Genomic DNA, 922,746 nt, shown 5'->3' on the forward strand with positions numbered 1-922,746 from the left:
CACCGACGGGGCGTTGGTGAAAATCATGAACGAAACCCCCGATGGTGACTACCAGACCTACAAGGCCGAATCCGGCGGGTTCGTCAGGGACCACTTCTTCGGCAAGTCCCCGCAGACCAAGGACATGGTCGCGGACCTGACCGATGAGCAGATCTGGGGCCTCAAACGCGGCGGGCACGATTACCGCAAGGTCTACGCCGCGTACAAGGCAGCGGTGGAGTTCAAGGGCAAACCCACCGTGATCCTGGCCAAAACCGTCAAGGGCTACGGACTGGGCCCGCACTTCGAGGGCCGCAACGCCACCCACCAGATGAAAAAGCTGACCATGGAAGACCTCAAGGCCTTCCGTGACCACCTGCGCATCCCCATCAGCGATGACCAGCTCGACGCGGACCTCTACCGGCCCCCGTACTACCACCCCGGCATGGACGCCCCCGAAATCAAATACCTGATGGAACGCCGGGCCGAGCTCGGCGGGTTCGTGCCCGAACGCCGCCGCACCCACACCCCCGTGACCCTGCCCGAAGCCAAATCCTACGAGGTCGCCAAACGCGGCTCCGGCAAACAACAAGCCGCGACCACCATGGCCTTCGTCCGGTTGCTCAAAGACCTGATGCGGGATAAGAACTTCGGGGCCCGGTTCGTGCCCGTCGTCCCGGACGAATCCCGGACCTTCGGCATGGACGCGTTCTTCCCGACCGCGAAAATCTACAACCCCAAAGGCCAGAACTACCTCTCCGTGGACCGGGACCTCGTCCTGGCCTACAAGGAATCCCCCGCCGGGCAACTGATCCACCCCGGCATCAACGAAGCCGGCGCCGTCGCAGCGTTCACCGCCGCCGGAACCGCGTACGCCACCCACGGCCAACCCCTGGTCCCGATCTACGTGTTCTACTCCATGTTCGGCTTCCAACGCACCGGAGATTCCTTCTGGGCCGCAGCGGACCAAATGACCCGCGGCTTCATCATCGGCGCCACCGCAGGACGAACCACCCTCACCGGCGAAGGACTCCAACACGCCGACGGGCACTCCCCCATCCTGGCCTCCACCAACCCCGCCGTGAAAACCTACGACCCCGCCTACGGCTACGAAATCGGCCACATCATCCGCCACGGCCTCGAAGAAATGTACGGACCCGACACCGAGGCCACCGGCACCGGCACCGGTGAAGACCGTAACGTGATGTACTACCTCACCGTCTACAACGAACCCATCACCCAACCCGCCGAACCCGAGAACCTCGACGTCAACGGGCTCCTCAAAGGCATCTACCGCCTCGCGCCCGCCCCCGAAGGAGACGGGAACAGGCCCACCGCGAACATCCTCGCCTCCGGCGTGTCCGTGCCCTGGGCCCTGGACGCCGCCCGGATCCTCGCCGAGGACTGGGGAGTCGCCGCCGAAGTCTGGTCCGTGACGTCCTGGAACGAACTGCGACGCGACGGCCTCGCCGCCGAAGAACACGCCTTCCTCAACCCCGGCCAACCCGCCCGCACCCCGTTCATCACCGAACAACTCGCCGGCACCACCGGACCCGTCATCGCCGTGTCCGACTACATGAAAGCCGTCCCCGACCAAATCCGCCAATTCATCCCCAACGACTTCGCCTCCCTCGGAGCAGACGGCTTCGGCTTCTCCGACACCCGCCAAGCCGCCCGCCGCTACTTCAAAAACGACACCCACTCCATCGTCGCCAAAACCCTCCAACTCCTCGCCGCCAAGGGAGAAGTCGAAGAAGGTGCGCTGGAAAAGGCCATCGATAAGTACCGGCTACTGGATGTGAACGCGGGCACCACCGGCGGAGCAGGCGGCGACGCTTAGTAAACGAGCAGTTGGGCTGTAGCCCGGGACTGCACAAACTCAAGCAGTAACCGCGACGGCGGCTTCCATCGGAAGGTGGGGGCCGCCGTCGGGCGTTTAATCAAGCCTTTTCACCGCGCAACATGACGTGACCAGCGACAACATAAGTTGTAGCCTTCGCACAAATGGAGCTTGCCTGAGATGCACCGTATGCTCGTTCCATGGCAGAGCCCAGCAAAATCACTACAAAGCGCAAAGCAGCAACCCAGGCATTGTCGCCGGAAAAGGCGGAGACCCTGCGGCAGCTCCGTGCCAATGTGGGGCAATTGTCCACCAGCACCATGCGGCAGCTTGAGAAATCGCTGCCTTGGTACAGCCGGCTGAGCTCTGATGAACGCTCCGCTTTGGGGCTCGTGGCGCAAAATGGCATTGCCGCTTTTGTGACCTGGTATGAACGTCCCAGTTCGCCGTCGTGGATCCTGACCGACGTCTTTGGCAATGCACCCACTGAATTGACGCGCTCCATCAGCCTGCAGAAGGCCTTGCAGTTGATCAGGATTGTGGTGGAGGTCGTCGAAGACCAGGTTCCTGTGATCGCCCCTGAATCGGACCAGCCTTCGCTGCGCGAGGCGGTGCTTCGTTACTCCCGGGAAGTGGCTTTCGCGGCCGCGGATGTCTACGCACGCGCTGCGGAATCACGGGGATCTTGGGACACGCGGCTTGAGGCGTTGATCGTGGATGCAATCCTGCGGGGCGAAAACACGGACGCCCTTCGATCAAGAATCGCGGCCCTGGGTTGGAAAGCGCAGGAACGTTTCACCGTCATGGTGGGCAACTCGCCATCGGAGCCCAGCGCCAGTTACGTTAGCGATTTACGGCGGACTGCCGGCCGTTTCGCGGAAGACGCGCTTGTGGGAATCCAAGGTGACCGCCTCATTCTTATCCTCGGCGGCGTCCAGGACCGGGATACGGCGTACCTCAAGCTCAGTGAACTTTTCGCGCCGGGTGCCGTCGTCTATGGCCCGGAGGCCGGCTCGTTGCTGGAGGCCAGCACTTCGGCCCAGGCCGCCTTCGCTGGCCTTACCGCCGCCCGCGCCTGGCCCTCGGCGCCGCGGCCTGTTGCAGCGGACGATTTGCTCCCGGAACGCGTTGTTTCCGGGGATGATGCGGCCCGGCGGTCACTCATCAAGAATATTTACCGTCCGTTGCTGGCGGCCTCAAACGGCTTGGTGGAAACTTTGGGAACCTACCTTGAGTTGGGACATTCATTGGAGGCAACAGCGCGTGAATTGTTCGTCCATGCCAACACTGTGCGCTACCGTTTGAAGCGTGTCTGCGATGTGACAGGCTGGGATCCGCTCCTCCCAAGGGAAGCTTTCGTACTTCAAACTGCCCTGGTGGTGGGCCGGCTTTCGGCCCAGCCCAAAGCCGCCCCCGAGCGTCACGCATCGCGTTCACAGAACTGAACCGTTGTAGACTTCCTACAAACTGACCCAGTGAGCTTGGTGTACGAAAACACCAGTGGATCACGTGGCAATTTGGAAAGCTGGATACGTGCTTGCAATCGTCTGCCCTGGACAGGGCTCCCAGACCCCTGGATTTTTGGCCCCTTGGCTGGAACTCCCCTCCGTCGAAGGCCAATTGGCCACCCTGAGCGAGATCGCAGGCATCGACCTCAAGGCCCACGGAACCACCTCTGATGAAGAAACCATCAAAGACACCGCAGTGGCCCAACCGCTGATCGTGGCCGCGGGCCTGGTGGCAGCCAAGTCTCTGTTCGACGTCGAACTCAACACACTTCCGGTTGTCCTTGCAGGGCACTCCGTCGGTGAAATCACGGCTTCTGCCCTTGCCGGCGTCCTCACTGAGCAGGAAGCCATGACTTTCGTCCGCGAGCGGGCCAACAGTATGGCGGCCGCAGCGGCGGTAACCCCGACAGGCATGAGTGCAGTGGTCGGTGGGGACCCCGCTGAGGTCCTTGCCGCCATCGAGGCATCGGGCGCCACTCCCGCCAACGTGAACGGAGCCGGCCAGACTGTCGCCGCAGGAACGTTCGAGCAGCTCAAGGCCTTGGCGGACAACCCGCCGGCCAAGGCACGCGTCATCCCCCTGAAGGTTGCCGGCGCCTTCCACACCTCGCACATGGCTCCCGCCGTCAGCGCACTGGAAGCCCTGAAGCCCTCCTTGTCCCCGCAGGACCCGACTGTCCCCCTGCTGTCCAACTACGACGGCAAGGAAGTTACGGCAGGTTCTGCCGCCGTCGACAGCATGATTGCGCAGGTCTCCAGGCCCGTCCGGTGGGACCAGTGCATGGAGAATCTCTCGGCCCGCGGAGTAACCGGTGTGATCGAACTGGCTCCGGCCGGCACGCTTGCTGGTTTGGCAAAGCGTGGAATGCCAGGGGTCAAGACAGTTGCCGTCAAAACCCCGGATGATTTGTCCGCGGCCCTGGCACTTTTCGCTGAATTGGAGGGACAAGCGTGAGCACCCCCGTACTGAACAAAGCGACGGTGAACGAGAACGCCCGCATCCTGGGCATCGGCGCCTACCGTCCGGATGTCATCGTCACCAACGACGACGTCTGCCAGTGGATCGATTCCTCGGATGAATGGATCCGGCAGCGCACCGGCATCATCACCCGCCACCGGGCAGCCGCTGACGTCAGTGTCATCGACATGGCCGAAGGCGCCGCCCGCGAAGCCATCCAGCAGGCCGGGATCGAACCGTCCCAGCTGGGTGCAATCATCGTGTCCACCGTGACCCACCCCTACGCAACGCCCTCGGCAGCCGCTGCCCTTACGGAGCGATTGGGCGCGACGCCGGCACCCGCCTACGACATTTCCGCCGCCTGTGCGGGTTACTGCTACGGCGTGGCCCAGGCAGACGCGCTGGTGCGCTCCGGTTCTGCCGAATATGTCCTGGTGGTCGGCGCCGAGAAACTCTCTGACGTCATCGACAACCACGAACGCACCATCTCGTTCCTGCTCGGCGACGGCGCCGGCGCAGTAGTGGTTGGACCTTCCGACACCCCCGGCATCGGACCTTCAGTGTGGGGCTCGGACGGTAGCAAGTGGGATGCAATTGGAATGACCCACTCTTTGGAAGACGTCAAGAAGCTGGGCGAATCGGCTCGTCACTCCGACGAAACAGATGACCTCGCAATCATCTCTGCAACACAGGATGTCTGGCCTACGCTGCGCCAGGACGGCCAGACTGTTTTCCGTTGGGCCGTCTGGGAAATGGCAAAGGTAGCGCAGCAAGCTCTCGACGCCGCCGGCATAGAAGCCAGCGACCTCGCCGCTTTTGTTCCCCACCAGGCGAACATGCGCATCATCGATGAGATGGTTAAGAAGCTGAAGCTTCCCGAGACCGTCCTCATTGGCCGCGACATCGCCCAAGCCGGCAATACATCAGCTGCTTCCATCCCCCTGGCCACGCACCGCCTTCTTCAGGAGAACCCTGAACTGAGCGGTGGGCTGGCATTGCAGATCGGTTTCGGCGCCGGATTGGTCTTTGGCGCCCAGGTTGTCGTTCTGCCATAGACCTGGACTGGCCCTGTGGCCTCCAGCCAACTGAATATGACTTACAAACCCAAACCGTAACCGCGGTTTGCCCCCTTTCCGGCATAGCCGGCACAACAAGAAAAGGAGCCAACAATGGCTAGCAACGAAGAAATCCTGGCCGGCCTGGCTGAAATCGTCAACGAAGAAACGGGCCTGGCTACCGAAGCCGTCGAGCTGGACAAGTCCTTCACCGAGGACCTGGACATCGACTCCATCTCCATGATGACCATCGTCGTGAACGCCGAAGAGAAGTTCGGCGTACGTATCCCGGACGAAGAGGTCAAGAACCTTAAGACCGTCGGCGACGCCGTCAGCTTCATCGCAAACGCCCAGGCCTAAGCCTGGTACCAGCCGTGCCGGGCCAGGGTCTTTGATCCTGTGCCCGGCACAGCCGCAGTAACGCCCAAAGTTTTTCCTGCCGCCCCTGCAAAAACTGCAGATGGGACGGCTGATCCGACAGAGAGTGATCGCATGGCACGCAAAGTAGTCATAACCGGTCTGGGGGCCACCACTCCCATCGGCGGCGACGTCCCCACAATGTGGCAGAACGCGCTGAAAGGGGTCTCAGGTGCACGCACACTCGAAGACGAGTGGGTGGCCAAGTACGACCTCCCCGTCCACTTTGCTGCCCGGTGCTCGACGCCGGCCCTGGAAGTCCTGAGCCGGGTGGAAGCCAAGCGTATGGACCCGTCCACGCAGTTTGGTGTCATCGCTGCCCGTGAAGCATGGGCTGATTCAGGTATCCAGGACATCGACCACGACCGCCTGGCGGTGGCATTTGCCACGGGCATCGGCGGCGTATGGACGCTCCTTGATGCCTGGGACACGCTCAGGGACAAGGGTCCGCGCCGGGTCCTGCCCATGACCGTTCCCATGCTCATGCCCAACGGCGTAGCCGCTGCTGTCAGCCTTGACCTGGGCGCCCGAGCCGGAGCCCATACTCCAGTCTCCGCCTGCGCATCCGGTACTGAGGCCCTGCACCTTGGCTTGGACCTGATCCGTTCCGGCAAGGCCGACGTCGTCATGTGCGGTGGCGCCGAAGCCGCCATTCACCCGATGCCCTTGGCCGCCTTCTCGTCCATGCAGGCGCTCTCCCGCCGCAATGACGATCCTGAGCGCGCTTCCCGCCCGTATGACATCGATCGCGACGGCTTTGTCATGGGTGAGGGTGCCGGTGCGCTGGTACTCGAAGCAGAAGAGCACGCAATCGCCCGCGGTGCCCGCATCTACGCTGAGCTTGCCGGTACATCGGTAACGGCCGACGCCTACCACATCACAGCCCCCGATCCCGAAGGTCTCGGCGCCACCCGCGCGCTGAAGGCCGCGATGTTTGACGGCAGGATCCAAGCGGAGGACGTAGTCCACGTCAACGCCCACGCCACCTCCACTCCAGTAGGTGACAGGCCGGAGTACACGGCCCTCCGCGCCGCACTGGGGGCTCACGTCGACAACGTGGCGGTATCTGCCACCAAGTCCCAGATGGGCCATCTTCTGGGCGCCTCCGGGGCTGTAGAGGCGGTCCTCACTGTCCTGGCTGTCTATGAGCGCAAGGCACCTGTCACCATCAACCTCGAGAACCAGGATCCTGAGATCCCCCTCGACGTCGTGACGTCCGCGCGTGACCTGCCTGCGGGCGACATCGTGGCGCTGAGCAACTCTTTCGGCTTTGGCGGACACAATGCTGTCATCGCGGTCCGCAACGTCTAAGACCTGCGTTCGCCGAATGCGGTGAGGTGAACAGAAGAGAAGGGCCCACCATTCCTTTAGGTGGGCCCTTCTCTGTTGCTATGGGAATGTTTTGGCGGTCAGGAGTTGCTGCTACCCGACTTGGTGCAGCCACCGGACCGGAGCGCCCTCAGCAGCGTGGCGGAAGGGCTCCAGTTCCTCATCCCAGGCTTCGCCCAGGGCCAATGACAGCTCATGGTAAACGGCGGACGGGTCTCCGGCTCCTGACTCATAGGCATAGCGGATGCGGTCTTCACTGACCATGATGTTGCCGTGCACATCCGTGACAGCATGAAAGATTCCCAGTTCCGGGGTATGCGACCAGCGTGCGCCATCCACGCCTTGGCTCGGTTCTTCAGTAACCTCGTACCGCAGATGTGCCCAACCCCGAAGAGCAGACGCCAACTGGGCGCCAGTGCCTGGCGTACCTGTCCAGGACAGTTCGGCACGGAACATTCCGGGCGCGGCTGGCTGAGGGGTCCACTCAAGATCGGTCCGCTTGTCCACGACCGATCCGATGGCCCACTCAACGTGCGGGCACAATGCCGTAGGGGCCGAGTGCACGAAAAGGACACCGCGGGTTGTTGCAACAGACATTCCATCCTCCATAGCTGTAGGTACGTCTTCCCCAACGACCTCTGCGACGGATGTTTACTGTTGCTGCCCGGCCCTGTCATTCTTACGGACCCTGCAGGCTATTCAATTAGCTAAGACTCTTTGATTGTGACACGAAACGAACCCTCAACCCTAAATTGAAGGTTCGGCCGTGGTGCTTTCATTTTGCCGTACCCTTCCCGTTTCCGCCAGTGCAACTCTTTGGGCGTCATTTTCAGGCCCGGGGGTGGGCCTGCTGATAGCTCTTCCGAAGCCTGTCCACAGAAACGTGGGTGTAGATCTGGGTAGTGGCGAGGCTACTGTGCCCAAGAATTTCCTGCACTGCCCGAAGATCAGCCCCACCATCCAGCAAATGCGTTGCAGCGCTATGTCTCAAGGCGTGGGGCCCCGTTGCAGCGGTATCGCCAAGCGCCCCCAGGAGGGCGGCTACAACGGCACGGACCTGGCGTGGGTCAACGCGGTTTCCCCTTACGCCCAGGAACAGAGCCGGGCCGCTCGTGGCAGTTACCAGCGCCGGGCGTCCCCGGCGGAGCCAATCGTCGATTGCAAGGGCAGCTGGAACTCCGAAAGGAACGGTACGCTCCTTGTTTCCCTTGCCGATGACACGAAGGGTCCTTCTATCCGGATCCATATCATCGATGTCCAGCCCGGCAAGCTCCCCCACGCGCACACCGGTTGCGTACAGCAGCTCCACCATTGCACGATCCCGAAGGGCCAGGGGACCTCCGTCTGTCGCAGCAGCGTCAAGGCTATCCACGACCCTGAGAATTTGCTGCTGCTGGAGGACTCCAGGCAACGATTTCCCGCGTTTAGGAGCTTGCAAACGAAGGGCTGGATCCGTGGCGATGAGTTCCTCCCTCAGAGCCCACTTGGTAAACGACCTGGCCGTGGCGGCACGGCGGGCAAGAGTTGACCGGGCCATCCCGGCTTCACTTTGCGCACCCAGCCATCGGCGGAGCGAACCCAACTCCAATTGATCGAGATCGCGTATTCCCTCCTGGACCGCGAATCCGAGGAGGCTGTACACGTCCGCCAGATATGCGCGGACAGTATGTGCCGACCTCGCGCGTTCACCGTGGAGGTAGCGTTCGAAACCCTCCACTGCGCTCTTTAGCGATGCTGGCAATGATTCTGCGTCCACCCTTCCAACTTTGCCAGCAACATGGACCCTCGCTGCGTATCAACATGCTTCGCTGCTCGTCCGCCTAGGCATTCTTGGTGCGCTTCCAGGCCCCCCGTTCGGAGGATGCGAGACCCAGCAGTCCCAATCGACCCAAGCCCGCACGCACAGAGTCCGGGCTGAGGCCTGCAACCACCGTGAGTTTCTCCACGGAACTTGCCGATCGAAGCGGCAAGGCGTCCAGGAGAATCAGGTCTTCCAAGGACAAGCCATCATGCGGTGCGGCCGGCGAGTCCTTCTCCGAGACCATCACCTCGCCATTCCGGCCGGCCAGTTCAGCAATTTCTCCGACGTCCGTCACACAGATCGCCACGCCATCCCGGAGCAGCCTATGGCAACCTGCCGAGTTCGCGCTGTGAATGGATCCGGGGACAGCTGCCACTACCCGCCCTATGCTCTCAGCGTGGTGGGCTGTGTTCAATGCGCCTGACCGCCAACGTGCCTCCACGACCACCGTGACAGCCGCGAGCGCAGCAATGAGGCGGTTTCGCTGCAGGAATCGGTACCTTGTAGGGGCGGATCCGGGTGGAACCTCCGAAATCACGGCTCCTTGGTTGGCCACGGCACGAAGAAGATCCTCGTTCCCGGAGGGATAGAAGCGGTCCACTCCCCCAGCCATGATGGCAATGGTCGGTACGTTTGCCACCCCACCACGGAGGGCCCCACGGTGGGCGTGGGCGTCAATGCCGTAGGCTCCCCCGGAAACAACGCAGTATCCACGTTGGGCCAAGCCGTAGGCAAGATCCCCAGTCACGGACGCTCCATAGCTCGTGCTGTCCCTGGACCCCACCAACGCGATGGTCTGCCGCGTTGAGGGAAGGGGCTGCTCGTGTCCGCGCCACCACAGGCATAAAGGCTCCTGGAGGCCGAGGTCGGACAACTGCTCGGGCCAAAGCTCGTCGCCGGGAACAATCAGGCGGCCTCCGAGCCGCCTCATCGTCTCCAGGTCACGGTCCGGCGCGAGGTCCGGAACACGTGGAGCCCATCGTCGCTTGCTGGCCGTGAGCCCCGGCCAGGAAGCCGGGCCTCCGCTTTCGGTCAGTAAAGCGGAGATCTCTTGTTCAAGGCGCGGACCTGCAGCGAGTTCGCCTGTCACGATACCCAGCGCATCAACGGGTCCAACAGCATGAACCAAGGCGAGCCCCACGGAATCCTGTGGTTCCATCAGACGGGCCAATGCTGCCCGTGCAAGCCTTTCCTTTTCCAGCTTCCCCAACACGGTTCCCCTTGCGCCTTCGGTTGTCATTCCGTCCTTCGTCACGTTGTCCTTCATGCCATCGCCGTTGCTTGCCGGAGGCCGAGCGCTTGTCCGATGTGGTCTGCAGTAGGAGTCTTGCTATGGTCCAGGTCTGCCAGTGTCCACGCCAACCGAAGGACACGGTCATAGCCTCGGGCTGTGAGGATGCCCCGCTCCAGTGCCGTGTCCAGGATGCGGGTGGCGCCCGGTGGCAGCCTCAGTTCCCCGCGCAGGGTGCGTCCCGGCACTTGGGAATTGGTTTCAATGCCAAAAGCCCCCAAGCGATCGGCCTGTCTCTGCCTCGCAGCCAGTACCCGTCCCGCAACAGCTTCCGTTCCCTCTTCCGTGCCTGCCTGCCCAAAATCGGCGAGGGACACGCGTTCGACTTGGAGTTGTATGTCGACGCGATCCAGGAGGGGACCCGATATGCGGCCGAAGTACCGCCTGCGCATTATTGCAGTGCAGGTACAGTCCATCCCCTTGCCCGAGGCTTTGCCGCATGGGCAAGGATTGGCTGCCAGGACCAGTTGAAACCGCGCGGGGTACGCCGCTGTCCCTGCCGAGCGGTGAATCACCAGTTCGCCGCTCTCCAAGGGCTGCCGAAGGGCATCCAGGACGCGTCGTTCATACTCGGGAGCCTCATCAAGGAAGAGGACTCCGCGATGTGCCCGCGAGGCAGCTCCGGGGCGCGGAAGTCCAGAGCCTCCGCCGATGATCGCAGCTGCGGTGGCACTGTGGTGGGGATTCTCGAACGGCGGCCTCCGCAGCAACGTGCCGGTTGACGAGCGGACCGCTGCCAGGGAGTGAATGGCAGTAACCTCCATTGCTGCCTTGTCCGCAAGATCCGGCAAGAGTCCTGGCAAACGCTCCGCGAGCATCGTCTTACCGGCACCCGGTGGACCGGTCAGGAGCATATGGTGGCTGCCTGCAGCTGCGACTTCCAGCGCGCGCCGAGCCTCTGATTGCCCCGAAACGTCGGAAAGATAAGGCACGATGCCCACTGCGTCATCATTTTCATCTCCGGGATCACCCGCGGGCGGGTCGTAGTCCAGGGCGAGTTCTTTGGGGTCGGCACCGAAGTCGTAGGCAAGCCGGGCGAGAGTCCGGTATCCCCTGACATGAGCACCCGGTACCAACGTTGCCTCGGCGACGTTTGCCTCGGCGACGACGATCTCCGGGTACCCCGCCTGAACGGCAGCCATCACGGCTGGGAGGATGCCCCTCACCGGACGGAGCCGGCCGTCCAAACCCAGCTCAGCAATGAAGACTGTTCCATCGATCGAACGAATATCCTCCGCAGCACGGAGAACAGCCATGGTGATGGCAAGGTCAAAGCCCGAACCACGTTTGGGCAAGGATGCTGGAATGAGATTGGCTGTGATCTTCCTCCGGCTCAGAGGAATTCCCGAGTTTTGTGCGGCGGACCGAATTCGTTCTTTGGCTTCATTAAGGGCGGCATCGGGTAGCCCCAGAATCACGAATGCGGGGAGGGTTTGGCCGATATCGGCTTCTACCTCGACGATGTAGCCATTGAGTCCAACCAGGGCAATGCAGTAGCTGCGCCCAACCCCCATCAGCCAACACCCCTCAGGTGTTCCAGTTGGGGATCCCCAATGCCGTCGTGGATGACCGAGACCACATCAATGCGTCTTCGTGGAGCATTCACTTCATGTTCCCGGCACCACGATGAAGCGAGCCGATGCAGGCGTCCCAGCTTGGCCGGACCTACTGCCTCAAAGGGATGTCCATAGTCCAGGCTGCTGCGGGTCTTTACCTCCGCCACCACCAGGGTGTCACCCTCAAGTGCCACGATGTCGATTTCACCATCGGCGCACCGCCAATTGCGATCGACAATACGCATGCCCTGGTCTTCCAGGAATCCTGCCGCCAACGCCTCGCCGTTACGGCCAAGAATGTCTTTTGCTCTCATGAGCATCACCTCCGCTATCCAGCTTTGACGCTGGCAGCGGCTCGTGACAGACGGCCCTGATGCTATGTGGGTAAACCCGTTACATCAGCCTTGTGGAGGAAGAGTACCCGCGGCTGCAGGTGCTAGTTACCGAGGTCTCCCAGATCCCCGAGGCCACCATCTTTGGGCAACGCAAGATCTTCATTTCGTGGAAGTTCCTCGACGTTGACGTCCTTGAAGGTAATGACCCGGACATTTTTCACGAAGCGGGCTGAACGATAAACATCCCAAACCCAGGCATCCTGCAGGGTCAGATCAAAATAGACTTCGCCGTCTGCGCTGCGGGCTTGTAAATCAACATGGTTGGCCAGGTAGAAACGCCGCTCAGTTTCGACAACGTAGCTGAACAAACCGACAACGTCCCGGTATTCACGGTAGAGCTGAAGCTCCATGTCGGTTTCATAGTTCTCAAGGTCCTCGGCGCTCATAGTTCCATCTTGCACCATCTGCCGCGCACCGGACGCCATCCGCAGGACAGACGCTGCCAAGCAGGCTGTTAGACCACGTCCGGCCCAGTTAGGTTCCAGCTCGTCCGGTGATAGGCACTGGGTCCCTGCAGCCTGATCACGTCGCGATGCGCTGCTGTGGCGTAACCCTTGTTTTCGTTCCAGCCGTAGGCCGGTACTTCAGCGTGGAGATCAACCATGATTCGATCGCGGGCTACTTTTGCCAAAACACTGGCGGCGGCCACGCTGAGACAGCTCATATCCGCTTTTACCTTTGTGTGCACCGGCGCTTCACACCAGGGCCCCGTGTTCGCGGTATCGAACAACGAAGCTTGAACTTCCGGAGAAAGCCAGTTGTGGCTGCCGTCCAACAACACGACGTCAGGCGTGATGCCACCGGCCAGAATCTCAAACCAGGCCCGTGTTCCCGCCAGGCGCAGGGCGGCTATGATGCCGACGTCATCGATTTCCCGGGCGGAGGCATGTCCAACTGCGGATGCTACGGCCCAGTCACGGACCAAAGGCTCCAACCTGTCACGGTCCTCGGGCTTGAGCAACTTGCTGTCCCGCACATCCGCCAGCAGGGCATGATCCGCGAGGTTGACCACGGCGATTCCCACACTGACGGGGCCAGCCAGCGCGCCCCTGCCGACCTCGTCCACGCCGGCCAGCAAACGCACCCCGGAAGACAGGAAGGAACGCTCGACGTCCAGGGTCGGAACTTCGGTTGGTGTCTTGGTTTTCAGCCGGGTGCTTGCCATGGCCGTTACTTTCCTGACGTGCCCGCAGGAACGTTCTTGAAGACATCCGGGTAATTGTCCAGCACCGTCCACCGGTTGACGGGCCAGGCTATGACCGTGGCTTTGCCTTCAACGTCCTCGATATTAATGAAACCACCATTGACTTCCTGGTGCGCGCGGGAATCGGCCGAGTGATTGCGATTGTCTCCCATGACCCAGACCTTGCCCTCTGGAACGATGATGTCGAACGGGTTGGGCTGTGGCACTTCCGTGGGGTTGATGTACGTTTCGTCCACCGGGGTGCCATTGATGCTGACTCGACCCTGCGCGTCACAACAGGAAACGTGATCACCCGGAAGCCCAATCACGCGCTTGACCAGGTGCTGCTCGTTGTCGTCAGCGGCCAACCCAACGAATTCCAAAGTGTCGCCTACCCAATCAAGGGGGCCTGCCGGTTTTTTCAGAACCGCCGGAAGCCAACCTTGCGAATCCTTGAAGACCACTACGTCGCCCCGTTCCAAGGCGAAGGGCTCCGGCACCAGCAGATTGATGAAGATGCGGTCATTGACGTCCAAGGTGCTTTCCATGGATTCAGAAGGAATGTAGAACGCCCGGAAAAGGAACGTCTTGATAAGGAAGGAGAGCACTACGGCAATGGCCACGACTGTGACGATTTCCTTCAGCCATCCCAGGGCAGGGTTCCTGCGGGGCTTCTCGGCCTCGTCGGTTTTGTTGCCGGCATCGGCGGCAGCGTCGGCGACCGGGCTGGGCTCAGCCACTCCAGCGACGCCACCCGTTCCGTCCGAGAGCCGCGCGTCGTCGTCGTGTCGCTCGGGATTCTCGGGAACTTTGTCCGGCATTTATTGTCCGTTCTTCGATGGTTCGGCCTGCACGGAGCGAGGCACCTCTGCAAATCTATCAAGGGGCCAGATGATCTGGACTGGTCTGCCGATCACCCGGTCAAACGGGACCATTCCCCCGCCGGGTGCTCCCAGCAATCCGCGGGAATCAGCAGAGCGGGATCGGTGGTCGCCCATCAGCCAGAGCCGGTCCTCGGGGACCACGACGTCGAACTTCTGTTTGCTGGGTTCGTCCCCGGGGTACACATAGGGTTCCTCAAGTACCTGACCGTTCACTGTGAGGCGCCCCTCGGAGGAACAGCACTGAACGTGGTCACCCGGAACCCCAATGACACGCTTCACGTATGTTGTATCGCTCCCAGTGAGCCCGAACCATTGGCCCGCCGCTGCAATCGCGTCGACAAGAGGACCCTTACCGCTGCTGAGCGGGGCGAATGATCCACGCCCATCAAAGACAACCACGTCTCCACGCTGGATGGGCTCTGAGGTGAATGCCGTCCGCGAAACCAGGATCCTGTCCCCAGTGCCAAGCAACGGCTCCATGGACTCGGAGGGAATGTAGTAGACGTCGATCCACAAGGAGCGGACCAGGCCGCTGATGGCTACGGCAAGGACCAATGCCAGCAAAACAAAACGCCAGCCCTGTTTCCGGGGCTGGCGTTCTGATGTGTCCATGACTCGTATCCCTGTTGCGTTGCGGATTGCTCCGGAACGAACCGGGCACGAATCCTGGACCCGTTACGTAAGTCGCTGGACTTACTTGGCGAAGTCGCGCTTTTCCTTGATCTTCGCTGCCTTACCGCGCAGTGCGCGCATGTAGTAAAGCTTGGCGCGGCGGACGTCACCCTTGGTGACGACCTCGATCTTGTCGATGATCGGGGAGTGTACCGGGAAGGTACGCTCTACGCCGACACCGAAGGAAACCTTGCGTACGGTGAAGGTTTCGCGAACGCCGTCACCCTGGCGGCCCAGGACGAAGCCCTGGAATACCTGGACACGGGAGTTCTTGCCTTCGATGATGTTGACGTGAACCTTGAGGGTGTCACCCGCGCGGAACTCGGGAACATCGTTACGCAGCGAGGCTGCATCTACGCTATCGAGGATATGCATTAATCCACTCCTGGTGAACGCCACAGGTCATCCACTTTGGGTTACGGCAGACAAGCCCGCGGCACAAAGCCAACCGGAAATCTCCGCCGAAGTTTCTTGGTGTCCGGTTCCACCACTGATTGGCGGCACCGGGTTGTCCGGCTGTTGGCTTCGCTCCCCCTGTGGCAGGTGCTGGCCCAGCAGACACAAGGGTTAATTCTGCCACATGCCGCAGCATCCGACCAACTATGCGGACTCGCAACGCCCGACGGCGGCCAGCGGGGTACTACAGTCGCGTCGGTGACGTGTTGCTTTCCGTGCGGCGGCGCAGGCGACCATCCACGACGTCGTAACCCAGGTCCGCGAGTGCGTTGCGGTCCGCGCGACTCAACTGACCGGCGTCGAAGTGCTCAAGCAGATCCGGACGGCGTTCAGCAGTGCGGCGGAACTGTTCATGACGCCGCCACTGGGCAATCTTCCCGTGATTACCGCTAAGCAGGATAGGGGGCACCTCATGGTCCCGCCAGGAGGATGGCTTGGTATACACCGGATACTCCAGGAGGCCGTCCGAGTGTGACTCTTCAATGAGGGATTCCGGGTTGCCCACCACGCCTGGAAGCAAACGGCCGATTGCTTCAACCATGGCCAGGACAGCAACTTCGCCGCCATTGAGAACGTAGTCGCCAAGGCTTACAGGCCTCACTGTGAAGTGCTCTTGCGCCCAGTCGATGACGCGCTCATCGATTCCCTCGTACCGACCGCAGGCAAAGACCAGCTGTTCCTCTTCGGCGAGCTCGTAGGCAAGGGCCTGGGTAAACCTCTCCCCTGCCGGCGACGGCACTATCAGGACAGGTTTGGTGCCTTCACCAGGCCCGGAAACCGATTCGAGCGCCTGCGCCCACGGCTCTGGCTTCATGACCATGCCGGCACCGCCCCCATAAGGAGTGTCATCCACGGTCCGGTGCTTGTCAGTAGTGAACGTCCGGAGGTCGTGGACGTTAAGTTCCAGGAGCCCATCCTGGCGGGCCTTGCCTATCAGCGAAAGTTCAAGCGGGGCAAGGTACTCAGGGAAGATGCTGACGACATCGATCCTCATTCAGGCATCATCCCCGGCGCCGTCCTTGGACTCCCCTGCCGTGTCATCGTTGATTTCGAAGAGACCTGCAGGCGGAGTGATGAGAATGAACCCGTCCTCAATGTTGACCTCAGGCACGATTTCATCGACGAAAGGAACCAGAATTTCCTTCCCTTCATCCGTCTTGACCGTCAACAAGTCCTGAACCGGCAGTGTGGTCAGCGCGGCCACCTTGCCCACAATCTGTGAGCCAACCCGCGCCTCCAGCCCAACGAGTTCGTGCTCATACCAGCCCTCGTCGTCGTCTTCGTCATCGAGTTCTTCGGTTTCGATGAAAAGCTTCGCACCACGGATTGCCTCGGCGGCGTTGCGATCCGCAATCTCTTCAAAGCCCAGCAGCAGGATGTCTTTGTTCCATCTCGCGCTGCGGATAGTCAGCGGGCCAGCAGAGGCCGGCTCCACGACGAACTCGGTTCCGGCGACAAAGCGCTCGGAGGGGGCGTCGGTGAGCACTTGCACCGTCACCTCGCCGCGTATGCCATGGGGTTTGCCGATCCGGGCCACCTGGAGCTGCATGGGTTCCTCTGAATTCTCGTTGTGCCCGCGCTGCCAGGCAGCAACGGAAGTGAAATGATCGATAAAGCAATCCGGCCCCTCCACCATATTCGGTGAAGGGGCCGGATCTAAGACAAGTATTGCTGAGCGCGCTTACCGGCGACGATCGGTGTCGACGACGTCGACCCTGACCTGCTCGCCACCTGCCAAGGCTGCAACCACAGTGCGCAATGCACGTGCGGTGCGTCCCTGGCGGCCGATCACCCGTCCGAGGTCCTCCTGGTGAACACGCACCTCAAGGGATTCCCCGCGGCGGTTGTTCCTGGCACTGACCTTGACATCCTCAGGGCTGTCAACGATCCCACGGACCAAGTGCTCGAGCGCTTCTGCCAGCAATTTACTCAGCCTCGGTGGTCTCTGCTTCAGCCTCGGCCGGAGCTTCGGCTTCGTCCTTCTTGGCCTTCTTGGTGATGGCTTCCGGAATGATGACGGAACCCTTCTCCGGGGCTACGAAGGCTTCCTTCGGAGCTTTGGTCTTCAGGGTGCCTTCCTGGCCCGGCAGGCCCTTGAACTTCTGCCAGTCACCGGTGATCTTGAGGATCGCGGCAACCTGCTCGGTCGGCTGGGCGCCAACGGAAAGCCAGTACTGGGCGCGCTCGGAAGCGACCTCGATGTACGACGGCTCTTCGGTGGGGTGGTACTTGCCGATTTCTTCAATGGCACGGCCATCGCGCTTGGCGCGGGCATCCATGACGACAATGCGGTAGTACGGTGCGCGCATCTTACCGAAGCGCTTAAGGCGAATCTTTACGGCCACTTTTGTGGTCACTCCTGTTTCTGAAACGGGGTTGAACCCGACGTTCTGCACCCGTGGGGCGGGCCATACTAAGGGGTTCCAAAGGACAAGATTTGGGCACGGAGAGAGGGGCCGCGCCAATCAAGTACCTGACCATTGTGCCAGATGCCGGAAGTAATTACGACTTTCGCCACTCCCGGACCCAACGGTCAGACAGACCAGACGTAGAGCCCTGACCGCTCCGCCTGTTCCACGTCAGTGGCCAAGGAGGCCAACTGCTGCACGTACTGACGCGATTGGTCCGCACCAAAAGGCATCTCGTCCTGCTCAGCCCATGCCGCAGCGACGTCGTCAAGAACGTTCCCGTCGCCTTCGCTTTCATACGTCAGCAGCTCGGCAAGCGCCCTCACCATCGCTTCCGGAACGCCAAGGAGGGCGTCGCTGGTGACGTCCACCAGCGCCAGCTCGTAGTCTGCACCGGCAGCGTGGACGGCTTTGCCCGCAAGGTCCCCCAGTTGCTCGACCTCAAAGTCGGTGATGCCATCGATCCTGACGGCGGGTCCGGTGACGTCAGCGCCCCGATCCAAGGCAGCTGCCCTCTTGAGTGCTTCATCGTGGGTGGCTACAAAAATTTCGGCAAAGCCCATGGAGAGTGCTCTCATTCGTTCGTGCTGACGGGGCGGCGGCAACGGCCCAGGGGCGAATACCGTCAATGCCCAGCCTAGTGCAGTCCCGGCCCCTGCATTCGGAAGCCAGCGCGAGGGCGCTTCCCGCCAGGGTGCTTAGCGCACTGCCACGCGCAGCTTGTTGCGCCAAGGGTCTTCGAACTGCAGCTCCAGGCCCGTGTGGCGGTTCGCCACGGACGCAACTTTCAGCCGGTCAGCCAGTGCGGCGACGTCATCGGCAGTCGGAACTTCGATCAGGACCTCGCCCAGGCCCAGGGTATCCCTGCGGGGCCCGGCCCCGCGGCTGTTCCACACGTTCATCGCCATGTGGTGGTGGTAGCCGCCCGCAGAAACAAACAACGCCTGCCCGTGCCAGCCCGCCGTCCTCTCAAAACCCAGGGTGTCCACATAAAAATCCTGGGCAGTCTGCACGTCGCCTACCTGAAGGTGCACGTGCCCGACGCCGGCAGCGGCTTTCCGCTGGCCAGTCACGGCAGCCTCACTCAAGTGTTGCTGGAGGAAACGCTGGGGCGGCAAAGCAACATTGTCCATCACCACATTCTTGCCATCCCACTGCCAGACATCGCGCGGCTTGTCGTAATAGAGTTCAATGCCGTTGCCTTCCGGATCCGTGAAGTAGAACGCTTCGCTCACCAAATGGTCGGCACTGCCCACAAAAGCGCGCGGCTCATACTCTGCGGCCGTGGCAATGGTGGCCGCCAGGGAAGGCTGGTCCTGGAACAGGATGGCTGTATGGAAAAGCCCGGCTTCCCCACGGCCTGGAATCTGCAGGCCGGCTGCGGGAGCGAGATGGACTACTGGCTTGCCCACCCGCCCCAGGTACAGCCCGCCATCCTGCTCGGCCACGATCTCCAAACCCAGGGCACGCTGATAGTAGTCACTCATCACCCTCATATCGCCAACCTTGAGCATGACGGTGCCCATAGTGAGTTCGGCAGGAAGGAGGTCCTGATTGGATGTCGTGGTCATGTCAAGCTCCCGATTTAATAGATGGCCGCCCTTCGGCACGTTCTACTTATCTAAATTACTTGAAGCTTCAATTTATTCCCAGCGGACCACTTTGCCCCGCAGGACGACATGGTTCAGGCTCGCCACAGTTGCAAGGTTCTTCCTCGGGTCATCCCGGCAAAGCACGACGTCGGCACTTGCCCCTTCGCTGATGCCCTGGGCTCCCAGCCACTTCCGTGCGCCCCACGTGGCGGCGTCCAGGACGGCGGTGGGCGGCAGGCCGGCGTCGTAAAGTTCCTTCATTTCGTCAGCGATCCTGCCGTGCTTGATCACGCTCCCTGCATCCGTTCCCGCAAAGATGCCAACACCGGCTTCAAAGGCCTCCAGCACCCTTTCACGGCGTCGCTCCCAAAGACGGGTCATGTGCTCGGCATAGACCGGAAATTTAGGCGCGGCCTGGGCTGCGATATCCGGAAAAGTAGCGATGTTAATCAAGGTAGGAACGATCGGGACAGACTGCTCCACAAGACGGGGAATATGCCGGGGCAAGAGACCTGTGGCGTGTTCAATGCAGTCAATCCCTGCGTCGAGCATGTCATCAATAGTGTCTTCAGCGAAGCAGTGGGCCGTCACCCTGGCCCCTTCGTCATGTGCGGCCGCAATCGCATCCCGCACGACGTTCCGAGGGAAGGAAACCGAGAGGTCTTCCGTCCCGCGATCGATCCAATCGCCCACGAGTTTCACCCAACCGTCCCCGTCCCGGGCTTCCTTGCGGGCTGTCTCCACGAGTTCGTCCGGCTCCACTTCGTGGCCCAAACCACGCAGGTAACGCCGGCTCCGGGCGATGTGGCGTCCGGCGCGAAGAAGCCGTGGGAGATCCTCCCTGCGCTGAACCCAACGCGTATCGCTTGGCGAGCCGGCGTCACGGATCAACAACGTGCCGGCTTTCAGGTCGGCCTGCGCTTGGGCAAGAGTTGTCTGCTCATCAACCGCCCCGCCGACCCCAAGTCCAATGTGGCAATGGGCGTCCACAAAACCAGGAAGGACCCATCCATCCAGCACGGAATCCGGCGCAGCGACTGGACGTTCGAACGTGAGTTTGCCATCAACGGACCACAGCCCGTGCCGTTGATCGTCGCCTGCCACAAGCACTGGACCGGTGAATTCGATGATGTATGCCATGCCAAAAGACTAATCTGCCGACATGCCACAAACCTCCGGGATGGGTAAGCGCTACGACGATGACTGTGTCCCCGATGAGAGCTGTGGTAGCTTCGTCTACGACCACACGGGGGCCCCTGCAGGGGCTGAGATCGGACTGAAGCAGTCTGCGACCGTTGAACCTGTCCGGGTAATGCCGGCGAAGGAAGTGAGTAATCCTTTGAGCACCACCGAAACACAGCACAGCCGTGCCGAAAACCAGGCCAACATCAGCGAAAAGACGACGGAAACCGTCACACAGTCGCTGAAATCCCATTCGTTGGCTTGGCTGGAAGACCGCGCCCATGGCATCCGGGTCCCCGTCACGGAGATTGCCTTGGAGCCCTCCCCCAACGGTGAGGCCAATGAACCACTTCAGGTATACCGAACTGCCGGACCGGGCAGTGACCCCGTGGTGGGCCTTGAACCGTTCCGCACCGGATGGATCGAAGCCCGAGGAGATACCGAGGCATACTCCGGACGGGAGAGGAACTTGCTCGACGACGGCAAATCAGCCGTACGACGCGGCGCAGCATCCCAGGAATGGAAGGGGACGCAACCGGTGCCCCGCCGCGCCGTCGAAGGTAAGACCGTCACCCAGATGCACTATGCCAAGCAAGGCATCATCACGCCGGAAATGCAGTTTGTGGCGCTGCGGGAGAACTGCGACGTTGAGCTGGTCCGCAGCGAAGTGTCTGCCGGGCGCGCCATCATCCCCAACAACATCAACCACCCCGAGTCCGAGCCCATGATCATTGGCAAGGCGTTCCTGGTCAAAATCAATGCCAACATCGGAAACTCAGCGGTCACCAGTTCCATCGCCGAGGAAGTTGACAAGCTGCAATGGGCAACCCAGTGGGGTGCCGATACCGTCATGGACCTGTCCACGGGAGACGACATCCACACAACCAGGGAGTGGATCATCCGCAACTCCCCCGTTCCGATCGGCACTGTTCCCATTTACCAGGCACTGGAGAAGGTCAACGGCGAAGCCAACAAACTCACGTGGGAAATTTTCCGCGATACGGTCATCGAGCAATGCGAGCAGGGCGTTGACTACATGACAATCCACGCCGGAGTGCTCCTGCGGTACGTGCCCTTGACGGCAAACCGTGTGACAGGCATCGTCTCCCGTGGCGGCTCGATCATGGCTGGATGGTGCTTGGCGCACCACGAGGAGAACTTCCTCTACACGCATTTTGATGAGCTCTGTGAAATCTTCGCCAAGTACGACGTCGCATTCTCCCTGGGCGACGGATTGCGCCCAGGCGCAACAGCCGATGCCAACGACGCCGCGCAGTTCGCCGAGCTCGATACGCTTGCAGAGCTGACCCAGCGGGCTTGGGAATTTGATGTTCAGGTGATGGTTGAAGGACCGGGGCATATTCCCTTCCACCTGGTCCGCGAGAACGTGGAGCGCCAGCAGGAACTCTGTAAAGGCGCCCCGTTCTACACCTTGGGACCGCTGGTCACGGACGTTGCTCCTGGCTATGACCACATCACCTCGGCAATCGGCGCAACGGAAATTGCGCGCTATGGCACGGCCATGCTCTGCTATGTGACGCCCAAAGAACACCTGGGATTGCCAAACAAGGACGATGTGAAGACTGGTGTGATCACGTACAAGATCGCAGCACACGCGGCGGACCTCGCCAAGGGACATCCGGGCGCAAACGAACGCGACGACGCTTTGTCCAAGGCAAGGTTCGAGTTCCGTTGGCGGGACCAGTTCGCGTTGTCACTGGACCCTGTCACCGCCGAAGCCTTCCACGACGAAACACTTCCTGCCGAACCTGCCAAGACGGCGCACTTCTGCTCGATGTGCGGACCCAAATTCTGCTCGATGCGCATCAGCCAAGACATCAGGGACGAGTTCGGTTCCGCCGACGCGCAGGCCGCCATTGCAGGGATATACGACGGCATGCGGGAAAAGAGCGAAGAATTCCTGGCGTCGGGCGGCAAGGTGTACCTGCCGGAGCTGCAGCTTCCCACTACCCGGATGTCCTCCACCAAGAGGGCAGCGTCAGGAAACCTTAACTGACCTCGTCCGGACAATATCGGCTACAAAAGAGCGAATAATCCGGTCTCCATCTACCGAGTCCTGGGGCCGGTGCCCTCCCGCTGCTACGCGTCGGAGGGCACCGGTGTCCTCCAGGTACCCGGCGATTTCTTCGTACAGTGGCTCCCACCCGCCTGTCAGGACAAGGGTAGGAACGCCAGGAACAATGTGCAGGGGCGCCTCCCAAGGAGGCGCCTGAAGCCGGAGGCGACGTGCGGAACGGCGCGCTTCGAGTGTGTCCAGCCCGCTGGCTTCGGCCGAAAATGCACGCCTGAAGTATTCGCGTTCGTAGTCGGCGTCCTTAACCTTGCTCCGCACATCAAACAGCGGCTCCATGAGCGAACGATGGAATGTCGTGGCAGGCAGCTCGGCCGTCAAGGATAAACAAGCCGGTTCAACAAGTGTCAGCGAGTGCACCAGGTCCGGGCGTTCAACTGCTGCGAGCATGGCAGAAATTGCACCTTGCTCATGCGCCACCACATGGCCTCCACCAGAATCCACCAGCGAAGCCACTACGATGCCTACATCCGCAGCGACATCGGATTCCAACGGTTCAGCCACGGGATCAAAGCCGTGCCGGCGGAGGAAAAGTGCGTCATACGACAGGGCCATACCGTGCTGCTTGGGCCATGCCGAGGCGCCAAAGCTCCCCAGTCCGTGGACGAAGACTACGCGCTGCTTGTGCATGGATTCACCCTAGTCCAGAGCTCTGACATCCCAGCCAAAAAGCAGTTGGCGCCGTTATGGACATTCACAACGGCGCCAGCTGTCACAGTATTGATTCGGAGGTTCCGCTTACTTACCCAGGAACTTCTCGAAGCCCTTGGGGAGGTTCAGCGTGGACGGATCGAAGTCCGCAGCGCCCTGACCAAACGCCGCACCCGTCGGAGCTGCCGAGGCCGCGTTGGCACGCTTGGCCTCAGCCTCGCGGAGTTCCTGGGCTGCCTTTGCGGGGTTGCCGGAGCGCGCCTTCTTCTTGGGAGCGTTCTTGCCACCCTTGCGGCCGCCGCCTGGGCCGCCTATTCCAGGCATGCCCGGCATGCCGGGCATGCCTGGCATGCCGGGCATGCCGCCCTGGGCCATCTTTTTCATCATTTTCTGGGCTTGGGCGAAGCGCTCCAGGAGGCCGTTGACCTCCGAAACGTGCACACCTGAACCCTTTGCAATGCGGGCCCTGCGGGAGCCGTTGATGATTTTGGGAGCAACGCGTTCATGCGGAGTCATGGACCTGACGATCGCCTCAACGCGATCGATTTCACGTTCGTCGAAGTTCTCCAGCTGCTGGCGGATGTTTTGGGCACCCGGCATCATCATGAGCATCTTCTTCATGGAACCCATGTTGCGGATCTGCTGCATCTGGGCCAGGAAGTCGTCCAGGGTGAAGTCTTCCTGGTCGGCGAACTTCTTCGCCATCCGGGCAGCTTCGTCCTTGTCCCAGGCCTTCTCAGCCTGTTCGATCAAGGTCAGGACGTCACCCATGTCCAGGATGCGCGACGCCATACGGTCCGGGTGGAAGAGTTCGAAGTCGTCCAGGCCTTCACCAGTGGACGCGAACATGACTGGCTTACCCGTGACCGACGCAACCGAAAGTGCGGCGCCACCGCGGGCATCGCCGTCGAGCTTGGACAGCACAATGCCGGTGAAGTTAACGCCTTCATCAAAGGCCATGGCCGTGTTGACGGCGTCCTGGCCGATCATGGAGTCGATGACGAAGAGGACTTCGTTCGGGATGATCGCCTGACGGATCCGGCGTGCCTGATCCATCATCTCGGCATCCACGCCGAGGCGACCGGCGGTGTCAACGATCACGACGTCGTGAAGCTTCTGGCGCGCTTCTTCCACACCTGCGCTGGCGACCGCCACAGGGTCACCAGCAGGGTGATCCAGCTCCGAGGTTGCTCCCGGGTGCGGCGCGAAGACGGGAACGCCTGCGCGCTTGCCGACAACCTGAAGCTGCGTTACGGCGTTGGGCCGCTGGAGGTCGCAGGCAACCAGCATGGGGCTGTGGCCTTGCGCCTTCAGCCACTTTGACAGCTTGCCGGCGAGGGTGGTCTTGCCTGCACCCTGGAGGCCGGCCAGCATGATGATGGTGGGGCCGGTCTTGGCCAAGCGGATGCGCCGGGTTTCACCGCCGAGGATCTCCACGAGTTCCTCGTTGACGATCTTGACGATCTGCTGGCTCGGGTTCAACGCACCGGAAACCTCGGCACCAAGAGCCCGCTCACGGATGCGGGACGTGAATTCGCGGACCACCGAAACGGCAACGTCCGCGTCCAAGAGGGCACGACGGATCTCCCGGACGGTGGCATCGACATCAGCCTCGGAGAGGCGGCCCTTGCCACGGAGGTTCTTGAAGGTTGCTGTCAACCGGTCAGAGAGTGAATTGAACACGCGCCGTGCACTTCTTTCGATGGTCTGCGATTGGCGGCCAGTGCGGCACGCCAGAGTCTTGACTTGTTCTTGTCCCAACAAATTTGTCTCAACCCCAACAAATCTGCGTCAACCAAGGGACTCGACTATCTAGGGTACCAAGTCGCACCTGCAAGATGGCATGCTGGCACAATGACCAGCAAAACAACTGTAAAAACGTTGCTTATCCTTGGCGCCTCCGGTGACCTGACCGGCAGGCTGCTCCTCCCCGGACTGGCAGGGCTGCTCGCTACCGGTCGGGCACCCGGGTTGCGGCTGGTGGGAGCCGGGTCCGACCCCTGGACGCTGAAGCAATGGCAGGAACGGGTCGAGAGAGCATTTGCGGCCGCATCAGAGGCCGCCGATGCAAGCGGGCGCAACGCTTTGGCAGCTGTGGCCGGATCCACCGAGTACCACCAAGTGGACGTGACTGCCGATGGGCCCCTGGCGGACCTCCTGACACACTTGGAAGGGCCGATAGCTATCTATTTCGCCCTGCCGCCCCACATCAGCCAGAAAGCCTGTGAAGTCCTGCGCCGCGAGCAATTGCCCGCAGGTACTCGCCTGGTGATGGAAAAGCCCTTCGGTTCCGGAAGCGAATCTGCACGCGAACTCAACCACACCCTGGCCACGCTGGTGCCCGAGGACCACATCCACAGGGTGGACCACTTCCTGGGCAAGGCCACTGTCCTGAACATTCTTGGCTTGCGGTTCGCCAACCGGTTCCTTGAGCCTGTGTGGAACCGCGACCACATCGAAAAGGTGGAAATCGTCTTCGACGAGGACCTCGCGCTTGAAGGACGGGCACGCTACTACGACGGCGCCGGTGCGTTACGTGACATGATCCAAAGCCATTTGCTGCACATCATGGCCTTCATCGCTATCGATGCACCAGCCAGCATCCATGAACGTGACCTCCGTGACGCCGTGGCTACGGTCCTGAGGGCCAGCAGCATCAAGGCCCCTTACCACGATTCAACGCGCCGGGCCCGTTATACGGCAGGAACCCTCGGGGCACGGACGGTGCCCGATTACACCGCCGAGGAAGGCGTCGATCCTTCCCGCAATACTGAGACCCTGGCCGAAGTCCGCGTAGACATTGACAACTGGCGGTGGAAAGGCGTTCCCTTCCTCCTCCGCTCCGGTAAAGCGATAGGGAGCCGAAGGAAGGAAGCCGTGATCACCTTCCGCCCGGTACCGCACCTGCCCACCGGATTCTCCGGCGTGGACTCCCCCAATCAGCTGCGGATTGGATTCGGGCCGGACGTCCTCCAACTCGACGTCGATGTGAACGGTCCAGGGGACATCTTCACACTGGACCGGTCCAGCCTCGTCGCAGAGCTCAACGCGGCAGACATGCTTCCCTACGGTGAAGTACTTGAAGGCGTGCTCACGGGCGATCCCTTGCTCTCCGTCCGGGGTGACACAGCCGAGGATTGCTGGCGGATCGTTGAGCCCGTCCTCCGGGCCTGGGAACGGGATATGGCCCCCTTGGAGGAGTACGACGCCGGTAGCGCCGGGCCGGCGGACTGGCCCACCGCCGTCGAAAATTAAGACGGTCCGCGACGAAGCAGCAGCTACGCACAAAGCGGGCCGGGTACCTTGGCTGGTACCCGGCCCGCTTTCGCGTCAGGAGTGTGATGTCAGGATTGTGACCTCAGGACTTAGATGGCGGCAGAGCCGCGCTCCCCGGTCCTGACTCGAACTGCTTCGTAGACGTCCACGGTCCAGGCTTTGCCGTCTCCGGCCCGGCCGGTATTCGAGCTTGCGATCAGGACATCCAGGATGTCATCTGCTTGCTCGTCCGTGGCAAGAACCTCAATGCGAATCTTTGGCAGCAGGTCCACGTTGTATTCGGCCCCGCGGTACACCTCGGTGTAGCCGCGCTGCCGGCCATAGCCGCTTGCCGCGCTGACCGTCAAGCCCTGGACCCCGTACGCTTCCAGGCCTTCCCGGACTGCTTCAAGCTTTTCCGGACGGACAATCGCTGTGATGAGCTTCATGCCTGGACACTCTCCTTGCCTGATACTGCTGCTTCGGAATCGGCCGGTGCCTTGCCGGTGATGAGGTCATGAAGGGGCTGGAAGCTGCCGCCGTGTCCGCCGATGCCGAATTCGTAGGCCGTTTCAGCGTGGAGGCTGAGGTCCGCCCCGGCAATCTCCTGGCGTTCGCTGATACGGAAGCCCATGAGCTTGTGGATGGGGAAGGCGATGATGAACGTCATGACCCCGGTGAAGATGATCGAGCCAAGCGCCGCGAGGCACTGTGCAACCAGCTGGGTGGTTCCACCGCCGTAGAACAGACCGGCGGGGCCCTGGGTCGGGGTAGCGAGGAAACCGATGGCTACTGTGCCGATGACGCCGGACACCAAGTGCACGCCCACCACATCCAAGGAGTCGTCATATCCGAGCTTGAACTTCAACCCGACAGCGAGGGCAGAGGCGACGCCGGCTACGACGCCGAGGGCAATGGCGCCGAGCGGGGAAACGTTGGCGCAGGCAGGGGTGATGGCAACGAGTCCGGCAACGACACCCGAAGCTGCTCCGAGGGAGGTGGGGTGGCCGTCACGGATGCGCTCTACGATCAACCAGCCGAGCATGGCTGCTGCCGGTGCGGCGAGGGTGTTGATCCAGATGAGGCCAGCCTGCTCCACGGTAGCAGCTGCACCGGCATTGAAGCCGAACCAGCCGAACCAGAGGATTGCCGCACCGAGCATGACCAGGGGTACGTTGTGCGGACGGTGGTTGGGGTCCCTGCCGAAGCCCTTGCGGTTGCCGATGATCAGAACGAGGATCAGGCCCGCAACACCGGCGTTGATGTGCACTACCGTTCCACCGGCGAAGTCGATGACCGGTGCAAACGTCTGGCCGAACCAGCCGTCCTTGGAGAAGAGCCCGCCGCCCCACACCATGAAAGCCATGGGTGCGTATACCAGCGTGGCCCAGATCAAAGTGAAAAGGGTCCACGCCGAGAACTTTGCACGGTCCGCAATCGCGCCGGAGATCAAAGCCACGGTGATGATCGCGAAGGTTGCGGCGTAGCCAACGTGAAGGAGGTCCGCGGGATCCGTGAAGTTGTGCAGTCCGAAGTGGCTGAACGGGTTCGCGAAGATCTGGAAGAAATTGTCCGTGTTGCTGGTGGACATTGACGCGCCCCACAGCACCCAGACAATTGTCACCGTGCCGATGGCGATGAAGCTCATCATCATCATGTTCAAGGCGGCCTTGGCGCGGGTCATGCCACCATAAAAGAATGCCAGGCCCGGGGTCATGAACAGCACTAATGCTGAAGCGACCAGGAGCCAAACGAGACCGGCGGTGAAGTCCATGTCTGCGTCCTCTCTGCTTAAGATGCGGGCTAAGCCGCCTGTGCCAACGCATTTGCGTTCTACATAAGAGTTTTGCGGCGCAGTGTTTCGCCTGCGCAGGTTTTACATTGCAGGCTCGTTACAACAACCTCCCCAACGTAAATGGTGCATATCACCGTTGTTACGGATATGTTTCATGCGTCACACTTCACCGCAAATACACAGAATTGAAGGACCCGCACCACATGACTGAGTCGCCCAGATCCGTTGAAGATCCAAGGATCCGGCGGGAGAAGGAACCGCTGCCCCGCGACATCAAGGTGATGTTGGCTGCAGCGTTCTTAATTGCGCTGGGCTTCGGGCTGGTAGCACCGGTACTCCCTCAATTCGCCACCACCTTCGACGTCGGAGCCACCGCTGCCGCCGTCATTGTCAGCATTTTCGCTTTCATGCGGTTGGTTTTCGCCCCGGCAGGGGGCTCGCTCATCGGACGCTTCGGCGAACGGAACGTGTATGTGTCCGGCCTGCTGATCGTTGCCGCTTCCACTGCCGCCTGTGCTTTCGCCCAGAACTATTGGCAGCTGCTGATTTTCCGGGGGCTCGGCGGAGCGGGTTCCGTCATGTTTACAGTCGCCGCCATGGGGCTGCTCATCCGTTTGGCACCGCCGGAACGAAGGGGCCGTGTTTCGGGCGCATACGCGTCGGCCTTTCTGATTGGGAGTGTCCTGGGCCCGGTTGTTGGTGGCCTGCTGGCTGGCTTCGGCCTTCGGGTACCGTTCCTTGCCTACGCGGCGGCCTTGCTCGTTGCAGCACTGGTGGTCCGCACAATGCTCAGCGGCGAGGGTACGCCCGGCCAGGATGCCACCCACGCTCGGCCCATGACGTTAAAGGAGGCGCTGGCGGATTCAGCGTACCGGGCGGCTGTGTTTTCCAGTTTTGGTAATGGTTGGGTGACTTTTGGTGTGCGGATGGCCACGATTCCGCTCTTTGCCGTCGCGGCACTTCAGTCGCGACCGGAGACCGCGGCATGGGCTTTGGCCGTCTTTGCTGTAGGCAATGCCCTCGCTTTGACGTTCTCCGGGCGCCTCGCCGATGCCTGGGGAAGGAAGCCCCTGCTCATTCCCGGCCTTGTCATCACTGGCCTCGCCACTGGAATCATCGGTTTGACGACAGATCTTCCGGCATTCTTCGCTGCTTCCGCCGTGGCCGGCTTCGGTTCCGGCTTGCTGGGCCCGGCGCAGCAGGCTGCTGTCGCTGACGTCATTGGCCGGGGGCGCTCCGGTGGCAAGGTGCTGGCAGTCTTCCAGATGGCCGCAGATACCGGAGCCATCATCGGGCCCGTCGTGGCTGGAATCCTCGCCGATCGCTTCGGCTACGGACTTGCATTTGCTGTCACCGGCGGAGTGCTGCTGCTTACGGCCCTGGCATGGCTCCTTGCGCGCGAACCTCTTAAAAGCAAAAACTGACTGACAGTAGTGGTTGCTTTGATCACTCAAAACAACCACTACTGTCAGTCAGTTGGGCGCCGGCGCTAGTTAAGCAGGGCGTCCACAAAGCCCTCAGCATCGAACGGTGCGAGGTCGTCTGGACCTTCGCCGAGGCCGATGAGCTTGACGGGCACACCGAGGGACTTCTGGATAGCGACCACAATGCCGCCCTTGGCCGTGCCGTCCAATTTGGTCAGCACAATGCCTGTGATGTTGACCACTTCAGCAAAGACGCGTGCTTGGTTCAGACCGTTCTGACCCGTGGTGGCGTCCAGGACCAGCAGGACCTCGTCCACCTCGGCCAGTTTCTCGATGACTCGCTTGACCTTGCCGAGTTCGTCCATCAAGCCGGTCTTGTTCTGCAGGCGTCCGGCGGTATCCACCATGACGACGTCGACCTCCTGGTCGATGCCCGCTTTGACAGCTTCGTAGGCAACGGAGGCAGGATCGGCGCCATCGATGTCTGACTTAACGGTGGGTACGCCGACACGCTGGCCCCATGTGGCCAACTGCTCAGCAGCTGCGGCGCGGAAAGTGTCCGCAGCACCGAGCAGCACGTCCTTGTCCTCGGCCACCAGCACGCGCGCCAGCTTGCCAACCGTTGTGGTCTTGCCCACACCGTTGACACCAACAACAAGCACGACGGCGGGTCGGTCACCCTTGCGCTCGACGTTGAGGGAACGGTCCATGGTGGGATCCACGAGCTTGATGAGTTCTTCACGGAGCATGGCCTTGACATCCTCGGGACTGCGGGTGCCCAGCACCTTCACGCGTTCCCGGAGGGCATCAACCAACTGCATGGTGGGCTCGGTGCCGAGATCGGCAAGGAGCAGTGTCTCCTCAACCTCGTCCCACACGTTCTCATCAATTTTGTCCCCGGACAGCAGAGCCAGCAGACCCTTGCCCAGAATGTTGTTCGATTTCACCAAACGGGCGCGGAGGCGAGTGAGGCGGCCTTCCACAGGCGCCGGCGTCTCTACTGCGATGGTCTCCAAGCCGGCGGCGTCATCCGGAACATCGGCACCTTCGACTCGTCCGTCGAAGGTTGGGGCAGGAGGTGCTGTAACGGCGTCCGGCCGGTCCTCCACAAGGGTTCCGCTGCCTGCGGCCGATGACTGAACGGGGTCATTGGCGTCCCGCGTTCCAGGGTAGTTGGCGCCGGACTTCCGGGCCTTCATCAGTACCGGCACCAGCCCGCCGACCACGACGAGCGCAGCGAGAATGGACAGAATTATGGGTAGGAAATCGTTCACTCCCCTACCTTCTCATAAAGCTATGCCCCGGCACCGAGCCGTTGGCTGATGACGGTGGACACCCCGTCGCCACGCATCGTGACGCCGTAGAGGGCATCCGCGACTTCCATGGTGCGCTTCTGGTGCGTGATGACGATCAACTGACTGGACTCCCGAAGCTCTTCGAAAATCGTGATGAGCCGGCTCAAGTTGGTGTCGTCCAAGGCCGCTTCCACTTCGTCCATGACGTAAAAAGGCGACGGCCTGGCTTTGAAGATCGCCACCAGCAGTGCCACAGCTGTGAGTGACCGTTCGCCGCCGGAGAGCAAGGACAACCTCTTGATCTTCTTACCTGCCGGCCTGGCTTCCACCTCGATCCCAGTGGTCAGCATGTCGTCCGGATCCGTCAGGACCAGTCTGCCCTCGCCTCCGGGGAAGAGCCGTGCAAAGACGCGGTCAAACTGCGCTGAGGTATCGGCAAAGGCTTCGGTGAAGACCTGTTGGACGCGGTTATCGACTTCTTTGATGATGTCCAGCAAGTCCTTCCGGCTGGACTTGAGGTCCTCCAGTTGGGAACTGAGGAACTGGTGACGCTCCTCAAGGGCGGCAAACTCTTCCAGCGCCAGAGGGTTGACCTTGCCCAGTGCCGCCAATTCACGCTCGGCCTTTTTTAGTCTTTTCTCCTGCTCCGCCCGGTCGAAGGGAATTCCTTCCACGAGCGGTACACCCGCTTCGTCTACCGGTGCGCGGAGTTCCGCCCATTTGTCCGTGGTTGCGGCTGCCGGCTGTGGGACAGGTTGATCGGGGCCGTAATCTGCAATGAGCTGTTCGGCCGATAATCCGAGTTCCTCGATGGAGCGGGCCTCCAACGCTTCGATGCGAAGACGCTGTTGGGTCCTGGCCATCTCATCCTTGTGCACAGAGTCGGTAAGTTCGGCGAGTTCCTTTGCCAGCGACTCGTTGCCGGAGCGTACGCCGGACAGTTCCCTCTCCAGTTGCTCGCGTGCTTGCTCGGCAACGTCGCGTTCACGGGCCGCGAGATCCACTGATATATCGATGAAACGAAGCGCTTGCTCAACGGCCGACACCACTGCACCAGCACGTTGGGCTTGGGCGCGCCGCCTCTGCGCCCGGCGCGCGGCTTCTTCACGGGCCCGCCGCTCCGTAGCTGCTGCGCGTTCCAGGGAGGCCGCCCGGCCAGCGATGGCCCCCAATTGCTCTTCTGCAGTGCGCAGGGCAAGACGGGCTTCCATTTCGTTGGAACGGGCCAACCTCGCCTGCGCCGCGAGTTCATCCCGCTGGTCGGTGGAGGGTTCCTCGTCGGGAGCTTCCTGGGCGGCGGCGAGCCGCTCGGCCGCGACTTCAAGGTCCAACCTGGCTTCTGCAATGTTCGCTTCCGCGCGCGCCAGCGAAGACTCCAGGCGTTCGCTTTCACCCACTGCACTGCGAAGAAGTGAGTTCAAGTGCCCCAGGCGCTCTGCCACGGCGGCAAGGCGGGCATCGGATTCATGCAGCCTTTCCAAGGCAGCATCGGCCCGGTCTTGCGCCTCGGCCCGGCGGGCTTCAGCGCCAGCCAAGGCAAACCGTCCCCGTTCCAACCGGGCAGTTACCTCCTGGAGCCCGGCAACAGCCTCGTCCACTGCTGCCTGGATCTCCAGCAGGGAGGGCGCGGTGGCCGAACCGCCCTGGGCGGTCAGCGACGTGAAAACATCCCCTGCACGGGTGACCACCTTGAGTTCGGGGTGCCCACCAATCAAGGCTGCAGCACCTGCCGGATCATCGACGACGGCGATCCCGGCCAGCAGGGCCAAGGCACCTTGGGCAGCCGGTTCCGTGACCTTGAGGACGTCCACCGCCCATCTGCAGCCAGCCGGGAGCTGTAAGGAGGACGCTTCAGTAGCCCCAGGCCAAACGTCAGCCAACAGCAGCGCGGCCCTGCCGGCGTCGTCCGCTTTTAACAGTTGGATCGCGGCCACCGCGTCAGCGGAGTCCCCGACCACGAGCGCGTCCGAAGCAGAGCCCAACGCCGCTGCTATCGCGGCCTCATAACCTGGCTCAATGGCCAGCATCCCGGCAAGCGGCCCCAGGATCCCTTGGACATCTCCGGAGAGCAGGCGCTCCGAGCCGTCCTTGCGGTTGAGACCCAAAAGGAGAGCGTCCCGGCGGGCGGTCAGGGCATCCCGTTGGCGAAGTGCTTCCCGTTCTGCGGATTTCAGCTCTTCGATGTCCGCCAGCACGGCGTCCAGGGCCTCAGTGGCATTCTCGTACTCGGCGTCAAGGCTCTCTTCGCCGTCTTCAACCCCTGCAACCTGGGATTCGAGTGCTGCGAATTCGCTCTGGGCGTGCCGGCGTCGCTCGTTGCCCGCGGCCAATGATTCGCGGAGTCGGCCACGCTCCGCCTCCGCCGCTTCTGCCCTGGAGCGTGCGGCCGCGACCTGGCCCGCGAGCCTGGCGAGCCCTTCGCGGCGGTCAGCTGCTGCCCTTAACATGGCCGTCAGCCGTTTGTCCTCGGCGGCTGCGAGTGCCTCCGCAGAATCCTTCGCCACTGTTGCCTCCAGGAGGGCGGCCTGCTTGGCAAGGATGTCGTGTTCCAAGACGGCCTGTTCCCCGCGGACCTTCGCCGCCTGGCGCTCCAGCTGTTCGGGGTCCCGACCGGCGTCCGGCAAGGCTTCTGATGAGCCCAGCAGCCGACGACGCTCGGCTGCCAGGGAACCCAGCGAGCGGAGCCGCTCACGGCCTGCTGACAGCTGGTACCAGTTGTCCCTTGCTGCATTGAGCCGGGGGGTTGCTTCGGCTGCTTGCTGCTCCAATGCGGCCTGGCGTCGTCGGCCATGGCCCAGTTCTGCCTCGACCACCTGCCGGCGTTCCTTGAGGGCGGCTTCGTCTGCGACATCCTGTTCCAGGCTCGATGTCAGTGCAACGAGGTCGTCGGCGAGGAGCCGGGCGCGGGCATCCCTGACATCGAATTGGACTGTTTGTGCACGCCGGGCGATTTCTGCCTGCTTGCCCAAGGGCGTGAGTTGGCGGCGGATCTCTGCGGTGAGATCGCCAAGTCGGGCGAGGTTGGCCTGCATGGCTTCGAGCTTGCGGACGGTTTTTTCCTTGCGGCGCCGGTGCTTGAGGATACCTGCGGCTTCCTCAATGAAACCGCGACGGTCTTCAGGCGTCGCGTGCAGTACCCGGTCCAGCTGGCCTTGGCCCACTATCACGTGCATCTCGCGTCCCAGTCCGGAATCGGACAAAAGCTCCTGGATGTCCAGGAGCCGGCAAGGCGCACCGTTGATGGCGTATTCGGAGCCTCCCGTCCGGAACAGTGTCCGGGAAATCGTGACTTCGCTGTACTCAATGGGAAGCGCGTTGTCCGCGTTGTCGATGGTCAGGGAAACGTGGGCGCGTCCCAACGGAGGCCTGCCCGATGTGCCGGCAAAGATGACATCTTCCATTTTTCCACCGCGCAGCGTCTTGGCGCCTTGCTCCCCCATTACCCATGCCAAGGCATCCACGACGTTGGACTTGCCCGAGCCGTTCGGACCGACGACCGCGGTGACGCCGGGCTCGAAGTCGAACGTCGTGGCCGACGCAAACGACTTGAATCCGCGGACAGTCAGACTTTTCAAATGCAAGGTGGTTGGTTCTCCTGGATGGCCCGTTGTCAGCCCCTGCGGGCGGCTGTGTCTCCCTAAATCTACTGCCGTTTGGCCGAAATCCATGGATCTGTAACGGGAAAGCCTTGCGGCAGGGATGCTGCGCCCCTACACTCCTGCCAAGGGTTACTTGGCGGATTCGCTCCGGTGATCCGGCTTCTACCTGAAGGTCCCTCGGGTAAAGGCTGGATACGGTTCAGATATTCGGAAACGATCATCCAAGTGCAGAACCCATATTCCATAACTGAAGATCTTGGTTTGACCCTGGCTGGGGAGCGGCAAGCAGGGACCGTGCGCTAAACGCGGACCCATATTCGCAATTGGCGTACCACTCCAGGAGTTCTGATGACCGGTCCTTCAGCTACCCGACCACAGCAAGTCCTCAAAGGTTTTCTCTTGCCTTTGGTGATTGCCATGGTTGCAGCTTTGCTGCCTCTTACTGCCCCGGCGGCCGTCGCAGCGGGACCATGCGACCCCGGAATGAATCCTGTGGTGTGTGAAAATTCCAAACCCGGAAGTCCACCTTCAGAGTGGGACATTGTTGGCGCAGGTGACGACAGCATCCAAGGCTTCTCCACGGAAATCAGCGTCAATGCCGGGCAGCCCATTCGTTTCAAGATCGATACGGATGCGCCAAGCTACACAATCGCGATATATCGGACAGGGTGGTATGGGGGCGACGGGGCTCGCAAGATCGCTAACGTAACGCCGTCGGCTTTCCGGCAAAACCAGCCCCCGTGCATCAGCGATCTGACCACCGAATTGTACGATTGTGCAAATTGGGCTGTCTCGGCTACCTGGCAGGTGCCTCCAACGGCCGTTTCAGGGGTATACCTCGCTTTGCTGACCCGGGCCGACAATGGAGATCAGAGCCACATTACGTTTATAGTCCGCGCAGACGGGAGTCATTCAGATGTGGTGTTCCAAACTTCAGACTCGACATGGCAGGCATACAACACCTACGGCGGGTCGGATTTGTACCAAGGTGCAGCCCATGGCCGTTCGTACAAAGTCAGTTATAACCGTCCGGTAACAACCCGGGACGGGACCGGTGGACGCGACTTTTACTTCTCCAACGAATATCCCATGGTGCGGTTCCTAGAGCAGAACGGGTACGACGTTAGCTACATCAGCGGCCTCGACACCGACAGCCGGGGTTCCGAGCTGCTCAACCATAAGGTGTTTCTCTCAGTTGGCCACGATGAGTATTGGTCCGGCGCCCAGCGGACCAATGTCACTGCGGCGCGGGATGCTGGTGTTAATCTGCAGTTCCTTTCGGGCAACGAAATGTACTGGCGCACTCGCTATGAACCTTCCCCTGTTGATGGAACCGCTGGACGTACGCTGACGTGTTACAAGGAGACCTGGGCCAACAGCAAAATAGATCCCAGCACCGGCTGGACGGGCACTTGGCGTGATCCCCGCTTTGCCTCTCAAGCCAATGGAGGTGGTCTTCCGGAGAACGGACTCACTGGAACCGCCTACATGTCCAATTTCTCAGATCTTCCCGTCACAGTCAGTGCCGCGGAAGGCAAGGCCAGACTGTGGCGAAATACGTCTTTGGCTTCCTTACCGTCCGGGACGTCTGCGCAGCTTGCACAGAGCACCATCGGCTATGAGTCCGACGAAGACCTGGACAATGGCTTTCGTCCAGCTGGATTGATCCAGTTGTCGACTACCGTAGGAGACGTCCCCCAGTATCTTCAGGATTTCGGGAACACGGTTCAACCTGGACGCACCACGCACCACGTCACGCTCTACCGTGCGGCTAGTGGGGCGCTGGTCTTTTCGGCAGGCAGTGTCCAGTGGACCTGGGGCCTGGATCAAGTACATGACGGTGGCGGTCCAGCCGCGGATACAAGAATGCGCCAGGCGCAGGTCAACCTCTTGGCCGATATGGACGCGCAACCCTCCTCGCGGGCCGCCGGTCTGGTTGCCGCGGCCGCCAGCACAGACAAGAGTGGGCCCTCGGTCGTCATCAACGCACCAGTAAACGCTGCAACCGTCGCCCACGGCGTCAACGTGACGGTCACTGGAACGGCCTCCGATGTTGGCGGTGTAGTCGCTGGCGTAGAGGTTTCAACGGACGGCGGTGCCACATGGCACCCGGCCACGGGGAAGTCGACATGGACCTACACCTATATCCAAAAGGGCTTCGCGGCGGCGACCATCCAGGTTCGAGCCATGGACGACAGCGCCAACATTGGCACTGCTGCCGTACGCAACCTGACCGTGAGCGGACCCTATAGTGTTTTTGGCCAGACGGTTCCAGCCATCCAGGACTCCGGGGACGGTGGGGCCTATGAGATGGGGCTTCGTTTCAGTCCCTCGGTGGACGGCTTCATCACCGGTGTCCGTTTCTACAAGAGCGGCTCCAACACAGGGGTTCACACCGGCTCACTTTGGAGCTCCTCCGGCGAGCGCCTGGCCCAGGCCACCTTCACCAATGAAACGGAATCGGGTTGGCAGACTACCTTGTTCAGTCACCCAGTGGCCGTCGCTGCCGGGCAAAAGTACACGGTCTCCTACTGGGCACCTAACGGACACTATTCAACAAGGGACTTTCAGTGGGCGAGCGTCGGCTCGCCAGACGGACCCCTTACCGTCGCCGGCGGATTCGGCTCTGAACCCGCCGGAGTCTACAGCACTTCCCCAGGCTTTCCGACTGCGAGTTTCAACGGTGGGAACTACTTCGCGGACGCTGTATTCAGCACAGTTGACAACTCACCCATGACCGTATCCGGGCAAACGCCTTACCCATCGTCGTCGAGCGTTTCCGTAGCGACAAAGGTGACCGGCGTGTTCTCGAAACCTGTCACGTCCTCCAGCGTGCAACTGACACTGGAGTCTTCATCTGGGCAAATAGCTGGTACAACCACATACGACGCTACAACCCGACGGGCAACGTTTACGCCATCCACGGCCTTGGCATTCAGCACGCAGTTTACGGCAACTTTGTCGGGTACAGACTCGGCCGGCGGCCCCGTTACGGCCGGTGGCACGTGGGCCTTCACAACCGCAGCTACACTGCCCGTCCCAGGGGATTGCCCGTGTAGCCTCTTCAATGATTCGGTAACTCCGGGCATCGCCGAAGTGCGTGAGGGTGTGCCCTTGACACTGGGAGTCCGGTTCTCCAGCGTAGCTGCCGGACAAGTGCTGGGTATGCGTTTCTACAAGTCTTTGGGAAACACCGACACCCACTACGGTGCCCTATACACGGGTTCAGGGCAGCAGCTCGCTACTGTTGGGTTTGCGAATGAAAGTGCCTCTGGCTGGCAGACTGCAATATTCAGTCAGCCGATCCAGATGGCCGCGAACACTGACTATATAGTGTCCTACAAAACATCCTCGGGAATCTATTCGGTGACCCCAAATGGCTTCGGGCAAGGTATGAGCGTGGGTCCACTGCGGGCCGCCGGGGATGCGGGCGCGTACACATACAACGGTGATTTCGCCGGTGCCCGATCAACGTCGAGTTACTTGGTTGATGTGATCGTGGATGTGCCACCCCCAGCGTTCACACTCAGTGCCCAAGCGCCCCTCCCGGGATCTTCAAGTGTGCCTCTTGATGCAGTCGTCAGCGCTGTACTCTCAGAGCCAGTGGAGAGTTCGACTGTCGATCTTGTCGTTCGGGACTCCAGCGGCGCGTCGGTGAGTGGTTCAGTCACCTATGATGGTGCTACGCGCAAGGTGTCGTTCACTCCTGCAGCGCCACTCGCCGCCGGTGGGAGTTTCACAGCTCGCGTGACCGCTACCGCAGTGTCCGGGCGCGCCTTGACGGACTCCAGTTGGTCATTTAGTACTGTACCAGCGCAACGCATCCAAGGCGTTTGCCCGTGTACCCTCTATCAGGACACTGTAACGCCATCCGTTTTAGAAGCCAGTGACGGCGTGCCCCTGAGCCTTGGTGTCAAGTTCTCCAGCGACATAAATGGCGAGGTCACAGGAATCCGATTCTACAAGGCACCAGGTAACACGGGTATTCACACTGGCTTCCTTTACACAGCAACCGGACAGTTACTGGCCACGGCCACGTTCGCAAATGAGTCCTCCACAGGCTGGCAAACAGCAATGCTCAGCCAACCTGTCCAAATTAGCGCCGGAATAGACTACATCGTTGATTACAAATCCCCGAGCGGGATCTTTTCGTTTACTCCAGACGGGTTTGGAACGGGCTTTACGAGCGGTCCACTGAAGGTTTCGTCAAATTCGGGCACCTTCTCGTACAACAGCGACTTCGCCGGCTCACCTTCAACATACAGCTACTTGGTAGATCTGGTGTTCATGGCACCAGTACAGCCACTGACTGTTACTGCGCAGGTGCCGGCACCCGAAACATCTGACGTTTCCCGCGACGCCAAGCCATCGATTACTTTTTCGTCAGCCATCCGGTCAGGAGCCTCCCTCACCGTTACGGCGGATGGAGTATCCGTGCCGGGCTCCACCGCTCTTTCCGGGGACAGCAAGACCCTCACCTTCACTCCGTCGTCAACACTGCCCGACGGAGCGACTATGAGCGTCGCGGTTTCGGGCGTCACTTCCATTCAGGGCCAAGCTGCCGGGCCCATACAATGGGAATTCACGACGATGAATCCTGCTGCCCATATGTTTGGTGCTTTGGAGCCTCAAACGTCGTCTGTCGACGACTCCTCCTCTGTGGAACTCGGAACAGCATTCACCGTAGCTCAAGCCGGCAACATCACAGGGATTCGTTTCTACAAGGGAACAGGGAATACAGGAGTCCACGTTGGTACTTTGTGGGACAACACGGGCAACAGCTTGGCTCAAGTGACGTTCACAAACGAGACCCCGACAGGCTGGCAGACTGCCCTGTTGGCCAGCCCGATAAGTCTGGTCCCGGGCCAAACTTATGTCGTTTCTTACCTCGCACCTAACGGCCACTATTCCTACACTTCCGGTTTCTTCAACGCCACCTGGACCGCTGGTGTCTTTACTGCCTCGGGGCCTAATAACGGCCTTTACCGGTATGGCTCCGGAGGCGTCATGCCTGCAAACTCCTGGAACGCCACGAACTACTTTGTGGATGTTGTGTACTCCACCACTACCGCGACAGCGCAAACCCAGGCGAGCGCTACAGAAACGCCGACCCCGACAGCAACGGCCACTCCCACACCCACCGCGTCCCCAACCTCCACCCAGTGAGGCGCTTTGATATGCGGCCTTCTTCAAACCTGCTGACGCCCTGACGCCTCCGAACTGCTAACGTCCGGCCCCCTGAACTCCAGGGCCGGACGTTGGCATTTGAGGTCGGCACTTATGCTCGCAAACCCAGCACACGTAGCCCCGCAGCATCAAAATTCAGCGGATTACGCTGGGCGACCACGCGTGGGGGATAAACAGGCTTGGCTGTGACGCCGTATCCGTCGCCAGCTTCCAGATGTTGCTGTCCCCTGGAGTGTTTTCGTCGGCCAATCCGTAAAGCACGTTTTGGTTGTCCAACCATTCGACTTGGTCATCCACGCTTCGCTTCTCCGAAAGGACAGTTTCCTGTCCTGTAGCCAAGTCAAGCAGTGCTACCTTCCAGTGCGCAGTCAACGGCCCGGCGTCGTTCTTTTTATAGGCAATCCGCGTGCCATCCGGTGAGATGGACGGGCACTCAACGTTATCGTGGACCGCAGTCAGGGTCTTGGCCGACAAGCTGCCGCGAACAAGCCAGATACGCCCGGCGGACGCCGCAGTGGCGTAGAAAACATCACTTTGCCCGGGTACGAACGTGACCCCCCAGATGTTTCTGTCCGTGGCCTGCAAGCGCTCGCCGTTGACTATCAGGGAGAAATCCTCCAGATTCCCCGAACCACCTGAACCACTTGCAGTGAAGTTGATTTCAGTAGCGGTGGAGAACCCTGCAGTCGCATAGGAATGGCCTGCGACGAAGACAGTGGTGGCAATCATGGTCCCGTCAGCACTGATCCGCGTTCGGCTCGGTATTCCAGGAACGGGCCACGCCCGCTGCTGTTGCCAGTCGCGATCCAGGACAGCGGCTTCGAAGGCGGTCACGAGGCCGCGGTTCGTTTTGAGGCAAATTACCGTGGACGCGGTGCCGTAGACCCTGTCGCAGGCCTGCTCGCTCACTGCGCGTGTGCCGTCGGGAGAGGACAACGGTACGGTAGCGGCATTACCGTAGCCCTGTCCGCCTGCCGTGTTCCGAAAAAGGACGAACGGAACAGCCGGCAACGGCTGGCCGGCGCTGACCCCTACGGACGGGGCAGCAGTGCGGCTCTCCTCAAATCGCTGATAGGCGCCAACTGCATAAATACCCGCCGCAGCAAGCACAACTGCCGTTACCGCAAGGAGAATGCCCCACCGTAGCCTTCCGCCAATGAAGGTAGCGCTCATTCGTTGGCCAGCTTGGGTCTGGCTCCAGGCAGAATGAAGACGACTGCCACTACTGCACATGCCAACAACGCTCCGGCGGCAACCATGGCTGTGGAGGCACCTACTGCGTACCAGAGAACGCCAAAACCGGCCGAGGCCGCCATCCTGCTCAAAGCAACCACGGTCTGTGCGGAGGCGATGCCTGTCGCCAGCTTGCCTGGAGGGGTCAACTGGCTGGCCAAGGCCGCCAGCACTCCGTCAGTTGCTGCATAGAACCCGCCAAGAAGGATCAGGCAGCCCACAGTGCTCCATAGGCCACCGAAAGGTGCCGCCGCCAGAAAGTAGCAGGCAAGCAGGGCGATATGGCCGCCCACGAAGACCGGGACCCTGCCCACGCGGTCGGCCAGCCGCCCCAGTGGAATCGCAAACGCCAGGAACACAACGTTGGTTCCGACGAAAAGCAACGGAAACCACTGAACCGCAAAGGAATCCCGGTCCTGCAGTACCAGGTAGATGAAACCGTCACCAATGGTCAGCAAGCCAAGGAGACCCGCAGAGATCAATAACTTGCCCAGGCCCGGCTCCCGCAGGTGGCTCCACGAGAACGCGAAGAGCCGAGGCCGTTGCTTCCGGGAGACGGCTGCTGGTTCGGCGCCGCTGGTGGCTTTGATCCCTCTCAGCCCATCCGCCCGAAGGTCCGGCACCACCAGCCCCAGAACTGCAACGCCGATGATCGCAAAAGCCAGGGACACCACAAAAACGGTGCTGAAGCCATTGGGGATCATCAGCAGCACGAGGAAGGCAATCATTGGCCCTGCGGCGGCCCCGATGTTGTCCAACATTCTGTGGACGCCAAAGGAACGGGCCAGGTGTTCGGGTTGCGCTGAAACAGTGATGAGCGCATCACGTGGAGCCGTGCGAATGCCTTTGCCGATCCTGTCTCCGGTCACAATGGCCGCTACCGCCCAGAACCCTCCTGCGAACAGGAAACCTATCCTGGCGAGCATGGACAACCCGTAGCCGGCCAAGGCGATGCGTTTCGGATGTCCGCTGCGGTCCGCGGCCCAGCCCGCCGCGATCCTGACAATTGCACTTGCGCCTTGGTTAATGCCGTCGATGAATCCGAAGGCGATGGTTGAAAGGCCCAGGAAGCCTGTCACATACAGCGGGAGGATTGCCGTCACGGACTCCGATGACACATCCGTCACCATGCTGACCAGGCCGAGCCACAAGATGACCGGGGACAAACGAAACGGCACCTCGCTGGATAGTGCCGTCGTGGCTCCCCGGGGTTTTTCCCGTTTTCCACCGCTGCGATCCGAAAGTGAGATGTACATGTGGCCCCTAGTCCGCCGTCGTATGCAAGCTGCCCAAAAGCTGGAAGCGTGATACGCCGGTTCCGGTCACCGAAACTGACACCGTCACTGTGTCCGTGCCACGCACGAACCTCGCGGCTAGAGCTCCGTCCGGCGCGGGCGCATCCTCGGACCAAAAGCCTTGCCCGACCAACGACTGGCGGAAAGCGCCCAGAACGTCTTCCTGAGACGTGCCCACGATCCCGTCCGCCGTCAGCTGCAGGACGTTGCCTGAACTAGAGATGCTGGTGGAGCCCACCGTCGTCCCGGCTGGCAGGGTCACAACGCTGCTGGGCCAGCCCTCGACCACCGAGCCCTTCGCTGTGCCCGATTTCGGCAATGGACCAGTGATGAGTGGGGCCGGTGCAGACGGTACCGGGAGCCCGGTGGGTGTGGCTGTCACAGGAGGCAGGACCTCCAGCGGCTTGGCTGCTGTTCCGCCGTCGCCTGAACCGTTACCTGAACCGTCTGATGGGACGCTTGACGAACTGCCCGACGTCGGGCTGCCGGAGGGAGGCGCACTGGCGTTGCCGGAAGAGTTGCCGTTCGAGGGATCCCCGCCAGGACTCGGAGATGCCGAGCTCTGGGCAGTTGCCGGTCCGGGTTTGGAGGCCATCTGGTCCAGGACGAGAGCTACCGCGGCGATGAGGACGGCGAGGCAGATGCCCGCGATCACCAGGCGCCGCGCCATCATGGCTTGCCCGGACTTGCCGCGCCGCCGAGGAGCTCGTGGGCCTTCGCCTCAAGCCCGTCGTCGACGAAATCGTAAATGAACGATGCCAACCAGATCACCAAGGTAGCGCCGATCCAGCCGAAGATGCCGTTGATGGTGAAACCGTTGGAAAAGAGGCTTGTTACCAGAAGAATTGCCAGGGTGGCCAGGAGTCCCGCGGCCACCGTCAGGGCCTTGCTGAGGATCCACGTGCGCCTGTCCGCCCGCTGCGCGTGGCGACGGTGGAAAAGGGCCAGAATCAAGGGTTTGACCAAAAGAGTGGCCGCCGTGAACACCACGACGGCCCAAAGAAACCCGGCTCCCAAACGGACCCCGGGAAGAACTGACGCCACCCACAACGTGATGGCGTTGAAAACCAATGCGATGGCGATCCGAATCGCCAAGCTTTTCATGGGGACAGTCTCCCATTGAGATCCGGATTCCGGAACAGTTTTGGCCCTACCAACGCCCGTTTCGCGGCCGTGGCTGACAAACGGGACATGTGTAGGAAGACCGGTTCATGAATTGCTCACGTTTGATGATCGTGTGCAAGCCCGCTGCCTCGCAACGGCTGCACAGCTCACCTGCGCGTCCGTAGGCATTCAGCGAGCGGGCGAAGTATCCCGAATCACCGTTTACGTTGACATATAAGGAGTCAAAGCTCGTGCCTCCCGCAGCCAACGCCGCATCCATGACCGCTTGTGCGGCCTGCACAAGGCGGACAGCATCGCCGCGTCGCAACGTATCGGTTGGCCTGGCGTAATGCAGGCGGGCACGCCAGAGAGCCTCGTCCGCATAAATGTTGCCGATTCCGGAAATCACCGACTGGTCCAGCAGCGCCCGCTTCAGGCCAGTTTTTCGGCCCTTTACCTTGCGGTAGAAGGTGTCGAAGGAGAAGCAGGGGTCCAGCGGGTCCCTCGCAATGTGCGCGGCTTCCTCGGCGATCTCGGGCAGGGGCGTTTCCCCCAAGCCTCCAGGGCCGCCGTCGGGAGTTGGCACCAGGGACGTCACAAACAGGCCGCCGAAAATGCGCTGGTCCACAAATCGCAGTTGCTCCGGCATGCCGTCCACTGGGCTAAGGCAGATTCTGACTTTGAGATGCTTCTCGTCAGGGACATTGGGGTCTTGCATGAGCAGTTGTCCGCTCATGCCCAGATGAGCCATCAGCGCTACCTTGGGTAGGGTGCTGTCAACGGAATCCGAGCTGTCCATGGCCAACGGCATCCAGAGAAACTTGCCCCGGCGGACGACGTCCATCACCGTGGCGTGCTCAAGATTCCCAATGAAGTCCTCTGTGCCAAGGTCATGCCTGCGGATCGAGCGGGGGTCAAGGACGTCAACCCCAGTAATGGTGCGGCCACGGACCCAGCGGGCCAGGCCACGGCGAACGACTTCTACTTCGGGAAGTTCAGGCATGGGATTTGTGGACTCGGCTTCAGGCGGAAGCAGGTCCAGCAGGAGCTTGGTCCAGGGCCGTCAGGGCACGCCAGGCGTCGGCGGCAGCTTCCTGCTCCGCTTCCTTCTTCGAATGGCCAGCGCCGCGACCATAGGGAGTCCCGCCGATGTTCAGGACAGCTTCAAACGTACGCGCGTGGTCCGGGCCTGAGCCTTCCACGGCGTAGTGGATTGCCCCGAGTTGGCGGCTGGCGGTCAGTTCCTGGATGCTCGTCTTCCAATCGGTACCGGCTCCAAGGGCGCCGGCGTCCTTCAGGAGAGGGCCCACGAGGCGCATTACCAGCTGGCGTGCCGTCTCGATGTCGTTGGAGAGGTACGTGGCACCAATGAGCGCTTCCATGGTATCCGCGAGGATCGAGGCTTTGTTCTTCCCATCGGTGAGCTTCTCGCCCTGCCCCAGGTAGATGAACTCGCCCACGCCAAGCTCGCGGCCAATGCCAGCGAGGGCGCGAGTACTCACGACGGCGGATCGCCGCTTTGCGAGTTCACCTTCAGGCAGCGCGGGGTTCTCGCGGTAGAGCGAATCGGTCACAGAGAATCCCAGGATGGAGTCGCCGAGGAACTCAAGACGTTCATTGGTGGGAATCCCACCGTTCTCATATGCGTATGAGCGATGTGTCAGAGCAAGACGAAGCGTCTCGGTGTCAATGGAGACACCGAGACGCTTCAGAAGCTCTTCAGTTGAAGACATCCTTTGTCAGCCTATTGGGCAGATTAGGCGTCTGCTACCTTGCGGCCCTTGTATTCAAGGAACAGCGCGGTGCCGGCAGAGTCAGTGACGACCTTTGCCTGGTGCGGCAGGCTGTAAGTAACCTGACCGTTTTCGATGGTCTTGACCAAGTTGGGGGCAGTTGCCTTCCACTGGGCACGGCGGGCGCGTGTGTTTGCGCGAGACATTTTCCGCTTGGGAACAGCCACGGCTATCTCATTTCTCTCTTAGTCCAACACTTACTAATCAGTTTGCCGGTCAGTCTTAGCCAGATCAGCTAGGGCAGCCCAGCGAGGGTCAATGACCTCGTGGTGGTGCCCCGGCTCGTCTTCCAGGCGTGCTCCACATTCGGAACAAAGGCCCTGGCAGTCTTCCCGGCACACCGGCTGGAACGGCAGCATAGTGACAACTGCGTCCCGCAACACCGGCTCAAGATCGATTAGATCGTGCTCGACTCGACGTTGCTCTTCATCGTCTTCTTCGTCCGAAAGCTCAACGCCTTCATAGAAGAAAAGTTCTTGCACATTGACTTCAAGGTCATACGCAAGGGGATCCAGGCATCGACCGCATTCGCCGGTTACTTCGACGATTACGGATCCTGATACCAGAATTCCTTCGTGTACGGCCTCAAGGCGAAGATCCAGCTCGACATCCGAGCCTTCCTTCACGCCAATGAGCGCCACACCAAGGTCACTTGGCGCAGGTACATGTTCGTTGAGTGTCCGCATGGTCCCTGGACTGCGTCCAAGGTCCTTGACTACCAGCGCCAAGGGCGAACTTGCATCTCGCTTAATGAGAACTCCTGTAGAACATATGACCGACGTACCATCTTAGCCTGATCAAGCCTGAGGACTCAAACCGGCGCCGGGCGCGCGAAGAGCGCCATGGTTTCAGCTGGGATCCACCGCAAGAAGCTGCGAGGTACCTATCAAGACTACCCCCTTGCGGGAGGCTTACGTTCCAGACTCGCCAGCGAGGAGGCGCTTCAACACAGATTTCGGTACGAAATCAGAAATGTCGCCACCCAATACATTGACCTCCTTGATCAAGGTGGAGGAAAGGTGCACGTAGTGCGCTTCTGCCGGCAGGAAGACAGTTTCGACGCCGGTAAGCTGACGATTCATGGTGGCCATCGGCAATTCGTAATCAAAGTCCGAGGACGAGCGGAGGCCTTTGACAATTGCCGAAACGCCCCGATGCCGGCAGTACTCGGCCAACAGTCCCTCTCCCATGGGCTCAACGATGATGCCACGCAGGGACGCCAGCGTCTCGCGGGCCATCTCCATCCGGTCTTCGAGGCTGAAGCGGTACTTCTTGGCATAATTGGTGGACACGGCCACGATGACTTCGTCAAACAGGCCTGCCGCCCGCGCGATGACTTCGAGATGTCCGTTGTGGATAGGGTCAAAGGATCCAGGGCATACCGCACGTCTCATGACACGAACCTACCCCATAGCTTCACCGGGATACCATGGCTGACATGTCACCCGCAGGCAGCACTTTACCGCTCAACCCAACGGCTCATGCCTCCACGCCATGGCAGCGGGCTGCAACCGGCGCCAACCTGCTTTCGCCTGACGGAAACCTCGGAGTGACCATCTTCGAGGAGATGACCACCTTGGCCACCTCTTCCGGTGCCATCAACCTCGGACAGGGCTTCCCCGACGAGGACGGCCCCGCGGAGATCAAAGCCGCAGCCCAGGCAGCCATCGCCGCAGGAGCCAACCAATACGCACCCGGCAAGGGCATCACGGAACTACGGGAAGCCGTCGCGGAACACCAACGCCGGTTCTATGGGCTTACCCCTGACCCGCAGACGGAAGTCATCATCACGACTGGCGCCACGGAAGCCGTAGCGGCGTCGCTTCTGGCCTTCATCCAGCCCGGTGACGAGGTCCTGACCTTCGAACCGTTCTATGACTCCTACGGAGCCATCATCGGATTGGCAGGAGCAGAACATGTCACTGCTCCCCTGCTCGCTCCGGACTTCCTTCCGGACCTCTCCAGACTGGAAGAGGCCTTCAGCAGACGCACCAAGGTGGTGCTCCTGAATAACCCGCACAATCCCACCGGCGCCGTTTTCCCTCAAGAAGTTCTGGCAAAGGTGGTTGAACTGGCCACAAAGTACGACGCCATCATTGTCAGCGACGAAGTCTACGAGCATCTCACGTTCGGCGTCACCCATATTCCCGTCGCTTCCCTGCCGGGCGCTGCCGAACGGACCCTCACAATCTCTTCCGCGGGAAAGACGTTTTCCTTCACAGGGTGGAAGATCGGCTGGCTCAGCGGACCCGGGGAACTGGTTGCCGCTGTCCGCACGGTCAAGCAGTTCCTGACGTACAGCTCGGGAACACCGTTCCAGAGTGCCATCGCCGTGGGCCTTGCGCTTCCTGACACCTTTTACGCGGACATAGCTGAGACTCTGCAACGCAAGCGCGACATCCTTTCCGAGGGCCTTCGCGCTGCAGGATTCGACGTTTTCACACCCAGCGGTACGTACTTCATCAACGTCGACACAGAACCCCTGGGAATCAGGGACTCCGTGGACCTGGCCCGCCGGTTACCGGGCCTGGTAGGTGTGGCCGCGATCCCGGTCCCCGTCTTTTGCCACCCTGAAGGGGCAGAACGGACCCGCAGCCTGTTGCGTTTCGCGTTTTGCAAAAAAACCAGTGTCCTGGAAGAAGCAGCCGAACGACTGGCCGCGCTTAAGGACCTGCTCTGAACCGCAACGACGCCGGCCGCAAGGACTCCGGCAGCCATCACGCCACGCGTTTCCTGCGGACCACAGGGCAGCACGCAACTGTTGATGCCGATACGCTCATTGAAGGCAGCTATATCCTCAGCATCGGTGGCGCTGAACAATCCCATGTGAATCTGGCCAACCCCGGGGAGATCTTCTACGAATATCTTCGCAGGATCGGTCATGTGGTGGATCTGGCTGCAGTGCCGGGTGAGCCACTCTCCGCGCTCCATCTCGGGGCCGGCGCCCTGACATTGGCCCGTTACATCCAGGCCACGAGGCCAGGTTCGGACCAGTATGCCGTGGAACTCGAACGCGAACTGCTGGACTTCGTCCTGCAAAAGCTCCCCATGCCGGAGGGCACGCGGCTGCACACGCACATAGGCGACGCACGCGAGGCACTGGCCGAACTTCCCGCGAACCTGAGGTTCGACGTCGTCATCCTTGATATCTTCTCCGGGCCAGAAGCACCAGCCCACATCGCGTGCAGGGAGTTCTACGAAGAGGCCGCTGCCCGCTTGGGACCAAACGGCCTACTGATTGTGAACGTAGGCGATGAACCGGCGCTAACGCTGGTACGAAGCCAGGTAGCAGCCCTCCGGCAGGCAATGGCGGACGTTATCGCATTTGCCGAGACGGGAATGTTCGCCGGGCGCTACCCCGGCAACATCATCCTGGTGGGCGCCCGAACGCCATGGCCGGCAGCGTGGACCAGCGTATTACTCGCGCGAGGCCCGCACCCGGCAACAGTTCTCCACGGCGTGGACTTGGACAGAATTTCGGACTAGGACGGTTCAGCGAACCATAGCTTGGTCTCGCCGTACTTCTTGTCAGCGAAACATTCCAGCGCTTCAGGCCAGGCTGGTTCGGGACTCCTGGAGGACCTCTCCACCACCACAACCGCCCCTTCATCCAGATGGGGCGACAATTTGGCCAGCACGGCACTCAAAGCTGGTTCGTCCAGCGGATACGGCGGATCCAGGAACACCAGGTCCCACACATCGTGCCCTGTGGCGCGCTCCAGGAAAGACTCCACCTTGGATCGATGGACTGAGACTTTCTTGCCGCCCAGGATTTGGTTGACCAAGTCCGCGTTGCGCTGGCAAGAGTCGCTGGCCTTGGCATCGAATTCCACCAGATCCACGCTGCGGGCACCCCGGCTGGCGCTCTCCACACCCAGGGCTCCGGAGCCCGCATAGAGATCCAGCACCCGCGAATCGTCGATGACAGCCAAGGACTCCAGCCGGGAAAACAGTGCTTCCTTAACACGGTCCGTAGTGGGCCGCGTTGCGGTCCCGGGCACGCTCGTGAGCGGATTGCCGCCAGCAACCCCGGCGATAATCCGGCTCACAGCGCCTCTCCGCTGCCGACGCCTGACTGGTCGCCGATACCATCTGGGGATTCTCTAACCGCGTTCAAGGAACGCCTCCTTTTCAGGGTTCAAGTATTCTTCAATGGCCGCGGCCAGGACCGGTTGGTGTCCCAATGCCGGGTCCTGGGCCACCATGTCCTGTGCGTCTGCACGCGCACGGGCAATCAGATCTTCATGCTCCAGGACACGCAGCAGCTTAAGCGTGGACCGCCCACCTGATTGTGAGGCGCCGAGGATATCGCCTTCACGGCGGAGTTTCAGGTCTTCCTGGGAGAGCTCGAACCCGTCGGTGGTGGACGCAACAGCATCCAGTCTTCGACGGCTCGGGTGCCCTGGCTCCAAAGTAGTGACCAGCAGGCAAGTCCCTGGCAGACCGCCACGGCCAACCCGGCCGCGAAGCTGGTGGAGTTGGGAGATACCAAAACGATCGGCGTCCAGGATGACCATCAGGGTGGCATTATGAACATCGACACCCACCTCGATGACCGTGGTGGAGACCAGCACTTTGGTCTGGTTTGCCGCGAACGATGCCATGGTTTCGGTTTTGAGGATTGGGTCCTGACGGCCATGGAGGGGCGCCACGGGCACCCCGGCCAAGGAGGGCTCCTGCACCAGGCTTTCGACGACGGCTGTCACCGAGGCGAGCTCGCGGGCCGGACCTTCGTCCGAGAGTTCGGCGTCGCTTGGTTCCGCCTCTCCGGGGCTGAAGTCGCCGTCGTCGTCCGAACCGATTTTGGGACATACAACGTAAACCTGATGGCCGGCGTCGACTTCTTCCCGCGATCGTTTCCAGATTCGATCCGCCCAACCTGGGTTCTCGGCAAGCCCCACAACATGAGTGGAAATGGGTGCCCGCCCAGCAGGGAGCTCGTCGAGGATGGAGGTCTCAAGGTCGCCGAACACGGTCATCGCCACTGTGCGGGGAATCGGTGTGGCAGTCATCACCAGCAGATGCGGCGGACGTTGCGCTTTGGCACGCAGGGCGTCACGTTGTTCCACGCCGAAGCGGTGCTGCTCGTCGACCACGATCAAGCCCAGGTCCTGAAAGCTGGTTTTGTCGCTCAACAGAGCGTGGGTGCCGATCACGATGCCGGCGTTTCCTGAAGCGGCATCGAGCATGGCCTGCTTTCGCGCCGCCGTAGGCATAGACCCGGTCAGCAGGGTCACCTGGACACCAGCCTGTCCGGCTTCGGCCCCGAGCATCCCCAAGCCGCCGAACATATGATCGCGGGCCAATGGACCCAGGGTCCTGCGGATGGAGTCGAAATGCTGCGCAGCCAAAACCTCAGTGGGCGCCAGGAGTGCCGCCTGTCCCCCCGCATCAACCACCTGCAGCATCGCTCGCAGCGCGACAATAGTCTTTCCCGAGCCGACCTCACCCTGCAGGAGCCGATTCATGGGGGTGTCCTGGCCAAGTTCTTCGGAAAGCGTCTTTCCCACCGCTGTCTGGCCAGCAGTGAGCGTGAAGGGCAGGTTCCGGTCAAACTCTTCCAGCAGGCCGCCGCTGACCGGACGTCGGGCAGTGGCTTCCTCTGCAGCAAGCTGGGCACGGCGTCTCGCCAATGCCGCCTGCAGCACCAGCGCCTCCTGGTAGCGGAACCGTTCCTGCGCCCGCTGCCAGTCCTTGGCAGTCTCAGGCGAGTGGATCAGGCGATAAGCATCAGCCACGCTGAGCAGTCCGTCCCTGCTGACGATTGACTCCGGGAGCGGGTCCGCCAGGGCGTCGAGGTCCAGGGTTTGCAGCAACGCCGTAATCACTTTGTGGATGGACCAGCTTGTCAGCTTTGCCGTTGCGGGATAGACAGGGATAGGCATGGCTGCCAGCTTTTCCGGGTCCATGGAGCCGTCAGCATCCGGATCCTCATCCAGCAACAGGAAGTCCGGATTAGTCAGCCCCAAGGCGCCCCCGTATCGGGTCACCTTCCCGGAAAACATTGCACGGCGCCCCGGAAGGAGCTCCGCCTTGGCCCGGAATCCATTGAAGAAACTGACTTTCAAAGTGCCAGGAACGTGGCTTCCACCGGCTTCATCGGTCACCACGACGTCAGTGATGGAACCCCGCCGGGCACGCATTTGACGGGTGCTGTTGGACAGAACCCGCGCAATCAACGTGACTTCCTCGTCCAGGGGAAGGTTGCTGATGGGAGTAAGTTCGCCCCGGCTCAAATACCTGCGCGGAAAGTAGTTCAGAAGGGCGCCGGTTGTCTTGAGGCCAAGGTGCCTGTCAATGACGGATGCCGAACGCTTGCCGATCCTGCGTTCCAGAGGCAGTTCCAGCTCAGTATTCATGCCGTGACTGGCCCGGGATGCTGCTGGGTTCTGCAGTTTGTGTTGCTTCCTGGTCCCGCTGCCCGCCCTCAAAATCGCGGTGCCCGTCTTCAGAATCGCGGGACCCGTCTTCAGAGTCACGAGGCAGGGCAAGCTGACTGACGGCAATGTCCGTTGGCTCCCCCAGAGACCGGATGAGCGCCACTGCCGGCGCGGGATCAGGTACGTGGACATGAACCCGCCAACGATAACTGGCTTCAGCAGTGGATTCGTCGTCGTCGTCGGGATGGTGGCCTGTATTGCCAACCTGGCTCATGATGACGGAATCACCCATCTCGTCCAGGCGTTGGCGCAGCACGGCCGCGTCCAATGGCGAAAGGCTGATGGTACACATGACTTCCACGCCGTCGTCGGCCGGCATCTGCTGGTGGATGTGCGGATCCTGCAACTGGTAGCCGTGGAGGCCATCAAGGAGCTCATCCTGCAGTTCTTCGCCGAGCACTGCGGAACGGAGACAGTCCAGCACCAGCAACATACCTACACCGCCGGCGTCCACCACATGCGCCGCCTGCAGGGGTGCGAGTTCATCCTCTGTGCGTACGACGGCTTGAAAGGCAGCTTCCACCACAGCATCCAAGGCGAGGCCCAGTGCGTGGTTGCTGTCATCACCATTCTGGGAAGAATCCGCCGCTTGGGCTGCATGGGCTGCTGCTTCAAGGACGGACAGCATGGTTCCGGAGACCGGTTCGCTCAAGGCCGACCATGCCCGGATCTGGGCCCTATTAAGGGCCGTGGCCAGCAGCGGCGCGCTCAGGCGCGCTTTTCCGGCAAGCGGCTCCGCCGCAGCGCACAGGAAAACAGCAAAAAGGGTCCCGGAATTACCCCTTGCCTGTTCCATGGCGGCCTGACCAGCGCGTGACAGCACAGCACCGACGTCGTTACCGGTCTCGGAAGCGTCAGGAGCGGTGCCAGCCAACGCGGACACGGCCGCGCGCGCGGTGAGGTAAAGGTTGGTTCCGGTATCGCCGTCGGCGACGGGGAAGATGTTGATCGCGTTCAGGCGGTCGCTATGGTTGCCAAGGACCACCTCTGTCTTGCCGAGCCAACGTTTCATGGCGTGCGCATTCGCGGCGATCTTAGTCTGCAAAATGATCCCATCCCACGGTGTCAGCAGCTTGCCCGGCAATCCGGACGCCGCTGCCTTGAGACTGGACAGCGGCTTGAACTGAGCCTATCGCAATGAAGCCCTGCGGCAGCTGAATTCCCGCTGGGAACGTAGCAAGCAGCCCATGGTCTTCTCCCCCGCCCAGAACCCACGGCATGGAATCAACGCCCAGCAAGGCGGCAGCTGGTTCCAGCGGAAGTGCGTGCGTCTTCAAAGCAAGGACGTCAAAGTCCAGGATGACGTCGCTGGCAGCAGCGAGCCTTCCGCCGTCGCGCAGCAACCCATCCGAAATGTCCATCATTGCTGTAACGCCCGAACGTGCGGCAAGCGGCCCGGCAGCCAACGGCGGCAAGGGCCGGCATTGGCTATCCAACAGGGCACGCTGGTCAGCTGAGAGGTCGGTTAAGGTGACATCGCTTTCCAACAGCGCCAGACCGGCGGCAGCACGCCCGAGAGTGCCTGCCACTGCCACAACGTCTCCCGGTTTCGCCCCTGAACGCAATACGGGCGCCCGTCCAGCCAAAGTACCGACGACGGCGACAGTCACCCCGATCTCCCGGCCACGGCCCAGGTCTCCCCCGGCGACGGAGCAATCAGGAACCCCCAGCCCGATAATTCCAGCGGTGAGGCCATCCGCAAAGTCCTCAACCCACTCCACTGGTGTAGCGGGCGGCATGGTCAGGCTCACCACCAGCGAGGTTGCCGTTCCGCCCATGGCGTTGATATCGCTAAGGTTCTGCGCCGCAGACTTCCATCCGACGTCGTATCCTGTGGTTCGATACCCGTTGTTCCACTCCAGCCGGAAGTCCTGGTCCTGGGTCTGGGTATCGATCGAAATCAGTGTGCGGCCGTCCGGGGCGGCAACCAGGGCGGCGTCGTCGCCAGGACCCAGCAGGACGCTGGGGCTGCTGTTCAGGCGGGGGAAGATCCGGGCAAGGAGCTCGGACTCCGAGAGATCCGCGACTGTTGGACATTCTTCGGATGGATGTTTTACGTCGGATGGCTGTTTTGGGGGCACGGCTCTACGCTATCGCGGCACACCGACAAAACAGTGACGCAGCCTGTACAGCACAGACCACCGGCAATGTGACCCTCGCAACGGGTGCACCAACCGCACGTCAGGCGGCAGCGTGGGCGGGATAGGCTGGACTGATGCACCGAAAGACCCTTCCGCGGAAAGTCGTGGCCTTCAGCTTGGCCGCAGCGTCCGTCCTCGCAGTATCAGCCTGCGCCCCCATTGTGGACGTCACGCCGGCAACCGACGCCGCCAATCCGGCCTGCGCCCCCATGATGGTGGCGCTCCCGGACAAGATCGGGGATGCCGCGCTCCGCAAGACCAACAGCCAGGCCACTGCTGCGTGGGGCGATCCCTCCCAGATCATCCTGCGTTGCGGTGTCAACGTCCCGGGGCCAACCACTGACCGCTGCGTCAGCGTGAATGACATCGACTGGGTGATCAAAGAAGACGATGGCGTCTACACCCTGACTACTTTTGGACGCGAGCCGGCGACGGAAATCCTCGTGGATCCGGTCAAATTGGAAGCCGCCAACATCAGCTCCGCCACAGTCCTCACCGAACTTGCAGCCGCCGCTGGCAAGATCAAAGCCACGCGCCACTGCGTAGGCCAGGAAGACCTGCAGAACCTGCCGACCACCAAGTAGCGGGTGCTCTGCCGCTACTTGGTGGGGTTACCGCAGGCCCGTTTTGCGGGTCAGGGCCAAGTGAATGAGTTCGTCGATCAGCTCGGAATACGCCAAGCCGGAAGCCGCCCACATCTGCGGATACATGCTCTTGGGGGTGAAGCCTGGCATGGTGTTGATTTCGTTAATGATCAGCTCCTCCGCGGGCGTGTAGAAGAAGTCCACACGGCTCAGGCCCTCCGCGCCCACGGCGTCGAAGGCGGCAGCGGCCAATTCCCGGACGCGGGCAATGGCCTCATCCGGCATATCAGCCGGGCAAGTCAGCGCAGCAGCACCGTCGTCGACATATTTGGCAGCAAAGTCGTAGAACTGGTGTTCGCCGATAGCCACCGCGATTTCGCCGGGCATGGACGTACGGGGCGCGTCTGTGCCCCGGCCTTGCAGGACAGCGCACTCGATTTCGCGCCCGACTATGCCGGCTTCGATGACCAACTTCAAGTCGTGGCGGCGGGCTTCCTCGATGGCAGCGTCCAGTCCCTCCAAAGAATCCACCTTGGAAATGCCCATGGAGGAGCCTGCACGGGCAGGTTTGACGAAGACCGGGAAACCGAGCTTGTCCACGCGCTTGCGGACGGCCTCGGCGTCCGTGAGCCATTCGCGGTCCGTGACGGCGATATAAGGCCCCACCGTCAGTCCAGCGGCTTCAAAAACTACCTTCATGAAGTGCTTGTCCATGCCCACTGCCGAGGCGAGCACTCCGGCACCAACGTAGCGTGTGTCGGATAGCTCCAGGAGGCCCTGGACCGTTCCATCCTCGCCCCAAGGACCATGGAGCAAAGGAAAGACGACGTCCACAGAACCGAGTTCCTCGGGGATGGCATTCGGCGCGGTCACGATGAGCTGGTGCTCGCCGCCCACCTCTGCCAAGGTGACAGTCCGGTCCGACGGCGATACTTCAGGAAGTGCCGACGAGCTCAAGGACCACTGGCTGGTGTCCCCCGATGCAAGGACCCACTGTCCGGACTTGGCAATACCGATGGGCACGACGTCGTATTTGCTCTTATCAATGGCACCCATGACGCCTGCCGCCGTCACGCAACTAACAGCGTGCTCGCTGGAACGTCCGCCGAACAGGACCGCCACGCGGGGTCGACGGCCGGTTACGGGGGTGGATTCTTCAGTCACAATCAGTAGTCGCCTTCGGACTTCAGGGCCCGGGCCAGCAATCGCGGCCCCAGGTCATCAACGGACATTTTGCCTTCAAGCACCGCCACAACGGCGGCCGTAATGGGCATTTCGACGTTCAGTTTGCCCGCCAATTCATGCACGGCAGGGCCGGATTTAATGCCTTCTGCGGTTTGCGTCATCTGTTCGGCCACCTGCTCGAGGCTCAGCCCCTCGCCCAACAGCCTTCCAGCTGTGTGGTTTCGGGAGAGGGCAGAGGAGCATGTCGCAACGAGGTCGCCGAGCCCCGCCAGACCGGCCATGGTGTGAGCCTCGCCTCCCAGGGCAAGGGCAAGGCGGGAGGTCTCGGCGAGTCCCCGCGTGATGACTGACGCTTTGGTGTTGTCACCCATCTGGCGTCCCTCGCAAATACCCACAGCGAGGGCAATCACATTCTTGACGATTCCGCCGATCTCCACGCCCACAACATCGGTGCTGGTGTAAGGACGGAAGTACGGTGCGGTGCAGCAGAGTGCAATTGCGGCGGCGGTATCGGCGTCACTGCAAGCAACCACAGACGCAGTGGGTTGTTCCCTGGCAATCTCCATGGCGAGGTTGGGTCCGGAGACCACCACCACACGTGATTCCGGGATGCCAAGCTCCTGGGCGATCACCTCGCTCATGCGTGCGTCAGTCCCCAGTTCCAGGCCCTTCATCAGCGACACGACAATTGCGTCCGGTGCGAGCAGGCGCTTCCACTCTCCCAACTGGGGCCGCAGCGATTGGGCCGGCACGGCCAGAACCACGAGGCCGGCATCCTGCAGGACCTCAGCAACATCCGTCGAGGCGGTGACTGCGTGGGGAAGTTCGATGTCCTTCAAGTACTGCTCATTGCGGTGATCCGCGTTGATCTGATCCACGACTCCGGCGCGACGCCCCCAAATCCGAATCCTCCGCTCCACCCCGGCAGTGGCAGCGGCATCGGCGAGGATCTTGGCGAACGCAGTTCCCCAAGAACCTGCGCCAAGTACAGCTACGGTGTCCGGAGCGGAGAGAGGGCTTTCAATAACAGTCATTTGCCGCCCTCCTGTTCCGGGTCCTCAAGCGTGGCTTCTTTACCAGCGGGTTCTGTAGTCTTTTCAGGCACTGCGCCCCGTGCAGGCTTTGAACCCCGCTCGACAAATCGGCCATGTTTGGCCTGCTTGTGAACGGCCGGATCCCAGCGTTCAGCGGGCGGCTCCTCACCGCGTAGCGTTGCCAGCAGCGCGGTGACCGCCTCCATGATGACGTCTGTAGCTTCGGACAGCGTGGCCCGGTCCATGGGCCGGTCCGCGAAAGCGCTCAGATCCACGGGCTCACCTACCAGAACCCTGACGGTCTTTCGAGGAAAGACATGGAAACGCTTGGCGTACCTGGGAAAAACCTCATGGGCACCCCAGTGGGCCATCGGAACAACCGGTGCACCTGTCTGCAATGCCAAGCGGGCAGCGCCGGTGTGCCCCTTCATCGGCCACAGGTCCGGATCCCGGGTCAGGGTTCCCTCGGGGTAGATAATGATGGCGCCTCCGGCGTCCACCACCTCTTTGGCGATTTGCAGCGAGCGGTTCGCTCCCGCCGTCGAGCGTTCAACCGGAATCTGGTTCGTCGCCCGCAGCAAGGCTCCCAACACAGGTGCTTTGAAGAGTCCCGCCTTCGCGAGGAAGTGCGGAGGACGCTTCAGGTTGTAGAGCATGTGCCCAATCACGACGGGATCAATTTCAGTGCAGTGGTTCGGTGCTGCGATGAAGCCGCCCGCGGGCAGTTTCCCAGTGCCCTCCCACTTCTTGCCCATCAGGAGGTTCATCAACGGACGCGCCATGCCCGCCAGGAGCATGAACGTGGCCCGGCTCTTGGCCGATTCCTTCAAAGGGTCCCCCGCTACTTGGTGGTGATGATGTCGAAATCGGCGCCCAGGCCAGCGAGCTTCTCCGTAAAGCGCTCATATCCGCGGTTGATGATATCGATGCCAGTGACCCTGGAGGTGCCGGTGGCAGCCAAAGCTGCGATGAGGTGGCTGAAGCCACCACGAAGATCGGGGATGTCAATCTCGGTCCCCCGCAGCGGCGTGGGACCGGAGATCACGGCAGAATGCAGGAAGTTCCGCTGGCCGAAGCGGCAGGGGACGCTGCCAAGGCACTCACGGTGGACTTGGATGTTTGCACCCATCCGGGCCAGGGCATCGGTGAACCCGAAACGGTTCTCATAGACCGTCTCATGCACAATCGACACACCCTCCGCCTGGGTCAAAGCGACCACCAGGGGCTGCTGCCAGTCAGTCATGAAGCCGGGGTGAACATCCGTCTCCAGGACCAGCGGGGAAAGCTTGCCTCCGGGGTGGTAGAAACGGATGCCGTCGTCCCCAATGTCCATGCCGCCCCCCACCTTGCGGTAGGTGTTCAGGAAAGTCATCATGTCCCGCTGCGAAGCACCTTCAACAAAGATGTCGCCACGCGTGACCAACGCGGCCGAGGCCCAGGACGCCGTCTCGTTCCGGTCCGGAAGCGCCCGGTGGTTGTAGCCACCCAGGTCCTTGACACCCTCGATGCGGATGGTGCGGTCAGTCTGGACACTGATGATGGCGCCCATCTTCTGCAGCACGGCGATGAGGTCTATGATCTCCGGTTCCGTTGCAGCACCGCTGAGTTCCGTGATGCCTTCCGCGCGCGTGGCGCTCAGCAACACTTGCTCGGTCGCGCCGACGGACGGATAAGGAAGGGAGATTTTGGCGCCATGCAGGCCGTTGGGCGCGGAGATGTGGATGCCACCAGGTCGCTTTTCCACGACGGCGCCAAACTGGCGCAGGACGTTCAGGTGGTAGTCGATAGGTCGATCGCCAATTTTGCAGCCACCAAGGTCCGGAATGAAGGCCTCTCCGATCGCGTGGATCAGGGGGCCGCACAGCAGGATCGGAATGCGCGAATCCCCGGCATGCGCGTCAATGGCCGTACTGGATGCCGTTTTGGCGTCTTTGGGATTCAAGGTCAGATCGCCCGTGGCGGGGTCCTTGACCACCGTCACCCCGTGGAGCTTCAGCAGGCTGGTAACAACCTCCACGTCCTTGATTTCCGGCACGTTCCGAAGCACTGATGGTTCGCTGCCCAGCAACGCCGCCACCATGGCCTTGGGCACAAGGTTCTTGGCACCGCGAACGGTCACTCGCCCTGTCAACGGGACGCCACCGCGGATTGTCAGAACACTACTCATCTATACCGGTTTCCTCACGACTACTCGCCCCCCATACTTACAAAGGCTCCAGCTAAGCATAGAAGCTCGGGTTACCTAACCGAAATGGAGCCGCCCCGCGCCGGACAGATCCGGCGTCCATCAACCCCTCGAAAAAAGAACCGGCGAGCCCACCCTAAGGGGGCCCACCGGTCCTGGTTCCGCAGCCTTCCAGCCACCGACGAGTACGTCAGCTTTTCGCCGGAAGTGTCTTCGGTTTAAAGGAAGGCCGCGTGGCCTCATAGGCGGTGATGTCTTCCTCGTGCTGCAAGGTCAGCCCGATGTCATCCAGGCCTTCCAGGAGGCGCCAGCGGGTGTAGTCGTCGATCTCGAACGGAGCCACGACATTGCCGCATTCCACGGTCTTGGAGACCAGGTCCACCTTGACCTCAGCGCCAGGGCTGTTCTCCAGGACCTTCCAGATGAGCTCGATGTCATCCTGTCCCACCTGGGCTGCCAGCAGTCCCTGCTTACCTGAGTTACCGCGGAAAATATCGGCGAAACGCGAGGACAAGACAGCCTTGAAGCCGTAGTCCTTTAACGCCCAGACAGCGTGCTCACGGGAGGAACCCGTCCCAAAATCGGGGCCCGCCACCAGCACGGAGCCGGACGTGAACGGTGCCTGGTTGAGGATGAACGATTCGTCCTTGCGCCATGCCGCAAACAGGGCGTCTTCGAAGCCTGTGCGTGTGATGCGCTTGAGGTAGACCGCGGGGATGATCTGGTCGGTATCCACGTTGCTCTGGCGCAGGGGAACACCGATGCCGGTGTGGGTAGTGAATGCTTCCATGGGATCCTCCTAGACTGCGATTCCGGTCAGTGCGCCTGCCGAAGCCGGCTCAAGGTCCGAGGGCGAGCTCAACGTTCCGCGAACAGCTGTCGCGGCAGCCACCACGGGTGAGACAAGGTGCGTACGGCCACCCTTGCCTTGGCGGCCCTCAAAGTTGCGGTTGGACGTCGATGCGCAGCGCTCTCCCGGTTCCAGTTGGTCCGGGTTCATGCCCAGGCACATCGAGCAACCGGCGAAACGCCATTCGGCACCGAAATCCTTGAAGACTTTGTCCAGGCCCTCAGCTTCGGCTTCGAGGCGGACACGGGCGGAGCCCGGAACTACGAGCATGCGAATATCCGGGTCCTTCTCGCGGCCACGGATGATGTCAGCGGCAGCACGCAGGTCCTCAATACGGGAGTTGGTGCAGGAGCCCAGGAACACCGTATCCACGCGGATGTCTTTCATGGGGGTGCCGGCTTCCAAACCCATGTACTGGAGGGCGCGCTCGGCGGCAGCCTTGGCATTTTCGTCGCCAAAGTCCTCGGGGGACGGAACCTTGGCTGAGAGCGAAACGCCCTGGCCGGGGTTGGTGCCCCAGGTGACGAACGGCTCCAGGGTGTTGGCGTCGAGGTCCACTTCGACGTCGAACGTCGCGTCGGCGTCAGTGTGCAGCGTGTTCCAGTACTCGACGGCGGCGTCCCAGTCAACACCCTCGGGCGCATGCGGACGTCCCTGCATGTAGTCGTAGGTGATCTGGTCCGGAGCCACCATGCCTGCACGAGCGCCGGCTTCGATGGACATGTTGCAGATGGTCATGCGGGCATCCATCGACAGCGCCCGGATAGCGGATCCGCGGTATTCCAGGACGTACCCCTGTCCCCCACCGGTACCGATCTTGGCTATGACGGCCAGGATGATGTCCTTTGCGGTAACGCCAGGGCGCAGCGTCCCTTCAACGTTGATGGCCATCGTCTTGAAGGGCTTCAAAGACAGTGTCTGGGTTGCCATGACATGCTCGACTTCAGAGGTTCCGATGCCCATGGCCAGCGCACCGAAGGCGCCGTGAGTAGAGGTGTGCGAGTCGCCGCACACCACCGTCATGCCCGGCTGGGTGAGACCCAACTGCGGACCCACGACGTGCACGATGCCCTGCTCCTTGTCGCCGAGCGAGTGCAGGCGGACGCCGAATTCCTTGCAGTTGGCGCGCAGCGTTTCAATCTGCGTGCGGCTGGTGAGGTCCGCAATGGGCTTGTCGATGTCCAGCGTGGGAGTGTTGTGGTCCTCCGTGGCAATGGTGAGGTCGGCGCGGCGGAGCTTGCGGCCAGCCAGGCGGAGCCCCTCGAAAGCCTGCGGGGACGTCACTTCATGGACCAAGTGCAAGTCAATGAAAAGAAGGTCGGGCTGGGCATTGGCTCCTTCGCCTTCACCCTTGCGCACTACGTGCGCATCCCAGACTTTCTCGGCCAGTGTCTTTCCCACGGCCTTGCTCCCTTCACTGAAAGTTGGATGTTCATCCACTGAACTGTTCTTCTAACCACTGAACTCTTCTAACCCACTGAGCTCTTCTAACCACTGAAGCAGCAGGGCCACAAAATAAGCCAGTGAAACAACTTGCATCTCAGATATTGAGACGGCAATATCATTACATGGACAATTCTAGTGGAGTCGGGGTCATTGATAAAGCGGCCCAAGTACTCGATGCCCTCGAGGCCGGGCCAACGACACTCGCACAACTTGTAGCGGCCACGGGGCTCGCCCGGCCAACGGTTCACCGGCTCGCGCTGGCCCTGGTCCACCACCGCCTGGTCAGCCGCGACATCCAGGGACGGTTCGTCCTGGGCAGCCGCCTGGTGGAACTCGCATCCGCCGCTGGTGAAGACCGGCTCATCGCTTCCGCGGGGCCAGTGCTCATCCAACTGCGGGACGCTACCGGCGAGAGCGCCCAGATTTTCCGCAGGCAGGGCGATTGGCGCGTGTGCGTTGCCTCAGCGGAGCGGCCGATCGGCCTGCGCGACACCATTCCGGTGGGAACCCAATTGTCCATGAAAGCCGGCTCCGCAGCGCAGGTCCTCCTCGCTTGGGAAGACCACGACCGGCTGCTGGAAGGACTCCAGAACGCCCGCTTTACGCCCACCGTCCTGGCAGGAGTACGACGCCGGGGCTGGGGTCAGAGCTTGGGCGAACGCGAGCCTGGGGTCGCCTCGGTTTCCGCTCCGGTCCGTGGGCCATCCGGAAGGGTCATTGCGGCAGTTTCCATTTCAGGTCCGATTGAGCGTCTCACGCGCCAGCCGGGACGCCTGCATGCGGAGGTCGTCTGCAATGCCGCACGGGTACTGACCGAAGCCTTGCGCAAGAACAACGACTAGGGCTTCTGTCTTTGAAGGGGGACATTCATGAACACCTATGCCGTGTTCCTCAGGGGCATCAACGTCAGCGGGATCAACATCAAGATGGCGGACCTGAAGTCAGCTCTTAAGGCCTACCCATTCTCTGACGTCAAGACGCTTCTGGCGAGTGGAAACGTTGTCCTGAGGAGCGACTTGAGTATCAAGGATGTAAAGGGCCAATTCGAAAAGTGCCTTCGTGAATCCTTCGGCTACGACGCCTGGGTTGTTGTCCTCACTTCTTCACGGGTGGCCGAACTCGTGGATGCATGCCCGTACCCCGCCGATGACAAGGCCACGCACAGCTACATCACGCTCACCTCCGACGAAGCCATGCTGGACGAACTCTTTGAGTCCGGAGAGGCCCTTGGTGGCGTGGAACAGGTGCGGCTTGGGCCGGAAGCTTCGGCGTGGCTTGCACCCGCCGGAGGCACATTGGAAAGTCCTTTCAGCAAACTGTCCGCCAAACCGCGGTACAAGGCCAGCACCACTACGCGGAACCTTCGGACCCTTATCAAGGTCAGGGACGCTGCGGCCGATCTCTAGATGTATCTCTATCCTGCGCGCGCGGTTTTTAATGCCGCGTTGAATGCGGCCAAGCGCGCAATCTCCACCTCTACCGGTTCCACGATGCGCTGCTCAGCTACGCCTGCTATTGCTGCCTTCAGTCGTTTGGCCACGCCTTTGGCGCGCAGACGCGCGGCCCAGCCGCCGATGATTCTGCCCAAGACTGCCAGAACAATCCCCAGAACCACTCCGCAGGCCACCATCAACGTAGGCCAGGGCCACCCCTCGGTCCGGGGCACCTCCGGGACGGGCATTTGGAAATAGCCGAGCGCCGCCAAGACCCCAAGCCAGCCGAGGCCGCCGACTGCCAGGAGAAGTGCCAGCCATTGAAGTGTGTTGAACAACAGCCACCAGAACGGGCGCTGCGACGTTTTGAGATTCGTCCCGGCGATGGCTTGGTCCAGGGCATCCGGCAGGTGCTCGCGGCCTTCCCTCGCCACAGCACGGATGGACGCCCGCCACGGGCCAGGTGCGCCTTCGGAAGCCTCATCCACAAAATCACGCACGGCGGCATCTGTCCTCGCCCGTTCAGGTGCACCCGCTACCGGCAAGGAAGTCCGGTTGAGCTCGGGCTTGGCGTCCTGCCTGCCCAGGTTCAGCCTCCGCAGGGGATCAGGCCGGAAGCGCAGCAACCAGCGCGTCACGGGCCATCCAGTCCTGCGCGCCGATTCCCTCTTGAAGGATCGTGCTACCGCGTCAACCACCAGAGGTACGTTGGCCGCCGTCGACAATTCATTCGCGAGTTTGGCTTTGGTGTTTGCCTTGACGCCGCGGGCCTCGCCGTTGCCTGACACCTGGGACAGTTCGGCGACAGCCTTGGAGACATCGGCAGCCAAACGTTTCGTTGCAGCCTCTCGCTGGACCACGACGTCCTTGATAGCACCACGGACGGCGTCGACGCCGTCGCCAGTCAGGGCTGAGGCGCCCAGAACCCGAACATTATCCAGACCGTCGCGCTGCAGGATGCCTTTCAGGGAATGAAGCACATCAGCGGTGTCGGCGTGATTGAGCTTATCTATTTGGTTCAAGACAACAAGGGTGACTGCTCCATGGGTGGCCATCGGGCGCAGAAAGTCGTTGTGCACGGCGGCATCTGCATACTTCTGTGGGTCCAGCACCCAGACCAGGACGTCCACCATCCCGACCATTCGCTGGACTACCTCCCGGTTCTCCACTTTCGTTGAGTCAAAGTCGGGAAGGTCCAGCAGGATCAGGCCGCTCTCCGCAGTGGCCAGGCCGGGCATCCCAGGCAGGCTGTGCCGCTCCTGCACACCGAGCCAGTCCAGCAACGGCCCGCTGCCTTCCTCGCCCCAGATTCCTGCCAACGGCGCGGACGTCGTGGGCCGACGGGCTGCCGCGGTTGCGAGATTGCTGCTGGAAACGGCATTGAACAAGGATGACTTGCCACTTCCTGTGGCCCCGAAAAAGCCCACCACCGTGTGCCCTGCAGACAACGAGCGTCTGGACGTGGCCCGTTCAAGGACTTCATACACCGAATCCAGTTCCGGCTCGGGCAGCACCCCTTCGGCCAGTTCGCGTGCTGTATTCAGCGCTTCAAGGCGCCGCTGGAGTTGAGACGATTCCCGGATTTGGCTGTGCCGACTCATGCGGCCCCAGCCAAGCGGCGGAGGGACTTGGCGTGGCGGGCGAGGTCCATGCCGCTATGCACGGTGTCAGCGTCCAGACCAGTGGCCTCCAGCCGGCCAAGGAACCTGTCCCGCTCCTCGTCGAGAAGGCGCTGGCAGTACGTATGGAGATCGGCCCTGGCCTGCTGGGCCAGCCGACGCACGGCATCTTCACCGAAGACAGCTTCAAGCAGCTTCTGTCCAACAACGGCCGTTCCACCGGCAATGCCTAGCTCCAATCCGGTCAAACCGGCAGTCATGGAGAAAACCACCACCATCAGCGCTGCGCCGAGCCCGTTCACGCCGAAGGAGAGCCAACGGGCCTGGGTGCGTTTTTCCTGGCCCTGGGTCCGGATCAGTTCCATGAGCCCCTCCTGCCAGGAACGGATGGCGGCAGCGGCCTTCGCGTCAAAGCCAGGACTGGTGCCGGAAAGGTCTGCTACACCCAGGAGCTGGCGGCCTGCCGTATCCGAGCGCCAGCGCCGGTCCACGTTTTCTGCGGCATTGGCGGCCTCATCAAGAATCACGGCTTGCAAACCTGTTTCGATCGCGGTCTCGACTTTCACAGCCGGGGCTGGTTCACCTCTGAAGAATGCCCCCATCCGGTCCCGCATGCGCCCTATGTTTTGCTCCAGTGCACGGAAGAATTCACCCGTGCCCACAAAATCCTGCCATCGAGCGAGCACTTCCCCGCGGAGCAGCGCACCGTCCTTGGTTGCTTCCAGAATGCGGAGTAGGGCGTCGTCGTATTCGTGAACGCAGACGGAGCGCAGCTCGTGGGCCGCAGCATCCTGGGCCGCAGCCGCAACTGCAATACGTTCAAACCGGTTACTCACGGCGTTAACTGCACCATTGAGCGTGCGGCGCGCGACCTCCGCCCGCCCGGCGGCATCCGCCGCCAGGTTCGCAAGCCAAAGACGCAAGCCGCTGACAGCTTCGGCCGGCAGCATTCCCAAATCGTCCAAATCGCTTTCCTGCACCACGAAGAGTTCCGCACCAGCCAGTCCCTGGTGGTCCAACATTGCCTTAAGGTCCGTCGTGACTTCTTCCTCCGCTGCCGGTGGCACGCGGTCCAGCACCACGGCTACCGTGATGTCCCGCGACGCCGCATCCACGAGCAGGCGCCAAGGCACGGCGTCGGCGTATCTGTTGGCCGTGGTCACGAACACCCAAAGATCGGCCGCGGCCAGCAACTGGCCTGCGAGCCTTCGGTTGTCATCTGAAATCGAGTCGACGTCGGGCGCATCCAGAATCGCGATGCCCCGAGGTACCTGATCGTGTGCCAGGAGCACCAGCGAGGCAATCGACTGGGCATCCGGTGTGACACCGGCTTGACGTGCAGGCAGCGGATCCGCGGACACTCGGCCCCTGACGCGGTCCAGGTTGGGAAGTATGCGCTGGCCCTCAAACCACTCCGCGTCCTGCGGGTGGTGAAGGAGGATGGGCTGGCGCGTCGTGGGCCTGATGGCCCCGGCGCGTGTCACCGGGTAACCCACAAGGGCATTGACCAGCGTCGACTTACCGGCGCCAGTGGAACCGCCGACGACGGCCAACAGTGGAGCGTCCAGGCTGCGGTACCGGGGAATCACGTAGTCGTCGAGCTGTGCCAGGGTCTCCCGGATCCAGTGGCGCCCCTCTTCGGCGTCGGGCAGGGAGAGGGGCAACGCAACGCCGGCAAGTTCCTTCCGCGCAGCTTCAAGGGTGTTGACAGCATCAGCCTGGGCTTTACTGGTGACAGGACTGACCCCTGCTCTTGGCGGCTCTTCATGTGCGGTCACAGCATCATCATGCCAGCCCGCAGACTGTCAGCGGGTCAGCCGGGGCTCGACTTAATGTGAATGTCGGGTTATAGGACAAAATGCGCTTAAACCAAGAATTCCCCCGGAACCGAAGTTCCGGGGGAATTGTTTGTGACCCCAGCGGGATTCGAACCCGCGTTACCGCCGTGAGAGGGCGGCGTACTAGGCCGCTATACGATGGGGCCTTGCACTTTTTTGTCGCCGTTTCCGGCGACAAGCTGAATGAGTATTTCATACTTTCAGCTCTCTTCCAAATCGACTATGCGATGTGGAATTCCGATTTTCCGCTGCAATAACGCGGAATTTCAGAGCTGGGATACCAGGACTCGAACCTAGAATGACGGTACCAGAAACCGTAGTGTTGCCAATTACACCATATCCCAAAGTGACTTTCGGACCGGAGTTCGTTGCCGTGGTTTCCCTTGGCTTTTTCCTCCGTGCCCCTCAGCACGAGTAATGACTCTACCGGAGTCTTGTCACCCGCACAAATCGCGGGGCCGTTACCTGCATCACATGGATGTCAGGCTGCCGAGGGTGCCGAGGGTGCCGTAACGAGCAGTCTCGACAACGAATCCACCTGACGCCCATCGAACCCTTCGACCTCTTCGCCGGTCCTGTTCAGCCAGACGCCAATCAGGCCGGCCGCCGTCGCGCCATCGGCGTCAAGAAGCCGGTTGTCCCCGACATAGAGTGTTTCGCCGGGTTCTGTCGCCAGCAGCCGCACGCCCTCCAGGTAGATGGCAGGATCCGGCTTCGGCACGCCCACCGTATCCGTTCCTACCAGGATCTTGATCCTGGACAAGCCCGCCCCATCCAACTTTGCCCGCTGGTAGTCATGAACGTTATTGCTGACAGCGCCATACGGAATGTCCGCATCGTCAAGCGCATCGAGCACGCCAGCGACGTCGTCGAAAGCGCGCACATAGGCAGTTTGCCGCTGATGGTACTCAGCAACCCACGACTGCGATTCCTCACCGTCTCCGAGCTCCACGCCAAAGTGGCCCAAGGCTGCCCGGCCCCTCAAAAGGCGTTGCTCATTGAACGTCAATTCCCCAGCAAGGTAGCGGTCATAGAAATGCGTTGTTTCGTGGGTGAAGATACGGCCGAACTTCACCCACCCGGCCTGGTCAAGGCCGGGCAGGAGATGTTCGCTGACATCACGCAGAGCCGTTGTCATGGCGTACTCAAGGTCCACCAAGGTGTCGTCGATGTCGAACAGAACACCGCGGATAGTTCCGAAGGAGCTTGCAATAGCCATGACCTTTGCCGCCTAGCCCCGGAACGCGCGAACGCGGGCCAACGAGGAATCCTTACCCAGGATCACCATTGACTCGAACAGCGGCGGAGAAATGCGTCGGCCTGAAATAGCGGTACGCACCGGCCCAAAGGCAGCGCGGGGCTTAATGCCAAGGTCCTCGACCAAGGCCTGCTTGAGCGCCGTCTGAATGTTCTCAGCGGTCCAGTCCTCTATGGGCTCCAACGCAGCAAGTGCCGCGTCAAGCACTTCCTGCAGGTTCTCCGGGAGCCCCTTGTGGGCGTCGTCAGCAACATCGATCGCGTCGTCGGCCTTGAAAAGGAAGGCCAACATCTCAGGAGCTTCGCCCAACAGGGTAATACGCTCCTGAACCAGCGGAGCCGCCTCAGCGAGGATCTCCTCCTGACGAGTGGTGAGGATCTCCCCCACGAAACCTGCGGCACGGAGGTACGGGACCAGACGCTGCTTGAAATCCTCCGGCTCGAGCAGGCGCACATGGGTCCCGTTGATGGCCTCCGCCTTCTTGAGGTCGAAGCGCGCGGGGTTACCCAGGACATCGTGAATGTCGAAGTTAGCCACAAGCTGCTCAACGGAGAAGATATCCTCGTCCGCACTCAAGGACCAGCCCAGCAGGGAAAGGTAGTTGAGCAGGCCTTCAGGGATGAAGCCACGCTCGCGGTGCAGGAAGAGGCTGGATTCCGGATCCCGCTTGGAAAGCTTCTTGTTTCCCTGGCCCATGACGTAGGGCAGGTGACCGAACTCCGGCATGTACTCCGCCACTCCGATGGCATAGAGCGCCCGATACAGCGCGATCTGCCGGGGGGTGGAGCTCAGGAGGTCCTCCCCGCGAAGCACGTGCGTGATGCCCATGAGGGCATCGTCAACCGGGTTCACCAGCGTGTACAGCGGAGCACCATTGGCACGAACCACTGCAAAGTCGGGAACGGAGCCCGCCTTGAAAGTAATCTCGCCACGGACGAGGTCGTTGAAGGTCAGGTCCTCGTCCGGCATGCGAAGGCGCAGCACGGCTTCCCGGCCTTCGGCCTTGAACTGGGCAAGCTGTTCCTCGGTCAGGTGGCGGTCGAAGCCGTCATAGCCAAGTTTGGGGTCGCGGCCAGCTGCCCGGTGGCGGGCTTCGATCTCGTCCGGCGTGGAGTAGGACTCGTAGACGTGTCCCCCGGCCTTGAGCTTGGCGATGACGTCCTGGTAGATGTCTCCGCGCTGTGACTGGCGATACGGCTCGTGCGGCCCGCCTACCTCGACGCCCTCATCCCAGTCGATGCCGAGCCACTTGAGGGCATCCAGCAGCTGGTGGTAGCTCTCCTCGCTGTCGCGGGCAGAGTCGGTGTCCTCGATGCGGAAGATCAGCTTGCCACCGGTGTGGCGCGCATAGGCCCAGTTGAACAGAGCGGTGCGGATCAGGCCAACGTGCGGCGTTCCCGTAGGCGACGGGCAGAAACGGACGCGGACTGGAGTCTCGGCGTTGACGGCAGGGATGGCGCTCGAGGCAGCGCTGGACGCAGAAGCAGTAGTCATAGTGCTTCAACTTTACCGCTTGATATAGGCCCTGTTCCCCGCAGGAAGGGCCCGACGACGGCCCGCGCCTTCCGTGCGAAAGGCTCGTGCCGCCGTCGGGCTTATGCTCGGCTCCTGCCGCTAGCGGCGAACCACAGGGTTGGACAAACGCCCGATGCCTTCGATCTCCACTTCGAAGCGGTCGCCCTCGCTTACCAGGCCGACACCGGCCGGGGTTCCCGTCATGATGACGTCGCCCGGAAGCAGGGTGAACGCGTGCGAAACAATCGAGACGAGCTCGCGCACGCCCCGGATCATCTGGCTGGTGCTGCCGTCCTGTCGGAGTTCGCCGTTGAGCCGGCCCTTGATAGACAAGTCCTCGTGGTCGAGATCGGTTTCGATCCACGGGCCCAGCGGAGCGGAGGTGTCAAAGCCCTTGGCACGGGCCCACTGAAGATCCGTTTTCTGGACGTCCCGGGCAGTGAGGTCGTTTCCGCAGGTGTAACCAAAAATGACGTCGTCAGCACGTTCCTCAGGGACGTCCTTGCAGATACGCCCGATGATGACGCAAAGCTCCGCTTCGAAGGAGACTTCATCGGAGAACTCCGGGAGGACGATCGGATCGTTTGGCCCGATGACCGAGGTGTTCGGCTTGAGGAAGAGCAATGGATGCTGCGGAACCTCGTTGCCCAGCTCAGCAGCATGCTCGGCAAAGTTACGTCCAACGCCGATCACCTTGCTCCGCGGAATGATCGGCGCAAGGAGCCGCACATCCTCAAGCTTGTGCTTCGTGTGGGTACGTTCGACGCCATTGAAGAAGGGGTCGCCGTTGATGACAGTGATTTCCTCACTGCCGGGCTCGCCTTCAACAACGCCATAAAGGGGATCAGAATCAACTACAAACCGGGCGATACGCATGGGCTCAAGCCTACCGTCCAGCGCTTGGGCGTTTGCCCGCTAGCTTCGAAGGTAATCCAACTGCGCCGCAACCGAAGTCTCAGCCGCCCATCTGACGGAAGGGTCGACGTCGGGATACACCGCATCCGTGACTGCGGCAATCGGCGCGTCCTGGCCGAGCTGTGCAAGGGCAGCCCGGATCTGGTCGAGCCGCTGGTGGCGATGTTCGCGGTACTCGCGGCATTTCGCGTCCAAGGCAGCGAGCACCGGGCCATGGGCGGGAAGGAGCGTAGCCGGGCCCAGCGATTCGAGTCGGTCCAGACTGGCGAGGTAATCGCCCAAGCGGCCATCGGGGTAGTCCAGCACCGTGGTGCCGCGGCCCAGGATGGTGTCACCGGTGAGGACGGAGCCGGCGGGACCGTCTGCGGGGAGATGGAAGCAGAGGGAATCCGATGTGTGGCCAGGCGTTGCCAGGACACGGATCTCCACTCCGCCGGCGTGGAGGACTTCGCCGTCCACGAGGGGATCTCCGCCGTGGCAGTACTCCGCGGCAGCAGCCCTGACCGGAGCACCTGTCAGTTCATGGAACCTGGCTGACGCGGCTGTGTGGTCAGCGTGCCGGTGCGTAATAAGCACGACGTCCACCGCGCCTGACGCTGCCAGCTCGGCCAAGTGCCCTTCGTCTTCCGGGCCAGGATCCACCACCGCAACGTGGCCGGAATCGGCGGTGCCGATGACGTACGAGTTGGTGCCATCCAGGCTCATCGGGCCGGGATTTGGTGCCAGCCGGAAGCGGGTGAGGCCGCTGCTCCGTTGCAGCGCAGAGGTGCCGGCACGTGAAGAGGTGTAGTCGCCTGCAGGTGAGTCGTTGGAAGTCTCCATTGATTCTGAAGTCACCGTCCCATCTTGCACTACTTCCGATCCTCTCTCACATCCGTGGCCTTTTCCGGCGATGTTCTCTCACATCGGAACCGTTTTCCACCGATGCTCCGTCAGTTCGAATTCGACGGCGGCCTGCGCCTTTGATGTCCCCATATCAGGATGTGAGAGAAGATCCCGGTGGGACGGTCAGCATGTGAGAGAACATCCCGGTGGAACGGTCAGGATGTGAGAGAACATCGGGCTATGACGACGGCGGCCCTTCCGCTTGTCACCAAGCAGAAGGGCCGCCGTCGTTCGCTTAAGTTGCGTCCCGGACTAAACCAGGCGCGTCAGCCAGCCGTGGGTGTCCTCCACTGTGCCGGTCTGGATCCCCAGGAGTTGCTGGCGGATGGCCATAGTGGTTTCGCCAGCCTTTGCGTCCTCAGATCCGATGAATTCCGTGGCGTCCTTGAGGACACCGATCGGGGTGATCACTGCTGCCGTACCGCAAGCGAAGACTTCAACAATGTCGCCTGAAGCTACCCCATCGCGCCACTCATCGAGCGTGATCTTGCGCTCGGAAACCTCGCGGTCCATGTCCTTGGCAACCTGGATCACGGAAGAACGGGTCACACCTTCCAGGATGGTGCCGGTCAGTGCGGGAGTAACCAGCGAGCCGTCCTTCATGACGAAGAAGACGTTCATACCGCCGAGTTCTTCCACGGCGTCGTCGTTGAAGTGGTCCAGGAAAAGTACCTGCTTGCAGCCGTTGGCCTCAGCTTCCTGCTGGGCAATGAGCGAGGCGGCGTAGTTGCCACCGCACTTGGCTGCACCTGTTCCACCGCGGCCCGCGCGTGCATACTCACGGGAAATCCAGATGGAAACGGGCTTCAGTTCGCCACCGAAGTAGTTACCGGCGGGAGAGGCAATGACACGGAAGGATACTTCCCGGGCCGCCCGCACACCGAGGAAGGCCTCGGTGGCGATCATGAAGGGGCGCAGATACAGGGCTTCACCGTCGCCGGAAGGAACCCATTCCTTGTCAGCCTGCACGAGCTCGCGGATTGCACCCAGGAAGTATTCCTCGGGCAGTTCCGGGAGAGCCAGGCGGCGGGCCGATTTGTTCAGGCGTGTAGCGTTCGCTTCCGGCCGGAAGGTCCACACGGAACCGTCGGCGTGGCGGTATGCCTTAAGGCCCTCAAAGATCTCCTGGCCATAGTGCAGCACTGCAGCCGAGGGATCCAGGGAGATAGGTCCGTAGGGCTCGATCCGGGCGTTCTGCCAACCGCCATTGCCATCGGCGTCAACTTTGTAGTCGACGACGGCGGTGTGGTCGGTGAAGTAATCGCCAAAGCCCGGGTTCGCCAGGACGGCTGCACGCTCCTCAGCAGACTTCGGGGTTTCCGAAAGCTGCTGGCTGAATTCGACGCCGTGGGCAGTCTGAGTCATGTTTCCTCCACAGTCAGCTACCTGGTGGCGCGAAACGGGTCCCGGAGGAAGCGGTTCGGCGGTGGACCAGGGAAGCAGGTAAATAATTCAACACAAGCTTACGCCTGACAAATGGGCCTAAAGTGCGGCCGCAATGGCATCGCCGATCGCCGCAGTAGTGCGCGGCTCGCCGGTGCGGCTTTCGACGTCGGCGACGACTGCCGCCTCGATCTTACGGGCCGCCGTGGTGTAGCCAAGGTGGTCCAGGAGGAGCACTGCGGAGAGGATGGCCGCGGTGGGATCGGCTTTTTGCTGTCCGGCGATATCCGGTGCTGAGCCGTGAACGGGTTCGAACATGGACGGTGCTGTGCGGTCCATGTTGATGTTGCCCGATGCCGCCAAGCCGATGCCGCCCGTAACGGCAGCTGCGAGGTCGGTCAGGATGTCGCCGAAAAGGTTGTCGGTGACGATGACATCGAAGCGCGAGGGATCGGTAACCATGAAGATGGTTGCAGCATCGATGTGCAGGTAGTCGTGCGTGACCTCGGGGAATTCGCTGGCCACAGCTTCAACGGTGCGCTTCCACAAGTGTCCGGCGAAGACCAGGACGTTGTGCTTGTGGACAAGGGTGACGTGCTTGCGGGGACGTTCGCTGGCGCGGCGGAATGCATCCCGGACCACGCGCTCCACGCCGTGTGCAGTGTTAAGGGAGACTTCCGTGGCAACCTCATGCGGCGTGCCACCGCGCAGGGTGCCGCCGTTGCCGACGTAGGGACCTTCGGTGCCTTCGCGGACAACAATGAAATCGATGATGCCGGGGTTTGCCAGTGGGCTCCCGACGGTTCCGTACAAGCGTGACGGCCGCAGGTTCACGTAGTGGTCCAGGCTGAAGCGGAGCTTGAGCAGCATCTCGCGCTCGATGATGCCGGAGGGAATCCTGGTGTCACCCGGAGCGGCTCCCACTGCACCAAAGAGAATGGCATCACGCGTGCGGAGGTCTGCGAGGACCTCGTCCGGCAGGGTCTCGCCCGTCTCAAGCCAGTGCTGGGCACCGAGCTTGTAGTGGGTCTGCTCAAGGGCTACACCTTCTGCGGCGACAGCCTTTTCGAGGACCTTGACGGCTTCGGCGATGACCTCGGGGCCAATGCCGTCGCCGGGGATGACAGCGAGATTGATGGACGATGCACTCATAGGTCTATCTAGCCAAGCAATCCACATGCTGGTCAAAATCGTCTCACTCCTCGAACATTCTAGTGGAGCGAATCAGACCAGGGCATGACGCCCGGGCCCATAGCCAGCACATAGAGTCTTACCGTGGATAGAAGGCACGAGATATACGAATGGTTCCGGATCAACCGCTTCAAGGTAGACATGACGGCCATGTGCTTGCTGGTCCTCTTGTTCGGACCTGTCTATCTTGTGGCCGACCGCCCCTTGCTCTTTTTCATCTCCTGCGGCCTGCTGTTGCCCCTGGCGTGGCGACGCACGCGTCCCGTGGTCGCGGCCGCCGTCGTGGTTTTGGTGTGTCTGATCCAGTGGTCGGTTGGCGCGGAGCCCGTGGCCGGCCAGATCGCGGTTCCCCTGGTCATCTATGCCACCGCTGCCTATGGACCGGCATGGGCGAGCCGGACGGTCCTGCTGCTTGGTTTGCTGGGCGGCGTCATGCTCACCACGCGCGAATACTCGAGCCCCGCGGAGTCCGGCATCATGGGCCTAACGATCGGGGCCCTCTACACAGTCCTCATCTGGATGCTGGTGCTGGTCAGTTGGACGCTGGGCGACCTTACCCGAGTACGGCGGCTCCAGCTCCAGGCCCTTGAGGACCGAACCCGACGCCTTGAAATCGAGCAGCAACAAGAGCGCCAATTGGCCGCAGCTGATGAACGCTCCCATATTGCTCGGGAAATGCACGACATCGTGGCGCATTCCCTGTCCGTCATCATCACCCAGGCCGATGGTGCCCGGTACGCTGCCGCCGCAAAGCCGGAACTGGCCACCGAAGCGCTGGCCACGATCGCTGCGACGGGCCGGGATTCCCTCGGTGAGATGCGACGGCTGCTCGGCGTGCTGCGCTCGGACCAGGAGGCGCCGACAAGGCCCCAACCGAGGCTTTCCGATCTTGATGAACTCCTTCTGGGCTTCCGCGCTGCCCGGCTCAAAGTCTCCTTCGAACAACTCGGCACGCCTCGCCGGGCACTGCCGGCAGGTGCCGAACTCACGGCCTACCGGATCATTCAGGAAGCCCTCACCAATGTCGTGAAGCATGCCGGACCCCAAGCGGATGCGAGTGTGATTCTCACATGGCAGAGTCGCGGTTTAGAGCTGAACATCGCCGACGACGGTCGCGGCGCCGCCGCTGATCCGCCCACCTCGGGTGGGGGAAACGGCCTCCGGGGCATGGCCGAGCGCATCTCGCTCTACGATGGTTCCTTGACCGCAGGCCCTTTGCAGGGCGGCGGTTTCCGTGTGTCCGCTTTCATTCCCTATTCGGAGGCCTAAGCCATGCTTGAACACCCCGCACCCATCAGGGTGGTGCTCGTCGATGACCAGCACTTGGTCCGCTCGGGGTTCGGCATGCTGATCAATTCCCAACCCGATCTCCAGGTGGTGGCAGAGGCAGGCAACGGAATCGAGGCAGTCCAGGCCCTCAGTGCCACCACGGCGGATGTGGTCCTGATGGATGTGCGCATGCCGGGCATGGACGGCATTGAAGCCACGAGACGCATTTTGGAACAGGCAGCCGGCCAGCCGTCGGGCTCCCAGCGGGCGGAGGTCAAAATTGTGGTCCTCACCACCTTCGACCTTGACGAATATGCTTTGGCTGCGATCCAAGCAGGCGCCAGCGGGTTCCTGCTCAAAGACGCTCCGCCGGAGGAATTGCTGGAGGCCATCCGGACGGTCTACCGTGGCGACGCGGTGATCGCCCCATCCACCACGCGCAGGTTGTTGGACCATGTGGCTCCGCTGCTGAGAAAGCAAACGTCGGAACAAAGCGGGCACGCGGCCGCAGTGGAACGCCTCACCGCTCGTGAACGCGAGGTTTTCCAACTGATCGCCCAGGGCCAGTCCAATCCGGAAATAGCCGCAGGATTGTTTCTGTCAGAGGCGACGGTGAAGACCCACGTGGGCCACATTCTGGCCAAGCTTGGAGCCCGGGACCGCGTGCAGGTGGTGGTCATCGCCTATGAGACAGGCGTGGTCGCCCCCGGAAGCTAGCGCATCGCTTTAAGCCTCGGTCTCAAACCACAGTATGAGTTGACCGTGCCTGGAATGCGTCCCTGGCCCGATCCAGCAGCGCATCCCGGCACATAGCGTGAAAACATGACAACTTTCACGCCCCTCCCCCACAAAACAGGCAACGGCCGTCCCGCTGAATCCGATGCAGCCAGGCCACGCGCAGCAGTTGAGGCTTTCGCCCTGACAAAGAGCTACGGACGCGGCGATACAGGTGTCATGGCCCTGAACGAGGTATCGGTGGGCTTCGACGCCGGCAAGTTCACCGCAATCATGGGCCCTTCGGGGTCCGGCAAATCCACGCTCATGCATTGCCTCGCCGGCCTTGATACAGCGGACTCCGGACGGATCGTCCTGGGCGGCACAGAGCTCACCGGGCTCAACGACCGCCAGCTCACCGCGCTTCGACGCGAGCGCATTGGCTTCGTGTTCCAGGCCTTCAATCTGGTGCCCACCCTCACAGCGGAGCAGAACATCACGCTGCCGCTCGCTTTAGCGGGAACAACCGCCGACGCCGGGTGGCTGGATACCGTAGTCAGCACCCTCGGGTTGACGGACCGGTTGAAGCACCGACCACACGAGTTGTCCGGCGGACAACAGCAGCGCGTCGCCGTAGCCCGAGCGCTGCTGACGCGTCCCGACGTCGTGTTTGGCGACGAGCCGACCGGCAACCTGGACTCCAAAGCCGGCGGCGAAGTGCTTGCGCTCCTGCGTCGCAGCAGCCAGGAGATGGGCCAGACCATCATTATGGTCACCCATGATCCCGTCGCCGCAAGCTATGCAGACCGCGTGGTGCTGATGAGCGACGGCGGCTTGGTAGGCGAGATCCAGGAGCCGACAGCAGAATCAGTTTTGACGGCCCTCGGCAAGCTGGGGGCATAGGGCATGCTGCGCGTAGCTGTCTCCCAACTGACGACGCACTTCCGACGATTCGTCGCAATCGGGCTCGCTGTGATGCTGTCCGTTATGTTCCTCTCCGCCACTCTTATGGTGGGCGCGAGCACCAATGCTTCACTTGGCGCCAGCATCGGCGAGGCCTATCGTAACGCCGATCTTATTGCTACATCCAAGAACGGTGAGGCCTTCAGCCAGGCTGCGGTGGATGCCGCGACGTCTGCACCCGCAGTCAAGGACAACTACGCCGAACGCTCCACGTACGTGACGTTCGTCGCCGGCGGTGGTGAGCAGCAGGGCCGGCTGCGAAACACGGCACCGGCTTCCTTGGAGGGCGCCGTGTTGTCCTCAGGTTCCATGCCGTCGCAGGCCAACGAAGCCGTCATCGACGTCAAGACCGCAGAGCATCTCGGACTCACTGTTGGAAGTACGCTCGAGCTGCACGGTGCCGGACCCGTCAAGAACGCCAAGGTGAAAGTTATCGGCCTGATTCAGGCCACGAATGATCCCTTCTCGTCCTCGGCGGCCCAGCTTGTCGCTTCCGAGTCTGTCCTGAACGCTGTGCAGGATGCCGGAGCAGGCTATTCGGGACTGCAATTCATCCTCCAACCGGGCGAAGACGTCTCCGCAGCGAAGGAGTACATCGCGCACCGCATGGAAGCGGCAGGCGCCGATGCCCCCACCCTGGAAACCGCGCAGGAGAAGGTCACATCCACGGTCGCCATGCTGAGCGCCGGCCAGGATCAACTCACAGTGGTACTGCTCGCCTTTGCCGGCGTCGCTATCCTCGTCTCCACTCTGGTGGTGGCCAATACGTTCTCCGTGCTGGTAGCCCAGCGAACAAGGGAACTAGCGCTTCTTCGGTGTCTCGGCGCGGGCCGGTCCCAAATCCGCGGATCCGTCATGCTGGAGGCACTGGTGGTCGGATTCATTTCCTCCGTGCCGGGCGTGCTTGCCGCAACCGCCCTCATGTACGGGCTCATCGCTTGGGCGAAGACACAGCCTGAACAGGCTTTTGCCACCCTGGCTGTACCACCGTCGGCAATCATCGCGGGCCTTGTGGCCGGAACGCTGCTGACCGTCATCGCAGCCCTCGTCCCCGCCAAAGCCGCTACCGCCGTCGCTCCCCTCGCTGCCCTAAGGCCCGCCGACGACGCTGCTGTTGGCAACCGGCGCGGCAAGGTCCGCCTGATTCTGGGTCTGGTGGCTCTCCTCGGAGGCGCGTCACTGCTGATTTTCGGCAGCACCACAGTCTCACTGCTGATTGCCTTGTTCGGCGGAGCCCTCTCCTTTGTCGGGATCCTGCTGTGCTCAACCCTGTTCATCCCCACGGTGGTGGCCGTGGCAGGCCGCTTGGCCGCGCCTGTGGGTGTTCCCGGGAAGCTGGCTGCAGTCAACGCCACGCGCAACCCCGCCCGAACGTCGGCTACCGCCGCCGCACTGCTGATTGGCGTCACACTGGTGTCCCTGATGATGACCGGCGCCGCAACCTCACGGCAAGCTTTCGACGATACCCTCGCTGAAAATTATCCGGTGGACCTTGCAGCGATGACCGCGGCGGATGACATGGGCTCCGGCGATGCGGCCGTATCCCGCATCAAGGCAATCGACGGCGTCAATACGGCAGTCCTGCTCCCGGCAGTTGGGACTCTTGCGCAGGCCACCCCTGATGGCGGAAATACCATCTATGCAATCTCCGCGGCCGATGCCGCGTCCGTGCTGCGCGACGGCGCACTGCAGCCGGGACCCGGTACCGTCTTCCTGCCCGAGGACTCCGGAGGCGGACCCGCGAAGATCTCGACGGCGGCCGGTTCCGTATCGCTTGATGCCAAAGTCCTGCGGACGCGCCATATTCCGCCATTCGTTGAGAAGTCCAGTCTTGCTTCCACTCCCCTACCGGAAATGCCCGGCATGGTGTGGGTGAAACTGGACGACTCGGTATCGGCGGACCGTGTCCAGGCCATTCAAAAGGAAGTGGCCACAGCCTTGGGCGTGCAGGAACGCACTGTCAGTGGCGCTGCCATCGAGCGTGTGACTTTTAACAGCATCATCGATGTCCTGTTGCTGGTGGTCACAGGCTTGCTGGGCGTGGCCGTGGTGATTGCGCTGATCGGCGTGGCGAACACGTTGTCCCTCTCCGTCCTTGAACGAACGCGGGAGAACTCCTTGCTGAGGGCACTGGGCCTGACGACGGGCCAACTCCGGGGAATGCTCGCGATCGAGGCCGTGCTCGTAGCCGGTGTGGCCGCAGTCCTGGGTGCGGGCATCGGCGTCGTCTATGGTTGGCTGGGCGCCCAGGCCGCTCTTGGCGGTGTGGCTGATGTTGTGCCAGCAGTTCCGTGGCTGCAACTCGCAACGGTGTTCGGCGTAGCCGTAGTGGCGGGTTTGCTGGCCTCCGTGCTTCCTGCCCATCGTGCAGCGCGCCTGTCCCCAGTGGAGGGTTTGGCCACGGCCTAATCCCTCTCCCACATCAAACCTGCCAAATGAGAAATGCTCTCTCACTTCCTTTCCCTGAACAGGAGGAAGTGAGAGAGCATTTCTGATTAAGGGCTGCTATGTGAGAGAGCGAATGGTGCCTACGCTTCCGCTGGTTCCTCGTAGCGCGGGAAGATCGGCGTCGGAGCCGGAAGTTCAGTTCCCGGAACGATCGGCGTGGCGATGGCAGCAAATTGCCTGGCATCGCCTTCGGGCTGTCCGAGCACCTCAAGGAGCTTGGCGGACGAGGAAGGCATCACCGGCTGGGCAAGGATCGCCACGATGCGGACAACTTCCAGGGTGACGTACAGCACGGTATTCATGCGCTCGACGTCGGTCTTCCGCAGCACCCACGGGGCCTGATCGGCGAAGTAGGCATTGGTGTCGCCCAGCACTGTCCAGATAGCCTCAAGGGCGCGGCTGAACTCCTGCTTGTCAAAGGCGCCCCGGGCGGTAGCCAGCAATTCTCCGGCCTTGGCGAGCAGGGCGTTGTCCACGGCCGTGAACTCTCCGGGGACAGGAACCTTGCCTTCACAGTTCTTCGCGACCATGGACAATGAACGCTGGGCAAGATTACCGAAGTTGTTGGCCAGGTCCGAATTCATGCGGCCCACGATAGCCTCATGGTTGTAGCTGCCGTCGGCCCCAAAGGGGACCTCCCGGAGGAAGAAGAACCGGCACTGGTCCAGCCCGTACTGCGCCACGAAGTCCTGTGGGGCGACAACATTGCCCAGGGACTTGGACATCTTCACGCCGTTGTTGGTCAGGAAGCCGTGGATCATGACGCGCTTGGGCAATGCCAGGCCGGCGCTCATGAGGAAGGCAGGCCAGTAGATCGCGTGGAAGCGGGAGATGTCCTTGCCTATGACGTGGACATCGGCAGGCCAGAATTTCCTGAAGGACTCGGACTCCACGTCCGGGTATCCGGCACCGGTGAGGTAATTCGTCAAGGCATCCACCCAGACGTACATGACGTGCTTCTCGTCGCCGGGAACAGGAACACCCCAGTCGAAAGTGGTGCGGCTGATGGAGAGATCATCAAGTCCGCGCTTCACAAAGCTGATGACCTCGTTGAACCGGGACTGCGGCGCACCAAACTCAGGCTGGGCCTCATAGAGGGCCAGGAGTTTCTCCTGGTAAGCGGACAAGCGGAAGAAGTAGCTCTCCTCAGCAGTCCAGGTGACGAGGGTGTCCGTCTCTTTCGAGTAACGTAGGCCGTCTTCCTTGACGACAGTATCGTCCTCAACGTAATACGCTTCGTCGCGGACCGAGTACCAGCCCTCGTACTTGGACAAGTAGATGTCACCGTTCGCTTCCATCTTCTTCCAGATGGCTTGCGACGCCGTGTAGTGGTCCGGGTCCGTGGTGCGGATGAAACGGTCATGGGAGATTCCCAGGTCCTGGCTCATCTGCTTGAACGCCGCGGAGTTGCGGTCGGCGAGTTGCTTGGCGGTAATGCCTTCCTTCTCGGCCGACTGCTGCATCTTGAGCCCGTGCTCGTCCGTGCCGGTCATGAAGAACACCTCATGTCCGTCGAGGCGCTTGAAGCGCGCCATGGCATCAGTCGCGATGACCTCGTAGGCGTGTCCGATGTGGGGCACGCCATTGGGGTAGCTGATAGCGGTGGTGATGTAGAACGGGGATTTCTCTGCAGACGTCACTCTAAGAAGTTACCTTTTTTTCGGATGGAATGACTGGACCGGCCGCAAATGACGGCCGGTCCGGTCTGTGCCGGACATTCCGGCGAAGGAGCAGTCTTGCGGACTAGTTCAGTTCGGTCAGCGTATCGCTGAGCCGGACCAGTTCGTGGTCGTGTGAAGCCACGAGCACAGCGATGCCATCGTTCGTGGTGTCCTTCAGGATGCCGATGATGCGGTTGGCTGCAGCACGGTCCAGGCTGGCGGTGGGCTCATCCACCACCAGGACGCGGGTACCCAGGATCAGGGCCCTCGCGATTGCCACACGCTGACGCTCACCGCCGGAAAGCTGGGCGGGACGGTGCCGCATGCGGCGTCCGAGGCCCACCAGGTCCAGGAGGTCCTTGGCCATCTCCGTGCGCTGTTCTACTTCCCCATCCGGCACGGCGGGTAGCAGTACGTTCTCGAGGGCGCTCATGCCGTCGATCAAGGCACCGCCCTGATCGACGTAGCCGATCAAAGCACGACGCCGGTCAGCGATCTCGTCGTCGCCCATGGATGCCAGGGACTGGCCTTCCCAAAACACGGTGCCTGACGTCGGCAGGGTCAGCCCGGCGCTGACGGTCAGGATACTGGTCTTACCCGAGCCGCTTCGGCCGGCGATGCAGTGCATCTCGCCTGCGTGCAAGGTGAGGTTGAAGTCATCCACGACGTCGACTTCCTCGGCGCCGCCCTTGTCTCCGCCGTAGTGGATAGTGACGCGGCTGAGCTCCAAGGGAGTGGCGTGGTCGGATGCCCGGACGATGGTGTTGGCACGTGTCTGCAGCGACTCGTCCGTGGATTCCGGGGTCGCCGTCAGCTCGGGGTTGAGGTTGTCAGTCATTTGACTACTTTCGTTGCAATCGGAATCCAGCAAATTACGGCCAGCAGCCCGGCCAATCCGGCCCAGAGTGCTGCGTACGGAGCAAGGAGCAGCCCCAGTCCAAGGGCACCAAGGACGCCCAAGGGAAGCGCCACGGTGCCGACAAGTGCATTTTCAAAGAAGCGGACCTGGCCCAGCATGTCCGGGTTCCAGCCCATGGCACGCAAAGTGCCAAGATACTCGCGCTTGGCATGGAGCTCGAACCGCCCGGTCACGAGTGTGAGCAGCAGACCCACAACTACGCCGAACACAGCGAGGATCACGCTGGGCAAGGCGATGCTCGCGGCGGCCAGCCCACTCAAGGCACTGGCTCCTGCTGCCCGGGGGATGTCGATCAACAGTGCGATCAAGGCTCCGACTGCGGCACCAAAGACGCCTACGGCCACGGCCAACGAAACAGAGTTGAACCGGTTGGTAGTGAGCTGCCTGTTGGCGAACGTCAAGGGCGAATCAACAGTGACGAGGCGCTCATCATGCTGCGGTTCCTGGTCTACCTCCACGCGGTGACGCAGCTGCTGGGCAGCCAGCAACGCAGCGCCCACGTAGATGATGAGCATGGTCACTGAGACGATCACGGTGGCAAGGTTCCAACTGAGCAGGCTCAAGATGATCCCTGCCGCAGCCAGGGCAGCCGCGCCCACGGCGAACTCTTCGAGCACCCAGGACCTGACGCGCTTCTGCGTCCAGCCCATTGCCCTCAGGATGCCTGCTTCGCTCCGGCGCTGCCGAATGTAGCTGACGGTCGAGGCACCAGTCAGGAGCGTGGCGCCAAGAAGCGTCAAGAAGAGGAGGGTGATGTTGGTGCCTGTCAGCGAACCCGAAACGGCGTCAGCCGCGTCCTGCCGAACCCAGGACTGCTGGACTGTGCCCAGCGGAGATTCCTTGCCGGCGTCGTCCTTGCTGTACCCAGGGACGAAGATGTTGGCGTCTTCGCGGGCGGAACCCGCCACGACGGTCGCTTCAAGGCCCAGTTCACGGATCTGGGCGGCCAGCTTTTCAACGTCCGGCTGGGCCTGTTTCCACGTTCCGGTGGCATTGGCGCGGACACGAATGGCATCGATGACGTCGGCATTGGTGTCATAGCCACGGGCTGCGGCCAGGCCGTAGTAGTCAGTGATGGCGCCGGCGGACTGGCTGACCAGACCTGTGGCGCTCAGTGATGGCTTCAGGACAGTGCCATTGGCGTCCTTGCCCTCGGCGTCCTTGCTCAGTGTCAAGGGAGCTGGGTCATAGCCACCCAACGGGAGCTTGTTGACGTCACCCGCCGCGGCCTGAACGTCTGCCGGGTTAAACGTGCCGTACACCATCGGCATGGGAGTCGCGGGCTTTTTTCCGGTTTCCAGGTCTTCACGGTAGGAGCGCTCGTCCACAGGCTTGCGCTGGGTCTGGTCCACGGCTGCGCCGAAGGACGACTTTTCCGGAAGCCGGTTGACTGTCACCCAGTCCCCCGGCGTTGCCGTCTTGTCCGAAGCACCATTGGAGGCTTCGTCGCCCTCCTTGTACTTCGGGGCTGCAGCAAAAGCTGTACTCCAGGTCGCCGGATTGTAGAGCCCTTGGCTGAAGGAGGCAGTACTGCCCAGGAGTTGGCTGTGATCCGTGGAACCCGGCCATTCAAGGGCAAACGGGGCCTTGGAAACGAACGGCAGGTAGTCCTTGTCCAGGGACCGCGTTGCAGTACCGACATCCTTGACTACTTTGCCGTTGTTGTCGATTTCCTCGATCTTGACCGAGTACTTCAAATCCAGCGACGTTCCCGAGCGGACAATCAGCGGAATGGCCTGGGAGTCATCGGTCAGCAGTCCGTCACGCTTTGCCTGCTGGTACTGCGTCATCAAGGGAGCCCAGTACTTCAGCTTCACACCGAGGAAATCAGGTCCTTCTTCAAGCTGGTTCATGCTGAGGCCGCTGGTGAAGAGGCTTTCGAAATGCCGGCCAATAGCGCCTGCATTGCGGGCGTCCGCTGGCGGAGCCTTCTCCAAGGGTGCAAGGAAATCACCTGCGGAGCCCAAGAGCGCCCGCTCGGAGGCAGGATCGACGGCGACGACGGATTCCGTCACCTCCGGCGCCAGTGGAAGCGCCACCGAAAGATTGAAGAGGTTGTGCTCCGATCCGAGTGCTGGAGCCGGGAACTTTATCCCGGTCTCGCCGTCCGGACCTGCAATCCGGACGTTCGAACCACCAGCAGCTTGTTCCTGGATCAAACGGCCCTTGCCCAGGGTGCCTTCCGCGCTGGTCTTGAAAAGGGTCTGCTGGTTGACGCCATCTGAGCTTGTGGCGGAGGCCGTCAGCCGGTACTTCTTGGGCGTGTCGGACAAAACAGATTCAGCTGCGGGCCACTTGCTGGAGTCCATGGCCGAGGGGTCACCTGCAGTTATTCCACCGGCAAGGCCTGCGTTGTACCCAAGGTAGTCCATGGCATTGAGGCGCGGAGCCTCGAGGTTCTGAGAAACCCGCGAAACGAGGCTGATGGGGGCAGCGACAGCAGTCTGGCCCATGGTGCGGATTTTCTCCAGCTGCTCAAAGCTGATGCCGCCCTGCCCATTGGCAATTTCCGGCTGGATCAGCGCGCCGCCGTCCCCGTCCTGTGAGGGGTCCGGCTTCGCCTGGACCAGGATGTCGTAGAGTCCCCGCGAGTTCTCATCCACAGTCCTGTTCAGAGCGGCCTGTGACTGGCTCTGGACTAGCACGGACAAGCACATCGCGACGATCAAAATGGCCGCGGTCAGCAGCAGCACACGGCTTCTGATGAACCTTTGGACGGCGTTCATTGGGCTCCCTGAGACCTTGATTGCGGGCGCGCACACATGCTCCGTGAATCCTTGAAAAACACAAAGGAATCCCGGGCTCTATGTGCAAAAAGTAGTGGCCGGCCTGCTGCCGGGTCCGAATCCCGGACCAAGCCATTGTAAGCAGACCGGCCACCGTTGCGTGTCAGTGGTGTGTCCCCGGCACGCGAACTTGGCTGATGAGGAGCAGTCCTAGTCCTCCAGGTCCACCTCGCGGACCATGTCCGCGCCAATGCCCGCCTTGATGGCTTCCAATACCTGCTGCGGAACAGAACTGTCGATTGTCAGGAGCGCAAGCACCTGGCCCCCCTCGGTCTGGCGCGCAACCTGCATGCCGCCGATGTTGATGTTGTTCATGCCCAGGATGTGGCCGATGGTGCCAATGACACCGGGACGGTCCGCGTAGGCCACGACCACCAGGTGCTCACTGATGGGGATTTCCACGTCATAGCCGTTGACGCCGACGAGCTTCTCCACTTGCTTGGGTCCGGTCAGGGTACCGGCAACGGAGATCTGGGAACCGTCGCTGAGCGCACCACGGATGGTGAGGACGTTGCGGTAGTCCTCGGCGTCCGGGGTGGTGATCAGGCGGGTATTGATACCGCGCTGCTCTGCGATGACGGGGGCGTTGACGTAGGAGACCTGCTCCGTGACGACATCGGCGAAGACGCCCTTCAAGGCAGCGAGCTCAAGCACCTTGACGTCCAGCGCGGCAATCTCGCCGGCAACCTCGACGTCGATCTGGGTCAGCGACGCATGGGTCAGCGCCGTGAAGATCCGGCCGAGCTTTTCGATCAGCGGGATGCCCGGTCGGATGTCCGGGGCGATCACACCGCCTGCAACGTTCACAGCATCCGGCACGAGCTCGCCGGCAAGGGCAAGGCGTACGGACTTGGCCACGGAGACACCAGCCTTTTCCTGGGCCTCGTCCGTGGATGCGCCGAGGTGCGGGGTGACTACCACGTTGTCCAGTTCGAAGAAAGGCAGATCCGTGCTGGGTTCCTTGACGAAGACATCCACGCCGGCACCGGCAATCTGGCCTTCCTTCAGGGCGATGTAGAGGGCTTCCTCATCAACCAGGCCGCCACGGGCAACGTTGATGACGTAGGCCGTTTCCTTCATCTTGCGGAAGGCGTCGGCGCCAAGCATGCCCACAGTCTCGGGCGTCTTGGGCATGTGGATAGTGATGAAGTCGGAGTTTTCCAGGAGTTCATCCAAGGTGACCAGCTTGACCCCGAGCTGTGCGGCACGAGCGGCCGTGATGTAGGGGTCGTACGCCAGGATCTCGGTTTCGAACCCCTGCAGGCGGGCTGCCACGAGGGCGCCGATACGGCCCAGGCCGATGATGCCGATCTTCTTCTCGAAGAGTTCGATGCCGGTGTACTTGGAACGTTTCCACTCACCGTTCTTCAGCGCGGAGCTCGCCTGGGGAATGTGGCGGGCGAGGCTCAGGATGTGCCCTACCGTCAACTCGGCTGCTGAAACGATGTTGGACGTCGGTGCGTTGACCACCATGACACCGGCCTGCGTCGCGGACTTGATGTCCACGTTGTCCAGTCCCACCCCGGCACGGGCGATGACCTTAAGGTTCTTCGCAGCGGCAATGGCCTCGGCATCAACCTGGGTGGCCGAGCGAACCAGGATTGCGTCGACGTCGGCGATGGCGGACAGCAGCTGGGAACGGTCGGCGCCGTCGATTTGGCGGATTTCAAAGTCCGGGCCCAATGCCTCGACGGTGGCGGGTGAAAGTTCCTCAGCGAGGAGGACGACGGGTTTGGTGGCTGACACGGGGTGGCACCTTACTTTGGACAACTTTGGGACAGTACTGGACAAGGAGCGGATGCGGGGGCCGGACACGACGCCGGACCAGCCCAGAATATCGAACCTGGGCAAGGATTCCGGTGCCGGTGAACGATGTTACGGCCCCGTTGAGGTTGTTGTGAAGAAATTCACAGGACGCTGTGTTGGGAGGAGCGGCTGCGAAACAGCGACGCCCGCCCGGCTTTGTTTGCCGGACGGGCGTCGGTTCAGTGCCCAGGGCACTGGGCAAAAGGTCAGCGGGCTGCGGAGCCTTCGACGTAGTCCTGGTCCTGCTGCTGCCAGGAGAACAAGGAACGCAGTTCGCGTCCAACCTCTTCGATCGGGTGCTGCTCTGCCTTGGCACGCAGTTCCTTGAACTCGACGGCGCCGTTGTCCTGGTCCTCGATGAAGCGCTTGGCGAAGGCACCACTCTGGATGTCCGCGAGGACAGCCTTCATGTTTTCCTTCACCTCGGGAGTGATGACGCGGGGGCCGGAAACGTAGTCGCCGTACTCTGCGGTGTCGGAGACGCTCCAGCGCTGCTTGGCGATGCCACCTTCCCACATGAGGTCAACGATGAGCTTGAGCTCGTGAAGGACCTCGAAGTAGGCGATTTGCGGCTGGTAGCCGGCTTCGGTGAGGGTTTCGAAGCCGTACTGGACCAGCTGGGAAACGCCGCCACAAAGGACGGACTGCTCGCCGAAGAGGTCCGTTTCGGTCTCTTCGGTGAAGGTGGTCTTGATGACACCGGCGCGCGTGCCACCGATGGCCTTGGCGTAGGACTTGGCCAACTCCCAAGCGGAACCGGATGCGTCCTGCTCAACAGCGATGATGTCCGGGATGCCTCGGCCGGCTTCGAATTCGCGGCGCACGGTGTGGCCCGGAGCCTTCGGAGCGATCAGGATGACGTCGACGCCTGCGGGCGGCTCGATGTAGCCGAAGCGGATGTTGAAGCCGTGGGCGAAGGCGAGTGCCTTGCCTTCGGTCAGCTTGTCCTTGATGGAGTCGTTGTAGATCGCGCGCTGGTGCTGGTCCGGCGCAAGGATCATGATGACGTCGGCCCATTCAGCGGCGTCGGCAACGTTCTTGACCGTGAAGCCTGCGTCCTCTGCCTTGGCGGTCGACTTCGACCCTTCCTTCAGCGCGATAACAACCTCGACGCCGGAATCGCGCAGGTTCAGTGCGTGCGCGTGGCCCTGGGAACCGTAGCCGACGATGGCAACCTTGCGGCCCTGGATGATCGACAGGTCTGCGTCGTCGTCGTAGAACATTTCAGTCACTTGCGTAACTCCTCTTGAGTGGTTTCTGGATATTGATGTGGTGCTGCGGTACTGGACGCAACGCTCGGCATGGCCTGCTAACGCAGGCTCTGCCTGTTTCCTACGCGGAGCGGAGCGCCCTGTCACTCATGGAGCGGGATCCCCGTCCAACGGCCAGGGTGCCGGACTGCACGATTTCACGGATGCCGAATGGTTCGAGCACTGAGAGCAGTGCAGCGAGCTTCTCGGGGGTACCGGTTGCCTCGATCACCAACGAGTCTGTAGACACGTCGACGACGGCGGCACGGAACAGGTCTGCAGCTTGGGTTACCTGCAGGCGTGTCGCGGCATCCGCACGTACCTTGACCAGGATGTGGTCGCGTTGTACGGAAGATTCGGAAGTCAGTTCAACGATCTTGATCACGTTGATCAACTTGTTGAGCTGCTTGGTGACCTGCTCGATGAGGTCGCCGTCGGCATCGACGACGACCGTCATGCGGGACATGCCGGGAACTTCAGTGGGTCCCACAGCCAGTGAATTGATGTTGAACGCGCGCCGGGCGAAGAGGCTGGCTACGCGGGTCAGCACGCCGGGCTTGTCTTCGACCAGAACGGACAGTGTGTGGCGGCTCATGCCTAGTCCTCCTCTTCCCATTCCGGGGTCATATTGCGGGCAACCTGGATTTGGTCATTGCTGACACCTGCGGGGACCATCGGCCACACCATCGAGTTGGGGCTGACGACGAAGTCGATCACGACAGGACGGTCATTGATTTCCAGTGCCTTTTGGATGGTGGCATCGATGTCTTCGTCCCGCTCACAACGCAGTGCAGCACAACCATATGCATCTGCCAGCTTGACGAAGTCCGGAATGCGGACGGTGTCGTGGCCGGTGTTCAGATCGGTATTCGAGTAGCGGCCTTCGTAGAACAGTGTCTGCCATTGGCGGACCATGCCCAGCGAGGAATTGTTGATGATGGCGACCTTGATCGGGATGTTGTTGATGGCGCAGGTGGCCAGTTCCTGATTGGTCATCTGGAAGCAGCCGTCACCGTCAATGGCCCAGACCACGCGGTCCGGCTCACCAACCTTGGCACCCATTGCTGCCGGAACCGAGTATCCCATGGTTCCGGCTCCACCGGAGTTCAGCCAGGCGTGGGGACGCTCATACTTGATGAATTGCGCAGCCCACATCTGGTGCTGGCCAACGCCGGCCACATAGATACCTTCCGGACCCGTGAGCTCGCCAATGCGCTTGATCACGCGCTGCGGTGCCGTCAGTCCATCCTCGGGCTCAGTCCAACCCAAGGGGTAGGTGTCGCGCAGATTGCCCAGGAACGCCCACCAAGAGTCCAGATCCGGTGCGCCGCTGAGCTCGAACTGCGTCTTCACGGCCTCGGTCAGTTCCGGAATGATCTCTTTCACGGAACCGACAATAGGGACATCGGCCGTCCGGTTCTTGGAGATCTCCGCCGGATCGATGTCCGCGTGGATCACCTTGGCAAAAGGAGCGAAGGTCTTCAACACACCGGTGACGCGGTCATCGAACCTGGCGCCGAGGGTGATGAGGAGGTCTGCCTGCTGCAGGGCGGTAACCGCAGATACCGAACCGTGCATGCCCGGCATTCCAACGTGGAGGGGATGCGAGTCCGGGAACGCGCCGCGGGCCATCAGCGTAGTGACTACCGGCGCTCCGGTTGCCAGGGCCAATTCCATGAGTTCGGCAGAGGCATGTCCCTTGACCACACCGCCACCCACATAGAGAACGGGCTTGCGGGAGGCTGCGATCAGCTTGGCAGCTTCACGGACCTGCTTGCTGTGGCCGCGGACCACAGGACGGTAGCCCGGCAAGTCAACCTTCGGCGGCCACGAGAACGTCATCTGGCCTACCTGGGCATCCTTGGCAATATCTACCAGGACGGGTCCCGGGCGGCCGGTAGAAGCAAGGTGGAAGGCTTCGGCCATGACATGCGGGATGTCGTTGGGATCGGTTACCAGGAAGGAGTGCTTGGTGATGGGCATAGTGATGCCCACGATGTCCGCTTCCTGGAACGCGTCCGTACCAATGACGCCACTGGCGACCTGGCCGGTAATGGCTACCATCGGCACGGAGTCCATATGGGCGTCCATGATGGCGGTAACGAGGTTGGTGGCACCGGGTCCCGAGGTGGCGATGCACACGCCAACCCGTCCGGTAACCATGGCGTAGCCTTGCGCGGCGTGGCCGGCTCCCTGTTCGTGACGGACCAGGATGTGATTCATGCTGGAGGCCATCAAGGGGTCGTAGGTGGGCAGGATCGCGCCACCGGGCAAACCGAAAATATCGTCCACGCCGAGTTCTTCGAGCGAACGGACAATTGCTTGCGAGCCGGTCATCACCGTTGGGGGTACAACGTTGTTCGGCCCAAGTACAGGAGAGAGAGGTGCAGCAGTGTCGACGACGACGGCCTCAGCCGTTCGGTCGACCTTTTCCGGAGCCTTTGGGGCTCCAGCGGACTTTGCAGCCATCAGCGAGGGGCTGATCGGCGATCCTTTGCTCATCGGACTCTTCCTTAGTGGATCTTCAGTTGATGGGTCTTGCTTCGGGGAATAAAAAAACCCCTCAGCCTTGCGGCTTTTCGAGGGGTTGCGCGTGACAGTTCGTTACCAGTCGGGCTAAGCCACGCGCTTGGTAAGTACGACGACGCCGACGGTAACGAATGAGATCATGCGTTCAGTGTTCCCTCTAAGTGAGATACGTGTCAATTGACCACCATCGTATCTCACCATATGGACAGGGCTGTCCGCCTGCCGGACTCCCCTGCCAAGGCCGGGGAGTCCGGGGTCCGGCATCAGCCGCAGTAAGCGCCGGTCGAGGCGCTGTGGACCAGCTTTGCGTACTTGGCCAAAACACCCTTGGTGAACTTCGCTGGAAGGGGCTCCCAGCCAACCTTGCGGGCTTCAAGCTCAGCTTCGTCCACCAGGAGGTCGAATGAACGTGCCCCGATGTCCACACGGATGCGGTCACCGTCCTGGACGAAGGCGATGGGACCGCCGTCGACCGCTTCAGGCGCAACGTGGCCGATGCACAAACCGGTGGTCCCGCCGGAGAAGCGGCCATCGGTCAGCAGCAGCACATCCTTGCCCAGTCCAGCGCCCTTGATGGCACCGGTGATCGCAAGCATTTCGCGCATGCCCGGACCACCCTTGGGTCCTTCATAGCGGATGACGACGACGTCGCCCTTGTGGATCTCACCATTGTCCAGTGCGTTAAGGGCCCCTTGCTCGCGCTCGAAGACGCGGGCTGTGCCCTCAAAGACGTCGGCGTCGAAGCCGGCGCTCTTCACCACGGCCCCTTCCGGAGCCATGGTGCCGTGGAGGATGGTGATGCCACCGGTCTTGTGGATGGGGTTGTCCAGTGCCCGAAGGATCTTTCCGTCAAGGTCCGGCGGGTTGATCGAGGCGAGGTTCTCGGCGAGCGTCTTGCCTGTGACAGTAAGGCAGTCGCCGTGCAGCAGCCCGGCGTCGAGAAGCGCTTTCATGATGACCGGCACGCCGCCGATCTTGTCCACATCAGTCATGACGTAGCGACCGAAGGGCTTGAGGTCACCGAGGTGCGGGATTTTGTCGCCAATGCGGTTGAAGTCATCCAGGGTCAGTTCAACTTCGGCTTCGCGGGCAATGGCTAGCAAGTGCAGGACTGCGTTGGTGGATCCGCCGAACGCCATGGTGACGGCGATGGCATTTTCGAACGCCTTCTTGGTCATGATGTCGCGGGCGGTGATTCCGAGGCGAAGCAGGTTCACCACGGCTTCGCCGGACTTGCGTGCAAAGTCATCACGACGGCGGTCTGCCGAGGGCGGAGCCGCCGAACCCGGGAGGGACATTCCCAGCGCCTCACCGATGCATGCCATGGTGTTGGCCGTGTACATACCGCCACAGGCACCTTCGCCCGGGCAAATTGCCTTTTCGATACGGGTGAGGTCCTCCATGCTCATCTTGCCGGCGGCACAGGCGCCGACGGCCTCGAAGGCGTCAATCAGAGTGACTTCCTTCTCGGAGCCATCCTCGAGCTTGACCCAACCGGGCATGATGGAGCCCGCATAGAGGAATACGCTGGCCAGGTCCAGGCGGGCAGCAGCCATGAGCATGCCTGGAAGGGATTTGTCGCAGCCAGCCAGGAGAACCGAGCCGTCGATGCGCTCGGCCTGCATCACGGTTTCGACAGAGTCGGCGATGACTTCGCGGGAAACGAGCGAGAAGTGCATGCCCTCGTGGCCCATGGAAATACCATCCGAGACGGAGATGGTGCCGAACTGCATAGGGAATCCGCCACCGGCGTGGACGCCTTCCTTAGCGCCTTGCGCAAGTCGGTTGAGGGAAAGGTTGCAGGGCGTAATTTCATTCCACGAACTGGCGACGCCAATTTGCGGTTTGGCGAAGTCGTCATCCCCCATCCCCACCGCACGGAACATGCCACGCGCGGGCGCGGCGTGAATTCCGTCGGTTACGACCCTGCTGCGGGGCTTGATGTCCGGTTTGGTATCTGTCGCAATTTGGGTGGCGTCGCTCATGGTCCAAAGTCTATGTGTCCACGGCAGCGGCCCACGACGTAATCCTCCCGGGTTAAGCACGAAGGTAAGAATATTTCCTCGTCAGCGCGGAAAACTTGAGCCCCTTTTCTTGGGATCACCAACTCCATCACAACCCAGGTTGGACGGCCCCTAAACGCTGGACACCCCATTAGCAGCCACGTAACGTCGGAAATACCACTAACTGCACCCTGTGAGCAGAAGGGCCACACCATGGACTGGTTGATTTGGGTCATTGTTATTGTGCTGATCGTCGCGATTGTTTGGTGGCTCCTGAGCCGCAACAACGCCAGGAATTCGTCAACTGGACCATTGGGCACTGCCCCTGGCACCGGGACTCCCGGACGGACAGGCACTGCCGCACCAGCTGCCATGGAACCCAGCGACACGATGTCGATGCCCGATACAGCCGCGGCGGTGGCTGGCGTAGCGGGCCTGGCTGGGGTTACGAATATGGGGAAGGCAGCGGCTGAGGGCAGCGGGCCCGTCGAATCCAGCATGGAATCACGCGTCGAAACCGAAGCTCAGGCTGGACCGCCGGTGGACGAACCTGTGATTGAAACGCCGGAGGTCGACGAGCCAGTGGTCGATGAGCCAGTGGTGGACACGGATGCACAGGTCACTGCCGGTGATGTCGATGACTGGGAGGCTGCCGGAACGCCGGCATCTGAACCCCTGGCGGCCGAGCCTGCGATTTCTGAGCCAGCGGCTTCCGGATCCGGGGACGGAGTGACAGCGGATGACGTGACGCGCGCAGATGACACGCCAAAGGTGGAGGAGTCAGCGGACACCAACGCAGCAGACAAAGCTGAGTGGGAATCCTCGTGGACGGACGCAGGCGGCACTGCGATCCACCATCACGAATACACGGATGCACACTCAGCCACCCTCGCCGGCGCCGAGACCGCGGCTGCTGAAATGGACGACGAAGATTCAATGACACCAACGGGCCATCTCGCCGCTGAACATCCATATGGGGTTGGCTCAGCCAGCGCCGCAGCAGACGGCAGCGGCCCCGAGGGCTACCCGGTGAAGGCCGACGCTTCAACCATGACCTATCACGATGAAGATACCGCCGGCTATGACGAAGCCACCGCGGATGTGTGGTTTGAATCGGCCGCGCATGCGGAAGCGGCCGGGTTCCGCCCTCCCCCGAGGAACAGGCACTAAACGGAACACGCGATATGGGCAGATGTGCAGTAAGAGCTGACGGCCGACCCGCCACCGGTTCCTGCTGGTTGATGCCCGCCCGAACTGCGGCCAGGCTTCTGGCCGCTCTTTTACTGGCGGCCCTGTCAGCGGCTTGCACGGGGAGTCCGTCGTCGCCAGGTTCGGCCGCCACGCCTGAGGGCCCCATCAGTTCCAGTGTCCCCGTATCGCCAGGGTCGGGCACTGCATCCGAGTCAGCGCCGCCTGCTGTCCCACGAAAACTGGAGGTACAGCAAAAGCTCGACGCCGGCCTGCAGCTGCCTTGGTCCATCGTCTTCCTACCGGACGGCACAGCCATCGTGTCGGAACGCGATTCGGCCCAGGTCAAGAGCATCCGCGATGGCCGGACAACAACCATCGGCGAGGTTGCCGGCGTCGAACCTGGTGGTGAAGGTGGGCTTCTGGGCCTTGCCCTGTCTCCTGCCTTCGCCAGCAACCGCTGGCTTTACGCCTATTTCACGTCAGCCACCGACAACCGGATCGCCAGAATGCACTTGTCGGAAGAGCCGGGAGGCGCTTTGAGGCTTGGCGGCCCTGAGGTGGTCTTTTCCGGAATATCAAAGGCTTCTACCCATAACGGTGGCCGGATCCGTTTTGGCCCTGACGGATTCCTGTATGTGGGCACCGGCGATTCGCAGCGCCGGGAACAGCCACAGGATACACACGCCTTGGGTGGAAAGATCCTGCGGCTGACTCCCGAGGGACGCCCTGCTCCGGGCAACCCGTTCGGTGAAAACCCTGTCTATAGCTATGGACACCGGAATGTTCAGGGCTTGGCGTGGGACAACGAAGGAAGGTTGTGGGCCAGCGAGTTTGGTCCGGACGTGGACGACGAACTAAACCTCATTACCCCTGGCGGCAACTATGGTTGGCCCACAGTGACAGGAGCCCCCGGCCGCAGCGGGTTCATCGACGCCAAAGTTGTTTGGCCTTCAACCTCAGACGCATCGCCCAGCGGATTGGAAATTGCCGACGGCGTGGCTTACACCGGAGCCCTTCGCGGCCAACGGCTTTGGGCCATCCCGCTCAACGGCAACAAGGCGGGTTCACCTGTGGCTTACTTCACAGGCGAGTATGGTCGGCTGAGGGATGTTGCCAAGGCTCCCGACGGGACGTTGTGGGTCCTCAGCAACAACAGAAACCCTGATTTTGCGCTGATTTTGAGGCGCTCTTCGTGAACCCCGGACCCTTGGCGCCGCCGATTTCCCTCATCCGCCGAAGTCGTGTAGAGTTACATGTCGTTGCGGAGATCGCCGAGGGAACAAAAGCCCCCGGGTTTGGGTCGAAATCAACAGCTGCACCTCTAGCTCAACTGGCAGAGCAATTGACTCTTAATCAATGGGTTCCGGGTTCGAGTCCCGGGGGGTGCACCAACGAAAGGCCCTGGAGTGGTATTCACTCCAGGGCCTTTTTTCGTTGCCTTGTTCCGCTCGAACACTGGTCTTCGTGGAATGCATCACGCCGGGATAATTCTGGTTAGCCGCCGTCAAAAAGTGGTGTAGAGTTATCTGTCGTTGCGGACGTCAATGGAGAATATGACTCCTTCGTATTGACCGAAACAATAGCTGCACCTCTAGCTCAACTGGCAGAGCAATTGACTCTTAATCAATGGGTTCCGGGTTCGAGTCCCGGGGGGTGCACAGAATAGGAAAGGCTCCGGATCGTTGCTACGATCCGGAGCCTTTTCTTATTCAAGCCTGAGGGTTGGCGTCCCCCGCTGGGCGGTCGAGCGCAGGCATTCCGGCAAGTCCCCGGACCACGATCTTAAGTTCGTCGCGCAGCCGGGCGGTGTCGACCTGAACCAGGGCGAGCACGTCCTGCTCAAGCCGCACTGCCTCGGCCAAAGCTGCGGAGCCGGCGTCTGTGAGCGTCACAACGTGACTGCGACGATCCGAGTCGCTGCGCTGACGACTTACGTGCCCGTGCAGCTCAAGCCTTGCAAGAGTAGTGCCCATGGTCTGCGCCTTGACCCTGGCAACTTCAGCCAAAGCAGCCTGTGTAATGGGCCCTTTTGCAGCAAGGACTTCCATGGCGATCACGCCGGCATGCGTCAGTCCGATGTTCTTCAATTTTTCATTCCACGAGATTTCCACGAGTCGCGCAGCCGTTGAAAGCAATCGCGTCGTGGGCCATCTCTCCATATCTGGCATGCCGACAGTATATGCGCGTGGAGGCTGTTGCCGTTGCTTCTGGCCACTAAACTGGGGAGTCGCGAACGTTAGCAAGGAGCAAATTATGGCGGAACGTCTTATTCCCGGTGGCGTAGCCCCGGACTTCACACTTCAAGACCAAGATGGCAACGACGTCAGTCTTTCGGACTTCCGTGGACGTAAGACGATTGTCTATTTTTATCCGGCAGCATCGACGCCTGGCTGCACCAAAGAGGCGTGTGATTTCCGGGACAACCTCGCGTCCCTCCAGACTTCGGGTTTTGAAGTAGTGGGAATCTCTCCAGATTCTGTGAAGGCGCTGGCCAAGTTCGCAGGGGAAGAACAATTGACGTTCCGCATACTCTCGGACGCAGACCACGCGGTGGCCGAGGCCTATGGTGCCTGGGGCGAGAAAAAGAACTATGGCCGCACCTACATGGGCCTGATCCGTTCCACGATCGTGGTGGACCCGGACGGAAAGGTCCACCTTGCCCAGTACAACGTCAGAGCCACAGGGCACGTCGCCAAGCTTCGCCGCGACCTCAAACTCGACAAGTAGCGGGTACACTGGAGGCCGGAAGAAGGCTCCGGTCAGCCCATAGGGCAGTCCAGTGGCCAGCCAGCGCGAGTGGTGAAATTGGCAGACACGCAGGATTTAGGTTCCTGTGCCTTCGGGCGTGGGGGTTCAAGTCCCCCCTTGCGCACAGCAGTTGGAGCAACACGGCATCAACACAGTGGTGAAGAACCACGGATTCTTCAAACACCCCCGGTTCACTGAGCATTTCATTCGGACCGGGGGTGTTCTTTCCTCAAGCAGACGGGGACTATGCCCCGCAACGCGCCCGAACCGGCACCGGGGGCGTTCAACTAGACTGGAATGCGGTCTGGCCGAAGCCGGCCACAGCACTTCCGACCGGCTTGAGGGGACAAGAGTGGCAAGCAGCAAGATACGGCGGCTGGGAATACCGTTCACGGCAGTCCTGCTGATTTTGGGACTGGCATCATGTACCGGAACGCCGGGGCCCGCAGCGTCATCATCGGCAAGCAGCACAGCAGCTGCGGAGCCGACGGCTACCTTCAATTTCGGTACAGCATCCATGCCGCTGGGGCTCGACCCTGCGATGACAGCGGATTCGGAGTCATACCGTGTGACCCGCCAGGTCCTTGAGGGACTTGTAGGCGTGGACGGCACCACCGGGCAGACTACCCCGCTGCTCGCCACGGAATGGAAAGACAGCAACAACGGGCTGAGCTACGACTTCAAGCTCCGTGAAAAAGTGACTTTCCATGATGGAACTCCGTTCGATGCCGCCGCCGTTTGCGCCAACTTCAACCGCTGGTTTACGTTTCCCGCCGACCTGAGGAAACAAGCGCCCGGGATCTCTTTCCAAAACGTCTTCAAGGCCTATTCTGACGAGCCAGTGTTTTCGATCTTCAAGGACTGCAAGGTTGTTTCCGCCAGCAACGTCCAGATCAACCTCACCCGACCCTTCACTGGTTTCCTGCAGGCCCTGACGCTGCCCGCCTTTGCCATCTCCTCGCCCACCGCCCTTGAAGGGCAGAAGGCCAACGTCCTGGACAAGGTGCAAAATGGCCAGGCGGTGTCCGCCTACGCCAGCCATCCGGTGGGGACAGGTCCTTACGCATTCACGGCCTGGGACGAACACAAGATCACGTTGGCCAGCTACAAGGGCTACTGGGGCAACAGGGGCCAAATCGGCGTTATCAACTTCATTCCTTATGACCACGCAGAAACGCGCCAGCAAGCGCTCCTTGACGGCAAGATCGACGCCTACGATCTCGTGACGTCGGGAACCTTTGATCAACTTGTCAAAAAGGGTGTCCAGATCATCCAGCGTGACCCGTTCTCGGTGATGTACCTCGGCATGAACCAAGCGGTTGCGCCGTTGGACAAGCTGGAGGTCCGCCAGGCCATCGAGATGGCTATTGATAAGGAATCACTGATCCGCAGGTTCTTCATCGACAACACGGCGCAAGCTTCACAATTTGTTCCCCCGAAGCTCAGTGGTTTCAACAACAACGCCCCTTCTTTGGGATACAACCCTGAGAAGGCCAAGGAGCTTCTGGAGAAGGCCGGCTACAAGGGCGAGGAACTCAAGTTCTACTATCCGCTGAACGCCACTCGGGCTTATATGCCCACACCAGAGAAGATCTACGCCGAGATCAGCCGCCAACTGGTTGCCGTAGGAATCAACATCAAGCCGGTTCCCGTGGACTGGGAGGATGGCTATCTTCAAAAGGTGCAGTCCCCTGGCGACCACGCCCTGCACCTCCTGGGCTGGAATGGCTCCTATGCCGATGCTGACAACTTCCTGGGCCCGCTTTTCGGAGAGCCCAGGGGCGAGTTCGGATACACGGATTCGGAAGTCTTCCACAAGATCGAGCGAGCCCGCGCCCTGCCCAACGGCGATGACCGCAACACCCAGTACCAGTCCATCAATGCCGAGATAGCGGCGTCGGTGCCGGCCGTGCCCATAGCCTTCCCTATCTCTGCGCTGGCCCTGTCCGACAAGGTGGAAAGCTACCCCGCTTCACCTGTCCTCAACGAAGTTTTCACAAACGTCCGCTTAAAGCCTTGACGATTCCCTGCAATTTCAGTATTGCGTCTGCGCGGGGATATTCTGTGACAGCCAGTGCCGCCGCTAACGGAGATTGATCGTGACCTTCATTTCCAAGACTCAACATGCCGACGTCGTCCTTATTGGCGGCGGAATCATGAGTGCCACCCTTGGTGCGTTCATCAAGCAACTCGAACCCACCTGGACCATCTCCCTCTTTGAACGACTCGACGAAGCGGGACTCGAAAGCTCCGGACCATGGAACAACGCCGGCACCGGACATGCTGCGCTGTGTGAGCTTAACTACTCCCCCGCGGCCAAGGACGGCTCCGTGGATCCTTCCAAGGCCATCCACATCAATGAGCAGTTTCAGCTTTCGCGCCAGTTCTGGTCCCATCTGGTGGACAGCAATGTCATTGGCTCCCCCAAGGGCTTCATCAACACTGTTCCGCACATGAGCTTCGTCATCGGCGATGATCACGCGAACTTCCTGAAGACCCGGTACGAGGCCCTCAAGCCCAACACGCTGTTCCGCAGCATGGAATACACCGAGGACCAGGACAAGATCGCCAAGTGGGCGCCCCTCATCGTCAAGGGCCGGGACCGCAAGCAGCGCGTTGCCGCCACCCGCGCGGCGGAAGGCACCGACGTCGATTTCGGCGCACTGACCCGCGAACTGACCGGCTATCTGCGGAACACTGGCGCCGAGGTCAACTTTGGTCACGACGTCACCAACATCCATCGTGCATCAGGCGGCGGTTGGGATCTTTCCCTCAAACACCCCAAGTCGGGTGAGCACGGCCGCATCCACGCCAAGTTCGTCTTCGTAGGAGCCGGCGGTGGAGCACTCCACCTGCTTCAGGCCTCGGGCATTCCGGAAAGCAAGGGCTACGGCGGATTCCCCGTATCCGGCCAGTTCTTCCGCTGCACCGACGACTCCATCACCTCGCAGCACAGCGCCAAGGTCTATGGCCAGGCTTCCGTTGGCGCCCCACCCATGTCCGTCCCCCACTTGGACACCCGGTTTGTTGAAGGCAAGCGTTCCCTCCTCTTTGGCCCGTACGCTGGTTTCTCCACGAACTTCCTGAAGACCTCCAGCTACCTTGACCTCCCGCTGTCCATCCGCCCGGGAAACATTATTCCGATGCTTGCGGTGGCCAAGGACAACATGGACCTCACGGCGTACCTCATCAAGGAGGTGGCCAAGCGCCACGAGGCGAAGGTGGAGTCCTTGCGTGAGTACTATCCCGAGGCCGTTGGCAATGATTGGGAGCTGATCACTGCAGGCCAGCGTGTCCAGATCATCAAGAAGCACCCGCAAAAGGGCGGCATCCTGCAGTTCGGTACTGAGGTCATCGCGTCCCGCGACGGTTCCATCGGCGCCCTTCTGGGTGCGTCTCCGGGAGCTTCCACTGCTGTCCCGATCATGATTGAACTGCTGCAGAAGACGTTCCCCAAGAACTTCAAGGGTTGGCAGTCCAAGCTCAAGGACATGATGCCGGGCTATGGCGTGAAGCTTAACGAGAACCCTGAGCTTGCCGCCGAGCTTGAGGCAAGCACTGCACGGTCATTGCAACTGGAAGTGGCCAACGCCCTCCAGGGCTAGGCCGGCCGGGGCTGCGGCCGGGTTCCCGTCAGTCGAATTGTTCCGTAGATCTCAGGAGACTATGCAATGTTCCGCCTGGCCACTTTGTCCCTGGGAAACCGTGCCCTGATCGCGCTGATCACCGTCTTTGCGGCGGTGTTCGGCGTGATCACCATGGGCTCGCTCAAGCAGGAACTTATTCCCTCGATCGAGTTCCCGCAGATCACAGTCATCACGTCCATGCCCGGCGCTTCTCCCGAAGTAGTGGACAAGCAGCTGAGCAGGCCCCTTGAGACGGCCCTGAACAGCGTCGAGGGACTTGAGTCCACCACCTCCACATCCCGCAACGGTGTTTCGCAGATCACCATGGTGTTCACGTACGGCTCCAACCTTGACCGTGCACGGAACCAGATCGACCGCGCGATTTCCAACGCCAAACGCGTGCTTCCGGCCGACGTCGAGCCGCAATCCATTGCCGGCAACATCAGCGACTTTCCCATCGTGTTCCTGGCTGTCTCCTCTGACAAACCGCTCAGCGAACTCAATGCCGACCTCCAGCGCTTGAGCGTTCCCCGACTGCAAAAGATCGACGGCGTCCGCGGCGCCGATCTGACTGGCGGCTCCAAGCAGCACATCCTGATCCAGCCCCGTCCTGCCGATCTCGCGGCGAAGGGTGCGTCCATCCAGTCGATCAGCAGCGCACTGAAGAACAACGGCACGCTGGTTCCTGTGGGCACCATAGAGGACCAGGGCAAAACCCTGTCCCTGCAACTGGGCAGCCCGGTTGATTCCCTTGAAGTCATCAAGGGCTTGCCGATATCGGGCGCAAAGGATTCCGCCACCATCGGAACTGTTGCCGATGTCAGCATCGAAGACGACCCCGCCACATCCATCACGCGCACAAATGGCAAGCCAACACTTGCGCTGTCAGTCACCAAGAAGCCCGAAGGCGACACTGTGGCGATTTCGCACGCGGTGCGGGATGCGCTTGCGCCGATGGAGGCAGAGCTGGGGAACAACGCTGCGTTCACGCCCGTCTTCGACCAGGCTCCTTTTATAGAGAAGTCCATCAAGGACCTCACTACTGAAGGGCTCCTGGGCCTGGGATTTGCCGTCGCTGTCATCCTGGTCTTCCTGATGTCCATACGGTCCACGCTGGTTACGGCCGTGTCCATCCCCCTTTCCCTCCTGATCACGTTCATTGGCATTTCCGCCACGGGCTACTCGTTGAACATCCTCACTCTTGGTGCGCTCACCATCGCCATTGGCCGGGTCGTAGATGATTCGATCGTGGTGATTGAGAACATCAAGCGCCATTTGAGTTATGGCGAGCACAAGCTGGCCGCCATCTTGACGTCCATCCGGGAAGTTGCCGGCGCCATCACTGCGTCCACGTTGACCACTGTGGCCGTTTTCCTGCCCATAGCGTTCGTGGGCGATCTGGCAGGCGAGTTGTTCCGGCCCTTTGCCCTGACGGTAACCATCGCCCTGTTGTCATCCTTGCTGGTTTCCCTCACGATCGTTCCCGTCCTGGCTTACTGGTTCCTTCCTTCGCCTCGGCCAGATACCGAATCAGCAATGACGCGCAGGGAGGCTGCAGCGAAGGCCCGGGAGGCCGAACAGCGGAGCCGGCTCCAGCGAGGTTACTTACCTATCCTCGCGAAGACGCAGAAGCACCCTGTCCTCACCTTGTCTGCGGCGGCCTTGGTGCTGGTGGCAACGCTCGCGGTGTCGCCACTGCTTGCCACAGACCTGCTGGGGAGATCCGGCGAGAACAGCATGACAGTGCGTCAGGTCCTTCCGGCAGGAACGAGCTTGGAGGCCACCAGCGCTGAAGCCACCAAGGTGGAGGACATGCTCCGGGGCATGGAGGGCATCAAAGACGTCCAGGTGACCTCTGGTAACGCCCAGTCTGGCTTCGCCGCGCTAACGTCAACTGGCTCCTCCAACTCGACCTTCACGATCGTTACGGACGAGAAAGCGAACCAGAAGAAGCTTCAGGATGATGTCCGCTCCAAGCTCCAGGGTGCCGCAGGCAAGATCAGCGTGGGTTCGCAGCAGGGTGGATTTGGCACATCATCCACGGTGGACATCACCATCAAGGCCGCAAACTCGGCTGATCTTCAGTCTGCAAGTGACGCCATGGTAAAGGCGATGCAGGACGTTCCCGGAAGCACCGAGGTGTCCACCAACCTCGCCGCGAACCAGTCCGTAGTCCAGGTGCGCGTGGATCGGGCGAAGGCAGTGGCAGCCGGACTGACGGAGGAACAAGTGGGTGCCTTCCTGGCATCGACCGTCAGCCCGGTCCCCGCAGGGACAGTACGCATCGAGACCAACGACTACCCCGTCCAAATTGGAAAAGGGACACGCTTCACCAGCATCACCTCAGTCCGTGCACTGCCACTCCCGACGGCGCGTGGTCCCGTGACGCTGGAGAGTATCGCCACCGTCGAACAAGTCGATGCGCCTGTGTCCATCACGAGCAGCAACGGCCAGCGGACCGCGAAGGTAACCGTGACGCCGTCGGGTTCCAACCTGGGCAGCGTCAGCACCGAAGTGCAGAAGCGGTTGGCGTCCGTTGAGCTGCCTGCCGGCGTAACGGCCGCCATTGGTGGTGCTACGACGCAGCAAGCGGAGTCCTTCCGTCAGCTTGGCTTGGCTCTCCTGGCTGCGATCGCGATCGTCTACGTGATTATGGTGGCTGCCTTCAAATCGTTGGTGCAGCCGTTGATCCTCCTGGTTTCTGTTCCCTTCGCCGCGACAGGCGCTGTGGGCTTGCTATTGGCGACGGGCGTTCCCCTGGGGTTGCCATCGCTGATTGGCATGCTGATGCTGGTTGGCATCGTGGTCACCAACGCAATCGTGCTGATCGACCTCATCAACCAGTACCGCAAACCCCACAACGGCACACCGGGCATGAGCGTGGCCGATGCCATCACCCACGGCGCCCGCCAACGCCTGCGACCCATCCTGATGACGGCATTGGCCACAGTGTTCGCGCTGACCCCTATGGCCCTGGGCCTCACCGGTGGCGGAGGGTTCATTTCGCAGCCGCTGGCAATCGTCGTGATCGGTGGCCTGGTGTCTTCAACGGCGCTGACACTCATCCTGGTCCCCGTCCTTTACAAACTGGTGGAAGGACGCCGGGAGAAAAAACAACTCCTGAAGCAGCTGCAGCACCGCCCCGAAGTCATGCCGGATAAGGGAAATGGCGGGAACGGCCACGACGACTTCGTCGACTGGACCACCGGCATGGTGCCCCGGATTACGGGACGCCGGGCGGCGAACAACCCCGCGGAGTAGAGCCGCATCAGCAGCCAACAGGGCCGGGAACAATTCCCGGCCCTGCCCTGTTACAGGAACTGATACATGCAAATGCATCTAGTTTGAGATACACTGTTTACAGAGCCCGGGACCACGGGCAGGGAGAAAGGCACATCATGCAGATCGGCGTATTCAGCGTCAGTGACATCACCACTGACCCCACCACGGGCCGCACGCCCACGGAGAACGAACGCATCAAGGCCTCCGTTGCCATTGCCAAAAAGGTCGAAGAAATCGGCATGGATGTCTACGCCATTGGCGAGCACCACAACCGTCCCTTCTTCTCCTCCTCCCCAACGACCACCCTGGCTTACATCGCGGCCCAGACCGAGCGCATCACGTTGTCCACGGCCACAACCCTGATCACCACCAATGACCCGGTCAAGATCGCCGAGGACTTTGCGATGCTGCAGCATCTCTCCGATGGCAGGGTTGACTTGGTGCTTGGGCGCGGCAACACAGCACCTGTATACCCTTGGTTCGGAAAGAACATCCAGGACGGGATCGAGCTCGCGATCGAAAACTACAGCCTGCTCCGCAAGCTGTGGGATGAGGATACGGTCAATTGGTCGGGCAAGTTCCGCACCCCCCTGCAGAACTTCACCTCTACACCGCGCCCGCTCGATGGCGTTGCCCCCTTCGTCTGGCACGGCTCCATCCGCACGCCGCAGATCGCTGAAGTGGCTGCCTACTATGGCGACGGCTTCTTCGCGAACAACATCTTCTGGCCCAAGGAGCATTACCAGCAGTTGATCGGCCTTTACCGCGAGCGCTACGAGCACTATGGGCACGGCACGGCCGATCAGGCAATCGTGGGCTTGGGTGGTCAGTTCTTCATGAGGAAGAACTCCCAGGACGCGGTCAAGGAGTTCCGCCCATACTTCGACAACGCACCCGTGTACGGTCATGGTCCTTCCTTGGAGGACTTCACGTCACAGACACCCTTGACCGTGGGCAGTCCGCAGGAAGTCATCGAGAAGACGCTCACCTTCCGTGAATTCTTTGGCGACTACCAGCGGCAGTTGTTCCTGATCGATCACGCGGGTCTGCCCCTGAAGACCGTCCTGGAGCAGCTTGACCTCTTCGGCGAAGAAGTCCTTCCCGTGCTCCGCAAGGAATATGCTGCCCTGAAGCCGGCCAACGTGCCGGACGCGCCGACGCACGCTTCCCGCGTTGCTGCGGCCATGGAGGCCAGCGTCAACGAGTCCGCTCCAGCTGGAGCCCCGGGTCAGGAGGCCTGATGTCCAACCCTTCGGCGTCCTCCGCCGTTCGCCTCGCCGCCGAGACCTGGGAGTCGCTGTTCCGCTCCCAGGTGGCGGTGATGCGGAAACTTCAATCAGGTCCGGCGTTCAAGTCCCTGCCGGTCAAGGAGTATGACGTCCTGTTTACACTCTCGCGATGCCCTTCCGGTCAGCTGCGGTTGAACGAGATCAATGACAAAGTGCTGCTGAGCCAGTCCAGCCTGAGCCGTTTGGTGGACCGGCTGGAGAAGCGGGGTTTGGTGGAGCGGACAACAGCGCCCGACGACGGCCGTGGAGTGCTGCTGTCCCTGACAGAATCAGGCAGCGAGTTGCAGAAAACGATTGGTCGGGAACACGTGCGCGATATTGCCCAACTCGTTGGGCCGGCGCTTACAGTCGAGGAGCAGCGGGAACTGTTGCGGCTGACGGAGAAGCTACGGGCCTCAGTGGCAGGACACCAGGCAACGCACAGGTAGGGGTGCCGCTCCCCGTCGTCTCAGGGGCGGTCATCTCAGGGCAGGTCGTCTCAGTGCAGGCGGACGAGCTGCCGTGGATCCTCCACAGGGAGCTCGCCGTTGACTGATGCGCTGACCTTGAGGGTCTTCAGCGACAGGCTCCCACCCACCGTGGAAAGGAAGGCTGTATCTGAAGAATCCCGTCCTGCCGTGATGCGAAGCATGGACTCGCGCGGCGCCAGCCCAGTCGGATCAATGATGTGCCATCCATCATCTATGTAGGCCTCTGCCACAGCGTGGAAGTCCATGGGACTCAACCCGGGTGCGTACACAGCTGCGAGGCGGGCCGGCACATCCTTGGACCTCAACAGGGCAATGGCCAAGTGTGCGAAGTCACGGCAAACACCGCGCCGGTGGAGGAGCGTCTCCACCGCACCGTCGGTTCCTCGCGAGGATCCACTGACGTAGCGCAGCTCTCCATTGACCCAATCACGGACAGCGTGGAGCAGTTCGGCCCCGCTAAGGCTGCCGAACTCGGCATAAGAGGTGGGCAGCAACCGATCAGATTCGGCGTAGCGGCTCGGCCGGACGTACCGGATGAGTTCCATGGGAGAGGGTGTGTCGCGGTCTGCGAAGCCATGGACCGTGGCTTGGTAGTCAACCGTCACTTCGCTGGGCTCCGTGAATTCCATGTATTGGAAGCGGCCCCCGTGATGGTCGCTGAGTTCAGCAAAGGGAATCTCGTTCCCATCAAGAGTGATGGAGAGTGTTTCCGTTACTGACTCGTACCCCGGATTGTTGGCCACGGCGATGGCCATGGCCACTTTCGTGTTGGCTACAGTCTTGAAAACGAGCTTGGCAGCAACGTTGCGTTCCATTAATCTCCGGGGTGGGTTGCGGCGGGACAGCCCCCGATGCCGCCGTTATATGGATCAGCCAACCGCAGGACTACAGATTGACCTTCAGAGACAGTAGCATCCGTTGGACGTTGGCGAATTCAGAATCATGGGCGACGTACTTCGCGGCCAGGTCCAAGGTGTCAAAAGTCTTTGCCGGGGCTACTTTTTCATCGGCGGCGAAGGCATGGACCGCTGTAACATCCCCGAAAGAGTAGTCGCCCTTGCCGGAAGGTCCCTGAACGCGGTTCCTTAGTTCGCAAGCCTGGCCGTCGGCGCCAGCCACCATGTTGGTGATGCCGAAGGAACCGAAGAATTTGTAGCCTTGGATCACGCGGAAAACGACTCGGGGATCGATGGTGTCCGGACCATCGGAGTGCGGAACATCCAATGGCGCACTGCTGATAACTATGTACGGATGGCTTTGGCCAGCGGGGCAAGCGATGGGCCCTGCAGGAGGCAGTCCTGTCTGCAGGGTCGCGATGTATCGGCCCCCGCCATCTTTGACTTCGACCTTCAGGGCACCTGGCAGTGAACCAGCTTCAGCAGTGACAGACTGGGCAATCCAATTCTCCGGGAGTTCGAAGCTGACCTTTTTGGCGGGATCCGTGTAGGTCTTCCAGGTCAATGCCGTGGCTGCCGGGCTGGGGTCAGAGGTGGATGCAGCAGTTGAACCGGGTGTCGCGGACGGCGTGCTGGAGACGGCGCCTCCTGACGGCGTCGTACGTTCTGATCCGGAGCCCTGGGACGGGAGGCCTGATTCGGAACTGTTGGAATGGGAACCGGAGGTCTGGGAAACCTGTGGCCCCTTGTTTTCAGTGGAACAGGCCGCGGTGGCGGTGAGCAGGATGACACTCAGTGCCACTGTGCTGAGCCGAAGCGTCGTCGTACGGTTCGGATGGGTGGTGCCGTTCATGCGCACAGCTTATCGGCGGGTAAGGCCCGACACGGGATTTGACGTCGTACTAGGCTGAAGACATGGCTCCCGATCAGCACGACGCATTCGAGGACAACATGCCCAACATGTCCGCTGTTGATATTGCGGATTGGCGGTTGCGGACCTTCGCCCTATATGACCAAGTGCGGCAGCTCGCGGCTACAGATCCGTTCGATGCACACAACTATTGGCGCCAGGAGCGGGACCGGATGTTTGCCACCCATCCCGCGTCGGCGCTGACAGCAGAGATGAAAGCATCCTTCGCCGGGTTGCGCACGGCCGACTATGACCCCGCCTTCCGGATGTACGTTCCGCTGTCACCGGAGGGGACGGGACAGGAAATGAATGTTGAAACAGGGACCGACGGCGTAGTTCCGTTTGTGAGGATTGGAACCTTTGAGTTGCCTGGACTCGGATCCTTGGCCGTTTGGCGGCTGCGAAGCTACGGCGGCGGCATCTTCGTGCCTTTGCGCGACGCTACCGCCGGCAAAGCCGGTGGAAGCTACGGCGCCGGAAGATACCTTTTGGACACAGTGAAGGGCGCTTACCACGGTGTTCGGCGCATCGATGAACGGCAGGAGTTCATCGTGGACCTAAATTTCGCGTACAACCCGTCCTGCGCCTACAACGAAGCCTGGGCGTGCCCCTTAGCCGGACCGGCCAACCGTCTCGCAGCCGAGGTACCAGTGGGTGAGCTGTATTTAGGAGACGGCTAACGCCAATTGGGCGAGGGGCCCGGCGCAGCGTCACGGAACCGTAAGTTCTGGAGCGCCCTCGGACAGACCGTAAAAGCCTAGATGATTAAGTCCTATTGGATTTAGTGGTCGTAGGCGATGAGTGAGCGTTTGCGGGGCGCGTTGATGCGCCAGTTGTGCCAGATGCCTGCGGCAAGGGCGAGGAGTCTGGCAGCTACCCGGGCGTAGACGCCGGCCATGGTCCGTCCGCCGTGTTCTTCGAGGCCGAGTTGGCCCTTGAGGGTGTCGAAGACGGATTCAATCCATTGTCGGATGCCGCCGAGTTTGCCGAAGCGGGGTTTCTCGTCCTTGCGGTCCGGGCGGATCAGGTGCGCGCCGAGGTCCTCGGTGATGAACCGTTCGAAGTCGCGGCCGGCGAAGCCTTTGTCCCCGAGGATGACCTGCCCGGCCCGGATGAGGTGGTGGTCGTGTTCGAGTAGGGCCTGGGTGACCTCGCGTTCACCGATCTTCGGGTTCGCCAGGCCCCAGATCACGGGCATGCCTTCAGGGGTGCTGATCAGGTAGAGACGCAGGCCCCAGAAGAACCGGGAGTGGGAGGCACAGTAGCCGTAGCCGGCGTGCCCGGACAGGTCGGAGCGTTTGACGGTTTCCCGGGACATGCCGCACGGCACGGGGGTGGAATCGACCAGGCGCAGGACCTCGTGCCAGGACGGGGTGTCCCGTGCCAGCGCGGTGATGGCGGCCGCGATCACAGGGCCCGCGGCCCGGAGACGCTTGTTATAGCCGGATTGGTGCGGAATGCCCGGGAACATGCCGGACAGGTGGATCCGTGAATAACGGATCCACCTGGTCTCCGAGGAGAAGCCGAGCAGGTGCTGTGCCACGGCCAGGCAGAGCAGCTCAGCGTCGCTCAGCACCGGTTTCCGGCCCGGCCGGCGAGCCCTGGACACACCCAGGTCCGGCAGCACATGGTCATCCAAATAGACGTAAAGTGTGGTCAGGAGAGTGTTTAGTTGCGTGTTCACAAACTCGGCTTAACACTCTCCGCCTTACTTTAAAAGCTCCCGCGCCCGCCACGGCAATAGGACTTAGTCATCTAGCCTTGGAGCATGAACAGAATCGGGCGGATGATCCGTGCCCACAGGATCCTGGCCACCACCGCGGGCGTGTCGGTCTTGTTCCTGGTCATCGTTGCCGCCGCCCTGTTCCAGCCTTGGCGGCTGTTTACGAGCAGCAGCGTGAACGAGGCCCTGCCGCTGGCTCCTCCCGCATCAACGTCGGCGTCCCCTTCGACTGCACCGACTACCACCGATTCACGGGGCAACGGCTCGCCTTCCCCCAACACGTCAGCCTCAACGCCAACAGGCAACACCGATCCTGTGGTGCTGGGCCTCGGCAATTTCCAATCCCAGGAGCATCAGACTTCTGGTACTGCACAGCTCCTGGAACTGCCCGATGGCTCCCGTGTGCTGAGGTTGGAAAACCTGGCCAGCAGCGATGGTCCGGACGTCAAGGTCTGGCTCAGCAGCCTTGAGGCAGGAGGCGATTGGTACAAGTATCGCTCGGATCGGTATGTGGACCTCGGCCCCGTCAAAGCCACGCACGGCAACCAGAACTATGTCATCCCCGCCGCCGTGGACCTCTCCGGCCTGCAATCGGTAGTGCTCTGGTGTGACCGTTTCAGCGTAGCTTTTGGATCGGCGCAGCTTGCCTGACGGCAGGAGGACGTAGGATGTCATAATGACTTCCCGCCTCCCCCGTCGCATCGCCCGCGTCCGCCCCCTGGATTCACAGGACCTGAACGAACAATTCTTCGTTTCCAACGACGCCCGGGACTTCGAATCGGAGGCGGGGAAGCGCTGGATTGTCATCGATTCGCCCTTCGGGGCATCAAGGGCAAACGCGAGTAGCCCGTCGCGCCATGGTTGGGAATCAGGGATTGGAGTGACTGAGGATGCTTTCACTTTCCTCGCGCCTTCAGTGCCTGCCAACGTCTTTGGTATGGCCCACAACACAGGGCAAGCCGGCAGGGACCTTCAACCACAGGCATTTCACAAGGCCGCGTCCAGCGTGATTGGTCCGGGGGAGGCGATCGAGCTGAGTTCGAACGTCGGTCATGTGGACCCGGAAGCGGAACTGACGGTCGTCGTCGGACGTACAGCGCGAGGCCTGACGCTGGAAACGGCGGGGTCGGCAATCCTCGGCTACACCATCGGGAACGATGTCTCTGCACGCGACCTCCAAAAGACCGACGAACTCTGGATCAGCGCCAAGAGCCAAGACACCTTTACGCCTGCGGGTCCCTGGATCGTCACCGAACTGGACGCCACAGATCTTTCCATCGGGATCGTCCACAACGGCACCGCGCTCAAAACCGCCAGCTCCGCGGACCTCGGCTGGAAAGTGGACGAGATCTTGGTCTACCTGTCCTCGTTCATGACCCTGCACCCCGGCGACCTGATCCTGACTGGCTTCCCCGCCGAGTGCGCTCGCATTCAGCCAGGTGACATTGTGGTGTGCCGGGTGGAAGGAATTGGGGAGCTCTCCAACCCCGTCACGAAGGCTTCCTGGGAGGTCTTGCCCGCATAGTGTGTCAGGCTTAACCACATGGAGACAGCCGCAGACGCCGCCGAACTGCGGCCGCCTCCCTTACAAAAGCCTCCCAGGAAGAGGCATCGCGGCCTCCTCAAGTACCCCGTGGTCCGGCAACTGCTTCGCTTCACCGGCGTCGGAATTCTCTGCACGGCGAGTTCGCTTGCCCTCTACGCGCTGCTGCGTCCCTGGATCGACCCGCAGCTTGCCAACGCCGTGGCGTTGATCGTCACGTCGCTTATGAATACAGCACTGAACCGCAGGCTGACGTTCAAGATCAGCGGGAGCAGGAAACGCGGCCAGGACCACATGCATGGGTTGATTGTGATTGGCATTGCGCTGGTCATCACTGGTGGGAGTCTGGGCATCCTGCATCTCATCCACCCCGACGCTACGGTGAGTGAAGAACTCTGGGCCACGACGCTCTCGGGCTTCGTCGCCACAGGCGTCCGGTTCACCCTGTTGAGGCACTGGATTTTCCGCCGCGCCCGCCACGTCTGACTACGCGGCAACGTGTGACTAGTTGGGTTGGGGAGACGCCAGGTTCCGGACACGCCCGACGGCGCTTTCCACGGCTCCAGCAGCTTGCTCCAGTTCGGCTTCGGTGACAGTTGAGGCGAAGCTGAAGCGGACGGCCGTCTGGGCTATCTCCGGGGCAATGCCCAACGCCACCAGCACCGGTGACGGGGCATCAGATCCGGCAGCAGCACAGGCGGAGCCGCTGGAGCAGACCACGCCGAGGCGTTCCAGCTCAAGCAGGACTGATTCGCCGCTGGTTCCAGGGAAGCAGAACGATGCGATCGATGGCAGCCTCTGGTTTCGATGCCCTGTCAACAGGGCGCCTGGCACGGTTTGGAGGATGTGCGAGACGAACCGCTCCCGCAACTCAGAAACCCGCGAGGCCAGCTCCGGCTGCTCGCCAACGCTCAAAGTCAGGGCGGTGGACAACGCCACGGCCCCGGCTACATTCTCTGTTCCGGACCTCTTTCCCCGCTCCTGGCCTCCACCATGAACCAACGGCTCAACGCGCATCCGGCCCTTCGTGAACAGGACTCCGGATCCCTTGGGCGCGCCGAGCTTGTGCCCGGAAATGCTCAGCGCATCTACGCCCAGGGCCTTGACATCCAAGCTCAACCAGCCGGCGGCTTGGACAGCGTCAGTGTGGAAGGGGATGCCAAACCCATGTGCTACGGCAGCAAGGTCCGCGACGGGCTGGACAGTACCAATCTCATTGTTCGCATACATGATACTCACCATGGCTGTGTCCGGCCGAAGAACCGCTCGGAGCGCGTCCACTGTGACCACTCCGTCCCGGTCCACCGGCACCACGTCCACGCTGAAGCCATGCACGCGTTCCAGATAGCGGGCGGATTCTTCCACCGCCGGATGCTCGATGGCGCTTATCACTACCCGCTTCAGCGAGGGATCCGCTGCCTGCCGCGCGAGTGCGATTCCCTTGACGGCCAGGTTGTCCGCTTCCGTTCCGCCCGAGGTGAAGGTCACCTCGCCCGCGCGGCAGTTAAGCACCTTCGCGACGGCAGATCTCGCCCCTGCGAGCGCTGTGGCCGCCGCTTCACCCAGGCTGTGGTGGCTGGATGGGTTGCCAAACTCGCCGCTGAGGTACGGCCACATGGCTTCGAGTACCTCGCGCCGGACAGGCGTGGTGGCTGCAGCGTCCAGGAAGATCATGGAAGTCAGACTGCTTTCAGCGCTGCATCCATGCGCGGCTCTGCGTCGGTTCGCAGCTCAATATCCAGTCCGAGGTCCAGTGCCGAAACACTGTGCGTCAGTCCGCCGATGGAGATGACGTCCACGCCTGTTGCCGCGATCTCTGCAACTGTGTTGAGGTTGACGTTGCCGCTGGCTTCCACGTTGGCTCGTCCATCTACCTGCTTGACGCCTGCCCGCAGTTCATCGATGGAGAAGTTATCCAGCATGATGGTGTCCACCCCGGCGGCCAGCACGGGTTCGATCTGCTCTGCCCGGTCGACCTCGACTTCAAAGTGTGTGGTGTGTCCCAGCTGGGCCTTTGCGGCTACGAGCAGTTCGGTCAGTTTGGCTGAGTCTCCGCCGGTCATGACGGCCAGGTGGTTGTCTTTGGCCAGCACGGCATCCGAGAGGCTGTACCGGTGGTTCGCTCCCCCACCGCACCGGACGGCATAGCGTTCCAGCACCCGCAAGCCGGGCGTTGTTTTACGGGTGTCCGTGATTCGGGCGCGCGTTCCTTCAACGAGCCTGACGAACTCTGCAGTCTTCGTGGCAATGGCGCTCATCCGCTGCACCAGGTTGAGTCCGACCCGTTCTGCCAGCAACACCGAGCGTGCGCTGCCGGTGACGCGGGCGAGGTGGGTGCCGGCGTCGAACGCTTCACCATCGGCCAGCAACAGCTGCACTTCCGTGTCCGGGTCGACGAGCTTCATGGCGTCGCGAAACACGGTTCCACCGCTGAACACGCCCGGCACGCGGGCGTTAAGGACCGCTGTGGCACGCGCCCCGGCGGGGATCAGCAGTTGTGAGGTGATGTCGCCGCTGGGAGCGTCCTCAGCGAAGGCCCGTTCCAGGATGTCCCGCACAGGCGCTGTGGGAAGGGTCAGGTTGATCATGGAGGTCAGGTCAGTCATTGACGAGGCTCGCTTTCCGGATCATGGTGTAACGCTTGTCAAAATCGTCGACGGCGGCTGGTTCGCTCACGCCGTCACTGCGGTAGTGGGCCCCGAGCGATTCCCGCCGCTCCCGCGCCGCCCGGACCAACAGCTGCGCCGCAAGCAACAAATTGGAGTCCTCATGCACGCGAACATCTGCAGAATCAGGAACACTCAGAGGCAGATCATCGCCCTCCCCCGCCCAATTCCCAAGCACGGCCTCGGCTTCAGCCAACAGCACCCCGGTCCGCAGGACCCCGGCCTTAGCAGTCATCAACCGACGAAGTGCCTCCCGCGAAAACCCGCCTGGAAGTGCTGTCGCTGGGGCGGTTTCGTTGAAAAGGCCGCTGCGATCGTCGTCTGGCGGGGTCCCGGCAGCGTGCGTAAAAGCGAGGCCGCCCGCGGCCGAGTTAGCACGCAGAGGGACTCCGTTAGGCGACCCACCGTGTGCACCGCCAAGGAAGGCAGAAACAGCCCGCCGCCCGAACACGAGTCCTTCGAGCAAAGAGTTGCTCGCCAGCCGATTAGCCCCTTGAACCCCGGTACAAGCAACCTCGCCAGCAGCCAGCAGTCCAGGAACAGATGTCCGGCCGTAAAGGTCGGTCACCACCCCACCCATCCAGTAATGCGCCGCTGGAGCGACGGGCACAGGCTCACGGCTCCAGTCAAAGCCGGCTTGTCGGGTGCGTTCGCTGATAGTGGGGAAGCGCCTCTCGAGGAAGCCCTTTCCACGCTGTTCCTCGATCACGGTTGCATCGAGGAAGACGTAACCGTTGGGGTCACCGAGTGCTGCAAGGTGCAGGGCTATGCTCCGGGAGACGACGTCCCTGGGGGCGAGCTCGCCGTCCGGGTGGTAATCGGCCATGAACCGGCGTCCGGTGGCGTCCACGAGAATGGCGCCTTCGCCGCGGACTGCCTCGGAGATGAGCAGGGGGTCAGTGTTGCCTTCGGCTTCAAGGGCATCTCCTGTACGGACCATGCACGTGGGGTGGAACTGGAAAAATTCGAGGTCGGCCACTGCGGCGCCGGCCCGCCAGGCTAAGGCGAGCCCGTCTGCTGTGGCGACTGCCGGATTGGTCGTTTGTGCGAACAGTTGACCGGCCCCTCCTGTTGCGAGGAGCACGGCGTCGGCGTAGTAGCCAAGTTCCCTGCCGTCGTGGAGGAAGTTGACGCCCACCACGCGACCGTCGCTCCGGGACAGTGAGGTGACCTGCGCATGCCCGATCACTTGGATTTTTCCGGCCGCCTGGAAGTCCAGCACTGTCTTGATCAGGGCGGCTGCAACCCGTGCACCTGTTGCGTCTCCTCCGGCGTGGAGGATACGCGGGGCAGAGTGGGCGGCTTCGAGGCCCAAGGAGGGATCGCCGTCGTCGTCAAGGTCGAAACGGACGCCGAAGCGCTCAAGTCCGGCAATGTCCATCCGGGCCTCGGTGCACAGCACCCGCACGGCTTCCTCGTCGCAGTGGCCCGCGCCGGCATTGAGGGTATCGGCAATGTGGGCAGCAACGGTGTCCCGCGGAGCTGGCTCCTCCAGAACGGCCGAGATGCCGCCCTGGGCCAAGTATGTATTGCTGTCCGCGAGCGCGCCCTTGGTGAGCAGCACCACTTCGGCTCCGGCTTCGGCGGCCAGCAGGGCTGAGTACAGCCCCGCTATGCCACTTCCGACGACGATCAGCCGCTTTGGCTGGTGCCCTTCAGCGAGGCTTCCTGAGGTCATGTGAGGCTCGATTCGGATCGTCCGGAGGACCGGTGTGGGTAACGGTTAGGCAGGCTTTGCGGCCAGCATGCGCTCCAGCGCAATTTTGGCGTTGTCCTGTACGGCGTCATCCACAGTGATGCGGTTGACGATGCGTCCTTCGACGAGTTCCTCAAGCACCCAGGCGAGGTAACCGGGGTGGATGCGGTACATGGTGGAGCAGGGGCAGATCACCGGGTCCAGGCAGAAGATGGTGTGCTGTGGGTTTTCCGCGGCGAGCCGGTTCACCATGTTGATTTCGGTACCGATGGCGAAGGTGGTTGGTTCAGTGGCCGCAGCGATGGCCTTCTTGATGAAGTCGGTGGACCCTGCAGAATCGGCAGCGTCCACAACTTCCATGGGGCATTCAGGGTGCACGATCACGTTGACGCCGGGGAAGTCGAGCCGGGCTTTTTCGATCTGGCCCACGTTGAAGCGCTTGTGCACCGAGCAGAAGCCGTGCCAGAGGATCACGCGGGAGTCCAGCAGCGTCTGTTCGTCGTTGCCGCCCAGTTCCTTGCGCGGGTTCCACATGGGCATCTGTTCCAAGGGGACGCCCAAGGCTTTGGCGGTGTTGCGGCCCAGGTGCTGGTCGGGGAAGAACAAAACTCGCTGCCCCCGCTCGAAAGCCCATTCCAGGACCACTTTGGCGTTGGAGGAGGTGCAGACAATTCCGCCGTTGCGGCCGCAGAAGGCCTTCAGTGCCGCGGAGGAGTTCATGTAGGTGACGGGGATGACCGGAACGCGGCCCTGGGCGTCGGTGTCCGTGCCGAAGATTTCTTCGAGTTGTTCCCAGCATTCCTCTACGGAGTCCTCATCAGCCATGTCTGCCATGGAGCAGCCGGCTGCGAGGTTTGGCAGGATGACTGCTTGGTCCGGCGTGGAGAGGATGTCCGCAGTCTCTGCCATGAAGTGGACGCCACAGAAGATGATGGCTTCGGCCTCGGGCTTGGTCAGTGCAGCATTTGCGAGCTGGAAGGAGTCACCCACGAAATCTGCGTACTGGATGACTTCGTCACGCTGATAGAAGTGGCCCAGGATCACGGCGCGGTCCCCGAGCGTCTTTTTCGCAGCCAGGATACGGGCATCCAGTTCGGCATCCGTCGCCCGCTTGTACTCGTCCGGGAGCTGTCCCTGGCGTGGCGTCTCCTTGGGAGCGACGTCGCTGCTGGAGGCTCCAGGTCCGTAGGCGGGGGCGCCGGCAAGAGCCTCGGCAAGGTCATACTCCCAAGGCCCCTTGGCCAGGGCCGGGCTGCAGGTGGATCCCGCGCGGGAAAGGCCCTTCTCGGCTTCCTCACGTGTGATCAGCTGGACGGCAGTGTTGACGCTGCTCATGGTGTACTCCTGTTATCTGGCCCGAGTCCGGGCGTGCCGGTGAAGCGGTAGAGGCGTGGCGGACGGTGTTTTCCGCCCTGCAGGTATTCACCGGTCTCTTCAATGTCCGGTGTGGCTTTGATGTGGCGGCGGAAGTTTGCCGGATCCAACTGGCGGTCCAGCACGGCTTCATAGACTTCACGGACTTGCGCGAGAGTGAAGAATTCTCCCAGCAGGTGGTAGGCGATGGAACCGTAGGCCATCTTGTTGCGCAGGCGCCAGAGTGCGTAGTCCACAATCGCGTTGTGGTCGAAGGCGAGTTCACCGAGCCTGTCCGCCCGGAACCACCGGACATTTTCCGATTCGTCCGCGAGGGCGGCTTCGGTTGGCTGGACGAGTGCCCAGTAGACGATCGATACGACGCGCTGGCTGGGCGAACGATGCAGACCGCCGAAGGCGTAGAGCTGCTCCAGGTACTGCGGTGCCAGCCCCGTGGTTTCGCGGAGGTTGCGCGAGGCGGCGTCCTGGAGGGATTCATCGTGTGCCAAGGGCCCGCCGGGAAGGGCCCACAGGTCCTTGTAGGGCTCGCGGATCCTTCGCACAAGCGGCAGCCAGAGTGTAGGGCGGCCGGATGTTTCGCTGGGGCGGAGGGCGAAAATCACCGTTGAGATTGCCAACGACGGCGGCGCCAAGCGGCGTTCAGCAACGTTCGCTGAGATCGGGTTCACGGCGTTCACCTCGCTTCGTCGCCGCCTGGAGATCTTCCTCCACGCACTGGAATCTTAGTTAAAGTCATCTTGACTAGAACTAATGGTACGACTCCGCAGCCTCTTGGCAAAATGCCCTGCGTCACACTGACTTGGCGGCAGCTTCCATCAGTGGCAGGGTCCGGCCCTGGATGTGGCTGTTGAGCACAATGACGGACGAGCAACGCACCACGGATTTGGTGGCGATCATCGCGTCCAGGACCCGCTGCATGTCAGGATTTGAACGCGCTGCGATGCGAACCATCAGATCGGAATTTCCCGTCACGGTGTGCACTTCAATGATCTCCGGGATGGCGCTAAGGCTTTGGATAATGGCGTCGTGACCGATCTCCTGGGTAATGGTGACCGAACAGAACGCCACTACGGGGAACCCGAAGTTGGCCGGATCCGGTTGTGGGACCCAGGAGCCGATCACTCCGTTTTCGATCATTCGGTCAATCCGGGACTGCACCGTAGCCCTGGCAACCCTCAGCACGCGGGACGCCTCCAACACAGAGGACCTCGGCGAATCCGTGAAGAAACGTACAATTTTTGCATCAAGCGCATCGACCAGCATCAAAGTTCCTGTCCCCGGGGATTCTTACCCATCACATCGCCACAGCAAAAAGTGATGTATCTTACAAACTGCGAGAATTATTCCACGGCTCTTGCTGCGTCGTCGACGCCCAGCTTGCTCAGCCCAAGAGGCCAGCTCGCTAAACCGAGTATGAAATCCATAGAAGGTAGACACGTATGACAACGAAGTCCATCGCGGCTCCTGCCCCAACATCCGGACTTGGCCATTCACTCAAGCCACGCCAACTCACCATGATGGGGCTCGGAAGCGCCATCGGCGCAGGCCTCTTCCTCGGCTCCGGCGCAGGCATCCAGGCCGCCGGCCCGGCGGTCCTGATCTCCTACCTCGTGGCGGGAACCCTGATCATCCTGGTCATGTGGGCCCTGGGCGAGATGGCTGCCGCCAACCCCAACAGCGGAGCCTTCTCCGTCTACGCCGAAAAAGCCATGGGCAAGACCGCTGGCGGCACCATTGGCTGGCTCTGGTGGCTGCAGTTGGTGGTCGTCATCGCAGCGGAAGCACTTGGCGCGGCAGGCCTGCTCTTCACCGTGTGGCCTGTGATTCCGGTGTGGGTGCTCGCCCTGGTGTTCATGGTGGCATTCACCGGCATCAACCTCGTGGGCGTCCGCAACTTTGGCGAGTTCGAATTCTGGTTCGCGATTCTGAAAGTCGCGGCAATCGTCATCTTCCTCCTTATCGGCGCCGCCCTGCTGTTCGGCTGGCTGCCCAACGTTGCCTCGCCTGGCCTGTCGGCCTTCGGGGACTTCGCCCCCAACGGAATCGGCGGCATCGCCGCTGCTTTGTTCGTGGTGATCTTCGCGTTCGGCGGAACGGAAATCGTCAGTGTCGCTGCTGCTGAAACCGAGAACCCGGCGCACAGCGTCGGCAAGGCCATCCGGACTGTGGTTTGGCGCATCCTGGTCTTCTACATCGGCTCCGTTTTCGTCATCGCAGCAGCTCTTCCCGTTGGTTCAGAAGGACTGAAGTCCCCGTTCGCGGGCGTACTGGACCTTGCGGGTATCCCTGGTGCCGGCGCTGCCATCACACTGGTGGCCGTAGTTGCCCTGCTTTCCGCCCTGAACGCCAACTTGTACGGCGCTTCAAGGATGATCTTCTCCCTCTCAGAGCGCGGCGAGGCTCCGGGCTTCCTGTCCAAGCTGAGCGACTCCAAGGTGCCGGTGGCCGCCGTCGGGATTTCCGTTGCTTTCGGCTTCATCGCAACCGTCCTGGAACTGCTCTTCCCCGAGCACGTACTGCCGGCGCTCCTGAACCTCGTGGGCTCCACGTGCCTGGTGGTGTGGGGCACCGCATTGGTCTCCCAGTTCATCCTGCGCCGCAGGGCCGACCGCGAGGGAACCGAATTGCCGCTGCGCATGAAGGGCTTCCCGGTCCTCACGGTCGTTGGAATCGTCCTGCTGGGCATCATCCTCGTGGTGGGCTTTGCCAACCCTGAGAGCGCCGGCCAGCTGATCGGTACGTTCATCCTGATCCTGGTTATCGCCGCTGGATGCTTCCTCAACGCCAAGTCGAAGGCCGGTAAGCAGCCACTGCATACCAAGTAGCCGCCTGCTTATTGAAACCAAGAGGTCCTGCGCAGTTTGTTTTGCGCAGGACCTCTTTCCGTATCCAAATTGTACAAAGTGTTTCGTCGAAACTTAGCTGATTGCGCACGCCCCTCGCTGGTGACTAGGGTCACAGCCATGACTACCAAACCCGTGCTCGGCGCCGTCGATGAGGATGCGGCTCCGCTTACGCACGAACAACTGCGTGAGCTCTACTCCCTGATGGCCTCCGTCCGTCACCTGGACACCGCGGCCGTTGCCTGGCAGCGCCAAGGCATCATTCCCGGCTATGCGCCCCAGCTGGGCCAGGAAGCCGCGCAGGTAGGCAGCGGATATGCCGTTGACCGGACCCGCGACTTCGTGTTTCCCACATATCGCGAGATGGGTGTGGCCCGGGCCATGGGCTTGGACATGGTGGGCTACATGTCCACGCACAAAGCCACGTGGCATGGCGGAATGTACAACCCGCTGGAATCCCGCTTCGCCCCCATCCAGGCCGTTGTGGCCGGATCGGTATTGCATGCTGTTGGCTGGGCCCACGGCCAAACCCTCTCCGGAAAGCCCGACGGCGAACGCGGCGTTGCCATGACATACTTCGGCGACGGCGCATCCTCCCAGGGCGATGTCCACGAGGCGATGAACTTTGCTGCTGTGATGAAGGCGCCAGTGGTCTTCTTCATCCAGAACAACGGCTGGGCAATCTCCGTGCCCACAGAGCGCCAGGTTGCCGGCGGCTCAGTCGCTGCGCGCGCAGCCGGATACGGGATTCCTTCGCTGCAAGTGGACGGCAACGACGTCGTCGCAGTCTACGAGGCAACACGTTCGGCTTTTGCCCATTGCCGCGCCGGCAACGGTCCTGTCGTCATTGAAGCCATGACCTACCGCCGTGGGCCCCACTCCACGGCGGACGACCCCGGGCGTTACCGCACCCTGGAAGAGGAACGGCTCAGTGCGGGCGAGGATCCCCTTGAGCGCTTCAAGCAGCGCCTCCTCGACGACGGCATTGCCGATGACGCCTTCTTCGCCCTGGCACAGCAGCGGGCCCAGGAGGAAGAGGAAGCCATCCGCGGCGGCATCGAAGCCCTTGCGCCCCGTCCCGGTGCCGAGATGTTCAGCCTCGTCTTCCAGGAACCAACGCCCACCCTTCAATCCCAGGCCACTGCATGGCGCAAGGAGTCCGAACATGTCTGACACAGCCACGGCACTATCGTTCGCTCCCGGGTCCGCCACAATGGAGGCGGAACCCGTCCTGCAGCTGTCCATGCAGCAGGCGCTGAACCGCGCGCTTGACGAGATCCTGGCCGACAATCCCAAAACGGTCATCTTCGGCGAAGACTGCGGCCGTCTGGGCGGCGTTTTCCGGATTACCGACGGGCTGCAGGCCAAGCACGGCGAAGAACGGGTCTTCGACACCCCACTGGCCGAGTCCGCAATCCTGGGCATGTCAGTTGGACTGGCCATGGCAGGCTTCCACCCCATCCCTGAAGTACAGTTCGACGGCTTCGCCTACCCGGCCATCAACCAGATCGTGTGCCAAATCGCCCGGATGAACTACCGCAGCCGTGGCACACTCCCGATGCCAATCACGCTCAGGGTTCCCAGCTTCGGCGGAATCCGCGCTCCGGAACACCACGGCGAAAGCCTTGAAGCTCTGTTTGCACACGTCCCCGGCCTGAAAGTCGTTTCCCCCTCAAGCCCGCACGACGCGTATCACCTCCTCAAGTACGCAGCCACGCGGCCGGATCCTGTCATCTTCATGGAACCGAAATCCCGCTACTGGCAGAAGGGTCCGGTAGATGTCCGCACTGCGGCTCCCGGTCAGGCACTTCAGGATCAGGCATTGCCCGACGCCGGCATGGACGACGGCGGCCGCCTCACCGGCGCTCGGGTTGCCAGGGAAGGGCGCCACCTGACACTCGTCGCCTGGGGCGCCATGGTTGCACGGTGTCTTCAGGTTGCCGAGCTTGCATCGGAAGATGGCATCGACGTCGAAGTCCTGGACCTGCGTTGGCTGAAACCAATCGACGCCGAAGCTCTGGCGAAGTCCGTGGGAAAGACGCGGCGCGCCGTCGTCGTCCACGAAGCCCCCTTGACCTCAGGCCTTGGCGCCGAGGTCGCCCAACTGATCACGCAGCATTGCTTCCAAACGCTGAAGGCGCCCGTGGAGCGCGTGACCGGCTTCGACGTGCCCTATCCCTCCGGCGACCTGGAGGACGAATACATTCCCAACATCGACCGCATCCTCTTTGGGATCCAACGCGTACTGGAGTACCGCCGTGGCTGAACTTTCCTTCCCGCTCCCCGATCTGGGCGAAGGCCTCATCGACGCGACCGTCCTGGATTGGCTCGTATCACCGGGCCAGCAGGTGGAGCGCAACCAGCCCATCGTGGAGCTGGAAACCAGCAAGTCCGCCCTCGAATTGCCCAGCCCGCAGGCGGGTAAAGTGGTGCGTATTCACGGGGCGCCGGGCGACACCATCAACGTCGGCGAACCGCTGATCGTGTTCGAGGTACCGGATGACACCGCCGGGATCGTGGGCACGGTTCCGAAGGACGAAGCACCCAAGCGCCGGGTCCGCCTGAGCGCCGTACTCGATGAGGACTGACATGATGACCGGCAGGCACACCGTGGAACAGCACAGGCACACAGTGGAGGGCACAGACCCCGAATTGTTCGTGGAAGTCCATGAACCAGCCACCGACGCCGGCCTCCGCCCCATCCTGCTGATCCATGGCTTTTCGTCCTCGAGCAAACTGAACTGGGCCGACAGCGGCTGGATCACCACCCTCCAGGAGGCTGGCCGCCGGGTGATTACGGTGGACCTTCCCGGCCACGGTCAGAGCCACTCCCCCGAGGATCTGGACTCGTACACGCCCAGCCGGATCCGTGCGGACCTCCTCCAGATTGTCACGGACGCCGGGGCGCGTCCGTTGCGCGACGGCGATCCTTCCACGGGACTGGACATCGTGGGCTACTCCTTGGGATCCCGGTTGGCTTGGGAGTTCGCCGCAACCCAGCCGGACCTGGTTCACCGGATCGTCCTGGGCGGACCGAGTTCAGCAGATCCGTTGGCAGCCTTCGACCTCGTCGCAGCACAGCGGCACTTGGCCGATGGCACACCCATTGAGGACCAGTCCACCGCCGGCTTGCTGAAGATGGCACAGTTGCTGCCCAGCAATGACCTGTTTGCCATGCTGTCGCTCATCGAGGCCATCAAGGGTGAACCGTTCGATCCTGCCGAGGCTGCACCGCACGTACCTATCCTCTTGGTTGCCGGCGAAAAAGATGATCGTGCGGCCACCATGCCGGAACTTGCGCACCTCGCCGGCAAGCGGGGGGCGCTGGTAGAGACCCTCGTGGTCCCGGGACGCACCCACACGAACGTAATCACAAGCAGGGCTTTCAAGGACGCTGCCATCGAATTCCTTGGCGTGTAGCGATGTGCGCCAGCGGCGCTAACGGCTCAACCGCTCCGCGTTAAGGCTCATTCGCTCCAGGACGCTCAATGCCATGGCATATTCATCGATTCCTATGCCCATGGAAAGGTCCTGGCGGGCGGCTTCCACATAGCGGAGGGCCTCGTGGTATTTCTCCCGGCCGAGCTCGCTGAGCGCCAGGCGGTCATCAATCATGGTGATCATGCCCCTGCCCACCAACGAGGCAAGCTCACGCTCCCGCAGTCGTGTGTCATCGCCCCAGAACGGGCGCAGGATCTCATCCAGCTCATCAGGACGAACCGTTCCCTCGGCCAGAGTGCCCAGGGCCTGCCACTGCCGCCGGCTCAGCTTGACCCGGGCCAGCGTGGCATCGAGTTGGAGTTCCAGGGCGGCGTCGAGCCTCTTGATCCAATATCCAATGGGCTTGTTCACAAGCCCATGCTTCCAGCGGATGCCTTAACCGGCAAGCTTTGAACGGTAGGCTGGAAGCAGCCAAATTACGTGGAAGTGGGGCAAATGGGCATGCGTTTCAAGGACCGGGCGGAAGCCGGGCGGCGCCTGGCCGAAGGACTCCCCCAGTTCAGGGAACGGCCGGACACGATCGTCCTTGGCCTCGCCCGCGGAGGTGTCCCCCTGGCCGTGGCCGCCGCCTCGGCGTTGTATCTGCCCTTTGGTACCATCTTGGTCCGCAAACTGGGGATACCCGGGCGCGAGGAGACTGCCTATGGCGCATTGGCGTGGTGCCAGGGAGACGTCGTCCGCATCGTCAACAAGCCGCTCAAGGAACATGTCCTCGCCCAAGGCATCAGCCAAGCCGCGTTGGATGCAGTCGAAGCACATGAACGCGCCGAACTGCTTCGGCGCGCAAGGCAATACCCAGGAATCGAGAACGACCTTCGAGGTATGACTGTCATTCTGGTGGACGATGGCCTTGCCACCGGAGCCACCATGCGTGCTGCCGTGGAGGCCGTGCGGGCATCGGGTGCCCGAACAGTGGTCGCCGCCGTGCCCGTGGCTTCGCTGGAAGCCGCAACATCCTTGGCACGGGTCTGCGACTTCATGATGTCACTGCACACGCCGGGTAAATTCCATGCTGTTGGCTCGTTTTACGAGCGTTTTGAACAGTTGACGGACGCCGACGTCGTGGCGCAGCTCGACGGCGCTGAGGCTCCGAGGGCGAAATAGCGGTTATAATGCCCGAGGCGGGCCCGGTGTCACAACCGCGCCCGCCCGGCGAATCAATTTATTACGGATGGATCTGTCGCTGGCCTAGTGGTGAACGCTGAAGCCGAGGGGACGGCCCTTGGTTTCCTTGGCAAGAATCACGCCCACGGCTGAGATGATGCACAGGCCCATGATGTACAGGCCGACTGATCCGGACCACTTGGTGGCGTCCAACAAAGCCTGGGCAATCAACGGGGCGAAGGCACCTCCGAGAATGGCACCCAAGGCGTAGCCGATGGAGATTCCCGAGTAGCGGACGTTTGCGGGGAACATCTCGGCGTACATGGCTGACATGGGCCCATAGGACAAGCCAAGCCCAATGGTGAGGACGAACAAAGCTGTTCCGTAGAGCACGATGTCCCTGGAATCGATCAAAGCAAACATGGGGATCATCCACGCGAACACCAGGCCGTAACCGAGCAGGAAGGTCTTTACGCGGCCAATCTTGTCCGAAAGCCAGCCTCCCACCATAGTGAAGATGAGCCACCCGAAGGAAGCAACCGTGGTGGCGAGGAGGATCTGCGGCGCCGGCATCTTCAGCGACTTGGTGGCATAGGAGATAAAGAAGGCGATCAACAGGTAGCCTGCGGCGTTGTTGGCGATGAAGATAAGTGCCGCGAGGATTACCTCCTTCTTGTTGTTCCGGAACAGCTCACTCAGGGGCGCCTTGCTTTCCGCCTTGCGCTGCGCGATCTCCTTGAAGACCGGGCTTTCCCCGACTGCGCGGCGGATGAGGTAGCCCACCACGATCAGGACCACGGAGAGCAGGAACGGCACCCGCCAACCCCAGGCGGCAAAGTCTTCCTTCGACATGCCCGACTGCAGGAAGAACAGGAGACCGGTTGCCAGGATCATGCCGATGGGCACGCCGATCTGCGGGTATGCGCCGAAGAGTCCGCGCTTGGTGATCGGAGCGTGCTCCACAGCCATCAGAGCGGCACCACCCCACTCGCCACCGGCCGAGAAGCCCTGGACCACCCGCAGGGTGATCAGCAGAATGGGAGCCCAAAGCCCGATTGTCCCGTAGGTAGGCAGCACGCCGATCAGGGCGGTCGCCGCCCCCATCATGACAAGTGTCATGACCAGGACTGCCTTGCGTCCCAACCTGTCGCCGAGGTGGCCGGCAACAAAGGCCCCCAGTGGCCGGAAGAGAAAGCTGATGCCGATGGTGGCGAAGGACAGAATTTGCGCCACTCCTGGATTCGATTTTTCCAGCGGAGTCAGGAACAGCGGCGACAACAGCGTTGCCGTGAGCTGGGCAAAGATGAAGAAGTCGTACCACTCGATTGTGGTGCCAACCAGGGTTCCTGCCAGGACCCGGCGCTCTTCGCGCTTACTGCTTGGGCCCGACGCAGAGTCGACTGTGGAGGTTGCGGTCATTGGAACTCCAGGGGTGAGGGTGACTGGTCGGCGCGTGACGTGCATTAACCGACAGAACGGTCAGTTAGGAAATCGTACTACATGCAGTGACCCAGCACACAGCATTTGCATCGGCACAACGAGGAGTGTGAGGCATCGAGATCCACTCTGTTCCATAGTTGAATAGCCGATTCGTATATGGAACGATATCTTGGTGAGACGCGCAACACAAGAGTTGTCCGCCCCCGCGCCTTCAGGCGCCAACATAGGATGGTTCGCATGAGTCCCCGCAGCGACGTCAAAAGTCCGCAGGAAGCAGCAAGCCAGGCCCCGCCGTCGCAAACCCTTTCACGGGGAATCCGCGCACTTGAGATCCTGGCCGAAGCCGAACGCCCGCTCAGCATTGCCGAACTCGCCGAGGCACTGGGGGTGCACCGCTCCGTTGCCTACCGCATCCTCCGAACGCTGGAGGACCACTCGCTGCTGATCAGGGACGATTCAGGCCGCGTCCAGCCGGGCCCCGGACTGGCGGTGCTGGCACGTGGCGTCTCGCGCAACCTGCAAACAGCTGCTCTGCCCGAGCTCACCCAACTGGCGAACACCCTGCACATGACCGCATTCCTGGCTGTTTGGGACCATCAGGAATGCGTTACGTTGGTCACCGTGGAACCGCGCCACTCGGGCGCCGCACTCGCCCAACATCCGGGAAGCCGCCACCCCATCGGCATTGGCGCACCCGGTATCGCCATCCAATCGACCATGACCGAGGACCGCTGGCACCAAGTAGGAGCAGGAATCCCCTACCGCGCCGAAGCGCACGAAGCCCGGCGCGCCGGCTACGCCACCAGCCACGACGAAGTCATCGCTGGATTGTCATCGATCGCCGCTCCCATCCATGTCCCGGGCGGAAGGCCGGCCGCTATCGCCGTCGTCTATATCCGCCTCGACCAGGACGCTGACGCCGTAGGTAAGGAGTTGGCTGCGAGCGCTATGCGGATCGAGAGCCAGTTGGCCTGAATCGCGGGAACCCCATACTCAACACGAAGAAAGCCCCGGCACCCGCCGGGGCTTTCTTTCGTGCAGTGCTTCCGCGTTCGAGGCGGCTTCAGTCTTCCGAGCCGTGGCCGATCCGGGCATAGAGTCCGGGCTGCGAGCGCCGCAGGCGCAGCCCCCACGCGATTCCCATGAGCCCCGGCAGCAGTACCACGAGCGGCAGGACGAAAGTTGCCGCCGTCGATTCCGTCTGGCCGAGAAGGACGTTGAAGTTGGCGAGGATGAGCACAAACACTACCGCCAGGAGCACGAAGCCAAGGCCAGGCGCCACAACGCGTACCCACAGGCTGGCACCATGCCGCTTCCGGCGGAAGAAGCCAATCACGGCGACGGACACTACGGTCATGAGCAGGACCAGCCCCATGGCGCCGCTGTTGGTCAGCCAGGCAAACATGGTCAGCACGGGATACAGTTCACCAAGCTCAGAGCCCGATCCCGCGATGGCGAAGGCAACAGTCACGACGACGGCAATTACCGTTTGCGCCAGCGACCCCGCGAAGGGAGCTCCACTCCCTCTGCGGACAGCTGCGAAGAACGGCGGGATGACGCGCTCCCGGCCGAGCGAGAAGAAGTATCGCGCTACAGCGTTGTGGAAGCTGACCAAGGCAGCGAAAAGGCTGGTCACGAACAGGATCTGCGCTATATCGCTCAAGAGCATGCCTCCGTTGGTACCCAGGAAGGCGAAGATCATGTCCGGACCACTGTTGGTGGCTGTTTCGATGACTGCGGATGGGCCTGCGCCTACGGTCATCGCCCAGGCTGAGGCGGCATAGAAGAGGGCGATGATGGCAACCGCTGCGAACGTGGCGCGGGCAACAGTGCGCTTGGGATCTTTTGACTCTTCCCCATAGATGGCTGCGGATTCAAAGCCCATGAAAGCGGCGATTCCGAAGGAAAGGACTGCGCCGATTCCGGGGACGAACAGGCTTTCGGGGCTGAAGGAGGCTGCAGAGACTCCTTCGGGTGCCACGGCAAGGCTGATGAGGTCATAGGCGATGACCACCAGGAATTCCAGGGCCACCAGGACACCCAGCACCTTTGCCGAGAGATCCACCCGGTTAACGCCCAACCAGCCGACAATCGCGATGCAGACCAGCACTGGGATCCACCAGGGAACGCTCATGCCCAGCCTTGCCGAGAGCAGTGAGGAAACGGTAAAGCCGAAGAGCCCATAGATGCCTACCTGCATAAGGTTGTAGGCCATCAAGGCGACCAGCGAGGCCCCCACACCCGCCGGCCTGGATATGCCTTGGGCAATGTAGGCGTAGAAGGCACCGGCGTTGGTGACGTAACGGCTCATGGCCGCGTACCCGACCGCGAAGAGTGCCAGGATCCCGCCGAGAATCAAGAACGAAAGCGGGACACCTGTTACCCCTGTGACAGCGAAAGTGGTGGTCACCCCGCCCGCGAGGACGGTCAGCGGCGCGGAAGCCGCAATAATCATGAAGGTCACGGCCGGGACGCCCAGACGCCTCCTGGTGTCTGCGCCCCCAGCTATCTTGCCCTTGACGGGGTTATCCACGCTCATAGTGTGCTCCTGCCTCGGTGCCGGACGGAGATTGCGCGGCACGGTGTCGGTCATTCCGCAATCTTCCTCCGCCGGGGCACTGCGTGACTTGTCTCACACGGCAAGGTGTTTGTCGGTGCACGCAAGCACAGCCCGCGTAAAGTCCCCCGGTGTAGAATCGTGGGCAAGCTCACGTCCGCGCTGGTGGCATTCTGTACCGGCGCCATCAGGTACGGCGGGCATTGAAAGGGAATTTGATGACCGTCGCGGCTGATACCGGCCCCGCAACCGTGCACACCGTGGTGGCGGATTCGTTCCAGGAATGGAGCCGCGCCATCTCAGCATCCTTCGTGCCGTTACTGGCCAAAGCCCCTGAACACGCCAAAGACGCTCCCTTCCACGGGACCATGCGGGCCCGGGTCCTGGGTCAAATTTCGGTGGTCGAAATAACGGCTGGCCCCCATACGGTCCTGCGAACGCCTGAGCTGATCGCCAAGTCCATCGGACGCTTCTTCAAGCTCAGCATCCAGCTCTCCGGCTCTGGCCGCCTGGTTCAGGACGAACGCGAAGCGGTGCTCGGTCCCGGGGACCTCGCCATCTACGACACCTCCCGCCCTTACCAATTAACGTTCGACGACGACTTCCGCACTTTGGTGCTGATGTTCCCACACGTCCTCCTCGACTTACCGGCCGAAGCCATGGGCCACGTGACAGCCCTGCGGATTCCAGGCGACGAAGGTCTCGGCGAACTCATCAGCCCTTTCCTGGTAAGACTGGCCGATAACCTCGAAGCCCTTTCAGGGGCGAACGGCCTCCGCCTTGTCCATAACGCATTGGACCTGGTCACTACCCTGTTCAACGGGGAACTGGACCAGCTCATCGAGACAGGCCGCGATCCCCACCTCCTCCTGCTGGGTCGGATCCATGACTACATCGAGGCCAATCTGGGCGACCCCGAGCTTTCCCCTGGAACCATAGCCGCCGCCCACTACGTCTCCACACGGCACCTGCACGATCTTTTCCAGGAGATCGGCACCACCGTGGCAGCGTCCATCCGGCAGCGCAGGCTCGAACGCTGCAGGCGCGACCTCCTGGACCCCGTCCTGGCAGACCGGCCCGTCGCCGCCATTGCGGCGCGATGGGGATTCACTGACGCAGCCCACTTCAGCCGGATCTTCCGGGCTGCATTCGGCAACTCCCCCACCGGCTACCGCAACAGCCACTTGAGGGAACCTTCGCCGGGAACCAAAGGGCCGACGTCGGGCATTTGACTACGCCTGAGGTCGACGCTTCATGACCAGATAAGTCAGAACTCCCAGCACCAACAAGCCCGCTGCGGCAGCCATGGATACAACGAAGGCTGCACTGGGACCCTGGGTCTGCGCCAACTGCCCTGCAAGATAGGAACCGAGCGCCGTGCCTGCCACGATCCCACTGGCCAAGGCTGTCATCACCGTAGCCATGCGGCCAGCAGGGGCCACCACGCCACCGATGCTGAACACCGTGACCATGACCGGCCCCACCGGGATTCCCAGCAACAGCAGCACGAACACCATGGGCCAGATGCCAGCCGGAACCAACAGCAGCAAGGCGAACAATGACATCGCAAGGGCCGCAGCAACCCACCGGGCGGCAAGACTAAAGCGCTGCGACCAGAACGCAACGGATAGCGCCGCCACGGCTGAACTCAAACCCATCACGGAGTAGAGGAGGCCAGCAATTTCCGCTGTAGCGTACTGGGCAGAAAAGGCGCTCAGGGCATTCTGCGTAGCACCAAAAAAGGTGCCCATGCACACCATTGCCACAACCGGCACAGCCACGACCGCGCCCGCCCAGCGGCTCCCCCGCTTTGCTGCGGGTTCACTGAAACTACCCACGACGGCGGCAGCAGCCTTACGCGGTACCGGCACCACGGCCTGCTGGCTGGGGTGGACGGCGAAGGCGGGTACAAGCGTGATAGTCATGATCGCTGCCAAGGCGAGGGGCAGCCAAGGAGCAATGAGGCTGGCCAGGATTCCAACCAAGGCAGGTCCGAGCACGAAAGTAACCTCGTCAGCAGTGCCCTCGTAGGAAAGCGCTGTGTCCAGATCGGCACGGCTGGCCGCGACGCTCCGGCCTCCGCTCCTTGCCACTGATGATTCTGCTGCAGGAATCTCTTCCGTGGAAACAGCGGCCTTATGGACTGATGACAGATTCCGGGTGGTCAGCGCCATCCAGCGAACACGGGCCATGGGGCCGACCTGCGGGCAGCTCGCCCCGGCGAGGAAACCTGCGACGAGCACTCCCGTAGCGTCGAGCACGGAGACATAACTTGGGGTCACGTAGGCCGCGGCGAGAAGGCCGAGGACGGCCAGGGTGTTAACAACTGCCGCGACAAGCAAAACGATGCGTTGGCCGGCGCGATCGGCCAGCGAGCCGAGGACGGGAGCTCCGACGGCCGAACCGATACCCACTGCTCCGGAGGCCATCCCACCGATTGCGTAGGAATGACTCACAGCTGTGACCAGGGTCAGTGTACCCACGGTAAGCATTGCCAACGGGAGTCGTGCGAAGAGGCCGAGGGGCAGGAACCCCGGCCCGGCGAGCTCAGGCAGCCGCGCGAACCTCCCCGGCAGGCGGGATCGATGCGTGGACGAGGTGGTGGTCAATTGCGAAGGCAGTGGCTTGGAGGCCAAAGAAGATTTTTCCATTGTTCCGGGTTCGCTAAAGTCTGCGCATCGTCCCTCCTCCCGATGCGCGCGACCCGGTGTAACAGATCAAGTCTATCGGATGCGGTCTCAGGCAGGCATTGCTTCGGCAATAACCACCGTGGAACCATGGCGGCCTTTGACCACGTGCAACTGGCTGCTGATGCGCTGCTTCATTTCTGCCACGTGGCTGACCAGCCCGACAACCCTGCCGCCGTCGCGCAAACCCTCCAAGGCATCCATCACCTGTTCCAAGGCTTGCTCGTCCAGGCTTCCAAACCCTTCATCGACAAAGAGCGTTTCAATGTCCACTCCACCGGCCTCCTGCTGTACAACATCAGCCAGGCCAAGGGCCAATGACAAGGAGGCCATGAAGGACTCTCCGCCGGAGAGCGTGGACGTGTCACGGCGCTGGCCCGTCCATTCATCCACCACTTCCAGTCCGAGACCGGATTTCTGGTTGCGTGCAGCCCGGGCGTCAGTGTGTTGCAAGGTGTAGCGACCATCGCTCATGGCGACGAGCCTCTCCGAAGCTGCGATGGCCACTTGCTCCAGCCGAGCAGCCAGGACATAGCTGTTCAAGCTCATGCGGTAGTTGTTATCTCCTGCGCCACGAAGCGTGTCCGCCAGCCCACCCAACACGTTGGCATACTCGCGCGGTTCCCTTCCTGCCTCGGCAGTGTTTTGATACTCAGCGCGGATCTTCTGCAGAGACCGGACAGCTTTGCTCGCGAGCCCCGCGGAAAGCGCCAATGCCTTGGCTGCTTCCATGGCGTGGGCAGCCTCAGTCTTGGCGACCCTGATTTCGTCCTCCGGAAGGGGAAGTTCGCCGATGCTGACTTCCTTCGTTGCCATGACGAGTTCCTCGCCGGCAAACAGTTCATCCAGTCGGGCAGCTTCGGCCTCGAAATCCGCGAGGGCTTTCTCCAATGCCACAACATCCGCGGGTGACATGAGCTGGCGACGCACATCTTCGATTGATGAAAAACCGGACCCGGGCAGGGCCCTTTCCAGCGCAGCGAGCGCCTCCAGGCGCGCAGCCCCGGCACGTTCGAGTTCGTTCGCGGCATCCACAGCAGCCTGAAGCAGCACCCGCTGGGACGTGAGAGCTTCTGCCCGCTCACGAAGGCTGGCGAAGCCCTGCCTCAGGCCTGCTAGCTCCTCTTCAAGCGCAAGGTACTGCTCCTGGAGTAACTCGACAGCAGAGCTTGCTTGCAAAGCGGCATTCGTTGACCCGGTATGATCCTCCTGCAGGAGGGTAATGCGTTTGTTGAGATCCTCATGCCGTTTGCGGAGCTTATCCAACGCGCCTGAGGCCTTTCGGGCTTCGATCGCCGCAGCTTCGGATGCGAGCAAGCGGGCGGCGCATTCTTCTGGATCTGCGGAGCCACCCTGGGCAGCCAGGCCTGCCAGCAACTGTGCGGCTCTAGATACCTCTTCCGCGATGCGTCCCAGCGCCTTCTCGCTGGCCTCAAATAGTTTGCTGGCTTCTTCCTCTTCCTGGGCGATGGAAAGTGCCGAACGAGCTGCGGCGGCGGGATTTGGGTGCTCGTTGCTGCCACAAACGGCACAGGGCTGTCCAGGCACAAGGGCTGCCGCGAGCTCACCGGCCGCATTGGCCAAGCGTGCCTCCCTCACATCAAGCCACGCTTGCCTGAGGTCCTGCATTTTGTTGCGAGCACGGGCGTGGCGCTCAGTGAGATCCTTCGACTCGGCGGCGGCAGCTTCATGACGGGACACAACCGACACTAGTTCGGCCGCAGCGGCCGCCTCCCGTTCCATGTCATCGACGCGGGCAGCTGAGGGTTCCAGGTCTTCCATCCCGGCCTTCACCGCTGTTTCCTCGGCTCGAAGGCGTTGCAGGGATTCTGCTGCTGCTTCGGCGGCCGCCAGATGGCTGGAGTGCTCTTTTCGTTTGGCTGCGAGCCGGGTGGCCACGTCCTCCATGCGCCGCTCATCTGGAAGGCGGGCTTCCAGGACGGCAAGGGTGGTCTTTACTGTCTCCAGCGCAGCAACAGGATGTGCCGCGTCCAGGCCCTGGGATTCAAGCTGCTCCCGGGATCTGTCTCTATCCGCCAAGGCAGACCGGTACTTACGCTCCGTGGCGTCCAAGGCGTCCAGTTGTCCCCCAAGGACAGCCGCACGGCGATGTCCTCCGAGCTTTTCCTTGTTTTCCAGTGCCCGCGCAGCAGCTAGTTCATGCAGGACCCGCCGCTGCATCCCAGCAGCAAGCCTGGCATGCCGTTGGGCCTTCTCCTGGTCCTCCTGAAGTTGTTCCGCAAGCCGTATGGCTCGGGCATCAGCTGCGGTGGCCTCGTCTTTACGTCGCCCACCTTCTTCCAGCAACTCCATCTCCAAGGCCGCGAGCCATGCCTCAGGCGCCTCGACAGCTGTCTCTACATTTGCCAGCGCATCGGAAAGGCCAAGCTGCTCCCGTTCCGCGGCTGCCCTGCCAAGCAGCATCTTAAGTTCAGCAGCATTGTCCTGCACAGCGCGCGAAGCTTCGGCCGCCTGCCGCGCAATTTGCTTCTCCACGGACTCGAATCGCTGCGTCCCAAAGAGTTTTTGGAGGAGCTCGAGCCGATCATTGGCTTTGGAGCGCAGGAACGCGGCAAAGTCACCTTGGGGAAGCATCACAACGCGCGTGAACTGGTCCCGGTCCATACCCAAAAGCTCGGAAAGCTCGGCGCCTACTTCGTCATTACGCGAAGATTTTTCCTCCCAGACCCCCGAAACCCACTCGCGGAGCAGTGTCTTGGCTTGTTGGGTAGTGAAGCCGTTCCGACCGCGGGTGCTGGGGCGTTCCCATGCAGGGGAACGGCTGACTTCAAAGCGCCTGCCCCGGGCCGAAAATTCGCACACCACACGCGGTTCGGCACCTGGCGCCGCATGATCGCTGCGGAGGCGCTTACCTTCCTGGCGTGCACCCGGAACGGAGCCATAGAGGGCGAAACAGATGGCGTCGAGGATGCTGGTCTTGCCAGCCCCGGTGGCGCCGTTGAGCAGAAACAACCCCTGTGCACTGAGTTGATCAAAATCAATGTGCTGCGCAGTGGCAAAGGGCCCGAAAGCCTCAATTTCGAGTCGATGGATCCTCACAGTTCAGCCTCCTCCAGGCGCACGGCCTCGAGGGCGGCGCGCAGGGCAGCCTCTTCCGCAGCTCCGGGACTGCGCTCCCGAACGTGTTCCAGGAATCCGCAGCAGACCTCGAGGTCGTCCTGGGCGGCAGCGAGCCTGCTGCTGTAACTGACCTTGTCTTTGGTCCCAGCACCCTCGGGGTCGAAGGACAGAACCAAGGTGTCAGGAAAACGGGTTCGGAGCTGCTCCATAGCCTGGGCGGGCCGCTCGGCATCCGTGAGGGTGATTTGGCAATAGGCAGCTTCAGCCCAGGCGTGCTCGTCTGATTCAAGGAGATCGTTCAGCTTGCCTCTCAACACGCCCAGGCTCCTGGCAGCTTCCCAAAGAACTTCCTGGACACCGATGCTTCCATCGGCATCGATATCAACCAACCAACCGCCCTTGCAATGTTTTGCTTCGGAGAACGAATAAGCCAGTGGGGAGCCGGAGTAGCGGACATTCGGGGCAAGTTCCTGCCGGCCGTGCAAGTGACCAAGTGCGGTGTAGGCAAAATCCTCGAAGAGATCCAGGGGCACTGCGCCCAACCCTCCGATGCTCAAGTCCCGTTCACTGTCAGAAGTGATACCTCCACTGGCAAAAGTGTGTGCAAGGACCACCGGATGCACTGCGCCTGATGCACGGCGGTCCTGGAGGTCCCGCCGAATCCGATCGGTCGCTTCACGGGTGACCTCGTAATGACTCGCGGTCTCCACTTCCAGCCGCTCCGCGACAAGCCGCGGTTCCAAGTAGGGAATCCCATAGATCGCAAGTGTGGCGCTGCCCTCCCCATCTTTTCCGAAGGGAACGAGCACGGGAACGTCCAGGTCCTCCACCCTTGTCCTGAGGTGAACGCCGCCACGTTCGAGCAAGCGGGACGCGAATCCCAGCCGAATGGCGGAATCGTGGTTGCCGCTGGTGAGCACTACGGTGGCCCCGGCTTGGGTAATACGGACCAAGGCGTCGTCGAGAAGTTTGACGACATCGAGTCCAGGCAGGGCGCGATCATAGACGTCACCCGCGATGAGGACGACGTCTACAGACTTCGCTTCTACGAAGGACACGAGCTGGTCCACAAAACCGCGCTGGGCTTCAAGCATGCCAACGCCGTGGAATGACCGACCGAGATGCCAATCGGAGGTATGGAGTAACCGCATATTTTCAAGCTAACTGGGGGCACCGACAAAAAAGCGCAGACAGGCCGTCCGGCGTCGATCCTGTCCCGCTGCTAGCCCTTCTTTCCGTCAAAGAAGTCGCGTGCGTCATCTGCGGCAGCTTCTTTCCGAACGGTGCTGGTCTCCACTTCCTCTGCCTCTGCCCGGAAATCGTCTGTGTCATCCACATCCAGGTGCTCATCCTCGCTGGTTGGGACTGACGTCAACGGCACGTCATCTGCGACGTTGGAATCCGCGGAGGCGTAGCCAAAGCCACGGAAGGCCAGTCCGGCCAGTGCGGCCCCCATGAGTGGAGCAACCCAGAAGAGCCACAATCCACCCAAGGCCCAGGAAGGGCTGAAGAAAGCCAGCGCAGTTGCGCGTGCGGGATTAAACGGAAGGTTGCCAAGGACCTGGCCAAACTGCAGCAACACGGCGACGCAAAGGCCTACAGCAAAGGGAGCCACGGCAGGAAAGGCACGGCGTCCGGCAGTCGCTCCAAGGAATACCGCAACCAGCAAGGCGGAGCCAACAACCTCAACGATCAAGACCCCTGCCATCTGGGTTTGGGCAGCAGCATGCTCGCCATAACCCGCTGCCACAGAGCCGAAGGCCGCCCGCGCATCCGTCAAGACCGGAACCGTGAGAACCACTACGTAGGCCAGAGCTGCGCCGATCACGCTGCCGATGATTTGAGCCGCAAGGTAGGCAACAGCCGCCACCGCGCGGATACGGCCGGCAATCAGGTTGCCCAACGTGATTATTGGATTGAAGTGACCGCCGGAAACATGACCGAACGCAAGCATGGCAACTGTCACTGTCAGGCCGGTCGCAAGGGCTGCGGGTAGGGGCGCTGAGGAAGGGTTCGAGAAGATCGACACACCCACGGCCACGAGCACTACAAACATCGAACCGACGGCTTCAGCCGACAGCCGCGCGAACAGCCCCGGTTCGTGGTCGGTCGTGGTTTGCATAGGAGAGGTCATGTCGAATGGTTCCTTACGATTGGTTTAGGGACGGCCCTTGAGCATCCTGCCAGTTGAGTCTGAACAGTTGCTGAGTCCCTGCTGAGTCTCGATCCGAGCTTAGCCGCCCAAGGCGATGGCGGCGATCGCCGTTCCGCCCAGCCCTATCACGGCAAGGGTGCTGACAAAGATGAGTCGTGCCGAAGCTGCTTCGTTTCCAGCATGAAGCTGCCGTGAGCGGACCCACACGACACAAGCCAGGACAATGGTGGCGGCAGCAGCCATGAGGGCGCAGATACCTTGATAATCCAGCCCCGGAAGGCCCGCAATCACACGGCCGGTGGAGGGCTCGGAGGTAAGCCAACTGCGCCAGATGAACAGGTCCACCACCACGAGCGAAATGAGGGTGCGCCGCCAAGCCAATGTGGTCCGTTCAGGCTGAAGGCCAGGATCACGGACGTCCATGGTCAACTGGCCCGCCTGCTCATCGCGCAAGCCTGGTCATCGCGCCACCAAAATCAACACGGCGAAAGCGCATGCCGCCACGGCCACCACGATCGTCATGAGCAGCATGACCCAGGAGAACGGCAAGGCTTCGTCGTTGCGCATGGCAGCTTCCATCTGCCCCCACCTGCGGTAGGACAGCGCAGCCAGGCCTGCTCCGATAAGGGACAGGAGGACACAGAGGACGATCCTTACAGGCTGCGGGGCAATGTTCGGAGCCAACTGATCAATGGCAATAGACCCTGCCAGCAATGCCAAAGAAGTACGGATCCAGGCAAGGAAGGTGCGTTCGTTCGCCAAGGAGAACCTGTAGTCAGGTGTCTTGCCTGTTCGTCGCCAAGCCGGTTCACGCACGTCGTCTCTCCAAGTTTTCCTAGTGCTGGGCAGCCTCCCCACCATATCAGCGGCCGTTCACATCGGTTGCGTACCCATGTAGCAGGGCGCGGTAAGTTGATGGCATGAGTTTTGAAGCGCCCTCCCCCGCCGCCCCGTCGTTTGAATCCCGCGTCCACGGGACGCTGCTGGGAGGGGCGTTGGGTGACTCCCTTGGCTACGCAGTGGAGTTCGACCGGCTTGATGCAATTCGTGCCCGTTACGGTTCCGCCGGGCTCACGTCCTTTGACCAGCTCGACGCCGTCGGCCAGTTTTCGGACGACACGCAAATGACGCTGTACACAGTGGATGGGCTGGTGGACGCCCTCGAATGGGCCAATGACGGTGTCGCGGCCGACGAGATCGCCTGCCTTTGGCTGGCCTACCTTCGCTGGCTCGCAACCCAGGACGTCGCCGTTTCCCCTTCCGCTCCCGTTCCACAACCGCGGTGGATTGATGGCCAGGAAGTCCTGCGCCATCGTCGGGCCCCGGGAAACACGTGCCTCAGCGGATTGGCCTCAGGAGACATGGGCACAGTAGCCAGGCCAGTCAATCCCGATTCCAAGGGTTGCGGCACTGTCATGCGTTCAGCACCCTTTGGACTCGTGCCCCATATCTCCCGTGAAGCCGTCTACAAACTCAGTTCAGATGCTGCATCGTTGACGCATGGACACGCGTCAGCGCGGTTGAGCGCTGCTGCCTTCAGCTTGTTGATCCACAATATTGTGGCCGGCAACGGCATCCGTACGGCAGCTAGGGCCGCCCTGGACTACGTGAGCGGCGTGCCCACCAAAGCTCCCGAACTGTCTGAGCGTTTGGAAGCGGCATTGAGGTTGTCATTGGAGCCCACTCCCCTCAGTCCCGAAAAACTCGTAACCACGCTGGGTGAGGGCTGGGTGGCGGAGGAGGCACTCGCCGTCGGGCTTTATGCCGTCCTGTCCACGCAAGGGAGTGAGCCGACGGAACATTTCCGCAAGGCTGTCGCGGTGGCCATCAACCACAGTGGGGACAGCGATTCCACTGGTTCCATCGCGGGAAACATACTGGGCGCCTACTACGGCGAAGCGTGCCTTCCTGGCCAATGGCTCGGGGCGCTGGAAGGCACGGAGGTCATTCGCGGCATGGCGGATAGGCTGCTTGCTGTCACCACAGGCTGATCAGGCCAGCCAATGAAGTCAGGTACGACGCAGGGCGATATTTTCGCAGGCTTCGCAAACCTCCGCGGGAATCAGTCCGCGACGCTGGAGGATTCCAAAGATCGCGCAACCCAGGCAAAAGCCCACGAACGCCTCAAGCGACGCCGCCACGATCAACAGCGCGAGAAGGATCCAGGCAGCAGGCTGGAACCCTGTGAAATACAGTACGACGGCGGCACTGCTCAAAGCGGCTCCGATGCCTTGCGCGAAGCGCTTGGGAGGACCGGCCACCAGCTTGGCGTGTCCGATCCGCGGCGCAAGAACCTTGACGGAGAGCAAGGCGAGCGGCGAAATCCGAGGGCCGAAAAGGACGCGGAGCCAGAAGCCGATTGCCACAGCGAGCAGTCCCAGGGCCGAGCCTGTCAGCAAGGTTGCGACAGCCAGCAGCACAACCAGCCCGGCCGTGATCCGGGCCGCGTATTCATTGACCGGGTTGGGAAAGGCGAACACGACGCGCCAATCAACGCCGGCTTTCCCTGGGCCAACGGCTTGGCGTGCCGATGACTGGGACAGGTTGTCCTTGGTCATGCACCAAGGCTAGGAGCGCGGCTCCCCGGACTGGAAGCATTGTTTCGCACTATGACCCAGGCCGCCTGCCAGGTTGGAGCTAGTTCCCGCCCACCATTTGCAGGAATTCCCCTTCCGAGACAACTTCGATCTGCTGACCTTTCGCGTGAAGTTCCAAAACCCGCTTCGCCTTTCCTGTAAGCCGTCCAGCGCGCAGGTCTCCGGCCACGAACCCGTCGCCCACCACAAGGACAGTAGTGCGTGCGGTCACCCTGCTTTCAGGCCTTGCCCCCATCTCTGCAGCACGGGACTTTGCCTCCGGACGGGTCATGATGAGGTCGCCCGTGAAGACCACCGTTTGGCCGAACAGCGGATGCCCCGGTTCGGCTGTGGGATTCGGCAACGGATTGGGGCCTTCCTCGGGCCACGCCGAGAATGGACGACCCGAACCGTTCAGGGCGCCTTCCAGGTTTTGCTCCGCAGGGCTAGTTGCCTTTTTACCCGCGAGTCCCGTGCCTGCGAGAGCCTTGCCTGCGAGAGCAGCAAGGGTGGGCTTGGAGAGGCCACTCATGGGATCGAAGGCAGGTTGCCTGGGCAACGTGAGACCCAGCGAAAGATAGAGTTCGGCGATGCTGTTGGCGTTGTTCCGACGGGCGATGTCCACCAGGATTCCTGCACAGGCGCGTGCGTCCTCGGCGGCATCGTGGTGGTTGACCAGGGGTACTCCAGCTTCCTCCGCTGCATACGGCAGGGAGTTGGACACCAAGGAGTAGCAGCGGCGGGACAGCATCACGGTGCAGACGTATTCGTAAGCTGGGCCCGCAAGCCCGGAAACCTCCAAGCCGGATCGGATAACGCCGAGATCAAAGGCTGCGTTGTGTGCCGCTAGAACATCGTTGCCGATGAAGGCGCCAATTTCAGGGAAGAGGTCCCCGAACCTGGGACGGCCGGCAACATCTTCGGCACGGATGCCGTGGATGCGGGTGTTGTGAAACTCGAAGTGGTCATGGTTCTCCGGCGGCCGCATGAGCCAGGAGGCTTCTTCCACCACCACACCGCCACGGACTTTGCTGAGGCCAACCGAACACGGCGACCCCCTGAAGCCGTTGGCTGTTTCAAAGTCGATCGCCGTAAAGTCCAATGCCACTGGACAAGGTTACAGGCGGAAAAGGTGCCCTCCTGACGATTTCAGCGGCGGGGCGGCCTTTCCGGGCCGCTTTGTGGCGAGGGTTACCTCGAGATGTTTCGCACGCTCCCATCTGCTTGCGCCCGGGAATGCCGCTGGTAGCAGCGGACACAGGAGACTGCCCGACGACGGCCGTCCAGTAGGCTTGATAGGTGATCTTTACTGCGATGAGCGATTTAGCCGTATCCACTTTCGGAGGCGCAGGACCGGTGCGTCCACCCATGGCCTCGTTCCTGCCCGACTGGCTGAACCCAGACGTTTTCCTGCGCGACTCTCCGCTCGGTCCCTGGGTGATACTTCTGGTCTGCGCTATCGTCTTCGCTGAAACCGGGCTTCTGGTGGGATTCTTTCTTCCGGGCGACTCGATGCTTTTCACGGCCGGACTTCTGGTTTCGACAGGCGCCATTCACTTCAATTTGTGGGGAATGTGCGCATTCATCATCGTGGCAGCCATCCTCGGTAATCAGACGGGCTATCTCATCGGCTCAAAGGCCGGCCCTTCCATCTTCAACCGGCCGGACTCCAGGCTGTTCAAGAGAGAAAACGTTGAAAGCGCCCACGCCTTCTTTGAGAAGCACGGCGGAAAGGCGTTGGTCCTGGCCAGGTTCGTCCCCATCATCCGCACGTTCGTGCCTGTGATCGTCGGCGTCGCCCAGATGGACAAGCGCAAATTCTTCCTCTTCAACGTCATCGGCGCCGTTCTCTGGGGTGGCGGAGTCACCCTACTCGGTGCTTGGCTGGGACAGTTTGATCTGGTCGGAAAGAACATTGACATCATCTTCATCGTCATTGTCCTGATCTCGGTCATTCCCATCATCATCGAGGTAACCCGCGGCGTCGTGGCCAAGCGTAAGGCTGCCACGGAAGGCAGCAACCCCGTGGAGGAATTCATCGAGGAGCACGAAGGCGGAAAGCACCGCGAGAAGTAAGCCTCCCGCACTTGATGCCATACAGGAGAAGGCACCCCGCGCAAGGCGGGGTGCCTTTCTTCGTTGTACTTCTAACTGGAATGAACACCCGAGAGTGCAGCAACGATCGCGGGGAGCAAAGCCCGGAATGCCTGGCCTCGATGGCTGATGGCGTTCTTTTCCTCGGATGTCAGCTCGGCGCAGCTGCGGTCCATTCCCACCGGCTGGAGCACGGGGTCATACCCGAACCCACGCTCGCCCCGTGGCTCGCGCAACAGCGTACCTTCGAGCTGCCCGTACTCAACCGTTTCGTGGGTGATGCCATCTGCTCCGGGCACTGCCAAGGCGGCCGCGCAGACAAAAGCTGCCCCGCGGAAGGCGTCAGGCACATCGGAGAGCTGGGCGAGCAGCAATCGCAGGTTCGCTGCGTCGTCCCCGTGCTTTCCGGACCACCTGGCGGAGAAGATGCCGGGAGCACCGCCCAGGACATCAACGGCCAGGCCCGAGTCGTCGGCGATGGCCACCAAACCCGTTGCCTCAGCCACGGCACGCGCCTTCAGGAGTGAATTCTCAGCAAAAGTGACCCCGGTTTCGGCTACGTCCGGCGCACCAACCGCAGCTGCATCCACCACCTGGGTATCGACGTCGAGCCCTGGAACCTGACCGCGCAGCAGCTCGCGGAGTTCCTTCAGCTTTCCCTGGTTGTGGGTTGCGAGGACAAGCCGCGGAGCACTGGCTGAATCTGCGTTGGCTGGATCTGCGTTGGCTGGATCTGCACTGGGTGCACCGGCAACCGCGGCGCCGTCGCTGCTCACGGAGCTTCCGCCAGCGTCTCACGCTGGATAGCCGCCAGCTGGCCCGTGCCGATCAGGGCGAGGTCCAGCAAGGCGTTGAGTTCATCGCGGTCGAACGGGGCGCCCTCGGCAGTGCCCTGGACCTCCACAAACTTGCCGGATCCGGTGACCACCACGTTCATGTCGGTTTCAGCGCGTACGTCCTCGACGTACGGGAGGTCAAGCATGGGCACGCCATCGATGATGCCCACCGAAACGGCAGCAATCGTGTCCACCAGCGGCTGGGCATTACGGGCGATCAGCTTGTTTTCGCGGGCAAAGCGGATCGCCTCGGCAAGCGCCACATAGGCACCTGTGATGGCGGCGGTGCGGGTACCGCCGTCTGCCTGCAGGACATCGCAGTCCAGGACGATCGTGTTCTCGCCCAGCGCTTTGGTATCGATGATGGAGCGCAGCGAACGGCCAATGAGGCGGGAGATCTCATGCGTTCGTCCCCCGATCTTGCCCTTCACGGACTCACGATCGGATCGGGTGTTCGTAGCCCGGGGAAGCATCGCGTATTCGGCGGTAACCCAGCCACGGCCCTCGCCCTTGAGCCAGCGGGGAACGCCTTCGGTCAGGGAAGCCGTGCACAATACCCGGGTGTTGCCGAACTCGATGAGCGCCGAGCCCTCAGCCTGCTTGGACCAGCCGCGGGTGATGCTGATGGGACGCAGTTGATCGGGAGTCCGGCCGTCGGCACGGATAACGGGTGTGGCTGTAGCTTCAGAAGTCATGCTTCAAGCTTAGCGAGGATGGGACAACGCCCGACGCCGTACAGTGGGTCAGGCGAGCGCGTCACCATCTCAATGCCACCTAGATTGTGTAGTGGACCCCGGCAACTGCAACAGCAACGTCCCCGGAAAACACCGGTTTGGCCTCGGACATTACCTTGGTCTGCGAAGTCCACACCGGAATATGAGTCAGAAGCAGGCGCTTGGCTCCGGCGTTCATGGCGGCTTCCCCAGCGCGCTTGCCCGTCAGGTGCACGTCCTTGATGGCGTCGTCGCGGCCTTCCTCGAACGCGGCCTCGCACAGGAACAAGTCAGCGCCACTGGCTGCCTCCTCCAGCCCCTGGCACGAATCGGTGTCCCCCGAATATGTCAGTACCCGGGTTATGGGCGTTCCATCCTTGCCTGGTTCCGTTGCCGTGACTCGCAATGCGTAGGCTTCTTCCACGGGATGGTTGACGCCGTAGGGCGTCACCGTGAAGGGGCCAACGGTGACAGGCTTCTGTTCGGCCCAATGAGTAAAGTCGAACTCCTCATGCATGCCCGGATCCAGGTCCAGCCCATAGGCTGTTGCCATCCTGTCCGCGGTTGCTGCCGGCCCCCACACGGGAATCCGGTCCCGACCCCAACCGCCGGGCTTCCACCGGACTGCTACGTGGAGGCCACACAGGTCCATGCAATGGTCCGGGTGCAGGTGCGTGAGGAATATGGCGTCGATGTCCTCAAGATCCGTGTAACGCTGGATGGCACCCAACGCCCCGCTCCCGAGATCCATCACGATCTTCCATTCCCGTTCACCGTCGTGTGCAGTCACCAGATAGCACGACGCCGGCGAGCCGGGACCGGGAAAGGAACCAGTACAGCCCACGATGGTCAGTTTCACAGGCCACGTCCTTGGACAGCACTGGAAGCGGGGCTGGGTCCGTTGTCCGGTTGCACGAAGTAAGAGCGGCGCGAGAGTCCGGCCCCTCCCCGTGCTGCTTCCAGCATTTCCGGGGTGATGCGCGCCAGGCTGCCGGTGGGATATTGGGCAGCCACGTGGTCAACGTGTTTGACGGACAGGACCTCGGGGCCCAGGAAGCGGCGGGCGAGTGTTTCAAATTGGACAGCATCGCCCGTTGCGATGAACTCATGGCTGGGGGCACTTGTGTCGGTTCGCTGGATACCGTGAGTGGCCAAGGCACGGTAGACGTCCTTGGCAGTTTCCTCCGCGCTGGATACCAGGGTCACGTCCTCCCCCATGACGAACGAGATCACTCCGGTCAACAGAGGGTAGTGCGTGCACCCGAGCACCACGGTGTCCACACCAGCGTGTTTCAGTGGCTCCAGATACTCATTGGCGGCTGCCAGAAGGTCCGGGCCCGTGGTGATGCCGGCTTCAACGAAGTTCACGAAGGCGGGGCAAGCCACGGACGTGATGGCAAGATCCGGGGCTGCCGCGAACGTGTCCTCATAGGCGCGCGAACCTACTGTGGCTGATGTCCCGATAACGCCGATCCTGCCGGAACGGGTGGCCGCGACAGCCCTGCGCACAGCGGGTTGAATGACCTCAATAACAGGGATCCCGTAACGCGCCGTATAGCGTTCACGCGCATCCCGGAGAACTGCGGCCGAAGCAGAGTTACAGGCAATGGTCAGAAGCTTCACGCCGGAATCCACCAACTCGTCCATGACGCCCAGGGCGTTGGCCCGGACTTCGGCGATGGGCAGCGGGCCATAGGGTCCGTTGGCGGTATCCCCCACGTACAGGATCGATTCGTTGGGGAGCTGATCGATGATGGAGCGAGCTACCGTCAACCCACCAACGCCGGAATCAAAGACACCAATCGGGCGGGATCCCATGAGCTCATTGGAGACCCCCAAGTCACCGGGCGAGGCCACAACCGGGGCCCCTGTAGCGCTTGGTGATCCGGCGCCTGTTGAACTGTCGCCCTTTGAACTGCCGCCCGTTGAACTGCCAGATGCTGAAGTCATGATTATTCGAGAATAAGGCTTCCCCTGTGTTGCGGCCATTACCTGTGGCCTCCGCCTCGTGTCTGATGTGTCACACAGGTGGGCCCGGCGATGGCCTCCGCGATCAGGATTTTGCCTGCCTGGCCGCCATCATCGATTGCACCAGCGACTCCTGAAGCCAGGTGGTGAAGTTGTAGACCAATGCCAGGTAACTCTCCACATCCTCCGCCTGGCTCCAGTCCTGCATGCTGTGGATGTGCTCGGCGTCCGCCTCGTCACGGATGTCCAGGCGTTCAGCCAAAACCAGGCGAACATCATTCAGGGCCATGGACCAGCGCGTTGCGTCCTCCGGGGTCAGCACAAGATCGTCCTTGTCCAGGCCCATCGCCGTAGCCTTCAAGGCGCCAATCTTGTTTTCCCGCACCGAGCGTTCGGTCAATTGCCGGAACTCAAGCGAGCCGCCGTCGTCGTCCTTCATGACGTTTGGCAGAAGCCGCAGCAAGGCGCGATCGCTCGGTTGCTTCACGTCCATGTCCAGGCCGATCAAGGCGGCCAGCGGGTCCTCGTTCTCCCTGGCGTCGGACTCCAGCATCGAGATGACGTCGTCCAGCAGCCCCCGTAAAAGATCCCGTTCGGCAGGCTCCAGGTAGCCGGTGATTCCCTTGAGTCCGTATTTGAATGCCTTAGCCACGCTGGCGGCCGCCCTTCCCGGGTGCTTCGTTTCCGCTTGCGGCTTTCTCCACAGTGGCCCACAGGCCAAAGCCGTGCATGGCTACTGCGTGCTGCTCAACCTGTTCCTTGCTGCCGTGCGCCACGATGGATCGGCCCTTCTTGTGGACCTCCATCATGAGCTTGTGTGCCTTGGACTCGGAGTAGCCGAAGTAACTCTGGAACACATAGCTGACGTAACTCATGAGGTTGACGGGATCATTCCAGATCACCAAATTCCAGGGGATGTCCGGGGCAGTCAGGACATCGGTGGACGTCTGCTCTACAGCTTTCGTCCGCTCATCGATGTCCGTGCCAAATGCAACGCTAGGGGTCATCTGTCCATTCTATGGCGGCTCGCACTAGAGTGAATTCGTGAGTAGAGCCGCGTCCTGGGACCATCCCGCCACTTCCTTGTACACCGACCACTACGAGTTGACGATGCTCCAGGCCGCCCTGCACTCCGGGGCTGCGCATCGCCGCTCAGTGTTTGAAGCCTTCGCCCGGCGTCTGCCTGACGGCCGCCGGTATGGTGTGGTGGGCGGAACCGGACGCCTCCTGGAAGGAATCGCCGACTTCAGCTTCGGCGAAGCCGAGCTCGCGTTCCTTGAGCGGAACAAGGTGGTCAACCAGGAGACACTGGACTACCTGGCCAACTACAAATTCAATGGAGACATCTGGGGTTACGCGGAAGGCGACGCCTACTTCCCCAACTCCCCCATCCTTATCGTTGAGTCCACGTTTGCCGAAGCCTGCATTCTGGAGACCTACATCCTCTCCGTCCTGAACCACGACAGCGCCATCGCTTCTGCCGCGTCAAGGATGACGTCGGCGGCCGGTAACCGGCCATGCATCGAAATGGGTTCCCGCCGCACCCAGGAAGAATCCGCGACGGCGGCTGCCCGTGCCGCCGTAATCGCCGGCTTCGCCAGCACCTCCAACCTTGAGGCAGGGCGGCGCTACGGCATCAAGACCGTTGGTACTGCCGCGCACTCCTTCACCCTCCTGCATGACACCGAACGCGAGGCCTTCGAAGCCCAGATCGCCGCATTCGGCCCGGGAACCTCGCTGCTGGTGGACACGTACGACGTCGAAGCAGCGGTGCGCACCGCCGTCGAACTCGCAGGGGACAAACTTGGCGCCGTCCGCCTGGACTCGGGCGACCTGATTGCCCAGGCGCAATGGGTCCGCCAGCTGTTGGACGACCTTGGAAACGTGAACACCCGGATCGTGGTGACCTCCGACCTCGACGAATTCGCCATCGCCGCCCTCCAGTCCGCCCCAGTGGACTCCTACGGGGTTGGCACGTCCTTGGTGACGGGCTCCGGCGCTCCGACCGCCAGCATGGTGTACAAGCTGGTGAGCAGGACAAACGACGCCGGCGAGTTCATCTCCGTTGCTAAAGCGGCCAAGAACAAGGCCAGCGTCGGGGGACGCAAGTACGCCCTGCGCAAGCTCAACGAACATGGAAGGGCTACGCAGGAGATCGTTGGAATAGGTCGCCGGCCGGAGGACGACGGAAACGACCGTTCGTTGTTGCACCAATTCATCAAGAACGGTGAACTCCTGCCCGGCTGGACGGGCCCCGAAGGCGTGGTCCGCGCCAAAGAACGGCATGCCGCCACCATGGCCGAACTGCCTGCTGTAGTGAACCGCCTGCAGCGCGGCGAAGCCGCCATCCCCACCATCTACGAGGAGAACTGATGTCCAGGGCCCTGATCATCGTCGATGTCCAGAACGACTTCTGCGAAGGCGGCAGCCTCGCAGTCGAAGGAGGCGCTGCAGTTGCCGGCGCCATCACCGAGTACGTGGATGCAAACCAACAGCATTTCGACCACATCGTGGCCACCCAGGATTGGCACATCGAACCGGGAAGCCATTTCTCCGATGAGCCGGACATGGTGGATTCCTGGCCGCCGCATTGCCGGGCCCGGACCAAAGGAGCTGAACTCCACGAGGACCTGGACCCGGAATACATCCAGGCTTACTTCCGTAAAGGACAGTACACAGCGGCTTACTCCGGCTTTGAGGGCGTCCTTGCCCCGGAGGATGATGTTCCTTCCGGGGACCTCAAGGCCGGCACCGCCCAGGCCGAGGTCGTGGATGAAGATGCAATCGGGCTCGATGACTGGTTGCAAAGCCACGACGTCGAAGAGGTAGTGGTGGTAGGCATCGCGACGGACTACTGCGTCAAGGCAACGGCCCTGGATGCTGTCCAAGCCGGGTACACCACTACGGTCATCGCGGATCTCACAGCCGGAATCGCCGAGGACCTCACTGAAACCTTCGACGAAATGGAGGCCGCCGGCGTCGAGGTTGAACGCAGCTAAGCCCGGCTACTTTCGGCCGATGAACCAATCCTGCAACTTACGCAAGCGCGCCTGAAGTTGTTCCTCGTTCGCCTGGGCTACAGCAGGTCCACCGCACAGTTCGCGCAGCTTTGTGTGCACCACTCCATGCGGTGTGCCTGTCCGGGCGGACCAGGCTGCTACGTTCTTGGCCAGTTCGTTGCGTAAGTCCATGAGCATGCGGTGGTCGGGTATGGCCGGTGCAGCTGCGGCAGCCAAAGGCGACTGACGTTTTTTGCGCGATTGCTGTTCGTGCTGCCGCTGACGCAGCAACGTCCCTACTTGCTCGGCGTCGAGAAGCCCGGGAATGCCCAGGAAGTCCAACTCGTCATCAGAGCCGATGTCCGCTCCCGTACCGAATTCACCGCCGTCGAAAAGGACGCGGTCAAAGGAAGCCTGCGAGTCCAGAGCTTCGAACTTGCCCTTGGTCAGTTCGTCCGAAGCCTTGTCCTCGCGGTTGGCTTCGGCCATGAGGTTCTCTTCAGGGCTGAAGAGTCCGTCCTCATCCTTTTCCGGGCGGTCAAGGGCGTGGTCGCGCTCGGCCTCCATCGTGTTGGCCAGCACCATGAGGGGTGGTACTGACGGCAGGAAGACCGACGCCGTCTCGCCCCTTTTGCGGGCACGCACAAAGCGGCCTACGGCCTGGGCAAAAAACAGCGGCGTAGAGGTGGACGTGGCGTAGACGCCCACCGAGAGGCGAGGAACGTCCACACCTTCGGAGACCATGCGGACGGCGACCATCCACCGTTTGTCTCCCGCGGAGAAGTCCTCGATCTTGCTGGAAGCCTTCGAGTCGTCAGAAAGAATTACTGTGGGCGATTGTCCGGTGATCTTCTTAAGCTGCCCAGCGTAGGCACGGGCGTCCTCGTGGTCCGTGGCGATAACCAGCCCACCGGCATCCGGGACGGTCCGGCGGACCTCGCCAAGGCGTTTATCCGCAGCGGCAAGGACAGCCGGGATCCATTCTCCGGTTGGGTTCAACGCAGTACGCCACGCTTGGGAGGTGATGTCCTTGGTGACTGCGGCTTCACCAAGGGAGGCGGCCATTTCGTCACCTGCACTGGTCCTCCAGCGCATCTGGCCTGAGTAAGCCATGAAAAGCACGGGACGCACCACGTGGTCCCGGAGGGCATTGCCGTAGCCATACGTGTAATCGGCTTTGGAGCGTCGAATACCGTCGCGGTCCTCGGCGTATTCCACGAACGGGATGGGTGAGGTATCGGAACGGAACGGCGTACCGGTCAGGGAAAGGCGCCTTGCCGCTGGATCAAAGGCCTCGCGCAAGCCGTCACCCCAGGACAGGGCCTCTCCACCGTGGTGGATTTCGTCCAGGATGACCAGCGTCCGGGCGGCTTCTGTTTTGGCACGGTGCAGCATCGGCTTGCTCGCCACCTGGGCATATGTCACAGCGACACCAACGAACCCACGGCCATGCTGGCCGTCGGAATTCTTGAAGTTGGGGTCGATGGCAATGCCCACCCGGGCAGCAGCGTCAGCCCACTGCCGCTTCAGGTGATCCGTGGGCGCGACGATAGTGATCCTGTTAACAACGCCGCTATCCAGCAGCGTGGAGGCAATCCGCAAGGCAAAGGTCGTTTTACCAGCGCCAGGCGTAGCCACTGCAAGGAAATCCTTTGGATGCCTGGCCATGTAGAGGTCCAGGGCTTCCTGCTGCCAGGCACGCAGCTTGGGTGCTGTACCCCAGGCGGCGCGTTCCGGGTATGCCGGAGGCAGGGATGGACCACCAAATAATGTTTCTGTCATGCGGACTCCCCCGGCCTGATGGCAGCGAAAATTAGCCCCGGTTCTCCGGGCACGCGGCAGTGGACCGCATTGCGGTCACGATCGGAAGGGACCTGTGTTCTCTTCCCACCCACTACTTGGAATTGCCCGGGCCGCTGTCTCCACCGTCTTTACCTGGACGGAGACCCTCATAGATCTCCTTGCACTCCGGGCAGACCGGGAACTTCTGGGGATCGCGCCCCGGCGTCCAGACTTTGCCGCAAAGGGCAATGACGGGCTCGCCGGTCATGGCCGACTCCATGATCTTTTCCTTGCGAACATAGTGCGAGAACCGCTCGCGGTCGCCGGGCTCCACTTCCTGGCGCGTTTCCTCGCGCTCAATGGTGGATGTGGACGTTCCGGCTCCGGAAAGCTCGCGCATGGGGTCGTTTTCGAATGGATCCGGAGGAAGCGTAGTCATGACATCCATCTTACCGTCTACAGGCCCTGCCACTCCGGCTTGTTGTCGTAGGTGTGGCGGTAGTAATCGGCCAACTTCAGCGACGACGCCGCGGCCTCGTCCACCAAAATTGTGGCGTGAGGATGCATCTGCAGGATGGACGCAGCGCAAATGGCGGCTACCGGCCCTTCGACGAAGTCCCGCACTGCCTGGGCTTTTTGTGCACCTGTAGCCACCAGGATGACGTGCCGGGCATCCATGATGGTGCCCAAGCCCTGGGTGACTACATGGTGAGGGACGTCGTCGACGCTGTTGAAAAAGCGGGCGTTGTCCTTGCGGGTCTGCTCGATCAGGGTTTTGATCCGGGTGCGGGACGCCAGCGACGAACCGGGTTCATTGAATCCAATGTGGCCGTCCGTGCCCACGCCCAGGATCTGGAGGTCCACGCCGCCGGCGGCTTTAATTGCATCCTCATAGGCCTGGCAGGCTGCTTCGAGGTCCTCTGCAGCACCGTCCGGCCCATGCACATTCTCAGGTTTGATATTCACCCGGTTGGTAAATTCGCGCCGGATCACCTCGCGATAGGACTCCGGGTGACCGGCCTCAAGTCCGACGTACTCGTCCAGCGCAAAGCCGTGTGCCTCGCTGAAATCCACGCTCCCGGCTTCGTAACGCCGGGCCAATTCATCGTAGATCGGCAGCGGGGACGAACCCGTGGCCAAACCCAGAACGGCATTGGGCTTACGGCGCACAAGGGCTTCGATGGCATCTGCCGCCAAGGCGCCAATCTGCTTGGTGCCAGGGAGAATGACAACTTCCATCGTCACAGCCTTTCTAGGTAGGAATTGCGAGGTATTGAGAAAGAGGTTATCCCATGTCCCATGAGCTGGTCATGGTTGTTACGCGGTTTAGCGGTTCACACTGAGCTGGGCGAACATCTCCGGGCCCCGCGCATCCAGCCATTTACCGCCAAGGCGCACCCCGGCAACCAACAGAACCATTCCCACAAGTGGACCCACCACAAGGTTAATCCAGCCAGGGACGACGCTGCCGGTAAACAGTTGGGCTCCCATCAGCGCAAGCTGCGGGAGGAGCAAAAGAACCAGGACACCCATGCCTATCATCTGCACGGCCAGTGTCTGGGCAACGTTTCCGGGTGGCTTCTTGAACGGGCTGTCACCGGGCAAGGGCACGGCAATGTTGTATCGCGCGGAGATCACCGAGGACAACCCCAAACCAGTAAACAGAGTGCCCAGCGACAGGCCGATCAGGTTCGGAGCCCATGCCCAGGAACCAGTAAAGAAAAACGGACCTATGGAAAAAAGAAGCACAAGAGGCAGGGAAATGGTCAAGCACGCCATGGCACGGCCCAGGCGGTCATCCACACCCCTGACACCTGATGCCAGATGGAGGGCAAAAGCGGTGTTGTCATAGGAAACATCAGCGCAGATGGACCACGCCATGACAAACGCCGTCAGTGGCCCAAGAAGCATGAGCATGCCGTAATCGCCGCTTTGGCTCCCGCTGAAGAAGAAGATCACAGGAAACAGTGGAACCACCACCAGCGAGCCCGCATAACGGGGGTCTTTCATCCAATAAATCAAGGCGCGGGCAGCAACCGCGCCAGCCGGTGTACCTGGCAGGACATCGAACAAGCCACGCTTACCGCCCTTCTTGGCCGAACCTCCGGCGTACGGCGGCGTCACTAAAGCATGTTGAAGCAACGCGTGCCAGCACAGCAGCAATCCGGAAACTGTTGCCCCAGCAATGAGGAGTTTCAGTCCGGCGGAAACAACGTCTCCAGCCTCAAGGTCACCGCCCAGGGACCAGGCCGCGCCAAGAGGAGTCCAGGACACTGTACGGGCAAGCGCAGGGAGATAATCCGCCGTGCCACGAACTCCGTCGACGATACCCACGATGATGGGACCCATCAGCATGAGCGGGATGAAAAAGACGAGGCTGCTGACGTCCTTGAAGCGGCGGGACGACGCCAGTCCGGCAGTCGCCGTCGTCACTACTTTTGACAACACTATGCAGGTCAAGGCCCCCAAAAACGCGCCCAGCAACGCACCCGCCACCGCTGGAAAACTGCGCCACCACGTACCAACAGTGGCAAGCGCGGTAAGGGCTGTGGCGAGGCCCGGGATACCAATGAAACCTGCCAAGGCAAGGCCCGTGAGAAGCTGGCGGGGTGGGATCGCAGACGTGGTGAACCGGGCGGGATCCAGCGTCATGTCAGCTGCGGATGCAAGAAGGGGAACCACTGCCCAGCCAAGCAGCGCTGCAGCCCCGCCCAATACCACCACCGTGTGGGCGATTTCAGCGTCCGCCCAACGCAGGGCAATCAAGGCTCCAATCAAAAGGACCATGATTCCCAGCGCATACAACAGCCCGATGCCCATGCCAATGAGCTGCGCCGGGCTGCGCCTGAAGCCGTTCAGGAGCAACCGCCATTTAAGGCTTAGAAGGTGCGCAACCACTCCAGCCCCTCCGTCCGGTGCCCGCCGCCTACCAATTGCACGAACCGTTCCTCCAGCGTGGAACCGTTCCGTACTTCATCCACGGACCCCGCTGCGAGGACGCGTCCTGCTGCCACAACGGCCACATGGCTGCACATGCGCTGCACGAGGTCCATGACGTGGCTGGAGACGATGACCGTACCGCCGGAAGATACGTAGCTCTCAAGGATGCCCCTGATGTTGGCTGCCGATACCGGGTCCACCGATTCAAAGGGCTCGTCCAATACCAGCAGGCGGGGAGCATGGATCAAGGCCGAAGCCAACGCAATCTTCTTGGTCATACCGGCCGAATAGTCAACCACCAAGGATCCGGCATCGGCTTCAAGGTCCAAGGCAGCCAACAGTTCAGATACGCGCGGGCGAACCACGTCCCGGTCCATGCCGCGGAGCAGGCCCGCGTAGGTGACCAGCTGTTCCCCGGTCAGCCGGTCAAACAAACGGACGCCGTCCGGCAACACACCCATAAGCTTCTTGGCCTCCAGCGGCCGTGCCCAAACATCCACGCCGTGGACCAACGCCGTGCCAAAGTCCGGCCGCAGCAGCCCTGTGGCCATCGACAACGTGGTGGTTTTGCCGGCACCGTTCGGGCCAACCATTCCATAGAACGAACCAACAGGAACCTCAAGGCTGACGCCATCGACGGCGATCTTCCCACCGAACCGCTTGGCCAGACCACGGATGGACAGGGCCGATACTGGCAAGTCCGTGTGCGGGTCTGCTGACAGCCCGGGTTCAACGGCAGATTGCTGCGGTGCAGGCTGGCGAATGTGGGATGGCTCGGGGAGTGGCTCATGGCGCGGTTCCGTCATGAGACCAGCCTAGCCCCGGCTTCCAGTGGTGCCGGGAGGTGCTAGAAGCCGTGGCGGGGTATGGCCCTCTGGTACTGCGGAACCCAGGAAATATCGTGTCCGAGCTCGTACGCGGCCCTGAGCCACCAGTGCGGATCCCGCAGTGCAGCGCGGGCCATGAAGACCGCATCCGCACGTCCATTCGCCACGATATCCTCGGCCTGCGTGGCACTTGTGAGAAGGCCCACAGCACCAGTGAGTACACCGGCGTCGCGTTTTACTTGTTCAGCGAATCCAGCTTGGTATCCGGGAGCGGGCCTGATCTGCTGATGGGCGACGGCCCCGCCGCTGGAGACGTCCACGAGGTCGACACCGTGTTCGGACACCGCCTTCGCGAGGCGGATAGAGGCGTCAACACCCACTCCCCCTTCAGCCCAATCAGTTGCGGAGATCCGCAACAACAGTGGCATGGAGTCCGGAATGACCTCCCTCACGGCGTCCACCACCGCCAGCATCAACCGGTTCCGCCCGTCCTCCGTTCCGCCCCAACTGTCCGTTCGTGTGTTGATAAGGGGGCTTTGGAACTGGTGCAGAAGGTATCCATGGGCGCCGTGGATCTCCACGGTGTCGAAACCGACGGCCACAGCCCGCTCAGCTGCGGCAGCAAAGTCGGCAATGACTCCCTGGATGTCTTCTTCGCTCATGGCTTCGGGCGCTGCATAGCCGTCGTAGGGCTGCTGGGCAGGACCAAAAGTGACCCACCCGCCGTCGGATGCTGGAACGGAACCGGTCCGGTCCGAAAACGGCCAGTAAGTCGACGCCTTACGCCCGGCGTGTGCCAGCTGGGCGCCGATCTTGCAGTCGACAGCGCCGTGCCGGTGAACGAAATGCACAATCCGCTCCCAGCCAGCTGCCTGCTCATCGGAGTACATTCCAGCATCCCTGGGGCTGATACGGCCGGATGCATTCACCGCAGCAGCTTCACTCAGGATCAATGCCGCACCGCCGGCGGCAAAGGATCCGAGGTGCATGAAGTGCCAGTCGTTGGGTACGCCTTCCCCGGCTTCAGGGGTGCAACTGTACTGGCACATGGGTGACACCCACCCACGGTGCGCAATGCCCAGCGAACGGAGCTGCAGGGGTGTGAACAGCGCCGAGGACACTAGAACAGAACCCTCGCAAGTCCTTGACGGGCTTTGGCCACCCGCTCATCCGAGGTGCCCACTACCTCGAAAAGATCAAGCAGGCGTAGACGGGCGGTCTCGCGCTCGGGACCGAAATTCCGGCCGATGAATGCAATGATGCGGTTGAATCCATCCTCGATGTGCCCGCCGGAGACGTCGAGGTCGGCCACGCCCAACTGGGCCTGCACGTTATCGGGCTCCTGTGCGGCCAGTTCCCGCAGGTTTTCAGCTTCGGCAGCTGACATCTTCTCAAGCCGGGCCATCAGCTCCACCTGCGCCAGACCTGCTTTGGCATCGGCGTCTGCAGGCATTTCCAGCAGTGCCTGCTTATAGGCCGCGGCTGCCCCCGCGTAGTCTCCGGCCTCGATCGCGTCGATGGCTGCTTGGTGGAGGGGAGGCAGCGGCGCTGGTTCCCCTTCGCCCTCCGGCGCAGCATCGCCGATGCTCCCGGTGACGCCATTGGCGGCCGCAACCTTGAGCAGTTCATCAACGAGGCCACGGATCTGCTCGTCGTCGGCAGGACCCTGAAAGAGCGGCACGGGCTGGCCCTTGACCACGGCCACAGCCGTGGGAACGGCCTGGACCTGGAAGGCCTGTGCGAGTTGAGGGAACGCGTCCACGTCAGCGGCAGCAAGAATCAATCGACCGCTGTAGCTTTCGACGACGCGCTGGGCAGCGTCAAGGACGGCCGGAGATTCGGCGGCATAGCGTGACCAGAGAAGGAAGAGGACAGGTATCTGGGCGGACAACTGCACCAGATCCTGGAAATTGGTTTCGGTAGCGTCCACGCGAAGGGGTGCACGTCCCGATTCAGCTCCGCCTGATCCGCCGGATTCCGGCGTACCGGAATCGGCAGCCGCGCCTGCGGGCGGGGACTGGGGTGGGGCGGCGGGCCGGCGCAACGACGAGAGGTCGACGGCGCCGCGCAGGTTGAGCTGGCTGGCAGCGGCTGGAGTGGGTCGGTATCCGGGCGAACTCATACCGTCCACTCTAGCCGCTGCCCTGCCAAGGGTGTGCCCTACTTGAAGCTGGCTCCCACAAGTCCGCGGGTAGCCGCTACGAGCTTCATGGGATCAGCTGAACCTGCCGGCGGAATGTAAACCGCCACGGACTCGGCGAAGTTCAGGACCATGCCGGTGGTGGTTTCCTTGCCGCCGGCGAAGACAGCGGAGTCGTCCTCAAGAATGAGTTTGTCCCCTGCCGCTTTCGGCGTCCCTTCGAAGGCGAAGTCCAGGCGTCCCACAACCAGGGCGCCGCCGTCGGCTGTGCGAAGCACCACGGTCTGGTTGTTCACGGGGGTGTGGGAGAACTTGAAGTTGGCACTCGTCCCGTTCTTCACGGTGTCTGCCTGGTAGGCAAGGGCACCGGCGATGTACGGCGAGGACTGACCGTCAGCCAGCTTGCTCCTGTTCGGCGAGTCGGGAGTTGTCAGCATCTCACCGAGGATTCCCAAGGCTTCGTTGCCGCTGTAAGCCAAACCGGTCTTGTCATCGGCGGCCGCAGGAGCGGTTCCGTCACGGGGAACGGGGAACGAAGGGAAGTTGGTGCCCGGCTGCAACGGAGCGCTGCCCCAGAGCTTGTAGTTTTCCCGCGGTGAGAGTTGAACCAACGTCAGGACCTGGGGCACGACGTTGCCCTCGCCCTGGGTCAGGGCGAACACGGTACGGGGCCAGTCACGCTTGGTACTGATGACGCTGCTCTGGAGCTTGGTAGCACGAACCGGCATGCGGGGCTCGTAGGCAGACACCGTGGAGCGGATCTTGTAGTTCTGGGTGCGGACCTGAAGTTCCATCTTGTCCACCCGCGGCGCTAGCTTTGCAGCATCCTTGGCGGCATCCGCTGCATCCACAGTGCTGGCAACCTGCTCCAGGATGCGCTGCAGCTGCGATTCGAGCATCACAGGTGCTGCGTCCCCTTCCGTCTCGGCGGAAGAAGAGGAGCTGGAAGTGTTCGTGGGCTTAGGTGTGGACGTTGCCTGGGCAGCGATCGCAGTACCTCCCACGAGCGCGGTAGCAAGTGCCGCGGCAACGGCGGTAATGCGCAGGCTTGAGCCTTCTCCAGCGCCCCGGCCACCATCAGCCTTGCCGGGCGGTGCCTGGACGGGCAGGGAGGTGGTTTCCCCCCCGGCGTGCGGCCCACCGAAGTCATCACCCTTGCGGTGCTCATCGCCCTTGCGGCGGTTGCTGATGGCCTTTGTAATGAACGGGAGGGCTACGCCTGCAAGCATGATGATAATGCCAAGCACGATGAGCGGCACGGCCCATGGCGTGGTTGCGTTATTGGGGAAAGTCATCGAGATTGACGACGGCGCAGGCTTGGTTCCGTCGCTGGCTACCAGAAGGGACCACTCACCTCCGGCGGGCGGATTCCATGTGTAGTCCAGCTCTCCGCTGGCATCTTCTGTGTTAACCCACAGGTCCGAACCGACAGGAGAGGGAGCTGTTGCCTCGCCGTCGGTGGAGGCCACTTGAAGGGACTTCTGGTCCTGGGAGACACCAGTCAGGGTGTTGTGGGCCGTTTTGCCCACCCAGGCTTCGACGTCGTCCGGGCGGCCCGTAGCGACGATGAAGTTGCCTTCACCCTGGATCTTGATCTTCACCGGCCCGTTATGGAGGGCGATCAACTTTTGGTCGATCACGGTCAGCGGGGCAGCTTTTGTGTCACTGGGAACCGAGGCCGTCACGGTCTCGGCAGGGGCCCAGAAAGTCAGCTGGCCAATGCCGGCCAGCATCGTCAGCAGGCCCAGCAGCACCAGCAAGGCTGCAGTCTTCAAACGCACAGGATCACCTATCATCAGCGGTTGTTGAACTTCAAGGGTAACCGTTTTGTTATCAAAGAGTCAGATCGGCCCATCCCGGCGGAGACGCCCGCTTCCCTGCAATGGCGCCGCCAAGGCCGGATTCCGGGCTCCTGATAGTGTGGCGATGATCATGATAATCGGTAGAAAAGGCAGCAGAACCGCGTGAAAGACCACTTGGAGCCCCGTCCGATCGATGAGTCAGGCTCAACTGTGGTGGACGCCCCCGCGGATGGGACCTCTGCCACCGTTCCGGTCCGCACCGGACGCCTGGCCGCAATAGCCCGCAAGCTGCGGCAACCCATCCCGGGAGCCCGCACACGGGTCAGGTTCGAGATGCCTCCCGAGGACGAGGCCGTTGCCGTAGCAGAGGGTGTCAAAGCCGACGAGGACAACGATTTCGGCGCTCCAGGACCCCGTATGTCATCCCAGCACCCGCTGTATGTGGGCTTCATGGGCACCGCCGGGGTTGGCGTGGCCCTGCTGGTCTTTTACATCGCCAGCAATACCACCCAGCTGATCCTATGGATTGTTGCCGCGCTCTTCATCGCCCTCGGGCTGGATCCGGTAGTCCGATGGCTTGAGACCCGGAAGGTCCCGCGCCCTGGCGGCATCCTGATATCTGTCTCTGTCCTGGTCCTTGCGGTTGCCGGGTTCTTTGCAACGTTGATTCCCACCATCGTGGAACAGGTGTCCGAGATCGTCCGGCAGGCACCGGATTGGATACGGGGCTTCCTGGACTCGGACTTCTTCCGGACAGTGGACAGCCAGTTCGGCATTCGTGACCGCATCACTACCGAACTGGATAAGTTCGTCAAGGATCCCGAAGCCATGGGCGGCATCTTCGGCGGCGTTGTGGGCTTCGGTTCCACTGTGGCCAACGGATTGTTCGGCACGCTGATTGTCCTGGTGCTTAGCTTGTACTTCCTGGCTGCCCTGCCATCCATGAAGAAATGGGCCTACCGCCTGGCGCCGAGGTCACGCCGCCCCCGCGTCGAGGCACTTTCGGAAGCGATTACCGATTCAGTAGGCAACTACGTGATTGGCCAGGCCTGCGTCGCCCTGCTGAACGCATTCTTTGCCTTCATCGTCATGAGCATCCTCGGAATTCCCTTCAGCGTCCTGCTTGCCTTCGTGGTGGCGCTGTTGGCCTTCATCCCGCTGGTTGGCGGCATGATCGCCGCTGTCGTGGTTATCCTTGTGGCGCTCACAGCCGGCTGGCAAACGGCCGTGATCTATGCGATCGCCTACTTTGCCTACCTGCAGTTCGAGGCCTACTTCATCTCCCCGCGCATCATGCAGCGGGCAGTTGCCGTGCCGGGTGCAGTAGCCGTGATCTCAGTTATCGCGGGCGGAAGCCTGCTGGGTGTCCTGGGTGCGTTGATTGCCATTCCGACGGCGGCGGCCATCATGCTGCTGATCAAGGAAGTCTTCATCATGCGCCAAGACAGGCACTGACCCTCTCCGCTTAGCTATGCGCCGTTGGCGACCAGGCCCGCCCACTCACGTGGCAGGCCGTCCACACCGGCACCTGCCGCAGTGACGTCGTCGACGATTTCGTCCAGGACACGCGCCGCGTACTTCTCTCCTACCCACAGGTGCTTGGCGCCGTCGACGCCGACGAGCCGCGCTTGGGGCACCAGGCTGAAGCGCTGGGCTGCTTCTGCAGGGCGAAGATAATCGTCGTGTTCCGGAACCAGCACGGTAAGCGGCTTGCCCGAGGCTGCCCATTCTTTGAGGTGGACATCCGTTGCCCGGTGCAGCGGCGGAGACAACAGGACCGCGCCCTCGATCTGCGACGCCACGGGTTCAACTGCGCCGTACATCAGCGCAAGTTCAGTCCCGAACGACCAACCCACCAACCACCGATTCGGCAGGCCACGCTCAACAGCGAAACGGACAGCTGCTTCGACGTCGTAACGCTCGCCGATGCCCTCTTCAAACTTGCCCTGGCTGGTCCCTCGCGGCGAGTGTGTGCCACGGGTATTGAACCTCAGGACCGCTACGCCTGCCAAAGCCGGCAGCCTATACGAAGCCTTGCGGTAAACATGGGAGTCCATGAAGCCGCCATGGGTCGGCAGCGGATGAAGGGTGATCAACGTTGCAGTGATCTCCCCCGATTCCGGCACGGCGAGTTCCCCCAGCAGGAGTTTTCCGTCTTCCGTGGTGAATTCCACATTCTCCCGGCGCGCGGGAAGGACGGTGGAGGCCCGAATCGCCGACGGAGCATCCTGCGCAGTGAAAACGAACGAGGCGGGGTCAAAAGTCATGCCACCAAGCCTAAGGGAACCAACGGGACCTGGTCAGCGATACCGGTAGGTCCGTGACGTCCAGCAGTTGGTGTGCCAATGCCTGCGCTCGGCCAGCCCGGCCGCTTCGCCAAAAAGGTGGTTATCCGACCACACCACCAGATGTGCGATGCCCGGGAGGATGGCTGTCGAGCAGCCGGGGCAGATGTACTGCTTCTCCGCCTTCCTCGCCGTCATGGTACGGACCATCCAGTCACCATCCGGGGCGCTTTCCCTGCGCGCAATCCCCGCCCTTGCCCGTTCCAGATCCAGTTCCGGGGCCTCGTCTGCCCACTTGCCGGCAGGTTTGTTCGAACGTGTGCTGGCGGCGTTGCGACGAGGGCGGTTGGAGCGGGGCATGATTCCATTCTGCCCCAGCCACCGGCCGCCAACGGGTAAGGTAAGGCGGGTGCGACTCGTCATAGCCCGTTGTTCTGTTGATTATGTTGGCCGTCTCAAGGCCCACCTCCCCCTCGCCACCAGGCTCTTGCTGGTCAAGGCCGATGGCTCGGTACTGGTGCACTCCGACGGCGGTTCGTACAAGCCGTTGAACTGGATGAGCCCGCCGGCCACGCTGCGCGTTACGTCCCCTGAGGAAACCGAAGTGGAAGAGGGCGTGGTTGAGCAGTGGACCGTGCAGTCGGCCAAGACCGATGACCGGCTCATTATCAACATCTATGAACAACTGCATGACACCTCCCATGATCTGGGTGTTGATCCTGGGCTGATCAAGGACGGCGTGGAAGCTGACCTGCAACGCCTCCTGGCAGAACAGATCGAGACCCTCGGAACCGGATACTCACTCATCCGCCGGGAGTACTTCACCGCCATCGGACCCGTGGACATCCTTGCCCGCGACGCGAGCGGCGCCACGGTGGCGATTGAGCTGAAGCGGCGCGGCGACATCGACGGCGTCGAGCAGCTGACCCGGTATCTGGAGCTGCTGAACCGGGATCCACTACTGGCGCCGGTCCGGGGGATTTTTGCAGCCCAACAGATCAAGCCCCAAGCCAAAGTCCTCGCCAACGACCGCGGAATTGACTGCATAACACTGGACTATGACGCCATGCGCGGCGTGGATGACAGCGAATCCCGGCTCTTCTGATTCTTCCCTGTTCTCGCTCGGTTCTCCCTGGGTTCTCCTCGGGGTTTTCCCTGGGTTCTCCCTCTGGGGGGAACCTTAGGCCACTAGAATCAGAGTCATGACTGCCGCAGACCATTTTGCCCATTCTTCCGCGCCCAGCCAGCAGATCCTCACGGGAACACTTGTAAGTGACGGCGCGGTGGTGGAAGACGGCCTCCTGGCCATCGACGGCGACCGTATTGCTTATGCCGGGCCGGCGGACGGCTTTGACGCGGATGAGTTTGAAGGCTTCGGGCACGCCATACGCATCGGTGCGCCCAGCGGCCACTTCATCTTCCCTGGTTTGGTGGACGTCCACTGCCACGGCGGAAATGGTGGGGACTTTCCAGGCGGCGAGGAGGCCTCGGCCCGCAAAGCAGTTGAGTTCCTGCACCGCTCCGGCACCACAACTTTCCTCGCGAGCATGGTTACCGCGCCCCGGGAGGACCTCCTTCGCGGGATCGAACTGTATGTGAAGCTCGTCGACGAAGGCCTTGTGGCCGGCATCCACCTGGAGGGCCCTTTCCTCTCCCATGCACGATGCGGCGCCCAGAACCCGGACTACCTGCTGGAGCCGGACCTGGACCTCATGAACGAACTCGTGGGTGCTGCCGCCGGCAAACTTGCCACCATGACATATGCCCCGGAATTGCCGGGGGCCGCTGCCTTGGTAGATTTGATGACCTTCCACGGCGTGACGCCATCGTTGGGTCACACCGACTGCGACGACGCCACAGCCGCTGCGTCGTTGGCTGCGGCCCGTGAAGGACTGGAATCGGCAGGGTTCGACGGCGTCAGCTCGCTCCCGACCGTGACGCACCTTTTCAATGGGATGCCACCAATGCACCACCGCGCGCCAGGCCCCGTTGCTGCTTGCCTGCGGGCCGCCCAGTCGGGGAAAGCAGTGCTGGAACTCATCGCCGACGACACGCATCTGGACCCCAGCACTGTGGCTACCGTATTTCAGTTGGTGGGCGCCAGCAATATTCTCCTGGTCACGGATTCGATGGCCGCTGCCGGGCTCTCGGACGGAAACTACATGCTCGGGCCCTCGCCGGTGACCGTGAGCAATGGCGTGGCAACCCTGGATTCCACTGGTTCCATCGCAGGAGGCACAGCCACACTCCTGGAAGTGGTCCGCAAAACCGTGGCGGCGGGTGTCGCCCTTCCGGACGCCATCTGCTCGGCGACTGCAGTGCCTGCAGCCATTCTTGGACTCTCTGACGAGGTGGGTGGATTGCGGCGGGGCCTTCGCGCTGACGTTGTTACTACCGATCAGGAACTGGGCCTTACTGCGGTCATGCGTAACGGACAGTGGCTGGCTTAGGACAATCAGACGACGGTGAATTGCGGTTGTCAGCGTTACCTTCTTTTTACCGAAAATTTTCCCGAATTGCCTTAAAGACCGTTGACCTCCGGCACGGCACATGAAAGTGTTGTAGCAGTCTTTGTGTAGGTGGTTTTCATGCTCGCAAGACGAGTTGCGAGCGTGAAGCTCCTGCGAAACCATACAGGCCAAGCCTGGACGGAATCCGGATCTTCTCGCGGAGTAACAAGGGCCGGTACGAGGTGTATCGGACTGATGTTCCATAATGAGGAGAAATACATGGCACTGGGAACCGTCAAGTGGTTCAACGCTGAAAAGGGCTTCGGCTTCATCACCCCGGATGACTCGGATGGGGATGTTTTCGTTCACTACTCTGAGATCCAGACCGGTGGTTTCAAGACCCTCGATGAGAACCAGCGCGTTCAGTTCGAGATCGGTCAGGGCGCCAAGGGCCCCCAGGCAACCGGCGTTACGGTCGTCTAGTCTTACCTGTTGATTTTGTTTGTTGCAGTTTCAACTGACATGTTGGTCCCGGCTCTCGAGGCGGGACCAACATGTTTAATGGTCGGAATGTCTGATATTTCAACGACTCCTGTTACAAACCGTGAAGAAATGCGGGACGCCATCTTGGAATAGGCGTTGACAATTCAAGCAACGAGGGTTCGCAGTAATCTGGCGGATTGTCGAACAGACAATCCCGGAAGGTATGCGCGACTCAATGCCCTGCCTATTGCCGGGAGGTGCAACGGGTCTTGGTAATACATGTACAAAGTTCGGTAATCCGGTTGGAAACGTGATTTAAAAGAAGCCAACGATCGGAAACCATAAACAGGCTCCAGCGCCTGGCCAACCAGGTCCAGCATGCCGGCAAGTCCCTCGGCCCGCTGATCAATCTCACCCTTTTCCCGTGCCAGGGGCGAACCGGAAAGGGATATGACGTCCACGGACTCCCGGAGATGCAGGATGGCCGAGGCAATCAGGAATTCCATCACTCCGGGGAAGGCATCGCCACGGCGACGCATGAAGTCCAAGGTCCAGCTCACAACTTTGCCGTCCCGGTAGACCGGAAGCCAGCTGGTCACCCCGTAAACGAACCCCTTTGCGTCAGTTGCCACGCAGCACAACACATCAGGGTCCTCGAGCTCATCCAGGCCGCCCAACGTGAACCCCATCTCAGGTACGCGTTTTTGCGCAGCCCACTCTTCGGACACCTCGCCCACTTGCGCCCGCAGGGCATGCGGAAGCGCGGCATACCGACCCCATGTGGCGGTGATTCCCATCTTTGCTGCCCGGTTGAGTGATGTCCTGACGTTCTGCCACTCCTTGCCGCGGAACTCCAAGCCCCTGATCCTCAAGCGGGTTTCCTGGGCGACGGCAACCCTTCGAAAACCGCGGGCCTGAAGCATAGGCCATAATTCATCGGTGCAGGAGTAGAGGCAAGGTATCAAGGCATGCTGGGAGCAGTAGTCAAGGAATCCTCCAGCCGTCTCCGCATGGTGCTCCTTCGCACCTACGGGACCCGCCAAAGTCAGGGCGACATGGCCATGCTGCTGATAGGCCACTCCCCCGGTCCCCCGGGGATTGAACCAGTATTTGTTCGGCTCCCAGAGCGCCATCCAAGACAGCGAATCACCGCCGGTTTTCACCAATTCACGTGCGCGATCCCTTCCCTGATGGTCCAAACCTGCGGAATGGTGGCCTCGGATGAGGAGTACCCACGCTCCAATCAATGCCACTAGCCAGAAGACGGTGCCGGAGTAGGAAAACAGGAACACTTCAAGAGCGTCGCGCTCAGCAAACACTTTCCGGTACACGCTGGGCAACGGAACCGGCAGGTACTGTCTGGCGAGCTCGGCACCCAAACCCAAGAGGCCGCCGTCGCGCGTCATACCGCCTGAAGCCAACCACACGCCAGCGTACGCGAGCGCCAGTGTTCCGCCGGTGAGGCCAACGAGCCAGAAGACCCGCCGCCGCATCCGGGCAGAAGACTCAACGCGGAAATGTCCACGATAAGCGAACAAGAGGACCGCCAGGGTCAGCGGAACCAAGACCAAGGGAATGAGATGTACAACAGCCGGGTTCAGCGTCGGCACTCGACGCCCTTGAGGCAACGGGATGCTGGCGAAAAGCCCCAAATAAACTGTGGAAAGGGCCACGACCAACAGTTGGACACCGATGGCTATCCCAAGGGCCAGACGCCTGCCACGACGCATGCCCTCGGCGCAAATGAGCAACAACACCACGGGCACGACAGCCAGGGCCAGCCCGAAAGGGCCCGTGTAACCCTGGCGGCTTAACTCAAGGCAAGCAACGTCGATTGTCCCACCGCAAGTGCTTTCCAATTGGCTCAGTGTCGGGAGCGGGTTCAGGATGACATCCCGCAAAATTGCCAGAGGACCGGACGGGCTCTTGGCGGCAGCAGTCAGGATAGGGCCGGCAGCGAAAATGGCCATGGTAAGGGCCAGCAGGTTCCGGACTTCGCGGCCCGTGGAGCGGTGTAAATGAAGGTGACCCTGGCTGCTCTGCATCCACCAGGCAGCTCCAAGGCCGATCAACGCTCCCACAAGGCCCATCACTGTCTCGGCATGTCCGATGTACAGCACCAGCAGCAGGGACAAGGAGAGCACCACGGTCCTCAGGCGTCGTTGCCAGAGCGTCGGCAGCAACGCACTGGCTGCAAGTGCCGTAGCGATCAGGGCGCCATAGGGTCCGATCAGCGGGGTATCCACCATCCTGGAGATCCAACCGTCATCCATGTACAGCGCCACTTGGGTGACCAGGAGGAACGCCGCAATGCACGCAAACTGACTCCCCAGGAAGACACCGGCCGTCCGGAGGAAGCCGAAACGCCGCTCCGCCAGCCCCAACAGGAAGAGGATCATGAGGGCTGCCGTGACAAACGCCAGCAGGTTGGTGGTGAAGAACAGCGACGTCCAGATGGACCACCACTGCCCCGACCGCAGACCGGCCAGGGTCACTCCCGCCACAGGCAGCAAGGATTCTGCAGGTCCCGCAAGGATACTTCCGGACAGAAGGGACACCGCTACGAACAAGGCAAGGACGAACGTGGTGAACGGTGTGGCGCGGAGATGTTTGGCGGTCTGCCTCAAGGCCGGCTGCACGACGCCTTTCAGGGCAAGGCTCATTGGCTTAGTCCCCATCGGGAAGACAGGAACTCCAAGGCACCAGGCATACCCCTGACCACTGTGTCCCAAGAGTGGCCGGCGTGTTGAATGGAGTGCGCTTCCGTGGTGAAACCCGCTTCCTTCCCAGCATCCGCGAGAACGTGCATGTAGTCGGTAAACTCAGTGTCAGTGGCTCCTGCAGCCAAGTACAGACCGCTGCCTTCGTAATTCCGCTGCTGCATCAAAAACAATGGCGTTCTTGACTCGAAAGCGCCCACGTCGCCTTCGAACGAGTCTGCGATGGTCTTATTCCGGTCCTTCGCCAGGGAAGGCTCCCGTTCAGCGGAAAAACCCACTATCGAAGTGAACAGTTCGGGATGGTTTGTCCCCATCTGTACGGCGCACGTACCGCCGAACGAAAAACCACCAACAGCCCACAACCGATGATCTTTTGATACGTCCAAGGTGGAGCTGATCCAGATGGGCACATCCTGGGACAGGTAAGTGTCAGCCTGCGCGATGCGGCTGTCCATGCACAGCGTATTGGCGTTTCCCGAGCCATTTGGGTCCACCACGATCGCGACCGGTGCGATGCCGCCATGGGCTTCAGCAAACCTGTCCAGTTGTGCGCGGAGTTGGCCCCCGGTTAACCAGTCGGCCGGACCACCGGGCTGCCCTGAAAAGAGCACCAGCACCGGCAAACTTGGCCGTGCTGCAGTTTGATAGGCCGGTGGAAGGTAGATGTAGGCTTCGCGTGCTGTGAAGCCCGATGCGTTTCCCGGGATTTGAGCCTTCCGAAGGATGCCGCTCCGCGGCATTGACTCCGGAGCTTTCCAAACCGAGGGCGCAGGTCCCGGCTTGCTGTCCGGAGCGCGTTGAAGGCTTGACTCCAAAGGTTGAATCCGGGCGACGGCCGTGCCCAGAAGGTCAGCGACAGTGTTGTTGAGGCCAAAGTACGCATTGACCTGGACGAGGCTCACGAGGACTACGCCAAGCATGGCAGCAAGGCTTCGGACACGGCTCTTCCAGGTGGCGCGCGGAAAGCGGGCCCCAAACAGCAGGGCGGCCGCGACAGCCGGAACCGACCAGGCCACAGTCTCAAAGGGAAGATTTTCCGAGAAGATGGCCATCAGATCAACCAGGATCCAATGTGCCAGGACCACAAGGCCAACAGCACCCGCCAAGCAGGCTGCGACCGCCAGCGGCCAGGAAGATTGGCGCTTCCACAGCAGGTACACCGCCCCCGCCATGCCCGCAATGATGCTCAACCACAGGAATGGACCATCAACAAGGCTGATGTCCAGAAGAGAATCCATGGGGCCTAACGCCAGGTTCCGACGCCGATGACAGGCCCGGCTTCGAGCCAGGAGGAAAGACCGGCATAGGCATCGAAGTTCATGGCAAGCATGAACTTCTTACCTTCATATTGGAGTTCAACCACGACGACGCCAGGCTGCACCTTGACGAGCTCATCCTCAGTCGGTTGACGCCGGCCAAGAAGCTCCAAGGAACTGCGTTTGTATCTATGTTTTGGGATCACGCTCAGGGACATCAAGCGGAACCACTCAAGTTCATTGTCCTGATAACGACAAACCCCCATCTGCCAACTGTTTCCAGCCGTGCAAATGGAGGCGTCAACCGTGCCCAGGGCGCGCCGCAGGTTGAAGCGGCGCACCCCAAAAAGGCACAGTGAAAAAATCAGCAACGCAAACGCCGTTGCCAGGGCGATGAACGGAATAAGGGAATCGTCCATCAAGGTCGTGCTATCGGATCCCCGCTGTAGCCGCTTCGCCCATTTGGGCGTTGTCAGCAACAATGACCACACGATCGTTGTCCACGGAGAAGAATCCACCGTCAACAACTACCGCAATACGGTCACCGGAAACCGGCTGGATTGCCAGCTCACCCTCAGCCAGGATGGCCAGGAGGGGCGAGTGGCCCGGCAGGATTCCGATTTCACCATCGCTGGTGCGGGCCTTCACCATCTTGGCCGCGCCGGACCACACAAAGTGGTCCGCTGCGACAATCTCAACCTCGAGCTCAGCCATACTACTTGGTCTGTTCCTGGATCTTGGCCCATTGGCGCTCGACGTCATCCAGGCCGCCGACGTTGAAGAACGCCTGCTCTGCGATGTGGTCCAGCTCGCCGTCGCAGATAGCAGTGAAGCCTTCCACGGTGTCCTTGATGGACACGGTGGAGCCTTCGACGCCGGTGAACTGCTTGGCGGTGTAGGTGTTCTGGGACAGGAACTGCTGGATACGACGTGCACGGGACACGACGATCTTGTCTTCTTCAGACAGTTCGTCAACGCCGAGGATGGCGATGATGTCCTGGAGTTCCTTGTTCTTCTGCAGGATCTGCTTTACACGGACAGCCGTGTTGTAGTGGTCCTTGCCGATGTACTGGGGGTCCAGGATGCGGGAGGTCGACGTCAGCGGGTCAACGGCCGGGTACAGACCACGGGAGGCGATTTCACGGGAAAGTTCCGTGGTCGCGTCGAGGTGTGCGAAGGTCGTTGCCGGAGCCGGGTCGGTGTAGTCATCAGCAGGCACGTAAATAGCCTGCATCGAGGTGATGGAGTGACCCTTGGTGGAGGTGATGCGCTCCTGGAGGAGACCCATCTCGTCAGCGAGGTTCGGCTGGTAACCCACTGCGGACGGCATGCGGCCGAGCAGCGTGGAAACTTCCGAACCTGCCTGCGTGAAGCGGAAGATGTTGTCGATGAAGAGCAACACGTCCTGGTTCTGAACATCGCGGAAGTACTCCGCCATTGTCAGAGCCGACAGCGCAACACGCAGACGCGTTCCCGGCGGCTCATCCATCTGGCCGAAGACAAGGGCGGTGTCCTTGAGAACGCCGGCCTCTTCCATTTCAACCCAGAGGTCGTTACCTTCACGGGTACGCTCGCCAACACCGGCGAATACGGAGGTACCACCGAAGTTGCGTGCAACACGGGTGATCATTTCCTGGATCAGAACGGTCTTGCCAACACCAGCCCCGCCGAACAGGCCGATCTTTCCACCCTTGATGTACGGGGTGAGGAGGTCGATAACCTTGATGCCGGTCTCGAGCATCTCCGTGGAGCCCTCGAGGGAAGCGAAGGACGGAGCCTTGCGGTGGATCGGCCAGTAGGCGTCAGCCTTGATCTCGGACTCTTCAACATCCAGCGGCTTGCCGAGGACGTTGAAGATGTGGCCCTTGACGCCGTCGCCGACGGGCACAGAGATCGGAGCGCCGGAGTCCCGCACAGTGGTACCGCGGACGAGTCCGTCGGTAGCCTGCAGGGAGATGGCGCGAACGAGGTTGTCACCCAAGTGCTGGGAGGTCTCGAACGTGATGGTCTTGGTCTGGCCATTGAGAGTGATCTCAGTGGTCAGAGCGTTGTAAATCGAGGGGATTGCGTCAGCCGGGAATTCGACGTCGACAACCGGACCAATAACACGGGCAATGCGGCCGGTGGCACCGGCCGTTGCTACGTGTTCGGTAGCAGTGGCAGTCATCTCTCTCACTTCACTCAGTAGATGGCGTGGGGTTAAGTTTATCTGTTTGGTGCAGGTGCGGCTTCGAGCCGAATCCGTACCGGCTAGGACGCGAGGGCGTCGGCGCCAGCCACGATCTCGGAAAGCTCCTGCGTAATCTCGGCCTGACGGGCCGTGTTGCGAAGGCGCGTGTACTTCTTGATCAGGTCCGTAGCGTTGTCACCGGCCGACTTCATGGCGCGCTGGCGGGCTGCGAGCTCGGAAGCTGCCGCCTGCAGCATGGCTGCGAAGATGCGGGACTCGATGTAACGCGGAAGCAGGGCGTCAAGGACCTGCTCCGTTTCCGGTTCAAACTCGTACAACGGCAGCAGCTCTGACTCCGCGGCTGCTTCCTCTTCGACGACCTCCAAGGGAAGCAAACGGATAACCGTCGGCTCCTGGGTCACCATGGACTTGAAGCGGGTGTAGACGACGTGGATTTCGTCCACGCCACCCTCTTCGAAGTCAGTGGCGAAGTCTTCGAGAAGTGCAGCTCCGACTTCCTGTGCGGTTTCGAATTCCGGTGCGTCCGTGCCGCCAGTCCATACACGGGCGTAGTCACGGTTACGGAAATCGAAGTACGCTTGCGCCTTGCGGCCCACCAGGTACGCCTTGACTTCCTTGCCTTCTGCATGAAGAAGCTCGGTGAGACCTTCAGCCTGCTTGAGCACACTCGCAGAGTAGGATCCTGCAAGGCCACGGTCCGAGGTAATGATCAGGACTGCGGCACGGCGGATCTGCTCCGGCTCGGTGGTCAGCGGGTGGTCGATTTCGGTCTGGCTTGCGACAGCAGAAACGGCGCGGGTAATCGCGTTCGCGTAAGGCAGTGAAGCTGCTACGCGGGCGCGGGCCTTACCGATGCGCGAGGTAGCGATCAGTTCCATCGCCTTGAAGATCTTGCGCATCGACGTCGTCGAGCTGATCTTCTGACGGTAGACCCGAATCTGGGCTCCCATACTTATCCTTTCCTAAGTTCCCGACGTACTGCCCTGCCGGGGCCCTTGCGGACCCCGGCAGAACAGGTCATCGAAACTAGCGCTTCTGCTTGACGATCTTTTCCTGGTCGACGTCGCCACCGGAGATCGGTGCGTGCTCTTCGTGTCCGGCGCCAACCAGGTGGTTGTCGCCCTCGCCGAAGAAGCCCTTCTTGAAGGAGACGATGGCTTCCTTCAGTGCGGCAGCGGTGTCGTCATCCAGGACGTTGGTCTGAGCCAGCGTGGTCAGGATGGAGGACTTGTGCTTCAGGTGTTCCAGGAACTCGGACTCGAAGCGGCTGATGTCTTCAACCGGGACGTCGTCCAGGTAACCGTTGGTACCAGCCCAGATGGAGACAACCTGGTCCTCAACCGGGAACGGTGAGTACTGGCCCTGCTTGAGCAGTTCCATCAGACGTGCACCACGGGTCAGCTGCTGGCGGGAAGCCGCATCCAAGTCCGAAGCGAACATGGCGAATGCCTGCATGTCACGGTACTGCGCCAGGTCCAGCTTCAAGGTACCGGAGACCTTTTTCATGGACTTGACCTGGGCAGCGCCACCGACGCGGGAGACCGACACACCAACGTCAACAGCAGGACGCTGGTTGGCGTTGAAGAGGTCAGACTGAAGGAAGATCTGGCCATCAGTAATGGAGATCACGTTGGTGGGGATGTAGGCGGAAACGTCGTTGGCTTTGGTTTCGACGATCGGAAGACCGGTCATCGAGCCTGCGCCGAGCTCGTCAGAGAGCTTTGCACAACGCTCCAGCAGACGGGAGTGCAAGTAGAAGACGTCGCCCGGGTAGGCTTCGCGTCCCGGCGGACGACGCAGCAGCAGGGAAACCGCGCGGTAGGCTTCGGCCTGCTTGGAAAGGTCATCGAAGATCACCAGAACGTGCTTGCCACCGTACATCCAGTGCTGGCCGATGGCCGAGCCTGCATACGGTGCCAAGTACTTGAAGCCGGCGGGGTCCGAAGCCGGCGAGGCCACGATGGTGGTGTATTCCAGCGCGCCATGGTCCTCAAGGGTCTGGCGCACTGCGGCAATGGTGGAAGCCTTCTGGCCAACACCAACGTAAACGCAGCGGACCTGCTTGGTGACATCGCCCGAAGCCCAGTTGGCCTTCTGGTTGATGATGGTGTCCACGGCGATTGCGGTCTTGCCGGTCTGGCGGTCACCAATGATCAGCTGACGCTGGCCACGGCCGATCGGAATCATGGCGTCGATAGCCTTGAGGCCGGTCTGCATCGGTTCGTGAACCGACTTGCGCTCGGTGACGCCCGGAGCCTGGAGTTCCAGTGCACGGGTGGTCTCGGCCTTGATCTCGCCGAGGTCGTCGATCGGCTGGCCCAGCGGGTCGACAACGCGACCGAGGAAGGCATCGCCAACCGGAACGGACAGGATCTCACCAGTGCGGTGAACTTCCTGGCCCTCTTCGATGCCAGTGAAGTCACCGAGGATAATGACACCGATCTCGCGGACGTCAAGGTTCTGGGCGAGGCCCAGCGTGCCATCTTCGAAGCGAAGCAGCTCGTTCGCCATGACCGAGGGAAGACCCTCAACACGGGCGATGCCGTCACTTGCGGTGGTCACACGACCAACCTCTACGCGCTCTGCGTTTCCGGGTTCGTAGGACGCCGCGAACTCGTTCAACGCATTACGGACGTCGTCGGCGTTGATGGTCAATTCGGCCATCTGCAGTCCCTGCTCTCCTGTTTTCGTGATCATCGTTGCTCACGATGACCGGGTTTTATATCAGTTAAGTTGTGCTTTGTCTTCGCTAGCTAGCGAGCTGACGGCGGAGGTCGGTCAGGCGGCCGATAACAGAAGCGTCAAGCACTTCATCGCCCACCTGAACCCGGATTCCACCAATGAGGCGGGGGTCAACATTGAGGTTGACCTTCAGCTCGCGGCCGTACAGGGCGTTAAGCCCGGCCTGCAGACGGCTGGCCTGCGTTTCCGTCAACGGACGGGTAACGCTGACAGTAGCAATCCAGCGCTGCTGACGCTTGGCTGCAAGCTTGGCGAAGGACTCGACGAGCTTGCTCGGCTTGACACCGCGCGGCTGTGTTACGGCTTGGCTGATGAGAACCTTTGCTTCCTCGCTGGCGCCAGGAACAAGCTTCTCGGCAAGTGCCACCTTGGCCGCTGCGGATGCCTGCGGCTCAGACAGAGCACGTTGTACTTCGTGGCTGGAAGCGACGGCCTGGTTGAAAGCAAACAGATCGTTTTCCAGCTCTTCCAGCCCCGTAATACCAGAGGCAGAAACGGCCGACTTGTTTTCAGCTACGGCAATGACAACCGTGGCGGCAAGAGTCTCGAGTGCATCGCCGATATCGCGTGCAGATGCCCAGCGTAAGCCAGCCAGTCCGCCTGCGATTTCAGCAGCATCAGCGGAGACTTTTCCGCTAACCAGCTGCTTGACCAGCGCCGACTTCTCGTCTCCACTACGGGACGGGTCAGTCAAGGCGCGGCGCAAGCCAGCCGAGCTGTCCACCGTTCCCAGGATTCCGAAGAGGTCCTTTGCCAACTGCAGCGAGGCAAAAGGAAGCTTTGCTTCCAACTGCGCCAGCGCCGTGGTCAGCGATTCGCTCGATATACCTGCCATTACTTAGCTGCACCTGCGTTCTGGGTCTCCAGATCTGCCAGGAAGCGGTCCACAACGCGTGCGGCACGCTCATCGTCAGTGAGTGCTTCACCAACGATGCGGCCAGCCAACGTGGTAGCCAAAGTGCCAACCTCTGAGCGAAGCGAGACAACAGCTGCCTGGCGCTCGGACTCAATGGCGGCGTGTGCCTGCTCGGTGATGCGGGCAGACTCGGCAGCAGCCTTCGCCTTCAGGTCCGCGAGGATCTGGGCGCCTTCAGCGCGTGCTTCTTCGCGGATCCGGTTGGCTTCGGCGCGGGCATCGGTGAGCTGCTGCTTGTACTCTTCAAGAGCTGCAGAAGCTTCGGCCTGTGCCTTTTCTGCCTTTGCGATGCCACCTTCAATCGCTTCGGCGCGCTCTGCGAAGGTCTTCTCGAACATCGGGACAATGAACTTGACCACGATGTACAGGAGGACAGCAAAGCCGACGAGGACGACACCCATTTCCCAAACATTGGGAACGAGAGGGTTAGTGGCCTCTTCGCCTTCAGTGGCGGCTGAGATGATCAGCTGATTCATATTTCACCCGTCCTATCTACTCGTGTGTGGAATTCGCCTGGTTCTTCGGTTTACTTGAGAACGAAAGCGAAGACCAGGCCGAGGATGGCGAGGGCTTCGGTCAGAGCAAGACCAAGGAACGCGATCGGCTGCAGCACGCGCTGAGCTTCCGGCTGACGTGCAACACCGTTGATGTAGGCGGCGAACACGAGACCCACACCGATACCACCGCCGATGGCCGAGAGACCGTAGCCGATGAGGTTGAGGGAGCCGTTGATGGAGCCTTCCATTTTTTCTTCCTTTCAAGATGCCGCCCGTGCGGCAGGTTGTTTGGGTTGCTTCATCCCCGCGAGGGGAAGATTTGGGAGCCTAGTGGCTGTCGGCGTGCAGTGCGCCTTCGATGTAGATCGCGGTCAGCAGAGTAAACACGTATGCCTGCAGGGCCATGATCAGTGCTTCCAGCATGTACATTGCGATGGCGCCGGCCAGGACCAGGACCGAGGCTCCCTTGAGCAGGACGTTCTCCTGCATGACAAGGAACTCGATGCCGGATCCGGCGAGCATGACGATCAAGTGGCCGGCCAGCATGGTCGCGAACAGACGGAGGCTGTGCGTGACGGGGCGGACCATGAAGTTCGAGATGATTTCGATCGGGACCACGATCGGCAGGATGTACCACGGCACGCCCGAAGGAACCGTTGCCAGCTTGAAGTACTTCAGGCCGTTCTTCTTGATGCCGATTGCGATCCATGTGACGTATACAACTGCAGCGAGCACATAGGCGCCGCCAACGTGCGAGAAGCTCGGGAGCTGGATCACGGGGATAGCGCCGTAGATGTTGTTCACCAGAATGAAGAAGAACAAGCTGAACAACAGCGGGACGTACTTGATGAAGTCCTTGCCGCCGATGATGTCCTTGGCGATGCTGTTACGGACGAAGCCATAGGCCATTTCGCCTGCGAACTGCAGCTTGCCGGGAACCAGCTGCTGCTTACGTGCAGCGAGGATGAAGAATGTAGCGATAATGACGACCGAAAGGATCACCAGCAGCATCTGCTTGGAGAAGCCATCGTGCGCACCCCAAGGCAGGATTGCCGGCAGGTGCATTTCGTCGATTCCGGGTGGGGTGAATGACCCCGAATCCTGGGCGGGGAGCGCAAGCGCGATCAACGCGTTTCCTCTCTGCTGTGTCCATCATTGGGCATTGGTTGGAAGCCGGACGCGCTCGACGCATCCATATTCCGTGTGAAATTATTTGGCATTACTGTCCCCGTCCGTGGACGGACCGCTGTCTGCGTTGCTCTCGCCAGAAGAAGAGCTTTGCCTGGTGAGGCCGTGCATATGGGAAAGATAGAACCCTCCTGCGGCTCCCAGCAGAGCGCCAAGGAGCACAATCCAGCGGGTCCCCCACAGATTATCCAGACCCCAGCCTATCAAACTCCAGACAATGATCCCGCCAACGATGTAGCTGAAGACGGCGATGCCGGCGTTGTATCCACCATCGCTTCCGGCGTCGGCAGAATCGTCGGCCGCACTTTGCGATCGGGTGTGGCCGGTCAGCTGGGAGTTGCGCTTACGCAGAGACATCCGTGCCGCCCTTCTCATCCGCAGGATCGTTGTAGATCTGCAGGCGGGCTTTGCTGAAACCGTAGATCTCTGCAGCCTGCCAAAGGACGACGGCAACAACTGCGCCGATGATGAACCATCGGCCGTGCAACCAGGACGGAGTACCAATAACAAAGAGGACCACGGCGAATCCAACGACTTTTACGAAGTACGTCGCCACGAACAGGCCGACAGCGCCGGAAGGATTATTGCGGCCAACAAAATGACCGATCAGAAGGCTGATCGCAAAGAAGAGCATGACCAGCGCGGCCCCGAATGCTGCGGAAAGCGCGCCTTGGCCACCGTTAATGAACGCTGCGACGATACTCGTCACGACCAATCCGGCCAGAGCAGCAGCAGAGCTCAAGAGCAGCAGGCGGAGCCACAGATTGGACGTCTCCCCGGAAACTCCAACAACACGTTTACCGGACGGGCGTCCGGAATCGGCGTTGGATGTCATGGGGATACCAATCCTCGTGGCACGGGTGCCATATTCTCAAAGTGGGGTTACGGGCGAGTGACTGTCCGCAGAAAGAATTCTACATGAGATAGAACTGTGACCATAACCGGAAGTCATGCGCGCTCCCCTGGTCCTGCCGCATTCCGCGTGAAGTACGGCCATGCGGTAACAGCGGCCATGACAAGGGCAGCTACAACCACCACGATCAACACAATCTGCCAAGGGAACACTGCGAAAGCAACACCGCCGAACGCCAGGATGCAGGTCCAGACATAAAGCATGACGACGGCGGTGCGGTGCGAGTAGCCGAGGTCCACCAACTTGTGGTGGAGATGCCCACGGTCTGCAGACCACGGAGACTGTCCCCGGGCGGTCCTGCGAACCACAGCCATCCCGAAATCCAGCAGCGGAAGGGACAGGACGGCGAACGGCAGGAGGATCGGGATGACCGTGGGAATGCCGTTGGCGCGGTCGTAGAGCCCGGATCCGATTTGCCCCGTGGCCACTACGCCGGCTGAAGCCATGAGGAGACCGATGAGCATGGCACCGGAGTCCCCCATGAAGATCTTGGCTGGAAACCAGTTATGCGGCAGGAAGCCGATGCAGCCACCCACCAGGATCGCCATCAGGAGTGTCGCAAGGTCTGAATTGTCAGTGGATGGGTTGTTCCGGTGCACCCAGTACGCCGTGAGGAAGAAGGCACCGCCCCCTATGGTGGCCACACCTGCGGCCAGTCCATCCAGGCCATCAATGAAGTTGACGGCGTTCATGGTGGTAACAATCAGCCCGGCTGTCAGGACAATCTGGACGAGCTCGGATTGAATCAGGATCGGTTCAGGGATGAATGGAACCACAGACATCCGCACGCCCCAGATCGCGACGATGAAAGCCGCAGCTGCTTGCCCCAGGAGCTTGATCCACCAGCGGATGTCGAGGATATCGTCCGCGACCCCCACTGCGACGATCACTATGGCTCCGGCCAATATGCCCCACGGAGCATCGTTATGCCTGAAAATATCCTTGACGAAGAAGGAGTTGCTTGCCACCACGAGCGCAACAAGAAATCCTACAAAGATGCCAAGGCCGCCCAGTTTTGAGATGAGTGCGGAGTGCATGTCCCTGCTGCGGATGGGACGGTAAAGCCGTAATTTGTTCCCGAGTACGCGGGCTCCCCACGTTCCGGAGTAGGACACCACTGCAGCCGTGAGTGCCATCAGCAGGTACATGATCATGACGCGGCTCCGGAAAGCAGCCCAATGCAGAAATCAGGTACACGGACCAACGCATGCAGCCGGTGCTTCGCTGGAAAGCCGTGTATTTCTGGGCAGGTCAAGGTGTGGATTTCTGTCTGTCGATAAATGGAACTACTCCGTCGCCATGCCTGCACCGGCTGTGCCAAATGATGCTGGGATTTCTGTGGACTCTAGTCACGATACTAATGCCAACGGCGGTGACCACCGGCGTGACGCAGCCGCAAAGCCACAGCTGATGTGCAGTGGCCAAGCGGCAGGCTTCTACTTGGCGGGCTCCTGGACGTTGCGCAGGGCGTAGATCCCCTTGAGCACTTCGGCGTTGGAGCGGGGCGCCTTCAAACTGTGGCGCAGGCCCTTGAACAAGCCGTCAAGCAGTACTTTGCGGTTTGAGGACGCAGCAATGGTCTTTGCCCAATTGCGGAGCGAAGCCCCGGTGAAGAGGACCTTTTCCCAAGGGGCCAAGGCGTTGGATCTCGTGTAAACCCAGAGTTTGTTACGAACCTCGTAGTAGAAACGAGGGCCGGGGTCCGCCCCTGCATCTCCAAATACTTTCGTATGATGGTTGGCTACTGACGCACTGGTAGCCAAGGCAGTTCCCCGGCGCGAAACCCTTGCCGTGTATTCGAGGTCATCGTTCCAGATGAAGTAATCGGCAATGGGCAGTCCGTGACGCCGGATCTCGTCGGCGCGAATCAGGACAGAGACGAAGGATGCGCTGCGGATCTGAACGGCACCCAGTCGGGCAGCCATGCTGCGCGCCGCCTCACTGGCGCCGATGCGTGGGCGCATGCGGTTCATGGGGTGCTCGCGCCCATCCGTCCACACCACGCGGCTGGCGATGAATGCGGGAGCTTCCCCTGCTACCTGTTCGTAGGCCTCGGATACATCCAGTGCCTCGCGAAGCGCGCCGGGCTGCGGCTCGGTGTCGTCGTCCATGATCCAAACGTGGTCTGCACCGTGGTCCAGGACTGCACGTTCCATACCCACAACAAATCCCCCTGCACCGCCCATGTTGGCCTTGAGCGTTACGACGTCCGTGGGAACAGGGCCGCGGTAGGTCCTGAGGAATTCCGGCGTGTCGTCCGTGGAGGCGTTGTCCACAACGACGACAGCGTCCGGCACCTCCGTCCCGGCGGTGATTCCGGCCAAGGTGGTCTCAAGGAGTTCACGCCGGTTAAAGGTCACCACAACGGCGACCACAACAGGTTTGGACGTCATTTACTTGCCTTTGGTCTGGGATGGCTGGAAGTGCCGCCGAATCAGCAGGCCCGCCAACTTCCATGGTTCAACAAAAACTCTGTAGGCAACACGGCCCGGATGGAGAACCAGGCGCCACGCCCATTCGAGCCCAAGGCGCCCGAGCCAACGCGGCGCGAGCTTCTGGACGCCGGCCACCTGTTCAATGGCACCGCCAACGGCACAATACACGGCGGGCGGAAACTGAGTGAGTCGTCGCTGCAGGACCGTCTCCTGGAGCGGCATGCCAAGGCCCAGCAGCACCAGCTGAGGACGGAATCGATCCAACCACTCGACGACCGCCATTTCCAACTCGTCGTCCCATCCTTCGCCGGGCATGCCATCTACCGTTGCGTCCGGAATAATCGTGCGCAGCCTGGCCACAGCCTGCGTATTTGCAGCCCGTCCCGCGCCGATCACGGCCACCCTTTCCAAACCCTTTACTCCCCCGAGTGCCGGGATCCAGTCCATGGACCCGAGGCGATATGCCATGGGGCCCTGTCCCAACGGTTTTAGTTGCCGTTTGTGAGCCAATCCCCAAAGCATGGCTACCGGGGCACCGTCAAGAAGGATGACCGAGCTTTGATCGTAAAGTGAACGGAAATCTGCACAGGAATGAAACAGCGTAATGCTGTGAAGATTGTGGCCGAGCACAGTACGGGTGGTTCCGGTGGCGATGAGTCCGTGCAAGGCATCGATCAATTCGTTGACGCGCAGCGGAGTCGCGTCGACGTCAAGGACGGGGACGCGCTGGCGGTCCGGAATCATTCGGGTTTGGCTTCACGTGGAGCGTCGGGTGCCGATGCTGAAACAGCGGCTGCGGGATCCTCGACGGCGGGTGCTTCCGTTACTTCGATGGGTGCGTCGTGTGAGGTGGCCGCTTCGGAGACAGGTTCTTCCTGTTCTGCTGCTTCTGTTTCTGCTGCTGCCGGCGCAGCGGAAGGTGCAGGCTCGTCAACGCCGAGGACGGAAGGAACAACTTCACGCAATCGCTCCAGGGAGATAGCGCCTTCGCGTACCACCCTGAAGGGTTCTGAGGTTGCATCCACGATGGTGGAAGGCAGGGCAGCAGTACCTTTCACGGGCCGGAAGCCGCCTTCAAGGTAAACCTCCACGGAATCTGCCAGCTGGAGCCGGGCCTCTGAAGCGGTCTGCGCTGCTTCCTGCCCTGTCCGGTTGGCCGATGAAACAGCCAGCGGCCCAGTAAGGCCCAGGAGCTCCAGCGCGAGTTCGTCGTCAGGCATCCGCAGGGCAACAGTGCCCTTGGTATCACCCAGATCCCAATCCAAAGACGGCTGGGCGTGGAGGATGAGCGTCAGGCCACCAGGCCAGAATGCCTGTGCCAAGGCCCTGGCATTGGCGGATACATCGCTCGCGAGTCCGTCCAGGGCATTGATGCGGGGAATCAGCACCGGTGGGGGCATTTGCCGGCTACGGCCCTTGGAGGCCAACAACATTGTCACGGCCAAGGGGGAAAAGGCGTCAGCGGCAATGCCGTACACGGTGTCCGTCGGCAGCACGATGCACTTCTTTTCGCTGATGGCACGCTGCGCGTGTTGAAGTCCTTCAGCCCGCTGGTCATCGGAAGTGCAATTGTAGGTTGTGGTCACAGCGCTATTCTTTCACTCATCAGGAGCCTTGTTTGCCAGCACTGCGCTCGTGGCACGTTCCTTGCCGTTGAGGTCAAAGTGCGTGGTGATGTCCTGCCAACGTCCCGCTCGACGCAACATGCCGCTGATCCAATCGGCCTGGACTTCTGCGTGTTCCATCACGAAGTAGCCGCCAGGTTTCAGGAGGCGGCCTGCAGAGGCTGCTGCCGCCGTCGGGAGTTCCATGCCATCCGCTCCCCCACCGTACAGTGCTTCGGGCGGATCATGCAGGGCAACTTCGGGCTCGTTCGGGATGGCTTCGGCAGGGATGTACGGAGGATTGGACACCACAACGTCAAAGGAGCCGTTGTGTTCAGGCAAGGCATCCCTGAGATCGCCCTGGATCAGCGAGACACCCAGCGGTTCAAGGTTCCTGCTGGCCCAGGCATGGGCAAAAGTGCTGAACTCCACAGCATGGACTTCGGCACCTGGAACCTCCTGGGCGATTGAACCGGCAATGGCTCCGGAACCCGTCCCGAGGTCCACGATCTTAGGGTGGGACATGCCAGCCACGTGGTCGATGACAAGCTGGACAACGGATTCCGTTTCGGGCCGGGGAATGAACACACCCGGCCCCACCTGCAACTCAAGGTGGCGGAAATACGCGACGCCGGTGATGTGCTGAAGCGGTACGCGTCCGGCACGCTCGGCCACCAGTTCGGCGTAGCCTTCAGGGGCGGGGGAATCCCCCAGCAGCATTGCCCGCAACCGGCCCAGCCCCACTCCCAACAGGTGCTCCGCAAGAAGTTCGGCATCGACGCGCGGGGTGGGGACTCCGGCGTCGGACAAAACCGCAGTGGCCTCGCGAACAGCATCCGCGAGGCTCTGGCCGGGGAAAATCGTCATATCTATGCCCTGACAGCTGGAAATCGGGTGATAGCTGGAAATCGGCAGGTTTGTGGTGCTCTGCTACTCGCCCAGGGCGTCCAGTCGCGACTGCTCGTCCGCTTCAATTGCCGACTGGATAACGGGTTCCAGGTCACCATTCATCACGGCGTCGAGGTTGTATGCCTTATACCCAGTGCGGTGGTCCGCAATGCGGTTTTCCGGGAAGTTGTAGGTGCGGATGCGCTCTGAGCGGTCCATCGTACGGATCTGCGACTTGCGCTGTTCGGAGTTGGCGGCGTCGATCTGTTCCTGCTGGTGGGCCAGAAGACGCGCACGGAGAACGCGCATGCCGGCTTCGCGGTTCTGCAGCTGCGACTTTTCGTTCTGCATGGCCACCACGATGCCCGTAGGCAAGTGGGTGATTCGAACTGCGGAGTCAGTGGTGTTCACGGACTGGCCACCAGGACCGGAGGAACGGTAGACGTCGATCTTGAGGTCGTTCTGGTTGATTTCAAGTTCTTCGGGTTCATCCACTTCGGGAAGCACCAGGACACCTGCCGCGGATGTGTGGATACGGCCTTGGGACTCTGTCACCGGAACACGCTGCACCCGGTGCACGCCGCCTTCGAACTTCAGTCGCGCAAACACGCCCTCCGCGGGGTCGTTCGAGTTGCCCTTGATGGCCACGGCAACGTCCTTGTATCCACCAAGATCGGATTCGTTAGCGGAGATCATCTCAGTCTTCCAGCCCCGCGACTCGGCGTACCGCATGTACATACGGAGAAGGTCACCGGCGAACAACGCAGCTTCGTCGCCGCCTTCGCCACCCTTGACCTCAAGGATGACGTTGCGGGCATCGTCCGGATCACGAGGGATCAACAGACGGCGCAGCCGCTCCTGTGCCGCAGGAATCTGCTCCTCCAGCTGCACAACTTCTGCAGCGAATTCGGGATCCTCGTCTGCCATCTCTTTGGCAGCTTCCAAATCGTCATTGAGCCCGCGCCATTTGTTGTACGCCTCCACAATGCCCTGGAGCTGCGCAGAACGCCGCCCCAATTTCCGGGCAGCAGACTGATCGGCATAAACAGCAGGATCACTCAACTGCGCCTGGATAGCAGCATGCTCATCAAGCAATCCCTGTACGGACTCAAACATTTTCAAACCTCTTTCGACTTCAACAAGTCTAATAACTGCATCGTGGGGTCACGTACAGCCCATCTGGCGGGCGCACATGGGCCGATTTGACCTCGCGTGGTGTCGGGCCAAGGATTCGGTTTAGATCAAGGATTCCTTAAACAAAGACCGCTCAAAATATGCCGGCCAGGGAGTGGCTTCGGGCCTGCCGGAGCCGGGTAGCTTGCGATCGCAGATCGCAAGCTACCCGGCGTAGGGGCGGGGCCGGCATATTTTGAGCGGTTAGAGCACAGCTATTTGTCGTTGTCCGACTTCGCTCCGAGCGTCGTCTTCTGAACCTGCATGAGGAACTCGACGTTGCTCTGCGTCTCCCGGATCTTGTTGGTCAGCAGCTCAAGGCTCTGCTGCTGCTCAAGGCCTGAAAGGACGCGGCGCAGCTTCCACATGATCTTGACTTCTTCAGGCGAGAGCAGGTTCTCTTCGCGGCGCGTACCGGACGCGTTGACGTCCACGGCCGGGAAGATGCGCTTGTCTGCCAGCTGGCGGGACAGGCGGAGCTCCATGTTGCCGGTGCCCTTGAACTCCTCGAAGATGACTTCGTCCATCTTGGAGCCGGTCTCTACGAGCGCCGTTGCCAGGATGGTCAGTGAGCCACCGTTTTCGATGTTGCGGGCGGCGCCGAAGAAGCGCTTCGGCGGGTACAACGCTGCGGAGTCCACACCACCGGACAGGATGCGGCCGGAGGCCGGTGCTGCCAGGTTGTAGGCGCGGCCCAGGCGGGTCATGGAGTCCAGGAGGACCACAACGTCCATGCCCATTTCAACGAGGCGCTTGGCGCGCTCGATGGAGAGCTCGGCAACCGTGGTGTGGTCGTCTGCGGGACGGTCGAAGGTGGAGGCAATGACCTCACCCTTGACGGTGCGCTGCATGTCCGTGACTTCTTCGGGACGTTCGTCAACCAACACCATCATGAGGTGGACCTCAGGATTGTTGGTGGTGATCGCGTTCGCAATGGACTGCAGGATGAGCGTCTTTCCGGCCTTGGGCGGGGAGACGATCAGGCCACGCTGGCCCTTGCCGATCGGAGCCACGAGGTCGATGACACGCGGACCGATCTTCTTGGGGTCTGTTTCCAGGCGCAGGCGCTCGGACGGGTACAGCGGCACCAGTTTGGCGAACTCCACGCGGTCCTTGAGTTCTTCAGGAGTCTTGCCGTTGACCGAAGTCACACGAACAAGGGCGTTGAACTTCTGGCGCGAAGACTGCTGGTTGCGGTCTTCACCTTCGCGGGGTGCACGGATGGCGCCAACGACGGCGTCGCCCTTGCGGAGGTTGTACTTCTTGACCTGTGCCAGGGAAACGTAGACGTCGTTTGCACCGGGGAGGTAGCCGGAGGTACGGATGAATGCGTAGTTCTCCAGGACGTCCAGGATGCCTGCTACGGGGAGCAGAACATCGTCTTCGGTAACCTCGATGTCGTCAACATCCGGCCCCTGTGCACGGCCACGGCGGCGCTCGTTGCGGTCGCGGAAGCGGTCGCTGCGGGTGTTGCCGTCCCTGCTGTCCTGAGCGCCACGACGGTCGCTGCGTTCGTTCTGATCGTTGCGATCACGGCGGTTGCGGCGATTGCGGCGGTTGCCGCCGTCTTCGAGGTCGTTGGTGTCCTCGCGGCGGCCGCGGGAGTCACGACGTTCACGGGACTGATCGCCAGAGTCGGCCTGTTCGCGCTGTTCAGTGCGCTCGGCACGCTGTTCGCGCTGCTCGGTACGCTGTTCAGTGCGCTCGGCACGCTGTTCGCGCTGCTCGGTACGCTGTTCAGTGCGCTCGGCGCGCTGTTCGGTCCGTTCGCCGCGCTGTTCACGCTGTTCGGTCCGTTCGCCGCGCTGTTCACGCTGCTCAGTCCGCTCGGCGCGCTGTTCACGCTGTTCAGCGCGCTCGGGACGCTGCTCAGCAGCCGGGGCTTCTGCAGTTTCGTCGGGAGCTGCAGCAGCCTCGCTGCGGCGACGGTTACGGGTGCGGGGCTGGCGACGCTCGGTGCCGGCTTCGCTGACTTCCGGCGCTGCCTCGGGCTCTGCAACCGGCGCGGCCGGCGCTTCAGCGGATGCAGCGGCCTCTGTTGCGGACACAACACCATCGCTGGTGGCGCGGCGACTACGGCCACGTCCACGTCCACGAGGGGCTTCCTGGACCGGCGCCTCGGCGCTTGCGTCAGCAGCAGGCGCGCTCTTCTCCGCAACCTTGACGTCGGCGACCGGCGCTGCCTTGGGCGCGGTGGCTGCCTTCGTCGATGCCTTGGCCGGGGCCTTGGCGGTAGAAGTCCCGGCACGATGGGCGGAAATGGCTGTTACCAAGTCCCCCTTACGCATACGGGACCCACCGGAGATCCCCAGCTGGCTGGCAAGAGCCTGGAGCTGGGCGAGCTTAAGGCCGGCAAGGCCGCTGCTCTTGGTGGTTGCTGCTGTTGACGACTCGGCAGCAGAAGTTGTTGTGTCCACAGCTGAAGCCAGCTCAGTGGTTTCTGTCACGAAGGATCCTTCCCCCTCGACGGCGTCCAGAGCGAGAGCTGGACGCGATGATTTGTTCTGGGCTGCAGTTCAGATCTGCAGCCGGTGATTTCGGCCGTGCCTGATGGATTGTGGCCAACAGGGCCGGATACTGATCGTCTTCATTGAATCCAGTTGCCCGGACAGCCGACTGAATATTCAGGGAACAGAGAGAGTTCTGCGGCACCTGAGACAGGCCGGAAGGAGACGGCACCGCCAGACGTTGGCACAGTTGACGAAAGGAACAGCGAAACCGCCAAGATCCAAAATCAGGGAACTGCCCGCGGCTTTACCGCCGGTGCACTTCCACTCTAGCACCTTCAACGTCCACAGCCAGCGTCATCACGCGCCAACCGACGTTCGGTGTGTTGGCACCAGTAAATGCCTCGATGAATTCGGCAACGGTTGCCGCTTCGCCCGGCCCATTGGCCAGGACCATGACAGTAGGACCGGCACCGGAAACCACGGCAGCGTGACCGGCCGTCCGCAGCGCCGCAATAAGGTCCGCGCTGGGCCTCATGGCTTCGGCCCGGTAGCTCTGGTGAAGGTAGTCTTCGGTACCGGGCAGCAGGAATTCCGGCTGTGTTGTCAGCGCGTGGATAAGCAATGCTGCGCGTCCGGAGTTCATTGCAGCAGCATGGTGGCCCACAGACGCGGGCAAGAGTCCGCGGGCAGTTTCGGTGGAGAGTTCGTAATCCGGAACGGCCACCACGGGAACTACGGTCCGGGCTACTTCAGCACGAGTACTGCTGTACTGCTCGCTGTCCTGCCAAGAGAGCGCCAGTCCGCCGAAAATGGCGGGGGCGACGTTGTCCGGGTGGCCTTCCATTTCGCTGGTCAACTGCAGGATCCAGTCGAGATCCTGCTGCGCCTCTTGTGGAACCAAGGCATTGGCCGCCGTAACGGCTGCTACAACTGCGGACGCCGAGGAACCCAGCCCTCGTCCATGCGGATTAACGTTGTCGGCCGTGATCCTTAGACCGGAGTGGCGGAAACCCAAACGTTCCAAGGCGAGGTCGATCGCACGCACCACCAAGTGGCTGGAGTCGCGCGGAAGAGTATCGGCGCCCTCACCGGAGAGCTCGAATTCGAGCTCTCCGGTGGTGAGCGTTTCCACCGTCAAGGTGTCATAAATGGACAGGGCCAAGCCGAGGCTGTCGTAGCCGGGACCCAGGTTGGCGCTCGTACCGGGGACCTTGACGGTCAGCCGCTGGCCTGCCGCGACGAGTTGACGATCGGTCGCGGTGGGCTGCGTTTGTTCCACTCTTATTTTTCTTCCAGTCCCAGTTCCGCGGCAACGGTAACGACGTCATTGGAAACCTTGACCGGCTGGACATCGCTGCCGTCCTCCGTGCGGAGGGCCCACTGCGGGTCCTTCAGTCCGTGGCCGGTAACGGTGATGACGATAGTCTTGCCGGACGGAACCTCACCAGCAGCGTGCTTCTTGATCAGGCCTGCCACGCCGGCAGCAGAGCCGGGCTCGACAAAGACGCCTTCCTTGGAGGAGAGCCAACGGTGGGCGTCCAGGATTTCCTCATCCGTGACAGCTTCAATCAGGCCACCGGATTCGTCGCGGGCAGCGACGGCAGTGTCCCATGATGCCGGGTTGCCGATGCGGATGGCAGTGGCAATGGTGTCCGGCTCAGTGATCGGGTGCCCTGCAACGAACGGCGCTGCACCTGCAGCCTGGAATCCCCACATGATGGGTGTCTTGGTGGACACGGCCGGCAGTGTGCCGTTGGCGGTCTCGAAGGGGGCGGAGTACTCCTTGTATCCCTTCCAGTAGGCAGTGATGTTTCCGGCGTTGCCGACCGGCAGAACATGGATGTCCGGGGCATCGCCCAGGGAGTCCACAACTTCGAAGGCACCGGTCTTCTGGCCTTGGATACGGGCAGGGTTGACCGAGTTCACCAGGAAGACCGGGTAGGACTCGCCAAGCTTGCGGGCGATATCCAGACAGTTATCGAAGTTGCCGTCCACCTGCAGGAGGGTGGCGCCATGCGCGATCGCCTGGCTGAGCTTGCCCATGGAGATCTTGCCCTCGGGGACCAGCACGGCGCACTTGAGGCCGGCGGCTGTCGCGTAAGCGGCGGCCGAGGCGGAGGTGTTTCCGGTGGAAGCACATACAACGGCTTTGGCGCCGGCTTCGACTGCTGCCGTCATCGCCATGGTCATGCCGCGGTCCTTGAATGAACCCGTGGGGTTCATTCCCTCGACCTTCAGGTACACCTGGGAGCCGGTCAGCTCGGAAAGCTTCTGAGCGTGGACGAGCGGCGTGCCGCCCTCGCCGAGGGTGATGACCTTGGTGGCTTCCGTTACAGGCAAACGATCAGCGTATTCGCGGATTACTCCGCGCCATTGGTGAGCCACTTAGACCCCTTCTACCCGCAGTACGGATGTCACAGAATTGATGACGTCCAGGCCCTTGACGGCCTCGACGGTTGCTGCGAGTGCAGCTTCGGATGCACGGTGCGTCACGATTTTCAGCTCAGCCGACTCAACATTCGAGGCAGAGTCGCGGTGGATCGTTTGACGCATGATCTCGATGGATACGCCGTTCTCCGCAAAAATGTGGGCGATGCGAGCCAGCACACCTGCTTGGTCTGCTACATCCAGACCGATGTAATAGCTGGTGTTGGAGGCATCAATGGGCAGTGCCGGAACATGCCCGGTAGTTGTTTCCGTGCGGCCGGGACCGCCCAGCACCAGGCGTCGGGCAGCGGAGACGAGGTCACCCAACACAGCTGAGGCAGTTGGAGTCCCCCCTGCACCCTGGCCGTAGAACATCAGTTCACCGGCGTTTTCGGCTTCAATGAAGACGGCGTTGAACGCGCCACGGACAGCGGCAAGCGGATGTTCGCGTGGCAGGAGGGTGGGGTGCACGCGCACCGAGATTCCGCTGCCGTTCTCTGAAGCTTCGATCTTCTCGGCGATGGCGAGAAGCTTGATGACGAAGCCGGCTTCCTTGGCCGAAGCGATGTCCGCAGCACTGACCTTGGTGATCCCCTCGCAATAGACGTCGTCCAGGGAGAACCTTGTGTGGAAGGACAACGATGCCAGGATCGCAGCCTTGGCAGCCGCATCATGGCCCTCGATATCGGCGGTGGGGTCAGCTTCGGCGTATCCGAGGCGCTGCGCTTCGGCAAGGGCGTCCGCAAACTGTGCACCAGTAGTGTCCATCTGGTCAAGGATGAAGTTGGTGGTCCCGTTCACGATCCCGAGAACCCTCGTAATGCGATCGCCGGAGAGGCTGTCACGGATCGGCCGCAGGATGGGAATGGCACCGGCAACTGCGGCTTCGTAGGACAGTTGGACGCCGGCCTTGTCAGCCTCTTCGTAGAGAGTGGGGCCGTCCTGCGCGAGCAGCGCCTTGTTGCCGGTGACAACGCACGCGCCATTCTGGATGGCGGTGACGATGAGCGTACGTGCGGGTTCGATTCCGCCCATGAGCTCGATGACGAGGTCTGCGTCCTTGACGAGGGTCTCGGCGTCCGTGGTAAAGAGCTCACGAGGCAGTTCGACGTCGCGCGGCGAGTCGATGTTGCGCACGGCAATACCGGACAGCTCGAGGCGGGCACCACTTCGGGCGGCCAGTGCCTCGGCGTCGTCAATAAGAATGCGCGCGACCTGGGCCCCTACATTGCCACAGCCCAGCAGGGCCACCTTCAGGGTTCGCACTTCAGACATTCGCCACTCCCATGTCGCGGTTCAAGAGATCTTCTTCGGTTTCCCCGCGGACAATGAGCCTGGCGGCTCCGTCGCGCACAGCGACAACGCCAGGCCGGGCCAGGTAGTTGTAGTTGCTTGAGAGGGCCCAGCAATAGGCGCCGGTACCCGGTAATGCGAGCAAATCACCGGCTGCCACATCCGCGGGCAGATATACATCTCTAACAACTATGTCGCCGCTCTCGCAATGTTTGCCCACTACGCGGGACAGCTGCGGAGCTGCATCCGAGTCACGGGACGCCAAAATCGCCGAATAATCCGCGTCGTAAAGCACCGGACGGGCGTTGTCGCTCATTCCGCCATCCACCGACACATACCGGCGCGGATACGTAACGTTCTCTGGACCTGTTTCGGTGCCCGGAACGTCCACGCGGACAGTTTTAAGCGTGCCTACCTCATACAAAGTGAACGTAGTGCTCCCGACGATCGCGCGTCCGGGTTCGATGGAAACGCGGGGCGGTTCGATGCCGAGTTCTGCGCACTTTGAACGCACGACGGCGGCCATCGCCTGCGCAATTTCCGCCGGAGGGCGGGGGGTGTCCACTGGCGTATAGGCGATTCCATAGCCGCCCCCGAGGTCCAATTCCGGCAGGATGATGGAGTATTTGGCCTGCATCGCTGCCTGAAAACCGAGGAGCTTTTCCGCGGCCAGCGCGAATCCGTCGGCTTCGAAGATCTGGGAGCCGATGTGGCAGTGCAATCCCAAGAGCTCCACGCTCGGGTACGACGTCGCGGCTGCCACTGCCTCTTCAGCGGCGGACAGGCCAGCTTCCTCTGTGGAGTCCTCAGCCATGGACAGGCCAAATTTTTGGTCCTCGTGCGCTGTCGCGATGAATTCGTGGGTGTGGGCGTGCACTCCTGGTGTGAGGCGCAGCATGACCTTGGCGGTCTCGCCGCGGCTGGAGGCAATCTTGGCGACCCGTTCCAATTCATCGAGGCTGTCCACCACGATTCGGCCCACCCTCATATCCAGTGCCCGGTTGATCTCGGCGTCGGACTTGTTGTTACCGTGCAGCCCAAGGTTGGGCCCGGGGATTCCTGCGCGGGCGGCAACTGCCAGTTCACCTCCGGAACATGTGTCCAGGCGAAGGCCTTCCTCTGCCACCCACTGTGCCACCGACGTGCAGAGAAAAGACTTGCCTGCATAATAGACATCCACTCCCCCACAGATGTCCGCGAAAGCGTCGTCGAAGGCGTCTTTGAAAGCACGGGCACGCGCGCGGAAGTCAGATTCGCTCATCACAAAGAGAGGAGTGCCGAATTGCGCCTTGAGATCGCTGACTGAAATCCCGTCAATGGTTACCTCACCGGCTTCGTTCTTCTCCACACCGGCTGCCCACATCGGTGCTTGAAGGGCGTTAAGGTCTTCCGGGACGGCCAGCCATTCGGGAGCAAGCGGAGAGGCCTGGGGTGAATTTGGTGCGGCGTTTGTGGTCATGGCCTTACATCCGTTCCGGCGCGGAAACGCCCAGCAGTCCGAGTCCGTTGGCAAGCACCTGGCTCGTTGCGTCGTTAAGCCAGAGACGGGTCCGGTTCACGTCAAGCACTGGTTCCTCGCCCAGCGGGGAGACCCGGCAGGCGTCGTACCAGCGGTGGTAGGCACCGGCGATGACTTCAAGATGGCGGGCAACGCGGTGCGGTTCGCGGAGCTCGGCTGCTTTGGCCACGATGGAAGGGTAGCTGCCCAAATAGGACAGAAGCTCGTTCTCCGTGGCGTGATCCAGCAGCGATGCGTCGAACACAGATCGGTCGACCCCCGCCTCGGCGGCGTTGCGCGCCGTTCCCCTGGAGCGGGCATGGGCGTATTGCACGTAGAACACGGGGTTCTCGTTGCTGTTCTTCTTGAGCAGTTCCGGGTCCAGTGTCAGCGGCGAGTCGGCAGGGAACCGGGCAAGGGAGTAGCGCACTGCGTCCTTGCCCAACCAGGAAATGAGGTCCTTGAGTTCAATGATGTTGCCCGCACGCTTGGACAACTTGGCGCCGTTGACGGACACCAACTGTCCGATGAGAACCTCAATGTTTACCTCGGGATCGTCGCCCGCACACGCTGCAATAGCCTTGAGTCGATTGATGTAGCCGTGGTGGTCGGCGCCAAGAAGGTAAATCTTCTCCGTGAAACCGCGGTCCTTCTTGGAGAGGTAGTACGCGGCATCGGCGGCGAAATAAGTGGGTTCCCCGTTCGCGCGGATCATCACGCGGTCTTTGTCATCACCGAAGTCAGTGGTGCGCAGCCAAACGGCGCCGCCGTCGTCGAACACATGGCCCTGTTCGCGGAGGCGGGCAACGGCAGATTCGATGGCACCGGCGTCGTGCAGTTCTTTCTCCGAGAAGAAGACGTCGAACTCAACGCCGAAATCTGCCAGCGTTGCCTTGATATCCGCCATCTGTGCCTCGTAGGCAGCAGCACGAATGACCGGCAGGGCAGCCTCGTCAGTGAGTTCACGGATATCCGGGTGCGCCTTGAGTACTTCATCACCGAGTTCACGGATGTACTCGCCCGGGTAGCCGCCCTCGGGGACGCCACGGCCGTGGAGCCGGGAAAGGACTGAGTTGGCGAAGACGTTCATCTGCGAACCGGCGTCGTTGATGTAGTACTCGGCGGTGACGTCCGCGCCCGAAGCCCGCAGCACGCGGGCGATCGCGTCGCCCAGGGCGGCCCACCGGGTATGGCCGATGTGAAGAGGACCCGTGGGGTTGGCGGAAACGAATTCCATGTTCACAACATGTCCTGCGAGCGCCTGGTTGGTTCCGTAAGTGGAACCCGCCTCAACGATTGCCTTGGCAAGCGCGCCTGCCGTAGCAGCGTCAACGGTGATGTTCAGGAAGCCCGGACCTGCGATTTCCACTGCGGTCACGCCGGCGATTTCCTGTAGGCGGTGGCTGAGGATTCCCGCGAACTCGCGCGGATTCGTGCCGGCCTGCTTGGCCAATTGCAGGGCAATATTGGTGGCCCAGTCTCCGTGGTCCCTGTTCTTGGGGCGCTCCACCCGGACGTCGTCGGGGACAGCGGATTCCGCCAAGGCAATTTCGCCGGCAGAGACGGCATCCTTAAGGCAGGTGGATATGGCAGCAGAGAGTTCTTCGGGAGTCACCCATCCAGCCTACCGGGGGCCCGCGAACTCGAGGAATTAAGGCTCGTTTATGTGGATATCTTGGACACTGCGCCTATCCATGACTGGACACAGCACCTATACATAAACGGCGGGGGGCACTCACAGACTGAACCATTAGGCTGATTTCAACGTTGTGAAGACGTAAGAGGTGGCCCTAACGGTCGTCCAGAGACCGCAACCATCCGTTGACCACATGTTGATGATTACATCTTGTCCAGTTGAAACGAGCAGAACATGACTACGCCACTCCGCAAGAGCCTCTACGTCGGGTTCGCCAGCGTCTCCATTATCGGGACCGCAGCTGCCTGTGCCCCCACAACGGAAGCCCCGTCAACCCAGACACCCGCTACCCAGAATGGTGGCCAGGCTTCCACTGGCAGCCCTTCTTCCTCCTCTTCGGCTGGAAAGGGTGGTTCCACCTACAAGGACGGCACGTACAGCGCCGACGGAACATACACATCGCCGAACGGCCAGGAGACGGTTGGCGTTCAGCTCACGCTGGCCGCGGACAAGGTGGAGGCAGTGAATATCACCGTCCACCCCTCCAACCCCAATACCAAGAAGTTCCAAGGCGAGTTTGCCAGCGGTATCGCGGCGCAGATCGTTGGCAAAGACATCGACGAACTCAACGTTTCCAAGGTGGCCGGTTCCTCCTTGACCTCCGGCGGCTTCAACGAGGCCGTGGAGCAGATCAAGTCCCAGGCAAAGTAGCAGTCATGCCGCATCCGGGCTGGAGCCGCTTTAGCTTCGAAGGGATCGGTACGCACTGGGAGATCTCGACGTCGTCGACGCTTGCGCCGGATGTGCAGCGCCAACTGCTGGGAACGGTGGCGGATTACGACCACACGTATTCGCGGTTCAGGCCTGATTCCCTGGTGTCCGCTCTGCAGCGCGGCCCCGGCAGCATTTCCCTGCCCGGGCACTCTGTGGCCCTCCATGACGTCTACGAGGCCCTGTACCGGCTCAGTGGAGGCTCCATGACACCCCTGATCGGCAGCAGTTTGAACCGTCTTGGTTACGATGCCGGCTACTCCCTGGTTCCTTCAGGAGCCCCTGAGGGCGCAGCCAAGTGGGAAGACGACGTCCTTGAATGGTCGGGAACCACGGTGTCGGGCAAGGTCCCGCTCGTATTGGACATCGGCGCCGCAGGAAAAGGACAGCTCGTGGACCTGCTCGCTGAAGTCCTCCGCTCGACCGGCTATGTTGACTTCCTGGTGGATGGCAGCGGCGACATGCTGCATGCCGGCAGCATGCCCGTCACTGTGGCCTTGGAGCATCCTTATAACCCTAAGCAGGCAATCGGCACTGTGGAATTGGACAATTCCGCCCTCTGCGCTTCCGCCTCCAACCGGCGGGCCTGGGGCGACGGGCTGCACCATGTACTGGACGGAACCACGGGGCAACCAATCCAAACCACAGTGGCCACGTGGACCATGGCCGCGAGCGCGATGGTGGCAGATGCCTTGGCTACGGCACTCTTCATGGTGGAGCCGGCTGCCCTCGAGGCTGAGTTCGATTTTTCCTGGCTCCGGGTGTTTTCGAATGGGACTGCCACATTTTCGGCTGGCTTTGAGGGGAGACTGTTCACATGAATGCCATGAAGTCGCGATTGGACACCTGGTTGGGCCGCTTCACCATGTACCGCTTGATTTTGTGGGTTCTCGGGGTACTGGTGGCCTACAGCCTGCTTCTGAACGTCTTGGGGTGGCTGACGTTCGGCCTGCCACAGATGCTGGTTCACGTATGCCTGTGCCTGGGGCTTACCTATGGATCGAACCGCCTGCTGGCCTTGCTTTTCCGAACCACGCCACATTCGGAGTCTTCACTCATTACGGGCTTGCTCCTGTATTTCCTGTTCTGGCCCACATTCGTCCCCACTGACATGCTGGGTGTTGCTTTGGCTTGTGTCCTGGCCAGCGCGTCGAAGTATGCTTTGGCTTTCCGTGGGCGCCACATTTTCAACCCTGCGGCCGCAGGGGCTTTCATCACGGGCTTGACCGGACTGAACATAGCTACGTGGTGGGCTGCAACGCCTGCCATGTTGTGGCTCCTCGTTCCCGGCGTCCTGGCTGTCCTGTACCGCACACGCAAAATGCTGATGGCAACAGTTTTCCTGCTGGTGGCCACCAGCATCGTCTGTGTCGAATTGTTGGGCCGCGGCATGACCTTCGGGCAGGCCCTTTGGCAGCCGTTGGCTCAGCGCCCCCTGCTCTTCTTTGTCGGCTTCATGCTTACCGAGCCGCTCACGCTCCCCCCACGCCGTTGGCAGCAATTGGCGCTTGCCGGCGTCGTCGGTGTTGTCTTTGCGGTTCCGTACAACTTTGGCTTTGTGGCCAATTCCCCTGAGCTCGCGCTCCTGGTGGGGAACCTCATCGCTTTCTTCCTGGGCCAGCGGGGCCGCGTGGAACTGACGTTCAAGGGATCCAGGGCCCTAACGCCGGGGACCAGGGAGTTCCGCTTCGAGCCAAGGCGCCCAGTCCGCTACGCGGCGGGTCAATTCATGGAGCTGAACCTGCCGCATTCGGGGTCAGATGGCAAAGGCCGCCGCCGTGTCTTCAGCATCACCAGCGCCCCGGGTGCTCCAGAAGTAACTTTCGGCGTCGGAACTGCCGAGCCCTTGTCCACTGCCAAGAAGACGTTGTTGGCGCTAAAGCCTGGTGACATGCTCTCCGCCACAGCGGTTGGCGGAGACTTCGTGCTCCCGCGCGACGCCGCCAAGCCGGTCTTGCTGATTGCCGCAGGTATTGGCATCACTCCCTTTCTTTCCCACCTTGCGTCCGACGCCGCACCCCGCGACACCATGGTCCTGTACCTTGCCCAGGGGCGAGATGAACTAGCCGCGTGTGAGCAATTGGAGGCATCGGGGGCAAAAGTGATCGCCCGGCTTGCGGACGGCTCTACTCCCCCCGATTTCATGCACGACGCCGGTACTTCCCGGATCGATGCACAGCGCCTGAAGGAGCTGGTACCGGACATCGAGGCCCGCGAGGTTTACGTCTCCGGTTCCCCGGCGAGCGTGGATTCCCTGCGTGCCGCGGCGCGCGGTGCGGGTGCGCGACGGGTACATGTTGACTCGTTTGCGGGGTACTGAGCTGCAGGTACCGGTGGACCCTAAGGTGCAGGGCGCTAAAGATCATGGCCGGGTTTTCTTTTGGGGCGCGGTGACTGCTAAGCTCTAGGACGTCCCACCGGCAACGGAGGGAACCCCGGATGCCCTCGTAGCTCAGGGGATAGAGCGTCTGCCTCCGGAGCAGAAGGCCGTAGGTTCGAATCCTATCGAGGGCACACCCAATACCCCGCCAGTCCAACTGGCGGGGTATTTTTTGTGTTCCAACGCCCAATCCAGCCACCGCTACCCGGGTCGCCACTATCAATTCAGGGCTTGCCGGGCGAACACCCCAAAATTGTCATCCCCCACTCCTACGCTGATCACAGTTGCCAGTCGCCAAGAGCCAAAGGGGTTGCCGTGATTTGTTCAATCGTTCCGCCTTACATGCTTCGAAGGATTGCCGCCCAGAGTGAACCACGGCTTTGGGCTGTTGCCCGTGCCGCGAAGGAGTCACTCCTGCACATCAAGGATCTCCAGGCGGTTCGCGCGGCGCCGGCACCCTCCGTTCCCCCCAGTGCAGTGGCGGCAAAGCCCGGCCCGCCAAAGCGCACCATTTACGATGCCGACACCTCGGAAAACCTGCCCGGCCGCTTGGTCCGCAAGGAAGGAACTGCTCCTGTTGGGGACGCCGCTGCCGATGAGGCCTATGACGGCTTGGGGAGTACGCACCGACTGTATGCAGAGATCTTCGGCCGGGATTCCATCGACGGTGCCGGCCTGGCGCTGGACGCCACCGTTCATTACGGCAATCTGTACGACAATGCCTTTTGGGACGGAAAACAGATGGTCTTCGGGGACGGCGACGGGGAGATTTTCCAGCGCTTCACCAAGTCCGTCAGTGTCATTGGCCACGAACTCGCTCATGGGGTCACACAGTTCACGGCCGGGCTCAATTACCGCAACCAGGCAGGCGCCTTGAACGAGTCCTTGTCGGACGTCTTCGGTGTACTCGTGGAGCAATACTTCAAGAAGGAGACCACCGAGCAAGCAAGCTGGCTGATCGGGGAGGGCCTTTTTACCGACAAGGTCCAAGGTGCCGCCTTGCGCTCGATGAAGGCCCCGGGCACCGCTTATGACGACGACATCCTGGGTAAGGACCCGCAGCCGGACTCGATGGACACATACGTTCGGACCAGTGCCGACAACGGTGGCGTACACATCAATTCGGGCATCCCCAACAGGGCGTTCTACCTTGTTGCCGCGGAGTTGGGCGGCAATGCATGGGGTGTGCCAGGGCAGATCTGGTATGGCACACTCACCAGCGGGTCGCTGCCGCCAGCTTGTACCTTTGGCAAGTTCGCCAAGACCACTGCGGCTACCGCCGAAGAACTCTTTGGCGTTGGCTCAGTAGAGCATGACGCCGTCCTGAAGGCATGGGAGACTGTGAAGGTCAAGGTTTAGACCAGTCGGCGGGACCGTCCGGCCCCGGGCATTCCCGTCGTCGTTGGCTTGCCGCCAGTACGTCAAACGAGAAGTAGCCGGTCATGAAAATCACCGTCCAGCGCAGCGGGGGCGTAGCCGCGACGACACGCATCTGGAGCGTGGAGGCAGTCTCTGATGACGACAAAGAGCGCTGGATGCCTATCGTTGAGGCATGTCCCTGGGACGAAGCGAAGAGCCAGGCCAGAACTGTCAACGAACCGGATCGGTTCATGTACTCCATCAGGGCAGGTCAACGGCGGGCGACGCTACCCGAGCGCGCGGTCACGGGGCCTTGGCAGGAGCTGGTGGAGTGTGCCAAGGCTGAAGGTTCCGAGTCGCGTGGCCGCCTGGGGGCCCGCCGTTAGAAAGATTAGCTGCTAGATCGCCTCGGCCAGCTGCCCGCGGAAAGCCCGTCGGTAGCTCTGTGGGCTCGTGTCCAACACCTTCGTGAAATGGTGGCGCAGCAGGACAGAATGCCCGAATCCTGCTTCCCGCGCAATCTCATCGATATTCAACTCCGTGGACTCCAGGAGTTCCTGGGCCCGCAGGACCCTCTGGGAGTTCAACCAAGCCGCAGGCGTAGTCCCCGTTTCCGCCCTGAAGCGGCGGGCGAATGTCCTGGGTGACATATGCAGCCGAGCAGCCAACTCGTTCACACTGTGTTCTTCGTCGAGGTGTTCAACCATCCACCGCAGGAGTTCCTCCATGGGCGCTGAACCACATCGGGGCATCGGCCGGTCAATAAATTGGGCCTGGCCGCCGTCGCGATGAGGCGGGACTACCATGTCGCGCGCGATCGCCGCAGCTACGTTGGCTCCCAGCTCTACACGCACAAGATGGAGGCACGCATCGATTCCAGCGGCAGTTCCTGCGCTGGTAATGATGGTTCCGTCCTGCACATAGAGGACGTTCTCATCCACCACTGCTGCAGGGTAACGACTCGCCAGATCCTGGGAATAGTGCCAGTGGGTGGTGCACCGGCGCCCATCAAGCAGCCCGGCCCGCGCCAAGGCGTAAGCGCCGGAGCAAATGGACATCACCCAGGCGCCCCTGGCGTGAGCGGCCCGGAGTGCATCCAGGACAGGCTCGGGGATCTCCTGGTCCCTGCCGAAGGGCGCCATGATCACCAGGTCGGCATCGGCCGCGGCTTCCAGGCCGTGGTTGACATGCAGCGAGAGCCCGGACTTCATGCGGATGTCTCCTGGCTCCGGCGCGCAAACCCTGAAGTCGAAAGCGGGAACGCCTGCGCCGCGATCGGATCTGTCGATGCCGAAGACTTCAAAGGCAGTGCCGAACTCAAAGATGGAGAAGTCAGGGACAACAATGACGGCTACTGATTTCAACATATCTCCAGTGTGGCAGAAAATTGTCTAAATGGGGCATTTCTGCCACTGTTTCTTGGCTGCCGCCAGGAGAAGACTGAAGGCATGGAAATCTTCGGGATTATTTTATTCATCGTCCTTATCACCGCCGTCGCAGCCACCGTGACCGCCCTCCTGAAGGACGGACGGGGCCACAACCCACCCATCAACTCCAAGGAACCCTGGAGCGCCTTCGACGCTCCGAGCACTCCCTACTGGAACCCCCGCATCTACTAGCCGCCTGCCAGCCCACTGAAAGCACTCCGCCAAGGCTCTGTCCATCCGACGCCCGTCCTTCACGGAATCCACCAGGATTTCCTGAACGACGGGCGTCCCTGTGCCCGCGTCACTGTGCGCGCGGCTTGCAGTAGCTCGCTTGGCGGGCAGCCGCGGGCGGCGCCGGGCAGCGCCGGGCAGCGGTGAGGCTCCGGACATGCGACAGGGGACAGCGGACGTTGGCGGGAAGCCACAGTAGACTGGCAGCAGCCATGACACTTCATATTTCCTACCCCGCTGAGCTGCCGGTATCCGAGCGCCGCGAGGATCTGATGGCGGCGATCGCCGCAAACCAGGTGACCATCATTGCCGGCGAAACCGGCTCGGGCAAGACCACGCAGATCCCCAAGATGTGCTTGGAACTGGGCCTGGGCGACAAAGGCCTGATCGGCCACACGCAGCCGCGACGACTGGCGGCCAGGACTGTTGCGGAGCGCATCGCGTCCGAGTTGGACGTCGAGATCGGCCAGGAAGTTGGCTTCCAGGTCCGGTTCACCGGCGAGGTCAGCGCATCGACCAAGATCAAACTCATGACCGATGGCATCCTCCTGGCAGAGATCCAACGGGACAAACTCCTGCGCAAGTACAGCACCATCATCATTGACGAAGCCCACGAACGCAGCCTGAACATCGACTTCATCCTGGGCTACCTGAAACGGGTACTCCCCCAGCGGCCGGACCTGAAAATAATCATCACCTCGGCCACGATCGATCCTGAACGCTTCGCCAAGCACTTTGGCACCGAGGAGTCCCCAGCCCCCATCATCGAGGTTTCTGGCCGCACCTACCCGGTAGAGATCCGGTACCGGCCCTTGTCACAGCCTGCCGGATCCGACGAGGACGGTTCCGATGACGAACTGGAAGAGGACCGGGATCCGTTGGATGCGGTCTGTGACGCGGTTGATGAACTGGCCAAGGAAGCACCGGGCGATATTCTCGTGTTCTTCTCCGGTGAGCGGGAAATCCGCGACGCCGCCGAGGCCATCAATGGCCGCATCCAGACCAACCGGCGCCTGGCAGGTACCGAAGTCCTGCCCCTCTTTGCCAGGTTGAGCCTGCAGGAGCAGCACCGCGTGTTCAATCCGGGTGGAAAGCGTCGCATCATCCTCGCCACCAACGTGGCGGAAACTTCGCTGACGGTCCCCGGCATCAAATACGTGATCGACACCGGCACCGCCCGCATCTCGCGGTACTCACACCGGACCAAGGTCCAGCGCCTGCCGATCGAACGTGTATCCCAGGCGTCAGCCAACCAGCGTTCCGGGCGATGTGGCCGTGTTTCCGAGGGCATCGCCATCCGTCTCTACTCAGAAGAAGACTTTGAGTCCCGTCCACAGTTCACGGATCCGGAAATCCTGCGGACCAACCTGGCCGCGGTCATTCTGCAGATGACGGCCATGGGCGTTGCCCGCGGTCCCAAGGATGTTGAGAACTTCCCGTTCGTCGAACCGCCTGATTCACGCGCCATTAACGACGGCGTCACCCTCCTTCGCGAACTTGGCGCCCTCAGCCCGGCTACTTCGAGCACGCCTGCGTCCAAGGATCCCCGCGATAACCGCCGCAGCGGTGGTGGCCTCACCGCCGTCGGGGAGAAGCTGGCGCAGTTGCCCGTTGACCCAAGGCTGGGCCGGATGATTGTCGAAGCAGGCAAACGCGGTTGTGTCCGCGAAGTGATGATCCTGGCAGCAGCCCTTACCATCCAGGATCCACGCGAAAGGCCGACCGACAAGCAGCAACTCGCTTCTGAGAAGCATGCGCGGTTCCGCGACGAGAACTCGGACTTCACGGGCTTCCTCAACCTCTGGAACTACATCCAGGAAAAGCAACGCGAGCTGTCCTCAACGCAGTTCCGGCGGCTGTGCCGCAATGAGTTCATCAACTACCTGCGTGTCAGGGAGTGGCAGGACCTCTTCACCCAACTCCGCCAACTCGCCAAGCCCTTGGGTATCACGCTGGACAATAAGCGTGAAGCTGATCCCGTAGGCAACCACGAGGGAATCCACATCAGCCTGCTGTCAGGATTGCTGAGCCACGTCGGCCTTCTTGATGAGCGCAAGCGCGAATACGCCGGTGCACGCGGCAGCCGCTTCGCGATCTTCCCCGGCTCTGCCTTGTTCAAAAAATCGCCGGCATTCGTCATGGCCGCCGAGCTGGTGGAAACCAGCCGCTTGTGGGCACGGGTGGCGGCAAAGTTCGATCCCTTGTGGGTGGAGCAGGTAGCCCCGGACCTCGTGAAGCGCTCCTACAGCGAGCCCCATTGGTCCTCCCGTCAGGGCGCCGTCATGGCCCACGAGAAAGTCACGCTGTACGGCGTGCCTATCATCCCGAACCGGCGGGTCAACTACGGCCGCATCGATCCGGAGTTGTCCCGGGAACTGTTCATCCGCCATGCACTGGTGGAGGGCGAGTGGAAGACCCATCACAAATTCTTCCACCGCAACCGCGCGCTCCTGCAGGAGATCGAAGAGCTTGAGACCAGAATGCGCCGGCGGGACATCCTGGTGGACGATCAGACCCTCTTCGAGTTCTATGACGCCCGGGTGGGCACGGACGTCGTGTCCGAACGGCATTTCGATAAATGGTGGAAGGATGCCCGCCAAACCGATCCAACGCTGCTGGACTTTGATCAGTCGCTTTTGATGAGCGGGGACGCCGAGGCCCTTGATGATTCTGCCTACCCCAAGACGTGGCTGCACAAGGGCTTCGAACTTCCACTGAGCTACGAATTCCATCCTGTGGCTCCGGGGTCTGCTCCGAATCCTTCAGACGGTGTCACAGCTGAAGTTCCGGTGTTGTTCCTGAACCAACTGGACGACGCACCGTTCCGGTGGCAGATTCCGGGACAACGCGTAGACCTGGTCACAGCGCTTATCAAATCCCTGCCTAAGCAGGTTCGGAAGAACTTTGTGCCTGCCCCTGACGTCGCCCGTCAGGCTACGGAGGCCTTGGAAAGAGACTTCGATCCGGCCGTTGACGAACTCGAGTCCTCCTTGGAACTGGTTCTTCGCCGGCTCCGCGGACACGTCATCCCACCAGGATCATGGAACTGGGAGGCAGTGCCTCCCCACCTTCGCGTGAGCTTCAAGGTAGTGGACAGCAACGGCAAGGTCCTGGACGAAGGCAAGGACCTTGCCCAACTACAAGAAAAGCTGGCCCCTGCCACGCGACGGGCAATCGCCGAATCGCTCGGTGCAACACCCGCGACGACGGCCCCCGGCAAGAGCGGCACAAGAACCGGAGCCCCCGGGACCTCAAACGGCAAGACCGCAGGTTCCGCGGCAGGGAGCGTCAGCAGCCCTGACGTTCGCGCCAGTGCCGACCCAGCCCAAGGTGCCGTGGCCGAACGTACTGGTATCAACGAATGGGATTTCGGGACCGTGCAACGCCAAGTCACCCGAACGGTCAGGGGCCACGCAGTGACTGGCTACCCGGCGATTGTGGATGAGGGTACCTCTGTGGCCCTGCGCGTGTTCCAAAGCCAGCAGGAGCAGGAAGCGGCCATGCGTGGTGGCGTAATCCGACTCCTGGCACTTCGGATTCCCTCACCGGACCGGTACGTGCTGGAGCATCTCAGCAACACCGAAAAACTGACGTTCAGCCAAAACCCGCACGGCTCGGTCAGCGCCCTGATCGCAGACTGCGCCCTCGCCGCCATCGACAAACTGACCCCGGAGGCACTGCCTTGGGATAAGGAAGCCTTCGATGCGTTGCATGAAGTAGTCCGTGCTGAGCTGATCGATACCGTATTTACAGTGACGGCCGTCGTCGAACGCATCCTGGCGAGCACCCGCCGGATCCAGAAGCAGCTGAAGTCCAGTGCCAGCCTGCCACTCATCAGCGCCCTCAATGACATGAAAAGCCAACTGGAGCAGTTGGTCTTTCCGGGCTTTGTGGCACAGACGGGCTACGCGCAGCTGAGCCAGCTTCCACGGTACTTGCAGGCGATAGAGAAGCGGCTGGAGAAGCTTCCGGGCAACGTTCAGCGCGACGGATTGAATATGGCCATCGTTCAGGCGCTCGAGGATGACTACGATGACGCCGTGTCAGCCCTGCTCCCCGGACGCCGGGCAGGTGCGGAATTAACCCGGGTGCGCTGGATGATCGAGGAACTGCGTGTAAGCCTCTTCGCCGTCGAGTTGGGCACGGCCTACTCTGTTTCCGAGAAGCGCATCCGAACAGTGCTGAACCAGGCCCTGGCGCCGGCCTGACAGCTAGTCCTCAGGTACTAACTCTGCGTGACCGGCAGCCCGCAAGGCCGCGCGGAGCTTCACGGCCGTGGCATCCAAGATGGCAGGATCCGGGTTATGGTCCACGTTGTGCACTTCAAAATCCGCCATCGAATAGGCGGGCCAGATGTGCACGTGCAGGTGGTCCACCTCGAAGCCTTCCATCAGGACACCCACGCGCTTGGCGCTGAAAAGCTCTTCCTGGACCTTGCCGATGCTCTGGGCAACGTCCATGACCTTGGCCAAAAGCTCCGGGCTGGCGTGCGTCCAGGAATCCACTTCCTCACGGGGCACCACCAGTGTGTGGCCTGGCGTGATCGGAGCGATTGTCAGGAAGGCCACAACGTCCTCGTCCTTCCACACGAAACGGCCCGGGATTTCCCCGTTGATGATTTTGGTGAACAGCGTGCTCATGCATCTGCCCTTTCTGAGGGTTCCTGAAGTGTTGCGGTGTCCAGCACGAATCGGTACTTTACGTCCCCGGCCACCATACGGTCATAGGCTTCGTTGAGTTGTTCGGCCCCTACGATCTCAATGTCGCTGGCAACCCCATGCGCGGCGCAGAAATCAAGCATTTCCTGGGTTTCCTCGATCCCACCAATCAGCGAACCTGCATAGGCCAGGCGACGGCGTATGAGCAACCCCGGGCTGACAGGCGGCATGTCTTCGGCAGGGAGCCCAAGCTGGAAAAGGGCCCCATCAAGCCGCAGCGTGCGGAAGTAGGGGTTGAGGTCATGCGGGGCTGCAACGGTGTCAATGATGACATCGATACTGCGGTTCGCAGCCGCCATTGCCTCGGCGTCCCTGGACAGCACCACCTGGTCCGCCCCCAGTTCCCGTGCGGCGTCGAACTTCGCTTCAGAAGTGGTGAACACCGTGACCTCCGCGCCCATGGCTTTGGCGATCTTGACGGCCATGTGGCCTAACCCGCCCAGCCCCACTACTCCCACCGAATCTCCCTCTTCGACGTCGAAATACCTCAACGGCGAATACGTGGTGATCCCGGCGCATAACAGTGGGGCGGCTGCTGCGGCGTCCAGGGCTTCAGGGATACGCAGCACGAAGCGCCGGTCAACCACCACCGACGTCGAATATCCGCCCTGGGTTATTGCGTCGCCATTGCGCGGGTCCGCAACTCCGTACGTGCCAACGTTTCCCCGCTCGCAGTACTGCTCCAGTCCGTCCAGGCAGCTCCCGCATTCCCGGCAGGAATCCACCAGGCAGCCAACACCAACGCGGTCACCCGGAGCGAAATTCTGCACAGCAGCACCCACCCGCGTTACCCGGCCGACGATCTCATGGCCCGGAACCAGCGGATAGGGTGGCAAACGCCATTCGCCACGTGTCGCATGAACATCGGAGTGGCACAGACCGCAAAACTCGATCGCGATCTCTACATCGTCTTCCTTGGGCGCGCGGCGCGCCACAGTCAGCGGTACCAACCCGCTGTCCGGGGACGTGGCGCCAAACGCCGCCGCGAGTGTGGAACCTGCCGGTTCAGATGACTGCGCAGGAACAGGCTTCGCTGTGTCCATGGGGATTGGCTTCGCTGTGTCTTTGGGAATTGGCTTCGCTAGCGGCGGGGGCACGGGACGTCCAGGGGTCATGATCCGACGCTACTCCCGGCAGCGGTGCTCGTGCCAGTTGCCCCGTGGGCGCCAGGAGCATCCCCAACGTTCCCTACATGTTCGTCCTCGAATGGTTCACTCCCAACGGCCACGGGATTCGTGTCATTGTTTGACCATTGCGAGAATGACCCAGGGAAGAGTGCCGCGGTGTATCCGGCAATTTCCAGGGCAGCAACCTGGTGCGCAGCCGTGACGCCGGATCCGCAGTAGACGGCAACGTTGCCCGGGCCATCCGCTCCCAATCCAGCAAAGCGCCTGCGCAGTTCCTCCGCCGAAAGGAACCTGCCTTCCGCGGTGAGGTTTTCGGTGGTCGGTGCGCTGACAGCGCCCGGAATATGTCCGGCGCGGGGGTCAATCGGTTCGATTTCGCCCCTGTAACGTTCCCGGGCCCGCGCATCCAGCAGTACGCCCTGCTCATGCCACTGCGCAGCTTCCTCCTCATTGATCGTTGGCATTTTGCCGTCGGCCAAAGTGACATTCCCGACGGCGGGCGTCACCTCGCCTGCCTCCACAGGGTGACCTGCCGCACGCCAGGCGGCCAGTCCGCCGTCGAGCAGGTAGACGGTTTCCACGCCCGCATTCCTCAGCATCCACCAAGCGCGGGCCGCGGCCATACTGCCGCTGTTGTCATAAGCGACCACGGTGTCGCCGTCGTTGATCCCCCAGCGTCGCGCGGCAAGCTGGAAGCGTTCAACTGAGGGAAGGGGATGCCGGCCCAGGGCAGGCTGTGCGTGGTCCGCAAGTTCGCTGGGCAGGTCAACGAAAACCGCCCCTGGCAGGTGGCCTTCCATGTATTGGCTGTGCCCGTCCGTCCTGCCCAGGACCCAGCGCACGTCAAGGAGTACCGTGCGCTCCCCCACCGCGAGCCGCCGGTGTACTTCGGATGCGTCCATCAGAATGGTCATCTGCTCTCCTTCAGGTAAACCTGTGCGGGCGCTCTGCTACCCATGCCGGTCTTCCAGCCTAGTCTTGCGTTCCACACCCCGCCGGTAGGCTTGTCCGGTGAGCAATTCGTGCATTCAGGACAGGGTTTGGGCCAGCGAGGCCATCCGCAAGATCGAAGCTGAGAACAATCGTTCGGCAGATACGCACCTCTACGCCGTCCCCCTGCCCGAGCATTGGGGCGTCCAGCTCTATCTCAAGGATGAGTCGACGCACCGATCAGGCAGCCTCAAACATCGCCTGGCCCGTTCCCTGTTCCTGTACGGCCTGGTCAACGGCTGGATCACGGAGGGAACCACTATTGTCGAAGCCTCCAGTGGCAGCACCGCGGTCTCCGAAGCATACTTCGCCCGGCTCATTGGTTTGCCGTTCATCGCTGTCATGACCAAGACCACCAGCCCGGAAAAGATCGCCCTCATCGAGGAATTCGGGGGCGCCTGCCTTTTGGTGGACCACGCTTCAGAGGTATACGCCGTGGCGGAGGAGACAGCGAAAACCTCCGGGGGCCACTACATGGACCAGTTCACCTTCGCCGAGCGCGCCACGGATTGGAGGGGCAACAACAACATCGCTGAATCAATCTTCCAGCAACTCTCCCTGGAAGAGCATCCTGTTCCCGAGTGGATCGTTGTGGGCGCAGGAACCGGCGGCACGAGCGCGACCATAGGTCGCTACCTGCGATACAACAGGCACAGCACCGGCCTCGCAGTGGTGGATCCGGAGAACTCTGCGTTCTACCCGGCATGGCGGGATGGCAACGCTGCCGCCGCCACGGGTTTGCCGTCCCGTATCGAAGGCATCGGCCGTCCCCGTGCGGAGCCGAGCTTCGTCCCGGCTGTCATCGACCACATGATCCAAGTCCCGGACGCCGCCTCTGTGGCGGCCATGCGACACCTGCGTAAGCTCACGGGATTGCACGCGGGGCCCTCTACGGGCACCAACCTTTGGGGCGTCTGGCAACTCGTGGCCAAGATGGTCTCGGAAGGGCGAAAGGGAAGCGTCGTCTCCCTCATGTGCGACGGCGGCGACCGCTACGTCGGCAGCTATAACGACGCGGATTGGCTGGCCAGCAAAGGACTGGATCCCGCGCCGTACGAAGCGGTCCTGGACCGCTTCCACGAAACCGGTGCGTGGACCGCTTAAACCTCTACTGACTCACGGGGCGCGAGCCGCGTGTACGTAGTTCCGTATCGGGCACCGATGCGGGTGACGTGGCCTTCCACGATCCCCCGGCCCAACTCGTTAAGCAGGCCATCATGGACGGGGAACGCTTTGGGCGCGCGCACAGAGATGACAAAATCCACCACTTCCCCCACTTTGGACCATGGCGCATGGATGGGCACCAGCAGCGTCTGGACGTCGATACTGTCCGGAACCACGAATGAATCACCGGGGTGGAAGACGTTCCCATCCACAAGGTAGCCGATGTTGGACACCACAGGAATCTGGGCATGGATAATGGCATGCTGGCCGCCGAAGGTTCGCACCGGGAAACCCGCTGCCTCGAAATCGGACCCCGGTTCGACCGTATGGATGCGATTGGCCAACGTTTCGGATTCAGCTGCGTCCACTCCTGCTCCATCGATGAGGGACTTTGCAACACCTGATGGCGCATAGACCTCAAGCGAAGAGTTGCTGCGCAGGGCCGCCAGCACGGCCGGCCGATCAATATGGTCGTTGTGCTCATGGGTTACAAGGACAGCATGCGCACCTGCCAACGCTTCTTCGGCCTCAGAGAACGTGCCCGGATCGATGACCAGGACCCGCCCGTCTTTTTCCAGCCGGACACAGGCATGCGTGAACTTGGTGAGCTTCATGGTGACAGCCTAGGGGCGGCCACTGACAGTTTCCAAGCCTCCCCTGCTGGTAAAATTGGGGTTTGCCAGCGTTTCCAGGGAAGTGAGTCTTTCAATGCCACAAGGCACCAATTCCGCCACGACCGGCCCAGCCTCGCCGGCCGTGACAGGCATCAAGGAGCAGCGCGTCACCAAGCAACGCCTGGCCGTCAGCGCCGCGCTGGATGAATTGGACGACTTCGTCAGCACCCAGGAACTGTACCGCCTTCTGCAGAACAAGGGCATCTCCGTATCCCTTGCCACTGCCTACCGCATCCTGCAGTCACTTGCCGATGATGGACTCATTGATGTCCTCCGCAACGGGGAGGGCGAAGCCGTCTACCGACGCTGCACCGTCACCGGACACCACCACCATTTGCTTTGCCGGAACTGCGGCAAAGCTGTGGAAGTTGAAGCCCCGGCGGTTGAGACCTGGGCAGCCCGAACAGCCGCTGAGCATGGCTTCACCGAGGTGGCGCACACTGTGGAGATCTTTGGACTGTGTCCTGAATGCACAGCCAAAAAGGCCGCGGGAAAGCTCTAGAGAGCGCCGGCTGGCTGCTCCCGTGATACGCGGCCGTTGAGGCCACGGTTGGCCCGCACCCGCCCGATTACGCGGCACACTACGTAAATAAGGAATGACAACGTGGTGACATAGGGGCTGATGGGTATGCGGCTGCCAAGGGCAAGCAGAATTCCACCCACCGTGGCAGCGATCGCGAACACAACACTCAAAAGCACCACCAGGCGTGGTGAAGTGGTAACCCTGAGTGCGGCAGCGGCCGGCGTGATGAGCAGCGCCAAAACCAGCAGTGCGCCCACGATCTGGATGGACAAAGCCACACTGACCCCCAGCAGCACCATGAAGCCTATCGCCAAGCCGCGAACGGGAACACCACGCGCTTCAGCCATTTCAGGGTCCACGCTGGCAAAACTGAGCGGGCGCCAGATCGCCACGAGGGCAATCATCACCAGGATCGCCGTTCCCGCGAGTGCCTGAAGCTGGACAGTATCCACGGAAACGATCTGGCCGGTGAGCAGTCCGAATTTGTTGGCGGCACGGCCCTCATACAGGGCAAGGAACAAGATGCCCAGGCCAAGCCCGAACGGCATGATGACGCCAATGATCGAGTTCTTGTCCCGGGCCCTCACACCCATGAATCCCAGCAGCACTGCCGCAGCCACTGAACCGATCAGCGAGCCGAAAATGATATCGGCACCGATCAGCAGCGCAAAAGCCGCACCTGCAAAGGACAGCTCAGAGATGCCATGGACGGCGAACGCCAGGTCCCGCTTCATCACGAACGTGCCAACGAGTCCGCCAAGAAGTCCCAGGACAGCCCCGGCCCAAATGGAGTTTTGAACCAGCACCAGCAATTCGCCGTAGTTCTCAAAGTTGAAGATGGTCTGCAGGATTCCATTGAGGTCCATTTAGAACTCCTGCCCAGCTGCGGCGTGCGCGTCGTCATGGAAGTGCGTGGTCGCGTCCGGAAGCCCGACGACGACGATCCTTCCGTTGGTGTGGATGACCTCCACATGGCTGTTGTACAGCTCGGACAAAACTTCAGTAGTCATGACTTCCTGTGGCGTCCCCACACGGAAATGGCCGCCGGCCAGGTAGAGCACGCGATCAACGTAGTCGATCACGGGATTGATTTCGTGCGTTACGAAAACGACGGCACTGTTCCGGGCATGGCATTGTTCGTTGATGAGTGAACTGACGCCCTGCTGATGATGCAGGTCCAAGGACAGCAACGGTTCATCACAAAGGAATACCTGAGGTTCCGTGGCCAGTGCTTGGGCCACTCGAAGCCGTTGTTGCTCTCCACCAGACAACTGCCCCACAGGCACTTTCGCGTAGTCCGAGGCTCCCACCAGCTCCAGCAGTTCATCGATCCGCTGGTTTACCTTCCTTGAGGCCAGCCGCATACCCCACCGGTGGCCGTCAATGCCGAGCCCTACCAGGTCTCGTGCACGCAAAGGCGTATCCGGCGCGAAGGACTTTTGTTGGGGAATGTAACCGATCCGCTTGCTTCCCCGCTCCACCGGATGCCCACCCAAGGCAACCGTTCCTGACTTCAGTTCCTGAAGCCCCAGGAGGACTTTCAGGAAGCTGGTCTTGCCGCTGCCGTTGGGTCCGAGGACGGCAAAGAACTCCCCCGGATTTATGTCGAGATCAAGATCGCGCCAGAGTGTCCTCTTGCCGAACTGAAGGCTCGCTCCGCGGAGGCTCACTACGGGTGTCAAAAGTTGTCCTCGATTCATGCGTTGCCGGCGAACGCAACTAGTGGCGGCGCCTTACCTTTGGTGCCTGAGCTGGTACAGGAGTCCTTGCTGGTGCGGGATTCTGTGCTGGTGAGAGACAGAGGGCCCCGCAGCCATCCTGAATATCTTAGGACGCCGACAGGGCCCCCACCGCAAGGGGAGGTGAGGAAATCTACTTCTTGAGTGCTGCCGAGATAGATTCCACGTTGTCTGTCATCCACTGCACGTAGTCCTTGCCCTCCGGCAGGGTCTCAGTGAAGTTCACTACCGGCACGCCCGCAGTCCCGGCAGCCCGCTTTACGGACTCGGTCTGCGGCCCTTCCGTCTGTTCGTTGTACGCCAGCAGCCGGACACCTCCGGAGCCCACCAGGTCCGTCGTTTCCTTCAGGACCGACGCCGGCACATCGATTCCCTCTTCAATCGCTGCACTGTAGGCCTCCGGAGTCTTGTTCTCCAGTCCGGCCGCTGCCAGCAGGTACAAAGGAACGGGCTCGGTGATCGCCACGGGAGCGTGGTCGTTGGCTTCCTTGAGGGCAGCAAGCTTCCCGTTGAGCTCGGTCAGCTTCGCCTTGAAAGTGTTCGCGTTGGTTGTAAACGTCGATGCCGATGCCGGATCCAGGCTGCCGAGCTTGCTGGCGACCGCGTCGGCGAATTTGCCCATCGTGTCCAGGCTGTACCAGACGTGCTCGTTGAATTCGCCGTGGTCATGATTGTGGCCCTCTTCGGAGGACGCACCTTCGCTGTGGCTTTCCTCTTCGGGAGCCAACCCCGAGACCTCAACGGCGCTGATCATATTTTCGTGGCCAACGTTTGTCTCATCGGCAATTTTGTGGAGGAATTCGTCATAGCCTCCGCCGTTCTCCACCACGAGCTTGGCTTTGGAGATGACCAGTTTGTCTTGCGCGCTGGCTTCGTAGGAATGCGGGTCCTGGCTCGTCTTGGTGATGATCGCGTTCACGTTGACCTTGTCCCCGCCAATGGCCTTCACGACGTCCCCGTAAACATTCGTGGAGGTCACCACTTCAATGGCCCCTGTCGATGACGACGGGGTTCCTGCCCCGGCACTACCGGAACAGGATGAAAGCAACAGGGCGGCAAGGCCTGCAGAAGCGGCCAACGACATGCGGGCGACGGAACGACGCACGGAAACCTCGGATCTACTCAAATGAGAATCAAGAACATTTATTGGTTGGGTTTCAGCTTAGCCCTAAATGGGAATGATTCCTATTTAGCAAGGGCTTGCGCCGACCACCGAGGCCGGCGCAAGCTTCAATTTCCCGCTATTGCTGGGTCTGCGGACCGCCAAGGCGCCGTATCCCCGTGGCCTGCGTAGCATCCCGGATCTCGCCCACCAATTGCTCGATCACGTCCTCAAGGAACAAAACGCCCTGTGTCGCGCCGCCTGGTCCAACCACGCGGGCCAGGTGCGATCCGGTCCGCTGCATCACAGACATCGCCTGCTCAATCTCATCCTCCGGGGAGAGGTTCGCCAGGGAACGGATCCGCCCCTCGGCAATCGGATGGCGGCGACCCTCCTCAGGTATGGAGAGGATGTCCTTGACGTGCAGGTACCCGGCGAGTTCGCCGTCGTCGTCCACCATGGGGAAGCGAGAGAAGCCGGTACGGCTGACCGCCTTTTCCAACTCGACGGGAGTCGACGCTGTCCTCAGCACCACCAGCTTGTCCAACGGAACCATGATGTGCGACGCCGTATGTTCGGAGAACTCCAAGGCACCGCTGAGCAAACCAGCGTCATCGTCCACCAGGCCGTGCCGCGTGGATTCCTGCACAATCGACTGGACTTCCTCAAGGGTGAACGAAGATGACACTTCGTCCTTCGGCTCGATCCGCATCAATCGGAGGATGTGGTTCGCAAACCAGTTAAGGGTCCAGATCACTGGTTTGACCACGCGGCCAATAAACACCAGCGGCGGCGCCAACAGCAGGGCCGCCTTGTCCGCTACGGACACCGAGATGTTCTTGGGGACCATCTCTCCGAACGTCACATGCAGGAACGTGACAAAGAGGAGCGCAATCGCAAAGGCGATGACATCCGCCAACTCCATCGGAACGCCAACCATCTCAAGCGGCTCCGCCAACAAGTGATGGATCGCCGGCTCGGCAACCTGGAGAATCAAGAGCGAGCACACAGTGATGCCCAGCTGGGCGCAGGCCAGCATCAGGGACACACTTTCCATGGCCCGCAACGTAGTTTGCGCCCGCTTTGACCCAGCTTGCGCCAAAGGCTCAATCTGGCTGCGGCGTGCGGACATGATCGCAAATTCCGCACCCACGAAGAAAGCATTGCCGATCAAAAGAACCACGAGCCAGGCAATTCCTGCCCAGTCACTCATACGGCACCTGCTTCATGGCGATCATTCTGCGTGTCCTCAACGGCCGCTTCATCTTCCTCAATGTGGCGGAAGCAGATCCGGTCAATTCTCCGACCATCCATCCTGGTCACGGTCAGCGTGCCGCCCCCGGCCTCCACCACATCGCCCACCTTCGCGATACGACCAAGCTTGCTCATCACGTAGCCACCAACAGTTTCGTAAGCAGGCTCGTCGGGGACAGTCAGGTTGGGGATTTGCTCGGATACCTCATCCGGCCTCAGCAGTCCAGGGAAGTACCAGTCGCCGGATGCGCTCTGCAAGAGGCCCGGGCGGACCTTGTCGTGTTCGTCGGAGACCTCCCCAACGATCTCCTCAACCAGGTCTTCGAGGGTTGCGATCCCGGCAGTGCCACCATATTCATCCAGAACCACAGCCAGTTGCAGGTTTCCTTCGCGCAGTTCGGAGAGGAGGGCATCCAAATGGATGGTCTCGGGAACGCGAAGCACATCCGTCATGATTGCCCCGGCCTGAAGCTTCGCCCGGCGATCTGCGGGCACGGCAACTGCTTTCTTAATATGGACCACCCCACGGATATCGTCGGCCGAGTCACCGATCACCGGGAAACGGGAGTATCCAGTCCGCCGTGCGGCGTCGAGGATGTCGCTCACAGGTTGATCAGCGTCAATCGTTTCCATCCGGATGCGCGGCGTCATGACATCCGCTGCAGTGCGGCCAGAGAAATTCAGGGTTCGCGCCACAAAGTTTGCTGTGCCTGCATCCAGTGTGCCGAGCTCCGCGGAACGCCGGACAAGTGAAGCCAGCTCGGCAGGAGTCCGTGCCCCCGAGATTTCCTCTTTCGCTTCAAGCCCAAACAAGTTCAATACCTTGTTGGAGAAGCCGTTCAACACGACGATGGCGGGCTTGAAGATGGCCGTGAAAATCAGTTGCGGACGGGCGAGCTTCCTGCCCAGCGGAAAAGCAAGGGCGATCGCCATGTTCTTGGGCACCAGCTCGCCCAGGAGCATCGACAACAGAGTGGCGAAAGCCATTGCGAGAACAAGTGCTATGGAATGTGCGACTTCCGGGGTGAGGCCAAGGAGGCCCAGGGGCCCCACCAGGAGCTGTCCCACAGAGGGTTCCATCACGAAACCCGTCAGGAGCGTGGTCAGCGTAATGCCAAGTTGGCAGCTGGAAAGCTGCGTGGACAGGGACTTCAAGCATTTCAGCAGTGGAGCTGCGCCGTGATCGCCGTTGTCTACTGCGCGCTGAACGCTCGCCTGGTCCAGGGCAACGAGGGAAAACTCAACTGCTACAAAGAAGCCGGTGCCAAGAATCAGGGCAAAACCGGCAAGGAGGAGAAACCATTCCACTTAGCACTTCCCTCCAAGGGCAGGCGCTTGCGGTGCGGGACTTGCCCTCAAGGGAGAGATTCGCCCAGGCGGAGGCTGATCGGGTGCCGCAGACGCATGGTCCGTGGCGCCACCGGCTTGGAACGCCGGCGCGTGATGGGCATGTGAACGGGTATTGCCGGCTCGAGGGGTGCGCTGTGCGGAGTTGCCTGATCGGCTCCTCCGACAGCTCCCAGGCCGGCACCTAGATTTACTGTCCATAAGGGTTTCAGTCTACAGGGCAGGTTCCGCGGGCCCATGCAGCGGTCCCTCCCCCGGGAAATGGAGCGCCGGAGCATTACGTCGGCCTCAACATGATTTAGGTCACCACTATTGGCAGTTAACCAACGATCCTAACTAGACTGACAAAGGTCTGAGTTCGCGGGACCCGGACCCTGGTGCATTGTTGCGGAAAAGCAACCTTGACCAGCGGGAAATCAAAACTCATGGAAGAGGCGTATTTCAAGTGCCAGAGCAGCCCAGCCACCGTCTACCAGAGGAATTTGGCGGAAACGAGTGGCTCGTTGACGAACTGTACGAGCGGTACCAGCAGGACAAGAATTCGGTCGACGCCAAGTGGTGGCCGCTCTTCGAATCCTTCGACACCGGTGACGGCACTTCTTCCAACGGAACCTCCGCAGCCCCCACCGCTGCCAATCCCCCCACCCAAGTACTTCCCGTGGTAGCTCCGGCTGCAGCGGCACCGGCACCGGCGCCGGCCGCTCCTGAAGCTGCCCCTGCGACCACCCCTGCCGCTGCTGCTTCCGGTGAACCGGCAGTTGCGGCTCCGGCGAAGAAAGCCCCGGCCACGGTTGCCAAGGATGGAGCAAAGAAGCCCGTCGGCGGCAATGCTGCACAACCGATTCCTGCCCAGCTGCCCAAGAGCACCAAGGCGCCCACCGCTCCCGAGGAAGACGTCGTTTCCGTCCTTCGCGGACCGGCGAAGGCCATCGCTACCAACATGGTGACCAGCCTTGAAGTGCCTACTGCCACCAGCGTCCGGGCAGTTCCGGCCAAGCTGCTGATCGACAACCGCGTTGTCATCAACTCCAACCTTGCACGTGCCCGCGGCGGCAAGGTGTCCTTCACGCACCTCATCGGCTACGCGGTTGTCCGCGCCCTCTCCCAGTTCCCGTCGATGAACGTCTACTACGACGAAATTGATGGCAAGCCGAGCGCTGTCCAGCCTGCCCACGTCAACTTCGGCATCGCCATTGACATGCCCAAGCCCGATGGCACCCGCCTCCTGATGGTTCCCAACATCAAGAAGGCCGAGACCATGGACTTTGCCGAGTTCTGGCACACCTATGAGGACCTCATCAAGCGAGCCCGCAACGGCAAGCTCACGGCGGACGACCACGCCGGCACCACGGTCTCCCTGACCAACCCGGGCGGCATCGGCACCGTTCACTCTGTACCGCGTCTCTCCAAGGGACAGGCAGCCATCATCGGCGTCGGCGCCCTTGACTACCCGGCCGAGTTCCAGGGTGCCAGCGAGAAGATCATCGCCCAGAACGCCATCAGCAAGATCCTCACGCTGACCTCCACCTACGACCACCGGGTTATCCAAGGCGCAGGCAGCGGCGAGTTCCTCAAGCTGGTCCACCAGCTCCTCCTTGGTGCGCAGAACTTCTACGACGAAATCTTTGAAGCCCTCCGCATTCCGTACGAGCCCGTCCGTTGGAGCCCTGACCTCCAGGTTGACCCAGCAGATGAGATCAACAAGGTTGCGCGGATCCAGCAGCTCATCCACTCATACCGCGTGCGTGGCCACCTCATGGCCGACACGGACCCCCTGGAATACGTCCAGCGCAAGCACCCGGACCTGGACGTCCTGACTTACGGTCTCACGCTCTGGGACCTGGACCGCGAATGGCCTACCGGTGGCTTCGGTGGCAAGTCGCAGCTGAAGTTCCGCGACATCCTGGGCGTACTCCGGGATGCTTACTGCCGCACCACCGGCATCGAGTACATGCACATCCAGGAGCCGGCGGAGCGTAAGTGGTTCCAGGACCAGCTGGAGCACCCGTACTCCAAGCCGAGCCGCGAAGAGCAGCTGCGCATCGTTTCCAAGCTCAACGCAGCCGAGGCTTTCGAAACCTTCCTCCAGACCAAGTTCGTCGGGCAGAAGCGCTTCTCCCTCGAAGGCGGCGAGTCGCTTATTCCGCTCCTTGACGCCGTCATCTCGGACGCTGCCGACGACGGCCTGGACGAAGTCGCGATCGGCATGGCCCACCGTGGCCGCCTGAACGTGCTCACCAACATTGCAGGCAAGACCTACGCACAGGTGTTCCGTGAATTCGAAGGCACCCAGGACCCTCGCTCCGTCCAGGGGTCCGGCGATGTGAAGTACCACCTGGGTACTGAAGGCACCTTCACCTCGGACAACGGCAAGCAGACCAAGGTCTACCTCGCCGCCAACCCGTCCCACCTTGAAGCAGTCGACTCCGTGCTCGAGGGCATCGTCCGCGCCAAGCAGGACCGACTGGATCAAGGCGAGTCCTTCCCGGTCCTGCCCATCATGGTTCACGGTGACGCTGCGTTCGCAGGCCAGGGTGTTGTCGCCGAGACCCTCAACCTGTCCCAGCTGCGTGGTTACCGCACCGGTGGCACCATCCACGTGATCGTGAACAACCAGGTTGGCTTCACCACGGCGCCGTCCTCTTCGCGTTCATCGACGTACTCCACGGATGTTGCCAAGATGATCCAGGCTCCGGTGTTCCACGTGAATGGCGACGACCCCGAAGCCGTGGTGCGTGTTGCGCAGCTCGCCTACGAGTTCCGCCAGCGCTTCCACAAGGACGTCGTCATCGACATGGTGTGCTACCGCCGCCGTGGTCACAACGAGGGCGATGACCCCTCGATGACGCAGCCCCTGATGTACAACCTGATCGAGGCAAAGCGCTCAGTCCGCAAGTTGTACACGGAATCGCTGATCGGTCGTGGCGACATCACCGAGGAAGAAGCCGAGCAACTGCTCCGCGACTACCAGGAACGCCTTGAGCGGGTCTTTGCTGAGACTCATGCGGCGCAGACCTCCCCCATCCCGATCATCACTGCTGACTCTGCCGCTGTCTCGGACATCGAGCGCCCGATTGCCCAGCAGGCGGACTTCGGAACCAACTCACCGGCTTCCACCGCCATCTCCCCCGAGACCCTTGCCCGCATCGGCAAGGCCCACCTGGAGATCCCGGAGGGCTTCACGGTTCACTCCAAGCTCAAGCAGCTCCTGGAGAAGCGTGAGCAAATGTCCCGTGAAGGTGGCATTGACTGGGGCTTTGGCGAGATCGCGGCCTTCGGCTCGCTGATCATGGAGGGCGTTCCCGTCCGGCTGGCTGGCCAGGACTCGCGCCGCGGTACCTTCGTGCAGCGTCACGCAGTGTTCCACGACCGCGCCAATGGCAATGAGTGGCTGCCCCTGGGCAACCTCTCGGACGACCAGGCCAAGCTGTGGATCTATGACTCGCTGCTGTCCGAATATGCAGCCATGGGCTTTGAATACGGATACTCTGTTGAGCGTCCCGACGCCCTGGTGCTGTGGGAAGCCCAGTTCGGTGACTTCGTCAACGGCGCTCAGACCATCATCGATGAATTCATTTCCTCCGCTGAGCAAAAGTGGGGCCAGCGTTCCTCGCTCGTCCTGATGCTGCCGCACGGCTACGAAGGCCAGGGGCCTGACCACTCATCCGCACGCATCGAGCGGTTCCTGCAGCTCTGTGCCGAGGACAACATGATTGTGGCCAACCCCACCACGGCAGCCTCGCACTTCCACCTGCTGCGTCGCCAGGCCTACAGCCGTCCCCGCAAGCCGTTGATCATCTTCACGCCGAAGCAGCTGCTGCGTCTCAAGGGCGCCGCGTCCGCCGTCGAGGACTTCACCACGGGCGGCTTCAGGCCAGTCATCAGTGATCCCGAGGTAGAGGCTGCAAACGTGGACCGGGTCATTCTGGTCTCCGGCCGCCTGTACTACGACCTCCTGTCCAACCGACAGAAGTCCGGGGACACCTCGACTGCGATCATCCGCGTGGAGCAGCTGTATCCGCTGCCGAAGGCTGAAATTGATGCAGAGCTCGCCAAGTACCCGAACGCTGACATCGTCTGGGCCCAGGATGAGCCCGCCAACCAGGGTCCGTGGCCGTTCATGGGCCTGAACCTGGCACCGGTGCTGGATCGCAAGCTCCGCCTCGTGTCGCGTCCGGCGTCTGCGTCCACCGCCGCAGGCTCCATGAAGCGCCACGCTGCTGAGCAGGATGCCTTGATCAAGCAGGCGTTCGAACGCAAGTAGCCAAAAAACTGCCCGGCCGGAGGTGCTGTCAATGCACCTCCGGCCGGGCAGTTCTGTTTAATGGGACAGGTACCCGGTTCATCAAGCCGGCCGCAGATCCAAAAGCCGTGCAAGGACCGTAACGAGTGTGAAGAGGTAACCGTGGAAGACAGGAAGCTGCGCATTGCGGCTGTAGGAGATGAATTGCTCGCCGGTTTGGGTGACCCCCGCGCCTTGGGTTGGCTGGGAAGAGTGCTGGCCCGTACACCCCAGGACACCGTGGTGGTGGAAAGCTTCTCACTCCCCTGCCCCATGGAAGGCACTGAGGGATTGGCCTCACGCTGGCAGGACGAAGCCGGCCGCCGTTTCAGCGACTCGCACGAGAACCGGCTGGTCATAGGACTCTCCGGCCGTGACCTGGAGTTCGGGCTTTCCACGGCGCGAAGCCGTTTGAACCTTGCCAACATTCTTGATGGTGCCTCGCACAGTGGCGTTGAAGTGTTCGTCGTGGGCCCTCCACCCACTCTTGATCCGGCGCGCAACAAACGCCTGGCCGATCTGAACACAGCCTTTGCCGATGTCACCACCCGCCGCAACCACCACTACGTTGACACTTTCTCTCCATTGCTGAACCACGAGCAGTGGAGGACGGACCTCGCAGCCAATGGGGGGACACCAGGACAGGCCGGCTACGGATTGATCGCCTGGCTTGTGCTGCACCGCGGCTGGTTCCAGTGGCTTAACATCGCCCAGCCGGAGTAGCCCTCCCAGCAAACCATTGCGTTCCCGCCATTCGCGATATATCGTGTTTTCATCAACGCGATATATCGCAATTTGGAGGGATCATGTCTGACGAGCTTTGGACCGTGACGGGCCCACAAACAATTGATGTGGACGATGTCCACTCGCTCAAACTTGGAATAGTCAAGGGCCGGTTCGACGTCGTCACCCACGGCGAACCCGTCGTCCGGATCGAGGTCAGCGAAATCAGCGGTGACCCCCTGACCATCACGCTGGTGAATGGCCGCCTGGAGGTCCGCCACCAACTTCAAGGACCACAAGGTTGGTTCCGAAACCTGATGGGTACCGTCAACAACACCAGCGCCAACTCGGTGGTGGTCGGGATCGCGCTGCCGTCTGGAGTGGACGTCGAGGCGGGAACAGTAAACGGCGATGGCATGGTCTCCGGCGTCGATGGACGGATTCGCCTCAACACAGTCTCGGGCTCCGTCATGGCCGACGGCACCAGCGGTGAATTGCACGTCAACACCGTCAGCGGCGAAGTCATCGCCAGAAACCACGACGGCGTCCTGACCGCCAAGAGCCTTTCAGGTGAAGTCACCGCCTCGGGCAAGTTCAAGAACGTCAGGGCAAGCACAGTAAGCGGGGACCTCAGCTTCGACCTCCACGACTACACCAACGACCTCGGAGCCAATTCGGTGTCAGGGGATCTGACCATCCGGCTGCCGCACGATGTCGGCCTGGACATCGTTGCCAAGTCCGCCAGCGGCACCGTCATCATTGATGACCAGATGTATGCCCAGCCCGGAAGCAAGGTGCAGACCATCGTCGGTCCGGATGAGAGGCTCATGCTGGTGCGGACCAATACGGTCTCGGGCAAGACGTACATCATGCACGGCACAGCACCGGCCTCGGGAAATGACAGCCCGGTGCCTGGGGAGGCGGGTCTCTGATGCCTCCTGTTTTTGCGCACGGCGCCCTGCGCTTGTACCTTCTGGCACTGCTTGAGTCAGGACCCAAGCACGGATACGAGCTTATCAAGGCCCTGGGTGACCGGTTCGGCGGCACCTACTCCCCCAGCGCCGGGACGATTTATCCTCGTCTTGGGAAACTGGAAGAGGAAGGCCTTGTAGCTACCGAGACCGAGGGCCGCCGCACCAAGTACTTCATCACGGAAGCAGGGCTGGCGGAACTGAACCGCCGGCGGCAGGAGCTTGCCGACGTCGAGGATAATATCTCAGCCTCCGTGCGGCGACTGGCGGACAACCTGCGGGAAGACATCAGAACCAACATGCGTGGGCTGAAGGCAGATCTTGCGGCCACGGCTGAAGCCGCGCGCACCACTGCTACGGCCGCTACCTTCCAAAGCAGGACGGCGGGCTTTTCTCCTGAGGGCCACCGAATGCTCAAAGAGGCCGAGCTCCTGGTCCAATCATTCCGCGATGACATCCGCGTGGAGTTGCGTCAACACAGCGCCTCGCACCCGCTGAATCCCGTGACCCTCGAGACAGTGCGTGCAGTGTTGGACCAAGCCCGCATCTCCATCAGGAATTCCCTGCGGAGCTGACAATCGCCCACCCCGGTTCGCGAGCGAACGCCCGGATGTGCGAAACTGGAGGGCAGCTCTATTGAGTATCAATCATTGAAGGAGGCCAGCTATGAGCAAGCGTGCACGTAAGCGTCGTGACCGTAAGCGCGGCGGCGCGAACCACGGCAAGCGTCCCAACACCTAAGCCATCGGCTTAGCGTCAAGGCTTAACAGCGAGGGCCCCGGAAACCATACGGTTTCCGGGGCCCTCGGCGTTTGTGGGCCTTTTACCTGGCCCATTGCTGGCCCGTTGCTGACCCCATTGCTGGATCAGCGGCGTTGGATCAGGCTTCCACCGGCTTGATGGAGTGGATCCGGTCAAGTATTGAGTTCTTGAGGTTCTCCGGCGCGGACTCCGTGCATGAACGCTTGACCATGGTGCGGATAAGGCACTCAAGGTCGTACTGCTCAGCACATTCTTCGCAGGTGTCCAAGTGCTGCTTGATCTCTGTGAGGTCCTCGCGGGTCAATGCGCCGTCGAGGTACTCATAGATCCGCTGCATCCGTGTATCGTCGCAATCGCCCAATCCCTGGCAGTCGCTCATTGCTCTTTCTCCTGATTGTTGCTCCCGGCCGCAGCCTGGTCTTCGGTGTGGGCCTTGAAGCCCCGTTCTGCGGCGTAATCCGCCAGCATGTCCCGCAGCATCTTCCGGCCGCGGTGCAACCGCGACATGACTGTGCCGATCGGGGTGTTCATGATTTCGGAAATCTGCTTGTAGGCATATCCCTCGACGTCCGCGAAGTAGACAGCCAACCGGAATTCCTCCGGGATGGCCTGCAACGCGCTCTTGACATCGGAATCCGGCAGGTGGTCCAGTGCTTCAGCCTCGGCGGAGCGCAATCCGGAGGAGGTGTGCGACTCAGCCTTTGCCAACTGCCAATCCTCGATCGTGTCCGAGTTGGACTGCAGCGGTTCACGCTGCCGCTTCCGATAGAGGTTAATGTAGGTATTCGTCAGGATCCGGTATAGCCAGGCCTTGAGGTTGGTCCCCGGCTTGTACTGGTGAAAAGCCGAAAACGCCTTGGTGTAAGCCTCTTGGACGAGGTCCTCGGCATCTGAGGGATTGCGTGCCATCCTCATCGCGGCTGAGTACAGCTGGTCCACGTACTGCATGGCGTCGCGCTCAAAGCGCTCCCGCCGCTGGTCGGGAGTCTCCGTGGCGATGTCGACGTCGGCCGGTACCGATGCGTCTGCCGCGCCGTCCTCCGGGGACGAGTCGGCTGCTTCGTACATGGCCGCTGCGGCCGGTTCAATGGTGCTCATCGTTGCCAAGTCTACTGTCAGCTTCTGGGAATCCCGCTGCGCAGGATACCCAGCCTCCAGGAGACCCCCGCGGTCCTTAACCAAGGTCAAAAAACCAACTCCGTTCAGCGAAGCGGCAACACCATGCCGCGGCCCGGCCTTCACCGTGCTTGTTGTTCACAACGGCAGCCGCTGGGTAAATATTCCGCAAAGGTGCAAGACTAGAGCAGACTGCACCCCTTGAACACAGCATTTAGTGAATAACGTCATGAAATATCGTGGCAAGCCATCCAGGAGGCAAGACATGTCTGTTATCCGTTTTCTCGCGCGGCCGATGCTCGCGTCCAGCTTCGTCATCGCAGGTCTGGACAAGCTCAAGAACGCGGACGACACTGCCAGGCAATTGTCCCCGGTCCTTCGCCGCGCCTCGGAGTCACTGCCCTTTCCGACAGACGAGAAGGTCCTGGCCCGTGTAATCGGCGGCGCGCAACTGGGCGCCGGCGCATTGCTTGGCCTTGGCAAACTCTCCCGCTTCGCAGCAACGGTTCTGGCGCTGACGTCCGCACTGAACTCCTATGTGGAGTGGCGCTCAGCTGACATCAGCACGAAGGAAGGCCGGAACGCCCGCCGGGCCCAACTCCTGAAGAACATTTCCCTGACCGGCGGCGTTTTGCTGGCCTCTGTAGACACTGAAGGCCGCCCCAGCCTTGCATGGCGGGCTGAACACCTGGCAGCCGATGCCAAGAAGGCCACCGGCAAGCAGTTCAAGCGGGCAGACAAAGCAGTACGCAAGGCCGTAGACAACGCAGTTGGAGCATAAGGAAGCATGACAGGTACCACCGCAGCAAACACGGGTTCAACACACTCGGTCGACACCTTGCCCCTCTGGGCGGCTCCCTACGCCACCAAGCCAGTGGATGCCACAGTGACGGTGCCGGGCTCAAAATCGCTCACCAACCGTTTCCTGGTCCTTGCCGCATTGGCCGACGGCCCGTCCCGGCTGCGAGCACCACTTCACTCCCGCGATTCCGTCCTGATGATTCAGGCGCTCAGGCAGCTGGGTGCCACCGTTACCGAGGTACCCGGCGACGGTGATTATGGACCGGACCTTGAGATCACACCCATGGATCCTTCAGCTTCGGGGGCGGAGACCGCCATCGATTGTGGCCTTGCCGGGACAGTCATGCGCTTCGTTCCACCTTTAGCTGCGCTACGCAATGGTCCAACCACGTTCGACGGCGACCCCCACGCCCGTAAGCGGCCCATGGGGACCATCATCGAAGCACTGCTCGCTCTCGGAGTTCCTGTCGCCGCCGAAGGCGGCAGGACGCCGTCGGCCCTTCCCTTCTCGGTGGATGGCACCGGTGAGGTCCGGGGCGGCCATCTGGTGATTGATGCCAGCGCATCGTCCCAGTTCGTCTCCGCCTTGTTGCTGGTGGGCGCCCGTTTCACCGAGGGCCTTCATCTGGAACACGTCGGCAAGCCGGTCCCCAGCCTGGACCACATCAACATGACAGTTGCGGTCCTTCGTGGAGTGGGCGTCAAGGTGGACGATTCGGTGCCCAACCACTGGCGCGTCGCGCCGGGCCCCATTCACGCCTTCGACCAACGGATCGAACAAGACCTTTCCAACGCCGGCCCGTTCCTTGCCGCAGCCCTCGCGACCCATGGAACCATCCGGATCCCCAACTGGCCCACCCAAACCACCCAGGTGGGTGACCTGTGGCGTACCATCCTGGTTGAGATGGGTGCCACTGTGACGCTCGAAAACGGTACGCTCACGGTAATGGGCGGCCCGGAAATCAAAGGCGCCGACTTCGACGAAACCAGTGAGCTCGCGCCCACGGTCGCTGCGCTGTGCGCACTGGCTACAGGTCCTTCGCGGCTGACCGGGATCGCGCACCTTCGTGGCCATGAAACCGATCGGCTCGCCGCGCTGGCCGCCGAAATCAACCGGCTCGGTGGAGATGCAGAAGAAACAGCCGACGGCCTTATTATCCGCCCGGCCACTCTGCATGCAGGCGTCGTCCACAGCTATGCCGACCACCGCATGGCTACGGCCGGCGCTATTTTGGGGCTCGCCGTTGAGGGCGTGCAGGTGGAAGACATCGCCACAACGTCCAAGACCATGCCCGAATTTCCGCAGATGTGGGAGGCCATGCTGCAGCACGGCACAGGCGATGATATGACCGTCACCAGTGAGGCCAGCAACTGACCATGGGCCGCGACGCACGCTCCTGGGACGAATCCGACGTCCGGATCCGTCCCAACAAAAAGGGATCAAGGCCCCGGACCAAGGACCGCCCCAGTCATGATGACGCGGTCATCGGCCGAATTATTACGGTAGACCGCGGGCGCTACACAGCCATCGTTGGGGAAGACTCCGCGGACGAGCGCATCATTATCGCCGCACGCGCGCGTGAACTCCGACGAAACCCGGTTGTCCCCGGCGATTTCGTCGCCTTGGTGGGCGACGTATCGGGAGAGCCGGACACCCTTGCGCGGCTCGTCCGCATAGAGGAGCGCAAGACGCTCCTCCGGCGCAGCGCTGATGATACCGACCCCATCGAACGAGTGGTGGTGGCCAACGCAGACCAACTTGTGGTGGTGGTCGCCGCGGCCAACCCGGAGCCGCGAACCGGCTTTATCGACCGCGCCCTGGTTGCAGCCTACGACGCCGGAATCGAGCCACTTCTGCTCGTCACCAAAGCAGACGTCAAGGATCCTGCCGAACTGTTGTCGAACTATCTCAGCCTGGACTTTCCCATCATCATCAGCCGTACGGCCGACGATGAAGCTTCCGGTATCGACGCCCGCTCGGACGACGGACTGTCCGCACGGTTGGACAGCAGCGCCGTTGGCCAATTGCGGGCCCACCTTGATGGCAAAGTGACTGTCATGCTCGGGCACTCGGGCGTCGGCAAGTCCACCATGGTTAATGCCCTGACCGGCGCCGAACGCGCTACTGGTGGGGTCAACGCCGTCACGGGGCGCGGCCGGCACACGTCGTCGTCGGCGTTGGCCTTGAAACTGGCCGACGCACCGCCGGGTAGCTGGATCATCGATACCCCTGGTATCCGCTCCTTCGGACTGGCGCACGTGGATCCCGACCGCATCCTGCATTCCTTCCCAGATTTGGAACCGGGCACCGAAGCTTGCGACCGCGGTTGCAAGCACGATGCCAGCGCCATCAATTGCGGACTTGACGCGTGGGTGAACGAGGGACACGCCGGTCCTTCCGGAGTTGCCCGCTTGTCTTCGCTCCGGCGGCTGCTGGGCGCGGACCCGCGTTTGGAAGCGAAAGAGACCAAGGAACTGGGTACCGTCAACTAAGCATTGGTGCAAGGCGATCCCAACTGCGGGGAGCGTTTCACGATAGTTTGGTGGCATGACCCAACCCGTTTCCAGCTACAACGACGACCTGCGACTCGCCCATGTGCTGGCGGATTCCGTGGATGCCCAAACCATGGACCGCTTCAAGGCATTGGATCTGCAGATCGAGACCAAGCCTGACCTCACTCCCGTTACGGATGCCGACAAGGCTGCGGAAGAAGCAATCCGGGGCCAATTGTCACGCTCACGCCCCCGTGATGCCGTCCTCGGCGAGGAGTTCGGCAGCAGCGGCCACGGCTCGCGGCGTTGGATCATCGACCCCATCGACGGCACCAAGAACTTCGTTCGTGGCGTCCCGGTGTGGGCTACCCTGATCGCCCTCGTGGACGAGGGCGAGCCGGTGGTCGGAGTTGTCAGTGCTCCCGCGTTGGGCAAACGTTGGTGGGCAGCGAAGGACATGGGCGCCTATATGGGCCGCTCCCTCGCGTCAGCGACCCGGCTCAAAGTGTCAAACGTTTCGCGGTTGGCAGATGCTTCAATGTCATATTCCAGCCTTTCCGGTTGGAAGGAACGCGGAAATCTGGACGAGTTCCTGGGGTTGACGGAAGACATCTGGCGCACACGCGCCTACGGCGATTTCTGGTCCTATTGCCTGGTTGCCGAGGGAGCCGTGGATATCGCCTGCGAGCCAGAGTTGAACCTTTACGACATGGCGGCACTGGTTCCGATCGTGACGGAAGCCGGCGGCCGCTTCACGTCGTTGGAAGGCGAGGACGGCCCCTTTGGCGGTAACGCCCTGGCCACCAACTCCATCCTGCACTCAGAGGTCCTCAAGCGGCTAAACCCTGCTTTGGATGACCTCCTCTGACCCAGCGGCACCAACTAGCCAACCGGCTTTGCATAGAATTTTCGACGGCGGATGCCTCCTTTTCGGGGCGTCCGCCGTTTTTTCTTCGCCCAAAGCCTACTTTTCGGACCCTTCGTAACAATGTGCTTAACAAAGCGAGCGACTTTGGAGCAGGCCAGAGGCGTGCCCTAACCTCTTTACAGGTCACGAGTGCCAGCGCTAAACCCCGGTTTGCTGGCCGGCAACCCTCCATTCGCGGTGGGGTGCCCCGGGTGACGACCTGGCCGGTCCGGAACGGATACGGCAAGCGCGGATCCCCATAGGGGGTCCCTCTTGAGTGAGGTCCCATGAGCACTGCTACGTTCAACTCCACCGTTCTGCCGTCCCTTGCGGTCGAAGAAGCAGCGCACGAAGCCGCTGCAGGCAGGCCCCTGGCCGCCGTCACAGGCGCGGAGCTGCAAGCTCCACTGATCCAGGGTGGCCACGTCCGCTACGCCAACCTTGACTACGGAGCATCCGCTCCAGCGCTGACAATTGTTTCTGCGTATCTCAATGAGATCCTCCCCTACTACGCCAGTGTCCACCGCGGCGCGGGCTACGCTTCCCAGATCAGCACCTCGGTCTACGAGAACTCCCGCAACATCGTCCGTGAATTCGTCGGCGGCCGTCCCGACGATTCCGTCATCTTCACCCGGAACACCACGGACTCGCTGAACCTGTTGGCAGGCTGCCTCCCGCAACTGGACGGAAAGCCAACGGGCGAGGTCCTTTACCTGGACATCGAGCACCATGCCAATCTCCTCCCCTGGCAGGGCGTCCCTCACCGCAGTGTCGTAGCTGCTTCGACACTGACAGCTACCCTGGCCAAGCTCCGCGAGGAACTTGGCCAAGGCGGAGTCTCGTTGCTCGCAGTCACCGGGGCCTCGAATGTGACCGGTGAAATCCTACCGATCGCCGAACTCGCAGCACTTGCCCACGAATACGGTGCCCGGATTGTGGTGGACGCCGCCCAGCTTGCCCCCCACCGCCGCATCAACATCACCGAAGCAGACGTCGACTACATCGTGTTCTCCGGGCATAAGCTCTACGCTCCGTTCGGCGCCGGTGTTGTTGTGGGCCGTCCTGACTGGCTCGACGCCGGTACCCCCCACCTTGCCGGCGGTGGCGCTGTTCGTGAAGCCCGCCTGGACTCGGTCAGCTGGGCCTCAGGTCCCGCACGCCACGAGGGCGGCTCCCCCAACGTCCTCGGCGCGGCAACATTGGCCCGTGCGACACAGGTGCTTGCCGGCTTGGATCAGGATGCCTGGCATGCCCATGAAGCTGCCATCCGCTCCTACCTCGTACAGGGACTTGAAGCAATCGAAGGCGTGACCGTCCACCGGATCTTCAGCGACTCCGAAGACACTATCGGCGTGGTCAATTTCTCCGTGGAAGGTTTCGACGCCGGATTGGTCGCTGCCTACCTCGCTGCCGAACACGGTGTAGGACTTCGTGACGGCCGCTTCTGCGCCCATCCCCTGCTCAAGCGGCTCGGACTCCCTTCGGGCTCGCTCCGAGCCAGTTTCGGAGTGGGTTCCCGATTGGAGGATGCCACACGACTCCTGGCTGGTATCGAAGAACTCAAGCGCACCGGGCTCGGCTGGGACTATGTAGTGGACGAAGGCCGCTGGGTACCGGCCAACGACCACCGCATCTATCCGGAATGGGCACCAAACACCCCGGGCACCGCAGGGGCTGCGCCCTGCACGATTGACTAAAACGCACGTACTGTGCGGTAAATTCGTAGGGTAACTGGCCTTCGCGGTAAAGGAGTCTGTGCGTGGCCGTGCCTTCCCGTAGTGTTTCCGGCGGCGTTGTTTCCGGCGGCGTTGTTTCCGGCGGAAGTGTTTCCGGCCGCGTTGGCAGGCCAGGTGGTCCCAAGCTGCATGCCACCCGCCGCCACGAGCTGGGCCAGAGCTTCCAGGACGGCGGCGAACACTACGATCGCGTTCGGCCTGGCTATCCCACAGACTCAGTGGATTGGCTTCTTCCTGCCGGCACGAAGTCCGCCGCGGATATTGGTGCCGGCACAGGAAAATTCACAGCACTGCTCGTGGAACGTGGCCTGCAGGTGGCCGCCGTCGATCCTTCCATAGACATGCTGGAGCAACTTCGAAAGTCCTATCCCGGCGTTGAGGCGTTGGAGGGAACGGCCGAGGCAACAGGGCTGGCGGACTCAGCATTCGACGTCGTCAGCGTTGCCCAGGCATGGCATTGGTGTGACCCGATGAAAGCCAGCACGGAAATCGCCCGGATCCTCCGGCCCCGCGGAGTACTCGGCCTGATCTGGAATCAACTGGACACCTCCGTGCCCTGGGTTCACCGGTTGTCACGCATCATGCACGCCGGAGATGTGCACAAGCCCGGCTTCCAGCCAGTTATCGGACCGGAATTCATGGACTTGACGAGCCATCTCACCAGCTGGGAGGACGCCGTGTCACCGGAGGACATCATGGAACTCACAAAATCGCGCAGCTACTACCTCCGCGCAAATGAAGCCATCCGCTCAAAGGTCATGGGCAACCTGGAATGGTACCTCTACGATCATCTCGGCCATGCCCCCGGCCAACTCCTGGGATTGCCGTATCTAACGACTACCTGGCGGGCCACAAGATCCACGCCGCCCCGCCACGGTAGGCTTGGTGTGTGAAGACCAGTACGCCCTCCTCCTCGATCGAGGACTACGTCAAGGTCATCTACTCCTATACGGAGTGGCAGGACAAACCAATCACGTCCTCGCAGCTTGCCCTGCGGCTTGGCGTTGCCAATTCCTCGGTGTCTGAAATGGTCCGCAAACTCAAGGACCAAGGCTTGGTGGACCACCAACCCTACAGTGCCATCCGGCTGACTCCGGAGGGCATGCGCCTTGCATTGTCCATGGTCCGGCGGCACCGCCTCATTGAGACGTACCTCGTTGACGAACTCGGCTATAGCTGGGACGAAGTCCATGATGAAGCTGAGATGTTGGAACACGCGGTGTCCGATACCTTCATCGAGCGCATGGCCGCCAAGCTTGGCCATCCCCTCCGCGATCCGCACGGCGACCCAATTCCCTCGGCTGACGGATCGGTGGAACTCCCTCACGCCTACCGCATGATCGAGTTGGACGAAGGCCACTCAGGCCGCATCACCCGGATCAGCGACGAAAATCCTGATCTTCTTCGCTATCTCGCGTCCGAAGAGATCACCTTGGACGCTCCGGTGGAGGTGGTGGGGCGCAAACCATTCGGCGGAGCCCTGGTTGTTCGGATTGGCAGCGGACCCCAACGCCGCGAGTTCGATCTCGCCGATGAGGTTACAGCGGCACTTTGGGTCCAAAGCGCCGAAGTCCACGAAGGCTGCGTGCTTCCCGCGCGCTAACTGTGCACAGCGCATCGGTTAGCTGCGCTCGTCGGCCGACCCGCCGTCGTCGGACCCTGTATCCGGTTCGCTTTCAGGGGCATCTGCCGCCTCGGGAACGGGGTTTCGGATTCCGACGGCGGACGCCACCGCGCCGACGACGAAGAGTGCCGCCGTGACAACCAAGGCGTTGTACAAACCTTGCCGTGTGAACACTGGACCAACGATCAGGCCGGCAAAGGCAATGCAAATAAGGCCGGCAATACGGGCCACGGCGTTGTTGACGGCCGAACCAATGCCGGCCTCTTCCTGCGGTACCGCCCCTAGAATCGCTGCCGTAAGTGGCGCGACGAGGGTGGTGAGTCCCACGCCAAAGACGATCTGCCCAGGCAGCACCTGGGTCCAGTAGTTCAGGGGCTCCTGGATGGAGAGGGACATCAGAAAGCCCACGCCGCAGAGCAGAGGCCCCGCAGTCATGAACCATCGCAGACCATATTTTCCTGCCAGCCCTCCGAAGTAGGACGCAGTCAGCATCAGGATGACGGTCGCTGGAAGCAGGGCAATCCCCGCGACTGTAGCCCCCATACCTCCAACCTGCTGGAGATAGATGCCCAGGACGAAAAACCCGAGGGAAATCCCACCGTAAATCGCGAGCGTGGCAAGGTTGCCCCAGCCAAAGTTCCTTATGGCAAACAGCCTCAAGGGCAACATCGGCTCCCTGGTCTTTGCCTCGTGGACAAGGAACAACACCATCGCTACCACACCGGCGAGGAGCGGCAGCCACACCTGGACGCTCATCCAACCCACCCGGCCCTGTTCAATGAAGGCATAGACGGGACCACCCAGTCCGATCATCGCCAGAACGGCGCCGAGGTAGTCGATTCCCTTGCTCTTGTCCCTGGCCGCATCCGAGGCCCGAAGGCCCGCGAGCAGAGGCCAAATCGCGACGGCCGGAATAACGTTGATGAAGAAGATCACCCGCCACGACAGCATGTCCACGGAAACCCCGCCAATGAGTGGCCCTACGATGGCGGCGGCACTCGTCCAGCCGGACCACTGGCCGATCGCTTTGGACTGGGAAGGCCCGGAGAAGGAGGTAATGATCATAGCCAACGAACTGGGGACCAGGAGGGCGCCCGCAATGCCTTGAAGTGCACGGGACACCACCAGGACTTCCCCGTTCCAGGCCAGGCCGCACATCACCGACGTCAGGGCAAAGCCCGCCAGCCCCCATTCGAGGATCCGCGCCCGGCCAAAGTGGTCCGATAATGAACCGGCCACGAGGATGAGGGCCCCGAGGGTCAACAGATAGGCATCCACCACCCATTGCTGGATGACCAAGCCACCGCCAAGTTCGCGTCCAATGGCCGGGAGCGCAAGGTTCACCACGAAACCATCCAGGATGGCGATAAAAGAAGCCACAATTGCCACAACGAGCACCCGTTTTTGAAGCGGTGTTCTCGGCAGCAAAGCCACAGCATCCGTCATGTGCAAAGCCTACGCGGCATTCGTCCATGGCGAAGTCCCGTATCGTTAAACGGTGATTAGTAGACGTGACGCAGCATTGGCCCTTGATATCTCCATGGAAATGGCCCAGCGCCACGGCATCCCGTCACGGCTGTCAGAAGCGGAACTTCGCAGCCTCCAGGACGATCCTCCGGCCTGGCTGGTCCAGTCACGTGCCAACCGCACGGGCAAACGGCCCGTTTGGGTCCACCTGACCTGTGCAGTGTGCGGGTACTCAGAGGCAGTGCGGCCCAAAAAGTGGTGGCCCGACTTCTCGTTCGTCTTTTGTGGCCACCACAAGAACAGTGAGCTGCCGGAACTGTTCTTGGGTGACGTGCGCAGCGAATATGAAGGGGTCGGTAGCCGCTTTGTCGGCGTTGTCGACGTCCGCGAGGAACAAGCCTAGGCTCGCCTCATTGTTGCTGGGCCGTCATTGCTGGCTCATCTCCGACGGAACGGCTATCAGCTGTACCATCTTGCCGTCACGCAGCACGGTCAACGGGAATGGTTCGCCTATGGCCTCGGCAAACAGCAGTTTCTGCAAACTCTCTGCACTGGATACAGCCCTGCCCTGGGCCCGAAGCACCAGGTCCCCTGGCTGGAGCCCCGATAATTCCGCAGGTGAGCCGGCAATGACTTCCACCACGCGCAGCCCCTCTTTCTGGCCAGTCCGCACCACGGCACTGGCATCGAGCGGGATCGGCGTACTCACCAATCCCAAGTAGGCGCGGCGCACCCTCCCATCCTTGAGCAGGGAGGCGATAATCCGCTGGGTTGTCCTATTAATAGGTACGGCGAGTCCAAGGCCCAGTCCAGCAATGGCCGTGTTGATGCCTACGATGCGGCCGCGGGTGTCGGCCAGGGCGCCACCAGAGTTGCCCGGGTTAAGGGCCGCGTCAGTCTGGATGACATCCTCAATCACCCGCCTGTGCTCCCCTGCACGGACGGGGATGGATCGTCCCAGTCCGCTGACCACGCCGGCAGTCACGGATCCCGCAAGGCCCAGCGGATTGCCCACCGCAATCACCAGCTGGCCAACCCTTAGCGAGTCTGCGTTACCCAAGATGGCGGGTGGCGGGGTGGGTTTGAGACCACGGACGACGGCTAGATCAGACAACGGGTCCGCCCCCACGAGCTCCACGTCGGTCTGCTTGCCGTTCGCAAACACCGCTCTTCCGGATTGGATGCCTGCTACGACGTGGGCATTGGTAAGCATGTACCCGTCACCGGTGAAGACCACGGCCGATCCGCTGCCCACACGCAACTGCCCGTTCCGGCGCGCACTTGTCATTTCGATCGCGGCGACGTGCGGAGTGACAGACTCCGCAACCCGGATGACGATCTGTGAGTACGCGTCCAAGGCCGCGTCGCCATCCTGCTCTGTAGGCGGTTCTGAATCCCGGCCGTCATCCGGAATTTCAAACTCTGGCTCGGTGCTCATCACATGCCTCCTGCTACCGCGGTGCCGTGCACGTCCTGTCGGGTTCCAGTCCAGGTTCTCTGCCTGTCGAGTACAGTTCAGTGCCTACCGTGTACAACGGCCAGGACAGGGTGGCTAGTCCTCGTTCCCCTACGCCGTGGGTGAACGGCCTGCGGATCTTGTCCGGACAAAGAAAAAGCCCCCGGATCACTAGGATCCGAGGGCTTTCCTGTGGAGATGGGGGGAATTGAACCCCCGTCCGATGTCGTTTTGTCAGGGCTTCTCCGGGCGCAGTTTGCGTCGGATTTTCTCGGCCCCAGCCATCCTGCAAACAGGTGGCTGATCCGGGCCTAGTCATCTAAAAGTCCCGTTTACCTCAATGACGAAGGCAAACAGCAGTGGCTATCTAAATGACGCCAGGAACCGGGGCGATAGCAACCCCGGGCTGACGGACTGTCTTACTGCTTAGGCAGCGAGAGCGAAGTCAGTGCGCTTAGATTCGGCACTTATTGGTTTGCAGACAGCGTTTACGAGATAATTCTGCATCCTCGGCCCGCTTCACCTGTCGCGACTAACATCGTCGAAACCGATCATCCCCGTATTTTGTTACCAAACCGGCAAGGTATTCATCAAGTGATCAAATCCCTACCGGACTATCCATCATAACGCATGCGCCCGGAAGATCATTCCCGCGACACGAGCCCTGGGCGGGGGGGCACCCACCCGGATCTAGCGGCGGTTACGCTCCCGCAGCTCCCGCAACGATTCGCGCTTATCCTGCTGCTCACGCAGCGTTTGGCGCTTGTCGTAGTCCTTTTTACCTCGAGCTATGGCTATTTCAACCTTTGCCCGGCCGTCCAGGAAGTAAAGCTGCAACGGCACCACGGTGAAACCGGATTCGCGGATCTTTTGGGAGATCTTGTCCAGTTCGTCACGGTGAAGCAAAAGCTTACGACGGCGGCGTGCGGCGTGGTTGGTCCAGCTCCCCTGGTGATATTCAGGGATGTGGATGCCCTCCATCCACAGTTCGTCATTGTAGAAGGTGCAGAAGCCGTCCACCATGGAGGCGTGGCCTTCACGGAGCGATTTCACTTCCGTACCCATCAGCGCAATGCCAGCTTCATAGGTATCCAGGACATGGTAGTTATGCCGGGCCTTCCGATTGGTGGCCACTACCTTACGGCCACTTTCCTTGGGCACGGTAGAACTCCTTGTTAGATGCGGATTTCAACTAGTGTACGCCAGAGCCCGAACGCCTTGGTCGCTGACAAAGTGTCGGCCCACTAGAGGAGGGTCATCGGATCCACCGCGGCCCCGTTCAGCCAGGTTTCGAAGTGTGCGTGGCACCCCGTCGAGTTACCTGTGCTACCCGAGTACGCAATGAGTTGTCCCTGCGATACCTGCTGGCCGTTGGAAACCACGATGCTGCTGTTGTGGTAGTAAATGGTTGTCAGGGAGTTGCCCTGCACCACACCGTGGGACAGCTTCACGCGCCATCCACCGCCGTCGGCCGAGTTCCAGCCGGAGTTGAAGACGGTACCAGCCGCTGCGGCGTAAACAGGAGTACCGCAGGCTGCACCGAAGTCGATGCCGGTGTGCATGTAACCACCCGTGCCGTAGAAATCGATGGTTCCGGGCGGGGTTGCCCGCCAACCGAATCCTGACGTGATGGGTACGTAGCTGGCGAAGGGGTGTCGCAAACCAAACGCGGACGGCGAACCCACCGGCGGGACATACGGCTGCTCGGGCGGTGCCGGCTTTCCTTGCGCTGCTGCTGCGGCAGCCGCAGCAGCAGCGGCTTCCGCGGCAAGGCGACGCTGCTCGGCCTCCCACGCCTCCCGAAGCTTGCGGTCCCTCTCGACGATTTCGGCCGCAACGGAGTCCTGTTCGGCCTTCACACGGGCAAGATCGGCTTCAATGCCGGGCTTGGCCGCCTGTAGTTGTCCATTCAGGCGGGTGGTGTCCTCGATGAGCTTGTCGACCTCGGCTTTCTTGCTCGCAGCCTCGTCGCGCGCAGCCTTCTCCCGCTCCAGCGCGGCGTCGGCTTTGGCCTTCAGGTCCTGGATCTCAGCCTCGACGGCGGCCAGCCGGGCCTGCGAGTTTACGTTGGTGGCGTTCTGCTGGGTCAACTTGGTCATTGCAGCGTTCTGGCTTCGCATGGCCTGATCGGCGAGGTCCATGGATTCTGTCAGGCTGCCGGACTCGTTGGATCCGAAGAGCAGGGCGATGTTGGTGGGCACACCCCCGGATTTATAGGCCTGGGAGGCGATCTGGCCGATCAATTTCTTTGTATCGGTGATCTTCTGCTTGTCACTCTCAAGCTGCTCAGTAATTTTGGCTTTGTTCTGCTGGGCGAGCTCCACCCGGGCTGCCAACGCCTCGACCTCCTTGACAGCGCTGGCCACGCGGCCCTGCGCTTCGAGAAGTGCCTGCTGGGCGCCCGGGAGGCGTCCTTGGTAGATGACGAGGTCGCCGGCGGCCTTGGCGATCTTCGAGTCCACAAACTCCAAGGACGCCTGAACGCGCGCCGATTCGGCCTCGAGCGCAGCTTGTTGGTCGTCCAGGCTGTCCGCATGGGCCGTAGGTACAGCGGACAGGAGGCTGACGGCGAGGCCCAAGGCGAGCACGCCACCAAGAATCCTGGCTTGGCCGGACGCAAGCCGCCGACGCAGGGAGTTCTGGTCCAACGTGGTCATCATGAGTCCTTTACGCTTGTCAGCAGAGTCGTTCGCAGCCGCCCGTCATCCATCACTAAACCTTCAAGTAACGCCGGAGGGTCAACAAGGAGGATATCCCGGCCAAACCACCGCCGAGCGCAATCAGCACCGGTGCGATCACCAGGACCTGCGTCGATGAGATGAAGGGAGTGTTAAGGAATTGCCTGGACAGATCACCGTTGAGCCAAAAGTGTGCCATTAGCCACAGCGTCACGGAGGCCAACAACGCCCCGACAACAGCGGCGATCACGCCCTCCAAGATGAACGGCAACTGGATGACTGTCTTGGAGGCGCCCACCAAGCGCATGATCCCCGTTTCCCGACGCCGGCTGAACGCCGACAGCCGGATCGTGGTGGTTATCAGCAGCACCGCGCAGAAGATCATCACCGCGGCCACACCCATCGCGGCCACAGAAGCGCCGTTCATCCAGGAGAAGATCCGCTCCAATACCTGACGCTGGTCACTCACCGTCTCAACGCCCGGTTGCGAGGAAAATGTTTCGCTGATGATCTGGTACTTCTCGGGGTTCTTCATGTTGATACGGAACGACGCAGGCAACTGGTCCTCGGACACGGAATCAACAATCGGCGAATTCGAGAACTGCTCTTTGAAGTGCTTGTAGGCCTCGGCTTGGGATTCGAATTGGAAGTCGTTGATGTACTGCTTGACGGCAGGAGACTCCAACATTGCCTGCAGATTGGCCTGCTGTTCCTTGGTGGCCGGCCCCGAGGCGCACCCAACCGCCGTCGAGCCGTCGTTACAGAGGAAGACCGCAACCTGGACTTTGTCGTACCAGTAGCCCTTCATCTGGTTGATCTGCATCTGCAGCATTCCGGCTGCGCCAACGAACGTCAGGGATACAAACGTCACCAAGACGACCGAGATCACCATGGACAGGTTGCGGCGCAGGCCGCTGCCGATTTCCCCGAGGATGAAAAGGAGCCTCACAGCTGTGCCCCCTGCGCGCGGTTGAGTTCCTCGCCACTGGCGTCCTTCAGCCGCCGCGATTCACCCACAACCGGAATCATGGACGTGTACAGTGCCTTCGCTTCGTCACGGATGACCTTGCCATTCTTGAGCTCCACCACGCGGCGGCGCATTTCGTTAACGATGTCGTCGTCGTGGGTAGCCATGACCACAGTGGTGCCGTTCTGGTTAATCTTGTCCAAAACTCCCATGATTCCCATGGACGTAATGGGGTCAAGGTTCCCGGTGGGTTCGTCCGCAAGGAGAATGCCTGGGCGATTGACGACGGCGCGGGCAATCGCCACACGCTGCTGCTCGCCGCCTGAAAGTTCGTGAGGCATCCGCTTTTCTTTGCCCTCAAGGCCAACGGTCTTCAATACCTCAGGAACCGTCTCCCGGATGATGGAGCGGCTCTTGCCGATGACCTGCATGGCAAAGGCTACGTTCGCGAAGACGTTCTTCTGCGGGAGGAGACGGAAATCCTGGAAGACCACACCGATACCCCTGCGAAGCTTGGGCACTCGCCAGCTCGAGATGTTGGCCACGTTCTGGCCGGCAACGTAAACCGAACCTGAGGATGCTTTGTCTTCCTTCAGGATCAATCTCAGGAAGGTGGATTTTCCTGAGCCTGAGGCGCCCACCAGGAAGGTGAATTCACCGCGGTTGATCTCAAGGCTGACAGAATCGAGCGCCGGTCGGGCATTCTGCTCGTAGACCTTGGTGACATTCTCAAATCTGATCATGGCCCTTTAGAACCCCGCCGGACATGACGTACTCGCCCAGTCCAACAGCCGGAGCGCGGGCTTTCGATGGGGGAAGTGAGAGCACCGGCCACTCGACTATACGCACGCAGCAGCCGGGATTCCGGGGGTTTGGGGGGCGTGTCGTGGAATCGGACGCCTCCGGTACGCGGACTGAGACCCTAGTTGGCAGCGTTGCGGTTGCCGGTGCGCCAACGGATACCGGCGTCGATGAAGTCATCGATGTCGCCGTCCAGAACAGCCGAAGTGTTGCCTACTTCGTGTTCCGTGCGGAGGTCCTTGACCATCTGGTAAGGATTGAGCACATAGGAGCGCATCTGGTCACCCCAGGATGCCTTGACATCACCTGCCAAGGCCTTCTTTTCAGCGTCCTGCTGTTCCTTCTTAACAAGCAGCAACCGCGACTGGAGCACACGCAGGGCCGCTGCCCTGTTTTGAAGCTGCGACTTTTCGTTCTGCATTGAAACGACGATCCCCGTGGGAATGTGTGTCAAGCGCACGGCGGAGTCCGTGGTGTTGACGGACTGGCCACCTGGTCCAGAGGACCGGAAGACATCAACGCGGATTTCGTTGTCCGGAATCTCGATGGAGTCGGTCTGTTCAATCAGCGGGATGACCTCAACGGCGGCGAACGACGTCTGCCGTCGGCCCTGGTTGTCAAAAGGACTGATACGGACCAGGCGGTGTGTGCCCGCCTCGACACTCAGGGTGCCGAAAGCGTACGGCGCCTTGACCTCGAACGTGGCGGACTTCAGGCCTGCTTCTTCAGCATAGGACGTGTCCATGACGGTGGTGGGGTAACCATGACGCTCCGCCCACCGCAGGTACATACGCATCAGCATCTCGGCGAAGTCGGCAGCGTCAACACCACCTGCTCCTGCCCTGATGGTCACTACGGCTTCCCGTTCGTCGTACTCGCCGGACAACAGGGTGACGATTTCGAGCTCGGCGAGGGCTTTGCGAATAGAAGCAAGTTCTTTCGCGGCCTCGGCCATTGAGGCTTCGTCGCCCTCATCCTGGCCGAGCTCCACCAGTACTTCGAGGTCGTCTATCCGGGAGGCAAGCTTGGACAACCGCTCCACTTCAGCTTGCCGGTGGGACAAACGCGAAGTGACAACTTGCGCCGATGCGGGGTCATCCCAAAGGTCCGGCGCGCCAGCCTGCTCACTCAATTCGGCGATTTCTGCCTTCAAGGCATCAATATCGGTGACGTTCTCGATGGAACTGTAAGTGGCGCGAAGCGCGCGGATTTCTGCGGGAAAATCAATCTCAGCCATGGTCTTTCCAGCGTACGCTATCAGCCGGACTCCCCCGACTGGGCGCCGTCATTGCGTCCCTATCATTGCGTTATTACGTTGTGTCCCTATTGGGTGAGCCGAGACCTGGCAGTGGATCTTGCTTCAACGGCGATTCCTTCAGGCAGCAGGAAGGTGACCAAGGGCGGATGGGCGATGGCACTTAACACCACCACCGCTGTACCGCCGGGAGAACTACCCGTCCCGGAAGAAACTTCCAAGTGATCGTGCATGGAGAAGGCTCCGCTGTTTCCCAGATACAGATCAACCGCGCCCAGCACCCGCTCGTCCACCAGCGACGCCGAGGGCACACTGCTTCCCTCGATGTCACCCACCACATACGAATCTGCAGCGGCAAGTGCGGCGCCATCAGCCAAGGACAGAAGTTTCTTGTGTTCCAAGTAAATCGCGGATGTAGCCATTACCACCGCAGCCAACAGGAGTGCCAGAAGTACGAAGCCTACGATCAGCACGCTCATTTGTCCCTCTTCGGCTTTGCTCCCTATCCGTCCCATCGCCACTTTTGCGCCTCCTCCTCACGTTGACGATTCACTTAAAATGCCCCACGACTTGCGTGGCAGAGGCATTGAGCACAGCAGCATTCAAATGTAGCGAGTCGCCAAACGGAACCATCGGCAAAGGGACAGTCAATCGAACCCAAACTGTCACTGCTGCGCCTGCTGAAAGGCAGTCTGCCCGGTCGCACGTGATCTCCATCGTGGCTGCTTGCGCCGGGTAGCCGTAATCCCTCAGCGCCAAGAGGACGCTCTGTTCTGCGCTGGTCCTCGCGAGGACAGGTTCACTCTGGGAGACAAAGACCTTGGCCGCCTGATCCGCCGCACCCACCACCGCAAAGGATCCGCCTTGGATTTGGCCTACGGTTACCAGGAAATAGACCACAGGGACCATGAGCAACAATGCCAGGAACGTAAACTCCACGATGGCACTGCCGCGCTGCCTTTTGACGTCGGTACGCATACTGGATGTGTCTTGATATGGGCCGAACGCCAATTGCCAAGCCCTGTTCAGCCAATGCCCAAGGCGATTCATTATCGAACCTGGGCACGGCACCGGGGCCAGGACATTACTTTGGAAGGGCAGCATGTCCGGTAACCTCCATGAGTCCACCGGGGCCGATAAGCCCCACAACTGGCATAGGCGCCCTCACGGTCACTTCCAACGCCCGAATTCCATCCAGAGTCCTTTCAGCGGTGGTCACATCTGCCGCGAAATCTCCATTGAGCGCCGTTTCGATCAGCTCGGACGTCCTGGCCTCCGCATCCATAACCGTTCGATCGGCAAGGGTTCCATATCGCGCTCCGGACGCGGCGGCATCAACAAGTGTGTTTCGGACATGAAGGACAAGCGTGAGCTGGACGATTGACATGAACAGCAACGTCAGGAGGGCACCAATCATCACGAAATCGATAACCGCGGAACCTCGTTCCCCACTATTAACTGCACACGGATTTTTATCTGTGCAGCGAATTTTAAGTGCACTTGGACTTTCAAATCCACAGGGCAGGCAGAATGGGCGCTTTTGGCTGCGGGACCACACCTGCCCCATTTCCTAACTACCCACCTTGGCCATAGCCTGCGTGAAGAGGTCCGCCAGTGCTGGCGATGCAATCGCGAGGAGCCCTGCGACCAATATGGCGGACATTAGGGTGATCATCACCCATCCCGGGACGTCACCGCGCTCACGGTGTTCCAAGGGTGATGCCACATTTCGCGCGATCACAGCGAAGGCCCATGAGAAAAACGGCAAAGTCATTGTATTTGCAGAAAACGAGTGTCCATACTTCTTCTTCATTATTTTCCCCAATGTGTGTGTTTGTGCTGGTAATGTGCGACCGCCGGATAAAGGTAATTGGTCAAAGATCCCGGCTCGGTCCTGTCAAAGGCTCAACTGCAAAGCGGCGAGCGCCGGAAACGCTGCGAAAATGACCGTTAGCGGAAGGACGCCGAATACAAGGGGCACCATCATGCCGATTTCTTTTCGACCGGCTGATTCCATCAGTTCCCGCTTCGCAGCGTCGCGGACGTCGGCAGCTTGTGCGCGAAGTACATCGGCCAATGGAGTGCCCCGCTCCACAGCCACCACTAATCCGTCGACGAATCGGACCAGGGGCGGCAGTTGCGTTCGGGTAGAGAAAGCTTGGAGTGCCTGGATCAGCGACTTTCCTGATCTCGTGTCCGCCAGGACGGCGCTGAATTCCTTGGCGAGCTCGCCATTGGAGGTACGTGAGATTCGGTCCATCGCACCCACGGCGCTCTCTCCGGCGGCGACGGCAAGCGCCATAAGTTCGGCAAGGCTGGGAAACTCCGCAAGAATCACCGATTCCCGGCGCTTAGTCTTTTGGCCAAGCAGGAAATCGCGGAGCACGTAACCACAAAAGGCACCCCCGATGACCGCCACCAGTGATGGAAGCGGGCTGAATCGTCCGGAGGCGGCACCCAGCCCCACGCCGATCACAGCAAGCAGGAAGCCGCCTGCGGCCCACACGAGTTGCTCGGCGCGGAAATCCACCACGCTTTTCGCGGAGCCGGCTCGAGCGAGTCTCTTGCGCAAGGCTGGGCCGCCACTGTTAAAACGGGACAAGTAGAGAATTCCGTCCTGCATAACGGGGCGGAGAATGCGTTCCAGTGGTCCAAAGGGTGTGAGATTATGCGTAGGCGCCCGGAGGAGGCGCGACTCGAGATTCTGCGACTTAAGCTGTGGGTCAATCCGCTCCGCGAAGGTCCGGCCACGCATGAATGGAAGCCGCACCAGGATCAACCATGTCCCTCCGCCCAGGAATAAACCAAGGAGCGTGGCGGTCGCCGTCGAGGTGCTCATCGGAGGACCCGCTCATCCTCGGGTAATGCCCCAATCCGCAGCATGACTGCGTAACACAAAACGGAGACAACAAGTCCGCCGAGGAGCACCGCGGCACCAATTCCGGAGTTGTAGGCAAGCATGGCTTCAGGCCTACCGGCCATGACCACCAGGACTATCCAGGGTGCCGCGACAGCCAGCCGTGCACCGTTTACGGTCCAGGATTGCCTGGCCTCGAGTTCGCTGCGCGTCCGGGCGCTTTCCCGAAGAAACCCGGCCAACGTGCCCAACATGCGCCCGAGGTCGGAGCCACCCACTTCCCGGGTCATGCGGAGTGCCTCGATGATCCTGTCGGCCACGGGATCTGCCAAGCGGTCCTTCAGTTTGTTGACAGCCGCATCGAACTGACCGCCCGATCTGTAATCGGCACCAAAATCAAGGAAGAGGCTCCGCAGTTCGTCCGGCCCGTTATGCCCAAGTTGGATCAATGCCTCTGGCAAAGCCAGGCCGGCGCGAATGGCGGATCTCAGATGGTCAACAACATCCGGCCACAGTTGGCGCAGAGTGGCACGCCGTTTCCGCGCCCGCCGACGCACGAGGCCGAAAGGGATCCAAGCGCCGAAGACTCCGAAGCAAAGGCAGACGGGCAATGACGCGGTCACAACGAAGAACAGGAGCATCGCAACGACTCCACATCCAGCGCAACTGAGAAGGAGGCCCGCACTGGTGACCCTTTCTATGCCTGCCGTGAGCAAGAGAAGTTCCAGGGGCCGTGGCCGGGGTTCCCTGACCCGGAGGTCCGGTGGATGGTCCCAGGTGGACCACCAAACAAGTAATGCTCCACTGCCACAAAGGATCCCCAATAGCGGGGCCATCAGTTCAGCTCCAGCAGCGCGGCGACATCAAAACCAGCCACGGCAAACTTTTCGACCGCCGGTATGGAGTTGGCTTTGGGCTGCAACTGCCCCTCAAGCATGCGGAACACCACCGAGGATTCGATGACCCCGTTTTCCACGCGGCGTCCCAAGGACAGGATTTCGGTTACCAGCCTCCGCCCATTGGCCTGCCGGGCACAATGCACCACTAAGTCAATGCACGAGGCAACTGTGGGCAAGACGAATGCACTGGAAATATTCGCCCCCGCCAGCAAAGGCAGGGTGCAAATCTTGGTGACGGCGTCATGGGCCGAATTTGCATGGACCGTGCACATGCCAGGAAGCCCGGAATTCAACGCGATCAGCATGTCCAGGCTTTCGGCTTCGCGGACTTCGCCGACCACCAGGCGGTCAGGTCTCATGCGCAGGGCTTCCTTAACGAGCCTTCGCAACGGAATTTCTCCATGACCTTCCAGGTTCGGTTGCCTGCATTGGAGACCCACGACGTCACGCAGAGGGAGTTGCAATTCAAAGATCTCTTCAACGGTTATTACGCGCTCACGTGAGCCAATGCTTGCTGCAAGGCAGTTCAACATAGTGGTCTTCCCTGCCTGGGTGGCACCGGAAACGAGGATGTTGAGTCCGCTTGCAACGGCTGCACCAAGGAACCTGGCAGATTGGGGTGTGAGGCTTCCCAACTCCACGAGATGCTCAAGCCGGTTAGCCCTGGCGATGAACTTTCTGATGTTGACAGCCCAGTGCTTCCTGGTCACGTCTGGAATAGCAACGTGCAAGCGTGACCCGTCCGGAAGGGCCGCGTCCACGAACGGTGACGACAAGTCCAGCCGCCGCCCCGAGCTCTTGAGCATCCGCTCGACGAGGTCGCGGATTTGTTGCTCGCTCAGGGTAATTCCGGTTAGCTCGGACTCCCCATTACGCGCGACATAAATTTCGTGCGGCGCGTTGATCCAAATTTCCTCAATTCCAGGATCATCCAGGAATGGCTGCAGCGGCCCGAATCCCGCTACGGTGTCAAATACGTGGCGCCGGGCGGTTTCCAAATGTCCCAATGGCGGAAGGGGCCCAAGGAGAGCCCTTTCGTCATAGTCGTTGACCGCGTCCTCAATCAAGCGCCGGACTTCCGCGGTCTGTTCAAGAGGGTCCAAACCCCGGCGTCTGATAAGTTCGCGGACCTCACCCTCCACAATCCCAACGGCCTCCATATTTCCCCCCAAAAATGCTCTTTGTCCGTATCCGAGAGGCGTATCTCGAGTCACCTACGCTAGGGGAGCCGAAGTTTAGGGCCAAGTCCCGCATGAGGGATTGTGGATAACTATTGGAACAAGAGTCCCTTTGGCATCGTCTGTACCACTAGTCACTCCAGTTTCCGAATGTTAGGGTAAAGCCCGTTAGGAGCTGGCCTTTGGTCCCATGCGCAGGCGCCCGCCCCGGAGCTTGTCAGCAAGCCACACCATGCGCCGCTGAGCCGCGGCACAGGGCCGGAATTGGATATGACAAGAACCCCCGTAAAGACGGTCCGTCGCATGCCGCTTGCAAGGACTGGAATCGCCCTTTGTCTGGTCCTCCTTGCCGGGACTTTTCCCGGCATTCCTGCATGGGCGGAGGACTCCGGCCCTCGGCCAGCGCCAGCCCCGATCGCCGAACAGAAGTCGCCAGCGACGACTCCACTTCTGCCATCGACAGACTCCGGGGCCCTCCCCGCGGAAAGCGCACCGCCGGTGACGAACCAGCAGCAGGTGCCAACCGCCGTCGAGCCTTCACCTGCTGTTGCTCCGCAGCCGGCCAACGGCCCCTCTATGGACGATCCAGCTGGGCTGCCAACCGCCAAGGCAATGCCCGGCAATGCTCCGGACGCCGAGAGCATGAAGGCAGCAATGCGAGCCGCGATTCCAGCGGGCGGGGCAGAAATGGGTCAGCGCTCACCCAGGGTCACCGCGGCAAAGCAAGGCAACGGAAATTCAGGGCCTGCTGGCTCACGCACAGTGGGGCAGGTGGTGCCGATGGACGCTGACCCGGGTCACTGGAGGCCAACCATCGGTATCCATGGACAGGACGTCAGCGCGCACCAGGGCAACGTCGACTGGCAGGACCAATGGAACGAAGGATCCCGCTGGGCTTACGTCAAGGCCTCCGAGGGCAACTATTACCTGAACGAAAACTATGCACAGCAATATGACGGCTCGCGGAACGTCGGTATGGTTCGTGGCGCCTATCACTTCGCCATTCCAAACTGGTCTTCGGGTGCGGACCAGGCGAGATACTTCGTAGCGAACGGCGGCGGATGGACTGCAGACGGTTACACGCTTCCTCCTGTCCTGGACATCGAATACAACCCCTACGCTGGACGCACCATCAATGGCTTCTATTTCGGCAACACGTGCTACAACATGTCAAAGGCGCAACTTGGGCAGTGGGCTGCCGATTTCGGCAACACGGTCAAAGCCCTGACGGGGCGCTTTCCGGTCATTTACAGCACCACGGATTGGTGGAATACGTGCGTAGGCAACTCCACGTTCGGGAGCTACCCGCTGTGGATCGCGTCGTACTGGAACAACCCCACGAATTCTCCTGGATCTTTACCGGCCAGTTGGGGCGACTACACCATGTGGCAGTACAGCAGCACCGGGCCGTTTGAAGGTGATTCCAACATCTTCAACGGCAGCTACGATCAGCTGCGGACGTTCGCCCGTGGTGCCTCAGCCCCTTCCAACCCGTCCATCAAGTCCGGCGCCGACCTCCTGGCCACAAGCTCGACGGGCCGGCTCGATGCATTTCCAGCCGACGGCAGTGGCCGGATCACTGGTCCTGTGGCCATCGGTTCGGGGTGGACCGGTGCAAAATCGCTGTACGTCGTTGATTGGAACCAGGACGGCGTCCAGGACATTCTTTCGCAGTGGTCCGACGGGACACTGAGAGTCTTCCGCGGCGCTCCCGGCGGGGGCTTTTATGCTCCCCTCCAAGTCGGTTCCGGCTGGCAGGAAATGTCCCTGACGGTCGGGTGGTGGAACTCCAAAGACGGCTATCCGGGCGTAATAGGACAGGACTACCTGGGCAATTTGTACCGGTACCCGAACACGGGAGGTGGAACGCTGGGAAATGGGGTGCTGATCGGGACCGGCTTCAGCGGCCACCAGTTGAACCAGATCGACTTCGATGGCGACGGTAGCCAGGACATCCTCACGCGCACCTCCGATGGCACCCTTCGCCTTTATCGTTCGAACGGCTTGGGCAGCTTCCTCAACGAAGCCGCCCAAGTAATTGGTTCCGGATGGAATGGCATGACGTCGGTAAGTTCAGCGATCGGCTTCAGCGGGGCCGGGTCCCAGGGACTCCATGCCCGCACCGCCAACGGCGACCTCTACTATTACCCGGCGGTCTCGGGTGCGTGGGGCAACCGCAGCCTCATCGGACTTGGCTGGGATGACGCGATCCGGATCAGCGACGCTCCCCTGGATGTTGAGACAACACTCGGCATCGACCAGGAGGATGTGGTCGCGGTCCGTGCCGATGCCAACCTCTACCGCTATCCCGGTACGGGTACCACGGCGCTCCTGCCGGAGGATCTCATGGGAACAGGGTGGGCCGGCCTGAAGGCCGGGTTCGTCACGGATTGGAACGGGGACGGCGCCTTGGACATCGTGGCGCAATGGTCCGACGGCCGGCTAAACGTCTACCCGGGCAGGACTGGCAGCGGTTTTGGGACCCCCATCGCCCTCGGCAGCAATTGGAAGGACTGGACGCTAAGCGTTGGGACATGGAAAAAGGCCGATGCACACCCCGGTCTCGTAGGATACGACTCCACGGGTCGCCTGTACTACTTCAGCAACCCCACCGGGAAGACCGTGTCCACCGGTATCTCCATTGGAGTCGGTTGGAGCGGTTTGGACATAGCGCAAATGGACTTTGACAAAGACTCAAATGCCGATCTCCTGGCCAAAAACCCAGCTGGCGATCTGAAACTGTACCGTTCCAACGGCACCGGCAACTTCATGCAGGAACCTGCAGCGGTGGTCGGAACAGGGTGGAACGTCGTTACGAGTTTCGGTGCGGTCCGCGGATTTGCCGGAGCCGGCTCCAGCGGTGTCATCGCCCGGACCACCGCTGGCGAGCTGCGGTACTACCCTGTGGGTTCGAACAGGTCGTGGGGAACAACAACCCGCATCGGTACAGGCTGGAATTCCCTGACCATTCTGGCACCCGCGGCAAAATAGCACGCACGCAGTCCGGTTTCGAGGGCCCTTTCGTGGAAAACTTCCATGAAGGGGCCCTCGGTTCATTCCAGCTGACTGACACGCCCGTGCGGGCGATAAATATCGCCCAGGAGCGCCCTAAATTGCTGGATCACATGGTCTAATGAAGGTGGTCTCACGTATTGGCTGTTCAGCGCATTCGGGATACGGACTTTGTTTGGGGGCAAGCGAAGATCACCCATTGCGCACAATCAAGGAGTGATCTTATATGGCGTTTAGAGTTGGAACTGCAAGCGCTGACATTACGCCGTCGCTGAGCACCAATCCGTATATGGCCGGATATGGCACCACCGATGGCGGACGCGAGGCCACCAGCAGTTCGCCGTTCGAGCCCCTCTATGCTCGGGCAATCCTCATCTGGGAAGACGCACATCCCCACATCATCATCTCGCTGGACGTTCTGGCAGTGCCTCGGGCTATGCACCAACGGATCCGCGACAGGATCATTCAACTCGCGGATTGGTCCAGCAGCGACATCCTGATCCAGGCGACACATACGCACAACGGTCCAGCACTGATCGACACATTGCATCCCTACATGGCGTACGGACTGGCAGACCTCGGGTTGCTCCGCTCGTACAGTGACGACCTGGAAGACACAATCGTTGACCTTGCCCAGGAAGCCCTGGACGCGAACGAGGAGGCCGTGACTTTCGACTACAAAGTTTCAACACAGAACTTTTCCGCGAACAGGGTTGGCCTGCCGTACACAGAAACCGCCGTCCCCATACTCGTAGCCAGACGGGGCAACGGCACACCGGCAGCTGTGATCTTCAGCTACGGCTGCCACCCCATCAGCGCTGGTTTGCGCACGCTGTTTGACGGAGATTTCGCGGCAGGCGCCTGCAATTACATCGAGAACCGCAATCCGAATTGTTTCGCCATGTTTGTGCAGGGACCCGCCGGGGACCAGGACCCTGGAGGGGTCCGCAGCTGGGAACTCAGGGACCAGCATGGGGACGCCCTTGGGGCAACCGTCAATTCAAACATGCAGTCTGCCGGCAGGGCGCTCAGCGGCCCGATGGTGACGCGCTATCAGGAGGTCCAGCTTCCATTGGACATCACCCCTACCGCGGGTAATCTCGCCGCTGTACGTGCCGCGTATGTTGCCCGTTTGCCAAACCCCAACGGCCAGCCGCAGTGGTACCAGCGTCACGCCCAGGTCATGATCGGCCGTATTGACAGCAATAGCTACAAAACCGCGGTGCCGTCCCCCTTCCAAGTGTGGAAATTCAACGGAAGCCCCCAGCTTAAGATCGCCATGATCGGCGGCGAACTCGTCAGTGGATACGGGGCGTATTTCAGAAGTCGCAATGGCGGAACCAACGGCATAATCGTCGGCGGATACGCCAATGAGTCCTGCTGCTACATACCGAGCAATGAATTTTTTCCGCCGAACATGCCACTTGGCAGCTACGAGGGTGGTTGGGAGCCGGACTTCCCGGGAATTGCTGGTGGCTCAATGACCGTCTACGGACATCTGGCCCATTTCAAGGCGGGTACGAATGGCGTGGAAACAACACTCATCAATGCGATGAATTCATTGCTTGCCTGAACAGAAATGCCCACGTAAAGGCGCGGACCCAAAGTGGTCCGCGCCTTTCAATTTCTCCTTGATTGCGCGCTACACGCCGATGCAGCTATCCGGAAACTGCCGTCTTCAGCCACTTGGTGAGCACGGCCGCCTGCGGCGCGAGCGGGGCAAGTGTCAGGGCGCCCTTCACAACCGGAACCCCATAAGCGGCGAGCGAGGCTGCGAGCGTCCTTGGGTCCGTCCGGGTGCAGGCCTTAATGATGCGTAGGCACAGAGCGGAGGCGTCGCCGGGAGCGGCACCTGCCGCGAGGGCGGCATTCACGGCAGCCGTCTCCTCGGGAGTGAGCATGTGGGGTCCGCTTCCGACATACTGCACTTGGCAGTCCGTGACGTGCATGTAGCGCGTGGATGCCCAGACCTCTTCCAGGCTCGAGAACTTGCCTATCAGGCTGCCATCAGCACCTGTGCACGTGAATTGATACCGGATCAAAGGTTCCGGACGTTCCCGTGGGATTTTGTCATCGTTCGCGACCACAGGCGCCATATCAAGTGCGGCTGGTTGGGAAGTATCTACATTGGTTCCTGAACAACCGGCCAAGGCAAAAGCTGCCACACCGAGCTGAAGAACACTGCGCCTGCGCATGTCCACCGAGGGATCCCCACTTCATTCGGATGCTCCCCAGCTCCGCATGCATTGGTTATTCGCCCCAAGCCGTTTCCGGCTGCGTCTTAGTACATCTTCCCCCAAATTCCGCATTTGTCACTAGTAAAGTTTTGGCCGCCAGCAAGATCGACGCCTGCGCCGGCCTCCGGCAGTCCTCCCTCCGCGGTAATGGCACCCCCTGTGCCGGCTATGGTCCACCTGCAATCTGCCGCAGAAGCGCCTTGCTTGACCAGTTGGTATTTGCCGGGTTGCACCGCATCGCCCACCAGATGGCTGCCATCAGCCATCCTCGTGCCCTCGGCCCACGCTGCGATGATTTTGCCCTGTGGAGCATCCGGGCAAAGTGAGGCTGCAGCAAGCAACGGCCCGTGTCCGGCTTCCTCGAATCCGCCTGGTCCGCTTTCATCGCTTACCCGCGTGCAGAGACGGAGGACGTCCAACAACATTGCCAGGCCTCCATCATCGCTTGATCCTTGTGGTGCCGCCGTCGAGATTGCTTCTGCTTCCCGTGGTGTGGGCTCGAACGGTTGCGGTCCGGTGTAGGTAACTTCGCAGGAGTCCATCCGCGTGTAGTTGGTGGCGGCCCAGACCTCGGCAAGGCTCGACAACTGGACTTCCGGGGAGGCGTCAAGGCTTGTGCATCGATAGGCGTAGCGGCCAGGTTCGTCACCGTCGCCCAGTGGCTCCCCATCACCTGTGGTGCCATTACTCGGAACTGTCGACGGCGAGTGGCTGGGTTCCTCTGTGGCGCCGGTAGTCGCGGTGCTGGTTGGTGTCGACGCGGCTGTTGACGAGGTACTCAATCCCGGAGTCGGTTGGGGCGATGGAGTGCAGGCGGCCAGCAGCATAATCAGCGGCACCACCATCGGAAACAGTCTGCGCATTGTGACCTCCACCTCAATCGTGCGGGGCTGCGTTTGCCCGGTCAAGACGTCGGGAAGGGCGAAAGTGATGCAAGAAAATGTTCCGCAACGAAAATTACCTAGTGACAAAAGTGAAAATTGGGGGAAGATGTACGTAGACGCAGCCGGAGACGGCGTGGGGCGAATAACCAATGCATGCGGAGCTGGGGAGCATCCGAATGAAGTGGGGATCCCTCGGTGGACACGCGCAATCGCAGTGTTCTTCAGCTTGGTTTGGCGTGTCTTGCCTTCGCCGGTCGCTCAAGAACATCTCATGGAAACTCCCATCCCTCCGCCATCAGCGGGATGGTCCGAGGACCGCATCGCCATAAAATCACCGCACTGATCGCCTCGGCCAGCCTGGCAACAGCAGCGCTCACAGGTGTGTTCACAGCGGGGGCTGCCAACGCCGACCAGGCCCGCCAAACCGTCGCCGTGGGTCTCACGAAGGCCGCCGGTTCGGTGGTGGACCCAGCCGGAAGGATCTGGGTCTCGGACGCGCGTGCCGGATTCTGCCGAGTGACCGAAGCTGTGGGCGCCACGCCGGGCGGGCTCGAAACAGGCACCTGTCTTGGGGGCACCCTGGCTGGCCATAAAAAGGGCCCTGCGTTAGCGGGAACTCCTGCCATGATTGATCCGTCGCCTGCCAATCACGGCTCGGGCGACGAAATCGCGTTCATTCCGGATGCCGCCGTCGGAAGTTCCGAGGTAGTCCGTGCCATCTGGAAGCCCACCGCCGGAGTCTTCGACTACGACGGTCAGTTGACCATCTTCGACGGCGACCTTCGTCCGAACGCGGTCAGTGACGGCCCCGATGGCAATATCTATTTGTCGTTCGCAAATGCCCGCTCGATTGTGAAGATCGTAGATCCGACTGCCCTCTATCCGAGCATCGAATCAATCGCTTCGGTTAATTCAAGCTCCTTGAGCCTTGCTGCCACGCACCGCAACAGTGCCGGCAATGTAGTGGTCTATGTCGCGGAAACTTCGGGACTGACCGTGTTCACGGCACCAGAGGACGGAGTCTTGACCAATTTCGTCCCCTCGCCCCTCTATAACGTCGGCAAGCCGACGGCCATCTACTACGACTGGCAGTCGCCCTTGGTCCTGTACACAGGAACAGGTGGCGGAACAACTACTGCCGACGCCGGCAAGGACACCGTCTCGCGCATCGACTTGAGCACCGACACCGTAAACAACCAATGGGCGCTCGGTTTCAGCAAGATCGGTGGACTGAACATGCGCGATGGCAAGCTGATGGTCATGGAAGATCCAGGTCAGCTGGATCCCGCCAAACCGGCCCAGCAGGGCAGGCTGCTCACTTTGGGCGGCGTAGTACCTTCCATCGTCAGCGGTCCGACGGCGGCTAACGGAACCCAAGCGGCCAATCCGGCTTTCACCGACGATTCCACTCCCACTTTCACCGTAGCCTCAACGCCTCCCGGGGGCACTCTTGAATGCAGCCTCCAATTGAGCACCGCAACACCTGTATGGCAGGTATGCACGAGTGGCACGTATACACCGGCAACCGCCTTGACCAACGGCGCCTACACATTCTCTGTACGCGCGGCACCATCAGGGCTTCCTGTATCCAGGGCGTTCACCGTTGATCTGACGGCACCCACCGCTCCGGTGATAACCTCACCGGCCGCTGGAGCGACCGTCAACCGCTCGCCTGTCCTGGGCGTGACCTCGGAGGCGGACTCCGTCCTGTCCTGCTCGGTCGATTCCACCACAGTTTTCACTGCCTGCAGCAACGGCTATGTCTTCAACCTCGCTACCGCAGGACAGCACATCCTGGGGGTCCGGGCGACAGACATGGCGGGCAACGTCAGTACCCTTGCATCGGTGACTGTGACCGCGGACTTGACCGCACCTCAGGTGTCCATCAGTTCACCTGCAGAAGGCGCAACAGTCGGGATCTCGCCGTCGTTCGTCTTTGCCTCAACGTCCACGGACGTTGCCGGTTTCAGGTGCAAGCTGGGCACAAACGCCTTCACCGCATGTACGTCGCCAAAGTCGTACAGCAACGTACCCAATGGTCCTGTCGCCTTCACGGTGGAAGCCACGGACAACGCGGGGAACACCTCCACTGCAACCAGGAATGTCACTGTCTTCGCTGCCGACACCACGCCCCCTGTGGTCTCTGTCGATCCGGCTGGAGGAACGTACGGGGCAAACAAAACCATCAGCCTCACGGTGAATGAAGCAGCCACTATCTACGTGACCACCGATGGTTCCACGCCCACCACATCCAGTCCTGTCTACTCTGGACCGATAGCGCTGACGTCGTCGATGACATTGAAGTACTTTGCACGCGACACCGCGGGCAACTCTTCAACGGTAGCCACCCAGACGTACGTCCTTGACACCACTGCCCCGGTTCTGACCGTTGTACCCGCTGCCGGAGCCTATGCTTCAGGGCAACTTGTCACCATGACTTCCAGCGAACCTGGAAGCATCTTCTACACAACGGATGGCACCACGCCCGCTACTGCAGTCGCAGGAAGCACGAAAGCATACTCGAGCCCATTCGCGCTGACGGCAAACACCACCGTAATGGCTCTTGCTGTGGACGCATATGGAAATGCTTCCGCAGTCACTGCCCGTGCTTACACGGTCTTGGACACAACCCCACCAGTGGTTACCGTGACTCCACCTGCGGGAAGCTACCCTGTGAACCAGCAGATCACGCTCACGGTGAATGAAGCGGGATCGAGCATTTACTTCACCACCAACGGAACCACTCCGACTGCCACAGCCGCCAATAAGTACTCCACAGCAATCACGCTGACGGCCGCGATGACCTTGAAGTACTTCGCGGTGGATCCGTCCAACAACAGTTCGGCGATCATCAGCCAGGCCTACACTGTGACAGCGCCACCGGCCAATACGTGGAAGGACTACACCGGTGATGCAAAGAACGACGTCGTGGCACGCGACAATGGCGGCACGCTATGGCTCTATCCGGGCAACGGCACCGGCGGTTGGCTGACGCAACGTTCGTTGGGCACAGGTTGGAACTCGCTGAACGCCATCGTCCCCACCAAGGACTTCAATGGTGATGGACGAAGTGACGTCCTGGCGCGTGATACTAATGGTGTCCTCTGGCTCTATCCCGGGAATGGAGCCGGCGGGCTTCAGCCCCGGGTGCAGGCAGGCACAGCGTGGTCGGGCATGACGCTCATCCTCGCGCCAGGGGACTTCAGCGGCGATGGCAAGGCAGACGTGTTGGCCCGGGATTCGGCCGGTGTCCTGTGGCTCTATCGCGGAAACGGCACTGGCGGCTTTGTATCAAGCGCCCAGATTGGCACCGGGTGGAACTCCATGACGGCGATACTGAGTACCGGCGATTTCAATGGCGACAGCAAGACTGATGTCCTGGCCAGGGACACGTCGGGCATCCTGTGGCTATATCCAGGCAACGGGACCGGCGGTTGGCTGAGCAGGGTCCAAGTTGGAAGCGGCTGGAGCGGGATGACTGCAATCCTGGGCCCTGGCGACTTCAACGGAGACGGCAAGAACGATGTGCTTGCCCGCGACTCCGGTGGCAACCTCTTCCTGTACCCCGGCAACGGAACATCAGGATGGCTCTCCCGGAGCCAGGTCGGGTGGGGCTGGGGAGGGTTCACGTCGCTCCCCTAGCAGCAAAGACGTGACCCCGGCAGGAAAGAGAAGGGAGGGCCAGGACGCCAAGCGTCCTGACCCTCCCCTTCTTGTTCCAGGAATTCCCTACGTACGTTCCTTCATGGGATGCATCGTGGGCCTGTTTGGGCTTGCCTGTATGTCCAGTTGGAGGGATACCAACAGCATCTGAACTCCCAGCACAAAGGGCACAACAGCCAACATCACCGATCCCGCGGTAGGAGATCCCACGCTTGCGGCGAGAACCCAGATCCCAGCCACGAGACCCATGACAATAAGGGCGATCCCTGCGATCAACAGAAGAGCCACCGCTGAGAAGGACCACACCATGTACTTCCACCACACACGGCGCCAGAAGCCACCAAAGAGCATGGCCAGCAGCTCGGGGATCACCTTCCGGAGCTTGATGCTGGAAACCTCGTTGCCGTAAACAGCAGGAATGGGGACATCCACAATCGGTACATCGAGGATATTCAGGTGAATCAGGAGGTCGTTCTCAAAGCTGTAGCGCGCAGCCACCTTATTCATTGGCAGGCGGCGAAGAACTTCCGTCCGGATCGCCGTGTAGCCATTCTGGGGGTCGAAGATGTGCCAGTAACCCGACGCCAGCTTTGTCATGAACGACAGAACGATGTTTCCGAAGATACGGTATCCAGGCATGCCGGCAAAAGACTCACCTGAAAAGAAGCGGTTGGCCTTTGCAAAGCCGTAACCATCCACCACGGGGTCGAGCAGCTGGGGCAGGTACTCCGGATCCATCTGGGCGTCGCCGGCCATCACAACATTGATGTCGGAGCCCAACTCCATTGCTGCTTTATGTGCCGTCAGAACTGCGCCACCCACACCTTGATTGACCTCGTGCCGGATCAACGTGACCCTGCCGTCATCCGCCCGAAGGGCAGCCCCGGAGGTGTCGTCAGGGCTGCAGTCATCAACAATGACAATGTCATCGACGAAATCAGGCATCGTTTCGATCACCTGTGCGATGTGGTTCTCTTCTTTATAGGCCGGTACTACCGCGGCAATTCGAACGCCTCGATACATCGATTATCCTTCGCTGCTGTTAGGTGTGAATTTCTGTGCTGGCGCTTCAGTGCCCGAGGCGCCATCTGTCTGTCCGCTGGCGCTCTGCGGCTGCTTCTTTTGCGGGAAGATCCAGTGCTTGTAAATGAAGTAGTTCCAGCCCATGGTCACGATCGTCGCAACCACTTTACCGGCAACATATCCGGCCCCCAGGAACTGGAAAAGCTCGACGATTCCCATGACCGCCACGGTGTTGAAGGCCAGGAGTCCGGAGTACCGCAGCACTCCACCCAATGCCGTTCCGCCACCCCCGAAGGCAAAGTGGCGCTGCAGGAAATAGTTGAAGAAGAAACTTCCCCAGAATCCTGCGCCCGTGGCCAACCAAAGGGGCCAACCAAACACTTGGAAGCAGAGCGCCAGCAGACCGAGGTCCACAATGAAGCTCAGACCGCCCACCACGAGGAATCTGAACAAACTGGACGAGAGGAACTTTTTAATGAATGCCTTCATTGGTTAACAAATCCTTCCAAGCGGGGCGATGCCATCGGGGTTCCGGTTCTCGAGGATGCCCGGGACTCCGTCAAGCTGCACACGGTCCTTGGCAGCGGCGTCGAAGGCTTGCTTGCCACCTGGTAACTGAGACCAATCGATCCGGTAGAGGGCAGCGTTTCCGTCACGCACAACAAGCTTCAAGTAAGGGATGGAATCAGGATGGGTCAAGCCCGCCTTGGGCTCATCCCAGGCCCGGATCCGACCGTCGGCTATGTACACCCATTCGATACCAAGCTCCGAAGCGGCAGCCCGCGCGTCGGGATCCGTCGCCAACTCAGGGAGCTTTTGCAGGACAAGCAGCTGGCGGTTCGTAGGAAGTATTTCGAAGTGCCGAATCATCGGCATTCGGTTCCCGAGTGCATACATCCATACGGAACCATCGCAGGAATCATTCAGCACTGTGGCGTCCTGAGGGACGTACTGGTCGATTTTGCTCAGCAGATCCACTTCGGATGAGCTCAGGGTGAGGCCATCCACCTTCGTATTGATGTTGATGCGCTCGGCGTTTTGCTTGAAATACGGGATCGCCCCAACGCCACACACCAGCAAAACTGCGACAGCAGCCGCCGCTGTGATGACGTGGTTGGGCCTGCGTCCCTTTGTGCCTTGGGATTCATGGGATGCTGCCCGACGATTGCGGAGCCACCGGACGGCCCACTCGATTGCCTCGCCGGCCTGGGCAACACCCAAGCCGGCAAGCGGCACGAGAAGCATGACAAGGATGCCGAAAATACGCCATTGATCGTCGTAAAAGGGGGCTGTCAGGTTCAGGAAACGGGGGCTGTCGCTGCCCATGGTGTAAACCGAAAGAAACGCAAAAGCCAGGACCGGGCCGAAGTACCACCACATGCGGATCCTGAAGACAACAGCAAGGCAGCCAAGTGCGACAAGCGTTGTCAGGATCGGCATTGCCATGGAGCCATGGTTCAGGAAAACAATGTTCTGAATGGCACCGTTTCGATCAGTATCCGGAGCCCACATCATCTTGGAGACGCGCTCAGATTCCTTAAGCATCTGGGTAATGATCGGCAGGCCGATGATCGCCGCGAGAACCCCTGACACCGCCAGGTAAACGGTAATGCCCAGGATCCGGCCCTTGCGTCGTATCAATGCGGAGAGCAGCCAGAAGACGAGGACCGGCAGCACTACGAACGCCAGCGAGGGGTGGACGGCAATAAGGCCCACTGCGCCGAAGGCAATGCCCAGGACCCAGAACTTTTGCCGCTCCAAGGCACCTTTGACTGCCAGGAAGACGAATGGACCCACCAAGAGCATGCCAGCGAAAAACGGAATCAGCGGGCCACGCCACAGTAAATCGTAGGGGTAGACCGTGAACCATCCCGACACTGCAGCCGCGGCGGCCACGGCAACAGGGCGGCGCGTGAGGATCATGGTCAAGGCCATGGCGCTGAGGGGCAACTGAACGGCCATCATCACCAAGACGAAAACATTCAGGAAGACCGGGATGCTGACACCACTCATCGGCCAGAACAGCGAGAGCACTGCGTGGAACGCAATCGGGTAGCTCCTGATGGGAGCATCAGAAATTGTGGTGTCGTAGTAGGCGAAGTTGCCCGCAATGGCGGGATCCCATTCATGATTCACGGAGATAAGCCGGATCATGTTGGCGTGCCAAGGAATGTCCCAGTCCTGGTTTATGCCCAGGAGGCCCTCAGTGCCGACAAACCATGCCACGGCGGCGGCGGCTCCGCCCGCAACAAGGCCCACAAGCAGGATCCACCAGGAGCCCGCAAATCGGTGCTTACCGAAAATGCTTGGCTGTGTTCGCAGGGGTGTCTGGAACTTGTCGGGGAATCTGCGCCTCAACACGAGGCGCAGAGCCAACAGGACACCAGCCAACACCAGCAGAACGGCGGACACCGGAAGCAGCTGCCAGCTCAAGCCCAAGGAATTGCCCATCACACCGATGACCGTCAGGGCACCCATGCCCAACAATGGTGCCACGACGGGCAGGAGGGTTCGGCGCACTCCCAGCGCTTCTCCGAGAAGCCAGCCTGGACCCCACCACAACACAATGATCAGGAGTACACACAACAGCAGTGGGCCGATACCCATTCCTACGATCGCCTTTCCTAGATGCTTCCACTAGCCATCCCTTGACAGACGACTCTTGCTATTGGATGCCGGACTTAGTTGCGTTCCCGCAGCCAGGCGACAGCCTGATCAGCCGGACCTTCGAATTGGACAGTGCCGGAGGATAAGACGACTCCCCTGTCGCAGATCCGCGAAATCATGTCCAGGTCATGGCTGACAACCACGAGGGTCCTGCCTTCGTCGGACAGCTGCTTGATCTTTGCCAGGCACTTCCTCTGGAAAGGTTCATCTCCAACAGCCAGGATCTCGTCCACAAGGAAGATATCCGGCTGCGTATGAACTGCCACCGCAAAAGCAAGGCGCAGGAACATTCCGGAAGAATAGAACTTCACTTCCGTGTCGATAAACTGCTCGATTTCCGAGAAGGCGACGATCTCGTCGAATTTCTCGTTGATCTCCTGCTCTGACATTCCAAGGATCGCGGCGTTAAGGAAGACGTTCTCACGGCCGGACAAATCCGGGTGAAACCCGGCCCCAACCTCAATCAGGCCCGCGACCCTGCCTTTGGTCCGCACAGTGCCCTGATCGGGAAGGATGACACCGGAGATCAACTTGAGCAACGTGGATTTACCGGAGCCGTTGAAGCCCAGAAGGGCCACAGTCTCCCCATCCTGTATCTCGAAGCTGACGTCGTGCAGGGCATCAAATTTCTTGGTGAGATCACCCTTGCGTCCCTTGACGAGCCACACAAGCGTCTCTTTAAGGGAGTGCGAGTGACGCAGATTAAAGGTCTTTTTCAAGCCCTTGACTATGACGGCGGCGCCCACTCAGACCTCCTGCGCAAAATGGCCTTCGAGCCGGCGGAACACCAGCTGGCCGATGATAAGGAAAACTGCGGCCATCCCCAGTCCAGCCAACCCCGTCAACATCAGGTGAGGGGGCAGTTCGACCGGCTTAGTGACCGTGGGGTACCAGAACGCCCAGTGGAACAATTCCACAGCCACGGTCACGGGGTTGAGCTGGTAGATCGTCAAGACCCAGTCCGGTGCAAGACGACGGATCATGGTCCAGTCATAGAGGACGGGTGAAGTCCAGGTGACGATCATCATCAACATGTCAACGATGTTCTCTGCATCGCGGAAAAATACGTTGACGGCACCTGCCAGGAGGCCCAGGCCCGTGGCGGTTACAGCCACAATGACGAAGCCCAGCGCTGCACCAACCAGCTGCATTACATCAGGTCGCCACCCGTTGAAAAGGGCAGCAGCCAGCAAGACCACCAGTTGGGGAAGGAAATGCACGGCAGCGACCCAGACCGACGCCACGGGAAAAAGTTCCCGAGGCAGGTAGATCTTCTTCACCAGGGCCGCATTCCAGACTATGGAGCGCGTAGCGTTGGAAAACGCTTCAGTGAAGAAGTTGACGACGATGACGCCGGAGAACATGTACAGGGCGTAGTTGGGAATCTGATCCCCCACGCGAAGGACGATGCCCAGTGCAAAGAACAGAACCAAGTACTGGACCAAGGGCTTCACATATGACCAAGCCAGACCAAGCACAGAACCCCGGTAGCGGACCCTGAGTTCCTTGCGGACGATCAGCTTAAGGAGGTATCGGCGCCGGAAAACATCCAGCAGACCGGCACCTACCCCGGGAACAGCATAAATATCAGTGGAGTTGGCCATCGCTACTTTTTGGGCTCCGAAGCATCGAATGTCTCGCGCCAGGACTCCATCGACGTGATCTGCGGCAGTGCTGCACGGTACTGGGCCCGAAGCGTCTCCCAATTCGAGAAAAGCTGTGCGTGCAGCTGGGTCGTTTCAACCAAAAGCCGTCGTGCCAGCTTGGGATCGCGCTGGTACCACGAGGCACCTGTGCCGTCGGCATTGGAGACAACTGCACTGTCCAGATGCGCCAAGCTCCACCATTTGCCGTCCTGATGTGCAACATGGGCCTCAGGGTTGGTCTTGGCAGAATCGCGAACCGGAGCAAGGACCTGCTTGAGGACGGTCTTAACCGCCCAAGGCAGCAGGCCAAGGGCACCCGGCTGCTTGTAGGACTGCGGCTTCTTCGGCGGACGTTTGCGGAAGGACTCAGGGAAGGCACCGGGATCGGTCTTGACTTGTGAGTCGACAAATTCCTCGCGCATGGCGCGAAGTTTGGGCATTGTGGTGGGCAGCTGCTCATGGAGCTTGCCCGGGCCCTCCAAGACATCCCGAAGAGCCATGACGCGGGCTTGCTCCGGGTAATACTGCATCGACACCAAATGCTTGATGTCCGTGTTCAGGCTTTCGCGGAAAATGCGGCCACCCTTGGGGAACGGCGAATGCAGAAGGGTCGCGATGAGCCTGTTGCGTTCGTGGTAGTAGGCCTGCCAGTCCACTGAGTCATCTTTATCAGCCCAGGAGACGTGCCAAACCGCTGCACCCGGCAGCGTAACCGTCGGGAAGCCTGCGGCACGGGCGCGCAGGGAGTATTCCGCGTCATCCCACTTGATGAAAACGGGAAGGGAGAGTCCAATGTTTTCCACGACGGTCTTGGGGATGAGGCACATCCACCAACCGTTGTAGTCAGCATCCCAGCGGCGGTGCAGCAAAGGCGTTGAGCGAAGGCCCTCCGCGGAGAAGTCGTGATTTCCCAGGCCCTCGACGGGTCCCCAGAGGAAGCGGTAAAAATTCACCACTTCCGCGTAGGCGTGCAATACGGACTTGTTGTACATATCGAACATGTGTCCACCGACGATGGTGGGCTTACGGCAGAGGTCGGCAAATGCGACCGCCCTGAGTACACCTTCGGTTTCAAGTTCAATGTCGTCGTCGAGCAGCATGACGTAGTCGCTCTTGTCAGAGACGAGCATCTCGTACATGTTGCGGGCAAACCCACCCGAACCACCAAGGTTGCCCTGGTTGATAATGCGCAACTGCTCGCCCATGGATGAGGCGACGGCGTCGAACCCGTCTTCGTCGGCCACCTTCTTGTTGCCTTGGTCCACGATGATCAGTTCCGCAAGGATTTCACGGAGACCGGAGTCGGCATCGATTGACTTGATGGTTTCAAGGCAGTAGTCGGCACGGTTGAACGTTGTAACACCCAGCGTGACTTTCCCCTGGGGCCTGCCTTCATCAGGAACAGCCCAGTGGGCGCTCTTAAGCGTCATTCCATCGCCGCCGGCAATGAGGTCGAACCAGTACCAACCGCCATCGCCAAAGGGAGCGAGCGTAAGTTCGAAGTCGTTCGACGCAGTTCCCTCAACGAGGATCGAGTCGACCCGCTGCGACGCGCCGCGCGCATTCGACCGGTAAACGATGACCGTTCCTTCGCCCTCGGTCTCGATGTGGAGAACCGTCTTTGTGGCAATGGTCCATTTGCGCCAGTAACTGGCCGGGAAGGCATTGAAGTAGGACCCAAAGGAAAGACGCTCGCCGCGGCGCACCTGTACCGACCCACGGTCCAGGATGTCCTCCGGGTGGAGTTTGCGGGCCATGCCCACTGCCTGCACAATTGCTGAGCCGTTGTCATCCTGCTTGCGGACCTTGTTGGTGTCCGGATCGACATAGAGCGGCAGGGTATCGAGGTCGCGGTTGGCCGGGAAAACCACACGCTGGACTATTCGAAGGTTCTGCTGAGTCGAGGCCGGGCTGTCTGCGGCTGTTGTGGCCGTCATGGCAGTCTCCTGGCTTTCATTTGTCGTGGCGGTCATGCGTCCACTCCACCACTTTCCAGCTTGGCGCCGCCCGTAAAGTGCGGCTTGATCTTGTTGTCGAACATGGACAGGGCCGAGCCGATGGCCATGTGCATGTCCAAGTACTTGTACGTTCCAAGACGCCCGCCAAACAGTACAGACTTCTCGCCACGTGCAAGATCACGGTACGCGAGCAGTTTGCTGCGGTCTTCTGATGTGTTGACGGGGTAGTAAGGCTCGTCGCCCTTCTCCGCAAAACGCGAGAATTCGCGCATGATGACCGTCGCGTCCTTCGTGTAATCGCGCTCAGGGTGGAAGTGGCGGAACTCGTGGATGCGAGTGAAAGCAGTCTCCGGGTCCGGGTAGTTCATCACCGAGCACCCCTGGAAATCCTCAATCGGCAGCACTTCTTCTTCGAGGTCGATCGTGCGCCAGGAGAGATCACCCTCGGCGTAGTCGAAGTAGCGGTCAACCGGGCCTGTGTAGATGACTGGAACCTGCCCAAGAACGGATGAACGGCCGAATTCGCCATCGTCAAAGAAATCCGTGTTCAGGACAACTTCAATGTTGGGGTTGTCCGCCATGCGTTCGATCCAGGCCGTATAACCGTCAACCGGGAGGCCTTCATGTGCGTCATTGAAGTAACGGTTGTCATAGTTGTAGCGTACGGGGAGCCTGGAGATGATCTCCGCGGGAAGGTCCTTCGGATCCGTCTGCCACTGCTTGCCCGTGTAGTGCTTGATGAATGCCTCGTACAGGGGCCGTCCGATCAGCTGGATTCCCTTGTCATTCAGGTTCTGGGGATCAGTGCCGGCAAGCTCGCCCGCTTGCTCGGCAATCAGCTGACGAGCTTCGGTGGGGCTCATTGCTGCACGGAAGAACTGGTTGATGGTGCCGAGGTTGATCGGCATGGGGTACACCTCGCCCTTGTGGCTGGTGTAAACCTTGTGCTGGTAGCTCGTGAACTTGGTGAACCTGTTCACGTACTCCCAGACACGTTCATTCGAAGTATGGAAGAGATGCGCTCCGTAGCGGTGCACCTCGATGCCCGTCTTCTCTTCATTCTCGCTGTAGGCGTTTCCTCCAATATGGTGGCGGCGATCAAGAACCGCGACCTTTAGCCCCAACTCGGTAGCGGCGCGTTCTGCAATGGTCAGGCCAAAGAAACCCGAGCCGACGACGACGAGATCAGCGTTCACAAACTCTCCTGTGTATTGGCGTGCGGGCACAGAAGTGCCCACGTCTACTGGTCAAGGCTACCCGACATGGCGTGCGTTCCCCGTATCCGGGCCCTTGGCCAAGCAGGGGCGGCTGGGGTCCACAAACACCAGAGGGAGGCTGGCACGTGGCCAGCCTCCCCCAAAGGCGATGCTTGATTTGGCGTCTCAGAGGCTGATGACAGAGCCCGATTTGGCGGAGTCCAACACGGCCTCAGCAACCCGCAGGGTCTCAAGGCCTTCGGCCATCGTGACGATATTCATCGACTTTCCGAGGATTGCATCGCGGAACGCCTCGTGTTCCATCTTTAGCGGCTCCCGCTTGGCAAGGGCGAACCGGGTGGAGGATCCCTCCGATACTCCGCGGAAGGCTGCGACGGAATCCCAATCAGTCTGGAACGTTCCGTTCTCCACGAAGGTCAGGTCTGCAGAAATGGTGTCAGCGATGAACGCCCCCCGTTCGCCCAGAACGACCGTTGTACGTTCCTTCATGGGTGACAACCAATTCACGATGTGGTTGGTTACGACACCGCTCCTGAGGTGGCCAATGGCTGTAACCATGTCTTCATGTTCGCGGCCACTGCGGGAGGTCGTGTGCGCTACGACGTTCACGAAGTTGCTCTGCGCCAGCCATGCGGTGAGGTCGATATCGTGCGTCGCAAGATCCTTGACCACCCCGACGTCGGCGATGCGCGCCGGGAAGGGTCCCTGCCGTCTTGTGCTGATCTGGTAAACGTCACCAAGGTCACCATTCCCGAGCCGCTCGCGAAGGCTTTGCAGGGAAGGGTTAAAGCGCTCGATGTGACCGACCGCGCCGATGAGGCCATTGGCTTCGAAGGCCTTGGCAATGCGTCCGCCCGACTCGGAATCGTTCGCGATCGGCTTCTCGACGAGACAGTGGATACCGGCCTCAGCAAGCCGCAACGCCACTTCCTCGTGCAGGATGGTCGGCACGGCAGCCACTGCCATGTCGATTCCCTGCTCAATCAGTTCCTCGACTGTGTTGTAGACAGTCAGACCATCAGCAACATTGTGTGGATCGCCGAACGAATCCGCGACAGCAACCAGGTCAACGCCATCAAGCTCGCGGATTACGCGGGCGTGGTGGCGGCCCATCATACCCAGTCCGATGAGGCCTGCCCGGAGGTTTGCCACTAGCTTCCTGCCTTTGCGATGGCGTTGACGGCCGTCACGATGCGGTCCAGATCATCCTGGCTCAACGATGGGTGCACCGGGAGGGACAGCACGCTGGCTGCAGATTCCTCGGTTACAGGCAACTCATCGGATGTCTGGAAGGGTGCAAGGCGGTGGTTCGGGATGGGGTAGTACACGCCACAACCGACGTTGTATTCCTCACGCAATGCCTTGGCGAAACCATCACGGTCATCGGTAATGCGGATGGTGTACTGGTGGTAGACGTGCTCATAGCCCTCGGCTACCTTCGGGGTGATGACGCCTTCGATGTTTGCGTCAAAGAATGCTGCGTTTTCCTGCCGGGTCTTGGTCCAGCCTTCGACCTTTGTCAGTTGGACGCGCCCGATGGCTGCATGGATGTTGGTCATGCGGGCGTTAAAGCCAACCAACTCATTTTCGTACTGGCGCTCCATGCCCTGGTTACGCAAGAGGCGGAGGCGGCGTTCGACGTCGGCCAGGCCTGTGCTGACCATCCCACCTTCGCCGGAGGTCATGTTCTTCGTGGGGTAGAGGCTGAACATGGCGAAGTCGCCGAAGGTTCCGACCTTCCGGCCGTTGACAGCGGCACCATGAGCCTGGGCCGCATCCTCGAACACCTTAACGCCGTGCTTCGAAGCGAGCGCGCCGATGGCATCGACGTCGAAGGGGTGACCGTAGAGGTGTACCGGCATGATCGCAGCCGTGCGGTCGGTGATCTTCGACTCAACGGACGCAGGGTCCAGCGTGTAATAATCCGGGTCAACATCGGCAAAGACCGGCGTGGCTCCAGTCAGCGCCACCGAGTTGGCCGTGGCTGCGAAGGTGAAGGAAGGAACAATGACTTCGTCGCCGGCGCCAATGCCGGCGGCCAGAAGGCCAAGGTGCAGCCCTGAGGTGCCAGAGTTGACGGCGACAGCTGCGCGGCCGTCCAGAAGTACTTGGGAAAATTCCTGCTCGAAGGACGCAACCTCCGAGCCTTGGGCAAGCTGGCCGGAGGCCAGAACTGCCTCTACGGCCTTGCGCTCGTCGTCGCCAATGATGGGTTTGGCGGGGGGAATGAATTCGGGGCTCATGCCTCTACCTCTCGAAGTGTCTCGTTCTGTTCAACATATGTGGCGCCGGTTTCCGGGCATACCCAGTTCCCGCCAATGTTCTGCAGCGGGAAGCCCGCCTTACCGACCCAGCCCCGCCGCTTGGCCGGAACCCCGACCATCAGCGCGAAATCAGGGACATCTTTGGCAACAACTGCTCCGGCGGCTACGGTGGCCCAGCGTCCGATGGTCACGGGAGCGACGCACACGGCGCGGGCACCAATGGACGCTCCTTCACGAATAGTGACGCCCACAGGCTCCCAGTCGTGCGCACTCTTCAGACTTCCGTCCGGACCTACAGCACGGGGATAAGTATCATTCGTCAGCACTACTGCCGGACCGATAAACACGCCGGCCTCCAGTTCTGCGGGCTCGTAGACAAGTGCATAGTTCTGGACTTTGCAGTTGTCCCCCATCTTGACGCCAGTGCCTATGTAGGCGCCGCGTCCGACGATGCAATTGACACCCAATTCAGCTTTCTCGCGGACTTGGGCCAGATGCCAGATCTTGGATCCATCACCAATTACCGCCTCGTCTGAAACATCGGCGCTCTCTGCAACCACTATCACCGGTGAAGGTCCCTTCTCATTGAGCACACGCGACAACGAGTTTCATCTTAGCCGAGACGCCATGTCCTCGCGTCAAGTCGGCGCCTTCAGCCGGTATCGCCGAGAGTTGTCCACATAGCCCAGGAAAGGGGCAGCAGCCTGCCCGGGAATTCCATAGCCTCAGTTCTGGACGGCTACGGGAATTCAGGAAGGAGCGGGCAAATGATCTTTGAGTGCACGCTCGTTGGCGGCCCGAATGCCGCATCACCGGCGCCACCGGAAGAGTTGACGATCACTGTCTCCAGCGGAATGCCGGGCTCAGAACTTCAGCGGCAATTGCAGGAGGCCCGCGGGGTCGGTCCCCTGTCAGTTGCCGGGGAAGACCTATCCGCCCTGACCGTCGGACACCCCCCACTCGTAGCCGGGGCCGTTCTGGTGGACGGACATTGTCCTGCGGAAAAGTCGGACTCTCCGGCAACGCCGCTCCTGCTGCTGACACATACCGGGCCGGGGGCCGGCTCAGTCTTTGCACTCCAGCGGGGTTTCCACCGCATCGGCCGCGGCGCTGTCGATATTTGCATCCCTGATCCGGGGATGTCCCGTGAGCACGCCGTGTTGGAGGTGTCCGGCACCGCACTGAGCGTCACGGACAAAGGGAGCCGGAACTCGGTACTCGTTGACGGGGAGCGTGCCCGGGAAAGGACGGTGACATCGTCGTCGAGAATTCGCTGCGGAAACACTACCTTCACCATCGTTACGCCAAGCAGCTCCACCCCCGGGATTCATGCCGACGCCGGACGTTCTGTTGCCGAGCCCCTTGAAGTCCAGCGCCACACGGGCTCCTTGAACCGCTGGTCGGTTGCCGTTGCGGCGGGGCTCCCGCTCATAGCAGGCGTTGGCCTGGCACTCGCGACGGGGATGTGGATGTTTCTGGGGTTTACGGCCGTTTCCGCGGTGAGCCTCATTGTTCCAACGATCACAGGAAGGAAGGGACGCCAAGAGTTCAGGCGTGCCGTCGCAGAGGCGGTGCGGCAGGACTCCGAACGCCGCCGCCGATGTTCGCCGTCTGCGGCGGAAATCATTGTTGCCACCTTGGCCCCCGCGGCAGGCTTGATCCTGAAGCCTTCAGCACCTCTAACATTGCCTGGCTCTGGGGCAGGATCGCCCGATGCATCACGACAAGATCCGACCGCCGGGTCAGCAACATGGATCCGGCTGGGTACCTCGCCCAGTCTGGCCAATGTGCGGCTCGTCCCAGCAGATCCCCATTTCCGTCCGCCCGCAATCGGCCCCATGCCAGTGACGCTGGGCTCGCACCCTGCCATTGTTGCCTTGCATGGCCAGACCGAGCACATCGACGCCCTGATCCGTTTCATCGTCATGCAACTGGCAAGTTTCCCAAGCTCGTCATCCACACCGATCATTCTTCTCGGACCAATAGGGCGGCTACCTCTCAGCGCGCGGTTCCTGCCATACCTGACACTTGCCACGAATGAGGCGGCAGCGACAGCAGCTCTTCGAAGGTTGAAGGGAACCAACCAGGGCAGGCTCATAGTTCTCGGTGACTCGCCGGGCTCGGGTAACTGCTGTACCAAACTCCTGGATGCCGCCATCGAGGCTTCGTGGCAGGTGTTGCGGCATTCCGGCCCCCATGCCGGACCTACCGGTGTGGCCATTGAGATAGGACGCTCTGGTACATCCGCCGTTTTGCAGGTTCCCAGTGGACGCCAGGAGTTCATCCCGGACATGGTTCCGCTTAAGGCCTTCGAACAGTTTTGCCGCACAGTGGTGTCCAATCCACACCGCGAAGGTCCTGCCGGCGACGGCATACCGGGATCCTGCTCTCTGGATGACCTGCTTCCAGGTGGACCTCGAGGCATACTGCGGCGATGGACTGGCGAGAACGGGCAGCATGAACTGCAGGCGCTTCTGGGTCAGGGCCAGGACGGCCCCTTGACGTTTGACTTCCACGTCGACGGACCCCACCTCCTGGTAGCCGGGACCACCGGCGCCGGGAAGTCAGAACTCCTCCGCACAATCGTGGCATCCATGGCACTGAATCATTCGCCGGACCAGGTGACATTCCTCTTCGTCGATTTCAAGGGCGGCTCCGGACTAAGTCCTTTACTTGGGCTTCCGCACTGCGTCGGCCTTCTTACGGACCTTGGAAGTCATCATCTTGACCGCGTGCTCACTTCCCTTCGAGGCGAGATCCGCCGTCGCGAGGAGCTGTTCGCGGACGCGGGGACTTCAGACCTGTCTGCATATCAACGTTCACGTGCGGCTGTAGAGGTGGCGATCCCCCATCTGGTACTCGTTGTGGATGAGTTCCGAATGTTGGTCGACGAAGCCCCCGGAGCCCTTCGTGAGCTGATGCGTGTTGCCGCCATTGGGCGGTCCTTGGGCATTCATCTGGTTATGGCTACTCAAAGGCCGCAGGGTGCGTTGACCGCCGACATCCGCGCCAACGTCACTTCAAGCATCGCCCTGCGTGTTCAGTCCGATGCGGAGTCAATGGACATCATCAATTCCAAAGCTGCAGCATCCATCGGCGTTGATGTCCCGGGGCGGGCATATCTTGTGAGGGCCACGGGTTCCCCCGAAGAATTCCAGGGAGCGTCCCTTGCTGTGTCAGCCACGGTCAGCCGGAAGGCTCCGGGGGCAGCAATCGTTCAGTCGGCCATCGAGGCCTTGCACGCTCGTCAAAACAAACAGCCAATGGTCGGTAAGTCAGCGGCCCAGGCGGAGGCAAGGGCGGAGGCGGTGGTCTCGGCAACCCGAACAGTCTGGCGCTCCCTGGGGCGGGCCGATCCCCGGCAACCTGTAGCCCCACTCTTGCCGGCGTCCATTGGGTGGAATGAAGATCTGTCCGCTTTCGGCGTTGCGGGCAAGGACGTTCAAGACACACTGGACACGTCGATGGCCCCCGTAGGTCCATTGGGGATCGTGGACAGGCCGGAACAGCAGTCAGTTGAGGCCTTGGAATGGTCACCTCCTGACCATGGTCATTTCGCCATGATCGGCAGCAGTTCCAGTGGAATGCACGAATGTTTCAAGGCTGCTTCTGCGATGCTGGCAGCACATGGCACCCCACCACACCTGTACATCCTGGATTCGGCTGGAATGCTGGGAAAGCTCCGCCGGGGAGGCAGCTATGGCGCCACTTTGGGCCTGCATCAGCTGGCATTGGCCGTTCGGGTCCTTGAGCGGCTCACTGAAGAAATGGCACGTCGACGCGTGGCGGGCGAGGACGTCTCCGCAAGTCCCCGTATGGTCCTGATAGTTACTGGCTGGTGCTCATGGGCCGCAGCGCTCCGATCAGGGCGATTCGCGTGGGCAGAGGACCTTTTGAGGGACATCATCCGGGACGGGACCCCCCTTGGAGTCACAGTCCTGATATGCGGCGAACGCGAACTGGTAAGCTCACGCTTTTTTGCCGCCATCCCAAACCGGGTATTTTTTCCAACGGGAGCCACGGAAGAGTCACGATATCACTGGCCCCGCCTTCCGGAAGTCGAGCCTGTCCAGGGGCGTGCTGTTGCCATGGGTGCCTTTGTTCAGGGCGCAGCCAGGGCGGCTCATTTCCGCACTGCACCAAGCGGGACAGCCTGGCCGTTCATTGACCTTCAGCCTTCGTCAAAACCACCTTTCCGAGTGCGGCCGCTCCCCGAATCCCTCAGCAAGTCTGATTTCGATGTTGCGATGGCTGCGATCCCAAGACCTTCGCGGCCATCCTCGGGATCGGCGCAGTCCGCCAGCAACGAGATTGCGGCTGACGACCTGGACTTCGGGATGACGCCGGACTCCATCCCCTTGTGGATCGGCATCGGAAATGACGAATCAGTTCCCGTCTCATTTCCCCTTGGGCCGCGCGGTGTCAGCATCATCATTGGGAGTCACGGCTCCGGCAAGACTTCAGTGTTGGCATCCCTGAAGTCCCTTCATCCCCAGGTTCCGTGGGTCTTCCCGGGAGTCGGAAGTACGGCTGGTGCTTTCTGGGCAACTGTGGCCCGCTCAGCGACCACGGGATCGCTGGATCCTGCAAGCATCCTCATTGTCGATGACGCCGATGTCCTGGATCCGGAGGGGCGGGCAGCTCTCGCCGCACTGGCTGGCCGGACACGAGGAGTGATCTTGACTGCGACGTCGGGTCCCGCTTTGCTTCAGCGCCTGCCACTGGCCGCAGAGGTCCAAGCCAGTGGCATGGGCCTCATTCTGGCTCCGAGAACTCCCCTGGACGGAGACATCCTCGGCGTGAGGCTGGACATAGAAACCTCACCGCGTGCTGGTCGGGGTGTGATAGTCCGCGGAAACCGTGTGGTCCAGGTGCAGGTGGCTTTCACGTCCGACACCAGAAAGCACATCGGCACGATCGGAAGTCATGGCAGCATTCGCTAGAGGGCGCCCTGCGTTCCTCCCGCTCGTGACGCATATCCGATAACGCTCTTTTGGAACAAAAACACGATCGCCGCCAGTGCAGGCAAAATCATAGCCAACCCTGGCAGAACCAAGCCGCCGGTCATCGTTGGGAACCCAATGGTGAGGACGAACAACTGAGCAACCAGAGCGGCGGCGCGGGTCCATCTGTACCCGCGGAACAGGAAATGGCCCACTGCGAACAGCCAGGCCGAGAAGGCCAATAAGAGGCCCAGAGTAAAGACCGCTCCCCAAAATGTCAGGACAGGGGCTCCTGTCAATAGTTCGAAAGCGTACCAAGCCGCAGCACCAAGGAGGGCCAGCGCTTCCAGCACGACAACGATCGAGATAATCAGGATTCCAGGGGGCTTCTTGCCACCGGATTTCAGCCCCCCAGATATCGGGCCCTCAGGCAAAGGTCTGACTGGACCGTCGTTTCCATCTGATCCAGAGTTTGGTTGGGCCGGGTTAACAGGAGGTCTTGACACACTGGCACACTACCGGACATAGTCATCTAGCAGTGAGGGCACTGGCGGCTGATGTGATGCATCGCTCACGGATTCAGGGCATTTCAACGACTAATACCCCTTGTTTACAAGGCGTTAACATGAAACGCTTGACTCAGACGACCAAGGGGGCCCATGCGGGCCCCTTTCCTTTGGAGCCTCTCGTGAATGTTTTCACAAAAGGCTCAAACTAGTTCTCACGAATGGAGTGACTGATCAGCATGGATTGGCGTAATCGCGCAGCCTGCCTCGACAAGGACCCGGAGCTCTTTTTCCCAGTCGGCAACACGGGACCAGCACTTCTGCAGATTGAGGAAGCAAAGAGCGTTTGCCGCCGATGCCCCGTCGTGGACACTTGCCTTCAATGGGCTCTTGAGTCCGGCCAGGATGCAGGCGTCTGGGGCGGCATGAGCGAGGACGAACGCCGCGCACTCAAGCGTCGCGCAGCACGCGCCCGGCGCGCTTCGTAGCAGGCAGTACAAGCACCAAACGCAGAAGGCCGCGGACCACATGGTCCACGGCCTTCGGCGTTTAAGACAGTTGCCTGTTAAACCGGCCGACCTCCGGAACGCCCTATGCGCGAGCCAGGTTCAGGACAATTTCGACGGCGGTACCGCCACCCTCCCGCGGGCTCCATTGAATGGATCCCCCAAGCTCACTTGTGACGAGGGTACGCACGATCTGCAGGCCCAGGCCCTCCGTGTACTGCCCGTCCGGCAGCCCAACGCCGTCGTCGGCAATTGTCACTGTCAGGAATTCGTCATTTCCGTCTCCTGCTGCACGATCAGCCAGCAACCAAACGGTTCCCGTCCTCCCCTCCAACCCGTGCTCAACAGCGTTGGTGACCAGTTCGTTGATGACCAGTGCCAGGGGCGTGGCGAAATCGCTAGGGAGCTCGCCGAACATCCCGGACCTTTCGGTGCGTACTTGCTGGGAAGGCGAAGCGACTTCGGCAGAAAGCCTGAACTGGCGCCCGATGAGTTCATCGAAGTCGACGCTTTGGGTCAGACCTTGGGAAAGGGTCTCATGAACAAGCGCGATGGTAGCCACGCGGCGCATGGCCTGTTCCAGTCCCTGTTTTGCTTCGTCGCTGACCATACGTCGGGACTGCATACGCAGCAGGGCGGCAACGGTCTGGAGGTTGTTCTTTACTCTGTGGTGGATCTCGCGGATCGTCGCGTCCTTGGTGACCAACTCCATTTCACGGCGCCTCAACTCGGACACATCGCGGCACAAAACAAGGGCGCCAAAGCGATGTTGCTCGTCGCGCAAGGGAATGGCACGCAGGGAAAGGCTGACCCCCCTGGACTCAATCTCGCTGCGCCATGGCATTCGGCCGGTGACAACCAACGGCAGTGTTTCGTCCACCATGCGCCGATCCTTCAGCAATCCGGCCGTCACTTCAGCGAGGGAACGTCCTTCCAGGGACTCGACCTCCCCCAGCCGCCGGAAAGCAGATACGCCATTGGGACTTGCGTACTGCACGATGCCTTCAGCGTCGAGCCGGATGAGTCCGTCCCCCACACGGGGAGCACCTCTGCGGGATCCGGTGGGCGATGCGAAATCAGGCCACAACCCGAGAGTTCCCATGCGAAGGAGGTCGTAGGCGCATTGCCGATACGTGAGTTCCAGCCTGGATGGCATACGGGAACTGGACAGGTCCATATGGGACGTGACAACGGCCAGGGTCCTGCCGTTGCGCACCATCGGCACGGCTTCGACACGCAGCGCCATCTCGCTGCTCCAGCTTGTCTCACTGGAGCGCTCAATGGAGCGGCTGTTCCAGGCCTTTTCCACGAGTGGACGAAGATCCGAGCGGATGCCCTCACCCACGAAGTCCGCGTGAAACACCGTATGCGATGTTGACGGACGTACGTGGGCGAGGGCGATGTACCCAAACTCCGGATGCGGAAACCACAAGGCGAGGTCGGCAAACGCGAGGTCGGCGACCATTTGCCAATCGCCTACCAGGAGGTGCAGCCATTCAGCATCTCCAGGCCCGAAATCAGCGTGTTCCCTGATGGGGTCTGTAAAGATTGCCACTGCACCTCCATTTGCGACGCCGGGACCAGCCCCTAGCGTCGAACGATTGACCTCAAGAGCCTTAATGCTACCGATAGTGAAGCCATGTCATCGGCTTCGAGGGAATTGACCTCATCAAACATGGTTTTCGCCCGTCCGAGTTGTTCGGCATTCAGGCCTTCCCACGTCTTCAGTCGATCCTCGGCAGGGGTGCCCGGCGTGCTCGACTCAAGCACCGACGTCGTCATGTCCGCGACGGTTGAGTAAAGGTCGTCCCGGAGCGCCGCACGGGCAAGTGCCTGCCAGCGGTCGTCGCGTGGCAAGGCGCTGATCCGTTCCAGCAGCGAGTCAACGTGGAAGCGGTTGAAGACCGTGTAGTAGACATGTGCCACTTCCTCGACACTGTTGGTTCCGGTCTGGGCGATCTTTGCGATGTCCAGCAAAGCATAGCTCTCGAACAGCTCCGCCCACCTGTGGGCCAGGTGATCCGGCAGCTCCCAAGTGCGGGCTTTTTCCAGCCAGCCAGTGATGCGAACTTTGTCATCCCCACGCAGGTAATCCAACAATTTGGCCCGAAGCGGCACCATCATGGGCTTGAATGACTTCACGACGTCCGCGATCGGGCGGGATGCCATGCCCTGCCCGAGCACCCACCGGACCGCACGGTCAAGGAGCCGGCGGACATCGAGATGGACTTCGCTCCAGTGTTCGGTGGGGAACGATGCCGGAAGGGCATTCAATTCCTCAACCATCGGATCGAGATCGTAGATTTCACGCAGCGCCACGAATGCCTTGGCTACGGCTACCTCGTTGGCGGACGTTTCTTCGATCGCCCGGAAGGCGAAGGTGATCCCACCGAGGTTGATGATGTCGTTGGCCACGACCGTAGCGATGATTTCGCGCCGCAGCGGGTGGGTGTCCAGTTCGGCGTCGAACCTCTCCCGCAACTGCTTCGGGAAGTAGGCCCGGATCGTGTCCTTGAACCAGGGGTCGTCGGCCAGGTTGCTGTCCCGAAGTGCACCCGCCAACTCGATCTTCGCGTAGGCGGCCAGGACAGACAGCTCGGGAGACGTCAGTCCCTGTCCCTGTTCCAGGCGCTGCCGCAATGTCTCGGTAGTGGGCAGTGCCTCCAGGTCACGCTTGAGGTCGGCTGATTTTTCCAGCCAGTCCATCAGGCGCTCATAGCTGGGGCTCCAGTCCGCAACGCGGGTACGGTCGTTAAGGAGCAGGATGTTCTGGTCGATGTTGTCCTGCAGGACCAAGCGGCCGACTTCTTCGGTCATGTCAGCCAGGAATGCTGCCCGTTCTGCGGCCTCAAGCTTCCCGGCCGCCACCATACGATCAACGAAGATCTTGATATTGACCTCGTGGTCGGAGCAGTCAACGCCCGCTGAGTTATCAATCGCATCCGTATTAAGGATGACACCCTGCAACGCAGCCTCAATACGACCACGCTGGGTCAACCCCAGGTTGCCGCCTTCGCCGACCACCTTGACGCGGAGGTCCTTGCCGTCCACGCGGATGGCGTCGTTGGCCTTGTCCCCTACGGCAGCATGCGTCTCCGTGCTGGCCTTGACGTAAGTGCCGATGCCGCCGTTGTACAGAAGATCCGCCGGGGCAAGCAGGATTGCCCGAAGCAATTCGGGAGGGCTCAGCTGGGTGGTTCCGTCCGGCAACCCCAGGGCCTTTCGTACTTGGTCGGACACGGGGATCGTCTTGGCTTGGCGTGGGTAGACGCCACCCCCTTCGCTGATGAGGGCCCGATCATAGTCATCCCACGAAGACCGCGGAAGCTCAAAGAGCCTCTGCCTCTCTGCATACGAGGCGGCGGTGTCCGGGTTGGGGTCCAGGAAGATATGACGGTGGTCAAATGCGGCCACGAGCCGGATGTGCCGCGAAAGCAACATTCCGTTGCCGAAAACATCACCTGACATGTCGCCCACGCCGACAACGCTGAACTCTTCAGACTGGGTATCGAGGTCGAGTTCACTAAAGTGCCTCTTCACAGACTCCCAGGCGCCGCGGGCGGTGATACCCATGGCCTTGTGGTCATAGCCTACGGATCCACCCGACGCGAAAGCATCGCCAAGCCAGAACCCATATTCGGCCGCCAATCCGTTGGCTGTGTCTGAGAACGTCGCGGTTCCCTTATCGGCTGCCACCACCAGATAGGAATCATCGCCGTCATGGCGAACAACGTCCGACGGCGGCACAAGCCGTTCGCCCTCCGCTGTAGTAATGAGGTTGTCGGTGATGTCCAACAAGCCGCGAATGAAGGTCTTATAGCTTTCCACGCCCTCGGCCATCCAGGCCGCGCGGTCAACTGCGGGGTTGGGCAGCTTCTTCGCGAAGAAGCCACCCTTGGCACCGGTCGGTACGATGACCGCGTTCTTAACGGTCTGCGCCTTCACCAAGCCCAGGATTTCAGTACGGAAGTCCTCCCTGCGATCAGACCAGCGGAGACCACCACGAGCCACCTTGCCAAAGCGGAGGTGGACGCCTTCCACGCGCGGAGAGTAAACCCAGATTTCGAACATGGGTCGCGGGAACGGCAAACCATCGATGGTGGTGGGATCCAGCTTGAAGCTCAGGTAACCCTTGTTTTGGAAGAAGTTGGTGCGCAACGTCGACTCAATAAGGTTGACGAAGGTCCGAAGCACGCGGTCCGCGTCCAACGTAGCGACTTGGTCGATAGCTTCTGCGAGGGCTGCCCTTGCGGCACCTTGCTGGTGGGGACGCTCGCTTTCCTCGACGCTGGGATCGAAACGGGCAGCAAACAGGACGGTCAGACCCCGCGCAACATCCGGGTTGGCCAAGAGGGTATCGGCGATGAACCCAAAGGAGTTGGTATTGCCCATCTGGCGCATGTACTTGGCGTAGGCGCGGAGGACCACCACTTGGCGCCAGTGCATGCCCTCGCGGAGCACGAGGCGGTCAAAGTTGTCAGACTCGACGGCCCCGGTGACGGCAGCCCCAAATGAGTCAGCCAGGAGATCTCCGGTGGCGAGTGGGTCTATGCCAGCCGGGTACTTCAGCCCAAGGTCATACAGGAAAAAGTCGCGGTGATCCGCAGTTTCGATTTCGAAGGGCCGTTCGTCCAGGACTTCGAGGCCAAGGTTGTGGAAGTAAGGAAGGATCTGGCTCAGGCTCTTGGGCTCCATCAGGTAGAGCTTGACGCGCGCATCCTCCTCCAGTGCGTCACCGGCACCTTCGGGAAGGTACACGTGCACGCCGGGGCGGAGTTCCTTGCTCGCTTCCCCTGCCCGTTCGGCCTGGGCTCCATACTCTTCAAACCGTTCGATGTCCTCAAGCGCGTCTTCAACCTCGTAGTCAACGCGGTAGCCGGGAGGGAATGCCTCAGCCCACAGGGCGGACAGTACGTCGGCGCTCTCCGCGGGACGGTTCTCCCGAAGTACCTCGGCGATGCCTTCGCTCCAGGACCTGGAGGCACGCATCAGGCGGTGCTCGAGTTCTTCTACGTTGACTTCGGCAAGTTCCGCTGTGCGTGGCAGCCTGATCCTGAAGAAGACACGCGCAAGCGCGGACTCCGTGATTCTCGCTTCGTAGTCAATACTCTCGGCCTGGAAGGTCTCGCGCAGTTCCTGTTCAATACGGAGCCTGACGCTCGTGGTGTACCGATCGCGCGGCAGGTAGACGACGGCGGACATGAATCGTCCGTAAATGTCGGGGCGCAGGAAAAGCTTGGTCCGGCGCCGTTCCTGGAGTCGCTGGATCCCGGTGGCCGTAGCCGCAAGGTCCGGGATTTCGATCTGGAACAGTTCGTCGCGAGGGTATGTTTCCAGGATGCCCAGGAGGTCCTTGCCCGAGTGTGAATCCATCGGGAAGCCTGCGTTACGCAACACTGCATCCACTTTGTCGCGGACGATGGGTATGTTTCGAACCGATCCCGTGTAGGCACTTGTGGCGAAGAGCCCGATGAAGCGACGCTCGCCGTTGACGTTTCCGGCGGCGTCGAAGCTCTTGACTCCGATGTAGTCCAGGTATGCCGGACGGTGCACGGTTGAGCGGGAGTTCGCTTTTGTGATAACCAGGGCCCGCTTTTCACGGGCGCGCTTGCGGCCGGCGTCAGTGAGGTGCTGGATCTGCCGCGTGTTGTCGCCCTCGCGGAGCAAGCCAAGTCCGCTGTGCTCACGAAGTTCCAGGACGTCCTCGCCGTCTTCGTTCACGAGGTCGTATTCGCGGTACCCGAGGAAGGTGAAGTTGCCGTCATCCAGCCAGCGCAAAAGGTCCTGCGCCTGCCTGAGTTCGGCAATCTGTTCCGGGTGCGAGACCTTTCCAAGCGCTTCTGCCAGCTCCAGCGCCTTGCTGCGCATTTTCGGCCAGTCCTCCACTGCGGCACGGACATCGCCCAGGACGCGTTGTAAGCCGGCAATCAATTCTGCTCGGGCGTCCTCGCTGACGCGGTCAATTTCGACGGCGATCCAGGACTCCATGTGCGAGGCGTTATCGTTGTCGCCGAGCAGGTGGGCGACACTGGGCAGCGCGGCGGTGTCGCCGCTGGAAATGCCGATATTTGACGGAACCCTGGAAGCGCCGGTGAGCTCGCCGGAAACGCGGTCACGGGTAACCACGAAAAGCGGGTGCATCACCAGCCGGATCGCGCAGTTTTGGCGAACGAGTTCGGCGTTTACGGAGTCAACAAGGAACGGCATGTCATCAGTAACGATGTATACGACGTTTCGGTCGGCTTCGACGCCGATTTCCACAATGGCATTTCCAGGTCGCCGGGACTGGGCAACTTTCCTATGTGTGCTTGCCCGCGAAATCAGCAGCTCGGGCGCGTACACCCGGGAGTCCTCCTCTGCGAGATGCTCATAGTAGTCACCGAAAAACCCCTCACGGACAACTGCTGCATCGGACCGATCCTCCACGCTGGATCCTGACGACATCTACAAACGCCTCCATCACATGTTGATTGCTGCGACTCTGCAGCCCACATGGCGAGCCTAGCGCTTAAGCAGACCGAAGGCTCTGGTAGATCGGCCAAGGGATTTCCGATTTTGCTGGATAGGTGCACAGACTAACCCCGCGATGGCTTTTCGCAAGGGAGAGTCGGGCGATGATTCCAACAGGACAGATCCCGACAATAGTGCAGCATCGCACGCTTCCGCGTCTGCAGGTAAGTAGGCATCAACGCCATGGCCAGGGCCGAAGCGCTCCCAGGCCTCGGATAACTGCTGTCGGGGCGAACGGCCCACCGTGGCCCGCTTCACCTTATTGAGGAGCACCCGTGGCGTTGCCTGTGGAACCGCAGCTTCGAGCTCGGCAAGGCCACGGACCAATCGCGGGACGCCGATTGCATCCGCAGCCCCAACGGCAAAAACCTCGTCTGCCAGCTCCAAACTGCGCAGGGTAGCGCCATTGCGGCGTGGCGCCATAGTGTCAAAGCTCAGTTCCTCATCTGCTTCCAGGCAGAAGCCGGTGTCCACGACAACCACCTCGGCCACTTGCTTGGCCCTTTGGAGGACAAGCGAGAGTGCGGAGGCCCTCAGTTCAGTCCAGCGGTCCGCCCTTGTGGTTCCAGTCAGTACTCGAAATCCACCGGTCTTGATGAAGACAGGCGTAGCAGCCCTGTCCAGTGCATCCGCATCCAGCAATCCTTGGTCAGCGAGCCTGCACGCCTGGGCGAGGCCCGCGGACTCCTCCAGCAGCCCAAGCATGGCCGATACGCTCGCACCGTAACTGTCCGCATCCACAAGAATCACGGACTTGCCTTCGGCCGCCAACTCGGCAGCCATGTTTACCGCAACCAGAGTTCTTCCCGGAGCGCCCGTTGGTCCCCACACTGCTATCACCCTCCCCGCGCCGACCGCTTCTGGTTCTGGGGTTTCCGGCGCCAACTGGAATCCCGCAGATGAATCCGCGAATCCGGCGTCTGGAAACTTGCGGGCTCCAACGGGCCCACCGTGGCGGCCCACTGCATCGGAAATCCTCAGGGCAAGTGCGGCGGGCTCAATATCAGTGGACGCTGTTACTACACCAATAGCGGTGAGCCTGGAGACCTCCAGGGGGTCCACGGTCAGGGCGAGAATGGACACACCTACGGCGGCCAGCCGGTCCACCAATGTAGCGGTTAATTCTTCGGAGCCTTCGGCAACGACGGCGGCCAGGGCAAGCCCGCTTTGGCAGGCAGCCATCAACTCTGCAAGCTCTGAACATCGCCGGACCACAGTGACGGGGCCATGCAAGCGCTCCAGCCCGCCAACTACGGCTTCCTGTGCCTGGCCAACGGTGATGACCGGGATGCTCATTGGCTGATGCCCGCAGGGTTCCAAACAACAGACACCTTGGCGGCGTTGGCCTTGGCGCCCAGCAGCTTAGGCATCTGCTTGTCCGTGACCAGCACCAGCACGACCGTTGTCTTTGAGGCACCGAGAGCACTCGAACCCGCTGTTACTTCTGCGATTTCGGCGCCGGGCAGCAATAGCTGTGGTTCTTCAAAAGCGTTTTGGGAACCGGGCATAGCGACCCAGACGTCCACCTTCGCCCCGGGAACCGCCTGCGCTGGAAGTGACTCTTCCATCGATATGGCAACAGGCTTGCGGTTCAGGACGTCAGACTGTCCGAGGCTCTTCTGTGGAACGAGTTGGCCCTTCTCAATTCTCTGTAGAGCTACCTTGCCCTGGTCAATTCCGTCCTCCACGGTTACATAGCCGGGCTCGACGTCATCCAAGCGAACCTGGACGACGGTTAAATCCTCAGGACCCACGGTTTGGCCAACCGAAATACCCTCCCGTGCGGCATAAACCTGAGTGGTCCGATCAGCGGTACTGACAACTGAGATGACTCCGGCGACGGATACAAGCATGAGCAGCACTCCCACCAGTAGTCGTGGATCCCTCCAAGACGGCTTCTTCAACCTGTTGCCGGCGACGCCTGCACTCGGATCCATTTTCCTGCTCCCCCATTGAAGTTCTCATGGCATGGTTACCCGCGCCGCCTCTTCATTGTTGCCGTGACATGGCGTAAGCCAAAGTCAAAAACTCCAAATCATGGGAAATTGTGGATAACTGTGCCAAACGGGGCCAACAGGTGCCAAAATAGTCCCATGCCCCGATTCCTGACTCTGGCGGACGTCGCCGAACAACTGCAGATAAATTCGCCGCAGGCCTATGCCCTGGTGCGCAGCGGTGAGTTGAAAGCCATTCAGGTCGGAGGACGTGGTCAATGGCGCATCGAGGAAAAGATGCTGGAACAATACATCGAGGAGCGGTATGCCGAGGCCAGCCGAATGATCGAAGAGGCCAAGTCCAAGTCCGGATAGTTTTGGGGAGCCAAACGGGCCGATGAACGGCTAGAACCCCTGGCTGCCGCTCGAGCAGATCGCCTCAAGTGATGTAAATGGAATTGTCCTCACGGCGGCCACTGCACCGCCGCGCCGCACCTCGCCCCTCGTATCGGCAAAATCGAAATGGTCACGCCCAACCCTGTCGATGACGCCATGGAGCCTGTGGCCTCCCTCCGGGCCAGTAGCCAAGACGACCGTCACCTGGGCCCTGTCCCGCGAGAGTCCGCGGAGGGCGCTGGCAAGCCTTAGCGAACTTTGGATCTGGGAAACAGGTTTTCTAGCCAATCTTCCGAGTCCGTCGTAAAGACGTACCGATGCGCATGGAATGAGCCATTGCCGTCCGTTGTCGATCAACACAAACCAATCCCCACCGACGTGACCCAACGTCCCCTGGAGAGAAATACCGCCGCTCAGCACCAAAGCGATCTCAGCTCCGCCGACTCCCCGAAGCCTGTCCACAAGGTCAAGGCCGGCTAGCTCGACTCTCACGCGTTCGGATATTTCCGATTCACGGGCCAAGGCGCGCTCAGCAGAAAATTGCGCTTCCAGATCTTCAAAGAGAGAGTCCCATCTCATATGGTCACAATAGGACCCGTAGCGCGTGGCGCCAAGCGCAAGGGGATTTTCCCGTCATGATTGGACAAAGTCCTTCGACTATGCTGAGAATGGGCAAATAGCACTAAATGACATCAAACAGCATTAAGCAGCCGAAAGGGTAAGTATGAGCAGCGATCCGGCAAGGGTCCGCCACGATGCCACGTTGGCCGCCGTACTCCTCGCGTTGGGACTTTTGCTGCTAATCGTTGGGCAGAACCTCTTGGGGCAGTGGCAGGTGGATGCAGCCCACGGGCAGAGAAGTACGTTCGACCACCTCCTCGCCCTTGCGTCCAGCGCCTCGGGAATTGCCATCGTGTCTTGGTGGGTCCTCTCACTTGGCCTCGCAGCTTGGGCTGCGGTTCTGCAAAGTGCGGGGAGGAGCGGCAGCGCCAACGCCATCGCCAAGTTCAGTCCAGCTTTCATGCTGAGACTGGCGTTTGCCCTTCTAAGCCTGAATCTCCTCGGAATTCAGGCCGCTCAGGCTGCGGCAACGCCGGAACCTCAATGGCAGGCCACTTCCAGTGGCGCCACAGGCAGGGCAGCGTGGCATCCGTCCGCTGGCGTACAAGAACCCCTGCCCGCTGTGGTGATGGCCCCTGCGCGAACCACCGAAGAAAGCCACGAGGCAAATCGGTCAGGGCCTGCCTGGCAGCCACAGGCTCCCACAGTTGAACCCGGCCTCCTGTCGCGACAAGGCTCTCGCGAGAGGGCGTTTGAACATCGCGCTGAAGCCAGCGTTGTGGTCAAGCCGGGTGACACGCTGTGGTCCATTGCCGCAGACAACCTTGGACCCTTCGCAACCGACGTTGATATAGCACTCCATTGGCCGATGTGGTATTCAGCCAACCGAGGGATCATTGGCAACGATCCCGCGACGTTGCGCCCGGGACAAGTCCTGCAGCCCCCAACGCCCGGCTGAGGTCCTCGCCGCCCGTAAAGAATCCGAATGTATTGAACGGCACCCACTCAGGGGCACTCGTTCATGACCTAAGAGCAGTCCCATTGTCATCCCAGACGTAGCAACCTGAGCCAAGCGATGCCCGCGCAACGGCTCACAGAGTGAACTCATGAGGATTGACCATGACTGTTGTAACTGCACGCCGCCACGCAGACCGCCAAAGAACAAAACATCCTGCAACGAACGCCGGAGCCAACCCTTCTACCCTTGACGTAAGGCTGGTGGCACGAAGCATCGCTCAAGCTGCGGTTGAAGTCCTTGCCGGGACACGGTCCGTAGTCCAGCTGTCCAGATCCCTCGATGAGCAATGCTTTCTCTCGCTCCAGCATCGGGCCGCCCTTACACGCGAACACTCTGCACGCACCCGCGGCTCGCTACAGGTTCACAGAAGCCCGATGGTCCGTTCCGTCCGTGCTTGCGCCATTTCAGACTCCATCTACGAGGTCAGCATCGTTGTTTCTGAGGAGCAGCGCTCCCGCGCTATTGCCATGAGGTTGGAACACTCCGACGGGACGTGGCAGGTCACCGCCCTGGAGATTGGCTAGTCACCCAGATTGGCTAGGCACTGGAGATTGGCTAGTCACCCCAATTGGCTAGGCACCCGTGATTGACTAGCCACCCCTGAACCAGGCAGGTTGCCTCGACCGGGGAAGGCGGCTCTACGAAAAAAGACCCCGGACATGTGTCCGGGGTCCGTTTTCATAGGCACTAGATCAGCGTCGCTTCTTCTTGGCAGTTTTGCGCTGCTCCTGGGTGGCTGCCTTGGCAGGATTACCGGATCGGCCCGAGGAGCGGCCTTCGATGCGGGTCTGGCTCGCTCCGTCCTCGCCTGGGGCTGTGTACTGCAATTGGGCCGGCTTTTCGGGTGTCTCCAGACCGGCAGCCCGGATCTGGGGATCGTGGTGCTCGGTGTGTGCACCTGCCACAGTATCGTCGGCAACAACGACATCTTCGGCGGGGGTTACCTCAACTTCAAGGTTGTAGAGGAAGCCAATGCTTTCCTCGCGAATGGCTTCCATCATGCTTTGGAACATCACGAAGCCTTCGCGCTGGTACTCAACCAGCGGATCCCGTTGGGCCATGGCCCGCAGCCCGATGCCCTCTTTGAGGTAGTCCATCTCGTACAAGTGCTCTTGCCATTTACGCCCAAGCACCGAGAGAACCACCCTGCGCTCGAGCTCCCGCATACTTTCAGAGCCAATGGCTTCTTCACGGGCCTGGTACACCAGCCGCGCGTCAGAGAGGATCTCTTCCTTGAGGAATTCGGCAGTGACCCTGGACTTGCCGCCGGCCTCATCAATGATTTCCTGGGCAGTTACGGTGGCCGGGTAAAGCGTCTTCAGGTTGGACCAGAGCTGGTTGAAGTCCCAGTCATCGCCGTTGCCTTCTGCCGTAGCGGCGTCAATAAGGGCGTTGATGGTGTCTTCCAGGAAGAACTGGACCTTTTCGTGGAGGTCATCGCCTTCGAGGATCCGACGACGGTCCCCGTAGATCGCTTCACGCTGGCGGTTCAGGACGTCGTCGTACTTGAGGACGTTCTTACGCTGCTCCGCGTTGCGGGCTTCCACCTGACCTTGAGCCGAGGCAATGGCACGGGAGACAAGCTTTGATTCCAGCGCGACGTCGTCGGGCACGGAACTGTTCATGAGCCGCTCGGCAGCACCGGAATTGAACAGCCTCATGAGGTCATCGGTCAGTGAAAGGTAGAAACGGGATTCCCCGGGATCGCCCTGACGTCCGGAGCGGCCCCGCAACTGATTATCAATCCGGCGGGATTCGTGGCGCTCGGTGCCCAGCACGTAGAGGCCGCCAAGGTCCAGTACTTCCTCGTGCTCGTCCTTAACCGCCTGCTTGGCCGCAGCGAGTGCCTCCGGCCATGCTGCTTCATACTCTTCCGAGTTCTCCTCCGGATCCAGGCCCCTCTTGGCGAGATCTGCGATAGCGGTGAATTCGGCGTTGCCACCAAGCATGATGTCGGTACCGCGGCCTGCCATGTTGGTGGCTACCGTGACAGCACCCTTACGTCCGGCCTGAGCCACGATGGAGGCTTCCCGCGCGTGGTTCTTGGCGTTGAGAACCTCGTGGCGGATTCCTTCCTTCGCCAGCAGCTTGGACAGATACTCGCTCTTCTCAACGCTGGTGGTGCCAACCAGTACGGGCTGGCCCTTCTCGTGGCGTTCCGCGATGTCCTTGACGACGGCGTCAAACTTGACAATCTCGTTCTTGTAGACGAGGTCCGACTGGTCAATGCGCTGCATGTCCCGGTTTGTGGGGATCGGCACAACGCCGAGTTTGTACGTGCTCATGAACTCGGCTGCCTCGGTCTCGGCCGTACCCGTCATGCCGGACAGCTTGGAATACATGCGGAAGTAGTTCTGCAGCGTTACCGTTGCCAGAGTCTGGTTTTCGGCCTTGATCTCGACGTTTTCCTTGGCCTCAATGGCCTGGTGCATGCCTTCGTTGTATCGTCGCCCGGCGAGGATACGGCCTGTGTGCTCGTCAACAATCAGGACCTCGCCGTCGAGGATGACGTAATCCTTATCGCGCTTGAAGAGTTCCTTCGCCTTGATGGCGTTGTTCAGGAAACCAATGAGTGGGGTGTTGGCCGATTCGTACAGGTTCTGGATACCGAGGTAGTCCTCCACCTTTTCAATTCCGGCTTCCAAGACACCAACAGTCCGCTTCTTCTCGTCGACCTCGTAGTCAACCTCTGGTTGAAGTCGGAGTACGACCTTCGCGAATTCGCTGAACCAGCGGTTTGTGTCGCCTTGGGCCGGGCCGGAGATGATGAGGGGGGTTCGCGCTTCATCAATCAGAATCGAGTCAACTTCATCCACAATGGCGAAGTTGTGGCCGCGCTGGACCAGTTCACTGGCGTCCCAGGCCATGTTGTCGCGCAAATAGTCGAAGCCGAATTCGTTGTTTGTCCCGTAGGTGATGTCTGCCGCGTACTGCTGCCGACGCACGGACGGATCCTGGTTGGAGAGGATGCAGCCGCTTGTGAGGCCAAGGAAGCGGTAGACACGTCCCATAAGCTCGGACTGGTATTCGGCGAGGTAATCATTCACCGTGACCACGTGGACGCCCTTGCCCGTAAGGGCATTGAGGTATGCCGGTGCAGTTGCCACAAGGGTCTTGCCTTCACCGGTTTTCATTTCGGCGATGTTGCCCAGGTGGAGGGCGGCGCCACCCATGAGCTGCACGTCAAAGTGCCGCATGCCCAGCGTTCGGGATGAGGCCTCGCGGACTGCAGCGAATGCCTCCGGCAGGAGAGCGTCCAAGGTCTCGCCGTCCTGGTGCCGCGAGCGCAGACGGTCCGTTTCCTCCCGAAGTTCAGCGTCAGAGAACGTCTTGAAAGAGTCTTCCAGGGCATTGATGGAATCGGCATAGTTCCGCAGTTGCCTGAGTGTTTTTTTGTCACCCGTGCGGAGAAGTTTTTCGATTAGTGATGCCACGTGAAATTGCTCCCAGTCTCATGCTGCCGAATTCTGGCTGTTTCAGTCTACGGGAGAGAGTATCGCCACGTTATCCGGTTCCCCTGTGAGCGGACTGCTTTGCCCCCCTGGTTCACAGCGTCCGACAGTGCCCCGGCCCACTGCCTCGGCGAGCGGTACCGAGAGATCCCCCACGGGCCACACAACAACTTCCTGAAGGCCGAGCCATTGGGCCAGGAGCCACAATTCGGCGGAAAGCTCGACGACGGTATCCGGTGGCGCTCCTGGCTCACCAAACGCGGACCGAACCAGGAGTTGGCCTGCGGCCCTGTCAGCCTTCAAATCGACCCGAGCCACGATGCCTTCCCTGAGCAGGAAGGGCAAAACATAGTAGCCAAAACGGCGCTTGGCAGCGGGCGTGTAGATCTCAATCCGATAGTGGAATCCGAACAACTCTTCCAGGCGCCGCCGCTCGAAGACCAGCGAGTCAAAAGGGCTCAGCAGCGCCCGGCCTTCGGCCCTGCGTGGCAATCTGGCCTCGACGTGCCGGTAGGTTTCCCGGTCCCAACCGCGAACGGAAACGCGCTCCAACCGGCCTGCCTGGAGAAGGCGCTGCACCGACGCCTCCCCAGCCTTCAGCGGGGTCCGAAAATAGTCGGCAAAACAGCGGACCGTTCCGATGCCGTGTGCCATTGCGGCTGCATCCATGAGCCGGTCAAGGGCGGCATCTGCATCCATCCCGCCGTGCACCGAACCCGGCAGAACCCTGGAAGTAAGCGTGTAGAGGCGTTCGAATTGGGGTGTGCGCGAAGCTGCCGAAACGCGGCCTTCTTCAAACAGATGCTCCAGAACGCGCTTTACGGTGTTCCAGTTCCAGCCCCAATTTCCGCTTTCAGCATCCCCTGTGTGCCCAAGTTGTGCAGTCAAGGCAGACGCCGTCATCGGCGGTCCAGCCTCCAGGGCCGCGAGGATTCGTTCCTCCATGGCAATCCGCACGGTGGGCTCCAAGTGATGAGCACCCACCCACGCCCGCTTTTGCCAGAGAAGGAGATCCTGAAAATGCTCCGGTCGGATATAGCTGGCTTCGTGTGCCCAGTACTCCATCATTTTGCGAGGGTTTCTACCTGCCATGGAGTGAAGGATTGCCGGATCGTAGTTTCCCAAACGGGAAAAGAATGGCAGATAGTGGCTCCGGGCCAACACATTCACGGAGTCGATCTGGACAAGCTGGATCTGGGCAAAGGTCCGGCCCACCGCCCGTGAGGTCACGGGGCCGGCGGGCCGGACTTTCGCCAATCCTTGGGCTGCCAATGCGATCCGCCGTGCCTGTGAGAGGCTCAGCGAAGCGGTCATTGAAGTCCTTTCACGGCGATCAAGCCTTACTTGGCGGTGGCCGCCTGGTCATCTGAGCGGTACGCGTGGATCTTCTCCTCCACGGCTTCCTCGCCGGGCTCGCAGGTGGAGTCCAGGGTTATGACACCATAAGTCCAGCCATTGCGCCGGTACACAACCGAGGGCGCATTGGTTTCCTTATCCAGGAACAGGTAGAAGTTGTGTCCCACCAGTTCCATGTTGTCCACCGCATCATCGAGCGTGAGGGATGCTGCAGGGAAAACCTTCCGACGGATCAAAACGGGTGAATCTCCCGCTGGAATGTCGTTCTCGATCTCGTAGGGCGACCGCACATCGGCCTGCGGTGCAGGCTCCGGGTGGCTGTTGGCCTCTACGTAAATTGGCTCGCTGGCACTCGCGGGCTCAAGGGAGGCCGTTGCTTCCCGAACGGCCTTGGGCGTGTGTCGCCCATGGTGCACCTTCTTCCTGTCCTTTGCGCGACGCAACCGCTCAAGCAGCTTGTTGTACGCAAGATCGAAGGCAGCAAATTTGTCAGCGGCTGTGGCCTCGGCACGGATAACGGGGCCTCGGCCCAGAACTGTCACTTCAACGGTGAGCTGTCCCGGCGTTTGCCGGGGGTTGGTCTCCTTGGAAACCTTGGCGTCGACTCGCTGGACTTTGTCCCCCAACGATTCAATCTTTGAGATTTTCTCGCCGGCATATTCGCGAAAGCGGTCAGAAACTGTCAGATTTCGTCCGCTGATCATGAACTCCATGGTGCCCTCCAAATAACTCAGGTGACACGACAACGACGCTGTAGGGGGCTGGTCTGACGGACAGTCGAGCCCCTTTCCGAGCCGCTATCGACAGGTACATCTGTTCTTGGTACCCACAACCGACGTTAGTTCATCGGCACGAGTTATTCACCCTTTGGCCACTTATTTTTTGTTTGCGTCTTAACCCCACCACGGGGCTCGTCTCCGGCGGTGTGCGAGGCGTAGGCTGGTGGCCTCGTGGCCGCGAGAACAACGGCGCCGCAGACTATCCCTCCGGCCGCAGACACTGCCCGTGCAGCCTCCGCAAGCGTGGCTCCAGTGGTGAGAACATCGTCCACAATCAGGCACCTTTGCCCACGGATCTGTTCCCTGTAGCGGGGCCGAACCCTCATGGAACCCCGGACACGCCTGGCACGCTCACCCCTGCCGAGGCCTTTTTGGCCTGTGGAACCATCTCTCCCCTCCGCGCCAAGGATGGCCCTGACGCCATTTCCGATCAGGTCTTTGCACGTTGCGGCCAGCCCCCTGTTTTCCAGGAGACTCCCGGTCTTCTCAAGTGCATCAAAACCCGGGTACCGGGAAACATCCCTCGTCTCTTCATGCAGTGGAGCAGAACGTGTACGGGGCTGAAACCCCGGCTTCGGAAGGCCTTCGCACTGCTGGGAACAGGAACAACGCAAAAGCCTGGCTGGTTACCAGTGGCCAGCCGAACTGCGTTTCCGAGGCAGGGCGCCAACACCTCAGCCAGTCGCCTCTGGCCGAAGCTCTTGAAGGACAACAGGGACTGCGAAAGTTCATCCCTGTAGGGCCCCGCGGCCACCACGCCCAGCTTTACGGTGCCATCCACATCAACCAACGCAGGCGATTCCTGTTCGGCCCTGAAGGGCTTCCTGCAAAGCTGACGCACCCGCTTGGCACAATGCCTGCACAGGACGGTATCTTCCGCACCACAGCAGACGCATTCAACGGGAACCAGTAGTGCAAGCAACTCCATCAACGCCCCTTGCAGGTTGGCGATCAGGCGCCCAAGCAAGCGCCTGTCTTTTCCGCGTCGCCGGGGTCCTGAGGAGTCCGGGGCACCAACATCCGGGTCAAGCCGGCGTCGGATACGTTGAGCAGATCCAGGACAATTGACGGCAGATGGAAGGTTGTTCAAGGAAACGATCATGCTGGTAGCCTTGAGCACTTTTTGTTCCGGTGACAGCCCTGGAACCTGCTATGTGAACAACCACCGTCTTGTTGCGGCAGCGCCTCCAGGGCGCTCCGGCTCAGCCGGGGAAGGCCGGCTCCGTTGGGCCCTTGAGCTGAAGCTCCCAACCATTTCCGACACGTTGGAAAATTCCCGCTGCGGACTGGCCGTAGATCTGTTCTGACCCGTTCCCTGCGCTCAGGCTCATGAGGCCGTCCCAGGGTGCCAGTTGCTGCGGCTCTCCCGAGGTAAGGGAAAGCAACTCCGGAACCACTGTAGCCGTCGCCGAACTGGCCATGACGGCAACCGTGGATCCGTTGACCCACACTCCCTGGTCAGGCGAGGTGGAGGTGAAAAGAGTGACAGGAGCCGTAAGATCCTTCGGCGCGCCGTCTGCATTCCGGACGATGCCCGTCACCTGAACCACTGATTTACCGTTCGCCTCGGATATCACCAGGGCCCGGGTGCCTTCGCGCGAGATCCGAAAATCCTTGACGACCCGTCCGGACAGCCACGTGGGAGAGATGGTCGCCGTGGGTATGGCCATTCCGGGGGCAACGCCCGTGGGTTTGAAAGCCACAACCTCAGTATTCCCGCTGGCGCCTGGTCCCGCCGTCCAAACCCAATCATGAGGACTGAACGATGGCCCGGTCAACGTGCTTCGGGTGGTCAACTGGCGGGCCGGTTGACCCGGCTCGATGGAGTACAAGGTGGTTTTGTCGCCGTTGAGGAAGGCAACGGTTTGGGATACAGGCGATTCGGCGGGTGAATGGGGCCCAAGGCCTGCAACCGACTGGATGTCGGGCAATGGTGAAACACGATTGTTCTCGTAGCGGACCAAGTCGCCGTTATTGACCGCAATCTGGCGGGCAGGCACATTCTTGTCCACAACCGGCGGTAGAACTGTCCCGTTGTCCTCGACTCGGACCAGGTCCTGGTCGGCGCGAAGCTGGACATTAATGACGTCCGGTTGCCCCCTGAACGTTAGTGCCAGCTGGTTCTGCATGCGTTGGCGGTCTTCTGCCGATGCGTCGAACAGTTCCTTGGCTGACAAATCCACCTGGGCTGCTCCGGAAACTACCGGGACAGATTCCCGGGCCAACTTCATTCCAGAGGGAAAGGCGCTCACCACTGCCCCACGCAAGTAGGGCGCAGGCCCAGCAAGAAGGGCGCTGGTCATGGATTTAACAGTCTTCTTCTTGATGAACCATCGGTAGTCCGGCACCGCATACGTGAACGTCGGGTCATAGAAGTAGATGGGGAAGGCGCCGTAAATGACTTTGAACGTCTCTTCCGGAATCGCAGTACCATCCGGAACTTTGGAGATCCGCCACTCCCCTTCCACTTTCTCCAGCGAGACGGGGATGGTCTCCTTGGTCCCAGGTGGGAACTGCGTGGCTATTCCGTCCGCATCCACCGTGTAGGCAAGATCGACCTCGTAAAGGTATTCATTCTCCACGGCCGTCTTGACCACGTGCGCCCCGCGGAACACGACGGCCCGCTTATCCGGTTTCCACGTAACGGCCTGGGCCTGGGTCAGATATTGCCGTGCTACGGGATAGTCGTCCTCATAGCCGCTGCCGGCCATATAGAAATCCTCAATGACGGCTTCAGGTGTGGAGCCCGCGCGCGGTGCTGCGGGGAAGAATACAGGGGCGTTGGGGTTTCCTGCTCCCTCATCCTGGCTTTTTCCCACTGGGCCGGAGCGGGGAATCTGGGCGCATGAAGCCAGCAAAACCATGAGCGCCGCCAGCATGGCAACGACAGCCCGTCTGCGTGCGGTGCCAAGGACCCTCATGATGCATCGCCCTTTCCCTTGTCACCCAAAGGAGGCGTTCCGACGTCGGACTTGCCCTCTGTAGCGCCAAAACCCGTACCCAGGACAAGCATCTGGCGTTCGCTGCCGGCTCCGGGCAATTCGATGTCCGCAGGTTCCAGCTGAAGTGGCGACTTGAGGATGGTTCCGCCCTGCTTGAGCGGCAAGGTCAACCTGAAGTTTGAGCCCGCCCCTTTGCGGCCCCATGCCTGAAGCCAGCCGTTGTGCAGCTTGGTGTCCTCAGCGGCGATGGACAAGCCCAGTCCGCTGCCACCAGTGGTACGGGCGCGTGCCGGGTCAGCCCGCCAGAATCGGTCGAAAACCCTGGCAGCTTCCGCTTGGCTCATTCCAATACCGTGGTCACGCACGGCCACGGCCACGGCGTCATGGTTTGCTGCGACGGATATGTGGATCGGCTTTCCTTCGCCGTGCTCAAGGGCGTTGAGAAGCAGGTTCCTCAGGATCCGGTCAATCCTGCGCGAGTCCATTTCGACAATGATGCTCTTCTGACGGGCGTTCAGGCGGACTTCAGAGCCGTATTCGGCGGCTACGGGTGCTGCACCCTCCATGACGTGCGAAATCACCTGGAAGATGTCCTGGGGTTCGGCGTCCAAGACGGCGGCCCCCGCATCGAAGCGCGAAATCTCCAGCAAATCCGACAACAAGGACTGGAACCGCTCCACCTGGTGATAGAGGAGTTCGGCCGAGCGTTTGTTCATAGGATCAAAGTCTTCACGGGCGTCGTAAAGGACCTCGGCAGCCATGCGAACGGTGGTCAAGGGGGTGCGAAGTTCGTGGGAAACATCCGAGACGAATCTTTGCTGCATTTGGGACAACGTGGCCAACTGAGTGATCTGCTCCTGCAGGCTGGCGGCCATATGGTTGAACGACGCACCAAGCCTGGCTACCTCATCCTCGCCTTTAACCACCATGCGCTCTTGGAGTTGGCCTGCCGCAAGCTTTTCCGACACCACGGCAGCGTGGCTCACAGGGCTGACGACATTGCGGGTGACGTACCAGGCGATGGCACCGATCATGAGCACCAGCGCCGCACCACCTGCCCACAGCACGTTCTGGATTTCGTCCAGGGTCTTCTGGGCAGTGTTCAGGTCATAGATCAAATACAGCTCATAGGCAGTGCCGTTAAAGGTCACTTTGTTTCCTACAGCAATACCCGGGCGGTCCTCGTTTCCGACCGGGAACTGCATGGAGGCCCAGAATTGTTGCTTCCCGCCTTCCTGGACAGCCTTTCGCAATTCCGGCGGGATGACGCGGACAGTGAGCTGGTCCGAGGCGCGCGACTCAACCCAGCGGTTACGGGGTTTGGTCTGTTCCGGCACTGCTTCAAAGACGTAGCGCCGCTGGATCACAGAGCCCCGGCCCTCTACGGCGGTTAACGTGTCATAAACCAACGTGATGACGCTTGATTGATCAGTAACCTGTGCGCCGTCGAAGGTGTCCTGAACCTGTTTGACGTTGTAGCGGGATTCCGACTCCGCCTGGGCCAGCCTTTCCTGGAACAGGTTATTCGCGATCTGGTTGGAAAGGTAAGCTCCGACGATCGCAAAAGACGTCACGGCAAGCAGGAGAGTCGTCAGCACGGTCCTGAACTCCAAAGACCGGCGCCACCGCCTCAGCAAAGAACGCCAGAGGAAGCGAAGACCCGGCCGTATCTGCCGGACACCGATCGAGACGAGTCGGGAAACCCTCAGAACCAGAATCAGGCCACGTCGCGTCCATATCCTGGCGCGCCACATCAGCCAGGGAAGATTCCTTCTTACTGGATCGCTGGGAGCGGAGGGTGAATTCCCGGACGCCGAAGTCTCTGCGGTCTGCTCCTGGGCTGCGGTCTGCTCCTGGGCCCGCTGCTCCGGACTGCCGGCCCTCTGGTCCTTGTCCGTGGTGCCGGTCTTGCCGGTGGGAGACTCAGGAACCTGCTTTATACCCGACACCACGCACCGTCAATACAACTTCGGGCGCTTCCGGATCCCGTTCAATCTTGGAGCGCAAACGCTGAACGTGGACATTGACCAACCGGGTGTCCGCGGCATGGCGGTATCCCCATACCTGTTCAAGCAAAAGTTCGCGCGTGAAGACCTGCCACGGCTTGCGGGCCAGTGCTACCAGGAGGTCGAACTCCAACGGTGTAAGCGAGATTCGCTCTCCACCGCGGGTGACCAGGTGCCCGGCGACGTCGATGGTTACATCAGCAATCCGCAAGGTTTCAGGCGCCTTTTGTTCGCCCGGCCGAAGGCGTGCACGGACTCGCGCCACGAGTTCAGCGGGTTTAAAAGGCTTGGGCACGTAGTCGTCAGCACCGGATTCAAGCCCGCGGACAACATCCGAGGTGTCCGATTTTGCGGTGAGCATGACGATGGGAACGTCCGATTCTCCACGAATCTGCCGACAAACTTCGATGCCATCCGAACCCGGAAGCATGAGATCCAAGAGGACCAAATCGGGCTTGGACGAACGGAACACTTCAAGAGCCTGGCCGCCGTCTGCGCAGAATACCGGCTCGAAGCCATCATTGCGCAGGACAATACCAATCATCTCTGCGAGCGCTTCGTCGTCGTCAACTACCAGAATGCGTGCCTTCATAGTTATATATTCCCTTATCGCCCAGCCTTTGTCCTGTTGGGCGGCCGCACGGCATGGCGTCCCCCAAGGCACTTCCACCGTACTGCACGTCCGCGCTTGGCTCGACGTAGTTCCGCTGGCCAGGGCAGTGAGGGCTTCAAGCTATGAGGGAGGACACCGGGACTATAGGCTTGGGGCGAAGGTCCAATGTGGGGGACGTCGCATGTCGGCGGCCGGGTCTCTTGGGGAGGAAATCGTGTCACAGCCAGAGCACGGCCAGCAGCCATATCCGGGCGGTCAGCCTGCCTGGGGCAACCAGCCCCAGTGGGGTGGGCCACCCACATGGTCACACCCACAGGGTGGCGCCAACAATTGGCCGGGCTACCCTCCGCCCGGACCAGGACCAGGACCAGCGGGCGGATGGCCTGCGGCTGGGCCCGGCGGTCCATACTATGGAGCGCCCGGCGGTCCGCCCTATGGCCAACCAATATACGTTGCCCCACCCAAGCCAGGTGTCATTCCCTTGAGGCCCCTGCAATTCGGGGAGCTGCTTGATGGCTCCTTCCAGACCATACGCCGGAATGCCGCCTCCATGTTTGGTTCAGCCCTGATCGTCCAGGCCGTTGCCGCTGCCCTCCTGGGTGTTGTCACCGTCGCCATGTACGAGCTTATGGATTCGTTGGAAGCGACGGATTTCAGCGGGGACGCGGCTGGGTTCTTCGGCCCGTTCGTGGCCGTCATGGCGGGTTCGGTGGGAGTCTCCGTATTGATCGGCTTTCTCGGCGCCGTTCTTCAGGGCGTCATGGTCATTCCGGTTTCCCGTTCTGTCCTCAACCGGCGGACGGGCTTCGGTCAAATGTGGAAGCTTGCTGTCGGGCGGATCTTGCCTCTCCTGGGAGTAGCAGCCGTGCTCACTTTCGGTGGACTGCTGGCCGCAGCTGCCGTCGTCGGGATTGCCGTGCTGTTGTTCACGGCCTTGGGACCGGCTGCCTTGTTGATTGTCTTTCCTTTGGGCTTCGGGGCCGTCGTCGTCTTTGTCTGGATTGGACTGAAGCTCATGTTCGCCCCCGCCGCCATCGTCGTGGAGCGGATCGGCGTCTATGACGGACTCCTGCGATCCTGGCAGTTGACCAAGAGCAATTGGTGGCGCATCTTCGGCATAACGCTGCTGGTGAGCGTCATGGTGGGAATCATCGCCCAGATAGTGCAGATTCCAGCTTCTCTCGCTGCTACCGCGATAGGCTCCGTAGTCTCCCCCCACCCCGACGCCGGGACAGTGGCCTCCACCCTGGTCCTCACGACTGTGATCTCGATGGTCATTGGGGCTTTGGTAGGGTCTGTGACCTTCGCTTTCCAAACATCGGTGTCCGCGCTCATCTATATGGATCTTCGAATGCGTCGGGATGGGCTGGACGTGGAGTTGATGCGCCTGATGGAAAGTGGTGCAGATCCGGAGGGAATCCCCGGTGGTCCTGCCCCACAGTTCCAGGGCAGCACATGGCCCCCTGGCGGCGGACAATGGCCAGGCACTCCTCCCGGGCGCCGGCCGCAGGCATGAGTCAAGCCTTACTCCATGTCATTCCCGCTTTGGCCGGCACTGAGCCGCCGGTGAGTCCGGACCGGGACGAAGCACGTCGTTGGGCCGAGGAGGAACTATCCAAGGCGCAGTATGCCCAAGCCCGGCCCAGTTGGCTGGACCAGCTTTGGCGCGACTTCCTGGACTGGCTCAGCTCCCTGGACGGGGACGGAACTTCCCCGGCCGGCAACATCGCTGTTCCCCTCATCATTGCCTTGGCTGTGGTACTCATTGTGGTGGCTATCTTCGTAGTCCGTCCCAGGCTGAATGCAACGCGAAAAACCTCGGTTGCCGGCATTTACGGCAAGGACTCGGTTGTGGACGCTGCCACATATCGGAAGCTCGCTTTGGCCGCGGCCGACGACGGCGACTGGGCGTCCGCCGTCGTCGATCAGTTCCGGGCCTTGGTGCGCTCCGCGGAGGAGCGCGATGTTATTGAAGCGCGGGCTGGACGGACGGCCGATGAAGCCGCTAATCACTTGGGCCAGGCCTTCGCTCCCGCCCAGCTCCGGCTTGTTGATGCCGCCGGCCTGTTTGATGCGGTCCGCTACGGAGAACAGGCCGCGACACGCTCGGATTATGATGAGCTGCGCAAGCTGGATACAGACCTCCTGGCCCTGACACCTGACTTCAGCGGCCAGTACCAACAGGGATTCGCGGTGCCGCGATGACCCTCCAGGAACAGGTGCCTGAAGCTTTGCAGGAAGGAACTCCTCCTCCACGGCGGACCAGCGCCATGTGGAGTTGGTTCCGAAAGCACCTGGTTTGGATTGCGCTGGGCGTAGTGTTTGCCGCGTTCGTGACGTTCCTGGCAGTGGAGCGGTTCTCGGCGCCCAACGACTCCCGGGCCTTGTCTACCCGTAATCCCGCTCCCGACGGGGCCATGGCGTTGGCCGAAATACTGGGGCGCCACGGTGTTGTCATAACTCCCACCGATACCCTCGAAGACACCTTGACAGCCATTTCCGACGACACCCATACCACCGTGCTGCTCTATGACCCCCGCGGTTTCCTGGACAGGTCGCAGTTGGAAGATCTCAGGTCCGAGGCCGGCCGGTTAGTGGTGGTCGCACCACGACTACGCACGCTGAACGGCCTTGAGCCGGGCATCCGTCCCGGCGGAGTGGTTCCCGAAGCAACGAAAATCCTTGAACCTGGCTGCGGCCAGGAAGACGCAGAGCGGGCGGGAGCCGTTGCAGCACAAGGAGCCGTCTACCTGGGTCCCGTAATTTGCTACGCCACCCGCAGCGATGGACCTGGACTTTATGTGGCCTCGGCGGATGGGCGCGTGGTGGTGCTGGGGAGCACTGAGTTGCTGGAAAACCAACACCTCGCTGCCGAAGGCAACGCAGCATTGGCCATCCGGACCTTGGGAGGCGCGCCCGACTTGGTCTGGTACACACCAGGCCTCACGGATGTAGCGTCCGATAGATCCGCCCCGACGCTGAACGAACTTGCACCTGCATGGCTGGCGTTTGCGGGCCCATGGCTGGGTGTCGTAGCCATCCTTGCCATTCTCTGGCGCGGACGACGCTTGGGACCGTTGGTCTTTGAACCGCTTCCCGTGGTGGTAAAGGCAGCCGAAACGGCCGAAGGCCGTGCACGTCTCTATCAGGATTCACGTGCCGTTGAACCCGCGGCCGACAATTTGCGGGCAGGAACCCTCGCCCGGTTGGCCAAGCATTTCAATCTGGGGACCGACGCCACCGCGGAAGTCATCGTCGACGCCGTGGCCCGGCGCCTTGGACGGCAAGCACCGGCGATCCGGTGGTCGTTAATTGATTCCAAGCCGCAGACAGAAGGACAACTGGTGCAGTGGGCACAACAGATCGAACGAATCGAACAGGAGGCGACGGCCCGATGAGCAACCAGCCGAACAGCTATACGGACAGCAACTACCAATACTCCGGAGGGGCGGCCCATCAGGGGGTGGAGGATCCTGCCCGGCAGTCCCTGTTGAACGTCCGGACCGAGGTTGGGAAGGCCGTGGTGGGGCAGGATCCCACAGTGACCGGGATGCTCATCGCCCTTCTCTGCGACGGCCATGTCCTGCTGGAAGGCGTGCCCGGAGTCGCCAAGACCCTGTTGGTCCGGGCGTTGTCAACTGCCCTGAGCCTGGAAACCAAGCGCGTACAGTTCACCCCGGATCTCATGCCCGGAGACGTCACGGGTTCCTTGGTGTATGACTCGCATTCATCGGAATTCACTTTCCGGGAAGGGCCTGTATTCACGAACATCCTGCTGGCCGATGAAATAAACCGAACGCCACCCAAGACGCAGGCCTCGCTCCTGGAAGCAATGGAGGAACGCCAGGTTTCCGTAGACGGCGTGTCCAGGCCGCTGCCGGCACCCTTCATCGTGGCAGCCACCCAGAATCCCGTCGAATACGAAGGAACCTACCCCCTGCCCGAGGCCCAATTGGACAGATTCCTCCTCAAACTGACCATGCCTTTGCCGGGCAGGGCCGAGGAAATCGAAGTGATCCGCCGGCACGCGGGCGGCTTCGATCCCCGAAACCTCGCCGCAGCCGGCGTGCGGCCGGTGGCTGGCGCCGTCGAGCTTTCCAATGCCCGCGCGGCTGTGGCTCAAGTGGCCGTCGCCCCGGAAATCCTGGCCTACATTGTGGACGTAGTCCGGGCCACCAGATCAGCCCCTTCCTTCCAACTGGGCGTCTCCCCTCGAGGCGCTACTGCTCTTTTGAACACGTCAAAGGCATGGGCCTGGTTGTCCGGGCGGCCCTTCGTGACGCCGGACGACGTCAAAGCGTTATCGTTGCCTTGCCTCAGGCACCGGGTAGGCCTGCGTCCTGAGGCCCAGATGGATGGCATCCACGTTGACGACGTCCTGGGCAGCATCCTCGCGTCCGTTCCGGTGCCTCGTTGATTCTGCCGGTGATGCAAATGATGCAAATGACAGCAATGGCAAGGGTGCCCTGATGGCCATCACGGGTCGTTTTGTGTTGCTGGCAGTTGCCGGGCTGGTTCCGTTGCTGCTGTTTCCCGCGTGGAGCACGGTGCTGCTCGTCGCTATCGGACTGCTGCTGTTCCTGACCCTTGACCTTGTCCTGGCGGCTTCCCCAGCCAAACTGGGCTTGGTACGTCAGCAACCGGGCAACGTCACTTTGGAGAGTCACGTTGATTCCGTCCTCACGGTAACCAACCTGGGCCGCAGGAAGCTGCGGGCGATGGTCCGGGATGGTTGGCAACCTTCCGCTGGAGCCCTTAACCCAGCCCAGCCGCTGGACGTTCCACCTGGCGAACGTCGCCGCATGACGGTGTCCCTGGTGCCACGGCGCCGCGGGGATCTTGAGAGCCCACACGTCACGATCCGCTCCTATGGGCCCTTGCGGCTGGCTGCCCGGCAGCGAACAAGGGCACTTCCCGGGCGGCTTCGAGTGCTCCCGCCCTTCCATTCCAAGCGGCATCTGCCATCGAAACTACGCAAGCTGCGCGAACTTGATGGCAGGGCCGCTGTGCAGATCCGGGGCGCGGGAACGGAGTTCGATTCCCTGCGGGACTACGTTCGTGGCGATGACGTTCGTTCCATTGACTGGCGTGCAACCGCACGTCGCACATCTGTGGTGGTGCGTACCTGGCGTCCGGAACGGGACAGGCGGGTTGTGATCGTTCTGGACACATCGCGAACCGCAGCGGCCAGGATTGACGACGAGCCGAGGCTCGATACTTGGATTGAGGCTGCGCTGCTGCTCGCGGTTCTGGCGGAACGGGGCGGGGATCGGGTTGACTTCCTCGCCTACGACCGGATGCTCCGCGCGAGGGTCGAATCTGCTTCGAAAGGCAATCTCCTGGCCCAACTCGTTCAATCCATGGCGACGTTGGAGGCCGAGCTCATCGAACTGGACTGGCAGCAGATCCCAGGCCAGGTGCGGGCTGTCTCGGCACACCGCTCTCTTGTGGTGCTTTTGACAGCCCTCGACGGCGGCGCCCCCGAGGAAGGCCTTCTCCCCATGGTGGCCCAACTGGTCCGCCAGCACGTAGTGGTGGTCGCATCTGTCCGGGACCCCTTGCTGGCAGCCATGAAAGCCGGACGTTCCACCGCCAGCCAGGTTTTCCGTGCCGCCGCCGCGGAACGCGCACTCCTGGAACGCGCTGCCGTCACAGAACAACTGCGGCAACTCGGCGCTGAAGTGGTGGACGCCGAACCCTCTGAGGTCCCTCCCCTGCTGGCTGACACCTACATCCGGCTAAAAGCGGCCGGACGGCTCTAGGAAGGATTCCAATGAACGAACCTATCTACCGGTTGGCCCTGGGCAATGATTTCACCAAGCTGGCCCCCGAACTCCAGGAGTACTTCTCCCTCGCGGCAGGCTCCGGCTCATATGGAATCGGCGAAGGGGTCTTTGACGTCGTGGGCTGCCAGCAAAAATGGCTGCGTCCTTTGCTGGCCCTGACGGGGAGCGAAGAGGCCTTCTTCCCTGAATACGGCGAAGGCATCCCGTTCCGGATTGAGAACCATGCCCACGTGGATCCCTTTGGCCGGCAAGCCCTCACGGCACGGCGTGAAATCTACTTCCCATCCGGGACACGGTTGTTCCACGACACCACGAGCGCTATCACCACGCCGCAGGCCGGCTCCGCCACGCCCGCACCGATCCGGTTAGTGGACCATGTTGGCCGTTACCGCCGCCTCGTGACGGACCTTGACGTAAATGTCACGCCCAACGGCCGGCTGCGGGGCGTATCGAAAGCCAGCCGGCTCTTCCTGGGCCCACTGCGCATTCCATTGCCGGCGGCGCTGGATGCAAGGGCCTTCGCGGAGCAATGGTGGGACGAGAACGAGGGCAAGCACCGGATCCAGGTCAAGGTCATCCAACCCCAGATCGGCGTAGTGCTGGTCTATGCCGGCCGCTTCGATTACCGGTTGGCGCCCTACCTGCCCGGGGCCGCCCAAGGCACAGCGCTCCCCCGCTATGCAGAACCGGATCGCTGGGAAAAGAGGATCTAGCCCTTGCCGATCAGCCCTGTGACAGTTGGTCCAGGCCGTCGGCCACTTGGGTGAGTCGAGCGAGCACTTCCTTCGCTGTGGAGGGCTTCACGTGGGCGAGTCCCGTTGCCGGCGTCACCCGTAGTGCCGACAACGCCGACGCCGGGAGGCCCAGTTGGCTCCAAGGCCGCCAAATGCTTTCCACGACGTCCGCAGTCCGCGGGAGCATGGCATCAGCGCCCGTTGTGGGCATAGCACCGGCCCACACACGTTTGCCATCTTCCACTGCCCCTGCAAGGTGCTCCCATTGGCGGGTTGTCAACGCCTTCAGCGGCACGGCAACACCGTCGGCGCCCGCTTCGAGTATGCGATCGATCGGCGCCTCGATCTCCGCTACGGACACCACGATTTCGACGGCGCCCGCTGCCCTGAGCGCGTCGATCACCAACCGCCAGGCTCCCGCCACTTCCTCACCGGGGATGGAGCGCAGAGTGCGGTAACCACTCGCCGTCGGGATGGTTCCGCCCATAACTGCGGCAATGTCCGGCTCGTCCAACTGGACCACGACGCCCGCTCCGGGGACAGCTCCCGAGATCCGCTGAAGGTGTTCTGCGACTCCAGCTGCCAGTGACTCGGCAATGTCACGGCGCGCCCCAAAATCGAGAAGGGCTCTCTCGCCGTTGTGGAGGTACAAACCGGCTGCGAGGCTCATGGGACCCATCAGCTGGATCTTGATCCCGGTGGCTGAAACTTCCTCCGTTCCAGCGATGTCGGCCAGGATGTTGACGTCGGTGGCAAGCGCGGATCGTGCCCGCTGCGCGTCCTTTCCTGCCCGGTCCACCAATCTCCATCCGTGGGGTTGAACGTCCACGGCCAAGTCCACCAGCAGCGAAGCTGTCCGGCCAACGGCGTCGGATCCGACACCACGGTCCGGCAGTTCGGGCAGGAACGGAAGGTGGGGGTCGCCCAATTCGCCCCGAATGATTCGCATGGACTCGGCTGGGTCAATCCCGGGCCATGGGCCCAGCGCCGTAGCGCTGACCCGCTGCACTTCTCCTGACATACTTTCAGGCCTGCCGGCTGGAGATCTGGTGATCCTCTGCGATGGCCTCGTGATGGCGGATCACTTCACTGATGATGAAATTCAGGAACTTCTCGGCAAATGCGGGGTCAAGATGCGCGTCCTCGGCCAGGCGGCGAAGCCGGGCGATCTGGGCTGCTTCCCGTCCGGGGTCGCCCGCGGGAAGCTTGTGCGTGGCCTTCAGGATCCCTACTTTCTGGGTGGCCTTGAAGCGTTCCGCGAGCAGGAAAACGAGTGTGGCATCAATGTTGTCGATGCTGGACCGGATGGAGAGCAGCTCATCCATGACGCCGCGATCCACCTGGCCCGCGAGGGAACTCGCTGACGGGTTGAAGGAATCGTCGTCTTCGGGGAGGGCATTGTTCTGCTCGGTCATGATCCCCAGTCTATGGTGTGGGGCCGTAGCCTTGCGGGTGTTACCTGCCGGCGCCGGTAGAACCGTGTTCCCGTCGCGCGAATCGGTGCAGAATGGCAGCATCACTGCACGTCGACCAAGGGAGCTTCCATGAAAATCGCTGTTCTGGGAACAGGAATGGTGGGCCACGCCCTCGCTGGCAAGTTGGTGTTGCTGGGCCACGAGGTCATGATGGGTTCCCGTGAATCAGGCAATCCCAAGGGCGAGGAATGGGCGCAGCAGGCTGGTCCACGCGCCCATGCCGGCTCTTTCGCGGAAGCGTGCGCCCAGTCCGAGCTGATCATCAACGCCACACCCGGTACGGTCAGCCTGGCGGTCCTCGCTGAAGCCGGCGAGGCCAACATCAACGGCAAAATCCTGTTGGATGTGGCAAATGCCCTTGATGGATCCGCCGGCTTCCCGCCATCTCTCACCATCTGCAACACCGACAGCATCGCCGAGACCATTCAACGGACCTACCCCGAGGTACGGGTAGTGAAATCCCTTAACACAGTCAGCGCCCCCGTGATGGTGGATCCAGGGCGCCTTCCGGGCCCACATGACATGTTTATGGCCGGAAACGACGCGGATGCCAAAACCACAGTGTCAGGCCTGCTGCAGGAGTTTGGTTGGGCACCCGAGCACATCAGGGACCTTGGTGGACTCGAGGCTGCCCGCGGCATGGAAATGTGGCTGCCCTTGTGGCTAAGGATCTTCATGCAGCAGCCAAAGGGAAAGATGTTCAACATCGCCATCGTCTCGGAATAGGTCAGGAAGCGCCGTCCGCGATGGAGGCACCGAAGGTCCGCTCCCCAGCGTGGAGAACGGACCTTCGGTGCAACTTCACGGACTTCGCAGCCGCCGGGTTTCTGGGACCTAGCCGCCCAACAGCGCCCGGTGGGCCTCCCGGCGTCGTGCTTGTTCATCAGGGTCCGGAACCGGCAAGGAGGCGATCAGCCGTTTGGTGTAATCATGCTGGGGCGAGCCCATCACATGGTTCCCGATGCCCTGCTCCACCAACTGGCCCTTGTACAGCACGCCAACCCAGTGCGAGAGCATGTCCACCACTGCGAGGTCGTGGCTGATGAAGAGCGCCGCGAAGCCGAACTGCTCCTGGATGTCCTTGAACAAGTCCAGCACCTTGGCCTGCACTGAGACGTCCAGCGCAGAGGTTGGTTCGTCGGCAATCAGCAGACGCGGATTGAGCGCCAACGATCTCGCAAGCGAGGCCCGCTGCCGTTGTCCACCGGACAGCTCGTGCGGGTAGCGTTGCGCGTACGACGCCGGCAACTGGACTGACTCAAGCAGCTCGCCTACCTTTTTCCGCGCCTCAGCCGCGCTGGGCTTCGTGTGGATAATCAGCGGCTCGGCCACGCACTCGCCGATGGTGAGATGAGGGTTGAAGGAAGCGGCCGGGTCCTGGAAAACAAAGCCGATCTCCTTCCGCAGCGGACGGAAGGTGCGCTCCTTGAAGTCCAGCATCTCGTAGCCGAGGACTTTCAGGCTGCCGCCCGTTGTCCGGTTAAGGCCTGCGATTGCCCGGCCAATGGTGGACTTTCCGGAACCGGACTCGCCCACTAAGCCAAAAACCTCGTTCTCCGAGACCGTGAAGCTGACGTTGTCCACGGCTTTGAAGCCATGACGGCCAAACCGGCCGGGGTATTCAATGGTGAGGTTCTTCGCTTCGACGAGGATCTTGCCATCCTGATGCAACCGACCGCGGGCGCCTTCAGAGGCTGAATTCCGGCCCAGGTGCGGCACCGCGGCGAGGAGCTTTTTCGTGTAGTCCTGCTTCGGTTCCGCGAACAGCACCCTTGAGGACGCTTCTTCCACCACGTCGCCCTGGTACATGACCACCACGCGGTCTGCGAGGTCGGCCACGACGCCCATGTTGTGGGTGATCAACACGATGGATGTGCCGTAGTTGTCCCGCAAGTCCCGGAGTAGCTGCAGGATTTCCGCCTGCACTGTGACGTCCAGGGCTGTCGTTGGTTCGTCGGCCACAATCAGGCCAGGGTTCAATGCCAACGCGGCGGCAATCACCACGCGCTGCTTCTGCCCGCCGGAAAACTGGTGTGGGTAGTAGTTGACGCGGGTCTCGGGGTCCGGAATGCCCACCTTTCGCAGCGCTTCCGTGGCCCGTTCCTTGGCCTCCTTGGCAGAAACCCTATGGCCGTCCTTGGCGTGGGCACGGATCCCCTCGGCAATCTGCCAGCCAACGGTGAACACGGGATTCAAAGCAGTGGATGGCTCTTGGAAGACCATGGCTACGTCGCGGCCACGGATCTTTCGTAGTGCGGATTTGCTGACGCTGATCACGTTGTTGCCATTGATCACCACCGCGCCGGAGCTGATGGCAGTTTCCGGAAGCAGGCCAAGGATGGTCTTGGCCGTCACGGTCTTCCCGGAGCCGGACTCCCCCACGATCGCCACTACTTCCCCGGCTTTGACGTCCAGGCTGACATCCTTCACCGCATAGACATCCCCGCTGTCTGTGGCGAAGGTGACTTTGAGCCGGTCAATGGTGAGGACCGGTTCACCGGTGGCCCCGGCATCGGAAATGTTTCCGAGGTTGGTGGTCATGGCTTACCTGCCTCTGAAGATGTTGGAGTTGCCGGGGATTTCGTTGTCCCTGCGCGCTTGCGTCCACGGATCCGGGGATCGTTGAGGTCGTTGATGCTTTCGCCAACCAGGGTCAGGCCAAGGACCGTCAGCACGATTGCGATACCCGGGAAGACACCTGTCCACCAGATGCCGGAGGAGGTATCGGCCAGCGCCTTGTTCAGGTCAAAGCCCCATTCTGCAGCGGACGTTGGCTCGATGCCGAAACCCAGGAAGCCAAGGCCGGCAAGCGTCAGGATCGCCTCGGAGGCATTGAGGGTGAACATCAGGGGCAAGGTGCGCGTTGCGTTCTTGAAGATGTGCCGTCCGATGATACGGAGGCTGGACGCACCCAGGACCTTGGCCGACTCGACGAAAGGCTCTGCCTTGAGCCGAATGGTTTCAGCGCGGATGACCCGGAAATACTGAGGCACGAACACCACTGTGATGGAGAAGGCACAAGAGAAAATACCGCCCCAGAAACTGGACTGGCCACGGCTGATCACAATCGAGATGACGATTGCCAAAAGCAGGGTGGGGAACGCATAGATGGCGTCCGCCACTACTACAAGGATCCTGTCCAACCAGCCGCCGAAGTAGCCGCTGAGCAGGCCCAGTGCGACGCCGAGGAAAAGCGACATTGCCACGGACACGATGATGACGGTCACGGCCGTCTGGGATCCCCACAGGACACGGGACAGGACGTCATAACCGCCCACAGTGGTACCAAGCAGGTGCTTGCCACCCGGTGCCTGTTGGGTGGGGAAGGAACCGGACGCATCACTGAGTTGGGAGTAGCCGTAGGGGGCCAGAAGCGGGGCGAAAATGCTTGTCAGCAGGAACAATCCACTGAGGACAACGCCCACGACCAGCATGCCGCGTTGGAGGCCAACGCTTTTCCTGAGGTGGGACACCACCGGAAGCCGGGAGAAGAGGGGCTGCTTGGGAGCAGTCAGTGAAGGAGTGCTCATGGTCAGTACCTCACTCGGGGATCGATGAGCGCGGCAATGATGTCCACGATGAAGTTGGTCACGGCGACGATGATGGCCAGCAGCACGACAATGCCTTGGACAGCCACAAAGTCACGGGCATTGAGGTATTGCACCAGCTGGTACCCCAGCCCCTTCCACTCGAAGGTTGTCTCGGTCAGGATGGCGCCGCCGAGCATGAGCGCAATTTGCAGGCCCATGACAGTGATGATGGGGATCAGTGCCGGTTTGTAAGCGTGTTTGGTAACCAGCCGGAACTCACTGACGCCCCGGGACCGGCCAGCCTCAATGTAGTCCTTTCCCAGCGTGCCAATGACGTTGGTCCGTACCAGCCGCAGGAAAACCCCGGCGGTCAGCAAACCCAGGGCTACGGCTGGCAGGACAGCGTGGGACGCAACGTCTCCAAGAGCAGCAAAGTTGCCGCTGCGGAGCGCGTCCAACCAGTAGATGCCTGATGGAGCTCCCAGGCTGCTCATGCTCAATTCCGTGCGTGTGGAGGCGCGTCCTGCTACCGGGAACCATCCGAGCCACACTGAAAAGGTCAGCTTGAGAAGCAGGCCCGAGAAAAACACGGGTGTGGCATAGCAAAGAATCGCGAAGAACCTCAGCACGGCGTCGGAGCTCTTGTCGCGGTGTTGGGCTGCGATGAGTCCGAACGGGATGCCGACTGCGAGCGCCACGATCAGGGCGTTGATCGAAAGTTCGAGTGTTGCGGCCCCAAAGGTGGTGAGTACCTCCACGACGGGACGGCGGTCGGTGATCGTCGTGCCAAAGTTGCCTGTGATCAGTTGGCCAAGGTATTCGAAGTACTGGATCAGAACGGGACGGTCATAACCGGCATCGTGGATCCGCTGTGCCAGGACATCCGGTGGGAGGCGTCCGCCCTGGGCAGCAGTGATGGGGTCTCCAATGACCCTCATCAGGAAGAAGACCAACGTCACCAGAATGAAGACGGTGGGGATGATCAGGAAGAACCGGATCACGATGTACTTTCCAAGGCCTCCCCCGGCCTTGGACTTGCTCCTGGGAGCTACTATCCCGGGCTCCGCCTCGGGTACCTCTATAACTGTTGTCATTGTTACCTGTATTTCCTGCCCGTGGATTGCGCGGGATTGGCTCATGCATGCCGGCCACGAGGGTGGTCAGCAAAGGAGGCGGGACACCGGATCAGTGTCCCGCCCCTTTCCATCACAGTGGTGTGGTTACTTGGAAACTGTTCCGAGGCGGAACTTGAAGGATGCGTCCAGCGTCTTGTCGACGCCGTTCACGGTACTTCCGGCCACCGCGACTTGAGCGCCCTGCAGCAGGGGCAGGGTTGAGATGTCTTTGGCCAATGCGTTCTGGACATCCTTAATGTCTGCTTCCCGCTTGGTCTTGTCAGCCTCGGTCAGCTGCTTGGCGATCAAGTCGTTCACAGTGGGGTTGTTGTAGTGGTTCTTCAGGAAGCCGCCCTCCGGGAAGAACGGAGTGAGGTAGTTGTCGGCGTCGCTGAAGTCGGGGAACCATCCAAACTGGAAAACGGGATACTCGTCAGCACGGCTCGCCTTGCTGTAAGTAACCCATTCCGTAGACTGCAGATTGACCTTGAAGAGGCCGGACTTCTCCAGCTGCTCCTTGATCATGGCGTACTCGTCGCCTGAAGATCCGCCATAGTGGTCCGGGTTGTACTGCAGGTTCAAGGCAACGGGTTCGGTAATTCCGGCGTCCGCCAGGACCTTCTTTGCCTTGTCCAGGCTCGGCTTTCCGTTATCTCCATAGGCATCCTTGAACGATTCGTTGGCGCCGAGGAATCCGCTGGGCACGTTGGAGTACAGGGGCAGGTAGGTGCCCTTGTAGACCTGGTCGGCGATGGCTTGCCGGTCCACGAGGTTGGCTACGGCCTGCCGGACGGCGAGCGCCTTGGCGGTATCAGCGCCGGCTGCCTTGGTGCCGAACGGCATGGTGTCGAAGTTGAAGGTGATGTAGCGGATCTCGCCGCCCGGTCCCGTCAACACCTTGACCTTGGAGTCTTTCCGAAGGTCGTCAACGTCCGTGGCACTGAGGCTGCGGAAGGCGACGTCGATGTTGCCCTGCTGGATGTCCAGCTTGAGGTTGGTGGGGCTGGCATAGTACTTGATGGTCGCTTCGTCGTTGGCGGGCTTGCCAAGGACACCCTTGTAGTCACCGAAGGCCTTGAAGCTGACAAGTTCGTTCTTCTTGTAGCTATCGATCGTGTATTGGCCGTAGAAAGCCTTTGCCTTGATGATCTCGTCGTCCGGAAGGACCTTGTCCGCCGGGAAGACTTCGTCGTCAACAATGGGCGCGGCAGGACTGCTGAGGATCTGGCTGAAGGTCTGGTCATTTGCGTTCTTCAGCTTGAAGACCACCGTGGTGGCATCAGGAGTGCTGACACTCGCGATGTTGGTCAGCAGGGACGCCGGGCCGGCGGGGTCGTTGATCGCAACCTGTCGGTCGAACGAAAACTTGACGTCCTTGGAGTCCAGCGTGTGTCCATTGGCCCATTTCAGGCCCGACTTGAGTTTGACCGTGTATTCCGAAGGTGCCGTGAACGAGGACGACTCCGCAAGGTCCGGGACCGGTTCAGCACCCCCTGGCTTGGAGTTCAACAGGAACGAGTAGATCTGGTTCATCACCATGAACGAACCATTGTCATAGGATCCGGCCGGGTCCAATGACGTGACTTTGTCTGTGGTGCCGTAGGCGATCGGGCCGGCGGCAGCCGGGGCGGACGAGGAACCGCCGCCGGAGGGGCCCGTGCATGCAGTCAAAGCGAGGGCGGAAACGCCCGCCAGCGCGATAACGCCATGCAGGGCCTTCTTCTTCAGTGCCATCTGTGAACCTTCTGTTCGATGGATTAGGCGCACCGCCGTGGGATATTTGTGACGGGGCGCACTCTTGATTCCACGATTCAATCAGACTTCAGCGCCGCCGGGTCCTTGATTTTATGATTCGAGACACAATATTTACCTACGAGTAGGTTTTCCGGGGGACGCCAAAGGATTGCCACTGAAGGATCCCCGGAATATCTTTATTCCGAGTTGATAAGCGCTGATCACGGACAGACGGAATGCGGCCGTGGACAGCATCCAGGCGGCGGTTCAGGGGGCCGCCGCGGTAATGGGTGCAAGTACCAGTCCTAAGGACAGGAACATGAGCAAGGCAGCCCTCTGTGTGGGGATCAACAAGTTCAAGTATTTACCCGAATCGAGCTGGCTTCACGGTTGTGTTAATGACGCTGAAGACCTGGCCGCCCTCCTTGAGGCGCAGTATGGGTTCGCCTCCTCCAGCATCAAGGTCCTGAGAGATGCCAAGGCCAACAAAAAGTCCGTGATGGCTGAACTCAACAAGTTGGTCGATAGCGCGGTGGACGGAAAGTCCGACCACATCGTCTTCACCTTCTCCAGCCATGGCACGCAGATACCTGATACCAGCGGCGATGAGATGGATCGGCTGGACGAGGCCTTCGCCTGCTACGACATCAACAATGCCGGCGACTCATGGGACCCGGAGACGGTGATCAGTGACGACGAGTTGGCAACGCTCTTCGGGCGGCTGCCGGAGGCCGTCCTCATGGACGTCGTCCTGGACACTTGCCACAGTGGCACTGGACTGAAGTCCCTGGACCTCTTGCCGGGCCGACGCCCGCGTTTCCTGCCTGCCCCAACGCCCCGGGCTGTGGTCGCAAACGAGTCCAGTGACTCCCGCACCCTTCGCGACCTTGTGAAATCAGCAAAGTTATCCAAGCCCGTGCTGATGGCAGCCTGCCGATCGGATCAGACGGCTGCGGACGCCCTGATCGAGGGCCGCTACAACGGAGCCTTCACCTATCACTTTGTGAAGACCCTGCAGGGCAACGGCACAGCAGGACGGGCGGAAGTACTGAAGCTGGTGAGCAAAGGGCTCAAAGGCGGCGGTTTTGATCAAGTCGCCCAATTGGAAGGCACGACGGCGGCACGCAAGGCTGCGTGGGGCAGCTAACTTTCGCTCGTGTCACCTCAGGGGCACCAGCTGTTCCCGCGACCTTATTCCGCGCCCCTATTCCCCCGTGCCGTGGAACTTGTCCCTGACACCGGAAGACGCGGCTTCCTCGGCGTCGTGCTGTTGATCGGAACCAAACAGCATTCCTTGCCGCTCCCGGTCCATCACCGGTTTAAGGGCGGCATACACAAGCCGCCCACCGGCGTCGAATCTGAGGACTCCTCCTCCACGGACGTCCACGAATTCCCGCCGCGTCTTCAGGCCAAGGCGGACGTAGGCCTCCCTACGGCTCATCCGCACCGTTTGAATGAATGATGCCCCGATTTCGGAGATGATGAAGCCGTCCGGTGATACGCGTTCGGACGTACGCACCCTGGTGGAGCTCAGCGGAGTACGCCGCTCCAGCCGGGCGGCGTCCAGGAGCCTCGGGTTTTCCCACACGAAGCGTTGGACTTCCTGGGGATCGGACCCCAGTGCCGAAAGCCGGATCGGATAGCGAAGCCCTTGGTAGTTATCCACCCCGCTGATGTTGTTCAGCGACACCCGGCGGATCCCAATGGCCGAGAATTCCGTTTGGAGGGCATCCCGATACCCGTAGGTGTCTTCCGGGACCATGTCCAGATCCGCGGCAATGATGCCGCGCAAGAGGTCCCGCCAGGTTACGTCCACGGGTGGCATGTAGGAAAGGCCCCTGATCACCATGCGCAGGACCCTCGTGGCCACAATTGAACCGGATTCAGCTTTCTGCTGCAGGCTTTGGTTGTCCCCAAAACGGGCATTTCTTTCCGACCACAACCGCTGGACGGCCCGGAGTACTGCCCCAACCACCACAGCCCCGCGGGCGTGCGGGTCCAGCATGGTTTGCCAGCCCTCAGGAACGGAGCCAACAAATGGTTCCCTCAAGGGACCACGGGCGAAAAGGTCCCTCGCAAAGTCAAAGAGGGACCTTATCAGGATCGCGTCGTCCACGATCTGCCCTGCCTCAAAGCCTTCCCCTGCAGCTTCAAGTTCCCGGAAGACCACCTCACGGGAAGAAAACACCGACAGTATGGCCACCAGGTCTGCCAGTGCCTCGTGCATGGCAAGTTGCTCCATGGTGGCCAGCTGGTCTGCCCATGCTGGCCGGAAGCCGTCAAGGATCGCATGGGTGACTTCGTGGGCAACGATGTCCCTGTACAGCGCAGTGGGTACTTTGTAGCCCATGCGGTCCACTGAACCGAAGCGGATGGTGTTGGTACCGCGCTCATATCCGGTATCAATGGCTGTCACACGATCCCGTGCCTTCAGGACCACCCGCCCCTCCGGGTTCCAGGGCATCCGCCGGCCGAGCGTGGATTCGAAGATATCCAAGGTGCTCATGGCCACGCCGTAGACGTGCTGGGCAAGGAAGCGAGTATCGTCCAGGAGTTCGCGAAGGTCCGTGGGCGGAGGTTCTGAAACCAGTTGCCAGGGGTCGCCTTGGCGCGTCAGGGTAACTGGCGAGACATTGGTTCCACGCCACTTCCGGATGTGGATCGCGTAGCGGTGCCCAGTGGGACCACGCCGGAGCCGCTCTACGGGTATCCGCACTTGGGCTGTCAGCGGTGGCGCCCCGCCGCTGCCTATCGGCCCCTCTGCAAGCACTATCACGGAGACCATCTGCCCGGCTTTGATGTCTCCAGGGCTCTTCTTTGGAAATGCCACAGTCATCGCCATCCCGAGTGCGGACCCCAACATACCGCAGCGGTGCGCTGCTTAGGCCAGTATGGGGGCCCTCAAACCCGGAGGCAATAATGCGATAACGGCTAGAGAATTGCCCTCTGCAGGGAACGAGCGGCGTCGATGGTTGCCTGTCCCAGTACCCGGGTGCCCTGATACAGCACAACGGTCTGACCAGGTGCCACTCCACGCAGCGGTTCGGTCAGGGTGACCACCAGTTCGGCCCGCTCAACACCCTCGTCATCGGCAACCGGCTCAATGTGTGCACGGGCCGGCACAGGGTCACCATGGGCCCGCACCTGGGCGTGGCACTCGAATTCCGCACCGGTCCCAACCTCGGAGATGGGCAAACCAGCCCAGGACACCTTGATTCCACGGATTTCATCGATGGCAAGCAGCGCTTCCGGCCCCACAACAACCTTGTTTTCCTTAGGCCGGATTTCCAGGACGAACCGGGGCTTGCCATCGGAGGCCGGGGTGCCCAGCTTCAGTCCCCGGCGCTGGCCCACGGTGAAGGCGTTGGCACCCGGGTGCTCGCCTACCTTCGTGCCAGTTTCGTCCACGATGTCGCCAGTTGTCATTTCGATTTTCTCGGCCAGCCAGCCACGTGTATCTCCGTCGGAGATGAAGCAAATATCGTGGCTATCCGGCTTGTTGGCCACCGACAAACCACGCTTTTCGGCCTCGGCCCTTACTTCGGCCTTGGAGGGGGTGTCCGCCAGCGGGAACATGGAGTGCTTGAGCTGCTCATGCGTCAGGACGCCCAGGACATAGCTTTGGTCCTTGGCCCAGTCGGCCGCACGATGCAGTTCGCGGTTGCCGTCCGCATCTTCGATTACCTTGGCGTAGTGCCCGGTGCAGACAGCGTCAAAGCCCAGGGCAATGGCCTTTTCCAGCAAGGCAGCAAACTTAATGCGCTCATTGCAACGCATGCACGGGTTCGGCGTGCGCCCGGCAGCATATTCGTCAATGAAGTCCTGAACGACATCTTCCTTGAAGCGTTCGGAGAAGTCCCACACGTAGTAAGGAATCCCCAGGACGTCGCAGGCCCGCCACGCATCACGGGAGTCTTCAATGGTGCAGCAGCCCCGGCTTCCGGTGCGAAGGGTGCCAGGCATGCGCGACAACGCAAGGTGGACTCCGACGACGTCGTGTCCGGCCTCGACGGCGCGGGCGGCTGCCACGGCGGAGTCGACTCCGCCGCTCATTGCTGCAAGTACTCGCATGCTGGCTTTCTGTGTTTTAGGGAGTTTTGGATATTGATTCCGGCTGAGGCGAGCCGGCACACCCAACTATTCTAGCTCCCGCACCAATGCCCGCGCTAAATCCCTTGACTGGCCATAGGACCAAATCTAAAGTCAAAGTAAGTTGTTTTAGAATATGCCAACACAAAGGTGGGCTGAAATGACACACGAACGGATGGTCATCGCCGGCGGCGGGCTGGCCGGTGCAACCACAGCAAAAACCCTTCGCTCAGAAGGCTTTACTGGACCCATCACCCTCCTGGCATCCGAGGAACGGATCCCTTACCTTCGGCCACCTCTGTCCAAGGAGTTCCTTCTGGGCAAGGCCGACGAAGATAGCGTCCCGGTGATGCCGGCCGGCTGGTACGAAGAAAACGACGTCGAACTCCTGCTGGGCAACCCCGCAGTGGGCATCGATGCGCGAAACCGGACCGTAACCCTTCACGACGACCGAACCCTTGACTACGCCAAACTGCTGATAGCCACCGGAGCGCAACCGCGGCAGATTCCGCTGCCCGGCGCCGAGTTGGAGGGCGTGATGACTTTCAGGACCTTTGAGGACAGCCTGCGCCTGCAATCCCTGCTCAGGGACGGCGGCAAGCGTGTTGTCATGGTGGGTTCCGGATGGATCGGCATGGAGCTGGCCGCGGCTGCCCGCAGCTACGGCAATGATGTGGTCCTGCTCGGTTTGGAAGAAATCCCCCTCAGTGCCGCCATCGGCCCCGAACTGGGCAACTACTTCCGGGCACTCCACGAAGAGAACGGCGTGAGCTTCAGGCTGCCTGCGAGCGCTGCTGCCATAGAGGGGAAGGACGGCCAGGCCTCCGCGGTGCGAACCAACACGGGCGAAGTCCTGCCCGCAGATATCGTCATCATTGCGGTTGGGGTAGTGCCTGACACATCGTTGGCTGAGACAGCAGGGCTACGCCTGGACAACGGAGTCCTGGTGGATTCCGCACTTCGCTCAAGCGCCCCGGACATCCTTGCAGCAGGTGACGTTGCGAACGCCCTGCATCCCTTCACCGGAGAGCATCATCGCAGTGAGCACTGGGCAAACGCACTTAACGGCGGCAAAGTGGCCGCCAAGACGATGCTGGGCCAAAATGCCGCCCTGGATGTTGTCCCCTATTTCTATACGGACCAGTTCACGCTCAGCATGGAATACTCGGGTTTCACCACTCTGACCTCCGGCGTAGAGCCTGTAATTCGCGGCTCGCTCGATGACGGCAGTTTCATCGCGTTCTGGATGCGCGATGGCCAGAAGGAGCAGGGCGAAGTGGTGGCCGGCATGAGCGTGAACATGCGCCGCGTGCAGAAGCCGATCAAGTCGCTGATTTCTGGCCGGGTGCCCGTAGACGTAACCCGCCTGACAAATCCCGATGTTCCCCTTGAGGAGCTTTTGCCTGGCGACTGATTTCCTGGCTAAAACTCCGTGGTGCCCCGTCGCGCTACCGTTGCCGCTGTCTGGATGCTGGATTCATGACCGGCCATGCCTGCTTGGCGAGCCCGCGAACACGCCTCGGGAAGCGCCTTTAGCAGGGCATCGACGTCGGCATCTGTTGAGCTGTGCCCCAGGGTGAATCGTTGGGCACCACGGGCAGTATCTTCATCCAGCCCCATGGCCAGGAGGACGTGGGAGGGGCGGGGCACCCCTGCCGTACAGGCCGAACCCGTAGATGACTCAACACCTGCGAGGTCCAGAAGGAACAGCAGAGAATCTCCCTCGCAACCGGGAAAAGTAAAGTGGGCGTTGCCGGGCAGCCGACCGTCCCCGGGTGCCCCACGGAGCACCGCGTCCGGCACGGCCTCCCGAACCCCGGCAATGAGACGGTCCCGCAGCCTGCTGATTCGCTCGGCCTCCGTGGCCAGATTAGCCGTAGCGGCCTCCGCAGCCGCCGCGAAGGCGGCAATGGCCGGCGTATCCAATGTTCCCGAGCGCACATCGCGCTCCTGCCCGCCGCCGTGTTGAACCGGAGTCAACTTGATCGCTCGCCCAAGGAACAACGCGCCGACTCCGACGGGTCCGCCTAGTTTATGCCCTGACACTGACATCGCGGCGAGCCCGGACGAGCGGAAGTCGACCGGAACGGAACCGAATGCCTGGACAGCATCCGAGTGCACGGGAATGCCGTATCGGCTGGCCAGTTCCACGATCTTTGCAACGGGCTGGATGGTGCCCACTTCGTTGTTGGCCCACATCACCGTGACAAGCGCAACGGAGTCGGGGTCGCGCTCCAGTTCGCGCTGCACGGCATCGAGCTGCACCGCACCTTCTGCATCGACAGGCAGCCACACGGCTTCGGCCCCCTCATGACGCTCAAGCCACTCCACCGTGTCCATGACCGCATGATGTTCGACGGCGGAGCACAGGATTCGGGTCCGGCGTGGGTTTTCGTCATGGCGGGCCCAGAAAAGGCCCTTGACGGCCAGGTTGTCGGCCTCAGTCCCACCCGAGGTGAAAATTACCTCGGACGGGTGGGCGCCAGCGGCCGCCGCCAGCGTTTCGCGTGCATCTTCAACGGCGCGCCTTGCCCGACGCCCGGCTCCATGGAGGGAGGACGGGTTGCCGGTTCGCGCCAGCTCGCGCGTCATGACCGCAAGGGCTTGGGCCGACATGGGTGTGGTGGCGGCGTGATCGAGGTATACAGGCACGTTGTAATTCTACCGGCGGCGTAATTCCATCGACGGCGTCAGTGTCCAGTTTTGGGGTCAGGTCTAGCGACGCGGTTCCAGGCTGCTAATCCTGGCACAACAATGACCAGAACCAGGTTCCGGAAGGACGTTGTCAGCACTAAGACCGGATGCGGTGGCCGCACCCTTAAGGAATGCGCCATTCATGGCGCAGACCACCTCCTCATGATCCTGCGAAAGCCGATGGAAAGGGCAGTTAAGCAGGCGGTATCCTCCGGCGTCATCAGCGGTTGGCTCATAGCCAAGGTCCGCCAGGGCACCCAGGAAATCGCCGGGCCGGCCCGCTTCCTGGCCCTTGCGGTCGGCAACATCCATCAAAGCGTCCCGCACGGGCAGCTCGCCTTTGAGGGAACGCGTGATCGCTGTAGCCATCAGATCCCCAGCGAGATCGTACTGGCGCTCAGGGACTGAGGCCACAACCTCGTCCATGGCCGGGCGGTAGAGCTTGGCAGGCCGGCCGGAACCGGGCCCGGCTTTGTCGGAGGACTTTCTGAACTCCACTTGCAGGACGCCGTCCTTGACCAACCGATCCAAATGGAAGGAGGCCGTGCTTCGGGGAATACCGAGGGCACGGGCCGCTTCGTCCCGCCCTACGGCATCAGCAGAGCCGCGCACGTAGGCGAACAACACCCTCCGGTTGTCGTCGTCCAAAGAGGCGATCGCCGAAATCCTTTGGAGCCAAGAGTGGCGTGCAGTGGTCATACAGCCAGAATATCTCTAAAAACAAGATTCGTTGCTTAATCTCAGAAGGAGATCTAAAATCAAGATACCAATTTTTAGAAAGGAATGCGTCATGGAAGCCGCAACCACCCACATGAGCCCCAAGTCCAGCCGCAGCGACCTCCGGGACCCTTCCCGGCAGGCCTTTGTCCTCCTGAGGACGATCTTCACGATTGCCCCGATCATTTTCGGGCTCGACAAATTCACCAACCTCTTGGTGGACTGGACGGTCTACTTGGCGCCCGCAGCCACCGCCGTGGTACCTGTTTCAGCCCAGACCTTCATGTACGGCGTGGGGGTCATCGAAATTATCGCCGGCATCGTGGTCGCCCTGCGGCCGCGCTGGGGTTCCCTCGTTGTCGCTGCCTGGCTGCTCGGCATCATCGTCAACCTACTGGTGCTTGGCTCGTTCTTCGACGTCGCACTGAGGGACTTCGGCCTGCTGGTGGGAGCGCTCGCGTTGAACCGTCTTGCCACCGTGTTCAAGAAATAGCAAAGCGTCAAAGAAACAAACTCACCCTGGTGGGACCACGGCCAACCGGGACTGGACCTCAGCCCTGGCCTTGGCCAGGGTCCCACTATCCGGACATGCAACTGATACATACACAGAGGAAGCCGGGCTGCTGAAAAGTCTGGCGAGTACCAGGGCAGCGGTGCCGCCGGAAGCCGGAGCTGATTCCAAGGCCAACAATTCCACGTGGCGCTCCGGCTTGCCGGAATCCTGGCCCCAGCGCAATGAGGACGGCTTTAGCTTCTCCACAGCGATGCCCGGATCCAAGTAGCGGAACAGTTCCTTCGTGGACGCGGCGTCATCGCCCGGCACCACCAATGGCCTCTGATTAACGCTGACCCGGACAACCACCACGCACCCATCAGTCTTCGCGTACCGGGTTTCACCTTGCAAGCCGGAGTGCACAACGGACCATCCCTGCACCTCTTCAAGGCGGCTGGACACTAATACCGGATCTCCAGGCGCCAATGTTCCTCCCGCACTCAAAGGCAGGTCCTTCGCGGCGAGAGCCTCAGCATCATGTCCGGGCGTGATGGTTGGGGTGGACAGCGTCGACTCGGAAGGTGAAGGCTTCGGTGCTGCGGGATCAGGCACGTTCACACTACATCCGCCAAGCAGGGCACCCAAAACAGCCGGCACACCCAAAACAGCAATGGCAGCCCAACCAGGCCTGGCGCCCGCCATCGCGGGGGCCTGACTTCGCGCAACCCTCCGTACCATCGGCGATCCTCTCTTTTGGCGGCGAGTCTTTTTGCTGGGAACCATTTCTGCCGCCATCGAGTCTAACTGCCTGCAGCAGCGATTCAGCTAGGCAAGGACGCGGAGACCACGGGGTACAACCTCGACCACCACAGGCAAACTGCCCACGCGCTCGCCGTCGGCGTAGGCCACTACACCTTCTGCCTCCAGGCGCACTTTCCGTACCCGGCGGATCTCCACGGCCGGATGGCCAAGGTGTTTGCCCGTGAAGACCTTGGGAAACACTGCCAGGAAACGCAGCCGCGACAATGGCTTGACCACAAACAAATCCAGCCACCCGTCGTCGGGCAAAGCATCGGGCGTAATCCTCATCCCGCCTCCGATCGATTGGCCGTTCGCCGCAGAAATCAGCAACGCCGGTTGGCGCCACTGCTCGCCGTCGGCAGTCACCGTGTATTCGATACGCCGGAACGAACCGAGTTCACGGAGCATCGCCAGGTTGTAGCGGCTCTTTCCCCGGGGCCAACGCCACGAGTTCGCCCTTTCGTTGACAGCAGCATCAAATCCGGCCGACAGGACCCCCGCAAAATAGGTGCTTCGCCCGCTGGCGGTGACGCGTCCGGCGTCGATCTTCCGCCCGCCCGCAGCCATTGACTCCAGCAAGCGATTACAGGCGGCATTCGTGTCCGTGAGTGGCAGGCCCAGCAGCCTGGCAACATCGTTGCCAGTTCCAGCAGGAACAATTCCCAGCGGCACATCCAATCCGGCGAGCGCGTTGACGCCCAAATGGACCATGCCGTCCCCGCCCACCACAACCAGCGCACTGATGCCTGAAGTCAGGGCCTCATCAACCAGGGTCCGCAGGTCGTCATAGCTTCCCGCTTCCAGCACGACGACGTCACAACCCCGGGCGCGAAGGCAGGCCGCGGCTTCGTCCCCGGCAAGGCCGTGACGGCCGAACGATGCTGTTGGATTGATGGCAAGGGCGACCTTGGGCGCCGAATGCGTGGGATTCTTGGGCGCCGGAGGATTCACCTGCTGAATTATGCCAGCCGGGAACCACGGAGCCCGCTGCCGACGTTCTCATAGTGGCTGGATAAACTGGCCATACCGCCCCGCCCCTGGAGCGGACCACCATCCTAGAGAAGGGCCTGTGCTTGGCCGAGGGCAGTAGTTCCCACTATCAGGTTCTTCGCGTGTCCGTCACTGCGACGGACAAGGAGATCAAGGTGGCATATCGGAAGGCCGCCCGGAAGGCCCACCCCGATCACGGCGGCGAAGCCGAAATGTTCCGCCGTGTAACGCTCGCTTATGAGACCCTGATTGATCCGAAGCGTCGGGCCGAGTATGACCGGAGGTATGCCAGCGGCGCCTCCGTCCGCTCCCAACCACGTCCGGGCGACTACACAGGCGCGGCCGCGCCGGGTGCGGCGACCAGTACGGGGGTCAGACGTCCGCAGGCCCCGCGCAACACGGCTGGCGATCCGCCCGTTTACGTTCCGGCCTTTGATGACCCTCTTGAGGTTCCCCTCATTTCGATGGCAGAAGCTGCCCAGCAGGTCCATGGCTTGCCGCGAAAGCGCGGCATTTTTGGAGCCGAAGCCCGCATCCAGCGCGAGATGCGTACGGTTCAGCTCATCAGCAGGCAGGTCCTGCCTGCCATCCCCGCCGCAAGGCTCATCAACGGGCTCCGATCGCCCTCTGACAACAACCACATCGACCACGCAGTGCTTTCCGGCTACCGGCTGGCATTGGTTGGTTCCATGCTGTTGCCCAGGGGCGCCTACGCGTGGGACGGCAATTCGTTGCGCCACGGCGGCCGGTCCGTAGCCCCGCCGCAGCTCGCCCACATCGTCCGCCACATGCAGGACATCTTCCCCGAGTTGAACGTCACCGGCTGGGTGGTCCTGCACAGTCCTGACGGCAACCTGCACGAACCAGTCATTGATCACTACGGCAAAGGGCAGTCCAGCCATAACGCGGTTGAGGTGGTCAACGGCGCAGGATTGGTCCGCGGGTTGAAACAGTTCCTCGGTTCAGGACCAGCACCCAACACCGTGGTGGTTCCAGTTCTTGCCCGCTTGCTCCGCGGCATGCACTGAGATCGGCTTTCTCCGGGACTGGTTGAGGGCGATGGTTGATTCAGTATGAAGCCAGTGCGATGGGACTGGCTGGGACGGGACTGGCTAGGATGGGACGGTGTTCCGCATCCTCTTCCACACTCCAGAAATCCCGGGCAATACGGGCAACGCCATCCGTTTGGCCGCCATCACCGGCGCCGAACTCCATCTGGTGGAGCCTCTGGGCTTTGACTTTTCCGATGCCAAGCTGCGCCGGGCGGGCCTGGACTACCATGATCTCGCCGTCGTTACGGTACATAAGGACATCAACGCGGCTTGGGCTGCCCTGCAGCCTGAGCGAGTGTTTGCGTTTACGTCCGACGGCGAAACGTCCTACACGGATATCAACTACCGTGAGGGTGACGTCCTGATGTTCGGCCCTGAATCTGTGGGCCTCCCGGATTGGCTGAAGAAGGATTCGCACGTCACTGCCCGGGTGCGGCTCCCGATGCGACCTTCCCTGCGTTCACTGAACCTGGCAAACGCCGCGTCCATTGCGGTTTTCGAGGCGTGGCGCCAGAACGGATTTGCCGGCGCCAAGGTCTAGCCCATCCGCGGCGCCCGCGGCTGCGAATACCCTGTGCAGGATCAATTCCTGCCTTTGATATTCGATGAGGGAGCTGATGTGAGCGCACTGGAGGCCCTGGTGGTGGCGGCAACCCGCTGCGCCGCTGTGCGCACAACGCCGAGCCCTCGTGCTGCTGGTTTCAAACCGCACGACTTATGCTGGACAGTGATGGACATCCCCAACAGCCCCGGTCCCCCGGTCGTCGAGACTTCGGCCACGGCGACAGATCTGAACCAGCAGCTTACGGGCCTGCTTGAATTGATTGCTGCGGGCGATCAGGACGCTTTCGCTGAGTTTTATCGGCTAACCTCCAGACGAGTCTTTGGCATGGCCAGGCGCGTCCTGATTGACTCCGAGCTGAGCGAAGACGCCACCCAGGAAGTCTTCGTCCAGGTCTGGCAGGGCGCCGCCAGGTTCGATCGCGCATCCGGCAGCCCCATGGCCTGGCTGATGACCATCGCGCATCGCCGTGCCATTGACCGCGTTCGTGCCGTGCAGGCAGCCACAGACCGCGAAGCCCGATACGGCGCAGCGAGCCAGGACCTTGATCGCGACGTCGTATCCGAGGAAGCCGAGACGAACTTTGAGGCCGAGGCCGTCAGCCGGTGCCTTGGCACCTTGACGGACACACAGCGGGAATCGGTCCGCCTGGCCTATTACGGTGGGCTCACTTACAGGGAAGTTGCGGAGCATCTTGGTGCCGCGGTCCCTACCATCAAGTCCCGCATTCGCGATGGACTCCTGCGCTTGAAGACCTGCTTGGGGGTGGGCTGAAATGAGCGAAAACAACGGTGGAGGATTTGTCCGCAGAATGTTCGCGAATGACATCGCAACCGACTTGGCCGAGGGTCGGGTCCTCGAACTCGCGGAAATCTATGCCTTGGACGCGGTTACTGAATCCGAACGGGCCCTGATTGACGATTACGTCAAGGACGCCCCGGAAGGTCCAGCGTTCCAGGAGCGGGTCAGGCAGGCCCGCGAGACCCTGGTGGCAGGTTTCGCCCCTGAGGAAGAGCCGCCCCCTGCCGTCTTCGCCAAAATTATGGACCGGATCAACCGGGAATCCGCAGATTCCCCTGCAGGGTCGGGCAGTGATCCAAAGCCGGAGCCAGTCCTCGACGAACTGGCACTCGCCCGGACCAAGCGCGGAGAACGCCGCGGCCTCGGGCGCGGACGCGCCTGGCTGGTGGGCGCAGCGGCTGCTGCCGTCATCGCCGTCGGTGGCGTGGGTGTAGGCGCGTACATAGCCGGCCAAAACGATCCCGTGAACCAGGTCCTGCAGGCCCAGGACGTCCAGAAGAAGACGGCCCAGGTTCCCGGAGGCGGCACGGCTACCATTTCCGCTTCCTCCGCCAAGGACTCCTTCGTGGTGTTGATGGACGGCGTTGCCCCGGCACCCGACGGTAAGGTCTACCAGTTGTGGACGTTGCCGAAGGATGGATCTGCCCCTGTGCCGCAGGGCACTATGGACGCCGAGACGTTGTCCAAGCCGGCGGTGGTGAAGGGATTGTCCACAGCTTCCTCAGTAGCTATAACGGTGGAACCCACTGGCGGATCAAGCTCGCCCACGCAGCCGCCTGTGTTGGTGGTTCCGCTGAGCGCCTGACGTCGGCCAGACGGCGTCATCGCTTTAAGGCCCGACGGCGGCCGCGCACCTTCCGTGAGGTAGGTGGGGCGGCCGCCGTCGTTATTGCCTGCAGTTGACCGGCAGCTACAACACGAGCGACAACAGCATCACGAAGCCGAAGCCAACCAGGGAGATCAAGGTCTCCATCACGGACCAGGTCTTGAAGGTCTGACCGACTGTCAGGCCGAAGAGCTCCTTGACCAGCCAGAAACCAGCATCATTCACGTGCGAGAGGAACAGCGAGCCTGCACCGATTGCCAAGGCGAGCAGTGCCGCGTGGGTCGGGGTCAAACTGCTGGCCAGGGGCGCGACAATGCCCGCAGCAGTCACGGTAGCTACAGTGGCGGAGCCCGTGGCGAGGCGGAGTGCCACCGCCACAATAAAGCCGAGCACAAGGACGGACATGTTGGCACCTTCCGCCCACTTCTTGACGGCGTCGCCCACTCCAGCACCAATCAGTGTCTGCTTGAAACCACCGCCGGCTCCAACTATCAGAAGAATCGCTGCGATGGGGCCAAGGCTGTCGCCCAGCTTGGCAGTGATCTTGCTGCCAGTGAATCCCACTGCGTAGCCGAAGCTCACAGTGGCAGCAAGTACCGCCAAGGTCATGGCGACCAGGGGCTGGCCCACGAAATCGAAGAAGATCCTGATCATCGGAGCAGTGGCCGCGTCCGGCCAGATAATGTCTCCCAAAGCCTTTAGCAGCATGAGGACTACCGGGAAAATGATGGTCAGCAGCGTCACCAGGAACGAGGGCTGGCGCTTGACGTCGCTAAGATCGGCGCGGTGCTTGGTGTCGATGCCACCCGCCACGGCGGGAGCGTTTACCGGAACCCAACGTGCGGCCAGGCGGGAGAAAAGCGGTCCACAAATGATGACCGTGGGAATGGCCACGAGGATGCCCAGGCCCAGTGTTGTTCCCAATTCAGCCTTTACGGCGCTGATGGCAATCAGGGGTCCCGGGTGCGGGGGCACCAGGCCATGGAGCACTGAAAGGCCCGCCAAAGCCGGTATCGCGATGCGCATGAGCTTCATCCCGGATCTCTGCGTCACAAGGACAATCACGGGAAGCAGGAGCACAAGACCGATTTCGAAGAACATCGGCAGGCCAATGATCACTGCCACAAGCGTGATCATCCAGACGATCTTGTTGCCGGTGGCCTTGGCCAACAACGTATCCACTACCCGATTGGCTCCCCCGGAGTCCGCGAGCAACTTGCCAAGCATTGCGCCCAAGGCAATCAGGAGGCCAACTTCCTTGAGGACGCCGCCAACTCCGTCCTCGAAGTTGGTAATGACCTTGCCCAGTTCCACGCCTGAGGCGAGGCCGACAAACGCCGAGCCCAGCACCAGCGCCAGGAATGGGTGGAATTTCAGCTTGGCGATCAGGACCACAATCAGCGCAATACCCAACGCTGCCACCACAAGAAGCTGGGTGTCGTGCGCGGACCACTCCTGCACCTGTGTGGCCGTTTCCAGCGCGATCATGACGCTGCCGCTTCGGAACCGGCGCCCAGGGGACGCAAGCCGAGCCGTTCGATGATTTCGTCCGCCTCCTCAGCGGGCGAGGCGGAAACACACAGCGAGATGTAGCTCTCGTCTTCTGTGGGTTCCTCAAGTGCTTCGAACTGGGACTCCAGGAGCGACGGCGGCATGAAGTGGCCGTGCCTTGACGCCAGCCGGTCCGAGATCTTGTCTTTGCTCCCTTGCAGGAAAACGAAAACAACCCCTTCGCCCCTGAGTACGTCGCGGTACTTCTTCTTCAACGCCGAGCACGTGATGATGGCCGGCGTACCGGCATCTGTATGCTCACGGATCCACTGGGCAATGATGCCAAGCCAAGGCCATCGGTCCTCATCGCTGAGGGCCTGGCCCGCGTGCATCTTGGCCACATTGGCTTCCGGATGGAGATCGTCGCCTTCGGCGAGATCCCATCCAAGCTTTCCGGCGAGTACGCCGGCTACAGTCGACTTGCCCGAACCGGAGACTCCCATAATCACCAGTACGGGTTGCTGTGCAGTCTTCGCCATCAAAGTCTGCCTTCCTCGAATAAATATGATTTAACCGAGGTCCAGCATATGACACGGGTTACATATCGGCAATGTCAGAAGCCGGCGATAGTACTGGATCCGTTAACGGACACCACGTGGAAACTCTCAGCACTTGCGCCGGCAGGGAGCCCTGCTCGCGCACCGTTGGCCATCAACATGCCACGGACCACACGCTCCATCCCCTCGATGTCCGGGTGCTGGCTCGCGTGGATGCGGATCGCATCGAGCTTGGCATCAACATGCTTGGTGACGTCCACGAAATGGTTCTCACGGTCCTCTGGACTTGAGATAAACCATAGCCAAGGCAGCTTGTAGGCCGTCAGTCCGGCCTCAACCAATTCAGGATAGGCAAAGGGATTCTCCACGGCAGGATAAACCGCCCTGGTCACAGCTTCCCCTGCTGCGAGGTGGTCGGGGTGACTCTTCTGGAGGCGGTCCCAGTTCCGTTCCGGGTGCATGGTCAACACGATGTCCGGGCGGATTTCCCGGATCAGCTTCACAACCTGCTTGATGACGTTGTGTGTCGGCTCAAGGTAGCCATCGTGTTCGTGCAGGTAGCGGATGTCGTTGACTCCCACCAACTCTGCCGCGCGTTGCTGTTCTATGGCACGGAGTTCGATAATGCGTTCCCGGTCAACGGGATCAAACCCGCCGGCGTCGCCGTCAGTCATGATGCAGTAGGTGACCTGTACACCGGCAGCAGTCCAGGCAGCTATGGTTCCTGCAGCTCCGAAGTCGATGTCGTCAGGATGGGCAGTAAAACAAAGCACCCGCTCAACACGCTCCGTGGAGGCGTTGAACGGGCTCTTTGCTGACGAAACGCCAGAAGTCAAAGGGATCAGCCTTTCCGCTTTTTGATCTCAGCTGTTGCCTGCGGCACAACTTTGAACAGATCGCCGATAATGCCGAAGTCCGCGATCTCAAAGACAGGAGACTCTGCATCCTTGTTGATGGCCACAATGACCTTGGACGTCTGCATTCCTGCCTTTTGCTGGATTGCTCCTGAGATGCCTGCCGAAATGTACAGCTGCGGAGAGACAGTCACACCGGTTTGGCCCACTTGCGCGTCGTGGCCAATCCACCCTGCATCCGTTGCTGCCCGCGAAGCACCAACCGCAGCACCAAGGGCATCGGCGAGTTCTTCCAACGGGCCAAAGTCGCCATCGACGCCCCGCCCGCCGGCCACAACGATCCGGGCCTCGCTGAGGTCGGGCCGGCCACTGGCGGGCTTCTCAGTGCGGGAGGAGATCCGGGCCGCATTCGCTGCAGCATCTGCAGGAACCTCAACCTTGGCTGTCGCGGGAGCTGTCGCTGCGCCTGCCGGCTCTGGTTCCACGATGTTCGCTTTTACGGAAAAGACTGCCACCGGAGTGGTGGCCTTCGCCGTGGTGTTGTACGAACCCGCGAGGACCGACTTGTGGGCAGTGCCGTCCGCCTCCAGACCAACGACGTCCGTGATGACTCCGGCGTTGAGCTTAATGCCGAGTCGTCCCGCGATTTCTTTGCCCTCGGGCGAGTTTTCGATCAGGACAGCGGTGACGCCTGAAGCCACCACTGCAGCCGCGAGGTACGCGGCCTTCGGCGCAACCAGGTAGTCGTCCAGATCCGCCACAGATGGCTGGTAGATCGTCGCCACGCCATAAGCACCCAAGGTGGCCGCGACGTGCTCGGTCAATTCACCGTTGAACGCGACGGCGGTCTCCCCCAGCTTCCGCGCAAGGGTCAGGAGCTCCAAGCTGCTCTTCTTGAGCGCAGCTCCGGGGTTGTCAATGAAAACAAGTGCATTTGCCATGATTGGAGTCCTTTAGAGCAGCTTCTGTGCGGCCAGGAAGTCGACGAGCTTGATGCCGGCGTCGCCCTCGTCGGTGATGATCGTCCCTGCGGTTCTGGGCGGGCGGGCAGCTGCAGACTCCACAACCGTCCACGAGCCTGACTGGCCTACCTCGGAAGGATCGACGCCGATATCGGCAAGCGACAACGAGGCAATCTTCTTCTTCTTGGCTGCCAGGATTCCCTTGAAATTGGGGTACCTGGGTTCGTTGATCTGGTCTGTCACCGAGACGAGTGCAGGAAGCTGCGCTTCAACGGTCTCCGAGTGGGAGCCGGCATCCCGGCGTGCCACCACGGTGCCGCCGTTAACCTCGAGGGTGGAAGCAAACGTGAGCTGCGGGAGCGACAACCGCTCCGCGAGCTGAGCCGGGATGAGTGAGGTCTCGCCGTCCGTGGAAGCCATGCCGGTCAGGACCAGGTCCACCGGGCGTCGATCGGCGGAGAGATGGCGGATGGTGGCCGCAAGCGCCAATGATGTCGCAGCGGCGTCCGAACCGGCCAGCGCGTCATCGCTGAGGTGGACCCCGGAGTAGGCGCCAATCTGCAACGACTTCTTGACTGCGTTTACTGCACCGGAGGGCCCCATGCTGAGGGCAATGACCTCGTTGCCGGCTTTGGCCCCGCCACGCTCTTCGGCCAGCTGCAGTGCTGCCTCAAGCGCGTACTCGTCAAGTTCGGACAAGATGCTCTCATCGCGGTCAGTTGTGTTGCCGGGTCCGGTGATGTGCCGGTCGAACTGCGCGTCCGGGACGTGCTTGACCAGAACGACAATCTTCAATGTCTCTTCCACTGTCTTCGAAGCAGCCTTCCATGCTTGCGGACGGCCAACCGCAGGAGCGTGGCCGTGAATTGCCCAGCGTGTGGGCTTCCCCTAGCTAAGCATATTGCCCGCAGAAATCCACTGCGCGCGTTAACGCCTGTTTCATCAGCAACGGCCAAAGGGCCGTGGACACGCCGACGGCGGGCCACACCACTGAGGTGCCGCCCGCCGTCGTCCGCTGTGCCAGCAGGTTCCTGCTGTTGGGGTTTGTTAGTGCTCTTCGGGTTGTTATTGCTGTGCGGCGTCCAAAGTAACTTCTACTTCCTGCGACTGGCCGTTGCGCTGGATAGTTACCTTCACCTTCGCGCCGGCGGCCTGTTCGCGGACGGCCGCGGTCAACTGGTTGGGGTCAGTCACCTGGTAGTCGCCGAACTTGGTGACGACGTCGCCAACCTTGATGCCCGCCTTCGCCGCGGCGGAACCCGTGGTCACCGAAGCAACCTCTGCGCCAACGGAGAATCCGGAGTCGCTGCCCGTGGACGACTTCGATCGTACGGAGACACCAAACTGGCCATGGCTAGCCTTACCGGTATTGATGATTTCCTGTGCAACGCGCTTGGCATGGTTGATCGGGATGCTGAAGCCAACGCCGATGTTTCCAGTGGAGGAATCTGCTGTGCCGCTGCCCGCGGAAGCGATAGCAACGTTGACGCCGATGATCTCGCCCTTGCTGTTTACCAGCGCGCCACCGGAGTTGCCGGGGTTGATGGCAGCATCCGTCTGGATCACGTTGATCGAGATTGAGCCCTCATTCGCGCTCGGCTGGCTCTGGCCGCCACCTGGAGGGGCGAACTGGAAGCCCTGGTCACCGCCCTGTGAATTGTCAGTGCCTTCCTTCGGGGCAGCTGAGGAGGCAACGCTGATAGTGCGGTTGAGTGTGGAGACGATACCGTCCGTCACCGTGCCCGTCAGGCCAAGGGGCGAACCAATCGCGACGGCGGTGTCGCCCACGTTGATTTTCGAGGAATCCCCGAGCGTAGCCGGCACCAAACCGGAAGTATCGTCCACCTTGATAACTGCCAGGTCCGAGAGAGGATCAGTTCCAACAACCTTGGCCTTGAGAACCTTTCCGTCACTGGTACGGACCTCGATGGCGGCATTGGATGTTGCGCCATCCAGCGTGACGACGTGGGTGTTGGTCAGGATGTGGCCTTGGTCATCGATAATGATGCCGGAGCCCGTTCCGCCCTCGTTTCCACTCGTTGCCTTGATGGTGACCACGCTCGGAGACGCCTTCGCCGCTGCTGCCGTGATGACGTTGACGTCGTCCTTGTTATTCACAATTACCGTGCTCGACTGGCCACCACTTGATGCAGCCGGTGCCGGGTTGTCCAAAAGCGCGGTGCTGCCTGCCACCACACCGCCACCTACCAGGCCAGCGGCAAGAATGCTGGCAATGAGCGTTCCAATACCGAATGCCGGCTTGCGCTTGGTGCCGACGGAGGACTGCTGACCCGGAGCGCTGTGGAGGTTCGGGTTCCCAGGATTGGTGCTTCCGCCATAGAACGGCTGGTGCTGCGGGTAGTTGGGACGGTGCCCCGGGTCCTGGTGCTGCGGACCGCCGTAGTACTGCGGCTGGGTGTTGGCATGCGGGCCTTGGTTTACGTTGGCGTGAGGTGCCGATTGGGCAGGCGGCTGAAAGGCCGGCAGCGGAGTCGTTGCATGGGTACCGGTTCCCTGCCCGGAGTTCCAACCAGGCTGCTGTGCGTGCTGCTGTGTCGGCTGCTGGTGGGTGGCAGCGGAGTCAGGCCTCGCAGCGGGATCCCGCGGCTCGGACGGATCACGGTTCTCTGGTGCGTTGCCCTGCGCTGGGTTCTCCGTCATGGGTCTTCCTTTCATCCTTGTCTTCCATAACTATGGCCCTTTTTACTGGAACAAAATCGGACGTTCGCTGGGAGCTTCCTGAAAGCCAATCGCCATGCTGCAGCAGAGCCAGCGTGAAGGGCCAACACGGCAGACACACAGAGCCTCAACGCCCAGGCATGGCGCGTTTCTCCCGTGTTTCGCTGGTGGCATATTCAAGGCTGTGGACGGGGTATGGGGTGCACCATAGAATCAAGTGGAATTGCCACAGCGACCTGCGGCTTTACAAACCATGCGTGGGGGCGCTGAGCATTCTGTGACGATTGGTTCGCCTTGTTCCAGTCGCAGACGTGCTGAAGGGTTGCACATGCGGTCAATAGTGAAACGTGTACTCGCCGTGATTGGCGTGGCTGGAATGTTGGCCCTCCCGGCCGGCGCCGCCTGGGCTGCAGATCCGGTGACTATACCGTCCGGCCAAAACATCGTGGATGATGCCAATGTCCTGGGCAGCCGCAAGGGTGAAGTCCAGGAAGCCATCCAGAAGACGCTCAAGGACCACAAATACAACCTGTACGTGGTCACGGTGAACTCCTTCGAGAACCCTTCTTCGCCTGCGGAATGGGTCAAAGCTGTAGCCACCAAGAAGGGCATGGGCAAGGCCGACGCAATTCTGGCAATCTCCACCGCTGGTCAATACAACTTCGCCCTGAACTCCGGCAGTTCCATTTACTCCAAGCAGTCCACCATCGCTCAGAACGCCGTTGTAGCCAACCTGGCGGGCGGTAAGAAGGACTATGCCCAGGCAGCAATTGACACAGCCGCAGCTATTGGAGACGCGGCCGGCGGTGGAAGCGGTACCGTGCCAAGCGGCAACGGCGGTGTCGGGGTCCTCGTAGGGGTTGGCGTTGTTGCAGCAGGCGGTGCGGCCACCTATCTCTACCTGCGAAATCGCCGCAAGAAGGTGGGCCAGGCATCCAGTGCGAGCTATGGTCCCCAAGGAGAAGAGCTTGACCCATTGGCAGCCCTCAGCATTCCGGAGCTGCGTCAGAAGAGCGGCTCGTTGCTGATCGAAGCTGATGACGCCATCAAGTCCAGCGAACAGGAGCTTGGGTTCGCACAGGCCCAATACGGTGATTCGGCGATCGGCAACTTCACCAAAGCCCTGCAGGAAGCCAAAGCCCACATGACCGAATCGTTCAAGCTGCAACAGCAGCTGGACGACCATATCCCGGACACCGAGGAACAACAGCGGACATGGCTCGGAGAGATTATTCGCCGTTCAGAGGCAGCCCTCGCGTCACTGCGCGACCAGAAAGCGGACTTCGACTCCCTTCGTGAACTCGAGAAGAAGGCCCCGCAGGCTTTGGCCACTGTCACGGCAGGCGCCCGGGAGGCCGACTCCAGGATCGCCACCGCAGAGCAATCCCTTGAGGGCCTCCGCAGTAAGTACGCCGAATCTGCGTTGACGCAGGTCTCAGACAACATCCTGCAGGCCAAGGAACGCCTTGCGTTCGTACAGAATGCTGCCACCACCGCCCAGGAAAAACTGTCTGCCGGCGAAAACAGCCTGGCTGCCGTAGCGGTTCGCGCTGCCGAAGAAAGCCTGCATCAGACGAACGTCCTGATCGACGCTATTTCCAAGACGGCAGGCAGCCTTGACGAGGCACGCGCCTCCTTGGAAAGCGCCGTTGCGGAGACCAGTCAGGACCTCGCGCAGGCCAGGGCCATGATCCAGTCGGGTGAACATCCTGAACTCGCCGGCCCTGTGGCTGGTGTGGAAGCGGCCCTGGGCCAGGTCAAGGCTGAAATCCAGGGTGGCAAGATCGACCCCATTGCTACGTTGACCCGCGTAGAAACAGCGCACCAGGCGCTTGATCAGTCATTGTCCGGGATCCGGGACCAGCAGGAACAGGCCCGCCGTGCACAAGCATCCTTGCAGCAAACCATCATGGCGGCACAGGCCCAGATCAGTGCGACCTCGGATTACATCACGGCCCGTCGAGGCGGCGTTGGGACAGAGGCCCGCACCCGGCTCGCCGAGGCCCAGCGCAATCTCGACTACGCTTTGTCGATCTCGCGCAATGACCCGGTCACGGCTCTGACCTACGCCCAGCAGGCACACTCACTCGCTGCGCAGGCAGCGCAGCTGGCGCAGGCCGACGTCGACCACTTCGGCTATGCCGACCAAGGCTACGGCCGCGGGGGCATGTTCGGTGGTGGCGGCGGAGGCGGTGGTCTTGGAGGCGCAATCCTCGGCGGCATCCTCATCAACTCCATCTTCAACAGCGGTGGCGGCGGTTGGGGCGGCGGTAACAGCGACGGCGGTGGCGGCGGCGGATTCTTCGGCGGCGACTCCGGCGGCGGCGACTGGGGCGGCGGTGGAGGGGGAGACTTCGGCGGCGGCGACTCTGGAAGTTTTTAGCCCCACAGTTTAGATGGGGTCGATGCCCCGTCTAGGAGCGGTACAACAACTGATCACTGATTTCAGTGGCTTCCACTGAGCAGGACGAAAGGCAACACCATGGTTAAGCAGTCCATTTTCGGTCGGATCTCGCAGCTCGCCAAAGCAAACATCAACGCTTTGCTGGACCAGGCTGAGGACCCGCAGAAGATGCTGGACCAGATGGTCCGCGACTACACGAACAACATTGCTGAGGCCGAGTCCGCAGTGGCTCAGACCATCGGGAACCTGCGCATGCTCCAGGCCGACTACAACGAAGACGTCAAGAATGCCCAGGACTGGGGCAACAAAGCCCTGGCCGCGTCACGCAAGGCCGACGAATACCGTGCTGCCGGTGATACCGAGGATGCCACGAAATTCGACAACCTGGCCAAGGTTGCCATCCAGCGACAAATGACGGCAGAGTCCGAAGCACGGGCCGCCGAGCCCAGCATCGCGTCCCAGACCGAGGTTGTGGACAAGCTCAAGAGCGGGCTTGACCAAATGAAGAACAAGCTCAACCAACTCACGGCCAAGCGCAATGAACTGGTGGCCCGTTCCAAGACCGCTGCTGCGCAGTCGCAGGTGCACGATGCCCTGAAGAGCATCGACATCATGGACCCCACCAGTGAGGTTGGCCGCTTCGAAGAGAAAATTCGCCGCGAGGAGGCCAAGGTCCTGGGCCAGCAGGAGCTTGCTGCCTCCAGTTTGGACGCCCAGTTCAACCAGCTGGAAGACCTTGGGGAGCAGACCGAAATTGAGGCGCGTCTTGCGGCCCTCAAGTCCGGCGGCAGCAAGCCTGCCATCGGTGCCGGTGCCCCTGCGTCCAGCGGTGCAACCATCGACGAAACCGACTTCGACAAGCTCTGACAATGTGAGGGCTTGGCGGCCCTGTGATATTGCCTGAACCGATGTTGGCTGGACCGATGTTAGCTGGACCGATGTTAGCTGGACCATGAGGAATGGCCGGATCCCACTTGGGGATCCGGCCATTTCGTTCTCTGAGGGCAACCCCGCCTAGAGTGAGGAGGGCTCCAACGGATCCTGGCTGGGACTGACATCCGTGGCCACTTCAGCACGAATTTCGAAACCCTTTGGGTGGAAATAGGTCACGGTGCATTCAAGGACTTCACCGTGTGCTCCCAGTGTGGTCCTTTCCAAGCGCGGGACCATGGGAAATTCGCGGACATTCAGTGCATCGGCGAGGTGCTCCGGCGGGGCGTGCATCGTGACGGTGATTTCAGCACGCTGGAGGGGTTTGGACGTCCTGTCCTGGATGACTTGATAGATGGAATTGCGCTCAGCATCCGCGAGGCTGATGTGACGGCCAATGTGCGAAGGGATGAAGATTTCAGCAATGGCATAGGGCCAACCGCCGCTTGAATAGGAACGACGGATCACGAGGACAAGATTGTCATCGGACACCAGCTTGGCTGGCACGGACCTATCCTTCTCCATCCACTTGTATTCGATCAGGCCTTTTACAGTCTTCATTCCTGCTGCTGTGAACGTCTCCATGAAGGGCGCCAAGCGGTTCAGCATCCGTACCGGACGCTGGGCCATGACGAAAGTTCCCTTGCCCTGCCGGCGAACAAGCAGCCCCTTCACAACGAGGGTTTCTATCGCCTTGCGGACGGTAGTACGGCTGATCCCGTACTCGTCCATCAATGATTCTTCGGTCGGGATCCGTGCGCCCGGTTCCAACCGGCTGACTTGATCAGTCAATACGTCTGCAACCTGCTGGTACACCGCTACGGGGCTGTTCCTTTGCAGGGCCTGTCGATCCAGGCCCTGGTTGTAGTCTTCCTTGACCATCCGGCCTTCCCATCCATTCCCGGCATGCCGCCATTCCGGATTTGATGCTAGCACCGGGACTTCCAGGGGTCTGGTGCAGCACAAAACAAAAGGTCCGGATCAGTGAAAACTGATCCGGACCTTTTCTCCAGTTGCGGGGACAGGATTTGAACCTGTGACCTCTGGGTTATGAGCCCAGCGAGCTACCGAACTGCTCCACCCCGCGTCGCAAGAACAACTCTACCGCACCCGGAAGGGTGCTTATGACCATAGTGCGGGGAAGGTGCTGCAGATCACGGCCCTGAGTGCTAGCCGGCAAATCGTCACCAAGGTCTGCGGCTCAATCGACCTTCAGAGCCTCCCCTTGACCCCGATAACCGGGCACAGTCCGGAGCCGCAGGGGACACGCAGATTCCACGGCGCCGCGGCATGTGACTACCGCTGCCCGGATTTGAGACTCCCCACCCCGCCAGCCTGTCAGGGGCGCATATGCGTGGCGACTCTTGAGCTGCGGAGCAGCATCCTTGGGTCGAGTCCGCAAGATGTGCCGCCGCCCCAAACATCACGGGAAAACAAAAGACCCGGACCAGTGAATACTGATCCGGATCTTTTCTCCAGTTGCGGGGACAGGATTTGAACCTGTGACCTCTGGGTTATGAGCCCAGCGAGCTACCGAACTGCTCCACCCCGCGTCGCAAGAACAACATTACCGTCAGGTGAATGGCAGACCAAATCCTGACTACGTGATGTGCATCTCCCCCAACCAATATCGCTCAACGCGACTCCAGCAAGCCGCTGCCCAAGTGTTTCCTTTAAGCCGAAAGGGCCGTTGCCCCTCCAGGAGGAGAGGTCAACGGCCCTTCTTAATCAGGCTGTGTCAACTATTTACCGGGCATTAGCTGCTCGGCGAAGGCGACGGTGTGGCGCTTGGCGTAGCACTTGGCGTCGCTGTCGGTTCCGGCGTTATGCCGAGACGGGTTTCGGCGTCGATCGCCCTCTTGAGAGCCTCGGAGAGCCTGGTCTGCTGCTGGCCATAGGTGGCGAAGTCTCCCTTGGCCAGAGCTGCCTGGCCATCCACGATTGCCTTGTTGGCGTCGTCCAGAGCTGCCTTGAGATCAGCCTTGGCATCAGTCGGGCCGGCCGGGGGCGTTGTGGTCCCAGGCGGGGTCGCGGGCGTCTGGCCATTGTTCTGGAAGTCGCCTGCCTTGGCACCGGAGTTGCCACCGAACAACTGGTCCAGGGCCTCGTCCAGTGTCGCCGCAAAGCCGATCTTGTCGCCGAAGGCCACGAGCACCCGCTGCAAGGTGGGGTAAGAAGTCTCGCCTGTTGACTTCAGGTAGACGGGCTGAACATAAAGTAGTCCGCCACCCACGGGCAGGGTCAGCAGGTTGCCGTTCAAAACATCCGAAGCACCCTGACGCAGCAAGTTAAGCGCCTGGGAGACTGTGGGATCAGAGTTGAACTTGTTCTGCGCCTGGCCTGGGCCAGGGACCTGGGTGTCCGTTGGAAGTTGCAACAGCCTTAGCTTGCCGTAGCTGTCCGCTTTAACCCCCTTGACATTTCCGGCATCTGAATCCGCCGCCAGGAAGCCATAGAGGATATTCCTTGCGTTCCCGTTGACTGTTTGCGGAATGAAGGACGACGTCAGTTGGAACGCAGGCTTGTCCTGGTCAGGCATCTGCAGAGACATGTAGAACGGCGGCTGCTTGACGGCTTCCGAAACTGTGGGGTCGTTCGGAACACTCCAGGCATCGTTGTTCTGGTAGAAGTTGTCAGGGTTGGTGACGTGGTAGCGTCCGAGAAGTTCACGTTGGACCTTGAAAAGGTCCTCCGGGTAGCGGACGTGGCTCATGAGTTCGCCAGACATCTCCGTGTAGGGCTTGATAGTGGCAGGGAACACCTTCTGCCAAGCCTTCAGGAGAGGATCCTGGTCATCCCAGGCGTAGAGCGTGACCGAACCGTCATAAGCGTCAACAGTCGCCTTGACCGAGTTCCGGATGTAATTGACGGAGCTGTTAGGCAGCGTCACCGTCCGGCCTGCACTTGTCTGCGAATCAACGGTCGCATTCTGCAACTGCTGGGGTTGGGAGTACGGGAAGTACTGGCTGGTGGTGTAACCGTCAACGATCCACTTCACGCGACCATCGACGACGGCCGGATACGCGTTGCCATCCACGGTCAGGTACGGAGCGAGCTTCTCAACCCGTTCGCGGGGATTGCGGTCATAGAGAATCTGGGATTTCTCGTTCACGCCATCCGAAAGCAACAAGTCCGAGGACTGGAATTTGATGGAGTACAGAATCCGGTTGAGCCAGTTGCCCACAACGGGCCCGCCGTTGCCGGTGAAGGTGTATTGCGTCTCTCCCCCGCCTTCGCGTCCCGCTGGGCGGTCTTGTTCGCGATGCTGGGCACCTTCCGGAGCGCCAACGATCGAATATTCGGGAGAGTTCTCGCCGAAGTAGATGCGTGGTTCGTACGTTGTGTCATTGCCGAGAACGCCGTTGGACGGAATGCCCGATTGCAGGAATTCCGGCTTGCCATCAACCGTGAACTTATTGCCCTTCGCTGCGACCACACCGTAGCCGTGCGTGTACACGATGTGCCGGTTGACCCAGGTCTGCTGGTTTGCGCTCAGGCCATCCGGATTCAGCTCGCGAACAGCGATGACGGTGTCCTGTACTTTTCCGTCCACCGTGTAGCGGTCCACGTTCAGCGTCTGGGGGAATTGGTAGTACGGACGGTACTGCTCAAGCTGGGCGAACGCCGAGGAGATGAGGTTCGGGTCCAGCAGGCGGATGTTGGCAGCGGTCTGGGCGTCCTTTGCCAAAGCTCCGCTTGTAGCAGTTGTTGTGGCGTTATAGGCCGAGACATCAATCTTGTCCAGGCCGTAGGCTGCCCGGGTCATCTTAATGTTGCGGTCGATGTACTCCCTTTCCAGGGTGTTCTCCGAGGGACGCACCTGGAATTGCTGGATAACCCATGGGTACACGCCACCAGCCAGGATGGCGGTGATGATCAGCATCGCTGTACCGATTACTGGCAAGCGCCAGCGGCCGATGACCGCAGCGATGATAAAGAGGATCGCAACCAAGCCGGCGGCAACCGCCAGGATGGCCTTCGTGGGTACAACGGCATTGACGTCCGTATACAGTGCACCCGCCCACCGTCCGGATGAGCTTTGCACCGTGGAGTACCTGTCCAGCCAGAAATTCACGCCAAGCAGCAACAGGAAGAATGCACCCGTCACGGCAATGTGGATCTGCGCGGCACGGCTTGTGAAGACACCACGCTCCATGAGCCGGATGCTTCCGTACAGGTAATGAGTGAGGATGCCCGCAATGCCGGCCACTACGGCGATGCTGATGAGGAATCCGGTAACAAAGCCAAGGAACGGAAGCGACATCAGGTAGAAGCTGATGTCCAGATTGAACAACGGATCTGTTTGGCCAAAGGGTTCCTGGTTGAAGAAGAGGAGGACCTTCTGCCACTGGCTGGCGGCGGCGCTTCCGGCAAAGAGTCCGAACAGGATGGGCAGGCCGATCATGACGACCCTGCGGACAGGCTCAAGCTGGGCCTGGTAGCGGTTGAGGTTGTCACGTGACTCAGCATCCGGAGCGTAGACCGGCCGGGCGTGGTACGCGATCCTGATGGCGAAGTAAACGGCAGCGAACATCATGGCGAAACCGACCAGGAAGGTGACGATCCGGGCGAGGTTCTCGCGGACATAGACTTCGAAGAAGCCGAGCTGTTGGTACCAGAGGACGTCTGTCCACACATTGGCGAAGAAAATGAATCCAACGACGGCCACTGCAACGACGATGAGTGTCGGTGTCAGGGCACCTCGTCTCAGCGGCGATCTTCCGGGCGGGTTGGAGCTGGCGGGACGGGACAAACTCTGTACCTCATTGGTGGTCGTCAGTTAAAAGTCGGTGTGCGTGTGTTCGACGATCTCTGCCCCTGGGCGATGGCGGAGTCCGTCATATATGCCACGAGTGGCGGTGGAGCTAAGTTCCACCGCCAGTCTAGTTGTTGGCGCAGGTGGGAAGGCCCGCCGTGTCTTGTCCTGAACCGAGTCGTTCCACTGCCGCGGTGGCATCGGCCAGCGTTTCCACCTTCACTACCTGCAGGCCATCGGGAATATGCCCTACGACGTCGGCACAATTCGCCGCCGGAGCCAGGAACATGGTGGCCCCATGCTGACGCGCTCCGATCATCTTCTGTGCAATGCCGCCGATGGCTCCCACTGCCCCATCAGCCGTGATGGTTCCGGTCCCTGCCACGTGCTTTCCTCCTGTGAGGTCCCCCGGCGTGAGATTGTCCACGACGCCCAGGGCAAACATCATTCCGGCGCTCGGACCCCCCACATTGTCCAAGGAAATTTTCACGTCAAAGGGGAAGGTGAAGTCGCTGCCCAGGAGAATGCCCAGAACGTAGCGGCCAGCGGGATTCTTGGTGGGCGTTATCGTTTCCGTGACGGCAGAACCGTTCCTGTCCACGACGACGGCCACCGGGGCGCCGTTTCCGGCTGCCAGTTCAGCCTGGACCAGGCTGAGGTAGGAGATCGGTTTTCCGTTAATGGAGGTCAGCCGGTCTCCTTCCTGAAGTTTCCCTGCTGACGGAGACGGGTCCGACAGGCCGGCAACCTTAAGCCTCTGTTCAAAAGGGATGTCCAATTGCCGCAGTGCTGCGGCAACAGCGTTTTCCTGCGAAGTCTCCATGGCAATCTCGCCTTGCTGGACCGTCTCCTCCGCTGTGGTGCCTTTGGGATAGATCAATTCCTCGGGATAAACGGCTTTCGATTTGTCCAACCAGGCGCGAAAGACCTCGAAAATAGTTGCGGGAGTCTTCGGCCCGCCCGTCATCACCACCGTCGTCAGGTCCAGGTTCCCCTTGGCTGGGTAGGACTCATGTCCCGAAATGCTGATGACCGGTTTGTCGCCATCCTGCCCCAGCGTATTAAAGGTCGGTCCGGCAGACTCAACAACATAGGGAACCGGCAAAGCAGCCGCCCCGATCCCAAGTCCCAGGGCCAAGAGGCCCGAAACCACCATGATCATGTACCGGCCGCTGCCGGGAGGTTCCGGAGATTCGGGGGAGGAATCGGCGTCGTGCGTTTGACGCGGGTCGAGCGAGCCCTCCGGGCTGGGCGAAGTAAGCATTGAGGCCTCTCTTTACCGGCACTATGCGACCGGTATTTTGGCTCCTGCCGCTGGCCGCGGCGACGGGCACATACCAAACATCCACATTACGCGGTTGGACGTTGTGGGGATGCTTTGCCTACAGCGAACGACGCCGCGCACAGGCAGACAGCCTTCCCACCGCGCGGTACGGTGAAAGTGATCACCAGCCAGTTCGACGATCGGCGGCACCATGACTTCCAATCCCAACAACCCGTCAGATGACGATGAGACGCCCAAGGACCCGCTGGCGGAAATGCTGCAGAACCTGATGGGCGGCCAGGGCATGGGTAACATCGATCCCGCCGAACTCGCCAAGGCCGCAGGGCTGCCCAACGATCCCCAGCTCCTGCAACAAATGTTCGCGCAGGTCCAGGCCATGATGAGTTCAACGTCCGAGGGTCCTGTGAACTGGCAACTGGCCCACGAGAATGCCCGGCGCGTTGCGGCGGCCGGGAGCGATCCCTCGGTCAACGCCCAGCAGGCCCGGGACATCGATGAAGCGCTCCGGCTCGCGGAACTGTGGCTGGATCCGGTAACAGATCTTTCCGCTACTGGACTTATCGGCCGTGCATGGTCCCGCGCGGAATGGGTTGAAGCAACCCTTGGAACGTGGAAGCGGCTGACTGAGCCAGTTGCCAACAGCATCGCCAATGCCTTGTCCAACGCGCTGACCCAGCAGATGCCCGAGGAAATGAAGTCCATGATGGGTGGCGCCTCGTCCATGCTGCAGAATATGGGCGGCGCCATTTTTGGGATGCAACTGGGACAGGCGATTGGCGCACTCTCGGCCGAGGTAGTCAGCTCCACGGACATTGGTGTTCCCTTGGCTGACCTGGAGATGGCTCTGCTCCCGGCCAACGTCGCCAAGTTCGGCGAAGGACTCAGCCTCCCCGAAAATGATGTCCGGCTCTTCCTCGCCGTCCGCGAGGCAGCCCACGCCCGGTTGTTCGTGCAGGTGCCGTGGCTTCGCGGCCACTTGCTCGGCGCCATTGAAGCCTATGCGCGAGGCATCCACATTGACATGTCCCGAATCGAGGATCTCGCCCGGGATCTGGATCCCGGCAATCCTGAAGGAATCCAGGAGGCCTTGTCCCAGGGTGTCTTCACTCCGGAGCGGACGCCAGTGCAGACCGCCGCTCTTGAGAAGCTCGAAACGGCGCTTGCCCTGGTGGAGGGGTGGGTAGATGAACTCACTGCTGAAGCCACGGACAAGGTACTGCCCTCGGCTACCGCCCTGCGCGAAACTGTCCGTCGTCGCCGTGCCACCGGCGGTCCCGCTGAACATGCTTTCTCTTCGCTTGTGGGGCTGGAACTGCGCCCACGCAGGCTTCGCGAGGCCGCTACTCTGTGGGCGACCCTGAAAGAAGAACGCGGTATTGCTGGCAGGGATGCCATCTGGCACCACCCTGACCTGCTGCCCACCGGGGAAGACCTCGACGATCCGAAGGGCTTCTCCGAACGCCGCAGGCTCGCCGAGGCCAGCGACACCGAAGTTGACGATGCTCTGCAGAAGCTCTTGAGCGGTGGCTACGATGAGCCCGCTGAAGCCACATCGGAGGACGAAGACTCCCAGGATGAAGGCTCCCAGGACGACACCGGGCCTGACTCGGGCAGCGAAGACCCGAAGTCACCGTCCACTTAATACTCACCGTCCACCTAAAGTCAGCAATGGTCGCCATGGATTATGGCGACCATTGCCGTCTCTAGCCCGTCGCGTCCGGTTCCGTTCCGGCGGATTGGTTGGCGTCACCGCTCAACCCACGGGACGTCGCGAACGCGACCCCCTCCAAGAATGCTTTGGCGCGCTGTGTCTCCGGGTAGGCCTCAAGCAAGCGCCAAAACTGCGCGTTGTGTCCAGCTACCAGCAGATGCGCCAATTCGTGCAGGAGCACGTAGTCGATCACCCATTGGGGCATCGCCTGAAGCTTGTTGGAAAGCCGGATGGTTCCATCCGCTGGAGTAGCCGAACCCCACCGGGAGTTCTGGTTGGTCACCCAGCGGACCGACGTCGGAACCGCCCGTCCTCCGAGGTAGGTCCGCGAAAGGTGCGCTGCATGCTGGGCAAGTGCCTCGTCCGTAGCAGGCCTGCGCCGATCTGGTTTACCCGCCCGGCGCTCGCCTTGCCTCTGCAGCTTGGCAAGCATGCGCCGCACCCACTCGCGCTCCTGCGATTTAGTAAAGCTTGCCGGAATCGCGACAACGGCATTACCGTCTTCCCAAAACGCTGCTACCGTCCGCCGCCTCCGGGCTGAGCGCCTGACGACTACCGGAGCGCCGTCGTCGGTGAGCATCTGAACGTCGGGCTGACCGGCTGTTGAACGCGGCATCAGAGGTTGGTGCTTTCTGCGAGGACGGCGAGGACAGCTTCTCCGTAGCGCTCCAGTTTGGACGGCCCTACCCCCGCCAGTCCAGCCAATTCCTCCAGCGACGCCGGCCGGGCTTCGGCTATTGCCGTTAATGTGGCATCAGTGAAGACAACGTAGGCCGGAACGTCGGCAGATTGCGCTTCATCGCGCCGCCACTGCCTCAGGGCGTCGAAGGTCTGTTCCTCGTACGTGGGCGGGCATTGGTTGCAGCGACCCACCTTCCTCTCTGCCCCAGAGGCAAGCATGCTTCCACATACCCTGCACGACGCCGGTGCCGCAGCTTTGCGGCGCGTGGAACCTGCCCGGCTCCTGGCGTTCGCGGACGCCACCGAATCCGGCCGGAGTCCATCGAGGAAACGGGAGGGCTTGCGGTTGGCACGGCCACCGGGAGTACGCGCAGAGGACCACGACAGGTTCAGATGCTCACGCGCACGGGTGATCCCGACGTAGAGCAGCCGGCGTTCTTCGTCGACGTCCTCCGGAGTGTCCGCGAAGGAGATAGGCATGAGTCCTTCGCTGAGGCCCACCAGGAACACGGCGTCCCATTCAAGCCCCTTTGCCGAGTGAAGGGAGGCAAGGGTCACACCTTGAACCGTGGGAGCATGTTGGGCAACCGAACGTTCCTGGAGCTCGTTGACGAACTCAGCCAATGTGAAAGACTCTCCGCGCGTGACTGACAACTCATCAGCCAAGGCCACCAAGGCAGCCAGCGATTCCCAACGCTCGCGAAGGGCTCCCCCGCTGTGCGGCGCGGCTTCGCTGTAGCCAAGCGAAGCGACAATGTCACGGACAATCTGGCCCAAGGGCTCCGGAGCGCCTTCCGCCACGGCCCTGGTTGCAGCCCTCAACTGCAGGATCGCATCCCGGACCTCCTTGCGCGCGAAGAACCTCTCTCCGCCGCGAAGCTGGTAACCGATCCCAGCCGACGCCAACGCTTGCTCGTAAGCTTCGGATTGCCCGTTGGTGCGGAACAGTATGGCGATCTCGCTCGCCTTGACTCCCGTGTTGAGTAGCTCCTGGATTCTGCCGGCAACGACCGCCGCCTCCGCTTCGTCGTCCGGACATTCCATGAACCGAGGCTCCGGGCCGGCCGGCCTTTGGGCGACAAGCTTGAGCGGAGGCGCCCACGCCGCATCGGCAACCGGTCCGCCACTTCGCCGGGACCCGAGGAGATCATTGGCCAGCTTAACGACCTGTGGCGTGGACCTGTAGTCACTGATGAGCTTGACCACGGTGGCACCTGGATAGTGTGCCTTGAAATTCAAGAGATGCTTGGGCGAGGCCCCCGTAAAGGAGTAGATGGTCTGGCTGGCATCGCCCACCACGCACAATTCGTCACGGCCACCCAGCCAGAGATCCAGGAGCCGCTGCTGAAGCGGGGAGACGTCCTGGTACTCGTCGACGACGAAGTGGCGGTATTGCTCCCTGACCGTGGCTGCCACTTTGGGATCCTCCTGGAGGATCCCAACGGTAATTAACAGGACGTCTTCGAAGTCAATGACGTTGCGGTCAGTCTTAATATCCTCGTACGCCTGGAACACCCTGGACACAGCCGTGAGGTCGAAACCACCCGGAGTCCCGCGTCCTTGTGCATTCTCCAGGTAGTTGGCAGGTGTGAGCATAGATACTTTTGCCCACTCAATCTCTGCAGCCAAGTCCCTGATGGACGCGCGATCGGTGCTGAGGCGAAGCCTGCGTGAGGCCTCCGCGATCATGTTCGCCTTGTGGTCCAGCAGGCTGGGCAGGGTGCCGCCGACCGCCTGAGGCCAGAAGAACTGTAATTGCCTCAGGGCCGCGGCGTGGAAAGTCCGCGCCTGGACATTGGCCACGCCAAGATCCCGAAGCCTGCTGCGCATTTCGGCCGCCGCCCTGGCTGTAAAGGTCACGGCCAGCAGCCTCTGAGGCGAATACACTCCCGAGTGCACTCCATAGGCGATGCGATGCGTGATGGCGCGGGTCTTGCCTGTGCCCGCACCTGCAAGTACGCACAGAGGGCCTGTGAGAGTGCTGGCTACTTCACGTTGCTCATCATCCAAGCCGCTGAGGATTCGCTCCTCGAGTGAGCCACCGACGTCGAAAATTCCTCCTGTCACGGCTGGAGGTCTTCGATGACGCCGCCGTACCAATGCTCAATCAACGAGCGGGCGATCGACAAGCGCGTGGAGATGGTGATCTCGCCACTCAACACGGCCTCCTGCAACTCTTCCCGGCTGAACCACCGCGCTCGGGTGACCTCGACGCCGTCGGGGCGGGCAACGGCGTCGTTCGTTATTGCCGTAAAGCCCAACATGAGCGAGGCAGGGAAGGGCCACGACTGCGAACCGAGATACTGGCATGCAGTAACGCGGACACCTACTTCCTCGCCAATTTCGCGGACAACAGCCTGCTCAAGCGATTCCCCGGGTTCAACAAATCCAGCGAGGGTGGAGTAGTTCCTGGCGTCGGCAGGCCCGCCGCCACCCAGCAGAAGCCGGCCATCAGGGCCAACTACAGTAACAATGATCGCCGGGTCTGTGCGCGGATAGTGCTCAGAGTTGTCCTTGGGACACCGGCGCACCCAGCCCCCGGTTTCGATATCGGTCGGGGTACCGCACTGCGGGCAATGGGTATGTGTTGCGTGCCAGTTGGAGATGGCGCTGGCTTCGATGAACAGGGCGGTGTCAGTAGCATCGAGACGTCCGGCAACTTCCCGGAACCCTGCCCACTGCGCATCGGAAGGGATCAGGGCTGTCCCCGGAACGGGCGGTTCAGCAACTGTAAACAGCAAAACAGGAGTACCCTCGGCCACGGAAGAAGGCCGCAAGGTTGTACCCAAGTAGATAGCCGTCAGGGCGCCAGTTTTTGCCTCGCCGAGGGCCGCCCACAGCGGGCCAGCGTCCCCGAACCAGAGGCCGTCCGCGTTCACCAGCGCCTTGCGTTGGGAAATGACCATGGCCTTGGCCTTGCCAGAGACGATGAGGTCTTCAACCATGCCAGGCTTCATGCGCTCACTGGAGCCTCGGTCCACCAACGCCGGGCGCACTGGAAGAACAGTTTCCATCAAGTGGTTGGCCAGCGCCGGAGACTCCGCATAACTCATGTATCTACCGTACTGATTCGCACCGACAAAGAACATTTGGATCGGCCGCTTGTGCATATCCTGGCATTGCCGGCCGCTGAACTGAACCGATGATCCACTTCGGCCTTGTTTTCGTGCGGATCTGAAGACTCGCCGCACTGCATCATGGCCACAGGCGCCAGTCAATCTACCGTGGAAGACGTGAGAAGAACACCGCTCGAACTGGCCGCTGTAGCAACCGCGGCGGTGCCCGGACTGGCACCGACGGCTACAGCCTATTCCCCCGACGACGACGCCGACTTCGATTCGGCGTTGTTGCTCGACGCGGAAGGCAAGCGCTGGCGCGTCCGTTCGCCGCGCCATCCCGAGGCCAGTACCCGCCTCGAAACGGAATTCATGGTCCTGCGTGCCTTCGCGCCCGCCATCCGTGCCGAGCTTCCTTTCCATGTGCCAACCGTCGCCGGCACAGTCCGGCAGGGCGCTCTCACAACGTTCGTGTACGCCCATCTGCAAGGTTCCACGCTGTCCATTGACGAACTATCCGCTGGCAGCCCGGCTTTGGCCCGTGATATTGGCAACGCCCTTGCCGCCATCCACGACCTCCCCCTGGCACTGGTCAACAACGCTGATCTGCCCAGTTACTCGGCCAACGAGTTTCGGCAGCGCAAGCTCAACGAATTGGACCAGGCAGCCACCACTGGCAGGATTCCTGCCATATTGCTGCGTCGCTGGGAACATGCCCTTGAGGACGTCGCGCTCTGGCGATTCAACCCCTCGGTGGTTCATGGCGACCTCCATGAAGACAACCTGATGGTCCAGGACGATACCGTGACGGCCCTGACAGGATGGACCGATCTCCGCATCGGTGATCCCGCAGATGATTTCGCCTGGCTGGTGGCGTCCAACGAATCCTCGTTCGTTGAGGCCGTGCTAAGCCGGTATACCGAGGCGCGCCGGGACACGCCGGACGCCCATCTGCTTCGACGGGCCGCTTTGCTGGCTGAATTCGCGTTGGCCCAGTACCTGGTGAAGGCAATGGCCGTTGGGCACGAGGATATGACGTCGGAGGCAGTATCAATGCTGCAGTCCCTCGCAGACGACATCCAAGAGCAAGCCCGGCATGACCAGGCCGTACTTGCCGCAGAGCAGGCAGCAGCAGCTGAGGCGGAGGCCGAAAAGGCAGCACTACAGGATGCCTCGAATCACTCCATCCACACCCAGCAGCCTGCTGTTACAGTTGTGGCGATTCCCGACGCCGGCACCTCAGTTTCAGCGACGCCCCTAGCTCCCACGTCTTCCAAGGACGTCCCCCACGCCGGATTGCCTGACGCCCAAGCGCCTGGCAAGGACGCGCCTGACAAGGAAGCGCCTGGCAAGGAAGCAGCATCAGGCCCGGATGCCGAAACCAGGTCCGATAAGTTGGCGGAAGAACCCACCTCCCGGCCTCAGGATGACGCGTCGACTGCAGCTTTGAACGTTGTCAATGTGACACCACTGCATGCTGGCGAACGTTCATAGACCAGCGTTTCCACACCGGGGTTCCGGACCAGCTATCCAGCGCTCCTTCTACCTGGAGTCCCCACCCGATAACTCGTTCTTGAGGGCCTTGCCGATGATCTGCTCAAGTTCCCCGGCACTGCCCAAGTCATGCGGACGCACGACAGCATCCTCTGCAACGTAATAGAACGCCGCGCTGACTTCCTCCAGGGGAACGCCCTTCAACCTCGCCCATGCAAGTCGGTAGACAGCCAGTTGCACGGCTCTCGCTGCGAGCTGTTTGCCCGCCGGCCGGCGACCCGTCTTCCAGTCAATGAGTTGCCAGCGCCCGTCCGCGTCACGGAAGACGGCGTCGATACGTCCCCGGACCACCACCTCACCGATCCTCGTTTCCACAGGCACTTCCACAAAGGCTGGAGCCCGATGCGCCCACTCTGATTGCTTGAACGCTTCAACCATGTGATCCAAGCCGTACGCTTCGTCGATATGGGCATCCGAGCCAGGTGCTTCGTCGATGTCCAACATGCCGGTTGTTCCGAAGTACTCCTCCACCCAGGCGTGGAAGGCTGTGCCCTTTCGGGCCGAAATGCCTGGTTCGCGGGGCACGGGCCGACGGAGTTGGGCCAGCACAGCTGCAGGATCTGAGCCAAGGTCAACAAACAGGGACGCCGAGATATGGCTGGGCAAGTGCACGTCCTGATGAAGTTTTCCCTGGAGCCGGCGATCCAATAGCAGCTGGGCTTCGTGTGACCAGCGCCCCGGGTTGCCTGTCAACTCTTCCGGTGATGCTTCGGAAGCGGCTCCCTCCATGAATTCAAGTACCTGGGCTGCAGCCCGGTCCATGGCGGCCCGGCGGCCGGGAACGAGCCTGATACGGGCTCCGGTACGCGGATCGGACGGGCCTTCGAGTGGATCATAAGGAAATTGAGCCACTTCCAACGTTGCTGTGAGCGGACTGCTATCGGGCAGTGATTCTTCGGCTACTGATTCAGGGTGGACCACAACGCTCCGCCCGGCCACGACAGCGAGGGCATTCCCGGACGAGGAGGGCACTCCCGCGAGTGGCGCCAGCTCGGATAGGAACGACGACATCCCTGCCATACCGGACCTGGACCCATTCCACGCGGAGCTGGATACCATCAAAACGAACTTGGCCCGGGTGTAGGCGACGTATGCAAGCCTGCGTTCCTCGGCTTCGCCATGATGTTGAACTTCCGATTTGAAGTCCTTCTCTGCGTCCAGCCAACCCTTTTGGTCCTGCTGGTCAAGATCCCACTGCGGCAGATCGGCTCGGTCACCCCGCAACGGCCATGGCAAGGCAGCTGCACCGCTGCTCCACCTTGAGTCCCTGTTGCTGGGGAAGGAACCCGCGTTGAGCCCGGGGACAAAGACGACGTCCCATTCCAGCCCCTTGGAGGCATGGACGGTCAGGAGTTGGACTGCTTCCCGGTTGGTTTCAAGAGGGGCAATATCCAGGCCACCCTCTTCGGAGGCCGCAGCTTCCAGCCAGGAGAGGAACGCCAGGAGGTCGATCCGCTGCGACGTCTGCAGGAATCCAGCGGCTGCGTCCTGGAAGGCATCCAGGTTTCGCCGTGCTTGATGAATGCTCACTCCCGGCTTTGCCGCCACCTCGATATCCAGCAACATGGCACGCTCAACTTCGCCGAGCAGTGTAGTCAGGTCATCACCGATGTACGTTCGAAGGGAGCGCAATTCCTCAGACAACCTCGTCAATCGTTGCAGGGCTGAAGGGCTCAGTGTTCTCCCATGTCCGGATGTCCAGCCCGGCCGCGGCAGGAAGTCAAGGGCTTCCACCAGGCTTGCGGCGTCAGTGATGTCGCTTTCCATCACGACGGCAGCCGGGTCTTCGTCGGCGACCTCAAGGGTGTTGCCAGGTCCTGACCTCCGCTTGGCCAGGAAACGGGACCAATCGTTGAACGCCATGAGGTCCGCTGGTCCAATGCGCCAGCGGGCTCCCGCCAGAAGTCGCATCAAAGCATCGGAACGGCCAGGATCAGCCAGGACCCGCAGCGTTGCCACCAAGTCCACGATCTCAGGAGTGTCCAACAGACCGCCGAGGCCGACGATCTCATAGGGAATTCCTTGGAGTTCGAATTCCCTCCGAAGGCATTCCATCTGCGCACGTCGCCGGCACAGAACCGCCGTGGTTGGCTTGACCGGAGTACCGTCTTTCTCATCCTCGAAGACAGTCCTCTGGTAGCGCCGGATGTCGCGGGCAATAGCGCCAGCCTCGTCTTCGTCAGTGCCAAAGCGACCGATAACAACGCTGCCTTCGGCCGCGGCCGGACTCGGCACCAGGGGCGGAACAGCAACGCCACCTGCATTCCCTCTCTCCCCCGCCGGACCGTCGGTGGCCGCGGCTTTGTTCAACGGGGCCGCAATTGTGTTGGCCGCTTGGAGGATGTTCCGGCCGTTGCGCCAAGCCGTGGTCAGGTAAGACGTCGGGGCCACAGAATAGGCCTCGCCGCCTGACTCTTGGTCGTTGTGCCTCACAGGGAACTCCTGCACAAAGTGGAAGAGCTGCCCCGCCGAGGCACCGCGGAATCCGTAGATCGATTGGTTGGGGTCCCCTACCGCGGTGACGGCATGGCCGAGACCGAAGAGGCGCGAAAACAAGACAAGCTGGGCATGCGAAGTGTCCTGGAACTCGTCCAGCAGCACCACCTTGTAGCGTGCCCGCTCAGTGGCCGCAGCCAATGGTATTTCCCTCGAAATGCGGGCCGCGAGTGCCACGAGGTCCCCGAAATCCAGCACTCCCCTTTGCCGTTTTGCATCCTGGTACCGGAGAACCATGTCTGCGACGCTGGCCCGGGTCCGTAGCATGGCAGCGAGCTCGCCTGCCGCCTGCGTCGGGTTCTTCTTTGCACCGGCCACATAAGGGAGCTGTTCGAAGGACTGAACGCGCTCCAGCACCCAGTCCCGGACGGCGGCGGGGTCCTGGAGGTGTTCTGCGCACTCACCCGCGAGCTGGATGACGGCATTGACGAGCGTCGACTTTGCCGCGGTGAAGTGCTCATATTCGCCGTCGTAGGCCTCAACGACCTCGCTTGCCAACTGCCACGATTGCGCGGCACCCAGCAGGACGACGTCACGCTCGATGCCCAATCTCAATCCATAATCCGAAACAATTCCGCTCGCGTAGGAATGGTAAGTGGACACCTTGGGCTCAAGGTCATCGGCACCCAGAAGCCCCTCAGGGAAGCCGATGCTGCCATCGTCCTCGCCTGCTATTCGCTGGAGGGTGGCCAGTTTGGCCCGGATTCTGCTGGCCAGCTCGCCGGCAGCTTTACGGGTAAATGTCACACCGAGGACTTCCTCGGGCCGGACCCAACCATTGGCCACAAGCCACACAACGCGGTCTGCCATGGTGGCAGTCTTCCCCGAGCCCGCGCCAGCTATCACAAGGCGCGGAGTGAGCGAGGAAGAAATAATGCTGGCCTGCTCTGCAGTGGGATGGTTCTTTTCGCCAAGAATGTCTGCCAACTCGGACGGGGAGAACCTGGGAACAGGCAGCCCGGACTCCACATCCAGGATTTCGGCGTCCCTGGTTTCGGATCCTTCAAGAAGATCGGTAGTCATTCAGTGACCTGCTTTCCTCTGGCGCACAGTGGGCAAATATCGGGTAGACGGCAGCCATGTCCGCCGTGTCCCCCTTTGCTCGGATCGTGCCGGGCCTCGAACGTTGCGCCGGCCATGAGTTCAGCGGCCTCATTGACCAAAGCCTCTGCCCAGTTGTCGTCAGGCTCGAGTGGATCCTGTTGTTGAACCCCGGGGGTTTTGGTCTTGGTTCCCAGCTGTGCAAGGACGGCCCCACCGGGAACAGGTTTGCCGAACTCCCCAAACGTGCCCGCATCCTCAAATGCACCTTTGAGAACCGCTGCCTGGTACGCCCCCAGCTGAGGGTGCCGGGCCACTTCGGCCTTGCCCGGCTGGCGTTTTCCGGTCTTGAGATCGACGATCACCAAACGGCCTTCGGCGTCGATTTCCAAGCGGTCAACCTGTCCGCGAAGCACAGCGTGCCGGGTGCCTGTGGAATCATCCGCGCCTTCCTCCAGACATGCAGAAGGAAGGTGGACGTCAGGAAGTTGGACTTCGAAGTCGTGCTCCACCGCGAGCAGGCTCCGGCCTTCGCTGCGCATGATGAGCACGTACTGCGCTAACTTGCGAACCATCAGTTCCGCGCGCTGGTAATCGAGCTTGCCCTCCCAATTGTCCTTCATGCCAAGGGTGGGCCAGCGGCGAACGAGTTCGGCAACGTACTGCGCACCCGAAGCGTCCGGCAGCTCCTGTGCAATGGTGTGGACCAGTGTGCCAAGGCTCCGTGCGAAGTCGGTGGCAGCTTCTCCCCCGGCCGCTTGCACAAACCAGTCCAGTGGGGACTTGTGGACAGCCTCCACCTTGGATGGCGATACGGAAACAGTGCCTCCCGCCGGGACCACCGCTTCCTCGGAGCTCAAGGGAGCCAAACCCCACCATGTATCCGGATGGGCTCCCGCTACTGGTGGATCAACAGACGCGAGGCGAGCCAGCACCCGCGCTGCTTCGCGCGCGGTGGACGATTCGCCGTCGTCCTGATCCTCAGCCTGGGCGTGCTGTCTCAACTCAGCTACCAGCGCACGCAGGGTCATTGGACGATCCACCGGGGTGTAGTCACGCTTGTAATCGCCGGGAGCCAAGGGGGCTACATAATCCAGGAAGGCCGATGTTTGTTCGTCCTCGGAGGAGACTGCCGTGCAGATGAGGATCTCCTTGGCGCGCGAGACCGCTGTGGAGAAACTCCTGAGTTCGTCGTAGCGAATGTCCCTCAGCCTGCTGAGGGGCCCGCGGCCCAGCGCGTAGTCAACTCCATGCTCCACGGCGTCCGCAAACAGGGTACTGCCCAGGAGTTCGCCGCGTAGACGGGTGTTCGGCCAGACACCTTCCTGCAGGCCAGCCACGATCACGACAGGCCATTCGCGGCCTGCAGCACTGGCGGGAGTCATGATTTCCACGCATTCCTCAAGCTGGGCCCTCGCCGCAAGGGTGTCCATCGGAAGTTCCTGGTTCAACAAGTAATCGAGGAACTGTTCCGGGCCGGAGCCAGGCAGTTGATCCACAAACCGCTCAGCTGTGTGGAACAGCGCCATCATGGCGTCAAGGTCGCGGTCAGCGCGGGCCCCGGCACTCCCCCCTTCCAAGGCGGCGTCAGACCAGCGCGAAGCCAAGCCCGTGGCATGCCACAGCGCCCAGAGGACAGATTCCGCATTGGCCCCCGGCTCGGCCGCTGCGGCGGTGCCGGCAGCGATCATCCGTGCAAGCCGCCGGGCAGGGTTCCCTTCAATCCCCAACGAGGCGAGCGCTCCGGGTTCAAGCAGCGCTTCCACCAGCAAAGCGTCACTGGAACGTCCGCCGCCGCCAAGGAGCTCCTCGCGTCGGAGAGATTGCCGGAGGCGGCGCAGCTCAATGGCGGAGGCTCCACCAATACGCGAAGTCAGGAGGGAAACAGCGGTCTCAGGAGTGAGCTTGGCCGGGTCAAGGATGACAGCGAAGACCTCCAGGAGGGGCCGGACGGCCACCTCGTCCCGTACTGCGGAATCAGCCACCGGAACACGCACGGGGATTCCCTGTCCGTTGAGGTAACGCTGGACCTGCGAGATCAATCCACCATTGCGGACAATGACGGCGATGTCACCAAACTCCCGGCCCTCACGCAACTGGGCTTCCAGAATCCGCTGTGCAACATACCGGAGCTCATGGACGGGAGAAGGCAGCACATGCCCTTCCACCCGCCCCCCGTTGCTGTTTTCCTGAGCGCCTTCGATGGAGTCCGGCTGTTCGAGGCGCCTGGCCCGTTGGCCTCCGGATCGTTGGGAGATACGTGCGGCAACCCTTGTCCAGGCCTCCGCCACCTCGGGTCGGTGACGATGGGTGATCCACAGTGGCCGCTCAAGAACCTCGTGGCTTCCTTCGAGCAGCAAGGGCAGCTCGGCGACAAGGTCCGGCCGCGCTCCGCGAAAGCCTTGCACCACCGTGTCTGGCGAATATGTAACTACGGCGTCCTTGCCCTCGGCAATATCCGCGAGGAGTTCAAACACGGCAGGATTGGATTCCTGGGCGTCGTCCACGAGAATCAGCTGCAGGCGGTCGCGCTCAGCGGCCAGGAAAGCGGGCGAGTCCTGAAAAATCTGGCGCGCCGTGGTGATGATCCCCGCGGGATCGAAGGCCTCGGGCATTCGGAGGTCCAAAACATCCCTGTACTCACCGTAGAGCTCGGCAGCTGCCATCCAATCCGGACGCCCACATTCATAGGCGAGGCCCACCAGGTCCTCTGCAGTGCGGCCGGCCTCGATAATGCGATCAAATAATTGGCGGACCTCGTTGCGGAAACCACGGGTGGGCAGCGCTGCGGAGAGGTCCTCTGGCCAGGGCAACTGGTGCCCTGGGCGGGAATGGCCCTCCAGTAACTCCTTGATGATCAGATCCTGTTCCGGTCCGGACAGGAGCTTGGGCGGCCGGGGCAACGGCAGGACGCCTTCCGCTTTGGCGCGCCGGATGACGTCGAACGCGTACGACGCCCAGGTGCGTGCGGGCGTCGTACTGAGGCTCCTGTCCAGGCGACCGGTGAAGGTGTCCCGCAAGGCGGCCGCAGCGTGTCGGCCAGGGGCGAGAATAAGGATCCGTTCGGGATCTACGCCGTCTTCATTAACACGGCGGACCGCTGATTCGACCAGCACTGTGGACTTTCCGGTGCCCGGACCTCCAGGGACCAGGACAGGTCCGCCTCCTTGCCTGACTGACACCACCGCACGCTGGTCCGGAGACAGGTCAGGTGCCGCGTAGTGAATCTCGCGCGGCGGAAGCAGGCGGAGGGCTGCCGCGGCTTGGCGGGCTTTACTAGCTGTTGCGGTCACACAGTCATTTCATCATCGGGCACCGACAAAATATGGAGCTGACGCTCCAACTGGTCCGAGATCACATCAATAAGATCGAAATCAGGATCAGTTGGTGCCCATCGTGCAGTGCCGAGGTCCACACGCCAGCGGCCCTCACCTGTCCGCAGGAACTGCTCAAAGGCGCCGTGCAGCGGCGTGGATTCCTGAATGTAATGGCGCAGGGCCTCTGCCTCGTGGCCGGGCGGGGCATCACCGCTTGCCCGCAGGACGCGCCACCAAGCTGCGGAACTGCCGTAGTGGCTCATCACCGCGCCCACTTGCCTGGGTCCGCCGGCTCCAAGGAGTTCGGCGACGTCACCATATGACACGGCCGTGCCTGGCGGAACAAGGTCCACGACAGCCAGTACCGCCGTCACATACTCCATCCGCATGTGCTCCAGCGTAGCTGCAGGAGTGTCGTGCCCAGTACTGTCAGTGCCAGCCGGTAGCGTGAAAACATGAGCTCCTGGAATACCCTCCCCCGCGCTGCCTTCGACCTCGAAACCACAGGGAAGAATTCCCGTTCCGCCCGCATCGTCACGGCTTCAATCACTGTGGTGGACGCGCACGGACAGCTCATCAAAGAGCATGAGTGGCTGGCGGACCCCGGGGTGGAGATTCCTCTGGAGGCCAGCGAGGTCCACGGAGTGACGACAGAGAAAGCCCGCGCCGAAGGCCGCCCTGCGGCCGAAGTCACCCGCGAGGTGGCAGCAGTTCTTCAGGAATTGTTCGACGACGACACTCCCGTCATTGCTTTCAACGCCAGCTACGACTTCACGGTGCTCGCCGCCGAGTCAGCACGGCATGGTGTCCCGCAATTGACCCGTTTCCCGGTACTGGACCCATATGTGATGAACAAGCAGGTGGACCGGTACCGTAAGGGCAAGCGCACCTTGACAGCTTTATGCGAGGAATATGGTGTGAACCTGGACAACGCCCACACCTCCGCCGCGGACGCCTTGGCGACACTGCGCGTTTTGGATGCCATGGCTGGCAAATTCCCCAAGTTGCAAATGCCGGCCTCCAAGCTGCACCATTTGCAGGTGGACTGGGCCGCATCCCAAGCTGCTGACTTCCAGCAGTATCTGCGGCGAAGCAAGCCCACCGCTGTCATCGAAGGCGAGTGGCCGGTACTGCCACCCGAGGATGCCAGTCGAGGCGGCTTCTGAGGCAGGCTCAGGCAAGGGCGACCTGTATTGGGACGCAAGTCACAAGAATTCCGAAGCTCCTAAAGCACGTCCCCTGTGCGCAGGGATTCCATCAGTTTGCCTATTGCCGGAATAGTTCCGGGAGCAAAGGCTTCTGACCAGAAACTTTATTCGGGAAAAACGATCTAGAGCAATCACTTGTTCGATTCACAGCGCTTCTTTGGGCTGGTGACATAATTAAGTTTGGCGGGTTGAAGTCTGCTAGGGCAGCCATCCCCATACTTGCTGCCACGTTCCCCGCCCACCGCGAACGTCTCTGTGACCCGACGAAAGTGATTTCTTCATGAAATTCAAAGCCCTCAAGTGGCTGTCTGCTGCTCCCGTAGCGGCGGCCCTGGCGATCTCCTTGGCAGCATGCGGCGGAGGAACCTCCCAGCCCAGCGGCTCGCCCACCGATGCCCTCGCGGGCAGCGACCAGCAGACCCTGGACAAGTACACCACCCCGGACGTCACAGCGTTGGACAAGATCGACAAGTCCAAGCTGGGCCTCGTCACCGATGGCACCTTGCGTGTTGGCACCCTGTCCGATGCACCGCCGAACATCTTCATCGATCCTTCCGGCAAGTTCACCGGTTATGACAACGAGCTCCTGCGCGCCATCGGCGACAAGCTTGGCCTGAAGGTGGAGTTCGCATCGACTGACTTCTCCGCCCTGCTCTCGCAGGTAGCAAACAAGCAGTTCGACGTCGGATCCTCCTCGATCTCCACCACGGATGCCCGTCGCAAGACCGTCGGTTTCACCAACGGCTACGACTTTGGCTACATGGCCGTTGTGACCAAGAACGACGCCAAGGTCACCGGCTTCGCCGACCTCAAGGAAGGCGTCCGGATCGGCGTCGTCCAGGGCACCGTCCAGGATGACTATGTCACCAACACGCTCAAGCTCGAGCCCGTGCGTTTCCCTGACTACAACACCGTTTATGGCAACGTGAAGAACGGTCAGATCGACGCTTGGGTGGCTCCCTCCCAGCAGGCTTCCGGCCAGGTCAAGGAAGGCGACGGTACCAAGATCGCCGAAAAGGTTGTCAACACGCAGAACTTCACGGCTTACGCGGTGAACAAGGACAACCAGCCGCTGATTGATGCCCTGAACGCCGGGCTGGACGCCGTCATTGCTGACGGTACGTGGACCAAGCTGACCTCCGAGTGGTACAAGGATCGTCCCACCGCGGCCGAGCAGACTCCGCAGGGCTGGAAGCCGGGCAGCAAGGCCGTCCAGATCCCGGCCAAGTAACCCGGGCGTTCCATGGATATCCTCAAGCAACTGGCTGACACCTTCCTTGACTGGGAGGCGATGGGCGAAGTCATTCCCAAGATGTTTGCCGTCGGCCTGCCGAACACCCTGGTGCTCGCTGTCATTTCGGGCATCATCGGGACCCTGCTGGGCATGGCCCTGGCCCTGATGGGGATTTCCCGGAACGCCGCGGCCCGGTGGATTGCACGCATCTACACGGACGTCCTCCGCGGACTTCCGCCCGTGCTGACCATTCTGGTCATCGGATTCGGCTTTGGCCCCATCATCCGTGAACTGACCGGTTCCACGAGCCCCTACCCGATGGCCATCGCAGCATTGTCTTTGATGTCGGGGGCATACATCGGCGAGATCTTCCGCTCCGGTATCCAGAGCGTGGATAAGGGACAGCTCGAAGCGTCCCGTGCCTTGGGGTTCGGCTACGGCGCTTCCATGCGTTTGGTAGTGGTTCCCCAAGGCATCCGCCGAGTGCTTCCTGCCTTGGTCAATCAACTCATTGCCCTGATCAAGGAATCCTCCCTCGTCTTCCTGCTGGGCCTGCTGGCCACTGAGCGCGAGATCTTCCAGATCGGCAAGGACGCGGCTGCGACCAGCGGCAACCTCTCGCCTTATGTGGCTGCGGCCATCTTCTACCTGGTGCTCACTATTCCGCTCACGCACTTCGTGAACTGGATTGATGCCCGCTTCCGTTCAGGCAGGCCTGAAAAGAAAGAACCGGACGATGCCGCGGCGGTCGTCGGGAAGGGAGCCCACGCATGAGTGAATTTACATCCGGCACATTGACGGCACAGAACATACATTTGTCGTTCGGCACCAACCATGTCCTGCGGGGAATCGACCTGCACGTTGAGAAGGGCACCACGGCTTCGGTCATCGGCCCCTCGGGTTCCGGCAAGTCAACGCTGCTCCGCGTGATGAACCGACTCATCGAACCTGACCAGGGCGACATCCTGTTGGACGGCCGTTCCGTCCTCAAGGACAATCCCGACGAGCTCCGGCGTCGCATCGGCATGGTGTTCCAGCAATTCAACCTCTTCCCCCACAAGACGGTGGCCGAGAACATCTCTCTGGCGCTCCGTAAGATTCGTGGACTGTCAAAGGAACAAGCACGTGAGGAGGCTTTGGCCCAACTGGACCTGGTCGGCCTCAAGCACAGGGCCGATGCCCGCCCTGCCAACCTTTCGGGTGGCCAGCAACAGCGCGTAGCCATTGCCCGCGCGCTTGCCATGAAGCCCGAGGTTATGTTCTTCGATGAGGCCACTTCCGCGCTGGACCCGGAACTCGTCAAGGGCGTACTTGCCCTGATGACCGATCTCGCGCAGGGAGGCATGACCATGGTGGTGGTTACCCACGAGATGGGCTTCTCCCGCAACGTCTCAGACGTAGTGACGTTCATGGACGCCGGCGTAGTTGTGGAATCAGGTCCGCCGGAGCAGCTGTTCAACAGCCCCCGGACAGAGCGGCTCCAAGGATTCCTCTCGGACGTCCTCTAGATGATTAAGTCCTATTGGATTTAGTGGTCGTAGGCGATGAGTGAGCGTTTGCGGGGCGCGTTGATGCGCCAGTTGTGCCAGATGCCTGCGGCAAGGGCGAGGAGTCTGGCAGCTACCCGGGCGTAGACGCCGGCCATGGTCCGTCCGCCGTGTTCTTCGAGGCCGAGTTGGCCCTTGAGGGTGTCGAAGACGGATTCAATCCATTGTCGGATGCCGCCGAGTTTGCCGAAGCGGGGTTTCTCGTCCTTGCGGTCCGGGCGGATCAGGTGCGCGCCGAGGTCCTCGGTGATGAACCGTTCGAAGTCGCGGCCGGCGAAGCCTTTGTCCCCGAGGATGACCTGCCCGGCCCGGATGAGGTGGTGGTCGTGTTCGAGTAGGGCCTGGGTGACCTCGCGTTCACCGATCTTCGGGTTCGCCAGGCCCCAGATCACGGGCATGCCTTCAGGGGTGCTGATCAGGTAGAGACGCAGGCCCCAGAAGAACCGGGAGTGGGAGGCACAGTAGCCGTAGCCGGCGTGCCCGGACAGGTCGGAGCGTTTGACGGTTTCCCGGGACATGCCGCACGGCACGGGGGTGGAATCGACCAGGCGCAGGACCTCGTGCCAGGACGGGGTGTCCCGTGCCAGCGCGGTGATGGCGGCCGCGATCACAGGGCCCGCGGCCCGGAGACGCTTGTTATAGCCGGATTGGTGCGGAATGCCCGGGAACATGCCGGACAGGTGGATCCGTGAATAACGGATCCACCTGGTCTCCGAGGAGAAGCCGAGCAGGTGCTGTGCCACGGCCAGGCAGAGCAGCTCAGCGTCGCTCAGCACCGGTTTCCGGCCCGGCCGGCGAGCCCTGGACACACCCAGGTCCGGCAGCACATGGTCATCCAAATAGACGTAAAGTGTGGTCAGGAGAGTGTTTAGTTGCGTGTTCACAAACTCGGCTTAACACTCTCCGCCTTACTTTAAAAGCTCCCGCGCCCGCCACGGCAATAGGACTTAGTCATCTAGTCCCCGGAAGGCAGCCAAACAGCAGACCCCGCCTCCAGACGGTCGCCCCAGTGGTGAAAAGTCATGGAGGCGGGGTTTCCTGCATTAAGCGCAAAAAACGGTGGGGCACCAGCCACTCTCGGGGCCTGGGCTTGTTTCCCGGGATTACTTCCCGATCTTCACCGACAGCACCGTCAAGGCCGCAGCATCTACTTTGGTACGAAAATCCGGCTCGGACTGTGCTTTCTGGAGTACGGCGTCATACATGGCGGGGATGCTTCCCGGGTCCGCGCAAAGCAGCATCGTGCCGCCCGCTGCGAAGAAGTTGATGGCACGGTCCGCGGTGGTCCACGGCTTCAACTGTGCTGCACTACAGACGTCATCCGAGAGGATAATGCCCTTGAAGCCAGCGTCCCCGCGAAGCATCTGCCCCATGACCACCGGCGAGAACGGCGCAATGTTGGCGGGGTCGATTTGGTCGTAGTAGGCATTGGACACCATGACCCATTGCACGCCGTTCGTAATGGCTGTGCGAAATGGCTCCAAGGCGGGATCATTCCGCGTGGTTTCAGTGTCCCTGACGTTCTGGCTGACATCGGTGTTGGGAATTACCCTGCCGAGGCCTGGAAAGTGCTTCACGACCGGTGCCACGACCGCGTCCTTCATACCTTGGGCAAAAGCGTTTCCGAGGTTGGACACTTGCCCCGGCACATATCCGTACTCGCGTTGGAATTGTCCGATCGGTGCATTGGAGGGCGCGAATTCAGGGCTCGTCACAGTATCAACGACCGGAGCCAGATTGACGTTGACGCCAGCGCTAAGCAGTTCCTTTCCCCAAACCGTGGCGTCTGCCCGCAGCTTCGCGGGACCAGCTCCGGCTTGCACCAACGCGGCAGGGATGGTGGAGAAACCCGGACCAGCCAGGACCTGGACATATCCACCTTCCTGGTCTGTGGCCACGAAGAGAGGCAGCCCACCGGTAGTTTCGGCGGAAACGGTCCCGGTAAGGGAGGCCACGACGGCAGCTGTGGCAGCAGCCCCGGCCTTGCTGCGACCACTCAAGTAGACGTTGCCTGCGTGGTATTTGGTGAGTGCTTCCATGGTGCCTGGCTCAGCACCCGTCGCCTTCGCGGCAACCATGAAGAGCTGCCCCACGCGTTGTTCGAGACTTAACTTGGCAAGCTGTTGTTGCGCCGTGGACAGTGCTTCAGGGGTAGGTGCTGCCGAAGGTGGCCGGGAGACCGTGGGTTCGGTTGAAGCCCCGGAAGCGGACTTGGGCGGAACAGGGGTGCTCGTGGGCGAAGGGGTAGTTGCAGATGGTGAAACGGGCGAAGTCGTTGGGCTCGCGGTTTCATTTCCATTTGAGCAACCAGGCACCATCGTGACCAGGATTCCGGCCGCCGCGGCCCTCACTCCAAGGGATGCAATTGACTGGATCTTGCGCATGGTAAACCGTGAATTCGTTGGGGTTGGGTTTCCCTTACGAGCCTACCCCGGGAAGTGACAGTGCCCCAGCCTGCTTGGAACAGCCGGCCGGGGCACTGCAAGTTCTTGCCCTGGGCGATCGCGAACTTAGGCGACCGCGGACTTAGGCGATCGCGGCGGCTGCAGCCTTGGCAGCAGCCGGGAGTGCGTCAACGATCCTGTTCATGGCAGCGTCGTCATGCGCCGAGGACAGGAACCATGCTTCGAAGACCGATGGCGGCAGGTAGATGCCGGAGTCCAGCATTGAGTGGAAGAACGGTGCGTAGCGGTAGGCTTGCTGGCCCTGGGCGTCGTCGTAGTTGTGCACGCCGTGGGCCGAGGTACCGAACGCAACAGAGAACAGGTTCCCTGCACGCTGGATGGAGTGGTCCACGCCTTGGGCATCAAGCGCCGAGGACAGGGCAGCGGAGAGCTCCAGCGAACGGGCGTCGACATAAGCGTAAACGTCAGGCGTGGCATGGGTAAGCGTTGCGACACCGGCAGCCATAGCCACAGGGTTTCCTGACAGCGTGCCTGCCTGGTACACCGGACCCACGGGTGCGAGGTAATCCATGACGTCGGCACGTCCGCCGAGGGCCGCCGTCGGCATTCCGCCGCCAATGACCTTGCCGAAGGTCAGCAGGTCCGGCGCCCATCCTTCCTGGCGGCCCGTGAGTCCCCAGTAGCCGGCGTAACCGGTGCGGAAACCGGTGAGGACTTCGTCGAGGATGAGCAGCGCCCCGTGTTCCGTGGTGATGCGGGACAGCCCGGCGTTGAAGCCCTCGGCCGGGGTGACGACACCCATGTTTGCCGGGGCAGCTTCGGTGATCACGGCCGCGATGTTGTTGCCGTGCTTGACGAAGGCAGCTTCAACAGCTGCGAGGTCGTTGTAAGGCAAAACAAGTGTCTCAGCGGCGGTGGCTGCCGTGACGCCAGCCGAACCGGGGAGGGCCAACGTCGCGAGGCCGGAACCTGCTGCTGCCAGCAGGCCGTCCAGGTGGCCGTGGTAGCAGCCGGCAAACTTGATGATCAGGTTGCGGCCGGTAAAACCACGGGCGAGGCGAACCGCCGTCATCGTGGCCTCGGTGCCCGTGGACACCATGCGCAGGCGTTCGACGGCGGACACGCGCTCCTTCACGATCTCGGCGAGGTTGGCCTCATCCGGGGTGGACGCTCCGAAGGACAGGCCGCGGTCCACAGCAGCGTGCACGGCGTCGAGCACGGCGGGGTGGGCATGCCCGAGCAGGGCCGGGCCCCACGAGCAGACGAGATCCACGTATTCCTTGCCATCGGCGTCAGTGAGGTAGGCGCCCTTGGCCGAAACCATGAATTTCGGAGTGCCGCCAACGGACCCGAAGGCACGCACGGGCGAGTTCACTCCGCCGGGCATGAGGGACTGGGCTCGATCGAAAAGCTGGTCGGACACAGGGGTGTTTGAAGTCATGGTTCCTATTCTTTCAGTCATTCAGAAGCCTCTTTCGGTGATTCAGAAGCGCAGCTATGAATCGTTCGCCAGCAGCTCACCGACCCGTGGGGCCACTTCGGTGCCGTACAACTCAATGCAGCGCATCATGGATCCGTGCGGAAGCGTGCCGTTGCTGTATTTGAGGTCGAAGCGGTCCACGCCGAGGTTGCGTTTGAGCAGGACGATTTTTTGGGCCACAGTCTCGGGAGAACCCACATAAAGAGCGCCCTCCGGTCCGCACATTGCGTCGAATTCCCCCCGGTTTCCCGGACCCCAGCCGCGCTCGGCCCCGATTCTGTTGCGCTGCTCCAGCCAATGCGGAAAGAGTTCTTCCCGGGCATCCTGGTCAGTATCTGAGATGAAGCCGGGTGAGTGCGTCGCGATCTGTCGCATGGAGTGACCGTATTTGGCCATTGCGTCGCGATAAAGATTTACAAGGGGAGCGAAACGGCGGGGCTCTCCCCCGATGATCGCGAAGATAATCGGATAGCCATATTCCGCGCACCGCAACACGGATTCAGGTGTCCCGCCCACGCCTATCCATGCTGGCAGCAAATGGTGCTGCAAACGCGGGTAAACCTGGAGTCCGTTCACGTTGGGGCGGGTCCGCCCTTCCCAGTGGACCGGCTTCTGGGCCCGTACTTTGTCAAACAGCTCAAGCTTTTCTTCGAACAGGACGTCATAGTCCGCAAGGTCCAGTCCGAACAATGGGAAGGACTCAATAAACGATCCCCTGCCCAACATGACCTCGGCCCGGCCGTTGGAGATTGCGTCAACAGTGGCAAAGCGTTGGAAGACCCGGATCGGATCATCCGAACTGAGTACTGTCACAGCCGAGCCGAGCCGGATCCGTGAAGTCACTGCGGCAGCCGCCGCCAGGAAGACCTCGGGAGCAGACACTGCAAAATCACGGCGGTGATGCTCTCCCACGCCAAAAGCATGAATGCCCAGGGCGTCAGCCAGCTTTGCTTCCTCAAGCAACTCCCGCAGGACCTGGGCGTGCTCCTTGGGATTACCGTCGGCATCGAGGCCCGCGTCCCCGAAGGTGTTCAGGCCGAGCAGGATTTCGCTTGCACCTACGGGTGCGGTGGGGTCGGATTCAGCCCTGGATGCGGAGGCGGATGCGGACGCAGATGCGGACGGAAGTCCTGATTCGGAAGGCACGGCGGTCATCAGGACTCCTTCAGCCAGCCTGCCAGTTCGGAGGCCCAGTAGGTCAGGACGGTATCGGCTCCGGCCCTCTTGATGCCCAGCACCGACTCCGTGATGGCGCCCCGCCGATCGATCCAGCCGTTGGCGGCGGCCGCTTCGATCATGGCGTACTCCCCGGAGATTTGGTAGGCCGAGACCGGTACGGGGCTCATTGCCGCAATATCCGCGAGGATGTCGAGGTAACTCATGGCCGGCTTGACCATGACCATGTCGGCGCCTTCTTCAAGGTCCAGTTCCACTTCGAGAATGGCTTCGCGACGATTGGCTGCATCCATTTGGTACGTTCGGCGGTCACCCTTCAGTTGGGAGTCCACCGCTTCACGGAACGGACCGTAGAAAGCTGAGGCGTACTTGGCAGCATAGGCCAGGACAACGGTGTTCTTGTGGCCGGAATCCTCCAACGCCTGGCGGATGACGGCGATTTGTCCGTCCATCATGCCTGAAGGTCCAAGCACGTGGGCGCCCGCCTCAGCCTGGGCAACGGCCATCTGGCCATAGATCTCCAGGGTGGCGTCGTTGTCCACATATCCATCGGCATCCAGAACGCCGCAGTGTCCGTGGTCAGTGAATTCGTCCAGGCAGACATCGCCCATGATGACGAGGTCATCGCCCACTTCGGCCTTGACGTCGCGAATGGCCTTGTTCAGGACACCTTCCGGATCCAGGGATGCGGTGCCCCGCGCATCCCGAACCTCCGGCACGCCGAACAGCATGATGCCGCCCACGCCAAGTTCCACGGCTTCCGCGGCTGCGCGCTTGAGAGTGTCGGTGGTGTGCTGGACGACGCCGGGCATCGAGCTGATCGGGCTGGGCTCGCTGAGGCCCTCACGGATGAAGGCCGGAAGTATGAGGTCTGCGGGGGCCAGGCGTGTTTCTGCCGTGAGCCTGCGCATCGCCGGGGTTGTCCGCAAGCGGCGGGGACGGTGGTTCGGAAAGCTCATCTGGGGTTCCCTTCGTTGGCGAATACTGTTTCCAAGGCGGCCGCAATGCCGTCCGGGGTAGGTTCTTTGGCCGTGGCTGCCACGGTGATGCCGAGCTGGGTGGCCTCTGCCGCCGTCGGACGCCCAATGGCTATGAATCGGCAACTGCCCAACGGCAGGAGGGTCGCCGCAATCCGCCGGGCGGCACTCGGGGAAGCAGCCACGACGGCGTCCAGCATCCCGGCGTCGATGGCGGCGCGGGCCTCTGCGGGAGTCATTTCCTGCGGCTGTCCGGTACGGGAACCAGCACTGCCGGAGGCAGAGATGCCGGAAGCCACACTGTCGGAATTCACGACGGCGGCGGGCAGTTCGGCTTCGAGGCGATGTCCCGTCCGGGCCGGGTAGTCCACCGTGTGATAGGCGGTCACGGACGTTACGTCTGCACCCTTGGCGGCCAATCCGTCACGCAGCTCGGGGCCCGCAATATCGGCTTGCGGGAGAAGAACGCGTCCAGGAGCCTGCTCCCAGAGGGCGACGAGGCCTTCGGCAGATTGAAGGTCAGTGGGTGCCAGTGAGACGGTCAGGCCGATCGCTTCCAGGATCCGCTTTGACGATGGACCGATCGTGGCCACGCGCGTCCGTGTCGGCACGAGGTTTGCCGGAAGCGTGCCACGCTCGGCAGCTTTTTCGAGCAGGACACGCACGGTGGTGATGCTGCTGATGACCATCCAGTCAAAATATCCAGCGGAGAGCTGGTCCAGGGCGGCGTCGAGGGAAGCCTGGTTCTCCGCCCGCTCGAAATCGATGAGGGGAAGCACCAACGGCTCCGCTCCGAGCGTGTGCAGGAGCGAAGCAAGTGGCCGGGCGCGGTCGGCGCTCCTGGTAATCAGGACCCGCCGACCTGCCAAGGCCGATGCTTGAGTCACATCAGGACGCTGCAAGATCCGCGATCTCCGCGGCACCAGCAGCGAGCAGAAGCTCCGCAACTTCAATGCCAAGCAACGTTGCCCCCACTTCGGTCAGGCCATCCGTGGCCTTCTTCTCGCGCACAGTCTTGGTGCCGTCAACGGCGCAGACAACGGCTTCAAGGTGCAGCATGCTGCCCTTCCTGAAGGCGTAAGCACCCACCGGCGCGGCACAGCCCGCTTCAAGCCGGGCCAGGACGGCACGTTCAGCTGTCACGGCAAGCCGGGTGTCGTCGTCGTTCAGGGCAGCGAGAGCCTGGGCGAGAACACCGTTGGAACCTTCCACCTGCGGGGCGTCCGCCGTGCGGCATTCGATGGCCAGCGCGCCCTGGCCCGGGGCGGGCAGCATGACATCCGTCTCGAAGAACTCGCTGACGGTGTCCAGCCGGTCCATCCGTTCCAGCCCGGCCGCAGCGAGCACTACGGCGTCCAGGTCGCAGGACTTGCCGGGAACAACTTCGTCGGTGACGTTGCCGGGAAGCCCGGGGACGCGTCCCAGGCGCGTGTCCACGTTTCCACGGATATCCAGCACCTCGATGTCAGGCCGTGCCGCCCTTAGCTGCGCAGCACGTCGGGGTGAACCCGTACCTACCTTGGCGCCACCGGGCAATTCGGCAAGGGTAAGGCCATCCCGGGCACACAAGACATCCCTGACATCCACGCGCTTGGGGGTAGCGGCGATGCGTAGTCCAACTGCAGCCCCCGTAGGCAGGTCCTTCAAAGAATGAACAGCGACATCGCAGGTCTCAGCAAGCAAGGCATCGCGCAGGGCCGCCACGAAGACACCCGTGCCGCCCATCTGTGACAGGGAGCCGGTCCTGACATCGCCCTCGGTCTTGATATGCACCAGTTCCACCGGGAAGCCACCAACGGCTGCCAGCTGATCGGCGGTCTGTTGGGTCTGGGTCAGCGCGAGCTTGCTGGCCCGGGTGCCAATGCGGATGCTCACTTGCTGACCTCCGAGGAGGTGTAAGCCTCATGCCCGACGCCGATAGTGGAGCCGACCTCGGCAATAACCGGCTTTGCTCCCCGGAAATTTTCGCAACAATTGGGGCGGCAGACGTCGTACCAAGGACCAAGGTCCGTAACGTGGGGGCGATCGGCGATGTTGTTATCCACCGTGCGTTCACAGATCAGGTCAACCAGCCCTGACACAAAGGCAGCGTGCGTTCCCGGGGTGGGCACGCGCGTGGCTTCGATCTCCAGGTTCCTGCAGGTCTCCAGGGCTTCAGTGTCCAGGTCCCAGGCAACTTCCATATGGTCACTCACGAAACCGAGGGGAACGATCACGACGCCGCGTACGCCTTCGGGAGCGATTTCTTCGAGGTGATCGTTGATGTCCGGTTCCAGCCAAGGAATGTGCGGCGCGCCGGAGCGGGATTGGTAAACGAGGTCCCAAGCCACGTTCGGGGCAACGGCATCCATGATGGCCTGGGCGTTTGCCAGGTGCTGTGCCGCGTAGGCAGATCCTTCTGCGAACTCGCGCGGCTCGTCCTCAGACCTGCCGGCTGCTTCGGCATCACGCGTGGGGATGGAGTGGGTGGCAAACAGGACTCGGATTTTCGAATCGGGGTCGGATTCACCGGCAGCGATCAGCTTGCCGCGGACTTCTTCGAGGCCGGCGGCGGTACCTTCAAGGAAAGGCTGCACAACGCCCGGGTGGTCGAAGTACTGGCGGATCTTGTCCACCTCGAGCTTGCCGTCCAGCCCTGTTTCCGTCAGGGCGATGCCAATGTCTTCACGGTACTGGCGGCAGCTGGAGTAGCACGAGTAGATGCTCGTGGTGAGCATCAGGATGCGGCGGTGGCCGGCGTCGTAGGCGTCCTGCAGTACCGGAGCGATGTACGGATCCCAGTTACGGTTACCCCACAGGACCGGAAGCTCAATGCCGCGCTTGGCCAACTCGACCTCGATCGCGGCCTTCAGTTCACGGTTCTGCTGGTTGATGGGGCTGATGCCCCCAAACGCGCGGTAGTGGTGTGAGACCTCTTCAAGGCGTTCATCCGGGATGCCGCGGCCGCGGGTGACGTTGCGAAGGAAGGGAATGACATCTTCCTGGCCTTCAGGACCACCAAAGGATGCAAGGAGCACGGCGTCGTACTGCTTTGCTTCCTGGCGGCCACGCTCGGTGACCTCGTTGGGGGTGGTGGAGACGGCAAGGCCACTCATGCGAGGACCTCTGCAATCTCGGCAGCAGTCACCCGGCGGCCTGTGTAGAACGGGATTTCTTCGCGGACATGGTTACGGGCGTCGGTTGCACGCAGGTGGCGCATGAGGTCAACGAGGTCAACGAGTTCAGGTGCCTCCAGTCCAAGGATCCACTCCCAGTCACCCAGCGCGAACGAGGAAACGGTGTTCGAGATGACCTGCGGGAACTCCCGACCCAGCATTCCATGGTCACGCAGCATTTTTCCGCGCTCTTCCGCTGGGAGCAGGTACCACTCGTAGGAGCGGACGAACGGATAAACGCACAGCCAGGTGCTGGGCTCGACGCCCCGCGCGTAGGCCGGGACGTGGCTCTTGGCAAACTCGGCTTCCCGGTGCACGCCCATGGCGGACCAGACGATCTCTGTGCCGGCAAAGAGCTTGCTGCGGCGAATGGAACGGACGGCGGACTGAAGGTCTTCCGGCTTGGATCCGTGGAGCCACACCATGATGTCGGCGTCCGAGCGCATGGCGGAAACATCGTAACTGCCCCGCAGGGTCACGCCTTCTTCGGCGAGCTTCCCTTCAAGGGCTTCGAATTCCTGGGCAGCATCGCCGCTGCGCAGGACGTCGGCCGAGCGCTTGAAGACGGTCCAGAGCGTAAAGAACTGCTCTTCGGTTCCAGCAGTTTTAGTGACAGATTCGGCAGAAGTGTGGCTCATGGTTCAAGTTTGCCCCGTGCCAGCCACTAAGTCGAAACGGATCACTTCTACAAGGCGTAGAAGTGACACAAATCACGAAGTTGGGCGAATATCGCCGATGCCTTGGGCAAGCTGCGAGCGGGTATCCGACACTACTGCGGCAAGGCCATTACCTGCCAACCAGCCACCAACCACCGTCAGGCCATCGGCTGCGGCGCACACCTTCCGGACCTGCTCTACGCGCTGTTTATGACCGACGGCGGCAAACGGCAAGGCGCCTGCCCAGCGCACCACATCCCAATCCACAATGTCCGCGCGCGTAACGGGCACCGTCAACAATGCGGAAGCATCATCAAGCGCTGCGGACAGCAACTGTTCATCGTCCATGACAACATCCGGCGCTCCCCCATCGGCATCCTCACGGCGGCCGTAGGAAAGGCGCAGGACGTGCGTGCCCGGCCCGGCTTCTTCTGCCAGCCAGTCCCATTTGGCAGTGGCATGTGTCAGGGCCTTCGCCCGGATTCCCGGCGTCTGAGGGGCCACGAGGATCCCCGTCCCACGGGGCCGCCCGTCCAGCTCGGGGAGGTCAACAACCATCGTCACCAAGCTCACCAAGGGGCCCGGAGCAGGGCGTAGGCCGGACAGTTCCGGCATGGCCCCTTCCAGGAGCCCCACGGCAGCCGGACCATCCAGCGCTACTACCAGCCGGCCGGCGTCGTACGTGGTTTCACCGGCGGTGACCCGCCAACTATTGCCCGTTTTCGAAACGACATCAGCCCTCTTTCCACTCACCATGTCCACGCCCCGGCGACGCAGGTCATTAACCAGCGCGGTGACCAGTGTGTTCATGCCACCCTTCAAACCCGCGACGGCGGAACCTGCTTTCGCGGATCCGGAACCGGACCCGGGGGCTGCTTTCGCGGATCCGGAACCGGACCCGGGGGCTGCTTTGCGCTGGGCAGCGACAGCCGCAGCCAGGGACCCATGCTTCTTCAGGCCGACGCGGAGGCCCGGAGCCACCATATCGACGTCCAATAAGCCGGGATCGGCGGAGTGAACACCACCCACCACCGGAGCAACCAGCCGCTCCAGGACTCTCTTTCCCATACGGGCGCGCACCAGTGAGGACACGCTGGAGACCTCCGATGATGCGCCAAAAGATGTGGGCAGCCAGCGATCCAGGGATGCACGCAGGGCGCCGGCGAGGCCCAGGGAACGCCTGACCTCGGGGTCCCAAGGATTGGCGGGGATACCAAGAATTCCAGTCTTGGGCAGCTCTTGCGGTCCATCCGGCAGCTGCACCCAGGCGCCGCCCGGGTGCGGGGAAACGATCTTGCCCTCCAGTCCGAGCTCGCGCGCCAGATCGGCGACAGCTGAAGACCGCGTGGCAAAGGATTCGGCCCCGCTGTCCAATGACAGGCCGGCTACCACGTGACTTCCCACGCAACCACCCCAGGCTTCGCTCGCCTCAAGGATGGTCACCGAGGTTCCCGCCATGGCCAGTTCCCTCGCAGCAAGAAGGCCGGAAATGCCGCCACCGACCACTACAGCGGTAGGCGCAGGCATTGATGGTTTAGTGGCTGCTTCCTTCGCTTTGCCGTGGATGTGTTCCCCGCGCATGCGTCCTACTCTGCCGGGATCGAGTGGATGAGCTCCACAACCCGCGTCAGGACGGCCGGGTCCGTCTCCGGGGGCACGCCATGGCCCAGGTTCAGGACATGGCCTGGAGCCTGCGAGCCCGCCGCGATCACTTCGCGGACATGCGCCTCCAGGACCTCCCACGGGGCCGGGAGGAGGGCGGGGTCGATGTTGCCCTGGAGCGGAACCGTGCCACCCAGACGGCGGTTGGCCTCATCAAGTGACAGCCTGTAGTCCACCCCCACAACGTCCACACCCACGTCGCGCATAGCGACAAGGAGCTCGGACGTGCCGGTACCGAAGTGCACCAGCGGCGCACCCAGCCCGCGCACGTGATCCAGCGCCCGCGCTGACGCAGGAGCCACATGCTTGGCGTAATCTGCCAGGCCCAAGGACCCAGCCCAGGAGTCAAAGAGCTGCCCGGCTGACGCCCCGGCCTCAAGCTGTGCCTGAAGGAACATTCCGGAAGCATCCGCTGCCCAGTTGGCGAGGGCTGCCCAGGTTTCGGGGTCCGCGTGCATCATGGTCCGGGGGCCGAGGTGGTCCCGCGAAGGTTTCCCCTCCACCATGTAGGCGGCGAGCGTGAAGGGCGCGCCGGCGAACCCGATGAGGGGAGTCTTGCCCAATTCCGCCACCGTCAGGCGAACGGCTTCGCGGATGGGCTCAAGTGCCTCCCACGTCAGCCTGGGAAGGGCAGCCACATCGGCGGCCGTCCGTACTGGCTTGTCCAGGACCGGACCCACGCCGGGGACGATGTCCACGCCAACGCCTGCGAGCTTCAGCGGGATAACGATGTCGGAGAAGAAGATGGCGGCATCCACATCATGGCGGCGAACCGGCTGCAAAGTAATCTCCGCGGCCAGTTCGGGACGCAGGCAGGAGTCGAGCATGGCGACGCCCTCGCGGACCTTCAGGTATTCCGGCAGGGACCTGCCGGCCTGGCGCATGAACCATACCGGCCTGCGTGACGGCTTGCCGCCCCGGTAGGCGGTGATGAGCGGGGAGTCCGACGTACGGCCGTCCATCAACGGGTGATCCGCGCCAAGTTTGCCGGCAGGTTCGCCTGCAGGGGCGTTGGTGGCCGTACTATTGGATGCTGCCGCGCTAGAAGTCATGCCTTTGATTGTGCCGAAAATCCCGGCCAAAAGATAACGACAGGCTGTCACGTCCCACCCCTGGAACCGGTGGGGTGGCGGGGATCACGGAACCGCGTGTGAATTCCCACTGCGCCGCATTGTTCTACCGGCCTGCGAAAAAGCTATGATTGGGGTGCTGTGGTTCTTTTCTCATTGGTGGCTACACACGCCGACATCGACCTCGAAACCGTTGCTCAGCTGAGCAACGGTTCCTCTGAGCTTGCCTCCTCGGCCCTCTCCGGATCCCCGTTGGTCTCCGGCGCCGTGGTCCTGGCAACCTGCAATCGCTATGAGATCTACGGCGAAACAGCCAATGGAGCAGGCCTCGAAGCCGCCCGATCGGCCCTTGTCTCCCAGATCAGCGAATTGAGCGGCCTCAACGAACAACTCGTGTCCCGCTCCTTCAGCACACACACAGGGCCTGACGTCACCCGACACCTCTTCGCTGTAAGCGCCGGGTTGGACTCCGCAGTGGTGGGCGAACGCGAAATCGCTGGCCAGGTACGCCGTGCCCTGATCACGGCGCAGCAGGAAGGCACTGCGAGTTCCGGACTCGTCCGCCTCTTCCAGGCCGCATCCAAGACCGCAAAAGATGTTGGCGCCCAGACGGCCCTCGGCTCCCGCGGCCTTTCCATCGTCTCCGTAGCCTTGGATCTGGCAACCGACCTCTCTGACAGTGACGACTGGTCTGCCAAGAAGGTAGTCGTCTTCGGAACGGGCGCCTATGCCGGTGCCACCATGTCCCTGCTCCGCGAACGCGGATGCACCGATATTTCCGTCTACTCTGCCTCCGGCCGCGCCGAGGGTTTCGTCGCTACCCGCGGTGGCACAGCGCTCGACGCCGACAGCCTTCCGGCGGCGGTTGCCGGAGCCGACGTCATGATCGGATGCAGCGGTTCGGACACACGTGTTGAAGCTGAGGATCTGGCCCGCGTCAGGGCGAATTCCGGTAAACCACTCATCGCGATCGATCTCGCGCTCACCCATGACTTCGACCCCGCGGTTGGCGAGCTCGACGGCGTCGAACTCCTCACGCTTGAGTCCGTACGTCTCGCTGCACCCCAGGAACAGGCAGAATCGCTGTCCCACGCCAGCGAGATCGTCAATGGCGCGGCAACGGCGTTCGAAGCGGAACGCGAATCCCGCTCAGTCGACTCCGCGATCGTGGCCTTGCGCCGCCACACCATGAACGTACTGGACGCGGAAATGGAAAAGGTCCGCGCCCGCCACGGTTGCACCGCCGCTGCCGAAGAGGTGGAGTTTGCGCTCCGCCGGATGGTCAAGCAGCTCCTGCACATTCCGACCGTGCGCGCCCGCGAGCTGGCAGCCAACGGACAACAAGACGACTATGTAGCCGCGTTGGAAGCCCTGTACGGCATCCAAGTGGAGCAGCCCCAGGCTCCCGCTGCTGCAGAATGCCCCGTGGACCACGAGCAACTCCGCTCCGAAAGCGCCTGACGTCCCAGCCCCCAGCCCGAAGCGGCCGGGGACTCCAGCAATGTTTTCTTAGCGCATCCGGAAAACGAGATCCGGCTAACGAGATCCGATTAGCCGAACGCGTTGATCCCCGTCAGCTCTGCCGACAACGCCCACAGCTTCCTTGCGTCGGCCTTGTCCACCGCGTGGGCGTCGACTCCCTGGTAGCGCGCCAGCGGAGACGCCTTGTCGGTCGGATTGGCAATGTCACAGTCCTCGCAGTAGACACCGCCCATGCCGGCCAAAGCCGGGGACGTCGCCGCCCAAACTGACGTAGCTGCCCCTTGCTCCGGCGTCTTGAAACCTTCGCGCACCTTGCCCTCGGCGTCCATCCAGCCTGCGGCCACCATTTCCTCCTTGGGGAGGTGCCGCTGCAACTCGGTCATGATCCCGCCTGGATGGACGGCGAACGACCGTACACCGGATTCACGGCCCAGGCGGTCGAGTTCCACCGCAAAGAGGGCGTTGGCTGTCTTTGCCTGCCCGTAGGCCTGCCACTTGTCATAACCGGTGCTGAAATTGAAGTCCTCGAACCGGACCCGTGAGATCTTGTGCCCGGTCGATGACAATGAGACAACGCGCGCATTCCCTGATGCCTCCAACGCCGGCCACAAGGTGTTGACCAATGTGTAGTGCCCCAAATGGTTGGTGGCGAACTGGGCTTCCCAGCCTGGCCCGACACGTTGTTCAGGACTGGCCATGATGGCAGCGTTGTTGATCAGGACGTCCAGCTTTTCGTGGCCGGCCAGGTAGCGGGCGGCAAAATCCTTGACGCTGTCCTGATCGGCGAGGTCCATGTGCTCCACGTGGACGGCCGCGGAGAGGCCTGCGTCCGCGAGGACGGAGCGGGCGTGCTCAAGCCGCCTGGCAGGTACCGTTACGTCAGCCCCGGCCGAGACCAGGGCCCGCACGGTCTCCAATCCCAACCCGGAATAGCCTCCCGTTACGATTGCCGTCTTGCCCTGCAGGTTGATCCCGTCAATGACCTCCGTGGCAGTGGATCCGTGCCCAAATCCGGAGCCGATGGGATGCTGCTCTGTCTCTGTCCAATGTTCGCTCATTGCCTGAGCTTCCCAGAGAAGTCTGGGAACGGGCAACGACTAGTAGACGGGCTTTTCGGGCTCGACGTCGCGGACCCAGGCGAGGATGCCGCCGTCGAGATGGCTGACGCGGGTGTAGCCTGCCTTCTGCGCGGCCTCCAGGACCGCAGCAGAGCGCGTCCCTGCCTTGCAGTGGAACACGATGTCTCTGTCCTGCGGCAACTCGACCCAGGCCTCGCCTGAAAGAATCCTGCCCTGCGGGATGAGGACCGAGCCGTCGATGTTCACGATGCTGTGCTCGCCGGACTCGCGCACGTCCACCAATTCAAAGTCGCGTTCACCAGCTTCCCGCTCTGTCAACATCCGGGCAAGGTCCTTCGCGGTGACGGTGTGCTCCAGGTCAGTGGCAGCAGCCGGAGTCACCCCACAGAATGCTTCATAATCCATGAGTTCGGTGATGGGCTCCGCTTCAGGGTCCTTGGACACCTTGATTTCGCGCCAGCTGCCGCCAAGGGCATCGAACAGCGCCACACGGCCAAGCAAGGAACGCCCGACGCCGGTAATCAGCTTCACTGCCTCCGTCACCATGAGGGATCCAACGGCGGCACACAACATACCGAAGACTCCACCCTCACCGCATGAAGGCACTGAGCCAGCAGGCGGGGCTTCCGGGTAGAGATCCCGGTAGCTGGGGCCGTGCTCGGCCCAGAAGACGCTGACCTGGCCATCGAAGCGGAAGATGGAGCCCCAAACGTACGGCTTGCCCAAAATCGCGGCGGCGTCGTTTACCAGGTAACGGGTGGCAAAGTTGTCAGCGCCGTCCAGGATGAGATCGTAATCGGCGAACAGTTCCAAGGCGTTTGAGGAGTCAAGGCGGACGTTGTGCAGGACAACATCCACCAGAGGGTTAAGCTCCTCAATGGCCTTCCGCGCAGATTCGATTTTGGGGGTGCCCACGTCCTTGACCCCGTGGATGACCTGCCGCTGCAGGTTGCTGAGGTCTACGTCGTCGTCGTCAACTATTCCCAGGGTTCCTACACCCGCCGCGGCGAGATACAGCAACGCTGGAGATCCCAGCCCGCCGGCACCGATGACAAGAACTTTCGCATTCTTAAGCCTGCGTTGGCCCAGAGCGCCGATTTCCGGAATGATGAGATGCCGGGAGTACCGTTCCACCTCGGCCGGCGTTAGTGCGTCGGCCGGTTCAACGAGGGGCGGCAGGACAGCGGGCGCGGGGTGGGCAGCAAGAATTGAGGCCATACCCCAATGTATGCCTGCCGATGCCGCCCGGTCATATTACCCACCGGTACAGTGGTCATAACTGCAAAGGAAAGGCGGCAGACTGTGGCTGACGGCACACGGGCAAACGATGGAGCACCAGCAAAGCAAGAACGGACTGGTTCGACGCGTTCAGCAAGGTTGCCCCGGGACGAGCGCCGCGCACAGTTGCTTAACGCCGCCTTGGAAGTTTTCGTGTCCAACGGCTTCCATGGTGCCGCCATGGACGAAATCGCCGAGACAGCGCATGTGAGCAAGCCGGTCCTGTATCAACACTTCCCTTCCAAGCGCGAGCTGTACATGGCGCTGCTGGACAGCCACCTGGCTGCCCTTACCGATTTGATGCTCAATGCGCTGAACTCAACCACGGACAACAAAGAGCGTGTGAAGGCAGTCATGCGGGCCTACTACAGGTTCATTGCCGACGACGACCAAGCACACCGGCTGGTTTTCGAGTCTGACCTCATTAATGACCCCGATGTCAGCTCGCGCTTGGAGACCTTCAACAAAACGTTCGCGGACGCAGTGGCCCACGTCATCGCCGAGGACACCAAGTTGCCCCCTCTGGAGGCGCAGCTCCTGGGCCGGGGACTTGCAGGAATGGCGCAGGTCAGCGCCCGCTACTGGCTCGAAACCGATGGAAACCTCGACCTCGATGTAGCCAGCGATCTGATCTATCGTTTAGCTTGGCGCGGAATCAGTCGATTCCCCAAAGAGTCCTAGGCTACAAATAGAGGACTGACTTAAAACTTGATTGGCTTGGAGGCCTTGCTGTGGAAGTAAAGATCGGCATTCAGAATGTTGGCCGTGAAATCGTGCTCGAATCCGCACTCGATGCTGATGCTGTAGCCAAGATTGTCGGAGAGGCCATCTCCAAGGGTTCGGATCTGCGGCTCACGGATGAGAAAGGCCGCCAGATCATCGTTCCCGGCAGCGTGTTGGGATACGTTGAAATTGGTGCTGAGGAAGTCCGCCGCGTCGGTTTCGGCGCACTCTAGCGGTTCCCAGGTACAGCTGCCCCTAAGGAGTCTGCATGCTTTCACTCGTTGTGGTGGTTCTTGCCACCATCGCTACAGGGTTCATCGTGTGGGCAAATGACAAGCGACACGGCAAGTACGGTATTGCATTACCGGCGGGCGTTTCGGCAACCGTCGGCGTGTTGAGCTGGATAGCTTTCATCATGGCCGGCTTTGGTTACCAGCCCGGGCTGATCTGGATTCCCTGGATCCTTCCGATCGTGCTGGGGACGGCCATCTCGATTGCCGTTGTGGTCTTTCTGGGTCGCCAGCGCACCAAGCATGACACCGCTGCCCTGACCAAAGCTTTGAGGCTCTAGGCGTTGCACGCAGTTAAACGACGCTGGGCTTAAACGACGCTGGCCATCACCCGTGGGTGATGGCCACCGTCGCTTAACCTTCCAGCCCGCTCAAACTCCCGGGTAGCGATCCGGCTGCGCCAAGGCACCGGACGCGGCCGCGGCCTCGCTCACGGCAGCGGCTGCCGCGATGTCGCGTTGGGTCACCTGGCCGCCTGCGTCATGGGAAACGTAGCGCAAGAACACCCTGTTGTAACGCCAGTCAAGATCAGGGTGGTGGTTCTGTTCCTCGGCGATCCGGCCAATGGCGGCGATAAGCGCCAGGGCGTCGGCCGCCGTCGAGGTTTTGAATACCGTCACGAGGCCGTCCTGGAGCTTCCAGTCCGGAAGGTCCTTGAGGGCGGTCTCCACGGCGATCTGGGTCAATGGCTCTTTCCTGTCAGCCACCACTGCTCCTTCATTGAGAGGAACTCTGCATTTAGAGGAACTCTGCCCGGCCTTCCATGGCCGATGACGCGAGGGCGTGCTCCCTGCGCGGGATTCGGCCAGCCTGCTTTGCCAGCCTACCGGCGATCACCGCGTGTTTGAAGGCTTCACCCATCTGCACGGGGTTCTGTGCACGGGTCACGGCCGTTGCCAGCAGGACAGCATCGCATCCCAGTTCCATGGCAAGCGCGGCATCGGAGGCGGTTCCAATGCCGGCGTCGAGCACTACCGGGACGGACGCCCGGGACACTATCAGTTCGATGTTGTGCGGGTTCAGGATGCCCAGCCCTGTACCAATAGGCGAGCCGAGGGGCATGACTGCTGCGGCACCCAGGTTTTCCAGGCGCAGCGCCAGGACAGGGTCATCATTGGTGTACGCGAAGACCTTGAAGCCGCGGTTCACCAGCTGTTCGGTGGCCTCCACGAGTTCCACCGCATCCGGAAGAAGTGTGTGCTCATCGGCGATGACTTCCAGCTTCACCCAGTCCGTCTCCAGCGCCTCCCGGGCGAGCTCCGCGGTCATCACTGCGTCTTTGGCAGTAAAACAGCCAGCGGTGTTGGGCAGGACCCGAATGTTGTGATCCAGCAGGAGTTGAAACAGTGAGCCTGTCTCGGCCGGTGAGTACCTGCGCATTGCCACAGTGGTCAGTTCCGTTCCTGAAGCCAGAAGGGCTGCTCCCAACCCGTCCAGACTCGGTGCACCACCGGTACCCATGATCAGGCGGGAGCCGAATTCGACGCCGTCGATCACCAAAGCATCTGTGCGGATGTCAGATTTTGCTACTGTCATTTTTTCAGCCTCCCTGGACTGCGGTTACGAGTTCGAGTTCGTCTCCATCGGCGAGCGCAGTCGCGGCCCACTGGCTGCGCGGCACTACCTCGGAATTGCGCGCGACGGCGACACCCAGCTTGCCGCCGTCGGCCGCCTGTCCGCGGTGGTCCAGGATGCGGCCTGTGATGGCGCTGACGAGCGTGCTGACGGATGCGTCATCCGCCACGGCATGAACGGAGCCATTGAGTTTGATGTTCATGGTGTGTCCTTGGTTGCTGGTTGGAGGCGGTGATCCGGCGTTGCCGTAAATCGATCAGGGGTGAAGTTGGACCATCGGGGATCGACTGACCCGCTGATCAGCCCGCCGACGATTCTGGCGGCCACAGGCGTCAACAGGACGCCATGGCGGAAGAACCCGGTTGCGATTAGGAGACCGTCGATGGTGCCCGCGCGCCCGGTAACCCGTCCCAGTAATGGTGCGTTGTCCGGAGTGCCGGGCCGTGCGCGAGCTGTCGCTTCCAGGAGTTCCAGCTCCGCCACCGCAGGCACCAGGATTTGGGCGTCCCGCAGGAGTTGGTAGACGCCTCCGGCGGAGACTGCATTGGTGGACGCGGATAGTCCGTCCTCGCGCTGGGTGGCTCCAATCACCACGGTGCCATCGTCCCGGGGCACGATGTAAACGGGCACCCCGCGGACAATACCCCGGATGGTGGATGTGAGGAGGGGCTGGAGGTGGTGGGGGACGCGCAGCCTGAGGATGTCACCGTAAACGGGCCGCAGAGGAAGACTGAGACCTTCGGGGAGATTACCGATCCTTGCCGCGTCCAGCCCGCAGGCGATCACAGTTTCCGAGGCCGCGACTGCGCCAGAAGCCAGTTCAACCCCGGAGACGCGGTCCCCATCCCAGAGCAAACGGGATGCTTGGAACGGCAGGGCGAAACCGTCCTCCGCTCCGGAAACCCACGTTGCGTCACCTGGTCCGTGGGCTGCCAACCCTTCCATGAGGCATCGTGCAAGCCGCCGCGGGTCCACTTGGTGGTCGGCCGGTATGTCGAAGGCACAGGAAATCTGTGGACTCAGCAAAGGCTCACGTTGGCGCGCCTCCCGCAATGACAATGGCTCCACGTGCAGCCCCGCGGCCTGCTGGACTGTGCGGAGGTCTGCGAGGGCGCGGCGGTCGGCGGCATCGGCACCAACGGCGATTGTCGGCGTCGTACGGTATCCGGTGGCTGATTCGCCGCCATGGACGCCCCGGATGAAAGCAGGCCAAAGTTGGGAGGATTCCAGCATGAGTTCCAGGAGGTCTTCCTCCTGGTAGTGGAGTTCGCTGACCGGAGCCAGCATCCCGGCGGCAGCAAACGTCGCACCGGCCGCGGGGGTGGGATCAATGAGGACCACCGAGCGGCCCTGGCGGCGCGCTTCATGGGCGATGCCAAGGCCGATGATGCCGCCACCAACCACTGCAACGTCTGCCTGCAAGGGGGTTTGGCCGGATTCTGCCATGTGTTTCCTTCCCTACGCCGGTACTAGCCGGATCAGGTCAAGCGGTCGGCGCTGAAGCCCTCTCAGCCGGACGGTCATATGACGCTGTCACGGCTCCCGCAGTACGTGCCCAGTTTAGAGGAACTACTCTGGTTTCCATGACCCAGCATGATGTCCACACCACTGCCCGCCTTTACTTGTGCACTGATGCCCGCAAACGCCAAGGCGATTTCGAAGACTTCGTCGACGCCGCGTTTGAGGGCGGCGTTGACATCATCCAGCTTCGCGACAAGACGCTCGAGGCCGCTGAGGAGCTTGAGGTACTGGAGGTTCTGCACAACGTCGCCCAACGGCACGGACGGCTGTGGGCCGTCAATGACCGCGCCGATGTTGCCAGTATTTCCGGGGCTCCGGTGTTCCATATCGGGCAAAAGGACATCCCCCTGCCCGCCGCACGGCACCTCCTCCACGACCGCACCGTGATCGGCCTTTCCACCCATACGCCGGAACAGGTTGACGCCGCGATAGCTGCCTCCCCTGGCAGGAGCGGACTGGATTATTTCTGTGTTGGTCCGGTGTGGGCAACGCCCACAAAGCCCGGCCGTGAAGCAGTCGGGCTGGATCTGGTCACATATGCCGCAGAAGCCGTAAAGCGCGCGGATGCGGAGACCGTAGGTGGCGTCCTCCTCCCCTGGTTCGCGATTGGCGGCATCGACCTCACCAACATTGAACAGGTGGTGGCTGCGGGAGCGAGCCGGATCGTCGTGGTGCGGGCCATTACTGAGGCGGAGGATCCGACGGCGGCGGCAAAGACTCTGCTGGAAGCGCTCGACGCCGGATAATCACCGCCGGCGCCCTGGCGGCAGCCGAGGATATGCGAAGTCTCTTAAGCCGTGAGCCCGAGCCCGGACATCCGTCGACCATGCCGCTCGGCAAGTTCAGCGGTAAGGACCTTGACTGCAGTGCGGGCATCCCCGCCGCCCTTGAGCAGCGGTCCCAAGTGAGGATGTTCCATGCCCACGCGTTGGGCCTGGGTCAGCGCTTCACCGACGAGGCGGCGGCCCCACAAAGCCAGTCGCGATGCCAGGCGAGGATCATCAGCCAGGGCCCTGCGCACGAGGACGCGTAATACTTCCGTGGCTTGGTCGGCGGAGGCAACCTTCTGGACAAAGAGTTGCGTCCCGCCGTCAAGGTACGAAGCGACCAGGCGGTAAAAGTCCGATGACACGGTGTCGATCACATAGGCCTTCATGACTGATTCAAACCAGTCCGCCGGCTTTGTTCGCTCATGGAAGTGGTCAAACGAGCGCTGGAACGGAAGCATGGCCCCTTCGGCATCGAGTCCCATCTCCGAGAGCCGGCTGCTGATCAAGGCAAAGTTTCCGTAAGCCCCGACGGCGATCTTTGCCAACACTGCCCTGTCGTGCAGGGTGGGAGCGTACCGGGAGTCGAAAGACAGCCGGCCAAACGCCGAGAGCTCGCCGTACGCCATGGCTCCCAGCAGCTCCGAAGAGAGGCGCTGGACGCGAGCATTATCGTCCAAGGAAGTGCTCATGGTCCAAGACTATCCAGCGATTTCGGGCTAACCTGATTTTCGTGTCACATCATCGGATTTCGCCCAACGTCGACGACTCGTCGGACCAGCTCGCAGAGGCATTTGCAGCCCTTCGGACCGAACTGGAGCTCCCAGGCGAGTATCCGGCCGAAGCCGTGGCGGAAGCCAGGAAAGCAGTAGAAAAACACACACTGCCAGAGCGTGACCTCAGGGACATTCCGTTCGTGACCATCGATCCAGCCACGTCCACCGATCTGGACCAGGCCGTATTCATTGAACGGGCCGGCAACGGCTACAAAGTCCTCTACGCAATCGCCGACGTGCCATCCTTTGTTGCTCCCGGCGGGGCGCTCGATGCAGAGACGCGGCAACGGGGACAAACGTTCTACGCTCCTGACGGGAGGATCCCCCTGCACCCGGAAGTGATCAGCGAGAACGCCGGAAGCCTGTTGGCTGGTCAGGACTGCAGCGCCTTCGTGTGGGACTTCGAACTCGACCACAATGCGGAGGTGTCCGCTACGTCGGTGGCCCGTGGCACTGTCCGTAGCCGCGCCAAGCTCAGTTACAAGGGTGCCCAGGAACAGATCGATGCCGGCACAGCCCCAACGGTCCTGAAGCTCCTCAAGGAGGTTGGCCTGAAGCGGGTGGAACTGGAACGGCTGCGCGGTGGCGCCAACCTGAACATGCCCGAGCAGGAAATCGTCCAGGCGACCGGCGGCGGGGGCTACAGGATTGTGGCCGCGCCCTCCCTGCCGGTGGAGGACTGGAACGCGCAGATATCCCTCATGACCGGGATGGCAGCGGCCCAACTGATGCTCGACGGAAAAGTGGGCATCCTGCGCACCATGCCGGCGCCGGATGAACGGTCGCTGCTCCATTTCAAGCGCCAGACCAAGGCACTGGGGAAACCGTGGGACGGCGAGGTTACCTACGGTGAGTACCTTCGGACACTTGACGCTTCGGATCCCAAACAGCTTGCCATCCTGCACTCGGCAGGCACGCTGTTCCGCGGCGCAGGGTACACGCCTTTCGATGGTGAGCTTCCCCCAAACGTCATCCAGTCAGCCATCGGCGCACCCTATGCTCACACCACTGCCCCTTTGCGCCGACTCATCGACCGCTTTGTCCTGGTGATCTGCGAGGCCCTCAGCAACGGCCACCAGATCCCGGCGTGGGCGCGGGAAGCACTTCCATCCCTGCCCGAGATCATGGCGTCATCCGACCAACTGGCCGGGCGGCTTGAGCGTCTGGCCATGGACACCGTGGAAGCTGCACTCGTCGCGAACCACATCGGCGAGGAGTTCGATGCAGTGGTCATCTCCGGTTCCAAGCCGTCCAATGGGACCACCAATGGCAATGGAAGGGGAAACGGAAACGGCAATGGGCCCTTCGGCATCATCCAGATCGCTGAACCCGCCGTGACAGCCCGGTGCGACGGCGAACTGGAGTCAGGCACCAAGGTCCGGGTGCAACTCCTGAAGGCCGATATCGCCAGCCGCGAGATCCGTTTTACCCTGCTCCCCTGAAGCCCCGCAGCACGCGAACTACCGCCGATCCGGGCTTTAGGGCTCCCAGAGGATAGACTGACCCTGTAGTAATGGATGCCCGGTCGTTGATTCAGTTAATTTTTGAACTCAACAAGCCCGCCCCTACGCGATCTTGAGATGTGCCCGCTGGTCACCAGTGCCAGTACTTAGATAGCCCGCGATCGGCTTCCACTGGATTAGCTTGCGCGCCCGTTCGTGCTCCGGTACGGCTCCGCCACCCGTTGAGCATGCAGCGCCAATGCCCAAATGAATAAGGAAACTCCCTGTGAGTGAATTGCACACCCATGAAGTCCTGACGGACGCCACCGGCACCGAATCCATCGAGCCCGAGGAAACGATCATCTCTGATGAGACGCCCCACGAGATCGAAGAGAAATCGTTCGCTGACTACAACGTCCGCGCCGACATCGTCGAATCCCTCGCCGACGCCGGCATTACCCACCCCTTCCCCATTCAGGCCATGACGCTGCCCGTAGCCCTCAGCGGCCACGACATCATCGGCCAGGCCAAGACCGGTACAGGCAAGACCCTCGGTTTCGGCATTCCGGCATTGCAGCGCGTGGAAGGCCGGGATGACCCCGGCTACGCCAAGCTCGCCGTCCCCGGCGCACCGCAGGCCCTGGTCATCGTTCCTACACGTGAGCTTGCGGTACAGGTGGCTAATGATCTTCAGACGGCATCCCGTAAACGCAACGCCCGCATCGCCACGATCTATGGTGGCCGCGCTTACGAGCCACAGGTTGACGCCCTGCAGAAGGGTGTCGAGGTAGTTGTCGGCACGCCAGGCCGTTTGATTGACCTCTACAAGCAGAAGCACCTCAGCCTGAAAAACGTCAAAATGGTGATCCTGGACGAGGCCGACGAAATGCTGGACCTCGGCTTCCTGCCGGACGTGGAAACACTGATCGCAGGTACGCCGGCCGTGCGCCAGACCTTGCTCTTCTCTGCCACCATGCCTGGCCCGGTCATCGCGATGGCCCGCCGCTACATGACGCAGCCCACCCACATCCGCGCTGCCGATCCGAACGACGAAGGCCTCACCAAGCGCGACATCCGCCAGCTCATCTACCGTGCCCACAGCATGGACAAGACCGAGGTAGTGGCCCGCATCCTCCAGGCCCGCGGACGCGGCCGCACCATTATCTTCACCAAGACGAAACGCACAGCTGCCAAGGTCGCCGAGGAACTGGTCGACCGCGGATTTGCCGCTGCTGCGATCCATGGTGACCTTGGCCAAGGCGCCCGCGAGCAGGCTCTCCGTGCTTTCCGCAACAACAAGGTGGACGTCCTGGTTGCCACGGACGTTGCCGCCCGTGGCATCGACGTGGACGACGTTACGCACGTTATCAACTACCAGTGCGTGGAAGACGAAAAGATCTACCTGCACCGCGTGGGCCGTACCGGCCGAGCCGGCAACAAGGGAACCGCCGTCACCTTCGTCGACTGGGACGACATGCCCCGCTGGGGCCTGATCAACAAAGCACTGGGGCTCAGCGTTCCGGAGCCGGTTGAAACCTACTCCTCCTCCCCCCACCTCTACAGTGACCTCGACATTCCCGAGGGCACCAAGGGCCGCCTCCCGCGCAATAAGCGTACGCTTGCCGGTGTCGATGCCGAGGTCCTCGAGGACCTGGGCGAAACAGGCAAGAAGAACTCCCGTTCCGGCGGTTCATCCCGTGACGGTGGACGCGATGGCGGCCGTGGCAGGGACGGCGGCCGTGGCCGTGGAAACGCAGCCAAGTCCAGCGAAGCCAACTCAGAATCCAACGGTGAGGGCGGACGCAACCGTACACGCCGCCGTCGTACATCCGACGCCGATGCGGCCCCTGCTGCCGGTTCCTCCGAAACCCGCACCGCGACCGGCGAAAATGCCGAGAAGCCAGCCCGCACGCGCCGTACCCGCACGCGCCGTCGTAACGGCGAAGTGGTTTCCGGCGAGACCGCTGGCGCCCAGCCCGGCAACTCCGAGGCCTAAAGTCCTCAATGACTGATACTGTTTGGGCGCCGGACGGCGGCAATCTGGTGGTGCACGCGGACAACGCGGAATTCCTCCCGACGCTGCCGGACGGCGCCTTCACACTCATTTACGTGGACCCGCCCTTCAACACAGGCCGGGTCCAACGCCGCCAGGAAACACGCATGGTCCGCAACGCGGACGGCGACGGCGACCGCGTCGGGTTCAAAGGTCGCTCCTACGACACCATCAAGGGTGCCCTTCACAGCTACGATGACGCCTTCAGCGACTACTGGTCCTTCCTGGAACCCAAGCTCGTAGAGGCCTGGCGGCTCCTTGCCGACGACGGCACGCTGTACCTGCACCTGGACTACCGCGAGGTGCACTACGCCAAGGTGATGCTGGACGCCATCTTTGGCCGGGAGTGCTTCCTCAACGAGATCATCTGGGCCTACGACTACGGCGCCCGGGCCAAGAACCGCTGGCCCACCAAGCACGACAACATCCTGGTGTATGTAAAGAACCCTGCGAAGTATCACTTCGACAACGCTGAAGTGGACCGCGAACCCTACATGGCCCCCGGTCTGGTCACGCCTGCCAAACGCGAGCGGGGAAAACTTCCCACGGACGTCTGGTGGCACACCATCGTTTCGCCCACCGGCAGGGAAAAGACCGGCTACCCGACCCAGAAACCCGAAGGCCTGGTGCGCAGGATCGTCTCTGCCTCAAGCCGCGAGGGCGATTGGTGCCTGGACTTTTTTGCTGGATCAGGAACCCTCGGCGCTGTTGCCGCCAAGCTGGGCCGCAACTTCGTCTGCGTGGACCAGAACGAGCAAGCCATCGACGTCATGCGGAAACGCCTTGGCACCAAGGCCGTCTTCCACAGCAGGGGGCCTTTGCCGGAAGGCGCGGTGGACCAGCCGGAAGGCGCCCTGGATCAGGCAGTGCCCTTCACGAATGCCTGATTAGCCGCGGCGATCCTGACCAGCGGCACATCCATCAGCGAACAACCGTGCTGCCGGTTGCGAGTTCCTCGATCCTTGCCAGGACGTCGGGAGATGTCAGGTTCTCTCCCAGCCGATTCGGTTTGCCCGCTCCGTGATAGTCGGATGATCCCGTGATGAGCAGCCCATGCTCCGACGCCATGTTGCGAAGGAACCCGCGTCCTTCTTCCGGGTTGTCGCGGTGTTCAATTTCCAGGCCAAGCAGTCCGGCGTCGATCATCTCCCGGTACGTCCGCTCCCCCACAATTCGTCCCCTCGCCGAAGCCACCGGGTGCGCGAAGACCGGCACGCCTCCGGCGGCACGGACAAGCTCGACGGCGATAGCGGGATCGGGCGCGTAGTGCTGCACGAAGTATCGCGAATGCGATGTCAGGATCGATGTGAAGGCTTCCGAGCGGTCCGCGACCACACCGGCAGCAACCAAGGCATCCGCGATATGCGGGCGGCCCACTGTAGCGCCAGGAGCCACATGGTGAATGACGTCATCCCATGTCAAAGGGTAATCCTCGGACAACAGGGTGACCATGCGCTCAGCGCGCGTGAGCCGGGCGTCCTTTGACTTGGTGATCTCTTCAAGAAGCCCGGGGTGGGAGGGATCATGCAGGTAGCTCAACAGGTGGACGCTGATCCCCTGCTCCGTCCGGCACGAGATCTCCATGCCGGGAACGAAAGTGACTCCGTGCTCCTTGGCAGCGGCAGCAGCCAACTCCCACCCATCACTGGAGTCGTGGTCCGTCAACGCAATGACATCCAGGCCTGCAGCTGCGGCCGAAATGATCACCCCGGCGGGGGTCTCGGTTCCATCGGAAACATTCGAGTGCGTATGCAGGTCTATCCTCACTTTCCCAGCCTATGGGATGCGGACCGCCTTGGGGTGTTGCGCCGTTGGCCTCCTCACGAAACTGGTGGGACGATGTAACGGTGAATGATGCCGAAAACACCCCGTACGCGGAATCCACAGATTCCCAGCCCCTGCAAGAACGCGTCAACAACCGTTCCCAGCGGCCCACATCCGATGCCTTCAAGGCATTCATGGCCAGCAACTGGGCGCCCGCACCGCAGGTAACCCCCGCTCGTGACGCCGTCGCAGACCACGCTGCCCGCCGCCGTCGTGCAATTTCCGAACTGTTCAAGGGCGAACGGCTCGTTATCCCGGCCGGTCCGCTCAAGGTCCGCTCGAATGACTGCGACTACCGCTTCCGCCCGCACTCCGGATTCGCCCACCTCACCGGGTTGGGCCTGGACCACGAGCCGGATGCCGTTTTGATCCTGGAACCGGCAGGTGAAGGAAAGGGCGACGACGGCGGTCACCACACCGCGACGCTGTACTTCCGTCCCCTGGCTGGCCGCGACACAGAACAGTTCTACGCCGACTCCCGGGCCGGTGAATTCTGGATCGGCGCACGGCCCACACTGGCAGAATTCAAAGCCCGTCTGGGTCTGCCCACCGCGCACATTTCCGAACTTGAACTGGCCATCACCAAGAACGTGGGCGCCCCGGAAATCGGCGGCATTTCCATCCGCCTGGTCCGCAAGGTAGATGAGAACATCGATGCTTTGGTGGACACTGCCCGATACAACACGGCCAAGGATCCTGAGAACCTTGACCTGGGCGAGCTCGATGCTTTGGACGAAAAGCTTAGTGAAGCACTCTCCGAACTCCGCCTGATCAAGGACGAGTGGGAGATCGAGCAGATGAAGATCGCCGTTGCAGCCACGGTTGAAGGCTTCGCCGACGTCGTGCGGGCCCTCCCGCGTGCTTTGACGCACACGCGCGGCGAACGCGTGATTGAAGGCGCTTTCTTCGCCCGTGCTCGCGAGGAAGGCAACGAACTCGGCTACGACACCATCGCGGCCTCAGGCAACAACGCCACAGTGTTGCACTGGACCCGCAACTCGGGCGCCGTCAACGCTGGTGAACTCCTGCTGCTTGACGCAGGAGTGGAGGCCGATTCGCTGTACACAGCCGATGTCACGAGGACCCTGCCGGCAAACGGCACCTTCACCGAGGTGCAGCGCAAGGTCTACGAAGCTGTCCTGGATGCCGCTGATGCGGGATTCGCAGCCGCACGGCCGGGCGTAAAATTCCGGGACATCCACACGGCAGCCACCACGGTCCTCGCTGAGCGCCTCGCCGAATGGGGTCTCCTCCCTGTCTCTGTTGAGGAAGCCATCAGCCCCGAAGGCCAGCAGCACCGCCGCTGGATGCCACACGGCACCAGCCACCACCTCGGCCTGGACGTACACGACTGCGCCCAGGCCAAGCGCGAACTTTACCTTGATGGAATCCTCACGGAGGGCATGATCTTCACGATCGAGCCCGGCCTGTACTTCAAGAACGAAGACCTGGCCATTCCTGCCGAATACCGTGGCATCGGTGTCCGCATCGAGGACGACATCCTCATGACGGCAGATGGCCCCGTGAACCTGAGCGCGGCATTGCCACGCAAGGCCGACGACGTCGAGTCCTGGATGGCCGGCATCTATCAGGAAGCTGCGGGCTAGCCTCCTACAAAGGGAAGGCCACCGGATGGATATCCGGTGGCCTTCCCTTTGTGTTGCTTGTGAGAGTTATTGTTTGTGGGAGTCCTCGTTCCCCGGCTGCTGTTCCTCGTGCCGCGGGGCATTCTGGCCCTCCGTGACCCGGACGCCGTACTGGGGGCGGCCATCGGGCAGGTCCGGATAGCGCACCGGTGACGGCGTCGGGTTCTGTACAGGCTGCGCTGCCTGCGCAGCAGGAGCCTGCGCGCCGGAAGCATCGGATTCGGTGGCCTCCGGTCCGCGCTGGCCATAGGGATCGTTCCAAGTGGCAGGACGGTCAGGTGCCTGGCCGGGCTGCTGGAAGGGCGCGTTTGGCGGACTGTAATTTTGTGCTTGTCCGGTGGCAGCCTGGGCGGAATTCATGGGCAGTTGGTGGAGCAACCGACGGGCTTCGTGGGCTGCCTCGATGGCAACAATGACATCGTAGTTGGTGGCGACCACCTGGCTTGTGGACGTGAAGTCGCGCTTGCCGCGCTGAGTCGCGTAGGTGGCGATGCCGAACAGCATAAAGAAAGCTGCACCCATGAGCACGGAGGTGATGATGGAGAACGTGCCGCCACCGGGCGTGAAGAAGGAGAGCATGACGCCGACGAAGAGGCCGAACCACATGCCGCTCAAAGCACCGGACAGGGCAACGCGTGGGTAGCTCAGCCGACCGGTTACCCGCTCCACCATCTTGAGGTCGTTGCCCACGATCGACACCAATTGGACGGGGAACTGCTGGTCCGCGAGGTAGTCCACCGCCTTTTGGGCATCCAAATATGAGGTGTACGAGCCAACAGTGTCACCTTGAGGTACGCTGCGGGATTCCTCAACGGCTTTGGGAGCACCAAAAATGTTAGACATAGCCCCATTGTGTCGCATGTAGATGTGAAGCGGCTGGAATTCAGCTAAAAGAGAGCAGACTCGGTAGCCTGTAAACATGAGCACACATCCCTCACGCGTCTTTGTCGCGCGTCTGCTCGGCTTGGACGTTTTCGACCCCCTGGGCGATCGTTTAGGCCGGTTGCGCGACGTCGTCGTGCTCTCCCGGGGGACCCGCGGCGCCCCGCACGTTGTTGGCATCGTGGTGGAAGTGCCGGGCAAGAAGCGGGTCTTCGTACCGATGACCCGCATCACCTCCATCGACCAGACCCAGATCATCTGCACGGGCCTGGTGAACCTGCGTCGTTTCGAACAACGCGGCGCTGAAACACTCGTGGTAGCGGAAATGTTTGATCGCCGCGTCACCCTTGCCGATGGCAGCGATGCAACGATCGAGGACATCGCGATGGATCAGCATCGGTCCAAGGATTGGTTCGTCAGCAAGCTCTTCGTCCGTCGCGGGCATTCCTTGTCGCCCCTGAGCAGGCTCCGCCGCAACGAAACCCTGATCATTGACTGGGCGGACGCGCAGACAGGCGGGCATAACGAGCCTCAGGCGGCTACGCAGTTCGTTGCTACGCATGAGGACCTCAAACCCGCCGACTTCGCCGAAGCCCTGCAGGAGATGAGCGACAAGCGCCGTTTCGAAGTGGCAAGCGAACTTCAGGACGAGCGGTTGGCTGACGTCCTCCAGGAGCTTCCCGAGGATGACCAGGTGGAGATCCTGTCTGCGCTGGACGTCGAACGGGCTGCCGACGTCCTGGAGGAAATGGATCCCGACGACGCAGCCGACCTCCTCGCCGAACTCCCCTCCGCCCAAGCGGAAGAACTGCTTCAACTCATGGAGCCCCAGGAAGCCGAAGACGTCCGGCGTCTTTTGGAGTACGACGAAGACACCGCAGGTGGCCTCATGACACCCGTGCCCGTCATCCTGCCTCCTGAAGCCACGGTCGCCGAAGCGCTTGCGCACGTTCGCCGCGAGGAACTCTCCCCGGCCCTGGCGTCCTCCATCTTCATCACACGGCCTCCGCTGGAAACGCCCACCGGCCGGTTCCTGGGTGTTGTACACATACAACAACTCCTGCGCTTCCCTCCGCCTGAACCTCTGGGCAATCTGGTTGATAAGAACCTTGAGCCGTTGTCGGACCAGGCGCACATCAGCGAAGTAGCCCGGACCCTGGCCACGTACAACCTCAACTCGCTCCCCGTCGTCGACGACGACGGCCGCCTTGTGGGGGCGGTGACTGTTGATGACGTGTTGGATCACCTGTTGCCCGATGACTGGCGCGCTCACGAGGACGACGCCCCTATAAGGAAACTTGGAGGCCGCATTGGCTGATATCAACGTCACCCGATCCCCCAGGTCCACTGGACGCACAAACAATCCCGGCAGCCTTGACACGCCGCTAAGCGGGCGTCAGCGCATACTGCCCAAGTTCTCGCCCAACCCGGACGCATTCGGCAATGCCACCGAGGGTTTCGCCCGGTTCATGGGCACGCCGCAGTTCCTCGTCTACATGACGATCTTCTGTCTCTTCTGGCTGGCCTGGAATACGTTTGCGCCCACGGAGTGGCAGTTCGACCGCGTCGAGCTGGGCTTCACGCTCCTGACGCTCATGTTGTCGCTCCAGGCCTCATACGCCGCGCCGCTCCTGTTGTTGGCCCAAAACCGCCAGGACGACCGCGACCGCGTCTCGCTGCAGCAGGACCGCCAGCGCGCCGAGCGGAACCTCTCAGACACTGAATATCTGACCCGTGAATTGGCTTCCCTGCGAATCGCACTTCGCGAAGTAGCCACACGCGACTACGTCCGCGCCGAACTCCGCAGCCTGTTGGAGGACATCATCGATGCCCAGGAGGAACTGCGGGAGAACGAAGCCGCCGCAGAGGGCAGCGAGTCTCCGGCCGACAAGGTCAAGGAGAAGCTCAAGGAGAAACGGGACAAGTCGCGTGGACCCCGTACGCAGCAGATCCCCAAAGTACGCCCGCAGCGTCCGGGGCCCCAGCACTCCAGCGCGAAGCCGGCCCCTCCCGAAAATCCCGAAAGCCGAGCGTAACCCATGAGCACCCCATCCGCCGAGGCACTTAACGCTGCTCTGGCAACCGTCATTGACCCTGAGTTGCGGCGTCCAATCACCGAACTTGGCATGGTGGAGTCGGTGGCGGCCAACGACGACGGCACCGTCCACGTAGCAGTGCTGCTCACGATCGCCGGCTGCCCACTCCGCGACACCATTACGGCGGATGCCACCACTGCGTTATCAGGCATCGCAGGCGTCACCGGTGTTGACGTGGAGCTGAAGGTCATGACTCCCGCCCAGCGCGAGGCCCTGAAGGAACAACTGCGCGGTCCAGGTGGTCAGCGGGGCATCCCTTTCGCCAAGCCCGGGTCCTTGACGAAGGTATACGCGGTTGCGAGTGGAAAAGGCGGCGTGGGCAAGTCTTCGGTCACCGTCAACCTTGCCTGTGCCTTGGCCGCCCAGGGCCTGCGGGTGGGCATTGTGGACGCCGACGTACACGGCTTCTCCGTCCCGGGGCTCATGGGCATCACACAAAAACCGACGCAGGTGGACGACATGATCCTGCCTCCTGTGGCGTACGGGGTGAAGGTCATATCAATTGGGATGTTCGTTGACGGAAACCAGCCGGTGGCGTGGCGTGGTCCCATGCTGCACCGGGCCTTGGAGCAGTTCCTCACGGACGTCTACTTCGGTGACCTCGATGCCCTTTTCCTGGACCTGCCTCCCGGAACAGGGGACATCGCAATTTCCGTGGCCCAGCTCCTCCCGGACGCTGAAATCCTCGTGGTAACCACCCCGCAGGCTGCCGCTGCGGATGTCGCCGAACGCGCCGGAACCATCGCAACCCAAACAGGCCAAAAGGTTGCCGGCGTCATCGAGAACATGTCCTTCCTGGAAATGCCCGACGGCGGTCGCATGGAATTGTTTGGAAGTGGCGGCGGTGCCGTCCTGGCTGAGCGGTTGAGTGCTGCTGTGGGCAACGACGTACCTCTTCTCGGCCAGATTCCCTTGGATATCCGGTTGCGTGAGGGCGGAGATGCCGGAAAACCTGTAGTCCTTGCCGCGAGCGAGACTGCTGCTGCGAAAGCGTTGGCAGGCATTGCCGGGATGTTGGCCACTCGTCCACGGGGATTATCCGGGATGCCACTGGGAATCCAGCCGCGCTGACCGTCCTGGATTTCGGGAGAGCCTTCGAAAGGGCTTTGGCAGGCTAAGTAGCTTCGGTATCGAAAGGCGCAGCCTCGCCCTCGGCGAGCCGCTCAATAATGCGGGCCGGAGCCTTGGGCGTCGTATCCACCACTGCCGCCGCAGCTGTTGCAGCAGCCGGCGCGCCGGCGTTGACGGGCTTGGAATCATCGTCAAGCAACGCATCCTTGATGATGCGCCGCGGATCGTACTGGCGGGGATCGTACTTCTTCCAGTCGACCTCATCGATGTCGATGCCGACTTCTTCCTTGATCTGCTCACGCGCCCCCGAGGCCATCCGGCGGACTTCCTTCACCAGGTTGGCGAGCTTTTGAGTGTATTCGGGCAAACGGCTGGGACCGATGACGAGTACGCCGATAATCAGAAGGAGTATGAACTCCGGGCCGTTGATTCCAAACACGCTACGAAGATTACCTTGTCTGTGGTGCCGGTCATAAACCAGCGGGACGGAGCAGTGTCCGAAGGCCGCGGATCATCCGTTCGGACCACGTCTCGGAGGCTTGCGGAGCTTTCGTGCTGATCATGGAGTCCCCTGCACGAACCAACTCGGGAACGGCGTCGTCGGCTACATCTGCCGGCAAGTCCGATACATAGCTGAGGACGGCCGTCGAGGTCCTGTATACGGCCTCCCACGGGGTCCCCTGGGTGACAGAGAGCTGGGTCGATGGCGAGCGTCCAGTGAGGGCCATGTCTGAAGTCTGCAGGTGCTCTTCCACAACAGTGGCGTAATGGCCCTTGCTTTCCAGCCGCAGTTCTACTGCCGGGTGGCCGTTGTACATGGTGGCCTTGGCTGAGACCATGTGGAAGCCCAGACCACCAAGTTCAGGACACGCCCATCCCTGGTCCCGCAGGGCATCCAACTGCTCAGAGTTCAAGTTCACCGGTGTGCCGGCTCGGAAGTCCGGCGTTGCCACGAACTCCGGCCTCGTCATCAGTTCTGCCGGGCCGCCGGTGAGTGCACTGGAAAGGGACGAGGCATCGTTGCCTGCACGGATGCTTGCTTGTGGCGCGGTATCACCTGCCACCACATAAGCGGCAACCGCCAGTGCACCTGCACTTACCGTAAGAGTACCGGCGGCCAGGCCGGCAATCCGAAGGCCGCGCCACGCACCGCCCTCGGTAGCACCACTCCTGGTCCGGGAATTTGCGACCGGCGGGGCCTGCTCATTCGCGAGTCGTTGGGTGTGCTGGAGCAAACGCGTCGTAAGGTCCTGACTGGCTTCGGGCACCGCTGCTCCGCGAAGCCGTTCAAGATATTGCCGCTCCCGGTTCAGGGCAGCACGGCACTCGGGGCAATGCCGTAGGTGCTCAGGGTTCCGGGTGTGGCGAAGGGCAGCGAGTTTGTAACGTGCAGCCAGTTTGCGACGTGACAGGGCACCCGGACGAATGTGGCGTCGAGGCATCGACTACCTAAAGAATGCTGGCGATGCGAGGCATCTTCAGGCGCGGCTTGCGGGCGTCGGCCGGGCGTGGGTCACGGTGGGCGAGCTTCTCCCGCAGCATCGTGCGGCCGCGGTGGATACGGGACCTGACGGTGCCCAGCTTCACGCCCAGCGCCTCCGCCACTTCGTCGTAAGACAATCCTTCAAGATCGCACAGAACAACGGCAGCCCGGAAATCCGGTGGCAATTCTTCCAACGCACGCTGAACGTCAAGGTCCAGATTGTTGTGCTCGAAGCTCTGCTCAGGGCCTGGCTCACGGCCCGGCAGGCGTGACTCGGCGTCCTCGGCAAGGGCGTCAAAGCGGATTCTGCTCTTGCGACGCGCCTGGTCCAGGAAAAGGTTGGTGGTAATACGGTGCAGCCACCCATCCAGGGTTCCTGGCTTGAAGTTTTCCAGTGAACGGAAAACCCTGACGAAGACCTCTTGGGTGAGGTCCTCGGCGTCGAACTTGTTTCCGGTCAGGCGGTAGGCAAGGCGGTATACCTTGGCGGAGTGGTTGGCGACCACATCCTCCCAGCTGGGCATGACCCAGTCTGTAACGGCCTCAAGGCTCTCCGATGTCTGGACTGGCGCAGCATGCGATGCCGGCATCGTCCACTCCCCTCAAACTGTGGTTCACCGTACTTGTCCGGTGCCGCCCACCACGTGGATGACCGGATCAATATCATCCCAAGTTTTTCTGGGAATTTCCTGACTAAGGCACAATTTCCACGCAAGGCGAAATCCTGCTGCAGACACAATCCCGGGACGGCTGCGAACACGGGGTTTGCAGCACCGGACACAGTAGGCTGGTATAGACACCCCTACGCGCGGAAAGCGAACCCTTCATGAGTGCCGACAAGTCAACCAGCTGGTCCTATGCAGAAGATCTGCCTGCTGAGGATGACGTCTTGTTGCGCGCCCGGGAGAGGTCCTTCGAGTTGGGGGTTAAACCCATCAGCCCGGGCGTTGGCGCGGTGTTGACGGTCCTTGCCGCGGCTTCAAAGGCACAGACAGTAGTTGAGGTTGGTTCAGGCGCCGGAGTCTCAGGTGTTTGTCTTTTGCGTGGCCTGGGTCCACAAGCCGTCCTGACCACCATCGACGTCGACGTTGAACACCTCAAGGCCGCCCGCGAAGCCTTTCTGGAATCCGGCAGCCCCGCCAACCGGACCCGGACCATCTCCGGCAGGGCCGCCGACGTCCTCCCGCGCCTCACGGACTCCGCCTATGACCTTGTCTTCATCGACGCCGACAAGCCCAACTTCCCCCGCTACGTTGAACAAGCTGTCCGCTTGCTCAAGACGGGTGGCACCTTGGTGATCAACGACGCCCTGGATAAGGACCGCGTCTCAAATCCAGCAGCCCGCGACTCCACCACCGTGGTTCTTCGGCAAGTTGGCAAATCCATTCGCGACGACGACCGCTTGGCCTCTGCGATGCTTCCCACCGGCGATGGACTTCTGGTGGCTGTCAAAAAATAGGCAATTGCCATTTAGCGGACATTCTTAAAGAACAGCACCCAAGAAAGACGCTGCTGCTTAAACAAAAGCAGGGCTCCGGCTCTCGCCGGGCCCTGGTCTTTTGAATCCAGCCTGCCTATGAATCTATTCGGTAACGCCTACAAGGCATTCCTTGAGGTTCTCCGCCTCCGCGGCATTGAGCTCGACTACAAGCCGTCCTCCGCCTTCGAGCGGCACACGCATGATCAGGCTGCGTCCCTCTTTGGTTACTTCCATAGGGCCGTCGCCAGTACGTGGTTTCATAGCCGCCATTAGGAAAATCCCCTCCATTTGTCCCAAGTCACGCCCAACCCGGCCGGGCTGGATCCGCTTCGCAATTGCAGCCGGCGGCACCGCTTGGGAGGCCGCCTTGGCCGGGCACTTTTAGGTGCTTTTGTCCTTGCTCGTATTCCATTATCCCGTACTTACCCGTCCGTAGCGAATCAATGGACTAATTACCCCGACACGGAACAAAGACACTTCCCGACGGCGGGTGGTCCGGTTATGGCGGATAGTCTCCACCTCCCGGCAATGGCGCCCAGGCCCAAAGCCACACCACCCAGACGATCTGCAGGAGGACAAACATGACCACGACGGTTCCCCTGTATGCCTTGGACTTGGACAGCAGCGCTGCACCCAGGGCAAGCGGGAAAAGGGGAAGGAGCATCCGGAAAGTACTGGTCTGGGGATACAGGAACACCAGCAAATAGCCCATGTAGCAGGCGCACCAAAGCCGCATTTCCGTTCCCAGTGCCCGGACAGGCTTTGAAACCATCAGCAGCACGAACAAACCGACGAAGACGAAGGGCGCCAACACGCCAAGAGCCGGACCGAACAGCATCCTTCCGGTGTCGAACCACGGTTTGAAGGGCACCAGGTCATGACCGCGCCAGGCGGTTTCCGTACGCGTGTAGGCGCTTGGATCCCCCGTGACCGCCCAAGCTATAGCCGGCCAGGCCAGGGCTCCGAGTCCGGTTGCCAGCGCCAGGGTGCCCAGGGACAGGAGTTCTGGCGTGGACGAAGCCATTGCCCGGGGCTGGTCATCGACGTCGGATGGCCTGAAGCGCTGCCAGATCCGCCAAACCAGGAGGAGGCCCAGCATCGCGGCGAACGGGACTCCAGTGGGCCTGGACAAACACATCAACAGCACAACCGGTATGGCTGCCAAGTAGCGTCGCCGGACCACCAGGAGAAGCGAGCCGGACAGCAGCAGGAGGTTCAACGATTCTCCATAGGGCACCTGGAGAATTGGCGACACCGGGAAGGTGGACACGAAGATGACGCCCCACATTGCGGTACGCCGGCTGGCAGCTTCCCTGAACAGTTTGAAGATCACCAAGGCAGCACCGAGGCCTGCAATCATTGCTATGGCGGTGAGGGACTGCAGAGTCCCGAGGCCCGTGACGGCATTGAGTCCCCGCCCCAGGAACGGGAACAATGCGTAAAAGGCCCAGGCATTCTCCTTGACTACCCCGTTGGCATCCACCGGAAGCAGGGAAGGGTAGCCGTTGTCCGCAACCTGGGCATACCAGCGTCCATCCCAGATAGTGATGAAGTTCCAGTAGTCCGGCGCGGGCGGGAACCATGGATTCACTCCCTGATGAACGGCAGCCGCCATGAAGATACAGGCACTGACCACCCGGGCCACTACAAAAATCAAGGAAACCTGCAGCCACCAAGGCCAACGTGCCATCCGGGCTCCCGCGGCGGAGATACCCCGCGAAAGGCGCGCGGTGGGTCCCTCCCCGCCAAAACGGGTAGGTGCAGGGGTGCTCACAGTGTGGTCCGCTTGGCGTCGCCATCCTCAAGCTTTGATTGGACCAAGGCACTGAGTCTCTCGATCTCGCGGTCCTTGGCTACCAGTTGGTCGCGCAGCTCATCAAGGACCTGGTCCACCTGGTCCATGCGGTAACCGCGCAACCCCAGTGCAAAGCGCACGGCGTCGATGTCCGTGGCTGCAGCCTTCTCCGGGAGCAGCACCGGAGGCAAATTGGGCAGGGAGTCATCCAGCCCCGCTCCCACGGAGCCGCCACGGATGATGCCGGAACCAAAATACAATGCGGCACCAATGAGGACAATCGCGACAAACACCAGGAAAAAGCTCACAGCCACCATCGTGCCAGAAACAGCCGCCTACTCCGGGCGCTGGTTTCCATTGGTGGTGGCGGGAAGCGGAGCACCATGCAACACCCGGTGGACGGCATCGGCAGGGTCATCCACAAGTTGGATCAGGTCCAGGTCCTTTTCGGACACCATTCCTTCAGCAACCAAAGTGTCCCGGATCCACTCAATCATTGGACCCCAGAAGCGGACACCCAACAGCACGATCGGGAACGATGTCACTTTGCGTGTCTGCACCAGGACCATTGCCTCGAAGAGCTCATCCAGGGTTCCAAGTCCGCCGGGAAGGACGACGAATCCTTGGGCGTACTTCACGAACATCGTCTTGCGGGCAAAGAAGTACCGGAAGTTGATGCCCAGGTCCACCCATTGGTTCAGGCCCTGCTCGAACGGCAACTCAATGCCCAGCCCGACAGATACGCCGTTGCCTTCCACAGCACCCTTGTTGGCGGCTTCCATGGAGCCCGGGCCGCCACCGGTGATCACGGCGACTCCGGCTTCGGCGAGCTTGCGCCCCACATCCACTGCCATCTCGTAGTACTCGGTTCCCGGTTTGGTACGGGCTGAACCGAAAACACTGACTGCCGGACCAATATCGGCCAACGCCCCAAAGCCCTCAACGAATTCGCTCTGAATCCTCAGGACGCGCCAGGGATCGGTATGGATGAACTGCCCGGCACCGCTCGTGTCCAGCAAATGCTGATCGGACATTCCCTTGTCCGCCTGTTTGCGTCGCAGTTCCAAAGGGCCCTTGTGCTTGGCCGGTGCAATCTCCGAAGGCAGGGGCACGTGGACGCCCGCGACGTGGCCATTCGCGTCCGGGCTGGGAATCGGGTGCTGGCTAATGCTCATTGCCCAAGGCTAGCGCGGATGAATGCAAGCGAAGACGCTACGACGCGGTTCTTGCATTGCAGTCTGGTATATCGCTGGAGGGCAGGTTTCTGTTCAGTCACGATCTGGAGGAACTTGCCGTGACCGTGGTCATAATTGTGTCTTTGTTCGCTAGATTCGTCCTATGACTACTCAAGTGTCCGGCGATGCGCTCGTCTCCCTGAACAGCGTCAACAAACACTACGGTCAATTGCACGTCCTCAAAGACATCAACCTCCAGGTTCGGAAGGGTGAAGTCGTCGTGGTCATCGGGCCGTCCGGCTCCGGTAAGTCCACGTTGTGCCGTGCCATCAACCGTTTGGAAACGATCGACGACGGCGACATCGCGATCGACGGGAAGAAGCTCCCGGAAGAAGGCAAGGAACTCGCCCACCTGCGTGCCGACGTCGGAATGGTCTTCCAGTCCTTCAACCTGTTCGCCCACAAGACGATCCTTGAGAACGTCACGCTGGGACCGATCAAGGTGAAGGGCGTTGCCAAAGGCACGGCAGAAAGGGAGGCCATGGCCCTCCTGGAACGTGTCGGCGTGGGCCACCAGGCTCCCAAGCTCCCCGCGCAGCTCTCCGGTGGCCAGCAACAGCGTGTGGCCATTGCCCGCGCGCTTGCCATGAAGCCCAAGGTGATGCTGTTCGACGAGCCCACCTCGGCGCTGGACCCCGAAATGATCAACGAGGTCCTGGACGTCATGATCCAGCTGGCAAAGGAAGGCATGACCATGATCGTGGTCACCCACGAGATGGGCTTTGCCCGCAAGGCAGCCGACCGCGTCGTGTTCATGGCCGATGGCCAGATCGTGGAAGATTCAACACCCGAGGAATTCTTCACCAATCCGCAGAGCAACCGCGCCAAGGATTTCCTGTCCAAGCTTCTGACCCACTAGCTCCCTGCTGACCCGCATCCAGGCCCGCACGGACCGCATCCAGGCCGTACGCCGGCCAACCAATGAAAGGAATGTCATGAAGAAGGCTTTTATTACCCGGAGGAAATCTCTCCTGGTGGCCGCTTCGGCTGCACTGGCCCTCTCGCTGAGCGCCTGCGGTGGAGGCAGTGGCACCACCACTCCGCCTGTTGCCTCGGCGAGCTTCGAGGCAGGCACCACGATGGCGAAGTTGAACCAGGCCAAGAAGATCACCATTGGTACCAAGTTTGACCAGCCGCTGTTCGGCCAGAAGGGCCTGGACGGCAAGCCTGTCGGCTTCGACGTCGAAATCGGCAAGGCCATCGCTGCCAAGCTTGGAATTGAACCTGACAAGATCGAATGGGTGGAAACTGTTTCCGCCAACCGTGAACCGTTCATCGAGCAGGGCCGCGTTGACATCGTCATTGCCACCTACACGATCAACGATGCCCGCAAGCAGAAGGTCGCATTCGCGGGTCCGTACTACGAAGCCGGTCAGGCGCTGCTGGTGAACAAGGACGACAACTCCATCACCAAACCCGAGGACGTCAAGGGCAAGAAGGTTTGCTCTGTAACGGGTTCCACCCCGGCTAAGACCATCGTCGAAAAGTATGGTGCTGAACTGGTTCCGGCCGCAAACTACACTGCCTGCCTGGAGCCGTTGCGCAACAAGCAGGTTGTCGCCGTCACCACGGACAACGTGATCCTCGCAGGTTACGTTGACAAGGAACCGGACGCCTTCAAGCTGGCTTCGGACCAAACCTTCACGAAGGAGCCGTACGGCATCGGCCTGAAGAAGGATGACACGGTCTTCCGCAACTGGATCAATGACCAGTTGGAAGGATTCGCCAAGGACGGCACGTACAAGAAGGCTTGGGAAGCAACAGCAGGAAAGGTCATCAAGACCGCTCCTGAGCTGCCCAAGATCGACCGCTACTAGTCGGAAGCCGGTGGCTGCCGCCCTCCCCTTGGGGGAAGGGCGGCGGCCACCGACCTTGAGGACTCCCTACCTTTCCGCAGCAGCCGAAGGAAGCCAATGGACGCCATCTTCGAAAGCCTCCCCCAATATTGGGACGGATTTCTCCGAACCCTGTTTCTAGCCGTCATATCCGGCGTGATCGCACTGGCAGCGGGTACTCTCCTCGCCGCAATGCGTGTCTCGCCCGTGGCAGCCTTACGGGGCTTCAGCACGTTCTATGTTGAAGTCGCCAGAAACACCCCACTTACAATTATTTTCTTTTTCTCCGCAATCGTGCTTCCCCGGCTCGGCGTCAAGTTCGAACAGTTTGAAGTCGCCGCCATCATCGCATTGAGCAGCTACACGGCAGCATTTGTTGCCGAAGCCGTTCGATCCGGCGTCAACAGCGTCCCGGTGGGGCAAGCCGAGGCAGCCCGTAGCATCGGCATGACGTTCACGCAGGTTTTGGGCCTGGTGGTCCTGCCACAGGCCGTTCGGACCGTCATACCCCCATTGATCAACATCATGATTGCCTTGGTCAAGAACTCATCCGTCGCGGGTGCATTCTTTGTCCTGGAGCTCTTCGGCTATGGCCTGCAGCTGTCAAACAGCCATGGTGACGCGGTCATGTGGATCTTGATCGGTGTGGCATTCTTCTACCTGCTGATCACCGTGCCCCTGGGCTTGTTGGCCCACTTCGTCGAGAAAAAGGTGGCGATTGCCCGATGACTTCGGTTCTCTATGACGTACCGGGCCCCAAGGCCCGCCGCGTTTCCCTCATTGGTTCAGTTGTCGGGTCCATCATCATTGCCGGTGGCGTGGTGGGAGCCATTGTCATTCTGTCTTCGCAGGGCATATTCAACGCCTCCCGTTGGGAAGTCTTTGTTAATGAATCTGCCAAGGACGTTTGGACGCAGCTCGGCTATGGCGTCCTTGCCACCCTGCAGGCAGCCGGCGTTGCGGCCGTCATTGCCTTTCCCCTTGGAGTGGCGCTGTGCCTGCTCCGCATTTCCCTGATCTCCTGGATTCGGGTTCCCACACAGGTGGTGCTTGAGTTCCTCCGCGGCATGCCAGTGGTGCTCATGATCCTCTTCGTGCTCCTGGTGTTTGCTACGACCCCCTTCACTGCTGTCGTCAGTGGCCTGGTCCTCTACAACGCAGCGATCTTCGCCGAAATTCTGAGGGCGGGTATCCAGTCACTTCCCAAGGGACAACGCGAAGCCGGTTTGGCCATTGGCCTGCGCAGCTTCCAGTCCAGGATGAGCATCGAGTTTCCCCAGGCAATTCGCCGCATGCTCCCGTCACTCATTGCACAGTTGGTCGTCCTCCTGAAGGACACCTCGCTTGGCTACATCGTGGCCTACGAGGAACTGCTGCGTAAGGTGAAGCTGATCTCAGACCTGGAGCCCAGCCTGTTGTTCTCCGCGTTTTTCGTCGGAGCGGCAATCTATATCCTGATCAACTTGTCGGTTTCCCGGCTTGCGATCTGGATCGAACGGCGAGGCTCCAAGAAGGCCGCAGGCGGCATGGCTTCGGCCATCAAGACCGTCGACCTCGAGGTCAACGTTCCTGGACCTGAAACGAAGTAGTACCGGGAACATTCCTTTAGTCATGAAGAGAAGGTCCGCAGCCGTTCATTCGGCTGCGGACCTTCTCTTCATGTGCTTTTAGAGTGCTTTTAGACCTTAGCGACCAGCCACGTCCGCAGCGCACGAAGACACTCACGGACGGCATCGGCGTCGACGTGTTCATTGTCCTTGTGCGCCAGCAACGGATCGCCGGGCCCGAAGTTTACGGCCGGGATGCCCAACTCACTGAAACGTGCGACATCGGTCCAACCGTATTTGGGCTTTGGTTCCGCGCCGACTGCGGCCACGAAAGACGCAGCTGCCGGGTGGTTCAGTCCGGGCCGTGCGCCGGCAGCAGCGTCTGTGCGAACGACGTCGAATCCCTCCAGGAGCTCCCGCACGTGGGCCTCCGCCTGATCCGGCGTCTTGTCCGGAGCGAAGCGGTAGTTGATCTCCACCACGCAGCGGTCAGGGATGACGTTACCGGCCGTGCCGCCATTGATCTTCACCGCATTGAGGCTCTCCCGGTAATCGAGGCCGTCCACGTTGATCGTCCGGGGCTCGTAGGCCGCGAGGCGGGCGAGGATTGGTGCCGCCGCATGGATGGCGTTGCTGCCCATCCAAGCGCGGGCCGAGTGGGCCGCTTCACCGATAGTGGTCGCTTCGAACCGGCTGGTTCCATTGCAACCCCCTTCAACTGTGCCGTGTGTGGGCTCAAGAAGAATAGCGAAGTCCCCCAGGAGCAGGTCGCCATGGTTGCGGACCAGCCTGCCCAGGCCACTCTTGACGGCCTCCACTTCCTCGTGGTCATAGAAGACAAAGGTGACATCCTTGTCCGGCTCGCTGCCGTCGTCGAAGAGGGTCGCCGCGAGTGCGAGCTGCACGGCAACGCCGCCCTTCATGTCGGTGGTCCCCCGGCCATAGAGCACACCCTCCCCGGGGATGCCCGACTCCCACGTTGCCGGAACGGTGCCCAGTGAGCCTTCCACTGTGGGCAGCGGAACAGTGTCCAGGTGTCCGGCGAGGATGACGCGCTCTGCGCGGCCAAGTTCGGTGCGGGCAATGATGGCATCGCCGTCGCGCACAACGGTGTATTCGGGAATGGCGCGCAGGGCGGCCTCCACGAGATCGGCGAGCGGGGTCTCGTTGCCCGAGACGCTGTTAATATCGATGAGCGCGGCTGTCAGCAAGGCGACGTCCTGGCGCAGGTCCAGCAGGGCGGGGGCAGGGTTAAGGGTCACCACTCCACCTTAACTCCCCGGGCAGCTGTGTTTCGGGCAACAAATGCGACCTTTGCGGGTGAGACGGGTTTCAGCCGCGCCACGGGCGATCGATACACTGGGGCCATGACTGAAACTGCTTCCTCTGCTGTGCCCGCAAACCACCGATCAGCCTACGGATTCGGCCTCGCCACCATCGCCACCTCGCCTTCCGGGGAAGCAACCGTGCTGGATGTCTGGTACCCGGCACCGGCCCTGGGTGTAGCCGCTGAAACCCTTCGTGACGTTGAGAACGCCGATCCCGCACTCACTGCCCTGGCTGACGATGGCAAAGACGCCGATCGCGGCACGGAGCAGAAGGTGGTCTTCGCACAGATCGACCTCGACGCCGCCCCGGCAGATACAGCCGATGCTTACCTGCGTCTGCACCTCCTTTCGCACCGCCTGGTCAAGCCGAACAGCATCAACCTGGACGGCGTCTTCGGCAAGCTCCCCAACGTCGTCTGGACCAACTTCGGCCCAGCCGCCGTCGAAGGTTTTGAAATGACACGTGCTCGCCTGCGTAAGCGCGGCAATGTAGTGGTTTACGGCGTGGACAAGTTCCCGCGGATGGTCGATTACGTGGTTCCCACGGGTGTTCGGATCGCCGACGCCGACCGCGTCCGTCTGGGCGCGCACCTCGCCGAAGGCACCACGGTGATGCATGAAGGCTTCGTGAACTTCAACGCTGGAACCCTCGGGACGTCCATGGTGGAAGGCCGCATCTCCGCTGGAGTGGTGGCCGGTGACGGGACGGACGTCGGCGGCGGCGCCTCCATCATGGGTACGCTCTCCGGCGGCGGCAAGGAAAAGATCGCTTTGGGCGAGCGGGTACTGCTTGGCGCAAACTCCGGTGTCGGCATCAGCATCGGCGATGATTCCGTGGTGGAAGCCGGCCTGTACGTCACCGCAGGAACCCGCGTTCGGGTGCCCGGCCCCAAGGACGAAAACGGCGAAGACACCAGCAAGATCATCAAGGCCGTCGAGCTTTCCGGTGTTCCCAACCTGCTGTTCCGCCGCAACTCCACCACCGGTGGTGTGGAAGTCCTGCCCCGCAAGGGCCAGACCGTGGAGTTGAACGAGGCGCTGCACGCCAATTAGCAGGAGACAAGCAATGCGCCGGTTCCGCCGCGCCATCGTTGCGGTGCTGGCGCTGGCCCTGGTGGCCGGTGCTATCTACGCGATAGTTGCCATACTGCAGCGCTCCGAGACCCTGGTCTCGGAGCGCTGCCTCGCCGTCACGGGGTCCGAAAGCTACGAGTTGGCTACCGACCAAGCGGCCAACGCCTCGCTCATCACGGCCATCTCCGTTCAGCGCGGACTTCCACCAAGGGCTGCAAGCATCGCCCTCGCCACCGCGATGCAGGAATCCAAGCTACGGAACATCAATTACGGCGACGATGCAGGACCTGATTCGCGGGGTTTGTTCCAACAGAGGCCATCCCAAGGTTGGGGAACCGAGGCACAGGTCATGGACCCTGTCTATGCGACGAACGCCTTCTATAACGGCCTCATCAAAATTCCCGGTTACGAGACCATGGAAATTACACAGGCAGCCCAGCAGGTCCAGCGCTCCGCGTTCCCCCGGGCATACGCCCAGCACGAGAACATGGGGCGCGCCTTCGCTTCTGCCCTCACCGGGCACTCGGAATCCGCGCTGACCTGTGAACTCCGCATGCCCGAAGCGGCCGGCGACCCTGCCGCCGTCGTGGAGGAATTGACGACGGCGTTCGGCTCCCAGCCGGCCACAGTCCAGGGCCGCTCGGTGCAACTGGATATCACTGGTACGCAAGCCTGGGCAGTTGCCCATTGGGCGGTAGCCAACGCCAAGTCCCTCTCCATCACGCAAGTGGATGTTGGTGGTCAGACGTGGAATCGGGAAAAACGCGACGGGTGGATTGCATCGGCCGCACCGTCTGAGTCAGTGACCATCACCGTCTCGGCACCTACCACCTGACTCCTTAGGCGAGCATCTCCACCACGGGCTGGACATAGCTGCGGAAGACTTCAGGCTCGGACAGCAGCCTGTGGCTCATGATCATGGTGCTGGGCTCCAAGTACCAGGCCCGCGGCTCGTTGAGCGGCAACTCGATAATGGTGAGATCAAAGTCCCGCGAGCTCCGGCCAACTTCCAGGAGCCTATCCTCCACCATCTCGTTCAGGACTCCCGTAACCCCGTTGGCTTCGCGCTCTGCCTCGATCTTCGCGTATTCATCGATCCTGTCCGTTGCCCATCCCAAAGCCGAACCAAAGTGTGCCTGCAGGACACGCTGCAGGGCAGGAGAATTGCCGAAGGCCTTGAAACTGGGGGGCGCGAGCTCAAGTGCCGGGTTGGGATAGGTCTTCACGAGCTTCTCCCACCAGGCCTCCCACTCGGTTTTGAGGGCGTGGATCCCACCCACATCCGAGGTGAGGTGGCTATGATCGGCATGGCGGACCTTGGGAGCAGCGTGGGACAGTAACGGTTTTCCGGCACCGTCGAGTCCAGCTACGTCGCGCAAGTACAGGGCGATGAGCATCGGCCCGGACGTGTCCATGGTGATGCGCCATCCAGAGCCGCCTGACTCATGCATCCGAATTCCTCCCTTGGCAGGTTCCCGACATGTCCCAGTCTATTCCCGTTGGCTTGCTACGGTAACGGTGCGGGAGGCACTGCTTGCTGGCGGCACATCGTCGTCCTGTGGGGAGCCCGGGAGACAAGCTACGGCGTAGCCGGCACCGGAGCGAAAGCCGCCAGATGGGCCGTGAGGACGTCACTACACATCTCGGCCGTCATCCATTCGGGCTGGAGCAGCGCGTGCATGCACAGGCCGTCCATGGTGGCCAGGAGCCGTTCAGCCTCTGTGACAAGGCTTTGTGGGGCGGTGGCTTCGCCGGGGCTCAACAGGATGATGAGGCGTCCCACAATGGCAGCGACCACGCGGTGACTGCGTTCGGCTTCGGGAGCAAGGACCGGCTTTATCCGGGCAGCGTGGCGGAAGGCCATCCAAACGCAGGCGTCCACGGCGAGTTCTTCGTCCAAGGGAAGGAACTGGCCCAAGAGGTTCAACACCGCGGCGTGCTGCCCGGCGCTGCCCGGGGTTTCGCCTTCAACGGCAAGCAAAGCTGACTCCAGCCGACCGCTAAGACGGTCGATGACGGAGGCAAAGGAGAACACGAGAAGCTCGTCGCTGCTGGCAAAATAGTGCCGAACGGAGCCTACGGCCAGCCCGGCTTCATCAGCTACTTCACGAAGGGATGCCCGTTCCAAACCGTCGCTTGCGATGATCCTGAAGACAGCTTGGACAACTTCCTGGCGCCGGGCTTCGGCATCAACAATTTTGGGCACCAGTATTTTTTAGCACGAACGTGCTTCAACACCGCTCAACACTGAGCGGCGTGGCTCCGATTTCCGATAGCGTAGACATCATGAAAATTCTTGTCACGGGTGGCACCGGCTACATCGGTTCGCACACCGTTCTGTCCCTCCAGGAAGCCGGCCATGAGGTCGTCGTGCTCGATAACCTCGTGAACTCCAGCGAAGAGTCCCTGCGGAGGGTTTCCGAGCTCACTGGCAAGACTGCAGCCTTCCACAAGGTTGACCTGGTAGACGAGCCCGCCGTCGAGGCTGTATTCGACCAGCATCAGATCGACGCCGTGATCCACTTCGCAGGATTAAAGGCCGTGGGCGAATCCGTTCAGGAGCCATTGGCGTACTACTACAACAACATTGTGGGCACGCTGAACCTGCTCCGCGCCATGGACAAGCACGACGTCCGTTCCATTGTGTTCAGCTCTTCCGCGACCGTATATGGCGAGCACAATCCCATCCCGTACATCGAGAAGATGGAAATCGGTGCCAACAACCCGTACGGCCGCACCAAGGAACAGATCGAGGACATCCTCTCGGACCTGGGCAATGCGGACGACCGCTGGCACATTGCACTGCTGCGCTACTTCAACCCGGTTGGCGCCCACCCGTCCGGACGCATCGGCGAGGACCCTCAAGGCATTCCCAACAACCTTGTCCCATTCATCGCACAGGTTGCCGTGGGACGCCGCGAGAAGCTCATGGTTTTCGGTGGTGACTATGACACCCCTGATGGAACGGCCCAGCGCGACTACATCCACGTCGTGGATCTTGCTGAAGGTCACGTGGCGGCACTGAACTTCATTGCTGACCGCGCTGGCGTCCGTCGCTGGAACCTTGGTTCTGGCAAGGGATCGTCCGTGCTGGAGGTACTGCGGTCCTTCGAAAAGGCCGTCGGACACGAGCTGCCCTACGAAATCACGGGCCGCCGCGCTGGCGACCTTCCCGCTTTCTGGGCCGACGCCTCTTCCGCCCTCGCAGACCTCGGATGGTCCACCACGAAGACTGTGGACCAGATGTGCGAGGACCACTGGCGCTGGCAGAAGAACAACCCGTACGGGTACAACGCTTCCTAAAGCAACGCGGGGTCACTTCGGGCCCATGTCGGCCTGCTTTATGGGCCACAAGTGACCCCGCGTTGCTCTATTACCGACTGAATTAACGACGGCGGCCACCCACCTCGCGCGAGGTGGGCGGCCGCCGTCGTGATTGACGCTGTTGCCGTATCAGTTGGCCGGGTAGTTGCGCTCCGGCTCCCCTGTGTAGAGCTGCCGCGGGCGGCCGATCTTGGTCTGGGGATCGTTGATCATTTCGCGCCACTGGGCAATCCAGCCCGGGAGGCGGCCAATGGCGAAGAGGACGGTGAACATCTTCTCCGGGAAACCCATCGCCTTGTAGATCAGGCCGGTGTAGAAGTCCACGTTCGGGTACAGCTTGCGCTGGATGAAGTAGTCATCAGCCAGGGCCTTCTCTTCAAGGCGCATTGCGATGTCCAGCAGTTCGTCGTTGCCGCCGAGCTTGCCCAGGACCTCGTGGGCCGTTGCCTTGATGATCTTGGCACGGGGATCGTAGTTCTTGTAGACACGGTGCCCGAAGCCCATGAGGCGGACGCCGTCTTCCTTGTTCTTGACCTTCTCCATGTAGTCCTCGGGCTTGATGCCGTCCGCCTGGATCTGGCGCAGCATCTTCAGCACGGCCTCATTGGCGCCGCCGTGTGCGGGGCCAAAGAGGGCGTTGATGCCGGCAGAAACTGACGCGAAGAGGTTTGCATTGGAGGAACCCACCAAGCGGACAGTGGAGGTGGAACAGTTCTGCTCGTGGTCAGCGTGCAGGATGAGCAGCAGGTCCAGGGCCTTGACCACAATCGGATCCAGCTCGTACTGCTCGGCCGGGAGGCCAAAGCTCAACCGCAGGAAGTTTTCCACGAGGTTCATGGAGTTGTCCGGGTAGAGCATCGGCTGGCCGATGGACTTCTTGTGGGCGTAAGCGGCAATAACGGGCAGCTTGGCCATGAGGCGGATGGTGGAAACTTCCACGTGCTCCGCGTTGAAGGGATCCAGCGAGTCCTGATAGAACGTGGACAACGCCGAAACGGCCGAGGAAAGCACCGGCATGGGGTGGGCATCCCGCGGGAATCCGCCGAAGAAGCCCTTCAGTTCCTCGTGCAGGAGCGTGTGGTGGCGGATGCGCTGATCGAAAGCTTCCAGCTCAGTGGGGGTGGGAAGGTTGCCGTAGATCAGCAGGTAGGAAACTTCAAGGAAGCTCGAGTGCTGGGCGAGTTGCTCGATCGGGTACCCGCGGTACCGCAGGATGCCTGCGTCGCCGTCGATGTACGTGATAGCCGAGGTGGTGGCCGCTGTGTTCATGAAGCCGGGGTCATAGGCAACGGCGCCCGTCTGCTTCAGCAGCTTGGAAACGTCATAACCTTCGTTTCCTTCTACAACCTGGATGCGCGGCAGTTCAAGTTCGCCGCCGGCATGGCGCAGTGTCGCGCTGGTGGTCTCAGTCATGGAGTCCCCTTCATGAGGCCTCTGGGCCTCTATAGAACGCTTGTCCAACCAACTTCTGGTGACATCGTCTTCGGCCCCACTGTTGCAGGGCTCCAACGACCGCAGTGCTTTCTTATTGAAGGCCACCATTGATAGTCAGTTAAAAAGCTACCGCCAGTAACCCTCCGGAACTAATCCGTTCCGTCCGGTTACTGGCGGAATGACGCGACTTGTGGCACAAGTCACAGCATTGTTATGACCCTGAGCTTAACCTCTCCACGGCCGCGTCAATGCGTTCATCGCTGCCCGTCAGTGCCACCCGGATGAAGCCATTGCCGGCATCACCGTAGAAAACACCGGGTCCTACGACGATCCCCAGCTCAGCGAACCGGGCAACCGTGTCCCACGTAGCTTCACCGGCGGTAGACCATAGATAAAGGCCGGCGTTGGAGTCATGGATCTGCAATCCGAACTTCTCAAGTGCCGGGACGATTCTCTCGCGCCGCCCGCGGTAGAGGTCCTTTTGGGCAAGCACGTGGTTCGAATCGCCCAAAGCGACGCGCATCGCCTCTTGCACCGGGTAGGGCACGATCATTCCCGCGTGCTTTCGGCTGTTAACAAGGTTGGCCATAATCGCGGAATCGCCAGCTACGAAAGCAGCCCGATAGCCAGCGAGGTTGGACTGCTTGCTCAGGGAATAGACGCAAAGGAGGCCATCCGTGGAACCACCGGAAACCCGCGGGTCCAGGATGCTCGGGACAGATTCTCCCCCACGCTGGACATCCCACTCACCCCAGCCAAGCTCGGCGTAGCATTCGTCGGAGGCCACTACGGCGCCGATTTCGCGCGCCTGGTTGACGATCTGTTGTAGAGATTCCACGCTCCGGACACTGCCCGTGGGATTGCCCGGCGAGTTGATCCAGACCAAGCGAACCCTTGCACGAGTAGCGGCATCCAGTTGGTCCAGGCTATCCGCCGCTACGGCGGTAGCTCCCGCCAGCATCGCGCCGATGTCGTACGTGGGGTAGGCAACGGTAGGCCTGACTACGATGTCCCCGTTGCCAAGGCCCAGCAGGAAAGGCAACCAGGCGACGAGCTCCTTGGAGCCCACCGTGGGCATAACGTCCTTTGGATCCAGGTTGGGGACTCCGCGGCGGGTCGCAAACCAGTCCACGACGGCCTGCCTCAAGGCTTCGGTGCCATGCACAGTCGGGTAGCCGTGGGCGTCCGACGCCGCAGCCAATGCGTCGCGGATCAGCCCTGGAGTGGGGTCAACCGGGGTTCCGATCGAGAGGTTAACGGCACCCCCGGGATGCTTGGCGGCTGTGGCCACATACGGTGCCATGGCCTCCCACGGGTAGTCGGGCAGGTTAAGGCCAAAGGCCGGTGCCGCGGAAATCAAGGAAGCAACCGCCCTTAGTGGTCTTGGTTCTGCGGGGGCAGTGCGGCAATGAACGGGTGGTCCTTGCCGGTGTTGCCGATCTTCGCAGCGCCGCCCGGGGAACCAAGATCGTCAAAGAATTCGACGTTGGCCTTGTAGTAGTCAGCCCACTCTTCCGGAGTGTCATCCTCATAGTAGATGGCCTCAACAGGGCATACGGGTTCGCAAGCACCACAGTCAACGCATTCATCCGGGTGGATGTAGAGGGAACGCTCACCTTCGTAAATGCAGTCAACAGGGCATTCTTCGATACATGCCTTGTCCTTGACATCTACACACGGCTGCGCGATTACGTACGTCACGTCCCAGACCTCTCCACGGTTTGTCCCGGCCAATAGCCGGGGTAATACGGCCGGCAGCATGCCGGACACTCAACTTCTGACCCTATTATCCAACAGTGCTATGACGCCAACCTAGCCCGCGTCTTAGTATGAAACGGTGACTCCCCCGCATTTGCCACCTCGACAATTTCTGCTCAAAGCCCAGCCGGGCATTCGGGTCGTGGTCCGCTACAGGATCCAAGACGGCCTGACCGATGCGCTGGGGTATCTGGTGACCACCACAGAAAGCAGCTGCACCGTACGAACGCGAACGTCCGACGTCCAAATTCCACTTGCGCTGGTCATCGCAGCGAAAGAAGTTCCCCCACCACCGTCCCGGCGCCAGTAGCGCTGGCAGCTGTGTGCGGGACACTACCTACTGAACAGCTGTCCGCCATCGCTTCACCAGACGGCTGGCAACAACAAGCATGATCAACGTGACTGCAGCTATGCCATAAACCCAGATGTTGCCCGCGGCGTCACCTAGCAACAACTGTTTGTCGCGTCCCCCTGACGACAATGCACCGACGGTGGCATAAACCACCACGCCTGCTACCGCCGTCGGGATAACTGAACCCGACCAAGCTGCCAGCCACAACTGTACCGACGCAAGCAGCAGCAGCGCGGCGCAGACACCCCAGGCGACGTCGACGCCGGAGATCACCATGCTCTGCCGGTGGAGTGCCGTTCCTGCCGCAGCAACCAAAAGAGCCGCCAGCACGGCCGCGGCGATGCCACGGGCCATACTGGCGACTCCCTTGTTCATTCTGCTGTTCCAGCCGGATTCAACCGGGCCGGACTAGGCCTTTGCGCGGGCGCGGTTGGCCTTGGCACGCTCGTTGGAATCGAGGATGAGCTTGCGGATACGGATGTCTTCCGGCGTCACCTCAACGCACTCGTCTTCACGCGCGAATTCGAGGGACTCTTCGAGGGTCAGGTCGCGCGGCGGCGTCAGGTTCTCGAAGGTGTCCGAGGAAGCTGCACGCATGTTGGTGAGCTTCTTTTCCTTGGTGATGTTGACGTCCATGTCGTCGGCGCGTGAGTTCTCGCCCACGATCATGCCTTCGTAAACCTCGGAGGTGGGCTTCACGAAGAAGGAACCGCGCTCCTGCAGGTTGATCATGGCGAACGGGGTGACGACACCGGCACGGTCGGCAACCATCGAACCGTTGGTGCGGTATTCGATGGGACCGGCCCACGGCTCGTAGCCTTCGGAGATGGAAGCCGCGATACCGGCACCACGGGTGTCGGTGAGGAACTTGGTGCGGAAGCCGATGAGGCCACGGGCAGGAACGATGAATTCCATGCGGCACCAGCCGGTGCCGTGGTTGGCCATGTTGGTCATGCGGCCCTTGCGGGCGGCCATGAGCTGCGTTACGGCACCGAGGTACTCTTCGGGCACGTCGATGGTCATGTGTTCCATCGGCTCGTGGATCTTGCCGTCGATGGTCTTGGTGACTACCTGCGGCTTGCCAACGGTCAGCTCGAAGCCTTCGCGACGCATCTGCTCAACGAGGATTGCCAGGGCGAGCTCGCCACGGCCCTGTACTTCCCAAGCGTCCGGACGCTCGGTGGGCAGAACCTTGATGGAGACGTTACCGATCAGTTCCTTGTCCAGGCGGTCCTTCACCTGGCGGGCGGTGACCTTGGCTCCCTTGACCCTGCCGGCCAGCGGCGAGGTGTTGATACCGATGGTCATGGAGATCGCGGGGTCATCCACGGTGATCAACGGCAGCGGCTGTGGGTTCTCGGCGTCCGTAAGGGTTTCACCGATGGTGATTTCCTCGATACCTGCAACGGCAACGATTTCACCCGGCCCGGCCGACTCGGTAGGAACGCGGGTCAGTGCCTTGGTGGCCAGGAGTTCAGTGATCTTGACGTTCTTGAGTTCACCGTTGGCACGGGCCCAGGCAACCGTCTGGCCCTTGCGGAGTGTGCCGTTGTAGATGCGGAGCAGGGCGAGGCGGCCAAGGAACGGCGAAGCGTCCAGGTTGGTCACGTGCGCTTGAAGCACGCCATCCGGGTTGTAGGTGGGAGCGGGGATGTGCTCGATGATGGTCTTGAAAAGGGGCTCAAGGTCCTCGTTGTCCGGGGCGGAGCCGTTGTCCGGCTGGTCCAAGGAGGCGCGGCCAACCTTGGCAGCAGCGTAGACGACCGGAACTTCCAGGACCTTGTCCAGGTCCAGGTCCGGAACTTCGTCGGCAAGGTCCGAAGCCAGGCCCAGGAGCAGGTCCATGGACTCGTGGACAACTTCATCGATGCGGGCGTCGGGACGGTCCGTCTTGTTGACCAGGAGGATCACCGGGAGGTGCGCAGCAAGGGCCTTGCGGAGCACGAAGCGGGTCTGGGGCAGCGGGCCTTCAGAGGAGTCGACCAGCAGGACAACGCCGTCGACCATGGAAAGACCGCGCTCAACCTCGCCACCGAAGTCGGCGTGGCCGGGGGTGTCGATGACGTTGATGGTGATGGTTTCGCCGTTGGACGACGGGCCATTGTAGGCAACCGTGGTGTTCTTGGCGAGGATCGTGATGCCCTTTTCGCGCTCCAGGTCACCGGAGTCCATGACGCGGTCCTCAACCTCACCGTGGGAAGCGAAGGAGTTGGTCTGCTTGAGCATGGCGTCGACCAGGGTGGTCTTACCGTGGTCAACGTGTGCGACGATCGCGACGTTGCGCAGATCGCTCCGCGACGCAGTGTTGGTGATGGTTTCAGACATGCGTTTATGACTCGTTTCAGTGGTGAAGTCAGTTGTTTGTATCCGCGCGCATACCTGATCACGTGATCGGAACACACAACGAAAAAGACCCCGGGACACAGGGCACCTACAGCAAGTCTAAACGCAGTTGCATTTATCAGCCTAAAAAGCAAGCCATTTACTGCCCGATTGTGGCGCCCATCACAGCACATCACGCTTTAGTAACCGGCAGTCAAGATGCTGGATTTTCTGCTTCCAGTGCCCCATGATTGCTGCAGAACCAGTGCCACACGGAGACCAACGATGCGCAAAGCCTCGGCCGCGTTCCGCCTGCTCGCACCCTTGATCGCCGTTGGCGTTCTTGTGGTCGGCTGCGGACCAAACCAAGCAACCCCACAATCCACGCCCTCGCGCTCAGCCGCGCCAGTTCCCGCGGAGACTTCAGCGGCGGACAAACCCCTTAGGGTGGCGCCTGCTCCGAGCCCCCTTGACCTGCCAGTGGGCTCCCTCTACAGGAATCCGGCGAACAACCGCGACGAAGTGGTCCTCGCCGATGTGCGCCACACCGCGGTGTTGATTGGCGATTCCCAGGCCATGCCGAAGGACTCATGGCCGCAAAGGGGAATCTCGGCGCTTGGGTACAAATTGCACGTTGTGGGCATGGGTGGCACGGGATTCGTAGCTTCCAACGGCAAGACAGGCAATTACATCGACGCGCTCCAGCGTGGGGACTGGCTGCTGCCTTACGGAGATCCGCCACTGATCGTGGTCCAGGGTGGTGGCAATGACGCCTCCCAAAAGGCCACTGACGCCCAGATCACGAGTAACGCCGACCGGCTCCTCGGTGCGCTCAAGAAGCGCTATCCGGGTGCCCGACTGGCAATGATCGGGACGTTGGCACGCGGAGCCGACAACGGTGGCGGCCGCCGTTCCGAGGTGGACGCACTCCTTGGCCGGATCGCCGCCAAGCAAGCGATCCCGTTTGTCAGCGCGGGCGACTGGCTCACCCGCTACGATGCCGTTGCCGATCTCCAGGACGGCGTCCACCTCAAGCCATCCGGGCACGCGAAGTTGGGCAGCGTTCTGGCGCGCGAACTCACGGCACTTGGTCTGACGGCACGCCCCGACACCGACCCGTCCGTTTCACCCGAATAGATGCTGTTTCGGGGCTTGCTTTGCGCCTTTTGCGGGTGATTTGGGATGCAGAGCAGGCCTAACAACGAGTGATTTAACGGCAAGAGCCGGTGGTTCCCTCTCGTGGGAACCACCGGCTCTTGCTTTTGTCTCCTCGGCTGCTGTTGTCTCGTCAGCAGAGAGTACGACGTCGGTCAGGCCACCGCGGGCGGCAGCAGCAGCGAACCGCCAGGAATGGCATCCAACAGTGCCTGCGTGTAGGCCTCGCGCGGGTTGTCGAAGACGTCATCCGTGCTGCCCGTTTCTACAAGCTGGCCCTTTTCCATGACGCAGACGTGGTCTGCAATCTGGCGCACAACGGCGAGGTCGTGCGTGATGAACAAGTACGTCAGACCAAGATTGTCCTGAAGGTCTGCGAGAAGGTTCAGCACCTGCGCCTGGACGAGTACGTCCAAGGCGGAAACGGCCTCATCACAGATGATCACTTCAGGATCCAAGGCCAAGGCACGGGCAATCGCAATGCGTTGTCGCTGGCCACCTGAAAGCTCGTTCGGATACCTCTGCATCATGGACTGTGGCAAAGCCACCTGGTCCAACAGCTCGCATACCTTCTTTTCGCGGCTTGCCCCATTTCCGATCTTGTGCACGCGGAGAGGCTCTTCGATGGTCCGGAAGATGTTGTACATGGGATCCAGGGAGCCGTAAGGATCCTGGAAAATCGGCTGCACCCGCCGCCGGAACTTGAAGAGGTCCTTGCCTTTGAGTCCAGCAGTATCGACGCCGTCGAATACAATCTGGCCCTCGGTAGGCTTCTCAAGTTGGAGGACCATTTTGGCCACGGTGGATTTACCCGAACCCGACTCCCCCACAATCGCCGTAGTGGTTCCGCGCTTGACGTCGAAGCTGATGTCGTCCACTGCAGCGAAGTCTGAGGTCTGGCCCAGGCCCTGCCGGAGCTTGTAGATCTTGCGCAGGTTTCGGATCTGCAGGACCTCGTCGGTTGCGTGCTTCTTAATTGCCGTGACAGGCGCCAAGAGGTCGCTGGCTTCCACGCCCAGCTCCTTCGCCACCTGAATGCGGCGGGAGGCGAGCGAGGGCGCCGATTCCACGAGTCGCTTTGTGTAGGGGTGCTGCGGGTTCTGCAGCAGTTCCAGTGAAGGACCCGCCTCCACAACGTTGCCCTGGTACATAACGACTACCTTGTCCGCGCGCTCGGCAGCAAGGCCGAGGTCGTGGGTGATGAGCAGCACCGATGTACCGAGCTCCGTAGTCATTTTGTCCAAGTGATCCAGGATCTTGCGCTGGACGGTAACGTCCAATGCAGACGTAGGCTCATCCGCGATCAGGAGCTTGGGCTGGCAACTCAGACCGATAGCGATAAGAGCCCGCTGGCGCATACCGCCGGAGAACTCGTGCGGATACTGCTTGGCTCGCCGCGCAGCATCGGGAAGACCCGCCTCCGCCAAAACCCGGGCAACGTCTTCGGGCCCGTCCGGACGACCATTGGCCTTGAGGGTCTCGCGAACCTGGTAGCCGATCTTCCACACGGGATTGAGGTTGGACATCGGGTCCTGGGGAACCATACCGATGTGGCTGCCGCGGAGTTCAATCATGCGTCGTTCCGGCGCATGCGAGATGTCCTCGCCGTCCAGCAGAATCTGCCCCCCTGAGACGCGTCCATTGTTCGGCAACAAGCCAATGGCAGCCAGGGCCGTCGTCGACTTTCCTGAACCGGACTCCCCCACGATCGCGACGGTTTCGCCGGGCATGATGGTCAAGTGGGCGTTTTTGACGGCCTTCACTTCACCCGAGCCGGTCTTGAAGGTGATGGCCAGATCCTTGATTTCCAAGATTGGCCGTACCTGTGAGGTGACTTCGTTGATTCGTACGTTGGCAGAAGCCATGTTCGCCTCCTTAGCGCTGACGGCTCTTGGGATCAAGAGCATCGCGAACGGCGTCGCCAAGCATGATGAAGCTCAGGACGGTGATGGACAGGGCGGCTGCCGGATAGAGCAGGATTCCGGGGTTGGTTCGAATAGAGGCATTGGCCGCTGAAATATCGTTACCCCACGACATCACGCTGGTAGGCAGGCCCACGCCAAGGAAGGACAATGTCGCTTCCAGGACGATGAACACGCCAAGTTCCAGCGTGGCCAGAACAATTACCGGAGCCAGGGCATTTGGCAAGGCGTGCTTGACCAACGCCCCAAACTTGGAAACACCAAGAGACCGGGCCGCTGTAACGAAGTCCGCGTTGCGCACCTCAATCACTGCGCCTCTGGTAATACGGGCCATTTGCGGCCAGGCCAGCAAGGATATCGTCAGGACGACCGTCCAAACGCTCCTGTTCTCGCGGAACAGCGGCAACTGAGTGATGACCAGGGCACCGAGAATGATCGGCAAGGCAAAGAAAATGTCACCGAGTCGGGCCAGGACCGCATCCAACCAGCCACCGTAGTAGCCAGCCAGGGCGCCGAGAGTCACGCCGATGATGATCACTGCGAGGACGGACAGGATGCCGACAGACAACGAAGCTTGCGTGCCGTGGACAACCCGGGAATAGACGTCACAGCCTTGCAGCGTGAAACCTAGCGGGTGTCCTGAAGTTGGGCCCGCCTCAGAGTTGGCCAACTGGCAGTCGTTGTTGGGCGCCACGCTGGTAAACAGCCCCGGGAAGAGGGCAACCGTCAGCAACAACAGGATCAGCAGCGAGGAGACGATGAACATGGGACGGCGGCGCAGCTTTCGCCACGCATCGGCCCATAGGCTCAGGGGTGCCTGATCCGTCTTGACGGCGTCAGTGGCTAGCAGCGGGGTTTCATCGACAGGGGCAACGAAGTGTTCGGTATTACTGGTCATAGCGGATCCTCGGGTCAAGCCAGGCGTACAGGAGGTCAACCAGGAGGTTGGTCACGACGAAAACCAAGACCAGGACACTCACGATCGCAACAATGGTGGGACCCTCGCTGCGCTGAATGGCTTGGAAGAGTTTGTTCCCAACTCCGGGGACGTTGAAGATGCCTTCGGTGACGATGGCCCCTCCCATCAGGCCGCCCAGGTTTGCGCCCAGATAGGTCACAACAGGGATCAGCGAGTTCCTCAAGATATGGGCCATGACCACCCGGGGACGCGAGAGGCCCTTGGCCGTGGCAGTACGCACGTAGTCCGCGTTCATGTTCTCGCTGACAGACGCTCTGGTCAGCCGAAGGACATATGCGAAGGAGACCAGCCCCAAAACCACGGCCGGGAGTATGAGGTTTCCCCAGTCCGCATTGGCGCCAACTGTCGGCTTGGCCCAGCCGAGCTGGACGCCAAATACCAATTGGAAGACGAACCCGAGGACGAAGGTAGGTACGGCAATCACAACCAGCGACATAATGAGCACGGTGGAGTCGAAGAGCTTTCCCTTTCGAAGGCCGGCGAAGACGCCAAAAGCAATGCCAAAGACGGCCTGGATGATGAGCGCTTCAACGGCGAGCATCGCGGTAACGGGGAATGCCCGGGCCAGAGCAGCAGCGATGGGTTGCTGGGTGAAGTCGACTCCGAGGTTGAAAGTAAACAGGTTCTTCAGGAAGATCCCGTACTGCACCCAGAACGGTTGATCCAGATTGTATTGGGCCCGCAGGGCGTCAATGACACTCTGCGGAGGCTGGCGATCGCCGAAGAGGGCAGCGATCGGATCTCCGGGTAGTGCGAAGACCATGTAGTACACGAGGAGTGTGGTCCCGATGAAGACGGGAATCACTTGGAGGAGCCTACGCAAAATGTAGCGAACCACGATTCACCCCTCTCCATGGGTCGAGTGTTGGTGTGTCATGTTTGCCTTCCTGCCGAGGCAAGCATTAGGGGCCCGGCGCACTGGCCGGGCCCCCATGCCTTACGGCAAGTTCAGATCCTGAGGACTACTTGGCCGCGATATCGAAGTAGCGGATGCCGCCGTTCCAACCGGTTTCAGCTGAGACAACGTTGTTGCTCCACACGATCGGAGTTGCCCTGTACCAAAGGGGCAGGCCTGGGAGATCCTGGAACAGGATTTCCTGCGCCTTGTTGAACTTGGCGTTTGCGTCTTCAGGGGTCTTGGCAGCAAGGCCTTCCTTGAGGAGCTTGTCGAACTCAGGGTTCGAGTACTTCTCGTAGTTCGACGATGCGTTGGTGGCCCAAACCGGTCCGAGGAAGTTGTAGAGCGACGGGTAGTCGCCCTGCCAGCCAGCACGCGTCAGGCCCGGGAGGGACTGGGACTTGCGCAGGTCCAGTACTTCAGCGAACTTGGCGAACGGCTGGATTTCAGCGTTGATGCCGAGGTTGTTCTTGAAACCGTTTGCGACGGCGTCGATCCATTCCTTGTTGCCACCATCGGTGTTGGAAGCGATCTGCAGCGGCTTTGAACCGTCATACGGCTTGATCTTCTCAGCCTGCGCCCAAAGATCCTTGGCCTTCTGAACGTCGAACTTCAGGACGTCATTGCCCGGGATGTGGTCGTTGTAACCATCCAGAACGGGAGCCGTGAATTCGGTGGCCGGGGTACGCGTGCCGTTGTAGATGACCTTGGTGATTTCTTCACGGTTGATCGCGTGGGACAAGGCCTGGCGACGCAACTTACCGGCTTCACCCTGGAAGTTCGGGTTGTAGCCCGGGATGTTCAGGGTGGAGTTATTGGCGTTCGGCCGAGTTGAGTTCCGGTCCGGGAAGTCCGTCGTGTAGGTCTTCAGGGCATTCGACGGGACTACGTCCGTGACGTCGAGGTTGTCAGCCTGGAGATCCGTGTATGCGGGGCCCGGATCGGTGTAGAACTTGAAGGTTACGCCACCATTCTTGGCAGCACGCGGACCACTGTAATCAGGATTCTTGACGAGGGAGATCGACTGGTCATGTACCCAAGCGCCTTCCTTCGCGAACTTGTAGGGGCCGTTGCCGATCGGGTTTTCACCAAACTTCTTCGGGTCCTTCAGGGCCTCTGAAGGAAGCGGGTAGAAGGCGGAGTAGCCCAGGCGCAGCGACCAGTCAGCCTCAGGCTGGGCCAGCTTCACCGTGATGGTCTGATCGTCCTTGGCTGCCAGACCGGACATTGTCTGCGCGGTGGGGGCGGGAGTGGAGGTCTTCTTGCCATCAGCGCCCGTGGTTTGGTTGACGGCGCTGACATCGGCGTAACCCTCGATGGATTCGAAGAAGAAGCCGTTGTTCTGGAGGTTGGTGCTCAACGCCGCGAAGTTCCAGGAATCAACGAACGTCTTGGCTGTAATGGCCTCACCATTGGTGAACTTGGCACCCGACTTAACCTTGATGGTCCAGTTCTGCGAATCCGTGGTCTCGATCGACTCCGCCAGAGCGTTGACCGGCTTTCCGTTGGAGTCGTAGGCACGAAGGCCCTCGAAAAGGAGTTCGACGACGCGGCCACCGTACACCTCATTGGTGTTGGCGGGGAGCAGCGGGTTCTGTGGTTCGTTGCTGTATGCGGAAATGACCTTGTTGGGGTCGCTTGCGGCAGAGCTGTTCGTGTTGCTGCCGGAGCCGCCGCCGCAACCGGTCACTGCGAGGGCGATTATCGCCGCTACGCCTAGAGCTTTGGAAGTGCGCGAGAAACGCATTCCGCCTCCTATGAGTCGTGGAGTTGATCAGGGGAAATTTGTAATGACCCCCAGGCGCAGACACAGGATTCCTACTGTGACGTTGCCTACATGTGTGTGTAAGCCTACCCACATTGTGTCCAGATGTTGGGACTCGCTGGCCAAACTGTAACCGTTCCGCAACCTCCAGATGCCCAAACTGGCGGGAATTTCAAGTCAAAAGCTACTGGGTGGTAATATTCGCTGTCTGACAGCAGGACAAGCCTGTTTTTGGGCAAAAAAAGAACCCCGGTTGAGGCTGAAGGCTCAGCCGAACCGGGGTTCTTGGGCCAGTCGAGCGTCTGGCGCAAACCCGCCGACTGATCAGACTGCAGTACGCACGCCAGGCGTTGCGAACAAGGAGGAACTCCACGGGTCACCGCCTTTACGTTCCGGCCGGCTGCCCAGATCCATACACTTTCCGCAATCAGCGGTAGAGCCAGCATTGTTCCCTACCCGATCAGGTAGACCATGCCGCGGCCCGCGTCCGCGAGATTGGTGACGAAAACCCGCGCCCGTCGAAGATAGCCAACGGCATACTGGACGTCAGAGGCCCTATCGATGTGCGGCGAAACCGGCAGCCGCAGACTTAACTCAGCCTCAGAGATAATGTTCAAGTCCTGAGCAATAGCCACCACATCGGACGGAGTCAGTGCCTGCACCCACGGCTCCCAACCGTCGTCATGCATAGTCACACTTCCTTCAAACATACGAAACGCAGGTCTCGCCACCACTACAGACCCCAAAGGGGCAGTGAAGGCCTGCAGTTGCCGCCACGCCTTGTCCAGGTAGAGCATGTCGCGCTCAGGCACCGATTGCTCGAAGGTGGTACTACTGACCCCAGCCCCCGGTTCAAGACCCCAAGCATCAGCTAACGGATCCCCCGACACAACACTGTACGGGTCGGACAGCACCTGGTCAGTGATGGCGCCGTCGAAGGCATATGCGTAGTATCTGATTCCCATTCTCCAAGTATCGCCAGGGCGCCGCCTGCAGCGAGGAGGCCGTGACGTTATGTGGACAACTCATGAAATAGCCATGTTATCGGCGGGTTGAAGTGGATCGGGCACAATGGGTAGCCCGCTTGGCTGCCTACACCTAGACGTTGAAGCGGAACTCCACCACGTCGCCGTCGGCCATGACGTACTCTTTGCCTTCGATGCGGACCTTGCCGCGGGACTTTGCCTCAGCCATGGAACCGGCGTCGATGAGGTCCTCGAAGGAGACAACCTCAGCCTTGATGAAGCCGCGCTGGAAGTCGGAGTGGATCACGCCGGCGGCCTGGGGTGCGGTGTCGCCCTGGCGAATGGTCCAGGCCCGGGTTTCCTTGGGGCCAGCCGTGAGGTACGTCTGCAGGCCGAGGGTGTGGAAACCAACGCGTGCCAACTGGTCAAGGCCGGATTCGCTCTGGCCGTTCATTTCCAGCATTTCGCGGGCTTCTTCCTCGTCCAGTTCAACGAGGTCGGATTCGAGTTTGGCGTCGAGGAATACGGCATCTGCGGGAGCGACGAGGGCACGCAACTCGTCCTGCTTTTCCTGGTCACCGAGAATGCCTTCATCGGCGTTGAAGACGTAGATAAAGGGCTTTGCCGTGAGCAGTCCGAGCTCCTTGAGGTGCCCCATCTCCAACTTGTCGCTCTTGATCGAAGAGAAGATGGTGTCGCCGCGTTCCAGCACAGCCTGGGCAGCCTTAATGGCAGCGAGTTCCGCAGCATCGCGCTTCTTGATCTTGACTTCTTTTTCGATACGCGGGATCGCGTTTTCGATGGTCTGGAGGTCTGCCAGGATCAGCTCGGTGTTGATGGTCTCCATGTCGGAGCGCGGATCAACCTTGCCGTCGACGTGGATGACATCAGGATCGTCAAAGACCCGAACAACCTGAGCGATGGCCTCTGCCTCGCGGATGTTGGCCAGGAACTTGTTGCCCAGGCCTTCGCCCTCGGAGGCACCCTTGACGATGCCGGCGATGTCCACAAAGGACACAGGAGCGGGAAGCAACTTCTGGGAACCGAAGATCTCCGCCAGCTTGGCCAGACGGGGATCCGGCAGGTTAACGACACCGACGTTCGGTTCGATCGTTGCGAACGGATAGTTCGCAGCAAGCACCTGGTTGCGAGTCAGTGCGTTGAAAAGAGTTGATTTGCCGACGTTGGGCAGTCCGACGATGCCAATAGTAAGAGCCACGAGCATTTATTCTACCCGTTGCCGCGATGGCCCTGCTTGTTCGCTCCTGAAGCCAACGCCGGCGACTGCCCTGCGCTAAAACTGTCGGACCCCTGTGACAGGGTTGCCACATGGATGGATTTGGATTTGTTTTGGCATTGCTCATGCTGCTGATCGGAGCGGCGGTGGGACTCGGCAGTGCATATGTGGTCTTTCGACGCCGGACGGCCGGGTTGGAGGAGGACTTCGACGCCGTTTCGTCGCGCCTTTCGGAGGTAACTGCCCAGCTCGCAGCAGCCGACGCCGAACGCCGGCTTCTGTTCGTACAGAACCGGGAGCTGAGTGAATCAAGGACCTCAGACGGCAGCGTGCTGCGGGCCTTGGGACCCGTGGCCGAGAAGCTCACGGCGGTACAGCAGCAGGTCTCGCTCCTGGAACGCGACCGGGTGGAGCAATATGGTCAGCTGGCACAGCAACTTCAGGACGCCAGGCTCTCCGACGAACAGCTTCTGCGTTCCACACATGCCCTTGCTTCGGCACTACGTTCCAACAGCGCCCGTGGTCAATGGGGCGAAGTTCAGTTGCGCAGGGTTGTCGAGGCCTCCGGGATGCTCCGTCACGTGGACTTCCACGAGCAAGTGCACTCCGGCCGCAGCGAGAACACGCTGCGTCCGGACCTTGTGGTCCAATTGCCGGGCGGCAAGCAACTAGTTGTGGATGCCAAGGTCCCGTTGGCTTCCTATTTGGCGGCGCAGGAACAGGTGCACGGTGAAGGCTCGATGGGTGAATCTATCGCGCCGACGGCCAACCACGATTCCAAGACGCTCCTGGCACAGCACGCCAAGGCCCTCAAAGCCCACATCGATGCCCTCGCAGCCAAGAAATACTGGGACATTCCGGGCAACTCCCCGGAGCTCGTTATCTGCTTTCTCCCCGCGGAGTCAATTTTGGCTTCAGCCCTTGAAGCCGATACCGCTTTGTTGGAGTACGCCCTTTCCCGGAACGTCGTCCTGGCCTCTCCGGGAACACTGCTGGCGGTCCTCAAGTCCGTCGCCTTCACGTGGCGGCAGGATGTCCTGACGGACAGCGCCCACGAACTCTTCGAACTGGCCAAGCAGCTCTACGAACGGATGGGCACGCTCGGCGAGAACGTCGGGAAGCTCGGAAGTTCGCTGAAGACGTCCGTGGACCGCTATAACGCGATGGTCGGCACACTGGAAGCTCGTGTTCTCCCCACGGCGCGCAAACTCAACACCATGGACGACGCCGGACTCGCCACACCCATGTCCGTGGAAGCAGTCCCCCGGGCCTTGGCTGCCCCCGAGCTGCTCGCCCTGGACTCCCAGGATTCAGCAGCCCAAGAGGAGTCTGCGGCTTAAAAGGACAGGCCCGCTGTCACAGCTTCCCAAGGGGAGGCTGCTATAGCGGGCCTGCTAAATCCATCGAGGATAAATACGTCTAGGACGTGGGACGGTTCCCGCGGCCGCCAAGGGCCCGGCTCACGTCGCCAGCCTCCTTCAGGGTGGCCCGCAGCTCCTTCGGCAAAGAGAAGAGAAGGTCTTCCTCGGCCGTGACTACTTCCTGGACTTCGCCATAGCCGTAGTCCGCCAAAAGCCGGAGGACGTCCTGAACGAGCACTTCGGGGACGGAAGCTCCGGAGGTCACGCCCACCGTGGCGACGCCCTCGAACCAGCTTTCATCCACCTCGTTCGCGAAATCCACGCGGTATGAGGTCCGCGCCCCGTACTCAAGTGCCACTTCAACGAGGCGCACTGAATTGGACGAGTTCGCCGAACCCACCACAATGACCAGATCAGCCTGCGGAGCGATCTTCTTGATGGCCACTTGGCGGTTGGTTGTGGCATAGCAGATATCGTCGCTGGGCGGATCCTGCAACGTGGGGAACCGGTCCTTGAGCAGGCGGACGGTCTCCATGGTCTCGTCCACACTCAGGGTGGTCTGCGAGAGCCAGATGGTCTTCTCGGGATTCCGCACGGTGACTTTGTCTACCTCGTGCGGGCCGTTGATGATCTGGATGTGCTCAGGGGCCTCGCCGGCTGTTCCTTCGACTTCCTCGTGGCCCTCATGGCCGATGAGCAGGATGTCGTAGTCCTCCTTGGCGAAGCGCACAGCTTCACGGTGGACCTTGGTGACAAGGGGGCAGGTAGCGTCAATGGTGCGAAGACCGCGGTCTTCGGCGGACTGGACTACAGCAGGAGACACGCCATGTGCCGAGAAGATCACCAGGGCGCCTTCAGGGACCTCATCCGTTTCTTCGACGAAAATGGCGCCTTGCTCCTCGAGGGAGCTGACGACGTGCACGTTGTGGACGATCTGCTTGCGGACATAAACGGGAGGTCCGTAGTGTTCCAGGGCTTTCTCAACAGCAATGACAGCCCTGTCCACGCCGGCACAATAGCCCCGGGGAGCTGCCAGCAGAACCTTCTTGGGTCCAGTAACCGGCGCCGCCGCCTGAACCTCTTCCGGTGATCGCCGTCTGCGGGGCACCGTGGGCATCGGAATGGAAACTGCTGTGCTGGTCATCCCTCCATGCTACCGGCCCGGCCCCGGCCCGCTGGCAGAAGGTGACGGCCGTCTCGCGGACAGGATCCAGCCGATGACACCCAATGCCAAGACTGCACCGGACACCACAGCAGCGATGACGATCCACTCACCGAAGCCTGTCCGGACCGCCGAAAAGAACTCCTGCTTGAACAGTTCTGCAACACCGTTGCCACTGGAGAGGCTTCCCATGAGTCCGCCCGCCAGATCCACCATCGCGGACCACATCGCCACAAGCACCAAGCCGCCGAGTCCGAGGGCGACCATCACGATGGAGCGGCGACGCGCTGCAGCGAGGGCCAACAGGACCGACACGACGGCACCCAGCGCTGCGAGCCACCAGAGGGGTGCGAAGGCGGCCACGCGCTCAACGAGTTGCTTCTGCGATGGTTCGCCCATGGTCACCAAACTTTCCGCCGGGACCTCGATCCGTAGCCCGCTGGCGGAGGACAACCGGTCGCGGATAAGCCTGATGAGTGGGCCAATGTCCAGGAGCAGGGCTGTATGGGATACCGTCTCCTCCGCCTGCTTCCCGCCTTCGAAGTTCAACCGATGACTGTTCCTGGCCGTTTCTTCCCAAGCTTTGGGATATTCAGGCCATGACTGCATTCCGGAAGCAGCTTCCCTGAGGGCATCCGCGGCCACTGATTTGAGTGGTTCCGGAAGATTTACGGAGGACTCGAAGTTCCCCACTGCGGCTGTACCAAGTCGGCTCTGGAACTCGGGATCCTTGCCCAACGCGCCGGCCAGGTGGACGAAGCCGTCCTCCTTGACCACGTTGACGTCCGCCCAAGCGGCCGGAACTGCGACGGCCGTGAGCATCAAGGCGAGGACCACTGCCACCGCGGAAATGAAACTGCGCAAAAGTCATCCTCGGGGTAAGGGGCCAGTGCCACCATCCTAGGTCTGTCCACAGGATAGAAAAAATGTCGGGCTTCACTGCTAAAGCTACGGATAGAGTTGGAAGGCCGGCCCAGGGACCGATTGGCCACAACCACGGCCGCACAGCTAGCGAGGACACATACACATGCAGGTAAACGCACGGATAACCCATGGCAGCTGACGCGACCCCGGAATCGACGCTGCCAGGTACCGCTGCGGAGACCAGCCCGGATAACCCTTGGCCCCTGCAGTTGCTGTCCAGGAAGCTAAAGGCCCACATCGAGCGCGCTCCCGCGGCGTGGATCGAAGGTCAGGTCATCGAACTCAACCGCCGTGGCGGGAACGCCTTCCTGACACTCCGGGACGTCGATGCTGAGATTTCCCTGCCGGCATCCGTATGGTCCACGGTCCTCGATCGCCAGAAGATACCCCTGGAACGTGGTTCCCGGGTGGTCGCCCTGGTCAAGGCCGACTTCTGGGTCAAGACCGGACGCCTGAATATGTCCGTCAAAGACATCCGGCCCGTGGGCCTGGGTGATCTCCTGGCCAGGATCGAGCGGCTGCGTCAGGCTCTTGCCGCGGAAGGCCTGTTCGCCGACTCCCGCAAACGAAAGTTGCCCTTGCTCCCCCACCGGATTGGGCTCATCACAGGGCGGGATTCGGATGCCAAAAAGGACGTCCTCCGCAATGCGGCACTGCGCTGGCCAGCCGTTGAGTTCGACGTTCGCGAGGTAGCTGTCCAGGGCAATACGGCCGTTGCACAGATCATTGCCGCGCTCCGTTCATTGGATGCCGATCCACACGTGGACGTCATTGTCCTGGCCAGGGGTGGCGGCGCTTTGGAAGATCTTCTGCCCTTCAGCAATGAAGACTTGATCAGGGCTGTGGCCGCGGCAACAACGCCGGTGGTCAGCGCCATTGGCCACGAAGCTGACCGTCCCATCCTGGACGACGTAGCTGACCTGAGGGCTTCCACACCCACCGACGCCGCTAAACGCATCGTTCCTGATGTCACTGAGGAACTGGCCATGGTCCGCCAGGCCCGGGACCATCTTCGCCGGAGCATTGGCAGGATGGTGGACAGGGAGACGGACAGGCTCCACGCCTTAAGGTCGCGGCCGGTCCTGGCAACGCCGGACACTATCGTTGCAGTCCGCTCAGAGGACATCACCCGTCTTCAGCGAAGGTCGCATGCTGCCGTCAGCACAGCCGTGGTCCGCGCGCTTGACCAGGTCCATCACCTGCGTGCCCAGGTGCGCGCGTTGTCTCCACAAAAGACCTTGGACCGGGGCTACGCGGTCGTCCAGATCGTCGGTGAAGACCAAGCCGGACACACAGTGGTCAGTAGCCCGGCGCAAACTCCGGACGGCACGCCGCTGGCCATCCGTGTCGCCGAAGGCCGCTTCAGGGCTGTGTCCACCGGAAAAGCACAACTCGTCGAGCGCTGATTTCACGGCAGCTGCACGGCACAAACACTGCACGGCACAAACACTCACCATCGAACGCGAAGGACCACCATGACAGAGAACAATCCCGCAGCACCTTCACCGGAGTCCTTGGATTCCCTCAGTTACGAGGAAGCCCGAGAACAACTTGTTGCGGTGGTCAGCCGGTTGGAAGCAGGCGGAGCCAGCCTTGAGGAATCGCTGGCGCTGTGGGAGCGGGGCGAGGCGTTGGCAAAACGTTGCGAGGACTGGCTTGAGGGCGCCCGTAAACGGCTGGCAACAGCCAGGGACGCAACCAACGACGGCGGAGCTGCCGCCAGCACAGACTAGACGGCCCAGACTAGACGACACAGACAAGCCGGCTCTGGGATCAACCGGCTCCGGAGCTACCCGCCTCCGGGCAACCAGCTCACCCGACGAAAACGACAGCTCTGCCGTTCAGGATTCCTCCACAAGCGCACGTTCAGTAGCGACGTCGAAATCCGCCTTCGGCCACTCCAGGGACAAGCCCTCCAGGGCGTCCAAAAGCAGCTGCTGGACTGCGATCCGCGCGTACCACTTCTTGTTTGCCGGAATAACGTGCCAGGGGGCGATGTCCGTGGACGTCTTCTCAAAGGCCGTGTTGTAAGCATCCATGTAGTCATCCCAGAACGCCCGCTCCGCGAGATCACCCCGGTTGTACTTCCAGTGCTTGCTGGGATCATCAAGCCGCGCGAGAAGACGCTTCTTTTGCTCGTCCTGGCTGATGTTGAGCATGACCTTGACGATGGTGGTTCCCTGCTGGACCAGCCTGGATTCGAAATCATTGATAGCGGCATAGCGCCGTTCCAATTCCCTGGCGTCCGCCCATGCATGGACTCGGTGGATCAGGACGTCCTCGTAGTGGGAGCGGTCGAAGACTCCCACCATTCCAGCGGCTGGCGCCTCTTTCTCGATGCGCCATAGAAAGTCGTGCGACTTTTCCTCGTCAGTGGGTGCTTTGAATGCCGTCAACTGCACGCCCTGTGGATCCATGGCGCCCACGACGTGGCTGACGATCCCGCCCTTGCCGGCCGTGTCCATGGCCTGAAGAATCAGCAGCAGCCGCTTATTGCTGCCGAACTTACCCTCCGCGAAAAGCTTCTCCTGCAGTTCAGCGAGCCTGGCGTCCTGAGCAGCCAGCAAGGACTTGCCGTCGGCCTTTGCGCCGACAAAGCCCGGCGTGGCCTTGGGATCCACGCTGGCCAAGGAAAAACCGGGCCCAACCCTCAGTTCATCGGCTGGACTCTTGGCGAACTCAACTGCGACGGACATGGCTTGCCTTTCTGCCTGGACGCGACCTCATGACGCGGCCATGGACCTCAGGCTAGTTCCCCGGGTACCTCGACAGGAAGTCCGCCATGCGGCCAATTGCCTCTTCAATATCCTTGACGTTGGGCAGCGTCACCATCCGGAAGTGGTCCGGCCGCACCCAGTTGAAGGCACGCCCGTGGGAGACCAGGATCTTCTGTTCCTTCAGCAGGTCCAGGACGAATTTCTCATCATCCCGGATGTGGTAAACCTCTGGATCCAGTTTGGGGAAAAGGTAGAGGGCGCCCCTGGCTTGCTGCGTGCTGACACCGGGGATCGCGTTCAGGAGATCGTACGCTTTGTTGCGCTGCTCCAGGAGCCTGCCACCGGGCAGGATGAGATCGTTGATGCTCTGGTAGCCGCCAAGCGCTGTTTGTATGGCGTGCTGTGCCGGGACGTTGGCGCATAGGCGCATATTGGCCAGCAGGTTGATGCCTTCAAGGTAATCGGCAGCATCCTTCTTCGGACCGGAAATGGCCATCCAGCCAGCGCGGTAGCCGCAAACACGGTAGGCCTTGGACAGTCCACTGAACGTCAAGCACAGGACGTCGTCCCCAGTCAGTCCGGCAAGGTTTACGTGGACAGCGTCTTCGTAAAGGATTTTCTCGTAGATTTCATCGGCAAAGAGGACCAGGCCGTGCTTTTCGGCCAAAGCAACGATCTGTTTGAGCGTGTCCTCGGGGTAGACGGCGCCCGTGGGGTTGTTCGGATTGATGACCACGATGCCCTTGGTTCGGGGCGTGATCTTGGATTCGAGGTCCTCGAGATCAGGTTGCCACCCCGACTCCTCATCACAGAGGTAGTGCACGGGGCGACCCCCCGCCAAGGCAACGGAAGCCGTCCACAGGGGGTAGTCCGGGGTGGGAATCAGGACCTCGTCGCCATCTTCAAGGAGGGCCATGAGCGACATGGTGATGAGTTCGCTGACCCCGTTGCCGAGGTAGATGTCATCAACGTGGATGTTCTGGATTCCGCGGGTTTGGTAATACTGGGATACAGCGGTCCGGGCGGAGAAAATGCCGCGGGAATCGCTGTAGCCCTGGGCATTGGGCAGGTGGCGGATCATGTCCACCAAAATGGCGTCGGGCGCTTCAAAGCCAAAGGGAGCCGGGTTTCCGATGTTCAGTTTGAGGATCCGGTGACCCTCCGCCTCCATCTGCTGGGCGGCCTGAAGAATCGGTCCACGGATGTCGTAAAGGACATTATGAAGCTTGGTGGACTGCTTGAAATTCGCCATTCCTCAAATATGCCACACCGGGGATGGACTTCAGTTGAGACTTAACTCACAGATACGACGACGGCGGTGACAGCCCCGCACGGGTCCGTCACCGCCGTCGTACGCGGTTTGCGTCGATCGCTACTTAACGATGCCCTTGTCTTTCAGCCATGCGGCTGCGGCATCCTTGGGGCTCTGCTTTTGGTCGCCGCTGACTGCGCGGTTCAGGTCCACGAGATCATCGGTGGTCAGGATCTTGGACACGTTGTTGAGTGCGTCCTTGGCCTTGTCCGTCATTTTGGCCTTGTTGTAGAGCGGCAATACTTGCTGGGCCTTGAAGTTGTTTTTGGGATCTTCCAGGACCACGAGGTCGTTGTCGGCGATCGAGGGTGTGGTGGTGTAGATGTCAGCCACCTGGACCTTATCCTCCAGCAACGCCTGGAGCGTCAGGTTACCGCCGCCGTCGCTGAATGGCTGCAGGCCCTTGAGCTCGCAGTTGTAATTCTTCTTCAACCCCGGGAATCCGTACGAGCGGGTCTCGAACGTGGCCGGGGCAGCCATGGTCAAGTCCTTGCACACCTTGGCCAGGTCCTCGATGGACTTCAACTGATACTTCTCGGCTGTGGCCTTGGTTACCACCATGGCGTCCTTGTCCTCTGCCTTGGAAGCGTCCAGTACCGCCAAACCGTCCGGAAGCTTGCCAGGGAGCGCCTTGAAGACGTCCTCAGCCGAGACCTCCGTGGCCTCTGGATCAACGAAGGACAGCAGGTTGCCGGAGTAGTCCGGGACCAGGTCCACGGACCCATCCTGGACAGCCTTGAAGTAGATCTCGCGCGAGCCGATGTTCGGCTTGGTAGTGGCCGTAACGCCGGCCGCGTTCAACGCGCCCGCGTAGATCTCGCCAATCACCTGGCTCTCTGGAAAGTCGGCCGATCCAACAACAAGCGGACCGCTGGATCCGCTGGATCCGCCGGAAGCAGAAGTGGATGGAGTGGCCAAAGGGCTGCCGCCGCACGCGCTCAAGGCGAGGGCCATACCGACGCCAGCCGCGAGGCCGCCGAGTCCACGGCGCGTAAGGGTCATGGGAACGGGATTTTTCATGGTGTACCTCCTTGAACGGCAGCCGCGGCGGGAGCTGGGGCTGTGAGATCGTCGGCCGCCGTATGGCGTCCGCTTGAGTCGAGGGTGAGGCCGGGCGAGAGAACCAGCCTCTGTAAGGCGGCCAGAACGAGGTCCACCGCAATGGCAAGGGCAGCGATCAGGAGCGATCCACCAAGCATCCGCGGAAAGTCCTGCAGGACAAGCCCATCGAATAAATACCGTCCCAGGCCACCCAGCGGCAAGTAGGCGACTACCGAAACTGTGGCAATCACTTGCAGAACAGCCGTCCGAATGCCACCGAACATCACTTGGAGGCCGTTGGGCAGCTCAACGCGGAACAGGATCTGAAGCTCAGTCATGCCCATGGCCCGGGCGCCGTCCACCACTGCGGCATCCACGCTGGAGATACCCGCGTACGTCCCGGCAAGCAACGGTGGAACCGTGAGGATGACCAGCGCCCACACCGGCGGCATCAAACCGCTGCCCGCCAACAAGGCAAAGAGGACCAATAGACCCAGGGTAGGCAGGGCCCGCAGGGCACCGGCGAGGGCCACCGCAATCACCCTGCCTCGTCCTGTGTGGCCAATGTAGAGTCCCACAGGCACTGCAATAGCCGCAGCAATGAGGAGCACCAGCCCGCTGTACTGCAGGTGCTCTGCCAGCCGGGCGGGAATGCCGCCGCTCCCCGTCCAGTGAATGGGGTTCGTCAGCCAGCCGATGGTGTCCGTAAAAACGTTGCTCATGCCGATGCACCCGGGTCCGGCCGCACTGGGGCATGGGGCAAGGACGGTCCGGCCTTCGGCTCAGTGAGCAAAGCCGTGCCGTTCCTGCGGTCGGTCCTTCCGCCAGCTGCCGCACGTGTCCACGGAGTCAGGAGGCGCTCCAGCACCACCAGGACTGCATCCATGATCAAGGCAAGGACAAGTATGGCGATGATGCCAACCACAACTTCGGTAACGAAGGTCCTCTGCAAGCCATCGGTAAACAGGATTCCAAGATTGCCGACTCCCAGCAGGGCCGCAACGCTGACCAGCGAGATGTTACTGACCGAGACCACGCGGAGCCCGGCAAAAAGAACCGGCAGGGACAGCGGGAGGTCCACCTGGAAGAACCGGGCCGAGGGCTTGAATCCCATGGCTACGGCAGCATTTCGGAGATCGTCGTCAACCGAGTCAAACGCATCCATGGCAGCACGAACCAGCAAGGCCACCGCATAGATCGTCAATGCGACCACGACGTTGAGGGGATCGAGGATGCGTGTGCCCAGGATGGTGGGCAGGATGATGAAGAGCGCCAGGGACGGGATGGTGTACAGCAAGGACGTAGCCGTAGCCACTACAGACCTCGAGGTGCTGTTGCGCCGGGCAAGCTGCGCCAACGGAATTGAGATCAGCAGCCCAAGAAGCATCGGAACGAGTGCGAGCACAAGGTGCTGGCCGGACAAGCCGAACACCATGCCAATGTTCGCCAGGAACCACTCCATCAGGTGGCGTCCTCCCTGTGGCGGCGGACTTCCTCAATCAGGGCAAGGACTTCCGACGCCTTCAAGACACCGGCCACCCTGCCGTCGTCGTCCACTGCCACGCCCAGGCCCGACGGCGATGACAACGCTGCATCTAGGGCCCGGCGCAAGGTGTCTCCCTTGTGGAAGAGTGAACCACCGGGGATCAGGCCGGCACCGTCGCGCGGTGAGGACCATCCGAGGGGACGTGATTCGTCGTCCACCACCAGCGCCCACTCCCCCGTCCGGCGTCCGGCGTTTTGCCCCTCGGTTGGTCCCACCATGGTTACAGAGTGGAGCTTCACGGAGTCTGCGACGTCGAAGGCAAGGTGGCGGAAACCACGGTCCCTGCCCACGAAGGAGGCAACGAAATCGTTGGCCGGTGCCCGGAGGATCTCTTCCGGGGCGGCATATTGGGCAAGCTTGCCGCCAACAGCAAAAACCGCCACCTTGTCGCCCAGCACCGTGGCCTCGTCAATATCATGCGTGACAAACACGATGGTTTTAGCCAGCTCGCGCTGCAGGCGCAGGAGTTCCTGCTGGAGTTCATCGCGAACCACCGGGTCCACGGCGCTGAAGGGCTCGTCCATCAGAAGCACGGGTGGATCGGCTGCGAGCGCGCGTGCCACTCCTACGCGCTGCTGCTGACCGCCGGACAGTTGCGAGGGATACCGCTTGCCGAGCACCGAAGCCAGCCCAACGACGTCGAGGAGTTCTGCGGCACGTTTGCGCGCGTCCGCTTTGGAGACGCCGTTGAGCCGCGGAACCGTGGCGATGTTATCCAGAACGGACCGGTGCGGGAGCAGCCCGGAGGACTGCATGACATAGCCCATGGAGCGGCGAAGCTGCGCTGCCGGCACTGTGGAGACATCCTTGCCTGCCACCGTTATGGTGCCCGAACTCGGCTCCACCATGCGGTTGATCATGCGCAGGGAAGTCGTCTTGCCACAGCCCGAGGGACCGACGAGGACGGTGATGGCTCCCTTGTCGATGGACATGGTCAGGTTGTCGACGGCCGGCTGGCCGCCTTGGTATCGCTTGGTCACGCTCTGGAACTCAATCATGGCTTCAGCCATACCCGGGCCTATCTTCGGCGGACGATCTTCACCCAGCGTAGTCAGCACCACCGACGATGTCAGCGACGCCACGTATTCCGTAATGAATCGGCAATGTTCAGCGTTTGCGTCGTTTGCCGCCCTTTGCTGCGCGTTCCTCGGCCTGATCGTGCCGGTGTCGTTCCGCGGCGCGCTGTCCCCTGTCCGCGGACAGTACCTTTTGATGCCATTCGCGCTGATAGGCACGCCTGGCTGCGGCATCGTGTTTCCGGTTCAGGGCCGCCAGTTCGCGTTGGAGTTTGAGGTAGCTTCCCCAGCGGCGCGGGTCCAGGCTTCCATGGGCGAGCGCCTCCTGCACGGCACACCCCGGCTCGGCTTGGTGGGAGCAGTCGGCGAATCGGCATTGGGCGAACAACGCTTCAAGGTCGCCGAACATCTCTTCCATCCCCTCCTCAGCGTCGAACAGTCCAAACCCGCGAACACCCGGAGTGTCCATGAGCACGGCACCGCCTCCCAGCGGCACCAGTTCCCGGGAGGTGGTGGTGTGCCGCCCCTTACCGTCACCGGCACGCACCTCACCCGTTTCCTGGAGATCTCGTCCGGCGAGGGCATTGATGAGCGTTGATTTGCCGGCACCCGACGGGCCGAGCAGCACCAGCGTGGCCCCTTTCGGGATGTGCTGCCTGAGCTCCTCGAGGCCATCGCCCTGCTCGGCGGACGTGGTGACCACCTCTACTCCGGCAGCTTGAAGGATGACTTCGCCTACGACGTCGTCTGCCAGGTCAGCGAGGTCGGCTTTGGTAATGACGACCAGCGGGGTTGCCCCGGAATCCCAAGCGGCCACGAGCGTCCGCTCCAACCGGTTATGGGTAAGAGGACGGTCCACGGGCACTACTACCGCCACGATGTCGATGTTGCTGCCAAGGATTTGTTCCTCGGAGGATGCCTCGAAGGCGCGCTTGCGGCTCAATGCCGAATGCCGAGGAAGAACCTCGGCGACGGATGGCTCACCTGCGCCGTTGTGCCCCAGCCACACCCAGTCCCCGGTGGCGGGAACCAAGCCATGCCCTGGATAGGGCAGATGGAGCAGGCCGCTGTTGGACGCCACGAGCACCCGATTCCTATCGAGACGAACTACCCGTCCCGGAGTGTTGTCGCTTGTGTCGCCGCCCGTAGCCGGGTTGGTGCGGAAGAGTTCAGCGATGCTTTCGGTATAGCCGTAGTCTGTTGGGCCTTTCAGGTGGTTGCCGTCGCCGGCGCTGCTGAAACTGATTTTTGGGTCGCTTGAAGAAGCGTAAGTTTTCACGTTGGAACCTCTGCTGAGGCCCGGCCGCCTAGTTTTGGCAGGCTGATGCCGGGACAGGAATGGTGGTGTGATGATGGTGCGCCGCGCTTGAGTGCGGGGCGCGCAGGATTATGGCAATCATCATTTCCACCTCCTCGGCATCCAGACCGGCAGCTGGTGGGCCGGCAACGTTCTACAGCGTAGCCAAGCCAGTGGGCTTTGGCTAGGTCTTTGAAGTCGCGACTAGTTGAGCTTCCCGTCAGCAGGCCGCTCATTGTGCAGGCGCAGCGCCACGTCCACCAGGGACACCCGGCTGAGTTTGCCGATGTCCTCCAGGGGAATCCACGCCGCATGGGTGGTGCTGCCGTCCACCTCGTGCGTCAGCTCGCCACCGACGATCGTAGCTTCGTAGACCAACCGGAGTGCCTGGAAGTCCCGCAGCGTACCGTCCGCCAGGGCTTCGGCGGGCCAGTGTCCGACGTCGATGCCCAGCATGAAATCAATCCGGGCCTCGTAGCCGGTTTCCTCAAAGACCTCGCGGCGGCATCCGTCCACGGGATGCTCCGCAAGGTCCAGTCCCCCGCCCGGCAGCGTCCAGCCTTCCTTGCCGTCCTGCTTCCAGTAGGCCAGAAGAATCCGGTCCTCCTGAATGATGACGGCGTAGGCGGCAGGGCGGGTGTCGAACTCCAGGGTCATGGTGCCAGCTTAGTTGGCAGCTCAGTTGTCAGTCAGTCGGCAAAGGCGCTACGGCAATTCGGCCGCCGCTATCGGCCCCGCCTCTTCCGGGCCAAGGTCCGGCCCGTCGCGGAGCTCGACGACGGTCCCCGGCTTGGCGAGCTCCAGCACCTTGATGCTGTTCCGGCCAATCTTCACCAGAGGTGCCGGGGCGTACAGGGTGACCTGCGGCCCCTTGTCCCAGTACCGTCCCAACAGGAATCCATTGAGCCAGACGAAGCCCTTTCCAGAATCCGGGAGTGCAATATACGTATCCGCCGGTTCCGCAACCTCGAACTCGGCTCCCGCCAGTCCTTCAAGGTCTTCGGCCGCCCATTCAGCCAAAGCCACGGGCGTCTGTGTCCAATGGAAGGTGTAGCGCTGGTTGATCAGGACGCCTCCAAGGATGCCTTTGCCATGTCCGGTCAGGGGGCCATAGTTGATGCGGCCCAGGTTCTCCACCAGAATCTCCAGCTTGGCCGGGACGCCGGTTCCGGTGACAACCAACCCTTCGGCCGCGTTGATATCGTCAAGGACGCCGGCATACTGTCCGTCGACCCAGATGTAGGCGCGGTCTTTCAACCCCGTGATTTTGAGGCGGCTCTCGGCTGGAGCTCCGGGGAGTCCCGGGAGGGTGGCTTGGGCTGCGTAGAGGACCATGCCGGCGTCGAGCCCCAGCTGTTCAAAAGTGAGCGGTTTGACGCTGGTTACTGGCTTGCCCGAATCGCGGACGAGCTCCAACAGGTCCCGGCCTTCTGTCAGGGCCAGGGACTGCACTGGAAGGACAGGGGCGTCCGCGAGCAACTCGAGGGGTAGTTCAGGAAGGTCCTCGATGCCCTGGGCGCTGTAGAACTCCTTGCGGAAGGCATGGAATTTCGGCGTTAATGCTCCGTTCTCGGCAATGGGGGCATCGGAGTCGTAGCTGGTGACTGTTGGCTGGAGCATGGTGCCATCGTGGTTGCTGCCCGATCCCAGGCCGAAGTTCGTACCGCCATGTGCCATGTAGAGGCACACCGATCCACCAGCATCGAGCATCTTCCGTGCTTCTGCAGCGGCGTCACTGGCATCGCGGCGATGGTGGTGTTCGCCCCAGTGGTCAAACCAGCCACCCCAGAATTCGACGTTGAAGAAGGGCTCGTCGGGCCGTCGCCTCTTCCAGGTTTCAATTGCCTCATCGCCCCGGCTTCCCAATGTGGCTGTCGCCCACGTTCCATCCACGGAGCCGCCGTCGAGGAAGTAGTCGGTTCCGCCGTCGGCTGTGAAGAGCAGCTCAGTGATCCCTCGCTTCTCCAGGGCACGGCGATTCCAGCGGATGTAGTCGTGGTCGTCGCCGTAGCTGCCATATTCGTTCTCAATCTGAACGGCGACCATGGGACCACCCGCCGATGCCTGCCGGGATGCGATATGCGGGAGAAGGTGATCGAACCACTCCTCGATCGCGGCCGTAAACTGTGGATCCATGCAGCGCAGGCCAATGCCGGGGATTCCGGTGAGCCAGGCCGGGAAGCCGCCGTTGTCCCATTCCGCGCAAATGTAGGGGCCTGGCCGGACAATCACGTCCAAACCTTCCTCAGCGGCGAGGTCGATGAAACGGCCGATATCCCGCCAGCCTGTAAACTCCGGTGCCTCTTCGCGCTTAGGCTGGTGGAAGTTCCAGGCAACGTAGGTGTCCACAGTATTGGCGCCCATGGCCTTGAGTCGACGCAGCCGGTCCTGCCACAAATCAGGGTGAACGCGGAAGTAGTGGATGGCTCCGGCAAGGATGCGATACGGTTCACCCGAACGGTAGAGGACGGCGTCGTGGTAGCTCAAAACGGCGTTGTTCACACGGAACAGATTAGCTCAACTTCCAACATTTATGCACAGGTGATGAACACATGACCAATCTTGATACTTCCCCGGCGGAGCAAGTCTGCCCCGCTGCCCCTGAAGGACAAGGCCCGTGCGTGCAGTTATGGCCTGAGCGTGAAGTTCCCCTGGGCGGAGTCCGGGCCATGAACGTGTTCCGCACGTTGCCCCAGCGCGGCTTGCCCACCGTTGGCGCCTGGTGCTTCCTGGACAGTTTTGGTCCGGACCGTGTGGCAATGAGCGTTCTCCCCCACCCTCACTGCGGCCTCCAAACCGTGACATGGCCGCTGGAAGGGGCCGTGCGGCACCGCGACAGCGTGGGAAGCGATGTGGTGGTCAAACCGGGTGAACTGAACATCATGACCGCCGGCCATGGAATCTCCCATTCCGAATTCTCGGTCCTGCCTGCAGCTACGCTGGCCGGGGCTGATGACGAGATTCCCATGTCGCGGGGACTCCAGTTGTGGGTTGCACTCCCTGACGAACACCGGCACCGCGAACCCTCCTTCGAGCAACACACCGAGCTTCCAGTGGCTGTTGGCGAGGGCTACACAGCAACCGTGATGGTGGGCGAATTTGCCGGTCAACGCTCCCCGGCCACAATGTTCAGCCCCATCGTCGGCGCTGACATCACCGGCGCAGGTACACTCCAGCTTCCGCTGCTTCCGGAGTTCGAGCATGCCGTGTTGGTGCTGGACGGCCACTTGAACATCGACGGCGAAGACATCGAACCAGGCCCCCTGGCCTACCTCGGCGCCGGCAGGCAGAACCTGATCGTAGAGGCCCGACCGGATACCCGTTTCATGCTTTTGGGCGGCGAACCGTTCGGGGAAGACCTCTTGATGTGGTGGAACTTCGTGGGACGTACCCATGAGGAAGTGGAAAAAGCGCGTTTGGAATGGGAAGCCGAAGGCCTGCTCGACGACGACGCTGCCGCCACTTCACGCTTCGGGTTGGTCCAGGGCCACGGTCCAGACGCAGGGCCGGAAGCCGGACGAATCCCTGCGCCGCCGCTTCCGGGCGTTAAGCTGCGTCCCCGTACCCGAGGCTGAGGTCCTCGGGCCCGAGGCTGAAGTTCAAACCGCTATGCCCGCTGCTCGGCCACAAGCATAGGGACGCCGAACACTGGGTCCTGCTGGAGAATCCGGACATCGACGATGCCCTGCTCGGCCAGCCGCGCCTTGAATGATTCCTGCAGGCGGTGGACGTTCATGCCCAGTCCGCTGCCTAGGATTACGGGACCATCCAAGCCGAGTTGTCGAACGGCCTGTTCGGCCAAGTCAGCCAAGTCCCTGCCCGCTTGGTCCACCAGACGTGAACTGGTTTCATCACCGGCGTCCGCAGCTTCGACGACGAGCCGCGCTTTTTGTGCCCAATAACGGCGACCCGTTTCCGGGGAGTGGAACAAGGCGATCAGTTTGCCCGGCTCTTCCACTCCACAGGAGTCCAGCAAGGCACGGCTCAGGGTGTCCGGCTCAAGTCCCTGGTTCATCCGCCGCAAGCTATGGCGCACGGCTTCGCGGCCCAACCAGTAACCGCTTCCCTCGTCGCCCAGAAGATAACCCCAGCCTCCGGCTCTAGCTTCCTCACCGGCCGCGTTCCTACCCCACGCGGCAGAACCGGTTCCGGCAATCACGGCGACGCCCGTGCTCGCTCCCCCCGCGGCCAGGAGCAGCCGGGAGTCGTGAACCACAGTGATGCGTGCTCCGGGGACGTGTGGAGAGATGAGATCGGCGAGCGCTTGCGCGTCCTCATCGGTATCAATTCCTCCGGCGCCCGCGTAAACCTCGTCGATGTCACCGCCGCCGATCTTTGCGAAAAGTTCGGCGAGATTTGCCATGGCCTGCTCGCGGCTCACGTTCTGCACATTGGAGCTTCCGGCGCTTTCGTCCCGGACGGGAACGCCGTCTTCGAACCTCACACCCCGCGTTTTCGTGCCGCCGATATCCAGCCCGATCACGGTACCGGAGAGTGCCTCCGGGGACGCGTGGGAATGCATGGCAGAGTCAAGATTGTTCACCGTGAAAGACTAGCTTGGAGCGCCCCGAGGAGAAACCGCAATGTCGCATTCCCTGTTTGATACGCCTTTCATTGCAGCGCCCATGGCTGGTGGAACGTCCACTGCCGCCCTGGTGCAGGCAGTTCAAGTCGGCGGCGGTTTGGGTTTTCTCGCCGCCGGCTATAAAAGCCCCGAGGCCATGACGGCCGAGATCGCAACTGCGCGTGCAATGGGCATCCGGTTCGGAATGAACGTTTTTGTACCGGATATGGCGCAACTCTCCCCGTCCCCGGCTGTGCGCGCGAGGCTGGAGGCGTACCGGACGGAACTTGAAGCAGAGGCGGCCCGCTACGGCGTGGCAGTCCCGGCCCTCCGATTTGATGACGACGACGCCTGGCAGGACAAAATCGACGCGTTGATCGCGGGTCCTGTGGAGTTCGTCAGCTTCGCCTTTGGGCTGCCGGGACGCTCTGTGGTCAAGGCCCTGCAGAAGGCCGGAACTGCTGTCATCACCAGTGTGACGAGCATTGCCGAGGCCCTTGCCGCCGCGGAGGAAGGCCCGGATGCCCTTGCGGTGCAGCATAGTTCCGCAGGAGCACACACGGCGGCGTTCCTCGCCGGCCCAGGAGAAAGCACCACGACGGCGGGTCTCATCGCCCAGGTGCGTACCGCCGTCGACCTTCCGCTGATTGCAGCCGGCGCGATCAGCCACGGTTCAGCGCTTCGCGAAGTCCTCGCCGCTGGTGCGGCAGCCGCGCAAGTTGGTACGGCGCTGATACGCACGGAGGAAAGCGGAGCCCGGCAAGCGCATAAAGACGCCCTCGGCGATCCGCGCTATACCGAGACAGCCAGGACCCGGGCCTTTACCGGACGATTCGCCCGTTCGCTGGTCAACGAGTTCGTTCGAGATCACGCGGACGCGCCAGAGGGTTATCCGGCAATCCATCATCTGACAGCGCCGATCCGGGCAGCAGCATCGGCGGCCGGTGATCCTGAGCGCCTCAATCTCTGGGCGGGCACCGGTTGGCGATCAGCAAAGGAAGGATCTGCGGAGGATGTTGTCAGGGATTTCCTGAGCGTGCTCTGACAAGCTCGGCCAGCAACGCTTCGCCCTCCCTGACCACCAGCTCACGGAAAAGCCTGACGGCGTCGGGTTCGAAGGTGCGCTCCCGCCAAGCCATGCCGATCTGCCGGAAGGCAAGCTCGGATTCGATGGGAACTTCCACAAGTCCCAACTCGGCCCCCGGCAGGAATTGGCCAGTTCCGGAGCCCGGCCCGGCGGGAGGCAGGATGCTGAAGCCCAGTCCGGCCGCGACCAGCCCCCGGACAGTGTGGGATTCCTGGACTTCAAAAGCGGTCCGCGGACGGAAACCTGCTTCGCGCAACAACGCTTCACCCAGAGCCCGGAGGCCGACGCCGGCGGGCAGCGTCACATAGGGCTCGTGGCGCAGCTCGGAGAGGTGCACGCTTGAGCGGCTCGCGAGTGGGTGCCGATAATGCAGCACTACGCGCAGCGGCTCCCTGTAGAGAGGCAGGGAGTGGATGCCCCTGCCGTCCGGGGCGATCGGTGCAGTGAGCGCGAAATCTGTATCGCCCCTGGCCAGTTCGTCCAGGCAGTCGTCACGCGGACCCTGCCGGAGCTCGAAGACCGTATGCGGATGGCGGCCGCGGTACGCGCTGATGAGCAGGGGCAGCGTCGCTTCCCCAAACGTGTGCTGGAACGAGACCCCGATCCGTCCCCTGACCACGTCCGACTCGTGGCGAACCCTATCCAATCCGGCTTGGAAGTCTTCCAGCGCCGCTTCGATATAGGGCAGCAATGTTCTTGCCGCTGGAGTCAGGCGGATGCCACGCCCATCATGAACAAGAAGATCCATCCCCACAATCGCGCTTGCCCTGGCCACTGCACGGCTCACCGTGGACTGGGGAACGCCGAGGAGCTCAGCCGTTTCCGTCATATGCTCCGTCCGGCCCAATTCTGCCAGGACGGGTAGGAGCGGCAGGAGTTGCACAAGCTGTTGGTGATCCGGTTCCATGCGCCTGCCGTTCCGCTCCAGCATCAGTACGAAAGTCATGCATTCCTGCATGAATCATAAGCGAATCATGCATTGGAACGCACAGTCCAGGAAGCCTAGTCTGGGCCAGTGACTAAAACAGCTGTGAGCGCTACACCATGGGACGGGCATGCCAAGGGTTCCCGTGGCTACCGCCGCGTGCTTGCCGCATTGGCCTTGGCCGGCGTGGCTACGTTCGCCCAGCTGTACTCAACCCAGGCGGTCCTGCCACTCATGGCAGCCGACCTCCGCATCTCGGCAGCAGAAGCCGCGCTGAGCATCTCCCTGGCCACCGTGGGACTTGCCGTCAGCGTCCTGCCGTGGTCCTTTGTGGCAGACAGGATCGGCCGGGTTCGTGCAATGGCCATGGGCATCGGAGCAGCAACAGTGCTGGGGCTGGTTGTTCCGCTGGCACCGACCGTTCCACTGGTCCTCGGACTGCGCGCTCTTGAAGGCATGGCCCTGGGCGGAATCCCAGCCATAGCCATCGCGTACCTCAACGAAGAAGTCACCAAGATCCACACCGCACTGGCGGCCGGAAGCTACGTTGCTGGAACCACGCTCGGCGGACTTGCCGGACGCTTGGTCGCGGGTCCAGTGGGAGAACTGTGGGGGTGGCGGGCAGCTGCGCTGGCAGTGTCCCTGCTGGCCACCGTCTCCGCGGTCCTGTTCCTGGTGCTGGTACCCAAACAGCGACGCTTCATGCCCGTACCGCCGAAGGGATTCCGCGGAGCCTTGCGCACACTGCGAGGCCATTCCACGAATCCCAAGCTGTTCTCCCTTTACCTTCAGGCATTCCTGCTCATGGGCGGATTCGTCGCGGTCTACAACTACCTCGGATTCCGGCTCCACGGTGAACCATTCGGACTTCCCACCACTCTGGTGAGCCTCATTTTCCTGGCCTATCTGTCCGGAACCGTGAGCTCCCGGTGGGCGGCCGGACTCACCACGCGCTTTGGGCGGCGCACTGTCCTGCTCTTTGGGATTGCCATGATGATCGCGGGACTCGCCCTCACGTTGGCAGAGAACCTCGTGGCCACGTTGATCGGCCTCGTGGTATTTACTGGCGGCTTTTTCGCGGCCCACAGCGTGGGTTCCGGTTGGACCGGTGCCATCGCCACAACAGGCCGCGCCCAAGCGGCATCACTCTATAACCTCTCCTACTATCTGGGGTCCAGTGTCATCGGCTGGGCGGGAGGCCTGGCTTTCCAAGCGTTCGGGTGGCCGGCTTTGGCGTGGAGCGTCATGGGCCTTGCCATTACGACGGCGGTAGTCACCGCCGTCGTACATCGCTCACCGTCAGCGCAAAGCAAGCCGCTTTCGGCACCGGAACCCCTATAATCGTCAGGCATGACAGAGATCACAAGTTCCCGGGAGCTGTCCTCGCCGGAACGGCTGCAGGCGTTTACCGATGCCGTGGTAGCGATCGCTTTGACGCTGCTGATCCTCCCCCTCATGGAGAGCGTTGGTGAACTGGCTGATCATCACGGCACCACAGCCCAGTGGTTCGCCGAGGAGCGGTATCCCCTCCTGGGATTCGTCCTGAGCTTCGTCCTCATCTCTGTTTTCTGGGTTCACCATCACCGGCTCTTCCGCAACGTCCATCTTGTGGACTCAGTACTCTTGTGGCTGACTATTGCCTGGATGTTCACCATCGTGTGGATGCCGGTGGCAACTGCACTGTCAACGCAAATGCATGCAGATTGGGCGCAGCCGCTTGTCTACATAGGCACGCTTTTCGCTACGAGTTTCCTGCTGCTGCTGGCCCGCGTCTATCTTCGCTCGCACCCGCACTTGCATGACCTGGACGAGGCGGCCACGAGGTCCGGGATCCAGGCCGGGACCATCGTGGCGGCGCTCTTTCTCGCCGCGCTGATCCTGGCTCTCATAGTTCCAGACTTGGGAAACCTGCCATTGCTCCTCATGGTGCTCAGTGAGCCACTCCAACGGCTCGCCCGGCGTCGGAGCCTCAAGAACAGCGAGCGACAGCCCTTGGACCCAACCCCAAAATAATCCACGTAGTACCCGCGCCATCACGGACAAATATTCGGGAAGTACCATCTGGAACGAATGGTTAGCCAGGATTTCAGTGATTATGATGAATGAAAGGCAATTTCAGGAGGATCCGTGAGCAACCCCGCGAAGAATGTTCGGCCAACGTCAGGCAGCGCCGAGCCGCTGGACGCCATAGATGAACGGATCCTTGCCGCCCTGGTGGAGGACGCCCGCATCTCCAACAAACAGTTGGCAGAACTCGTGGGAATCGCTCCGTCCACTGCGCTGATGCGGACAAGGGCCCTGTCCGAACGCGGGATCATCGAAGGCTTTGAGGCGATCCTCAGCCTGCCGGCCATCGGCCGCTCGGTGCAGGCGCTCATTGCCGTCCGTCTCCGCGCCCACGATCGGGACCAGATCGACCGCTTCACCGCACGCGTCCCTAAGCTGCCCGCAGTGATCTCCACGTTCCACACCACCGGTTCCGTGGACTATCTTCTGCATATTGCAGTCGCCAACACCGACGACCTCCGCAACTGGCTGCTGGATAACCTCGCGACTGATCCGGTGGTTGGCCACACGGAGACCACCATGGTCTTCCAGCACATCCCCGGCAATCGCGGTCCGCTCCCCGAGTAGCGACTCTCAGGCGCGCCTGGCACCCCGGAGTGACGCCGCGGCAAGCGCCAGCGCTGCAACCCCGCACAGCACGGTAAAACCAACGACGGCGGTCTGCAAGCCAAGTGCCGAGACCGCCATTCCCAAGCCAATCACCGGAACTGCGCTCCCCAAATAGGTGATGACGTATACCGTGCTGATGACCTGCGCATGCCGGGCTGCCTCGACCTTCCCGGCAACGTCGTTGAACACCTGACGGAAGGCGATGCCCTGCCCTGCACCCGCAGTGACGCTGGCTGCAGCCAGCAACAACGGACTCGACCAAGCTGCGGCAGCTCCCACCAGAACTATCGAGATGCCCAACACCGCCAGGGCAACGGGGACCAGGTAGCGTCCGCGTACTCCTACCAGCTGGCTGAGCGCCGAAGCACCCAGGGTCACCCCAGCCAGCAGCCCGATAAGGGGTCTGGAATCAGCATGCACCACCGTTGCGAAATATCCGGGAGCCAGCGACAGGCAGAACCCAAAGACTGCGAAGCTCAGGAAGCCCACTGCCGATGCCATCCAAAAGGCACTGCGGGCGTGACTGGAAATGGCGGGTTTTCGTGGAGCGAGAACCTTGAACGCCGGCTTTCCTGCAGCGGGCGCAATCGCGGGCCTTGCCTTGAGTAGCCACAGCGGAATAAGCGTGGCAAGCAGCACCGCGGAGTGGATGTAATAGGGCGTTCGCGTAGGGTCCGGAAGCAGCGACAGGAGACCACCGATGGCGGGTCCGGCAGCCACGCCACCAGCCGAGGAGAGCAACGTGAAGCGCGAAGCCCAGTCAGGCCGCTGGGGCAACAGTTCACGCAGGGCTGCGGAACTGGCCCCAGTAGCCAGCCCTACTGCCACGCCTTGGAAGGCCCTGCCGAGGGACAACATGCCAAGACTGTCCGCATTCGCGAAGATGATGCCGCCCACCAAACCCATGACGACGGCAAGCACCAGTGCCGCCCGCCTCCCAATGTGATCGGACCAGTGCCCCGCCACGATGAGAGCCACAACAAGCGCCAGTACGTAGCTGGCAAAGGCCATCGTGACGTCCAAGGAGGACATACCCAGGCTGGCCTGCAGGAGAGGATAGAGAGGTGTGGCCAAGTTTGCGCCTACAAGCAGCGTGAACATCACTGTGCCGGCCAGGACCAGCCTTGCAGTGGTGGTGGCATCCCAACTCCAGACGCCGGCTTTGGCCGGACGCATGCGGAGTTCGCTCAAGACAGTCATTTCCGTGCCTTTGATTCGGGGCTGCGCGCGGGTTCCTTGTGGGATGGGCCGCGCAGCCAGGTTTCGATAGCAACAGATTGCCGTAGGACTGCGCTCAGCGAAGCAGGAACGTGGGAAAATTGAGCAAAATACTCAAAGTAGTCTCGTCAAAGTAAGCCGGAGTGACCATTTGAATACCTTGGACCCTATGGACTTGAAGATCCTGCTGGAACTCATCAAGGACCCCCGCATCCAGATCGCCGAGCTCAGCGATTCCCTCGGCATTGCCCGCAATACCGCGCAGAGCCGCCTTAAACGGCTGCTCCGGTCCGGGGTCCTCCAGGCAGCAGGCCGCGAAGTGGACCTCGAAAAGGTGGGGTACGACGTCGTCGCTTTCATCACCATTGAAGTAACGCACCGCGAACTCGACGGCGTCATCGGCGCCTTGCGGCTGATTCCACAGGTGCTGGAAGTCCACGAAATCTCAGGCCGCGGAGACCTGTGGTGCCGCGTGGTGGCAACGGACACGCACAACCTGCAATCTGCGCTGAGATCCGTCCTTCGTACCAAAGGCGTCATCCGAACGGAAACTGTCCTGGCCCTGCACACGCATATCCCCTACCGCACGGAGCCTTTGATGGAAAGGTTGGCCGGTTCCACCAACACGCGGTCAGCATGAGCGTTTGAACGCGGTTCCAGGCGTCTCACCCGATTAGGCTTTTGACCATGGATTGGCTCTCACACATATTGCAGATCAACTGGCTCGCTGTCCTCCTGGCTTTCATTTCAAGCATGGTGATCGGGTTCGTTTGGTACATGCCAGCCGTCCTGGGGCGCCGGTGGATGCAAGCGATCGGCAAAACCGAAGAGGACCTTAAGAACATCGATGGTGGCGCGGGCATCTGGATTCCCATGATGCTTGCCGCGGCGCTCACCAGCATTCTGCTGGCCATCCTGATCAGTGCCCTGGAGCTCAACACTTTCCTTGCCGGCGGCCTCTTCGCCCTGATCCTGGCTTTGGTGTTCCGTGCCGGAGGACATGTCATCCACAATGGTTTCGCGGGGCGTCCCTCTGAGGTGACCGTTATTGATGCGGGGCACGACATCCTCGCCATGACCATTGCCGGCGCCATCATCGGTGCCATGCAGTAGCGTTCACTCGTGACCATCATTGATAACGCCGTCTATGTAGAGGGCGTACGCACAGCCACCCCACGTAACCTTGAGCAGACATTCGAGACACTCTCGGAGCAAGGTGGTATGGCGTGGATCGGGCTATACAGGCCCACCCGGGACGAGATGGCCGCCGTCGCCCACGAATTCGGCCTTCACGAACTCGCTGTGGAGGACGCTGTTTCAGCGCACCAGCGGCCAAAGCTGGAGCGCTACGACAACAACCTCTTCACGGTCCTGCGGCCCGCCCGCTATCTGGATGCTTCCGAGACCGTGGAGTTTGGCGAGCTGCACATCTTCACTGGTCCCAATTTCGTGGTGACCATCCGCCATGCCGAGACCGGCGGAGTCGCTCGCGTCCGGCACCGTTTGGAGCAGCGCCCAGACCTTTTGCGGCATGGACCCGAAGCGGTGCTGTATGCCCTCCTGGACCAGGTGGTGGACGATTACGCGCCTGTGGTGGCCGGGCTTGAGAACGACATCGACGAAATTGAGGACCAGCTCTTCAGCGGCGACACCGCGGTTTCTCGACGGATCTATGAACTTGCCCGTGAAGTCATTCAATTCCAGCGGGCCATCCAGCCTCTTCCGGACATCATGGTCCTGCTGGAGAAGGGCTTCGAAAAGTACGGTGTGGACATCGAACTCCAGCGCTCCCTCCGCGACGTAGAGGACCACGTCCAGCGCGTCATCTCCAGGGTGAACTCCTTCAGGGATCTCCTCCAGAACGCACTGACCCTTGACGGCACCCTGACAGCCAACCGCCAGAACGAGGCGAGCGCTGCGCAGAACGAGCAGGTCAAGAAGATTTCCTCGTGGGCTGCCATTCTGTTCGCTCCCTCGTTCGTGGCGGGCGTTTATGGCATGAACTTTGACCACATGCCGGAGCTGCACTGGGACTTCGGCTATCCAATGGCCATCGGGCTCATGGTCGGAGCAGCACTGCTCATGTATCTCATTTTCAAGCGGAAAGGCTGGCTGTGACGCCGCTATTCCCGCAACCAGGAAACCGTACCCAACGAGGGCAAGGCAACGGGGAAACCGTCCTGGCGCTCTTGGAGGGCTTCTCGCACGACGCCGGACGGTCAGGTTTCCAGCTTGAGTCCAGCCAGCATGAAGCAGCGCAGCGGTTGGCAGCCTTCGGTGCAGCGGTAACGGGCCGTCGTCGTACGCTACAGCAGAGGGCGCCGCGAAGCATCTATCTTCACGGACCTGTGGGTCGCGGCAAAACGTGGCTCATGGACAGTTTCCATGACAGGCTCCGGGCCCGGAAACGTCGCGTCCACTTTCACGATTTCTTCCGCAAGCTCCACGGCGGAACGCACCGTCCCGTTTCCGCGGATGGAACAGCCATACAGCACTCAGTGGATGTGCTCCTGGCGGACATCGATGTCCTGTTCTTTGATGAATTCCATGTCCACGACGTCGGGGATGGGATGTTCATGGCGCGATTGCTGCGATCCGCGGCGCAGCGTCGGATTCCCTTGGTGGTGACGTCCAACTACGCCCCGGACGACTTGTTGCCCAATCCCTTGTGGCACGACCATTTTCTGCCCACCATCGAAGCCATCAAAGAGATGATGGAGATTGTGGAGATCAACGGCCCCGCCGATTTCCGGCGGTTTCCTGCAGCAGGTAGTGCTCCCGGCGACGCGCCCAAGGCCTTCAGCTCGGGCCGGATCATCACGCCGGGCACACCCAAGCAGCTGGGACGGTTGGGGCTCTTCCGGCCAACTGCATCCCAAAGCCGTGTGCTGACCCCAACAACGCAACCGATCCTGGTCAAGAACGCAGACCCGGACCTGCTCTGGGTGGGGTTTCCGGAATTGTGCGCAGGGCTGACCTCCACCGCGGACTTCCTGGCCTTGGCGCACAGTTTCAAGACCTGGGTCATCGACGACGTTCCCTCCGCTGCCGTGGGCGACCCTGCTTCCGCGCCCGCATGGCAGCGGTTCAGCAATGCCGTGGACGTGCTTCACGATCAGGACATCACCTTGTTCCTGATCGGCACGGGACCCCTGGACTGGGACGCGGAGCCCTCCGGGAGCGTCCTGCCCGTGGATCTGGCCCGCATTGCCAGCCGCCTGTCCCTGTTGGGCAGGTGCGATCACGACGATGCCCTAGCAATCGAAGAGGCCGCCGGAAGCTGAGTTTCGGGCGGCCTCGGGACCTGTTTTCGGCCTGGGAATTTCGACCTCGGGACGGTGTGGCCCTTTGGGTTTTTTGCCGCTAGATCACGCCACCGGCAGCAGACGGCGCACTTGAATCACGCCCAGCATCGCCAACGCTCTCACGGGCAACGTAATTCTCGATATCGAAGAGGTTTTCCGCCCGCTCTGTGATGTTTAGAAGCGTGGTCATGGAGGCAACTTCCTCAACCTGTTCCTTCAGGAACCACAGCATGAACTGTTCGCCCAGGGCGTCGCCCTCTGCGCGGGCGGCGCGGAACATCTCCTCAATGTTGCGCGTGACTTCCCTTTCCTGCTCAAGGGCCAAAGCGATGGGTTCCTTGGCGTTGGCGAAGTTGTTGCGAACCGGGGCGATGCCGGGAATCTCGACGGGTACGTTACGGTCCAGCATGTACTGGACCATCATCATGGCGTGGTTCCGCTCCTCGAGGGACTGGCGGTAAAAATGCCGGGCAAGTTGCGGCAAGTCCTGACCGTCAAAATACACGGCTACTGCAATGTATTGCTGGGAGGCCGCAAACTCATTGGCGACCTGAACGGACAACAGCTCATTGAATGTCTTGTTAGCCATGGCACCGATCCTACAGCCGGGCTAAGACAGCCAGGCAGCGACCTGTTAAGCCAGCAGCAGAGCGAACCAAACACCGGCAGCGGCAGCCCCGACGCTGACAGCCATGGAACCCAAGCCGTTGACAAGCGCCAGCCCCATCCGCCCGCTCTGCACCAGCCGGATGGTCTCCAGGCTTGCCGTGCTGAAGGTGGTGTAGCCACCCAGGAAACCAGTGCCGAGGATGAGTTGAAGGGATTCGGGGGCCTGCCCTTGCATCACCAGGCCAGCCAGGAACCCGAGGAGCAAGGAGCCGGAAACATTGATGAAGATGGTGGCCCATGGCAGGGCCGTACGAAGGCGTGCCCGGATGAGCCCGTCCAGAATGAATCTGGCAGCGGCGCCGAGTCCCCCCGCCAGGGCCAACAGGAGGACGGTCATTTCGCCCGCCGGTGGTGCCATGCAGCGAGCCAGATTCCGGTTGTGGTTGCCACCGCCCCACCCAGCAGGCTCACACCCAGATAACTTGTAGCACCAGTCGTGTCTCCTTCGGTAAACAGGTGAACCGCATCCAATGCGAGCGTGCTGTAGGTGGTGTAGGCACCCAGAAAGCCCGTACCCAAGGCGAGGCGCAGCATCCGGCGACGTCCGACGTCGGGCCCCCTCCTCGCCAGCCCCTCCAGCAAAGCGCCGAGCGCCAAGGCGCCGGAAAGGTTGATGAGGAGGGTGGGCAACGGCCAGGACCCTGGCGCGGGAATCAAGAGTCCGAGGCCGTAACGGGCGAGCGCCCCCAGGACGCCGCCTACGGCCACCATTCCAATGAACCCCCAGTGAAGATGGACCGGACGCCTGATCTCAGTCGTCATCATCCACCGGTACCCGTGGCTCAACGGGTACAACGAGCACAGGACGGTCTTGGCGGTGGAAGAGCTGCCGGGCAATGGAGCCGGCCGTCAGTTCTTTGATGGCTGAACCGAGCTTGCGGTCCCTGGAGCCCACCACAATCATGGACGCCCCGATATCTTCGGCCTCACGGGCCAACGCCCGTGCCGGCTCCCCTGCCAGGGAAACGATGGACCAGTTCAGATCAGCTTCGGCCAACTGGGTGGCAATTGCTGTCCGCACGGATTCCGGGGCGCTCTCGGCATCGTCATCCACGCCGTCGGGATCAATCGGGGCCGATGGACCGCCCGTGGTGCCGTCCACGGGATAGGCCGTCACGTCGACGAACGCGCACACCAGTGGGAGCCCGGCGCTCAGCGCCACCTCAGCGGCGCGCTCGACGACGACGGGCCGCTGCCCGGGCATGACACCTACCAGGATGGGGCCGGCGAGGCCTTTGGGTGCTGGGATCCCGGTCATGGTGAAGTCCTCCTGTCAGACTTTCTTTACGACGCTGGACTTGAGCTGCATGGGGCCGAATCCGTCCACTTTGCAGTCAATATCGTGATCCCCCACCCCGTCGACGAGGCGGATATTCCGCACTTTGGTGCCCACCTTGATGGCCGTGGCGCTGCCCTTGACTTTGAGGTCCTTGACCACCGTGACGGTGTCGCCGTCGCTCAGAATATTGCCCACCGCGTCTTTGATGACGTGCGCCTGCACATCACTCTCGGCGGTGGGTGACCATTCGTGGGCGCATTCAGGGCAAACGAGCAGCACGCCCACCTGGTAGGTGTATTCACTGGAGCATTCGGGGCACGGAGGCAGGGAGTCGTTCACAGGGTAATTCTAAGGCGCCATCCACTGCCGCCCGGCTCTTCAACCACAGCCCGATCGCGTGCCTCCGTCACAACCACATTACGAAGGCGCGCCGCCGAATCTGTTGCCCCATGTCGGATCGACACATAGGCTCAATAATGTGAGTGGCGGGGACGGTGATCCGACAAGCGGTACCGACCAGCGACCCGTGAAGGAAAAACAAGCATGGCTACAGGCACAGTAAAATGGTTCAACGCTGAAAAGGGCTTCGGATTTATTGCCCCGGACGACGGTGGCCCGGATGTATTCGCCCACTATTCCGCAATTACCTCCAGCGGATACCGTTCCTTGGACGAGAACCAGAAGGTCCAGTTCGACATCACCCAAGGCCCCAAGGGACCTCAGGCGGAGAACATCCAACCCCTCTAAACTCCCACAAGAAACCGGCCAGGCACGTTGTGCCTGGCCGGTTTTGTTGTCGGCGAAATCTGTGGAGCTAAGGAGATTCGAACTCCTGACCTCTTCGATGCGAACGAAGCGCTCTACCAACTGAGCTATAGCCCCTGGGCACGGCGTCTACGGCCAGGCCAGTGTCCCTAGGCTACAAAGTTTCCCGGCGCTTTTCCAACCACCGCGTTGACTCATTGAAAACCTCCGCGTAGCCGGATACGTTGCCTCATTTGAAAACCTCCGCGTAACGGCGTGGTTCGCAAGTGTGGCGGCGGTTCGGGGCTATGCCCGTTTTCATGGAGCTAACGATGGCCCAGCGGCAAGCTGTGACGAAGAAGAAAGCCCTCGCCTATAAGGGTGCTGATCGGTCAGGGAAGTCCCGGATCCTGAACGAACTGGTCGAGCTGACCGGTTGGCACCGCGACTACGCCCGGGCAGCGCTGCGGGAGGCTCTGGTCCTGAAAGTTGTCAGGCCCAGGCCGGGCAGGACCCCGGTCTACGGCCCCGATCTGGTGCCGCCGCTGATCAAATGCTGGGCGGTGCTGCGCGCCCCTGCCGGCAGGCTGTTGGCCCCGATGCTGCCTGTCTTGGTGCCGCTGCTGCGCCGGGACAAAGAGCTTGAGATCACCGACGGGCAGGCGGATTTGCTGATGCGAATGAGCGCGGCAACCATCGACCGCAAACTCGCCGGCGAACGGTCGAAGATGGTCCTGCGGGGCCGATCCCACACGAAGCCGGGCACTCTCCTGAAATCCCAGATCCCGATCCGTACGTGGGCCGAGTGGGACGACGCCGTCCCGGGATTTGTGGAGATCGATCTGGTCGGCCACGAGGGAGGCAACAGCTTCGGGGAGTTCTGCTGCACCCTGACGGTGACGGACATCGCCACGGGCTGGACCGTGAACCGGTCGGTGCGGAACAAGGCCGCCAAATGGGTCTTCGAGGCCCTTGAACACGTCACTGCGGTCTTTCCGTTCCCCATCATCGGCATCGATTCGGACAACGGTTCCGAGTTCATCAACGAGCATCTGCTGGCCTACTGCCACGCGCACCAAATCACGTTCACCAGATCCAGGCCAGGCAACAAGAACGACGGAGCCCACGTGGAGCAGAAGAACTGGGCCAGGGTCCGGGAACTGGTCGGCTACCTGCGCTACGACACCACCGCGGAGTTGGAGAAACTCAACGAGATCTGGGAGCTGGACCGTGTCTTCACCAACTACCTGCTGCCCCAGCAGAAGCTACTCTCCAAGCAGCGGCACGGCGCGAAAGTCACCAAGAAACACGACGCGCCAGCCACACCCCACCAACGCGCGATCCGGCATGAACGGATGCACAAACGCCCTGTCATCCAGATGAACGCCGCCTTCAAACGCATCAAGCCCGGAGCCCTCTCACGTCAGATTCTGGCGCTCACCGGACAGCTGGAAACACTGGCCCTGGTCAAGAAACCAGCACCCCTCAAACCCGTAAACCGAGCCTGGAACGGCTAGGCAATCCGGAGGTTCTTCAACGAGGCAACGAAGCCACTCATCCGGAGGTTTTCAAATGAGGCAACGTATTACTCTTCCCGGAGGTATTGCAATGAGGCAACAGGACCACGACACGAACGTTTCAGTGCCATACCTTTGCTCGGGCATGAGGTTGAGTCCTGCGCGCAGGTAGGCGCCCATGGCACCCGGCAGTGGGACTTCCAGAACCTTGCCTCGTGCGCCAGTAATGGCTTTCCACGACGCCGCCATGTCCTTCATGGCCAGGACCTCGGGGCCGCCAACGGTTCTGACCCGGTGCTGCTCGGGAGAAGGCGGTTCCAGCGCAGCTTCGAGCAATGCAGCTACGGCTTCCCTAGGTGAGATCGTCTGGAACCGCACTCCCTTGAACACCGGAATCAACCGTATCTTTGCACCTGCACTAAAGATCATTTCGACCAGGCTGTGGAATTGCGTGGCTCTGATAACCACCGTTTCCAGTTCGGCCCTCGCGTAGACCCGTTCCTTTGCCGCTTTGGAGACATAGTAGGAATGGGCGCTCTTGTCGCAGTTGATAATCGACAACGCCACAGCCCTGCGAACACCTGCCTGGTGAGCCACGCCAAGAAGACGCTTGCCGCCATCGGCAAATTCCTTTTGGGGTTTCCCGAACCGGCCCTCAAGGCAATCAATGACGACGTCGGCACCCGCCAGCGCAGCTGCCAGGCCATCGCCTGTGGTGACGTCGCCAGCAAAGTAGGTGACGCCGTCGTGATGCTTCTCCGAACCGCGAGGCGGCACACGGCGACTCAGGACGGATACTGTGTGCCCGGCGTCGAGCGCCTGGCGAACAACTTCACGGCCTGCCTGGCCGGTGCCACCCGCAACACAGAGCGTGGTCATGCCGGGCTAGGCGCGGCGACGCTGCAGGACATCGTCCAGGTTGCTCAAGGCACTCTGCCCCTTGGATGCAGTGCGCACCTGCGCAGCTGCTGCGGCCTCCGCCTGCTCAACACTTTGCTTCAGCACCGGCTTGCCCACAGGCTTGGGAGCGTCTGGAAGATCCAAAGGCTCCGGAGCGGGGCGCGGCGCCTTCGCGGCACCCACGTAGGTGGGCTTGGGCACCTCAACCGGTTCCCAGCTGGCATCCTCGGAACCAGCGGCCCCTTCGGCGGACCTATCACCAGCGGACTTGTCACCAGCAGACTTGTCTCCGGCCGCTAGGGCAACAGCCAAGGCAGCCTGGCGTAGTTCCACGGCCGAAAGGCGTGCGGCTTCCAGCTTTCCGGCCTCAGCATCGAAAACCGGGGTTTCCTTGGCTTCGACAGGCGCTTCCTTTGGCAAGTACCGTGCCGGGGTTTGGATGGGCACCACTGGTGCAGCCCGCCGCGCACGGCGTTCACGGAGATCCCGGAGGGCGAGTCGCCGCAAAGTCACCACGGCAAGTACCGAACCAACGAACGACACCAACGGCAGCCAGACAGTACCGGTGCCGAACAGCCGCAGCATGCCCGAAACAATGGCGGTCAGCAGCAAAGCGAGGCCGGACAACGCCAAGGTAAGCCGGGCATAACGAATCGTAAAGGGAGTTGCGGGCGGCTTTCTGGCAGACGACTCAGCCACGCTGGATTCCTGGGGCGACGCCGGTGCTTTGCTGTGCATGGTCTCCATCGGTTTCTCCTGCCGGGGTGCCAAAGTCAGTACCACCCCTGCCTGCGTTTCGTCTGGTTCGTCGTCAAATGCCTCTGCTGAAACAGTGGCCGCCTGGACCTGCTGCCGTCTGTTCCGAAGAACGTAAGGAGCGACCCATACCATCCAAAGCGCGACAGTGACCACAAGGATCACTGAGCTGCTGAGAGGGAAGTCCACATTCAAAACCGTAGAAGCAAATCATCAGGGGCGGCGGCATTGCGGTCGGTGTGTCGTCGGCGAGTCCACAAATGAATGGAGATACGGCTCAAAAGGGGCTATGACCTGCCTGTTCTTCCTCTGAGCCAGGCGTCAAGGAGTCCCTGCGGAACCTCCTCCGAGGTGAGCGCGAATGAGCGATGATCCGCCCACTCGCCATTGATGTGCAGGTATCTCAGCCGGTAGCCCTCGTCCCGGAATCCGAGCTTTTCCACCACACGGAGACTTGGCGCATTCTCTGGCCGGATATTGATTTCCATCCTGTGCAGGCCAAGGGTCCGGAAGCAGTGGTCCGTAGCCATCGCAACTGCAGTGGGAGCAATACCGTGTCCGGCGCGTTCCTTATCAACCCAGTAGCCAAGGGTAGCCATCATCGCCGAACCCCACACGATGGATGAGACCGTCAACTGGCCCACAATTTGCGGCTCACGGAAACCCTCGGTCCGCTCCGTGATGAGGAAGGGCAAAGCCGTGGACTGCCGGGCTTGCGCATTCAGGGATGCCACCATTTGACGGTAATTGGGCAGGCGACCACCCGGCGCAGGATTGGATGCCTCCCAAGGTGCAAGCCATTCACTGTTCCGCGAACGGACATCAGACCACTCCCGCTTGTCGCGGTAACGGATGGGCCGGAGCACCAAGGCTCCGCTTTCCAGCGTTACCGGCCAGATCGCAGAGCCGTACACCGGTGTTATTTGGGAAGGCCGGCAGTGAAGGTGGGCAGCCACTCGCGGAGCTCGGGTCCGAGGTCATCGCGTTCGCATGCCAACTCGATGCAGGCCTTCAAGTAGCTCAACTTGTCACCGGTGTCATAGCGGCGCCCACGGAAGACAACGCCATAAACGCCGTAGCCTTCACCTTCCCCGGCAGCCAGAACCTCAAGGGCATCCGTCAGCTGGATTTCTCCGCCGCGTCCGGGAGCAGTGTTCTCCAGGACGTCGAACACTGCCGGGTGCAGAACGTAGCGACCGATCACCGCGAGGTTGGATGGAGCTTCTTCGGGGGACGGCTTTTCCACCAGCTGCTTGATGCGGACGTAGCCGTCTTCACCGTTTTCCTCGACGTCGGCGCAACCGTAGGCGCTGATCTTCGAAGGCTCAACTTCGATGAGAGCGACAACGGAACCACCGGTTTTTTGCTGGACAGCGATCATTTCGCTGAGCAGGTCCTCGCGGGGATCGATCAGGTCATCGCCGAGCAAGACCGCGAACGGCTCGTACCCGACGTGCTGCTTTGCACGCAGGACCGCGTGGCCGAGGCCGTTGGGGTCGCCCTGGCGGACGTAGTGGATGTCGCCCAGATTGGTGGCGGACTGGATAGCCTCCAGCTTGGCAGTATCGCCCTTCGCTGCCAGCGTTGCTTCCAACGCCGGCACACGGTCAAAGTGATCTTCCAGGGCGCGCTTGCTGCGCCCGGTGATCATCAGGACGTCGTGCAGGCCAACCTTCACCGCTTCTTCGACGACGTACTGGATGGCTGGCTTGTCAACCACGGGCAGCATTTCCTTCGGCATCGCCTTTGTGGCGGGGAGGAACCTGGTACCAAGACCCGCTGCGGGGATGACGGCCTTACGGACAGCATTGTTATCGAGAGTCACCGGACTAATGTAACGGAAGGAATACATCAACGGGTAAACCCTCGCCGTGGCAAGACGCAGAAACAGCCCTTGAACTGGAGCGGATTTGCTGCTTTACGTAGACGACGGTAGCCCGCGCGAATCTCATGATCGGACCAAAATGGCATCGAAGGAAGACATCCGCAGCAGCCGACGCCTGTACAGGCGCGGCCTCAGCAAGGAGCAAGTAGCCGAAGCGGGCGAGGCGATTGCACGCCACGGCTTGGCGTGGGCCCGGAAGATTTCGGCCGGATCCCCCCGGACCTTCGCGATCTACGTCGGCGTCTCCCACGAACCCCCAACCATGCCCTTGATCGCAGGCCTCCACAGCGCGGGCCACCAGGTGCTGCTTCCCGTCTGCGAAGCCGGCCGCCAGTTGAGCTGGGTCTACTGGACGCCGGAGACAGCTTTCGTCCGGTCCGACTACGCACCCATCGACGAACCCGAAGGCGAGCGTTTGGACAGTGCTGTTGTGAGCGCTGTTGCGGGCATCTTCATGCCGGCCACCGCTGTGGACCGGGATGGCAACCGCATCGGACAGGGCGGCGGCTACTACGACCGCCTCCTCCAACGCCTGGACAGTTCCGGTGGGCGGCCACCCACCATTGCGGTGGTGTACGACGACGATGTGTTGCCTTCCGGAGCTATCCCCGCCGAGCCTTTTGACCGCCCGGTGCCGGATGCCTTGACACCCTCGGGAATCATCGCGCTTGGCGGCGGAGAGTGACCTGGTTGACGCTACGTGAAGCCGCCCACCTACGTGGAGTTGGCAGATAGCGGATGAACGGGATGCTGATGATAGAATTGGCACTCAGGCCCTGCGACTGCTAATGCGGAGATTCTCCGCCACGGCTCCACAGGACCTGAACCTTGTCCTGAAGGAGGAACTCAGTGCCCACATACGCATACGCCTGCAAAGACTGTGACCATGCCTTTGACATCGTCCAGTCCTTCTCAGACAGCTCCCTGACGGAGTGCCCTGAATGCCAGGGCGCGCTCCGCAAGAAGTTCAACAGCGTCGGCGTTGTCTTCAAGGGCTCGGGCTTCTACCGCACGGATTCGCGCGATGCCAAGGGCAGCACTGTCTCTGCTGCGCCCTCCTCCCCGGCGACTCCGACCCCGGCTGCCACGCCTGCACCAGCGGCTGCAGCCGCAGCAAGCTAGCAGCACTTTTCCACACCAGCACTTTTCCACATAGGGCACCCGGCCGCTGTTGGGCGGCCGAGCCCGGTGGCTAACGTGGCGTCATGCCACTAAAGTCCACCACTTCGCCACTCCCCCGCCGCGAACATTCAACTGCCCCTGCCCGGGGCCGTGGTCGCTCCCGAAACCCGCCAACCAGCACGGCTGGCTCTTTCCACCCACGGAAGCAGGGGCCACATCGCCAAGTGAGGCTGGGCCCCAGGCAGAGCCTGAACTTCTGGGTCTCCCGGAATCGTCGGCTGACAGTTGCACTGCTGCTCTGCCTGGCCACGGGCATTACAGTCCAACAGCTAACCCCTGCCTCTGAGCAGCGCGTCAGCATTCTCGTCGCTGCCCGTGATCTTGCCGCAGGCACCAGCCTCACAGTGGCCGACTTCACCACTGTTGATGTGCCGCCCGACCTCGCGATCTCCGGAGCCCTGGAGGATCACGTTTCACTGGTGGGCCGCCAGCTTGCCTCGCCCTTGACCAAAGGGCAGATTCCCACTGAATCCAATCTTCTGGGGCCGGGTCTTCTCACTGGTGCACCTGTAGGTTCAGCTGCGGTCCCTCTTCGCATGGCTGACCCTTCATCCATCCAGCTTCTGTCCCCGGGACAGCTGGTGAATGTAGTACTCACTGCTGCAGGATCATACGACGAGTCCCGGCAAACCGAAGTCCTGGCCACCTCCGTCCCTGTTCTTTGGACGTCTGCCCAAGGGGGCAAACCTGGCCAATGGCTTGGCACCAGCGACACCGACGGCTTGATGGTGGTAGCTGCAGATCCTCGGCAAGCAGAAAAGCTTGCCGGCGCATCCACGCAAGGCAAGCTTTTCTTCGTTTTGGTCAATCCCTAGGTTTTGGTCAATGCCCAGGTTTCGCCCATCCCTGATGCAGGGCTTGGATTCGGTGATCTCATCAGCCCCAATGCGGGGGCTTCTGCTCCTTCAACCACTGCTCATGGTCATAGTTGCCTTCGTCGCCCCAACGCCGGGGATCGTCTTCAGCGGCCTTGGTAGGCAAGATTCCACCGGAAGCCTGCTTCGTCGCTGGCTTCTTTGACTCTGCCTGCTCTTCAGCGTTTTCGGCGCCTACAGCTGCGGTCTGTTCGTCAGAGCCGCTTTCGTTGCCGGTTCCCTGTTCATTCACTGGTACTTCAGTCCCATCGTCTGGATCACTGGGGGTTGGATTGCTGGCTTCTGCGTTGCTTGGTTCGCCATCCGCCCCCCTGCGCCTGTTCACATCTGTCTGTCCGGGCTGCTGGGATTCCAGCGATGCCTGGGGACTTCCCGGGCTTTGCCGATGCGAAGCCCGGGTTGCGGAGGAACTGCTGTACGAGGAGCTGCTGTACGTGGAAATCCCATACGAGGAGCTGGAATACGAGGAACCTGCATACGAGGAGCCAGCATTATCCAGATTCAATTGTTCAACATCCATGTCCAGGAAGCCATGCTCCGCTGGCGGGGCGGCCTGGGGAACATGGTTCTCAAGTCCCAAATAGGACCCGATTCGATCTGCGCAGGACGAAGGATCCGTGAACACTTCGATGGTCCACAGGGACATGTAACGCCAGCCCATGCGTTCCAGCAGCTGGGGCCTCAGACGGCTGCGTTCACGGACACTCATGCGTCGGTAACGTTCCGTGCCATCGGACTCGATTGCCACTGGCGTGGGAATCTCGGCGCCTTCCCGTCCAATGGTGTGGACGGGATCGGCAGCGGCGGCAATGTCCAGTACACCGTCATACAGGTGCCACACGCGGGCACCCCTGGCCCGCAGCCTCTCGCCGAGATCGGCAACCAGGGGGTCCTCCCCCAAGGCCTGTTCACTGGCAACGGCACGCGAGGCGGGGGTTCCAAGGTTGCTGTTCCCGGACAGTTCCCGGTCGAGCAGTTCGTAAAAGTCCACAGCCCCGTGCGCCAAGCGGTCCAGATCCAGATCTTCCGGGCGGAAGCAGCTCAGGACGTGCATGGAACGGCGGGCACGGGTCATTGCCAAGGCAAAGCGGTTTCGTCCGCCCTCGGTGGACAGGGGTCCGAACGAGTGCAAGGCGCGGCCGTGGGGTGTCCGTCCATAGCCCAGGGAGAAAATGACATGGTCGCGCACCAGGCCTTGGGCGCGCTCGAGGTCCACGACGCGGAAAGACTCGGGGCCGGCGCCGAAGAAGGCGGACAACAAGGGGTGGTTGGGCAACTGAAGCCGGATGGCCTCGCCGATCCGCGCAGCGTGGCGCAGGCTGGCCGTGACCACCGCCAAGGACGTGCGGGGCCGGAGTCTGGCATACTCGAAGACAAGATCCACCACGCGGTTGACCTCCGCCGTAACGGACTCAACGCCCTCATGGTCCGCGCCGGGGAGGCCGGTTCCATCGGGGATGTACTCCACCAGGATCGAACGATCCAGGCCAGTTACCGAATTGCCATCAGGCAAACGCCGGAGGCCGCCATCGTAGTAGTTCTTGCTCAGCTGCAGGATCAGATCCTCATCGACCGCCCGGTAAACCCAGTTCAGCTGCCAGGTGGGCAGGACGCGTGCCAAGGCTTTGAACGCACTGTCCACGCTCTCGTGGCTGGCCACTCCCGCCACGGGGGGTTCGACGGCAACGCTGAAGGTGCGGGCGTTCGCGACCTTCGCATCCCCGAAGGCTATGACTTGCCGGGCCCGTGCAATCGCCGGGAGGACGGCCTGAAGTGAGGTCGATTCGGCGTCGATGATGATCACGGCGTCAAACTTCTGCTCCGCCGGAAGAACTCCCGTCAACAGGTACGGGCTCACCGACCACACCGGAACAAGCAGGGGCACGAGGTCAGGGGCCTGCGCACTCAAAGCAGGGAGCGTCACCCGACCATCCTTCAGCAGGGCACGCAGCAACTCGGCTTGCCGGGGGTGCTCCACTATCCCTTGGCCCCACTTCCGGGCCAACTGCCACCGCAAACGCGCAGCACCACTGGCAATGTGGGCTTGGTCCGCGAGGCGGTACTCAGCTTCAAGACGGCGGAGGGAGTCGCCGTCGGACATGGCGAGGTAATCATCACCACTGATCATTGCTTCCAAGGCAGACTGCCACCAGGCAAGGTCCAGCTCGGCTGCCACCGAAGCGGCCGGAACTTCACGGGCGGCAAGGTCAGCGAGCAGCTCGCCGAGTCCGTGCTCGCGCATCTCCTCAATCAGGAGTGTGCGCTCCGGAAGTGTTTCAAGCGTGGCTGTATCCGCTACCAGCCGTTCGAGCCGCTCCATCAGTTCCAGATAAGGAGTCTGGTGCAGCGAACCACCGGCCGAAGTGTGCTTGAGTGCCTCACCCAGACGGCGAAGCTCGCCATCGAGTTCGCGGTACAAGGACCCGAGGTCGGCGAGGCCCGACGGCACGGCCGGGTGACGTTGGGTGGTTGCATAGCCCGCCCACAGGGCACGCTGCTCCTGGACGAGGACCAGGGAGCTGTGCAGGTCCGCGATGTGAACGCCAGGCCGCACATACTCCTTCGCAACCCGCCGCAGCCTCGAACGCTGCATGGACGGCATCTCCAGGTTCCGCTCCCGCCTCCACGCCGAGCTTGCAGTTGCAGAGATGAGATCGTGCACCGGGCGATCAAAAATATCCGGAGTGAACTTGTCCAGGCTTTCGCGCACGGCAATCAGCAATTCAAGCTGTGCGCCCCACTCCGTGAAGGTGTCCGCCAAACGGATCTCGGCGTGATCCGAAACCTGCTTCATGCGCTCGCGCAGGACGGGAAGTTTCTCCTCGGCGATGCGGGCAAGCTGTTGGGCCTCTTCTGTCTCCTTGCGGGTTACGAGTCGGGCACCGTACCAGGGGCTGGAGGTGGAAGCCCGGCTGAAGCTGCCCAGCTCGGCAGCACGACGCAGGCGCCCAGCCAGTTCTTCACGGTCCTTGATGTTGTCCAGCACACTGCGCTTCAGGCGCACCGTGGTGGACGGCGCCGGGTGGATGGACGTCAGCTCGGCCAACGATTGCATAGCCTGGTACGGCGAGCATCCCCAACGTTCGCGGACATTGTGGAGCGAGGCAACATGGTCCCTCAGGGCATGCCGGTGTCCGATCAGCGTCTGATGGAGGTTCCCGAGTTGGGGTTCCAGCGCCTTTTCATTGCGCATGATGGCACGGACCAACTGGCCCTTTAGCTGCTGCGGTGTGGTGCCGTTGCCCGGACGGAACAACATCGAATCCAGGCCCAGCGATTCCAGGTGCGCAGAAAGTCCCGCCAGGCTGGACTGCCGGTCTCCCACCACAAGGACGGATTTGCCTTCGCTGACCAAGGCGCCAATCGCATTGATTGCCGTCTGGGTCTGGCCGCTGCCCGGTGGGGTGCTGACAACAAGCGAATCTCCCGCGCGAACAGCGTCCACAACATACTGCTGGTCCGTGTCAGCGTCGAGCAAGAGGAGTTCGTCTGCCGGGTCGCGTTCATCAAGGCTGGGGAACCGCCCTGCTTTGATGGGTTCGGGCTCAATCTCGCCACCATTGGCAGCAGTTCCCAGCGCAGCCACGGTGGGGTTGTTCATGTTGATCCACGGATCATCCAGGTTTCCCGAAAGATCAGCCAAAGTGGTCACGAGCAAGTTGAATTCAACCTCGGCGCCGTGAATGGGCTGAACCAGGGTAGCCAGGCGATCCAGGACCGGTTGGGGGTCAAGCCGGGCCGTGTTGTAGGCCATGCGGGCTACTGCATTGACGTCGAAGACGATGCCGTGGACGGTCTTCAGGTGACGTACCAAAGCCGGGTTCATGCGTGCTTGCTCGGTGAGCTGCAACTCGAAATCGTCCTCGCCCGGGCGAACGGTCAGGATAATGGAGGTCAGCATGACAGGGGCGGAAACCCGCTGGGGTTTGCCGCCTACGGCTGAAGTCCACACCACCGTGCCGGCGGAGAGGTACCCGGCCTCGATACCGCGATCATTGCTGAGCTCAAATATTTTGGAGCGAATGTTGCGTGCGGCCCGTGCCGCCACCAGATATTGCTGCCGGTCGCGGATAAGCGTGGACAACCTCGTTCTACGCCCAGCCAACAGCTGCGCGAGGCCCGACGGATGTGCGTTGCTGAGATCGATGGCGCCTTCGGGCGTCTTCACGAAACGCAGCATCGTGTCCGCCCCTGTAACGGGCTTAAGTCCGGACAGCCATTTGCGGAGCTCTTCGGAGCCCTCTTCCTGGCCTTGACCTAATGACACAACTGCTGCCTTCTTTTCTGTACTAGCTTTAGACGCCTTGGACCATACCGGCATACTTTCGAGGGTAGCGGGAATACTCCTTCAGCCCGCTCCGCAACACTGTGGCAATGCGAAATTCGCCGTCATTTCACAGCTGAAAGAACAGTGGCCGGCCTCCCAGAGGAGGCCGGCCACTCAAAATGCTATTCCCACTCGATGGTTCCCGGCGGCTTGCTGGTGACGTCCAGCACTACGCGGTTAACTCCATCCACTTCGTTGGTAATGCGGTTGGAGATGCGCGCCAGGAGGTCATACGGCAAACGCGACCAGTCGGCCGTCATTGCGTCCTCGGACGATACCGGGCGGAGAACGATCGGGTGGCCGTAGGTACGGCCATCGCCCTGGACGCCGACACTGCGCACATCAGCCAACAGAACCACGGGCATCTGCCATACATCGTTGTCCAAACCGGCAGCAGTCAGCTCGGCACGGGCAATGGCGTCAGCCTTACGGAGCAGGTCGAGACGCTCCTTGGTGACTTCACCGACGATCCGGATACCGAGGCCGGGGCCGGGGAACGGTTGGCGGCCGACGATTTCCTGAGGCAGGCCAAGCTGGGCACCGACCGCGCGGACTTCGTCCTTGAACAGGGCGCGCAGAGGCTCGACGAGCTCGAACTGCAGGTCCTCAGGAAGCCCACCCACGTTGTGGTGGCTCTTGATGTTCGCAGCGCCCTCGCCGCCGCCGGACTCGACGACGTCCGGGTACAGCGTGCCCTGGACCAGGAACTTGATCTTCTCACCCTCGGCAGCCGCCTGGGCGATGATGGCCCGCTCCGCTTCCTCGAAGGCGCGAATGAATTCACGGCCAATGATTTTGCGCTTGGTCTCGGGATCGCTGACTCCGGCCAACGCAGACTGGAAGCGCTCTTGCTCGTTGGCAACATACAGATTTACGCCTGTAGCTGCCACGAAGTCGCGTTCAACCTGTTCTGCTTCGCCTTCGCGAAGGAGTCCGTGATCCACGAAGACACAGGTCAACTGGTCTCCAACGGCCCTCTGGACCAGGGCTGCGGCAACGGCCGAATCCACACCGCCGGAAAGACCGCAGATGACCTTGGAGTCGCCGATCTGCTGGCGGATGCGGTCCACCTGCTCTTCGAGGATATTCCCCGTGGTCCAGTTAGGGCTCAGGCCAGCGCCCTTGAACAGGAAGTTCTCCAGGACGTGCTGGCCGTGCACGGAGTGCTTGACCTCCGGATGCCACTGCACACCGTAGAGGCGCTTTTCCTCGTTGGCGAAGGCGGCTACCGGTGCGCCGGCCGTGGTGGCCAGCACTTCGAAACCCTCGGGAGCTTCCTGGACGGAATCGCCGTGGCTCATCCAGGTGTTCTGTGAGGAGGGCACGCCATCAAGAATCGAGCGGGCATCGCCAACCACCAGTGCTTCGGTGGCGCCGTACTCCCGGAGGCCCGTCTCGGCCACCTTGCCGCCCAGTGCGTTGGCCATGGCCTGGAAGCCGTAGCAGATACCAAAAACGGGCACCCCGGCTTCAAAAAGGTCCGCTCCAACGCGCGGAGCACCTTCTGCGTAGACGCTGGAAGGTCCGCCGGAAAGGATGATGGCTGCCGGGTTTTTGGCCAGAAGCTGCTCGGTGGTGAAGGTATGCGGAACAATTTCCGAATACACATTCGCTTCGCGGACGCGGCGGGCAATCAGCTGCGCGTACTGGGCACCGTAGTCAACAACCAGCACCGGCTTCTGGGAAGTCTGGGGTGCGGTGGGAGTAGTCACCAACCAAGACTACTTTGCCGGGCCGCCCCGGTGCACGTTGGCAGCGGCCCGAAGAGGTCAATTACGGGCTGGTGGTTAGGTATCTCACACCCTAACGCCTCTTGGGCTGGCCCTGATGCCGCTAGTAGCGCTTTGAGGCCTGCGGGTTGGCTGCCAGTTCGGCCTCAACCTGAGCGTGGAACTTCTTCTCGACGATGAACGACATCAGGGGTACGACACCACCCAAGGCCAGCAAGACCAGCTTGGAGAAGGGCCAGCGCATGAGCGACCACAACCGGAAGTTGGACACCAGATACACCACGTACATCCAGCCATGGACGATCAATACAGTGGTGGAGATGTTGAAACCACCGATCACGCCCTTGGGCTCAGACTCAGCGAATCCGAAGCCAAACGGCTTACCGGTCACGGCGTCCGTGCCACCGGCAAAGAGCGATACGCCGAAGCCATAACGGGCAATCAGTTCCGCGCAGAGCAGCAGGAGCATGGCACCGGTCAGGTAGGCCATGACTTTGTAGAACTTCAGCGCCGAACGGATCTGGGCTTCCGTTCCACCAAACTTGCGCTTCTTCGGCTTGGGTCCGGACTGCTCGGGCTGGATGGCCGGCTTGGGCTCAATCATTACTGCACCTTTTGTTCTGGCCCAGGTTGCTGGGGTTCAGGGCTTGTTGGTTCGTTGGGGTGGTGATTATCTTCGTCGAACTCGTCGTCTTCGAGCTCGCGACGGTAGTCGTCAGCCACCATCCGCCACCAGATGTACAGGGCGAATCCTGCGAAGACCACCCACTCAACGGAATAGAAGAGGTTCAGCCAGTTGATCTGTTGTTCCGGCGGCTGCGCAGGGATGTTGAGGGGCTTTACCGCGTCATTGACGACGACGGGAACACCTCCGGCTAGTTCTGATGTTGCGGCAACGAAGCCTTGGTAGCTGGAGACGTCCCAGACGTTGATGAGTTCGGCAACGGCCACCGCAGACGCCCGGCCTGGACCGGCGTCGACGTTTGGCACCGGCGCTTCAGAGGGCAGCAGGCGGCCGGTCAGCGTGATAGTGCCCGACGGCGGCGGAACGGCTTGGGCGGCGTCGGCCACCCAGCCCCGGGCTACTGGAATCCAGGTCTTGGGCGAGGCCGCGACACCGCTCAGCTTCGGAGCATTGTCCACAGCGAACGCCGAGACAATCCAGAATCCCTTCTGGCCGTTGTACAGGCGGCCCTCCACGAGGACCTGCTTGGCGGGATCGTAGGAGCCGGTGGCCGTGACCATCTGGTCTGAGACAGAACCGGGGAAGAACTGCCCGGGCTGCAGGACGTCCACCAGCGGCTTGACCTCTTCAATGCCGGGCGATACGGGAGCTTCGTGCTGGGTGGACCGGCTGAGCTGCCACTGGCTGAGCAGCACAAAAACCGCGGACAAGAGAAGCGCAAAGACGAGTCCTGCGATCCAGCGGGGTTTCAGCGCGGTTTTCAACACCCCTTAACCGTACTTCGTCCGGCTGTAGAACAACGAAACGAACGGTAGAACGTTAGTCCTGGAACGGGTCCGTGGCGGCCATCTCAATAGTCGAATCTCAGTGGTCGAAGAACACCAGGCTGGAGTTGATGAGTTCGGAAATGACCTCGGTATCGTGGGCCCGCCGCAGGGACTCCCGGAATGATTCCTTGGAGAGCGAACGCGCCAAAGTAGCCAGGACTTCCAAATGGTCCGAGAAGGAGCTGGCAGGGGTGGCAATGAGCAGGATCAGCGTGGCTGGGCCATCAGTAGCACCAAAATCCAGGGCATGGCCGAACTTCGTGACGCCCACTGCAATGGAAATCCGGTCTACGAATTCACTGCGCGCATGCGGCAGTCCAATGCCACCGGGAAGTCCGGTAGCCAGCTGGTGTTCCCGGGAATGGACCTGCTCCAGGAAGCCCTGGAGGTTCGAGATCCGGCCAGCCGCGTGAAGCCGTTCCGCAAGTTGTGCCGCAGCGTCGATTTTGTCCTCGGCAACGAGCTCCAGGATGACGGTGTCTGGCGTCGTCAGTTCCGCGTCATACCGGTCAAGTGGTTCAGCCAAGTCGTGTTCCCTCCAATGTGGCCTTCCGGCCGCAGGTCCTGTGTTTGCTCAGCGAAGGGGAACGATGTCATCGACTCCCATGCGCGCGGCGTCAGCTGATTCGTCATCGGGTTGTTGCTGGCTAAGCCGCTCAGCTTCCACCCGGGCCAGATAGTGCTTTATTTCGCTTTCCCGCTGTGCTTCGCTCCAGCCAAGGATTTCTCCCATCAGCTTAGCCACTACTGGCACTGCTGACACACCCCGGTCCCAGGCTTCGATCGAGATTCGGGTGCGGCGCGTCAAAACGTCGTGAACATGACGGGCGCCCTCATGGGTGGTGGCGTAGACCACCTCTGCGGCAAGGTAATCGTCCGCACCGGGAAGCGGCTCCCCGAGTTCGGGTTGCGCAGCGATGAGATCCAGCACTTCCGAGGCCATGGACCCGTAGCGGTTGAGCAGGTGTTCCACGCGGGCAACATGGACGCCGGCTTCTTCCGCTGAGCGGCCGCGGCGGTTCCAGGCGGCCTTGAACCCCTCTGCACCGAGCAACGGGATCGTTTCGGTGCAGCTGGAGGGAACCCGTTCATCCATTGCCCGGGTGGCTTCATCCACCGCATCTTTGGCCATGACGCGGTAGGTAGTGAACTTCCCGCCAGCCACCACCACCAGCCCTGGCACTGGATGAGCCACCACGTGTTCGCGGGAGAGTTTGGCGGTGGAGTCGTTTTCCCCTGCAAGAAGGGGGCGGAGTCCTGCGTAGACGCCTTCTACATCCTCGCGGGTGAGGGGCCGCTTAAGGACCTTGTTGACGTGCTCCAAGACGTAGTCAATGTCCTTGCTGGACGCGGCGGGGTGCGCCTTGTCCAGCTTCCAGTCTGTGTCCGTTGTCCCGATGATCCAGTGTCGGCCCCAGGGGATCACGAAGAGCACTGACTTCTCCGTGCGCAGGATCAGCCCAACTGTGGATTGGAACCTGTCCCGCGGTACCACCAAGTGAATGCCCTTGGATGCCCTGACCTTGAGCTGGCCCCGATCCGTAACCATGGCCTGGGTTTCGTCAGTCCACACGCCCGTGGCATTGACTACCTGCTTGGCACGCACTTCGAAGACGCTGCCGTCTTCCTGGTTTTCCAGTTTGGCCCCCACCACGCGTTCGCCTTCCCGGAGGAAGTCCACCACCCGCACCCTGTTCACAGCATGGGCGCCATAGTGGGCTGCAGTGCGCACAAGGTTGACCACCAAACGGGCGTCGTCCACTTGGGCATCGTAGTAGCGGATCGAACCAACGAAGGCATCGTCCTTGAGGCTGGGAGCCGCCCTGAGGGTGCCGCGCCTGAAGAGGTGCTTGTGCATGGGAACACCGCGGCTGTGTCCGGAAGTGAGACCCAAGGTGTCGTAAAGCATGATGCCCGCGCCCACATAGGGGCGCTCCCAGAACCTGCGCGTCAGGGGGTAGAGGAAAGGCACAGGGCGGACCAGGTGGGGTGCGATCTGCTGGATCAGCAAACCACGTTCCTGCAGGGCCTCCTGGACCAGCCCGAAATCAAGCATTTCAAGGTAGCGGAGGCCACCATGGATGAGCTTGGATGATCGCGACGACGTCCCTGAAGCCCAGTCCCTTGCCTCAACTATGCCCACCGTGAGGCCGCGGGTCACGGCGTCGAGGGCTGCTCCAGCCCCCACCACTCCTCCGCCGACAATCAGGATGTCCAACTGCTTGCCGGGTTCGGCAGTGGCTTTCAGGACTTCGATCGACGCGGCACGGGATTCCGGGCTTAATGCTCCCGGAGAATTCACCTGCGGACCGCCTGCGACATTGCTCATCGGACCCCTCCTCAAACGCAACTGCTGGTAGTCCCCTACCCTACTTGTTGGCCGGTCCGATTGGCAGAAGTCCTAGTTGCCCGAGTATGGGGATACTACGACGTCCACGCGCTGGAATTCCTTGAGGTCGGAGTACCCTGTGGTCGCCATGGACCGACGCAGAGCGCCAATGAGGTTGGACGTACCATCGGTGTGGTGCCCGGGCCCGAAGAGGACTTCCTCCAGGGATCCGACCGTGCCAACATTGACGCGGTCGCCACGGGGTGATTCGAGATGATGCGCTTCCGGACCCCAGTGCCAGCCGCGGCCCGGAGCTTCTTCGGCGCGCGCGAGGGCGCTGCCCAGCATTACTGCGTCCGCTCCCATCGCGATGGCCTTGACGATGTCGCCCGAGCGGCCCATGCCGCCGTCGGCGATGACGTGGACATAGCGCCCACCGGACTCATCCATGTAGTCGCGACGGGCCGCAGTGACGTCCGAGATGGCCGACGCCATGGGCGAATGAATGCCCAGCGCACGGCGCGTGGTGGTTGTAGCACCTCCACCGAAGCCAACCAGGACGCCTGCGGCACCCGTCCGCATGAGGTGCAGGGCCGGTGTGTAACCAGCTGCTCCACCAACGATCACGGGGACATCGAGTTCGTAGATGAACTGCTTAAGGTTCAGTGGCTCATGGTTTTTGGAGACATGCTCAGCAGAGACCGTGGTGCCACGGATGACGAAAATATCGACGCCGGCAGCCACCACGGTCTTGTAGTGTTCCTGGGTGCGCTGTGGGGTCAGGGAGCCGGCCACGGTGACGCCGGCGGCGCGGATCTCGGCCAGGCGGGAGCTGATGAGCTCTGGCTGAATGGGTGCCTGGTAAAGATCCTGCATTCGGCGGGTGACGGCCGGGCTGCTGGTTTCGTTGGCCAGGCCTGCGATCTCGTCGAGCACCTTCTGTGGGTTTTCGTACCGGGTCCAGAGTCCTTCAAGGTCCAGGACGCCAAGACCACCCAAACGGCCCAAAGTGATGGCCGTGTCCGGGGACATCACAGAGTCCATGGGGGCGGCAATCACCGGCATGTCGAACTTATAGGCGTCGATCTGCCAGGAGACAGAGACGTCCTTCGGGTCACGCGTCCGACGATTCGGAACGATCGCGATGTCATCCAGGGAGTAGGCACGACGCCCACGCTTGCCACGGCCAATCTCAATCTCATAAGTCACTGCTCGAGTTTATCCCACCAAAACCAAGCCACCGTTTTGTTCCGAGCTGCTCTTAGGGGGTGTTCTGGCTGGTCTCTTCCACAGTGAGCTGGGATTCGAACATCCGGAAGTAGCGGCCCCTCAATGCCACCAGCTCCTTGTGCGTTCCTTGTTCGGCAATCCGGCCATCTTCGAGCATGTACACAACATCTGCCTTTTCGATGGTGGCCAGCCGGTGGCTGATGGCAATGATGGTGCTGTTCCGGTCCGCGAAAAGCCGGGTGAAGATCCGGTGCTCGGCCAAAGCATCGATGGCCGACGTCGGTTCGTCCATGACCATGAAGGAGGCATCCCGGTAGAAGTTCCGGGCCATGGCCAATCGCTGCCATTGCCCACCTGAGAGCCCACTCCCCTTGCGCCCGCGTGGATCCTCCATCCAATTGCTCACATGGTTTTCCAGGCCGTTGGGCAGCTTGTTGATGAACTCCATGGCCTCGGCGTCTGAGGCTGCCCTCCGGATGCGTTGCTCGTCCCGGGCTTGATCGACATCGCCCAAATAGATGTTCTCCGCGGCCGTAGCGAATTCATACTTCAGGAATTCCTGGCTCAGGACCGCAAGGTGCCGGTGCCAACTGGTCACGTCGATTCCGGTGAGGTCGACGCCGTCGAGCAATACTCGGCCCGAATCCGGCCGGTACAGTCCGGCCAGGATCCGGATTAGCGTGGACTTTCCTGCGCCATTCTCACCAACTATCGCAATGTGCTGGCCTGCCCTGATGGTCAGGGAAATGCCCTTGATAACTTCAACGTCACTCCCCGTATAGCTGAAGCGGATGTCCCGCATTTCCACAACGGACGGCGACTTCACCAAGGGAGGTTCGTGGCCGCTGGGCACCGGAAGCGCCATGAACAGCTCGTAGTCTTTGAGGTTGGCAAGGTCTTCGTCAATGGAACTCAGCGACGAGACCAGGTTGCTGGCGGTGGACAGGGCCCGGCTGACGATCTGTTGGATATAGAGGAACTGCCCTACCGCCTGTGCCCTGGCAATGATTTGTCCCACCACCCAGATCAACGACACAACCTCGGCCCCATACTGCAGGGCGTCCGCTGCGAGTTGCTTGGGGATGTAGCGCTTCTGGAAGTCCAGCCGCCGGCGCTCGTCAGCGTCCCGAAGCCGGGACCGCAGGTCCATCAAATAGCCCACGATTCCATAGAGCCGCATCTCGGCAATGTGCTGGGGCCTCAGGAGGTTGGTCTCGATCATTCGCCGTTGACGCCGGGAATCCACCTGGGTATTCCAATGCGCTATTTGCTCTCGTGAGAGTTTGAACTGCAAGTAGACGCTCGGGACGATCGCTATAAGGACAATGACAGCGATCCACCAACTGACCAACAACAGCGCACCGACTGCCAGGATGACCGAAACCAACTGCGTAAAGATGGCCGCGATCCGGTCCAGGACCCGCGCATAGGAATCAGAGAACCGCTTGGCGCGATCGTAGAGGTCCACCGTTTCTTTGTCGTCATATCGCCAGAACTCCAGCGCCAGGAAGCGCTCGTACATCATGTCGCCGACGATCGCGCCTACTTTGAAGCTCATCAACTGCTGGATGTATCGGTCGACGCTGCTGAAGGCGCCCCAAAACAGTCCCAGCGCGGCGGTAATGATGACGTACAGAATGGCCCGTGGACCGGCGTCGGGATCTCCCGCGTAACCGGCGGCCAACGCAGTGGTGGTCAACGCGGCGAAGTAGGTGGTTACCAGCGGCAGCGTGGCCGAAATCAGGGAGCCAGCCACTTTCATGATGACTGCAATCGGCGATGCCTTGAAACTCACCTTCAGGACCTGCCCGACGGCGCGTGCGTATGGCCGGAGGGCAAGCTTGCGGGGCGCTTTGCCGGGTTGGACTGAATTCAGCCGGACTGACTCCGGGTGCCGCGGTTGTGCGGGCTTTTCGGACATGTCCCCAGCCTATTCCTACCCACAGACATTTCCGTTGCGGCCCTTAAACAGCTGTTCCCCGTGGAGGCTTCCACGGGGAACAGCTTTTTAGAAACTGATGTCAGCGGGAACCGTAGTTCGGTGCCTCCACCGTCATCTGGATATCGTGCGGGTGCGATTCCTTCAGGCCGGCAGGAGTGATCCGGACGAACTTGCCGCGTGCCTTGAGTTCGGCAATCGTGGGGGCGCCGGTGTAGAACATGGTCTGGCGGAGGCCACCGACCAGCTGGTAGGCCACCGATGCCAGCGGACCACGGAACGCGACGCGGCCTTCGATGCCTTCCGGGATGAGCTTGTCATCACCGGACACGTCAGCCTGGAAATAGCGGTCCTTGGAGTAGGACGTGTTCTTTCCACGGGACTGCATGGCGCCAAGGGAGCCCATACCGCGGTAGCTCTTGAACTGCTTGCCGTTGACGAAGATGAGCTCGCCGGGAGACTCTTCACAACCAGCCAGCAGTGAGCCGAGCATCACGGTGTCCGCGCCGGCAACGAGCGCCTTGCCAATATCGCCCGAGTACTGGAGGCCGCCGTCGGCAATCAACGGCACGCCTGCCGGGATGGCAGCCTTCGCGGATTCGTAGATGGCCGTGATCTGTGGAACGCCGACACCGGCTACAACACGGGTGGTGCAGATGGAGCCTGGGCCAACACCGACCTTGATGCCATCGGCACCGGCGTCAATCAGGGCCTGGGCACCCTCACGGGTGGCTGCCTGGCCACCAATGATGTCTACGTGGGCAGCAATCGGATCCGACTTCAGGCGGCGGATCATGTCCAGCACGCCTTGGGAGTGGCCGTTGGCGGTATCCACGAAGAGTGCGTCCACCCCGGCGTCGATGAGCTTCATGGCGCGCTCCCAACCGTCACCGAAGAAGCCGATGGCAGCACCAACCCGCAGTCGGCCTTCGTCGTCCTTGGTGGCCAGCGGGTACTGCTCTGCCTTGGTGAAGTCCTTGGTGGTGATGAGGCCCTTGAGACGGCCTTGCTCGTCAACGAGCGGGAGCTTCTCAATCTTGTTGGTGGCCAGCTTGTGCGAGGCTTCCTCGCGGCTGATGCCCACATGGCCGGTGATGAGCGGCATCTTGGTCATGGCATCGCTGACGCTGCGCAGCGGGAATTCAGATTCCGGAATGAACCGGGTGTCGCGGTTGGTGACGATGCCCAGCAGGCGTCCGTCGGTGTCCACCACGGGAAGGCCGGAGACGCGATAACGGGAACACAGCTCGTCCAGTTCCTGCAACGTGGCCTGCGGGCCGATGGTCAGCGGGTTGGTGATCATGCCGGATTCGCTGCGCTTGACGCGGTCCACATGCTCAGCCTGGTCATCGATGGACAGGTTGCGGTGCACGACGCCCAGACCACCCTGGCGGGCCATGGCGATGGCCATGCGGGACTCAGTGACGGTGTCCATGGCAGCGGAAAGCAACGGCGTCTGCACCGTGATGCGCTTGGAAATCCGGGAGGACGTGTCCGCGTCAGAAGGGATGACATCGGTGTGTCCGGGGAGGAGCAGGACGTCGTCGTAGGTCAGGCCTACGAAGCCGAAGGGATCGTGTTCGGGCTGGGTCATGAGTGCGGCCTCTTACCTGGGTTCTGGGGGCTTTAACTGGTAGGGGTTGCAACTGATGACCAGCCCGTCATTACGGGACTGGCCTGTGCATAAATTGGCCTATGCATGAGGTACTGCAAGGCAAAGGTGCTTCGGGTATTGAATAAATAGTAGAACCTCGGCGGCCATCGCCATATTCCGCGGCGCCTGAGTGTGAGCAACAGCACTGGCGGAAGGTCGGCGTCGTGCGTTCCGTGCTCCCGCGGGGCGGCGAGGCTAGCGCCCGGACTGACCAGTCGAGTCGGACCAGCCCGTCGCGGCGAGGAGCCGCTCCTCGAACATCGGAATCATGCTCTGGACATAGGTCTTGGTGAGATGGTTGTCGTCCTTGTAGACGTACACATTCCCCACCACTGCCGGACACGTGCCCCGCTCGCAGATGAAGTCGCTCATGTCCACCAGGTACAACCGATCCACCTTGCCCGCGTAGTCGTCCAGAGGCGAGGACGCAGCCAGGGAATCTTCCAGCGGAGGGTTGCAGTCGGGCGAGTCAGGGCCCTTCTTCTGCACGCACTCGGGCATGTTGATGCTGAACCGCGGGTTGTCACGGATGCCCACGACGTCGATTCCGGCATCCGTGAAGGGCTTGATGCCGTCCAAATACCCGGGCACTTCGGTCTCGAAAGGGGCCGTCACATGAGTCAGAGACGCCACAGTGAACACAGCATCGGGTTTGTGTTCCATGACATAAGCGGCACTTGCCTTGTTGAAGTCGTTGCAATCACTGGTCCGCTCAGGCGAGTCGGCGCCGAACCGGCAGTTCCCCTTAAGCAGTGTGACCACTTCCCAACCGTGCTCCTTGGCGATGGGGCCCAGGGCCGCCATGTACTGCTGGGCGTGGGAATCGCCGAGGACCACAATCCTCTTGGTCACCACCTCGGGCTCGTCATTCTGGAGGCAACCCTGCAGCAACGGATCCGAGGGGACGTTGCCGCCAGTACAGAGGCCATCGATGTCCGCCCATTCATCCTTCATGGCGGCGGGTGCGGGAATGATCATCGCCTTGGGTGTCGGTTGGCCCGCAAACTCAGGCGAGAGCGCTGCAGCACCGGGCGTCAGTTCCTTGGGCTGATCCGCAATCGCCACGCCTTGGGCGGCGATAGCACCTTGCCAGGCGGTCATCGGCAGCGCGAGCAGCGCACCACAGGAAACAACGACGACGGCGGCCCGCCAGGACTGCGCGTCGGGCCACTGCCAGCGGCGCATGGGAACCTCGACAAACCGTGTGGTGGCAACGGCCAACGCCATCGATGCTGCCATGATGCCCAAGCCCTGCAGGAGGTTCGGGCTGGTGGTCTCCGTGACGAGCAGGAAGAACACCAGGACCGGCCAATGCCACAAGTACAAGGCGTAGGAATTGTTGCCCACCACGACCAAGGGCTTTGAGCTGAGCACACGGTCCGCACCAAATCGGCTGTTGCTCTGGCCCGCAACGATAACCGCCGCGGCTGCGAGGGTTGGCCAGAGAGCCACGAATCCCGGGAAGGAACGGTCCACCGTCAGGATCAGGCCGCACGAGAGCATGGCGAGCAGCCCCGCCCAACCCAGGAATACCCGAAGCCGCTGTCCTGGTTTGAGGTACGGGAGAGCCAGTGCCAGCAGGGAACCCAGCGCAAATTCCCACAGCCTTGTCCGGGTATCGAAATACGCATACGCCTGATTGTGGGCAGTCTGGTCGATGGAATAGACCAGCGAGGCCACAAAGACCAGGCCGAACGCCATGAACAGCAGCTGCCGGTGTTCTGTGGCCTTGCGGCCTGGGAACAGCTTTGCAAGTTGCGGCTGCAGCAGGGCCACCGCTGCGAAAATCAGTGGCCACAGGATAAAGACCTGGCCTTGCACGGACAGGGACCAAAAGTGCTGCAGGGGACTCGCTCCGGAATGGTCCTGCGCATAGTAATCAACGGCAGAATCCGCGAGCTGCCAGTTCTGCCGGTACAGCAGGGAGGCCCAAGCCTCGGCGAGCACATCCGGCCACCGGCTCTGCGGGATAAAGGCCCAGGTTCCGGCCAGGACTGCCAGCAGGACCACGACGACCGCGGGCAACAGCCGCTTGAACACATGGAGCCAGTGCTGCAGGAGCCTCAGGGGCTTACGGTTTTCGAGCTTCCGCGTAAAGGACAGGGTCATCAGGAAAGCCGAGATGAGTAAAAAGACGTCTACGCCGCCGGACACCCGGCCGAGCCAAATGTGGTAAGCCGCCACCATCAACACAGCCAAGGCACGCAGTCCCTGGACCTCCGGGCGGAAGGTTCGTTCCGCCGTCGTGGTCCTCGCTGAAGTGGGCTTCGCTGTTGTGGGCTTGCCACGCAAAGGTGCTGTTGCTTTCACCTGTCCGCTCATTGCGCCCACCCCGTCGCGGCAAACCACCTTTCGTCGAACATCTCGCCCATGCTGGTGACGTAGGTCTTGGACAGGTGGTTGTCATCCAGGTAGACGAACACATTTCCTATGACGCTGGGGCACTGGACGCCGTTGCAAAGGAGGTCCGTCATATCCAGGAATGCCGCATTTCCAAACTTTCCCTGTTCGGCCGCGAAGGGGCTCTCCGCAGCCAGGACGTCCTGCAGGTCAGACTTGCAGTCAGGGCTGTCCACGCCCTTGGACAGGGCACATTCTGTGACGTTGTGGTCGTAGCGTGGGTTGTCACGAATGGCCACCACCTGGATGCCGAGGTCGTTGAAGTTGGTGACCGACTGTTCAAAGCCGTACACCAACTCCTCATCCGGTGATGAGGGGGCCGCCTTGGTTCCCACCATGAACACGGAATCCGGGGTGTGGGCTGCCACGTATTTGAAAGCCGCCGAGTTGAAATCATTGCAGTGCTGGTCAGCGTCAGGGTTCTCCGGCATGAACGGACAACCGCCCAACAGGAGGGCCGTGACCTTCCAATGCTCAGCCTCAGCGAGAGGGCCGAGTGCGGCCAGCCACTGCTGGGCATGGGAGTCCCCCAGGACCACAATGCTCTTGGTGGCGTCATCGCCCACGCCGTTTTGCTGGCAGTTCTCCTGCAGAGTCTTGTCTTCCGGCTTGGAAACTCCCTCGCACGTCCCACCCAGGTGTGCCCAGTCTTCAGGCAACTGTTCTGCCGTGGGAAGTGTCTTGGCATCCTTGCCGACTTGGTTTACATAGCCTGGAAGGAGGGCATGGGCTCCAGGGTTGTCGTTGAATGCCTGCGTGTCAGCGGCCTTCTGGTCCAGATACTGCTTGTACTGGAAGCCGAGCAACGGCGCACACGCCACGGCCAGGCAGACGGCGATGGAGATGGCTGCGCGGCGACGTTTCACCTCCGGCCACTTCCACTCCCGGAATGGCTTCTCCACGTACTTCGTGGTCAGGAAGGCCAGGACCAATGCCAACGCCACAATCGCGGTGCCGGACAGCCACCCGGCGTGGTCCTTGCCGCTCCAAGCCAGGGCGATCACCAGGATAGGCCAGTGCCAGAGATACAGGGCATAGGAGTTATCGCCAAGACGTACCAGGAATTTGGAACTCAGGATCCGATCCACGCCGAAGCGGCTGCCGGTCTGTCCCGCTGCAATCACTGCAACGGCAGCCAGCGTGGGCCAGAGCGCAACAAAGCCGGGGAACGCAGTTTGGACCTGCAGCAGGATGCCGCAGGTAAGCATGGCGGCAACGCCGATCCACCCCATCGCCACGCGGACAGGTTTGGAAAAGTCCAGGGCAGGCAGGATCAAGGCAACAAGTGTTCCGAGGGCGAACTCCCAAAGCCGGGCGAAGGTGTCGAAGTACGCCACAGCCTGGTTGTTGGCCGTAAAAATGATTGAGTATGTCAGGGAAACGACGAAGATGAGCGCAAAAACGTACGCGAGCGAGGCCCGGTACCGGAGATCGAATTTGCGGCAGATGAACGCCATCACGGCGAAGATCAGCGGCCAGAGAATGAACACCTGGCCCTGGATGGAAAGTGACCAGAAGTGCTGCACAGGACTGGCGAGGCTGTGGTCCGTGGCGTAGTAATTCACCGCGAGAGTCTGCAGCAGCCAATTTTCGTAGTAGAACAGTGAGGCCCAAGCCTGATTGACCACTTCCACCCAGCGGGTGGGAGGCAGGAAAGCAAAAGTAGCAGCCAGTGTTCCAAAGAGGACAACCACCACTGCCGGGAGCAGGCGCCTGAACAAGTGCAGCCAGTGCCGCAGCAAGTCCATCGGGCGCCGCTGTTTGAAGCGGCTCGTGAACTGAAGGGTCATGAGGAAGGCCGAGATCAGCAGGAAGACATCAACCCCGCCTGACACCCGCCCAATCCAGATGTGGTAGCTCACAACCATGAGCACAGCGAGGGAGCGGAGGCCCTGGATTTCGGGTCGGAACGTGGACTTTACAACGGGACCGGTAGCCCGCCTGTTGGGACGGGCGGGCGGTCGGATCGTTGATGTAGTCACGTTAGGCAGTTCCTCAAGGCTATTGCACAAAGCATCCATCATACGCTGTTCCGGGCGCCGACCCCAGTTGGGCCGGCCTGCGGAACCGCCTTACGAGTGTCTATTAGTTCAGGTTGGACTATGCGTTTGCAAAGATGAAACTGTGCGTTCCCTGTGCTGCGGGCACTTCTTTTTGAAGGTCAGCCACTACGCCAAAGCCGGCCGACGCTCAGCTGTGAGCTGCCGGTCTGCTGTGATCTGTCGTGCCAGATAACGGGCGTCACGGCCAACTCCTGGAAGCGTTGCCGAAACTGCCGCGAACAGAAACTCCTGGCCAAGGAAGTAGAGACCGGGCACAGATTCCACCACTCCCCTCTTGTGGGTCGGAATCCCATCGCCGTTCTGGTATGGGAGCTTCAGCCACGAGTAATCCTCCCGGTATCCCGTACACCAAATGACGTTCGCCACATCCAAAGTCCGGCCCTCTTCCAGCACCGGTTTACCTTGCTTTACCCCGGCTATCCTCGGCAGCAGTTCCACCTTCGCGTCGCGCAGGTCCTTGGTGCGTGTCCGAATCAAAGGTGCCGCCATCATCTTGAATGCCGGCGCCACCTTCCGGCCAACCGGCGTGTTCAGCGTCAGGATGTGAAGGCCTGCGAACCGAATCACAGGCAGGACGAACCGGGCTGCAGCGCGTCCATGGCGAACTGGGATTTCACCACTGGCTTTGCCGGCCAGCAACGTGGTGTGCGTCCTGCTGGCTTCAACGGCAATCTCCGCGCCGGAATTGCCGAGCCCCACCACGAGGACGGGCCCGGGTTGGAGTTGCCCTGGGTTCTTGTATTCCTGCGAGTGAAGCTGCACGATGCCGGGATCCAGCTGATTGGCGAATGCCGGCCGCTTGGGCAGGCGATATCCACCTGTGGCAACCACCACGTTGTTGGCGATCCAGGACCGATCCCCGGAGCTCACAAGAAAGCAATCACCCTGTTGCGTCACCCCATCAACACGGACTCCGTGGATCACGGGCAGACTGAACCGCCGTGCATATTGTTCGAGGTAGTCCGCCAACTCATCCTTACTGGGAAACGCCAACGGGTCCCCTGGGAAAGGTGCGCCCGGCAATCCGTCGTATTTAGCCGGGGTGAAGAGACGAAGCGAATCCCAGCGTTGACGCCACGAATCCCCGGTCCTGGCGTTCTCATCAAGGATGACGAAGTTGTGGTGTCCTTTGGCCAGCCAATAGCCGAGCGCCAAGCCAGCCTGGCCACCTCCCACGATCACGGTATCGAACTGCGGGTCACTAACATTTTTCATGGCATTTCCTTTCTCGTTAGTCCAACGCGGGGTCACTTATGGCCCATGGCAGCGGCCGACATGGGCCTTAAGTGACCTCGCGTTGCTGGGGTTGCAGTTGCTGGGGTTGCAGTTGCTGGGGTTTCAGCCGGAGCCTTCCGGTACCGCAGGCACCACACCAACATCAAGACCGACGTCACCACGTAAAAGGAGTGCAACAGCCACACGGGTCCCGCCGGAAGGTCGAAGACGTAGAAGGAATGCACTGCGTTGGCGATGTTGGTCAAAGTGATGTTGCTCAAACTGTAGGAGGCCAGGTCCTTGGTGCGGACTGCCTTGACCAACATGGGCAGCATGCTGGATGCAAAGAGCACGGTGGATACGGTGCCGGCGAGCAGTGGAATGTTCATAAGCCCAAACTAGGAGTCCGGCGCCCTCTGCCGCGTCGGCCAAATGACGCATCCTGCTGGATGGGGCATGGGTATTTATGCGCATGTCGGGACGTGAGAGAAGATCGGGAGAAACCCCGCAGGATGTGAGAGAAGATCGGGAGAAAGGCTGTGGGATGTGAGAGAAGATCAGTTGGTCAAGTGGTGTTCGAAGGCGTACCTGGTCGCAGCAACCCTGGAGGGCAAGGAGAGTTTGCTGAGGATATTGCTGACGTGCCGGGCAACGGTTTTTTCGCTGAGATACAGCTCCCGGGCAATGGACTTGTTGGCTTTTCCGTCAGCTACAAGCCGCAGGACTTCCAGTTCACGGTTTGTAAGTTCATGGGCGGTGGGCGCAGAACCATTCCCACCACCATCCGCCCCGCCGGCTCCTGCACTGTCGCGTCCAGCGCTGAGGCCCAGCACCTCAGTCACGGCCGGCACTGCTTCGAGTTCGGCGAACTCGGCTGTGGCTGCTTCGAATTCCATGGCGGCAGAGTCGGGATCGCCCAGTTCCGAACAGGCGCGACCCGTCAACACCCTGCACGTGGCCGCGCCATAAGGTGCCTCAAGGCTGTACCAGAGCCGCCATGCCTTTCTTGAGGCCACCAGCGCGTCGCCCGCGTTGCCCTCTGCGAGCAGCACTTGGGCTTCCGCCTGCGCTGCAAGCGCCCGTTCCAGGGGCCTGCCCGTTTCAAGGACCGGAGCCGCCAACTCGTCAGCCGCGGCCCTTGCCGCTTTTAGGTCACCAGCGGCAAGCTCGACGTCGACGACGGCGGGAAGCAACCGCCGTCGGTTGGCGGGGTCCGAGCCTGCCATGGCCCGTCGCAACATGGCTTGGGCCTGAGACACTTTTTGCTGGCCTGCCAGCACCAGCGCGAGCCCGGGGAGAGCTTCGAAGCCGGTCTCTGCAGCCTTGGCATAAGCCGCGCTGGCTTCATCAAATTGGCCCTTCAAACGCAGAATCTCGCCCTGCAGATACCACGCACCCCAGGCCGCTTCTGGGTCGCCGCGGCGCGAGCGGTCCTGGGCAATGTGGACGGCTGCTATGGCGTCATCCCAGGCGCCATGGAGGATGAACAGTTCTGCCCTGTGGGACTGGCACTGCCCGCTGAACATCACCATGTCCGGCCGGTCCCCGCACCAGCGTTCCAACGCGGCGGTCCATTCATGGGCACGCTGGACGTCGAAGGCGAGGCGGCAGCTGCCGATGACGGAGCAGTAGATGATGCCTGAAGGGATGGGCGATACTTCCCCCGCCGTCACGGAAACCATGACTTCATCCAGGATCTCCAAGCCCTTGTCCGGGAATCCAAGGGTGATGCTGGCCGTGCCCAGGCCCAGCCGTCCAAGTGCCATCAGGTCCTTGTCGTGGAATCGCTGCCCCACTGCCAAGGCGCGCCCAAAGAGCTCATTGCTGGCTTCAGGATTTCCTCCGTACAAGGCTCCCAGCGCAGACGGTATCAGGAGATAACCTTCAGCTTCGGTTGGCTCGTCCAGTTCTTCCACCAAATGCTTCGCCCGGGACATCCAGCCCGAGCTGCGGGCCGGCTCCCCGATGTCCATGAGGAACAGCACCAGCCACGTTGCGCAACGGGCGGCGGCAGCCATGTCTCCTACCGTGACATATTCATCGTGCGCCCGCGTCAGGTAGGCGACGCCTTCGGAGTCCTTGCCCAACAGCATGGCCACCGAGGCGGCGACTTCAATGTCCTGGGGTGGAAGTCCGCCCTCCGTGTCCGCCCGGGCAAGGCAGTCCAGTGCATCGCTCCAGCGGTGCTCGGAGAACGCCGAGCGTCCCAGATCCAAGGCTGTAACCGGCATAGTCCACACTCATTCTGCGACCGCGAGCAACCCGGTTGGCGCACCCATTCGGCCGTATTAGCGTCAGGGTACCGCCGCCGTCGTAAGCCCACAATGGGTCCACGCATCCCCGGCGAGACGCGTGGGTCCCTGACCTTCTCTGGGCCCGAGATGCCACTTTGTCACCCTCTTTCGGTTGCATGGCGGGTGCCTGGGGGTTCAAAGAAGGTCAGGACACCACACGCCCACGCCACAAAGCCGATGCCACACAGCACACATCGGGAAGCGCAAGAGGGCAGAAAAAAGCCCTGGCCACGAGTGACCAGGGCTTTTCGAACAGGCTGTTAGTGCTTGTGGCCTGCGTGTGCGTCTTCTTCCTCGGCCGGCTTTTCAGCAACCAGGGTCTCGGTGGTGAGAACCAGGGCAGCGATGGAAGCGGCGTTGCGGAGTGCGGAACGCGTGACCTTGACGGGGTCGATCACGCCAGCGGCGATCAGGTCCTCGTACTCGCCGGACTTGGCGTTGAAGCCGTGGTTGGCTTCGAGTTCGGAGACCTTGGAAACGACGACGAAGCCGTCGAAGCCGGCATTCTGGGCGATCCAGCGCAGCGGCTGGACCAAGGCGCGACGGACGATGCCAACAGCTGCTGCTGCGTCACCTTCCAGTGCCTTGACGGCCGGGGACTCATCCAGCGCCTTGAGGGCGTGGATGAGGGCGGAACCGCCACCGGAAACGATGCCTTCTTCAAGGGCAGCACGCGTGGAGGAAACGGCGTCCTCGATGCGGTGCTTCTTTTCCTTCAGCTCAACCTCGGTGGCTGCGCCGACCTTGATAACGCCGATGCCGCCAGCCAGCTTGGCAAGACGTTCCTGCAGCTTCTCGCGGTCCCAGTCGGAGTCTGTGCGGGTGAGCTCGGCACGCAGCTGGGCCACGCGGTCGGCAACGTCCTGCTCGGTTCCGGCGCCATCAACGATGGTGGTGTTGTCCTTGGTGACCGTGATGCGGCGTGCCGTACCCAGTACCTCGAGGCCAACAGTGTCCAGCGACAGTCCAAGGTCCGGGGAAACAACCTGGGCGCCTGTGAGCGTCGCAATGTCCTGGAGCATGGCCTTGCGGCGGTCACCGAAGCCTGGAGCCTTGACGGCCACAACGTTCAGCGTGCCGCGGATGCGGTTGACGATCAGCGTGGACAGGGCTTCGCCTTCGATGTCTTCGGCGATGATGAACAGCGGCTTGGAGGCCTGCAGCGCCTTCTCCAGCAGCGGCAGGAAGTCCTGCAGCGAAGAGATCTTACCCTGGTTGATCAGGATCAAGGCGTCTTCGAGGACGGCTTCCTGGCGTTCCGCGTCAGTGACGAAGTACGGGGAAAGGTAGCCCTTGTCGAACTGCATGCCTTCGGTGAGGACGAGTTCCGTCTGGGTGGTGGAGGATTCTTCGATGGTGATGACGCCATCTTTGCCCACCTTGCCGAACGCCTCGGCCAATAGTTCGCCAATTTCGTCGCTCTGTGCGGAGATGGCGGCAACGTTGGCAACCTGGGTGCCTTGCACTTCGCTTGCGTTCTCCAGGAGGCGGGCTGCGATGGCTTCAATGGAAACCTCGATGCCGCGCTTGATCTCGCCAGGAGCGGCACCAGCAGCAACGTTGCGCAGGCCTTCCTTGACCAGTGCCTGCGCCAGCACCGTAGCGGTGGTGGTGCCGTCGCCAGCGACGTCGTTGGTCTTGGTGGCTACTTCCTTGGCCAGCTGTGCACCAAGGTTCTCGTAGGGGTCGTCAAGCTCAACTTCGCGGGCGATCGTCACGCCATCGTTGGTGATCGTGGGAGCGCCCCACTTCTTGTCCAGCACGACGTTGCGGCCGCGCGGGCCAAGCGTCACCTTGACAGTGTTGGCGAGCTTGTCGATACCGGCCTCAAGAGACCGGCGGGCAGCATCGTTAAAAGCAAGCTGCTTTGCCATGGTTGTGTCCTTTCAAGACAGAAAACCCGCACCGCAGAAGGTCGGAATGATTCCAACGCGGCTGCGGTGCGGGGCTCCAGGAAGTTACTTTACGACGATCGCAAGGACGTCGCGGGCGGACAGAACGAGGTACTCGTTGCCGCCGGTCTTGACTTCGGTTCCACCGTACTTGGAGTAGATGACGACGTCGCCAACAGTTACGTCAACCGGCACGCGGTTGCCGTTGTCATCGAAGCGGCCGGGGCCGATTGCAACAACTTCGCCTTCCTGCGGCTTCTCCTGCGCGGAGTCCGGAATTACCAGGCCGGAAGCCGTGGTCTGCTCTGCTTCGAGCGGGCGAACAACAATACGATCCTCAAGAGGCTTAATCGAGACCGACACTCGGACTCTCCTTTTCATGAGCTGATTCATGGACTAAGAACTAGGGTGCCGTGGCGTGCAACCGTCGTCGCGGTGCCGGTGACGCCTGGCGTGATTAGCACCCTCCGGGGGAGAGTGCTAACACGACTCTATGTAAGCGTTAGCACTCGGTCAAGGTGAGTGCCAGAATTTCGTCCTGAGTGAACTCCCGTTACCGACCGGTGAGGTCGTCCAAATCGTAGTCTTCGCCGTCGTCGTCCTCATCTGCAGGGGCGGATCCGCGGTTCAAATACAGCACGACGGCGGCCGCCAGGGCCACGACGCCGGAAATCACCAAGGCGATAATCCCGCCAATGCGGGCCCCACTGTAGAGCTCCCGGATGTCGCGGGCTTCATCAGTAGCGTCATTCACGCTCTTGCCCGTCACGGAGTACGCCGCAGCGTTGAATGAGTCCAACGCGAAGATGACGATCAGCAGGCCAATGCAGATTACAGCGATCACGGCCCCCGCGATCAAGGCAGGACGGGCAAAAGCCACGAGGGATCGACCGGAGGAATGCTCTGAAGCTCCCGGGGCAGTGGAGTGGTTCCCGCCCGGGTTGTTTGTGTCGGAGGGCTGCGGAGCTGCGTTGTCTTCCATGAAAACAACCCTATCGTCGCTGGTTCCCAACTCACGGCGTCATGGCGGGCGCCGTTAGGCTTGATCCCATGTCTCACGCACCGCAGGAACAGATCGCACCCTTGCTGACCACTGAAGGATGGGAACTCCTTGCCTCGCTGGGGCCGTACCGCGAGGCCGATGCATTCAGCGTGAACGCGGACCTCCGAAAAGCAGGCCACTCCCCTGAACTCGTGGCGGCGGTACTGACGCAGTCCAGGCTCCGGACGCGCGCCGAGGCCAAGTTCGGCGAGTTCGCCCGTCAGATGCTGTTCACCCAGGCTGGACTCGAGCAGGCAACCCGACTCAACGTGGCGGCCCGGCACGCCGAGCGTTTTGCCAAGGCCGGCATTTCCCACGTAGCCGACCTCGGCTGCGGCCTCGGAGCTGACTCCATGGCCTTGGCCTCGATGGACATTGCCGTGACCGCCGTGGAAATGGACGAAACCACTGCCGCCTGCGCCACGATCAACCTCATGCCCTTCCCGCACGCCACGGTGGTGCATTCGGATGCTACGTCGGTGGACCTGGACGGGATCGACGGCGTGTGGCTGGATCCCGCACGACGCACAACCTCCACGTCCGGGACCAAGAGGATCTGGGATCCGGAAGCCTTCTCTCCCCCGTTGTCGTTCGTTGAAGGCCTGGCCGCGGCCGGCCGTGCAGTGGGAGTCAAGATGGGTCCGGGGATGCCACACGATTCGGTTCCGGCGAACTGTGAAGCGCAGTGGGTCTCCGTAGGCGGCGACGTCACTGAGGTCACCCTGTGGTTCAACGCGGTGGCCCGTCCCGGGGTCCGTCGCGCGGCACTTGTCATCGGCTCGCAGGGCGCTGCCGAGCTCACCAGCGGCGAGGATTTCGACGGCGGCCCGGCAGCCGCCGTCGGGCCTGTTGAAGGGTTCCTCTACGAACCGGACGGTGCGGTCATCCGCGCAGGGCTGGTGGCCGACGTCGCAGAACGCCTTGGCGGGCACCTGGTGGACGAACATATCGCCTACATCTGCGCCCCGGAACTCCATGACTCGCCTTTTGCCCGCGCATACAAGGTGCTGGAAGTGATGCCTTACAACGTGAAGGCGCTCAAAGCCTGGGTCAAAGCGAATGGCGTCACGGTGCTGGACATCAAGAAGCGTGGCACGGCCGTCACTCCCGAAGAACTGCGGAAGCAACTGCTTCCCTCCAAGCGCGACACCAAGCCCGCAAAAACGGCCACCCTGGTCCTCACCAGGATTGGCGAGGAAAGAGTGGCCGTGGTGGTAGAGCCTGTGACCTTCTAGACCACGTCAGCGACGGGAGAACTCTGAGGCTTCGCGGACCTGGTCAGCACTCGGGCGGACACCCGTGTACAGGACGAACTGTTCCTCCGCCTGGATGGCGATAACTTCGGCTCCCGTGATCACCGGCTTGCCTGCTTGACGGGCCGCTGTGATGAGCGATGTCTCGGAGGGGAGGGCGACGACGTCGAACACTATCTTCGCAGCGGCAATGGTTGCGTCGTCAAAGGACTGTGCCCGTTCGTCCGCGCCCGCCATCCCCAACGGCGTGACATTGATGATGAGGTCCGCCGTTGATCCGTTGACGTCGTCCTGCCAGCCGAAACCATAAAGGTCCGCGAGCGCACGTCCGGTGGTTTCGTTGCGGGCCACGATTGTCACGGACGTAAAGCCTGCATCGCGGAGAGCTGCGGCCACCGCTTTTGCCATTCCTCCTGCTCCACGCAGCAGCACCGTGTGGCTGTTGGGTACTTTGTGGTCCTTCAGCAGGCGGGCAATGGCTATGTAGTCGGTGTTGTAGGCCGTGAGGACGCCGTCGTCATTGACAATCGTGTTGACCGAGTCGATGGCCCTTGCCGATGGATCCATTACATCAACCAGCGGGATGACAGCTTCCTTATAGGGCATGGACACCGCGGCTCCCCTGATGGGGAGGCCGCGGATGCCAGCCACTGCAAGAGTGATGTCCGCTGGGGCGAAAGCCTTATAGACAAAGTTCAGTCCGAGCAGATCGTACAAATAATTGTGGAACCGGGTCCCGATGTTGCTGGGCCGGGCCGCAAGCGAAATGCACAGGGACATGTCTTTGTTCAGGATTGGCATTCACCCATTAAACAACGGCCTCTTTACGCTGCCGTTCTCTTAGCCCTGGCGGGCCTTCATGCGCGGGTTGTTCTTGTTGATGACGAACGTGCGCCCACGCCGCCGGACGATCTGTGCACCCGCCAGCAATCACGCATGCTCCGGCTGCACTAGACTTGAGCCGACCGCTGACGGCCCCGCAGCGGGTTGCGTCCAGCTGAAACTCCAGCAGAAACAAGCAACGAGGGGACTACGTGCAGATTGAGTTTGCGCCATCCAGGCAATCGACACTGGGTGTGGAATGGGAGTTGGCGCTCGTCAATGCACGCACCGGGGAACTGGTCTCAGTCGCGAACGACGTCCTCAAGGGCGTGGCCGCGAACCACCCGGACCTCAACGAAGACGACGAACACCCCCATATCAAGCGCGAACTGCTCCTGAATACCGTGGAGCTCGTTACCGGAATCTGCGAAACGGTCAAGGAAGCCAAAGAGGACCTCAGCCGCTCTCTCGCCGCTGTCCGCGAAGTCACAGATCCCATGGGAGTCGAGGTGTTCTGCGCAGGCAGCCATCCCTTCAGCCCTCCCCTGCTCCAGCCGGTCACCGACAAGGAGCGCTACGCCAAGCTGATCGAGCGGACCCAATGGTGGGGACGCCAAATGGTCATCTACGGAGTCCACGTCCACGTGGGCATCGATCGCCGGGACAAAGTACTCCCCATCCTGGACGGCCTGGTCAACTACTTCCCGCACTTCCAGGCCCTTAGCGCTTCCAGCCCCTTCTGGGCCGGCGAAGAAACCGGCTACGCATCCCAGCGCGCCCTCATGTTCCAGCAGCTCCCCACCGCTGGCTTGCCGTTCCAGTTCGAAACCTGGGAAGCGTACGAGTCCTATGTCCAGGACATGTTCACCACAGGTGTCATCGATGCCACCTCTGAAATTCGTTGGGACATCCGACCCGTCTCCAACCTGGGCACTATCGAGATGCGCATTTGCGATGGCCTCGCCACACTAGAGGAAGTGGGCGCGATCGCAGCACTGACGCAGTGCCTCGTGGACGAGTTCTCCTCCATCCTCGACGCCGGCGGCAGCATCCCCACGATGCCGCCATGGCACGTCCAGGAAAACAAGTGGCGTGCCGCCCGCTATGGCATGGAAGCCATCATCATCCTCGATGCCAAGGGCAACGAGCAGTTGGTCACCGAGCACCTGGCAGAAACCGTCGCACGCTTGGAACCCGTGGCAGCCAAGCTCGGGTGCTCTGAGGAACTGGCCGACGTCCTGAAGATCATCGAACGCGGCGCCAGTTACCAGCGCCAGCGCCGCGTGGCCGCTGAACACAACGGGGACCTGCAGGCAGTGGTCATGGATCTCGTGCAGCAGATGCGCAAAGGCCCGGACGCTTAAGTCCAGGAAACTTACGCCGCCACCGACACCGTAGTAACGGGCATGGAGGAATCCGGCGCGAAGGCTATTCCGCTGGGCCCGATTCCGGCCATGATCAGTTGAGCACCAAGTGCTGCCACCATGGCACCGTTGTCCGTGCAGAGATCCAGCGGCGGCACGTGCAGCTTGATGCCCGCCGACACGCACCGTTGACCGGTTAATTCACGCAGCCTTGAGTTGGCGGCAACGCCACCACCGAGCAGCACGTCAGTGATGCCGTTCTCCTTGCAGGCCAGGACCGCCTTGGAACTAATGACGTCCACCACGGCTTCCTGGAATGCCGCTGCAATATCGGCTACAGGTACTTCCTCACCGCGGGCTTCGAATTGCTCCACGCATCTGGCCACCGCGGTTTTCAGGCCGCTGAAGGACCAGTCGTAGCGATGCGGTCCCTTTTCCTCCGCCGTGCCCATGTATTTGGGCTGGCTGAGGCCGCGCGGAAAGCGGATCGACTTGGGATTGCCCTGACGCGCCAGCTTATCGATCGCTGGACCACCGGGGTACCCAAGGCCCAGGATCCGGGCCACTTTGTCGTAGGCTTCGCCCGCGGCGTCATCGATGGTGGAACCCAGAAGTTCCACGTCGTCCGTGATGCTGCGGATGCGGAGGATCTCCGTGTGGCCACCCGAAACCAGAAGTGCACCGAGGTTCTGCGGCAACTGGCCGGCACCCAAGCCGGCGGCAGCACCGGCGTCGGGCCTTGCCTCCAGCAGCCCCACGCCAACGTGCGCTACAAGGTGGTTGATCGCGTAGAGCGGCTTGCCCGTGGCGACGGCCAAGGCCTTCGCGGCGCAGACACCCACCATGAGCGCGCCGGCCAGGCCGGGACCGGAGGTGACAGCAATGGCATCGATGTCCTCCAAGGTCACCCCGGCTTCGTGCAGCGCTTCCTGGAGGGTGGGGACAAAGGCGTCAAGGTGGGCGCGCGAAGCGATCTCCGGGATGACGCCACCAAAGCGCACGTGCTCATCCATGGACGAGGACACCGTGTTGGTCAGCAGCGTTGTACCGCGCACGATTCCGACGCCCGTTTCGTCGCAGGACGATTCGATGCCCAGCACCAACGGCTGCTTCGGCTGTTCCGGGTAAGCGCCGTTCACGCGTTGGCTCCTTCTGTGGAATGTGGCTCTTTGAGGGGCAGACGCATGATCAACGCGTCCGTACCGTCCCGGTAGTACCGGGGACGGACGTGGATCTGTTCGAATCCGAAGCGCAGATACAACTGCTGTGCGCGGGGGTTATCCGCACGCACTTCCAGCAGGACGTCCGCCGCACGACGCCGCCGCGACTCTTCAATCAGTTCGGTCAGAATGGCAGAACCGATGCCCTTGCCTTCGAATTCGGGAACGACGGCGATCGTCTGGACGTCCGCGATCGGCTCAATGCACATCAAGCCGGCGTACGCCACGATCTGGCCCGCAACCTCGGCCACGACATAACGGCGGGTCTCCGGCTGGGACAACTCGTCGAAGAACATTTGCAGCGGCCAGGCATCCACGGGGAACAATCGTCGTTCCAAGGCTTCCACGGCCGGGACGTCAGCCTCCGTCATGTCGCGCAGGGAAACTCCGGCGAGCTCCAGGTTGGGCGAAAGTTTCACAGTTCCCCTTTCATCACAGGGCACGCTTCCTGGGACCCGGCACTTGGGCGTCCGATTCGCGCAAGTACAAAGGCGTGGAGTCCAGGAGTTCCTGCCCTGCCGTTAACCGGGCCAGCGCGACCTGGCCAAGGGAGGCCGCGTCCGGCTGTGTGTCCGCAAAGTCTTCGTCCGCGCGGACAACGTCGGCATACAGGCCAGCGCCCGCACCAAACACGGGCAGGTCCGGTAATTCCGAGGCGAAACCAACATGCGGTCCGTCGATGAGCTGCGGTAGCTGGCCCTCTTCCAGGACGTAGCGTGCCCAGTAGACCTCTTTACGCCGGGCGTCAGTGGCCACCAGGAATTCGGGAACAGCGGCAGTGGACTCCGCTACTTCGAGGGCGATCGCATCAAGGCTCATCAGGCCATACAGCGGCTTGTTCCAGACGAAGGCCAGGGTGCGTGCGGTTGCAATACCCGAGCGCAACCCGGTAAACGGTCCGGGCCCCACCCCTGTGACGATCACGTCAATGTCCGCGCCGGTGACCCCTGCTCGGGCCAGGAGTTTCTCGATGCCGGGCGCAAGGACTTCGGCATGGCTTCGCGTGTCCTCAGTGGCGAAGGAATCCAGCACGCCTTCCATGGCAACGTCCGAAATCAGCGCAGCACTGGCCACTGCAGAGGTATCGATGGCCAGGATCAGCATCAGTGGCCTCCTTCAGAGATCGTGGTTTCAAGAAGCTTCGGAGCCTCGGCCCAGCGTGGGCCGAAACAGCGGAAAACGATGGTGCGCGGTTCGTCGTCGTCATCAGTGTCAAAGTCCAGGACCGTGCCGCTGTCCGCAACATTGGTGGCCGGCACAACGCCTGCGCCACCTACAGATCGGTGAAGATCAACTTCCAGGCGGCTGTCCGAGAGGTGCTCCACCCGGTCCCTCCCCCACTCCACCACCGTTACGGACGAGTCCATGGTGTTCTCGAGATCAATGTCATCGATCTCGGCGGCCGATTCCAGCCTGTAGGCATCGACGTGGACCAGGTCCGGGCCACCGGGGCGCGGGCCATCCGGAAGGTTGGGATGGATCCGAACCAGCACGAACGTAGGCGAGATGATCCCGGCACGCACGCCCAAGCCCTCTCCCAGCCCCTGGGTGAAGGTCGTCTTCCCCGCACCCAACTCTCCGGTCAGGACAAGGAGGTCCCCCGCCTGAAGCACCCCGCCCAGTGCTGCACCGAGCGCGTGGGTCTGCTCCGACGTCGTGACCTTCAGGCTGCGTTCCCACAGCGGTTCGCTTGGTTCGATCAGTGGTTCGTTCACAGCTTCGCCGATTCCGATGCTGTCTGGGTATCGCGTTGTACCTTCGGTTGTGCCTCCGGCCGCGCCGGAGCCTCGTTGACATAGGTGCGGGGCACGCGGGGGCTGATGCGCGTGACGATCTCGTAGTTGATGGTTCCCGCTGCGGCCGCCCAATCATCCGCGGTGGGGCCGCCATCGGCACCGTCGCCGAACATGACGGCTTCAGTGCCCTTGAGTCCGGCAGCTTCTTCAGGGGTGAGCGGTCCAAGATCAATCACCATCTGGTCCATCGCGATCTGGCCCACCACAGGGTAGTTGACGCCGTTGACGCGAACTGGTCCGCCCGTGGCGATACGCGGGACACCATCGGCATAGCCCAAGGGAATCAGGCCCAGCGTGCTCTCCTGGCTGGTGTGGTACTTCAGGCCATAGGAAACGCCTTGCCCTTTCGGCACCTTTTTGCAGTTGGAGAGGAGTGTGCGGACGCTCATGGCAGCGTGCAGGCCAAGTTCGGCGGAGGTAACCCCTTCGAAGGGCGACAACCCGTAGATGCCGAGCCCGACGCGGATGAGGTCAAAGTGCGAATCCGGCCGGGACAGGGCTGCGGGAGTGTTGGCGATATGCCTGACCTCAGTATCGACGCCGGCATCCTCAGCAATGGCGAGCGCGTCACGGAAAACCGCCAATTGCTGATCCGTTTCGGGCCGGTGAGGCTCGTCGGCCACGGCAAGGTGGGAGAAAATGCCAACGACGCGAAGCAGGCCCTCGTCCTGGTATTCCATGGCCTGGCCCACCAACTGGTCCCAGTCGCTGATGGGGCAGCCGTTGCGGCCCAGCCCTGTGTCCACCTTCAGATGGACCCGCGCGGGACGCTCCTGTTCGCGGGCGGCCGCCACGACGGCGTCGAGTTCCCAACCGGAAATCCCGACGTCGATGCCGGCGGCAACTGCGGCTTGGAAGTTGCTTTCACGGGTGTGCAGCCACGCCAACAGGGGTGCTTCAATGCCGGCGGCACGTAAGGCGAGCGCCTCGGAAATGTGGGCGACGCCGAGCCAGGCCGCTCCGGCGTCGAGGGCGGCACGTGCCACCTGCAAGACGCCATGGCCATAAGCGTCGGCCTTCACCACAGCCATGACGGAAGCCGGGGAGGCAATAGCAACAAACTGGCGAACGTTGTGCCGCACGGCCTCAAGATCGATCACGGCGGAACGCTCCAGCACCGCTGACTTGGCTATGGAGGCCTTGGACCCGATCCCGATATCTGCAGCTGCTTCGTAAGTCACCCTAGAGATTCTAGTGGTGTGGGTGAAGAGGGGTTAACTGCCGGCTCTGCTACTGGGCATCTGACAAGTGGGCGATCGTGGCGCGGGCTCGCCGTTGGGCTTCGGCGGGGATGTCCTTCACGATCGGCTCAAGGAAGGCGAAACGCCGCAGCCACTGGCTCGATTGGCGTTCCTTCCTCGCGTTGGCACGCTGCCACCAGTCCGCGATGTCGCCCCAGCCAGGTGCAGCGAGGGATCCGCCAACTTGTTGTACGGCCAGCGAGGCACAGAGGTTCGCGAACCGGAGGCGGTCCCCCAATCTCCACCCTGCCAGAGAGCCCACAATGAAGGCTGCCCCGAAACAATCACCGGCGCCGGTCGGATCGTACGCAGACACAGGCAACGACGGCACCCATTCCTCTTCGCCCGTCTCCGAGTCCACGGCCATGGCGCCCTGCGCACCTAATGTCACCACAGCCACTGGAACGCGATCGGCCAAGGAATACAGCGCAGCCCAGGGATCAGTCTTGCCAGTGAAGGCCATGGCCTCCGGCGCGTTGGGCAGGAAAGCGTAAAAGTGTTCCAGTTGGTCCAGCCTGCGCTGGGACCACTCTCCGCTCGGGTCCCAGCCCACCACGCCGAAAAGCTTGGTTCCCCCTGTCTTCGCCGCCAACATCCACGGTTCCAACTCCTCGTCCAGATCCGCGACGGCGGCGAGTGCCTTGGGCGGCTGTCCGATCAGCTCCGAGGCCTTGATCGGCGCCGGGTGCCCGTGGGTGACCATGGATCGATCCTGGTTCACGCACATGGACACCGTCACCGGCGAGTGCCAGCCCGGGACGCGGCGCGACAGGGACAAGTCCACGTGCTCCTGGCTTTCAAGGATCTGCCAGTTGTAATCCCCGTAACCGTCGTCGCCAAACGCTGCCGCCAGGTTGGTCCTCAGGCCAAGCCGGGCTGCTGCGATCGCTTGGTTGGCAACCCCGCCCGGGCAGCTGCCCATGCCTTCGCTCCACACTTCAGTGCCGGGCTCGGGAGAATGCGGGAGTCCCGTGAAAATGATGTCCTGGAAGACCGTTCCTGCCAGGAGAAGGTCGCATTGGCCATCGCTCTCCGTGCGCACGGCGGCAAGGGGATCAAAACGTCGCTGGGGCATAGCGTCCATGCACGGCACACTACGCTGCGCCTTCCGGGCTGCATAGACTCGGATCATGCGGCTCATGATCGCCGGTGGCGGCGGATTCCGGGTACCCCTTGTGTACCGTGCCTTATGTACGGGTCCGTTCGCAGGACTGGTGGACGAGGTGGTGCTCTACGACGTCGATCCCGCACGTCTCGCGGCCATCGAAGCTGTCCTCCGCGATATGCCCACCCCGGAAGGCTCCCGGCCCGCCGTCGTGATTTCCACGGACCTGTTGCAGGCACTCAAGGGCACCAATATGGTCTTTGCGGCGATCCGCCCTGGTGGAACGGAAGGCCGGATCGCGGACGAACGCGTGGCCTTGGACCTGGGTTTGCTGGGCCAGGAGACCACGGGCGCGGGCGGTATCTCTTACGCCCTCCGCACCATTCCGCACATGCTGGAGCTTGCCGAGGCCATGCTGCATCACTGCCCGGATGCGTGGCTCATCAACTTCACCAACCCCGCCGGGATGGTGACCGAGGCACTCGTGCCGGTGCTGGGACGAAAGGTCATTGGGATCTGTGATTCCGCCGGCGGCCTGGTCCAGCGCGCGGCACGGGCTGCCGGTTCGCCCCTTCAAGAAGGAACGCTCGACGGCGTGGGCTACTTCGGGTTGAACCACCTCGGCTGGCTATACCGGCTGGCACCCGGTGGCCGGGACCTCCTGCCTGGCCTGCTATCGGATCGTGGGGCGCTCGAAACAATCGAGGAAGGGCGTTTGTTCGGCCAGCACACCCTGGAGAAACTCGGTTGCCTGCCCAATGAATACCTTTACTACTACTACGAAACCGAGCAGGCGACGCAAGCCATCCTGAAGCAACGCGAAACACGCGGGGCGTCCATCCACCAGCAACAGAGCTCCCTCTACCCTTCCCTTGTGGAGTCCTCGAACGCCTACGCCATGTGGGATGCGGCCCGGCGCTCCCGCGAGGAAGGCTACCTGGCCGAGGCCCGCACACGCGGGGAGCACCGCGACGAGGAAGACCTCGCCGGGGGCGGCTATGAGCGTGTGGCGTTGTCCGTGATGCGGGCTCTATCCGGAGGTGGGACCGCCCAGTTGATCCTCAATGTCCCCAATTCACCCGTCTCCCCGTCCTCGGCTGGTGAGGCGGGAGTCGCCGTGCCCGGGCTGCCGGGGGACGCCGTCGTCGAAGTTCCCTGCGAGGTAACGCCCGACGGCGCCCTGCCGCTTGCGCAGGAACGGCCCGGAGGCCAGTTCCTCACCCTGATGCAACACGTCAAGGAAGTGGAGCGGCTGACGGTCCGGGCAGTGCGGGACGGTGACCGCGACGCTGCAGTGGAAGCCTTTGCCGCCCACCCGCTGGTAGGTTCGGCGTCGCTGGGCGCGCAACTCCTTGACGGCTATGAGGCAGCCTTCCCGGATCTGCGGGGACTCTGGAAATGATTTGTGTGGGCTCCTAGAGCTTCCGGTACATCACGTGCAGGCCGACGTAGCCGATTTCAGGGTGATCGAAGGCCTCAGGGACCGTGGCCAGGATGCGGAAACCCATCGATTGCCACAACCACACAGCCCGGACGTTACTCTCCACAACGGCATTGAATTGCATGGCGCGGAATCCTGCTGTTTTGGCTTCCTGCAATGAGTAGGCACACAGCGCCCGTGCAATTCCCTGGCCAGAATGTTTGGAGCTCACCATATACCCGGCGTTCGCCACATGGCTGCCGCCACCGGCCTGGTTCGCGTGGAACTCGCCGGTGCCCAGGACCTCGCCTCCGGGGTGCGGCCCATCCGCAGTACGCACCGCCACAAACGTTTGGCCGGGCGCTTCCTTCATCCACTTCAAACGGGCAGCTTCTTCAGTGGTGTCGCGGTCCCAGGTGAAGGTCTCCCCCTCACGGAGGATGGGCTCCATGACGGACCAGATACCGGGCCAATCTTCGGATGTGGCTGGGCGAATGTCGAAAAGGGTTTCTTGGCTCACAGCGCACACGCTAGCAGCCTTGTCCACTTAGCCGGGATTGCTTGTCCACATAGCCGGGATCGGCGCCATGTAGTGCTCGGCTTCAGGAGTAGTGTTTTCTGCAGGGCAAAAGTGGTTTGGCTTCAGAAGTTGGCTTCACGCGAAGGAGGAAAGTGTGCCGTTGATCCGGCGGGTGGCATTCCTATCACTGCACACCTCCCCCATGGAGCAGCCAGGGGCAGGTGACGCTGGGGGGATGAACGTCTATGTGCGGGCCCTGGCCCTCGCACTGGCGGAGTCCGGCGTAGAGGTAGAGATTTTTACCCGTTCCACCAAAGCCGGCCAGGCCGCCGTCGAACATCCCGGTCCAGGTGTATGCGTCCACAACGTCCTGGCCGGACCGCGGCGGAAAGTCCCGAAGGAAGAATTGCCTGCCCTGCTCCATCAGATGGTGGAGCAGATCGATCGAATCCGGCACGAGCAACCGAACGGCCGCTACGACGCCATCCATTCGCATTACTGGGTGTCCGGGGTTGCGGGTCTGGAACTGTCTGAGCTCTGGGGTGTTCCGCTGATCCACACCATGCACACCATGGCGAAGGTCAAGAACCTTGTTCTCGAGTCCGGTGAGCGCCCCGAGCCGCGGCGTCGGGAGGAGGGCGAGCAGAGGATCGTTGATGGAGCTAGCCGTCTCATCGCCAATACAGCTTCCGAGGCAGACGAGCTGGTCTCCCACTACGGTGCAGATATCGACAGGATCGACATCGCGCCTCCGGGGGTCGACCTCCAGATCTTCACGCCGTCATTCCGTCGTAAATCCCGAGCCCAGCGCGATGTCAGGCGGGACAGTTTCCATATTCTGTTCGCGGGCCGGATCCAACGGCTCAAGGGTCCCCAGGTCTTCGTCAAAGCAGCCGGCATCCTGCGAAAGCGCAGGCCAGACATCGATTTGGAAATGACCATTCTGGGCTCGCTCAGCGGCGCCAAGGACTTCAACCTGCAGCACATCATCGAGGAGGCCGGGCTGGCTGACATCGTCACGCATCGTCCGCCGGTTGTAGCGCCCGAGCTTGCCAGCTGGTTCCGCTCCGCCGACGTCGTAGTGATGCCCTCTTTCAGCGAATCCTTCGGACTTGTGGCCTTGGAAGCACAAGCGTGCGGGACCCCCGTGGTAGCCACCAACGTTGGTGGGCTCTCACGCGCCATCTCCGATGGCCGGACAGGCATCCTCGTGGATGGTCACGATCCTTCCGACTGGGCTGATGCCCTTGAGGATTTGTACGACGACGTCCAGACACGCGAGGACATGGGCCGTTTGGCCGCAACCCATGCCGAATCCTTCGGCTGGCAGCGCACTGCTGCGATCACTTTGGAAAGCTACCGCGAATCTGTCAGCGGCCTGCTGGTCCCCCGGCGGTGAACCTCACGCAGTTACTGGCTGTTGACTGATAGATTGTCGCGCACAGCGCAGGCGGGCGCGGAGCGTCTGCCCACACAGCGTAAGCACTAAGCCGAAGGACAACGATGTCTGAAAACAAGGGCCTGAGCGATCTTGAGATAGCCCATAGCGCCACCATCCTGCCCATCGAAGAGATTGCACGACGGGCGGGCATCAACGTGGACGCATTGGAACTGTATGGGCCTTACAAAGCCAAGATCAATCCGGCCAAGCTTGTGCTCCCTCAGGGCAAGGCGCCCGGCAAGGTAGTCCTCGTTTCAGCCATGTCCCCCACCCCTGCGGGCGAAGGCAAATCGACAACCACTGTAGGCCTCGCCGATTCCCTCGCACGCGCCGGCCACAAAGTGATGATCGCGCTCCGCGAACCGTCACTTGGGCCCATCCTCGGCATGAAGGGAGGAGCAACTGGAGGCGGCTACTCACAGGTACTGCCCATGGACGATATCAACCTTCACTTCACTGGCGACTTCCACGCCGTCACCTCGGCCAACAACGCCCTCATGGCACTCGTGGACAACCACATCTTCCAAGGCAACCACCTCGGAATCGACCCCCGCCGCATGACGTTCAAGCGGGTCATCGACATGAACGACCGCTCCCTACGGGAAATCATTATCGGGCTCGGCGGTCCCGCCCAGGGCGTACCCCGGCAAGATGGCTTTGACATCACAGTGGCCTCCGAAATCATGGCCGTTTTCTGCCTGGCCACGGACTTGGACGACCTCCGCACGCGCTTGGGCCGGATCACCTTCGGCTACACCTTCGACCGGCAACCGGTAACTGTTGCGGACCTTGGTGTGGAAGGTGCCCTGACATTGCTCTTGAAGGATGCCATCAAACCAAACCTTGTCCAGACCATCGCCGGGACGCCGGCGCTGGTCCACGGTGGCCCCTTCGCCAACATTGCCCACGGCTGTAACTCGCTCATCGCAACGCGGACTGCCCAGCAACTTGCCGACATCGTGGTCACCGAGGCCGGATTCGGCGCGGACCTGGGTGCCGAAAAGTACATGGACATCAAGTCGCGCATCGCTGACGTGGCGCCGTCCGCCGTCGTTCTTGTTGCCACGATCCGTGCGCTCAAGATGCAAGGCGGAGTTCCGAAGGACAAACTCAGCGAGCCCAACGTCGACGCCGTGGCCGCTGGGGTGGAAAACCTCAAACGCCATGTTGGGAATGTTGCCAAGTTCGGTATCTCGCCGGTCGTCGCCATCAACAAATTCGCCACCGACACCGACGAAGAACTTCAGTGGCTGCTGACGTGGTGCGCAGCGGAAGGCGTGGAAGCCGCCGTCGCCGATGTCTGGGGCCGTGGCGGCGGAGGCGACGGCGGGGACGAGCTCGCATCCAAGGTGGCGGCGGCAGTGCAAGGGCCATCAAATTTCCACCACTTGTATTCGCTGGAGCTTTCTGTGGAGGACAAGATCCGGACGATAGTGCAGGAGATCTACGGCGCCGACGGCGTTGAATTTTCCGTTCCGGCACAGAAGCGGCTTGTCGACATCCAAAAGAATGGGTGGGGTGGCCTGCCCGTCTGCATGGCCAAGACGCAATACTCATTCACCGATGATGCGTCAAAGCTCGGGGCGCCAAAGGGATTCCGGGTACACGTGCGCGAACTCATTCCAAAAACAGGCGCGGGCTTCATCGTCGCGCTGACCGGAGCCGTCATGACCATGCCCGGCCTGCCCAAAGAACCGGCCGCCATGCGCATGGACGTCGATGCCGACGGCAAACCAACGGGCCTCTTCTGACCTTCTCTCACATCGTGGCCGCTTTCCTCCGATCCTCTATCACCTCCAGGCCACTTTCCACCGATGCTCTATCACCTCCAGGCCACTTTCCACCGATGCTCTATCACCTCCACCCGGTCCCCAAAAGGTTGACGGTACGTGAGAGAGCAACCGTCCAAATCCGGTGGTAAGTGAGAGAGGGACCGGCGAAAAGCGTCAGGATGTGAGAGAGCATCGGAAGCACAAAAAACGCCCTCCCACGGGAGTGGGAAGGCGTCTTTTGTCAGCGCTCGGTCTTAAAGGGCGCGGGCTTTAGCGCTCGAGGGTTTAGCGCTCGATGTCGCCGCGGATGAAGGCTTCAACCTTGTCGCGGGCGATGTCGTCGTTGAACTGCTCCGGCGGGGACTTCATGAAGTAGCTGGACGCGGAGAGCAGCGGGCCGCCGATGCCGCGGTCCAGGCCAATCTTGGCGGCGCGGATGGCGTCGATGATCACACCAGCGGAGTTGGGGGAATCCCATACTTCGAGCTTGTATTCGAGGGAAACGGGAGCATCACCGAAGTTGCGGCCCTCGAGGCGGACGAAGGCCCACTTGCGGTCGTCAAGCCAGGCAACGTAATCAGACGGCCCGATGTGGACGTCGTCAGCGTGAAGCTCGGCCTCAACGTTGGAGGTGACGGCCTGAGTCTTGGAGATCTTCTTGGACTCGAGGCGATCGCGCTCAAGCATGTTCTTGAAGTCCATGTTGCCGCCAACGTTCAGCTGGTACGTGCGGTCCAAAGTGACGCCGCGGTCCTCGAACAGCTTGGCCATCACGCGGTGGGTGATGGTGGCGCCGATCTGGCTCTTGATGTCGTCGCCCACGATCGGAACACCGGCTGCAGTGAACTTGTCAGCCCACTCCTTGGTTCCGGCAATGAAGACGGGGAGAGCATTGACGAAAGCCACGCCAGCGTCGATGGCGCACTGGGCGTAGAACTTGGCAGCCTGCTCCGAACCAACGGGCAGGTAGCAAACCATGACGTCTACCTTGGCTTCGCGGAGGACAGCAACGATGTCGACGTCCTCCTCGGGAGCTTCGACGATGGTCTCGCGGTAGTACTTGCCCAAGCCGTCAAGGGTATGTCCACGCTGGACGGTCACCCCGGTGGCAGGGACGTCGGCGATCTTGATGGTGTTGTTTTCGCTGGCGCCGATGGCGTCGGCCAGGTCCAGTCCAACCTTCTTGCTATCAACATCGAAAGCAGCAACGAACTGAACATCGTTGACGTGGTACTGGCCGAACTCGACGTGCATCAGACCCGGAATCGTGGCCTTGGGGTCAGCGTCGCGATAGTACTGAACACCTTGGACCAGCGATGCGGCGCAGTTTCCTACGCCGACAATGGCAACACGAATCGGATGTGAAGACACGGAACTCCTTTTGAGAACTAAACCTCAGGTGCCAGGCGCAAACTCTGACTGAGCTCAGAGCACGACTGATTGGCACGGCGCCAGTTGGCGCACACTTGCATTGTAGCCAACAGAGGAGGGGCCGGCTTTGTTCCCGCCGGCCCCTCCTGTTTTATGTCTTTTCCCTCGGTTTACTTCTGCGCCCACAGATTGATGTCGGATTCGACCGCGAACTCATCGATCGCAGTCAGCTCATCTGTGGTGAACTTCAGGTTGTTGATGGCACTCAGCGTGTCTTCAAGCTGCGCAACGCTGGACGCTCCAACAAGCGCGGATGTTACGGGAGAGCCCTTCGGCTGGTCACGGAGAATCCATGCAATGGCCATCTGTGCGAGGGTCTGTCCACGGCCTTCGGCGATGGCGTTGAGCCCCCGAACGCGGTCCAGCTTGTCCTCCGTCAATGCGGATTCGGAGAGGAACCGTTCCTTTGCGGCCCGCGAGTCAGCCGGAACACCATTGAGGTATCGGTTGGTCAGCATCCCCTGGGCAAGAGGCGAGAAGGCGATGGAGCCGGCGCCCACTTGGTCCAGTGCCTCGTAGAGGTTCGGCGAACCATTCTCGGTCCATCGGTTCAGCATGGAGTAGCTGGGCTGGTGGATCAGCAGTGGCGTGCCGAGTTCCTTCAGGATCCGCGCCGCCTCGAGCGTTTGCTCGGGCGTGTAGGAAGAGATACCCGCGTACAAGGCTTTGCCGGACCGGACCGCGTAGTCCAGCGCCCCCATGGTTTCCTCCAACGGAGTTTCGGGGTCAGGACGGTGGCTGTAGAAGATGTCCACGTAATCCAGGCCCATGCGCTGCAGGGACTGGTCAAGGCTGGAGATCAGGTACTTGCGGGATCCCCATTCACCATAGGGACCCGGCCACATGTAGTAGCCGGCCTTCGTGGAGATGACCAGCTCATCACGGTACGGCTTGAAGTCGTCCTTCAGGTGACGTCCGAAGTTCGTTTCTGCCGATCCATCCGGCGGGCCATAGTTGTTGGCGAGGTCGAAGTGGTTGACGCCCAGATCGAATGCACGGCGCAGGATGGCGCGCTGTTCTTCGAACCGCTTGTCGTCGCCGAAGTTGTGCCAAAGGCCCAGCGAGATAGCGGGGAGCTTGAGACCACTGCGTCCGACGCGGCGGTAGGGCATGGTTTCGTAGCGGTTTTCCGCAGCCGAATAAGTCATACGTACCATCCTGCCACTGCACAGATCACCGTGTTCGGGCTGTCCGCAATGTGGGCGCCGTCACCGTCGTTACTGCTCGCCTTGCTGGACACGCACCACGGCGGCGCTCCCACCGGGCAGGGTCAGCGAACCGTCGTCGAGGACTACTTCCGTGTCGGTGGCCAGCAGCAGGGACCCGCTCATGGGCGAATCCAGCGGCTCGTCCCCAAAGTTGCACACTACGCGGATGGGGCCACGGGTCAACTCCAACCAATGCTCGTCGTCGTCGAACTCCACCGTGGTCTCGCCAAAACCTCCGTTCACCAGCTCCGGCGTGTTCCGGCGCAGCTGTGCTAAATCCCGATACAGCTGCAGCAGGCGGGCGTGGTCTCCGCTGGTGGGCTCGTTCCAGTCCAGCTTCGAGCGCTTGAAAGTTTCGGGGTCCTGGGGGTCCGGCACAACGGCAGGGTCCCAGCCCATCCGTTCAAATTCCTTGATCCGGCCCTTCGCTGTGGCCTCCCCTAATTCCGGCTCGGGGTGGGAGGTGAAGAACTGCCACGGCGTGGAAGCCCCAAATTCCTCGCCCATGAAAAGCATGGGTGTGAAGGGTGATGTCATGGTCAGCACTGCGCCGATCGCCAACCGACCATATGACAGTGATGCAGTAAGCCGGTCACCGGTGGCACGGTTGCCTATCTGATCGTGGTTTTGCAGGCAAACGACCAATGCGGAAGGATGTGCGAGCTCGTGCCGGATCGGCCGGCCGTGGTGGCGTCCCCGGAAACTTGAGTAGCTGCCATCGTGGAGGAAGCCGTGCTCAAGGACCTTGGCGAGGACAGCGAGGGACTCGAAGTCCGCGTAGTACCCGGTGGTTTCACCGCTGAGGTTTACGTGCAGCGCGTGGTGAAAGTCGTCGCTCCATTGGCCTTCCAGGCCATAACCGTTGTCCTTACGGGGATAGATGAGCCGCGGATTGTTCAGATCCGATTCTGCGATCAGGGTTTTTGTCACCCCGGTTTCCGCTTCGATCTGGTCTCCCAGCGCACCAAAGTCCTCAAGGATGTGCACGGCCCGTTCATCGCGCAGGGCGTGCACGGCGTCGAGCCTGAGCCCATCCACGTGATAGTCGCGGAGCCACATCGCCGCGTTCTCCAGGATGTAACGGCGTACCTCGTCGGAGCCCGGGCCATCGAGGTTTACCGAGTCGCCCCACGTGTTCCCCTCCCCGGATTTCAGGTAGGGGCCAAATTTGGGCAGGTAATTGCCGCTGGGGCCAAGATGGTTGTAGACCACATCCTGGATAACGCCCAAGCCCGCGGCGTGGGCGGCATCGACGAATCGCTGGTAGGCCTCCGGGCCACCGTAGGGCTCGTGGATGGCGTACCACAGCACGCCGTCGTAGCCCCAGTTGTGAACTCCGTTGAAAGCATTGACTGGCAGCAGTTCGATGAAGTCGACGCCCAGGTTAACCAAGTAGTCCAGTTTCCGGGCGGCAGCGTCAAGTGTGCCTTCGGGAGTGAACGTGCCCAGGTGGAGCTCATAAATGACGGATCCTTTGAGGCTGCGCCCCTTCCACTCACCATCCGCCCATTGGTAGGCGGCAGGATCGAAGGTCGCAGACAATCCATGCACTCCCTCAGGCTGCCGCCTCGAGCGTGGATCGGGAAACGGCCCTTCCCCGTCCACGACGTAACCGTAAGCAACCGCGTTGCCTTCCTGACCCGCGACGTCGGCGGACGCGCGCCACCAACCTGTCGCGCCGCCGTCGTGAATTTGCTCCATGACGTGCTCGCTGCCTCCCGCGAGCATCTTCACTGATCCTGCGTTGGGCGCCCAGACGTCGTAGCGGTTTTTTCCGGCAGCATGCTCCAGCATCGTTTCCCCTGTGATTGTTTTAGCTTTGCGTTGCAGTGGCGGTGTTGGTGGGTGTTCGTGTTCCAGCGGATCAGTCAGCGGGCACCAGCAGTGCCACCGGGTAGTGCTCCAGCAGCCTGGCGACCGCGACCGAACCGGCGTCGTAGGTGGTTCCGGTCAGTTCATCGTGGCAGTTCACCGGCAAGTCGATGGCCGTGTCCCGCCAACCGCCTTCCCGGGCCAGGCGCTTGGGCAGGCGCGTGCCAACGGTAACGGCACCGGGCGTGTCCGCACCACGGCTGAATGCAACCACATGCTCAGCTGCCGCGCCGTTCGCGCGCAAAGGCCCGTAGCCGCCGAACAGTTCCGGCCGGTCTCGACGCAACCTGAGCGCCCTGGACACCACCAACAGTTTGGCAGCTTCCTCCGTGAACTCAGGCCGCGCACCAGTATCGAGTTCCGTCAGCGCCGCGATCCGCGCTTGGAAGTCCACTGGCCGCCGATTGTCGGGGTCGGTCAATGAACCGTCCCGGAACTCGGTGCCCTGGTAGACATCCGGAACGCCAGGCATGGTCAATTGAATGAGCTTGGCTGAGAGCGAGTTCGAGGTTCCATAAGGTTCCAGTTCCTCGACGAAATTCTCCAGCGCGGCAGCAACCTCGGGGACGTCAAAAACGGCGTCGACGGCGGCAGCCAAGTGACGCTCGAAGTCCAGGTTGGGGTCGGTCCAGTTGGTCGAATTTCCGGCTTCGCGGGCGGCCTTGAGCGCATACGATTGGAGGCGCCCACGATCGGCGGGCCAAGCGCCTGCAATGGACTGCCAAACAAGGGCGGCCAGCGGACCGTCCGGGATGGGCGCCAGCTCCTGGACAGTGCCAAGGAAGAGTTCCCATTCGGGGACAGATTCGGAAATGACCGAAATCCTGGCCCGGGCGTCCTCGCTGCGCTTGGTGTCGTGGGTGCTCAGCGTGGTCATGGAGAGGGGGATCTCTGCCTGACGACGTGCCATGCGCTCGTGGAACTCATCAGAGGAAAGCGCAAACTCAGTGGGATCGGCGCCCACTTCGGTGAGCGTCCCCAACCGTGTGTAGCGGAAGAATGCGGTGTCCTCCACACCCTTGGCCATAACCATGCCGGAGGTCTGTTGGAAGCGGCGGGCGAGTTCCCCAGTGGTATCAGTCAGGAGTGGACTTAGCCCGTTCAGCACAGACCGGAGCTCCGGCCGATGTTGTCCTGCCCGTTCCATGGCTTCTTCCAGGATCTCCTGGCCGTGCGGAAGGTAGGTCCTGTAGACGGGGAAGCAGCAAATAATCTCGGCCAGGGCATCGGCTACCTCAGCGCGCGGCAATGCGGATGACTCGGGAACAAGCCGGGACAACCGCAGGATTTCAGACCTCAGGATGCCATCGGCGATGCGCCGTTTGGTCCCGTGGATCATGTCCGCATAGTCAGTTGGCTGGGCCGCATCCCGCAGACGGGCATCGAGGGAGTCCAGATATTCCTCGGCTGCGGGGTCGACGAACAGACGGTCAACGTCTGCCAGCGCGTCATACCCTGTGGTGCCTTCGCAATCAAAGGTTTCCGGCAGTTTCTCTCCGGGCTCAAGGATCTTCTCCACCAGGAGGTACGCCCCGCCAGTCTCCTTGCGAAGCCTTGCCAGGTACCCTTCAGGATCCGCCAGCCCATCGGGGTGATCGATCCTGAGACCATCCACCAGCTCTTCGCGGAACCATCGCACGATTTCCTCATGCGCCTCGTCAAAGACCCACGGAACCTCGACGCGGACGCCTGCCAGCGTGTTCACCGCGAAGAAGCGGCGATAGTTCAGTTCAGCGTCCGCCCGGCGCCAGCCCACCAGTTCATAGTGCTGTCGCGAATGAACCTCCTGCGGGCTGTCTCCAGCGCTGAAGCTGCCCTCGGCCAACGGGAAACGGTGATCGTAGTAGTGCAGTTCGCCGTCCACCACAGTGAGTTGCCCAAGGTCGTCATCGCTGCCGAGCACGGGGATACGGATCTTTCCGCCGCCGAAGTCCCAGTCGACGTCGAACGCTTCCGCGTACTTGGACGAGCGACCCTCCTTCAGGAGCTGCCACCACCAGGCATTCTGTCCTGGCGAGGCGACACCCATGTGGTTGGGAACGATGTCCGCCAGGATGCCAAGTCCTTTCGAGCGCGCGGCCTTGGACAACGCAGCCAGACCCTCGGCTCCGCCACGGGCAGGATCCACGGACGAAGGATCCGTGACGTCATAACCGTGGTCTGAGCCTTCTTCCGCGGTGAGGATCGGCGATACGTAGACCCAATCGACCCCAAGGTTGTGCAGGTACCCGGTGAGTTCCGCGGCGTCCTGAAGCGTAAAGCTTTGGCGGATTTGCAGCCTGTACGTTGACACTGGGGTCCTCATGAGTCCGCCTTCTTCGAAGTACGGCGCCTCCGTGCGGGTTTTGATTCCGCAACGGGTGGATCTCCCCCGTCGGAAGCGCTGACCGCCTCTGACCCATTCGTAGACCGAGCGTTCGTCGGCGAATCTGTCCGTTTCGAATCCACCGCAGGAGCCGTGAGCGACGCCGTTTCGGGCGTGCTCGTCTGACTTAGGGCGGCAAGGGAGGCGGCCACAGAGTGGTCCGGCTCAGACTCTGGTGTGCTGTGGGCACGAAGCACCACCAGTGACTTCGCAGCGATCATCAGGATCTGATCCGCCTTAACGACGTCGGAATCAGCCCCTTCGCCGCCGGTGTCGATCATGACGTCCCAGGCAGGAGCGTACTCATCGGATGGTACTCGGAACCCAACCTCGTCCTCGTCCGCATTGAAGTACAGCAGGAAATTGACGTCAGTGATCCGGCGGCCTTGAGTGTCACGCCCGTGGATACCGTCGCCGTTCAAGAACACTCCAACGGAACGGCCCAGCGCCGTGTCCCAGTCCGACGGCGTCATGGTGCTGGCGTCGGCATCCAGCCATACGATGTCCGGAAGCCGCTCCCCCTCGCCTCGCAGCACGGGCCGTCCGTCAAAGAATCTGCTTCGGCGGAGGCTGGGGTGCTTGGCCCGCAGGGCGCTAACAGCAGCCGTGAACTCCACCAAGGGCTGGTCAACGCTATCCCAATTGATCCAGGTGAGCTCGGAGTCCTGACAGTAACCGTTGTTATTGCCCTGCTGCGTCCTTCCAAGTTCATCGCCATGCAGGAGCATGGGAACGCCCTGCGACAGGAAGAGCGAGGCGATGAAGTTCCGCTGCTGGCGGGCCCTGAGGCCTAGAACCTTGGGGTCATCCGTGGGGCCTTCGACGCCACAGTTCCACGAGCGATTATGCGATTCGCCGTCGTTATTGCCCTCACCGTTGGCCTCGTTGTGTTTCTCGTTGTACGACACGAGGTCGGCCAATGTGAAGCCATCGTGGGCAGTGACGAAGTTGATGGATGCCACAGGCCGGCGCCCGGAGTGTTCGTAGAGGTCGGCAGAGCCTGTCAGACGCGAGGCAAATTCACCGAGCGTGGAGGGCTCTCCGCGCCAGAAGTCGCGGACAGTGTCCCGGTACTGGCCGTTCCATTCTGTCCATTGGGGCGGGAAGTTGCCCACCTGATACCCACCCGGACCCACATCCCACGGTTCGGCAATGAGCTTCACCTGAGACACGACGGGGTCCTGCTGGATGAGTTCGAAGAAGGTTGACAGCTTGTCCACGTCATAGAATTCGCGGGCCAGCGTGGACGCGAGGTCGAACCGGAACCCGTCCACATGCATCTCCGTCACCCAGTAGCGGAGCGAATCCATCAGCAGCTGGAGTGAATGCGGACTGCGGACATTCAATGAGTTGCCGGTGCCGGTGTAGTCCATGTAGTACTTTTGGTCGTTCTCCACCAGGCGGTAGTACGCGGAATTGTCGATGCCCTTAAAGGACAACGTGGGCCCCAGATGGTTGCCCTCAGCCGTGTGGTTGTAAACGACGTCCAGGATGACTTCGATCCCGGCGTTGTGCAGGGAACGCACCATGGCCTTGAAATCCTGGACCTGCTGGCCGGTATCACCCTTGGAGCTGTAACTGTTATGCGGGGCGAAGAAGCCGATGGTGTTGTAGCCCCAGTAGTTGTTCAGGCCCTTATCCTGCAGGATGCCGTCGTTGACGAACTGGTGCACCGGCATGAGTTCAATGGCAGTAATACCCAACTTTTGAAGGTGGGAGATGACTGCGGGGTGAGCCACGCCAGCGTACGTTCCGCGCTGTTCCTCGGGAACCTCTGGATGCAGCTGGGTAAGTCCCTTGACGTGTGCCTCGTAGATGACGGACTTGTGGTATGGAATCTTCAGTAGTTTGTCGCCGTCCCAGTCGAAGAACGGGTTAATGACGACGCCCAGCATCATGTGCGGTGCGGAGTCGGCGTCGTTCCGGGAGTCCGGGTCCCCCATGTTGTAGGAGAACAGTGCCGGGTCCCAGTCGATCTGCCGGTGGATGGCCTTGGCATATGGGTCGAGCAACAGCTTGTTGGGGTTGAACCGTTGGCCGGCATCGGGGTTGTAAGGTCCGTGCACCCGATAGCCATATTTCTGTCCCGGTTGGACTTGCGGCAGGTAGCAGTGCCACACGTAGCCGTCCACCTCGCTGACATCTACGCGGACTTCCCCGCCGTCGTCGTCGAAGAGGCACAGTTCCACTTTCTCGGCCTTCTCGCTGAACAGCGCGAAGTTGGTGCCGGTGCCGTCAAAGGTGGCTCCAAGCGGATAGGCCGATCCAGGCCAGACTTCCATGCGTTCTCCTCTGGTGATGCGGATAACTTGCTGCAAGCCTACTCATGACCCCTGACACGGACAGTAACCTTACGGTCTTGTGCGGTCGTATTCCGCAGTCAGCGAACCTATGACGCTCGGTACCGCTGCCAAGATCGCCGAGGCTGTAAGGGGGCCACCATCAAAATCTTTCGACGCGATCGCGCCTGCTCGGCCATGAACACTGGCGGCAACCGCGGCCACAGCAGCCCAGCGGTCGTCCAGTTTCAAACCCATGGCCGCGTACGCGCCGTCGTCGTCCTTGACCGAGTCCACAGATTGCGCCAGTAATGCACCCAGCAGGCCGGCCAGGACATCGCCGCTGCCTGCAGTCGCCATCCAGGCGGTGCCCTCGGACTGGCTGAAAACAACGCCCGACGGCGAGGCCACCAGTGTGGTGGCACCCTTCAGCAGGACGGTGGCGCCGGTTTGCTCGGCTGCTTGCCGTACGAAGTGCAGCGGCCGGGACTCGACATCCTCGCGGGACACGGCGACCTCACCCGTGGATGGAAGGGACGCCAGCAACGTGGCCAGCTCCCCAGCGTGAGGCGTGAGGATCCAATGCGCAGGACAACGCTCCGGCAGGATGCTCAGTGCTCCGGCATCGACGACGCATGGCAGCTCAGCGGCAATCGCTGACTCCGCGGCGTCCCCGGCACGTCCGAGTTGGTCCTCCCCGTCCACACCAGGACCAAGCAACCACGCTTGGACGCGGCCAGGCTCGTCCGTCTCCCACAGGGCCTCCGGCGTCCGCGTCAGAACTTGGCGTGCCGCAGATTCCGGCCCTACATAGCGGACCATCCCAGCGCCGGTCACTGCTGCCGCATGGACGCTCAGCACGGCCGCCCCGGCAAAACGAGACGAGCCGGCGACTACGCCCAGCACTCCACGGGAGTATTTATGGGAGCGGCGTCCGGGCTTGGGGAGCACGGATTGCATATCTGTGGCAGTAAGCCGGCGCAACTCAGGGGTAGCCAGGGAGTCTTCGATCCCAATCTGCACCAGAACCACGCGTCCCGCACAGCCTTCGCCGGGGTCTGTCATCAAACCGGCCTTGATGCCACCGAAAGTCACAGTGACGTCGGCGTCCAACACCGGCCAGTGGACTTCCCCTGTGGTCGCATCCAGTCCGCTGGGGAGATCGCACGCCACCACACAACGGGGCTTCAGCTCCTGAAGCGAAGCAACCAACTCCGCAGAAGCATCACGCAATCCGCCCCGCGCGCCGGTGCCCAGGAGGGCATCGATAATGACATCGTCACCAGCGCAGAGGACGGCAAGCTCCTCGGCATTGCCGGGATCCAGTCGCAGCACAAGGCCACCCGCCGCCAGAAAAGCCGCCAGCGCGTCAGGGTGGACCTCCGCTGAGGCGAGGACCGCCGTCGTCCGCATTCCGCGGCCGGCAAGCATGGAAGCCGCGAAGAGGCCGTCACCGCCGTTATTGCCTTTGCCTGCAAGAACTGTGACGCTGGCGCCGGTCAGCTTGCGCCGGGCCTTGACCACGCGAACCACTTCCTGCGCCAGGCCATAAGCGGCCCGTTGCATGAGTACAGCGCCCTCACCGGAGTCCAGGAGCGGTTGTTCCGCGTCCCTGATCTGTTGTCCGGTGAAGGCGCTGATCATCGTTATATGAAGGTCCGTTTAGCCCTCGGCGAGGACATACGCCGTAGCGATGCCGCCATCATGGCTCATGGACAGGTGCCAGCGCTTGACGCCCTTGGCATCAGACACGGCCAAGACCGTTCCCTTGACCTGGACGGTAGGACCGTTCTGGTCAAGACCGATCCAGCAGTCCTGCCAGTTCATGCCTGCGGGAGCACCCAGGACCTTGGCCACCGCTTCCTTGGCAGCGAAGCGGGCCGCGAGTGATCTGGTGTTGAGTTCGCGCTCCGCAGGAACGAACAGCCTGTCCCGAAGCCCGGGGGTCCGCTCGAGTTGCCGGGCGAACCGCTCGATGTCTACGACGTCTACGCCAATGCCAACAATCATGCGGTTATTCTACGGTCACGCTCTTGGCGAGGTTACGCGGCTGATCGACGTCGTAACCCTTCGCCCCGGCCAGTTCAGCAGCAAAGATCTGCAGTGGCACGGTGGTGAGCAGCGGCATGAGCAACGTGGGCGTCTCGGGGACGTAGAACACGTGCTCTGCGTAATCCTTGACAGACTCGTCGCCTTCTTCAGCAATGACCAGCGTACGGGCACCACGTGCGCGGACTTCCTGGATGTTGCTGACAACCTTGGAATGCAGGGAGTCACGACCACGAGGGGACGGCACAACCACGAAAACGGGCTGGCCGTCGTCGATCAAGGCGATCGGTCCGTGCTTGAGTTCACCGGCGGCGAAGCCCTCAGCGTGGATGTAGGCAATTTCCTTGAGTTTCAAGGCGCCTTCCAGGGCCACCGGGTAGCCAACGTGGCGGCCCAGGAACAAGACGGACTTTTCATCCTTCATGCTGCGAGCGAGTTCGCGCAAGGGACCTGCGTTGTCCAGGATCTTCTGAATCTTGGCCGGGATCTTGTTCAGGTCCGCGAGGACGTCCTTGATCTGGCCGGAGAAGATGTTGCCACGCAGCTGGGCCAGGTAAAGGCCAAGCAGGTAGGCGGCAGTGATCTGGGCGAGGAACGCCTTCGTGGAGGCAACCGCGATTTCCGGACCAGCGTGGGTGTAGAGCACGGCATCGGATTCACGCGGGATGGTGGAACCGTTGGTGTTGCAGATGGAGATCGTCTTGGCGCCCTGTTCGCGGGCGTAGCGGACGGCCATGAGCGTGTCCATGGTCTCGCCGGACTGGCTGATGGAAACCACCAGGGTGTTGGCGTCGACGATCGGATCGCGGTAACGGAACTCGTGCGCGAGCTCTACTTCCGTGGGGATACGGCACCAGTTTTCGATGGCGTACTTGGCAACCAGCCCAGCGTAGGCTGCGGTCCCGCATGCCAGAACGATGATCTTGTCAACCTGCTTGAGGAGCTCAGGATCGATGCGGACTTCGTCCAGCGTCAGCTTTCCGTTGAGGTCCGAACGGCCCAGGAGAGTCTGCGCTACGGCGTCGGGCTGGTCGTGGATTTCCTTCTCCATGAAGGAGCTGAAGCCACCCTTTTCGGCAGAAGCCGGGTCCCAGTCAACGTGGTATTCCTTGCCTTCAGCGGGAGCGCCGAAGAAGTCTGTGATCTCCACGGAGTCCGCGGTGATGGTGACGATCTGGTCCTGACCGAGTTCCACGGCACGGCGCGTGTAATCGATGAAGCCGGAAACGTCCGAGCCGAGGAAGTTCTCGCCGTCGCCAAGGCCAACCACGAGCGGGGAGTTGCGGCGGGCGGCCACGACGACGTCGGGCTGGTCCGCGTGGACGGCGAGGAGGGTGAATGCACCTTCGAGGCGCTGGCAGGCCAGTCGCATCGCGTGGGTGAGGTCGCCGCCGTTGCCGTTGAGTTCGTTGCGGAAGATGTCGCCAACCAGTGCGGCAGCAACTTCGGTGTCTGTCTCCGACTCGAAGGTGACGCCCTTACCCAGCAGTTCCTGCTTAAGCTCGGCGAAGTTTTCGATGATGCCGTTGTGAATCAACGCCAGACGCCCGCCGTCGGAAAGGTGGGGGTGTGCGTTACGGTCGGTGGGCCCACCATGCGTGGCCCAACGGGTGTGGCCAATGCCGGTCAGGGATTCGGGAACCGGGTTTGCTTCCAGTTCACTGATCAGGTTGCTCAACTTGCCGGACTTTTTACGGGACGAGATGGTTCCATCAGCCACCACTGCGACGCCAGCGGAGTCATAGCCGCGGTACTCAAGACGACGCAGCCCCTCCACGACGACGTCAAGGGCGCTGTGACCAGCTGCCTTACGAGACGAATTGCCAACATAGCCTACGATTCCACACATGGGTATAAGCCTAACGGCTAGCTCAAACAACTGATGTGGGACATCCCTTCTCCTCCTCTTGCCTGCGTGGCATTAATCACCCACAATTCACCTTCACGTCGTCGCGCATTTCCTGATCAGCCGGGCTAAGGGCAGAATCAGAACGTGACTTTGCAACGCACCGAAGCAAACGGCGACGGCGCTTCCCCCTTTGTTGAGCTGGACCGCCAAACCTGGTCCCGGCTTGCAGCACAGATGGAGCAGCCCCTCAACGAAGAGGATATCTTCCGCCTCCGAGGCCTCGGCGATCCCCTCGATATGAAGGAAGTGCGGGAGGTATACCTCCCCCTTTCGCGGCTTCTGCACCTCTACGTCCAGGCTTCCCATCAACTTCACGCGGCGACAACCACGTTCTTGGGTGAGCAAACGCAGCGCACCCCGTTCGTCATCGGTGTGGCCGGTTCAGTGGCTGTCGGTAAGTCCACCATCGCCCGCGTGCTCCGTGAAATGTTGCGGCGCTGGCCGGGAACACCCAACGTAGAACTCATCACCACAGACGGCTTCCTGTACCCGCTGGCCGAGCTGAAGCGCCGGCATCTGCTGGAGCGCAAAGGTTTTCCGGAGTCCTACGACCGCAGGGCGCTATTGCGTTTTGTGTCGGAAATCAAAGGCGGAGCCGAGGAAGTCCGGGCACCGTGGTACTCCCACGTCACCTACGACATCGTCCCGGGCAAGGAAGTTGTAGTGCGTCGCCCTGACGTACTGATCGTGGAAGGCCTCAACGTTCTGGCCCCTGCAAGACCCCGCATGGATGGCAAGCAAGGCCTCGCGCTGAGCGACTTCTTTGACTTCTCCATCTACGTTGACGCCAAGACCTCGTACATCGAGGAGTGGTACGTAGATCGGTTCCGAAAGCTCCGCACCACGGCCTTCGCTCAGCCTGAGTCCTACTTCCACCGCTACGCCACGCTCTCCGACGAAGATGCCGAATCAACAGCCCGCGGCATCTGGAAGCGCATCAACGAGCCGAACCTCGAAGAGAACGTGCTCCCCACCCGTGGCCGCGCCCAGCTGGTACTCACCAAGGATGCCGACCACTCCATACGCCGCATGCTTTTGCGGAAGGTCTAAGTGGACATCCAACCTCAGCCGATGCCCAGCCGCAGGGCATTCGCGGGTTTCCTCACAGCCGGGGCAGGCCTGGCCGCACTGGCTGCCTGCACTCCGGATGGATCCGCCGCCTCACCTGCTGGGGCTTCGGCGACACCGTCCGCAGCTGCCTCGGGCGCCACGCCAACCCAAGTCACTGCCGTTACGCCCGCTGCGGCTACCGAGCCTTCCAGCAGTCCTTCCAGCGCAGCGCCCTCACAAGCCGCAGCCAAGCAGTTCTCGCTGACCGATCCAGCCAGCCCATGGGTGGTGGTCAACAAACACCGGCCGTTGAACCCGCAGAACTACGTCCCGGCGGATTTGGTTCAGCCAAACATCCGGCTCGCCGTCAGCGGCGAAGCCACACAAATGAACAGCACGACGGCGACTGCCGCAGAAAAGATGTTCGCCGCAGCTGCGGCCGAAGGCGTCATCATGGCGTTGGCATCCGGATACCGTTCCTATTCCACCCAGGTGGTCACCTACAACGGCTACGTCGCAAGCAGCGGCCAGGTTGCAGCCGACCGGGCTTCGGCACGCCCCGGTCATTCCGAACACCAAACGGGCTGGTCCTTTGACATAGCCGACGGCGGGGGTGCGTGCAGTTTCCAACCCTGCTTCGCCGACCAGCCCGCGGCTATCTGGGCCAAAGCCAACGCGCACAAATTCGGTTTCATCGTCCGCTATCCGTGGATGTTCCATGAAACCACCGGATACTTCTACGAGTCCTGGCACCTGCGCTACATCGGCGTCGAAGCAGCGACAGAGATGAACACCCGAGGCATCGCAACGCTTGAGGAGTACTTCGGGTTGGAAGCAGCGCCGGACTACCTGTAGAGCCGGTTCTATTAAAGGCCGCTCCTTTTAAACCAGCTCGGCCCGCTCTCCTGGAAACCAGTAAACCGGTAATCAGGAAAGCGGGCTGAAATTGCTTGGGTACTTATACAGCCAGTTCGCTGGGAGCGCTAAGGCGTTCTTTGACTACAGCAGCCAGGCTGTTGCAAATTCGTTCAGCAGTCTCCATGTCCGCAGCTTCCACCATGACGCGGACCAGGGCCTCGGTGCCGGACGGCCGGAGCAGCACGCGCCCGGTTTCACCCAGTTCCAGTTCAGCAGCAGCTACCGCGGCGGCGACACCTTCGTCGGTGCCTGCACGGGCCTTGTCCACGCCCTTGACGTTGATCATAAGCTGCGGGAGCTTGGTCATCGCAGTAGCGAGTTCTTTCAAACTACGGCCAGTCAGGGCCACCTGCGCAGCAAGCTGCAGCCCGGTGAGCACTCCATCGCCGGTGGTTGCGTAATCGGAGAAGATCACGTGGCCGGACTGTTCGCCACCCAGGTTGTAGCCGCCGTCGCGCATTTCCTCCAGCACGTAGCGGTCGCCAACAGCGGTTTCGCGGATGGTGATGCCAGCATTGCGAAGGGCGATCTTGAGTCCGAGGTTGCTCATGACCGTGGCAACCAGGATGCTGTCCTTGAGTTTGCCCGCTTCATTGAGTGCCAGCGCCAGGATCGCCATGATCTGGTCGCCATCTACTTCGTTGCCTTCGTGGTCTACAGCGAGGCAGCGGTCGGCGTCGCCGTCGTGGGCAATGCCGAGGTTCGCACCGTGCTTGACCACCGCTTCCTTCAACGGACCCAGGTGGGTGGAGCCCACGCCGTCGTTGATGTTCAGTCCGTCCGGCTCGGCGCCGATGACGACCACGTCCGCCCCGGCGTCCTTGAACACCTGCGGTGAACAACCACTCGCCGCCCCGTGAGCGCAGTCCAGGACAACCTTCAGGCCCTCGAGGCGCTTGGGGAGGGTGCCGAGCAGGTGGACGATGTAGCGGTCCTCAGCGTCGGAGAAGCGCTGGATGCGTCCGACGTCGCCGCCCACGGGCCGCTGAGGCTCTTTGCCCAGCTGAGCTTCGATAGCGTCCTCGACGTGGTCGGGGAGCTTCTGGCCGCCGCGGGCGAAGAACTTGATCCCGTTGTCCGGGGCAGGGTTGTGGGAGGCCGAGAGCATAACGCCGAAATCGGCGTCGAGGTCTGCCACTAAGTAGGCCGCAGCCGGGGTGGGCAGAACACCAGCGTCATAGACATCGATGCCGGAGCTCGAGAGCCCCGCTTCGACGGCGGCGGCAAGGAACTCGCCACTCGCTCTGGGGTCCCGGGCGACGACGGCGCGTGGCCGCTTGCCATCGGTTGTACGGTCATGGCCGAGTACGACGGCGGCGGCCTGGGCGAGCTGCATAGCCAGCTCGGCGGTGAGCAATCCGTTCGCGAGACCGCGCACGCCATCTGTTCCAAATAATCTAGACATCGGCTCAAGTTTAGACGACGACGGGACAGCACCCGTCCAGCAGCGTGTCGGAACGTCATGTGTGCAGGTCAAATCCGGCTCAAAGCAAGCCTCTTCGAACTGCTTAAAGCGCAACTTCTTAAACGGCGAAAGCCCGCCCCGCCAAAACGGCGGAACGGGCTTTCGAGCAAGCGCAGATTAACGCTTGGAGTACTGCTGAGCCTTACGTGCCTTCTTGAGACCAGCCTTCTTACGCTCGATGACGCGGGCGTCACGGCGCAGGTAACCGGCCTTCTTGAGGGTGGCGCGGTTGTTGTCGACGTCGATCTCGTTCAGCGAGCGAGCAACACCGAGGCGCAGTGCACCGGCCTGGCCGGAGATGCCACCGCCGTGGATGCGGGCGATGACGTCGTAGGCGCCTTCAAGATCAAGGATCTTGAAGGGCTCGTTGACGTCCTGCTGGTGCAGCTTGTTCGGGAAGTAGTTCTCCAGCGTGCGGCCGTTGATGATCCACTTGCCGGAACCCGGGATGACGCGAACGCGTGCAACGGCTTCCTTGCGGCGGCCAACAGCTGCACCGGCAACGGTCAGTGCCGGGCGCTCCTTCTTGGGCGCATCTTCAACAGATGTGCTTTCAGAGGTGTAGCTGGTGAGGGTTTCCTCAGCCTCGACGGCTTCGGCGGTCAGTTCTTCGTTCTGAGCCACGGTTCTCCTTGTAATAAAAAGTTGTTTGGTGGCCAGGACTACTGGGCGACCTGGGTGATTTCGAAAGTCTTCGGCTGCTGTGCAGCGTGCGGGTGCTCGGGGCCTGCGTAGACCTTGAGCTTGCCCAGCTGCTGAGCGGCGAGGGAGTTCTTGGGGAGCATGCCCTTGATGGCCTTCTCAACAGCGCGAACCGGGTTGGATTCCAGCAGCTCGGCGTAGTTGACGGAGCTCAGGCCGCCCGGGTAACCGGAGTGGCGGTATGCGCGCTTCTGCTCCAGCTTGGCGCCGGTGAGGGCAACCTTTTCAGCGTTGATGATGATGACGAAGTCGCCCATGTCCATGTGGGACGCAAAGGTCGGCTTGTGCTTTCCGCGCAGCAGTGTTGCGGTCTGGCTGGCAAGACGACCAAGGACAACGTCGGTGGCGTCAATGACGTGCCACTGGCGGTTGATATCGCCGGGCTTCGGGGTGTACGTACGCACGGTTTTGCCTCGTTCTTGTTCTGGCGTTCATGTTTTAGGCGACACGCAGTGAGGCGTGTACCTACTATGTATGCGTTACCGGAGCAGAGGTGAGGGCTCTATAGACCAGTCATCCCAGAATCTCGATATGCCTCTTGAGTTAGCGACCCTGCAACTGGATCCCCGAGAAGGCATGTGTCATCGAGATAGGACACGCACAACGACTATAAACAATACCTTCAACGGGCCGTCCGGGTCAAAATGGGGTATCCGCCCCTCGGGGTCGCATGCGCTTTGAGGGAGAGTACATGACCAACGGTCCCGTTTTCCTGCTCCTGCTCGCCGTTGCCGGCTTGCTGTTGAGCCCGGCCGTCGAGTTCGTGATCGCCCGTACCCTTCCGCGACTCGGCGAGCCACCTTCCCTTAAGGTCCGGATCACGACGGCGGCAGTCACCGCGCTGCTGTTTGTCTTGCTGGGGTGGCGCTTTGGTTTTACCGCGGAATTGCCGGCGTTCCTTTTATTGGCACTTCTTGGGGTGCAGCTTTCTCGAATTGATTTCACCCTCCATTTGCTGCCAAACCCCCTCGTTTTGCTCCTGCTTGGGGGTGGTTTTGTCCTCCTTGCAGCTTCCGCTGCACTCGCTCCGGCCTGGCCCGAGCTGCTCCGAGCACTCGCCGGCGGCCTCATACTCTTCGTTGGCTACCTGATTATGGGACTTATTTCCCCGAGAAGCCTCGGAATGGGCGATGTGAAGCTGGCAGCACCCGTCGGACTGTACTTGGGGTACTTGGGTTGGAAGCAAGTACTCTACGGCGGACTACTGGGATTCGTGGTGGGTGGCGTGCTCACGGTGCTGCTGTGGCGGCTGAGTCGCAAGGAAAAGCCTGCAGAAACAGCCCACGGACCGGCCATGGTTGTTGCGGCTCTGGGTGTGGCTCTGCTACTTCAGTAGGCCTGCGCCCGTTGGCATTTCCGAGGCTCTTCATGGGCTCAAAAATCTAAGGCTGCTGTCTATTCCAAGTAGTCGCTTGCCCTTTTTGACTTCCAAACTGAGTACTCCCCTGCCCTTCTACGGGTGACAACTGGATTTGTGTTGCAGGAATTCGAGTACGACTACGCATTGTTCAGCGGTACGTCCAGGGTGAATTCTTATCTCATCGAATTCCGAACCGCTAAAGGCAACATGGGGGTAGTTCGGGAATCGAAGGCAAATTCCGATAATTTGCTGGACCTATATCCATTATTTACCAAACCCAAAATTCATCTGGGAAGGATTTTCCAATGTCTGCTCTTATGTTCACCATCACTTCATACATCGCCGGCGTCAAGGACCGTTTCACCTCCGAGGAGAAGGGCGCGACGATGGTTGAATACGGCCTCATGGTCGCCCTAATCGCTGTTGTGGTTGCTGTTGCGGTTGGTCCCTTGGGCACGGCCATCGCAGCCCTGTTCAGTGGCGTGACTGCCTCGCTCTGACACACATGTTGCAGTGGCCGGCGGCTTTGGCATAAACACAAGCCTCAGCCGCCGGCCACTCCTCTTAAGCGCTACTACCGCAAACCCCACTGGGGATCCGGGTCTGGGAGACAGTCGTGAAATCGAAGAAGAAAGAGCGTGGCGCAGTAGCCGTGGAAATGGCAATTCTGTTGCCACTGCTACTGCTGATCTTAATCGGGATTATGGAATTTGGGCGGGTGCTCAACGTCCAAGTGTCCCTCACAGAAGCAGCGCGGGAGGGCGCTCGTTATGCAGCCGTTCACTACAAGGATGGTGGTCTGAACGTATCTGGTAAAGCTCTGGCTGCAGCACCCTCCCTTAACGGCCTGGGAGTTTCAGTTAGCGATAATGCCTCAAGCTGTGCCCCCGGCTCCAACGTCACTGTGACAACCAGTGTCTCCTTGCCTTCCATGTCCGGCTTCCTTGATGCCGGATTCTTTGGCGGCCCGGGCATTTTCCCTCTGAACATGACTGGGGTAGGAGTGATGAGATGCGGTGGCTAAGGCATTTCCAAAGTCTTCGCCGGTTGCAGGGCGATGCCAGGGAGTCCGGGGAGCGCGGTGCTGCCACGATCATCGTCGCCGGGCTCATGGTGGCCCTCTTGGGCTTTGCCGCCTTGGCTGTTGATGTAGGGGCTCTGTATGCGGAGAAGGCGCAATTGCAAAATGGTGCCGATGCCGCCGCACTGGCGATTGCCACCGACTGCGCCGGGGGAAGCTGTGGCAACAGCACAACAACAGGAAATCAATTCGCCAATAGCAACGCGAATGACAACTCTAGCGGTGCCGTCGTCACATTCCCGGCAGCCACAACAGTTCGGGTAGTGACTAATGCCCGGGATGCAGGCTCCGGTGCAAACAGTTTCTCACTGTTCTTCGCGCAGGCCTTCGGGATTGAAACTGCCACTGTAAATGCAACAGCGGAAGCGTCCTGGGGTGCGCCGTCGGCTGCAACTACTCTCCCGTGGACCGTCAGTGAGTGTGTGTTCAAAAAATACCTCTCTCCAGCGCAACTTGCCTCCCTTAATTCCACCGGCAATTTCACGGGCGATCCAATACCCACGCACCTTCTGTTGCGTTACGACACCAATGCACCGACCGTTCCGGGCTGCGCCGCACAAAACGGCTATCAGCCGGGGGGCTTTGGTTGGCTCGTCACTAATTCTGGGTGCACCACAGATGTCTCAATCAGCGCAACGGTGAACGGCCAAACCGGGAATCATTTTCCCAACGCTGCAGCATGCAATACGGCGCTCGCCCACATCATGGACGAACCTGCCCTCATCCCTCTTTTCAAGACGGCCACAGGGAATGGTTCCAACGCGAAGTACACGTTAGTCGGTTTCGCGGCCTTCAAAGTGACGGGATACAAGTTCAGCGGCTCTGGAGGCGTAGTGGATCCCGCTGCCCCGAGTTGCACTGGCAACTGCCGCGGCTTGCAAGGCTACTTCGATCGGTTTGTATCGCTTGAGGACGGCATGACAAGCACCGGAGGTACCCCAAATTACGGAGCGTCTGTCGTGACGCTCACCAAGTAGCCGCTCCAGGAGCGACTGCCACCAACCTCAAAAAAGTTCGAAAGGAGTTACAAAGTGAAAACACGCCTACTGGGAGGCATTGCAGCACTGCTTCTGGCAGTCATTGGCACCGTCTTGCTGGTCACCTACGTTCAGGGGGCCGACAAGCGGGCGCAGCAAGGGCTTGATCCCGTAAACGTCCTTGTGGTTAAGGAACGTATTCCGGCCGGTACTAAGGCCGAGGAAATCGGTTCGAAGGTCAAAGTGGAAACTTTGCCACAATCCGCAGTTGCGCCCGGCACTATCAATGCCTTGACGGATCAAAAGGGCAAGGTCACTTCCGCTGAACTGCAGCCTGGCGAACAGTTGTTGGGAGTCAAGCTTGTTAATCCCAAGGATCTAGCTCCCGGAACGGTACCTGTGCCGGAAGGCCTGCAAGAATCTACCTTTGTTCTGGCACCCGAGCGCATACTGGGCGGTCGGATCGAGGCCGGCGACACAGTTACGGTGTTTGCCTCATTCAAGTTGGACGACGCCGTTCCTGCCGGTGCGAACCTGCCAGCCGGTCTGACGGGCTGGAAAAACTTCACTGAGCTGCTCTACCACGATGTTCTCGTCACCGCTGTCCAACAAGCGGCCCCTGACGCGGAAAAATCCGCCGGGGCTGACAAGGGTGTAGCACTCCCGAACGGTTCAGCCTACGTGACCGTCGCCCTGAGTGATGCCAACGCCGCCAAAATGGTTTTCGGTGCAGAGTTCGGGACGTTGTGGCTCTCCAAGCAGACGGACAAAACCGCAAAGAGTGATCCACCGACGACAACCTTCGGAGGGCTGGTCCAATGAGCCGCTTTGTAGCGATCACTGCAGTTCGTGATTTCGAAGGCCGTGTGCGTCAGGCCATCGCTGGGGCACTCCATGGGGACCTGCAAACGCTCTCCCCCGAAGTACTCCGAGGTGGGACGGATGATGTCTTCAAGGAACTCACTGGGGCGCCACCGGAGGTGATGATTCTGGGACCGGGCGTGAGTCCGGACGACGCTTTGAAGCTGGCCACGGTCTTCGACCTGCAATATCCGGAAATCAGCCTGCTGCTGGTGGCCGAACCCAGCCCGGAGATCGTCCTTCGTGCAATGCATTCGGGCATCCGGGACGTTGTGACACCCGAGATTGAGGTAAACGAGCTGCGTATACTCCTGGAACGCGCCTGCCTGGCCTCCGCCAGCCGGCGCCGTGGAATGCAGCCAGCCGCTGAATCCGGACAGGATAGAGGCCGCGTCATTGCCGTCATGTCCCCGAAGGGCGGAGTTGGCAAGACCACAGTTGCAACTAATTTGGCCGTCGGTCTTGGAGCCTTGGCGCCTATGAGCGTGGTCATTGTGGACCTTGACTTGCAATTCGGTGATGTTGCGTCGGGACTCCTATTGGAACCAGAACACTCGATTACCGAGGCCGTTCATGGAGCAGCGGCTCAGGACTCTATGGTGCTCAAGGCATTTCTCACCGTCCATCCCGCAGGAATCTATGCACTTTGTGCACCGCAGAAGCCCTCGGAGTCCGATTACATCACGGCTGACCACGTCACCCGGCTCCTCAACCAGCTGGCCACGGAATTCAAATACGTGGTGGTGGACACCGCGCCGGGCCTTGGCGAACACTGTCTGGCTACTCTAGAGCTTGCCACGGACGGGGTTTGGGTCTGCGGCATGGACGTCCCCAGCATCCGAGGCCTCCGAAAGTGCTTCAGCGTACTGAGGGAGCTACAGCTCTTGCCACAAGGTAGGCACACGGTGCTGAACTTCGCGGACCGCAAGAGCGGCATTTCAGTGCAGGATGTGGAAGCGACCATTGGTGTCCCCATAGACACTGTCATCCCCCGTTCCCGGAACCTCCCGTTCTCGACGAATCGGGGCGTCCCAGTACTCCAAGGCACCACGCGCGATTCAGCAACTAAGGGTCTGAAGAAGCTTGTTGAACGCTTCGATCCACGTCTGGAAACAGTTACCCCTAACAAGCTGCACCGGAGGGTGGTGGTGTCATGAAACTGTCAGAACGGCTCACGAAAAACAACCCGATGGCCGCCGTCGAAATCAAGGATTCGGAGCCAGGTGGACAGGGCACTATGGAAACTCCACCAGCGAATTCTCCGATGTTAGGCGGGGCTCCGTCTGCACCAGTAGTTGATGCCCTTTCAGGACTTAAACAAAGGGCCGCGTCTGCACTCTTTGAGCGAATGGGCTCAAGGCTTGGGGACGCGTCCTCCTCCGAGGAAGACCTTCGGTCCTTCGCGGTGGACGAACTCTCAGCTGTCATCGACGACGAGCAGGTGCCTCTTTCCCCCGAAGAACGCCGGCGACTGATCCGTGAGATCTCGGATGAAGTCATGGGCTATGGTCCTTTGCAGCGTTTGTTGGAGGATCCCTCTGTTACGGAAGTGATGGTCAATCGTTTTGATCAGATCTACGTTGAGCGCCACGGTCATTTGGCATTGACCGATTTGCAATTCAGCTCGGACGCGCACCTCAGGAAAGTCATCGAACGGATCGTGTCAAAGGTCGGACGACGGATAGACGAGTCTTCCCCGCTCGTGGATGCGCGCCTCGAGGACGGCTCCCGCGTCAATGCGATTATCCCGCCGCTTGCTGTCAATGGACCATCACTAACGATCAGGAAGTTCAGCCACGTTCCACTCACAGTCCGCAACCTGATCGAGTGGGAATCCATCAGCCACGAAATGGCAGAGCTGCTGAGCGCCTGTGTGGTTGCCCGTCTCAACGTCATCGTCTCTGGGGGCACAGGAACAGGGAAGACGACTCTCCTGAATGTATTGTCGTCCTTCATCCCGGAGTCCGACCGCATCGTCACCATTGAGGACGCAGTGGAGCTTCAATTGCAGCAGCGGCACGTGGTCAGATTGGAGAGCCGTCCACCCAACATCGAAGGCAAGGGCGCCATCACCATTCGGGATCTGGTCCGCAACTCGCTGCGTATGCGGCCCGATCGGATCATCGTAGGCGAGGTTCGTGGCGGAGAATCCCTGGACATGTTGCAGGCTATGAACACCGGCCACGATGGCTCATTGTCGACCGTCCATGCAAACTCGCCGCGGGATGCGATCGCCCGCCTTGAGACGCTCGTGTTGATGGCTGGCATGGACCTGCCGCTCAGGGCTATCCGGGAGCAGGTGTCCTCCGCCGTGGACCTGATCGTCCAAGTGACCCGATTCCGGGATGGCAGCCGCCGCGTCACGCACGTGACAGAAGTGCAGGGCATGGAGGGAGACGTCGTCACACTGCAGGACGCATTCCTCTTTGACTATTCTGCTGGCTTGGATGCCCAAGGGCGTTTCCTCGGCAGGGCACTGCCCACGGGTATCCGGCCAAGGTTCCTGGACCGTTTTGCCGAACTTGGTATCACGGTGTCGCCAGCCGTGTTTGGGGTCGCTCCCGTAACTATGGGGAGGCGATAGCCGTGGATACGCCGGCGCTCTTTTTTGCAGCCATCGGACTTTGCGTCGTGGCCCTCATGGTGCTTGTCATCGTCGTCCTGAAGCCCCGGAACGGAAGCATTCCCTTGGAACGCCGACGCCTGGGCACGGCGCCAGACGATTCCGCAGTGGGCCGCGTTTCGCAGTCTGCAGTCCAATTTATGGACACTGCACTCGGCCGCTCGGGTGGGCCCTTCAATCGCGAGGTTCTGTATAACGCCGGTGTCAAGCAAGCACCTGCCGACTTCACCGTGATGGTTGTCGTCGGCACAGTGGTCGTGGGTGTTATCGGTTCCTTCCTCATCAACGTCTTTATCGGCATTCTACTGGCACTCGCCGCACCATTCGTTGCGAAACTGCTGCTGGTGTTCAAGACCGAAAAACGCCGGGGAAAATTTGAGTCGCAGCTAACAGACACCATCCAGATGTTGATTGGTGGCCTCCGTGTCGGCCACAGCATCATGCGGTCATTCGAAGCAGCCGCGCAGGAAGCGCAAGCTCCCACGTCAGAAGATTTAGGCCGGATCGTCAATGAAGTGAGGATCGGCAAGGACGCCCGCCAAGCCATCGATGACTGCGCCGACCGCATGGACAGCGAGGACTTCCGCTGGATTGGCCAGGCCATACAAATCAATCGGGAAGTCGGCGGTGATTTGGCAGAGGTACTGGAGCAAGTCGCCGGCACAATTCGGGAGCGCAGCGAAGTCAAGGGACACGTTCGTTCCCTCAGTGCCGAAGGCAAGATGTCGGCAGTCATTCTCATGGCTCTCCCCGTGGCAGTCGGACTGTTTGTGACAGCCATCAACCCGGGCTACATGAAAGTCTTCGTCCAACATCCCATGGGAATTGCATTGATGGTTGTCAGTGCGATCCTATTCACCGTCGGTGGCTTCTGGATGAGCCGCACCGTAAAGATTAAGTTTTAGGAGGCTGTTCTCATGACTCCCCTGGCCTGGCTGATCATCGCGGTGATCGTCCTCCCCGTCGCCTATTTCGCGTGGTCGTTAGCCACCATCGACCGCAAGTCAGTGGTGGCCATTCAGACTAATCTTGGTTCCGGATTTGCCCAGGGCGTTGGCGTGAATATCCAACGCACCCCGCTTTTATTGGGGTTGGCCCGGAAACTCACACCTGGCAGTTATGAAGCCAAGCTTGATCAATGGCTGGCGGTTGCCGGACGCCCCAAGTCGATGCCCCTGACCAAACTCATCGCCGTCAAACCAGCTCTCGCCTTTGCGGGCGCTCTAGGCGGAGTCTTGCTGGTCACCAGCAACCCGAGCCCCACACTGATCGGCCTTGGGTTGTTCCTGACAATCCTTTTGTACTTCCTTCCGGATCTCCTGATCTATAACACCGGCATCAAGCGCCAAGAAGCCATACAGCTGGAGTTCCCCAACACGTTGGACCAAATGCTCATCTCCGTTGAGGCGGGACTTGGTTTCGAAGCGGCAATGGAACGAGCCTCCTCTTACGGCACGGGACCTTTGGCCATGGAATTGATGCGAACACTCCAAGACATCCAAGTGGGCCGTCCGCGGCAAGAAGCCTACGAGGCTATGGCCGAACGATCCACTGTCCACGACGTCCGTAGCTTCGTCCTTGCAGTGGTCCAGGCCGACAAATATGGCATCGGCATCGCCAACGTCCTCCGTGCACAAGCGAAGCAAGCCCGGGTCAAGCGTCGTCAGAAAGCAGAAGAGAAAGCGATGAAGTTACCCGTCAAGGTACTTTTTCCGTTGATGTTCTGTATCTTCCCGGTGTTGTTCATAGTCCTTCTGGGTCCTGCAGCCATCAAGATCATCCAGATGTTCTCCTGATCTTGACCTCGGGAAATAGACCGGCCGTTCGCGGATCCCAGACCGTGGACGGCCACAACGGCCCCCTTCCGGTACCCAGAGCCGGGAGGGGGTCCTCCAACGTCCGGACCTACTCGCGCCGGGCCCTGGTCAGCTCAGCCCGTGCCAGCAACTGGCTATCCGATGGGTACGCTACTTTTTCCAACACCAACGGGTGCGGTGCGGCCAACACGGACTTCGCATCACGCTTACGTTCCAGAAGCCGCTCATGCAGCCAGCCCGGCTGCTCCAGGCCTTCGCCCACACGCAGGGCCGAGCCCACCAAGGACCTGACCATGTTGTGGCAGAACGCATCCGCCTGAACAGTAGCGACAATGACCCCGTCGCTCTCCCGTTCGAACTCAAACTTCTGCAGTTCGCGGATGGTGGTGGCACCCTCGCGGGGCTTGCAGTAGGAACGGAAATCCTGCAGCCCCAGCAACTGGGAAGCACCTTCATTCATCAGCGCAGCGTTCAATGGCGCCTTGTGCCACAGCGTAATTCCTCGAAGCACCGGATCCCAACGCTCCGCGCCGTCGGCAATGCGGTAACTGTAACGACGCCACAAGGCAGAAAACCGGGCGTCGAATCCTTCAGGCGCCAGACCGGCGTCGTGCACTTCTATGGCACCGGTCAGGTCACCGAGAATGCGGCTGAGGGCTCCGCGAAGGCGACGCAAAAGCGCGACAGCGGGGTCCAGTTCGTGCCCGCGCGGAAGTCCAAGCCACTCGGCTTCCGTCAGATCCAGATGGACCACCTGGCCGCGGGCGTGGACGCCAGCGTCAGTGCGACCAGCAACCGTGACCCGGACCGGACGGCGCACGAGGAGGGCCAGCGCTTCCTCAAGTGCTCCCTGCACTGTGACCAAGCCGGGCTGGAGTGCCCAGCCGTTGAAGGGTCCTCCGTCATAGGAAAGATCCATGCGGACACGCAAAAACCCGCCGCCCCCCAAAGCGGGGGCAGCGGGTTTTCGTTCGTTCATAGACTTAAGTCTACTGTGAAGAATTCAGTGAATTACTTCTTGTCCTCAGCGGCCGGAGCCTCTTCGGTCTCCGCAACTTCAGCGTCAGCAGCCTCGGCCTCAGCGGCCGGAGCCTCTTCGGTCTCAGCAACTTCGGTTTCAGCAGCTTCGGTCTCTACAGCCTCGGTCTCAACAACCTCTTCGTCAGCAGCCGGGGCAGCCTTGGCAGCAGCAGCAGTTGCTTCAGCAACTACGGCCTGCTTTGGGGAAACCGGCTCGAGGACGAGCTCGATGACAGCCATGGGAGCGTTGTCGCCCTTACGGTTGCCGATCTTGGTGATACGGGTGTAGCCACCATCGCGGTTGGCAACGGCGCCGGCGATGTCGGTGAACAGCTCGTGGACGATGCCCTTGTCGCTGATCAGGCCGAGAACGCGGCGGCGGGAAGAGAGGTCGCCACGCTTGGCGAAGGTGACCAAACGCTCTGCGTACGGCTTCAGGCGCTTGGCCTTGGTAACCGTGGTGGTGATGCGCTTGTGCTCAAACAGAGCAGCTGCCAGGTTCGCGAGCATCAGGCGCTCGTGAGCCGGGCCGCCTCCGAGGCGCGGACCCTTAGTGGGGGTAGGCATAATAATTTCTCCTGTTGTGTAAGCCTGTCAGGTCCATTGCTGGACCTGACGGCCAAGATCTGCTTTTTAGAGCTCGTCGTCGCTGAACGCGGCGTCGTCCTCTTCGATGGCTGCGGCGCGGGCTGCGAGATCGAAACCGGGAGGGGAGTCCTTGAGGGACAGACCCAGTTCGACGAGCTTTGCCTTGACCTCGTCAATGGACTTCGCACCGAAGTTACGGATGTCCATCAGGTCAGCCTCGGAGCGGGCAACGAGTTCACCCACGGTGTGGATGCCCTCACGCTTGAGGCAGTTGTAGGAACGGACGGTAAGGTCCAGATCCTCGATCGGCAGAGCCATGTCCGCTGCCAGGGCAGCGTCCGTCGGCGACGGGCCAATCTCGATACCTTCAGCTGCGGTGTTCAGCTCACGAGCCAGACCGAACAGTTCCACCAGGGTGGTGCCTGCAGAAGCAACGGCATCGCGCGGAGCGATTGCCTGCTTGGTCTCGACGTCGACAATGAGCTTGTCGAAGTCGGTGCGCTGCTCAACACGGGTAGCTTCCACGCGGAAGGTTACCTTCATGACCGGCGAGTAGATCGAGTCAACCGGAATACGGCCGATCTCGGAGTCGCCGGACTTGTTCTGAGCTGCCGAAACGTAGCCACGGCCGCGCTCGATGGTCAGTTCGAGTTCGAACTTGCCCTTCGAGTTCAGAGTGGCAATGTGCAGATCCGGGTTGTGGAATTCGACGCCGGCCGGCGGAGCAATGTCCGCGGCGGTGACGACTCCGGGGCCCTGCTTGCGCAGGTAAGCAACAACCGGCTCGTCGTGCTCGGAGGAAACCGAAAGGTTCTTGATGTTCAGGATGATCTCGGTGACATCTTCCTTGACACCCGGAACCGTGGTGAACTCGTGCAGCACGCCATCGATCCGGATGCTGGTTACAGCGGCACCGGGGATGGAGGAGAGCAGGGTACGGCGGAGGGAGTTTCCGAGGGTGTAGCCGAAGCCCGGCTCCAGCGGTTCAATGATGAAACGGGAGCGGTTCTCGGATACAACTTCTTCAGACAGGGTGGGGCGCTGTGCAATGAGCACTTAGGTTTCCTTTCGGCGAGCATCCGCTATATGACGCAACACAGGTGGTGGAAATCGGCTTCGGTTTCCAGCCTGACCAGCCGGGCCATGCTTGTAGATGGTCTAAACCATGTACAGCAGGCCCGGCCGGTCAGACAGGGAATACCTAATTAGACGCGGCGGCGCTTGGGCGGGCGGCAACCGTTGTGGGCGCTGGGGGTGACGTCCTGGATGGAGCCAACCTCAAGGCCAGCAGCCTGAAGCGAACGGATTGCGGTTTCGCGTCCGGATCCCGGACCCTTGACGAATACGTCAACCTTGCGCAGACCGTGCTCCTGAGCGCGCTTTGCAGCAGCTTCAGCAGCCATCTGGGCAGCGAACGGGGTGGACTTACGGGAGCCCTTGAAGCCAACCTCACCGGCGGAAGCCCAGGAGATTACAGCACCGTTCGGGTCCGTGATGGACACGATGGTGTTGTTAAAGGTGCTCTTGATGTGCGCCTGGCCAAGCGCAATGTTCTTCTTATCCTTGCGACGCGGCTTACGAACCGCTCCACGAGTCTTCGGGGGCATTGTTTCTCCTACAGAAAGTTATCGGGGGAAAACCAGGTCAATCCCGAGGGATTAACGTCCGGCCTTCTTCTTGCCGGCGACGGTGCGCTTCGGGCCCTTACGGGTACGAGCGTTGGTCTTCGTACGCTGTCCGCGTACGGGCAGGCCCTTGCGGTGGCGCAGGCCTTCGTAGCTGCCGATCTCAACCTTGCGGCGGATGTCAGCGGCTACCTCGCGGCGAAGGTCACCCTCAACCTTGTAGTTGCCTTCAATGTAGTCACGCAGCTGGACCAGCTCGGCGTCAGTCAGGTCCTTGACGCGAACGTCAGCGCTGATGCCGGTGGCAGCCAGGGTTTCGTGTGCACGGGTCTTGCCCACGCCGTAGATGTAAGTAAGCGCAATTTCCAACCGCTTTTCGCGGGGAATGTCTACGCCAGCGAGACGAGCCATAGTGGCGGTACTCCTTGAATAAACCGGAGGTCGTAGGCAGTACACCCACACGATCCGTGTGGCCCCAGCCTCCGACCGGGGGTACGTTGACCAGGCTCTGTAATGCAGTCCTGGCACAACTTGTGCTGCCTTTATTTACTTGCGTGGGCTAGCAACCCAGGTTTGCCCTTGCGGGCGCTGATTCCCTGAAGGGGAATTAGCCCTGGCGCTGCTTGTGGCGCGGGTTCTCGCAGATCACCATGACCCGGCCGTTACGGCGGATCACTTTGCACTTGTCGCAGATCTGCTTGACGCTCGGCTTGACCTTCATGGCGTTCCTTTGCGTGTTTTGCAGTTGATCTGCTGGAGCGGCTTGGCACTATTGCCTTCGGCCGCCCAGCAATTTACTTGTAGCGGTAGACGATACGACCACGTGTGAGGTCGTATGGGCTTAGCTCCACCACTACGCGGTCCTCGGGGAGGATTCGAATGTAGTGCTGACGCATCTTCCCAGAGATGTGTGCGAGAACGACGTGCTTGTTGGTGAGCTCAACACGAAACATCGCGTTGGGCAGCGCCTCAGTCACAACGCCCTCGATCTCAATGACCCCGTCCTTCTTGGCCATATCCTCCGCTAACTGTTGTTTGCCGCTGTCCTCCGGTAGGCACCGAAAATCCAACGGACGTTTTTTGTTTGCTTGGCCCTCTTGGAACCACGACACTAAAAAGGGCGTGGCTGCACAGACAACCAACAAATAACTCTACGCCAATGGGGCCGGAAAGTTAAATCCGTCCATGGTAGCGCACGTACCGCCGCCCGTCACTCCCCTACGGTCCGGTAAGCAGGGAAGTCTCCCGCCGCCGTCGAGACACTTTCGGCCGACTCAACACCGTCCAGGATCGCCAACCGCACTGCTTCGGCTGCGGCACTTTGGAGCGTAATCAGCGATACTTGCCGTGCCTGCTCGGTACTGCGATCAAGCCCGACGGCGCCAGTCGCCAGGGCGAACACGGTGTCACCGTCCGCCAAAGTATGGGACGGATCCAAGGCCCGCGCCAGGCCGGCATGTCCAGAGCTGGCGGTCCGCTTGCACTCAGCAACATCCAGCGCAGCATTCGTAGCGATGACGACGAGCGTGGTGTTGAGCCCTTCCGTAGAAGCCACTGGGTCTGCGACCCTCTGCGCGCTCGGTCGTGCCTCCCTTAGACGCGCGCTGCCGGGCCCCAGCCCCACCGGCGTCCCGAGCGCGTTCACGACCGCGATCGCGCCAACGATCACCGGGCCGTCAGGAGAGATGCCGTCGAGCGTGATCGAGGATGTACCGACGCCGCCTTTGTACTGCCCGCGCGCAATCACTGCACCCGTGCCAGCACCAACGTTTCCGCGTTCGACGGCGGCATGGTCACCTGAGGCGAACGCTGCGGCGGCTGCCTGGTAGCCCATGTCGGCGTCGGGTCGCGCTTTCACGTCACCACCGCGTCCGAGGTCGAAGATGGCGGCCGCCGGAACAATCGGCACCACGGTCCCGGGAACGGCAAAGCCCCGGCCCTGCTCCTCACACCAGAGTTGGGCACCAGTAGCGGAGGCCAGCCCAAAAGCACTGCCACCCGTCAGCACGATGGCGTCGACCGTGGATACCAATGTTGTCGGATCAAGAGCGTCAGATTCGTGCGTACCAGGACCTCCCCCGCGCACATCCACCGATCCCACGGTTCCCACGGGCGGAAGGACGACGGTCACGCCACTGAGCCACCCGCCGTCGTTCTTCTGAACGTGGCCAATACGGATGCCTGGCACATCGGTGATAGCACTCATGGCACCATTGTCCACCTCGAGGCAACGCCCTGAGCCGGATGCCTGGGCAGGGAGCGTTCAGGTTACGGGATGGGGACAGGCACGACGCCGAGCGGCGCCAACTTCTCCGCGCCTCCGTCCGGGGCAGACAAGACCCAGATGCCCTTTTCGTGCACAGCCACGGAGTGCTCCCACTGGCAGGAGCGCTTGCCGTCGGTGGTGACAACGGTCCAGTCGTCGTCCAAGGTGGCAGTCTCGATGCCACCGCGCACCAACATGGGTTCGATCGCGAGGCACAGCCCCGGGCGGATCTTCGGGCCGCGGTGATTGGTGCGGTAATTCAGGACGTCCGGGGCCATGTGCATTTCCGAACCGATGCCGTGGCCCACGTAATCCTCCAGGATGCCCAGCGGCTTACCGGGGACGGAAGAAACGTAGTCATCAATGGCGTTGCCGATATCGCCCACGAACTTGCCCTTGGCCAGCGCAGCAATCCCTCGCCACATGGCGGCCTCGGTGACATCCGAGAGCCGCTGGTCCTCAGGGTCTGCCGTGCCAACGATGACAGTGCGGGCGGAGTCCGAGTGCCATCCGTCAACGATGCAGCCGCCGTCGATGGAAATAATGTCACCATCGTGGAGGACGCGCTTTCCGGGGATGCCGTGGACGACTTCCTCGTTGACGGACGTGCAGATGGTGGCGGGGAAGCCGTGGTAACCAAGGAAGTTGGACTTAGCGCCGGCGTCATTCAGGACGGCAGCAAATACCTCGTCGAGGTCCTTGGTGGTGACGCCTGCCTTGGCCGCCGCAACGGCAGCGTCAAGGGCACGGCTGAGGACCAAACCGGCCTCGTGCATCTTGCGCATTTGCTCGTTGGTTTTGTACTCGATGCGGGGCTGACCGAACGCCATGTTCTCCTCTGGATGTTTGCTGTAGGGGCCGATCAGGCCCCGTGCTCCAACCATTTTCCCGCATCGGAGAGCGTGGTCGAAATTGGTTCGATTCCCAGCTCGTCGCGGAGTCGGTCCAAACGGTAAGTTCTGTCCCGTCCGAGCTGGCTGACCGCATAGCGCGTGAGGCGTGGTGCCCGTCCGGAAACGAGGGCAGCGGCTTCGGAAATACCGGCAAGAACCATGGCAGCGGGCTCGGGGACGTACCTGATGCCGACTCCGGCATGGCCAGTGACAGCAAGCACCTGCCTGAGCACGGTCCCGAGCTCCACAGGCTCCGCGTCCGCCACGTTGATAGCCCCGCGGGCATCGGACTGGCAAGCTGCCAGCGCTGCCTTTGTCAGGTTGTCCACGTGCGTGAGTTGATGACGAATACCGGCATGGCCAACGGTGAGAAGCCGTCCGTGGCGGACATTGCTGATCAGGCGCGGCAGCAGCGTCCGGTCCCCCGGTCCGTAAACTCCGTGGGGCCGAAGAACCACGGCATTGCGATGCCGTCGGGTCTCCACGTCGGCGAGCGCTTTACTCCTTGCGTAGGCGTTGAGGTGGCGCACAGCCACGTCTTCTTCGCCGCGGTTGGTGCAGGGCTCCCACCACGGGTAGACGCTGGAACTGGAAATGTGCACCAGTCGTGTTGTTGCATAGGCCTCAGCGACGGCACGGGTTCCCAGCACATTCGTTCGGTGGAACGTCCGGGCGTCGCCCCAGTCCGCCACATGGGCGGCTGCGTGGATCACGGCGTCCACACCCGGTACACGGGCAGATGGTACGCCGGTCAGATCCCAATACGTCAGCCCGGGGCCTTGGCGCCGTGCGAAACGAACAACTTCCCAGCCTTGGGCCTCAGCGGCGGCGGCGACTGCTCCCCCAATGAAGCCTGTTGCCCCGGTAACCGCGATTTTCACCGTGCGCCGGCTTTGTCAGCGGACATGCGGGCAAATTCGCATCGAAGTGCTTCCCGATCCGGCTTTTTGTGGCGTCCGCTGTGGGGGATGGCATCCAGGATTTCGATGTGATTGGGGAGAGCGGATTCGTCAATCATCGCCGGGAGGACCTTGGTTAGCTTTGCTTTCAGCTGCCTCCCCAGTGTCTCTGACAGCCCCTGCGCAGGCACGACCGCCAGCCACACAGCTTCATCACCGATCCCGTCCGGAACCCCCACCATCACGGCCTGCTGAACTCCGGGCACAGAAGCGATCAGCGGCTCATACAGTGCAGGGTAGATGTTGGTCTTGCCCCGGATGATCATGTCCTTCTTACGCCCAATCATCACCAATCGTGCGGGACCCGTTCCGGGGCCTCCCGCGCCGTGGTCCAGCCGCACCAGGTCTCCGGTGGCGTGTTCAATCATGGCTTCCTCGCCCAGATATCCGTGGCACATGTTCGCTCCGCGGGCGTACAGTTCGTGGTCCTCCCCCACCCGGATCCCGACGGCGGGTAGCGGCTCTCCGAGGAAATCGCCTTCGCCGCTCCCATCCGGCGACGTGAATTCGGCTTCAGCGCCGGATGCAAAGGCCAGCTTCTCCCTACCATCAGCGACGGCGATTGGCAGCAACTCCGTCATACCGTAGATGAGTTTGAACTCGACGCCGGGAAGCAGCGCCGTTGCCCGTTTCAGGAACGGAGCCAGAACCGGCGCGGCTCCAAGCATCACGGTCCGCAGTGTTCCGGGGAGCCTGACGCTGCCGTCCTCGACCGCATCCAGGATGGGCGCCAACTGGGACGGCACGAGGAAAAGGTGCGTCGCGCCGTCGTACGAGTCTTCTTTGCCAGCCACCGGCCCAAGCTCGCGTGCCAAGCGAAGAGGATCAATGTGCGCGGAGAAGCCATAGCCGGGCATGGTCCAGTGCGCGCCGGCGATGAGTGCCGGCAAGCCCATCATCAGCTGCTCGGAGTGGATGCGATCGCCCTCGCCAAACGTACAGCGCTGGTTGAGCTGCTCGAATCCTGCCCCGAGCGAACCTCGTGTATGTACTACGCCCTTGGGCGCACCGGTGGTCCCGGACGTAAAAATAATCACGGCTTCCTGACTGGAGGAAGCCCCTGTAGAAGGCGCAACTCTATCTCTAAGAAGCGCCGTACTGGCCAGTCGCTTCACCGGCGTCGCGCCTCGAGGTACGCCGGGGAGCCACGGTCCGGAGTAGTAGTGCCGGACGTCCATGGCACCGTAATCCGGCAGCAGCAATCCCCTCCGCCGGGCCAGTGGCCGTAGCGGGCTCTTGGTACTCACCCCGTAGAGGAGAGACTCGGCGGCCGCCCACCGAGGGGCAGCCAGCCTGGCCCGGTCATGGAAAAGCGACGGTCCGATTCCTGGATCGATGAACACCACAGAACCACCGGCCCGGACGGCCCCCAGGGCCAGGATGAACGCTGCCGGGCTGGGGCGGACCGAGAACAGCATCCGTTCACCGGCACCGAAGCCATCATCCTGGAGATGCCGGGCAGTGGCATCTATACCTTTCACCAGTTCGCGGTATGTGATGGTCCGTCCTGGTCGCAGTCGGTCTGAACGTCGTAGTCGCCCTGGAGCATGGTTCCAGGGAGAAAATCTGCCGGGCGCCGTGATTGCCGGGCTCTCAGGCACGCGTTCCGCTGCCGCGTAGACCGCCTCGATGAGATCCGTGCCGGACACGGTATCTTCCAACAATGCGTCACCAAGCATTGACCAACTCCAACTTCCTGTACGCCGGAATGAGCACACCCTTGCTAACTCGACGTGACGAGATGACCCACGGATGGTGGGCGTACATGTCCAGAAGCAAAGACAGCGTGGCGTTGATCTCGGCCATGGCCAACGGCATGCCGATGCAAAAGTGCGGACCCGCGCCGAACCAAAGCTGACGCGCATGGGGCGGGGTGGGAATCCCAGGTTCGAATCCGCCCAGGCTTTTAGACGCGTGAACAGTCGACAGCAAAAGACGATCTCCGGCGCGGATAGCGACTCCGCCAAGGGTGCCAGGAGAAACAGCATCCCTCAGCATCATCGGGGACGGCACGGTGAACCGTAATGCCTCGTTCACGGCCGAGGCAACACCGGACCGATCCTCAACGAGGCCCGCAATGCGTCCGCTGTCAGCGAGCAGGGCAATCAGCCGTGGAACAAAGGACACCAACGTCTCTGTTCCCACCATCACGAACGCGCTGATGATGCCCATGGCTTCTTCCTCGGTCATGCCGAGTCCGCGCAGCCGCCCTGGAAACGTTTGGGGATCGCCCTTCCGGTACGCTTCCCTCGCCGGTCCAGCCAGGACCCCGACGGCGGATCTTCCCTTGGCGACCTGCCTCACCGTCAACGTGGGGCGCCCCAGGCGAACGAGCGAAGAGATGGAAGACCCCAGATTGAAGAGTTCCCTGTTGGGCAACCGGCCAGGTGCATCATCCGGCACGCCCAGCAGCTTGGAGATGACTCCCCCAGCAAGCTCCTTAACGCAGTCCACCAGGTCCACGTGGCCACCTGCGTCCAATCCGTGGTGTAGGCGATCATGAAGCGAAGCAGCGGCCGGCTCAACGATTGTCGCCACCGAGCCTGGAGTGAAGAGGTCCCCGAGCTTCCGCCGCAGCTCCCTGTGCTCGGTGCCGTCCATGTTCACCAACGCCTTTGGTCCCACTACGGGAGTCCAGAGCGCACCCGAACCGGACGGTCCGTTCTTGATGAATCGTTGGCTATCCATGAGAACGTCACGCACCAAGGCGGCTTCGCTGACGAGGATCCCCAGGCCGGGCAAACGCATCACCGGCCGCAGGCTCCCCAGCCCCCGGATCGCCGGGTACAGCAATGGATGCGCCCCCAGCTGAACGCGCTGTTCCCAGCGTTCGGCCTTGCTGATGACGCCGCCGGGCATCCTGCCGCTAGGCATCTTGCCGCTAGGCATGCTGCCGTTGGGCATCCCTCCGTTGGATATCAAAGCGTCACCGAATGTCCACGTGCTCTGGGCGGTACCGGTGGTCCGCATACCAAGCCAGGGTGTTCTTCAAGCCCCAGGCTTTGACCCGCCGTGAGGAGCCGTAAACCACAACATCCCGGCGCGACGCGTAATTGCGGGTCAGCTTTCGCACGCGGTTGGACAGTGCGCGGTCTTCGTGGAGGTCTTCGATGCTGGTCCGCGGGAATCCGCCGGAACGGTCATACATGTCTGCCGTGATCGCCATATTGCATCCCGGAAGCATCTGATAAGGGCCGAGGTACCCGTCACCCTTATTGCCGGGGCGGATCCGGCCGAAGAAAGATGCGATCTCGACGGCGAGCAACATCATCCTCCGCTCCCCAGTACTGATCCCTTCGTCCTCGCGGGGCACAAGCTGGCCGGCGATGAGTTCCAGACCGTCGTGGAATGCCTGAACAATTTTGGCGGTCCAATCCGGCGCAGCGAGACAATCGGCATCCGTCCGGGCGAGCCACGTTGCGCCGTGCTCCAAGCCGAAGCGCATGCCCGTGTCTGCGGCCACGCCCGTCCCCTTCTCGGCTTCATGCACAAGCCTGATATCCATGTGGGGATGAGCCGCGGCAAACTCTGCCACGATCGAACAGCTGGCGTCCGTCGATCCGTTATCGACCACCACCACCGTGAAGTCCTGATGTTCCTGGGCCGCAAGAGAGTCCAGCGTCTGCCGGACCAGCTTCTCTTCGTTCAGCATGGGCACAGCGATGGACAGCGGCCGGGTAGGGGGCGTGCTTCCCAGATGGCCTTCCAGCATCACAGCCGCACCACCGCCATGCCCAGGCTCACGCCGCCCGCGAGTCCCACCAAGGCCACAAGATCTCCCGGACCACAGCGGCCACTGTCCACGGCAAGTTTCAGTTGCAGGGGCAAGCTAACGGAGGCCAAGTTTCCGAAGTCCTCTACCGATGGAACCAGAAGCTCCCTCGGAACACCGGCCCGCTCCGCAAAGACTTCCCGGTACGGTGCACTCACCTGATGCACACAAACCACGGCAAAGTCCGTCCACTGCAATTCCAGCCGGTCCAATGTTTCGTCCAGGACGCCGCAGCCCAGATCCAGAAATGCGTCCTTGAGCTTCTCCCCGTCCATGGTGAAATAGGTCGCTTCCGGATCGCGCGGATACGCAGATCCACCTGCAGCCAAGGTGCCGACCGACCAGTGGCTGCTGCGGGCTGTGAAGCCCATGCCAAGAATGCCTCCCGGACCGACCTCCAGTCGGTTCGTCTCCATTGCCGCTGAATCCGCAGGTTCGAGCAACACCGCCGCGCCGCCGTCGCTCATGGTGTACCCGGGAAAGCTTGACGCGAAAGTGTCAAAGTCCGGAACTCTCCAGCGGATGGCCCGCGACGGCGACTCCCCTGTGACCACCAGGACCCTGACATACCGGCCCGTGGCAATCAGGGCATCGCCCACCTCCAAGCCGTTCAGGAAACTGTTGCACGCATTCTTCACGTCCATCACAGGGCAGGCGAGTCCGAGCTTGGCGGCCGCCATGTGGCCCGTGGCCGGTTCCACCATGTCCTGGCTGGCGGACGCGAAGATCAGGAGGTCTATATCCGAGGGCTGCAGTCCGCATTCAGCCAGCAGCTTTGCGGCTGCATGGGCCGCAAGGTCCGACGCCTGTTCCGAGTCCGCCATGACGCTCCGGGACCGGATACCGGTAACGCGGGAGATCAAGCCCTTCGGGACACGGAACCCCGGACTCGACTCACCAATACGGCGTTCGACGGCGGCAGTGTCCAGGCGCGCAGGCGGAAGGTAGACCTCCAAACCTGCAATCCTGCTGTGCCCGGAAAGAGCTGTTTGCATGCGGTTCCCCCAAAAACTGCCGCGAAACGAAAAGGGTGTGTCCCGCACCAATGGTACGGGACACACCCTTTTGCTCCAGCGCCGACGATCCGGCTATGTGGAAAAGCCTTGCTAGACGGCCTTGGCCGACTCGATGGCTGTGAGGACGCGGTCGGTGACTTCGTCGATGCCGCCGATGCCGTCAACCTGCGTCAGGATGCCACGCTCGGCATACTTGGCGACAACGGCCTCAGTCTGCTCGTGGTACAGGTCCAGCCGGTGACGGATGACGGCCTCATTGTCGTCAGAGCGTCCGGTTTCCTTCGCACGGCCCAGGAGGCGGGACACCAGTTCTTCGTCGTCGGCGGTCAGCTGGAGCACGACGTCGAGCTCCTGCTCGCCTTCAGCGAGGATCTGGTCGAGGTAGTCAACCTGCGCCGTGGTGCGCGGGTATCCATCCAGCAGGAAGCCATTCTCGACGTCGCTCTGGCTCAGACGGTCACGAACCATGTTGTTCGTGACGCTGTCCGGAACGAAGTCGCCTGCATCCATGTATTTCTTGGCTTCGATGCCCAAAGGGGTTTCGCCCTTTACGTTGGCACGGAAGATGTCGCCGGTGGAGATGGCGACTACGCCGAGGCGCTCGGAAATCCGCTCAGCCTGCGTACCCTTACCCGAACCGGGAGGTCCAATGATCAGCATTCTCGTCATCGCAAAAGCCCTTCGTAGTGACGTTGTTGTAGCTGCGCATCAATCTGCTTGACGGTTTCCAGACCGACACCCACCATGATCAGGATTGACGTGCCACCGAACGGGAAGTTCTGGTTGGCGTTGATCAGGACGAGTGCAACCAGCGGAATCAACGCCACGAAGCCCAAGTAGAAGGCTCCAGGCAAGGTGATCCTGGAAAGCACGTACTGCAGGTAGTCCGCGGTCGGTTTACCCGCCCGGATGCCCGGAATGAACCCGCCGTACTTCTTCATGTTGTCCGACACTTCTTCAGGGTTGAAGGTGATGGCCACGTAGAAGTAGGTGAAGAACACGATCATGGCGAAGTAGAGCGCCATGTAGATGGGGTGGTCGCCACGGGTGAGGTTGTTGTTGATCCACTCAACCCACGGCGCCAGCTGCTCCCCTGCCTTCGGCTGGTTGAACTGAGCAATCAGGCCCGGCAGGTACAGCATGGAGGAAGCGAAGATGACGGGCACGACGCCGGCCATGTTCACCTTGATGGGGATGTAGGTGCTCGTGCCACCCACGGTGCGGCGTCCGATCATGCGCTTGGCGTACTGGACGGGAACCCGCCGCTGGGACTGCTCCACGAAGACCACCAGGGCCACCGTGAGCAAGCCGATCGCCAGGACGATGAAGAACGTCCCCGGTCCCTTCGTCTCCCAGATGGAACCAAGTGAACGCGGGAAGCCTGCAGCAATGGAGGTGAAGATGAGCAGCGACATTCCGTTGCCCACACCCTTCTCCGTAACGAGCTCGCCCATCCACATGATGAGGCCCGTACCGGCCGTCAGCGTGATGATGATGAGCAGCGTGGTAATGATGCTGTCATCAGGAATGATCGGGAGGTTACAACCCGGAAGAAGCTGGCCGGAGCGCGCCAAGGACACCAGGGTGGTGGCGTTCAAGAGGCCGAGGGCGATGGTGAGGTACCGGGTGTACTGGGTCAACTTCGACTGGCCCGAGGAGCCCTCTTCGTAGAGCTGCTGGAACCGGGGAATGACCACCCGGAGCAGCTGAACGATGATGCTCGACGTGATGTAGGGCATGATGCCCAGTGCAAAGATCGAGACCTGCAGCAACGCGCCGCCGCTGAACAAGTTAACCAGCTGGTAAATGCCCTGCGAGGTGTCACCGTTGTTCAAGCATTGCTGGACATTCTGGTAGTTCACACCAGGCGAGGGGATGAAAGCTCCCAAGCGGAAGATTGTGATGATTCCCAGCGTGAACAACAACTTGCGTCGCAAATCAGGCGTCCGAAACGCCCGGCCGAATGCGCTTAGCAAGCGTCCTCCTGAGTAGAAAGTACAAGGATGTGGATGGGCTCAATGAAACCCAACAACCGAGTCTAGCTGCTTGTGACGCCGTCGTAATAATCGAGAGTTCACTTTCATGCAAAAAATCCCGGTATACGGGGCCGAAGCCCCGCATACCGGGATCTTTTTCACAACGGGGATCAGCCCCACTGGCTCTTAGAGAGCAGTGGTGCTTCCACCAGCTGCAGCAATCTTTTCAGCAGCGCTGGAAGAGAAAGCGTGAGCGGTGACGTCAACCTTGACGGTGATGTCGCCAGTGCCCAGGACCTTGACGGGCTGGTTCTTGCGAACAGCACCCTTCTCAACCAGGGACTCAACGGTGACAGCGCCACCTTCCGGGAACAGCTCGTTGAGCTTGTCCAGGTTCACAACCTGGAACTCAACCCGGAACGGGTTCTTGAAGCCGCGCAGCTTCGGCAGGCGCATGTGCAGCGGCAGCTGGCCGCCGGCAAAGCCAGCCTTTACCTGGTAGCGGGCCTTCGTACCCTTGGTACCGCGACCAGCGGTCTTACCCTTGGAGCCTTCACCACGACCAACACGGGTCTTGGTGGTCTTGGCACCCGGGGCGGGACGCAGGTGGTGGACCTTCAGAGCGTTCTGCTTCTCAGCAGCTTCTGCGGCGGTCTTGTTCTCTGCCATTACTTCGCCTCCTCTACATTCACGAGGTGCGGAACCGTGTTGAGCATTCCAACGGTCACGGCGTCGGCGTCACGGACAACGGTGTGTCCGATGCGCTTCAGGCCGAGGGACCGGAGGGTAGCCTTCTGGTTCTGCTTGGCGCCGATGACGCCCTTGATCTGGGTGATCTCCAACTTGGCGTCGGAGGGAGTCAGGTTCTTAGCCATGACTAAACACCTGCCTTCTGGTTCTGGAGCGCGCGCACCAGAGCAGCCGGAGCAACCTCGTCCAGCGGCAGGCCACGGCGGGCAGCCACGGAAGCGGGCTCTTCGAGCTGCTTCAGAGCGGCAACGGTCGCGTGAACGATGTTGATCGCGTTGGAGGAACCGAGCGACTTGGAGAGGATGTCGTGGATACCCACGCACTCCAGTACCGCGCGGACCGGACCACCGGCGATAACACCGGTACCGGCGGAAGCCGGACGCAGCAGGACAACGCCTGCAGCAGCCTCACCCTGCACACGGTGCGGGATGGTGTTGCCAACGCGCGGAACGCGGAAGAAGGACTTCTTGGCCTCTTCAACGCCCTTTGCGATAGCAGCGGGAACTTCCTTGGCCTTGCCGTAGCCAACGCCAACCATGCCGTTGCCGTCACCGACGACGACGAGTGCGGTGAAGCTGAAGCGACGACCACCCTTGACGACCTTGGCAACGCGGTTGATGGTTACAACGCGCTCTACGAACTGGCTCTTCTCGGCTTCGCGACCGCCGTCGCGGCCACCACGGCCACCACGGTCGCCGCGGCCCTGGCCACGCTCGCCGCGCTCGCCACGACGGCCGCCGCGGCGGTCATCGGCAGCGGGTGCGGTCTCAGTTGCTTCAGCAGCTACAGCTTCAGTCACCTGAATGTCCTTTTCGTTATTTTCAACGGTCACAGTGCCAGCCCACCTTCGCGAGCACCGTCAGCGACGGCGGCGATGCGGCCGTGGTACTTGTTACCGCCACGGTCGAAGACAACAGCTTCGACGCCTGCAGCCTTGGCACGCTCGGCAACGAGCTCGCCGACGCGCTTGGCCTTGGCAGTCTTGTCTCCGTCGAGAGCGCGAAGATCAGCTTCCAGGGTGGAAGCGTAAGCCACGGTTACACCCTTGCTGTCATCGACAACCTGGACGAAGATGTGGCGGGCCGAACGGTTGACGACCAGACGAGGACGTACAGCCGTACCGGTGATGCGCTTGCGGATACGAAGCTGGCGACGGCTGCGTGCAGCAGACTTGCTCTTGTTCGTACGCTTCTTGTTAATTGCGATGGCCATGGTTTACTTACCAGCCTTTCCGACCTTGCGGCGGATGACTTCGCCGGCGTAACGGACACCCTTGCCCTTGTAGGGGTCAGGCTTGCGCAGCTTGCGAATGTTGGCAGCAACCTCGCCGACCTGCTGCTTGTTGATACCCGCAACAGAGAGCTTGGTCGGACCCTCTACTACGAAGGTGATGCCTTCGGGTGCCGAGACGTTAACCGGGTGGCTGAAGCCAAGAGCGAACTCCAGGTCAGAACCCTTTGCCTGAACGCGGTAACCAGTACCAACGATTTCAAGCTTCTTCTCGTAGCCCTCGGTAACGCCCTGGATCATGTTGGCGATCAGGGTGCGGGTCAGGCCGTGCAGCGAACGCGAGTTGCGCTCGTCGTTCGGGCGGGTGACCGTGAGAGTGTTCTCTTCCTGGGTAACCTCGATCGGGCTGGCCACAGTGTGGCTCAGCTCGCCTTTGGCACCTTTGACGCTGATGACGGAGCCATCGAGCTTGACCTCAACTCCGGCAGGAACGGTGATGGGGAGACGTCCAATACGTGACATTATTCTCTTCCTTTCCCGTTACCAGACGTACGCGAGGACTTCGCCGCCCACGCCCTTCTTGCCGGCCTGCTTGTCAGTCAGGAGGCCGGAAGAGGTGGACAGGATAGCGATACCCAGGCCACCCAGCACGTGCGGCAGGTTGGTGGACTTCGCGTAAACGCGGAGGCCCGGCTTGGAGATGCGGCGGACGCCAGCGATGGAACGCTCGCGGTTCGGACCGAACTTCAGGTCGATGGTCAGCTTCTTGCCAACCTCGGCGTCTTCTTCCTTCCAGCCGGCAATGTAGCCTTCTGCCTTCAGGATGTCAGCAACGCGTGCCTTCAGCTTGCTGTACGGCATGGTCACGGTGTCGTGGTATGCCGAGTTTGCATTGCGCAGACGCGTGAGCATGTCTGCGACAGGATCTGTCATAGTCATTTGGGCTATAGCCCTTCCTCATAACGGTTTCCGCTGCGCCTGCTCTTGCGAGCCTGCGCTGCCGGACCTGTTACGTAGTTAGTTTTCGGTCTTGAACGGGAAACCAAGCGCCTTGAGCAGCGCGCGGCCTTCGTCGTCGGTCTTGGCGGTGGTGACGACCGTGATGTCCATACCGCGAACGCGGTCGATGGAGTCCTGGTCGATTTCGTGGAACATAACCTGCTCGGTCAGACCGAAGGTGTAGTTGCCGTTGCCATCGAACTGCTTGCCGTTGAGGCCGCGGAAGTCACGGATACGCGGCAGAGCCAGCGAAACCAGACGGTCCACGAATTCCCACATGCGGTCTCCACGCAGGGTTGCGTGTGCACCGATCGGCATGCCTTCGCGCAGCTTGAACTGTGCGATCGACTTACGGGCCTTGGTTACCTGCGGCTTCTGGCCGGTGATCAGGGTGAGGTCGCGGACAGCGCCATCGATCAGCTTGGAGTCCTTGGCGGCATCTCCAACACCCATGTTCACAACAACCTTCACCAGGCGGGGAACCTGGTTCACGTTCGCATAGCTGAACTCGTCCTGCAGGGACTTCTTGATGGTCTCTGCATACTTCGTCTTCAGACGCGGAACGATCTTGTTTGCGACGGTAGTCTCAGACAGTGTTTCACTCATCAGATGTCCTTCCCGGTGGCCTTGGACACGCGGATACGGACGGTCTTGGTAGCGCCATCCTTCTCAACGGTGTCGAGACGGAAACCAACACGGGTCGGCTTCTTGGTCGACGGGTCAACCAGAGCAACGTTGGAAACGTGGATCGGGGCCTCAATGACCTCGATGCCACCGGTCTTGGTGCCGCGCTGCGACTGACCGACCTTAGTGTGCTTGGTGACGCGGTTGATTCCCTCTACCAGCACGCGGTTGGTGTCCGGGAATACGCGCAGTACCTTGCCCTGCTTGCCGCGGTCGCCGCCACGTTCCTGCTTGGCGCCGGTGATGACCTGAACGAGGTCACCCTTTTTGATCTTAGCCATGGACTAAAGCACCTCCGGGGCCAGCGAAACGATCTTCATGAACTTCTTGTCGCGAAGTTCACGACCAACCGGGCCGAAGATACGGGTACCGCGGGGGTCACCGTCGTTCTTCAGGATCACAGCTGCGTTTTCGTCAAACTTGATGTAGGAACCATCCGCACGGCGGCGTTCCTTCTTGGTACGGACGATGACCGCCTTAACGACGTCGCCCTTCTTTACGTTTCCGCCGGGAATAGCGTCCTTGACGGTAGCGACGATGACGTCGCCAATGCCTGCGTAGCGACGACCGGATCCACCGAGAACGCGAATGGTAAGGATTTCCTTAGCACCCGTGTTGTCGGCGACCTTGAGTCGCGACTCCTGCTGAATCAATTTTTACTCCTTGCGTCGCGCCGGTTCTCAGACCGAAATCATGCATACGGAATGAGCCTTGCGGAACGGTTGATCGGGGTGTCTCTTGACCTGCCTGGATTTTGCCAGAACAGGCCTAAACGCCCGTGCCACGAGCATCAGCTTCCCTTGCAGAAAACTCTGCGCGGGGCAGTATGCAGCGGCACGATTGTTTACGAGGTAGTTGATGACGCACAATTGGCGCCATACAAACTCAATATCCTAGCATGTTTCGCTGGTCTTTCCGAAACGTGCCAGGAACGCGGAAGGGCCCGCGTTCCTGCAGAACGCGGACCCTTCCAATAAATCTCAACCGGGCAAGCCCAGCGTCGGATTTACTTGGCCTTCTCGAGGATCTCCACCAGGCGCCACCGCTTGGTAGCGGACAGCGGGCGGGTCTCAGAGATGAGAACGAGGTCGCCGATGCCGGCGGTGTTCTCTTCGTCGTGAGCCTTGACCTTCGAGGTGCGGCGAATAACCTTGCCGTACAGAGCGTGCTTCACGCGGTCTTCAACCTGAACAACGATGGTCTTTTCCATCTTGTCAGAGACAACGTAGCCGCGACGCGTCTTACGGTAACCGCGCTGTTCAGCGCTGGCTGCTGCTTCCGTCACAGTTTCCTTCTCGCTCACTTGGCGTCCTCTCCAGCTTCAGCTTCGGCAGTTTCAGCCTTGGCAGCCTTCTTGGACTTCTTTTCTTCCTTGGCTTCCACAACCGGTGCGGCAACCTCGGCACGAATGCCCAGCTCGCGCTCACGCAGAACGGTGTAGATGCGTGCGATGTCCTTCTTTACCGCACGCAGGCGACCGTGGTTCTCCAGCTGACCGGTGGCGGACTGGAAACGCAGGTTGAACAGCTCTTCCTTGGACTTGCGGAGTTCTTCAACGAGACGCTCGTTGTCGAAACCGTCCAGCTGTGCGGGTGCGAGATCCTTCGACCCTACTGCCATTTCTATTCACCACCTTCGCGACGCACAATGCGTGCCTTCAACGGGAGCTTGTGGATTGCCAGGCGCAGGGCCTCGCGAGCTACCTCTTCATTGACACCGGAGAGTTCGAAGAGAACCCGGCCCGGCTTGACGTTTGCGACCCACCATTCCGGAGAACCCTTACCGGAACCCATACGGGTTTCAGCAGGCTTCTTCGTCAGCGGACGGTCCGGGTAGATGTTGATCCAGACCTTACCGCCACGCTTGATGTGGCGGGTCATCGCGATACGGGCGGACTCGATCTGACGGTTCGTCACGTATGCCGGGCTCAGGGCCTGGATACCGTACTCACCGAAGCTGACCTTGGTGCCACCCGTTGCAGCGCCGGAACGACCCGGGTGGTGCTGCTTACGGTGCTTGACTCGACGTGGGATAAGCATTTAAGCCTCTCCTCCTTCTGCTGCCGGAGCAGCAGCTTCAGCGGCCGGAGCCTCTGCAGCAACCGGTGCTGCGTCAGCGGCCGGGCGGTCGTTACGACGACGGCGGTCGCCACCCGGGCGGCCCGGACGGTCTCCTGCGCGGCCACGGGACGGAGCAGCAGCTGCCTGCTGAGCCAGTTCCTTGGCGGTTACGTCACCCTTGTAGATCCAAACCTTCACGCCGATGCGGCCGAAGGTGGTCTTGGCTTCGTAGAAGCCGTAGTCGATGTTCGCGCGGAGGGTGTGCAGGGGCACACGGCCTTCGCGGTAGAACTCCGAGCGGGACATTTCTGCGCCACCCAGACGACCCGAGCAAGCAACACGGATACCCTTGGCACCCGCACGCTGTGCGGACTGCATGGCCTTCTTCATCGCACGGCGGAAAGCCACGCGGGAAGTCAGCTGCTCAGCTATGCCCTGGGCAACAAGCTGTGCTTCCATCTCGGGGTTCTTGACCTCGAGGATGTTCAGCTGAACCTGCTTGCCAGTGAGCTTTTCGAGCTCGCCGCGGATGCGGTCTGCTTCGGCGCCACGGCGACCGATAACGATACCCGGGCGTGCCGTGTGGATATCCACGCGGACACGGTCACGGGTGCGCTCGATCTCAACCTTGGCGATGCCGGCGCGCTCCATGCCAGTGGACATGAGCTGACGGATCTTGATGTCCTCGCGGACGAAGTCCTTGTAGCGCTGTCCGGCCTTGTTGCTGTCAGCAAACCAGTGCGAAACGTGGTCGGTGGTGATGCCGAGTCGGAACCCGTGCGGGTTTACTTTCTGTCCCACTTAGCGAGCCTCCTCTTTCTCCGGGGTTGCGACGACCACGGTGATGTGGCTGGTCCGCTTCCTAATGCGGTAGGCGCGGCCTTGGGCACGCGGCTGGAACCGCTTCATGGTCGGGCCTTCATCAACGAATGCTTCGCTGACGAACAGGTCGCTGTCGTCGAATGCAACGCCGTCACGGTCCGCGAGGACACGTGCGTTGGCCATTGCCGACTGAAGTACCTTGAATACCGGCTCCGAAGCTGCCTGGGGGGCAAACTTCAGAATTGCCAGAGCCTCATTCGCTTGCTTACCACGAACAAGGTTGACGACGCGCCGGGCCTTCATAGGCGTTACGCGGATGTGACGCGCAATAGCCTTGGCTTCCATTGCTTTCCTTCTCTCGTCTAAGACGTAAAGTCAGGCGCCTAGCGGCGCTTGCCCTTACGGTCGTCCTTAACATGGCCGCGGAATGTCCGCGTGGGAGCGAATTCGCCGAGCTTGTGCCCGACCATCGACTCAGTGACAAACACCGGAATGTGCTTGCGTCCGTCGTGTACGGCGATCGTGTGCCCGAGCATGTCGGGGATGATCATCGAACGGCGGGACCAGGTCTTGATGACGTTCTTGGTGCCCTTATCGTTTTCCCGTGCGACCTTCACAAAGAGGTGCTGGTCAACGAAAGGACCTTTTTTCAGGCTGCGTGGCATGTGTCCAGGCTCCTATCGCTTGTTCTTGCCAGTACGGCGGCGACGAACAATAAGCTTGTCGCTCTCTTTGTTCGGACGGCGGGTACGGCCCTCGGGCTTGCCGTTCGGGTTAACCGGGTGACGTCCACCGGAAGTCTTACCTTCACCACCACCGTGCGGGTGGTCAACCGGGTTCATGGCTACACCACGGACGGTCGGGCGAACGCCCTTCCAGCGCATACGGCCGGCCTTGCCCCAGTTGATGTTCGACTGCTCGGCGTTGCCGACCTCGCCGACGGTTGCGCGGCAGCGCACGTCAACGTTGCGGATTTCGCCGGAAGGCAGACGCAGCTGGGCGAAGCGGCCTTCCTTGGCAACGAGCTGTACCGAAGCACCTGCGGAACGTGCCATCTTGGCGCCGCCACCCGGACGCAGTTCAACTGCGTGGATAACGGTACCAACCGGGATGTTGCGCAGCGGCAGGTTGTTGCCCGGCTTGATGTCAGCGTCGGGACCAGCCTCGACGAAGTCACCCTGGGACAGCTTGTTAGGAGCGATGATGTAACGCTTGGTGCCATCAACGTAGTGCAGGAGTGCGATGCGAGCCGTGCGGTTCGGGTCGTACTCGATTTCGGCAACGCGGGCGTTGATGCCGTCCTTGTCGTGACGACGGAAGTCGATCAGACGGTACTGGCGCTTGTGCCCACCACCCTTGTGACGGGTGGTGATCTTACCGGAGTTGTTACGGCCGCCAGTCTTGTGCAGCGGACGCAGCAACGACTTTTCCGGAGTCGATCGCGTGATTTCAGCGAAGTCGGCTACGCTCGAGCCACGACGGCCCGGGGTAGTCGGCTTGTATTTACGGATTCCCATAATTTATTTCCTCGTTAAAGTGGTCTCCGCTACGCGAGCGGACCGCCGAAGATGTCGATTGTGCCTTCTTTGAGGGTGACAATTGCACGCTTGGTGCTCTTGCGCTGTCCCCAGCCGAATTTGGTGCGCTTGCGCTTACCGGCACGGTTGATGGTGTTGATCGAGTCAACTTTGACCGAGAAGATCTTCTCAACGGCCAATTTGATCTCGGTCTTGTTCGAGCGAGGGTCCACCAGGAAGGTGTACTTGCCTTCGTCGATCAGACCGTAGCTCTTTTCCGATACGACGGGTGCAAGCACGACGTCGCGCGGGTCCTTGATGGTGGTTACGCTCACTTGGAGGCCTCCTCGTTCTTAGCCTTGTCAGCGACGAACGCCTCGAAAGCAGCCTTGGTGAAGACCACGTCGTCGGAAACGAGAACGTCGTAGGTGTTCAGCTGGTCTGCGTACAGAACGTGAACATCTGCGAGGTTGCGCACGGAGAGTGCAGCGACGTCGTTGGCGCGCTCGATAACAACGAGCAGGTTCTTGCGCTCGGAGACTGCACGCAGCGAAGCCAGTGCTTCCTTGGCGGACGGCTTGGTGCCGGCTACCAGTTCAGCGATGACGTGGATGCGACCGTTGCGGGCGCGGTCAGACAGGGCGCCGCGGAGAGCAGCAGCCTTCATCTTCTTGGGGGTGCGCTGGCTGTAGTCACGAGGGGTCGGACCGTGGACAACGCCACCGCCGGTCATGTGAGGAGCACGGATGGAACCCTGACGGGCGCGGCCGGTGCCCTTCTGCTTGAACGGCTTGCGACCTGCACCGGAAACCTCGGCGCGGGTCTTCGTCTTGTGGGTACCCTGGCGGGCAGCAGCGAGCTGTGCGACGACGACCTGGTGCAGCAGCGGCACGTTGGTCTGGACGTCGAAGATCTCTGCAGGCAGGTCTACCTTGACAGTGCTAGTCATCTAACTAGGCTCCCTTCACGGCGGTGCGTACGAGTACGACCTGGCCGCGGGCACCGGGGACGGCACCCTTGATAAGGAGCAGCGACTTCTCAACGTCAACAGCGTGAACCGTGAGGTTCAGCGTCGTGTGACGCTCGGCGCCCATGCGGCCGGCCATTTTCAGGCCCTTGAAGACGCGGCTCGGGGTGGATGCGCCACCGATGGAGCCAGGCTTACGGTGGTTCTTGTGGGCACCGTGGGAAGCGCCAACGCCGTGGAAGCCGTGACGCTTCATAACACCGGCGAAGCCCTTGCCCTTGGAGGTGCCGACGACGTCGATCTTCTGGCCGGCTTCGAAGATCTCAACAGAGAGCTCCTGGCCCAGCTCGTAGGATGCGGCGTCTGCGGTACGCAGTTCGACAACGTGGCGGCGAGGAGTTACGCCTGCCTTTTCAAAGTGACCAGCCAGCGGCTTGGTGACCTTGCGGGGATCGATCTGGCCGTAGCCGATCTGGACGGCGACGTAGCCATCTACCTCTGCGTTACGCAGCTGGGTGATGACGTTGGAGTCAGCCTGGACGACGGTTACCGGGATGAGCTTGTTGTTCTCGTCCCAGACCTGGGTCATGCCGAGCTTCGTGCCCAGCAGGCCCTTTACGTTACGGGTTGCGGTCATAGTCTCTCAGCACCTCCCTAGAGCTTGATTTCGATGTTCACGTCTGCAGGCAGGTCGAGACGCATAAGCGAGTCAACAGCCTTCGGCGTGGGGTCGATGATGTCGATCAGACGCTTGTGAGTACGCATTTCGAAGTGCTCACGGCTGTCCTTGTACTTGTGTGGAGAGCGGATAACGCAGTACACGTTCTTCTCCGTCGGAAGCGGCACCGGGCCGACTACCGTTGCGCCTGCGCGCGTGACCGTCTCAACGATCTTCCGCGCTGAAACATCAATGACCTCGTGGTCATATGACTTCAGCCGGATGCGGATTTTTTGTCCCGCCATGTCGCCTGACTCTCTTTCAGCTAGTGCTGCTCTAGTTAGGGCTGCTCTGTTTACTTACCTGTTGGCGTGGCCGCCGAAGCGTTTGAGGTTGTACCACCACACGCCGCACAAGCTGAATCCGGATCATTCCGGGTTCCTCAACTTGCCGGCGCACCGACCCCCGCGGTCGGGCGTGTCGCGATTTTCACGCAAACTCGACCGCATTCCATGGGGTTCAGGGTTATGTTTGGGCTTCAGCCTGGACCCTGACACCCGGCATTATCCGGATCGGGACACGAAGAAGCGCTTGAACAACTCATCCAGTATGGCGGAAATAAAGGCCAAAGGCCAATCGGGGCCCAGGCGGGCATTGCCACAGCCGCCACGCGCTGTGGATGATAGTGGAATGACCGCCCAGGATACGGGTTCCGTGGAAGATCTGGCCGCGCGCCTACGTCCAGGGTTCACGCTGGGAGTGGCGGCCGCCGCCTTCCAAATTGAAGGTTCTGTAACCGCTGATGGGCGGGGACCCTCGGGCTGGGATGCATTCGCGCAGAAGCCGGGGGCAATCGTCGACGGCGACTCCCCCACCATAGCGTGCGATCACTACAACCGCGCTCACGAAGATATCACCCTGATGCAGGAACTGGGCATCGACTCGTACCGCTTCTCCTTGTCCTGGCCAAGGATACAGCCGGGCGGCAAAGGTGGAATCAACCAGCGCGGGCTGGACTTCTACGATCGCTTGATCGACAAACTCCTTGCTGCCGGTATCTCGCCCATGGCAACCCTGTTCCATTGGGATACTCCCCTGGAACTTGAACACGCCGGCGGCTGGATGAATCGGGATACAGCGGAACGCTTTGCCGTTTATTGCAGCGCTGCAGCGGAGCGCTTTGGGGACCGCGTGGAGCACTGGGTCACCATGAACGAACCAGTTTCCGTCACGCTCCAGGGCTATGCTTTGGGCGTCCACGCCCCCGGCCACCAGCTGTTGTTTGATGCACTTCCTGCCGCCCATCACCAATTGCTGGGCCATGGTATGGCAGTGCGGGCCCTGCGTGACGCCGGAGTGAAAGGGCAGATTGGCATCTCCAATATGCACTCCCCCGTCCGCCCAGCGAGCAACAGCCTCTCGGACCGTTTGATGGCCCAGTCCTTCGATCTGCTCCTCAACCGCATTTATGCTGACGCCGTCCTGCTGGGTCAGTACCCCAGGCCACCTTTGCCCATGAAACCCTGGTTCCGGTCATTGGGGACCATCCGGGATGGTGACCTTGAGCTGATCAGTCAGCCGCTGGACTTCTATGGACTCAATTACTACTACCCGATCAAGGTTGCCGCAGGGCGAGGACCGGCGGAGATCCCCACAGGCACGGCCGTCGAAATGACGAAAGTGCCGTTCCACCTTGCCGCCTACCAGGAGTATGAAACAACCGGATTCGGCTGGCCAGTGGCGCCGGAGCATTTGGCAGTACTGCTCCGCGAGATGAAGGACCGCTACGGCGAGGCCCTTCCGCCGGTTTATATCACCGAAGGCGGGGCCAGTTTTCCGGAGCCTTCGCACGTTGATGGGCCCATACAGGACCATAACCGGATCAGCTACCTTGCGGAGCATCTTGGCCACGCGCTGACTGCTACAGGGCCCGGCGGCATCGCCGAGGACGTCCAACTCCGCGGTTACTACGTGTGGACACTCCTGGACAACTTCGAGTGGGCGGCTGGGTACTCGCAACGCTTTGGCTTGGTGCATGTGGACTTCGACACCTTGGAGCGCACACCCAAGGACTCGTTTTACTGGTACCGGGCGCTGGGCCGGGCACGCCACCGGGAACCCTAGCCCAGGTGGGTTAACTCCGCATGCACCTACTTGTTCTTGTTGGCGCGGTTGATGCGCTTGGCGCGGTCAATTTCGTTCCGGAAGTACTTGCGACCCCACAGCACTCCGCCGCCGATCACCGCGATGATGGCAAGGAAAATCAGAAATTCCATGGTGCTCCTCTCATTGAGCTCAACGTTAGCGGATTCCATCCTGACTGGATGCTGCCGAGCGTTCCTCTGTCGGGTTGTTGCCGTCGATTGCCGGCGGTTTTCGGTTCAGCCGCCATATGGCCAGCACGATCAGGGCCGAGGCAACGATCGCCAGCATGGCGAACGCGTAACTGCGCAGCGCCCACATGACGCTGGCGGCCACACCAGCGGCCCCCCACCACACGAACATGCGCTCGGCCAGGAGAAGCCCGGCCACCAGGAGCACTGCATGGGCCACGAGGACGTATATCTGCTGGGATGAAGTGCCCATGAAACTTGTCCCCACGGCTGTCAAGGACAGCAGCCCTGCTGTGAAGGCAAGCCGCAATTGTCCCTCAGAACGTTGCCGGTCCAAGTAGCGCGCCCCTGCCATAACCGCCCCGGCGACGACGTACCATTGTGCCGCCCAAAACCAATCCGGCGAGCTGCCATCCACAAACAGAAGCGCTCGTTGGAACCCGGCGAGCGTAGCCACGGCAGTGATTTCTCCGGCCAGCCTCTTGCCGTCTGTGACCTCGATGACCACCAACACTCCGGAAACCAGGATAAGTGTGGCACCCACGAAAGAGGTCTGGTCCCGCCCCAGGCCGACGGCCGCAGCTACTCCAAGCCCCGCGATCGACGTTACCGCCAGGGCGTTCCGCCGCCAAGGTTGTGAGGCGATGAAGGGGCCGCCCAGCCTGCGGACCACATACATCGCTGCCCCGGTTCCCGCTGCGCCTATCAACCATGGCAGGAAGGAGTCCCAGGCAGTCAGCTCACGGCCATCCAGCAAACCGTCGACGGCGGCCACGGCACCAACCAGCGCGGCGGGCGCGGCAGCGGCATAGAGGGAGGGCATCCCCTCAAAGTGCGAGGCGGCGAAAAGCACGAACGCCAGGACCAGGACAGCAAGACCGCTAAGCGACTGTGACGTCGCCGCAGCGAACATGCCGCCAGTGGCAGTGAAGGTGAGGGCCGAAATCAACCACAGCCACCTTTCGGCCACGTCTGCGGCTGAACCCTTGCCGGCGGTGATGGACGCGGTCGGCAGCGGCGCTGCAGTCACGGGCTCTGCAGTCATGGGCGCTGGAGTCCCGGGCGGGAAAACTGCCCTGGCAACGACGGCAGCCACTGCCAGCGCCAGCAGCATCCAGGGCACTTGATTCTTGTCCAGTAACGGCTGGTGCAGCCACGTTTCTGATGGAAACGCCATTGACGGCCCGGCCACGATTACTCCTGCCGTGAGTGCCGCGATCCCGAAGAACTGCGCTCCCCTGGCACCAAAGGCTCGCCACGCGATCGCAGCCGCTACCGGAACGAATGCCAACTCGGCAAGGAGCACCCAACGGCCACCGCCGTCGTAATCTGCTGCGAGCAAGTAAGCCAGTGGGAGAAGAAGCTGTGCGCCTGGAATTGCCCAAACCATCGCCTTCTGGAAGGGGTCGTCGCTGTGTCGGCTCTGGAGGAAGGACTGCACAAAGAACTGCACTGGCAACTGCAGGATAAGGATCAGCGCGACAGCGACAGATGTAGCCGCAGCCGATTCCGTGAATTCGGCCACCAGCAACGTGACCAAGGCCCCGGAGAGAATGCGCACAGCCAACAGGTATCCACCGCGGGCCAGGCGCTGGCCGGTCACAGCAACCATGAAGCCGCTGTATGCCGTAAAGATGCCCAGCAGGAGTTCCAGATCCCTGACATTTCCAAGCCGGAGGGCGAACAGCAGAACCATTGCCGCAGGAGCGAACAACCATCCCAGTTTGTGGGCTCGAAGGGTCGTGCTGATGGCCACGGCCGCCAGAGCCGTAATTATGGCACCCGCACCTGGCTGCCAGCCCTCGAGAACCCCCGACGTCCCGCCCAGGGTGAGGAACATACTGCACAGGACCATCCCGGCAAGCACAACTCCAGCATCGATAATGGCAGGCCCCAGGGACTTCGCAAGATAACCCGCACGCAGCGGCAGGATCAGCTGCAGGGCAAGAACGACAATGACAATGAGGCCAACGGCAACCTCTTCATGGGCAATCTGGAATCCGGCGTCCTTCGTTGCGTCGTAGTAGGCCGAGGCAGCCAACACGGTTCCCGCGGCGCGCGCCAACCACCAGTAGCTTTGCCTATGGAGGGAAGCACCCAACCGGAGGGCGGTGGCGCAGAAGTAGATGACAGCGGCCAGGAGAACCACGTTGGCCAATGTCCGCGACACGGCAACCCCGGCCACGATGCCTGACACCGTAGCGGCGGCCGGAGCCAGGAACTCCCCTATTGTGGGACGCCACGTCAAGACGCCAGCGCCACCCGTGGGGCCGGTACTGCTACTGTCCCTGCCCTGCGGGAGCGCCAACCAGCCGGAGACCAAACCTGCGGCCACCACCACACCCACAGCAACTGCCACGGTGGGCCGCCCGGGTGCACCATCGAAAATGGGCAAAGCAAGGAGTCCTGCCATCGCCGCCCCGCCGAACCCCACTGTGGACGCCTGCCCTCCCACGGCGCGAACGCCGTTTGCCTCAAGCAAGGCACTCACCAGCTGCTGTACGGCACATGCCGCCACGAAAGCCAACAACGTGTAGGAAGACCTGTACGGATGATCGGCGAAAACGCCAGCAGCCAACGCCGTTACCGATAGCGTAAGAGCGACCCGCCCAGCCAGGACGTAGACATGTCGAAGTGGCCTCGACTTGATTGCTCCCAGAAGGAACCAATAGAGGGCCGCGACAACTAGCAGCCCGGTCACGGGCCACGCACCCAGCAGCCCAACGAACGGTGCTGCCACAACAAGTACGGCGGCGGGTGCGAACTCTGCCCCCTGGCCCAGCTTCCAACCCAGCACCATGGCGGTCGGCATCGCGATGAAGAGCGGCACAAACTCTGGAAGCTGGAAAGTTCCCACGCCAAGCATGACCGTGAGCACAACTGCCGCAACGGTTTGCAGCCCGAGGCACGAGACGGCGTCGTACCACCACGTTCGTGGAAGCAAGCGTTTTCCGCCGAAGGCGACTCCAACCGATTGGACCCCCATGCAGATGATTCCAGCCAGAACCACGTGGCTGGAATCCGAAGATACATCCCACACAAGACCCAACACTGCCAAGGTGAAGGCGACGCGGGCGCCATAGAAATTGAGCAATCGGTGCTGGCCTGACAGCGCTTGCTGGCCTGACTGCACAAGCACCATCACGGCAAAGTAGAGCCCGCACATCACCATGACCATGGGGTACTCCCCCTTGGCCAGGAAGTTGGGCGTCAGGCTCACCGCGAGCCCCACGAAAGGCACGACAAACGGATGCAGCACCACCAGAGGACGGAGATAGAGCGGAGGTAGCCACCGCGGGCGAACCAGCGCTCCGAGCGTGAAGAGAATGGCAACGCCAATCAGCGCCGTAAAATACCAGACCAAGGCCCCGCCAAGCACTGAGACTCCGGACCATGCCGTGGAGACCACGAAGGTGAGCGAGAGCAGCGCCAACACCTTGTTATCGAGGCGCAGCGCGGCGTAAACGTAGGCAGCAGTTCCCAGCAACGAAGTGACCAGCCATGCCGTGGGGCCGTGATGAAGGGCAAAGTTATACATGGCCAGGCCTGTAACCGGAATCAGGGCCAGCCCCGTTCCGGTAAAAGCTATGGCTGCCGGGCGAAGTCGCGGCACCCTTGGCTGGATGATCAGTCCTGAAGCATAGAACAAGATGGTGATGGCCCAGATGGCCACAAAACGAAGAACCTCAGGAAGGCTGGTTCCAACAAACAGTGAGCCTGCGGCGACAAGCAATAGACTCGCGACGTACAGGGTGATATTGATGTTTTGGCGGTCGCGCTTCTCCTTTCGAGCCGCCACCGCTTCCGGGCTCTCAGGCTGGAGAAGCGTCGGCTGGAATGGTTGCTGTTGTTGCGTAGGAGCCACATTTCGCTGTGTAGTAGGCACGCGACTGTTCGACGGCGGCGTTCCGGACGGCGCAGCGATCCTCACGGTCTGCTGAAAACCAGGAGGCATGATTGCCGGCTGGAACGGCATCGGCTGCTGGACCACAGGCAATTGCTGTACTGTCGGCAACTGCTGTGCTGTCGCCGCTACCTGTACTGCCAGCGGTTGCTGCACTGTCGGCGATTGCTGCCGCACCTTGGGCCCCTGGCTTTGCCCTTGCGCGTCCTCCCACCCAGCCAGATGGCCGGCGAGATATCCCGCACGATAAGTAGCGGTGTCGTCGATTCTGACAGTCGGCGCCGAGCGGGCCCCTTCCCGTCGGCCCCGCACTAAGCCCAGTGCGTGGCCAATGACACCAATAAGGACCAAAAGCAGCAGCACAAGGCCTGTTGTCAAGAATCCCAGCATGGAAGCTCCTACGGTGAAGCCGGGCGCAACACCTGCACGGCATTAATCCAATCGATAGATTAATAATAGCAAAGAAGAACCCCACCACATAAGCGATGGGGTTCTTCTTTAGCTTGCTACCGACAACGCCGGTAGTTTGCCGACCTACAAGTAGAAACTACTTGATGATCTTGGTAACACGTCCCGAACCAACGGTGCGGCCGCCTTCACGGATAGCGAAGCCGAGGCCCTCTTCCATAGCGATCGGCTGGATGAGCTCAACGGTCATCTCAGTGTTGTCGCCAGGCATAACCATTTCCGTGCCTTCCGGCAGGGTGATAACGCCGGTTACGTCCGTGGTACGGAAGTAGAACTGCGGGCGGTAGTTCGAGTAGAACGGGTTGTGACGTCCGCCTTCGTCCTTGGAAAGGATGTAGACGTTGGCCTCGAAGTCGGTGTGCGGGGTGATGGAACCCGGCTTGACGACAACCTGGCCACGCTCGACGTCGTCGCGCTTGAGACCGCGGAGCAGGAGGCCACAGTTCTCGCCGGCCCATGCTTCGTCGAGCTGCTTGTGGAACATCTCGATACCGGTAACCGTGGTCTTCTGGATCGGGCGGATGCCAACGATCTCGACCTCGGAGTTGATGGCGAGGGTTCCACGCTCGGCGCGGCCCGTAACAACGGTGCCACGGCCGGTGATGGTGAAGACGTCTTCGATCGGCATCAGGAACGGCTTGTCGCGGTCACGTACGGGGTCCGGAACGGACTCGTCGACAGCTGCCATCAGGTCCTGGACGGACTTGACCCAAACCGGGTCGCCTTCCAGAGCCTTCAGACCGGAAACGCGAACAACCGGAGCTTCATCGCCATCGAAGCCCTGCGAGCTCAGGAGCTCACGAACTTCCATTTCGACGAGGTCGAGGAGTTCTTCGTCATCAACCATGTCCGACTTGTTCAGTGCGACCAGCAGGTAGGGAACACCAACCTGGCGGGCGAGCAGAACGTGCTCACGAGTCTGGGCCATCGGACCATCGGTTGCGGCAACCACGAGGATTGCGCCGTCCATCTGGGCAGCACCGGTGATCATGTTCTTGATGTAGTCAGCGTGACCGGGGGCGTCAACGTGTGCGTAGTGACGCTTCTCGGTCTGGTACTCCACGTGGGAGATGTTGATGGTAATACCGCGCTGGCGCTCTTCCGGAGCAGAGTCGATGGACGCGAAGTCGCGCTGCTCGTTGATGTCCGGGTACTGGTCGTACAGCACCTTGGAAATGGCGGCAGTCAGCGTCGTCTTACCGTGGTCAACGTGACCAATGGTGCCGATGTTGACGTGCGGCTTAGTCCGCTCGAACTTTGCCTTTGCCACAGGTTCCTCCTAGAACGATTTCAAGTGAAGTGCTCCTCGGCCGCGCTTTTCGCGGCAGAAACTTTAGCAAGTCTACTTGGGGGCTTGGTTTTGGTGAAATTGCAGATTCAGGAACCAATACTAGTTCCTAGAGCCTGTTCGCGCAGGGGGCCGGGCCGCGACTTTCGCCGCAGCCCCGCCACTCACGCTGAGATGCCTTCCCGGAACCGGAATTGCATCCGTTACCGGGAGATTACTCGCCGCGGGTTTTCTGGATGATCTCGTCGGCTACAGCCTTCGGGACCTCCGCGTAGCTGTTGAACGTCATGGAGTACACGGCACGACCCTGCGTCTTGGAACGGAGGTCGCCAATGTAACCGAACATGCCGGACAGCGGAACGTGTGCACGGATAACCTTTACACCTGCTGCGTCCTCCATGGACTGCATCTGGCCACGGCGGGCGTTCAGGTCACCAATAACATCACCCATGTATTCCTCAGGTGTGCGGACCTCAACATCCATCAGCGGTTCGAGCAGAACAGGGTTCGCCTTGCGTGCAGCTTCCTTGAAAGCCATACGGCCGGCGATCTTGAACGCCATTTCCGAGGAGTCAACATCGTGGGACGCGCCATCGATCAGCGTGGCCTTGATGCCAACAACCGGGTAGCCGGCCAGGACGCCGTCGTTCAGTGCATCCTGGATACCAGCGTCAACGGACGGGATGTATTCGCGCGGAACGCGGCCACCGGTGACCTTGTTCTCGAACTCGTACAGCTCGCCGGAAGAGGTGTCCATCGGCTCGATCGCGATCTGGATCTTTGCGAACTGACCCGAACCACCGGTCTGCTTCTTGTGCGTGTAGTCGTGACGCTCTACAGCGCGCTTGATGGTTTCGCGGTAAGCAACCTGCGGCTTGCCAACGTTTGCCTCAACCTTGAATTCGCGGCGCATGCGGTCCACCAGGATGTCCAGGTGGAGCTCGCCCATGCCGGCGATGATGGTCTGGCCCGTGTCTTCGTTGAGGGAGACCTGGAAGGTCGGGTCCTCAGCGGAGAGCTTCTGGATGGCCGTGGAGAGCTTCTCCTGGTCACCCTTGGTGTTCGGCTCGATGGCAACCGAGATCACGGGCTCCGGGAAGCTCATGGACTCGAGGACGATCTGGTTGTTGGAATCACACAGGGTGTCACCCGTGGTGGTGTCCTTCAGACCGATGGCTGCGTAGATGTGGCCGGCAGTAGCGCCCTCAACGGGCATTTCCTTGTTGGCGTGCATCTGGAACAGCTTGCCGATACGTTCCTTCTTGCCCTTGGTGGAGTTGACCACCTGGGCGCCGGCCTCAACGTGACCGGAGTACACGCGGATGAAGGTCAGCTGACCGAAGAACGGGTGCGCCGCAATCTTGAAGGCGAGGGCCGAGAACGGCTCGTCAGCAGAGGGCTTGCGGGTGAGTTCCTTCTCTTCGTCGCGAGGATCGTGACCGATCATCGGCGGGACGTCGAGCGGGTTCGGCAGGAAGTCAACAACAGCGTCAAGCATCGGCTGTACGCCACGGTTCTTGAAGGCAGAGCCACAGAACACCGGGTAGAGCTCGGAGTTGATGGTCATCTTGCGGATGCCGGCCTTCAGTTCCTCAAGGGTGAGTTCTTCACCTTCGAGGTACTTCTCCATGAGCTCTTCGGAGGCTTCGGCCACAGTCTCTACGAGCTGTGCACGGTACTCTTCAGCCTTGGCCTGGAGGTCCACCGGAATTGCCTGCACTTCGTAGGAAGCGCCCATCGTGACGTCACCCTTTGCGTCGCCAGGCCAAACCAGGGCACGCATTTCGAGGAGGTCAACAACACCGATGAAGTCGTTCTCAGCGCCGATGGGCAGCTGCATGACCAGCGGCTTGGCACCGAGGCGGGAAATGATGGTGTCTACGGTGAAGTAGAAGTCAGCGCCCAGCTTGTCCATCTTGTTGACGAAGCAGATACGCGGAACGTTGTACTTGTCAGCCTGGCGCCAAACAGTCTCGGACTGCGGCTCCACGCCTTCCTTGCCGTCAAACACTGCGACAGCACCGTCGAGGACGCGCAGGGAGCGCTCAACCTCAACCGTGAAGTCAACGTGGCCCGGGGTGTCGATGATGTTGATCTGGTTCTTGTCCCAGAAGCAAGTCACGGCGGCAGACGTGATGGTGATGCCGCGTTCCTTTTCCTGTTCCATCCAGTCGGTCGTCGAGGCGCCGTCGTGCGTCTCGCCGATCTTGTGGTTCACACCCGTGTAGAACAGGATGCGCTCGGTAGTGGTGGTCTTGCCGGCATCGATGTGGGCCATGATGCCGATATTGCGGACCTTGTTAAGGTCGGTAAGCACGTCCTGTGCCACGGGGTCTCCCTTTCGGATGGACTACACGTTCGCCGCCGGCTCGGTTGAGCCGACGGCGCCCGGGAGGATTTACCAGCGGTAGTGTGCGAAGGCCTTGTTGGACTCGGCCATCTTGTGGGTGTCTTCGCGACGCTTGACAGCGGCACCGAGACCGTTCGAGGCATCCAGGATTTCGTTCTGGAGGCGCTCGGTCATGGTCTTCTCGCGGCGGGCCTTGGAGTAGCCCACGAGCCAACGCAGGGCGAGGGCGGTGGAGCGACCCGGCTTGACCTCAACCGGAACCTGGTAGGTGGCGCCACCAACACGGCGTGAACGCACCTCGAGGGAAGGCTTGACGTTGTCCATGGCCTTCTTGAGGGCAGCAACGGGGTCGCCGCCGGACTTGGCACGTGCACCTTCGAGGGCACCGTAAACGATGCGCTCTGCGGTGGACTTCTTGCCGTCAACCAGAACCTTGTTGATCAGCTGAGTGACCAACGGGGAGCCGTAAACGGGATCGGAAACTAGCGGCCGCTTCGGGGCCGGACCCTTGCGAGGCATATTACTTCTTCTCCATCTTTGCGCCGTAACGGCTGCGGGCCTGCTTGCGGTTCTTGACACCCTGGGTGTCGAGTGCGCCGCGGACGATCTTGTAGCGGACACCCGGAAGGTCCTTCACACGACCACCACGGACGAGCACGATGGAGTGCTCCTGGAGGTTGTGGCCAACGCCGGGGATGTAAGCGGTAACTTCAACGCCACCGTTGAGGCGCACACGTGCCACCTTACGAAGAGCCGAGTTCGGCTTCTTGGGGGTGGTGGTGTAAACGCGGGTGCAAACACCGCGGCGCATCGGGCTGCCCTTCAGCGCGGGAGCCTTGGTCTTGGAGACCTTAGGCGTGCGGCCCTTGCGGACCAGCTGGTTAATCGTAGGCACTTTCGTGTTCTCCGTTGTTTGATCTCTGCCCCCACACACAGGCGCCAGCCAGTGTAAACGTGGGAACTTTGGCGTTGCTCATGCGGCCGGCCGAAACATCCGGTAGGCGTGCAAAAGTGCGGCATTCGTTGCGCATGTTGCCCGCAACCCGGAAACAGGCTCCACCCAGCACCATGAGAACAAAACCAAAATGATGCTGCGGCGGCCTTCATCCACTGCCACACAGAACAATTACCAAAATTCTAGCACGGCTTGATCTGAGGCCTTAATCGGGTGTATGGCGTTCCGTTAACGGGACAGGCCCCGCACTCTTGAGTGCGGGGCCTGTCCTTCAGCCATTAACTACTGCTGGTTTCAGCGGAAGTCGTTGCCGAGATCGTAGTCATCCAGCGGGATGGCGTGGAACTCGGGAGCACCGTCGCCGCCCAGGGCGTCATACGAGAAATCGGTGAAAGCGCTGGGGCCCGTGAACAGGCTTGCCTTTGCTTCCTCGGTCGGCTCAACCGTGACCTCTGTGTAACGGGGCAGGCCCGTTCCGGCCGGGATGAGCTTACCGATGATGACGTTCTCCTTGAGGCCGAGCAGAGGATCGCTCTTGCCTTCCATGGCCGCCTGCGTCAGGACGCGGGTGGTCTCCTGGAAGGAAGCGGCCGACAGCCAGGACTCGGTTGCCAGGGACGCCTTGGTGATACCCATGAGTTCCGGACGACCTGAAGCCGGGGACTTGCCCTCGGACACGACGCGGCGGTTCTCGTCTTCGAAGCGGGAGCGCTCTGCAAGCTCACCAGGGAGCAGGTCGGAGTCGCCGGATTCGATGACGGTCACGCGGCGCAGCATCTGGCGGACGATAACCTCGACGTGCTTGTCGTGGATACCAATACCCTGGCTGCGGTAAACGCCCTGGACCTCGTCCACAAGGAACTTCTGTGCGGCACGGGGACCCATGATGCGCAGAACCTGCTTCGGGTCCACCGGACCGTTGATCAGCTTCTGGCCGACGCTGACGTGCTCGCCATCCTCGATGAGGAGACGGGAACGGCGCAGCACCGGGTAGGCAATCTCTTCGGAACCATCGTCCGGAGTGATGACCAGGCGCATCTGGCGCTCGGACTCTTCGATGGTGATGCGGCCGGCTGCTTCAGCAATCGGTGCGACACCCTTCGGAGTACGGGCTTCGAAGAGCTCCTGGATACGGGGCAGACCCTGGGTGATGTCGTCGCCACCACCAGCAGAAACAGCGCCACCGGTGTGGAACGTACGCATGGTCAGCTGGGTACCGGGCTCACCGATGGACTGTGCGGCGATGATGCCCACGGCCTCGCCGATGTCCACGGTCTTGCCCGTTGCCAGCGAACGGCCGTAGCAGAGTGCACAGGTGCCGACCTTGGACTCACAGGTGAGTACGGAGCGGACCTTGACTTCGGTGATACCTGCAGCCAGCAACTGGTCGATAACGACGTCGCCGCAGTCGGTTCCGCCGGCAGCCAGGACGTTGCCCTGGGCATCGACGACGTCGACAGCCAGCGTACGTGCGTAGGCGCTGTTCTCGACGTTCTCGTCCAGGACGAGCTCACCGTTGGAATCCGGCACGGCGATCGGCGTGAGCAGACCGCGCTCGGTACCGCAGTCCTCTTCGCGGACGATGACGTCCTGCGAAACGTCCACCAGACGACGGGTCAGGTAACCCGAGTTGGCGGTACGGAGAGCGGTATCGGCCAGACCCTTACGGGCACCGTGCGTGGCAATGAAGTATTCCAAGACCGACAGGCCCTCGCGGTAGGAGGACTTGATCGGGCGAGGGATGATCTCACCCTTCGGGTTGGCCACAAGACCACGGATACCCGCGATCTGGCGAACCTGCATCCAGTTACCACGTGCACCGGAGGACACCATGCGGTTGATGGTGTTCATCGGGGACAGGCTGTCACGCATCGCCTGGGCGATCTCGTTGGTGGCCTTGTTCCAGATCTCGATCAGTTCCTGGCGACGCTCGTCGTCGTCGATCAGGCCCTTGTCGTACTGACCCTGGATCTTGGCAGCCATGTTCTCGTAACCAGCCAGGATGGCGGGCTTGGAGGTAGGCACCTCGATGTCGGAGATAGCCACGGTGACGCCCGAGCGGGTTGCCCAGTAGAAACCGGCATCCTTCAGGTTGTCCAGCGTGGCAGCCGTGACAACCTTCGGGTAACGCTCGGCGAGGTCGTTGACGATCCGGGACAGTTCGCCCTTGTCGGCAACAGCCTCAACCCAGGGGTAATCCTCGGGCAGCGTCTGGTTGAAGATGACCTGGCCCAGGGAGGTCTGGACGAGGGCCGTCTGACCCGGCTCCCAACCTTCCGGAGCTTCCCAACCGGCATAAGGCACGAAGTTGTCCAGACGGATCTTGACCTGGGAGTTCAGGTGCAGATCGCGGGCGTCGTACGCCATGATGGCTTCCGAAACCGAGGAGAAGATGCGGCCTTCGCCGGCGGAGCCGACGCGCTTGGTGGTCAGGTGGTACAGGCCGATGATCATATCCTGCGAAGGCAGGGTAACCGGACGGCCATCGGACGGCTTCAGGATGTTGTTCGAGGACAGCATCAGGATGCGGGCTTCAGCCTGGGCTTCCGGGCTCAGCGGCAGGTGCACTGCCATCTGGTCGCCGTCGAAGTCAGCGTTGAAGGCGCCACAAACCAGCGGGTGAAGCTGGATTGCCTTGCCTTCCACAAGCTGCGGTTCGAAGGCCTGGATGCCGAGGCGGTGAAGGGTAGGTGCACGGTTGAGCAGCACCGGGTGTTCGGTGATGATCTCTTCCAGCACGTCCCAAACCTGCGGACGGTAACGCTCGACCATGCGCTTTGCCGACTTGATGTTCTGTGCGTGGTTGAGGTCAACCAGGCGCTTCATCACGAACGGCTTGAAGAGCTCCAAGGCCATCTGCTTGGGCAGACCACACTGGTGCAGCTTCAGCTGCGGGCCAACGACGATGACCGAACGGCCGGAGTAGTCAACGCGCTTGCCGAGGAGGTTCTGGCGGAAACGACCCTGCTTGCCCTTGAGCATGTCGCTCAGGGACTTCAGGGGACGGTTGCCCGGACCCGTAACGGGGCGGCCACGACGACCGTTGTCGAAGAGGCTGTCAACAGCTTCCTGAAGCATGCGCTTCTCGTTGTTGACGATGATCTCCGGAGCACCGAGGTCAAGCAGTCGCTTGAGTCGGTTGTTGCGGTTGATCACACGGCGGTAGAGGTCGTTGAGGTCAGAGGTCGCGAAGCGGCCACCGTCCAACTGAACCATCGGGCGCAGTTCCGGCGGGATCACCGGGACAGCGTCCAGAACCATGCCGAGCGGGCTGTTGTTGGTGGTCAGGAATGCGTTGACAACCTTCAGGCGCTTCAGGGCACGCGTCTTGCGCTGGCCCTTGCCGTTCTGGATGGTGTCGCGCAGGGACTCAGCCTCAGCCTGCATGTCAAAGGTCTCAAGACGCTTCTTGATCGCCTCGGCACCCATGGAGCCTTCGAAGTACATGCCGTAGCGGTCACGCAGTTCGCGGTACAGGCCCTCGTCGCCCTCAAGGTCAGCGACCTTGAGGTTCTTGAAGCGGTCCCAGACCTGCTCAAGGCGCTCGATATCGGCGTCGGCACGCTTGCGGACGTTCGCCATCTGGCGGTCTGCGGAGTCGCGGGCCTTCTTCTTGTCGGCAGCCTTGGCGCCTTCACCTTCAAGACGGGCAAGCTCGTCTTCAAGGTCGCGGGCGATCGTGGCGATGTCGCTGTCGCGGTTGTCCACCAGCTGCTTCTTCTCGAGGTCGTGCTCGACCTGGAGGTTGGGCAGTTCAGCGTGGCGGTTTTCCGTGTCAACGCTGGTGATCATGTAGGCAGCGAAGTAGATGACCTTCTCAAGGTCCTTCGGAGCCAGGTCCAAGAGGTAGCCCAAGCGCGAGGGAACGCCCTTGAAGTACCAGATGTGGGTTACAGGCGCAGCCAGTTCGATGTGGCCCATGCGCTCACGACGCACCTTGGCGCGGGTGACTTCAACGCCACAACGCTCACAGATGATGCCCTTGAAGCGGACGCGCTTGTACTTGCCGCAGTAGCATTCCCAGTCGCGGGAAGGACCGAAGATCTTCTCGCAGAAAAGACCGTCCTTCTCAGGCTTGAGGGTGCGGTAGTTGATGGTTTCCGGCTTCTTGACCTCACCGTAAGACCAGCCACGGATGTCTTCCGCGGTGGCGAGGCCGATCTGCATGAGGCCGAAGGAGGATTCGCTGGACATATGGTCCCTGTTCTCTCTTGTTCTCTAAATTCTGAAGTCTTGGTTACGGGAAGAGGGAGCTGTTCCGGTGGACAGTGACGTACTGCTGCCCACCGGAACGGCTGCTAAACCTCTTCTACGGAACTGGGCTCTGCACGAGACAGATCGATGCCCAGTTCTTCCGCAGCCGTGAAGACTGCGTCATCAGAGTCACGCATTTCGATCGTGGTTCCGTCGGTGGAAAGAACTTCCACGTTCAGGCACAACGACTGCATTTCCTTGATCAAGACCTTGAAGGACTCGGGAACGCCAGGCTCAGGGATGTTCTCGCCCTTGACGATGGCTTCGTAGACCTTCACACGACCGTGGATATCATCCGACTTGATCGTCAACAGTTCCTGAAGGGTGTAAGCGGCGCCATAAGCTTCGAGCGCCCACACTTCCATTTCACCGAAGCGCTGGCCACCGAACTGTGCCTTACCACCCAGCGGCTGCTGCGTGATCATGGAGTACGGGCCGGTGGAACGCGCGTGGATCTTGTCGTCCACCAGGTGGTGGAGCTTCAGGATGTACATGTAACCGACGGAGATCGGGTCCGGGAACGGCTCGCCGGAGCGGCCGTCGAACAGACGGGTCTTGCCGGAGGAATCGATCAGGCGGTCGCCGTCGCGAGTCACATTGGTGGAGTCAAGCAGGCCCGTGATTTCTTCTTCGCGGGCGCCATCGAACACCGGGGTGGCAACGGTGGTCTGGCCGGTTTCACGGGGCAGGTTGGGCAGGTTCTTGACCCACTCCGGCTCGCCTTCGATCTTCCAACCGGTCTTGGCAACCCAACCGAGGTGGGTTTCCAGGACCTGGCCAACGTTCATACGACCCGGAACACCAAGCGGGTTCAGGACGATGTCCACCGGGGTACCGTCTGCAAGGAAGGGCATGTCCTCGATCGGAAGGATCTTGGAGATAACACCCTTGTTGCCGTGACGGCCGGCGAGCTTGTCGCCGTCGGTGATCTTGCGCTTGGCTGCAACGTAGACGCGGACCAGCTGGTTCACGCCCGGGGGCAGTTCGTCGTCGTTGTCGCGGTCGAAGACGCGGACGCCGATGACCGTACCGGACTCGCCGTGGGGCACCTTCAGGGAGGTGTCGCGGACTTCGCGGGACTTCTCACCGAAGATAGCGCGGAGAAGACGCTCTTCCGGAGTCAGTTCGGTTTCACCCTTGGGGGTGACCTTTCCGACCAGGATGTCTCCGGCTTCAACCTCGGCGCCAATGTGGATGATGCCGCGCTCGTCCAGGCCTGCAAGGACTTCCTCGGACACGTTGGGGATGTCACGGGTGATTTCCTCGGCACCAAGCTTGGTGTCGCGGGCATCGATCTCGTGCTCCTCGATGTGGATGGAGGAAAGAACGTCCTCAGCAACAATGCGCTGGGACAGGATGATGGCGTCCTCGAAGTTGTGGCCTTCCCATGACATGAATGCCACGAGCAGGTTCTTACCGAGGGCGAGTTCACCCTGGTCCGTTGCAGGACCGTCGGCGATGATGCCACCGACTTCCAGGCGCTGGCCTTCGTTGACCAGGACGCGGTGGTTGTAGCAGTTGCCCTGGTTGGAACGGGCGAACTTGTTGATGCGGTAGTTGGTCTCCGTGCCGTCGTCGTTGATCATGACAACGAGCTCAGCGGAAACTTCGGTGACCACACCTGCCTTCTTCGCGATGACAACGTCACCGGCGTCGACGGCTGCTGCGCGCTCCATCCCGGTGCCCACGAAAGGAGCCTCGGAACGGACCAGCGGCACAGCCTGGCGCTGCATGTTGGCACCCATGAGTGCACGGTTGGCATCGTCATGCTCAAGGAACGGGATCAATGCGGTTGCCACGGACACCATCTGGCGCGGGGAAACGTCCATGAACTGGACTTCTCCGGCGGGAACCAGAACAGGCTCGCCTCCACCACCACGGGCACGGACAAGGACGGTCTCTTCCGAGAACTTCTTGTCAGCGTCCAGCGGAGCGTTGGCCTGTGCGATCAGGACCTCTGCTTCGTCGTCGGCCGTGAGGTACTGGACCTCGTCGGATACGACACCTTCGGAAACCAGGCGGTACGGCGTCTCGATGAAGCCGAACGGGTTGATGCGGCCGTACGAAGCCAGCGAACCAATCAGACCAATGTTCGGGCCTTCAGGGGTTTCGATGGGGCACATACGTCCGTAGTGGGACGGGTGAACGTCTCGAACTTCCATGCCTGCGCGGTCACGGGAAAGACCACCCGGACCAAGAGCCGACAGGCGGCGCTTGTGGGTCAGACCCGAAAGCGGGTTGTTCTGGTCCATGAACTGCGACAGCTGGGAAGTTCCGAAGAACTCCTTGATGGCAGCTACAACCGGGCGGATGTTGATAAGGGTCTGCGGCGTGATGGCCTCGACGTCCTGCGTGGTCATGCGTTCGCGAACAACACGCTCCATGCGGGAAAGGCCGGTGCGGACCTGGTTCTCGATCAGTTCGCCAACGGCGCGGATGCGACGGTTGCCGAAGTGGTCGATGTCATCGATTTCGACGCGGAGCTCGTGGTCTTCGCCATCGCGCTTGCCCATGAGGGTCTTCTCGCCGGCGTGCAGCGCAACGAGGAACTTGATCATGGCGACGATGTCTTCAACGTGCAGGACCGAAGCTTCCTTGTCACCAAGGGAGCGGTCGATGCCGAGCTTGCGGTTGATCTTGTAACGGCCAACCTTGGCAAGGTCATAACGCTTGGCGTTGAAGTACAGGTTGTCCAGCAGGGACTGGGCAGCCTCGACGGTGGGCGGCTCGCCCGGACGCAGCTTGCGGTAGATGTCCAGAAGCGCGTCTTCGCGGGTTTCGGTGGCGTCCTTCTCCAGCGTTGCACGCATGGAGTCGTACTGGCCGAACTCTTCCAGGATCTGGCCTTCGGTCCAGCCGAGGGCCTTTAGCAGAACGGTGACCGACTGCTTGCGCTTACGGTCGAGGCGGACGCCGACCTGGTCGCGCTTGTCGATTTCGAGTTCGAACCATGCACCGCGGGACGGGATGATCTTCGCAGTGAAGATGTCCTTGTCACTGGTCTTGTCCGCGGTGCGCTCGAAGTAGGCGCCCGGCGAACGGACCAGCTGGGAGACAACGACACGCTCGGTGCCGTTGACGACGAACGTTCCCTTTTCAGTCATGAGGGGGAAGTCGCCCATGAACACGGTCTGCTGCTTGATTTCGCCCGTGTTGTTGTTCATGAACTCGGCCTTGACATACAGCGGTGCCGAGTAAGTGGCGTCACGGTCTTTGCATTCGGCCATGGTGTACTTCGGATCAGCGAACTCCGGCTCGGAGAAGCTCAGGGACATAGTGCCCTGGAAGTCCTCGATGGGGGAGATCTCTTCGAAGATGTCGGCAAGTCCGGAGGTGGTGGCGACGCTGAGGTCGCCCTCCTCGACAGCCTTCGCTACCCGCGCCTGCCAGCGTTCGTTTCCGACGAGCCAGTCAAAGCTGTCGGTCTGCAGGGCGAGAAGATTCGGAACATCAAGGGGTTCATGAATCTTTGCGAATGAGAGGCGGCGAGTGGCACCATCGGTGCTTGCCGTGTTAGCGGTTTCGTTATTAGAGGTGCTCGAGGCGACCAAGAGGGATCCTTCCACAGACCTTCAGGCGTTTTCAGATCTCCCCCGTTTGCATGATGCAGAGTGCTCCGCAGCATACTTATTCCGGTTCCGCTATATGACCCGGACCCAGCTTGCGCATGCCAGTGCACGTTGTGAACGGCACGTCAATGTCGCAGCTGAGAGGTAAAGCCCACCGCTATATGAAGGCTGAAGGTTAACAGGGAAGACGCAAATATCTACGATACGGCAAAGTAGCCTTCCTGTCTACCCCAGATCGTCCGTGAATGCAAGCACTGTTGCTGCAGGCACCTATGCGGAGTCCACGGACGTTGTCCGGAGCATCTGCCGGACGGAGGCACCAAGCCCGTCGTGAAATCTACTGCCGTGGAAACTCCTGCTGTGGAATCTACCGACGGATACAAACGTTGGAAAGGATAGGCTGGCGCACGCCGCACGATAGCCTTGGCTACACCACCACGGATCGGAAGAGAGACCATGAACAACTCCGCTGACGACAATGACGTTGTCATCCTTGCTGCTTCCCGTACCCCACAGGGTCGGCTGAATGGGCAGCTTGCCGGATTCACCGCCGTCGACCTCGGCGCGCACGCCATCAGCGCTGCACTGGCGGCCAGCGGCGTGAAAGCCGAACAAGTGGACGCCGTCATCATGGGACAGGTCCTGCAGGCAGGCGCTGGCCAGAACCCTGCCCGGCAGAGCGCCATCGCGGCAGGCGTTGGCTGGAACATCCCTGCCGTCACCATCAACAAGGTTTGCCTCTCCGGCCTCACGGCTGTCATTGATGCCGCCCGGATGATCCGCAGCGGCGACGCCACAGTAGTTGTTGCCGGTGGCCAGGAATCCATGACCCGCGCCCCACACCTGCTCCCCGGCTCGCGGCAGGGATGGACCTACGGCGCAATCCAAGCGTTGGACGTTGCCGCACATGACGGACTCACCGATGCCTTCGATGGCCAATCAATGGGCTTGTCCACCGAGACCAAGAACGTGACGCTCGGCATTGACCGCCGTGCGCAGGACGAGGTTGCTGCTGCTTCCCACCAGCGCGCGGCTGCCGCGATCGCTGACGGAATTTTCGACGTCGAAATCGCTCCCGTGAGCGTGAAGCAGCGAAAGGGGGATCCGGTGGTCCTCACCTCGGACGAGGGCGTTCGTCCGAACACGACTTTGGAAAGCCTTGCCCCCTTGAAGGCCGCCTTCGCCACGGACGGCACCATTACCGCCGGCAACTCCTCTCCCCTGTCCGACGGCGCCTCCGCACTCGTGCTGACAAGTCGCCGCTTTGCCCAGGACAACGGGCTGGAATACCTTGCAGTCGTGGGCAAGCCCGGCCAGGTGGCCGGCCCGGACAACTCGCTGCACTCCCAGCCGTCAAACGCCATTTCGCAAGCATTGAAGCGGGCTGGATGGACTGCCGAGGACCTGGACTTCATAGAGATCAACGAGGCCTTTGGCTCAGTGGCCGTCCAATCACTGAAGGACCTGAGCTACCCGCTGGAGAAGTGCAACATCCATGGCGGCGCAATCGCCCTCGGCCACCCGATCGGTGCATCCGGCGCCCGGCTGGCCCTGCACGCGGCCCACGAACTCAAGCGAAGGGGAACCGGCAAAGCTGCCGTGTCCCTCTGTGGCGGCGGCGGCCAGGGCGAAGCTCTCCTGCTGTATCGCGACTAATGGCGCAGGACAACTGATGGCGCAGGACGTGGTGGAACCGCACATGAACGGGGCCGAACGGTTCTTGTCCGACGCCGCCGCGCGTGGACTGGACGTGGACGTCGTCGAGCGTCCTGCTGCCCGAAGCCTCGAGGAGGCGGCCGGCATCCTGGGGATCAGTCCCGGGGACATCGTGAAGTCCCTCGTGGTCAAGCATCGGGACGGTAGCTTCCTCTTCGCCCTGATCCCCGGCGACCGGCAGATCTCCTGGCCCAAGCTGCGGGCGTTGGTGGGCGTGAACAAGCTCTCACTGCCACACGCCGATGTTGCCCTTGCCGCAACCGGCTACGAGCGCGGGACCATCACGCCCTTGGGAAGCACCACGCCCTGGCCGGTATATGCGGATGCCACCATCACCGGACGCCGCATTTCCATGGGGGCCGGAGCCCATGGCAGGAGTGCATTCGTGGACGCCGATGAACTCACGGCTGCGCTCGGAGCAATCGTGGCCGATATCAGCGAACCCAACTAAGTAGCAGTAGAGCGCGTTTTGAGCCTGGCGGAATCATATGGTCAGTGCAACATTCCTGGTTTCGGTGGAGGTTGCGTTGGTTACAAGGTTTTCGTTTGGTCAGGTTGATCGTGATCGTTTCATAGCGTTGGTTTGCTCGGGCACTGCGTTGGCGGTTGCTGCCGGTGATGTGGGTGTGTCGAGGCGCGGTGGCACGAGGTGGTGGCATGAAGCTGGTGCCATGGAGCTGATAAAGGGAAAAGGCGGAGGCGGTATCGCGGGTCCGGGTCGGGCGGATAGCCCGTCCGGCCCGGGTCATCCGTTGAGCCTGGATGAACGGATAGAGATCCAGATCGGTCTGCGGGAACGTAAGAGCGTTGCCGGGATTGCCGCGACGCTGGGGCGTCACCGGAGTGTTGTTTGGCGGGAAATCCGCCGAAACAGCGGCCCGGACGGTCTCTACTATGCCGGGACTGCCAATGCCCGGGCCGCTGCCCGGGCATTGCGTCCCAAGCCGTTCAAGATCATCAGCTCCGGGTTGTCGACGTTCATCGCCGAGAACCTCGAAGAGGGGTGGAGTCCGAAGCTGATCTCCGATGTCCTGGCCAAGGAACACGGCCATGATGTATCCATGCAGATCAGCCACGAGACCATCTACAAGTGCCTTTACGTTCAGACCCGCGGCCAACTGCGCAAGGACCTCTCTCAGTACTTGAGCCTCAAACGCAAGGCCCGCGTGCCTCGTGAGAAGACCCAGGACGGCGAAACCCGGGGCCGGTTCAACGATGCTCTGAAGATCAGCGAACGACCGGCTGAAGTAGCCGACCGCGCCGTGCCAGGGCACTGGGAAGGTGATCTCATCATCGGAGCACGCGGCAAATCCGCCATTGGCACACTGGTCGAGCGCAGTACGCGGTTCACGATCCTCCTCCATTTACCCCTGGACCATGGCGCCGACGCCGTCACCGCGGCAATGATCGCCCAAATGAAGGACCTGCCCGAGCACCTGCGCCGGACCATCACCTGGGACCGCGGTTCGGAAATTGCCGGCTACGAACAAATCCGCATGGAACTGGACGCTCCGGTCTACCTCTGCGACCCCCACTCACCATGGCAGCGCGGAACCAACGAGAACACGAACCGCCTACTTCGCCACTGGTTCGAAAAAGGCACGGACCTGTCCGAATACACCGCCAAGGACCTCAAACGGATCCAGGACTCCTTGAACCGCAGACCACGGCCCACCCTGAACCTGGACACCCCGGCACAACGTCTCAACCAGCTACTCTTCGAACAGGCAGCCTAACCACGGCCGTGTTGCACGCACCCCTTGACATCGCCCCTTCTAAACGCGCTCAAGTGCGACCTACTTGGGTGCATTAAACGCAGGAAGCCCCGCCCGGGCGAACCGGGCGGGGCTTCCACAAGCAAGACGAGTTACTTGAGGGTAACCGTTGCGCCAGCTTCTTCGAGCTGAGCCTTTGCCTTCTCGGCGGCTTCCTTGGTGGCGCCTTCGAGAACAGCCTTCGGTGCGCTGTCAACCAGGTCCTTGGCTTCCTTGAGGCCGAGGGAGGTGATGGCGCGAACTTCCTTGATCACTGCGATCTTCTTGTCGCCAGCAGCTTCGAGGATGACGTCGAAGTCAGTCTTCTCTTCAACGGCTTCAGCAGCGCCGCCAGCAGCGGGGCCAGCAACTGCAACAGCAGCAGCCGTAACTTCGAAGGTCTCTTCGAAGAGCTTGACGAACTCGGAGAGCTCGATGATGGTCAGTTCCTTGAAAGCTTCAATGAGCTCTTCGTTGCTGAGCTTCGCCATGGTGGCGTCCTTCCATTAGTCGGTGCAGATCCGGACTATGCCGCTTCATGCACCTGAGTTTGATTGGGGGGAGAACTTAGTTCTCTTCGGTTGCAGCTTCAGCGGCTTCGGCCGGAGCCGCAACCTCTTCAGCAGCAGCCTCGGCGGCCGGAGCTTCGTCAGCGGCCGGTGCAGGTGCGCCGCCCTCTTCTTCAAGCTTGAGGCGCAGGGCATCAATGATGCGTGCGGCAGCGGATGCGGGGGCCTTGAGGACACCAGCAACACGTGCAAGCTGCAGCTCGCGGGACTCCAGGGCTGCCAGTGCGGCAACACCTTCTGCGTCCAATGCCTTGCCTTCGAAGTAACCGGTCTTGATAACCAGCTGCTTGTTGGTCTTGGCAAAGTCCGTCAGGCTCTTGGCAGCAGCAACAGCGTCGCCCTTGATGAAGGCGATTGCAGTGGGGCCGGCAAGCTGATCGCCGAACGCGTCGACACCAGCTTCCTTGGCTGCAATGGCGCTCAGGGTGTTCTTGACGACCGAGAACTTGGTGTCCTGGCCGAGCGCAACACGCAGTTCCTTGAGCTGTGCAACAGTGAGCCCGCGGTATTCGGTCAGGACAGCCGCGTTCGATTCCTTGAAATCGTTGGTGATCTCTGCAACAGCGGAGACCTTGCTAGGCGTTGTCATAACCCTCCTTCCGGGGAATAAAGCCGGTCTTCCGGGTCCCCGCTCACGAGAGCTAAAACTAAAAACGCCCCGCGCAGATGCACGGGGCTTGGCTCAACACAGTTTGCACTGCGGAGACTTGCTTCGTTCACCTGCGCTGGCCGCCCTATGTTCAGGGTCCTTCGTCAAGGAATGCACTTTGTTCTCAGGGGCGTAGCTGCAGAATTGAGCTGAGCTCGAAAGAGTGGATTCCCATCAACCGACGGTCTTTGGTACTTCAAGGTTACGGGAGACTGATCGGCAAACCAAATCGAGGCCGCTGCGCCGCGGTGGGATGCCTGGCTGGCTACTCCGACGACGTAACCTTCGGTCCCCGATCAGGAAGCTCCTTTTGCCAGAGTCCGGTGACTCCCGCCGTCGTAAATCCCAATTGCTTGTTCACGGTCAGAAGGTACCGGTTTTCCGGGGCGTTCCAGGTGTAAATGACGCGGGCATCCGGAAATTGCTCACTGAGCCTTTCCATGTTGGCCACTTTGATCAGCAGGCCCAGCTTGTTGCCGCGGTGTTCCTGCAGGACCAAGGTGTCGTCCTGGAAAACGACGTCCTGACGGTGCGCAAGGACGCTGATCGTGGTGAGGCCGGCCAGCCGCCCGCTCTCAATATGTTCGACGGCGGTGACCACCGTCCGCCTGCCCTGCGCCAAGGCGGCGTCTTCGGTTTCGCGCAAAACAGCGGCGTCGAAGACCATGCCGGAAACCTCGACGGCCGAGTCTTCTTCCTCGCCGTCCTCACCGTGGACAACCTCACCCGCAGCGTTTTCCAGCTCAGCCACGGCCTCCAACCAAGCCTCGGGGCAACGATCAGTCCAGTGGTGCAACCTGTACCGGCCAGCGTTCGCTTCCTCGGCCTCGGCTTGAAGATCCGCTACGAGTTTGGAGTCCAGAGGGAGCACGCAGGAACTGAATTGCTCGATGTGCTGGAGGGTATAACCGGCCCGCTGGGCAAAGTCCACTTCCCTGCTGCTGACAGGAACGAAGCCTGGGCCGCTGCCGGGAATCAATTGGTCTTCAGGTATCTCGGTGAGCGAGGTTGCCGGGTGGTTCGTGTCCACCAAAACCATGGTGCGGCCCTCTGAACGAGCCAACTGCTCTGCGGCCTCCAGGAGCTGACGTCCGACGCCCTGACTCTGATAATCCGGGAGAATATCCAGGGTGAACTCCGCCAGGTCCATGTTGTCCGCGAGCGGCAGCGCAATGTCCACTGTTCCGACGATGACCCCGTCAACCTTGGCTACAAGGATGATCTGGCGCTCATAGGGGTCGGAGAATTCAAGCAGCTTCTCCAAAGGCGTGTATGCCAGGTCATCGCTTCCCCAGGTCTGCATACGGACCCGTCGCGCCACTTCCACGGCGTCCAGGAAATCCCTTGCTTTGGGGCTGTCCAGATTGTCCGGCACCCATAGCTGCTCGACTACAACGGTCTTCGCCTCGTCTACAGTCATCCCAGCCGTTTCTGATATTCGCCTTCAAAACCGGAAGGCTTGAATCCAAGGGCGATATTTATGGCCAGCATATGCCGGTTTTCATTGGCGTTCCACGTCATAACGCTCGTGGCGTCAGGCCAGAGCGCTTCTGCACGACGAAGATTGGCGATTTTGACCAGCATGCCAAGGCCGCGTCCCCGGTGCGCGGGAGCCACCAGTGTGTCCTCCTGGCTGACAACAGCCGGCAGCGCCTGGCGGTGGGTCAAGACCGTATAGGCAGCCAACTCCCCGCTCTTGTGGTGCTGGGCGGCAGCCACAACAGAGTCCACGCCACTTGCGCGCCACGTCGATTCCTCACGGCGAACCCGCACGGCGTCCCATTCTTCGCCTTCCCATCCCAGACCGGCGATGGGTACCTCCGTGCTCATAAGGCTCTTGAGCCTGGCAAAATTGTCCACGAGTTCGTCCGGGCACTCGTTCATCCACCCAATGACCTTGTACTCCGTTGCCCGGCGCAACGCCTCGACTTCGAGTTCCATCAGGTGCGCCTCGTCAACCGGCAGGGTCAAAGTGCTGCTGGTTTCCACCTGTTCCAGGGAATAACCATGGTGCAAGGCAAAGCGGGTCGATGCCGCGTTCAGTGGTACGCCACCGGTGCCTGACTTTGCTTCCAGCAACGCCTCCCCGGCAAGTACGGGGGCGATCGGCTCCCCGCAGTACCCGTCAAGGGAAGTGCGGTTCCGCTCCACAGCCGCCTTCTCAAGGACTTCCAGGATCCTCGTCCCGATCCCACGCCGACGGAAAGCGGCGTCCACGAGGACGTCCACACCCGCCGTCGTCGTGTTCTCGCTCAACGGCAGCGTCCGTGAACCGCTGCCCACCATAACGCCGTCCAAGCGGGCCAGGTAGACCTGCCGCTCCTCGTATTCATTGCCTTGCCAGAACATGAACGACTCGGCCAGTGTGGCCGAATGGTCCAGGTTCCCCCACAAGGCAAGCTCATGGGCGATGCGTAACGCATGGAAGGCTTTGAAGTCCGCTGACGCAGTGGCCTCCGGACCTTGCGGAACGGGAAGCCTCTCTATGGTGAGCCCGCCGTTGGCGGAAAAGTTCGACGACGGTGCCACGCCCCACAGCCTACGGCCGCCTCTGGTGCCAAACAAGTGACCAACCGCCGATGCGAACCCATGAAAAGGGACCGCCCGGCAATGCCGGACGGTCCCTCTCAGAGTTAGTACTCGCGATGCTTATGCGTCGGTGAGAACCTTGGTGACGTTCGGGTCAACGGTGATGCCCGGACCGAACGTGGTGGCAACAGTAGCCTTCTGGATGTAGCGGCCCTTGGAAGCGGACGGCTTCAGACGAAGGACCTCTTCCAGTGCAGCTGCGTAGTTCTCAGCCAGCTTCTGGACGTCGAAAGACACCTTGCCGATGATGAAGTGCAGGTTCGAGTGCTTGTCGACGCGGAAGTCGATCTTGCCGCCCTTGATGTCGTTGACAGCCTTGGTGACATCCGGGGTAACCGTACCGGTCTTCGGGTTCGGCATGAGGTTACGCGGGCCGAGGACCTTACCGAGGCGGCCAACCTTACCCATGAGGTCAGGGGTTGCCACGGCGGCGTCGAAGTCGGTCCAGCCGGCTGCGATCTTTTCGATCAGGTCATCGGAACCAACGAAGTCGGCGCCGGCAGCGATTGCTGCCTCAGCCTTGTCGCCTGTTGCGAAAACGAGGACGCGGGCGGTCTTACCGGTGCCGTGCGGCAGGTTGACGGTGCCACGGACCATCTGGTCAGCCTTACGCGGGTCAACGCCCAAACGGAAAGCGACCTCAACGGTTGCGTCGAACTTGGAAGGGTTGGTGTCCTTCGCGAGGGTGATTGCCTCGAACGGGGCGTAGACCTTGTCTGCCTCGATCTTGGCTACGGCTGCCTCATATGCTTTGCTGCGCTTTGCCATGCTGCTTATTTCTCCTTGTGCAGTTGTGGTCTGCGGACCGCGCTGGGCCCTGCCACAAGCCGCGGATCCGGCAAGGATCCTGCGGCATTTCAATGTTTCAGATGCCGGTTGCCCGGCGGATGAAGGCTGTATTTAGCCCTCTACGGTGATACCCATGGAACGGGCGGTACCAGCGATGATCTTGGCAGCTGCCGCGATGTCGTTGGCGTTGAGGTCTTCCATCTTGGTGGAAGCAATCTCTTCGACCTGCGCCTGGGTCAGCTTGGCAACCTTGACGGTGTGCGGGGTAGCCGAACCCTTGGCAACGCCTGCAGCCTTCTTGATGAGCTCTGCAGCCGGCGGGGTCTTGGTGATGAAGGTGAAGGAACGGTCTTCGTAGACCGTGATTTCAACCGGGATAACGTTTCCGCGCTGGGATTCCGTTGCAGCGTTGTACGCCTTGCAGAATTCCATGATGTTGACACCGTGCTGGCCAAGCGCAGGACCGATCGGCGGAGCCGGGTTAGCGGCACCTGCCTGGATCTGCAGCTTGATGAGGCCGGTGACCTTCTTCTTGGGAGCCAATGTAGGGTCCTTCTCTCAATAGCTTCCTGGGACACAGGAGCGCGTCCCAGGTTGGTGGCCGCCATGGCAAGGCGGCCGGCCGCTTCCGAACCGCAAAGCAGGCGGAACGGGAGCGAAATCTTGGAATCAGCTAGATCTTGGTGACCTGGTTGAATGCGAGCGTAACCGGGGTTTCGCGCTCGAAGATCGAGACCAGGACCACGAGGGTCTGGGACTCGGGCTTGATCTCGGAGATCGTTGCCGGAAGCGTCTCGAACGGGCCTTCCTTGACGATGACGGACTCGCCGACCTCGAAATCGACGGCCACGGGAGCCTGGTTCTGCTTGTTGACCGGCTTGCCCTTCTCGGCCTGCTCTTCTTCGAAGACCGGGGCGAGCATGGAGAAGACCTCGTCAAGGCGCAGCGGGACCGGGTTGTGGGCGTTGCCCACGAAGCCAGTGACGCCGGGGGTGTGGCGGACGGCGCCCCAGGAAGCGTCGGTCAGGTCCATGCGGACCAGGACGTAACCGGGGATGCGGACGCGGTTGATCACCTTGCGCTGGGCGTTCTTGATCTCGACGAATTCTTCCATCGGGACCTGGATTTCGAAGATGTAATCTTCCATGTCCAGTGTCTGGATGCGGGTCTCAAGGTTGGCCTTCACGCGGTTTTCGTAACCGGCGTAGGAGTGGATGACGTACCAGTCACCCTCCTGGCGGCGCAGCTTGGCCTTGAATTCCTCGGCCGGATCGGCGGGGGCTGCAGCAGCGGCCGCCTCCAGCGAGACATCGGCAGCGTCCTCATCGGACTCAGCGTCTACTTCGTCGGCCTCGTCATCAGACTCAGCGTCTACGTCAGACTCGAAATCCTCTTCGGAATCATCGACGTCGGCAGATTCGGGCGCAGCAGAGTCAGCCTCCGACTCTTCCGCAGCCTCAGCCGCGGCGTCGTCCGTGCTTTCAGCGGGCCCATCCAGCTCAGCCTCGTTTACCTCAAGCTCCTGCTCAGACACTTGGTCTCCTGCTTCCTCATTGCCTAACATGCCTATTTAAATGGCTCAATTCCGCAAACCCCACAAAATTCCTGAATTACCAAGGAATTTCACGCAGTTTGCGGACAGATCCGCTTAGCGGTCCGTAGCGCCTGACCCACCGAAGACCCAACTCACTCCCGTGCCGAAGGCAAGGTCCAGCAGGGTGACGATGAGCATCATGATGGCTACGAACACCAGCACCACGAGCGTGTAATTGATCAGTTCCTTGCGGGTCGGGGCAACGACCTTCTTCAGTTCGCCGATAACCTGGCGCATGAAGAGTGCAATTCGGGCAAAGAAGCCGGCATCGGCTTTCTTGGCAGGACGGCCCTTTGAGCTGCTAGCAGCCGTTTCGGTCACCTGGTCCTCACTCACCTTGCAAAGTCGTTTGACCCGGCTCTGATCAGAGCCATGGTTGCTGCGCTTGCCCCGGCGTTTCCGCCGGAACAGCTTGCGCAGGGCAGACAGGACTCGAACCTGCAACCTGCGGTTTTGGAGACCGCTGCGCTACCAATTGCGCCACTACCCTATGGATCGAATCCATGTTTCAGGCCGCACTTCAGCCTGTGGTGCTTTTCAACACCGGTGAACCAGTCTACGCAAGAACTTCGCGATAGTCGAACCGGACTAATTCCGGGCCTTCCGGCCGCTTATGAATCAATGTGAGCAGCATTATCAGTCACATTGTCCAGCAGGCGCCCGGGAGCTCCGCAGAACAGCATAAGGTAGTTTACGTCGAATCCCATCATCCAGCCCACGAGCTGCCTGCGAAGAACGGTACATAGATGTCTGCCGGAACACCTGCCGCCCGCATTTCACAACGAATCTCCGCTATTGCCGAGTCCGCCACCCTTGCCGTTGACGCCAAGGCCAAGGCACTAAAGGCCGCGGGGCGCCCCGTGATCGGTTTCGGTGCCGGCGAACCCGATTTCCCCACCCCGGACTACATCGTCAAGGCAGCAATTGAGGCTGCTGCCCAGCCGAAGTACCACCGCTACTCCCCCGCTGCCGGGCTTCCTGAGTTGAAAAAGGCCATCGCCGATAAGACCCTCCGGGACTCCGGCTACAAAGTGGACCCATCGCAGGTCCTGGTGACCAATGGTGGCAAGCAGGCTGTCTACAACACCTTCGCTACCTTGGTTGACCCGGGCGACGAAGTCATCATCCCCACGCCCTTCTGGACCACTTATCCGGAAGCCATCCGTCTCGCAGGCGGCGTTCCGGTGGAGGTATTCGCCGGACCCGAGCAGGGCTACCTCGTCACCATCGAGCAGTTGGAAGCCGCGCTGACGGACAAGACCAAGATCCTGCTGTTCGTCTCCCCCTCCAACCCGACCGGCGCTGTATACAGCCCGGAGCAGGTTGCGGAGATCGGAAAGTGGGCTGCTTCCAAGGGCCTGTGGGTTGTCACGGATGAAATCTACGAGCACCTGACCTATGACGGCGTGGAGTTCACCTCAATCGCCACCGCGGCGCCGGAGCTTGGCGACAAAGTCGTCATCCTCAACGGCGTGGCCAAGACCTACGCCATGACCGGTTGGCGCGTGGGGTGGATGATCGGTCCGGCCGATGTCATCAAGGCCGCAACCAACCTCCAGTCGCACGCTACATCCAACGTCTCGAACATCATGCAGGTTGCCGCCGCCGCCGCCCTCACGGGTCCGCTGACCGCCGTCGACGAAATGAAGGTCGCCTTCGACCGCCGCCGCAAGGCAATCGTCGCCGGCCTGAACGCGATTGAGGGCGTGGAATGCCCGACGCCGACCGGCGCCTTCTACGTGTATGCCGACGTCCGCGGCCTGCTGGGTAAGGAATTCGAAACCTCCCACGGCCCGGTGCGTCCGAGCACGTCGGCAGAACTTGCCACGCTCATCCTGGACGAGGTTGAAGTTGCCATCGTTCCCGGTGAAGCATTCGGCCCCTCCGGATACGTCCGCCTGTCCTATGCTCTCGGAGACGACGACCTCGCCGAGGGTGTCCGCAGGATCCAGGAATTCCTGGGCCGGGCGAAATAGCTCCAACCCCAGTAGCTAATCCTGGTTGAATGCTCCCGCACCAATGTTTGGTGCGGGAGCATTTCCGGTTAAGCGGCGGGATGTGCGAGAGGAACCGGCAGAAGGCCGGCGGATGTGAGAGAGGATCCGTCAGAAGGCCGGCGGATGTGAGAGAAGGTCAGAGGAGGCGGCGCTCGGCGGCCCACTTGGTGAGTTCGTGTCGGCTGGAGAGCTGCAGTTTCCGGAGCACGGCGGACACATGCGTCTCCACGGTCTTGATGGAAATGAACAGCTCCTTGGCCACTTCCTTGTAGCTGTATCCGCGCGCGATGAGTCGCATCACTTCCAGCTCACGCGCCGAGAGGCGGTCCAATTCGTCGTCCGCGATGTCCGCCGGTGCTGTACCAAAGGCGTCCAGCACGAAACCAGCAAGCCGGGGTGAGAAGACGGCGTCGCCATCGGCCACGCGGATCACGGCATCGGAAATCCCGGCACCAGAGATCGTCTTGGTGACGTAGCCTCGGGCGCCAGCCCGGATCACTGCCACCACGTCCTCGGCTGCGTCTGAAACACTCAGTGCCAGAAAGCTGGTGGTGCCCAGGAGCGCAGCGGACCCCGCAATGACCTCGCGCCCTCCGCCGCCAAGGCCGCCAGGAAGGTGGACGTCCAGGAGGACAACCTCAGGCCGGGTTTCCGCAATGACAGCGATGGCCTCCTCGACTGTGCCCGCCTCGCCCACGACGTCCATGCGGTGATCGAGATCCGCCTTCAGCCCGGAACGGAAGATCGTGTGGTCATCAACGATCACCACACGCACACTGCGCGGCTCACCGCTTTGGGAAGTGTTGCTCATTGCCGTGGTTCTCCATTCCGTACTTCACGGTTCCGTATGTCAGTTCTGCGCACATCCCCAGTCCGCTCCCCGGTGCGCGTATCTCCAGTGCGCGTATCGCCGCCATCGGCGTTGAGCGAAGGGAGGGCCAGCCGCACTTCGGTTCCGTCCCTGCTGCTGTTGATGGTTGCCGTGCCTCCGTGACGCTTCATGCGGCCGATAATTGATTCCTTGACGCCCAGCCTGTCGTCGGGGACCGCTTCAAGGTCAAATCCCGGACCGCGGTCCTTGATGAAGACCTCGGTGCTGCCTGCCGTGCTCTCCATGTAGACGGATACTGTTCCGCCAGCGTGCCGGGCCGCATTGAGCATGGCTTCCCTGGCTGCCTGGACCAGTGCCTCGTGCCTGTCCGTCATGTCGGCGTCGCCCACGGTTACCACCTCCACGGCCTGGCCGTGGGCATCCTCGACTTCGGCGGCCACGGCTTTGATCCGCTCGGCCAGCAGCCCGGCATCCTTGGCGGCATCAGTGAAGAGCCAGGACCGAAGTTCACGTTCCTGCGCCCTCGCCAGCCGAACAACGTCTTGCTCTGAGCCTGCCCTACGCTGGATCAGCGCAAGGGTTTGCAACACTGAATCGTGCAGGTGGGCTGCGATCTCCGCGCGCTCGGTTTCCCGTACACGCCCCGCCCGTTCAGTCTCGAGGTCCTTCCAGAACTTCAGTCCCCACGGCAGCAGGACCAAGGCAACGCCGCCGAGGACAGCAACGGATGCCAGGAGCGCCAGCCAGGTCTGCTCCCAGGATCCCGATCCGGACACCATGACCAGGACCCCGGCCACCACCAGCGCAAGGCCAGCTGCCAGGCGGACCCAGCCACCAGCCTGGTCGGCCTTGGTCTTGTCCACCAAGCCGGCCCTGCGGGTCTCGTCGAGTTGCATCCATGCGATCGCCGCGCCGCCCAGGATCGCAGCTGCGGGAATCAGCGTTCCCAAGGGCACATCGACGCCGAACTGGCGTGCAATCAGGATCGCCGCCACGAGGAGCAGGCCGGCGCCGAGCAGGATCTCCTTGCCATACTGGATTCGCCGAAAGTTGAACCGGGAAACCGGTAACGCCCGGCCTCCGGATTGGGCCCAACCGCCGGACGGAGCTGCCGTGCTGCCAGTAGTTGTCGCATCGAACTGTGGGCGCCCAGGCAGTGCACCCACGCCTGTTGCAGTATCCCTTACCGGAAGGTTTCCACTCACCGTTGGAGTGCCGGCCACCGCTGGTGCGGGTCCGGCGTCGGGCGCTTTGGGCGCATGCTGCACCGCAGCGACGTCAGGCGGAAGGCTGACTGCAGGAGCAATAGGCGACGCCGGCCGGCGGGCATTGCGGCGCGCGCTCTCATCCGCGGTGGGAACCATGGTCCAGAGCCAGGCGTAGAAGGCCAGTCCCGCTCCACCGGCGAAGCAGGCAAGGACCATGCCCAGCCGAACGTACTTCACGGGCCAGCCCAAATGGTCGGCCAATCCGCTGCAGACGCCGGCGATCATGCGGTCGCTGCTGCGGACCAGCGGCGGGCGTTGTACAGCGGTTGTCATGTACCAATCCAAACACGGATCAGGGTTGCCCGGACCTGAATCCGGCGTTCTTCGGGGGTCCCTCAGGGATCATTCAGGGTATCCCCCAGTAGAGGGCAGGGTACCCGGGACGGCAGGATCGAAGTATGAACGCGAACAGCATGAACCCAGAGGGATCCGGAACGCCTGGCAATGCCGGCACACCCGATCCCGACGCCAACGCCGGCACTTCCGCCGGCGCATCGGCGGGTCCCTCCGCCGGCGCCCCCGGGGAACCGTCCACCCACTCCTATCCTTCATCCGGTACCGGTCCCGCTGCACCCCATACTGCACCACGGCAGAACTTCTTCGACTGGATCCGCAGCCAGGGTGTCCGCCGCGGGCCGGACCGCTGGATTGGTGGCGTCTCCAGCGGAGTTGCGCACCGCTTTGGCATCGACCCCCTGATTGTTCGGGGCATCTTCATCGTCCTGGCACTCTTCGCCGGCATTGGCGTCCTGCTTTACGGCCTGGCGTGGGCCTTGCTGCCCGAACCTGACGGCCGCATCCACGTTCAGGAAGCAGCCGCCGGGCGTTGGTCCGGCGGCATGACGGGTGCCTTGATCACCACGATCATCGGCCTGCCCGGCCTGGGCCGCGGATTCTGGGGCTGGGGCTGGAACGGCCTTCCGGGCGTGCTGTGGACGCTCTTCTGGGTGGGCGGCGTCATCTACCTCATCTACTACCTGGTACAACGCAACAAAGGATCGAAGGCAGCCCGGCCCATGAACCAGCAGAACTTCGCGGCCACGTCTTACGGAACGGGCACTTCCTACGCAACGGGCACCGCCTACGGAGCCCCCACGGCCTACGGAACCCCAACAGCCACCGGGACAAGCCCTGTTGCCGGGACCAGCACTCCTACCGGGACCAACAGCGGCGTGCCGGTGTACGGTCAAGGCCAGCCAGGCACAAAGCCGCAGGATCGTGCGGCTGGCCCCTACGAGCCATCAGGTCCGCGGCCTCCCTACGGCCCCACTCCTCCCTACGGACCCACTCCTCCGCAGGGCGGCCAGCCTTTTAGCGGCCAGCCCCACAACGGTGAACCCAAGCCGCCGCGCGCCAGGCGCAAGGGTCCCGGGGCAGCCATCGTAGCGGTTACTGCGGGTGTGGCACTGCTGGTTGGCGGCACCTTGAAAGCGCTGGACGCCGGCAACATCATCGAGCTCGGCAACGCAGCCAACGCCGTCGTGTGGGCAACGGGCGCAGCCGTACTGGGTTTGGGCATCCTCTTTGCAGGCTTGCGGGGACGGACCTCCGGTTTCCTCGGTTTCCTGGCAGTAGTGGCCCTGATCATCGGTGGAATCTTCAATGTTGTCCCACGGAATGGTGATCGCTTCACCTTCCATGACGTGGACTGGGCACCGCTAAGTATCGAGCAGGCCCGGCAGGGTGTCGACGTCACCGGCGGCAAAGGAACAGTGAACTTGGACGACCTGGACCTGACACCTCCGCTCACCACCGAAATCGTGGTCCCCGTGGACGCCACCTTCAGCAACGTCACCGTCATCATCCCGAAAGACGTACCCGTTGAGGTCAGGGCGGATATGACCTTCGGCAACCTGAACGAACACGGCTCGGACCGCGGCGGCCGCCTCCAGGACGAGCGAACGGTCTACAACGCCGAAAAGCCCGGGGCCAACCTTGTGGTGGAAATCGATGGCACATTCAGCAACGTGACCATCCAGGAAGGAAACTGACATGAGCACGAACGAGCCAAGCAAGGCACGCGAAGCAGGGGAAAACAGCAGTGATGCCAAGAACCCGGTGGACACCACTCCGCTCGCCAAGGAACAGGACAACAGTCCAACGGAACCCCTGACAAGGGAGCCGCTGACCAAGGAGCCGGCACCCGCACCGCAGCTCCAGCCAGTACCACGACTCCAGCCAATACCGCTCACGCCATCGCTTGAGCCCGCCTATCGGGTGGAACGGACCATCGACGACGACCAACCGCAGCAGGCGCGGATCGGCACCGTGGTGTGGGGGTTGATTGTGATTGCCCTGGCGGCTTTGTTGGTCATCTCCACCCTTGGTTGGGTGGTGCTGGATGGCACGTATGTGCTGATCGGCCTCATGATCGGTGCGGGCGCAGCCTTGGTCATCGGAGGACTCCTTGCCGCCCGCAGGAGTGCGGGTAAATCAAAGACCCCGGCCGAGTAGCTGCCTGTACCAATTACACCAACGAGGCAGGTACTTACGTGACAAAGCAACCACAACAAGGAAGTCTGTAGCCATGGACAAGTTCTTCAGCATCGTCAGGGGCTTCGGCCTGAAGCGTGGACCCCAGCGCTGGTTGGGTGGCGTCTGTGGTGGCATTGCCGCGAAGCTCAGGGTGGATGTGGCATATGTCCGGGTGGCTTTCCTGCTCTTCTGCCTCTTGCCAGGACCAGCGGCGGTGTTCTATATCCTCGCCTGGCTCATACTGCCGGACCAGAAGAACAGGATCGCGCTGGAGTCGTTCATCAGCCAGCGCTCCCGTTAGGCGCGCAACGATCGGCAACTTCGACGTCAGCGACACAAAGCGCCCCGCCGCAGCGGGGCGCTTTCGTTGTTTTCAGAGAGATTTCCAATACCGCACGGCCGGGGTCAAAAGTAACCATTTGTGTCCCACCCCACATCGACGTCTACAATCGTTGGGAGCTCAGCGTGGCGCTCCAGACGTATTCCTCCAAGCCATGAGTGAGCAAACATGAAAATTGGCATTCTTACCAGCGGTGGCGACTGCCCCGGACTCAACGCAGTAATCCGTGGAGCGGTCCTGAAGGGGATCGCAATCCACGGCCAGGAGTTCGTGGGTTTCAAGGACGGCTGGCGCGGCGTTGTGGAAGGTGATGTCATCGACATCCCCCGCACCTTGGTCCGCGGTATCGCCAAGCAGGGCGGCACCATCCTGGGCACCTCACGTACCAACCCGTTTGAAAATGGTGGTGGCCCGGACGTCATCAAGGCCCACATGGAACGCCTGGGCATTGACGCCATCATCGCAATTGGCGGCGAAGGTACTCTGGCGGCAGCAAAACGGCTCACCGATGCCGGACTGAAAATTGTTGGTGTTCCCAAGACCGTGGACAACGACCTCGACGCAACGGACTACACCTTCGGTTTCGATACAGCGGTTGAAATCGCCACCGAAGCAATCGACCGCCTCCGCACCACCGGCGAGTCCCACCACCGCTGCATGATCGCCGAGGTCATGGGCCGACACGTAGGCTGGATCGCCCTGCACGCCGGAATGGCAGCTGGTGCACACGCCATCCTTATCCCGGAACAGACGGTCAGCATCGAGCAGATCACCGAATGGGTCCAGGAAGCCCACGACCGTGGCCGCGCGCCGCTGGTGGTGGTAGCAGAGGGCTTCGTTCCGGACCACATGGAATCTCCCCACTCCGAACGCGGACTGGACACTTTTGGCCGTCCCCGCCTGGGTGGAATCGCCGACCAGCTCGCGCCGGAAATCGAAGCACGCACAGGCATAGAGACCCGCGCCACCATTCTTGGCCATATCCAGCGTGGCGGCGTACCAACTGCCTATGACCGCGTCCTTGCAACCCGCCTGGGCATGGCAGCCATCGATTCAGTGGTGGAGGGCCGTTGGGGCACCATGGTGGCCCTGAAGGGCACGGACATCTCCCACGTTGGTTTCGAAGAAGCACTGGGTAAGCTCAAGACTGTTCCCCAGCACCGCTACGACGAAGCGAGTGTGCTCTTCGGCTAGTCGGCTAGGCTGAATCCATGACTCTTGAGCCCACGTCCGCTGCCATTATCCAGCTGGCGTGGGCTCGCCATTTGGGGTTCGACGACGACGCTTTCGCCGCCGCTGCGGCCCGGGCCACCACTTCTGCGGTGGACCCGAGCGACCCCTCAAACCGCATCACCCGCCTCGATGAATCGGCGCGGGCGGTTGTTTTCCTGCGCCTTTTTGGTGCCTCGGCGTTGGTGGGACCACAATGGGTCCTCGACGCAGCCGCTGGAATTCCAGACACCGAACTTGCCCAGCATGTGACGCTGTTGACCCTCACGCGGTCGCACGGTGGACATGGCCTCGGGTCCTCAGCCTTGTTCTTTGCCGACGACCTCCCGCTCAATCAACCCTCCGAAGACCTCACGGTCTCGCGAGGCAATCCAGAAGCGGTAGCGCTGGAAGGTCTGTGCCCCCCGGATGACGTCAACGAAGTGGGCCTGCAAGCCCTGGAGCACCGCTTCACCATCATGCACCACGAAGAAGAGCAGCCCACTCCCGTGGCCTGTGGGGCCTACTCCGAGTGGGAGGGGATCCTGGCCAACATGGGCGTTCTGGTAGCACCGCCCTGGCGCCGGCGGGGCCTGGGAACGCTGGCTGCATCGATTGCTGCCCACGAGGCCCTGGCCGCGGGGCTGACGCTCCAGTGGAAGGCCGATGTCAGCAACAGCAGCGCGCTCGCGATGGCCCGTAGCTTGGGATTCGCCACTGGCGGACTCCATGCGAGCGTGCTGCTCGGCTAACAAGGAATCGAACGGGCCCAGCTTTGGTCTTGGCAAGCGCTGGTCCTGCCCCTGTCCGGGTCAGGACCAGCCCAAGAATGGGCTGGTCCCCGCCGTTTGCCGCGCTACTTCCGGACAGTTTCCTGCGGAGCCTCTTTTGCAGCAGCACCGCCCCATCCTTCAACGGACTTTGGCTTCGCGAAGAACATGGCCACCACTGCTCCGAGGAGAATCGCACAGGCGGGCAGCACGATCGACTGGCTCATCGCCGTCGAGAATCCTGCATGCAGCGCCTCTGGCAGGGCACCGTTCATGGAAGCTTCGTTGGCCGGGGCTCCTGCCGGCGCCGCGGGCAACTCGGCCGCAAGCCGGGCCTGGATCAGGGCGGCAATGGCCGCGGATCCAAGGACTGCCCCGATCTGTCGGGTGGTGTTGAACACGCCCGAACCGGCGCCGGCTTGGCGTGGCTCGAGGTTGCGCGTTGTCGCATTGGATACCGGCCCCCAAATGAAGCCATTGGCAACACCCTGGAGGGCACTGGGAAGCAGGAACATCCAAATGGGAGTATCCGGCCGCAGAAGTGAAGCTGTCCAGAAGAGCGCTCCTGCGAGGCAAACGAGGCCGAAGGATGCGAACCAGCGCGGGTTGGCTCGATCGATCAGCTTACCCACGACCGGCGCCAGGCCGCCGGAGATCACCGCCATGGGAATCATGAGCAACGCTGACTGGGTTGGGGTCAGGCCCCGCACAACCTGATAGTAGAAGATGGTGGGCAGCGGGAACGCCGTCACTGTGAAGCCGACAACCATGATGGTGGTGTTGCCCAGGGAGAAATTTCGGTCCTTGAACAAAGCCAAAGGCAGCAGTGGTTCCCCGCCTCGCCTGCCCAGTAGCCACTGCCAGAGGACAAAGAGCACCAGGACGACGAGCCCTGCGATGATCAAGCCCCAGACCGTGACGGCACCGGTGACCGTTCCCCACTTATAGGTTTGGCCTTCCTGGATGCCGAACACCAAAAGAAACATACCGACGGCGGAGAGCACCACGCCCGCGACGTCGAATGAATGGCTGTGCGTAGTCAGCTTCGGGACGAAACGCGTGACCATGACGAAAGCGACAATTCCTATAGGGACGTTGACGAAGAAGATCCACTCCCACCCCAGTCCGTCCACCAGGACACCGCCCAGAATAGGGCCTACGAGAACAGCCATGCCGGCTGTCGCTCCCCAGAGTCCCATGGCGGCGCCCCGACGGTCCGGAGGAAAAATACGTGTGATGACTGCCATGGTCTGGGGCGTCATCATGGCCGCGCCGAGTCCTTGGACTGCGCGAGCGGCGATCAGCATGGTGACGTCGCTGGAGAGGCCGCACCACAGCGAAGCCAAGGTGAAGACCACCAGGCCGATCAAGTACAGGTTCTTCGGCCCGAAACGGTCACCCAACCTGCCGGTGATGAGAAGGGGCACTGCATACGCCAGGAGGTACGCGCTGGTAACCCAGATGACGGCATTGATATCGGTGTTGAGGCCCTGCATGATCCGCGGATTCGCGACCGACACAATGGTGGTGTCGATAAGGATCATGAAGAAGCCTATGACGAGTGACCATAGCGCGGGCCACGGCTTAGCTACGTTTTCCAAGGGATTCCTTCGGCTGGTGTGAAAGTTCGGATGGAGTTGGCTCCGGTTCGTCCCAGGGCAGGATTCCGCTGCCCAACTCCTCGAGGAGGCCGCGGATCCACGCGATCTCCGTGCGACGTAATGCTTGTTGGTAGGTGATGTCGAGCCAGTACTTGCGGTCAAGGCCCTTCGCCCTGACCACTGTTTCCGCGCTGACGAGGAAGTCGAGGTCGGCGCCGAGTGCTCCGAGCCGCTGTTCAAGGAGGCCTGCCACCACCTCCTTGGGGAGGTGGTGCGCTTCAGCAATGGCGTGCGGAAACACCGGGTAGTCATTGACGGGCGTGGAGAGCATGGCTTTAACTCCCGCGTCCAAGGCATCATGACCGGCCAGGGTGATGCGGTAGGTGGTGCGTTCAGGACGGTTGCCTTCGCGCTCGGTTCCGGTAGCCTCAACCAGTCCGTTTTCCTCTAAACGGCCCACTGCGTGGTAGAGCGTGCCCGGCCGGACCTTGACGAGCCGATCCTCATGGCGGGCCATCAGTACTTGAAACATCTCGTAAGGATGCATGGGCTTTTCAGCCAGGAGCGCCAAGGATGCAACGCCAAGAGGCGTTAAGTCAGCAGCTTTCGGCACGGCAGGAACCTTTCTCACATATATTCCACTACAACTATTCCACGTGGAATATATAGACGCAAGAAAGCCCGGCTGCCGTAGCAACCGGGCTTCTCCGAACCATTCACGCCTTAGCCGAGAAGGGCCAATATTTCGGTCCGGGCAAACATACTGGCCGCTTCGCGCGCGGTGGGAGTTCCGGCGTCGGGGTCTGCTCCTGCGTCCAGCAGCGCCCGGGCGACGCCCGTGTATCCCTTGAATACCGCCCCTGCAAGCGGGGTCTGGCCACGGTCATTGGGGGTATTTACGTCAGCGCCGTGGTGCAGAATCAACTGCACGGTTTCCTCGTGCCCATGGTAGGCAGCAAGCATCAGCAGCGAATCTCCGGAAGCATTGGTGAGCGTGGCTGGGGCACCGGCGTTCAGGTAGCTCCGCAGCATCTCGGTGTTGCCTTCGCGGGCGGCATCGAAGAGCGTGTGGGCCAAGGCAACCGCTTCGTCGTCGGCGCCCGTGTCGGTGTCGGCGGAGTCGGGTCCGGTGCTGTGACTCGGTTGGCTCATCGGTGGGGTCCCTTCAGGAATCCGGTTTGGCGCCCAACGACCTGGCCGGCGTCGGGGGCGACGATCACTTCCTGGGCCGCGATATAAGGCTCCTCGCCGTCCATGACTGTCAAGGTTTCATCCGCCGGAACGGAGCGCTTGATGACTGCCAAAGCCACAGGGCCCATCTCGAAGTGCTGCGCCACAGATGTCAGAGTACCCACCTTGCGCTCCCCCGCAAATACAACACTGCCAACGGCGGGAAGCGTGTGCTGCGAGCCATCCAACTGCAGGAAGACGAGGCGCCGCGGCGGATGGCCGAGATTGTGAACACGTGCGATGGTCTCCTGGCCCTTGTAGCAGCCCTTGCTCAGGTGGACGGAAGTGCGAATAAGGTCCAGCTCATGGGGGATGGTCCTGTCGTCGGTCTCCGCACCGAGACGCGGCCGCCACGCGGCAATCCGCAGGGCGTCGGCCGCCATGGCACCAGCCAGGGGCAAGCCATCGACCACGGATTCCAAGTCTGCCGCCGGGACGAGATATTCGAACCATGGGCGTTCGAGCCCAGGGTGCGACTCCTCCGGGACAGTGCTGTAGGAATAGCCGCCAGGGCCTACATGCGGCCACGGATCTTCCCAAACCAAGTAACGGCCCAGCTTCTCCACGGGCTTCGTGGAAGCAAGGACAGCCCACTCCCCCGAGACATCCGTAATCTCCACGCGAAGCATGAACTTCATCTTGTTCAACCACTCGGACAACGGTTCGGCTTCTGCGGCCTCGACGATCAGCCAGGTGGTTTCACCGTCGTCAATAACCCGAGCATCGAACTCAATGCGACCCTGGACACTAAGCAGCAACAGTTCACTGCCAACCCGCGGCTGGAGATTGGTCACCTGCTGGGAGGAAAGCGTGTTGAGCCAGCTGAGGCGGTCCGGTCCGGATACCGTCACCACGCCGCGGTGCGAAAGATCCACGACGGCGGTACCGGTTGCCAGGGCGCGTTGCTCCCGCAGCGGCTCGCCGTAATGGGCCGCGACGCCGGCATCTAGGCCGGTGTCTTCGACAGCGCCAGGGCGCGACAACAGGGGGCTCTTGTAAGTCATATGTAGTAGAAGTCCTTGCGGCTCAGTGGTATTCCGGAACTTGGAGGTATTCCGGAATCAACGGTATTCCGGGTTCTCGAAATCGAATCGTGTGCCGGCTTTCCATTCCTGCGGAAGGTTGCCATAGGCAGGGATTCCGCCTGCATCCCTGAGGAGGCGGGCCATGTGCATCAGGTTCCAGGACATGAACGTGGTGTTCCTGTTAGTAAAATCACTCTCCGGACCACCAGACCCTTCGTCAAGGTAACTGGGCCCTGGGCCTACAGGGCCGATCCAGCCGGCGTCGGCCTGCGGCGGGATAGTGAAACCTACGTGTTGGAGGCTGTACAGCACGTTCATGGAACAGTGCTTGATGCCATCTTCATTGCCGGTGATGAGGCACCCACCCACTTTCGGGTAGAACGCCCACTGGCCCTTGTCAGTGAGTTCGCCCGAGTGTGCGTACAGACGCTCAATGAGCTTCTTGGTCTGGGAAGAGTTATCGCCCAGCCAGATGGGACCTGCCACCACCACGATGTCGGCCTCAGCGACCAACGGATAGATCTCAGGCCATTCATCGGTTTTCCAGCCGTGCTCCCGCATGTCCGGGTAGACGCCGGTGGCGATATCGTGGTCAACGGTACGGATGAGGCTGGTAGTGACGCCCTGCTTTTCCATGATGTCGCGGCTGATCCGAATCAAGCCATCGGTGTTGCTGGGCTGCGGCGAGGGTTTCAAGGTGCCGTTGAAGAACACGGCCTTGAGTCCCTCGTAGCCTCCCGGCTTGAGGTGGTTATTCACTATCTGCTCCTTTGCTCGTTGCGTGTGGAACGTTCAGTGACACCTCGTGCCGGGCGTCAGGAAACCCTGTGCAGGAATGCAGAAGCGTGTGCTTCCAGTGCCTTGCCGTTGGCGGCAACGTCCCAGCGCCACAGGAGATTGCCGTCCACCAGGCCAAAGATCCTTGTTGCGGCGGTGTACTCCTTGGAGTGGCTCCCGCGCATCACCATATCCGTGGTGAGCTGGATCTGCGGTCCCTTGATCTGGCCGTAGTAGAGCTCGGTGATTCCGCCGGGGTGGGCAATCGACACGGAGATATCGAAGCCGCCTTCTTTGTTCCGGCGTTCTTCGACCTCATCTGCGGTCTTGAGCACAGGCACAATATCCGCCGGGATAAGTCCGGGACCGCCGTCGCCTTCCTGGAGCTTGCGTTCCAAGGCCCAGAACCCGGTTTCAACGGTCAGCGGGCGCAGCTTTGTGCCGGCGTCGTCGCTGATCCAGGTCTCGGCCCTGTACTGCAGGTACGGCAAACCGTTATGGGTGAAGGAAACGTGCTGGACGAAATGTTCCGAATCCTCGTCACCACTGCCAAGCCGGCCCCGGCCTTCCCACTCACCAATGAGCCAGGAAAGCGGGACGAGTTCAGGCGTCAGGTCTGTTGGAATCTCAATAGGCACAACGACTACCTCTTTTGGACTGCAGGGTCAGAAGGCTTTACTTCTGGCCCTTGAAAAGGCGGTAAACAACGAAACCCGCAAACCATGCCATGGCAACGCTCGCCAGGCCAAGGAGAACGAGGAAGAAGATTTCAAATGCGAGTACAGACATGATGCAATCCTAACCGTTAGTAGATGAGTAGTTTGTCTATGAAGTAAGCCAAGGCGCCAACAGCCCACACCGGCGCGACACCCATTCCCACTGCCGCGGGAATATTGAGCCGCCCGCGCCTGAGAGTGGTCATACGCCGGAAGCACACAAGGACTGAGCCGACCACGATGCCCACCAGGGCAGCAGGCAGGACGGCGATATCGGAAAAAACAAGTCCGGCCAAAGGGCCCATAAGACCGGCCATGACGATGCCAAGAGGAGCCACGATCCGGTCCGGCCATCGAATGACACCTACCAGGAGTGCCACCGCCGCACTCAGCCCGGCAACGAGGACCATTTCCTTGACGCCGTTGAACCGGGCGCCCGCAATCCATCCTGCACCGAGGCAATTCAGCAGGACGCCGACACAACAGCCGAGCGTGGATTCCAGGCGCTGTGCCTGTCCCGTTCCCCGCACGAGCTGGATGATGAACACGGCCATGACCCCCAAGGCAATGAACGCGGGGGTACCATCCAGGAATCCGGGAGCGGGCATGTAAGCTGCCGTCACTGCGGACCCGGCACCGGCCAAGGCAATGACGGAGGCCAGGGTTTTCTTGGCGGGGACTGCAAGGAAATGCGGCCAACCAAGCCCCACAGCCGCGGACGCCACAATGCCAACGCCCACCATGGCTTCCCGGGAAACGAAGGTGCTGGCCACGATGGCTGCGAGCGCCACGAGTCCGAATACCCCGATGCTCCAAGACTTCACTGTGTGCCCGACCTCAATTCGATGCGCCTTACGACCTCCCGACAATCCTGCCTTATGGCGGGCGAATATGTCGTAATTCCGGTGGCAGCCCGTCACGAATCCCTGACTGGCGGGGCTCGGGTGGGTATACTCGGACTTCAACGGCGCACACTGTTTGCCTTCATCCCGTTACAACGGGCAAAGGTTTGCCAGCTGCCGTGACCGGCCGGTGAAACTCCGGTTTCGACGCCCGATGATGCGCGTACAGCCCATTGGAGGAACTATGTCGCACATCCTGCTCCTGACGAACAGCACCGGCTCTTCGGTGGACATTCTGCCTGCCCTTGAGCTGCTCAACCACCGCGTTCACATTCTCCCGGCAGAACCGACCGCGCTGCTCGAAACCGATCCCACGGACATCGTGTTCCTGGATGCCCGCAAGGACTTGGTGGGGGCACGCTCCCTGACGCAACTGCTGAAGGCCACTGGACTCAGTGCCCCGCTCATGCTGATTCTTACCGAGGGCGGCATGGCTGCCGTTTCCTCTGCATGGTCAGTGGATGACATCGTGCTGGACTCTGCAGGCCCTGCTGAGGTCGAGGCCAGAATCCGTCTGGCCATGGCCCGGGCTGTGCCAGGCGAAGAGGAAACCCAGACGGAGATCCGCGCTGCCGGCGTCGTTATTGACGAAGCGAGCTATACCGCCCGGGTCAGCGGCCAGCCCCTGAACCTGACGTTCAAGGAATTCGAGCTCCTCAAGTACCTCGCCCAGCACCCGGGACGCGTGTTTACCCGCCAGCAGCTGCTGACCGAAGTCTGGGGCTATGACTACTACGGTGGCACCCGAACTGTAGACGTGCACATCCGGCGTCTTCGCGCCAAGCTTGGTGTTGACCACGAGAATCTCATCAGCACGGTCCGCAACGTCGGTTACCGCCTGACGTTGGTCAGGCTCCCGGATGACGAACTCTCGGAAGCTTAAGCTCGCAGTCCACGGCAGAGGCGAGTCCACTGCAGAGACGAAAAAGAAGAGGCCAGGATTCACATGAATCCTGGCCTCTTCCAATTTCCGTGGAGGACATACGGGTCGAACGTATCGAGGCCACCCCACTGGTGGATCCCCCCTGTGTTGACTACGCGGATAAACCGCAAAGCCGAACGAGATAACGAGACTACAGGCGTTTCAGGGGGACTTCAAATTACAGGGCTTGCCCCGGACGTATAGCCTTGCATCATGAGTCACGCGCACCCCGAGAACTGGCCAGTACTGCTCGTCACCGGCGCCCTCGATCCCGAACTCCTGAAGGACTTCAGGACCCTCGCGGCGGCCGCCGAGGAATCGGACGGCAACCCTCCCCTGTCCGAACAGACACTGGTGATGCTGCGTGGCGCCGATGCCGGGGATCACTCTGTCTTGTCGCTTGCCCTTTACGCCCCGGATGAGGATTCAGATCCGGCCACTGGAGAAGATCTGGCGGGAATCGCCGTCGTCGTTGAAGCGCCCGGCCCGTCAGGAACAACGGGTGTCCTTGAACTGGCTGTCCACCCGAGCTACCGCAATCAGGGCGTGGCGGGCCGCCTGCTGGAGGCGCTGGAGGGCAAACGCGGTTTTGACGGGTTATGCGCTTGGTCCCATGGCAACCATGAGGGCGCGGCGGAGCTGGCCACGCGCTTCGGCTACGGTCCTGTGCGGGAACTGTGGAAAATGCGGCTGATGTCCTCCACGTCCGCACTGCCCGACGTCGGTCTTCCGAACGGAGTCTCACTGCGCACCTTCGTGCCGGGACAGGACGAGGAAGCCTGGCTGACGGCCAACCGCGCGGCATTCTCGCATCATCCCGAGCAGGGTTCGATGACACGGGCCGATCTTGAGGCCCGCAAGGCCGAAGATTGGTTTGATCCGGCAGGCTTCCTTCTGGCCGTCAATGATGAAGGCGAACTGCTGGGGTACCACTGGACCAAGGTTCACCCACGCCAGGGACCGCATCCCGCCATCGGCGAGGTTTACGTGGTGGGCGTCACGCCCGAAGCGCAGGGCCTGGGCTTGGGCAAGGCACTCACCGTGGCCGGAATCAGGTATCTGCAGGACAAGGACCTGCACGCCGTCATGCTCTATGTCGATGCCGACAACAAGGCCGCCGTGTCCCTATATCAGAAGCTTGGCTTCGTCCGCTGGGACACCGATGTGATGTATGGACCTTTAACCAAGAATTAACCTCAGCATCCCGCTGCAAGGAAAGCCCGGGACTTCTTGGATTCGGGCACTGGAATTGCTTGTAATGTGGGAGGAAACCCCAGTCCTGAGCTTAGGAGAACCCCCATGCAGCCGGACCCCGTCGGCACCGCCGGATCCACTTCGAAGGGCGCCACATTGCCCCCACGCTTCGGATCATCGGAAGTCCCGGCCTCACGAGCCACCCAGGACCGCATTGACATCCCGGAATTTGCGCCGAGCCTGGAACCCGAAGGCGACATCTCGCCTGACCGTTTCCTGGATCGTGAGCTCAGCTGGCTGGCATTCAACTCCCGCGTTTTGGAGCTCGCAGAGGATCCGGACCTCTTCCTCCTGGAACGCGTGAATTTCCTGTCGATCTTTGCCTCCAACCTCGACGAATTCTTCATGGTCCGCGTTGCCGGTTTGAAGCGGCGCATCGCCACCGGACTTGCTGTTCCCTCCCCCGCGGGCCTGAGCCCCATCGAGGTTCTGGAGCAGATCGGCGAGGAGGCACACAAGCTACAGGAACGCCACGCGCGTGTCTTCGCCGAGCAGATCCGTCCTGCCTTGGCCTACGAGCACATCCACATCATGCATTGGAATGAATTGGATGAAGATGCCCGTCACCGCATCAGCATCATGTTCCAAGAGAAGGTCTTCCCGATCCTGACGCCCCTCGCCGTGGATCCCGCGCACCCCTTCCCCTACATTTCCGGCCTCTCGCTGAACCTTGCGGTGATTGTCAGCAACCCCATCAGCGACAAAGAACTCTTCGCCCGTGTGAAGGTTCCGGACCAGCTGCCCCGCCTGATCTCCGTTGATGGACCACGCGCAGGTGCCATTCCTGGCCGCGTTGCCCGCTTCATCGCGTTGGAAGAAGTCATCGCAGTCCACCTGGACAAGCTCTTCCCCGGCATGGAAGTCCTTGAGCACCACACCTTCCGCGTCACCCGCAACGAGGACCTCGAGGTAGAAGAAGACGACGCCGAGAACCTCCTCCAGGCGTTGGAGAAGGAACTCCTGCGCCGCCGTTTCGGTCCTCCTGTGCGCCTCGAAGTCACCACGGACATCAACCCGAACATCAAGGCTCTGCTTATCCGGGAACTCGGCGTGGAAGAGTCCGAGGTTTACTCCGTACCCGCACCCCTGGACCTCCGTGGTCTCTCTGCGATCAGCGCCATTGACCGCCCCGATCTCCACTACCCCAAGCATGTTCCGCACACGTCCCGGTATCTCAACGAATCCGAAACGTCCAAGGCGGCCAACGTGTTTGCCGCCATGCGCCGCCGCGACATCCTGCTCCACCACCCGTACGACTCGTTCTCCACCTCGGTTCAGGCATTCCTGGAGCAAGCGGCGGCGGACCCCAAGGTCCAGGCCATCAAGCAGACCCTGTACAGGACGTCCGGTGACTCCCCGATCGTTGACGCCTTGATCGACGCCGCAGAGGCTGGCAAGCAGGTTCTGGCGCTGGTGGAGATCAAGGCTCGCTTTGATGAGCAGGCAAACATCTCCTGGGCCCGGAAGCTGGAACAGGCTGGCGTGCACGTTGTGTACGGCATTGTGGGCCTGAAGACCCACTGCAAGTTGTCCCTGGTGGTCCGGCAGGAAGTGGATGGCCTGCGCCGCTATTGCCACATCGGTACGGGCAACTACCACCCCCGGACGGCCCGCTACTACGAGGACCTCGGCTTGCTCACCGCCAACGAGCAAGTGGGCGAAGACCTGTCCAAGCTGTTCAACCAGCTCTCCGGATACGCGCCGAAGTCCACGTTCAAACGCCTGCTCGTGGCGCCGCGTTCCGTACGTGCCGGCCTGATCGAAAGGATCGAAGCGGAGATCCGCAACGCCCGCGCCGGCGTTCCTGCCCGTGTCCAGATCAAGGTCAATTCCATGGTGGACGAAGCCATCATCGACGCCCTCTACCGCGCCTCACAGGCCGGCGTGAGGGTGGACGTGGTGGTCCGTGGGATCTGCTCCCTCCGGCCCGGCGTACCTGGCCTGAGCGAAAACATCACGGTCCGCTCCATCCTCGGCCGATTCCTGGAACACTCCCGCGTCTTTGCTTTTGCCAACGGTGGGGATCCCGTGGTGTACATCGGATCCGCAGACATGATGCACCGCAACCTGGACCGACGTGTTGAGGCACTCGTCCAGTTGGCCAGCAAGGAAGACACCGCAACCGTGGTGGACCTCATGAACCGTTACGTGGACGACGCAACCGCGAGTTGGCACTTGGACAACCAAGGTCACTGGACCAGGCACCACCTTGACGAGGAAGGAAAGCCCCTGCTGGACATGCAGTCCTGGCTCCTTGCTTCCCGGTCACGCCAGCGTGCAGCGGCCCGGCGGTAAGGGAACGAGTTGAAAAGCGATACCCCCGTGGCGGATCAGACGGACCACCCCGGTGAACGGGTGGCCGTTGTTGCGGCCGGTGCCATTCCTTGGCGGATTCAAAAGGGCGCCCTTGAGGTGCTCCTGATCCACAGGCCCCGCTACGACGATTGGTCCTGGCCCAAAGGAAAGCTCGACGACGGCGAAACAGTTCCGCAGTGTGCCGTCCGTGAAGTGCATGAAGAGATCGGCCTTAACAGTTCGCTCGGCGTGCCGTTGCCACCCATTCACTACCACGTCAGTGCTGGCCTGAAAGTTGTGCACTACTGGGCCATGCGGGTCAACGGCGAACAGCTTCGACCCGACGGCAAGGAAGTAGACAGCGTCATGTGGTGCAGCCCGGACAGGGCTGCATCCTTCCTCAGCAACCCCACGGATGTGGAGCCCCTCGAGTACCTCGAGAAGGCCCACATCCGGGGCGAACTCGATACGTGGCCGCTCGTACTGATCCGCCATGCAAAGGCAAAGCCCAGGTCCTCATGGACCAAGGCTGAAGGGGAACGTCCGCTGGCCGCCACCGGGCAACGCCAGGCCGCGGCCGTCCAGCGCCTGTTGGAAGTGTGGAAGCCGCAACGGATAGTTACCAGCCCGTGGACCCGATGCGTAGCAACCATTGCCCCCTACGCAAAGGCAAGCGGAGCGAAGGTAAAGCTGGTTGAAGCCCTCACTGAGCACAACCACAACCGGTCACCCAGGAAAACTGCCGCCACGGTGGAGGCCCTGTTCGATAAGCAGGTGCCAATCGCTCTTTGCACGCATCGCCCGGCGTTGCCCACCGTGTTGAACCAATTAGGCCAGCACATGTCCGCGGCTTTGCGGGGCTTGCTGCCAACGTCCGATCCGTTCCTTTCTCCGGGCGAGGTCATCGTCTGCCACGTGGCCCGTGGCTCTGAGCGGAAGATTGTGTCCGTGGAACAGGTCAAGCCTTTTGACGACTAGCCACGAACAGACGTCGCGCCGGGATCGGTGACGAGACACTCATCGATCTACTGAGGGCCCGCATGGTCGAAACCAGTAAGCTGGACTCGTGAGCATCCCCACCCCGTATGAAGACCTCCTGCGCGACGTCATGGCCAACGGCACGCACAAGTCGGACCGCACCGGAACCGGAACGCGAAGCGTCTTCGGCCGCCAATTGCGCTTCGACCTCAGCGAAAGCTTCCCGCTCATCACCACCAAGCGGGTCCACTTCAAATCCGTGGCAGTGGAGCTCCTGTGGTTCCTTCGCGGCGATTCGAACGTGAAGTGGATGCAGGACCAAGGCGTTTCCATCTGGGACGAATGGGCGGATGCGGACGGCGAACTCGGCCCCGTGTACGGTGTGCAGTGGCGCAGCTGGCCCACGCCCGACGGTGGGCACATCGACCAAATCTCCGAGCTCATGGCCAATCTGGCTGCCAACCCGGATTCCCGGCGACACATCGTCTCCGCCTGGAACGTGGCCGAGCTCAAGGACATGGCGCTGCCGCCCTGCCACGCGTTCTTTCAGTTCTACGTAGCCGACGGCAAGTTGTCCTGCCAGCTGTACCAGCGCTCTGCGGACACCTTCCTCGGGGTCCCCTTCAACATCGCCTCCTACGCTTTGCTGACATGCATGGTCGCACAACAATTGGGTCTTCAGCCCGGGGAGTTCGTCTGGACGGGCGGCGACGTCCATATTTACGACAACCACGTGGAGCAGGTCACCGAGCAGCTCGCCCGTGAACCGTACGAGTATCCGCAGCTGAAAATCCTGCGCAAGCCGGACTCCATCTTCGACTACACGCTGGATGACTTTGAAGTTGTTGGCTATCGGCACCACCCCACCATCAAGGCGCCGATCGCGGTATGAGCACTCCTCCATCCGACGCTCCTTCCCAGCTTCCCGGCGTCATCTTCACCCAGGAAACCGCGGCCAAAATGACCGGCATCGGCATGATCTGGGCCCAGACCACATCCGGTGTGATTGGCAAGGACGGCTCCATGCCGTGGCACCTCCCCGAGGACCTCAAGCACTTCAGCCAGCTGACCACGGGACACCCCGTCATCATGGGCCGCAAGACCTGGGAATCGTTCCCGGACAAGTACCGGCCTCTGCCCGGGCGCACCAACATTGTGGTGACCCGCCACCCGGAGTGGGCTTCTACGCCTGAGGCCGAGGGCGCCGTCGTGGTTTCCTCGCTGGACGCAGCCTTGCTGGAATCCCAGTTCGCACCCGGTGGCCAGAAGGTTTGGATCATCGGCGGCGGCCAGATTTTTGAACAGTCGATGGGGATTGCCAACGTTGCCGTCGTCACCATCATCGACGCCGACCTCGACGGCGATACGTTCGCGCCTGAACTCGGCGACGACTGGACCTTTGATACTGCCGCGCCCGCCGAGGGCTGGCTGACGGCCAAGAACGGCACACAATACCGGTTCACCACGTGGCGCCGGACGGAAAGCTAGGAACGCCTGCATGCTGAAGAAACCCGAAACATTGTTCGTGCTGGGATACATGCTGCTGCCGCTTTTCGCGCTGATCTCAGCCATTGTTGGACTGACAATGATTCTTGGCGGCAACCGCATCCTAGGCATCATTGTCTTGATCGTGGTCACGCAGGTCTTCACGTTCGGTGCGTTCTTTGCCTTGCGCAAGCGCAAAGCCGTCCTGCTGCAGGAGCCCGACGCCGGGAGCTAGGCTCTGCGTGCCGGCTTGCCTGCCGCTGTGGGCGAGTGCCGGCGTCGTGCATTGCGTGCGTGACGTAACCAACAGCGGCACTTTGCTGCGAAAGTTTAGACTGGGTAAATGACTACAGCAGCTAATCCGTCCGTTGGACTGGTCGGTTGGCGTGGCATGGTCGGCTCCGTCCTGATGCAACGTATGCAGGACGAGAACGACTTCGCCAACATCAACCCGGTATTTTTCTCCACCTCGAACGCAGGAGGTGCCGCCCCTTCCTTTGCTGACGGGGCTGGCAAGCTCGAGGACGCGTTCGATATTGAGACGCTTGCCAAGCTGCCGATTATTGTCACCGCCCAAGGTGGCGACTACACCAAGCAGGTTCACGGCGAACTCCGTAGCCGCGGCTGGGATGGCCTCTGGATCGATGCTGCCTCCACCCTGCGCATGAATGACGACTCGATCATCGTGCTCGACCCCATCAACCGCGACGTCATCGACGCCGGCCTGTCCGGCGGCGTGAAGGACTACATCGGCGGCAACTGTACGGTTTCCTGCATGCTCATGGGCCTTGGCGGACTGTTCAAGAACAACCTGGTCGAATGGGGCACCTCCATGACGTACCAGGCTGCCTCCGGCGGCGGCGCCCGCCACATGCGCGAGCTCCTGAACCAATTCGGCACCCTCAACAACGAGGTAAGCAGCGAACTGCAGGATCCGGCCTCGGCCATCCTGGAAATCGACCACAAGGTCCTCGCTGCCCAGCGCACTGGCGTTGACGCTACCCAGTTTGGCGTTCCGCTGGCTGGCTCACTGATTCCCTGGATCGATGCCGACCTCGGCAACGGCCAGTCCAAGGAAGAGTGGAAGGCTGGAGTGGAGACGAACAAGATCCTCGGAACGGGCAAGGGCACCGCGGGCAAGAACCACATCGCCATGGACGGCCTGTGCATCCGCATCGGCGCCATGCGTTCCCACTCCCAGGCCCTCACACTCAAGCTGCGCGAAGACCTGTCCGTCACGGAGATCGAAAACCTCCTGGCCAAGGACAACGAGTGGGCCAAGGTTGTTCCGAATACCAAGGAAGCCTCCATGGCGGACCTCACTCCTGTGGCTGCCTCCGGCACCCTTGACATTCCCGTTGGCCGTATCCGCAAGCTCGAAATGGGCCCGGAGTACATCAGCGCCTTCACCGTGGGCGATCAGCTCCTCTGGGGTGCAGCTGAGCCGCTGCGCCGCATGCTGAACATCGTGACGGGCAAGCTCTAGGCCCTTTCCGCGCTTCTACGTCGTCAACCCGCTGTTCCGTTGCTGCCCAGCAACGGAACAGCGGGTTTTCTACGTTCTACCCGTGGTACGTCCAGCGCCTCCTTGAGCTTCCGGTCCACGTCCCAAGGCCGGCTGAGATCGTCCCATTCGATGCGGACCACTTTCCACCCCTGGGCTTGGAGTGCCTTCTCCCGCCTGCGCTCCTCGAAAATCACTTCCTCCGTTGGTGCGTACTCGAAGTACTTGGCACGGCCATCAAACTCCAGAATCACTTTCTGCTGCTCCCAGCCAAAATCTCCGCGATAGTTGCCCAGTGGCGTCGCGACATCCAACTGCAACACGGCGCCCACTTATCCAAAAGCACCCGGGTGCGGGTCTCCCCGACGGATTCGGAACTTGCATCCATGAACCCCAAGACACGGCGCAGTCGACGGGTGCCACGGGTGATCCTGCCGTTGTCCAGATAATCCTGCATCTTCCCGGGATCTGCGCCGAGACGAAGAGCATGATCGGCAATGACAACCGCCCGTTCAAAGTCCAGCGTCCGTGCACAATCGATCGCCGTGCGCTCCAGAGTCGTGGTCTGCGCCGGTCTCTGCCATGGCGTCTGCACTTGAACAATCTCGTCAGGGACCAGACATCCCGCATGGGCTGCGACGTCGCTTCCCGAACTTGCCTTAGCCGGGGAGAAGGGCGTCGTCACGTGTACCAGCGGCCCGCCCTCCCACTCGTGGCAACCGTGGAGGCGGGCGGCGCTTACATGGCTGTAGATACTTCCACCCAGAGTGCTGCACTGGTGGGCCTGGATCCGCAGCAGGTCCTGTTCCCAAGGTTTGCTTCGGCGCCATTGATCCATGCGCACGTACGCACCCCGCCTCAACCTGAGGAGCTTTCGATTCCGAACACCGGCCGTGAGGACGCGGTCGCCGAGGCCGCCGCCAACGAGCTCGGGAGTCGAGGCCACTGGGGATTCCGGCCAGTGTGCAGTGATCAGGGCATCGAGTTTTCGTAGTTGCATGGGACTATCGTGGCCAACATCTGCGCCCCGTTTGCAGGGCCTGAGAACCGTATGTGGACAACTTCGTTGGGGAGCCGCTTATTCGTTGTTGGCCAACCACTTAATAGCGGCTAAGCAACGGGCTAGGACGGTGTCAGGAGAGTGTCGGTGCCATGACAGGGCGGGCTGGGGCAGGACAGGCTGGCTGGCTGGGACAGGGCCGGGCCTCAGCCCGCCATGAACTTCAAGTAAGCCCGCCCCTGCGCCTGGAACGAACGCTCCGCAGCCGGCCCCAGCTGCCCTTCGAACGGCTCAGGAACAACGCCGGGCGCCTTGCCGTTGCCGGTCCTTGCCCAAGTGCCCACCACTTCTCCCCCGGCCACGATGATTCGCTTGAACACGCCGTTCTTGCCCGGCACCACCAATTCAGCATGCTCGGGCGCGAGGACGAGGCTCCGGTCCTGGTAACCGAGCAGGAATTCATCGAAGCCAGGAAGAGCCAGCAAGGCGCGCGAGCCGGGGACGCCGTCGTCGAGCAGTGCTGCTGTTTCAGGCGAAAGCCAATAGCTGGCACCGCCGAAGGGCAGCTCCACCAGCCGGTCCTGAATTGAGGCGAGGGCCTTGCGCGCTTCCGTGAGCGGCACTTGGCTCCACCAGGCAAAATCCTTCACCGTCGCAGGTCCGTGGCTCCGGACGTAACGCAAGAGGAGCTCCTCGATGCCTTCCTCGCGATCAAGGTCCCTGGAATCCTTGATCCACTCGTCGAAGGGCACAAACAACTGTTGGACGCCTACTTTGCCGCGTGAACCAGCCATGGGTCCTTGCACGAGCCACGCACGCTGGCACAGGCTCCCGAGCAGATGGATGCCACGCTGGGCCTTGGTGATCTGGCCGGCTTCCTCGAAGGCTTCAAAGAGCTGCTCGCGCGTGGCGCCGCGTCCGCCGTCGGCCGTCTTGAGGGACTCCAGCGTCTTGAGTGCGATGTCCCGGCAATGGCTGATGTCCTCGGCGGTGATGCCAAGCTCCCGATGCCGCCCTACCACCAAGTTCATGAGTCGCGGACTGGTGATTCGCAAGATCCAGCGGAGGTCCTCCGGTGCCAGCAGATGCAGTGTTCCCCGCATTGGCCATGACCGGACTATGGTTCCGGCGTCAAGGGCCGCGCGGACGTCGGACGCGGCTGATCCGGGGACACGCTGCCCCACAGCCCACAGCGCGGATCCGAGGTCCTGCGCCTGCAAGGCCGTCATCCAGCGGACCGCATCCGGCACTGAGGCAAAACCGCCATTGAGTAGGCCTTGGCTGGCAAGCCGAAGGCGGCCCATGACTCGTGGGGTTACAGCAACAGGACGCGTATCGGGTGCAGGCATGCTCCATCCTAAAAGCGCCCTGCCGTTACAGGGAACCTTGCAAGCGCTCCCAGCAGCCTTCCAGCAGCGTTTCCTAGGATGGATTCATGCTCTTTGGTGATCTTGCCCCGCTTGTGCGGCCGCTCAGCCGATGGCTGGCGGCGGCCGGCTGGTGCTGCGCCGTCGTCGGGCTTGGAACGGGACTCGTTGTGGCCGTTGGTACCGGAGTCAGCCTTACGCCTGCCATGCAAGTCATCCAGATGGCGGGGCTGGTGGCGACTGCCACCGCCGCCCTGCTCATCGGTACCGCAGCCGCCATCCAACCTGTTGCCGACCCCGGGGACGACACTCCGGAACCCTGGTTCTACCCCGCGGCCGCAGCACAAGTACGCAGCTTCCTGCTGGGTGCCATCGTGATGCTCCTGGGCCTGGTGGGCTTCGCCATGGCTGGGCTCTTCATGCCTAGCGGCCCTTCACCGCAAAGTATTGCCTTCAGCCAGATCTTCTTGCTGGGATCGGTGAGTTGCGGGCTGACCTTCCTGCTGCTCAATAAAGTCCTGCCTATCGCGGTGCGAGGCACACGCTAGTCCCGCCGCGGCTCGCTGTGTCGCGCTAGAGGGAAACGCCGATCAGCAACGGTTCGGGGTGCAGCTCAATGCCGAAGCGATTCACGACGCCGGCACGCACTTCGCGCGCGATAGCCACCATATCCGACGCCGAGGCCGAGCCACGGTTGGTGATGGCCAAGGTGTGCTTGGTGGACAAGGATGCCCTGCCACCGGAAACACTGGTTTCATCGAGTCCGAAACCCTTACCGAATCCCGCGTGATCGATGAGCCAGGCAGCCGAAAGCTTTACCAATCCGTCCTCGCCTGCCGGGTACTTCGGCGCGTTCTCCGGCAAGGCAGCGGCACGTTCAGCCGGAATGATCGGGTTGGTGAAGAACGAGCCCGTGGAGTAAGTGTCGCGGTCTGCGGCGTCAAGGACCATGCCTTTGGACGCGCGGAGCCGGAGGACTTCCCGGCGGACATCGTTGGAGTAGGCACGTTTGCCCGCCTCCACGCCCAGCACGCGGGCGAGTTCACCGTATCGGATGGGGGCGCTCATTCGTCCCAGCGGCAATTGGAACTCAACAGTCAGCACCACGTAGCGCGGAGAACCTTCCACCGTGGTCTGCTTCAGGATGGAATCCCGGTAGCCAAACTTGAGTTCTGAATTGGTGAACGTCTGAACTGTATTGCGTTGCCGGTCCCAGGTCCGCACGGCGGCGATGGTTTGCGAGACGTCCGCACCATACGCGCCCACGTTCTGCACCGGCGTGGCACCTGTGGCCCCCGGGATGCCGGACAGAGCCTCAAGGCCGGACCAAGCATGCAGGACCGAGTGCTCCACCAGTGCATCCCAATTATGGCCGGCCTGAACCACCACGGACACGCCGCCGCAACTGTCTTCCGAGTCCACAGTGAAGCCCTCGGACGCAATCTTCAGGACGGTGCCGGGGTAGCCCTCGTCCGAGATCAGGAGGTTGGAACCGCCGCCAATGATGAGGAGTTTCTCGCCCGCAGCGTCAGCGGAGCGCACGGCGTCGATGATTTCAGCCTCGGTACGGGCCTCTACATAGTTTCCTGCGGGGCCGCCGACGGCAGCCGTGGTCAGGTGGGAAAGCAGTGTCTGGGTCACCCATCAAGCCTAACGGGGATTGAACTGCTCACTTGGTTCAAGAGACCTTGACGACTGCTTGGGACTTCATGAGGACTTTCTGCCCGGCGGCTACAACGGTGAGGTCGATGCGCGCGGTGCCGGCCTCGGCGTCGAGCGCTCCCACTACACCGGTGACATCGATAACGGCACCGGCCTCGTCCGTTCCGGTGGTGTCAGTGACCAGGACCGGCTTGGTGAAGCGCGTCTGGTAATCAACGACGGCGGCGGGGTCCCCTGCCCAGTCGCTCACAAGCTGCACCGCCGAGCCCATGGTGAACATACCGTGGGCAATCACGCCGGGCAGCTCAACGGAGGTCGCAAAAGCTTCATTCCAGTGGATGGGGTTGAAGTCCCCCGAAGCGCCTGCGTACCTGACCAGGTCCTGGCGGGTGACCTCAATGCTGCGGGTGCCGATTTCCTGGCCGACCGTCAGTTCTTCGAATTTCGGGCTCATGGTTACTGTCCCTCTCCGCGGACCAGGATGGACGAGGTGGTGGTGGCTACTTTTTCACGGTCATCGTTGCCGTCGAGGGCGAAAATCTCCGAGCGCGTTGTGATCATCGCGCCGCCGCCCATGGCCCGTACTCCGTCAACATGCAGTTCAGCCACGAGGCGGTCCCCGGCCACAATGGCGCGGTGATGGGTAAAGCGCTGGTCCGCGTGGACCACGCGGGAGAAGTCGATGCCGGACTCGGGGTCCTCCACAAGCTGGGCGTCGGCGCGCTGGGCAACAATGATGGCAAACGTCGGCGGGGCTACAAGATCGCTGTGGCCCATGGCACGTGCTGTCTCAACATCGAAGTGCGCAGGATTGCTGGCCTTCACGGCCTTCGCAAATTCGCGGATCTTCTCACGGCCGACGTCGTAAACCTCTGCGGCAGGGTAGCTTCGGCCCTGCAGGTCCGGATTGATACTCATGGTCCAACCCTATCGGGCCAGCGGACCCCAGGTGGTGTTGCGACTACTTCTTGTAGCTCTTGCGGATCTTCTGGCCGCGAACTACGAGCCCTGTGACATGGAGCAGCAGCCCCACGCCGATCACGGGCAGGGAGGCAATGGCCAATCCCTGGTTCCCGGTTGTGTTTCCGGCGATGGAAAGGATGAGCCCGACGGCGATGAGCCCCATGGCGCTGAAAACCAGCGTTTTGTAGGCGGTGGACGAGGTGGCCCAGAATTCGTTCAGCACCGTCCAAGTCTACCGGTGCCCGTTGCGGGGCCCGCTCTACGCCCCAAAACCCATTAATAGCCCGCACACCAGGTCCCACAAGGAATTAGAACAACGAATCCTGCAGGGCGGGGATTTCCGTGACGTGGGGGCCGAACTCGATCTTTCGTCCCTTCAACGCGCCCAGGTCCGCCACGAAGCTGCCCTCAACCTCGTTGCCCTCGGCATCGGGGAGACCGGCCAAGGCGATGGCACCGGAAAGTGAGTGGATCCGCAAACCATGCCCGCCGCCGTCGAACGCTGCCGGGTAGGGGTGGCGCGAAGAACCGGCGGCACGAACGGTGCAGAGCCGGTCAGCCAAAGCCGGCCGCTCCCACTCTTCCTCCACAAGGGCGAACCCGGTCATGGCAAGTCCGCTCAGCAAGCCGCGCACCTGTGCGGCATGGCGGCGATTGGTGGCAACAAGCTCGACGCCGGGACGCGGCTCAACGAGCGACGCCGCCTTGGCAGCGGAACGGACCTGCTGGACGAGCCCAAGTTCGCGGGTCACAAGGTCCTCAAGCACTCGAACAACCCGGCCGTCCTCGGCGAGGGCAACATAAGAAGCGTGCACGGCACCTTGCTCGGCCAACCGGTTCCACTTGCGCGGCGCCGAGGCGGTTCCGACCTTGGTTGCCCCATTGGCGAACGTTGCAACGTACAGCCAGTGGGGCTGCATGAGGTAAGCACGGAGGCCGGCGGGCACTGTGCCGCCCCGGTGGAAGTCATGCATGAGCCGGGAATCGTCCCGGGCAAAGCAGGCCCCGCACTGCTTCCCACGCTCGGCTGGGGAACCGCTGCGGCAAGGAACATGGGTGCGGTCGCCGGGCCCGTGGACCTTGGTATGGCCAAGGCACCACACGCCGGGCAGGACGCGCAGGCCCAGGGTTGAACCCGGGGCCAACGCAACGTCAGTGAACTCCCCGTCCGGCCGCAGCACCCTCAAAGCCGGTGAAGAGGAGTCCCAAGCTATGCCGTGGACCAGCATGGCTACAGGGAGGGCTGAACCCCGAAGGCAACTGCGAGCTTCATAATCTTCTCGGCGCGGCCAAGGCGTGGGAGGTCCGAACCGTCTCGGATGACCCTGCCGTTGGCTTCGAAGTCGCTCATGAAGTCGGTTGCCCAGGCAACGTCCGACGGGGTGGGGCTGATGACCTCATTGATCACGGTGGTCTGGTCGATGGCCAGGCACAGCTTGCCGGTCATGCCCATGGTTACGGTGATGCCGGTCTGCTCGCGAAGGATGGGGTGATTGGTCCCGACCGTGGGGCCATCAATGGGGCCGGGCAGGTTGCCCACTCGGCTGGCAACGACGAGCTTGGCGCGCGGGTAGGCCATGGCCTCGGGGGTAGCGGCCATGCCGGTGTCGCGGCGGAAGTCACCGGAACCGAACGCCAGGCGGAACGCACCCTGGGCCTTGGCAATGTGGTTGGCTTCCTCGATGCCGAGGGCCGACTCAACCAGTGCAATGACGGGAGTCTTGCCGTCCATGCGGTGGTAGGACTCCGTGACCTGGTCCGCGGACTCGGTCTTGGCGAGCATCACGCCGAGCAGGCCCGGGGTGCCGCGGAGGCCGGCGAGGTCGTCGGCCCAGAAGGGGCTGGTGGCGTCATTGATGCGAACCCATGCCTGGCCGCCGGACCTCAGCCAGTTCACGACGTTCTCGCGGGCCGCGTCCTTCTGGGAGGGGTCAACGGCGTCTTCGATGTCAAGGATGATGGCGTCTGCCCGTGAGCCCGCGGATTCGTCAAAAAGCTCCGTCTTCATGGCGTTCACAAGGAGCCAGGAGCGGGCGATATCGGCGGGAATATTGCGGGTAGGCCGAATGGATTCGGCGGCGATGCTAGACGTCATGTATCTACCGTATCCGGCAAGCGGCCCGCAGGGCGAAGAAATCCGCCCGGTTGTGAGGATCAATACGAACTAAAGCCCTTATGACTGTGCCCGCGCCCAGTATGACCGCCCGACGGCGGCACGCGCCATCCGCTTCTTCATTCGGCTCAATGCTGCGACTTTGTTTCCGTCGATTGCATTTCATGGCTTCGCGTTGCGCCCCGTTGCCCGCTGTTTCACAGCATTTCCCGCCATTTCCCGCCGTTTCCCACCATGACCGCGGAGCTTTCCACCGGCGGTGCAGATGGGCTTACATCGTTCCCAAGCCGGTCAACGTACGGCTCCCCAACCGAAACACAATCATTCGAAAGTAGCTCCCATGAAACTGCACCTGCCCCTGCTGAGCGTCGCGGCCGCCGTCGTACTAGCGCTGACGGTGTCCGGCTGCGGCGGTGCAGCCGAAGCCGGACAAGCCAACCAACCCGGCAACGAGGTCAAGGAACTCCGCTACCAAGGCTCCGCCAACAACGTGACCTTCCCCGAGCTTGCTGCAGACCTCGGCTATCTGGGCGACCTGAAGCTGAACTGGGTGGGCAATACCACCAGCGGCCCCCAGGACATCCAGTCCGCAGCCACCAACCAGACCGACTTCGGTGGCGCATTCTCCGGAGCGGTGGTGAAGCTCATCGAAGCGGGCGCCCCCGTGAAGGCCGTGGTCAACTACTACGGCTCGGACGAGAAGACCTTCAACGGCTATTACGTGAAGGCGGACAGCTCCATCAAGGGACCGCGTGACCTGATCGGCAAGAAGATCGCGGTCAACACACTGGGCGCACACCACGAAGCGGTCATCAATTCGTACCTGACGCAGAACGGTCTCAGCCAGGACGAGATCAAGCAGGTCCAGCTCGTCCCGTTGGCTCCGAACGATACCGAGGAAGCCATCCGCCGCGGCCAGGTGGACGCGGGAACCCTTGGTGGAGTGCTGCAGGACCGGGCCATCGAGGCTGGCGGACTACGTTCGCTGTTCAGCGATGTGCAGTTGTTCGGCAACTTCGCAGGCGGCCAGATCGTGCTCCGGAACGACTTCATCGAAAAGAACCCGAACACCACCCGCACCTTCACGACGGGTGTTGCTAAAGCCATCAAATGGGCAGCAGAAACACCCCGCGACGAAGTCATTGCCCGCTTCACCAAGATCATCGAAAACCGCGGACGCAATGAGAGCACGGCCAACCTGAAGTTCTGGAAGAGCCCGGGCGTGCCGGACAGCGGTGTGATCAAGGATGAGGACTTTACCCGCTGGGAGGCGTGGCTGAACTCCGCCGGGATCGTGAAGGACACGCTCACGCCGTCCAAGTACTACACCAATGAATTCAACGATCTCGCTGGCGCCACGAGCAGCACATCGACTGACGCAGCCAAGAAGGGATAGCCATGACAGCCAAAATCAGCCTCCGCAATGTGACCAAGCAATTCACGGTCCGAGCTACGAAGTCCACAGCCGCAACGACGCTCACGGCCATCGATTCGCTGAGTCTGGACGTGCGCGACGGCGAGTTCCTCACCTTGGTAGGGCCAAGCGGTTCCGGAAAGACCACGCTGCTGGATCTGCTCGCGGGTCTCTCGACGCCCACGTCCGGCGAGGTGCTCGTTGACGGCAAGCCTGTGACGGGTCCCGGCAAGGACCGCGCTGTGGTGTTCCAGCAGTATGCACTGTTTCCTTGGCGGACAGCTTCGGCCAACGTGTCCATCGGCCTGGAAGGAGCAGGGCCGGACGGCAGGAAACTGAACCGGCGCGAACGGGCAGCGAAGGCCAAGGAGTATCTGGCACTGGTCGGGTTGGCCGGGTTCGAGGACCGGTATCCTCATGAGCTCTCCGGCGGCATGAAGCAACGTGTTGCCATTGCCCGCAGCCTGGCTTACGAGCCCGACGTCCTTCTGATGGACGAGCCTTTCGCGGCATTGGACGCGCAAACCCGCGAACAGTTGCAGGACGAACTGCTGCGCATCTGGAAGGCCACCGGCAAGACGATCGTGTTCATCACGCACGGCATTGACGAGGCCGTTTACCTCGGCGAGCGCGTAGCTGTGCTGAGCGCGCGGCCGGGCCGGCTGAAGGAAATTGTGGACATCAACATCCCCGATCGCGACGGCGAGGACGACATCCGCTCCCACCCGGCCTTCGTCGAGCACCGGCATGAGGTATGGACGCTGCTGCACGATGAGGTCCGTCGTGCGCAGGACGCGGGGCACCGGAAGATCCTCCCGGACGGCAGCGCACCTGATGAACCGTCAACCGTCACTAAAGAGGGAACCGTCACCAGTGAAAGGACTGCGGCCTGATGAGCACCACATTGACGCAGACAGAAACCGCGGCGGCAGCGCGCAAGGCAAGCGTCACGAGCGAGCCGGGTACCGCCGTCGGGCCTTCCGGTACTGCTGCCGCACCCGGGCAGGACACCACTGCCCAGGAAACCACCGCGCAACGTTCGACGGCGGTCCTCGCCACCGTGCGCCGGGTTACGGCAGCAGCCGGTTCAGGCGTGTGGAAGTCCGCAGGCATCCTGGCCTTCCTGGCACTGTGGGAACTCGGGCCGACGTATCTGGCCAGCCCGTCCACCAGAGTATTCCTGCCACCGTTGCACGATGTGCTGTTGGCATGGGGCAAGCTCTTTGAAGCGGGCACCATCCAGGGCCACATCGCAGCGAGCCTCACCAGGTCAGTAACCGGTTTCGGGGCGGCGCTCGTTGCAGGTGTGCTGCTGGGACTCCTGATCGCCTGGTATGGACGGCTCAACGCAGTCCTCAACCCCTTGCTGGAGCTCTTCCGCAACACGGCCGCACTGGCCCTGCTGCCCGTGTTCACGCTCCTGCTGGGCATCGGCGAGGAATCCAAGATCAGCATTGTGGCTTACGCGGCCTTCTTCCCGGTGCTGCTCAACACGATTGCGGGCGTGAAAACCGTGGATCCGCTGCTCATTCGGGCCGCGCGCTCGCTGGGACTGAACAGTTTCCAGCTCTTCCAGAAGGTCATCCTGCCGTCGGCCGTACCAACGATCTTTACCGGTATCCGGATGGCCGGCACCGCGTCCATCCTGGTGCTGATCGCCGCCGAAATGGTCGGCGCCAAGGCCGGACTTGGCTACTTGATCGTGAACGCGCAGAGCAGCTTCCTGATCCCTGATATGTACGCGGGCATCCTCACAGTCTCGTTGCTGGGCCTTGGCGTGAACTTCCTGTTGGTCGCCCTGGAACGCCACTTCTCCCGCTGGCGGACGGCCGTGGGCGCGGACGCACACTGAAAACCACCCCCGTGGCACCTGCCACAACCCATCACAAAGTAAGGAAAGAATAATGACCGTCATTACCGAAACCAAGCTTGAATTCGCCAAGCTAGGCTCCCGCATCGGCGCGGAAATCCGAGGACTCGATATCAGTGGAGACCTCAGCGAGGACACGATCGCGCAGATCCGGGGCGCGCTCAACGAGCACAAGGCCCTGGTATTCCGGGAAGCCAACATCCTCACCGACGAAGCCCAGGTGAAGTTCGCGAGCCATTTCGGCCCGCTCACCAAGGCGCACCCCACGGTTGCGTCCGTGGAAGGTGAAGAAAATGTCTTGCCGGTGGACAGCGAGAACGGCTCCGCGAACAACTGGCACACGGACGTGACGTTCGTGGTCAATCCGCCGCAGGCCTCCACGTTGCGGAGCATCGACCTGCCTGCCTACGGCGGGGAAACGCTCATCGCTTCCTCCGCTGGCGCCTACCAGGACCTGCCGGAGGAACTGCGCAACTTCGCGGATACCCTGTGGGCCATCCACACCAACGATTACGACTACTCAGTGCCCAAAAACCTTGAGCATTCCAACGCGGAAGAGCGACGCAAGGAATTCACCCGCCTGAAGTTCGAAACCGCCCACCCCGTGGTGCGGGTCCACCCGTTGACCGGCGAGCGCGGATTGTTCATTGGGGGCTTCGCGCAGCGGCTTCGGATCGTGGGCTTGTCCAACACTGAATCCCGGGACATCATCCGGCTGCTGCAGGCTTATGTGACGCGCCCGGAGAACGTGGTGCGCGTGAATTGGGAGCCCAACCAGGTTGTCCTGTTCGACAACCGGATCACCCAGCACTACGCCCCGGACAACTACGACGGGCAGCCGCGCAAGCTCAATCGCGTCACTATTGCCGGCGACATTCCTGTGAGCATCGACGGCAAAGCAAGCCAGGCCATCCAGGGTGATTCCAGCACCTACTCAGTGGTGGCCCCGGTGACCGTCGCCACCGTTTCGTAGGGGCGCTTATGTGTTGCTGCTGTAACGCATCTGAGTCGCAGTTAAGCACAACTGCGACTCAGATGGGTTTAAGGGATGGTGGCGCTTACGCGTCGCGGACCACCCACGCGGTGGTGTCGGCCGGGAGCAGGCCGCCTTCCAGCGGTCCGCTGCTCACGACGACGGTACCCATCGGAAGTGCGAAGGGCTCACTTCCGAAGTTGGTTACCGTTTCCCAACCACCCGGACGGCTGAAGTGCAGGACGTCCTGGTTTCCGGTCTCAACCCATTCGAGTTCCTCGTCGGTCTGCAGTTCCCGGCGCAAGCGCAGCGCTTTGCGGTAAAGCTCCAGCGTTGAGCCTTCACGTCCTTCCTGCTCGGACACCGCGTAGTTTGCGAACCATTCCGGCTGCGGCAAGTGTGCCTTGGCTTCTCCGAAGCCAAAGGAGGGTCCTTCTGAGGTCCACGGCAGCGGGACCCGGCAGCCATCGCGGCCGATCTCCACCCCTGGGTTGCGGTAGAAGGACGGGTCCTGGCGCTCGGAGTCCGGGATCTCAGCTACTTCCTGCAGGCCAAGCTCTTCGCCTTGGTAAAGGTAGGCGGAGCCGGGCAGGGCGAGGAGCAGCAACGTGGCGGCGCGGGCACGGCGCAAGCCGAGTTCGACGTCGAGCTCTTCCGCAGGCGCGCCAGCCAGCAGCCAGCCTTTACCGTCCTGGCCCTTTGCCTTCGTGGCCGAGACATCCTGGGCGGCGTTGGTTCCCTGGGCAACTGAACCACCCTTGGGCAGTCCGTAGCGGGTGGCGTGCCGAACGACGTCGTGGTTGGAGAATACCCAGGTGGAGGACGCCCCGGTTTCCTTGGCCGCGATCAGGTTTTCCGTGATGATCTTTCGGAAGGAAGGCGCCTCGAAGTCGGCCTGCAGGAGGTCGAAGTTGAAGGCCTGGCCCAGTCCCTCGGGGCTGGCATAGCGGGCGCGGCGGGATTCGTGGACCCAGGCCTCGGCGACGGCGGTGCGCGGCGGGTTGTACTCGTTGAAAAGCTTGCGCCACTCCGCGTAGACCTCGTGGACTTCGTCGCGGTCCCAGAACGGGTGCGATCCGTCCACGAAACCATCGGTGCCATGAGCCCGGGCCTCGAGGTCTGCCTTCATCGGCAGCGGCTCGGAGAGATCCTTGGCCATGCCGTGGGCGACGTCGATGCGGAAGCCGTCCACGCCGCGGTCGGACCAGAAGCGCAGGGTCTTCAGGAAGTCCTCGCGCACCTCAGGGTTGTCCCAATTGAAGTCCGGCTGCTCCTTGGCGAAGATGTGCATGTACCACTGGCCGGGAGTGCCGTCAGGTTCAGTGATGCGCTCCCAGATGGGTCCACCGAAGACAGAGTCCCAGTCCGACGGCGGCAACTCGCCATTTTCGCCCCGGCCGTCCCGGAAGATGTAGCGTTCCCGCGCAGCAGAACCCTTCGGCGATGCCAGCGCCTCCCTGAACCACTCGTGGCGGTCCGAAGAGTGGTTGGGAACGATGTCGGCCACCAGCTTGATGCCTGCGGCATGCAGTGCCGCTGCCATCTCATCGAAGTCTTCAAGCGTCCCCAGTTTGGGGTCCACGTTGCGGTAATCGTCGACGTCGTAGCCACCGTCCGCGAGCGCCGACGGGTAGAACGGGCTCAGCCAAACGGCGTCGATCCCCAGTTCCTTCAGGTACGGAACCTTGGCAGTGATGCCCTTGAGGTCACCGATGCCGTCACCGTTGGAGTCGGCGAAGCTGCGCGGGTAGATCTGGTACACAGCTGCCTGGCGCCACCAGTTCGGATCAGCCATTCGCTCTTCGTCGGTACGGTGTGCCTGAGTGGCGGAAGTGCTCACGAAACTCCTTTGATTTAGAATCTAAATTTATGTCCCGGACCAGTATGAAACGCTGGGCACGGAAGGTCAACATCCACTAGCCCTTAACGGCACTTTGTGTCACGCCCGCCATGACCCACCTCTGCGTGAAGAGGTACGCGACGATCGCGGGTGCCATCGCCATCAGGTAGGAGGCGAAAGACACGTGGTAGTTGTTGCTGAACTGCGTCTGGAACAGGTTTTGCCGCACAGGCAGGGTCTGCAATGCAGGATCGGAAATGATCAGCGACGGCATCATGAAGTCATTCCACGCATAAAGGAAGGCGAAGATCCCCACGGTTGCGCTCATCGGCGCCAACAGCGGGAAAATCAGCTTCCAGAATGTCTGCCATGTTGTAGCGCCATCGATCCGAGCACTCTCTTCCAGTTCCATGGGGATGGAACGCAGGAATGCAGTGAAGAGCAGCACGCTGAAGCTCAGTTGGAACATGGTGGCCAAGAGGATGACGCCGAGCGGGTTGTCCAGCCCAAGACGACCGGTGAGCTGGATCTGCGGCAGTGCAACCACCGGGAACGGAATGAACATCGCCCCAAGAAGGTAGAAGAACGAGTACCTGAACAACCGGCGTTCCCAATTGCGCACAATCGCGTAGGAGGCGAACGCAGAAAGGACGATGGTGGCAAGGACAGTCCCTGCGGTCACCAGCAATGACATCGCGGCACCCACGGGAAAGTTCGTCAGGGTCCAGGCCTGGATGAAACCGTCGAGGCTGAAGGGTGCGGGAAATGAGAAGGCATTGCCGTCCACTGCCTGCCCCTGGGTCTTGAAGGCCATGGACACCGTGACATAGAGGGGAAGCAGCACGGTTACCGCGCACAGGACGAGGACCGTGGTTGCCGGCCAATTGACCCGCTCGAGGGCCGCAGCCGACCGCCGTCGGCTGCTTGGAGCGGTGCCGGGTTCAACGTGGGAGGACTCCCCGATTGCGAGGGTGGTTTCTGTGGTCATCAGAGTGCATTCCGTCCGCGAGTCAGCGAGAGCTGCAGGAGTGAGATAAGGATGGCGACCACGAAGAAGATGGTTGCATTGGCCATCTGGTAGGCGTAGTCGCCGCCATTGAAGCCGGCGATGACAGTCATCGCGATGCTTCGGGTGGAGGTCCCCGGGCCGCCGTTCGTCAGCCCGACGATGATGTCGTAGGCATTGAGGAAGCCCTTGAACCCAAGAATGATGTTGATGACCACGTAACCGGCCACCAACGGAAGGGTGATCTTCAGCAGCTGTTGGAATTTGCTCGCCCCGTCGATTTCTGCGGCCTCATAAACGTCCCCGGGCACAGCAACAAGGCCCGCAATGTAGATGAGCAGCGCCCCGGGTACTGCCTGCCAGGCTGTGACAAGGACAATCGCAATCCACGCGAGGTCGGGGTTGGCGAGCAGGCTGCTCTCCAGCCAAGGGATGCCTGCTGCAGCACCCGCGGCAGGCAGGGAGTTCGAAAACAGGAAGTTGAACACGTAGGCGATGATGATGCCGGAAACCACCATGGGGATAACGAAGATGGTTCGCAGTGCCGACTTCATCCGGATGCGCGAGGTAAGCCCGACTGCAAGCAGGAAGGCGATCACGTTGACGGCGATCACGGTGACGATGGAGAACCCGAAGGTGAACAGGTAACTCTGCAGGATAGCGGGGTCACTGAAGATCGCGATGTAGTTTGTCAGGCCGATGAACTCCCAATCACCTATTCCGATGGAGTTCGTGAAGCTGAAGAAGATACCGATGATGCCCGGAATCGTGATGGCGAGTGTGAACAGGATGAGGCTGGGCACGAGGAAAAAGTAGAAGATCGGTTCCACACGCCGCCTGCTGCGCTGGGTTTGGGGACGCTGCTTTTGGCGCCCCTGCTTTTGCAGGCTCTGCCTGGATGTGGTTGAGGTGCTGATGCTGGACATGTTTCTGACTTCCTATGTTCTGCACTACTGGCGGAAGGCCAGGCGCGCCCAATCTGCGTCGAGCGTGCGGAGGGTGGATGCAGGGGACGCGCCAAACACGATTGCCTGCGTATAGTTCATGATCGGGATGGTGCGCGGAACGAGCACCGAGGGGCCCTGGTAAACCTGCGATTTCTCGTAGTACTCCACCATTCCCTCAATCCGGGGGTCCGGGACGTTTGCAGAATCCTTGGTGGGCGTGAAGCCCAACTGCGATTTGTTGTAGGCATCGATCACCTCTGGCCTGTACAGGTACTCGAGGAAGTTACGTGCAGCATCCTTGTGCTTGGACGCTTCCGGAATCCACGCTGCCAGATCCACATTGACGCGGACGCGCAGATCCTTTGGATCTTCGGTCATCGGGAGGGGAAAGGTTCCGAGCTTGAGGTCCGGGGCGGTCTTGGCGATCTCGCTGAATGCCCACGGGCCCTGGAGGTACATGGCCGCCTTGCCCTGCGAGAAAGCAAGATTACCGTCACCGTAGGCGCGGCTTGCAGCATCCTTGTTGACGTAGTTCTTTGCGAGCGTGAGCATCTTCTCGACTGGCTGGTTGAAGTCTTTCTGGAATGACACGGAGGATTCCGGCCCAACCTCCGTGCCTTCGGCAGCAAGCTTCTTGAAGAAGTCAATGGTGTCCACCTGCCCACCTACCGAGTAGTCAAACCACCCTTGAGCGATCGTCCAGTCGTCCTTCCACGTGGCATAGAACGGCGTAACCCCAGCGGCTTTCAGCGCTTCACACGCCGCGACCATCTCGCTCCAGGTCTTCGGCACCGCGATGTTGTACGCAGCGAAGATCTCCTTGTTGTAGATCACCGAGGACGCCATGACCGAGTACGGCAGGGCACTGGTCCGGTCCGGATACGAACCGTACTGGTCCATGAGCGGTTGGAGGTCTTCACGGACGCGGGAGGCTGCTTGCGTACCGGACAAGTCGCTCAACGCTCCGCGCTGGACAAAGCGGGACGTCTCCATGTTGTAGTTCGCAAGCGCGATGTCCGGTGGATTGCCGCGGACGAAGCTGGCGGACACGACGTCGACACCCGAGGTGTCAAGCACCACCTCGGTTTTGTTCTGGGAAGCGTTGTAGTCGGCAACCAGCTTGGTCATGAAGCCGATGGCCTCCCGCTTGCTGAAGGTGAAGCGGATGGTCTCTTTGCCCGGTTCCCCGGTACAGCCCGAGAGAAGGCCGGCGAGCAGAGCCAGACCCACGCCCATCGCTGCCATGCGTTTCTTGCGCGTAGCTTTCACAGACTCCATAGTCCTTTCGTCTTGCGGACCCCCAGTGGCCGCTATGCCTTGGGGGAGGTGGTCGCGTTCAACCTCCGACTTTAGATAGGAGGTAAATTTATGACCTATCGCTAGTATTTAGTGAGGAGCGCCACACGGTCAAGCTTTTGAGGAAATGCGTCGCCATCTAAATTTATGTACTAAATTTAGAGAGACCGCTCTATCACTCTGGTAGGCGGCTGGAAAGTGGGAGCATCGCATGCTGATCGGGACTGCGCCGTCAACACAGCTGGTTCGTAGGGTCAATGCCGGCGCGATGCTCAAGGCCATGCGGGGTGCCGGCGTCGTAACAGGCACGGAACTCATGGCTTCTACCGGGCTCTCCCGCGCCACCGTCATTTCCATCTGCGACGAACTCGTCCGGCTCGGCTGGCTCCAGGAGCTGGAAAACCAGCGAGGGGCCGGAGATTACATAAAGGGCAGGCCGGCGCGCCGCTTTATCTTCGACGACAGCGCGGCCAGCGTGCTTGGGATCGACATCGGCGCCAACAAGATCACGGCCATAGTGGCTGACATGGCGGGAACACCTCTGTCGCAAGTCACGATGCCCTTCCGTACATACATTGTGCCTGCCCATGAGCGCGCGGATGTGCTGGACCGGATCGCCGCCGATGTCCTGAAAAAGGCCGGCGTATCTGCAGACTCGGTTCTTGCTGTGTCTGTGGGAGTGGCTGCGCCGGTAAGCCGCGACGGCGAGGTTCTCACCGTCCAGGAATTCTGGAAATCCTTCGATGTCCGCCAGATTGTTTCAGAGCGGCATGGCTGGCAGGTACTCCTGGAAAATGACGCCAACCTCGCAGCCCTCGCGGAACGGTGGCAAGGCACCGCGCAGGGAGTCGACAACCTCGTGGTCATGCTCGCCGGCGACCGTCTGGGTTCCGGCATCCTGGAATCCGGCCGTTTGCTCCACGGGCAGCTGGGTGGCTTTGGGGAACTCGGATATCTGGATACGGTGGACGGCGTGGGCGACACCTACGGCATCGCCCACTACGCTGTGTTGTGGGGACGGGAAGCCCTTTCTGGCAGCGAGACCACCAAGCTGCGGGAACTTTGCGAGGATGATCCTGCAGCGCTCACAGCAGAGATGGTTTTCAAGGCAGCCGCGGAGGGAGACCCGGCCGCCCGTCACGCCCTGGGTCGCGTGGCGCACCGCATGGCCCGCGTGATCGGGTCAATCAGTACCTTGGTCAACCCTGAGCTGGTAGTTATTGCCGGAGCCGTGGCAGCCTCTGCCCATGCCCTGATCCCAGCCATTGAGAAGCAGTTGCCGGACTTCACGTTCACTCCCCCGCGTCTGGCAACCTCCACTCTGGGCGACGGCATTGTGTCCCTCGGCGCGATCCGCCACGCCCTGGACTACGTCGAGGAACACGCACTGGACCTCTCCCCCTCGTCATTGCCTAAGCGCGCGGACGCTTCCTGATCTTGTCCAGCGCCGGCTGGAACCCGGGGCTACGCGCTATTCCGGCATTGACATGGTGCGCAGGTCCAGCTGTCTCAGAACACGATCTGCCACTTCCGGATCAGTCCCAGGCTCATTCCGCGCCTCCACCACTTCCTGGCGGGCGGCATCCAGCGCAATCGTCTGCACGGCAATGGCAAGCTCACGCCCTCGCTTGCGTTTCTCCGCCGCCGATTCGTTGCGCAACGTCCCATCCAGCAGCTCTGCATGGAGCCGGCGCATCTTTTCCTTGACCAGTGCCACTTTGTCCGCGGGGAGTTCCTTCATGAGCTCGTGGTCCTTCAGCGCCGACACCGCCGCCGACTGGGCACGTTTAGCCAGAACACGTGCCGCGTCCTTTTCATGGGAACCGTCCTCCGTGGCTTTGAGGACCCGCATCAGCCACGGAAGTGTCAGGCCGGGCAGTACCAAGGTGGCCAGGAGCACGGCGCAGGCGATGACCAGGATTTCGTGCCGCGCGGGGAAGTCACTGCCATCAGGCAAGGTCACTGGGAGCGCCAAAGCGAGAGCCAGCGTGGCCAGCCCACGCATTCCACACCATGTCAGGATGAGTACTTCCTTGGGCGAGGTTGGCTGCAGGAGATTCCGCCGCTGATGGGCGGTTAGCGCAAGCAGCCCGAGCCATAGGTAGCGAACAACGAACACCAGGATGCAGATCACCACAGCAACGCCGATCATCCCGAAAATCGCCGTCCCCTCGTCACGGATGACGTGACGGATCTCCAAGCCCACCAGGCCGAAGGCCAGTCCGGTCGCCAGCAGCTCCACCACGTCCCAGAACGCAGTCCGCGTGATGCGCTCAGCAGCGTCCTGCGGCCGCGCGTGGCGTTGCAGTTCCAAGGCGGTCACGACGACGGCCACCACACCTGAAGCGTGGAGCTCTTCCGCCAGGATGTACGCAGCGAACGGAACCACAAGCGTGACCGCACTGCGTGCCACCATGGAGGTCACCAGCTTGGTGATGAACTTGGTCAGCCAGCCCATGGCGATGCCGATGACCACCGCCAAGGCCGCGCCCACCACGAACTGCAGGATAACGTTAGGCCCCACCTCGCTACCGGAGACCGTGGCGGCTACCGCTGCCTGGAAGATCACAATGGCGGCGGCGTCATTGAAAAGGCCCTCACTCTGCAGAACAGTAATGAGCCGCCTGGGCATGTGAACGCGGCCAGCCACGGACTCGACTGCGACGGGATCCGGCGGCGCCACCATGGCTCCCAAGGCAATAGCTGCCGGAATCCCGATGCCAGGAATCATGAGCCACGCAGCACCAGCCACCACTGCTGTGGAGACCACCACCAAGGCGACAGCCATGAGGAGCAGCGTCCGCCACCGGACCCGGAAAACGGCCCAGGAACTCTTCTGCGCGGTGGCAAAGAGCAACGGTGGGAGGAAGATTGGCAGGATCAACTCCGGCGAAATCTCAAACTCAGGAAAGCCGGGAATGAACGTGAGCGCAACAGCCAAGAGCAGCATCAGGACCGGATAGGGAAGCCGAAGCCTGTCGCCCAAGCCCACGGCCAGCACCGTCGCAAGCAGCAATCCGATAATGAGTGCCAGCTGATCCATGTTCCCGCTTCCCCAGAAGTTGTACGTCGCGTCTGCGTACAATGCCGCGGAAGCTACCTACAAACCTATCCCGGGGTCCACGCATCCCTTGCCACGTCAATCCGCGATCACGTCAATCCGGGCTCACGTCAATCCGCGGTCAGGGCATCCACCACGTCAACTGTTCCATCCTTGAAAGTGATGGTCCGGTGGATAGTGCCAGGAAGTTCCAAGACAGCAGCGGCTACCAGGGCAACGTTCGCACGGGAAGTCTTGGTGTCGTTGCCAGGGTTTGCCGGGTTGACCTCGATCAGCCCGGACGCCGGCTCCTCCGTCAAGGTCCCCGGCCCCAGGACCGTCCAATCCAACCCACTATTACGCAGGTAGTCATCAGCCGCTGCTTTGGACTCTGCATAGGGGAAGAAAGGGTGGTCCTGAGGAATGCCGTGATCCTTTGCGCTGCCTATGTAGGACACCATCACGTAACGCGTGACGCCGGCTTCCTTGGCTGCGTCCATGGATCGGATGGCGGCGTCCCGGTCCACGGCATACGTCCTGGCCGGATTACCCCCACCAGCCCCTGCCGACCAGACCACGGCGTCGTGGCCCTTCAGCGCGTGGGCGAGTTCCGCCGTCGTCGAGTTTTCCACGTCCAGCACCTGCGCAGTGGCGCCGGTCTCCGTGACTTCTGCCACATGATCGGGATTTCGAATGAACGACGTGACATCGTGACCTTCGCCACTAAGAATCCGGGACAGATGAAGGGCCACTTTGCCGTGGCCGCCAATGATTGCGATTCGGCTCATGCACCCATTCTGTCCCACATGGGAGGGTGGCGCGGGCGGGGAAATGAAAAGACCCCGCAGACGAAAATCTGCGGGGTCTTGCTCTGTAGCGGTGGGGAGGCTCGATCTCCCGACCTCACGATTATGAGTCGTGCGCTCTAACCAACTGAGCTACACCGCCACGAATGAGAAAAACCTGTGTCAAGCCGGTCAAAACCGCCTTGACACAGGCCCTCATTCAGAGCCCCCCACCGGAATCGATCCGGTGACCTCGTTCTTACCAAGAACGCGCTCTACCACTGAGCTAGGGGGGCAACGAGTAAATACTCTACCGGACGTTTTCAGAAGCTACAAATCGGCGAAAATCCGGGAAAAAACGGCGTCGACACAATTTGCGCAGACGCCACTTTCCTGATCCAAATACCGCCCAAATCAGGGCAGACGGAGGACCTGTCCGGGATAGATGAGATCCGGGTTAGGCACTGTGTCAGCATTGGTTGCGATCAGGGCTGCGAGGTCCACTCCGAACTGCGCAGCGATGCCGCTCATGGTGTCACCGGGTTCCACTACAACCTCCGTGACGCGTGGGGCGACTGGACCGCGCTGCCCTGCCTCGGCAGCGGCCTCAGAGGCTGCCTGTTGGGCCAGTGGCTGGACCTCCGGCGCTCCGGGCTCCAAGCCCGCCTGCTCGGCGATCTGAGCGCCTGCAGCGTTGGCTGCCTCCTGCTGCTCGGCCGCTTGGACTGCAGCAGCTTCTGCGGCGGCCTTGCTCGAAGCAGAAGCATCGACGGCGGCAGTATCCTCTGCGGCCTGCGTTACGGCCGTCTGGTCCTGTTGGCCGTCGCCCTTTCCGCCCATTCCCAGGTTCTTCTTCAAATTGTCGAGCAATCCCATGGGGAACCCTCCTGCATTCAGCGTGCGACCGTCAGGCTCTTCGCAGCTACGCGGCTCGTAGCACTTTGATCGTACGGCGGCTCCCCGTGGCATGGAACCCGCCCTTGTTCGTCCCACCCGCCCTTGAACGGAGGGAATGCCGAACAAGAGCGGGAATTGTGGGATTAAACGCCACAGGGGGCCGGCCCGAAAGCCGACCCCCTGACGGGAACTACTTAGTGTTTACCACTTGCCCTTGCGGTTGAAGTCGCGGTGTCCGCCTTCGCCACCGCTGCGGGGCTTGCGGGCGCCGTCGCCGTGTCCACCGAAGCGGGAGCCGCTGGACTGGCCACGGTCTCGATCGCCGAAGCTGCCTGCAGTGCGCTCGGAGCGGTCGCTGTACGTGCGGCCGCCACGGTCAGCAGAGGAACGCTCGCCACCTTCGGACTTGCGGAAGTCCTTCTTGAACCCACCGCTGCCCTTGAAGTTGCCGCCTCCACGGTTTTCGCGGTCGCCGTAGCCACCACGGCCACCGGCGCCACCACCGGAGTAGCTGCCACGGTCGCCGCTGGGCTTGCGTCCGTTGTCCAGCTCGAGGTTGATCAGTTCGCCACCAATGCGGGTGCGGGACAGTGCGCGCAGCTGCTCGGGGCTCAGGTCGGCCGGAAGCTCCACCAGGGAGTGGTCCGAGCGTATGTCGATGCCACCGATTTGTGCGGAAGAGATACCACCTTCGTTGGCAATGGCGCCCACGATGGAGCCCGGCATGACGCGCTGACGGCGTCCGACGGCGATCCGGTAGGTGGCGTTGCCCTCGGTGAGTGCACGGGTCGGGCCACGGGAGCCGAAGCCGTCCTTGGAGCGTTCGCGCTTCTGGTACTCAGGAGCTGCAGGCAGTTCCTTGACCAGCAACGGCTGTCCGCCCTGTGCCATGACGGCAAGTGCAGCAGCGATCTCCGAGGCCGGTACGTTGTGCTCTTCCTCGTAGGAGGAGATGAGGTCGCGGAATGCTGCAACATCCTCGGACTCAAGCGTCTCGGTGATGCGCTCGGCGAACTTGCCCAGGCGCAGCGTGTTCACGGTCTCGGCCGTGGGCAGGTGCATCTGCTCCACCGGCTGGCGCGTGGCCTTCTCGATGGAACGCAGCAGGTACTTCTCCCGAGGCGTCATGAACAGGATGGCGTCACCGGAACGGCCTGCACGGCCGGTGCGGCCGATGCGGTGGACGTAGGACTCGGTGTCGTGGGGGATGTCGTAGTTGATGACGTGGCTGATGCGCTCAACGTCAAGACCACGGGCTGCGACGTCGGTAGCAACCAGGATGTCGATGCGGCCTTCCTTCAGCGCGTCAACAGTGCGTTCACGCTGCTGCTGCGGGATGTCGCCATTGATGGCGGCAGCCTGGAAACCGCGGGCCTTCAGCTTGTCAGCGAGGTCCTCGGTGGCCATCTTGGTGCGCACGAAGGCGATAACGCCGTCGAACTCTTCGACCTCGAGGATGCGGGTCAGGGCGTCAAGCTTGTGCGGGCCCATGACCTGAAGGTAACGCTGCTTGGTGTTGGCACCGGTGGTGGTCTTGGACTTCACCGAGATTTCAGCAGGGTTGTTCAGGTACTGCTTGGACATGCGGCGGATCTGGCCCGGCATGGTGGCAGAGAACAGTGCAACCTGGCGGGTTTCCGGAGTCTGCTGGAAGATCTGCTCTACATCATCGGCGAAGCCCATGCGCAGCATCTCGTCAGCTTCGTCCAGCACCAAGTACTGGAGTTCAGAGAGGTCAAGGGAGCCCTTGGCAATGTGGTCGATCACACGGCCGGGGGTACCGACAACAACCTGTGCACCGCGGCGCAGGCCGGCCAGCTGGGGACCGTAAGCGGAACCACCGTAAACCGGGAGCACGGTGAAATCGTCAATGTGCTTGGCGTAGGAAGTGAACGCTTCAGCAACCTGGAGGGCGAGTTCACGCGTCGGCGCCAGGACCAATGCCTGGGTCTTGCGGGACGGGCCGTTGAGGTCGTGCAGCTCAGCCAGGCGGGACAGCGCAGGAACAGCGAAGGCTGCGGTCTTGCCGGTACCGGTCTGGGCCAGGCCGACGACGTCGCGGCCTTCGAGGAGCAGCGGGATGGTGGCTGCCTGGATGGGGGACGGCTTTTCGTAGCCGACATCCTGCAGTGCGGCCAGAACGCGGCCATCGATGCCAAGATCGACGAAGCGGACGCCTTCTTCTTCCTCGTCTTCTGCCTTGGGGGCAGGAGCTTCGGTGAAGGCGGGGGCTGCAGACTCGGGTGCAGCGTTCTCGACGGGGGCAGCGGCGGTAGCCGGTGCTTCTACTACGGTGCCTTCAGCGGCGGTCTCTGCTACGTCAGCAGACTCAGCGTTCTGGGCGTCGAAGTTTTCGTTGAGATTTTCGGTCATAGGGGGAAATTCCTCATCCATAGGGCAGTCGGCGCGGCCCGGTTGGGCTTGGCCGCATTACTCGTCGCGAAGAGCCAGGCAAAGGTGCCCTGCTTTCGCAAGAAGTCCGGCGCTATCGCAATCCCATGGCAGGACTTCCCGCTGCATCTCTTGGCTGCTATCCCAGCAGTCTGTACAGCGTTTTCTTTAGCCGGCTCTCCCTATGAAAATGCCCGCACACATTTGCGGGCCCCAACACTTACCAGTCCTGCCTCAAGAATTGGGCAGGATAAAGGGATTTCCGGAGTGGGGGATATTTCAAGTGTAGGGCACAGAGTGCCCTCACCGCGAGTTGAGTCCTGATGAAGACGGGTGAGCTTGAGCACACCCGGACTCTTCGGCACTACAAGGCAGCCCACAAGGAAGCCCTCACGGCAATATTCAAGGCAGCCCTGCAGCCCGTTCAAGAAGGCTTACAACCCGTTCCGGCGCAGGACTTTCTCGAATTTCTCATGATATTCGTCCTGGAGCCGGACCTCCCCGTCCGCCTCGGCATCGAGCAAGGTTTGCACCATCTCCGGCGTGGGCTCGCTGAACCACTGTCCAACAGTAATGCCGTGCTTCGGTACGAACAGCCGGTGAATGTGGTCTCCCGCCGAGACCGTCCCCGGCTTGATCACGCGCAGGTAGGTACCCACGCGCCCCGCCTGCGTGAAGCGCTTCACCCATTGCGGCTCGTCCAGCAAGCGCTGGAAGGTGGCGCACGGGACGCGCGGCGACGTTACCTCCACTTCCACATCCAGCCCGATCCTCCAACGTTCACCAATCACGGCTCCCGTGGTCTCGATGCCGGCCACCCGCAGGTTCTCCCCGAAGGCGCCGGCTGGAAGCTCACGGTCCAGTGTGGCTGACCAGTAATCGGCGTCTGCTTGGGAATACGCGTACAGAGCCTGGTCTTCGCCGCCGTGATCGAACCTGTTGGCTTGGACATCGCCGTGGACGCCAAGCTTGTGGATCTTGACGGGGCCTTCCACAGGACGCTTATCGATCGCGGTGACGCCAACGCTTCCTTCCGGATCCGGCAACAACTGGTGGACACGGCAGACAGCGAGAAGGGATGCGGTGTTCATGGACAACAGTTTACGGACGGGAAGCCGGATTTAAGGGTCGAACCGGTAACCCATTCCCGCTTCGGTGTGCAGGTGCCGCGGTGCGGCAGGGTCCCTCTCCAGCTTTCGCCGCAATTGGGCAATATAGACCCGCAGATATTGCGTCTCCTTGGCGTACGCCTGCCCCCAGACCTGGGTCAGGATCTGCTGCTGGCTCACCAGCTTTCCCTTGTTCCGGACCAGCAACTCCAGGATGTTCCACTCGGTGGGCGTCAGCCGCACCTCTGATCCGTCCTTCACGATCTTCTTGCCCGCCAAGTCCACCATGAAGTCCGACGTCGCCAAGGTAGGCTCCTCGCGATCGATGAGGACCCTGCGCGAGGCAACCCGAAGCCGCGCAAGCAGCTCATCCAGTCCGAAGGGCTTGGTCACGTAGTCGTCCGCACCGGCGTCGAGCGCTTCCACTTTGTCCTCCGAGGCATGCCGGGCAGACAACACGATGATGGGCATGCTGCTCCACCCGCGGATGCGGCGGATGATCTCCACCCCGTCCATATCCGGCAATCCCAGGTCCAACACAACAATGTTGACGCTTTCCTTCGCTACGGCGTTCAAGGCATCGGCGCCGTTTCCAACGGTCATTGCCTGGTACCCATGGGCTTGCAAGGTGATCTGCATTGCCCGCGCAATCTGGACTTCGTCCTCAACTATCAGCACACGGGTCATGCCCTGCCTCCCCCATAACCGGTCCACAGCGGCAACGTAACCACCATGGTCAAGCCGCCACCTGGCGTCGGCTCCGCGACGAGCGTGCCGCCCATGGCTTCCGTGAAACCCTTGGCAACCGCCAGTCCCAACCCAATTCCGCCGCCGGCGCCGCTTGCCCGGGCGGGTGAATCGCCAAGCCGCTGGAAGGGTTGGAACATCTCAAGCACTTCGTTGTGTCCCACCCCGCTGCCATGGTCCACAATCCTCAGTTCACTGGCAGGCTTGTCCCCCACTGTGATCCCTGCCCCGGCACGTGCAGTCAGGATGACGTCCGAACCAGGTGCGTACTTCACCGCGTTTTCAACGATGTTCGCCACCACGCTCTCCAACATGCCTGAGTCGGCTGTTACCGGCGGCAGGTTGGGTTGCAGCTCGCTGCGTATCCGACCTTTCGGGATCCCGCGAAGTGCTTCGGGCAATATTTCGGTCCAGGTGGTGCCCACTAGCAACGGGTTCACGGCGTCGGCGGTAATCCGGGACATATCCAGCAGGTTGTCCACCAAATGGTCCAGGCGGTCAGCATAATTCTCGATCGTCTCCAACAACTCCTTCTCCACGTCCGGAGGGAACTGGACCTCTTCCTGCCGCAGGCTGCTCACAGCCAGTTTGATTCCAGCCAACGGCGTCCTCAAATCATGCGAAACAGCACGAAGGATGGACGTCCGCATCTTGTTTCCCTCGGCCAGGCGAAGGTTGTCACGCCGGCTCTTGACCAGTTGCTGCCGCTCACGCACAGCCACCACAAACGCTCCAAAGGCCGCAAGCAGCCGCTGGTGTTGGGAGGACAGCGCACCACCGCGCAACAACAATGTGTAGTGGGGATCGACGACGGCGGCATGGTCCGCGGCGGCATGGGTCACGGGCGGATTGGGGCCGGCGCTCGCAAGAACCCGCCACTGCGGCGGCGCGCCAGGCACGGTGACGCTGTCCGGGGCCGGGGAGCCCAAGAGTGTCACAGCCTCCATGCCGAGATTTCCGCGGACTTTCTCAAGGAAGGATTCAAGGCTGCCGTCCGAACTGAGGATGCGCAGGGCCAACTCGCTCAACGCTGTGGCCTCGGCCTCGGACCTCGCAGCTTCCTGGGCCCTGCGGCTCGCCAGTCCCACCGCGAGCGCCACACCGCAAGCCACGGCCAGGAAAACCACCAGCGTGAACAGAGTGGTTGGATCAGCGATGGACAGGGAACCTACGGGTTCGGCGGAGAAGTAGTTCAACAGGAAACTGCCCAGCACCGCCGCGACCACGGCGGGCCACAGACCTCCGATTGCGGCAACGGCCACGGCCGCTGCCAGCTGAAGGAGCATGATCATGGCGAAGTTGCGGAAGCCCAGCACAGTGACCAGGACTTCGACGCCGGGCGGCAACAGCAGGGCAAGGACAAGGCCAACGATAACCCGTCCACGGCCGATGCCCCGAACCGCGGGAAGACGCAGCAGAACGTCGTTGGAGTCGCTGCTTTGTGCTTCAGGAGCTGGCATGGCTACATCCTTCCACGGTTGGCAGGGTGGGCAGTTGTGCCCACCCTTCTGTGCCACCAGTGCCCGCGGTCCGCGCAAGGACTAGGCTTGCTTTCAGCATCTGGTCCGGCATGGCGCCGGACAATCCAACGGTCTATCCAGGGGGATATATATGGACCCGAACGAAGGCGCCGCTGGCAGCGGTGCTTCAGGAAATGACGCTTCAGGCAACGGCGCGTCAGGCAATGGCGCGTCCGGCGGCGGCGCTGCCGGGGGCGCTGCTGACGGGGGCGGCCAGGGCCCGGACGCGGGCAGGAATCCGCCCAAGCCACCACCGTGGCAGGTGCCCAAACCCGAGCTCCATCCGGAGCTGATCCCTCCAGCCAATGACAGGGACAATCCACCTGGCGGACAGAAGCCGAGCGGACAGAAGCCGAGCGGACAGAAGCCGAGCGGACAGAAGCCGAGCGGACAGGAACCAGGTTCCTCCAAGCCCGGTTCTTCCAGGCAGGGCTCTTCCAAGCCCGGCGCATCCACGCCCGGGCCCGGCGAGCCGCTGCCTATCATTGACCCCTTCGCCAAGGAACGTGAACGCGAATCAGCCCAAGCCGAGGCGCGGAAGAAGCGTTCCAGGCGCCGCACCGTCGTCGTGGGTTTGGGCGTTACCGCCCTCCTGGCGGGAACCATCACGGCCGTAGTTGCCAGCAGCGAACAAGAGGCTGACTACGCGCAGGTCTGTTTCAACGATGAAACCGGCGAGCGCGTGGACGATACCCAGTGCAACAACAGCAGCTCGGATGGCCGCGGGTCGGCCATCTACGCCTGGTACTTCTACTCGCGGGGAGCCACCGTGCCTGCTGTGGGACAGAACCGCAACTCCTACCCGGGCTCCGTCAAGACAGTTCCACAGGGCGCCAAGACTTCAACGGGTTACAGCACCAAGGGCGGCACAGTCAGCCGTGGCGGCTTTGGCAGCAGCTCCAAAAGCGGCGGAAGCTCGGGAGGCTAGGCGTGCAGCGTTTGCCCTCCGAGCCCAGGCCGGACTGGAAAAAGAAGATCGAAGAACAGGGCCTGGTCTTTTCGACCACCACCATGCCCGATGGCCGCAAAATCGAGTACTGGAACGAGTCGGCGTACTACGAATTCACCATGGACGAGGTGGAGACGCTCGAGAAGACTGCCGAGGACATGCACCTCATGTGTCTTGAGGCAGCAAAGTACCTCGCCACCGGGGCCATGGGCGATATTGGAATCGGGCAACAGGCGCTGGAGCTCGCCGGCGAATCGTTGCAGGCCGGGGACATGGATATCTACGGTCGCTTCGACTTCATCTATGACGGCAAGGGCGGGCCGGCGAAGATGCTGGAGTATAACGCCGATACGCCCACAGGACTCATTGAAGCTTCCGTTGCGCAGTGGTTCTGGTTGCAGGATGTGTTCCCGGAAAAGGACCAGTGGAACGGAATCCATGAGGCGCTGATCCGGCAATGGAAAAAGCTGCAGTTCCGCACCGGGATGAGCACACTGCATGTGGCTCATTCGGAGGCCGAAGAATCCGGTGAAGATTGGATGACTGCCGCCTACATGCGGGACGTGGCGAGCCAGGGTGGGTGGACGACTATGGGCATCAATATGTCGGATATCGGTTGGGACCCGAACCTGAACCGCTTTGTGGACCTGGACAATTTCATGATCAGCACCATGTTCAAGCTGTACCCGTGGGAACTGATGATGAAGGAACCTTTCGGGCATCGGCTGCTGACGCGGGCCCACAATCCTCGATGGGTGGAGCCCGCGTGGAAGATGCTGCTCTCCAATAAAGCCCTGCTTGCTGCGCTATGGCACCTGTACCCCGGCCACGAGAACCTCCTGCCGGCCTACCTTGGCGATCCTGGCCCGCTCAAGGAATGGGTGGCCAAGCCCCTTCATGGCCGCGAGGGCGACAACATCCGCATCCACGCCCCCGGCATCGAGCTGCAGCAACCCGGCGGCTATGGCCGTGAAGGGTGGTGCTTCCAGCAGTACCACGCCCTACCCGACTTTGATGGAAACCATCCGGTGCTTGGTCTGTGGGTGGTGGACGGCGAGTCCGTGGGCTGCGGCATCCGTGAATCGGATGGCCCCATCACGGACTATTTCTGCCGCTTCGTTCCCAACACCATCGACGCCCCGGCGCCTGCCGCGCCCACAACTACTTCCTACGGAGCTGCACTGTGAGCACTGAAAACCATGAGCACTGAAACCTCGACGCCGGACGGCGGTTCAGCGGGCGGCGACCGTACCGCCGTCGTACCTTCCAAAGGCCTCCATGCAGGAATCCTGGACCTTGGCGACTCCGTCATGCTGGGTTTGGCATCCACCGCGCCTGTGTATTCGCTCGCCGCTACGCTGGGGCTCATTGTTGCCGTCAACGGCAACTACACTCCCCTGATCCTGGTTCTTGCCTTCATTCCAGTGCTCTTCATCGCCTATGCCTTCCGCGAATTGAACAGTGCACTCCCTGACTGTGGCACCACGTTCTTCTGGGCACGAAAGGCCTTTGGTCCGTGGGCGGCCTGGCTTGGCGGCTGGGGCGTGGCACTGGCCGGCATCGTAGTCCTCGCCAACCTGGCGCAAATTGCCGGGAAGTATCTGTGGTTGCTGATCGGCGACGGTTCCCTGGCCGACAACACCTGGCTGGTTACCGCCACCGGGGTCCTGTTCATCGCGTTCATGACCTACGTCAATCACCGCGGCATTCGGCTGGGCGAGCACGTCCAGCGGACCCTGACCTACATCCAGTACATTTCACTGGGCATCTTTGCAGTGGCCATTATTGTTCGAATTGCAGCTGGGGTTCCCGGCAGTGACGGCACTATCCAGCCTTTCGACCTTGAGTGGTTCAACCCCGCGGGTGCCTTCGCCGATCCCAGCGCCGTGGTTCATGGGGTCCTGCTGGCCCTGTTCATCTACTGGGGCTGGGACACGTGCCTGGCCCTGAACGAAGAGACTGAAAACCCTGCGAAGACTCCGGGCCGTGGTGCCGTCATCTCGGCGTTCGTCCTGGTGGCAATCTACGTTTCCGTTGCACTGCTGGTGATGATGTACGCGAGTGTCGGGACCGAAGGCATCGGCCTGGGCAATGAAGCGAACCAGGATGACGTCTTCCTTGCCATGAAGGATGTAGTGCTGGGCCCGTGGGGTTGGCTGATCGTGGTGGCCGTGCTTGCATCCGTACTGTCGTCAACACAGACCACCATCCTCCCCACAGCCCGGGGGACGCTGTCCATGGGCGTGCACGGTGCCCTGCCGGCGCGTTTTGGCAAGGTCCACGAACGGTTCCAGACACCGGGTTTCTCAACCCAGGTCATGGGCGTGGCTGCCGTGGTGTACTTCGTGGCCATGAGCTTCCTCAGCGAGGACCTGCTGGCGGACTCCATCAGCGCCATCAGCCTGTTCATCGCGTTCTACTACGCCCTGACCGGTTTCTCGTGCGTATGGTTCTTCCGCTCAACGCTTCGGGATTCCGCCCGCAACCTGTGGTTCCGTGGCATCCTGCCCATCCTGGGGGCGGTGTCGCTGACGGTGGCGTTCTTTATTTCGGCGGTGCAAATGTGGGATCCGGAGTATGGAGACACCCAGATCTTTGGAATCGGCGGAGCCTTTGTCAGTGGGGTCCTGCTTCTGCTCCTGGGCGTGGTGCTGGCCATCGTGTGCCGTTTCGCACCTGCCACGCGTGGCTTCTTCACTGGGGAGCGGGCCGACGCCGGGGTGGTACGGGGCGAGTAGGCGCGCGTAAGCGGCGAGTAGGGTTTAGCGTCGCGCTGCGGTCCACTGATGCAGCCGGGTGGGAATGTCAGGGACCTCAATCTGGACAGCATCCCGCCGCAGCGCGATGAGCCAGCAGACCAGGATCCCCACGGCGCAGAACACTCCTGCACTTGATGCCATGATCCAGAGCCCTGGCGTCTGGACGTTCAGGTCTGCGGCACCCAGCGCCGTGCCGATGGTCTTTGGCGAATAGAAGAAGACCAGCGTGGAAAGTGCCAGCACAGCGGTCATCACAGTTCTCTGCGCCATGTACCTGCCAGGAGTTTCCTTGATGGTCCAGGCGAATGCCGGCAGGACCACAGCCATCCAGACCCAATGGTGGGACCACGAGACCGGACTGATGAGCAGCATGGCGAGTGCCGTCGTCGACATTGCAATGACCCGGGCTCCTTGGGCACTGGCCGCACGGATCAGGAAGGCCGCGAGCACAACCGTGGCGAGGCTGAGCGCGAGCCAGGGAACGGTTACTGAATCCTGCGGCACGCCGAAGTGCAGCAATGCGCCCTTGATCGAGAGGTTGTCCACGTAGCCGGCGCCGCCGATCCGGGACGTGTCAGGGAGTATTTCCAGCCAGAACTGCAGGGACTCAGCGGGCCGAACCACCCATGCCAGGAGGACGGTGCCGGCGAAACCAATGGACATGTTGGCCAGTCCACGCCAATCCTTGCGCATCAGGAAGTACAGGCCAAAGACTAGGGGCGTTAGCTTGATACCGGCCGCTATGCCCACCAGTAAGCCGCTGCCACGGACGCCCCGACGACCGGCCGGGCCAAGCAAGTCGACAGCCATCAAACCCATGAGCAGGATGTTGATCTGGCCGAACGCCAACGTCTCACGCCATGGGCCGAGGAACAGGACAGCCAGGACCAGGGCCCCGGCAATCCAGCGGCTGCGGCCGGATGACAACGCAGTGCGCCAGTCGTGCTTGGAGGCCCAATACTTCACAATCGTGGCGGCAACCCAGGCGGCAATGGCCACTCCGGCCACGTTGAACAGCATGAGAGCGGCGGGTTGGGGCCAGAGTGCCAGCAGCCCGAAGATGAGCGCCGCGAACGGTGGATACGTAAAGGGAAGTTCCGGTCCGCCGGCCGCGGCAACGCTTGGACCGTACAGGTCCGAAGGCGAGGCGCCGGCGTCGTTGAGGATGCTTCCGCCGAACCAGTACACACTGAAGTCCAGGCCCTGCTTGCTCCACTCAGCAAGCATCAGCCACACGGGCCACATCACGAGCGCCCACGGGAGCCAATGCAGTGCCCGTGAAGTGGTGGACATAGCCTTCCCGGTATCCGCCTTAGCTTGTAAATCGACGCCGGGCAGTGCCATGTCTTTGTCCCCCAATATTTTCAATGTGCAGTGGGGAACCCAGTGGTCCCCGAATACATACTACTTAAACGCCCGGCGGCGCCGATCCGGCTGATGGTTGCGCCCGTCCCAGCTGCCGGTTGCGCCTGACGCGGCGGAGGGGCGCGGGGCGTCTGCCTCGTGCGGGCATCCAGCCGCTTAGGATGCTGGAATGAGCGATTCAACGATGAACACCTCGGATGTGCTGGCCCTCGATTCCCTCTTGACCAGCGAAGAACTGGCTCTGCGCGAGAAGGTTCGGGATTACACCGCCCAGCGGATCCGGCCGAACATCGCGCGCTGGTATGAGGACGCAGTTTTCCCGCAGGAGATCGCGCCCGAGTTGGGCGAGCTCGGCGTCCTGGGAATGCATCTGGAGGGCTACGGCTGCCCCGGCCGGACCGCCGTCGAATATGGCCTGGCAGCCATGGAGCTGGAGGCCAGCGATTCCGGTATCCGCACCTTTGTCTCGGTGCAGGGCTCGCTCGCCATGACGGCCATTCACAAGTGGGGCTCGGAGGAGCAGAAAGAACAGTGGCTGCCACGGATGGCTGCCGGCGAACTGATCGGCTGCTTTGCGTTGACGGAGCCGACGGCGGGTTCGGACCCGTCGTCGATGACTACTTTCGCTCGTGAGACCTCCGACGGCTGGGTCCTCAACGGCGCCAAGCGCTGGATCGGACTCGCCTCAATTGCCGACGTCATGGTGGTGTGGGCCCAAACGGAGGATAACGCGGCCGGCATCCGCGGCTTCCTGGTACCGGCGGGCACGCCGGGCGTCACGGCCACGCCGATCGAGCCGAAGCTCTCCATGCGCGCATCAGTCCAATGCGACATCAAGTTCGACGACGTAAGGCTGGGTCCGGAGGCAATCCTCCCGGGTGCCATAGGACTTCGTGGACCGTTCTCCTGCCTGAACGAAGCCCGCTACGGCATTGCGTGGGGAGCCATGGGGGCGGCCCGCGACTCCTATGAGGCCGCCTTGGAATATTCCGGCAGCCGACTCCAGTTCGGGCGCCCACTGGCTGGATACCAGCTGACGCAGGAGAAGCTGGTGAACATGCTCCTCGAGATCCAGAAGGGCACCATGCTCGCCCTCCACCTCGGCCGCCTGAAAGACGCCGGACACCTTCAGCCCCAGCAGATCTCCCTGGGCAAGCTCAACAACGTCCGGGAGGCCATCAAGATCGCCCGGGAGGCCCGCACCATCCTGGGCGGCAACGGCGTGACGCTGGATTATTCGCCGCTGCGCCACGCCAACAACCTTGAATCAGTGCGCACCTATGAAGGCACTGACGAGGTTCACACCCTGATCCTTGGGCAGCACATCACGGGGATCGCCGCGTTCCGGGGCTGAGCACCCAAGTAAGTCGCAATTAAGCGCGTTCTCACGGCTCAAAACGCGCTCAACTGCTACCTAGTTGGGCTGGGGCGGCGGGCTAGTCCGGGTCAGGCGGAAACTGTGGCGGGTTGCTTCTTCGCTGAATCCTTGCGGATGGTTGCACTGATCACTGCAGCTACCGTGCACATGGCTGCCGCACCCAACCAGGCGTAGTTGTAGTGTCCGGTGGCATCGCGGATGAACCCGGCAGCCAGCGCGGCGGCCGCCGCTCCGAGCTGATGGGCCGCGAACACCCAGCCGAAAACCACTGAGCCATCGGCGCCGAATACCGAGCGGCAGATGGCTGCCGTCGGGGGCACAGTAGCTACCCAGTCCAGGCCGTAGACAACGACGAAGATGATCATGCTGGGTTCCACGGATGAGCCCAGCAGCAGCGGCAGCACCAGAAGGCCGATTCCCCGGAACTGGTAGTAGACCGCCAGCAGGACCTTTGGGTTGAAGCGGTCCGTCAGCCACCCGGACGCGATGGTCCCCACGATGTCGAAGATCCCGACGACGGCCAGCAAGCCCGCCGCCGTGGTTTCCGGCATGCCGTGATCGTGCGCGGAGGGAATGAAGTGCGTGCCGATGAGCCCGTTGGTCGTGGCGCCGCAGATGGCGAAGCCCGCCGCCAGCGCCCAGAAAGTGCGGACTTTGCTGGCACGTTTGAGGACCTGCAACGCCCGGACAGCCGCGTTCGCCGAATCCGGCTTGACTGTTTCGGAGCCGCTCCCTAGCGGCGCAACGGGAACGCCCGCCGTCGTGGTCTTTGAGCCGGCGGTACCGGCCGCGGGTGCTTCCGCACCATAAGGCAACACCCCGACGTCGGCAGGTGAGTTCCGCAGCCACCGCAGGACCAGCGGTACCACAGCGAGCGCACCGGCAGCGATGAGCAATGACGCTCCCCGCCACCCCGGGTTCTGGGCAAGGGCGGCGATGAAGGGCAGGAAGACGAGCTGCCCGGCGGCGCTGCCGGCGGTCAGGATGCCGATCACCAGGCCGCGACTTTTGGCGAACCACGTGTTTGCGATGGTCGCTGCAAAGACGAGGGCCATGGATCCCGTTCCCAGGCCAATCAGCACGCCCCAGGTGAGCAGGATCTGCCAGGACTGGTTGACGAACACCGTTAGCGCTGAGCCCAGACCGATCAGGCAAAGCGCGAGCGAGGTGACTTTGCGTATGCCGAAGCGTTCCATTAAGGCAGCGGCGAAGGGGGCCGTCAGCCCGAACAGGACGAGGTTGATGCTCACCGCCAAGGACAAGACTGTGGTGGACCAGCCGAATTCCTGTTGTAGCGGAACCATCAGCACTCCGGGCGCGGCCCTGAAGCCGGCGGCCCCAACCAGGGCGAGGAAAGCTACGGCGGCTACAATCCAGGCCGGGTGAAGTTTTCGGCTGGATCGTTGGCCGGGTTTGGGGGCTTTGCCAGTGGGGACGCCTGCTGTGGTGGTCGGAGTTCCTGTGACATCGGGAGCGGTCATGCGGAGATCTCCGTTTCAGGGGAAGTAGTTGGTACGGGTGCTATGGCCAGGGGCAGGGGATGGTCACTGCGTGTGAAGCTGTGCCAGCTCGTGTTGGCAGCTGTCAGGTGAACGCCACAATGCGTGCACGTGTCTGCCGACGCCGTGATTTGTCCGCAGTCAGTGTGAACGACCTTCATATGGGACACCTCGTTGGGCGCGTCCAAGTGTTTCTCTGCCCAGATGATGATGGCATTGAGGACGGGAAGAGCATCCTCACCCTTGGGTGTCAGCACGTATTCCTGGCGTGTCCGGGCACCATCCTCATAAGGACGTTGGCCCAACAGCCCGTCCTCGAGCAGCCATGCCAGACGTTTGCTGAGAACGTTGTCCGCGACTTCCAGTCGCTCCTTGATGGCTTCGAAGCGACCGTTTCCGAAGAAAATCTCGCGCAGGACCAAGCTTCCCCATGGATCGCCGAGGACGTCGAGGCCGCGCGCCAGGCTGCACGTGCGGGCGGACCAGTCAGATCGCAAAGGCATGTGGACAAGCTACCTGACTTTTCTAAAGAAAGCTACGCTCGGCGTAATGGTCCACCCCCTCGGCGCACCCGCTGGTTTGCCGTAGTTTCATCACTGGTTTACCCGTCCTACCTAGGCTGGCTGCGTCAACTCTGACCACGAAAGGCACCCTGAATGTCCTCGAATACCCCTGATCGGGTTAATCGTTCCATCAGCGCATCCGGATTGTCCCGACGCGGCTTCCTCGGCACGGCGGCCGCAGCGACGGCGCTTGCGGCCACCGGCTCATTGCTGCCTCCATCTGTGCAGGCAGCAATGGCAAAGCCCGTCCCGCCTGGAAACCTGCAATCCATCAAGCACGTGATTGTGCTGATGCAGGAAAACCGCTCCTTCGATCACTACTTCGGCTCATTGCGCGGCGTCCGGGGCTACGGGGACAAGTCCGTGACGCGCCTGCCCAACGGGAAGTCGATGTTCGAACAACCCAGGGCTACAGGAGAAACCGTCCTGCCGTTCTCCCTCCGCAAGGCAGCGGAGCTGGCCGGCCGCCCCGGCTCAGACATTCAGTACCTTGGTGATCTTGACCATTCCTTCGCCGGCACTACCACGGCGTGGAACAACGGCTGGTGCGATAAGTGGGTTCCTGCCAAGAGCGCATCCACCATGACGTTCTACGAGCGGGCTGACATTCCACTGCAGTACGAACTCGCGGACACCTTCACCATCTGCGATGCCTACCACTGCTCCGTCAACGGATCCACTAACCCCAACCGCAACTATCTCTGGAGCGGCACCACAGGCAACGAGCCAGGAAGCAGCAAGCGCGCGGTGACCAACGCGGCCTACGGCTACACCCACGGAGGCTACGACTGGACCACCTACCCGGAGCGCCTGGAGCAGTCAGGGATTTCCTGGAAGATCTATCAGGACTGGGACAATTTCACGGACAATGCTGTGGAATACTTCCAAACCTTCAAGACAATCGGCAGGAAGATGCTGGGATCGGTGGAGGGCAACCTCAACACCACCGAGGAGTTCTACGACAAGCTGGCCGGCAAGACCCCCGCTGAGCAGGACCGTCTCCTTGCCCAACTGGAGCAAGGCCGGGCGACGCTCAGCGAGTCCGAGAAAGCCCTCTTCGACAAAGCAATGTGGCGTGGGCGACCCAACACGCTTCTCCAGCGGCTAGGCACGAACATCAGCGACGGTACTTTGCCACAAGTCAGCTGGCTGGTTCCCTCGGCAGCGGATTCGGAACACCCGGGCGCATCCACGCCGGTGGGCAGCGCAAACTTCGTGTACAGGCTGCTGGACACCGTGGCCAGTAACCCTGATACGTGGGACACCACCGCGATCTTCCTGAACTTTGACGAGAACGATGGCTACTTCGATCACGTCCCGCCGCCGGTCCAGCCGCGCCCGGAGTCCGGGGAATCCACTGACTGGACCACGGCACGGCCCATTGGTCTGGGCCCTCGCGTCCCCATGACCATCGTTTCCCCCTGGACCGTGGGCGGCTATGTCAGCTCCGAGGTCTTCGACCACACCTCCGTGCTCCGCTTCCTGGAGCGCTGGACGGGGGTCCAAGAGCCGAACATCTCGCCCTGGCGCCGTGATGTCTGTGGGGACCTGACGGGCGTCTTCAACTTCGAATCCCCGGGGACTCCCCCGGTTTTGGACCACCCGGGCGCTGTACCTGCCAAGATCAGCAGGTGGCGGCCGAACCCTCCGGCGGTCCAGGTGGCACCCATCCAAGAACCCGGAAGCCGCCCGGCCCGTCCATTGCCATATAGACCCCAGGTATCGGCCGCGGTTCAGCCAGGAAAAATCACTTTGGCGCTGGCCAACAGCGGCGCGCGCTCAACCCACTTCACCATTTATGGCTACAAGGGCGAAGTCACCGAACCCCGGCACGTGGACGTTCTGGGGAGCCAGAAGGTGGAGCTGCCCGTTCCCTCCGGCGAATTCGACGTCGTCGTCACCGGTCCAAACCGCTACCACTACGAGCTGAAAGGCTCGACGGCGGGTGCCGCGGCCGGCGTCGATCTCACCGTGAACGGTCGGCGCGGCAACCAGGCCGTGGAGCTGGAGTTACGCAACGACGGCACGGCAACCGTCACGCTTCGCATTGAGTCCCTGCAGTATGCGGACGGCAATGACACGGTGAAGCTCAAGCCGGGGCAGACCAGGAAGATCGGTTGGGAAACCTTGCAGGGTTGGTACGACCTTCAGGTCACCTCACCCGATGACGCTACCTTCCGCAGGCGCCTGACCGGCCGTGAGGAAGACGGCCGGGAAGGTATCTCGGGCTGAGCCGACCCTCCGTCGCTCTGAAGAATACTGCTCTTGTTCGTCTCACATACCGCAGAACGGTGAGGGGGGCGAACAAGGGCGGGATTCAGCGGCGCCAAGCGTGGGAACCCACGTGCCCGGCGCGCATCTCGGCAGCAACGAGGCCCGTGCGCGAGGGCCGGTAAGCCAGCGCCCAGTAGGCCAGCAGCGCAATTCCGCACACCACACCCAGGCTTGACACCATCAGTTGCCATTGCGTCTGGGGGTCCTTGCCCCACTCGGCAGCGCCTGCCCAGACGGCAAGGTTCTTTGGCGTCATATAGAAGGCAATCGTGGAGCAGGCCACGATGATCCATCCCGCCGTGCGCATCCGCCCGCTGCGGGACGGCACCCGATGCATCGCGAAGGCCATGCTCGGCAGGGCTACCGCCACCCAGACCCAGTGGTGGGACCAGGAGACGGGGCTGACCAGGAGCATCAGGATGGCAGTGGCCGAGACGGCGATGAAGTTTTCATCCACGTCCACGGCCCACTTAATGACCAACGCTGCAAGCGCCGCGAGTGCCAGGGAAAGAATCAACCACACCACGCTGGTGAGGGCGGAATCCGGCATGCCGAAATGCAGGAGCAGTCCCTTGACCGACAGGTTGTCCACGTAGGCCGGGCCGCCGATGCGCCCGGTATCGGGGAGGATCTGGGTCCAGAATGCCAGGGATGCTTGCGGCAGGATGGCCCACGCGACCGCGATGGATCCGAAGAATCCAGCGGCCATCCACGCCAGCGCCTTGAAGTCGCGGCGGACCAGGAAATACAGGCCGAACGCCAGCGGCGTGAGCTTCACACCGGCAGTCAGACCGATCAAGAGTCCTGCGGGCCACCGGATGAGGCCCGCCCGCGCCTTACCGTAGAGCGCGAAGTCCGCCAGGATCACGCCCATCAGGATGATGTTGATCTGGCCGAAAACGAACGTATCCCGCCAGGGACCCAGGAGCAGGATGGCTCCTGTTCCCACCAAAGCCGTGGTCCTGAAGCGATAGTCGGCGAATGCTGAACGCCACGTCTTCAGGCCGAAATAGTGGCGTGCCAACCAGGCAGCCACCACTGCGGCACCTGCCAGGGCCGCGATGATGAAGACCATGCTGCTGGCAAAGAAACCCATTGCTGCCAGACCGGCAAAGAGCAAGGCCGCGAAAGGCGGGTAAGTAAATGGAAGGCCGTCGCGCACGGCATACAGGTCCCCGCCCTGGAGAACCTTGCCACCGCCGTAGAAGTAGACCTCGAAATCGTTCAGGAACGGCTGGTAGTCCGTGTAGAGGAACCAAACAGCGACGGCGAGGGTCAGCACGCCTGCGACGGTCAGGATCCAGCCGCGCTGGGCAGCCGAAACAAACGTGGGTGAAGAAGAAGCCACAGTGTCAGCCGTTGCTGATCTTGGCGAAGGCCTGCTCAAGGTCCGCGATCAGATCCTCGGATTCCTCAATGCCACAAGAGAGGCGCAGGAGGTTCACGGGAACGGCCAGTTCTGTCCCCTTGACGGAGGCGTGTGTCATCTCTGAGGGGTAGTTCATGAGGGACTCGATTCCGCCCAGAGATTCGGCCAGCGTGAAGATCGAGGTGGATTCGGCAACGGTACGGGCAGCCGCCTCACCGCCCTTGAACTGGACTGAGACCATGCCGCCGAACTTCTTCATCTGCTTCGCAGCGAGTTCGTGGCCGGGGTGGTCCGGGAGGCCCGGGTACAGCACGGCTTCAACTTCGGGACGCTGCAGCAACCATTCGGCTACAGCTTGGCCGTTCTCGCTGTGCCGGTCCATCCGCACGCCCAGGGTCTTGAGGCCTCGCGTGGTGAGGAAAGCATCCATCGGTCCCGAAACGGCACCAACAGCGAACTGGATGAAACCGATCTTCTCGGCAAGTTCAGCGTCGTTGACCACGATCGCGCCGCCCACCACGTCCGAGTGGCCACCGATGTACTTCGTGGTGGAGTGGATCACGACGTCGGCACCCAGGTCCAGCGGGGTCTGCAAGTAGGGAGACGCGAAGGTGTTGTCGACCACCAGGAGGGCACCGGCGTCGTGCGCTACTTCGGCGAGCGCCGCGATGTCAGTGATCTTCATCATGGGGTTGGACGGGGTTTCCACCCACACCATGCGCGTCTTGTTCGCTCCAACGGCACGTGCCACAGCATCGAGATCGGACATGTCCACGGGGGTGTTGCCGATGCCCCAGTCGCCGAGCACGCGGTTGATGAGGCGGTAAGTACCACCGTAGGCGTCGTTGCCCAGGACGATGTGGTCCCCAGGACGCGCCACAGCGCGGATCAGCGAGTCTTCGGCAGCAAGGCCAGAGCCGAACGAGAACGCGGCCGAACCACCCTCAAGGGCTGCCAGCTGCTCCTGCAGGGAGTCACGCGTGGGGTTGCCGCCGCGGCCGTATTCGTAGCCTGAACGCAGGCCGCCAATTCCGTCCTGCGCGTAGGTTGAGCTGAAGTGCAGAGGTGGCACTACAGCGCCTGTCCGGGGTTCGAAGGCCTGGCCGGCGTGGACGGCCCTCGTGTTGAACCCGGCGTTGTTGTTGACGGACATGGAAACTCCTCTTTCAGTGTTCAACGGTTGGAAGTGGGCGCGTCGCGCTCAGTTGCTCAGGTAGGCCAGGAGGTCGTGGCGGGTCAGGATGCCCACGGGCGCCCCAACGAACGTGACCATGACAGTATCAACGTCGGACAACAGCTCACGCGCCGCGGAGATGGTCTCCAGCGATCCGATAACGGGCAGGCGCTCCCCCATGTGTTCGGCGATCTTGTCCGTGAGTTTGGCTTCGCCGCGGAACAGCTTGGTGGTGAGGCTGCGCTCATCAACTGCACCCAGGACCTCGCCCATGACCACAGGCGGTTCCTGCGAGAGGACAGGGATGTGTGAGACGCCGAACTCGTTCATGATGTTGATGACGTCTCGAACGGTCTCGTTCGGGTGGATGTGGACCAGGTCCGGCATCTCGCCTGTCTTGGACTTCAGTACCTCGCCCACGGAGGACTCTTCGCCGCCGGAAAGGAAGCCGTAAGAGCGCATCCATTGATCGTTGAAGATCTTGGCAAGATAGCCGCGGCCGGAATCGGGGAGGATCACCACAACGACCGCGGACTCGTCCAGGTCCTTGGCAGCCTCCAAGGCAGCGACCACGGCCATGCCGGAGGAGCCGCCCACCAGGAGGCCCTCTTCGCGTGCCAGGCGGCGGGTCATGGCGAACGAATCGGCATCAGACACTGCGATGACCTGGTCCGGCACGGTTTTGTCGTAATTGGCGGGCCACATGTCCTCGCCAACGCCCTCAACGAAGTACGGGCGTCCCGTGCCGCCTGAGTACACAGAACCTTCGGGGTCTGCGCCGATGACCTTGACCCGGCCGCCGTCGGACCCGGGCCTGTCGGCCGAGACTTCCTTAAGGAAGGGGCCCGTGCCTGTGATGGTGCCGCCCGTTCCCGCGCCGATGACGACGTGCGTCACCTTGCCGTCAGTATCGCGCCAGATCTCCGGGCCCGTTGACTCGAAGTGGCTGCCTGGGGCTGCGGGGTTGGAGAACTGGTCCGGCTTGAAGGCCCCGGGAATTTCCTTGACCAGGCGATCTGAGACGCTGTAATAACTTTGCGGGCTGTCGGGGGCGACTGCTGTGGGTGTCACCACAACTTCGGCGCCATAAGCTGCCAAGACCGCACGTTTGTCCTCGCCGACTTTGTCCGGCACCACGAAGACGCACTTGTAGCCCTTTTGTTGGGCTACGAGCGCCAGTCCCACGCCGGTGTTCCCCGACGTCGGTTCAACGATGGTTCCGCCCGGCTGCAGCCGCCCGTCCTTTTCCGCCTCTTCGATCATCTTCACGGCGATGCGATCCTTGATGGACCCGCCGGGGTTGACGTACTCGAGCTTGACCAGGACGGTGGCTTTGATCCCGTCCGTTACGTGGTTGAGCTTGATGAGCGGCGTATTGCCGATGAGGTCCAACACGGACTGGGCGTACTTCATAGGTACAAAGTTACCGCCTGCCCGTAGTCCGCCCCGCCGTGCCTCACTTGCTGTGTATCACTTCCCGGCAGAGTCGTCGGTCTGCCAGAGGCCCAGGATGTTGCCCTCGGTGTCCTTGAAGTAGGCGTACCAGCCCATGCCGGGGACGGCGTCCTTACCTTGAACGATGGAGCCGCCAGCGGATTCCACCTGGCTGAGGGCAGCATCCACATCGTCCACGTCGACTGTGAGGATGGGAGTTTTCAGGTTCTCCGTGCGTGGAAACAGCGCGCCGTTGATGGCTCCGGGTTCGCTGGGCCTGCCAGTCTGTTCATCGGACGGAGTCGTGATCGCGATCGTGTAATCCATCTCCTGCATAGGGCTGAGATTCCAGCCGAAAGCACTTTGGTAAAAAGTGTTGGCCCTCTCGTTGTCATCCGTGGGAATCTCAAAATGCACTATTCCGGCCATGGTTTGCGCTCCTGGATTTTGCGGTTCGGACGCGGCCCACCCGCGCCACATCAGGGAGTCTAGACCCGTGAGGCAGCCGCCGTAAGAGGCTTACAGGAGTGAATTGTCAGCCAGCCGTGGGACCATGAAAACATGACCATCGCAGATGCCCCGCCCCTTGTTGCGGCCGCGGCAGACGCTTCCGTACGATGGCACCCCGGCGCCTCCTACAGGCTCGACCAAACCATGTTTCCCCTGATGCGGGGCAATGCCGACCCCTCTTTCGCGGCCCATCCCAACGGTTTCTGGATGGCCTTCACCACTCCTTCGGGGTCTGTGACCCTGCGGCTCTCGGCGGCTGGAGTGGGCGAGGATACGTTCGTTGACGCCCAGGCCTGGGGGCCCGGGGCGGAGGACGCCATCGTCGGCGTTCCCCGCCTCCTCGGCGCGGACGACGACTGGTCCGCGTTTGACGAACCCGGCTTCCATGCAACGCTCCCCCGCCTGGTCACTGAAGCACGACGCCGCAACCTGGCACTGCGGCTACCCTCCACTGGGCGGCTGGTTGACTCGCTGGTGCCCACCATTCTGGAGCAAAAGGTCACCACCTTGGAGGCAAGGCGAGGCTACCGGTACTTGATGTACCGGTTCGGAACACGCGCGCCGGGCAAGGCCCCCGATGGGCTCCTCGTGCCTCCCACGGCGCGGCAATGGTTGGCCGTTCCATCCTGGGAGTGGCATAAGGCGGGAGTCGGGCCACAACGCTCGGCAACGGTGATGCGGGCGCTGCAATCCGCCGTCGCGCTTGAACGTTTGGCTGGCCTTGACCCAGCCCGTGCCGGAGCCAAACTGCAGACCATTCCGGGAATCGGAGTGTGGACTGCTGCAGAAGTGGTCCAACGGACCCACGGCTGCCCGGACTCGATTTCCGTGGGCGACTACCACCTGGCCTCTTATGTGGGCTACGCGTTGCTGGGACGGAAGATTGACGACGCCGGCATGCTGGAGTTGCTGGAACCTTGGCGGGGACAAAGGCAGCGCCTGGTCCGCATGCTCTACCTGAGCGGCTTCCGCAAGCCCACTTTCGGGCCAAGGATGACCGTCCAGGACCACCGCGCCCACTAAAGCAACGCGGAGTCACTTGTGGCCCATGTTTGCTCCGCCAAAGGGCCATAAGTGACTCCGCGTTGCTCTACATTGCGCGGAGCTTCGCATTCTTGATCCTGGAGATCACTCCGGCGAAACCTTCGGCAAGGTCGTCTGCATTGACCTTGACATAGGACCAGCCAGCGCTGAGAAATGCCTCGTCGCGGCGGTTATCCCTGGACTGCTGTTCACGTGTCAGGTGATGGGCGCCGTCGTACTGTACTGCGATGCGAAACCGCCGGTACCCGAGGTCGGCCCTGGGTGATAGCGGATCCAAGGGGTCCAACTGCAGCTGTAGTTCCGGCTCCGGCAGGCCGGAATCCCGCATGGCCAAACGCAGGAATGTTTCTGGATACGAATCTGCGCCCACCCTCATTTCGTCCAGTGCCAGGCGGGCCTTTTCCACCCCTTGGAGATTAGGGTGTTGTCGAATCAACAGCCGAAGACCGGATGGGTAAGCATAGGGTTCGGACCGTGATTCGAAAGCTGGCCGAGGGCGACGGATCAGCTGATCGCCCATCGCAATGACATAGGGAAGAGGCAATTCCGTGGCTAGGTCCAGCCAGGTCCGGGGCCGCACCGAGACCGGGACTCCCTGATAATTCACAACCTCGCCAGGGAAAACCCGAACTCTGTGACCTATTACTCCGGTCCGGCGAACGCGCGGTAGTTGATGTGGCTTGCTGAGATGGATTGTCTCCTCGTTGCCCATCCAAGGCGGAAGCCCCAGCCCGGTCAAAAGGGCAGCAGTCTCATGCGAAACCCAGGCGCCCGGTGTTGCGGCGGCCAGAACCCTCGCCCGTTCCAGCAATTCAATCTCACGTCCCGTTGGCAGATAAATCAGCCGACCGCCGTCGGCCAGGTCCTTGGCTCTCAGGCGTTTGGTCGCGACGCCCAAGGCGCGGGACTCATAGACGGTGAAGGGCCGAGCGTCGAGCCCGTCCGGCAAAGGATTGATGCGAACCATGCACTCCAGTCTGTCGGCTGGAGGCCTAGGAAATTGAGTTATCCACAGGTCCACCTACTGCCGAGGCAACGCGGGGTCACTTTTGGCCCTTTAAAGGCGTCAACATGGGCCATAAGTGACCCCGCGTTGCTTTAGAGGTGCAGGCGGGAGACCGCTTCCTGGCGCATGTCCACCTTCCGAACTTTGCCCGAGACGGTCATCGGGAAACTCTCGCGGACATCCACGTATTTCGGAATCTTGTAGTGCGCCAGCTTGCCCCTGCAGTACTCGGCGATGTCCTCCGCGGTCAGGGTTTCCGCCCCCGGTTTGAGGATGATGCAGGCCATGAGTTCCTCGCCGTATTTAGCGTCCGGAACCCCGATCACCTGCACGTCCTGGATGGACGGATGCAGATACAGGAACTCCTCAATCTCGCGGGGATAAATGTTCTCGCCACCACGAATCACCATGTCCTTAATCCGGCCTTCGATCACCAGATACCCATCCTCGTCCATGCGGGCGAGGTCGCCGGTATGCATCCAGCCCTCGGAGTCAATGGCCTCGGCGGTCTTGTCCGGCTGGCCCCAGTAGCCCTGCATCACCGCGTAGCCGCGCGTGCACAGCTCACCGATGACGCCGCGCTCCACCACTTCACCTGTACCCGGGTCCACAATCCGGCTCTCAAGGTGCGGCATGGTCCTGCCCACTGTGCTGGTCCGGTGCTCCAAAGTGTCCCCCGCCCGGGTCATGGTGGACACCGGCGAAGTCTCGGTCATGCCATAGCAAATGGCAACATCCACCATGTGCATCTCATCGATGACCCGGCGCATCACCTCAATGGGGCACAACGACCCCGCCATGACACCCGTCCTGAGCGTGGAGAGATCGAACGTGGCAAAGTCGGGCAGCGCGAGTTCGGCAATGAACATGGTGGGCACGCCATAAAGCGACGTGCCGCCAAAGTCCTGCACGGCTTCCAAGGCCGCCGCTGGGCTGAATCCCCTGCTTGGGATGATGGTTGCCGCCCCGAAACTCAGGGCATTCAGGTTCCCGATCACCATTCCGAAGCAGTGGTAGAAAGGCACTGGAATCACCACGCGGTCATGTTCCGTGTAGCCCAGGAGGCGGCCGATCGAGTGACCGTTGTTGAGGATGTTGTGGTGCGTGAGGGTCGCACCCTTCGGGAAGCCCGTGGTGCCCGATGTGTATTGAAGGTTGATGGGATCATGCGGATCCAGTTCGGCCATACGGTCCCGTACTGCAGAAGGCCCGACGCCGTCCGCCCGGGTCAGGAGCTCGGCATACGTCAGTTCGTGGCCGGCCTGGGGGACACCCGGGGTGAGCCCCGCAACCGGTTCTCCGGGGAGAAAGACGATCTCCCTGAGTTCGGGGCAAGTGCCTGCAGTTTCCCTGGCCATGCCCACGTAATCGCTGTTCTTATCGGAGGGCGCAGCCACGAGCATCCGCATACCGTTCTGCTTGACCACGAATTCCAATTCGTGCCTGCGATAAGCCGGGTTGACGTTGACCAGCACGGCCCCGATCTTTGCCGTGGCGTACTGCAGGATGGTCCACTCGGCACAGTTCGGGCTCCAGATGCCGATGCGCTCGCCTTTCTCCACCCCGAGGGCGAGGAGCGCGCGGGCGAGGTGATCGACGTCGTCGTTAAGCTTTTCGTAGCTCCACCGACGGGCATCCCCGCCTGGCGTGGCAGCGGCTTCTATCAGCGCGTCCCTGAGCGGAAACTGCGCTGCGATGCGTTCAAAATTGGCACCGATGGTCTCTTCGAGCAGCGGGACGTCAGTGTCTCCGTCGGTGTAGGACAACATGACCGAACGCTACCAAGACAGTGCGCGCAACAGAACCGTAAAGTGGACAATCGGCTCCGTGTCCTCCCGGTAGGGTTGGATCCATGAGTGCACCCATCGACCTGCAGGCCACGTTCATCCCCAACGACGGCGAATTCTTCCGCGTGAAGCTCGCCTTGGAAATCGCGATCGACGAGGTCGTCAACGAGCCCGGCTGCATCCGTTATGAACTGACCGAAGCCAGTGAGGAGAAGCTGGTGCTCACAGAGCGCTGGGAATCGGAAGAGGCCTTGGAGAAGCACTCCAAGGGCATTGCAGTGCAGGACCTGAACGAGTCCCTCAGCGCCTTGCTGGCTGAGCCGGTCAAGCTCGAACGGCTCTAGCCTCTCCCAGCCCTGGCTCAGCTCCCCACACCAGCTCAGCGAAATCGCCGCAAAACTGCGGGAACGCATTAAAGCATCGAGGTCGCCGGAATTTTCCGGCGACCTCGATGCTGTTCCGGCGGTTTCGCCGGGCGGGTCTAGCTTTCCTGGGCCTCGGCACGCGCCTTGGCCACGTGGGCGTGGACTTCTTTCATGTCCAGGCCCTTCACGGCCTCGATGACCTGCTCCAGCTGCGGGCCGTTGAGGGCACCCGGCTGCGAGAAGACAAGCACTTTCTCGCGGAAGGCCATGAGCGTCGGGATGGACGTAATCCCGGCTTCGGCGGCGAGCTGCTGCTCAGCCTCGGTGTCCACTTTCGCGAAGACCACGTCCGGGTGCTTCTCAGAAGCTGCCCCATAGGTGGGCGCAAACTGGCGGCACGGGGCGCACCAGGCGGCCCAGAAATCCACCAGGACAATGTCATTGCCCTCGATGGTCGATGCGAACTGTTCTCCAGTGATGTCAACTGTAGCCATGTTTCCACGGTACGCGACCCCGCTCGCTAAGTCCCGTGGAGAGGGGCATTGTTCGCTTCCCGCGTCACCGGGAATAAACGGCTACTTGCCCAGGACGTACTTGAGCGCGGACGCGTAGAGCGGGGCCACCTTGTTGTGTCCGGTCTGGTTTAAGTGGACGTCATCAAGATAATTCCAGGTGGCCCCAGCAATAGTTGCGGTCCCGGCCATCGAGATGCGTGGCCAGCCCCGGACAGCAGCTTCGCGTGTCAAGAGCCCGTCCACCCATCGGCGCTGGAAATGGCTGGCGTCGTAGCGGGAGATAACCCCCGTGATGAGGATGGTGCTGCGGGGATATTTGCGGCGCAGTTCATCCCACAGTCGGTTGGCCTGGGACAGGATCGCGGCATCGGTGGCAAGAATCCGGGCGTCGTTTCCACCAAGAGTCACCACCACCAGTCCGGGGTTTCCTTGGGGCAAAAGAATCCGGTCCAGGAGCACGGCATCCGTCGCCGAATTGCCGCCTACGGCAGGACTTCCCGAAACGTATCCGATGCCGCCAATGCTTCGGACCACTTGTCGGGTATAGCCAGCGGTGCGGGCGCCCTGTTCACCCCATGAGTCGAGGTCCAGCTGCGAGTCGCCAAGGAAGACCACCGTGGAGGCGTCCACTGCTTCAGCTGAATACAGCTCCTGCGTGGAATCGTTCCAGATGGTTTCCAACTTTTGGAAGGCGACGTGGGAGCCCCGGGCATCGGACCAGGTATCGCGCACCGGCCAGCCGAACTCGCCCGGATTGATGGACCACACTTTGTATGTGGGGTGCCCCACAATCCGCGCTCCCGTTGCAGGCCCCCAAACAAGCCAACCGTTGACGAACTGCTGCACCAGACCCCCGGCCCGCGGAAGCTTGTCCGTGAGGGGCAAGCCCAATTGGCCGGCAGCTCCACCCAGGGAGACGTAGCGGTTGTGGACGTCGCCATGGGTGGTTGAATGCGCACCAGTGGCCGCCGACCAGTAGACCGTGCCGCCCTGGAAGAGTTGGTAGACGAAGTCGTTTTGCCGGTATTCCTCGCTGACCGGATATCCCAAGGCACCGTTCTGGCCTCCCGTCGCGGACCAGTAGCCACGGATGGCTCCCGTCAGGGCCCTCGCTCCGGTGGCGGGGGACCAGATCATGGTTCCGTGCTGGTACTGCTGTGATGAGCCGCCATTACGCAGTCCAGTCGCTTCATCCGTAGTGGGATAGCCAAACTCACCGCTTTCCAGCCCGGATTGGCGCCAGCGCTCACGTATGGCGCCCATGGAGGGATGTGCCCCAGTCGCCGGGGACCACACAATAAAGCCGCGCTCGAAGACCTGGTAGGCACCGCCCTCGGGCAGTCCGGTGCGTTCACTGCCGGCCGGGTACCCGAGGAAACCAGCCTCAAAGCCCGCCCTCCCCCACGCCAAATGGATGGACCCCGTGGTGCGTTGGGCACCAGTAGCTGCCGAGAAACTGATCGCTCCTCTTTCGAAGAGTTGCTTGGAACCCCCATTGCGCAGGCCGCTTACAGTGTCTGTCGTGGGATAGCCGTGATAGCCAGCAGGACCATTGGCGTCCCACCATGCGGTGCGGACCGGCCCATTGACCACCACACGGGCTCCCGTACGGGCAGACCAAGCGATATCGCCACCGACGAACCGTTGCACGCAACCGGTGCTGGAGCATTCCTCCGCTGCCGTGGGCCGGATCAGAACGCTTCGGGCCCAAGTGCTGGTGCCGTAAAGCTGCCCGATGGCGCCTGTGACGGGAGGAGTGGAAGTCTGAAACTTGATGCTCGCCGACGGGAACGCTTGCGCCGGTACCACTGTTCCAAGCAGGCCAAGGACCAACAACAGCGCCGCCGCTGACCGGGCGATTTTGCTTTTCTTCGACCACGAAGCCGACCCCGCACAACCCACTTATCTACCCCTGCATCGTCGGACCCAAAGGCCCCGTCACTGCTCCCCCACGAAGACAGTCAAGCCAGTATCTTCGACGGCGGCACTTCAGGCAGCGACGACGCAGCGTTTGGTGTCACATCGTTATGTTCCCCGGCCGGCGGGCATCGTTCCGCTGAGTCATGGGAACCCCTGTCATCGCCGGATCCTTCGTCCTAGACTGGCCTCCCATGGTGACTTGGGGACGGGTTGCGTTGCCTGCTCTGACCAGTTCTTGCCCGACCAGTTCTTGCCCGGCAGCCACGCATTCAATGAAGGGAATGAACGTGGAGCCTGAGGATAACAAAGCGCTGGTTAGGCGCTTCTACGAAGCGATCGATGCCGGCAACATCGAAGCGATGGACGATCTGGTTGCTGAAGACTACCTGGACCATCACCCTCCTTTCCCCGGGCTCTCGGCTGGACGGGAGGGACTGAAGGAGGCCTTCCGCATTTTCCTCCAGGCCACGCCGGGACATCATGTTATTGAAGATCAGATCTGCGAAGGCGACAAGGTAGTTACCAGGCTGACCGCCCATGGTCGACACGAAGGCGAGCTGCCCGGTCCGCTGGCTGCTACAGGCGCCCAACTGGACGAAACCGCCGTTGCCATCCACAGAATTCAGGACGGCAGGATTGTGGAGCATTGGTCCGATCGCGACGACCTCGCGCTGATGCAGCAGCTTGGGATTATTCAGATGCCAGGCGCCTGAATCGAGCCGCGAAGCTTCCGAAATACGCCCAAAGCAGCCTCGCATCCGTGAAGTGAATCCCTGCCTCTTGCCAGCGATTGAACAAGTGTTTAGTGTATGAAACATGCGTTTAACCGCAGAGGATTTAACCACCCGTGCACGCATCCGTGATGCCGCCATTGGACTGTTCGGCCGCGCTGGTTTCGGCCCTGCTACCGTCCGCGCGGTCGCCTCTGCCGCAGGGGTCAGCCCTGGGCTGGTGATCCACCATTTCGGCAGCAAGGCAGGTCTGCGCGAAGCATGCGACCAGCATGTCCTCGCGCAGACAGCCAGCCAGGGCAGGGAGAAAACAGACCCAGGCACCGCACGCCAATTGATCCAGGACTACCTCAACCACCCGGACCAGTACGCCAACGAAATCGCCTACATTCGCCGCTCCCTGGGTGACGAATCCGAGGCCGGCGACGCATTCTTCGACGCCGTGGTGCGCCAGACGCAGGACATCATCGAGGCCGGAATCGCTGCCGGCACCATCCGCGACTTCGACGACGTCCGGTCCACCGCCGTCGTCGTTGCATCAAACAGCCTCTCAATGCTCATGCTGGGCAGGCACCTCTCACGGGCGCTGGGTGCAGATGTAGCCGAACCGCACGGCATAGGACCGGAACTGCTGCGGCAATTGACCGTGCCTGCGCTGGACATCTACACCAACGGCTTCTATGCGGATTCGCGGTTCCTGGACTCGGCCCGCGACGCCCTGCAGCAGGACACCATCAACCAAGGAAGGGAGCATGCCCCGTGACCCAGGCAATCGTCGTCGAGGGGTTGCGCAAGAAGTTCGGCCAGCGCGAGGTCCTCCACGGACTCGATTTCGCCGTTGAACCGGGAACGGTCTTCGGCGTCATTGGACCGAACGGGGCGGGCAAAACCACCACCATGCGCTGCCTGCTGGATATCATCCGGCCAAGCGCGGGGACCATTTCAGTCTTGGGCCAGGATCCGCGCCGCGCCGGAATCGGGCTGCGCCGCAGGATCGGTTACCTCCCCGGTGAACTCCACTTGGAGAACCGAACCACGGGCCGCCGCATGCTCGAGCACTTCGAGGCCATCAGCGGCCCGGTACAGCCCAAATATGTCAACGAGTTGGCAGAACGGCTGGACCTGGATTTGGACCGGCAGACCCGCAAGCTCTCCAAAGGGAACAAGCAGAAGCTCGGCCTCCTGCAGGCGTTCATGCACCGCCCCGAGCTCCTGGTGCTCGATGAACCAACCAGCGGCCTGGATCCCCTGGTCCAACAGGAATTCCATTCACTGGTCCGCGAAGTGGTGGACGATGGCGCCACGGTCTTCCTCAGCTCACACGTGCTGAGCGAGGTCCAGCAGGCCGCCGACGCCGTAGCCATCCTTCGCGACGGCGGCATCGTGACCATCTCCACTGTTGAGGCCTTGAGGAACGCGGCCGTACGGCAGTTGCGGTTCAACGCGGCGGGCGCAGAAACGCACGACGTCGGGGCGCTGCTGGCGCGGGTGCCCGGCGTCGCCAACGTTGTGCTGCGGGAGCTTCCTGGTGACAGCGCAGCGGAAGCCGCCGTCGAAGCAACGGCGACGCTCTCGGGGCAGGTCCAGCCACTGGTGCAGGAGCTGGCCCGATTAAACCTCACAGACCTCGTCCTGGAGGAGCCGGATTTGGAGGAAGCCGTGCTGACTCTCTACACGGGGCACTATGCGGGCAACGGAAACGGACACGGCGGAAACGGACGAAATGGAAATGGACACACGTCCCTGAGCCACACGGAAGGAGCACACCATGTCTAAGTTCCTCCCCCTCTTCACGAAAGCCTTGACTGACTCGTGGCGGTCCACCCTCGCGTGGGCCTTGGGACTGACGGCCGCGATCATGCTGTACCTGCCGCTGTATCCGTCCATCGGCGGCAGCGCGCAAATGCAGCAAATGATCGACGCACTCCCCCAGGAGATGACCAAGGCCCTGAACTATGACCAGATCGCCACCGGACCTGGCTATACCCAGGCCACCCTTTTCGGGTTGATCGGTTTCCTGCTGATGTCCATGGCCTCCGTCGGTTGGGGCGCGGCGGCAGTCGGCGGGGACGAGGAGTCTGGGCTGTTGGAATTGACCTTGGCCCATAGCGTGACCCGAATCCAGGTGGTCCTTGAACGCGCCCTGGCACTCGTGGTCCGCGTCGCGATCCTCTCAGCCTTGGTCTTCCTGCTGGTGCTGGTGCTGAACGGGCCCTCGAAACTGGATATCGACGTCGGGCATCTCTTCGGTGCGGTAGTGCTGTTTGCCGCTTTGGCACTGCTGAGCGGAACAGCGGCGCTGTGCGTAGGTGCGCTGACCGGGCGGAAGGTTTATGCGATTGCGGCGGGTGCCGCGGTCGCCGTCCTCGGCTATGTCTTCAACGCTGTTGGGAGGCAAAGTCCCGACGTCGACTGGCTGCTGAACCTTTCGCCGTACCACTGGGCGTACGGCAATTCACCCGTGACGAACGGTGCTGATTGGGGAGCGGCTGCGGGCCTGCTGGGTATTTCCGCGGCGCTTATCGCACTGGGCGCGGTTGCACTTCAGCGGCGGGACGTCGGCGTTTAGTTATCCCTAAGCCCACACGTGCGGAGCTGGCCGACGGGCTCCTGGGAGCGCATTGTTTTCGCGCCATTCATGGATCCACTCCGGCAATTCCAGATCAGCCGGTGGCGCACCGAACTCAGCAATGATCTCCTCCTGCGTCACTGGCTTTCCCTTGTTGACCAAACGGGTTGCGATGTGGGCGCGGGCGTAGATCTCACCCTCCACCACCATGCGCTGCTCAAAGTAGATGGCTTTGGTATCCAGTCCGATGATGCGCGTTTCGATGGTGTAGCGCTGCCAGAGTTGCAATGACTTGCGGAAAGCGATGGTCTCTCCGGCAGCCACGGGACTCCAGCCGCGTCGGCGCATCTTTTTCCAGATACCGCTGCGAACCATGAGGTCGAAACGGCCGAGGTCCATCAAGGAGAAATACATACCGTTGTTCACGTGCATCGCGATGTCGATGTCCGTCGGCAGAACGCGCAGGGGCAGCGAGGACGTTTCCCAAGCACCCAAGGGTGAACGCTTGGATGAGGTGAACAGCAGCATGAGGGTGCGGAGAAGCAAATGCATGCGAGCAATGTTACCCGCGAGTAACTTCACTGGGAATAGGCAGACCGCATAGTGGACGCAGTGTCGCCAAAGGCGTTAGTACATCCATCGCTTTATGTCCAACGATTGCACAAACGTTTACCGCCAGTTCATCCATCCCGTGCACAATATCTGAAACCCGGAAACATCGACTCATCACCAGGGAGACCCCTTGAGCACTTTGCAAAGCACCAAGCCGCACGCAGACGTCTGGCCTGACCTCGCCCGCCACCAGGACGTCGTACTCCGGGACGCCCGGGGCAACCGCATCGAAGGAAGCATCGACGGCATGACCGATGACCGCAGCACACTCTGGGTACAGCTCAAAGGCGGTCTGGGCCGGCAGCTGGTTCACCACATGGACGGATACTGGCTGGAGACTCCTGCGGCCTAACCCCTTTTTAGGCGGCTGGCCCCCACCGTCACCACCAACTTTGAACACTCCTATCGGGTGACGCGCCGTTGTCTGCGGCGTGTCTCCCGGCTGGCTGAATCAAAGTGGGTGGTAGCCGCACAAGCTCGGCCCGACATCCACAGCCGTCGGCGGCAGCCCTATCCCCTGATCATACGAAAAATCCCCGGAACCTAGTGGTTCCGGGGATTTCCCTTTGGGTGGCAGATGAGGGATTCGAACCCCCGTAGGCGTTGCCAGCTGATTTACAGTCAGCCCCCTTTGGCCGCTCGGGTAATCTGCCGAACTTCAAAAGAAGATCACTTCCGGAGACCGTTTCTTTCGATCCGGTAACCGAAGGCAGAGATAACCTTACAGAACTTCCGGCCAAGAATCTAATCGAGGGCGGACACGCCGGAATGGCCGGTATTTCAGGCTTCTCCGAGGATCCGGCCAGCCAGTTTCGCTTCAAACTTTTCTGCTTGTTCGGCCGTGATTTGGTTGAGCTCCACCGCACGCTGCAGATCGGCGTGCACGCCGTCCATCCGCGAAGCCGCATCCGGCACCGGGCTCAGGACGATCGACGCCGCCACGGTCACCGCTGCCACCGCACTCGCCGCGGCTGCCGCTGCCGTACCGATCGAACCAGCTGCCGCGGAAGCGGACTTCGTGACGTAGTGGACGGCCTTGTGGCTCATGCTTACCTCCGGGGTGGGCTCTTCCAACTGGTACAACTCTCAAACACCCACCTCGGTTCCAAGCAAGCATGTGCTGTGAGCGAACTGTGAAAGTTATCCACGGCCCCATCCCCCGCCTTCCGTACTAGGCTGGATGGCAGACAAACCGCCCTTACCGGGCCCCCAACCTAAGGAGAGTCATGGCAGGCGAATCAACATTCGACGTCGTCAGCAAGGTAGACAAGCAAGAGGTCGCCAACGCGCTCAACCAGTCCCAGAAGGAAATCGCGCAGCGCTACGACTTCAAAGGGGTCGGCGCGGAGATTGACTTCAGCGGCGAAAAGATCCTGATGAAGGCCAACTCCGAGGATCGCGTCCTCGCCGTCCTGGACGTCTTCCAGTCCAAGCTCATCAAGCGTGGCATCTCCCTGAAGTCCCTGGACCAGGGCGAGCCTTACCCCTCCGGCAAGGAATTCCGGCTTGAGTGCACCATCAAGGAGGGCATCGCCCAGGACATCGCCAAGAAGATCAACAAGATCATCCGCGACGAAGCCCCCAAGTCCGTCAAGTCCCAGATCCAGGGCGACGAGCTTCGCGTCACCTCCAAGTCCCGCGATGACCTGCAGGAAACCATGAACATCCTCAAGAAGTTCGAAGAGGCAGACCTGCAGTTCGTGAACTTCCGCAGCTAGGCTGCCGACGCTGCACAGCCAGCGTCATAAAAGCCGGGGTCCGGCGCCGCTCAGGGCGCTGGACTCCGGTTTTTTATTGCCCGGGTCCGTCGATTGTCGTAATGGCCGGAGACATTAGCGCACAAAATTTTTGCGTAATCACCGCAGGGCAGTATTCTTCTTCATTAGGCAAGCCTAAGTATGGCTACCCTGAGTGAAAGAAATGCACATGACCGCCAACTTCCTGATAGGCCTGCGTGAGGGCCTCGAGGCCTCGCTCATCGTGGTCCTCCTGATGGCCTACCTCATCAAGACCGGCCGGCAGTCCCTGCTCCCCCGGCTCTGGACCGGCGTCGGGCTGGCCATTGCCATCTCCCTCGCTTTCGGCGCCCTTCTTACTTTCGGCCCGCGGGGCCTCACCTTCGAGGCCCAGGAAGCGATCGGCGGAGGGCTGTCCATTGTTGCCGTAGGCCTCGTGACCTGGATGGTCTTCTGGATGGCGCGCACCGCCCGCAGCCTCGGAAGCGACCTCCGGTCCCACGTGGACAAAGCAGCCGACGGCGCCGCATGGGGCCTTGTGCTGGTTGCGGCACTGGCCGTGGGCCGCGAAGGACTCGAAACCGCCCTCTTCATTTGGGCGGCAGCGCAAGCCACCGGCGAAACCACGTTCCCCCTCCTTGGCGCCCTGCTTGGCCTCCTGACAGCTGCCGGACTCGGATACCTGCTCCACCGGGGCGTCCTCAAGGTCAACCTGGGCCGCTTCTTCACCTGGACGGGAGTGGGACTCATCGTTATTGCCGGGGGCGTCCTTGCTTATGGCATCCACGATCTCCAGGAAGCCGGCATCCTTCCCGGCCTGCATAGCCTGGCCTTCGACCTCTCAGCCGCCGTTCCGCCGTCGTCCTGGTACGGGACCTTGCTGAAGGGCACACTGAACTTCTCCCCGGCCACCACCTGGCTGGAAGCAGCAGCCTGGCTGCTGTACGTCATCCCCGTCCTGTTCCTGTACATCCGGGCCAACCGCTCCCATCCTCCGGCGGCAGCAGCGAAGACGCCCGCGGCGAACCCGGCAGTCGCCCTGCAGCAGTAAGAACCCAGAGCCTCTCCAACTCGACGCGCAGGCCCTCGCAGCCGCGCCTTCCCCCAACACAAAGGACCCCCATGCTTGGCACGTTCCTGTCCACGTCCACTTCCCCGAAGCTTCGCAGGACCCTCACCGTCATCGGCGCAGCCGCCGCCGTCCCCATGGTTCTGGCGGGCTGCACTGACAATGCGAAAACCACGGCGGCCACGGATGGGCCGATCCAGGTCAGCAGTACCGCTAATGAATGCAAGGTCTCCACAGGAACTGCGCCCAGCGGCAACCTGACGTTTGCCGTGAAGAACGAAGGCACCGAGGTCACCGAGTTCTACCTGCTGGCCGAGGACGGTTTGCGGATCATCGGTGAAGTGGAGAACATCGGGCCTGGAATTACGCGGAACCTGGTGCTCACGGCTCCTGCAGGCAAGTACAACACCGCCTGCAAGCCGGGTATGCAGGGCGACGGCATCCGGGCTTCGTTCGAGGTCACGGAATCCGGAAACAAGCCAAGCGCAGATGCTGACTTCCAAAAGCTGCTTGAGACCGGCTCCCAGCAGTACGCCGCTTACGTCAAGGACCAAACGGAGCAACTCGTCACAGGCACCAAGGCCTTTGCAGATGCCTTCGCAGCCGGTGACGCCGCCAAGGCCCGCGAACTCTATGCGGCGACCCGTATGCACTGGGAGCGGATCGAGCCCGTTGCCGAGTCGTTTGGCGATCTCGACCCCAAGCTGGATGCACGCGAGGCCGATCTCGAGCCTGGCCAGGAGTGGACCGGCTGGCACCGCGCCGAGAAGGACTTGTTCCCGCCTGCGGACTACACCGCCATGACGCCGGCCGAACGAACCGCGATTTCCGCTCAGCTGGTTGCAGATACTGCGGACCTCGCAACGCGTACCCGCACGGTGGAGTTGACGGCAGACAAGCTGGGCAACGGCGCCAAGGAACTCCTCGATGAGGTTGCTACCGGTAAGGTGACGGGCGAGGAAGAGATCTGGTCCCACACCGACCTCTGGGATTTCCAGGCCAACGTGGACGGCGCCCGCATCGCCTTCGAGAGCCTGAAGCCGGCCTTGGAGCAAAAAGACGCCGAGCTTGCCAAGTCCCTTGACGAGAAGTTCACAGCCCTCCAAGCCGAGCTGAAGAAGCACGCCAAGGGTGATGGCTTCTCCTACTACAACGAGCTGAGCCAGGATCAGATCCAGCAGCTCGCCGCGCTGGTCGATTCCTTGGGCGAACCGCTGTCCAAGCTCACCTCGGCCGTCGTGCTGTGAGCGGCTGCCCCTATGGGCACACCGGCGAAGCCCCCGCAACTCCAGGTGCCGGACAGCCAGTGGATGTGAACGATTCCGTCCGCCCAGGCGACGCGACCGGCGTCGAACGTTCCAAGGGGACTCCCGACGGCGGTGCGTCGGCTACCGCTGGCACCTCCCGTCTTTCCCGCCGCGGCCTCCTTTCCCTTGCTGGAGTGGGCGGCGCAGGCGCAGTGGCTGGCATCGCCGCCGGTTTCCTGGGCCACGACGTGGTCGCGGCCGGTGCGGCATCGGCCGCGGAATCCGACACAGGGGATGCTGTTGTTCCCTTTTTCGGCGAGCACCAAGCTGGCATCACCACTCCGGCCCAGGACCGCCTTCACATGGCTGCCTTTGATGTCACCACGGAGGACCGGAAAGAGCTGATCAAGCTCCTGAAGGATTGGACCGCTGCTGCGGAGTCCATGACGGCGGGCCACCCGACAGGTGCGACTGGCGCCGTCGATGGTCCTTACGACGCCCCGCCGGAAGACACCGGTGAGGCGTTGGACCTCGCTGCGGCGAAACTGACTCTGACCTTCGGTTTCGGCGCAGGCTTGTTTGAGAAGAACGGCAACGTGCGCTTTGGCTTGGACGGACGCAGGCCCGAAGCCCTGATCGACCTCCCGCATTTCCCGGGTGACGACCTTCAAGCGGGCCGCACCGGTGGCGACATCGTGGTGCAGGCATGCGCCGACGACCCCCAAGTGGCCGTCCACGCCATCCGTAACCTTGCGCGCATCGGCTTCGGAAAGGTGCGGGTCCGCTGGTCGCAATTGGGCTTTGGCCGCACGTCATCCACGTCCCGGGCGCAGGTGACGCCCCGCAACCTCTTTGGCTTCAAGGACGGCACCAACAACCTCAAGGTTGAGGACAACGCCCTCCTCGAGGAGCATGTCTGGGTAGGTTCTCCGGCTTCGTCGAACGAAGAGTGGATGAGGGGCGGCAGCTATCTTGTGGCGCGCAGGATCCAGATGCACATCGAGATTTGGGACAGGACGTCGCTGCGCGAGCAGGAAGGCCTGATCGGGCGGACGAAGGGCGTGGGAGCGCCGCTGTCCGGTGGCGAAGAGTTCACGGCGCCCGATTTCAAGCTCGCTGGCCGCAATGGTGATCCACTCATCCCCTTGGACTCGCACGTCCGTCTGGCCCACCCGGACCAGAACGGGGGTGTGCGGATGCTTCGCCGCGGCTACAACTTCACCGACGGCTCAGACGGACTCGGGCATCTGGACGCAGGGCTGTTCTTCATCGCGTTCGTCAAGGATCCGCGGACCCACTACGTTCCCATGCAGATGGCTCTGGCCAAGGGCGATACCTTGTCCGTGGAATACCTGAAGCACACGGGCTCAGGGCTTTTCGCCGTGCCTCCGGGGATCCAGCAGGGCGGCTTCATCGGCGAAGGACTTTTCGGCTGATTCCTCTATTACGTCGTGAACCCGCTATTCCGTTGTTGGCCCCCCACGGAATAGCGGGTTCACGACGTTTTAGGCCTTGCGAAAGCCCCGTCCTTAGGAAAACCGCGTCCTTAGGAAAGCGGCCGGCCCGCCATGCGCTCAAGCCTGGTGATGCGTTCCTTCATCGGCGGGTGGGTGGAGAAGAGGCGCCGCATGCCACCGCCTCGGAATGGGTTCGCGATCATGAGGTGGGAAGCATTCACGAGCCTTTGATCCTGTGGGAGCGGAAGCTGGGAGACACCCGATTCGATCTTGCGCAGGGCTGAGGCCAGCGCCAGCGGATCGCCGGTCAGCTCGGCCCCGTCCTCATCGGCGTCGTACTCCCGGGTGCGGGAGATCGCCATTTGGATCAGGGAGGCCGCGAACGGCGCCAGCAGGGCCATGGCGATCATCGCGATGGGGTTGGCGTTGCGCCGGTCCCCTCCGCCGAAGAACAACAACATCTGCCCCACGGACGTGATCACGCCCGCAACGGCGGCAGCTACGGACGACGTCAGGATGTCTCGGTTGTACACGTGCATGAGCTCATGGCCCAGGACACCCCGGAGCTCGCGGGCATCAAGGACATGCAGGATTCCCTCGGTGCAGCAGACCGCGGCGTTCTTGGGACTGCGGCCGGTAGCGAAGGCGTTGGGCGTCATGGTGGGCGAGAGGTAAATCCGCGGCATGGGCTTGTTGGCCCGCACGGAAAGCTCCCGGACAATCTGGTACAGCTGTGGGGCTTGGGCTTCGGTGACGGGATAGGCGGCCATGGAGCGGATGGCGATCTTGTCGCTGTTCCAGTATCCGTAGGCGGTGGTGGCTACCCCGATCAGGGCAAAGATCCAGATGGGCGTGGTGCTGCGCGTGCCGGCCCCGATAATGGCGCCCAAACCCAACAGCACCGCCCACAGCACACCGAAAAGTGCTGCGGTCTTGAGTCCATTGTTGTGTTTGTGCACGGTTGTTCTTTCACTTTCTTTGGCTCGTGAGCAGTTTCTGTACGGATTACCTCTGTACCGATTAACGCCGACGGCGGTCGCCGTGTTCCGCAGCTGGCACGCCTGGGCTGGCGTCGGGCTTTGTTCCAATACCGCCCTGCTGGCTACGGGCCCGCTGGCTACGGCACCGGATGCTTCGCATCGTACGCGACGAACCCCGGCTGCAGGCGCGATGCCAGCCAAGCCAAGACAATGCAGACGATCCCGCCCATCAGCAGCACTCCGCCTTCGCTGAGGAATTGTGTGACCCCGCCGGCCAGCATGTCCCCCACGCGAGGGCCTCCTGCCACCACCACGATGAACACGCCCTGCAGTCTTCCGCGCAGGTGATCGGGCGTCGCGGACTGGAGGATGGTGGTGCGGAAGACCGCGCTGACAGAATCCGAAATCCCCGCCAGCGCACAACACAAGGCCGCGGGAAGGAGCCAGGGCGTTACGCCCTCGCGGCCCGAATCTCCAGCCAGCAACACCACCACTCCAAAGGCCGCAATCGAGGCGCCCCATCCGACCACCGACCACACCACTGCGCTGCCTTGGCGCCGCACCCTGCCGAGGGGACCGGAAAACAGTCCGGCCAGGAAGGCGCCCACGGCGGTAGATGCCAGCAGCACGCCCACCGTTGTTTCGCCGCCGCCAATCATGACTGCCCCAATTGCAGGCATCAGGGCACGGGGTTGGGCGCAGATCATGGCGATGAGGTCGATGATGAAGGTCATCCGGACATTGGGCCGCGTACCTAGGAACCGGAAGCCCTCCACTACGGAGCGAAGCCCGGGCCGGACCGCATCCTTTGACGGAGGCAGCGGCGGGAGTTTGGCGAGGCCCCACAGGGCAAAGGTGAAACTGATGACATCGATCGTGTAAGTCCATCCGAAACCGATCGTGGCCACCAGCACCCCCGCCAGGAGTGGCCCGGCGGTCATGGACAGGCCGAACGTCAGCATGCTCAAGGCGTTCGCCGCTGGGAGCAGGTCCTTCCGGACAAGGAGCGGAATGATGGCGCTTCGGGCGGGACCGTTGATGCCTTGTGCACCACTTTGGATGGCAACCAACGCGTAAAGGATCCAGATGTTGCCGATTTCCAGCCACGCCTGCAGTGCCAAACCGGCGGTGCTGGCCCAAAGCACCACTGATGCGATCAGCGCTACTTTGCGGCGATCGTAGGCATCGGAGATAGAGCCGCCGTATAGTCCGGTGATGACCAGCGGAACCAGCGCGAAGATACCCAGAAGGCCTACATAGAAGCTCTCCTGGGTCAGACGGTAAACCTCCAGGCTGACGGCCACCAACGTGAGCTGGGTACCGATGGCAGCCACCGAAGCCCCAAGCCAAAGCCGCCGGAAGGCCACGCTCGCCTTGATCGGGGTGATGTCTGCCAGTAGTTTCGCCACCTAGCCACCCTAGCGACCCAAGCGAACCCCAGTGACTTCGTTGCCTGCTTCGCTTGAATAACGCGTCTCCCGCCGTAACGCGCTGGTTGGTAGGCTCACCCGGGGAAGGAGTCCACATGGTCTTGTCGCGACGATTGCTGTTCCGCTCGGGCATCTGGGAAATTGCCAGGCCGCGTCACCCTTTGACGGCCGGGCACGTACTGATCCGGCTCTCGGACCCCTCCACGGAATTTACGGACTCCTCGGCGGCCGACTGGTTGTTCTGCCACAACCTCGCCCGGGCAGCATTGGACGACGTCCTTGGCGCGAAGCGGTTCGCGGTGACGTTCGCCCATCGGTGGCACCCGTTGGGTTCGGCTATCGGCGAGCCGGTGGCTGAGTCTTCCACACCCACGTTCCACCTGTTCGCTCGTTGGGAGGCGGAAAGCACGACGCCGGGACGCCAACTCGCGCTGCCAGCCCACCATCGCGTTCCCGAGCCTGAGGACAGCCTGGACATCGTGGATACGCGGATCCGGGATTCGCTGGGTCTTGGTGCCGCCACCATCGCAAAAGCACCCACCGGGCAGGTGGGGTCCGCGCCTGTGGCCATGTCCGGCGTCGTACCCGTTCAGGTGCCCATGCCGACTCCCTTGGTCGCGACGGTTGACGCAGACCGCCATCACAGCGTGATTGAGCCCGCCAGCGCGGCGGCTTCGATTTCCAATCTCGTTCCCGGGGAACTCGTTGCCATGGGGAGCGCCTTGGATGCCCTGCCGCTGACCAGTGGACTCACTGGCTTTAGCTGTGTGGCTGTCGAGGGCGGGAAGCCGGGTTCAGCTCTCCGCATCCACGCGGTGGGTCGATCTGCCGCGGAACAGGACAATCCGATGGTGGATTTGTTTAATTTGCCGGAAGTTAGCCGTGCCTTATTGTGAACTGCTCAAAATAAGTGGTTCAATGAGTGCATGACCGATCACACAGCCGACCAGGAAGCATGGGCCAGTGCCCTGCATGCCCACGGCAGGCGTGTGACCAAACAGCGGCTGGCAGTGCTGGCCGCGGTCCAGCATCATCCGCACTCCCCGGCAGAAGGCATCCTTGCCGCCGCCCGCAAAGAGCTTCCTGAACTGACGGCGCAGTCCGTTTACGTGGTGCTCAGCGACCTCACGGATTTGCAGATGCTGCGCCGCTTTGAACCCCCGCACTCCCCGGCGCTCTATGAAACCCGGGTGGGCGACAACCACCACCACGCCGTCTGCATCAGTTGCGGTCGCGTGGAAGACGTGGACTGCGCCGTGGGACACGCACCGTGCCTCACCCCGCACTGGGATGAAAATTCCAAGCCAATGACCATCCAGATCGCAGACGTCCTCTATCAGGGCATCTGCCAGGATTGCCAGGCAAAACAACAGCTCCCCAAACAAACGTCCGTAACTCAAAAATAAGAACAAGGAGAACAATGACTGCTATTTCAACAACCCAGTCAGGTGCCCCCGTTACTTCCGACGCGCACTCCAAGTCCGTCGGCGCCGACGGTGCCATCATCCTGACCGACCACTACCTGGTGGAGAAGCTTGCGCAGTTCAACCGCGAGCGGGTCCCGGAGCGTGTAGTGCACGCCAAGGGTGGCGGCGCTTTCGGTACGTTCAAGACCACCTCGGACGTATCGGCCTACACCAAGGCCGCGTTCCTGCAGCCGGGCGCCGAGACGGACATGCTGATCCGTTTCTCCTCCGTTGCCGGCGAGAATGGTTCTCCTGACACTTGGCGCGACCCCCGCGGTTTCGCCGTGAAGTTCTACACCTCCGAGGGCAACTACGACCTCGTGGGCAACAACACCCCGGTGTTCTTCATCCGCGACGGCATCAAGTTCCCGGACTTCATCCACTCCCAGAAGCGCCTCCCGGGTACCCACCTGCGTGACGCTGACATGCAGTGGGACTTCTGGACCCTCTCCCCCGAATCGGCACACCAGGTCACTTGGCTCATGGGCGACCGTGGCCTCCCGGCTTCCTGGCGTGAAATGCAGGGCTACGGCTCGCACACCTACCAGTGGATCAACGCCGCTGGTGAGCGCTTCTGGGTCAAGTACCACTTCAAGTCCAACCAGGGCGTCAAGACCATCACCGGTGACCAGGCTGAGCAGCTGGCAGGCTCGGATGCAGACTTCTACATCCGCGACCTCTCCGAGAACATCGAAGCCGGCAACTTCCCCTCCTGGGAACTGCACGTCCAGGTCATGCCCTACGAGGACGCCAAGACGTACCGCTTCAACCCGTTCGACCTCACCAAGGTCTGGCCTCACGCGGACTACCCGCTGATCCACGTGGGCACCATGGAGCTGAACAAGAACCCGGAGAACTACTTCGCGCAGATCGAGCAGGCCACTTTCGCGCCGTCGAACTTCGTACCGGGCATCGCTGCCTCGCCGGACAAGATGCTGCAGGCCCGCATCTTCTCCTACGCCGATGCACACCGCTACCGCGTGGGTACCAACCACGCCCAGATCCCGGTGAACCAGCCCAAGAACCAGGTCAACAACTACAGCCAGGACGGCGCCGGACGTTACCTGTTCAACGCCCCCACCACCCCGGTCTACGCACCGAACTCCGTTGGTGGCCCGGCTGCTGTTGAGCCCACTTCACCGGCAGGTGGCTGGGAGAACGACGGCGAGCTCACGCTCTCCGCGCACACCCTGCACTCCGAGGACAGCGACTTCGGCCAGGCCGGTACCCTGTACCGCGAGGTCTACGACGACGCCGCCAAGGCCCGCCTTCTGGACACCATCACCGGTGCCGTGGGCGGCGTGAAGAGCGCCGACATCAAGGAACGCGCCATCCAGTACTGGACCAACGTTGACGCCGAACTCGGCGCCAAGCTGCGCGCCAACCTCGGTGCAGGCCAGGCCTCCTCCGACGCCGAAGCAGCCAACAAGCTCTAAGCGACCGGATCGGTAAGAATTACCGTCGAACACCCCGTTGCGGATCTCCGCAGCGGGGTGTTCTTCTTTGTTTTTCCACATAGGCAGGCCGGGCTCTGGCTGCGCTGGTGCCATGGTCCATAGGATCCTTCCATGAGCACATTCGAGGGAATTCCATCCGCAGCCTTCCGCTTCTACGAAGAACTGGAAGAGAACAACAACCGCGAGTGGTGGTTGGAGCACAAAGACATTTACGACGCCGCCGTCAAGGAGCCGCTGGTCGCCCTCCTTTCAGAGCTGGAGCCTGAGTTCGGGCCAGCGAAGATCTTCCGGCCAAACAGGGACATCAGGTTCTCCCAGGACAAGTCACCCTACAAAACGGCCCAGGGTGCCTTCGCAGCGTCACAGGAAGGCCTGGGGTTCTACCTCCAGGTCAGCGCCGATGGTCTGTTGATCGGCGGCGGCTGCCATTCATATACTCCCGCGCAATTGGCACGCTTCCGCGCCGCCGTGGACGCTCCCGATAGTGGAGGGGAATTGCAGCAAATTGTGGACTCAGTTGCCGCAGCGGGTTTCGCCATCCAAGGCGAGATGCTCAAGACCATTCCGCGGGGCTTCGATAAAGATCATCCACGCGCCGAGCTCCTGAAGCACAAGTCCTTGTCGGCCGGGGTTGAGGTTGGTGAGCCGGAATGGCTCTCCACGCCGTCAGCCAAACAGGAGATCGCTGACCGCTGGGAAGTGCTGAGGCCGCTGGTGGACTGGGTCGGGAAGCACGCGGCACCGTAGCCCCTGTCCCTTTTGGCGGTGTCCGGTCCCCAGTGCCGTGGGTTGATGGCGCAGGTACACCAAAAGCGACTGGGTACACCAAAAGCGCTCGGGAATTGATGCTCCCGAGCGCTTTCGATGGTGATTCAAGCCAGCTGTCTGACAAGCAGCCGGGATTGGTCTAGACCTTGGTGAAGGAGTCTTCGTCCTCGTCGCCCTTGACCGCAGTAGTTGCAGAACCCCCATTCACGGCAGCCTTGGCTGAGGCGAACTTCTCGTTGAGCCGCGAGTGGCGTTGCCCGTAGGAGAAGTAGATGACCATGCCAATGACCAGCCAGATCGCGAAGAAGATCCAGGTTTCGACTGCCAGGTTGGTCATGAGGTAGACGCACAGGATCGCGGACACCCAGGGCAAGACCTTGCCGAACGGGACGCGGAACGCAGGCTTGAGGTCCGGACGCTTCTTGCGCAGCACCAGGATGCCCAGGCTGACCATCACAAAGGCTGACAGCGTTCCAATGTTGATCATTTCCTCGAGGAGATCCACATTGGTCAATCCGGCCACCAGGGCAACTGCTGCGCCACAGATGATCTGCAGGCGCGCAGGGGTGGAGCGCTTCTCGCTGGTCTTTGACAGCGACCGCGGCAGCAGTCCGTCGCGGCTCATGGCCAACACCACACGGGAAAGGCCCATGAGCAGCACCATGATCACCGTGGTCAGGCCCACAAGGGACCCAAAGGCAATGACCTTGGCGGCGTCGTTGTTGCCCACGGCCTCGAAAGCTGTAGTCAGCGTGGGGTTCTTTTCCTCAGCCAGCTGGGTGTAGGAGACCATGCCGGTCAACGCGAGGGAGACCAGGATGTAGAGCAACGTCACCACAGCCAGGCCGCCGAAGATACCGCGTGGCAGTGTCTTCTGCGGATTCTTGACCTCTTCCGCGGAGGTTGCAACAACGTCAAACCCAATGAAGGCGAAGAACACCAGGGCAGCACCAGCGAAAATGCCCAAGGTGCCGTACTGGGCAGGAGCAGCACCGGTCAGGAAGCCGAAGAAGGACTGCTTCATGACATCAGCGGCGCCTGTGCCCGTAGTCGGCTCCGAGGCGGGAATGAACGGTGTGTAGTTGGAGAATTTCACGTAGCTGAAGCCCACAACGATCACGAACAGCACTACTGCGATCTTGATCAAAGTGAAGATGTTGCCAACGCGGGCGGACAACTTCGTCCCCAGCACCAGCAGCACAGTGAAGATCGCGACAATGAGGAAGGCGCCCCAATAGAGGTCAACGCCGCCCAGGCTGAGCGACGGCGGAATGTCCAGGCCCATCAGGGCGAAGACTTTGCTGAGGTAGATGCCCCAGTACTTGGCGATCACCGCGGCAGCAGTAAAGAGTTCGAGGATGAGGTTCCATCCAATGATCCACGCGAGTACCTCGCCCATGGTGGCGTAAGTGAACACGTAGGCCGAACCTGCCACGGGGATGGCCGTGGCAAATTCGGCATAGCACATAATGGCCAAGGCGCACGTGACGGCTGCGATGGCAAAGGAGATGGTGACGGCCGGGCCGGCAAAGTTTGCAGCAGCCTTGGCGCCAACGGAGAAGATACCGGCACCGACAGCGACGGCGACACCCATAATCATCAGGTCCCAGGTACTGAGGCTTCGCTTCAGCTTGCGCCCGGGCTCGTCGGCGTCGGCGATCGACTGCTCGATCGACTTGGTCCTGAAAATGTTCATAAAAATGCCACATTCTGGATGGGGGTGGTATAGGACTCATCAAGAATAGTGTCCGGTCAGTGGACGGCCATATTTATCCCAGATAGTGAGACGGCCTCTGAGCTGGCGTTACTGATGTGACTGGTGTGACGGAAGCGAGTAGCCCCCGTCACACCACTAAACGCCTGAGACATCCCAGTCCATGATCGTGGAGCGGATCAGGAACCGCTTCCCCTCCGGGGACTCGACAGAGAAGCCGCTTCCCCGGCCTGGGACCACGTCAACAGTGAGGTGCGTGTGGGACCAGTAGGCGAACTGTTCCCTGGACATCCAGAACTCGAGGGGCTTTGGATCCTGGCCAGTTCCAGTTGCGAAGTCTGCACTGATATCGAACCTGCCGAGGAGGACATCCGAATCACCGGTGAGGAACTCCCCCGCCGGGTAGCACATGGGAGCGGAGCCGTCGCAGCACCCACCGGATTGGTGGAACATGAGCGGCCCATGCTGCTCCCAGAGCTTCCGCAGTAGTTCGACGGAGGCCGCGGTGAGCGCCACCCGGGAAAAGTTCTCCCCGGAGAGCGTCACCGCAGCTTCCAGCACCGAGTGATTCATCAGAACTTCAGAACCACTCGGCCATCGATCTTGGCGTGCTTCATCTCGTCAAAGACCGCGTTGACCTCGGACAGCTCGCGGGTGGAGACCGTTGGCTTGATCTTGCCTTGAGCATAGAACTCAAGCGCTTCTTCAAGGTCGTGACGGGTGCCCACAATCGATCCGCGCACAGTGAGTCCTTTAAGGACGATCTCGAAAATCGGCGCCGGGAAGTCACCCGGAGGAAGCCCGTTGAAGACGATGGTTCCGCCACGGCGGGCCATTCCGATTGCTTGCCCGAAGGCAGAAGGGTGCACCGCCGTCACCAGGACACCGTGGCAACCACCGGTTTCGCGCTGGATAACCTCTGCCGGATCCTCATGCAGTGCGTTGACCGTCAGCTCAGCGCCGTGTTCCCTCGCCAACGCCAGCTTGTCGTCGGCGATATCCACGGCGGCCACACGAAGTCCCATGGCCACCGCATACTGGACGGCAATGTGTCCCAATCCGCCGATTCCGGAGATGGTGACCCACTGACCAGGCCTGGCTTCGGTCATCTTCAAGCCCTTGTAGACCGTGACTCCGGCGCACAATACCGGAGCAACCTCCACAGGATCCGAGCCCTCGGGGATGCGGGCTGCAAAACGCGTATCCACCAACATGTACTCGCCGAACGAACCATCCACGCTGTAGCCACCGTTCTGTTGGGACTCGCACAGCGTTTCCCACCCAGTACGGCAGTACTGGCAATCTCCGCAGGCAGACCACAGCCAGGCGTTGCCAACAAGATCACCCACGGCAACGTCCGTTACCCCATCGCCCAGGGCCACCACTTCACCCACTCCCTCATGGCCGGGAATGAACGGAGGTGTTGGTTTGACCGGCCAGTCACCTTCGGCGGCGTGCAAGTCGGTATGACATACCCCCGACGTGATCAGGCGTACCAGCGCTTGGCCGGGACCCGGCGTCGGCCTTTCCACGTCCATGACCTTAAGGTCGGTTCCGAACTCAGTAACTACTGCTGCTTGCATGGTTGTCGACATTGACGATCTCCTTTGATCTATACGAATGAGCCGAGGTTGCGTTGGGAGTGCACAAACTCCTAGAAGAAGCCGAGCTTGTTCTCGTTGTAGCTGACCAACAGGTTCTTGGTCTGCTGGTAGTGGTCCAGCATCATGGCGTGGTTTTCACGGCCAATGCCTGAGGACTTGTAGCCACCGAAGGCGGCACCGGCCGGGTAGGCGTGGTAGTTGTTGACCCACACGCGGCCGGCCTGGATTTCCCGGCCCGCGCGGTAGGCCACATTTCCGTTGCGCGACCAAACGCCGGCACCCAGGCCATACAGTGTGTCATTGGCGATGCCAATGGCGTCGTTGTAGTCGCTGAATCTGGTCACGGAGACCACAGGGCCGAAGATCTCCTCCTGGAAGATCCGCATCCGGTTGTGGCCTTCGAAAATCGTCGGCTGGACGTAGTAGCCGCCGGCAAAGTCACCGGAAAGCTCTGCCCGTGCGCCGCCCGTGAGGACCTTGGCGCCCTCCTGCTTTCCAATGTCGATGTAGGAGAGGATCTTTTCCAGTTGGTCGTTGGATGCCTGGGCACCGATCTGGGTTTCCGTGTCCAGAGGGTTGCCTTGGATGATCTTGTTGGTGCGGGCTACGACGTCAGCCATGAAGGAGTCGTAAATGCCCTCCTGAACCAGGGCACGTGACGGGCAGGTGCAGACCTCGCCCTGGTTGAAGGCGAAGAGCGTGAAGCCCTCCTGTGCTTTGTCGTAGAAAGCGTCGTTCTGGGCTGCGACGTCGTCGAAGAAAATGTTGGGGCTCTTGCCGCCAAGTTCCAGCGTGACAGGGATGAGGTTGTTGGACGCGTACTGGCTGATAAGCCGGCCGGTGGTGGTCTCACCCGTGAAGGCGATCTTGCGGATGCGGGGACTGGAAGCCAGCGGCTTTCCGGCTTCCACACCGAAACCATTGACGACGTTCACGACACCCGCGGGCAGCAGGTCGCCGATCAATTCCATGAGGACGAGGATGGATGTTGGCGTCTGCTCGGCTGGCTTAAGCACGACGGCGTTACCTGCGGCAAGCGCGGGGGCCAGCTTCCACACGGCCATGAGGATGGGGAAGTTCCAGGGGATGATCTGGCCCACCACGCCCAGGGGTTCCTTGAAGTGGTAGGCGGTGGTGTCCTCATCGAGCTGCGAAAGGTGGCCCTCCTGGGCACGGACAGCGGAGGCGAAGTAGCGGAAGTGATCGGCTGCCAAGGGAATGTCCGCATTGAGTGTCTCCCGGACGGGTTTGCCGTTGTCCCACGTCTCGGCAACCGCGAGCAGCTCTACGTTCTCGTCTATGCGGTCGGCGATCTTGTTCAGAATCGCGGCACGTTCCGTAGCTGAGGTCTTGCCCCATGAAGGCGCTACCTTGTGCGCGGCATCGAGGGCCAGTTCGATGTCTTCGGCCGTGCCACGGGCAACTTCGCAGAAAGCTTTGCCAGTGACGGGCGTGATGTTTTCGAAGTAGGCGCCCTTGACGGGAGCAACCCATTCCCCACCAATCCAGTTCTCGTACCGGCCCTTGAAGGTGACCTTCGAACCCTCGGCACCCGGCTGTGCATAAACGGTCATTGCTAGCTCCTTTGCTGCGAATCACGGTGGCTGTCGCCATTGATTCGAGCCTAGGAGCGGGCAGGTTGCAGCTACGTTGCAACCATGTGATTCAGCTCACGCGGGGTGGTTCAGGCGCGTGGTTCAGGCCGTCAGTTCCGTTTCGATCCGCTCAAGGTCAGCCACGACGGCGGCCCGCTTGGGTGAGCGCGGCGGCAGCAGCTTCAGGACGGCAAGGCGGAGTTCGACGTCGTACTTTGCTTCGGGCAGCTCAGCGTACTTCAGGAGCGAATCAACGCTGCCATCACTGAGCAGCGCTTCCCGCAACAGATGCGAAACCCGCTCACGCAACTGCACGACGCCGGGCGCCTCCGAGCGCGGCAGGAGGGCGCCTTTGTAGATCTCCAAGGCAATCCGATGCGCACCGCGCTGCAGGCAACTGAGCACCTGGCCCGAATCGGGAAGCAGCTCGACAGGCAAACGGTAGGGCCTCGATTCGGGAACTGCCCCCGGGCTGAGCTCATGGAGAACCTTGCGCAGGCGCACCATTTCGGCCCGCAACGTCACCGCCGAGCCGTCTCCCGGGTATAGCTGCGCGCAAAGGTCATCCGCGCTCAGGCCGGCAGGTTGGCTGCAGAGGATAGCCAGAATTTCGCTGTGCCGGGCCGACAGGGAAACCGTCCGGCCATCGATGCTGAGGAGGGCCTGGTCGCGGCCCAACAACTGCAGGCTGTTCCGGTACAGAGTGTGGCTGGAAGCGGAAGCTGAGCTCCGGCGTCGTGGTTTGTCCCGGACGGCGGCGGCGAGCTGGAGACGTTCGATGCGCAACTGCGCCTGTGCTGCCGCAACCGTTGCTTCCACCAGGGAAACTGTGTGCGGGGCCACCGCGGTCTCCGTTCCAGTGATGTCCACGACGCCCAGCACGGCACCGGAATCGGGATCATGGAAGGGAACGGCCGTACAACTCCATGGGTGAACTGATCTCTTGAAGTGCTCGGCACCGGAGATCTGGATGCTCCGATCCAGGGCCAGCGCCGTCCCGGGCGCGCTTGTACCCACTGAGGCTTCGGACCAATCGGCGCCCGCGACGAACATCATCCCCTCGGCCCTGCGCTGCATGACGGGATCCCCATCCACCCACAACAGCCGCCCGACGTCGTCCCCCACCGCCACGAGCAACCCACTGTCATGGCTGGGCTGGACCAACAACTTCCTGATCACCGGCATGATCGCAGCCAGCGGGTGTTGCCTGCGGTAGTCCTCCAACTCGTCGCGGTCCATCGCGAGCGGCGCTTCGGGAACATCGGGATTGGCCTGCAGACTGGCCGAACGCTGCCAGGACTCACGCACCAAACGCCGGAGGCCGGAGATTTCCTCCGGAGTCCCGGCCCGCAGCATGTCCAGTTGTTCGTGGCTTCCCAGGTTTTCATGGGCCGCCAGGGCGCGCTTCTGCAGCAGCCTTCCGGCTTCGCTGCCCGGAACAGGCGAATGGACTGGATTCCTCATCGAACTCCCTCGTAGTCCGCAATGACAGCGCGATGTGCATGTGCTGGCGGCACGGTATCCGAAAGTCTAGTTCCAGGAATGGAGTTTGTGTACAGCTGACGCCTTTTGCGAAGCCTGTTGAGGGCGTTAGCGTACACAAACCCAAGGGTCAGCCGCGCGAGATCTGGATCATTTCTTCACGCGGAACTACCTTGATGCGTTCCCGGATCACGCCATTGCCGTTGCCGGATTCGGACTCTGACTTGGACCATGCGGCACCGAGGGCAGCCTCGTGCGCATCCAGCCGGTTCCACCCCTCCCAGGTGGTGTATTCGATGCCGCGTTCCTCGAGGAGATCGATGATGGCCTGCGGATCCGGGTTCTCTGCTGGAGGCAACGTGAGCCGGTCTTCCAGGAGGCAGCCGATGGTTTCCAGTGCATCGCCCTTCGTATGACCGATCAGGCCTACAGGTCCACGCTTGATCCAGCCAGTGGCGTAGATTCCCGGCACGGGCTTGCCGTCGGCATCCAGGACGCGACCGCCGTCGTTCGGTATGACACCGCGGCGGGCGTCGTACGGCAACTCCTCAAGCGGCGAGCCGTGGTAACCGATCGCGCGGTATACGGACTGCACCGGGTACTCCACGAATTCACCGGTGCCCTTGACGTTGCCGGTTCCGTCCAGCTGCATGCGCTCGAACTTGATGCCGGAAACCTTGCCGGGAGTTTCCGGCGAGTCCAGGATTTCCACCGGGCTGTGCAGGAAGTGCAAGTGCAGACGGCGCGAGGATGGCTGCTCGGATTCCGCGTGTTCCTCCACCAGCCAGTTGGTCATCGTGTTGACCATGGTCTTGATCTGGTTATTGGTCCGGATTGCCTCATCGGAGGCTTCATCAAACTCGAAGTCCTCCGGGTACAGCACAATGTCTACGTCATTGCAGTGGGACAGCTCCCGCAATTCCAGCGGAGTGAACTTCACTTGTGCAGGACCGCGGCGTCCAAACACGTGGACGTCGGTAACGGGCGATTTCTTCAACCCCTCGTACACGTTTTCCGGGATCTCGGTGACCAGCAGTTCATCGGGGTGCTTGACCAGCATGCGAGCCACATCAAGGGCAACGTTGCCATTGCCGATGACCGCAATCTCCTTGGCATCCAATGGCCAATCGCGGGGAACGTCCGGATGTCCGTCGTACCAGGAAACAAAATCAGCTCCGCCGAAGGAACCGTCCAACCCGATGCCGGGGATGTTGAGGTCCGCGTCCTTGATGGCACCAGTGGAGAAGATCACGGCGTCATAGAAAGCTCGGAAATCGTGAAGCGTCAGATCCCGGCCGTAGGCCACGTTGCCAAGGAAGCGGATGTCGCCGCGGTCCAACACCTTGTGCAGGGCGTTGACGATGCCCTTGATGCGGGGATGATCCGGCGCCACACCGTAGCGGATCAGCCCGTAGGGCGCAGGGTACGCCTCAAAGAGGTCGATGCTGACCTCCACGTCCCCGTCCTTGACCTCGTTGGACTTGGTCAAGATGTCGGCGGCGTACACGCCGGCGGGACCGGCGCCAACGATGGCGACGCGAAGCGGACGTTTGGGGGTGGTGGCGGCTGAGTTGGACACCGTAAGCCCTTCCGAAGCAGTAAGCCACGCCGTTGTTGGGGCGCGCAGATTCCAATTCTAGATGTCCACTCTGCACCCGGCGCCCTATATGGCGGGAGTCACACGAAAACAGGTGATTGGTGCCAACATTTCGGAATATTGCGACCCCTTTTGGTGTTGGCGACATTGTGTCGACACCCGAGCAGATCACCGCAAACTCGTCCACTTCCAACCAGCCCCCGACTGCGAGTGCGTCCAGCAGTGAACTTAACGGCGGTACGTCTGGGGGCAGGACCTCTGGCGGCGGGACCCGACGAAAGCCGGTCTGGAGCGAGTCGACGGCGGGAGTCCTGTTTGGTATTGGCGCTTACTCTTTGTGGGGACTGCTTCCGCTGTACTTCCTCGCGCTTCAACCGGCGGGGGCCATCGAAATCGTCGCCAACCGCGTCGTTTGGTCACTGATCTTCTGTGCGCTGCTGATCACGGTCACGCGGGCATGGCGGGTCTTTGGCGCAGCCGTGAAGGACCGCTCAGTCTTTGGGCCGCTGGCCTTGGCAGCCGGACTGATAGCCATCAACTGGCTCACCTACACTTTCGGCGTCACTACAGGGCACGCCGTTGAAACGTCCCTCGGATACTTCATCAACCCGTTGGTATCGGTCCTGCTCGGCGTATTCGTCCTCAAGGAGAAGTTGCGGCCGCTCCAATGGGCAGCAGTGGGCATCGGCTTCATCGCAGTGGGCGTCCTGACCTTTTCCTACGGCCAGCTTCCCTGGATCGCGCTAATCCTGGCCTGCAGCTTCGGCCTCTACGGGTTCGTCAAGAAGCGCGTCGGTCCAAAGGTTGATGCGCTCACCAGCCTCTCCGTGGAAACAGTGGTCCTCGCCCCCTTGGCAGGCGCCACCATGATTGTCCTGGGCGCGAGCGGCGTCGCAACACTCACCGCCCTTGGGCCTGGGCATTTCTGGTTGCTCCTGGCATCCGGCGTCATCACCGCAGTGCCGCTGCTCTTCTTTGGCGCCTCGGCCCGTCGCCTGCCGATGACCACCATCGGCTTGCTCCAATATTTCGCACCGATTCTTCAGTTCATCGTGGCGCTGGCCGTCTTCAACGAGACCATGACCACGGCCCGCTGGATCGGTTTCTGCGTGGTGTGGCTCGCCCTGCTGGTGCTCACGGTGGACATGCTGCGCACAGCCAAGAAGAACTCGTCGCTGAAGAAGAAGGCCCGGATCGCGGCCGCTGCGCGAGCTTAACTCCTGCTGAACCGCCGTCGTGCGTTCGGCTGATCCACGCGAGGACGAGAGAACAGTGCCAGAACGTATGGAAACCTCCAGCGAACTGGACGCGCTCCCGCGAACTCGGCGCGCACCGCCGTCGTGCGTTCGGCTGATCCACGCGAGGACGCGGGAACAGTGCCAGAACGTATGGAAACCTCCAGCGAATAGGACGCGCTCCCGCGAACTCGGCGCGCACCGCCGTCGTGCGTTCGGCTGACGGTCCGCCGAGGACGCGGGAACAGTGCCAGAACGTATGGAAACCTCCAGCGAACGGGACGCGCTCCGGCGAACTCCGCGCGCCGCCCGTTAACGCACAAGGAGGGCCGGGGAAACCCCGGCCCTCCTCACAAAACAAGCGTAGAGACTTACGCGTGGGCCTTGATGGCTGCAGCGAGGACCTCGAGGCCGTCGATGAGCAGCTCATCGCTGATCACGAGCGGCGGAAGCAGGCGGATCACGTTGCCGTACGTGCCACAGGTCAGGATGATGACGCCTTCCTGGAGGCAAGCAGCAGCAACGGCCTTAGTGAGCTCAGCGTTCGGTTCCTTGGAACCAGACTGAACGAGCTCGATGGCCAGCATTGCGCCACGGCCGCGGATGTCGCCAATGACGGAACCCCCGCCTGCGGAAAGCTCGGCGGCCAGTTCGCGGAGCTTGCCAAGGGCGAGCTCTTCGATGTGGCGGGCACGGCCCCTGAGGTCGTGCTGTTCCATGGTGTCGATCGCAGCGAGGGCGGCTGCACAAGCAACCGGGTTGCCACCGTAGGTGCCGCCGAGGCCGCCCGGGTGGACGGCGTCGAGCAGGTCCGCGCGGCCGGTGATGGCGGACAGCGGGAGGCCGCCTGCGATGCCCTTGGCCATGCTGATGATGTCCGGGACAACACCTTCGTGGTCAACGGCGAACCATTCGCCCGTGCGGCAGAAACCGGACTGGACCTCGTCGGCGATGAAGACGATGCCCTTTTCCTTGGCCCATGCAGACAGTGCGGGCAGGAATCCTTCGGCCGGGACGATGAAGCCACCCTCGCCCTGGATGGGCTCGATGATGATCGCGGCAACCTGGTCGCCACCGATCTGCTTCTCGATCATGGTGATGGCGCGCTTGGCGGCCTCGGCACCGGTGATCTCCGGGTTCTCTTCACGGAACGGGTAGCTCATGGGCATGCGGTAAACCTCGGGCGCGAACGGGCCGAAGTTGGTCTTGTACGGCATGGCCTTGGCGGTGAGTGCCATGGTCAGGTTGGTGCGGCCGTGGTATGCGTGGTCGAAAGCCACGACGGCATCGCGGCCGGTAGCCAGACGTGCAACCTTGACGGCGTTCTCCACAGCTTCAGCGCCGGAGTTGAACAGCACGGTGCGCTTGGCGTGGTCGCCCGGTGTGAGCCGGTTGAGCTGCTCGGCCACAGCTACGTAACCCTCGTACGGGGTGACCATGAAGCAGGTGTGCGTGAAGTGCGCAGCAGCTTCCTGGACAGCGGCGACGACGGCGGGGTCGGACGCGCCGACGCTGGTCACGGCGATGCCGGAGCCGAGGTCGATGAAGGAGTTGCCGTCGACGTCGCGGATGATGCCGCCGTCGGCGTCTTCAACGTAAACGGGGACACCTGAGGCGACGCCGGCTGCAACGACGGCGGAGCGGCGCTCCGCCAGTGCCTGCGACTTGGGGCCGGGGAACGCGCCGCTGATGTTGCGCTTCTGCTCGATGCGGTACGAGAGTTCGTTCGCGGTAGTGGTCATGGGGTGGTTGCCTTTCTGGGAAATTAGTACGGGTTACGCGAACGTGCTACGCGTCGAGCGCGGACATCACGTGCTTGATGCGCGTGTAATCCTCAACGCCGTACATGGAGAGGTCCTTGCCGTAGCCGGACTGCTTGAAGCCACCGTGGGGCATCTCTGCCGTCAGGAGGATGTGGGTGTTGATCCAGACCGCACCGAAGTCCAGGTCGCGGCTCATGCGCATGGCCGTACCGTGGTCGGTGGTCCAGACGCTGGACGCCAGAGCGTATTCGACGTCGTTGGCCAGCTCGAGCGCTTCGGCTTCGGTGCTGAACTTCTGGACTGTGATGACCGGACCGAAGGTTTCCTTCTGCACGATGTCGTCGGTCTGCTTGGCACCGGAGATGATGGTGGGCTCGAAGAAGAAGCCCTTCTCGCCTGCGCGGTGGCCGCCGGTTTCGATCTTGCAGTTCTCCGGGAGGTGCTCCACCACTGAGGTGACGGCGTTGAAGTGGTTCACGTTATTGAGCGGGCCGAAGTAGTTCTCTTCGTCGTTCTGCGAGCCTGTGTGCAGGGTCTTGGTGTGCTCCACCATTGCCGCCACAACATCATCGTGGACGGAGTCTTCCACCAACACGCGGGTGATGGCAGTGCAGTCCTGGCCGGCGTTGAAGAAGGCGAACTCGGCGATAGCCGCTGCACTCTTCTTGATGTCGGCATCCTTGAAGACGATGGCCGGAGCCTTGCCGCCAAGTTCCAGGTGGGCACGCTTGAGGCCCTTGGCTGCGCCGCTTGCCACCGCGATGCCGGCGCGAACGGAACCAGTGATGGACACCAGGCCCGGAACCTTGTGGTCAACCATCATGGCGCCCGTTTCGCCGGTGCCGAGGACAACGTTGAGCACACCGGCAGGGAAGATCTCGCCCGCGAGGCGAGCCAGGACCAAGGTGGATTCCGGGGTGGTGTCCGAGGGCTTGAGGACTACGGTGTTGCCTGCTGCAAGGGCGGGGCCGATCTTCCAGATGGCCATCAGGAACGGGTAGTTCCACGGGGCAACCTGGGCTACGACGCCGATCGGTTCGCGGCGAACATAGGAGGTGTGGCCCTCAAAGTACTCACCGGCAGACTTGCCTTCCATGATGCGTGCTGCACCGGCGAAGAAGCGGAGCTGGTCTGCGCCCGCGGCAACTTCCTCGGAAGCGATCAGGGACCGCACCTGGCCGGTGTTGCGGTGCTGGGCGTCAACGAGTTCGTCGCTGTTGGCCTCCACGGCGTCGGCGAGCTTGAGCAGCATGAGCTGGCGCTGGCCGGGCGTGACGTGCTTCCACGTCTTGAAGGCTTCCTTGGCTGCGGTCATGGCGGCGTCAACATCGGCCTGCACCGAAATCGGCGACTTGGCAACGATCTCCCCGTTAGTGGGGTTCACGATGTCCAGGAGACCCGTACCTGCCGGCGTAACGAATTCGCCGTTGATGAAGTTCTGCAAGGTTTGAACCACGGTGTGCAACCCTCTTTCGGTGTCTGGGGCATGGGTTTTAGCTGATCAGAGCCTATGCCAGCGGAGAGGTCCAAGGAATAGTCAGCTGCACACACCGGCATACCCTCCTTAGTGCGCTTGACCAGCGCCGGGTTACGCTTGTAACCATGGCAATGTCCCTCTCTTCGCTCGTCGCTGTCCCATCCTTGAAGCTCCGCAAAACGGGTAGCGCGGAAACAACCTGGAACCAGGACATCAGTTGGGTGGCCGTGACGGAGTTGGAGGATCCCCAGCGCTTCCTCAGCGGCGGGGAATTGGTCCTCACCACGGGCCTGCGTCTGAAGAGCGCCGCAGACCAGCGCCGATTCGTCCGGCAGGTCCAGCGGGCCGGTGCAGTGGGCATCGGCTTCGGCATCGGCCTCACCCACGAATCCGTTCCAGAGGCTCTCATCGCCGAAGCCAACCGGTGGGGCTTGCCCCTGGTTGAAGTACCCTACGAGATACCCTTCATCGCTATCGGAAAGCTCGTTGCCGAGTCGCACTCAGCTGACCACTATTCAAACTTGGAACGGCTCCTGGCCGGGCACCAGATCCTGGCCCGGTCGCTCCTCACTGGCGGCGGCCTGGGCGAGCTCCTGAAACAGTTGGGCAGCATGCTGCGCACCGATGTTGTGCTCACCCAGTTCAGCGCGCAGCTTTACAACAGCGTTCCCGGGAAACCGGCGCCGACGGCGGATGGCTGGGCTTCGTACCCGATTCCCACCGGCCGCAGGGACGCCTGCACGCTGTGGTTGCGGCAGCCGTTCGTGGACTCGGGGATCGTCAGCTACGCGCAGAACCTCATCAGTGTTGAGCTGAACAACATGGTCAAGCAGCGCCAGGCCCAGCGCGCGATGGCCGGGCAGGTGCTGGACGACGTCATCCACGGAACCTTGGAAACCATAGAGGCCGCCCGCCGTCTGGCAGGCGTCGGAATCAACAGCACCCGGAAGAACGTGGTGCTCGTGGCAGAGTCCACGGCACACCACAAACAACTGATCAGCATCTCCCTGCCCCAGGCGCTGGAAGCCGGCGTTAGCGCCGTCGTCGGGAAGGACCTGGTCACGGTCATCACCGACGACGGCAGCTCCGCGACGGCCTTGGCCAAGAGCCTGAGCGACCATTTGCAGGAAGCCGGGATCCACGCCGTGATCGGAATCGGCGGCGCCTACACGAAGCCAAACGGCCTGCGCTGGAGCTATTTTGAAGCGCGCGACGCCGTGGCGCACGGCTTGCCGGTCAACGAACCCGAGCGGCTGAGCCTGACATCCCTCCTGCTGGCGAGCGAGGATGTTCCGTTGGCCGACATGGCCAGCGAATCGCTTACTCCGTTAAGGAAGTTCGACGCCGCCCATGGCTCTGAACTGGTAGCCACACTGGAGAGCTACCTTAACCACAATGGCTCCGTCGCCGCCGTCGCCGAATCCCTGACCCTGCACCGCAACACCGTGCGGTACCGGCTGGCCCAGATCACCGAACTGACGGGCTACGACCCGTCGCAAACCCAGGATCGAGTGCAGCTTTGGCTCGCCCTGGCGGTGCAGCGGCTGGGTTCTCGCAACCCGCGGTAGGCCATCCGCGAGCTCGTACAGAGAGGTTCGCCACAAAAGTCTAGACATTAGACGTCAAACGTCTAACCTTTACATATGGCTGCGACGACCCCTCTTAACCCCACCACAGGAAACATCCCTACGATTGCCACTGCTGCCCCGGCAACAAACCAGCGCCTGGCAGTCCCCAAGACGCGCGTCGTCGCCGTCGTCGGCATCATTGCCGTAGTGCTTATTGGGCTGAACCTTCGCGCCGGAATCACCAGCGCCGCAGCGCTCTTCCACGAGCTGCAGCAAGTGTTGGGCTACGGGGCCTTGGTAGCGTCAATCCTGCCCTCGATTCCGCTGCTGTGCTTCGCAGTTGCAGGGATGGGGACCTCGTGGCTGACCCGCCGTGTGGGTGTGGAGAAAGCTATCGCCATCGCCTTGGCCTTGCTGGCCGGGGGCTTGCTGGTGCGTGGCGTTCCAGCCACCGGTGCCCTGCTCGGCGGAACGGTTCTGGCGATGTCCGGCCTTGCAGTGTGCAACGTGGCCATGCCGTCGTTCATTCGCGAGCACTATTCGGACCGCACCTCCATGATGACCGGCCTCTACACCTTCACAATGTCCGGTGGCGCTACCTTCGCGGCTGCCGTGAGCGTTCCCTTGGCGCAGCAGCTCGGTTCGCCATCGATGGGCCTTGCTGCCTGGGGCATCCTGGGTGTCGCAGCGCTGCTCGGCTTCCTGCCGGTGGTCCTGCACTCGCACCGGAACTCCACCAAGACCGACCGTCCGCGCGTATCCATGTGGCCCCTGCTACGCACCCGCCTGGGCATCCTGATCACGGCCATCTTCACCTTCCAGGCCTTCCTCGCCTACGCCGTGATGAGCTGGTTCGCCTACATCCTCACGTCCCAGGGCCTCAGTGCCTCGGAAAGCGGGCTGCAGTTTGGCGTCATGCAGCTGGTCTCCGTGGCCGCCGGCATGATCCTGCTTGCCTTCGGTTCCAGGCCCGGAATGCTGCGGCCTGCCCTCTACCTTGCAAGCAGCTCCACCTTGGTTGCGATCGCCGCCATGATCTGGCTGCCGACCTCCCTGGCGTTCGTTTCCGCCGTGCTCTTTGGGTTTGGTTTGGGCATCTTCCCGCTGGTCCTGGTAATCATCAGCCGCAGCGGACGGTCGACGGCGGAAACCACCGCGCTCTCCACGATCGCCCAATCACTGGGATACTTGATTGCGGCAATTGGCCCCTTTGGCATGGGGCTGCTCCACAGCGCAACGGGCGGCTGGGCGCTGCCCCTGAGCTTGCTGTCCATCGTGGCGGTGGCCCTCATGGTTACTTGCCACATGCTCACCAGCAAGCGCACTGCCACCAAGACCGGACCGAGGACAGCATGACCCTAACCCCTTCGCATCGCCCGGCCCTGGCCGAGGAGATCACCGCCAAGCTGCGGGACATGATCAAGTCAGGCGAATGGCCGCTGCAGGAGCGGATCCCGGCAGAGCCTGAACTCATGGCGAGCCTTGGCGTTTCGCGGGGCACTCTCCGCGAGGCCATCAAGGCGTTGGCGCACTCGGGCATGCTCGAAGTACGCCGGGGAGATGGCACGTATGTGCGTGCCAACAGCGAAATGTCCGGCGCGGCCCAGCGCATGTACTTGGAGCACACCCAGGAACACATCGTCGAAGTACGGCTTGGTTTGGACACGCAGGCGGCCCGCCTCGCCACAAAGCACGCAACCGTGGAAGACCTGGCCGAGATGCGCCGCCTCCTGGCCCTGCGCCATGACGCCTGGCAGTCCGAGGACTACCCCACCTGGGCGCGCTCCGATTGGGAATTCCACGAACGCGTTGCCCTGGCATCCGGAAACCCGCTGCTGCATCAGCTCTATGTCTCCTTTGGCGGGGTCTTCCACAACGACCTCCTCCGCCAGCAACGCAAGGAAGGCTTCAACGGCATTCCCCGCGAGGGCCACGACGAACTCGTGGACGCGTTGGAAGCACACGATCCCGACGCCGCCGTTCAGAGCGTCTACCGGAACCTCGATTTCTGCGCGGACAAAACCCCGCGGTAGCCCTTCGTTAGTCGTCGCCAGGCCGCTAAGTCGTTGCCAACCCGCTCATCCGTTGTTGCCCTACCACGGCTTAGCGGGGCAGCAACGTCTCAAGGCACGGTCTCGATTCCCACCCCGGCCGCGTCCTTGAACCTCGCGTCGATCAGGACAACGTCCCGTCCCGCCCGGTCCAGGAGACTCGCTGCGACACTCGCCCGATATCCCGTGGCACAGTGCACCCAGATCCTGGCGTCCGGCAGCTCGGTGATCCTGCCGAGCAACTCGTAGACCGGAAAATTGAGTGCTCCTTTGACGTGCAAGGCCTTGTATTCCTCCGGACGGCGAACGTCCAACACCACGTCATCCGGCGCCCGGCCCTTGAGGAGCGCAGCCCAGTCCCCGTGCTCGTAGCGCGCCCGTGGATGGCCCGGTGCCAGAGCGCCGATGTCCGAACCACCCGCTTCAGGCCCGACGGCGGCATCCGGACTCTCGATGCCAATCCTCGCCAAATCGCGGATCGCCTTCTCCACCTCATCCAACGGGCCCAGCAAGGTAAGGGGTTGGTTCCATGGGATCACCCAGCCGAGATAGCTGGTGAAGTTATCGCCTCGTCCGTATTCGAAGCTCACACTGCCTTGGAGATGGCTGTCTGCGAAGGCCACCCTGTGCCGCAGATCCACCACCCACTCCCCCGCGCCCAAACGCCGGCCCAGCTCTGCGGCGTCCACAGAATCAGGTACCTCCAGGTTCGGCACACCGGGCCCGGCCGCATTGAGGGGGCTCATGTGCGCGTAGTAGGCCGGGTAGTCTGTGATGTTCTCCAACAACTGGGCCACGAAATGGTCCTCGTTGGGATCAGTCAGGGCAGGGTTGGCGGCCGCTTGCTCACTAATGGTTGATGCCTTCACCTTGCTGGAGGGCCCCACGGAGCAAAAGGAACCGAAGCCGTGTGTTGGATAGAGAAACGCCTCGGGTTTCGCCAGATCCACCAGTCGCCGAACCGATGAATACTGATCGTGTGCCAACTTCGCAGTGTCGTCGGGCGAGACGAGGTCCGTTCTCCCGACTGAACCGTAGAGCAAGCTGCCACCGGAAAACACAGCCTCAGGGCCGCCGTCGTGCGCGTCCTCCCGGACCACGTACGAGAGGTGTGTGTGCGTATGGCCAGGCGTCGCAACTACCGAAACGGAAAGCCGGCCGACGTGAAACACCTGTCCATCCGTGACGGGAACGCGGGTGAACTCCACGTGGTCATCAGCATTGACCAGATAAGCGGCATCGTGCGCTTGGGCGAGCAGCAGACCACCAGTGACGTAGTCGTTGTGCAGGTGGGTTTCGGCCACGTGGGTGATCCGGACGCCAGCCTCAACAGCCGCCGCCTCTATCCGATCGGTGTCCCGCTGGGGGTCGATCACCAAGGCCACCCGGCCGTCATGCACCAGGTAGCTCCGGTCCCCCAACTGGGGTGTTTCGATGACGACGACGTCCATACCTCAGGTTAAAGCAACGCGGGGTCACTTAAGCACCATGCGGAAGCCCGGAAAGGTGCATAAGTGACCCCGCGTTGAAATTAAACTTCGGCTGCTACACCGTCGCGGGAGATGTTGACCATGTCCTCGCGCGGCACAACCTTGATGCGCTCACGCGTGACCTCAACACCGTGGGAGCCGCCAGCCTCGGTGGCTGCTGCGCCGAGCGCGAGCTCGTGGGCGTCCAGAGCCAGCCAGCCTTCCCAGCTGGTGAACTGCACGCCGCGGGAGTCCAGGAGATCCACGACGGCGTCTGCCGCCGGAACCTCGGCGAACGGCAGGTTTTCGCGGTCCTCCAGGAGGTACGTCACGGTCTCAAGGGCATCGCCCTTGGTGTGACCGATGAGGCCGACCGGACCACGCTTGATCCAGCCCGTGGCGTAGAGGCCCGGTACGTGCTGGCCGTCGGCGTCAAGGACGCGGCCGCCGTCGTTGGTCACGACGCCCTTCTTGTGGTCGAACTCGACGTCCGGGAGGGCCGAACCGAAGTAGCCGATGGCGCGGTACACGGCCTGGACCGGGTAGTCGACGAACTCGCCGGTGCCGCGGGCGTTGCCCGTGCCGTCCAGCTCGGTGCGCTCGAACTTGATGCCGGCAACCTTGCCCGGAGTTTCCGGGGAGTCGACGATCTCAACCGGGCTGTGCAGGAAGTGCAGGTGGAGGCGACGCGAGGCCTTGAGCTCGGAGAGGTCCTCGGGCTGCTCGGCGATCCAGTTGGTGAGCGTGCCAACCATGGTCTTGGTCTGGTTGTTCGTCTGGACCTGGCGGTCGGACTCTTCGTCGAATTCGAAGTCCTCGGCGTAGAGGATGATGTCTACGTCCTTGGAGTGCGAGAGTTCGCGGAGTTCCAGCGGGGTGAACTTCACCTGCGCGGGGCCGCGGCGGCCGAAGACGTGAACGTCCGTGACCGGGGAATTCTTCAGGCCGGCATAGACGTTGTCCGGGATTTCGGTGACCAGGAGGTCGTCGGCGTGCTTGGACAGGACGCGGGCGACGTCAAGGGCAACGTTGCCGTTGCCGAGGACAGCGATTTCCTTGGCGTCCAACGGCCATTCGCGAGAAACGTCCGGGTGTCCGTCGTACCAGGAGACGAAGTCGGCGCCGCCGAAGGAACCCTCAAGCTCGATGCCCGGGATGTTCAGGTCCGCATCCTTGATGGCGCCAGTGGCGAAGATAACCGCGTCGTAGTGCTTGCGGAGGTCCTCGATGGAGATGTCCGTGCCGTAGTCAACGTTGCCGAAGAAGCGGATGTCGCCGCGGTCCAGGACCTTGTGCAAGGCATTGACGATGCCCTTGATGCGGGGGTGGTCCGGAGCCACGCCGTAACGGATCAGGCCATACGGTGCCGGGTAGCGGTCAAAGAGGTCGATGCTGACGTTGAGCTCGCCGCTCTTGACGGCCTCGCTCTTGGTCAGGATGTCTGCTGCGTACACGCCGGCAGGGCCGGAGCCGATGACGGCGACGCGAAGCGGACGGTCCGCAGAACCTACGGGAGTGCTAATTGACACGGCTGTGTTCCTTCTTCTTGTTCAGTCCTCCCAACCAGGTCGCAGTTGTGCGCGTTTTGAGGGCTCAAAACGCGCTCTGCTGCTACCTAGTTGGGCCGGGGGCTAGTTACTGCGGACGCGGGGACGGTTGGGGCTAATCGTGCTGTAGTCAGCGGTCTTGAAATGCTGTGGGGCGAAGGGGCTGACACGGACAACATCGCCGATCACGATGACCGCGGGATTGGCCACGCCGACGGCCTCAGCCTGGTCCGCGATGGTTCCCAACGTGCCGATCGTGACGCGCTGATCCGGCAAATACCCGTTCTCAACGATACCTACTGGAGTGTCCAAAGGCAGACCCGAGCCAGCCAGGGCGGCTGCGGAATCGCGCAATTGAGCCACACCCATGAGCAAAACCACAGTGTGATCCGGCCGGGCGGGGACCTCGGAAAGCTCTTCGTGACCGGTCACGACGCTGAAACCCTTGGCCAAACCGCGATGCGTGACGGGGATACCAGCAGCTGCGGGAACCGAAATGGCCGACGTCACGCCGGACACCACTTCAACCTCGACGCCGTGCTGCCGGCAGAACTCTGCTTCCTCGCCGCCGCGCCCCAGGACATAGGGGTCGCCGCCTTTGAGGCGGACCACGCGGTTGCCCTTGAGGGCTTCGTCCACGAGGATCCGGTTGATCTCAAGCTGCGGCACCGGGTGATGGCCCGGCGTTTTGCCGACCTCGATCACGCGGACATCGGGAGCCAGTTCCTTGAGCAGCTCACGCGGGCCAAGACGGTCGGCAACCACGACGTCGGCCTGGCCCAGCAAGCGTCGACCCCGGACTGTGATGAGTCCCGAGTCGCCAGGGCCGCCGCCGACCAGCGCAACAGAACCAGCAGGCGCTTTGCCGGCAGCGTCAGGTTTGCGGTGACGGCGAAGCGGCAGGTCTCCGGTTTCCAAGGCAGTGGCTACAGCATCGCGAAGCGCCATGGCGCGGCGAGGGTCTCCCCCTGCATTGATGGCGATCTTGACGTCATCCACCACGGCCACGGCGGGCGTCCAGGCAGCTGAGGATTCGTGGTCCGAGGCGTTGACGCACCAGACGCGCTGCGCTTCGGCGTCGGCTGATACCTGGGTGTCCACGGCGGCAGTGCCCGTGGCGGTCTGAACGAACCAGACGCCGTCGAGGTCTGATGTGCGGTACTCGCGCGGCTCCCAGATGAGGAGTCCAGCGTGGGCGAGCCCGCGGAGGTTTTCGGAGGCAACGGGAGCGACCACGGTGACCTTCGCACCGGCGTCGAGCAGTCCCTTGGCACGGCGCTCCGCGACGGGCCCGCCGCCCACAACCAGCACCGGGCGGCCGAGCAGCCGCAGTGCCGTGGGGTAAATGTCCTGTATTGCCATAAAAAAACTGTAGGGCGGGCCCGTAACATGCTTCAAAGGCTCGGAAACACCCGGTAACGCTGGGTAATCCAGCGTCACATACGCGTCATCCCTTGTTTCCGCCGGCAAACGTCCGGAAACCGGCCGCTAAAAAACAGACCAGCCCGTACGCGTCGTGAATTCATCCAGGGCAGCCACACCTGCAACCGAGTTGCCGGACCGTCCAAGGCCCGGGCTCCAGACACTGATGGCGCATTTGTTGGGGACCACCGCGACGATTCCGCCTCCGACACCGCTCTTTCCCGGAAGGCCCACGCGGTAGGCGAATTCCCCGGCGGCGTCGTAGGTCCCGCACGTGAGCATGACGGCGTTGATCCGCTTGGTCTGTGCCGGGGACAGCAGCCGGGTGCCGTCCGCTCCTACACCGTTGGCGGCCAGGAACCGGGTTGCGAGCGCCAGGTCTTCGCAGGTCATGGCCAGAGCGCACTGCTCCACATAGGACTCGAGGACGGCTTCCACGGGGTTCTCCAGGTTGCCGCAGCTGGCAAGGAAGTGGGCCAGTGAGGCGTTGCGGTGGCTGTTGCGGAGTTCCGACGCCGCTACGTAATGGTCCGCGGCCACAGTGGGGTTACCGGTTTCGCGGCGCATCAAGTCGCGGACGGACAGGGCGGCGCTTCCTGTGACGCTGAGGAGCCGGTCGCTGACGACGATCGCGCCGGCGTTGATGAAGGGGTTCCGGGGAATCCCTTCTTCGCTCTCCAACTGGATCAACGAGTTGAAGGGGTTGCCCGAGGGTTCGCGGAAGACGCGCTTCCAGATGCCATCGCCGTCGAAGGCCAACACCAAGGCGAGCGCGAAGACCTTGGAAATGCTTTGAATGGAGAAGGGCACATGCGCGTCCCCTGATGAGTAGACGTCACCGTCTCTGGTTGCGACGGAGATGCCGAACTGGTGTGGGTCCACGGCTCCCAACTGGGGAATGTAATCGGCCACGTTGCCCTGGCCGACGTGCGGCTGTACTGCCCCGACGATGTCGTCGAGGAGATTCTGGATGTCCAAGGGGTTCTAGCTCCTGGCCTCTGCGTAGGTCCATAGTCGTATCTGGAGATGGGCAAGCAATCGTTCGTCTGCGGACTGCAGGTCCAGTCCGGCCTCTTCGCACGCTCGCCGCAGCCGGTAGTGGACGGTGTTGCGGTGGATGGCCAGTTCCTCGGCGCAGCGGTTCACATCACCAAAGAATTCGAGGTAGGTCAGCAGCGTCAAAGCAAACTCTGGATAACGGTCGCAGAGCTTGGCTATTCCCTGGTGCCGGAGCCCTTTCCGGGTTTCCAGCAGATCCAGCAGTTCGTTGGTGAGGACCGTGGTTTCCACATCCCTGTAGGAGGCAACACGGATCGACGGCGTGCTCTGCAGCACCTTCAGGACGCTGCGGACGTGGTCAAGCGTGGCGTACAGGGCGTCCAGCCGCGGAACGATCGGGCCCACAGCGGCCTGGACCTGGAAGTGCAGGTGCGTGGTGGCGTCACGCACGATCGTGTTGACCAAGCGGTTGATGGCGGGCAGGGACTTTACCGGGTCCAGGTCCGGCAGGATGATCGCTGTTTCCGTGCCCAGAGCTCCTACCACTGCTCCCTGACGGTAGGCCGCAGCGTGAATGGACGCGAGGTTGGAGAGCTCACCCCTGCGGAGCTGTTGACCCGGGGCGCTCTGATCCAGCCCGCCTGCCGAAATCAGCACCAAGGCAGCAGGTTTCGAGGGGTCGATCCCCGCCGACTGGGCCTGTGAGTGAACCTGTGCCGTACCGCTGAGGAGGCTGGACACCCGGTCTTCGCGCATGGATTGGGATTGCTGGTTCCGGTGGCGGACAAGTTCAATCGCGGCGTGCCGGGCAGCGCCAATCATCAGCCTGTCAGTGTTCGGCGCCAACGGCTCAGCACCTTCCTGCAGCCAGATATAGCCCATCACCCGGCTTCCCGCATGGATGCCAATGGCCACGCGTTCGCGAAGGCCGGCCTCAGGGTTGGCGTCCACATGGACGGGTTCCTCGGTGGCCTGAAGGTGCTTGTAGACGCCCGATTCCTTGAGGAGTTTCTGGTATCGCTCAGGTCCCCGCCGCGCAAGGATGGACAAACGCCGGAGCTCATCAACATCGTTGGACGCAGGCGAGTAGGCGAGGACCCTGTTCCCCGGGTCCTCGATGACGACGTGGCCGTTGGTCAACGTTGCCGTTGTTTGGGCGATGGCGAACAAGTCCCTATGCACCGTGGTGGGATTCTCCCCGGAAACACCGCGCTCCCGGATACGGTCCACAGCGACGCTTTCGAACTTGTCCCAGCGAAGGCCGGGGGCTACGGCCACCAGTCCGATACCGGTCGATTGCAGAAGTTCCGCCACGGCTTCGAGTTCACGTTCGTTGCCCTTGACCGCCACGGCCGTGGGTCTGTCGCTGATGATCCGGCGGATTGCCGGCAGCGCCACACGTCCACGGGCGCCGATGAGCATCACCAAGGACCCAGGGCGAGTTGCATCCTCGTCTTCTGCATCCACAATGACCGTTTCACGAACTGTCAGGTTGTCCGCGTCCGGGGCAAGCAACAAGCGTGCGTTGTCCACGCCCAGGTCTTCAAGTACATCGCTCAGCAAGGTGACGACGCCGTCGTCGTCAATGTCCAGGGCCTTCAACGAAGCTATCGCTTCCTCTCGTATTCAGTTCGGGTCAATCGGACGTCCTTCGCCATTGAAGAAGTCCTGCCCATGCTCCTGCGCAATCGCGCACAGCCAGAAACATTACCGGGCCTTCAGGACACCAGTGTTGTCCAGCCAGCACAAGAGCCGGGCCCTGAATTTGGTTCGCCAGCCAATTTGCGCGATTCGCCTGAGATCTAGAGTTATTTACTGTCCCCAACGCCACAAACACTGTGTGTTGCGCCGTGTCAGAGAACACATCTGTGCCGTTTGGGACTGTTGAGCTGCCGACGGCGGCGCCGGAGTCAAAGGAGACCCCCAAGTGATACCCACGTCAGTTTCAGCGCATTCTGCTGCGCCCAGCCGGTCCGACGAGGCCGGCACCCTGCTTGTCGGCCAGGAGCCCGGCCGGGATTTCTCAACGGAAGAATCGGGCTACCGGAAGACCCTCAAGCCCCGACAGATCCAAATGATCGCCATAGGCGGCGCGATCGGCACGGGGCTTTTCATGGGAGCAGGCGGCCGTCTCAACGGTTCAGGCCCGGCCCTGGTCCTGGTGTATGCGGTGTGCGGTTTTTTTGCCTTCCTCATCCTGCGCGCATTGGGCGAGCTGGTTCTCTACCGCCCGGCCTCAGGTTCGTTCGTTTCCTACGCCCGCGAGTTTTACGGCGAGAAAATGGCCTACACGGCTGGTTGGTTGTACTTCCTGAACTGGGCCATGACCTCCATTGTGGATGTCACGGCGGTGGCCCTGTACGTGAAGTTTTGGGGCCAGTTCTGGCAACCCATTAATGACGTCCCGCAATGGCTCATCGCCCTCATTGCCCTCGTGGTGGTGCTGGCGCTGAACCTCGTGTCGGTGAAGATCTTCGGCGAGATGGAGTTCTGGTTCGCCCTCATCAAGGTGGGTGCGCTGGTAGCCTTCCTCGTCGTCGGAATCTGCTTCATCGTCTTTGGTGGCCGGACGGATGTGGGCGTTCCCGGCCTGAACGTCATTGCCGATAACGGCGGCCTCTTCCCCACGGGCGCTGTGGCACCGCTCCTGGCGATCAGCGGCGTCGTCTTCGCCTACGCAGCCGTTGAGCTGGTAGGCACCGCCGCCGGCGAAACTGCCAACCCGCACAAGGTCATGCCCAAAGCCGTCAACACGGTGGTTCTGCGTATCGGCATTTTCTACGTCGGCTCCGTCCTGTTGCTCTCGCTTCTGCTGCCCTTCACGTCCTACAAGTCCGGCGAATCGCCGTTCGTGACCTTTTTCTCGCACCTTGGCGACCCCCAGGCCGGCGCGATCTCTGCCTCCGTGATGAACTTCGTCGTTCTGACCGCTGCCCTCTCAAGCCTCAACGCCGGTTTGTACTCCACCGGACGGATCCTGCGTTCCATGGCAATCAAAGGCTCAGCTCCCCGCTTCACCGCCCGCATCAGCGCCTCCGGTGTCCCTTACGGCGGCATCCTGCTGACTGCCGTCATCACGTTGATGGGCGTTGGCCTGAACGCCATCGTTCCGTCGCAGGTCTTTGAAATCGTGCTCGAGGTCTCGGCGCTGGGCATCATCGGCGGTTGGGCCACGATCATGCTCTGCCACATCAAGCTGCAAGCGTGGGTGCGGAGCGGCAAAGTCACCAGGCCAGCGTTCCGGCTCTTCGGTGCCCCCTTCACTTCCTATCTAACCCTCGGATTCCTGGCCTTTGTCCTGGTCACCATGGGCTTCTCGGAAACAGGCCGGTGGGTGCTCGCTTCCCTGCTGGTATTGGCACCGCTGCTCGTGGGTGGCTGGTATGCCCACCGTGGCCGAATCCGTAATGAGCAGTCCGCTTTGAACCCGCCCTCAGTTTGAAAGAGAAAACACGTCACATGAGCACCCTTTCCCCCCTTCCAAAAATTGGCACGCCCAGCCGCGCCTGGAGGTCGCGCGCCGATGCTTGGGAGTTCCTGGGATATGCCATCAAGCAGCTTGCCTTGGACCTTCACTCCTCCTCCGACTCCGGCTTGCACTCCCAGATCAGCCGCACTTTCGCGCTCCTGGATGCCGTGGAGCCCTACTGGGCGGAGCCGGGCGTTGCGGCGGTGGCCCAGTTGCGCCAATTGGTCGACGACGGCGACCCCCACGCCGCGCTGGAACTTCTGGGCGGTTTGGCGCACCTTCCTCTGGCTTCCGGTGCGGAGCAAGGTTCAGTTTCCGGGGGTCTCCAGGAGTCGTCCGAGGACGAGGTTGCACAAGCCGAGCAGGCTGACCGTCCTCGCTTTGAGGTTCTGGTGGTGGACAACATCACGGCCCAGGAAGCTGAGTCGCTCAAGAACAACATGGCTGCCCAGCGCCGCCCATCGGATGCTTTCACGTACGAAATCAATGTGGTCCCCAGCTACGAAGACGCGTTGGTCGCCGTCCTCCTCAACCCCGATATCCAAGCGGTGATCCTGCGTCCGGGCTTCTCGGTTCGCAGCTCCCAGCAGCTGGGCAGCGACCTCCGCCGCTTCCTGGCCGGGCACACTCCCGAAGGCCTGCAGGCGTTGCGGCCCGTCAAACGGATCCTGGGCCTGGCCGAGGAAATATCCGGGCTCAGGCCTGAGTTGGACGTCTACCTGGTTGCAGGCGTCTCCATCGAGTCCCTAGCCGGATCGCTGACCAGGAAGTTCCGGAGGATTTTCCGCAGGCAGGATCACCTGGACCTGCACTTGTCCCTGTTGTCCGGGGTTGCAGAACGATACGAGGCTCCGTTCTTCACAGCCCTGCTGGATTACAGCCGCCGGCCTGCAAGCGTCTTCCACGCGCTGCCCATTTCGCGTGGCGGATCCGTTGGGAACTCCCCCTGGATCCGCGACATGGCCGATTTTTACGGGACAAACCTGCTTTTGGCAGAGACTTCGGCAACGTCCGGCGGCCTCGATTCCCTGCTGGACCCGCATGGATCCATCAAGCAGGCGCAGGACCTCGCCGCCCGGGCCTTCGGAGCGCAACGAACGTACTTCGTTACCAACGGCACGTCCACGGCCAACAAGATCGTTCATCAATCCCTGCTGGCCCCTGGTGACGTCGTGCTGGTTGACCGGAACTGCCACAAGTCCCACCACTACGCCTTTGTGCTCGCCGGTGCCCGCGTTTCATATCTGGATGCCTATCCCTTGGACAAGTACGCCTTCTATGGTGCTGTGCCCTTGGCGAGTTTGAAGCGCAGGCTGCTTGAGTACCGGCGGGCCGGACGGCTGCACGAAGTCAAAATGGTCACGCTCACCAACTGCACCTTTGACGGCATCGTTTACGACGTCGAGCGTGTCATGGAGGAATGCCTGGCCATCAAACCTGACTTGGTGTTCCTCTGGGACGAGGCATGGTTTGCCTTCGCGCGCTCCCATCCCATCTACCGGCGTCGAACGGGTATGGCTTCAGCAGCCGCGCTGGAAGCTTCCTTCAGCAACCCTGCCTACGCGGCCCGCTATGCCGAGCAGGCAGCGGCCTTGCACGACCCCGTAACGGGTGAACCTCTTGATGACGAGGCCTGGTTGAACAGGCGGCTGATTCCCAACCCTGCGAAGGCGCGGATCAGGGTTTACGCCACCCAGTCAACACATAAGACCCTGACGTCCCTACGTCAGGGCTCCATGATTCACGTGTACGACCAAGACTTCATGGCATCCAACCAGGAGTCCTTCCGCGAGGCGTACATGACCCACACCTCCACCTCACCCAACTACCAAATCCTGGCTTCCCTGGACATTGGCCGGCGGCAAGTGGAGCTGGAAGGTTTTGGTTTGGTCCAGAAGCAATCCGACCTCGCCGTCTCTGTGGCACAAGCAGTCGCACGGCATCCCCTGCTGAAGAAGTACTTCCGGGTGTTGACCTCGCGGGACCTTATTGAGCCCCAATACCGCGAAACCAGCGCCGCCATGCCGCTACGGGAGGGACTGGCGGAACTTGAGGACGCGTGGCAACGCGATGAGTTCGTCATTGATCCGAGCCGCCTCACGCTGGACATCAGCAGGACAGGGATCGACGGCGACACGTTCCGCCACAGCTACCTCATGGACGATCACGGGATCCAGGTGAATAAGACGTCCCGGAACACTGTGCTGTTCATGACCAACATCGGCACCTCGCGAAGTTCCGTGGCATACCTGATCGAGGTCCTGGTCAAACTCGCCGAGGGATTCGAAAACCCCCATCCATCATCGCGACCCCGCACGGTGCCCGTGCTTTCGCCCGCGTCTTCGGCCGTGTCTTCGGTGCCCGGAGGATCAGTGGTGGTTGGACAGACGCCGCCGCTCCCGGACTTCAGCACGTTCGCAGCGCGGTTCCGTGTGGACGACGCCTGTGAAGACGGCGATATCCGCGCAGCCTACTTCGAAAGCTACAAGCCCGAATCCACGGCCTACTTGTCCGCCGACGAACTGGCCCTTGCGGTCCGTGCCGGGCAGGAAGTCATTTCCGCCGGCTTCGTCACACCGTATCCGCCGGGCTTCCCCATCCTCGTCCCGGGCCAGGTCATTACCCGGCAGACGTTGGAGTTCATGGCTGCTTTGGACACCCGGGAGATCCACGGTTTCGATCACGAACGTGGCTACCGGGTCTTCGTGGATGGGTCTGCGGTTTCGGGGTCCGGCTTCGCGGAGGCTGGTGTTTCGGAGACTGCTGTGGAAACGGCGGGCATCGGGCGGCTCCCCGCCGCTTCGTAGGACTGGGCGGATACCTGCGCAGAGTGCGCTACGCGCTTTGGCGGGCCCAACCAAAAGCGGGTGCGATGTGCTTCGCGACGTTCCCCAGGAGCTTCGCGTTGTACTCCACCCCGAGTTGGTTGGGCACCGTCAGGAGGACCGTGTCGGCAGCTTGGACGGCTGCATCGGCTGCTAGTTCTTCTGCCAAGCCGTCCGGCTCCCCGATGTAGCTCTTCCCGAAACGGGACAACGCGCCGTCGAGAATTCCTACCTGGTCCTGCCGGTCCGCTTGGGCGCGAAGGCCGAAGTAGCGGTTGTCCACCTCATCGACGATCGGCAGGATGCTGCGGCTAACTGAAACGCGGGGCTCGAAGTCGTGCCCGGCAGCTGCCCAGGCTTCACGGAACATGTGGATCTGCTCGGCTTGCAGTTGGTCGAACGGGACGCCGGTATCCTCGGTCAGGAGCGTGGAACTCATGAGGTTCATGCCCTGCTCGGCGGCCCAGACTGCCGTCTTGCGGGTGCCCGCACCCCACCAGATTCGCTGTGGGAGTCCCGGGGAGAGCGGCTGGATAGGCAGAAGCCCGGTGGCTCCGCCTGCGTAGTGGGGATCAGCTTGGGCTACTCCGTGCCCGGCGATTGCTTTGCGGAAGAGCGCGGTGTGGCGACGCGCCATGTCGCCCGTGTCCTCGCCTGCATTTGGGACATGGCCAAAGTTGGCGGCTCCGTTCAGGGCAGGCTCGGGTGAACCACGGCTTACACCAAGCTGAAGCCGGCCGTCGCTGATCAGGTCCGTGGCTGCAGCCTCCTCCGCCATGTACAGCGGGTTCTCGTAGCGCATGTCAATCACGCCAGTGCCCATCTCGATGGTGCTGGTCCGTGCGGCAATGGCGGCGAGCAGCGGGAACGGGGAGGCTTGTTGGCGGGCGAAGTGGTGCACACGGAAGAACGCGCCGTCGATCCCCAGTTCCTCTGCGGCCACGGCCAGTTCGATGCCCTGCTTGAGTGATTCACCAGCCGAGGGCACCAGCGAACCAGGGACGCGCGCCCAATGGCCGAAGGAAAGGAAGCCGATCCGTTTGTTGTGCATGTCCGGGACAACAGCGGTAGGTGCCCGCTAATTCCTCAGTCGGCGCGTCGGTAGTGCATGGCGACCGCGCCGTTGCTGAGCGGCTCGGCCGAGATCAGTTCGAGGCGCCTGGTGCTGGGCAGCCCGCCCTGGTACAGAGTGGGACCGTGGCCGGTGATCATGGGGTGGACCAGGAACTTGTACTCGTCGACGAGGTCCAGTCGATCCAGCTCCGTAGCAAGTTTGCCGCTGCCGACAAGAACGCCGTCAGGAGTCCCCTCTTTGAGATCCTGCACCGCAGTGCGCAACTCGCCGACGAGGTGATGGCTGTTGGTCCACGGGAAGTCGCTACGGGTAGCCGAGACCACGTATTTGGGCTTGGTTTCGAGTTTGAGGGCCCAATCGCGCATAGCTGGCGGCGCATCGACGTCGCCACGCGCCACCAGCGGCCAGTAGTCCTCCATCATTTCGTACGTGGTGCGGCCCCAGAGCATCGCGCCGCTCTCCTCCAGAAGCCGGGTGAAGTGGGCGTGCGTCTCGTCGTCGGCGATGCCCTCCCGGTGGTCGATGCAACCATCCAGTGTGACGTTGATGCTGAACGTTAGAAGGCCCATGCGGTGATTCTATGCAGCTAAAAGCAACGCGGGGTCACATACGGCCCATATTTACGCCAAACATGGGCCGTATCTGACCCCGCGTTGCTTTAAAAAGGGGGCTTAGCGGCTGCTACCCGCCAGCAAACCGCGCCGCTGCAGCAGGCGCTTCTCGATCGGGGCGAAAACGAGGAGCTCGATCAGGATGCCCACCGCCAGGATCAACAGGATCGCGGACATGACCACAGCCATGTCTGACAGCGCACGTCCTTGGTCAAGCAGCGAGCCCAAGCCGAAGCCGATGGTGCCACCCACAGCGATGATTTCCGCGGCCATCAAAGAACGCCAGGAGAAAGCCCAACCCTGCTTCAATCCGCCGATGTATCCGGGAAGTGCTGCGGGAAGGACGATCTGCAGGGCCATCTGCAGGCGGTTCGCGCCGAGCACAGTACCCACGCTGCGGTATTGCGGCGGGATCTGGTCCACACCGGAGATGAGGCCATTGATGATCGACGGAATGGCGCCCATGAGGACCACGAAGTAGACGGTGCCATCCGTCAGGCCAAACCAGATGATCGCCGCCGGCACCCAGGCCACGGACGGCAGCACCTGAAGCCCGGAAATCAACGGCCCAAAGGCACGGCGGAGAGGAGCAACCTGTGCAAGCAACAAGCCCACAGGCGTGGCAACTACCACCGAAATCAGGAAGCCGATCAAACCGCGCTGCAACGAGGTCCACACCGATTCCTGAACCCTGCCTTCGCCCCAGAGCGTCACCAGCTGGTTGAGCACATCAAGGGGCCCGGGAACCTGGTCACGGCGCTTGAGGCCGAGGGACACGTAGAACTGCCAGACGAGGACGAGAACTACCAAGGCTGCGATCGGCAGCAGCACGCGCTTCCAATCGATGTCGGCTTTACGTCCGGTATCGGACTGGAGGTTGTCCAGGCCCGCTTCGAGGTCGCGCAGCTCTGAGGGGTTGCCCTTCAAGGACGGCGACGTTATGTGCTCGCTGGTTTCGCTCACGGGCAGGGTCCGCTCTTGGGTAGTGGTGGGGTTACTTGGCATGGCGGCGGATCTCCTCGCGTAGCCGGCGGGTAATGACTCCGGTCAGCTCCCCAGCACGACCAGCATCAGTTCGGTGTTCCTCCGTCACATCCCATTCGGCCACAACACGACCAGGACGCGAGGACAAAAGCAGCACGCGCTGGCCCAAGCGAACAGCCTCACGAACGTTGTGCGTCACGAACACGATGGTGCGGCCGGTTTCCTTCCAGATCCGCTCGAGTTCGTCGTGAAGGAGATCGCGCGTAATCGCATCAAGCGCCGCGAAAGGCTCATCCATCAACAACAGTTGCCGGTCCTGGGCCAAAGAACGTGCAAGGGCAACGCGTTGCCGCATGCCGCCAGAAAGTTCGTGTGGACGCTTGTCGCCGGCACCGCCGAGGTGTACAAGTTCCAGCAATTCGGTTGCCCGTTCGCGGCGGCTGGCCTTGCTGCTGGACTTGTCAGCCAGCTGAAGTGCGAGTTCGATGTTGCCTCTCGCCGTCAACCACGGGAACAGTGCCGAGTCCTGGAACATGAAGGCCGCGCCGTCGCTGGGCACCTCAAGGGCGCCCGACGTCGGATGCTCAAGTCCCGCCATGATGTTCAGTAGCGTGGACTTGCCGCAGCCGGACGCACCGAGGAGGGCTACGAACTCGCCCTGCGCGATGGTGGCATTGACGTCGTCCAGCACCGGGGCGCCGTCGCCGAAGCGCTTGCCCAGGTTCTCGAGTACGACTGGCATGGTCCCGTCCTTCGTGTTGATTGGTGGAGCTGATATGGCTGAAGGCTGGCCCGCTCCCCCACCCGTATTCCGGAGGGGAAGCGGACCAGCCGATTGGTGCTTAGTCCTGGCCGAGCCCTGCAGCGGACGTCTTCTTGCCCTCTACTTCGTTCAAGGCCCGGAGGTCGAAGATGCCGTTGATATCGGCAGCCTTGGTGGTGCCGGCGTCCACGCCGTCCTGGAGGAGCTTCTTGTACGTTCCGGCCAGAGGATCTGTGGTGAAGGTGATGTTCTTCAACGCCCGGTCGATCACGTTGGCGGGGAGCGGCTTGCCGGCTGTGTCCTTGAGGACGGCGTTGATGGTGTTGGCCTTCTCTTCCGGCGTTGCGGAGTTCAGCCAGTTCACGGATTCGACGTGGCCCTTGAGCAGTGCCTTCACAGTCTCGGGGTGCTCGGCGGCGAACTTCTTGTTCACAATCAGGATGGTGGTGGTGAATTCACCCTTGTCCCACAGGTCCTTCTCGTCCACGAGAACCTTCGCGCCGGCTTCGAGGACCAAACGGGAGGCCCACGGCTCAGGCAACCACGCGCCGTCGAGCTTTCCGTCCTGGAAGAGCTTCAGTGTCTGGGCGTTTTCTGTCGGGTTGATGTTGACGTCGCCGCTGCCGTCAGGGTTGGTCTTGTAGCCCTGGTGGCCCAACCATGCGCGGAGGGCAACGTCCTGCGTTCCGCCGAGCTGCGGGGAGGCGAGGACCTTGCCCTTGAGGTCGGCCGCGGAGTTGATTTCGGGCTTGACCACCAGCTGGGCGCCGCCGGCTGCTGCCCCGGCGATGATGCTGACCGACTCGCCGTTGCTCTTGACGAACGAGTTGATGGCCGGGTTGGGGCCGATGTACGTGGCATCGATGGCGCCGGCGTTCAAGGCCTCGATCGCGGCGGGGCCTGCGTTGAAGATCTGGGTGCTGAGCTTGGTATCGCCGAGGTCCTTGGCGATGATGCCTTTGCTGATGCCCACCAGGGCCGGGCCGTGCGTCACGTTGCTGAAGTAGCCGAGCTTGAGCTCGGCAGCAGGCGACGTTGTGGGGGCCGGAGCGGCCTCGTTGCTGCGGGAGACGGCCGACGCAACCGCTGCGCCCGCACCGATGAGCAGGACCAGGCCGACGGCCAATCCGATCTCAAGGGTGCGGCGGCGCTTGGGCTTGTTGGTCTCACCGGCGACGATGCGGGTGGTGCCGGAATCGGGCTTCTGTGACTCGGGGGTGTTTGCCATGGGGAGGTCCTAAGGAAATGTGGGATGCGAAGGGGGCGAAGATCAGGCCCCGTAACATCGCCCGTCGAGGGCAAGGAAGGACCATTCCGGAAAGGTCATGCCTTCACAGTAGGGACTGTCATATTTCCGCTTCAATCCCATAGAAACCAAGGTTCACGCAGGGTCACGTGACGTCACATTCGCCGCTGGGCCTTCAAAGTTGCATCGCGTTGTGCGGCACGTGCGTTCATGAACGGTCACCCGGCGTCATGTTTGCTGCCAGCTCTGCAATGTCGCGCGGCGTCGTCCGGCAGCAGCCACCGATCAGCCGGACTCCCCGGTCACGCCAGTCAGCGGCGTTCCCGGCGAGGGTAGTCGTGCCGTGACCACCAACGGAAGGCCCCCACGTCTTCGTGACGGCGTCGTAGGTCTCCCCCGAGTTCGGGTACGCGACCAACGGCCTGTCCGATACATCATTGAGCGTCCCAAGGGCCGACGTCACCAACTCCAGCGGCACGCAGTTAACCCCGACGGCGGCCACCCGCGGGTCCGTACGGAGCAGCGCAGCCACCTCACCCAGCGGCGTTCCATCACTGATGTGCTCCGCGTCCCGCAGCGTGAACGTGAACCAGGATTCGACGTCGAACTCCGCCACGAGCGCCAACAGAGCCTCCGCTTCGCCGAACGATGGCAGCGTCTCGCACGCCAGGAAATCTGCCCCGGCTTCCACAAGAGCGGCGATGCGCGGTCGATGGAAATCCATGAATTCTGTGCGACTCAGCGTGTAATCGCCCCGATATTCGGAGCCATCAGCAAGGTAGGCACCGTACGGGCCCACGGATCCTGCCACCAGGAGCCGGCCGCTGGAAGGGTTCGCCTCGGCGTATTCGCGACGCGCCTCGTCGGCAAGCTGCACGCTCAACGCCACCAGCTCCAAGGCCTCGCTCTCCCCCAGGCCACGACGCGCGAATCCTTGGGGAGTGGCCTGGTAGCTGGCCGTGATGGCCACGGAGGCACCGGCGTCGTAATAGTCGCGGTGGACCTGCTTGATCAGGTGCGGCTGCTCCAGCAGGACCTTCGCGGACCACAAGGCGTCCTCAAGATCACAGCCGTGGGCCTCCAATTCCGTGGCGAGGGCCCCATCCAGGACGAGGTCCTGCCCGGAGTCCAACAGGGTGCTGAGTGCTGTGTTCTGTGGCATGTAGTGATCTTCCCGCTAAATCGCTCAATGAAAAAACCGCAGCTTGTTCGAAATCCCCGCCATATAAGGCCGGGAATTTCGAACAAGCTGCGGTCTATCTGACTCTTCGACCTTAGATGACGTAGCGCTCGTCTTCGTGGTCGCCCGGGTGGTCCTTGACCAGTCCGGCGGCAAGGGTGTTGCCGTCCATGGGATCGATCACCAAGAACGCGCCCGTGCGGCGGTGGTGCAGGTAGTTCTCCAGCGGCAACGGAGCAGCCAGGCGAAGCTGGGCATGTCCAATGTCGTTGAGTTCAAGGCTTGAAGCAGGCTCCACGTTGAACGTAGCCAGGTCAAGCTTGCCGGTGACGTTGCGGACCAAAGCCTGGACCGTGCGCGTACCGTGCTTCACCAGAACCTTCTGGCCTTCACGCAGGGGCTTCGGCGAGAGCCACGCCAACGATGCGTACAGGTCAGCCGTGCTTTCGCGGACCGTTCCCGCGGCAGCGATGGTATCGCCACGGGCAATATCGATCTCGTCAGCCAAACGAACGGCAACGGACTGCGGAGCAGCCGCTTCCTGAAGTTCCTTGCCAGCGAAATCGATGCCGATAATCCGGGTGATACGCGGCTCGTGGCCAGGGCTCAGCACAGTGACTTCGTCGCCAACGTTGACGGAACCCTCGGTGATCTGGCCGGCGTAGGCGCGGTAGTCACGGTAGGCCTCGACATCCAGCCCACCAGCCACAGCATCAGGTGCCAGGGCACCCTGCGGACGGATCACCAGCTGCACCGGGAAGCGGAAGCTCTCCAGCTCAGCCTCGAGCTCGTCGGCTGCCGGAAGGGTTTCGAGGACCTCAAGCAGTGCGGGACCCGTGTACCAGGGAGTGCGCTCGGAGCGGTCCACCACGTTATCGCCATCAAGGGCAGAAACCGGGACCACCAGCAGGTCAGCAACGCCATCGGAACCAAGTCCCAGCTCGCGGGCAACCTTCTGCACGTCAGTCTCGATGTCGCGGAAAACCTGCTCGCTGAAATCAACGAGGTCGATCTTGTTCACTGCCACAATGACGTGGGCAACGCGCAGCAACTGCAGCACGGACAGGTGCCGGCGGGTCTGCTCAAGAACACCCTTGCGGGCGTCAATAAGTACGACGACGGCATCCGCAGTGGACGCGCCGGTCACCGTGTTCTTGGTGTACTGAACGTGGCCGGGGCAATCCGCCAGGATGAAGCTGCGGCGGTCCGTAGCGAAGTAGCGGTACGCCACGTCGATCGTGATGCCCTGCTCGCGCTCGGCACGCAGGCCGTCGGTCAGGAGGGCGAGGTCGATCCCGCCCTTTTCGCCGCCGAAGCCACGGTCCGCTGAGGTGCGGGCAACGGCGTCGAGCGTGTCAGCAAGAATCGCCTTCGAATCGTGAAGGAGGCGGCCCACCAAAGTGGACTTGCCGTCGTCCACCGAGCCGGCAGTAGCGAAACGGAACAGGGTTGTGGGCAAGGCTGTTTCCAGCCCGGCAGCCAGTGTTTCGATGCTCATTTAGAAGTAGCCGTCCTTCTTGCGGTCTTCCATGGCTGCCTCGGAGATGCGGTCATCTGCTCGGGTGGCGCCACGTTCGGTCAGGGTGGAGGCAGCGACTTCGACTACGACGTCGGCCACGGTGCGGGCATCGGACTCGACGGCACCCGTGCAGGACATATCGCCCACCGTGCGGTAGCGAACCAGCTTGGTGATGACTTCCTCGTGCGGCAACGGTTCGGAAACCTCGCCTACCGCACGCCACATGCCGTCGCGGGCGAAAACCTCACGCTCGTGGGCGTAGTACAGGCCGGGGAGCTCGATGTTCTCACGCTCGATGTAGCGCCAGATGTCCAGCTCGGTCCAGTTGCTGATGGGGAACGCACGGACGTGCTGGCCCACGGTGTGGCGACCGTTGTACAGGTTCCACAGCTCGGGGCGCTGATTGCGCGGATCCCACTGGCCGAACTCGTCACGCAGGCTCAGGATGCGCTCCTTGGCACGGGCCTTGTCCTCGTCGCGACGGCCGCCGCCAAACACGGCGTCGAACTTGTTGCGCTGGATGGCATCAAGCAGCGGAACGGTCTGCAGCGGGTTGCGGGTGCCATCGGCACGCTCGGCCAGTTCGCCGCGGTCGATGAACTCCTGCACGGAGCCAACAACGAGCTTCAGGCCAAGACGCTCAACAGTACGGTCGCGGAAGTCGATGACCTCCGGGAAGTTGTGCCCCGTGTCCACGTGCAGGACCGGGAAAGGAACCTTGCCCGGCCAGAAAGCCTTGGTGGCCAGGTGCAGCATGACCACGGAGTCCTTGCCGCCGGAGAACAACAGCGCAGGCTTCTCGAACTCGGCGACAACCTCGCGGATGATGTGGATTGCTTCCGATTCAAGGGTGTCCAGTGAGCTCAGGCGGGACGAGCCGCCGTCTGCCGCCCCCGCCCCTGCGCCGCGCGGCTGATCTTCGATCAGCCCAGCGCGCGGCTCCGACAGGCCCGAAGCCACTCCCTGGGCGGCAGACGGCGTCTCTAGGTCGCTTTCCAGCACGTCCAGCTCCAGTTCCTCGTTCGTGGTTTGAGTGCTCATGTGTGTAGTCCGCATTCTGTCTTGTCGGATCCTGCCCAGCGGCCGGCGCGGGGATCTTCACCCGGGGCCACCTTGCGGGTGCAGGGCTGGCAGCCGATGGACGGGTAGCCCTGGCTCAGGAGGGGGTTGACGGGAAGGATGTTGTCCTCGGAGTACTCCACCAGCTGATCGAAGGTCCAGTCGACCATCGGGTTCACTTTGACCAGGCCGAAGCCCTCGTCCCAGGTGATCACCGGGGTGTTGGTGCGGGTGGGTCCTTCGTCGCGTCGGACGCCGGTGAACCACACTTCGTAGCCCGCAAGCGAGCGGCGGAGCGGCTCTACCTTGCGCAGCGCGCAGCACTGGGCGGGGTCGCGGGCGAACAGGTCCTTGCCCAGCAAACGGTCCTGCTGTTCCACTGTGTTCTCGGGGAGGACGTCCACCACGTTGACGCGCAGGTTCGCCGCTACTTCATCGCGGGTCTCATACGTTTCCTTGAAGTGGTAGCCGGTTTCGAGGAACAAAACGTCGACGCCGGGAAGCTGGTCCGCGACCAAGGCCGGAAGAACGGCGTCGGCCATGGAGCAAGCCACGGTTACTGCGGGCAGCTCGAAGTTCCGGGCCACCCAGGCGATGACATCGCGGGCGGGCGCGTTCCAGCCAAGCTCTGCAGCTCCGGCTTCGGCCAGTGCCTTGAGTTCTTCGTGTGAGCGAAGTGCGGGGCGTGCCGGCAGTGTTTGGGGATCTGTCACTGGAGGTCTCCTTCGTCTGCGGAGAGTGCCCATTCGGCGAAGGTCTGGCCTTCGGCGCCAGCGGCGACGAATTTGCGGACCACACGCTCCACGTAGTCGGGCAGGTTTTCGACCGTGACCTTGAGGCCGCGGACAGTACGTCCCAAACCGGCTTCCTCACGCTCGTTGTTGGCCAGCCCGCCACCGAGGTGGACCTGGAAACCCGGGGTGGGGTCGCCGTCGGGGGTTGGCAGCATCATGCCCTTGAGGCCGATGTCCGCAGTTTGAATGCGGGCGCAGGAGTTCGGGCAGCCGTTGATGTGCAGGGACAGTGCCTGCGGAAGCTGCTTGGTCTCCACGAGGTCGGCCAGGCGGCGTTCCAATTCAGCAATGGCGGTTGCCGCGGTGACCTTGGTTTCCACGATGGCCAGCTTGCAGAACTCGATGCCGGTGCAGGCGATGGTGCCGCGGCGGAACACGGACGGACGGGCGGAGAGGCCCAGCGTGTCCAGTTCGGCGATGAGCGGCTCTACGTGCTCCTTGGCGACGTCCAGGATGACGAGCTTCTGGTGGGGAGTTGTGCGGAGCCGGTAGCTGCCGTGCTTCTCCAGGGTGTCCGCCAGCGTGACAAGTGCCTCGCCGGAGGTACGTCCCACGGTGGGGGTCACGCCGATGAAGAACTTGCCGTCCTTCTGCTCGTGAACACCGATGTGGTCTCCGGGAGCCGTGGGCTTGGGAGCTGCGGGGCCGTCCGGGAGCTTGAAGCCGAGGTATTCATCTTCCAGGATCTGGCGGAACTTGGCGGGGCCCCAGTCGTTCATCAGGAACTTCAGGCGGGCCTTGGTACGCATGCGGCGGTAACCGTAGTCGCGGAAGATGCTGGTGACGCCGAGCCACACTTGAGCGGCGACGTCGGCCGAGACGAACACGCCAAGGCGCTCTGCCAGGCGCGGGTTGGTGGACAAGCCGCCGCCAACCCAGAGGTCGTAACCGGCACCGAGTTCGGGGTGGACAACGCCCACCAAGGCGAAGTCGTTGATCTCGTGGACCACGTCCTGGGACGGGTGGCCGGTGATCGCAGTCTTGTACTTGCGCGGCAGGTTGGCCAGCTCGGGGTCGCCGATGAAACGCTCGGCGAGCTCCTGGATGAGCGGCGTGGGATCGATGATCTCGTCCTTGGCGATGCCGGCAACCGGCGAACCCAGGATGACACGGGGAACGTCGCCGCAGGCCTCGGTGGTGGACAGGCCGATGGACTCCAGCCGACGCCAGATTTCCGGCACATCCTCCACGCGGATCCAGTGCAACTGAATGTTCTGGCGGTCCGTGAGGTCGGCCGAGCCGCGGGCGAAGTCCACGGAGATCTGACCGATAACGCGCAGCTGCTCGGTGGTCAGCGCGCCGCCGTCAATGCGGACGCGAAGCATGAAGTACTTGTCTTCGAGCTCGTGCGGCTCAAGTGTTGCGGTCTTGCCGCCGTCGATCCCGGGCTTGCGCTGGGTGTAAAGACCCCACCAGCGGAAACGGCCGTGGAGATCGGTGCCGTCGATCGAGTCGAAGCCCTCTTTGGAGTAGACAGACTCAATCCGCTCACGGACGTTCAGTCCGTTGTCTTCCTGCTTCCAGGTTTCGTTGGCGTTGAGCGGCTCAGTGCCATCAACCTTCCACTGGCCGTGAGGCTTGGCGGCAGGGCGGGTGCGTGCTGGGCGCGAGGGGACTGCGGAGTCCGCGGGCGCACCGGCTACAGCTGTATCTGTCATACGTCGACTTTAGGTGTGGCCAGTTTTGGTCAGCAAAGGTCCGGAAACGCTAAGTCACCTAGGGAAACATTTCGTCACGAACACGCCAGCGGCCTTGTCCCACGGGCCTGTATATGCAGGTCCTTTTGGGGCTCCCACCGCGCAAATAAAGGTTAGGACGTGCTTGCCAGTACGGCGTCAAAACGCTCCAGTGCTATCTCCGCGAGAACCGGCGACGGCAACAGCGGGGCCGTAACAATGTCCGCTCCAGCCTTGGCCAGCTGGTCGTGGAAGTATCCCGTTGCCAGCAGGTACGAGGCGATGAAAACCCTGCCGTTTGTCCCGTCTTTGGCGAGTTCGGCACGCAAGGAGGCGACGCCGTCGGGCACTGTTGGCTGCGCGCTGGCACCGTAGGCCACCCGCACCTTGTTCGGCAGCAGTTCTGCGAGGAGTCGCGCCTGCTCCTCGGAGTCCACCGACCCGTCCGGAAGGGACGATCCCGCGGCAGCCAGCAGCACGCCGTCGTTCTCCTTCAGCCCGGCGGCACGCAAATGAGTGGCAAGCAGCTCCGCCAAGCGCGGATCCGGACCCAGCGGCCTCGCGGCCACTACTTCCGGCCGGCTCTTGATCGCCTTGGGCACATCCACCTTGATGTGGAAGCCGGTACTCAGCAAAAGCGGCACGACGACGGCGGCAGTCCCCTCGGGCAGGCCCTCCACCACCCCGGACAGCTCAGGCTCTTGCACGTCCACGTAGGCCTCAAGGACCTGCAGGCCGGGACGCTGGGCTTCAATTTCTGCCATGACGCGGCGGATGGCGGCCTGGCCTTCGGCGTTGCGGGTTCCGTGGGCACAGGCGATCAAAACGGGGCTGTTCATGGGAGCTAGCGTAACGTTGAGCCAGCACCTACTGAGAGTCGCAGGCAGAAAGAACCCGTCCACTTGATTTCCATCGACATTGTCCTTCTGTGGCTTGACCTGGTCGGCGTGTTTTTCTTCGCGGTCTCGGGTTCGCTGCTGGCGGCCCGCAAACAATTCGACATCGTGGGTTCGGCGCTCCTGGCGTCCATTGTGTCGCTGGGTGGCGGCGCGATTCGCGATGTCGTCATCAACGCCGGCCCGCCTGTGGCGTTCACGAACCCGGTTTATTTGATCCCACCCTTGCTCGCTGCGCTGCTGGTCTACTTCCTGTTTTCTTCCGTGCAGCGCTTCACGTCCCTGTTAACACTGTTCGACGCCGGCGGGTTGGCCCTGTTCTGCATCACCGGGACGTTGAAGGCACTCACGGCCGGGATGAATCCCGTGGCTGCAATCCTCCTGGGAGTGACAACAGCAGTGGGCGGCGGCCTGTTGCGCGACATCACCGCCAACGAGATTCCCACCCTTTTTGATGCCCGCGACATCTACGCGCTACCCGCTTTTGTGGGGGCTGGATTGACCACCCTGCTCTGGCACCTTGGCCTGTTCAGCGGGCTGACCGCATGCCTGGTGGCCGGCATTGTTTTTGCTTTCCGCGTCACAGCCTGGAGGCGTAGTTGGTATGTGCCCTTGGCCGTGCGCGGATGGCAGCGTGCAGGCACCGGGACGGGCGCAATTTCGGGTGCCCGCGATTAGCTAGGATAAGAGCATGACTGACATGTTCCTCGAGAAGTTCCGCGCGCTGGTCCCAAAGTATCTCGAGGATGAATGGCAGGAAGAAGACGGGCTCACCTCCGAGGAACTGGACGAGGCCCTCGCCGATCACTCCTTCACCATCCCGCTGGTTCTGCGCGAGTTCTACCTCGCCCTCGGTGGCTGCGAAGACCTCATGGAGGCGTATCACTACTTCTGGGATCCCGAGGAACTCGAGGTAGATGACGAAGGCTTCCTCATGTTCCTCGAGGATGAAGAGGAACAATTCACCTGGGGCTTCCGCATTGCCGATGTCAGCATCCCGGACCCCATCGTGTGGCGCCGCAACAACGCCCGCGGCCAGTGGAAGAGCGAAGAAGGCACGTTCTCCGAGTTCGTCTTCGACATGTTCGAGTGGGCGTTCAACGACGAAGACTAGGTTTTGACTGGCAGCCCCTGCGGCCCCGATTTGGGTGGCGTGGGGGCTGTTTTGTTGTGGCAGCTGTGCGGCCACCACCCACTTTGAATTTGGAACTGCCCTGACACGCCGCTTCCGGGGTGTGTCGCCGGAAAATTGGGGGTCAAAGTAGGTGGTTGCGGGACAAACTCACGACGGCGGAACCCACGCAGGCGCGAACCTCGCCGGCACGAAGCGGCCAACTTCCCTGTTGAACAGGACTGCCATGACTTCGGCGACCATCCTCTCCGGGTGATGAACGACGTCCACGTAGTAGTAATGGAGGCTCAATAGCCCTCTGCGCATGCCTGCGTTGTTCCTATACTGATCCTTCTTGACCTGTTTTCCCTCAAGGTGCGTGCCGCCGTCGAGTTCAACGATCAGGCATTCGTTTACTAAGCAGTCCACCTCCCCCACGCCCGGGATGTCCACGTGCATCTGGACCCTAAGACCTGCCCGGATGAAGTGGGTGTGCGCGAGTACTTCCAGGAGTGAGTCGGCCCGAGGCAGAACCAAGTCCAGGGTTTCCCGAACCTTGCCGTTCCTGTTGCCAGGGAGCTTTGATTCCAGGAAATCCTTGGAAAGGAGCGCCAAGCTGACCGCGCTCTGCACCATGACCAGCGCTTCGAGTTCAGGCAAACATCGGAGGGCGTGGATCAGGACATCGGCCACGCCCGCTATGGGCAGATACGAGTGGACTGGGTGCAGGCAGGCTCCGTGGTGGACTACACCCCGCCTCGCTTGTCCCGTGCTGCAGCTGAGATGGAGAGCGCCTGCGCCCACTAGGGTCCAGAGACCATAGAAGCGCGCTGCCGAGACGCAGGTAATTAAGCCGTCGGCTCGGAAGGCGGCAACGACGTCGGGGTCTGATGCCCGGGACATGTAGACCCCGCGATGAAGGCGATTGACTACTCCGTCCCTCACTGCCTTTGTGAGCATGCGGCGACTAAAACCCGCAGTCATCAGGGTGGACGTGGTTGCTACTCCACGCCGGCTTCGGAGGAAATTGTCGATGTCCATAGAGCCATGCTGAGTTCTTCCTGGCCTCTGCGATGGGCGCGAAGTCCCCTATGTGGATAACTGCCGCGTACCTCCCCCACCTGGTTTGGGGACCCTGAGGTTGTGACACACCCCGAATTCGGCCAGTCCCTTCCTCCCAAAAATCCGAAGTTAGTGGTGGAGGATCGGCGCTTGGTTGTAAACCGCTCTGCGGGACCGCGAAAACCATTGACGCGAAGAGTTGCATATGTGACAGGATTGTCATAAGCTATTTACGGATCCACTAAATGCCTCCGGTGGGTCTGATGCGAACGGAGATTGTGGTCCCGGTTCGGTGCAGCGTATGACTCGTAACGTTGCAGCGAGCCGGGGCCATTCCGTTTTCCGGGGGACTAAAAGTTTGGGCGCGTACGGTCATCACCCACTTTGGTTCCGCCGATGGCACAACACACCGCAAGCACCGGCGTGTCACCACGCCCGCAGCCTCAAAGTGGGTCGTGAGGGTACACCAAGGCCCGGGCCCAAAATGTGGGGAACAACAAGCAGGCGCCCGGCCCACGAAGGTCCGGACGCCCGTCAAAAAAAGGGAAGCTAGCTGCTCCGGTCCACCACGGCATGCGCGAAGTTCGTCAGCGACGCCTTCACAACGCCCTCCGGCAACGGGGCCAGGGCAGCAACGGCCTCGGCGGACCACTGGCGGGCGATCTTCCAGGATTCGGTAGTCACAGGGTGTTCGCGCAAACCAGCGACGGCATCGGCAAGCGCGGAATCCGATGTCAAGTCGCCGTCCACCAGTTTCAAGAGCGCAGCCGCTGACGAATCACCTGCAGCAGCATCGCGGCGCAGCAGCAGCACGGGCAGCGTGGGAACACCTTCGCGGAGGTCAGTGCCCGGAGATTTGCCGGACTTGACCTTCACGCCGGTGACATCGATGACGTCGTCGGCGAGCTGGAAGGCCACGCCAACCTTCTCGCCGTACTCAACCAGGAGGTCCTCGTACGTGGGATCGGCACCGGCGAAGATCGCGCCAAGTTGGCCGGAGGCTGCAACCAGGGATCCGGTCTTATCGGCGATGACGGACAGGTAGTGCTCTACGGCGTCTTCGTCCTCGCGCGGGCCGACTGTTTCGTGGAGCTGGCCGAGGCAGAGGCGTTCGAAGGTGCGGGCCTGGATGCCGAGTGCACGGGAGCCGAGCTCGGAGACGAGGATGGAGGCGCGGGCAAAGATGAGGTCGCCGGTGAGGATGGCCACGGAGTTGCCCCACACTTCGTGGGCCGTCGGAGCGCCACGGCGGAACGGTGCGGAGTCCATGACGTCGTCGTGGTACAGGGTTGCCAAGTGCGTCAGTTCAACCACGACCGCCGCTTGCACAACCTCAGGACGTGAAGCATCTCCAAGGTGCGCGCACAGCAGAGTGAGCAGCGGTCGGATGCGCTTGCCGCCGGCTTCCACCAGGTGACGCGACGTTGCGTCAGCCAGGGGATCCGAGTTGGAGATGGCTTCGCGAAGCTTCTTTTCCACGCGGGCAAGGTTGGTGGTGATGGCTGGGCCGAGTTCGGCGTCGCCGGCGATGGCGGCAAAACCGGCGGGCAGCTGGAGGCCCGTTGCGATCGCGGCGGTGTGGGGGGCAGGCTCAACAGAGTCCGGCAGGCCGTGCCCGGCATGCGTCCAGCTGTGTTCGGCAGAGTTCGTCACGGCTTAACCCTAACTAGTTGTTGCGGAAACCGCGGTGTCGGAGTCTGCCGCCTTAAAAGGACGGACAGAGGAAGTGTTGGACGTGGCAGGGGCGAGCATCTCAAGGACGCGGATCACGCGGTCTTCGAAGCCCTTCGCAGACGGATCCGTGAGGTTGGCAAGCATGCGCACCACAAAGCGCATCAGCACCGGAATCGGCATACCTGTTCGCAGGGCAAGCTTCATCACGGCGGGCTTCCCGATTAAGGAAGCAAACATACGACCCAGCGTGAAGTGCGATCCCCACTGGTCCCGCACATAGTCCGCGTACCGCGAAAGGTGGGCATCGGCGTCGTCGGCGGTCCAACCGGCGGAGGCCGAGCGTGATGCAGAGTCAATCAGGAACTCAGCCGCGAACCGGGCCGACTCCATCGCGTAGGAGATGCCCTCGCCGTTGAATGGGGACACCATGCCGCCGGCGTCACCCAGCAGGAGCAGCCCCGGCGAGTAGTGCGGCGTGCGGTTGAAGCCCATGGGCAGCGCCGCCCCGCGGATCTCCCCCACCTGGTTTTCGGGGATAAAGCCCCAGTCGGCGGGCATTCCGGCGGTCCATTCGCGCAGGACCTGCTTGTAGTCCAGCTTCCCGAATTCCTTGGAGGAGTTCAGGATGCCGAGGCCGACATTGGAGGTTCCATCACCGACGCCGAACACCCAGCCGTAACCGGGTAGCGGTTTGCCCGACTTGCCGGGGAGCTCCAGCCAGCCTTCCATCCAGTCGTCGTCGTGCCTCGGAGATGTGAAGTAAGTGCGCACGGCGACACCCAGGGGGCGGTCGTCACGCTTATGCATACCCAGCGACACGGCGGTTCGCGTGGAGTTGCCGTCCGCAGCGAGTACGACGTCGGCATGGAAGTCGCGCGTTTCGCCGGTCTTGCGTCCGGACTCGTCAAGGATGGATGCGCGTGCGCCGATGACCCGGCCGTCGTCGGACTGCAAAGCTGAAGTGACGCTGTGGTGTTCAAGCACGACGGCGCCCGCGGCCTCCGCATGCCGGGCCAACGACTCGTCGAAGCCCAGGCGCGTCCGAATCAGTCCGTACGTGGGAAAGTCTGAAACCTCGGGCCAAGGCAGCTCAATGGTACGGCCGCCCGCAATGAGTCGAAGTCCCTTGTTCCGGCGCCAGCCCTCGGACTCAGCATGCGGCATTCCAAGCTTCTGGATCTCGCGGACGGCGCGCGGTGTGAGACCGTCGCCGCAAACTTTTTCGCGGGGAAATGAGGTCTTTTCCAGGACCGTGACATCGATGCCGGCCTGGGCGAGGTAATACGCGGCGGTGGACCCAGCGGGCCCCGCGCCAACAATCAGTACTTTCACGTCGTCCTAAATGAGTGGCACGTCAGCTGGGCTGGCTGCCGGACCGGCGCGGCTTGATCTGGCGTCGAAGCTTGGCCACGGGAACACTTTCTCGGTGCTCGGCCGGCTTCTGCGCGCGGTGTACGGCAACGATGCCGCCGCTGAGGTTGCGGTAGGTGATGTCTGTCCAGCCTGCTTCGCTGAGCCACTGCGCCAGGTGGTCCTGATCCGGCCAGGCGCGGATGGATTCGGCGAGGTACACGTACGCATCCGGGTTGGAGGAGACCTTGGTGGCGATGGCCGGGAGGGCTCGCATCAAGTATTCGGTGTAGAGGTTGCGCCACAGCGGCACCACGGGGTGCGAGAACTCGGCGATGACCAGCCGGCCGCCCGGTTTGGTGACGCGCAGCATTTCCTCGAGGGCTTTGCGCGGTTCAACAACGTTCCGCAGGCCGAAGGAAATGGTGGAAGCGTCAAAGCTGCTGTCCGCGAACGGCAGGTTGGTGGCGTCTCCGGCGATGAAGTCGATGTCCGGGCGGCGTCGTTTGCCCACTTTGAGCATGCCCAGGGAGAAGTCGCAGGCCACAACATTCACGCCGGCATCGGCGTAGGGCTCACTTGAGGTGCCCGTTCCAGCGGCGAGGTCCAGGACCTTCTGGCCCACCTTCACATCCATGGCATCCACCACGATCCGGCGCCACCGACGCGTCTGCCCCATGGAGAGGACGTCATTCACGACGTCGTATTTGGGGGCGACATCGTCAAACATCGTCGCAACTTCGTCCGGACGCTTTTCCAAGGATGCTCGGTTCACCCTGCAATTGTCTCAGACATTCAGCCGACTTTGCTGCGCTGTAGAACTCGGCTCAGGTTCTGGCGGCACGCGGGAGTACTGTTGTTCCATCATGACGAGCACGCTCCGTACCTTGACAGTCCCCCTCGATGTCGAATCATCCTCCGGGGGGCTGCCGTCGTTTCTGGTCCGGGACGACGTCCTCTGCTGGTCACGCCGCGAGGCCGGTCTGGTGGGCTATGGCGAGCTGACCCGCTTCAACGTCTCAGGCCCGGAGCGTTTCCTTGAGGCCGATATCTGGTGGCGGCACCTTATTCTTGAGGCCGAGATCACCGATCAGGTGGACATTCCAGGCACTGGTCCGGTGGCGTTCGGCTCGTTCGCTTTTTCCAAGATGTCCCCGCACGTTTCCCGGCTGATCGTCCCGGAGATGGTGGTTGGCATCCGCGATGGCCGCGCCTGGGCCACCCAATTAGCGTTCGACGACGTCGAGCTCACCGAGGCGGGCGTCCTCGCCGCCCTGGACCGCTGGCTCACTGAGCCCGAGCCAAACGGCGACGGCTCAGCGGCAGGAGCGTCCGACGTCGGGCTGTCACCTGACGCTTTTTCGCCCAACGGCGCGGCTGGTTACCTCAGCCGCGGTTCCCTGAGCGAAACGGATTGGATGGAGGCCGTCTCCAATGGAGTGGCGGAAATCCGCACCGGCAAGCTGGAGAAACTGGTGTTGGCGCGCGACGTCGTAGCCAACCTTCCTGCCGGCGTGAACGCTGCGGAGGTGCTTCGCCAGCTGGCGGCACGGTACCGGGAATGTTGGACGTACGGTGTTGACGGCCTGGTGGGTGCGACGCCGGAAATGCTGATCCAGGTGGAGGGCCGCACGGCCCAGGCCCGCGTGCTGGCCGGAACGTTGGATCGGCGCGACGCCGAAGGTGTAGACGGATCCCCCATGGCGTACGCCGAGCGTGTACTGGCCGGATCTGAGAAGCAGCGCCACGAGCACGAGATCGCGATTGATTCGCTGACCCGCCAGCTGGCGCCGTTTTCCGAGGCGATGAACTCCCATAGCGAGCCCTTCATTCTGGAACTGCCGAACGTGTGGCATCTGGCCTCGGATGTCAAGGCTGAGCTGGCCGATATCGAAGGTCATGTGCCCACATGCTTGGCCTTGATCAACGCCCTTCATCCGACTGCCGCCGTGTGCGGAACACCTACCTTGGTTGCCGGTGCGCTGATCCGAAAACTGGAGCATCTGGACCGTGGCCCGTACGCCGGTCCGGTGGGTTGGCTTGATGCTGCCGGGAATGGCGAGTGGGGCATCGCTTTGCGCGGCGCGGTCATCGAGGACGCCAACACGGTGCGCCTTTACGCGGGTTGCGGGATTGTGGAGGGTTCGCAGCCGGAGGCTGAGCTTGCCGAGACCTGGGCTAAATTCCGGCCGATGCTTGAGTCCCTGGGCATCCAGCGCTGAATCTGGGATCTCAGACTGGGACTCGCAGGGGGCGCTTGCATATTCGCTAAACTAGTTATCCAATAGTGAAACTTAGTTTCCTGTGATGCACATCTCAGGTTCGGCGCTACACTAAAACCGACTTAGTTCAGCATCCACTGCAACAAAAGGTAAAAAACATGCAGATCTCCCGTTCGGTTCTGTCCGGCACCAAGATGGCCGCCGTGCTCGCAGCAGGCGTCCTGGCCCTGACCGCTTGTGGCGGTGGCTCCTCCACCCCGGCAGCCTCAAGTGAATCGGGCGGCCCCAAGCTCATCAACGCCGGCAAGCTCACCGTGTGCTCGGATGTCCCCTACGAGCCCTTCGAGTTCCAGAAGGACGGCAAGATCGTCGGCTTCGATATGGACATCGCCAACGAACTGGCCAAGGACCTCAAGGCCGAACTCAACGTGGTGGACAGCTCCTTCGAAGCAATCGAGACCGGCACCGCACTGACTGGTTGCGACGTCTCCATCTCCTCAATCTCCATCACAGACGTCCGCAAGAACGTCATGGACTTCTCCAACCCCTACATGGATGACGACCTGACCCTCGTGGCTACTACGTCCTCGGGCATCAGCAACCTTGATGGCGCCAAGGGCAAGAAGGTTGGTGTCCAGCAGGCCACCACCGGCGCCCAGTACGCCAAGGACAAGGGAATCGACGCCCAGCAGTTCGAAGACTCCGGCCTCCTGGTCCAGGCCCTCAAGGCAGGCACCATCGACGCCGCCGTCGGCAACCAGTCGGTTCTGGGTTACGCCATCATGGACGATTCCAAGCTCAAGCGCGTTGAAGACTACGCAACGGGCGAGAAGCTGGGCATCTCCATCAAGAAGGGCAACACGGCCATGACTGATGCCGTCAACAAAACCCTGAAGCGCATCACCGATGACGGCACCCTGAAGAAGTTCCAGACCACCTGGTTCGGCGAGACCACCAAGAAGTAGTCCGAGCCCCGGCTCCCAAGAATCACGCAGGCGGGCCCCGCAACGATCTGTCCAGGCAGTCCGTTCGGGGCCCCACCTGCGCAACACGAATGTGAGAACACCATGGCAATGACTACACGTCAACGAGCCAAAGTCAGTCTGAACGTCCAAGCCGGGATCTTCGTTGTGGCCGTGGCCGCTTTGATCCTCGCCGTGGATTGGAAGACCGTTGGAAACAGCGTCTTCAACTTCGCCAAAATTGGCCCGATGTTCCCCGACATCTTCCTGATCGGGCTCAAGAACACACTTATCTACACAGCGCTTGCCTTCGTTTTGGGCCTCTCCGGTGGTCTGCTGCTCGCACTGATGAAGCTCTCCTCTTTCCCGCTGTACCGCTGGCTCGCTACCGGATACATCGAATTCTTCCGTGGCGTCCCCGCCCTGCTGGTGTTCATCGCCTTCGGCTACGGCGTACCCCTGGCCTTCGGCGTGCAGTGGGATGTCAACATTGTGGTCATGGTTTCCCTCGGTATGGTGGCTTCGGCATACATCGCTGAAACCCTGCGTGCTGGCCTCCAGGCTGTCCCCCGGGGACAGATGGAAGCCGCCCGCTCCCTTGGAATGCCGCACTGGCGCGCGATGGTCTCCATCGTCATTCCGCAGGCCTTCAAAATCGTCCTGCCGCCGCTGACCAACGAGGTCATCCTCCTCACCAAGGACTCCTCGCTGATCTACGTCCTGGGCCTCACCGCGTCCCAGTATGAGCTGACCAAATTTGGCCGCGACGGCATCTCCAGCCTCGGAGCCGGGCTGACCCCGTTGCTCGTGGCCGGTGCCTTCTACCTGGTCATCACCATCCCCCTGAGCCTCCTGGCACGGAAGTTCGAAAGCCGCTCCGCGCGGGCGAATCGATAGGCAGGACAATCATGAACAACTCCAATGGGAGCACCTCCGTTCGCGCCGCTGGCGTGAATATCCAGGACCTCCGCAAATCCTACGGAAGCAATGAGGTCCTCAAGGGCATCTCGCTGAACGTGGAACCAGGCCAGGTTGTCTGCCTGATCGGCCCTTCCGGTTCCGGAAAATCCACCCTCCTGCGCTGCGTGAACCTGCTTGAGCACCCGAATGCGGGCACCATCAACGTGGGCAAGTTCGAGGCAACCGACCCCGACGTGGACCTCAACCGCATGCGCCAAAGCGTTGGCATGGTGTTCCAGCACTTCAACCTGTTCCCCCACCTGAGCGTGCTGGACAACTGCACCATCTCCCAGATGAAGGTCCTCAAGCGGTCCAAGTCCGAGGCCGGTGAGGTAGCACGCCGCAACCTTGAGCGCGTTGGCCTTGGACACTTGGCTGACCGTTTCCCGGACCAGCTCTCCGGCGGCCAGCAGCAGCGCGTGGCCATTGCCCGGGCACTGTCCATGGATCCGCAGCTGATGCTCTTCGACGAGCCAACATCTGCCCTTGACCCCGAAACCGTGGGCGATGTCCTCGCCGTCATGCGCAAGCTGGCCCAGGAAGGCATGACCATGCTGGTGGTCACCCACGAGATGGGCTTCGCCCGCGAAGTGGCTGACCGCGTGGTCTTCATGGACGCCGGCGTCGTAGTGGAAGAAGGCCCTGCAGAACACGTCATCAGCGCCCCGACCCAGGCGCGAACCAAGGAATTCCTGCGCCGCGTCCTGGACCCGACGCACATCGACGTCGTGGAGGACTAGGGCCTTCCGGCCCGCTGACGCCACGCAAGTTCGTTTAGCGCCGCGCATCTTCTTCAGCGCCACGCCAACGGGAGGGCGACACCTATATATAGGTGTCGCCCTCCCGTATTTGTGTCCGCTACGAATTTGCGTGTCCTGCAGAAGCACGACGGCGGCGGGGAACCCCGGCTGTCGCAAGCTCACGTTCCAGCTTGCTAACTGTCAGGTCACTCCACACCAACCGGAACACACTTCTCCCTGTGGCACGTATCGCATCTTCGCGGCTCTTCTCCTCGATCACAACCTGAGAGGGTGTCCGGCCCTTCAGGAATTCCGGTTTCAGATACTTTTCGCGGCCATCGAATTCCCCCACCACCCTGGCGTCCTTCCAGTAATAGTCCGTATAGACGACCCCTACTTTCGTTCGAACTTCATACTGCAACTCGGGAGCAGCGAAACCGGCGAGATGCATGAGCCCCCGACAGTAGGACTCCCCCGGCGAACCTGAATTTGTAGCAGCAAATTGAACAACCGCTGCCACGCGCTTGGCGGCGGCCTTCGAATACCGGGAATCAATATTATTCAGCAGCTCATCCCTCGTTACGGGTTTGCGATGACGTCCCTGGGATAAGAGGAAATCCACGGGAACAACAGCCTCGGCAAATGGCACGGAGGCTGCGATGTCCAGTGCCGTCCTGACCCGGCCCGTCACAAGGAAACCGTTCGCTTCCTCGGCTTCCTGGAGACCATCGCTGACATAGTGCCGCCGGACGCCTGCTCTGGACCTTCCCCCGCCGGCGTAGGAGCTGAGTGCGTGAACGGGTTGTCGTCCGACGATCGTTGGAATGCCATGAATGGTGGCCGCGGAGTGGTGCGAGAACACCGTGGCGGAAGTAAATGTCTCAGCAGCAGCCGCAACGCTCAGGGCATAACGCTCCCATTTCTCCAGGGCTGCCCATCTTTTCGCATCGACATAGACTCCGTGGCGGACTCTCACGAGATTCCCACTCTTAGCTGCCATCGACAGTTTGCGGGAGTCCCCGCCAATGAGGGATAAGTCCTTGGCAAGAATGAGTTTGGGTAGGGTCCGCATGGAGCAAGTCTTTAGACTCGCCGGGTCAAAGAGGAGGGCTTGGTGGCCGTATGTGGAAATCTCATCGCACCCTTCCGGATGCATGCGGCCACCCTCACGGGATCCGCCACCCGTGCGGACTCCGGCACGACACTCGAACTGCCTGCTGACACATATGCCCGCCAGTGACGCCCATATCCAAGTGTCACCTGTCCGTTTGAGCAGCGGGGAGACATGTATGTGGCGTGGGCGAATTTGGGTGGCGTGGAACCCCGGCTAGCCTGCCGTCAGCACCTTGCCCACGGCACCGGACACTGCTTCCTTGATGCGGGCATGAAGTCCGCGCAGCCCTGCCCGGTCCACGCGCACCTCCACAATGGTGCGTCCCTTCAGCGGTGACTTGAGCGCCTCTGCGAGTTCCGCCGTCGTGCTTACCGCCTGATGTCCGACGCCGTAGGCCGCCGCGAGTGCCGCGATGTCCACGGAGTGGGGGGTGCTGAAGAGGCGTTCGACGGCGGTGCCGTAGGCCCCTGAGTCCTCCACCGCGCCGTGTTCGAGGAGGCTGAAGATGGCGCCGCCGGAGTCGTTGAGGACCACGATCCGAAGGTCGGGGATGGGTTCGCCGTGGCCGAGAAGCAGTCCGCCGGCGTCGTGGAGGAAGGTGACGTCGCCCAGGAGAAGTGTGGTTTCGCGTCCGCTGCCGAGGGCAATTCCGGTGGCCGTGGCGATGGTGCCGTCGATGCCGGCGAGGCCGCGGTTGGCGTAGACGGTGGCGATGGGGTCGGGGTGCGGTTGGCCGGCGAGGTCGACGTCGCGGATGCCGTTGGAGGATCCGAGGACCAATTTGCCTCGCGAGTGCTCCCAGACGGTGGCGCCGACGGAAGGACCGTTGGCAGCCGATTCCCCGGCCAATATTCCGTCCAAGGCATGTTGGGCGGCAGCCCCGGCCAAGAGCCAGGAATCCAGCCACTCGTCTGAGCCCCGGCCGGCAAATCTAGCCAACTCAGGGAGGGTTTCGATGGGTGTCTCGCGGCGACGGCCGGCCTCGTACCAGGCCACGGGGACCGGCTGGTAGATGGCGGATTCGACGGCGGGGCGAGCCAACAGCGAGGCCACCGGCCTGGAAAGGGTGGCCCTGCCGAACAGGACCACGCGCTCAATCGGTGTAGCCGAGTCTGGGCCGAAGTGCTCCAGCAGAACCCGGTATGGGCCCACGGCGTTGGGCCCGAAACGCGCATTGGATGAGGGTTCGGCGAGCAAGGGAAGGCCGTGGGCGCGTGCGAAGGCCTCGGCCACGGGACCGGCGTCATGACCTGCGAGAACCACGGTGCGTCGCTCGGCGAGCTCGTTCGAAGCCGCCGGGAGATCCAGCGCCTGGGGACCGGCGTCGTAATGGAACACGCTGTGACCGGCGGCAGCGGGAAGGGCATCGCCGGGGCCTGGAACCAACGGGTCGCGGAACGCGAGGTTCACCTGAACTGGGCCCGGCGGCGTGTCCTCGAGGGCACCGGTGGCGGCATACAGTGCGGTGGCCACTGCCCTCTGAGGGCTGTCCCCCGCGGCGACGTCGACGGCGAAGCGAACGTGATCGCCGAACAGGTCCAGCTGAATTGTGGTCTGGTTCGCCCCGGTACCGTGAAGCTCCTCCGGCCTGTCCGCGGAGACGACCACCAGCGGCACGGCCGAGTGGTTGGCCTCCATCACGGCGGGCAGCAGATTCCCGACGGCGGTACCCGAGGTTGTCAGGACGGCGGCGGGCGCTTCGGTTGCCAGGGCGAGACCCAATGCCGTGAACCCTGCATCTCGTTCGTCGATCCTGACATGGAGGAGAACTTTACCCGCCGCTTCTGCCTCGGCGAGGGCGTAGGCCATGGGTGCAGAACGTGAACCTGGCGCCACCACCACGTGCCGCACACCGCCGTCGAGCAATGCCGTAACGGCGATTCTGGCGGCGGCGATGGATGTCAGAGAGTCCTGGGAAGTCACCATTCCAGTCTATTGGCGTCGACGGAACCCCAATCCCTCTCTCACATCCCACCGCCTTCCACCGGATCCTCTCGCACATCCCACCGGCTTCCACCGGATCCTCTCGCACATCCAACCGGCCTCCACCGGATCCTCTCGCACATCCAACCGGCCTCCACCGGATCCTCTCGCACATCCAACCGGCCTCCATTGGATCCTCTCGCACATCGTGCCGGCTTCCACCGGATGCTCTCGCACATCATGGGCCACGAAAAGGAGCAGCCCGAACCCGTGGGAAGTGAAAGAACGATCGCCCAAAAGCCGCGGGAAGTGATAGAACGATCGCCCAAAAGCCGCGGGAAGTGAAAGAACAACCGCCGAAAAGCCGCAGGACGTGAGAGAAGATCCGTCAGAAAGCCGCAGGACGTGAGAGAGCATCGGGAAGATAGAAGCGCTCCCCCACCCGTCAACCCGGGGGAGGGAGCGATTCTGCCGCCTACGTTACTTGCGGAACACCTGGACGATCGACGGCCGTGGCGCCCGCACTGCACCGGTCGCCGGGGTGGCTCCAGCGTCCACGTAGTCCGGGAAGAACGAGTGCTGGTCCGCGAACGTGCCTTCCTCGCCCGGGTGCTGGACCGCTACGAAAACGCTGCGCTCCTCGTCGTGGACGATCGGGCCACAGGTCTCGGCTTCGCGCGGGACTGCGAGGAACTGCTCCACCTTTCCGCGTTCGGGGCCTTCGAGGGTGACCTTGAACAGCCCGTCTGCGTAGCCAATGGTGGAAGGTGCACCGTCGGTGGAGATCCAGAGGTTGCCTACAGAGTCGAAGGCCACGTTGTCCGGGCAGGAGATCGGGGAAACCTTGTCCGCCGGGAATCCTGAGAAATACGTGGACGTGTTCTTGGCGGGGTCACCGGCCACCAGCAGCAGGGTCCAGTTGAACTTGGTGCCCGTCTGATCCGGGCCTTCAGTGATTTCCACGATGTGGCCGTCACGGTTCAGCGTTCGGGGGTTGACCTCGGTGGCGCCTTCCTTGCCGGCCTTGCCGCGGTCCGAGTTGTTGGTGCAGGCCACGTAAACCTTGCCCGTGAGCAGGTTGGGCTGGACGTCTTCGCAGCGGTCCATCTTGGTGGGGCCCACTTTGTCAGCGGCAAGGCGTGTGTAGACCAGGACTTCAGCAGCAGACATGCCCGGAACCGCCGAGACGCCACCCACCACCAGCGGCAACCACTCGCCGGTGCCGTCAAAGGCACCGTCGGTGGGAACCTTGCCCGTGCCATCAATTTCTGTCGCCGGGGAGTCACCGGTGAAGCGCGCAACGTACAGATCACCTTCGGAGAGCAGGCTCATGTTGTTCTTCCGCGCCTCAGCTGAGTCGCCGGGCTGGTATTTGCCCTTGGACACGAACTTGTAGAGGTAATCGAAGCGCTCGTCGTCACCCATGTACGCCACAACCTGGCCCGACGGAGCCACAATCACATTGGCGCCTTCATGCTTGAAGCGGCCCATGGCGGAGTGCTTCTTCGGAGTCGAGGTGGGGTCGAACGGGTCAACTTCCACGATCCAGCCGAAGCGGTTGGTCTCGTTGGCGTAGCCAGCGTTGCGCGTGTCGAAGCGGTGCTCGTCGAGTTCCCACTGACGCGTGGTCGGCTTTGCAGAAATGCCGTAGCGCTTGTCGCCGTCGCTGGTGCCGGGGGCAGCGAAGTAGCCGTTGAAGTTCTCTTCGCCCGAGAGGATGGTTCCCCACGGTGTGGTTCCGCCGGAGCAGTTGCCCAAGGTTCCCTTGATCCAGCGGCCGTCCGGGTCATCGATTGTCTTGACCAGGTTGGTGCCTGCAGCAGCGCCGGTCAGCTCGTAGACGGTGTCCGTGAGGAAGCGCCGATTCAGGGGTGCACCCTGAACGTAGCTCCAGGGCTGGTTCTTGTTCTTGCGCTCCAACTCCACCACCGTCAGGCCGTGACCGGCTCGACCAATGGCACGGGTTTCAGCGGCGTCAAAACCTGCCGGCAGCATGATGTTCTCGTTGGTGTATTCATGATTCGTGAACAAGACGGCTCGGCGGTCCTTGGACCCGGGAACGGGGATGATGTCTGTGTAATCGTTGTTGTACCCGAACTGGCGTGCCTGGGCGGCAGCAGTCTGCGCGTTGAGGTTGAAGGCCGGCGAATCAGCGAAAAGGGGGTCGCCCCAGCGGATGATCGGCTTCCAGTCGAACCCCTCTGGAACTGTGAACGCGTCAACAGCGGCGTCCACTGGCTTGATTGCCGTGAACTGGAGCTTGGACTTCCCGAAGCCCTTCTTGGCTGCGTCTGACAAACCGTTGCCGGCATCGGCAACCGCTGAGTCGGCACCAGTCACTGCACTACCAAGAACGACGGCGAGCGCACCGGCGGCGCCAAGCCCCAGGGCGGCGCGGCGGCTCATGGCCGTTGAGGCGATGTCGCGGAAGTAGCCGTTGGAGCTGGTGTTGCAAACATCGCCGGCACAGGCGTTGTCGCACTTGAGAGCGCACGTGACCGCGCTGCGCTTGCCTTTGGTGTGGCCGAACATGGGCAGCAGTGGGAACGTGCGTCCGGTGGTATCAGACATGAGGGGACCTTCCAGAGAATGTACGAGGTTCCCGCTGAGCCTTTCAGCGCAATCCGAATCCGAGAGGACACTCTGGTTAAGTTTCGGTGAACAGGTCCTCTTGGGAGGAAGCGAGCGCCGAATGTACGCGACGCAGCCTCTCCAACCACCAGTCGCGACGTTCCCCCGGTGCCGCATAGTGCTCCAGCAGCCCGGGATCGGCGACGGCCTCGCGAAGGTGGATGGCGCCGTCGTCGGCTACCAAGGGATCCAGGGTGATGTCCGAGGCGAAGAGCGAAACGGTGCCAAGCCCGCAGGCGTATGGAAGCGAAGGCAGTGCGGCGGCGAGCGCCAAACCAGCACGGATTCCAATGGAGGTATCGAGGGCGGAGCTGACGACGGCGGGGAGGCCAGCTTGGGCGACGATGTCCAGGGCGCGTGCCACTCCCCCTAGCGGCGCTACCTTTACGACGATCAGGTCAGCGGCCCCCGCCCTGGCAACGCGAAGGGGGTCCGCTTCTTTCCGGACGCTTTCGTCGGCGGCTATCAGGACGGGCGTTCCCACTGTGGCAAGGCGGCGTCGCACCTCAGCTAAGCCCTCAATGTCCGACACAGGTTGTTCCGCGTATTCAAGTCCGACGACTGACAGTTTGCCCAGTGCCTCTACAGCCTGGTCAACCTCCCAGCCCCCGTTGGCATCGACGCGGATGGCGGCGCCTGGGAGGGCGCCGCGCACGGCGGTGACCCTTGCGAGGTCGTCGGCAAGAGATTGACCACGCTCAGCAACTTTGATCTTGACGGCATCCACCCGGCCGAACCGCGCAAGCACTTCCGGCACACGCTCCGCAGGGACTGCGGGAACGGTGGCGTTCACGGGAATGCTCTCCCGAAGAGCTGAAGGGAACCCAGTCCAGCCTGCTTCCAAGGCGGCAGAGAGCCAACGCGAGGATTCGTCGTCGTCGTATTCCGGAAAGGGGCAGAATTCACCCCAACCCAGAGGCCCTTTCAAGAGAAGTGTTTCCCGCTCCATGATGCCGCGGAACTTCACGCGCATGGGCAGTGAAACAACGTGGGCATTATCGAGGAGTTCTTCGAGCGGCGGCACATCAGGAAGGCGAGCGGGCATATTGCCACTGTACCGGCGGCTCATCAGGCCAAGGGCAGGTCAATTGGGCTATGTGGACAACTACTCCGTCCAGTATTTCCGTATCTTGCCCAGTGCATCGCCCAACTGCTCACCGGACAAGGTGAGGGAACTTTCGGGCATCCCCAGCTCATCCCACCGAGCCACCAGTTGCGTATCGCCGTCGAGCGGTAAAGGCCACAACCAGTAGTGCGCCGTCGACTGAACGACCTCATCATTGCTGCTACCGCCACCGCCGCCAAGAGTAGTAAGGACGGGGCCGGTGGCGTCCTCCGTCCCTTCGTACATGGCCGGCCCGTGGATGGCTGCCACTGCCTTGCGCCCATCGGGGAAAGCGACGCCGACCTGTAAACCTGATCCGATATCCAGGCTTGAGCGCGGATGGTTGAAGGACCGATCCATGACGTCCCGCCACTCCCTGTCCGATTCGTCGCCACGGCGAACCGACCACACGAGGTCCAAAACACATCCCGTGGAATACACCTCCACCAGTTTCAAGGCCATCACCATCTGCCGGCTGTTGTGAACGAACTCCCCGATGTGAACCACGCCAGGCAGCTCGTCCGACGGCGGACCGGACCACCCGGGGCGGAGTGGCTGGGGTTGGCGCGGACGCTGGGGTGGCTCTGGAAGATCGTCGAAGAACGTCATGCTCCATGCTTACACCGCCACGACAGCTAAAGGCAGGGTTGCCATCCGAACGGAATCGTGGAACCGCGCTATCCTCTGATTCACGACTCATTTTCAGGGGAAATATGACGCACGCACCCAACGGCTCCACGACGCCCGCCGGCTGGTACCCGGATCCTTCCTTCCCACAGCAGATGCGCTGGTGGGATGGAGTGCAATGGACGGCCCAGCTGGCTCCGCCGCCAGGGCAGTTCCAACCACAGTTCCAAGGCAAATACGTAAAACCCCCAAGGCCTCTAATAAGTCCCCACTCTGCTGTTTACAACGCCTTCATTTGGATAATCGCTGCCTTCCCGTTTCTCCAGGCCGTGTTGATTCTGACGTGGAATCCAGAGTTCCGTTACATGACAACCCGCCAGGGCATCACCACGATTGACCCCTTCTCCCTCTATACACCCGGGTATTTCGTCATGGCAGGCGGGGCTTTCCTCATTTATGCCGGTTCTGTCGCTTTGGCGGCGGTGGACTATCAGCGGTTATCCCGTTCAGGCGTGGTGCGTCCTTTCCACTGGGCATGGGCCTTCCTGGGTGCAGTTGTGTACGTTGTCGGGCGTTCGGTGATCGTGTACAAGGTTGCGCAGCCACGCGGGCTGTGGCCCATCTGGCTCATGGCGGCTGGCATGGTTCTCTTCTATGGAGTTGCCATTGCCAAATCCATGGCGATGATGCAGTCCATGTTCTCTTCCATGGGCTACTCGGTCGCCACGTAGAACTGATGCTGCCCGCCTCTCAGGGCAAGATCTCCGCAGTAAGCGCATACGCCGCACGAACCCAGCCCAGGAACTCGGCGTCAATTTCACTGGCGTCCTTCACGATGACTTCGTTGTGCCAACGGTTACTGGATACGCGCTCAGCCCGGTGAACGCGGTCTGACTCAAGCTCGCCCTCGAGAACTATGTTGACCAGAATGCCGCCACGACGAGGATGGATCCCCAGAAACGCGCGCCCGTGTGTGACGTGGAAGGATGAGGCGTTCTCTTGTAATTCGCAGCCTTCCAACGCGGAGAGTGAATCCATGAGTGCCTGGAAAATGCCGGATGAAGCAGGGTCGGTTTCAATGCGCTCTTTAGCGGTGCGTGCCATGCTGCCAGCATAAGTGTCGCTTCCCTGAACCGGGACGGCACCAGTCCTCACACGCGTTAGGTAGACTGCTGACAAATGACGGATGGAAGGACCTCCCGATGAACCGCAAGGCCACTGCACTGGACGTCGCCAAAAGGGCGGGAGTGTCCAGAAGCGCGGTCTCGCTGGTGCTCAATGGCCGCGGCGACGGCAACGTGGCCAAGGAGAGCCAGGACCGGATCCGTCTGGCCGCACAGGAACTCAACTACTCCCCCAACGCGATCGCGCTCAGCCTGCGGAATCAGCGATCGCGGGTGATCGGCATACTGTCCGACGAAGTTGTGGTCAGCCCATTCGACGGCAACATCATCGGTGGCGCGGACGACGTCGCCCGCAGCAGGGGGTTCGTCACCGTCGTCATGGATACAGAGCGCGACACCGCCCGGGATGCGAGCGCAATCGAAACCCTCCTGGACCGCCAAGTGGACGGGCTCATGTACGTGACTGTGGGTTTGAAGCCGCTCGACGTCCCCCACGGCATGCTGCGGGTCCCGTCAGTCCTGGCCAATTGCTACGACAGCAGCCCCAAACCTCAACTTCATCACGTCATCCCGGACGAAATCACTGGCGGCAGGGACGCTACCGAGCACCTGCTGCAGTTGGGCCATCGGGACATCGCCTTGCTCGCTGGCGCTGAGGAATCCCCGGCCGCTCCCCTGCGCGTCGAGGGCTACCGCGATGCGTTTGCTGCGGCCGGCCTGTCGGTTCGCGCGGACCGGATCACCATGGCGGGTTGGGATATCGACGCCGGTTTCCATGGCGCCATGAAACTGCTCGACGGCGTGTCCCCGGCTGAGCGGCCCACGGCCATCATGTGCGCGAATGACCGCCTGGCAATCGGTGTTGCCCTGGCTGCCGCCCGTTTAGGCCTGAACATCCCTACCGATCTCTCGGTGATGGGTTACGACGACGAATCACGCATCGCCGACACCATGGTCCCCGCCCTCACCACCATGGCCCTGCCGCTGCGTGAGATCGGCCGCGCGGCCATGACCACACTTCTGGACAGGATCGAGGGCATACCCGCCGGCACAGAAGGCACCACGGAAACGAGTGTGGAAACAATGGTCTCCTGCCGACTCGTCATCCGGGAATCAACCGGCCCGGCGCCAACGCGCTGACACGTTCACCGATTCTCTGGGCAACCCCGTTGCTGACCCGCTATTCCGTTGTCGGCCAACAACGAAATAGCGGGCGTCCGACGTCGATCCATCCACGCCGGACGCGCCTTCTACCTCTCGAGCCCGATCTCCTCAGGGTGCCGCGCAACCAGGCTCCCGAGCAGACGGAGAGCGTGGTCAGTGGCGGAGCCGGGTTCGGCTGTGAAACCGACTAATTGGAGGCCCGGATCGGTCATCAGTTGCATGGCCTCGTAGCTGAGATCCAGGTCGCCCACGTCCGGGTGGTGGAAGAGCTTCTTGCCGGCCAGGTGTATCCGCACGTCGTGGGCTTCCCAAAGCGCTGCGAACTCGCTGCTGCCGTTGATGAGCTCTTCGATGAGGTTCCGGAGGGCACGATCGGACGGGACTCGCCCTGATTCAGCGCGGAGCAGGGCGACAACTTGCTCCGACGAGTCGTTCCACTCTCGGTAGGCCAACTTGGCTCGGGGGTTCAGGAAGAGGAAACGCGCGAAGTTCACCGGCTCGCGGGGCTCCGCATACATCTCGGAGAAGAGGGCACGCCCCAGGGCGTTGCTCGCGACGACGTCCATCCGGCCATTCTGGACGATTGCAGGGAATGTCATCGCGTCCAGTAGCTGCCGGGTGCCGGGGCGGATCTGATGGGTTCGGGACGCGGGCTTTCGTTGCGGCGTCCTCGCACCCATGTTTGCGGCACGAACCAGATCATACAAGTGGGCGTGCTCGGCGTCGTCGAGCTTAAGCGCACGACTGATCCCGTCAAGGATCGCGTCGGATATCCCTGATGCGTTGCCCCGTTCCAGCCGCACGTAATACTCAACGCTCATCCCGGCGAGCAGCGCGACTTCTTCGCGGCGAAGCCCGGGCACACGACGACGACCTCCGAAGTCCGGCAATCCCGCTTCAGCCGGGGTTAGCCGCGACCGTCGCGAAATGAGGAACTCGCGAATGTTGGCGGAGGTGGTCATGCTCCAAATGTACGTCAGCGGCTTCCCCGTAGAGGGGCCCGCTTATTAACCCTATAAAGCGGGCCTGCCTCCGCCTCACGCGTTCTCCTTTACTGGATCTATCACCTCAATGGCACGACAACGAGCCAGCACACACAACAAAAGGACCACAACACTATGAAGACCACACGCCTCGGAGGCCTGGAAGTCTCCGCCATTGGACTCGGAGCCATGACCATGGCTGGCATCTACACCAGCGAAGGCTCGCTGGATAACGCAGAGTCGATCCGCACCGTCCATCGGGCTCTCGATCTCGGCGTCACCCACATCGACACGGCCGAGATCTACGGGCCATTCCTGAGCGAGGAGATCGTCGGCCAGGCGATTAAGGGACGCCGGGACCAGGTCAAGATCGCGACAAAATTCGGCTTAGTGTCCCACTTCGACGGCGGCCCTGGAGTCACGGACAGCAGCGCTGCCAATGTGAAAGCCGCGGTGGAAGGCTCCCTCAAGCGCCTCGGCACAGATCACATTGACCTCTACTACCAGCACCGCGTCGACAAGACTACGCCGATCGAAGAAACTGCAGGCGCCGTGGCGGACCTGATCACTGAGGGCAAAGTCCTGCACTTCGGGCTGTCAGAAGCCTCGCCGGAGACCATCCGCAGGGCACACGCTGTCCATCCGGTCAGTGCATTGCAGACGGAGTACTCGCTGTGGACCCGAGACGTGGAGGAAGAGATCTTGCCACTGCTACGTGAACTCGGCATTGGCTTCGTCCCCTACTCACCACTTGGCCACGGCCTGCTGACCGGTCAGATCCGCTCGGTGGAGGACTTCGCCGACGACGACTGGCGCAAGACCAACCCGCGCTTCACGGGCGCGAACTTCCGCCGGAATCTCGCGATCGTTGAGGAAGTGAAGGCAATCGGTGCCGAAATCGGAGCCACCCCCGCACAAACTGCCCTCGCCTGGCTACTGACGCGAGGCGACGACATCGCCCCGATCCCCGGAACCCGTCGTGTTTCACGGGTCGAGGAAAACACAGCCGCCGCCGGCATCAAACTCACTAACCACCAAGTGGAGCGGCTGAACTCGCTCCAACCAGCCGCGGGCGAACGCCATGACGAAGCCAACATGGCCTCGATTGACAGTTGAATCCTGCCCCCCCAACGCACGACGTCGGCCTGCCGCCTACTCGGGGAGCGTCAACTCCCACACGTTGGCAGTTGCGCCGGCGGGCAGGGTGAGCTGCCACTCCTCGCCGGCCGCCGGGTAGGCGCGAAGCGTCGTCGCCACTGAACCCGTGCGGTAGACCTCCACCAGGGAAGCATCGATGAAGATCCGGAGCTCCTCCCCTGGAGCTAATGAACCCGAGTAGATCACTTGCCGGTTGTCCCCGGAGCCCTCTGAACCCGAAACGAGCGCCAGCTCCACATCGCCGGACGACTCAGCACCAGAAGACTCAGCACCAGAAGGCACAGCAGCACCTGTCACGAGCACCTCGGCAAACGCGGGAACCGCCACCGAGCCCGCAGCATCCGCAGCAAGGGCAGCCCCCTCAACAACAGCAGCACCCCTGTACGCCTGCACCTCGGGCGCCGGGGAAACAGCCAGTGCCCCGTCAACCACGGACAGAACGCGAGGATGTGTCAGCACGCCCGACCATCCGGCGTCGTCGATTTCTTCCTGGGTGCGACCTCGGCGACCATCCCGACCCGGACCTTCGTTAGCCCACCCCCACAACAAGGCCGCAGGCGAAGAAGCCGAGGAAGCATAAGAGAGCTGGACAACCTGCGGTGCGTAGAAGTCGCGCCCGAGATCCGATTTCCCACCGGAGGACGCCACAAACACAGGCAACCCGGAGACAGGATCCGAAGCCAGGGAACCGATCAGATGCCCAACCCCGTTGGCGTGCTCGTGGTCGTCGCCAGAGAGCCAGAGCGAGAACATCATCACCCACGCAGCGGCCCCGGAGGAAGAAGGCACCTGCACCAGTTGCGGGCACTCCCAAATCTCGGCCGGCGTGTGAACTGCCGCCACGGGATCAGCAGAGGTTAGCCAGATGCCCTCGTACTTCCAGTCGTCAAGGGACTCCACCGTGTACAGCAGCAAAGCGGCGCGCCCATCAGATAGACCAGCTCCCTGGATGGCGTATCGAGCACCGTTGAAGTGGAAGATAAAGGGATCGCGCACGGCTGTGACCAGAGGATCAGAGGGCATGGATGCAGCAACATGGCCGGTCTGCTCCCACGTCACCAGATCGGCCGAACCACGGGCAATCACCACCTGCGAATGGCCGCCGTGGTCCTGGACACCCGAATAACAAGCGGTGGGCACCCCACCATCAGAGGTCACCACACCCGTCCAGCAGCCTGCGGAATCGGGACCGCCCGGCTGAGGCGAAAGCGCAACAGGGTGTTCTTCCCAATGGACCAGGTCAGAGGAACTCACGTGCCCCCAGTTGATCTGTGAGTGCCGCGCAGACGAGGGGTTGTACTGGAAGAAGACGTGGTACCGGCCGTTGATGTAGCTGATTCCGTTGGGATCATTGATCCAGCCTTGGGCCGGGCGCGGGTGGAAGCGCGGGAAGGCCGGATCCGGGTGCGTCGAAGCAGACAACAGGGAATCAGAAACTGCAAGGTCCATCAATTGGAACCCTTTCAATCAGAGGAGTTACTTGCCCGTTCCAGCGGTGAGTCCGTCCTGCAGTGCGCGCTGGCCGAACATGAACACCACCAGCGCGGGAATCATGGAGAGGACGACGCCTGCCAGCACCACGGAGATGCTTCCGGTGCCCAGGTTGCCCTGCAGCGACACCAGGCCCAAGGGCAGCGTGAAGTTTTGCTCGGAGATGGTCATGATGAGTGGCCTGAAGAACTCGTTCCAGTGGAAGTTGAACGCCAGGATGCCCACGATCGCCAGGCCCGGCACAGCCAGCGGTGCGTAGACGGAGCGGAAGGTACGCCACGGCGAGGCGCCGTCGATCGCCGCCGCTTCAGCGAGCTCACTGGGCAACCCCAGGAAGTACTGGCGCATCAGGAAGGTGCCGAACGCCGTCGGGATGGCCGGAATGATCAACGCGAGCAGCGTGTCCGAGAGCCCGACACCACGGATCAGCATGAACACCGGCACGATCGTCACTTGGGCGGGCACCATCATCGTGGCCAGCACGATGGAGAACAACGCGCCCCGTCCCCTAAAACGAAGGTGCGCGAAGGCGTAACCGGCAAGGGCTGCGGTGAGCATCTGCCCGACGGCGATCAGGCCGGTCACCAGGGCACTGTTCAGCACCAGTCCCACGATGTTGAGTTGCTTGAACACCTGCTGGTAGGACGCCAGATCCGGGTTCAGGGGCAGGAAGGCCGGTGGCAGTTTGAAGGATTCCGACGGCGGACGCAGCGAGGTGGAAAGCGTCCAGAGAACGGGGCCCAGGACAAAAACGGCTGCGATCAGCAAGGCGGCGATACGTCCGGCAACTGACCAGTCGCGCTTCCTGCGCGTAGCCACAGGCGCCGTGGTTTCAACACGTTCTGAGATGAGGGTCATGGCGGGCCTTACTGGTAGAAGACGAATCGTTTGCTGAGCCGGAACTGAGCGGCTGTGATGGCCATGATGATGAGCGTCAGGATCACACCGATCGCCGAGGCTTGCCCGAACTCGAGGCGTTGGAATGCGGACTCGAAGATCACCATGACGGCGGTACGCGTCGAGTCGCCGGGCCCGCCGCGCGTGAGCACGTAGGGCTGATCGAACACTTGCAGCGCGTTGATGATGGCCATCACCGAGGCCACCAAGGTGGTGGGGCTCAGCAGGGGAAGCGTCACGTAGAAATGCTTGCGCCAACCTGTAGCGCCATCGATGGACGCGGCTTCATACGTCTCCACCGGGATCGAGGCCAGCCCGCCAATGAACAGCAGGAAGGAGAATCCGAAGTTCTGCCATACATACACAAGAATTACGACGGCGGCCGAACCACCTGGCGTCGTCAGCCACGGCACCGCTGGGACGCCTACGAGCGAGAGCAGCCAATTCACCACGCCGAACTGCTCGTTGAAGAGGTAGCGCATGAAGATGGACACCGAGGCTGCGGACAGGATCAGTGGGAAGAAGAAGGCTGAGCGGAAGAACACCCTCAGCCAGGACGGGAGCTTCTCCTGCACCATGATCGCCAGTCCCAGGGCGAGTCCAAGCTGGAGGGCTACGGCGACGATGACGAACACGATGGTGTTAAGGAAGGAGACGCGGACGGTCGGGTCCTGGACTACCTCGGCGAAGTTATCGAAACCCACGAACGTCGGCGCGGAGATGATGTCCCAGCGGAAGAAGGCGAGCGCCAGGGACGCGACGATCGGCAGGAGGGTGAAGATCCCCATGCCCACGATGGTCGGGGCAAGGAAAGCCCATGGCAGCCAGCGCTGTTGGACGCGGCCACGCTTGGAGGGCTGGCTGTGCTTGTGGGTGGCTTGACGGCCCGGCTGCTTCCCGGTCCCGGTGGGGGTACTGGTTGCGGTGCTCATGGCTGCCTCCTCAGGGCCAGTTCAAGATCGCGCTGCATTGATTCGAGGGCCTGCTTGAGTTGGCGCTCGTCCCCGCTGACGGCCAGGGATACGTTTTTCATGAGGGCCGTTTCGACGGCGGCCTGCTGGGGTGGTGCCGGAATGGGACCTGTGGTGGGGAATTTGTCCAGGGTCTCGTAGAAGACCTTCCAGTTCCGTGGACCTGTGCCGGCATAGAGTTTCTCGTTGACCATGGAACGGCGCGCGGGTGTGGTGTTCGGTGTGGGGAACACGATCTGCATGGCCTCTTTGCTGGAGCTGAACTTCACCCATTCCCAGGCTGCGTCCTTGTCCTTGGCGGTCTTCATGATCGCGTAGCCTGCCGTGCCGAATTGGTGTCGCTGGGTCCGCCATTTCGGGAAGAACTGGACGTCGAAGTCGTTCTCTGTCATCCCCGCCTCGTGGAGGCCTTGTACCCAATAGCCGCCCGCCGGCGTCGTACCGATCCTGTTGGAGGCGAAGAGACCGATCAGTGCGCCACCGCCGCCTTCCTCTGGCCGGACACCCAGTCCGTCCTTGACCAGGCTGCGGAGGTAGTCGAAGGATTCGAAGACCCTGGGATCGTCCGCGTTGGGTTCGAGCCACTGGTAGCCACCGGAGCGGAGACTGCGCGAGGGGTCGTTGGCGTAGAAACCGTCCCAGAGCCATTCGCCGCCGGTGGACTTGGTTTCCTTGAGGAAGCTCGTCTCGTTGGCGTAGAGCCATGGCACCACTCCACCGAAGAGGCGGTTGGTCCAGTAGTACGGCGTGAAGTCCTGCGGCTTGGCTTTCTTCATCGCAGCGAGGGTGCTGCGGAAGTCCATGTGCGTCCAGTCGTCGGCGGGGCGTTCCAAGCCGGCCTGACGGAGTGACGCGGTGTTGTAGTACATGTTGGCGGCGTTCCAGTCGATGGGGAGCTGGAACAGGCTGCCTTTGTACATGAAGGCTTCCACCAGGCTGGGGTGGACGTCTTCGAAGTACTCCTTCATGTGGTCGGCGTCGCGGCGCAGGTACTCGTCCAGCGGATGGGCCAGTTTCTCGGCGAAGAGCTGGGCACCTTCAGTGGCCACGTACACGACGTCCGGCGGTGTGCCTGCTGCCACCATGGTGAGGATCTTGGTGAAGAAGTCCTTCCAGTCCACGGCCTGGATGGCTTGGACCTTGACCTTGATCTCTGGGTGGACCTTGGCGAAGGCGTCGATGACTTTCTGGCGGGCTGCGGCGTCAGCGGCGGTGCCCATGATGGCGATACTGAGGCTGTTGTCTCCCCGGCCAGGAATGTCTGTTCCGGTCAATCGCGGCCACGACGCCGCTGTTGCTCCGACTATCCCGGCACCGAGGGCTGTGAGGGCTGTTCTGCGTGTGAACTGTCGCAAAGCCCCATTGGTTCCCGGCATGTAGATTTCCTTCCCTAACACGTGTCAGGTAGCCTATTCCTGCTACCTAACACGTGTCAATCGTCACGGGAATGTTGCACCAACCTCACCCCACCGCCCGGCCCTAACCGGAGGGCCGGAGCCACGTCATGATTCTTCGCCGAGGCATTATCCAGTTGAGTTAGGTTAGGTTTACCTTGTTACATAGTCTTTCGTGACTACCCAACCGGATGTTGCCCGAATCTCGTTCGCCACCAACCTGGCGTCGTTCGGCGACCGCACCGCCATCAACACTGGGCACAGCTCCATCAGCTACCGCGATCTAGCCGCGCGCGTAGAGGACATGGCACGCCAACTCGGCCCTGAGCGCCGTCTCATTGCCCTTGAAGCCGACAACACGTTGCCGTCGTTGACCATGTATCTCGCGGCCCTGGCATCGGGCCATCCGCTGCTGATCCTGCCGGTCGGCGGCGGAAAAGCAGCCGAAACACTCATTGCCGCCTACGATCCAGACGTCATTGCGCGGTCCTCCAACGGCGAGCCTGTCCTGGACGTGCGCCGCCATGAGACGGCACACCAACTGCACCCGGACCTGGCACTTTTGGTGAGCACTTCAGGCTCCACAGGCTCGCCGAAACTCGTTCGCCTTTCCGCGGCTTCCATCCAGGCGAACGCAGAGGCCATCGCACAGTACCTGCACCTGCGTCCCAGCGATATTGCCGCCACGACACTTCCCCTCTCCTATTGCTACGGGATGAGCGTGGTGAACAGCCATTTGCTGGTGGGCGCATCTTTGGCATTGACAGACCTCTCCGTAGTGGATCCATGTTTTTGGGACCTGGTCCGTACCGAGTGCGTGACCTCGTTCGCTGCCGTCCCCTACACTTTCGAGCTTCTGGACCGTGTTGGATTCGAGCACATGGATGTTCCGAGCCTGCGCTACATCACCCAGGCTGGAGGTCGTCTGGCTCCCGAGCGCGTCCGATCCTATGCAGAGTTGGGCCGCGAGCGCGGTTGGGACCTTTTCGTCATGTACGGGCAGACCGAGGCCACAGCCCGCATGGCGTACTTGCCACCGGATCTGGCGGCGGAGCATCCGCATGCCATCGGCGTCGCCATTCCTGGAGGAGAATTCCGACTCGAACCAGTGCCGGGCTTGGATGACTGGGAGCTCGTCTACACCGGGCCAAACGTCATGCTGGGATACGCCGAGAAGTCCGAAGACCTGGCCCTTGGCCGCGAAATCACCGAACTCCACACCGGCGACCTTGCCCGACTCGGACCTAATGAACTCTATGAGATTGTGGGCAGGCGCAGCCGCTTCGTGAAGATCGTTGGACTCCGCGTTGACCTGGGACGTGTTGAGCGACTCCTTGCAGACCTTGGCCTCACCGCCGCTGCCGCTGGTTCAGATAATGTTGTGGTTGTCGCAGTGGAAGGCCACCACGATCTTGCCTTGGTGGCCAAGACCCTTGCGCAAGATCTAGGTGTCCCCCGCGCGGCCGTCCAACTGCATTCAGTCCCAGACATTCCACGGCTCGGCAACGGGAAGCCTGACTACCCGGCCATCCTTGCGTTGTCTGCGCAGACTGAGCCGGAGCAGCCGGAGACCCACCCCAGGACAGAAATCCCCGGGACAGAGACCGTGCTCGAGATCTTCGCTGAGGTCCTGGAACGCCCGGACATTACAGAGACTGATAGCTTCGTTTCCCTCGGCGGAGATTCGCTCTCCTACGTGGCGGCGTCGGTAAGGCTTGAGCGTGCACTTGGCCGCATCCCGCAAGGCTGGCACCTCATGCCCATTTGCGAGCTTGTCCCGGCACGCGAAGCCGAAGCCCATCCAGCCCATGAAGAGGCGCGCGCCAAAGCACTTCTCCGGAACTGGCGGGGAAAGCTGACAGCACGCATGGAGACGGGGATCGTGCTGCGCGGTGGCCATCATTTTCATCGTGGCCACGCACATCAAGTTCTTCTCCTGGGAAGGCACCGCCCACGTGCTGATGGCAGTGGCAGGCTATAACTTTGCCCGCTTCCAGCTGACGGGATCCAGGCGCGAACGGCTCCGGAGGCAGTTGCGCGCTGTCGTGCGGATCGCCGTACCCAGCGTCCTGGTCATCGGCGTCGCCTTTGCCGTCACTGACGACTACGGCTGGCACAACGTGTTCTTGTTGAACTCAATCGTTGGTCCCCAGGGGTGGACGGATATGTCCCGCTTCTGGTTCGTTGAAGTGCTGGTTCATATCCTGATCGGGTTGGCTCTCCTGCTGGCTATCCCCGCTGTGGACCGCGCGGCACGCAGATGGCCGTGGGCGTTTCCACTCGCGCTGGCCGGCATCGACCTCCTGCAGCGCTTCGACATCATCGAGCTGCCTTACCCCGGCCAAGGGCCTGTCTTATGGTTGTTCGCCTTCGGATGGGCTGCGGCTGTATCGCGGGAGTGGTGGCAACGCGCTGCGATGACCACCTTCGCCCTACTCACGATCCCCGGGTCCTTCAGCAACGAACACCGCAGCGCGACCATCCTGGTAGGTTTCCTCATCCTTCTCTGGATTCCAACCTTGCCCGTGCCGCGCGGCCTACACCGCATCACGGCTCTGCTGGCCAGCGCATCACTGTATATCTACGTCACGCACTGGCTGGTGTATCCGCTCTTTGAACAGACCCACAAAGGGTTGGCCCTCGCGGCGTCATTGCTGGTGGGTGTGGCCTACTGGGCTACGGCGACGCGCGCCATGGGCAGCGTAGAGCGGTGGCTGCGTGACCGCCAAAGGCGGCGCCACTTCAATGCCCCCGGCCCGCGGCCGGATGGCGATTCCGGGCCGGACAGGCTTCCAAAGCCGGACAGGATTTCAGTGCTGGACGCGAGGATGCCGCAGCGATCGCGTGCTGGCGGATGAGTGTGAGAAGACCGGTCGAGCGCCCGAAAACGCCCTCTTGCGATCACGGTGGCCCCTCCGATTCGAGGAGGCCCCATCTTCCTCCCGGGAATGCGACGGAGCCAACAGCATCAGCGGCACAATGGTGATCCCCAGCCAGACAATCACAGCCAGCAACGCCAGCATCAGGCCTGTAGTAGGTTCCATACGTTAAGAATAGGCTCATCTGCCCTTGACCATAAGGCACCTTATTGGTATGCGCCGGTATGTGCGCCGCGCCCGACGCGTCCTCACATGAGCCTTTCAGCGAACTGTGGCAGTCTTGATTCAATGAGTTCCCAGCAGTCCCGCCCCATAGCGATGTCCCCTGACCGGTCAGCACAAGGTCGCAAGCCCGGCGTCGGTACAGGACTGCTTTTTGGCTTGGGTACAGTCGCCAGCATCCTGGGCTTGGTGGTCACGTACTACTTCTTCGTGCGGACCACCATGGGCCAGTTCATCGACGAGTCCGCATTGGTTGAGGCCACTGAACTGAGCGGATCTGCGGGCAGGGCGTCCACCAAATTCCTGGATATGCTTCCCATCCTGTCACTGGCGATCGCTATCATCGTGGTGCTCTTCGTGACCGTTGCGCGTCGCCGTTGGACTGCTGCCGGAATTGCCGTGGCTGCCTGCATTGCTGCCAACCTGGCTACGCAGGTATTGAAGTTGTTTATCCCGGACAGGCCCGATCGCGGAGTTCAAACACTTGAACTCAACTCCCTCCCCTCTGGCCACACAACGTTGGCAGCCTCTGCTGCTGCTGCGGTTTTCCTCATGGTCTCGCCCCGCTGGCGACCCCTGGCAGGTTTCCTCGGCAGCACCTTCGCCGTGGCCACCGGCGTTTCGACACTCATCAACCAATGGCATCGGCCCTCCGACGTCGTAGCCGCCTTCCTCGTGGTGGGCGCCGTCATGCTTCCTGCCGGATGGCTGATCCTTCGCAGCGGCACCAGCTGGAACGTTTGGAAAGGCTACGGCGAGCACTGGGCAGCGTCGCGACTCTGGGTGTGGTTGACCGCCATTGCCTTGTTCCTGGCAGCTATCGTCGCCGGCTACTCACTGCTCCAGGTCATGCCGGGACTCAGCCCGGACAGCACCGTTGACTACTTCTGGGCCGGGACTGCGTTCATTGTGGTTGCCGGGTACCTGTCAGCCCTTGGCGGGACGTGGCTGTTCGGCCTGGCGGCCAGGAAGCGCTAAAGCACCAGGGCGTTAAGGCTCGACGGCGGCAGCTTACTTCGGCTCGATACGCCGGGCCTGGGCGCGGATAAAGTCCCGGTCCTCTTCCGTAAGCAAGGTGCCTCCATGCCCGTCGACAGGGCTATCCTCACCCGTCTCGTTGTTCAGGATGGCCGTTTGGGTGCGCGGGATGATCATGCTTCCCGGATTATCGATAAGCCATTGCTGCGTTTCCGGTGAAAGTTGATTCCAGAATTCCTTGATGTGCATAGCAATCAGCGCCGCCCCTTCAATGGTTGAGTACATTCCCACACTGGGCAGATTCCCTCAGTGCGTCAAGCATATTTTTACGAGATTACAAACACCTTTACGGATTATTTCGGGGCTGCAACATCTTCGGTTTCAAACCCGGAAAAACTTGATCCAACCTTGAGCCAGCGCCGCATGGACCCTTGATCCGAGACCGCGAAAGTAAACGCAAGGCAGAAGCCACAACAACACGAAAGAAGGTCTCACGGTGAAAAACACAACAATGCTTAAAGGCGCAGCGGCACTGGCACTTGGTGGAGCACTGCTCCTGGGTGGCGGAGGAACACTGGCTTGGTGGAACGCTTCGGATTCCGCAGCAGCAGGCACCATCGTGGCTGGCAACTTGAACGTCCAGGCCGCAACCGGCGTTTGGACCGACCGCGCAGGCAACCCGGTCAACCTCGCCACGTACCTTGTGGTTCCCGGCGATCTCCTGACCTACACACAGGATCTGGACGTCACCCTCACCGGCGACAAGATGGCAGCCAACCTCGTCGCCACGAACACCGGTGCAGGCGCAGGATTCGATCCCACCAACGTCACCGTCACCTCGCCCAAACTGACCGACGCTGACGGGGACGTCATCGCCAACCCCCTCACCACTTCGCAGCATGTCACGGCGAGCATCACCTTCGAATTCAAGTCCAGCACCTCAACCCGCACGGACGTCAACGCAAGCAGGAATCTGGGCAACGTATCCTTCACCCTGACACAGGTCCAGCAGTCCGGCCTCCAGTAGTCCTGCCCCGCAACAACTTCAACAGGAGTGTCAATGAGAATCCCCAGGAGCATCAAGACGGCTGGCCTTTTGGTCGCGGCCGTGCTCCTGGGGCTCATGGCCGTTCAAGGTACGTACGCACTCTGGTCCGCTACCGCTGTTGCCCAGCCGGGCACGGTCAAAGCATCCAGTTTTACCGTCAACCTGACAGGGAGCCCTTCCGGGTCCTCGGTGCCCATGACCGTCAACGACCAAGCGACCACGTTGGCACTGACCACGGCACAGGCGCCCCTGGCGGACTTGGTCCGCGGCAGCTCCGTTTACACGTCCATAGGAATCGGAAACGCCAGCGACGCCGGTGGGGTCTTTGACATCACCGTCACCGCTACGGCGCCTACTGTCAGCAACGTATCCGGGGGCACCATGGCCGGCTATCTCACTGTGACTGCCGCCAGCGCCGCGTCGAGCACCGCATGCTCATCGGCCAGCGGCTATCAGCCTTTGACCGGGGCAGGATTTACGACGCCGGCAATCGCCAAAGGTGCCACCGCCACACTCTGCTTCAAGGTGACCCTGGACGCTGCCGCACCTTCCAGCGTCGAGGGAAATTCCGTCTCAATCACTCTTCCGCTGCACGCCCGTCAGAAATGTGGGGTTCCCAATGGTTGCGCCCAGTAGCCTGAAAGATCGCAATAGCCTTGATGAGCTAATGCTGGAAACGACGATTGACACCGCATTTGGGGAATCTGACGCCGACGCGTCCGTCGCAGTCGAACCCGAAAATGGGGAACTGAAGGAAGCCGGCCGGCTTTCCTCAGAACGTTCTTCCAACGCACGGGTACTGGCCCGCATCGGCCGGGGACTCGGAGTCCTACTTCTTTCTCTTGCGCTCCTGGCCGTCACGGTGCTGATCATGGTGCCTAAGGTAACCGGCTCGCAGACGTATTCGGTGCTGACCAACTCCATGGCACCAAAGTACGCACCGGGCACGTTCCTCGTTTCGCAGGCAGCTGATTTTGACGAGCTGAAGCTCGGCGACGTGATTACGTACCAGATCGAATCGGGCAAGCCTGGTGTGATCACGCACAGGATCGTTGGTTTCGGGTTCCTGCAGACGGGCGAGAAGACAGTCACCACCAAGGGTGACAACAACGACGTCGCGGATCCCGAGCCCGTTCGTGAGATCCAGGTGCGCGGTAAGTTGCTGTACGCGGTGCCGTTCGTGGGGTTCGTCGCGAACGCCTTGGGCAACAGCGACCGCTCACTGTGGCTGGCTGTGGGCGCGGCGGGCTTGATCGGTTACGGTGGGTTCACCATGCTCCGGGAAGCACGGAGCTCGCGAAAGGAAAGGCAGTCTGCGTGAAGCAGGGAACTGGCCCCTCGGCCAAAGCCTGGGCGGTTGGCCTTTTCTGCCTGACCGTATTGGTGGGCATCGGCGGAACGTCCGCATTCGGGTTGTGGGAGCAGAGCTCCAACGCAACCATGACGGTTCGAGCCGCCGTTTCAACGCCAACGCCCACGCCTACCCCCACACCAACCCCAACTCCCAGCGCGCCTGTCGTATTGACGTTGACCTGCACGCAGATCACCACAAGTACTGTCCGGATAAGCACCGCCGGGCTGAGTTCCCCCACAGTGATGACCGTCGGCGGCAAGATGAGCACCAGCAGCGTCTACGTCTCCATTCCGGTGCTGCCTCCGTCTGCGACATTGAATTTGACACCTAGTAGTCCTATCTTCGCCGCCGCCATCCTTGACGGCCACAACCCTGAAGTCGACGTTCAGGTGACGGCGTTGCAAAACACTGGGACCACAGCCACGGGCGAGCTACGTCGTTTGAAGCTCTCCGGCAATGGAAAATTCCTGAGCTGTCCGGTGTAGCCCGGGTCGACGCCGTGACAGAGCAATCCGGGCAGCATTTTGCATGTCCTCGATAGGCTGACCGGATGACGACGATCGAGGCCTTGGGGCCGACCTTGCTGGGTGTCGGCCTCCTCGTGATCCTGACCGCGGCAGTGCTGACCGCCTATAAAGTGCCTTACAGGTGGGCGCCAGCGTTGGCGATCGTGCGGGGGACGATTCAGTTGGCGGCTATCAGCGTCATCCTCAGCGGTGTCATCTCAAGTCCCGGCTTCGTGGCGCTGGCACTGCTGGTCATGTTCGCTGTGGCTGCGACGACTGCTGCCCGGCGTATCGGGTGGAGTTGGAAAACCCTTGGCCTCGTTGGGGGATCCATGGGTCTGGGCGTCGCCGTGACGCTCGGCATCATCTTCGCGACTGGCGCGGTTGAGCTGACTCCACGTTATGCATTGGCGATGGGTGGCATCATCATCGGCAACGCCATGACCACGGCGACTCTGGCGGGTCGCCGTTTCTCGGAGGCCGTCACTGATCATTGGGAGGAAGTGGAAGGGTGGTTGGCCCTGGGTGCAACACCTCGCCGGTCAACGTTGGAGTTGGCCCGTCGCGCCGTCTATTCAGCGTTGATTCCCTCCATCGACCAAACGAAGACCACGGGGCTGGTAACTCTTCCAGGTGCTTTCGTCGGGGCGATCTTCGGCGGCGTTTCACCCCTTGAAGCCGGGAGGTTCCAGATTGTGGTCCTGGCCGGAATCATGGCGGCCGGTGCCTTCACCGCCGTTTCAGTCATCGCTTCCCGTGCCGCTGTTCGGGTGCGTCCGGCGCCGCTGGACCGGTGATTCGATTACCGGCGTCGTGAAGGCCAACGGCGGACCGAGCTTTGGGCTGTACCTTCCCGTGGGAGTCCTGGCTTTGTCGTTGCCAAGGGCAGTGTGATCCTCATGGAGGTACCGTCCGGGCCCGTGGAGGCCACGTCCGCAGAGCCTCCTGCGGCGGCGGCGATCTCGCGGACAAGGGACAACCCGATTCCGAAACTGCGCTGCTGCTGGCCCAGGCCAAGATGGGTTGTTCGAGCAAAACGGTCAAAGATCCGGGCCCGGTCAATGCCGGTGATGCCTGGGCCCGTATCGCTCACGGTGATCATGGCCTGGCCGCCGGCCACCTTGGTGGCGACCATTATGTGGCCTCCGGCTGGCGTATGGACGAGTGCGTTCTCGGCCAGACCCAGGATTGCGCGGTGCAATCTTTGAGGATCAATGAGCGCCTGCGGTTGCCCCATGCTGGAACAATCCAGGGTGATGCCTCGGCCAACGGCCAACTGGTGAATACTGTCCACAACATCCTGGGCAACACGGGCGACGTTGGTCAGGGCAATGTCCGGTTCCTGTCCTGTTCCGGTGGCGGAATCCAGCAGCTCATTGACAATCGCGGTCAGCGCGGATGTATCAGCGCGGATCCGCGCCAACGCCTGCCCAAAGGGTGAATCCACTGTTGTGCCACGCTGTGCCAGTTGAATTCTGGCGTCCAGGATGGCCAAGGGTGTGCGCATCTCATGGCTCGCGTCTTGGACGAAGCGCCGCTGCATGGCCAGCGCTTCGCCCAGCGGACGGATCGCGCTTCGGGCACTGAGCCAGCCAATGCCCCCGGCCAGAAGGATGCCGGCGACCCCTGCGATGATCATGGCTTTGATCAGATCGTTGGTATCAAGATAGGCGTACACGGCGCCGGGTTCAGTCGGTTCCGGGCTGCCGGACTGGTTAAGCAGGTAGAGCGTAGAGGCCGCCAGGAGGCAGAGAACCAGAACGGCGCAGGCGGCACTGATGCGAAGAGCGATTCTCATGGAGGCCCTACGCAGGACTGCCTGGTCCTGGTCCAAAGGAGCAGGATGTTTAGTCATTCGCTTCGCCGATCTGGTAACCCACCCCGTGGACGGTACGGATGACTGATCTGGAGATCTTCCTGCGCAGGTGGTGGACGTAGGTGTCGATCACTCCGGGCAGTTCACCTTGGCTCAAGGTGGCATTGATGAGCTCTTCCCGTGTGAACACGTGGTCCGGTTGCGCGGCCATTGTGGCCAACAATTCACTCTCCTTGGCGGTCAATGAGGCGAGGAATCCGTGAACGGAGCGGATGGACCTGGAAGAAGTGTCCAGTTCCCAGTCTCCAATACTTAAGGTCTTGAACTCTTGTTGGTAGCTGCGGGTCAACGCCCTTAGCCGGGCCCCCAGTTCCAAGATGTCGAAGGGCTTGGTCATGTAGTCATTCGCGCCGGCGTCGAGTCCCCTGACCTTCTCCTCCGTTGCGCCGAGGGCCGTGAGTATGAGGATAGGGGTGGCGATCCCCTTGGACCTGAGCGCGGCAATCAGCGCGATGCCGTCCATGCCGGGCAGGCCCCGGTCGACCACCATCACGTCCCAGATCCGGGAGAGTCCCCGATGCAGGCCTTCATGGCCGTCGACGGCGACGTGAACCTGGTAGTCCGGCTCGAGGAGCTCGGCGATGAGCGGCCCGAGGACGACGTCGTCTTCCACCAGGAGCAGGGATGGCTTGGTTTCAGTGATCACGAATCCATTGTTGCGCGCCGGTCTCTCGCGGACTGGTACCGGGCCACGATCGAGGGTGCTTGACGGTTCCAGAGACCAGCCATCAGCACGACGACGCCAATGGTTGCCGGAAACGATGCCATGACATCCAGTGGATAGTGCGCGCCGATGTAGACACGGGACCATGCGACGATCGCTGCGAGGATCATTCCTGTCCAGAGAACCGGCTTCTCCGCGCGGCTACCCCGGGCCAGGAAATACGCTCCCAAAACCAGGGCGACGGCCAGACAGGTGTGACCGCTGGGAAAGCTGTTGGATACCGGCTCCGGTGCCAGCGGGTCCAACAAGAGTGCCGGGTCTGGCCGGATCCTGCCGATGACCACCTTGAACAGTTGGCAGCTCAACCATCCCGAACCCACCGTGAGGGCAAACAGCACAGCTTTCTGTGCCGAACGTCGAATCAGCAGGAGATACAGACTTGTGGCGAGCACCACCAGCGCTCCCACCACAGGCTCGAACAGCAGATTCAAGGCCAGGGCTAAACCGGTCAGGACAGGGTTATGGTTGCGGCTGAAGTTCTGATCCACAGCCAGCTCAGCCGACGTGAAGCCTGGCACGATTTGGACCGTCAGCCCGACGGCGATGACGACTGCCACCAAAATAAGCCCAACGGCCAGCCAGTGTTTGGGCGCGGGCAGCCGCTGGACTGGTACGGAGCCAGGTGTGGATTGCGGGAACATGGGACCCTTCGGCAGGACGTATCGTTCTTCCAATCCTCCGCGAGGGCAATTAAGAACTCGTTAAGAAGTGTGTCCCGGCCGGATTGAGCCCATGATGAAGGAATGCAACGCGTCATCGGTTGGCTGGCCGCAGCCATCATCGTCACTCTGATCTTCGGAAGTGCCTATGTCACGCTGCAGCAATTGGGCCGGCGGGCAGCGAATGATGCGCCGACGGCTGCTGCTGCGGCACGGGTTGAAGCCATTGGTTCGCCGGCGCCGAGTACGCCGCCGCTGGAATTGAATCCTGACAGCGGTGTCTTCGTCATTGTCTACGGGGCAGATAACAAGCCGATGTCCGGCACCGCCGCCCTTCATGGATCCTTTCCCGTCCTTCCTGACGGCGTGCTCGAGGCGGCACGGCGGACCGGATCCGATGCTGTGACCTGGCAGCCGGAGCCCGGTCTTCGGATGGCAGTGGTAGCGCGCCCCGCAGGGGAACAAGTAGTCGTCGCGGGCCAGTCGCTTAAGCCTGTCGAGGACAGGAACTGGATGGTCCTGATCTTCCTGTCGACGGCGTGGCTGGGCAGCATGATTGTCCTTGGCCTGGGATACGGCGCGGCAGAGATTTTTCGGGGACGTTCGCTCCGGCGCTACGCTGAAACCGGAGATGCGGGAAAGGACTGGTCATGACTGCTGAAGGAACGAAAGAAGACCCATGGGTGCTGTTCACGGCACCGGGCTCGTCGGAGTACTCCATGTACCGCGATCCGGAGTCGGACCCGCCAGCACTTGTCTGCCAGGTGGGGTCGACAACGCTGAAGTATCACCTGCGGGCCATCGAGGATCTGTCCAACTGGCTCCGTGAACAGCAGGACTGGGTGCCCCTGGGTGCAGCTGATGAGAGCAAACCAGCGCCGGACGGGAGCGTCGAGGCATGGGGACGGGACCCGGCCAACCCAGTATCCGGGTGGTACGGACTGCGCAAGGGATACCGCGGCCGCTTTGGGATGTACCTCCCGCCGCTGCTCGAAAAACTCGGGCTGGTCGAACTGACCCACGAGAAACGCAACAACATGGTTCGAGCCCTACCCGACTAACCCATTGCCGTGGAGAAAGCGGCTTCCTAGTCCGGCTGAATAGAGCGCGGCTAGTAGTTCCGCCGATGTTTCAGTCGAGGGATCGCGACGGCGAACACCGCTGCCGCTGCGAAGCCCAGGACGCCGGTGGCCCAGACGCCAGCTGCGAGCGAAATGGCAGCAGTCAGGGCGGACAGGAGCACCGGCCCACCCGTTGCACCTGAATCGGCAATGAACCGCCAGATGCCAAGGAAGTGGCTCCTTCCGTTATCCGGTGAGAAGTCGGCGCCCAATGTCATGATGAGCCCGGAACTGATGCCGTTGCCAAAGCCAATCAACAGGGCAGCCAACAGCAACGGAACGAACCCACCAGTAAACGGGATGAGGATCAACGCCGCCCCCATAATCACTGTGGAAGGAACCGCCACCCACTGCCGTCCCTTGCGATCCATCAGCTTCCCGGCCGGATAGAACACCAACATGTCGATTGCGCCGGAGAGTCCGTAGATCAGCGATGCCTGCGTGGCATCCATGCCCAAGTGGTCGGCCCACAACGGGATGACCACCTGGCGCGAGGCTCGCAGAGCGCTGAGCAGCAGAATTCCGAAGCCCACAGACAGGAACACACCGGCATGGGAAGCAGCCACATTTCTCAGCGTTGACGCCGGGATGACTGGTCCGCCGTCGGACGTATCGGGAGCCACCAGATCCGGGATGGTGAGCGACAAAGCAGCAGCGGCCATCATCCCGACAAAGCCAACCCAGTACGCCCCGCTGATTCCCGCGAACTGCATCACGCCGGCACCGATGAACGGTCCGATAAAGATGCCGATCCTCGTAACGCCGCCCAAGGTGGACAACGCACGGGCGCGGAACATCACCGGAACTGCCTCGGTGAGGTACTTCTGGCGGGCCAGGTTGAAAACGCTCGCAGACATACCCACCAATGTCATGGCCGCGGCGAGCAACCAGATCCCATGCTCCATCTGTGGAGCGAAAGCTGCCGCACCGAGGGCAAGGGCTCCTACGGCACCTGCCCCAACAATTGCCCAGCGTTCGCCGAACTTTATAGTGATGAGCGATGCCGGGATATTGAAGAGCCAGGACCCCAAGCCGATCAGCGTCACGATCAACGCGGAGACTGCCACGGATGCTCCAAGATCACGCGCCGAGAGCGCGATCACCGGAAGAACCGCCCCCTCGCCGATACAGAACAACAGCGCAGGCCCGAAGGCCGGTAAAGCAATGCTGCGGAGGCTGAAGTTTTGGTCTTGCTGGGTGGTTGTCATCCCCTTCATCCTAGGACTCCAACCCAGCCGCCTCGCAGTTGTCGCAGTTCCGGAAGTCCGGAACCGCAACAACTGCTCGCGAGACTAGGCCTCGTCCAGGTGACTAGATGCGGTTAGCGGTTGCCTTCCGACGTCCGGCTGCTGAAAGTGCCAAGCCCATGAGAAGAAGGCCGACTGCCCAGAGGGTGAAGCTGCCGTCCAATCCCGTCGTGGCCAGAGAGTTGGAACTCCCGACGCCGGTCGCGGCGCCTGCTGTCAGCACACCTTGAGTGCCGCCTGCGGTCACCACGCTGCCACCTAGTTGAGCGGCCCCTACGCCGGTGGTTCCGACGCCAGCGTTCCCGAATCCGGGACCCCCAATTTCGGTCCCCGGATTGTTGGTGCCCGTGTCGATGCCAAGTCCTCCACTACCAGCAGGCTGGCTAACCTCCGGCGGGTTGACGACGGGAGGGTTCACTACCGGAGGATTCACAACGGGAGGATTCACAACGGGAGGGTTGACGACCGGCGGATTCACAACCGGCGGGTTCACTACCGGCGGATTCACAACGGGAGGATTCACTACCGGAGGATTCACAACCGGTGGCGTGATGGCTCCAACTGAAGCGCCACCGATGCCAAGCGAAGTGGAATCGATAGTGACAGGAGCCGTAATCGGAGCGACGACCTGGGTCCCGGAGCCAATGCCGCCAGAACCGTTAGTCGTAGCACCCGAGGTCCCCGCCGGAGCAGTCCCGCCGGAAGTACCGGCAGTGTTGGCCGAAGAATCGCCCAGCACACCAGCCGACGTCGAACCAACAGTCACCGGAGCTGTAATCGGAGCAACCACCTGAGTCCCGGAAGCGACGCCGCCCGATCCATTAGTGGTAGCACCCGAGGTCCCAGCCGGAGCAGTCCCGCCGGAAGTACCGGCAGTGCTGGCCGAAGAATCGCCCAGCACACCAGCCGACGTCGAACCAACAGTCACTGGAGCGGTAACCGGAGCGACCACCTGAGTCCCGGAGCCAATGCCCTTGGACCCGGAGGTCGTAGCGCCCGACGTTCCCGCGGGAGCAGTCCCGCCAGAGGTGCCAGCAGTGCCAGCCGACGAATCGCCCAGCACACCAGCCGACGTCGAACCAACAGTCACCGGAGCTGTAACCGGAGCAACCACCTGGGTCCCGGAGCCAATGCCACCAGAACCGTTGGTGGTAGCGCCCGACGTTCCCGCCGGTGCAGTCCCGCCGGAAGTACCGGCAGTGCTGGCTGACGAATCGCCCAGCACACCCGCCGACGTCGAACCAACAGTCACCGGAGCGGTAACCGGAGCAACCACCTGAGTCCCGGAAGCAACGCCATCCGATCCATTGGTAGTAGCTCCGGGCGTAGCGGCAGCAGGCGCGCTGCCTGTATTCGAGGGTGCGCCGGACGTGGCTGTTGAATCTGCAGCCACACCCGCGGCAGTGGCTCCGATGTTAACAGGGACCAATATCGGAGCCACTACCTGAGCGCCGGATGCGATGCCTTCTCCCCCCGACGTTGTTGCCTGCGCAGGCGCTTGGGCCGGCGCAGAACCTGTTGTTGCTGCTGGTGTTGTCGTTGCCGATGAGTCCCCCAGGACACCCGTCGACGTCGATCCCACAGTTACGGGGACCGTCACCGGTGCAACTACTTGGGTACCGGAGGCTGTGCCGCCAGTACCGTTGGTGCCAGCCGCCGTCGTCGAACTGCTTGGTGCAGTTGGAGCGGCAGGTTTGGCTGGGCCCGTCGCAGTGGAGCCCCCCAGCAGACCCACTGATGACGAGCCCAGGTTTATGGGCGCTGTTACGGGCGCGACTACCTGTGTCCCGGAGCCAACGCCGTTGGAACCGTTGGTGCTTGCAGCTGGCGCCGCCCCCGTAGCCGGAGCGGCTGCGGGCGCCTTTGTGGTTGAGGATGAATCTCCCACCAGGGCTAGTGACGTCGCGCCTGTGCTGACTGGCGCTGTCACCGGTGCCACCACCTGTGTACCGGAAAGGGTTCCGTCCTTTCCACTGGTCGTATCTGCCGCGTTGGCCGCGGTCCCGCCGAGGGCTATCAAGCCTCCGGCAAAGCATGTGCCGATCAGGCACCTGCGAATTGTCGAGTTCATTGTGATCTTCTCCTGAAGGTCTTGTTCCCAAAGACGTCCGATGACGGATCGTCCGGCTAACCATCGGCCGCATGTAGAGGCGCGGCTGGGCTGGGGAACTAGTCAGGAGATGAGCCGGGATCGAAAGAAACCGGCTTTGGATGATCTTCATTGCTGGCCGCTGCTGGACCAGAAAGTGTGTCTGCAGGAACGATTAGCGCCCCATGCAGGAAGGCTGCGGCAGGGCTCGGCGGCCCGTTTTGTGAGGTACCCGAGCCCGCGCCGGTGACACCAAGAGGTGTCGTTTCCGGGTCGGCCGGCAGCTCGGCTGGAACCTCAGGTTCGACGATGACAGAGGCGCCGATTACGGCACCAGGTGAAGCAGGGGCAAAACCTCGCGCCAGAGCAAAGGTCAGTGAAACGTCGGCATTGAGGGTGGGCGGAGTTGTCCCGAGGGGCAGGCCAGCGGATTCGGTCCCCGAACCGCCGGCTGAAGCCGTTGGTGAAGTCCCGACGGCGGCCGGCAGCGCAGCTCCAGCACCCGGCGTCGCGGGGAGCATAGGGCCACCGCCGCCCAGGAGCGGTGGAAGCAGGCTCCCGGGTCCAGCAATCGGAGGCAAGGCGTTGCCGACAGGCGGGAGGACACCGTCGATGACCTCAACAATTGGGGCCACAACAGGGTTGGTCACGCCCGTGACCGGGTCCAGGCCAACTGGTTCCAGGACATTATTTACCGGAGGAACAACCGCCTCGACGGCGTGGTCAATGGTACCCGTGGCTGGTTTAACCACCGTATCCACAACGTTGCCGACCGTGTCGTTGGGCACTACCCGGTTAACCACGGGTAGTTTGGCGATGACTTTGTCCGCGGACTCCGCAACCTGCTTAACCACCGGGGTTACAGAGGGAACGTGCACGGTTATCGGTTGCGTCGGGACAACCGCTTTGGCGGGAGCCGGCAGGGGTACGTTCGGAACCGGGACAGTGACGACCGCTGCGGAGGGGTTAGGCCCCACGGAAGTTGCAACGGACGCGGCCGCCTTCTTGACCGCACCCGTTGCAGCACTGAGTGTCTTATTGGTTTGGCTGCTGGCGGTGTCGGCTGATGAAACGGCTGACGACACTGAAGACGTCACTCCGCCCAACAGCGAATGGTTATCAGTGATGCCGGAATCGGCGCTGGCAGCCGTCGCGGACAATGCCATCCAAATTGCGGTACCGGCGCCAGCGATCATGACGGAGCGGAGAATCTGAGTAGCGCGCGGAATTACGCGAATGGCCTTCATCTCGACACCCCCCAGGTAGCCGCAAACCGATGGTCGATTTCATCCTAGGACTGGTGTTGCCCAATAGTCCATGGGGAGGCGGTAATCAAGATGACAAATTTGTCAGTAACCTTCATTTATGAAGAAGGGTAAAAGCCAGTCTTCTCGGGTCCAAAGTCGGGCGTTGCCAGGGATCCGCCAGCAGCCCTTCCATGCTGGGCATTGGTTTCCTGGAGCCGTTTGATGAACCAGCGCGACTGCTCCGGTCCATAAGGCAGCACCGGGATGGCCTTGGTTGCATCGTTGGGCATATCGCGGATGGATTGGGTTGCCTGTCGCACAGCAGTGCTCATGGTGTCGGCCATGGTCTTGACGAATTCGTCGCTCGCAGGCTTGCCGTGACCCGGAACCAGGAACTCGTACCGGTGACGCAAAGCGGAGATGTGCCGGAGGACGTCGGCCCATTCCTCGGGATACGAGTCCTCAAAGGAAGGATGAGCGCCGTGCTCGACGAGGTCGCCCACGAACAGCGTTGAGTTGGTACCCACCAAGAGGTCACCGTCGGTGTGGGCGCGGCCCAGATAGAACAGCGTGGCCGTAATTCCGCCGAGGTCCACCAGAACGGGCTGGTCGCCAACGATCGCGTTCGGAACAACGATGTCGACGGCGTCGCCCTCCCCCGCGGCCATCTCCGGTTCGTTGGTGGCGACGAAGCGACGCTGGTTGTCGGCGTCGCGCTCTATGGTTGCCGCGCAGTTGGCGTGCGCCCAAAACTCTGTCACGCCGTCGTCGGCAAAAACAGCGTTACCAAAGAAGTGGTCGTAGTGCGCGTGGGTGTTCACTACCACCAGCGGAAGCTGGGTCTTTTCACGGACAGCAGCGAGGATCTCGCGGCCTTGGCGCGGGCCACATCCGGTGTCGATGACCATGGCGAGCTCACTGCCCACCACAAGCCCGGTGTTGAGTAAGGACCCCTCGGTTTCCAAGACGTAGTTGTCCGTGCCAAGTTCATGCCAAGCTGACAATGAGTTCTCCGTATCCAGTGCAATCCGGCGATGTTCAGGCCTCGATTCTACCCATGCGCAGCTGGGAGAAGCCGGAATGACCCGGTGGCAGGTGAACTCGGTGCCGGACTAGAGGATGGCTGTCATGACGTTCCAGCCGGACCCAATCTGGCGGGCAGCAAGCCAACCACCCGAGCCGTCGCCAGGGTACAACCACAAAACCCCGGACCCGTCACGGGCAACAACGTCAATTTTGCCGTCCCCATTGAAGTCCCCAGGGCCTTCAATAGCGGTCATGACGTTCCAGCCGGACCCAATCTGGCGGGCAGCAAGCCAACCACCCGAGCCGTCGCCAGGGTATAACCACAAAACACCGGATCCATTGCGGGCAAGAACATCAACCTTGCCGTCCCCATTGAAATCACCGGGGCCCTCAATAGCGGTCATAACACTCCAGCCGGAACCAATCTGCCGGGCAGCAAGCCAACCACCGGAACCGTTGCCCGGGTAAAGCCACAAAACACCAGTGTTATCGCGGGCAATTACATCTGCTTTGCCGTCCCCATTGAAGTCGCCGGGTGCCTCGATCGCGGCCATCCCATTCCAGCCAGTACCGATCTGACGTGCGGCAAGCCAGCCACCGGAACCGTTGCCTGGGTACAGCCACAAAGCACCGTTCGCGTCCCGCGCGATGACATCCATCTTGCCGTCACCGTTGAAGTCACCGGGTGACTCAATGGACGTCATGGCATTCCAGCCTGCACCGATCTTGCGGGCGGCAAGCCAGCCACCAGAACCGTTGCCCGGGTACAACCACAAAACACCGCCGCTGTCCCTGGCAAGGACATCACTCTTGCCGTCGCCGTCGAAATCAGTGATTTTTTGAACTGAGTTCTTGAAGGTGAACTTCCACTCAACCACTACTGCCGGGACCAACGCATTATCCGCAAGAGCCCTTGCAGTAACAGTCACTGCCCCACTGCCCGCGTATGTGCCAGGGGCAAGAACCTTTCCGCCTACCAAATATTCAACGCCGGCCGAGGTGGGAATCGTGTAGGTATCGTTCGAGGTACCGTCCCGGTCTGTGAATACTACCGGCGCAGGCGTCACCGGAAGGTGCCCACCAAATGTGGTGAGCGCTGCGGTGGCATCAATCAAACCGGCGCCACATCCGGCAGGGCAGCCAGCAGGAAGTGGTCGCGACGAGTCCTTCAGTTGCTGTTCCAGGTGCTCCGGGGTGAGAACAACGCCCTCTGCCGAAAAAAGGAGAGCCGCAAGGCCTGCCACATGAGGGGCCGCCATGGACGTTCCCTGCATAAACGCATAGCCGGGCGTGCCCTGCGTGGTTGTCCCTGAGTTGTAGGTGGACAAGATACCGTTCAAGGCCGAGGAACTCATCTCGCCCCCGGGAGCAGTTACATCAACGGCGCTCCCGTAGTTGGAGTACGACGCCTTTGCCCCGGTCCTGTCGCTGGCGGCAACGGCGATGACATTCGGGCAGTTTGCAGGACTGGAATCGGCGGCGGGACGACTGGAATTTCCAGCAGCAACTACTACAACGGCCCCAACGTTATGGGCGTAATTGATCGCGTTTTGGTAGGTGTCAGAGCACGGCTTGATGCCACCGAGACTGAGGTTGATGACGCGCGCCGGGTTGGGATTGATTGGAGCCCCGGTAACAACGCCGCCTGCCGCCCAAATGATTCCATCTGCGATATCCGATGAGTACCCGCCGCAGGCACCCAGCGCCCGAACCGGAAGGATCTCAGCCTTCGGGGCAACACCGGTTACACCGTAAGTGTTGTTGCCGATGGCAGCGATTGTGCCTGCCACGTGGGTTCCATGCCAGGAAGAATTTATCTGCGGGCTGCCCACCCCGCATTCATTTGCTGTTGACCAATCCCCGGGATCTGTAGGATCCGCGTCCCTGCCACTCCCGTCCCGGGCATCGGCGGCGTCGGACATCATGTCGTAGCCGGGCAGTACATTGGCGTCGAGATCCACGTGACTGGTGATCCCGGTGTCCACTACTGCGACGACTACGCCTTCACCATGGTTGTATTGCCACGCCCCGGAAGGTCGAATGCCGGCCAAATCCTCCGAGAGATCCCACTGCGAGGAGTAATAGGCATCATTCGGATCAGCCGTCACCTGCATGATGTCGTCGGCTTCGGCGTAGGCAACGTTGGGATCCGCACGAAGGGTTTTCAGGAAATCCTCGGCTTTTGTCCCGGAAAGGGCCTTGGCAAGTTTGATGACCTGGCCGCCCGCTGCGTTCGGGTGCGAGCTCTGGGCAACGACTCCGAGCTTCATGGCCGCGCGACCTGCAGCCTGCTCCACGGCAGCCGTAGCCGCAGCCGCTTTGGAGTTGTCGCGCAGCCCGACGATGAACTGGTCCGTTGCCGCCTCGGGTGCCGCCTGGAGTGATTGTGGGGTGCTCGGGATGATGTCACTATCTCCCGCTACTGCCGGCTGTACGGCCAGTCCCCCGGTAATGAGGAGTGTGGCCAGCGCGAAGCCGACGGTCCTCAAGGATCGCAGTGGGGAGATTTTTACCATGGTTGGGCATCCTAGAACGGCGACTGAGCTCGGTATGGCTTGTCGCGGGCAACTGGAGACCACCAGCTGACCCCCACAGAAAATTGTACGCAGAGGTGGCAGCACTTTCGGCCAAGTCTTTTGCGAGGATTTGTCGAGGATTTGCCGGGCAAAGAGTAGGACCCCGATTGACCGAATCGGGGTCGCGCAGCTTGGCTGTCTGTCTCGCGCCTACATATCCGCGAGCGCTCCACCCGGGTTCTCGATGGCGTCGGCCACGTACCGGAGGAAGCCGGCCGCGGTCTCGCCGTCGCACACCCGGTGGTCGAAGGCAAGGGTCAACTCGGTAACCTTGCGGACGGCAAGCTGACCGTCGACTACCCACGGCCTGTCGATGATGCGACCCACGCCGAGCATCGCAACCTCCGGGTAGTTGATGATCGCGGCGGAGCCATCTACTCCGAACACACCATAGTTGTTCAGCGTGAACGTGCCTGAGCCGAGTTCGGTTGGGGTTGCCTTGCCGTCACGCGCCACGGCGGTCAGACGGCGGATCTCGGCATCCAACTCGCGGGCGCTCAACTGGTGTGCGTTCCGAACAGACGGGACCACGAGACCGCGATCTGTCTGTGCTGCGAAACCGAGGTTGATTCCGTCAAAACCGACGATCTCCTGGGAGCCGTCTTCCCCGAGTTCAAAGCGCGTGTTCAGGGCCGGGTACTTTTGCGGCTGTGTAGGTGCATTGGGCGGCCTTGCATTCCTCGCACCGGCACGCGGTGGTGTACCCGGACATGATGCCGTGGTTACCGAGCATCGAATCGGACTCCATGTGAGCCATTTCCCTTTGCAGCTCTGCACGGACCAAAAAGTAATCCCTTGAAACTTTATCCTTCGCTGTCAGGATGTGTCCCCGTGACGGGAGAGTTGCTTTCGCGCGAATATTTACCAGGGGGCGAACTGACCTGCAAGTGTCCAATAGGATGAATGAACGTTCAAGTTCCTGTCAATATTGGGGGTTATAAGTGCACAGAGTGACACGCTTCCTTGCCATTTGTGTTGCTACCGTGCTCGGTGTTGGCACGTTCGCATCGCCAGTTCTGGCGGCGGATACGACGAAGCCCGCTTTGTCTTCGGCTTCGCTGGCGTCTGCAAAAACACTTCGTGTGGGGGATATCCCGCGGATCAATTGGACTGCCACTGACGACAATCCGATCTCGAGTATGTCGTTCGGCATGTACGCACCTGATGGGCGCTTCAAGACTCTTAACGTGCGCAGCAACAACATCACCACCAGTGGACGAATCTCCTCCGGAACCGCTGCTGGCGAACCGGTCGATAATCTTTCCTGGCCAGAGGGTGAATACCGAGTCACCTTCGCACAATTCACGGACTTGGCCGGCAACATGACCGACACCAGGAGCGACACCGCCCTTTCAGGAGGCGTCGATTTCCAAGCACTCAACTTCACGGTCGCAGGAACCGTGGCGGATACGACGAAGCCCGCTTTGTCTTCGGCTTCGCTGGCGTCTGCAAAAACACTTCGTGTGGGGGATATCCCGCGGATCAATTGGACTGCCACTGACGACAATCCGATCTCGAGTATGTCGTTCGGCATGTACGCACCTGATGGGCGCTTCAAGACTCTTAACGTGCGCAGCAACAACATCACCACCAGTGGACGAATCTCCTCCGGAACCGCTGCTGGCGAACCTGTCGATAATCTTTCCTGGCCAGAGGGTGAATACCGAGTCACCTTCGCACAATTCACGGACTTGGCCGGCAACATGACCGACACCAGGAGCGACACCGCCCTTTCAGGAGGCGTCGATTTCCAAGCACTCAACTTCACCGTCGCAGGAACCGTGGCGGATACGACGAAGCCCGCTTTGTCTTCGGCTTCGCTGGCGTCTGCAAAAACACTTCGTGTGGGGGATATCCCGCGGATCAATTGGACTGCCACTGACGACAATCCGATCTCGAGTATGTCGTTCGGCATGTACGCACCTGATGGGCGCTTCAAGACTCTTAACGTGCGCAGCAACAACATCACCACCAGTGGACGAATCTCCTCCGGAACCGCTGCTGGCGAACCTGTCGATAATCTTTCCTGGCCAGAGGGTGAATACCGAGTCACCTTCGCACAATTCACGGACTTGGCCGGCAACATGACCGACACCAGGAGCGACACCGCCCTTTCAGGAGGCGTCGATTTCCAAGCACTCAACTTCACCGTCGCAGGAACCGTGGCGGATACGACGAAGCCCGCTTTGTCTTCGGCTTCGCTGGCGTCTGCAAAAACACTTCGTGTGGGGGATATCCCGCGGATCAATTGGACTGCCACTGACGACAATCCGATCTCGAGTATGTCGTTCGGCATGTACGCACCTGATGGGCGCTTCAAGACTCTTAACGTGCGCAGCAACAACATCACCACCAGTGGACGAATCTCCTCCGGAACCGCTGCTGGCGAACCTGTCGATAATCTTTCCTGGCCAGGGGTGAATACCGCGTCGGTGGGAACCTTGTCCGCACAATTCACGGACTTGGCCGGCAACATGACCGACACCAGGAGCGACACCGCCCTTTCAGGAGGCGTCGATTTCCAAGCACTCAACTTCACCGTCGCACCGCCGATAGTGGTGACTCCGGCTGCGGTTGTGTTTACGGACAGGGATGGCACGAAGGACGATGTGTATGCCGTTCCTGCTACCGCGGGGGTGGACTACCTCGTCGGTGGGAAGGTTGTTGGTGCCGGAACATTTCCGGCGGTCGGCACCGTGATGGTGACCGCGAAAGCGAAGACTGATTATGTTCTTGCTGTCGGTGCGGCCGCGTCCTGGTCTGCGACGTTCAAGGCCACCCCGTTCGTGGTGACTCCGGCTGCGGTTGTGTTTACGGACAGGGACGGCACGAAGGACGATGTGTATGCCGTTCCTGCTACCGCGGGGGTGGACTACCTCGTCGGTGGGAAGGTTGTTGGTGCCGGAACATTTCCGGCGGTCGGCACCGTGATGGTGACCGCGAAAGCGAAGACTGATTATGTTCTTGCTGTCGGTGCGGCCGCGTCCTGGTCTGCGACGTTCAAGGCCACCCCGTTCGTGGTGACTCCGGCTGCGGTTGTGTTTACGGACAGGGACGGCACGAAGGACGATGTGTATGCCGTTCCTGCTACCGCGGGGGTGGACTACCTCGTCGGTGGGAAGGTTGTTGGTGCCGGAACATTTCCGGCGGTCGGCACCGTGATGGTGACCGCGAAAGCGAAGACTGATTATGTTCTTGCTGTCGGTGCGGCCGCGTCCTGGTCTGCGACGTTCAAGGCCACCCCGTTCGTGGTGACTCCGGCTGCGGTTGTGTTTACGGACAGGGACGGCACGAAGGACGATGTGTATGCCGTTCCTGCTACCGCGGGGGTGGACTACCTCGTCGGTGGGAAGGTTGTTGGTGCCGGAACATTTCCGGCGGTCGGCACCGTGATGGTGACCGCGAAAGCGAAGACTGATTATGTTCTTGCTGTCGGTGCGGCCGCGTCCTGGTCTGCGACGTTCAAGGCCACCCCGTTCGTGGTGACTCCGGCTGCGGTTGTGTTTACGGACAGGGACGGCACGAAGGACGATGTGTATGCCGTTCCTGCTACCGCGGGGGTGGACTACCTCGTCGGTGGGAAGGTTGTTGGTGCCGGAACATTTCCGGCGGTCGGCACCGTGATGGTGACCGCGAAAGCGAAGACTGATTATGTTCTTGCTGTCGGTGCGGCCGCGTCCTGGTCTGCGACGTTCAAGGCCACCCCGTTCGTGGTGACTCCGGCTGCGGTTGTGTTTACGGACAGGGACGGCACGAAGGACGATGTGTATGCCGTTCCTGCTACCGCGGGGGTGGACTACCTCGTCGGTGGGAAGGTTGTTGGTGCCGGAACATTTCCGGCGGTCGGCACCGTGATGGTGACCGCGAAAGCGAAGACTGATTATGTTCTTGCTGTCGGTGCGGCCGCGTCCTGGTCTGCGACGTTCAAGGCCACCCCGTTCGTGGTGACTCCGGCTGCGGTTGTGTTTACGGACAGGGACGGCACGAAGGACGATGTGTATGCCGTTCCTGCTACCGCGGGGGTGGACTACCTCGTCGGTGGGAAGGTTGTTGGTGCCGGAACATTTCCGGCGGTCGGCACCGTGATGGTGACCGCGAAAGCGAAGACTGATTATGTTCTTGCTGTCGGTGCGGCCGCGTCCTGGTCTGCGACGTTCAAGGCCACCCCGTTCGTGGTGACTCCGGCTGCGGTTGTGTTTACGGACAGGGACGGCACGAAGGACGATGTGTATGCCGTTCCTGCTACCGCGGGGGTGGACTACCTCGTCGGTGGGAAGGTTGTTGGTGCCGGAACATTTCCGGCGGTCGGCACCGTGATGGTGACCGCGAAAGCGAAGACTGATTATGTTCTTGCTGTCGGTGCGGCCGCGTCCTGGTCTGCGACGTTCAAGGCCACCCCGTTCGTGGTGACTCCGGCTGCGGTTGTGTTTACGGACAGGGACGGCACGAAGGACGATGTGTATGCCGTTCCTGCTACCGCGGGGGTGGACTACCTCGTCGGTGGGAAGGTTGTTGGTGCCGGAACATTTCCGGCGGTCGGCACCGTGATGGTGACCGCGAAAGCGAAGACTGATTATGTTCTTGCTGTCGGTGCGGCCGCGTCCTGGTCTGCGACGTTCAAGGCCACCCCGTTCGTGGTGACTCCGGCTGCGGTTGTGTTTACGGACAGGGACGGCACGAAGGACGATGTGTATGCCGTTCCTGCTACCGCGGGGGTGGACTACCTCGTCGGTGGGAAGGTTGTTGGTGCCGGAACATTTCCGGCGGTCGGCACCGTGATGGTGACCGCGAAAGCGAAGACTGATTATGTTCTTGCTGTCGGTGCGGCCGCGTCCTGGTCTGCGACGTTCAAGGCCACCCCGTTCGTGGTGACTCCGAAGAGGGACTTTAACGGGGACGGCAAGGCCGATGTCTTGGCCCGTGACGGGGCTGGTGTGCTGTGGCTTTACCCCGGCAACGGTTCCGGTGGCTGGCTCGCAGCGCAACGCGTGGGTTTTGGCTGGAATGTCATGAACGCTCTTACGGGCGCAGGGGACTTTAACGGGGACGGCAAGGCCGATGTCTTGGCCCGTGACGGGGCTGGTGTGCTGTGGCTTTACCCCGGCAACGGTTCCGGTGGCTGGCTCGCAGCGCAACGCGTGGGTTTTGGCTGGAATGTCATGAACGCTCTTACGGGCGCAGGGGACTTTAACGGGGACGGCAAGGCCGATGTCTTGGCCCGTGACGGGGCTGGTGTGCTGTGGCTTTACCCCGGCAACGGTTCCGGTGGCTGGCTCGCAGCGCAACGCGTGGGTTTTGGCTGGAATGTCATGAACGCTCTTACGGGCGCAGGGGACTTTAACGGGGACGGCAAGGCCGATGTCTTGGCCCGTGACGGGGCTGGTGTGCTGTGGCTTTACCCCGGCAACGGTTCCGGTGGCTGGCTCGCAGCGCAACGCGTGGGTTTTGGCTGGAATGTCATGAACGCTCTTACGGGCGCAGGGGACTTTAACGGGGACGGCAAGGCCGATGTCTTGGCCCGTGACGGGGCTGGTGTGCTGTGGCTTTACCCCGGCAACGGTTCCGGTGGCTGGCTCGCAGCGCAACACGTGGGTTTTGGCTGGAATGTCATGAACGCCCTCCTGTAATTGCCCCAACTAAAATCCGGGCTGCGTAGGGCCCGAGCTAGGTAATCGCTTTCGATGGCGGTCCCCGGCCTTGTCAGGCACAGGATCTGCTATAGTTCTTCGCAACTCCGTGTGGTCATAAACGCGCACAGACATCGAGTCCACTACGGGGAGTGTGTTGAGGAGATCCAGGTGACAGAACCACACGGCCCTTATCATTTCCCTAGGGACAATAGGCGTCATCCGGGGCTGATCAGCAGTAGAGAGCGGCGCGCCATCTAGGTGGCTGAGCCCTTTGGCGTTTGTTCCGATTCAGCGCGGTGTAACGACACGGGTTGAACCCTGCCGCGGAATGGGCGTTGCCTCAGCGCAGCGTCGCATTCGTAGGTGCCGTCTCGCTAGGAAGGTGGGCATTGCTCACGCTTGTTGACCAGATCCTCGAACTCGTCGTCCCACGTTCTAGCCAGATATTTGTTGTATTCGTGGTCCCTCGGAATGAAGTCCGGAGCGTTGGCGGAGGCCGGAAGCGAGATGGAGACATAAAGCACTAAGTCCGCAAGGTTTTGGCTGCGGAAAGCCAAAGGAGAGATTTCGACGGTGTCGGTAAGGCCGATTATCATGGCGCGAGATGCCGCAGGCGGCCTATTTCTCTACCCCGGCAACGGCTCCGGCGGCCGGCTAGCTAGCCGCTCAACGTGTCGGTTCCGGCTGGAACACCATGAACGCGATCTTCTGAACAAATCCAAGTAATTCGTTCCGGGGGACAAACGGATTCACGAACACCAATGGGGTCGGCGCCCCTTGGCACCGACCCCATCCGTCTACATATCCGCCAGCGCTCCACCCGGGTTCTCGATGGCGTCGGCCACGTACCGGAGGAAGCCGGCCGCGGTCTCGCCGTCGCATACGCGGTGGTCGAACGCGAGGGTCAACTCGGTAACCTTTCGCACGGCAAGCTGACTGCCGACTACCCACGGCCGGTCGATGATGCGACCCACGCCGAGCATCGCAACCTCCGGGTAGTTGATGATCGCGGCCGAGCCATCCACGCCGAATACGCCGTAGTTGTTCAGCGTGAACGTGCCTGAGCCGAGCTCGGTTGGGGTTGCCTTGCCGTCACGCGCCACGGCGGTCAGACGGCGGATCTCGGCATCCAACTCGCGGGCGCTCAACTGGTGCGCGTTCCGAACAGACGGAACCACCAGTCCGCGATCTGTCTGTGCAGCGAAGCCGAGGTTGATTCCGTCAAAACCGACGATCTCCTGGGAGCCGTCTTCCCCGACTTCAAAGCGGGTGTTCAGGGCCGGGTACTTTTTTAACCCAGCAGTGACAAAACGAGCAATAAAGGCCAGCAGACCGGGCGTGTCATGCGGAGCGCGCTTCTTCAGCTCAGCCCGCATCTCAAGCAAAGCGGTTGCATCCACGTCCACCCAGACCGTCGCCTCCGGGATCTCCGTGCGGCTCTTGGTCATGTTCGCGGCAACTGCCTTGCGAACTCCGCGGACGGGAGTCCGGGCCAACACAGCCAGGCCGGTACGGGAGTCGAGATCGCCCTCAGCAATGGCGGCAGCCGAGGCCGGAGCCTTCTCACGAACAGGAACAGCAGGAGCCCCAGGAGCTTCAGGAGCTGAAATAGCAGCCTCAACATCCCGGCGCATGATCAGCCCACTGGCACCCGAGCCCTCGATGTTCTCGAGGGAAACACCGTGGTCCCTGGCCATCTTTCTGACGAGCGGTGAGATGACGGCACTGAGCTTGCCGGGGATGCGCGTTCCGGCGACGGCCGGCTCGGAAGCAACCGGGGCTTCGGCTCGCGTGTCCGTGACGCGATCGACGACGGCGACGCTCGCCTTCCGCGGGCGGGTCCGGCCCCCGGTCACGCCACCAGGAGTTCCGTATCCGATGAGTACATTGCCGGAGCCAGCTTTCTCCTCGGTTCGGTACGTCTCGGCGGCCGCATCAACCTCGGGGGAAGCCACCACCCCTGACGAGACTGCATCTTCAGCAGTCGAGGGAGTTGCCGGCACAACGGGAGCAGCGCCTGAACGAGCGATCGAGATAAGTGGCTTGCCGACGTCGAGCGTTTGGCCCGCCTCACCGTGTAGCTCAGCTACGGTACCCGCATATGGCGAGGGCACCTCCACCATGGACTTGGCGGTTTCAACTTCAGCGATTGGCTGGTCCACCTTGATTTCGTCACCGACGGCGACGAGCCAGTTCACGAGTTCAGCCTCCGTAAGGCCCTCCCCCAGGTCCGGCAGACGAAATACCTGCATATCTGAGCTCATGGTCAGTCCTCCCATTGAAGGTCGTCGACGGTGTCGAGGATGCGGTCGACGCTTGGCAGGTAGTAGTGCTCCAGCTTGGGAGACGGGAACGGGACATCGAAGCCGGTCACACGGCGGATCGGTGCAGCGAGGTAGTGGAATGCACGTTCTTGAACGCGCGCCACGATCTCGGAGGACACGGACGCGAAGCCATGAGCCTCGGCGATCACGACGGCGCGTCCCGTCTTACGCACGGACGCGCAGACGGTTTCGTCGTCGAAGGGGACGAGGGTGCGGACATCGATGACCTCAAGCGAGCGACCCTCTTCGGCCGCAGCAGCCGCCGCTGCGAGCGCAGTGGGAACGGAGGGACCATACGCGATCAGCGTTGCGTCAGTGCCGGGACGAGCAACAGCCGCGCGGCCCTCGGTGGAGGTGCCGGCGTCGTGCTCTGCGCGCAAAGCGTCCAAGTCCACCTGGTCCTTGGACCAGTAGAGCTTCTTGGGCTCCATGAACATAACCGGGTCATCGGAGTCGATGGCTTCGCGCAGCATCCGGTAACCGTCCGCGACGGTGGCTGGGGTGTAGACCTTCAGGCCGGCGGTGTGGGCGTAGTAGGACTCGGACGAGTCGCAGTGGTGCTCCACTCCCCCGATGCCGCCGGCGTAGGGAACACGGATGACCAGGGGCATCTTGACCTTGCCCTTGGTGCGGTTGTGCATCTTGGCGACGTGGCTGACGATCTGTTCGAACGCCGGGTAGGCGAACGCATCAAACTGCATTTCGATGACAGGCCGCATGCCGTTGATAGCCATGCCGACAGCCATGCCGACGATGCCGGATTCTGCCAGCGGGGTATCGAAGCAGCGCTGCTCGCCGAACTCGGCCATGAGGCCATCGGTGATGCGGAAGACGCCGCCCAGAATGCCGACGTCCTCACCGAAGACCAGGACCGAGGAATCGGCCCGCATGGCGTCGGCCATTGCAGTGTTGAGCGCCTTGGCCATGGTGATGGACTGAGGGCCGCTCGCCTCAGCGGTAGCTGCGGCGGATGCGGCGGCGCTTGCGGTGGCGGCGCTGACGTTGCCGTTGACGTTGGTGGTGACGGTCATTTTGCGCTCTCCTCTCGTGCGAGTTCGCTGGCAAGCAGTTCAGACTGCTCTTTCAGTTGCGGGGTGGGCTTGGAGAACACGTACTTAAAGAGGTCCAGCGGCTGTACCGGGACGTCTTCGCCGAGACCTTCGCGCAATTGTGTGGCCACCGCTTCTGCATGTTCGGCAATGCGGTTGTTGGCGGCGTCGTCCAGGAGTCCCTTGTCGGTCAGATAGGACTTCATGCGAGTGAGCGGATCCTTCGCTTGCCACTCGGCCACCTCACTGTCGGGGCGGTAGCGCGTTGCATCGTCGGCGTTGGTGTGCGCCTGCATGCGGTAGGTGTGGGCCTCGATCAGGAGGGGGCCTGACCCTTCGCGGGCCAACTTCACGGCACGGTCCATTACGGCAAGGAGCGCGACGAGGTCGTTGCCGTCAACTCGCTCACCGGCCATGCCATAGCCAACAGCCTTGTGGGCCAGCGACGGCGCCACCGACTGGTGACTGAGCGGAACGGAAATTGCGTATTTGTTGTTCTGCACGAAGAAGATGACCGGCAGATGGAACACGGCAGCAAAGTTCAGGGCCTCGTGGAAGTCGCCCTCACTCGTGGCACCATCGCCGCACATTGCCATCACCACGGTGTCCTCACCACGGAGTTTGGCAGCATGCGCGACGCCGACGGCGTGCAGCAGCTGTGTGGTCAGCGGGGTGCACTGGATCCCGACGTGGTGTTTCTTGGGGTCGTAGCCACCGTGCCAGTCACCGCGGAAGATCGTCATCGCTTCGACAGGATCCACACCACGTGTCATCACCGCGACGGCGTCACGGTAGGTGGGGAAGAGCCAGTCACCTTCGCTGAGGCACATGGCAGCCGCCACCTGACAGGCTTCCTGTCCGTGGCTCGAGGGATAGACAGCCATGCGGCCCTGCCGGACGAGCGCGGAGTTCTGATCGTTGACGCGACGTCCGACGACGAGCTGCTCGTACGCGGCCATCAGTTCAGCGTCGTTCGGCGTTGGGTACTCGTGGCCGGGTTCGGTGCCTTGCTCTTCATGGGAGCGAAGGGTGCCATCCGGATTCACCATCTGAATCTGGTGCCGGGCAGGCAGCATGTAGTCCTCTACGCTGATGCCGAATTTTCTCTGGACGTCAGCAGCTTGGTCCTCTACTGCCGCTTCCGGCGCAGTGTGGTCTGCGTGGATCGTCATTGGTCCGTCCTTCTCTAGCCACTATGTGCTTCCAGTATGTTCCGGAGAGCTGTTTCGTATCCAGCTTTCGTTCAAATCATGGAAGAGCATGCAGGAAGTGGCTATTCTGAAAGACGAATTGCAAATGTGAGCTGGGTAACGAGCCAGTCCTGTAGACGAATTGGAGACCACGTGAGCGAGACCGAGGCAGAGCAGACTGCCGTGCCCCTGGATGATGTTGACCGGGACATCATCCGCGAGCTCACAACTGACGGCCGGATGTCCATTACACAAGTGGCCGAAAACGTGCACATCAGCCGGGCGCACGCCTACTCACGCATTGCCCGGCTGACCGGCGAAGGGGTTCTGACCAAGTTCACGGCGTTGGTGGACCCGATCAAAGCCGGCCTGCGATCTTCGGCCTACGTCACCCTCAAGGTCCAGCAGCATTCCTGGCGAGAACTGAAGGAGCGCTTGCGGGCGATTCCCGAGGTCCACCACATCGCCCTGGTGGGCGGCGACTTTGACGTCATCCTGCTGGTCCGCGCCACGGACAACATCCACCTCCGGCGTGTGATCTTCGACCAATTGCAGTCCATGGACGGCATCCTGGACACGCAGACTTTCCTGGTGTTTGAGGACGTTGATACTCGGTAGCTGCCCTGGCGGCAGGCGCCTCGTACGGAACACACATTCGGGGACAATAGACTGTCCCCGTGCCCCTCAAAACTGCCTCCGTCACGCGCGCCGTTGCGCGGGCTGCGGTGTCGGTTGTTGCGATCGCGCTGCTATGGCTGATCGCCGCTTTTCAGTTCTTTTACAGCCCGCCGAGAGTAGTGCCTCACCGAACCGACGCCATCGTAGTTTTGGGCGGGTTAAGCAAGGAACGACTTCCAGTGGCTCAGGAACTCCAGGAGAGCCTGGATATCCCCATTTTGGTGGTCTCGACGACGGGCCTTTCCGGCAACGTTGAGGGTGATGCTTTGTGCCATGAAGACGACGACCCAGACTTGATTTGTTTCCGTCCCTCACCGCTGAATACCCGAGGTGAAGCCACAGGCCTTGCGGAGCTGATCAGGCAGAACGGGTGGAAGTCCGTCACCGTGGTGACGTCCGACTATCACCTGTTGCGGGCAGGTACTTTGATGCGGCAGTGCACCCCTGTGGAGATCCAAATGGTCGGCTCCCAACCCGACCTTTCGGCTGGAGCTTGGCTGGACAGATTCGTGGTCGAAACAGGTGGGCTCATCGACGTGTGGATGCAGCCGGAGTGTTCTTCTCACTAAGGTAGAGGGAGGAACTGTCAGAAAACACGTCGCCGAGCGACCGTCCATGGAAGGTGCACAAGGTGAGTCCAACACCAGCAGGCCCGCTTCCAGCGGGCCGTCATTTCAGGCGCCGTCGCTTTGGATTTCAGCTCCCGTCGGCTCCTGTCCGCACGCAACCTACGCCCATAACCGACCATCCGAGGCCTTCGTCAGCGCCTATCCCCATAGTCCCCACCAAGAGTTCTGAGCAGCAACAGTTCAAGCGTCGGGTGGCGTTAGTTCTTGTCGCCCTGGTTGTTGTGGCCGTGCCGACTCTTCTGGCAGTCCTGCTTCTTGCGGGCTAGCTTACACAAGCCTCCTAGTGTGTCGATTCTGGCTCAGCGGCAAGCTCAGCTAGGATGTTGAAGTCTCTGTCTGTCGCAAGATCGCTCTCTTGGGGGAAAAACGTGCCCAGCATCATGCCCATTTTCGGTACCCGACCCGAAGCTATCAAAATGGCACCCATCGTCCATGCCCTGCACGAATCCGAAGAGTTCGACTGCATCGTTACCGTCACGGGCCAGCACCGCGAAATGCTCGACCAGGTCAACGACCTTTTCGGCATCACCCCGGACCACGATCTCGATATCCTCCAGCCAGGTCAGTCGCTCACCGACATCATGACGCGCACCATGACCGGGCTGGACAAGCTTTTCTCGGCAAACAAGCCGGACGCCGTCATCGTTCAAGGTGACACCACCACATCTACAGCTGGCGCAATCGCGGCGTTCTACCATGGCATCCCGGTAATCCACGTCGAGGCAGGCCTCCGTAGCGGCAATCTCCTTTCGCCGTTCCCCGAAGAAGCCAACCGCAAGATCACCAGCCAAATCACGACGCTGCATCTTGCGCCCACTACGACCAGCCGGGCGAACCTCCTTGCCGAGGGCGTATCTGCTGAAGACATCGTCGTTACCGGCAATTCCGTGATCGACGCACTCTTCACCACAGTGGACAAGCAGATTCCCTTCACTGATCCCCAGCTTGAGGAGCTTGCAGCCAGTGGTCGCAAGATTCTGCTTGTCACCACGCACCGCCGCGAAAACCAGGGTGACGCTATGCGCGGCGTGGGCCGCGCGTTGGCCCGCATTGCAGACGCCGAGCCGGACCTCGTCATCGTTCTGCCCGCCCACAAGAACCCGGTTGTCAGGGAAGCGGTCCTGCCTGCCCTTGAGGGAAAGCCGAATGTGGTTGTCACGGAGCCGTTGGCCTACGGGGAGTTCACCCGAATGCTGTCCCTGGCACACATCGTCCTCACCGACTCCGGTGGAGTCCAGGAGGAAGCACCAAGCCTGGGCAAGCCCGTTTTGGTTATGCGTGAAAACACGGAACGTCCTGAAGCGGTCGAAGCCGGCACAGTTACTCTCATTGGTACCGATGAGGAACGCATTGTCTCCCAAGTTGATCGGCTGTTGAACGACGCCGATCACTTCGATGCTATGGCCAACGCCGTCAACCCCTACGGTGACGGTCGGGCCTCAGAACGCACAGTCGCCGCGATCGCTCAGCTCCTCGGCGTCGGGCAGCGCATCGACGAATTTGGTGTGACAGTTTCCGTTTAGTAAGGGCGGTACTTGCAACACGCCTGTCACGAACCGTTAGCACAAATTACAGTTCCTCTTGGTGCTTGAAAGTTAATGTCAAGTCATTGAGTTTGGCGTGTCCGCGCGCCATCCTTTTGCCATAGGTCCATGGTCTCATCCTACGAGCCCAAGGATCCACTGTGGCAAAGTTCAGGTCCGAGACGTCCCTCCTCCCTACTGCCAATGCCCGGCATCTTGTAGCCAGCATCCTGACCGCGTTTGTCTTAGTTGCAGGTTTCCTTCACGGTTCCCCTGCCCAAGCGGCAGCCCCGCCTCCCGTCTTTCCTATTAGTGGCTATTTCATATTCGGTAGTTCCAGTGACGCTGTAAACACTCAAAAGCTGACGGACATTAAAGCCGTGGGCGGCGACACCGTTATTACTTTCGGCTCCAGGCTCAAACCCGCTACGCTCGACACTGTTCCTGAAGACTGCAAGATCAACGGCGTGAACTGTGCCACGGCCGCATCCGCTGGCCTCAAGGTAAACCGCTATTTCACGTATTCTGATGCGAGTCTTTGGGGCGCGCCATCTCGCGTCTGCCCAAAGGATGCTTCGCTGACAGGTAACGGAAAACCCTTTACCGTTTTTGTACTTCCCAATCAGGGGAGCAGCTGCACATCCACAAACGGCGTCTATGATGTCGTGGTTGTTAGCGGCGCCCCATATGCGGGCACATTGGGGATCAATGTTTCGTTAGCAAAGGCTGCGACTTCTCTTGGAATGAAGTACTACGCCGGCATGCCCATCCCAGCCAGCCGAACAGACTTGGCATGGCTGCCGGATGTGTCATACCTCCCGGCCCTCACACAGTTCACAGACCGCTTCCTGCGTTACCAGAAAGCCGTTATCAACGAGCCTGGCTTAGCCGGTTTCTATCACTCGTTTGAAATGCCGGTGACCGACGGATCGTCCTTTGACCCAATCTTGAATCTTTACCGGATGCAAAACGATGCTATTGGGAGGATCCTCCCTGACCGTGGCGCCGTGGTTAGCCCATACCTGGATTCGCGTCGTAGTGGCTCGAAGATCACTACCACGCAGGTTCTCAACGGAGCCGAAAAGATTGCGAAGACAGCGGGAAAGGTCCGCTTCTCCATCGCCATTCAGGACAGCATGGGAACAGGAAAAGGCGGTGCATACTTCGGCAATGAAGCAAGCACCCTCGTTGATCAGTTCGCCGCATCAATTGTGGGAAGTGGAACATGGGGGGACAAGTATCTTGCACCGAACCGTGACTACTTTGCAGCGGCGGCCGCTGGAATTGATGGTACCGGAGCCGAATTGTGGGGAAACCTTGAAGGGATGGCCCCCGCAACAAGCCAAAATCCTTGCGACAGCAACTTGCGTGGTCAAACAACGAAATCCCGGGTAGACAAGCAGCTGCAGCAGATGGGGAATGCTCCGGTAAAAGTGATCTCGTTCATGTGGGACACCTACTACACATGCACCGGCACTTGGGCTCCCATGGCCGAGCGAATGAAGTTGGCTAGCATGACCCCGGTAATCACCGACTCTATCTTCTACGGCAATGGAGATGTACTGGTCACCGGACACAACCTCAGCGGTGGAACCGTCAACATCAAATGGACAGACACAAGCGGCCGAACTTATGAAAAAACTGTCACGGCCACTAACTACAATGCCAATTACGGCAGCCAGCAAGGTTTGAATCCTCGTTTAGAATCAGTCACGGCCCAATTGGGCAGCACCTCGCTGGGAACAGGCAAGTACTACATGATCAATGTGGTCAACGGGTCAGGCGTGAAGAATGACGCCTTCTACTCGGATCGTGGGTGAACTCAGCAGCACCTAAAGCAAAGCGGGCCTTGCGCTATCCTCAGCGCAGGCCCGCTTTCTTGAGATCTACCCCTCGGCAGGAGCAGTCTCACGAAGCCGAGCACTTACATCTTGTGGTCTCGTCCCTTGTTGAAAACCACTGTTTAGAAGCGCAGCGGACCAGTCGCCCTTGCATGTCGCCAGGACGTCGAAGGACTGTCGCAGGAGCTCCTTGGGAGGCGGTGTGTGGCCATCACCTGTTGCTGGACCCCAGCGGTCCATAAGCATGTAGACGTTCTCAGATTCCCCAACCGCCTCGAGGAACGGCAGCTGGTGGTTTTGTATGTGGAACCAGTCACGAGCGTTCTGTACATAGGCGACAGTGTGATGGAAGCCCGCTTGATATGACCTTACGAGATCGTGGGCTACGGTCCCGGGCAACTCTGTAAGTTCCCGATCCGTCATACCCCAACCGTGCGTCATGAATCGGTCGGAAGCCGATTTGTAATAGCGACCGAGGGAAGTTTGGGGATTCACAGCCAAAGCAAGCGAGGACGGGAAGAACCTCGACACCGCAAGCGTTGCAAACCCACCACCGGAACTGCCGAAGAAGAGGATGTTGTATCCGCCGGTCTCGCGCACGATTCGACGAATGATATCTGCGAGTGCCTCCTGGAGGTCAGGATGAGCAGCCGATCCCGCATACCAGGACAGGCGCAGCTCCTCAGCTTTCCTCAGACTCGGATCGGAGATGAAGATCCGGTTCACTGGTAGCCCTGAGGAAATGCCCTTCCCTACGAACCACGGCAACCGCACGTCCTTCTCCGCCGCACCATGGAAGAACACGAACGTCGTATCTGCACCTGCCGGGAGATTGAGAAGCTCAATAGGCAGGCTTCCATGCTTGATCTCCAGCTGACCATCAGGAATCCGGTCAGCAGAGAGGAAAGCCCCTAGGTTGGAGAATGAAGTTGTTGCCTGAGGGTCTTCCAAGGGCTGCTCTTGTCTGGGTAACGTCACCAGGTGCTCGATTCGCAGAATCGCCGAAGGGTTTCGGAGAGCAGTTCTTTTGGCGGAGGTGTGTGTCCTTCCCTCCAGGCATCCATGAGAACTTCCACGTCATTTACCCCTGACGCCGCGGCAAGAAAAGGCTCCATGTGCCGTTTTACGTGGTACTGATCATTGCTGTTCTGCATGTAATAGACCTTGTTGGCCAGTGGCTTTGCATAAAGCGGGCACAGATTCGTCACGGGCCGGTTCCGGATCGACGACAGTGGATCGTATTCATCCTCGGGGATGCCATAGGCAATTTGGGCGAAGGAACGGACGGCCCTGGAATGGTACTTGGTGATGTCCGTCTGCGGGTTGTAGACCACTGCTGCAGAGCCAGGCGTCTGGGACGAGTAATAGAGGCTGGCAAAACCTCCACCGGAACCGCCAAAGTAGATAACTCTCTTAGCGCCGTGCGAGCTCACCACGTGTGAGATGACCCTCAAAAGCAGGGACTGAAGATCTTGCTTATGATTGCCGGCGTACCACGCAAGTGCCAATTCCGAAGAGAGGTACAGGCTGGGATCGGAAACGAAAACACGGTTGGCGTTGAGGCCATTGGAGATGCCCTGTCCCGTCAACACGGGCACACGATAGTGCGGTTCGATGGCTCCATGGAAGAACACCACGGTTGTATCCGCACCAATGTCACTGTTGAGCAAGTCAATTGGAACACCTGACTCATTAATTGAGATGATGCCCTTGGGCGCAATCCCGCGCTCCACGAATTCGTCGATAGTGCGGAATCGGGTCACTACATTGGATGCAGTATCGATGTATTGTTCGCGCAAATTTCTTCCATTCTCCAAATAGTGTTCCCAAACAAATCAGCTCGCGACATTCAACCCGAGCTCCGTTGCAAGCTAGCTAGCCGCGGCTTCCATGGCAAGCTGAACAGCAGACAGATAGGCCGCATCGACTGCCGACTGGGCCGCGCCACCCCGGATTGCTTGCCGTCCTCGTGACATCTTTTCTTGCCAGGACTCGGGGTCGTGGATCAATTGAGTGATGCGTTTTGCAATGTCCATGTTGTCTGTTGGAACCGCAGATTTTTGTCCGCCAAAGTTGCCCCAAAAGCCCCGTTGCAGGGTTTGGCCTTCCTGCAGGCCAACCACTCCTTGAGAACCGGCAGCGACTACAGGCGTACCTAAGGCTAGAGCCTGTGCGGCCCCGCGGCCAGAAGCGAATGCCAGCACGGCACCGCTTAGGATCCTGCTGGTTTCGTGGGAATTAACCCAACCCATCCAGTCGATTGAAATGTTGGACATGACCGATAACCTGTGGCTGAGGTGTTCCCGGAAGTCCCCCACGGCACCGCCGGAACCCGCAATCCTTAATCGCCATTGCAGCTCAGGAAATTGTTCTGCGAGCATCTTCGCGGTGGGCACCACACTCTCGACCAGGGACTGTTTGTCTCTGTCCATGCGGGCAAGCACGACAATGTCGACACGGCCCCCTCTAACCCGATCAAGAACTGGCCTGATTGGCCTGTCGAAGAGTTCGTCCTCCACCCCGTTGCGAATCAGTACGATCTTGTGCGCTGGCACGCCACCATTTGCCGCAAGGTTTTCGGCGACAGCCGGGGATACAGCAGCGATCACTGCAGCACGTTCATGCCACGTGGACACAGCATCCAGATATGAGCCGTGGAATGTGGCCATAACCGGAGTCTTCCAGGCAGCGGCCAGTTGGAGGCCGATCTCGCGGGAGCGGAACGGGTGCGCATGGATCAGATCGTAACGACGGCTCCTCAGCAGCGGTTCCAACTCCTCGGATGTGGCTGAAGGAAGGAGATCAATAACGCCGGCCCCCAGGGCAAGAAGATGGTCCTTAAGCCGGGATGGCGGGCAGGCCACATCGACGGAGTGGCCTGCCCGGATCAAAGCGCGGACTGCGTAAGCGACATTTTCATGCAACCCGCCCCAGGCTGCCTGGTAGGTCACCAGCGTCAGTACCTTAGCCAACTGGCACCTGCCGGAACGACATAGGCCAAGGACGCGGCAATTCCACGATGTCCGTAAACTTCACAGCCTCAGAGCGCAGAGGATATTCGCCTCGCCAGTCGGAGGTTTCAACTACGCCTTCCAGAACAGCGGCTATGCATTCCTCGAACCCATTCCTGTACTCCCCCGGAGCAAGCTTCCGGAGGTTCCAAAGGTCCGGATAACCTCGCTGTCCAAAAGGAGCAAGCGTGTTCATCATGGAATCGTCACGTGACGTTTCCTGGGAAGACTCGCTGGTCAGTTTATGGCACAGCTCATGCAGCTCCATTTGCTCGAAATCGGGGATTCCGAGCCTCGATTCCCACGAAAGGTTCGAGTCCCAGCCCACCTTCGAATTGCCCTCAGCCACGGCGCGGATGTTGGCATAAGCCGAGCTGTCCTGGAACAGAGTCTTGACATGCTCATTCAGCATTCCGTCACGATCCAGGGACGCCGCAATAAATGCAAGAACGCCGGTGGGGCGTGTAGACCATTTCTCGGACGATGACATAGCAGCTTCGTAATCAACGGTCCATGCTGGTGCCAGCCGGTTGAGGGCCCGCACAGCTCCAAAGCCGGAGAGCGACCTGCCTACGTTGGCAAACTGCACGGGATAACTGACTGCGGTGGCAAGGAAATCCGACAGCGCCTGGAAGTTCTCCGTGCGTTGTCCGCTGTTTCCGATTGAACTTGCATCAACTGTGTGCTGCCAGAACCGATTGCCTCCTAGGAACGTGGCAAACCGCGTGAACCCACCGGCGATTAAGCCGGGGACTGCGGCGAGAACATAGGCGCTGAAAGCCCGGGGTGCAGCGCCAAGTGCGATTCGCCGGAGTGTCACACCGAAGTCAGAGCTGATGCTCAGGCTTGATGAAAGTCGGGACTGTCCGGGTGCGACGGTCTCTGCATTGGCAGCGAAGAGTACTTCCAGGGAGCGGAATGAAAGTTCCTTGACGTCGGTGAATTGCGTCAAAACTTCACGAACCACACCATGAGGCACGCCATCGGGGACCACACAAAGGGTCCGCTTTTGGCGATAGGCATATTCTGGCGTCCCGTCTGTCGCTTCCGGTGCACGGCTGACGAGCCCCTCAAATCGGACGCGTTGAAGTGACGTCCCCTTATTCTTCATCAGCCGTTGGATAAACAGCCAGATATCCTCGGAGACCGGAAAATCCGCCGAGATTGTAATCTTCTGCGCACGGGACTGGAGGAACACCGGAAGCTGCCAAGCCAGGAATACCAACGTAAACATGTCGTTGGAAACGTGCGACACATCAATACCCTGGTAGTCGATGTACCACCTGTTGCGGGATTGCAGTTCGAGGTTGCGTGATGCGGTAAAGGAGAAAGTTACCTTCGATCCCTTGGCCTTGGGCTTCTGGATCTTAATGTGAAGTGGATCCGTGGCCATGGACATCAGCTGGCCCTCTGCCAGAGCTCAAGGCCAGCCCTGTCAATCGTGCTCTCTTCGGATACCTGAGAGCGGCTGAATCCAGCGTTGGCAAGGACGTCCACAGTTGACCCTCCGTCGCCAACGGGAGCGGAAGTGAGGTAGACGCTCTCAACCAGGCGCAGATCGTTCAGCACTGCTGCGAGTCGCGTAAGCTCACTGTCATCCAAATGACGGTTGACCAGCAACCCAGCTGGTTCGGTGATCAACGCCCCCAGCTCATAGCCGAGCTCCTTGGCTGCCAGCGAGCCGGTGGAGATGGTTTTGAGATTGGCGCCCAACGCCTCGGCAGCGATATCGGCCAAACGATCATCCATTTCCACGGCGACAGTTAGCATGCCAAGGCGGGCACGTTCTTCAGCCAAATGGAACGTCAGGCTGTCAATGCCCCAGTCGACCAGAACAGATTCTGTTCCCGCCAAAAAAGCCCCGGCCTTCATGTTTTCAGGCGATGCCAGGAAGCCTCTGGGTGCAATCGAGTCTGAGCGTGAATAGAGGTCACGCATCCAGATGTGGTTCTGCACGGACGGCCAAAGGGATTCGACCAAGGCGTCCAGGGACAGAATTTGTGAAGACGACGGCTCCGCTGCTGCCTCCGAAGCCTTGTTTCCTGCAGCCGCGGAAAGCTGTGATTCAACTCTGTCGTCGACTAGATGCCGCAGTCGCAATTCAAAGGCCTGTTGACGATCTACGTGATCTTGGTAAAGATCGATGATTTCAGCAAACCGGAATCGCTGTTGATCGGAGAGAGCCTGGCCCTGCGATGCGAGCTTCGCCAATTCCTGGCGCACCGCTTTAAGTTGCTTTCCGTCTGTGACCTTAGCTAGATCTTGCAAGACGATTTTGAGTTGGCGATCAATCGAATCCGCTTGGCTGACGGTCTTGGATTCGAGTTGCCGAGTAACGGCTATCAGCGCTGCATGCCGCTTTTGGCCGTTGTTTTTCAGTGTCTGAGTCGTATCCACTGAAAACTGCAACTGGGTTCCAAGCAGGAGTACAGCACTTGCCACAGCTGCGAAGGGCAGGGCCAACCATCGTTCATCCGAGCTGAGGACCCAAATTAGTATTCCGACCAAAGCCAAGGCCAGCAAAGTCGTATGCAGCTGCGTCATGCGTCGGCGAAGAAGCCTTTTAAACGTTCCGAGATTCATTGTGCGCTCCCCTAAACCGAAACGTGGGCAATGGGATCGCCGAAGACCTCGGCGTCGCCCGTAGCAAATAGTTCGTCATCGGCAACCTGCCAAGTGTGGCTGCTGACGTCTGCTGAGCGACGCACAAAATAGTTGAAGCGGTCTGCAGCATAGATCCGGCCGCCAGCACTCTTGACGCTCTTGAGGAAGGTTGAGTCCTCAGAGCGGCCGAGTGCTTCAAAGCGGTGCTCACGAAATACCTCGGCCGGCGCTGTGAGGGTAGCACCGCGAACAAAGTCCGTGTACCTGTGCTCATGGGCTCCATAAGACAGGATCGTGGCGTCCTTGCTCTCGAAGTAGAAGTACGTCGCGGCTTTGCCCACCAGGTCTGCCTGAGAGAAGTTCAGGGCATGCACAAGGTCAGGGAGATAGTTTTCCCCGTAGAAGTCGTCGTCATCCATCTTGGTAAGAATGTCGCCTTCGGCAGCATCTACCAAGAGGTTAAGGCACTCTCCCAAAGTGACCTTCTTAGCGGCGGAGATGATACTGACATTGTCCAAGCCCAAATCCGAGGCCTTGGCCTTCACCTCGCTGGCATTGACGTCAAAGCCGTGGGTCAGGATGACCAGCTCTTTTTCCAGATCCACTTGGCGTGCCGCATTTTCCAGAATTGAATCGATGGCGTGAGGCCTGTATGTGGGCGCCATGATGGACACAGATCGGTCCCGGGCTGGAACCGGCAGGTTGACACTCTCCAGGATCTGATCAACCCGCGAGGCGTACGTGTGGTTCTTCCAGATCTCGCGCTGCGCACGGTGAACGAGCCGCTGCCGATACGACTCGCTGCGCATCAGAGCCCTCAAATGCGCGTGGGTCTCCTTCTCGTCAGCCGCTGTCAGGATCGACTTATCAGGGAAGAACCGCTCAATGGCGGGACTCGGAGGACTGACCACTGAGGCACCGCAGGCAGTAATTTCGAAGATCCGGCGGGCGCACATGCTCGGCGAATCAACCACGGAGTTCACGTTGAGGAACACTTTGTAAGCGTGGTAGGCCGTCACCATTTCCTCGTAAGGAAGGGACCCCACCACGTTCTTTTCAAACGGTTCAGGAAACTGGTAGTTGGCGTCATTACCCAGCTGGCGCGAAAAAATGTCCAATCCAAACTGCTGTGCAGCAGGCAGCAGGTAATCCATCTGCTGCCGACGCTCCGGATATTTGTGCCGGAAGTACATACCACCGAAGGCTATCGCCCGATCCCGATTGATCTTGTGAGGCCGTGCCGGGTTGTGCATTCGGGGCTGAGCAGCGAACGGCAGCACATGGATGCGGTCATGGCCAAGGGCCTCAACATACTTTGGTACGCAGTTGACGTCCGACGTGAAAACAACATCAAAGAGCTTGGCGCTTTTGAGGAAGTCATCAAAGTGGGGAGGATCTTCTTTGTTCCAGAAGACCGTTGGTATGCCCTGCTCCTTGCACCAAGCAACGAGCTCACTGATCTCAGCACGCGGCGCGAGGCTGCCTGTCAGCTGGTACAACCAGGCGCTGTTGTTTCCTTGCCACGCTGATTCAACGAACAGAAGGTCCGGTCTGGTCTCTTCGAGTTCGGCCTTCCACGTTTTTGGCTCGACCGCAATGTTGTTCCACTCAAAGGAAAATGCGGTCTGGGAAAAGGGGTCCAGAATCGAAGCTACCGTAATGTCTGCAACTCGATCGTTTGCCGCAAGCGCCTGCATCGCCGGAAACTTCGCTCGATCAAACGCTTCCGGCTTCGCGATGGCCGGAGCTTGCTTCTTGGCCGAGGCAGGCTTCTTCTCTGAAACCGCAGCTACGCGTGGAGCCGAGGGTTCGGTGGTCAGACGGCCTTGCCAGCGAGTAGCGTCTTGAAGCAGCCACTCGACTTCTTGCACCGCAGCTTCAATACTGGCAGCGGCATCGCCCGAGATTTGCCCTTCAGTGATCCTACGGCGAAGGCGCGTAAGTGCTGCGGGTGTCTGGTCTCCGTGCGTGGATGGTGTCCGCTCAGACAGCATTCACGATCTCCTGGTCAAGGTTCAGCGCACCGCGCGTGTCAATGACAATCTTGCCGGACAGCAGCTCAGGGGCCACGGCCTTGACGTCGTCGTGATCAACCAGAACGACCACTACATCCGAGCGCTGGATGGAATCTTCGATTGAAACAAGCTCAACATTGCTGCGGTTAGCCAGCTGCTTGGGGAGTTCTTCCACGTGCGGTTCAGCAACGTTAATGCGGCGGTCCTGCAGGGCCTCGGCGAGGTGCGCTGCGATCTCGATGGCGGGTGATTCGCGGAGGTCGTCGATGTTGGCCTTGAATGCAAGTCCCAGGACTGAAACCTCTGCCGTGGAGGGCAGCGTCTCCAAAGCTGAAACGACCTTCTCGAAAACCCATTCCGGCTTGGCATCGTTGACTTCACGTGCAGTACGGATCAGGCGGGATTCCTCGGGGGCTGCTGCAACAATGAACCAGGGGTCCACAGCGATGCAGTGGCCACCCACGCCGGGGCCCGGCTGCAGGATGTTAACGCGGGGGTGGTGGTTGGCCAGGCGGATCAGTTCCCAAACGTCAATTCCCAGTTTGTCGCTGATGACGGAAAGCTCGTTGGCGAAGGCAATGTTGACGTCGCGGTAGGAGTTCTCCACCAGCTTGGCCATCTCGGCCGTGACGGCGTCCGTGGTCAGGATTTCACCCTGGCAGAACACTGCGTAGAGGTCCTTCGCCTTCTCGGCGGCCTCGGCAGTGATGCCGCCAACAATCCTGTCATTGGTGACGAGTTCGATCATGACGCGTCCCGGAAGGACACGCTCCGGGCAGTGGGCCACGAGGATGGCAGGCTTCGAATCTGAACCATCAAGGCTAAGGTCCGGCCGGAGGTTCAGGATGTACTGGGCCATGTGCTCGGTCGCGCCGGGAGGGGAAGTGGATTCCAGGATGAGGAGTTCACCGCCCTGCAGCTGCGGCGCAATCGCCCGGGCCGCGGCTTCGATGTAGCTCAAGTCGGCGGAGCGGTCTTCCTTGAAGGGTGTGGGGACGGCAACGATGTACGCGTCAGCCTGGGGAGTGGAAGTACTCGCGCTCAGGTGGCCCTGGCTTACGGCACCGGAAACATGGACTCCGAGGTCCGGTTCAACGAACGGAACCTGGCCGGCGTTCACGGCATCCACCGTACGCTGGTTGACGTCGACGCCGATGACTTCGATGCCGTTCGTGGCCAGGATGGCTGCGGTTGGTAGGCCTATGTATCCAAGGCCGATGACTGCTACTCGTTTAATGGTGTTCAAAATGTTCCCCTTTTTTGTTTAAAATCTTGAGTCTGAGCTAAAGCGTGACGTGTTCGGTTGGATTGCCCCAGAACCGGACTTCTCCTGAGGCGAGGAGTTCGTCGTCGGAGGCGTTCCAGGTGTGTCCCGATCCGCTCCTGAGTTGGTAGTAGTTGTATCGGTCCGAGGAATAGATCTTTCCGCCTGATTGGGTCACTGCGTTCAGGAAGGCGGTGTCTTCGCCGCGGCTTCTGTCCTCGAATGGATGCTCTTCAAAGACTGAGCGTTTTGCCATAATGGTGGGTCCCATGACCATGTGGCTGAACCTGTGCTCCATGTGTCCAAAACGGTAAAGGGCAGCGTTCCTGCTCGAAATGAACATGAAGTGCGCGAGCTTGCCCACTACCTCCGCCCCCGAGTACTGCAGTGCGTTAACTTGGTCCCGTAAGTAGTCAGGACCGTAATAGTCGTCGTCATCCATCTTGGTGAGCACCGCACCAGTGGATTCGGCAACACACCTGTTGAGGCAGGCTCCCAGACTCGACGATTCCGGCTCTTCCAGCAACGTCAATTGAGTCACGTTGTACTTCTGGCGAAGCCTCCGAATGGTGGAAGAACTGGGCTTGAATCCGTGCGTCAGCAACACGAGCTCAACGTCTACTCCCCGCTGGGAGCCGACTGTCTTGAAGATGTGCTCCAGTTGGTGTGGGCGAATAGTGGAAACCAAGGCAGTGACGGTTTCCGGCTGAACGGGCTTTTGACGGGCCGGCAGCACCAGCCGTACAACTTCCTCAGCCCTGTGGGCGTATGTGTGCTCAGCCCAGATACGTCGCTGGGCCAAGTGCACAGCACGATCATTGAGTTCGGGGCTGCGTATCAGTGCCTTGACGACGTCCGCCGCCTGCTCCGCATCGGCAACGCTGTGGATTTCGTTGTCGGGGAAAAAACGCGGCAGTGCAGGGCTGGGCGTCGTTACTACCGGTGTTCCGGAGGCCGTGATCTCAAAGATCCGACGCGCACACATGCTCGGTGAATCCACCACGGAGTTGACGTTCAAGAAGACCTTGTACGCCTTGTACGCGGTGAGCATCTGGTCATAGGTGAGCGAACCTACTACATGCGCGTCATAGGGTGCAGGGAACTGATATTCGGGATCTCCGCCCAACTGACGGGAGAAGATCTCAAGACCGTTCTTGAATGTGGACGAACCCGTGATTGCGCCGTCCAAAAGAATCTGCAGTTGTTCCCGGCGTTCTGGATATTTGTGCGCAAAGTACATGCCTGCGAAAGCCACATCCCGCGAATGCCTGCCATTTGCGGGCCTTACCGGATTATGGATAGCAGGCTGGGCTGCGAACGGAAGGACCCCGATCCGGTCGTGGCCAAGGGCTGCACGATAGTCCGGAAGCTTGTTCTCATCCGACGTGAAGACGGCGTCGAACTCGCGCGCCGCGGGAAGAAAGTCCTCAAAGTGCGGAGGGTCTTCCTTATTCCAGAAGACGGTAGGAACACCCTGGGTGCGACACCACTTCAGCAGATCAAGGAACTCTTGTCGCGGCCCGTTGCTGCCTGTGAGCTGGTATTGCCACGAGCCGGAGTTGCCGTTCCATGCGGACTCGACAAACAAGAAGTCCACGCGCTGCTCTTGCAGTTGTTGGAGCCAATTGTCCTTCTCGAGGAAAAGGACGTTCCACTCGTAAGAAAACGAACGAGCAGAAAAATCGTCGAGGATGACAGCAGCTGTGAGATCGCTGCGGCGGGGAGGGATGGCCGGGTAGTCAAAGGTGTCGAAGGACAAAGAGCGTCCGTCCTTGGCACGGAGCATGCTGGCCCGAGCACTGCGAACAGAGCTCGCTGTAGCGGTCCTTTGCCGGCGATACCACTCTCGCAGCTGGGTCAGCCCTCCTTGGCGAAAATGCCACGCTGCCGTACGCACATCCGATACGTAGCGCATTACGCCCTGCTCCTGCGCATCTTGCTACGAGTCAGTACTTCAGTCATTTGTAGATTGGCGCGCGCTTCATCGCGGACACGTGCAGCCGTGATGTTGTTTCCCTTGGCCAAATTACCGGTGAAGTCCTGGTAGGCGCGAACAGTTTCTTCAGGATCGCCATCCATGATCAGGTGTCCCTTGTCCAGCCAGAGGACTCGGCTGCACATCTTGGTGATGGTGTCCAGGGAGTGACTGACCAGGAAGACACAGCCGGCCTGTTCGCGGAGTTGGTCCATGCGCCGTTTGCTTCGGTCACCAAACTGGGCGTCACCAGTGTTCAGCGCTTCGTCCACCAAAAGAATCTCCGGGTCGATGCTCGCGGCGATCGCGAAACGGAGCCGGGAGGCCATGCCCGATGAATATGACTTCATGGGCAGGTAAATGGAATCCTCCAGCCCGCAGAGTTCAACGATGCTATGGAACTTGGCCTCGACTTCCTGCCGGCTCATGCCCATGGCGAGGCAACCAAGGACTACGTTCTGATGGCCGGACAAGTCAGGCATCAGCGCAGCATTCACACCGAGCATGATCGGTGTACTCGAAGCGAAAATCGCTCCGGATGTGGGGCGCATTTGACCGCTGATGAGCTTCATCAGCGTGCTCTTGCCGGAGCCGTTGCGGCCGATGATTCCCACGGACTCGCCGCGTTCCACCACCAAGGACAGTTCGTAAAGCGCACGTACCGTCACGGTGTTTGGTCGACGGCCAAGACGGCTCAAGAACCTTGTATCCCGACGTTCCTGCGCCACTGCTTCCGAGTCCGTAGTGACCACGCGGTATTCCATCGCTGCACGGTCAACCACCACACACGGATGGCCTTCAACATCCACGACTTGCTCATCCGCGACCATAGGACTCCTCCCCTTGCCAGAAGAAGACCATACCCACGAGAAGTGCACCTAATGCCCAGACGGCCAGCGTGGCCCAGGACTGCCACGTGGGCGCTTGGGCGTAAAGGATGCAATTGCGAAGGATATCGATGACGTTGAACAACGGGTTCATTCGCAGAACCGCCAGAATGTCCGGGTGCTTCACAAACTTCTCGTAGGAGTAGAAGATTGCGGAGCCGTACATCCAGGCGCGCATGAAGAACGGCAACAGGTGGGTGGCATCGTGGACGCGCGAAATGATGCGCGCCAGGATCAGTCCAACGCCAAGATTGAAGACTGACTGAAGCAAAAGTGCCGGGATGATCAGCAGCCACAGCCACGTGATCTTCTCGACCGGCGGGATCAGGGTAATGATCAGAAGCATCGCGAGGATCAGCGGCACATTGGACATCATTTCCCGGATGTTCATGCCGATCGGCAAAGTCGCCCGCGGAAAGTTGAAAGCCTGGACCACGGACTTATTGCTGTGGATGGACCGGGCACCGCTCGTAATAGCGCCCGATGTGCCTTGGAATATGAAGATTCCAATCACCAGGTAACCAACGTAATTCTCAATGCCGCCGCTGGTCTGGAGCAGAATGCCGAAAATAACGTAGTACGTCAGCCCATTGAAGATCGGGTTGAGCAGCAACCATGCACTGCCCAAGCGGTCTCGTCGCGTGCCACTCTGCACCCTCGCGCGGGCGTCATAAAAAATGAACTCACGGAAGTCCCAGAGCTGAACCAGATAGTCCAGAAAGCCCGGGCGCGCACCAACGCGCGTTAGGCGGCGCATGTCCACAGCCAGTGGTTGTACCAGTGCTGGCTCGGGCAGTAGTGCTTTTTTCGCCGACATCAGCTGACCCTCCTTACGTTGTTAGACGCCCAAATTTTCATAAGCCCGGATGTATGCCTGGGCATTTGCCTGCCACGTCCTCGTGGCCAATACTTCTTGCCTGCCAGCGGCGCCAAGCCGCTTCCGTAAACCTTCATCATCAAGCAATTCGTACAACACCTCAGCCAGTCCCCCGGGATCTTCAGCGTTCGCCACTCTGCCGTTTACGCCGTCGTGCACTATCTCCCGCAAGGCGGCCAGGTTGCTGGCCACCACGGGCCGGCCGCAAGCCAAGGCCTCCACAGGTTTGAGCGGCGTCACGGCCCGGGTAACAGCCAGGTCCTTGCGTGGAACCACAAAAATATCCAGCGCCAAGTGGTGAAGGCGAGCCTGCTCCGGAGGAACACGCCCCGTGAAGATGGTCCGTTCCGATAGTCCCAAGCGCCGGACTTGGTCCTGAAGCGCGGGCGCGGCGGTGCCGTCCCCGACCAAAACCAGCTTCAACTGTGGCAGTCGTGGCGCAAGCAGCGCAAATGCTGTGACCAGATCGTCAAGGCCTTCGTAGTCGACAAGGCTGCTTACTGTCCCGATGTAAAGCCCGTTCGGGTCCAGCCCTAGAGCCAGCCGCGCCTCACTGTGATCGAGCGGTTCTTCCAGGTACGCGCCGCCCACGGCATTCGGGCAGATAAGGATTTTATTGTCCGGAACGCCCATGGCCACGATGTTGTGTTTCATGGACTCGCCCAGCGTCACCACCAGGTCCGCGCTCTGCATGACGTCGGCTTCCCGTTCGGTAAACAACTTGTACCGTTCGCTCCCGCGAGCTTCCTCGCCACGGGTTGACGCCCACGTGTCAGCCAGTTGCCCCCGGACTTCGTAGGCCCACGGGACATCCAGGGCGTTTGCGACTTCCCGGGCAACCAGGCCATTGACGAAGTGCGTGGTGGTATGAAGGATCGACGGCCTGAAGTCACGCGCGAGGGTCAAAATGCCTTCGGCCTGCTGCTGTAAGCGGCCATCCATGGACGGCTTCATGCGCGCCGGCAGGAGACGTTCGTAGCGCACGCCGTCAACAACGTCATGCTGCCGCGCTGTCACCGCGCCGATCTGCACGGGGTAACCCAGCCGCGTTACGGCCATTGCTTCCCAACCGGCGTCCTGTTGGGCTGTCAGGATGGAATGGCTGCGCCGGGCGTAGCCGCTGCCGGTATGCGGCACAGAGTTCGTCAGCAGATGCAGGACCCTGCGCGGTTGCGCTTTCACTGCGGATGCCGTCAGCGATGGACGCCACCCTTGGAAGACGCGGACTTCGGACTCAAGCCGCTGCCGCTGTTTTGCCATGCCGCCCCGCTCGCCAGCGAGGACGACGACGGCGCCGCTCATGTCGCCGTCGTACCACTTGCGTCTGGCGAGGGTCGCCGGAGTCCGGGTCGCCCCTGCGGCGAGGGGCAGGAAAACATCCGCCCACGCTGGCTGCCCGGCAGCGATGGCTACTTCTGCCGCCTTGCGGGCGCGGTCGCCTTCAAGACCGGCACGGACGCCATGTTCAAACCGACGGGTAAGCCCGGCGGTGTCCCCCGCGGCGTGGCTGGCCAGCAGGAAGAGGGGACGGGCAGAATTGGGCGCAAGCTTTGCCACGAAGCGAGCCAGCGGCCTAACGATCCTGGACGGCAACCGGCGAAGGACCTGGAGGAACAAGACAAAGGGCGACTCAGTGAGGTGCTCTGACACGGTTCCCGCTGTCAGGGCAATGTTCTTGAGGAGTTGGATCACGCAGTCCCCCGGGCATCGGTTGACTCCGGATTGACCAAGGAGGTAATTGAGTCCATGTATCGCAGGGCCAGTTGGGCGTAATCGGCGTTGTCGCGGACCCAGTCGCGTCCGCTGGTGCCTGAGGCAAGCCGGCTTCGGTCCTCGGAAAGCTCCCGCCACAGCTGCGCCACTGCTTCTGCGTTCGCAGCGACGACGTCGCCTCCCCCTGCTTCAACGATGATGCGTTCCGCTTCACCCCGAACCACTGCCGTGACGTGCCTGCCGATGGCCAGAACCTCGTAGGTCTTGGAAGGGACGGTTGTCTCGAACGATTTCCAGTCATCACGGAGGGACACGATGCATGTATCAGCCTCGCGGTACTTGTCCATAACGGCCTGACCTTGCAATGAAGGGAAGAAGGTCACGGGCGCGTTGAGCTCGCGGGCTAACTTCACCAGTTGCGGCCGGCTGGTGCCGTGACCCACCAATGTCAGGTGGAATCCCTCGCCCAGCAGCGCGCTTGCCCGGATGAGGATGTCCAGGCGCTGGCTTTTGCCATGATTTCCGAGGTACACGGCTTGAAAGACGTCGCGTTCTAAGGCAGGTGGCTCAAGGAAAGGCATGGAGTTCAAATCAAGGCCGTTACTCACGGTCACGACGTTCTTGATGCCGCGGTCCCGCAGCGTCTCGGCAAAGCCGTCGGTGACCGTGACAACCAGGTCCGCTCGCTGCTGAACGAACTCGACCACACGCTCTACCAGGCTTTTGACACTGCCTTGCACGATTCGGGCGTCGCGGGCCAGGTCCGGCCAGGCATCCCGCATCTCGACGATGAACGGCACCCTGCGAAGTCGGGAAAGCACGTATCCAGTAGCCAGCGTCGGAAGGCTCGGAGCTGTGGCGACAATTGCGTCTGGTTTCTTGCCGCCCAAACCTATGGGAACGGACATCACGGCGGAGAAGAGTTGGTCAACGAAGCGTGCCAGTGGCGACGTGCCGAGATGCCGGAGGTACGGCACGCGCCTGATGGTTTCGCCGTGGGGGCCTTCCTGGTGGGCAAAAGCGAATCCGGCCTTTCGCCGGGGCAGATCCCGCTTGCCGTTGGGATAGTGCGCGACGGGAGCAACGACGTCGACGTCCCAGCCTGCCTTCCGGAATTCCCGGGTCAGAGACAGCCAACGGCGCTGCGGCGGGCTGTGCTCCGGCCAATATGAGTGGGTGAGAAGCATTAGACGCAACGGCAATGCAGGATTTACGGCAGCCGCGTCCCTGGGGAGGGAGGTATCCATGGACTACTTGCCGTTGAGGCGGGGTCCGCGGATCCCCTTTGAGCGCAAGGCACGGAAGTACGCAAGGCCCAGCAGCAGCAACACCAAGACCGTCAGGCCCTGGACAAGGGGGTTGTTCTCCGCGACAGGGGCCAGGGCCACCTTCAAGGGTCCGGTGATGTCTGCGCTGACAACTGGCGGGGCTGCGGTTTTCGTAGGAGTGGGTGTGGGCGTAGGCGTCGGCTCGGCGGTGGCCGTGGCGGTCTCGGCGGGAACCTCGGGCTCTACAAAGAAGTTCTCGACAGCAACATCAGTGGGGACAGCAGGAGTGGGAGACGTAGCAGGCGGAGTCACAGCAGGCACTTCCGCGGGCGGAGCGACGGGCTCGACGACGGGCGGCACCACGGGTGCGGGAGCTGGCTCTTCGGAGGGCTGGGCAGGTTCCGTAGGAATAGGTTCCAGAGTGGCGGGAGGCGAGGACGGCTGAATGACGGGCGGGATGATGACCGGGACCGTAGGCTCAGGCGTGGGCGATGGGTCCGCCGGCTGTTCCGTGTCTGTGCCGGGGTTGGTTACCGTGGTGGCCATGGCCGGCTGGATACCAAAAAACCCGAGAATAGCCAGCATGATGACCACAAGTGCGGCTTGAACACGTCTAATTCCGGTGCCCAACTTTCCCCCCGTTAATATGTCGTACAAAACGCCAAGGGCGTCCGTTCCAGTGCGTCCACCTGAAGGAGGGTAGGCGCGGCCGCCAACAGCAAGGAGGGCAGCCCGATTTAGTCTAGCGTATGGATAACAGTCATTTGATTCCGTAGGATCGTCTGCTGATGCCGACCCCAAGGAATTCATGACGCTCATTCGCGGAAGCCGTCCACGCATCAAAGTCCTCCTCGCGGCGCTTGTGCTCATAGCCGGAGTCGGAGGGACCGCTTTGGTTGCGCCCAGCCCCAGCATGGAGGCGGAGCGGCCGATTCAGGATCCACAGCCCCCAGCAGCTCCGAAGAAAACTTCGGCCGTTAAGGCTCCGAAACCGGCAAGCTACCCAATTGGTGGCTATTTCGTCTACGCCACTCCGAGCAGTTCCCGGAACCTGCAGAAGCTCAGCGAAATTAAGGCAGCAGGCGCTGACACCGTCATCACTTTTGGAACGCCTCTCGCGCCAGCTACCTTGGCCACGCTCCCCAAGGAGTGTGTCATCGATGGAGTGAACTGCGCCCAGGCTGCTGCGGGAACTCTGGAGGTCAACCGCTATTTCACGTACTCCGACGGAAGCGTATGGAGCAGCCAAGCTCTGAAGTGCCCCAAGGACCGCAGGATCACCAGCCAAGGCAAGGCATTCGTTGTGTTGGTCCTCCCAGCCCAAGGCAGCGGCTGCACGTCTACGAACGGGAAGTATGACGTGGTGGTTGCCGGCGGTGGCACTGCGGGCGGCATGGATCCAGCAGCTTCCCTGGCTTTGGCGGCCACGAAATTGGGCATGAAGTTCTATGCCGGCTTGCCCCTTCCCGTGAAGAGAACGGATACGCCCTACCTCCCCGACGTTTCCTACCAGGGGACCCTTGCGCTCGTCACGGAGCGCTTCCTTCAATATCAGGCTGCGGCAAATGACGTGAAGGGCCTGGCTGGCTTCTATCACAGCACAGAGATGCCCGTCACAGATGGCCACACTTTCGATCCCATTCTGGATCTGTACCGGATGCAGAACCAGGCCATCCATCGAATCTTTCCCACTCGTGGCGCAATCATTAGTCCCTACCTCGACGCGCGGGTCAGCGCTTTCAGTATCAGCCTTACAGAGGCTCGAAACGGGATCCGAAGAATTGCCCAGACGGCCAGCGGACTGGTCCTGAACATTGCCATCCAAGACGGCATGGGAACCGGCAAGGGTGGAGCGTTTCAGTCGAACGAAGCGAACTCGGCAGTTGACCGGTATGCGGAGAGCATCGTGGGCAAGGGCTCGTGGAGCAGCAAATACGTGGCACCTATTCGGGACTATTTCCTGGCGGCCGCTGCGGGCATTTCCGGAACAGGCGCCGTCCTGTGGGCAAACTTGGAGGGCATGGCTCCGGCCACAGCCTCCAACCGTTGTGGTGACAGTCTCCGCGGGCAAAGCTCCAAAGCGAGGATAGACCGGCAGCTGCAACAGCTATCCAACGCGCAGAAGATCATTTCCTTCATGTGGGATTCGTATTACACCTGCGTTGGTACGGGCGTTCCCCTGAAGGCCCAGGTGGAGTCCGGAATCGCAACGCCAATTATTACCGACGCGACTTTTGACGCAACCACCGGCCAAGTGCGGATAACGGGCTTCAATCTTGCAGGTGGCAATGCCCAGGTGAAGTGGACCACCAAAGGCGGACAACGCCTCGTGAAAACCGTGAAGCCCACCAGCACAAATACGGCCTACGGAGTCCAGAGCGGTATGAACCCTGAACTGGAAATGATCGTCGTGAACGTTGGTAAAACTACTCTGGCCGCCGGCCGCTACTACACCGTCAATGTCACCAACCAATGGGGTGCGGAAAACGACGATTTCTATTCGCAACGCATCTACACAGCACAGTCTTCCCGGGGCTCCAAAGGCTAGCCCGGGACCGGGCGCGTTTGTCCATTTGTTAGAATCGACTCTGCTGCTGCCAACTCTAGGAATACATGACGCACCCCATTGATACCGAAGCCGTTGCGACAGACTCCCGTCCGCGACGTCAGAAGAGCTCCAAAAAGACAGCTCGAAACGTCCTTCTCGGCTTCGCGGCAGCAGTGGTGATCATCGGCTTGGTCTGTGGTCTGTACATCTTTAACCTGGCCCAGACCTTCAACTCCGGGACCACCAAGATCGAGAACGCATTCCCGGACGAGGCGACACGACCCACCAAGAACGTCACGGGTGCCATGAACATCCTTGTCATGGGCAAGGACAAGAACGCAGACAGGTCGGTGGACACGGATGACTCCGCCCCAACGGACCAGCGAACCGACACTCTGATCTGGGTCCACATCCCGGCGGACCGGAAGAACGTCTTTGCCGTTTCGATCATGCGTGACACCTGGGTGAACATTCCTGGGCATGGCGAGGCGAAAATCAACGCCGCAATGGCCGACGGCGGGGTTGCTTTGACTGTCCAGACTGTGGAGTCGCTCTTTAAACAGCGCATCGACCACGTCGCGATGGTGGACTTCGAGGGCTTCAAGGGACTTACTGACGCCTTGGGTGGCGTGGAAGTCAACATCAAGCAGGGCTTCACGCCCAGCGTGCTCAAGGGCAAAGTTACGTTCCAGGCCGGTAAGAACCTGCTCGACGGCGAGAAGGCGCTGGCTTTCGTCCGTGAGCGCAAGTCCTTCCCTGATTCTGACTACACACGAGTCAAGAACCAGCAGCTCTTCCTGAAGGCCGTCATAAGTAAAACGATCTCCCGGGACACCCTCACCAACCCTGTCAAGGTCAACAACATGGTGGACGCGATCTCCCCTTACATCAGTGTGGACAAGGACTTTGATGCCGCCACGATCGGTGGCCTGGCATTGCAGTTCAAGGACCTTCGCGAGAAGGACACCGTCATGTTCACGCTGCCCAACCTTGGCGTCGGCACCTCCACTGACGGACAGTCAATCGTGTTGGCAGACAATGCCGCCATTTCGGAGATTGCCACGGCCATTGGACAGGACAACCTGGCCGCTTATGTCACCGCCAAGGGTTTGGGGAGCTAGGCCTTCCATCCCGGCAGCAATTGCCGGTAAGCATGCGGGTCAGATGAAGAACCTGTTCTTCCACGTCATTTGATCCAGCTTGTGGCACCATGCTGCTCGTTCAAGCCCTGAGGACGCCAAGTCCAACTGGCCCTCCAGTTCTGCCATGTTCAGCACATTCTGGTCACTCGTGTAAACGAAATGGTCCTTTGCATGGACCGAGCTTCGCTCAGTCTGTGCCAGCGTGTAAGCATGCACGGAAGGGCGCGTCCAGAAGATGCCCTTGCCGACGATGCGGGCCGGCACACCGGCTGCCGTGGAGTTGGACGGGACGTCCTTGGTTACGACAGCGCGTGCCGCCAAGATGCTGCCCGAACCTACCTTCGCCCCTTTGAGCAGCAACGTGTCCTCGCCGAGCCACACGTGATCACCAACCCATATGGAAGCGCTGGGATTGATTCGCTGGTGGGTGCTCGTCGAATAGATCAGATGCGGGTCCGCTGTTCGAAATACCACGCGTGATGAAAACATGGCATCGCTGCCGATGATGACATGTTTGCGTTCTGTCGGCAGGAAGCGTGCCTCGGCAGTGAACGACGCTCCCGGGCCCAAATAGAGCACAGAATCTTCAAACACGCTTGCCACCAATTGCAGGAACCTAAGCGACTTGCGCAAATGAATTACCGAATCGTTTCCCATGAACCGCAGCCGTGTATTGCGCAACTTGACGCCGTCCTCCACGAACAGAACATTTCCCTTTCCGGCAAACTCCACCGAGGAACGGAGAAACTCTGATTCGGATGTCTGATTCCAGTGAACAACGTTGTCCGTGATGGTGGAGATGTCCGCGAAAGAGCGAATAACTTGAGTTTGCCCCAGTCTTCCGGAGCCGGTCCCAGCGGCGTTATCCGACATGTACTGGCACCTCATTCAAGGCTGACGCCTCATCCACCATGGCAACAACACTGGAGGCTTTCCAGTCCACTGCTCCAAAGATCTCCCCCGCCTCGTCAGGAGAGTCCGACCGATGAATCACGATCAACAGATGTTCGGCTTTAGCGGCGATGACTAATCTCAAGGCAAGCAGGTCCGCCATGGCCCAGCCGTCCAGCGGCTCCACCACGGCAACTTGCGATGCCTTATGTGGGCCTCGCTCAAGCGTCAGCCCAGACACCTCGATTTCCGCATCGCTCACGAAGTGGACCTCCATCGTGTCGCCCTCGATATCTGCGGCATAGCTGCGATACCGAAAGCGAGCGAAACGGTCACCGTCCAGCACCACATAGCTCTGTGGATCCTTCGCGTGGAGGCTAAGCGCAGCTGCGCTCATTGAGTACTGCACTTCATGCGTGGAACCCGGAATCACAGGCCCAGGTAGAGTGCCACTCCACTGCGTTCCATTGGCTTCGATAGCAACAACCGCAGACAGATGCTGGATTGGATCGTAGGCCGGATAGAGCTGTTGCTTTTCCGAAGTGAACTTCAGGAAGTCGTAGGAATGTTCGGACATCGACTGCAGGAATCTGGTCTGGCCCAGCCAACCTTCAATGAACCAGTTGGCGCGGGCAATCCTAGAGCCGGCAGAATCAACCCGAACCTGCACTTGAATGCCGTTCTCTTGGGGGAAAGAACGTACTTCATCGGCACCCATCTCCCGATGCTGCAGACCGCTCAGGAACCCGCGGATAATGCCTAACATAGCTGGCAAAGCCGCCCGTGCCACGTCAGAGTGGACACCATTGATTCGGTATTTCGTGAGGTTCGGAACGTCTTGGACGAGCTCGATGAGTGAGTGGTTGCTGAGTTCATCGGAGTTCGTGTAGAAGTAGTCGATTCTTCGTCCCTCGGCGAAGTATTCGCGCAGGCTGTCCTCTGGCTGCTGCACGTCGTGGAGTGCACGATTGCGGAACAGGTTGTCTCGAAAGAACGGCTTGTTGAAGTAATACGGCAAATTCATTTGGGGCACAGCTAGCAGGAGCTGGGCGGCCGGGAAGTCCTTTGCATAGTGGATGGCTATGCTGCCGCCTTTGGAAGCTCCGAAGAACAGCATCTGTGCTGGGTCGATACCGAAGCGCGTCCGCAGTTCCTCGATGGCCTCCGAAACCCGGTCGTAGAGGGGCCTGCCCGCGTTGTCCACCATCATGTACGAGCCTGCGGCAAGGTAGCGGTCCTGAAAACACACCATAAGGGTGTCCTTCAGGTCGGCATCGGTAACCGCCTTGAGATAACTGACGGCATACGAAATCCGTGAGGTTGATGGCCCGAAGCCCGGGAAAGTTATGAAGAGCTTCTTGGGATTGGTGGTATTTCCCCGCAGGGAATAGTAGGTGTCCCCGTGCTGCTCCACGCCGTACTGGTGATCGTACTTCAGCTGCTGCGGAGTAGTGAAAGCACCGCGTCCAATCTTCAGCTCATACGGTGCGTCAATGTCCAAGGTAAACCGCTTCGGGTCCTTCGACGTGACGATGATGTTGCGATATTCAAGCGGGAAGCCGCGAGCTGGGGGTTCTATCTTGTTCCCATAGACCACTTCGCCGTCCTGGAGCAGCCTGAATCCCCTGCCCTTATGCACTTGCCACTTTGCAATAGTCAGTTTTGCAAAGTAGGTTCCCTGCGGCAGGTTTTCGGACGCCAACCTGCGAACGCTGCCTTCCAGGCCCTTTGCCTTGATGAATCGCCGTGCTGGTGCGTTGGCTGGGGATGCCATCAGTTTGCGGGCGAAGCTGGTGCCGGCCTCGGAGTAGGCGGCATCTACAGCGATGCCCGTGATGGTGCGTTTAATGGCTCGGATCTTCCTCATTAGAGACTCAGCATCCTCTCAACGATTTTGGCATTGATTCTTTGGGGGTCCACTCCCTGGAAGAAGCGTTCGCGACGGGCACTGAACAATTCATGGGGCCGGAGATAGTGCTCATGGACAATGTGGTTGATCAGATCTGCATGCTCCTCAAAGACCGGGCCCAAGCCATCGTCGCGGTAGTCCACTCGGCCTTCGTAGGGTTGCTCATGGAAGAAGTCCGCTGCGTCCCAGTGGTAATAGGCAATTGGCGAGCCGATGAAAGCGGCATCAAGCACGGCCGAACTGTAGTCCGTGAAGACCATCTCAGCCGAGGCAATGGCTTCGCGATAACTCAAATCGGTCCTGACAACGTTCTTGGAGAACCTGAATTGGCCGGCTCTCTTTTCCACGTTTGGATGGAGTTTTACGTGGAGAGTCCGGCCAGTTTCTTCAAGGAACGCCAGCAGCTCTGGATCCGCGAGGACGGCGTCGATTGCCCGGAAGTACTCCGACTGGGCGAACTGTTCGCTGGACACTTGGTGCAGGTTGAAACGCCACGTTGGCATGAACAGCAAATGCTGTGGCTCGTGCGCCGTTCTGGTCAAGGTCTCGAAGCGGGGCAGCCCGGAGTTCAAGGTTTCGACGGGAGCAAGCTTGCCCAGATAGTCGGCTTCGAGTTGACCGGTGGCCACGAACACATCGAAGTATTTGGAGAGGATCCAGTCAGTCATGTCGTTCAACTGGATGCCGTGTTGCAAATACACAAAGCGGGAGTTCGCGAAGGACTTGCCCCGGTATCTGATGTTGTAAATCTGGGACGAAACCACCAGGTCCGAGATGAGGAACTTCTCGTAGAACTCGGTAGTGAAGATCGGGATCAGTTTGAAGCCCTTTGCTTGCAGCCGTTCCCAGTCCGGCGATTTTGGGTTCAAGGCAAAGTACGCCTCCGTGAACTCCTCGTGGTTCACCATGAAATATTCATACAGGTGCTCAGCATTGTCGTCTGCCTGTAGGGGCCTATCAAAGAAAATCATGGTTGAGGAGGGAGTAATGGCCCGGCTGTAGAAGTCGTAACTGGCAGCCCGTGAATAGCCAGGCCGTAGATCTCGCGGCCGATACGACTTCTCGATGACCACGGTGTCCCCGCCGAACTGCAATTCGTAGAGGGGCGGCTGAGACCCGTCCGTGGGCTGGCCTTCCCTGAAAGACAGATATGAATCACTGTCGCTCAACTGCTTGTAGAGGTGGGTATCGGACTTCTCGTCAGACAGCCAGCGAATCCAGGACGCCTCCACCGGCTGCAGCGGTTCAACGAAGCGAAGCATCTCGACGAGACGATACGTCCGGACGACGTCCCGGAGATTAGCCAAGGCAACCTGTGTCACCTTTCCAGCCCGCATGCCGCGAAGGAACAACGCTACGTACCGCACCAGGTGAAGACGGACTTCCTTCGAAGCCGCTGGGATCAGTGGGACCAGCCGAGTGACGTCTTGCGCTATTTGCAGGCCAATGGCGGATTTGGTATCAGATGCGACTGAGAAGCCAGTGGTGAGAGGCTTTACCGTTCCGATAGACCAGTACAGACGGTAACTGAGATACAGGGCTGAGCGGTCGACGTCGCCAATTGCTTCCAACGCATCCCTCAACCGACTGGTGTTGAAAACAACACCGAATACGTCCGTATCCCGGGCGTAGCGATAAGCGTCGTCAATTTTGGTCGCAGCCACGTTCTTGGCGATTACGCCTGTGTACAAGACCGGCTCAGCCAGATAGACCGTCCGCGGACGTAAGTACTCCAGCATCGTGGTCATGTAGGTGGGGGCAAGCTGATGCGACGTCCTCATGAACACCACGTATTTGGTTTCGACGGTTTCGCTAAGCCGTGTGATTTCCTCCGTGGTGAGCGGTTCGTCTACCTGGAGTATGGAGAACTGCGCTTCATACCGAAGCCTTGCAGCGATGAGTCTCCGGTACATCACAGACTCCCGGTCAACACCTCCGGGAGCCTCGAGGACGATGGTGACCAGGGGAATTGAGTCGGGCATGTGAGTCCTCGGGAATCGACGGCAACGAGATCACGCGGGCGCAGATCCCTTATGCCTACTTGTAGTTCAGATACACAGTGCGGACTCAGACCGGATCGTGTTGCGGAAAATTGCATTTCTGATCTTGCATAGACCGTGGTCTATCGTGGAAAAGATCCCCAGCTATCAGTTGCCATCCAATCCAAGGAACACATGACGCTCCCCGTTGACCAAGAAATGATTGCGACAGAGCGACCACGTCGTGCCGGGAAGCCTCCCCGGAAGACCGTACGGAATGTGCTTCTCGGCTTCGCGGCGGCGGTGCTGGTGGCCGGCCTTATTGGCGGCGCCTATATTTTCAATCTGGCCCAAACCTTCAATGCCGGGACCACCAAGATCGAATCAGCGTTCCCGGATGAGTCCACCCGACCGCCGAAGACCGCAACCGGGGCAATGAATATCCTGGTAATGGGCAAGGACAAAAACCCCGACGGGGACCTGGATACGGCGGACACCGCAGCGACTGACCAGCGCACAGACACGCTGATGCTGGTCCATATTCCTGCTGACCGGAAGAACGTGTTCGCGATTTCCATCATGCGCGATACCTGGGTGACCATCCCGGGTAAGGGTGAGGCCAAGATCAACGCAGCCATGGCCTACGGCGGAGTCGCCCTGACAGTCCAAACTGTTGAGTCGCTTTTCCAGCAGCGCATCGACCACGTGGCAAGGGTGGACTTCGAAGGTTTCAAGGGATTGACCGACGCTCTTGGCGGCGTTAAGGTCAACGTCAAAACCCCATTCTCTCCCAGCACGCTCCCGGGGCACACATTCAATGCCGGCAAGCAAACCTTAAATGGAACCGAGGCGTTGGCCTTCGTTCGTGAGCGCAAGTCTTTCCCGGACAACGACTACACCCGCGTCAAGAATCAGCAGCTCTTCGTCAAAGCGGTCATCAGCAAGACGATCTCCAAGGAAACCCTGCTGAACCCGGTGACGATCAACAACATGGTGTCAGCCATTTCGCCGTTCGTGAGCGTGGACAAAGACTTCGACGCCGCCACGATCGGGAGCCTCGCGTTCCAGTTCAAGGACCTCCGCGAGAGCGACACCGTCATGTTCACCCTGCCCAACCTCGGCGTGGGCACATCGCCGGACGGGCAGTCGATCGTGGTTGCAGACATGGCGGCGATTTCGGAGATCGGTGCGGCCATCGGGAATGACGAATTGGCTGCCTACGTCACTGCCAAGACACTGGGTATCTGAAGTAGCCGATTTGTTCACCATGAAAAAGCTTTTCCGAGCGTTTCAAGCTACAGAGATTCGAGACACACGACCACTCCAACACAGTTCCAGTATTTACACGACGGAAACTTCGCCTGCAATACAATTTAGGCATGATGAGAAAAGTCCACACGGCCTTCTGCGACGAATGCCAAGCGAGCACGAAGCACATTACCACTTTTATTAAGCCAAATGGACCAAAAGGGCAAAAGAATACATTGGTCGATAAAATCCAATGCACACAACATACCGGCTCGCGCGCAGGGTCCGAAGCTGGCTAGCATCTATCGGAACCTGTACAGGCTATAGGAGAGTCTCTAAGAAGCGACAGTTTGAGCGGCGACCTCCTCCGATGTCACCTGGCTCCGCTTTGCATCAACGCGCTTTCGTAGCTTCGCGATAGGTCTTTCCACAGCGAACCAGCTCACAATCGCGGCAACGACTGTAAGCACTATCGACGCCGAGCCTTGGAATGCATCGAGGGGCCGCTCGCCGACCCACGCGGCTATGGGGTAATTCCAGAGATATGCAGCATAGGAAACAAGACCCAACCCCCAAAGAGGTTTCATAAGCGCCGGAACACGGCTAGAACGCCATCGAGCAAACTCAAAAATAGCCACCACAGTCGCTACCGCAATAAAAGGGCCAAGAATCAAATAGGTCGCAACCCAATCTTTGACTTCCGGGAACAGACAAATGGCAGTCAAAGATGTAAGAGCAAGTCCGGGAAGCGCAATCCTCTGCCACCCTTCACGACACAAGACACGAGACAGCCTATGCTTCTCCAGACAGGCAAGAGCGCCAATTAGCATGGCAGTAAACCAAGACGTCGGAAGACTATAAATCTTGGTGACCTGTGGGTAGACCATAACAATAGAAGCGGCGCATAAAACTGTAAGAAGAACAAAGCATAATACCGTCAATAGTGTTGGTCGCTTCATCCTAAACGCTAGTAACAGCGCAAGGGGCCATATTAGGTAAAATTGCTCTTCTGTTGCCAGTGTCCATAAATGCTCTAAGGCAGCACTCCCATGATCAAACCCGGGAATATTCATCGTGTACGTCATGGCGACAAGGACGGAACGCGCAATTTCATCACGGTCGCCCAGTAAGTTCCAAAAACCTTCAATCAGCGCAAACCCCGCCAAAAGTGCAACCAGCGGAGGGATGAGTCTCAGGAAACGATGAACGTAAAAACGCCTGAAACGAACCTTTCCAAAGATCTCTATATCGCGAGCAAGGAGACCGGTGATCAAATAACCACTAAGGGCGAAAAACATAACGACGCCCACAACACCAGCACCGCCAAATATCTCTGGCCACGCATGCCGAAGGAGAACGAACAATATCGCGATTCCTCTAATAACGTCAAGGCCATAAAGTCGCTCCGGCGAACTTAGCCGGAGTCGAGTTACCGACTGATTTTGCATCCCTGGGTCCCCCCTCAAATCTCCCCACCGTCTCCTCGTCAAAGAAGAACCAATTTCAATTAGTTTAGCCTTGAGGGACATCGCTCTCTGCAAACAAAACATCGAGGTATCGGTCCGTCCAGGCAGCGTGATCCCTTGTCTCTGCCCAGGCCCTTGCGTGAGCTGCTGTGCCATCCTGACTTGCCAGAATCTCATCTAGGGCAGCGTGTAACGATTCCACGGTCGCGGAAAAAGTCCGCCCGCCAGCTGCCTCCACTGCGTAACCAAATCCCGATTCTTCAGCTGCGACGGTCGGTAACCCCATAGCAGATGCTTCAAGGATAACGGTCGGAAACCCTTCGCCGGCTCCCGTTGACGCAAAAACATGAACGTTACCCGCCGCAAATACTTCGGCGACATTATCTGTATGACCAAGGAAATGGACATCTTTGTTCTTCGCGTAGGCGCCCCTAAGGTAGGCGTCTTGCGAACCGGTTCCGGCAACCAGAACTTGGAGTCCCGCAGCAAGACCGCCAAGAATTGCTAGCTCAGGTCGCTTGCTCGGCTCCAGGCGGCCAACGTAAACGACAACCGGTCGGTCGTCCAACCCCAGAGCCGCGTGGATCTTTTTTCGATATTCCTCCGTCGGAACTCTGTACCGTGTCAGGTCTATGGCCGTATCAATAACGACAACACGACGCGGATCAGAAACAAATCGCGCGATGTCCCGGGCTACAAGATCGGAAACGCAGACTATCGCTGAAGCATGCTTGGACGCATGGCGATAAAAGGGACGGATAACTCGGCCAAACATTCCACTGGGAAATCGACCGTGTTCAGTCCAAACGACTCGTCCCCTCTTGCTAAGAAGCTTAGAATAGGCAATTTGCTCACGCTTGAAGTGAGAGTTAAAGACCACTTCTTGCGATTTCAGGAGGTGTCGGCGAAGTTTCGCTCGTTCAGCGAAGGCGCGGAGGAAGCCAATCGGTAATGTTCTCAAGTTCCATTTCGCCCCTGCATGAAGCGATGTTCGCGGCAAAAACTGAGGCCAAGTTGGAAGGTCCCCAAGCAACTCAACATCGCGGCCTGACTCGTTCATCTTTTCCGCCAACACCGCGATGTATTTCTCAGCACCGCCTTCAAAACCGGTCGTTGCCACAATCTTAAGCTTATTCACGATGTTCCAATCGATGGAAAAGTTATCCTATTTTCCTCAAAACGAGAGAATGCGGGACTCATGCGGCCAACTGAGAGACCAAGAAATATGAACAACATGAACCCCATAAGATGCCAATTGATAAAATCGTAGGACAGACCGAAGGCTAGGAATGCGCCTACAACAGCCACAATTACGGGTTCTCCACGACCGATCGAACCAGCTATGAGGGCCAAAAATATCAGCAAGCCAAATATTCCCGTATAAATGAGAATTGTCACGAACGCGTTGTCAACTGCGAAAGTCCCCTGAGTACCAAAATAACCTTCAGTAAATAGCTTTTCATGAGAATTAAATCCTGATCCAAAGAAGATTTGGAGTGGAGGAAGCTTGAGTATCTCACCGACTGAACTGACGACACCCACCCGATGGGTAAAAGAACCATCTGATGAGAACTTCTCTTCAGAACTAAAGAGGGCGGCCATTAAAACAGCACCGAGGGCTGCTACAACAAGAACCAAAAGCTTGAACACGGTAAAGCTTGCCCTAAGGGAAGCAATCAAACCCAAAGCCACGACAGCCACCGCGGCGGCAATCCCCGAACGAGTACCGGTGAGCAAGATACCAACGAGGAATCCGAGTGAAGAAGCTATCCGCCAAATGCTCCTGATACGAAGTCGAGAAAAAAGCGCCACTGCTATCCCAATGGAAAATAGGTGAGCCAATGGAATTGGATAGCCAATCGATCCTTGAGCTCTATTTGTCCACTCGCCTAGTATCGTGTTCGGGCGTACAATGTACTGCCCGGCTTGATCAGCAGAAATAACGGTTCGAACACCTGATATTCCCAATATCGTTTCAGCAAAAGAAAAGACTAATTCGAGGAGACAAATCAGTAATATTGCCGTGAGAAATAGAGACTTTTCCTTGGGATAAAGGTTGGCGCCCACTATGGCGGAAACCAGCCAAAGAAAACCAACAGAAACTGATCGGAAGAAGTAGTCTGTGTTCCCCGAAGTAGTAACGCTTGACGTCACGTAGATCGCAACGAGGAGCGCAACGCCGAGTCCAATCGGCGGTAGGACTAGTCTATTAACATGAGGCAATGCACCAACCACCATTAGTCCCACGGCTAACAATGGCGCCAGTTGTGATGCCCAACCCGGAAGAATCACTGATCTTGCGGTCAAGAGAACCAAGAAGGCAAGCAGAAGGCCAGCTTCCAGTGATCGTCGTCTGAGGGTGACCACTAAAGCGACCTGAGAAACTGTAGGAGACTCGCTGCTTTTCCGCCCCAATCTTGCGCTGCTGCCGCCGTCATTCCCTCGGCGTTAGGGGAAGGCATCTCCAGGGCAACCTCACTGGAAGCGACGGCCTCCCTGGGCGTATCGAAAAGGAGCGTCTGAGGAGAACGCCGTTCGCGTAGCGACTCCGTTGAAGTTGCTACCACGGTGAGACCAGCGGCAAGGTACTCGTAGTACTTCATTGGACTTCTCCCCTGATTGACATCACTCTGGTTGAGGGGAATAAGACCGACTCGAGCCCGACTCATGTACTTGGGGATTTCTTCGTAAGGGACGCTTCCAACAAGGCTCACATTGCTAGGAAGAGAGTGTGCATTGACAGACACTGGACCGATCAGCGATAAGTTCTCACCAGGGAATGCTTTCGCTATCGCTAGGACACTGTCCCAATCAAACCTGTAGTCCACTGCCCCGACATATACGAATCCTCGTCGTTGCTCAGATGCTCCCTCGGTAAATCGCTCGAGTTCAACCCCGTTAGTCAAAACCATGCTGGGAATACGATCAGGTATCGATAGGTCGTTGAGTACTGCCGCGGATGTGGCCACAACACCCCTACAAACCCGAAGAACGTCATTCTGCCTCAAAGCGGCAACCCGGTTCGAATAAGTGTCCGTCGGCCGATACACAATCTTCCCAGGAATATCACAATCAGTTAGATAGCCTGACATCAACGGCTGATCTACTAAGACGTAGTCGGCATCGCCAAAGCCAATACGGTCTATTAGCTTACCAATCTGTCTTCCGGATCTGGAAAATTGAACTGGAAGAAAAACGTTCGGGATGGCATGAAGGGTGCCGAATTCGTCAAAAAATCCAGAGCCAGAATGCTTCATCGGTCGGCGTCTGAGTACCTTATGAACAATCGAGTGTGGAGTTGAGACATGCGCTACTGAGAGAGACATTTTAGAAAGCTCGCGTGCCAGATGGTGGCTTCCAACTTTGAATACGCCCGAATCCGCGCTGTGGCTTAGAAAGAGAACCTTGAGCTTCATAGTCCTACCTCAGTTCCATAACGGTCTTTAGGTGGGACTCAACTCTTGATGAAACATTGGCCCATGTGTACTGATCGCGCCACAAGCGTCCGGGCGCTTCAAACGATCCCTGGAGGCCATAAAGCTGGTCCATAGCCTCAGCCCACTCCTCACCCGAACCATGATTCTCTACGGCAACTCCGTGCAGACCCACGATTTCAGCGACGCTCTGGCAGCCTCTGAAAAAGGCTACTGGACGACCGCAGGCTAGGCTTTCGACAGCAGGAAGGCCGAATCCTTCCAGAACCGAAGGAAGCACCAGCCCGATGGCACCTTGATACAAGCCAGCCAGCTGTGTGTCTTCTAGGTCGGACACTACTTTGACTTGTCCCTGCAAACCATTGGCTTCAATGAGCATCTCAGCATTAATTCGATCGCTGACAACGGCAACAAGCCGGTAATCTGGGCGAAGTCGTATTGCCCTGAGAAGCACATCAAAATTTTTGTGTGCTTTTAGGTTTCCAACATATAGTAAATAATCGCCCTGTTTCGATGACCGTGAATGTGCAAAAACGTCCGAGCAGCCATTTCCGACGTTTATGACTTCCACGGATGAGTCCTGAAGCCAGGTGCGGATGTGGCCAGCTGAGGTCTCCGAAACGGTTAAAACAGACCCAGCTCGCTTAATGGCCGGTTTAACTGCATATTCATAGTACAGACGCCGGCGTCGCGCGCCAGAACCACCCATCTCAAGATGTATAAGATCGTGCAGCGTCAGGATTTGGGTTGCACTTGTCAACCCAACATTGTAGCCAGGAGAATAAATGTGATCTCGCGAACGAATTCGCATCCTCGCAAGCGACAGCATGTCTGCTGGCGCTGACGATGATCCGACCGCACCAAGATCACGATAAGAAATCGTTAAACGCGACAATACCTCTGCTGCGAAACGCCCAATCCCGTGTAATCCTACCCACCGCTGGTCAACGTATAACATCGGCTACTTCCATTTCTGTGTAGAAGATTCCGACAACGAATCAGTGGGCAACCAATCCAGCATCTGACGACGGAAGTTCTCTGCTGAAAACCTTGAAGCTGTTTCTGAAATCTGGCGCCGATCAAGTTCCAGGGCATGTTCGACAGCGACCTTTAACTCGAGCTCGTCTTGCATTGTCGCCAAATGTCCCGTGATCCCCTCAACAACAGTTTCGGATGTCCCGCCGAGTCTGTTCGCCACGACGGGTGCACCCGCCGCTGCTGCTTCCACGGGCATAATTCCAAAATCCTCAACCGGAGGAAAAACGTACACGCTGCACTTTTGGTACAGCGCGTAAAGCATTGCGTCAGTCGGCTTAACGACAAAGTAGACGGGGACCGAAGAAGCGGCCGCGCGTGCGCGAAGCGTAGCTTCTCCTTCTCCTGAACCTGCTATGACAGCCGGAAGCCCGGATAGTTCGGCGGCCCGGATAACGATATCGAGACTCTTGTACCGTACGAAACGAGACGCGCCCAGCACGAACTCAGCAGGCAGGGATGCGAATATCTCGGATTCACGATTTGAAAGCGTGGAAGCCCAGTCACTATTTGATGAAATACGTTCGGTATCAACCGGAGGATATATTACCCTTGCATCACGGTTCCACGACTTTCGGATGCGCTCTGCGACAAACTTGCTATTAGCCGCGATTTCAATTGGCTCGGCAGCGCGTATCCGATCCAGATATTTTAGAGCAAGACCTGCTCCTTTTATAAACAATCCTTCACCTCGTCGATCCAACTCCGGCTCCCAAATATATCTCGCTGGAGTGTGGGCATAGACGTATTTTGGCAAGGAGGCATTGCGCCCACGGAACCGCGCGTGGTGGGCAAAGAGATGCGAGCTTACTAGCATCCAGTCATATTTTTTGGTCGAGCGCATCTGGCGCCATACAAACGGCATGGCCGGAAGCGCCAGCGCCTTCTTCCGACGAAGTGGTGTCCTAGCAAGAAACGACTCAAATAGTCGCTCTTGCGAGTAATTTCCTGCATCATCCCAAAGGCAATAAATATCCGCTTCTGGATAAATCTCTGCAAGGACATCCAAGACCTTTTCGGATCCACCAATTGGACCTAGCCATTCATGCACAAGGACGCCGGCCATAGTTAGCCCCCAATCTTAAAAGTTTTCTATCACTGCGTAAAATCGGCCTGCGCCGTCCGAAACTAACTCTTCTTTCGTGAGAGTTCATTAACTATCCTGGCAATATCCGACGGCCGAATAAAAACCATGCTTGCTACGGAAATATCCAGACGTCGCTTTACCTGCATGAGCCCGATGCTGGTGACGGTAAATGTTCCCCCCAGCGTTGCAAGGGACGCTCCTAGCGATCCCATCTGCGGAACGAGCAGCAACAGAAACGCGACGTTGATCAACAGTCCCGCCAACAGCGCAAGACTTCTGTCATGGGCATGACCTCGTCCCGTCAGGGCAGCTCCGGCAACCGTGCCAGGAGCTGAAGCAAGCCCTGCCAACAGCAAAACTAGGGAGGTGGGTATCGCATCCTCAAAGGATGGGCCGAACAACGGTGTAAACCAAACTGGAATCGATATCGCTGCGGCCGAGGTAAGGCCGAGAACCAGAATTACGAGTACCCGCGACGAGAAAGCCACGCGGTCATTGGACGAAGCCCTGCTTTCCTTGGCCAAAAGAATACTTCCGAATGCTGCTGTCAGGAAAAATGGGATATCACCCACGTTTACGGCGGCTGCGTAAAAACCTAGTTGCTCAGACGACGAGAGTGGGAGTATCAGAACCTGATCGAGTCGTGTGATAAGTATGCCGGCAATAGATCCAAGCCATACCCTGCTGCCAAAGGTCGTCATTGCGCGTACTTGATGACTAAGTGAAGAATCTGATGCAGACTTGGGAAGGTGTATGAATAGTCTTATGTAAGCAACATAACCAACAAGCGGAGCCGAAACCAATACAATAAACGCCGTCTGGACATTTAGATTTTGAATCAAGGCTAGGCCGGCTATACCAACCAATCGGCTCACACCTGTTGCGGCCTTCTCAAAGTTCAATGTCGTCCACTGCTGAAGACCCTGAGCTACTCCCCTCAGCGACCAAAGAAGAAGAGTAGGTACAGCGGCTACGGCCGACAATTGAACCAAATCCATGACGGTTCTCGACCCGCCGGACAAATAACCGGACAGTCCGAGGAGTGCGAGGGCTGCTATCAATCCCATGAGAAGTAGGCATAGTGCCGCACCAGCTAAAGCCGTCCGACTATCACCAACTGTTTTCCCGAGACGATGAGTAATCGCTTCGGGAAGTCCCAACGTTAGTGCGGCACTGAGTAGAACAAGCGGCATAGTGGCAGCTGCCAGTTCCCCACGCCCTGCGACACCGAGCTGGTACGCCAAGATCGGGGCGCAAAGGAGCGTGGAAAGCGGACCGACAAGATTGCCGGCTGTTGTTGTTAACACATGAAATGATGAGCTGCGAACTGGGCGGTCCTTGGCCGAAGTGGTCATGTGCGGGCTCCCGTTCCTAGTGGCCGGTCTGTCTGTGGGGCAAAGCGCTACCTGATGGGCGTTTCGAGGGCCGCAGCCAGTAATTTCATAAGTCGCTCGCCAAAGAACTTGAATTTTGCCGACACGCCTAAGATGGTAGCTCGAAATTATGAGCGGGGAAACACGGATGCGCGGCGTCGAGCCTCGGCTGGTTGTCGTTCCTTTTCATTCGCAAGATCATAGGAGCGGTATTCGTAAGAATATGAATCCAGACCCTTTGTAGGCACCAGATTGAGTACCAAGCCCAAGAGTTTTCCTCCGACTAAGTCCAATGCCCCCAACGACTTTTGCAGGTCATGCTGTTTGACCTTCTGTGTGCCAACGACAACCAAGACACCGCCCACAAATTGCGCCAGAATACCGGCATCCGTGACGGGGAGGAGAGGAGGAGCGTCAATAATTACAGTGTCGAACGCAAGCTCCAAACTTGCCAGCAAGTTCTGCATCGCATCTGATCCGAGGAGCTCGCTCGGATTCGGCGGGATCTGTCCCGATGCAAGGACATAGAGGTTATCGTCCCCCCAGGGCTGTAATAACTCATTTACATCAGACGCGCCAACCAACACTGTGGTGAGCCCGGCCGTTCGATCGAGGCCCAGATATTCGTTGACAGTGGGACGCCGTAAGTCGGCATCCACAAGGCAAACAGCTTTTCCAGATCGAGCGAGTGCAATTGCCAGATTCGTCGCAGTTGTGCTTTTTCCCTCGCCGGGGAGCGAGGACGTGACAACAATACTCTTAGAATGAGAGGCGACGCTTGCAAACTGCAGGTTAGTTCTGAGCTGGCGGTAAGACTCAGCCCTGGCTCCGTGAGTGGAGGTGTTTGTCAACAGCGGATCTTTAGCGACTGCCTGGTCAAACGCAATGCGACCTAGGAGAGGCGCATTGGTCACGCGTTGTAGATCAGCTTCGCTTCGAATCTTCTTGTCAAGTGCCGAACGAAGGGCAGCAGCGCCGAGTCCCGAGGAGAGCCCAACGAAAAATCCAAAGATTAAGTTGAGTTTAGTATTCGGGGCTGACGGGGAAGTTGGTGCCGATGCAGGTGTAATCACCGATAGGCCGACTGGTGACTCACCTCCGGAATTGGGCTTTTCCAAGGAGTCCACTGCCCTCACAAGGCTATCGGCGACTCCTTGGGCTATCGCGGCCGCCTGTACGGGCGAGCTGTCGGATACAGAAATCGTTATGAGGACAGTGTTTGGGTCAGTAGATGCTTTTACCCTTTGGGCCAACTCCTCAGGCGAGATGTCCAGGCCGAGAAGATCGATCGTGGGTTGCAAGACTATTGGTGTCCCAACGGTTTTCACATATGACTGGACACGAGCCTGACTAAACGTGTTGCCCTGTTGCAACTCCTGAACGGTGCCAGATCCCTGAATCGCCACAAATAGTTGCGTTTCAGCCGTGTATGTTGGACGGATCAGAAGTGAGACCGCGCCTCCGGTAAGCACACCGAGGAAGGTCAACGCAACAATGATCAGCCAGTGTCGCCGCATAATACGGATGTAGTCATTTATCGCCAACTGGGTCCCCCTACTACGAGCCAATCAAATCGGGTCGTTCTAACGCCGAGATCGCCGGCGCGCGAGTCCGGACTCGGATATTCTAGCCCTTTGGCGGCGATCATTTGGACCATGAGTCAATCCTCTGGTGGCAGAAGACAGCAACGCGTGGTCACTTTCAATGGATACTAGGAGTCTTTTTTCAGGGACAGACCGCGACGAGAAGACACTCTCCTCGCTGGGTTTCCGGCCCATATCTCGCCGGCTGGGATGCTCCTGAGTACTACCGAATTGGCTCCGACAACGGCATCTTGTCCGATGCGTAATACTTCCCCCGAGCGGAACAGCACACAGGCGTTGGCTCCAATGAGCGCGCGGTCACCGATTTCTATATGACCAAGTGCGGCAGCGGCGCGGGGCGGAAGGTGGGTGTCCGCCCGCCCGAGCGTTACCCCCTGATATATCTTAACGTTGTCTCTAATGACAGTACGCTCATGGATCACGAGCCCAACGGCCCCGTGCGGCAGCTCTAGACACTGTCCGACCGAGACACTCGGGGGAATGTTGACTCCCATTATGCGAAGTACGGCCGTTGCAATAGGGCCAACGTGCCGTCTGTGACTTAGATAAACCAGTTGTTCCACAAGTGCCATTCCGCCATCATTGCAGGTCTTTTGGTTGAGCCGCAGCATCGATGATCGGACGCAGGATAGCTGCGTAACATTCGTCTACGTTTGCAAGGTCCCCGCCCGTTTCTGTCCCGAGTGGCATTTGAACGGTGGACCGGAGCACTAAGATTCACTTGAAACCATGCAATTATATTCGGGGGGCAATTGTGGCGACGCTGGAACGTAGCCAAGCATGGCAACGCAGATACACGCAGAGGATCCGTGTCGTAGACGCAGCCGTTGTTGTTTGGGCTGTCGCAGGCGCTTTCGGTGTACGATTCGGATTTACTGACATCAATAGCGGGCATGCCGAAGATGTTGACTATCTACTTCTCTCTGCTGCGCTTGCAACCAGTTGGTGGCTGATGTTGGAATTTTGGGGTACTCGTGACCCTCGAGTCCTTGGCTCTGGCGCTGACGAGTACAAGCGCGTAATTTCCAGTTCCGCGTGGTTATTCGGTTTGGTTGCAGTCGTATCCTACGGGCTGCGTATCGACACAGCACGTGGCTATGTCGGCCTGGCGTTTCCTGCAGGAGCCTTTGGATTGCTCGCCGCACGTTGGCTAATCCGCCAACATCTCAGCATGGATCGCAGACGCGGAGGAAGTAACAGTCGCGTTCTCATTGTTGGCGGCCCTCACTCCGCGAGTCATTTGGTCCGCTCCCTAAGAAGCGCACCTGACGCCGGATACTTGCCAGTCGCGGCCCACTTGCCTGGCGCTGGGGCAGAGTCGATGGAGGATGCAAAACTGGCCGTTCCGGTCACAGGCGTAGGCAGCGACTACGACTCAATCTTGTCAGCGATTCTTGAAACAAGAGTGGATGCGGTGGCCATCTCAGCAGGTGTGAACATACATCCCCATGACCTTCGCAGGTTGGGCTGGGAGCTGTCTGCTCGGGATATTGGCATGATCCTGGCTCCCGCCCTAACTGACGTTGCTGGTCCACGTATTCACACTCAGCCAGTCGCTGGCCTCCCTCTCATCCATGTCTCAACGCCGAAGCTTACGGGCGGTAAGAAGGTCGCCAAGCGGACTTTCGACATTGCCATCGCAAGTATTCTCGTGCTACTGCTCTCGCCCCTCCTCCTTATCCTGGGACTCCTAGTCAAGCTCACGAGTGAGGGGCCCGTGTTCTACCGACAAGAGCGTGTCGGGCTTCGAGGCTCAAGCTTTTATATGCTCAAGTTCCGTTCCATGAAGGTGAACGCCGACGACGAGCTGCTTAGATTACTCGATGCCCAAGGCTCTGCCGGTAAGCCTCTTTTCAAAATAGAGAACGACCCACGAATTACTTCAGTCGGCCGTGTTCTTCGTAAGTATTCGCTTGACGAACTGCCGCAGCTGCTTAACGTCATCGGCGGAAGTATGAGTCTCGTGGGTCCCCGACCTCAGCGAGACGGAGAGGTCGCCTTATACGACGACGCAGCCCATCGTCGCCTATACGTGAGCCCAGGGATGAGTGGGCTGTGGCAGGTGAGCGGTCGATCAAACCTTACGTGGGAGGAAAGCATCCGTCTGGACCTCTACTATGTGGAGAATTGGTCCCTCATGGGCGACGTAGTCATCCTATTCCGAACGTTCAGGGCGGTCTTCGCCAGCACTGGAGCGTTCTGACCGACGCTATCGAGTCGTCGCAAACACTATTCCGCTAAGGGGAAGGCAAGTTTCATGCGTATTTCAGTAATAGGGTGCGGCTACCTTGGAGCTGTCCATGCAGCCTGTATGGCGAAGCTCGGGCATACTGTCGTCGGGATCGACGTGGACGAGAAAAAGATCGCAGATCTTTCAGACACTAAGGCGCCGTTCTATGAACCCGGTCTTGAAGCCCTCCTCCAGGAAGTTCAAGAGACAGGTCGGCTAACATTCACAACTAACATGGCTGCCGCATCCGGAAGTGATGCGCATTTCATCTGCGTTGGCACTCCTCAAAAAAAGGGTGAAAACGGTGCTGACCTCACCTATGTGGATGCCGCGATTCGGGACCTTGTCCCACACCTAGCCCCTGGGGATCTCGTCGTCGGCAAGTCCACCGTCCCCGTCGGTACGGCAGCCAGACTGGCTGAATTACTCTCTGAACACCATCCCGACATCCACCTCGTGTGGAACCCAGAGTTTCTTCGCGAAGGCCACGCAGTATCTGACACACTGCATCCCGATCGTTTCGTTTATGGAGTGTCTGACGGTTCAGAAGACCACCCCGCCGTGACGGTACTGGACGGCGTCTATGCAATTCCTCTGTCAGAGGGAACGCCACGCCTGGTTATGGACCTACCGACTTCCGAACTAGTGAAGACTGCGGCAAATTCTTTCCTCGCAACAAAGATCTCGTTCATCAACGCTATGGCCGAACTCTGCGAGGCGGCTGGAGCAGACGTAACTCGTCTTGCCGACGCAATAGGAATGGACGATAGGATCGGCCGGAAGTTCCTCCATGCAGGAATAGGCTTCGGTGGGGGTTGCCTTCCCAAAGACATTCGAGCCTTCATGGCGCGAGCAGGCGAACTGGGAGCCGATCAGGCGCTGACGTTCCTCCGCGAAGTAGACGCAATCAATATGCGCCGCCGCTCACGCGTCGTGGAATTGACTCGTGAGCTATGCGGAGATCTCCTCCTCGGCAAGCGGGTCACTGTCCTCGGCGCAGCGTTTAAGCCCGAAAGTGACGATGTACGCGATTCGCCAGCCTTAAGCATCGCGGCCCAGCTGCAACTTCAAGGTGCTGTCGTAACTGTTACCGACCCAAAGGCAATAAAGAACGCCGCCCGGCGATTCCCCGAGCTTCAGTATGAGCAAGACCTCGACTCCGCTGTCCAGAATGCCGATGCCGTCCTGCTTCTTACCGAGTGGCAGGAATACCGCGAACTCGACCCATATCTGCTCAAAGACTCTGTCTCAACGCCCCGGATTCTGGATGGCCGCAACGTCCTTGACCCCGGCAAGTGGCGTGACGCGGGTTGGCACTACCGCGGACTCGGACGGCCATAGCCAGTGAACAGTCGCGATAATAATAACGTAGATGGTATTGAGACATCCGGTAAGAAGGTCGCCTGGTCCCGACAGCGATTACGTCGAAGACTTACTATCGCAGCGATCTCGACGGCTCTTCTGGCGATTATCGTCATAGCAGCAGGCCTTTGGTTGGGGTCAAAGACGGCAACAGTCAGGTCCGAATTACAATCAGCCACAGCCCTACTTCCAACGCTCAAGTCTCAACTAGCCGCCAATGATGCCGCAGCGGCGACGAGTACCGTGGCAGCCCTGGTCCAGCACACCGGGTCGGCTCGCGAGGCCGCCGATGACCCACTATGGAAGGCAACTGCATTGCTTCCGTGGGTGGGACCCAACCTTCAGGCGGCAAGCGAAGTGGCAACGTCCGCGGACGACGTTGCTCGTCTCGGAGCCGTCCCACTAGTTCGTGCCTTCCAGCTATTGGATTGGAAGACTCTAACGCCGACGTCGGAAGGGATGGATCTCACACCGTTGAGGACGGCTGCACCAAAGGTTCAGGCGGCCGCGAACGCGGTTCGACAATCCTCCGAACGTCTAAACAGCATCGAGACCGGAAGCCTCCTGCCGCAGATCTCAGCCCCCTTGTTGGAGGCTCGTGAAGAGTTGGCTGGTCTCAGCAGACAACTCGAATCAGCTGCGGATGCTGCCAATCTAGCTCCCACCATGTTGGGTGCCGACACCCCACGACGGTACCTGCTCCTGATGCAGAACAGCGCCGAATCCAGAGCAACGGGCGGTATCCCTGGTGCATTGGCTGTTCTCAGCTTGAATAAGGGCAAACTGCAACTCGAATCCCAAACGAACGCCGGCGCCCTGGGGACCTTCGTCCCGCCCATAGCCGCTGATGCCGAGCAAGAGGTGATCTACTCCGCCCGCATCGGCAAGTTCATGCAGGATGTGAACCTCACACCGGATTTCGCCACAACGGCCCGCATCGCACATGCCATGTGGGAGAAGAAGACGGGGGAGCGTTTAGACGGGGTTCTGTCCATCGATCCTGTGGCCCTAAGCTTCCTGCTTGAGGCGACCGGTCCTGTGCAAATCACGGACCCCGCCGTACAAAAAATTGGCGAAAACCTCCCCTTAGAACTGAATTCAAAAAATGTAGTGCGCACGCTACTTTCCGACGCCTACGCATCTATCAAAAATCCCGACCTTCAGGATGTCTACTTCGCCGGTGCGGCCAAGGAGATCTTTTCCGCCATCTCAAATGGAAAGAGTGACCCCAAGCGCTTGATTGATGCTGTAGCCACGGGCGTCGATGAACGCCGGATCTTGCTGTGGTCCGCGACGTCCCAGGATCAGGCCACCATCGATAAGTACACAATCGCAGGAGCCGTCTCCGGATCAAGTGTTTCTCCCACAGAATTTGGGGTCTACTTTAACGACGGTACTGGCGCAAAAATGGACTACTGGATCAAGCGCACTGTTCAGGTGGTCAAGGACTGCACGCGAGACGGATACCGCGATGTGGGCGTGCGGGTAACCAGCACAAACATGGCGCCCGCAGACGCTGCAACTTCGCTGCCGGCCTATGTGACCGGCAATGGAGCTTTTGGCGTTCCGGCGGGCAGCGTCCAGACTAACGTCATAGCCTACGGCCCAGCCCAATCAGATATTGACACGGTTGTCAAAGATGGAAAACAGATCCCGTTCGCTGCCCATCGACACAGTCAACGATCTGTTGGAATGACTACCATCAGACTTGCCCCCGGGGCGAGCACAACCTTGGAGTTCAATTTTGGTCGCATCGTGCAGCATAGTGATCCCCAAATAGTTGTCACACCGACCACGCAACCAGTCAAGGACGTGGTCCTGGCCGCACAAATGACCCCTTGTGAATAGGACAAGACGAGTTCGTTAATCTTTTGTAACGGGTCTGGATTTTCTTTGCTGCGACTAGCACTGAAATGGTAAGTTCTACTTGGGCAACACATGAGATTTCGCCTAAGGGTCGCTCAGGGCCTCGGAAATCTCCATCACACACGTGGTAACCAAATCGGGTCTCAGGGGGACACACATGAAGAAATCTCTTGCAGCGCTTACGCTTGCAGGTTCCATTGCACTTGTTGGCGCAGTTCCGGCCGTCGCGACCAACTACCCAGCACCGAACTCCGGCGTTGCAGTTTCCGACGCATCAGTGGCACCAGGCGAAGCATTTACTTTTAGTGGCACAGGTTTTACTCCAGGTGAAGGCATCACCATCACCGTCACGCCAACCGGCACCCCAGCAGCTAGCGGCGGTAGCGTTTCTGCCGGTAGCCTCTCCGTCTCAGGTCGCATTCCGCTTGCACCCTCGACGCTGGGCGCAGTAGCTGACGCAAACGGGGCCTTTGCAACTCCAGTTGCAATCGACACTCCCGGGGCATACGCACTGACTGCTAGGGGCAACACGTCAGGCCACACTGTTGGTCCCGTCACCGTGGTAGTCGGAGGCACCGCTCTTTCCAACACGGGCGGCAACTCCGGAACAGGAACGGGCCTAGCCAACACTGGCGGCGTTCCCCTGGCAAACACTGGCGCTGACTCCAGCCTGATCCTGTGGTCCCTGGTGGGCGCAGGTGCATTGGCAGCCGGTACCGCATCCGTGGTGGTCGCCCGCCGCCGCGCCAAGAACACCGAGGCTGCTGCGTAGGGCACCACGCTTCAAACCTTGGGTGGCTTGTCGCCGGAGATTGTTTCGTCGACAAGCCACCCTTTTCTGTTTTCGCGTTCCTGATCCAAGAGCTTCTGTGATATTCATATGATCATGGGGCGACATTGGCGTAGGCGACGGTGGCATTTCGAGCTACGTTTGCCCGCCTACCGGGTACCGACGTTGCCCCAGGAATTTCCCCAATACGTTCTCTTGGCACTGCTGGCAGTTGCCGCCGCTAGCGTCAGCGCCTGGGCACTAATCCGAACTTCCTGAGGTGCAATTGAATAACACAATCCCCTGGCGGATAGCTCTGGCTGCATATTTGGGGGGCTTGGCTGTTGTTGGCTTTTGGCCTTCTCCAGTGGATCAACCAATCCAAGGAACACTCGCGACATTACTGAAATTCCTCCACGGGCACGGCGTACCGTCTTGGTTCGACTACCACGTTGTGGAATCCTCGGCAAACGTAGCTATGTTCATTCCCTTCGGAATGCTTGCAGCTGTGGCCTTCCCAGCGCGTGCCTGGTGGGTCATCACTGGGCTTGGCATCATAGTTTCCACATGCATGGAGCTAGGGCAATTACTATTCATTACAGCCCGCTATTCAAGCCTGGTTGACGTTGTCATGAACACACTTGGGACTGTCATAGGCGTCGCCGCAGTGCGGTTGATCGCCCGGACTAGGCGTCCAAGATTCGCGTAGTCCCGAGCCAATTCCTAACCGATAAAGCCCTTCATCCAAGTCTTCAAATCCTCACCGAATTCGGGACGCTCAGAGGCCAGAGTGATCACGGCCTTCAGATAGCTGAGCTTGTCGCCTGTATCGTAGCGTCGGCCGCGGAAGACTACGCCATAGACACCTGAGCCTTCGCCCTCCCCTGCGGCGACAGTTTGCAGGGCGTCAGTCAGCTGAATCTCTCCACCACGGCCGGGCCCAGTGTTCTCCAAGACGTCGAAGACAGCCGGGTGCAGGACATAGCGTCCAATAATCGCCAGGTTGGACGGCGCATCTTCCACTTTGGGCTTCTCAACCAAGCTATTGACGCGGACATAGCCTTCACCGTCAATGGAAGAGATATCGGCACAGCCATAGGCGCTGATCTGTGATGGCTCCACCTCGATCAGAGCGACGACTGAGCCACCGGTCTTCTGCTGGACTTCCATCATTGTGGTCAGGAGTTCGTCGCGTTCATCGATAAGGTCATCTCCCAACAGAACCGCAAACGGTTCATCGCCGACGTGCTGGCGGGCGCAAAGCACAGCATGACCCAGGCCCTTTGGTTCACCTTGGCGAACGTAGTGGATAGGCCCAAGCGCCGATGCGTGTTGGACGGCGTCCAAGCGCGCCTGGTCGCCCTTAAGCTCCAAGGACCGTTCAAGTGCCGGCGTCCTGTCGAAATGGTCTTCCAGCGCCCGCTTGCTTTGGCCCGTGATCATGAGGATGTCAGTGAGTCCGGCATTTACAGCTTCCTCGACGACGTACTGGATAGCCGGTGCGTCCACAACCGGCAGCATCTCCTTCGGCATGGCCTTGGTGGCGGGCAAGAAACGTGTTCCCAATCCAGCAGCCGGAATTACAGCTTTACGCACAATATTCCCCCATGTAGTCATGAGCAAACTCTATAAACCCTCACGGGAATTACGAAATTTGATATACGTATATTAGTTAATGATTTTCAGAGTGTCTACCATTTTTCAGGAGACGCTTCAAATTCGTGATCAAGGAAGGGCAGGTGCTTTCCGGTTTCATGGAAAACACCTGCCCTCTGTGAAGACGTATTTACCTGCTGGAGCCTAAGCTCTGCCCTTGGCGCGGCGACGAATTACGGCTGCAGATGCTGCACTGGCAGCCAGGGCGCCTCCGCCGACCAGGGACCACAGGACCAAGCTGGAATCGGCAGCGGTGTTGGCCTGGCCAGCTGCGGTAACGCTAGAAGCACCGGTTAATCCGGAACTGCCCTTGCCGCCGCCGTGGTTACCGCCGCCATTGTTGTTGCCTCCACCATTGCCGGAATTCACAGTTATGGCAGCCCAACGCGTGTTGCCGGACGTGGCACCGACGGCAGCGATCTTGTAGTTGCCACCATCCGCAAAGGTAATGGAGGTGGAGAAAGCGCCGCTGCCGTCAGCAATAACGCTGAAGCTCGACGGAGCAGGCCGCTCGCCGGACGAATCCTTCTTGCCGCCGGTCCGCTGGAACGTAACATTGATGGTTTCGCCGGCGAAGTAGCCAGTGCCGGCGAAAGTGATGGATTCGCCGGCAGCTATGGTGCCGTCGGAAACGGTGCCCTGCTCGTTGCCCGGCGCCGGGTAGGTGGATGCCACGGCCGGAGCGGTGCCAGCCAGTGCGATTACTCCTGCAAGCGCAAGCGCTGCAATAGACTTCTTCAAATTGTCCCCCCTGAGACGAATTACGATATTCATGTGATGTTGCGGATGCAGATCCCCCATGGAATAGCGTTCCGAAATCCCAGCTGTCTATCCAGGGACGACGATATCATTCACGGCTTGCCCATAGCAGGGCTACTTCAGAGTAGTTACACAGGATTAACCTATCGTCTATCTGGTCGACTCGCAGTCACGAAGTCGCCCAGTGTCAGGTTTATCGACTGTTTTTGACAGCAGACTTGCGATTAATGACAACCAAACGAGTGCCTTCGTCAGTAAGGTTGTCCAATCTTGTCTTGCAATGCTTGCCCTGCGTGCCAGCACACTTCCATGGGCGCACAGGTGTGGTCGGTCGGCAGCGGTTCCGGTCCAACCAGGACCCAGATCTAATCCGCATCCACTACCCGGGCGGAGCTCCCTTGGCTGCGGACAAGCATAGGTGGGGCCGTCAACCCTTCCACTGCAGCGAAGTTTCAAACGATCATTTCCTCGCGGAGCTTTCCCGGCTGACCAAGAAATGAAAATGGCTCCATCATTGCGCGTCATGGATCGGTGTGCGCGCACACTTCCAACATGTGACGTGCCGCCGAAAGGCTTCGGTTCCTTGTGGGTTTCGACCGGAGACTTGTAACAATGACAACGTCACGAGCGCACCGCCAGTAAAACAGTTCAATCTGCTCCTGGCAGTGCGTGCAGTCCGTGCCAATACACCCCCCATTGGCGGGCAGTGTGGTCGGTCAGCGGCGGTGACCGACCACACCCACAAGCCAGATCCAATCCATTACGGGCTCAATGTCTCTGCGCGCTCCATCGCAGCCTGAGCCGCTCCGGCGTCGCCCATACGCTGGTAAATCGCCGAGAGAATGCGCCAAGGCGTGTCCAGCGTCGGATCGAGCGTCGCTGCCTTTTGAAGGTCATCAATGCTCTCGGAAGTACGCCCAAGTCCGAAATTTGCCACACCACGTTGGACAAAGAGACTGGTCGATGAGGGCGCCTCCGCCAGCAACTCGTCCAACACTGCCTTTGCGTCGTCCAGTTCACCGCTGTAGATGTATCCGATGGCAAGCGCAAGACCGGCCTCTTGGGAATGCGGCGTGGACTCGCGCGCCAGGCGCGCCCATTCAACTGCGTGCTGGGCTGAGAGCTGGTCCCCCGTTGTTGCAGGTCCGGCAAAGGCCTGGGCCGCGAGCAATGCCGTATCGCTGTCCCACGGCCTCAGGCTGTGGCCCAGTTGAAAGGCCTTGTCCGCACCTTCAGCATCCCCTGCCCGGGCCGCTTGTGCGCCAGAGCTCATTGACCACTCCGCCAGAGTGGCCGGAACGGCAACTGCCAGGCAGGCGCATGCAAAGGCGAGTCCTCCGACGCTTGGAAGCAGGGGGCCGAACCTCGTTATCCACGCATTGGCTGGTGGTTTGACCAAAGTGGAGGCAGCCGGAATGCTATCCCTCCCCACCAGACCACCGCACAGCAATGCCACCAACGCGGTGGTGCCGATGGAAGTGAAATGCGTCAGGAGAGCAATCCAGTACGCCGATATGGCAACGCCCGTTATCACCAGGTACCGCTTGAGATCGGGGTCCTGGGCTTCCATTAGACGCTTTCGGACCAACCACACAGCGGTCCCCACACAGGTTAGGGCGAGTAGAAGCAGGGGAAAGCCGCCCGCGGCCAAAGCTTGCAGGATCCAATTGTGCGGAGAGTCGGTCGGGAAGGTATCGCCAACACTTCGGGCCCAGTCATCATTCAGGTACTCAGGCAAAGCGTCGACGAAGCCACTGGGGCCAACCCCGGATAGCGGATGGTCGGATATCAAGGCCAGGCTCCTATTCCACAGGAGCAATCGCCCGTCCACGGTTCCGGCTGAGAGCAGCCGTTCCCTCGTAGCCGGGACAATGAAAACAGCAAGGGCAAACCCGGCAGTAACCGCTCCGGCCCCCAACACAGTCCTAAATCCGGACCATTTTCGGCTTCGCATCCACAGGATGGCGACATACAACGAAACCATCGCCAACCCGAAAAGAGCTGCTCGCGATCCAGAGAGAACAACGACGGCGGCACTGGCCGGCAGCCCTGCGCGCCGCAGCCACAATTGCCAACCCTCTTCAGAGGAAGACTGTGAAGATAGAATCCCCGCGATAATCAATCCAACGAGTCCCTGATCCGTTGCGTTGCCCAGGGTTGCACCCGGCCGGTCATTCAAACCGCCGCCTAAAGGGCGGAGGCCAAAGGATTCCATGACGGAGACCGCAAGCAGGGGAAGGGACACGGCCGCCAGCGAAAGACGCAGGACCTTCCATTGAGGAAGAGACACACTCCCGCCCAGCAGCTTGGCACCGACTACGAAAATGGCCACGTACAACCCGAGTGTCAGAAGGCCCTCATACCGTGGCCACCGCCCGAAGAGACTGGGCCAGGGGCTTCCAGATAGCGACATTGCGAGCAAGATCCACAGCGCAAGGGAGAAAACGAGGAACCCCAGCAAGCGTGGGACCCGGGCACCGGTTGGCGAAAGAAGGCCAAAAAGGACGGCGAGAATCATTATCGTGATTTTGATCCAGACGAATCTGAAGAGCCCACCAGGCTGAAACGCCAGAATGGAAGTGGCCGTCAGAAGGATACACATCCCGGGAAACCGCGAGGTTGCCAGGGAGATGCGCGGGCGCCTCGATTTTTTGCTCACAGTCTTCCCCCAACATTTCCTTTTCCACTAAGCGAACTGCACAGTTGTTCAAGAATGTGCCAACCAATTCGCCAACATCGAAAGCCGAACGGTGATTGGCAACACCGATTCCTGTGGGTTCAAACTCAAGAATGGAGGAGCTCCGGAACCCTGCCAAAGATCATGCACGGCCCTTGTCATTATTTGACTTGTTGACGAGATCGTGGATTTCGTCGCTACACTAAGCCTAAATTTACAAGCTTCAGGGCTCAGAGACTTCGTTCACCTCTGGGAGCCGCTTGTGCATATTGGGGGGCCTATGCTGCACTTTGCCACAAATCTGCGTGTCTGGATTTCCGTCTTACTTGCTGCGGCAGCCGGGATGTTTTTCTTAGGCGCACTCCAAGCAACCGCTGCCGAAACTTCACTTGCCAGCATTAGCGGTAAGGTCACCGCTCCCACGGGAGTCATTCTCAGCGACGTGAGAGTGGAGGTGTATGAAACCAATTCGCCTGACTTCTACGTCGATTCTGTTTCGGTCGCTTCCGATGGCAGCTATAACGTGCCGGGACTTCAGCCAGACAGCTACAAACTGAAATTCTCGGCCAACGGCACAGGCGCCCTGGACACGTGGTACACCAACGCTTCCACGTTCGACGACGCCACTGCCGTCACGCTCACCAGCGGTCAGAACCTCCTTGGGGTCAATGCGACGCTCGTCAAAGGCGCCTCCATCAGCGGCCAAGTCACCGCGCCAGCCGGCGTCACCCTCAGTGGCGCAAAGGTGGAGGCCTACCCAACCAGCGGAGGCGACCAGTACGCGGCGTCCGCCTACGTTGGTTCTGACAGTAACTACAAGATCATCGGCCTTCCTGCTGGCACCTACAAACTCAAGTTCACCGGATACAACACTGGGGCCTTGGATCAATGGCATAGCAACGCCGTATCCTTCGAAACAGCCACCGCCGTGTCCCTCACCGCCGGGCAGGACCTCACAGGCATCAACGCGACCCTCGTAAAGGGCGCCACGATCGCGGGGAAAGTCACCGCTCCTGCCGGCATAGACGTCAATGGCGCAAGCGTTGAGCTCTACAAGGCAAGCTCGGAGAATTCCTTTGTAGGCTCCGCATACGTCAATTCGGACGGCACCTATAAGTTCATTGGGCTGCAAGCCGGCAGCTACAAGCTGAAGTTTGCCGGTGGTGACACAGGGGCGCTGGATCAGTGGCACAGCAACGCTGCGTCGTTCGGTGCCGCGACCGCCGTCGACATAACCTCCGGCCAGGATCTCACTGGCATCAATGCCACCCTGGTCAAGGGCGCCACCATCAGTGGCAAGGTCACTGCACCCGCCGGAGTCACCCTCCAAAACTCGAGGGTCTACGTCTACAAGGCCAACGACCCAAACTCCTATGTCGTCTCCACCTACCCTGCCTCCGATGGAAGCTACAAGATCATCGGGCTTCCGGCCGGCACTTACAAAGTGAAGTTCGGTGGAAACAATACGGGGGCTTTGGAGCAGTGGTACAACAACACTGCGTCCTTCGACACTGCCACCCCCGTGGCTCTCACCGTCGGCCAGGATCTTACTGGCGTCAACGCCACATTGGTCAAGGGCGCTACCATCAGCGGCAAAGTCACAGCACCCGCCGGCGTCGCCCTAGCAAACACTTACGTGTACCTCTATAGGGCCGACGACGCCGGCTCGACCGTCGATTACAGGTGGGTTGGTTCCGACGGCAGCTACAGTTTCATAGGTCTCCCTGCGGGGTCCTACAAACTGAACTTTAAGGGTTACAACAGCGGGGCCCTGGACCAGTGGCACAGCAACGCGGCATCCTTCGATACCGCCACCGCAATTGCCCTCACCACCGGGCAGGACCTGACCGGCATCAACGCCACCCTCGTCAAGGGCGCCACGATCAGCGGCAAAGTCACCGCGCCGGCCGGGGTGACTCTTGGAAACACGTACGCATACGCCTACAGCGCCAGCTTCTCCAGCTCCCCTGTGGAGTCGATTTCTGTAAATTCTGATGGCAGCTACAAGATCATTGGGCTCCCTGCCGGAAGTTACAAATTGAAGTTCAGCGGATATAACAATGGCGCCCTGGACCAGTGGCACAGCAATGCTGCATCCTTTGAAACTGCCACGACCATTACACTCACCGCAGGCCAGGACCTCACCGGCATCAACGCCACCCTCGTCAAGGGCGCCACGATCAGCGGCAAGATCACCGCACCAGCGGGAGTTGACCTGACGAACACGCGGGCAGCGCTGTACAAGACAAACGACTCGTACTCTCCTGTGGATTATGCCGACGCCAACCCGGACGGCACTTACAAATTCACTGGACTACCTGCTGGCAGTTACAAACTGCAATTCTCCGGATATGGCACAGGAACGCTCGATCAGTGGCATCTAAGAGCCACGTCGTTCGATACTGCCACTATCATCGCTCTCACCACCGGACAGGACCTCACCGGTATTAATGCCACGCTCGTTAAGGGCGCAACCGTCAGCGGCAAGGTCACCGCCCCCGCCGGCATAGACGTCCGGGATACTCGGGTGGTGATTTATAAATCCGACTCCACCTACCCCACCATGGGCTCCGCATACCCTGCTTCCGATGGCAGCTACAAGATCACCGGGCTTCCGGCCGGTAGCTACAAAGTGAAGTTCGACGGCGGTGGCACCGGCGCCCTCGAGCAGTGGCACAGCGGTGCGGCCTCCTTTGAAACCGCGACGGCGGTCACTCTCACCAACGGTCAAGACCTCACCGGCATCAACGCCACCTTGGCAAAGGGCGCAACGATTAGTGGCAAGGTCACGCCACCGGCCGGACTCAGCCTCGGATACCTGCAGGTTTCCATCTACAGTTCCGATGACAAATATTCGTATGTGGATTCCACCTACGTTGGTTCCGACGGCAGCTACAAGTTCACTGGGCTTCCGGCTGGCAGCTACAAGGTGAACTTCGGCGGTAACGACGCAAGGACCTTGGGACAGTGGTACAGCAACGCGGCGTCGTTCGAAACAGCTACGGTGCTCTCCGTCACTACCGGCCAGGACCTGGCAGGTATCAACGCCACACTCGTGAAGAGCGCGACTGTCAGCGGAAAAGTCACCGCACCAACCGGCGTCGACCTCGCGAACGCGAGGGTCTATGTGTACAAGTCCGATGACCCGGGATCCTCCGTGTCGTACTCGAACGTCGGTTCCGACGGAACTTACAAGGTGACTGGCCTCTCTGCAGGCAGCTACAAAGTGAACTTCGATGGATACAACACCGGTGCCCTGGAGCAATGGCACAGCAATGCCACTTCCTTCGACGCTGCCACTGTGGTCGCCCTGAGTACCGGCCAAGACCTGGCAGGCATCAACGCCACCTTGGTCAAGGGCGCCACCATCAGCGGTAAAGTGACCGCACCCGCCGGCGTTAATCTAACCAACACCCGGGCCGAGCTCTATAAGACCGACTCGGCCTACAGCGTAGACTCGGCCAACATCGGGTCCGACGGAAGCTACAGGTTCAGCGGGCTCAAGGCTGGCAGCTACAAAGTGAAGTTCACCGGAAACGAGACGGGGGCGTTGGATCAGTGGCACAGCAACGCCGCTTCCTTTGAAACTGCTACCGCTCTCGCCGTCACCACCGGGCAGGACCTCACCGGCATCAACGCCACCTTGGTCAAGGGTGCGACTATCAGCGGGAAAGTCACCGCCCCGGCGGGTGTCAGCCTTTCCACCATCAGGGCCTACGCCTACAAGTCCGACAGCGATTCCTACCCGATCGCGAACTCCATCCTCAGTTCCAATGGCAGCTTCAAGATCATCGGGCTTCCCGCTGGCAGCTACAAAGTGAAATTCTCCGGCTCCAACTCCGGAGCGCTGGACTTATGGCACAGCAACGCCTCGTCCTTCGCCACCGCCACACCCATCACCCTGACTACCAGCCAGGACCTGATAGGAGTCACTGCCACACTCGTCAAAGGTGCGACCATCAGCGGCAAAGTCACGGCACCGGCCGGCGTCAGCCTGAGTGGAGTGAGCGCCGCCGTCTACAAAACCGACAACTCCTACTCCTCCATCGCGAGCACCTACGTCGGTGCGGACGGCAGCTACAAACTCATCGGTCTTCCTGCCGGCAGTTACAAAGTGAATTTCTCCGGTTCCGGTTCCGGCGCCCTCGACCAGTGGCACGCCAACGCTACTTCCTTCGCTACGGGCACCGCCGTCACCCTGACCACAGGCCAGGACCTCACCGGCATCAACGCCACCCTCCTCAAGGGTGCGACGATCAGTGGCAAACTTACTGCACCAGCCGGGACCAATCTGGATAATGCCTACGTTTACGCTTACAAGGCCGACGACCCCAGCTGGTACGTGCAATATGCATCCATCGGTTCAGATGGCAGCTACAGGCTCATTGGCCTCCCGGCCGGCAGCTACAAACTGAACTTCAGTGGATACGACACCGGGGCACTGGACCTCTGGTACAAAACCGGTACTACCTTCGCCACTGGCATGTCCATTACTGTCACCGCAGGACAGGACCTCACCGCCATCAATGCCGCCTACATCAAGGGCGCCACTGTCAGCGGCAAGATCAGCGCGCCCGCAGGCATAGTCGTTCAAGATACGAGGGTGGATCTTTACAAGAGTGATTCGGCCAACTCCTTTGTGGATTCCGCATGGGTCGGTTCGGACGGCGGCTACAAGTTCATCGGACTTCCTGCAGGCAGCTACAAGCTGAAATTCGCGGGAAATGGCTCCGGTGCCTTGGACCAGTGGCACGCCAACGCGGCTTCCTTCGCCACCGCCACGACCATGACGCTGACCACCAGCCAGGACCTCGTCGGCGTCAACGCCACCCTCGCCAAGGGGGCGAGCATCAGCGGCAAAATCACTGCATCTACCGGAATCAACCCTGCCAACATGTACGTCGAGGTCTACTCAGCCACCAGCGCCAGCTCGTCTCTGGTTTCGACTCGGGTCAACATCGACGGCAGCTACAAAATCGTGGGACTGCCTACAGGCTCCTACAGGGTAAAGCTGGTGGGTTCCAGCAGCGGAGCGACTGACCAGTGGTATGGCGGAGCCTCGTTTGAAACGGCATCATCCTTGGCGCTGACCGCGGGGCTGGAGAAGGCATCTGTCAATTTCGCGGCCCAACTCGGCGGTTCAATCGCCGGCAAGGTCTCAGGATCCAAGCAAGGATATTCACCAGTCACGGTCCTGGACGGAACCGGCAACCCCGTCAAGCAAGGCTACTCGGATCAGGCCGGCAACTTCAGCGTCGTGGGACTTGCTGCCGGCTCCTACAAGGTGGCGTTCAACCGTTCCAGTGGTTACTCCACTGAGGAAGCCCAGTTCTACCAGAACAAGCCCGAGTCCGTGGGTGTAGGACAGGCCTCCACTCTGACAGTCCAAGCTGGAAAGCCAGTCCTGAACGTCAACGCGGCTCTGACCTCCGGCAGCACCCTCAGCGGATCTGTTCTCGACAGAACAGGAAAGCCTGTGGCCAGTGTTCGTGTGTACGCCTACACAACCAACGGCTCGCTGGTCACGCGCAGTTCCTACACAGATTCAACGGGCAAATACTCGATTCCAGGGCTAAGCACTGGCCAGTATCTGGTCAAGGTCAGCACCGGGAAGCCGGAACTGGGAGACCTGTATTCAGGGAACGTGACGACCGAAGCTACGGCAAAGCCCGTGGCCATGGTCAGCGGCAACACGACGACGCTCAACCTCGCCTTCCCAGCCCAAGCCCTCACTCCAGCTCCCGTGCCGACCATTACGGGAACGGCCAAGGTCGGGTCGACACTCACCGCAGTACCGGGTGTGTGGGGACCAGCCCCGGTCACGCTGACCTACCAATGGAAAGCCAATGGTGTTGCGGTCACTGGCGGTACCGCCGCAACGTACGTGCCGGTGACCGGTGATGTGGGCAAGACTCTGACGGTTACGGTCACGGCCAGCAAGGTCGGATACACCACTTCCAGTAAAACCTCCGTGGCGACAGCTGCCGTCTTGGCGCTGCCTTCCTTGGCGCCGGCTCCCGTGCCGACCATTACGGGAACGGCCAAGGTCGGGTCGACACTCACCGCAGTACCGGGTGTGTGGGGACCAGCCCCGGTCACGCTGACCTACCAATGGAAAGCCAATGGTGTTGCGGTCACTGGCGGTACCGCCGCAACGTACGTGCCGGTGACCGGTGATGTGGGCAAGACCATCACCGTGACCGTGACGGGCAGCAAGGTCGGATATACGACGGCGAGTAGGACCTCCGTGGCGACAGCCGCGGTCCTTGCCCTCCCGTCATTGGCGCCAGCCCCGGTGCCGACCATCACGGGAACAGCGAAAGTCGGATCGACACTCACCGCGGTTCCAGGTGTTTGGGGACCGGCCCCGGTGACTCTTGCGTACCAGTGGAAAGCCAACGGTGTCTCGGTGGTTGGCGGCACTGCGGCCACGTACGTGCCGGTCACCGGTGATGTGGGCAAAACTCTGACGGTTACGGTGACCGGAAGCAAGGTCGGATACACGACGGCGAGTAGGACCTCCCCAGCGACAGCCGCCGTCCTTGCCCTCCCGTCATTGGCGCCAGCCCCGGTGCCGACCATCACCGGAACAGCGAAAGTCGGATCGACACTCACCGCGGTACCTGGTGTGTGGGGACCAGCACCAGTCAGCCTGGCTTACCAATGGAAAGCCAACGGTGTTTCTGTGGTTGGCGGCACGGCGGCCACGTATGTGCCGGTGGCAGGTGACGTCGGCAAGACTTTGACGGTCACCGTGACGGGCAGCAAGGTCGGATACACGACGGCGAGTAGGACCTCCGTAGCGACAGCCGCCGTCCTGGCCCTGCCAGCGTTGGCGCCGGCTCCGGTGCCGACCATCACCGGCACGCCCAAGGTCGGATCAACTCTCACCGCGGTACCTGGTGTTTGGGGACCAGCACCGGTCACCCTGACCTACCAATGGAAAGCCAACGGCCTGGTGATCACCGGCGCGACCGCCGCGACCTATGTCCCGATCGCCGGCGATGTCGGCAAGACCATCACAGTCACCGTGACCGGCAGCAAAATCGGCTACACCACCGCCAGCAAAACCTCCGCAGCAACCGCCGCGGTCGTTTGAAATGCGCTGCGCGTCAGCATCGATATGTCCCAGAGAACGGGCAGCCGTCCCTACCCGGCAATGCCAGACAGAAACCCCTTCACATCCTCAGCTACCCGTTCCGGGCACTCCCACAACACCAGGTGACCCGTCTTCTCGTAGATATTCAATTGAGCACCGGGGATACGGCTCGCAAGGGTTTCTTGATGGTGTCGCGGCACAATGTGGTCGTGTGCGCCCCACACGATGAGCGTCGGGGCTGAGATGGTTCCGGCTTGGGTTGGCGGGACAGCCTCGTAGTAGCCGCGCAAGGACGCCTTCCAAACGGCTGCCGGCATGGCCAAGCCGTCCCGCACTCTGTCCTCGATGTAGGCAGCGGGCACAGCGTGCAGCAGCCGGTACCAGGACAAAGACTCTCTGACCCAGTCCTCCGAAACCGGATCAGTGAGCTGCTCTACCTCATTCGCAAACGGTGGTTTCCCCTGCAGGCTCAACGGAGACCCAACCAGAATCAGCGATGCCACGAGGTCCGGATGTGTCACAGCGAGTTGTTGGGCCACGTATCCGCCGCTGGATGAACCCAAGACATGAGTCCTCGCTATGCCCAACGCATCAAACGCTGCAACTACGTCTTCCACAACGGCAGTCAGCGAGTACCCGTCTTCGGGCTTGTCGGCCTCACCATGGCCGCGCAGGTCCGGCGCCACCAGAGTAAAGGACGGCAGCGAGGCAATTAGCGGCTCAAAACTCCGCCAGGATTCACCCCACGCATGCATCAAGACCAAGGGCGCGGCGTCGTCGTCGTTCGCTTCACCAAGGTTCCCCTGAACGAAGCAGGGCACGTTGATCCCGGTGCGCAGAGCGATTGTCCTGACCTCGGACTTCATGCGGTCAGCGTACGCCCGCGCTGGCTACTGGACGACCCTCTTGGGTGAATCCGTTGCCGTGTGGCATTCCGCGCAGCACGTCGAGTCCTGGGAGGACTCATCACTGACGACCGCAGCGGGCACAGCGCAACAAACGTCGCCACGCCACGCGTTGATTCCTTCGCGCACGGCGATTGCGGCAATTACCGATGCTGCGCCAGCATCGGCCCACCACCAACCCAGCGTGCTGTTCAGGACCAGGCCAATGAGCAGCACGGCGGAGAGATACGTACACAACAGTGTCTGTTTGGAGTCAGCTACGGCCGTCTTGGAACCGAGCTCACGTCCAGCTCGGCGCTGGGCCCAGGACAACACGGGCATGATCGCCAGGCTGAGGGCCGCTATCACGATGCCGGGCGTCGAGTGCTGGGCCGCTCCCCCACCAGTGAGGGACCTGATGGCATCGAACGTGACGAAGGCGGCGAGGGTGAAGAAGGAAATCGCGATGATCCGCAGGGTTAGGTGCTCGCGCCGCTCGGGGTCCTTGGCGGAGAACTGCCGGGACAATGCCACCGCGGAGGCCACTTCGATCACCGAATCCAGCCCGAAACCAATCAAGGCCGACGAATCCGCCGCGCCGCCAGCCCATAGTGCCGCTGCCGCCTCGATGACGTTGTAGGTGATGGTGGCGGCGGCGAAAAGTCTGATACGGCCTGTCAGGACGGCTCTGCGTTCCGACGCTTCCTGCAGGGCTGTGCTCATGCCAGGCACGTCCCATCAGGAGCACAGCAATTGGGGTCCACCGCCAGGACCACACCGATCAGGTCCTTGATGGCGTGACCCAGACGTGCGTCGGCCAGTTCATAGCGGGTCCTGCGCCCGTCGGGAACCCCGACAACCAGGCCGCACCCGCGCAGGCAGGTGAGGTGGTTGGACATGCTCTGGCGGGAAACACCGAGGGAATCTGCAAGCTCCGAGGGGAATGCGGGTGCATCAGCCAGTGCCAGGAGTACGCGCGCCCTGGTGGCGTCCGAGATCGCGTAGCCGAAGCGGGCCAGCACCGGAGCGTGGGTGAGGGTTTCCATGCGGTTAAAGTACAGCGCATGATGTATTCACGCAATTATGTACTGTTATGCCCTCGCGCGCACAGGCATCATGTCGGAACCACCTGTGCTGATGATTCACGGGAAACGACGTAAGGCTCTGAGGGAATGATGAGGTCTTCAGGTTGTTCACCGTTGAGCTGGTCGCACAATGCATTGACAGCGGTCTTTCCGAGCTCCAGCAAAGGCATTGCGATAGTCGTCAGCGTCGGCTGAAGATAGTCAGCCAGCGGAAGATCGTCATAGGAGATCACTGAGATGTCCTGGGGCACGGATAGCCCGAGTTCGTGCAGTGCGTGGAGGGCGCCGATGGCTTGGTTCAGGGTGCTGGTGTAGACAGCGGTGACTTCAGGGTGATCTTTGACGAGCCTCTTCGTGGCGTCGTATCCGCCCTGTTCGCTAAACGCACCCCGTTCAATAGCGGGCTCTGGAAGCTTGGCAGCCTTGGCCGCCTTGATGAGTCCTGTGCGTCGGCTGTCGCCGGGGCTAAGGGCTTCAGGCCCCGAAACATGACCAATATGCCGATGTCCCAGCTCCCGCAAATGAGCGACGGCGCAGAGGCTGGCAGCTTCCAGATCCATGGTCACGTTCCGCCCGGAGCCCGCAACAGATCGGTTGACGAACAAATAGGGAATATCGGTCTTAGGCAACAGGCCCAGTAGCGGATGTCCCGGCCGTGCTGAGGCAATGAGCAGGCCGTCCACACGCCCCGACGCCACCAGATCGGCAAATTGCTCGTCAACGCCTTCATCTTCTGTGTCTTCGGCCAGAAGCATTGCGTAACCACGCGCGCGTGCCTGAAGGTAGGCGCCTCGAGTGATGCGCGAGTACACAGGGTTGGTCAGATCCGGGATAAGGAGTGCCAATGCGCGGGTGCGGGATCCTGCGAGTGCTCGAGCGCCCGCATGCGGCTGGTACCCAAGTTTCCTGGCCGCTTCCAAGACCTTCAACCGCGTCTCTTCACGCACAGAGAGTGTCGCGTCCTTGTTCAGCACCCTGGAGGCAACAGACTTCGTAACCCCCGACAGTTGGGCCACGTCGATCAGGCGTGATCGTCCGTTAGCCGGCAGTTCTGTATTCCGGTCTTGCACCCCGGTCCCTTCGTATGGGCGAGTGGGCCATTGTGACGCCGCTCATGCACATCCTTGACACTTCCATTTCCCTCATACTAACTTGAACCCATCAAGAAAACCGGTTTTCTAAAGCATTGTTGCCGCTCCGGGTTTCAGCAATCGTCTCCGAGTTCGAGGAAGAACCATGGCAAAAATCGAAAAAGTCCAAACCGACCTTTACAAAATCCCTTTGGCTCACGCGTTGACTGACAGTACTCATGGGGTGATGCTGGACTTTGAGCTGATCACGGTCCGGATAACAGACAGCGACGGCGCAACTGGCCTCGGCTATACCTACACGGTCAATGATGGTGGCGCGGCGGTTGCCGTAATGGTGGAACGTTATCTGACGCCGAAGCTGCTCGGCCAGGACGCCGACCACACAGAGAAGCTTTGGCAGGATTTGTGGTGGACCCTGCATTACGCAGGAAGGGGCGGTCACGCTACCTCGGCTATCTCCGCGATCGATATCGCCTTGTGGGACCTCAAAGGGCGCCGCCTGGGCCAACCACTCTGGCGGCTGTTTGGCGGATACGATCCGAAGGTCCCTGTTTATGCTGGGGGCATCGACCTGGAGCTCAGCCTCGATGACCTCCTTCGACAGGCCGATCGTTTTCAGGCCGAGGGTTTCCGGGCAATCAAGATGAAAGTCGGCCGGGCCAACCTCAATGAAGATCTGGAAAGGGTCGCCGCCATGCGGTCCCATCTTGGCGAGTCCTTCCCGCTCATGGTGGACGCCAACATGAAGTGGAGCGCGGATCAGGCCGTCCGGGCCGCACGCGCCATGGCGGAGTACAACTTGGTCTGGATCGAAGAACCCACCATCCCTGACGATCTGGTGGGCTATGCCCGGATCATGCGCGAGGGCGGACAACCCATTGCTGGCGGAGAGAACCTCCACACGCTCTACGAATTCGAGCAGGCCATCAGCGCCGGGGCAATTTCCTTCCCGGAGCCGGATGTCAGCAACTGTGGTGGCTACACCACTTTCCGTAAGATCTGCTCCTTGGCTGAGGCTCACAACCTGCCTGTAACTTCCCACGGTGTACACGACCTGACAGTCCAGGCTCTGGCCGCGGCACCGAACCGGAGTTACATGGAAGCCCACGGGTTTGGTCTGGACGCCTACTTGATCAACCCGATGCGCATTGAGGATGGCTTCGCCATCGCTCCCGAACGTCCCGGGCACGGCGTGGACTTGAACTTCGACGCACTCGAAGGAGTACGTGCGTGACCAAGGCAATCTCGTCTGGACCCAAGCCGCGCAGTGGGATGCGCTGGCGGGTTCTTGGTGCCAATGCCGCGGTACTGATGCTCAACTATGGTGATCGCGCCGCGTTGGGCGTAGCGGCCCCGTTGATCATCAATGAGTTCGGGCTCAGCACCGGAACCATGGGCATTATCCTGGGTGCTTTCGCCTTCACCTACGCCCCAGCATGTTTCGCCGGCGGTGCACTTGCGGATAAGTACGGCCCCCGAAAGACCATGGCTGTTGCCGTGGCCTGGTGGTCCCTCTGCACAGCCCTCACTGCCTTGTGCTTCAATTTCCTGACCTTCATCATCCAACGCCTTCTCTTCGGCGCCGGCGAAGGGCCCCAGGGTGCAGTTACGGCCCGCACCATGGCCAACTGGTTTCCTAAGCGCGAGTACGCAACTGCCATGGGCCTGACGTTCGCTGCCAACCCCCTCGGTGCAGCTCTGGGTATTCCTGTGGTCACCGGATTGCTGGTGCTTTCCAACAACAACTGGCGCATTCCGTTCATCGTTCTGGGCGCAATCGGCCTGGTGGTCGCAGCTTGGTGGTATTGGGTCATTCGTGACAAACCCTCCCTGCATCCCCGCGTCACTGAAGAGGAATTTGCGCTGATAACCACTGTCGACGCCCAAACCAAGAAACTGATCACAGAGAACGTCCCGCCGCTGAAGTTCTACTTGCGCCAGCCTGCCGTTATTGCCAACGCAGTCGCCTTCTTCGGTTTCAGCTGGCTGCTGTTCATGTTCTTGTCCTGGTACCCGCTCTTCCTGGTGCAAACACAGAACATCAGCCTCTCAAGCCTTGCCTGGGCCGGATCGCTCCCCTGGATTGCAGGATCCATCGGCACCGCACTCGGCGGTATTCTCTCCGATCGTCTCGCACGCCGCTCCAACGCACCGTTCCGAACCCGAAAGTGGATGACGGGATTCTTCCTGGCGCTCAGCGGTGGACTTTGCATCCCGTTGGCGGCGGTGAACTCCCTTGCCCTCGCGGTTGGACTCTTCTCCGTTGTCCTGTTGCTCCTCTACTTGGCCAACGTGCAGTTCTTTGCCATCGTCCGGGACTTCGTCCACCCCGCCAGGCTCGGGGGCGTCTCCGGGTTCGTGCACTTCTGCGCGAACCTCGCAGGCATCATTGCCCCCGTGGTCACTGGCTTCCTCATACAGGACCTGCACTCCTGGACTGCCGCCTTCGCCCTGGCCGCAGGCCTCGCCATCGTCGGAGCCATCGCCCTGATCCTTGTCAAACCCCCCGTCGCCGGTGCCGCCGATTCGGCCATCGCGACTGACGCAGCCGTCGAATACGAGGTCTAAGAAATGACAACCACAAAGATAGTTATTACCGATTGCGACCATGACTCCATAGACATCGAGCGGACGGTCGCCCGGGCCGCCGGCGTCGAGCTGGTCCTTGCCCAGTGCCACAGTGAGGACGAGGTTATCGCCGCCGCCGCTGGAGCCGACGCCATCGTCGTCCAGTACGCGCCCATCACCGCCAAGGTTCTGGACGGCCTGCCCGGGCTGAAAGCGATTGGCCGCTACGGCGTCGGGGTTGACACGCTCGACGTCGAAGCCGCCACCGCGCGCGGCGTTGCCATCTGCAACGTCCCCGACTACGGCACGGAAGACGTCAGCGACCACGCGATCGCACTGGCCGTCACCCTTGCCCGGGGGATCACTCACCTGGACCGCGGTGTACGACGCGGCGACTATTCCCTGCAGCCGGTACAACCATTGCACCGGATCAGCGAGCGCGTGTTCGGCGTGGTGGGGTTGGGCTTGATCGGTATCGCCACGGGCCGGAAGGCAAAGGGCCTGGGCTACCGCGTTGTTGGTTCGGATCCAAAATTGACGCCGGGATCTGTCACGGAAGACGGGATCAGCGTAGTCAGCTTCGAGGATCTCATTGCCTGCGCTGACGTGATCTCGCTACATGTACCCCTCAACGAGGACACGCACCACCTGATCAACGGTGAAGTCTTGGACAAGGTGAAGCCAGGGGCAGTGCTGGTCAATACGTGCCGCGGTGGAGTGGTTGATACAGACGCAGTGGCGGCGGCCCTCAAGGATGGGCGTCTGCAGGCCGCAGGTCTGGATGTCTTCGAAGTGGAGCCCCTTCCCAGGACCAGCCCCTTGCTGGAACTGGACAACGCGGTGCTCACTCCCCACGCAGCCTGGTACTCCGAGGAGTCCTATCAAGAGCTCAAGCGGCGCACGGTGGAGAACGTGGTGGAGGTCTGCGCGGGCCGTTTGCCTCGGAACATCCTCAACCCGGACGTATTGAAAAGGAGCGTGTCGGCATGAGCGTCGAGACAGCGGCAAGAACCACTTCACAGACGATGGGCGCTGCCGTCTGGACCGGCCCGGAGACCGTCGAGTACCGAACAGTCTCGCTCCCGGAGGTGCCGGAGGGCTGGGCTCTGATCCGGTCGGAACTCACCGGGATATGCGGCACGGACTTCTCCATCCTCCACGGCAGCCACCCCCGCGCCGAAGCACCTGTGGTGATGGGCCATGAAATCACCGGCATCGTGGAAACCGCCGCCCCGGGAGGTCCCGCAGCGGGCACCAGGGTCATCGTTGAACCCCTGATCCACTGCGGAGATTGCCATCCCTGCCGGCAGGGCGACACGCACGTGTGCCGCAGCCTCAAGCTTTACGGGATCGACGTCGCAGGATCGTTGGCACAATTCGTTGCCCTGCCAGCCGAGACCCTGATTCCCATCAGCTCAGCTGTTCCGGTCCAGGAAGCAGCGTTGGCCGAGCCGCTGGCCGTGGCAGTTCATGCCGTCTCGCGTTCGGGGCTGCGTGGCGGCGAGCGCGTGGTGGTCTTCGGGGCCGGGCCCATCGGCATCCTCACAGCTCTTGTTGCCCGGCATGAAGGTGCCAGCAGCGTGCTGATTTCCGAGCCCTCCGCAGCTCGCCGCAAGGTAGCCGAGGAGCTTGGCTTCGACACCGTCCCTTCCGGTGCGGACCCCATCGAGGCCATCCTGGCAGCAACTGGCGGGGATGGTGCGGACATCGTTTTCGATTCGGCTGCCCACCCCTCGGTTGCAGCACTCCTGCCGAAGGCTGTCCGTGTTCTGGGCACCATCGTCCTGGTTGGCGTCTACAAGAAGCCTGTTGAGGTGGATCTGCAGGCCCTCACCTTCGCGGAAAACACAGTGGTGGGCGTCCGCGTCTACACCCGGGCCGACGTCGAACGCGCCGTCACGCTCATCGAGGGCGGCGACCTCGGGCTGGGGCGCATTCCCGTGGAGGTCTTCCCGCTCGAAGAAACCCCGGCCGCGTTCAGCAAGGCCATGACCGCTGGAGCCGTTCTCAAAGTATTCGTGGGCCCAGCTACGGCTGCTGGCCCCGGCAAGGAAGAAGCATGACTGACATCGCACCGGCGCTGCGCGCGCCTTTTGACCTGACAGGCTCGACGGCGGCCATCACCGGAGCGTCCCGCGGTATCGGCTTGGGCATTGCCTTGGGCCTGATCCGGGCGGGCGCGAACGTTGTTGCGTTGCAGCGTGGACCGCTCGCCCCTGAACTGGCCCATGCCGCCGCGGAGGCCGGTGTCACTGCCGAGAGTCTGCACATCGATCTGTCCAGTCAGGATTCCGTTGCGCGGGCCATCGAATCCACGTTGGCAAAACACAGGATCGACATCCTTGTGAACAATGCCGGCACGCAGATCCGCCATGACTCCGTAGAGTTCCCGCTGGAGGACTTTGACGCGGTGATGAACATCAACACCCGGGCAGTGTTCCAGCTTTGCCAGGGTTTCGGTAAGGCCATGGTTGAGCGCGGACACGGCAAAATCATCAACCTGGCATCCCTCCTGACCTTCCAGGGCGGATTGCGGGTTCCGGCATACGCAGCTTCCAAGGGAGCCGTGGCCCAACTGACCAAGGCCCTCTGCAATGAGTGGGCTCCGCAAGGAGTCAACGTAAACGCCGTCGCACCTGGCTACATCGCCACGGATATGAACCAGGCGTTGCTGGCCGATACGGTGCGGAACGAGCAGATATCCAGCCGGATCCCCGCCGCCCGCTGGGGTTCAGGCGATGACCTTGCTGGCGCCGTGGTGTTCCTGGCCTCCCCGGCCGCGGACTACGTGCACGGCGTGGTTCTCCCGGTCGACGGCGGGTGGCTGGCCCGATGAGCGACGTCCAAAGGCCAGCCCCTTCCGCCATCCTCAAGGCAAACCCCGTAGTAGCAGTCATGCGGGCTCAGCACGCCCGCGAGTACGCCCCAGTGATTGATGCACTTGTGCGCGGCGGCGTCCGATCCCTCGAGCTGACCCTCAGCACGCAAGGAGTGTTCGAGGAACTGCCTCTGCTCAAGGAACGGTTCGGAACCGATGCTGAAATCGGCGTCGGCACCATCACCTCCCTTGGCCAAGCGCAGCAAGCCCTCGACGGCGGAGCGGACTATCTGGTCACACCGGTAATGGTTACCGCAGTGGTGAGTGCCGCCGTCGAGCGTGGGATTCCGGTGTTCCCGGGCGGCCTGACCCCCACCGAACTGCTGGCGGGCTGGGAAGCGGGCGCCACGGCGGTGAAGCTCTTCCCGGCCTCGGCTGTTGGCGCCGGGTACATCGGCCAGCTCCGGGGACCGTTCCCGGACATGCGGATTGTTCCTTCCGGAGGCATCGGCATCGACGAGGCACCAACGTGGATTGCAGCCGGTGCCCTTGCCGTCAGCCTCGGTGGCCCACTTCTGCGCGATGCCTTCTCCGGCGGAAGCCTGGCGGACCTGACTGCACGGGCCGAAAAGCTCAGCCGCCTTGTGGCCGACGCAGTGGATGCGAGGACGACCAAATGACTGGCTACACGGATGTGGTGACCATGGGCGAAACCATGGCACTGATGAAAGCCGCAGCGCCGGGTCCCTTGGCCCACGCCGGTTCTCTGGGGCTGGGCATCGGCGGGGCCGAAACCAACTTCGCCATCGCCCTGAAACGACTAGGCACAAGCGTCACCTGGCTCGGCCGGGTGGGGCAGGACAGTCTGGGCGACCTCGTCCTCCGCGAGGTGGCCGCCGAGGGCATCACCACCTTGGGTATCCGTGACGTGAAGGCACCCACAGGCCTCATGATCAAGGAACGCCGGACCCCGGAACACCTCAGGGTTTGGTACTACCGTTCAGCCAGCGCCGGCTCACGTCTCTCTCCAGAGGATGTGCCGGTGGGCGCCATCCAGAATGCGAAGCTCCTGCACCTGACCGGAATTACCCCCGCCCTGTCTGAGTCGGCAGCCGACGCCGCCCAGCTAGCGGTGACGGTAGCACGCGAGGCCGGGGTAATTATCTCGTTCGACCTGAACTACAGGGCTGCGCTGTGGTCCCCGGACCAAGCCGGGCCAGCCTTCCGGAAATTCATTGAACAAGCCGACGTAGTCTTTGCAGGCGACGACGAAGCCGCGATCGCGGTGGGGCCCTCCAGCGACTCAATGCAGCTTGCACACAGGATCGCAGAGCTCGGCCCGGCCCAGGTGGTCATCAAAAACGGCCCCCTCGGTTGCGTCGCTGTCATCGACGGCACTGAGTACCGCCAGGAAGCAGTGCGCATCAACGCCGTGGACACCGTCGGCGCGGGTGACGCATTCGTGGCCGGTTACATCTCCGATCTCCTCACCGGCGCCTCCGTAGAAGACCGGCTCCGGACTGCGGTGCAGACAGGTGCCTTCGCCTGCTTGGTGCCCGGCGACTGGGAAGGCATGCCACGGCGCAACGAATTGGCCCTCCTTGATGCTTCGGAACCCGTAACCCGCTAAGTCGTACGCCGATCAGGGGCATGTGGATTTTCGGCATGCTCTGGCTGGCCTCCAGTAACACAACGGCAATACATAATCTCTTTGGCTGGAACTCTTGACAATCAGCCCGGCAATTGGGAACGTAGTCCATACCACCTAAGAAAACCGGTTTTCTACAGGCAATCACCAGCATTCCTTGTTTCACCATCGCAAGTAGCCCGGTCATTTTTGTAGTCGCCGAGCGAACGATCAATGAGCGCAGAAGCTCACGATTGTTCAGTGATCGGCCGACGGGTAAACGCACGTAAAACCCACGTAAAGGATTCTCCGAATGAAATCGAATACATTTTTGCCCGCAGCCATCGTTATTGGGTCTTTTGCACTCTTGGGTGTCACCAGTTGCGCGGCCCCACTGAGCGCAGGTCCCTCAAATTCCTCGGGCGAAGGTGCCTCGCAGGTGGTTGAGCGTGAATCTGCCGAGAAGTGCACCAACGCCTCACCTTCCAAGAAGGCCGCGAAGGACATGACGATCGGATTTGCGCAGTCTGAGAACGAACAGAACCCCTTCCGTGCCGTGGAGACCGCATCGGTTAAGGCAGCTGTTGAAAAGAGTGGAGCCAAGTACGTCTACACCAATGCAGGTGGCGATCAGGCCAAGCAGCTCACGGACGTGCAGTCCATGATCAACCAGGGAGTCGACGCCCTCATCGTCGCACCCATCGGTGCTACAGGACTGCAGGGTGCCTTCGCAGATGCCCGCGCAAAGGGAATCCCGGTTGTTACCATCGACCGCAAAACCTCAGGAACGGCATGCACCGATTACTTGTCCTTCATGGGTTCCGATTTCTACCAACAGGGCGTTCGCGCAGCAAAGGCTGTGGTGGAAGCAACGGGCGGATCAGGATCCATAGCCGAGGTGCAGGGCGCCCCGGGCAGTGACGTTGCGGTCGAGCGAACGAAGGGGTTCCAGGACGAGATCGCTAAGAACCCGGGCTTGAAAATCGTCGCTCAGCAGACTGGAAACTGGGAAACAAGCAAAGCCCAGGAAGTTGTTGGCCAAATGATTTCTGCCAACCCCGACGTGAAGGCTGTTTACACCCACGCAGATGTCATGGCCGAAGGCGCGATCACCGCACTCCGAAACTTCGGAAAGGTGCCCGGCCAGGACGTCAAGATTGTGTCCATCGATGGGCTGAAGTCTGTTGTGGGAGGCGTCGCCACGGGTGAGGTTCAGGCTGTCGTGGAGACCAACCCCCGGTTCGGCCCCGCTGCAGTAAAGGCGATTCTTGACTGGACGGCCGGCACGGACGTCTCCCAGGAAGTCATCATGAAGGACGCCCTTTACACCAAGGACAATGCCCAGGCAGCAGTCGATTCCGGTGCCGCGTACTAGCCCTCCCGAACCCCTCACCTATATCGCGAGGTAAGAAATGTCTGACCTAAACAAGCCGCTGGCTCTTCAGGCAAAGGCTATTACGAAGTCCTTCAACGGCGTCCCAGCCCTTAAAGGCGTCTCACTTAATCTCTATGCCGGTGAGGTCCACGGCCTCAATGGGGAAAACGGTGCCGGCAAGTCCACCCTGATCAAGATCATCACGGGCTTTTACCAGTCCGATGGCGGAGAGCTGCTGCTGGAAGGTGCCCCGATAACTTTTGCCAGACCGCTGGATGCTCAGCGTTCCGGCATCAGCACGGTGTACCAGGAGATCAATCTGATTCCCGAGCGCACTGTGGCTGAGAACATTCTGCTCGGCAGGGAACCTCGCCGTGCTGGCATCCTGGATAAGAAGGCCGCAGTTCACCAAGTACAGGCCATCCTGGCAAGGTATGGCCTGGACATAGACCCACGTGCCAAGGTTTCCTCCCTGGGACTGGGTATGCAGCAAATGGTGGCGATTGTTCGCTCTGTTGCGTTTGAAGCCAAAGTCGTGATCCTCGATGAGCCAACGTCCGCTCTCAACGGAAAAGAAATCGAGACGCTCTTTGGTGTCATTCGGCAACTGCGCTCCGAGGGAGCTGCTGTGGTGTTTGTTAGCCACCGCATGTCCGAGCTCTACGAATTATGCGATCGCTTCACGGTATTGCGTGATGGAGAGTTCGTCATGGAGAGCACTCCGGACAAGCTTCCGCGGGTGGAACTCGTCAAGGCAATGCTCGGTGGCGTAGACCTCGGCGAAGCCGACATGGACCGCGGGGCCGCCCAGCAACGGATCGAACGCCTCGCAAGAGAGGATGTCGGCCTTTCCGTCAGGAACCTTAGCTGGTCCACTCGAGTCCGCAACGTCTCCTTTGACGTCAAGAAAGGTGAAATCGTTGGTTTGCTGGGCCTTCTGGGATCCGGAAGAACTGAAACGTGCAAGGCCCTGTTTGGCGCTGTAAAGGCAGAATCCGGCGAAGTCCACGTGGATGGAGTGGCACTTACTCGTGCTACGCCATCGCGTGCCCTGCGAGCTGGCCTCGCATACCTCTCTGAAGACCGCCGAACTGAAGGCATCTTTGCCGGACTCAGCATCAAGGAGAACCTCACCGCGGCAACGCTGGACAGCCTGGCAAAGTTCGGGTTCGTGAGTCTCAAAGCGCAGAACAAAGTGGTTAAGCACTACAGCGCCGAACTCAAGATCAAGGCATCCAACTCCGAACAGTCCATCAGCGAACTCTCTGGCGGTAACCAGCAAAAGGTCCTCCTCGCCCGATGGCTGTCGCGTGAACCCAAGGCAATCCTTCTGGACGATCCCACGAGAGGCATCGATGTTGGTGCCAAAGCCGAAGTCCATCGCGTTGTGAGGACGTTGGCGGACAAGGGAATTTCGGTAGTCATGACATCCAGCGAAACAGAGGAACTGCTCGCCATCTGTGACCGGCTGATCGTTTTGAGCGAAGGGCGGGCCATGGGCGAGGTCTATTCCTATGAAGTGGACTACCAGGATGTCATGAGGCTGCTTTCGGGCCAGACCGACAATACCCCTCAGAAAGTAGGAGAGACACGATGAGCACGGAAGTTCAAATCCGCCGTGCCCGTCCCGGGGAACCCCTCGGTGATCGTGGGCGGAATATCCTCGGTTGGGCCAGCAAGAATGCTGTTTACGTCGCCTTGGTTGCGCTGTTCATTTTCAACTTAATAGCCACCCGAGGATTTGCCAGCACATTCACCCTGCAGAATCTTCTCTTCTCCGCCGCCCCGCTGATTCTGATTGCAGTGGGACAGACACTGGCCATCGGAACCGGTGGCATCGACCTCTCTGTAGGTTCGGTCATGGCTTTCTCATCGGCAACCATTGCCCTCTATTTGGGTTATGGAGAATCTGCAACCCTGCTGATTGCCCTCGCGGCTGCGGCAGCCATTGGATTCGTCAACGGCTCACTCATCGCATTCGCCCGTATCAACCCACTGATCACGGGGCTCGGTCTGCTGGTTGCCGTCCGGGGTTTGGCCCAGGCCGTATCCGGCGGTTCCCGATCACCCATCCCATCCGGTGGATTGTTCACCTGGATCGGTAACGCATCATTCCTGGGAATACCGGTGGTTGCGCTCTTTGCATTCGCTGCCACTGCGGCTTTTATCGTCCTCGTTCGTCGGACAACTTTCGGTCGCTATGCGCTTTTCGCAGGCTCGAACCGTTCAGCGGCGTTCCTCGCCGGCACGCCTAGGAATTCCACTCTCATTGGGGTCTACGTCATCAGCGCTACCCTCGCTGGAATCGCAGGTGTCATGGTTTCTGCCAGGATCGGCGCCTCAGACCCCAGCTTCATCGGCATCAACTTCGAGCTGACAGCCATCGCAGCTGTCGTGATCGGTGGAACACCCCTTGCCGGCGGACGGATGTCCATCCTTGGAGCTGCCTCAGCGGCCGTGTTTCTGCAGCTCATTGACACGACGTTTGTCATGCAGGGCATAAATCCGGCGTTTTCCCAGGTTCTGAAGGCCGTTCTCATCGTCGTGGCCCTCTACATGCAACGATCAAGAAAGGACGCACGATGAGCTCTGCTGTCTCCGTGGCCTCCGGCCGCCCGCCGCTCCTCGGCCAGAGAAGCTTGCTTGAGTTGGCCCAGACCTACGGGGTCATAGGGGTTCTCGTAATCCTGGGCGTCACCGCTTCCCTGTCCTTTCCATCATTCGCTGGCCCAAGCAACATCTCATCCATCATTACGGCTGCCTGTTTCCTGGGCTTGATCACCATCGGACAGAGTCTGGTTGTCATCTCCGGAGGCATTGATCTCTCTGTCGGTTCCATGGTGGGTCTGGGAACAGTGGCGGCAGCCCTGGCCTCACCCTATGGCTGGTTCTGGGCGCTATTGGCTCCCGTGGTCACCGGCACGCTGATGGGTTTTGCCAATGGTTTGCTCATCGGCAAGGCGAAAATGGCGCCCTTCATAGTCACTCTGTGTGGGCTGCTCGGCCTCAAGGGGATCGCACTCGTCCTGGCACCAACCAGCATCGTCATCAAAAACAGCGATTTCAGTGCCATCGGAAACGGATCCTTCCTAGGCATAAGCAACCTCATCTGGATTCTCGTCATCGCTTTTGTGATTGCCGGGCTGGTGCTCAACCGCACACCGTTCGGGTCCAACATCTTCGCTGTGGGCGGTAACGAGGACGCCGCACGGATGATGGGAACCGACGTCACAAGGACCAAGGTTGCCGTGTACACCATCAGTGGAGCCCTCTCAGGGCTCGCCGGCGCATTGCTCGCTTCAAGGCTCTCTTCCGGCGTATCAACGCTCGGCACTCAGTACGAACTCAAATCAATCGCTGCGGCTGTCATCGGAGGGGTGCTGCTCACCGGCGGTGTCGGCACCATGCTCGGAGCCCTCTGCGGAGTGCTGCTCATCGGAGTTATCCAAAACATCATCACCCAGATCGGAACACTCAACGCCTACTACCAGGACCTCGTCACCGGCCTGTTCCTGGTCCTTGCGGTCGTGATCCAGGGCGTCATGTCCAACCGCCGCAGTCCCTAGAAATACCTGTATTCAAACTCCCAAAACATCGAAATCACGGCAAGAAAGGCAACAAAATTATGGCAACGCTGGAAAACAAAGTCTCCCTCATTACCGGAGCGGCTTCGGGCATGGGCAGGGCAATGGCGCTGGGCTTCGCAAAAGAGGGTTCGCACGTCGTTATCGCTGACCTGAACCTTGAGGGCGCCAACGCCGTCGTCGAAGAAATCAAGCAAGCGGGCGGTTCTGCCTCAGCAGCGTCGCTGAACGTCGCCGATCCGGAGCAGTCCAAGGCCCTCGTTCAGGAGATCGTCTCCGAGCACGGCGCCTTGGACATCCTGGTCAACAACGCCGGCATCGGATTGATCAAGTCGGTGGAAGACACGTCGCCCCAGGAATGGGACCGGATCTTCAACGTGAATGTAAAGGGCCTCTTCTTCCTCACGCAGGCTGCTTGCGAACCCATGCGCAATCAGGGAAGCGGCAAAATCATCAACATGGCCTCCATTGCCGGGCGCCGAGGCGAAGCCTTGGTGGCGGCATACTGCGCGTCGAAGGCAACCGTCATTTCAATTACCCAGTCCGTAGCGTTGGCAATGGCCCCGCACGGGGTGAACGTCAACGCCTTGGCTCCTGGAATCGTAGACACCCCTTACTGGAAGGAAGTCGATAAGCAGTTTGGCGACATCACCGGCAAGGCTGAAGGCAAGACCTTCAAGGACGCCGCAGCAGGCATCCCCCTCGGACGGACGTCCGTCCCGGAAGACATCGTTCCTATGGCCCTCTTCCTCGCCGGACCCGGTTCGAACTACATCACGGCCCAGACGTACAACGTCGAAGGCGGCATTGTCATGAGCTAGCGCTCACTGCCCAAAAAACAATGTCAGCAGTTAGGAACATCAGATGAACGCATCGCTTTTCGCGCAGAATTCCCTTCTCGGGTCCTCGCCCGCCATGCTTGTGGGCGGCCAATGGATCAGAACAATCTCGACCCGCCCCGTTGACAACCCCGCAACAGGCCAAGTCTTTGCGGCAGTCCCGGATGGGCAGCTCGATCACGTTGAGCGGTCCCTCACCAAGGCAAAGGAAGCCCAAAAGGAGTGGGGCCGGCGTTCGCTCGCCGATCGAGCCCTGGTCCTGGAGGAAGTCGTTCGCCAGGTAGACGCCCACACCGAAGAATTGGCGCAAATTGTTGTCGCCGAGCAGGGCAAGACCATTACGGAAGCCCGCGGCGAGATCGGTGGGGTCAAAGCATTCTTTGACTACGCCATCAGCCAGAAATACCGGAATGTGGGTGAGCTCGCCGCATCCGCCCATGGAGAGCAGCTCTCCATCAGGGAGGAGCCGGTAGGTATTGTCGCGGCGATCATCCCATGGAACTTCCCTGCGGCCATCTTCGCCAGAAAGGTGGCGCCGGCCTTGATGGCAGGCAACGCGATCGTGGTCAAACCAAGCGATCTGACCCCGCTGTCCTCGCTCGCCATGGCTAAGATCTGTGAGCTGGCTGGGGTCCCGGAGGGACTCGTCAGCGTCATAACCGGGCTTGGCCGCATCCTGGGTGCTGCTCTTGTGGAGCATCCGTTGGTCAACATGGTCACGGTGACGGGATCAACGCGAGCGGGCCAGGAGATCTTGGCCAAGGCAGCCAAGAAGGTCATTCCGGTTTCGCTGGAACTTGGTGGAAAGGCGCCAGTGATCGTCTTTGATGACGCGAACCTGGACCTTGCTGTGCAAAAGGCCTTCGAAGCCAGGTTCTGGAATTGCGGACAAGTTTGCACCTGCAACGAACGGACGTATGTCCAACGAGGCGTCTACGAGGAGTTCGTTGCGCGCTTCGTGGCCAAGGTAAAAGGTCTCAAAGTGGGCGACCCTCTGGATGAAACTTCTGAGATGGGTCCCAAAGTCTCGCGTGCCGAGCGTGACAAAATCATCGAGTTCGTGGACGCGGCCGTCGCCGCCGGAGCAAGAATCGAGACGGGCGGCGGTGCACCTGAAGGACTGGAGAACAGCACGGGATATTGGTTTGCTCCCACAGTGCTGACCAACGTCACCAACGACATGGACATCGTCCAGCAAGAGGTTTTCGGCCCCGTTCTGCCAATCGTGCCGTTCGACACCTATGAAGAGGTGATCGAATGGGCAAATTCCACTGTCTACGGGTTGACTGCCTACGTGTTCACGGAAAGCATCCGTACGGCTATGTCGGCGACCGATGACTTGGAATTTGGTGAGGTCTACCTGAACAAGATTGGCCCCGAGCAAGTCCAAGGATTCCACACAGGGTGGAAACTTTCCGGTCTCGGCGGTGATGACGGTCAGCACGGCTTCGAACGTTACAGCCGAAGGAAAACCGTCTACTTGGATTACAGCGCAACCGACTAGAGCTGGTGCTGAAAACGCCGACGCGCCCACCCCTCCGCCCAACCCGGCGGCAGCTCCGCCGTCGTACGCTTTTCCGACACGACAGAGGCGGAGCCACCCTTTTAGGTGGCCCCGCCTCTGGTGCGTTGGGATTATCCAGTCCTGCGCCCGCGTTTCGGGTTACCTGTTGCGTTGGTATGCAGGGCGGGTCCCTCCGCGTGCCGACCTACAGGTGCCGGCAGTCATGTGAAGAGTTGCGGTTTAGAGGATGCCGGTCGGAACCAGGAGGGCCCAAGCCATGGCGGGCGCCACCAGCACGACTCCACCGGCGTAGATCATCAGCTGCTTGTAGACGCGTTGACGGTCTGATTCCTGGGCGTTGGCGACGATCAGTGCGCCGTCGGTGGAGAAGGGCGAAACGTCCACCACGGTTGCTGCGATTGCAAGGGCTGCGACCGTTCCTGATGCACTCAACGTGCTGGAGGCCAGCAGCGGCCCGGCGAGCGGGATGAACGCGGTGAGCAGGGCGGTGGACGAGGCAAATGCTGAGCCGACGCCGATGACGTAGCAGAGAACCAAAGCGATCAGCAGCGGTGCGCCGAGAGCCAAAGCCATCTCTGCAAGGGTGTCGATAACGCCCACATGCTGCAGCAGGGAGACATAGGTGATCATGCCGGCCACCAGGAGGACGGTGGACCAGGAAACGCCACCGATGAAAGTCCGGTGTTCCTTGATGTTGACCAGCGCCAGCAGCAGGCCGGCGGAAAGAGCAACAAAGCCAATCGGCATCCGGAAGCCCAGCGTGCAGACGAGCATTACACCGATCAGCACGAGCGTCAGGATCTGCTGGCCGTGAGGCCGCGTGGTGCGGGGAGTTTCGAGGTCCACGTTGGGGACCCCCGTGCCGTCCTTCAGCTTGCCAAAGACCGCGAACAAAGCCAGGGAGAGCGCCGAGAGAAGCAGGTTGATGGCGAAGCTCGCCGCGAAGAGTCCGCCCTGGGAAATGGGGAAGCCGTTATCGTGGGCGATGTTGTGGACCAGGACGCCGGCAACCGACAGTGGCGAGAACCCACCGGCGTGTGCGCCATTGATGACGAAGGCACCCATGAGGACGGGGTGGATGCGCGATTCGTAAGCGAACCCCATGGCGGCAGGCGCCAGAAGAGCGACGGCGGCGGGCGAGAATGTGCCCAGCGAGGTCAGCGCCGCGGCAATAAGGAAGAAGACCCACGGCAGCAGCATCGTCTTGCCCCTGACGAGGCGCACACAGTTCTGCACGATGATGTCGATGGTTCCATTGCGGTTTGCCATGCTGAAGAAGTACGTCACACCGATGATCGTCAGCACGATGCTGGCCGGGAAGTCCTCCAGGATCTCCTTATCGGACATTCCCAGCATGAAATACCCGACGCCGAACGAGGCTACCAGCCCCATCACACCGATGTTCAGGGGCCACTTGGTAGCGACAACGAACATGAGGACGAGGATGACCAGCGGAATGATCTGCGTAGCGGTCAGGGTCTGCTCCGTTCCCGAGGTGGCCGCCGGGTTGAAAATGGCGCCTCCGAACATCAGAGCGGCCAGACCCAGGACAGCAATCACGGCTGCTGTTATGAGCAGGATACGGCGACTGCGGGTGGGACGTTTGGAACCAGCCTCCTGGATATCATCCACTGATGTGGAGGCGGTTTGGTAATCGGTCTTAGTCATGATCTTTACTCCTCGTTGAGTGGGCTGATGTCACTGAGCGGCTGATGCGAAGGAAGGCTCGACGGCGTTGCCGAGGAGTTCCGGCAGATGCAGGGTGGTGGTGGCGATGGTGCGTGCCGTACGGTCCACCCCGACCAACAGGGACCCGTCGCGTTCTTCGCTCCAGGTCTCGATCACACCCGCAGGAGTACGAAGCCGCAGGATGGATCGCGGTTCACTGCCCGTGATGCTGTTGAGGACAGTTCCTGGGGTACTCGCTGCAAGCGTCAGGGCGATGCTTCCGGTAATTGCCAGGGCGGGGTGGGGCTTGCCCATGGAGAGCATCATGACGTTGACGTCGGCAGTGTCATCTGTGCCGGGGGCTCCGACTATTGCGAGCTTGGGAATAGCGCGGGCAGCGTCCTTGACCGTTGGGGCCAGACCCATCCGGACGGCAGCCTGCCGCCGAATCTGGTCCAGGGTGTCCAACTGGAGCTTCACTCCCGCCTGCCAACTTTCGAAGCGGGCTGCGTCCAGGCCCAGCTCCTCAGCCTTGACGATCACAACGGGAGCTCCGGCGTCGACCATTGAAACTGTCCAGCGCGTCCCGCCGGCACTTATCGTGTCCGTTGGCTCACCGGTGGGCAGCAACTTCCCGGTCGTCTTTCCGGCGGGATCCTTGAAGCCGAGGCCCACCCGATAGCCGGGAAATACGACGCCGGGCATCTCGGCATCCGGGACGATCGGCAAAGCGCCCGCTGGGGTGGCAACGCGCTGGATGATGATCTGGCCGGTGTTGGTGTTGCGCGTGACGATCCGGGTGTTGTCGCCGCTGGGTGTGACCCAACCCTTCTCGATCGCGTACAGTCCAACAACCGCCGAGCAGTTTCCGCAGTTACTCCCCCAGTCCACGGCCGCTTCCTCGATGCCGACCTGAGCGAAAGTGAACTCGACGTCGACATCCGGGTCGGCAGGACGGCGCAGAATCATGGCCTTGCTGGTGGTGGAGGTAGATCCCCCGACGCCGTCGATCTGGCGGTGGTCCGGGCTGCCGAAAAGCCGGGGCAGCAAAGAGTCCAGGTCCTTGTGGGTTTCGTCCAGGTGTTCACCTTCGAAGACCCAGCACTTGCTGGTGCCTCCACGCATCCATTCCGCTTCAATCTTCATGGCAGTCCGTCCATCTCCTCGTGCCGCGCTGGGTTTCAGGGGCCTATTAGAAGAATGATCCGGATCACAAATGAAGACAATGTTGGATATTTGATGGGGTATGTAGAGGTGCTTCATTCACTGTGGCGTGAACGTTTTGAAGCTGCTTGTTTGCTGGCTATTGGCTCTTTGCCGGGCTGTGGCTAGTTGAAACCGCGCAGGATTGCATAGAATGAACCAAAACCAGAGGACAGTTAACTGATGCTTAATGATCATGGCCAGGAATTATTCGACATTCGGCGGTTGGCTCTGCTGGTTGAGGTGGTGGAGCAGGGATCCATCACTGCCGCGGCCGATCTGATGCTGTACACGCCATCGGCGGTTTCCCAACAATTACGGAAGCTGGAACAGGAAGTAGGGCAGCCGCTTCTTACACGCCGCTCGCGTGGTGTGGTGCCGACAGAAGCCGGTCAAGTGCTCGCCGGGCACGCCCGCAAAATGGTGGGACAGATGCGCGCCGCCCGGAACGACCTCGACCAAATCGCCGGCCTCCGCCGCGGCTCCCTCACCGTGGGCACGTTTCCCACGCTCGCCGGATCCTTCTTACCGCTCGTGATCCGGGCCTTCAAGAAGCGATACCCGGCCATCAGCCTGTCCGTCCGCAGTGCGCGTTTTGAGGAACTGGTCTCGGACCTCGAATCCGGAGAGACCGGCCTATGCCTGCTCTGGGACTACCCTTGGAATCGCTTCCATGACGACGCCATCCGGACAACCGAAGTGTTCCAGGAAAGCACGGTCATCCTTGTGGCCAAAGGACACCAGCTCGCCGACCTCGATGAAGTCAAGATGGAGGATCTGAAGAAGGAGTCCTGGATCGTCCGTGCGGATGCCCATCCTGTGGTGGAAGTCCTCCGGCGTTCGGCCAACGAAGCCGGCTTCGAGCCGACCATCGGATTCCTGGCCAACGACTACCAGGAAGCGCAGGCCATGGTGAGCGTCGGAATGGGCGTCGCCATGGTGCCCAAAACCGCCGTCGCACTCCAGCACCCCGACGTCCGGGTGCTGAGCCTCGGCGCCGCTGCCCCACTGCGCCGGGTGCTCCTGGCCCAACGCCAGGACAAGGTCTACGCCCCGGCCGAGGTCGCGTTCCACACCACGCTGTTGGAAATCGCCCGGGAGCATGTTGGGGATTACCTCTAGGGCTGTTGGGCTGCTATTCGCCCACAGTGCGGATGAGGACGTGTCCGATGATTTCGCTGCGGTAGCGGGCTTCTGTGCACGTAATGGTTTCGCCCGACTCGGAAATTGCCCGTTGTTTGGCCCGCAGGAGCGGGCTGCCTTCGGGAACGTGGAGAGCGCTTCCGGTCTCCTTATCAGCTAGCACGGCGTCGAGATTCGCTTCATGCTTCACCACACGCACTCCCGCTTGGCGCAGGAACGTAGTGATGTCCATTCTCAGGTCGGAGAGGCGCTGAGGGTCCACGGCGTTTCCCGCTATGTGAAGTGGAAGGAAGTCCTCAAGGAGCAGGGCGGGGACACTGTCTATGGCGATACACCTGCTGACACGCCACACATCACCCGAGAAGCCCGCTTCCCGTTTGATCCAGGAAGGCGCTGTGGTCTGCGTAGCGGAGAACGCTGCCAGGGTGGGTTTGCGTCCGCGTTTGCTGATCTCTTCCGGCAGTGACCCAACAGTATTGATGTCCACGTAAATCGAACGGAAAATCGGTTGGTCCTCGTCGTCACGCCGATCGGCAACAAAGGTTCCAGCCCCCCAGCGCCGCACAACTGCCCCTTCATGCCACAAGCGGTTCAAGGCCTCGCGAACAGTTACCCGGCTGACTCCGATCCGGGTCGCCAGTTCTGCTTCACTGGGCAGCCGGTCCCCGGGTTCGCTCGCTGAGATCAATTTTTGTATGTGATCCAGGGCTATTTGGGAGCGGCTCAGCGTTGAAGGCATACGGTCAATTATTGCCGGTTCCATTGATCACCACGCTCCGATCTGAAAGAGCTGCCGCGGCGAGTTCGGGTAGGACTCGGTCGCCGACAATTCCGAAAGGCGTTCCAGCAGCGCAGCTCGTACATCCTGCCATTCGTTCTTGTAGGCAAGATTGGTCTGCTCGTGGGGATCGGACACCAAATCGAAGAGCTGCTCACCTCCACCACTGAGGTGCCGCGTGAAGCGGTACCGGTTGGTACGGATGGTCCTTGCCCAACATTTGGGACTGGCCTCCACATGATTGTTGTTCGACTGAATGAACAGCTCAGGCCGCCAATCATGAGGGATCTTGCCTTCCATCAGTGGCAGGAGCGACCTTCCGTGCAGCATGGGCATGGTCTCTTCCCTGCCCTGCCGGCGGCAAGGAAGGGACGGCTCCGGAATCCCTGCCCAGTGGTAGATCGTGGCGGCGATGTCTGAATGCTCTACGAGCTGGTCCTTTGCTCCTGCCTCCAGGCCAGGACCCGAGATGATGAGTGGAACACGAATGCAGGCATCATAGTGGCGCTCCCACTTCCCTAAGAGACCATGATCGTGCAGGAGCTCCCCGTGATCTGAGGTAAAGATAAACAGCGTATTGTCGAGGCGCCCGGAAGTCTTCAAGGCCTCGCGCACCCTTCCCAGTTCGTGGTCCAAATGGGCGATGTCGGCGAAGTACAGCTGTCGCTGGCGTTTCCAGTCGGCAGTGTCATAGCTCGCCTGGGCGTACCGCTCCTGACGGTAATAAGGAATCCGGTCCTGCTCCCATTCCGCCTTAAGGGGAGAAGGAATGGCAGTCAGATCCACACGATCTACATATTCAGCAGGCGGCGCAAACGGGTTATGGGGCTGGATGTAGCTAATTTGCGCAAACAGATTGCCCTCCGAAGTTTGGAGGAACTCGCAGGCGCGGTCTGTGATCCATGCAGTTTGGGAAACCTCTGCAGGGAAAGGAAGTTCATAAGCTTCCTGCGTCGATTCCGGATATTTCCGCTGTGCCTCAAGGATTTCGGCTCGAAGATCAACAGCTTCGGGTCCATAAGCCCGCATCTCCGGAACCATCGTCATCCAAACCGTGGATTTAGCCGCTTCATGGTTTTCCGGGTGCTCACGTTGAACCCAATCAAGCCACTCCCCTGCCCTGGTATCTTCCGTGTTGTGCACAACGTCGAATCCGTAGGGCCGGTAATCGGGGCAGATCTGTTCGATCTGCGTCTTGAAATGGAGTTTGCCGAATCCTCCGGTCGTCCAACCTGACTTCTGCAGAGCCTGCATGAACGTCGGCACGTCAGGGTCCAGGTCATAGCCACATTCGGGAACACCATGACCCGAGGCGGACAGTCCGGTAGCGATGTTTGCGCGCGAAGGACTGCAGACGGGGTTTGTACTGAATGCGTTGGTAAAGTCGGTCGATTCTGCCAGCAGGGCGTTGAAGTTGGGTAGGTCTACAACTCCACTCCGGGCAGTTTCGAGCCATTTTGCGCCGAGCTGGTCCACCATGAACAGGACAATGGTGCGGGTGTTCATCGGTATGCCCTCAATTAGATGCTCGGGTTTGCTCATCGGCATCTGACTGCTGCTGGGCTCGCAGAATGCGCGGCGCCACCAGGGTGCAAATGATCATGAGCACAGCAAGCCCTGCGATGTAGATCGAAACCGGGAGGGTGCTTCCCGTGCTTTGGGCCAGGGATGCGCCCAGCAGCGGTGTGAGGCCTCCACCCAGGACGGCTGCGAACTGGAAACCCAGCGAGATGCCCGTGTACCTGATGCGTGCCGGGAACAGCTCGAAGAACAGTGCGGCTTGGGCGCCGTAGGCGACGCCGCCCAGAGCGCCAACCAATGCCATCGCTGTGAAGATGACGGGTACCGAACCGGTTGATCCTGCAGCGAACATGATGAAAGGCGCCGGGATCAGCAGACACGCGCCGATGACGTAGGCACGGGTTCGGGTCAGCTTGTCAGAGAGCCAGCCGCCAAGAAGCGTTGCGAGGAGGTACGTGACGGCAGCGATAAGGTTTGCAGTGGTGGCAGTCGCTTGCGAGACGTGCACCGTGTTCAAAAGATAGGAAACGAAGAACACGCCCTGGGTGAATCCGAAAGCAGCCACGGCGATGTACATGCCGATGGCTACCAACACCATCTTGTAGTGGTGGCGCAAAGTTTCCCAGAGCGGTGCCTTCACAACCTTGGCACTCTTCTCGAGCTGCTTGAACTCCGGGGATTCATCGATCTTCGACCGAATGATCAGCCCTGCGATGACCAGCACGAAGCTGAACAAAAGCGGTATGCGCCATCCCCAATCGAACATCTGCTGCGGGGTGAGAAGTGTTGCCAAGGCCGTTACGGTGGCCGTTGCCAGGATAATCCCAAGCCCGCTGCCGGTTTGAACTGCAGCACCGAAGATGCCGCGCTTCTTCTGAGGTGCGGTTTCCATCATCAAAGTGATGGCACCACCCCATTCACCACCCAAGCCGAAACCCTGTATGAAGCGCAGGGTAATGAGAAGGATGGGCGCAAGGATTCCTGCGGCGGCAAGTGTGGGGAGGAAGCCCATGAGGGCCGTGGCCAGTCCCATGGTGAGCAGGCTCGCTACCAGGACAGGCTTCCGGCCGAACTTGTCGCCGAAGTGCCCAAAGACAACTCCGCCAAGCGGCCGGGCCAAGAAGCCGACGCCGAAGGTCGCAAAAGCCATGAAGGTCCCAAGCACAGGATCCTGGGCCGAGAAAAACAAGCGGCCGAAGACCAAGGCTGTCAGGGTTCCGTAAACGTTGAAGTCGTAAAACTCGATGGTGTTTCCAACGATGGTGGCGGCTGTCACCTTGCCCATCGGTCGTGGCGGGGCTTGAACTGCTGTGGTTGCGCGTAACACGAGATCTCCTTTGACAAAGGGTACCGCTCAACTTGGGGAAGTCTAGAGGTCTAGACGTCTAGACGTCTATAAGTCTGGAATGAGGTGCGTCACATGTCAAGGTCTTTTTTTGTGCTTCTATCACCGGTGGGGCCGCGCAGCGGCAGGGGCAACAGATATCCTTTGTTATGCCCATCCCGGACCGACCGTCGTCGAACATTCCCGAAGAACCTGGAGACATGTCCGGGCTACTTCACGACAAGCTCACTATCCCGGAACGGCACGTTGCACCGCGGAGCCAGAAGGTCCTCTACGTCATCGCGGTGATCCTTGCGGTGGTCGGCGTCGGATCGTTCTTCCTCATCCTCGCCGAAGTAAAGCAAAAAATTGATCTGGCCACCGTGGATGAAACAGTCAGCACGTGGTTCGTGAGCCAACGCTCACCGACGGCGACCACGGTCATGGCTGTCCTCGCCACGATTTTTGGCCCTATCGTGATGCCGATCATCGTCGCTGCCGTGACCGGGATCTGGATACTCAGGGCGCGAAAGCTCTGGCGGCCCCTCTTGTTGGCCGGGGCCATGCTGACCGGCGTGATCCTCGCCCAAGTCATTACGCGCTTGGTCGAACGGCCAAGACCGCCCATGGATCTCATGGTGCTCGGCGCTGACAGCACCTACTCTTTTCCGTCGGGCCACGTACTCGGCGCCTCCGACTTCCTTCTCGTGGGAGCGTTCCTCGTCTTTTCCCGCCGCCGCAGGATAGGTGCTGTTATTGCGGGCTTCAGTGCCGCCGTCGCAGGGATCGCCACCCAAGCGATCAGCAGGCTCTACCTCGGCTACCACTGGCTCACGGATGTCCTCGCCTCTGTCTCGCTGTCACTCATAGTGCTGGCCGCAGTGATTGCCTTGGACACCTGGCGCACCACCAAGGCACTGCCCGGGCCTGAAGAGATGGCTGCCAAAAAGCGCGGCTGACGGCACGAATCGCATCTCGGAGGGTCAACTTCAGAACACGTTCTGAGTTAGTTTGCAGCAGCCGCAGACCACCCCGTCCGGATCACCCGCCGTGACGGCGAGTCCCTCGTTCTGATGTCCGAGAGTGCAGATGCAGCACGCACTTCGCTGCTTGAACTGGCAGCCCAACTGGTTGCAGTCTCAACAAGCACGGAGGGAACGCTTGGCGCCCGCATGAGCGATCGCTTCCCGTGGATGCTTGCCCTGAGTCCAGCTGACCGCGAGGTTTGCGCCGATGATGTCCTGGCTGCAGCCAGAGCGTCCTTCGCTACCAATCAGCCTCACCTGGCCATTGCAGAATTGACCTCATGGCGTGAGACTGCCACGGCGATCGCAGCCGGCCTCGGCAAGGAACCTTTGGAGTGGCTCGACGACTCGGAAGCCGCGAGCGTCCTTAGCACATGGCGAGGAGGGAAAAGACCGAAAAAGTTCAACTACCCTCTTCGCGGCGAACTGGGTCTTGTGCAGCGTGGTGGGGCTACCCACGAACGGTGGCAGCACAAGCCCAAGAGTTGAGTGATATCCACCGGACACTTTCCGCGCCCTCGGCAAGATAGGACCCACCGTCGCCGCGCGGTGTTATGAACTGGGCTTCATGCGCATCCTGCGCAGGGCGGCTACCGCGAACACCCCGGCGAGCGGCAGGGCGACGACGACGGCGCTCAGCCACGCGCCTGTGCCCTGCCAGCCTTGGACGGCGGCGTTGAGGGCTTGGACGCCGGTCGCCGCGGCGGCGAGCAGGAAGGCCGCGGCCGCGAGCGCCGGCGCGAGGCCTGCCGGGAGTACGGCTTCGCGGGGCAGGAGTCGCCATACGAGGAGGAGGACAAGGCCCAGCACCCCGAGGACTACGCGGTATTCGACGACCTCGCCCCAGTGGTGCTCGGCGGCGGCCTGGGCGCAGTCGAGCCCGGGGTAAGGGGCCTGCAGGACCGCGCATCTGGCGGCCGTGTAGGCGACACCGGGCAGGTCGCCGGCTACGAAGCCCGCACCCCAGATCCGGCCGAACAGCTCCGATATGGCGCCGCTTACCCCGACGGCGATTGCGCCAACGGCCGCGAGGCCAACCACGGGCCGCAGGAACGCGCGCAAAGGCAGCCGGGCGACGTCGTGAAGTGACGGGCGCAGGACTGGCGTCACAGTGCTGACCGGGCCGAAGCGGTGGACAGCTTCGCGCTCGGCGTCCTCCGGGCTCATGCCCTGCCCGCGGAGCCGGGCGGCGCATTCGCGCAAATGCGCCTCGGTCTCGGCGAGGAGCCGGCGCCCAGCGGCGGGATCACCGTCCCGCGCTGCGATGAAGAGCTCGTCGAGGTAAGCGTCGATGGCCCCGCCTTCAGTCCCGGCGCCGTTCTCCGCGCTCACGACGCCGCTCCAAGAACACCGCGGACCGCCGCGGAGAAGCCTTTCCATTCCTCCACCCTGCGGGCCAGCTCGGCGTGCCCGGCCTCGGTGAGCGCATAGACGCGCCGGCGACCGCCGGGGTCATCCGCCCAGCGGCTCGCGACGCACCTCGCCGCCTCGAGCTTGTGCAGCGCGGGATAGACCGAGCCCTCCTGGAGCTCGATCCGCGCGCCGCTGCGCTCGTGAATGCGTGCGATCAGCGCGTAGCCGTGTGCCTCGCCCGCACCGAGCGAGCTGAGCAGAAGAAGGTCAAGCTGTCCGTTCACTGAACTACGTCCCATACCTAGGGAGTCTAGGTATGGGACGCGGTGCTGACAAGAGCATCCGCATTCCTGTCGAAGTCAGCATTGCGTTCTATCAGTTTTAGGTGTTTCAAAATTTTCCAAGATTCTCGTTACAGTTTGTTGGCTGCCGGACATTAACAGGGCATGAGCTTGCAAACGATGGGGGAACGCGTGGATCTGGAGAGGGAACAACGGTTCCTGGCCGCTCACACGGCCGCCCACGACCGTATCTACCGCTATTTCCGACGCCGGACGGACGGCGCCGCCACTGCGGAAGATCTGTGCGCCGAGGTTTTCAGGATTGTCTGGGAGAAGTCAGGACACGGCGATGACCTCTCGGCGGTCGTTCTTTTCGGGGTAGCCAAGAACGTCCTCCGAAACCATGACAGGTCCGTTTCCCGCTCTGCTGGACTCATTGGAGCTTTGCGGTTGGAGCGCACTGATGGAACACCTGCTGAGGGATCCGCCGTCCTGGATGCAATCGAGCTGCTTGCCCCGAAGGAGCGGGAGGTCTTACTGCTGACGTACTGGGACGGACTGACCGCCGTCGAAGTGTCCCAGCTCCTCAATATCTCGGCAACTGCCGTGCGGATGCGCCTGCACCGGGCTCGGAAAGAACTGGGCCGGATACTTCAAATGGAAACAGTGTCAGAAGGAGCACCGGAATGAGTCACGACCACTCTGCTTTCGACCTACTCTCGGCCGCCGATCCTGCACTCACAATCACCGACGAGGAACTGAGCCGCAGCCGTCAACGATCCCTGTCGTTCGTCAATTCAGAGGCCACTCATATCGCGATCGGCGGATCCATCCATGACTTCCACCGGATGCCTGCCAAACGTCACTGGGGGCGCTTCGCAGTCGCCGGGCTTGCCGCAGCAGCAGTCGCAGTGAGTGTACTGGTCGGTTCGACCCTGGCGTCGCGTCCGGACAACACCGCTGCGGTCCCGACCGCGGAAGCGGTCACCCCGACGGCGACACCGACCGGTTCTGGAAAATCCTCCCTGTCGGGACCCACTATTACCGATTCCTTCGGCAACGTCGATTACTACACCACAGTCCCCGGTGACACGACAGCGGCAGTGGCTGCATACTTCCACATCACCGAGAAGAAACTCGCTGAATTCAATGGGATTCAGCCAGGCAGCGAACTGGCACCCAACACCACGCTTCGACTAATCCCCGCTCCAGGTCCCATGAACGGGGCTAAAGGGACGGCTACCGTGGATGCGAACGGAATACCCACTAGTTACACAATCGAGCCCGGTGACACCCTCGACGGCATCACTTACCGGTTTGGAATCACAGAAGAACAGCTGGCCGAGGCGAACAAGGTCCCGTTCGTGTACGAGAAAGGCAATGTCTATTTTGTCCGCGCAGGGAACCACATCCAGCTCCAGAAAAACCCTGTGGATAGCAGATCCGGCCGAGGAACGAGCATCAACAATTCCTTCGGCCAAACCATTTACTACACCAGCGTCGACGGTGACTCTTTCGACAGCCTCGGCTACAAATTCCGGTGCACCACCGACCAGTTGCTCCGGTGGAACACAACCCTTACGACAGACCGGCCCATCCCCGGAGGGACCAGGGTAAGACTCATGCCCGGCGAAGCCATTATCGAGGGCGCCCATGGCACATTCACCACCGACGCCGAAGGCGTCCCCCTGACCTACACCACCGCTCCAGGGGATACTGAGCGGCAGATCGCTTTCCGCTTCGGCGTGCCTGAAATCGCGGATCTGGAATCGGCGAACCGCCCGCTCACCGGCACCGACCGTGTCTGGTACGCCTTCTCAGACCTGCCCTCCGGAGAGTTGGCCCCAGGCCAGACAATCAGCCTCAACCTGACCAAGCCCATCCACAAATGACCCCGCAAGCTAAGCCGGCGAAGCCTTCTCATGAGCAGAAGGGGGGCAAGTTGAGCGTCGAACAACCAGGTTTGCCGGGCAGACGATTTGCTGGTCGGTTGACTCGCCTTTGATCAGGCTTAGCGAGAGACGGCCGGCGAGTACGCCTTGCTCAAACGGTGTTTGATGGACGGTTGTGAGGTCCATCGTTTCTGCCATCGGGTGGTCGTCGATCCCAATGATTGACATATCCTGGGGGACGCGAAGGCCAGATCGCCGCAGGCTTTGGAGAGCGCCGTAGGCAACCTCGTCAGAAAAGGCAAATACTGCGGTGGGCAGGCGAGACAGGGTCAGAATTTTGTCCATGCCCAGGGAGCCGCCATCAAGGCCCCATGGAACGGAAACCACGAGTTCCTCATGAGCGTCAATACCTGCCGCGGCGAGTGCACTCCGGTATCCTCGCTCGCGGCCGACGTCGGCGGAGTATTGTTTGCCTTCCGGGTCAACACTGCTGATCATCGCGATCCGCCGATGTCCCAGCCCCAGCAGATGATTGACGGCGTGTCGCGCCGCCAACTCCTCATCGATCCCGACCGAAGGACGCCCAGGCGTAATGCTTCCCGCCACAATGGCGTGAACCCCCATGGCGTCAAGACGCTCCCACTCCTCCTCTGTGATGGGGAAAGCAATATTGATGATGGCATCTACTTTTCGACGCGCGGGGAGTTCCTCGAAAAACCGACGCCTGTCTTCGGAGCTATCGAGAGGGTAGAGGAGCACATCGATACCGGCGGCCGTTAGTTCTGCAGCTACGCCGGCGATGACAGCCGAATAGAACCACTCGTTGATCATGGGAGTGATAAGCCCAACGCGTCCGGTTCGCCCGCCGGCGAGTTTCGAGGCTTCGGGTGAGACGACGTAGCCAAGTTGTTCGGACAATTGCTGGATCTTGAGGCGGGTGCGTTCGGACACGCCTTTGCCCCCTGCCAGGGCGCGCGAGACCGCGCTTACCGAAACGCCCGCCTCCCGGGCTACGTCCACCATGTTCACTGAATGTCGATCCCCATTGGCCATTCTTCAATAGTACTGGATTGAACGCATACGTTTGCGTAAATTTTGCTCAAAAACGAAGCGTGTTCGCTTGAACGCGAAGGCCAGCAACTTCTGGTCCCAGAAATCAACGCTTGACCATGCCGATCTCAGCACCTATCTTTAACTCAAACGTTTGCGTAAGAGACTCAAGTCACAGCTGACGAGTCGCGTCGACGAACCGCTTCGACCAATCCCGCCCGTCGAAAACCGGCAATGATGCCCGGAAAGCAGAACAGGAAGCCCCCTCTCTTGAGCACCAAAACCCCAACCATGCATGCCGACGTCGAGGAAGTGTCGGGTGCAGACTGGTGGCGGCAAGCCGCCGTGTACCAGATCTATCCGCGGAGCTTCTCTGATTCCAACGGTGACGGCCTGGGCGACGTCAAAGGCATTACGGCCAAGGTCCCGTATTTGAAGTCACTCGGGATTGACGCCGTTTGGTTGAGCCCCTTCTACCCGTCGGCTCTCGCAGACGGCGGCTACGACGTGGACGATTACCGCGACGTGGACCCCAGGCTGGGCAGCCTGGCGGACTTCGATGAGATGACCGTTGCGCTCCACGACGCGGGCATCAAGCTGATCGTGGACATCGTTCCCAACCACTCCTCTGACCGGCATGAGTGGTTCAAGGAAGCCCTCGCCGGATCCAGGGGCTCCGCCGCCCGGAACCGCTACATCTTCCGTGAAGGCAAGGGCGCGGAGGGCGAGTTGCCGCCGTCGGACTGGGAATCCCTTTTCGGCGGCCCGGCCTGGGAGCGCATTACCGAACCGGATGGCACTGCCGGGCAGTGGTACATGCATCTGTTCGCCAAGGAGCAGCCGGACTTCAACTGGGACAACCCGGAGGTGCGCGAGGACTTCCTCAAGACCTTGCGTTTCTGGGCCGATCGCGGCGTTGACGGTTTCCGCATCGATGTGGCGCATGCCTTGGCCAAGGATCTGACCGAACCGCTGCCGGCAAAGGCTGAACTGGCGGCCGAGAACGAGACCGTGGACGGTACGCACCCGTTCTGGGACCGGGACGAAGTCCACCAGATCTATGCAGAATGGCGGGCCCTGTTCAACGAGTACACCCCGCCGCGCACCGCCGTCGCCGAAGCCTGGGTGCATGCTGACCGACGCAGCCGTTATGCCAGCCCCGAGGGTCTGGGACAGGCATTCAATTTCGATCTTCTGCAGGCAGCTTTCGACGCCGGACAGTTCAGGGAGATCATCACCCGCAACCTGACCGAATCCGAGATCACCGGCGCGCCCTCCACCTGGGTGTTTTCCAACCACGACGTCGTCCGGCATGCCACCCGCTATGGGCTGCCCAAGGGTCCCGGGCGCAACGGACCCGCCCAGGCGTGGCTGATGTCCGGCGGCAACGAACCTGCCCTGGACCGTGAACTGGGCCTGCGACGGGCAAGGGCCGCATCCCTGCTGATGCTTGCCCTGCCAGGATCCGCGTACCTGTACCAGGGCGAGGAACTGGGCCTGCATGAAGTCGTCGAAATATCCGACGCCGACCGTCAGGATCCGACTTTCTTCCGCAACCCGGGCGTCGACGTCGGCCGTGACGGCTGCCGCGTCCCGCTGCCCTGGACCACCGAAGGCATCGCGTTCGGATTCGGTAAAGCCACGGCGCACCTGCCCCAGCCGGAATGGTTCAGCGCCTACGCCGTGGCAACCCAGCAGGACAACCCCGGATCCACGCTTGCCCTTTACCGTGAGGCCTTGCGGCTCCGGGGCAGCCTTCAGACCGAGGAACAACTCAAATGGATCAACCACCGAAATGATGCAGTGCTGCACTTCATCCGACCCAACGGCTGGCAGTCCATAACGAACTTCGGCGTTCAGCCCGTCGCCTTGCCGGCCGGCACCGTCGTCGTCAGCAGCGGTCCCCTTATGGATCGAAAGCTTCCCGCGGACACCACCGCGTGGATCATCTGAACCCGTTCACACCCCTCGACCCACCGGCGTCCCTGCCGGGGTTCACTTACGAAGGAGTAATCATGAAAGCAAAGCTGTCCGCCACGGCGGCACTATTAATGGCAGGCGCCCTGGCGCTCTCCGCCTGCGGCGGAAACGCCAACGGCGGGACCACAGCTGGTGGCGGCGACGCCGCAAACAGTTTGGACGGCCGCGGGCCTATCACTTACGTCCAGGGCAAGGACAACAACAACGTCGTCCGCCCCCTGATCGAAAAGTGGAACGCCGCACACCCGAACGAGAAGGTCACGTTCAAGGAGCAGACGGACCAGGCCGACCAGCAGCACGACGACCTGGTCCAGCACTTCCAGGCCAAAGATGCCGGGTATGACGTCATGACCGTCGACCTCGTCTGGACTGCGGAATTCGCCGCCAAGGGGTGGCTGCAGCCGCTCAAGGACAAGATGGCGATCGACACCGCCGGAATGCTCCCTTCCACGGTCAACGGGGCTTCCTATAAGGGAACGCTGTACGCAGCACCGGAATCTTCCGACGGCGGCATCCTGTACTACCGCAAGGACCTGGTCCCCACGCCGCCCAAGACCTGGGACGAAATGATGAGCATGTGCTCCATAGCCAAGGCCAACAACATCGGCTGCTATGCCGGTCAGTTCAGCAAGTACGAGGGCCTGACCGTCAACGCGTCTGAGGCCATCAACTCCGCGGGCGGTTCTGTGCTGGACAAAGATGGCAAGCCCAGCCTGAACACCCCCGAGGCCAAGGCCGGACTTGAGAACCTCGTCAAGGCCTACGCGGATGGCAACATCCCCACGGAAGCCATCACCTTCCAGGAGGAACAGGGACGCCAGGCCTTCCAGGACGGCAAGCTCCTCTTCCACCGCAACTGGCCCTACCTCTACAACCTGGCCACCACCGAAGGCTCCTCCAAGGTCGCGGACAAGCTCGGCATGACGGCACTGCCCGGCAAAGATGGTCCCGGTGCATCCTCGCTTGGTGGCCACAATGTCGGAGTAAGCGTCTACTCCAAGAACAAGGCCACCGCAGCTGACTTCCTGAAGTTCATCACCTCGGAGGAATCCCAGAGGTTCTTCGCCACTCAAGGCTCCCTCGCCCCCGTACTCACCAAGCTGTACGAGGACAAGGAACTTGTGGCAAAACTGCCGTACCTGCCGGTCCTGAAGACTTCCATCGAGAACGCCGTTCCCCGCCCAGTAACCCCCTTCTACCCTGCCGTGACCAAGGCCATCCAGGAGAACGCCTACGCAGCCATCAAGGGCGAGAAGCCCGTGGACACTGCGCTGTCAGACATGCAGAAGTCCATCGAATCCGCCTCTGCGGGATCGTAGTTCTGCCATGACAACCCAATTAGGTCCGACGCCGGTCAAGTCACCGGCGTCGGGCGGTACCCCCAGCCATCGCGGCTCCAAGAGCGTAGGTGAGGACAACAAGATCCTCAGTCAAGGCAAGTGGGCTTCCTGGCTCCTGGCCCCCACCGTCATCGCCTTGGGCATCGTCATCGTTTACCCGATCATCAGCGCCATTGTCATGTCCCTTCAGAAGGACGCCGGACTCGATCCCGCCACTGGACTCTTCGCCGCGGGCGGCCCGGCAGGCCTCCTGAACTACATCAACTGGATCGCCCAGCAGTGTTCAGCCCCGGGCGGCGGAACCGTGGCCTGTCCGGCGGGAACCCTCGGCGGCCAGTTCTGGTCAGCCACTGCAACAACCTTCTTCTTCACCGTTGTCACCGTGGCCCTGGAAACAGTAATGGGCTTCTGGATGGCCATGATCATGGCCCGCACCTTCAAGGGCCGGAGCTTGGTCCGCGCCGCCGTGCTCGTGCCGTGGGCCATTCCTACGGCCGTCACGGCCAAGTTGTGGTTCTTCATCTTCGCCTTCGAAGGCATCGCCAACAAGCTGTTCAACACCACCATCCTGTGGACCGGTAGTGAATGGCCGGCAAAATGGGCGATTATCATCGCCGACGTGTGGAAGACGACGCCGTTCATGGCGCTGCTGATCCTCGCCGGCCTGCAAATGATCCCGGCCGAGGTTTATGAGGCTGCCAAGGTGGACGGTGCCACTGCATGGCAGCGGTTCCGGATGATCACACTCCCGCTGGTGAAGCCGGCGCTTATGGTGGCCATCCTGTTCCGCACGCTGGACGCACTGCGTATGTTCGACCTCCCCTACATCCTGACCGGCGGCGCGAACAACACCACCACCCTGTCCATCCTGGTGATCAACCAGATCAGGCAAGGGTTCAACTCGGCGGCAGCGCTATCGACCATCACGTTCATCATCATCTTCATCGTCGCGTTCATCTTCGTCCGCTTCCTGGGCGCGAATGTCGTCGAACAAAGCGGCGCGACCGGGAAGGGAAAGAAATGAGCACTCTGACAGCCACAACTGCCCTGAGAGCAGAACAGGACAGGGGCCGCAAGATGGCCCAGAACCGTGAGAAGTGGGCCCAGGGGCGCACCTACATCAGCGCCGCAGTCATCCTTATCTGGTGTCTGGCGCCCGCGTACTGGATGGTGGTCACGGCCTTCCGCGATGTCGGCTTCACCTACGACACCTCGATCCTTCCCACCCACGTCACGTTGGATAACTTCAACACCGCCTTCGATACTTCCTTCGGCAACCGGTTCGGTCAGGCACTGCTGAACAGTGTGTTTATCGGCGTGGTCGTCACGGCTGTCTCGTTGCTGATTGGTGTATTCGCCGCCTACGCACTGGCGCGGCTGAACTTCCGATTCAAGTACCTCGTGCTGGGCTTCATTCTGGGAGCCTCCATGTTCCCGGGCGTTGCCCTGATCACCCCGCTCTTCCAGCTTTTTACCAACATTGGCTGGATGGGCACCTACCAGGCGCTGATCATCCCGAACATCTCGTTCGTGCTGCCGCTCACCGTGTACACCATGACCTCCTTCTTCCGCGAAATGCCTTGGGAGCTGGAGGAATCGGCCCGCGTAGATGGCTGCACGCAGGGCCAGGCGTTCCGCAAAGTGATCATGCCTCTCGCGGCGCCGGCGATCTTCACCACGGCAATCCTGGCGTTCATCTCCTCCTGGAATGAATTCCTGATCGCCAGCCAGCTCTCCAGCGACGCAACCCAACCGGTCACGGTTGCCATCGCCAACTTCGCCGGAGCGCAGCCGAACCAGATTCCCTACACGGCCATCATGGCTGCCGGAACCATCGTCACGATTCCGCTGGTGATCCTGGTCCTGGTCTTCCAGCGCAAAATCGTGGCCGGCCTCACCGCGGGCGCAGTCAAGTGACAGGTACGGAAGTGAATGCGAACCAGAACGATGGAAGGGTCCGCCGTGAACACCGGCGGACCCGCTCCGGGGAGGACTTCGACATCATCATCGGCTTACTCGGGTTCTGGGCCGTCGTCCTGCTGGTCGTCACCGTCTGGACGGAGGTGACCGCCCAGCCGGCCCTCGGCTGGGCCTTGGGCCTGCTCGGCGTGCTCCTGCCCCTCTACGGCATGGTGCGGCTTCGCCGGCGTCTGCCCGCAAGGACCGCCACCCGGCGGAACTAGGAACCTGCACGGCAGAAGGTGTCGGTGTTGAGGACCCGGACTGAGCGGGGCCGCCTCGGAGCGGTGGCAGCATGAGCCGAACACTCACGCCCCTTCCTGCTGCTGGTGCACTGCCGTAAAGTCGGGCCATGAATGCTTCGGCTTCTGATCCGGATCCAGTCCTCGATCCCACCGCCGGGTTCCGACGCCGCAGCGCCGCGATCGCCTTGCCGGTTGCCTTCGTCTGTCAGCTAGTCTGCAATTCGCTCTACGCTGGGGCATCAACCTCGACCGGCCTCAGCGACACGGGCAGCTCCGCCGGTGGCCTCGAGCTCGCCGCTGCGGCTCCCGGCGCCTTGCTGGCAGCCGTCATGTTCGCTCTCGTCGGATCACTGCTGGCAGTGCTCGGGCTTCCCGCTGCGCTGCGACTGCTTCGTCCGGCCCGGCCGCGACTGTCCTTGTGGGCTGTGGCGCTCATGGTCGCCGGCTACATCAGCTACTTCGGTATCAGCTTCGCCAACCTGGACAGGATCGCCCTGGCCACGAGCGGCGTGGATGCGGCCGCCGCCCTGGATGCATCACCCGCCGGGACGTGGGGCCAGCCGTTCTACCTGCTCTTCGCCATCGGCAATATTATTGGCACGCTGCTGCTCGGCCTCGCGGTGATCCTGGCCGGCCGCGCCGTCGGGGTGCCGTGGTGGGCTGGCGCGCTCATCATCTGCTGGACCATCGGCCACGTCACCAACATCGTCGTCGGCAACGAGTGGTTCGCCGTGGCCGGTGGCGCGCTTGAGATCGTCGGGCTCACATTCGTTTCCGCGGCGGTGTGGCGGTCGACGAACGCGGACTGGGTGGCGCGGGGCTGACCCAAGGTATCCCCTCTCATTGATCCATACTCACCGGGTCGATTTCGCTTGGACTGAGAGACGATGGAGGAGAAGGAGAAGCCATGTCAGCACTCACACACACCATAGAAATCGACCGTCCGCCAGATGAGGTTTTTGCGTATGCGAGCGACCCGCTGCGCTTCCCGGAGTGGCAGGCTGACGTCCTGGAGGTGCACTTCGAGGGCGACGGCGGCAGGGAGGTCGGGTCGCGGTTCACCACCACCCGCCGGATCGGCCCTAACGAGCGGACAATGACCCAGGAGATCACGGAGGTTGAGCCGCCCCATCGGTTTGCCGCACACGGCGTCGAGGGTCCGATCCGTCCTCACGCGAGCATCGACGTCGAACCGCTCGACGACGGCGCGAGGTCGCGGGTGACGTTCGAGCTCGATTTCGAAGGGCACGGCTTCGGCAAGGCGCTCGTGCCCGCCGTACGTCAGCTCGCCTCGCGAGGTGCCCCAGCGAGCCACCGGCGGCTTAAGGAGCGGCTCGAGGGCCCCGGATAGCAGCCTTGAGGGAGCGGACACCTTCCTGCCGAAGGATTCTGATCGTCATAACAATGACAAGACCGTGCAGAAGGGACCACGCAACTTTGAGTGGGTCAACCGATGGCCCGGTGAAGAAGAGCAACAACATCACGATAGATGTCGCAGAGAAGACGATAGCTGCGATCAGGGGTGCTGGGGTCATTGTTTTCAGATCACTCAGAATCCAGATTCCAACAAGGATGCCGGCGAGAGCAACCACGCCGAAGGCCACGCAGATGGCAACGACGGTAGCGATCCATCCGGCGGGTACGAATGTGCCGGCAGTCTGGTAGTCCTGAAATTCCTGGTTGCCCCCTACCGTGTACACGACCGTAATCCAGGCAGTTAAGAACCCTGATATCAGGTCGAAGAATCCCAGACAATAGCGCCTGAACCTTGTAGCACCGTCAGGAATAAGGGTGCGCGTTTCGTTTGTCGGCACCGTCACTGCGTCCTGAACTGCAGAATCTGACTGATCGGCCTGCGGCTGTTCTTGTCCCATTTGGCGCGCCCTCTCGCATGCAGCGGGGACGTCCCCACGTTGCCATCAGGAAGTGTATCCCGGCCCCACTGGCATTGCCGCAGGGAGGGCGTTATCTATGAGGACGGCTGCGATGGCGGCAGCGGTGGCGAAGGTGTCGGTGTTCAGGACCCGGCTGCGGGCTGAGGCGCCGTCCAGGAGCAGCGCCAGTTGCTCACCGAGCTCTTCGGGGTTGTTGGCGCCGGCCTCGCGGGCGGTATCGACGAGCCGGGCGGCAAAGTCTTTCTTGTAATTGCGGGCGTACTCGCGTGCCGGGTGACCGGGGTCGGGGATTTCCACGGCCGCAGCGATGAATGGGCACAGGGGCGCATGGATGTCGAAGATGGCGAGGAGCCGCTCGCGGGCTGTGAGGTCGGTGCGGTCGAAGACCTCGGGCAGGATATCGGGATCGAACTGGCGGAGGCACTCGGCGATCAGATCGTCCTTGCCGGGGAAGTGCTGGTAAAGCGTTCGCTTGGACACCTCAGCCGCCGCGGAGAGCTGGTCCATCCCTGTGGAGTTGATGCCTTGATCGCGGAACAGCTGTTGTGACGCGCTGAGGATGCGCTCCCGCGCACCTCGACCGCGGCGCAGACCCCGCGGCCCCTTCTCCAAATCCGTCATGGAACCAGCTTATCTCAAAAATGGTACGGATCGGTGTACTTAACTTGCGCCCGACCCAAGGTCGTGGATACGTTAAGCAAACAGGTCGGTGTACTTAGCATCGGCACGAATATGAACGGAGCACTCATGGGAAAGCTTGATGGCAAGGTCGCAGTGATCACCGGCGGATCCACCGGCATGGCACTGGCAGGGGCAAAACTGTTCGTCGAAGAAGGAGCGCATGTCTTCATCCAGGCCCGACGGCAAGAAGCTTTGGATGACGCCGTCAAACTGATCGGCCGCAACGTCACCGCCGTCCAGGGTGACGCGGCCGACTTGGACGACCTGGACCGCTTGTACGACACCGTCAAGCGGGAAGAGGGTTCGATCGATGTGCTGTGGGCAAGCGCCGGGATGGGCGAACCAGCCGCCCTCGGCGAGATCACCGAGGAACAGTTCCACCGCGCTTTCTCGCTCAACGCGCGCGGCACCCTGTTCACGGTGCAGAAGGCGCTGCCGCTGATCAACGACAACGGCTCGATCTTCATGACCGGCTCCAACGCCTCCCTCGGCGCCTTCCCCGGCTGGAGCCTCTATGCGGGAAGCAAAGCCGTCCAGCAAGCCTGGGCGCGCGTCTGGCTCAACGAACTGCGGGACCGCAAGATCCGGGTCAACGTCCTGACCCCCGGCCAAGTCGCCACTGCCAAACAGGCAGAACTTTTCGACGACGCAACCAAGGCAGCATTCGAATCCCTCATTCCCCGCGGAACGATGGGCCGACCCGAAGAAATCGCCTCAGTTGCCCTGTTCCTCGCCTCCGACGACTCCAGTTACGTCAACGGCCTGGAACTGGTGGCCGACGGCGGCACCACCGCACTCTGAAGCACACCTTGAAAACAAGAAAAGAGCACAACTCATGAGCAGCATCACCATTATCGGTACCGGAAACATGGCCCGCACCATCGGCACGCTCGCGGTGGCCGGCGGCAATACCGTGGAGGTCATGGGACGCGATCAGTCCAAGGCCGATCACCTGGCGAAGGTTTTGGGCGGGGGTTCGACGGCGGGTACGTGGGGTGCCGCACCTGCCGGGGACATTGTGATCACAGCCCTTTTGTACAACGGCGTCCTTCCGGTGGTCGCCGAGTACGGAGATGCCCTCGCGGGCAAGGTCATCGTGGACATCAGCAATCCCTTCAACCCCACGTTCGACGGGCTGGCCCATAAGGACGAGACCTCAATCGCGCAGGAAGTCGCCAAAATTGCCCCTGCCAGCTCCAGCGTGGTGAAGGCATTCAACACGATCTTCCGCAATGTCCTGGAGAAGGGCCAGCCAGACGTCTTCGTCGCCGGCGACAATGCACAAGCAAAGGCGGACGTCGCGGCATTCATCGACAGCCTCGGACTCCGCGCGCGGGATGTCGGCGTGCTGAAGATGGCGCACTGGCTCGAAGGAATGGGACTGGTCACAGTGGGCCTTGCTGGCAACGGAGTCGGCCACTGGGACTTCGCCCTCGGCGCCAACGAATTCACCGGCTGAGCCGCCTGGGGCTGTACGGGAGTTAGTCCTGTCGGATTTGCATCATCAGCCCAAAGAGGTCCGGGAGACCGTGCTCTTCACTGATTTGACCGTTTGTGAATCGATAGATATTCATTGCCTGCGTTTGGATTGGTTTGCCTGTTGCAGGTACGCCGAGGAAGTCCCCTTGGTGTGTGCCACGAAGGATGAATCGTGCGGCAACCGTGTTTCCTTCAATGATGGTTTCCTCCAGTGACCACTGGACGTCGGGAAACGCCTGTCGCATTATCCCGATGATTTCGAGGTAGCCGCTGGGACCCTGCACCGGCTCTGGCAGAAAGGGAACATGGAACGTTGCCGACGGCGAGATGATCTCATCACCAATCTTTTCGTCGGCTGAATTGATGAATTCAACGAATCGGTCCATGCGTCCGCGGAGCTCTTCAGTCATTTTGCTGCTTCCTTCAGGTCTCTATTGGCTATGGCATACACCGCTGGTTAGCGGCTATTAATAGATGAACTCGGGGTCCCCCCGTGTCAGCTCGCTCGCTCGGCAGCCGCCGTCGACCGATTGGCATTTCGCAGCCGGCCCAGCAGTTCCACGAGATCATGCGTGGTTTGCTCGGTAAGCACGGGATGCAGCCGCAGATCCAGCTCGGCCTCAACAGTCTTCCTGGCCCGTTCCAGCAGCGAGCGACCGTCCACCGTTAGCTCGATGAGGGAGGATCTGCGATCGTCCGGGTTGTTTCTCCGACGGCAATGTCCGGCCTTTTCAATCCGGTCAATGAGCTTGCTCGTACCTCCGACGGTAATCGCAAGAGCCGAGGCCACATCGAAAACCCGGCACGCACCCAGGCGATCGACGACGGCCATCGGTTCAAATCTGCTCATTGGAAGGCCATGCTCTTTGCGCAATCTGCTGTCGAGCGCGTCCCAGAGCTCAGTTTCCAATCGGGTCAGTTCGCTGAAGAGAGGGTATAGAAACCCAGTTTCGATGCCCTTGTTCATGAAGACACTCTAACACTTTGCTTCCATGGAATATAGTTCTAAGGAAACAAAAAATCGAGGTCGCTAGCGGTTGCTGGGCGGAATTTACAGCTTCGCCCAGCCTCCGCAGCCTTCGGTGATGAACCTCTGGCCCGGAACCAGTTTCACCATGGGGAATCCACTCGTCACAGCTCCCTCGGAGCTGTCGATGCTGCCTGGGCGCGTGATTTGCCAGGAGCAGGCCCGCGTGACTTCTTTCGTGGTTCGGTACGTTCCCGGGGCGATATCCTTCCCAACAATCCACGTCCCGTCTTGGATGATCCCGTCTTGGATGGTGTTCGGAGCTTGCGGAGCAGCTCCTGGACCAGCGGCAACCGCCGAATCACGAACCGCTTCAGCCACGGCAGCAACGCCGCCCAGGAAAAGCGAGACGGCCCCCACGACGGCGATCACTATCGCCGCCTGTTTGCTTGGTATGGCAAACCAGGACTGCCGCTTGAAAATGAGCGAATAGCTACCCGTCAGCATTGCTGCCATGCCAAGGAAGATCAGAATCGATTCGCCGTTCCCCGTAACAGCATTGGCCAGGGCAAGTACGACAAGCAACCCGCCCACGATCCAAAAGGACGGACCAAAGCGCTTCTTGGAACCGCTGGACCAATTTCCAGGTGCAGGATTCTGCGGGAAGGGTGGAGGCTCGAAGCCCGGCTGTTGGAAGGGCTGCTGCTGGTAGTAGGTCTGGTATTCAAAAGGTGGCTGCTGGAATGGCCCCTGTTGAAAAGGTGGCTGCTGGTACTGATGTGGCGTCGGCGCAGCAGCGGGTGCTGCAAAGGGGTGCGACGACGAGCCGTACGGAGGCATTCCCGGCGGCGCAAACGGCTGGGGCTGTTGCACCGGCGCCGCTGGAACGTCCGGCTGGCCATAAGCCGGACCATCCGTGTCATTTGTCATCAAGTCCCCCGATGGATGTTTTAGACGCAGCCGGAAGCGACACCGTAAATGTGCTGCCTCTTCCGGGATTACTGGTACACGTGATGCTGCCGCCGTGCCGCTCCACGATGGACTTTGTGATGGACAATCCAAGGCCCACGCCTGGAATGGCGGCCTGCCGGGCAGCACCTGTCCGGAAGAAGCGCGTGAAAATCTTGGACGTCTCCTCCGTGGTCATACCCATACCGGTATCTTGAACTTCCAGCTGAATCCACCCGTCGTTCCGGGCTGCCCTCACGGTCACCCGTCCGCCACCCGGTGAGTACTTGATGGCATTGGACACGAGATTATCCAGGGCCTGTCCAAGCCTCAGCGGATCTGCATCGGCCCACAGCGGTGATGGTACATCGGCCACGAGGCCAACGTTGGCAAAATCGGCCTGCGCATGGGCTGAGACCAGGCTGTTTTCAACCAGGCCCGCGACGTCGGTACGCCGTAAGTGGATGCTCTCCACTGCCGCGGCTGACATGAGCAGATCATCCACCAGAACGCGGAGTCGCTCTGCGTTGCGCTCGGCGACTTCCAAGCGGGTTCGTGCCCTATCGGAGAGCTCTTCATTGCCCCGGAGCACCAAGTCCAGGTTGCCCAGGATCGAGGTCAGCGGGGATCCGAATTCATGCGAGACGTTGGCAACCAGTTCGTCCTTGGCTGCGAGGGCCTGGACGACGTCGGTCACGTCACGAAACACGATGACTGCTCCGCCGAACCCTTCGTCGACGCCATATTTCATGCTGCGTGCGGCGGTGGAAATGGCCCGCTGTTCTGCTCCCGTACCGAACCACACCAGGTAATCCGAATACGTTTCCCCCTGGGCTGCCCGTTGAGTGGGGCTTTTTTCGGGTGGAAGCGGTGTCAGCCGATCCTGGCCAAAGATCAGGAGCTCGTCCCGTGTGGGAGCTGCTCCAGACCGGGATGGAGTCGCCACTCGATGAAATTCTTTGTGTTGGTTGTTGGTCAAAAGCGTCTCGCCCTTGGAATCGACGGCGACAATTCCGACGTCGATTGTGTCCAGGATCGTCCCAAGCAGCATTTCGCGATCCCTGCTCGCCGCGAGCAATTGCCGCAAAGCTTGGTCACGCTGCCTGACACGCTGTTGCTGGATCCTGGCATTCGAGCCGGAGAGCCGAATGGTGACTGCAACGGCAAACATCACCAGGGGCAAGACGATAACCGAGAACATGTCGGACGATGGGGGTTTTGGCAAGTGCGAAATGAACGGCGGGAGGGCAATGATGAGGGGACCAAGAAAGCTGATGATAAGGCTGGACCTGGTTCGCAGGCCTGACGCGGATAACCAGATCACAGGAAAAAGTGCAAGAACGACGAGGCCTGGCAGCGAGCCATAGGCACCATTTCGCGTGAATGCGAGGGCAACCAGATCCAGGACGGGGATGGCCAGGCTTGCGCCCGGCGCCAGACGCTCCCACGGCACTAGGAAGCAACTCAAGAAAAGCATCCCGTGCATGAAGATTCCGGTGACAAACTGCCCGTTCTGTATGAGATTTGGCCAAAGGGCAGGGGCCGAGACGAACAATCCTCCGACTACCAGGGTCAAAGGCAATTCGCAGACGGCTACCCGGGCCCTGGGCGTCAGTTTTCTAAAGATGCGGGCGGCTGTGCGGAGTAAAGGCTGCTCAGTCAAGGCAGAATCCTTCGTTGGGGGGACAAGGACCAAATATCGTTTCGCGCCGATTCCGGGAAGAGCTCGGGGCGGAGCGTAAAACCGGAACGTTGGGACGACGCATATTGCACATATTAGGTGCTATAAAACTTGAATGCTTGTATCGTACGTATTGGGTGACGCTTCCCGCTTTGCGCTGGGCTTGCGGGGATGTGCGCCGACTCGAGGGAATCAATGAACGAGCCTGGGGTTGCTGTAGTCATTGAGGATGATGAAGACGTCCGAAACTTGGTGGGCGCCATCCTAAAAGAGGCGGGTTTTGTGGTCCATTCCGCCGCGACCGGACGCGAAGGCGTCGAAGTTGTCCGAAATCATCAAGCCGTGGCGGTGACACTGGATGTCGGACTTCCTGACATGGATGGTCATGAGGTTTTACGGCGAATCCGACAATTCAGTGATGCTTATGTTGTCATGCTCACGGCACGCAAAGACGAACCGGACACCCTGACCGCTTTCCTGACGGGTGCGGACGACTATGTGAAAAAGCCGTTCCTGCCCCGCGAGCTTAGGGCAAGGGTTACAGCAATGATGCGGCGACCCCGCATGGGCGCTGGGCTTTCCTTGCCCGAGGACGGTGGCGACAATGGCCTGGTCCGTTCGAATGGACGCAATGATGCCGTCATTGAACACAACGGATTGTCGTTGAACTTCAAATCCCGGGCAGTTGCCCTGGATGGTTCTCCCCTGACGTTGACCAGAAGCGAATTCGATCTGCTGCTGGAGTTGCTTCGCAACCCGGAGGAAGTGCGGACAAGGGCTGACCTGGTCCGTGCTGCCCGTGGTGATTATTACGACGACGACGCTTATATCAGCGAGGCCGACGAACGGGCCGTTGAAACCCACATTGGAAATCTTCGCCGAAAACTGCGCGAAGATTCACAATCTCCGCGGTTTCTGCAGACGATCCGGGGAGTCGGCTATCGACTCGCACCGAAAAGACCGGATTAGGAAATGGGGTCCGGTTCCGGACTTTCATTCCTTAGTACGTAGCTTTCCCTTAGCTCCTTGACCGTGCGCTGACCACACTCGGCAATCTCATCAAGGAGAGGCTGGGCATTGCGTAATTCACCGTTCAGAATGTGCTCCTCAAGCAGGGCTGCAAGAACCGAAAGGCGAACGCCGCCCACCATGGCCGAAGAGGTTCTGAGGCTCAAGATCGTGTCCAGTGCCGCGGCTTCGTCACCATGTTCGACGGCGGTGGCGAGGCTTTCGTACCGTACTCGCCAGAGCCGGGCAAAGTCGCTTGCAAACTTGCGAGCTATGCGAGGATCGCCCACCTGATCTTCCAGGAGCTGGAATTCCGCAAGGTCCAATATCGGCCGCCGATCGGCGTCGGGCTTCCACGTGGAACCCTCCGCTGGGCCGATATGGTCGGAGTCCCCACGCTCGTCGACCTCACTGAAATCTGAACTGAACATAACCCGATGCTACTTCCTGAACTCAGATCTAAACCGATCTTGCGCTAATCTTGAGCAAATCCTCAGCCCCTCCTGATTTCCTGAGTTACTTTTAATATGCAAATTAACTGCGCTGCTTCATCCACCACTGAGCGTTGTTATAGTGTTGATGACCGCAGGTCCCAGAATGGCAATAAACAGGACCGGAAAGATGAAGAATAGCAGGGGAAAGAGAATTGTTACCGGAAGCTTCATCGCTTTCTCCTCGGCGCGTTGCCGGCGCTTAACCCTCATAACCTTCGCCTGAACTTTTAGCACGCGACTAATGGCAATCCCGTACGTGTCGGCCTGGATAACCGCCTGCACGAAGCTTCGGAGTTCAGGAATGTTGGTCCGTTGGGCCAACGCGAGATAGGACTCGCGGCGGCTTCGTCCAACCTGCATGTCCTGGAGTGTCCTCACGATTTCTTCCGCCAGCGGTCCCTTGCCGTTTTCTCCCGCGCGGGCCATGGCGCCTTCGAAGCCGAGGCCAGCCTCAACCGAAATGAGCATCTGGTCCATCGTGTTGGCCAGTTCCAACTGTATTTTCTTCTGCCGTTCCTGACCTTTGCTGTAAAGCATCAGATCCGGAATGAAATATCCCAGCAGGACTACAAAGATTCCCACAAGCTTGATAAGTCCACTCGGGCTGCTGGTAGTGATGAAAAAACCGAAAATCGCACCGAGAAGGCCAAGCGCCGGCTTGGCTGCGAGGACCCGCCCAAGCGGGAGCGAGGCGGGACGCCCGGCCAACGACAGTAGCCTGTCCAGTTTCTGCACGTAACTTCCAGGGGTAAGCCTGTAGCCCAGGCGCTCCAAGGCACCGCTCCTGCTCTGTTGTTCCACTTCAATGGCGATTTGACCCCTCGAGAGCAGCTCGCGGACTAACCGCGGGGTCCTCCGATCAGTTGAAAGGAGTGACCATGCGAAATACGCACTCGGCAGCGGAACGAGCAACAAGGATAAAAGCAGGAAAGGGTGCAAGGTTCACCTCAAAATTTCAAGTCGATAATCTTGCGCATCCACAGACCACCGATGGTCATCAAGATGACAGAAGCCACGATCATCACCCAGCCCAGCGGATTGGTGAACATCACGTTCATATAGCCGGGGTTGACGATCATGAGCATGATGACAATTCCCACGGGAAGAGCCATCAGGATGTACGCAGAAAACTTTCCCTCTGCAGCGAGGGACTTGATGTGTCCTTTGATTTCACTGCGTTCGCGAATGGTGTCGTTCACCTGATCCAGCACGTCTGCGAGGTTCCCACCCACCTCGCGGTTGATCTGGATCGCTTGGGCTATCCACACGAAATCCTCGCTTCGCATTCTCTCCGCCGTATCGTTCAGGGAAGCTTGCAGGTCCCGTCCCAGGCTTGTCTCCGTGATGACCCTGCGCATTTCTTCGGATGTGGGGCTGACTGATTCCGTAGCAGCGGCGTCGATGGCGCGGAGGATGCTGTGACCAGCCCTTAGTCCACCGGAAAGCAGCTGTAGTGTGTCGCCCAATTGATCCTCGAATTTGTCTCGTCTTTTGCCCGCGCGGAACTTCAGGACCAGCCGGGCCACGAAGGGTGCCAGGACACTGAGGAGAATCGCGACGAGAATGCCACCGACAACCAGCCCGATCAAAGCTCCCACCACCGCGCCCGCGATCACCAGGACGACGAAGTCAGCCTGACTCATTCGCACGCCAGCGTCATCGAGTTGTTCGCGGTTGAAAAGCCGAACGTTGCGCCGGGTCAACACACCATGAATCATGTCCGTGGCTGATCCCGTAAATCGCGTCAGATGGGAACCGGGAAGCACCTGGTAGGGCCTCCTCCTGTCCAACGGCACCTCGGGTGCCTTTGGCAGAATGACGGCTACTCCGAACAGCACAATGGCTGACAGCATGAGGGCCAGCCCGACGAAAAGAATCATGGCGCGCTCACGTCCTCGGCGTCGACGTCAGTGGAGCCGCAAAAAGCTCGGGAGAAACATGAATGCCCAAGTCGGTGAAACGATCGATGAACCGCGGACGGATACCCGTAGATACCGGTCGGCCGAGGAAGATCCCGTGGGCATCAACCCCGGCCGAATAGTCGAAAACAAAGGCGTCCTGGAGCGTGACGATATCGCCCTCCATGCCTTGAACCTCAGTCACATGCGTAATCCGGCGGGTTCCATCGCGGAGACGGGAAATTTGGATGATGAGATTCACGGCGGACGCGAGCTGCTCACGGATTGCCCGCAGCGGGAGGTCCATTCCGGCCATCAGAACCAGCGTTTCAAGCCTGGCCACAGCGTCCCGGGGAGAATTGGAGTGCACTGTTGAGAGGGAGCCGTCGTGCCCGGTGTTCATGGCCTGCAGCATGTCCAGCGACTCTCCCCCGCGCACCTCACCCACCACGATCCTGTCCGGCCGCATACGGAGGGAGTTCCTGAGCAGTTCCCGGATAGTGACTTCACCCTTGCCTTCCGTGTTTGGTGGCCGGCTCTCAAGCCTGACCACGTGCTGCTGCTGGATCTGCAGCTCCACGGCGTCCTCAATGGTCACTATCCGGTTGTCCTCGGGGATAAAGGAAGACAGGACATTCAACAGTGTGGTTTTGCCGGTTCCAGTACCGCCGGAAACAATAATGTTCAATTTCGCTTTGACGCAAGCATTCAGGAGTTCGGCGATTTCAGGGGTCAGCGTGCCAAAGTCGATCAAATTTCTGATGGTCAAGGGCACTTTGCTGAATTTTCGGATTGTCAGGGACGAACCACCAACAGCAAGCGGCGGAATCACGGCGTTGACGCGAGAGCCGTCCTCCAACCGGGCGTCGACCAGCGGGGATGACTCATCGATCCGACGTCCCACCTTGGAGACAATTCGTTCGATAACTCTTCTCAGATGGTCTTCGGAGCTAAACCCGGAATCAGTGAGGATCAGTTTGCCCCGACGTTCGACGTAAATCTGGTCCATCCTGTTGACCATGATCTCCGTAACTTCAGGGTCATCCAGCAGGCGTTGCAGTGGCCCGTAACCCAGGACATCATCGGCCACATCCGCAACAAGCCGGCTGCGCTCCTCAGGAGAGAGCGGCACCTGCTCGGCGTCGATGATCCTGGTCAGCTCTTCCCGGGCGGCGGTCCGCAGCTCCTGCTCACTCAACGCTGAGTCGTTGAATCTCGCACCGAGGCGTTCAAACAATGCCGTTGCAGCCCGTCGCTTCAGGGCAGCGAACGCGTCCACCGGCTGCTGGGCCTTTGGCATCGGGGCGTCCGGATGATCAGCCAATTTCACCGAGAGGTGGGGTTTCGACGCAACCGTGGCCTTCGTTTGAACGTTTGGTTTGGCTTGCTGTGCGGCCTGCGCAAAGGTGGGGTTCGCCGTCGTGAGTGGCTTTGGTCCTTGCCCCAGCGCAGCGGCTGGACCTGCCGATTCTTCCTCGGCGTCGCGCAGGCGTTCAGACAGCTTCACTGGACTACTACCCTTCTGTGCAGTTTTCGCTGGGCCGAGGCCCGCCACGCGGGGTTGAAGCGTTCAACGAGATGGTTCAACCCTTTGATTGCTGGGTCCTTCGCCCCCTCTTGAAGCACCGGAATTCCCCGGTTGGTGGAGAGCGCGACTGCTTTTGATCGGGGGATGCTCACATCAACCGGGGCGCCGACCGTCGACTCAACGTCCTGGACGGACAACCCGGACTTGGAATCGGCCATGTTGAGCACCACATGGCGGGTTTCCGGGAGCAGATTGAGCTTGCGAAGGATATCCAGGCCGGAGCGCAGGCCCCGAACACTTGGTACATCCATCGCTGACACCCACACCGCATCGGTGCACTGCTCCAGCGCTGCAAGGCCGATTTCAGGCAGTCCAGGGGCTGTATCAACCACCACGTACTGAAACTCTTCGGCAAGTTGCTCAAGCAGCCGAGCCACCTGTTCCGGAGTAATTTCATCTGCTTCAACGGGGTTCTTAGGCGCACAAAGGGCATATATGCTCGCCGGATGGACCGTGAGAAAGGCCTTGAGTACCAGGGAATCCTGGCTGGCCGACGGTGTGACAGCGTCGGTAACAGTGTGCTCCGGATTGAGGTAGAGCCCCGAGGCGACATCCCCGAACTGCAAATCCAGATCCACGATGACTACGCTCATCGGCGCTATCTTGCCCAGCCCCACAGCAATGTTCGTGGCGATGGTCGTCTTACCCACACCGCCCTTGGGAGAGAAGACGCCGATCACCAGTCCCTTGGGGGCGCCTGCTGGCTTAGGTTCCGAAGTCCGCTGACGGGTGGCGAACGACTGGCAGGCGCGCTCCAGGGTCACCCTGATCTCGGCCATGTCTGCCGCTGGGCTCATGATGTCGCGGATGCCGGATCGCATCGCCTGGAGGATGAAGTCCGGCTGCGGCTCCGCGACAAGAACCACGCTGAGCTCGGGTACCTGAACGTTAAGGACCGTAGCCAAGCGCATCGCTTCCTCCACCGGCACGTCCGGTCCCAGAATCAGCACCTCAAGCTGTCCCTGGTTCAGGGCGCCGAAGAGCTCGGCGGGGTCAACAGGCAGGACGCTGGTGAAGAAGGTCTGCACACTTCCGGGGAGGCCGCCGGCAACGGCTTGACGTAGCCGCTGATCAAATTCAGCACTGGGCGTTATCAGGACAAACCGGCTCACTTGTACACCTCGCTCCGTTGGATGATTCTGGGTCCGCTCTCCTGGGCGTCCACCGGTTCCTTGCTCAGCCAGATTTTGGCGAACTCGGAGGCGAAAACGATCTTGGTTGCGTCCGAGTCGCCCACTGCAACGGTCAGGAGCAGGGAACCCGTAGGCAGGGTGCTGTCCTTGGGATCAGGTGCTGTGGTCCCGGGACTGGGGGCAGGGCTGGGCTGGCTCGTAGGTGCTGGCTCGGGGGCCCGCTGCACTGCAGTCACAAGCACCTTGTGAATGGACAATTGGGTGGTTTCCTTATCGGGCTTGGACTCGATTCCACCGCTTTCCATGGAAATGAAAATCCCGACGTGGTCACCAGGAACCACCCGTCCGCCCACCACACGCACAGGCTCCACCTGGAACGAGACCTCTTGCATTCCGGGAGGCACTGCGACGGTCCCCGGAGTCTTCAGTGCCTCCGGAGCTACAAGGCGCTCGGCCACCAATGGTTCGCCCGGAACGAGGTCCACGGCAGCAACTTTTCCGGTTGAATCGCCCAGCGTCTTGAGTGCCGATGCGGGGACGGAAGACTGCGGAAGCTGCTGGGCAGCCAGGGAAGCCTTCATGGCCTCTACCGGGGTGCCGGCGGGAATCGGAGCCTTGACCATCAAGACCTCAACAGGGGCAAGATTCTGGACAGCCCGTTGATCCGCGCCCTGCGCGTAGACGAACACGAGGATCACCCCTATGACCGCCAGCAGCGCTGCTGCCGATCCTGCCAATAAGCGTGATTTCACTTAACACTCCTGTGCTTCAAAAATTGGAAAAGCTAGTTGGTCAGGCGTACTACGGTGACCCCGTTGGCATCCACCGGACCCAACGTGTAGCCGTCTGCCAGCGACACGTATTTGACGAAGCTCCCCACGATCCCCCGGCAATTCCCGGTGCAGGACAGCGAGGAGGAAACATAGGGACTCTGGTTATGGAAAACGTCCGGAAGAGTGGTGCCGCCGCTGAACTTCCATCCCGTCACTTTGAATGCTGCAAACGAGATCAGGTGGTAAATGGCTCCGCTTCCCGTGCCGGTGACGGAATTGAAGACCGGAAGCAGCACAATGATGTCTTTTCCGGCGTTGATGGTGGCCGCCCAGTTGTTCAGGGTGGTGGAACAATTTGGCGGCGCACTGTTCCCAGGTGCACTGCCGCCCTTGTTCAGCGCCAGGTCAATGGTGCCACCGCAGGAGCCAGGATCCTGGACAATCCATCCGAATCCACCCTCTACTGCCGCGCCTGAAGGCCCGTAGTTGCAGCTGGGGTTGGCGCCCGTGCCGTGAGCCTGCAAAAGCTGCTGGACGCCGCCAACGTAGCCCTGCACCTGGCAGATCGAAAACGTCAGGGGGAATGGAGTAGTTCCCTTACGTGGGCTGCCCCACTGTACGGTCGATGAGGTCACAACGTCCGCGGAATTCATGCCAAGGACACGACCGAAGACCAGCGAAACGGCATTTGGAGCACCACCCGCTTGCTGGGAGCCGGCGGACACGGTTACCTTCCGGTTAGTCAGATCAAGGTTTACCGAGTTGATGTTTCCAAGGCCGTCCACAGCATTCTTGTTGGCCATGTCCTTGGCGATCTGGGACGTACTCGAGCAATTCGGGTCGCTGGTGCTGGCGGCACACTTCTCAGCCACGGCCAGGGCGGCGGCATCGGATCCGTTCTGCGCTTGCGCCTTTTCCGAGTAGAGCTTTCCTGCATCCACAGCGAGGGCGGCAAAGCCAAGTAACGCAACCAGAATCAGAGCTATGAGGACCGCGACGGCCCCGCGTTCGGCGTCGTCGTCATTGATCTTTAGCCGCCACATACCATCACCCCCACGCCTTGCATCGGGAACGGTCCTGCGATTCCCGTGAGGGTGCTGAGTGTGTACTTGACGGTGACTGACATCTGCGCGCCGGACGTGCAGCTGGTGGCACTGAAGGTGAAGTTCGCATCTGCCAGCTTTGGGTTCAGGGTTACAGCCGCGTTTTTCGCTGCGGTCCTGGCCGCCGATTGATCATTCGCGATCGACATCACGCGCACGCCTTCGCGGGCGGCATTCGTAAGCGAGACCTGCGCGTTGTAGGCCCGCCCGAATTCCATGATCCCCAGCACCAGGAGGATCAGGACGGGTGCGAGCAACGCGAACTCGACCGCTACCGCTCCCCGTTCTGAAGCCCTGTGCATGTGGATCTGCCTTCTTATCGAAAGTGGAAAGAGGAACGGGTGGGTGGGGCCACCGACCCACCCACCCGGGTACCGCCGTAAGCCGGACTACTTTGAGCAGCTGCCTGGGACGGAAGGGACTGTAGCGGTGGCCGTGGTGGTGGCGGTCCAAGCGCCGCCCTTGACGGCACAGGCTGAGCTGTTGAAGGTCTCGACGAGGTTGTTGCCGAGAAGGCTGACGGCCACGATGATGACGACTGCGATGAGCGCAACCATGATGCCGTACTCGACGGCAGTAGCGCCGTTCTCTTCACGACGGGCACGGGATGCGATGGTGCGGAAGGTAGCAAACATTTTGAAAACTCCTGAGCGAGTTGGGGAGATGTGGGCTGGCCCGATACCAGCTCCCAATCAACGTAGCAACGGAAAGAGGCCCATATCGGAGTCCTTGGGACTTCCTGTGGAAAGCCTCTGGAACCTGCGCATTTCCTGCGCTAATCCTAGGAATGCCCTTGCTTTACCCGCACAAAAAAGGCCGCGCCATCATCGGCGCGGCCTTATCGTTGAGTTTTTATCAGCCCATTGCAGGCGCAACCACGGGTGGTGCGGAGAGCTGCTTACGCGCCCACCGGGCCAGCTTCTTGCCCTTGCCCTTCCACCAGTTGTCTTCATCCTTGTTGTAGTGCCAGCGGAAGATGATCATCACCAGCACGGCCATACTCATGGCCACGTGAATCCATGACCAGTTGACCGCTTCAGCCAGCGCGCTGATCCCCATCACGAGGATGGAAGGCACCGCCAAGGTCCTGAAAATCGTGTTTGCCACGTACCGTGGGCGTGAACTGGGTATGGACAGCGCACGCACCATATCGAAGCACAGGCACACCACTACCATTATTTGTCCCACGGACATGAGGAGAAGCCCGGGCAGCGACCCCGCGAACATTGCGGCCGATTCCATTCCTGTACTCAACGTAAACCCCTCCAACAAAACGTCATTTCAGATCCTCTGTGCTCCATTGAATCGGCTGCCGGAGGGGCGCGTCACGAGTAGTGAGTACTCGATTCCGGGCAGCATGACTACTTGGTTGCCTGCGGGGTACTTGGTCTGGTACGGCCGGACTCTCCACAACGCGGGGTCAGTTACGGCCCATAAATCCCCTCGGGATGGGCCCGAAGTGACCCCGCGTTGGGGGATATACACTCGCGGTGAGGGCGAAGCGCATGGCCAAGGATTTTCGGCACGGGTGTGAGCGAAGGGTCAGGATGTTCGGTTCGAAGAAGCAGAAGCTCAACGATCTGATGGAGGAGCTCAGGCCCGACCTGAGTCGGGAGTCGCTCGGCGTCGGGCCCAACTTCCCGGGTGTCGCCCCAGGACAGACGTTGCCGGTGCGCTACCGGCCGGCGGTCATGGACCACTACGTCGCCCTTGCCCGGGACGCAGACCCTGCCCAAGTGCAGCAGCTCTCTGACGAGATCGCGAGTCGCAAACAGGCCTGACCCGAACCCATCTCCACAACGCGGGGTCATTTAGGGCCCATGAATACCCTTGGGATGGGCCCTAAATGACCCCGCGTTGGGCGTTTAAGCGGGACTATGCTGGCAGCAGGGCTTGGTTTTTCAGATCCGGGGGGATGGAAGGTGTTTGGCTATGGGGGATAGCGTTTTCTTGCCGTTGGAGGATTACTTCAGCAGAATCGGAAGGCGCAGGGCGGTTGTCTTGTGCCAGTTGCCCTTGGCGGCCACGGTCACGTTGATTGTTTTCTTAGCAATCCTCTTCAACGCCAGCAGCCTCTTAGACCGTGTCTTCATCGTCGTCCTGCTCCTGCACGTCGTGATCCTCGGGGCATGCCTCGTGCTTCCGTGGAACCGTCTTCCCACATGGAGCTTCATCTTCATCCCCGTACTGGATTGTCTTGCTCTCGGCCTCCTGCGCGAGGTTGGCGGGCCCGTTCTCAGCGTCGTGGGATTGGTCATGGCGTTCCCCGTGATTTGGTTGTCGGTCAGCGCCAGCAAGGTTCGCGTGGCTTTGGCCATCCTGGCTACCCTCTGCGCCACCGTTGCCTCACCGTTCGTGTTGGGCCATCAGGTTGAACAGTCCGAGCTGATCCGCATGATTCTCTTCCCTGCAATCATGGGCGGTTTGGCCATCACCGGGCATGCCGTTGCTCGCGGGCTCATCAAACACACCGACCGGCTGGTCCGTAAGGATCGCGAGTTGGTGCGGCTCCATGGTGCCACCAAAGAACATGCGCAACTCCTGGACACTGTCCTTGAAACCGTCAACGTTGGTGTCTGGGCCATGGACACAAACGGTGCTGACATTCTGACCAACCGTCGCCTTCGCGCCGACCGTTCGTGGGCTGAGGAGTCGACGGACGCCGTGAACCCGTTCACCGTTGGGACTGCTCACTCCGATGAGGAACGGAAGAGTCCTGCGGATCTTGCTGTCCGAGGCGCCAGTTTCACCAACAGACTTGTGCGCGTAGGCGATGACGAGAAGCAGCGGACCTTTTCCGCCGCCGCGCGTCCACTGCTCGGCGAAGCGGGCGAGCTGAAGGGTTCCATCATTGCTTTCACCGACGTCACAGCACTGGTCAAAGCGCAAACAGCACGCGACAAGTTCGTTGCCACGATTTCCCACGAACTTCGAACACCGCTCACGTCCATCCTTGGTTACTTGGAAATACTCGATGACCAGCCAAATCCTGCCTTCATGGGCATCATCGAACGGAATGCTGAACGTCTGCTAACCCTCGTCAACGATCTCCTGCTGGTCGCATCCGAAGACCTGGAATTGCGTCGCCGGCCCACCAACGTCTCCGAGCTGCTCCAGGAGTCGGTCAAGAACGCCAGGCCTGCAGCAGCAGCACGGGGTATCACCATTTCAATGCAAATCCACGGAGACGTGGCGGCAGACGTTGACCCTGGCCAGTTCTCCAAAGCCATTGACCAGTTGCTATCCAACGCCATCAAGTTCTCCCCCGAAGGCACCCAGGTGGTTATCGGCCTCCGGGGGAATAACGGGGAGGTAGAGCTCTCCGTTCGCGATCACGGGATCGGGATGACAGAAGAAGAACAAGACGAAGCCTTCACCAAATTCTTTAGGGCCGATCAGGCAATGGAAACGGCAATACCAGGGGCCGGCTTGGGTTTGCCACTCAGCAAAGCCATTATCGAAGCCCACGGTGGAACGATCGGGTTAACCAGCCAACCCGGGTCCGGTACCACTGTTACGATCACTGTTCCTCGTTAGGTGCTCAGCAGCAACAACAAACGCGAACCAGCCAATAAATTCATTCTCTGGCTAAAAAGCGCGCGTTTAGACAAACACTTGCGATGACGTTTACAATTTTCGTCGATTAGTTGACGAATTTTGACAGCGCTGATGCAAGTCTTATCCAATGAAAAGCCTCTGCGTTCCATTGTTTACGCGGATTCCCCGGCGTACGGTATGAGGGCACCACGATTGAAACAGGTCTTGTACAACTTCTGGGGGAAATACATGTATCGAAGATTAGTCATGTTGGTCGGCGCACTTACTGTCGTGGTTGCAGGGCCTCTGGCCCCAGCCCAGGCTGTGGTCCCGAGCATCACGCCCGCCCAGGTCAACACCGGATTCTCCGGCAGCGCCTATGGCTCCTACATTTTCAATTCGGACAAATCACTGACATCAGGTCCGACTGCAAGTTCATCGATTAGCTGCACCGGCGTCACAGGATTGACTTCCACTAACACAGGAGCTGCGATCAACGTCGCCTCAGTCGGTACAGTCGGTGCCGCAACAACGAGTGTCAAGACGCTGATCTCGGCAACAGGCAAGCGAATCGAGGGAAAATCGAGCACTAATGGCGCGAACTTGCTGGGCGGACTCATCACGGCAGGCTCTATTATCTCCGAGAGTTCGGCCGAAAAGAGCACTACAGGAGTTTTTACTGGAGCCAATAAGACGACCATTGCGGCCCTAAAAGTCCTGGGTGTCCCGTTGGGAACGAATCCGGCCCCTAACACGGTTATTGATCTCAAGCTGCCGCTCCAAGGCTCAATTGGCAAAATTACCCTCAATGGCCAGGACAAGCGGCTGGTCAACGGCACCTATCAGGTATCAACCACTGCACTTCGCGTAGAAATCCTCAAAGCCGGGCTGGCTGGGCTGAAGGTCGGAACAGACATCCGAGTTGGGGTTAGCACCACCAATCTGACGCCAGCACAGGCGGGTTACTTAACCGGTAGTGGGTTTGGTACAAGGACCGTTTTGGCTTCGAACCTGATTTCATCAGGTCCCACCGCACTTGCGTACGCCAGGTGCGCTGGAGGAAGCAATCTCGCAAACTCGGTAGGAGCAACCATCCCGGGCCTTGCAACTACGGGAGCCACCACCACGAATACTGTCGGCGTCCTGACCCCGGAGCTCAAGAGCACTGTAACTAACTCTGTTGCTGGCCTGAATGTGCTCAGCGGCTTGATTCAGGCCGACTCCATCAAGGCAGAAACCACCGCCAGCCGAGCTATAGCAGGGGGCACCATCACCTTGAAGGACACGTCTTCATTCGTGAATCTCAGGATCGCAGGACTTCCCGCAATCAATGCCTCTGTTGCACCCAACACCGTAGTCCAAGTGCCAGGGCTGGGTCAGGTCACTTTGCACAAGGTGAGCAAGTCGTCCTCAGCAATAATCGTCACCATGGTTGAGATCGTCTTGAACCAGGCAATAGGCACACTGCCGACGGGTTCCAAGATCCAGATCGGCTATTCGACCTCTGGCATAAAGCAATAAACAACAAAACAATAAAGCGCGAATCCAGGCTTGGGGCGCCGCCATGGTGGCGGCGCCCCTCCCCGCGTCGACAAGAGTAAGCGCCTATCCCGCTCAGCAGAGACCGACCGCAGGTGACATGCCACCCCTCACGGAGCGCATGTCGGATAATCGAGTATGGGCGCCGAGCTACTGACAATTCCTGAATGTGCCCATGCCCCGGCTGCTCAGGAACTCTTCGAAGAGGCACTGAGGCTGGCCGGGGTTACCGGCATGGTGCACGTGGTGGTGGACTCCGAGGAGGAAGCAGCCTCGCTCGGATTCCACGGCTCCCCCACGTTCCAGATCGACGGACAGGACCTCTTTCCGGTCCTGGGAGACCCCGCGCTGAGCTGCCGGATCTATCCGACGACGGACGGTCCCCGGAGCCTGCCGTCTCTGGAATCGCTCTGAACAGCGATTCAAGACAAGCTGAAGGGCATTTAGCCTAGGGACGGGTCAGGAACGATTCCACTTTCCCCGGATCCCGCTCGATCACCGGCTCCAAAACCTGGTCAATCCTGCTGAGCAGTTCAGCATCAAGTTTCACTCCCGACGCCGTGGCGTTGTCCACCAATTGCTCTGGCTTGGACGCCCCCACGATCGCTGCCGAGACGTTGCTGTTCTGCAAAACCCAAGCCACCGCCAGCGCGGCCATGGACAGTCCTGCTTCCTTGGCAATGGGCTGCAATTCCTGGACCTTCTCCAACACCTCGGGACGCATGAACTTGTGGTCGTCTTTCAGAGTTCCGTCATCGGTGGTGAAGCGCGAATCGTTGGGCGCTCCCTTGCCTGGAATGTACTTGCCTGTCAGGACGCCCTGGGCCAACGGGGACCAGCAAATCTGTCCCAAGCCCAACTCCTCAGAGGTGGGAACGACTTCCTCCTCGATGACACGCCACAACATTGAGTACTGGGGTTGGTTCGAGATCAGCCCGATCCCAAGGTCTTTGGCGAGTGCGGCACCAGCCCGGATCTCGTCCGTAGTCCATTCGGAGACACCGATGTAGAGTGCTTTGCCGGCGCGGACGATGTCCGCGAATGCCTGCATCGTCTCCTCAAGCGGCGTTTCGTAGTCGTAGCGGTGGGCTTGGTAGAGGTCCACGTAATCCGTACCGAGCCTGCGCAATGAGCCGTTGATTGACTCCATCATGTGTTTACGCGAGAGCCCGCGATCATTCTTTCCTTCACCGGTGGGAAAGTAGACCTTGGTGAAGATCTCAAGGCCTTCACGCCGAACCCCCTTGAGGGCCTCGCCCAAGGCCGTTTCTGCACGGGTTCCCGCGTAAGCGTCGGCAGTATCGAATGTGGTGATCCCAAGATCCAGTGCTTGCCGTACGCACGCTGTGGCAGCTTCCTGATCGATCTGTTCGCCGTGGGTGACCCAGTTGCCGTAGGCCAGTTCGCTGATGTACATTCCGGAGGCGCCGAGCTTGCGATATTCCATGGGTTAAGTCCTTTTCTTCAGTGTGAGTGTTAGCTGCTAGGTGATTCTTAGCTACGTGGCGTGGCAGTTCGCCTGCCTCGCAAGGGAAATGGCGGCGCTGTAGTGCCGCGAACAACCAGCTGGGCGGACAGCACCAAATCCGGCTCCGCACCGGCGTCGGGCGTTATCAAAGCCAGCAACCGGCGCGCGGTTTCGGACCCCTGCAGGGCGACCGAGTGGTCCATGGTGGTCAGGTCCAGAATCTCTGAGAGTTCATGGTTATCGAAGCCAATGACCGAGATATCGCCCGGGACATCGATTCCGCCCGCCTTCAGAGTGCGCAACACGCCGAAAGCCATCTCGTCGGACGCTACGAAGACTCCTGTAGGGGCCACTTCCGCGCACAACAGCCGGGACATGGCCCTTGATCCGCCAGCTGTTGAATTCTCCTCGTGGACCTCAAGGTCTTGGCTGGGCTCCAGCCCTGCCTCGCCCAGAGCCTCGCGGTAGCCCTTCAAACGGTTGGCCGGCGGGACCCCGCCCAACGTGCTGTCTGCAGCCTCGCGAATTCCGATGAAAGCGATGCGTTCGTGCCCCAGATTGAGCAGGTGCCGTGCTGCTGCCCGCCCGGCCGCATGGTCGTCCACCCGAACACCAGGCCTGCCAGGAGTTCCCGACCCCAAAAACGCAACAGGTAAGTTCTGGGCTTCAAGGGCGGCTAGTTCCTCCGGAGTCGGTTGCAAGGCAAAGACCAATACTCCGTCGGCTCGACCGGTCAGGCTCGACCCAGCGAAGAAGCGCTCCCGCGCGGCAGTGTCCGCGAGTTCGTACAACAGGACGTCAAAGCCCGCTTGGCGAAGCACACGCCCCGCCGATGCCAGCACCTGCCCGAAGAACCATTTGGAGAGGTTGGGAGTGACAATCGCGATGGCTCCCGTCCGGCCAGTTGCTAAACGTGAACCAGCCAGCGAGGGAACATACCCTAGCTCTTGGGCAATGCGTTGCACGCGTTTGCGCGTCTCCAACGAAACTCCCGGCATATCCCGCAGTGCGCGCGAGACTGTTGATACCGAGACATTCGCACGTTCCGCGACCGCATCCACTGTTGACGACATGGGAATGACGGTAGCGGCACACGAAGATTAACGCAAGCGCTTGCAAACGAAGTAGCTGACCTGGTTTATCGAGATGGTGTTACTGACGGTGAGGAAGTATCACTGCCCTCCGAGGTGCTCATGGTCGGTGTCGACGAGGACGTTGATGTCGATTTCGACGACGACGACGAGGACGGCGAACTGGTCATGCTGCCGGACGAACTGGTCATCATCTCACTGGGAGTCCCGCCACTGCCCTCGGCTTTCTCTAGGACCTTGTTGATCAAGTCTTCAAGTTCTTTCTGGTCAGAATCGCCCAGGCTTGGCCCACTCTTCGTGGCGACCACCAGCAACCTCCCGTCGGCCGCGGAGACCTGCATGAGCTTCTTCTGGGTTTCACCGGAACGTGTACTGACGGTTCCGAATGTTTCCTTTGCCTTCGTCTTAGCGTCTAACTTCTCACTGGAGACTTCATACGTCTGACCTACGGCTTTCACGGTGAACTTGGCGCATTTGTCCATTTTGCCGCTGATGTCCTTGAGAACTTTCTCCGCGTCCGGACCCTCTTTACCGGATTGCGCGGACAAGGACCGGGGCTGATCACTGTCAGACACGGCGACGGCAACATCTCCGTGTTCAACCTTGTCTACCAGCCCTGCCGTGGCGATGTCCTTGCAATCCTGAGGATCGACGCTGGCCGTATTCAAAAGGAGGTCGGCGATCTTGCCGCCTTGGTCTACCTGCTCCTTGGAATAGAGCTTGAGCTCGTTGCCATCTCCATCCTTCATACCGGAGATCAGGTCCCGCAATTCGTCCTCGGTGTAGACCTTGTCCTGAGCCGGCATCGAGGTGGAGGCTGACGAGGTGGTGGCGGAAGAAGGACTTGCCGTGCTGCCCCCACCGCCACTACATGCCGCCAAAACCACTGCTGCAACTGCAAATACTGCAAGCGCTGGAACTTTGCGCATCAGATAATGCCTTCCGATGAACGTTGGGATTTTCTAAAGCTGCCCGCCAGGACCTGTGTCCTTAACTTCACCGCGCCAAGCACCTGTTTCCGTTCCACGGGATTCGATAAAGTCCTTGAATTTCCGTAGATCGGCTTTGACCTGCATCTCGTCGATCTTCAGTGCCGCACCAGCCTTCTCGGTTGCAGTTTCCGGTGCCCACTCGAAATGGACGTTGACTTTGGTGTGGGTATCGTCCATCCGCGTGAACCGCACGACGCCGGCATGGGACTTCCCGTCGGTACTGCGCCAGGCGATCCGATCATCAGGCTGTTGGTCGACGATTTCGGTATCGAATTCTCGCTCCACTCCAGCGATTTTGGTGACCCAGTGGTTGGTGGTGTCACTCAGCTGGGTCACGGCCTCCACGCCGGACATGAACTCCGGAAAGGACTCAAACTGGGTCCACTGGTTATAGGCAGTGTGCACTGGGACAGCGACATCAATGGTTTCTTCAACGGTTTCCATTTTTCCTCCTGTTGTTGAAGCGGCCCGCAAACAGCGGACAGCGGTAGGCCTCCGAGGCGCGCTGGAGTACGCGTCGGTTCAATGGTTGTGATCTCCGGGAAGTGGAGCACCTGAGGATAGTCGGATGGACTTCGTCCGGGCGATGGACAGTCGCCGGGGAGGTAGGGATCAGAGATGATCGACATCGACTGTTTCCTCAAGAAAGGGAGGCTGCTGCCCACCTCTGGACCTGCTCCCGCTTTTAGGCTAGACCTCGATATGTTGTGGGGCAAGCATCCGAGGAGCCCCGGGACGTGGAGGCAAAAGTGCCTTCTTCGGCAGCAATTTTCAGTTGTTTCCGGAGACAGCACTACCAACGTTGTACCGTCTTGCTTCCAACGTTGTACCCTGTGATCAGGGCGATTCCGGCCCTTTGCGCAGGGAAGGGAGCGGCCATGTCTGTCACTATCCGGGACGTCGCCAGGGTCAGCGGTTTTTCCATCAAGACGGTGTCCAACGTCATTAATGGCCACCCGCAGTTGCGCGCAGAAACGCGGGCACGGGTCCAGGAAGCCATTGACCAGCTGGGATACAGGCCCAACCTCTCTGCGAGGAACCTGAGGTCCGGGCGTACTGGAGTCATCGGCCTCATCATTCCGGATCTCACCACGGCCTATTTTGCTGAACTTGCCGACGCCGTCATGCGTGCCGCTGCCGCCAAGGGAATCGCTGTCCTCATTGAACCGATCGGCAGCGGTCGTGAAAATGAGCTGGCCGCACTTCGTGGCCAACACCGGCATATGGTGGACGGCATTATCTATAGCTCGCTTACTTTGGGATCTGCTGACACGGAAATTCTGAAGGGAGTGGACACTCCGCTGGTTGTCCTCGGTGATACATCCTTCGAAGGTCAGGTGGATCGCGTCACGATGGCGAACACCGCCGGAGCAAAGTCCGCCACCGATCACCTGTTGGCAATCGGCCGACGCAAGGTTGTGGCGTTGGGTGCGCATGAGGGCGACATCGTGGCGTCCGCAGAACTTCGCCTGGACGGATACACGGCCGCACTCGAAGAAGCCGGGCTGCCCTTCGATCCTAAGCTGGTTCGCTACGCGGATTCCTGGCACCGCAGAGGCGGTGCGGCCGCGATGACGCGGATGCTCGCTGACGGACTGGAGTTCGACGCGGTGTTTGCCTTCAATGACACCTTGGCGCTGGGCGCCATGCGCGTCCTTCAAGAGGCCGGGCTGCACATCCCCGAGGATGTTGCAATTGTCGGCTTTGATGACCTGGATGAAACGCAATACTCCTTGCCAACTTTGTCCACCATCAATCCACGCCGCGACCAGATTGCCGAGGCAGCCGTTGAGATGCTCCTGCGTCGCATAGAGGGCGGCGACGAGCCGGAGGCGAACGAGATCGAAACGGGCTTCTCCCTCCAAGTCCGCGAGTCTTCCGGCGGATCTCAGGACAGCGCATCCCTGGCGACATCTGCCGCTTGAAATAAAAAATGCACTGGGGTCTTGACCCCTCTCGAAGCACGGCGCATGCTTGATACAACGTTTACGTACAACGTTTACCTAAATCGTTGACAGCAGGTTTTGGGGACATGGCTGTCCCATTCACGAAAGGGCTGACATGAAAAGGTCGCTCACATTCCTCACCGTCGTCGCAGCAGCGTCGTTAGCGCTAACGTCCTGTTCGGGCGGGGGTGCAAGCGGGGAAAGCAAAGACGGCGCCAAAGCGGAACTCACGTTCTGGCACGGTTACACCGAGGCTGACGGGAAGGTCCTGAACAAGATCGTGGACGACTTCAACGCCTCACAGAATGAAGTCAGCATCAAAGTCCAAACCAATCCCTGGTCGGTCATTGATGACACACTCTTGCCGGCACTCTCCTCAGGAAAGGGCCCGGACATCGTTGCGATGCCGGCCGAACGGCTCCCCGTCTACGCTGATAAAGGGGCCTTCGTTCAACTGGACGACTTCTACAAGAATCCGTCCAGCAACCTCGACAAGCTGATTCCCGCCGCTGCGGACATGGAAACCGTCAACGGCCACAAATACGGCGTTCCATCCGGCTTCGTTCCGTTGGCGATGTTCTACAACAAGTCCCTGTTCGCCAAGGCTGGAATCACCACCCCGCCCACCACTTGGGACGAATGGATCGCCGCGGCCAAGAAGCTGACCGTGGATGAAAACAACGACGGAACTCCAGAACAGTACGGGCTGGGCTTGCCTGACCACGCGACTGTAGCCAACGGCGTCTGGCCTTCCCTCTTCTACGGCAACGGCGGAAACGTCGTCAAGGATGGCAAGGCTGTGGTGGACTCGCCGGAGAATGCGCAGACACTCAAGACGTGGGTGGACGCCATCCGGAACGACAAGATCTCACCAGCCGGCCTGGACGGTATCGCCGGTGACAAGCTCTTCAGCAGCGGCAAGGCAGCCATGTACCTTGGCGGGCCGTGGATGTCTTCCATCGCCACTGAAAACAAGATCGACTACGGCATTGCCGCCGTCCCTGCCGGTCCCAAGGACCAGGCAGCGTCCGCCATCGGTATTTCGATGGGCATCACAACGCAGAAGGACGAGGCGAAAGCCGCGGCAGCACAGAAGTTCTTCACCTACTTCCTGCAAAAGGAACAGGCCACAGCCTGGTCCCTGGGTTCGGGCTGGCCGCCGCTGCGCTCGGACATCCCCGCATCTGATGTCGCTGCGAACCCCGTAGTAGAAGCCTTGACCAAGCAGTCTGAGTTCGGCCGCCCGCTCCTGCCCGGCGTCGTGAACAGCACGGACGTTCTGACCGCCGTCGACAAGCTCACACAGCGCGCTGTGGCTGGCGAGAACATTCAGGATCTGCTCAAGGAAACCCAGGCGTCAGTCCAGAAGATCGTCGACGCCAAATAGTTGAACGGAACAGGTGCGGCGCCTGATGGGCGCCGCACCCTCCGGAAAGAAGCTCCCAAATGAGCACCACCATGCACAAGAAAACGACGGCGGCACCCCGCTACCGTGCGCCAGCCCCCTTGGGCGGGCGACGCAACCCGGCAATCGGCCAACGCCGCAAGAACATCCAGGCCCTGGCCTTCCTGGTCCCAGCACTCTTGGTCCTTGGCACGTTCACTGCCTGGCCCATGATTTCCGCCCTGCGATTGTCCTTCACTGATGCCAGCGGCTTCGGCAAGGAAAAGTGGGTGGGCTTCGAGAACTACGCCCGCATCTTTACGGATCCGGTCATCCTCAATGCGGTACTCAACACTGCCCTGTACGCACTGTTGTTCACACCAATGGCGGTGGCTCTTGCGCTCGTCCTGGCGCTGCTGCTGAACGATCCCCGGCTGCCATTTCGCGGATTCTTCCGAACTGCCTTGTTCCTGCCGTTCATTATCAGCCTCGCTGTTGCCGCGATTGCCTGGTCCTACCTGATCGACCCCCAGGTTGGTTTGTTGAACTACTGGCTGGGGAACGCCGGGATCCGCATCGGAAACGTCCTGCAGGATCCCGTCCTGGCCATGCCCGCGGTTGCCTTCGTCGCCGTGTGGAAAAGCTTCGGCTTCTACATGGTCATCTTTCTCGCCGGGTTGCAGGAAATCCCAGGCTCTCTCTACGAGGCAGCCAAGGTTGATGGCGCCGGGCCCTTCATGCGGTTCCGCCACGTCACCATGCCGATGCTGTCCAACACCACGGCTTTCGTCCTCATCTTCGCCCTGATCGCCGCCCTCCAGGCTTTCGACCAGATCTATGTAATGACTGGCGGAGGACCATACGGCCACACCGAAACCGTGGTCATGCAGATCTACAAGTCCGGGTTCCAGAAACTCGACGTCGGTTTCGCCTCTGCACTGTCCTATGTCCTGCTGGCCGCCACGCTGCTGCTCAGCGTTGTCCAGTTTGTTTTCTTCGGAAAACGAGAACGGGAAGGTGACTGATGTCCACCACGTTAGAACGGCAGCCCACCCCTGCCCGGGCAGGTTCCAAATCCCGCAACGCCACGAGATCAAGGCTGAACCGCGCTTTAGTGGTGGTTCTCCTGGGCCTTGCGACGGCCGTGATTCTCTTGCCCATCGCCATCATTATCTTCACGGCGTTCAAACCGGTGGCCGAGGTTAACGCTTTTCCGCCGACGCTCACCCCGGGCACGTGGACCTTGGACAATTTCACCAGGATCTTCCAGGACCTCCCCTTCATCCGGCTGATCGCCAACAGCTTCGTCTTTGCTGGTGGAGTAACGCTCTTTGCCCTCCTGTTCGACTCGCTGGCTGCCTACGCACTGGCGAGGATCGATTTCACCGGCAAGAAGTTCCTGTTGATTGCGATCATTGCCAGCCTCATGATTCCCTTCCAGGCCACCCTTGTTCCGGTCTACCAACTGGCAAGCGACCTGGGCTGGGTCAACACCTTCGCTGCGCTGATCATCCCCCGCGCCGCAGACGCCTTCGGGATCTTCTTCCTGCGGCAGTTCTTCCTGTCCCTCCCCCGGGACCTGGACAACGCAGCCCGCATTGATGGTGCCTCGGAGTGGCGCGTGTATTGGAACGTTGTCCTCCCGAATGCCATGCCCGCCATCTTGACGCTGGGAGTGTTCGTCTTCGTGAACAACTGGAACGATCTGCTCTGGCCACTGATCTTCACCACCGACAAGGACATGGGCACTCTGACCTCAGGGCTGACCCTCTTGACGGGACCGGGCGGAATCGTCCCCTACGGCGTGATGATGGCAGGCGCTCTCGTAGCCATCCTGCCCCTCGCCGCCATCTTTATGTTTGTCCAACGCCGCTTCATTGAGAGCGTCGCCACCACAGGATTGAAGTGAGGAAAAATTTGAACTGGCATGAAGACGGGCGCCTGCATTTCGGCCTCGGGATTGAAGACACCTTCATTCCCCAGGAACGCGCCGGAGAGCGGTCCCTGGACGAATACGAACTCACTCAGCACTACCGCTTCTGGCATCAGGACTTGGGGCTTGCCAAGGAGGCGGGCGCAGAGTTCCTGCGTTGGGGCATCCCCTGGTACAAGATCAATCCCGAGCGCGGGGTCTGGAAGTGGGACTGGCTGGACCAAGTGATGGAACGGTTCCAGGAACTTGGGCTGAAGCCCTTGGTGGACTTGATGCACTACGGAACCCCCACGTGGCTGGACAACCAGTTCCTGAACTCCAGCTATCCGGAAAGCGTGGCTGATTACTCCGCCCGGGTCGCGGCACGCTACGCCGATACGGTGGTGGACTACACACCGGTTAACGAGCCCATGATCCACACCCTGTTTGCCGGAAAGTTCGGGCACTGGCCACCCTACCTGGCGGGCGACGACGGCCTCGTCGCCTTGGTGCGAAACCTCTCCAAAGGATTTGTCCTCGCCCAGCAAAACATGGCCGAGGTGCTTGGCGAGCGGGCCATCTTCACTCACGTCGATGCTGGTTTCCGGTTCGTCAGTGACTCGAACAACGGCGAACATGATGATGAACTCCGTCACCTCAAGGCACGCTCCTATCTGGTGGAGGACCTGGTGACGGGCAAAGTGGATGCCAATCACGAGCTCACGCCCTGGCTCTCCCTGCACGGAATGACCGACCACGATCTGGCATGGCACCAAGAGAACATCGTGCTCCCTGATGTGATGGGCGTTAACTACTACCCCCTGCACTCCACCGAGCTCTTGGAATCTGCGCGTCCCGTCCGTGGTGACATCAACGATCCCCGTGCCGTCCGCAACGACTGGACGGAGGGATTGGCCGACGTTCTGACCACCTACGGCAAGCGTTATGGTGCTCCGGTTGCGCTCACCGAAACCTGCCTCACAGGCTCCTATGAGAGGCGGATCGAGTGGCTTGATGCCTCCGTACGATGCGTCCAGGAACTCCGAGCGGCGGGGCAGGAGATCGTGGGATACACCTGGTGGCCAGTAACGGATATGTACGAGTGGACCTACCGCTACGGCTCCGAACCGCTTGAACATTACCGACTCACCATGGGCCTTTGGGACCTTGTCCCGGACGAAATCGGCACCCTTCACCGGGTGAAGAATCCCGTCGCCGATAGGTTCCAGCATTACGCCGACGCAGCTGTGACCCAGCCGGCCGCTGGTATCACCAAAGAACCCGCATTCGCCTCCGAAAAAGGAAGAAGCCCGTGGCCACAGCACGCCTGACCCTCGACCCACGACGCACCATCGGCACAGTGAACCGCAGGATGTTCGGTTCATTCGTTGAACACCTCGGCCGCTGCGTCTATGACGGTATTTACGAACCCGGCCACCCCCTCGCCGACTCCGCCGGATTCCGGAACGACGTCAAGGAACTCGTCAAAGAACTGGGAGTATCAGCGATCCGGTATCCCGGCGGGAACTTCGTCTCCGGATTCAAATGGGAAGACAGCGTTGGCCCGGTGGAACAACGGCCCAAACGGCTTGACCTCGCATGGCACTCCACCGAAACCAACCAGGTGGGCCTCCACGAATTCGCAGGATGGCTCGAGGAAATCGGCAGCGAGCTCATGCTCGCCGTCAATCTCGGAACACGCGGCACCGAGGAGGCCTTGGATCTGCTGGAATACTGCAACCTCCCGTTCGGTACCGCCCTGGCCGAGAAGCGGGCAGCCAATGGCCACGACAAAGCGTTCAACATCAAAATGTGGTGTTTGGGCAACGAAATGGACGGTCCCTGGCAGATTGGGCATCGCAGCGCCGACGACTACGGCAAGATTGCCTCCCAGACGGCAAAAGCCATGCGCCAACTGGATCCTTCCATCGAACTTGTCGCCTGCGGCTCCTCAAGTGCCGACATGCCCACTTTCGGCGAATGGGAACGAGTGGTGCTCGGGCATACCTACGACGACGTCGACTTCATCTCCTGCCATGCCTACTACGAGATCAAAGACGGCGACCTGGGAAGCTTCCTGGCCTCGGCGGCAAACATGGACCGGTTCATCGACTCGGTCACCGCCACCGCAGACCACATCAAGGCGGTGAAGGGAAGCCCTAAGACCCTGAACATCTCCTTCGATGAATGGAATGTCTGGTACAACGAACGTTTCGAGACAGTCGATAAGATCACGGGCATAGACAACTGGCCCATCGCGCCCCGGCTTCTCGAGGACAGCTATACGGTTGCGGACGCCGTTGTGGTGGGAAATCTCCTCATTTCACTGCTCAACCATGCGGACAGGGTCACCTCCGCTTCCCTTGCCCAACTGGTCAACGTCATCGCCCCCATCATGACCGAACCCGGCGGACTTGCCTGGAGGCAGACCACCTTTTTCCCCTTCGCCCTGACGTCCCACAACGCAAACGGCGCTGCTCTGGACACTGGACTCGAAAGCGAAAAATACGACACCGCTGCCCACGGCACCGTCAGGATCGTCGACGCAGCCGCCACCCACAATCCCGACGACGGATCCGCCTCGGTCTTCCTCGTCAACCGCAGCTCAGACCAGGAATCTACCGTCACTATCGACACCAGCCATCTCCGGGACGTGCAAATACTTAGCGCCCTGACGCTGACCGATACCGACGTCTTCGCCGCCAACACCCTGGCCGATCCACATCGCGTTCAACTCCGTGACCTCGAGGGAACGGAGCAGGGCCCCGGCACCATCACACTTACGCTGCCACCTGTCTCCTGGGCAGCGTTGTTCCTGGCCAGCACCCCCGAAAGGGCCTGATACATAGCCAACAAGAAATGGGAGAACAAATGCACGAACAATCTGTGCCTTCAGCCATGCCCAAATTCAGGAGCAGCCCTCCACGCACGAGACCGATCGTCACCGCCGTCGTGCTTGTCATGCTGGCAGTACTGGCGGGCCAGTTCACTGCGATATCGCCCGCCGCGGCAGTGACTACCGGGAACGGTTCGCTGGTGTACTCACCGCCGGCGGGATCCTCGTTCAATCCGGAAGGCGGGCGCGCTGCAGGCACCACCTACGCCAAGGTCATCACCCTCAAGAACAACGGGACGTCGAACGGCACACTGCTGGCCACCTTCGACAAATTGGTGCTGACGAACGGCGTCCAAAGCTATCCGATCCACCGCAGCACCGATAACGGCGCAACGTGGACCAAGGTCTCCGAAGTGAATCCGAGCATTGACTTCCCCGCCCTGACGCGGACGGCCCAGCCTTTTCTCTTCGAACTCCCCCAGCAGGTTGGTAACCTGCCCGCTGGTACGGTTCTGCTCACGGGCATGGTAATGCCCGGAGACCGCTCCAGCAGCAGGCTTGTTGTGTACAAGAGCCTCGACAAGGGCGTTACTTGGTCATACCAGAGCACCATCGACTCCGGCGGGCCGGCAGTCTACGATCCCAGCCCCACCTCCACCACGAGCACTGTTTGGGAACCCTCCCTGGCAATCGACGGCAACGGCGGACTCGTAGCCTATTTCTCTGATGAGCGGCAAAAGGCAAACGGCGTGCTCCAAGCCGTGTCTTACCGACGCTCAACTGATGGCGGCCTCACCTGGGGTGCACTCGGCAATGTTTCTGCGCCGACAAACAACAGTGACCGCCCGGGCATGATCACAGTGACCAAGATGCAGGATGGCCGCTATCTGGCCACTTTCGAAGTGGTCAACCGTCCCAGCCAGTCGCAAAATACAGCGCCGGTCTACTTCAAGATCTCGCCTGATGGCCTGAACTGGTCGCCTGAAGCGAGCATCGGCACAAAAGTAGCTCTTAAAGACGGTCGAGGCATTGGATCCTCCCCCTTCGTCAGATGGGTTCCCACGGGCGGACCTAAAGGCATGGTCGTCATCGCCTCCAAATGGTCACTGGACACAGCCGGCAACATCGATGGCGGCCAGAACTTCTACGTCAACTACAACCTCGGCGACGGCCCCTGGGAACGGCTCCCCTACGCCGTCACCTACGACGCATCCGACACTCAAGGCGGGTCCTTCACCGGCTTCGCACAAGGCTTCGACACCAGCGTTGACGGCAGGACGCTCTACCAGGCCACCAACGTTGAAAATCCTGCTACCACCTACAACGATGTTCGAGTCGGCTCGATCCCCCTCGACGCCCAGCAGTACGAAGCCGAACGCGCAGTCCGGCAGGATGCAGCCCTGGTGAGCGATCCGGATGCATCCAATGGCTCAAAAGTAGGCAACATTAACAATGCCGGCAGCTCGGTCACCTTCACCGTGAGGGTGCCAACTGCAGGAACCTACACACTGAATATGCGCTACACGAACGGAACCGGAGCAAACAGCTCGCACTCCGTCAAAGTCAACGGGGGCACATCGACTACGTTGAATTACCCGGCGACCGTCGACTGGGGACGCTACGGCTGGGTGCAGATGACGGCTACCCTGGCGGCCGGAGCCAACACGGTGTCCTTTACCAAGGGAACCTCTTTCGCCGAACTCGATGTCCTCCAAGTCTTCAACCCGTCCAGCAGCCTGGATCCGCAATTCCGGGTTACCAACCGCAACAGCGGTAAATCTCTGGAAATACTCAGCGCCCTAATAACCGATGGCGCGGGAGCCGGACAATGGGGAGATACCGGCAATGCCACACAGCTATGGAGCATCAAGCAAGCCACCGGCGGAATCCAGCTCACGAACGTCAACAGTGGCAAGCTTCTCGAAATTGGCTCGGCAGCTACTGCCGATGGAGTTCAGGCGAGCCAGTGGGGACCCACAGGTAGCCCTACACAAGTCTGGTCACCGAGCGTCAGCGGCGGCTGGTGGAAACTCGCCAATGCCAACAGCGGGAAATTGCTGGAAATAGCTGGTGCTTCCACAGCTGATGGTGCCCATGCCCAGCAATACACGGCCAACGGCTTCACCTGCCAGGAATGGAAGCTGAACCGCGAAGGAATTCAGTAACTAGTCTGTTTTTCCTGGACATGAAGGACCCTCTGTACAGCTTTGCTTGCAGAGGGTCCTTCATTATGTGCCGCCGCCCATCCACTTTCAGCCTCGGATGCAACGGATGAAAGTGGCTGGGTCCGTTGTTGAAAACTTAAAAGTCCAGGCAAAGTTCCTTTTGAAGGAAGTGATCGAAATGGTCAAGATAGCGGTAGTTGTTGGGAGTACCCGTCCAGGGCGGCGAAGCAAGCAGGTGGCCGATTGGGTGCTGGAACGTGCGGTGGCCAAAGGCGGAGCCGAGTACGAACTGCTTGATTTGGCCGATTACAAACTGCCGCTGCTGGATGAGCCAATGCCTCCGTCAATGGGGAATTATCAGCACGAGCACACCAAGACCTGGGCGCGGGCCGTGGCCGAATTCGATGGCTACATATTTGTCACGGCCGAATACAACCACTCCGTTCCCGGAGCATTGAAGAATGCACTCGATTTCGTCTACGCCGAATGGAACAACAAGGCGGTTGGCTTTGTCTCGTATGGAAGTGCCGGTGGGGTGCGGGCGGTGGAAAACCTCCGCCTGATAGCAGGCGAACTCCAAATGGCCGACGTCCGGGCACAAGTGGCGCTGCCCTTTGCTACAGACTTTGAAGGTTTCACGACGTTCACCCCGAGTGCAACGGCGGAAGAGAACCTGGAGGTCCTCATTGACCAAGTCCTTGCCTGGTCGACGGCCCTGAAAACCATCCGTCACTAACACGTCTGGTTCAGTAGGAGACCCATCGGGCTGCGGCCGCTCAGGGCTGGATGTGACGCTTCAATGCATCCAGCGTCGTCTCTGGCGAGGTGTTGAAGCAGAACATGATTCCCGGCGATTCGGCGTTGCACGCGTTGATAACCCGTTCGAAGAGTTCCGTGTACTCCGGGACCATCCTGATGCCACCACCGATCATCACCAAGCCGAACTGATCACGGGCGAACGCTTCGCGAATCTCCGCTTCGGCCTCGTCCGGAGAGGTGCCGATCAGGCAGGACACAGCATCAAAATCTGCAGCGATGGTCGCCCCGAAGCCAGCCTCGATCCGCTCGGTCATGGTTGCCTCATCCAGTCCCGGCGGCAGTTTGCTGTAGTCAAGCGCCCGGGCATGGATTCCGACCATCAGGATTCGAGTCATGGTGCTCACTCTGCCACCCAAAGAAATGTTTGGTAAATAGCTGAGAAGGAACGCGACCCCCTGCTGGGAGGGGTCCTACCACAAGGGCTATGTGCCGCAGAACGTCGTATAAGGGCCGAAGCTCTCCGGTGCCGGCGCGGCGTAGTGTTCCAAGCCCGCGCGTTCGCTAAATGGGTTTTCAACTGCTTCAAGCAACCGCTCCGCCGGACGGGTGTCCCCCTCCGTAGCCGCCGCAAGTGCTTCTTCCACCAAGTGGTTGCGGGGAATATAGATCGGATTGACCCGGTCCATGGCATCACCATCAGGCGTGAGAGCACGCCAACGTTCCAGCCACGAATCGAACGCTGCCAGATCAAGAATCATGCGTCGAGTGGGTTCAGCCGGCCCGCGGGCGGCCTTTCCCAGGTTCCGGAAAAACGAGGTGTAGTCCGCGCGTGACTCCTGAACCAGCTCAAGCAGGTCATCCAGCAAAGGTGAGGCAACGCCGTCGTCAATTCCCTCAGGTAGCCCAAGCTTGGCCTTCATGCCGTTGAACCAGGCAGCGCTGTACTGCTGACGGAACCCGTTGAGTGCATCGACGGCAAGGGCCACCGCCTGCTCCTCATCCTCATGGATAAGAGAGGCGAGGGACTCGGCGAAACGCGCAAGATTCCACTCGGCAACCAACGGCTGGTTGCGATAGGCATACCGTCCGGATTCATCAATGGAGCTGTATACCGCACCCGGATCGAAGCCTTCCATAAAGGCGCACGGACCATAATCGATGGTTTCGCCAGACACAGTCATGTTGTCGGTGTTCATGACACCATGCACGAAACCGACGAGCATCCACTGGGCCACCAGCTTCGCTTGGACCGCAATGACGCCCTTTAGGAGACCGAGGTAGCGGTTGGCTTCGCCAGCAGCGGACGGGTGGTGGCGTTCGATCGCGTGATCAGCAAGGCGGCGCAACAGATCCATGTCGTTGGTGGCTCTGGCGTATTGGAAACTGCCTACCCGCAGGTGACTGCTGGCAACCCGGGTCAGAACGGCGCCCGGTAGGAGAGTCTCGCGCTGAACCGGACGGCCCGTTGCGACGACTGCCAGAGACCTCGTGGTGGGAATGGTCAGAGCATGCATAGCCTCGCTCACGATGTATTCGCGAAGCATGGGCCCAACCACCGCCTGGCCGTCGCCGTTCCGGGCAAAGGGAGTCCGCCCCGAGCCCTTGAGGTGGACGTCGCGGAGCTTCCCGTCAGCGCCGGCGATCTCACCCAACAGGAGGGCGCGCCCATCCCCCAAACGCGGTGAGTACCAGCCAAACTGGTGACCGGAGTATGCCATCGCCACCGGGGTTGCGTCCTCCGGGAGGGAATTACCGATCAGCAGCCGCACGCCCTCCGGGCTGCGGAGAAAACCGGGATCAAAACCGAGCTCGACGGCGAGCGCCTCGTTGAGAACCAGAAGCTGGGGATCAGGGGCTTCCTCCGCCCGCCAAGGAATAACCATCTCAGGGAAGTCCCGCGCGAAATGGCCCTCAGAGGCGACGGTGGTATGCGCAATTTCGCTCATCATTCAAGGATAGCGATGCGGGAAGGGCCGCCGCAGGCGATGCCTAGATCATTCCACCGCGCGCGCCGATGATGAGTTCCAAGGAACGGAGCACAGCGAACGGGACAACGCCGCTGGTGCGCGGGTTTTGCGGCGACACTTTGTTGCAGATTTCAAAACGGTAATTCCCGCTGTTTCCTGAAGCCTCAATCAAGTGCGTCGTTAGCTCGGCCGCCGGGTCGGCCCTTACGGAAACGGCCACAGTGTCCCAGTCCTCTACTGCAAGGGCGACGGCGGCTGCCACGTTGAGCGACTTCGGGAACAATTTTGTGGCTCGGGCGGCGGACCCTGCAAAGATCTCGATAGGGCCGGCAGTATTCCGAATGCGATCAGCCTCAACCTCGTCCATCCAGGGCTGAATCAGGGAACCCGGGAGCTTGGTTGTGGTTATCCTGACGGCGTCATAGCCCGTTGCGCGGGCGCCCGAAGCCAACAAGTCCAGGCCACCAATGGAGCCCGGGGTCAAGAAAAGCCTGCCAGGGCCTGCGGCGGACAATCGTTGTGAGAGGTCAGGGTCCGCAAGCGCCCCGAGTGATGTAGCGAGCAGGTCTACGCCCGCAGAAAGCACAGCCTCGCCATGCTCGACCAGGACCTCCTGCCCGGCACATTCAACCAGCAGGTCACAGCGCTCCAATGCTTGGTCCATCTCAAGCTGGGGTGCCGGCGCGTTGTCTATGGCGCTGCGGCAAATGATTCCCTCAAGCGTGGCCCCCTTGACTTTTCCAGCGGCAATGTCAGCAGCAACACGGGCCCCAATGGCTCCATGTCCGATGATTCCGATCCTGCGGGCTCCTGGCTTCATTCGATTCCTTGCTTGATGGAGTGGATGGACGAACCCGCGCCGTGATCTAGACGTTCAGCGTAAGTTCGTCCGCGGAGGAAGCCTTCGGGTCATAGGCGACGATGGAGGCTTCGGTTTTTTTCAGTAGCAGCGCCAGTTGTTCGATCTCCTTGGCGGTCAGGCCGGCGAGCATATTGCGCTGCGTTTCCAGATGCTTTGAAATGACCTCGTCAATGAGCTCCTTGCCATGGTCCGTCATCTGGGCGTAGACCACCCGACGATCCTCCTTCGACCGAACCCGCTCAATGAGGTTTTGTTCCTCCATACGGTCCAGCCGGAAGGTGATACCGCCCGTAGTCAGCATGGACGAACTCGCCAATTCACCAGCCGTCTTCCTGTGCGGCGGGCCGGATCGACGCAAGTTCGCCAAAACATCAAAGGATGCCAACGTGAGCCCGTACTCCTCATAGTTCACATCCTGCACAGCTCGCTGCCGCGCCACCAGGCTCTGCAAGCGGCCAAAGACGCCGATGGTCTTGGGATCAAGGTCCGGGCGTTCGCGGTGCCAGTCCTCAATAATGGCGTCCACGGCGTCCGTGTCAGTGTTCCGCGATTCGGTGGTCATGCGCACTCTCTCCTTCATTCGGTCTAAGCATCTTAACACTGAGCTTCCCAACGAACGCAGCAAATTTTGAGCACTTTCCACCGGCATCTTGCAGCACCTCCCATTATATCTTAGTCTTGAGATAGTTAGAGTCGAGGGAGATCGAATCCACGCTGACTCTTGCGAAATCTGGCAATTACCAATCCGAGAGAGGTCCATCATGAGCGACGTTATCGAAAGCAAGTTACCGGAACTTGAGGAGCTGATTGATTCGGCCATCGCCTCCCGTGAGAGCCGGGTTGTTGACTTCAATACCCTGAAATTCCAGACCAAAATGGGTGAAAAATTCCGGCGGGGACAGGTCCGCTACATCGGATCCGGAGCCACCGGAGACCACTCGGACGATGGCAACATCCTCCAGGCGGAGCACTTCACCTTTTCCAACATGGTGCTGCCCGCCGGATGCGTAGGTCCTGAGCACACGCACCCGGACGTCGAAGAGGTGTTCTTTGTCCTCGAAGGAGAGGTGGAGTTCAGCGTGCACGACGTTGAAGACGGCAACAAGAAAGCAAGCCGCGTGCTGGGCTACCGCGATCTGATCCGGGTCCCGGCCGGCGTTCCCCGGAGTTTGCGCACTGTCAGCGACGTTGATGCAATCATTTGCGTGATCATCGGCGCCAAGAAGCCGGAGATCCCGTTCTATCCGCCGACGTCGGAGATGTATGGCGTGACCCGCTAAATCTCCAACAACCCGGGCACCGGCCAATGCGGCCGGTACCCGGGTTTTGTTTTGCTGAATTTCTGGGTGCACAACGAAAGGGCCTGCAGCTCGAAGAGTTTCGAGCTGCAGGCCCTTTGGGCTAAGCGATTCCTTCTGAGAGGATTGCGGCCTGCTTCTGCGCATCGGCATCATGCACCCGTCGGATCCTGGCTACTCCAAGATCGTGCTGATACAAGTGCTCGTCCTTATCTGCATCTGCAGCCAGCGCCTCCAACAATTCCCGGTCTTGTTCCAGGACCACCCAGTGCTTTTCTTCAAGGGTTGTCTTGTACATGAATCGCCAAACGTCCCGCTCCCAGTCGGAAACGGTCCGGGTACGCCAGTGGAAAACGGCCGAGGTATGGGCATCGATGGGAGTGGACATTCCTACGATGCCAAAGGAACCTCCGGGGCCCGCCGAATCGGCGTACGGGATCTCCAGGTCCACGTAGTCCATGGATTCACGGCAGTACTCCACCCAGTCAAAGTTCTTGCCGCGCTGGTCCGTTTTCTCAAAGAAGAATCCGCGGTCGGTCTCACGGATGCGGAAGCGGGCACTGGTATCACCGCCAAACATGGAATGCGAGTCACGGTGGAGGAACGCACCGTGCATCGGATCCAGGACGTTGTCCATGTAGAAGCGCCACGGACTATTCCATTCCGCGTAGTTGGAGAACCAGGAAACCTCCGGGTTGTCCAGACGGTCCGGCAGCTTGAACTCCGTCACCTCGGAGTCCTCGGTCAAGGGCATGAAGGCAAAGATCATGTCAGCGCCTTCCTCCACAGCCAGCGACGCGGTCACCGTCTTGCCCTCGAGTGCGCAGCCCGGCATGCCGGGAACCGAAACCACCGTGCCGTCACCGTTCACCTGAACGCCGTGATACTTGCAGGCCACCCGGTCCCCGAGGTGTTGGCCCACGGACAAGGGTGCGCTGCGGTGGGGACAGCGATCCTCCAACATCCGGATTTGCCCCCTGGCATCACGGAACAGCAGCCAATCCACGCCCAGCCGCCGGACTTTGACCATGTCCCCGGGGCCAACGAATCGCGACGGGTAGATGGGATACCAGCGATCCCTCAGTCCCGTGGCAGCCAGTTCGGAGGCGTCGAGTTGGCGGCGCGTGCCGACCACAGTTTTGGTCTTGGCCCTGCCGGCCCTGACTCCGGCTCCGGCTGGAGCGCTTGCAGTTGCAGTTGTCATGTCCTACTCTCCCAGTCGTCGCATTTCGGAACGGAATCGGGTTTCATCCCAGGGGTGCCCGTCCGGGGCGTTCAGGCCCAAATTGTTCAACCCCGAGATGATGGCCGGGAGCTCGTGGCTACCACTGGCAAAAATCTCGGACAGGGCTCCGGCCAGCTTCAGTTCATAAGGATTGGGCGGACCCACCCGGGACTGGTTGGCTTCAAGATATTGTTCAGGCACTGGGTTCCTCCTGTGTTTGGGCGACAGTGTGCAGACCTTCAGCGATGTTCATGAATGATCTGCTCCACTCGTTGAATGAGTGAGATCGGCTCTGGTGTGCTGGAACGGCGGTGTTGTCGATGATGACAAAAACACCGTTACTGATGCCGCCAGCGATGCTTTGCGGTATGGAGATATCGGTATGGATGTCAGGCGCAGCGGCGATGACCAACGACGGCGCCCGCACCCGCCGGAGCATGGCCACAAATCCCTCAAGAGACATGTCCACCAGCGGGTCACCGAGGATGAGGCTCTTGACCTGCTGCGGGTGCAGCGCAGCAAGCATGATGGCCCCGTATGCAGCTGTTCCGCTGGCCAGAATGTGGGCAGGACCCGACGTTGACTCGTGAAGCGCGGACGAGGCTGCTTGAACCCATTCGTCCGTCTGTCCGGGCGGACCGGTGACGTCCAAAGTAAGGCCGATTCGGGGTTCCCAGGCACGGGCTCCCAATGCGTCGAGCTGATGGGCAAACCATTCGTCTGCTCCCCCGCCACCGTGCAAGCACACGACATCATGCTGTGGCATGACATCGCGGAGTGGCATGATGTCGCCGGGCGCATGGCCAAGGCGCGGATCTACTTCCGTACTTGAATTCATGTGCTCTCCTGCTCCTCTACTGATGTGGGGTTGGAATATGCACCGGCGGCACAAACGCGCCAGGCGCGGGATCCAATGCAGTGACGTCGATCTCGATCACCGCAGGCCCCCGTACCGCGAGCGCTTCCACCAAGGCCCCGTCAAAGGAGCCGGGGCCGCGCACCCGCCAAAATGGCAAGTTCAATGACTGGGCCAGCAGACCAAAGTCCGGTGTGTGCAGGTTGACTCCCGCCTCGGCGAAGCCGTTGGCTTTCTGCATGTTGCGCAGCACCCCATAGCCGCCGTCATTGAACACCATCACCACGCACCAGACCCCTGAACCGGCAAGGGAGGCGAGTTCACCAAGATGAACGGCCAGGCCGCCGTCGCCGGCAATAACTACCGTGGGAACATCCGGGCGGGCGCAGGCTGCCCCGATGCCCATGGCCAAACCTTGGCCGATGCCGCCTCCCAGCGGAAAGATATTGGTTTCGCGGGAGTACATTTCCAGCAGGCGGTTACCCCACTGGCTGGAGGGTATGGTCACATCACGGGCAACAACGGATTCCCGATCCAGGCGGTCCCTGAGGCTGTGACAGATTTCCGCATAGCCACCGATGTACTCAGTCAGCCCGGCCCGTACCTCAAGGCGTACATTGTGCACCTGTTGCGACCAGCCGGGGTCCACGGAAGGGCTACCCAACTGGCTGACCATCGCCTCCAGAATCGCACGGGAGTCACCCACCAGACCCACAGTGGCCGGATACACCCGGCCCACGGCTTCAGGGTTGAGATCCAGCTGGATGTGGGTGCCGGGCAGTTTGAGTGAATAGTGCTGCGTCTCGTTGGAACGGAAGTGCGTGCCAACACTCAACAACACATCAGACTGTTCGATCAGCCGGACGGCGGCGGGAGTGGTAGCAAAGTTGCCGATGACAAGATGGTCATCTTCCGGAACCACGCCCCGGCCAGAGTTGCTGGTCAGCAGTCCCGCGCCCAGCCCGTGCACCAGAGCCGCAAGTTCCTTTCCCGCGCCCGCCGCTCCTCCGCCGGCCCAGATCAGGGGTCGCTTGGCACCTGCCAGGAGCCGAACGGCTTCGGCGACAGCATCGGCGTCGTAATCGGGTAAAGGCTTCACCTGCGCATCGATCGGGCGCTGATCGTCCGGGTGGGCAAGGTACTGCAAATCTGTAGGCCATTCGATGCTGGCCGGTGTGTGAGGCGAGGAGAGCAGGTGTGCGATTGCCTCCTCCAGGTCCGCCTCCGCATCCTTGCCATTGAAAATGGTGCGGGCATAGCCAGAGACCGCGTGGAGCATCTGCAACTGGCGCGGGACCTCATGGATCACGCCACGGTTGCTGCCCATGAATTCGCTGTCGATCTGGCCGGTAATGTGCAGCACACGGCTTCCCGCGGTGAGTGCCTCCACCATGGAACCCGCGGCGTTGCCGGCTCCTGTACCGGTGCTGGTCAGGGCAATACCGATTTTGCCGGAGGCGCGCGCGTAGGCGTCAGCCGCGTTGACTGCCGCGGCCTCATGGCGCACGGCAACAAAGTTCAGCTCCCTGTCCACTGCCTCGACGAGGGGAAGATTGTGGATGCTGATGACCCCGAAAGCCGTATCGATGCCGTGGCGACGCATTACACGCACCAGGACATCACCGCCTGTTGGTCCCCTTGGGACCGTTGCTTCTTGTGTCACTGACATATCTGGATCTCTTTCGTGATGAAGTTCCGCTGGCTAGACATAGCGCCCAACGCCACCGCCGACGTCGATTGTTGCTCCTGTGGTGTATCCACTGAGGGGCGAGAGCAGGGTGACAATATGGAAAGCCACCTCCTCAGCCGTGCCGAAACGGCCCAGCTTGATGCCGCGGTTGCCGGCGATCTCGGCACTCCAGGCCTCGTAGTCGAGTTCAGAGCCGGCTTCCTCGAAGCGTCGCCGCCACTGGCCGGTGTCCACCAGACCGAGCAGGACCGAATTCACCCGCGTTCCCTCCGTTGCCAAATCTTCGGCGAGGGAATGAGTCAGGTTCAGGAGTGCGGCGCGGGCAGCAGAGGTGGCAGCCAGGCGCAACTCAGGCTGCCGGGCGAGGATTGCGTTGACGTTGACCACCGAGCCGTGGGCCGATGCCGTCAGGGCAGACCTGGCGGAACGAACCATGTTCAAAACGCCGAAGATCTTCAGGCTGAACTCATCACGCAGTTGCTGGTCCGTGGTGTCCTGAAGTGTGGCCATCAAGGAACGGCCGGCGTTACAGACCAGACCATCGACGGCGCCAAACCGATCCAGAGTGCCGGCGATAAACCTGTCCGTGGCATCTTGGTCCGTGACGTCGCACGACGCAAGGTAAATCGAGTCCATGTCCGCCCAGGAAAACTCCTCGAACGCTTCGGCCAAGCGGCTGGCGTCGCGCGCGCAGGCAGCAACCTGCGCACCCTCGCTCAGCAAATAGCGGGCGGTGGCAAGCCCGACGCCGGAACTCGCCCCGGTGACAACCACCGTGCGGTCCTTCAATTGCAGGTCCATATGTGGGACTCCTTTTTAGTGGTTTTCCGCTGCGGGCGGTTCAGTAATCCATGGCTTAGTTGGGCTGTGACTCCAATGGCCTGTGACTTCAGTGGCCCATGACGAAGCCGCCGTCCACCACGATCGTCTGGCCAGTGATGAAGCCTGCAGCATCGGACAGCAGGAACTGGACGACGCCGGATACGTCCTTAGGTTGTTGGTCCCTGGGCAGCACGCGGTTCTCTTCGTAGAGACGGTAACGGGAGGCCGGCACTGACTCGGTGGCTTCCACCCGGGTCAGCCCTGGGGCGACGGCATTGACGCGGACTCCGGCTGGTCCCGCGTCGCGGGCCATTGTCCGGGTCATCGCCAGGACAGCCCCTTTTGATCCGACATAGTGGACCAGCCGTGGAGAGCCGTAGAGCGCTGCGTCTGATGCGATGTTGACAATGGAGCCAGCCTTGCTTTGGGCCAGCTGGGCGTAAAGGTGTTTGCTGACCAGCCAGGTCCCGTAGGCATTGATAGTCATCACCCTTTGGAAGAACTCCTCTTCCAGTTCCCAAAAGGCGTCGCCGCCTACGCCGTCGGCCAATGCCGCATTGTTGACCAGTGCATCAGCGCCGCCCAGCTGCTGGACCGCCGCGGCCAGGTCCACCACGGAAGTCTTGTCAGCGATGTCGGTGATGATCGCCGTCGCGTCAAGGCCACGTCCGCGGAGTGTTGCTGCGGCATGCTCGGCGAGGTCTGCGTTCTTCTCGGCAATGACTATTCGGTCTCCACTGCTTGCCAATCGATCGGCGATGTCGAACCCAAGTCCCCGCCCAGACCCCGTAACCACTACGAGGCGCGTCACCGAAGGTCCTCCCAGAATGCGAGGATGGCAGCGGACATCTCCATCGGCTTTTCCTGCACTGCGGCGTGCCCTGCGCCGGCAATGATGCCCAGCGTGGCACCGGGAATGTTCTCTGCGAGCACCCTGGATTCCGCGACGCCAGTGATCACGTCGTCCTGGCCCACCAAGACCAGCGCCGGGATCCGCAGCCGAGGCAGCAGGTCCGTGGTGTCGCACTGCGCCATCATGGTGGCGGCCGACGAAAAGCCAGACAAGCGGACGGCGGCCATGTCCGCGCGAACAGCTTCGGCCACCCAAGCCGGGGCGGACGGGGAGACCAGTCTTGCCGACCGTCGGGCCGCGAGTATTTCGGGACCGACGGCGGCAAGTTCCGGAACGCGGGCCAGCATGCGTTGCGCCGCGGTCTTGGTAATTCCCGAACCCCGGGTGCTGTCCGCCAGCACAATGGACCGCACTGCCTCCGGTGCTTGAGCGGCAATCCGGGTGGCGATTACGCCTCCCCATGATGTGCCGATCAGGTGGGCGGGGCCCACATTCAGTGTGGCCAGGATCTCCAGCACCAAAGCAGGATGATCCAAGCCTTCCGGTGGTGCTGCCGATTCGCCGTAGCCGGGAGCATCCCAGCAAAACGTCTGATATCCGTGGGCACTCAGCAGCTGAGCCAGGGCACCACAGGATGATGCGGCTCCCCCGATGCCGTGCATGAGGAAGACCGGGATACCTTCCCCGCGAATAACAAGGGAGACCCCGTGGACAAATTTCCGGCGTTCGGTAATGGTGCCAGTCAACGCGGTGTCAGTCGGGGCGGTATCACTGGATGCTGTGCCAGTCGACGCGGTTTCGGTGGCGATCGGCAAGGAGCTGCTACGCATGGGCTTTTTCTGTGGCAGGAGCCCCCAGCATGGAGAAGTAATCCTCTCGTCCAGGGACCACCAGCGACCTGTATCCGCTATCCGGAACGCCGGCCATGGCGCTTCGGACGGCGGAAGTGGGCGGACCCGCGGTTCCCCATTGGTCGGAGAGTTCCGGCGTCCGCTCCCAGGTGCGGCACAGCCAACTGTCCTCATCCACTTGGGCTACTTCGGAGGTATATTCGCAAACCAGTCCCGAAGGGTCAGTGAAATACGAGAACGTGTTGTCGCCGGGTCCGTGCCGGCCCGGCCCCCACTGAGGAGCGATGTTGTGCCGCTTCAGGTTGCCGATGCCACGCATGAAGTGATCAATGCTCTGCATCTCGTAAGCCACGTGATTGACCGAGGTCCAGGGAGCCTGGTTGAACGCGATGGCATGGTGTTCGCTGTTGCACCGCAGAAAGGCCATCTGGTGCTCGGACCAATCTGAAATCCGCATCCCCAGCACCTGCGTATAGAAGGCCGTGGCGCGGTCAATATCCACGGTGTTGAGCACCACGTGGGCGATCTTGCGTGGAAGGGCCCGTCGGCCGGCCGGCTCTTGACTGACAACGGCGTGGACATTGGCGGAAAGTTCCACCAACCTGCCTTCGGGATCCACCAGTTGAAGACCGTAGCCGCCGGCAGCATCGTCCAAAGGACCCGGCTCAAGGAAAAGCGGAATCCCCAAGGCGGTGAGCTTAGTAGCTGCACGGTCAACGTCCTGCGGCGTGGCCAGGGCGAAGGAGACCCCGCCCAGGGCATTCTGCTCGCCTCTTTCCAGCCTCAGGATGTGATGTTCGGACCCGGTTCCGCGGAGCCAAAATTTGTCAGTGTCCTCCTCCACGGTGGAAAGGCCCCAGACTTCATGGTAGAAATCCTTGGCTGGCCGGGTATCGGGCACTTTCAGGGACACAGAACGCAGGGAGCGCAGATTGCAGACAGGCTCTGCTGAGAAATAGTTCATGGGAATCAACCTTCAGTCGAGTGATGTTCGTACTAGAGATCCAAAATCAGTTCCCGGGACCGGCAACGTGAGACGCAGACAAACATTGATTTGTTCTCTGCCCGTTCAGCCGGGGAGAGCAGGAAATCGCGGTGCTCAACGTCCCCCGCTATGACCCCGGTTTCGCAGGTTCCGCAGATGCCCTCTGCACATGAGCTGGGAACGTTGATGCCGGCGTCGTTCAGGGCATCCAGAACTGAAACATCGGCCCCAACGGCGATCCGCTGGCCAGTGCTCTGGCAGATGACGTCGAAACCTGTCTCGTCGAGTTCCGGTCCGGGCACGATGTCCGGTGCTTTGAACCGCTCAATCCTCAATCGCGATTCATCTGCCATGGCGCCAGCTACAGCCTGCATCAGAGATTCAGGGCCGCAGGCATACACCAGGGCTTCAGGCGGGAGGGAGCCGACTGCCTCCGAGAGATCCGCATAGTTGCCGTCTGCTTCGTCGGCAGCGTGGATGCTTATCCGGTGCCGGGGCAGGTCTGAAATCTCTGACAGGAAGGCCATGGTGGAACGCGACCGGCCGGTATACAGCAGGGACCAGTCAGCTCCGACTGTTTCCAACCGCCGCACCATGGAAATGATCGGGGTGATTCCGATGCCGCCAGCTACCAAGGCATACCGTTCGGCGTGATCAAGCTCGAAGTTGTTGCGCGGGCCCTCAACCTTGATAAGCGTTCCCACCGGCAGCTCATCATGGATCAGCCTGCTGCCGCCGCGGGAATCGGGGGTTCGCAGCACTGCCACAGTCCAACTGGTGGAGTCTTCCGGGTCCGAACACAAGGAGTATTCGCGAGTGAGCCCATTGGGCAGGTGCAGGCTTAGGTGGGCGCCGGGAAGCCACTGCGGGAGTGCCGCCCCGGCGGGATCAACAAACATCATCCGGATGACGCCGTCGGCTTCCCAGGTTTTCTGCTGCACCCTGAGCGTCAGCACCTTCGATTCGGCGGCAGCAGGGGTCACCGCCGCACGGTTCTGAATTTCCACACTCATTGGTCTTCATTTCCTCCGGTGGGCGATTGCTTCGATTTCCACCGTGGCTCCATAGGGCAGGGCGGCCACCTCCACAAACGAACGTGCCGGCCGCGGCGATTCGAACAGCAGTTCGTAGTGGCTGTTGGCTTCGTCCCGCAGCGTCACGTCGGTGACGAAGTAGGTGGTTTTTACGACGTCCTCCAAGGACATCCCGACGGCTCCCAGTCGCTCTGAGAGCCTCGCGGCTGCGGCTACCAGCGCTTCGGAGCGACCGGGTACGGCAATACCGCTTTCATCCACCGACAATGCACCGGAGATAAAGCCGAATCCCCCGGCTACAAAGGCGGGGCTGTAGGGGTGAGCATTCATTGACGTACCTTTCGAACGCAAGGTGGTGGTGGCCGGTCCAGCTAGTTGCCGGCCCATGGGATGGATGCACCCGAGAGGTCGATATAGATGCTCTTCTGGTGCATATAGGAGCGAATGCCGTCCCGGCCCTTTTCAGTGCCCAGACCGCTTTCCTTAAGCCCGCTGAACGGGGTGGAGATACTGAACTGCTTGTAGGTGTTGACCCACACGGTCCCGGCCGAAACGGCTCGCGCTATTCTCCAGGCGAGGCGGTAGTCAGCGGTCCAGATGCCGCAGGCCAAGCCAAAAACACTGTCGTTGGCCTGAAGGATGAGATCGGCTTCATCGTCAAACGGCAAGACGACGGCCACCGGACCAAAAATTTCCTCCTGGCAAATGACGTCCGAATTGCTCACGCCAGCAATGATGGTGGGCTCGTAGAACGCACCAGCCTGAAGCCGGGGGTCCTTGGGGGCAGTGCCACCGCAGAGGATCTGCGCACCAGCCAGCCGCGCGTCTTCAACCATCCCTGCGACGGCGTCACGGTGGGCATGGGCCACCAGTGGACCTACCTGGGTGCTTGGGTCCGTTCCTGGTCCGACCCGAAGGGCTTCGGCACCCTTGACGAGTCTTTCGACAACGGCGTCATAGACCGATCGCTGGATGAACACGCGCGAGCCGGCAATGCAGCTCTGACCGCTCGAAGAGAAGATGCCATACAGCACGCCGGACACAGCCTGGTCCAGGTCGGCATCAGCAAAAATAATGGTGGGCGATTTTCCGCCCAGCTCCAAGGTGATGGGCATGATCTTCTCGGCGGCAATATGGCCCAGTTGGCGCCCCGTGGAAGTGCCGCCCGTGAAGGAAATCTTGCCTACGTCAGGGTGTCGCGCGATCGCATCGCCTACGACGCGGCCGGGGCCTGGAAGTACAGAGAGCAGACCTGCAGGTAGGCCCGCCTCCTCGCAAATCCGTGCCAACAGCAGCGAAACCCAAGGAGCCCAGACCGGCGGCTTCACCACGACGGCGTTCCCTGCAGCAAGTGCCGGAGCCACCTTTTGTGCGTCGCTGGCAATCGGCGAATTCCAGGGCGTGATGGCACCCACCACTCCGATCGCTTCATAGGTGGACATGCTGAGGTAGTTCCCACGAGGGGGCGTCAGTGCATCCTCCATGGTCTCCAGAGCGGACGCGGTGAAGCGGAAGGTGGCTGCCGCGCTCATGGCGAGCGCCCTGGTTTCCACGAGTGTCTTACCTGTGTCCAGCGTCTGGAGTTCGGCAATGCGATCAGCGTTGATCTCGATGGCTGAGCTGATGCGGTGCAGGACAGCAGCGCGTTCGTGAGGGAGCTTCTTTGCCCATCCGGACTCTTCCACGGCTTTCAGGCCGGCAGCCACCGCGGCGTCCACATCCGCCGTCGTTGCTCCGTGGAGGGTGGCGAAAACCTCAGAGGTAGCGGGATTGACCGATTCGATCACGGCACCGCTGCCTCGGGTCCAGACGCCGCCCACGTAGATCTCATCCCGCGTATCAGGAGCGCTGGCCATCTCGGCCACCAGCTTGGCGTCCGCAGGGCTGGGCCGGGAAGTGTTTCCTACAAGGCTGTCCGTACTCATCTTCAGCTTCCGTTCATCTCTCTGTCATGCCCACGCCGTGAATTCATGTGAACTACGTCATAGGGAAAAGAATATCAGTAGTAAGATACTTTCTGTCAAGATATTTAGGTTCCAACTTAATTTTCCTGAACAGAGTCCAGGGGATGTTGAGCCGGCCTCAATTACAGAACGACGGCGGCCGGCCGGCTGGCCGCAACTGGTAACCTGCGCGCTCCAACACACCCTTGTGGATCGGTTCGCTGGTGTGCGCCAAGGGCAACCCAGAGGTCTGATTCTTGGCAGCGATAATCTCCGCCATGATGGAAACCGCCGTTTCAGCGGGCGTGGAAGCGGAAAGGTCCAAGCCGATCGGCGAGCGGAGCGGTGCCAGCGACTGGTCGGTGTGGCCCAAACCCATCAGCCTCTCCCGGCGGTCAGCGGCAGTTCGACGTGACCCCATCGCGCCTATGTACGCGAAACCGTGCCTCAGGGCTACATCGAGGACTGGAACATCGAATTTGGCATCGTGCGTCAACACACAAATAGCGGCATCAGGGGCGAGCCTTCCCAGGGCGATTTCTTTCTGCAGATAGCGCGCTGGTTGATCGATCACGATCTCATGGGCTGAGGGAATTCGCTTGGCCGTCGCGAAGACAGCGCGCGCATCGCAAACAGTGACGTGAAAACCAAGGAAAGCCCCCAGTTGGGCCAACGACGCGGAGAAATCGATCGCCCCGAAGATGATCAGCCTGCGGGCCGGACGGTAAACATCGATCAGCAAGGACAGTGGCTTGTCAGTACCCGTGCCCGCCGGAAGAGTGACCGACGTCGTGATTCCGGAGGCTATGGCCTTCTGGACCGAATCCCCGGCGGCGCGGAGTGCATCGGGAGCAAGGACGGTATCTGCAAACAGCCCTTCGATTTCCGCATTGTGCAGGACCAGTTCGGAGCGACCCACCAGGCTAGGTGCGCCGTCGAAGATGGTGACCATGGCGCAGGGCAGATTCTCATCCAAGGCCCTCTGCAGTGATGCAAAATCCGGGCAGGAGGCCGGATCGTAGGTTTGGATGAAAATCTCTACGCTGCCGCCGCAGGTCAGCCCGATGCCGAAACCGTCGTCGTCTGAAATGCCAAAACGGTGGAGTTCCGGCACACCACTGGCGAGGACGCCGGCCGCTGCTTCCATCACACTTGCCTCTACGCATCCACCCGAAACTGAGCCGACCGGCAATCCGTCTTCGGTGACCAGCATGGACGTTCCGACTGCCCGTGGTGCGGATCCTTCCGTGCGGACCACCGTAGCCAAGGCGACACGTCGTTCGGTCAGCAACGACGCCTCCAGCGCCCCCATCACCTCACGCATTGCTGTCAGCCTTGCCTTGGCGCGCACGCGCATGGAGGATGCCGTTGTAAACGCGTTCAGGCGTCATGGGTAACGACGTGAGCTGTGCCCCGGTGGCGTCAGCGATGGCCTGGGCAATTGCTGGAGCAATCGGAAGCATGCCACCCTCGCCCATCCCCTTGCTCCCAAAAGGTCCGGCGCCATGGCCCTGTTCCTGGGTGATGGAGGAAAAGCGCTGGGGAATGTCCTCAGCCAAAGGCACCCGATAGAGGAGGGCCTCACCATTGAGCAACTCGCCGTCCTTGTACCGCAGTTCCTCGAAGAGTGCCTGGGCCAATCCGAAGACGGCGGCTCCCTCGTCCTGGCCGCGGCAGCCCAGCTTGTTCAACACCTTGCCGGCGTCGCCACTGACAACCAGCTGCAAAAGCTCCACCCGGCCGGTTTCCGGATCCACCTCCACTTCCGCAGCTGCCCAACCGATCTCCCAAAACATGCAGGGCGCTTCCAGGGGTGCGCTGCTGGAGGAACGGACCTTAAAGTAGCCATCCGCAGTGAACTCGAATCCTGTTCCGCCAAATCTGTCCATAATCAACGGCGGGAGCTCATAGGTGGTGCCTTCAGCGTCAACGATGTGCCAGTTGTCCAGACGGATCGATTGGCGGTCCAGTATCAGGTGTTCGGCAGCCATGTCCAACACGGAACACTTCACTCGCTCAGCAGCCTGAAGAACTGCATGACCCATGACCGCGATGCCCGAAGCTGCATTGGTGCCTTGGTCGAAGGGGGTGTTGTCAGTGTCAATTGCGGCATACTTCACCCGGCCCGGATCGCAGGCCAGTGTCTCTGCCACAATTTGGCACAGCGCCGAATGACCCCCTTGGCCCATTTCCACCAGGCCACAATTCAGGAAGACATCACCGTTGGTGGTCACCTTGACCCGGGCTTGGGCAGGTTTGTTGACGCCACCACCATCTTTGATGCCGATGGCAACTCCCATGCCACGGTTACCTGAGCGCCGACGATCGCGATAACCGATGGCGTCCGCCACCAGGTTCAGCCCATGCTTGAGATCCGAATCGATGGGAGTTTCTCCTGGAACGAACTCCTCGCCCAAATCCTTGGCGTTCTTGAGCCGAAGCTCCAGGGGATCGAAACCCAGCCGCTCCGCGATCAGATCCACTTGGCGCTCGCTGGCCCAGGTGGCCTGGGTTGCTCCGAAGCCACGGTAGGCGCCGGCAGGGACGGTGTTGGTGATCACCGCTTGGCAGACCGAATCTATCCGTTTCCAGCGGTAGGCTCCGGGCATCCGATACCCGGCTTTCTCCGCCACCAACGGACTGGCATCCGCATAGGCGCCACCGTTGAGCAGCACACGGGACTGGCGCGCCATGAACTCGCCGTCTGCCTTGAGCCCGGATTTAACTGTGAGGATGGCGTCATGCTGGCTCAGCGTCAGGAAGACTTCTTCAGTGCTCATGCAATAGCGAACCGGCCGCCCAGCCGACAACTGTGAGAGCCGAATGGCGATCGCCTCCGTTTTTGGGCCGTTCTTGGCGCCAAAGCCGCCTCCCAGAAGTGGGACGTTGACCCGGATGTCGTTTTCAGGCAGACCAAACACCCTGGCCAGTTCCTTACGCATGGGGAAGGGGCTCTGGGTTGAGGTCCACACTTCGATTTCATTCGCTGTGGCCTCGGCAACGGTGGCAAACGGCTCCAGGTGCATGTGGTTCATCCGGGAGAAGGTAAAGGTGTCCTCGAAGATGTGGTCGCAATCGGCCCAGACGCTCTCCGATCCCGTTTCGTAGCGGAATTCGTAGCTGACGTTGTGCGCGGTGTGTGCCGCTCCCGAGGCGCCATCGCCGTACTCCGGATAGGCGGCGAAGGGCTGCTCGGGAAAAATGGCAGGTGCTGACGGATCCATTGCTGCTCTTGAATCAAAGACCGCCGGCATTGGTTCGTACTCAACCCGAATCAAATCCAAGGCGGCAAAAGCGGTGCGTTCATCCACGGCAGCCACAGCAGCAACGACGTCGCCGACGTAGCGAACCGCGTCCGTGGCAACGATCGGCTGGTCTTTGACGTAGGTGCCATAGGAATGCAGCCCATGGATTTCCTCGCGGGTGACTACGGCAGTGACTCCTGCCAGGGAGCGGGCGGCCGAAGCATCCACGCTGAGAATCCGGGCGTGCGCGTGTGGGCTTCGCAGGACCTTCGCGTGAAGCATCCCGGGCTTCTGGATGTCCACTGTGTAGAGGGCGCGGCCGGTGACCTTGGCGGTGCTGTCCAGGCGTGGGCGGTCGCGTCCGACGATGGGCGAATCGTGCGGAGTGAAAGGAATCACGATCCCGGTCATTCGGATGCCTGATCCTGCTGCTTGGCCCCAGCCAGTTCTGCGGCACGCTCCACGGATTCCAGGATCATCTCGTAACCCGTGCACCGGCAGGTGTTCGAACTTATCCAGTCCCGGATCTCTTCCCTGTTCGGTTGCGGATTTTGCCGCAGCAGCCCTGTGGTCAACATCAGCATGCCGGAGGTGCAGAAGCCGCATTGGAAGCCGCCACATTCGCTGAATGCCTGCTGCTGGGCACTCAAGGTGCCGTCTTGGGCAGCCAAGCCCTCAACCGTTTCAACACGCGCACCCTCAATGTCGAAGGCAAACGTGGAACAGGCAGCTACAGGAAGGTCATCAACCAAAACAGTGCAGGCACCGCAGACACTGCGCTCACACGATGCACGGACCCCTTGCTTGCCGCAGCTGTTGCGCAGCAAATCCAAGACCGTAGCACTCGTGGGGACACAATGCCGTTCCGGGCTTCCGTTCAGCTCAAATTCAACGTTGTGGGTGAATGTTTCCTGGCCTGATTCCGGTGATTCAAGGCTCATGGCTGGCTATCCTTTCCTTTGGGTACCGGTTGCTTCGGCAAGAAGACGGCGGCAGAGAACGCCCACCAGGTGTCGTCGGTAGTCGATGGACCCCGCGTAGTCGCCCGCCTCATCCGGAAGCTGAGCCGCCAGAACTTCGCCCACGAAGGCCGGGTCAAGCTCGGCGATGTCAGTTGCCTCGGCTGTATGCGAGAGCACAAAGGGCTGCCGGTATTCACTGCCACAGACGGCCGAGACCGTAAGGCCGGCCGTGTTCTTTCGCACCGCGAGGGACACGGTGCTGAGTGGCCGCATCGACCGCTCGTAACCGAACCACAGCAGGGACGCGGTGTCGACGGTGACGGCGGTCAGAATGCCTACGTTCCCAAGGGTGCGGTCCCAGAGTGAGTCCCTATCCCAGAGCGATGAAACTGGCAGGACTGCAATGTCTCCACCTTCAAACTGCATCTGTGCACCGAGTGCCGACAGAATGACAGGCATTTCGTATCGATATCTACGGGCAAGGAGATTGCCTCCGAGGGTGCCGCGATAGCGGATTCGAACTGTGGCAATTGATCCCCAGGCTGCAGCGAGGGCCGGGACGGATGACAGGATTTCCGGGCTTCTGCTGCCTTCAGTGTGGCTAACCAAGGAGCCAATGCGCAGAATCCCGGCCTCATTGGATATTTCACGCAATTCCTTGATTCGCTGCAGGGAAATCAGAACCTCCGGCTCCAACCCTTCGCGAAATTGCGCCACCAGATCTGAACAACCCGCCGCAATCACAGCTTTTGGATGGTGCCGGGTGAGGGCCACAGCCTCTCCCAGCGAAGTAGGCCGATGCAATATAAATGGTGGAAGGGCGGACTGGCTCTGGGCTATCAGCCCCGCCCCTAGTTTCTGGCCTCGCATTGGTCAGCCTTCTTTCGCTTTGGCCCGGCTTTTGTCGCGGCACCTTCGCCGGACAAAACGTGAGTTCCATATCACCTGGGCCGGGCGGCCCACACACAAGGGCCACCCGGCAAGGCTCCAACAACCCTTACGCCGGGCGATCACCCTTCAGCGTGACCCGGTGCATCAGCCTGTAGTGCGGGTGGTAGTCCCCCACCGCGTAATGTTGGGTCGATCGGTTGTCCCAGATCACCAGGGAGTTCGGCTCCCAACGGAAACGAACCTGGTATTCCGGCGTTCTGGCGAGATCGGTAAGCATGTTCCTCAGCGCGTCCCCCAGCTGGGTGGAAATGCCCGTGAGCCGGGTGGTGAACAACGCGTTGACGTAGACGAGCTTGCGGCCGGTTTCGGGATGCTTACGCACTACAGGGTGGGTCATGGGTGGATATTTACGGCGGGTCTCCTCGTAGCGCGCCTCACCATCGGGACCCTGGCGGACAACGCCGGTCAGTTCCTTTTCCCAGTCGTGCACTCCCTCCAGACCGTCAATGACGCTTTTCACGTTCTCCGGCAGGGCGTCATAGGCGGCGGTCATACTCGCCCAGAGAGTGTCGCCGCCGCACGGGGGGATTTGCTGGGCGTGGAGGCAAGTAGCCGAATTCGGCGTTGCCTGCCAGGTCAAGTCCGAGTGCCAGACGTCGGTCCCAGCAGCCCGGCCCCGTGACTCCAGCACCTCAATGTGCGGATATTCGGGGAGCGAGGGGAAAAACGCACTTACTTCCTGGGGGTCGCCAAACACCTTGGCGAATTTGATCTGATCATCCGGCGTAATGTGCTGATCGCGGAGAAACAGTACTTGGTACTCCAGGAAAGCTTCCCGTAGTTCCTCCCGGCATTCGGGGGTGATCTCTTCTCGTAGATCCAGTCCATGGATATACGCCCCAATGGTGGGTGTTGCCTGTTCCAGCGTGAATGTCTTGAACTGTTGATCGTTGCCGCTCATGGTAGTTCCTTCCTTTGTTGGCGTGTGATACTGCGCCCGTCTCTGTCGTCGGTGACTGATCCAGACGAGCTGTTCCTGTTGGGGAATGCTTGCGTCAACTCACTCCGAGTACGTGGGTGTGGCGACTTCATCAATTCCCGTCGCAGCGCTGGCTTTGCGAGCTCGCGATGCCTTGTTTTGGATGACCCGTCCAAGCGAAAGAGCGCAAATGATTGACACGGTTCCGGCGACGAAGACGTAAAGCGATGTTGAGACAGACGCATTTGTCGCAGCAAACAACGCACCGGCAATAAGAGGTGCAATGGCGCTGCCGAAGAGATTGCCGAGCGTAGTAGCCAAGGACAGTCCGCTATAACGCACCTTTGCGTCAAAGGCGGTGGAGAAGTATGCCGGCGTCAGAGCCCATGGGATGTATACGGCTACCGTTGCCGCAAAGTAGCACACGGCGATGAGGCCATAGGTGCCCCCGTCCAGCGCAAAATACAACGGGAAGGCAACGATGACGATGAGCGCAAGACCCCATAGGTACACCCGCTGTCCGCCGAATTTGTCTGAGAGGGCACCGGCGAGCGGCGTAACCACGAAGCCAATAGCAGAAGTTACGATCACCAGGACCAACATCGACGTCGAATCCAGCTCGCCTGACTTCCCGGCGTAGACAAAGTTGTACACGGTGATCAGGTAGAAGAAGATGCCCGGTGCAAGGCTGGCGCCAGCCACAAGGAACACTTGTTTGGGGTGTGTCCGGAGTACCTCGACTACAGGTAGACGAACAACGCCGTGGTCAGCCTTGACTCGATTAAACTCCGGGCTCTCCGCGACCTTCATGCGGATAACCAGGCCAGTGATAACCAGTACGGCACTGAGGAGGAACGGGACCCGCCACCCCCAGGCCATGAACAGGTCTTCGGACATCGACTCCAGGGGTATGTACAACGTCATGGCCAGGATCAGCCCGACTGCAACACCTGCCTGCGGCCAGCTACCGAAATAGCCCCGCCGACCCTTGGGGGAATGTTCGGTAGCCATCAGCACTGCGCCACCCCACTCGCCGCCGAGTGCGAACCCTTGAGTCAGCCGCAGCACCACCAGTAGAACGGGGGCGAACACACCTATCGCGTCATAGGTTGGCAACAGCCCGATCGCTACGGTGGCGATGCCCATGATCAGGATGGTAAGGACCATCATTGGCTTTCGGCCCGCTCTGTCACCGAAGTGACCGAAGACGATGGCCCCAATAGGACGGGCGACGAAGCCGGCCGCGAAAGTAGAGAACGCAAGCAGGGTCCCGGTTGTGGGGTCGAAGCCTGGAAAGAAGAGCTGGTTGAAAACGAGCACCGCCGCGGTGCTGTAGATAAAGAAGTCGTACCACTCGATAGTCGTGCCGATGAGGCTCGCGAAGGCGACCTTCCTCGGAGAACTCGCGCCCGATGGTTGTGCGACCACTGCACTCATATTGTGCCTCCAGGTAATTTTGCGAACAGTCGGCCCCGCTGTGCGTGGACCGTGGTGATCAGGGCTGCCTAAGGCACCTGTCTCAGAATGAGCTTTGAAGTGATGCAGATTACTTCAGTAGTAATTATCTTATTACTGAGATGCTTTGTGCGCAAGATCTCATTTTTGATGGATCGATGCGGTTGTGGGTGCCATCAGGCCCCTTGCAATGTGTTCGAGAATTTCCTGGATGCCTCGGATGTCCCGAAGGAATGGAGTGCGGACAACACTGCTGATCACGTGCAGAGCCGCTTTCACTCGCGTCCTGACCACCTCTTGATCCGCTCCCGGGTAAACGTCCTCCACCAGCGAGGCCAGATCGGTGACGTAGTCGCCCTGCGCCTCCATCAAGTTCTGCAAGTCCCGCTCGGGAAGGTGCGGACGTTCGGACACGGCCAATTGCAGGAATTCCGGGCTGCCCAACGAGAACGAAATGTACGACGAAACGGTGCGCTGGAGTGCCTCAGCTGCATCAGCGGCTTCAGAGAGAGCGCGCCACATGTCCATCCACCGCACTTCTTTGGCACGATGCAGTGCTGCGGCAAGCATTTCCGCCTTGCTGTCGAAATGGCGGTAAATACTGGGACCTGCGACTCCAACTTCGGCGCCGATGTCGTCAAGACTCACGGCTTCAAACCCAAACGCGGCGAACTGTCGGATTGAGGCAGCCAGCAGTGCCTCACGGCGGCTACGGGGCATGGCAATCGAAGCGCGCCTGTGATTCGCCGACGCTTCAATCGGAGGCAAGGGCATGACGAGTACTGTGCGGGCGAGCGTGGCCAACTCGAATTCTTCATCCACCCGCGAGAGCCGGTTAGGGTTCAACGAAACGCTGATCATCACAGCAAACATGGCCCAAGCCCTCAGGTCGGCCTCGGAAGTGGGCACTGCATCGCTGCCGGACTGCAGTTTGCTGCTGATGGCGAACTTGATGCCGCTGGCAATATCGAAGCGGATGGCAGGCGGGAGATGGCGGGATTCACGCTCCCACAGCACGCCGTTTTCCCGGTGCTCCAGAAGTGCCCGCCCCAGAGCCGTGATCAACTGTTCGAGGTCGCCGTCGGGAGTCTGGGTAATGCTATCCAAAAAGGGCTGGAGGCTGGCCAAAACTGCCTCGCGAAGCAGCTCGCCCTTGCTCGGGAAATGTCGGTAAAGGGCGGATGGCTGAACCGCCATGGCTTTAGCCACGTCGGTCATGCTGACTTGCGCGTATCCCTTCTGCGCGAAGAGGTCACCCGCCGCAGCAAGTATGAGCGCTCGCCGGTTCCTCGGCCTGGTGCCGCGCTCCGGGGCGGTGGAGGACTTATTCATGTTCTTAAGATTAGTCAGATTCACTTATTGCGCAATAGCCCGCGGCGTGCCAAAGTTTAAGAACAACCTGCGAAACACTGCCCTTCACTTACTGATAGGCCAGTTGCCGCGAGATAGCAGTGCCTCACCCTAGCGGGAAACGTGATGGTTCCCCGCAAATGCGAGCACCGGCCGGAGCATCCCGGCGGCCGATGCGTATTCACTTACGGGACGCCAACTGTGTGTTAGACCCAGAGAAAATCGGCGCTGGGCCCAGAGAAACACTTCCCGTAACCCAGAGCACCGTCCCTAACCAATGCACCGTCCCTAACCAATGCACCGTCCCTAACCAATGCACCGTCCCTACCAATGCACCGTCCCGTGACAAAGGAGTCCCACATGAAACGACGTGCAATAGTCGCTGTTGCTGCACTTTGCAGCTTCGCAGCCCTGACTGGCTGCAGCACCGGGAATGACGCCCCCAATGCCTACGCCGTTAAGACGGACATTCCGACGGCAGCAGCGATGGATCCCGCAATTCTCGACGCCGCCGTCAAGGAAGGCTCGCTGCTGGTTTACGGCGAGGCGAATGAGGCGTCCATGAAGCCGGTCCTGACTGCTTTCCAAAACCAGTATCCGGATATCAAGACCAGCTATATCAGCCTGGGTGGAACGGAAAGCTTCCAGCGTTACCTCAACGAGAAAGCCACTGGCGGAAAGACCGCGGACGTCATCGTCAGCCTCCAAGGCGCGAACTTCCTGGATCTGGTGAAGCGTGGTGACATCCAGGACTTCACACCACCCGCCGCCGCACCACTGCCCAACTTCGCGAAACTCGCCCCCGGGGTCTTCGCCATGGAACTGAACCCGGTCATGGCACTGATCAACACCACCCTCCTGCCGGAATCCGAACAACCTGATTCCCTTGAAGCACTCGCCAAGATGTCCAGTGACCCTAAACTCACAGGGAAGATCGTCACGTATGACGGCACTACGGAGTTTGGCTACACGGTTAATCACGCCTACATAGCCAAGGCGGGAGAGGCCGGATGGAAGATCCTGGAGCAACTCGGACAGAACACCAAGGTCGAAGCCAGTGCAGGGCCCATGTACAACAAACTCCTGCAGGGCGAGTACACCATGTCCTATTTCCAGTCCGGCGCGACCCGGCCACTCATCACAGGCGCTGCCGCGAAGGTGCTGAACTACAAGTTCTTCGCAGACGGAACACCCTTCATGCCCCGCGGTGCCGGAGCGACCACCGGAGGCAAGTCACCCAACGCGGCCAAAGTGTTTGTGAATTTCCTGATTGACAAGGCGGGCCAAACGGCCGGTTGCGCCGGCGGGTTCGCACCCTACCTGGACGGGGTGGACTGCCCGGTGAACCTCGCGAAGGTCACAGAGCAATTGGGGGCGGAGAACATCAACATTGCCAAGTGGGATGAGGCCCTGGTGAACGATGCACCGGCCTTCAAAAATCGCTGGAAAGAAGCATTCGGGCGATGAGCAGCTCCACACTTACCCACCCCAAAACCCCGTCACCGCCGCCCGGTACAGGCAGCCTCAAGAGGGCGTGGCTGCCGGAGAAAGTCATCCACTACGGTGTCTGGGTCCTCGCTGTCCTGCTGATCCTCGGTCCGATCGTGCCGATCCTCTGGTCATCAATCTGGTCCACACCGCTCTATGAGTCCGGCGGCAGCGCCACCCTGGACAACTTCCGAAAACTGGCGACTGATCCACTCTGGTGGTCAGCTGTCGCCAACAGCCTGCAGTTCGCACTCTTCGCCACCATCGGCTCTGTTGTGGTTGGAACCACGGTGGCCTTGCTGGTAGCCCGCACGGACCTCCCGTTGCGGAGGATCTATTCAGCCCTGATTGTCCTGCCCTTGGTCCTGCCTGGGCTGGTGCTCATCGTTGGGTGGCAGTCGATGTGGTCAAAGAACGGATATGCCACCCATTTGCTGGAAGAATACTCGCCGTTCACTGTTCCCTTTGACCTCTACAGTGTTGCGGGAATGGTGGTCATGGGTACGGTCCTTGGCTCACCGGTGGTCTACCTCTTTGCCCGGGGAACGCTGTCCTCAGGCGATTCGACGCTCGAGGAAGCCGCACGCTGCGCTGGCGCCAGTCCCCTCCGCGCCTTGCTCTCGGTGACTCTGCCGCTGCTGCGTCCGGCATTGCTGAACTCCGGACTGCTGGTCTTCGCGTTGGCGCTGGAAACACTGGGGATCCCCCTCATCCTTGGAACTTCAAAGAACATCAACATGATGTCCACCTACCTGTACAGGCAGTGGACCGGAAGCGCCGACGCCGGTGGAGGAGTTCTGCCCGCTGGCGCCGTCATGTTGTTGCTCGCCGTCACTCTGCTGCTGTTGCTGCGCAATCGCCTGGCCGGCGACCTCGCCCGCTTTACTACGACCGGCGGAAAGTCATCCAGACCGGCGAACGTTGTTAAACTGGGCCCCCTCGGCTGGCTGCTCTCCGCTGTCATAGGTGTTGTCCTGGGCTGTGCAACCCTGGTGCCGCTCAGCGGGGTGGTTCTCGCCTCTGTCACCGCCCTTCTGACGCCGGCGATCAATCCGTTCAGCGTTCTGACACTGGACAACTTCTCAGCGATCTTAACCAACCCGCTCTACACCGGAGCGATCGGCAACAGCTTGTTGATTGCCACAGTTGGCGCCGCCATTGCCACCGCTTGCATCGCGGTCATCGCCTTGGTTGCCCACCGTTCCAACTTTCGGTTCCGCGGATCCTTGGAGCACATCGTGCTGTATCCCCGGGCCGTCCCGGGCTTGATCACCGGCATGGCCTTCTTCTGGACGTTTGCCATCCTGGACCGCTCCGGAACCTTCAGAGCTACACTTTGGGCGGTCGGAATCGCCTTCGGGGTCCGCGCACTCGCCATGGGCTATGCCGCGTTCTATCCATCGCTTGCCGCGCTGGGTGCGGACCTGGATCGCGCCGCACGCTCGGCCGGGGCGGACTGGTGGACGGCGATGCGCACCATCATTCTCAGCCTGCTGAGGCCAGCCATGGGCATCTCATTCGTCCTGTTGTTTGTAGCAATGCTCAATGAGGCCGACGCCGCAGTTTTCCTGGTGACCCCCGAAACCCAGGTCTTGGGACTGGCAATGCTTCAAATTGCAGCAAATGGCCTCGGCGGCACCGTCGCCGCCCTCGGAGTCATCCAACTCGTCATCACCGCAGCTGTCCTGGGCGCAGGACGCATTCTGTTTGGAGTTCGCCCTCATGCATGATCTGGTCATTACCAATCTCACCAAGAAGTTTGGCCGTCTGACGGTCCTGGACAACGTGTCGGTGACCGCTTCCGACGGGCAGATCCTGACGTTGCTTGGCCCAAGCGGCTGCGGCAAGTCCACAACGCTCTGGTCCATCGCAGGACTGCTCAAGCCCGACGGCGGCAGCATCGTTGTGGGCGAGCAGACCTTGTTCAACCATGATTCCTCCGCATTCCTGCCGCCGGAACGCCGTGATTGCGGCGTTGTTTTCCAGTCCTATGCCGTGTGGCCGCACATGAAGGTCCGCGACAACGTGGGCTATCCGCTGCGGCTCCGACGCTACAAGTCCGAGGCACTCCGCCGACGTGTGGACGAAGTGCTTGAGCTGGTTGACCTTTCCGATCAGGCAGACCGCTATCCACATCAGCTCTCCGGTGGCCAGCAGCAACGAGTGGCGCTGGCGCGCGCGTTGGCATTCCCTCCGCGACTGCTGCTCCTGGACGAGCCGTTTTCCAATCTTGATGCCAAACTGCGCGAACGTACGCGCGATTGGTTGCTTCAGTTACAACGCAAGATTGGCGTCACCACGGTTTTCGTGACGCACGATCAAGACGAAGCCCTGGCAATGAGCGACAAGATTGCGGTCATGTCAGCCGGAGCCGTGCGCCAAATTGGTACGCCGGAGCAGATCTACAACGATCCCGCCGATCTATTCGTTGCTGACTTCGTTGGCACCAGCAACTTGCTGGAGGGGACAGTCATTGGCCGCTCAAAGGGGATCCTGACGATCAAGATCGACGGGTTGGACCAAGCGATCCACGTACCATCCTCAATTACTTCCGACGGCGTCGTGGTTGCCGTTCGTCCTGAAGCGCTGGCGTTGTTGCCTGATGATGCGTCCTCTGACGGCTACGAGATGACTGTCAACGGACCTGTCCTTGAGAGGTCCTATCATGGCCATCACTTCCGCTACACGGTGGGCGTCGGCGAGCAGGCCCTGGTGGTCGAAACCCGCGAGCGCACGGATTCCTCCCATGTACGTGTGGGCATTCCACGGGACGGCTACAAGTTGTTCCAACCCCGGACTGCTACGGCACCCAAGGCCGAACATTGATTCCGGTCGGGTCCAGCTACCCCATCAGGATCGATCTGTTCAGCGACACTATTACCCGGCCAACGGAGGCCATGCGGCAGGCCATGGCAAACGCCGAGGTTGGGGATGAACAAAAGGGTGAAGACCCCTCCACCAACGAACTGATTGCCCTGACGCGGGAGCTTCTGGGCAAGGAGGAAGCGGTTTTCCTGCCATCAGGAACGATGTGCAACCAGATCGCCTATGCACTGCACTGCCGGCCCGGCGATGCGATTCTTGTTGATGACAGCGCCCATTCGCTGCGCCATGAGGAAACCGGGGCGCCCGCCTTGGCCGGGGCCCTGTACAGGCCGATCAAAGCAGACCGTGGCGTCTTCTCTGTTGCCCAGCTTGAAGCGGCGCTCCGCCCGGAGGGAAGGTCATCGGCCCGCAATGCGGTGCTCTCCATTGAACAGCCATCCAACCTCGGAGGTGGCACGTGCTGGTCTCTGGAGGGCATCACATCAGTGACGAAGGTGGCGCGGGCTCATCGGATCAAAACCCACATGGATGGCGCCCGTCTGCTCAATGCGGTGGTGTCCACCGGCGTATCCGCCCACGATTTTTGTGCCCCGTTTGACTCAGTCTGGCTGGACCTCAGCAAAGGCCTGGGCGCTCCCATGGGAGCGGTGCTGGCCGGCGACGCTGATTTCATCAATGAGGCGTGGCGGCTCAAGCAACGGTGGGGTGGTTCCATGCGTCAATCAGGCATTGTGGCAGCAGCGGGTACTTTTGCCCTCCGCAATAACGTGGACAGGCTGGCAGATGATCATGCGAATGCCCGCCTGCTGGCCGAGTTGCTTGCCGTCCACCCTCACATTTCGATCGACCCACTGGCAGTTCAGACAAATATTGTCCTCTTTGACCTGGTCGACTTCCCCGTCACGGCTGCGGTGCTGGTGGACCGCCTGCTTCAGGAGAGCGGGATCCGGATGGGCGCTTTTGGCCCGTCCACGATTCGTGCCGTCACCCATCTCGACGTTGACATGGAAGACGTACGCCTCGCCGCTGGCGCGCTCAGGGAGTTGCTGGACGAAACCTACTCGATGCACGTAAGCACAAGGAGCAACTAACATGACCATCACCTTTGATGTGACGGACCGTCCCGTACCGTACAGCGTCAGCCGCGCGGCCCGGACAGGTGACGACGTCACCGTGCTGCTCAATGCGCGTGTTGTTGATCCCGAGTCGGGTACCTCTGGTTCCCTGAGCGATGTGTGGCTCCAGGCAGGGCAGATCTCCCGTATTAGTCCTGCCGGCAGTGAGCCCGGCATGGGCAGCGTCCTGGATCTCAAGGGCAGGTTTGTGGCTCCCGGGCTGATGGATGCCCATGTTCACCTGGCCTTCGATGGTGGCGATGACCCGAGGGGAACCTATCAGGGCAGCAGCGATGAAGAGATCATTGCGCAGGTTGTGGCGAATGCGCGGATTGCGCTTCGTGCCGGGACAACCACTGTGCGGGACTGTGGGACACCCCGGCACCTGCTGGCCCCCATGAGGGCAGCTCTGGGCATGGTGTCCGACGTCGCCACGGTGGTTCATTGCGGTGCGCCAATCTGCCGAGTGGGCGGGCACGGTCACGACATGGGCGGAGAGGTACGAACCCGTGAGGACATCGAGACCATCATCGCCGAACAGCACGCGGCCGGCGCCACGTGGATCAAGGTCATGGCCAGCGGCGGCGGCTTTACTCCCGGAACCAGTCCGAGCGTCTTTGAATTCGACCCCACGCTGCTCCGTGAAGCAGTGGTCATCGCCGGCTCGTACGGCATGAGGACTGCAGCCCATGCCCATGCCAGTTCCTCGATGGCCGCGTGTATAGAGGCGGGCGTGCACTCGTTGGAACACGCCTCCATGCTGGGGCCGGATGAGCAGTGTGCGCCCGATCGCGAGCTGTTGCGGAGGGCGGCCGATGCCGGGATCCACATTGTGCCGACCGTCGTCGTAGCGGACATCGTCTCCCGGCAATTGCGGGAGGGTCACCAAGTCCTGTCCAACCCGCAGGATCGAAATGTAGTGGCGCGATTGGAATCGCGGTTCACAAACGTGACCGAGTTCCTCCACTCCGGCGTGTCGATCGTGGCAGGGACGGACGCAGGCCCTGCGCACGTCACCTTTGATCTCATTGCCCGCGAGTTGGAACGCTATGTCGACGCCGGACTGGCAGCACAGCATGCACTGCAGTCTGCAACGTGTGAAGCCGCCGACATGCTCGGGTTGGAGGCGCAAGCGGGTCGCATCCGGCCCGGCCTGTGGGCCGACCTCATCGTCACGGCGGCCGACCCCATGCAGGACATCAGCACTCTCGCAACGCCGCTTGGAGTCCTCAAGCGCGGACTACTGATCACACAGTAGCCAACCAACTCTGACCAACCAACACTCTCCCTAAGGCATGCAATGAACCTGACCCCAGTCAGCGATGACCTGGAGGCGAAGACCGCCTCGACCTTCGAAGACCCCCAACTGGACGCACTTGCTGCGATCGAACGCCGCGTTCTGTGGCTTGCGACATCCATGATCCACCACGCAAACAAGGTGCGGCCCAACCCGTCGGGCATCAAGGTAGGCGGGCATCAGGCCTCGAGTGCCTCCATTGCGACAATCATGACCTCGCTCTGGTTCGGGCAGCTTCGCGCCGAAGACCGCGTCTCGGTGAAGCCCCACGCCTCGCCGGTGCTCCACAGCATCAACTATCTGCTGGGTAGCTTGGATGAAAAGTACCTCACAACGCTGCGCGAGTTCGGTGGGCTGCAGAGCTACCCCAGCCGCGCAAAGGACCCGGATCCCGTTGACTATTCCACGGGCTCCGTCGGCATCGGGGCCACCGCGCCAATCTGGGGTGCCATTTCGCGGCGATACATCGAGACCGTGAGCGGTACGCCGAACCGTGGGCGCCAGTACTCGCTCGTCGGCGACGCTGAATTGGACGAGGGCGCCATCTGGGAGGCCGTGCTGGACTCGAACGTCGCGGATCTTGGTGAGATCGTTTGGATCGTGGACCTGAACAGGCAGTCCCTTGACCGGGTGGTGCCAAACATTGCCGCGGGCAAGATCGAGCGACTCTTCGAGGCCGCTGGCTGGCAGGTCATCACCGTGCGCTTCGGGCATCTCCTGGAGAGCCTCATGGCCAGGACAGGAGGCGACGCGCTCCGGAAGCGCATTGTTGAGATGTCCAACCCCGAATACCAACGGCTGCTGCGCTGCTCCGCCGAAGAGCTGCGCCGCAGGCTCCCTGGTGAGGGCGCAGGCGGTGCGGCCATCGCGGAACTTATTGCCGGCGTCGAGGACCAGACGCTGACCCAGGCCATCAGGAACCTGGGCGGGCACGACCTCGCCGCGTTGCGCGAGGCCTACTCCCGGATCGATGACACGCGTCCCACGGTCATCATTGCTTACACCGTCAAGGGCAACGGACTGCCCACCGAGGGCCATCCGCAAAACCACTCCTCGCTGCTTACCGTCGATCAATACCGCCAACTGGCAGACACAATGGGCGAAGACCCAGACTCACCATGGACGCGGTTCGATCCCGTGAGCCCCGAGGGGCAGCTGGTACGAACCACAGCGGAAACCCTGCGGCGCACGGTTGAACCCGCGCTTGCCCCGCCCGCAGTACCGGCAGATTTCGGCAGGACGCCCTCGGGAACAGCCACCACACAGGCAGCCCTGGGCCGCACCCTGCTGGACGTCACCCGTGCGGCGCCCGCCGTCGCCCGCCGACTGGTGACGGTCAGCCCGGACGTAAGTTCCAGCACCAACCTCGCCGGCTGGCTGAACAAGGTGGGCGTATGGTCAGTGGAAGAGCGCCCTGACTGGTTCAGCGACGACACCGAGACCGTCATGCACTGGCGTGAAAAGCCCACGGGGCAGCACATCGAACTTGGCATCGCGGAGGTCAACCTTGTCAGTCTCCTCGGCGAGCTCGGCGCAACATGGAGTCGCTGGGGCCAGCCGCTGTTCCCGATCGGCGTGCTCTATGACCCTTTCGTCGAGCGAGCCTTGGAACCATGGTCCTACGGCATCTACGCCGGCGGCCAGTCGATCCTGGTAGGTACGCCGTCGGGCGTCACGCTTGCTCCCGAAGGCGGTGCGCACCAGTCCATCAAGACGCCGTCCATCGGCCTGGAACAGCCCGGCTGCACCAGCTACGAACCAGCCTTCGCCATCGACGTCGAGTGGACGCTGCTCGCCTCCATGTCCCAACTCGGGAGACCGGGCGGCAAATCCGCCTACCTGCGGCTCTCCACAAAACCCATCGACCAACAACTGGCGGCCGTCCCAGAAGATCCAGCCGCGCGTGAGCGTCGCCGTCGCCAAGTGGTCGCGGGTGGCTACATGCTCCGCGCGGCGGCGACACCGTGCGCGACGATCGTCGCCATGGGCGCCATGGTCCCGGAGGCACTTGCAGCCTCCGAGCGACTCGCCGCCCAAGGCACCCCCGTGGACGTCATATGCGTCACGAGCCCCGGCCTGCTCTACGACGCCCTGCAAGGCCGCAATGGGCAGAACCCGGACGCACCGTCCTGGATCCTGGACCAAATCCTGCCGTCAGGGCGCGCCGTCCCCATGGTCACCGTGCTCGACGGCCACCCCCACACACTCGCGTTCCTCGCTGGCGTGCATCAAGTGACAAGCCGCAACCTCGGCGTAGACACCTTCGGTCAGGCGGGCGGCCTCGAGGACGTCTACCGCTACCACGGGATCGACACCGACAGCATCGTCCGCGCTGTCCTGGATTTGGTCCAATGACAGGGACTCGGGATCACCCCTTGAAAACCGGCGCCCGCTTCTCCTGGAAAGCCCGGAAACCCTCGGCGTAATCCTCGGTCTTGCAGAGGCGGGCCTGCTCAGTGTTTTCCTCGGCCATGGATGCCCAGAGGCCAAGTCGCTGATCGCGGATGTGGGCCACGAGTTCCTTGGAGGCCTTGAAAGCCTCAGTGGCTCCGGTAGCCACCCGTTCGACGATCGCTCGCGTCATGGCAAGCAACGCATCATCGGGCATCGCACGGCTGAACATTCCCCGTTCAACGGCCTCGGAGCCAGAGATCAGATCGGCTGTGTAGATCAGATCCAGTGTGCGATGCATGCCCAGACGCTCAGTGAAGTACCAGTGCCCGCCGGAATCCAGGGTGGCGCCCAGCTTGGCGAAAGGTGAACCAAATTTGGCATTCTCCCCCACGTACACCACGTCCGTGGCCAACAGCAGTCCGAGACCGACACCCAGGCAGGCACCGTGCGCAGCAGCAAAAGTGGGTGCCGGGAATGCGGCCATCTTCTTCAGGAGCGGCTCCACCAGCCCACCGAGATACGCCTGCGCGTCATCGGTTTCGGGGGTAACGCCGGCAATGTCGCGGCCGGCGCAGAAGGCTCGCCCCTCTCCGCGAAGCAGGAGCGCCCGCACCTCACCGCGCGAGGCGGCGGCAGCAGCGTCGTCGTACGCCTTATCCAGTTCGGCAAGCGCGTCCTCGTTGAGCGAGTTCAGCTTTTCGGGGGCATTGAGGACAATTTCGGCAATGCCGTTGGCAATGGAGAGCTCGATCATGGGGACTCCTTAGACGTCGAAGTCGACAGTAACTTCTTCGCTGGTGGGGTGGGACTGGCAGGTGAGGACGTAGCCCTTGTCCAGCTCGTCCTGCTCGAGGGCGTAGTTCTCATCCATGGACACCGTACCCGTCACCAGCTTGGCGCGGCAGGTGCCGCAGACCCCGCCCGCACACGCGAACGGAACATCGGGGCGGACACGAAGGGCAGCGTTGAGGATGGACTCGCGGGCGTGCGTGGGACTTGCGACCTCGCCGGTCAAACCGTCCAGCTTGAACGTGATCTTGTAGGTTTCCTTCGACTCGTCCTCCACAACGGGACGGCCGGCATTGCCCTCAGGGCGGTCAGGACGACCAGTGGTGAACAGCTCGAAACGAACGTGCTCAGGCTTCACACCACGGCCAGCGAGGGTGTCGCGGCACAGTTGGACCAGCTCGAACGGCCCACACAGGAACCACTCGTCCACATCCTCGGAATGGATGGCACTGCTCAGCAACGCCTGCAGCTTCTCGGAATCGATGCGGCCGGTCATCAGCGGCGCGATCCGCTGCTCGCGGGACAACACGTGGTGCAGCGCCAGGCGCGAAGGGTACTTGTCCTTCAGGTCCGCCAGTTCCTCCAGGAACATGACGTCCATGGCGGCTTTGTTGGCGTAGATCAGGTCAAAAGTGGTCTCAGGGTTGGCGGCCAGCAGTGTCCGGGCAATCGCGATCACGGGCGTGATGCCCGAGCCTGCAGCGATCGCAACGAAGTTCCCGGGCTCCCCCGCCAACTCCTCGGGGTGGTTCATGGAGTTCATGACGTTGTGCTGGACCGCCGAGCCGTCCTTGCCGTGCCGCGAAATGAACGCACCCTGTGGGCTCATCACGTCCAAGACGTCGCCGGCTTTCAGCTCGGCGTTGGCCCACGTGGAGAAAGTGCCGCCAAGGTCCTTCTTGATGGCCACCCGGATCTCGCTGCTGCCATCGGAGAAACTGCGCGGCTCTGCACAGATCGAGTAGCTCCGGCGGACCTCGTGCGGCTCACCATTCTCGTCCGGCAGCGAGGTGCGCAGCGCGACGTACTGGCCAGGAAGGTAGTCATACTGACCGGCCAACTCGGCAGGAACAGCGAACGTCACCTCGATTGCGTCGTCCGTAAGGCGCCGGACTTCCGAGACGGTCAGGGAATGGAAAGACGCACGACGGCGGCTGGCCGTCTGGGTTTCGGTGGTCATGGAATTCCTTAGAGGACTTTGAAGTAGTCGAACGGTTCCTTGCAGTCCTGGCAGACGAACAACGCCTTGCAGGACGTGGAACCAAAGCGGGTCAGCTCCTTGGTGTTCAACGACGAACACTGCGGGCATTTCACAGCCAGATTCAAACGAACGGGACCGGAGTGGCCACCGGCTTTTGAATGGCCACTTGGAGGGGCGATCCCGTACTCCTGCAGCTTGGCCTTGCCGGACTCGGTCATCCAGTCCGTGGTCCAGGCCGGGGAGAGCACCAGGTTGACGTGCACACTCGCGTAGCCCTCCTTTTCGAAGGCCTTCCGCACATCGTCAGCAATCGCGTCCATCGCCGGGCAGCCCGAGTACGTGGGCGTGATGGTGACCTCGACGGCGGTACGTGAGGTGCCGCCGTCGTCCGCTTTGTCCGTGGGCTGCTTCGCATCAGTCGCCTCGACGACGTGTACGCCGCGGAGAATGCCGAGGTCCTCGATGGTGAGGACCGGGATCTCCGGATCGCAGACCGTGGCCGCGATGTCCCAGGCCCGCTGCTCTTGTGTCCGCATCTGCGTCCCTGACAGGCTCGTCATGGTGGTCACCAGCTCGCGCCGGGGTGTTCGCGGGCCAGGACCTGCATCTCAGCGAGGATGTAACCCAGGAACTCGGAGTGCTTGCCGCGACGGCCGCCACCGAGTGCTTGCGGGACGGCGGGGATGTCCAGTTCGGCTTCGGCCATGATCTCGCCGGTGAGCCGATCGAATTCAGCTCGCAGGCTAGAGGGCTGAACAGTCACGCCAGCCTCGGCCAGGCGTGTAGTGAGCTCATCGTCCTCGAAGAGTTCGTCCACATAGGGCCATACGAGCTTGAAGCCCTGGATGATGCGGGCGCGGGATTCGTCCGTTCCGCCAGCCAGGCGCAGCACCCACTGGGCGCTGTGGTCGCGGTGGTAATCCACTTCCTTCACGGCTTTGGCGGAGATGGCCGCGAGGGTGGGATCAGTGGACTCCATGAGCCGTGTGTAGAGCTCGTACTGGTAGTAGCTGACGATGAACTGGCGGGCGATGGTCACCGCGAAGTCCCCGTTGGGCTGTTCGAAAAGGTGTGCAGAACGGAACTCGTGCTCACGGCGGAAGTACGCCAAATCGTCCTCGGACTTGTCCCACGCGGCACCGGCGTAGGTCAGGAACGAGCGCGCGTGGCCCAACTGGTCCAGCGCAATGTTGCCGAGTGCGATGTCTTCCTCGAGCTCAGGAGCACGGGAAATCCAGTGGCCCAGGCGCTGGGCGAGGATCAGTCCGTCGTCGCCGATCCTCAGGGCAAACTCGGCAACGTCCTCGCTCGGCTTGACCTGTCCACGCCGTACTTCAAGGGCGATGTCCTCCGGACGGAGGGCGTTGCCCGGCGTGATGCGGGTGGCGCTGGCTGAACCGTCGCCGGAAGCTCCCGCTCCGTGGACGCCCACGGAGATATCGCCGTGGCCTTCAATAGCGAAGTCAGTGTCTTTATCAGTCATCACAGGTGCTTCACGCCTTCGCTCTTGGTGTAATACGTTGCGTGGCGGTAGTCCTTGCCTTGCGGCGATTCGAAGAAGGCACCCTTGGAATCGGGATCGCTGGAGGTGATTGCCTCGGCCGGGACAACCCAGATGGAGACGCCTTCGTTGCGGCGGGTGTAAAGATCGCGGGCATTCCTGAGGGCCATGGCGGCATCAGGAGCGTGCAAAGACCCGGCGTGCACGTGGGACAGCCCACGGCTGGAGCGCACGAAGACTTCCCAGAGGGACCACGGGGTCTCGTGGTGCTGTTCAGTAGCGGCTGCGACCTTGGGCGCCTCGCGCTTGATCTCGCTGGCCGAGCTTGCCGGTTCTTCCGGGTTACCGTGGGGAGCCATTATGCTGCGTTCACTTTCTCTGCTTGCTTGCGGGCGTAGGCAACGGCGGCTTCGCGAACCCAGGCACCGTTTTCGTGTGCCTCGCGGCGGCGCTCGATGCGCTGCGAGTTGCAGGGGCCGCGGCCGGCCAGGACTTCCTTGAACTCGTTCCAGTCCAGGGGTCCGTGCTCCCACTTCTTGGTTTCTTCGTTGAAACGGATGTCCTTGTCAGGCAGGGTCAGGCCGAGGACCTTGACCTGCTCCACCATCATGCCGACGAACCGGCTGCGCAGTTCATCGTTGCTGAACCGCTTGATGTTCCAGGCCATGGACTGCTTGGAGTTGGGTGAGTCATCATCCGGCGGGCCAAACATCATCAGCGACGGCGCGTACCAGCGGTTCACTGCTTCCTGGGCCATCTGCTTCTGCTCAGGCGTGCCGTTGGACAGTTCCAGCAGGATCTCGAAACCCTGGCGCTGGTGGAAGGACTCTTCCTTGCAGATGCGCACCATTGCGCGGCCGTAAGGACCGTAGGAGGCGCGGCACAGGGGCACCTGGTTGCAAATGGCGGCGCCATCCACAAGCCAACCGATGGCTCCCATGTCCGCCCAGGAAATCGCCGGGTAGTTGAAGATCGACGAGTACCGGGCTTTGCCGGCAATGAGGTCTTCCATCATCTTGTCCCGGGTCTGCCCCAGGGTCTCAGCTGCCGAGTAGAGGTACAGGCCGTGGCCTGCCTCGTCCTGGACCTTGGCCATGAGGATGGACTTGCGCTTCAGGCTTGGAGCGCGGGTGATCCAGTTGGCTTCCGGCTGCATGCCGATGATTTCCGAGTGCGCGTGCTGCGAGATCTGACGCAGCAAAGTCTTGCGGTAAGCCTCCGGCATCCAGTCGCGCGGTTCGATGCGCGAGTCTTCCGAGATGATGCGATCAAAGTACGCCTTCCCGGCTGCCTCCCGCTCCTGCTCTTCCGGGGACAGCTCAGCGGGCACTGATTGCAGATTCTGCGATGCCATGGTTGCTCCTAATAAATTACCGACCGTTCGTTCAGAATATGCGGAGCGGGCGTTTTCAGTCAAGCGTTCGGTTCTCGTTGAAGACCCGTTGAGCGGCATGGGTGCAGCTGGGCGTTGTGACAAGGTGGTCTTTGCTGCCCGTGTTAACTTGGGATGGGACCTGAGCCGTCCAAAGCCCCCGCAAGAAAAGAGCCTCACGTGGAATCGCCCCAGCCCTTTAGGATCCTCACCGTCTGCACAGGGAACATTTGCCGCTCCCCTGTGGCAGAACGGCTGCTGCAGGCGGGGCTGAACCACGCAAGCCCAGGATCATTCGAGGTTCGCAGCGCCGGCACCCGCGCCATGGTCGGAGAGCCGATTCAGCCCCTGTCGGCCAAGATGATCAGCACCTTCCGTGGCAGCCCCGACAACTTCGCTGCCAGGCAGCTCAACCAGAAGATCCTGCGGGAAACCGACCTCGTGCTTGCCATGACGTCCAGGCACCGGGGCGAAGTTCTTCAGCTGGATGCTTCTCTGCTAAAGCGAACGTTCACAATCCGTGAATTTGCCAGGATGCTTGCCGTCCTGGAGGCCCGTGGCGATCTTGTTCCGGAGGGCGACATCGTGGAATTCTGGCGGGCTCTTCCGGCCCGGGCCGCTTCCGTACGCCATTTGGCGCTGCCAGCCGATCCCGCCGATAACGACGTCGTAGACCCCTACCGACGTGCGGAAGAGGTCTACAACCAGATGGAGGATGAGCTGGCCCCGGCTATCCTGGGCATACTCCGGTTTGCGCGTCTGACAGCCCCGGCCTAGTTAGCTGTCTTTCTAGTTAGGTCGGACTAGTTAAGCCCAATCACTAACATCTGGCTCGTGCCGGGGATGCACGTCTGCAGGACAACTGCCGGGAAGCCACCGAAGACAGCCGCTACGTTGTTGGTGGTTCCTGGGTTGGGCACTTGTCCCCTTCCGGTCACTGTGTACGTGCCGTAGCCCGGGATGTTAACCGTTTGTCCCACACCGATGCCGGAGAAGCGTGCCCAACCTCCACAGAAGTCGTGCTCGGTGATGAACAATGCGTAGCCATCCGTGGGAGTGAAGTGGATGGGCCCAATGCAAGCGTCCACCAGGCTCTGGCCTCCGGATCCAGCCACGTAGATCGTCCAACCTGCGGCTACTGGAGCAGCAGCTTGCGCCGGAGCAGCCTGCGCAGGGGCCGCCTGGGCGGGGGCGGCAGCGGGTGCTGGTGCCGGCGCCGGATTGATGAGCGGAACAGCTGGTCCCGTAAGTTTCAAAACTTGGCCGGGCACGATGACCGAGTAGCCGCTCAGGCCATTGGCAGCCAACATCTCGTTCATGTTCACCCCGAACCGGGCAGCTATGGAACCCACTGTGTCTCCGCTGGCAACCGTATAAAGGTTGGTATCCACAGCTGGCGGCGCTGGTTCGGCCGGCGCAGCCGGTGCAGGCTCTGCAGGCGGCGCCACCGCTGGCACGGCCGGTTCGACGGCGGGAACCTTGGCTTCGGCTGCGGGCGCCACTGCTGCTTCACTCGCGGCGGCCGTGGCAGGGTTGGAATCTGTGGCCGGGTTGGAGTCAGTGGCCTGGGGAGCCGCCAGCTGTTCATTGGACACCGTTTGGCCCATATCAGCGGCGGGGTTGTTTGCCTGTGAAAGAACCCCAAAAATCAAAGGGATTAGCCCTATGACAACAATGATGGCAATTGCGATCAGAAGGACTTTATTCTTACGAGACCCAAGCAGCAGGGTACCGCCGGGCGCGCTCTTTGACAGAGTCGTTTGAAGCTCGTCATGATAAATGTTCATTGGGTATCCCAGAATCCAAGGCGTCGGTCTGAGCACGCAGAAGTCCCATGGGAGGGGCGTATGCGATAGCGCAGAAATGTTGTGGGGAGCACCACTCGTCACGTGCGAGGGAGCGAACCACCGCTGAGCCGGCGGAACAGAATTTCAGAAACCCTAGGGAACTTAATGCTAGGAATTGGCCATTGGCACCGCACGAGTAACAGATACTCGTCTTTTTCTCCGGAGTCCGGGAATTGCACTAAGTAGTACGCATCTTTTCCGGAACACACCACTTGCCTTGATCTTTTCCTGAGCAAGTGTTGATGGATTGCAGGAGTGGTTCTTGATCCTGGCCCGGCAAAGTGTTTCTTGTCAGCCACTCAGGGCCGGCACAGGAAACGGCCGGCCGGCAGCGGTGGCCTCCCGAAAGGACACTGATTCCCATGGCCATCAGCCTCAAGACCACCTCCGGCAAGGTCCTCGCTTCCGTCGCACTGCTCGGCACCGCAGCCGCGGTCGCCGGCATGGGAACCTACGGCGCGTTCACTTCCTCCACCTCGGCCAGTCAGCAAGTCACCGCCGGCACCGTCACCATCGCCCTGGGCACCGGAGCGAACAACACCCTCAACGTCCCGGTCGCGGGCCTGCTGCCCGGAGACAAAGTCGAAAAGCTCGTCACCTTGGCCAACACCGGCAACTCGGACCTGAACAACGTCACCCTCACGACCTCCGCCGGGGCCACCGCCTCACTGCTCACCACGGATGTGACCAACGGCCTGCAGCTGACCATCGAGAACTGCTCGGTCGCCTGGACCGGCGCCGCAGCCCCCTACACCTGCACGGGCACGAAGACCACGGTCATGGCCGCCGCCCCGGTGATCACCGCGAACAAGGTCCTGAACAACCTGAGCGCCCTCACCTCGGCCAAAACCGACTACCTCAAGGTCACCACCGCGTTCCCCACCACGGCCAATGACACCTTCCAGGGCGCCACCAGCACCATCGCCTTCGCCTTCACCGGCACCCAGCGCACCGAAACCATCAAGTAGCACCCTGCCAATCGGGATGATCCAGCAGAATCCTTCACCTCAGGCTCACCCGCTGTTCACGACGCCCCGAAACAGTGGAATCATGACTGATCTCTCGCGCCGCACCCTTGTCAAAACATCCTTAACCGGCCTGGCTTTGGCTGGCCTCGTAACGGGTACCGCTGCACCTGCACCCGCCGCCATCCCCCTGGTCCGCAAACGCCTCACACTCCCCACAGGAATCGCCACCGGCGATGTCACCTCGGATTCGGCAGTCCTCTGGTCACGCGCCTCGGGCCCGGGGCGACTCAACGTCCGCCTGCAAGCAGTGGACAGCGCGGGCGAAATCCTGCGGGGACGATATGGATTCAGCCGAACCATCCAGGGACCGCTCGCTACTGAAGCCAGCGACTTCACCGCCAAGATCCACGCCAAAGGACTTCCTGCGGGAACCCGCTTCGCCCTTGAACTTAACTTCGAGGACGAGAACGGACTTGGCGAGGCAGTCACGGGGACGTTCACCACAGCGCCCGGCTCATCGGTAAACAACAGTGCCGGGAACGGCGGTCCTGAAGACGAGCGCGAGGGCCGCAAGCCGTCGTCGTCATCGCAGTCCTTCGTGTGGACCGGCGATACTGCCGGGCAGGGCTGGGGCATCAATGAGGAGATCGGCGGTATGCGCGGCTACAAAGCAATGCACGCAACCCGTCCGGACTTCTTCATCCACTCCGGCGACACCATCTACGCTGACGGCCCCATTGCTGCCACTGTTACTGAGAAGGACGGCCAGGTGTGGCGAAACATCGTCACTCAGGAAGTCTCCAAGGTTGCCGAGACACTCGCCGAATATCGGGGCCGGCACCGTTACAACTCCCTGGATGCCAACATGCGGGCCATGTTCGCCGAGGTCCCGGTGATCGCCCAGTGGGACGACCACGAGACGCACAACAACTGGTACCCCGGCCAGATCCTGGACGATGCCCGCTACACGGAACGCAACGTGAACGTCCTGGCCGCCCGCGGCCGGCAGGCCTGGCAGGAGAACATGCCGATCGCAGATTCCGCGGCGTTATGGCGCCCGGGAACGTTCGACGCCGGCCAGTACCAACCTGCGCGCATCTACCGGAAGATTTCGCGCGGCCCGCAGCTGGACATCTTCTGCCTGGACATGAGGACCTACAAGTCCCCCAACACCGATGGCAAAGAACCGTACGCCACCAACATCCTGGGCCAGGAGCAGGTGGATTGGCTGATCAAGGAAGTACGCCAGTCAAAGGCAACGTGGAAGGTGATCGCAGCTGACCTGCCGCTAGGCATCATCGTGCCGGATGGTCCGGTGAACCAGGAGAGCCTCTCCAACCGAGATAACGGTGCTCCGCTGGGACGCGAACTGGAAATCGCCGGCGTGCTGAGCGCTTTCAAGCGGGACGGCGTCAAAAACACTGTGTGGCTGACGGCGGACGTGCACTACTGCGCAGCCCATCACTACTCCCCCGAACGAGCGTCTTTCACCGATTTCGATCCCTTCTGGGAGTTCGTGGCAGGCCCCATCAATGCTGGCTCGTTCGGACCCAACGACATGGATGGAACGTTTGGGCCGGAAGTGGTGTTCGCCAAGGCTGGTCGCTTCCCGGGCGAATCTCCGCGCGATGGCGAGAACCAATATTTCGGGCACGTGGATCTTGCCGCCGACAGCACCTTCACCGTAAGCCTCCGCAACGCCAATGGGGCTGTGCTGTTCTCGAAGACCCTCATCCCGCAGCGCTGACCCATGTGAGTCGCAGCAGAGCGCGTTATGAGCTGGCGATGTCAAGGGGTGCGTGCAACACGGCCGTGGTTAGGCTGCCTGTTCGAAGAGTAGCTGGTTGAGACGTTGTGCCGGGGTGTCCAGGTTCAGGGTGGGCCGTGGTCTGCGGTTCAAGGAGTCCTGGATCCGTTTGAGGTCCTTGGCGGTGTATTCGGACAGGTCCGTGCCTTTTTCGAACCAGTGGCGAAGTAGGCGGTTCGTGTTCTCGTTGGTTCCGCGCTGCCATGGTGAGTGGGGGTCGCAGAGGTAGACCGGAGCGTCCAGTTCCATGCGGATTTGTTCGTAGCCGGCAATTTCCGAACCGCGGTCCCAGGTGATGGTCCGGCGCAGGTGCTCGGGCAGGTCCTTCATTTGGGCGATCATTGCCGCGGTGACGGCGTCGGCGCCATGGTCCAGGGGTAAATGGAGGAGGATCGTGAACCGCGTACTGCGCTCGACCAGTGTGCCAATGGCGGATTTGCCGCGTGCTCCGATGATGAGATCACCTTCCCAGTGCCCTGGCACGGCGCGGTCGGCTACTTCAGCCGGTCGTTCGCTGATCTTCAGAGCATCGTTGAACCGGCCCCGGGTTTCGCCGTCCTGGGTCTTCTCACGAGGCACGCGGGCCTTGCGTTTGAGGCTCAAGTACTGAGAGAGGTCCTTGCGCAGTTGGCCGCGGGTCTGAACGTAAAGGCACTTGTAGATGGTCTCGTGGCTGATCTGCATGGATACATCATGGCCGTGTTCCTTGGCCAGGACATCGGAGATCAGCTTCGGACTCCACCCCTCTTCGAGGTTCTCGGCGATGAACGTCGACAACCCGGAGCTGATGATCTTGAACGGCTTGGGACGCAATGCCCGGGCAGCGGCCCGGGCATTGGCAGTCCCGGCATAGTAGAGACCGTCCGGGCCGCTGTTTCGGCGGATTTCCCGCCAAACAACACTCCGGTGACGCCCCAGCGTCGCGGCAATCCCGGCAACGCTCTTACGTTCCCGCAGACCGATCTGGATCTCTATCCGTTCATCCAGGCTCAACGGATGACCCGGGCCGGACGGGCTATCCGCCCGACCCGGACCCGCGATACCGCCTCCGCCTTTTCCCTTTATCAGCTCCATGGCACCAGCTTCATGCCACCACCTCGTGCCACCGCGCCTCGACACACCCACATCACCGGCAGCAACCGCCAACGCAGTGCCCGAGCAAACCAACGCTATGAAACGATCACGATCAACCTGACCAAACGAAAACCTTGTAACCAACGCAACCTCCACCGAAACCAGGAATGTTGCACTGACCATATGATTCCGCCGCTCTCAAAACGCGCTCAGCTGCGACTCAGATGGGGTCTCACAGGACGATAGAGTCTCACGGGACGTCACCTTTGTGTGTTGCCGGTCACTTAAGCACACTTTCGGCGTATGCTCTCCTCAGCGCAAAGGCAAGATGCGTTGTTCGCTTTTGGTGGGGCCACTTTCGAAGGCAGGGGTTCAGTGGCAGGAGTGAAGCACGAGGTTCTTCCGGTGCGCTCGTGGGCGCGCCAGGGCATGCCGCTTTACCTGGTTGCAGTCGGATTGTGCACCGTCCTTTTGGCCGTGGGGTTCGGAAGCGGTATCGGCACACCCACAGCTCAGCTGGCAGGCGACTTTGCCATCCTTATCGCCGCCCTGACTGCGCTGATGACACACACACGCGCGGCTCTACAGGGACACGGCAATACAAAAGCCCGTTGGTTCGTGGTTGCCGGTTTGGCTCTCTGGTCCTGCGGGCAAGCACTCTGGACCTTCAACGGCATAGTGCTGGACCACGCCTACCCCTTCCCTTCGGCCTCGGACATCGGATTCGTCGGCTATGCGCTGCCGGTCGCCGTCGGGCTTGTCCTCCTTTCCAAGGGCGACAGCGTCCGCATGTCGGTTTTGCGCACTGTCCTGGATGTCGGAACGGTGGCCAGCGCGGTTCTCTTCATCGCGTGGGGCGCAGTGCTGGGCCCGCTGATCGCGGCAGGCAACGTTGACATCCTGGCCTTTCTGACCACGCTGGCCTACCCCTTCGTTGACGTGGTTATGGTCTCGCTGGTGATCGTGCTGACCATGCGTGCCGCACGTGGCCGCCGCCTTCCGTGGCTGTGCCTGGGCTTGGGCTTCCTGGTGCTCGCGTTGACTGACTTGACCTACGTCCGGCTTACCGCTGAAGGCGTCACAGGTGTGACCGGATCCCCCTTGGCGCTTGGCTGGGTAGCAGCTTTCCTGCTCATCGGGTTCAGCCCCCTGGCTCCAGAGGCCAGCAGCAGCAAGAAAGACGGGCGCACGTATGCTGCGGCATTGGAACTCCTTCCGTACATTCCCGTTTTTGGTGCAGTCCTTTTCAACCGCAGCCGGGCCATCAACTTGGGAGACCCGATCCTGCTGATCACGGGCCTCCTGGTCTTGGTGTTCGTCATCGTGCGGCAGGTGCTGATCGTCGTCGAGAATGTGTCCCTTACGCGGGACCTGGAGTCAAAGGTGGCTGCCCGTACAGCCGAGCTTGAGGGCTTGGGAGCGATCGTGAACTCCTCCGGTGACGCCATCATTGGCAAGACGCCTGAGGGCGAGATCCTCAGTTGGAACCCGGGGGCTGAGCGGATTTTCGGCTACACGGCAGAGCAGGCCATAGGCAAGAACAGCGACTTCTTTATCCCCGGGGAATTGCGGGAAGCAGAACACGAGGCCCTTCGGACAACTGCCGAAAGCGGTGCCGTTCAAAACTTTGAGACCCTTCGCCAACGCGGAGATGGCGTCATCATCCCAGTTTCCGTAACTCTTTCCCCTGTCCGCGGCGAATCAGGCTTCAGGGGTGTGGCCACAATTTCCCGGGACATCACGGACCGCAAAGCTGCTGAAGCCGAGCTCCTGGCTGCCCGGGAAGCGGCCTTGGAATCGAGCAGGCTCAAGTCCGAGTTCCTGGCCACCATGAGCCACGAGATCAGGACTCCCCTGAACGCCGTAATCGGCCTGACGTCGCTC

At 61.2% G+C, this 922,746-nt stretch carries 824 protein-coding genes, 13 tRNA genes, 1 other RNA gene, 2 pseudogenes and 3 riboswitches (2 of these 843 cut by a window edge); of the genes and pseudogenes, 294 read left to right on the forward strand and 546 right to left on the reverse strand.

From position 1 onward, the window contains the following. The 6 genes from aceE to VUN82_16005 all read left to right on the forward strand — a co-directional run. Positions 1-1,819, forward strand: partial view of a pyruvate dehydrogenase (acetyl-transferring), homodimeric type gene (gene aceE, locus VUN82_15980; GenBank protein ID XAS70595.1) — the 3' portion only. Its footprint begins 983 nt before the window's first position; 1,819 of the gene's 2,802 nt are visible here — the last part of the coding sequence; the start codon falls outside the window, past its left edge; it ends in the stop codon at positions 1,817-1,819. Between the two features lie 200 nt (positions 1,820-2,019). Beyond that, entirely contained in the window at positions 2,020-3,264 is a 1,245-nt protein-coding gene (locus VUN82_15985) for a helix-turn-helix domain-containing protein (protein ID XAS70596.1), read from the forward strand. Positions 3,265-3,352: 88 nt separating this feature from the next. Then, entirely contained in the window at positions 3,353-4,282 is a 930-nt protein-coding gene (locus VUN82_15990; GenBank protein XAS74710.1) for an ACP S-malonyltransferase, read from the forward strand. Continuing rightward, entirely contained in the window at positions 4,279-5,340 is a 1,062-nt protein-coding gene (locus VUN82_15995; GenBank protein ID XAS70597.1) for a beta-ketoacyl-ACP synthase III, read from the forward strand. The genes VUN82_15990 and VUN82_15995 overlap by 4 nt, the downstream gene beginning before the upstream one ends. A gap of 114 nt (positions 5,341-5,454) precedes the next feature. Then, on the forward strand, positions 5,455-5,700 hold the full coding sequence (locus tag VUN82_16000) for an acyl carrier protein (protein XAS70598.1): 246 nt from the start codon (positions 5,455-5,457) through the stop codon (positions 5,698-5,700). Positions 5,701-5,832: 132 nt separating this feature from the next. After that, entirely contained in the window at positions 5,833-7,068 is a 1,236-nt protein-coding gene (locus tag VUN82_16005; GenBank protein XAS70599.1) for a beta-ketoacyl-[acyl-carrier-protein] synthase II, read from the forward strand. A 111-nt stretch (positions 7,069-7,179) separates the two neighbouring features. Here the strand turns inward: VUN82_16005 and VUN82_16010 are convergent, their stop codons facing one another. The 17 genes from VUN82_16010 to VUN82_16090 form a co-directional block, all read right to left on the reverse strand. Next, on the reverse strand, positions 7,180-7,683 hold the full coding sequence (locus VUN82_16010; protein ID XAS70600.1) for a DUF3145 domain-containing protein: 504 nt from the start codon (positions 7,681-7,683) through the stop codon (positions 7,180-7,182). 232 nt (positions 7,684-7,915) lie between these two features. Beyond that, positions 7,916-8,842, reverse strand: coding sequence for a tyrosine recombinase XerC (locus VUN82_16015; protein ID XAS70601.1), 927 nt, complete (start codon positions 8,840-8,842; stop codon positions 7,916-7,918). 64 nt (positions 8,843-8,906) lie between these two features. Beyond that, positions 8,907-10,127, reverse strand: coding sequence for a DNA-processing protein DprA (gene dprA / locus VUN82_16020; protein ID XAS74711.1), 1,221 nt, complete (start codon positions 10,125-10,127; stop codon positions 8,907-8,909). A 23-nt stretch (positions 10,128-10,150) separates the two neighbouring features. Further along, positions 10,151-11,692 (reverse strand): YifB family Mg chelatase-like AAA ATPase, encoded by a 1,542-nt coding sequence (locus VUN82_16025; protein ID XAS70602.1) that lies wholly within the window; start codon positions 11,690-11,692, stop codon positions 10,151-10,153. Continuing rightward, positions 11,692-12,057, reverse strand: coding sequence for a YraN family protein (locus tag VUN82_16030; protein ID XAS70603.1), 366 nt, complete (start codon positions 12,055-12,057; stop codon positions 11,692-11,694). Before VUN82_16030 ends, VUN82_16025 begins: the two co-directional genes overlap by 1 nt. Positions 12,058-12,170: 113 nt before the next feature. Continuing rightward, entirely contained in the window at positions 12,171-12,515 is a 345-nt protein-coding gene (locus tag VUN82_16035) for a DUF2469 domain-containing protein (protein ID XAS70604.1), read from the reverse strand. A 68-nt stretch (positions 12,516-12,583) separates the two neighbouring features. Further along, positions 12,584-13,294: a ribonuclease HII gene (locus VUN82_16040; protein XAS70605.1), complete on the reverse strand. Its 711-nt coding sequence runs from the start codon at positions 13,292-13,294 to the stop codon at positions 12,584-12,586. A gap of 5 nt (positions 13,295-13,299) precedes the next feature. Further along, complete coding sequence (gene lepB / locus VUN82_16045; GenBank protein ID XAS70606.1) at positions 13,300-14,133, reverse strand: signal peptidase I; 834 nt, start codon at positions 14,131-14,133, stop codon at positions 13,300-13,302. Continuing rightward, positions 14,134-14,808, reverse strand: coding sequence for a signal peptidase I (gene lepB / locus VUN82_16050; GenBank protein ID XAS70607.1), 675 nt, complete (start codon positions 14,806-14,808; stop codon positions 14,134-14,136). It lies immediately after the preceding gene. An 81-nt stretch (positions 14,809-14,889) separates the two neighbouring features. Next, the gene (rplS, locus tag VUN82_16055) at positions 14,890-15,243 is read right to left on the reverse strand and encodes a 50S ribosomal protein L19 (protein ID XAS70608.1); all 354 of its coding nucleotides are present in this window, start codon (positions 15,241-15,243) and stop codon (positions 14,890-14,892) included. Positions 15,244-15,508: 265 nt separating this feature from the next. Beyond that, complete coding sequence (gene trmD, locus VUN82_16060) at positions 15,509-16,318, reverse strand: tRNA (guanosine(37)-N1)-methyltransferase TrmD (GenBank protein XAS70609.1); 810 nt, start codon at positions 16,316-16,318, stop codon at positions 15,509-15,511. Next, the gene (rimM, locus tag VUN82_16065; protein XAS70610.1) at positions 16,319-16,873 is read right to left on the reverse strand and encodes a ribosome maturation factor RimM; all 555 of its coding nucleotides are present in this window, start codon (positions 16,871-16,873) and stop codon (positions 16,319-16,321) included. A 132-nt stretch (positions 16,874-17,005) separates the two neighbouring features. Then, positions 17,006-17,248: an RNA-binding protein gene (locus tag VUN82_16070; protein XAS70611.1), complete on the reverse strand. Its 243-nt coding sequence runs from the start codon at positions 17,246-17,248 to the stop codon at positions 17,006-17,008. 1 nt (position 17,249) lies between these two features. Then, entirely contained in the window at positions 17,250-17,669 is a 420-nt protein-coding gene (gene rpsP, locus VUN82_16075; GenBank protein XAS70612.1) for a 30S ribosomal protein S16, read from the reverse strand. Positions 17,670-17,857: 188 nt separating this feature from the next. Then, a complete protein-coding gene (locus VUN82_16080; GenBank protein ID XAS70613.1) occupies positions 17,858-18,310 on the reverse strand; it encodes a hypothetical protein in 453 nt (150 codons plus the stop codon). A 120-nt stretch (positions 18,311-18,430) separates the two neighbouring features. Then, a complete protein-coding gene (locus VUN82_16085; GenBank protein ID XAS70614.1) occupies positions 18,431-19,303 on the reverse strand; it encodes a VOC family protein in 873 nt (290 codons plus the stop codon). Positions 19,304-19,375: 72 nt separating this feature from the next. Beyond that, on the reverse strand, positions 19,376-20,464 hold the full coding sequence (locus VUN82_16090; protein XAS70615.1) for an amidohydrolase family protein: 1,089 nt from the start codon (positions 20,462-20,464) through the stop codon (positions 19,376-19,378). Positions 20,465-20,560: 96 nt separating this feature from the next. Beyond that, positions 20,561-20,668, forward strand: a riboswitch (TPP riboswitch). 43 nt (positions 20,669-20,711) lie between these two features. On the opposite strand from VUN82_16090, the gene thiC reads away from it, so the two are divergent. Then, complete coding sequence (gene thiC, locus VUN82_16095) at positions 20,712-22,523, forward strand: phosphomethylpyrimidine synthase ThiC (protein ID XAS74712.1); 1,812 nt, start codon at positions 20,712-20,714, stop codon at positions 22,521-22,523. On the opposite strand, the gene VUN82_16100 is transcribed toward thiC, so the two are convergent. Next, positions 22,506-23,228: an alpha/beta hydrolase gene (locus VUN82_16100; protein XAS70616.1), complete on the reverse strand. Its 723-nt coding sequence runs from the start codon at positions 23,226-23,228 to the stop codon at positions 22,506-22,508. The genes thiC and VUN82_16100 overlap by 18 nt on opposite strands. Positions 23,229-23,336: 108 nt before the next feature. Then, positions 23,337-24,932 (reverse strand): signal recognition particle protein, encoded by a 1,596-nt coding sequence (gene ffh / locus VUN82_16105; GenBank protein XAS70617.1) that lies wholly within the window; start codon positions 24,930-24,932, stop codon positions 23,337-23,339. A 171-nt stretch (positions 24,933-25,103) separates the two neighbouring features. On the opposite strand from ffh, the gene VUN82_16110 reads away from it, so the two are divergent. After that, positions 25,104-26,504, forward strand: coding sequence for a glucose-6-phosphate dehydrogenase (locus VUN82_16110; GenBank protein ID XAS70618.1), 1,401 nt, complete (start codon positions 25,104-25,106; stop codon positions 26,502-26,504). Between the two features lie 110 nt (positions 26,505-26,614). Here the strand turns inward: VUN82_16110 and VUN82_16115 are convergent, their stop codons facing one another. Then, positions 26,615-26,953 carry a P-II family nitrogen regulator gene (locus VUN82_16115; GenBank protein ID XAS70619.1) on the reverse strand — a complete coding sequence of 113 codons (339 nt, stop codon included), beginning with the start codon at positions 26,951-26,953 and terminating at the stop codon, positions 26,615-26,617. Then, a complete protein-coding gene (locus tag VUN82_16120) occupies positions 26,950-28,278 on the reverse strand; it encodes an ammonium transporter (protein XAS70620.1) in 1,329 nt (442 codons plus the stop codon). Before VUN82_16120 ends, VUN82_16115 begins: the two co-directional genes overlap by 4 nt. A gap of 224 nt (positions 28,279-28,502) precedes the next feature. Between VUN82_16120 and VUN82_16125 the strand changes: the two genes are divergently transcribed. After that, positions 28,503-29,723, forward strand: a complete 1,221-nt coding sequence (locus VUN82_16125) for an MFS transporter (GenBank protein XAS70621.1) — start codon at positions 28,503-28,505, stop codon at positions 29,721-29,723. Between the two features lie 65 nt (positions 29,724-29,788). On the opposite strand, the gene ftsY is transcribed toward VUN82_16125, so the two are convergent. Both ftsY and smc read right to left on the reverse strand, forming a co-directional pair. Beyond that, positions 29,789-30,997 (reverse strand): signal recognition particle-docking protein FtsY, encoded by a 1,209-nt coding sequence (gene ftsY / locus VUN82_16130; protein ID XAS70622.1) that lies wholly within the window; start codon positions 30,995-30,997, stop codon positions 29,789-29,791. Between the two features lie 20 nt (positions 30,998-31,017). Continuing rightward, positions 31,018-34,599 (reverse strand): chromosome segregation protein SMC, encoded by a 3,582-nt coding sequence (smc, locus tag VUN82_16135; GenBank protein XAS70623.1) that lies wholly within the window; start codon positions 34,597-34,599, stop codon positions 31,018-31,020. A 366-nt stretch (positions 34,600-34,965) separates the two neighbouring features. Here smc and VUN82_16140 point away from each other — a divergent pair, with 366 nt between their 5' ends. After that, a complete protein-coding gene (locus VUN82_16140; GenBank protein ID XAS70624.1) occupies positions 34,966-39,783 on the forward strand; it encodes a DUF4082 domain-containing protein in 4,818 nt (1,605 codons plus the stop codon). A gap of 156 nt (positions 39,784-39,939) precedes the next feature. On the opposite strand, the gene VUN82_16145 is transcribed toward VUN82_16140, so the two are convergent. From VUN82_16145 to coaD, 9 genes are all read right to left on the reverse strand, one after another. Continuing rightward, positions 39,940-40,977 (reverse strand): hypothetical protein, encoded by a 1,038-nt coding sequence (locus VUN82_16145; GenBank protein ID XAS70625.1) that lies wholly within the window; start codon positions 40,975-40,977, stop codon positions 39,940-39,942. Beyond that, positions 40,974-42,293, reverse strand: coding sequence for an MFS transporter (locus VUN82_16150; protein XAS70626.1), 1,320 nt, complete (start codon positions 42,291-42,293; stop codon positions 40,974-40,976). The genes VUN82_16145 and VUN82_16150 overlap by 4 nt, the downstream gene beginning before the upstream one ends. A 7-nt stretch (positions 42,294-42,300) precedes the next feature. Continuing rightward, entirely contained in the window at positions 42,301-43,005 is a 705-nt protein-coding gene (locus VUN82_16155; GenBank protein ID XAS70627.1) for a hypothetical protein, read from the reverse strand. Continuing rightward, positions 43,002-43,436, reverse strand: a complete 435-nt coding sequence (locus VUN82_16160) for a hypothetical protein (GenBank protein ID XAS70628.1) — start codon at positions 43,434-43,436, stop codon at positions 43,002-43,004. Before VUN82_16160 ends, VUN82_16155 begins: the two co-directional genes overlap by 4 nt. A 46-nt stretch (positions 43,437-43,482) precedes the next feature. Next, positions 43,483-44,439, reverse strand: a complete 957-nt coding sequence (gene mutM, locus VUN82_16165) for a bifunctional DNA-formamidopyrimidine glycosylase/DNA-(apurinic or apyrimidinic site) lyase (protein ID XAS70629.1) — start codon at positions 44,437-44,439, stop codon at positions 43,483-43,485. Positions 44,440-44,458: 19 nt separating this feature from the next. Then, a complete protein-coding gene (rnc, locus tag VUN82_16170) occupies positions 44,459-45,169 on the reverse strand; it encodes a ribonuclease III (protein XAS70630.1) in 711 nt (236 codons plus the stop codon). A gap of 23 nt (positions 45,170-45,192) precedes the next feature. Then, the gene (rpmF, locus tag VUN82_16175) at positions 45,193-45,396 is read right to left on the reverse strand and encodes a 50S ribosomal protein L32 (GenBank protein ID XAS70631.1); all 204 of its coding nucleotides are present in this window, start codon (positions 45,394-45,396) and stop codon (positions 45,193-45,195) included. A 33-nt stretch (positions 45,397-45,429) separates the two neighbouring features. Then, entirely contained in the window at positions 45,430-45,957 is a 528-nt protein-coding gene (locus tag VUN82_16180) for a DUF177 domain-containing protein (GenBank protein ID XAS70632.1), read from the reverse strand. A gap of 183 nt (positions 45,958-46,140) precedes the next feature. Further along, positions 46,141-46,623, reverse strand: a complete 483-nt coding sequence (gene coaD / locus VUN82_16185; GenBank protein XAS70633.1) for a pantetheine-phosphate adenylyltransferase — start codon at positions 46,621-46,623, stop codon at positions 46,141-46,143. Positions 46,624-46,667: 44 nt separating this feature from the next. Here coaD and VUN82_16190 point away from each other — a divergent pair, with 44 nt between their 5' ends. Next, positions 46,668-47,909 carry an aminotransferase class I/II-fold pyridoxal phosphate-dependent enzyme gene (locus tag VUN82_16190; protein XAS70634.1) on the forward strand — a complete coding sequence of 414 codons (1,242 nt, stop codon included), beginning with the start codon at positions 46,668-46,670 and terminating at the stop codon, positions 47,907-47,909. Continuing rightward, the gene (locus VUN82_16195) at positions 47,906-48,715 is read left to right on the forward strand and encodes a fused MFS/spermidine synthase (protein ID XAS74713.1); all 810 of its coding nucleotides are present in this window, start codon (positions 47,906-47,908) and stop codon (positions 48,713-48,715) included. The genes VUN82_16190 and VUN82_16195 overlap by 4 nt, the downstream gene beginning before the upstream one ends. Here VUN82_16195 and rsmD read toward each other — a convergent pair. Genes rsmD through thiL form a run of 4 tightly spaced genes read right to left on the reverse strand, consistent with a single transcriptional unit; the run spans position 48,712 to position 53,750 of the window. Further along, entirely contained in the window at positions 48,712-49,278 is a 567-nt protein-coding gene (gene rsmD, locus VUN82_16200) for a 16S rRNA (guanine(966)-N(2))-methyltransferase RsmD (protein XAS70635.1), read from the reverse strand. The genes VUN82_16195 and rsmD overlap by 4 nt on opposite strands. A gap of 54 nt (positions 49,279-49,332) precedes the next feature. After that, positions 49,333-51,588, reverse strand: coding sequence for an ATP-dependent DNA helicase RecG (locus tag VUN82_16205; GenBank protein ID XAS70636.1), 2,256 nt, complete (start codon positions 51,586-51,588; stop codon positions 49,333-49,335). Continuing rightward, positions 51,578-52,681, reverse strand: a complete 1,104-nt coding sequence (locus tag VUN82_16210) for a DAK2 domain-containing protein (GenBank protein ID XAS70637.1) — start codon at positions 52,679-52,681, stop codon at positions 51,578-51,580. The genes VUN82_16205 and VUN82_16210 overlap by 11 nt, the downstream gene beginning before the upstream one ends. A gap of 22 nt (positions 52,682-52,703) precedes the next feature. Further along, a complete protein-coding gene (thiL, locus tag VUN82_16215) occupies positions 52,704-53,750 on the reverse strand; it encodes a thiamine-phosphate kinase (protein XAS70638.1) in 1,047 nt (348 codons plus the stop codon). Between the two features lie 134 nt (positions 53,751-53,884). Here thiL and VUN82_16220 point away from each other — a divergent pair, with 134 nt between their 5' ends. Beyond that, positions 53,885-54,394 carry a DUF3515 domain-containing protein gene (locus tag VUN82_16220; protein ID XAS70639.1) on the forward strand — a complete coding sequence of 170 codons (510 nt, stop codon included), beginning with the start codon at positions 53,885-53,887 and terminating at the stop codon, positions 54,392-54,394. Positions 54,395-54,421: 27 nt separating this feature from the next. Here VUN82_16220 and VUN82_16225 read toward each other — a convergent pair whose 3' ends face one another. From VUN82_16225 to leuC, 6 genes are all read right to left on the reverse strand, one after another. Continuing rightward, positions 54,422-55,561, reverse strand: coding sequence for a D-alanine--D-alanine ligase family protein (locus VUN82_16225; protein ID XAS74714.1), 1,140 nt, complete (start codon positions 55,559-55,561; stop codon positions 54,422-54,424). Then, complete coding sequence (locus VUN82_16230) at positions 55,561-56,613, reverse strand: NAD(P)H-dependent glycerol-3-phosphate dehydrogenase (protein ID XAS70640.1); 1,053 nt, start codon at positions 56,611-56,613, stop codon at positions 55,561-55,563. The genes VUN82_16225 and VUN82_16230 overlap by 1 nt, the downstream gene beginning before the upstream one ends. After that, complete coding sequence (locus VUN82_16235) at positions 56,610-57,443, reverse strand: lysophospholipid acyltransferase family protein (GenBank protein XAS70641.1); 834 nt, start codon at positions 57,441-57,443, stop codon at positions 56,610-56,612. The genes VUN82_16230 and VUN82_16235 overlap by 4 nt, the downstream gene beginning before the upstream one ends. Positions 57,444-57,454: 11 nt before the next feature. Continuing rightward, positions 57,455-58,780 carry a UDP-N-acetylglucosamine 1-carboxyvinyltransferase gene (gene murA / locus VUN82_16240; GenBank protein ID XAS70642.1) on the reverse strand — a complete coding sequence of 442 codons (1,326 nt, stop codon included), beginning with the start codon at positions 58,778-58,780 and terminating at the stop codon, positions 57,455-57,457. A 208-nt stretch (positions 58,781-58,988) separates the two neighbouring features. Beyond that, on the reverse strand, positions 58,989-59,588 hold the full coding sequence (gene leuD / locus VUN82_16245; protein XAS70643.1) for a 3-isopropylmalate dehydratase small subunit: 600 nt from the start codon (positions 59,586-59,588) through the stop codon (positions 58,989-58,991). A gap of 9 nt (positions 59,589-59,597) precedes the next feature. Continuing rightward, entirely contained in the window at positions 59,598-61,049 is a 1,452-nt protein-coding gene (gene leuC / locus VUN82_16250; protein XAS70644.1) for a 3-isopropylmalate dehydratase large subunit, read from the reverse strand. A 167-nt stretch (positions 61,050-61,216) separates the two neighbouring features. Between leuC and VUN82_16255 the strand changes: the two genes are divergently transcribed. After that, positions 61,217-61,936: an IclR family transcriptional regulator gene (locus VUN82_16255; protein ID XAS70645.1), complete on the forward strand. Its 720-nt coding sequence runs from the start codon at positions 61,217-61,219 to the stop codon at positions 61,934-61,936. 27 nt (positions 61,937-61,963) lie between these two features. Beyond that, on the forward strand, positions 61,964-62,500 hold the full coding sequence (locus VUN82_16260) for a DUF1697 domain-containing protein (GenBank protein ID XAS70646.1): 537 nt from the start codon (positions 61,964-61,966) through the stop codon (positions 62,498-62,500). Positions 62,501-62,508: 8 nt separating this feature from the next. Here the strand turns inward: VUN82_16260 and VUN82_16265 are convergent, their stop codons facing one another. The 10 genes from VUN82_16265 to VUN82_16310 all read right to left on the reverse strand — a co-directional run bounded on the left by VUN82_16265 (position 62,509) and on the right by VUN82_16310 (position 73,092). Then, positions 62,509-64,128, reverse strand: a complete 1,620-nt coding sequence (locus VUN82_16265) for a GTPase (protein XAS70647.1) — start codon at positions 64,126-64,128, stop codon at positions 62,509-62,511. Next, the gene (locus VUN82_16270) at positions 64,125-65,924 is read right to left on the reverse strand and encodes a dynamin family protein (protein XAS70648.1); all 1,800 of its coding nucleotides are present in this window, start codon (positions 65,922-65,924) and stop codon (positions 64,125-64,127) included. The genes VUN82_16265 and VUN82_16270 overlap by 4 nt, the downstream gene beginning before the upstream one ends. Positions 65,925-66,057: 133 nt before the next feature. Continuing rightward, a tRNA-Glu gene (locus VUN82_16275) sits at positions 66,058-66,130 on the reverse strand. A 126-nt stretch (positions 66,131-66,256) separates the two neighbouring features. Then, a tRNA-Gln gene (locus VUN82_16280) sits at positions 66,257-66,328 on the reverse strand. A gap of 137 nt (positions 66,329-66,465) precedes the next feature. After that, positions 66,466-67,203 (reverse strand): HAD family hydrolase, encoded by a 738-nt coding sequence (locus tag VUN82_16285; protein ID XAS70649.1) that lies wholly within the window; start codon positions 67,201-67,203, stop codon positions 66,466-66,468. 12 nt (positions 67,204-67,215) lie between these two features. Continuing rightward, positions 67,216-68,736, reverse strand: a complete 1,521-nt coding sequence (gltX, locus tag VUN82_16290) for a glutamate--tRNA ligase (GenBank protein XAS70650.1) — start codon at positions 68,734-68,736, stop codon at positions 67,216-67,218. Between the two features lie 120 nt (positions 68,737-68,856). Continuing rightward, on the reverse strand, positions 68,857-69,633 hold the full coding sequence (locus tag VUN82_16295) for a fumarylacetoacetate hydrolase family protein (GenBank protein ID XAS70651.1): 777 nt from the start codon (positions 69,631-69,633) through the stop codon (positions 68,857-68,859). 39 nt (positions 69,634-69,672) lie between these two features. Further along, positions 69,673-70,494, reverse strand: coding sequence for an MBL fold metallo-hydrolase (locus VUN82_16300; GenBank protein ID XAS74715.1), 822 nt, complete (start codon positions 70,492-70,494; stop codon positions 69,673-69,675). A gap of 315 nt (positions 70,495-70,809) precedes the next feature. After that, positions 70,810-71,922, reverse strand: coding sequence for a branched-chain amino acid aminotransferase (locus tag VUN82_16305; protein ID XAS70652.1), 1,113 nt, complete (start codon positions 71,920-71,922; stop codon positions 70,810-70,812). Between the two features lie 117 nt (positions 71,923-72,039). Beyond that, positions 72,040-73,092 (reverse strand): 3-isopropylmalate dehydrogenase, encoded by a 1,053-nt coding sequence (locus VUN82_16310; protein ID XAS70653.1) that lies wholly within the window; start codon positions 73,090-73,092, stop codon positions 72,040-72,042. Between the two features lie 123 nt (positions 73,093-73,215). On the opposite strand from VUN82_16310, the gene VUN82_16315 reads away from it, so the two are divergent. The 4 genes from VUN82_16315 (at position 73,216) to VUN82_16330 (ending at position 78,486) form a co-directional block, all read left to right on the forward strand. Continuing rightward, complete coding sequence (locus tag VUN82_16315) at positions 73,216-74,400, forward strand: histidine kinase (GenBank protein XAS70654.1); 1,185 nt, start codon at positions 73,216-73,218, stop codon at positions 74,398-74,400. A gap of 3 nt (positions 74,401-74,403) precedes the next feature. Then, a complete protein-coding gene (locus VUN82_16320) occupies positions 74,404-75,117 on the forward strand; it encodes a response regulator transcription factor (protein ID XAS70655.1) in 714 nt (237 codons plus the stop codon). A gap of 105 nt (positions 75,118-75,222) precedes the next feature. Beyond that, positions 75,223-76,017, forward strand: coding sequence for an ABC transporter ATP-binding protein (locus VUN82_16325; protein ID XAS70656.1), 795 nt, complete (start codon positions 75,223-75,225; stop codon positions 76,015-76,017). Between the two features lie 3 nt (positions 76,018-76,020). Then, the gene (locus VUN82_16330) at positions 76,021-78,486 is read left to right on the forward strand and encodes an ABC transporter permease (protein XAS70657.1); all 2,466 of its coding nucleotides are present in this window, start codon (positions 76,021-76,023) and stop codon (positions 78,484-78,486) included. Positions 78,487-78,605: 119 nt separating this feature from the next. Here VUN82_16330 and metG read toward each other — a convergent pair whose 3' ends face one another. From metG to ilvD, 8 genes are all read right to left on the reverse strand, one after another. Further along, a complete protein-coding gene (gene metG, locus VUN82_16335) occupies positions 78,606-80,165 on the reverse strand; it encodes a methionine--tRNA ligase (GenBank protein ID XAS70658.1) in 1,560 nt (519 codons plus the stop codon). 103 nt (positions 80,166-80,268) lie between these two features. Beyond that, complete coding sequence (locus tag VUN82_16340; protein ID XAS70659.1) at positions 80,269-81,024, reverse strand: ATP-binding cassette domain-containing protein; 756 nt, start codon at positions 81,022-81,024, stop codon at positions 80,269-80,271. Then, a complete protein-coding gene (locus VUN82_16345) occupies positions 81,021-83,831 on the reverse strand; it encodes an FtsX-like permease family protein (protein ID XAS70660.1) in 2,811 nt (936 codons plus the stop codon). The genes VUN82_16340 and VUN82_16345 overlap by 4 nt, the downstream gene beginning before the upstream one ends. 210 nt (positions 83,832-84,041) lie before the next feature. After that, positions 84,042-85,637, reverse strand: coding sequence for a phosphoglycerate dehydrogenase (serA, locus tag VUN82_16350; protein ID XAS70661.1), 1,596 nt, complete (start codon positions 85,635-85,637; stop codon positions 84,042-84,044). Positions 85,638-85,903: 266 nt separating this feature from the next. Then, positions 85,904-86,929, reverse strand: coding sequence for a ketol-acid reductoisomerase (ilvC, locus tag VUN82_16355; protein ID XAS70662.1), 1,026 nt, complete (start codon positions 86,927-86,929; stop codon positions 85,904-85,906). Between the two features lie 100 nt (positions 86,930-87,029). Then, the gene (gene ilvN, locus VUN82_16360) at positions 87,030-87,542 is read right to left on the reverse strand and encodes an acetolactate synthase small subunit (protein XAS70663.1); all 513 of its coding nucleotides are present in this window, start codon (positions 87,540-87,542) and stop codon (positions 87,030-87,032) included. Between the two features lie 2 nt (positions 87,543-87,544). Beyond that, the gene (locus tag VUN82_16365; GenBank protein XAS70664.1) at positions 87,545-89,449 is read right to left on the reverse strand and encodes an acetolactate synthase large subunit; all 1,905 of its coding nucleotides are present in this window, start codon (positions 89,447-89,449) and stop codon (positions 87,545-87,547) included. 290 nt (positions 89,450-89,739) lie between these two features. Continuing rightward, complete coding sequence (ilvD, locus tag VUN82_16370) at positions 89,740-91,461, reverse strand: dihydroxy-acid dehydratase (protein XAS70665.1); 1,722 nt, start codon at positions 91,459-91,461, stop codon at positions 89,740-89,742. Positions 91,462-91,692: 231 nt separating this feature from the next. On the opposite strand from ilvD, the gene VUN82_16375 reads away from it, so the two are divergent. From VUN82_16375 to VUN82_16390, 4 genes are all read left to right on the forward strand, one after another. After that, positions 91,693-92,649 carry a hypothetical protein gene (locus VUN82_16375; protein ID XAS70666.1) on the forward strand — a complete coding sequence of 319 codons (957 nt, stop codon included), beginning with the start codon at positions 91,693-91,695 and terminating at the stop codon, positions 92,647-92,649. A 71-nt stretch (positions 92,650-92,720) separates the two neighbouring features. Next, on the forward strand, positions 92,721-93,866 hold the full coding sequence (locus VUN82_16380) for a PQQ-dependent sugar dehydrogenase (GenBank protein XAS70667.1): 1,146 nt from the start codon (positions 92,721-92,723) through the stop codon (positions 93,864-93,866). A 119-nt stretch (positions 93,867-93,985) separates the two neighbouring features. Continuing rightward, positions 93,986-94,061 (forward strand) — tRNA-Lys (locus tag VUN82_16385). 194 nt (positions 94,062-94,255) lie between these two features. After that, positions 94,256-94,328: transfer RNA gene (locus VUN82_16390), tRNA-Lys, on the forward strand. 51 nt (positions 94,329-94,379) lie between these two features. Here the strand turns inward: VUN82_16390 and VUN82_16395 are convergent. Next, positions 94,380-94,838, reverse strand: coding sequence for a MarR family transcriptional regulator (locus VUN82_16395; protein ID XAS70668.1), 459 nt, complete (start codon positions 94,836-94,838; stop codon positions 94,380-94,382). An 85-nt stretch (positions 94,839-94,923) separates the two neighbouring features. Between VUN82_16395 and bcp the strand changes: the two genes are divergently transcribed. The 7 genes from bcp to VUN82_16430 all read left to right on the forward strand — a co-directional run bounded on the left by bcp (position 94,924) and on the right by VUN82_16430 (position 104,043). Beyond that, positions 94,924-95,397, forward strand: a complete 474-nt coding sequence (gene bcp / locus VUN82_16400; protein ID XAS70669.1) for a thioredoxin-dependent thiol peroxidase — start codon at positions 94,924-94,926, stop codon at positions 95,395-95,397. Between the two features lie 63 nt (positions 95,398-95,460). Then, positions 95,461-95,542: transfer RNA gene (locus VUN82_16405), tRNA-Leu, on the forward strand. Between the two features lie 228 nt (positions 95,543-95,770). Continuing rightward, complete coding sequence (locus VUN82_16410; protein ID XAS70670.1) at positions 95,771-97,438, forward strand: ABC transporter substrate-binding protein; 1,668 nt, start codon at positions 95,771-95,773, stop codon at positions 97,436-97,438. A gap of 79 nt (positions 97,439-97,517) precedes the next feature. Continuing rightward, on the forward strand, positions 97,518-99,023 hold the full coding sequence (locus VUN82_16415) for a malate:quinone oxidoreductase (protein XAS70671.1): 1,506 nt from the start codon (positions 97,518-97,520) through the stop codon (positions 99,021-99,023). A 66-nt stretch (positions 99,024-99,089) separates the two neighbouring features. Then, on the forward strand, positions 99,090-102,305 hold the full coding sequence (locus tag VUN82_16420) for an efflux RND transporter permease subunit (protein ID XAS70672.1): 3,216 nt from the start codon (positions 99,090-99,092) through the stop codon (positions 102,303-102,305). Positions 102,306-102,442: 137 nt separating this feature from the next. Beyond that, entirely contained in the window at positions 102,443-103,567 is a 1,125-nt protein-coding gene (locus VUN82_16425) for an LLM class flavin-dependent oxidoreductase (protein ID XAS70673.1), read from the forward strand. After that, entirely contained in the window at positions 103,567-104,043 is a 477-nt protein-coding gene (locus VUN82_16430; protein XAS70674.1) for a MarR family winged helix-turn-helix transcriptional regulator, read from the forward strand. Before VUN82_16425 ends, VUN82_16430 begins: the two co-directional genes overlap by 1 nt. 50 nt (positions 104,044-104,093) lie before the next feature. Here VUN82_16430 and VUN82_16435 read toward each other — a convergent pair whose 3' ends face one another. Both VUN82_16435 and VUN82_16440 read right to left on the reverse strand, forming a co-directional pair. Continuing rightward, positions 104,094-104,900, reverse strand: coding sequence for a transglutaminase family protein (locus VUN82_16435; GenBank protein XAS70675.1), 807 nt, complete (start codon positions 104,898-104,900; stop codon positions 104,094-104,096). Between the two features lie 70 nt (positions 104,901-104,970). Beyond that, positions 104,971-105,834 (reverse strand): hypothetical protein, encoded by an 864-nt coding sequence (locus VUN82_16440; protein XAS70676.1) that lies wholly within the window; start codon positions 105,832-105,834, stop codon positions 104,971-104,973. Between the two features lie 62 nt (positions 105,835-105,896). Here VUN82_16440 and VUN82_16445 point away from each other — a divergent pair, with 62 nt between their 5' ends. Further along, complete coding sequence (locus VUN82_16445) at positions 105,897-106,571, forward strand: DUF1684 domain-containing protein (GenBank protein ID XAS70677.1); 675 nt, start codon at positions 105,897-105,899, stop codon at positions 106,569-106,571. A 101-nt stretch (positions 106,572-106,672) separates the two neighbouring features. On the opposite strand, the gene VUN82_16450 is transcribed toward VUN82_16445, so the two are convergent. Further along, a complete protein-coding gene (locus VUN82_16450) occupies positions 106,673-107,575 on the reverse strand; it encodes an IS982 family transposase (protein ID XAS70678.1) in 903 nt (300 codons plus the stop codon). Positions 107,576-107,659: 84 nt separating this feature from the next. On the opposite strand from VUN82_16450, the gene VUN82_16455 reads away from it, so the two are divergent. The 3 genes from VUN82_16455 to VUN82_16465 are packed head-to-tail and all read left to right on the forward strand — an operon-like array spanning position 107,660 to position 109,643. Next, the gene (locus VUN82_16455) at positions 107,660-108,265 is read left to right on the forward strand and encodes a DM13 domain-containing protein (protein XAS70679.1); all 606 of its coding nucleotides are present in this window, start codon (positions 107,660-107,662) and stop codon (positions 108,263-108,265) included. 25 nt (positions 108,266-108,290) lie between these two features. Then, positions 108,291-109,139 (forward strand): fumarylacetoacetate hydrolase family protein, encoded by an 849-nt coding sequence (locus VUN82_16460; GenBank protein ID XAS70680.1) that lies wholly within the window; start codon positions 108,291-108,293, stop codon positions 109,137-109,139. An 18-nt stretch (positions 109,140-109,157) separates the two neighbouring features. Continuing rightward, a complete protein-coding gene (locus tag VUN82_16465) occupies positions 109,158-109,643 on the forward strand; it encodes a GtrA family protein (GenBank protein XAS70681.1) in 486 nt (161 codons plus the stop codon). An 18-nt stretch (positions 109,644-109,661) separates the two neighbouring features. On the opposite strand, the gene VUN82_16470 is transcribed toward VUN82_16465, so the two are convergent. From VUN82_16470 to VUN82_16495, 6 genes are all read right to left on the reverse strand, one after another. Continuing rightward, entirely contained in the window at positions 109,662-110,831 is a 1,170-nt protein-coding gene (locus VUN82_16470) for a cysteine desulfurase family protein (protein XAS70682.1), read from the reverse strand. A 5-nt stretch (positions 110,832-110,836) separates the two neighbouring features. After that, complete coding sequence (gene nadC / locus VUN82_16475) at positions 110,837-111,745, reverse strand: carboxylating nicotinate-nucleotide diphosphorylase (GenBank protein XAS74716.1); 909 nt, start codon at positions 111,743-111,745, stop codon at positions 110,837-110,839. Between the two features lie 10 nt (positions 111,746-111,755). Further along, positions 111,756-113,501, reverse strand: coding sequence for an L-aspartate oxidase (gene nadB / locus VUN82_16480; protein ID XAS70683.1), 1,746 nt, complete (start codon positions 113,499-113,501; stop codon positions 111,756-111,758). 45 nt (positions 113,502-113,546) lie between these two features. Further along, entirely contained in the window at positions 113,547-114,854 is a 1,308-nt protein-coding gene (gene nadA / locus VUN82_16485; GenBank protein XAS70684.1) for a quinolinate synthase NadA, read from the reverse strand. Beyond that, positions 114,851-115,570 carry an NUDIX domain-containing protein gene (locus VUN82_16490; GenBank protein XAS70685.1) on the reverse strand — a complete coding sequence of 240 codons (720 nt, stop codon included), beginning with the start codon at positions 115,568-115,570 and terminating at the stop codon, positions 114,851-114,853. The genes nadA and VUN82_16490 overlap by 4 nt, the downstream gene beginning before the upstream one ends. Positions 115,571-115,682: 112 nt before the next feature. Next, positions 115,683-116,156, reverse strand: coding sequence for an Lrp/AsnC ligand binding domain-containing protein (locus VUN82_16495; protein XAS70686.1), 474 nt, complete (start codon positions 116,154-116,156; stop codon positions 115,683-115,685). Between the two features lie 176 nt (positions 116,157-116,332). Here VUN82_16495 and VUN82_16500 point away from each other — a divergent pair, with 176 nt between their 5' ends. The 5 genes from VUN82_16500 (at position 116,333) to VUN82_16520 (ending at position 121,156) form a co-directional block, all read left to right on the forward strand. Continuing rightward, positions 116,333-117,718 carry an amino acid permease gene (locus VUN82_16500; protein XAS70687.1) on the forward strand — a complete coding sequence of 462 codons (1,386 nt, stop codon included), beginning with the start codon at positions 116,333-116,335 and terminating at the stop codon, positions 117,716-117,718. Between the two features lie 138 nt (positions 117,719-117,856). Further along, a complete protein-coding gene (locus VUN82_16505) occupies positions 117,857-118,909 on the forward strand; it encodes a thiamine pyrophosphate-dependent enzyme (protein XAS70688.1) in 1,053 nt (350 codons plus the stop codon). 40 nt (positions 118,910-118,949) lie between these two features. After that, on the forward strand, positions 118,950-120,002 hold the full coding sequence (locus VUN82_16510; protein ID XAS74717.1) for an alpha-ketoacid dehydrogenase subunit beta: 1,053 nt from the start codon (positions 118,950-118,952) through the stop codon (positions 120,000-120,002). Beyond that, positions 119,995-120,324: a biotin/lipoyl-containing protein gene (locus VUN82_16515; GenBank protein ID XAS70689.1), complete on the forward strand. Its 330-nt coding sequence runs from the start codon at positions 119,995-119,997 to the stop codon at positions 120,322-120,324. The genes VUN82_16510 and VUN82_16515 overlap by 8 nt, the downstream gene beginning before the upstream one ends. A 1-nt stretch (position 120,325) precedes the next feature. Further along, positions 120,326-121,156 (forward strand): alpha/beta fold hydrolase, encoded by an 831-nt coding sequence (locus VUN82_16520; protein ID XAS70690.1) that lies wholly within the window; start codon positions 120,326-120,328, stop codon positions 121,154-121,156. Positions 121,157-121,174: 18 nt separating this feature from the next. On the opposite strand, the gene VUN82_16525 is transcribed toward VUN82_16520, so the two are convergent. Then, positions 121,175-121,588, reverse strand: a complete 414-nt coding sequence (locus VUN82_16525) for a MarR family transcriptional regulator (protein ID XAS70691.1) — start codon at positions 121,586-121,588, stop codon at positions 121,175-121,177. 69 nt (positions 121,589-121,657) lie between these two features. On the opposite strand from VUN82_16525, the gene VUN82_16530 reads away from it, so the two are divergent. Continuing rightward, positions 121,658-122,341 (forward strand): phosphoribosyltransferase family protein, encoded by a 684-nt coding sequence (locus tag VUN82_16530; protein ID XAS70692.1) that lies wholly within the window; start codon positions 121,658-121,660, stop codon positions 122,339-122,341. 84 nt (positions 122,342-122,425) lie between these two features. Here the strand turns inward: VUN82_16530 and VUN82_16535 are convergent, their stop codons facing one another. Next, a complete protein-coding gene (locus VUN82_16535) occupies positions 122,426-123,760 on the reverse strand; it encodes an MFS transporter (GenBank protein XAS70693.1) in 1,335 nt (444 codons plus the stop codon). A 249-nt stretch (positions 123,761-124,009) separates the two neighbouring features. Between VUN82_16535 and VUN82_16540 the strand changes: the two genes are divergently transcribed. Then, the gene (locus tag VUN82_16540; GenBank protein XAS70694.1) at positions 124,010-124,756 is read left to right on the forward strand and encodes an IclR family transcriptional regulator; all 747 of its coding nucleotides are present in this window, start codon (positions 124,010-124,012) and stop codon (positions 124,754-124,756) included. 88 nt (positions 124,757-124,844) lie between these two features. On the opposite strand, the gene VUN82_16545 is transcribed toward VUN82_16540, so the two are convergent. Further along, positions 124,845-126,320 carry an APC family permease gene (locus VUN82_16545; protein XAS70695.1) on the reverse strand — a complete coding sequence of 492 codons (1,476 nt, stop codon included), beginning with the start codon at positions 126,318-126,320 and terminating at the stop codon, positions 124,845-124,847. 236 nt (positions 126,321-126,556) lie between these two features. Between VUN82_16545 and VUN82_16550 the strand changes: the two genes are divergently transcribed. Next, positions 126,557-127,570, forward strand: coding sequence for a helix-turn-helix domain-containing protein (locus tag VUN82_16550; GenBank protein XAS70696.1), 1,014 nt, complete (start codon positions 126,557-126,559; stop codon positions 127,568-127,570). Here VUN82_16550 and VUN82_16555 read toward each other — a convergent pair whose 3' ends face one another. The 6 genes from VUN82_16555 to VUN82_16580 form a co-directional block, all read right to left on the reverse strand. Beyond that, positions 127,571-128,989: an MFS transporter gene (locus VUN82_16555; GenBank protein XAS70697.1), complete on the reverse strand. Its 1,419-nt coding sequence runs from the start codon at positions 128,987-128,989 to the stop codon at positions 127,571-127,573. It lies immediately after the preceding gene. 87 nt (positions 128,990-129,076) lie between these two features. Then, entirely contained in the window at positions 129,077-132,085 is a 3,009-nt protein-coding gene (locus tag VUN82_16560) for an SMC family ATPase (protein XAS70698.1), read from the reverse strand. Next, positions 132,082-133,257, reverse strand: coding sequence for an exonuclease SbcCD subunit D (locus VUN82_16565; protein ID XAS70699.1), 1,176 nt, complete (start codon positions 133,255-133,257; stop codon positions 132,082-132,084). Before VUN82_16565 ends, VUN82_16560 begins: the two co-directional genes overlap by 4 nt. A 71-nt stretch (positions 133,258-133,328) precedes the next feature. Next, positions 133,329-134,240, reverse strand: coding sequence for an aquaporin (locus VUN82_16570; GenBank protein ID XAS70700.1), 912 nt, complete (start codon positions 134,238-134,240; stop codon positions 133,329-133,331). A gap of 99 nt (positions 134,241-134,339) precedes the next feature. Further along, on the reverse strand, positions 134,340-134,714 hold the full coding sequence (locus VUN82_16575; GenBank protein ID XAS70701.1) for a DUF202 domain-containing protein: 375 nt from the start codon (positions 134,712-134,714) through the stop codon (positions 134,340-134,342). A 6-nt stretch (positions 134,715-134,720) separates the two neighbouring features. Beyond that, entirely contained in the window at positions 134,721-135,077 is a 357-nt protein-coding gene (locus VUN82_16580) for a DUF202 domain-containing protein (protein XAS70702.1), read from the reverse strand. A gap of 104 nt (positions 135,078-135,181) precedes the next feature. Between VUN82_16580 and VUN82_16585 the strand changes: the two genes are divergently transcribed. Beyond that, positions 135,182-136,252: an ADP-ribosylglycohydrolase family protein gene (locus VUN82_16585; protein ID XAS70703.1), complete on the forward strand. Its 1,071-nt coding sequence runs from the start codon at positions 135,182-135,184 to the stop codon at positions 136,250-136,252. Between the two features lie 18 nt (positions 136,253-136,270). Here VUN82_16585 and VUN82_16590 read toward each other — a convergent pair whose 3' ends face one another. Both VUN82_16590 and VUN82_16595 read right to left on the reverse strand, forming a co-directional pair. Further along, positions 136,271-136,819 (reverse strand): DUF4395 domain-containing protein, encoded by a 549-nt coding sequence (locus VUN82_16590; protein XAS70704.1) that lies wholly within the window; start codon positions 136,817-136,819, stop codon positions 136,271-136,273. A 79-nt stretch (positions 136,820-136,898) separates the two neighbouring features. Then, the gene (locus VUN82_16595; protein ID XAS70705.1) at positions 136,899-137,945 is read right to left on the reverse strand and encodes an exonuclease domain-containing protein; all 1,047 of its coding nucleotides are present in this window, start codon (positions 137,943-137,945) and stop codon (positions 136,899-136,901) included. 206 nt (positions 137,946-138,151) lie between these two features. Between VUN82_16595 and VUN82_16600 the strand changes: the two genes are divergently transcribed. Further along, entirely contained in the window at positions 138,152-138,913 is a 762-nt protein-coding gene (locus VUN82_16600; protein ID XAS74718.1) for a VTT domain-containing protein, read from the forward strand. Positions 138,914-138,984: 71 nt separating this feature from the next. Here VUN82_16600 and VUN82_16605 read toward each other — a convergent pair whose 3' ends face one another. The 6 genes from VUN82_16605 to clpS form a co-directional block, all read right to left on the reverse strand. After that, on the reverse strand, positions 138,985-139,584 hold the full coding sequence (locus VUN82_16605; protein ID XAS74719.1) for a non-canonical purine NTP pyrophosphatase: 600 nt from the start codon (positions 139,582-139,584) through the stop codon (positions 138,985-138,987). Positions 139,585-139,703: 119 nt separating this feature from the next. Then, on the reverse strand, positions 139,704-140,462 hold the full coding sequence (gene rph / locus VUN82_16610) for a ribonuclease PH (protein ID XAS70706.1): 759 nt from the start codon (positions 140,460-140,462) through the stop codon (positions 139,704-139,706). 79 nt (positions 140,463-140,541) lie between these two features. Beyond that, positions 140,542-141,339, reverse strand: a complete 798-nt coding sequence (locus VUN82_16615) for an MBL fold metallo-hydrolase (protein ID XAS70707.1) — start codon at positions 141,337-141,339, stop codon at positions 140,542-140,544. Then, entirely contained in the window at positions 141,336-142,469 is a 1,134-nt protein-coding gene (gene murI, locus VUN82_16620) for a glutamate racemase (protein XAS70708.1), read from the reverse strand. Before murI ends, VUN82_16615 begins: the two co-directional genes overlap by 4 nt. 64 nt (positions 142,470-142,533) lie before the next feature. Beyond that, complete coding sequence (locus VUN82_16625; protein ID XAS70709.1) at positions 142,534-143,100, reverse strand: DUF2017 domain-containing protein; 567 nt, start codon at positions 143,098-143,100, stop codon at positions 142,534-142,536. Beyond that, positions 143,093-143,455 carry an ATP-dependent Clp protease adapter ClpS gene (gene clpS / locus VUN82_16630; protein ID XAS70710.1) on the reverse strand — a complete coding sequence of 121 codons (363 nt, stop codon included), beginning with the start codon at positions 143,453-143,455 and terminating at the stop codon, positions 143,093-143,095. The genes VUN82_16625 and clpS overlap by 8 nt, the downstream gene beginning before the upstream one ends. Before the next feature lie 37 nt (positions 143,456-143,492). On the opposite strand from clpS, the gene VUN82_16635 reads away from it, so the two are divergent. Then, positions 143,493-144,821: a nicotinate phosphoribosyltransferase gene (locus VUN82_16635; GenBank protein ID XAS70711.1), complete on the forward strand. Its 1,329-nt coding sequence runs from the start codon at positions 143,493-143,495 to the stop codon at positions 144,819-144,821. Continuing rightward, positions 144,821-145,447 (forward strand): isochorismatase family protein, encoded by a 627-nt coding sequence (locus tag VUN82_16640; GenBank protein XAS70712.1) that lies wholly within the window; start codon positions 144,821-144,823, stop codon positions 145,445-145,447. Before VUN82_16635 ends, VUN82_16640 begins: the two co-directional genes overlap by 1 nt. 6 nt (positions 145,448-145,453) lie before the next feature. On the opposite strand, the gene VUN82_16645 is transcribed toward VUN82_16640, so the two are convergent. From VUN82_16645 to VUN82_16680, 8 genes are all read right to left on the reverse strand, one after another. Then, positions 145,454-147,229, reverse strand: coding sequence for a DEAD/DEAH box helicase (locus VUN82_16645; GenBank protein XAS70713.1), 1,776 nt, complete (start codon positions 147,227-147,229; stop codon positions 145,454-145,456). Between the two features lie 112 nt (positions 147,230-147,341). Further along, on the reverse strand, positions 147,342-147,677 hold the full coding sequence (locus VUN82_16650) for a DUF3039 domain-containing protein (protein XAS74720.1): 336 nt from the start codon (positions 147,675-147,677) through the stop codon (positions 147,342-147,344). Positions 147,678-147,685: 8 nt separating this feature from the next. Continuing rightward, on the reverse strand, positions 147,686-148,468 hold the full coding sequence (nagB, locus tag VUN82_16655; protein ID XAS70714.1) for a glucosamine-6-phosphate deaminase: 783 nt from the start codon (positions 148,466-148,468) through the stop codon (positions 147,686-147,688). 87 nt (positions 148,469-148,555) lie between these two features. Continuing rightward, positions 148,556-150,127 carry a transporter gene (locus tag VUN82_16660; protein XAS70715.1) on the reverse strand — a complete coding sequence of 524 codons (1,572 nt, stop codon included), beginning with the start codon at positions 150,125-150,127 and terminating at the stop codon, positions 148,556-148,558. After that, entirely contained in the window at positions 150,109-150,975 is an 867-nt protein-coding gene (locus VUN82_16665; GenBank protein ID XAS70716.1) for an ABC transporter ATP-binding protein, read from the reverse strand. Before VUN82_16665 ends, VUN82_16660 begins: the two co-directional genes overlap by 19 nt. Before the next feature lie 41 nt (positions 150,976-151,016). Beyond that, a complete protein-coding gene (locus tag VUN82_16670; protein ID XAS70717.1) occupies positions 151,017-152,117 on the reverse strand; it encodes an NADH:flavin oxidoreductase/NADH oxidase in 1,101 nt (366 codons plus the stop codon). After that, entirely contained in the window at positions 152,117-153,118 is a 1,002-nt protein-coding gene (locus VUN82_16675) for a tetratricopeptide repeat protein (protein ID XAS70718.1), read from the reverse strand. The genes VUN82_16670 and VUN82_16675 overlap by 1 nt, the downstream gene beginning before the upstream one ends. A 38-nt stretch (positions 153,119-153,156) precedes the next feature. Beyond that, positions 153,157-154,932: a hypothetical protein gene (locus VUN82_16680; protein ID XAS70719.1), complete on the reverse strand. Its 1,776-nt coding sequence runs from the start codon at positions 154,930-154,932 to the stop codon at positions 153,157-153,159. A 168-nt stretch (positions 154,933-155,100) separates the two neighbouring features. Here VUN82_16680 and VUN82_16685 point away from each other — a divergent pair, with 168 nt between their 5' ends. Beyond that, a complete protein-coding gene (locus VUN82_16685) occupies positions 155,101-156,393 on the forward strand; it encodes an AI-2E family transporter (GenBank protein XAS70720.1) in 1,293 nt (430 codons plus the stop codon). Positions 156,394-156,407: 14 nt separating this feature from the next. Here VUN82_16685 and VUN82_16690 read toward each other — a convergent pair whose 3' ends face one another. Continuing rightward, on the reverse strand, positions 156,408-157,205 hold the full coding sequence (locus VUN82_16690; protein XAS70721.1) for an alpha/beta fold hydrolase: 798 nt from the start codon (positions 157,203-157,205) through the stop codon (positions 156,408-156,410). Between the two features lie 33 nt (positions 157,206-157,238). Beyond that, positions 157,239-157,583: an ATP/GTP-binding protein gene (locus VUN82_16695; GenBank protein ID XAS70722.1), complete on the reverse strand. Its 345-nt coding sequence runs from the start codon at positions 157,581-157,583 to the stop codon at positions 157,239-157,241. A 49-nt stretch (positions 157,584-157,632) separates the two neighbouring features. Here VUN82_16695 and nucS point away from each other — a divergent pair, with 49 nt between their 5' ends. The 3 genes from nucS (at position 157,633) to VUN82_16710 (ending at position 160,156) form a co-directional block, all read left to right on the forward strand. Beyond that, the gene (nucS, locus tag VUN82_16700) at positions 157,633-158,328 is read left to right on the forward strand and encodes an endonuclease NucS (protein ID XAS70723.1); all 696 of its coding nucleotides are present in this window, start codon (positions 157,633-157,635) and stop codon (positions 158,326-158,328) included. Between the two features lie 97 nt (positions 158,329-158,425). After that, entirely contained in the window at positions 158,426-159,673 is a 1,248-nt protein-coding gene (locus tag VUN82_16705) for an amidohydrolase family protein (protein ID XAS70724.1), read from the forward strand. Positions 159,674-159,952: 279 nt separating this feature from the next. Then, positions 159,953-160,156, forward strand: a complete 204-nt coding sequence (locus tag VUN82_16710) for a cold-shock protein (protein ID XAS70725.1) — start codon at positions 159,953-159,955, stop codon at positions 160,154-160,156. 164 nt (positions 160,157-160,320) lie between these two features. Here the strand turns inward: VUN82_16710 and VUN82_16715 are convergent, their stop codons facing one another. The 25 genes from VUN82_16715 to argS form a co-directional block, all read right to left on the reverse strand. Further along, on the reverse strand, positions 160,321-162,834 hold the full coding sequence (locus tag VUN82_16715) for a DUF2156 domain-containing protein (GenBank protein ID XAS70726.1): 2,514 nt from the start codon (positions 162,832-162,834) through the stop codon (positions 160,321-160,323). Continuing rightward, positions 162,816-164,114, reverse strand: coding sequence for an alpha/beta hydrolase-fold protein (locus VUN82_16720; GenBank protein XAS70727.1), 1,299 nt, complete (start codon positions 164,112-164,114; stop codon positions 162,816-162,818). Before VUN82_16720 ends, VUN82_16715 begins: the two co-directional genes overlap by 19 nt. Positions 164,115-164,119: 5 nt before the next feature. Beyond that, positions 164,120-164,551 carry a DUF2550 domain-containing protein gene (locus VUN82_16725; protein ID XAS70728.1) on the reverse strand — a complete coding sequence of 144 codons (432 nt, stop codon included), beginning with the start codon at positions 164,549-164,551 and terminating at the stop codon, positions 164,120-164,122. Between the two features lie 10 nt (positions 164,552-164,561). Next, the gene (locus VUN82_16730) at positions 164,562-164,846 is read right to left on the reverse strand and encodes a F0F1 ATP synthase subunit epsilon (protein XAS70729.1); all 285 of its coding nucleotides are present in this window, start codon (positions 164,844-164,846) and stop codon (positions 164,562-164,564) included. Position 164,847: 1 nt separating this feature from the next. After that, positions 164,848-166,299, reverse strand: coding sequence for a F0F1 ATP synthase subunit beta (gene atpD / locus VUN82_16735; protein ID XAS70730.1), 1,452 nt, complete (start codon positions 166,297-166,299; stop codon positions 164,848-164,850). A gap of 83 nt (positions 166,300-166,382) precedes the next feature. After that, positions 166,383-167,273, reverse strand: a complete 891-nt coding sequence (locus tag VUN82_16740) for a F0F1 ATP synthase subunit gamma (protein ID XAS70731.1) — start codon at positions 167,271-167,273, stop codon at positions 166,383-166,385. 76 nt (positions 167,274-167,349) lie between these two features. Next, positions 167,350-168,987, reverse strand: a complete 1,638-nt coding sequence (atpA, locus tag VUN82_16745; protein ID XAS74721.1) for a F0F1 ATP synthase subunit alpha — start codon at positions 168,985-168,987, stop codon at positions 167,350-167,352. Between the two features lie 85 nt (positions 168,988-169,072). Continuing rightward, positions 169,073-169,900, reverse strand: coding sequence for a F0F1 ATP synthase subunit delta (locus VUN82_16750; GenBank protein XAS70732.1), 828 nt, complete (start codon positions 169,898-169,900; stop codon positions 169,073-169,075). Then, entirely contained in the window at positions 169,900-170,457 is a 558-nt protein-coding gene (locus tag VUN82_16755) for a F0F1 ATP synthase subunit B (protein XAS70733.1), read from the reverse strand. The genes VUN82_16750 and VUN82_16755 overlap by 1 nt, the downstream gene beginning before the upstream one ends. A 50-nt stretch (positions 170,458-170,507) precedes the next feature. After that, complete coding sequence (atpE, locus tag VUN82_16760) at positions 170,508-170,726, reverse strand: ATP synthase F0 subunit C (protein ID XAS70734.1); 219 nt, start codon at positions 170,724-170,726, stop codon at positions 170,508-170,510. Between the two features lie 79 nt (positions 170,727-170,805). Beyond that, positions 170,806-171,606, reverse strand: a complete 801-nt coding sequence (atpB, locus tag VUN82_16765; protein ID XAS70735.1) for a F0F1 ATP synthase subunit A — start codon at positions 171,604-171,606, stop codon at positions 170,806-170,808. 81 nt (positions 171,607-171,687) lie between these two features. Next, complete coding sequence (locus VUN82_16770) at positions 171,688-172,023, reverse strand: hypothetical protein (GenBank protein XAS70736.1); 336 nt, start codon at positions 172,021-172,023, stop codon at positions 171,688-171,690. Then, positions 172,010-172,501 carry a hypothetical protein gene (locus VUN82_16775; GenBank protein ID XAS70737.1) on the reverse strand — a complete coding sequence of 164 codons (492 nt, stop codon included), beginning with the start codon at positions 172,499-172,501 and terminating at the stop codon, positions 172,010-172,012. Before VUN82_16775 ends, VUN82_16770 begins: the two co-directional genes overlap by 14 nt. Before the next feature lie 113 nt (positions 172,502-172,614). Beyond that, positions 172,615-173,733, reverse strand: a complete 1,119-nt coding sequence (locus VUN82_16780) for an MraY family glycosyltransferase (GenBank protein XAS70738.1) — start codon at positions 173,731-173,733, stop codon at positions 172,615-172,617. Between the two features lie 282 nt (positions 173,734-174,015). Then, positions 174,016-174,972: a glycosyltransferase family 2 protein gene (locus VUN82_16785; GenBank protein ID XAS70739.1), complete on the reverse strand. Its 957-nt coding sequence runs from the start codon at positions 174,970-174,972 to the stop codon at positions 174,016-174,018. Then, the gene (locus tag VUN82_16790; GenBank protein ID XAS70740.1) at positions 174,973-175,758 is read right to left on the reverse strand and encodes a WecB/TagA/CpsF family glycosyltransferase; all 786 of its coding nucleotides are present in this window, start codon (positions 175,756-175,758) and stop codon (positions 174,973-174,975) included. After that, on the reverse strand, positions 175,755-176,600 hold the full coding sequence (locus VUN82_16795) for an L-threonylcarbamoyladenylate synthase (protein XAS70741.1): 846 nt from the start codon (positions 176,598-176,600) through the stop codon (positions 175,755-175,757). The genes VUN82_16790 and VUN82_16795 overlap by 4 nt, the downstream gene beginning before the upstream one ends. Positions 176,601-176,612: 12 nt before the next feature. Then, complete coding sequence (prmC, locus tag VUN82_16800) at positions 176,613-177,485, reverse strand: peptide chain release factor N(5)-glutamine methyltransferase (GenBank protein ID XAS70742.1); 873 nt, start codon at positions 177,483-177,485, stop codon at positions 176,613-176,615. 63 nt (positions 177,486-177,548) lie between these two features. Beyond that, positions 177,549-178,622, reverse strand: a complete 1,074-nt coding sequence (gene prfA, locus VUN82_16805; protein ID XAS70743.1) for a peptide chain release factor 1 — start codon at positions 178,620-178,622, stop codon at positions 177,549-177,551. A 272-nt stretch (positions 178,623-178,894) separates the two neighbouring features. Further along, the gene (gene rho / locus VUN82_16810; GenBank protein XAS70744.1) at positions 178,895-181,126 is read right to left on the reverse strand and encodes a transcription termination factor Rho; all 2,232 of its coding nucleotides are present in this window, start codon (positions 181,124-181,126) and stop codon (positions 178,895-178,897) included. A gap of 307 nt (positions 181,127-181,433) precedes the next feature. Further along, a complete protein-coding gene (gene thrB, locus VUN82_16815; GenBank protein XAS70745.1) occupies positions 181,434-182,408 on the reverse strand; it encodes a homoserine kinase in 975 nt (324 codons plus the stop codon). A gap of 2 nt (positions 182,409-182,410) precedes the next feature. Next, entirely contained in the window at positions 182,411-183,514 is a 1,104-nt protein-coding gene (thrC, locus tag VUN82_16820; protein ID XAS70746.1) for a threonine synthase, read from the reverse strand. Next, positions 183,515-184,831, reverse strand: coding sequence for a homoserine dehydrogenase (locus VUN82_16825; GenBank protein ID XAS70747.1), 1,317 nt, complete (start codon positions 184,829-184,831; stop codon positions 183,515-183,517). Then, positions 184,824-186,308, reverse strand: coding sequence for a diaminopimelate decarboxylase (lysA, locus tag VUN82_16830; protein ID XAS70748.1), 1,485 nt, complete (start codon positions 186,306-186,308; stop codon positions 184,824-184,826). The genes VUN82_16825 and lysA overlap by 8 nt, the downstream gene beginning before the upstream one ends. A gap of 4 nt (positions 186,309-186,312) precedes the next feature. After that, positions 186,313-187,962 carry an arginine--tRNA ligase gene (gene argS / locus VUN82_16835; GenBank protein ID XAS70749.1) on the reverse strand — a complete coding sequence of 550 codons (1,650 nt, stop codon included), beginning with the start codon at positions 187,960-187,962 and terminating at the stop codon, positions 186,313-186,315. 255 nt (positions 187,963-188,217) lie between these two features. On the opposite strand from argS, the gene VUN82_16840 reads away from it, so the two are divergent. From VUN82_16840 to VUN82_16865, 6 genes are all read left to right on the forward strand, one after another. After that, on the forward strand, positions 188,218-188,694 hold the full coding sequence (locus VUN82_16840; GenBank protein XAS70750.1) for a hypothetical protein: 477 nt from the start codon (positions 188,218-188,220) through the stop codon (positions 188,692-188,694). A gap of 5 nt (positions 188,695-188,699) precedes the next feature. Further along, positions 188,700-189,575, forward strand: coding sequence for an FAD:protein FMN transferase (locus VUN82_16845; protein XAS70751.1), 876 nt, complete (start codon positions 188,700-188,702; stop codon positions 189,573-189,575). Then, the gene (locus tag VUN82_16850; protein ID XAS70752.1) at positions 189,572-191,074 is read left to right on the forward strand and encodes an oxidoreductase; all 1,503 of its coding nucleotides are present in this window, start codon (positions 189,572-189,574) and stop codon (positions 191,072-191,074) included. Before VUN82_16845 ends, VUN82_16850 begins: the two co-directional genes overlap by 4 nt. A gap of 121 nt (positions 191,075-191,195) precedes the next feature. Then, positions 191,196-191,268 (forward strand) — tRNA-Arg (locus tag VUN82_16855). Between the two features lie 181 nt (positions 191,269-191,449). Beyond that, the gene (locus VUN82_16860) at positions 191,450-192,493 is read left to right on the forward strand and encodes a M4 family metallopeptidase (protein ID XAS70753.1); all 1,044 of its coding nucleotides are present in this window, start codon (positions 191,450-191,452) and stop codon (positions 192,491-192,493) included. Positions 192,494-192,576: 83 nt separating this feature from the next. Next, positions 192,577-192,879 carry a protealysin inhibitor emfourin gene (locus VUN82_16865; protein ID XAS70754.1) on the forward strand — a complete coding sequence of 101 codons (303 nt, stop codon included), beginning with the start codon at positions 192,577-192,579 and terminating at the stop codon, positions 192,877-192,879. A gap of 12 nt (positions 192,880-192,891) precedes the next feature. Here the strand turns inward: VUN82_16865 and VUN82_16870 are convergent, their stop codons facing one another. Next, positions 192,892-193,860, reverse strand: coding sequence for a helix-turn-helix domain-containing protein (locus tag VUN82_16870; protein ID XAS70755.1), 969 nt, complete (start codon positions 193,858-193,860; stop codon positions 192,892-192,894). An 81-nt stretch (positions 193,861-193,941) separates the two neighbouring features. Between VUN82_16870 and VUN82_16875 the strand changes: the two genes are divergently transcribed. Beyond that, positions 193,942-194,112, forward strand: coding sequence for a hypothetical protein (locus VUN82_16875; GenBank protein XAS70756.1), 171 nt, complete (start codon positions 193,942-193,944; stop codon positions 194,110-194,112). 251 nt (positions 194,113-194,363) lie between these two features. Further along, positions 194,364-198,359, forward strand: a complete 3,996-nt coding sequence (gene hrpA / locus VUN82_16880; GenBank protein ID XAS70757.1) for an ATP-dependent RNA helicase HrpA — start codon at positions 194,364-194,366, stop codon at positions 198,357-198,359. A 3-nt stretch (positions 198,360-198,362) separates the two neighbouring features. Here the strand turns inward: hrpA and VUN82_16885 are convergent, their stop codons facing one another. The 3 genes from VUN82_16885 to VUN82_16895 are packed head-to-tail and all read right to left on the reverse strand — an operon-like array spanning position 198,363 to position 200,910. Then, a complete protein-coding gene (locus tag VUN82_16885) occupies positions 198,363-198,791 on the reverse strand; it encodes an HIT family protein (GenBank protein XAS70758.1) in 429 nt (142 codons plus the stop codon). After that, complete coding sequence (locus VUN82_16890; GenBank protein XAS70759.1) at positions 198,788-199,984, reverse strand: NAD(P)-dependent alcohol dehydrogenase; 1,197 nt, start codon at positions 199,982-199,984, stop codon at positions 198,788-198,790. Before VUN82_16890 ends, VUN82_16885 begins: the two co-directional genes overlap by 4 nt. Beyond that, positions 199,981-200,910: a sulfurtransferase gene (locus VUN82_16895; protein ID XAS70760.1), complete on the reverse strand. Its 930-nt coding sequence runs from the start codon at positions 200,908-200,910 to the stop codon at positions 199,981-199,983. The genes VUN82_16890 and VUN82_16895 overlap by 4 nt, the downstream gene beginning before the upstream one ends. A 97-nt stretch (positions 200,911-201,007) precedes the next feature. On the opposite strand from VUN82_16895, the gene VUN82_16900 reads away from it, so the two are divergent. Further along, the gene (locus tag VUN82_16900; protein XAS70761.1) at positions 201,008-202,090 is read left to right on the forward strand and encodes a PLP-dependent cysteine synthase family protein; all 1,083 of its coding nucleotides are present in this window, start codon (positions 201,008-201,010) and stop codon (positions 202,088-202,090) included. Here VUN82_16900 and VUN82_16905 read toward each other — a convergent pair. Further along, a complete protein-coding gene (locus VUN82_16905) occupies positions 202,087-202,764 on the reverse strand; it encodes an MBL fold metallo-hydrolase (protein XAS70762.1) in 678 nt (225 codons plus the stop codon). The two genes, VUN82_16900 and VUN82_16905, sit on opposite strands and share 4 nt — an antisense overlap. Before the next feature lie 94 nt (positions 202,765-202,858). Between VUN82_16905 and VUN82_16910 the strand changes: the two genes are divergently transcribed. Then, on the forward strand, positions 202,859-203,326 hold the full coding sequence (locus tag VUN82_16910; protein ID XAS70763.1) for a Fur family transcriptional regulator: 468 nt from the start codon (positions 202,859-202,861) through the stop codon (positions 203,324-203,326). Here VUN82_16910 and VUN82_16915 read toward each other — a convergent pair. The 5 genes from VUN82_16915 to VUN82_16935 all read right to left on the reverse strand — a co-directional run bounded on the left by VUN82_16915 (position 203,323) and on the right by VUN82_16935 (position 208,750). After that, entirely contained in the window at positions 203,323-204,213 is an 891-nt protein-coding gene (locus VUN82_16915; protein ID XAS70764.1) for a metal ABC transporter permease, read from the reverse strand. The genes VUN82_16910 and VUN82_16915 overlap by 4 nt on opposite strands. Next, the gene (locus VUN82_16920; protein ID XAS70765.1) at positions 204,214-205,029 is read right to left on the reverse strand and encodes a metal ABC transporter ATP-binding protein; all 816 of its coding nucleotides are present in this window, start codon (positions 205,027-205,029) and stop codon (positions 204,214-204,216) included. It abuts the gene before it with no gap. Positions 205,030-205,219: 190 nt separating this feature from the next. Further along, positions 205,220-206,191 carry a zinc ABC transporter substrate-binding protein gene (locus VUN82_16925; GenBank protein XAS70766.1) on the reverse strand — a complete coding sequence of 324 codons (972 nt, stop codon included), beginning with the start codon at positions 206,189-206,191 and terminating at the stop codon, positions 205,220-205,222. Between the two features lie 136 nt (positions 206,192-206,327). Then, entirely contained in the window at positions 206,328-207,401 is a 1,074-nt protein-coding gene (locus VUN82_16930; protein ID XAS70767.1) for a hemolysin family protein, read from the reverse strand. Beyond that, a complete protein-coding gene (locus VUN82_16935; GenBank protein ID XAS70768.1) occupies positions 207,398-208,750 on the reverse strand; it encodes a hemolysin family protein in 1,353 nt (450 codons plus the stop codon). The genes VUN82_16930 and VUN82_16935 overlap by 4 nt, the downstream gene beginning before the upstream one ends. 484 nt (positions 208,751-209,234) lie before the next feature. On the opposite strand from VUN82_16935, the gene VUN82_16940 reads away from it, so the two are divergent. From VUN82_16940 to VUN82_16955, 4 genes are all read left to right on the forward strand, one after another. Further along, entirely contained in the window at positions 209,235-213,053 is a 3,819-nt protein-coding gene (locus VUN82_16940) for a multifunctional oxoglutarate decarboxylase/oxoglutarate dehydrogenase thiamine pyrophosphate-binding subunit/dihydrolipoyllysine-residue succinyltransferase subunit (GenBank protein XAS70769.1), read from the forward strand. Between the two features lie 141 nt (positions 213,054-213,194). After that, complete coding sequence (locus tag VUN82_16945; GenBank protein XAS70770.1) at positions 213,195-213,794, forward strand: GDSL-type esterase/lipase family protein; 600 nt, start codon at positions 213,195-213,197, stop codon at positions 213,792-213,794. Positions 213,795-213,877: 83 nt separating this feature from the next. After that, positions 213,878-214,726, forward strand: coding sequence for a DUF4097 family beta strand repeat-containing protein (locus VUN82_16950; GenBank protein XAS70771.1), 849 nt, complete (start codon positions 213,878-213,880; stop codon positions 214,724-214,726). Further along, entirely contained in the window at positions 214,726-215,340 is a 615-nt protein-coding gene (locus tag VUN82_16955) for a PadR family transcriptional regulator (GenBank protein XAS70772.1), read from the forward strand. Before VUN82_16950 ends, VUN82_16955 begins: the two co-directional genes overlap by 1 nt. Positions 215,341-215,645: 305 nt before the next feature. Here the strand turns inward: VUN82_16955 and rsrA are convergent, their stop codons facing one another. After that, positions 215,646-215,906, reverse strand: a complete 261-nt coding sequence (gene rsrA / locus VUN82_16960; protein ID XAS70773.1) for a mycothiol system anti-sigma-R factor — start codon at positions 215,904-215,906, stop codon at positions 215,646-215,648. Continuing rightward, positions 215,903-216,715 carry a sigma-70 family RNA polymerase sigma factor gene (locus tag VUN82_16965; protein ID XAS70774.1) on the reverse strand — a complete coding sequence of 271 codons (813 nt, stop codon included), beginning with the start codon at positions 216,713-216,715 and terminating at the stop codon, positions 215,903-215,905. The genes rsrA and VUN82_16965 overlap by 4 nt, the downstream gene beginning before the upstream one ends. Positions 216,716-216,908: 193 nt before the next feature. On the opposite strand from VUN82_16965, the gene VUN82_16970 reads away from it, so the two are divergent. From VUN82_16970 to VUN82_17000, 7 genes are all read left to right on the forward strand, one after another. After that, positions 216,909-217,424 (forward strand): DoxX family membrane protein, encoded by a 516-nt coding sequence (locus VUN82_16970; GenBank protein XAS70775.1) that lies wholly within the window; start codon positions 216,909-216,911, stop codon positions 217,422-217,424. Between the two features lie 6 nt (positions 217,425-217,430). Beyond that, a complete protein-coding gene (aroA, locus tag VUN82_16975; protein XAS70776.1) occupies positions 217,431-218,819 on the forward strand; it encodes a 3-phosphoshikimate 1-carboxyvinyltransferase in 1,389 nt (462 codons plus the stop codon). Positions 218,820-218,821: 2 nt separating this feature from the next. Then, on the forward strand, positions 218,822-219,937 hold the full coding sequence (rsgA, locus tag VUN82_16980) for a ribosome small subunit-dependent GTPase A (GenBank protein XAS70777.1): 1,116 nt from the start codon (positions 218,822-218,824) through the stop codon (positions 219,935-219,937). A 55-nt stretch (positions 219,938-219,992) separates the two neighbouring features. Beyond that, positions 219,993-220,805: a histidinol-phosphatase gene (gene hisN / locus VUN82_16985; protein ID XAS70778.1), complete on the forward strand. Its 813-nt coding sequence runs from the start codon at positions 219,993-219,995 to the stop codon at positions 220,803-220,805. A gap of 181 nt (positions 220,806-220,986) precedes the next feature. Then, positions 220,987-221,100: riboswitch (SAM riboswitch) on the forward strand. 31 nt (positions 221,101-221,131) lie between these two features. Beyond that, on the forward strand, positions 221,132-222,541 hold the full coding sequence (locus VUN82_16990) for an aminotransferase class V-fold PLP-dependent enzyme (GenBank protein XAS70779.1): 1,410 nt from the start codon (positions 221,132-221,134) through the stop codon (positions 222,539-222,541). Between the two features lie 164 nt (positions 222,542-222,705). After that, positions 222,706-223,473 (forward strand): class I SAM-dependent methyltransferase, encoded by a 768-nt coding sequence (locus tag VUN82_16995; protein XAS74722.1) that lies wholly within the window; start codon positions 222,706-222,708, stop codon positions 223,471-223,473. Further along, positions 223,470-224,183, forward strand: coding sequence for a metal-dependent transcriptional regulator (locus VUN82_17000; protein XAS70780.1), 714 nt, complete (start codon positions 223,470-223,472; stop codon positions 224,181-224,183). The genes VUN82_16995 and VUN82_17000 overlap by 4 nt, the downstream gene beginning before the upstream one ends. Before the next feature lie 18 nt (positions 224,184-224,201). Here VUN82_17000 and VUN82_17005 read toward each other — a convergent pair whose 3' ends face one another. Further along, positions 224,202-225,656 (reverse strand): MFS transporter, encoded by a 1,455-nt coding sequence (locus VUN82_17005; GenBank protein ID XAS70781.1) that lies wholly within the window; start codon positions 225,654-225,656, stop codon positions 224,202-224,204. Between the two features lie 88 nt (positions 225,657-225,744). Between VUN82_17005 and VUN82_17010 the strand changes: the two genes are divergently transcribed. Next, on the forward strand, positions 225,745-226,074 hold the full coding sequence (locus VUN82_17010) for a hypothetical protein (protein ID XAS74723.1): 330 nt from the start codon (positions 225,745-225,747) through the stop codon (positions 226,072-226,074). Positions 226,075-226,098: 24 nt separating this feature from the next. Here the strand turns inward: VUN82_17010 and VUN82_17015 are convergent, their stop codons facing one another. From VUN82_17015 to VUN82_17080, 14 genes are all read right to left on the reverse strand, one after another. Then, on the reverse strand, positions 226,099-227,109 hold the full coding sequence (locus VUN82_17015; GenBank protein XAS70782.1) for a trypsin-like peptidase domain-containing protein: 1,011 nt from the start codon (positions 227,107-227,109) through the stop codon (positions 226,099-226,101). 208 nt (positions 227,110-227,317) lie between these two features. Beyond that, positions 227,318-227,686: a transfer-messenger RNA gene (ssrA, locus tag VUN82_17020) on the reverse strand. 131 nt (positions 227,687-227,817) lie between these two features. After that, entirely contained in the window at positions 227,818-228,288 is a 471-nt protein-coding gene (gene smpB / locus VUN82_17025) for an SsrA-binding protein SmpB (GenBank protein XAS70783.1), read from the reverse strand. 83 nt (positions 228,289-228,371) lie between these two features. Beyond that, on the reverse strand, positions 228,372-229,784 hold the full coding sequence (locus tag VUN82_17030) for a peptidoglycan DD-metalloendopeptidase family protein (GenBank protein ID XAS74724.1): 1,413 nt from the start codon (positions 229,782-229,784) through the stop codon (positions 228,372-228,374). 55 nt (positions 229,785-229,839) lie between these two features. Continuing rightward, positions 229,840-230,754, reverse strand: a complete 915-nt coding sequence (ftsX, locus tag VUN82_17035) for a permease-like cell division protein FtsX (protein ID XAS70784.1) — start codon at positions 230,752-230,754, stop codon at positions 229,840-229,842. Beyond that, a complete protein-coding gene (gene ftsE / locus VUN82_17040; protein ID XAS70785.1) occupies positions 230,751-231,515 on the reverse strand; it encodes a cell division ATP-binding protein FtsE in 765 nt (254 codons plus the stop codon). The genes ftsX and ftsE overlap by 4 nt, the downstream gene beginning before the upstream one ends. A 179-nt stretch (positions 231,516-231,694) precedes the next feature. Then, complete coding sequence (gene prfB, locus VUN82_17045; protein XAS70786.1) at positions 231,695-232,810, reverse strand: peptide chain release factor 2; 1,116 nt, start codon at positions 232,808-232,810, stop codon at positions 231,695-231,697. 86 nt (positions 232,811-232,896) lie between these two features. Beyond that, a complete protein-coding gene (locus VUN82_17050; protein XAS70787.1) occupies positions 232,897-233,307 on the reverse strand; it encodes a pilus assembly protein TadG-related protein in 411 nt (136 codons plus the stop codon). A gap of 70 nt (positions 233,308-233,377) precedes the next feature. Continuing rightward, positions 233,378-233,806, reverse strand: coding sequence for a hypothetical protein (locus tag VUN82_17055; protein ID XAS70788.1), 429 nt, complete (start codon positions 233,804-233,806; stop codon positions 233,378-233,380). Positions 233,807-233,912: 106 nt separating this feature from the next. Then, a complete protein-coding gene (locus tag VUN82_17060) occupies positions 233,913-234,245 on the reverse strand; it encodes a TadE/TadG family type IV pilus assembly protein (protein ID XAS70789.1) in 333 nt (110 codons plus the stop codon). A gap of 153 nt (positions 234,246-234,398) precedes the next feature. Continuing rightward, complete coding sequence (locus VUN82_17065) at positions 234,399-234,602, reverse strand: hypothetical protein (protein ID XAS70790.1); 204 nt, start codon at positions 234,600-234,602, stop codon at positions 234,399-234,401. A 123-nt stretch (positions 234,603-234,725) separates the two neighbouring features. After that, the gene (locus VUN82_17070) at positions 234,726-235,667 is read right to left on the reverse strand and encodes a type II secretion system F family protein (GenBank protein XAS70791.1); all 942 of its coding nucleotides are present in this window, start codon (positions 235,665-235,667) and stop codon (positions 234,726-234,728) included. Then, positions 235,664-236,521 carry a type II secretion system F family protein gene (locus tag VUN82_17075; protein ID XAS70792.1) on the reverse strand — a complete coding sequence of 286 codons (858 nt, stop codon included), beginning with the start codon at positions 236,519-236,521 and terminating at the stop codon, positions 235,664-235,666. The genes VUN82_17070 and VUN82_17075 overlap by 4 nt, the downstream gene beginning before the upstream one ends. Beyond that, entirely contained in the window at positions 236,521-237,744 is a 1,224-nt protein-coding gene (locus VUN82_17080) for an ATPase, T2SS/T4P/T4SS family (protein ID XAS70793.1), read from the reverse strand. The genes VUN82_17075 and VUN82_17080 overlap by 1 nt, the downstream gene beginning before the upstream one ends. Before the next feature lie 288 nt (positions 237,745-238,032). Here VUN82_17080 and VUN82_17085 point away from each other — a divergent pair, with 288 nt between their 5' ends. Together VUN82_17085 and VUN82_17090 are read left to right on the forward strand one after the other, a co-directional pair. After that, a complete protein-coding gene (locus VUN82_17085; protein XAS70794.1) occupies positions 238,033-240,753 on the forward strand; it encodes a GH25 family lysozyme in 2,721 nt (906 codons plus the stop codon). A gap of 247 nt (positions 240,754-241,000) precedes the next feature. Further along, a complete protein-coding gene (locus VUN82_17090; GenBank protein XAS70795.1) occupies positions 241,001-242,347 on the forward strand; it encodes a neutral/alkaline non-lysosomal ceramidase N-terminal domain-containing protein in 1,347 nt (448 codons plus the stop codon). 85 nt (positions 242,348-242,432) lie between these two features. Here VUN82_17090 and VUN82_17095 read toward each other — a convergent pair whose 3' ends face one another. Next, a complete protein-coding gene (locus tag VUN82_17095) occupies positions 242,433-242,969 on the reverse strand; it encodes a hypothetical protein (protein ID XAS70796.1) in 537 nt (178 codons plus the stop codon). Between the two features lie 86 nt (positions 242,970-243,055). Further along, positions 243,056-243,874 (reverse strand): hypothetical protein, encoded by an 819-nt coding sequence (locus VUN82_17100; protein XAS70797.1) that lies wholly within the window; start codon positions 243,872-243,874, stop codon positions 243,056-243,058. Between the two features lie 216 nt (positions 243,875-244,090). On the opposite strand from VUN82_17100, the gene VUN82_17105 reads away from it, so the two are divergent. Beyond that, positions 244,091-247,537 carry a chitobiase/beta-hexosaminidase C-terminal domain-containing protein gene (locus VUN82_17105; GenBank protein XAS70798.1) on the forward strand — a complete coding sequence of 1,149 codons (3,447 nt, stop codon included), beginning with the start codon at positions 244,091-244,093 and terminating at the stop codon, positions 247,535-247,537. An 87-nt stretch (positions 247,538-247,624) separates the two neighbouring features. Here VUN82_17105 and VUN82_17110 read toward each other — a convergent pair whose 3' ends face one another. From VUN82_17110 to VUN82_17155, 10 genes are all read right to left on the reverse strand, one after another. Further along, positions 247,625-248,581, reverse strand: a complete 957-nt coding sequence (locus VUN82_17110) for a glycosyltransferase family 2 protein (protein ID XAS70799.1) — start codon at positions 248,579-248,581, stop codon at positions 247,625-247,627. Between the two features lie 3 nt (positions 248,582-248,584). After that, positions 248,585-249,070 carry a GtrA family protein gene (locus VUN82_17115; GenBank protein XAS70800.1) on the reverse strand — a complete coding sequence of 162 codons (486 nt, stop codon included), beginning with the start codon at positions 249,068-249,070 and terminating at the stop codon, positions 248,585-248,587. Between the two features lie 3 nt (positions 249,071-249,073). Next, the gene (locus tag VUN82_17120; protein ID XAS70801.1) at positions 249,074-251,188 is read right to left on the reverse strand and encodes a DUF6541 family protein; all 2,115 of its coding nucleotides are present in this window, start codon (positions 251,186-251,188) and stop codon (positions 249,074-249,076) included. A gap of 74 nt (positions 251,189-251,262) precedes the next feature. After that, entirely contained in the window at positions 251,263-251,994 is a 732-nt protein-coding gene (locus VUN82_17125; protein ID XAS70802.1) for an ABC transporter ATP-binding protein, read from the reverse strand. Then, complete coding sequence (locus VUN82_17130) at positions 251,995-252,852, reverse strand: ABC transporter permease (protein XAS70803.1); 858 nt, start codon at positions 252,850-252,852, stop codon at positions 251,995-251,997. Between the two features lie 2 nt (positions 252,853-252,854). Next, positions 252,855-254,867, reverse strand: a complete 2,013-nt coding sequence (locus tag VUN82_17135) for a glycosyltransferase (GenBank protein XAS70804.1) — start codon at positions 254,865-254,867, stop codon at positions 252,855-252,857. Beyond that, positions 254,864-256,048 (reverse strand): UDP-galactopyranose mutase, encoded by a 1,185-nt coding sequence (gene glf, locus VUN82_17140; GenBank protein ID XAS70805.1) that lies wholly within the window; start codon positions 256,046-256,048, stop codon positions 254,864-254,866. Before glf ends, VUN82_17135 begins: the two co-directional genes overlap by 4 nt. Positions 256,049-256,234: 186 nt before the next feature. Then, positions 256,235-257,221, reverse strand: coding sequence for a Gfo/Idh/MocA family oxidoreductase (locus VUN82_17145; GenBank protein ID XAS70806.1), 987 nt, complete (start codon positions 257,219-257,221; stop codon positions 256,235-256,237). Then, positions 257,221-258,312: a DegT/DnrJ/EryC1/StrS family aminotransferase gene (locus VUN82_17150; protein XAS70807.1), complete on the reverse strand. Its 1,092-nt coding sequence runs from the start codon at positions 258,310-258,312 to the stop codon at positions 257,221-257,223. The genes VUN82_17145 and VUN82_17150 overlap by 1 nt, the downstream gene beginning before the upstream one ends. Continuing rightward, entirely contained in the window at positions 258,309-258,899 is a 591-nt protein-coding gene (locus VUN82_17155; GenBank protein XAS70808.1) for an acyltransferase, read from the reverse strand. Before VUN82_17155 ends, VUN82_17150 begins: the two co-directional genes overlap by 4 nt. 201 nt (positions 258,900-259,100) lie before the next feature. On the opposite strand from VUN82_17155, the gene VUN82_17160 reads away from it, so the two are divergent. Continuing rightward, entirely contained in the window at positions 259,101-263,276 is a 4,176-nt protein-coding gene (locus tag VUN82_17160; protein ID XAS70809.1) for an FtsK/SpoIIIE domain-containing protein, read from the forward strand. On the opposite strand, the gene VUN82_17165 is transcribed toward VUN82_17160, so the two are convergent. After that, positions 263,273-263,710 carry a hypothetical protein gene (locus VUN82_17165; GenBank protein ID XAS70810.1) on the reverse strand — a complete coding sequence of 146 codons (438 nt, stop codon included), beginning with the start codon at positions 263,708-263,710 and terminating at the stop codon, positions 263,273-263,275. The genes VUN82_17160 and VUN82_17165 overlap by 4 nt on opposite strands. Before the next feature lie 311 nt (positions 263,711-264,021). Between VUN82_17165 and VUN82_17170 the strand changes: the two genes are divergently transcribed. Then, a complete protein-coding gene (locus VUN82_17170; protein XAS70811.1) occupies positions 264,022-264,270 on the forward strand; it encodes a WhiB family transcriptional regulator in 249 nt (82 codons plus the stop codon). 103 nt (positions 264,271-264,373) lie between these two features. Here the strand turns inward: VUN82_17170 and VUN82_17175 are convergent, their stop codons facing one another. Genes VUN82_17175 through VUN82_17190 form a run of 4 tightly spaced genes read right to left on the reverse strand, consistent with a single transcriptional unit; the run spans position 264,374 to position 272,735 of the window. Next, positions 264,374-265,843, reverse strand: coding sequence for a histidine kinase N-terminal domain-containing protein (locus VUN82_17175; GenBank protein ID XAS70812.1), 1,470 nt, complete (start codon positions 265,841-265,843; stop codon positions 264,374-264,376). A 32-nt stretch (positions 265,844-265,875) separates the two neighbouring features. Continuing rightward, on the reverse strand, positions 265,876-270,732 hold the full coding sequence (locus VUN82_17180) for an NAD-glutamate dehydrogenase (GenBank protein XAS70813.1): 4,857 nt from the start codon (positions 270,730-270,732) through the stop codon (positions 265,876-265,878). A gap of 57 nt (positions 270,733-270,789) precedes the next feature. Continuing rightward, on the reverse strand, positions 270,790-272,094 hold the full coding sequence (locus VUN82_17185) for a P-loop NTPase (GenBank protein ID XAS70814.1): 1,305 nt from the start codon (positions 272,092-272,094) through the stop codon (positions 270,790-270,792). After that, positions 272,091-272,735, reverse strand: a complete 645-nt coding sequence (locus VUN82_17190; GenBank protein ID XAS70815.1) for an SAF domain-containing protein — start codon at positions 272,733-272,735, stop codon at positions 272,091-272,093. The genes VUN82_17185 and VUN82_17190 overlap by 4 nt, the downstream gene beginning before the upstream one ends. A gap of 156 nt (positions 272,736-272,891) precedes the next feature. Between VUN82_17190 and VUN82_17195 the strand changes: the two genes are divergently transcribed. Further along, the gene (locus tag VUN82_17195; protein ID XAS70816.1) at positions 272,892-273,107 is read left to right on the forward strand and encodes a helix-turn-helix domain-containing protein; all 216 of its coding nucleotides are present in this window, start codon (positions 272,892-272,894) and stop codon (positions 273,105-273,107) included. Positions 273,108-273,137: 30 nt separating this feature from the next. Here VUN82_17195 and VUN82_17200 read toward each other — a convergent pair whose 3' ends face one another. Continuing rightward, on the reverse strand, positions 273,138-273,707 hold the full coding sequence (locus VUN82_17200; GenBank protein XAS70817.1) for a hypothetical protein: 570 nt from the start codon (positions 273,705-273,707) through the stop codon (positions 273,138-273,140). 145 nt (positions 273,708-273,852) lie between these two features. Between VUN82_17200 and VUN82_17205 the strand changes: the two genes are divergently transcribed. Both VUN82_17205 and VUN82_17210 read left to right on the forward strand, forming a co-directional pair. Continuing rightward, complete coding sequence (locus tag VUN82_17205; protein ID XAS70818.1) at positions 273,853-274,647, forward strand: LysM domain-containing protein; 795 nt, start codon at positions 273,853-273,855, stop codon at positions 274,645-274,647. A gap of 161 nt (positions 274,648-274,808) precedes the next feature. Continuing rightward, positions 274,809-275,231, forward strand: a complete 423-nt coding sequence (locus tag VUN82_17210) for an Rv3235 family protein (GenBank protein XAS70819.1) — start codon at positions 274,809-274,811, stop codon at positions 275,229-275,231. A 168-nt stretch (positions 275,232-275,399) separates the two neighbouring features. Here the strand turns inward: VUN82_17210 and secA are convergent, their stop codons facing one another. From secA to VUN82_17230, 4 genes are all read right to left on the reverse strand, one after another. Further along, a complete protein-coding gene (secA, locus tag VUN82_17215) occupies positions 275,400-278,141 on the reverse strand; it encodes a preprotein translocase subunit SecA (protein ID XAS70820.1) in 2,742 nt (913 codons plus the stop codon). Between the two features lie 42 nt (positions 278,142-278,183). Further along, on the reverse strand, positions 278,184-279,473 hold the full coding sequence (locus tag VUN82_17220) for a crosslink repair DNA glycosylase YcaQ family protein (protein XAS70821.1): 1,290 nt from the start codon (positions 279,471-279,473) through the stop codon (positions 278,184-278,186). 26 nt (positions 279,474-279,499) lie between these two features. Next, a complete protein-coding gene (raiA, locus tag VUN82_17225) occupies positions 279,500-280,228 on the reverse strand; it encodes a ribosome-associated translation inhibitor RaiA (GenBank protein XAS70822.1) in 729 nt (242 codons plus the stop codon). Positions 280,229-280,371: 143 nt separating this feature from the next. Then, positions 280,372-280,620 (reverse strand): phosphoribosyltransferase, encoded by a 249-nt coding sequence (locus VUN82_17230; GenBank protein ID XAS70823.1) that lies wholly within the window; start codon positions 280,618-280,620, stop codon positions 280,372-280,374. A gap of 212 nt (positions 280,621-280,832) precedes the next feature. Between VUN82_17230 and VUN82_17235 the strand changes: the two genes are divergently transcribed. Further along, on the forward strand, positions 280,833-281,207 hold the full coding sequence (locus VUN82_17235; GenBank protein XAS70824.1) for a hypothetical protein: 375 nt from the start codon (positions 280,833-280,835) through the stop codon (positions 281,205-281,207). Positions 281,208-281,496: 289 nt separating this feature from the next. Here the strand turns inward: VUN82_17235 and VUN82_17240 are convergent, their stop codons facing one another. The 3 genes from VUN82_17240 to mtrA all read right to left on the reverse strand — a co-directional run bounded on the left by VUN82_17240 (position 281,497) and on the right by mtrA (position 285,834). Continuing rightward, positions 281,497-283,215 (reverse strand): LpqB family beta-propeller domain-containing protein, encoded by a 1,719-nt coding sequence (locus tag VUN82_17240; GenBank protein XAS70825.1) that lies wholly within the window; start codon positions 283,213-283,215, stop codon positions 281,497-281,499. After that, positions 283,212-284,990, reverse strand: a complete 1,779-nt coding sequence (gene mtrB / locus VUN82_17245) for an MtrAB system histidine kinase MtrB (protein ID XAS74725.1) — start codon at positions 284,988-284,990, stop codon at positions 283,212-283,214. Before mtrB ends, VUN82_17240 begins: the two co-directional genes overlap by 4 nt. A gap of 169 nt (positions 284,991-285,159) precedes the next feature. Then, positions 285,160-285,834, reverse strand: coding sequence for an MtrAB system response regulator MtrA (mtrA, locus tag VUN82_17250; GenBank protein XAS70826.1), 675 nt, complete (start codon positions 285,832-285,834; stop codon positions 285,160-285,162). A 502-nt stretch (positions 285,835-286,336) separates the two neighbouring features. Here mtrA and VUN82_17255 point away from each other — a divergent pair. Genes VUN82_17255 through VUN82_17280 form a run of 6 tightly spaced genes read left to right on the forward strand, consistent with a single transcriptional unit; the run spans position 286,337 to position 292,354 of the window. After that, entirely contained in the window at positions 286,337-287,371 is a 1,035-nt protein-coding gene (locus VUN82_17255) for a hypothetical protein (protein XAS70827.1), read from the forward strand. Next, a complete protein-coding gene (locus VUN82_17260; GenBank protein XAS70828.1) occupies positions 287,368-288,060 on the forward strand; it encodes a DUF4129 domain-containing protein in 693 nt (230 codons plus the stop codon). Before VUN82_17255 ends, VUN82_17260 begins: the two co-directional genes overlap by 4 nt. After that, positions 288,057-289,253 carry a DUF4350 domain-containing protein gene (locus VUN82_17265; protein XAS70829.1) on the forward strand — a complete coding sequence of 399 codons (1,197 nt, stop codon included), beginning with the start codon at positions 288,057-288,059 and terminating at the stop codon, positions 289,251-289,253. Before VUN82_17260 ends, VUN82_17265 begins: the two co-directional genes overlap by 4 nt. Further along, positions 289,250-290,272 (forward strand): MoxR family ATPase, encoded by a 1,023-nt coding sequence (locus VUN82_17270; protein ID XAS70830.1) that lies wholly within the window; start codon positions 289,250-289,252, stop codon positions 290,270-290,272. The genes VUN82_17265 and VUN82_17270 overlap by 4 nt, the downstream gene beginning before the upstream one ends. A gap of 52 nt (positions 290,273-290,324) precedes the next feature. Next, positions 290,325-291,617 carry a DUF58 domain-containing protein gene (locus VUN82_17275; GenBank protein ID XAS74726.1) on the forward strand — a complete coding sequence of 431 codons (1,293 nt, stop codon included), beginning with the start codon at positions 290,325-290,327 and terminating at the stop codon, positions 291,615-291,617. Positions 291,618-291,628: 11 nt separating this feature from the next. Further along, the gene (locus tag VUN82_17280; GenBank protein ID XAS70831.1) at positions 291,629-292,354 is read left to right on the forward strand and encodes a DUF4166 domain-containing protein; all 726 of its coding nucleotides are present in this window, start codon (positions 291,629-291,631) and stop codon (positions 292,352-292,354) included. Positions 292,355-292,364: 10 nt separating this feature from the next. On the opposite strand, the gene VUN82_17285 is transcribed toward VUN82_17280, so the two are convergent. Together VUN82_17285 and VUN82_17290 are read right to left on the reverse strand one after the other, a co-directional pair. Then, positions 292,365-293,396: a hypothetical protein gene (locus tag VUN82_17285; GenBank protein XAS70832.1), complete on the reverse strand. Its 1,032-nt coding sequence runs from the start codon at positions 293,394-293,396 to the stop codon at positions 292,365-292,367. A gap of 4 nt (positions 293,397-293,400) precedes the next feature. Beyond that, positions 293,401-293,790, reverse strand: coding sequence for a chorismate mutase (locus tag VUN82_17290; protein XAS70833.1), 390 nt, complete (start codon positions 293,788-293,790; stop codon positions 293,401-293,403). A 129-nt stretch (positions 293,791-293,919) separates the two neighbouring features. On the opposite strand from VUN82_17290, the gene VUN82_17295 reads away from it, so the two are divergent. After that, on the forward strand, positions 293,920-294,576 hold the full coding sequence (locus tag VUN82_17295) for an NAD(P)-binding domain-containing protein (protein XAS70834.1): 657 nt from the start codon (positions 293,920-293,922) through the stop codon (positions 294,574-294,576). 108 nt (positions 294,577-294,684) lie between these two features. On the opposite strand, the gene VUN82_17300 is transcribed toward VUN82_17295, so the two are convergent. From VUN82_17300 to VUN82_17315, 4 genes are all read right to left on the reverse strand, one after another. Further along, positions 294,685-296,391 (reverse strand): ABC transporter ATP-binding protein, encoded by a 1,707-nt coding sequence (locus VUN82_17300; protein XAS70835.1) that lies wholly within the window; start codon positions 296,389-296,391, stop codon positions 294,685-294,687. After that, positions 296,388-297,380 carry an ABC transporter permease gene (locus VUN82_17305; GenBank protein ID XAS70836.1) on the reverse strand — a complete coding sequence of 331 codons (993 nt, stop codon included), beginning with the start codon at positions 297,378-297,380 and terminating at the stop codon, positions 296,388-296,390. Before VUN82_17305 ends, VUN82_17300 begins: the two co-directional genes overlap by 4 nt. Positions 297,381-297,382: 2 nt before the next feature. Beyond that, positions 297,383-298,474: an ABC transporter permease gene (locus VUN82_17310; protein ID XAS70837.1), complete on the reverse strand. Its 1,092-nt coding sequence runs from the start codon at positions 298,472-298,474 to the stop codon at positions 297,383-297,385. A gap of 126 nt (positions 298,475-298,600) precedes the next feature. Then, complete coding sequence (locus VUN82_17315; GenBank protein XAS70838.1) at positions 298,601-300,229, reverse strand: ABC transporter substrate-binding protein; 1,629 nt, start codon at positions 300,227-300,229, stop codon at positions 298,601-298,603. Between the two features lie 319 nt (positions 300,230-300,548). On the opposite strand from VUN82_17315, the gene VUN82_17320 reads away from it, so the two are divergent. Beyond that, complete coding sequence (locus VUN82_17320; GenBank protein XAS70839.1) at positions 300,549-301,376, forward strand: caspase family protein; 828 nt, start codon at positions 300,549-300,551, stop codon at positions 301,374-301,376. A 57-nt stretch (positions 301,377-301,433) separates the two neighbouring features. Here the strand turns inward: VUN82_17320 and VUN82_17325 are convergent, their stop codons facing one another. Together VUN82_17325 and mnmA are read right to left on the reverse strand one after the other, a co-directional pair. Next, on the reverse strand, positions 301,434-303,065 hold the full coding sequence (locus VUN82_17325; protein XAS70840.1) for a hypothetical protein: 1,632 nt from the start codon (positions 303,063-303,065) through the stop codon (positions 301,434-301,436). Positions 303,066-303,160: 95 nt separating this feature from the next. Further along, positions 303,161-304,282 carry a tRNA 2-thiouridine(34) synthase MnmA gene (gene mnmA, locus VUN82_17330; GenBank protein ID XAS74727.1) on the reverse strand — a complete coding sequence of 374 codons (1,122 nt, stop codon included), beginning with the start codon at positions 304,280-304,282 and terminating at the stop codon, positions 303,161-303,163. Positions 304,283-304,478: 196 nt separating this feature from the next. On the opposite strand from mnmA, the gene VUN82_17335 reads away from it, so the two are divergent. Next, a complete protein-coding gene (locus tag VUN82_17335; GenBank protein ID XAS70841.1) occupies positions 304,479-305,732 on the forward strand; it encodes an FAD-dependent oxidoreductase in 1,254 nt (417 codons plus the stop codon). A gap of 8 nt (positions 305,733-305,740) precedes the next feature. On the opposite strand, the gene VUN82_17340 is transcribed toward VUN82_17335, so the two are convergent. Together VUN82_17340 and VUN82_17345 are read right to left on the reverse strand one after the other, a co-directional pair. Beyond that, positions 305,741-306,970, reverse strand: coding sequence for a cysteine desulfurase family protein (locus VUN82_17340; protein ID XAS70842.1), 1,230 nt, complete (start codon positions 306,968-306,970; stop codon positions 305,741-305,743). 63 nt (positions 306,971-307,033) lie between these two features. Continuing rightward, a complete protein-coding gene (locus VUN82_17345; GenBank protein XAS70843.1) occupies positions 307,034-307,711 on the reverse strand; it encodes a helix-turn-helix domain-containing protein in 678 nt (225 codons plus the stop codon). A 91-nt stretch (positions 307,712-307,802) separates the two neighbouring features. Between VUN82_17345 and VUN82_17350 the strand changes: the two genes are divergently transcribed. Continuing rightward, a complete protein-coding gene (locus tag VUN82_17350; GenBank protein ID XAS70844.1) occupies positions 307,803-308,222 on the forward strand; it encodes a hypothetical protein in 420 nt (139 codons plus the stop codon). A gap of 21 nt (positions 308,223-308,243) precedes the next feature. Here VUN82_17350 and VUN82_17355 read toward each other — a convergent pair whose 3' ends face one another. Then, positions 308,244-308,834 (reverse strand): hypothetical protein, encoded by a 591-nt coding sequence (locus VUN82_17355; GenBank protein ID XAS70845.1) that lies wholly within the window; start codon positions 308,832-308,834, stop codon positions 308,244-308,246. A 213-nt stretch (positions 308,835-309,047) separates the two neighbouring features. Next, positions 309,048-309,974, reverse strand: coding sequence for a YegS/Rv2252/BmrU family lipid kinase (locus VUN82_17360; GenBank protein XAS70846.1), 927 nt, complete (start codon positions 309,972-309,974; stop codon positions 309,048-309,050). Positions 309,975-310,096: 122 nt separating this feature from the next. Here VUN82_17360 and VUN82_17365 point away from each other — a divergent pair, with 122 nt between their 5' ends. The 4 genes from VUN82_17365 (at position 310,097) to VUN82_17380 (ending at position 313,233) form a co-directional block, all read left to right on the forward strand. Further along, positions 310,097-311,041 (forward strand): J domain-containing protein, encoded by a 945-nt coding sequence (locus tag VUN82_17365; GenBank protein ID XAS70847.1) that lies wholly within the window; start codon positions 310,097-310,099, stop codon positions 311,039-311,041. Positions 311,042-311,138: 97 nt separating this feature from the next. After that, on the forward strand, positions 311,139-311,606 hold the full coding sequence (locus VUN82_17370; protein XAS70848.1) for a tRNA (cytidine(34)-2'-O)-methyltransferase: 468 nt from the start codon (positions 311,139-311,141) through the stop codon (positions 311,604-311,606). A gap of 189 nt (positions 311,607-311,795) precedes the next feature. Further along, positions 311,796-312,401: an ECF RNA polymerase sigma factor SigK gene (sigK, locus tag VUN82_17375; protein XAS74728.1), complete on the forward strand. Its 606-nt coding sequence runs from the start codon at positions 311,796-311,798 to the stop codon at positions 312,399-312,401. Position 312,402: 1 nt separating this feature from the next. Continuing rightward, on the forward strand, positions 312,403-313,233 hold the full coding sequence (locus tag VUN82_17380; GenBank protein ID XAS70849.1) for an anti-sigma factor: 831 nt from the start codon (positions 312,403-312,405) through the stop codon (positions 313,231-313,233). A 105-nt stretch (positions 313,234-313,338) separates the two neighbouring features. Here VUN82_17380 and VUN82_17385 read toward each other — a convergent pair whose 3' ends face one another. The 6 genes from VUN82_17385 to VUN82_17410 form a co-directional block, all read right to left on the reverse strand. Continuing rightward, positions 313,339-314,742, reverse strand: coding sequence for a gluconate:H+ symporter (locus tag VUN82_17385; protein XAS70850.1), 1,404 nt, complete (start codon positions 314,740-314,742; stop codon positions 313,339-313,341). Beyond that, entirely contained in the window at positions 314,739-315,284 is a 546-nt protein-coding gene (locus VUN82_17390) for a gluconokinase (GenBank protein ID XAS70851.1), read from the reverse strand. Before VUN82_17390 ends, VUN82_17385 begins: the two co-directional genes overlap by 4 nt. Positions 315,285-315,358: 74 nt before the next feature. After that, positions 315,359-316,138 carry a PIG-L deacetylase family protein gene (locus tag VUN82_17395; protein ID XAS70852.1) on the reverse strand — a complete coding sequence of 260 codons (780 nt, stop codon included), beginning with the start codon at positions 316,136-316,138 and terminating at the stop codon, positions 315,359-315,361. Between the two features lie 5 nt (positions 316,139-316,143). Beyond that, positions 316,144-317,097, reverse strand: coding sequence for an electron transfer flavoprotein subunit alpha/FixB family protein (locus tag VUN82_17400; protein ID XAS70853.1), 954 nt, complete (start codon positions 317,095-317,097; stop codon positions 316,144-316,146). A 12-nt stretch (positions 317,098-317,109) separates the two neighbouring features. After that, the gene (locus tag VUN82_17405) at positions 317,110-317,913 is read right to left on the reverse strand and encodes an electron transfer flavoprotein subunit beta/FixA family protein (protein ID XAS70854.1); all 804 of its coding nucleotides are present in this window, start codon (positions 317,911-317,913) and stop codon (positions 317,110-317,112) included. A gap of 270 nt (positions 317,914-318,183) precedes the next feature. Continuing rightward, on the reverse strand, positions 318,184-319,779 hold the full coding sequence (locus VUN82_17410) for a trypsin-like peptidase domain-containing protein (GenBank protein ID XAS70855.1): 1,596 nt from the start codon (positions 319,777-319,779) through the stop codon (positions 318,184-318,186). A 346-nt stretch (positions 319,780-320,125) separates the two neighbouring features. Between VUN82_17410 and VUN82_17415 the strand changes: the two genes are divergently transcribed. Both VUN82_17415 and VUN82_17420 read left to right on the forward strand, forming a co-directional pair. Continuing rightward, positions 320,126-322,180 carry a TPM domain-containing protein gene (locus VUN82_17415; GenBank protein ID XAS70856.1) on the forward strand — a complete coding sequence of 685 codons (2,055 nt, stop codon included), beginning with the start codon at positions 320,126-320,128 and terminating at the stop codon, positions 322,178-322,180. Between the two features lie 99 nt (positions 322,181-322,279). Then, complete coding sequence (locus VUN82_17420) at positions 322,280-323,068, forward strand: PspA/IM30 family protein (protein XAS70857.1); 789 nt, start codon at positions 322,280-322,282, stop codon at positions 323,066-323,068. A gap of 147 nt (positions 323,069-323,215) precedes the next feature. On the opposite strand, the gene VUN82_17425 is transcribed toward VUN82_17420, so the two are convergent. The 5 genes from VUN82_17425 to VUN82_17445 all read right to left on the reverse strand — a co-directional run bounded on the left by VUN82_17425 (position 323,216) and on the right by VUN82_17445 (position 329,151). Continuing rightward, positions 323,216-324,013 carry a GntR family transcriptional regulator gene (locus VUN82_17425; protein ID XAS70858.1) on the reverse strand — a complete coding sequence of 266 codons (798 nt, stop codon included), beginning with the start codon at positions 324,011-324,013 and terminating at the stop codon, positions 323,216-323,218. Positions 324,014-324,144: 131 nt separating this feature from the next. Beyond that, positions 324,145-324,218, reverse strand: a tRNA-Met gene (locus VUN82_17430). Positions 324,219-324,610: 392 nt separating this feature from the next. Continuing rightward, a tRNA-Met gene (locus tag VUN82_17435) sits at positions 324,611-324,684 on the reverse strand. A gap of 203 nt (positions 324,685-324,887) precedes the next feature. Continuing rightward, positions 324,888-327,884 carry a UPF0182 family protein gene (locus VUN82_17440; GenBank protein ID XAS70859.1) on the reverse strand — a complete coding sequence of 999 codons (2,997 nt, stop codon included), beginning with the start codon at positions 327,882-327,884 and terminating at the stop codon, positions 324,888-324,890. 130 nt (positions 327,885-328,014) lie between these two features. Then, positions 328,015-329,151 carry a S16 family serine protease gene (locus VUN82_17445; protein XAS70860.1) on the reverse strand — a complete coding sequence of 379 codons (1,137 nt, stop codon included), beginning with the start codon at positions 329,149-329,151 and terminating at the stop codon, positions 328,015-328,017. Between the two features lie 211 nt (positions 329,152-329,362). Between VUN82_17445 and VUN82_17450 the strand changes: the two genes are divergently transcribed. Continuing rightward, positions 329,363-330,814, forward strand: coding sequence for a zinc-dependent metalloprotease (locus VUN82_17450; protein XAS70861.1), 1,452 nt, complete (start codon positions 329,363-329,365; stop codon positions 330,812-330,814). A gap of 61 nt (positions 330,815-330,875) precedes the next feature. Here VUN82_17450 and VUN82_17455 read toward each other — a convergent pair whose 3' ends face one another. The 3 genes from VUN82_17455 to nudC are packed head-to-tail and all read right to left on the reverse strand — an operon-like array spanning position 330,876 to position 334,617. Further along, positions 330,876-331,499: a M48 family metallopeptidase gene (locus tag VUN82_17455; protein ID XAS70862.1), complete on the reverse strand. Its 624-nt coding sequence runs from the start codon at positions 331,497-331,499 to the stop codon at positions 330,876-330,878. Beyond that, positions 331,499-333,631 carry an ATP-dependent DNA helicase UvrD2 gene (locus tag VUN82_17460; protein XAS70863.1) on the reverse strand — a complete coding sequence of 711 codons (2,133 nt, stop codon included), beginning with the start codon at positions 333,629-333,631 and terminating at the stop codon, positions 331,499-331,501. Before VUN82_17460 ends, VUN82_17455 begins: the two co-directional genes overlap by 1 nt. Continuing rightward, a complete protein-coding gene (nudC, locus tag VUN82_17465) occupies positions 333,628-334,617 on the reverse strand; it encodes an NAD(+) diphosphatase (protein XAS70864.1) in 990 nt (329 codons plus the stop codon). The genes VUN82_17460 and nudC overlap by 4 nt, the downstream gene beginning before the upstream one ends. Before the next feature lie 180 nt (positions 334,618-334,797). On the opposite strand from nudC, the gene VUN82_17470 reads away from it, so the two are divergent. Beyond that, a complete protein-coding gene (locus tag VUN82_17470) occupies positions 334,798-336,114 on the forward strand; it encodes a macrolide 2'-phosphotransferase (GenBank protein XAS70865.1) in 1,317 nt (438 codons plus the stop codon). A gap of 48 nt (positions 336,115-336,162) precedes the next feature. Here the strand turns inward: VUN82_17470 and VUN82_17475 are convergent, their stop codons facing one another. Genes VUN82_17475 through VUN82_17485 form a run of 3 tightly spaced genes read right to left on the reverse strand, consistent with a single transcriptional unit; the run spans position 336,163 to position 343,417 of the window. Then, positions 336,163-339,693: an ATP-dependent DNA helicase gene (locus VUN82_17475; protein XAS70866.1), complete on the reverse strand. Its 3,531-nt coding sequence runs from the start codon at positions 339,691-339,693 to the stop codon at positions 336,163-336,165. Then, on the reverse strand, positions 339,690-343,004 hold the full coding sequence (locus VUN82_17480) for an ATP-dependent DNA helicase (protein XAS70867.1): 3,315 nt from the start codon (positions 343,002-343,004) through the stop codon (positions 339,690-339,692). The genes VUN82_17475 and VUN82_17480 overlap by 4 nt, the downstream gene beginning before the upstream one ends. After that, a complete protein-coding gene (locus tag VUN82_17485) occupies positions 343,001-343,417 on the reverse strand; it encodes an MGMT family protein (GenBank protein ID XAS70868.1) in 417 nt (138 codons plus the stop codon). The genes VUN82_17480 and VUN82_17485 overlap by 4 nt, the downstream gene beginning before the upstream one ends. Positions 343,418-343,483: 66 nt before the next feature. On the opposite strand from VUN82_17485, the gene VUN82_17490 reads away from it, so the two are divergent. The 4 genes from VUN82_17490 (at position 343,484) to VUN82_17505 (ending at position 346,978) form a co-directional block, all read left to right on the forward strand. Beyond that, positions 343,484-344,194, forward strand: coding sequence for a 3'-5' exonuclease (locus VUN82_17490; GenBank protein ID XAS70869.1), 711 nt, complete (start codon positions 343,484-343,486; stop codon positions 344,192-344,194). Positions 344,195-344,516: 322 nt separating this feature from the next. Then, positions 344,517-345,467 carry an ABC transporter substrate-binding protein gene (locus VUN82_17495; protein XAS70870.1) on the forward strand — a complete coding sequence of 317 codons (951 nt, stop codon included), beginning with the start codon at positions 344,517-344,519 and terminating at the stop codon, positions 345,465-345,467. Between the two features lie 12 nt (positions 345,468-345,479). Further along, positions 345,480-346,244, forward strand: a complete 765-nt coding sequence (locus VUN82_17500; protein ID XAS70871.1) for an amino acid ABC transporter permease — start codon at positions 345,480-345,482, stop codon at positions 346,242-346,244. Continuing rightward, positions 346,241-346,978 (forward strand): amino acid ABC transporter ATP-binding protein, encoded by a 738-nt coding sequence (locus VUN82_17505; protein XAS70872.1) that lies wholly within the window; start codon positions 346,241-346,243, stop codon positions 346,976-346,978. Before VUN82_17500 ends, VUN82_17505 begins: the two co-directional genes overlap by 4 nt. 20 nt (positions 346,979-346,998) lie before the next feature. On the opposite strand, the gene VUN82_17510 is transcribed toward VUN82_17505, so the two are convergent. After that, positions 346,999-347,901 (reverse strand): IS982 family transposase, encoded by a 903-nt coding sequence (locus VUN82_17510; protein ID XAS70873.1) that lies wholly within the window; start codon positions 347,899-347,901, stop codon positions 346,999-347,001. A gap of 219 nt (positions 347,902-348,120) precedes the next feature. After that, on the reverse strand, positions 348,121-349,110 hold the full coding sequence (locus tag VUN82_17515) for a glycoside hydrolase family 3 N-terminal domain-containing protein (GenBank protein ID XAS70874.1): 990 nt from the start codon (positions 349,108-349,110) through the stop codon (positions 348,121-348,123). 40 nt (positions 349,111-349,150) lie between these two features. On the opposite strand from VUN82_17515, the gene VUN82_17520 reads away from it, so the two are divergent. Further along, a complete protein-coding gene (locus VUN82_17520; protein XAS70875.1) occupies positions 349,151-349,459 on the forward strand; it encodes a hypothetical protein in 309 nt (102 codons plus the stop codon). A gap of 84 nt (positions 349,460-349,543) precedes the next feature. Here VUN82_17520 and hemL read toward each other — a convergent pair whose 3' ends face one another. The 9 genes from hemL to hemE all read right to left on the reverse strand — a co-directional run bounded on the left by hemL (position 349,544) and on the right by hemE (position 359,580). Beyond that, positions 349,544-350,863, reverse strand: a complete 1,320-nt coding sequence (gene hemL / locus VUN82_17525; protein ID XAS70876.1) for a glutamate-1-semialdehyde 2,1-aminomutase — start codon at positions 350,861-350,863, stop codon at positions 349,544-349,546. 54 nt (positions 350,864-350,917) lie between these two features. Next, a complete protein-coding gene (locus VUN82_17530) occupies positions 350,918-352,057 on the reverse strand; it encodes an LLM class flavin-dependent oxidoreductase (protein XAS70877.1) in 1,140 nt (379 codons plus the stop codon). Further along, the gene (gene hemB, locus VUN82_17535; GenBank protein XAS70878.1) at positions 352,057-353,037 is read right to left on the reverse strand and encodes a porphobilinogen synthase; all 981 of its coding nucleotides are present in this window, start codon (positions 353,035-353,037) and stop codon (positions 352,057-352,059) included. Before hemB ends, VUN82_17530 begins: the two co-directional genes overlap by 1 nt. After that, positions 353,034-353,942, reverse strand: coding sequence for a uroporphyrinogen-III synthase (locus VUN82_17540; protein ID XAS70879.1), 909 nt, complete (start codon positions 353,940-353,942; stop codon positions 353,034-353,036). The genes hemB and VUN82_17540 overlap by 4 nt, the downstream gene beginning before the upstream one ends. 1 nt (position 353,943) lies before the next feature. Beyond that, positions 353,944-354,930, reverse strand: a complete 987-nt coding sequence (gene hemC / locus VUN82_17545) for a hydroxymethylbilane synthase (protein XAS70880.1) — start codon at positions 354,928-354,930, stop codon at positions 353,944-353,946. Beyond that, positions 354,927-356,150, reverse strand: a complete 1,224-nt coding sequence (locus tag VUN82_17550; protein ID XAS70881.1) for a ferrochelatase — start codon at positions 356,148-356,150, stop codon at positions 354,927-354,929. The genes hemC and VUN82_17550 overlap by 4 nt, the downstream gene beginning before the upstream one ends. Further along, positions 356,147-356,848, reverse strand: coding sequence for a hydrogen peroxide-dependent heme synthase (gene hemQ / locus VUN82_17555; GenBank protein ID XAS70882.1), 702 nt, complete (start codon positions 356,846-356,848; stop codon positions 356,147-356,149). Before hemQ ends, VUN82_17550 begins: the two co-directional genes overlap by 4 nt. A 72-nt stretch (positions 356,849-356,920) precedes the next feature. After that, entirely contained in the window at positions 356,921-358,393 is a 1,473-nt protein-coding gene (gene hemG / locus VUN82_17560; GenBank protein ID XAS74729.1) for a protoporphyrinogen oxidase, read from the reverse strand. 59 nt (positions 358,394-358,452) lie between these two features. Beyond that, positions 358,453-359,580: a uroporphyrinogen decarboxylase gene (gene hemE, locus VUN82_17565; protein ID XAS70883.1), complete on the reverse strand. Its 1,128-nt coding sequence runs from the start codon at positions 359,578-359,580 to the stop codon at positions 358,453-358,455. Between the two features lie 159 nt (positions 359,581-359,739). Between hemE and VUN82_17570 the strand changes: the two genes are divergently transcribed. Continuing rightward, positions 359,740-361,059 (forward strand): glutamyl-tRNA reductase, encoded by a 1,320-nt coding sequence (locus VUN82_17570; GenBank protein XAS70884.1) that lies wholly within the window; start codon positions 359,740-359,742, stop codon positions 361,057-361,059. 89 nt (positions 361,060-361,148) lie between these two features. Here the strand turns inward: VUN82_17570 and VUN82_17575 are convergent, their stop codons facing one another. Both VUN82_17575 and moeB read right to left on the reverse strand, forming a co-directional pair. Further along, positions 361,149-362,138 carry an SDR family NAD(P)-dependent oxidoreductase gene (locus tag VUN82_17575; protein ID XAS70885.1) on the reverse strand — a complete coding sequence of 330 codons (990 nt, stop codon included), beginning with the start codon at positions 362,136-362,138 and terminating at the stop codon, positions 361,149-361,151. A gap of 39 nt (positions 362,139-362,177) precedes the next feature. Beyond that, complete coding sequence (moeB, locus tag VUN82_17580; protein ID XAS70886.1) at positions 362,178-363,377, reverse strand: molybdopterin-synthase adenylyltransferase MoeB; 1,200 nt, start codon at positions 363,375-363,377, stop codon at positions 362,178-362,180. 6 nt (positions 363,378-363,383) lie between these two features. On the opposite strand from moeB, the gene VUN82_17585 reads away from it, so the two are divergent. The 3 genes from VUN82_17585 to VUN82_17595 are packed head-to-tail and all read left to right on the forward strand — an operon-like array spanning position 363,384 to position 364,731. Further along, positions 363,384-364,118, forward strand: coding sequence for a TetR/AcrR family transcriptional regulator (locus VUN82_17585; protein XAS70887.1), 735 nt, complete (start codon positions 363,384-363,386; stop codon positions 364,116-364,118). Between the two features lie 50 nt (positions 364,119-364,168). Then, entirely contained in the window at positions 364,169-364,393 is a 225-nt protein-coding gene (locus VUN82_17590; GenBank protein ID XAS70888.1) for a DUF3107 domain-containing protein, read from the forward strand. A 35-nt stretch (positions 364,394-364,428) separates the two neighbouring features. After that, positions 364,429-364,731 (forward strand): hypothetical protein, encoded by a 303-nt coding sequence (locus VUN82_17595; protein XAS70889.1) that lies wholly within the window; start codon positions 364,429-364,431, stop codon positions 364,729-364,731. 90 nt (positions 364,732-364,821) lie between these two features. Here the strand turns inward: VUN82_17595 and VUN82_17600 are convergent, their stop codons facing one another. The 4 genes from VUN82_17600 to thiO form a co-directional block, all read right to left on the reverse strand. Further along, entirely contained in the window at positions 364,822-365,157 is a 336-nt protein-coding gene (locus tag VUN82_17600; GenBank protein XAS70890.1) for a 4a-hydroxytetrahydrobiopterin dehydratase, read from the reverse strand. Between the two features lie 31 nt (positions 365,158-365,188). Further along, the gene (locus VUN82_17605) at positions 365,189-365,986 is read right to left on the reverse strand and encodes a thiazole synthase (GenBank protein ID XAS70891.1); all 798 of its coding nucleotides are present in this window, start codon (positions 365,984-365,986) and stop codon (positions 365,189-365,191) included. A gap of 4 nt (positions 365,987-365,990) precedes the next feature. Continuing rightward, on the reverse strand, positions 365,991-366,227 hold the full coding sequence (gene thiS, locus VUN82_17610) for a sulfur carrier protein ThiS (protein ID XAS70892.1): 237 nt from the start codon (positions 366,225-366,227) through the stop codon (positions 365,991-365,993). Further along, positions 366,224-367,471: a glycine oxidase ThiO gene (gene thiO, locus VUN82_17615; GenBank protein XAS70893.1), complete on the reverse strand. Its 1,248-nt coding sequence runs from the start codon at positions 367,469-367,471 to the stop codon at positions 366,224-366,226. Before thiO ends, thiS begins: the two co-directional genes overlap by 4 nt. Further along, a riboswitch (TPP riboswitch) is annotated at positions 367,464-367,581 on the reverse strand. Its footprint overlaps the gene before it by 8 nt. Before the next feature lie 27 nt (positions 367,582-367,608). Between thiO and thiE the strand changes: the two genes are divergently transcribed. Further along, positions 367,609-368,292, forward strand: a complete 684-nt coding sequence (thiE, locus tag VUN82_17620; GenBank protein XAS70894.1) for a thiamine phosphate synthase — start codon at positions 367,609-367,611, stop codon at positions 368,290-368,292. A gap of 44 nt (positions 368,293-368,336) precedes the next feature. Here the strand turns inward: thiE and VUN82_17625 are convergent, their stop codons facing one another. Next, on the reverse strand, positions 368,337-369,005 hold the full coding sequence (locus VUN82_17625; protein ID XAS70895.1) for a ferritin-like fold-containing protein: 669 nt from the start codon (positions 369,003-369,005) through the stop codon (positions 368,337-368,339). 41 nt (positions 369,006-369,046) lie between these two features. On the opposite strand from VUN82_17625, the gene VUN82_17630 reads away from it, so the two are divergent. From VUN82_17630 to VUN82_17640, 3 genes are all read left to right on the forward strand, one after another. Then, complete coding sequence (locus VUN82_17630) at positions 369,047-370,531, forward strand: RNB domain-containing ribonuclease (GenBank protein ID XAS70896.1); 1,485 nt, start codon at positions 369,047-369,049, stop codon at positions 370,529-370,531. A gap of 286 nt (positions 370,532-370,817) precedes the next feature. Continuing rightward, entirely contained in the window at positions 370,818-372,527 is a 1,710-nt protein-coding gene (locus tag VUN82_17635; protein ID XAS70897.1) for a DEAD/DEAH box helicase, read from the forward strand. A gap of 8 nt (positions 372,528-372,535) precedes the next feature. Continuing rightward, complete coding sequence (locus tag VUN82_17640; GenBank protein XAS70898.1) at positions 372,536-373,471, forward strand: DNA methyltransferase; 936 nt, start codon at positions 372,536-372,538, stop codon at positions 373,469-373,471. Between the two features lie 34 nt (positions 373,472-373,505). Here the strand turns inward: VUN82_17640 and VUN82_17645 are convergent, their stop codons facing one another. Further along, positions 373,506-374,351: a PHP domain-containing protein gene (locus tag VUN82_17645; GenBank protein ID XAS70899.1), complete on the reverse strand. Its 846-nt coding sequence runs from the start codon at positions 374,349-374,351 to the stop codon at positions 373,506-373,508. An 80-nt stretch (positions 374,352-374,431) separates the two neighbouring features. Here VUN82_17645 and VUN82_17650 point away from each other — a divergent pair, with 80 nt between their 5' ends. Continuing rightward, positions 374,432-376,015 (forward strand): aminopeptidase P family protein, encoded by a 1,584-nt coding sequence (locus VUN82_17650; protein XAS70900.1) that lies wholly within the window; start codon positions 374,432-374,434, stop codon positions 376,013-376,015. A gap of 66 nt (positions 376,016-376,081) precedes the next feature. On the opposite strand, the gene VUN82_17655 is transcribed toward VUN82_17650, so the two are convergent. Beyond that, the gene (locus VUN82_17655) at positions 376,082-376,897 is read right to left on the reverse strand and encodes a general stress protein (GenBank protein XAS70901.1); all 816 of its coding nucleotides are present in this window, start codon (positions 376,895-376,897) and stop codon (positions 376,082-376,084) included. A gap of 76 nt (positions 376,898-376,973) precedes the next feature. Between VUN82_17655 and VUN82_17660 the strand changes: the two genes are divergently transcribed. The 3 genes from VUN82_17660 to VUN82_17670 are packed head-to-tail and all read left to right on the forward strand — an operon-like array spanning position 376,974 to position 380,103. Further along, positions 376,974-378,254, forward strand: coding sequence for a CBS domain-containing protein (locus tag VUN82_17660; protein XAS70902.1), 1,281 nt, complete (start codon positions 376,974-376,976; stop codon positions 378,252-378,254). After that, the gene (locus VUN82_17665; GenBank protein XAS70903.1) at positions 378,235-378,972 is read left to right on the forward strand and encodes a DUF1003 domain-containing protein; all 738 of its coding nucleotides are present in this window, start codon (positions 378,235-378,237) and stop codon (positions 378,970-378,972) included. The genes VUN82_17660 and VUN82_17665 overlap by 20 nt, the downstream gene beginning before the upstream one ends. Before the next feature lie 3 nt (positions 378,973-378,975). Beyond that, positions 378,976-380,103, forward strand: a complete 1,128-nt coding sequence (locus tag VUN82_17670) for a P-loop NTPase (GenBank protein XAS70904.1) — start codon at positions 378,976-378,978, stop codon at positions 380,101-380,103. Positions 380,104-380,146: 43 nt separating this feature from the next. Here VUN82_17670 and VUN82_17675 read toward each other — a convergent pair whose 3' ends face one another. From VUN82_17675 to sigE, 3 genes are read right to left on the reverse strand one after another with little or no spacing between them, the layout of a single operon-like run. After that, positions 380,147-380,542 carry a Sec-independent protein translocase TatB gene (locus VUN82_17675; GenBank protein ID XAS70905.1) on the reverse strand — a complete coding sequence of 132 codons (396 nt, stop codon included), beginning with the start codon at positions 380,540-380,542 and terminating at the stop codon, positions 380,147-380,149. 31 nt (positions 380,543-380,573) lie between these two features. Next, positions 380,574-381,545: a hypothetical protein gene (locus VUN82_17680; GenBank protein ID XAS70906.1), complete on the reverse strand. Its 972-nt coding sequence runs from the start codon at positions 381,543-381,545 to the stop codon at positions 380,574-380,576. Positions 381,546-381,552: 7 nt separating this feature from the next. After that, the gene (gene sigE / locus VUN82_17685; protein ID XAS70907.1) at positions 381,553-382,176 is read right to left on the reverse strand and encodes an RNA polymerase sigma factor SigE; all 624 of its coding nucleotides are present in this window, start codon (positions 382,174-382,176) and stop codon (positions 381,553-381,555) included. A gap of 236 nt (positions 382,177-382,412) precedes the next feature. Here sigE and VUN82_17690 point away from each other — a divergent pair, with 236 nt between their 5' ends. Further along, the gene (locus VUN82_17690) at positions 382,413-383,045 is read left to right on the forward strand and encodes an O-methyltransferase (protein XAS70908.1); all 633 of its coding nucleotides are present in this window, start codon (positions 382,413-382,415) and stop codon (positions 383,043-383,045) included. 123 nt (positions 383,046-383,168) lie between these two features. Here VUN82_17690 and VUN82_17695 read toward each other — a convergent pair whose 3' ends face one another. The 4 genes from VUN82_17695 to VUN82_17710 form a co-directional block, all read right to left on the reverse strand. After that, complete coding sequence (locus tag VUN82_17695) at positions 383,169-383,336, reverse strand: DUF3117 domain-containing protein (GenBank protein ID XAS70909.1); 168 nt, start codon at positions 383,334-383,336, stop codon at positions 383,169-383,171. Between the two features lie 229 nt (positions 383,337-383,565). Beyond that, positions 383,566-384,756: a hypothetical protein gene (locus VUN82_17700; protein XAS74730.1), complete on the reverse strand. Its 1,191-nt coding sequence runs from the start codon at positions 384,754-384,756 to the stop codon at positions 383,566-383,568. An 80-nt stretch (positions 384,757-384,836) separates the two neighbouring features. Further along, positions 384,837-385,178 (reverse strand): DivIVA domain-containing protein, encoded by a 342-nt coding sequence (locus tag VUN82_17705; protein XAS70910.1) that lies wholly within the window; start codon positions 385,176-385,178, stop codon positions 384,837-384,839. 18 nt (positions 385,179-385,196) lie between these two features. Then, complete coding sequence (locus tag VUN82_17710) at positions 385,197-386,036, reverse strand: TIGR00730 family Rossman fold protein (GenBank protein ID XAS70911.1); 840 nt, start codon at positions 386,034-386,036, stop codon at positions 385,197-385,199. Between the two features lie 163 nt (positions 386,037-386,199). Here VUN82_17710 and VUN82_17715 point away from each other — a divergent pair, with 163 nt between their 5' ends. From VUN82_17715 to VUN82_17730, 4 genes are all read left to right on the forward strand, one after another. Then, a complete protein-coding gene (locus VUN82_17715; GenBank protein ID XAS70912.1) occupies positions 386,200-386,955 on the forward strand; it encodes an amino acid ABC transporter ATP-binding protein in 756 nt (251 codons plus the stop codon). 76 nt (positions 386,956-387,031) lie between these two features. Continuing rightward, positions 387,032-387,913: a glutamate ABC transporter substrate-binding protein gene (locus VUN82_17720; GenBank protein XAS70913.1), complete on the forward strand. Its 882-nt coding sequence runs from the start codon at positions 387,032-387,034 to the stop codon at positions 387,911-387,913. 96 nt (positions 387,914-388,009) lie between these two features. After that, a complete protein-coding gene (locus VUN82_17725) occupies positions 388,010-388,660 on the forward strand; it encodes an amino acid ABC transporter permease (protein XAS70914.1) in 651 nt (216 codons plus the stop codon). Further along, entirely contained in the window at positions 388,657-389,520 is an 864-nt protein-coding gene (locus tag VUN82_17730) for an amino acid ABC transporter permease (protein XAS70915.1), read from the forward strand. The genes VUN82_17725 and VUN82_17730 overlap by 4 nt, the downstream gene beginning before the upstream one ends. Before the next feature lie 89 nt (positions 389,521-389,609). On the opposite strand, the gene dapE is transcribed toward VUN82_17730, so the two are convergent. Then, a complete protein-coding gene (gene dapE / locus VUN82_17735) occupies positions 389,610-390,740 on the reverse strand; it encodes a succinyl-diaminopimelate desuccinylase (GenBank protein XAS70916.1) in 1,131 nt (376 codons plus the stop codon). 105 nt (positions 390,741-390,845) lie between these two features. Here dapE and dapD point away from each other — a divergent pair, with 105 nt between their 5' ends. Then, the gene (gene dapD / locus VUN82_17740) at positions 390,846-391,859 is read left to right on the forward strand and encodes a 2,3,4,5-tetrahydropyridine-2,6-dicarboxylate N-succinyltransferase (GenBank protein XAS70917.1); all 1,014 of its coding nucleotides are present in this window, start codon (positions 390,846-390,848) and stop codon (positions 391,857-391,859) included. A gap of 13 nt (positions 391,860-391,872) precedes the next feature. Then, positions 391,873-392,715, forward strand: coding sequence for a hypothetical protein (locus VUN82_17745; protein ID XAS70918.1), 843 nt, complete (start codon positions 391,873-391,875; stop codon positions 392,713-392,715). Between the two features lie 4 nt (positions 392,716-392,719). On the opposite strand, the gene VUN82_17750 is transcribed toward VUN82_17745, so the two are convergent. Both VUN82_17750 and VUN82_17755 read right to left on the reverse strand, forming a co-directional pair. Next, positions 392,720-393,331: a hypothetical protein gene (locus VUN82_17750; GenBank protein XAS70919.1), complete on the reverse strand. Its 612-nt coding sequence runs from the start codon at positions 393,329-393,331 to the stop codon at positions 392,720-392,722. A 128-nt stretch (positions 393,332-393,459) separates the two neighbouring features. Then, entirely contained in the window at positions 393,460-394,086 is a 627-nt protein-coding gene (locus VUN82_17755) for a TetR family transcriptional regulator C-terminal domain-containing protein (GenBank protein ID XAS70920.1), read from the reverse strand. Positions 394,087-394,166: 80 nt separating this feature from the next. Between VUN82_17755 and galE the strand changes: the two genes are divergently transcribed. Further along, positions 394,167-395,183 (forward strand): UDP-glucose 4-epimerase GalE, encoded by a 1,017-nt coding sequence (gene galE / locus VUN82_17760; GenBank protein ID XAS70921.1) that lies wholly within the window; start codon positions 394,167-394,169, stop codon positions 395,181-395,183. 150 nt (positions 395,184-395,333) lie between these two features. On the opposite strand, the gene VUN82_17765 is transcribed toward galE, so the two are convergent. From VUN82_17765 to fdxA, 3 genes are all read right to left on the reverse strand, one after another. Continuing rightward, the gene (locus VUN82_17765; protein XAS70922.1) at positions 395,334-396,617 is read right to left on the reverse strand and encodes a citrate synthase; all 1,284 of its coding nucleotides are present in this window, start codon (positions 396,615-396,617) and stop codon (positions 395,334-395,336) included. Positions 396,618-396,849: 232 nt separating this feature from the next. Beyond that, complete coding sequence (gene dapC, locus VUN82_17770) at positions 396,850-397,998, reverse strand: succinyldiaminopimelate transaminase (protein ID XAS70923.1); 1,149 nt, start codon at positions 397,996-397,998, stop codon at positions 396,850-396,852. A gap of 14 nt (positions 397,999-398,012) precedes the next feature. Then, complete coding sequence (gene fdxA, locus VUN82_17775) at positions 398,013-398,339, reverse strand: ferredoxin (GenBank protein ID XAS70924.1); 327 nt, start codon at positions 398,337-398,339, stop codon at positions 398,013-398,015. A gap of 136 nt (positions 398,340-398,475) precedes the next feature. Between fdxA and VUN82_17780 the strand changes: the two genes are divergently transcribed. Beyond that, on the forward strand, positions 398,476-398,706 hold the full coding sequence (locus tag VUN82_17780; GenBank protein XAS70925.1) for a hypothetical protein: 231 nt from the start codon (positions 398,476-398,478) through the stop codon (positions 398,704-398,706). Between the two features lie 27 nt (positions 398,707-398,733). Here the strand turns inward: VUN82_17780 and VUN82_17785 are convergent, their stop codons facing one another. Next, on the reverse strand, positions 398,734-399,123 hold the full coding sequence (locus VUN82_17785) for a hypothetical protein (protein ID XAS70926.1): 390 nt from the start codon (positions 399,121-399,123) through the stop codon (positions 398,734-398,736). Between the two features lie 33 nt (positions 399,124-399,156). Then, positions 399,157-401,073, reverse strand: coding sequence for a translational GTPase TypA (gene typA, locus VUN82_17790; GenBank protein XAS70927.1), 1,917 nt, complete (start codon positions 401,071-401,073; stop codon positions 399,157-399,159). 282 nt (positions 401,074-401,355) lie between these two features. Here typA and VUN82_17795 point away from each other — a divergent pair, with 282 nt between their 5' ends. Beyond that, a complete protein-coding gene (locus VUN82_17795) occupies positions 401,356-402,207 on the forward strand; it encodes an SGNH/GDSL hydrolase family protein (protein XAS70928.1) in 852 nt (283 codons plus the stop codon). A 173-nt stretch (positions 402,208-402,380) separates the two neighbouring features. Here VUN82_17795 and VUN82_17800 read toward each other — a convergent pair whose 3' ends face one another. The 6 genes from VUN82_17800 to ychF form a co-directional block, all read right to left on the reverse strand. After that, on the reverse strand, positions 402,381-404,090 hold the full coding sequence (locus VUN82_17800; GenBank protein XAS70929.1) for an ABC transporter ATP-binding protein: 1,710 nt from the start codon (positions 404,088-404,090) through the stop codon (positions 402,381-402,383). A gap of 10 nt (positions 404,091-404,100) precedes the next feature. After that, on the reverse strand, positions 404,101-405,045 hold the full coding sequence (locus tag VUN82_17805; GenBank protein ID XAS70930.1) for an ABC transporter permease: 945 nt from the start codon (positions 405,043-405,045) through the stop codon (positions 404,101-404,103). Then, positions 405,035-405,964 carry an ABC transporter permease gene (locus VUN82_17810; GenBank protein XAS70931.1) on the reverse strand — a complete coding sequence of 310 codons (930 nt, stop codon included), beginning with the start codon at positions 405,962-405,964 and terminating at the stop codon, positions 405,035-405,037. The genes VUN82_17805 and VUN82_17810 overlap by 11 nt, the downstream gene beginning before the upstream one ends. A 124-nt stretch (positions 405,965-406,088) precedes the next feature. Continuing rightward, positions 406,089-407,771, reverse strand: a complete 1,683-nt coding sequence (locus tag VUN82_17815) for an ABC transporter substrate-binding protein (protein XAS70932.1) — start codon at positions 407,769-407,771, stop codon at positions 406,089-406,091. A 470-nt stretch (positions 407,772-408,241) separates the two neighbouring features. Next, complete coding sequence (locus VUN82_17820) at positions 408,242-408,754, reverse strand: DUF1877 family protein (protein XAS70933.1); 513 nt, start codon at positions 408,752-408,754, stop codon at positions 408,242-408,244. Between the two features lie 133 nt (positions 408,755-408,887). Next, positions 408,888-409,973 (reverse strand): redox-regulated ATPase YchF, encoded by a 1,086-nt coding sequence (gene ychF, locus VUN82_17825; GenBank protein XAS70934.1) that lies wholly within the window; start codon positions 409,971-409,973, stop codon positions 408,888-408,890. A gap of 110 nt (positions 409,974-410,083) precedes the next feature. Here ychF and VUN82_17830 point away from each other — a divergent pair, with 110 nt between their 5' ends. After that, a complete protein-coding gene (locus VUN82_17830; protein XAS70935.1) occupies positions 410,084-411,331 on the forward strand; it encodes a DNA recombination protein RmuC in 1,248 nt (415 codons plus the stop codon). 79 nt (positions 411,332-411,410) lie between these two features. On the opposite strand, the gene VUN82_17835 is transcribed toward VUN82_17830, so the two are convergent. Both VUN82_17835 and VUN82_17840 read right to left on the reverse strand, forming a co-directional pair. Beyond that, positions 411,411-412,496 (reverse strand): 4-hydroxy-3-methylbut-2-enyl diphosphate reductase, encoded by a 1,086-nt coding sequence (locus VUN82_17835; protein XAS70936.1) that lies wholly within the window; start codon positions 412,494-412,496, stop codon positions 411,411-411,413. Between the two features lie 9 nt (positions 412,497-412,505). Further along, positions 412,506-413,378: a hypothetical protein gene (locus VUN82_17840; GenBank protein XAS70937.1), complete on the reverse strand. Its 873-nt coding sequence runs from the start codon at positions 413,376-413,378 to the stop codon at positions 412,506-412,508. A gap of 188 nt (positions 413,379-413,566) precedes the next feature. Here VUN82_17840 and xseA point away from each other — a divergent pair, with 188 nt between their 5' ends. Continuing rightward, positions 413,567-414,844 carry an exodeoxyribonuclease VII large subunit gene (gene xseA / locus VUN82_17845; GenBank protein ID XAS70938.1) on the forward strand — a complete coding sequence of 426 codons (1,278 nt, stop codon included), beginning with the start codon at positions 413,567-413,569 and terminating at the stop codon, positions 414,842-414,844. Positions 414,845-414,913: 69 nt separating this feature from the next. Continuing rightward, positions 414,914-415,171: an exodeoxyribonuclease VII small subunit gene (locus VUN82_17850; GenBank protein ID XAS70939.1), complete on the forward strand. Its 258-nt coding sequence runs from the start codon at positions 414,914-414,916 to the stop codon at positions 415,169-415,171. 108 nt (positions 415,172-415,279) lie between these two features. On the opposite strand, the gene VUN82_17855 is transcribed toward VUN82_17850, so the two are convergent. The 9 genes from VUN82_17855 to VUN82_17895 form a co-directional block, all read right to left on the reverse strand. Next, entirely contained in the window at positions 415,280-416,134 is an 855-nt protein-coding gene (locus VUN82_17855) for a polyphosphate kinase 2 family protein (GenBank protein XAS70940.1), read from the reverse strand. Between the two features lie 52 nt (positions 416,135-416,186). Continuing rightward, positions 416,187-417,407 (reverse strand): pyridoxal phosphate-dependent aminotransferase, encoded by a 1,221-nt coding sequence (locus tag VUN82_17860; GenBank protein XAS70941.1) that lies wholly within the window; start codon positions 417,405-417,407, stop codon positions 416,187-416,189. Between the two features lie 120 nt (positions 417,408-417,527). Further along, complete coding sequence (locus VUN82_17865) at positions 417,528-418,487, reverse strand: ABC transporter substrate-binding protein (protein XAS70942.1); 960 nt, start codon at positions 418,485-418,487, stop codon at positions 417,528-417,530. After that, entirely contained in the window at positions 418,484-419,230 is a 747-nt protein-coding gene (locus VUN82_17870; protein XAS70943.1) for an ABC transporter permease, read from the reverse strand. The genes VUN82_17865 and VUN82_17870 overlap by 4 nt, the downstream gene beginning before the upstream one ends. Next, complete coding sequence (locus VUN82_17875; protein XAS70944.1) at positions 419,227-419,970, reverse strand: ABC transporter permease; 744 nt, start codon at positions 419,968-419,970, stop codon at positions 419,227-419,229. The genes VUN82_17870 and VUN82_17875 overlap by 4 nt, the downstream gene beginning before the upstream one ends. Next, entirely contained in the window at positions 419,970-421,064 is a 1,095-nt protein-coding gene (locus VUN82_17880; protein ID XAS70945.1) for an ATP-binding cassette domain-containing protein, read from the reverse strand. Before VUN82_17880 ends, VUN82_17875 begins: the two co-directional genes overlap by 1 nt. A 97-nt stretch (positions 421,065-421,161) precedes the next feature. Continuing rightward, positions 421,162-422,349, reverse strand: coding sequence for a ribosome small subunit-dependent GTPase A (gene rsgA / locus VUN82_17885; GenBank protein XAS70946.1), 1,188 nt, complete (start codon positions 422,347-422,349; stop codon positions 421,162-421,164). 222 nt (positions 422,350-422,571) lie between these two features. Then, positions 422,572-423,024, reverse strand: coding sequence for an NUDIX domain-containing protein (locus tag VUN82_17890; GenBank protein ID XAS70947.1), 453 nt, complete (start codon positions 423,022-423,024; stop codon positions 422,572-422,574). Positions 423,025-423,072: 48 nt separating this feature from the next. Further along, entirely contained in the window at positions 423,073-424,869 is a 1,797-nt protein-coding gene (locus VUN82_17895; GenBank protein ID XAS70948.1) for a beta-galactosidase family protein, read from the reverse strand. A 50-nt stretch (positions 424,870-424,919) separates the two neighbouring features. Between VUN82_17895 and VUN82_17900 the strand changes: the two genes are divergently transcribed. Then, a complete protein-coding gene (locus VUN82_17900; GenBank protein ID XAS70949.1) occupies positions 424,920-425,942 on the forward strand; it encodes a pirin family protein in 1,023 nt (340 codons plus the stop codon). Positions 425,943-425,974: 32 nt separating this feature from the next. Here the strand turns inward: VUN82_17900 and VUN82_17905 are convergent, their stop codons facing one another. Next, positions 425,975-426,910 carry a BadF/BadG/BcrA/BcrD ATPase family protein gene (locus VUN82_17905; protein ID XAS70950.1) on the reverse strand — a complete coding sequence of 312 codons (936 nt, stop codon included), beginning with the start codon at positions 426,908-426,910 and terminating at the stop codon, positions 425,975-425,977. Positions 426,911-426,950: 40 nt separating this feature from the next. On the opposite strand from VUN82_17905, the gene VUN82_17910 reads away from it, so the two are divergent. Next, positions 426,951-427,976 (forward strand): nitronate monooxygenase, encoded by a 1,026-nt coding sequence (locus VUN82_17910; GenBank protein XAS70951.1) that lies wholly within the window; start codon positions 426,951-426,953, stop codon positions 427,974-427,976. On the opposite strand, the gene VUN82_17915 is transcribed toward VUN82_17910, so the two are convergent. Beyond that, complete coding sequence (locus tag VUN82_17915) at positions 427,951-428,925, reverse strand: LysR substrate-binding domain-containing protein (GenBank protein XAS74731.1); 975 nt, start codon at positions 428,923-428,925, stop codon at positions 427,951-427,953. The genes VUN82_17910 and VUN82_17915 overlap by 26 nt on opposite strands. Before the next feature lie 108 nt (positions 428,926-429,033). Between VUN82_17915 and VUN82_17920 the strand changes: the two genes are divergently transcribed. The 3 genes from VUN82_17920 (at position 429,034) to VUN82_17930 (ending at position 431,577) form a co-directional block, all read left to right on the forward strand. Continuing rightward, positions 429,034-430,284 carry an MFS transporter gene (locus VUN82_17920; protein ID XAS70952.1) on the forward strand — a complete coding sequence of 417 codons (1,251 nt, stop codon included), beginning with the start codon at positions 429,034-429,036 and terminating at the stop codon, positions 430,282-430,284. A 9-nt stretch (positions 430,285-430,293) separates the two neighbouring features. Further along, positions 430,294-430,956 (forward strand): TMEM175 family protein, encoded by a 663-nt coding sequence (locus tag VUN82_17925; GenBank protein ID XAS70953.1) that lies wholly within the window; start codon positions 430,294-430,296, stop codon positions 430,954-430,956. Positions 430,957-431,070: 114 nt separating this feature from the next. Further along, positions 431,071-431,577, forward strand: coding sequence for an Lrp/AsnC family transcriptional regulator (locus VUN82_17930; protein XAS70954.1), 507 nt, complete (start codon positions 431,071-431,073; stop codon positions 431,575-431,577). 6 nt (positions 431,578-431,583) lie between these two features. On the opposite strand, the gene VUN82_17935 is transcribed toward VUN82_17930, so the two are convergent. Next, a complete protein-coding gene (locus tag VUN82_17935; protein ID XAS70955.1) occupies positions 431,584-432,819 on the reverse strand; it encodes an MFS transporter in 1,236 nt (411 codons plus the stop codon). 169 nt (positions 432,820-432,988) lie between these two features. On the opposite strand from VUN82_17935, the gene VUN82_17940 reads away from it, so the two are divergent. Genes VUN82_17940 through zapE form a run of 4 tightly spaced genes read left to right on the forward strand, consistent with a single transcriptional unit; the run spans position 432,989 to position 436,121 of the window. Continuing rightward, positions 432,989-433,477, forward strand: a complete 489-nt coding sequence (locus VUN82_17940) for an Lrp/AsnC family transcriptional regulator (GenBank protein ID XAS70956.1) — start codon at positions 432,989-432,991, stop codon at positions 433,475-433,477. Between the two features lie 47 nt (positions 433,478-433,524). Further along, complete coding sequence (locus VUN82_17945) at positions 433,525-433,950, forward strand: DUF1761 domain-containing protein (GenBank protein XAS70957.1); 426 nt, start codon at positions 433,525-433,527, stop codon at positions 433,948-433,950. 9 nt (positions 433,951-433,959) lie between these two features. Next, a complete protein-coding gene (corA, locus tag VUN82_17950; GenBank protein XAS70958.1) occupies positions 433,960-434,955 on the forward strand; it encodes a magnesium/cobalt transporter CorA in 996 nt (331 codons plus the stop codon). Continuing rightward, positions 434,952-436,121, forward strand: coding sequence for a cell division protein ZapE (gene zapE / locus VUN82_17955; GenBank protein ID XAS70959.1), 1,170 nt, complete (start codon positions 434,952-434,954; stop codon positions 436,119-436,121). Before corA ends, zapE begins: the two co-directional genes overlap by 4 nt. 79 nt (positions 436,122-436,200) lie before the next feature. On the opposite strand, the gene VUN82_17960 is transcribed toward zapE, so the two are convergent. Genes VUN82_17960 through VUN82_17980 form a run of 5 tightly spaced genes read right to left on the reverse strand, consistent with a single transcriptional unit; the run spans position 436,201 to position 438,429 of the window. Then, positions 436,201-436,731, reverse strand: coding sequence for a ferritin (locus VUN82_17960; protein ID XAS70960.1), 531 nt, complete (start codon positions 436,729-436,731; stop codon positions 436,201-436,203). 45 nt (positions 436,732-436,776) lie between these two features. Further along, a complete protein-coding gene (crcB, locus tag VUN82_17965; GenBank protein XAS74732.1) occupies positions 436,777-437,148 on the reverse strand; it encodes a fluoride efflux transporter CrcB in 372 nt (123 codons plus the stop codon). Then, complete coding sequence (locus tag VUN82_17970; protein XAS70961.1) at positions 437,145-437,576, reverse strand: CrcB family protein; 432 nt, start codon at positions 437,574-437,576, stop codon at positions 437,145-437,147. The genes crcB and VUN82_17970 overlap by 4 nt, the downstream gene beginning before the upstream one ends. Beyond that, a complete protein-coding gene (locus VUN82_17975; protein XAS70962.1) occupies positions 437,563-438,069 on the reverse strand; it encodes a universal stress protein in 507 nt (168 codons plus the stop codon). Before VUN82_17975 ends, VUN82_17970 begins: the two co-directional genes overlap by 14 nt. A gap of 15 nt (positions 438,070-438,084) precedes the next feature. Continuing rightward, on the reverse strand, positions 438,085-438,429 hold the full coding sequence (locus tag VUN82_17980) for a zinc ribbon domain-containing protein YjdM (GenBank protein ID XAS70963.1): 345 nt from the start codon (positions 438,427-438,429) through the stop codon (positions 438,085-438,087). A 204-nt stretch (positions 438,430-438,633) separates the two neighbouring features. On the opposite strand from VUN82_17980, the gene VUN82_17985 reads away from it, so the two are divergent. Continuing rightward, complete coding sequence (locus VUN82_17985; protein ID XAS70964.1) at positions 438,634-438,837, forward strand: cold-shock protein; 204 nt, start codon at positions 438,634-438,636, stop codon at positions 438,835-438,837. Between the two features lie 62 nt (positions 438,838-438,899). Here VUN82_17985 and VUN82_17990 read toward each other — a convergent pair. Next, positions 438,900-438,972 (reverse strand) — tRNA-Ala (locus VUN82_17990). A gap of 194 nt (positions 438,973-439,166) precedes the next feature. Here VUN82_17990 and VUN82_17995 point away from each other — a divergent pair. Continuing rightward, a complete protein-coding gene (locus VUN82_17995) occupies positions 439,167-440,351 on the forward strand; it encodes a DDE-type integrase/transposase/recombinase (protein XAS70965.1) in 1,185 nt (394 codons plus the stop codon). Positions 440,352-440,402: 51 nt separating this feature from the next. On the opposite strand, the gene VUN82_18000 is transcribed toward VUN82_17995, so the two are convergent. The 4 genes from VUN82_18000 to galU (VUN82_18015) all read right to left on the reverse strand — a co-directional run bounded on the left by VUN82_18000 (position 440,403) and on the right by galU (VUN82_18015) (position 443,832). Next, on the reverse strand, positions 440,403-441,230 hold the full coding sequence (locus VUN82_18000; GenBank protein ID XAS70966.1) for an NAD(P)H-binding protein: 828 nt from the start codon (positions 441,228-441,230) through the stop codon (positions 440,403-440,405). Positions 441,231-441,236: 6 nt separating this feature from the next. Further along, on the reverse strand, positions 441,237-442,163 hold the full coding sequence (locus VUN82_18005; protein ID XAS74733.1) for a hypothetical protein: 927 nt from the start codon (positions 442,161-442,163) through the stop codon (positions 441,237-441,239). A 131-nt stretch (positions 442,164-442,294) separates the two neighbouring features. After that, positions 442,295-442,921 (reverse strand): GNAT family protein, encoded by a 627-nt coding sequence (locus tag VUN82_18010; protein ID XAS70967.1) that lies wholly within the window; start codon positions 442,919-442,921, stop codon positions 442,295-442,297. A gap of 5 nt (positions 442,922-442,926) precedes the next feature. Further along, positions 442,927-443,832, reverse strand: coding sequence for a UTP--glucose-1-phosphate uridylyltransferase GalU (galU, locus tag VUN82_18015; protein ID XAS70968.1), 906 nt, complete (start codon positions 443,830-443,832; stop codon positions 442,927-442,929). A gap of 139 nt (positions 443,833-443,971) precedes the next feature. Between galU (VUN82_18015) and VUN82_18020 the strand changes: the two genes are divergently transcribed. The 3 genes from VUN82_18020 to cpaB (VUN82_18030) all read left to right on the forward strand — a co-directional run bounded on the left by VUN82_18020 (position 443,972) and on the right by cpaB (VUN82_18030) (position 445,889). After that, a complete protein-coding gene (locus VUN82_18020; GenBank protein ID XAS70969.1) occupies positions 443,972-444,577 on the forward strand; it encodes a 5-formyltetrahydrofolate cyclo-ligase in 606 nt (201 codons plus the stop codon). 164 nt (positions 444,578-444,741) lie between these two features. Then, the gene (locus tag VUN82_18025) at positions 444,742-445,014 is read left to right on the forward strand and encodes an FmdB family zinc ribbon protein (protein ID XAS70970.1); all 273 of its coding nucleotides are present in this window, start codon (positions 444,742-444,744) and stop codon (positions 445,012-445,014) included. A gap of 224 nt (positions 445,015-445,238) precedes the next feature. Further along, a complete protein-coding gene (gene cpaB / locus VUN82_18030; protein ID XAS70971.1) occupies positions 445,239-445,889 on the forward strand; it encodes a Flp pilus assembly protein CpaB in 651 nt (216 codons plus the stop codon). Between the two features lie 61 nt (positions 445,890-445,950). Here the strand turns inward: cpaB (VUN82_18030) and VUN82_18035 are convergent, their stop codons facing one another. The 17 genes from VUN82_18035 to VUN82_18115 all read right to left on the reverse strand — a co-directional run bounded on the left by VUN82_18035 (position 445,951) and on the right by VUN82_18115 (position 471,516). After that, positions 445,951-450,270 (reverse strand): DUF4011 domain-containing protein, encoded by a 4,320-nt coding sequence (locus tag VUN82_18035; protein ID XAS70972.1) that lies wholly within the window; start codon positions 450,268-450,270, stop codon positions 445,951-445,953. Between the two features lie 128 nt (positions 450,271-450,398). Beyond that, a complete protein-coding gene (guaA, locus tag VUN82_18040) occupies positions 450,399-451,988 on the reverse strand; it encodes a glutamine-hydrolyzing GMP synthase (protein ID XAS70973.1) in 1,590 nt (529 codons plus the stop codon). A 121-nt stretch (positions 451,989-452,109) separates the two neighbouring features. Beyond that, positions 452,110-452,610 (reverse strand): DUF3817 domain-containing protein, encoded by a 501-nt coding sequence (locus VUN82_18045; GenBank protein XAS70974.1) that lies wholly within the window; start codon positions 452,608-452,610, stop codon positions 452,110-452,112. After that, a complete protein-coding gene (locus VUN82_18050) occupies positions 452,610-453,458 on the reverse strand; it encodes an SURF1 family protein (protein XAS70975.1) in 849 nt (282 codons plus the stop codon). Before VUN82_18050 ends, VUN82_18045 begins: the two co-directional genes overlap by 1 nt. Before the next feature lie 97 nt (positions 453,459-453,555). Further along, positions 453,556-454,044: a PTS sugar transporter subunit IIA gene (locus tag VUN82_18055; GenBank protein XAS70976.1), complete on the reverse strand. Its 489-nt coding sequence runs from the start codon at positions 454,042-454,044 to the stop codon at positions 453,556-453,558. 48 nt (positions 454,045-454,092) lie between these two features. Further along, positions 454,093-455,847: a glycerol-3-phosphate dehydrogenase/oxidase gene (locus VUN82_18060; protein ID XAS70977.1), complete on the reverse strand. Its 1,755-nt coding sequence runs from the start codon at positions 455,845-455,847 to the stop codon at positions 454,093-454,095. A gap of 72 nt (positions 455,848-455,919) precedes the next feature. Beyond that, entirely contained in the window at positions 455,920-457,056 is a 1,137-nt protein-coding gene (locus VUN82_18065; protein XAS70978.1) for a GuaB3 family IMP dehydrogenase-related protein, read from the reverse strand. A gap of 52 nt (positions 457,057-457,108) precedes the next feature. Continuing rightward, positions 457,109-458,998, reverse strand: coding sequence for an ABC transporter ATP-binding protein (locus VUN82_18070; GenBank protein XAS70979.1), 1,890 nt, complete (start codon positions 458,996-458,998; stop codon positions 457,109-457,111). Between the two features lie 100 nt (positions 458,999-459,098). After that, positions 459,099-460,610 carry an IMP dehydrogenase gene (gene guaB / locus VUN82_18075; GenBank protein ID XAS70980.1) on the reverse strand — a complete coding sequence of 504 codons (1,512 nt, stop codon included), beginning with the start codon at positions 460,608-460,610 and terminating at the stop codon, positions 459,099-459,101. Between the two features lie 255 nt (positions 460,611-460,865). Then, the gene (locus VUN82_18080) at positions 460,866-462,992 is read right to left on the reverse strand and encodes an acyltransferase family protein (protein ID XAS70981.1); all 2,127 of its coding nucleotides are present in this window, start codon (positions 462,990-462,992) and stop codon (positions 460,866-460,868) included. Next, complete coding sequence (locus VUN82_18085; GenBank protein ID XAS74734.1) at positions 462,989-465,091, reverse strand: acyltransferase family protein; 2,103 nt, start codon at positions 465,089-465,091, stop codon at positions 462,989-462,991. Before VUN82_18085 ends, VUN82_18080 begins: the two co-directional genes overlap by 4 nt. Positions 465,092-465,238: 147 nt before the next feature. After that, complete coding sequence (locus VUN82_18090; GenBank protein XAS70982.1) at positions 465,239-466,348, reverse strand: NAD(P)-binding domain-containing protein; 1,110 nt, start codon at positions 466,346-466,348, stop codon at positions 465,239-465,241. Positions 466,349-466,380: 32 nt separating this feature from the next. Further along, the gene (locus VUN82_18095) at positions 466,381-466,737 is read right to left on the reverse strand and encodes a hypothetical protein (GenBank protein XAS70983.1); all 357 of its coding nucleotides are present in this window, start codon (positions 466,735-466,737) and stop codon (positions 466,381-466,383) included. A gap of 168 nt (positions 466,738-466,905) precedes the next feature. Further along, complete coding sequence (locus tag VUN82_18100; protein ID XAS70984.1) at positions 466,906-468,579, reverse strand: response regulator transcription factor; 1,674 nt, start codon at positions 468,577-468,579, stop codon at positions 466,906-466,908. A gap of 323 nt (positions 468,580-468,902) precedes the next feature. Then, positions 468,903-470,516: a chaperonin GroEL gene (gene groL / locus VUN82_18105; protein XAS70985.1), complete on the reverse strand. Its 1,614-nt coding sequence runs from the start codon at positions 470,514-470,516 to the stop codon at positions 468,903-468,905. Positions 470,517-470,600: 84 nt separating this feature from the next. Next, on the reverse strand, positions 470,601-470,897 hold the full coding sequence (gene groES / locus VUN82_18110; protein ID XAS70986.1) for a co-chaperone GroES: 297 nt from the start codon (positions 470,895-470,897) through the stop codon (positions 470,601-470,603). Between the two features lie 190 nt (positions 470,898-471,087). Next, on the reverse strand, positions 471,088-471,516 hold the full coding sequence (locus VUN82_18115) for a hypothetical protein (GenBank protein XAS70987.1): 429 nt from the start codon (positions 471,514-471,516) through the stop codon (positions 471,088-471,090). Positions 471,517-471,584: 68 nt separating this feature from the next. On the opposite strand from VUN82_18115, the gene VUN82_18120 reads away from it, so the two are divergent. Further along, a complete protein-coding gene (locus VUN82_18120) occupies positions 471,585-472,811 on the forward strand; it encodes a class I SAM-dependent methyltransferase (GenBank protein ID XAS70988.1) in 1,227 nt (408 codons plus the stop codon). A gap of 6 nt (positions 472,812-472,817) precedes the next feature. Here VUN82_18120 and VUN82_18125 read toward each other — a convergent pair whose 3' ends face one another. Further along, complete coding sequence (locus tag VUN82_18125; protein XAS70989.1) at positions 472,818-473,630, reverse strand: shikimate 5-dehydrogenase; 813 nt, start codon at positions 473,628-473,630, stop codon at positions 472,818-472,820. Between the two features lie 39 nt (positions 473,631-473,669). Then, positions 473,670-473,756 (reverse strand): annotated as a pseudogene (locus tag VUN82_18130) (ribosomal protein bL36). A gap of 107 nt (positions 473,757-473,863) precedes the next feature. On the opposite strand from VUN82_18130, the gene VUN82_18135 reads away from it, so the two are divergent. Next, the gene (locus VUN82_18135) at positions 473,864-475,015 is read left to right on the forward strand and encodes a glutamate--cysteine ligase (GenBank protein ID XAS70990.1); all 1,152 of its coding nucleotides are present in this window, start codon (positions 473,864-473,866) and stop codon (positions 475,013-475,015) included. An 11-nt stretch (positions 475,016-475,026) separates the two neighbouring features. Here VUN82_18135 and tsaD read toward each other — a convergent pair whose 3' ends face one another. Genes tsaD through VUN82_18165 form a run of 6 tightly spaced genes read right to left on the reverse strand, consistent with a single transcriptional unit; the run spans position 475,027 to position 480,356 of the window. Continuing rightward, entirely contained in the window at positions 475,027-476,154 is a 1,128-nt protein-coding gene (gene tsaD, locus VUN82_18140) for a tRNA (adenosine(37)-N6)-threonylcarbamoyltransferase complex transferase subunit TsaD (GenBank protein ID XAS70991.1), read from the reverse strand. Next, positions 476,151-476,654, reverse strand: coding sequence for a ribosomal protein S18-alanine N-acetyltransferase (gene rimI / locus VUN82_18145; GenBank protein XAS70992.1), 504 nt, complete (start codon positions 476,652-476,654; stop codon positions 476,151-476,153). Before rimI ends, tsaD begins: the two co-directional genes overlap by 4 nt. A 13-nt stretch (positions 476,655-476,667) precedes the next feature. After that, the gene (tsaB, locus tag VUN82_18150; protein ID XAS70993.1) at positions 476,668-477,339 is read right to left on the reverse strand and encodes a tRNA (adenosine(37)-N6)-threonylcarbamoyltransferase complex dimerization subunit type 1 TsaB; all 672 of its coding nucleotides are present in this window, start codon (positions 477,337-477,339) and stop codon (positions 476,668-476,670) included. Then, on the reverse strand, positions 477,339-477,950 hold the full coding sequence (gene tsaE / locus VUN82_18155; GenBank protein XAS70994.1) for a tRNA (adenosine(37)-N6)-threonylcarbamoyltransferase complex ATPase subunit type 1 TsaE: 612 nt from the start codon (positions 477,948-477,950) through the stop codon (positions 477,339-477,341). The genes tsaB and tsaE overlap by 1 nt, the downstream gene beginning before the upstream one ends. Next, positions 477,947-479,212: an alanine racemase gene (alr, locus tag VUN82_18160; protein ID XAS70995.1), complete on the reverse strand. Its 1,266-nt coding sequence runs from the start codon at positions 479,210-479,212 to the stop codon at positions 477,947-477,949. Before alr ends, tsaE begins: the two co-directional genes overlap by 4 nt. 49 nt (positions 479,213-479,261) lie before the next feature. Beyond that, positions 479,262-480,356 carry a carbohydrate kinase family protein gene (locus VUN82_18165; GenBank protein ID XAS70996.1) on the reverse strand — a complete coding sequence of 365 codons (1,095 nt, stop codon included), beginning with the start codon at positions 480,354-480,356 and terminating at the stop codon, positions 479,262-479,264. Positions 480,357-480,402: 46 nt separating this feature from the next. Here VUN82_18165 and VUN82_18170 point away from each other — a divergent pair, with 46 nt between their 5' ends. After that, positions 480,403-481,779, forward strand: a complete 1,377-nt coding sequence (locus VUN82_18170) for a 6-phospho-beta-glucosidase (protein XAS70997.1) — start codon at positions 480,403-480,405, stop codon at positions 481,777-481,779. A 13-nt stretch (positions 481,780-481,792) separates the two neighbouring features. On the opposite strand, the gene VUN82_18175 is transcribed toward VUN82_18170, so the two are convergent. Then, positions 481,793-482,326, reverse strand: a complete 534-nt coding sequence (locus VUN82_18175; protein XAS70998.1) for an N-acetyltransferase — start codon at positions 482,324-482,326, stop codon at positions 481,793-481,795. 145 nt (positions 482,327-482,471) lie between these two features. On the opposite strand from VUN82_18175, the gene mshA reads away from it, so the two are divergent. Continuing rightward, entirely contained in the window at positions 482,472-483,716 is a 1,245-nt protein-coding gene (gene mshA, locus VUN82_18180) for a D-inositol-3-phosphate glycosyltransferase (GenBank protein ID XAS70999.1), read from the forward strand. 104 nt (positions 483,717-483,820) lie between these two features. Beyond that, positions 483,821-485,509, forward strand: a complete 1,689-nt coding sequence (locus tag VUN82_18185; protein ID XAS71000.1) for a formate--tetrahydrofolate ligase — start codon at positions 483,821-483,823, stop codon at positions 485,507-485,509. Between the two features lie 306 nt (positions 485,510-485,815). Here the strand turns inward: VUN82_18185 and VUN82_18190 are convergent, their stop codons facing one another. The 8 genes from VUN82_18190 to glmS form a co-directional block, all read right to left on the reverse strand. Beyond that, positions 485,816-486,901, reverse strand: coding sequence for an inositol-3-phosphate synthase (locus VUN82_18190; GenBank protein ID XAS71001.1), 1,086 nt, complete (start codon positions 486,899-486,901; stop codon positions 485,816-485,818). A gap of 170 nt (positions 486,902-487,071) precedes the next feature. Continuing rightward, entirely contained in the window at positions 487,072-488,109 is a 1,038-nt protein-coding gene (gene mgrA / locus VUN82_18195; protein XAS71002.1) for an L-glyceraldehyde 3-phosphate reductase, read from the reverse strand. 69 nt (positions 488,110-488,178) lie between these two features. Next, positions 488,179-489,963: a malto-oligosyltrehalose trehalohydrolase gene (treZ, locus tag VUN82_18200; protein XAS71003.1), complete on the reverse strand. Its 1,785-nt coding sequence runs from the start codon at positions 489,961-489,963 to the stop codon at positions 488,179-488,181. Between the two features lie 70 nt (positions 489,964-490,033). Continuing rightward, positions 490,034-492,346, reverse strand: coding sequence for a malto-oligosyltrehalose synthase (treY, locus tag VUN82_18205; GenBank protein XAS71004.1), 2,313 nt, complete (start codon positions 492,344-492,346; stop codon positions 490,034-490,036). Continuing rightward, a complete protein-coding gene (glgX, locus tag VUN82_18210; GenBank protein ID XAS71005.1) occupies positions 492,343-494,688 on the reverse strand; it encodes a glycogen debranching protein GlgX in 2,346 nt (781 codons plus the stop codon). Before glgX ends, treY begins: the two co-directional genes overlap by 4 nt. Positions 494,689-494,757: 69 nt before the next feature. After that, positions 494,758-496,329, reverse strand: coding sequence for an NAD(P)H-hydrate dehydratase (locus tag VUN82_18215; protein XAS71006.1), 1,572 nt, complete (start codon positions 496,327-496,329; stop codon positions 494,758-494,760). Positions 496,330-496,347: 18 nt separating this feature from the next. After that, entirely contained in the window at positions 496,348-496,695 is a 348-nt protein-coding gene (locus VUN82_18220; GenBank protein XAS71007.1) for a holo-ACP synthase, read from the reverse strand. A 4-nt stretch (positions 496,696-496,699) separates the two neighbouring features. Beyond that, positions 496,700-498,583 carry a glutamine--fructose-6-phosphate transaminase (isomerizing) gene (gene glmS / locus VUN82_18225; GenBank protein ID XAS71008.1) on the reverse strand — a complete coding sequence of 628 codons (1,884 nt, stop codon included), beginning with the start codon at positions 498,581-498,583 and terminating at the stop codon, positions 496,700-496,702. A gap of 144 nt (positions 498,584-498,727) precedes the next feature. Between glmS and coaA the strand changes: the two genes are divergently transcribed. Both coaA and VUN82_18235 read left to right on the forward strand, forming a co-directional pair. Then, positions 498,728-499,693 (forward strand): type I pantothenate kinase, encoded by a 966-nt coding sequence (coaA, locus tag VUN82_18230; GenBank protein XAS71009.1) that lies wholly within the window; start codon positions 498,728-498,730, stop codon positions 499,691-499,693. A gap of 21 nt (positions 499,694-499,714) precedes the next feature. Next, a complete protein-coding gene (locus VUN82_18235; protein ID XAS74735.1) occupies positions 499,715-500,548 on the forward strand; it encodes a M15 family metallopeptidase in 834 nt (277 codons plus the stop codon). Between the two features lie 103 nt (positions 500,549-500,651). Here the strand turns inward: VUN82_18235 and glmM are convergent, their stop codons facing one another. The 3 genes from glmM to rplM all read right to left on the reverse strand — a co-directional run bounded on the left by glmM (position 500,652) and on the right by rplM (position 503,182). Continuing rightward, positions 500,652-502,016: a phosphoglucosamine mutase gene (gene glmM / locus VUN82_18240; protein XAS71010.1), complete on the reverse strand. Its 1,365-nt coding sequence runs from the start codon at positions 502,014-502,016 to the stop codon at positions 500,652-500,654. Positions 502,017-502,193: 177 nt separating this feature from the next. Then, the gene (gene rpsI / locus VUN82_18245) at positions 502,194-502,700 is read right to left on the reverse strand and encodes a 30S ribosomal protein S9 (GenBank protein ID XAS71011.1); all 507 of its coding nucleotides are present in this window, start codon (positions 502,698-502,700) and stop codon (positions 502,194-502,196) included. Between the two features lie 38 nt (positions 502,701-502,738). Further along, a complete protein-coding gene (rplM, locus tag VUN82_18250; protein ID XAS71012.1) occupies positions 502,739-503,182 on the reverse strand; it encodes a 50S ribosomal protein L13 in 444 nt (147 codons plus the stop codon). 287 nt (positions 503,183-503,469) lie between these two features. On the opposite strand from rplM, the gene VUN82_18255 reads away from it, so the two are divergent. The 9 genes from VUN82_18255 (at position 503,470) to VUN82_18295 (ending at position 511,476) form a co-directional block, all read left to right on the forward strand. Then, positions 503,470-504,114 (forward strand): prepilin peptidase, encoded by a 645-nt coding sequence (locus VUN82_18255; GenBank protein ID XAS71013.1) that lies wholly within the window; start codon positions 503,470-503,472, stop codon positions 504,112-504,114. Positions 504,115-504,443: 329 nt separating this feature from the next. Beyond that, positions 504,444-504,638 (forward strand): Flp family type IVb pilin, encoded by a 195-nt coding sequence (locus VUN82_18260; protein XAS71014.1) that lies wholly within the window; start codon positions 504,444-504,446, stop codon positions 504,636-504,638. Between the two features lie 116 nt (positions 504,639-504,754). Then, positions 504,755-505,162 carry a TadE family protein gene (locus VUN82_18265; GenBank protein ID XAS71015.1) on the forward strand — a complete coding sequence of 136 codons (408 nt, stop codon included), beginning with the start codon at positions 504,755-504,757 and terminating at the stop codon, positions 505,160-505,162. Beyond that, on the forward strand, positions 505,150-506,196 hold the full coding sequence (locus VUN82_18270; GenBank protein ID XAS71016.1) for a pilus assembly protein TadG-related protein: 1,047 nt from the start codon (positions 505,150-505,152) through the stop codon (positions 506,194-506,196). The genes VUN82_18265 and VUN82_18270 overlap by 13 nt, the downstream gene beginning before the upstream one ends. Positions 506,197-506,250: 54 nt before the next feature. Beyond that, a complete protein-coding gene (locus VUN82_18275; GenBank protein ID XAS71017.1) occupies positions 506,251-507,018 on the forward strand; it encodes an RcpC/CpaB family pilus assembly protein in 768 nt (255 codons plus the stop codon). Continuing rightward, positions 507,015-508,214, forward strand: coding sequence for an AAA family ATPase (locus tag VUN82_18280; protein ID XAS71018.1), 1,200 nt, complete (start codon positions 507,015-507,017; stop codon positions 508,212-508,214). Before VUN82_18275 ends, VUN82_18280 begins: the two co-directional genes overlap by 4 nt. A 107-nt stretch (positions 508,215-508,321) precedes the next feature. Beyond that, complete coding sequence (locus VUN82_18285; GenBank protein XAS74736.1) at positions 508,322-509,641, forward strand: CpaF family protein; 1,320 nt, start codon at positions 508,322-508,324, stop codon at positions 509,639-509,641. A 179-nt stretch (positions 509,642-509,820) separates the two neighbouring features. After that, the gene (locus tag VUN82_18290; protein XAS71019.1) at positions 509,821-510,585 is read left to right on the forward strand and encodes a type II secretion system F family protein; all 765 of its coding nucleotides are present in this window, start codon (positions 509,821-509,823) and stop codon (positions 510,583-510,585) included. Between the two features lie 12 nt (positions 510,586-510,597). After that, positions 510,598-511,476: a type II secretion system F family protein gene (locus VUN82_18295; GenBank protein XAS71020.1), complete on the forward strand. Its 879-nt coding sequence runs from the start codon at positions 510,598-510,600 to the stop codon at positions 511,474-511,476. A gap of 109 nt (positions 511,477-511,585) precedes the next feature. On the opposite strand, the gene truA is transcribed toward VUN82_18295, so the two are convergent. From truA to rpsJ, 36 genes are all read right to left on the reverse strand, one after another. Then, positions 511,586-512,476, reverse strand: a complete 891-nt coding sequence (truA, locus tag VUN82_18300) for a tRNA pseudouridine(38-40) synthase TruA (GenBank protein ID XAS71021.1) — start codon at positions 512,474-512,476, stop codon at positions 511,586-511,588. 32 nt (positions 512,477-512,508) lie between these two features. Then, entirely contained in the window at positions 512,509-513,084 is a 576-nt protein-coding gene (gene rplQ / locus VUN82_18305) for a 50S ribosomal protein L17 (GenBank protein ID XAS71022.1), read from the reverse strand. Between the two features lie 66 nt (positions 513,085-513,150). Continuing rightward, positions 513,151-514,161, reverse strand: coding sequence for a DNA-directed RNA polymerase subunit alpha (locus VUN82_18310; protein ID XAS71023.1), 1,011 nt, complete (start codon positions 514,159-514,161; stop codon positions 513,151-513,153). 149 nt (positions 514,162-514,310) lie between these two features. Then, positions 514,311-514,712, reverse strand: coding sequence for a 30S ribosomal protein S11 (rpsK, locus tag VUN82_18315; protein ID XAS71024.1), 402 nt, complete (start codon positions 514,710-514,712; stop codon positions 514,311-514,313). Between the two features lie 51 nt (positions 514,713-514,763). Next, positions 514,764-515,141 carry a 30S ribosomal protein S13 gene (gene rpsM, locus VUN82_18320; GenBank protein ID XAS71025.1) on the reverse strand — a complete coding sequence of 126 codons (378 nt, stop codon included), beginning with the start codon at positions 515,139-515,141 and terminating at the stop codon, positions 514,764-514,766. A gap of 196 nt (positions 515,142-515,337) precedes the next feature. Then, complete coding sequence (gene rpmJ, locus VUN82_18325; protein ID XAS71026.1) at positions 515,338-515,451, reverse strand: 50S ribosomal protein L36; 114 nt, start codon at positions 515,449-515,451, stop codon at positions 515,338-515,340. Between the two features lie 73 nt (positions 515,452-515,524). Then, entirely contained in the window at positions 515,525-515,746 is a 222-nt protein-coding gene (gene infA, locus VUN82_18330; protein XAS71027.1) for a translation initiation factor IF-1, read from the reverse strand. 194 nt (positions 515,747-515,940) lie between these two features. Then, complete coding sequence (locus VUN82_18335) at positions 515,941-516,936, reverse strand: P1 family peptidase (protein ID XAS71028.1); 996 nt, start codon at positions 516,934-516,936, stop codon at positions 515,941-515,943. A gap of 62 nt (positions 516,937-516,998) precedes the next feature. Continuing rightward, positions 516,999-517,826 (reverse strand): type I methionyl aminopeptidase, encoded by an 828-nt coding sequence (gene map / locus VUN82_18340; GenBank protein ID XAS74737.1) that lies wholly within the window; start codon positions 517,824-517,826, stop codon positions 516,999-517,001. A gap of 32 nt (positions 517,827-517,858) precedes the next feature. Continuing rightward, positions 517,859-518,770 (reverse strand): NAD-dependent epimerase/dehydratase family protein, encoded by a 912-nt coding sequence (locus tag VUN82_18345; GenBank protein XAS71029.1) that lies wholly within the window; start codon positions 518,768-518,770, stop codon positions 517,859-517,861. Continuing rightward, positions 518,767-520,527, reverse strand: a complete 1,761-nt coding sequence (locus tag VUN82_18350) for a class I adenylate-forming enzyme family protein (protein ID XAS71030.1) — start codon at positions 520,525-520,527, stop codon at positions 518,767-518,769. The genes VUN82_18345 and VUN82_18350 overlap by 4 nt, the downstream gene beginning before the upstream one ends. Further along, positions 520,517-521,737, reverse strand: a complete 1,221-nt coding sequence (locus VUN82_18355) for a cytochrome P450 (GenBank protein XAS71031.1) — start codon at positions 521,735-521,737, stop codon at positions 520,517-520,519. Before VUN82_18355 ends, VUN82_18350 begins: the two co-directional genes overlap by 11 nt. A 37-nt stretch (positions 521,738-521,774) precedes the next feature. Continuing rightward, on the reverse strand, positions 521,775-522,560 hold the full coding sequence (locus VUN82_18360) for a glycosyltransferase (protein ID XAS71032.1): 786 nt from the start codon (positions 522,558-522,560) through the stop codon (positions 521,775-521,777). Next, on the reverse strand, positions 522,560-523,615 hold the full coding sequence (locus tag VUN82_18365) for a 3-oxoacyl-[acyl-carrier-protein] synthase III C-terminal domain-containing protein (GenBank protein XAS71033.1): 1,056 nt from the start codon (positions 523,613-523,615) through the stop codon (positions 522,560-522,562). Before VUN82_18365 ends, VUN82_18360 begins: the two co-directional genes overlap by 1 nt. A 111-nt stretch (positions 523,616-523,726) precedes the next feature. Continuing rightward, positions 523,727-524,296 carry an adenylate kinase gene (locus VUN82_18370; protein ID XAS74738.1) on the reverse strand — a complete coding sequence of 190 codons (570 nt, stop codon included), beginning with the start codon at positions 524,294-524,296 and terminating at the stop codon, positions 523,727-523,729. 5 nt (positions 524,297-524,301) lie between these two features. Beyond that, a complete protein-coding gene (gene secY / locus VUN82_18375) occupies positions 524,302-525,612 on the reverse strand; it encodes a preprotein translocase subunit SecY (protein XAS71034.1) in 1,311 nt (436 codons plus the stop codon). Between the two features lie 186 nt (positions 525,613-525,798). After that, complete coding sequence (rplO, locus tag VUN82_18380) at positions 525,799-526,281, reverse strand: 50S ribosomal protein L15 (protein XAS71035.1); 483 nt, start codon at positions 526,279-526,281, stop codon at positions 525,799-525,801. Beyond that, entirely contained in the window at positions 526,281-526,487 is a 207-nt protein-coding gene (gene rpmD, locus VUN82_18385) for a 50S ribosomal protein L30 (protein ID XAS71036.1), read from the reverse strand. Before rpmD ends, rplO begins: the two co-directional genes overlap by 1 nt. A 2-nt stretch (positions 526,488-526,489) precedes the next feature. After that, positions 526,490-527,161, reverse strand: a complete 672-nt coding sequence (gene rpsE / locus VUN82_18390) for a 30S ribosomal protein S5 (GenBank protein XAS74739.1) — start codon at positions 527,159-527,161, stop codon at positions 526,490-526,492. 29 nt (positions 527,162-527,190) lie between these two features. Then, positions 527,191-527,574: a 50S ribosomal protein L18 gene (gene rplR / locus VUN82_18395; protein ID XAS71037.1), complete on the reverse strand. Its 384-nt coding sequence runs from the start codon at positions 527,572-527,574 to the stop codon at positions 527,191-527,193. 3 nt (positions 527,575-527,577) lie between these two features. Beyond that, positions 527,578-528,114 (reverse strand): 50S ribosomal protein L6, encoded by a 537-nt coding sequence (rplF, locus tag VUN82_18400; protein XAS71038.1) that lies wholly within the window; start codon positions 528,112-528,114, stop codon positions 527,578-527,580. Positions 528,115-528,132: 18 nt separating this feature from the next. After that, a complete protein-coding gene (rpsH, locus tag VUN82_18405) occupies positions 528,133-528,531 on the reverse strand; it encodes a 30S ribosomal protein S8 (protein XAS71039.1) in 399 nt (132 codons plus the stop codon). Between the two features lie 78 nt (positions 528,532-528,609). Beyond that, the gene (rplE, locus tag VUN82_18410) at positions 528,610-529,197 is read right to left on the reverse strand and encodes a 50S ribosomal protein L5 (GenBank protein XAS71040.1); all 588 of its coding nucleotides are present in this window, start codon (positions 529,195-529,197) and stop codon (positions 528,610-528,612) included. Continuing rightward, a complete protein-coding gene (rplX, locus tag VUN82_18415; protein ID XAS71041.1) occupies positions 529,197-529,556 on the reverse strand; it encodes a 50S ribosomal protein L24 in 360 nt (119 codons plus the stop codon). The genes rplE and rplX overlap by 1 nt, the downstream gene beginning before the upstream one ends. A gap of 3 nt (positions 529,557-529,559) precedes the next feature. Then, positions 529,560-529,928: a 50S ribosomal protein L14 gene (gene rplN, locus VUN82_18420; GenBank protein ID XAS71042.1), complete on the reverse strand. Its 369-nt coding sequence runs from the start codon at positions 529,926-529,928 to the stop codon at positions 529,560-529,562. A gap of 353 nt (positions 529,929-530,281) precedes the next feature. After that, positions 530,282-530,578 carry a 30S ribosomal protein S17 gene (rpsQ, locus tag VUN82_18425; GenBank protein XAS71043.1) on the reverse strand — a complete coding sequence of 99 codons (297 nt, stop codon included), beginning with the start codon at positions 530,576-530,578 and terminating at the stop codon, positions 530,282-530,284. After that, complete coding sequence (gene rpmC / locus VUN82_18430) at positions 530,575-530,895, reverse strand: 50S ribosomal protein L29 (GenBank protein ID XAS71044.1); 321 nt, start codon at positions 530,893-530,895, stop codon at positions 530,575-530,577. The genes rpsQ and rpmC overlap by 4 nt, the downstream gene beginning before the upstream one ends. Positions 530,896-530,897: 2 nt before the next feature. Continuing rightward, complete coding sequence (rplP, locus tag VUN82_18435) at positions 530,898-531,314, reverse strand: 50S ribosomal protein L16 (GenBank protein XAS71045.1); 417 nt, start codon at positions 531,312-531,314, stop codon at positions 530,898-530,900. Continuing rightward, entirely contained in the window at positions 531,315-532,136 is an 822-nt protein-coding gene (rpsC, locus tag VUN82_18440; GenBank protein ID XAS71046.1) for a 30S ribosomal protein S3, read from the reverse strand. It abuts the gene before it with no gap. Then, a complete protein-coding gene (gene rplV / locus VUN82_18445) occupies positions 532,137-532,502 on the reverse strand; it encodes a 50S ribosomal protein L22 (GenBank protein XAS71047.1) in 366 nt (121 codons plus the stop codon). It abuts the gene before it with no gap. Between the two features lie 38 nt (positions 532,503-532,540). Beyond that, positions 532,541-532,822 carry a 30S ribosomal protein S19 gene (rpsS, locus tag VUN82_18450; protein ID XAS71048.1) on the reverse strand — a complete coding sequence of 94 codons (282 nt, stop codon included), beginning with the start codon at positions 532,820-532,822 and terminating at the stop codon, positions 532,541-532,543. A gap of 12 nt (positions 532,823-532,834) precedes the next feature. Then, the gene (gene rplB, locus VUN82_18455) at positions 532,835-533,674 is read right to left on the reverse strand and encodes a 50S ribosomal protein L2 (protein ID XAS71049.1); all 840 of its coding nucleotides are present in this window, start codon (positions 533,672-533,674) and stop codon (positions 532,835-532,837) included. A gap of 29 nt (positions 533,675-533,703) precedes the next feature. Continuing rightward, positions 533,704-534,009 carry a 50S ribosomal protein L23 gene (gene rplW / locus VUN82_18460; GenBank protein ID XAS71050.1) on the reverse strand — a complete coding sequence of 102 codons (306 nt, stop codon included), beginning with the start codon at positions 534,007-534,009 and terminating at the stop codon, positions 533,704-533,706. Continuing rightward, the gene (rplD, locus tag VUN82_18465) at positions 534,006-534,623 is read right to left on the reverse strand and encodes a 50S ribosomal protein L4 (GenBank protein ID XAS71051.1); all 618 of its coding nucleotides are present in this window, start codon (positions 534,621-534,623) and stop codon (positions 534,006-534,008) included. The genes rplW and rplD overlap by 4 nt, the downstream gene beginning before the upstream one ends. Before the next feature lie 4 nt (positions 534,624-534,627). Continuing rightward, entirely contained in the window at positions 534,628-535,278 is a 651-nt protein-coding gene (rplC, locus tag VUN82_18470; GenBank protein XAS71052.1) for a 50S ribosomal protein L3, read from the reverse strand. A gap of 17 nt (positions 535,279-535,295) precedes the next feature. Next, positions 535,296-535,604, reverse strand: a complete 309-nt coding sequence (rpsJ, locus tag VUN82_18475) for a 30S ribosomal protein S10 (protein ID XAS71053.1) — start codon at positions 535,602-535,604, stop codon at positions 535,296-535,298. Positions 535,605-535,989: 385 nt separating this feature from the next. On the opposite strand from rpsJ, the gene VUN82_18480 reads away from it, so the two are divergent. After that, positions 535,990-537,423, forward strand: a complete 1,434-nt coding sequence (locus VUN82_18480) for a GH1 family beta-glucosidase (protein ID XAS71054.1) — start codon at positions 535,990-535,992, stop codon at positions 537,421-537,423. 26 nt (positions 537,424-537,449) lie between these two features. Here the strand turns inward: VUN82_18480 and VUN82_18485 are convergent, their stop codons facing one another. From VUN82_18485 to rpoB, 8 genes are all read right to left on the reverse strand, one after another. Beyond that, a complete protein-coding gene (locus VUN82_18485; protein XAS71055.1) occupies positions 537,450-537,575 on the reverse strand; it encodes a hypothetical protein in 126 nt (41 codons plus the stop codon). 25 nt (positions 537,576-537,600) lie between these two features. After that, complete coding sequence (locus VUN82_18490; GenBank protein ID XAS71056.1) at positions 537,601-541,926, reverse strand: hypothetical protein; 4,326 nt, start codon at positions 541,924-541,926, stop codon at positions 537,601-537,603. A 157-nt stretch (positions 541,927-542,083) separates the two neighbouring features. Continuing rightward, positions 542,084-543,274 (reverse strand): elongation factor Tu, encoded by a 1,191-nt coding sequence (gene tuf, locus VUN82_18495; GenBank protein XAS71057.1) that lies wholly within the window; start codon positions 543,272-543,274, stop codon positions 542,084-542,086. A gap of 232 nt (positions 543,275-543,506) precedes the next feature. Next, positions 543,507-545,621, reverse strand: coding sequence for an elongation factor G (fusA, locus tag VUN82_18500; GenBank protein ID XAS71058.1), 2,115 nt, complete (start codon positions 545,619-545,621; stop codon positions 543,507-543,509). A gap of 69 nt (positions 545,622-545,690) precedes the next feature. Next, the gene (gene rpsG / locus VUN82_18505; protein ID XAS71059.1) at positions 545,691-546,161 is read right to left on the reverse strand and encodes a 30S ribosomal protein S7; all 471 of its coding nucleotides are present in this window, start codon (positions 546,159-546,161) and stop codon (positions 545,691-545,693) included. A gap of 1 nt (position 546,162) precedes the next feature. Beyond that, complete coding sequence (gene rpsL, locus VUN82_18510) at positions 546,163-546,537, reverse strand: 30S ribosomal protein S12 (protein XAS71060.1); 375 nt, start codon at positions 546,535-546,537, stop codon at positions 546,163-546,165. A 354-nt stretch (positions 546,538-546,891) separates the two neighbouring features. Beyond that, entirely contained in the window at positions 546,892-550,791 is a 3,900-nt protein-coding gene (locus VUN82_18515) for a DNA-directed RNA polymerase subunit beta' (GenBank protein ID XAS71061.1), read from the reverse strand. Positions 550,792-550,895: 104 nt separating this feature from the next. Then, the gene (gene rpoB / locus VUN82_18520; protein ID XAS71062.1) at positions 550,896-554,402 is read right to left on the reverse strand and encodes a DNA-directed RNA polymerase subunit beta; all 3,507 of its coding nucleotides are present in this window, start codon (positions 554,400-554,402) and stop codon (positions 550,896-550,898) included. Between the two features lie 474 nt (positions 554,403-554,876). Here rpoB and VUN82_18525 point away from each other — a divergent pair, with 474 nt between their 5' ends. The 3 genes from VUN82_18525 (at position 554,877) to VUN82_18535 (ending at position 557,872) form a co-directional block, all read left to right on the forward strand. Further along, the gene (locus VUN82_18525) at positions 554,877-556,076 is read left to right on the forward strand and encodes an acetyl-CoA C-acetyltransferase (GenBank protein ID XAS71063.1); all 1,200 of its coding nucleotides are present in this window, start codon (positions 554,877-554,879) and stop codon (positions 556,074-556,076) included. Between the two features lie 16 nt (positions 556,077-556,092). After that, positions 556,093-556,587: a YbaK/EbsC family protein gene (locus VUN82_18530; protein ID XAS71064.1), complete on the forward strand. Its 495-nt coding sequence runs from the start codon at positions 556,093-556,095 to the stop codon at positions 556,585-556,587. A gap of 76 nt (positions 556,588-556,663) precedes the next feature. Next, a complete protein-coding gene (locus VUN82_18535; protein ID XAS74740.1) occupies positions 556,664-557,872 on the forward strand; it encodes an IS30 family transposase in 1,209 nt (402 codons plus the stop codon). A 131-nt stretch (positions 557,873-558,003) separates the two neighbouring features. On the opposite strand, the gene rplL is transcribed toward VUN82_18535, so the two are convergent. The 9 genes from rplL to VUN82_18580 form a co-directional block, all read right to left on the reverse strand. Then, positions 558,004-558,381 carry a 50S ribosomal protein L7/L12 gene (gene rplL, locus VUN82_18540; GenBank protein ID XAS71065.1) on the reverse strand — a complete coding sequence of 126 codons (378 nt, stop codon included), beginning with the start codon at positions 558,379-558,381 and terminating at the stop codon, positions 558,004-558,006. A 76-nt stretch (positions 558,382-558,457) separates the two neighbouring features. Further along, positions 558,458-559,048, reverse strand: a complete 591-nt coding sequence (gene rplJ / locus VUN82_18545; GenBank protein ID XAS71066.1) for a 50S ribosomal protein L10 — start codon at positions 559,046-559,048, stop codon at positions 558,458-558,460. Between the two features lie 325 nt (positions 559,049-559,373). Continuing rightward, the gene (locus VUN82_18550; GenBank protein ID XAS71067.1) at positions 559,374-560,528 is read right to left on the reverse strand and encodes a GNAT family N-acetyltransferase; all 1,155 of its coding nucleotides are present in this window, start codon (positions 560,526-560,528) and stop codon (positions 559,374-559,376) included. Next, positions 560,525-561,637, reverse strand: a complete 1,113-nt coding sequence (locus tag VUN82_18555) for a GNAT family N-acetyltransferase (GenBank protein ID XAS71068.1) — start codon at positions 561,635-561,637, stop codon at positions 560,525-560,527. Before VUN82_18555 ends, VUN82_18550 begins: the two co-directional genes overlap by 4 nt. A 120-nt stretch (positions 561,638-561,757) precedes the next feature. Next, positions 561,758-562,465, reverse strand: coding sequence for a 50S ribosomal protein L1 (rplA, locus tag VUN82_18560; GenBank protein XAS71069.1), 708 nt, complete (start codon positions 562,463-562,465; stop codon positions 561,758-561,760). Between the two features lie 132 nt (positions 562,466-562,597). After that, a complete protein-coding gene (gene rplK, locus VUN82_18565) occupies positions 562,598-563,029 on the reverse strand; it encodes a 50S ribosomal protein L11 (GenBank protein ID XAS71070.1) in 432 nt (143 codons plus the stop codon). Between the two features lie 130 nt (positions 563,030-563,159). Next, positions 563,160-564,020 carry a transcription termination/antitermination protein NusG gene (gene nusG, locus VUN82_18570; GenBank protein XAS71071.1) on the reverse strand — a complete coding sequence of 287 codons (861 nt, stop codon included), beginning with the start codon at positions 564,018-564,020 and terminating at the stop codon, positions 563,160-563,162. Positions 564,021-564,134: 114 nt separating this feature from the next. Next, complete coding sequence (gene secE, locus VUN82_18575) at positions 564,135-564,416, reverse strand: preprotein translocase subunit SecE (GenBank protein XAS71072.1); 282 nt, start codon at positions 564,414-564,416, stop codon at positions 564,135-564,137. Between the two features lie 81 nt (positions 564,417-564,497). Beyond that, positions 564,498-564,570, reverse strand: a tRNA-Trp gene (locus VUN82_18580). 256 nt (positions 564,571-564,826) lie between these two features. Here VUN82_18580 and VUN82_18585 point away from each other — a divergent pair. Further along, positions 564,827-566,056: a pyridoxal phosphate-dependent aminotransferase gene (locus VUN82_18585; GenBank protein XAS71073.1), complete on the forward strand. Its 1,230-nt coding sequence runs from the start codon at positions 564,827-564,829 to the stop codon at positions 566,054-566,056. Between the two features lie 157 nt (positions 566,057-566,213). On the opposite strand, the gene VUN82_18590 is transcribed toward VUN82_18585, so the two are convergent. Together VUN82_18590 and VUN82_18595 are read right to left on the reverse strand one after the other, a co-directional pair. Continuing rightward, entirely contained in the window at positions 566,214-566,888 is a 675-nt protein-coding gene (locus VUN82_18590; GenBank protein XAS71074.1) for a response regulator transcription factor, read from the reverse strand. Further along, the gene (locus tag VUN82_18595; protein ID XAS71075.1) at positions 566,885-568,450 is read right to left on the reverse strand and encodes a PspC domain-containing protein; all 1,566 of its coding nucleotides are present in this window, start codon (positions 568,448-568,450) and stop codon (positions 566,885-566,887) included. The genes VUN82_18590 and VUN82_18595 overlap by 4 nt, the downstream gene beginning before the upstream one ends. 125 nt (positions 568,451-568,575) lie before the next feature. Here VUN82_18595 and VUN82_18600 point away from each other — a divergent pair, with 125 nt between their 5' ends. The 5 genes from VUN82_18600 to VUN82_18620 all read left to right on the forward strand — a co-directional run bounded on the left by VUN82_18600 (position 568,576) and on the right by VUN82_18620 (position 572,953). Beyond that, entirely contained in the window at positions 568,576-570,168 is a 1,593-nt protein-coding gene (locus VUN82_18600) for a PspC domain-containing protein (protein ID XAS71076.1), read from the forward strand. Between the two features lie 226 nt (positions 570,169-570,394). Next, complete coding sequence (locus tag VUN82_18605) at positions 570,395-570,631, forward strand: hypothetical protein (GenBank protein ID XAS74741.1); 237 nt, start codon at positions 570,395-570,397, stop codon at positions 570,629-570,631. Between the two features lie 73 nt (positions 570,632-570,704). Continuing rightward, the gene (locus VUN82_18610; protein XAS71077.1) at positions 570,705-570,953 is read left to right on the forward strand and encodes a PspC domain-containing protein; all 249 of its coding nucleotides are present in this window, start codon (positions 570,705-570,707) and stop codon (positions 570,951-570,953) included. Positions 570,954-571,160: 207 nt separating this feature from the next. Beyond that, a complete protein-coding gene (locus tag VUN82_18615; protein ID XAS71078.1) occupies positions 571,161-572,186 on the forward strand; it encodes an ATP-dependent 6-phosphofructokinase in 1,026 nt (341 codons plus the stop codon). A 17-nt stretch (positions 572,187-572,203) separates the two neighbouring features. Continuing rightward, complete coding sequence (locus VUN82_18620) at positions 572,204-572,953, forward strand: GNAT family N-acetyltransferase (GenBank protein ID XAS71079.1); 750 nt, start codon at positions 572,204-572,206, stop codon at positions 572,951-572,953. A gap of 104 nt (positions 572,954-573,057) precedes the next feature. On the opposite strand, the gene VUN82_18625 is transcribed toward VUN82_18620, so the two are convergent. The 7 genes from VUN82_18625 to VUN82_18655 form a co-directional block, all read right to left on the reverse strand. Next, positions 573,058-574,572, reverse strand: a complete 1,515-nt coding sequence (locus tag VUN82_18625; protein XAS71080.1) for a DHA2 family efflux MFS transporter permease subunit — start codon at positions 574,570-574,572, stop codon at positions 573,058-573,060. After that, positions 574,556-575,185, reverse strand: coding sequence for a PadR family transcriptional regulator (locus VUN82_18630; GenBank protein XAS71081.1), 630 nt, complete (start codon positions 575,183-575,185; stop codon positions 574,556-574,558). The genes VUN82_18625 and VUN82_18630 overlap by 17 nt, the downstream gene beginning before the upstream one ends. Before the next feature lie 110 nt (positions 575,186-575,295). After that, positions 575,296-575,724, reverse strand: coding sequence for an ankyrin repeat domain-containing protein (locus VUN82_18635; protein XAS71082.1), 429 nt, complete (start codon positions 575,722-575,724; stop codon positions 575,296-575,298). Further along, positions 575,721-576,806 carry a folate-binding protein gene (locus tag VUN82_18640; protein ID XAS71083.1) on the reverse strand — a complete coding sequence of 362 codons (1,086 nt, stop codon included), beginning with the start codon at positions 576,804-576,806 and terminating at the stop codon, positions 575,721-575,723. The genes VUN82_18635 and VUN82_18640 overlap by 4 nt, the downstream gene beginning before the upstream one ends. A 57-nt stretch (positions 576,807-576,863) precedes the next feature. Then, positions 576,864-577,586: a flavodoxin family protein gene (locus tag VUN82_18645; GenBank protein ID XAS71084.1), complete on the reverse strand. Its 723-nt coding sequence runs from the start codon at positions 577,584-577,586 to the stop codon at positions 576,864-576,866. A gap of 56 nt (positions 577,587-577,642) precedes the next feature. Continuing rightward, positions 577,643-578,242, reverse strand: a complete 600-nt coding sequence (locus VUN82_18650; GenBank protein XAS71085.1) for an FABP family protein — start codon at positions 578,240-578,242, stop codon at positions 577,643-577,645. Between the two features lie 167 nt (positions 578,243-578,409). Then, positions 578,410-579,144 carry a permease gene (locus tag VUN82_18655; GenBank protein XAS71086.1) on the reverse strand — a complete coding sequence of 245 codons (735 nt, stop codon included), beginning with the start codon at positions 579,142-579,144 and terminating at the stop codon, positions 578,410-578,412. 262 nt (positions 579,145-579,406) lie between these two features. Here VUN82_18655 and VUN82_18660 point away from each other — a divergent pair, with 262 nt between their 5' ends. The 8 genes from VUN82_18660 (at position 579,407) to asd (ending at position 587,642) form a co-directional block, all read left to right on the forward strand. Then, positions 579,407-580,105 carry a response regulator transcription factor gene (locus VUN82_18660; GenBank protein XAS71087.1) on the forward strand — a complete coding sequence of 233 codons (699 nt, stop codon included), beginning with the start codon at positions 579,407-579,409 and terminating at the stop codon, positions 580,103-580,105. 252 nt (positions 580,106-580,357) lie between these two features. Then, a complete protein-coding gene (gene mshD, locus VUN82_18665) occupies positions 580,358-581,338 on the forward strand; it encodes a mycothiol synthase (protein XAS71088.1) in 981 nt (326 codons plus the stop codon). A 105-nt stretch (positions 581,339-581,443) separates the two neighbouring features. Next, entirely contained in the window at positions 581,444-583,693 is a 2,250-nt protein-coding gene (locus tag VUN82_18670) for an RNA degradosome polyphosphate kinase (protein XAS71089.1), read from the forward strand. A 9-nt stretch (positions 583,694-583,702) separates the two neighbouring features. Next, the gene (locus VUN82_18675) at positions 583,703-584,671 is read left to right on the forward strand and encodes an NUDIX hydrolase (protein ID XAS71090.1); all 969 of its coding nucleotides are present in this window, start codon (positions 583,703-583,705) and stop codon (positions 584,669-584,671) included. Positions 584,672-584,759: 88 nt separating this feature from the next. Next, positions 584,760-585,563, forward strand: coding sequence for a thymidylate synthase (locus VUN82_18680; GenBank protein ID XAS71091.1), 804 nt, complete (start codon positions 584,760-584,762; stop codon positions 585,561-585,563). After that, the gene (locus VUN82_18685) at positions 585,560-586,159 is read left to right on the forward strand and encodes a dihydrofolate reductase (protein ID XAS71092.1); all 600 of its coding nucleotides are present in this window, start codon (positions 585,560-585,562) and stop codon (positions 586,157-586,159) included. The genes VUN82_18680 and VUN82_18685 overlap by 4 nt, the downstream gene beginning before the upstream one ends. A gap of 10 nt (positions 586,160-586,169) precedes the next feature. Further along, complete coding sequence (locus VUN82_18690; protein XAS71093.1) at positions 586,170-586,391, forward strand: NF038396 family protein; 222 nt, start codon at positions 586,170-586,172, stop codon at positions 586,389-586,391. A 108-nt stretch (positions 586,392-586,499) separates the two neighbouring features. Beyond that, a complete protein-coding gene (asd, locus tag VUN82_18695) occupies positions 586,500-587,642 on the forward strand; it encodes an aspartate-semialdehyde dehydrogenase (protein ID XAS71094.1) in 1,143 nt (380 codons plus the stop codon). A gap of 23 nt (positions 587,643-587,665) precedes the next feature. Here asd and VUN82_18700 read toward each other — a convergent pair whose 3' ends face one another. Continuing rightward, the gene (locus VUN82_18700) at positions 587,666-587,983 is read right to left on the reverse strand and encodes a DUF559 domain-containing protein (protein XAS71095.1); all 318 of its coding nucleotides are present in this window, start codon (positions 587,981-587,983) and stop codon (positions 587,666-587,668) included. A 272-nt stretch (positions 587,984-588,255) separates the two neighbouring features. Here VUN82_18700 and VUN82_18705 point away from each other — a divergent pair, with 272 nt between their 5' ends. Then, the gene (locus tag VUN82_18705) at positions 588,256-588,654 is read left to right on the forward strand and encodes a hypothetical protein (protein XAS71096.1); all 399 of its coding nucleotides are present in this window, start codon (positions 588,256-588,258) and stop codon (positions 588,652-588,654) included. Between the two features lie 212 nt (positions 588,655-588,866). Here the strand turns inward: VUN82_18705 and VUN82_18710 are convergent, their stop codons facing one another. Continuing rightward, positions 588,867-590,009 carry a winged helix DNA-binding domain-containing protein gene (locus VUN82_18710; protein XAS71097.1) on the reverse strand — a complete coding sequence of 381 codons (1,143 nt, stop codon included), beginning with the start codon at positions 590,007-590,009 and terminating at the stop codon, positions 588,867-588,869. Between the two features lie 86 nt (positions 590,010-590,095). On the opposite strand from VUN82_18710, the gene VUN82_18715 reads away from it, so the two are divergent. Further along, complete coding sequence (locus tag VUN82_18715) at positions 590,096-590,575, forward strand: hypothetical protein (GenBank protein ID XAS71098.1); 480 nt, start codon at positions 590,096-590,098, stop codon at positions 590,573-590,575. Positions 590,576-590,600: 25 nt separating this feature from the next. On the opposite strand, the gene VUN82_18720 is transcribed toward VUN82_18715, so the two are convergent. From VUN82_18720 to VUN82_18740, 5 genes are all read right to left on the reverse strand, one after another. Next, entirely contained in the window at positions 590,601-591,668 is a 1,068-nt protein-coding gene (locus VUN82_18720) for a UDP-N-acetylmuramate dehydrogenase (protein XAS71099.1), read from the reverse strand. Positions 591,669-591,705: 37 nt separating this feature from the next. Continuing rightward, the gene (locus tag VUN82_18725; GenBank protein ID XAS71100.1) at positions 591,706-592,143 is read right to left on the reverse strand and encodes a MaoC family dehydratase; all 438 of its coding nucleotides are present in this window, start codon (positions 592,141-592,143) and stop codon (positions 591,706-591,708) included. Between the two features lie 2 nt (positions 592,144-592,145). Continuing rightward, the gene (locus VUN82_18730) at positions 592,146-592,607 is read right to left on the reverse strand and encodes a MaoC family dehydratase N-terminal domain-containing protein (GenBank protein ID XAS71101.1); all 462 of its coding nucleotides are present in this window, start codon (positions 592,605-592,607) and stop codon (positions 592,146-592,148) included. A gap of 43 nt (positions 592,608-592,650) precedes the next feature. Further along, positions 592,651-592,875 (reverse strand): DUF3188 domain-containing protein, encoded by a 225-nt coding sequence (locus VUN82_18735; protein ID XAS71102.1) that lies wholly within the window; start codon positions 592,873-592,875, stop codon positions 592,651-592,653. Between the two features lie 85 nt (positions 592,876-592,960). Further along, positions 592,961-593,626, reverse strand: a complete 666-nt coding sequence (locus tag VUN82_18740; GenBank protein ID XAS71103.1) for a DUF2797 domain-containing protein — start codon at positions 593,624-593,626, stop codon at positions 592,961-592,963. On the opposite strand from VUN82_18740, the gene VUN82_18745 reads away from it, so the two are divergent. Next, a complete protein-coding gene (locus VUN82_18745; GenBank protein ID XAS71104.1) occupies positions 593,621-593,785 on the forward strand; it encodes a hypothetical protein in 165 nt (54 codons plus the stop codon). The two genes, VUN82_18740 and VUN82_18745, sit on opposite strands and share 6 nt — an antisense overlap. Positions 593,786-593,883: 98 nt before the next feature. Here the strand turns inward: VUN82_18745 and VUN82_18750 are convergent, their stop codons facing one another. Continuing rightward, positions 593,884-594,747, reverse strand: a complete 864-nt coding sequence (locus tag VUN82_18750; GenBank protein XAS71105.1) for a CoA ester lyase — start codon at positions 594,745-594,747, stop codon at positions 593,884-593,886. A gap of 358 nt (positions 594,748-595,105) precedes the next feature. Here VUN82_18750 and VUN82_18755 point away from each other — a divergent pair, with 358 nt between their 5' ends. The 4 genes from VUN82_18755 to VUN82_18770 are packed head-to-tail and all read left to right on the forward strand — an operon-like array spanning position 595,106 to position 599,022. Continuing rightward, entirely contained in the window at positions 595,106-596,161 is a 1,056-nt protein-coding gene (locus tag VUN82_18755) for an ABC transporter substrate-binding protein (protein ID XAS71106.1), read from the forward strand. Positions 596,162-596,163: 2 nt separating this feature from the next. Next, positions 596,164-597,072, forward strand: a complete 909-nt coding sequence (locus VUN82_18760; GenBank protein XAS71107.1) for an ABC transporter ATP-binding protein — start codon at positions 596,164-596,166, stop codon at positions 597,070-597,072. Continuing rightward, positions 597,072-598,031, forward strand: a complete 960-nt coding sequence (locus VUN82_18765; GenBank protein XAS71108.1) for an ABC transporter permease — start codon at positions 597,072-597,074, stop codon at positions 598,029-598,031. The genes VUN82_18760 and VUN82_18765 overlap by 1 nt, the downstream gene beginning before the upstream one ends. A 52-nt stretch (positions 598,032-598,083) precedes the next feature. After that, positions 598,084-599,022, forward strand: a complete 939-nt coding sequence (locus VUN82_18770) for a TauD/TfdA family dioxygenase (GenBank protein XAS71109.1) — start codon at positions 598,084-598,086, stop codon at positions 599,020-599,022. An 85-nt stretch (positions 599,023-599,107) separates the two neighbouring features. Here the strand turns inward: VUN82_18770 and VUN82_18775 are convergent, their stop codons facing one another. From VUN82_18775 to VUN82_18790, 4 genes are all read right to left on the reverse strand, one after another. Next, positions 599,108-600,862, reverse strand: coding sequence for a glycoside hydrolase family 13 protein (locus VUN82_18775; GenBank protein XAS71110.1), 1,755 nt, complete (start codon positions 600,860-600,862; stop codon positions 599,108-599,110). A 76-nt stretch (positions 600,863-600,938) separates the two neighbouring features. Then, positions 600,939-601,850, reverse strand: coding sequence for a carbohydrate ABC transporter permease (locus VUN82_18780; protein XAS71111.1), 912 nt, complete (start codon positions 601,848-601,850; stop codon positions 600,939-600,941). Continuing rightward, positions 601,850-602,794 carry a sugar ABC transporter permease gene (locus VUN82_18785; protein XAS71112.1) on the reverse strand — a complete coding sequence of 315 codons (945 nt, stop codon included), beginning with the start codon at positions 602,792-602,794 and terminating at the stop codon, positions 601,850-601,852. The genes VUN82_18780 and VUN82_18785 overlap by 1 nt, the downstream gene beginning before the upstream one ends. A gap of 24 nt (positions 602,795-602,818) precedes the next feature. After that, positions 602,819-604,093 (reverse strand): extracellular solute-binding protein, encoded by a 1,275-nt coding sequence (locus tag VUN82_18790; GenBank protein ID XAS71113.1) that lies wholly within the window; start codon positions 604,091-604,093, stop codon positions 602,819-602,821. A gap of 229 nt (positions 604,094-604,322) precedes the next feature. Between VUN82_18790 and VUN82_18795 the strand changes: the two genes are divergently transcribed. Beyond that, on the forward strand, positions 604,323-605,546 hold the full coding sequence (locus VUN82_18795; protein XAS71114.1) for an ROK family protein: 1,224 nt from the start codon (positions 604,323-604,325) through the stop codon (positions 605,544-605,546). Positions 605,547-605,582: 36 nt separating this feature from the next. On the opposite strand, the gene VUN82_18800 is transcribed toward VUN82_18795, so the two are convergent. The 9 genes from VUN82_18800 to VUN82_18840 form a co-directional block, all read right to left on the reverse strand. Continuing rightward, entirely contained in the window at positions 605,583-607,154 is a 1,572-nt protein-coding gene (locus VUN82_18800) for a Na+/H+ antiporter (GenBank protein ID XAS71115.1), read from the reverse strand. A gap of 128 nt (positions 607,155-607,282) precedes the next feature. Further along, positions 607,283-607,939: an NAD(P)-binding oxidoreductase gene (locus tag VUN82_18805; protein XAS71116.1), complete on the reverse strand. Its 657-nt coding sequence runs from the start codon at positions 607,937-607,939 to the stop codon at positions 607,283-607,285. 86 nt (positions 607,940-608,025) lie between these two features. Beyond that, positions 608,026-608,099: transfer RNA gene (locus VUN82_18810), tRNA-Met, on the reverse strand. A gap of 61 nt (positions 608,100-608,160) precedes the next feature. Further along, positions 608,161-608,232, reverse strand: a tRNA-Thr gene (locus VUN82_18815). Between the two features lie 118 nt (positions 608,233-608,350). After that, positions 608,351-608,812, reverse strand: a complete 462-nt coding sequence (locus tag VUN82_18820; GenBank protein XAS71117.1) for a LysM domain-containing protein — start codon at positions 608,810-608,812, stop codon at positions 608,351-608,353. A gap of 222 nt (positions 608,813-609,034) precedes the next feature. Beyond that, on the reverse strand, positions 609,035-611,206 hold the full coding sequence (locus tag VUN82_18825) for a DEAD/DEAH box helicase (GenBank protein XAS71118.1): 2,172 nt from the start codon (positions 611,204-611,206) through the stop codon (positions 609,035-609,037). 452 nt (positions 611,207-611,658) lie between these two features. Further along, positions 611,659-612,315: an MOSC domain-containing protein gene (locus tag VUN82_18830; protein XAS71119.1), complete on the reverse strand. Its 657-nt coding sequence runs from the start codon at positions 612,313-612,315 to the stop codon at positions 611,659-611,661. Between the two features lie 30 nt (positions 612,316-612,345). Next, positions 612,346-613,020: a response regulator gene (locus VUN82_18835; GenBank protein ID XAS71120.1), complete on the reverse strand. Its 675-nt coding sequence runs from the start codon at positions 613,018-613,020 to the stop codon at positions 612,346-612,348. Continuing rightward, positions 613,017-614,540 carry an ATP-binding protein gene (locus VUN82_18840; protein XAS71121.1) on the reverse strand — a complete coding sequence of 508 codons (1,524 nt, stop codon included), beginning with the start codon at positions 614,538-614,540 and terminating at the stop codon, positions 613,017-613,019. The genes VUN82_18835 and VUN82_18840 overlap by 4 nt, the downstream gene beginning before the upstream one ends. Positions 614,541-614,862: 322 nt before the next feature. Between VUN82_18840 and VUN82_18845 the strand changes: the two genes are divergently transcribed. From VUN82_18845 to VUN82_18855, 3 genes are read left to right on the forward strand one after another with little or no spacing between them, the layout of a single operon-like run. Beyond that, positions 614,863-615,528 carry a Tat pathway signal protein gene (locus VUN82_18845; GenBank protein ID XAS74742.1) on the forward strand — a complete coding sequence of 222 codons (666 nt, stop codon included), beginning with the start codon at positions 614,863-614,865 and terminating at the stop codon, positions 615,526-615,528. 2 nt (positions 615,529-615,530) lie between these two features. Further along, positions 615,531-616,736 carry a glutathionylspermidine synthase family protein gene (locus VUN82_18850; protein ID XAS71122.1) on the forward strand — a complete coding sequence of 402 codons (1,206 nt, stop codon included), beginning with the start codon at positions 615,531-615,533 and terminating at the stop codon, positions 616,734-616,736. 12 nt (positions 616,737-616,748) lie between these two features. Beyond that, complete coding sequence (locus VUN82_18855; protein XAS71123.1) at positions 616,749-618,287, forward strand: APC family permease; 1,539 nt, start codon at positions 616,749-616,751, stop codon at positions 618,285-618,287. Positions 618,288-618,311: 24 nt separating this feature from the next. Here VUN82_18855 and VUN82_18860 read toward each other — a convergent pair whose 3' ends face one another. Then, positions 618,312-619,601, reverse strand: coding sequence for a glycosyltransferase 87 family protein (locus VUN82_18860; protein XAS71124.1), 1,290 nt, complete (start codon positions 619,599-619,601; stop codon positions 618,312-618,314). A gap of 241 nt (positions 619,602-619,842) precedes the next feature. Between VUN82_18860 and VUN82_18865 the strand changes: the two genes are divergently transcribed. Then, entirely contained in the window at positions 619,843-621,027 is a 1,185-nt protein-coding gene (locus VUN82_18865) for an acyl-CoA dehydrogenase family protein (GenBank protein XAS71125.1), read from the forward strand. 92 nt (positions 621,028-621,119) lie between these two features. Here the strand turns inward: VUN82_18865 and VUN82_18870 are convergent, their stop codons facing one another. Together VUN82_18870 and VUN82_18875 are read right to left on the reverse strand one after the other, a co-directional pair. Further along, a complete protein-coding gene (locus VUN82_18870) occupies positions 621,120-622,532 on the reverse strand; it encodes an MFS transporter (protein XAS71126.1) in 1,413 nt (470 codons plus the stop codon). After that, positions 622,529-623,053, reverse strand: coding sequence for a helix-turn-helix domain-containing protein (locus VUN82_18875; protein ID XAS71127.1), 525 nt, complete (start codon positions 623,051-623,053; stop codon positions 622,529-622,531). The genes VUN82_18870 and VUN82_18875 overlap by 4 nt, the downstream gene beginning before the upstream one ends. Before the next feature lie 153 nt (positions 623,054-623,206). On the opposite strand from VUN82_18875, the gene VUN82_18880 reads away from it, so the two are divergent. Beyond that, positions 623,207-625,345 (forward strand): phospholipase C, phosphocholine-specific, encoded by a 2,139-nt coding sequence (locus VUN82_18880; protein ID XAS71128.1) that lies wholly within the window; start codon positions 623,207-623,209, stop codon positions 625,343-625,345. A gap of 85 nt (positions 625,346-625,430) precedes the next feature. Here VUN82_18880 and VUN82_18885 read toward each other — a convergent pair whose 3' ends face one another. Genes VUN82_18885 through VUN82_18900 form a run of 4 tightly spaced genes read right to left on the reverse strand, consistent with a single transcriptional unit; the run spans position 625,431 to position 629,793 of the window. Then, complete coding sequence (locus tag VUN82_18885; GenBank protein ID XAS71129.1) at positions 625,431-626,735, reverse strand: glycosyltransferase 87 family protein; 1,305 nt, start codon at positions 626,733-626,735, stop codon at positions 625,431-625,433. Between the two features lie 4 nt (positions 626,736-626,739). Beyond that, a complete protein-coding gene (locus VUN82_18890; GenBank protein XAS71130.1) occupies positions 626,740-627,909 on the reverse strand; it encodes a cystathionine gamma-synthase in 1,170 nt (389 codons plus the stop codon). A 48-nt stretch (positions 627,910-627,957) separates the two neighbouring features. After that, entirely contained in the window at positions 627,958-629,343 is a 1,386-nt protein-coding gene (locus tag VUN82_18895; GenBank protein ID XAS71131.1) for a cystathionine beta-synthase, read from the reverse strand. Positions 629,344-629,400: 57 nt separating this feature from the next. Continuing rightward, complete coding sequence (locus VUN82_18900) at positions 629,401-629,793, reverse strand: VOC family protein (GenBank protein XAS71132.1); 393 nt, start codon at positions 629,791-629,793, stop codon at positions 629,401-629,403. 132 nt (positions 629,794-629,925) lie between these two features. On the opposite strand from VUN82_18900, the gene VUN82_18905 reads away from it, so the two are divergent. Then, positions 629,926-630,897, forward strand: a complete 972-nt coding sequence (locus VUN82_18905) for a 3-methyladenine DNA glycosylase (GenBank protein ID XAS71133.1) — start codon at positions 629,926-629,928, stop codon at positions 630,895-630,897. Between the two features lie 67 nt (positions 630,898-630,964). Here VUN82_18905 and VUN82_18910 read toward each other — a convergent pair whose 3' ends face one another. Then, entirely contained in the window at positions 630,965-631,885 is a 921-nt protein-coding gene (locus tag VUN82_18910) for a hypothetical protein (GenBank protein ID XAS71134.1), read from the reverse strand. Positions 631,886-632,016: 131 nt separating this feature from the next. Continuing rightward, positions 632,017-633,693 carry an AMP-binding protein gene (locus VUN82_18915; protein ID XAS71135.1) on the reverse strand — a complete coding sequence of 559 codons (1,677 nt, stop codon included), beginning with the start codon at positions 633,691-633,693 and terminating at the stop codon, positions 632,017-632,019. A gap of 83 nt (positions 633,694-633,776) precedes the next feature. Here VUN82_18915 and VUN82_18920 point away from each other — a divergent pair, with 83 nt between their 5' ends. Continuing rightward, the gene (locus VUN82_18920; protein XAS71136.1) at positions 633,777-634,055 is read left to right on the forward strand and encodes an antibiotic biosynthesis monooxygenase; all 279 of its coding nucleotides are present in this window, start codon (positions 633,777-633,779) and stop codon (positions 634,053-634,055) included. 137 nt (positions 634,056-634,192) lie between these two features. Here VUN82_18920 and VUN82_18925 read toward each other — a convergent pair whose 3' ends face one another. Together VUN82_18925 and VUN82_18930 are read right to left on the reverse strand one after the other, a co-directional pair. Next, entirely contained in the window at positions 634,193-634,570 is a 378-nt protein-coding gene (locus VUN82_18925; GenBank protein ID XAS71137.1) for a thioredoxin family protein, read from the reverse strand. Between the two features lie 81 nt (positions 634,571-634,651). Further along, on the reverse strand, positions 634,652-636,493 hold the full coding sequence (locus VUN82_18930; protein ID XAS71138.1) for a GDSL-type esterase/lipase family protein: 1,842 nt from the start codon (positions 636,491-636,493) through the stop codon (positions 634,652-634,654). Positions 636,494-636,798: 305 nt separating this feature from the next. Between VUN82_18930 and VUN82_18935 the strand changes: the two genes are divergently transcribed. The 4 genes from VUN82_18935 to VUN82_18950 all read left to right on the forward strand — a co-directional run bounded on the left by VUN82_18935 (position 636,799) and on the right by VUN82_18950 (position 639,811). Beyond that, on the forward strand, positions 636,799-637,224 hold the full coding sequence (locus tag VUN82_18935) for an ester cyclase (GenBank protein ID XAS71139.1): 426 nt from the start codon (positions 636,799-636,801) through the stop codon (positions 637,222-637,224). A 103-nt stretch (positions 637,225-637,327) separates the two neighbouring features. Beyond that, positions 637,328-638,005, forward strand: a complete 678-nt coding sequence (locus VUN82_18940) for a TetR family transcriptional regulator (GenBank protein XAS71140.1) — start codon at positions 637,328-637,330, stop codon at positions 638,003-638,005. Then, complete coding sequence (locus VUN82_18945; protein ID XAS71141.1) at positions 638,002-639,018, forward strand: ABC transporter ATP-binding protein; 1,017 nt, start codon at positions 638,002-638,004, stop codon at positions 639,016-639,018. The genes VUN82_18940 and VUN82_18945 overlap by 4 nt, the downstream gene beginning before the upstream one ends. Then, positions 639,011-639,811, forward strand: coding sequence for an ABC transporter permease subunit (locus VUN82_18950; protein XAS71142.1), 801 nt, complete (start codon positions 639,011-639,013; stop codon positions 639,809-639,811). The genes VUN82_18945 and VUN82_18950 overlap by 8 nt, the downstream gene beginning before the upstream one ends. A gap of 6 nt (positions 639,812-639,817) precedes the next feature. Here the strand turns inward: VUN82_18950 and VUN82_18955 are convergent, their stop codons facing one another. Continuing rightward, a complete protein-coding gene (locus tag VUN82_18955) occupies positions 639,818-640,363 on the reverse strand; it encodes an acyl-CoA thioesterase (GenBank protein ID XAS71143.1) in 546 nt (181 codons plus the stop codon). A gap of 190 nt (positions 640,364-640,553) precedes the next feature. On the opposite strand from VUN82_18955, the gene VUN82_18960 reads away from it, so the two are divergent. Beyond that, positions 640,554-640,775, forward strand: a complete 222-nt coding sequence (locus VUN82_18960; protein XAS71144.1) for a hypothetical protein — start codon at positions 640,554-640,556, stop codon at positions 640,773-640,775. Between the two features lie 219 nt (positions 640,776-640,994). Here VUN82_18960 and VUN82_18965 read toward each other — a convergent pair. Beyond that, a tRNA-Tyr gene (locus VUN82_18965) sits at positions 640,995-641,076 on the reverse strand. 127 nt (positions 641,077-641,203) lie between these two features. Beyond that, positions 641,204-641,470, reverse strand: a complete 267-nt coding sequence (locus VUN82_18970; protein ID XAS71145.1) for a hypothetical protein — start codon at positions 641,468-641,470, stop codon at positions 641,204-641,206. Positions 641,471-641,649: 179 nt separating this feature from the next. On the opposite strand from VUN82_18970, the gene VUN82_18975 reads away from it, so the two are divergent. From VUN82_18975 to efeB, 4 genes are all read left to right on the forward strand, one after another. Continuing rightward, a complete protein-coding gene (locus tag VUN82_18975; protein XAS71146.1) occupies positions 641,650-642,141 on the forward strand; it encodes a YajQ family cyclic di-GMP-binding protein in 492 nt (163 codons plus the stop codon). A gap of 208 nt (positions 642,142-642,349) precedes the next feature. Further along, complete coding sequence (efeU, locus tag VUN82_18980) at positions 642,350-643,210, forward strand: iron uptake transporter permease EfeU (protein ID XAS71147.1); 861 nt, start codon at positions 642,350-642,352, stop codon at positions 643,208-643,210. Positions 643,211-643,281: 71 nt separating this feature from the next. Beyond that, on the forward strand, positions 643,282-644,475 hold the full coding sequence (gene efeO, locus VUN82_18985) for an iron uptake system protein EfeO (protein XAS71148.1): 1,194 nt from the start codon (positions 643,282-643,284) through the stop codon (positions 644,473-644,475). A 65-nt stretch (positions 644,476-644,540) separates the two neighbouring features. Next, a complete protein-coding gene (gene efeB / locus VUN82_18990) occupies positions 644,541-645,911 on the forward strand; it encodes an iron uptake transporter deferrochelatase/peroxidase subunit (GenBank protein XAS71149.1) in 1,371 nt (456 codons plus the stop codon). Between the two features lie 110 nt (positions 645,912-646,021). On the opposite strand, the gene htpX is transcribed toward efeB, so the two are convergent. After that, positions 646,022-646,891, reverse strand: coding sequence for a zinc metalloprotease HtpX (gene htpX / locus VUN82_18995; protein XAS71150.1), 870 nt, complete (start codon positions 646,889-646,891; stop codon positions 646,022-646,024). A 158-nt stretch (positions 646,892-647,049) separates the two neighbouring features. Beyond that, on the reverse strand, positions 647,050-648,321 hold the full coding sequence (locus VUN82_19000) for an MFS transporter (protein XAS71151.1): 1,272 nt from the start codon (positions 648,319-648,321) through the stop codon (positions 647,050-647,052). 116 nt (positions 648,322-648,437) lie between these two features. On the opposite strand from VUN82_19000, the gene VUN82_19005 reads away from it, so the two are divergent. The 4 genes from VUN82_19005 to VUN82_19020 all read left to right on the forward strand — a co-directional run bounded on the left by VUN82_19005 (position 648,438) and on the right by VUN82_19020 (position 652,012). Further along, entirely contained in the window at positions 648,438-649,238 is an 801-nt protein-coding gene (locus tag VUN82_19005) for a hypothetical protein (protein XAS71152.1), read from the forward strand. A 30-nt stretch (positions 649,239-649,268) separates the two neighbouring features. After that, positions 649,269-649,748: a Fur family transcriptional regulator gene (locus VUN82_19010; protein XAS71153.1), complete on the forward strand. Its 480-nt coding sequence runs from the start codon at positions 649,269-649,271 to the stop codon at positions 649,746-649,748. 14 nt (positions 649,749-649,762) lie between these two features. Then, positions 649,763-651,244 (forward strand): catalase, encoded by a 1,482-nt coding sequence (locus tag VUN82_19015; GenBank protein XAS71154.1) that lies wholly within the window; start codon positions 649,763-649,765, stop codon positions 651,242-651,244. A 132-nt stretch (positions 651,245-651,376) separates the two neighbouring features. Next, positions 651,377-652,012, forward strand: a complete 636-nt coding sequence (locus tag VUN82_19020) for a DUF2461 domain-containing protein (GenBank protein ID XAS71155.1) — start codon at positions 651,377-651,379, stop codon at positions 652,010-652,012. 160 nt (positions 652,013-652,172) lie between these two features. Here the strand turns inward: VUN82_19020 and VUN82_19025 are convergent, their stop codons facing one another. From VUN82_19025 to VUN82_19050, 6 genes are all read right to left on the reverse strand, one after another. Then, a complete protein-coding gene (locus tag VUN82_19025) occupies positions 652,173-653,729 on the reverse strand; it encodes an amino acid permease (GenBank protein ID XAS71156.1) in 1,557 nt (518 codons plus the stop codon). Positions 653,730-653,885: 156 nt separating this feature from the next. Further along, a complete protein-coding gene (locus VUN82_19030) occupies positions 653,886-654,320 on the reverse strand; it encodes a DUF779 domain-containing protein (GenBank protein XAS71157.1) in 435 nt (144 codons plus the stop codon). Further along, positions 654,320-655,342 carry an alcohol dehydrogenase AdhP gene (gene adhP, locus VUN82_19035; GenBank protein XAS71158.1) on the reverse strand — a complete coding sequence of 341 codons (1,023 nt, stop codon included), beginning with the start codon at positions 655,340-655,342 and terminating at the stop codon, positions 654,320-654,322. The genes VUN82_19030 and adhP overlap by 1 nt, the downstream gene beginning before the upstream one ends. A gap of 59 nt (positions 655,343-655,401) precedes the next feature. Then, positions 655,402-656,925, reverse strand: coding sequence for an aldehyde dehydrogenase family protein (locus tag VUN82_19040; protein ID XAS71159.1), 1,524 nt, complete (start codon positions 656,923-656,925; stop codon positions 655,402-655,404). A gap of 123 nt (positions 656,926-657,048) precedes the next feature. Beyond that, a complete protein-coding gene (locus VUN82_19045; protein ID XAS71160.1) occupies positions 657,049-658,410 on the reverse strand; it encodes a GAF domain-containing protein in 1,362 nt (453 codons plus the stop codon). 148 nt (positions 658,411-658,558) lie between these two features. Continuing rightward, on the reverse strand, positions 658,559-660,007 hold the full coding sequence (locus tag VUN82_19050) for an FAD-dependent oxidoreductase (GenBank protein XAS71161.1): 1,449 nt from the start codon (positions 660,005-660,007) through the stop codon (positions 658,559-658,561). Positions 660,008-660,174: 167 nt separating this feature from the next. Here VUN82_19050 and rarD point away from each other — a divergent pair, with 167 nt between their 5' ends. Next, positions 660,175-661,242, forward strand: coding sequence for an EamA family transporter RarD (gene rarD, locus VUN82_19055; GenBank protein ID XAS71162.1), 1,068 nt, complete (start codon positions 660,175-660,177; stop codon positions 661,240-661,242). A gap of 389 nt (positions 661,243-661,631) precedes the next feature. Here the strand turns inward: rarD and gabT are convergent, their stop codons facing one another. Then, positions 661,632-663,002: a 4-aminobutyrate--2-oxoglutarate transaminase gene (gene gabT, locus VUN82_19060; protein XAS71163.1), complete on the reverse strand. Its 1,371-nt coding sequence runs from the start codon at positions 663,000-663,002 to the stop codon at positions 661,632-661,634. A gap of 46 nt (positions 663,003-663,048) precedes the next feature. Further along, the gene (locus VUN82_19065; GenBank protein XAS71164.1) at positions 663,049-664,479 is read right to left on the reverse strand and encodes a gamma-aminobutyraldehyde dehydrogenase; all 1,431 of its coding nucleotides are present in this window, start codon (positions 664,477-664,479) and stop codon (positions 663,049-663,051) included. 146 nt (positions 664,480-664,625) lie between these two features. Here VUN82_19065 and VUN82_19070 point away from each other — a divergent pair, with 146 nt between their 5' ends. The 3 genes from VUN82_19070 to VUN82_19080 all read left to right on the forward strand — a co-directional run bounded on the left by VUN82_19070 (position 664,626) and on the right by VUN82_19080 (position 668,101). Next, the gene (locus VUN82_19070; GenBank protein XAS71165.1) at positions 664,626-666,068 is read left to right on the forward strand and encodes a PucR family transcriptional regulator ligand-binding domain-containing protein; all 1,443 of its coding nucleotides are present in this window, start codon (positions 664,626-664,628) and stop codon (positions 666,066-666,068) included. A gap of 75 nt (positions 666,069-666,143) precedes the next feature. After that, positions 666,144-667,424 (forward strand): MFS transporter, encoded by a 1,281-nt coding sequence (locus VUN82_19075; GenBank protein XAS71166.1) that lies wholly within the window; start codon positions 666,144-666,146, stop codon positions 667,422-667,424. Further along, the gene (locus tag VUN82_19080; protein ID XAS71167.1) at positions 667,421-668,101 is read left to right on the forward strand and encodes a FadR/GntR family transcriptional regulator; all 681 of its coding nucleotides are present in this window, start codon (positions 667,421-667,423) and stop codon (positions 668,099-668,101) included. The genes VUN82_19075 and VUN82_19080 overlap by 4 nt, the downstream gene beginning before the upstream one ends. An 89-nt stretch (positions 668,102-668,190) precedes the next feature. On the opposite strand, the gene VUN82_19085 is transcribed toward VUN82_19080, so the two are convergent. The 5 genes from VUN82_19085 to VUN82_19105 form a co-directional block, all read right to left on the reverse strand. Next, positions 668,191-669,570: an MBL fold metallo-hydrolase gene (locus tag VUN82_19085; GenBank protein ID XAS71168.1), complete on the reverse strand. Its 1,380-nt coding sequence runs from the start codon at positions 669,568-669,570 to the stop codon at positions 668,191-668,193. A gap of 80 nt (positions 669,571-669,650) precedes the next feature. Further along, complete coding sequence (locus tag VUN82_19090; GenBank protein ID XAS71169.1) at positions 669,651-671,117, reverse strand: FAD-dependent oxidoreductase; 1,467 nt, start codon at positions 671,115-671,117, stop codon at positions 669,651-669,653. A 102-nt stretch (positions 671,118-671,219) separates the two neighbouring features. Then, entirely contained in the window at positions 671,220-672,497 is a 1,278-nt protein-coding gene (gene cobA / locus VUN82_19095; protein XAS71170.1) for a uroporphyrinogen-III C-methyltransferase, read from the reverse strand. Positions 672,498-672,623: 126 nt separating this feature from the next. Next, the gene (locus VUN82_19100) at positions 672,624-673,535 is read right to left on the reverse strand and encodes a glutaminase (GenBank protein ID XAS71171.1); all 912 of its coding nucleotides are present in this window, start codon (positions 673,533-673,535) and stop codon (positions 672,624-672,626) included. Positions 673,536-673,541: 6 nt separating this feature from the next. Continuing rightward, the gene (locus VUN82_19105) at positions 673,542-675,158 is read right to left on the reverse strand and encodes a helix-turn-helix domain-containing protein (GenBank protein XAS71172.1); all 1,617 of its coding nucleotides are present in this window, start codon (positions 675,156-675,158) and stop codon (positions 673,542-673,544) included. 388 nt (positions 675,159-675,546) lie between these two features. Here VUN82_19105 and VUN82_19110 point away from each other — a divergent pair, with 388 nt between their 5' ends. Together VUN82_19110 and VUN82_19115 are read left to right on the forward strand one after the other, a co-directional pair. Then, positions 675,547-676,998: an amino acid permease gene (locus VUN82_19110; protein XAS74743.1), complete on the forward strand. Its 1,452-nt coding sequence runs from the start codon at positions 675,547-675,549 to the stop codon at positions 676,996-676,998. A gap of 17 nt (positions 676,999-677,015) precedes the next feature. Continuing rightward, positions 677,016-679,832 carry an aminotransferase class I/II-fold pyridoxal phosphate-dependent enzyme gene (locus VUN82_19115; protein ID XAS71173.1) on the forward strand — a complete coding sequence of 939 codons (2,817 nt, stop codon included), beginning with the start codon at positions 677,016-677,018 and terminating at the stop codon, positions 679,830-679,832. A gap of 28 nt (positions 679,833-679,860) precedes the next feature. Here the strand turns inward: VUN82_19115 and VUN82_19120 are convergent, their stop codons facing one another. The 11 genes from VUN82_19120 to VUN82_19170 all read right to left on the reverse strand — a co-directional run bounded on the left by VUN82_19120 (position 679,861) and on the right by VUN82_19170 (position 691,659). Then, positions 679,861-680,901 (reverse strand): LLM class flavin-dependent oxidoreductase, encoded by a 1,041-nt coding sequence (locus VUN82_19120; GenBank protein XAS71174.1) that lies wholly within the window; start codon positions 680,899-680,901, stop codon positions 679,861-679,863. A 35-nt stretch (positions 680,902-680,936) separates the two neighbouring features. Then, positions 680,937-681,494 (reverse strand): dihydrofolate reductase family protein, encoded by a 558-nt coding sequence (locus tag VUN82_19125; GenBank protein ID XAS71175.1) that lies wholly within the window; start codon positions 681,492-681,494, stop codon positions 680,937-680,939. A 102-nt stretch (positions 681,495-681,596) separates the two neighbouring features. Continuing rightward, complete coding sequence (locus tag VUN82_19130) at positions 681,597-682,541, reverse strand: ABC transporter permease (protein ID XAS71176.1); 945 nt, start codon at positions 682,539-682,541, stop codon at positions 681,597-681,599. Next, the gene (locus VUN82_19135; GenBank protein XAS71177.1) at positions 682,531-683,262 is read right to left on the reverse strand and encodes an ABC transporter ATP-binding protein; all 732 of its coding nucleotides are present in this window, start codon (positions 683,260-683,262) and stop codon (positions 682,531-682,533) included. The genes VUN82_19130 and VUN82_19135 overlap by 11 nt, the downstream gene beginning before the upstream one ends. A 100-nt stretch (positions 683,263-683,362) precedes the next feature. Further along, on the reverse strand, positions 683,363-684,511 hold the full coding sequence (locus tag VUN82_19140; protein ID XAS71178.1) for an ABC transporter substrate-binding protein: 1,149 nt from the start codon (positions 684,509-684,511) through the stop codon (positions 683,363-683,365). Positions 684,512-684,737: 226 nt separating this feature from the next. Beyond that, the gene (mmuM, locus tag VUN82_19145) at positions 684,738-685,691 is read right to left on the reverse strand and encodes a homocysteine S-methyltransferase (GenBank protein ID XAS71179.1); all 954 of its coding nucleotides are present in this window, start codon (positions 685,689-685,691) and stop codon (positions 684,738-684,740) included. Between the two features lie 112 nt (positions 685,692-685,803). Then, positions 685,804-687,207: a GTP-binding protein gene (locus VUN82_19150; GenBank protein XAS71180.1), complete on the reverse strand. Its 1,404-nt coding sequence runs from the start codon at positions 687,205-687,207 to the stop codon at positions 685,804-685,806. Continuing rightward, positions 687,208-688,269 (reverse strand): sulfate adenylyltransferase subunit CysD, encoded by a 1,062-nt coding sequence (gene cysD / locus VUN82_19155; GenBank protein ID XAS71181.1) that lies wholly within the window; start codon positions 688,267-688,269, stop codon positions 687,208-687,210. It lies immediately after the preceding gene. After that, complete coding sequence (locus tag VUN82_19160) at positions 688,266-689,000, reverse strand: phosphoadenylyl-sulfate reductase (protein ID XAS71182.1); 735 nt, start codon at positions 688,998-689,000, stop codon at positions 688,266-688,268. The genes cysD and VUN82_19160 overlap by 4 nt, the downstream gene beginning before the upstream one ends. Continuing rightward, positions 688,997-690,739 (reverse strand): nitrite/sulfite reductase, encoded by a 1,743-nt coding sequence (locus VUN82_19165; protein ID XAS71183.1) that lies wholly within the window; start codon positions 690,737-690,739, stop codon positions 688,997-688,999. The genes VUN82_19160 and VUN82_19165 overlap by 4 nt, the downstream gene beginning before the upstream one ends. A gap of 152 nt (positions 690,740-690,891) precedes the next feature. Beyond that, positions 690,892-691,659 carry a sirohydrochlorin chelatase gene (locus VUN82_19170; GenBank protein ID XAS71184.1) on the reverse strand — a complete coding sequence of 256 codons (768 nt, stop codon included), beginning with the start codon at positions 691,657-691,659 and terminating at the stop codon, positions 690,892-690,894. On the opposite strand from VUN82_19170, the gene VUN82_19175 reads away from it, so the two are divergent. Together VUN82_19175 and VUN82_19180 are read left to right on the forward strand one after the other, a co-directional pair. Further along, on the forward strand, positions 691,660-692,331 hold the full coding sequence (locus VUN82_19175; protein ID XAS71185.1) for a trimeric intracellular cation channel family protein: 672 nt from the start codon (positions 691,660-691,662) through the stop codon (positions 692,329-692,331). A 13-nt stretch (positions 692,332-692,344) separates the two neighbouring features. Next, the gene (locus VUN82_19180; GenBank protein ID XAS71186.1) at positions 692,345-692,767 is read left to right on the forward strand and encodes a hypothetical protein; all 423 of its coding nucleotides are present in this window, start codon (positions 692,345-692,347) and stop codon (positions 692,765-692,767) included. A gap of 168 nt (positions 692,768-692,935) precedes the next feature. Here the strand turns inward: VUN82_19180 and VUN82_19185 are convergent, their stop codons facing one another. From VUN82_19185 to VUN82_19200, 4 genes are all read right to left on the reverse strand, one after another. Then, positions 692,936-693,805 carry a type IV toxin-antitoxin system AbiEi family antitoxin domain-containing protein gene (locus VUN82_19185; GenBank protein ID XAS71187.1) on the reverse strand — a complete coding sequence of 290 codons (870 nt, stop codon included), beginning with the start codon at positions 693,803-693,805 and terminating at the stop codon, positions 692,936-692,938. 570 nt (positions 693,806-694,375) lie between these two features. After that, on the reverse strand, positions 694,376-695,479 hold the full coding sequence (locus VUN82_19190; GenBank protein ID XAS71188.1) for a polyprenyl synthetase family protein: 1,104 nt from the start codon (positions 695,477-695,479) through the stop codon (positions 694,376-694,378). A 9-nt stretch (positions 695,480-695,488) separates the two neighbouring features. Continuing rightward, positions 695,489-696,832, reverse strand: coding sequence for a geranylgeranyl reductase family protein (locus VUN82_19195; GenBank protein XAS71189.1), 1,344 nt, complete (start codon positions 696,830-696,832; stop codon positions 695,489-695,491). 22 nt (positions 696,833-696,854) lie between these two features. Next, entirely contained in the window at positions 696,855-697,625 is a 771-nt protein-coding gene (locus VUN82_19200; protein XAS71190.1) for a demethylmenaquinone methyltransferase, read from the reverse strand. A gap of 91 nt (positions 697,626-697,716) precedes the next feature. Here VUN82_19200 and VUN82_19205 point away from each other — a divergent pair, with 91 nt between their 5' ends. From VUN82_19205 to VUN82_19220, 4 genes are all read left to right on the forward strand, one after another. Continuing rightward, positions 697,717-699,072 carry an isochorismate synthase gene (locus VUN82_19205; GenBank protein ID XAS71191.1) on the forward strand — a complete coding sequence of 452 codons (1,356 nt, stop codon included), beginning with the start codon at positions 697,717-697,719 and terminating at the stop codon, positions 699,070-699,072. A 158-nt stretch (positions 699,073-699,230) separates the two neighbouring features. Next, positions 699,231-700,037 (forward strand): ABC transporter substrate-binding protein, encoded by an 807-nt coding sequence (locus VUN82_19210; GenBank protein XAS71192.1) that lies wholly within the window; start codon positions 699,231-699,233, stop codon positions 700,035-700,037. A 102-nt stretch (positions 700,038-700,139) separates the two neighbouring features. Further along, positions 700,140-700,931 carry an amino acid ABC transporter permease gene (locus VUN82_19215; GenBank protein ID XAS71193.1) on the forward strand — a complete coding sequence of 264 codons (792 nt, stop codon included), beginning with the start codon at positions 700,140-700,142 and terminating at the stop codon, positions 700,929-700,931. 11 nt (positions 700,932-700,942) lie between these two features. After that, the gene (locus VUN82_19220; GenBank protein XAS71194.1) at positions 700,943-701,734 is read left to right on the forward strand and encodes an amino acid ABC transporter ATP-binding protein; all 792 of its coding nucleotides are present in this window, start codon (positions 700,943-700,945) and stop codon (positions 701,732-701,734) included. A 118-nt stretch (positions 701,735-701,852) separates the two neighbouring features. Here VUN82_19220 and VUN82_19225 read toward each other — a convergent pair whose 3' ends face one another. The 5 genes from VUN82_19225 to VUN82_19245 form a co-directional block, all read right to left on the reverse strand. Next, the gene (locus VUN82_19225; GenBank protein XAS71195.1) at positions 701,853-702,806 is read right to left on the reverse strand and encodes a hypothetical protein; all 954 of its coding nucleotides are present in this window, start codon (positions 702,804-702,806) and stop codon (positions 701,853-701,855) included. A 255-nt stretch (positions 702,807-703,061) separates the two neighbouring features. Beyond that, entirely contained in the window at positions 703,062-704,771 is a 1,710-nt protein-coding gene (gene menD / locus VUN82_19230; protein ID XAS71196.1) for a 2-succinyl-5-enolpyruvyl-6-hydroxy-3-cyclohexene-1-carboxylic-acid synthase, read from the reverse strand. 480 nt (positions 704,772-705,251) lie between these two features. Then, positions 705,252-707,342, reverse strand: coding sequence for a PhoX family phosphatase (locus VUN82_19235; protein XAS71197.1), 2,091 nt, complete (start codon positions 707,340-707,342; stop codon positions 705,252-705,254). Positions 707,343-707,418: 76 nt separating this feature from the next. Then, positions 707,419-708,447, reverse strand: a complete 1,029-nt coding sequence (locus VUN82_19240) for an o-succinylbenzoate synthase (GenBank protein XAS71198.1) — start codon at positions 708,445-708,447, stop codon at positions 707,419-707,421. 60 nt (positions 708,448-708,507) lie between these two features. Then, positions 708,508-709,116 (reverse strand): hypothetical protein, encoded by a 609-nt coding sequence (locus VUN82_19245; GenBank protein XAS71199.1) that lies wholly within the window; start codon positions 709,114-709,116, stop codon positions 708,508-708,510. A gap of 104 nt (positions 709,117-709,220) precedes the next feature. Between VUN82_19245 and VUN82_19250 the strand changes: the two genes are divergently transcribed. Continuing rightward, the gene (locus VUN82_19250; protein XAS71200.1) at positions 709,221-709,865 is read left to right on the forward strand and encodes a DUF2510 domain-containing protein; all 645 of its coding nucleotides are present in this window, start codon (positions 709,221-709,223) and stop codon (positions 709,863-709,865) included. A 19-nt stretch (positions 709,866-709,884) separates the two neighbouring features. Here the strand turns inward: VUN82_19250 and VUN82_19255 are convergent, their stop codons facing one another. Further along, positions 709,885-710,238, reverse strand: a complete 354-nt coding sequence (locus tag VUN82_19255) for a DUF5655 domain-containing protein (protein ID XAS71201.1) — start codon at positions 710,236-710,238, stop codon at positions 709,885-709,887. Between the two features lie 98 nt (positions 710,239-710,336). Here VUN82_19255 and VUN82_19260 point away from each other — a divergent pair, with 98 nt between their 5' ends. Further along, positions 710,337-711,398, forward strand: coding sequence for a LacI family DNA-binding transcriptional regulator (locus VUN82_19260; protein XAS71202.1), 1,062 nt, complete (start codon positions 710,337-710,339; stop codon positions 711,396-711,398). A 110-nt stretch (positions 711,399-711,508) separates the two neighbouring features. On the opposite strand, the gene VUN82_19265 is transcribed toward VUN82_19260, so the two are convergent. Next, positions 711,509-712,384, reverse strand: coding sequence for a helix-turn-helix transcriptional regulator (locus tag VUN82_19265; GenBank protein ID XAS71203.1), 876 nt, complete (start codon positions 712,382-712,384; stop codon positions 711,509-711,511). A gap of 156 nt (positions 712,385-712,540) precedes the next feature. Here VUN82_19265 and VUN82_19270 point away from each other — a divergent pair, with 156 nt between their 5' ends. Next, positions 712,541-713,521 (forward strand): aldo/keto reductase, encoded by a 981-nt coding sequence (locus tag VUN82_19270; protein ID XAS71204.1) that lies wholly within the window; start codon positions 712,541-712,543, stop codon positions 713,519-713,521. Between the two features lie 36 nt (positions 713,522-713,557). On the opposite strand, the gene VUN82_19275 is transcribed toward VUN82_19270, so the two are convergent. The 4 genes from VUN82_19275 to VUN82_19290 are packed head-to-tail and all read right to left on the reverse strand — an operon-like array spanning position 713,558 to position 718,298. After that, positions 713,558-715,015, reverse strand: a complete 1,458-nt coding sequence (locus tag VUN82_19275; protein XAS71205.1) for a glycoside hydrolase family 32 protein — start codon at positions 715,013-715,015, stop codon at positions 713,558-713,560. Between the two features lie 24 nt (positions 715,016-715,039). Next, the gene (locus VUN82_19280; protein XAS71206.1) at positions 715,040-715,912 is read right to left on the reverse strand and encodes a carbohydrate ABC transporter permease; all 873 of its coding nucleotides are present in this window, start codon (positions 715,910-715,912) and stop codon (positions 715,040-715,042) included. An 8-nt stretch (positions 715,913-715,920) separates the two neighbouring features. Further along, a complete protein-coding gene (locus VUN82_19285; GenBank protein ID XAS71207.1) occupies positions 715,921-716,883 on the reverse strand; it encodes a sugar ABC transporter permease in 963 nt (320 codons plus the stop codon). After that, positions 716,880-718,298, reverse strand: a complete 1,419-nt coding sequence (locus VUN82_19290; GenBank protein XAS71208.1) for an extracellular solute-binding protein — start codon at positions 718,296-718,298, stop codon at positions 716,880-716,882. Before VUN82_19290 ends, VUN82_19285 begins: the two co-directional genes overlap by 4 nt. 193 nt (positions 718,299-718,491) lie before the next feature. Between VUN82_19290 and VUN82_19295 the strand changes: the two genes are divergently transcribed. The 3 genes from VUN82_19295 (at position 718,492) to VUN82_19305 (ending at position 722,395) form a co-directional block, all read left to right on the forward strand. Next, positions 718,492-720,297, forward strand: coding sequence for a non-ribosomal peptide synthetase (locus VUN82_19295; GenBank protein XAS71209.1), 1,806 nt, complete (start codon positions 718,492-718,494; stop codon positions 720,295-720,297). Continuing rightward, positions 720,227-721,174 (forward strand): acyltransferase family protein, encoded by a 948-nt coding sequence (locus tag VUN82_19300; GenBank protein XAS71210.1) that lies wholly within the window; start codon positions 720,227-720,229, stop codon positions 721,172-721,174. Before VUN82_19295 ends, VUN82_19300 begins: the two co-directional genes overlap by 71 nt. A 339-nt stretch (positions 721,175-721,513) precedes the next feature. Beyond that, positions 721,514-722,395 carry a phosphatase PAP2 family protein gene (locus tag VUN82_19305; protein XAS74744.1) on the forward strand — a complete coding sequence of 294 codons (882 nt, stop codon included), beginning with the start codon at positions 721,514-721,516 and terminating at the stop codon, positions 722,393-722,395. A 33-nt stretch (positions 722,396-722,428) separates the two neighbouring features. Here VUN82_19305 and VUN82_19310 read toward each other — a convergent pair whose 3' ends face one another. Further along, entirely contained in the window at positions 722,429-722,680 is a 252-nt protein-coding gene (locus VUN82_19310) for a hypothetical protein (protein ID XAS71211.1), read from the reverse strand. A 211-nt stretch (positions 722,681-722,891) separates the two neighbouring features. Between VUN82_19310 and VUN82_19315 the strand changes: the two genes are divergently transcribed. The 5 genes from VUN82_19315 to VUN82_19335 all read left to right on the forward strand — a co-directional run bounded on the left by VUN82_19315 (position 722,892) and on the right by VUN82_19335 (position 726,100). Next, a complete protein-coding gene (locus VUN82_19315) occupies positions 722,892-723,422 on the forward strand; it encodes an alternate-type signal peptide domain-containing protein (protein ID XAS71212.1) in 531 nt (176 codons plus the stop codon). Between the two features lie 33 nt (positions 723,423-723,455). Next, the gene (locus VUN82_19320) at positions 723,456-724,079 is read left to right on the forward strand and encodes a SipW-dependent-type signal peptide-containing protein (GenBank protein XAS71213.1); all 624 of its coding nucleotides are present in this window, start codon (positions 723,456-723,458) and stop codon (positions 724,077-724,079) included. Positions 724,080-724,110: 31 nt separating this feature from the next. Continuing rightward, complete coding sequence (locus VUN82_19325; GenBank protein XAS71214.1) at positions 724,111-724,764, forward strand: signal peptidase I; 654 nt, start codon at positions 724,111-724,113, stop codon at positions 724,762-724,764. After that, entirely contained in the window at positions 724,761-725,282 is a 522-nt protein-coding gene (locus VUN82_19330; protein XAS71215.1) for a hypothetical protein, read from the forward strand. The genes VUN82_19325 and VUN82_19330 overlap by 4 nt, the downstream gene beginning before the upstream one ends. Before the next feature lie 65 nt (positions 725,283-725,347). Next, a complete protein-coding gene (locus tag VUN82_19335) occupies positions 725,348-726,100 on the forward strand; it encodes an ABC transporter permease (GenBank protein XAS71216.1) in 753 nt (250 codons plus the stop codon). Positions 726,101-726,105: 5 nt separating this feature from the next. Here VUN82_19335 and VUN82_19340 read toward each other — a convergent pair whose 3' ends face one another. The 3 genes from VUN82_19340 to VUN82_19350 are packed head-to-tail and all read right to left on the reverse strand — an operon-like array spanning position 726,106 to position 728,544. Continuing rightward, positions 726,106-727,158 (reverse strand): HAMP domain-containing sensor histidine kinase, encoded by a 1,053-nt coding sequence (locus VUN82_19340; protein ID XAS71217.1) that lies wholly within the window; start codon positions 727,156-727,158, stop codon positions 726,106-726,108. Beyond that, on the reverse strand, positions 727,151-727,825 hold the full coding sequence (locus VUN82_19345) for a response regulator transcription factor (protein XAS71218.1): 675 nt from the start codon (positions 727,823-727,825) through the stop codon (positions 727,151-727,153). Before VUN82_19345 ends, VUN82_19340 begins: the two co-directional genes overlap by 8 nt. Next, positions 727,822-728,544, reverse strand: coding sequence for a phosphatase PAP2 family protein (locus tag VUN82_19350; protein XAS71219.1), 723 nt, complete (start codon positions 728,542-728,544; stop codon positions 727,822-727,824). The genes VUN82_19345 and VUN82_19350 overlap by 4 nt, the downstream gene beginning before the upstream one ends. Positions 728,545-728,646: 102 nt before the next feature. Between VUN82_19350 and VUN82_19355 the strand changes: the two genes are divergently transcribed. Both VUN82_19355 and VUN82_19360 read left to right on the forward strand, forming a co-directional pair. Then, complete coding sequence (locus VUN82_19355) at positions 728,647-729,216, forward strand: hypothetical protein (protein ID XAS71220.1); 570 nt, start codon at positions 728,647-728,649, stop codon at positions 729,214-729,216. Further along, positions 729,213-729,623, forward strand: coding sequence for a hypothetical protein (locus VUN82_19360; protein ID XAS71221.1), 411 nt, complete (start codon positions 729,213-729,215; stop codon positions 729,621-729,623). Before VUN82_19355 ends, VUN82_19360 begins: the two co-directional genes overlap by 4 nt. Positions 729,624-729,673: 50 nt before the next feature. Here the strand turns inward: VUN82_19360 and VUN82_19365 are convergent, their stop codons facing one another. The 6 genes and pseudogenes from VUN82_19365 to VUN82_19390 all read right to left on the reverse strand — a co-directional run bounded on the left by VUN82_19365 (position 729,674) and on the right by VUN82_19390 (position 738,513). Next, positions 729,674-730,891 (reverse strand): MFS transporter, encoded by a 1,218-nt coding sequence (locus VUN82_19365; GenBank protein ID XAS71222.1) that lies wholly within the window; start codon positions 730,889-730,891, stop codon positions 729,674-729,676. 103 nt (positions 730,892-730,994) lie between these two features. Next, positions 730,995-733,001, reverse strand: coding sequence for a cell wall anchor protein (locus VUN82_19370; protein XAS71223.1), 2,007 nt, complete (start codon positions 732,999-733,001; stop codon positions 730,995-730,997). A 98-nt stretch (positions 733,002-733,099) separates the two neighbouring features. Beyond that, positions 733,100-734,266, reverse strand: coding sequence for a hypothetical protein (locus VUN82_19375; GenBank protein XAS71224.1), 1,167 nt, complete (start codon positions 734,264-734,266; stop codon positions 733,100-733,102). Positions 734,267-734,382: 116 nt separating this feature from the next. Further along, positions 734,383-735,270: an MBL fold metallo-hydrolase gene (locus VUN82_19380; protein XAS71225.1), complete on the reverse strand. Its 888-nt coding sequence runs from the start codon at positions 735,268-735,270 to the stop codon at positions 734,383-734,385. Between the two features lie 108 nt (positions 735,271-735,378). Then, positions 735,379-737,808 carry a S8 family serine peptidase gene (locus tag VUN82_19385; GenBank protein XAS71226.1) on the reverse strand — a complete coding sequence of 810 codons (2,430 nt, stop codon included), beginning with the start codon at positions 737,806-737,808 and terminating at the stop codon, positions 735,379-735,381. Positions 737,809-738,018: 210 nt separating this feature from the next. Further along, positions 738,019-738,513 (reverse strand): annotated as a pseudogene (locus VUN82_19390) (2-oxo acid dehydrogenase subunit E2). Between the two features lie 305 nt (positions 738,514-738,818). Between VUN82_19390 and VUN82_19395 the strand changes: the two are divergent. Then, positions 738,819-743,495 carry a VCBS repeat-containing protein gene (locus VUN82_19395; GenBank protein XAS71227.1) on the forward strand — a complete coding sequence of 1,559 codons (4,677 nt, stop codon included), beginning with the start codon at positions 738,819-738,821 and terminating at the stop codon, positions 743,493-743,495. 377 nt (positions 743,496-743,872) lie between these two features. Here VUN82_19395 and VUN82_19400 read toward each other — a convergent pair whose 3' ends face one another. The 4 genes from VUN82_19400 to pdhA all read right to left on the reverse strand — a co-directional run bounded on the left by VUN82_19400 (position 743,873) and on the right by pdhA (position 748,043). Continuing rightward, a complete protein-coding gene (locus VUN82_19400) occupies positions 743,873-744,094 on the reverse strand; it encodes a hypothetical protein (GenBank protein XAS71228.1) in 222 nt (73 codons plus the stop codon). Positions 744,095-744,295: 201 nt separating this feature from the next. Further along, complete coding sequence (locus tag VUN82_19405) at positions 744,296-745,762, reverse strand: dihydrolipoamide acetyltransferase family protein (GenBank protein XAS71229.1); 1,467 nt, start codon at positions 745,760-745,762, stop codon at positions 744,296-744,298. Positions 745,763-745,764: 2 nt separating this feature from the next. Next, on the reverse strand, positions 745,765-746,853 hold the full coding sequence (locus tag VUN82_19410) for an alpha-ketoacid dehydrogenase subunit beta (protein XAS71230.1): 1,089 nt from the start codon (positions 746,851-746,853) through the stop codon (positions 745,765-745,767). Further along, on the reverse strand, positions 746,850-748,043 hold the full coding sequence (gene pdhA / locus VUN82_19415) for a pyruvate dehydrogenase (acetyl-transferring) E1 component subunit alpha (protein ID XAS71231.1): 1,194 nt from the start codon (positions 748,041-748,043) through the stop codon (positions 746,850-746,852). The genes VUN82_19410 and pdhA overlap by 4 nt, the downstream gene beginning before the upstream one ends. 171 nt (positions 748,044-748,214) lie before the next feature. On the opposite strand from pdhA, the gene VUN82_19420 reads away from it, so the two are divergent. From VUN82_19420 to VUN82_19435, 4 genes are all read left to right on the forward strand, one after another. Beyond that, positions 748,215-748,679, forward strand: a complete 465-nt coding sequence (locus tag VUN82_19420; protein ID XAS71232.1) for an Lrp/AsnC family transcriptional regulator — start codon at positions 748,215-748,217, stop codon at positions 748,677-748,679. 59 nt (positions 748,680-748,738) lie between these two features. Continuing rightward, positions 748,739-749,308, forward strand: coding sequence for a YdcF family protein (locus VUN82_19425; GenBank protein ID XAS71233.1), 570 nt, complete (start codon positions 748,739-748,741; stop codon positions 749,306-749,308). A 428-nt stretch (positions 749,309-749,736) separates the two neighbouring features. After that, on the forward strand, positions 749,737-750,891 hold the full coding sequence (wecB, locus tag VUN82_19430; protein XAS71234.1) for a UDP-N-acetylglucosamine 2-epimerase (non-hydrolyzing): 1,155 nt from the start codon (positions 749,737-749,739) through the stop codon (positions 750,889-750,891). 161 nt (positions 750,892-751,052) lie between these two features. Continuing rightward, a complete protein-coding gene (locus VUN82_19435; protein ID XAS71235.1) occupies positions 751,053-752,711 on the forward strand; it encodes a hypothetical protein in 1,659 nt (552 codons plus the stop codon). Positions 752,712-752,777: 66 nt separating this feature from the next. On the opposite strand, the gene VUN82_19440 is transcribed toward VUN82_19435, so the two are convergent. From VUN82_19440 to VUN82_19500, 13 genes are all read right to left on the reverse strand, one after another. After that, entirely contained in the window at positions 752,778-753,710 is a 933-nt protein-coding gene (locus VUN82_19440) for a hypothetical protein (GenBank protein ID XAS71236.1), read from the reverse strand. Beyond that, complete coding sequence (locus tag VUN82_19445) at positions 753,707-754,531, reverse strand: hypothetical protein (GenBank protein XAS71237.1); 825 nt, start codon at positions 754,529-754,531, stop codon at positions 753,707-753,709. The genes VUN82_19440 and VUN82_19445 overlap by 4 nt, the downstream gene beginning before the upstream one ends. A 72-nt stretch (positions 754,532-754,603) precedes the next feature. After that, positions 754,604-755,704, reverse strand: coding sequence for a glycosyltransferase family 4 protein (locus VUN82_19450; GenBank protein ID XAS71238.1), 1,101 nt, complete (start codon positions 755,702-755,704; stop codon positions 754,604-754,606). Continuing rightward, positions 755,697-757,136: a hypothetical protein gene (locus VUN82_19455; GenBank protein XAS71239.1), complete on the reverse strand. Its 1,440-nt coding sequence runs from the start codon at positions 757,134-757,136 to the stop codon at positions 755,697-755,699. Before VUN82_19455 ends, VUN82_19450 begins: the two co-directional genes overlap by 8 nt. Before the next feature lie 5 nt (positions 757,137-757,141). Continuing rightward, positions 757,142-758,287 carry a hypothetical protein gene (locus VUN82_19460; protein XAS71240.1) on the reverse strand — a complete coding sequence of 382 codons (1,146 nt, stop codon included), beginning with the start codon at positions 758,285-758,287 and terminating at the stop codon, positions 757,142-757,144. 50 nt (positions 758,288-758,337) lie between these two features. Continuing rightward, positions 758,338-760,341, reverse strand: coding sequence for a glycosyltransferase (locus tag VUN82_19465; protein ID XAS71241.1), 2,004 nt, complete (start codon positions 760,339-760,341; stop codon positions 758,338-758,340). Beyond that, positions 760,331-761,608 (reverse strand): UDP-N-acetyl-D-mannosamine dehydrogenase, encoded by a 1,278-nt coding sequence (wecC, locus tag VUN82_19470; protein ID XAS71242.1) that lies wholly within the window; start codon positions 761,606-761,608, stop codon positions 760,331-760,333. The genes VUN82_19465 and wecC overlap by 11 nt, the downstream gene beginning before the upstream one ends. A 37-nt stretch (positions 761,609-761,645) precedes the next feature. Beyond that, positions 761,646-763,541 carry a glycosyltransferase gene (locus VUN82_19475; protein ID XAS71243.1) on the reverse strand — a complete coding sequence of 632 codons (1,896 nt, stop codon included), beginning with the start codon at positions 763,539-763,541 and terminating at the stop codon, positions 761,646-761,648. Beyond that, positions 763,541-764,431, reverse strand: a complete 891-nt coding sequence (locus tag VUN82_19480) for an ABC transporter ATP-binding protein (GenBank protein XAS71244.1) — start codon at positions 764,429-764,431, stop codon at positions 763,541-763,543. Before VUN82_19480 ends, VUN82_19475 begins: the two co-directional genes overlap by 1 nt. After that, on the reverse strand, positions 764,418-765,305 hold the full coding sequence (locus VUN82_19485) for an ABC transporter permease (GenBank protein XAS71245.1): 888 nt from the start codon (positions 765,303-765,305) through the stop codon (positions 764,418-764,420). The genes VUN82_19480 and VUN82_19485 overlap by 14 nt, the downstream gene beginning before the upstream one ends. A gap of 21 nt (positions 765,306-765,326) precedes the next feature. Beyond that, positions 765,327-767,057 carry a glycosyltransferase family 4 protein gene (locus tag VUN82_19490; protein XAS71246.1) on the reverse strand — a complete coding sequence of 577 codons (1,731 nt, stop codon included), beginning with the start codon at positions 767,055-767,057 and terminating at the stop codon, positions 765,327-765,329. Next, entirely contained in the window at positions 767,054-768,325 is a 1,272-nt protein-coding gene (locus VUN82_19495) for a glycosyltransferase family 4 protein (protein XAS71247.1), read from the reverse strand. Before VUN82_19495 ends, VUN82_19490 begins: the two co-directional genes overlap by 4 nt. A 3-nt stretch (positions 768,326-768,328) precedes the next feature. After that, on the reverse strand, positions 768,329-768,892 hold the full coding sequence (locus VUN82_19500; protein XAS71248.1) for a hypothetical protein: 564 nt from the start codon (positions 768,890-768,892) through the stop codon (positions 768,329-768,331). Positions 768,893-769,154: 262 nt separating this feature from the next. Here VUN82_19500 and VUN82_19505 point away from each other — a divergent pair, with 262 nt between their 5' ends. Both VUN82_19505 and VUN82_19510 read left to right on the forward strand, forming a co-directional pair. Beyond that, complete coding sequence (locus tag VUN82_19505) at positions 769,155-770,894, forward strand: DUF4434 domain-containing protein (protein ID XAS71249.1); 1,740 nt, start codon at positions 769,155-769,157, stop codon at positions 770,892-770,894. Positions 770,895-770,959: 65 nt separating this feature from the next. After that, positions 770,960-772,015, forward strand: a complete 1,056-nt coding sequence (locus tag VUN82_19510; protein ID XAS71250.1) for an LCP family protein — start codon at positions 770,960-770,962, stop codon at positions 772,013-772,015. Between the two features lie 39 nt (positions 772,016-772,054). On the opposite strand, the gene VUN82_19515 is transcribed toward VUN82_19510, so the two are convergent. From VUN82_19515 to VUN82_19525, 3 genes are read right to left on the reverse strand one after another with little or no spacing between them, the layout of a single operon-like run. After that, positions 772,055-772,909 (reverse strand): acyltransferase, encoded by an 855-nt coding sequence (locus VUN82_19515; protein ID XAS71251.1) that lies wholly within the window; start codon positions 772,907-772,909, stop codon positions 772,055-772,057. Continuing rightward, positions 772,899-774,794 (reverse strand): hypothetical protein, encoded by a 1,896-nt coding sequence (locus VUN82_19520; GenBank protein ID XAS71252.1) that lies wholly within the window; start codon positions 774,792-774,794, stop codon positions 772,899-772,901. Before VUN82_19520 ends, VUN82_19515 begins: the two co-directional genes overlap by 11 nt. Then, a complete protein-coding gene (locus VUN82_19525) occupies positions 774,794-776,818 on the reverse strand; it encodes a CDP-glycerol glycerophosphotransferase family protein (GenBank protein XAS71253.1) in 2,025 nt (674 codons plus the stop codon). Before VUN82_19525 ends, VUN82_19520 begins: the two co-directional genes overlap by 1 nt. 192 nt (positions 776,819-777,010) lie before the next feature. On the opposite strand from VUN82_19525, the gene VUN82_19530 reads away from it, so the two are divergent. Beyond that, a complete protein-coding gene (locus VUN82_19530) occupies positions 777,011-778,063 on the forward strand; it encodes an LCP family protein (GenBank protein ID XAS71254.1) in 1,053 nt (350 codons plus the stop codon). Positions 778,064-778,398: 335 nt separating this feature from the next. Here VUN82_19530 and VUN82_19535 read toward each other — a convergent pair whose 3' ends face one another. The 8 genes from VUN82_19535 to VUN82_19570 all read right to left on the reverse strand — a co-directional run bounded on the left by VUN82_19535 (position 778,399) and on the right by VUN82_19570 (position 788,002). After that, positions 778,399-779,511, reverse strand: coding sequence for an acyltransferase (locus VUN82_19535; protein XAS71255.1), 1,113 nt, complete (start codon positions 779,509-779,511; stop codon positions 778,399-778,401). A 64-nt stretch (positions 779,512-779,575) separates the two neighbouring features. Beyond that, positions 779,576-780,649 (reverse strand): glycosyltransferase family 4 protein, encoded by a 1,074-nt coding sequence (locus tag VUN82_19540; protein XAS71256.1) that lies wholly within the window; start codon positions 780,647-780,649, stop codon positions 779,576-779,578. A 14-nt stretch (positions 780,650-780,663) separates the two neighbouring features. Beyond that, positions 780,664-781,896, reverse strand: coding sequence for an O-antigen ligase family protein (locus tag VUN82_19545; GenBank protein XAS71257.1), 1,233 nt, complete (start codon positions 781,894-781,896; stop codon positions 780,664-780,666). Continuing rightward, the gene (locus tag VUN82_19550) at positions 781,896-782,945 is read right to left on the reverse strand and encodes a glycosyltransferase (GenBank protein ID XAS71258.1); all 1,050 of its coding nucleotides are present in this window, start codon (positions 782,943-782,945) and stop codon (positions 781,896-781,898) included. The genes VUN82_19545 and VUN82_19550 overlap by 1 nt, the downstream gene beginning before the upstream one ends. Positions 782,946-782,949: 4 nt before the next feature. Continuing rightward, a complete protein-coding gene (locus VUN82_19555; GenBank protein XAS71259.1) occupies positions 782,950-783,723 on the reverse strand; it encodes a glycosyltransferase family 1 protein in 774 nt (257 codons plus the stop codon). 201 nt (positions 783,724-783,924) lie between these two features. Further along, positions 783,925-785,064 carry a glycosyltransferase gene (locus VUN82_19560; protein ID XAS71260.1) on the reverse strand — a complete coding sequence of 380 codons (1,140 nt, stop codon included), beginning with the start codon at positions 785,062-785,064 and terminating at the stop codon, positions 783,925-783,927. A gap of 62 nt (positions 785,065-785,126) precedes the next feature. Next, on the reverse strand, positions 785,127-786,440 hold the full coding sequence (locus VUN82_19565) for a polysaccharide biosynthesis C-terminal domain-containing protein (GenBank protein XAS71261.1): 1,314 nt from the start codon (positions 786,438-786,440) through the stop codon (positions 785,127-785,129). Between the two features lie 146 nt (positions 786,441-786,586). Next, positions 786,587-788,002 (reverse strand): polysaccharide biosynthesis tyrosine autokinase, encoded by a 1,416-nt coding sequence (locus VUN82_19570; protein ID XAS71262.1) that lies wholly within the window; start codon positions 788,000-788,002, stop codon positions 786,587-786,589. 814 nt (positions 788,003-788,816) lie between these two features. Between VUN82_19570 and VUN82_19575 the strand changes: the two genes are divergently transcribed. From VUN82_19575 to VUN82_19590, 4 genes are all read left to right on the forward strand, one after another. Continuing rightward, entirely contained in the window at positions 788,817-790,265 is a 1,449-nt protein-coding gene (locus VUN82_19575) for a sugar transferase (GenBank protein ID XAS71263.1), read from the forward strand. 54 nt (positions 790,266-790,319) lie between these two features. Beyond that, positions 790,320-791,633 carry a UDP-glucose/GDP-mannose dehydrogenase family protein gene (locus tag VUN82_19580; protein XAS71264.1) on the forward strand — a complete coding sequence of 438 codons (1,314 nt, stop codon included), beginning with the start codon at positions 790,320-790,322 and terminating at the stop codon, positions 791,631-791,633. Positions 791,634-792,359: 726 nt separating this feature from the next. Then, entirely contained in the window at positions 792,360-793,502 is a 1,143-nt protein-coding gene (locus VUN82_19585; protein XAS71265.1) for a DUF4012 domain-containing protein, read from the forward strand. 175 nt (positions 793,503-793,677) lie between these two features. Then, a complete protein-coding gene (locus VUN82_19590; GenBank protein XAS71266.1) occupies positions 793,678-794,292 on the forward strand; it encodes an LPXTG cell wall anchor domain-containing protein in 615 nt (204 codons plus the stop codon). Between the two features lie 720 nt (positions 794,293-795,012). Here VUN82_19590 and galU (VUN82_19595) read toward each other — a convergent pair. The 3 genes from galU (VUN82_19595) to VUN82_19605 all read right to left on the reverse strand — a co-directional run bounded on the left by galU (VUN82_19595) (position 795,013) and on the right by VUN82_19605 (position 799,036). Further along, on the reverse strand, positions 795,013-795,906 hold the full coding sequence (gene galU / locus VUN82_19595; GenBank protein ID XAS71267.1) for a UTP--glucose-1-phosphate uridylyltransferase GalU: 894 nt from the start codon (positions 795,904-795,906) through the stop codon (positions 795,013-795,015). Between the two features lie 183 nt (positions 795,907-796,089). Next, a complete protein-coding gene (locus VUN82_19600; GenBank protein ID XAS71268.1) occupies positions 796,090-796,686 on the reverse strand; it encodes a hypothetical protein in 597 nt (198 codons plus the stop codon). A 778-nt stretch (positions 796,687-797,464) separates the two neighbouring features. Beyond that, on the reverse strand, positions 797,465-799,036 hold the full coding sequence (locus tag VUN82_19605) for an O-antigen ligase family protein (GenBank protein ID XAS71269.1): 1,572 nt from the start codon (positions 799,034-799,036) through the stop codon (positions 797,465-797,467). A gap of 799 nt (positions 799,037-799,835) precedes the next feature. Between VUN82_19605 and VUN82_19610 the strand changes: the two genes are divergently transcribed. Beyond that, positions 799,836-806,480, forward strand: coding sequence for a carboxypeptidase regulatory-like domain-containing protein (locus VUN82_19610; protein ID XAS71270.1), 6,645 nt, complete (start codon positions 799,836-799,838; stop codon positions 806,478-806,480). Positions 806,481-806,530: 50 nt separating this feature from the next. Here VUN82_19610 and VUN82_19615 read toward each other — a convergent pair whose 3' ends face one another. From VUN82_19615 to VUN82_19630, 4 genes are all read right to left on the reverse strand, one after another. Next, the gene (locus VUN82_19615; protein ID XAS71271.1) at positions 806,531-807,346 is read right to left on the reverse strand and encodes an alpha/beta fold hydrolase; all 816 of its coding nucleotides are present in this window, start codon (positions 807,344-807,346) and stop codon (positions 806,531-806,533) included. A 24-nt stretch (positions 807,347-807,370) separates the two neighbouring features. Further along, the gene (locus VUN82_19620) at positions 807,371-808,087 is read right to left on the reverse strand and encodes a cation transporter (GenBank protein XAS71272.1); all 717 of its coding nucleotides are present in this window, start codon (positions 808,085-808,087) and stop codon (positions 807,371-807,373) included. After that, positions 808,084-808,410, reverse strand: coding sequence for a metalloregulator ArsR/SmtB family transcription factor (locus VUN82_19625; protein XAS71273.1), 327 nt, complete (start codon positions 808,408-808,410; stop codon positions 808,084-808,086). Before VUN82_19625 ends, VUN82_19620 begins: the two co-directional genes overlap by 4 nt. A 68-nt stretch (positions 808,411-808,478) precedes the next feature. After that, on the reverse strand, positions 808,479-809,519 hold the full coding sequence (locus tag VUN82_19630) for a LacI family DNA-binding transcriptional regulator (GenBank protein XAS71274.1): 1,041 nt from the start codon (positions 809,517-809,519) through the stop codon (positions 808,479-808,481). A gap of 166 nt (positions 809,520-809,685) precedes the next feature. Here VUN82_19630 and VUN82_19635 point away from each other — a divergent pair, with 166 nt between their 5' ends. The 13 genes from VUN82_19635 to VUN82_19695 all read left to right on the forward strand — a co-directional run bounded on the left by VUN82_19635 (position 809,686) and on the right by VUN82_19695 (position 823,855). After that, entirely contained in the window at positions 809,686-810,774 is a 1,089-nt protein-coding gene (locus VUN82_19635; protein ID XAS71275.1) for a mandelate racemase/muconate lactonizing enzyme family protein, read from the forward strand. After that, positions 810,771-812,108 (forward strand): MFS transporter, encoded by a 1,338-nt coding sequence (locus tag VUN82_19640; protein XAS71276.1) that lies wholly within the window; start codon positions 810,771-810,773, stop codon positions 812,106-812,108. Before VUN82_19635 ends, VUN82_19640 begins: the two co-directional genes overlap by 4 nt. A 3-nt stretch (positions 812,109-812,111) precedes the next feature. Next, positions 812,112-813,098, forward strand: a complete 987-nt coding sequence (locus VUN82_19645) for a C-terminal binding protein (protein ID XAS71277.1) — start codon at positions 812,112-812,114, stop codon at positions 813,096-813,098. Further along, positions 813,095-814,171: an alcohol dehydrogenase catalytic domain-containing protein gene (locus tag VUN82_19650; GenBank protein XAS71278.1), complete on the forward strand. Its 1,077-nt coding sequence runs from the start codon at positions 813,095-813,097 to the stop codon at positions 814,169-814,171. The genes VUN82_19645 and VUN82_19650 overlap by 4 nt, the downstream gene beginning before the upstream one ends. After that, on the forward strand, positions 814,168-814,944 hold the full coding sequence (locus VUN82_19655; protein XAS71279.1) for an SDR family oxidoreductase: 777 nt from the start codon (positions 814,168-814,170) through the stop codon (positions 814,942-814,944). Before VUN82_19650 ends, VUN82_19655 begins: the two co-directional genes overlap by 4 nt. Next, positions 814,941-815,606, forward strand: a complete 666-nt coding sequence (locus VUN82_19660) for a bifunctional 4-hydroxy-2-oxoglutarate aldolase/2-dehydro-3-deoxy-phosphogluconate aldolase (protein ID XAS71280.1) — start codon at positions 814,941-814,943, stop codon at positions 815,604-815,606. The genes VUN82_19655 and VUN82_19660 overlap by 4 nt, the downstream gene beginning before the upstream one ends. Further along, positions 815,603-816,556: a sugar kinase gene (locus tag VUN82_19665; protein ID XAS71281.1), complete on the forward strand. Its 954-nt coding sequence runs from the start codon at positions 815,603-815,605 to the stop codon at positions 816,554-816,556. Before VUN82_19660 ends, VUN82_19665 begins: the two co-directional genes overlap by 4 nt. Positions 816,557-816,866: 310 nt before the next feature. Continuing rightward, positions 816,867-817,928, forward strand: a complete 1,062-nt coding sequence (locus VUN82_19670) for an ABC transporter substrate-binding protein (protein XAS71282.1) — start codon at positions 816,867-816,869, stop codon at positions 817,926-817,928. Between the two features lie 37 nt (positions 817,929-817,965). After that, positions 817,966-819,525, forward strand: coding sequence for a sugar ABC transporter ATP-binding protein (locus VUN82_19675; protein ID XAS71283.1), 1,560 nt, complete (start codon positions 817,966-817,968; stop codon positions 819,523-819,525). Then, positions 819,522-820,514, forward strand: coding sequence for an ABC transporter permease (locus VUN82_19680; GenBank protein ID XAS71284.1), 993 nt, complete (start codon positions 819,522-819,524; stop codon positions 820,512-820,514). The genes VUN82_19675 and VUN82_19680 overlap by 4 nt, the downstream gene beginning before the upstream one ends. Beyond that, complete coding sequence (locus VUN82_19685) at positions 820,511-821,494, forward strand: ABC transporter permease (protein ID XAS71285.1); 984 nt, start codon at positions 820,511-820,513, stop codon at positions 821,492-821,494. The genes VUN82_19680 and VUN82_19685 overlap by 4 nt, the downstream gene beginning before the upstream one ends. Before the next feature lie 59 nt (positions 821,495-821,553). Next, positions 821,554-822,333, forward strand: coding sequence for a glucose 1-dehydrogenase (locus VUN82_19690; protein ID XAS71286.1), 780 nt, complete (start codon positions 821,554-821,556; stop codon positions 822,331-822,333). A gap of 43 nt (positions 822,334-822,376) precedes the next feature. Further along, complete coding sequence (locus VUN82_19695) at positions 822,377-823,855, forward strand: aldehyde dehydrogenase family protein (GenBank protein ID XAS71287.1); 1,479 nt, start codon at positions 822,377-822,379, stop codon at positions 823,853-823,855. Positions 823,856-824,095: 240 nt separating this feature from the next. Here VUN82_19695 and VUN82_19700 read toward each other — a convergent pair whose 3' ends face one another. Beyond that, positions 824,096-825,544, reverse strand: coding sequence for an SLC13 family permease (locus VUN82_19700; protein ID XAS71288.1), 1,449 nt, complete (start codon positions 825,542-825,544; stop codon positions 824,096-824,098). 30 nt (positions 825,545-825,574) lie between these two features. Next, a complete protein-coding gene (locus tag VUN82_19705; GenBank protein ID XAS71289.1) occupies positions 825,575-826,690 on the reverse strand; it encodes a PrpF domain-containing protein in 1,116 nt (371 codons plus the stop codon). A 240-nt stretch (positions 826,691-826,930) separates the two neighbouring features. On the opposite strand from VUN82_19705, the gene VUN82_19710 reads away from it, so the two are divergent. Continuing rightward, the gene (locus VUN82_19710) at positions 826,931-827,869 is read left to right on the forward strand and encodes a LysR substrate-binding domain-containing protein (protein ID XAS71290.1); all 939 of its coding nucleotides are present in this window, start codon (positions 826,931-826,933) and stop codon (positions 827,867-827,869) included. A gap of 13 nt (positions 827,870-827,882) precedes the next feature. On the opposite strand, the gene VUN82_19715 is transcribed toward VUN82_19710, so the two are convergent. Genes VUN82_19715 through VUN82_19725 form a run of 3 tightly spaced genes read right to left on the reverse strand, consistent with a single transcriptional unit; the run spans position 827,883 to position 831,516 of the window. Next, on the reverse strand, positions 827,883-828,629 hold the full coding sequence (locus VUN82_19715) for a GntR family transcriptional regulator (protein XAS71291.1): 747 nt from the start codon (positions 828,627-828,629) through the stop codon (positions 827,883-827,885). 27 nt (positions 828,630-828,656) lie between these two features. Further along, positions 828,657-830,210, reverse strand: a complete 1,554-nt coding sequence (locus tag VUN82_19720) for a sulfatase-like hydrolase/transferase (GenBank protein XAS71292.1) — start codon at positions 830,208-830,210, stop codon at positions 828,657-828,659. Next, positions 830,185-831,516, reverse strand: a complete 1,332-nt coding sequence (locus VUN82_19725; GenBank protein ID XAS71293.1) for an MFS transporter — start codon at positions 831,514-831,516, stop codon at positions 830,185-830,187. Before VUN82_19725 ends, VUN82_19720 begins: the two co-directional genes overlap by 26 nt. 167 nt (positions 831,517-831,683) lie before the next feature. Here VUN82_19725 and VUN82_19730 point away from each other — a divergent pair, with 167 nt between their 5' ends. Then, positions 831,684-832,472 carry a phosphatase PAP2 family protein gene (locus tag VUN82_19730; GenBank protein XAS71294.1) on the forward strand — a complete coding sequence of 263 codons (789 nt, stop codon included), beginning with the start codon at positions 831,684-831,686 and terminating at the stop codon, positions 832,470-832,472. 114 nt (positions 832,473-832,586) lie between these two features. Continuing rightward, a complete protein-coding gene (locus tag VUN82_19735; GenBank protein ID XAS71295.1) occupies positions 832,587-833,027 on the forward strand; it encodes a hypothetical protein in 441 nt (146 codons plus the stop codon). Positions 833,028-833,090: 63 nt separating this feature from the next. On the opposite strand, the gene VUN82_19740 is transcribed toward VUN82_19735, so the two are convergent. Then, on the reverse strand, positions 833,091-833,870 hold the full coding sequence (locus VUN82_19740) for a permease prefix domain 1-containing protein (GenBank protein ID XAS71296.1): 780 nt from the start codon (positions 833,868-833,870) through the stop codon (positions 833,091-833,093). Then, complete coding sequence (locus VUN82_19745; GenBank protein ID XAS71297.1) at positions 833,867-834,175, reverse strand: PadR family transcriptional regulator; 309 nt, start codon at positions 834,173-834,175, stop codon at positions 833,867-833,869. The genes VUN82_19740 and VUN82_19745 overlap by 4 nt, the downstream gene beginning before the upstream one ends. A gap of 162 nt (positions 834,176-834,337) precedes the next feature. Between VUN82_19745 and VUN82_19750 the strand changes: the two genes are divergently transcribed. Together VUN82_19750 and VUN82_19755 are read left to right on the forward strand one after the other, a co-directional pair. Next, positions 834,338-834,862 (forward strand): RNA polymerase sigma factor, encoded by a 525-nt coding sequence (locus VUN82_19750; protein XAS71298.1) that lies wholly within the window; start codon positions 834,338-834,340, stop codon positions 834,860-834,862. Further along, positions 834,859-836,064: a LysM peptidoglycan-binding domain-containing protein gene (locus VUN82_19755; GenBank protein ID XAS71299.1), complete on the forward strand. Its 1,206-nt coding sequence runs from the start codon at positions 834,859-834,861 to the stop codon at positions 836,062-836,064. Before VUN82_19750 ends, VUN82_19755 begins: the two co-directional genes overlap by 4 nt. A 9-nt stretch (positions 836,065-836,073) precedes the next feature. Here the strand turns inward: VUN82_19755 and VUN82_19760 are convergent, their stop codons facing one another. Then, positions 836,074-837,117 (reverse strand): LacI family DNA-binding transcriptional regulator, encoded by a 1,044-nt coding sequence (locus VUN82_19760; GenBank protein ID XAS71300.1) that lies wholly within the window; start codon positions 837,115-837,117, stop codon positions 836,074-836,076. Positions 837,118-837,405: 288 nt separating this feature from the next. On the opposite strand from VUN82_19760, the gene VUN82_19765 reads away from it, so the two are divergent. From VUN82_19765 to VUN82_19795, 7 genes are all read left to right on the forward strand, one after another. Next, positions 837,406-839,067 carry a glycoside hydrolase family 13 protein gene (locus VUN82_19765; GenBank protein ID XAS74745.1) on the forward strand — a complete coding sequence of 554 codons (1,662 nt, stop codon included), beginning with the start codon at positions 837,406-837,408 and terminating at the stop codon, positions 839,065-839,067. Positions 839,068-839,129: 62 nt separating this feature from the next. Beyond that, positions 839,130-840,413 carry an ABC transporter substrate-binding protein gene (locus VUN82_19770; protein XAS71301.1) on the forward strand — a complete coding sequence of 428 codons (1,284 nt, stop codon included), beginning with the start codon at positions 839,130-839,132 and terminating at the stop codon, positions 840,411-840,413. A 7-nt stretch (positions 840,414-840,420) separates the two neighbouring features. Then, the gene (locus tag VUN82_19775; GenBank protein XAS71302.1) at positions 840,421-841,458 is read left to right on the forward strand and encodes a sugar ABC transporter permease; all 1,038 of its coding nucleotides are present in this window, start codon (positions 840,421-840,423) and stop codon (positions 841,456-841,458) included. Further along, the gene (locus tag VUN82_19780; GenBank protein XAS71303.1) at positions 841,455-842,351 is read left to right on the forward strand and encodes a carbohydrate ABC transporter permease; all 897 of its coding nucleotides are present in this window, start codon (positions 841,455-841,457) and stop codon (positions 842,349-842,351) included. The genes VUN82_19775 and VUN82_19780 overlap by 4 nt, the downstream gene beginning before the upstream one ends. An 11-nt stretch (positions 842,352-842,362) precedes the next feature. Further along, positions 842,363-842,617 (forward strand): hypothetical protein, encoded by a 255-nt coding sequence (locus VUN82_19785; protein XAS71304.1) that lies wholly within the window; start codon positions 842,363-842,365, stop codon positions 842,615-842,617. A 128-nt stretch (positions 842,618-842,745) separates the two neighbouring features. After that, a complete protein-coding gene (locus tag VUN82_19790) occupies positions 842,746-843,462 on the forward strand; it encodes a hypothetical protein (GenBank protein ID XAS71305.1) in 717 nt (238 codons plus the stop codon). 83 nt (positions 843,463-843,545) lie between these two features. Beyond that, positions 843,546-843,989, forward strand: a complete 444-nt coding sequence (locus VUN82_19795; GenBank protein XAS71306.1) for an SRPBCC family protein — start codon at positions 843,546-843,548, stop codon at positions 843,987-843,989. Here VUN82_19795 and VUN82_19800 read toward each other — a convergent pair. Together VUN82_19800 and VUN82_19805 are read right to left on the reverse strand one after the other, a co-directional pair. Then, on the reverse strand, positions 843,961-844,512 hold the full coding sequence (locus VUN82_19800) for a hypothetical protein (protein XAS71307.1): 552 nt from the start codon (positions 844,510-844,512) through the stop codon (positions 843,961-843,963). The genes VUN82_19795 and VUN82_19800 overlap by 29 nt on opposite strands. Before the next feature lie 45 nt (positions 844,513-844,557). Continuing rightward, positions 844,558-845,154, reverse strand: coding sequence for a helix-turn-helix domain-containing protein (locus VUN82_19805; protein XAS71308.1), 597 nt, complete (start codon positions 845,152-845,154; stop codon positions 844,558-844,560). Between the two features lie 126 nt (positions 845,155-845,280). Here VUN82_19805 and VUN82_19810 point away from each other — a divergent pair, with 126 nt between their 5' ends. Beyond that, positions 845,281-846,015: an SDR family oxidoreductase gene (locus VUN82_19810; GenBank protein XAS71309.1), complete on the forward strand. Its 735-nt coding sequence runs from the start codon at positions 845,281-845,283 to the stop codon at positions 846,013-846,015. A gap of 34 nt (positions 846,016-846,049) precedes the next feature. Beyond that, positions 846,050-846,673, forward strand: a complete 624-nt coding sequence (locus VUN82_19815) for an NAD(P)-binding domain-containing protein (GenBank protein ID XAS71310.1) — start codon at positions 846,050-846,052, stop codon at positions 846,671-846,673. A 22-nt stretch (positions 846,674-846,695) separates the two neighbouring features. On the opposite strand, the gene VUN82_19820 is transcribed toward VUN82_19815, so the two are convergent. The 4 genes from VUN82_19820 to VUN82_19835 form a co-directional block, all read right to left on the reverse strand. Further along, positions 846,696-847,103, reverse strand: coding sequence for an ester cyclase (locus tag VUN82_19820; GenBank protein ID XAS71311.1), 408 nt, complete (start codon positions 847,101-847,103; stop codon positions 846,696-846,698). 86 nt (positions 847,104-847,189) lie between these two features. Further along, positions 847,190-847,660 (reverse strand): MarR family winged helix-turn-helix transcriptional regulator, encoded by a 471-nt coding sequence (locus VUN82_19825; GenBank protein ID XAS71312.1) that lies wholly within the window; start codon positions 847,658-847,660, stop codon positions 847,190-847,192. A gap of 84 nt (positions 847,661-847,744) precedes the next feature. Continuing rightward, on the reverse strand, positions 847,745-848,590 hold the full coding sequence (locus tag VUN82_19830) for a UbiA family prenyltransferase (protein ID XAS71313.1): 846 nt from the start codon (positions 848,588-848,590) through the stop codon (positions 847,745-847,747). After that, entirely contained in the window at positions 848,580-850,271 is a 1,692-nt protein-coding gene (locus tag VUN82_19835) for a HAMP domain-containing sensor histidine kinase (protein XAS71314.1), read from the reverse strand. Before VUN82_19835 ends, VUN82_19830 begins: the two co-directional genes overlap by 11 nt. 213 nt (positions 850,272-850,484) lie before the next feature. Between VUN82_19835 and VUN82_19840 the strand changes: the two genes are divergently transcribed. Beyond that, positions 850,485-851,258 (forward strand): response regulator transcription factor, encoded by a 774-nt coding sequence (locus VUN82_19840; protein XAS71315.1) that lies wholly within the window; start codon positions 850,485-850,487, stop codon positions 851,256-851,258. On the opposite strand, the gene VUN82_19845 is transcribed toward VUN82_19840, so the two are convergent. The 10 genes from VUN82_19845 to VUN82_19890 form a co-directional block, all read right to left on the reverse strand. Beyond that, positions 851,255-851,728, reverse strand: coding sequence for an Hpt domain-containing protein (locus tag VUN82_19845; GenBank protein XAS71316.1), 474 nt, complete (start codon positions 851,726-851,728; stop codon positions 851,255-851,257). The two genes, VUN82_19840 and VUN82_19845, sit on opposite strands and share 4 nt — an antisense overlap. Before the next feature lie 117 nt (positions 851,729-851,845). Then, a complete protein-coding gene (locus VUN82_19850) occupies positions 851,846-852,730 on the reverse strand; it encodes a type II secretion system F family protein (GenBank protein XAS71317.1) in 885 nt (294 codons plus the stop codon). A gap of 8 nt (positions 852,731-852,738) precedes the next feature. Continuing rightward, the gene (locus VUN82_19855) at positions 852,739-853,671 is read right to left on the reverse strand and encodes a type II secretion system F family protein (GenBank protein XAS71318.1); all 933 of its coding nucleotides are present in this window, start codon (positions 853,669-853,671) and stop codon (positions 852,739-852,741) included. A gap of 7 nt (positions 853,672-853,678) precedes the next feature. Continuing rightward, on the reverse strand, positions 853,679-854,989 hold the full coding sequence (locus VUN82_19860) for a CpaF family protein (GenBank protein XAS74746.1): 1,311 nt from the start codon (positions 854,987-854,989) through the stop codon (positions 853,679-853,681). Positions 854,990-855,192: 203 nt separating this feature from the next. Further along, complete coding sequence (locus tag VUN82_19865) at positions 855,193-856,389, reverse strand: AAA family ATPase (protein ID XAS71319.1); 1,197 nt, start codon at positions 856,387-856,389, stop codon at positions 855,193-855,195. After that, positions 856,386-857,162 carry a Flp pilus assembly protein CpaB gene (gene cpaB / locus VUN82_19870; protein XAS71320.1) on the reverse strand — a complete coding sequence of 259 codons (777 nt, stop codon included), beginning with the start codon at positions 857,160-857,162 and terminating at the stop codon, positions 856,386-856,388. The genes VUN82_19865 and cpaB (VUN82_19870) overlap by 4 nt, the downstream gene beginning before the upstream one ends. 32 nt (positions 857,163-857,194) lie before the next feature. Then, positions 857,195-858,226: a Tad domain-containing protein gene (locus VUN82_19875; GenBank protein XAS71321.1), complete on the reverse strand. Its 1,032-nt coding sequence runs from the start codon at positions 858,224-858,226 to the stop codon at positions 857,195-857,197. Then, positions 858,214-858,588 carry a TadE family protein gene (locus tag VUN82_19880; protein XAS71322.1) on the reverse strand — a complete coding sequence of 125 codons (375 nt, stop codon included), beginning with the start codon at positions 858,586-858,588 and terminating at the stop codon, positions 858,214-858,216. The genes VUN82_19875 and VUN82_19880 overlap by 13 nt, the downstream gene beginning before the upstream one ends. Before the next feature lie 87 nt (positions 858,589-858,675). Next, entirely contained in the window at positions 858,676-858,921 is a 246-nt protein-coding gene (locus VUN82_19885) for a Flp family type IVb pilin (protein ID XAS71323.1), read from the reverse strand. A gap of 220 nt (positions 858,922-859,141) precedes the next feature. Continuing rightward, positions 859,142-859,528 carry a hypothetical protein gene (locus tag VUN82_19890; GenBank protein XAS71324.1) on the reverse strand — a complete coding sequence of 129 codons (387 nt, stop codon included), beginning with the start codon at positions 859,526-859,528 and terminating at the stop codon, positions 859,142-859,144. Positions 859,529-859,791: 263 nt separating this feature from the next. Here VUN82_19890 and VUN82_19895 point away from each other — a divergent pair, with 263 nt between their 5' ends. The 4 genes from VUN82_19895 (at position 859,792) to VUN82_19910 (ending at position 863,776) form a co-directional block, all read left to right on the forward strand. Further along, positions 859,792-860,067 carry a hypothetical protein gene (locus tag VUN82_19895; GenBank protein ID XAS71325.1) on the forward strand — a complete coding sequence of 92 codons (276 nt, stop codon included), beginning with the start codon at positions 859,792-859,794 and terminating at the stop codon, positions 860,065-860,067. 151 nt (positions 860,068-860,218) lie between these two features. Further along, positions 860,219-861,823, forward strand: coding sequence for a HAMP domain-containing sensor histidine kinase (locus VUN82_19900; protein ID XAS71326.1), 1,605 nt, complete (start codon positions 860,219-860,221; stop codon positions 861,821-861,823). Positions 861,824-862,090: 267 nt separating this feature from the next. Further along, positions 862,091-863,344 (forward strand): choice-of-anchor P family protein, encoded by a 1,254-nt coding sequence (locus VUN82_19905; protein ID XAS71327.1) that lies wholly within the window; start codon positions 862,091-862,093, stop codon positions 863,342-863,344. Between the two features lie 156 nt (positions 863,345-863,500). Next, the gene (locus tag VUN82_19910; protein ID XAS71328.1) at positions 863,501-863,776 is read left to right on the forward strand and encodes a hypothetical protein; all 276 of its coding nucleotides are present in this window, start codon (positions 863,501-863,503) and stop codon (positions 863,774-863,776) included. A 34-nt stretch (positions 863,777-863,810) separates the two neighbouring features. Here VUN82_19910 and VUN82_19915 read toward each other — a convergent pair whose 3' ends face one another. From VUN82_19915 to VUN82_19930, 4 genes are all read right to left on the reverse strand, one after another. After that, on the reverse strand, positions 863,811-864,809 hold the full coding sequence (locus VUN82_19915; GenBank protein ID XAS71329.1) for an aldo/keto reductase family protein: 999 nt from the start codon (positions 864,807-864,809) through the stop codon (positions 863,811-863,813). A 47-nt stretch (positions 864,810-864,856) separates the two neighbouring features. Further along, positions 864,857-865,903, reverse strand: a complete 1,047-nt coding sequence (locus VUN82_19920) for a LacI family DNA-binding transcriptional regulator (GenBank protein XAS71330.1) — start codon at positions 865,901-865,903, stop codon at positions 864,857-864,859. A gap of 65 nt (positions 865,904-865,968) precedes the next feature. Then, positions 865,969-866,850, reverse strand: coding sequence for a hypothetical protein (locus tag VUN82_19925; protein ID XAS71331.1), 882 nt, complete (start codon positions 866,848-866,850; stop codon positions 865,969-865,971). A 33-nt stretch (positions 866,851-866,883) separates the two neighbouring features. Next, positions 866,884-867,357 carry an SRPBCC family protein gene (locus tag VUN82_19930; GenBank protein XAS71332.1) on the reverse strand — a complete coding sequence of 158 codons (474 nt, stop codon included), beginning with the start codon at positions 867,355-867,357 and terminating at the stop codon, positions 866,884-866,886. Between the two features lie 434 nt (positions 867,358-867,791). On the opposite strand from VUN82_19930, the gene VUN82_19935 reads away from it, so the two are divergent. The 8 genes from VUN82_19935 to VUN82_19970 all read left to right on the forward strand — a co-directional run bounded on the left by VUN82_19935 (position 867,792) and on the right by VUN82_19970 (position 877,892). Next, positions 867,792-868,838, forward strand: a complete 1,047-nt coding sequence (locus VUN82_19935; GenBank protein ID XAS71333.1) for a LacI family DNA-binding transcriptional regulator — start codon at positions 867,792-867,794, stop codon at positions 868,836-868,838. Positions 868,839-868,974: 136 nt separating this feature from the next. Beyond that, positions 868,975-870,246, forward strand: coding sequence for an ABC transporter substrate-binding protein (locus VUN82_19940; protein ID XAS71334.1), 1,272 nt, complete (start codon positions 868,975-868,977; stop codon positions 870,244-870,246). 59 nt (positions 870,247-870,305) lie between these two features. Then, a complete protein-coding gene (locus VUN82_19945) occupies positions 870,306-871,268 on the forward strand; it encodes a sugar ABC transporter permease (protein XAS71335.1) in 963 nt (320 codons plus the stop codon). Further along, the gene (locus VUN82_19950) at positions 871,268-872,152 is read left to right on the forward strand and encodes a carbohydrate ABC transporter permease (protein XAS71336.1); all 885 of its coding nucleotides are present in this window, start codon (positions 871,268-871,270) and stop codon (positions 872,150-872,152) included. Before VUN82_19945 ends, VUN82_19950 begins: the two co-directional genes overlap by 1 nt. Continuing rightward, entirely contained in the window at positions 872,149-873,486 is a 1,338-nt protein-coding gene (locus tag VUN82_19955) for a family 1 glycosylhydrolase (GenBank protein XAS71337.1), read from the forward strand. Before VUN82_19950 ends, VUN82_19955 begins: the two co-directional genes overlap by 4 nt. Further along, positions 873,468-874,997, forward strand: coding sequence for an alpha-N-arabinofuranosidase (locus VUN82_19960; GenBank protein XAS71338.1), 1,530 nt, complete (start codon positions 873,468-873,470; stop codon positions 874,995-874,997). The genes VUN82_19955 and VUN82_19960 overlap by 19 nt, the downstream gene beginning before the upstream one ends. Before the next feature lie 29 nt (positions 874,998-875,026). Next, complete coding sequence (locus VUN82_19965) at positions 875,027-877,156, forward strand: RICIN domain-containing protein (GenBank protein XAS71339.1); 2,130 nt, start codon at positions 875,027-875,029, stop codon at positions 877,154-877,156. Between the two features lie 178 nt (positions 877,157-877,334). Next, positions 877,335-877,892 (forward strand): NAD(P)H-dependent oxidoreductase, encoded by a 558-nt coding sequence (locus VUN82_19970; GenBank protein XAS71340.1) that lies wholly within the window; start codon positions 877,335-877,337, stop codon positions 877,890-877,892. A gap of 40 nt (positions 877,893-877,932) precedes the next feature. On the opposite strand, the gene VUN82_19975 is transcribed toward VUN82_19970, so the two are convergent. From VUN82_19975 to VUN82_19990, 4 genes are all read right to left on the reverse strand, one after another. Then, positions 877,933-878,310, reverse strand: a complete 378-nt coding sequence (locus tag VUN82_19975) for a hypothetical protein (GenBank protein XAS71341.1) — start codon at positions 878,308-878,310, stop codon at positions 877,933-877,935. 87 nt (positions 878,311-878,397) lie between these two features. Continuing rightward, a complete protein-coding gene (locus tag VUN82_19980) occupies positions 878,398-879,861 on the reverse strand; it encodes a YdiU family protein (GenBank protein XAS71342.1) in 1,464 nt (487 codons plus the stop codon). A gap of 43 nt (positions 879,862-879,904) precedes the next feature. Further along, complete coding sequence (locus VUN82_19985) at positions 879,905-880,702, reverse strand: aspartate dehydrogenase domain-containing protein (protein XAS71343.1); 798 nt, start codon at positions 880,700-880,702, stop codon at positions 879,905-879,907. A gap of 46 nt (positions 880,703-880,748) precedes the next feature. Then, positions 880,749-881,306, reverse strand: coding sequence for a MarR family transcriptional regulator (locus VUN82_19990; GenBank protein ID XAS71344.1), 558 nt, complete (start codon positions 881,304-881,306; stop codon positions 880,749-880,751). A 199-nt stretch (positions 881,307-881,505) separates the two neighbouring features. Between VUN82_19990 and VUN82_19995 the strand changes: the two genes are divergently transcribed. Then, the gene (locus VUN82_19995; protein ID XAS71345.1) at positions 881,506-882,024 is read left to right on the forward strand and encodes a cupin domain-containing protein; all 519 of its coding nucleotides are present in this window, start codon (positions 881,506-881,508) and stop codon (positions 882,022-882,024) included. Positions 882,025-882,145: 121 nt separating this feature from the next. Here VUN82_19995 and VUN82_20000 read toward each other — a convergent pair whose 3' ends face one another. From VUN82_20000 to VUN82_20085, 18 genes are all read right to left on the reverse strand, one after another. After that, the gene (locus tag VUN82_20000) at positions 882,146-883,246 is read right to left on the reverse strand and encodes a Rieske 2Fe-2S domain-containing protein (protein XAS71346.1); all 1,101 of its coding nucleotides are present in this window, start codon (positions 883,244-883,246) and stop codon (positions 882,146-882,148) included. Positions 883,247-883,249: 3 nt separating this feature from the next. Then, complete coding sequence (locus VUN82_20005; GenBank protein XAS71347.1) at positions 883,250-883,468, reverse strand: recombinase-like helix-turn-helix domain-containing protein; 219 nt, start codon at positions 883,466-883,468, stop codon at positions 883,250-883,252. Further along, positions 883,461-884,105, reverse strand: a complete 645-nt coding sequence (locus VUN82_20010; GenBank protein XAS71348.1) for an alpha/beta hydrolase — start codon at positions 884,103-884,105, stop codon at positions 883,461-883,463. The genes VUN82_20005 and VUN82_20010 overlap by 8 nt, the downstream gene beginning before the upstream one ends. A 16-nt stretch (positions 884,106-884,121) precedes the next feature. After that, the gene (locus tag VUN82_20015) at positions 884,122-885,792 is read right to left on the reverse strand and encodes a thiamine pyrophosphate-binding protein (GenBank protein XAS71349.1); all 1,671 of its coding nucleotides are present in this window, start codon (positions 885,790-885,792) and stop codon (positions 884,122-884,124) included. Positions 885,793-885,825: 33 nt separating this feature from the next. Continuing rightward, positions 885,826-886,614 (reverse strand): SDR family oxidoreductase, encoded by a 789-nt coding sequence (locus VUN82_20020; GenBank protein XAS71350.1) that lies wholly within the window; start codon positions 886,612-886,614, stop codon positions 885,826-885,828. A gap of 88 nt (positions 886,615-886,702) precedes the next feature. Next, complete coding sequence (locus VUN82_20025) at positions 886,703-887,446, reverse strand: SDR family oxidoreductase (protein ID XAS71351.1); 744 nt, start codon at positions 887,444-887,446, stop codon at positions 886,703-886,705. After that, positions 887,443-888,318, reverse strand: coding sequence for an alpha/beta hydrolase (locus VUN82_20030; protein XAS71352.1), 876 nt, complete (start codon positions 888,316-888,318; stop codon positions 887,443-887,445). The genes VUN82_20025 and VUN82_20030 overlap by 4 nt, the downstream gene beginning before the upstream one ends. Continuing rightward, the gene (locus VUN82_20035) at positions 888,311-889,303 is read right to left on the reverse strand and encodes a VOC family protein (protein XAS71353.1); all 993 of its coding nucleotides are present in this window, start codon (positions 889,301-889,303) and stop codon (positions 888,311-888,313) included. The genes VUN82_20030 and VUN82_20035 overlap by 8 nt, the downstream gene beginning before the upstream one ends. A 32-nt stretch (positions 889,304-889,335) precedes the next feature. Continuing rightward, on the reverse strand, positions 889,336-890,337 hold the full coding sequence (locus VUN82_20040) for a PDR/VanB family oxidoreductase (GenBank protein XAS71354.1): 1,002 nt from the start codon (positions 890,335-890,337) through the stop codon (positions 889,336-889,338). Positions 890,338-890,343: 6 nt separating this feature from the next. After that, positions 890,344-890,688: a RidA family protein gene (locus tag VUN82_20045; GenBank protein XAS71355.1), complete on the reverse strand. Its 345-nt coding sequence runs from the start codon at positions 890,686-890,688 to the stop codon at positions 890,344-890,346. A 41-nt stretch (positions 890,689-890,729) separates the two neighbouring features. Next, positions 890,730-892,214: an aldehyde dehydrogenase gene (locus VUN82_20050; protein XAS74747.1), complete on the reverse strand. Its 1,485-nt coding sequence runs from the start codon at positions 892,212-892,214 to the stop codon at positions 890,730-890,732. Positions 892,215-892,440: 226 nt separating this feature from the next. Next, entirely contained in the window at positions 892,441-893,625 is a 1,185-nt protein-coding gene (locus VUN82_20055) for an XdhC/CoxI family protein (GenBank protein ID XAS71356.1), read from the reverse strand. Continuing rightward, the gene (locus VUN82_20060; protein ID XAS71357.1) at positions 893,618-895,957 is read right to left on the reverse strand and encodes a xanthine dehydrogenase family protein molybdopterin-binding subunit; all 2,340 of its coding nucleotides are present in this window, start codon (positions 895,955-895,957) and stop codon (positions 893,618-893,620) included. The genes VUN82_20055 and VUN82_20060 overlap by 8 nt, the downstream gene beginning before the upstream one ends. After that, the gene (locus VUN82_20065; GenBank protein XAS71358.1) at positions 895,954-896,487 is read right to left on the reverse strand and encodes a (2Fe-2S)-binding protein; all 534 of its coding nucleotides are present in this window, start codon (positions 896,485-896,487) and stop codon (positions 895,954-895,956) included. Before VUN82_20065 ends, VUN82_20060 begins: the two co-directional genes overlap by 4 nt. A 6-nt stretch (positions 896,488-896,493) precedes the next feature. Next, on the reverse strand, positions 896,494-897,282 hold the full coding sequence (locus tag VUN82_20070; GenBank protein XAS71359.1) for an FAD binding domain-containing protein: 789 nt from the start codon (positions 897,280-897,282) through the stop codon (positions 896,494-896,496). Positions 897,283-897,505: 223 nt separating this feature from the next. Then, positions 897,506-898,360 carry a TauD/TfdA family dioxygenase gene (locus tag VUN82_20075; protein ID XAS71360.1) on the reverse strand — a complete coding sequence of 285 codons (855 nt, stop codon included), beginning with the start codon at positions 898,358-898,360 and terminating at the stop codon, positions 897,506-897,508. A 99-nt stretch (positions 898,361-898,459) separates the two neighbouring features. Continuing rightward, a complete protein-coding gene (locus VUN82_20080; protein XAS71361.1) occupies positions 898,460-899,815 on the reverse strand; it encodes an MFS transporter in 1,356 nt (451 codons plus the stop codon). 159 nt (positions 899,816-899,974) lie between these two features. After that, the gene (locus VUN82_20085) at positions 899,975-901,165 is read right to left on the reverse strand and encodes a helix-turn-helix domain-containing protein (protein ID XAS71362.1); all 1,191 of its coding nucleotides are present in this window, start codon (positions 901,163-901,165) and stop codon (positions 899,975-899,977) included. A 378-nt stretch (positions 901,166-901,543) separates the two neighbouring features. Here VUN82_20085 and VUN82_20090 point away from each other — a divergent pair, with 378 nt between their 5' ends. From VUN82_20090 to VUN82_20115, 6 genes are read left to right on the forward strand one after another with little or no spacing between them, the layout of a single operon-like run. Beyond that, positions 901,544-902,650, forward strand: a complete 1,107-nt coding sequence (locus VUN82_20090) for an ABC transporter substrate-binding protein (protein ID XAS71363.1) — start codon at positions 901,544-901,546, stop codon at positions 902,648-902,650. Next, positions 902,647-904,401 (forward strand): iron ABC transporter permease, encoded by a 1,755-nt coding sequence (locus VUN82_20095; GenBank protein XAS71364.1) that lies wholly within the window; start codon positions 902,647-902,649, stop codon positions 904,399-904,401. Before VUN82_20090 ends, VUN82_20095 begins: the two co-directional genes overlap by 4 nt. Further along, a complete protein-coding gene (locus tag VUN82_20100) occupies positions 904,394-905,497 on the forward strand; it encodes an ABC transporter ATP-binding protein (protein ID XAS71365.1) in 1,104 nt (367 codons plus the stop codon). Before VUN82_20095 ends, VUN82_20100 begins: the two co-directional genes overlap by 8 nt. Next, positions 905,494-906,588: a GntG family PLP-dependent aldolase gene (locus tag VUN82_20105; protein ID XAS71366.1), complete on the forward strand. Its 1,095-nt coding sequence runs from the start codon at positions 905,494-905,496 to the stop codon at positions 906,586-906,588. Before VUN82_20100 ends, VUN82_20105 begins: the two co-directional genes overlap by 4 nt. A gap of 1 nt (position 906,589) precedes the next feature. Next, positions 906,590-907,870 (forward strand): amidohydrolase family protein, encoded by a 1,281-nt coding sequence (locus VUN82_20110; protein XAS71367.1) that lies wholly within the window; start codon positions 906,590-906,592, stop codon positions 907,868-907,870. 42 nt (positions 907,871-907,912) lie between these two features. Continuing rightward, complete coding sequence (locus VUN82_20115) at positions 907,913-910,264, forward strand: pyruvate dehydrogenase (GenBank protein ID XAS71368.1); 2,352 nt, start codon at positions 907,913-907,915, stop codon at positions 910,262-910,264. Positions 910,265-910,277: 13 nt separating this feature from the next. On the opposite strand, the gene VUN82_20120 is transcribed toward VUN82_20115, so the two are convergent. Genes VUN82_20120 through paaA form a run of 6 tightly spaced genes read right to left on the reverse strand, consistent with a single transcriptional unit; the run spans position 910,278 to position 915,148 of the window. After that, the gene (locus tag VUN82_20120) at positions 910,278-911,057 is read right to left on the reverse strand and encodes an enoyl-CoA hydratase-related protein (GenBank protein XAS71369.1); all 780 of its coding nucleotides are present in this window, start codon (positions 911,055-911,057) and stop codon (positions 910,278-910,280) included. 9 nt (positions 911,058-911,066) lie between these two features. After that, positions 911,067-912,272, reverse strand: coding sequence for a 1,2-phenylacetyl-CoA epoxidase subunit PaaE (paaE, locus tag VUN82_20125; protein XAS71370.1), 1,206 nt, complete (start codon positions 912,270-912,272; stop codon positions 911,067-911,069). An 8-nt stretch (positions 912,273-912,280) separates the two neighbouring features. Continuing rightward, positions 912,281-912,853, reverse strand: a complete 573-nt coding sequence (gene paaD, locus VUN82_20130; protein ID XAS71371.1) for a 1,2-phenylacetyl-CoA epoxidase subunit PaaD — start codon at positions 912,851-912,853, stop codon at positions 912,281-912,283. Between the two features lie 5 nt (positions 912,854-912,858). After that, positions 912,859-913,776: a 1,2-phenylacetyl-CoA epoxidase subunit PaaC gene (paaC, locus tag VUN82_20135; GenBank protein XAS71372.1), complete on the reverse strand. Its 918-nt coding sequence runs from the start codon at positions 913,774-913,776 to the stop codon at positions 912,859-912,861. Then, positions 913,776-914,153, reverse strand: a complete 378-nt coding sequence (paaB, locus tag VUN82_20140) for a 1,2-phenylacetyl-CoA epoxidase subunit PaaB (GenBank protein XAS71373.1) — start codon at positions 914,151-914,153, stop codon at positions 913,776-913,778. Before paaB ends, paaC begins: the two co-directional genes overlap by 1 nt. Continuing rightward, entirely contained in the window at positions 914,153-915,148 is a 996-nt protein-coding gene (gene paaA / locus VUN82_20145) for a 1,2-phenylacetyl-CoA epoxidase subunit PaaA (GenBank protein ID XAS71374.1), read from the reverse strand. Before paaA ends, paaB begins: the two co-directional genes overlap by 1 nt. Positions 915,149-915,346: 198 nt before the next feature. On the opposite strand from paaA, the gene VUN82_20150 reads away from it, so the two are divergent. Beyond that, positions 915,347-915,943, forward strand: coding sequence for a low molecular weight phosphatase family protein (locus VUN82_20150; GenBank protein XAS71375.1), 597 nt, complete (start codon positions 915,347-915,349; stop codon positions 915,941-915,943). Between the two features lie 26 nt (positions 915,944-915,969). On the opposite strand, the gene VUN82_20155 is transcribed toward VUN82_20150, so the two are convergent. Beyond that, positions 915,970-916,953 carry a LysM domain-containing protein gene (locus VUN82_20155; GenBank protein ID XAS71376.1) on the reverse strand — a complete coding sequence of 328 codons (984 nt, stop codon included), beginning with the start codon at positions 916,951-916,953 and terminating at the stop codon, positions 915,970-915,972. A 422-nt stretch (positions 916,954-917,375) separates the two neighbouring features. Between VUN82_20155 and VUN82_20160 the strand changes: the two genes are divergently transcribed. Both VUN82_20160 and VUN82_20165 read left to right on the forward strand, forming a co-directional pair. Further along, positions 917,376-917,981: a TasA family protein gene (locus VUN82_20160; protein ID XAS71377.1), complete on the forward strand. Its 606-nt coding sequence runs from the start codon at positions 917,376-917,378 to the stop codon at positions 917,979-917,981. Between the two features lie 82 nt (positions 917,982-918,063). Further along, positions 918,064-919,728, forward strand: a complete 1,665-nt coding sequence (locus VUN82_20165) for an alkaline phosphatase D family protein (GenBank protein ID XAS71378.1) — start codon at positions 918,064-918,066, stop codon at positions 919,726-919,728. A gap of 69 nt (positions 919,729-919,797) precedes the next feature. On the opposite strand, the gene VUN82_20170 is transcribed toward VUN82_20165, so the two are convergent. Then, complete coding sequence (locus VUN82_20170) at positions 919,798-921,006, reverse strand: IS30 family transposase (GenBank protein ID XAS74748.1); 1,209 nt, start codon at positions 921,004-921,006, stop codon at positions 919,798-919,800. 231 nt (positions 921,007-921,237) lie between these two features. On the opposite strand from VUN82_20170, the gene VUN82_20175 reads away from it, so the two are divergent. Next, positions 921,238-922,746, forward strand: the 5' end (the start) of a protein-coding gene (locus VUN82_20175; GenBank protein ID XAS71379.1) for a response regulator. It continues 1,947 nt past the right edge of the window; only the first 1,509 of its 3,456 coding nucleotides appear in the window; its start codon is at positions 921,238-921,240; its stop codon lies off the right edge, out of view.

Source organism: Micrococcaceae bacterium Sec5.1 (assembly GCA_039636795.1).
GTDB lineage: Bacteria > Actinomycetota > Actinomycetes > Actinomycetales > Micrococcaceae > Arthrobacter.

Coding starts and splice junctions, on each gene's coding strand:
- VUN82_15985 (XAS70596.1), top strand. CDS start 2,020: ATGGCAGAGCCCAGCAAAATCACTACAAAGCGCAAAGCAGCAACCCAG.
- VUN82_16000 (XAS70598.1), top strand. CDS start 5,455: ATGGCTAGCAACGAAGAAATCCTGGCCGGCCTGGCTGAAATCGTCAAC.
- VUN82_16005 (XAS70599.1), top strand. CDS start 5,833: ATGGCACGCAAAGTAGTCATAACCGGTCTGGGGGCCACCACTCCCATC.
- VUN82_16010 (XAS70600.1), bottom strand. CDS start 7,683: ATGTCTGTTGCAACAACCCGCGGTGTCCTTTTCGTGCACTCGGCCCCT.
- dprA (XAS74711.1), bottom strand. CDS start 10,127: ATGACAACCGAAGGCGCAAGGGGAACCGTGTTGGGGAAGCTGGAAAAG.
- VUN82_16025 (XAS70602.1), bottom strand. CDS start 11,692: ATGGGGGTTGGGCGCAGCTACTGCATTGCCCTGGTTGGACTCAATGGC.
- VUN82_16035 (XAS70604.1), bottom strand. CDS start 12,515: ATGAGCGCCGAGGACCTTGAGAACTATGAAACCGACATGGAGCTTCAG.
- VUN82_16040 (XAS70605.1), bottom strand. CDS start 13,294: ATGGCAAGCACCCGGCTGAAAACCAAGACACCAACCGAAGTTCCGACC.
- lepB (XAS70606.1), bottom strand. CDS start 14,133: ATGCCGGACAAAGTTCCCGAGAATCCCGAGCGACACGACGACGACGCG.
- lepB (XAS70607.1), bottom strand. CDS start 14,808: ATGGACACATCAGAACGCCAGCCCCGGAAACAGGGCTGGCGTTTTGTT.
- rplS (XAS70608.1), bottom strand. CDS start 15,243: ATGCATATCCTCGATAGCGTAGATGCAGCCTCGCTGCGTAACGATGTT.
- trmD (XAS70609.1), bottom strand. CDS start 16,318: ATGAGGATCGATGTCGTCAGCATCTTCCCTGAGTACCTTGCCCCGCTT.
- rimM (XAS70610.1), bottom strand. CDS start 16,873: ATGCAGCTCCAGGTGGCCCGGATCGGCAAACCCCATGGCATACGCGGC.
- VUN82_16080 (XAS70613.1), bottom strand. CDS start 18,310: ATGAGAGCACTCTCCATGGGCTTTGCCGAAATTTTTGTAGCCACCCAC.
- VUN82_16085 (XAS70614.1), bottom strand. CDS start 19,303: ATGACCACGACATCCAATCAGGACCTCCTTCCTGCCGAACTCACTATG.
- VUN82_16090 (XAS70615.1), bottom strand. CDS start 20,464: ATGGCATACATCATCGAATTCACCGGTCCAGTGCTTGTGGCAGGCGAC.
- VUN82_16100 (XAS70616.1), bottom strand. CDS start 23,228: ATGCACAAGCAGCGCGTAGTCTTCGTCCACGGACTGGGGAGCTTTGGC.
- VUN82_16110 (XAS70618.1), top strand. CDS start 25,104: ATGACCAGCAAAACAACTGTAAAAACGTTGCTTATCCTTGGCGCCTCC.
- VUN82_16115 (XAS70619.1), bottom strand. CDS start 26,953: ATGAAGCTCATCACAGCGATTGTCCGTCCGGAAAAGCTTGAAGCAGTC.
- VUN82_16120 (XAS70620.1), bottom strand. CDS start 28,278: ATGGACTTCACCGCCGGTCTCGTTTGGCTCCTGGTCGCTTCAGCATTA.
- VUN82_16125 (XAS70621.1), top strand. CDS start 28,503: ATGACTGAGTCGCCCAGATCCGTTGAAGATCCAAGGATCCGGCGGGAG.
- VUN82_16140 (XAS70624.1), top strand. CDS start 34,966: ATGACCGGTCCTTCAGCTACCCGACCACAGCAAGTCCTCAAAGGTTTT.
- VUN82_16145 (XAS70625.1), bottom strand. CDS start 40,977: ATGAGCGCTACCTTCATTGGCGGAAGGCTACGGTGGGGCATTCTCCTT.
- VUN82_16150 (XAS70626.1), bottom strand. CDS start 42,293: ATGTACATCTCACTTTCGGATCGCAGCGGTGGAAAACGGGAAAAACCC.
- VUN82_16155 (XAS70627.1), bottom strand. CDS start 43,005: ATGATGGCGCGGCGCCTGGTGATCGCGGGCATCTGCCTCGCCGTCCTC.
- VUN82_16160 (XAS70628.1), bottom strand. CDS start 43,436: ATGAAAAGCTTGGCGATTCGGATCGCCATCGCATTGGTTTTCAACGCC.
- mutM (XAS70629.1), bottom strand. CDS start 44,439: ATGCCTGAACTTCCCGAAGTAGAAGTCGTTCGCCGTGGCCTGGCCCGC.
- rnc (XAS70630.1), bottom strand. CDS start 45,169: ATGTCTTCAACTGAAGAGCTTCTGAAGCGTCTCGGTGTCTCCATTGAC.
- coaD (XAS70633.1), bottom strand. CDS start 46,623: ATGAGACGTGCGGTATGCCCTGGATCCTTTGACCCTATCCACAACGGA.
- VUN82_16190 (XAS70634.1), top strand. CDS start 46,668: ATGTCACCCGCAGGCAGCACTTTACCGCTCAACCCAACGGCTCATGCC.
- VUN82_16205 (XAS70636.1), bottom strand. CDS start 51,588: ATGAATACTGAGCTGGAACTGCCTCTGGAACGCAGGATCGGCAAGCGT.
- VUN82_16210 (XAS70637.1), bottom strand. CDS start 52,681: ATGAAACGTTGGCTCGGCAAGACAGAGGTGGTCCTTGGCAACCATAGC.
- VUN82_16220 (XAS70639.1), top strand. CDS start 53,885: ATGCACCGAAAGACCCTTCCGCGGAAAGTCGTGGCCTTCAGCTTGGCC.
- VUN82_16230 (XAS70640.1), bottom strand. CDS start 56,613: ATGACTGTTATTGAAAGCCCTCTCTCCGCTCCGGACACCGTAGCTGTA.
- murA (XAS70642.1), bottom strand. CDS start 58,780: ATGAGTAGTGTTCTGACAATCCGCGGTGGCGTCCCGTTGACAGGGCGA.
- leuD (XAS70643.1), bottom strand. CDS start 59,588: ATGGAAGCATTCACTACCCACACCGGCATCGGTGTTCCCCTGCGCCAG.
- VUN82_16255 (XAS70645.1), top strand. CDS start 61,217: ATGGACAATTCTAGTGGAGTCGGGGTCATTGATAAAGCGGCCCAAGTA.
- VUN82_16260 (XAS70646.1), top strand. CDS start 61,964: ATGAACACCTATGCCGTGTTCCTCAGGGGCATCAACGTCAGCGGGATC.
- VUN82_16265 (XAS70647.1), bottom strand. CDS start 64,128: ATGAGTCGGCACAGCCAAATCCGGGAATCGTCTCAACTCCAGCGGCGC.
- VUN82_16285 (XAS70649.1), bottom strand. CDS start 67,203: ATGGCTATTGCAAGCTCCTTCGGAACTATCCGCGGTGTTCTGTTCGAC.
- gltX (XAS70650.1), bottom strand. CDS start 68,736: ATGACTACTGCTTCTGCGTCCAGCGCTGCCTCGAGCGCCATCCCTGCC.
- VUN82_16295 (XAS70651.1), bottom strand. CDS start 69,633: ATGCGTATCGCCCGGTTTGTAGTTGATTCTGATCCCCTTTATGGCGTT.
- VUN82_16300 (XAS74715.1), bottom strand. CDS start 70,494: ATGGAGACTTCCAACGACTCACCTGCAGGCGACTACACCTCTTCACGT.
- VUN82_16305 (XAS70652.1), bottom strand. CDS start 71,922: ATGACTCAGACTGCCCACGGCGTCGAATTCAGCCAGCAGCTTTCGGAA.
- VUN82_16310 (XAS70653.1), bottom strand. CDS start 73,092: ATGAGTGCATCGTCCATCAATCTCGCTGTCATCCCCGGCGACGGCATT.
- VUN82_16320 (XAS70655.1), top strand. CDS start 74,404: ATGCTTGAACACCCCGCACCCATCAGGGTGGTGCTCGTCGATGACCAG.
- VUN82_16325 (XAS70656.1), top strand. CDS start 75,223: ATGACAACTTTCACGCCCCTCCCCCACAAAACAGGCAACGGCCGTCCC.
- VUN82_16330 (XAS70657.1), top strand. CDS start 76,021: ATGCTGCGCGTAGCTGTCTCCCAACTGACGACGCACTTCCGACGATTC.
- VUN82_16340 (XAS70659.1), bottom strand. CDS start 81,024: ATGACTGACAACCTCAACCCCGAGCTGACGGCGACCCCGGAATCCACG.
- VUN82_16345 (XAS70660.1), bottom strand. CDS start 83,831: ATGAACGCCGTCCAAAGGTTCATCAGAAGCCGTGTGCTGCTGCTGACC.
- ilvN (XAS70663.1), bottom strand. CDS start 87,542: ATGAGCCGCCACACACTGTCCGTTCTGGTCGAAGACAAGCCCGGCGTG.
- VUN82_16365 (XAS70664.1), bottom strand. CDS start 89,449: ATGAGCAAAGGATCGCCGATCAGCCCCTCGCTGATGGCTGCAAAGTCC.
- ilvD (XAS70665.1), bottom strand. CDS start 91,461: ATGAGCGACGCCACCCAAATTGCGACAGATACCAAACCGGACATCAAG.
- VUN82_16375 (XAS70666.1), top strand. CDS start 91,693: ATGGACTGGTTGATTTGGGTCATTGTTATTGTGCTGATCGTCGCGATT.
- VUN82_16380 (XAS70667.1), top strand. CDS start 92,721: ATGCCCGCCCGAACTGCGGCCAGGCTTCTGGCCGCTCTTTTACTGGCG.
- VUN82_16395 (XAS70668.1), bottom strand. CDS start 94,838: ATGCCAGATATGGAGAGATGGCCCACGACGCGATTGCTTTCAACGGCT.
- bcp (XAS70669.1), top strand. CDS start 94,924: ATGGCGGAACGTCTTATTCCCGGTGGCGTAGCCCCGGACTTCACACTT.
- VUN82_16420 (XAS70672.1), top strand. CDS start 99,090: ATGTTCCGCCTGGCCACTTTGTCCCTGGGAAACCGTGCCCTGATCGCG.
- VUN82_16425 (XAS70673.1), top strand. CDS start 102,443: ATGCAGATCGGCGTATTCAGCGTCAGTGACATCACCACTGACCCCACC.
- VUN82_16430 (XAS70674.1), top strand. CDS start 103,567: ATGTCCAACCCTTCGGCGTCCTCCGCCGTTCGCCTCGCCGCCGAGACC.
- VUN82_16435 (XAS70675.1), bottom strand. CDS start 104,900: ATGGAACGCAACGTTGCTGCCAAGCTCGTTTTCAAGACTGTAGCCAAC.
- VUN82_16440 (XAS70676.1), bottom strand. CDS start 105,834: ATGAACGGCACCACCCATCCGAACCGTACGACGACGCTTCGGCTCAGC.
- VUN82_16445 (XAS70677.1), top strand. CDS start 105,897: ATGGCTCCCGATCAGCACGACGCATTCGAGGACAACATGCCCAACATG.
- VUN82_16455 (XAS70679.1), top strand. CDS start 107,660: ATGAACAGAATCGGGCGGATGATCCGTGCCCACAGGATCCTGGCCACC.
- VUN82_16460 (XAS70680.1), top strand. CDS start 108,291: ATGACTTCCCGCCTCCCCCGTCGCATCGCCCGCGTCCGCCCCCTGGAT.
- VUN82_16465 (XAS70681.1), top strand. CDS start 109,158: ATGGAGACAGCCGCAGACGCCGCCGAACTGCGGCCGCCTCCCTTACAA.
- VUN82_16470 (XAS70682.1), bottom strand. CDS start 110,831: ATGATCTTCCTGGACGCTGCAGCCACCACGCCTGTCCGGCGCGAGGTA.
- nadC (XAS74716.1), bottom strand. CDS start 111,745: ATGATCAACCTGACCCTTCCCACAGCGCCTGTGCGGGACATCCTGGAA.
- nadB (XAS70683.1), bottom strand. CDS start 113,501: ATGACCTCAGGAAGCCTCGCTGAAGGGCACCAGCCAAAGCGGCTGATC.
- nadA (XAS70684.1), bottom strand. CDS start 114,854: ATGAGCAGCGTCAACACTGCCGTCCAGCTGATCACACGTGAGGAAGCC.
- VUN82_16495 (XAS70686.1), bottom strand. CDS start 116,156: ATGCTGGTCGATGCGCTTGATGCAAAAATTGTACGTTTCTTCACGGAT.
- VUN82_16500 (XAS70687.1), top strand. CDS start 116,333: ATGACAACGAAGTCCATCGCGGCTCCTGCCCCAACATCCGGACTTGGC.
- VUN82_16505 (XAS70688.1), top strand. CDS start 117,857: ATGACTACCAAACCCGTGCTCGGCGCCGTCGATGAGGATGCGGCTCCG.
- VUN82_16510 (XAS74717.1), top strand. CDS start 118,950: ATGGAGGCGGAACCCGTCCTGCAGCTGTCCATGCAGCAGGCGCTGAAC.
- VUN82_16520 (XAS70690.1), top strand. CDS start 120,326: ATGATGACCGGCAGGCACACCGTGGAACAGCACAGGCACACAGTGGAG.
- VUN82_16535 (XAS70693.1), bottom strand. CDS start 123,760: ATGACCGCAACCTCCACAGTCGACTCTGCGTCGGGCCCAAGCAGTAAG.
- VUN82_16540 (XAS70694.1), top strand. CDS start 124,010: ATGGTTCGCATGAGTCCCCGCAGCGACGTCAAAAGTCCGCAGGAAGCA.
- VUN82_16545 (XAS70695.1), bottom strand. CDS start 126,320: ATGAGCGTGGATAACCCCGTCAAGGGCAAGATAGCTGGGGGCGCAGAC.
- VUN82_16550 (XAS70696.1), top strand. CDS start 126,557: ATGACCGTCGCGGCTGATACCGGCCCCGCAACCGTGCACACCGTGGTG.
- VUN82_16555 (XAS70697.1), bottom strand. CDS start 128,989: ATGGAAAAATCTTCTTTGGCCTCCAAGCCACTGCCTTCGCAATTGACC.
- VUN82_16565 (XAS70699.1), bottom strand. CDS start 133,257: ATGCGGTTACTCCATACCTCCGATTGGCATCTCGGTCGGTCATTCCAC.
- VUN82_16570 (XAS70700.1), bottom strand. CDS start 134,240: ATGACCTCTCCTATGCAAACCACGACCGACCACGAACCGGGGCTGTTC.
- VUN82_16585 (XAS70703.1), top strand. CDS start 135,182: ATGAGTTTTGAAGCGCCCTCCCCCGCCGCCCCGTCGTTTGAATCCCGC.
- VUN82_16590 (XAS70704.1), bottom strand. CDS start 136,819: ATGACCAAGGACAACCTGTCCCAGTCATCGGCACGCCAAGCCGTTGGC.
- VUN82_16600 (XAS74718.1), top strand. CDS start 138,152: ATGAGCGATTTAGCCGTATCCACTTTCGGAGGCGCAGGACCGGTGCGT.
- rph (XAS70706.1), bottom strand. CDS start 140,462: ATGACTTCTGAAGCTACAGCCACACCCGTTATCCGTGCCGACGGCCGG.
- murI (XAS70708.1), bottom strand. CDS start 142,469: ATGGCCGCAACACAGGGGAAGCCTTATTCTCGAATAATCATGACTTCA.
- clpS (XAS70710.1), bottom strand. CDS start 143,455: ATGACCCCTAGCGTTGCATTTGGCACGGACATCGATGAGCGGACGAAA.
- VUN82_16640 (XAS70712.1), top strand. CDS start 144,821: ATGTCCAGGGCCCTGATCATCGTCGATGTCCAGAACGACTTCTGCGAA.
- VUN82_16645 (XAS70713.1), bottom strand. CDS start 147,229: ATGACAGAAACATTATTTGGTGGTCCATCCCTGCCTCCGGCATACCCG.
- VUN82_16650 (XAS74720.1), bottom strand. CDS start 147,677: ATGGATGTCATGACTACGCTTCCTCCGGATCCATTCGAAAACGACCCC.
- nagB (XAS70714.1), bottom strand. CDS start 148,468: ATGGAAGTTGTCATTCTCCCTGGCACCAAGCAGATTGGCGCCTTGGCG.
- VUN82_16665 (XAS70716.1), bottom strand. CDS start 150,975: ATGACGGAACCGCGCCATGAGCCACTCCCCGAGCCATCCCACATTCGC.
- VUN82_16675 (XAS70718.1), bottom strand. CDS start 153,118: ATGAGTTCGCCCGGATACCGACCCACTCCAGCCGCTGCCAGCCAGCTC.
- VUN82_16680 (XAS70719.1), bottom strand. CDS start 154,932: ATGATAGGTGATCCTGTGCGTTTGAAGACTGCAGCCTTGCTGGTGCTG.
- VUN82_16690 (XAS70721.1), bottom strand. CDS start 157,205: ATGACTTTTGACCCCGCCTCGTTCGTTTTCACTGCGCAGGATGCTCCG.
- VUN82_16695 (XAS70722.1), bottom strand. CDS start 157,583: ATGCCCCGCTCCAACCGCCCTCGTCGCAACGCCGCCAGCACACGTTCG.
- VUN82_16705 (XAS70724.1), top strand. CDS start 158,426: ATGACTGCCGCAGACCATTTTGCCCATTCTTCCGCGCCCAGCCAGCAG.
- VUN82_16710 (XAS70725.1), top strand. CDS start 159,953: ATGGCACTGGGAACCGTCAAGTGGTTCAACGCTGAAAAGGGCTTCGGC.
- VUN82_16715 (XAS70726.1), bottom strand. CDS start 162,834: ATGGGGACTAAGCCAATGAGCCTTGCCCTGAAAGGCGTCGTGCAGCCG.
- VUN82_16720 (XAS70727.1), bottom strand. CDS start 164,114: ATGGATTCTCTTCTGGACATCAGCCTTGTTGATGGTCCATTCCTGTGG.
- VUN82_16725 (XAS70728.1), bottom strand. CDS start 164,551: ATGGACGATTCCCTTATTCCGTTCATCGCCCTGGCAACGGCGTTTGCG.
- VUN82_16730 (XAS70729.1), bottom strand. CDS start 164,846: ATGGCTGAGCTCGAGGTTGAGATTGTCGCAGCGGACCACTTTGTGTGG.
- atpD (XAS70730.1), bottom strand. CDS start 166,299: ATGACTGCCACTGCTACCGAACACGTAGCAACGGCCGGTGCCACCGGC.
- VUN82_16740 (XAS70731.1), bottom strand. CDS start 167,273: ATGGGAGCCCAGATTCGGGTCTACCGTCAGAAGATCAGCTCGACGACG.
- atpA (XAS74721.1), bottom strand. CDS start 168,987: ATGGCCGAATTGACCATCAACGCCGACGACGTCCGTAATGCGTTGAAC.
- VUN82_16750 (XAS70732.1), bottom strand. CDS start 169,900: ATGGCAGGTATATCGAGCGAATCGCTGACCACGGCGCTGGCGCAGTTG.
- VUN82_16755 (XAS70733.1), bottom strand. CDS start 170,457: ATGAATCAGCTGATCATCTCAGCCGCCACTGAAGGCGAAGAGGCCACT.
- atpE (XAS70734.1), bottom strand. CDS start 170,726: ATGGAAGGCTCCATCAACGGCTCCCTCAACCTCATCGGCTACGGTCTC.
- VUN82_16770 (XAS70736.1), bottom strand. CDS start 172,023: ATGTCTCTGCGTAAGCGCAACTCCCAGCTGACCGGCCACACCCGATCG.
- VUN82_16775 (XAS70737.1), bottom strand. CDS start 172,501: ATGACATCCAACGCCGATTCCGGACGCCCGTCCGGTAAACGTGTTGTT.
- VUN82_16780 (XAS70738.1), bottom strand. CDS start 173,733: ATGATCATGTACCTGCTGATGGCACTCACGGCTGCAGTGGTGTCCTAC.
- VUN82_16785 (XAS70739.1), bottom strand. CDS start 174,972: ATGACGTCCAAACCTGTTGTGGTCGCCGTTGTGGTGACCTTTAACCGG.
- VUN82_16790 (XAS70740.1), bottom strand. CDS start 175,758: ATGATTCCGGACCGCCAGCGCGTCCCCGTCCTTGACGTCGACGCGACT.
- prmC (XAS70742.1), bottom strand. CDS start 177,485: ATGACGATTTTCCCCGGCCAGAGCCTCGCGGATGCTGTTCGCGAGGCC.
- prfA (XAS70743.1), bottom strand. CDS start 178,622: ATGTTTGAGTCCGTACAGGGATTGCTTGATGAGCATGCTGCTATCCAG.
- VUN82_16825 (XAS70747.1), bottom strand. CDS start 184,831: ATGTCTGAAGTGCGAACCCTGAAGGTGGCCCTGCTGGGCTGTGGCAAT.
- lysA (XAS70748.1), bottom strand. CDS start 186,308: ATGACCACAAACGCCGCACCAAATTCACCCCAGGCCTCTCCGCTTGCT.
- VUN82_16840 (XAS70750.1), top strand. CDS start 188,218: ATGACTACGCCACTCCGCAAGAGCCTCTACGTCGGGTTCGCCAGCGTC.
- VUN82_16845 (XAS70751.1), top strand. CDS start 188,700: ATGCCGCATCCGGGCTGGAGCCGCTTTAGCTTCGAAGGGATCGGTACG.
- VUN82_16850 (XAS70752.1), top strand. CDS start 189,572: ATGAATGCCATGAAGTCGCGATTGGACACCTGGTTGGGCCGCTTCACC.
- VUN82_16865 (XAS70754.1), top strand. CDS start 192,577: ATGAAAATCACCGTCCAGCGCAGCGGGGGCGTAGCCGCGACGACACGC.
- VUN82_16870 (XAS70755.1), bottom strand. CDS start 193,860: ATGTTGAAATCAGTAGCCGTCATTGTTGTCCCTGACTTCTCCATCTTT.
- VUN82_16875 (XAS70756.1), top strand. CDS start 193,942: ATGGAAATCTTCGGGATTATTTTATTCATCGTCCTTATCACCGCCGTC.
- hrpA (XAS70757.1), top strand. CDS start 194,364: ATGACACTTCATATTTCCTACCCCGCTGAGCTGCCGGTATCCGAGCGC.
- VUN82_16885 (XAS70758.1), bottom strand. CDS start 198,791: ATGAGCACGCTGTTCACCAAAATCATCAACGGGGAAATCCCGGGCCGT.
- VUN82_16890 (XAS70759.1), bottom strand. CDS start 199,984: ATGACCCCTGGACGTCCCGTGCCCCCGCCGCTAGCGAAGCCAATTCCC.
- VUN82_16895 (XAS70760.1), bottom strand. CDS start 200,910: ATGACCATTCTGATGGACGCATCCGAAGTACACCGGCGGCTCGCGGTG.
- VUN82_16905 (XAS70762.1), bottom strand. CDS start 202,764: ATGAAGCTCACCAAGTTCACGCATGCCTGTGTCCGGCTGGAAAAAGAC.
- VUN82_16910 (XAS70763.1), top strand. CDS start 202,859: ATGCCACAAGGCACCAATTCCGCCACGACCGGCCCAGCCTCGCCGGCC.
- VUN82_16915 (XAS70764.1), bottom strand. CDS start 204,213: ATGGACCTCAATGGAATCCTGCAGACCATCTTCAACTTTGAGAACTAC.
- VUN82_16930 (XAS70767.1), bottom strand. CDS start 207,401: ATGAGTGACTGGGCAGGAATTGCCTGGCTCGTGGTTCTTTTGATCGGC.
- VUN82_16950 (XAS70771.1), top strand. CDS start 213,878: ATGTCTGACGAGCTTTGGACCGTGACGGGCCCACAAACAATTGATGTG.
- VUN82_16955 (XAS70772.1), top strand. CDS start 214,726: ATGCCTCCTGTTTTTGCGCACGGCGCCCTGCGCTTGTACCTTCTGGCA.
- rsrA (XAS70773.1), bottom strand. CDS start 215,906: ATGAGCGACTGCCAGGGATTGGGCGATTGCGACGATACACGGATGCAG.
- VUN82_16970 (XAS70775.1), top strand. CDS start 216,909: ATGTCTGTTATCCGTTTTCTCGCGCGGCCGATGCTCGCGTCCAGCTTC.
- aroA (XAS70776.1), top strand. CDS start 217,431: ATGACAGGTACCACCGCAGCAAACACGGGTTCAACACACTCGGTCGAC.
- rsgA (XAS70777.1), top strand. CDS start 218,822: ATGGGCCGCGACGCACGCTCCTGGGACGAATCCGACGTCCGGATCCGT.
- hisN (XAS70778.1), top strand. CDS start 219,993: ATGACCCAACCCGTTTCCAGCTACAACGACGACCTGCGACTCGCCCAT.
- VUN82_16990 (XAS70779.1), top strand. CDS start 221,132: ATGAGCACTGCTACGTTCAACTCCACCGTTCTGCCGTCCCTTGCGGTC.
- VUN82_17010 (XAS74723.1), top strand. CDS start 225,745: ATGGAAATGGCCCAGCGCCACGGCATCCCGTCACGGCTGTCAGAAGCG.
- VUN82_17015 (XAS70782.1), bottom strand. CDS start 227,109: ATGAGCACCGAGCCAGAGTTTGAAATTCCGGATGACGGCCGGGATTCA.
- VUN82_17030 (XAS74724.1), bottom strand. CDS start 229,784: ATGACCACGTTGGACCAGAACTCCCTGCGTCGGCGGCTTGCGTCCGGC.
- ftsE (XAS70785.1), bottom strand. CDS start 231,515: ATGATCAGATTTGAGAATGTCACCAAGGTCTACGAGCAGAATGCCCGA.
- prfB (XAS70786.1), bottom strand. CDS start 232,810: ATGGCTGAGATTGATTTTCCCGCAGAAATCCGCGCGCTTCGCGCCACT.
- VUN82_17050 (XAS70787.1), bottom strand. CDS start 233,307: ATGAGCGTGCTGATCGTAGGCTTCGTACTTCTGGCACTCCTGTTGGCT.
- VUN82_17055 (XAS70788.1), bottom strand. CDS start 233,806: ATGCGTACCGACGTCAAAAGGCAGCGCGGCAGTGCCATCGTGGAGTTT.
- VUN82_17060 (XAS70789.1), bottom strand. CDS start 234,245: ATGATTGGTGCCCTCCTGACGTTGCTGTTCATGTCAATCGTCCAGCTC.
- VUN82_17065 (XAS70790.1), bottom strand. CDS start 234,602: ATGACTTTGCCGTTTTTCTCATGGGCCTTCGCTGTGATCGCGCGAAAT.
- VUN82_17070 (XAS70791.1), bottom strand. CDS start 235,667: ATGAGCACCTCGACGGCGACCGCCACGCTCCTTGGTTTATTCCTGGGC.
- VUN82_17075 (XAS70792.1), bottom strand. CDS start 236,521: ATGGCCCCGCTATTGGGGATCCTTTGTGGCAGTGGAGCATTACTTGTT.
- VUN82_17080 (XAS70793.1), bottom strand. CDS start 237,744: ATGGAGGCCGTTGGGATTGTGGAGGGTGAGGTCCGCGAACTTATCAGA.
- VUN82_17085 (XAS70794.1), top strand. CDS start 238,033: ATGACAAGAACCCCCGTAAAGACGGTCCGTCGCATGCCGCTTGCAAGG.
- VUN82_17090 (XAS70795.1), top strand. CDS start 241,001: ATGGCGTTTAGAGTTGGAACTGCAAGCGCTGACATTACGCCGTCGCTG.
- VUN82_17095 (XAS70796.1), bottom strand. CDS start 242,969: ATGCGCAGGCGCAGTGTTCTTCAGCTCGGTGTGGCAGCTTTTGCCTTG.
- VUN82_17100 (XAS70797.1), bottom strand. CDS start 243,874: ATGCGCAGACTGTTTCCGATGGTGGTGCCGCTGATTATGCTGCTGGCC.
- VUN82_17110 (XAS70799.1), bottom strand. CDS start 248,581: ATGTATCGAGGCGTTCGAATTGCCGCGGTAGTACCGGCCTATAAAGAA.
- VUN82_17115 (XAS70800.1), bottom strand. CDS start 249,070: ATGAAGGCATTCATTAAAAAGTTCCTCTCGTCCAGTTTGTTCAGATTC.
- VUN82_17120 (XAS70801.1), bottom strand. CDS start 251,188: ATGGGTATCGGCCCACTGCTGTTGTGTGTACTCCTGATCATTGTGTTG.
- VUN82_17130 (XAS70803.1), bottom strand. CDS start 252,852: ATGGCCAACTCCACTGATATTTATGCTGTTCCCGGGGTAGGTGCCGGT.
- VUN82_17135 (XAS70804.1), bottom strand. CDS start 254,867: ATGACCGCCACGACAAATGAAAGCCAGGAGACTGCCATGACGGCCACA.
- VUN82_17150 (XAS70807.1), bottom strand. CDS start 258,312: ATGAGCCCCGAATTCATTCCCCCCGCCAAACCCATCATTGGCGACGAC.
- VUN82_17160 (XAS70809.1), top strand. CDS start 259,101: ATGATCTTTGAGTGCACGCTCGTTGGCGGCCCGAATGCCGCATCACCG.
- VUN82_17170 (XAS70811.1), top strand. CDS start 264,022: ATGGATTGGCGTAATCGCGCAGCCTGCCTCGACAAGGACCCGGAGCTC.
- VUN82_17180 (XAS70813.1), bottom strand. CDS start 270,732: ATGTCGTCAGGATCCAGCGTGGAGGATCGGTCCGATGCAGCAGTTGTC.
- VUN82_17185 (XAS70814.1), bottom strand. CDS start 272,094: ATGAGCATCCCGGTCATCACCGTTGGCCAGGCACAGGAAGCCGTAGTT.
- VUN82_17190 (XAS70815.1), bottom strand. CDS start 272,735: ATGGATCCGAGTGCAGGCGTCGCCGGCAACAGGTTGAAGAAGCCGTCT.
- VUN82_17195 (XAS70816.1), top strand. CDS start 272,892: ATGCCCCGATTCCTGACTCTGGCGGACGTCGCCGAACAACTGCAGATA.
- VUN82_17200 (XAS70817.1), bottom strand. CDS start 273,707: ATGAGATGGGACTCTCTCTTTGAAGATCTGGAAGCGCAATTTTCTGCT.
- VUN82_17205 (XAS70818.1), top strand. CDS start 273,853: ATGAGCAGCGATCCGGCAAGGGTCCGCCACGATGCCACGTTGGCCGCC.
- VUN82_17210 (XAS70819.1), top strand. CDS start 274,809: ATGACTGTTGTAACTGCACGCCGCCACGCAGACCGCCAAAGAACAAAA.
- VUN82_17220 (XAS70821.1), bottom strand. CDS start 279,473: ATGACCGCTTCGCTGAGCCTCTCACAGGCACGGCGGATCGCATTGGCA.
- raiA (XAS70822.1), bottom strand. CDS start 280,228: ATGGAGTTCATGATCAGCGGACGAAATCTGACAGTTTCTGACCGCTTT.
- VUN82_17230 (XAS70823.1), bottom strand. CDS start 280,620: ATGAGGGTTCGGCCCCGCTACAGGGAACAGATCCGTGGGCAAAGGTGC.
- VUN82_17240 (XAS70825.1), bottom strand. CDS start 283,215: ATGAGGGTCCTTGGCACCGCACGCAGACGGGCTGTCGTTGCCATGCTG.
- mtrB (XAS74725.1), bottom strand. CDS start 284,990: ATGTGGCGCGCCAGGATATGGACGCGACGTGGCCTGATTCTGGTTCTG.
- mtrA (XAS70826.1), bottom strand. CDS start 285,834: ATGAAGGCACGCATTCTGGTAGTTGACGACGACGAAGCGCTCGCAGAG.
- VUN82_17260 (XAS70828.1), top strand. CDS start 287,368: ATGAGTCAAGCCTTACTCCATGTCATTCCCGCTTTGGCCGGCACTGAG.
- VUN82_17265 (XAS70829.1), top strand. CDS start 288,057: ATGACCCTCCAGGAACAGGTGCCTGAAGCTTTGCAGGAAGGAACTCCT.
- VUN82_17270 (XAS70830.1), top strand. CDS start 289,250: ATGAGCAACCAGCCGAACAGCTATACGGACAGCAACTACCAATACTCC.
- VUN82_17275 (XAS74726.1), top strand. CDS start 290,325: ATGGCCATCACGGGTCGTTTTGTGTTGCTGGCAGTTGCCGGGCTGGTT.
- VUN82_17280 (XAS70831.1), top strand. CDS start 291,629: ATGAACGAACCTATCTACCGGTTGGCCCTGGGCAATGATTTCACCAAG.
- VUN82_17285 (XAS70832.1), bottom strand. CDS start 293,396: ATGTCAGGAGAAGTGCAGCGGGTCAGCGCTACGGCGCTGGGCCCATGG.
- VUN82_17290 (XAS70833.1), bottom strand. CDS start 293,790: ATGACCGAGCAGAACAATGCCCTCCCCGAAGACGACGATTCCTTCAAC.
- VUN82_17295 (XAS70834.1), top strand. CDS start 293,920: ATGAAAATCGCTGTTCTGGGAACAGGAATGGTGGGCCACGCCCTCGCT.
- VUN82_17300 (XAS70835.1), bottom strand. CDS start 296,391: ATGACCACCAACCTCGGAAACATTTCCGATGCCGGGGCCACCGGTGAA.
- VUN82_17305 (XAS70836.1), bottom strand. CDS start 297,380: ATGAGCACTCCTTCACTGACTGCTCCCAAGCAGCCCCTCTTCTCCCGG.
- VUN82_17310 (XAS70837.1), bottom strand. CDS start 298,474: ATGACAACAGTTATAGAGGTACCCGAGGCGGAGCCCGGGATAGTAGCT.
- VUN82_17315 (XAS70838.1), bottom strand. CDS start 300,229: ATGGCACTGAAGAAGAAGGCCCTGCATGGCGTTATCGCGCTGGCGGGC.
- VUN82_17320 (XAS70839.1), top strand. CDS start 300,549: ATGAGCAAGGCAGCCCTCTGTGTGGGGATCAACAAGTTCAAGTATTTA.
- VUN82_17325 (XAS70840.1), bottom strand. CDS start 303,065: ATGACTGTGGCATTTCCAAAGAAGAGCCCTGGAGACATCAAAGCCGGG.
- mnmA (XAS74727.1), bottom strand. CDS start 304,282: ATGAGCGGCGGAGTCGACTCCGCCGTGGCAGCCGCCCGCGCCGTCGAG.
- VUN82_17335 (XAS70841.1), top strand. CDS start 304,479: ATGACACACGAACGGATGGTCATCGCCGGCGGCGGGCTGGCCGGTGCA.
- VUN82_17345 (XAS70843.1), bottom strand. CDS start 307,711: ATGACCACTGCACGCCACTCTTGGCTCCAAAGGATTTCGGCGATCGCC.
- VUN82_17350 (XAS70844.1), top strand. CDS start 307,803: ATGGAAGCCGCAACCACCCACATGAGCCCCAAGTCCAGCCGCAGCGAC.
- sigK (XAS74728.1), top strand. CDS start 311,796: ATGGACATCCCCAACAGCCCCGGTCCCCCGGTCGTCGAGACTTCGGCC.
- VUN82_17380 (XAS70849.1), top strand. CDS start 312,403: ATGAGCGAAAACAACGGTGGAGGATTTGTCCGCAGAATGTTCGCGAAT.
- VUN82_17385 (XAS70850.1), bottom strand. CDS start 314,742: ATGATCGCGCTGGAAACGGCCACACAGGTGCAGGAGTGGTCCGCGCAC.
- VUN82_17390 (XAS70851.1), bottom strand. CDS start 315,284: ATGGCGAAGACTGCACAGCAACCCGTACTGGTGATTATGGGAGTCTCC.
- VUN82_17400 (XAS70853.1), bottom strand. CDS start 317,097: ATGGCAAATGCACTTGTTTTCATTGACAACCCCGGAGCTGCGCTCAAG.
- VUN82_17410 (XAS70855.1), bottom strand. CDS start 319,779: ATGACGGAGAACCCAGCGCAGGGCAACGCACCAGAGAACCGTGATCCG.
- VUN82_17415 (XAS70856.1), top strand. CDS start 320,126: ATGCGGTCAATAGTGAAACGTGTACTCGCCGTGATTGGCGTGGCTGGA.
- VUN82_17420 (XAS70857.1), top strand. CDS start 322,280: ATGGTTAAGCAGTCCATTTTCGGTCGGATCTCGCAGCTCGCCAAAGCA.
- VUN82_17425 (XAS70858.1), bottom strand. CDS start 324,013: ATGGTCAAGGAAGACTACAACCAGGGCCTGGATCGACAGGCCCTGCAA.
- VUN82_17445 (XAS70860.1), bottom strand. CDS start 329,151: ATGCTTACTTCGCCCAGCCCGGAGGGCTCGCTCGACCCGCGTCAAACG.
- VUN82_17450 (XAS70861.1), top strand. CDS start 329,363: ATGACTTCCAATCCCAACAACCCGTCAGATGACGATGAGACGCCCAAG.
- VUN82_17455 (XAS70862.1), bottom strand. CDS start 331,499: ATGCCGCGTTCAACAGCCGGTCAGCCCGACGTTCAGATGCTCACCGAC.
- nudC (XAS70864.1), bottom strand. CDS start 334,617: ATGAGTTATGCGGAGTCTCCGGCGCTGGCCAACCACTTGATGGAAACT.
- VUN82_17475 (XAS70866.1), bottom strand. CDS start 339,693: ATGACTACCGATCTTCTTGAAGGATCCGAAACCAGGGACGCCGAAATC.
- VUN82_17485 (XAS70868.1), bottom strand. CDS start 343,417: ATGCGGATGGAGTATGTGACGGCGGTACTGGCTGTCGTGGACCTTGTT.
- VUN82_17490 (XAS70869.1), top strand. CDS start 343,484: ATGAGCTCCTGGAATACCCTCCCCCGCGCTGCCTTCGACCTCGAAACC.
- VUN82_17495 (XAS70870.1), top strand. CDS start 344,517: ATGAAATTCAAAGCCCTCAAGTGGCTGTCTGCTGCTCCCGTAGCGGCG.
- VUN82_17500 (XAS70871.1), top strand. CDS start 345,480: ATGGATATCCTCAAGCAACTGGCTGACACCTTCCTTGACTGGGAGGCG.
- VUN82_17505 (XAS70872.1), top strand. CDS start 346,241: ATGAGTGAATTTACATCCGGCACATTGACGGCACAGAACATACATTTG.
- hemL (XAS70876.1), bottom strand. CDS start 350,863: ATGACTTCAAACACCCCTGTGTCCGACCAGCTTTTCGATCGAGCCCAG.
- VUN82_17530 (XAS70877.1), bottom strand. CDS start 352,057: ATGACCGCCGTGCCTTCCGAATCAGGACTTCCGTCCGCATCTGCGTCC.
- hemB (XAS70878.1), bottom strand. CDS start 353,037: ATGAGCTTTCCGAACCACCGTCCCCGCCGCTTGCGGACAACCCCGGCG.
- VUN82_17550 (XAS70881.1), bottom strand. CDS start 356,150: ATGAGTGGCCTTGCCGTCTCCACCACCCCCAACGAGGTCACCGAGCGT.
- hemQ (XAS70882.1), bottom strand. CDS start 356,848: ATGAGCCACACTTCTGCCGAATCTGTCACTAAAACTGCTGGAACCGAA.
- hemG (XAS74729.1), bottom strand. CDS start 358,393: ATGCCTGCGCCTACCGCTGTAGTGGTCGGTGGCGGCATTTCCGGCCTT.
- hemE (XAS70883.1), bottom strand. CDS start 359,580: ATGACTTCTAGCGCGGCAGCATCCAATAGTACGGCCACCAACGCCCCT.
- VUN82_17575 (XAS70885.1), bottom strand. CDS start 362,138: ATGAGCGAACATTGGACAGAGACAGAGCAGCATCCCATCGGCTCCGGA.
- moeB (XAS70886.1), bottom strand. CDS start 363,377: ATGGCCTCAATTCTTGCTGCCCACCCCGCGCCCGCTGTCCTGCCGCCC.
- VUN82_17585 (XAS70887.1), top strand. CDS start 363,384: ATGTATGCCTGCCGATGCCGCCCGGTCATATTACCCACCGGTACAGTG.
- VUN82_17595 (XAS70889.1), top strand. CDS start 364,429: ATGCTTTCACTCGTTGTGGTGGTTCTTGCCACCATCGCTACAGGGTTC.
- VUN82_17605 (XAS70891.1), bottom strand. CDS start 365,986: ATGACAGTAGCAAAATCTGACATCCGCACAGATGCTTTGGTGATCGAC.
- thiS (XAS70892.1), bottom strand. CDS start 366,227: ATGAACATCAAACTCAATGGCTCCGTTCATGCCGTGGCGGATGACGCA.
- thiO (XAS70893.1), bottom strand. CDS start 367,471: ATGGCAGAATCCGGCCAAACCCCCTTGCAGGCAGACGTTGCAGTGGTT.
- thiE (XAS70894.1), top strand. CDS start 367,609: ATGACCCAGCATGATGTCCACACCACTGCCCGCCTTTACTTGTGCACT.
- VUN82_17625 (XAS70895.1), bottom strand. CDS start 369,005: ATGAGCACTTCCTTGGACGATAATGCTCGCGTCCAGCGCCTCTCTTCG.
- VUN82_17640 (XAS70898.1), top strand. CDS start 372,536: ATGACTGATACTGTTTGGGCGCCGGACGGCGGCAATCTGGTGGTGCAC.
- VUN82_17655 (XAS70901.1), bottom strand. CDS start 376,897: ATGTCTAACATTTTTGGTGCTCCCAAAGCCGTTGAGGAATCCCGCAGC.
- VUN82_17660 (XAS70902.1), top strand. CDS start 376,974: ATGAGCACACATCCCTCACGCGTCTTTGTCGCGCGTCTGCTCGGCTTG.
- VUN82_17670 (XAS70904.1), top strand. CDS start 378,976: ATGAGCACCCCATCCGCCGAGGCACTTAACGCTGCTCTGGCAACCGTC.
- VUN82_17680 (XAS70906.1), bottom strand. CDS start 381,545: ATGCCTCGACGCCACATTCGTCCGGGTGCCCTGTCACGTCGCAAACTG.
- sigE (XAS70907.1), bottom strand. CDS start 382,176: ATGCCGGCATCGCATGCTGCGCCAGTCCAGACATCGGAGAGCCTTGAG.
- VUN82_17690 (XAS70908.1), top strand. CDS start 382,413: ATGAGTGCCGACAAGTCAACCAGCTGGTCCTATGCAGAAGATCTGCCT.
- VUN82_17695 (XAS70909.1), bottom strand. CDS start 383,336: ATGGCGGCTATGAAACCACGTACTGGCGACGGCCCTATGGAAGTAACC.
- VUN82_17700 (XAS74730.1), bottom strand. CDS start 384,756: ATGGCACGTTGGCCTTGGTGGCTGCAGGTTTCCTTGATTTTTGTAGTG.
- VUN82_17705 (XAS70910.1), bottom strand. CDS start 385,178: ATGGTGGCTGTGAGCTTTTTCCTGGTGTTTGTCGCGATTGTCCTCATT.
- VUN82_17710 (XAS70911.1), bottom strand. CDS start 386,036: ATGAGCATTAGCCAGCACCCGATTCCCAGCCCGGACGCGAATGGCCAC.
- VUN82_17715 (XAS70912.1), top strand. CDS start 386,200: ATGACTACTCAAGTGTCCGGCGATGCGCTCGTCTCCCTGAACAGCGTC.
- VUN82_17720 (XAS70913.1), top strand. CDS start 387,032: ATGAAGAAGGCTTTTATTACCCGGAGGAAATCTCTCCTGGTGGCCGCT.
- VUN82_17725 (XAS70914.1), top strand. CDS start 388,010: ATGGACGCCATCTTCGAAAGCCTCCCCCAATATTGGGACGGATTTCTC.
- VUN82_17730 (XAS70915.1), top strand. CDS start 388,657: ATGACTTCGGTTCTCTATGACGTACCGGGCCCCAAGGCCCGCCGCGTT.
- dapD (XAS70917.1), top strand. CDS start 390,846: ATGACTGAAACTGCTTCCTCTGCTGTGCCCGCAAACCACCGATCAGCC.
- VUN82_17745 (XAS70918.1), top strand. CDS start 391,873: ATGCGCCGGTTCCGCCGCGCCATCGTTGCGGTGCTGGCGCTGGCCCTG.
- VUN82_17750 (XAS70919.1), bottom strand. CDS start 393,331: ATGCATGAGTCAGGCGGCTCTGGATGGCGCATCACCATGGACACGTCC.
- galE (XAS70921.1), top strand. CDS start 394,167: ATGAAAATTCTTGTCACGGGTGGCACCGGCTACATCGGTTCGCACACC.
- VUN82_17765 (XAS70922.1), bottom strand. CDS start 396,617: ATGACTGAGACCACCAGCGCGACACTGCGCCATGCCGGCGGCGAACTT.
- VUN82_17785 (XAS70926.1), bottom strand. CDS start 399,123: ATGAACAAGGGAGTCGCCAGTATGGCCCGTGGCATCGCCGCGGCCGTG.
- typA (XAS70927.1), bottom strand. CDS start 401,073: ATGTCTGAAACCATCACCAACACTGCGTCGCGGAGCGATCTGCGCAAC.
- VUN82_17795 (XAS70928.1), top strand. CDS start 401,356: ATGCGCAAAGCCTCGGCCGCGTTCCGCCTGCTCGCACCCTTGATCGCC.
- VUN82_17800 (XAS70929.1), bottom strand. CDS start 404,090: ATGGCTTCTGCCAACGTACGAATCAACGAAGTCACCTCACAGGTACGG.
- VUN82_17805 (XAS70930.1), bottom strand. CDS start 405,045: ATGACCAGTAATACCGAACACTTCGTTGCCCCTGTCGATGAAACCCCG.
- VUN82_17815 (XAS70932.1), bottom strand. CDS start 407,771: ATGCGTTTCTCGCGCACTTCCAAAGCTCTAGGCGTAGCGGCGATAATC.
- VUN82_17820 (XAS70933.1), bottom strand. CDS start 408,754: ATGGGAATCAGATACTACGCATATGCCTTCGACGGCGCCATCACTGAC.
- VUN82_17830 (XAS70935.1), top strand. CDS start 410,084: ATGGATGGATTTGGATTTGTTTTGGCATTGCTCATGCTGCTGATCGGA.
- VUN82_17835 (XAS70936.1), bottom strand. CDS start 412,496: ATGACCAGCACAGCAGTTTCCATTCCGATGCCCACGGTGCCCCGCAGA.
- xseA (XAS70938.1), top strand. CDS start 413,567: ATGGCAGCTGACGCGACCCCGGAATCGACGCTGCCAGGTACCGCTGCG.
- VUN82_17850 (XAS70939.1), top strand. CDS start 414,914: ATGACAGAGAACAATCCCGCAGCACCTTCACCGGAGTCCTTGGATTCC.
- VUN82_17855 (XAS70940.1), bottom strand. CDS start 416,134: ATGTCCGTCGCAGTTGAGTTCGCCAAGAGTCCAGCCGATGAACTGAGG.
- VUN82_17860 (XAS70941.1), bottom strand. CDS start 417,407: ATGGCGAATTTCAAGCAGTCCACCAAGCTTCATAATGTCCTTTACGAC.
- VUN82_17865 (XAS70942.1), bottom strand. CDS start 418,487: ATGAAAAATCCCGTTCCCATGACCCTTACGCGCCGTGGACTCGGCGGC.
- VUN82_17870 (XAS70943.1), bottom strand. CDS start 419,230: ATGAGCAACGTTTTTACGGACACCATCGGCTGGCTGACGAACCCCATT.
- VUN82_17875 (XAS70944.1), bottom strand. CDS start 419,970: ATGGAGTGGTTCCTGGCGAACATTGGCATGGTGTTCGGCTTGTCCGGC.
- VUN82_17880 (XAS70945.1), bottom strand. CDS start 421,064: ATGGCTGAAGCCATGATTGAGTTCCAGAGCGTGACCAAGCGATACCAA.
- VUN82_17890 (XAS70947.1), bottom strand. CDS start 423,024: ATGACCCTGGAGTTCGACACCCGCCCTGCCGCCTACGCCGTCATCATT.
- VUN82_17900 (XAS70949.1), top strand. CDS start 424,920: ATGACCAATCTTGATACTTCCCCGGCGGAGCAAGTCTGCCCCGCTGCC.
- VUN82_17910 (XAS70951.1), top strand. CDS start 426,951: ATGTCGCATTCCCTGTTTGATACGCCTTTCATTGCAGCGCCCATGGCT.
- VUN82_17915 (XAS74731.1), bottom strand. CDS start 428,925: ATGGAACCGGATCACCAACAGCTTGTGCAACTCCTGCCGCTCCTACCC.
- VUN82_17925 (XAS70953.1), top strand. CDS start 430,294: ATGACAGAGATCACAAGTTCCCGGGAGCTGTCCTCGCCGGAACGGCTG.
- VUN82_17935 (XAS70955.1), bottom strand. CDS start 432,819: ATGACTGTCTTGAGCGAACTCCGCATGCGTCCGGCCAAAGCCGGCGTC.
- VUN82_17945 (XAS70957.1), top strand. CDS start 433,525: ATGGATTGGCTCTCACACATATTGCAGATCAACTGGCTCGCTGTCCTC.
- VUN82_17960 (XAS70960.1), bottom strand. CDS start 436,731: ATGGCTAACAAGACATTCAATGAGCTGTTGTCCGTTCAGGTCGCCAAT.
- crcB (XAS74732.1), bottom strand. CDS start 437,148: ATGACCGTCCTCCTGTTGGCCCTGGCGGGGGGACTCGGCGCCGCTGCC.
- VUN82_17970 (XAS70961.1), bottom strand. CDS start 437,576: ATGATGACGACTGAGATCAGGCGTCCGGTCCATCTTCACTGGGGGTTC.
- VUN82_17975 (XAS70962.1), bottom strand. CDS start 438,069: ATGACCGGGATCCCAGCACCCAAAGGCCTCGCCGGCCCCATCCTGGTA.
- VUN82_17985 (XAS70964.1), top strand. CDS start 438,634: ATGGCTACAGGCACAGTAAAATGGTTCAACGCTGAAAAGGGCTTCGGA.
- VUN82_17995 (XAS70965.1), top strand. CDS start 439,167: ATGGCCCAGCGGCAAGCTGTGACGAAGAAGAAAGCCCTCGCCTATAAG.
- VUN82_18000 (XAS70966.1), bottom strand. CDS start 441,230: ATGACCACGCTCTGTGTTGCGGGTGGCACCGGCCAGGCAGGCCGTGAA.
- VUN82_18020 (XAS70969.1), top strand. CDS start 443,972: ATGGCATCGAAGGAAGACATCCGCAGCAGCCGACGCCTGTACAGGCGC.
- VUN82_18035 (XAS70972.1), bottom strand. CDS start 450,270: ATGCCGGTATGGTCCAAGGCGTCTAAAGCTAGTACAGAAAAGAAGGCA.
- VUN82_18045 (XAS70974.1), bottom strand. CDS start 452,610: ATGATTGAGCCCAAGCCGGCCATCCAGCCCGAGCAGTCCGGACCCAAG.
- VUN82_18060 (XAS70977.1), bottom strand. CDS start 455,847: ATGAGCAATGTCGCAGGCGGTCCGCAGGTGAATTCTCCGGGAGCATTA.
- VUN82_18070 (XAS70979.1), bottom strand. CDS start 458,998: ATGTCCGAAAAGCCCGCACAACCGCGGCACCCGGAGTCAGTCCGGCTG.
- guaB (XAS70980.1), bottom strand. CDS start 460,610: ATGACCCAGCCCGAACACGATCCCTTCGGCTTCGTAGGCCTGACCTAC.
- VUN82_18080 (XAS70981.1), bottom strand. CDS start 462,992: ATGAGCGGACAGGTGAAAGCAACAGCACCTTTGCGTGGCAAGCCCACA.
- VUN82_18085 (XAS74734.1), bottom strand. CDS start 465,091: ATGGATGCTTTGTGCAATAGCCTTGAGGAACTGCCTAACGTGACTACA.
- VUN82_18090 (XAS70982.1), bottom strand. CDS start 466,348: ATGAAAAATGTTAGTGACCCGCAGTTCGATACCGTGATCGTGGGAGGT.
- VUN82_18095 (XAS70983.1), bottom strand. CDS start 466,737: ATGAACATTCCACTGCTCGCCGGCACCGTATCCACCGTGCTCTTTGCA.
- VUN82_18100 (XAS70984.1), bottom strand. CDS start 468,579: ATGCCGGTTACAGCCTTGGATCTGGGACGCTCGGCGTTCTCCGAGCAC.
- groL (XAS70985.1), bottom strand. CDS start 470,516: ATGGCAAAGCAGCTTGCTTTTAACGATGCTGCCCGCCGGTCTCTTGAG.
- VUN82_18115 (XAS70987.1), bottom strand. CDS start 471,516: ATGGAAGACAACGCAGCTCCGCAGCCCTCCGACACAAACAACCCGGGC.
- VUN82_18120 (XAS70988.1), top strand. CDS start 471,585: ATGTCTCACGCACCGCAGGAACAGATCGCACCCTTGCTGACCACTGAA.
- VUN82_18125 (XAS70989.1), bottom strand. CDS start 473,630: ATGCCAATCCTGAACAAAGACATGTCCCTGTGCATTTCGCTTGCGGCC.
- tsaB (XAS70993.1), bottom strand. CDS start 477,339: ATGCTGATCCTGGCCATCGATACCTCTGCAGTGGCCAGTGCTGCGCTG.
- VUN82_18165 (XAS70996.1), bottom strand. CDS start 480,356: ATGGACGCTATGCCCCAGCGACGTTTTGATCCCCTTGCCGCCGTGCGC.
- VUN82_18170 (XAS70997.1), top strand. CDS start 480,403: ATGCGGCTCATGATCGCCGGTGGCGGCGGATTCCGGGTACCCCTTGTG.
- VUN82_18185 (XAS71000.1), top strand. CDS start 483,821: ATGTCTGAAAACAAGGGCCTGAGCGATCTTGAGATAGCCCATAGCGCC.
- mgrA (XAS71002.1), bottom strand. CDS start 488,109: ATGACTTATTCGGCTGCGGAAAACCGCTACGAAACCATGCCCTACCGC.
- treZ (XAS71003.1), bottom strand. CDS start 489,963: ATGCTGGAGCATGCTGCCGGAAAAAACCGCTACGACGTCTGGGCGCCC.
- treY (XAS71004.1), bottom strand. CDS start 492,346: ATGAGGACCCCAGTGTCAACGTACAGGCTGCAAATCCGCCAAAGCTTT.
- glgX (XAS71005.1), bottom strand. CDS start 494,688: ATGGAAGTCTGGCCTGGATCGGCCTATCCGCTTGGAGCCACCTTTGAC.
- VUN82_18215 (XAS71006.1), bottom strand. CDS start 496,329: ATGATCAGCGCCTTCACCGGACAACAGATCAGGGACGCGGAACAACCG.
- VUN82_18220 (XAS71007.1), bottom strand. CDS start 496,695: ATGATTGTTGGCATTGGCGTAGACGTCGTAGACATCGAGCGGTTCGCC.
- glmS (XAS71008.1), bottom strand. CDS start 498,583: ATGTGTGGAATCGTAGGCTATGTTGGCAATTCGTCTCGTAAGGCAGCT.
- VUN82_18235 (XAS74735.1), top strand. CDS start 499,715: ATGCCCAGCCGCAGGGCATTCGCGGGTTTCCTCACAGCCGGGGCAGGC.
- glmM (XAS71010.1), bottom strand. CDS start 502,016: ATGTCTAGATTATTTGGAACAGATGGCGTGCGCGGTCTCGCGAACGGA.
- VUN82_18255 (XAS71013.1), top strand. CDS start 503,470: ATGACCAACGGTCCCGTTTTCCTGCTCCTGCTCGCCGTTGCCGGCTTG.
- VUN82_18260 (XAS71014.1), top strand. CDS start 504,444: ATGTCTGCTCTTATGTTCACCATCACTTCATACATCGCCGGCGTCAAG.
- VUN82_18270 (XAS71016.1), top strand. CDS start 505,150: ATGCGGTGGCTAAGGCATTTCCAAAGTCTTCGCCGGTTGCAGGGCGAT.
- VUN82_18280 (XAS71018.1), top strand. CDS start 507,015: ATGAGCCGCTTTGTAGCGATCACTGCAGTTCGTGATTTCGAAGGCCGT.
- VUN82_18285 (XAS74736.1), top strand. CDS start 508,322: ATGTTAGGCGGGGCTCCGTCTGCACCAGTAGTTGATGCCCTTTCAGGA.
- VUN82_18290 (XAS71019.1), top strand. CDS start 509,821: ATGGACACTGCACTCGGCCGCTCGGGTGGGCCCTTCAATCGCGAGGTT.
- VUN82_18295 (XAS71020.1), top strand. CDS start 510,598: ATGACTCCCCTGGCCTGGCTGATCATCGCGGTGATCGTCCTCCCCGTC.
- truA (XAS71021.1), bottom strand. CDS start 512,476: ATGAACGAACGAAAACCCGCTGCCCCCGCTTTGGGGGGCGGCGGGTTT.
- rplQ (XAS71022.1), bottom strand. CDS start 513,084: ATGCCTACCCCCACTAAGGGTCCGCGCCTCGGAGGCGGCCCGGCTCAC.
- rpsK (XAS71024.1), bottom strand. CDS start 514,712: ATGCCCCCGAAGACTCGTGGAGCGGTTCGTAAGCCGCGTCGCAAGGAT.
- rpsM (XAS71025.1), bottom strand. CDS start 515,141: ATGGCTCGTCTCGCTGGCGTAGACATTCCCCGCGAAAAGCGGTTGGAA.
- rpmJ (XAS71026.1), bottom strand. CDS start 515,451: ATGAAGGTCAAGCCGAGCGTCAAGCAGATCTGCGACAAGTGCAAAGTG.
- infA (XAS71027.1), bottom strand. CDS start 515,746: ATGGCCAAGAAGGACGGGGTCATTGAGATCGAGGGCGTTGTGACTGAG.
- VUN82_18335 (XAS71028.1), bottom strand. CDS start 516,936: ATGAGTGCTATCACCGATGTGCCAGGCATCCGTATTGGCCACGTTCAG.
- map (XAS74737.1), bottom strand. CDS start 517,826: ATGGCGTTCGGTCAGCCCCGCATCGAGTACAAAACCAACGAGCAAATG.
- VUN82_18350 (XAS71030.1), bottom strand. CDS start 520,527: ATGCTTGGTGACGCATTGTTGGAAGATACCGTGTCCGGCACGGATCTC.
- VUN82_18355 (XAS71031.1), bottom strand. CDS start 521,737: ATGCCTAGCGGCAAGATGCCTAGCGGCAGGATGCCCGGCGGCGTCATC.
- VUN82_18360 (XAS71032.1), bottom strand. CDS start 522,560: ATGCTGGAAGGCCATCTGGGAAGCACGCCCCCTACCCGGCCGCTGTCC.
- VUN82_18365 (XAS71033.1), bottom strand. CDS start 523,615: ATGCAAACAGCTCTTTCCGGGCACAGCAGGATTGCAGGTTTGGAGGTC.
- VUN82_18370 (XAS74738.1), bottom strand. CDS start 524,296: ATGCTGATCATTGGACCTCCCGGTTCGGGTAAGGGTACGCAGGCTGAG.
- rplO (XAS71035.1), bottom strand. CDS start 526,281: ATGGCAGAGAACAAGACCGCCGCAGAAGCTGCTGAGAAGCAGAACGCT.
- rpmD (XAS71036.1), bottom strand. CDS start 526,487: ATGGCTAAGAACCTGACTCCCTCCGACGCCAAGTTGGAGATCACCCAG.
- rplR (XAS71037.1), bottom strand. CDS start 527,574: ATGGCCATCGCAATTAACAAGAAGCGTACGAACAAGAGCAAGTCTGCT.
- rplF (XAS71038.1), bottom strand. CDS start 528,114: ATGTCACGTATTGGACGTCTCCCCATCACCGTTCCTGCCGGAGTTGAG.
- rpsH (XAS71039.1), bottom strand. CDS start 528,531: ATGACTATGACAGATCCTGTCGCAGACATGCTCACGCGTCTGCGCAAT.
- rplE (XAS71040.1), bottom strand. CDS start 529,197: ATGAGTGAAACACTGTCTGAGACTACCGTCGCAAACAAGATCGTTCCG.
- rplX (XAS71041.1), bottom strand. CDS start 529,556: ATGGCTAAGATCAAAAAGGGTGACCTCGTTCAGGTCATCACCGGCGCC.
- rpmC (XAS71044.1), bottom strand. CDS start 530,895: ATGGCAGTAGGGTCGAAGGATCTCGCACCCGCACAGCTGGACGGTTTC.
- rplP (XAS71045.1), bottom strand. CDS start 531,314: ATGCTTATCCCACGTCGAGTCAAGCACCGTAAGCAGCACCACCCGGGT.
- rplV (XAS71047.1), bottom strand. CDS start 532,502: ATGGAAGCCAAGGCTATTGCGCGTCACATCCGCGTAACGCCTATGAAG.
- rpsS (XAS71048.1), bottom strand. CDS start 532,822: ATGCCACGCAGCCTGAAAAAAGGTCCTTTCGTTGACCAGCACCTCTTT.
- rplB (XAS71049.1), bottom strand. CDS start 533,674: ATGGGAATCCGTAAATACAAGCCGACTACCCCGGGCCGTCGTGGCTCG.
- rplD (XAS71051.1), bottom strand. CDS start 534,623: ATGACTAGCACTGTCAAGGTAGACCTGCCTGCAGAGATCTTCGACGTC.
- rplC (XAS71052.1), bottom strand. CDS start 535,278: ATGACCGCAACCCGTAACGTAAAGGGCCTGCTGGGCACGAAGCTCGGC.
- rpsJ (XAS71053.1), bottom strand. CDS start 535,604: ATGGCGGGACAAAAAATCCGCATCCGGCTGAAGTCATATGACCACGAG.
- VUN82_18480 (XAS71054.1), top strand. CDS start 535,990: ATGACCGCCCAGGATACGGGTTCCGTGGAAGATCTGGCCGCGCGCCTA.
- VUN82_18485 (XAS71055.1), bottom strand. CDS start 537,575: ATGGAATTTCTGATTTTCCTTGCCATCATCGCGGTGATCGGCGGCGGA.
- VUN82_18490 (XAS71056.1), bottom strand. CDS start 541,926: ATGCTGGGATTCTTGACAACAGGCCTTGTGCTGCTGCTTTTGGTCCTT.
- rpsG (XAS71059.1), bottom strand. CDS start 546,161: ATGCCTCGCAAGGGTCCGGCCCCGAAGCGGCCGCTAGTTTCCGATCCC.
- VUN82_18515 (XAS71061.1), bottom strand. CDS start 550,791: ATGTCCAGCGAATCCTCCTTCGGCCTCATGCAGATCGGCCTCGCCACC.
- VUN82_18525 (XAS71063.1), top strand. CDS start 554,877: ATGAACAACTCCGCTGACGACAATGACGTTGTCATCCTTGCTGCTTCC.
- VUN82_18530 (XAS71064.1), top strand. CDS start 556,093: ATGGCGCAGGACGTGGTGGAACCGCACATGAACGGGGCCGAACGGTTC.
- rplL (XAS71065.1), bottom strand. CDS start 558,381: ATGGCGAAGCTCAGCAACGAAGAGCTCATTGAAGCTTTCAAGGAACTG.
- rplJ (XAS71066.1), bottom strand. CDS start 559,048: ATGACAACGCCTAGCAAGGTCTCCGCTGTTGCAGAGATCACCAACGAT.
- VUN82_18550 (XAS71067.1), bottom strand. CDS start 560,528: ATGACTGTAGACGAGGCGAAGACCGTTGTAGTCGAGCAGCTATGGGTG.
- rplA (XAS71069.1), bottom strand. CDS start 562,465: ATGGCAAAGCGCAGCAAAGCATATGAGGCAGCCGTAGCCAAGATCGAG.
- VUN82_18585 (XAS71073.1), top strand. CDS start 564,827: ATGTCTGCCGGAACACCTGCCGCCCGCATTTCACAACGAATCTCCGCT.
- VUN82_18590 (XAS71074.1), bottom strand. CDS start 566,888: ATGAGCAACACTTCCCAAAGCGGTGAGCCGCGCAGTGTGCGTGTGGTG.
- VUN82_18595 (XAS71075.1), bottom strand. CDS start 568,450: ATGACAACCGCTGTACAACGCCCGCCGCTGGTCCGCAGCAGCGACCGC.
- VUN82_18600 (XAS71076.1), top strand. CDS start 568,576: ATGAACGCGAACAGCATGAACCCAGAGGGATCCGGAACGCCTGGCAAT.
- VUN82_18610 (XAS71077.1), top strand. CDS start 570,705: ATGGACAAGTTCTTCAGCATCGTCAGGGGCTTCGGCCTGAAGCGTGGA.
- VUN82_18615 (XAS71078.1), top strand. CDS start 571,161: ATGAAAATTGGCATTCTTACCAGCGGTGGCGACTGCCCCGGACTCAAC.
- VUN82_18620 (XAS71079.1), top strand. CDS start 572,204: ATGACTCTTGAGCCCACGTCCGCTGCCATTATCCAGCTGGCGTGGGCT.
- VUN82_18635 (XAS71082.1), bottom strand. CDS start 575,724: ATGAGCCAACCGAGTCACAGCACCGGACCCGACTCCGCCGACACCGAC.
- VUN82_18640 (XAS71083.1), bottom strand. CDS start 576,806: ATGACTTACAAGAGCCCCCTGTTGTCGCGCCCTGGCGCTGTCGAAGAC.
- VUN82_18660 (XAS71087.1), top strand. CDS start 579,407: ATGTCGCACATCCTGCTCCTGACGAACAGCACCGGCTCTTCGGTGGAC.
- mshD (XAS71088.1), top strand. CDS start 580,358: ATGAGTCACGCGCACCCCGAGAACTGGCCAGTACTGCTCGTCACCGGC.
- VUN82_18670 (XAS71089.1), top strand. CDS start 581,444: ATGCAGCCGGACCCCGTCGGCACCGCCGGATCCACTTCGAAGGGCGCC.
- VUN82_18685 (XAS71092.1), top strand. CDS start 585,560: ATGAGCACTCCTCCATCCGACGCTCCTTCCCAGCTTCCCGGCGTCATC.
- VUN82_18690 (XAS71093.1), top strand. CDS start 586,170: ATGCTGAAGAAACCCGAAACATTGTTCGTGCTGGGATACATGCTGCTG.
- asd (XAS71094.1), top strand. CDS start 586,500: ATGACTACAGCAGCTAATCCGTCCGTTGGACTGGTCGGTTGGCGTGGC.
- VUN82_18710 (XAS71097.1), bottom strand. CDS start 590,009: ATGCCTGCACCCGATACGCGTCCTGTTGCTGTAACCCCACGAGTCATG.
- VUN82_18715 (XAS71098.1), top strand. CDS start 590,096: ATGCTCTTTGGTGATCTTGCCCCGCTTGTGCGGCCGCTCAGCCGATGG.
- VUN82_18725 (XAS71100.1), bottom strand. CDS start 592,143: ATGAGCCCGAAATTCGAAGAACTGACGGTCGGCCAGGAAATCGGCACC.
- VUN82_18730 (XAS71101.1), bottom strand. CDS start 592,607: ATGAGTATCAATCCGGACCTGCAGGGCCGAAGCTACCCTGCCGCAGAG.
- VUN82_18745 (XAS71104.1), top strand. CDS start 593,621: ATGCATGAGCCGGGAATCGTCCCGGGCAAAGCAGGCCCCGCACTGCTT.
- VUN82_18740 (XAS71103.1), bottom strand. CDS start 593,626: ATGCATGACTTCCACCGGGGCGGCACAGTGCCCGCCGGCCTCCGTGCT.
- VUN82_18750 (XAS71105.1), bottom strand. CDS start 594,747: ATGACGTCTAGCATCGCCGCCGAATCCATTCGGCCTACCCGCAATATT.
- VUN82_18755 (XAS71106.1), top strand. CDS start 595,106: ATGAAACTGCACCTGCCCCTGCTGAGCGTCGCGGCCGCCGTCGTACTA.
- VUN82_18760 (XAS71107.1), top strand. CDS start 596,164: ATGACAGCCAAAATCAGCCTCCGCAATGTGACCAAGCAATTCACGGTC.
- VUN82_18765 (XAS71108.1), top strand. CDS start 597,072: ATGAGCACCACATTGACGCAGACAGAAACCGCGGCGGCAGCGCGCAAG.
- VUN82_18770 (XAS71109.1), top strand. CDS start 598,084: ATGACCGTCATTACCGAAACCAAGCTTGAATTCGCCAAGCTAGGCTCC.
- VUN82_18780 (XAS71111.1), bottom strand. CDS start 601,850: ATGACCACAGAAACCACCCTCGCAATCGGGGAGTCCTCCCACGTTGAA.
- VUN82_18785 (XAS71112.1), bottom strand. CDS start 602,794: ATGTCCAGCATCAGCACCTCAACCACATCCAGGCAGAGCCTGCAAAAG.
- VUN82_18790 (XAS71113.1), bottom strand. CDS start 604,093: ATGGAGTCTGTGAAAGCTACGCGCAAGAAACGCATGGCAGCGATGGGC.
- VUN82_18795 (XAS71114.1), top strand. CDS start 604,323: ATGCTGATCGGGACTGCGCCGTCAACACAGCTGGTTCGTAGGGTCAAT.
- VUN82_18800 (XAS71115.1), bottom strand. CDS start 607,154: ATGGATCAGCTGGCACTCATTATCGGATTGCTGCTTGCGACGGTGCTG.
- VUN82_18805 (XAS71116.1), bottom strand. CDS start 607,939: ATGAGCCGAATCGCAATCATTGGCGGCCACGGCAAAGTGGCCCTTCAT.
- VUN82_18820 (XAS71117.1), bottom strand. CDS start 608,812: ATGGGATTGCTCGACAATTTGAAGAAGAACCTGGGAATGGGCGGAAAG.
- VUN82_18825 (XAS71118.1), bottom strand. CDS start 611,206: ATGACCGAAAATCTCAACGAAAACTTCGACGCCCAGAACGCTGAGTCT.
- VUN82_18830 (XAS71119.1), bottom strand. CDS start 612,315: ATGAACACCGCATCCCTTCTCGCTGTCTGCCGTGTCCACCAGTTGTTG.
- VUN82_18835 (XAS71120.1), bottom strand. CDS start 613,020: ATGACCCGTGTGCTGATAGTTGAGGACGAAGTCCAGATTGCGCGGGCA.
- VUN82_18840 (XAS71121.1), bottom strand. CDS start 614,540: ATGCCAGCTCCTGAAGCACAAAGCAGCGACTCCAACGACGTTCTGCTG.
- VUN82_18855 (XAS71123.1), top strand. CDS start 616,749: ATGAGCACTGAAACCTCGACGCCGGACGGCGGTTCAGCGGGCGGCGAC.
- VUN82_18860 (XAS71124.1), bottom strand. CDS start 619,601: ATGTCCACCACTTCACGGGCACTGCATTGGCTCCCGTGGGCGCTCGTG.
- VUN82_18865 (XAS71125.1), top strand. CDS start 619,843: ATGAGCGATTCAACGATGAACACCTCGGATGTGCTGGCCCTCGATTCC.
- VUN82_18870 (XAS71126.1), bottom strand. CDS start 622,532: ATGACCGCTCCCGATGTCACAGGAACTCCGACCACCACAGCAGGCGTC.
- VUN82_18875 (XAS71127.1), bottom strand. CDS start 623,053: ATGCCTTTGCGATCTGACTGGTCCGCCCGCACGTGCAGCCTGGCGCGC.
- VUN82_18880 (XAS71128.1), top strand. CDS start 623,207: ATGTCCTCGAATACCCCTGATCGGGTTAATCGTTCCATCAGCGCATCC.
- VUN82_18890 (XAS71130.1), bottom strand. CDS start 627,909: ATGTCCGTCAACAACAACGCCGGGTTCAACACGAGGGCCGTCCACGCC.
- VUN82_18895 (XAS71131.1), bottom strand. CDS start 629,343: ATGAAGTACGCCCAGTCCGTGTTGGACCTCATCGGCAATACGCCGCTC.
- VUN82_18900 (XAS71132.1), bottom strand. CDS start 629,793: ATGGCCGGAATAGTGCATTTTGAGATTCCCACGGATGACAACGAGAGG.
- VUN82_18905 (XAS71133.1), top strand. CDS start 629,926: ATGACCATCGCAGATGCCCCGCCCCTTGTTGCGGCCGCGGCAGACGCT.
- VUN82_18910 (XAS71134.1), bottom strand. CDS start 631,885: ATGGTTCGCATCAATCCTTTGCCGGACGGGCTCGACGCTCGGCCCTTC.
- VUN82_18915 (XAS71135.1), bottom strand. CDS start 633,693: ATGTTGTCCTACACCGACGGAGACACTGACGTCCCGCTGCTCGAAGAG.
- VUN82_18920 (XAS71136.1), top strand. CDS start 633,777: ATGAGTGCACCCATCGACCTGCAGGCCACGTTCATCCCCAACGACGGC.
- VUN82_18925 (XAS71137.1), bottom strand. CDS start 634,570: ATGGCTACAGTTGACATCACTGGAGAACAGTTCGCATCGACCATCGAG.
- VUN82_18940 (XAS71140.1), top strand. CDS start 637,328: ATGCGTTTAACCGCAGAGGATTTAACCACCCGTGCACGCATCCGTGAT.
- VUN82_18950 (XAS71142.1), top strand. CDS start 639,011: ATGTCTAAGTTCCTCCCCCTCTTCACGAAAGCCTTGACTGACTCGTGG.
- VUN82_18955 (XAS71143.1), bottom strand. CDS start 640,363: ATGCATTTGCTTCTCCGCACCCTCATGCTGCTGTTCACCTCATCCAAG.
- VUN82_18970 (XAS71145.1), bottom strand. CDS start 641,470: ATGAGCCACAAGGCCGTCCACTACGTCACGAAGTCCGCTTCCGCGGCA.
- VUN82_18975 (XAS71146.1), top strand. CDS start 641,650: ATGGCAGGCGAATCAACATTCGACGTCGTCAGCAAGGTAGACAAGCAA.
- efeU (XAS71147.1), top strand. CDS start 642,350: ATGACCGCCAACTTCCTGATAGGCCTGCGTGAGGGCCTCGAGGCCTCG.
- efeO (XAS71148.1), top strand. CDS start 643,282: ATGCTTGGCACGTTCCTGTCCACGTCCACTTCCCCGAAGCTTCGCAGG.
- VUN82_19005 (XAS71152.1), top strand. CDS start 648,438: ATGGTCTTGTCGCGACGATTGCTGTTCCGCTCGGGCATCTGGGAAATT.
- VUN82_19010 (XAS71153.1), top strand. CDS start 649,269: ATGACCGATCACACAGCCGACCAGGAAGCATGGGCCAGTGCCCTGCAT.
- VUN82_19015 (XAS71154.1), top strand. CDS start 649,763: ATGACTGCTATTTCAACAACCCAGTCAGGTGCCCCCGTTACTTCCGAC.
- VUN82_19020 (XAS71155.1), top strand. CDS start 651,377: ATGAGCACATTCGAGGGAATTCCATCCGCAGCCTTCCGCTTCTACGAA.
- VUN82_19025 (XAS71156.1), bottom strand. CDS start 653,729: ATGAACATTTTCAGGACCAAGTCGATCGAGCAGTCGATCGCCGACGCC.
- VUN82_19030 (XAS71157.1), bottom strand. CDS start 654,320: ATGAATCACTCGGTGCTGGAAGCTGCGGTGACGCTCTCCGGGGAGAAC.
- adhP (XAS71158.1), bottom strand. CDS start 655,342: ATGTCGACAACCATGCAAGCAGCAGTAGTTACTGAGTTCGGAACCGAC.
- VUN82_19040 (XAS71159.1), bottom strand. CDS start 656,925: ATGACCGTTTATGCACAGCCGGGTGCCGAGGGTTCGAAGGTCACCTTC.
- VUN82_19045 (XAS71160.1), bottom strand. CDS start 658,410: ATGAGGAATCCAGTCCATTCGCCTGTTCCGGGCAGCGAAGCCGGAAGG.
- gabT (XAS71163.1), bottom strand. CDS start 663,002: ATGACCACTACCGCGAACGAACTCTCGTACCGCATCGAGCAGAAGCGC.
- VUN82_19070 (XAS71165.1), top strand. CDS start 664,626: ATGGCAATGTCCCTCTCTTCGCTCGTCGCTGTCCCATCCTTGAAGCTC.
- VUN82_19075 (XAS71166.1), top strand. CDS start 666,144: ATGGCTGCGACGACCCCTCTTAACCCCACCACAGGAAACATCCCTACG.
- VUN82_19080 (XAS71167.1), top strand. CDS start 667,421: ATGACCCTAACCCCTTCGCATCGCCCGGCCCTGGCCGAGGAGATCACC.
- VUN82_19085 (XAS71168.1), bottom strand. CDS start 669,570: ATGGACGTCGTCGTCATCGAAACACCCCAGTTGGGGGACCGGAGCTAC.
- cobA (XAS71170.1), bottom strand. CDS start 672,497: ATGGCAATACAGGACATTTACCCCACGGCACTGCGGCTGCTCGGCCGC.
- VUN82_19115 (XAS71173.1), top strand. CDS start 677,016: ATGAGCACCCTTTCCCCCCTTCCAAAAATTGGCACGCCCAGCCGCGCC.
- VUN82_19120 (XAS71174.1), bottom strand. CDS start 680,901: ATGCACAACAAACGGATCGGCTTCCTTTCCTTCGGCCATTGGGCGCGC.
- VUN82_19125 (XAS71175.1), bottom strand. CDS start 681,494: ATGGGCCTTCTAACGTTCAGCATCAACGTCACACTGGATGGTTGCATC.
- VUN82_19130 (XAS71176.1), bottom strand. CDS start 682,541: ATGCCAAGTAACCCCACCACTACCCAAGAGCGGACCCTGCCCGTGAGC.
- VUN82_19135 (XAS71177.1), bottom strand. CDS start 683,262: ATGCCAGTCGTACTCGAGAACCTGGGCAAGCGCTTCGGCGACGGCGCC.
- VUN82_19140 (XAS71178.1), bottom strand. CDS start 684,511: ATGGCAAACACCCCCGAGTCACAGAAGCCCGATTCCGGCACCACCCGC.
- mmuM (XAS71179.1), bottom strand. CDS start 685,691: ATGCCACAGAACACAGCACTCAGCACCCTGTTGGACTCCGGGCAGGAC.
- VUN82_19150 (XAS71180.1), bottom strand. CDS start 687,207: ATGAGCATCGAAACACTGGCTGCCGGGCTGGAAACAGCCTTGCCCACA.
- cysD (XAS71181.1), bottom strand. CDS start 688,269: ATGAGCACTCAAACCACGAACGAGGAACTGGAGCTGGACGTGCTGGAA.
- VUN82_19165 (XAS71183.1), bottom strand. CDS start 690,739: ATGACAGATACAGCTGTAGCCGGTGCGCCCGCGGACTCCGCAGTCCCC.
- VUN82_19180 (XAS71186.1), top strand. CDS start 692,345: ATGACTGACATGTTCCTCGAGAAGTTCCGCGCGCTGGTCCCAAAGTAT.
- VUN82_19185 (XAS71187.1), bottom strand. CDS start 693,805: ATGGACATCGACAATTTCCTCCGAAGCCGGCGTGGAGTAGCAACCACG.
- VUN82_19205 (XAS71191.1), top strand. CDS start 697,717: ATGACGAGCACGCTCCGTACCTTGACAGTCCCCCTCGATGTCGAATCA.
- VUN82_19210 (XAS71192.1), top strand. CDS start 699,231: ATGCAGATCTCCCGTTCGGTTCTGTCCGGCACCAAGATGGCCGCCGTG.
- VUN82_19215 (XAS71193.1), top strand. CDS start 700,140: ATGGCAATGACTACACGTCAACGAGCCAAAGTCAGTCTGAACGTCCAA.
- VUN82_19220 (XAS71194.1), top strand. CDS start 700,943: ATGAACAACTCCAATGGGAGCACCTCCGTTCGCGCCGCTGGCGTGAAT.
- VUN82_19225 (XAS71195.1), bottom strand. CDS start 702,806: ATGCGGACCCTACCCAAACTCATTCTTGCCAAGGACTTATCCCTCATT.
- VUN82_19235 (XAS71197.1), bottom strand. CDS start 707,342: ATGTCTGATACCACCGGACGCACGTTCCCACTGCTGCCCATGTTCGGC.
- VUN82_19240 (XAS71198.1), bottom strand. CDS start 708,447: ATGCCCGCTCGCCTTCCTGATGTGCCGCCGCTCGAAGAACTCCTCGAT.
- VUN82_19245 (XAS71199.1), bottom strand. CDS start 709,116: ATGACGTTCTTCGACGATCTTCCAGAGCCACCCCAGCGTCCGCGCCAA.
- VUN82_19250 (XAS71200.1), top strand. CDS start 709,221: ATGACGCACGCACCCAACGGCTCCACGACGCCCGCCGGCTGGTACCCG.
- VUN82_19255 (XAS71201.1), bottom strand. CDS start 710,238: ATGGCACGCACCGCTAAAGAGCGCATTGAAACCGACCCTGCTTCATCC.
- VUN82_19260 (XAS71202.1), top strand. CDS start 710,337: ATGAACCGCAAGGCCACTGCACTGGACGTCGCCAAAAGGGCGGGAGTG.
- VUN82_19265 (XAS71203.1), bottom strand. CDS start 712,384: ATGACCACCTCCGCCAACATTCGCGAGTTCCTCATTTCGCGACGGTCG.
- VUN82_19270 (XAS71204.1), top strand. CDS start 712,541: ATGAAGACCACACGCCTCGGAGGCCTGGAAGTCTCCGCCATTGGACTC.
- VUN82_19280 (XAS71206.1), bottom strand. CDS start 715,912: ATGACCCTCATCTCAGAACGTGTTGAAACCACGGCGCCTGTGGCTACG.
- VUN82_19285 (XAS71207.1), bottom strand. CDS start 716,883: ATGAGCACCGCAACCAGTACCCCCACCGGGACCGGGAAGCAGCCGGGC.
- VUN82_19290 (XAS71208.1), bottom strand. CDS start 718,298: ATGCCGGGAACCAATGGGGCTTTGCGACAGTTCACACGCAGAACAGCC.
- VUN82_19305 (XAS74744.1), top strand. CDS start 721,514: ATGTCCCCTGACCGGTCAGCACAAGGTCGCAAGCCCGGCGTCGGTACA.
- VUN82_19310 (XAS71211.1), bottom strand. CDS start 722,680: ATGTACTCAACCATTGAAGGGGCGGCGCTGATTGCTATGCACATCAAG.
- VUN82_19320 (XAS71213.1), top strand. CDS start 723,456: ATGAGAATCCCCAGGAGCATCAAGACGGCTGGCCTTTTGGTCGCGGCC.
- VUN82_19325 (XAS71214.1), top strand. CDS start 724,111: ATGCTGGAAACGACGATTGACACCGCATTTGGGGAATCTGACGCCGAC.
- VUN82_19335 (XAS71216.1), top strand. CDS start 725,348: ATGACGACGATCGAGGCCTTGGGGCCGACCTTGCTGGGTGTCGGCCTC.
- VUN82_19340 (XAS71217.1), bottom strand. CDS start 727,158: ATGACTAAACATCCTGCTCCTTTGGACCAGGACCAGGCAGTCCTGCGT.
- VUN82_19350 (XAS71219.1), bottom strand. CDS start 728,544: ATGTTCCCGCAATCCACACCTGGCTCCGTACCAGTCCAGCGGCTGCCC.
- VUN82_19355 (XAS71220.1), top strand. CDS start 728,647: ATGCAACGCGTCATCGGTTGGCTGGCCGCAGCCATCATCGTCACTCTG.
- VUN82_19360 (XAS71221.1), top strand. CDS start 729,213: ATGACTGCTGAAGGAACGAAAGAAGACCCATGGGTGCTGTTCACGGCA.
- VUN82_19365 (XAS71222.1), bottom strand. CDS start 730,891: ATGACAACCACCCAGCAAGACCAAAACTTCAGCCTCCGCAGCATTGCT.
- VUN82_19370 (XAS71223.1), bottom strand. CDS start 733,001: ATGAACTCGACAATTCGCAGGTGCCTGATCGGCACATGCTTTGCCGGA.
- VUN82_19375 (XAS71224.1), bottom strand. CDS start 734,266: ATGAAGGCCATTCGCGTAATTCCGCGCGCTACTCAGATTCTCCGCTCC.
- VUN82_19385 (XAS71226.1), bottom strand. CDS start 737,808: ATGGTAAAAATCTCCCCACTGCGATCCTTGAGGACCGTCGGCTTCGCG.
- VUN82_19400 (XAS71228.1), bottom strand. CDS start 744,094: ATGATAATCGGCCTTACCGACACCGTCGAAATCTCTCCTTTGGCTTTC.
- VUN82_19405 (XAS71229.1), bottom strand. CDS start 745,762: ATGAGCTCAGATATGCAGGTATTTCGTCTGCCGGACCTGGGGGAGGGC.
- VUN82_19410 (XAS71230.1), bottom strand. CDS start 746,853: ATGACCGTCACCACCAACGTCAACGGCAACGTCAGCGCCGCCACCGCA.
- pdhA (XAS71231.1), bottom strand. CDS start 748,043: ATGACGATCCACGCAGACCACACTGCGCCGGAAGCGGCAGTAGAGGAC.
- VUN82_19455 (XAS71239.1), bottom strand. CDS start 757,136: ATGGCCACGGATCCACTTCACATTAAGATCCAGAAGCCCAAGGCCAAG.
- VUN82_19460 (XAS71240.1), bottom strand. CDS start 758,287: ATGACGCAGCTGCATACGACTTTGCTGGCCTTGGCTTTGGTCGGAATA.
- VUN82_19465 (XAS71241.1), bottom strand. CDS start 760,341: ATGCTGTCTGAGCGGACACCATCCACGCACGGAGACCAGACACCCGCA.
- VUN82_19475 (XAS71243.1), bottom strand. CDS start 763,541: ATGCGCTACGTATCGGATGTGCGTACGGCAGCGTGGCATTTTCGCCAA.
- VUN82_19480 (XAS71244.1), bottom strand. CDS start 764,431: ATGGTCGCGGATGAGCAAGTCGTGGATGTTGAAGGCCATCCGTGTGTG.
- VUN82_19485 (XAS71245.1), bottom strand. CDS start 765,305: ATGTCGGCGAAAAAAGCACTACTGCCCGAGCCAGCACTGGTACAACCA.
- VUN82_19495 (XAS71247.1), bottom strand. CDS start 768,325: ATGGATACCTCCCTCCCCAGGGACGCGGCTGCCGTAAATCCTGCATTG.
- VUN82_19500 (XAS71248.1), bottom strand. CDS start 768,892: ATGGCCACCACGGTAACCAACCCCGGCACAGACACGGAACAGCCGGCG.
- VUN82_19505 (XAS71249.1), top strand. CDS start 769,155: ATGACGCTCATTCGCGGAAGCCGTCCACGCATCAAAGTCCTCCTCGCG.
- VUN82_19510 (XAS71250.1), top strand. CDS start 770,960: ATGACGCACCCCATTGATACCGAAGCCGTTGCGACAGACTCCCGTCCG.
- VUN82_19515 (XAS71251.1), bottom strand. CDS start 772,909: ATGTCGGATAACGCCGCTGGGACCGGCTCCGGAAGACTGGGGCAAACT.
- VUN82_19520 (XAS71252.1), bottom strand. CDS start 774,794: ATGAGGAAGATCCGAGCCATTAAACGCACCATCACGGGCATCGCTGTA.
- VUN82_19525 (XAS71253.1), bottom strand. CDS start 776,818: ATGCCCGACTCAATTCCCCTGGTCACCATCGTCCTCGAGGCTCCCGGA.
- VUN82_19530 (XAS71254.1), top strand. CDS start 777,011: ATGACGCTCCCCGTTGACCAAGAAATGATTGCGACAGAGCGACCACGT.
- VUN82_19535 (XAS71255.1), bottom strand. CDS start 779,511: ATGCAAAATCAGTCGGTAACTCGACTCCGGCTAAGTTCGCCGGAGCGA.
- VUN82_19550 (XAS71258.1), bottom strand. CDS start 782,945: ATGAAGCTCAAGGTTCTCTTTCTAAGCCACAGCGCGGATTCGGGCGTA.
- VUN82_19560 (XAS71260.1), bottom strand. CDS start 785,064: ATGGCCGGCGTCCTTGTGCATGAATGGCTAGGTCCAATTGGTGGATCC.
- VUN82_19565 (XAS71261.1), bottom strand. CDS start 786,440: ATGACCACTTCGGCCAAGGACCGCCCAGTTCGCAGCTCATCATTTCAT.
- VUN82_19580 (XAS71264.1), top strand. CDS start 790,320: ATGCGTATTTCAGTAATAGGGTGCGGCTACCTTGGAGCTGTCCATGCA.
- VUN82_19585 (XAS71265.1), top strand. CDS start 792,360: ATGCAGAACAGCGCCGAATCCAGAGCAACGGGCGGTATCCCTGGTGCA.
- VUN82_19590 (XAS71266.1), top strand. CDS start 793,678: ATGAAGAAATCTCTTGCAGCGCTTACGCTTGCAGGTTCCATTGCACTT.
- galU (XAS71267.1), bottom strand. CDS start 795,906: ATGACTACATGGGGGAATATTGTGCGTAAAGCTGTAATTCCGGCTGCT.
- VUN82_19615 (XAS71271.1), bottom strand. CDS start 807,346: ATGAAGTCCGAGGTCAGGACAATCGCTCTGCGCACCGGGATCAACGTG.
- VUN82_19620 (XAS71272.1), bottom strand. CDS start 808,087: ATGAGCACAGCCCTGCAGGAAGCGTCGGAACGCAGAGCCGTCCTGACA.
- VUN82_19625 (XAS71273.1), bottom strand. CDS start 808,410: ATGGAAACCCTCACCCACGCTCCGGTGCTGGCCCGCTTCGGCTACGCG.
- VUN82_19635 (XAS71275.1), top strand. CDS start 809,686: ATGGCAAAAATCGAAAAAGTCCAAACCGACCTTTACAAAATCCCTTTG.
- VUN82_19645 (XAS71277.1), top strand. CDS start 812,112: ATGACAACCACAAAGATAGTTATTACCGATTGCGACCATGACTCCATA.
- VUN82_19650 (XAS71278.1), top strand. CDS start 813,095: ATGAGCGTCGAGACAGCGGCAAGAACCACTTCACAGACGATGGGCGCT.
- VUN82_19655 (XAS71279.1), top strand. CDS start 814,168: ATGACTGACATCGCACCGGCGCTGCGCGCGCCTTTTGACCTGACAGGC.
- VUN82_19660 (XAS71280.1), top strand. CDS start 814,941: ATGAGCGACGTCCAAAGGCCAGCCCCTTCCGCCATCCTCAAGGCAAAC.
- VUN82_19665 (XAS71281.1), top strand. CDS start 815,603: ATGACTGGCTACACGGATGTGGTGACCATGGGCGAAACCATGGCACTG.
- VUN82_19670 (XAS71282.1), top strand. CDS start 816,867: ATGAAATCGAATACATTTTTGCCCGCAGCCATCGTTATTGGGTCTTTT.
- VUN82_19675 (XAS71283.1), top strand. CDS start 817,966: ATGTCTGACCTAAACAAGCCGCTGGCTCTTCAGGCAAAGGCTATTACG.
- VUN82_19680 (XAS71284.1), top strand. CDS start 819,522: ATGAGCACGGAAGTTCAAATCCGCCGTGCCCGTCCCGGGGAACCCCTC.
- VUN82_19685 (XAS71285.1), top strand. CDS start 820,511: ATGAGCTCTGCTGTCTCCGTGGCCTCCGGCCGCCCGCCGCTCCTCGGC.
- VUN82_19690 (XAS71286.1), top strand. CDS start 821,554: ATGGCAACGCTGGAAAACAAAGTCTCCCTCATTACCGGAGCGGCTTCG.
- VUN82_19695 (XAS71287.1), top strand. CDS start 822,377: ATGAACGCATCGCTTTTCGCGCAGAATTCCCTTCTCGGGTCCTCGCCC.
- VUN82_19700 (XAS71288.1), bottom strand. CDS start 825,544: ATGACTAAGACCGATTACCAAACCGCCTCCACATCAGTGGATGATATC.
- VUN82_19705 (XAS71289.1), bottom strand. CDS start 826,690: ATGAAGATTGAAGCGGAATGGATGCGTGGAGGCACCAGCAAGTGCTGG.
- VUN82_19710 (XAS71290.1), top strand. CDS start 826,931: ATGCTTAATGATCATGGCCAGGAATTATTCGACATTCGGCGGTTGGCT.
- VUN82_19715 (XAS71291.1), bottom strand. CDS start 828,629: ATGCCTTCAACGCTGAGCCGCTCCCAAATAGCCCTGGATCACATACAA.
- VUN82_19720 (XAS71292.1), bottom strand. CDS start 830,210: ATGAGCAAACCCGAGCATCTAATTGAGGGCATACCGATGAACACCCGC.
- VUN82_19730 (XAS71294.1), top strand. CDS start 831,684: ATGCCCATCCCGGACCGACCGTCGTCGAACATTCCCGAAGAACCTGGA.
- VUN82_19735 (XAS71295.1), top strand. CDS start 832,587: ATGTCCGAGAGTGCAGATGCAGCACGCACTTCGCTGCTTGAACTGGCA.
- VUN82_19750 (XAS71298.1), top strand. CDS start 834,338: ATGAGCTTGCAAACGATGGGGGAACGCGTGGATCTGGAGAGGGAACAA.
- VUN82_19755 (XAS71299.1), top strand. CDS start 834,859: ATGAGTCACGACCACTCTGCTTTCGACCTACTCTCGGCCGCCGATCCT.
- VUN82_19760 (XAS71300.1), bottom strand. CDS start 837,117: ATGGCCAATGGGGATCGACATTCAGTGAACATGGTGGACGTAGCCCGG.
- VUN82_19765 (XAS74745.1), top strand. CDS start 837,406: ATGCATGCCGACGTCGAGGAAGTGTCGGGTGCAGACTGGTGGCGGCAA.
- VUN82_19770 (XAS71301.1), top strand. CDS start 839,130: ATGAAAGCAAAGCTGTCCGCCACGGCGGCACTATTAATGGCAGGCGCC.
- VUN82_19775 (XAS71302.1), top strand. CDS start 840,421: ATGACAACCCAATTAGGTCCGACGCCGGTCAAGTCACCGGCGTCGGGC.
- VUN82_19780 (XAS71303.1), top strand. CDS start 841,455: ATGAGCACTCTGACAGCCACAACTGCCCTGAGAGCAGAACAGGACAGG.
- VUN82_19790 (XAS71305.1), top strand. CDS start 842,746: ATGAATGCTTCGGCTTCTGATCCGGATCCAGTCCTCGATCCCACCGCC.
- VUN82_19795 (XAS71306.1), top strand. CDS start 843,546: ATGTCAGCACTCACACACACCATAGAAATCGACCGTCCGCCAGATGAG.
- VUN82_19800 (XAS71307.1), bottom strand. CDS start 844,512: ATGGGACAAGAACAGCCGCAGGCCGATCAGTCAGATTCTGCAGTTCAG.
- VUN82_19805 (XAS71308.1), bottom strand. CDS start 845,154: ATGACGGATTTGGAGAAGGGGCCGCGGGGTCTGCGCCGCGGTCGAGGT.
- VUN82_19810 (XAS71309.1), top strand. CDS start 845,281: ATGGGAAAGCTTGATGGCAAGGTCGCAGTGATCACCGGCGGATCCACC.
- VUN82_19815 (XAS71310.1), top strand. CDS start 846,050: ATGAGCAGCATCACCATTATCGGTACCGGAAACATGGCCCGCACCATC.
- VUN82_19820 (XAS71311.1), bottom strand. CDS start 847,103: ATGACTGAAGAGCTCCGCGGACGCATGGACCGATTCGTTGAATTCATC.
- VUN82_19825 (XAS71312.1), bottom strand. CDS start 847,660: ATGAACAAGGGCATCGAAACTGGGTTTCTATACCCTCTCTTCAGCGAA.
- VUN82_19830 (XAS71313.1), bottom strand. CDS start 848,590: ATGACAAATGACACGGATGGTCCGGCTTATGGCCAGCCGGACGTTCCA.
- VUN82_19840 (XAS71315.1), top strand. CDS start 850,485: ATGAACGAGCCTGGGGTTGCTGTAGTCATTGAGGATGATGAAGACGTC.
- VUN82_19845 (XAS71316.1), bottom strand. CDS start 851,728: ATGTTCAGTTCAGATTTCAGTGAGGTCGACGAGCGTGGGGACTCCGAC.
- VUN82_19855 (XAS71318.1), bottom strand. CDS start 853,671: ATGATTCTTTTCGTCGGGCTGGCCCTCATGCTGTCAGCCATTGTGCTG.
- VUN82_19860 (XAS74746.1), bottom strand. CDS start 854,989: ATGCCAAAGGCCCAGCAGCCGGTGGACGCGTTCGCTGCCCTGAAGCGA.
- VUN82_19875 (XAS71321.1), bottom strand. CDS start 858,226: ATGTGGCGGCTAAAGATCAATGACGACGACGCCGAACGCGGGGCCGTC.
- VUN82_19880 (XAS71322.1), bottom strand. CDS start 858,588: ATGCACAGGGCTTCAGAACGGGGAGCGGTAGCGGTCGAGTTCGCGTTG.
- VUN82_19885 (XAS71323.1), bottom strand. CDS start 858,921: ATGTTTGCTACCTTCCGCACCATCGCATCCCGTGCCCGTCGTGAAGAG.
- VUN82_19890 (XAS71324.1), bottom strand. CDS start 859,528: ATGGAATCGGCCGCAATGTTCGCGGGGTCGCTGCCCGGGCTTCTCCTC.
- VUN82_19895 (XAS71325.1), top strand. CDS start 859,792: ATGGCCAAGGATTTTCGGCACGGGTGTGAGCGAAGGGTCAGGATGTTC.
- VUN82_19900 (XAS71326.1), top strand. CDS start 860,219: ATGGGGGATAGCGTTTTCTTGCCGTTGGAGGATTACTTCAGCAGAATC.
- VUN82_19905 (XAS71327.1), top strand. CDS start 862,091: ATGTTGGTCGGCGCACTTACTGTCGTGGTTGCAGGGCCTCTGGCCCCA.
- VUN82_19910 (XAS71328.1), top strand. CDS start 863,501: ATGGGCGCCGAGCTACTGACAATTCCTGAATGTGCCCATGCCCCGGCT.
- VUN82_19915 (XAS71329.1), bottom strand. CDS start 864,809: ATGGAATATCGCAAGCTCGGCGCCTCCGGAATGTACATCAGCGAACTG.
- VUN82_19920 (XAS71330.1), bottom strand. CDS start 865,903: ATGTCGTCAACAGTGGATGCGGTCGCGGAACGTGCGAATGTCTCGGTA.
- VUN82_19925 (XAS71331.1), bottom strand. CDS start 866,850: ATGCGCAAAGTTCCAGCGCTTGCAGTATTTGCAGTTGCAGCAGTGGTT.
- VUN82_19930 (XAS71332.1), bottom strand. CDS start 867,357: ATGGAAACCGTTGAAGAAACCATTGATGTCGCTGTCCCAGTGCACACT.
- VUN82_19935 (XAS71333.1), top strand. CDS start 867,792: ATGTCTGTCACTATCCGGGACGTCGCCAGGGTCAGCGGTTTTTCCATC.
- VUN82_19940 (XAS71334.1), top strand. CDS start 868,975: ATGAAAAGGTCGCTCACATTCCTCACCGTCGTCGCAGCAGCGTCGTTA.
- VUN82_19945 (XAS71335.1), top strand. CDS start 870,306: ATGAGCACCACCATGCACAAGAAAACGACGGCGGCACCCCGCTACCGT.
- VUN82_19950 (XAS71336.1), top strand. CDS start 871,268: ATGTCCACCACGTTAGAACGGCAGCCCACCCCTGCCCGGGCAGGTTCC.
- VUN82_19965 (XAS71339.1), top strand. CDS start 875,027: ATGCACGAACAATCTGTGCCTTCAGCCATGCCCAAATTCAGGAGCAGC.
- VUN82_19970 (XAS71340.1), top strand. CDS start 877,335: ATGGTCAAGATAGCGGTAGTTGTTGGGAGTACCCGTCCAGGGCGGCGA.
- VUN82_19975 (XAS71341.1), bottom strand. CDS start 878,310: ATGACTCGAATCCTGATGGTCGGAATCCATGCCCGGGCGCTTGACTAC.
- VUN82_19980 (XAS71342.1), bottom strand. CDS start 879,861: ATGAGCGAAATTGCGCATACCACCGTCGCCTCTGAGGGCCATTTCGCG.
- VUN82_19985 (XAS71343.1), bottom strand. CDS start 880,702: ATGAAGCCAGGAGCCCGCAGGATCGGAATCATCGGACATGGAGCCATT.
- VUN82_19990 (XAS71344.1), bottom strand. CDS start 881,306: ATGACCACCGAATCGCGGAACACTGACACGGACGCCGTGGACGCCATT.
- VUN82_19995 (XAS71345.1), top strand. CDS start 881,506: ATGAGCGACGTTATCGAAAGCAAGTTACCGGAACTTGAGGAGCTGATT.
- VUN82_20000 (XAS71346.1), bottom strand. CDS start 883,246: ATGACAACTGCAACTGCAAGCGCTCCAGCCGGAGCCGGAGTCAGGGCC.
- VUN82_20010 (XAS71348.1), bottom strand. CDS start 884,105: ATGAATTCAAGTACGGAAGTAGATCCGCGCCTTGGCCATGCGCCCGGC.
- VUN82_20015 (XAS71349.1), bottom strand. CDS start 885,792: ATGTCAGTGACACAAGAAGCAACGGTCCCAAGGGGACCAACAGGCGGT.
- VUN82_20020 (XAS71350.1), bottom strand. CDS start 886,614: ATGGACCTGCAATTGAAGGACCGCACGGTGGTTGTCACCGGGGCGAGT.
- VUN82_20030 (XAS71352.1), bottom strand. CDS start 888,318: ATGCGTAGCAGCTCCTTGCCGATCGCCACCGAAACCGCGTCGACTGGC.
- VUN82_20035 (XAS71353.1), bottom strand. CDS start 889,303: ATGAACTATTTCTCAGCAGAGCCTGTCTGCAATCTGCGCTCCCTGCGT.
- VUN82_20040 (XAS71354.1), bottom strand. CDS start 890,337: ATGAGTGTGGAAATTCAGAACCGTGCGGCGGTGACCCCTGCTGCCGCC.
- VUN82_20045 (XAS71355.1), bottom strand. CDS start 890,688: ATGAATGCTCACCCCTACAGCCCCGCCTTTGTAGCCGGGGGATTCGGC.
- VUN82_20050 (XAS74747.1), bottom strand. CDS start 892,214: ATGGCCAGCGCTCCTGATACGCGGGATGAGATCTACGTGGGCGGCGTC.
- VUN82_20055 (XAS71356.1), bottom strand. CDS start 893,625: ATGCGTGAGGTGATGGGGGCGCTGGAGGCGTCGTTGCTGACCGAACGA.
- VUN82_20060 (XAS71357.1), bottom strand. CDS start 895,957: ATGACCGGGATCGTGATTCCTTTCACTCCGCACGATTCGCCCATCGTC.
- VUN82_20065 (XAS71358.1), bottom strand. CDS start 896,487: ATGAGCCTTGAATCACCGGAATCAGGCCAGGAAACATTCACCCACAAC.
- VUN82_20075 (XAS71360.1), bottom strand. CDS start 898,360: ATGAGCGGCAACGATCAACAGTTCAAGACATTCACGCTGGAACAGGCA.
- VUN82_20080 (XAS71361.1), bottom strand. CDS start 899,815: ATGAGTGCAGTGGTCGCACAACCATCGGGCGCGAGTTCTCCGAGGAAG.
- VUN82_20085 (XAS71362.1), bottom strand. CDS start 901,165: ATGAATAAGTCCTCCACCGCCCCGGAGCGCGGCACCAGGCCGAGGAAC.
- VUN82_20090 (XAS71363.1), top strand. CDS start 901,544: ATGAAACGACGTGCAATAGTCGCTGTTGCTGCACTTTGCAGCTTCGCA.
- VUN82_20095 (XAS71364.1), top strand. CDS start 902,647: ATGAGCAGCTCCACACTTACCCACCCCAAAACCCCGTCACCGCCGCCC.
- VUN82_20100 (XAS71365.1), top strand. CDS start 904,394: ATGCATGATCTGGTCATTACCAATCTCACCAAGAAGTTTGGCCGTCTG.
- VUN82_20110 (XAS71367.1), top strand. CDS start 906,590: ATGACCATCACCTTTGATGTGACGGACCGTCCCGTACCGTACAGCGTC.
- VUN82_20115 (XAS71368.1), top strand. CDS start 907,913: ATGAACCTGACCCCAGTCAGCGATGACCTGGAGGCGAAGACCGCCTCG.
- VUN82_20120 (XAS71369.1), bottom strand. CDS start 911,057: ATGATCGAGCTCTCCATTGCCAACGGCATTGCCGAAATTGTCCTCAAT.
- paaE (XAS71370.1), bottom strand. CDS start 912,272: ATGACCACCGAAACCCAGACGGCCAGCCGCCGTCGTGCGTCTTTCCAT.
- paaD (XAS71371.1), bottom strand. CDS start 912,853: ATGACGAGCCTGTCAGGGACGCAGATGCGGACACAAGAGCAGCGGGCC.
- paaC (XAS71372.1), bottom strand. CDS start 913,776: ATGACTGATAAAGACACTGACTTCGCTATTGAAGGCCACGGCGATATC.
- paaB (XAS71373.1), bottom strand. CDS start 914,153: ATGGCTCCCCACGGTAACCCGGAAGAACCGGCAAGCTCGGCCAGCGAG.
- paaA (XAS71374.1), bottom strand. CDS start 915,148: ATGGCATCGCAGAATCTGCAATCAGTGCCCGCTGAGCTGTCCCCGGAA.
- VUN82_20155 (XAS71376.1), bottom strand. CDS start 916,953: ATGAACATTTATCATGACGAGCTTCAAACGACTCTGTCAAAGAGCGCG.
- VUN82_20160 (XAS71377.1), top strand. CDS start 917,376: ATGGCCATCAGCCTCAAGACCACCTCCGGCAAGGTCCTCGCTTCCGTC.
- VUN82_20165 (XAS71378.1), top strand. CDS start 918,064: ATGACTGATCTCTCGCGCCGCACCCTTGTCAAAACATCCTTAACCGGC.